This window comes from Kocuria sp. BT304, assembly GCF_003290245.1.
In the GTDB taxonomy this organism is placed as follows: Bacteria; Actinomycetota; Actinomycetes; order Actinomycetales; family Micrococcaceae; genus Kocuria; species Kocuria rhizophila_A.
Genome location: NZ_CP030039.1, coordinates 1432720 through 2355465, shown reverse-complemented (window position 1 = coordinate 2355465; position 922746 = coordinate 1432720). Strand labels below are relative to the sequence as shown.

Here is a 922746-nt window from a genome sequence, read left to right as displayed (position 1 = left end):
CTCCGCGCAGGCCACGAGGCACTGCACGGCGCGCAGCAGCCAGCGGCCCAGGACGTAGAGGTCCTGGCGGGGGATGGGCACCACGTACGAGGAGCGCGTGGTGGTCATGAGCGAGAAGTAGAGGTTGGTGCAGCGGTCCTCGGTGTCCAGCAGACCCGTGATGGGCCGCTCCCACACCTTGTCCGCCTGCCCGATGTGCTCCGAGAGCTGCTCCACGGCGGTGATCACGCACTGGCTCATCTGGACCAGCAGGTCGGTGACGCGCTCGTCCGCGGGGAAGATCCGAAAGGCCATCCATCCGTCCTCTGGGTTGACGCGCCGTGAAGTGTCGGCGACATGCTACCCAACCAACATGAACGGACCCGTTGCGCCACGGGGGAGGAGGTAGGCGGTGCCGGACCGGGAGCGCCTCTCGGCGGAAGGCCGCTCGTAGCGGCTAAATGATGGAGCCCGGGGCTGCCACGGCCCGACACCTGCTCCCAGTCTACCGCCGGGCCCCCGGTGCGCTCCAAACCCTGGCGCTCTGCCAAACCTCGGCGCCCCCCAGACCCCGGCGCGCTCCAGACCCCGGCCGACTGCACACCCCCGGCGCGTTCCGGGAGGAGAAGACCGCCGGGGCGCGGCGTCACTCCAGGTGGCCGAGGCGCCAGGCCCGCGCGGCGGCGTCGAGGTCCTCGGCGGTGCGCAGCAGGCGGGGGATCCGCTCCCAGGGGTGGGCGACGCTCAGCCCGGGGACGTCCAGGGTGTGCTCCTGGCCCGTGGCCACCACCCGGCAGAAGGCCGCGAAACGCTCCAGGGCGACGTCGAACTCGCCGGTGAAGGCTCCCGAGAGGATGGCGTCCGCGACGTCGCAGATCTCCTCCGCGCCCGGCGGGTCCGCCACGCCCGCGACCACGTGCGGCACCTGGGCCGCGTGGCGCCCGGCCGCGAACCACCGGCTCATCCGGTGGGGGTCCGTGCGTGCCGCGGCTCGCAGCGCGTAGAGCCGCCACAGGGCCCCGGGCAGGGACACGGCCGGGGCCTGCGCCCACATCTCCGCGAGCCCTTCGAGGCCCTGCTCGTCCGTGAGCCGCACGAGCCGCTCCCGGACCTGCGGATCGCGCGAGGACCGGCCCCGGGAGACGAGCGCCTGGGCGGCCAGGTGCGCGGCCTCGGACACGCGGGCAGGGTCCGTGCCGCCCTCGTGGGCGTCGAACTTACCGGGGGAGAACTTCACGGGTGAGTGGTGGGTACGGCGATCGGACATGCGCCCGAGTGTACGCCCGGCCCGGACGCGTCCCCGAGCCGGTGCCGCCCGGATCAGTCCGCCGTGTGCGTCTCACCGGCCTGCTGGCGCCAGCGCTCCTCGATACGCAGCATGGCCTGCTGGCTGACCGCGCGCCACCAGCGCAGCGCGAGTGCGGGGTCCTCCTCCTCGATCCGCGCGATGGCCTCCGGCGACAACCGGTGCGCGGTCACGGGGGTGAGGGCAGTGAAGGTCACGAGGTAGCGCAGCTCGGTACCCAGGGCGATCTCCCCGAAGCTCATGCCGGGCCCGATCACCTCGAGCTCCACGCGGTCGCCCTGGGGGGAGCGGCGGGAGACCTCCACGCTGCCGGAGGTGACCATGTACACGCCGCTGAACTTCTGCCCGGTGCGCAGCAGGGTGGCCCCGGCGTCCCACTCCACGGACTCCGTGTGGGCGCGGATGCGGCGGACATCCTCCTCGGCCAGGGTGCTCAGCAGCTCGGAGCGGGTGGAGTGCACGTTGTCCGGTGTGCAGGTGGCGTCCCCGAACTGCTCCAGGATCCGCTCCTCGGCCCACGTGAGGGCCTCGGCGCGCGTGGCGAACACGGTCATGGGGTGCTCCAGCCCGCGCGTGTGCTCGCCGCTCTTCTCCGCGATCAGCACCATGTGGTGCCCGGTGCTCTCCACCTGTTCCGCGGTGCGGGAGAGCATGGGGATCACGAACCGCGCCATGTCGTCGACCTGCCGGATGTCCACGAGCACGTACCGGGAGCGCCGGGCGGCGTCGCGGACCGTGCGCACGGCGGTCTCCGCCCCCGCGAACCGCAGGTCCCCCTGCAGCTCGATGATCCGGGCGTCCTCACCGTGCTGCTCCAGGACCTCGCTGGCGGCCTCGTTGCGGCGCACCAGAGAGGGGGCCTCGGCGAGGGTGTACTCGGAGCGCACCGTGGAGTGGCCGTTGCGCTCGGTGCGTGCGAAGTGCAGGTCCAGGTCCTGGGTCAGGCGCTCGCACGCGGCCACGCCGCGCACCGAGTTCCCGTGCCGGTCCAGGGGCGGGGAGAACACCGCCACCGCGAGCTGACCCGGGAGCACCGCGATCACGCCGCCGCTGACCCCGGATTTGGCGGGCAGGCCCACGCGCAGCGCCCATCGCCCGGCGTCGTCGTACATGCCGCACGTGCTCATCACGGACAGCACATCGGAGACCACCTCGGGCTCCAGCACCCGCTCACCCGTGACGGGGTTGCGCCCGCCGGCCGCCAGGGTGGCACCCATGCGTGCGAGGTCCACGCAGTTGAGCATCACCGCGCACTGGCCGAAGTAGTCGTCCAGGGCGCCCGTGGGGTCCCCGTCGATGATCCCACGGGAGGTCAGCAGCCACCCGAGGGCGCGGTTGCGGTCCCCGGCCCGCCGCTCCTGGGCCTGCACGTTCTTGTTGATCCGCAGCCGGCGCCCGGCGCATGCGGAGTAGAGCCGCAGGATCCGTTCCATGCGGGTGCCGTGGGACGTGTTGCGCACCAGGGACGTTGCGGCGATCGCGCCGGCGTTGATCATGGGATTGGACGGGCGCCCCGTCTCGGGCTGCAGCGAGATCTCGTTGAACGCGTCCCCGCTTGGCTCCACGTCGATCTTCTCGAACACCCCGTCAGCACCGCGGTCCGTGAGCGCCTGGGCGTACGTGAACGCCTTGGAGATGGACTGGAGGCAGAACTCGTGCCTGGTGTCCCCCGCCTGGTAGAGGGCGCCGTCCACGGTGGCCACGGCGATGCCGACCGTGGCCGGGTCCGCGTTCGCGAGCTCCGGGATGGAGGTGTTCACCGCTCCGCCCTCCACCGAGCGCAGGTCCTCGACCACGCGTCGCAGGTACTCGGTCACGGGGGAGGGGCCCAGCTTGGACATGGGGACGGTGCTCATCGGTGTTCCTCGGGGATCGCGGGGCCCCGCGGTGCGGCACGGGCAGCGGCCGTGGGCGGCGGGGATTCTCGACCTCCAGGTTCCCACATCCCCGGGCTCCCTCGGCGCCGACGCCGCCCGGGCACGGCTCCGGGGGCGGGGGGCTCTCCGTGCGGCGCGGGGGCGGCATGGCGATCCCCGTGCCCTGCGGTAGAGTGGCCGTGCTCGTTCGCGGAATGCCGCGCGAGCACGCGCCTTTAGCTCAGTTGGTAGAGCAGTGGACTTTTAATCCATGGGTCGTGGGTTCGAGCCCCACAGGGCGCACCACTCGTCCCGCCCCGGTTCCCTCCGATGCGGGACGTTCGTGTGTCCGAGCCCCGTTCGGCAGCGCCCGGCACGGGGTGCCGGGCCGGCGGGCGGCTGTCACCCGGGGGTGGTCACCCGCACGAGCCGCCGCAGCGCCCAGGACATGAGGGGGCGGTAGGCCAGCAGCACGGGTGCCGGGCCGTGCACCGTGATGCCCGCGCGGCAGCCGCCGCCCGCGGCCGGAGCGACGTCGTGCTCCAGCAGGAGGGCCACGGGACCCAGGCGCACCCGCCAGGACCAGCGCCACAGCGAGGGCTGCACCGTGAGCACCCAGAACGGCACGGGAATCAGGCCCACCGCCGTCACCGTGCCCTCCGCGCCGGGCCGCAGCGTCCGGACGTCGGAGCGGACACGCGTGAGGTGGGGTGCCCACGTGCTCCACAGGTCGAGCTGCTCGTAGTGCGCCCAGACGTCCGCGGGGCGGGCCGGGCCGGTGCGCGTCACGGTCATGTCCACCCCACCAGTGTGCGCCCGACCTGCGGCACCCGCGAGACCCCCGCACCGCAGGACGACGCCGCTGTCCCCACTTTGCGCTACGAACCCGCCGTGCCCCGCGCCGCGGGTCCGCGCGCGGATGCGGAAAACCCGGCCCTGACCTGGGGAAACATGCGAACAGCATGGCTTGTCCACACAACGGAGATCGTTGCGGACGCGTGTCCACACCGGTGGAAATCGGGGTGAGGCCGTGTCAGCATGAACACATCGCAGCACGGCAACGAGGTGCGGCGCGGTCATGACCGGGGGGAACACGGGCCGCTCGCACCCGCGCCGAGGTGGGCGACCAGCACGCCGGGGGGCGTGCCTGTGGACACCTCGACCGTGCGGCGTGGAAACGGAGTCGGTGCCGGGGGGCACGGACTCCGAGCGGATCTGATCCGCGCCGGTCACCGGCGTGTGCGTCCGCTGTGCCGAGAGGGTCCCTTCGGGGGAACGGACCCGGGCGCAGCGGGCGCATCACGTTAACGACTTCCCGCTCTCGCCCGACCGCTTATGCGTGTCCGAGCCGTTTGCCAGACTTCCGGACATGACCGAGACCGCGCCGTCCACCGACCTCCGCTCCCGCGCCCTGGAGCATCTGCGGGCGCTCACGGGCAATCCCGCGGCGGACTTCCACCCGGGCCAGTTCGAGGCCGTCTCGGCGCTCGTGCAGGACCACCGCAGGGCCCTCGTGGTCCAGCGCACCGGGTGGGGCAAGTCCGCCGTCTACTTCCTCTCCGCGCTGCTCATGCGCGCCCAGGGATACGGCCCCACCCTGATCATCTCCCCGCTGCTCGCGCTGATGCGGGACCAGGTCTCGGCGGCCCGGCGTGCGGGGGTGCGCGCCGCGGCCATCTCGTCCGCGAACCCCACCGAGTGGGCGGAGATCTCCCAGGCCCTGGACCGCGGTGAGATCGACGTGCTGCTGGTCTCGCCCGAGCGGCTCAACAACCCCCGGTTCCGGGACGAGCAGCTGCCCCAGCTCGTGCAGCGGCTGGGTCTGCTGGTGGTGGACGAGGCGCACTGCATCTCGGACTGGGGCCACGACTTCCGGCCGGACTACCGCCGGATCAAGGACATGCTCGGGCGGCTTCCGGAGTCCGTGGCCGTGCTGGCCACCACCGCCACCGCGAACGAGCGCGTCATCGAGGACGTCCGCGAGCAGCTCGGTGTCGGCTCGGGATACTCCGGGGAGGTCTTCATGCTCCGGGGCCCGCTCTCCCGGGCGTCCCTGCGGCTGGGCGTGCTGCGCCTGCCCTCCACCGCGGCCCGGCTCGCGTGGCTGCTGGAGCACCTGGAGCAGCTGCCCGGCAGCGGGATCATCTACGCGCTGACCATCGGCGCCGCCGAGGACACCGCACGGGCGCTCACGGACGCGGGGCACCGGGTGGCGTCCTACACCGGCCGCACCGACGCCGCCGAGCGCGAGGAGCTCGAGACGGCCCTGAAGGACAACCAGGTCAAGGCGCTCGTGGCCACGTCCGCGCTCGGGATGGGTTTCGACAAGCCGGACCTCGGCTTCGTGGTGCACCTCGGCGCGCCCTCCTCGCCCGTGGCGTACTACCAGCAGGTGGGGCGTGCGGGGCGTGCCACGGACAGTGCGGACGTCCTGCTCCTGCCCGGGGCGGAGGACCGCGAGATCTGGGAGTACTTCGCCACCGCCTCCATGCCCACGGAGGCCAAGGCCACTGCGGTGCTCACCGCGCTCGCCGAACAGGGCGGCCCCCTCTCCGTGGCGGCACTGGAGCCCCGGGTCAACATCAAGCGCTCCCCGCTGGAGCTGCTGCTGAAGGTTCTCGCGGTGGACGGTGCCGTGGAACGGGTGGGTGGTGGCTGGCAGGCCACCGGCCGGCCCTGGCACTACGACGCCGCCCGGTACGAGCGGGTGGCCAGGGCGCGGGCGGACGAGCAGCAGGCGATGCTGGACTACCAGGTCACGGACGAGTGCCGCATGCAGTTCCTGACCCGCCGGCTCGACGACCCCACGGGGGAGCCCTGCGGCCGCTGCGACGTGTGCGCGGGGCCGTGGTACCCCACGGGTGTCGCGTCCGCGGCCTCGGACGCCGCGGATGCCGCCCTGCACCGCGCGGGGGTGCCCGTGGAGCCCCGCGCGCAGTGGCCCACGGGCATGGACCGGCTCGGGATCCCGGTCAAGGGCAAGATCCCCGAGACCGAGCGAGCGGAACGCGGCCGGGCCGTTGCCCGTCTGACCGATCTCGGGTGGGGCGGTCGGCTCCGGGAGGTGTTCCACGCGGATGCGGAGGGCCGGCCGGTGGACACGGAAGTCACCGCGGACCTGGGGCGGGCGGCCCTGACCGTCCTGGCCCAGTGGGACTGGCAGCAGCGCCCCACCGCGGTGGTGGCCATGCCCTCGCTCTCACGGCCCCGGCTGGTGGACACCCTGGCCCGCGGCATCGCCTCGGCGGGGCACCTTCCGTTCTGGGGTGCACTGGACCTGAACCCGGAAGTCCCCCGGGGATCGCACGGCGGCAACAGCGCGTACCGGCTCGCGGAGGTGTGGGACCGCTTCATGGTCCCGGCGGAGCTCACGCAGACACTGGCGAGCTCCCCGCGTGCCGTGGTGCTGCTGGTGGACGATCTCGTGGACAGCCGGTGGAGCCTCACCGTGGCGGCGCGGGAGCTGCGGCAGGCCGGTGCCGAGGTGGTGCTGCCCTTCGCGCTGGCCGCGCAGGGCTGAGCGGGGCGGTGGAGGGACATCGGACGTGCCCGCCCGGCCCGTCACTCAGGTCGTGCCCGTCTCCCTGGCCTATCCTGACGGCATGGTCAACCCCGTCGATGCACCGCTCGTGGAGATCGTCATCCCCGTGCACTCCCTTGCACGCCCCCTGTCGAGGGCGGTGGCGTCAGCGTTGCTCGCGGGCCCGGGCGCCGGGCCGGGTCAGTGCCGTGTGACGGTCGTGGCGCACCACCTGTCCGTGGAGCAGGCCCGCGGGATGCTGACCGAGGACCAGCGCGCAGCGGTCTCGGTAATCGAGTGCGAGGACCGGGGCACCACGGCGGCCGTGCCCCGCAACGAGGCGCTGCGGCGGTGCACCGCCCGCTACATCGCCTTCCTGGACAGCGATGACACCCTGGATCCCGGTTCTGTCACGCGATGGCTGGGCATCGGCGAACGCCGGGGCAGCGATCTGGTGATCCCGTTCCAGCACCACGACCCCGGGCGGGTGGACATCACACCCATCACCCGGCCCTTCCGCTCCGCCCGGCTGGACCCGGTGAAGGACAGGCTGGGGTACCGCAGTACCGCTTTCGGGCTCGTGCGGATGGCCGCTGTTCACAGGAGCGGAGCCACTTTCGACGAGGCAGTGCGTACGGGCGAGGACCAGTCGTTCGTCATGGCCCTCTACACAGGGTGTTCACGCATTGACTACGCGCCCGGCCTCCCGGGCTACCTGATCCACGGCGACGCGGACGTTCGGGTGTCGCAGCAACTCCTCCCCCTGCGGGAAGAGGTCGCAGCGGCCGTGGATCTGACGGCCCACGCCTGGTTCGCCAAAACCTCGGGCGAGCTGAGAGCGTCGCACATCCTCAAGTACATCCGAGTGAACTTCTTCCCAGCCGTGCACGGCCTGGCGGCGGGTGGAGTGTGGGACACGGAGCATGCTGCAGAGGCTCGGGCCGTGACCGGAGAACTACTGGCGCACGCGCCGCACGTGGCGGACCGGTTGTCACGCACGGACCGCCGTGTCCTCGATCTTCTGCAACGGCCCGTGGCGGGGGCTGAGGTGGAGGCCGCTCTTGCGGCGCGACGTCGTTTCGCGACACCGGGCGCGCTGCTCACGACAGATCCGCGCTGGCTCCTCGACCGGCAGAGTCCCCTGCGAGTGATAGGGGCGAGTGGGGTGCAGACGATCCGCTACAAGCTCGGCCTGCGAGCACCGCGACGCAGGGGCTGATCCCCGCCGCGGGATCCCGGTCGGGGTCAGCTGCGGTTCAGCCGGCGTCGCAGCTCGCCCACGCGGGGTGCGAGGTCTCGCCACGAGATGAGGCACCACACGATCAGGAAGGCCACGGTTGCCAGGATCGTGGCAACAATTCCGGGTGTGGTCGTGATCCACCAGAGGCAGGCCAGCACCACCGTGTAGCCCGCCACCACGCGGAGCATGAGCCCGCGCCAGGCCATGCGGTCGTGGATCCACACGATCACCAGCGGTCCCAGGGAGCTGACGAGGCACCCCACGAGATATCCCAGGGCCGCAGCCATGATCCCCAACCGGGAACCCCACCACACGATCGTGCCAACACCCAGGAGAAGACCCACGGCGTTGCATGCCGCCAGCGCGCGGACACCCCAGTTCTCACCCCCGTTGAGCCGGGAGTTGGAGGCGTTGAAGCTCGTGGCGGACACCGCGAAGAACAGGACGACCAGGAGAGGGGCGGCCTGCGTGAACTCCTCCGCGCGGGCGTTGTAGAGGAGGTGGATGATGGGCTGCGCCCAGAGAATGCCGATGCCGAACACGGGAAGGAACACCAGGACCATGATCCGGAGGACCGAGTCGAGCTGACGTCGCATGCCCTCGTGGTCCCCTGCTGTGAACATGCGAGCCACCGCGGGAGCCAGCGCCACGAGCATGGAGGAGGACAGCATGCTTGCCGGCGTGGCAATGCTGACCGCGGCAGAGTACTGCCCCACGGCCTCAGGTGTGTCATAGTGCTTGCCGAGCATCATGGACAGTTGGAGCAGACCGGACGCGGTGAGAATGTTGACGGCCGCCCATGCCGTGAAGGCATTGATCTCCCGCTTGAGTCCTGCGGGCAGCGGCCCGCCGGAGGCGCGTGGCCAGCCGGGAACCGCGTACAGCAGATAGCCCACGCTCAACGGCAGGAGCAGCAGCGGGGTGAAACCGCCCAGGATCACGATGAGCAGCAGGGTCAGGGTGACGCCGGAACTGATGCAGTCCCACACTGCGGTGGTCACGAACTGGTTGTTGCCGGTCCGGACCCCGCGCACGAAGTTGTACGCGGACAGCGCCACCACCAGCAGACCGGCTGAGAGCGCGTAGCTCACCGGCAGGTGCAGGAAGGCGGTTGCGGCCACCACTGCGCCCACGGACAGGATCACGGTGGCCAGGGCCGCAGAGCGGGAGGTGTACACCGCCACGGAGAGCTGCTCGTCCCGGTGCTGCTGACCGCGCGCCATGGCGATGAATTTGGACGCGGCGTTTCCCGAGGCCTGTGGCCACAGCAGGACGAGGAACAGGGCCAGGGAGATCGCCAGATTGACCTGGCCGAGGACCTCACTGCCCAGGATGTTGCCGATCAGCAGGCTGTAGCCGAAGCGGGACAGCCCCTGTACGAAGACCGCCACCACCGTCAGCGCGAACGAGGACCCGATCGGGTTGTCCCTGTTCTCGTGGTTGGGCGGCGGGAAGAGAATGCCCCGCCATCTGCGCACGGGAGAGCTGGGAGCGGGGGAAGAGGTCACGCGATGGAGTGTATCGACTGGGGGCGGTCAGCGGATCCGGTGGGCCACGCTCCGGTAGAGCCGTGAGAACTGGGCGCCCACCTCGGCGCGGGAGAACCGCGATCGCACGGTGCTCGCGATAGCTGCCGGGTCGGCGTCGTGGAACCGGTCCCAGGCGAGCTGCACGGCGTCGGCAAGGGCCGGGACGTCCCAGGTGTCCGTGAGGACCGAGTTGGCGGCCGTGCAGTAGTCGTCAAACCCCCCACTCAGGGGGACGGCAGCAGGGCGTCCTGCCGCGATGGCCTCCGCGACTGCCGTGAAGAAGTTCTCCTGCGAGCTGGGCAGGAAGAACACGTGGGCGGCAGCGAGGCGTTCGGCGATCTCTGTCGGGGAAATCGGCCCCGTGAGCTCCACGCGGTCCGCGATGCCCAGAGTGCGGGCCATGACCTGCAGTGTCTCCATGAGAGGACCGTTGCCGATCAGCGTGTAGTGCACGTCCACTCCCCGCCGCACCAGCTCTGCAATGGTTTCCAGCGCCAGGACGGGTTGCTTGCGCTCGATCAGTGCCCCCACGCCCACGAGTCGCAGAGGTGGAGCAGCCGGGAACGGGGCGGCGGGATGAGGATTCTCCACGACGCAGGGAATCACATGGGTGGCACCCGGCCGTGAGAACCGAGCCATTTCCCGGCACAGCTCGTCCGTCACCCCGGTCACGGCGTGGGGCAGTTTCAGTGCGTGCCGCAGCCATGCCAGGCGCTGCCACCAGGGCCCCACGCTGGCCGGATTGACCACACCGTTCCAGTGCTCGGTGTGCACCCACGGCTTGCGACGCAGGAGCCACGGTGCCGCGGCGAAGAGCACGGCGGAGAACGCCATGGTGTGCAGCACGTCCGCACGCCGGAGACCAGCCGCAATGGTCGCCGCGACCTCGGCGTAGCTGCGAGGATCCACGACGTTAAGGGGCACCCTGGTCACGGGGACGCCCTCGTACACCTCCTGTGTGGTGGGCCCGCTGAGGCGTCCGATGACCACATGCACCACCGCGACGTCGTGCCCTGCTTCCTGGAGGGACCGGCAGTGCTCCAGTACGAACGGGGTCCTGCTGGGGGTTTGCGTATCGGGGAACCAGGCGGTGACGACGAGGGAACGCACGGGGCGGTGTCCTTTCGGGCTGGAAGCAGGTGAACGGCACTGCGCAACCATGACTACCACGTTCCGGTGGGGGCGCGCTGGCCCGGGCGCGCTCTCCTTCACCAGAATGCTCTTTCACCGTCGATGTCCGGGCCCTGTCCGGCAGGGCGGGAATCATCGGTCCACACGCCCCGTTGGCGCCCGGGGCGTGGCTTTGACCGTTCACGCACCGGCCCGATATGCTGACAGGTGTTGTTTTGAGTCCGTCCCATCAGGGTTGGACACTGCAGAACACACGGAGACGTGCCAGAGCGGCCGAATGGACTTCACTGCTAATGAAGGGCTCGGATTAACCCCGGGCCGGGGGTTCAAATCCCCCCGTCTCCGCACCGCATGAACGACGACGCCGCCCGGTTCACCCGGGCGGCGTCGTTCGTGTCCGGGCAGATGACGTCACAATCACGCGGTGACGCTCGGATCCACTGTGCGTCCGTCTGCATGGATACACTCCGGAGCAGCACGGCGCCCACCCGCAGCCGACCCCGGTGTGCGTCCTCCGGGCCCGTGCCGGAACGGGAGACGCTGGCATGGGTGCAGCACGGGCACGGACGTGGATCACCGCTGGACTATCGGTCGTGCTGGTGGCCGCCGCGGGACCCGCTGTGGCCGCGCCACCGGACGCAGCGGCGTCGCCAGAGCAGCTGGCCCAGTCGCAGCCGGCCACCGAGGGCGGAGTGGCGTCCCTGGGTCGCGGGGCGGACGCCCAGGGCAGGGTGCTGCCGGAAACCGACAGAATCCTCGTGACGTTCAAGGACCGTGTCTCGGCGGCCGGCATGGACGCCGTGCTCGACGGCGCGCAGCGGAGCACGCAGCTCAGGGCACCGGACGTCGTGCGGACCACGGGCACCGGCGAGACCGTCGTGGAGAGCGAGAAGATGCTCTCGCCCGCCGAGCAGCGGGAAGTGGTGGCCGCCATCGAGGCCGACCCCGCCGTGGAGTCCGCGGAACCCGACCAGATCGTGGTGGGGGCGCTCGCGGCGACTCCTGCCAGGCCCCCGAACGACACGAACTGGAACTACCAGTGGGGCCCGCGCAACATCGGGGTGCCGGGGGCCTGGAGCCAGGCCACCGGGCAGGGCACCGTGATCGGCATCGCGGACACCGGCCAGATCAACCACCCGGATCTCAACGCGAAGGCGGTTCCCGGCTACGACTTCCTCTCGGACACCTACCACTCCCGGGACGGTGACGGGCGGGACCCCAATCCCCAGGACCAGGGGGACTGGAGCCCGGGGCGGCCGTCCTGGTGGCACGGATCGCACGTGGCGGGCATTGCGGCGGCGCAGACGAACAACAGGATGGGAATTGCCGGTGTGGCCCCCGACGCGAGGATCCAGCACGCGCGCGTGCTCGGGGCGGACGGCCGCGGCTACGTCTCTGACATCGCGGACGGTGTGATGTGGTCCGCGGGGATCCCCGTTCCCGGGGTCCCGGTGAACCGGAATCCCGCCGCGGTGGTCAACCTCTCCGAGGCGTGGGACGCGGGCAGCTGCCCGGCGGTGATGCAGCGGGCCATCGACCGGATGCACGCGGTCAACGTGCCGCTCGTGGTCGCCGCGGGCAACGCCGCCAAGAGCGCGAACCTGGCCTCGCCCGCCAACTGCCCGGGCGCCATCGTGGTGGGCGCCACCAGCTACCGCAACCAGCTCACCGGCTACTCCAACTGGGGGCCCATGCTGGACGTAGTGGCCCCCGGCGGGGACGCCGCCTCGCCCATCTGGTCCACGGTCAACACGGGCACGTACTCGATCGGCAGGCCCTCCTACGGTGACCTCAGCGGGACGTCCATGGCCGCGCCCCACGTGGCCGGGACGATCGCGCTGATGAAGGAGCGCAACCCGGGCCTGGGTGTCGAGGCGATCCGCACCACGCTGCGCAACACCGGGACGAACGTGAGCGGCTACCGCAAGGTGGACGCGGCCGCGGCGGCCCGCGCCGTGCCTCGGGCCAAGCCCACGGTGCGCGGTGCGATCGCCACCTACTACAACGCCCACGGCGGTGCGGGTGCCATGGGTGCTCCCACCACCTGGGAGCAGAGCACGGGTGTGGGAGGGGTGGTCCAGACCTTCGTGAAGGACGGGCGGACCACGAAGATCTACTGGTCCCCGGCCACGGATGCGCACCGCGTGGAGACGTGGAAGGGCATCGGGTCCCGGTACGCGCAGCTGGGTGGGCCTGCCGCCCTCGGGCTGCCGTCGAGGGACGAGCTGCCGACCGCCACGGGTGGCGCCTACCAGAACTTCGTGCACCCCGCCACGGGCCGAAGCACCAAGCTCATCTGGAGCAGCGCCACCGGTGCGCAGCCGGTGGTGGAGTCCTCTGCGATCGGCAAGCAGTGGGCCGGCGACGGCCACGAGTCCGGGACCGGCTACCCCACGTCCCCCGAGGTGCGCACGGCCAACGGTGCCTACCAGCAGTTCCGTCACGTGAGCACGGGCAGCCTCACGCGCTACACCTGGACCCGCGCCACGGGGAAGGTGGTCCGGACCCCGGTGCGCTGAGCACCGCTCGACACGGCGGCGCCCCGTTCGGCGGATGCTCCTCACCGCACCGGACGTGCCCGGTGCGCTCCTGACCGGGGCGCGGCCCGGCGCTGGATATCCTGGCAGGCATGGTGATTCAGCAGCGCGTGGTGGTGGTGGGGGCGGGTCCCCGGGGTCTGTCGGTCGTGGAGCGGCTCGTGGCCAGGTCCGCGCACACGGGGGCGCGCGTGCACATCGACCTCGTGGACCCCTTCCCCCCGGGCCCGGGCCACGTGTGGCGCACCGACCAGTCGGACGTGTTCCTCATGAACACCCCCTCCCTGTTCCCCACGGTCCTCGCGGCCCCGGACGCGCTGCAGGTGCCCGCGGTGGCCCCGCTGCGGGGCATGAGCTTCGAGCGGTGGCGCCGCGGCGTCGTCGCCGGGGAGATCACCCCGGTGACCGCGCTGACGCAGCAGCAGCTGCACGCCCTGGCCGAGCTGACGCCGCAGGGCTACCCGCCGCGCGCGGTCTACGGGCGCTACCTGGAGTGGGTGTTCGCCACGCTGCGGGAGAACCTCCCGGACACGGTGCACCTGGAGATCCACCGGGGCGAGGCCGTGGACGCGTGGGTGCGCGCGGACGGCCGGCACCGCTACGGGGTGGAGCTCGCGGGCGGTCTGGTGCTGCCCGCGGACGCGGTGGTGCTCGCGCTCGGGCACCTGGACGCCCACCTGCGTCCCTCCCAGAAGGACCTCGTGGACGGCGCGGCCGAGTACGGGCTCACGTACTGGCCGCCCACGGTGCCGGCGGACGCCTCCTGGTCCGAGCTGCCGAGCGGGGAGACCGTGCTGGTGCGCGGGATGGGCCTGAACTTCTGCGACGCCCTGGCCCGGCTCACCGAGGGCCGCGGCGGCACGTTCGAGGAGGATCCGGAGAACACCGGGCGGCTCGTGTACCGGCCCTCGGGGCGGGAGCCGAAGATCGTGGCGGGGTCCCGGCGCGGCACCCCCTACCGGGCCAAGCCCGTGCTGCGCGGGTACTACGCCGAGTCCCTGGAGACCCGCTTCTTCACTCTGGAGGCCGTCCAGGAGCTGGCCGCCGCATCGCCCGGGACGCTGTCCTTCGAGCGGCAGCTGTGGCCGCTGATCCGCAAGGACGTGATCTGGAACTACTACTCGGTGCTCGCGCGCACCACGCCGGAGGCCTTCCAGGACGACCCCTCCCGGTTCCTGCGGCGCCTCGACGCGATCCTGCGGGACACCGCCGAGCCCAACTGGGCCCACCGCAGCGACGCCCTGATCTCGGACAGCGTGGTCCCGGGCCGCCAGCTGCAGCAGGCCCGACTGGCCCGCCCGTTCGAGGACGTGAGCTTCGCCAGCCACGACGAGTACGCCGCCGCGGTCGTGCACTACCTGGACCGGGACGTGCGCGGCTCGCTGCGCGGCGAGGACGATCCCGTCAAGATGGCGATCGCCTCCCTCAACGCCGCGCGCACCGTGCTCAAGTGCGTGCTCGCCGAGATCGGGATCTCCGACTCCTCCTGGGTGCACGAGCTGCGCCGCCAGTTCGAACCCCTCGTGGAGGGCCTCGCTTCCGGCCCGCCCGTGCTGCGGATCCAGCAGCTCGCGGCACTCACCCGCGCGGGCGTGGTCCGCTTCCTGGGCCCGGAGCCCCGCTTCGTGGTGGACCGCTCGGAGGGCTGCTTCGTGGCGGCGTCCCCGTGGGTGGAGGACGCCCCGTGGCGCTCGCGGTGGCTCATCGAGGCCATGTCTCCCACCAACGACGTCCACCGCAACATCTCCCCGCTGCTCAGCCACATGCACGAGCGCGGCCTGGTGCGCGCCAAGCTCATGGAGACCCACGACGGCGCGAGCCCGGAGACCAGCACCGGTCTGGACGTCAGCGCGCAGCGGGCGCGCGGCGCCAGGGACGATGACGCCGCCTCGCGGGCCTTCGTCTACCGCGCCGTGGGTGCCAAGGACCACGCGGAGCAGGGGATCTACGTGATCGGCCTGCAGCTGTCCTCGGTGCAGTGGGGGGTGGCCATCGCGGCCGAGGCGGAGTCCCCGGCGCACCTCGGGGCGCGCACGATCGCGGACGCGGACCAGATCGCGCAGGACGTCCTCGCCGGCGCGCAGCCGTGAGCCGGGCACCCGGGGGCGCGGGCGGCGTCGTCCTGGGCCCGGGTGCTCAGCCCAGCACGGCGCGTGCGGTGCGCTCGTCCGTGACCAGGTGGGAGACGTAGCCGGCCTGCAGGGCCGCGCGCAGCACTGGCACCTTGGCGGTGCCGCCGGCCACGCAGATCCGGATCTCCTTCTGCCGCAGCTCGTCCAGAGGCAGGGACACGGTGCGCTCGTCCAGGGCGGGCACGGCCGGGGCGCCGTGGGCGTCGATGAAGTGGGAGCACAGGTCGCCCACCGCGCTGCGGGCCACGGCCTCGCGCTCGCGGGCCGTGAGATAGTCCCGCACGAGCACGGGGGAGTCCTCGGCCACCGAGCCCACCGTGAACAGGGCGGTCCGTGCGCTGCGGCCCAGGTCCAGCACGTACCTGATGTGGCGGTCCTGCTCCACCACGCGCTTGACCTCGGGGCTGTCGAAGAGCACGGGCAGGGGCAGGGTGTGCGGGTAGGCGCCGAACGCGGCGCACAGCAGCCGCACCGTCTCGTGGTGGCCCGCCAGGGGTGAGGTGAGGCCGCTACCACCCTTGAGCTGCACCATGTGCACCCCGCTGCGCGGCTGCGGGGTGAGGGCCTGCGCCACGGCGCGCATCGTGCGCCCCCACGTGATGCCCACGAGGTCCCCGTCCGCCACGTTCTCCTCGAGCACCTGGGCGCCCATGCCGCCGAGCTCGTGCAGCAGCTCGTCGTCGGTGTCCGCGGCGGCCACCACGCGCGCCTGGGTGAGCCCGAAGCGCAGGCACAGCTCCCGCCCCACGTCCGAGGAGACAGCACGCGGATCGCGGATCTCGATGCTCACGAAGCCGCGGTCCTTCGCGTGCTGCAGCAGCTTGGAGACCGTGGGGCGGGAGATCGACAGCTGCCGGGCCACGTCCGCCTGCGCGAGGCCGCGCTGGTAGTACAGCCGGGCCACCTCCAGGGACTGCGCGTCCCGGGCGCTCAGCCGCATGCGGCGCACCCTCTCGTCACGCGCGAGGCCACGCTAGAGGCCCATGATCACGCCGACGAGCGCGGCGTTGAGCATGTTGGTGAGGAAGCCGCCGAACAGCGCGAACAGGCCCATCTTGGCCACGTCCCCGCGACGGTCCGGGGCGAGCCCGCCGATGGAGCCGATCTGGATGGCGATCGAGGAGAGGTTGGCGAAGCCGGCCAGGGCGAACGTGGTGATCAGCACGGACTGGGGATCCATGCTGGGGATCGCGGGACCGAACGAGGTGTAGCCCACGAACTCGTTGAGGATGGTCTTCTGGCCGATGAAGTTGCCCACCTGCGCGGCGTCCTGCCACGGCACGCCGATGGCCCACGCGAGCGGCGCGAAGATGATGCCGAACAGACCCTCCAGGGACCACCCCTCGAAGCCGAACAGCGAGCCGGCCCACCCGAGCACGGAGGAGACCAGGGCGATCAGGGCGATGAACGCGATCAGCAGGCAGCCCACGATCACGGCGATCCGCCCACCGTTGAGGGCACCCGTGCCGATCGCGTCGATGAGGTTCTTGGACTCGGTGTCCCGCACTTTGAGGGCGTTCACGGACGCCACGGACTTCTCGGTCTCCGGCATCAGGGCCTTGGCCACCAGCAGGGAGCCGGGGGCGTTCATGACCGATGCCGCGAGCAGGTAGGGCAGCGGGGCGCCCAGCAGGGAGTAGCCCACCAGGGTGGAGCCCGCGGCGGCGGCGAAACCGCCGGTCATGCACGCGAACAGCTCGGAGCGCGTGAGCTTGCTCAGGTACGGCTTGATCATCAGGGGCGCCTCGCTCTGGCCCAGGAAGATCACGGTGGAGGCGAACACGGACTCGATCTTGGACGTGCCCATGATCTTGTTCAGCACGGTGCCCAGCACGTGCACGAACACCTGGATGATCCTCAGGTAGTACAGCGCGCTGATGAGCGCGCCCAGGAAGATGATCACCGGCAGCACGTTGAGCGCGAAGACGAAGCCGTTCTTCTCGTCCATGAGCGGGCCGAAGACGAACGTGGTGCCCTCGTTGGTGAAGCCGATGAGGCCCTGCACCAGGTCGGAGAACCACTTCAGGGCCTCGAAGCCCGGGCCCCACTTGAGGATCAGCAGCGCCACGCCCACCTGCAGGGCCAGCCCCACGGCGAGGGTGCGCCACTTGATGGCGCTGCGCTGACGGGAGAGGAGAACGATGATGCCCAGGATCAGGAAGATCCCGATCAGGCCCTGGAAACGGTCCACGGTGACCCCAGCTTTCGATTCACGGCACCGCGGCGGCTCTGCCGCGGTGCGAACATTTGTCAAAACTATAGTTGCCAGATTTTCCGAAACCGCGCATAGGATTGACGGTGAGTCGTGTCGCGGGCGCGCACCCGCACCAGCACGGCGCCGCATCTGAACGAGGGAGTGAACACGATGGTCGAAGCGTTCGACGCCGTTGACGTCATCCGCATGAAGAGGGACCGCGGGACCCTGTCCCCCGAGGCCATCGACTGGGTGATCGACGCCTACACGCGCGGCGTGGTGGCGGACGAGCAGATGTCCGCCCTGGCCATGGCCATCTTCCTCAACGGGATGGACCGTACCGAGATCTCCCGCTGGACGCAGGCCATGATCGACTCCGGCGAGCGCATGAACTTCAAGGCCCTCTCCCGGCCCACCGCGGACAAGCACTCCACGGGTGGCGTGGGGGACAAGATCACCCTCCCGCTCGCCCCGCTGGTCGCGAGCTTCGGGGTGGCCGTGCCGCAGCTCTCGGGCCGCGGCCTGGGCCACACGGGCGGCACCCTGGACAAGATGGAGGCCATCCCGGGGTGGCGCGCGGACCTTTCCAACGAGCGCATGATGGAGATCCTGGACACCGTGGGTGCGGTGATCTGCGCCGCGGGCAGCGGCCTGGCACCGGCGGACAAGAAGCTCTACGCGCTGCGTGACACCACCTCCACGGTCGAGTGCATCCCGCTGATCGCGTCCTCCATCATGTCCAAGAAGATCGCCGAGGGCACCGGCGCCCTGGTGCTGGACGTCAAGACCGGCCCGGGCGCGTTCATGAAGTCCGAGCAGGACGCCCGGGAGCTCGCGCGCACCATGGTGGACCTCGGCAAGGACCACGGGGTGGACACCGTCGCGCTGCTCACGGACATGTCCCGCCCGCTCGGGCGCACCGTGGGCAACGCCCTGGAGGTGCGCGAGTCGGTGGAGGTGCTCGCCGGGGGCGGGCCGAGCGACGTCGTGCGCCTGACCGTGGCGCTCGCGCGGGAGATGCTCGCCGCGGCCGGTGTGAAGGATGCGGACGTCGAGGCCGCGCTGCAGGACGGGCGCGCCATGGACGCCTGGAAGGCCATGGTGGCCGCGCAGGGCGGTGACCCTGAGGCCCCGCTGCCGGAGGCGAAGCACACGCAGGACGTGCTGGCCGAGACGGACGGCGTGCTCACCGAGATGGACGCGATGTCCGTGGGTGTGGCGTCGTGGCGCCTCGGTGCCGGCCGTGCCCGGCAGGGCGATCCCGTGCAGGCCGGCGCCGGTGTGGAGATCCACGCGGTGCCCGGTGAGCGCGTCACCAGGGGGCAGAAGCTGTTCACCCTGCACACGGACACCCCCGAGCGCTTCGAGCGCGCCCTGGAGTCCCTGTCCGGGGGCGCCACCATCGATCCCGACGCCGCGGAGGGCACCGGCGCCCGCGAGGACGTGGTGATCGACCGGATCGCCTGAGCGCGCTCCCCGCCCCGCCGTGCGTACGGCGTACCCCACGACCGCTGCCGCCCACCGTGCGGCAGCCCCACGAACCACCAAGGAGAACCACATGATCACCCGCGCAGAGCTCGCCGCCATGGTCGACCACACCCTGCTCAAGCCCGAGTCCACCGCGGAGCAGGTGGCGGAGCTGGCCCGCGAGGCCGGGGAACTGGGCACCTACTCCATCTGCGTCTCGCCGTCCCGCCTGGACGTGGAGCTGCCCGAGGGCGTGAAGCTCGCCACCGTGTGCGGCTTCCCGTCCGGGGCGCACCCCTCCGAGGTCAAGGCAGTGGAGGCCGCGGACTCCGTGGCCCAGGGCGCGGACGAGGTGGACATGGTCATCAACCTCGGCCTCGCGATGGACGGGGACTGGGACGGTGTGCGCGAGGACATCGAGGCCGTTCGTGCCGCGTGCCCCGAGCCCACCGTCCTGAAGGTCATCATCGAGTCCGCCGCGCTGAGCGACGAGCAGATTGTCGCCGCGTGCCAGGCGGCGGAGGTCGCCGGAGCGGACTTCGTGAAGACCTCCACGGGCTTCCACCCCGCCGGTGGCGCGAGTGTGGAGGCCGTGCGCCTCATGGCGCAGACCGTCGGCGATCGCCTCGGGGTGAAGGCCTCGGGCGGCATCCGCACCACGGAGGCCGCGCTCGCCATGGTCGAGGCCGGAGCAACCCGCCTGGGGCTCTCCGGCACACGTTCGGTACTGGAAGGACTGGATTCCTGATGAACATCCAGCTTGTCGACCGCGTCCAGCAGTGGCTGGACCACGATCCCGACGACGCCACGCGCGCCGAGCTCCACAGCCTGCTGGAGCAGGCCCGGGGCGGGGACGAGAATGCGCTCGCGGACCTCGAGTCCCGGTTCCAGGGCCCGCTGGTCTTCGGCACGGCCGGGCTGCGCGCCGCGGTCGGTGCGGGGGAGTCCCGCATGAACCGTGCCGTGGTGATCCGTGCGAGTGCCGGGCTGGCCTCGTTCCTGCTGGACCGCGTGGGCCCGGAGCCCCTCGTGGTGGTGGGCTGCGACGCCCGCCACGGCTCCGAGGACTTCGCCGCCGACGCCGCAGCGGTCTTCGCCGCGGCCGGGTGCCGCGCCGTGCGCCTGCCCGCCCAGCTGCCCACGCCCCTCGTGGCGTTCGCGGTGCGCGAGCTCGGCGCGGACGCCGGCGTGATGGTCACGGCCTCCCACAACCCGCCCGCCGACAACGGCTACAAGGTCTACCTCGGCGGCCGCGCCGTGGACACCGACGACGAGAAGGGCGTGCAGATCGTCCCGCCGGACGACGCCCGGATCGCCGAGCGCATCGCGGCCACGCCCTTCGCGGACGAGGTCCCCCGGGACCCCGAGGCCGTGAGCACCGCCGACGACGCCGTGCTCGAGCACTACGTGCAGCGCGCCTCCTCGCTGCGGGCCGGTTCCGAGACCTCCCAGGACATCTCCATCGCCCTGACCCCCATGCACGGCGTGGGGCTCGGCACCGCCCTGCGCGTGCTCGACGCCGCCGGGTTCCGCAACGTCTCGGTGGTCGCCGAGCAGGCGGAGCCGGACCCGGACTTCCCCACGGTAGCGTTCCCCAACCCGGAGGAGCCGGGAGCCATGGACCTGCTCATGGCACTCGCCGCTCGCGAGAACTGCGACGTGGCCATTGCCATGGACCCGGACGCGGACCGCTGCGCCGTGGCCATCCCCACGGGAGCGGGCACGGGCGATCCCGCCCAGGACTGGCGCCGCCTCAGCGGTGACGAGCTCGGGGCGCTGCTCGGTGAGGACGCGGCCTCCGACCCGGACCGGTCCGGGGGCACCCTGGCGTGCTCGATCGTCTCGGGCCGGCTGCTCGGACGGATCGCCGAGCGCCACGGGCTCTCCTTCCGCCAGACCCTCACCGGGTTCAAGTGGATCGCCCGCACCCCGGGGCTGCGCTTCGGCTACGAGGAGGCGATCGGCTACTGCACCGATCCCACCGCCGTCCGCGACAAGGACGGCGTGTCCACCGCGGTGCGCGTGGCCTCGCTGGTGGCCGGGCTCAAGCAGCGCGGCTCCACCGTGCAGCAGGAGCTGGACCGGCTGGCCCACATGCACGGGCTCTACGCCACCGCGCCCCTCACGTTCCGCGTGGCGGACCTCTCCCTGATCACCCGCGGCATGCAGCGGCTGCGGGAGAACCCGCCCACGGAGCTCGCGGGGTCCCCGATCGCCGAGTTCGTGGACCTGGCCAAGGGTGGGCCCGAGATGCTGCCCACCGAGGGCATCCTCATGCGCACCGAGGCCGACGACCGCGTGATCGTGCGCCCCTCCGGCACCGAGCCCAAGCTCAAGTGCTACCTGGAGGTCGTGCTGCCGGTGCTCGACGGCGATCCCGTGCCGCGCGAGGACGCCGCCCAGCGGCTGCAGCAGATCAGCACGCAGCTGCGGGAGGTCGTGGGTCTCTGACCCGCGGTCCCCGGACACGGAGGAAGCCCCTGCCCCTTGGAACTCCAGGGGGCAGGGGCTTCGTGGTTGGCGGAAGGTAAGGGATTTGAACCCTTGGTACGGGGTTACCGCACACTGGTTTTCAAGACCAGCTCCTTAGGCCGCTCGGACAACCTTCCCTCCGTCCGTCGCGGGCCTCGCGCCCGCGACGGACGAGTCGCCATTATTCCACGGCCCGCGCCCGCCGGGCCAATGCCGCAGCACGGGCCCGGTCCGGGGGACGACGCCGCCCACCGGGGTGCCGCGCCCACGTCACGCGCCGTCGTCGGCACCCGGGTGCCGCCGTTGCGCGGAGGGGGAACAGCGGCGTCGTGCGCTGGTGCTCCCGGCCCGTGCGGCGTGAGGATGGACGGGACGAGACGACGAGTGGAAGGAAGTCCCATGCGTGCAGTGCGCGACCTGGAATCCGGCGGACCCGAGGTCCTCACGGTGAGCGAGGTGCCCGAGCCGGAGCTCACGGCCGGTGGAGTGCTGATCGAGGTGGCCGCCGCGGGGCTCAACCGCGCCGACGTCCTGCAGCGCCAGGGCCACTACCCCGTGCCCCCGGACGCCACGGACGTGTTCGGGCTGGAGGTCTCCGGCACGGTGCTGGAGCTGGGGGAGGACGTCCCGGCCGACGCCGGACTGAGCGTGGGTGATCCCGTGGTGGCCCTCGTGGACTCGGGCGGCTACGCCGAGCGGGTGCTCGCCCCGTGGCCGCAGGTGCTCCCGCTGCCCGAGGGTGTGGACCCGGTGGCGGCCGCGGGACTGCCCGAGGTGGCGGCCACCGTGTTCTCCAACGTGTTCATGGCCGCCGCGGCACGCGAGGGCGAGACGCTGCTCGTGCACGGGGGCGCCGGCGGGATCGGCACCCACGCGATCCAGGTGGCCCGTGCCCTCGGCATGACCGTGCTGGCCACCGTGGGCAGCGAGGAGAAGGCCCGGGTGGTCGAGGAGCTGGGTGCCACGCCCATCCGCTACCGGGACGAGGACTTCGTGGCCCGGGTCGAGGAGCTCACCGACGGCCGCGGCGCGGACGTGATCCTGGACGTGGTGGGCGCGAAGTACCTGGACCCCAACCTCCGGGCGGTGGCCACGAACGGGCGCATCGTGATCATCGGCATGCAGGGCGGTGCCACGGGCGAGCTGCACGTGGGGCGGCTGCTTCAGAAGCGCGCGGCGGTGATCGGCACGACCCTCCGGGCGCGCCCCGCCGCGGAGAAGGCGGCCATCATGGCGGCGGTGCGCGAGCACGTCTGGCCCCTCGTGGCCGCGGGTCGGGTGCGCCCGCTGGTGTCCCGCACGTTCCCGCTGGAGCAGGTCCGCGAGGCCCACGAGTACTTCGACAGCGGCTCGCACGTGGGCAAGGTGCTGCTGAGCATGTGATGCGCCCGCGGCGCCGGGCGGGGTCACCGGGGTGGGCACGTGGCGCGGCTCGCATACAATCGTGCGGGCAATCACACGCGGCACCCAGCGTGTCGGCACGACCTTCGGAGCCTTCCCCATGAGCACCACACACCGTCAGCCCGCGGGGGCACCCCGCCCCGCCGGAGGAGGTCCGAGCGACCTCCCGCCCAACCACGTGGATCCCGAGATGCTCGACCGCGAGCAGACCCGGTGGACCCCGCTGCGGATCGCCCTGTGGGTGGCCGTGGCCCTGCTGGGCGGGATCGCCTGGGCCATGATCGCATTCGCACGCGGCGAGTCCATCAACGCCATCTGGTTCGTGTTCGCCGCCGTGTGCAGCTACTTCATCGCGTACCGCTTCTACTCCAAGTTCATCGAGATGAAGCTGACCCGTCCGGACGACCGGCGGGCCACCCCGGCGGAGTACCACGCCAACGGCAAGGACTTCCTGCCCACGGACCGGCGCGTGCTCTACGGCCACCACTTCGCGGCCATCGCCGGGGCGGGTCCGCTCGTGGGTCCCGTCCTGGCCGCCCAGATGGGGTACCTGCCCGGGACCATCTGGATCATCGTGGGCGTGATCCTCGCCGGGGCGGTGCAGGACTACCTCGTGCTGTTCTTCTCGATGCGCCGCGGTGGCCGCTCGCTGGGTCAGATGGCTCGAGAGGAGCTCGGGGTGGTGGGCGGCTACGCCGCGATCATCGCCACGCTGTCCATCATGGTGATCATCGTGGCGATCCTCGCGCTGGTGGTCGTCAACGCCCTGGGCGAGTCCCCGTGGGGCGTGTTCTCGGTGGGCATGACCATCCCCATCGCCCTGTTCATGGGCGTCTACCTGCGCTACCTGCGCCCGGGGAAGGTCATGGAGGTCTCCGTGATCGGCTTCGTGCTGCTCATGGCGGCGATCGTGGGCGGCGGCTGGGTCGCGGACACCGAGCTCGGCGCGCAGCTGTTCACACTGGACCGCGTCACGCTCGCGTGGTGCGTGATCGGCTACGGCTTCGTGGCAGCCGTGCTGCCGGTGTGGCTGCTGCTGTCCCCGCGCGACTACCTCTCCACGTTCATGAAGGTGGGCACCATTGTGCTGCTCGCCGCCGCGATCGTGGTGGTGCGCCCCGAGATCACCGTTCCCGCGGTCAGCGAGTTCGCGAGCCGCACGGACGGGCCGGCCTTCACCGGGTCCCTGTTCCCGTTCCTGTTCGTGACCATCGCGTGCGGGGCGCTGTCCGGGTTCCACGCGCTGATCGCCTCGGGCACCACTCCCAAGATGATCGAGAAGGAGCGCCAGGCGCGTTTCATCGGCTACGGCGGCATGCTCATGGAGTCCTTCGTGGCCATCATGGCGCTCGTCGCGGCCGTGTCGATCGACCGCGGGATCTACTTCGCCATGAACGCCTCCCCGGCGGCCACCATGGGCACCGTGGAGGGCGCCGCCGCGTTCGTGAACTCGCTCGGACTCTCGGGCGTGCACGTGACCCCCGAGCTGCTGCAGGGCACCGCGGACGCCGTGGGGGAGGAGACCATCGTCTCCCGCACCGGCGGCGCCCCCACCCTGGCCGTGGGGCTGTCTCACATCATGCAGCAGTGGTTCGGCGGGGCCTCCATGATGAGCTTCTGGTACCACTTCGCCATCATGTTCGAGGCGCTGTTCATCCTCACCGCGGTGGACGCGGGCACCCGCGTGGCCCGGTTCATGCTCACGGACACCCTGGGCAACTTCTTCCCCAAGTTCCGGGACGTGAACTGGCGGGCCGGGGCGTGGCTCACCACCGCGATCATGGTGGCGGGCTGGGGCTCGATCCTCATCCTGGGAGTCACGGATCCGCTGGGCGGGATCAACACGTTCTTCCCGCTGTTCGGCATCGCCAACCAGCTGCTCGCGGCGATCGCCCTGGCCGTGTGCCTCGCCATCGCCGCCAACCAGGGGCGCTTCCGGTACCTGTGGATCATCCTGGTTCCGCTCGTGTTCGACGTGGTGGTCACCGTGACCGGCTCGTGGTTCAAGATCTTCTCCCCGGATCCCAAGGTGGGCTACTGGGCCAACCACGTGGCGTTCAAGGACGCCCTCGCCCAGGGCAGGACGAGTTTCGGCACCGCCAAGTCCGTGGAGGCCATGGAGGCGGTGGTGCGCAACACGTTCGTGCAGGGCACCCTGTCCATCCTGTTCGTGGTGCTCACCATCGTCGTGGTGGTCATGGCCACCCTGGAGACGGTCCGGGCGGTGCGGGGACGCGGCCGCGGCGGGAACGAGGACCCGTTCGTGGAGTCCCGGTTCTACGCGCCGTCGGGCCTGGTGGCCACCCCCTCCGAGAAGGCCCTCGAGAAGCAGTGGCAGGCGCTGCCCCTCGAGCAGCGCACCCCCACGGGCGGGGGCCACTGATGCCCGGCACGAGCCCGGCCCCGCTACTCGCGCGGGCGGCGGGCTGGTGCCGGGCGGCGGTGCGCTTCGGCAACGGGGTGCTGGGCGCGGACCGGTACGAGCGCTACCTGCAGTATCACCGCGCGAGCGGCAGCGACCAGCCGCCCATGACGGAACGCGAGTTCTGGCGCGACTGGCAGGACTGGCAGGACGCCCACCCCGAGGGCCGGTGCTGCTGAGGCGGTAGCATGAACCGCTGCCCGAGGGTGCGGGACGCGGATGCGGAAGAGGGATGACGGTGGGTTTCTTCGGTGACTACAGGGCCTCGCGCCGGGACGAGCGGGAGCTGGGCGAGGGCGTGTGGCGCCGCGCCCACGACCGTTTCAAGCGCGGCCTGGACCGCTACCACCAGATCCTCGAGTCGGTGCGCGACCCCGAGCTGCGCGCCGCGGCCGTGCCCGTGGCCAACGAGCTGGCTGAGCTGCTGCCGCGGGTCCGGGCCGTGTGCACCGAGGCCCACACCCGCGCGCCCTCCCAGACGCAGGACATCCCCCATTCCACGTCCGGCTACCTCTCGGACGTCCACCGGCAGCTCTCGCGGGCCGGCAACTCGATGGCCCAGACCGCCGAGGCCCTGACGATGGCGCGCTTTGCCGCGCAGGGCGTCCCCCGCGCGGCAGCGGCGTCGTGTCCCCGGCATGACGCCGCCCGCGCGGCTCCCGCGGGCGCGGAACCGGCCGCGGGCTCGCCCCTGGGGTCGGATGCAGGGCCGGTCTCCCCGGAACCTGCCCCGACAGTGCCCGGCGCTGAACGGGGCGGGGCGGCCGAGCGGGGCGGGGCGGCCGAGACGGCCCGCCCGACCGCGGAACCCGCCGCGCCGGGTGAGAGCCCGGCTTCCGGGCGGAGTACGAACCCCTCCCTCGACTCGATCCGGCGCCGCTGCGCGGTGGTCGAGGACTACGTGGTGGCGGCCGAGGCGCTGATGGCGGACCACCCGCAGGGCCCGGCAGCGCGCTGAGCCGGACAGGGACGATGCCCGGACAGGTCTCCCGCTCCCCGGCCGCCGTGGCCGGTGGAAAACCCGTCCGGGGCACCGTTGTGTCCCCTGTGACGGACGTCGCGGCGGCCTGGGCCGCGACAACCTGCCGACGATGTTATAAAACGGCGTTGTGCCGAGGAAGACCCGGGGGCAATCGTTGCCATCTTGAGACCTTCGGGGGAGCGCGCGAGGGCCACCGGGAACCCGTTCCCGGAGCCGCGCGACGTCGGGACTCGCGCTGACCGCTCCAAGGCGCGCCATCGGCCGGGGGCCCTCCTAGACTGGGGGCACCACCGACAGCTGCGAGGAGAGCGATGCCCCAACGCACCCAGAACGCCGCGCCCAGGCCGCAGAGGGCCGACGACGGCATGCTGGTGAGGGAGGGGCTGAGCTCGCAGGCCGTCGCCGAGCGCGTGGAGCTCGGACTCACCAATGCGGCGTCGTCCACCACGTCGCGCAGCGTGTGGGCCATCATCCGCACCCACGTGTTCACGCTGTTCAACCTGGTGCTGGGACTGTGCGCGGCGGTGATCATCGCGCTGGGCCGGTGGCTGGACCTGCTGTTCTGCCTCGCGGCGCTGAGCAACGTGGTCATCGGCTTCGTGCAGGAGTACTCCGCCAAGCGGCAGCTGGACAAGATCGCCCTGCTGCGCCGGGACCCGGCCACCGTGCTGCGCGACGGGCGCAGCGTGAAGATCCCCCTCGAGGAGATCGTGCTGGACGACGTCCTGCTGCTCAGCCGCGGGGACCAGGTGCCCGCGGACGCCGTGGTGCTCTCCGCGGACGGACTCGACCTCGACGAGTCCCTGCTCACCGGTGAGAGCGACGCCGTTCTCAAGCACCCCGGGGACCGCATGTTCTCCGCGTCGAGCGTCACCAGCGGCTCGGGCGCGGTGCGCGTCACCGCGGTGGGGGAGAAGTCCCACGCCTCGAAGCTCGCCAACGAGGCGCGGCAGTTCGCGCCCATCAACTCGGAGCTGCGGGCCTCCCTCGCCCGCGTGGTGCGGTGGCTGACCATCGCCCTGGTCCCCATCATCGCGGTGGTGCTCAACGGTCAGATGCAGGCAGCCGGCGGCTGGCACCGGGCCCTCGACTCCGGGTCCTGGCAGGACGCCCTCGTGGCCGCGGTGTCCTCTGTGGCCTCGATGATCCCGCAGGGACTCGCGCTGATGACCACCATCAGCTTCGCCGTGGCGGCGGTCAAGCTCGCCCGGGACGAGGTGCTGATCCAGGAGCAGCCCGCCGTGGAGGTGCTCGCCCGCGTGGACACGGTGTGCTTCGACAAGACCGGCACCCTCACGGAGGGCGGCGTCTCGTTCGACGCCGCCCGCAGCCTGATGCCCCCGGCGCGGGACGACGCCGCCGGGCCGGGCGGCGTCGTCGGCACGGCAGCGGAGGCGGACGCCCGGGAGGACGTCCTGGAGCCCTCCCCGGAGGCCGCCGCGGCGCTCGCGTGGTTCGGGGCGGACCCGCACGCCAACCCCACGGCCGCGGCGCTCGCCGAGGGTTTCGAGCACCCGAACCCGGCCCAGCCCGTTGCCGTGCTGGGCTTCTCCTCCGCCAACCGGTTCTCCGGCGTGGAGTTCCCCGACACCGGTGCCTGGATCCTGGGGGCCCCGGAAGTGCTGCTCGCGGGGGAGGAGCGGGCCGCGGCCCGGGGCCACGCCCAGGACCTCGCGGCCGCGGGCATGCGCACCATGGTGCTCTCCCACGCACCCCACCTGGTCATGGCGGACACCGGCCCCGGGGAGAAGCCGCGCGCGGCGCAGACGCTGCCCGAGGACCTCGAACCGCAGCTGCTGCTGACCTTCAGCGAGCAGGTGCGCTCCGACGCCCGCCGCACCCTGCAGTACTTCCAGGACCAGGGCATCGACCTGAAGGTGTTCTCCGGGGACAACCCGGCCACGGTCGCGGCTGCCGCCGGAATGGCGGGCATGGACGTCTCCCACGGGGCGGTGGACGCGAGCGCCCTGCCGGAGGACGGGGATGAGCTGCACCGTGCGGCACTCGAGCACAGCGTCTTCGGCCGGGTCTCGCCCCACCAGAAGAAGAACATGGTGCTCGGGCTGCAGGACAGCGGCCGCGTGGTGGCCATGACCGGTGACGGCATCAACGACGCCCTGGCGCTCAAGCACGCGGACCTCGGCATCGCGATGGGCAACGCCGCTCCCGCGACCAAGGCCGTGTCCCGCATGGTGCTGCTGGACGGCCAGTTCTCCCGGCTGCCGTCCGTGCTCGCCGAGGGCCGGAAGATCATCGCGAACATCGAACGGGTCACCAACCTGTTCCTCACCAAGACCGGTTTCGCGGTCATGATGGGGCTCGCGCTCGGCCTGCTGGCCTGGACGTTCCCGTTCCTGCCGCGCCAGTACTCCACGGCGGACGCCCTGATGATCGGCATCCCGTCCTTCATCCTGACCATGCTGCCCAACACCCGCCGCTACGTCTCCGGGTACCTGCGCCGGGCGCTGCACTTCGCGCTGCCGAGTGCGGCCATCGTGACGCTGTGCGTGGTGGGGCTGAACTTCTACGAGCGCACCCTGGACCCCGCCGAGAGCACACGGGCGTTCCAGACGGCGAGCTTCATCGTGCTCGTGCTGGTGGGGCTGTGGGTGCTGTGCGTGGGCTCCCGCCCCCTCACGGCCGTGCGGCTGGCCCTGGTGCTAACGATGTACGCGGGTCTGGTGCTCGTGCTCGGGGTGCCGCTGTCGCTGGCGTACCACCAGTTCCAGCTGCCGCACGCGTCCCTGTTCTGGGCGGCCGTGGCCATCGCCGCCGTGGGCTCCGTGCTGGTGGAGATCAACTTCCGGGTGCACACCGGCTGGCTGCGCCGCACCCAGCCGGAGGCGTTCCTCGCGGACGAGCGCTCGCACGAGCACTGACACGCCCCGCCCGCGGCCGCGCTCTCGTCAGCGAGCCGCCCCGGCCCGGGGCGTTCCCCGCATCGATGGGACGGGAGCCCACCGCGGCTGGTGAGATCAGGCACGCCGGGCAGTGGCCCGGCCCGCCGCGCGTGGTCCTGCATCCCATGGGGGCCGGGCTCGGACACGGGAGAAGCCCCGTCACCTGGTGGTGACGGGGCTTCCGCGGAGCCGCCTGCCGGAATCGAACCGGCGACCTATTCATTACGAGTGAATCGCTCTACCGACTGAGCTAAGGCGGCGTGACCGGGGTGTGGACACCCCAGATGCACGCCGAAACAGTATCAGATGGCGGCTGAGCACCACCAATCAGGGCGGGCCCGCGGGCTCAGCTCTGGCGGCACACCGTGCCCTCGTCCGGGAGGGTGCCGTCCAGGAGGTAGTCGTCCACGGCCCGGGTGATGCAGCCGCTGCCTGAGGTGTAGGCCGTGTGGCCGTAGCCCTCGTGGGTCAGCAGCCGTGCCCGGCCCAGCTGGGAGGCCAGCGACTGCGCCCAAGGGTAGGGCGTGGCGGGGTCGTGGGTGGTGCCGATGACCACCGCCGGGGTCTCCACGTCCGCGCGCAGCTCTGGCAGCGGGGTCACCGGCTTGTCCGGCCACCCCTGGCACGCCGCCGCCCCGTAGCCCAGGTAGGGGCCGAACGTGGGCGCCCGCTCCGTCATCTGCTGTGCGGCCCGGGTCATCTGGGCGTCGGTCACACCGGAGTCGGTGGCGTCCAGGCAGCTCACGGCCAGGAACGCCATGGACACGTTGGAGGTGTACTTCCCGGACGGGTCCCGGCCGTGGTTGGCGTCGGAGGAGGCCATGAGGGCGTCGAACGAGCCGTCGAAGGCCTCGTGCAGCGCGGAGTTCAGCTGGTCGTAGCCGCTCGTGGAGTACAGCGGCACCAGGATCCCCTCGAGGGCGTTCGTGGGGGTCACGGTGCGCCCGTCGGAGGTCCGGGTGCGGCCCTGCGCCACGGAGTGCAGCATGTCCTGGATCCTGCGGACGCCGGCGTCCACGTCCTCGCCGCCCACGGCGCAGCCGCGGGTGTGCTCCTGGCAGTCCGCCACGAAGTGGCGCAGGTTGTCCTCGAACCCCTCGGCCTGGGCGAGGGACGAGGAGCGCTCGTCGAGGGCCGGGTCCACTGCGCCGTCGAGCACCATGCGGCCGGTCCTGCGGGGGAACAGGTGGGCGTAGCTGGCGCCGATCTCCGTGCCGTAGGAGAAGCCCATGTAGTGGGTGGTGGTCTGGCCCAGGGAGGCCCGCAGGACGTCCAGGTCCCGGGCCACGCTCTGGGTGTCCATGTGGGAGACCACCGCGGAGGAGTGCTCGTGGCACGCGCGGCCGATCCGTTGCGAGCTCTTGCGCACGTCGTCGAGCGACTGCTTGGAGGGGTCGAACGCCGGCTGCGCACGCCACTCGTCCAGCTCACGGTCGGAGAGGCAGCGGATGCCGTCCGAGCGGTCCACGCCGCGGGGGTCGAAGCCCACGAGGTCGTAGTCCCTGCGGATCTTCGCGGAGCTGAAGTAGTCGGTGGAGGCCATCATGTCCACGCCGGACCCGCCCGGACCACCGGGGTTCAGGAACAGCGCGCCGCGGGCGTCACCGCCGGACGCGGGCAGCCGGGCGAGCGCCACGGTGGTGTCCCCGTCCGAGGGGTGGGCGTAGTCCACGGGCACGGTGAGCTCCGCGCACTCCAGGCCCTTGGGCAGGGGCTGCCCACCGGAGGTGCTGCCGCACTCGCCCCACTGCGGGGTCTGCGTGTAGAAGCGCTGCAGTGCGGGGTCCGTGCCGGCGGTGACGTCCGGATCCGCGCTGCCCCGGGGGTCCTGCCCACCGCCGCTCGAGCACGCGCTGAGGCACAGCAGGGCCGCTGCCAGCAGGGCCAGGGCACGGCGGGGCAGGGGTGGTGTCACGGAGGTCCTCCCGGGTCTCAGACGATGGAGACCATCATGGCCTCGAACGCGAGCTGTGCGCTCACGTTCGTGCGGATGCGCCGGCGCGTCTCGCTGATCACGTCGATCCTGTGCAGCGTCTGCTCGGCGGCGGTGTTGGTGGCGTAGCCCTGGATCTGCTCCGCGAGGTGCAGGTTGATCAGCGGCATCCCGGTGCCGAGCTGCACGCTCAGCACGTCCCGGTAGAACGTGGTGAGGTCGATCAGGAACCGGTCCAGGGTGTCGGTCTGGATGCGGCGGGAGCGCCGCTTCTGGTCGGCTTCGAGCCGGTTCAGCGCACCCCGGATGGCGGGGGGCACCCGGCCGGTCTCGGGTGCGCCCATGGACACGAGCAGCTGCGCGCGCTCCTCGTCGTTGCGGGCCTCGGCGTCCGCCGCGGACTCGTCCACCGCGAGGCGGTGCAGGCGGTCCGCCGCGCGCACGGCCTGGGTGACTCCGCGCATGGACAGCGGCAGGGAGACGACCTCCTGACGGCGGGTGCGGGCGTCGTCGTAGAGCGCGAGGCGCGTGGCCACGCCCACGTGGCACTGGGCGAGCCGGGCGCACTCCACGGCGCGCTGCTCCGTGACCCCGTGGCGGGCGACGAGCAGGCGGGCGACGTCCTCGGGGGAGGGGACCTTCAGGGTGACGGCCCGGCACCGGGAGCGGATGGTGACCAGCACGTCCATGGGGGACGGCGCGCACAGCAGCCAGATGGTGTGCGGCGGGGGCTCCTCGATGCTCTTGAGCATCACGTTGGAGGTGCGCTCCGTCATGCGGTCGGCGTCCTCGACGATCATGATCCGCCAGGACCCCACGGAGGGGCGGTCCTGGGCGCGCACCACGAGCTCGCGGGCCTCCTCGATGCTGATCTGGGGGTTCTCGGTCACGAAGTTGGTGACGTCCGCGTGGGTTCCCGCGAAGGCCGTGCGGCACGCGTGGCACTGCCCGCACCCGGTGCCGTGCTCGCACAGCAGGGCCGCCGCGAGCGCCCGTGCGGCGGTGGAGCGCCCGGATCCGGGAGGGCCGGTGAACAGCCACGCGTGGGTGGGGTTCTCGTCCCGGGCGGCCCGCTGCAGCTGCTCGACCACGCGGGGCTGGCCGACGACCTCGTCCCACACGCTCACGGGGTGCCTCCCGCGGGTGTCGGCAGCAGCGGGGCCACACGGGCGGCGACGGCGCGCGTGATCCGCTCCGCGGACTCGGCGGCGTCCAGCACGAGGTAGCGCTGCGGTGCGGCTGCCGCGAGCTCACGGAAGGCCGCGTTGACGGTCGCGTGGAAGGCCAGGTCCTCGGCCTCCATGCGGTCCGAGGCGGACTCGCGCCGGCGGCGTCGTGCCTGGGCCGTGGTCTGGTCCACGTCCAGCAGGACGGTGAGGTCCGGGACGAGGCCCTGCAGGGCCCACTGGTTCAGGTCGGCCACGCGCGCGAGCCCGAGCCCGCGCCCGGCACCCTGGTAGGCCACCGAGGAGTCGACGAAGCGGTCGCACACCACGATCTCCCCCCGTTCCACGGCGGGGCGGATCAGCCGCGCCACGTGGTCCGCGCGGGCCGAGGCGAAGAGCAGCGCCTCGGTGGCCGGTGCCACCGGTGCGTGGGCGGGATCCAGCACGAGCGCGCGCACGGACTCCGCGAGCGGCGTGCCGCCGGGCTCCCGGGTGCACGTGACCGTGTGCCCGCCCGCGCGCAGGGCCTGCACGAGGGCGGAGACCTGGGTGGACTTCCCGGCGCCGTCACCGCCTTCGAACACGATGAGCGCCCCGCGCGTTGACTGTTTCACGCGCACCACTCTATCCAGCGGCCCCGACACCCTGGAGCGCGCGCCCGGCCTGGGCAGGGCGCCCCGCACGGCGGCACCGGCCCTAGTGTGGGGGCATGCACAAAGACACCGTGGCGGTGGCCGCAGGCCGCCCCGAGCGCGCCCACGACGCCCCCGTGAACCCTCCCGTGGTGCTCACGTCCACCTACCGCGGGGTGGGGGAGGTCTCCGGGGAGGACCGATCCTACGCACGGGCGGCCAACCCCACGTGGGAGGCGTTCGAGGAGGTTCTCGCGGAGCTCGAGGAGGCTCCGTGCCCCGCCCTGGCGTACGCGTCCGGGATGGCCGCGATCGCCGCGGTGCTCAGCCTCGTCCCCGTGGGCGGCACGCTGGTGGTGCCGCGCCACAGCTACCAGGGCACCGTGCAGCTCGCGCGGCGCTGGGAGGACCGGGGGATCCTCACGGTGCGCACGGTGGACATCGCGGACACCGCCGCGGTGCTCGCCGCCCTCGACGGTGCCGACATGCTGTGGATCGAGAGTCCCACCAACCCGATGCTCGAGGTCGCGGAGCTGCCCGCGCTGCTCGCCGCGGCGCGCGAGCGGGGCGTGCTCAGCTGCGTGGACAACACGTTCGCCACCCCGCTGCTGCAGCAGCCGCTGACGCTGGGCGCGCACCTCGTGGTGCACTCGGCCACCAAGTACCTCTCCGGGCACTCGGACGTGGTCATGGGCGCGGTGCTGTGCGCCACGGCCGAGCTGCGGCAGCGGCTGCACGCGCAGCGCACGCTCGAGGGCGCGGTCCCCGGCCCGTTCGAGTGCTGGCTCGCGCTGCGGGGGCTGCGCACCCTCGCGGTGCGCGTCGAGCGCTCCATGGCCAGCGCGGCGGAGCTGGCGCTGCGGATGCGCGAGCACCCCGCGGTGGCCGGGGTGCGCTACCCGGGGCTGCCCGGGGACCCCGGTCACGAGCGAGCGGCGGCCCAGTTCGCGGGAGGCTTCGGCTCGGTGCTCGCGGTGGTGCTCCACGACGACGCCGCCGCGGCCGAACGTCTCGTCTCCGGCCTGCGCGTGTGGACCCCCGCCACCTCACTCGGAGGGGTGGAGTCCCTCGTCGAACGGCGCCGCCGCCACCCGGACGAGCCCCGCACGGTGCCGGAGAACCTGCTGCGCCTGTCCGTGGGGATCGAGAACGTGGCGGATCTGTGGCAGGACCTCGTCCCGGGCCTGGACGCCCTCGCGGATCGGTAGACTGCTCGCGTGACTTCTTACCCGTGGGCCCTGGCTCTGGCCAACTACCTGGACTACGCGATCACCGTGGTGGTGGCCGTGCTCGCGCTGCTCGCCGCCCTGGACTGCGTACGGCGCTCGCCGGTCCAGTTCGAGCGGGCGTGGAAGCGCACCAAGTCCTTCTGGCTCGCCCTCACGGGCGGTGCGGCCGTGGTCACCGTGTTCAGCGCCGTGTTCTCCACGCTCTCGCTGGTCCGGGTGGGGGTGCCCAGCTCCGGTTCCCTGATCCTCATGCTCATCGCCGCCACCATTGCCGGCGTGTACTTCGCGGACGTCCGGCCCGCGGTCTCGGGCGAGTCCAGGAACCCCGGCCGCTGGTGATCCCGGGCCGCCCGGCCCGCTGAGCCGGCGCCCGTGATCCGGCGGCCCCTGCGCCCACGCGTCCGGTGGACCACCCCGGCGGCGGCATTATTGAGCCGCCCGTGCTCAGCGCGGCGCCACGCACGCCCACGGCACCGTGAGCTCCCCGAGCCGCCACCGGGCGGGACCGTGCAGCACGGGCCACCCGGTGGCCTTCAGCTCACGGCACATCGCGGTCCAGCGCTGCCGCGTGCCGAAGGGGGACCGCGCCGCGGCGGCCAGCCAGGCGGCGTCGGCGGCGGCCAGGAACGCGTGCACGCGCTCACCGGGGACGTTGCGGTGGATCAGGGCCTTGGGCAGCCGCGCGGCAGCGTCCGAGGGCACGGTGAAGGCGCCGGGGCGCATGCTGAGCGTGAAGGTCTGCGGCCCGTCCGCCGTGCAGCAGAGCCACGTGGCCAGGCGCCCGAGTTCGTCGCAGGTGCCGTCCACGAGCACCCCGCCCGGGGCGAGCCGCGAACCGGCCAGGGCCCACGCCCCGGGGACCTCCGCGACCGGGTACTGCCGCAGCACGTTGAACGCGCGCACGAGCACCGGCGAACGGGCCCCGGTGGGGATCTCGAAGCCACCGCGGCGGAAGGAGAGACCAGGGCGGGCGTGGGAGGCGGCGGCCGCCACGCGCCCGGGGTCGATCTCGATGCCCACGACCTCCGCGTCCGGACGCACGACGCGCACGCGCTGCCACAGCTCCACCGTGGTCAGGGGCGCGGCGCCGAAGCCCAGGTCCACCAGCAGGGGGTCCGTGGCGCGGCGCAGCACGGGAGCCAGCACACCGGTGAGGTAGCGGTCCGAGCGGCGCAACCGGTTGGGGTTGGTGGTGCCCCGGGTGATGGAGCCCACGGGGCGCTGCGGAACGGGCACACGGACACTGTACGTGCCGGGGCACGACACGCATTCCCCCGCGCGGGCCGGGGTGGGACAATGGGGCCATGGCTACCGATTCAGCGACCCACAAGCTCATCCTCCTGCGCCACGGCCAGTCCGAGTGGAACGAGAAGAACCTGTTCACCGGCTGGGTGGACGTTCCCCTCACGGACAAGGGACGCGCGGAGGCCACCCGCGGCGGCGAACTGATCGCCGAGAACCAGCTGCTGCCGGACGTGGTCCACACGTCCCTGCTGCGCCGCGCCATGAACACCGCCAACCTGGCCCTCGACGCCGCGGACCGGCTCTGGATCCCCGTCAAGCGGTCCTGGCGTCTCAACGAACGCCACTACGGCGCGCTGCAGGGCAAGAACAAGGCCGAGATCCGCGAGGAGTACGGCGAGGAGCAGTTCATGACCTGGCGCCGCTCCTACGACACCCCGCCGCCCGCGCTCGACGACTCCTCCGAGTGGTCCCAGGCCGGGGACCCCCGCTACGCGGACGTGGCCGAGCTGCCGCGCACCGAGTGCCTCAAGGACGTCCTGGAGCGCTTCATGCCCTACTGGGACGAGCAGATCGTCCCGGACCTCAAGGCCGGCAAGACCGTTCTGGTGGCCGCGCACGGCAACTCGCTGCGCGCCCTGGTCAAGCACCTGGACGGGATCTCCGACGAGGACATCGCCGGGCTCAACATCCCCACGGGCATCCCGCTGTACTACGAGCTGGACCAGAACCTGCGTCCCGTGACCCCGGGCGGTCGCTACCTGGACCCGGATGCCGCGGCCGAGTCCATCAAAGCCGTGGCCGCGCAGGGCAAGAAGTAGCGCCCTGCCCGGCACACCGGGAAGGCCCCGCGCATGAGGAAGGCCCCGCCGAGAGGCGGGGCCTTCCTCATGTGCGCTGCGTGTGCGCGGGGCTCACTCGCCGGCGTCGGCGCCGATGTGACCGTGCCCGGTGGGGTGGGTGTCCGAGACGGGGGCCCAGTCCCCGGTGACGAGGTAGGAGACCTTGCGGGCCACGGAGACGCCGTGGTCCCCGATGCGCTCGAGGTAGCGCGAGGCCAGGGTCACGTCCACCGCGGTGGGCACCGAGGAGTCCCAGTCCGGGGCGGCGAGCATCTCGAAGACCTGCTGGTGCTTGAGGTTGAGCTCGGACTTCAGCGCGAAGATCTCGTCCGCCTCGCTGATGTCCCGGTCCTCCAGCACGGAGATCATGCGGGTGAGCAGCTTGAGGTCGATGTCGAACATCTGCTCGAAGTGCCCGCGCATGGACTCCGGCAGCACGGGCTCCGGGAAGCGGAGCCGGGCCAGCTGGGCCAGGTGGCGGGCGAGGTCGCCCATGCGCTCGAGGGACGCGCTCATGCGCAGCGCCCCTACGATCATGCGCAGGTCCGAGGCCACGGGGGCCTGCAGCGCGAGGATGTCGATCGAGCGCTCGTCGAGGTCGTTCTGCAGGAAGTCGATGCGGGCGTCATTGGAGATGACCTCCTCGGCCACCTGGATGTCGGCGTCGAGGAAGGCGGTGCGGGCGCTGGCCAGTGCCTGCTGCACGAGCGTGGCGATCTGGATCAGCTCCTCGCCCACCTGGTGGAGCTCGGCCTGGAAAACCTTACGCACAGGGGCGTCCTTTCGTTCACGGCAATTCTTGGTCCCGTAGCTTACGCGTCCCGCACGGGCCGGGTGCCACCGGGGGCAGCGGCACGAGGACGTCGCGCACGCCCGCCCAGATTCCCAGGCGGTCATGAACGAACCGACATCCCCAGGTGAACGTTGGCTGAACCGCGCTCCCGGACCGGCGGCCACGGGCTCCTCCCGAACCCCGGCCGTCTAAGCTGGCCCCGTGAGCGAGACGACGATTGCCCTGCTGGCCGGGTTCATCGGTTTCCTGCTCGGCATCAGCGGGCTGATCGCCGTGCGGGTGAGCCAGCGGCGTCGTCACTTTCTCGCGGACGTCCAGGAGCCCACCCTGCCGGAGGGCACCGCCGAGATCCTCGCCGCGCTGGGGCTCGCCTACGTGGTCGTGGACGGTGTGGACGGCGTCGTGCGCGCCTCGCCCGCGGCCTACGCCTACGGGATCGTGCGCGGGCACACCGTGGTGCACCAGGAGCTGCTGGACATGGTCCGGGCCACCCGGCGCAACGGCGTGGTGGAGGAGAGGCGCCTGGAGCTCACCCGGGGGCAGCTGCAGCGCGGCTCGATCGTGCTGGACGTCCGGGTGGTCACCATCGCGGACGAGTACATCCTGCTGCTCGCCGACGACCAGACCGAGATCGTGCGTGCCCAGTCCATCCGCAACGACTTCGTGGCCAACGTGTCCCACGAGCTGAAGACCCCCGTGGGGGCGGTCAGCCTGCTCTCCGAGGCCATCGAGGACGCCGCCGGGGACGAGGAGTCCGTGCGCCACTTCGCCGCGAGCCTGCAGCGCGAGTCCATGCGGCTGAGCGCGCTCGTGCAGGACATCATCGAGCTCTCGCGCCTGCAGGGCACGGACGTGGTGGCCAAGGGCACCCCGGTGGACCTCAACCGCACCGTGGGCGAGGCCGTGGACCGCAGCCGCCTGGCCGCGGAGACCAAGCACATCGAGATCCGGGTGGGCGGGCGGATCGACGTGCCCGTGTTCGGGGACCCGGACATGCTGGTCACCGCCGTGCGCAACCTCATTGACAACGCGGTGCGCTACTCCCCGGAGCACACCCGGGTGGGAGTGGGGCTGCGCGAACGTGACGGGATGGCGCAGATCACCGTCACGGACCAGGGCCCGGGGATCCCCGAGAGCGAGCAGGACCGCGTGTTCGAGCGCTTCTACCGCGTCGACAGCGCCCGCTCGCGCCAGACCGGGGGCACCGGGCTGGGACTGAGCATCGTCAAGCACGTGATGGCGCAGCACGGCGGGGAGGTCTCCGTGTGGTCCCAGCCGGGGCGCGGCTCCACGTTCACCCTGGTGCTGCCGCCCATGGAGGACCCCGAGGACCAGCACGAACCGCCGCGATCCAGCGGCGGGAACCGTCAGCAGCGAGTGGAGGAGCGCGCGTGACCCAGATTCTCATGGTGGAGGACGAGGAATCCCTGAGCGACCCCCTGGCCTACCTGCTGGGCCGGGAGGGGTTCGATGTCACGGTGGTGGCGGACGGGATCCGCGCCGTCGCGGAGTTCGACCGCGCCGGGGCGGACCTGGTCCTGCTGGACCTGATGCTGCCCGGCCAGTCCGGCACGGAGGTGTGCAAGCAGATCCGGCAGCGCTCGAACGTCCCGATCATCATGCTCACCGCCAAGGACGCGGAGATCGACAAGGTCCTCGGCCTCGAGCTCGGCGCGGACGACTACGTCACCAAGCCGTACTCGTCCCGCGAGCTCGTGGCGCGCATCCGCGCGGTGCTCCGGCGCCGCGCCGAGCCCGAGGAGCTCATCACGTCCACGGTGGCGGCCGGGCCCGTGCGCATGGACGTGGAGCGCCACGTGGTGCACGTGGACGGCGAGGCCGTGGCCATGCCGCTCAAGGAGTTCGAGCTGCTGGAGATGCTGCTGCGCAACGCCGGGCGCGTGCTGACCCGGGGGCAGCTCATCGACCGGGTGTGGGGCTCGGACTACGTGGGGGACACCAAGACCCTCGACGTGCACGTCAAGCGGCTGCGCTCGAAGGTGGAGCCGGATCCGTCCGCCCCGCAGCACATCGTCACGGTGCGGGGGCTGGGCTACAAGTTCGAGCCCTGATCCGCACCGGCCCACGACACGAGGAAGGGACCGCACCGTGGGGTGCGGTCCCTTCCTCGTGCAGACCCGGTCCGTGGGGAGGTGGTCAGTGACCGCCCTCGTGCTTGCCCTCGGGCGCCTTGGTGTTGGAGGGGTTGGCCGGGGTGGTGGGGGCACCGCCCGGCACGAAGGAGGCGTATCGGGGGTAGGTGTGGTCCAGGACGGGCACAGAGACCGTCTGGTTCTGGCCGTCGCCGCTGAACGTGGTGTCCACCATGAGCCCGGGGTTCGCGCCGGCCTTCTCGAGCAGCACGGGCTTGGACTTCTCCAGCACCACTTCCTTGTTGGCGGGCACCTCCACCTTGGCGCTGGAGCCCTTGGCGTCGAGGGTCACGGTCTGGGTGGAGTCACCGTTGTTGATCACGGTGCCCAGCACGCGCCCCTCGGAGTCCGCGTTCTCCGCGACCACGAGCACGTTGCGCAGCTGCAGGTCCCCGAGGTCCATCTGCACGCCGTCCGCCGGGGCGAAGCTGTCGGTGGTGGCCTGGGGGCTGATGTACGCGCAACCGCTCACGCTGGTCAGGACGGCAAGCGCTGCCGCACCCATTCCGAGGTGCTGCAACTTCTTGTGGGCGGCGTTCTTCACGGCACGGACTCCTCGGGCTCTCCGACGGTGGGACTCGATCTGCGTGCAGTCTATCGGTTTGGCCACGGATCGTCTGCATCCGGGCCCGGGCCGTGGCGCCGGGCCGGGCCCGCCCCGGAGCCGGTGCGCGACGGCCCGTCGGGGCCCGTCCGGGAGGGGTCCCGGAAGCGTCGGCGAATCATACACCGTGGTAGACTTGGCGCGCTGAAAGGGGTTTGTGCATGGTTTTCGAGGTTGGCGAAACGGTCGTTTATCCGCACCACGGTGCCGCGACCATCGAGGAGATCAAGACTCGCACCGTCAAGGGTGAAGAGAAGATGTATCTCCGGCTCAAGGTGACCCAGGGGGACCTCATGATCGAGGTCCCGGCGGAGAACGTGGACCTCGTGGGCGTGCGAGACGTCGTGGACGAGGACGGTCTCAAGCAGGTCATTGCGGTGCTGCAGGCCCAGGACGCCGAGGAGGCCTCCAACTGGTCCCGCCGCTACAAGGCCAACCTGGAGAAGCTGGCCTCCGGCGACGTCCTCAAGGTCGCGGAGGTCGTGCGCGATCTGTGGCGGCGCGACCGCGGCAAGGGTCTCTCCGCCGGGGAGAAGCGGATGCTCGCCAAGGCCCGTCAGATCCTCACCTCCGAGCTGGCCCTGGCCAAGAAGATCGACGAGGAAGAGGCGGAGAAGCGTCTGGACGACATCCTGTCCGCGGCCTGATCCCCGCCCCGTCGTGATGCACCACCGCACAGCGAGCCCGTCCGCACCGGACGGGCTCGCTGTCGTTGTCGTTGCCGCGGGTTCCGGCACGCGGCTCGGGTACGGCATGCCCAAGGCGCTCGTGCCGCTGTCCGGGAGGCCGCTGCTGGAGCACGCGCTGACCACGGTGCGGGAGGCCCTGCCCGCGGCGTCGCTGCTGGTCACCGTGCCGGCGGGGGACACCGAGCTCACCGCGGTGGCGGCCGCGTGCGGCGCGCGGGCCGTCACGGGCGGGGCCACGCGCGCGCAGTCCGTGGCCCGTGCCCTGGCCGCGCTGCCCTCCGGGGTCACGCGGGTGCTGGTGCACGACGCCGCTCGCTGCCTCACCCCGCCCGCCGTCTTCGCGCGGGTGCTCGCCGCCCTGCAGGACGGCGCGCAGGCCGTGGTGCCCGTGACCGAGGTGACGGACACCGTGCGCGGGGTGGACCCCGCAGGGCGCAGCACCGGGACCGTGAACCGTGCAGCCCTGCGGGCGGTGCAGACCCCGCAGGGCTTCGGGCGCGCCCTGCTGGAACGGGTGAACGGGGCGGCGGGGCTGCTGCCGGATCGCGGCGCGGAGGATCCCGGCGGCATCACGGACGACGCCAGCCTCGTGGAGCGCTACGCCCCGGAGCACCCGGTGGTCCTCGTGGCCGGGGACCTCGAGTCCTTCAAGATCACCCGCCCCCTGGACCTGGTCCTCGCGCGTGCGGTCGTGGAGTCCCGCGGCTGAGGTATCCGCTCCCTGTGCCCCACAGGGAACCACCGCGGTGGCCGCGGTCCGGCGACGCCCCCCGCGAGGCCACGCGATGCGGAAAGGCACCCCCATAGCGCCACGGAGCGCCCGGCCACGTCCAGCGGCAGGCCGTGAAGTGCTCACCCGCCCCGGACGGGCCCGCGGGCGCCCAGGCGCTTCCCGCCCGGAACCGGGCCGGAGTCCCGGGTCCGAGGTGATCCCCTGCCCGGGCGGACTGGACCGCGGCCGACGGCCGCGAGTCCGCAGATCGATGGCTCGTCCGGGACAATAAGCGCATGGCTCACGAACCCGACCAGTCCGCCGCACCCGCCTCCGAGGCCGGTGCTGGCCTCCCGTACCCGCTGCCCCTCGTGGGGGTGGGGGTGGATGTCCACGCCTTCGGGCCGGAGGGCACTGCGCTGTGGATCGGGGGTCTGCACTGGCCGGGCGAGCGCGGGCTGAGCGGGCACTCGGACGGGGACGTGGTGGCCCACGCCGCGGCGGACGCCGTGTTCTCGGCCGCCGGGGTGGGGGACCTCGGGGTGCACTTGGGCACGGACCGCCCGGAGTTCGCCGGGGCCTCCGGCTGCCGGATCCTCGCGGAGGCCGTGCGGATCGTGGCAGAGGCCGGATTCACGGTGGGCAACATCTCGGTGCAGCTGGTGGGCAACCGCCCCAAGTTCGCACCCCGCCGGGAGGAGGCGGCCGCGGTGCTCGCCGAGGCCGCGGGTGCACCCGTGCACCTCAGCGCCACCACCACGGACGCCCTCGGGCTCACCGGGCGCGGGGAGGGCATCGCGGCGATCGCCACGGCCCTGGTGGTGCGCACCTCCTGAGCTCCGGGCGCCGCAGCCCGCGCGGGCGGCAGCTTCCGGGAGGACGACGCCGCCCGCCCGAGTGGCGCCGTTCCCGCCGCCGTCAGCCGCGCCCGTTCGGACCCCACGCGGGCCCGCTGGATGTCTCGGCAGGAAAGGCCCGCAGATCTGGTCGGGCCGGCCGGGGCCAGTGCGCCGTGCCGGTCGAGCGGGAACAGCCGAGCCGCGGCGCCGCGCACGGTGGCGACCGCCGGGGGCTGCCGGGCGCCGTCGTGTGCGGTGGATGCCCCGTTAGAATGGCCCGGTGACTCTGCGCTTCTACGACACCGCGTCCGCGACCACCAAGGACTTCGTCCCCGTCCATCCCGGGGAGGCCCGCCTGTACTACTGCGGGGCCACGGTGCAGGGGGCGCCGCACATCGGTCACGTGCGCTCGGCGCTGGTCTTCGACGTGCTGGCCCGCTGGCTGCGCTTCCGTGGACTGGAGGTCACCACGGTTCGCAACGTGACGGACATCGACGACAAGATCCTGGTGAACTCCCGCGCGTCCTACGAGCAGGACTACAGCGGCGACCACGCGCGGGAGCCGTGGTGGGCGCTGGCCTACCGCTTCGAGGGCGTGTTCGGGCAGGCGTACGCCGCCCTGGGCATCGACCGCCCCACGTACGAGCCGCGGGCCACGGGCCACGTGCCCGAGATGCACGCGCTGATCCAGGAGCTGATCGACGCCGGTCACGCCTACCCGGCCACGGACGGCTCCGGGGACGTGTACTTCGACGTCCGGTCCTGGCCCCGCTACGGGGAGCTGACCCGGCAGCGGGTCGAGGACATGCAGGACGCCCCGGACGCCGATCCCCGCGGCAAGCGCGACCCCCGCGACTTCGCCCTGTGGAAGGGCCGCAAGGAGGACGAGCCGCTGAGCGCGTCCTGGGACTCCCCGTGGGGCCGCGGCCGCCCGGGCTGGCACCTGGAGTGCTCTGCGATGGCGGACAAGTACCTGGGTGCCCACTTCGACATCCACGGCGGCGGACTGGACCTGCGCTTCCCGCACCACGAGAACGAGCTCGCCCAGTCCACGGCGGCCGGGCGGGAGTTCGCGAACTTCTGGCTGCACAACGGGCTGGTCACGTACGAGGGCGAGAAGATGTCCAAGTCGATCGGCAACACGGTCTCCCCGCAGGACATGCTGCGCGAGGCGCGCCCGCTCGCGGTGCGCTACTACCTGGGCCAGGCCCACTATCGCTCCGTGCTGGACTACCGGCCCACCTCCCTGCAGGAGGCCACCGCCGCGGTGGAGCGCGTGGAGGCCGTCCTGGTGGCCGCCCGCGCCGCGGGCCTCGGCCTGGACCGGGACACGCAGGACGTCCCCGCCGAGTTCGTGGCCGTGATGGACGACGACCTCAACGTCCCGCGCGCACTGGCCGTGCTGCACGAGACGGTGCGCGCGGCCAACTCGGCGCTCGCCACGGGAGACCACGACGCCGCCCGCCCCCTCGTCGCGGCCGTCGCCGGGATGTCCGACGTCCTCGGGCTGCTGCAGCTCATGGACCTGGAGGGCGCCGGCGCAGGTGGTGCTGAGCACCGCGCTCTCGACGTGCTCGTGCAGGACCTGCTCGCCCAGCGCGCGGCAGCGCGCACCGCGCGGGACTGGGCCAGCGCGGACCGCATCCGGGACCAGCTCGCGGCCGCGGGCGTCGTCGTCAAGGACGGTGCGCAGGGCTCCGCGTGGTCCGTGGAATCGTGACCCTGTCCTAAACTGGGGCGAGATCGCCGACCACCCCGGGGCGGCCGTCCGGCCGTGACCCGTGACCGACACGGAAGTAGTGACCATGGCCCAGAACAGCCGCCCCGGAGCCGTCCGCAAGAAGAAGAAGGGCCCTGTCGTGGGAAGCGGCGGGCAGCGCCGCAAGGGCCTCGAGGGCCGCGGTCCCACGCCCAAGGCCGAGGACCGCGTCTACCACAAGGCGTACAAGGCCAAGCAGGCCGCGGCGCGCAAGCAGCAGAACCAGCCGCGCCGCCCGCAGCGCTCCGGCACGGGTCCCATCAAGGAGGACCTCGTCACGGGCCGCAACTCCGTGCTCGAGGCGCTGCGCGGGGGAGTGCCCGCCAAGACCCTGTTCGTGGCGTCCAAGATCGAGGTGGACGACCGCGTCAAGGACATCCTGCAGCTGTGCGCCGAGCGCCAGGTGCCCACGCTCGAGGCCTCCCGCGGCGAGCTGGACCGGCTCTCGTCGGACGCCATCCACCAGGGCGTGGTGCTGCAGGTCCCGCCGTACGAGTACCCGGACGCGGACGAGCTCGCGGCCTCCGTGATGCACGCCGCGGACCGGGAGCACCCGCCCCTGCTGGTCGCGGCGGACGGCATCACCGACCCCCGCAACCTGGGCGCGATCATCCGCAGCGTCTCCGCGTTCGCCGGGGACGGTGTGATCCTGCCCGAGCGCCGCTCGGCCGGGGTCACGGCCACCGCGTGGAAGACCAGCTCCGGTGCGGCCGCGCGCGTGCCGGTGGCCAAGGCCACCAACCTCACCCGGACCCTGCAGAACTGCAAGAAGCAGGGCTACTTCGTGGTGGGCCTGGACGGCGGCGGGGACATGTCCCTGCCCCAGCTCGAACTCGCCACCGAACCCCTCGTGGTGGTCGTCGGCTCGGAGGGCAAGGGGCTCTCCCGGCTGGTGACCGAGCACTGCGACGCGATCGTCTCCATCCCCATCGAGTCCGCCATGGAGTCGCTCAACGCGTCCATGGCGGTGGGGATCACGCTGTACGAGATCGCGCGCCGCCGTGCAAGCGCGTAGCCACCCCCTGGGAGTCCACCCCTCACGTTCCGGGGACGGCACGGCCAACGTGGCCGTCTACGCTCCCGGGCCGGACGAGGTGGACCTCGTCCTCCAGCGCCCGGGCGAGCCGTGGCAGCGGCTGCGCCTGAACGGGGAGAACCACGGGATCCACTACGCCACGGTGCCCCGCCCGCGCGGCGTGCCCGCGCAGCAAATGACCCCCGAGGAGCTCGCGCGGGACGTGTGCGTGGCCATGCCCGAGGGCACCCGCTACGGCTTCGTGGCGGCCGGTCCGGCGGGCGCCCCCGCCCCGGACCCGGCCGTGGAACCCGTGCTGCTGGACCCGTACGGGCGGGGACTCGAACGGGTGGCACCGCCGCGTGACGTGGCGGATCCCGGCCCCGACGCCTACGGCGGGATGTACGTCTCGGTGGTCACGGCGCAGGAGCACGAGTGGCAGGACCACCACCGGCCCACCCCGCCGTGGCGGGACACCGTGGTCTACGAGGCCCACGTCAAGGGCCTCACCATGCTCCACCCCGACATCCCGCACGAGCTGCGGGGCACCTACGCGGGGCTCGCGCACCCCGTGATGCTGGACTACCTGCGCAGCCTGGGGATCACGGCCGTGGAGCTGCTGCCGGTGCACGCCCACCTGGACGAGCAGCACCTCACCGCCAACGGGCTCACCAACTACTGGGGCTACAACACCCTGAGCTTCTTCGCCCCGCACGCCGGCTACGCCACCGCGGCCGCCCAGGCCGCCGGGCCCACGGCGGTGCTCGACGAGTTCAAGGCCGCCGTGGACGCCCTGCACGGTGCGGGGCTTCAGGTGTTCCTGGACGTCGTCTACAACCACACCGCCGAGGGGGGCCCGGGACAGCGGGCCTACTGCTGGCGGGGTCTGGGGGAGCGCGAGTACTACCGTCACGACGCCCACGGGAACTACGTGGACGTGACCGGGTGCGGGAACTCCCTGGACTTCTCCAACCCGCAGGTGGTGCGCATGGCGCTGGACTCCCTGCGGTACTGGGTCACGCAGTGCCACGTGGACGGCTTCCGCTTCGACCTGGCCCCGGAGCTCGGCCGGGACGAGCACCACCACTTCACCCGCCACCACCCGTTCTTCGTGGCGGTCGCCGCGGACCCCGTGCTGCAGGGCGTGCGGATGATCTCCGAGCCGTGGGACGTGGGTGCCGGCGGCTGGCAGACCGGGCGCTTCCCCACGGGGTGGGCGGACTGGAACGACCAGTACCGGGACACCGTGCGGGACTTCTGGCTCGCGGGCCAGCGCACCATGCGCCGCGGGGGCGGAGGGGGCACGGCGGCACGCCTGGCGGCGGCGATGTCCGGCTCCGCGGAGCTCTTCGCGCCCCACGGGCGCAGCACCCTGGCGTCGGTCAACTTCGTCACCGCGCACGACGGGTTCACCCTCTACGACCTCACGGCCTACGACACCAAGCACAACGAGGCCAACCGCGAGAACAACGCGGACGGCACCAACGACAACCACTCGTGGAACCACGAGCACGAGGGATTCTCCGCGGACGTCCGCGTCCGGGCGGCGCGGGCGGCCACGGCCAGGAACATGATGGCCACGCTGCTGTTCTCCCAGGGCGTGCCGATGATCACCGCCGGGGACGAGCTGCTGCGCTCGCAGGACGGCAACAACAACGCGTACTGCCAGGACAACCGGCTCTCGTGGGTGGACTGGCGGCTCACCCCGTTCGCGCGCTCCATGTTCCACACCACCCAGCGGCTCATCCGCGCCCGCCGCGCGTTCCTCGCGGGTCAGCCACGGCAGTTCCCCACCCGCCCCGAGGACGTGGTGCTGCTGTGGTACGCGAGCACCGGCGAGCCCATGACGGGGCAGCGGTGGCAGACGGACGGGGAGCGCGCGCTGCAGGTGGTCCTCGCGGCGCGCGGGGGAGACCTCGCGGGGCTCTTCGTGCTCAACGGCACCGAGGCGCCGGTCTCCGCGGTGCTGCCCGCGCTCGAGACACCGCCTGACGACGACGCCGCCCCGCCCCCGCGCGAGGCCCGCTACCGGCTCGTGCTCGCCACCGATCCGCAGCTGGACGAGCTCACCGGCAACCGCTGGCGCACCGGTGACACGGTGGAGGTCCCCGCGCAGAGCGTGGCGATGTTCGCCGTCACCTGAGACGCCCGGCCATCGCACGGCCACGCCCCCTCCCGCGCCGGTGTCCGGTGCGGGAGGGGGCGTGGCCTGTTGCGGGACGGGTTCAGTCCGCGGCGTTGCGCACGAGGGCCAGCTCGGCGGGGCCGGCGAGGTCCTCGTGGTGCGGCAGCACCCGCACGGTGTAGCCGAAGGGCCCGGAGCGGTCGATCGTGATGGGCCCGCTGAACCGCACGCGGCCCTGGCCGAGGTCCTCCACGGGCTGCAGCTCGGCGTAGGAGCGCTCGTGGATGTGGTCGGACTCGCTGACGCGGCCGAACCCCACCTGCACGGTGACGTCCTCGGGCTGCAGCGGGCCCAGGTCCACGTAGGCGCTGATGCCCAGCTCGTCCCCGATCTGCGGCTCCTGGTGCACGCCCTGGGCGTCCACGTGCTCCACCCGCACCCCGGGCCACGCGTCCCGGACCCGGTCGATCCACTGCGCACCGGCGCGTGCCACGGCGCCGTCGTCGGCCGTGGCACGGCGGCTGGAGACGCACGCGGGCACGTAGAGCTGCTGGACGTAGTCGGTGAGCATGCGCCGGGAAGAGACCCTGGGGCCCAGGGTGGCGAGCGTGTGCCGCACCATGGCGAGCCACTGGTGGGGCACGGCGTCCTGTGGGGCTGCGGGGATGTCCGCGCGCGCAGCAGGGGCCGCGCCCTCGGAGCCGTCCCCGTAGAAGCGGGGGGCCACGTGGCTCTCGATGAGCTCGTAGAGCGCGGCCGCCTCGACGTCGTCCCGCTCGTCCGTGCTCGCCTTGCCGTCCGCGGTGGGGATCGCCCAGCCGTTCTGGCCGTCGTACATCTCGTCCCACCAGCCGTCGAGCACCGAGAGGTTCAGCCCGCCGTTGATCGCGGCCTTCATCCCCGAGGTGCCGCACGCCTCGAGCGGGCGCAGCGGGTTGTTGAGCCACACGTCGCAGCCCGGGAAGAGCACGCGGGCCATGGCGATGTCGTAGTTGGGCAGGAACACGATCCGGTGGCGCACCTCGGGGTCGTCCGTGAAGCGCACGAGGTCCTGGATCATCCGCTTGCCCATCTCGTCCGCGGGGTGGGACTTGCCCGCGACCACGAGCTGCACGGGCCGCTGCGGGTCCAGCAGGATCCGCTTGAGCCGCTCGGGGTCCCGCAGCATGAGCGTGAGCCGCTTGTACGTGGGCACGCGACGGGCGAAGCCGATGGTGAGCACGTCCGGGTCCAGCACGGACTCGGTCCAGCCCAGCTCGGCGTCCGTGGCCCCGCGCTTCTTCCACGAGGCGCGCAGGCGTTCGCGGACGTCCAGCACGAGGCGCTCGCGCAGCATCCGCCGGGTGGCCCACAGCTCGGCGTCGGGGACCTCGTAGATCTTGCGCCACCGGGCGGCGGGGTCGAGGTCGTTCTCCTGCGGCTCCACGGCCAGCTGCCACACGGTGGGGTCGATCCAGGAGGGCACGTGCACCCCGTTGGTGATCGAGGTGATGGGCACCTCCTCCACGTCGAAGCCCTGCCACAGCCCCTGGAACATGGAGCGGGACACCGCACCGTGCAGCTTGGCCACGCCGTTGGCGCGCTGGGCCAGACGCAGTCCCATGACCGCCATGTTGAACTTGCGCGGGTCACCGCCGGGGTAGGTCTCGGCGCCGAGGTCCAGCACGTTGCCCACGGCAACGGCGGGGGTGAGCCCCGCGGCGAAGAAGTGCTCCACCTGGGCGCGCTCGAAGCGGTCGATGCCCGCGGGCACCGGCGTGTGCGTGGTGAACACCGTGCCCGCGCGGACCTCGGCGAGGGCCTCGCCCCACGTCATGGGAGCGGCGTCGCCGGCAGGATCCATGAGCTCCTGGATCCGCTCGATGCCCAGGAACCCCGCGTGGCCCTCGTTGCAGTGGTAGACCTCCGGGGCCGGGGCGCCGGTGAGCCGGCTGTGGATGCGCAGGGCACGGACCCCGCCCATGCCCAGCAGCAGCTCCTGCTGCAGCCGGTGGTCGCTGCCGCCGCCGTAGAGCCGGTCGGTGACGTTGCGCGCGGCGTCGTCGTTGTCCGGGATGTTCGAGTCCAGCAGCAGCAGGGGCACGCGCCCCACGTCCGCGCGCCAGATCTGGGCGCGCAGGCTCCGGCCGTCCGGCAGCGGCAGGCTCACGCGGGCCGGGGTGCCGTCCGCCTCCCGCAGCAGCGTGAGCGGCAGCTCGTCCGGGTCCAGGACGGGGTAGGTCTCCTGCTGCCAGCCGTCGCGGGACAGGGACTGCTTGAAGTAGCCGGCCTGGTACAGCAGCCCCACGCCCACCACGGGGACGCCCATGTCCGAGGCGGTCTTGAGGTGGTCCCCGGCGAGGATGCCGAGCCCACCCGAGTACTGGGGCAGCGCGGAGGTGATGCCGTACTCGGCGGAGAAGTACGCGATCGCGGCCGGGGCGTCGGGACCCTGGGTGCGCTGGTACCAGTGGGGCTCGGTCAGGTAGGTCTGCAGATCGGCGTCCAGCTCGCGGACCCTGGCCACGAGCTGCGGGTCCTGGGCGATCTGCTGGATCTCCTCGCGGGTCAGCGAGCCGAGGAGTTTGACGGGGTCCCCGTGGACGGACTCCCACGCGTGCGGGTTGAGCTCCGCGAAGAGCCGCTCGGTGGGCTCGTGCCAGGACCAGCGGAGGTTCCTGGCCAGGCGCCCCAGCGGGGCGATCGACTCGGGGAGGACGGTGCGGACGGTGAACCTGCGGATTGCCTTCACACCCGCGAGCCTATCGGCTGGGGGCCCGTGCCGCACGGGTGTCACCGGACGCGTGCCCGCCGGGGGAGCCCGGCGCGGCCTTAAGAATCCCGCCGATAGTGGGTAACGTTGCTCACGTGTCGCAGCAGAACCAGCCCCAAGGCCGCCGCCCCTCCTCAGAGACCGCACCGGACGCCCCCGCGGGGGGTGCCCACCCGGACGTCGGGTCGCGGCTGAGCCCGCCCGTCCCGGCCTCCGGCGTGCCCGACGTCGCTCCCTCGGTCCACCGGGCCGGCACGGAGCCGTCCGCGCCGCAGGCTGCGGAGAAGCCGAGTGCGGAGAACCAGGTTACGGAGCACCGCGCCGGGCAGGGCACCGAGGACGGTTCGGCGCACCGGGTCACGGACGATCGGGCCGGGCACCGGGACTCGGAGCACGCCCAGGCGGGCGTGGCCGCATCCCGGGACGCGGCGGCGTCGTCCGCCACCGACCGTGGAACGGGCGGTGCGCAGGCACCGCACCCCGCGGGGAACGCGGAGGACCCGGGTACCGCGCCCGCGGCATCCGACACCGAGGAGGAGACCGTGGACTTCCCGTCCGAGGACCTGGTGTACGGCCGCATCCCGGTCTCGGACGTCAGCCCCGTGGTCGAGGGCGGGCGCTTCCCCGCCACCGCGATCCCCGGCGAGGACATCCGGGTCATGGCCACGGCCTTCCGCGAGGGCCACGACTCCCTCGGCGTCACGGCCGTGCTCTACGACCCTCAGGGGCGCGAAACGCAGCGCCGGGCCATGACGCTCGTGGAGACCGGCACGGACCGCTACCAGGCCTGGCTGCGCCCCGAGTACGAGGGCCGCTGGAGCTTCGCGGTCGAGGGCTGGTCCGACCTCTACGGCACGTGGCACCACGCCGCCGAGATCAAGCTCGGGGTGGGCCAGGACGTGGAGCTCATGTTCCAGGAGGCCTCCCTGCTCTTCGACGCCGCCTGCAAGGAGTCCGACCGCGGACACCAGGAGGTTCGCGCGTTCGAGGGCGCCGCGGAGGCCATGCGCGACACCTCCCTGACCCCCGAGCAGCGCTGGCAGATCGCGACGTCCGAGACCCTGCGCGGCTACGTGGCGCAGCGCCCCCTGCGGGACCTGGTCTCGAGCTCCGAGCACTACCCGATCGAGGTCGAGCGGGAGGCCGCCGGGCGCGGTGCGTGGTACGAGTTCTTCCCCCGTTCCGAGGGCGCCACCTACGACCCCGCCACCGGGACCTGGACCTCCGGCACGTTCCGCACCGCGGTCTCCGCACTGGACCGTGCCGCGAGCATGGGCTTCGACGTGGCGTACCTGCCGCCCATCCACCCCATCGGGCGCAACCACCGCAAGGGACCCAACAACACGCTGACCGCTGGTGAGCAGGATCCCGGGTCCCCGTGGGCCATCGGCGGACCCGAGGGCGGGCACGACACCATCCACCCGGACCTCGGCACGTTCGAGGACTTCGACGCCTTCGTGGCTCACGCCCACGAACTGGGCCTGGAGGTCGCTCTGGACCTCGCCCTGCAGGCCTCCCCGGACCACCCGTGGGTCACCGAGCACCCGCAGTGGTTCACCACCCGCGCGGACGGCAGCATCGCCTACGCGGAGAACCCGCCCAAGAAGTACCAGGACATCTACCCCTTGAACTTCGACAACGACCCCCAGGGCCTCGCGGCCGAGGTGCTGCGCGTGGTCGAGCTGTGGATCTCCCACGGGGTGGACATCTTCCGCGTGGACAACCCCCACACCAAGCCCCTGTGGTTCTGGGAGTGGCTGATCGCCCGCGTGCGCGAGGATCACCCGGACACCGTGTTCCTGGCCGAGGCGTTCACGCGCCCCGCCATGATGCACGGGCTCGCCAAGGCCGGCTTCCAGCAGTCCTACTCCTACTTCACGTGGCGCAACACCAAGGAGGAGATCGAGGAGTACCTCGAGGAGATCTCCCACGAGACCTCCGGGTTCTACCGCCCCAACTTCTTCGTCAACACCCCGGACATTCTCACGGAGTACCTGCAGTTCGGCGGTCCGGCCGCGTTCAAGGTGCGCGCGGCGCTCGCCGCCACCGCCTCCCCGCTGTGGGGCGTGTACGCGGGCTTCGAGCTCTTCGAGCACGTGGCGCGCCCGGGCGCGGAGGAGTACATCGACAACGAGAAGTTCCAGCTGCGCCCCCGGGACTTCGACGCCGCCGTGGAGCGCGGGGAGTCTCTGGTCCCGTACATCACGCGGCTGAACCAGATCCGCCGGGACCACCCGGCGCTCGGTGACCTGCAGAACCTCACGGTGCAGAGCACCTCGGACGACGCCATCGTCGCGTTCAGCAAGACCAAGACGGTGCAGCGGGACGGCGTGGAGGTCAAGGACACCGTGGTAGTGGTGGTCAACACGGATCCCCACGCCACGCGCGAGGCCACCGTGTGGTTGGACCTGGCCCCGCTGGATTTGCGGGACGAGGACTTCAACGAGGACGGCTCCTTCTGGGTGGACGACCTCATCTCCGGCGCGAGCTGGAAGTGGGGCACCCACAACTACGTGCGGCTGGACCCGTACGTGGAGCCCGCGCACGTGCTGAGCATCCGCCGCCGCGTGAAGTGAGCCCGCGGCCGCCCCGGCCGCCCCGGCGGCCGCGGCGCACCGAGCGCCACCCGAACCCCACACCAGATCCTGCGAGAGGGCAGCCCCGCCGATCATGAGCACCACTCCTTTCCACCTCAACTCTCCCGGGATCGCCCACGACCCCGACTGGTTCCGCAAGGCGGTCTTCTACGAGGTCCTCGTGCGCGCCTTCTCGGACGCGAACGGCGACGGCTCGGGGGACTTCACCGGGCTGATCGACAAGCTCGACTACCTGCAGTGGCTGGGCATCGACTGCCTGTGGCTGCCGCCCTTCTACGAGTCCCCGCTGCGGGACGGCGGCTACGACATCTCCGACTACTACTCCGTGCTGGACGAGTTCGGCACCGTGAGCGACTTCAAGCGACTCGTGGCCGAGGCCCACGCGCGTGGGCTGCGCGTGATCACGGACCTGCCCCTGAACCACACCTCCGACCAGCACCCGTGGTTCCAGGCGTCCCGGGAGGACCCCGAGGGCCCGTACGGGGACTTCTACGTGTGGTCGGACACGGACGAGAAGTACCAGGACGCGCGGATCATCTTCGTGGACACCGAGGTCTCCAACTGGACCTTCGACCCCGTGCGGCGGCAGTTCTTCTGGCACCGGTTCTTCTCCCACCAGCCGGACCTGAACTTCGAGAACCCCAAGGTCGTCGAGGCCGTGTTCGACGTGGTGAAGTTCTGGCTGGACATGGGCATCGACGGCTTCCGCGCGGACGCCATCCCCTACCTCATCGAGGAGGAGGGCACCAACTGCGAGAACCTGCCGGGCACGCACGACTTCCTGGTGCGGCTGCGCGAGATGGTGGACCGCGAGTACCCCGGGCGCGTGATCATCGCGGAAGCCAACCAGATGCCCCACGAGGTCGTGGAGTACTTCGGCACCGAGGACTCCCCTGAGTGCCACATGTGTTTCCACTTCCCGATCATGCCGCGGATCTACTACTCGCTGCGGGACCAGAAGGCCGCACCGATCGTCTCCACCATGGCGAACACCCCGCAGATCCCGCGGGGCACGCAGTGGGGCACGTTCCTGCGCAACCACGACGAGCTGACCCTGGAGATGGTCACGAGCGAGGAGCGCCAGGCCATGCTCGGTTGGTACGCCCCGGACTCCCGGATGCGCGCGAACATCGGCATCCGACGCCGCCTGGCCCCGCTGCTCGACAACTCCCGCGCGGAGCTCGAGCTCGCCCACGCCCTGCTGCTGTCCCTGCCGGGCTCCCCGTTCCTGTACTACGGGGACGAGATCGGCATGGGCGACAACATCTGGCTCGACGACCGTGACGCCTCCCGCACGCCCATGCAGTGGACCCCGGACCGCAACGCGGGCTTCTCCACGGCGGACCCGGGCAAGCTCTACCTCCCGGTGGTGCAGTCGTTGGTCTACAACTACGCGCAGACCAACGTGGAGACCCAGCTGGCGTCGTCGTCCTCCCTGCTGCACTGGATCCGTCAGATGCTCATGGTCCGCAAGGCCCACCCGGCGTTCGGGATGGGCGAGTACATCAACGTGGACACGGACCACGAGTCGGTGCTTGCGTTCCTGCGCCGGCTGGCCCCCGAGGACGCCGACGACGGCGTGGGCGAGACCCTGCTGTGCGTGTTCAACCTGGCGCACACCCCCGCAAGCTGCTCCGTGCACCTCGCGGAGTACGCGGGCCGCGGCACCCGGGAGCTGTTCGGCGGCGAGCCGTTCGGGGAGTTCTCGGAGGCGGGGGACTACCGCGTGACCCTGGGCTCCCAGGACTTCTTCTGGCTGCGGCTGCGCACGGCGCCCAGCCCGGACGGCCACCACCCGGAGACGGTGGCCATGCCCATCATCAGGCCCGCGCGCGGCGAGTGAGCCCGCGCGGGTCCGCCCGTGCGAGCGCAGCAGAGACTTCCAGACGAAAGCGGGGGATCCTCCATGACGGACCAGCAGTTTCTCGACAGGTTGCGTGAGTGGCTGCCGCGGCAGCGGTGGTTCCCGTTCACGGCCACCCCGGACCAGCTGCGGCTGAGCGTGGTGGGGCGCACCGGTCTGGATGCCGGAGGCGGCTGGGCGTCCCAGCCGGGCCGTGAGCGCATCGTGTTCCTGGTGCAGGTCACGGTGGGGGAGCGCAGCGAGCTGCTCAACGTCCCGGTGCTGCTCAGCCACGAGCCCCTGCCGGAGCTGGAGCGCTTCCTGATCGGCTCCTACCGTCCGGGCGGGCCGGACCGTGCGCTGCCCGAGCAGCTGGTGGCCGGGGCGGAGGCCTCGGCGTCCTTCCTGCGCCGGGCGGTGACCCAGGCCGGGTCCCTGCTGGACCGTCGTCGCTCCCGCGCGGCCGCCGCCGAGCAGGAGGCCGCGGGGTCCGGTGTGCAGGAGCAGGACGCCGAGGACGTCACGTTCCACCTGTACGACGCCGTGGCGGAGCCCGGGTTCATGGACCGGGTGCTGCGCATGATGGACGCCCAGCTCACGGAGGGCGGGGTGCTGCGACACGGCATGGGGCTGCACGGGCGGCACACCGGGGCGCTGAACACTGACTACCGGATCGCGGAGCCGGAGCAGGTGCGGGTGATCTCCTCGGAGCAGTCCAACACCTCGGTGATCCTGTTCCCTGCCGAGTCCGACGAGGACTCCGTGCTGCGCGGTGACGCCGTGATCGTCAAGTTCTTCCGCGTGGTCGGGGAGGGCCGCAACCCGGACGTGGAGGTGGGGGTCAAGCTCACGTCCCACGGCTCCTCCGGCGTGCCGGCCACCGCGGGCTGGATCGACGCGCAGTGGCGCCAGGGGCTCGTGACCACGTCCGGGCAGCTCGCGGTGGCCGCCCAGTTCCTGAACCACTCCCAGGACGCGTGGGCCATGGCGGTGGCGGCGGCCGAGCAGGAGCTGGACTTCACGGGCCCGGCCCGGCGCCTCGGCGCCACGACCGCCCACGTGCACGCGGACCTCGCGGCCGCGTTCCCGCCCGTGCCGGTGGACGACGACGCCCGGCGCCGGTTCCTGGCGGACCTCGCCCAGCGCGTGCGGTGGGCCTGGGACTCGTGCGGGGAGCGTTTCGAGGAGCACCGCGCCGAGGTGGACGCCCTTCTGGAGGAGCTCTCGGGGATCCGTGAGATCCCCGCGCGGCAGCGCATCCACGGCGACTACCACCTGGGGCAGGTGCTGCACAGCGCGGAGCAGGGTTTCCGGATCCTGGACTTCGAGGGCGAGCCCCTGCGGCCCATCAAGGAGCGGGTCCGTCCGGACGTGGCCCTGCGGGACGTGGTGGGCATGCTCCGCTCGTTCGACTACGCCGGCGCCATGGCGGGCCGGGAACGGGGTCGTGACCTCGGGGCGTGGACCCGTGCGGTCTCCGAGGCGTTCCTGGAGGGCTACAGCGCCTCGAGCGGCACGCACGTGGACACCGACAGCGTGCTCTTCCGCGCCCTGTGGCTGGACAAGGCCCTCTACGAGGTGGTCTACGAGCAGCGCAACCGCCCCGACTGGGTGCAGGTGCCCGCCCAGGCCGTGGTTCGTTCGCTTGAGCGTGCACGCTCCCGTACCGTGGCAGCAGAGCACCACGAGAGTCATCCACCCACGTCGAGAACCGAGGATGTCGTGACCACTGAGCACCCCCGCCCCTCAGATCCCGCCACTCCCTCCGAGCGCGAGCCGCAGGCCCCGTCCGGCGCTCCGTGCGCCGACGACGCCGCCCGCCCGGCGTCCACGCCGCGCTCGCCCGAGCCTCTGGGCGGGGTTCCCGCCGCACCGTCGGCTGCCGGTGACGCCGTGACCGGCGGATCCGCGCACGACGGCGCGAGGGACTGCGGCGGCGTCCCCGGCGGTGACGAGACACGCGCGGCCGGGGCGGCGTCGTCGTCCGAGGTGCAGCACGAGCCGAGCCGGGTCACGGAGGACGTCCTGGCCGCGGTGGCCGAGGGCAGGTACCACGACCCCCACTCCGTGCTGGGCGCCCATCCCAACCCTGACGGCACGGTGACCATCCGCACGCTGCGCCGGTTCGCCACGGCGGTCTCGGTGCGAACCCCGGACGGCACCTTCCCGCTGGAGCACGAGTGGGGCGGCATCTTCACCGGCGTGGTCCCCGCCCATGAGCAGGGCAGGATCCCGGACTACCGGGTGGAGGTCAGCTACGCGGGCAAGGAGCCCGAGCTCGTGGACGACCCGTACCGCTTCGCCCCGAGCCTGGGCGAGCTGGACCTGCACCTGATCGGCGAGGGCCGGCACGAGACCCTGTGGGACGTGCTCGGTGCGCACGTCCACCGGTACCCGTCCCCCCTGGGGGACGTCAGCGGCGTCAGCTTCGCGGTGTGGGCCCCGAACGCTCAGTCGGTGCGCGTGATCGGGGACTTCAACGGCTGGGACGGCTCCGAGCACGCGATGCGCTCGCTGGGCTCGAGCGGCGTCTGGGAGCTGTTCGTCCCGGGCATGAAGTCCGGTGACACGTACAAGTTCCGCATCCGCGGCGCGGACGGCGCGTGGCGGGACAAGGCGGACCCCATGGCCTTCGGGACCGAGATCCCGCCGTCCACGGCGTCGCGCGTGTTCGAGCCCGAGTACGAGTTCCAGGACCACGAGTGGATGGCCTCCCGCGCCGCCAAGGACCCCCACAACGCGCCCATGAGCGTGTACGAGATGCACATCGGCTCGTGGCGCATGGGGCTGGGGTACGTGGACCTCGCGCGCGAGCTCGTGGAGTACCTCACGTGGCAGGGCTTCACCCACGTGGAGTTCATGCCCGTGGCCGAGCACCCCTTCGGGGGCTCGTGGGGTTACCAGGTCACCGGGTACTACGCCCCGTCCTCGCGCTTCGGCTCCCCGGACGAGTTCCGGTACCTCGTGGACCAGCTGCACCAGGCGGGGATCGGCGTGCTCGTGGACTGGGTCCCGGGGCACTTCCCCAAGGACGAGTGGGCGCTGGCCAACTTCGACGGCCAGCCGCTCTACGAGCACCCGGACCCTCGCCGCGGTGAGCACAAGGACTGGGGCACCCTCATCTTCGACTACGGTCGGCGCGAGGTCCGCAACTTCCTGGTGGCCAACGCCAACTACTGGCTCGAGGAGTTTCACGTGGACGGGCTGCGCGTGGACGCGGTCGCCTCCATGCTCTACCTGGACTACTCCCGCAACGACGGCGAGTGGGAGCCCAACCAGTTCGGCGGCCGGGAGAACCTGGAGGCCATCGCGTTCCTGCAGGAGGCCAACGCCACCGCCTACCGGCGCAACCCGGGCATCGTGATGATCGCGGAGGAGTCCACCTCGTTCCCCGGCGTCACCAAGCCCACGAGCGCGGGCGGGCTGGGCTTCGGCATCAAGTGGAACATGGGGTGGATGCACGACAGCCTCGAGTACATGGCCGAGGATCCGATCAACCGGCACTACCACCACAACAAGGCCACGTTCTCCATGGTCTACGCGTTCTCGGAGAACTTCATCCTGCCCATCTCGCACGACGAGGTGGTCTACGGCAAGGGCTCGCTGCTGCGGAAGATGCCGGGGGACCGGTGGCAGCAGCTCGCGAACGTGCGCGCCTACCTCGCCTACATGTGGGCCCACCCCGGCAAGCAGCTGATCTTCATGGGCACCGAGTACGCCCAGGAGTCGGAGTGGTCCCAGGAGCACGGACTGGACTGGTGGCTCTCCGAGACGCCCCCGCACCACGGGGTCCAGGAGCTCGTGCGCAGCCTGAACGAGGTCTACCGGAACACCCCGGCGCTGTACGCCCGCGACAACGACCCCTCCGGTTTCGAGTGGATCGACGCGAACGACGCCAAGCGCAACACGCTCTCGTTCACCCGCTGGGACGACCAGGGCAACCCCCTGGTGTGCATCGCCAACTTCGCGGGCAACACCCACGAGGGCTTCCGGCTGGGTCTGCCGTGGGCCGGGGAGTGGGAGGAAGTGCTCAACACGGACTCCGAGCTCTTCGGCGGCTCCGGTGTCGGGAACCTCGGGAAGGTCACCGCGGTGGAGGGCGCCTACGAGAACAAGCCGGCCTCCGCCGAACTGACCGTCCCGCCGCTCGCCGTGCTCTTCCTCAAGCCGGCATCCAGCTCGCACACCGGGCAGGACACCACCTCGGCCTGAGCGCCCGCGCCCGCCGAGCGGGCTGACGGCACCGGTCGACGAACCCGCGGGGGCACAGCCCCCGCGGGTTTGTCCTATCCGGGGCGGGCATGTAATGTCTTCCGAGTTGCCGCGGCAGCCGCCCACGGGGCGCAGACGCGGCAGCAGGGAGAGATCCACCGCCAGAACGGCCGACCGCAAGGGACGCCAGGATGTGCTAGGATGAATCCCCGCAAGTCACCGACACGGCTGACGAGAGATCCAGGCAACCAGGAGTTCACCTCGGGTTGCAGGGAACGTCGCCGGGAGGTAACCTTGCAGACCGCAACCGATCGTGGTGGTCCTCGTGTTGGGGAGCCGCGTTGTGGTGTGTTGTTTGTCAACTCAATAGTGTGTCTAGTTTGTTGATACCAAAGTTTTTATTTTTTGGTTGATGGCCCGATGCCTTTTCAGGTGTTTTCCCGTTTCCTGGGGGTGTTGGGTGTCAGCTGGGATCCTACCGGCCGCGCTGAGGTGTGGTGGGTGGTTTCTGTTGAATTTTTTGACGGAGAGTTTGATCCTGGCTCAGGACGAACGCTGGCGGCGTGCTTAACACATGCAAGTCGAACGCTGAAGCTTGGTGCTTGCACTGGGTGGATGAGTGGCGAACGGGTGAGTAATACGTGAGTAACCTGCCCTTGACTCTGGGATAAGCCTGGGAAACTGGGTCTAATACTGGATACGACGGCGCATCGCATGGTGTGTTGTGGAAAGGGTTTTACTGGTTTTGGATGGGCTCACGGCCTATCAGCTTGTTGGTGGGGTAATGGCTCACCAAGGCGACGACGGGTAGCCGGCCTGAGAGGGTGACCGGCCACACTGGGACTGAGACACGGCCCAGACTCCTACGGGAGGCAGCAGTGGGGAATATTGCACAATGGGCGGAAGCCTGATGCAGCGACGCCGCGTGAGGGATGACGGCCTTCGGGTTGTAAACCTCTTTCAGCACGGAAGAAGCGAGAGTGACGGTACGTGCAGAAGAAGCGCCGGCTAACTACGTGCCAGCAGCCGCGGTAATACGTAGGGCGCAAGCGTTGTCCGGAATTATTGGGCGTAAAGAGCTCGTAGGCGGTTTGTCGCGTCTGCTGTGAAAGCCCGGGGCTTAACCCCGGGTGTGCAGTGGGTACGGGCAGACTTGAGTGCAGTAGGGGAGACTGGAATTCCTGGTGTAGCGGTGAAATGCGCAGATATCAGGAGGAACACCGATGGCGAAGGCAGGTCTCTGGGCTGTTACTGACGCTGAGGAGCGAAAGCATGGGGAGCGAACAGGATTAGATACCCTGGTAGTCCATGCCGTAAACGTTGGGCACTAGGTGTGGGGAACATTCCACGTTTTCCGCGCCGTAGCTAACGCATTAAGTGCCCCGCCTGGGGAGTACGGCCGCAAGGCTAAAACTCAAAGGAATTGACGGGGGCCCGCACAAGCGGCGGAGCATGCGGATTAATTCGATGCAACGCGAAGAACCTTACCAAGGCTTGACATACACCGGACCGGGCCAGAGATGGTCTTTCCCCCTTGTGGGGCTGGTGTACAGGTGGTGCATGGTTGTCGTCAGCTCGTGTCGTGAGATGTTGGGTTAAGTCCCGCAACGAGCGCAACCCTCGTTCTATGTTGCCAGCACGTGATGGTGGGGACTCATAGGAGACTGCCGGGGTCAACTCGGAGGAAGGTGGGGATGACGTCAAATCATCATGCCCCTTATGTCTTGGGCTTCACGCATGCTACAATGGCCAGTACAATGGGTTGCGATGCCGTGAGGTGGAGCTAATCCCAAAAAGCTGGTCTCAGTTCGGATCGTGGTCTGCAACTCGACCACGTGAAGTCGGAGTCGCTAGTAATCGCAGATCAGCAACGCTGCGGTGAATACGTTCCCGGGCCTTGTACACACCGCCCGTCAAGTCACGAAAGTTGGTAACACCCGAAGCCGGTGGCCTAACCCTTGTGGGAGGGAGCCGTCGAAGGTGGGACTGGCGATTGGGACTAAGTCGTAACAAGGTAGCCGTACCGGAAGGTGCGGCTGGATCACCTCCTTTCTAAGGAGCACTGTGGCTGGCCGTGTGGCCGGCACCCACGATCCTCGTCATTTTCGGCGGGGTGTGGTTGATGCTCATGGGTGGAATATCAGCAAGCGGACACGCTGTGCCCTGACACGGGAACACGACCGGACACGAGTTCTGGTGGTGGTGTTGGGGTGGTGGCGTGGTGGCACATTGTTGGGTTGTCGATCAACACGTCAGTGTTGGTTGGTTTCCCGCAGCATCACGAGACTGGGATGGTTGTCCTGGTGGGGTGGTGTTGGTGGGTTGTTGTTTGTCAACTACATAGTGGACGCGAGCATCTTTGACGCCGCGCACCTGGAAGGGTGTGTGGTGTGTTCTTTGATGATTTATTTGTGTTGTGTGGCGTATAAGTTGTTACGAGCACACGGTGGATGCCTTGGCATCAGGAGCTGATGAAGGACGTGGAAATCTGCGATAAGCCTCGGGGAGCTGATAAACGAGCTGTGATCCGAGGGTCTCCGAATGGGGTAACCCGGCTGCGTATCATGCGTGGTCACTCGTATCTGAATTCATAGGGTGCGAGGAGGAACGTGGGGAAGTGAAACATCTCAGTACCCATAGGAAGAGAAAACAACAGTGATTCCGTGAGTAGTGGCGAGCGAAAGCGGATGGTGGCTAAACCGGTTGTGTGTGATACCTGGCGAGGGTTGCATGATCGGGGTTGTGGGATGCGTTGTTCCTGGGGTCGCCACCCTGGGCGCTGTGGCGTGGTGGTAGTCGAACTGGTGGTGAGTGCCAGACCGTAGGGGGTGTGAGTCCCGTAGACGAAACTGTCATTGTCGTGGTGTGACGTTGTTCCCGAGTAGCACGGGGCCCGTGAAATCTCGTGTGAATCTGCCAGGACCACCTGGTAAGCCTGAATACTTCCTGATGACCGATAGCGGATCAGTACCGTGAGGGAATGGTGAAAAGTACCCCGGGAGGGGAGTGAAATAGTACCTGAAACCGTGTGCTTACAAGCCGTTGGAGCCTTTTGGGGTGACAGCGTGCCTTTTGAAGAATGAGCCTGCGAGTTAGTGTTACGTCGCGAGATTAACCCGTGTGGGGTAGTCGTAGCGAAAGCGAGTCTGAATAGGGCGTTGTGAGTGGCGTGATCTAGACCCGAAGCGGAGTGATCTACCCATGGCCAGGTTGAAGCGCGTGTAAGAGCGCGTGGAGGACCGAACCCACTTCAGTTGAAAATGGAGGGGATGAGCTGTGGGTAGGGGTGAAAGGCCAATCAAACTCCGTGATAGCTGGTTCTCCCCGAAATGCATTTAGGTGCAGCGTTGCGTGTTGCTTGCTGGAGGTAGAGCTACTGGATGGCTGATGGGCCCTACAAGGTTACTGACGTCAACCAAACTCCGAATGCCAGTCAAGTGTAAGCGTGGCAGTGAGACTGTGGGGGATAAGCTTCATAGTCGAAAGGGAAACAGCCCAGACCATCAACTAAGGCCCCTAAGCGTGTGCTAAGTGGGAAAGGATGTGGAGTTGCTGAGACAACCAGGAGGTTGGCTTAGAAGCAGCCACCCTTGAAAGAGTGCGTAATAGCTCACTGGTCAAGTGATTCCGCGCCGATAATGTAGCGGGGCTCAAGTACACCGCCGAAGTTGTGGCATGACACCGTTAGCTGAGCCGTTTGTGGTTGAGGTGGTGTTGTGGGTAGGGGAGCGTCGTTGGGGTAGTGAAGCTGCGGGGTGACCCAGTGGTGGAACCTCAACGAGTGAGAATGCAGGCATGAGTAGCGATAGACGGGTGAGAAACCCGTCCGCCGGATGATCAAGGGTTCCAGGGTCAAGCTAATCTGCCCTGGGTGAGTCGGGACCTAAGGCGAGGCCGACAGGCGTAGTCGATGGACAACGGGTTGATATTCCCGTACCGATGAAGAACCGACCCTACTGAGCCGGGGATACTAACCACCCGAGCCACCATGACCGTGACCCCTTGTGGGTCGCGGGGTGTGTGGTGAGGCTGGGACCTGATCCGGGGAGGTAAACGTGTTAACAGGTGTGACGCAGGAAGGTAGCCGAGCCAGGCGATGGTTGTCCTGGTCTAAGCATGTAGGGTGACCCGTTGGTAAATCCGCGGGTTGTGTGCCTGAGATGTGATGGGACTCTCTTAGGTGAGAGAATTCGGTGATCCTATGCTGCCAAGAAAAGCATCGACGTTAGGTTCTAGTCGCCCGTACCCCAAACCGACACAGGTGATCAGGTAGAGAATACTAAGGCGTTCGAGAGAATCATGGTTAAGGAACTCGGCAAAATGCCCCCGTAACTTCGGGAGAAGGGGGGCCCTGTCTGGTGAGCACACGTGCTGTGTGAGCTGGGTGGGGTCGCAGAGGCTAGGGGGAAGCGACTGTTTATCAAAAACACAGGTCCGTGCGAAGTCGTAAGACGATGTATACGGACTGACTCCTGCCCGGTGCTGGAAGGTTAAGAGGACCTGTTAGACCCTTCGGGGTCGAAGCGGAGAATTTAAGCCCCAGTAAACGGCGGTGGTAACTATAACCATCCTAAGGTAGCGAAATTCCTTGTCGGGTAAGTTCCGACCTGCACGAATGGAGTAACGACTTCCCTACTGTCTCAACCATGAACTCGGCGAAATTGCAGTACGAGTAAAGATGCTCGTTTCGCGCAGCAGGACGGAAAGACCCCGAGACCTTTACTATAGTTTGGTATTGGTGTTCGGTGTGGCTTGTGTAGGATAGGTGGGAGACTGTGAAGCTATCACGCTAGTGGTGGTGGAGTCGTTGTTGAAATACCACTCTGGTCACTCTGGACATCTAACTTCGGCCCGTGATCCGGGTCAGGGACAGTGCCTGATGGGTAGTTTAACTGGGGCGGTTGCCTCCTAAAGAGTAACGGAGGCGCCCAAAGGTTCCCTCAGCCTGGTCGGCAATCAGGTGTTGAGTGTAAGTGCACAAGGGAGCTTGACTGTGAGAGTGACAGCTCGAGCAGGGACGAAAGTCGGGACTAGTGATCCGGCGGTACATTGTGGAATGGCCGTCGCTCAACGGATAAAAGGTACCTCGGGGATAACAGGCTGATCTTGCCCAAGAGTCCATATCGACGGCATGGTTTGGCACCTCGATGTCGGCTCGTCGCATCCTGGGGCTGGAGTTGGTCCCAAGGGTTGGGCTGTTCGCCCATTAAAGCGGTACGCGAGCTGGGTTCAGAACGTCGTGAGACAGTTCGGTCCCTATCCGCTGCGTGCGTTGGAAATTTGTGGAGGCCTGTCCTTAGTACGAGAGGACCGGGACGGACGAACCTCTGGTATGTCAGTTGTTCCGCCAGGAGCATCGCTGATTAGCTACGTTCGGGATTGATAACCGCTGAAAGCATCTAAGCGGGAAGCTTGCTCCGAGATGAGATTTCCTGACCCCCTTTGTGGGGTGTGAGGTGCCCAGTAGACGACTGGGTTGATAGGCCAGGTGTGGAAGCGTTGTAAGGCGTGGAGCTGACTGGTACTAATACACCGAAGACTTATACACACACGATCTGTCATCAAGAGTGTGGTGTTCGCGTTCACTATGTGGTTGACCACCAACAACCCCGGCCCCCCGTTGTGGGGGGTGTGGGTGTGTGGTTGACAGAGGAATACAGGTTTGACCCGTGGTAGTCACGGGAACCAGGTTTCCGCCCCCGGTTGTGTGGGGTGGTGCAGGTTTCCGGTGGTTATAGCGTGGGGGAAACGCCCGGTCCCATCCCGAACCCGGTAGCTAAGACCCACAGCGCTGATGGTACTGCACTCGGTAGGGTGTGGGAGAGTAAGTCACCGCCGGAATTAACATGAACAGGGTTGAGGCCCCACACCGTACGGTGTGGGGCCTCCCCGCATTTAACAACCCATGCAGGCGAGTCCGCCTCCGTGCTTCTCGTCCTCACTGATAGGTTGCTGGCACAGCCGGCCTCGAGGATGAGGGGGCGTGACGGAGGGACCAACGACATGAGCGATGCACTCCACCAGGGTGAACGGGCACGACTGTGGACGCCGTCCGAGGAGTCCATTCGCGGCTCCCGTATGCACGACTTCGCCCAGTGGGTGTCACGGACACGGGTCGTACCGACGGAGGGCTTCGAGGCCCTCCACGCATGGTCGGTGGAGGACCTGGACGCCTTCTGGGGCGCGGTCTGGGAGTACTGCGGGATCGTGGCGTCGTCGGAGGCCACCGCCGCGCTGGAGGACCGGTCCATGCCCGGTGCGTGCTGGTTCCCAGGGGCCCGCCTCAACTATGCCGAGAACACGCTGCGCTGGGCGGAGTCCCGGCCCGACGAGGTGGCGATCGTCGGGGAGCACGAGGACGGTGCACCCGTCTCCTGGACCTGGCGTGAGCTGGAGTCCCGCGTGGCCGCTCTCGCGCAGCGGCTCAGGGAACTCGGCGTGGGGCGCGGTGACCGCGTGGCCGGTGTGCTGCCGAACATTCCGGAGACCGTGGTGGCACTGCTCGCCACGGCCAGCGTGGGCGCGCTGTGGTCCGTGGTCAACACGGACTTCGGACCCTCCGGTGTTGCGGACCGGTTTGCGCAGATCGAGCCTACGGTGCTTTTCGTGGTGGACGGGTACCGGTTCGGAGGCTCTCTGCGGGACATGACGGGCTCCTACGCGGGCCTGCTGGACGTGCTTCCCTCCGTGCAGCAACTGATCGTGGTTGACCAGCAGCCATCGGGGGCGGTGGGAGCCCTGCCAGAGGGCGCGCTGCGGCTCTCGGAGATTCTCGAGTGCTCGGCCGTGCCCCGCTACGAGCAGGTGCCCTTCGAGCATCCGCTGTGGATCCTGTACTCCTCGGGCACCACGGGTAAACCGAAAGGGATTGTTCACTCCCACGGGGGAGTGGTGCTCGAGTTCCACAAGGCCCTCGGCCTGCATGCGGGTCTGGGCCCGGAGGACATCGCCTACTACGCCGTGGCGACCACCTGGATGGTGTGGAACATGCTCGTGGGCATTCTGCTCACCGGCGCCCGCATCATCACCTACGACGGGTCCCCGACCCACGGCGGCCCGGAGAAGTCCTTCGAGCTCGTGGCGCGGCACCGGGCCACGTTCTTCGGTGCGGGCGCGGGCATTCTGAGCATGGTGCAGCGCGCAGGGGTGGTCCCGAACGTCCGCATGGACCTGTCCTCCCTCCGATCGATCCTGGTCACGGGCTCCCCGCTTCCCGACGCCGCCTGGGACTGGGTCTACGAGGCCGTCTCACCCACGGTGCGCCTCGGCTCCGACTCGGGCGGCACCGACGTCACGAGCGCGTTCATCGGCACCAATCCGTACCAGTCCGTGTACCGGGGCGAGATCATGGGCCCGTACCTGGGTGTGGCCGCGGAGTCCTGGAACTCCCGCGGGGAGCGCGTGCGGGACGAGGTGGGCGAGCTGGTGATCACCGCCCCCATGCCCAGCATGCCGGTGTTCTTCTGGGGCGATGAGGACGGCAGCCGGTACCGTGCCGGGTACTTCGACATGTTTCCGGGAGTGTGGCGGCAGGGCGACTGGGTGACGCAGCTGTCCCAGGGGCCCTTCGTCGTGCACGGCCGCTCGGACTCCACGATCAACCGGGGTGGGATCCGGATGGGATCGGCGGACCTCACGCACGTGGTGGACCGCGTGGCGGGGGTGTCCGCGTCCATGGTGATCGGTGCGGAACTGGCCGGCGGCGACTACTTCATGCCCCTGTTCGTGGTGCCGGAGCCCGGCACCCGGCTGGACGAGGAGCTGCGCCGGCGCATCGTCACCGCCATCCGGGAACAGGTCTCTCCGCGCTACGTCCCGGACGAGATCATCGAGGCGCCCGCGGTGCCACGGACCCGCACGGGCAAGCTGCTGGAGATCCCCGTGAAGAGGCTCTTCCAGGGCGCCGGTCCCACCTCGGTGAACCGGGCCACGGCCGAGGACGCCGAAGTCCTGGACTGGTACGCGCGCGCGGCGCAGGAGTTCGCCGGCAGGTCAGCCGAGCGTCCGTAGCGGTCCTCCCGCGCGCACCAGCGCAGCCCTCCGCGACATTCCCGGCCCCGGCACCAACACCGGCTCTGGCAGCAATCCCGGGGTCGGCAACGGCCCCGGGTGGCCGGGACCGTACAGGCCCCGGCAGCAGTCCGGGCCCCGGCAACACCCCGGGTCCACGGGGTCGCTCAGGCCTGGAGTGCCGAGCCGCCTCAGGAGACGATCTTGCCCGGGTTGAGGTTCTCCCCGGGGTCGGCGACCTCGAAGAGGCCCTTGAGCAGGGCGACGCCCTCGGGGGAGACGTCCTGCTCCATCCAGGGCTGATGCTCGACGCCCACGCCGTGGTGGTGGGACAGGGTGGCCCCGGAGTCCACGAAGGACTGCTGGATGGCGGACTTGATCACCCGGTACTCCTCGTAGGGGTCCTCCTCGTCGAAGACGTAGGCGAACGTGAAGTACAGGCACGCCCCCGAGTGGTACGAGTGGGACATGTGGGACATCACCCACCCGGTTTTGCCGAGGCGCTCGTAGGCGCGCTGGACGGCGTCGTAGGCGTTCTTGTGCACCGTGGTGAGCCGTGACCAGGGCGCCGCGGTCTCGGAGACGTCCCCCACGGTGTTCTGCTCGAGCAGGAAGTCGCGCAGGTGCGGGGTGTCGAACTTCTTCTGGTCGTAGAGGGCGCCCGGCCCGGAGCCGAGCACGAGGGCGCCCTGGGACTTGGCGATGGCCGCTACGGCCTTCTTGCGGTCGGCGACGTCCTTCGCGCTGCCCTCGAAGCACACGTAGGAGATGCACATGGCGTCCGTGTCCCAGCCGCGCCGGCGCATCACGGCCCACAGCGCGTCCTGCCCCCTGGCCGCGAGCCTGCCCTTCACGGAGGTGGCCGCCTTCTGGGTGGCCAGGGAGAACGCGGTCTCGTGGGCGTCCGAGACGCGCGCGAAGGTCAGGGGGATCTCCGCCTCGGTGTACCGGCGCACCGCGGTCAGCGCCTGCTGCCACGTGGGGAACATGTAGGCGATGACCTCGTGCTGCTCCGGCAGCCGGTGCACGTGCACCGTGAGCTCGGTGATGACACCGAGGCGGCCCTCGGAGCCGATGACCATCTCCCGCAGCCCGGGGCCCGTGGAGGTGGAGGGCAGGGGTCGCAGCACCACGGTGCCTGTCGGGCGCACCATGCGCAGCCCGCGCACGATGTCCGCGATGTCCCCGTACTTGTCCGACTGCATGCCGGAGGAGCGGGTGGCGGCCCAGCCGCCCAGCGTGGAGTGCGCGAACGAGTCGGGGAAGTGGCCCATGGTCCACCCGCGGGCGTTGAGCTGCTCCTCCATGTCCGGTCCCAGCACACCCGCCTGGATGGTGGCGAGGCCCGAGGTCTCGTCGATCTCGAGCACCCGGTTGAGCCGGCCCAGGTCCAGGGACACGATGCAGCGGCTCTCGTGCGGGTCCGCCTGCAGGCTGCGGGAGATGCTGGAACCGCCGCCGAAGGGGATCACCACGAGGTCCCGGTCCACGGCGGCCCGCAGGAGCTCGCCGACCTCCTCCTCGCTGCCCGGGTAGAGCACCACGTCCGGCACGCGGGCGAAGTCGTTGCGCAGCGTCTGCAGCAGCTCCAGCACGGACTTCCCGGCCCAGTGCACGATGCGCGTCTCGTCCTCGGTGCTCAGGTGGTCCCGGCCGACGATCCCGCGCAGCTGCTCCAGGACGTCCTCGGGCGCCCGGGAGGCCGGGACCCGTGCGGTGGAGAAGTCCACCGAGTCCCGCTCGCGGGGCCGCAGGGAGACCCCGATGGCCTCCTTCACGAAGGGCGCGAAGGCGGGCTTGTTCCGGTAGTCGAAGAACACGCCCTCCTCGCCCCAGCCCCACCACTTCTGGTGCTTCACGTCTGCCATTCGGGGCAACCTCTCTGCCGGGGGGTCTCTAGTCCTGGATGCGGTGCCGGTTGGCGGCGTAGAGGGCGCGCACGGCGGCCTCGATGCGCTCGTTGAAGCCCGCGGCGTTCTCGTTGCCCCGGGCGCGCAGCGGGGCGCCCACGGCCACGACCACGGGCGGGCGCCCGCGCCGCGGCCAGCTGGTGCCGCGGGGCATGGCCTCGTGCGCGCCGATGAGCGCGACCGGAACCACGGGCACCTGGGTGGACAGCGCCAAAGACGCCGCTCCCACCTGGAACGGGGCCATCCTGCCGGTCTTCGAGCGGGTCCCCTCGGGGAAGATCAGCAGCGGCACGCCCGCCGCCAGCAGCTTCTTGGACAGCCCGCGGTTGGCGCCCTCCCCGCGGCGGTCCACGGGGAACGCGTTGAACACCAGCTGGGTGAAGAACTTCTTGTGCCACGTGGTGAAGAAGTAGTCCGCGGCCACCCCGGTGGCGAGATCCCGCGAGATGTAGTGGGGCACGCCGCTCATCACGAGCGGGGCGTCCAGGTGGCTCGAGTGGTTGGCCACCACCACGCACGTGCCCTTGACCCCGTAGGCCGCGGGGTCCACCACGTTGCTGCGGGAGATGGTGCGGTTCACGAGACCGCGGAAGAACACGGTCTGCACGATCCTGCGCACCACCCGGCGTACGGGCCGCGTGTAGTGGGCGGCGGTGAGCTCTGCGGACTCGGCCGGCGGGGCCGGGGGGTGCGGGTCCTGCTGGCCCGCCGGGCCCTCGAGCGAGTCCAGCACCCGGGGGCGGGGCTCGGGAGGGGCGGGGCGGCGGCGTCGTCCCCCGGTGTCGGCGGACGGGCCGGAGGTGCGCTCGTGTGCGGGTGCCACGGGATCAGGCCGGGATCTCGCGGCGTCGGATCCCGGAGATCTTCCGGGAGACCCAGCGCACCGCGGGGCGCGGGAGGTGGCGCAGGGTGGTGGCCATGACCTTGTAGCGCAGCGTGGGGATCGAGATGACCTTGCCGCGTGCGACGTCCGCGAGCGCCTCCTCCACGAGGCGGTCGGCGTCGAGCCACATGAAGTCCGGGATGGAGGAGCCGGTGATGCCCGCCCGGCTGTGGAACTCGGTGCGGACCCAGCCCGGCAGCAGCGCGGTGGCGTGGACGCCGGTGCCGTGCAGCTCCACGGCCAGGGACTCGGTCATGCTGGTGGTGTAGGCCTTGATCGCGGAGTACTCGCCCATGGTCACGTACCCGGACGTGGAGGAGACGTTGACGATCCACCCCGTGCCGCGGGCGATCATGGCCCGGGCTGCCGCCCCCGAGAGCCGGGTGACCGCCGCGCACATGACGTCGAAGCCCTTCTCGTGCTGCCGGAAGTCCTCGGCGGTGTAGGGGGTCTTCACGGAGAAGCCCGCGTTGTTGACGAGCATGTCCACGGGGTGCTGCGGGTCCTCGAGCCGCTGGGCCACGTGCCACAGCTGCTCGCGCACCGCGAGGTCCGCGGTGATGGTCTCCACGTGCACCCCGTGCTCGGCGGCCAGCTCGCGGGCGGTCTCCTCGAGGCGGGCGGTGTCCCGTGCGACCAGGACGAGATTGAAGCCCCTGCGGGCGAGGGATCGTGCGAACGCGGCACCGATGCCTGACGTCCCACCGGTCACGAGAGCGGTAAGCATGGCTCCAAAATACACTACGGTAGGCGTAGCGTAGCCGCCGCCGGAGGGCGGGGCGTCGTCCAGACCCACGGAGGATCCCTTGACCGACACCACCACACGCGTCCTGCTCACGGGGGCCACGGGCTTCCTGGGGCAGGCGGTCCTCCAACGGCTGCTCTCGAGCTCGGAGACCACGCACGTGACGGCGGTGGTCCGGCCCAAGGGGTCCCAGTCCGGCGCCGACCGGCTGCGGCAGCTGCTGCACAAGCCGTCCTTCCGGACGTGGCGCGAGGCCGTGGGGGAGCAGCGGGCGCGAGAGGTCTTCGAGGCCCGCACGAGCGTGCTCGAGGGGGACCTCACGGGGCTGGCGGAGATCGCCGAGCCGTTCGACGTGGTGGTGCACTCCGCCTCCACGGTCTCCTTCGACCCCCCGATCGACGAGGCCTTCCGCACCAACGTGGGCGGCGCCGTGGGACTCTACGACGCCCTGCGCGCGACCGGCCAGGACCCGCACGTGATCCACATATCCACGTGCTACGTGGGCGGGATCGCCAAGGGACTGCGCCCCGAGACCTCCGTGGAGCACGACGTCGACTGGCAGGTCGAGTACGACGCCGCCGTGGGCGCGGCCGACACCGCCGAGGTGGAGTCCCGCTCGCCCGAGCGGCTGGAGGCCTTCATCCGCCGGGCCACCGCCCAGCACGGCAAGGAGGGGCCCAAGTCCGTGGCACGCGCCGCGGAGGAGGCCCGGCGCGAGTGGGTGCGCGCACGCCTCGTGGACCACGGCCGCACCCGGGCCCAGTCCCTGGGGTGGACCGACATCTACACGTTCACCAAGGCGCTGGGCGAGCGCGTGGCGGAGCAGAAGTGGGCCGGGGCCGGGCACCGGCTCTCGGTCGTGCGCCCGTCCATCATCGAGTCCGCCCTGCGCCACCCCTTCCCCGGGTGGATCGACGGCTACAAGGTCGCGGACCCGCTGATCATGGCCTACGCCAAGGGCGCGCTGCCGGAGTTCCCCGGGCTGCCGGACTCGGTGCTGGACGTGATCCCGGTGGACTTCGTGGTCAACGCGATCGTGGCCCTCGCCCTGGGCGGTCACCGGGAGCAGGAGCCCACGGCCGGGGACGACGCCGCCGCGGGGCCGCACTCCGCCTACTACCAGGTCTGCTCGGGGGCCTCCAACCCCCTGCCGTTCCACCGGATGTACCGCAGCGTGCGCGCCTACTTCCTGGAGCGCCCGCTCGAGGACTCCCACGGCACCCCGATCCGGGTGCCTGAGTGGACGTTCCCGGCGAACAACGCGATGGAGCGCGGGCTGGCCGTGAAGGAGAAGCTCGCGGCCGTGGGCAGCCGCGTGAGCTCGGTGCTGCCCGCCACCGCGCGGACCCGGGAGTGGACCAACTCGCTGCACCGGGTCCAGACCGGGCTGGGGTCCCTGCGCACCTACGTGGACCTGTACCAGAACTACACGCGCACCGAGATGATCTTCGACGACACCCGCACGCGGCAGCTGGACCGCTCCCTGCCCGCGGACACCCCCGAGGACCTCCATTTCGACGTGCGCGCGATCGACTGGGCGGACTACTGGCAGAACGTGCACCTGCCCGCCCTGACCGAGATGACGCGCGCGTACGGCCGGGCCAAGGAGGCCTCACGCCGGCGGGCCGTACGGCAGCGGCGCATGAACGGGGGCACGGACGTCGTGGCCGTGTTCGACCTCGAGGGCACCGTGGCCGCGGGCACGATCGTGAGCCAGTACGCGCAGCTGCGCCGCCGGGAGCTCAGCCCGCTGCAGTGGCCGGGGGAGCTCGTCGAGCTGCTCGGCGGCGCGGGCACCTACATCGCCGCCGAGCGCCGCGACCGCGGGGAGTTCATCCGCGCGTTCCTGCGCCGCTATCGGGGAGTTTCCGTGGAACGGGTCACGGAGCTGATGAACGGTTCGCTCGGGCGGGCCGTGGAACGCAGCGTGCGCCCGGGGGCGCTTGCGCGGATCCGGGAGCACCGCGAGGCGGGGCACCGCACCGTGCTGGTCACGGGCTCACTGGACCTGCTGGTGAGCCCGGTGGCCGAGCTGTTCGACGACGTCGTGGCGGGGCGCATGGACCAGGTGGACGGTGTGCTCACCGGCTACCTGGCCACCCCGCCGCTCGTGGACGAGGCCCGCGCGCAGTGGCTCAAGCGCTACGCCCAGGACCACGGTCTGGACCTCAGCCGCTCCTACGGCTACGGGGACTCCGTGGCGGACGCCAGCTGGCTGTCCCTCGTGGGCCACCCCCACGCCGTGAACCCGGACCTGCAGCTGTACCGCCGGGCCCGCCGGGCCCACTGGCCCGTGGAGGACTGGAGGAAGGCCTGAGCCATGACGTCCGAGAGCATCCCGGCCCCCGGGCCCTCGACCGACCCGCGGACCGCGCGCACGGACCGCAAGATCATCGCGGGTGCCCTGCGGCTGCTGCGGGAGGGCGGACCGCAGCGCGTGACGATCGAGGCGGTCTCCGCGCTCACGGGCGTGGCCAAGACCTCGATCTACCGCCGCTACGACAACAGCCCCCAGCTGCTGGAGGCTGCGCTGCAGCACACGGCCGCCGCGCAGGCCCCCGCCGTCCAGGACGGCACGTGGGAGCAGGCGCTCACGGATGCCGTGGACCTGCTGCTGCGGGACATGGGCCTGGGTGTGGCCATCACGCTGCTGCAGGAACCCACCTCCCCGACCGCTGGGGTGCTGCGCTCGGCGGTGGTCCGCCCGCGCATGGACGCCCTGCGCGCGCTCCTGCAGCGGGACCAGGACCGCGGGCTCGTCCGGGCGTCCGTGGACCTGGACATGGTCGTGGACTTCGTCCTGGGGGCCGCCTACGCCCACGTGGCGCGCTACGGATCCCTCGACGAGCAGTGGACCGTGCGGGTGCACCGCGCGGTCGGGGACCTCATCCGGGTGCGTCCCGAGGAGCAGTCGGCGGGCTAGAACACGTCCCGCTCGTCGGGGCGCTCGGCCAGGTAGGTCTGCACGTAGTCCGCGGCGGCCGCCTCCGTGGGGATGTCCTTGCCCGCAGCCTCGGACATGAACCACCGGTGCTCCAGCACCTCGTGCACGATCTGCGCGGGCTCCCGCTTGCCGCGCAGCTCCGCGGGGATCGCGGCCATGATGGGCACGAAGATCTCCCGCATCCACAGCTGGGCGGTGAGGTCCTCGGGCAGCCCGGGGTACAGGGCCCGGCCGAACTGGTCGATGTCCGTGAGGATGCGCCGCGCCTGGTTCTCCTGCGTGTTCAGCCCGGTCAGGTGCAGCAGCCGGCGGCTGTGGTGGCCCGGCTCCACCACGCGCGGGCGCAGGTGCACCCGCCCGGACTCGTCCGAGTCCATGGACGCCTCCTCGACGTCGAAGCCCAGCTCGTTGAGCCGCTTGACCCGATCCTGCACGCGCCAGCGCTCGTCCACGGAGAACACCTCGGTGGCGGTCAGCTCCTCCCACAGCCCGTCGTAGGTCTGCACGAGCCGCTCCGAGACCGCGAACGGGTCCACGGACGCCGGATCCACCCCCGCCTCGGCCAGCCGCCGCTGCATGTGCTCGCCCGCGAGCAGGTCCATGATCTCCCCGGCCACGTTGGTGCGCGCGAGGTCGATGTCGTACTCGCGCTGCCCGCGCGTGAGCCGCGGGTGCAGCTCGCCGGTCTCGGCGTCCACAAGGTAGGCGGCGAACTGGCCGGCGTCCCGGCGGAACAGGGTGTTGGAGAGGGAGACGTCCCCCCAGTAGAAGCCCGAGAGGTGCAGCTGCACGATCAGCGAGGCCAGGGCGTCCACGAGCCGTTCAATGGTGTCCGGGGAAGGCACCTGCTCGAAGATCGCCCGGTAGGGCAGGGAGAAGCTCAGGTGGTCGGTCACCAGCGCGGCCGGGAGGGCCTCGCCGTCGGGGCGATAGCGCTCCGTGACCACCGCGTCCGGAACCACCGACGGGGTACCCATGCGCTGCAGCCTGCGCAGCAGCCCGTACTCGCGCTGCGCGTAGTGGGCCGTGGTCTCCTTCACGGCCACCACGCGCTCGCCCACCGTGGCGAAACGCACCACGTGGCGGGACAGTCCCCGCGGGTACGCGGCGAGAACCTCGGGGGGCCAGTCCTCGAGGGGGACGTCCCAGGGCAGCTCCAGCAGAGCGGGGTCCGGGAACGCGGTGCTGATCGAGATCCCGCGCGCGGTGTGGGGGGAGGGGGGTCGGGGGGTCATCTCAGCCCGCGCCGTCCAGCACGCGCGCCCGCCGGTCGGCGAGGTCGGCCAGCACCTCGCTGAGCGCGGCCGGGTCTGGGACCCGCCACGGGGCCACGGACTCCCGCTCGCCCACCTTGATCCCCACGTCAGCGGGACCCAGCACGGCCAGGGCGTCCTCGTCCGTGACGTCGTCCCCGGCGAAGACCGTGACGTCCGGGTGCACGGCCGCGCGGATCGCGTCGAGGCCGTCGCCCTTGGTGGCGCTGAGCACCGAGCACTCCAGGACCTGCTGCCCCGGGGTCACCCGCAGCCCCGGCAGGGCGCAGTACGCCTCGGCGGCCTGCTGCAGGGCGCGCTGCGCGGCCGCGGGATCCTTCACGGGCCGGGTGTGCAGGGCCACCCCGGCGGGCTTGAGCTCCACGTGCGCGCCCGGGCAGCTCCGGGCGATCTGCCGGGTGGCGGCGACCGCCCGCTCGAGCAGAGCACGCTGCTCGGGTCCGAGCACGACGCCGCCGTGCCCCGCGTCGTGGCCCTCAGCTCCGCCGCGCGCCGCGGGGCCGAGGGCCACCTCCGCACCGTGCGAGCCGGAGAGCACCATGCGCCGCTGCGGGTCCACGACGGTGCGCAGGAACTCCAGGGGGCGCCCCGAGACCACGGCCACGGTGGTCCGGGGCAGCCCCGCGAGCGCGTCCAGCGCGCGCTGGGCAGCGGGCAGCGGGCGCGAGTCCTCGGGGCGTTCGGTGAACGGGGCCACAGTGCCGTCGAAGTCCAGCGCCACGAGCAGTGTGCCCGCACCGGCCGCGGCATCCAGGGCGCGGTTCAGGGGGTCACTCATGACCGGGCCCGTCCGCGGCGGCACCCGGCCCCGCGGCGTCGTCGGGCGCGGTGCGGGCGTGCGCGGCGAGGTCGTCCAGGAAGCGCTGGGACCAGTCCACGACGTCGTGGGTGAGCACCTGCCGGCGCATCGAGGCCATGCGCTTGCGCGCCTCCGTGGCGGGCATGTCCCGCGCGTACATCATGGCGTCCTTGAGGCCGTCGATGTCGTGGGGGTTGACCAGCACCGCCTGCTTGAGCTGCTCGGCCGCGCCCGTGAACTCGGAGAGCACGAGCGCCCCGGAGCGGTCCCGGCGGGCCGCCACGTACTCCTTGGCCACGAGGTTCATCCCGTCCCGCAGCGCGGTCACGAGCATCACGTCCGCCGCGAGGTAGAGCGCGACCATCTCCTCGAACGGGTAGCCGTGGTGGAGGTAGCGGATGGCGGTGTGCGAGATGGTGTCGTACTGGCCGTTGATCCGCCCCACCATCCCCTCCACGAGCTCCCGCAGGTGCCGGTACGAGTCCACGCGCTCGCGGGACGGGCTGGCCACCTGGATCAGCACGGAGTCCTCGACCGTGAGTCTGCCGTCGTGCAGCAGCTCCCCGTAGGCCTTGATCCGGTGCCGGATGCCCTTGGTGTAGTCCAGCCGGTCCACGCCCAGGAAGATGGTCTCCGGGTTGCCGAGCTCCTCGCGGATCTCGCGCGCCCGCGCCCGGACCGAGGGATCGTCCGCGAGCTCCTTGATGGAGTCCACGTCGATGGAGATGGGGTAGGAGCCGGCGTTGACCGTCCACGTGGTCTGCCCGCCCTCGGCCGTGCTCTCGCTGAACTGCGCCGCACCCTTGGTGAACTGCACCCCCAGGTACCGGCGCACGCAGCGCTGGAAGTTCTGGGCGTCCCCGGGGCGCTGGAAGCCGATCAGGTCCGCGCCCGTGAGCCCCTCCAGCACCGCCCTGCGCCAGGGCAGCTGCGAGAAGATCTCGGTGGGAGGGAACGGGATGTGGTTGAAGAAGCCGATGGTCACGTCCGGGCGCAGCCGGCGCAGCATCCGCGGGACCAGCTGCAGCTGGTAGTCCTGCACCCACACCGTGGCGCCCTCCGCGGCGGTCTCCGCGGCCATGCGCGCGAAGCGCTCGTTGACCCGGCGGTAGGCGTACCACCACGTGCGGTGGAACTCGGGGGAGGCGATCACGTCGTGGTACAGCGGCCACAGGGTGGCGTTGGAGAAGCCCTCGTAGTAGCGCTTGACCTCCGTCTCGCTCAGGGACACCGGGACGAGGTGGAAGACGTCGTGGTCGAACGGTTCCAGGGACTCGTCCGGGGCCCCGTGCCAGCCCACCCAGGCACCGTCCCGCTGCGCCATCACCGGCGCGAGCGCGCTGACCAGCCCGCCCGGGGAACGGCGCCACGAGCTGCTGCCGTTCTCGTCCACGTCCCGGTCCACAGGGAGCCGGTTGGAGACCACCACGAAGTCGTAGCCCTCCTGCGGGACGGCGACCTCTTCCAAAGACTGTTCTGCGCTCACGCTGTGTTCCTTCCCGGGCGGGTTGATCGCTTCCATCCTAGGCGGGGGCACCGGCGGCGGGCCCTCGTGACGGGCCACCCCGGCGCGGGCCACCCCGGGGAGGGGGCGTCCCTGCGGTGGCCCGCCGCGGGGGTCGACGGACCCGGTGGGGCGGTCCCGCCTGGGAGCCGGCTGGGCCACGGGCCCGGCCGGGCCGGGTACCCTGAGGACCAGTCAACGACAGCTGTGCTCCCCCATCGGAAGGACACCAGGGCCCCCATGGCTTCCAAGAACAACACCTCCGGCTCCTCGTCCGTGGACGCGCGGGAACGCGCCCGGCAGATCGCCGACCGCCAGTCCCGCCGCTCCAACGGCAAGCCCCTGGGGCTGATCCTGGGCGTCGCGGCCCTCGTGGTGGCGATCGCGCTGATCATCGGGCTGGTGATCTGGCAGAACAGCAAGGCCACCATCCCGGACGCCGGGCCCGTGCCCGCGAGCGCCAACCAGTACGGCGGGATCACCGTGACCAAGGACGGGATCGCGCAGAACACCTCCGACGTCAAGGAGCGGGACCTCTCCACGCTGCCCCCGGCGCCCGACGAGCCCGACACCTCCAAGACGCCCCTGGGCGTGGTGGACAAGGACAAGGCCGTGGGCAACGGCAAGCCCGTGCAGCTCGTGATCTTCCAGGACTTCGAGTGCGTGCACTGCGCGGACTTCGAGAAGGAGAACGCGGACGCCCTGAAGAAGGCCGTGGACGCGGGGAAGGTGGAGATCGAGTACCGCAACCTCAACTTCCTGGACAAGGCCACCCCGGACCAGTACTCCTCCCGCTCCGCGAACGCCGCCTACCTGGTGGCCGAGCAGGTCACCCCGGACCAGTACATGGAGTACTCCCAGGAGGTGTTCTCCCACCAGGGCAGCGGCGGGCTGAGCAACAAGCAGCTCGCGGAGATCGCCGGCAAGCACGGCGCCACCGTCTCCGAGAAGGACCTCGACGAGAACACCTACCGCCCCATGGTCAACGTGGCCACCCGCGAGTCCGTGACCAACGGCGTGGCGGGCACCCCGTCCATCTTCGTGGACGGCAAGCGCTACGAGAAGGGCGCCTTCGAGGACATGCTCAAGCAAGCGATCGACGCGAAGGCCAAGAAGAAGTAGCGCCGCGCGCGCAGAGACCCCCGGTCCGTTCCACGGGCCGGGGGTCTTCTCTGTCTCCGGGCAGCGGGCCCGGGTGCACCGAGCGCGAGGGCCCGGCAGGTGGTTCCTGGCGGGCCCTCGCGCTCGGGTGCGACCCGGACGGGGAGCCCCCTGCCGGATTCGAACCGGCGACCCTCTGTTTACAAGACAGATGCTCTGGCCATCTGAGCTAAGGGGGCGCGGGTGTCCCGCGGACGGGACCGCTCCATGATACGCGACGACGCCGCCGCGGCCGGGACGCGCAACGGCCGGCCACCCTCCGGGGAGGGCGACCGGCCGTGGCGTGCTGCGGCTACTCCTGGGTGATCTCCACGGCGGCCTGCTCCCGGCGGCCGAACGCCCACAGCAGCAGCTCGGAGGGCTCGCCGCGCACGATCTTCACCCGGCGCGCCGAGGTCTTGCCACCGCGCACGGCGCCGAAGCCGGCCGCGAGCAGCACCACGGACTCCGGCTCCTTGCGCAGCATGGTGGAGCCGCCGAACTTGAGCATGGCCCACAGGGCCTTCTGCTCGTCGTTGAGCAGCTGCCGGGGGTGCCACTGCGGCTGCGCGCGGCGGACGTCCTCGTGGTGGATGAAGAACTCCCCGGTGTTCATGCGCTTGTCCAGCGGGGACCAGCGGCCGGGGGAGTAGAGGGGAGGGCGCTCCACGAGGTCCACGAGGGACTCCCACGGCATGGCCCGGTACTCGGCCTCCACGGTCTTGGCGTGGGCCCCGAGCAGGGGCAGCCCGGGGGAGAACATCCCGGGGACCGCGTCCGGGCGAGCGTCGCGGATCGCGAGGTGGACCGCGAGGTCCAGCGTCTGCCAGCCCTCGCAGAGGGTGGGGGCGTCCGGGCCCACGCGGCGCAGCAGCGCGGCGAGGTGGCGGCGTTCGACGTTGGCGAAGTTGGTCACGGGGACATCCGTTCTGTGGGGGTGGTCCGTCACGAGACACGGTAGACGCGCCGAACCGCGAGCGCCACCGGTCCCACGACCCCGGGCGGTGCCCAGAGCCGGGAACTCACCCGGCGGCGTCGGGCTCCGTGTCCGGGGAGTTGAACTGGGCCTCGTAGAGCTCCGCGTACGCGCCGTGGGCGGCGATCAGCTGCTCGTGCGAGCCCTGCTCCACGATCCGCCCCGAGCGCATCACGATGATGGTGTCCGCGTCCCGGATGGTGGAGAGCCGGTGGGCGATCACGAACGAGGTCCGCTGCGCGCGCAGCGCCGCCATGGCCTTCTGCACGAGCAGCTCGGTGCGGGTGTCCACCGCGGAGGTGGCCTCGTCCAGGATCAGCAGGGACGGGCGGGAGAGGAACGCGCGCGCAATGGTGATCAGCTGCTTCTCGCCCGCGGAGACCGAGGAGCCGTCCTCGGTGACCACGGTGTCGTAGCCCTGGGGCAGCGCACGCACGAAGCGGTCCACGTACGTGGCGCGGGCGGCCTCGAGCACCTCCTCGTCCGTGGCGTCCTGGCGGCCGAAGCGGATGTTCTCCATGATGCTGCCGCTGAACAGCCAGGCGTCCTGGAGCACCATGCCCACCTGGGAGCGCAGGTCGTGCCGGGCGAGGTCGCGGATGTCGATCCCGTCCAGGGTGATCCGCCCGCCGTCGATCTCGTAGAAGCGCAGGATCAGGTTCACCAGGGTGGTCTTGCCCGCCCCGGTGGGGCCCACGATGGCCACGGTGCGCCCGGGCTCCACGTGCAGGGAGAGGTCCTCGATCATGGGCTGCGCGCCGGCGGCCACCGCGGCCTTGTCGTAGGAGAAGTCCACGTGCTCGAAACGCACCTCGCCGCGCAGCCGCTCGGGCAGCTGGGCCGTGGGCGTCTCGGGCTCCTGCTCGGGGGCGTCCAGCAGCTCGAACGTGCGCTCCGCCGAGGCGATGCCGGACTGCAGCTGCGTGGCCATGCCCGCCACCTGGGACAGCGGCTGGGTGAACTCCCGCGAGTACTGGATGAACGCCGTGGCGTCCCCCAGGGTCAGCTGACCCGTGGCCACGCGCAGCCCGCCGAGCACCGCGATCCCCACGTAGGAGAGGTAGGAGATGAACTGCATCACGGGCATGATGGTCCCGGACAGGAACTGGGCCCCGAAGGCCGCGCGGTGGAGCTCCTCGTTGCGCTCGTCGAACTGCGCCTGCATCTGCCGCTGCCGGCCGTACGCGTGGACGAGCTCGTGGCCCGAGAAGGACTCCTCGATGTGCCCGTTGAGCCTGCCCGTGGCCTGCCACTGCTGCTTGAACATGCGCTGGGACCGGGTGCCGATCACCCCGGCGGCCACCGCGGACAGCGGCAGCGCGAGCAGCGCCACGAGGGCCAGCTGCCACGAGACCACGAACATCATGACCACGATGCCCAGCACGGTGAGCACGTCCTGGACCAGCTGCGCGAAGGTCTGCTGCAGCGCGGTCTGGATGTTGTCCACGTCGTTGGTCACGCGCGACATCACGTCCCCGCGCTGGCGGGTGTCGAAGTAGCTCAGCGGCAGGGCGTTGAGCTTGCGCTCGACCTCGGCGCGCAGGTCGTAGACCACCCGCATGACCACACGGTTGAGCACGTAGCCCTGCAGCCACATCAGCAGGGACGCCACCGTGTACATGGCCAGCACCGCCAGGATCAGGCCGCCCAGCCGGGTGAAGTCCACACCCTGGCCGGGCACCAGGGACATCGCGGAGACCATGTCCGCGGTGGTGTCCTGGCCCTGCGCGCGCAGCCCGGCCTCGACCTGGGCCTGGCTCGTGCCGGCGGGCAGGGATCGGCCGACGACGCCCGCGAAGATCACGTCCATGGCGCGCCCCAGCACGCGGGGCGCCCACACGCCCAGCACCACGGAGACCACCACCGCGAGGACCACCACCGTGAGGGCGGCCTTGTGGGGCGTGAGCAGCTTCATGAGGCGCACCGCCGAGGGCCAGAACTGCTGCGGTTTGCGGGCGGGTTCCTGGGTCTCGCTCACAGTGCGCCTCCGGTGCTCTGGTCCGCCGACAGCTGGGAGGTGACGATCTCCCGGTACGTGGTGCTGCTCGCCACGAGCTCGTCGTGGGTTCCGCGCGCGGTGATCCGCCCCTTCTCGAGCACGAGGATCTCGTCCGCGTCGGTGATGGTGGAGACCCGTTGTGCCACCGTGACCACGGTGGCGTGACGGGTCACGGGCCGCAGGGCCGCGCGCAGCCGGGCGTCCGTGGCGACGTCGAGGGCCGAGAAGGAGTCGTCGAAGACGTAGACGCTGGGCCGGGCCACGAGCGCGCGGGCGATGCTGAGCCGCTGGCGCTGCCCGCCCGAGACGTTGGTGCCGCCCTGCGAGACGGGGGAGTCCAGGCCCTGGGGCATTGCACGGACGAAGTCCTCCGCCTGGGCCACGCGCAGGGCCTCCCACAGCTGCTCGTCCGTGGCGTCCGCGCGCCCGAAGCGCAGATTGCTGGCCACGGTGCCCGAGAACAGGAAGGGCCGCTGCGGCACGAGGCCCACGCGCCCCGCGAGGTCCTCGGGGGCGTAGCGCGGCAGGGCCAGGCCGTCCAGCAGCACCTCCCCGGCCACGGGGTCGATCAGGCGCGGGACGAGGTTGATCAGGGTGCTCTTGCCGGACCCGGTGGCCCCGACGATCGCCACGGTGCGCCCCGGCTCGGCGGTGAAGCAGATGTCGTCCAGCACGGGTGCCTCGGCCCCCGGGTACTGGAACGTGACGTCGCGGAACTCGAGCCGGCCGCGGGCCGGCGGGGCCTCGGCGGGCTGCGCGGGCGGAGTCATGGCCGGGCGGGTGTCCAGCACCTCGGTGATGCGCTCGGCGCTGACCACCGCGCGCGGGACCATCATGAACATGAAGGTGGCCATCATCACGGCCATGAGGATCTGGAGCATGTACTGCAGGAACGCGGTCAGTGCACCCACCTGGATCTCGCCCTGGTCCACGCGGTGCCCGCCGAACCACAGCACCGCGGCGGTGGCCAGGTGCATGACCATGTTGATTACGGGGAACATCAGCACGAACAGCGCGCCGATCTTCAGGGAGATGTCCGTGAGGTCCTGGTTGGCCCGCGCGAAGCGCCGCGTCTCGAACGGTTCCTTGACGAACGCGCGGATCACGCGGATGCCGGTGATCTGCTCGCGCAGCACGCCGTTGATGCCGTCGATGCGCTCCTGCATGGTGCGGAACCAGGGCATGAGCCGGGAGACCACGAGGCCCAGCAGCACGCCCATCACGGGGATGGAGACCCACACGAGCCACGACAGCCCGGGGTCCTCGCGCAGGGCCATGATGATCCCGCCCACGCACATGATCGGCGCCATGACCATGAAGTTGAGGGCCATAAGCGTGAGCATCTGGATCTGCTGGACGTCGTTGGTGTTGCGGGTGATCAGGGAGGGTGCGCCGAACGTGCCGACCTCCCGGGCGCTGAAGGAGCCCACCCGGGTGAAGACGTCCCGGCGCAGGTCCCGGCCCACCCCCATGGCGGTGCGGGCCCCGCACCACACGGCCACCACGGCGCAGAGCACCTGGGCGAGGGCCACGGCGAGCATCACCGCGCCGGTGCGCCAGATGTAGTCGGTGTCCCCGCGGGTCACGCCGTGGTCGATGATCCGGGCGTTGAGGCTGGGCAGGTACAGCGTGGCGATCGTGGACAGCAGCTGGAAGACGAGCACCCCCACGACCCACGGGAGGTAGGGGCGCACGGAGGTGCGCAGCAGACGCAGCAGCATGACGGGCGATCCTGACGCAGAACAGCGGGGGCGAAGCCCATGACGGGCCCAATATACGCGGGAGCCCGGACACGCTCACGGGCCGTTCGGGGCCGGATGTGGGAAAGGGGGTGGTAAAACCACACAAACAGACATAAGCTCACATTCAACGAGTCCTGCACCACAGTCCGTCCGTGAGGTGAGCATGTTCGCTGCAGAACGCCACGAGGAGATCGCGCGCACCGTGAGCCGCGAGCGCCGGGTCAACGGCGCGGAACTCGCGCGCCGCTTCGAGGTGACCATGGAGACCATCCGGCGCGATCTCGCCGTCCTGGAGAGCCAGGACCGGCTGCGGCGCGTGCACGGCGGGGCGGTCTCGGTGGACCAGTCCACGAGCGGCGAGCAGGGCATGGACTCGCGCCAGCGCCTCGCGGCCGCCGAGAAGCACAGCATCGCGCTCAAGGCCCTCGAGGTGCTTCAGCGCGCGGGCGCCGGGGCCGTGGTGCTGGACGCGGGGACCACGGTGGAGGCGCTCGCGGAGCTGCTGCTGCACCGCGACAACCACCTGCCCGGTGGCCAGGAGCAGCTGGTGATCACCCACGCCCTGCACATCGCCGCGAAGCTCGCGGACGCGGAGGGCGTGGGTCTGGAGCTGGTGGGCGGGCGGATCCGCAAGCTCACGTGGGCGGCCACCGGTTCGCGCGCGGCCCAGCACTACGACCAGCTGCGCCCGGACCTCGCGTTCGTGGGCTGCAACGGCGCGCACGCGCGGTTCGGGCTCTCCACGCCGGACCCCATCGAGGCCGTGGTCAAGTCCGCGATCGTGCAGGCGGCACGCCGCGTGGTGGTGCTGTGCGACGCGAGCAAGCAGGACCAGGAGACCCTCACCCGTTTCTGCTCGCTCGAGCAGATCGACACGTTCATCACCGACGCGGCTCCCGTGGGGGAGCTGGCGCAGGCCCTCGAAGACGCAGATGTGGAAGTGGTCCTCGCATGATCATCACCGTGACCCTCAACCCCTCCGTGGACCGCACGGTGGACCTCGGTGCGCCGCTCGCGCGCGGGCGGGTCCAGCGCGCGGTCTCCACCCGCCAGGACCCGGGCGGCAAGGGCGTGAACATCTCGCGCGCGCTGTCCGCGAGCGGCGTGGACACCGTGGCCGTGGCCCCGGGGGACGACACCGACCCCCTGTTCGCCGCCCTGGACGCCGTGGGGGTGCGCTACGACAGCGTCTCGATCGGGGCGCCCATCCGCTCCAACATCACGGTCACGGAACCGGACGGCACCACCACCAAGATCAACGAGCCCGGCCCCGTGCTGGACGAGCGCACGGTCGAGCGGATCGTGGAGCGCATCGTCAGCCGGGGGGCGGGCGCGTCCTGGCTCGTGTTCGCGGGCTCCGTGCCCCCGGGTCCCGCCCCGGACGTCTACGCGGTGATCGCGTCCCGGGTGCGTGGCGCGCTGGGGGCGGCGGCGCCGTCGTACGCCCTGGACACCTCGGGCGCCCCGCTCGCCGAGGCGCTCGCCCCGGACGCTGGGACCCTGCCGGACGTGATCAAGCCCAACGGCCACGAGCTCGCCCAGCTGCTGGGCCGCGGGGACGGCGACGCCTTCGAGGCGGATCCGCTCGCGAGCGCGCAGGCCGCGCGGGAGCTCGTGGCGCGCGGCGTGGGCGCCGTGCTGTGCACGCTGGGCGGACGCGGCGCCGTGCTCGTGACCGCTAACGGCGCGTGGCACGCCGAGCACGCGCCCGTGACCGTGCGCTCCACGGTGGGCGCGGGGGACAGCGCCCTGACCGGCTACCTCATGGCCGCCGAGCGGGGCGACCCCCCGAGCGAGTGCCTGCGCCACGCCGTGGCCCACGGCTCCGCGGCGGCCGCCCTGCCGGGCACCCAGATGCCCACGCCCGCACAGACCACCCCGGACGCCGTGCGCGTCACGGAGCTCGGCCCGCCGGCAGCCTCCCGCACCCCGCAGGGCACGGCCGACGACGCCGCACGGTCCCTCCCCGTTCTGCCTCACCCCGCCGCGCCCCGGCTCTCCGACCCCCAGGAAACCTCCGCGCCCGAGGAAAGCTCCGAGCCCGTGGGGACTGCCAAGCCCGCGGGGAGCGCCCCGGGTGCGCCCGGCCCCGCCGACGGCGCCCCGGACCACCCCGGTTCCGACCGGGGCCCCGCGGCACCCCGTTCCTGACCCATCCGCTGCGCGCCGCACCGGCCCGTACCCGAGGAGCACCGACATGTCAGATCTCATCACACCGGACCTGGTCCTGCTGGACCGGGACCTGGGCGGGTCCACGGACAGCGTGATCCGTGAGCTCGCCGCGACCGTCCACCGGCAGGGCCGCGCGCGTGACGCGGACTCGCTCGCCGCGGACGCCCTGGCCCGCGAGGCCAAGAACGCCACGGGCATCCCGGGCGGCATCGGCATCCCGCACTGCCGGTCCGAGGCCGTCACGCGGGCCACGCTGGTCATGGCGCGGCTCGCACCCCCGGTGGACTTCGGCGCCAAGGACGGCCCGGCGGACGTCGTGTTCTTCATCGCGGCCCCCGCGGGCGCGGACCAGGAGCACCTCAAGCTGCTGTCCAAGCTCGCCCGCTCGCTCATGAAGAAGCCGTTCGTCGCGTCCCTGCGCGCGGCCACCACCCCGGAGGAGGTCGTGGGCATCGTCGACGGCGCCCTGGGTCTGGGACCCGTCCCGGACGACGCCGCTCGGCCCGCTGCCGGGGGCGCGGACCCGGCCGCCGGTGGCACCACCACCGGCGCGTCGGGTTCCTCCGCCGCGACCGCGCCGGGCACCGTGGCCTCCGGCACCGCGTCGACGGCGCCCGGAACCGGGGGTGGCACCTCAGCCGCGGGGGCTGGCGACGCCGCCGGGGAGACCGGCGCGGCGCCCCTCGCAGGGGATCCGCAGTCCCCGTCCACAGGTGCGCCCGGCGCCGACCCGGGCACGGCCGCGAGCGCGGGTGCCGTGGGAGGTGCCGCGGCGGCGTCGTTCGTGGCCAACGGCTCCCCCGAGGACCGGACGGCAGGGACGGGCGGTGAGCAGCGCGGGCCGCGTCGGCTCGTGGCCGTCACCGCGTGCCCCACGGGGATCGCGCACACCTACATGGCCGCGGACGCCCTCGCGAACACGGCGCAGGAGATGGGGGTGGAGCTGCAGGTCGAGACCCAGGGCTCCTCGGGCGCCACGCGCCTGGACCCGCAGGTGATCGCGCAGGCCGAGGCCGTCATCTTCGCCACGGACGTGGACGTGCGCGAGCGCACCCGCTTCGCCGGGCTGCCCTACATCGCCTCCGCCGTGAAGCGGGGCATCGACGAGCCCCGGGAGATGATCGAGGAGGCGCTCGCCGCCGCTGAGGACCCCCGGGCCCCCAGGGTCACCGGGGACGGCACGGACACCGCCGACGCCCTGACCGGCAGCGAGGGCTGGGGCACCCGGATCCGCAAGGCCGTGATGACGGGCGTGAGCTACATGATCCCGTTCGTGGCCGCGGGCGGGCTGCTCATGGCCATCGCGTTCATGATCGCGGACCCTGTGGAGGTGGCGCAGCAGGCCGACCACATCCTGCAGACCGCCACCCTGGGCAACCTGGGGGACGTGTCCCTGTCCATGTACCTGGGCGCGGTGCTGTTCAAGACCGGAAACCTGGCCATGAGCCTGCTGGTGCCCGCGCTCGCGGGCTACATCGCCTACGGGCTCGCGGACCGGCCGGGCATCGCCCCGGGCTTCGCGGCGGGGCTCGTGGCCAACTTCATGGGTGCCGGGTTCATCGGCGGCATCGTGGGAGGTCTGCTCGCGGGCCTGTGCGCGTACTGGCTGAGTCTGCCGCGGCTGCCACGCTGGCTGGGTTCGCTGATGCCGGTGGTGATCATCCCGCTGCTGGCCTCGCTGTTCGCGGGCGGTCTGCTCTTCCTGGTGGTCGGCGGGCCCATCGCGGCGTTCATGACCTGGCTGACCGGGCTGCTCTCCGGCATGAGCGGGGCGTCTGCCGTGGCCCTGGGGGCCGTGCTCGGCCTGATGATGTGCTCGGACCTGGGGGGACCCATCAACAAGGTGGCCTACTCCTTCGCCGTGGCCGGGCTGGGCACCGCGACCGCCACCAACTCCGCGCCGCAGGAGATCATGGCCGCCGTGATCGCCGCGGGCATGGTGCCCCCGCTGGGCCTGGCCCTGGCGTCCACCGTGCTCGGGCGGAAGTACTTCACCGCTGCGGAGCGCGAGAACGGCAAGACCTCGTGGCTGCTCGGGGCCTCCTTCATCTCGGAGGGCGCCATCCCCTTCGCCGCGGCGGATCCCCTGCGCGTGATCCCCGCGTCCATGGTGGGCGGCGTGGTCACGGGGGCCATGAGCATGGCCTTCGGCGTGGCCTCGGCCGCACCGCACGGCGGCGTGTTCATCCTGCCCGTGATCCACGGGCCCGGGGCCTTCCTGCTCAGCGTGGTGGTGGGCACCCTGATCACCGGCGTGCTCGTCACCCTCCTCAAGCGGGTGGGGCGCGCCAAGGAGCACGCCGGGGAGATCCCCGGGGTTCCGCAGACGCAGCAGAGCGTGGGAGCGTGATGACCATGAAGGACGACACCCGCCGGGAGGAGCCCGGCCAGCAGATCCTGCACGGCGTGGGGGTGAGCCCCGGGCGGGTCATCGCGCCCCTCGTGCACATGGCCCCCGCCGTCACCGAGCCCCCGGTCGGGGACCCCCTCACGGGCGACCCCGACGCGGCCGTGGACCGGCTCAAGGCCGCCGCGCTCGCGGTGCGGGCCGAGCTCACGGAGCGCGCGTCCCGCGCCCGTTCCGAGTCCGCCGCGGAGGTCCTCAAGGCCACCGCGCTCATGGCGGGGGACCGGGCCCTGACCAAGAACGCGGGCAAGCTCGTGACCACCCAGCAGCTGAGCCCCGAGCGCGCCCTGTGGCAGGCTGCCACGGCCTACGCGGACCAGATGCGCGCGATGGGCGGCTACATGGCCGAGCGCGCCGCGGACATCGAGGACGTGCGCGCCCGGATCGTCGCGCAGCTGCGCGGCGAGGACGCCCCGGGAGTGCCCCAGCGCCGCGAGCCGTTCGTGCTCGCGGCCGAGGACCTCGCCCCGGCGGACACCGCGGTGCTCGACCCGGACGTCGTGCTTGCCCTGGTCACGGAGTCCGGCGGGCCGCAGTCCCACACGGCCATCCTCGCCCGCAACCTGGGCCTGCCCGCCGTGGTCGCCGCGCCGGGGGTGCTCGAGCTGTCCGGCGGTCAGCCCGTGTTCGTGGACGGTGCGGCCGGAACCGTGCTCACCGCTCCCGGCCCGGAGCAGGAGGAGGCCGTGGCCGGGTGGCGGCGGGCCAGCGAGCAGCTCGCCTCGTTTGACGGCAGCGGGCAGCTCGCGGACGGCACCACCGTGCCGCTGCTGGCCAACGTGGGTGCCGGCGACGACGCCCGCGCCGCCGCGGAGGCCGGCGCCCAGGGCGTGGGACTGCTGCGCACCGAGTTCTGCTTCCTCGGGCGGGACACCGAACCCTCCGTCGCCGAGCAGGCGGAGGCCTATGCCGAGGTGCTGGTGGCGTTCGAGGGCCGCAAGGTGGTGGTGCGCACCCTGGACGCGGGAGCGGACAAGCCCCTGCCGTTCCTCACGGACGCCACCGAGCCCAACCCCGCGCTGGGCGTGCGCGGCTACCGCACGGACAGCACCACGCCCGGCGTGCTCTCCCGGCAGCTGGAGGCCATTGCGGCCGCCGCGCAGCAGACCACCGCGGACGTGTGGGTCATGGCCCCCATGATCGCCACCGTGGCCGAGGCCGTGCGCTTCCAGGACCTTGCGCACGAGGCCGGGCTGCGCACGTGCGGCGTGATGGTCGAGACACCGGCCGCCGCCCTGACCGCCGAGCAGATCCTGGACCGCGTGGACTTCGTGTCCCTGGGCACCAACGACCTCACGCAGTACACGATGGCCGCGGACCGGATGCTCGGCTCCCTGGCTGAGCTGAACTCGCCGTGGCAGCCGGCCGTGCTGCGCATGGTCGAGTGCGTGACCCGCGGGGCGGCGTCCGCCACGCGCTCCACGGGCACCCCCAAGAACGTGGGGGTGTGCGGCGAGGCGGCCGCGGACCCCGCGCTCGCGGTGGTGCTCGTGGGGCTCGGCGTGGACACCCTGTCCATGAGCGCGCGCTCCCTCGCGGCGGTCGCCGCCGTGCTGCGCACCGTGGACACCGCACAGACCCGGCGGCTGGCGGAGCTCGCCCTGGGGGCCACTGGGCCCCAGGAGGCGAGGGACGCCGTGCGGGCGGAGCTGCCCGCGCTCGCCGAACTCGGCCTGTGACGGGCCGGGGCACCACCGCAACCACCGAGCACCACAACCCGAACAGGAGCTGACATGACCGAACGCACCGCCACCGTGGCCTCCCGCGTGGGGCTGCACGCCCGCCCCGCCGCGATCTTCGCCGAGGCCGCGGGGGAGTACGAGAACCTCGAGATCACCATTCGCGCCGAGGGCGAGGATGCCGAGGAGGGCATGGACGCCTCGTCCGTGCTGTCCCTGATGTCCCTGGGCGCCTCGCACGGGGACAGGGTGGTCCTCGCCGCCGAGGGCGAGGGCGCCGAGGAGGCGCTCGCGCACCTCGCGGGCATCATCGAGACGGACCTCGACGCCGAGTGAGCTGAGCCCACCGGCCGGACGCCGGGTGCCCACCACGGGCACCCGGCGTCCGTCGCTGTGGGCGCGACGCCGCGGGGCCCGCGGTCCCGACCGGACCGCCCGGAGCTGTGGCGCCGCGGCCCCGGCGTTGCCATCCCGGTGTTCCGGGCGGGGTTCCCGGGCGCGGTGTGGCGGAGCCGGGCGCCGGGAACGGGGCGCCGCGGGAGTCGGTGCCGCGCCCGCGACGTCGCGGGGGCGGGCGAAAGGAACCGCGCCGCGGCCGAGGGGTACGGTGTTCCCATGGTGCGTCTCCTGATCCTCGGCGGCCTCACGCTCGCCACCCTCGCCACGGTCCTGGCGGCCGTGCTCGGTCCCTGGGGATGGTGGTTCCCCGCCGTCCTCTTCCTCCTCCTGCTGCTCGTGGCCGTCCGGGACGCCACGCAGCGCAGGCACTCGGTGCTGCGCAACTTCCCCGTGCTCGGGCACATGCGTTTCTTCCTGGAGAAGATCCGACCGGAGATCCAGCAGTACTTCATTGAGCGCAACTACGACGGCAAGCCCTTCGACCGGGACCAGCGCTCCCTGGTCTACTCCCGTGCCAAGGGGTTCAAGGGGGACAAGGCGTTCGGCACCGAGCTGGACGTCAACGAGCCCGGCTACGAGTACTTCGTGCAGTCCGTGGCTCCCCGGGCCGCTCCCGAGGACGAGCACCGGGTGCGCCTGGGCGGGCCGGACTGCCGGCAGCCCTACGACGCGTCCCTGTTCAACATCTCCGCCATGAGCTTCGGCTCGCTGTCCAAGAACGCCGTGCTGGCCATGAACAAGGGTGCGGCCCTCGGCGGCTTCGCCCAGGAGACGGGTGAGGGCGGGCTCACCGAGTACCACCTCGCCCACGACGCGGACATCATCTGGGAGTTCGGCTCCGGGTACTTCGGCACGCGCGACGAGAACGGCAACTTCGACCCCGAGCAGTTCCGGCGCAAGGCCAACCTGCCCCAGGTCAAGGCCGTGAACATCAAGCTCTCCCAGGGCGCCAAGCCCGGCCTCGGCGGTGTGCTGCCCGGGGCCAAGGTCACGGCGGAGATCGCCGCGGCCCGCGGCGTGCCCGAGGGGCAGACCTGCATCTCCCCGGCGAGCCACTCCGCTTTCACGACGCCGCGCGAGCTGATCCGCTTCGTGGCCCGGCTGCGGGAGCTCTCCCACGGAAAGCCCATCGGCTTCAAGCTGTGCGTGGGCTCCCGCGTGGAGTTCCTGGCCATCTGCAAGGCCATGATCGAGGAGGGGGTCACCCCGGACTTCATCGTGGTGGACGGCGCCGAGGGCGGCACGGGCGCGGCCCCGCTGGAGTACCAGGACCACGTGGGCACCCCGCTCGTGGAGGGCCTGATCCTGGTGCACAACGCCCTGGTGGGAGCGGGGCTGCGCGAGCGCATCAAGCTCGGGTGCGCCGGGAAGATCACCTCGGGCCACGACATCGTGCGCCACATCATCCAGGGCGCGGACTTCTGCATGAGCGCCCGGGCCATGATGATGGCGGTGGGCTGCATCCAGGCCCAGGCGTGCCACACCAACAAGTGTCCCGTGGGCGTGACCACGCAGGACCCGCGGCTCTACCGCGCCCTGGACGTCGAGGACAAGGGCGACCGGGTGGAGCGCTACCACCGCCTCACGGTGGAGGAGGCGGGCCAGATCATCGCCACGATGGGCTGCGACCACCCCGAAGAACTCACCCGGGAGATGCTGCGCCGCAAGGTGACCGCCACCCAGTCCATCTCCTACGAGTCCCTCTACCAGTGGCTGCGCCCGCGCGAGCTGTTCGAGGGCGTCGAGGGCGGATGGGGCGAGGACTGGGACTACGCCGATCCCGACCGCTTCTCCGCGGGCCACCCCGGCAAGTACGTGTTCCACGACCGCGGGCCGCTGACCCCGGGCGGGGTGGTTCCCGCCGCGGACCGCGAGTACGCCGGCGTGGGCGGCTCCTCGGTGGGCTCCGCGCGCGTACGGGGTGCAGCGGCGTCGTCGTCCCCGGGCGCCGTGCGGACGGGCGACGACGCCGCGCCGCAGGATCCCGCGGACGCCTCCCCGGGGGCGAGCCGCCGGCCGGAGGGCGAGCCCGGGACGAGCCCCGGCGCGCAGCACACGCGGCGGGACCCGGCTCCCGAGCCCGGCAACGTGGACCCGGAGGACGACTCACGCTCCCGCAACCCCGGCCTCGCCTGAGCGCGGCGGGATACCATGTGAGGCGGCGCCGGGCACGCTCGGCGCCGCCCAACGTCAGAGCACGTCCCGCGGTACAGGATTGAGAGAGCCTTGCGAGAATTCACGGCACGTTTTGCCACCGCCCAGGAGATCGCCGAGTGGGACACCCACGTCACGGCCAACCCGTCGGGTGGCAACCTGCTGCAGTCGGAGGCGTTCGCCGAGGTGAAGAAGGACCACGGCTGGACGCCCCGGCACGTGGTCTACGAACCCTCGGACGGCTCCCGCGCGAGCTACAACCTGGTGCTGGAGAAGAAGGTGCCCGCCCTCGGCCGGCTCTGGTACATGATCAAGGGCCCGGACGTGGAGTCCGTGGAGGACGTCCCGGGCATCGTGGCTGCCAACGAGCGCTTCGTGGCCGGCGCGGCCAAGGGAGTGTTCGCCATCAAGTACGAGCCCGAGATCCTCGCCTCGGACTATGCCGCCGGGGTGCTGGCTCGGGCGGGACTCGTGAAGTCCTTCGAGATCCAGCCCAACGACTCCACCGCCGTGCTCAACACGGACATGGACGAGAAGGCGTTGCTGAAGTCCCTGCACTCGCGCGGGCGCAACGCCGTGCGCCGCGCGATCCGCGAGGGCTGCGAGGTGGAGCAGGTTCCCCTCACCGAGGAGAACATGCGGGCGATGTACGCCCTGATGGACTCCGTGGGCCAGGGCCACGCCCAGGTGAACCTGCGCTCCTACGAGTACTACCGCGCGTTCTGGACGAACTTCGCCGAGCGCGGCCAGGGACGTCTGTACTTCACCTACGAGGACGGCAAGCCCTCCGTGGGCGCGTACGTGATCGCCTACGGCTCCAAGGGCACGTACAAGGACGGCGGGTCCAAGCCCCGCCGCAAGCAGTACGGGGACTCCCACCTGGTGCAGTGGTCCGCCATCACGGACCTGAAGCAGGACCACGGGATCGTGCAGTACGACTTCTGCGGCACCCCGCCCTCGGACCAGCTCAAGAACAAGGAGCACCACTACTACGGGCTGGGGCTGTTCAAGACGAGCTTCACGAAGACTGTCGTGGACTACGCAGGTGTTTGGGACCAGCCGCTCAGCCGCGCGAAATACGCTGTGTGGACCAGCGTGGCGGAGAAGGTCCAGCGCCAGCTGTGGGTGCGCCGCACGGGCCAGCCGTTCTACTGACCGGCGCCAGCCCGGCCGCGGCACCCTGACGAGACCACGGGGCGGCCGCCCCACGGCCCCGGGCCGCGGCCGCCGCCACACCAGACCTGAGCAGTGCCCGCGGCGGCAGGGAAGGTTCATCCGACGTGAGCGTGAACGAGCAGCTGATCCACATGGCCCACCAGGGCTACCCGTCCTCGGGGGAGGCCACGGCCCGCCCCTCGGCGGACGACCAGCCCTTCGGCCCGGGCGGTGACACGGCCCTGCGGGAGGCCGTACGGCCCACGGCCCCGCGCCGTCGTGGGCGTGCCCTGCCGCGCCCCACGGAGGAGCAGGCGGCCCAGGCCCTTGCGCGCGCCGCATCGCACCCGCACACGGACCCCCATGCCGCCGCCCCCCGCACGGGCGGGCAGCGGACACTGCGCACCGGGCAGTCGGCCACCGCGGGGTCCACCCGCGTCTCCGCCCTGCCCGTGCTCACCCCCGGTCAGATCGCCGCGGACCGCGCGGGACAGGGCCACCGCGGCGGGGTCCCCGCCGCGCTCACCGAGCCGATCGGCACCACCTCCCGGCGCAGCAGCACCCCGGCGGCCTCGCCGGTGGAGCGCCCGGAGACGGTCGAGCACGAGATCGCCCCGGCCACCACCGCGATCCCCCGGGCCGTGTACCCCGCCGCCCGGGTGGACCCGCCGAAGGCCCCCCGGTCCCTGTTCCGCTCGCTCGTGCAGGGCGACGCCGCCCCCACGGCCCCCATGCGCGTGGTGGACCGTCTCACCGCCACGCCGTTCCGCCACCTGCGCAAGTTCGGCGACGGCTCCGACCGGCAGGCCCGGCGGACCCTGAACTTCGCCCTGCGCCTCGCGGAGACCATGTTCCACTACGGGGCGGACGCCCTGGACGTGGAGAACGCCATCATCGCGGTGTGCGCCACGTACGGGGTGGAAAACCTCGAGGTGGACATCACCAACCAGTCCGTGACCATCAACTACGTGGCCGAGACCACCGCCACGGGCCAGCTCGCGGCCGCGGGGCTCGCCCCGGCCGCCGCGGGCGGCGAGGGGGAGACCGGCGAGGGCGCGTCGTCGTTCGCGGGCACCCCCGGCACCACCGGGGAGATCCGCGGCTCGGGGAGCACCCGCACGGGGGAGGACCCCTGGGGGGACTCCGCGACCTCCAGCCACACCGTGATGCGCGTGGTGCGCTCGTGGACGGACAACTACTCGGGCCTGGCGGACACCCACCAGCTCGTGATCCGCATCATCGAGGGCGAGATGCCGCTGCGCCGGGCGGAGCGGGAGCTCGCGGAGATCAACGCGCGGCCCAAGCCCTACGCCCGCTGGATGGTCACGGCCGCCACCGTGCTCGTGGCCGGAACCCTGGCGCTGGCCCTCGGGGCGTCCTGGGTGGGGGCGTCCGTGGCCGTGGCCTCGGCCGCCGTGGTGCAGGTGGTCACGGCCAAGCTCAGCGCGTGGCGGATCCCCGAGTTCTTCTCGCTCGCCGCCAACGCCTTCGTGGTCACGCTCGTGGCCATCGTGGTCTCCGCCCTCGGGGTGCCGCTGTCACCGCCCACGGTGATCGCGGGCGGTCTGATCATGCTCCTGCCCACCACGCGCATGGTCTCCACCATGCAGGACGCCATCAACGGCTTCCCCGTGACCGCGGCGGGGCGGCTGCTCTCCACCGCCATGGCGTTCCTCGGCATCGTCGCGGGCATCGCCCTGGGGGTGTCCGTGACCGTGAACGTGCTCGGGGTGCCACCCATCGACATCTCGCAGTCGAGCTTCACCCCCACGGGCAAGCTGACGAACATCGCGTTCATGCTGGTCTCCACCGCCCTGATCGCGGTGTCCATGCAGGTCAAGCCGCGGCACATCCCCCCGGCCGTGGCAGCGGCCTTCGCGGGGCTGCTGCTCTACCACGGGGTGGGTCTCGTGGACGCCGGCAGCCGGATCGCCACGGGCGTGGGCGCGGTGGCCAGCGGATGCGTGGCAGCCCTGCTCGCGGCCCGCTCCAAGATCCCCCAGGCCGTGCTCGCGATCCCGGCCATGACCTTCCTGCTGCCGGGACTCACCCTGTTCCGCGGGATGTACGCCATGACGGTGCAGACCGAGACTCCGGGCCAGGGCATCAACGAGCTGGTCAACGCCATGGCATCCATCGTGCTGCTGGCCGCCGGCGTGGTGCTCGCCAAGTACCTCATGCGCCCGTTCATCGAGCAGATGCAGCACCTCTCGCAGCGCCGCAACCGGCGCCGCTGAACGCTGAGCGCGGGCCCTAGAGGATCTGGCCCACGGGCAGCTTCTTCTCCGCCTGGAACACGTCCTCGGTGCGTCCGCGCGCCCAGTAGCCGGACAGGGACACCTGCGCACGCTCGAGGCCGCGCACCTCGAACAGCTCGCGGCGGGCGGCCTTCATGGCCTCGCGCTCGCCGTGCACGAACGCCTGCACGCCCGTGAGGTCCTCGGGCCACGCGGCCTCGGAGATCCCGACGACGAGCGCCCGTTCACCCGGGCGCTCGTCCGCCCGGTGCACCCACCGCACGCGCACCCCCTCGGGGAGGGCCGTGTCGGAGAGGTCGAGCTCGTGGGAGGCGTCCTGGACCTCGAGGACCGCCTCGCCGCGGGCGTCGTGCGGCAGGGCCTCGAGGTTCGCGAGCACGGCGGGGACGGCGGCGTCGTCGCCCGCGAGGATGCTCCAGGTGGCGGCGGGGTCCGGAACCCACTTCCCGCCGGGGCCCAGGGCCACGATCCGGTCACCCGGCCGCGCGGCCGCCGCCCACGGCCCGGCGTGGCCCTCGCTGCCGTGCAGCGCGACGTCGATCCAGACCGTGGCCGCGGCGGCGTCCACCCGACGCAGGGTCATGTGGCGGGACACGGGCTGCTCGTGCGGGGGAGCGCTCTCGCGGACCGCCCAGTAGTCCGGCAGCTCGCCGGGGGTGGTGGCGGCCAGGGTCTGCGGGGAGAAGAACAGGAGCTTGACGTACTTCTCAGGCGCGGGGACGTCCCGGAAGTCCTCCGGGTTGTCGATGCGGCACACCACGCGCACCATGGCGGGGGCCAGACGGATCTGCTCGACGACCGTGAGGTCGAGCTGGGGCTTGCGGTCTGCGGGTGCTGGAATCCTCGGCATGGACCCAGCTTAGGGGACCCTAACCCGGCAGCTTCCACGAGACGGGCTCCGCACCCTGCTCGCGCAGCAGCTCGTTGGTGCGCGAGAACGGGCGGGAGCCGAAGAATCCCCGGGACGCGGACAGCGGCGAGGGGTGCGCGGACTCCACCGTGGGCGCCCCGCCCAGCCAGCCCGCGGTGCTGCGGGCGTCCCGGCCCCACAGGACGGCCACGAGAGGCGCACCGCGGTCGCCGAGCGCGCGGATGGCGCACTCCGTGACCGCCTCCCAGCCCTTGCCCCGGTGGGACGCCGCCGCCCCCGCCTGCACCGTGAGCACCCTGTTGAGCAGCATGACCCCCTGCCCGGACCACGAGGAGAGGTCCCCGTGCGGGGGAGGCTCGATGCCCAGGTCCGAGCGCAGCTCCTTGTAGATGTTCTGCAGGGACCGCGGGACCGGTCGGACATCCGGGGCCACCGAGAACGAGAGGCCCATGGCGTGTCCGGGCGTGGGGTAGGGGTCCTGGCCCACGATCAGCACCTTGACCGCGGACAGCGGCTCCCGGAACGCCCGGAAGATGTTCTCCCCGGCCGGCAGGGTGTGCCGGCCCGCGGCGTGCTCCGCGCGCAGGAACTCGCCCATCGCACGGATCTGCGGCTCCACCGGTTCCAGGGAGGCGGCCCACTGCGGGTGCATGATCTCGGACAGCGGGCGCGGGGCGTTCACGGTGGACCTCCTGGGGCGGGGCGGCGCGCGGGGCGGGGCGGCGCGCGCTAGGGTTGAGGCCATGTCTACCACGGGGGAGGAGCTCGACGAGCTAGACCGGGCCGTCCTGGAGCTCGAGTCCGAGCACTGGAAGTACCGGGGCGCCAAGGAGTCCGCGATCCGCTCCCGCCTGGGGCTCAGCCCCGTGCACTACTACCAGCGCCTCAACGCCCTGATCTCCTCGGAGGCCGCAGCCCGCCAGGCCCCCATGCTGATCTCCCGGCTGCGCCGCGCCCGCACGCGCTGAGCGCGCCGTGCGTGGGATAGTGTCCCGGGGCGCGCGCGAGCACCGCGCTCCCACGACGGCCGACGGGTCCAGGAGGGCCAGACCATGAGCGAGTACCCCCACGACGAGTTCGACGACGTCCCCGAGGACGGCGCCCGCCAGGGCGCCCACCGGGGGCACAACCCCCGGGCGCGGGAGGGCTCCACGCGGCAGTTCCGCGCGGTCCTCGTCTCCGGGGTGCTGGCCCTCGTGCTCGGTGCGGTGTGCTTCGTCAACGCCCCGCGCACGGCCCAGGACGCCCAGGCCGACGCCGCACGGCCGGGGGCGTCCGCGACGCTCGCGGGCGGCGTCGTGCGCGGCTGAGCGGGCCCGCGTTCAGCCGGGAATGAAACCTGAGCCCACCACACGCAGACCGTTTGCGGTTCCGCGCGCAGCAGTGCCACTATTGGATTAGCACTCAGTCGAGTGGACTGCTAACCGGGTCCGGTGGCGTCCACCCGGCGCACGGGTGAAAACCACATCACGGTGAGGTGGTCGCGGCGCGGTGAGGACTGCGGCGCGGACACCGTCCGTCGCGGGCATCGTGACCAGTCTCTTTCGTCAACCGTCCAGGAGGGACGACACACATGGCAAAGATGATCGCATTCGACGAAGAAGCTCGCCGCGGCCTCGAGAAGGGTCTGAACACCCTCGCGGACGCCGTCAAGGTCACGCTCGGCCCGCGCGGCCGCAACGTGGTCCTGGAGAAGTCCTGGGGCGCTCCCACCATCACCAACGACGGCGTCTCCATCGCCAAGGAGATCGAGCTCGAGGAGCCGTACGAGAAGATCGGCGCGGAGCTCGTCAAGGAGGTCGCCAAGAAGACCGACGACGTCGCCGGTGACGGCACCACCACGGCCACCGTGCTCGCCCAGGCCCTCGTGAAGGAAGGCCTGCGCAACGTGGCCGCCGGTGCGGACCCGCTGTCCCTCAAGCGCGGCATCGAGAAGGCCGTGGCCTCCGTGACCGAGCAGCTGCTGTCCTCCGCCAAGGAGATCGAGACCGAGGAGGAGATCGCCGCCACCGCGTCCATCTCCGCCGCAGACCCCGAGATCGGCAAGCTCATCGCCGAGGCCATGGAGAAGGTCGGCAAGGAAGGCGTCATCACCGTCGAGGAGTCCAACACCTTCGGGCTGGACCTCGAGCTGACCGAGGGCATGCGCTTCGACAAGGGCTACCTCTCCGGCTACTTCGTCACGGACGCGGACCGCCAGGAGGCCGTTCTGGAGGATCCCTACATCCTCATCGTGAACTCCAAGATCTCCGCCGTGAAGGACCTGGTCCCCGTGCTGGAGAAGGTCATGCAGGCCGGCAAGCCGCTGCTGATCATCGCCGAGGACGTGGACGGCGAGGCCCTGGCCATGCTGGTGCTGAACAAGATGCGCGGCGCCGTGAAGTCCGTGGCCGTGAAGGCCCCCGGCTTCGGTGACCGCCGCAAGGCCCAGCTCGCCGACATCGCCATCCTCACCGGCGGTCAGGTCATCACCGAAGAGGTCGGCCTGTCCCTCGAGTCCGCCACGATCGACCTGCTGGGCCAGGCCCGCAAGGTCGTCGTCACCAAGGACGAGACCACCATCGTGGACGGCGCCGGCACCCAGGAGGAGATCGAGGGGCGCGTGGCGCAGATCCGCGCGGAGATCAACAACTCCGACTCCGACTACGACCGCGAGAAGCTGCAGGAGCGCCTGGCCAAGCTGGCCGGCGGCGTGGCAGTGCTCAAGGCCGGTGCGGCCACCGAGGTGGAGCTCAAGGAGCGCAAGCACCGCATCGAGGACGCCGTGCGCAACGCCAAGGCAGCCGTGGAGGAGGGCATCGTCGCCGGCGGTGGCGTGGCCCTCATCCAGGCCGGTGCCAAGGTCTTCGACTCCCTGAACCTCTCGGGTGACGAGGCCACCGGTGCGAACATCGTCAAGGTCGCCATCGACGCCCCGCTCAAGCAGATCGCCCTCAACGCGGGCATGGAGCCCGGCGTGGTGGTCGACAAGGTGCGCGGGCTCGAGACCGGCTGGGGCCTCAACGCCGCCACCGGCGAGTACGAGGACCTCATGGCCGCGGGCATCAACGACCCCGTCAAGGTGACCCGTTCCGCGCTGCAGAACGCGGCGTCGATCGCCGGGCTGTTCCTCACCACGGAGGCCGTGGTGGCGGACAAGCCCGAGCCCGAGGCCGCCGGTGCGGGCGCGGGTGCCGATCCCATGGGTGGCATGGGCGGCATGATGTGATCGCACTCCACTGACGTGGAGTCCCACCCGTTCCGCGGGTGCGACCGTCGAGGGACCCCGGACGCGCAGGACGCGTCCGGGGTCCCTCGCCGTCCCGCCCCGGGCCCGGAGGTCTGCGGCGTTATGCCTGTCGGGTGGGTTTGGGAGGATGGGACCATGACGATCATCGCTTCCGCGGACGGCTCCGCGCTCGGCAACCCCGGACCGGCAGGCTGGGCCTGGTACATCGACCCCACCTCGTGGCGGGCCGGAGGATGGGCGCACGGCACCAACAACATGGGCGAGCTCACGGCCGTGCTGGACCTGCTGGAGGCCACGCGCCACCGCCGGGACGAAGCGCTCACGGTGTACTGCGACAGCCAGTACGTGATCAACTCGGTGACCAAGTGGATGCCGGGGTGGAAGAAGAAGGGCTGGAAGAAGCGCGACGGCAAGCCCGTGCTCAACGTGGACATCATGAAGGCCCTGGACCGTGAGCTGTCCGGGCGGAAGGTCACGTTCGAGTGGGTCAAGGGCCATGCTGGCCACGAGCTCAACGAGGCCGCGGACGAACGGGCCCGGGCCATGGCCATGGCGTACCAGCGCAAGATCCCGCCCGCGCAGATGCCTGTGGGGCCGGGATTCCGGGACGAGGCGTCCTCCAGTCCGGCGGCGTCCCCCTCGGCCGGGGAGCAGGGCGAACAGCAGGGGTCCGGCGCTGGTCCCGGAGCCGTCAGGGGCACCGCTGACCACGAGGCCACCCCCGCCCCGGATGCTCCCGGGAACGAGCCCGGTCGGGAGAACGCCCGATCGGACCGCAACCGCGCGGAGGTGGACGACGCCGCCCCGCACGACCTCCTCACCGAACTCGCCGCTCTGTCTGCAACCGATCCGGCGGGCCCGGCGGCCCCGGGGTCGCAGCCCTGGCCGCCCCACCTCGTGGCGGACGCCGTCCAGCGCGAACGCGCTGCGGTGTGCGTGCCCGCGGACCACCAGGGGGTGGCCGTGGGCTCCGCGCAGGTCTCCGGCGGGGAGCTGCTGCATCCCCGGGTGCTGTGCATCGACCGCTCCGGTAACACTGCGGGTGCCGCCGACTTCCCGGGGGTGCGCTCCGCCGGCGAGCTGGAGGAGGTGCGCATCACCGCGGTGGCCGCGGACGTCTACCACCTGAGCTACCGGATCGAGGAGCCCTCCGTGGTGACCCGCCGCAGCTCCGTGTGGGTCCGCGAGGACCAGCACAACGAGATGGGCCCCTGGCTGCTGCGCTTCCACCAGGTCACCGCGGAGGACTGAGCCCGGCTCACCCGGCGAACATCCGGGTGTTGGCGGCCTCCGTCTCGGCGTACTGGGTGCCTGCGGCGGCCAGGGCCTGGTTGATCTGCGCCACGGCCTGCTCCATCTGGGCCTGGGCGGAGCGCCAGGAGCGGAACGCCTCCTGGAAGCTCGCGGACGCCGTGCCCGTCCAGGAGCCCTGCAGGTCCGTGAGGGTGGAGGTCATGCCGTCGACCTCCGCGGTGAGGCGCTCGATGTGCCCGTGGGCCTGCTGGGACTTGGCGGCGATGGTGTCACTGTCGACGACGAAATGAGCCATGGTGTTCCTCCTGCGAACGGTGGGTCCCGGCGGGGTGCCGGTGCACTGCACGCTAGGAGGGCCGGGGCGCGAGCCGGCAGGGGGAGCTCCGGCCTGGGGCTCTAGGCGTCCGGTGCGGCGTCGTCCACAGGTTCCGTGTGGGGGATCCGCACGGTGAAGGTCGCGCCGCCGCCCTCGGTCTCCTCGAGCTTCACGGCGCCGTCGTGCTGCTCGATGATCGCCGCGACGATCGACAGCCCCAGGCCGGTGCCGCCCGTCTCCCGGGTGCGGGAGGAGTCCGCCCGGTAGAACCGCTCGAAGACCCGCTCGGCGTCCTGGCCGTGGATGCCGGGGCCGTGGTCCCGGACCTGCAGCACGGCGGTGAACCGGCCGTCCACAGCGGGTTCGAGTCCCACGGCGAGCTCGAGCGGCGACCCCGCGGGGGTGTAGCGCAGCGCGTTGGTCAGCAGGTTCGCCACCACCTGGCGCAGCTTGGACTCGTCCCCGTGCACCCATGCGGACTCGGGGGTGGAGTCCGCGAGCCCCCGCACGGTCACGGTGCGGTCGGGTGCGGTCGCGTGGGCGTCCGAGGCGGCGTCGTAGGCGAGGTGCAGCAGGTCCACCGGGCGGGTCGCTGCCACGCGCCGCTCGTCGAGCCGGGCCAGCGTCAGCAGGTCTTCCACGAGCTGGGTCATGCGCTTGGACTCGGACTCGATCCGGTCCATGGCCTTGCCGACGTCCTCGGGCGTCTGCAGGGCCCCGTGGCGGTACAGCTCGGAGTAGCCGCGGATGGACACCAGGGGCGTGCGCAGCTCGTGGGAGGCGTCCGCCACGAAGCGCCGCAGCTTGGTCTCGGAGCGGGTGCGGGCGTCGAAGGCGTCCTCGATGTGGCCCAGCATGGCGTTGAGGGACGTGGAGAGCTGCCCGATCTCGGTCTGGGGGTTGTAGCCCTCCATGCGCTGGGAGAGGTCACCGTCCGCGATCCGTGCGGCGGTGGCCTCCACCTGGCGCAGCGGCTGGAACGCACGTGTGACCATGACCCACCCCACCGTCATGGCGGCGATCAGGGTGGCCAGTCCGAAGCTGAAGGTCAGCAGACCCACGCCGGAGATGATGGTGTTCGTGCGGTCCAGGGGCTCGGCCACCACCACGGACATGTCGAACATGGTGAGCTTGGTGGGCACCACGCGCCACGTGCGCTCGGAGGCCCCCACGGATCCCACGGTCTCGGCCTGGCCGTCGTGGGCGATCACGTACTCCAGCGTCATGGCACCGAGGTCCGGGTCCAGCTGCTCCCCGGAGGCCGCCGCCCCGCCGCGCGCCGTGGCCACCACGTGTCCGTCCCGGTCGAGCAGGAACCCGGACGTGGGCACGGGGGTGCTCACGTCCCCCTGCAGCGCACCCGTGAGCACGGGGGCCACCGTGGGGATGGACTGGCGCAGCTCCTGGTCCATGCTGGTCACGAGCGAGTCCCGCAGCACCGAGACGGCCACCAGGGTGGTGACCAGGATGCTGACGGCCAGCAGCACGCCCGTGAGGGCCATGAGCTGGGAGCGCAGGGACGCGGAGCGGAACCGCCGGGCCAGGAGGTTCAAGGACTCAGTGGCGCTTGTCCGCGGAGCGCAGCAGGTAGCCCACGCCGCGCTTGGTGTGGATCAGGGAGGGCTGCTCGGGGTCGTTGTCGATCTTGCGGCGCAGGTAGGAGATGTAGGACTCCACGATGGAGGCGTCCCCGTTGAAGTCGTACTCCCACACGTGGTCCAGGATCTGCGCCTTGGACAGCACCCGGTTGGGGTTGAGCATGAGGTAGCGCAGCAGCTTGAACTCGGTGGGGGAGAGGTCGATCTCGCGCCCGCCGCGGAAGACCTCGTGGGCGTCGTCGTCCAGGACGAGGTCGTCCACCTTCAGGCGGGAGTCCTCCTCCTCGAGCGGCTGGGTGCGGCGCAGCACCGCGCGGATGCGGGCGACCACCTCATCGAGGCTGAAGGGCTTGGTGACGTAGTCGTCGCCGCCCACGGTCAGCCCGGCCACCTTGTCGTCGGTGTCGTCCTTGGCGGTCAGGAACAGGATGGGGAAGTGGCGCCCGGCGGCGCGCAGCTTGCGGGTCACGGAGAAGCCGTCGATGTCCGGGAGCATCACGTCCAGCACGGCGAGGTCCGGGTCCTCGGCCTCGGCTTTGAGCAGGGCGTCCCGGCCGTTGGCGGCGGTGACGACCTCGAACCCGGCGAACCGCAGGGACGTGGCGAGCAGCTCGAGGATGTTGGGCTCGTCGTCCACGACGAGCAGCTTCGCTTCGGGAGTTTTCGCGTTCATGCGCTCATTGTCTCCGAGTTTCCTGGACGCTTCCTGGCCTGTGTCCGGTCGCTTTCTGAGTGCCCCACGGGTGGGTGCGGATCGCCGTGTCCGGCGGGACTGCGGTTCCCTGGGCGGCAGTCACGTGAGTCCCGGCCGCCGCCCCGGGAGCACGGTCCCGAGCGCGGCGGGCTGGCGTCGCCGGGACGGGCGCCGTGCCCCCGTCCGGTACGACGCCGCTGCCGGCCCGGGTGCTCAGGCGCCGGGCCCGCTCAGCGCACCGAGCGGCGTCGTGCCCCGCGCAGCAGCTGCAGGCACACCAGCAGGAACGCGACCGGGAGGACCACGGCGGGGAAGAGCGTGACACCGCGCCACAGCACGTGGCCCCCCGCGGCGGCCACGAGGACGGCCACGAGGCACAGGGCGCTCAGGCCGGCCAGCACGAGGGCCACGGTGAGCAGCGGGGGAATGCCCCGCCCGGGGGTGCGGGCCGCGCCGGGGGAGGAGGTCGCGGGGGTGGTGGGGGCAGTGGATTCAGGCATGAGCACAAGGTAGCAAGCGGGGGTTGTGCGCGCGGGACCCGGACTGTTGCCCGGGCGCGCGAGGGCTAAACTGTGGTGTTCGTAAGGTGCCGCGCCCCGGGCGCGGTGACCGCACCGTGACAACGAGAGACTGAGGTGATCCGCGTGCCCACGGGCAAGGTCAAGTGGTTCGACGCAGACAAGGGGTTCGGTTTCCTGGCCACCGACGACGGCCAGGAAGTCTTCCTGCACTCGTCGGCGCTGCCCAGGGGCGTGACCACCGTGAAGCCCGGCACGCGGATGGACTTCGGGATCGCCGACGGCAAGCGCGGCGCGCAGGCGCTGTCCGCGACCGTACTGAGCGCGCCGCCCTCGGTCGCCCGCAACACCCGCAAGCCACCGGAGGAGATGGCCGTGCTCACCGAGGACCTCATCAGGCTCCTGGACGGAATGTCCAACGGGCTGCGCCGCGGGCGCTACCCGGACCGTTCCCACGGCCACAAGATCGCGGCCATCCTGCGGACCGTGGCGGATGAGCTCGATGTCTGAGCCGGTGGAGCAGCAGAACGAGCAGAGCACCGGGGAGCGCGGCAGTCAGGGTGAGGCCTCGCCAGAGGCCCGCCAGGACGCGCCGGGGGCCGTCGTCGGCACCCCGCCCACGGACGCCGTTGGGGCGGACACCGCCCCCGCCGAGGAAGCCGCGGCGACGAGTGGCCGGGCCGCCCGGGCGACCACCCGCCCCAGGACCCGCACCCGCGCCGCCAAGCAGGACGCCGTGCTCACGGCCGCCGTGGACCTCGCCCGTGAGGCCGTGGTGGCGGGAGCCCACGACGCCCGGGGGATCGGCGAGCACCTGGGCGTGCGGGTCCAGGAGGACCGTCTGCTCACCCACCTCTTCGACTGCACGCTGCCCGGGTACCCCGGCTGGACCTGGTACGCCACGGTCGCCCGCGCCCCGCGCAGCAAGCACGTCACCGTGTGCGAGTCCGGGCTGCTCTCCGGCCCCGGCTCCCTCCTCGCGCCCCCGTGGGTGCCCTGGGAGGAGCGCATGCAGGCCATCAACGAACAGGACGGGCAGGACGACGATGCCGTGCGGCCCGCGGAGAGCGGCACTGCCGGCTCCAATGGCGACGCCCGGGGCGGCTCCGCGGAGACCGGCGCGAGCGCCGGGGCATCCGGTGCACCCGGCACGGACGGGGAGCGCACGGAGACCTCCGAGGACGGCGCGTCATCGTAGTCGGCGGGTCCGGGACCGCGGGGGAGGACCTCGCGGCACCGGAGGGGACCGGGATGTTCCGGTCCCTGCGCATCCGCAACTACCGCCTGTGGTTCACGGGCGCACTGGTGTCCAACATCGGCACCTGGATGCAGCGCACCGCGCAGTCGTGGCTCGTGTTCGACGAGCTCACGGACCACGACGCCACGGCCATGGGCGTGGTCATGGCCCTGCAGTTCGTCCCGCAGCTCGTGCTGGCGCCCTACGCGGGCGTGCTCGCGGACCGCTACGACCGCCGGCGGATCCTCGTGGTCACCCAGGGCGTCATGGCGCTGCTCGCCGCGGCGCTCGGGGCCCTGCTGCTGCTCGGGGTCGCGGAACTGGGCACGGTCTACGGATTTGCCCTGGCACTGGGGATCGTGGCCACCTTCGACGCCCCCGTGCGTCAGACGTTCGTCTCCGAGATGGTTCCGGACACTCACCTGTCCAACGCCGTGGCCCTGAACTCCACCTCTTTCAACTCCGCGCGGTTGATCGGGCCGGCCGTAGCGGGCGTGCTCGTCGCCGCGGTGGGCACCGGGTGGGTGTTCATGCTCAACACCCTCACGTTCGCGGCGATGATCTGGGCCATCCTGCTGATCGACGGCACGCGGCTGCGCCCGTCCCCCCGCGCCCGGAGGGCCCGCGGCCAGATCCGCGAGGGCGTGGGGTACGTGCTGCACCGCCCGGACCTCGTGGCCGTGATGAGCACCATCTTCATGATCGGCACGTTCGGCATGAACTTCGCCGTGTACCTCGCGGCCATGGCGGGATCCGTGTTCGGCCAGGGCTCCGAGGAGTTCGGTGTGCTCAACTCCGTCCTGGCCGTCGGCACGGTCACCGGTGCGCTGCTCTCGGCCCGGCGGGAGCGGGCCCGTCTGCGCTACGTCTTCATCGGATGCGCGGCGTTCGCGGTCTCGTGCCTGGGGGCCGCCACGGCACCCGCCCTGTGGCTGTTCGCGGTGTGGCTCGTCCCGTGCGGGGTGTCCTCCCTGACCATCATGACCACCGCCAACGCCTACGTGCAGAGCACCACCTCGCCCACCATGCGCGGACGGGTCATGAGCCTGTACATGGCCATCTTCATGGGCGGCACCCCCATCGGTGCGCCCGTGGTGGGGTGGCTCACCGACACGCTCGGCGCGCGCTGGGGCATGGGCTCGGCGGTGCTCGCCGGGCTCTCGGGCGCGCTCATCGGCGCGTGGTACGCGTGGCGGCACGCGGCGCCGCGTCCCGGGGTGCCCTCGACCGCAAGCTGACGGAGTCCCCCGGGGGCGGCGTCCACCACCCCGGCGCCCACCACCCCCGCACTGCCGCGCTCGGGACCGGGCAACTCGCCAGGAACTGCCACCAGCCCCGCAACGGGCCCCGGCAGCTGGCAGCGCCCCGCGGGGTGGCGTCCGGCGGAGCGGCGCCCACCGTCTCGGCCCCACGGCGCTCGGGACGGGTCGCCACGAACGGCAGCCCGCGTCGTCGTCGGGCCCGGCAGCCGACGACGCCGCCCGGTCGCGTCCGCGCTCAGGCCAGCTCGGCCACGGTCCAGTCGATGCACTCCAGCAGCGCCCGCACGTCCGACGGGGGGACGGACGCGAACGTGGCGATTCGCAGCTGGTTGCGGCCCAGCTTGCGGTAGGGGTCCACGTCCACCACACCGTTGGCGCGCAGCACGCCTGCCACGCGGGCGGCGTCCACGGCGTCGTCGAAGTCCACCGTGCAGACCACCGGGGAGCGGTGCTCCGGCTCCGCCACGAACGGGTGCGCCACGGGACTGGACTCGGCCCACTCGTAGACGAGCGAGGAGGACTGTGCGGTGCGCGCGGCGGCCCACTGCAGCCCGCCCTGCTCGTTGAGCCAGCGCACCTGCTCGTCGAGCATCACGAGGCCCGCGAGGGCCGGGGTGTTGTACGTCTGGTGCTTGCGGGAGTTCTCCACGGCCGTGGCCAGGGACAGGACGTCCGGGATCCAGCGGTCGGAGGCCGCGATGCGCTCCACCCGTTCGAGGGCGGCGGGGGAGAAGGCGGCGAACCAGATCCCGCCGTCGCTGCCGAAGTTCTTCTGGGGCGAGAAGTAGTAGACGTCCGTCTGCGCGAGGTCCACGGCCATCCCACCCGCGGCGGACGTGGCGTCCACCACGGTCAGGGCGTCGTCCACCGGCACCCGCCGCACCGGCATGGCCACGCCCGTGGAGGTCTCGTTCTGCGGCCACGCGTAGACGTCCACGCCCGCCTCCGGGCGGGGCCCTGCCGGGCGGGATCCCGCAGGGGCCTCGATCACGTGGGAGCGCTCCAGGAACGGCGCGCGGTCCGTGACGCTCGCGAACTTCGCTCCGAACTCGCCGAACACCAGGTGCTCGGCGCGCGAGCGGACCAGGCTGAAGGCCGCGCTGTCCCAGAAGGTGCTGGCACCCCCCAGACCCAGGACCATCTCGTAGCCGGCGGGGAGGTCGAAGAACCGCGCGAGACCCGCCTGCACGCGGGCCACCAGGTCCTTTACCGGGTTCTGGCGGTGGGACGTGCCCAGCAGGCGGGTTCCCTCACGCGCGAGGGCCGCCAGCTGCTCGGGGCGCACCCGCGACGGGCCGGCGCCGAAGCGACCGTCCTCGGGCAGCAGGTGGGCGGGGATCACGGGTGTGCTGGTCACGAGGGCTCCTTGCGGGCGGGCGAAGGCGGGTCTCCCCATTGTGCCCGTCTCCGCGGCCCCGAGGTGCACGGGGTGCCGGGACACGGGATGCCATGACGCGCGGCGCCGGGATGCGGAAGCCCCGGAGCCCGGCAGGGCCCGGGACGCGGGATGCGACGCGTGCCGCGAGGAGCCCCGGCGCGGGCGATGACGCGGCGCGGGGCCCGGCGGACGTGAGCCACCTCGCTACAATCGTCCTGAATCATTCCTGGGCTGGACCGACCCCGACCGGGGACCGTAGACCCGCGCGCCGTGGTGCGCAGAACTGTGAGGACGGACCATGAGCGGCGACCTGATCGACACCACCGAGATGTACCTGCGGACGGTGCTGGAGCTCGAGGAGGAGGGCATCACGCCCATGCGGGCCCGCATCGTGGAGCGGCTGCACCACTCGGGCCCCACGGTGTCCCAGACGGTCTCCCGCATGGAACGGGACGGACTGCTGTCCGTCGCGCAGGACCGTTCGCTGCGACTCACCCCCACCGGGCGCGCCACCGCGGTGTCCGTGATGCGCAAGCACCGGCTCGCGGAGCGCCTTTTGGCTGACGTGGTGGGGCTGGACATGGCACACGTGCACGAGGAGGCGTGCCGCTGGGAGCACGTGATGAGCGAACGCGTGGAGCGCCGCCTGGTGGACCTGCTGGGCGATCCGGAGCTCTCCCCGTACGGCACCCCGATCCCGGGCCGCGGCGCGGGGGAGCAGGGCACCGAGGCCTTCGGGGGCCTGACGCTGTGGGACGTCGCGGCGGCCGGCGACGGCGCCGAGCACCGCGTGCGCCTGCTGCCGGAGGTCGTGCAGGCGGATCTCGAGCTGATCGAGATGCTCAGCTCGGCGGGGATCCTCACCGGCTCGCGGGTCACCGCAGAGCCGAACCCCGGGGACCAGCACCGGGTGGTCGTCACCAACCTGGACGCGGACGTCTCCCTGGACCTCGACGACGCCACGGCGCGCGCCATCAGGGTCACCCCTGCAGGGTCCTGACGCCCCGCACGCCCTCGCGGCCGTGACCTTCCCGATGTGTGGATGGTCACGGACGTTCTCATGGATCCGGAGCCCGCTGCTGCCCTGATACGTGGCGTCGTGGCTTGTCAGCGCGGCTTTCGTGGCTTGCGTGTCGTCATACCCGGGTATGGCAATTCATTCTTGAAAACTAATCAATCACGATCTTTGATCCGCACTGGTGCCCGATCCGTGACCGGTTGTAACCAAAACGTGACTTTTTCGTGATCTGTCCTGTACAGTCGTGTCCGTGCCGATCACTGGTCGGATCCGGCACTCCCGAACGCGATCGCCGAGTTCTGCCATGCGCACCGGGACCCGTACACAGAACATCCGCATGGCAGAAGCGGGGGAACCACTTCCGGATTCGTGACAGCCCGTCGAATCCTAGGGGTCAAGCCGGCACGGCTCACCAGCACGTGCGGCCGGATGTCTCCCATCCGAACCCGACAGCTCACCCCGCAGGCGTAGGGAGGAACACACACATGTCTTTCAGGAAGAACAACTCTGCCCGTCACCGCGCTGAGGCCTCGTCGCACATCGTGCGCAACACCACCGTCGCCACCGTGGCGGCCGGTGCCGCCGTGGCCGGCATCGCGATGCCCGCCCAGGCATCCGCGGACGTCGTGGACCTCGGGTCCACCACCTCCTACGCCTCCTCCACTTCTTCGCTGGAGGCCTACAACACCTCGTACACCACCCCGGCCGCGGACACCATGGCGTCCAGCTCCGGTGTGAGCACGCAGTCCAACCACGCCGCCGGCGGCACCGTGGGCACGGCCTACCAGGGCATCGGCGGCGCCTACGTCTGGGGCGGCACCGGCTTCAAGGCCTGGGACTGCTCGGGCTTCACCCAGTGGGTGTACGCGCAGAACGGCATCAACCTGCCCCGCACCACGTGGGCCCAGTTCGCCGCAGGCACCCCGACCTCCAACCCGCAGCCCGGCGATCTGGTCTCCCAGAACGGCGGCTCGCACGTGGGGATCTACATCGGCAACGGCCAGATGATCTCCGCCCTCAACCCCATGCAGGGCACTCAGGTTCACTCCGTGAACGCCATGCAGCTGGACGGCTTCTACAGCGTCCGGTGATCTGAGGGGACCGACGGCCTCCTGCGCCGTCGGTCCACGGATCGCACCGCGATCCCCGGCCGCCGGGACGCCCGCACGCACCGTGCGGGCCCGGCCGAGCCGCACGAACTGACTGAACGAGAAGAAAAGCACCGCCCACAGACGGTGAACCGCAGCTGCGTTTGACAACGTCGCGGTCACTGCACACCTCCGTGCCCTGGGTGGACACGAACGTGTTAGGAAACCACACGCATGACGAACGAAACCGCTTCCCACTCCGCCAAGAGCCTCTTCGCCGGCAAGGCCCGCACCGTGGCCGCCGTCGCCGCCTTCTCCGGCCTGGCGCTGGCCACCACCGTGTCCGTGCAGGCCACGCAGAACGCTGACGAGCAGGCTCCCGCCGCCGCCGTGTCCGAGGCTCCCGCCTCCGAGAACACCGTCTCCGCACAGCCCGCAGCCAAGGCCGACAAGGCTGAGAAGGCCAAGGAGAAGAAGACCGAGAAGGCCAAGGCCCCGGCGCAGCCCGCCGCGATCCAGGCCGCTCCCGTGGCCGACGTGACCCCGGTGGCTCCCCAGGTGGCCCCGGCCGCCGAGACCGTGACCCCCGTGGCCGAGACCGTGACCCCTGTGGCCGAGACCGCTGCCCCCGCCGCTCCGGTGGCCCAGCAGGGCCGTCACGCCGCCGAGCCGACCGCACAGACCCTGCAGGCCGAGACCGCGGCGCAGCAGCACTCCCAGGTCGCCGACCACAACGTCCAGGGCTACGGTGACACCCGGGCCAAGGCCAGCAACACCGGCGGCACCGTGACGCCGCAGTCCACCCAGCAGACCAAGCCCGCCTCGGGCTCCGTGAGCGGCCAGGGCATCCTCGGTGCCGCCGAGGGCCAGATCGGCGTGAACCAGGACTGCACCGCGCTGGTGTCCAACGCCCTGCGCGCCGTGGGCATCAACCACCACGGCTGGCCCGCGAGCTACAAGTCCCTGGGCCGCTCGGTCTCCGCCGCTGAGGCCCAGGCTGGGGACATCGCCTACTACGCCGACGGCGGCGCGGGCGTGGCCCACGTGGCCATCTACGCCGGCAACGGCCAGGCCATCCACGGCGGCTGGAACGGCAACCAGACCGTGAAGACCACCGCGTACGTGGGCTCCGGCCCCGAGTTCATCCGCGTGGGCTGAGCTCAGCAGAGCTGGGTGCGGTGCCGCGAGGCACCGGGCCACACCTCGTGACGAGTCGGGACCGGTTGTGTACCCGCTCCCGATGAGGACGAGATAGACCGTACGGACCCTGTCGACCACAGGGTCCGTACGCTTTTAACATCCGCGCCCCGCGGCCCGTGCGGTGGGCGTCCAGGGGCGGGACGTAGAATCGGAGCCATGTCCACCGACTTCTCCAGCGCCGCCAGAACCCCCCAGGACCAGGAATTCACGTACTACGCCGTGGGCATGCTCGCGGGGGCCGTGCCCGGGATCGTCGTGGGGTTCGTGGTGGCAGCCTTCGCGGGTCACGTGGCCATGTGGCTCTCCGTGTTCGGCGGGCTGGGCATCATCGTGGGTCTCGTCCTCGCCGCGGTCCTCTTCCGACGCCGCCGCGCCGCCGCCCGAGCGGCAGATCCGTCCGGTGCCGCCGACGACGCCGCGGACGGTCCCGCGACCCGCGCGTAGCCCGAGCAGCGCATGCCGGGTCGGCCGCGGTGAGACGGCCACACTGAACCCATCACACCGACGCGGTGAGCTCCACCATCTCCCGGTCCAGGTTGTGCCGGGCCCGCGCCTCCCACAGTTCCACCGCGCGCGGATCGTGGAACAGCCGGGGCGCCCTCTGCAGCCCGGCCAGCACCTCCGCGCGTGCCGCGCGGAACTGCGGCTCCGGGACGTGCGCGTACTCCCTCCGAACGGCAGCCCGGTAGCGCTCGTACTCCTCGGCGCTCCCGCCGAGCACGGAGAGGTCCGCATCCACCAGCAGGCACGCGTCCCGGTCCGCCGGGTCCGGGCGGTGGTGGGCGGTCACGAGAACCAGCTCGGCCACCCTGTCCGCGGTCCGTGGGCCCCACTGCGCGGTGGCGGGATCCTGCACCGGCGTGTCCCGCGGAGAGCTCTCGTCGGTGAGCAGACGCCGGGCGAGTTCGGCGGAGTCGCGCTCGTCCTGACCGGCCCGGCCGTCGTGCACGGCGTCGTGGAACCACGCCGCGAGCACCAGCTCGAGGGACGGCGCCGCGTCCGTGAGCAGGTCGAGGGCCTCCAGGACGGCCAGCAGGTGGCCGGGACCGTGGTAGTCGCGGTGCGGCTCGCCCCACCGCTGCCGCAGCTGTTCACCCAGGCGGGCATGGCCCGGGACGTGGCGCTCCCAACGGGAGGCGAGGGCCGTGGCCAGCTTGGCCGGACGGCGTCGTGCGGGGATCCGGAGGCCGCTGCGGATCAGGATGCGGGCCAGCTGCTTGCCGTCCACCGCCACCGCACCCTGCGCGACCGCGGCCGCGTGACGGTGCGCCGGGACGTCGTAGTGGTCCTGGTCGAACGCGCGTTCCGAGACCCCCAGCTCACGCGCGAACGCGTGCAGCTCGGCGAGGGAACGGTCCGAGACCAGGTGCGAGAACACGGTGCCGTGTGCGGGCCACCGCGGCGGGTCGATGTAGACGGTCATGGCCCCATTGTGCGCCCGACTCGCGGGGGCGCACCTCCCGCGGATACAGTGGGGCACTGTTGCCCTCGTAGCTCAGGGGATAGAGCACGGCTCTCCTAAAGCCGGTGTCGTTGGTTCGAATCCAATCGAGGGCACGCACCACGCCCCGCCCGTGCGCGGATGCCACGGTCCCGCACCGCCCCGGACGTCCCGGAACGGGGGCCGGGAATCCGCCGCCGGGCGGGGCGCACTCGTGTCCGGGCACGCGGGCCCGCGAGGATGCCAGTACGCCAGGATGCCGACACATCAGGACTCGGGCATCCGGAGCGCGTGGGGAGCGGTCTCCTGTCCCGACCCCGAGCAGGCGATCGCGGTCTCAGTCGCGCGGGCGCTGGCCCGGGAGCTCTCCGCGGGCGAAGTCCGAGAGCTTGCGGCGCACCACGGAGACCACCACGAGCACGGCGATCAGCACCAGGCCCGCGAACAGCACCCACCGGGTGACCACCAGCGCGGAGGCGAGCGCAGCGGCGTCCCGGTCCGCGGGGTGGGCCACGGCGGCGTCGAGCGCGGAGTTCCCGGCCACGAAGACCACGGCGTAGCCCAGGACCACGGCCCAGTAGACCCACTTCCGGGCACGCTGCGGGGTGTTCAGACCGGTGAACAGCAGCCATCCGAGGCTCGTGAGCAGGGGGGCGAACAGGCCCGTGGTCGCGTGGACGCCCTCGTACTCGGTGAGCCCGTCCGCACCCAGCCCGCGCGCGAACTGCGCCACGTGCTCGGGAGCGAAACCGCCGGGGAGCAGCTCGGGAGCGGTGACCCCGCCGGCCATGTGCCCGGAGACGCCCTGCAGCACCAGCAGGTGGTAGTAGAGCCACAGTGCGAGGCCCACGAAGAACGCGACGCCCACCAGGATCCCGGCGGAGGAGGCCTTGGTGGGCTCGGCGGCGAGCTGGCCGTCCCGCATCTCGTGGACGCTCACGGGCCGCACGCGGGCACCGCGGCTGCTCGTGGAACCGGCCGGCGCGGCGCCCGTGGTGTCCCCGTACTTCCTGGCCTTCTGCGCTCTGGTCATACCCATGGCCCCATTATCCCCCGGGGCGTACTGTGATCAGGGACGGGTGACCACGCTCGAGGACGAGGTGGAGGACAGGTGCCCCCAGCGGCACCGCGAAAGGTGGTGACGGTCATGGAGCTCTCCATCGGCCTTCCGGACGGTCTGCTCATGAGCGCGGGTGACGGCTCGGAGCTCACGCTGTACGAGGCGGACCACACCACCGTGCGCCGCAGGATCGACTGCTCCGTCCTGGCCGGTGCCCGCATGGCCGACATCGTCTGGTCCCACAAGCTCTCCGCCGTGGTCGCGGCGGTCCCCGACCGCCACCAGCTCTTCCGCTGGGACGCCTACACGGACGTCCTGCAGGAGTGGGCGGGCACGGGGGAGCCCGGGCGCCGGGACGGCCGGGTGGCCCAGGCCAAGTTCGCCGCCACGGTGTCCATCACGGAGGGCGGGGACGGCCGGCTGTGGTTCGTGGACCGGGACTCCTCCTCCCTGCGGTGCCTCACGATCGACACGGACCGGCCCGACGGCGATCCCCACGTGGTCACGGTGGTCGGCCGGCACGGTGCGGGCTACCAGGACGGTCCCGCCACGGAGGCCAGGCTCGACCACCCCGAGGACCTGCAGATGCTCTACGACGGCTCGGTGGTCGTGGCCGACACCGGCAACCACGCGCTGCGCCACGTGGACGTCACGGACGGCGAGGTCACCACCATCTGCGGCGGACCGGATCAGGTCCCCGACGAGCTGTCCGACGACGACCTCGTGCTGCAGTCCCCCGTGCGGGTCACGGTGGCGGACTCCCAGCTGTGGGTCGAGGACGCCAACGGACGCCACCAGGTGGAACCCCGCTACGTGTGAGGGCGGCGAGCACCCGGCCGGGGGTTCCTCGGGCGGGCAACCCCGCCCGTCAGCGCGTCCGAGCCCCTCGATAGACTGGGCGCACCATGGACTACCTCTCTGACAACCCGCTGCTCTCCGCCGCCTCGGTGCGCTCCTCGACCGCCGGGGCCCCGCACGAGCCGTCCGATGCCGTCGCGTCCCCGGAGCAGCTCGTGGCGGGGCTCAACGAGCCCCAGCGCGCCGCGGTCGAGCACGCGGGGGCGCCCCTGCTCATCGTCGCTGGCGCGGGCTCGGGCAAGACCAGGGTGCTGACCCACCGGATCGCCCACCTGCTGGCCACCGGCCGGGCACGGCGCGGGGAGATCCTCGCCATCACGTTCACCAACAAGGCCGCCGCGGAGATGCGCGAGCGGATCGCCGAGCTGGTGGGGGACTCCGCCCGCACCATGTGGATCTCCACGTTCCACTCCCTGTGCGTGCGGATCCTGCGCCGGGAGGCCAAGACCCTGGGGCTGAACACCAACTTCTCCATCTACGACTCCGCAGACTCGCTGCGGCTGATCACCCAGGTGGCCAAGCAGCACGAGCTGGACCCGAAGCGCTTCGCCCCCAAAGCCATCCAGCACAGGATCTCGGCGCTGAAGAACGAGCTCGTGGACGACGAGACCTGCCTGGCCCGGGCGAGCTCCACGGACCCGTTCGAGTCCGCCGTGGCCCAGGTGTACCGCGGGTACACCCAGCGGCTGCGGGCGGCCAACGCCATGGACTTCGACGACCTCATCGGCGAGACCGTCCACATGTTCCGGGCCTTTCCCCAGGTGCTGGAGTACTACCGCCGGCGCTTCCGCCACGTGCTCGTGGACGAGTACCAGGACACCAACCACGCCCAGTACGCACTGGTGCGCGAGCTCGTGGGCGGGGACTCGCCCGGTCACACGGACGAGTCCGGGATCCCCCCGGCCGAGCTCACGGTGGTGGGGGACTCGGACCAGTCCATCTACGCGTTCCGCGGGGCGGACATCCGCAACATCACGGACTTCGAGCGGGACTTCCCGGCCGCGCGCACCATCATGCTGGAGCAGAACTACCGCTCCACGCAGAACATCCTCTCCGCGGCCAACGCGGTGATCTCCCAGAACGCGGACCGCCGGGACAAGAAGCTGTGGACCGCCGAGGGGGACGGTGCCCCCATCGTGGGCTACGCCGCGGAGAACGAGCACGAGGAGGCCCGGTTCATCGCGGAGGAGATCGACAGGCTCCAGGACGAGCACGGGATCCGCCCCGGGGACGTGGCCGTGTTCTACCGCACCAACGCCCAGTCGCGCTCCCTCGAGGAGATCCTGATGCGCGTGGGGCTGCCCTACAAGGTGGTGGGCGGCACGCGGTTCTACGAGCGCAAGGAGATCAAGGACGCCATGTCCTACCTGCGCGCGATCGCCAACCCAGCGGACGACATCACGGTGCGACGCATCGTCAACGAGCCCAAGCGCGGGATCGGGGACCGCGCCCAGGGGTCCATCGCGGCGCTCGCGGACCGTGAGGGCATCTCGTTCTCCGAGGCGATGCACCGCCTGGACGAGGCGCCGGGGCTCGCCACGCGCTCCGCCAACGCGATCCGCACGTTCGCCCAGCTCATGGACGACCTGGGCGAGCTCGCCCAGGGTGCGTCCGTGACCGCGGTGCTCGAGGCCGTGCTGGAGCAGTCCGGCTACCTGGAGGCCCTGCGCACCTCCACGGACCCGCAGGACGAGTCCCGCGTGGAGAACCTGGCGGAGCTCGTGGCCGTGGTGCGCGAGTTCGAGAAGGACCGCCCGGAGGCCGGCCTGGGAGAGTTCCTGGAGCACGTGGCCCTCGTGGCGGACGCGGACCAGATCCCCTCGCGCCCGGACACCGCCGCTGAGGGCACGGCGAGCGCCCAGCAGATCGCCCAGGAGGTCGAGGAAGCCCGCGACCAGGGGGTCGTGACCCTCATGACGCTTCACACCGCCAAGGGCCTGGAGTTCCCGGTGGTGTTCCTCACCGGCATGGAGCACGGGATCTTCCCGCACCAGCGCAGCTTCGCGGACCCCTCCAGCATGGAGGAGGAGCGGCGGCTCGCGTACGTGGGCATCACTCGGGCCCGGCAGCGGCTCTACATCACCCGCGCGGAGTCCCGTTCCCTGTGGGGCCAGTCCCAGTTCAACCCGGCCAGTCCGTTCCTGGACGAGATCCCCGCGCACCTCATCGACTGGAAGCGCGAGGGCGCGGCCGCGTCCGGAGGCTGGGGCTCGCCCGTCCACGCGGGCTCCGGGGGCGGAACCCGCGACCCGCTGCGGGGCTCCTCCTGGGGCGCCGGTGCCGGTTCCGGGGCAACGTTCCGCAGGCTCTCGCCCTCGCGGGTGGAGCCGAACCGGGAGATCCCCTCGCTCAGCGTGGGGGACGCCGTGGAGCACAAGGCCTTCGGCCGCGGATCGGTGGTCGCGCTCGAGGGCAGCGGGGACAAGACCGTGGCGAAGGTGCGCTTCGGCGCGGAGGAGAAGCGGCTGCTGCTGCGCTACGCGCCCATGACCAAGGTCTCCTGAGAACTGCGGGACTCCGCGCGGGGGCGCCCGCGCTCAGAGCACCGCGAAGGCCAGCAGGGTGAACGGCGCGGTGATGCGCAGGGACTCGCCGCCGCGCACGTGCACCACGCCCAGCAGCGTGCACACCACCAGGGTGCTCAGCGCCACGGCCGGGCCGCGGGAGAGCAGGGCCACGGCACCCGTGACCGCTCCGAGCGCCAGCCCGCCCCACGGCACCCACCGTGCGCCGCGCAACGTCACCACGCTCAGCACGGCCCGGTGCGCGTACGCGAGGATGCTTGCAAGCACCGCGCACCGGCCCACGAGGCGGACCAGCCACGCGAGCACCGCCACCCACGACGCCGCACCGTAGGCTTCGTACAGCGTGGCGAAGCGTTCCACGGGCGCCAGCCCCGGGACGCCCAGCAGTGCGGGGAGCACGATCGCCACCACCACGGCACCCACGGCGCACCCCAGGACCGTGCGCCACGCGCGGTGGTCGAGGGCGGCGTCGTCGCGACCGTCCGGGGTGCCGCTGGGCAGGGGGTCCACGCCCCGGCGTCGGGACCACAGCACGAGCGCCCGGGCCGTGAACCACCACAGGATCCCGAGACCGGCCCACACGACGGCCTGCCAGCCCAGGGGATAGAGGGTGGGCACAGTGCCCGTGAGGGTCAGCACGGTGCCGTCCACCACGAGGTCGAGACCGAGGCCCAGCACGGCGAATGTGGCGAGCGAAGCCATGAACCCGGGATCCGCCTCCCTGGCGTCCCACACGTCCGGCACTCCGATCCATCGCATGGGCCCAGTCAACCAGCACCGCGGCCGCGCCACGGAATCCCGCGGAGGGGCGGGCCCCGTCCACTCACTGGAGTACGGCGAAACCTGGCCCCATGGACTAAAATCGCGGTGAGGGCACTGTGAGCGCGCCGATGCGCCGCATCCCCCCACATCAGGTCGCTCCAGCCGGGGGTTCCCGGCGCGGAACGACACACCTCGACGCAGAAGGACACCTATCCGTGGACCTGTTTGAGTACCAGGCACGCGACCTGTTCGAGAAGCACGGTGTTCCCGTGCTGGCCGGCATCGTCGCCACTACCCCAGAAGAAGCCAAGGCAGCCGCAGAGAAGATCGGCGGCGTGACCGTCGTCAAGGCCCAGGTCAAGGTGGGCGGCCGCGGCAAGGCCGGCGGCGTCAAGGTCGCGAAGACCCCGGAGGAGGCCTACGAGTACGCCCAGCAGATCCTGGGGATGGACATCAAGGGCCACACCGTGCACCGCGTGATGATCGCGCAGGGCGCGGACATCGCCGAGGAGTACTACTTCTCCGTGCTGCTGGACCGCGCCAACCGCTCCTACCTGGCCATGTGCTCGGTCGAGGGCGGCATGGAGATCGAGCAGCTCGCCGTCGAGCGCCCGGACGCCCTGGCCCGCGTAGACGTCAGCCCCGCGGACGGCATCACCGAGGCCAAGGCCCGCGAGATCGTGGAGCAGGCCAAGTTCGACGCCGAGACCGCTGAGAAGGTCATCCCCGTGCTCGTGAAGCTCGGGGAGGTCTACGCCAAGGAGGACGCCACCCTGGTGGAGGTCAACCCCCTGGTCAAGACCGGTGACGGCGAGATCCTCGCCCTGGACGGCAAGGTGTCCCTGGACGACAACGCCGCGTTCCGCCACCCGGAGCACGCCGAGCTCGCGGACAAGACCACGGCCGATCCCCTGGAGGAGAAGGCCAAGGAGAACGACCTCAACTACGTCAAGCTCGACGGCGAGGTCGGGATCATCGGCAACGGTGCGGGTCTGGTCATGTCCACCCTGGATGTCGTGGCCTACGCCGGTGAGAAGCACGGGGACGTCAAGCCCGCCAACTTCCTGGACATCGGCGGCGGCGCCTCGGCCGAGGTCATGGCCGCGGGCCTGGACGTGATCCTGGGCGACCCCCAGGTGAAGTCCGTGTTCGTCAACGTCTTCGGTGGGATCACCGCGTGCGACGCCGTGGCCAACGGCATCGTCAAGGCCCTGGAGATCCTCGGCGACTCCGCCACCAAGCCCATCGTGGTGCGCCTGGACGGCAACAACGTGGACGAGGGCCGCGCGATCCTCCGCGAGGCCAACCACCCGCTGATCACCACCGCGGACACCATGGACGCCGGCGCCGACAAGGCCGCCGAGCTCGCCCACGCCGCCAAGTAACCGCCCCCGAGCACAGCTACCAGGAAGAAGACATGTCGATCTTTTTGAACAAGGACTCCAAGGTCATCGTTCAGGGCATCACGGGCGGCGAGGGCACCAAGCACACCGCGCGCATGCTCGCCGCCGGCACCCAGGTGATGGGCGGTGTCAACGCCCGCAAGGCCGGGACCACCGTGAGCCACCAGGACAAGGACGGCAACGCCGTCGAGCTGCCGGTCTACGGCTCCGTGAGCGAGGCCATGAAGGAGACCGGCGCGAACGCGTCGATCGTCTTCGTGCCGCCGGCCTTCTGCAAGGACGCCGTGATCGAGGCCATCGACGCCGAGATCCCGCTGGTCGTGGTGATCACCGAGGGCATCCCCGTGCAGGACTCCGCCGAGTTCTGGGCCCACTCCCAGGCCAACACCGGTGCGGACGGCAAGCCCAAGACCCGGATCATCGGCCCGAACTGCCCCGGCATCATCTCCCCGGAGGAGTCGCTGCTGGGCATCACGCCGGCCAACATCACCGGCAAGGGCAAGCTGGGCCTGGTCTCCAAGTCCGGCACCCTGACCTACCAGATGATGTACGAGCTGCGTGACCTGGGCTTCACCACCGCCATCGGCATCGGCGGCGACCCGGTCATCGGCACCACCCACATCGACGCCCTCGAGGCGTTCGAGGCGGACCCCGAGACCGAGGCCATCGTGATGATCGGCGAGATCGGCGGCGACGCCGAGGAGCGCGCTGCTGACTTCATCAAGGCCAACGTCACCAAGCCCGTGGTGGGCTACGTGGCGGGCTTCACCGCTCCCGAGGGCAAGACCATGGGCCACGCCGGCGCCATCGTCTCCGGCTCCTCCGGAACGGCCCAGGCCAAGAAGGAGGCCCTCGAGGCCGCCGGGGTCAAGGTCGGCAAGACCCCCTCGGAGACCGCGCAGCTCATGCGGGAGATCTTCGACGGCAAGTGACCGGTTCCCGGTTCTCCCGGGCGACTGACACGACGACGCCGCTCGCCCACCTCGGTGGGGGAGCGGCGTCGTTCTCGTCGTGGGCCGGTCCGGTGCGCTCGGGCCGGACCGGCGCGCTCGGGGTGGGCAGGGCGGCTCTCAGGCCAGCACGATGGTGCGGTTGCCGGAGATCACCACCCGGCCCTCGGCGTGCCACCGCACGGCGCGCGAGAGGGTCTGGGCCTCGGCGTCGGAGCCCGCGGAGACGAGGTCCGCCGGGGTGTGGGCGTGGTCCACGGGGATCACGTCCTGCGCGATGATCGGCCCCTCGTCCAGGTCCGGCGTGACGTAGTGCGCGGTGGCCCCCACCATCTTCACGCCGCGCTCGTAGGCCTGGTGGTAGGGCTTGGCGCCCTTGAACGAGGGCAGGAACGAGTGGTGGATGTTGATGCACCGGCCCGCGAGGGACCGGGTGAGCTCGTCCGAGAGGATCTGCATGTAGCGGGCCAGGACCACCAGCTCGGTGTCGTGGGCGTCCACCAGGCGCAGCAGCTCCGCCTCGGCCTGGGCCTTGGTGTTCGGTGTGACGGGCACGTGGTGGAACGGCACTCCGTAGAAGTCCACGAGCGGGCGCAGGTCCGTGTGGTTGGACACCACGGCCACGATCTCCACGGGCAGCGAGCCGACGTGCGCGCGGTGCAGCAGGTCCGCGAGGCAGTGGGAGATCTTGGAGACCATCACCAGCACCCGGGTCTTGCGGCGGGCCTCCACGAGACGGAAACGCATCCCGTGCTTCTCGGCCACGGGGCGGAAACCCTCCACCAGGGACTCGGTGGTCACGGTCCCCGGGGCGCTGATGGTGTGGCAGCGGATGAAGAACTCGTTGTCGTGGCGGTCCGAGAAGTGCTTGACGTCGAAGATGTCGCAGCCCTGGCCGGTGAGGTTGGAGGCCACGGCACTCACGAGACCGTAGGCCTCGGGGCAGTGGGCGGTGAGGACGTGCTCGTCGGGCGTGGGCTGGTGGGCCGACATGCTGGGGGTGCTCCTGGGGTCACGGGACGGATCGGTGGTCCGCGGGGCGGCAGAACTGCGGCGCCGTGGACCGGCGTCGATTTTATCGCCGGGTCAGGGGCGTTATCGACCGGTGGCCGCGAGAGCGGACGGTAGGAGCCCGTCCGGCGCGGGGAGAGGTGCGCCTCTGTGAGAGAACCAGCGGCCACCGGCAGGCGATAACGCCTCAACGGGATCAAGCCGTGGGCTGAGCGGCTATCGACGCACAGCACCTGCCACAGTGCACCCCCCAGTGCAGGTGTGGCGGTTTCCCTGTGCGAAGTCTCCCGTTGCGGTGGTTCAGAGAACCACGGGACAAGAATATCCGAACTTCCCAGACGTCTCGGAGCCGGTGAAAACACATAGAACGCCTCCGCCCCGTTCGGCCCACCCCCACAATGCGCTCACCGGGCCGTCCATGAATGCACAAAGCGGCTCTGACTAGGGCAAACACTGTATATCGGTGATTTATGGCACATTAGCAGGTGCGAATTATCGCTAATCTCCACGAGGGGTCATCCAGTTGTGGGCATTAGAGGGGACAGCTGGGGTCCGGTCCGGAAGGTTGCGGAGGTGAGGAGGCGTGGACCGGTCGCCGTGGCGCGGGGCCACCGGGCGGCGTCGTGGTGCCCCCAGTCCGCCCGCAGCCCGCCTGCGGCCCCCACCAGGCCACCACTCGGCCCGCCGGCGGCCCGTCGGCGGCGTCAGGCCACCCCGGTGTTGAACGCGAGCCCCAGCAGGTACGTGGCAATGGCCGCCCCGTAGCCGATCCCCAGCTGGCGCAGGCCCCGCTTGAGCGGCGATGCCCCCGAGAGCAGGCCCACGAAGCCGCCCGTGACCAGCAGCGCCGCCCCCACGAGTGCCATGCCCACCACCAGCGCGAGTCCGCCACCCAGCCCGAACAGGTAGGGCAGGATCGGGATCACGGCCCCGGAGGCGAAGAAGCAGAAGCTGGAGGCCGCCGCCCCGAGGTCGGTGCCCAGGGCCTGGTGCTCGTCGTCGCCGGAGGAGGCGGGCTCGGCCTCCTCGGACAGGGCCGCCCGCGCCTTCTCGTCCTGGAAGGACAGGGAGGGATCGCAGTCGCAGTCGAAGTGGCCGAGGCGTTCGGCGGCGCGGTGCTCGGCGGCCTCCTCGCTCATCCCGCGGGCCCGGTAGATCAGGGTGAGCTCGTTCGCGTCGAGGTCCAGGGAGGGGGCCACCCGCAGCGTCACCTGGGTGGGCTGGGAGGCGTCCAGCAGCTCCCGCTGGGAGCGCACGGACACGAACTCCCCGGCGCCCATGGACAGGGCCCCCGCGAGCAGCCCTGCGATGCCCGAGAACAGCACCATGGAGCTGGCCGTGCCCGTGGCCCCCACGCCCATCACGAGCGCGAGGTTGGACACCAGGCCGTCGTTCGCACCGAACACCGCAGCCCGGAAGTTGCCGGAGAGCCGGGTGCGGCCGTCCGTGGCCAGGGCCCGGATGATCTCCTCGTGCACCGCCTCGTCCGCGGCCATGGCGGGGGTGGCGTCCGGGTCCTCGCGGTACGGGGAACGGGACTCCGCGCGCTGCAGCAGGGCCAGCACGAACACGGAGCTCACGTGCCTGGCCAGGAACATGAGCACGCGGGCCTCGAACCCGGGGCGCACCGTGCGCTTTGCGTGGGGCCCGAGCAGGCGCCGCCAGTGCTCCGCGTGGCGTCCCTCGCCCTCCGCCACCCGGTGCAGGATCTCGGCGTGGCGCCCGGTGCTGTGCCGGGCCAGGTGCTCGTAGGTCTGTGCCTCGGCCAGTTCGTCCGCGAGGTAGTGCCGCCACCGGCGGATCTGGGCGGGCGTGGGGTCGGGGGTCTCGGATAGGGCGGTCGGGGTGCTGTGCGGCTCAGGCATGCTCACGGATCTTACGCAGGAGGCCGCGGGGCTGAATTCGGGTCCCCGAAGCTGGGCGTCCGGGGCCTCACGGCTCGAGCAGCGCCTTGATGTCCTCGGCGTCCAGGGTCGAGGAGAACACCTGGTCGTCGTCGAGCACGGCCGAGAACAGCTCCGCCTTGCGGGCCTTGAGCTCCATGACCTTCTCCTCGATGGTGTCCTGGGCGACCATGCGGTAGACCATGACCTTGCGGGTCTGCCCGATCCGGTGGGTGCGGTCCACGGCCTGGTTCTCCGCCGCCGGGTTCCACCACGGGTCCAGCAGGTAGCAGTAGTCCGCCTCGGTGAGGTTGATGCCGAAGCCCCCGGCCTTGAGGCTCACCAGGAACACGGGTGCCCGGCCGCTGCGGAACGTCTCGAGGGCCGCGGCGCGGTCCTTGGTGCTGCCGTCCAGGTAGGCGTAGGCGATCCCGGCCTCGTCCAGGCGCCGGGCCACGATCTTCAGGAAGCTCGTGAACTGGCTGAACACCAGGGGCCGGTGGCCCTCCTGCAGCAGCTGGGGCAGCTGCTCGAACAGCGCGTCCAGCTTGGAGGACGCCGCGGTGGACTCCGGGTCCACGAGGGCCGGGTCCAGGGCGAGCATCCGCAGCGTGGTCAGGGACTGGAAGATGGTGAAGCGGTTCTTGTCGAAGTCGCGCAGCAGCCCCAGGATCTTGGCCCGCTCCCGCTGCAGCCGGCGGTCGTACGCCGCGCGGTGCTCGGCGTTGAGGCCCACGGGCAGCACGTGCTCGAGCTTGGGCGGCAGCTGCAGGTCCACGTCCGCCTTGGTGCGCCGCAGCATGAACGGCCGCATCCGGGCCCGCAGCCGCGCGAGGGCGTCCGAGTCCATCGCGCGCTCGATGGGCCGCTGGTAGTGCTCGGTGAAGCGCTTGCGGGACGGGAAGAGCCCCGGGGCGGTCAGGGACAGCAGGGACCACAGCTCGGAGAGGCTGTTCTCCATGGGGGTGCCGGTGATGGCGAGGCGCGTGCGGGCCCGCAGGTTCTTGACGGCGCGGTAGGCCTTGGTGCGGGGGTTCTTCACGAACTGCGCCTCGTCCATGACCGCCCCGGCCCACTCGACCGCCTGGTAGGCCTCGGCGTCCAGGCGCAGCAGGGCGTAGGAGGTGAGCACCACGTGGGACTCCCGCGCGGCGGTGGCCACGGAGTCCCGGGTGCTGGTGAGCACGGTGGCGTCCAGGGAGGGCGCGAAGCGCGTGAGCTCCGCGGACCAGTTGGCCACCACGGACGTGGGGGCCACCACCAGGAACGGCGGCAGCTGCGGGTCGCGGGACACGGCCCGCAGCATCGCGGCGATGCTCTGCACGGTCTTGCCCAGGCCCATGTCGTCCGCGAGGATCCCGCCGAGCTCGTGCTCCCACAGGAAGCTCAGCCACCGGTAGCCCTCGTACTGGTAGGGGCGCAGCGTGGCCTGCAGCCCGGCCGGCACCGGGGGAGAGGGCACCTCGTCCAGGTGGGCCAGTGCCCGCACGCCCGTGCGCCACTGCTCGGCCTGCTGCGTGTCCGTGGCGAGCTCCTCGAACTGCTCCCACAGGCTGGACTGGTAGCGGTTGAGCGCGAGCGGCGCGCTCCTGTCCTCCTGCAGGGTGCGCGCCTCGGCGATCAGTGTGCGCAGCCGGGTGAACTCCGGGCGGTCCAGGGAGAAGTAGGAGCCGTCCCGCAGCAGCATCACGTCCTGGCCGCGGTCCAGGGCCTGGAAGATCTCCGAGAAGGGCAGGTAGTGCTCGCCCACCTTCACGGTCACCCCGAGCCCGAACCAGTCGTGGTGCTCCGTGGGGGCCGTGGACACGGTGATCTCGGTGGGGTCGGTGACCTCCCGGTACGCGGGGGCCCCGCCGGTCTGCTCGATGCGCAGGTCCGGGATCCGGCGCAGCTGCGGCAGCCACTCGCGCAGCAGGGTCAGGGCGTCCTCGGCGGCGTAGGAGCTGCGCTTGAAGTCGAGCTCGGGGACCCGGCGGTGCACGGCCTGGACCATGGACGACTCCCAGCGGGCCTCGCGCGCCACGGCCTCGTCCCCGAGGGGGTCCAGCGGCCGGAACGGCAGCCGCACCCGCTCGCGGCCCTTCTGGTACTCCCACTCCCACTCCACCCGCTCGGTGAGGTCGTCGTGGTGCACGCTCAGCACGAACTCGGGATCCGCCACCTGCGGCAGCACCAGGGAGTCCTCCCCGGCGGTCACGTGCATGCTCTGGTGCAGCCGGGGGAAGTAGGTCTCGAAGAACTCCTCCACGCCGTCCTGCGGCACGGTGAGGGTCTCCGCGCGGTCCAGGAACGAGCGCTGCTGCTGGTTGAGCCGGGTGCCCAGCGCCACCAGGTGCAGCGGGAAGCGGTTGAGGTCCTCGGCGTGCTCGAGCGCCTCCGGATCCGCCGCCGGGTAGAACAGGCCGTGGCCGGGCTGACCGATGATGCGCGTCCAGCGCAGGGGCATCTCGTGCTCGCCCACCACCAGACGGGGGTGCAGGCTCAGCTCCCCGTGCTCGCCCGGGTCCACCCGCACCTCGAAGCGACCGTCCTGCTCGAGCACCACGGGGGCCCCGGTGCCCCGCGAGACGAGCGGTATCCCCAGCCGCTGCGCGCGGGCCAGGATGGGCCACAGCAGCGGGGAGGTGTAGCGCTCCAGATGCAGCTGGTGGCGCTCCGCGGCGTAGCTGCCGCGGTGGGACTCGGACAGTGCGCGCAGCTCCTCGAACCAGTCCAGCTGCTCGGCGTCCAGCGTGCCGGAGCGCTCGTGGGAGGCCAGGTTGCCCCAGTCGATCCCGCTCTGCACCCACCCGCGCCGGCCGCGCAGCACGGGGCGGGCCGTGAGCACCAGGGGGGTCTCCTCGGGTGATTTCCGCCACGCCCTCGGGGTGCGGTTCTGCTCGCGGAACAGGTCCAGCTCCAGGGCCACGGCGGGCCCGGAGTCCGGGTCCGCGACGGTGCGCCCGGAGTCCGTGCCGGGCACGATACGGGAGAGTTCACTGCGCCAGTCCGGGCCCGCGCCGGGCATGCGGGCATCCGTGAACCGTCCAGCTGCATCCATGGCGTCCACCGTACCGCCCGGTGCGGACACGGCCACGGGCCGGTGCGCGGTGGCGTCGTCGTCCCGCGGGCTTGGCACGGCCCATGGGACACGCGGCGCCGGGAACTTATACTCGGAGGCAATGATGAAGACTGACGCGCCCCACGGCGCAGACGGAGGATTTGTGGCTGACGCTGCCGGTTTCCGCACGGGAGACCACGCGATTGCATCCGGACCCCAGGAAGTCGAGTACCTGCGCTGGAACGACGCCGTCGCGCGCGCGTTCTTCGGCCCCCGCGCCTCGGGGGAGCTGGTCCAGCTGGACCTGGACGAGAAGATGCTCGAGCAGATCGGCTCCGAGTTCGGCCTGGACGCGCCGTCCACCCTGCGCGCCCTCGCGGACTCCGTGACGCCGCTGCTCGTCACGGACGGCTCCCGCCACTCGGTCTTCGACGCGTTCAACAAGCTCACCGAGGTCTGGTACCGGATGTCCCGGCGCCAGCTCGAGGACCTCACGCAGATCGGGCCGCCGCCCATCGTGGCGCTGCTCGCGCTGCTCTCGCTCGCGGGGCGCCACATGTCCGCGCTCGCGGCGCGCACCGGCAAGAAGTCCGTGTCCGCGTTCTACCTCCCGCTCGCCATCCTGCTGCAGGCCGGGCAGGAGAATGCCAAGGCCCTGGAGGCCGCCGTTCGCAAGGACACTGAGACCTACTGGGACGCGCTGCGCTACTGGCTGGAGGCGTTCGACGGTCAGCTCGGGCTGCCCTCCGCCTACGCGGTGAACCACCGCCCTGTGGGCCTGGCCCTGTCCCAGACCCTGTTCGGCCCCTCCGAGCTGGGGCAGCTGCACCAGCTGTTCGAGGACCTCGAGCTCACCACCGCGCAGGGGATGAGTGCGCACGAGCTGGGGATCTACATCGACTTCTGGCTGGACATCGCGGACACGGACGTCTCCCGGACCATGCGCAGCATCTGGTCCAACCCGCTCACCCGGGATCCCGCCCTGCAGGTCGCGCTCGCCCAGCTCGCCGCGTGGGAGTCCGCACCGGACGACGACGTCGCCGCGGCCGCCCGGGGCTCGCGGCACCTGGGCTCGCGCAGCCCGGGGCTCTGCCTCTCCGACGGCACGGACTACGTGGGCAACCCCGTGTACGAGCTCGGCTTCGTGGTGCCCAAGCGCCTGGTTCCCGGGCGCGAGGTGGACCTGGCCACCGCGGCCGGTCCGCGCACCATGTTCCTGTCCTACATCGGGGACGCCTTCCTGGGGATCTCCGCGTACAACGCGCGGATGACCAACGACACCCTGCTCTCTGGCCAGCTCACCGTGACCGCGGGGGAGCTGACGCTCACGCGCAACCCCCGCCCGGTGGTGGTGTTCGCCAAGGACGCCTACTCGGACACGTTCCTGTCCGTGGACCACGTCCCCACCGCGTGGCCGTGCCGGATCATGGTGCGCAACGACGCCGAGTGGGTCGAGCAGGTCCGGGCGATCCTGGACGACTCCGCCTCGCCGGACTACCGAGTGGTGGGCCCGGGGGAGAACGGCGTGGCCGAGGGCTGGGTGCTCTTCGACGACGTCCAGGTGCTGCGCGCCGGTGACCCCGCGCTCACGGTCAACGACAACTTCTCCGCCCTGGTCCCGCGTCTCGTGCCGGCCATGACGCTCTCCGGAGGGCTGCGCATCCCGGGGGACGTGGAACGGTTCTCCGCGCTGCGGCCCCCACAGTTGACCGTCACCTCCGACAGCGACGACCCCCTGAGCGTGGAGTGCGAGTGGCGCAACCCCCACTCGTTCAAGCTCATGAGCACCAAGCTGACCACCCCGCGGGTCCCCCCGTTCCAGGTCAGCCTGGGCACCACGGGGCTCGCCACGCAGGACGGGCACCTCAAGCCCAACGACTACACCCTGGTGCTGCGCTCCGGGCGCACGGTCAAGCAGCGCCTGGAGTTCCGGGTGCGGGACAGCTCCTACTACATCACCCAGCGCTCGCTGGGCTACGAGGGCGAGATGGTCCACATGGCCGAGGAGACCCTCTGGCCGGTCACCGCGGTCACGCGCGACGAGATCCCGGAGGAGTACGTCCAGGGCTCGTTCGACAACATGGCGGCCCACGACTCAGAGCTGCCGGATGCCGAGGTGCCCGCGGTGGCCGGCTGGGAGTCCGCGGAGGGGCAGATGTTCCCCGAGCGCAGCAACGAGCTGCCGGAGGCCCCCCAGGTCTCGTGCATGGTCACGGGCAAGCACAAGGTGGTGCTGCCCCCCATGGACCCCAAGGCCAAGGCGCCGTGGGTCTTCGGGCGCTGCACATTCTGCGGGCTCACCAAGCGCTACCCGGGGCGGCTCACCAAGCTCTCGGCCGTGGGGCAGACGGGTTCCGTGGAGGCCCTGCAGTTCATCGGCCCGGACGAGGGCGAGTACCCCGGGTCCTGGGCGCCGTTCAAGGACATGCTCACGTTCCTGGGCGGGGGCAAGCGCTCGAGCCTGTCGATCGTGGCCCGTCAGCTCGAGGACTCCGAGCGCTTCGAGGAGTGGTTCGTGGGCCACCTGCAGGCCCTCGGCTTCCTGGAGACCATCCGGGACGAGAACTGGACGGTGCGCCGCTGGCAGGTCTGCTCCCCGGCGCTGACCCAGCTGGTGGACGGCACCGTGCTGCTCACGGGCGGCTGGAAGGCCGAGCAGGAGGAGATCGTCACGCGCGCCGCCGCGGCCCAGGGTGCCGAGGCAGTGGTGCTCTCACCCGAGGACCACGCGACCACCATGCTGGTCGACGCGGACCTGGACGCCCTGAGCCGGATGCTGCCCGAGGGCATGTGCGACGTGGTCTACGACGCCGGGCCGGTGATGCTGGACACCCTGCCCCCGCTGTCCTCCGTGGTGGCCGGGCTGCCCCTGCGGGAGATGCAGTACAACGGCGTGGCGGAGAAGTTCGTCCCGGCGGACGCCACGTGGGAGCCCACCGAGGACCGCAACCGGCCCGGGCTCTACCGGATCAACCACCACCACAAGACCCGCTACGTGTTCCGCACCCCGGAGGACGTGGAGTCCGGCCACGCCCGCCCGGTGTCCTCGGGGCTGGGCAAGCACCTCGCCGCCCGGGAGCTGGGGATCGCCCTGGTCAGCCACGATCCCGAGCTGCGCCTGCTCTCCGTGCCGATCGGCGCCGCCCTGCCAGGGCTGTACGCGCGCGCGGCCGTGCTGTGCTCGGGTCTGCTGCCCACGCTGGTGGACGAGGACTTCTCCCTGAACTACGGGGACGTCTCCGAGGAGTTCGCGGCCACCCTGGTGGCCAAGCTGCTCGGCTGAGACCGCCCGGGCGGGGAGCGGATGTGCCCCCGCCCGCGGCCTCGCCTATAGTTGGAGGGCCGAAAAACAGCTACCTCTCGGTAACACGACGCATCGACCCCGGGTCGCCCATCGTCCGACCCAGACATGAGTTCGTTCCCATGAGTGAGTCCTCGACACCGCCCACGCCCACCGCGGAACCGTCCGCGGCGGGCTCGTCCTCCGCCGACGCCGCGGCGAAAGCCCGGCTGCCCGTCAACTGGCGCGTGCTGATCGCCGCCGCCACGGTCATCGTGGTGCTCTCCGCGTGGGCCATCACCGCCCCGGAGCAGGCCGACGCCGTGATCGGTGGGGTCGTGGGCTGGGTGGCCTCCCGCCTCGGCTGGTTCTACATCCTCACCGCGACCCTCGTGATCGCGTTCGTGGTCATGGTGGCCGCTAGCCGCGGCGGCAAGGTGCGCATGGGCCCGGACCACGCCCGGCCCCAGTTCAACATGTTCACGTGGACCGCGATGCTCTTCGCGGCGGGCATCGGCGTGGACCTCATGTTCTTCTCCGTGTCCGAACCCGTGAGCCAGTACTTCGCCCCGCCCACCGGGGACGGCCAGAACCTGGAGGCCGCCCGCCAGGCCGTGGTGTGGACGCTGTTCCACTACGGCATCACCGGCTGGGCCATGTATGCGCTCATGGGCATGGCCTTCGGGTACTTCGCGTACCGCTTCGGCATGCCACTGAGCATTCGCTCCGCGCTGTACCCCCTGCTGGGCCGGCGCATCCACGGCGTTGCCGGGGACGCCGTGGACACTGCGGCCCTGCTGGGCACGGTCTTCGGCGTGGCCACCTCCCTGGGCATCGGCGTCGTGCAGCTGAACTATGGGCTGAAGTCCCTGTTCGGCCTGCCCGAGAACCTGGCGGTGCAGAGCGCGCTGATTGTCGTGGGCGTGGGCATGGCCGTGGTCTCCTGCGTGTCCGGGGTGGACAAGGGGATCCGGCGGCTCTCCGAGCTGAACATCGTGCTCGCCATCGGCCTGATGCTCTACGTGCTGGTGGCCGGGCGCACCTCGTTCCTGCTGGACGCGATCGTGATGAACGTGGGGGACTTCATCTCGAGCTTCCCCGGGATGACCCTCAACACCTTCGCCTTCGAGGCGCCCCAGGAGTGGATGAGCGCCTGGACCCTGTTCTTCTGGGCCTGGTGGATCGCGTGGGCGCCCTTCGTGGGGCTGTTCCTGGCCCGGATCTCCCGCGGCCGCACGCTGCGCCAGTTCGTGGTGGGCACCATGACCGTGCCGTTCGCGTTCATCCTGCTGTGGATCTCGATCTTCGGGAACTCCGCCCTGGACCTCGTGGTGGGCGGCAACACCGAGTTCGGCGAGGTGGCCATGAACACCCCCGAGCGTGCGTTCTACTCCCTGCTGGAGCAGTACCCGGGTGCCACGGTGGCCGCGTCCATCGCCACGTTCACGGGGCTGCTGTTCTACGTGACGTCCGCGGACTCCGGGGCGCTCGTGATGAGCAACTTCACCTCACGGATCGAGGACCCCAACCAGGACGGCCCCAAGTGGCTGCGCGTGTTCTGGGCGCTGAGCACCGGTGTGCTGACCCTGGCCATGCTCCTGGTGGGGGGTGTGACCACCCTGCAGAACGCCACCCTGATCATGGGGCTGCCCTTCTCCGTGGTGATGTACCTGATCATGGTGGGGCTGTGGCGGGCCCTGCGCGTGGAGGTCAGCACCGCAGCCTCCGGCGCGGTGGCGGCCCGCTCCGCCGTGGCCGGACGCACCGGCAGGGACACCCACTGGCGCGGGCGGCTCAGTCGGCTCGTGAGCTACCCCGGGCCCAGGGCGGCCCAGCGCTACGTGCACGAGGTGGCCGAGCCCGCGCTGAACACCCTGGCCTCGGAGCTGCGGGACTCCGGCGTGGTGGTCTCGGTGGACACCGAGCCCGTGGCGGAGAACCCGGCGCTGCCGCAGGTGTGCCTCACCGTGGACCTCGCCCCGGAGCGGGACTTCGCCTACCGGGTGCACCCGGTGGCGTTCCCCACGCCCGGCTTCGGCGGGTTCCGCACCAACCCCGACTCCGACCGCTACTACCGCCTGGAGGTCTTCACGGCCACGGGCTCGCTGGGCTACGACGTGCTGGGGTACACGTCCGAGCAGCTGATCAACGACGCCCTGGACTGCTACGAGCGTCACCTGGAATTCATCCGGCTCAACCACGACCATCCCGGGAGCACGCAGATCGGCCTGCCCACGGCCGAGACGGCGGCCCGGGCCGAGAACTCCCCGTCCAAGGAGGACACAGCATGAGCAGCACCCTGTACATCGACGGCCAGTGGGTCCCCGCGCTCGACGGCGCCACCCGTACCATCCACTGCCCCGCGGACGGCAGAGAGGTGGGGGTGGTGGCCGAGGCCGGCGGGCAGGACACCGAGCGCGCCATCGCCGCGGCCCGCCGCGCCTTCGACGAGGCCCGCTGGTCCAGCGTCCCGGGCCCGGAGCGCGGCAGCTTCCTGCTGCGGGTGGCCTCCCGGCTGCGCAAGCGCGCCGAGGAGTTCGCCCGCGCGGAGTCCCTCGACACCGGGAAGCGGATCGAGGAGTCCCAGCAGGACATGTCCGACATCGCGGACTGCTTCGAGCACTTCGGCAAGATCGCCGCGGACGACGCCGGGCGCGTCGTCGACGCCGGTGACCCGGACGTGGTGAGCCGCGTGGTCCACGAGCCCGTGGGCGTGTGCGGTCTGATCACCCCGTGGAACTACCCGCTGCTGCAGGCCGCATGGAAGATCGCCCCGGCGCTCGCGGCGGGCAACACGTTCGTGCTCAAGCCCGCCGAGCTCACCCCGCACACCGCGATCCTCATGATGCAGGTGCTCGAGGAGCTGGAGCTGCCCGCGGGCGTGGCCAACCTGGTGCTCGGCGCGGGTGCCGAGGCCGGTGCGCCGCTGTCCTCCGATCCCCGTGTGGACCTCGTGTCCTTCACCGGCGGGCTCGTCACGGGCCGCGTGATCGCCCGCGAGGCCGCGGCCACCGTCAAGAAGGTGGCCCTCGAGCTGGGCGGGAAGAACCCCAACGTGGTCTTCGCGGACGCGGACTACGACGCCGCCCTGGACAACGCCCTGAACGCGGCCTTCGTGCACTCGGGCCAGGTGTGCTCTGCCGGGGCCCGGCTGGTGGTCGAGGAGTCGATCGCGGAGCGCTTCGTGGACGACCTCGTGGCTCGCGCCGAGGGCATCCTGCTGGGCGGCCCGTTCGACGAGAAGGCCGAGACGGGCGCGCTGATCTCCGAGGCCCACCGGGAGAAGGTCCACGCCTACGTGGAGCGCGCCCGCGAGCAGGGTGCCCGGATCCGCTGCGGCGGCCGGTTCGCCGAGGGCCCCTCCGCGGACGGGTCCCTGCAGCTGGAGAACGGCTTCTTCTACCTGCCCACGGTGATCGACCGGTGCACCCCGGACATGGACTGCGTGCACGACGAGGCCTTCGGCCCCACCGTGACCGTGGAGACCTTCACCTCCGAGGAGGAGGCCGTGGCGATCGCCAACGACACCCAGTACGGCCTGGCGGGTGCCGTGTGGTCCCAGGACGCGGGCAGGTCCCAGCGCGTGGCCGCGAAGCTGCGCCACGGCACCGTGTGGATCAACGACTTCCACCCCTACCTGCCGCAGGCCGAGTGGGGCGGCATGAAGCAGTCCGGTGTGGGCCGCGAGCTCGGCCACGACGGGCTCGGGGAGTACCAGGAGACCAAGCACGTCTACCAGAACGTGCGCCCCGCCGTGACCGGGTGGTTCGCGCAGCACTGAGCACACCGCGGGTCCGCCCGGAGCACGACGACGCCGCGGCACCTGCGTGCCCGCACGGACCCCCGCGCACTGACCCGCCCACCGGGCGGGTGCGCGCACTGGAACACCTCACCGGCTCCGACGCCGCGGTCGCGCACCGCGGAGTCGGGTGCCCACCGAAGGGAGAAGACATGACTGAGAAGAACCCCATTGCCGAGTACGACTACGTGGTCGTGGGCGCCGGCTCCGCGGGGGCCGTGGTGGCCGCGCGGCTGAGCGAGGACCCGGACGTCACCGTGGCCCTGCTCGAGGCCGGCGACCACGACGCCGGGTACCCCGAGGTCCTGCAGCTCAACCGCTGGATGGAGTTGCTGGAGTCCGGCCACGACTGGGACTACCCGCTGGAGGAGCAGGAGAACGGCAACTCCTTCATGCGCATGGCGCGCGCCAAGGTGCTGGGCGGGTGCTCCTCCCACAACTCGTGCATCGCGTTCTGGGCCCCGTCCGAGGACCTCGACGAGTGGGAGGCGCAGTACGGGCTGGAGGGCTGGAACTCCGAGATGGCGTTCCGGCTGTACCAGAAGCTCGAAAACAATGAGGACCCGGGCGCCCACCACGGCCACGACGGCCCCGTGCGGCTGCGCAACGTGCCCGCCACGGACCCGTGCGGCGTCGCCCTGCTCGACGCCGCCGAGCAGGCCGGGATTCCGCGCGCGGACTTCAACACGGGCAAGACCGTGGCCCAGGGCGCGAGCTTCTTCCAGATCAGCGCCCGGGAGGACGGCACCCGCTCCTCGTCGTCCGTGAGCTACCTGCACCCCGCGCAGGACCGTGAGAACCTCACGATCCTCACCGGCACGCAGGTCAAGCGCGTGCTCTTCGACGAGAACCTGCGCGCCACCGGCGTGGAGGTCACGGACAACGCGTTCGGCAAGGCGCACGTGATCGGGGCACGCCGCGAGGTGGTGGTCTCCGCCGGGGCGATCGACACCCCCAAGCTGCTGATGCTCTCGGGCATCGGACCCGCGGAGCACCTGCGCGAGGTGGGCGTGGACGTGCTCGTGGACTCCCCGGGCGTGGGCTCGCACCTGCAGGACCACCCGGAGGCGGTGATCCAGTGGGAGGCCAAGAAGCCCATGGTGGAGGACTCCACGCAGTGGTGGGAGATCGGGATCTTCGACCAGGTGGACGAGGGCCTGGACCGCCCGGACCTGATGATGCACTACGGCAGCGTGAACTTCGACATGCACACGTACCGTCAGGGCTACCCCACCGCGGACAACGCGTTCTGCCTGACGCCGAACGTCACCCACGCCCGTTCCCGCGGCACCGTGCGGCTGCGCACCCGCGACTACCGGGACAAGCCCCGCGTGGATCCCCGGTACTTCACGGACCCCGAGGGCTACGACATGCGCATCATGACCGCGGGCATCCGCAGAGCCCGCGAGATCGTGGCGCAGAGCGGACTCTCCGAGTGGGCGGGCCGCGAGCTGTTCCCGGGCGAGGACGTGCAGAGCGACGAGGAGATCGCGGACTACGTCCGGCGCACCCACAACACCGTGTACCACCCCGCGGGCTCGTGCCGCATGGGTCCGGTGGAGGACGCCGAGTCCCCGCTGGATCCGCAGCTGCGCGTCAAGGGTGTGAGCGGGCTGCGCGTGGCGGACGCCTCCGTGATGCCGGAGCTGGTCACCGTGAACCCGAACATCACGGTCTACATGATCGGTGAGCGCGCCGCAGAGCTGCTCACCGAGGACCGGGCGGCCGTGAACTCCTGACCGCCCCGCCCCGCCCCGGCCCGGTGATCGGGCCCCTCGGAGCAGGTGCGGGGGAGGGGCGGTCCGGAAGAGGCCCGGCACGGCGCGTGGTTCGCGCGCCGTGCCGGGTCTCTGTGCCGTGTGAGATCTGTGCTGCCCGTGGAGTCGGTGATGCCAGTGGACTCCGCGCCCGGGCTGCCGATCGTGTCTGCGGTGCCCGGCATGCCCGGGACATCCGGCGTACCTGCGGTGCCCCGCGTTCCCGCGATGCTCCGCTTGCGTGCGGTGCCTCGTGTGCCGGGGGAGACCAGCGCAGCCGGGGCACCCGGCGCCGGGGCGGCGCGCTCCGGATCAGGCCGGAACGGGCTCGAGCTTGTAGAAGGACATGCCCCCCGTGACCCGGGAGGCCCCGGGAACGAGCAGGCGGCGGTACTTGGCGCACCACTGGCCGCGGCCGCGGGTGTGCTGGGTGGCGAGCGCGAGCTCCCGGACGTCGTCGGTGACGTACGTGTGCTCCTGCCCGTCCGGTTCGGTGAGGGAGACGACCTGGTGCGCGGTGTCCGCGCGGACGGTGACGTCCACCCACTGCTCCCGGGACTCCGGGGTGGCCTGGGGGGCGTACGGGGGTCGCTGTGCTGTGCTGTTCATGGTGTGTGGCCTCTGAGTTTTCTGGCTGCTTGCCTGGGCCACACGTGTGGCCCGGCCGCTTCGTCATCCAATCCACCCCTGAACCGAGGGTTGGCGTGCACCGGGTTGGAGCCCGGGTCGTGCGGGGGCGTGCTGCCCTCGCGCGGGTGCATCTCGTGAAGTCGGTTCGAGCCTAACCAGCCCGCCAGGGTGGGAGCCAGGACCGGGCCGGGAATGTCATCAAAACTTAACCAACGGCGCCCGGGAGCGTCTCCGGGAGTCACGTCAGAACACATCTGAGCCCCAGAAATGCCGCGAATGCGCTGCCGCGGACGCCCTCAGCACGCAGCTGCGGCTCTCCGAAGAGCGCTGGCCAACGGCCGGGTGGGGTCAGCGGAGCCCCGGGGCGATGGCCGCCCCACCCGCGCGGTGGGTCCCGAGGCGGGCACTGATCCGGCACGCCCGCTCGTAGTGTCCCAGCAGCTCGTCGCACACGCCGGCCCACGTGCGGGACTGGACCGTGCGGTGGGCGGTGCGGGCGAACGCGAGGCGCTTGGCGTCGTCGCCCACCAGGTCCCGCACCCGCTCCCGCAGCGCCTCGGTGTCCCCGGGCCGGTAGAGCCAGCCGTTGCAGGAGGAGTCCACGAGGTCCAGGGGCCCGCCGCGGCCCACGGCCACCACGGGCACGCCCGAGGCCATGGCCTCCTGGATGGTCTGGCAGAACGTCTCGTGCTCCCCGGGGTGGACGAACACGTCGAGGGAGGCCATGGCCGTGGCCAGGGCGTCGCCCGTGAGGAAGCCCTCGAAGCTCGCGTTCGGCAGCAGGGTGCGCAGGGCGTCCTTCTCGGGCCCGGAGCCGATGACCACCACGCGGGTGTCCGGCAGCGAGTCCAGCACCACGAGGTCCGCCACCTGCTTCTCGGGTGCCAGCCGGCCCACGTAGCCCACGAGGCGCCTGCCCCCGCCCACGCGGTCCCGCCACGCGTGGTCCCGCAGCTCGGGGCGGAACCGGGCGGTGTCCACCCCGCGGCGCCACATGTGCACGCGCTGCACGCCGTGCTCGTGCAGGGACGCGATCGAGGCGGTGGAGGGCGCCAGAGTGAGCGTGGCGGTGTTGTGCATGGTGCGCACGTGGGACCACATGGCCTTCTCCAGCACGGCCGCTCCGTAGCGTGCCGCGTACCCGGGGACGTCCGTCTGGTAGACCGCCACGCAGGGAAGCCCCAGGCCCCGGGCGGCCTGAATGGCCTGCCAGCCCAGGATGAACGGGGAGGCCACGTGCACCACGTCCGGGGCGAAGCGGCTCAGGATGCGCTGCATGCGGGTGACCGTGCAGCTGGCCACCCGCACCTCGGGGTAGCCGGCGAGCGGCAGGGACGGGATGCGTTCCACCCGCACGCCGTCCACGTGGTCCACGGAACCCAGGAACAGGGTCTTCTCGTAGGAGGGGGCGATCACCATGGCTTCGTGGCCGCGGTCCCACAGGTGCTCGAGGACGCGGATCACGGAGTGGGTGACACCGTTGACGTGGGGGAGGAACTGTTCGGCGACCAGTGCGATTCTCACGCCTCCCACGGTGGGGTGTCCGGCTCACGGGCACGCCACCCGCCGGTGACCCGGGGGTGAAGTCTGGGCGAACTCCGGCTGCCCGGTGGGGGCCGGGCGTCGTGGGAGGATGGGAGGGATGAAACTTCCCTCAGTGCCCGGCGTGGTCTCGGGCGTACGCGACCGTTGGCAGGCGCGCGGTTCCTCCGCGGCGTCGGAGCCCTCACGCCCCGCGCGCAGCGACGCCGGCGTGCCCATGCCCCTGGCACTGCAGGGGGTGGTCGAGCTGCTCGTGGTGGCCGTGGTGGGCCTGCTGCTCGGCGCCCTGCTGCTGGGCGCGGTCTGGGCCGCGGGCGGCTTCGCCACGCTGGGCGCGGCGGGCAGCCTGCGGCTCGCGGGCCAGGCGTGGCTGCTGTCCCACGGCGCCCCCGTGGGCATCCACGCGATCCAGGGGCTCTCCCTGGACGGCGGAGGCACCGTGACCCTGCTGCCCCTGGGCCTCTCGCTCATCCCGTTCACCCTGGCCGTCCTGGCCGGGCGCCGCATCGCCCGCGCGTGCTGGCGCGGGCAGTTCCTCGTGCCGTTCGTCGCCGGGATGGCCGCGTACGCCGGGTTCGGGGTGCTAGTGGCGCTGCTCAGCCGCACGGAGCAGGTCTCGGTGCAGCTGCTGCCCGCGGCGCTGTGCCCGCTGGTCCCGGCGGGGCTCGGGACCCTCGTGGGCGGCTGGAGCGCCTCCCGCTCCCTCGCGGCCGTGCTCGGGACGGATGCGGCGTCCTGGCTCGAACGAACCAGCCAGTACTCGCGCTGGGCCGGCTCCTACGTGTGGGCCGTGATCCGCGCCGGGTTCCTGGCCGCGGTGGCCGCGGTGGCCGGTGGGGCGCTGCTGCTGACCCTCGCGCTCGGGGCGAACTGGGACGACGTCATCACGGTCTACCAGGACCTCGGCACGGGTGCCGCAGGGGACACCGCGCTCACCGCGCTGCAGCTGGGCTTCCTGCCCAACATGGTGGTGTGGGCGCTCGCATGGTCCACGGGTGCGGGCTTCTCCCTGGGCTCGGGCACCATCACGTCCCCGTTCCACACGGTCCTGGGGCCCCTCCCGCAGTTCCCGGCGCTCGCGGCGGTCCCCGCCGATCCCGGGGCCTTCACGGCCGGTGTGCTGGCGCTGCCGGTGATCGCGGGTCTGCTCGCGGGCTGGTGGTTCTGCCGTGAGGGGGAGAACCACCTGGACGACTGGATGGCCATCCGCCTGCCCCTGCGCTGGCTCACCTTCGTGCTCTCCACGCTGCTCACCGTGGCGTTCATCGCCGCCGTGGGGGCGGGTCTCGTGGCCGCGCTCGCGTGGCTGTCCGGGGGATCGCTCGGCATCGGGCGCCTCACGGAGATCGGTCCGGACGCGGGGAAGGTCTTCGTGTGGCTCGGCGCCGAGCTCGCGGTCGGCGCCGCGGTGGGGTACCTGCTGGGCCCCTGGCTCGAGCGCGAGGGCTACCGCTCCCGCTCGTGGGGTTCCGACGACGACGCCGCGGCCGCACTCTCGGACGGCCCCGTCCCCGCCGCGCAGACCCCCTCCCAGAACATTTTGACCGGGGACCACGACAAGGCCGAGGAGGAGGAGCCCCCTGTAGCCCCGCGAGCCCGCAGGTTCCCCTGGACCCGGTCGAGCACCCCGGAGGACACGCTGCCGGAGCACCCGGCGCCGGAGGACGTCAGGTCGGAGCACCCGACGTCGGAGGGGGAGCCGGTCGAGGACCCGGTGCGCCCCGGGGAGACGCCCGGCCCTTGGGGGCGCAGTGCGGCGGCGTCGGCGTCCAGGACGGGCTCCACGACCGTGGGCGCACGGGACACCGCGCGGGCGCCCCGTGCGAAGCCCGCGACGGTGAGGGTCGGCGGGGCCGAGCCCGCACCTGCGGAGGAGACGGACACGGGGCCGTCACGCCGCAAAGAGGCCAAGCGACGTCGTGCCGAGAAACGGTCCGCGAAGCGCAAGGCCGCGCGACTGGCCGCGATGGACCGGGAGAACGAGCGCTAGGCGCGTGACCGGTCGGCCGGAGGGGCCGGGGCTCAGCGGGTGGCGCTGGCGCCGGGCGCCCCGGTGTCCGGGGACGCGGATGGCGTGGCCGCAGAGCCCGAGGGCGACGCACTGGCCGAACCGCTCGGTGAAACGCCGGCGGAACCGCTCGGGGAGGCGCTGGGCGACACTCTCGGTGAGGCGCTCGGGGACGGCGCTCCGGTCTCCACCGGCTTGCCGGTCAGGTGGCGCCAGACGTTGTCGGTGAGCTGACGCTCGCACTGCGCGCCGGAGTTCAGGGTGAGGGAGCGGGCCGTGCAGTCCCGGTACACCTCGCTCGCGGGCCACACCACCAGCCGGCTCCCGCCGCCCAGGGCGTTCAGGGTGCCCCACAGGATGGCGATCACGGCGAACGAGACGACCAGCGTGCGCGCTGCCGAGCGGCGGTGGCGCACGAGCGAGACGATGCCCATCGCGATCCCGGCCAGCGCGAGCACCACCCCCACCGCGGTGGGCAGGGCATCCTGCGTGACGAGGGCGGAGGCCAGCACGGACAGTCCCGCGGCGGCGGCCGCGAACCTCACGGCGGGGGCGTCGGCGGCGGGGTCCCGGCGAGGCTCCGGTGCGCCGGGGGAGGGGTCGCGGGGCGCGGTGCCGCGCTGACGGGAATCCTGCATGCCCACCACTGTAGGCGAGTCCCCGGCAAGGCCCGGACCACCGGTGCGCGGGGCCCGGACCACAAGTGCGCGCGGCCCGGGCCGCCCGGGAACGGGGCCCGCCCCGCGCGCGCCGGGGTGGTGCATCCTCGTCTCCGACGTGAACGCCCGCCGGGGACCGCCCCACGCGCGCACCGGGGTGCGGCCCGGCGGACGGTGAAAGCCGGGCACCACCGGGGGAGACGGGGCCGGCAGCATCCCCGGGAGCCGGGCGGTGGCCACGGGGCGAGACAGCCCGCCCCGTCCTTGGAACAGCTCCCGCACCACCCCGACAGGGTGCCCGGTCCGCCGTGGCACCGCTCCGGCGGCTAGCATGGCGGCATGCGACTGGTGGTTCTGGTGTCGGGGTCCGGTACGAATCTTCAGGCGGTGATCGACGGCCTGCACCTCGGGGACGCCCCCGTGGAGATCGTGGCCGTGGGTGCGGACCGGCCGTGCGAGGGGCTCCGGCGGGCCGAGGCGGCGGGGATCGGGACGTTCCTCGTGGCACCGTCCGAGCACCCGGACCGTGAACGGTGGAACCGCGCCCTGGAGCGGGAGATCGTCTCCCACCGTCCGGACCGCGTGGTGTTCGCGGGCTTCATGCGCATCGTGGATGCTCCCTTCGTGGCCGCGTTCCCGGGGCGGATCGTCAACACGCACCCCTCCCTGCTGCCGTCCTTCCCCGGTGCGCACGCGGTGCGCGACGCCCTGGCCTACGGGGTCAGGATCACGGGGGCCACCGTGCACGAGGTGGTCGCGGACGTGGACGCCGGCCCGATCCTCGCCCAGGTGGCCGTTCCCGTGCTGCCGGACGACACCGAGGACACCCTGCACGAGCGGATCAAGACCGCCGAGCGCTCGTTGCTCGTGGAGGCTCTCGCCGAGCTGGCCGGCTGAGATCCGCGCCGCCGGACGACACATCGCGGGGTGCTCCGTGGCCCGGCCGTAGACTGGCCCGGGCGCCGTTGCGGGCCCCGCGCCGTCGTGCTCCACGACACCGCGCGCGGACCCGCCACCGGGAGCCGACACTCCCGGGCCCGGGCACGCCGCTGACCGCGCGCGCAGGGCCGACGCCGGCCCACACGTCCCCACGTCCTCTGGAGAGTCTGTGAACACTTCCGACCTGAACCGCGTGCCGCTCAAGCGGGCACTGGTCTCCGTCTACGACAAGAGCGGTCTGGAGGACCTCGCGCGCGGGCTGCACGACGCCGGCGTGGACATCGTCTCCACCGGCTCCACCGCCAAGACCATCCAGGCTGCGGGCGTGCCCGTCACCGAGGTCTCCGAGGTCACCGGTTTCCAGGAGTGCCTGGACGGGCGCGTGAAGACCCTGCACCCGCGCGTGCACGCGGGAATCCTCGCGGACCGCCGCAAGCAGGAGCACGAGGACCAGCTCGAGGAGCTCGGAATCGACCCGTTCGACCTCGTGATCGTGAATCTCTACCCGTTCCAGGACACCGTTCGCTCGGGTGCCGGCCGTGACGACGTCGTGGAGCAGATCGACATCGGCGGGCCCTCGATGGTGCGCGCGGCCGCCAAGAACCACGCGGCAGTGTCCGTGGTGGTGGACCCCGCGGGCTACCCGGACGTCGTGCGCGCCGCGCACGAGGGCGGCTACGATCTCGCGGCCCGCCAGAAGCTCGCGGCCGCCGCGTTCGCCCACACCGCCGCGTACGACACCGCGGTGGCCACCTGGACCGCCCAGCAGTTCGACCACGACCCCCGGGCCAACTTCTGGCCGCCCTACGCCGGGCTCGCGCTGCAGCGCGCGGAGTCCCTGCGCTACGGCGAGAACCCCCACCAGAAGGCCGCGCTGTACACGGACGACGCCGCCTCGCCGGGCATCGCGCAGGCCGAGCAGCTGCACGGCAAGGCCATGTCCTACAACAACTACGTGGACGCGGACGCCGCCCTGCGCGCCGCCTACGACTACCAGCAGCCCGCGGTGGCCGTGGTCAAGCACAACAACCCGTGCGGCGTGGCCGTGGCCACCCCCGGTGCGGTGGACCCGATCGCCGACGCCCACCTCAAGGCGCACGCGTGCGACCCGCTCTCCGCCTACGGGGGAGTGGTGGCCGCCAACCGCCCGGTGACCGCGGAGATGGCCCGCAACCTCCAGCCCGTGTTCACCGAGGTGGTGGTGGCGCCGGAGTTCGAGCCCGAGGCGCTGGAGATCCTCTCCGGCAAGAAGAACATCCGGCTGCTCGCGCTGCCCGAGGGCTTCGCCCGGGACCCGCTCGAATACCGTGGCGTCTCCGGCGGCGCCCTGTTCCAGCAGGCGGACCGTCTGGACGCCGAGGGCGACGACCCCGCGAACTGGACCCTGGTCTCCGGCGAGCCCGCCGACGAGCAGACCCTGGCGGACCTCGAGTTCGCGTGGCGTTCGCTGCGCGCCGTGAAGTCCAACGCCATCCTGCTCGCCCACGACGGCGCCTCGGTGGGTATCGGCATGGGCCAGGTCAACCGCGTGGACTCGTGCCGGCTGTCCGTGGAACGCGCCAACACGCTCGCCGAGGACGGTGCGCAGCGCGCCCGCGGGGCCGTGGCGGCGTCGGACGCGTTCTTCCCGTTCGCGGACGGGCTCCAGGTGCTGCTGGACGCCGGCGTGCGCGCCGTGGTTCAGCCCGGTGGCTCCATCCGCGACGAGGAGGTCGTGGCGGCCGCCAAGGCCGCCGGGGTGACCATGTACCTCACGGGCGCGCGCCACTTCTTCCACTGAACCGCGCCCACGGCGAGCCCGCAGACACACGGCGGCCCGGACTCGTGGAGTCCGGGCCGCCGTGGCGTTCGCGGGGGTGCGGATCAGGAGTTCAGGGCGCGGTGCTCCCGGGAGAGCACGATGTAGCGCTGGGCGTTGCGGCTCACCGCGCGGCGCTCCTCGTCCGTGAGCTCCCGGCGGACCTTGCCCGGCACGCCGGCCACGAGCGAACCGGGGGCCACCACCGTGCCCTCCAGGACCACGGCGCCCGCGGCCACCAGACTCCCGCTGCCCACCACGGCACCGTTGAGCACGGTGGCGTTCATGCCCACCAGGACGTCGTCCTCGAGCGTGCAGCCGTGGACCACCGCGCCGTGGCCCACGCTCACGCGCTCGCCGATCGTGGTGGGGTGCTCCGGGTCCGAGTGCACGGTCACGTTGTCCTGCAGGTTCGAGTTCGCGCCGATCCGCAGCGGGGAGCGGTCACCGCGCACGACGGCGCCGTAATAGATCCCCGCGCCCGCCCCCACCGTGACGTCCCCGACGAGGGTCGCGTTCGGGGCCACGAACGCGGTTTCCGCCACCCTGGGGCGGCTCTGGCCGTAGGTGAGGACGAGTGGTTCGCGGGCGGCGTCGGGCGCGGAAGAAGCACTGTGTGTCATGCAGCACAGTCTAGTGCGGCCCTTCCGGGCGCCCCCGTGCGCCGCGGCACACCGAAACTGGGTCTGCGGGCGGCACGCCGAACCCGGGGTTGCGGTCGGCACCCGGCCGCGCGCCGTCGGACCAGTCCCGGGTGCGGACGACGACGCCGCGCACGGGACCGGCGGCGTCGCCCGAGTGGCTCAGAGGGCCCCGGCGTCCGAGATGAAACGACGGCGCAGCGCCGCAGTGGCCTTCTCGGGCCGGCGGGACGTGCGGTGGCGCAGGGCCACGGAGATCTTCTGGCCGCCCTTGAGCACGTACTCGGCGCCGTGGACGTGGATGGTCACCGGGTCCGCCTTCACGGAGCTGCCCTCCAGCTCCAGGATGTCGTGGTCCAGGGAGACCTCGATGACCTGGCCGTAGTAGAGCACCGTGAAGTCCACGGCCTCGATCTCGCGGGGCAGCGCGGGCTGGAACTCCAGCCAGCCGCCGCGCACGCGCAGCCCGGCGTACGCCCGGGTGATCACGTCCACGGAGCCGGCCATGGCCCCCAGGTGGATGCCCTCGCCGGTGGTGCCGCCCTGGGTGTCGTCCATGTCGATCATCAGGGCGTCCTGGAACGAGCCCCACGAGCGGTCCGGGTCCAGCCACGCGAGCACCGCCGCGTTGACCACCCGGGACAGGGACGAGCCGTTGGACGAGCGGGCGATGTAGTGGTCCACGGTGCGCTGCACGGCGTCCAGGTCCGTGGTGTAGCCCATGCGGGCCAGCTCCTCCACCACGCCGTCCGGGCCCAGCAGGTAGACGAGCATGATGGTGTCCGCCTGCTTGGAGAGCTTGTAGTTGTTGGTCAGGTCCCCCTCGTTCTCCAGCAGCAGGTCCAGGCGGCCGATGTTGCGGTACTTCGTGCGGTAGAAGGCCCAGTCCAGCTCGGCGAGCTCGTCGTAGCCCGCGAACTGGGCGATCGTACCGTCCGCGTTGAACGGCACGTACATGTTCTTGGCCATGTTCAGCCACGTCTGGACCTCCTGGGGGGAGATCTCGAAGCGGGACTCCAGGTACTCGCGCTGGTGCTCCACCATGTCGTTGAAGATGTGCGCGGAGTGCCGGAACAGCCAGGAGGCGAGCACGTTGGTGTACGCGTTGTCCTTGAGCCCGCCCCCGTGCTGGCCGGCGGGGCCGTCATGGTACTCGTCCGGGCCCATCACGCCGTCGATGTGGTACTTGCCGTCGTGGGAGTCGTACTCCGCCAGGGACGCGAACAGGCGGGTGATCCCGATGATCAGCTCCGCGCCCTGGCTGGAGAGCCAGTCCATGTCCCCGGTGGACTCGTAGTAGACCCACGCGTTGTAGGCGATCGCGAGGCCCACGTGGAACTGCCGCCACGAGTTGTCCGGCAGCCACCGGCGGGAGTGGTGGTTGTAGAGCTCCGGAGGGGTCTCCTCACGGCCGTCGGAGCCGGACTGCCACGGGAACGCCGCCCCGTAGAGGCCGATCTCCCGGGCCCGCTGCTGCGCCATGGCCAGGCGCCGCCAGCGGTAGGAGAGCAGGGAGCGGGTCACGTGCGGCTGGCGCATGTTGATCACCGGCAGGATGAACAGCTCGTCCCAGAAGATGTGGCCGCGGTAGCCCTCGCCGTGCAGACCGCGGGCGGGGACACCGGCGTCGCGCAGGGTCAGGTGCGGGGCGAGCGTCTGCGCCGCGTGGAACAGGTGGGTGCGCACCGCGAGCTGCGTGCTGAGGTGCTCGGGGGTGTCCTCGGCGGACTCCAGGGTGACCTCGTAGCGGTCCCAGAACCGGGCCCACTCGATCTCGTGGGAGGCCAGCAGCTTGCGCACGCCGAACGGGGTGCGGTTGAGCTCCGCGAGCGCGCCGTCCCGCGGGGAGCCGATCGCCGCGTCCCGGCTCGTGACCACCGCGGTGGTGCTGTCCACCAGCACGGGGCTCCACGGCTCCACCTGAACGGTGTGGCGGCGGAACTCGATTCCGCCCGGGCGCACCTCGCGGCGCTCGGTCACGGCGCCCTCGCACTCGATGCGCGTGCGCTGGGCCATGGCGATCTCGATCTTGGACTGGGAGGTGCGCACGAGGGAGAGCAGGGTCTCGTGCTCGTCCGGCAGGGTGGTGGACTCCAGCAGGGAGAGGTGGTGGGAGTTGAGCTCCTTGTACTCCGCCACGCCGCTGTTGGTCACGGCCGGGTCCACGCCCGTGCGCACGTGCAGCCGTCCGCTGTAGCCGCGCGAGACGATCCGCGTCTCCTGGGCGCCCAGGTGGCGGTGGCGCAGGGACACCAGGCGGCGCTGCTCGATCTCGAGGCTGCGCTCGGGCCCGTCGGGCGCGGGATTGTCCTCGGCGTCCGTGAGCACGAGAGTGCGGATCAGCACGCCGCGGCGCAGGTCGAGCTCCACGCGCTCGTCGGAGGGGCGCAGCCCGCCCTCGGACCACCACCGGCCGTCGGACAGGCGCAGGTCCAGGTGCAGCCAGTTGGGGGCGTTGACCATGGACTCGTGCTCCACGTCCCGGCCGTTGACGTGGCTCAGCACGCGGTTGAACACCCCGGCCAGGTACGTGCCGGGGTAGTGCACGCCGTTGGCGGGGAACTCGCACGCGGCGCCGCGCACCCCCATGTAGCCGTTGGCCAGCGTCAGCAGGGCCTCGCGGCGGGGCTCCACGGCCGGGTCGAAGCCCTCGAAGACCAGCCGCCAGGTGTCCTCCCGCCGCGCCCCGAGGTCCAGCTCGGAGACGTCGTTGAGCACCACGTGGGCGCCGGCGCGGTAGAGCCGCTCCCGGGCGCCGTCCCGATTCACGCCCACCACGAGGCCGAAGCCGCCGGCCGCCCCGGCCTGCGCACCGGCCACGGCGTCCTCGACCACCACGCTGTCCTCGGGCGCCACGCCCAGCAGCCCGGCGCACTCGAGGAACGTGTCCGGTGCGGGCTTGCCCGGCAGGCCGTGCTCGGCGGCCCAGTTGCCGTCCACGATCCGGTCGAAGGAGTCCTGCAGCCCGGCCGCGGCCAGCACCACCGCGCTGTTGCGGCTCGCGGTCACGAGTCCCACCGGGACCCCGCCCTCGCGCAGCCGCTCGATCAGGGCCACGGTGCCGTCGAAGACGCGCACGCCGTGCACGGCGAGCTCGTCGTGGAAGTAGCCGTCCTTCGCGCCGGCCTGGCCCTGCACGGTCCAGTCCCCGGGCTGCGGCTCGGCGTGGCTGTCCGCCTCGGGGAGCGTGGCGCCGCGGGCCGCGAGCAGCGCGCGCACGCCGTCCTCGCGGCGTCGTCCGTCCACGTAGGTACGGTACTCGCTGCCCATGTCGAACGGGCTGCGGTCCACCTCGATCCCCTCCTCGGCGGGCTGCAGCCGCGGGTCCGCGAGCACCTGGTCGAAGAGCTTCTTCCACGCGCGGGCGTGGACCCCGGCGGTGTCCGTGACCACGCCGTCCATGTCGAAGATCACGGCGGCGAAGCGGGTGCGCAGCACGTCCACCGGTTCCGACGGCGCTGCGTCGGTCACGCGGGGCATGGCGGCGGTGAACGGGGCGGTGGGAAGAACGTTCACGGCGCGGGGACTCCTAGAGCATGGGACGAGGACCTGGAACGGGTGGTACGGCGCGCGCGGTCTCCGGGGGGCGGTCCTGCAGCGCGTCGACGTCGCGCGAGCACGTCACGCGCGTGAGGTTCGGGCACACACCTTACCCGTAGTCCACCACCGGCTATCACACGACGCCGTGGATCCCCGGGGCGCACCGGAGCGGTGGGCGGCGCGGGGCGGGTGTAATCCACGGAACAGCCCGCCCCCGTTCCTGGATATGCTGAGGGGGAACCTACCGCGGACCTAGAAGGTGGAGCATGACCGAATCTGTGACCAACCAGCCGCTCTCGGATGTGGACCCGGACGTCGCCCAGGCGATCCAGGACGAGCTGGGACGCCAGCGCTCCACGCTGGAGATGATTGCCTCCGAGAACTTCGCACCGCGAGCTGTGCTCGAGGCGCAGGGCTCCGTGCTGACCAACAAGTACGCCGAGGGCTACCCCGGGCGCCGCTACTACGGCGGTTGCGAGTACGTGGACGTGGTGGAGAACCTGGCCCGTGACCGTGCGTGCGAGCTGTTCGGGGCGGACCACGCCAACGTGCAGCCCCACTCGGGTGCGCAGGCGAACACGGCCGTGATGGCCGCGCTCATGCAGCCGGGCGACACCCTCATGGGCCTCTCCCTGGCCCACGGCGGGCACCTGACGCACGGCATGAAGATCAACGTGTCCGGCAAGCTCTACAACATCGCCGCGTACGAGGTGGAGCCGGAGACCTACCGGATCGACATGGACAGGGTGCGCGAGCAGGCCCTGGAGGCCCGTCCGAACGTGATCGTGGCCGGCTGGTCCGCGTACTCGCGCCAGCTGGACTTCGAGGCCTTCCGCTCCATCGCGGACGAGGTGGGCGCCAAGCTGTGGGTGGACATGGCGCACTTCGCCGGTCTGGTGGCTGCCGGGCTGCACCCCAACCCGGTGCCGCACGCCCACGTGACCACCTCCACGGTGCACAAGACCCTCGCGGGCCCGCGCTCGGGTGTGATCCTGTGCGAGGCGGACCTCAAGAAGAAGATCGACTCCGCGGTGTTCCCGGGTCAGCAGGGCGGACCGCTCATGCACGCGATCGCGGGCAAGGCCGTGGCGTTCAAGATCGCGGCCTCCGAGGGCTTCGCCGAGCGCCAGCGCCGCACGATCGAGGGCGCCCAGATCCTCGCGGAGCGGCTCACGGCACCGGACCTCGCGGAGCACGGCGTGTCCGTGCTGACCGGTGGCACGGACGTGCACCTGGTGCTCGTGGACCTGCGCGACTCCGAGCTGGACGGCAAGCAGGCCGAGGACCTGCTGCACCGCGCGGGCATCACGGTCAACCGCAACGCGGTGCCGTGGGACCCCCGCCCGCCCATGGTCACCTCCGGGCTGCGGATCGGCACGCCCGCGCTGGCCACCCGCGGCTTCGGGGCGGAGCAGTTCACCGAGGTCGCGGACGTGATCGCCCAGGCGCTCATGCCCGGCGCGGACGTCGATGCCCTGCGCTCGCGCGTGGACGCCCTCACCGAGCAGTTCCCGCTGTACCCCGGCCTCGAGGAGTGGTGAGGTGACGGCTCAGGTCCTCGACGGCAAGGCCACGGCCGGGCAGATCAAGGAGGAGCTCGCGCAGCGCGTGGCACGGCTGCGCGAGCGGGACGTGGTGCCGGGGCTGGGCACGGTGCTCGTGGGCGACGACCCCGGCTCTCGCTCCTACGTGGCCGGCAAGCACCGCGACTGCGAGCAGGTGGGCCTGGCCTCGATCCGTCGGGAGCTGCCGGCGGACGCGTCCCAGGAGGAGCTCGAGCGGGTGATCGACGAGCTCAACGAGGACCCCCGCTGCACGGGCTACATCGTGCAGCTGCCGCTTCCGGAGCACATGGACACCAACGCCGTGCTGGAGCGGATCGACCCCGCCAAGGACGCCGACGGGCTGCACCCCACCAACCTGGGGCGGCTGGTGCTCAACGTCAGCGAGCCGATGACCTCCCCGCTGCCGTGCACCCCGCACGGGATCGTGGAGCTGCTCACGCGCCACGGGGTGGAGCTCGCGGGGCGCGAGGTGCTCGTGATCGGCCGCGGCGTGACCGTGGGCCGTCCCATGGGGCTGCTGCTCACGCGCCGCGAAATCAACGCGACCGTGACCCTCGCGCACACGGGCACCCGCAACCTGCCCGAGCTGCTGGGGCGGGCGGACGTGGTGGTCGCGGCCGCCGGGCGGCCCCACATGGTCACCGCCGAGCAGGTCAAGCCGGGCGCCGTGCTGCTGGACGTGGGCGTCTCGCGCGTCCCGGACCCCGAGACGGGCAAGGGGCGGCTCACGGGGGACGTCGATCCCGCGGCCGCCGAGGTCGCGTCCTGGATGTCCCCCAACCCCGGCGGTGTGGGGCCCATGACCCGCGCCATGCTGCTGGTCAACGTGGTCGAGTCCTGCGAGCGGCAGGTCTTCGGGCAGCCCTGAGCCCCGCCGGCCCGCACCGGCTCACGACGCCGCCGGACCGCAGCCCGGTCACGACGCCGCTCGGCCGCCTCGTGCGCGAGACCGCCGGGCGGCGTCGTGCGTCCCCCGGGGCCGGGGCGGGCGGCGCGCTCCCGGCTCGCGGATGCGGTGCACCGCTCCGGGAACCCGGGCCCGGCCACGCCCGTGGCGGGGAGCGAATCCGGGCGGGCCGGGGCGCCGGTGGCTGACGGCCGGTCGCGCCCGCGCGGGCCGGCGGCCACCGCCGTGCACGATTCGGCGCGCCCCGCCGCGTTTGAGACAATGGCCCCATGCAGCCGATCGGATCCTCGTCCACCCAGCCCGCCGACACCGCCGGGAGCCCGCGCTCGGGGCGCACCGCCCTGTGGGGCACGGTCATCGGGCTCGCCGTGCTCGTGGTGATCTTCGCCGTGGCGCTCATCCAGGCGGCCAACGCCAACTCGTTGCTCGGCTGGATCCTGGCCGGCATCGCCCTGGGGTGGCTCATGCTCGCGGTGTGGGCCCTGGCCATGGTGCGCAGGGCGGCCGCCTTCGGGCGGGAGCAGGTGCGCCAGGCGCAGGAGCAGTTCCAGGCGCAGCACGGCCGGGCCCCGGCCACCACCGCGGGGGAGGGGCGCTCGCTGCGCGACGAGAAGCTCGCCCACGGGATGCAGGTGATCCTGGTGCAGTCCACCGTGGTCAAGGAGCAGCTCTCCGCCCCCGAGCCCGACCCCGAGCAGATCCGCCGGGCGCTCGAGACCATCGACATGACCGCCGCCAACGGGCTGCGCAGCCTCAAGGACTCCGGCACCCCGGTCAGCGGTACCGTGGTGGACTGAGCGCGGCAGGCGCGGCGCGGCGTCGTCGCCCGCCGTTCGCAGGCCCGCAAGACGCGTGCCCGCGGGACCAGCACACGAACCACGATTCGAGGAGACACTCCCAGCATGGCGCAGTCAGGACAGAGCGTACGCATTGCCACGGTGAACGTGAACGGGATCCGGGCCGCGTACCGGCGCGGCATGGCGGACTGGCTCGCGCCGCGCGGCGTGGACCTGCTGTGCCTGCAGGAGGTGCGCGCGCCGGACAAGATCACGCGCGAGCTGCTGGACGAGGACGTCTGGGACGTGCAGCACACCGAGGCCGCCGCCAAGGGCCGGGCGGGCGTGGCCATAGCCACCCGCCGGGACGCGTTCGACAGCGCCCTGCTGCCCACTGCCTCGCGCGTGGGGATCGGCGAGGAGTACTTCGACGACTCCGGGCGCTGGATCGAGAACGACGTCACGCTCCCCAACGGGGAGACCCTCACCCTGGTGTCCGCCTACGTGCACTCCGGCGAGGTGGACACCCCCAAGCAGGCGGACAAGTACCGCTTCATGGACGCGATGCTCACGCGCCTGCCGCAGCTCGCGCAGGGCTCCGACCACGCGCTCGTGGTGGGAGACCTCAACGTGGGCCACACCGAGCGGGACATCAAGAACTGGAAGGGCAACGTGAAGAACGCGGGCTTCCTGCCCGAGGAGCGGGCGTACTTCGACCGCTTCTTCGGGGACGTGGGCTACGTGGACGTGGCCCGCAGCCTGGCCGGGGACGTCCCCGGCCCGTACACGTGGTGGTCCTACCGCGGCAAGGCGTTCGACACGGACGCCGGGTGGCGCATCGACTACCACATGGCCACCCCGGGCCTCGCGGCGCGCGCCCGCAGCGCCACCGTGGACCGCGCCGCCAGCTACGACGTCCGCTTCTCGGACCACGCCCCGCTCGTGGTGGACTACGCCCTCGACTGAGCCCGGCACCCGCCCGGTTCCCCCCGTCCCCCGTCCGGGGCCGGGCACGGCACCGCGGACGACGACGCCGCACGGCCCGGTGCCGCGCACCGGGTCCACCACCGCCCACATCCCTCACCGGTGGCCCCCGGGGGCCGCCCCTCCCGCAGCGATCGAAGGAAGACCATGACCGAACAGAGCACCCCCACGAACCGGATCCCGCGCGTGGTCTCCGGTGTGCAGCCCTCCGCGGACTCCCTGCACCTGGGCAACTACGTGGGCGCGCTGCGCAACTGGGTGGACATGCAGGACGAGAACGACTGCGTGTTCTTCGTGGCGGACCTGCACTCCATCACCACCGGGCAGGATCCCGCCACGATGTCCGAGCGCACCCGGGTCACGGCGGCGCAGTACATCGCGGCGGGCATCGACCCCGAGCGCTCCACGCTGCTGATCCAGTCCCAGGTGCCCGAGCACACCCAGCTCGCGTGGGTGCTCAACTGCATCACCGGCTACGGCGAGGCCGCCCGGATGACCCAGTTCAAGGACAAGTCCGTGAAGCAGGGCGCGGAGAACACCACGGTGGGGCTGTTCACCTACCCCGTGCTGATGGCGGCGGACATCCTGGTCTACCAGGCCAACCAGGTCCCGGTGGGGGAGGACCAGCGCCAGCACCTGGAGCTCACCCGCACCCTCGCGCAGCGCTTCAACTCCCGCTTCGGGGCCACGTTCGAGGTGCCGGACGCCAAGATCCTGGAGAACTCCGCCAAGATCTACGACCTGCAGAACCCCACGGCCAAGATGTCCAAGTCCGCGCCGTCGGACGCCGGGCTCGTCAGGCTGCTGGACCCCGCAAAGGTCAACGCGAAGAAGATCAGGTCCGCGGTCACGGACGACGGCACCGAGGTGCGCTTCGACCGCCAGGCCAAGCCGGGGGTCTCCAACCTGCTCACCATCTACTCGTCCCTCTCCGGGGCCCCGGTCGAGACCCTCGTCGAGCAGTACGAGGGCAAGATGTACGGCCACCTCAAGGTGGACCTCGCCGAGGTGGTCACCCAGACCCTGGACCCCATCCAGAAGCGGGCCCAGGAGCTGCTCGACGACCCCGCCGAGCTGGACCGCCTGCTGGCCCGCGGCGCGCAGAAGGGGCGGGAGATCGCCGCCCGCACCGTGGCGGAGGTCTACGAGCGCATGGGCTTCCTGCCCGCCGCGTGAGACGCCGTGGGGTCCGCGGGGGTGGGATAGTGTGGGACGCGGCCGCAACGAGGAGGTTCGCGTGAGTGAGGCACACCCGTCACCCACGGTGCGCCCGGGCGTGGTCCACGCCGGGGTCGTGCTCCGCCTGCCCGAGCCCACGGGCCGCGAGCTGCAGGACTGGCGGGCCTCGTTCGAGGACCAGTCGGCGGACGCCGTGGCCCCCCACATCACGCTCATGATCACCGAGCTGGACCGGCCCTGGGACCAGCTGGCCGACCGCGTGCGGCAGGCTCTGGCGGAGCAGGACCCCTTCCACGTGGAGATCAACGGCACCGGGACCTTCCGGCCCCTGACACCCGTGGTCTACTTGCGCATCGAGCGCGGACGCGAGCAGTGCACCGCCCTGCACGCGGCGCTGGCGCGCCACGGCCTCGTCTCGGTCTCGCCCTTCGACTACCACCCGCACGTGACCCTGGCCCACGGCACGGACGACGCCGCCCTGGACCGGGCCCAGGAGATGCTGCGCACGTACCGCGCGGGCTTCCTGGTGGACCGGGTGCACCTCTACGAGGGGGACGCCCAGGGGCATTGGCACCCCCGGCAGAGCCTGGCCCTGGGAGCGCGCACCGCGAACGAGCATGGTGCGCACTGACCCGCCCCCGGTGGTCCCGGCCCTCGTGGACCGCTCCGGGCTGGTGGCCGAGCACCGGCGGCTGCGGGCCCTGCGGCGTGACCTCGCCGCCGAGCACGCGCCCCTCGGGCGCCGGGTGGGCGCGTTCTTCGCGTGGTTCTTCGCCCGGTTCATGGCCCTGTTCCCGGTCCGGGTGGTGGCTCACTACATGTTCCACGGCGGGCCGCTGATGGCCGCGGGGCTCGCGTACCAGCTGCTCTTCGCCTCCACCGCCCTGCTCGTGATCTTCTTCGCGGCACTGGCCACGTTCCTGGGCACCAACTCCCCGCTGCAGCAGAATCTCGTGGCCGGGCTCGTGGAGAAGATCCCCGGGCTGCTGGATGTGGGGGACGGACGCGGCGGCGTGATCCCCCTGCGGCTGCTCGAGGACACCGGACCGTTCACCGTGGCGTCCACGGTGGCCGTGGCCGTGCTGCTGTTCACCGCGTGGCGCTGGGTGGCCGGGGTACGCCTGGCCACCCGCCGCATGTTCGAGCTGCCACCCGCACCCGGGGTGCCCATGGCGGCCGTCCCCCGGGACCTCGGCTGGCTCGTGGTCATCGGGGTGCTGCTGCTGGCCTCCGCCACCGTGAGCGTCTTCGCCTCCGGCGCGGTGGACGGCGTGATCGGCTGGCTCGGGGACATCGGGCTCACCCGCCTGCAGCCGTGGCTCGACGGCGGCGTGAAGTCCGCCGTGACCTTCGCGGTGGGCCTCGTGGTGGATTGCGTCATGAGCTTCTCGCTGGTGCGCGGCGTCGCGCAGCTCAAGCTGCACCGCAAGGCGCTGGCCGTCACGGTGGTGGTGGGGGCCGCGGGGTCCCAGGTGCTGCGCTACGGCGGCAGCGAGGTGATCGGGCGCGCGGGGGAGAACCCCTACCTGCTCTCGGCGGCCGTGCTCGTGGGTGTGCTGCTGTGGTTCAACCTCTACGGCCAGATCCTGCTGCTGGCCGCAGCTTCCGGGGCCGTGGTGCAGGCCGACATCCGGGGCGCGCGCGCCCAGCCCGAGCGGGAGAAGCGCGCGGTCACCGCCGTGGCCGTCTCGGCGCTTCCCGACGCCGCCCGGGGCCGTGGTCACGAGGCCCCCGTGAGCTTCGGGCAGGCGTCCGGCAGCAGTGCGGCCCCCTCGGACGCGCGGTAGGGCCGAGCCCGTGTGAGGTACGGGAAAGGCCCCGGATCCGACGGGATCCGGGGCCTTCCGCTGCTCTCAGGCGCTCACAGGGCGGAGGCGAAGACCGCCTTCTTGACCTCAGCGATGGCCTTGGTCACCTGGATGCCACGGGGGCACGCCTCGGTGCAGTTGAAGGTGGTGCGGCAGCGCCACACACCCTCCTTGTCGTTGAGGATCTCCAGGCGCATGTCACCCGCCTGGTCGCGCGAGTCGAAGATGAACCGGTGCGCGTTGACGATCGCGGCGGGGCCGAAGTACTGCCCGTCCGTCCAGAACACGGGGCACGAGGACGTGCACGCCGCGCACAGGATGCACTTGGTGGTGTCGTCGAAGCGCTCGCGGTCCTCCTGGGACTGGAACCGCTCCCCGGTGGGGGTGTGGTCCTCGTTCACCAGGAACGGCATGATCTCGCGGTAGGACTGGAAGAACGGCTCCATGTCCACGATCAGGTCCTTCTCGCACGGCAGGCCCTTGATGGGCTCCACCGTGATGGGCTTAGACAGGTCCAGGTCCTTGAGCAGGGTCTTGCACGCGAGCCGGTTGCGGCCGTTGATGCGCATGGCGTCCGAACCGCACACGCCGTGGGCGCACGAGCGACGGAAGGACAGCGAGCCGTCGAGTTCCCACTTGACCTTGTGCAGGGCGTCCAGCACCCGGTCCGTGCCGTACATGGTGAGGGGCCACTCGTCCCAGTGGGCCTCGGACTCGAACTCGGGATCGTAGCGGCGGACCCGGAGCACGACGTCGTACGTGGGGATGCTCTCCTCGCCCTCGGGAGCGGGCTGCTGAGCGTCCTGGTTCTGGTTCTCGGTCACTGCAGTGGACATCAGTACTTACGCTCCATCGGCTCGTAACGGGTCATGATCACCGGCTTGGTCTCCTGCCGGATGCCCGCGGTGGCGGACGTCGGGTCCTCGTAGACCATGGAGTGGACCATGAAGTTCTCGTCGTCGCGGTCGGGGAAGTCCTCGCGGAAGTGCCCGCCGCGGGACTCCTCTCGGTGCAGGGCGGCCACGGACATCACCTTGGCCAGCTCCAGCAGGAAGCCCAGCTCCACAGCCTCCAGCAGGTCCAGGTTGAAGCGCTTGCCCTGGTCCTGGATGGAGATGTTCGCGTAGCGCTCCTCGAGCGCGGCGATGTCGTCGAGGGCCTTCTGGATGGTCTCCGCGGTGCGGAACACCTGCATGTTGAGGTCCATGGTGTCCTGCAGGTCCTTGCGGATGGCCGCGACCTTCTCGTTGCCGTGGGGGCTGCGGGCGTTGTCCAGCAGCGCCACGGTGCGCGCCTCGGCGTCGTCCGGCACGGGCAGGAACTCGGCGCTCTGCGCGTACTCCGCCGCGTAGACGCCGGCGCGCTTGCCGAACACGTTGATGTCCAGCAGCGAGTTGGTGCCCAGGCGGTTGGAGCCGTGCACGGACACGCAGGCCACCTCGCCCGCGGCGTAGAGCCCGGGGATGGTGGTCTCGGAGTCCTGGAAGACCTCGCCCTTGATATCGGTGGGGATCCCGCCCATGCAGTAGTGGGCGGTGGGGAACACCGGAACGGGCTCGGTGTAGGGCTCCACGCCCAGGTAGGTGCGCGCGAACTCCGTGATGTCCGGCAGCTTGGCGTCGATGTGCGCCGGCTCCAGGTGGGTGAGGTCCAGCAGCACGTAGTCCTTGTTGGGACCGCAGCCGCGGCCCTCGCGCACCTCGTTGGCCATGGACCGGGCCACGATGTCACGCGGCGCGAGGTCCTTGATGGTGGGGGCGTAGCGCTCCATGAAGCGCTCGCCCTCCGAGTTGCGCAGGATGCCACCCTCGCCGCGGGCGGCCTCGGAGACGAGGATGCCCAGGCCCGCGAGGCCCGTGGGGTGGAACTGCACGAACTCCATGTCCTCCAGCGGCAGGCCGTTGCGGAAGGCGATGGCCATGCCGTCACCGGTGAGGGTGTGCGCGTTGGAGGTGGTCTTGAAGACCTTGCCCGCACCGCCGGAGGCGAAGACCACGGACTTGGCCTGGAACACGTGCAGCTCACCGGTGGCGAGCTCGTAGGCCACCACACCGGCCGGGCGACGCCCCTCCGGGGTGTCCACCATGATGAGGTCCAGCACGTAGTACTCGTTGAAGAACTCCACGTTGTGCTTGATGCACGTCTGGTAGAGGGTCTGCAGGATCATGTGACCGGTGCGGTCGGCCGCGTAGCACGCGCGGCGCACGGGGTTCTTGCCGTGGTCGCGGGTGTGGCCGCCGAAGCGGCGCTGGTCGATCTTGCCCTCGGGGGTGCGGTTGAACGGCAGCCCCATGTGCTCGAGGTCGAGCACGGCGTCGATGGCCTCCTTGGCCATGACCTCCGCGGCGTCCTGGTCCACCAGGTAGTCGCCACCCTTGACGGTGTCGAAGGTGTGCCACTCCCAGTTGTCCTCCTCGACGTTCGCGAGGGCCGCGCACATGCCGCCCTGGGCTGCGCCGGTGTGGGACCGGGTGGGGTAGAGCTTGGTCAGTACGGCAGTGCGGGCGCGCTGGCCGGACTCAATGGCGGCACGCATGCCGGCGCCGCCGGCGCCGACTATTACCACATCGTACTTGTGAACCTGCATACCAGATGTTCTTTCTACGTGGGTGAGTGTGATGGGGGTCCCCGTGCGGGACCGGGGTGGCCGGTGGCGGCGGGACCCGTGGGCCCCGCCGCTCACCCGGTCACCGGGCGTGGCAGAAGGAGGCCAGCAGCGAGGGGTCGGCGCCGGCGGGGCACGGCTCGAAGGTGAAGATCACCATGGTGCCCAGCAGGATCACGAAGGCCGAGGCCACGAACAGGAACACCTTGAGCCAGAAGCGCGTGGTGTTGCGCCCTGCGTAGTCGTCAATGATGGTGCGCATGCCGTTGGTGCCGTGGAGCATGGCCAGCCACAGCATGACCAGGTCCCAGACCTGCCAGAACGGGTTGGCCCACTTGCCGCCCACGAAGCCGAAGTCCACGGCGTGCACGCCCTCGCCCACCATGAGGTTGACGAAGAGGTGGCCGAAGACGAGCACCACCAGCACGATGCCGGACATGCGCATGAACAGCCACGCGAACATCTCGAAGCTGCTGCGGGACGAGGAGGAGCGGTTGTACTTGACGCCGTCCACCTCGAGGTCCCGGCTGCGCGGGACGGAGATCTTGGTCTTGAGAGGAGTGCTCACGGAATCAGCCCCCGAAAACGATCGACAGGTGACGGACAAGGAAGGGGATCATCACGACGACCCAGAGGGCGAGGACGCCCCAGAGCAGGCCCTTCTGGTGCTTGGTCCCGCCCTTCCAGAAGTCGATCAGGATGATGCGCAGGCCGTTGAAGGCGTGGTACACGATGGCGGCCACCAGACCGGTCTCGCCCAGGCCCATGACGGGGTTCTTGTAGGTGGCAATCACTGCGTTGTAGGCCTCGGGGGATACACGCACGAGAGCGGTGTCGAGGACGTGGACCAGCAAGAAGAAGAAGATGGCCACGCCGGTAATGCGGTGGGCAACCCACGACCACATGCCGTACTGGCCGCGGTAAAGGGTGCCCCTGGATGAGTTCGCCACGGAATGTCCTCCCTGTGTCGCTCGTCGTCGTGCGCACTGGTGATCGGTGCAGAACGGCAGCGTTCTCGCGCTGATGCACGGCGATGGCGGAGCCCTGGCTGGCTCTGTCATGGATGATGCGGTAGTTCTCGTCAAAGATACCAGCCTCCCGGGAGTTCACTGACAACGTGTCGCCATCCCGAAAACCGCGCGGGGCCGCGGAATTAGCGCAGTTCGGCATTCCCGAATCGGGGGTCCCGGGGGCGGTTCCGGAGGGGGCTGCGCCTGGGCCCGGGGAGGTCCCCGGGGACCGCGGCGGACGCGCGGACCGGACGCGGCGGCGTCGTTCCCCGGGGGTTTTCCCGCCGTGGGTGGTGGGCCCGCGGGTGCGTCCCCCGGGCGGGGGACGCCGCCCGGCAGGGGGCAGGTCACAGCCGCGAGATCCGCGGAACCGCGCGGGTCTGGCCGTACACTGTCGGTCGTGACTTCGCCACTGCAACGATTCCATCCGTTCATCCCGGCGGGCGGCGTGGGCTCACGGCTGTGGCCCCTCTCCCGCGCGGACGCCCCCAAGTTCCTGCTGGACCTCACCGGTTCCGGCTCGTCGCTGCTGCGCGCCACGTACGACCGGCTGGCCGGGCTCTCGGCGGGGCCCATCATGGTGGTCACGGGACGCTCGCACGCCGGTGCCGTGCAGGAGCAGCTGCCCGAGCTCACGGCGGACGACCTCGTGCTGGAGCCGTCCCCCAAGGATTCCGCGGCGGCCATCGGACTCGCGTGCACGCTGATCGCCCGGCGGGACCCCACCGCGATCATCGGCTCGTTCGCCGCGGACCACGTGGTGGAGCCCGCGGAGGCGTTCCAGGAGGTGGTGAAGGAGGCGGTGCAGGCGGCCGACACCGGTCGGATCGTGACCATCGGCATCACCCCCTCCTCCCCGGCCACCGGGTTCGGCTACATCAAGGCGGGGGAGTCGCTCGAGCTCGCGGAGGCGCCGCACGCGCTGGCCGTGGAGCAGTTCGTGGAGAAGCCGGACGAGGAGACAGCGCGCCAGTACGTGGCCAGCGGCCGTTACACCTGGAACGCGGGGATGTTCGTGGCCCCGGTGGGTCTCATGCTCAGCTACCTGCGCGAGAGCGAGCCTGAGCTGGCCAGGGGCCTGGACCGGATCGCGGACGCGTGGGAGACCCCCGAGCGCGACGCCGTGGTGGACGAGGTCTGGCCCACCCTGACCAAGACCGCCATCGACTACGCCGTGGCCGAGCCCGCCGCGGCCGCCGGGGACGTGGCCATGGTCCCCGGGGACTTCACGTGGGAGGACGTCGGGGACTTCGCGGCGATCAACCGCCTCAACAAGGTGGACCCGCAGACGGAGGCGCCGGTGTCCATCCTGGGGCAGAACAACCGGGTGCTCGCGGACGAGTCCTCCGGGATCGTGGTCTCGGACACCGGGCGGCTCATCGCCCTGATCGGCGTGGAGGACATCGTGGTGGTGGACACGCCCGATGCCCTGCTGGTCACCACCGCCGAGCACGCGCAGCGCGTGAAGAACGCCGTGGACTCCCTCAAGCGCAACGGGGACACGGACGTCCTCTGAGCCCGCGCCGGCGCGTCCCGGCCCCGCCGCCCGCACCCGGTGCGGGCGGTGACGCGTTCCCGCGGATGACGGCCGGGCCCGCCGTGCGGGACGACGACGCCGCCCGCGCGCCGCGGCGCCCCGCCCGCGCCGCCAGGCCGGTGGGTCCGGTGAGCGCGGCCCGGGATGCGATCCGTCTCACGTGGGCGGCGGTACTCTGGCTCTCATGTTGGATCTGCCGCTTCCCTCCGCCGACGACGTGGGGCTGCCCCCCGCGATCGGACCCCTCCTCTCCCACTACCTCCCGGACCTGATCCGCTTCCGCCGGGACGTGCACCGGCACCCGGAGCTGTCCTACGAGGAGTACCGCACCACGGAGCGGATCGTGAACGCCCTGGAGTCCTCCGGCCTGCACCCCGTGCGCTTCGAGCGCACCGGCTGCTACGTGGACGTGGGGCGCGGACCCGTGATGGTGGGGCTGCGGGCGGACATCGACGCCCTGCCGATCCTCGAGGACACGGGGCTGGACTACGCCTCCATCAACGAGGGCGTGATGCACGCGTGCGGCCACGACATCCACACCACCGTGATGCTCGGGGTGGCCCGTGTGCTCGCGGACCTGCACCGCTCCTCGCCGTTCGCGGGTACCGTGCGGATCGTGTTCCAGCCTGCGGAGGAGAAGCTGCCCGGCGGGGCGCTGAGCATCATCAGGCAGAACGTGCTGGCGGGGGTGCCGCGGATGTTCGCGCTGCACTGCGAGCCCAAGCTGGACGTGGGGCAGGTGGGCACCCGGATCGGGGCCATCACCTCGGCGTCCGACACCATCCGGATCGAGCTCTCCGGGCGCGGCGGGCACACGTCCCGTCCGCACCTGACCGAGGACCTGGTCTACGCGATGAGCCAGATCGCGATCGACGTGCCCGCGGTGCTCTCGCGCCGGGTGGACGTCCGCTCGGGCGTGGCCGTGGTGTGGGGCCAGATCCACGCGGGCGTGGCCCCCAACGCCATCCCCATGTCCGGCTTCATGGCCGGGACCATGCGCTGCCTCGACGCGGACGCGTGGTACCAGGCCGGGGAGATGCTCGACGAGGTCGTGGGGCAGGTGGCCGCCCCCTACGGCGTGAACGTGGACCTCGAGCACATCCGCGGCGTGCCCCCGGTGGTCAACGGGGAGACCGAGACCACCCTGCTGGAGATCGCGGCCCGTGCGGAGCTGGGGGAGGAGAGCATCCTGCTCGTGGAGCAGTCCATGGGCGGGGAGGACTTCGCGTGGTTCCTGCAGCACGTGCCCGGGGCCATGATGCGCCTCGGCACGCGGGAGCCGGGCGGGCGCACCTACGACCTGCACCAGTCCGACTACACCCCCCAGGAGGAGGCGATCCGCTGCGGCGTCCAGGTCATGGCCTCCACGGCACTGCGGGCGGTCCGGCTGCGGGTGCGCGAGCTCTCGGACGCCGCGGCGCCGGCCGAGCCCGCCGAGGCCGAGCAGGGAACCCCGTGACCACGTGGCACCTCCGGGGCGCCCTGGCGCTCGCCCTGGCGGGGGTCACCGGGCTCGGTGCGACCGGCTGCGGTGCGGTGTCCGGCTCCTCCGGGGACGGCAGCGCCGAGGGCTCGGAGTTCACGGGGTGCATCGTCTCCGACGACGGCGGCTTTCAGGACCGTTCCTTCAACCAGAGCTCCTGGGAGGGTCTCAAGGCCGCCGAGGAGCACCGGGGGATCACGGTCGGTCAGGCGGAGTCGCAGTCCCAGACGGAGTTCGAGCCCAACCTCCGGTCCATGGTGCAGCGCGGCTGCGGCCTCACTGTGGCGGTGGGCTCCATGCTCGCGGACACCACCAGGAAGGTCGCAGCGGCCAACCCGGACCGGCACTTCGCCATCGTGGACGACGCCTCCGTCACGGCCGATAACGTGAAGCCGATCGTCTACAACACCGCGGAGGCGGCGTTCCTGGCCGGCTACCTCGCGGCGGGCACCACCCGCAGCGGCACGGTGGCCACCTACGGCGGCATGGACATCCCCACCGTGACCGTGTTCATGGACGGCTTCGCCGACGGTGTGTCGTACTACAACCGGAAGAACAAGAAGGACGTCACGGTCCTGGGCTGGGACCGGCAGTCCCGCAAGGGCACGTTCCTCAGCTCCTTCCAGGACACCGAGGATGCGAGCCGGACCACCGCAGAACTGATCGGGGACGGTGCGGACGTGGTGCTGCCCGTGGCCGGGGAGGCCTCCGAGGGAACGGTGGAGGCGGTGGTGGAGGCCAACAAGGGGAACAAGGGCGACAAGGACGTCCGCATCATCTGGCCGGACACGGACGGCTACGAGACCCTCGACGCCGGCAGGGAGTTCCTGCTGACCTCGGTGCTCAAGCACATGTCCACCTCGGTGGAGGAGGTGGTGACCCAGGCCGCGGACGGCAGGTTCGACAGCACCCGCTACGTGGGAACGCTCGGCAACGGCGGTGTGGGCCTGGCGCCGTACCACGACCAGCAGAAGACCGTGGGCGAGGCCCTCGACAAGCAGGTCCAGAAGCTCAAGCAGGACATCATCGACCGCCGGGTCGCGGTGACGTCCAGCAGCGCGCCGACCGCGCGCGCCACCTAGACCATCCGCCGGGCGCCGCTCGTCACCGCCCCGGCACCGCCACGACCACCAGCACGAGGAACGGGAGCCACCATGACCGAGAACCAGCACACCGTGGACGACGCCACCTGGCAGCGGCTACAGCGGGCCGCGACGGACGCGCTCGCGCACTCGTACTCGCCCTACTCGAACTTCCCCGTGGGTGCCGCGGCCCTCGTGGACGACGGGCGCACGGTGACCGGGGCGAACATCGAGAACGCCTCCTACGGGATCACCCTGTGCGCCGAGTGCTCCCTGGTCAGCGCGCTGCACATGTCCGGCGGCGGCAAGCTCACGGCGTTCGTGTGCGTGGACGGCCACGGGGAGGTGCTCATGCCGTGCGGGCGCTGCCGCCAGCTGCTCTACGAGCACCGGGCCCCGGGCATGCAGCTGCTCACCGTGAGCGGTGTGCGCACCATGGACCGGGTGCTGCCGGACGCGTTCGGCCCCGAGAACCTCTAGCGCCCCGCGGAGCCGCCGCCGCGAGAGCTCCGTGCTCCCCGCGTCCGCGCAGGGCGGCGCACCTATACTGAGCACCAGACCGAGCCCGGCTTTCGAAGGGAAACATTCACGTGGGTTTGAGAGATCTGTTCCGCAGCACGAAGCACGACACCCCGACGCCCGAGCCGTCCCCGGGGGCCCGGCCCACCGCGCCCGGTCCCGAAGACGGTGCGGGCCGCCAGCAGCACGAGGCCGCCCAGCAGACCGCCCCCGGTGAGGCGGCCCCGCGCCGTCGTCCCGAGCCGGCCTCCGAGCCGCTGCCCGAGGACGGCGCGCTGCACCACCTCGTGGAGCTGCTGCTCTCCCGCGGAGCGGACCGCGCGCGGCTCACGCTGGTGCAGTCCGGCAACATCATGACCCACCAGACGCGCCAGGCCGTGGGGGAGGCCCAGGACGAGGTCGAGAACGGCACGGTGGACCAGGGGTCACCGCTGTTCGACGACGTCGCGGACCTCTACACGCAGGCCATGAGCACCCCCGTGGGGCCGTGGCGGCAGCTGGACCTGGTGGTCGCGGCGCCGGAGGACGGGCTGCGCGAGATCACGGTGAGCTACGACTTTCCCAACGGGGAGTCCCGCACCGAGCACTACAGCCACGGCCGGGCCCGCTCCGGGGACTCCCAGGACCGGCACGGCGTACCGGGCACCACCGAGCACGCTCGTGACGGGCAGCCGGTGGAGCACGCGCCCGCCGAGCAAGCGTCCGAGTCGCACCCGGGCACCGGGGTGGGGGCCGCAGCCCTGGCCGGCGGCGCCGCCGGCGGTCTCGCGGGCGCGGGGCACTCCCGCACCGACGAGCACGGGACGGCCGGGGAGGCCGGTGCCCACGACGGCACCGCGTCCACCCAGGGCACCGTTGCCCATGACGCTCCCGCCACGGGCGACGCCGCCATGGACCACGCCGCTGCAGACGACGCCGCGGCGCCCACCGAGGCCGAGGACAGCGTCCAGGTGGTCGAGGACGGCCACGCCGAGCCCGCCGAGGACGGGGACGTCCTGACCGCGGGCACCACCGAGCCCGTGGTCGCCCACGACGCCTCCGCCGCGCAGCCCTCCACCGGGCAGGAGTCGGCCGGGACCGTCGCAGCTCCGGAGAGCGCGGAGCTCGCTTTCGACGCGCAGGACGGCCGCTTCCCCGAGGATGCCGAGCTCGGCGCCGAGGACGACGCCCGGTTCGAGCAGGGCCTCGGGGAGGACCCGCGGGTCGCCGAGGACGCGCCCGCCGGCCAGGTCCACGGGGAGCAGCACGCCCCGGAGGGTTCCGACGAGCTGCCCGCCCACGTGGACGAGTCCGCGTTCGGCGCCGACGCCCAGGACCCCCTGCTGCCGGCCCAGGCGGGCGTGTCCGGGGACGACGACCCCTCGGGTGCCCCGCAGCTGGCGACCGCCACGGACGTGTCCCCCTCCTACCGCGCACCCGCCCAGGAGCAGGACGCGGACCCGAACGCCCTCGCCACCGGGAACCTCGTGCTGAGCGTGGGGGACGTGACAGCACGGCTCTCGGATGCCCAGCGCCACCTGTTCGGGGAGGACGGCACCGCGCGTGACGTCTCCACGGTGCTGATCCGCGTGCGCGCGCTCGGCACGTACTACGACGCTCTCACGCACGTCCGCCTCAACGGCTTCTGGGACCAGCGGCCCACGTTCGAGCTGGTTCCGGAGGAGCAGCTGAAGGTCCAGGAGCTCAAGGACGACTCCTACGTGGAGGGCTCCGGCGCCCCCCTGGCCATGATGTTCCGCTTCCGCCCGGGGGTTCCCCCGGAGGTCGCGTTCGACTACTCGGACGAGGAGGCCTTCGTGCGCTACGAGCAGCGCTTGCCGGGGCAGAACTACCTCGAGGAGCTGCGGATGTACCCGCGCACCGGCTCCAACATCCCCCGCCACGTCAACGACGCCCTGCAGGACTGGAACTACTGAGCCATGACCTCACGAGCAACCCCCGAGGGCCCCGTCCGCACCACGGACGGGGCCCTCGGGCCACACGCACTGATCTCGCTGCACGACCACCTGGACGGGGCGCTGCGCCCGGCCACCGTGGTGGAGCTCGCCGCACAGGTGGGCCACGAGCTGCCCGCCACGGATCCAGACTCCCTGGGGCAGTGGTTCCGCGACAGCGCGGACTCCGGCAGCCTCCCGCGCTACCTGGAGACCTTCTCCCACACGGTGGCGGTCATGCAGACCGCGTCCGCCCTGCGACGGGTGGCCCGGGAGTACGTCGAGGACTGCGCCGCGGACGGTCTCGTGCACGCGGAGGTGCGCTGGGCACCCGAGCAGCACGTGTCGGGCGGGCTCACGCTGGGCGAGGCCGTGGACGCCGTCCAGGGGGGTCTGGACGAGGGCGTCGCGGCGGTCCGCGCCGCGGGGGGCCACCTCTCGGTGGTGCAGATCCTGTGCGCCATGCGGCACCTGGACCGTTCCCCGGAGATCGCCCGTCTCGTGGTGCGCCGCGTGCGCGCGGCCGAGCAGACCACGACGCCGCACGGCTCGGTCGCCGGGGAGCCCTCGCCGGGATCGGTGGTCGGCTTCGACCTCGCCGGCCCGGAGGCGGGCTTCCCCGCCTCGGGCCACCGTGAGGCCCTCGACCTCCTGGCAGGGGAGCGGATCCCCGTGACGCTGCACGCGGGGGAGGCCGCCGGGGCGGAGTCCATGGCGGACGCGCTCGACGCCGGCCGGGCCCTGCGGCTGGGCCACGGGGTCCGGCTGCTGGACGAGGACCGCGGCATGAGTGCACCCCTGACGCGGTGGATCCGGGACCGCAGGATCGCCCTCGAGGTCTGCCCGTGCTCCAACCTGCAGACGGACGCAAGTGCCGCGTGGGGCACCACCGTGGCGGAGCACCCCGTGACCGCGATGCTGCGCGCGGGGTTCGCCGTGACCGTGTCGCCGGACAACCGGCTGATGAGCGCCACGTCCGTGACCCACGAGCTCGACCGGCTGCGCGCCGAGGCCGGTTGGAGCGAGCAGGACGTCCTCGCGGTCCAGCGCACCGCCGCCCGCGCGGCCTTCGTGCCGCGCGAGTACCAGGACTGGCTCGAGCGCCGCGTCACGGGGGAGGCCTCGTGAGCCCGGAGCGTCACGACGACGCGTCCTCGGAATCGGCGTCGACCGCCCAGACCGGTGAGGGGAACGGATCACTCCGCGAACCGCTCGCGCCCTCCCACCCGGACGCGGCCCCGACGGCCACCGGCGCGGGCCACGGAGGACCGGGGGAGCGCTTCGAGCGGCTGCTGGCCGTGATGGACACCCTGCGCTCCCCGGGCGGCTGCCCGTGGGACGCGGAGCAGACCCACGAGTCCCTGCTGCGCTACCTCGTGGAGGAGTCCTACGAAGTGGTCGAGGCGGTCGAGGCCCTGGAGCCGTCGCAGCGGCGACGGGACGAGCTCGTGGAGGAGCTCGGGGACGTGCTGCTGCAGGTGGTGTTCCACGCGCGGATCGGGCAGGAGCACCCGCAGCCCCAGCGCTTCGACGTCACGGACGTGCTCGCGGCCGTGACCGACAAGCTCGTGCGGCGCCACCCGGCCGTGTTCGGCACCGCGCAGCCCGGCACGGGGCCCGAGCCGTCCGGCACTACCGCCACGGAGTCCGGCACGGCCACCGTGCAGTCCGGCATAACCGGCGGGTACCCCGCCGCGGGCGGCGGGCACGGCTCCGCCTCCGCACCGGTGGAGCACGGCCCGGAGTCTGCGGGCAGCATGCGATCGGACGGGGAAGCTCAGCACGCACCGGGCAGTGCGGACCCCGCCGAGGCCCCCGGTGCGGTGGGCGAGGGGCAGGCAGGGGACCCAGCGGCGTCGTCCGAGGCGCCCGCCCGGGAACGGCCCAGCACCGCGGAGCTCTCCGCGCGCTGGGACGCGGTGAAGCGCGAGGAGAAGCCGCACCGCACGCGCGTGTTCGACGGCATCCCCCCGGCGCTGCCCGCGCTCGCCTACGGGGAGAAGGCGCTGTCCAAGGCCCGCCGGCACGGTGTGGCGGGCGTGCGGCCCGTGGAGCCGGAGCTGCCGCCCGAGCAGCGCGAGGCGGAGGAACGGGACCTGGGGGAGGCCCTGCTGCGTCAGGTGGAGACGGCCTCGGCACGCGGTCTGGACGCGGAGCGCGCCCTGCGGGCGGCCGTGCGCCGGTTCGTGCGGGAGAACGACGGCCCCCTGGCGGGGTGAGCGCCGTCATCCCGGGCGCGTCTCGCGGGGATGCGCGGGCGCTCGGTAGGCTGGGAGGCGGGGCCGAGACCGCCCCACGGGTCGACGACCGACAAGGAGATTTTCATGGCAATGATCATTGCGCTGCAAGCCCGCCAGATCCTGGATTCCCGCGGCAACCCCACGGTCGAGGTGGAGGCGCTGCTGGACGACGGCAGCTTCGGCCGCGCCGCCGTGCCCTCCGGAGCCTCGACGGGTGAGTTCGAGGCCGTCGAGCGCCGTGACGGCGACAAGAAGGTCTACCAGGGCAAGGGCGTGCTGGACGCCGTGCACGCCGTGGACGAGGAGCTCGAGCAGGTGGTGGTCGGTCTGGACGCCTCCGACCAGCGCGCCGTGGACCAGGCCATGCTGGAGCTGGACGGCACCGACAACAAGGCCAAGCTGGGCGCGAACGCCATCCTGGGCGCCTCCATGGCGATCGCCCGCGCGGCCGCGAGCTCCGCGGACCTGCCGCTGTACAAGTACCTGGGCGGGCCCAACGCCCACGTGCTGCCCGTGCCCATGATGAACATCCTCAACGGCGGCTCGCACGCGGATTCCAACGTGGACATCCAGGAGTTCATGATCGCCCCGATCGGCGCGCCCACGTTCTCCGAGGCGCTGCGCTGGGGCGTGGAGGTCTACCACAGCCTCAAGTCCGTGCTGAAGGACCGCGGCCTGTCCACGGGCCTGGGGGACGAGGGCGGCTTCGCACCGAATCTCGAGTCCAACGCCGCCGCGCTCGACCTCATCCTCGAGGCCATCGACAAGGCCGGCTACAAGCCCGGGCGTGACATCGCGCTCGCCCTGGACGTGGCCTCCTCGGAGTTCTTCGACAAGGGCACGTACACCTTCGAGGGCAAGAAGCGCTCCGCGGAGGAGATGTCCGCGTACTTCGCGGACCTCGTGGAGAAGTACCCGCTCGTGTCCATCGAGGACCCCCTGGACGAGGACGACTGGAAGGGCTGGGCCACGCTCACCGAGCACATCGGCGACAAGGTGCAGCTCGTGGGCGACGACCTCTTCGTGACCAACCCGGAGCGGCTGGCACGCGGCATCCAGGAGGGCGTGGCCAACGCCCTGCTCGTGAAGGTCAACCAGATCGGCTCCCTGACCGAGACGTTCGACGCCGTGGAGCTCGCCCAGCGCAACGGCTACCGCTGCATGATCTCCCACCGTTCCGGTGAGACCGAGGACACCACCATCGCGGACATCGCGGTGGCCGTGAACGCGGGCCAGATCAAGACCGGTGCCCCCGCCCGCTCCGAGCGCGTGGCCAAGTACAACCAGCTGCTGCGCATCGAGGAGGAGCTGGGCGACGCCGCCACCTACGCGGGCGCCTCCGCCTTCCCGCGCTTCGCCGCCAAATAGGCTCCGCGCGGCGGCGGCCCGCCGCCGTGCACGCCCCACGACGCCGCCCGGTCCCCTCGTCTGCGCACGCAGGGGGCCGGGCGGCGTCGCGCTGCGGGTACACTGGCCGAGCACGATCCGCCCCACCACGTCACCCGGGAGGTATGCATGGTCGGCCCCCGCCCCCGGATCCCCCGGCGCGCACCGCGCCCCGCTCGAGAGGCTGCCCGGCAGCGTCCGGAGCGTGACGCGCGCGGCTCCGAGGGGCGCAGGAACCGCGGCGGCTCCTCGACCCTGGCGGCCCCCACACCGGCGCGCTCCTTCAACGGGCGCCTGGTGGCCCTGGTCGTGGTGGCCACGCTCATCGTGTTCCTGGCCGCCCCCACCGCCAAGATCTTCCTGGACCAGCGCTCCCAGATCTCGGAGTTGCGCTCGAGCATCTCCCACGAGCAGCAGCGCCAGCAGCAGCTCAAGCGCGAGGAGCAGCTGTGGGGGGACGACTCCTACGTGGAGCAGCAGGCCCGCGAGCGGATGTCCTACGTGATGCCGGGGGAGAGCGCCTACGTGGTGCTCGGTGCGGACACCGCACCCCACCAGGCCGCGGAGTCCTCCGCGGAGCAGGTGGAGGCCGGCCGGCCCGCCTGGGCGGACGGGCTGTGGCAGTCCGTGGTGGACTCGGCCTACCCCCAGGAGGACATCACCCTGGAACCCGAACCCCGAGAAAGCAGCAGCAAGTGAGCGCACCGCACGACCCCACCGTGACCCCCCAGGACCTCACCGTGGTGGGTGCCCAGCTCGGCCGCCCGGCGCGAGACGTGGTGGAGATCGCCGCGCGCTGCACGTGCGGCAACCCGCTCGTGGTGGCCACGGCCCCGCGGCTGAGCAGCGGCACCCCGTTCCCCACCGTGTTCTACCTGACCCACCCCGCGGTCACGGCCGCGGTGTCCCGCCTCGAGGCCGAGGGCGCGATGTATGCCATGACGGACCGCGTGGCCGAGGATCCGGAGCTGGCCGAGCGCTACCGCGCCGCCCACGAGGACTACCTCGCCCAGCGGCGTCGGATCGAGGAGCTCGCCGGGACCGGGGACGTCCCCGAGATCGAGGGCATCTCCGCGGGCGGCATGCCCACGCGCGTCAAGTGCCTGCACGTGCTCGTGGGGCACAGCCTGGCCTCCGGGCCCGGCGTGAACCCGCTCGGGGACGAGACCCTCGCCATGATCGCCGACACCTGGACCCCCGAGCGCTGCGCGTGCGACCCCGCATGGCGCGCCGCGGCCTGACCCCGCGCCCCGCGGGCCCGTCCGCGAACCTCCCAGCACCACCGACCCGAGGGACTCTCCTGCCATGCGCGTAGCCGCCATCGACTGCGGAACAAACTCCATTCGCCTGCTCATCGCGGACGCCCGCACCGACGAGAGCGGCCGCACCGTGCTGCGGGACGTGGTGCGCGAGATGCGCATCGTGCGCCTCGGGCAGGGCGTGGACGCCACCGGGTGGCTCGCCGAGGCCGCCCTCAAGCGGACCTTCGCCGCCGCGGACGAGTACGCGGCGCTGATCGAGCACCACGGCGCGGACCGGGTGCGCTTCGTGGCCACCTCCGCCACCCGTGACGCCGGCAACCGTGACGTGTTCGTGGCCGGGATCCGCTCACGCCTGGGGGTCGAGCCCGAGGTGGTCAGCGGGGACGAGGAAGCCGCACTGTCCTTCCGCGGTGCCCTCAACGCCGCGGCGGAGCTGGACCCGGCGGACCGCGTGCTGGTGGTGGACCTGGGCGGTGGCTCCACGGAGTGCGTGCTGGGCACCCCGCGCGAGGTGATCGCCGCCAGGAGCGTGGACGTGGGGTGCGTGCGCATGACGGAGCGCCACCTGGGCTCCAACCCTCCCACCGAGGAGCAGCAGGCGCGCGTGCTGCGCGACGTGGGCGAGGCCATGGACGTGGTGGCCCGCACCGTCCCCCTGGAGCGCACCACGCGGCTCGTGGGGGTTGCCGGGACGGTCACCACGGTGACGGCCATGGCTCTGGGCCTGGAGCACTACGACCCCGAGCGCATCAACGGCACCGTGCTGGAGATCCCCGATGTGACCCGGGCGTGCCGGGAGCTGACGGCCATGACCCGCGAGCAGCGTGCGGCCCTGGGGTTCATGCACGAGGGGCGCGTGGACGTGATCGGGGCCGGTGCGCTCGTGTGGCGCCGCGTGGTCGAACGCGTGGCCCGGGCCACGGACGGGCGCGTGCGCACCGTGACCGCGAGCGAGCACGATATTTTGGACGGCATCGGGCTGTCGCTGGTGCCCTGAGCCCGGCGCGTCCTCGCCACGCCCACCCCCAACGGCGCCCGGCCCCGGTCGGACGGGCCGCCGCACCCCACCACGCGCCTCGCGCGGGAAAGCACCGAGGGTCCATGACACGCCGTTCCACCACGCGCGCCGTGCTCGCCGGCGCCGCCGCCCTGCTGCTCGCGGGAGCCGCCCCGGCCGTCGCCACGGCGCAGGAGCCCGCGGTGCCCCGGCCCGCGCCCTCGGTGCCCGTGCAGTCGCCCCCGGCCCCACCGCCCGCGAACGGCAAGCCCGCCGTGGACACCGCAGACATCCGTCAGCGCGAGTACTGGCTGGACGACTACGGCGTGCGGGACGCGTGGCGCAGGGCCACAGGCAAGGGCGTGAAGATCGCCGTGATCGACACCGGCGTGGACGGCTCCCACCCGGACCTCGAGGGTGCGGTGCAGCCGGGCACGGACGCCTCCGGCGCGGGACAGTCCGACGGCCGCAAGGGCCTCGGCGCGGAACCCGAGCACGGCACCCTGGTCTCCTCCCTGGCGGCCGGACGCGGGCACGGTGCCCCGAACGCCGAGGGCCCGGGTCGCGAGAAGGGCGTGCTGGGCGTGGCCCCGGACGCCGAGATCCTCCCGGTGTCCCTGTGGCTCGGCAACGAGGAGCCGGGCGTGAAGGACGTCAACCAGCAGATCCCGGACGCGGTGCGCTGGGCCGTGGACCACGGCGCGGACGTGATCAACATGTCCGTGGGCTCGGACTCCACCGCGTGGCCGCAGTCGTGGGACTCCGCGTTCGCGTACGCGGAGGAGAAGAACGTGCTGGTGGTCGCGGCCGCCGGCAACCGGGGGTCCGGGCTGAACCAGGTGGGAGCCCCCGCCACCATCCCCGGGGTGCTCTCTGTGGGCGGCGTGGACCGCTCTGGGCGCGCGAGCTGGGACTCCTCCTCCCAGGGCATCTCGATCGCGGTGGCCGGGCCCAGCGAGGACATGGTGGGGGCCATGCCTGGCGGCGGCTACGCCGAGTGGTCCGGGACCTCGGCCACCGCGCCGCTCGTCGCGGGCACCGCGGCGCTCATCAAGCAGGAGCACCCGGACCTCACCGCCGCGCAGGTGGCGCAGCGGATCGTGAAGACCGCCCACGACGCCGGGGACAAGGGCAAGGACCCCATCTACGGCTACGGGGTGCTGGACGTGCGCGCGGCCGTGCTGGACGACGTCGAGACCACGCAGGAGAACCCGCTGGGCAGCATCCGGCACTGGATCGAGCAGAACCGGCCCCGCAGCGCGTCCCCGCAGCCCTCGGCCACGCCCAGCACCGCCGAGGGGGACACCCGGCAGGTCACCGAGGAGGCCACCCCGCCCGTGGCCCAGGCTCCGCTCAACGAGACCGGCGCCCTGCCCGTGGTGGTCCTGACCTCCTTCGGGCTGGTGGTCGCGGGGCTCACGGTGGCCGCGATCCTGCACATCCGCAGGCTCTCCCGCTGATTTCACGCACAGCACAGCGGGCGGGGACGGTCCGTCAGCAAAAGCCCCGTGCCGTGGGTAAACTCGGTGGCATGTCTTTCAATCAACTTGCTAAGGACCGTCCGCGCCTTCTCATCGTGGGTGGCGGCTACGTTGGTTTCACCCTCGCGCAGAAGCTGCAGACCCGCATCAAGGAGTCCGGCGGCGTGGTCACGGTGGTGGACCCCAACCCGTACATGACCTACCTCCCGTTCCTGCCGGAGGTGGCGGCGGGCAACATCGACGCCCGTTCCGCCGTGATCTCCCACCGTCACCACCTCGGTGACTGCGAGCTGATCGACGGCCGCGTGGAGCACATCGACCACGCCAACCACAAGGTCACCATCCGTGGCATCGATGAGGGCCCGCAGTTCGAGCTGCCCTACGACGAGATCGTCGTGGCCGGCGGATCCACCACGCGCACGTTCCCCATCCCGGGGCTCGCGGAGAAGGCCATCGGCATGAAGACCATCGAAGAGGCCGTGTCCGTGCGCAACTGGGTGCTCGAGCGCATCGAGGTGGCCTCCCTGACGGACAGCGAGGAGGACAAGCGCAAGGCGCTGACCTTCATCGTGGTGGGCGGCGGCTACGCCGGCTCCGAGTCCATCGCCGAGCTCGAGGACATGGCCCGCTCCGCCGTGGAGCGCAACGACCGCCTGCGCGTCTCTGACCTGCGCTTCGTGCTGGTCGAGGCCATGGGCCGGATCATGCCCGAGGTCTCCAAGGACCGCGCCGAGAAGGTCGTGGCCGAGATGCGCGCCCGCGGCATCGAGGTGCTGCTCAACACCTCGATCTCCGAGGTCGACGGGGACGTGGTGAAGCTCATCAACATGGGCGACAAGTCCCCGGCCGGGGAGGTCGCCACCGACACGCTCATCTGGTGCGCCGGCGTGCAGGCTTCCGGGTTCGTGAAGAACAGCGACTTCCCCGTGGATGAGCGCGGTCGCGTGCGCGTGGGTGCGGACCTGCGGATCACCGGCGACGACGGTCCCCTCGAGGGTGCCTGGGCCGCTGGCGACATCGCCGCCGTCCCGGACCTCACGGGCTCGGGCCCCGGCGGCTTCTGCGTCCCCAACGCCCAGCACGCGGTGCGCCAGGCCGCCACCATGGCCAAGAACATCATGGCCGCCCACCAGGGTGCTCCCCTGGAGGACTACTACCACGAGAACCTCGGTTCCGTGGCTGGCCTGGGCCTCTACAAGGGTGCGGCCACCATCCGCGGCGTGGACCTCGGCGGGCTGCCCGCGTGGGCCATGCACCGGCTCTACCACGGCTACGCCATCCCCACCGTGGAGCGCAAGGTCCGGGTGTTCACGGAGTGGGGCATCAACATGCTCTTCGGCCGGGACACCACCGCCCTGCGCCACCTGCGGGAGCCGCGCCGCGCGTTCCTCGAGGCCGCGGGCAAGGACCTCCCCGCGGAGAAGGCCAAGCTCTAGCCACGCCTCCGCACGCCGCCCGGACGTGCAGCGGTGGGGTCGCGCAGCCGCGCGACCCCACCGTCGTCGTTGCGGCCCCCATAGCCCAACCGGCAGAGGCAGCGGACTTAAAATCCGCTCAGTGTGGGTTCGAATCCCACTGGGGGCACCCCTCCACCCGCCCGCGTTCGCCCTGCAGGAACTCCCTGCCGGGGTTCAGATCCCACTGCTAGCCTGTGTGCACAGCTCGAACACGCCCTCGAAAGGACGTCACATTGGCCGGCGGAAACCCCCTCCTCAACGATTTCGGCAAGAAGAACGCCACCGCGCCGGGTTCCTACCAGGATCCCCGCCACTCGCCCGAGCAGCTCGAGCGGATGTACAACGCTCCCGCCGCGGGCCCCGCGCAGACGGGCCGCATGAGCTACGACGACGTCGTGATGCGCACCGGGCTCGTACTCGCGTGCGTGATCGCCGCGGCGGTGGCCGGCTGGATGCTCCCCGCGCTCGCGTTCCCGGGCGCACTGGTGGGCCTGGTCCTCGGGCTGGTCAACAGCTTCAAGCGTGAGCCCAGCCCCGTGCTGATCATCCTCTACGCCCTCGCGGAGGGCCTGTTCCTGGGCGGTGTCTCGGGGATCTTCGAGGCCCGCTACCCGGGCATCGTGATCCAGGCGGTCATCGGGACCCTCGCGGTCTTCGTCTCCGTGCTGGTGCTGTACAAGACCGGGGTGCTGCGCGCGACGCCGCGGGTGACCAAGTTCTTCATGGTCGCGCTCATGGCCTACGCGATCTTCGCCCTGGTGAACCTGGGCACCAGCCTGCTGGGCGGGTTCGACATGCGCTCCGAGGTGAGCGTCATGGGCATCCCGCTGGGGCTGATCGTGGGCGCGGTAGCCATCCTGCTCGCGGTGTACAGCTTTGTGCTGGACTTCGAGAACATCAGCGACGGCGTGGCCCGCGGCATCCCGCAGAAGGCGGCCTGGACCGCGGCCTTCGGACTCACCGTCACCCTCATCTGGACCTACGTGGAGATCCTGCGGCTGCTGTCCATCATCCGCTCCATGAGCGACTGACCCACCCTCCGGCCGCGGCCGGGGCTCCGGGGCCGCGTCCCCGGGCCGGCCCCGCGGTCGGTCGCGGGGACCCCTCGGGCGGGTCGGTCACCGCACGTCACGGCGGCCCGGTGCACTGCGCACCGGGCCGCCGGTCCATGCACGCGACGGTCGTTCGTGGGCGGGCCGGACGGCGTCGCCTGTCGCCCTGTCGCCCTGTCGCACTGGGGCCCGTGGCCCGGCGCCGGGGGACGGGCTCAGAGGTAGCTGATGCCGAGTTCGCGCGGCGGCAGGTTGATGGCGCGCGCGGGCACGCTACTGCTCGCGGCGCGACCCACGAACAGCCAGCCCAGCACCTCCTCGTGCTCGTCCAGGGAGTAGAAATCGCGCAGCAGCGCACGGTCGTAGGGCTCGCGCCGGGACCACATGGTGGCCCAGCCCTGGGCGTAGAGCGCGGCCTCGAGCACCCCGCGGGCCGCGTGGACGTCCCCGCGCTGCTCCTTCTTCGACTCGGCCAGCTTCGGGTGGTGGCGGAAGACGATGGCCAGCGCCACCCCGCCGCGCGAGGCCCACTGCAGGCTGCCGCGGTAGGCGGCCAGCACCCTGATCTTCTTCCCCTTGAGCCGGGGGACCGGGCCCGTGAGGTTCGGCACGCTCGTGAGACCGGCCATGGCGGCCGCGAGCAGGGGCGCCGAGCGGCGGTCGGTCACGGCCACCCGCCACCCCGTGGGCCGCTCGTCGTACTTCGCCCCCGCGGCGGCGCGCAGGACGGTCTCGAGCTCCTCGCGGCGCGGGCTCTCCTGGGTCAGCAGGCTCGCGGGCCGGCGCTGGGCCAGAACCCTCAGCAGTGTGGTGGACATGACAGCCATCTTGTCACCCTCCCGTGGCGTTCTCCGGTACCAGCGCTGCGCGCAATGGTGCGATGATAGGGGACATGTCATCCAGCGTTCCGACGTCGCGCCCGGGCTCGATCCCGCCCGGTGCCCCAGGCGTCCCCTCCCGTCCCCATCCCGCCGAGGACCCCCAGGACATGGTCACGGCCCCGGTGCGGATCGCCGCGGCCTGGTCCTGGCGGGTGCTGCTCATCGTCGCCGGGGTGGGTGTGGTGTGGTGGCTCCTGGGCCACGTCACCACGGTGCTCATCCCGGTGCTGCTCGCCGCGCTGATCGCCGGTCCGCTCTCCCCGGCCGTGCGCTGGCTGCGGGCCCGGCACTTCCCGTCCGCGCTCGCGGCCATCACGGTGGAGCTCGGCCTGATCCTCGTGGTCCTGGGTCTGCTGGTGCTCTCCGGGCAGCAGATCGTCGTGGGCTTCGCGCAGCTCTCCGACAAGGCCGTGGCCGGCTTCCAGAAGCTGCTGGGCATGCTCGAGGACAGCCCCCTGAAACTCACCACGGACTCCATGAGCCAGTGGTTCTCCGAGCTGGGCAACACCCTGCAGGAGAACTCGAACGCCATCCTGTCCGGGGCCATGACGTTCGGCTCCACCGCGGGCAGCATCCTCACCGGCACCATCCTGATGCTGTTCGTGCTGCTGTTCTTCCTGTTCGACGGCGAGAACATCTGGCTGTTCCTGGTCAAGCTCTTCCCGCGCCGGGCCCGCGCCGCCGTGAACGGTGCCGGGCGCCGGGGCTGGATCTCGCTCGCGCAGTACGTGCGGATCCAGGTCTTCGTGGCGTTCGTGGACGCCCTGGGCATCGGGCTGGGCGCGTTCCTGCTGGGAGTGCCCTTGGCGCTGCCCATCGGTGTGCTCGTGTTCCTGGCCTCGTTCATTCCCATCGTGGGTGCCGTGGTCACCGGCGCCGTGGCCGTGCTGGTGGCCCTGGTGGCCGTGAGCCCCGGGATCGCCCTGGCCATGCTGGGCGTGGTGCTGCTCGTGCAGCAGATCGAGTCCAACATCCTGCAGCCGCTGATCATGGGCAAGGCCGTGTCCCTGCACCCCGTGGCCGTGCTGCTCGCCGTGGCCACCGGCAGCATGCTCTTCGGGATCGTGGGTGCACTGTTCGCGGTGCCGGTCATGGCGTTCGCCAACACCATCGTGCGCTACCTGGCCGCGCGGTCCTGGGAGCACGACGACAAGATCGCCTGGGAGCCGTTCCTCTACCCCTGGGAGATCAAGAAGACCGCGAAGAAGAAGAACCTCACGCCGGACCAGGTCATGGCCCAGCTGCAGCGCTTCCGCGGCAAGCGCCACCAGGAGCGCGAGGACGCGGAGAAGAAGCTCGAGGAGAAGCACCGGAAGGACACCCGCCACCGCGAGTCCTCCGGGCACCTCGAGGACACCCGGCACTAGCACCCGGCCTCTCGCGTAATAGCATGGAACGCGGCGTCCCCCACCCGGGGCGCCGCGTTCTCCGTGTTCCCGCAGCACGTCCGGCAGTGATCCCACCGGGCCGTGCCCCCGCAGGGCGAGCCGCCTCGATCGGCGCCGACGAAAGAAGTTCTTGTGGCCCACACTGCACTGTCCGTCTCCGTGGACGACGTCCGCGACGCCGCCCAGCTCCTCGACGGGGTCATCGAGCGGACTCCTCTTGCCCACTCCCGGGCGCTGTCCCGCATGCTGGGCTCCGAGGTCTACCTCAAGTGCGAGAACCTGCAGCGCGCCGGGTCCTTCAAGGCCCGCGGCGCCTACGTGCGCATGTCCCAGCTCTCGGAGGACGAGAAGCGCCGGGGCGTGGTGGCGGCGTCGGCGGGCAACCACGCGCAGGGCGTGGCGCTCGCGGCCGCGAAGCTGGGGATCACGGCGCGGATATACATGCCGCGGGGCGCGGCGCTGCCCAAGATCGCGGCCACCCAGGACCACGGTGCGGAAGTGGTGCTGCACGGCTCCTCCGTGGACGAGGCCCTGGCCGAGGCTCAGCGTTTCGCGGACGAGACCGGGGCGGTCTTCGTGCACCCGTTCGACCACCGGGACATCATCGCGGGCCAGGGCACCATCGGCCTGGAAATCATCGACCAGCTGCCCACCGTGGACACGGTGATCGCGGGCGTGGGCGGAGGCGGCCTGCTGGCGGGGGTCTCCGTGGCGCTCAAGGCCAAGGCCCGGGAGCAGGGCAGGGACATCCGCGTGATCGGCGTGCAGGCGGAGAACGCCGCAGCCTACCCGCCGTCCCTGGCCGGGGACGCGATCGTGACGCTCTCCAAGGTGTCCACGATCGCGGACGGCATCGCCGTGGGGCGCCCCGGGCAGCTCCCGTTCAGCATCATCCGCGAGCTCGCGGACGACGTCGTCACGGTCTCGGAGGACTCCCTCGCCCAGGCGCTGATCTTCATGCTCGAGCGCAACAAGATGGTGGTGGAACCGGCCGGCGCCGTGGGGGTGGCCGCGATCCTCGAGGGCGAGCTGCGCGAGAGCCACCCGGACCTGGGCACCACCGTGGTGCTGCTCTCCGGCGGGAACATCGACCCCATGCTCATGCTCAAGGTCATCCAGCGGGGACTCTCCGCGGCGGGGCGCTACATGACCATCAAGATGATGCTCACGGACCGGCCCGGTGAGCTGGCGCAGATCTCGCAGCTCATCGCCGCCATGGACGCGAACGTGACCGGGGTGAACCACACGCGGATCGGCGGCTCCCTGTCCATGGGGGACGTCTCCATCACCATCGACATGGAGACCAAGGGCCACTCGCACTGCGACCAGGTGCTCGCGGCCCTGGAGTCGCACGGCTACCACCCCGTGGTGGTGCACTGAGCCCGGCGCGGACGGGAGCTCAGCGGCGTCGTGCGCGCGCGGTGACGTAGGTGATCAGCGCCATCGCGAAGGTGGCGACGATCAGGAGGTTGCGCGGCCCGCCGGTGGCGTTGAGCGCGGGGTTGCCCAGGCCCAGCACGTGCACCACGATCGCCGCCACCGCGAGCAGCGCGGTGACCACGGTCAGCGGCACGGTCCAGGGGGCGGGGCTGCGGTTCCAGTGCGTGACCACGGGCGGGCTCCTCACGGTGCGGGGGACGGGGCGTGACGACGTGCCTCCAGCGTATGCCCTGCTCCTCGACGCGAGGTGTGAACGCCCGGCGGCCGCGGGGCGCCGCGCAGGCTCGGGAACGCCGGAGGCCACCCCGCCGCAGCGGGGTGGCCTCCGTGGTGAACCGTGGGATCAGCGGCTGAAGGGCTTGGCCTTGAGGATCTTCACGGTGATGTCCTTGCCGTTGGGCGCCTGGTAGCTCACGGTCTCGCCCACCTTGTGGCCGTTGATCGCGGCACCCATGGGGGAGCGCTCGGAGAAGACCTCCAGGTCCTCCCCGCCGGTGAGGTCCTCGGCGACCTCGCGGGAGCCCATGAGGAACGTCATCTCGTCCCCGGCGATCTCCGCGGTGACCACCATGCCGGCCTCGATCACGCCGTCGTCCGCGGGGGCCTCGCCCACCTGGGCGTTCTCCAGCAGCTGGGTGAGCTGCACGATGCGGCCCTCGTTCTTGCCCTGCTCCTCACGCGCGGCGTGGTAGCCGCCGTTCTCCTTGAGGTCACCCTCGGAGCGGGCCTGTTCGATCCGGTCCACGATCTCCTGGCGGTAGGGCCCGGCAATGTAGTCGAGCTCCTTCTTCAGCCGGTCGTACGCTTCCTGGGTGAGCCAGGCTCCCTCTTGTGCAGGCACGGTGCCTCCGTTCTCTGGTGTCCACCGCCCTGGTGGACACGTGTGAAAAACCCCGCCCCGGTGCGGGCCAGGTGGCCCAGCGGTTCCGGGTCGGGGATGTGATCTCGGCAGAAGTCTAGAGGACCGGCGGCGTGCAACCCAAAGTGACGTGCGACACCGGCGGGCTCACCCGGTGGTGTTCCAGCACGAGTCCACCCCGGCCGTGGTGGCCGTGTTGGTGGTCCGTACGGGCACCCGGTGGGTGCTGGTGCGCCCGTTGAGCTGGTCCTCGGGCACGTGGCCGATGGTCACCTCGTTCCAGCCGACCACCGCGTACTGCTCGTTGAGGGCCTGCACCGCGCACGTGACGCTCTGCTCCGGGTCCTTGGTGAGGTCGAAGTCCGCGTACCCGTGAGCGGCGTCGGTGATCTGGAAGCCGACGTCCTTGAACACGGGCCGCTGGGACTGGCCCCACACGATCCACACCACGAACAGCGCGCTCACGAGCGTGGCGGCCGCGGCGATGAGGATCCAGCCGCGCCCGGACGGGCCGCGGCGCGGGGTGCGGGCGACGGTGCGGTGCCCGGAGCCGTAGCGGCGGGCGAGCCGTTCGGTGGGGGTGGGCCCGCCGTCGGCCGGCTGGGACGTCGCAGAACTCATGCCCACGAGTCTAGCGAGCGCCCAGGGGTGCCCTCTGTGGGTTCCCGCCCGAGTGCGTCCCCGCGTGAACCGGTGCGGGATCCGGGCCCGGCCGGCGGCGTAGGATATCCGGGGTTGTCATTTTCGCTTCGACGTCTTGGAGGCATCCGTTCGGTGACGGACTATTCGCAGCTTCGTTTGTTGGCCATCCACGCCCACCCGGACGACGAGTCCAGCAAGGGCGCGGCGACCATGGCCCACTACGCGCGCCTCGGTGCCCGGGTCATGGTGGCCACGTGCACCGGTGGTGAGCGCGGGTCCATCCTCAACGCCGAGATGGAGGGCGACGTCGCGGCCGAGCGGGACCTCACCGGCCTGCGCCGCCACGAGATGGCGGCGGCCGCCGCGGCCCTCGGCGTGGAGCACCGCTGGATCGGCTTCATGGACTCGGGCCTGCCCGAGGGGGACCCGCTGCCGCCCCTGCCGTGGGGCTGCTTCGCCCTGCAGCCGCTCGAGCGTGCCTCGGCGCCCGTGGTGCAGCTGGTGCGGGAGTTCCGCCCGCACGTGATCCTGAGCTACGACGAGAACGGCGGCTACCCGCACCCGGACCACATCCAGACGCACAACGTGGCCATGGAGGCCTACCGCCGCGCCGGTGATCCCGAGGCCTACCCCGGCACGGGTGAGCCGTGGACCCCGTCCAAGCTCTACTACGACCGCGCGTTCAACCCGGAGCGCTTCCTGGCCCTGCACGAGGCCCTGCTGGAGCGCGGGCTGGACTCCCCCTACGCGGAGCGCATCGCGGCGTTCCAGGAGTCGGACCCGGAGGGCCACCGCCCGCCCGTCGCCCGCCACGAGACCACCACCAGGGTTCGCTGCGAGGAGGAGTTCCCCGCCCGGGACCGCGCGCTGAGCGCCCACCGCACGCAGGTGGACCCCAAGGGCCTGTTCTTCTGGGTCTCCACGGACACCCAGGCCGAGGTATGGCCGTGGGAGGACTACACCCTCGCGGAGTCCCGTGTGGCCAGCGAGCTGCCGGAGACGGACCTCTTCGCAGGAATCGACCCCACGACCCCCCGGAAGTGAGTGCCGCCGTGCCCACGCTGCTGACCGTCCTGGCCGCCGCCACGCCCGCTCCGAGCCCGGAGAACACGCTGCGCCCCGGGCTGGACCCCAGCCAGGTCTCGCCGGGTCTCGTGGGCTTCCTCATGACCTTCGTGCTCACGGCGGCCGTGGTGCTGCTGGTGATCGACTTCAACCGCCGCAACCGTCGGCTGCGCTACCGCGCGCAGTACGCGGAGCAGCGCGCTGCGGAGGAGCAGGCGGTCCAGGTCACCGCGGGTGCGTCCGGGCACGACGCCGCCCGCTCCGGTTCCGCACCCCGGCCCGCCGACCGCGCTGCTCACCCTCACGACCACCCCGGAGCCACCGGGGAGAACGAGCTCCGAGACGCCCCCGGGGACCGTCACCGGCCCTGAGGAGGGCCAGGCCACCTGCGGTGGGCCGCCGCGTCCGTTGGGACCGGTGCCCGTCCTGCGAGCCCGCGATAGCCCTCCCCGCCTGTCGGGAACCCCCTCTCGCGCTGGTCCGTGCAGCGGCCCGTACCGCCGTCCGGCGGTCTGTGAGACGGTGGGGCCATGTCGAACCGCCTGGCCCGCGCCACCAGCCCGTACCTGCTCCAGCACGCCGAGAACCCCGTGGACTGGTGGGAGTTCACCCCGGAGGCGTTCGCGGAGGCGCGTGAGCGGGACGTGCCCGTGCTGCTGTCCGTGGGGTACGCGGCCTGCCACTGGTGCCACGTGATGGCCCACGAGTCCTTCGAGGATCCCGAGACCGGCCGGGAGATCAACGAGCACTTCGTGGCCGTGAAGGTGGACCGTGAGCAGCGCCCGGACGTGGACTCGATCTACATGGCGGCCACCCAGCTGCTCACGGGGCAGGGCGGGTGGCCCATGACCGTGTTCCTCACGCCGCAGGGCAGGGCCTTCCACGCCGGGACCTACTACCCGCCGCGCCCGATGCAGGGTCGGCCGTCCTTCAGGCAGCTGCTCGCCGCGGTGCACGAGGCGTGGACGGCCCGGCGGGACGAGGTGCTGCGCAGCGCAGACCAGCTGGCGGACGCCCTGGCCCGGCACCCCCGGCTCGTGGACCGGATGCTCGCGGACGCCGGCCCCTCGGTGGTGACCGAACCGGGCGAGGACGCCCCCGACGCCGCGCAGCGGCTGGTGGGTGCGTGGCTCGACGGGCTGGAGCTCGCGCGCGACGCCGCCCACGAGGGTTTCGGCTCGGGTGCCAAGTTCCCGCCGTCCCCGGCCCTCGAGGCCCTGACCCGGATCGCCCGCCCCGGCACCGACGCGGACCGGCAGCACCGCGCGGCCGCCCCCGCCGCCGCGGACGGCGCGACCCCGGACGCCACCGGCTCAGCCGCCACCGACTCAGGCGGCATGGCCCCAGTCACCACCGACCCAGCCACCACTGACTCGGGCGGCACGGCCCCAGCCACCACCGACTCCGACATCCCCGACGCAGCCGCCACCGCCGCGGAGGCCACCGGCCCGGCCCCTGCGGAGCGGGAGACCGCTCGGGAACTGCTGTGCGCCACCCTGGACGCCATGGTGCGCGGGGCGCTGCAGGACCACGTGGGCGGGGGCTTCTTCCGCTACTCCGTGACCCCGGACTGGTCCCTGCCGCACTACGAGAAGATGCTCTACGACAACGCCCAGCTGCTGCGGGTGCTGGCGCGCACGGTGGAGCTGCTGGAGCGCGCGGGCACGGACACCGCCAGGGTGGCCCGATACCGGCACGCTGCCACGGCCCTCGTGGCGTGGCTGCAGCGGGAGATGACCACCCCGGAGGGGGCGTTCGCGGCCTCGCTGGACGCGGACAGCGATCCCTCCCCGCACGACCCCGGGGCCGAACGCGAGGGCGCCTACTACACGTTCTCCCGCGGGTCGGCGGGCACCGGGGGAGAGGATCGGAGCGCGGGTCCGGGGCCCGTCACTGCGGCGTGGGGCGAGGCCGGGGCCGTCACGGGCATCCTGGACGAGAGTCTGCGCCGCACCCTCTGGGACCGTCGGCTGGAGCGCACCGCGCCGCACCGCGACGACAAGGTGGTCACGGCGTGGAACGGCATGGCGCTGACCGCGCTCGCGGAGGCCGCGGTGCTGCTCGAGCACCCGCAGTGGCTCGAGAGCGCCGAGACGGCCGCCGAGTTCCTGTGGCAGCGGCACCGGGATCCCGAGGACGGGACCCTTGCGCGGACCTCGCGCGGCGGCGTCGTGGACCCCCACGAGGGCCGGCTGGAGGACTACGCGTTCCTGGGCGCCGGGCTGCTCGCGCTGGGCCGGGCCACGGGGCGCGGCGTGTGGTACGAGCGCAGCGTGGCGCTCGCGGACACGGCCGTGGCCCTGTTCGTGCGCGACGGAACCGTGCACGACGACGCCGCCCTCGACCCCACGCTCGAGGCCGCCGGGGCCACGGGGCGCGCCGAGCCGTTCGACGACGTCGCCGCGTCCGGCGCCTCGGTGCTCGCGCGCTGGATCGCGGAGCTGTCCCGGCCGGAGACGGGAGGGCGCCCGAGCCGGGAGATCACGGAGCTGGTGACCTCGTGGGCCACGGGGGTGGTGCTCAAGGCGCCCACCGCCGCGGGCGGGATGGTCTCTGCGGTGCTGAGCTGCACGCGGGCCCCCGAGCTGCTGGAGGTCGTGGACGCCTCACCCGGGCAGTGGCGCGAGGTGCTGGACGTCCTGGGCGCGGAGCGTGTGCTGGACACGCTCGTGCTGGACGGGGCCGTGGCGCCCTACGGGGTTCCGGCCACCGGCACCGCGGGGTTCACGGTGTGGCGGTGCCGGGACGGGCGGTGCGAGCTCCCCGTGCACTCGGTGGCCGAGCTGGCGGCCCGGTCGGGAGCCCGCCGCGGGTGAGAACCGGTCCCGGACGGCCCGGCAACGGCGGACATCGGCTCACGCCCCGACGGGGAACCGCTCCCCACGAGCGATGACCGGCGCGGGCGGTGCGACGCTCCGAGCGGCGTCCGGACCGGTCGTGCGGGGGTCGCGCGTCCGGGGCCCGCTCACGAGGCGAACATGGCCAGCATGATCGAGATGTAGTGGCACACGAAGCCCACGATCGTGCACGCGTGGAAGACCTCGTGGAAGCTGAAGGTCGCGGGCAGCAGCCGGGGCCACTTGGTGGCGTAGAACACCGCGCCCGCGATGTAGGCGGCGCCGCCGCAGATCAGCAGGACCGTGGCCGGCACGTTGACCGCGAAGAACGCGGGCAGGTACAGCAGGGCCAGGCACCCCATGACCACGTAGAGCGGGGTGTAGAGCCAGCGCGGGGCCCCGAGCCAGAACACCCGGAAGACCACCAGCAGTGCCCCGAGGGACCAGATCACCGCGAGCAGCACCGTGGCCCGGCCGCTGGGCAGGAACGCCACCGCCAGGGGCGTGTACGTCCCCGCGATGATCAGCGCGATGTTCGAGTGGTCCATCCGGCGCAGCACCGCGTTCATGCGGGCACCCCAGTAGAAGCGGTGGTAGACCGCGGAGGTGCCGAAGAGCATCACCGCGGTGATCGTGTAGACCACGCACGCGAGCCGCAGCTGCACGGTGGGTGCGAGCACGATGGCCACCACCCCCATGGCGATGGCGAACGGGCTGAAACCGGCGTGGATCCAGCCCCGCCACGCGGGCTTCTTCTCCACCGTGAGCGGACCGCTGCGGGTGTGGCGCACCACCGTGGGTGGCGTGGCCGTCCTGGACGTGGTCGCGCGATCGTCTCGCATGATCGGTTCCCCTGCCTTCCGTGACTGCCCCGGCCGGGGCCGGGGCGATGAGGCGCTGCTGGATTGCGCTTGACCTACGGGTAGTTTAGAGGGTGTGAATCCGCGTTGGCCGAGTCGATCCAGGGGGTTTGGGCACCTGTGAAGCTCCCTCGTCTGCTGTACTCCTTCTACGAGCACCGCCTGGCTCGCACCCTGGACCCGCACGAGCTGCCGCACCACGTGGGCGTGCTCGTGGACGGCAACCGCCGGTGGGCCAAGCAGTTCGGCGCCACCACCGAGGAGGGCCACCGCGCCGGGGCCCGGAAGATCGTGGAGTTCCTGCGCTGGTGCCACGAGCTCGACATCCAGGTGGTCACCCTCTACGTGCTCTCCACCGAGAACCTCAACCGCCCGGCGGAGGAGCTCACGGCGCTGCTGGAGATCATCACGGACCTCATGCGCCAGCTCCAGGACGAGGGGCTGTGCCGCATCCAGGCCGTGGGTGCACTGGCCACGCTGCCCGAGGCCCTGCAGGAGCAGCTCGCGTGCAGCGTGCGCCGCACGGTCTCCAACCCCGGCCCGCACCTGAACATCGCCGTGGGTTACGGAGGGCGCCAGGAGATCGTGGACGCCGCCCGGGAGGTGCTCGCGGACGCGGACGCCCGCGGGGAGTCCCTCGCACAGGTGGCCCGCTCGCTGAGCGTCGAGGACATCTCCGAGCACCTCTACACCCGCGGCCAGCCGGATCCGGACCTGCTGATCCGCACCTCCGGTGAGCAGCGGCTCTCCGGGTTCCTCATGTGGCAGTCCGCGTACAGCGAGTTCTACTTCTGCGAGGCCCTGTGGCCGGACTTCCGCCGCGTGGACTTCCTGCGGGCGCTGCGCGACTACGCCCGCCGGCACCGGCGCTTCGGGGGCTGAGGGCGGAGACCTCACAGGGAGGCCCTCCGTTCACCCGGGTGCCCGGGCGAGGGCCGCGCGGTGGCGGATCCACGGGGGATGTTCACGCGGCGTTCACCGCGGGGGAGCCTGCACCTCGAACGGTGCTCCTAGCGTGGGCGGCGTCCGGCGACTGCCGGCGCGACCCGTGTGGAAAGGCCCCCATGAGCACCGAGACCCCCGTGGCACCCGTCCGCTGCACCACCGAGGCACCGGGCACGAGCCCCACCGACGCGGAGCCCGCGTCCTCCGCACCGGCGCACCCCGCCACGGAGCCCGGGCAGCCGGGGGAGGCAGCCGCGGGTGCGCCGGGAGCAGCGCGGACGGGGACGGGCGAGCGCACCGGCGGTGCAGCGTCGTCGTCAGGTGACGGTGCCGCGACGGGCGCCGGGACGAGCGTGCGCAGCTACGTGGTCGACACCTCCGTGCTGCTCTCGGACCCCCGTGCGCTGCTGCGCTTCGCCGAGCACACGGTGGTGGTGCCCCTGGTGGTGGTCACCGAGCTGGAGGCCAAGCGCCACGACCCCGACCTCGGGTACTTCGCCCGCGCGGCCCTGCGACTGCTGGACGAGCTGCGGGTGACCCACGGCGGGCTGGACCGCCCCCTCCCGCTGCCGGGCGGCGGGAGCCTCACGGTGGAGCTGAACCACGTGGCGGACACCGTGCTGCCCCAGAGCTTCCGGCTCAAGGACAACGACTCCCGCATCCTCTCCGTGGCCGCGAACCTCGCGCAGGAGGGCCACGACGTGTGCGTGGTCTCCAAGGACCTCCCGATGCGCGTCAAGGCCTCGGCCCTGGGACTCGCCGCGGACGAGTACCGCGCCGAGTGGCTGGGCGGTGACGACGGGTACACGGGCGTGGCCCAGCTGGACGTGCCCGACGGCGTCGTCTCCGAGCTCTATTTGGACGGGCGCACCGAGGTGCCCCGGGCCCGGGAGCTGCCCGTGAACACGGGGCTCGTGGTGCGCTCCACGGCCGGCAGCGCGCTCGAGCGCGTGCAGCGGGACGGTGCGGCACGCCTCGTGGCCGCGGACAAGGACGTGTTCGGGGTGCAGGGCCGCTCGGCCGAGCAGCGCCTGGCGATCGACCTGCTGCTGGACCCCTCCGTGGGCATCGTGTCCCTGGGTGGACGCGCGGGAACGGGCAAGTCCGCGCTCGCGCTGTGCGCCGGGCTCGACGCCGTTCTGGAACGCCGCGAACACCGCCGGATCATGGTGTTCCGCCCGCTCTACGCGGTGGGTGGCCAGGACCTCGGCTACCTGCCCGGCACCGAGGAGGAGAAGATGAACCCGTGGGGCCAGGCGGTCTTCGACACCCTCTCCGCCGTGGTCTCACCCGCGGTCGTGGACGACGTCGTGGCGCGCGGGATGCTCGAGGTGCTGCCCCTGACGCACATCCGCGGACGCTCGCTGCACGACGCGTGGGTGATCGTGGACGAGGCCCAGTCCCTCGAGCGCAACGTGCTGCTCACGGCGCTGTCCCGGATCGGGCAGAACTCCAAGGTGGTGCTCACCCACGACGTCGCCCAGCGGGACAACCTGCGGGTGGGCCGCCACGACGGCATCATGGCGGTGGTCGAGGCGCTCAAGGGCCAGCCGCTGTTCGGCCACGTGACCCTCACCCGCTCGGAGCGCTCGCCCATCGCCGCGCTCGTCACGGACGTCCTGGAGCGCCACGACGTGTGAGGCCGCCCGCGCACGCGCGGTCACGGCGGCGTCGGGCGGGGGACGACGCCGCCCGGTCCGGTGTGACGGGGCGGCGCACCCACGGCGTCCCCGCGGCGGCGGGATCGCACGTGGGACCGGAGGTGCCGTGCCGCTAAGAGGCGGCCACGGGCCAGGGGACGTGGCGCGAGACGTCCGTGAGGTCGAAGTCCTCGCGGGTGAAGAGGTCGTCCAGCATGTACTCGTCCACTCCCTCGACCACGAGCCGGTGGCCCTGCCCGGCGAGCGGTCCGCCGTGCACGCGGGAGGACACGCACACCCCGGTGGCGGTGTCCACGGTCAGACGCGTGGGGCCCGGTGCCAGCGGGTGCCCGGGTGTGACGGGTCGGTAGCGGGCGGTGGGATGCACAGTGGCGCACCACACGGGCCGTCCCGCGAACGTGTCCACCGCGACGTCCCGCAGCACCGCCGGGCGCTGCTCGGGCAGGTACGGGGGAGCGGGGGCGGACCCCGCGCACTCCACGGGGTCCAGGATCGCCTGCCAGCGGCCCCCGGCGAAGACCGGATCGCCGTAGGCGGCCTCCGGGCGGCGGGTCACGAGGGCGCGGTCGTCGTAGACGGGAGCCACCAGGGCCGGCGGCAGCAGCCACGAGCGGGGCGTGTCCGCCACGTAGAAGTCGTCCCGGGAGCGCTCCAAAGACGTGGTGGTGTACAGGGGCTCGCCGTCGAGGGTCTCGACCCGCAGGTCCGAGGGGCGGCGCAGCCACGCGCGCACCGGCTCGGCAGGCTCCGCAGCCCCCGTGCCCGTCCAGTGCAGCGTGAAGCGCAGGGTGTCCCAGCGCCACGGGGAGGAGCGGCACAGGGCCGCGAAGTCCTCGGCGGTGACGTGGGCAGGGCCGTTCTGCCAAGCGGCGGTCATGGCCCCAGTCTAGGGAACGCCCCTCCACAGGCCCCGCAACACGGGGCGCTCCCGGGCGGGCGACGCCTACGATGAGCACATGATGCAGCCCAACGCGGCGGGCATCGGGGGGTTCGTGGGGGATCACCTGCAGCAGGCGGCGTTCAGCGCGCAGCTCGCGGCGGTGATGTGCGCGCTGGCCGTTCTGGTGCTCGCGTGCTCCGGAGTGTGGCTCGCCGCCACCGACATCCGGGAGCACCGCCTGCCCGGAACCGTGGTCCGCCCGCTCTACCCGGTGACCGCGCTGCTGCTCGGTGCTGCCGCGCTGCTCGCCCACGACTCCGACCGGCTGTGGTGGATGCTGTGGGGGCTGGTGATCATGGGCGGGCTGTTCCTCGTGCTGCGGCTGCTGCACCCGGCGGGCATGGGGCTCGGGGACGTGCGCCTCGCCGGTGTGCTCGGAATTCTCACAGGGTTCTCCTCCGTGACGCACACGGTGCTGGCCCTGGCCGCCACGTTCGTGCTGGCCGGCCTGTTCTGCGCGGCGCTGCTGCTGGCTCGCGCCGCGGACGCAAGCAGCCGGATCCCCCTGGGGCCCTTCATGATCGTGGGAAGCTTGGGTGTCGTGGCATTCGCCTGACCACCCGCCCCGCCCCAGGAGACCGCACCATGGCAACACCGCAGTTCATCCAGAGCCTTCGCACCAGGATCGGCCACGAGCTGCTGTGGCTGCCGGGCTGTACCGCCGTGGTGCTGCACGAGGGCCGCGTGCTGCTCGGGCGGCGTGCGGACAACGGCAACTGGGGGCTCGTCACGGGCATCGTGGAACCGGGGGAGGACCCCGGTGTGGCCGCCCGCCGGGAGTGCCTCGAGGAGACCGGTGTGGAGATCACCGTGGACGCCCTGGTGCGGGTCAAGGCCGGAGACGTGGTGCACTTCCCCAACGGGGACCGCTGCCAGTTCCTGGACCACACCTTCCTGTGCAGCTACGTGGGCGGGGAGGCACGGGTCGCGGACGATGAGTCCCTCGAGGTGGGCTGGTACCCGGTGGACGCGCTGCCCGAGGTGCCCGAGCACCAGGCGCAGCGGCTGCGGGCCGCGCTGGATTTCACGGGGCGCACCGGCTTCGAGAGCTGAGCCCGCGCCCGGACACGCGACGACGCCGCGGGGGCGGCCCCGCGGCGTCGTCAGTGCATGGTCCGGACCGGGACGGACCGGGCCCGGCGATCAGCCGCGCGGGATGTTGCGCAGGTTGGAGCGGGCCATGGAGACGGCCTCGCCGGCGCCGCGGTTGAGCACGATGCGGGACATCGCGGTGGCGAAGCCGAAGACCTGGTCCTTCTTGATCTCCGGGGGGATGGACAGGGCGTTGGGGTCGGTGATGACCTCCACCACGGACGGGCCCTGGTGGGCGAGCGCGGTGGTGAACGCGGACTCGAGGTCCTTGGGCTTCTCCACCCGGATGCCCTGCATGCCCATGGCGGTGGCGATCTGCGCGTAGTTCGCCTGGGGCACGTCCACACCGAAGTCCGGCAGCCCGTCCACGAGCATCTCCAGCTTGACCATGCCCAGCGTGGAGTTGTTGAACACCACCACGGTCACGGGCAGGTTGTAGGTCGCCAGCGTCAGCAGCTCGCCCATCAGCATGGAGAGCCCGCCGTCGCCCGACATCGAGATGACCTGGCGGCCCGGTTCGGCCAGCTGCGCGCCGATCGCCTGCGGCAGGGCGTTGGCCATGGACCCGTGCAGGTAGGAGCCCAGGATGCGACGAGTGCCGAGCGGGTTGATGTAGCGGGCGCTCCACACGTTGCACATGCCGGTGTCCGCGGTGAACACGGCGTCCTCGGCGGCCACCTGGTCCAGGATGGACGCGGCGTACTCGGGGTGGATGGGCGTGATCTTCTCGACCTTGCGGGTGTACGCACCCACGGCCTTGTTCATGAGCTTGTCGTGCTTGGCCAGGGTCTTGTCGAGGAACGAGCGGTTGGACTTGACCGTGAGCTCGGGCAGCAGCTTGAGGATCGTGGACTTCACGTCACCGTGCACGGGGATGTCCACGCCGGTCCGGCGCCCGATCACGGTGGGATCGGTGTCCACCTGGATGGTGGTGACGTCCGGGAGGAACTGGTCGTACGGGAAGTCCGTGCCGAGCATGACCATCACGTCCGCGTCGTGCAGCCCCTCCGCCGCGGCGCCGTAGCCCAGCAGCCCGGTCATGCCCACGTCGAACGGGTTGTCGTACTGGATCTGGTCCTTGCCGCGCAGCGAGTGGCCCACGGGGGCCTTGAGGGTGTCCGCGAGGGCGATCACCTCGTCGTGGGCTCCTGCTACGCCGATGCCCGCGAAGATCGCGACCTTCTTGGCCGAGTTCAGAGCCTGCGCCATGCGCTCGACCGTCTCGTCGGAGGGGACGACGGCGCTCGGTGCCGGCACGGCGAACGGCCGGGCTTCCACGGCGGCGTCCGAGTCCGCGAGATCGCCCGGCAGCGTGACCACGGAGACGCCCGGGCTGGTCACGGCGAACTGGATCGCGGAGCTCACCACGGCGGGGCACTGCTGCGGGGTGCTCACCAGCTCCGAGTACACGGAGCACTCGGTGAAGATTCGGTCCGGGTGGGTCTCCTGGAAGTACTCGGAGCCGATGTACTGCGAGGGGATGTGGGAGGCGATCGCCAGCACGGGCGCACCGGAGCGGTTGGCGTCGTAGAGCCCGTTGATCAGGTGCAGGTTGCCCGGCCCGCACGAGCCCGCGCACACGGCGAGCTTGCCGGTCAGCTGAGCCTCGGCGCTCGCTGCGAACGCACCGGCCTCCTCGTGGCGCACGTGCACCCAGTCGATCCCACCCTTGGCGGAGCCGCCGGTGCGGCGCACGGCGTCCACGATGGGGTTCAGGCTGTCGCCCACCACGCCGTAGATGCGCTCCACACCTGCTTCCACGAGCTGCTGGACGATCTGCTCTGCAAGTTTCACACTGTCTCCTCGGGGGAACGGCCCGCCGCGGGAGCACCCGGGCGGGCATCGCGAATGTCTCTGCCATCCAGGGTAGCCCCGGGTCCTTGCGGCCGAAAAGATCTGTGGGCAACGGAACAGGCGCGCGTGGGACGTCCCACGAGGGCCCCGCAGCACCCAGGTCCCGCGCCGGACGGGCGGGGGCCGGGTGCGCGGACCCGGCCCCCGCGGCGTCGTCCGCGCGGTGCGAACCGGGACCGGCGCGCGGTCCCCGGGCCGGGAACGGAAGGACCCGGCCACCCTCGAGGGGAGGCCGGGTCCTGTCACGCGCGGGCGACGGTCAGTCGGTCGCTCAGTGGTTGCCCGTCATGGTGGTGACGTCCAGCGCCTTGTCGAGCTGCTCCTCGGTGAGCTTCTCGCCGTCCACGTAGCCGAGCTCGATGGTCGCCTCGCGCACGGTGACCTTGTTGGCCACGGCGTGCTTGGCGATCTTCGCGGCGGCCTCGTAGCCGATGGCCTTGTTCAGCGGGGTCACGATCGAGGGGGAGGCCTCGGCCAGGAAGCGGCAGCGCTCCTCGTTGGCCTGCAGCCCGTCCACCATCTTCTCCGCGGCCACGCGGGACGCGTTCGCGAGCAGGCGGATGGACTCGAGCAGGTTCGCGGCCATCACGGGGATGCCCACGTTGAGCTCGAACGCGCCGTTCGTGGAGGACAGCGCCACCGTGGTGTCGTTGCCGATCACCTGGGCGGCCACCTGGATGGTCGCCTCGCAGATCACGGGGTTGACCTTGCCCGGCATGATGGAGGAGCCCGGCTGCAGGTCGGGGATGTGCAGCTCACCCAGACCGGTGTTCGGCCCGGAACCCATCCAGCGGATGTCGTTCATGATCTTCATGTACGAGTACGCGATGTTGCGCAGCTGCCCGGAGGCCTCCACCAGACCGTCGCGGTTGGCCTGCGCCTCGAAGTGGTTGCGGGCCTCCGTGAGGGGCAGACCGGTCTCCTCGGAGAGCAGCTCGATCACGCGGGCGGAGAAGCCGTCCGGGGTGTTGATGCCGGTGCCCACGGCGGTGCCGCCCAGGGGGACCTCGGCCACGCGCGGCAGGGAGGCGTCGATGCGCTCGATGCCGTAGCGCACCTGTGCCGCCCAGCCGCCGAACTCCTGGCCCAGGGTCACGGGGGTTGCGTCCATGAGGTGGGTGCGCCCGGACTTCACGACGTCCTTGAACTCCGCGGCCTTCTTCTCCAGGGAGGTGGCGAGCACGTCCATGGCCGGCTTGAGGTCGTTGATCAGCGCGTTGGTCACGGCCACGTGCACGGACGTGGGGAACACGTCGTTGGAGGACTGCGAGGCGTTGACGTGGTCGTTCGGGTGGACCTCAACGCCGGCGGACTCCAGGGCCCGGGACGCGAGCGTGGCGAGCACCTCGTTGGTGTTCATGTTCGAGGAGGTGCCCGAACCGGTCTGGAACACGTCGATCGGGAAGTCGGCGTCGTACTCGCCGGAGGCCACGGCGTCCGCGGCGTCCCGGATGGCCTGTGCGCGCTGCGTGTCCAGCACACCCAGCTCCTCGTTGGCGGTGGCGGCGGCCTTCTTCACCTGGGCGAGCGCCTTGATGTGCTCGCGCTCCAGGGTGGTGCCGGAGATGGGGAAGTTCTCCACGGCGCGCTGCGTCTGCGCACGGTAGAGCGCGTTCTTGGGGACGCGCACCTCGCCCATGGTGTCGTGTTCGATGCGGTACTCGGTGTTTTCAGCCATGGCCCCAGTTTAGGCACCCGCGCCGCCGCGCGCCCGCCGCACCGGTGCCCGAACGGCCGCATGACGGACGACGACGCCGCCCGGGTGCCACCGCGCCGTCGCCCGCCCGCGTGCCGCCGTCAGGCGTGCTTGGGTTCCGTGCGCCGCCGTCCGGCGCGCCTGCGTTCCGGGTGCCGCCGGACGCGGTGCGCCCCGCCACCCCGGAGGGGCTAGCTGATCCGGGGGTCCTCGCTGTAGACGAGCTCGGCCTTGCCGTCCGCGAGGTGGTAGAACACGCCGATCACGGCGGCGTCCCCGCGGGCCACGGCCCCGGAGATCACGGTGGACTGGTCCAGCATCCGCGCCGCGGTCTGCTTGGTGTGCTCCACCACCATGTCCTGCAGGTCCGCGTCCCCGGCGCGCCGGGCCTGCAGGACGGACGGGGTGATGCGCTCCACGAGGTCGCGCTGGAAGCCGGTGGGCAGCTCGCCGGACTCCACGGCGTTGCGGGTGGCCGTCACGGCACCGCACGAGTCGTGACCGAGCACCATGATCAGGGGCGTGCCGAGCACGTCCACCGCGAACTCGAGGGAGCCCAGCACGGCGTTGTCGATGACCTGCCCGGCGGTGCGGATCACGAAGGCGTCCCCGAGGCCCAGGTCGAAGATGATCTCGGCGGCCAGCCGGGAGTCCGAGCAGCCGAAGATCACGGCGAACGGCTTCTGGGACTGCGCGAGGCTCTCGCGGCGCTGGGCGTCCTGGTGGGGGTGCAGCTTGTCCCCGGAGATGAAGCGGGCGTTGCCGGCCTGCAGGGCGTGCCACGCCTCCACCGGGGTGCGGGGGCTCTGGTCTGCGGTGGTGGTGTGAGTGCTCACGCTGGAACTCCAAGGGTGCTCGGCGGGTGGGGTGGTGCCACGCCGCTGCGGCGCGCGCCGGTTCCAGGGTAGACCCGCACCCGGATCACCGCGGGCGGCGCGGCACTGGATTCCGGGGAGCACCCGTGCACCCGGACCGCGGGAGAACGGTTCAGGAGTGGGCCAGGGCGGCCGCCACGTGCTCGAAGTCGGCCTCGGGGGCCTTGCCGGTGAGCACCACGGTGGAGTCCTTGAGGTCCGCGACCCACGCGGTGAACTCCTCCTGCTTGCCGTCCGCGTCCCGGTGGTGCTGGTGCCACGTGACACCGTCCACGGTCTTCTGTCCGGTCTGCGGGATGAGCTCGGTGCGCTGCGCGAGCCACGTGGGGTTGGACTCCGCGGTCTGGACCATGTCCACCAGGTGGTAGTCGGGGGAGAGGTAGCCCACGTTCCACAGGGGCACACCGTCCTGGGACGTGGCGGTCCACTTGGCGTAGTTGGCGCTCCAGTCGTCCCCGAGCTGCGGGTCCGCGGGCGTGAAAGAGGCCTGGTCCCCGGCGAACTTGGCCTCCTGGCTCACGTCCACGTCCGCGCGGTAGGGCTGGGCGTCCGGCTTGGGCTGCAGCCACAGGAACGGCAGCAGCAGCAGGAGCAGCACCACCATGGAGATCACCATGCCCCGGATGGGGGCGTTGAGCCGCGCGGCCTGCTTGCTGGTCAGCTGCGGGACGGGCTGCTCCTGCTCGCCGGGGTCCGCCGATGCGGGGCCCTCGGGTGCCGGTCCCTCGGCTGCGGGGCCCTCGGATGCCGGGGCCTCCGACGGTGGGCCCTCGGGCGCCGCGCCCGCGCCGTCGCCCAGGGGACGCCCGGGATCGAGCCGGGGTGCGGCGTCGTCGTCGGGGGAGCCCGCGTGCGCGGAACGGGGGTCGTCGGGGCCCGGGCCGGGGCGGGAAGCAGAGGAACTCACACGCTCCATTGTGCCGTGCCCGCGCGGACCGGCCCAACAGGGCGGGCCGGGGATATGCTGGGGACACCCGTGGTGGTGCCCCCGGGTCCCCGCAGCGGGCGGACCGGGGCACGGCCGAAACTCGAAGGTGAGGAACAACGTGGCAGAGACGACCCAACAGGGTTCGGGAAATGTGGCGGACCGGAACTTGGCACTGGAACTGGTGCGCGTCACGGAGGCCGCCGCGATCGCGGGCGGGCACTGGGTGGGCGCCGGGGACAAGAACCGGGCGGACGGCGCGGCGGTGGACGCCATGCGCTCGTTCCTCTCCACCGTGGACTTCAACGGCACCGTGGTGATCGGCGAGGGCGAGAAGGACGAAGCCCCCATGCTGTTCAACGGTGAACAGGTGGGCAGCGGTGCCGGACCGGCCTCGGACGTGGCCGTGGACCCCATCGACGGCACCCGGCTGACCGCGCTGGGCATGAACAACGCGCTCGCGGTGATCGCCGTGGCGGACGGCGGGTCCATGTTCGACCCCTCCGCCGTGTTCTACATGGACAAGCTCGTGGTGGGCCCCGAGGCCGCGGACATGGTGGACCTGCGCCTGCCCGTGAAGCAGAACATCCACCTGGTGGCCAAGGCCAAGGGCGTGAAGCCCAACCAGGTGACCGTGTGCGTGCTGGACCGCCCGCGCCACCAGGGCCTCGTGGAGGAGATCCGCGCCACCGGTGCGCGCACCCGCATGATCCTGGACGGGGACGTGGCCGGGGCGATCGCCGCGTGCCGCGAGGGCACCGGCGTGGACATCATGATGGGTATCGGCGGCACCCCGGAGGGCATCGTGACCGCGTGCGCCGTGAAGGCCACCGGCGGCGTGATCCAGGGCCGGCTGGCCCCCACGGACGAGGCCGAGCGGGAGAAGGCCGCCGAGGCCGGGCTGGACGTGGACCGCATCCTCACCACGGACGAGCTGGTCACCTCCGACAACTGCTTCTTCGCTGCCACCGGCATCACGGACGGGGACCTGCTGCGCGGCGTGCGCTACCGCGGCCGCACCATCACCACCCAGTCCATCGTGATGCGCTCGCACTCCGGCACGGTGCGCATGGTCGAGGCCGAGCACCTGGCCCGCAAGTGGGAGAAGTACGAGCGGCTCAACGGCTGAGCACCGCCCGTCCCGCCGCACACGAGCGCGCGTGTCCACCCCGTCCCGGGTGGGCACGCGCGTCCGTGTGCGGCCGCTATGCTGACCCCGATGCATCGGGCCCGAGGAGAGGAAACACCGTGGCGCTGACCGTGTCCCCGTGCGGCAACCGCAAGACCTGGGACGCGCGGGTGCGCGTCACGGGCGGGCACCCCGAGCTGCTGTGGGGCATCGGTGAGGCCGAGGCGCTCACCGGGGAGCGGGTCGGTGTGGAGCGCGTCGCGGTGGACCGTGACGAGCAGACCGTGGGCTACGGCCAGCTGCTGGTCCACGCCGAGGACCGCCACACGGTGGTGGACGCCAAGTCCCTGCACGTGAAGAACCCCCGCGAGCTCGTGGCGGTGCTGGCCGCCCTGCAGGACCACGCCCGGGACGCCCACGGGGCCGCCGTGCTGCGGGTGAGCCCGGACACCCACGCCACCGTGGAGCTCGCCGCGCAGCTCGAGGCCGCGGGCTACCGGCGCCGTGACAGGCCGCGCCGGGGCGAGGCCGGCCCGCGCCACCTGCTCGTGCGCCTCGGGGAGACCGAGGGCGAGCTGTCCAAGAGGCTGTCCTCCGAGACTCTGCAGCGCTGCCGCGCCGGGCTGCGCGACTCCGGGGTCCGCGTGCGGCGGGTCAACGCCTCGGACCGGGATCTCAGCCACGTGGGCCTGCGCACCCAGCACATCCGCGAGCTGCTGCGCGCCGTGGGGGAGAACTCGGTGTTCCTGGTGGCCACGGAGACCCCCGACGAGGGTGCCGAGACCGCCCTGGGCTACCTCTGGTTCGTGCACACGGGCGAGTCCGCCATGATCTACCGCTCCGGCTTCACGGACCGCGCCCGCCAGCTGGGCGTGGACGACGCCCTGCTGCTCACGGGGCTCGTGCAGCTGCAGCAGCGCCAGGTCCACAAGGTGCTCGCCGGGGACCCCGACCAGCCCGGGCAGCCCATGGTGCTGCGCGAGCTGGCCACCGAGGACCACGAGGTGCTCGGCACGTGGGAGTACCCCCTGGTGGGCGAGTTCCAGGTGGCCGGGCGCGCGGAGAAAGCGCGCCACCGCTTCCTGGGCCGCCGGGCCAGGAGCGCGGCCCCGGAGGAGCTGCTGCCGGTCTCCCGTGCGTCCCGGCGCTCCCGCCGCCGTCGCACGACGACGCCTCAGGGCCCGGCGGTCCCGCCCGTCGCCGGTGGCGTCCCGGTCGCGGCGGCTGCCGACGTGGCCGCCCACGAGCACCCGGTGCAGCCCACGGGAACGCAGGCCGCCGAGCCCGTCGGCACGGGTTCGGGCCACGCCCGCGGGACCGCCCTCACCGAGGCGTCCGTCGATCGCGCCACCGACCCCGGTCCTGCCGGGGACGGCCGCTCGGCCGCGTCCCGCGCAGCGGCTGGGGGCGAGGACGGTCGTCCGGCCGCTGCACCGGGGGAGCAGGGTCCCGAGAACCGCGAGCACAAGTCCCTGGCCACGGTCACGCCCATTGCCTCGGCGGTCGACGCGGATCCGGACCTCGTGCGGCACGACGACACCGCAGGGACGAGCGGGCGTCCGGGCGAGGGGCGGGACGAGGCGCGCGAGCGGCGTAGTCGGACGCCGTTCCGCAGGCAGGCTCGGGGCCGTCGAGGGGCCCAGGCTGCGGAGCCGGACGGTACGACCGGCCAGGCGTCTCCTCTGGACTCCGCGTCGGAGCCCCAGCACCGGGACGGCGCACCTGACGATGCGGCCCGTGCGCGCGGCGAGCACCCGTCCGTGGCGCTGCTGCGCCGGGCGGTGGCCGAGGGCCGCGCCGCGGTGCGGGACGCCGCCCGCTGGTAGCCGAGCCACCCGCGGCCCGCCCAGCCGGTACGGCATCAGTCGGGGTCCATCAGCCGGGCTCCATCAGTCGGTGGGCAGCAGCCGGGAGCGCGCCCTCCGGTGGTCGGCGCGCCCGGGGCGGATCAGGAGCGCCCGGACACCAGGTTGGCCACGCGCGCGGTGAGGGACGGGGGAAGCAGCCCCGCCACGCGGTCCAGCACGTGGTAGGCCCGCGGGAACACGATCCGGGAACGGCCGCGGTCCAGAGCGTCGAGCGTGGCGGCAACGAGGTCCGCCGGGTCCGCCGAGCGGCCCAGGTCGATCGCGGAGGCGTCCGCGACCGCGAAGAAGTCCGTGTCCACCGGCCCGGGATTCACGCTGAGCACCCGGACGCCGTGCGGACGGGCCTCCACACCCACGGCGAGCGAGAACCGGTCCACGAACGCCTTGGACGCGCTGTAGGTGGCCATCGACGGCAGCGGCTGGAAGCCCGCCACGGACGCGATGTTCACGATCGCGCCGCTGCGGGTCGCAGTCATCGAGCGCAGCGCGGCGTGGGTCAGGGTCATGAGCGCGCGGACGTTCACGGTGAGCTCCTCGAGCTCCCGGTCCAGGTCCGCCGCCGCGAACTCACCGTGGGTCCCGAACCCGGCGTTGTTCACCAGCAGGTCCACGGGAGTGCTCTCCAGCACGGCCACGAGGGCATCGATGCCGTCCTGCGTGCCGAGGTCCGCGGCCACGGTGCGGGCGGCGCCGCCCGTGAGCTCCTCGGACAGTGCCGTGAGCTTCTCGGGGCTGCGGCCCGTGAGCACGAGCGACCACCCCCGGTGGTGCAGGGCCCGGGTGAACGCCCGGCCGATGCCCCCGGTGGCGCCCGTGACCAGTGCCGTACGCGTCACGCCGCGGCCCTCCGCTCGCGCAGCTCCCGCAGTTTGCCCCGTGCCGTGCCCACGGCCTCGCGGGCCGCGCGGGCACCGCTGTAGGCCGCGTAGCCCGCGCGGGAGACGGGCAGGTCCCACGTGCCGGGATAGGCCACGGGTTCGCCGCCGAAGGACTTCTTGAAGGACGTGAAGCCGTACCACTCGTGCTCCGGTCCCGCGCCCTCGGGGGCGGTGCCGAAGAGGTCGAACCACGTGAGCCCCTTCTCCCGGGCGTCCATGATCATGGTCACCACCAGGGGGATCCCGGCCGAGAGCCTGCGGTGCTCCTGGTCCATGGCGGCGTGCGCGTACGTGCGGGTGTCCTCGGAGTCGTAGACCAGGGACGCGGCAATGGGCTCGCCGTCCAGCGTGGCGAGGTACAGGCTCGCCGCGCCCGCGGGCATGAGGGACTCCGCGGCGGCCCGCAGGTAGTCGTCCTGCTGGCGGTTGAAGTTGCGCCGTGCGGCGGTCTCGTCCAGGAAGCGCAGCAGGTGCCGGACGTCTGCGGGGTCCTCAGAGCGCTCGATCCGCACGCCCTTCTTGTGGATATTGCGGTAGAGGTTGCGGTTGGTGGACTTCATGTTCTTGAGCAGGTCCTTGGGGTCCCTGCGCAGGTCGATGAGCTGGGTGTGCCCGGGCTGGACCTGCCGCGGCGCCCGCTTCATGCCGCGGCGCACGAGGGACGCCTCCGGGGTCTCGATCCCGTCCACCGTGTGGCCGTTGACGGGCTCCACGCGCACGAACCAGCAGCGGTGGGCCTTCGCCTGCGCCACGAGGTCCGCCAGCGCGAGGTCGAAGGCCTGGGGGGTCTCGGCCTCCGGACCGTACGGGCAGTACAGGTACCGCCCGGTGCGCCCGCCCTCCACGGTCGCCAGGTAGCGCCACCCCGGGCCCTCCGCCTGGACGACCCGGTGTCCGATGCTCTCTTGGAACTGTGCCCACTCGGGGGACTGCAGGATATTCGCCACGCCCCCACTGTACCGATGAGCCCGTCCCGTCCCGCTGGGATCCGGGTCACGCGCGGCCGGGCGCGTGCCGGTGGACACCACCCCGGGGGCGCGTCACTGGGGAACGGAGCACGTTCCGTTCGGGGACAGCTCCTCCTGTGCGGGGACCTTCAGGCCCGCGGGCACCACGGCCGCGGTGCCGACGCCCGGCCCGGCGCCGATCACGGAGACCCCGCGCGCGGCGGGCGCCCCGGCGGCGTCGGGAGGTGCGGGGGACGACGACGACGCGGTGCCGCCGCGCGCACCGGCCTGGGCGTCGTCGCCGTTGGCCTTCTCCAGCACACCCGCGAGGTCCGACTGGAACTGCGCGTAGTCGGGGTAGGTGGGGAAGGACTGGTCGTAGTACGGCGGGCCCGCCGCGTAGGACTGCAGCTCGTGGCGCTGGGCCTTCGTGGCCACCGTGACCATCGCCCCGATCGAGGACTGCGGGATGTCCGTCTCGAGGATCTGCTGGCCGGAGCTTGCGAGGTCGTCGAACTTGGTGACCACGGTGATCGGGTCCAGCTGCGCAAGCATCGCGGCCTGCACGCAGCGCTGGCGCGCCTGGCGGTCGTAGTCCGTGGCGCCCTCGCGGGAACGGGCGTACCAGAGGGCGTGGTAGCCGTCCATGTGCTGGGTGCCCGGTTCGATCCAGCCCAGGATCGGGTTCTTCTCCCCGGTGTCCAGGTTGGTGCCGCCGCCGATGGGCACGCGCCCGCCCACCGTGAGGTCGATGCCGCCCATGGCGTCCACGAAGGCCTCGAAGCCGTCCATGTCGATGAGCGCGTACGCCTGGATCTTCAGCCCCGTGACGCCCTCCGCGGCCTCCTTGGTGGCCTGCGCGCCGGGATCCTCCACACCCCCGTAGAGGTCCTTGTGGTTCTGCATCACGTCCGTGTAGATGGCGTTCATGATGCACTCGTCCCCACAGTTGAACCCCTCCGGGTACACCCCGTGCATGGGGGAGTCCGAGGGAAAGGGGACGTTCTGCAGGTTGCGGGGGATGGAGACCGTCACGGTCTGCCCGGAGGAGGCGTCGATGCTGAGCACGGTCATGGAGTCCGGGCGCCGACCCTCGCGGTCCGCGCCGGCGTCCCCGCCCATGAGCAGGATGTTGTACCGGCCCTCGGACGGCGCGAACGGCATGCCGCCGCCGAAGATCCCGGACACCGCGTGGCGGGCCACGGACACCACGTGCGCCGCGTAGCCCAGCCCGCCGCCCGTGACGAGCATGGCCAGCACGGTCACGATCACCACGGCCCTGCGGACCGGTGTGCTGAGCATCCCGGGGCGGATGAGCCGCAGGGTGTCGAACCACAGCAGCACCCACCCGATGGCCAGCGCCACGAGCCCGTACATGAGCAGCGCGCTGGTCACGGAGTTGGTGAGCAGCCACACCAGGGCGGTGCGCCACACGAAGAACAGCAGCAGCGCGGCCACGAGCAGGGCCCACATCACGGCGGTCACGCGCACCGCGATCCGCCCGAGGCCCCGCCGGCCCGCGACGAGCTGCGCCGAGCCGGGGACCAGCAGCGTGGCGCCCAGCAGCCACCACGCCCGCCTGGTGCGGGTCGCGGGTGCCGCGAAGCGGGGGCTCGTGAGGGGGTCGCCCACGCGCGAGCGGGTCCGCCGCGGTCCGTCCTCGGGGTCGCGCGCCGCGGTGGCTCCCGCCGGGTGCGGGGAGTCGTCCCCGGGCTGCGGGTCCGGTGGCGGGGTGCCCCGGGACGGGGCGCCCGCGGGCACCTCCTCGTAGGCCCGGGTGGCCGTGGGGTGCGCGTCAGCGCCGTCGGGGCGGTCGGTCGATCCGTTCACGTGAAACTCCGAGCGGGAGGGGAAGTCGGTGCGCCGGCGGGGCCGTGGGAGCGGCCCGCCGGATCGGGGTCCGGTGCTGCGGGGGCGGACTCCGACGCGCCCATTGTGCCCTGTTCACCTGGATCCCCGCCGACACGCCCGGGGCAGGGGAGTCGGGGCAGGGGGCGCGGCCGGACTCTCGCGCAACGGCGCCCCGCGATCGGCACGTGGGACGGCGCTCCGCGTGCGCAGATTCAGGACCTGGGTGCGGACCTGGTTCGAGGGGGCGAGCGACGGCGCTCCGCGCGCGCGGATCCAGGTCCTCCGTCCGTGCGGGCAGCACGTGGGGTTCGTCGGCGCCCGGCGCGGGCGGACTCGGCGTCGGGACAGTCGGGCGCCCCGGTCCGTGCGCGCGGACCGATACCGCGGCGTCACCGTCCGGACGTGGCCCCGCGGGCCACGGTGTCCCGCAGCGAGTCGCCCTTGCGGTGCGCGGTCTCGGCGAGCTCCGCCGCGAAGTCCTGCAGCCGCTCCCGCAGCTGCTCGCCGCCGACGTCCGGGGCGGAGCCGAGCACGCGCGCGGCCAGCAGGCCCGCGTTGCGCGCGCCGTTGACGGACACCGTGGCCACGGGCACGCCAGCGGGCATCTGCACGATGGAGAGCAGGGAGTCCATGCCGTCCAGGGTCTTCAGGGCCACCGGCACGCCGATCACGGGCAGCGGGGTCACGGATGCGAGCATCCCGGGCAGGTGCGCGGCACCCCCGGCCCCGGCGATCACCACGCGCAGCCCCCGCTCGTGGGCGGTGCGCCCGTACTCGAGCATCTCGGTGGGCATGCGGTGCGCGGAGACCACGTCCGCCTCGTAGGGGATGCCGAGCTCCTCGAGGGCCTCCGCGGCGGCGGACATCGTGGCCCAGTCCGAGTCGGAGCCCATGACGAGGCCCACCAGGGGCGCCTCGTTCTGGGCGTCCGGGACCGCACCCCACGGCGCGTCCACCGGTCGCGGGTTCAGGTCGGGGCAGCGCCGCGCGGACCCGCCCTCGCGCAGGGTCGACGCCGCCCGGGCGGCAATCCGCCGCAGGGCCTCGACCTCGTGGGAGCCCCCCACGGCGTTGACGTGGCCGACCTTGCGGCCGGGGCGCACGGCCTTGCCGTACGTGTGGATCTTGGCGCGCGGCTCGGCGGCCATGGCCTCGGGGTACGCCGCGAAGAGGTCCTCGTTGGCCCCGCCCAGCACGTTCTTCATCACGGCCGCGCCCGCCACCGGGTCCGTGGCGCCCAGCGGCCAGTCGAGCACCGCGCGCAGGTGCTGCTCGAACTGCCCCGTCACGGAACCGTCCATGCTCCAGTGCCCGGAGTTGTGGGGTCGCATGGCGAGCTCGTTGACCGCGAAGCCCGTGTCCGTGTCCGGGGTCTCGAACAGCTCCATGGCCATCACCCCGGTGACCCCGAGCTCCTCGGCCAGCTGCACGGCGGCGTCCCGGGCCGCGGCAGCCACACCGGGGTCGAGACCGGGGGCGGGGGCGATCACCTCGTCGCACACGCCGTCCACCTGGATGGACTCCACCACGGGCCACGCCACGGTCTCCCCGGAGGGGCGGCGGGCCACCATGGCGGACAACTCGCGACTGAAGGCCACAGCTTCCTCCGCGAGCAGACCCTGACCACCCGCGGCCGCGCTGCGCGCAAACCACTCGGCGGCCGTGCCGCGGGAGGCGTCCTGCGGCGTCACGACGCGCAGCACGCCCTTGCCGTCGTAGCCGCCCCGGGGGGTCTTGAGCACCACGGGCCAGCCCACGCGCTCGCCGAAGGTCACGAGCTCCTCGGGGGAGTGCACCTCGGCCCAGCGGGGGTTGGGCAGACCTAGCCGCTGCACCGCCCGGCGCATCACCAGCTTGTCCTGGGCGTGCTGCAGGGCCGCGGGGCCCGGGCGCACCGCGACCCCCTGGGCCTCGAGCGCCTCGAGGTGCTCGGTGGGCACGTGCTCGTGGTCGAAGGTGAGCACGTCCACGTCCGCGGCGAAGTGCCGCAGGGCCTTGAGGTCGGTGTAATCGCCCGTGGGTGCGGTGGCCACGGCGGCCGCGGCACTGGTGTCCGGGCCCTCCGCCAGCACGCGCAGCTCCACGCCGAGAGCGGTGGCGGCGGGGGCCATCATGCGGGCGAGCTGCCCGCCTCCCACGACGCCGACGACAGGACCGGTAAGGGAAGGATTCACCGCATCAGGCTATCGTCCCAGCCGATGCCCAGTCATGTCGGAGTACGATGCACACCATCGCCCGGTGTCCACCGGGGCGTCCCGCGAGCCGCGACACCGTGCCGGGCCCGCCCGGATGCACCGTCCCCGACGAGCAGAGTGAGAACGAATCCTTGAGCAACCTGGCTGACCGCGCGCACGCGCTGTGGGAACTGTTCGTCAAAGAGCTCACCAAGTTCGGTCTGGTGGGTGCGGCGGCGTTCGTGATCAACGCGAGCCTGGTGTGGCTGCTCATGCACACCCCCTACTTCGCGGACAGCCACATCAAGGCCAAGGTCGTGGCCACGGTGGTGGCCATCATCTTCTCGTGGGTGGCCAACCGGATGTGGACGTTCCGGGACAAGCGCCAGGACGATAAGAAGAAGGAGCTCGTGCAGTTCCTCGTGGCCAATGGGATCGGCATGGCCATCGAGCTCGGCTGCCTCGGGGTCAGCTACTACGTCCTGGGCCTGACCTCCGCCACGGCGTCCTTCGTCTCCGGCACGATCATCGGCACCATCCTGGGCACGGTGTTCCGCTACTTCGCCTACCGCTTCTGGGTGTTCAGCACCAAGCTGGACGCGGACCCCGAGTTCGCGGACAGCCCGGACGAGGAGTTCGCGTTCATCACGGGCCAGATGCCGGTGGTCCACCCGGACTCCGCCCACCGCGGCTCCCAGCACGGGCGTCCGGGCGGTTCCGGCCCCGCCCCGGACACGGATCCCACGGACGACGACGTCCGCCGCGCCTCCTGAGCGCCACCTTCCGATCGCGCGTCCTCACCGTCGCGGGGCCCGCCGGTCCGCCACCGCGCGCGAGGCGCGGGCTCAGGCGGTGGTGGCCCGTTCCTGCGCCAGCACGTCCGCCGAGGCGTCCTCCGGGCCCGCGGTGATCAGCACCGCCTCGCCCGAGACCACGGTGCCCAGCATGCGCAGCAGCTCGGCATCGCCCCAGCCGTCGTGCAGCGGGATCAGCACCGTGGTGCCCGCGACTTCCGGGGAGGCGGCCAGCGCGGCACCGACGAGCGCACCGTGCGTGGTGCCGGAGTCCAGGGCCGCAGCGGCGGGATCGGGGGTCTCGAAGCCCGAGTAGACGTCGGGCATGGCCCGCACCTCGTCCGCGAAGTCCACGGAACCGTCCGGGACGGGGCGGGCGCACGAGAACGCCAGCGCGGGTTCGGCGACGATGAGCAGCAGCTGCGCGGCGGCGTCGTCGTCCGGGTGGGTCTCCAGGTGCGCGTGGAGCACCGCGTCCGGTTCGGGGTGGTGCGTGAAGCGCACCGCGGCGCCCACGCGCAGCGCGGCCAGCGTGAGGACCACGAGGCGCCAGTGGGGCACGGGGGAGATGCTCACGAGGTCCCCGGCGGCCACGTCCAGCTCGTCGGCGAGCAGGCCCGCGGACTTCTCGACCCAGTTGACCAGCACCCGCCCCGAGAGCTCCACGCGCTCGGGGCCGCTGCGCCAGACCAGCGCGGGGGTGGGGCGCTCGGCAAGCTGTCGCAGTGCCTCGTCCAGGTCTCTCGGTGTGCGTCCCACGCAGAAACTCCTTAGGGTAAGTGACAGTGCCGCTGCCGGGCGGACGGCGCGCCGAGCAGCCGGGCAACCCCAGGGTACTCGGCTTGACTCGCCGGGACTTACACACGTGTAATTAGATGGTCCACCCGGCCCACGGAGGGAGCCCGATGGCGATGTCCGCGATCCCGGCCGGGTCAACCGGGCTGGTTGAGGGCACGAGACAGCGAACGCGTGGGACGGAAGGACTGACATGGGAGAGGCCGCACGCCGCCGGATCGACGGGCGCGAGGACTCGGAGCCCGAGTCGGCCGTGAGCCCGGTCCCCGCCGACTGGTTCGTGGACCCCGTGGACCAGGCCCGCGGAGCCGCCGGGGTCACCACCCTGGACGACCTCGCCTCCGCGTTCCTCGCCGCCCACCCCGAGGTCGCCGGGGACGTGCTGCTGCGCTCGGACAGCAAGAAATCTCCCGATCCCGAGCCCCCCGCCCCCGCCGCGCAGGACCTCAGCGCCATGGAGGTCCACGACGTCCAGAGCGTGGACGCGTCCGTGTGGCAGGCCGTGGCCGGGCTGTACTCGGTGAGCGAGGGCGACGCCGAGGGCGAGCTCGCGTGGCAGACCGACGCCCTGTGCGCCCAGACCGACCCCGAGGCGTTCTTCCCCGAGAAGGGCGGCTCCACCCGTGACGCCAAGCGCGTGTGCGAGGCGTGCCCTGTGAGCGGGCAGTGCCTGGACTACGCGATGTCCAACGACGAGAAGTTCGGCATCTGGGGCGGGCTGTCCGAGCGCGAGCGGCGCCGGCTGCGCCGCCGGGGACGCTGAGTCCCGTGCGGGAACCCGTGGCGCCGAAGCGCTCGTGCTCCAAGCAGACGTGCAACCGGGACGCCGTGTGCACGCTGACCTACGTCTACTCCGACTCCACCGCGGTGATCGGCGCCCTCTCCGCGCGGCGTGAGCCGCACGCCTACGACCTGTGCCCGGTGCACGCCGACGCCCTCACCGCTCCGCGCGGCTGGCGCGTCGTGCGCCTCGAGGCCCCCGGCGGGTGGGACCGCGACGACCTCGACGACGTCGTGGAGGCCGTGCGCCAGGACGAGGCACCCGCCGTGCGGCGCGCACCCGCGCGGGGCCCCGCCCTCGGTGCGGCCCGTCCCGGCGCGCGCGTGCTCCGGGACGTCTCCTACCGCGGGTCCGACCCCGAGCTGGGCGGGCCCCGTGCCGCCGATGACCCCGCCGGGGACGGCGCCTCCGCATCCCGGCAGGAGCCCACGGCCCGCGTTCCCGGGTATCCTGGGGTCACGCGTTCCGCGGCGGACGCCCCGCAGCACCAGGATCCGCAGCCGCGCTCCGTTCCCCTCCCCGACGCCCTGCGCATGCCGCACTGGCGGCGCCCCTGACCGGTGGGCCCGGTCCCTGGCCCCGGGGCGGGCACCCCCACTGTGAGGTACTCATGACCACGTCTCCGCACCCCGACCACCGCACGGCACCCGGACCCGCCACGACGTCCGCCCGCGCTCCTCGCCGCCGGTCCGTCCGCGCCGTGTCCCTGGGTGCCATCGGTCTCTCGGCCGTGCTGGCGCTGGGCGGCTGCGCCGCCGGGGACGACGCCGCAGCGCCGTCGCCCTCGGGGTCGAACGCCCCGGACGCCCAGGCGAGCCCCGCCGTGACCGTGGCCCCCAGTGCCGACGCCACGGCCGTGAATCCCGCGGACCCCGTGGTGGTGAGCACGAGCGCGGGGGAGCTCACCGACGTGAGCGTCACGGCCGCGAGCACGGGGGAGAAGGCCGAGGGCGCGTGGAACGACGCGCACTCGGAATGGCGCTCCTCCGCCCCGCTCGCGTTCAACGAGACCTACACGGTGGCGTACACCGCCCGCAACGGGCAGCGGGAGAGCACGGGCAGCTCCGGGTTCACCACGGTGGACGCCGCCCACGAGGCGGACGTGGGCCTCAACGTCAAGGACGGCCAGACCTACGGCGTGTGGCAGATCCCCGAGCTCACGTTCTCCGAACCCGTGACCAACAAGGAGGCTGTGGAGAAGGCCATCCATGTGGAGGGCGCCCACGAGAAGGGCGAGTTCCGCTGGTACTCGGACCGCAAGCTGCGCTTCCGCCCGGACAAGCCCTGGACCCCCAACTCCTCCGTGAAGATCTCTGCGGACATCCTGGGCACCGACCTCGGCAACGGGATGATCGGCAACGGCAACACCACCGTGACCTTCAAGACCGGTCCCGAGCAGCGGGCGTACGTGGACAACACCACCAAGACCCTCGTGGCCTACGTGGACGGCAAGCAGACCGGCAGCTGGCCCGTGACGCTGGGCAACCCGGAGTGGCCCTCCACCACGGGCAAGAAGGTGATCCTGGAGCAGGCGGCGTCCTACTCCTTCAAGGCCTCCTCCCTGCACCTCAAGCCGGGGGACCCCCACTACTACCCGCCGTTCGACGCGTCCAACGTGTCGCGGCTGACGTGGAGCGGAGAGTTCATCCACCAGGCCCTGCCCTCGGCGTGGCCCGTGCTCGGGGTGGCCAACGTGTCCCACGGCTGCGTGGGCATGCCCCCGAAGGGCGCCAAGTACATCTTCGACACCTTCCGCCCCGGGGACATGGTGGAAGTGGTGAACACCGACTACCCGCAGGCCGATCCCGACGACGGCTACGGGGACTGGAACATCCCGTTCGAGCACTACGCGGACGAGAACTGGCACGGGAACTGGTGATCCGACCGTGAGCTCCGCCGTGGCCCCCGCCCCTTGGGCCCGCCCCACCGCCGTGCAGCGGGTGCTGCAGGGTTTCCTCGCGCTCGCACTGCCCGTGCTGTGGCTCGCGCTGGCCGTGCGGCTCGTGGCCACCCCCGCGTTCCTGTGGCTCGAGTACCACCGCCCCGGCTTCCCCACCGACCGCTGGGGAATGGGGACCGATGAGCGCATGGCGTTCGGCTCCTACGGGCTGGACTACATCATGAACCTCGCCCCGCCCTCCTACCTGGGGGGACTCGTGAGCCCCGAGGGCGGGATGGCCTTCACCCCGGCGGAGGTCTCCCACATGACGGACGTGCAGCACGTGATGCAGTGGGGACTGCTGCTCGCGGGGGTCCTCGCCGTGCTCAGTGCGGCGGCGGCCCTGCACCTGCACCGGCGGGCACCGGGCACCGCCTCCGCCGCGTGGTTCGCGGGTTCCTGGCTCACTGTGGGGCTGCTCGTGCTCGCCGCAGTGGCCGGGGCGCTCGGGTGGGAGAGCTTCTTCGCGGGGTTCCACTCCCTGTTCTTCAGCTCGGGCACGTGGACGTTCAGCGTCACGGACACCCTGATCCGGCTCTACCCCACGCAGTTCTGGATCGACGCCGCGGTCACGGTGGCCGTGCTGAGCCTGCTGGGTGCCTTCGCCACCATGCTGCTCGCGGCGCGGCGGGCCCGGCCCCTCAGATCCAGGACCTGAACCACATCCGCCAGCGCCAGTGCTCGTACGGGATGGTCTGGGCGGTCCACACGGGCCAGAAGAACACGGCGAGGGCCACCGCCAGGAGCAGGTAGCACACGGTGACCGCCCGCCACCTTTGGGCCCACACGCCGGTGATCCGGTGCTCGTGTGCCGCGGCCACCGGTGTGCCGGCCGTGGCCCCGTGCCGCGGCACCGCGAGCCTGCCCGTGAGCACCCCCACCGCCCCGGCGATCAGCAGCGCGACGGCGGGGAAGTAGGACAGCGCGTAGAAGAAGAACATGGTGCGCTCGGGGTAGAGGAACCACGGCAGGTACCCGGCGGCGCAGACCCCCACGAGGGCGCCGAAGCGCCAGTCGCGCCGGCCCGCCCACAGCCACACGCCGAGCAGCACGGCGAGGATCCCCACCCACCACACGGCGGGGTTGCCCACGTTGAGGATGGCCTGGCTGCACGCGTCCACCGTGCAGCCGTCCGTGCCCGCCCCCGGGGACTCGTAGTAGTAGGACGTGGGGCGCAGCATGAACGGCCACGTGGCCGGGCCCGCCATGTACGTGTGGTGGGAGTCCAGCCCCGTGTGGAACGAGTACGCCGCCACGTGGTACTCCCACAGGGAGCGCAGCGCCGGGGGCAGCCACTGCGGGCCCTGCCCGGGGTTGAGCTCGGCCCAGGTGCGGTCGTAGCCACCGCTCGTGGCCAGCCAGCCCGACCACATGAGCACGTAGGTCACCAGGCCCGTGCCGATCACGGTGAGGAAGCCCCACGGGCCGTCCTTGAGCACCGCACCGGTGAACCAGTGCCGGACGCCGGCCACCCGCCGGGCGTTCATGTCCCACAGCACCACCAGGATCCCGAGGGCGGCGATGCTGAACAGCGCGTTCCACTTCACGGCCGCCGCCGCCCCGCACGCGGCCCCGGCGGCGATCCGCCACCACCGCACCCCCAGCCACGGACCCAGGGGGGAGCCGCCGAGACGGGCGGCCAGGCGGCGTCGTCCGTCGTCCCGGTCCAGCAGCGCCAGGACGAAGGCGAGGAGCAGGAAGAACATCAGGAAGATGTCCAGCAGGGCCAGGCGGGACTCCACGAGGTGCAGGCCGTCGAGTGCCGTGAGCAGCCCCGCGATCGTGGCCAGGGACACCGAGCGGAAGAGCAGCCACCCGGCCCACCAGATCAGCGCGATGGACAGTGTGCCGACCACCGCGGCGGAGAAGCGCCATCCGAACGGGTCCTCGGGGCCGAACAGCCACAGCCCCACGGCGATCAGCCACTTGCCGAGCGGCGGGTGCACCACGAAGGACGGCTGGTCCTGGACGTCCGGGACGGCCCCGGAGACGAAGCCCTCGTCCGCCCCCGAGGGCCACTGCTGCTCGGTGCCGTGCAGCAGCAGGGAGTAGGCGTCCTTGAGGTAGTAGGTCTCGTCGAAGACCACGGCGTGCGGCGAGGCGAGGCCCACGAAGCGCAGCACGCCGCCCAGCACGGTGACGAGCACCAGGGGAACCCACCACCAGCGGGGGAGGCGGGTGACGGCGGGCAGCAGCAGCTCGCGCGGCGACGCGGGGGAGCCGTCGGGGTGCCGGAGGGCTGCGGGGGAGAAGACGGTCGAGGGCACGGACCCATGGTAGGGCCCGAGCTCGGGAGGATCCGGCGTGGCACCGCGGCCCGCCGCCACCGCGCCGCCTGCCACCGGCGGGGCCCGCGGGTTCGTAGAGTGGACGTGTGAGCTCCCGAACATCTGCCCCCGCACACGAGACCCCCGAGCACGGCCAGGGCGCCCTGGTGGTGGTGGGAACACCCATCGGCAACCTCTCTGACGCCTCCGACCGCCTACGCAACGTGCTGCGCACCGCGGACGTCCTGGCCGTGGAGGACACCCGCACCCTGCACCGGCTCGCCGCCGGCCTGGGAGTCAGTGTGGGCGGACGGGTGGTCACCCACCACGAGCACAACGAGAACGCCCGTACCGACGAGCTGCTGGACGAGGTCCGGGCCGGGCGCACGGTTGCGGTGCTCTCCGACGCGGGGATGCCCACCGTCTCGGACCCCGGTTTTCCGCTCGTGCGGGCCGCGGCGGAGGCGGACCTCACGGTCTCGGTGCTGCCCGGCCCCTCGGCCGTGCTGGCCGCGCTCGCGGTGTCCGGGCTGCCCACGGACCGGTTCACGTTCGAGGGCTTCCTGCCCCGCAAGGCGGGGGAGCGCGCGGCGGTGCTCGCGGGGCTGAGCTCCGAGCAGCGCACGATGGTCTTCTACGAGTCCCCCCACCGGCTCGCCGAGATGCTCACTGCGGTGCGCGACGCCATGGGTGGGGACCGCCGTGCCGCCGTGTGCCGTGAGCTGACGAAGCTGCACGAGGAGGTGCTGCGCGACGACCTCGACGGTCTGGTCGCGTGGTCCACCGGGCACCAGGTGCGCGGGGAGATCGTGGTGGTGCTCCACGGCGCCGCCCCGGCCCCCGCACCCGCCCCGGAGGACCTCGTGGCCGAGGTCGAGGCGCGCGTGGCCTCGCACGGGATCAAGCTCAAGGCCGCGGCCCGCGAGGTCGCCGCCGAGCGCGGGGTGAGCACGCGGCACCTCTACGACGCGGTCGTCGCCGCCCGCGGACGGGACTGACCACAGCCCGACGTAGCCGTCCGTGGCCGCCGCCCGGACGCGCTGCAGGCATGGGTGGCGCAGGTTGCGTTGCCCGGACGGACTCCCCGGACGTGCGGCGCTCACGCACCGCGCGGGGGGCGCAGCCCCGTGCGGTGTCCACGGCCGGGCGGGGCAGCCTCCCCCGCGCAAGCGGATGGTGCGAGCGCCCGCGACGGGCCGCGCACCCCGCTTTGCGCGGCGAGGGGCGGGTCAGCGGCGGGCGTCGCGCCGCAGGGACGCCGGCCACCACGTCGCGCGGAAGCGCTGCCCGCGGGGTGCGCGGTTCCGGTACTGCTCGCGGATCCGCGCGAGGTCCTCGGGAGTGGTGCGGGGGGTCCACCCGGCGTCCGGCGCACCGTAGCTCGCGGTCTCGAGGTCGGTGACCACGCGGTCCACGGACTCGTGCGCCGCCGGGATGCCCTCCGCGAGCCGTCGCGCCCGCACCCGCGGGGTGTCCGCCGGGCGGGCGGTGACCCCGTAGTCGCGTGCGAGCGCCACGAACTCGTCCCACGCGGCGTGGGCGCGCCGCTGGGGGGACAGCGCGGCGTCGCCCATCGCGGCCGTCCGGGCACGACGCCGCCGGGCGCGCAGCCAGCGCGGCAGCACCGCGAGCACGAGCAGCAGGGGCACGAGCACCGCGGCGGCGGCGAGCCACCACGGCACGGCGAACCCGACCGGCTGCTGGGGCGGTGCATCGGGCTGCTGCGGGGCCACGGTCGGCTGCGGGCTCGGGGCGCCGCCGGTCTCCGAGGACTGCGGTGTGCTCGGCGGGGTGCTCCGCGGCTGCTCTGAGGTGCTCGGCGTCGCGGAGGGGGATGCGGAGGGCGACGCACCGTCCGCGGGGTCCGGCGCGGACTCCGGTGCGTAGCCGGGGGTGCTGGGCACACCCGGTGTCGGCTCGAAGCGCACCCACCCGATCTTCTCGAAGTACAGCTCGGGCCACGCGTGGGCGTCCCCGGTGCCCACCGGGAAGGACGTGCCGCCGTCCTCCTCCGTGGTGGCGGCCGTGGGCAGGTAGCCCACCGCCACCCGGGAGGGGATCCCCACCTCGCGGGCCATCAGCGCCATGGCGGGGGCGAAGTGCCCGGAGTAGCCCGCGCGGGTCCGCATGAAGGTGTCCAGGGACCCCATGCCCCCGGCGTCGTAGCCCTGGGCGAGTGGCGCGTCGATGTCCTCCCGGAAGTCCTTGCGCAGCCGGTTCTGGATCGCGAGCGCGCGGTCGTAGTCGGTGCGTGCTCCCTCCGTGTACTGGCGGGCGGCGTCGGCCACCGAGCCCGGGCGGTCGGCGGGCAGGCGCAGGTACTCGGCCATGGCGGCGTCGTCGGCGGCGGGCGGTGCGGCGCGCAGCGCGTCGGGGGTCGCGTCCGGCAGCACGGCGGTGACCGTGTAGCCGGCCCCGGACATGCCCGTGGAGGCGCTGTAGACCGAGAGGTCCCGCGGGTTCCAGCCCCAGCCGTCGGTGCCCAGCCCGGCCACGTCCGCGGGGGCGTAGGGGGTGGGCAGCCAGTGCTCGGTGTAGTCCTCGAAGCTGACCTTGGCTGTGACCTCGCGCCCGCCGGGCACCGCGTCCCGCGCGGCCGCACCCAGGCGCGTGAGGTCCTCGTCCAGGCCGTCGGTGTCCGGGAACCACTCGTCCCGGGAGAAGTCGGAGAGAGTGAGCAGACGCATGTACTGGGGCTGGTCATCGGAGCTCGTGTAGCTGAAGCACCGGGTGCGCTCGTCCGAGCGCAGGTCCTGCCCCACGGCGCGCAGCGGCCCCACGCCGGAGGCCCGGTCCGAGGTCAGGGAGCTGCCCTGCGGGAACGCACCGTTGTAGAAGCCGGGAATCACGGAGGGCACCAGCAGCACCACAGCGAGCACCCCCGCGACCACCAGCAGCGCACGCGGCAGCCCGCCGGGCGCGGGGGCGATCCGCTGCGCCCGGGTGGCCCCCCAGATGCGCGAGCCGGCCAGCAGGGCCAGGGCCGCGAGGGCGGCCGCGGCCAGACCTGGGACGCCCACACTGCCCGGCAGGGTCAGCGCGGGCACCACGAGCAGCGCGAGCAGCCCGAGGCACGCGAGGCCCGCCATGCGCAGGCCCACGAGCGCCGTCTCCATGAACACGGTGACGAGACCCACCAGCACGCTCAGCACGAAGGCGAGGCCGGGATCGGGACCGTACGGGGCGGCGTCGTGCGCCACGAAGTCCCCGGAGCCCCGCCACAGCTGGGCTGCCGCCGAGAACGTGCCCCCGGTGGGGATGAAGCCCAGCAGCGCGTGGTCCCCCAGGTGCAGCGCGGTCAGCGCGAGCAGCAGCGCGGCGAGCCCGAGCACCGTCACGAGCACCGACGGCAGCCGCAGCCACCGGGCCACGCCCGTGACGAGCAGCACGGTCACCACGGTCGCGGCCACGGGCCACACCCACCAGCCACCGTCCAGGGCACCGGCCATCCCTGCGCAGCCCAGGGCGGTGGTCACGAGCAGCAGCACGGTCAGCTCCACCACCCGTGGCCGCGCGGCGGGGGCCGGGGTGGGCGCGTCGGATGTCTTGGAGGGCTCTGCGGTGGCGCGGCGGGGTGCCCCGCCCGGGCCCGGCGCGCCACTGCGACGACGCCGCCCCGCCGGGTTCCCGGCGCCGGTGGACCCGATCCCGGGGTTCGCAGTGCCGGTGTTCGCGGTGCCGGGGGCCGCGGAGTCACCCGGCGTGCGGTCCGCCGGTGTGCGGTCCCACGGGGTGCGGCGGGGGGAGCTGTCGTGGGGGGTCATGCGGTGGTCCTCCGTCGGGTGCGCCGCAGCACGTCGTCCATGTGCAGCTGGGGCGCGCCCGGCTGCGGGGGCGGGGGAGCCATGAGGGAGCCACCGCCCACCACGGCCAGCCACGCGGCGTCCACGTCCGTCCAGCGGCTCACGAGCACCACGGACCAGCCCGCGGCCTCGAGCACGTCCGCGCCGGCGGGGCGCACGAGGGGAGGGGCCACCACCAGCACGGCGGAGCACGCGGCGGTGCCCGCCGTGGCCCGCACGTAGCGCTGCCCCGCCTCGGCGGTGAGGGCACCCGAGAAGAGCAGCACGGGGTGGTCCAGCCCCTCCCGTTCCAGGCGGGAGGCCAGCGGGTCCTGCGCGGCCCCCGGCTCGGGGCGCGGGACCAGCGCCGCCCGGGACAGCCCGTGGACCACCTCGGTGGCGGCGTCGTCCCGCACGGCGGTGTCGCGGCGCTCGGTGGAGCCGGAGTCCCCGCGGGGCAGGGCGCGGCCCTGGTCGTCCAGGGCGTGGACCACGGTCTCGCGGCGGGTCAGGTGCTCGAGCACGGACGCCGCGGCCGTGACCGCCCACTCGAACTCCTCCGTGGAGTCCAGCACGCCCGCGAGGATCCGCTCGCCGGGCCAGTGCTGTGCCGCGGCGTCCAGGACCAGCACGGCCTCGCGGGTGCTGCGCGGATCCTCCTGGCGCACCATCAGCTCCCCGTGCTTGGCCGACGCCGCCCAGTGCACCCGGCGCATCGGGTCACCGTGGCGGTACTCGCGCGTGGTCACGTTGTCCGGACCGGGCTGCGGCTGCGCCCGCCGGGACAGCTCGCCGCCGCTCTCCCGGGCGAGCGTGGCCCCGTGCTCGGTGAGCTCCTGCGGGTCCGGGGCCACGTGCAGGGACGTGCGCTCGGCCACGTCCAGCAGCTCGGTGACCACACCGAACGGATCGCTCACGCGCACCGTGGCCGGGCCCAGCTCGTGGATCCCACGACGCCGCGGGCGCACCGTGTACGCCACGGGCACCCCCGACACCGGCACGGAGAAGTCGCGGTCCCGGCCCAGCAGCGGGTCCACCGCCTCGTGGACGTCCACGGCCGCGCGCTCAGAGCTCGTGGCGCCCCGCCCGGCACCCCCGCCGTCCCGGCCGGGAGCCCGGGTGCGGTCGCGGGATCCGAAGGCCGAGCGGCGTCGTACCCGCAGGGCCACCTGGGCGGCGTCGCCGAGCGTGACGAGCGGTGGGTCCACCGAGCGCTTGAGCAGCACGCGCGGCTTGACCAGCCACATGGCCAGCGAGGACAGCAGCGGAACGGCCCCCAGGAACAGGGACAGGGCCAGGACGTCCTTGCGGCCCAGCCATGTGGCGGCCGCCAGGCTCAGCACGGCGGCGGCCAGGAAGCACCACCCGCGCACCGTGAATTTGGCGCGCGAGTCCACGCGCGCCGTGGCGCCGGTGGACCTCATCGGGTCTGCGGGGCGTCTTCGGTGGGCACGCGGACGTCGTCGAGGATCCCGCGCACGATGTCCTGGGCGCTGTCCGCCCCGGAGCGGCGCTCCAGGATCAGGCGGTGGGCGAGCACCGGGACGGCCACGTCCTTGACGTCGTCCGGGAGCACGTGGGCGCGGCCGGCCAGGGCGGCGTGGGCGCGCGCGGCGGCCTGCAGCTGCAGGGCGGCGCGGGGGCTCGCCCCCAGGCGCAGGTGCGGGTGCGAGCGCGTGGCCTGGCACAGCGCCACGATGTAGCGGCGCACCGCGGTGGACACGTGCAGGGAGGCTACGTGGCGCACGAGCTCGCGGGCCTGGTCGATGTCCAGCACGGGGGCCAGATCCGCCAGGGGAGAGCCCGAACCGTGCTCGGAGAGCATGGCGACCTCCGCGTCCGCATCCGGGTAGCCCATGGAGATCCGCGCGGTGAAACGGTCCCGCTGGGCCTCGGGCAGGGGGAACGTGCCGTCCATCTCCACCGGGTTCTGCGTGGCCACCACCATGAACGGGGACTGCAGGCGGTACGTGGTGCCGTCCGCCGTGACCTGACCCTCCGCCATGGCCTCCAGCAGGGCGGACTGCGTCTTCGCGGACGCGCGGTTGATCTCGTCCCCGATCACGATGTTCGCGAACACCGGCCCCGGCTTGAACTCGAACTCCCGGCGCACCTGGTCGTACACCGAGACACCCGTGATGTCCGTGGGCAGCAGGTCCGGGGTGAACTGCACGCGGCTGACCGTGCCGCCGATCGCACCCGCCAGCGTCCGGGCGAGCATGGTCTTGCCCACGCCCGGGACGTCCTCCACCAGCAGGTGGCCCCCGGCCAGCAGCACCGTCAGCGCGGTGCGGGTCTCGGCGGGCTTGCCGTCGATGACCGCGTTCATGCGGTCCAGGACGGCCTTCGTGCGGGCGGCGAACTGCTCCATATTTCCTCGTCTCACGGGCATGGGGGGCGGGGGTGGTCCGGGGACCATGGTCTCAGGAATTGTGCAGGTCCGCGTGCATTGCGGCTGCACCCCGCATCCGGGTCCGTGGGCGGTGCCGGGACCGGACGGTGCGGGCCGGCGCGGACGGGCCGGGCGGCGTCGTCGCCTATCGTGGTGCCGTGATCGAGACAGCCCTGACCGAGTCCCTCTGGCCGCACGGCGAGCGCCCCGAGCCCGTGCCCGGTGGGACGCCCGCCGCTTACGACCCCGAGCAGTACGCGCTGGCCGCGGACGTGCCCAGCGGGGAGGGCACCGAGCGGCGCGCGGACACGGACGTCCACGGGCAGAAGCGCAACCTCCGCTTCCCCGCGCTGCCCGAGCCCCTGCCGCACCCGGTGGTGGACAACCACACCCACCTGGACATGCAGGACGGGCTGGTGCGCGTGTCCGTGGCGGACGCCGTGGCCACCGCGCGGGACGCCTCCGTGGCCGGCGTGGTGCAGGCCGGGTGCGACGTGGAGTCCTCGCGGTTCGCGGTGGCCGCGGCGCAGGCGGTGCCCGGTGTGCTCGCGGCCGTGGCCCTGCACCCCAACGAGGCGCCGGAGCTTTCGCGCCGCGGTGAGCTGGAGGCGGCGCTGCGGGAGATCGACGCGCTCGCGGCGCAGGACCGGGTGCGCGCGGTCGGTGAGACCGGGATGGACCGGGCGCACACCCCGGAGGAGGGGCTGGGGGCGCAGGAGGCGTCCTTCCGCGCGCACATCGAGCTGGCGAAACGCCACGACCTGGCGATGCAGATCCACGACCGCGAGGCCCACGAGGACGTCCTGCGCATCCTGGACGACGCCGGAGCACCCGAGCGCACGGTGTTCCACTGCTTCTCCGGGGACGCGGAGCTCGCCCGGGTGTGCAACCGCAACGGCTGGTACATGTCCTTCGCCGGGACCGTGACGTTCAAGAACGCGAAGGCGCTGCAGGAGGCCCTGCGGGTCGCGGACCCCGCACTGGTGCTGAGCGAGACGGACGCCCCGTTCCTCACCCCCCACCCGTTCCGGGGCCGCCCCAACGCGCCGTACATGGTCAACCACACCGTCCGCGGGATGGCGCAGCTGCTGGAGGCGGACCTGGAGACCGTGTGCCGCCGGATCTGGGACAACTCGCGCCGGGTGTACGGGGCGTTCTGAGCGGTCCCTGACGCGTGGGGAGAGGCTCTGCCGTGATCCTCGCGGAAATCCCGGGCAGAACCTCTCCTCAGGCCTCATCCGTGGAGCGGAGGTGCCCCGCCCGGCTCGCCCCGTAGGATTGTCCGGTGACCGAGCACAGCACAGCCGGCCCGCTGCTGGGGCCCGCGGAGATCAGGGAGCTCGCCGAGACGGCCGGGATCCGCCCCACCAAGACCCTGGGTCAGAACTTCGTGATCGACCCCAACACCATCCGCCGCATCGTCGCGGCCGCCCACCTCGCACCTGAGGAGCACGTCCTGGAGGTGGGGCCCGGGCTGGGCTCGCTGACGCTGGGGCTGCTGGCGGCGTCGTCGGCGGTCACGGCGGTGGAGATCGACCCGCCGCTCGCACGGCGGCTGCCGGAGACCGTCGCCCGTTTCTTCCCGGACGCCGCACCGCGCCTGAGCGTGGTGGAGGCCGACGCCGCCCGCGTGCGTGAGCTTCCCGGCGGTGCCGAGCCCACGGCGCTCGTGGCCAACCTGCCGTACAACGTGGCCGTGCCCGTGCTGCTGCACATCCTGGAGACCTTCCCGTCCATCCGGCACGGTCTGGTGATGGTCCAGGACGAGGTCGCGGACCGCCTGGCTGCGGGCCCGGGGTCGCGCGTGTACGGTGTGCCGTCCGTGAAGGCGTCCTGGTACGCGGAGGTGCGCAAGGCCGGGGTGATCGGCAAGAACGTGTTCTGGCCGGCGCCCAAGATCGCCTCGGGCCTGGTGCGGCTCGAGCGCCGCGACCCGCCCGCCGAGGAGCGCCTGCGGGTGCCCACGTTCGCGGTGGTCGACGCCGCGTTCGCCCAGCGGCGCAAGACCCTGCGGGCCGCCCTGAGCGGCTGGGCCGGCTCCGGTGCGCGCGCCGAGGGGATCCTGCGCGCCGCCGGGGTGGACCCCGCCGAACGCGGGGAGAAGCTCGGGGTCGCCGACTTTGCGCGCATCGCGGAGGCCGCCAACACCCTGGCCGCCGACGACGCCCCGCCCACGTCCCTGACCGAGGCCACCCCGGTTGTGGGTGGGGGTTCGGTTGCGAGCGAGGCCCCCGCAGCGAGTCAGGACAAGGGCCTGGCCACCGAGGAAGCCTCTCTGGCGGGCCGGGACCAGACCGCGGTCGTCGGCCGGAGTGAGAGGCCGGCAGCGGTTGCGAACGAGGTCCCCGCTGCGCGTCGGGATGAGGGCCCTGGCGCCAACGGAGCCCCACTGGCGGGCCGCAGCCAGACCGCGGTCGCGGCGCCGGGCGAGGTGCGTGGCACGCACCCGGAGGAGACACCGGGGGATCCGGCATGACCGTGACGCCCCGGTGGGTCACCGCGAGCGCACCGGCCAAGACCAATCTGCTGCTGCACGTGGGAAGCCCCACCCCGGACGGCTACCACCCGCTGGAGACCCTGTTCCTCGCGGTGGACCTGCGCGAGACGGTGACCGCCACGCTGGACCCGGCCCGCGACGCGGGCGAGGGTGTCGCCGTGACCGTGGAACCGGCGCCCGGCAGCGGGTACGCGCGGATGGTCGCGGAGGGTGCCGCGCGGCTGTCGGACATTCCCCTGGACGCGCGCAACCTCGCGGTCCGGGCGGCCCGGGCGGTGTGCGACGCCGTGGGTGCCTCCGAGTCCGGCCTGGCACTGCACATCCGCAAGGCCGTGCCCGTGGCCGGCGGCATGGGCGGCGGGTCTGCGGATGCGGCGGCCGCGCTGGTGGCGGTCAACGACCTCGTGGCGCGGCACCTGGGCATCCCGGAGCTGGCCCCCGAGGAGCTGCGGCGACTGGGCGCAGAGCTCGGTGCGGACGTCCCCTTCATGCTGCTGGGCGGCGCGGCGGTGGGCCGCGGCACGGGCACGGAGCTGGAACCGGTTCCCACGGACGGGCTGCTGCACCTGGTGTTCGCCCCGCAGGACCGGGGCCTCTCCACCCCCGCGGTGTACCGCCGGTGGGATGCCGCCCACGGGCTGTCGGGCACCGGCGCACCGGACCCGGCGTCCCCCCGGGCGCTCGCGGCCCTCGACCCGGCGGACCCCGGGGCGCTCGCCGCGCTGGTCCGCAACGACCTCCAGGCACCGGCCCTGCACCTGCTCCCGGAGCTCGCGGACGTGCTCGAGCACGGTGCGCGGCTCGGGGCGCTCACCGGCTGGGTCTCCGGCTCCGGGCCCACCGTGTGCTTCCTGGCCCCGACCGACGACGCCGCCCGGCAGCTCGCCGACGCCCTCGCACGGGAGGGCCGGCTCGCGCTCCCGGTGAACGGTCCCGCCCCCGGGGCGCGGGTGGACGCGCGCGGATGAACCGGTACGCGCGGGCTGCCCGGGGCACAATCGGGGCAGCACACGCGTGTCAGCACGGTTCGTCCGGACCGGGGCGCGCCCGGGCGGAACTCCTCGGGTGACGTGCCCGGGTGAGGAGTGAGCATGGCCATTCGTCCGCAGCAGGTCCATCCCGTCCCCGAGCCGCTCGTGGCAGCGCTGGAGGCCCTGCGCCATGAGCTCGCCATCCCGGACGACTTCCCGCCGGAGGTCCACGACGCCGCCGCGGCAGCCGCCGCCGCACCGCGCCTCCCGGGCACCGACCGCACGGACCTGGAGCTCGTGACCATCGACCCCGAGGGCTCGCGGGACCTGGACCAGGCCGTGCTGATCGAGGCCGTGCCGGACGGGTTCACGCTCTGGTACGCCATCGCGGACGTCGCCGCCTTCGTGGCACCCGGGGACCCCGTGGACCTGGAGGCGCACCGGCGCGGGCAGACCCTCTACGCCCCGCACCAGCGCACGCCGCTGCACCCGCCCGAACTGTCCGAGGACGCGGCGAGCCTGCTGCCCGGAGTGGTGCGTCCGGCGGTGCTGTGGCGGCTGGGCCTGGATGCGCGCGGCGAGCTGGTGGACACCGGGGTGGAGCGCGCCCTCGTGCGCAGCCGGGCGCAGCTGAGCTACCGCGACGTGCAGGACCGCCTGGATGCCGGGACCGCGGAGCCCTCCCTGCAGCTGCTGCGCACCGTGGGGCTGCTGCGGGAGCGGATCGAACGGGAGCGCGGCGGGGTGAGCCTGCGGATCCCCGAGCAGGAAGTGGTGGTGGAGGAGCGGCAGTGGCGCGTGGTGCACCGCAGCGCCCTGCCCGTGGAGGGCTGGAACGCCCAGGTCTCCCTGCTCACGGGCATCGCGGCGGCCCAGCTGATGCTCCGCGCGGGGGTCGGGCTGCTGCGGGTGCTCCCGCCCGCCACGGACACGGCGGTCCAGAAGCTGCGCGTCACGGCGGCCGCGCTGCAGATCCCGTGGCCGGATGAGGTCTCCTACCCGGAGTTCGTGCGCGGGCTGGACCCCTCGCGGGGCACGCACGCCGCGATGCTGCACGCGTGCACCCTGCTGTTCCGCGGCGCGGGCTACGAGGCGTTCGACGGCGCCGCACCGCAGCACCGCGAGCACTCCGCCCTGGCCACGCCCTACGCCCACGTGACCGCTCCGCTGCGCCGACTCGTGGACCGCTACGGCAGCGAGGTGTGCCTGGCCGTGGCCGCAGGCCGCCCGGTGCCGGAGTGGGCGCTGCGGGCGCTACCGCAGCTGCCCGCCGAGATGGAGATCTCCGGGCGCAGGGCCTCCGCGTACGAGCGGGGAATCGTGAACATGGTGGAGACCCTCGTGCTCTCGGCCCATGTGGGTCAGGAGTTCACGGCCACCGTGGTGGACGTCAAGGAGGACGGCACCCGGGGCACCATCGTGATCCGGGAGCCCGCGGTCGAGGCCGGTCTCAAGGCCCCGGGCCTGCGGCTCGGCAGCGAGATCCGGGTGCGCCTGCTCAGCGCGGACGTGGCCGCAGGGCGCAGCGAGTTCGAGGTGGTCCCGGGTTCCACTACTCGCTGAGGTGCATGCGCGGCACGGGGCGAGAGAACATCCGGGTGTGCCACAGCAACCGAGAGACGCCGATGACCATCCATGTGAGTCCCAGGACTACCGCGACGGGTGTCAGGCTGGTCCACAGCCAGGCAGTGAGGAGGAACCCCACCGCGGGGATCACGCCGTAGAGCAAGTATGTGCTGATCGTTCGGCGCTCGGCCCGCACCAGATATGTGGCGATGACACTCAGGTTCACCATGGTGAAAGCGCTGAGCGCGCCAAAGCTGACGATGGATGCCACTAAGTCGACGTCTGCCACCAGGGCGCTGAGGGAGATGGCGGCGACGACGAGGATCGCACCCACTGGCGTGCGGAAACGGGGGGAGACCGTACCGAAGAGTTTTCGGGGCAGCAGCCCGTCTCGTCCCATGGCAAACAGGATGCGTGAGACGGACGCCTGGGAGGCCAGCGCAGATCCCAGGGCGCCCGTGACGTAGGCCGCGAGGAAGAGGGCGGTCAGGAGGTTTCCGCCGATGTTGGCGAGCAAGGAGATGGCCGCGACGTCGGCGGCGTCACCGACCATGACTTCGGGTCCGGCCATGTGCGCGAACCATGCCACGGAGACGAAGAACGCACCACCGATCACGGTGGTCAGGATGACGGCGCGGGGAACGGACCGGCGAGGCTCCCTCGCTTCCTCGGCCATGGTTGATACCGCATCGAAGCCCAGAAACGACAGGCACAGCACTGCGGCGCCGGCCGCCACAGCAGTGACGTCAAAGCCCGGTCCGATAAACGGGTCGAGAGGTTGCACCGAGGGGTCGAAGGCCCGGGCCGCGTAGACGAAAAAAATCCCGAAGAAGACGACTTGGAGGAGGACCAGAACTACGTTCGCGCTCTTCACGGCGGCCACTCCCACGATGTTCAGGCCCGTGACCAGGGCCAGCGCCGTGAGGGAAAATACCCATGCGGGTACGGCGGGAAATCGCTCACCGAGATAGAGCCCGATCAGCAGGTAGTTCAGCATCGGCAGAAGGATGTAGTCGATCATCACGGTCCACCCCGTGAGGAAGCCGGCTCCGCTGCCGAGACCAACTCTTGTGTAGGCGTACGCCGATCCTGCCGAGGGGACGACCTTGCCCATGAACGCGTAGCTGCACGCAGTGAAGAGCATGGCGAGCAGCGTGAGCAGATAGGCGGTGGATAGGAAGCCGCCTGTGATCTCGTTGACGATCCCGTAGGTGGTGAACACAGTCATCGGCACCATGTAGGAGAGCCCGAAGAAGACCAGGGTGGGAACCCCCATGGACTGGCGCAACGTGCCGTTCGCGTCCGGCGTGCCAGATCCATCGCGGCGGGATGACGTGGTCATGGGGCGGCTCCTTGGGGGTGTGCCCCGGGAAGAGTGACAGTGCGGACAGCAAACTGCGGCAGTCTCCGAGGTTGCGCCCCCCCTTGACCCAGGGCGGCACACCTCTTCTAATTGACCATGTGGTAAATATCACGTGCGCCGAGCGTAAGAGGGGGCGAAGAAGGGTGTCAAGGGCTGATTCTGCGGCGAACTGCACGGAACCTGAGGGACCGGACCCGGGAATCCCACGGCGTCGGCTCGGCCGCGCCCAGCGGCATCAGCAGATCCGGGATGCCGCCGCATCCCAGGCGTTGCGGGTGGGACTTCAACAACTCACGCATCGCGGCATCGCCTCCGAGCTGGGCGTCACGCACGCGCTGGTGGTTCACTACGAACCCGACATGGCGGCGTTGAGGGCGCACGTGTGCCACGCGCTGTTGCAAGAGGAGTTCCTCCAGACATCCCGCTGCCTTGAGGGGATCGCAGACGCCGTGGACGGGGTGAGGACTCTGATCGGGCTCATGAGCAGCCCGCGCCGGGCGGCACACGCGGCGATCTGGCTGGACGGTTGGAGTCTGGGTCGCCACCACCCCGGTACGGCAGAGGTGGTGCGCACCATGATGCGACGCTGGGAGGACCTCGTGTCTGGGCTGGTGTCCCGTGGGGTCTCGTCCGGCGAGTTCGCGGATGTTGACGCTCGCGCCTGCGCGTGGGAGGCAATCGCACTGCTCGACGGGCTCAACGCACACATGCTGGTGGGATACGGCCACCGCAGTGAGTATGTCGAGCGGATAGCCGTTCCGTGGGAAGCGAGGCTGGGCCTGGCGCCCGGCACGCTGTCGCCGATCCGGGAGCACGACAACAAACTATGAGACAGGAGACGTCCATGAAGGCATCATCCCACCGCCCTGCAGGCTCTCTCGGTTCTGCCGATGTGATCGTCGTGGGGGCCGGGATCTCCGGGCTCTCCGCCGCGGAACGACTGGTGGACCGCGGCCTGGACGTGCTGGTCCTGGAGGCCCGCGACCGCGTGGGCGGGCGCACGGAGGGCGGGCACTTCGCCTCGGGGACACCCATCGAGCTGGGCGGGCAGTGGGTGGGTCCCACGCAGGACGAGGTGCTGGCGCTCGCGCGGCGGCTCGGGCTGGAGACGTTCACCGTGCACGACACCGGCCGCTCGCTGCTCTTCGCGGACGGCTCCCGGCGCGAGGGCGACGACGACTCCTTCGGCCTCGGGCCCGACGCCGCCCGGGCGTTCCAGGACTTCGTGCGCCTCGTCGACACCACCGCCGCGCGCGTGGACACCGAGCAGCCGTGGCGCTCGCCGGACGCGCTCGAGCTGGACCGGGTCACGGCCGCCCAGTGGGTGGACGCGCACTGCGGGGACGACGTCGCACGCCGCTTCGCGCACACCCTGCTCGCCTCGATCTTCGCGGCCGAGAGCGACGAGTACTCCGCGCTGCACATGCTCGTCTACCTGGCCTCGGGCGGCGGGCTGCACCGCATGATGCTCACGATCGGCGGGGCCCAGGAGTCGCGGATCCTCGGCGGCACCCACCAGCTCTCCGAACGCCTCGCGCAGCGGCTGGGGGAGCGGGTGGTGCTCGGCGCGGAGGTGCTGGGGATCTCGGGGTGGGACGCGGCGTCGTCGTCCGGGCAGCCGCGGCCCGTGCGGGTGCAGACCTCGGCCGGGGACGTCCGGTGCGCGGGCGTGGTGGTGGCGCTGCCGCCGGTCATGGCGTCACGCGTGCGCTACGCACCCCCGCTGCCCGCGGGCCGGGACATCGCCCACTCCCAGATGAGCCCGGGCGCGGTGATCAAGTTCCAGGTCGAGTACGAGACGCCGTTCTGGCGGGCCGAGGGCCTCAGCGGCACCGTGCTGAGTCTGGACCACGACGTGTCCCTGGTCTACGACAACTGCGTCCCGGACTCCTCGCACGGGATCCTGGTGGCGTTCGTGGAGGGCCGCCACGCCCGCGCGTTCAACGCTCTGGACGAGGCCACCCGGCGGCAGCGGGTGCTCGAGGACCTCGGCACGTTCTTCGGGGACGCCGCCCGGCACCCCCGCGAGGTGCTGCAGCGCAACTGGTCGGAGGAGCCCTTCACGCGCGGCTGCTACGGCGGCCGGTTCGGCACGGGGCTGTGGACCACGGTGGGGGCGGAGCTCTCCCGGCCCGTGGGTCGCCTCGCGTGGGCCGGTGCGGAGACGGCCACCGTGTGGGCCGGCTACATCGACGGCGCCATCCGGGCCGGGCGTCGGGCCGCGGACGAGGCGGCCGAGGCCGTGTCCACCCGCTGAGGGCGCGGTCCCAGCCAGCGGTCACCCGGCGGTCCTACAGTGGCAGCCGTCAACCCACACACGAGGAGGCACCATGTCCGTCGTCAAGATCAACGCCATCGAGGTTCCCGAGGGCTCCGGCCAGGAGCTGGAGGCGCGCTTCGCCGCACGCAGGCACTCGGTGGACGGCGAGCCCGGTTTCGAGGGCTTCCAGCTGCTGCGCCCCGTGGCGGGGGATAACCGCTACTACGTGGTGACCACGTGGGCCACGCAGGAGGACTTCGAGGCGTGGCGGGACGGCAGCGCGAAGGCCGCCCACGCCGGCGGCGACCGCAAGCCGGTGGCCACCGGGGCCTCGCTGCTCGAGTTCGAGGTCGTGGACCTCGGCGCGGCGGACTGAGTCCGCGGCACGCCGCCGCACCGGCCGGGCCCGTGCCCGGCCGGTGACGACCGGGCTGCGGCTCTGCCGGCGAGTGTCCCCGGCGGGGCACGCGCCACCGGCCGACCCGCAGCCGCCACCGGGCCCGGCTCCACGCGCTGCCTGGATCCGACTCGCGCACCCATCCCGGACCGGCCCGCACCCGGGTTGCGGCCCGCCCCTCGGACGGGCCCGGGGCTGGCCCGCGGGCGGGGCCGCGCGCGAGAATGAACGGGTCACGCCACGGACGCCGGAGGGCCGGGTCCGTGGGACCGAACCGCAGAGGAGCGCCACCATGACAGACGCCGTTGCCGGGATCGCCGTACCGAACACCGCACTGACCCGGGACGTCACCGAGTACGTCCGGGACACCGAGGACGACCTGCTCTACCACCACTCCCGCCGCGTCTACTTCTTCGGGGCGCTGCTGGGGCAGGTGCAGGAGCTGAGCGTGGACCACGAGCTGCTGTACGCCGGGGCCATGTTCCACGACCGCGGCCTCACCGAGGATCACAAGGGCTCCACCCTGCGCTTCGAGGTGGACGGTGCCAACGAGGTCTTCGAGTTCCTCATGAAGCGCGGGGCCTCCTACGAGCGGGCGCACACCGCGTGGTTGGGCATTGCGCTGCACACCACCCCGGGCGTCCCCGAGTTCATGGCGCCTGAGGTGGCGCTGGTGAGCGCCGGCGTGGAGACGGACGTGCTGGGCATGCACTTCGACCAGCTCACCGACGCCCAGCGCCGGGCGGTGGTGGACGCCCACCCCCGCCCGGACTTCAAGAACCGCATCCTCCGGGCCTTCCACCATGGCATGGAGCACCGTCCGGGCTCCACGTTCGGCACCATGAACGCCGACGTGCTGGCCCACTTCGACCCCTCGTTCGAGCGGGACGACTTCGTGGAGGTCATCCGGACCAACGACTGGAGCGAGTGAGCCGTCACGCTCCCCGGACCCTGTCGCGGCCCCGCTCGGAACGCTCCGAGCGGGGCCGCGACTGTCCCTGGGCCTCCCGGCACGGCATAACGAGAACCGTTACATTTGGTCCGCACGTCCTCGACCACCCGGCTCCGGGGGGGGCGCCCTCGGGTGCGACGGCTGCGCACGGGCTGCTGCACCCAGCACAACCCAGGGAGGCCCCATGGAACCGGTCGACGTCGTAGCAGTGGTGGGCAGCTGCGCCCCGGAGCGCTCTCGGTTCGCCCGCGAGCTGGCCCGGTGCACCGGTCGCATGCTCGTGCCCGCCCCGCGGGTGGGGCTCTGCCCGGACCCGTGACCGAGGCCGTCTCGTTCGTTCCGTGGTGCACCCGGGGAGCGGGGGCGCTCGTGGAGTTCCCGGAGCACACGGACGTGACAGAGCTGATCGGGGTCGGTGCCGCGCCCGGCTCGGGGCTCACCCTGCGGGAGGTGGTGTGCGTGGTGGACGCGGCCCACCTGATCGCGGACCTGCACCGTACGGACTACGTGATCCACCCGGCGAGCCACCCCGCCCACTGGCCCCACACGGCCCGCGCGCTGCTCACCGTCATGGGAATCGAGTTCGCCTCCACCGTGGTGCTCGTGAACTGGGAGCCGTTGAACACCCCCGAGCTCTCCAGCGTGATGGGCCTCGTCAACCACCTCAGTCCCCGGGCGCGGCTGCGGCTGCACCACGGGGACCAGGACCCGTGGCTGCACGCGGCACCCGCCACCGACGCCGGGTACGACGTCGCCCAGGAGCGCTCGGGGTGGGTCACCCTGCTCAACGGGGAGCACGATCCCTGGGTCACGGATCCCCACGTGAGCTCGCTGCGCTACGAGAACGTCCGCCCCCTGCACCCGCAGCGGCTCGGGGACCTGCTCGACCACCGGATCGAGACGGGCGAGTTCGGCACCGTGCTGCGCTCCGCCGGGTTCTGCCGCCTGGCCACCCGCTCGCACGTGATCGCGCAGTGGAACCACGTGGGCCGGATGATCTGCCTCTCACCGCTCGCGCGCGACGAGGACATGGGGGAGCGGGACGAGCTGCTGGCCCTGGGTCAGGACCTCGGGATCATCGGACTGGATCTGGACGTCCCGGCGCTGCGCCGCGCGTTCGACGACGCTGCGCTCACGGACGACGAGCTCGCGGGGGGTCCTGCGGCGTGGTCGCAGTTCCACGACCCGTTCCCCGCCCGGCCCACGGCCGACCGCGCGGACTGAACCCGGAAGCTACTCGAGCGCCTCGCCGAGCTCGAGCCAGCGCAGCTCCAGCTCGTCGATCTCGTCCTGCAGCGCCGTCTTCTGCGCCGCGAGCTTGCCGAGGCCCTCGAAGTCGGAGGGGTCCGCGGCGGCCATGGTGTCGTCCAGGCCGGCCACCTCCTTCTGCAGCTTCTGCAGCTTGCGCTCGACGGCGCCCAGTTCCTTCTGCGCCGCGCGGGCCTCCGCGCCGCCCAGGGCGGGCCTGCCCGCGGGCCGGGACGCGGCGTCGTCGCCCGCAGGACCGGACGCCGCGGAGGACGCGCCGCCCGCGAGCGGGTTGGACGCCCCTGCCGAGCCCGCGGCGGAGCCCGAGGCCGCCGCGGAGGACAGCGCGAGGTACTCGCCCACCCCGCCGGGCAGGTGCCGGAAGCGGCCGTCTATCACCGCGTACTGCTGGTCGGTCACGCGCTCCAGCAGGTAGCGGTCGTGGGAGACCACCAGCAGCGTGCCGGGCCACGTGTCCAGGAGGTCCTCCATGGCGGCGAGCATGTCCGTGTCCAGGTCGTTGGAGGGTTCGTCCAGGATCAGCACGTTGGGCTCGTCCAGCAGGATCAGCAGCAGCTGCAGGCGCCGCTTCTGGCCACCGGAGAGGTCCTTGACCGGGGTCTTCAGCTGCGCGGAGGTGAAGCCGAGCCGTTCGAGCAGCTGCGTGGGCGTCATCTCCTTGCCGCCGGTCAGGTACGAGGTCTTCTTCTGCGCCACCACGTCCGATACACGGTCCTGCGCGACGTCCTTGAGTTCGTCCAGCTGCTGCGTGAGCGTGGCGATCTTCACGGTCTTCCCGCGCTTGACCCGACCGGACGTGGGCTGCACGTCCCCGGTGACCAGGCCCAGCAGGGTGGACTTGCCCGCGCCGTTGACGCCCAGGATGCCGGTGCGCTCGCCGGGGGCGATGAGCCACGTGACGTCCTCCAGCACACGGGTGGTGCCGGAGCCGTCCGCGGCGGGGAAGGAGACCGAGACGTCCTCGATGTCCACCACGTCCTTGCCCAGCCGGGACACGGCCATCCGGGACAGGGAGACGGTGTCCCGCGGCGGGGGCACGTCCTCGATCAGGGTGTTCGCGGCCTCGATGCGGAACTTCGGCTTGGACGTGCGTGCCGGGGCGCCGCGGCGCAGCCACGCGAGCTCCTTGCGCATGAGGTTCTGGCGCTTCTGCTCCACCACGGCGGCCTGGCGGTCCCGCTCCACGCGCTGCAGCACGTACGCGGCGTACCCGCCCTCGAAGGGCTCGACGACGCGGTCGTGCACCTCCCACGTGTCCGTGCAGACCGCGTCCAGGAACCAGCGGTCGTGGGTCACCACGGCCAGGGCGCCGGAGTTCTTCGACCACCGGCTGTTCAGGTGCTTGGCGAGCCACGTGATGCCGTCCACGTCCAGGTGGTTGGTGGGCTCGTCCAGGAAGATCACGTCCCAGTCCCCGGTGAGCAGGCTCGCGAGCGCCACGCGGCGCCGCTGCCCGCCGGAGAGCTGGCCCACGGGGGTGTCCCAGTCCACGTCCGAGACCAGGCCCCCCACCACGTCCCGCACCTTCGGGTCCGCGGCCCACACGTAGTCCGGGACGTCCCCCACCACGGCGTGGCCCACGGTCTGGTCCGGGTCCAGGGTGTCCGCCTGGTCGAGCATGCCCACGGTGGTGCCCGAGCGCACGGTCACGCGACCCGAGTCCGGCGGGATCCGACCGGCGAGCAGCCGCATGAGCGTGGACTTGCCGTCCCCGTTGCGGCCCACGATGCCGATTCTGTCGCCCTCGTCGATCCCCACGGTGACCGCGTCGAACACGGTCTTGGTGGGGTACTCGAGATGGATGTTTTCTCCGCCGATCAGATGAGCCACCCGCACAGGATACAAGCGCGCGGCAGGCCCCCGGGCGGCGTCGTGGGCCGGAGGCACGCACCGCGGACCGCACGACGCCGCCGCCCGGCGCAGCGGATCCCCGGCCACCCGTGGGAGACTGGCCGGTATGCAGGAGACAGGTGTGGGCCGGCAGGATCCGGGAACCGTGCTGGACAAGCCCCAGGACCTCGCGGGCGCGGTGGCGCGGGTGCGCGAGGCGCCCGGCCCGGTCGAGATCACGATCGGCGCCGACCGCCCCGTGGGATCCCACATGGGATCGCGTGTGCGCCGCCAGGCCGCCCAGACGCTGCGCGAGGCCGGGGCGGAGCCGCTGCTGCTGCGCGCGCCGGTGTCCGTGGACGAGGACATCCCGGACGAGGGCGTGCTCGCCGCGGTGGACGACGCCCTGGAGCTGTGCCGCGGGGTGGACGCCGGGATGCTCGTGCTCGCGCTCGGGGGAGTGTCCCACCGCGGGCGGCAGCGGCAGCGGCTGTACTCGATGCTCGCGGCGCTCGCGGAGGCCGCCTCGCACCACCGGGTCCGGCTCATGGTGCAGAACAGCACATCCGTGGACGAGGTGCTCATGCTGCTCGCGCTGCTGGACCGGGAGTTCGAGCAGGGCTCCCTGGACGTCGCCTCCCCGGACACCACCTCCCTGGCCTGGGACGTGTCCCGTTCGCGTGCCGCGGGCCAGGACGACGACGCCGCCTGGCACCACGTGCGCCGCGCGGCGGACCGCGCCCCGATCCTCGTGCGCGGCATCACGCAGCGGGACGAGTCGGGCCTGCTGAGGACCCTTCCGGGCTACGCCGAGGGGCGCTCCGCGGGCCGGATTCTGGCCGTGCTGACGCGCTGAGGGCAGGTGCTAGAGTGAATTTTCGTGCGTCCTCACACGCACATCCCCTGTTGGCGCCCGCGGGTGGCAACGCTCCGCCATGGTGTAATTGGCAGCACACCGGCCTTTGGAGCCGTGAGTCTAGGTTCGAGTCCTAGTGGCGGAACGAACGACACATCGAGGCGCAGATGGCACCCACCGCCTCACGAGCACCCAGAGGAGCCTGCTCCGTGAGCACCGCTGACACCGCCGCCGCCGGGGAGAACCCCGCCGCGATCATCGTCCTGGCCGCGGGCCAGGGAACCCGCATGAAGTCTCGGACCCCCAAGATCCTGCACGAGATCGGCGGGCGCTCCATGCTCGCGCACGCGCTGAAGGTGGCCGGTGAGCTGCGGCCCGAGCGCATCGTGGCCGTGGTCCGGCACCAGCGGGACCTCGTGGCGCAGCACATCGCGGACGTGGCCCCGGGCGTGCTCACCGCGGACCAGTCGGACGTGCCCGGCACGGGCTCCGCCGTGGACGCGGGGCTCGAGGTGCTCGACGCCGAGACCCCCGTGAGCGGCACCGTGCTGGTGACCTACGGGGACGTCCCGCTGCTCACCGCCGAGACCCTGCGCGCGTTCGTGGCCCACCACACCGGGCAGGGCAACGCCGTCACGGTGCTCACCGCGGACCACCCGGAGCCCGGCAAGTACGGCCGCATCCTGCGGGACGGCGAGGGCCGGTTCACGGAGATCAAGGAGTTCAAGGACGCCACCGAGGACGAGCGCGCGGTCACCGAGGTCAACTCCGGGATCTTCGCGTTCGACGCCGCGGTGCTGCGGGACGCGCTGTCCCGCGTGGACACCGACAACGCCCAGGCCGAGAAGTACCTCACCGACGTCCCCCGACTGGCCCGCGAGGCGGGGCACCGCGTGGACGCCCTGAAGATGGCCGACTACATGGAGCTCGAGGGCGCCAACGACCGCGTGCAGCTCGCGGCGCTCGGCCGCTACCTCAACCAGCGCACGCTGGAGACCCACATGCGCAACGGGGTGACCGTCGTGGACCCGGCCACCACCTGGATCGACGACACCGTGGAGCTCGAGGCGGACTCCACCGTGCTGCCCGGCACCCAGCTGCACGGCAGCACCCGGGTGGGGGAGGGCGCCGTCGTGGGCCCGGACACCACGCTGACCAACGTGACCGTGGGCCGCGGGGCCACCGTGGTCCGCACGCACGGCAGCGACTCCGAGCTGGGCGCGGGGGCCTCCGTGGGCCCGTTCGCCTACCTGCGCCCGGGCACGGTGCTGGGCGAGGACGCCAAGATCGGCACTTTCGTGGAGACCAAGAAGTCCACGATCGGGCGCGGCTCCAAGGTCCCCCACCTGTCCTACGTGGGGGACGCGACCATCGGGGAGAACTCCAACATCGGCGCGGCCTCCGTGTTCGTGAACTACGACGGCGTCAACAAGCACCGCACGGTGATCGGCAACGACGTCCGCATGGGCTCCGACAACATGTACGTGGCACCGGTGACCGTGGGGGACGGCGCCTACTCCGGTGCCGGCACCACGGTGCGCAAGGACGTCCCCGCTGGCGCCCTGGTGCTCACCGAGGGCAGGCAGGTCATCGTGGAGGGGTGGGTGCAGCAGCACCGCCCCGGAACGGCCGCGGCCCGTGCGGCGGAGGCCGCCCAAGACTCTGAGCGCGAGGGCGACGCCTGAGCAGGGCGCACCGCGAGCAGTGACCCAGCAGGAATCCTAGGAAAGCGAGTCCACATGACCGGCATCACCAACACGGGTTCGAACCGCATGGTTCTGCTCTCGGGTCGGGCGCACCCCGAGCTCGCGGAGAACATCGCGCGGGAACTGGGCACCGAGCTAGTGCCCACGGACGCCTACGACTTCGCCAACGGCGAGACGTACGTGCGCTTCGGGGAGTCCGTGCGCGGTGCGGACGCGTTCCTCATCCAGTCCCACCCCGCGCCCATCAACCAGTGGCTGATGGAGCAGCTCATCATGCTGGACTCCCTCAAGCGGGCCTCCGCCAAGTCCATCACCGTGGTGAGCCCGTTCTATCCGTACGCGCGCCAGGACAAGAAGCACCGCGGCCGTGAGCCCATCTCTGCCCGCCTGATCGCGGACCTCTACAAGACCGCGGGCGCGGACCGGCTGATGTCCGTGGACCTGCACACCGCTCAGATCCAGGGCTTCTTCGACGGCCCCGTGGACCACCTCATGGCCATCCCGCTGCTCAGCGACTACGTGCGCTCCGTGGTGGACGTGGACAACGTCACGGTGGTCTCCCCGGACACGGGCCGCGTGCGCGTGGCCGAGCAGTGGGCCGAGCGCCTGGGCGGTGCGCCGCTGGCGTTCGTGCACAAGACCCGTGACATCACCGTGCCCAACCAGGCGGTGTCCAAGGAGGTCGTGGGCAACATCCAGGGCCGCACGTGCGTGCTGATCGACGACATGATCGACACCGGCGGGACCATCACCGGTGCCGTCCAGGTCCTCAAGGACCAGGGCGCCAAGAACGTGATCATCGCGGCCACCCACGCCGTGTTCTCCGGCCCCGCCGTGGAGCGGCTCTCCACGTGCGGAGCGGACGAGGTGGTGGTCACCGACACCCTGCCCGTGCCCCCGGAGAACCAGTTCGAGAACCTCCGGGTGCTCTCGATCGCCCCGCTGATCGCCCGCGCCATCCAGGAGGTCTTCGAGGACGGCTCGGTCACGAGCCTCTTCAACGGCCGCTCCTGATCCGCACCCCCGTTCCGGGCCCCGCCCGGAACGCGCAGAGCCGCCCGTGTGTTCGCACGCGGGCGGCTCGTGCATTCGCAGGACTCGGTGAGCGGGCCGGGGCCCCCGGTGGGGCTCCGCAGGCCGGGACTCGGTGGTCGTGACCGGTGGGCGGGGTGCGATGCCGTACCGGGGTGGCCCTCAGCGGATTGGGCCGGGGCATGAGACGCAGCAGCGGTCCGGGTGTCCCGGACCGCTGCCGACCGCGAGTCTCACGGCGCGGGGCTCACAGGGGGAGCACCCTCACCTGGCCGGTCTTGGAGTTGTATCCGATCATGTATCCCCTGGAGAACGTCTGCCGGATCTCGTCCCCTCGTCGGTACTCGTCCGTGGTGGGGAAGCCGAGGCCGCGTTCCATGCCCGCCTGCGACCAGCGCTTGCCGATGGCGCCGAACTCCTTGACGGCGTGCGGGCCGTGCTGCGGGGTCCACATGACCTTGGTGGTCTGGCCCGAGGGGGTGCGGAACACCTGGTAGGCACCGCCCGGCACGCTTCGCTCCTCGGTGATGGGGAAGCCGTATCCCCGCTCCCGGCCCGCGGAGATGAACTTGCCGCCGATGCTGCTGGTGTTGCGCAGCATGTGGGCGCCGGTGGCCGGATGCCAGTAGGCCGTGGCGGGGACACCGTTGCGGGAGAACTGCTGGTACACGCCGCCGTACGCAGCGGCCTTCTCGGCGGAGACGGGCTGACCCCACCGTGCCGCGCCCCCGGTCTTGTTGTAGATGCTGGCGATACCGCCCCGCACCGAGTAGCCGGAGGCACGGCCACCGAGCGGCGCATAGGAGGACGAGGCCGCGAAGGACTGGAACTGGGCCCAGGAGCCGCCGTAGACGTTGGAGTCCCCGGAGAACGGCCCGTTGTCAGTGAACTGCCACAGGTCGTGACGGGACCAGCCGTTGGGCATGTACGCCGGGTAGGCCACCCCGTAGGAGGCCAGGTGCAGCGGGTGGTTGTTGAACTGGGCCGTGTTGCCCGTGCACGTGGCCCACCAGTCGGCGGTGGTGTAGATGGCGGGCAGCCGGCCCGTGCGCTGCCGGTAGCGGTCCGAGAAGGACTTGATCCACCCGTTCATCTGGGCCGCGGACATGTTGTAGCACGTGTCGCCCAGGGTCGGGTAGGGGTTGTACTCGATGTCCAGCAGGCCGGGCAGGGTGCGGCCGTCCGCGGACCAGCCGCCGCCGCTGTTCACGAAGAAGTCCGCCTGCGCGGCACCGGTGGTCTGGCTGGGCAGGGCGAAGTGGTAGGCGCCGCGGTTCATGCCCACGGCGTATGAGCCGGTGTACTGGTCGTTGAACGCCTCGGAGCGGTAGCCGATGCCCTCGCTGGCCTTGACGTAGGCGAAGCGTGCGCCGTTGGCGTACTCGGCGCTCCAGTTGATGGCGGGCTGCCAGCCGGAGACGTCCATGCCGGCGATGCCCGCGGGGCGCCAGGAGCCGGCGCGGATCGCGAGCGACATCGAACCCGCCGGGCCGATGCCCGCGGCCGCCGTCGGGGAGGGGGCGGAGCCCTTCGCGCCGGAGGTCCCCTTCGAGGGGGTGGCACCGGTTGGGGCCGCGCCGCCCAGGACGGACTTCTCGACCTTCTCGAGCGCTTTCTCGGAGGCGGGGGAGAGCTTGGTGGTGTCCGCCATGGACTTGAACTTCTGCCCCATGGTGGCGCCGGGGTTCTTGTCGCCGGTGCGGGGCGGGGCCTTGGGCAGCTCCGGGTCCTGGACGACCGTGGCGAGCTCCTTGGTCTCCACGGAGACCACGTCGCCCTTGGACGGGTTGAGGTTCTGGTGGGGTTCATCGGCCGCGGTGGCCGGCAGGAGGGTGGTGAGCACGAGTGCGGCGGCGGTCACGGCCGCGGGCAGCACGGTTTTTCGGGGGGAGGTCATAGGCCTTGCCTTACTGCGTGGGGAAAGCCGCTCGGCACGGGGGAAGGCGAGCAGGCTGGGGGGAACGCCCTAAGGAGTGTAAATCTTCACACGCAGATTTGAGGTATCTCACACGTGGCGCCGGGTCCCCGGGGGTGTCGTCCGCGCCCGAGGACGACGCCGCGGCCGCCCGTCCGTGCCGACGCCACGTCGTCACCGGGGCGGTCCAGGGCGGCCCGGTGGACGCGGTGAGAACCGAGCGGCGCCGGGCCACCCGGCGACGGCGGGCGCCCGTCAGCCGGCGCGGTCGGCACGCGCAGACGGCACGTGGCGGCCGCAGGTGACGTCAGCGGGTGCCGTCAGTAGGCGCCGTCGGAGGCGAAGACCGCCCGCACGGTGCGCAGCATGATCACCATGTCCTGGACGGGGGACCAGTTCTCCACGTAGTAGAGGTCCAGGCGCACGGTCTGGTTCCAGTCCAGGTTGGACCGCCCCGAGACCTGCCACAGGCCCGTGATCCCGGGCCGCACGCGCAGCCGGCGGTAGACGTGCTGCTCGTACTTGTCCACCTCGCTGGCCAGCGGCGGGCGCGGCCCCACGAGGGACATGGTGCCGTTGAGCACGTTGATGAACTGGGGCAGCTCGTCGAGGCTGTAGCGACGCATCCACTTGCCCGGCGCGGTCACGCGTGGGTCGTCCTTCATCTTGAACAGCACGCCGCCGTCGGACTCGTTGGCGGCCAGCAGGGCGGCCTTGCGCTCCTCGGCGTCCGTGTACATGGAGCGGAACTTGAGCATCCGGAACCGGGTGCCGTCGATGCCCACGCGCTCCTGGGCGAAGAACGCGGGCCCGCCGTCGTGCGCCTTGACCAGGATGCCGAGCACGAGCAGCAGCGGGGACAGGACGATCAGTGCCGTGAGCGAGCCGACGATGTCGATGCAGCGCTTGACGATCTTCTTTGCGCGCGTGAAACGGGGGGTGGCCACGTGGATCAGGGGCAGCCCGGCCAGCTGCTGGGTGTGGATGCGGGGCCCGGCCACGTCGGTCAGCCCGGTGTTCATGACCAGCCGGATGCGCTCGTCCGCGAGCGCCCAGCCCAGGTGGCGGATCTCGGTGGTGCTCAGCGGCACGGCGGCCGCCATCACGAGGGTCTCGACGTCGTGCTCCCGGCACGCCTGAACGATGCCCTGGACGCTCGGGCGCTCCTGCGGAGCCAGGGCGTTGGCCGGCAGCCGGACGTCCCGGAGGGAGCGGGGCAGCTCGTGGTGCGAGGCGGGCATGTACACGGCCACGGGGTCGAAACCTGCATCGGGGCGGCTCTGCAGCTCGCCCACGAGCTCCACGGCGCCCGGGAAACGGCCCACCACCATGGTCCGGGACATGTTCAGCCCCTGCGCCCGGCGGCGCATCAGCTGGTGCCGGGCCCACATCCGTCCAGCGAGCAGCGTGATGGTGCCCGCGGGCAGCGCGATCAGGATGTAGCCGCGGGCGGTGGGCACGTTCAGGGCGTAGGAGGCGATGGCAATGGCTGCAAACAGCGTGAGGGACGCGGTGACCAGCTGCTTGGCCTCTTCCACGCCGTTGCCGATCAGACGCACCTCGCGCGTGCCGCGCAGCTCGAGCCACGCCCACCACACGACCGCGAGCACGAGGCCCACGAGCCAGTACGGGACGGGCAGCTCGTCCACCTGCAGCAGCCCCTGCAGCCACCCGAAGCGCAGTGCCTGGGCCGCGGCCAGGGCGAGCAGCAGAGTCAGGGCGTCGTAGACCCGCAGCTCCCGCTGGTAGCTCTCGCGCCAGGACAGGTGCTTGTGCTTGTGACTAGCCTTCTGGAACACGGTCGACGAACCTTCCCCCACAAACCGTTCGACGGCGAGACGCCCCACGCGCTCGCTTGGGTGCGAGGACCGAGACAGAGGCGGTCGCCGCACCACGGTGTTCATCTCCCCCGAGATTTACGCCCGCTAACCACCAAAGATACCCCTTCACCAGGCCGAACACCCTGCGATTTCATGAATCAGTACAGATGTGTGGACAGGTGACGGGCCCGTCGGCGCGCCTCCGTGGCCCGGTTGGGGGTCACATGTCACCCGCTCGGGTGACCGGGGCGTCGGGCCCGGACGGCACCCCGCGTGCTCCGGACCGCTCGCGGGCCGCGGGCATCCCGCCTGTCGATCCGCGCGACGACGACGCCATCCCGCCGGACGCGTGCGAGTGCCCCGTTCCGGGCCCGGCCGCCGCCCCACCCCGGAGCCGATGGTGCCCACCGTGTTATCCTGTGCGGGTTGCCAAGGCGAGGGGGCGGCGCTGCCGCCCCGTTATCGACGACGGCCTGTGGATCCTTCCGGTCCTCCGCACCCGGTGCACACCTCCCGGGCGGTGGACCCACCGGGTGCCGCACCACGTCGGTCGGAGAGCGTCCGTCGGCGAGGTGCCTCCCGCACCGCGTCGACGCGGACGGTCTGACGGTAACCAACCAGACCCACGATCGAAGGAGCACCACCATGGTGGACGTCATCACCATTCCCGCGACCCTGCGCACCGAGTTCGGCAAGGGCTACGCCCGCCGCGTGCGCGCCAACGACAAGATCCCCGCCGTGATCTACGGCCACGGCGCCGAGCCGCTGCACGTGATCCTGCCCGGCCACGAGATGATGCTGGCCTCCCGCAACTCGAACGCCGTGCTCGACATCAACGTGGACGGCGAGGGCCACCTGGCCATGATCAAGGAGGTGCAGCGCCACGCGGTGCGCCCCGAGATCCTCCACATCGACCTGCTGACCGTGCGCCGCGGCGAGCGCGTCGAGGTCGAGATCCCCGTGCACGTGGAGGGCGAGGTCGCACCGACCGCCATCCACAACGTCGAGGAGAACGTCCTGGTCGTCGAGGCCGACGCCCTGAAGGTTCCCGAGTACCTGACGGTGGACATCACGGACCTCGAGGTCGGCGAGCACGTCTACGCCAAGGACGTCACCCTTCCGGGCAACGTCACGCTCGTGTCCGACCCCGAGCTGCTGGTCGTCAACGTCTCCGAGCCGGTCGAGCAGGACCTCGGCGAGGAGTCCGAGACCGAGGAGGAGGGCGCCGAGGGCGAGAAGCCCGCGGAGTCCACCGGGGAGGAGTCCGGCGACGACGAGTGATCGCCGGGCCCTGAGCGTGCCGTGAACGGCGCGCAGGCCTCAACGACGGCGGCGGGCGCCCTGGGTGCCCGCCGCCGTCGTCGTCCCACGGGAGCCGCGCGCGGCCCCGGAGAACCCCGAGTGGCCCGCGCCGGAGCGCGCCGGGAACCGGAACGCCCGTGCCGGGAACGGCCGGGCACCAGGAACAGGAGCAGGACATGACGGATCGGACCCTCGTGGTGGGTCTCGGCAACCCGGGGGGCCGGTACGCGGGGACCCGCCACAACATCGGCGCCGTGGTGGTCGCGGAGCTCGCGGCCCGGGCCGGGGCGCGGCTGTCCGCCCACCGGGCACGCGCGGCCGTGGCGGAGACCCGGATGCGCCCGGGGGCTCCCCGGCTCGTGCTGGCGCAGCCGCTGAGCTACATGAACGTCTCGGGAGGGCCGGTGAGCGCCCTGGCGAAGTACTACTCCCTGGGGCTCGCCGACCTCGTGGTGGTCCACGACGACATCGACCTCCCGTTCGGCGCCGTCAAGCTCAAGCGCGGCGGCGGGGAGGGCGGCCACAACGGGCTCCGGGACATCACCAAGGCCATGGGCGGGAAGGACTACGTCCGGGTGCGCGTGGGCGTGGGCCGGCCCCCCGGGCGCATGGACACCGCGGACTACGTGCTCAAGCGCTTCTCGGGCGCGGAGGCCAAGGAGCTGCCGCTGCTGGTCTCCGACGCCGCCGACGCCGTGGAGATGCTCACGGAGCAGGACCTCACGGCGGCACAGCAGCACTTCCACCCGCGCAACCCCGCCTGAGACGAGCAGCGCCCCTTCCCGTGGGAAGGGGCGCTGCGTGCACCGGGGGCCGTGCGGCGTCGTCGGCTCAGTCGAGGGTGTCGGGATCGTGACCGGCGGCGCGCATGGCCTTGTACCTGCGGTTGCGCGGGGCGATCAGGGCGGCCCCCACGAGAGCCGCGAGCAGGGAGCCGCACAGGATGCCCACCTTGGCGTGGTCGCTGTGGGGGCTGCCCTCGCCGAAGCTCAGCTCCGCGACCAGCAGGGACACGGTGAAGCCGATGCCGGCCACCACGGCCATGCCGAGCATGTCGAACCAGGTGTAGTCGTGGTCCTTCTGCGCGGACGTGAAGCGGTCCATGAGCCACGCGGCGCCGAAGATGCCGATGGGCTTGCCCAGCAGCAGGCCCGCAACGATGCCCAGCGCCACCGGGTCCGTGGCGGCCGAGGTGATGCCATCCCAGCCGCCCACGGCCACGCCGGCGGAGAAGAATGCGAACACGGGGATCACCAGGCCGTTGGACAGCGGCCGGAAGCGGTGCTCCAGGGCCGGCGCCAGACCCATGCGCGGGTCCTCCGCGCGGATGATGCGCGGCTCCTGCTTGAGCACCGGCACCATGAAGCCCAGCAGCACGCCGGCGATGGTCGCATGGATCCCGGACTCGTACACGAGCCACCAGGTGACCACGCCGATGGGAAGCAGGATGACCCACGCGGCCCAGTGCTGGGCCATGAACCAGCCCATGTACTTGTGGGTCAGGAACCAGAACAGGGCGAGCATCACGGCGGCGCCGCCGAGGAACGGGAACTGGACGCTGTCGGTGTAGACGAACGCGATGATGGCGATCGCGATGAGGTCGTCCACCACGGCCAGCGTGAGCAGGAACGTGCGCATGGCCACGGGCAGGGACGAGCCCACCACGGCCAGCACGGAGACCGCGAAGGCGATGTCTGTGGCCGTGGGGATCGCCCAGCCGTGCAGCGCGGTGGGCTCACCACCGGCGGCCAGGTTGACGCCCAGGAAGATCAGCGCGGGCACCAGCACACCGCCGGCTGCGGCGACCACAGGGAGGATGGCCTTGCGGATGTTGTGCAGCTCGCCGTCCACGAACTCGGCCTTGAGCTCGAGGCCCGTGAGGAAGAAGAACACCGCGAGCAGCCCGTCCGAGGCCCAGTGGCCCACGGTGTGCTGCAGCCCGGCGACGCTGCCGGGGCCCACCTCGGCGTCGCGCAGTCCGAAGTAGACCTCGCTCCAGGGCGAGTTGGCCACCACGATGGCCAGGACCATCGCGAGGAGCAGGAGGAGTCCGCCCGTGGTGTCCTTGCGGAGGAAGGTGGTGATGGGTCCGCCGGATTCGGAGGACGTCTGAGTGTCGGTGCTCACGTCGAGGTGCTCCCAGCACGCGGCCCCGCCTCGGGGCCGCGATCGTCGTGTCGGATGGGAGATGGCCGGGCGGCTGCGAGGAGCCGCCCGGCCATCCGTGGAGGTGCGGGGCTCAGTGCCGGGAGATCCAGGCCTCGGCCTGGCGGGCCTGCAGGGTCAGGGCCTTGCCGATGTAGGGCTCCGCGGCGGCGGCGATCTTCTTGCCGACGAGCGGGATGTTGGCCTGCACCTCACCGGTGACGTCCACGGAGGTCTCCTGCTCGCCCAGCGGCTTGACCTGCTGGGTGGCGGTGGCGCCCACGGGCAGCCCCGCGGCCTTGATCTCGGTGCGCACCGCGCGGGAGCCGTCCGCGGCGGGGGCGTCGTAGGTGTCCACCTGGGTGAGCTTGACGCCGTTCTTCACGAACTTCTTCACGGCGTCCGGCAGCTTGTCCGCACCCATGCTGCGCACGGTGGTGGCGGTGAACGCGGTGGAGGTGTCCCCGTTGACCTCGAAGGACTCGAACTGGGTGCCGGCGAGCTCGCTGACGTGGCGCACGAAGGCCTCGTCCACGAAGGTCTTCATGACGGTGTCCACGGGGGCCTTGATGGTGGTGGAAGCGTTGACGGACATGGTGCTCCTTGCTGGATCGGTAGCGGTTCGTCGGTTCGCACGCCCCTGGGCGGCGGCGCGGGTGCTGCACCCATCCTAGCCGTGGGCGCGGTGGCCGAGCGGCCCGCTCCGCCCGGGGCCCGACGCCGCACGGCTCGCCGCGGGTCTCCCGGCGCACCACGTCGCGGGGCGCGGTGTCCGCCAAAGAGCGGGCAGGAAGCCGGCCCTCGGAGGCATTCGCGGGCCGCGCGGCTCTCTAGACTGAGTTCCGGCCTCCGCAGCGTAGCCGCAGGTGGGCCTTGCAAGGGCGGGATGGGGATCCCGCACCGCGCGCGACGACGCGTGCTTCTTCACGGCGTTCCGCGCATGCTCGCGCGGGCGCGCAGCCATCGGGGGATGAATGTATCTGCACAACCAGCGTACGTCCGGTCCACGATCGGACAGTGCCCTCGCGCACCCGGGCACCGAGGTGCCCGTGGCGGCGTCGTCCCACGCGCAGCAGCCGGACGAGGGAGGGCGGCACCGGCCCGTGGTGCTGCACGTGGTGGAGGCCTTCGGGGGTGGGGTCGCCGCGGCGGTGCGCGACTACGCCCGCGCCACCCCGGAGTGCGAGCACCACCTGCTGTGCCACCTGCGACCCGAGGCCGTGAACCTCGAGGCCAGCTGGGACGCGGACTTCAGCTCCGTGCGCACCCTGCCTGGCGGGCACCTGGCCAACATCAAGGCCACGCGCTGGGCCATCCGCGAGGTCAGGCCGGACGTGGTCCACTCCCACTCCAGCTACGCCGGGGTCTACGCGCGCCTGGCGGTGGGCCACCTGCCGCGCCGCCGCAACGACACCCTCTCCCCGCTCAACGCCCCCGGCGCCCCGACCACCCGCGCCGAGCGTCACGGGGACCTGCTCGGGCGCGCCGAGCTCGCGCCGTCGGGCCGCGGGGAGGCGCAGGACGCCGCGCACGACGCCGCCCGCGCACCCCTGGTGGCTCCGGCGCGGTCCCGGGGCGCCGGGGCACGCGTGCCCGCGCCCGTGGACCGGGCGCTGCGCGAGCTCGCGAGCAACAGGTACCTGGACCTGTCCCTGTCCCGCATCAAGCAGGTGTACACGCCGCACGCGTGGTCCTTCTCACGCCTGGACCGCTCCCGGTTCACGCGGCTGGGCTACTGGGTGCTGGAGGGGGTGCTGGCCGCGCGCACGGACGTGCTCGCGGGATGCTCCAAGGCCGAGAACAACGTGGCCCACTGGGGTCCGATCTCCCCGCACACGGTGTACGTGCCCAACATCGCGCACTCGTACGGGGAGCCGAAGCCCCACCCCGAGCCGGGCGAGCCGCTCGTGCTCGCGGGTGCGGGACGGCTCGCGGCGCAGAAGGACCCTGTGTTCTTCGTGCGCACCGTCGAGGCCATCCGCGCGGCCGGGCACCGCGTGGCGCCCCTGTGGATCGGTGGCGGGGACGGGGACGTGGAGCAGCTGCTGCGGGAGCACGGCGTGGAGGTCACCGGCTGGGTGGGCCACGACGAGGTCCGGGAGCACCTGCGGCGCGCGGACGTCTACCTGCACACGGCGCGCTGGGAGGGGTTCCCCATCACCGTGCTGGAGGCCGCGCTCAACGACATCCCGGTGATCGTGCGCCGGATCAGGGTCTTCGACGACGCCGGGCTGCCGGTGGTCGTGGACTCGCCGGAGGACGTCGCGCGGCGCTGGGAGGAGATCACGGACGAGCGCGCACGGGAGGAGGTCTCCGCGTGGGCACGCAGGGCGCTGTGGGAGAACTGCTACGCGGTGCAGCGCCGCAGGCTCGGGGAGATCTACGGGGTGCGGGTTCCACTCGTGGAGCCCGCGGACGCCCGCTGAACGCAGGGAACAGAACGCGGTGGGCGCACGAGGGCGGCCACCGGAGCACAGGGGAGAGACCGGGGGAGAAGACCATGACCACGACGACGACCACGAGCCGGACCGGGGCGCCGCCGAGCACACGGGCCACCGCCGCGCCGGCGGGGATCCGGGGCGCCGGGATGTGGACCGGCACGGGTGACCGTGCCACGTTCACGTGGCTGCACACGCCGGAGAACGGCAGGACCAGGGGGCTGGTGGTGGTGGCACCTCCCGTGGGCCGGGAGCACGTGCAGGGCTACCGCGCGGTGCGCCAGCTGGCCATGCTGCTGGCCGGGGCGGGCTACTGCGTGGCCCGGGTGAGCTACCGCGGCGTGGGGGACTCCCACGCCCTGCGCCCCGAGGACGAGCTGCTCGAGCAATGGCGCGGCGACGTGCTGGCCGCGGCTCGGCAGGCCCGGGAAGTGTGCGGGATCGAGCAGCTGCCCGTCTACGGCATCGGCTACCGCGTGGGGGCGGGGCTGCTGGTGGGGATCGCGGAGCACTTCGACCACGTGATCGCGTGGGAGCCCGTGAGCGGCGCCACATTCGTCAAGCAGTGGTCCCGGCTGCGCCGCGCCACCCTGCCCGAGATTCCCGTGGGGGAGGGCGTGGACCTCATGGGGCTGTGGCTCACGAACAAGCAGGCCCGTGAGCTGTCCTCGCTGCCGGACCCCCGCAGACTCGCCGAGCTGCCGGAGCACGTGCGGATCCACCGCGAGGCGGACCAGCCGCGCGCCAAGGTGATGTACGGCGTGGAGTCCCTGGACGTGCGCGTGCACTACGACGTCCTGGAGGACCTGCTGTGGAGCCTGCCCCGCTCGGAGCTCGTGCCGTTCACCGGTGCGGGCCGTGGGCCGCAACGGAACCTGTTCCACTCCCCGGACGGGGTGGCGTGCGCCGAGGAGATCGTCTCCGTGGACCCGCCGGGGTACCCCGGGGTCCTCACCGGGCCGGTCGCCGCCGAGGACGCGCCGGTCGGCCCGTGGCCCGGCAAGCCCGTGACGTTCTTCGCCCCGGGCGCCTCGGAGCCGCGGGACGGCTCGGCCCTGTGGTCGGAGACCGCCCGGCGCCTCGCGGGCCAGGGAGTCGTGAGCCTGCGCGCGGACCGGGACGGTGCGGGGGACCGCGCCCTGCTGTGGGAGGACCGCGATCCCAACCCCTACCGCACCCTCAACGCCCAGGCGCTGCGCGAGCAGGCCGGGTGGCTCGCGGCCACCTTCCCCGCGGACGTGGTGGCCACGGTGCTGTGCTCCGGTGCGTGGGCGGCGCTGCGGGCCGCCCGGGAGCCCGCCGGGCTGCCGGTGCAGGCCATGGTGCTCATCAACCAGAACGAGTGGCGCATGAAGCAGGCCTTCTTCGACAGCCTGCGCCCGAGCTACGACGGGGACGCCAAGCTGCGTGCCAAGGCGCAGGCCGCGTCCGCGGGCGGTCGGGGCACGCCCGGTGCGGGGCCCGCGGACGGCGGCGCAGCGGCATCGTGCGGGCGCTCGGAGCGTCCCGGGTGCGCGGCCGTGGGACGGCTCGGTGGCGGTGCTCGCGAGGCCGTCGCCGGGGCGCGGGAGTGGGCCGTCGAACGGGTCGCTGACGCCAAGCAGGCCGGTTCGCACGCGCTGCGGCGCCACGCCCCAGAGCCCGTGTGGAACCTCATGGCGCGCAACCCGTCCGCGTCCATCCCCGACCACGTGCTGGCGCGCGCGAGCGAGGGCCGTTCCGTGACGCTGCTCGTGGGCCCCCAGGACGACGAGCGCTACCGGGAGACCACCGCGGATCGCGCGGTGGCGAGACTGCAACGGCGCGGCCGCGAGATCCACGAGCGCTTCGTGCCGGACGTGGACCACTCCGTGCTCTCCCGCACCGCCCGCACCGTGATCGCACGTCAGCTCGACGACATCTTCGCCCAGTGGAAGGCCCAGTAACCCCGCCATGCCAGACAGCCCCGCTGCCCCGGCGCCCCGGACCGACACGTCCCGCGTGGGCACCAACATCCTGTGGAACTACGTCTCGGGATTCACGAGCGTCTTCGGACTGCTCCTGCTCTACCCCTTCGCGATCGCGATCGTGGGCGCGGAGTCCTACGGTCTGTGGGTCATCGCCTTCAGCGCCATCCAGCTGCTGACCATGTCCGACTTCGGCCTCGGCACAGGGATCGTGCGCACGCTCACCGACATTCCCGACGACGCCGCCCACCGGCGCAGGCGCGAGAGTTTCGTGGCCGTGTCCTTCGGTGTGTTCCTGGTGCTCGCCGTGGTGCTCACGGGCCTCTACTTCGCGGTGTTCCCGTGGTACCTGGGCACCGTGGCCGTTCCCGAGCGGGACCGCCACGCCGTGGTGCCCCTGCTGGTGGCCGCGGGGATCACCCTGTTCGTCTCCGTGCTGGGACGCGCGTGCAACTCGGTGCTGTGGGCCCTGAACCGTCCGGACATCGAGCGCAAGGCCGCGGTGGTCTCCATCCTGGGCCGCGCCGCCGGATACGCGCTGCTGATCCCGCTGCACGGCGGGCTCATCGCCCTGGTGCTCGTGGAGTGCGCGTCCCTGCTGCTGCCGCCGCTGGTGTGCTTCGTGGCGGTGCACCGCCGCTTCGGGTTCGTGCGCCCGCTGCCCGGCGCGTGGCGCGACGAGGGCCGCCCGCTGCTGCGGATGTCCTCCGTGCTATCGATCGGCTCGCTGTCCCTGCTGGGCGTCTACCAGCTACCGCTGTTCATCGTGGGCCCCACCCTGGGGCTGCAGGCCGCCACGGCCTTCGGTGCCCTCATGCGCGTGAGCCAGAGCGCGCGGCTCGTGGTCAGCTGGATCGCCATGCCGTTCGCGTACCCCATCAAGAAGGCCCGCAGTGCCGAGGCCGGTGAGCACATCCGGGTGGCCATGACCGTGTCCCTGCTGGTGGGGCTCATGATCAGCATCCCCCTGGCCGCCATCCCCACCGAGCTGCTCACCGTGTGGCTCGGCACCAAGATGGCCTTCGCGGCACCCGCGCTCGCGGTGGTCGTGCTCGGGGTGCTCGCGGAGTCCCTGGGGCAGGTGCCCAACCTGGTGATGACGCTGCGCGGCAGCCCCCTGGTGGCCTCCCTGATCAGCCTGGGCGTGTTGGTGGTCACCCTGCCCGCGGTGTGGCTCGCGGCGCACACGGACAACCTGGAGATCGTGATGGCCGCCTCCGTCGTGCCGCTCGCGCTCGCGGTGCCCGTGCAGCTGTTCTTCAGCGAGCGCGCGGAGCCCAGCGGGACCCGCGCGGCGCACGTGCGCACCTGGGTGCTCATGGTGCTCGCGGCGGCCCTGGGAGCCGGCGCCTTCACTGTGGCCGGCCGCGTGCTGCCGGACACCGTGACCATTGCGGTGTGCGCGGTGCTGCTGGGGGCCGTGTTCGTGCTGGCGTTCCGCAGGATCCGGCGCCGGGACCAGGAGCTCAACCGCGCGGACGCGCAGCGCGCTCAGGATCAGGACCCGGCGGTGAGCTCCACGTAGAGCTCGCGGTAGCGGCGCGCGGTGCCGCGGATGTCGAACTCGTCCCGGGCGCGCTGCCAGCTGAGCCGCCGCAGCCGCTCGCGCTGGGCGGGCGCCAGCTCGAGGAAGCCGTTCAGCGCCGCACCGAGCGCGGCGGGGTCGGAGACGGGCACCACGGCGGCGGGACTCACCGCCAGGACGCGGGTGTCCCCGGTGTCCGTGGTGATCACGGGAACGCCCTCGCTCATCGCCTCGATCCCCGCCATGGGCAGGGCCTCGCGGGTGCTGGAGAAGACCATGGCGTGCGAGGAGCGCAGCAGCCCGCGGACGTCCGACACGGAGCCCAGCAGCGTGACGGCGTCCGCGATGCCCAGCCGCGCCAGCTCTCCCGTGAGCTCGGTGTTGGAGGCGTCCACCAGGTGCCCCGCGCACACCAGCCGAGCCCGCGAGTGGCGTGCGTGCACCCGGGCGAACGCGGCGAAGAGCGTGGGGTGGTCCTTGGCGGGCACGTGGCGGCCCAGGTGCAGGAGCACGGGGTCCCCGTGCGGTTCGGGTGCCGGGGCCTGCGCGGTGACCGTGCCGTTGGGTAGCACCCGGATCCGGTCCCCCGGGAAGCGGTAGCCGAAGTCCACCGCGAAGTCCCTGGCCGACGGCGAGCACGCCACCACGGCGTCCAGCCGCGAGGAGGTCAGCGCGGCGATCCGCCACACCGCTGCGGCCACCCGGCTCGAGGCCAGGTTCAGGCTGGAGTGCAGGGTGGAGACCCGCGCCGCGCCGTGCGGGGTGAGGGCATTGACGAGGTCCGACTGCTGCAGGTGCGAGTGCACCACGTCGATGCCGTGGCGCCGCACCAGGGAGCGCACCGCGCGGGCCGCCCGGACCGGGAGGACGTCCCGTCGGGTCATCCCCGCGTACGTGGTGCTCGTGGCGGCGGCCTCGAGCCGGGGGGAGAGCGCACCGGGCCCGAGCAGCACCAGCAGGTGGGCCTCGTCCCCGTCTTGTCGGGCGAGCAGCAGCTGCTCGATGAGGGTCTGGGCGCCGCCGGTCTCGGCGTCGTTGACGATGTGGAGAACTCGCACGGGGCGGGCCTTTCTGCGTGGCGTGGACGGCGTGCGGGGAGCACCCCCGCTCACGCCGGGGTCGGAGCGGTTCCCGGATCCAGCTCGGGGTCGTGCGCGGAGCGGGAGAGCTCGAGGCCCAGGCACACGCCCGCAATGCCCCACACCCAGAACGCGGAGTCGTAGCTGGTGGTGCCGCCGGCCACCACGAGCCACACCACGAGCGTGCACGCACCGAGCCACAGGGGGTTGCGACCCCCGGAGCGCAGGCACAGCACGCTGAGCACCAGGATGAGCGCGAGGCCGAAGACCATGCCGCTCTCCAGCAGCACGCGCCCGATTACCGAGTAGATGTCCGGCAGGGGGTTGTAGTGCTGCAGGTCCCCCAGGGGCATGCGGCCGGTGAGGAAGAGCTCGTTGGAGCGCCCGCGCCCCACACCCAGCAGGAAGGCCACGGGGTCCGAGAGCATGTACTTCACGGAGGCCACGATCGAGGAGCCGCGGTCCGCCCAGGACCAGTTGAAGGACTCCCTGCGGTCCTGCAGCACGTCCACACCCACGTACACGGCTCCGGCGAGGCCCAGGGGGACCAGCAGCACCGCGGCCCACGCACGGCGCACGGCGTAGGGGGCGATCGCGGCGATGAGCACCACGCCCAGCACCACCACGGCGGCGCCGGAGCCGGAGATCGCCACGGCCCACAGCACGAGCGCGAGGGCCACGACGTCCCGGGGGGTCATGGTGCGCTGGTGGTGGCGAACGACCACCACCAGAGCCATGGCCATGAGGGACAGCGAGCCCACCATGAAGGAGGTCTCCGGGAACAGTCCGAAGGGCCGGCGCACGTACATGATGAACGTCTCGCTGAAGTCGGAGACGTTGGCGTAGCCCGGGAGGTCGTAGAAGCTCTCGAAGGGGATGGTGTCGAACAGGTCGAAGAACACGTACTTCTGCACCAGGGTGAACGCGGCGCTGAGCAGGATGGTCCAGCTCAGCCAGGCGATGGCGCGGGGCCCCAGGAAGAGGATCGCGGCGGCGGCACCGGCCACCGGCAGGGTGGACACGAGCCACGTGATGGACCCGGAGACCAGTACCGGCTGCGGACTCACGAACATCCGCACGAACGAGGCTAGGAACGGCACCGCCCCCACGAGCAGCGCGGTCCACATCACGGGCATGTGCCGCGCGCAGCGCAGGATCAGCAGCACGGAGACCACGCTGGACAGCGGCAGGTTGGTGTTGGCGCCCAGCGGCACCGCGAAGTAGGGCAGCGCGGAAAGCACGATCAGCGCGGCCGACAGTCCGCGGTCCAGGCGGGTCCCGTGCCCGGTCCCGACGCCGCCGGGGGCCGTGCGGTCCCGGCCCCCGGGGAGCGCGGTCACGGTGGTGCTCACGGCTGCTCCGCCCCGAGGACGGCGGCCACGGACGGCTCCCAGTCCCGGTGGTCCGTGGCGGTGGTGCCGTGCGTGCCACGGCGCGCCGCGGCGGCGTCGAACACGCGGCGCAGCACGGCACCGAACGCGTCGGGGTCGTGGACGTCTGCGGCGGTGAACCCGGCGTAGTCCCCGGCTTGGGCACGCAACGAGGGCAGGTCCGAGGCCACCACGGGGGTTCCCGCGGCCACGGCCTTCGCGAGCACGCCGGAGTGGGCGTCGAAGTGCGTGTAGGGCAGCACGATCACAGTGGCCCCGCGCACGTGGGCAGCGAACTCCTCGCGGCTGAGGAAACGGTCCTGGACGTCCACGCCGGCGTGGCGGGCGGCCAGCGCCGTGAGCTCCCGGCCCAGCTCGGGGGTCTCGGCGGCACCGCGCACGAGCAGCGGTACTTCCGCCCGACCCGCGGCCTCGACCGCGAGCTCGACGCCCTTGTTGGCGCGGATCTCCCCGATGCACAGGGCGTGCGGTGCCGGATCCCCCGCGGCCGCGGTCCCGGGCACCTCCGGGCCCAGGCGCGAGGACACCGGGAGGTTCACGGCGCTCACCGGGCGCGAGGTGTAGCGGCGCACGATCTCCGCCTGCTCGGTGCCGTGCGTGACCACGCGGTCCGCGCGGCGGGCGCAGGCCCGGTCGAGCCACAGCAGCACGCGCTCGCGCACGGAGGCAGAGTCGAGGTCGAAGTGCGGCTGCGCGTTGTGCACGAACACCGCGGTGTGCTGGTCCCGGTGGGCGCGCAGCACGGCGGGCAGCGGGTACTTGGTGGAGTCCAGGGCCAGCACGGCTCCGTGTCCGGCACGGGCCGCGACGGCGCGCACCGCGCGGTGCTCACGCACCAGGTCCCACACCTGCAGGCCCGCGCGCAGAGCACGGCCCGGGGCGGAACCCGGAACGCGCGTGCGGCGCGGCGGAACACTCTCGACGACCCGCACGGGGTGCTGCGCACCCCACCCGAGGTACTCGCGGGCCCCGGGACGGGAGACGAGCCACACGGTGGCCACGGCGGGCGTCTGCGCGAGGGCCAGTGCGAGGTCCGCGGCGTGCTCCAGCTGCCCGCCGTACTCGGTGGGACACACCACCACGACGTCGCGGGGACCGGCACCCATGCCGGGATCAGTGCTCATGGGCCGCGTGCTCGCCCGCGTGAGCCCGGCGGGTGGTCCGCCCGTCCAGCGCGCGCTGACCGCGCAGCAGCACCAGCAGCAGTCCCACCACGAGCCCCACGAGGGCTCCGAGCGCCGTGTTGATCACGGTGGAGGGCCCGGCCTGCTTCTGCGGGACGGCGGCCTTCTGCACCACGTTGAGCTTCACGGTGGCGGGCTGCATCCCGTCCTGGGACTGCGGGGTGGTCTCCAGGCCCCGGCTCACGCTCACGAGGCTCTCGGCGGTGGCCTGTGCCAGGTCCGCGGCGCCCTGGGCGGAGGAGGACGTGGCGGTGATCGTGATCATCGCGGTGTTGGGCTGGTTGGTGGCCACGAGGTCCTTCTTCACGAGCTCCTCGGGGGAGTCCTCGAGCCGCAGCCGGTCCACCACCGGTTGGACCACGGAGTTGGTGGTGGCCACCTTGGCGTAGGAGCCGGCGCGGGCCACGGCGAACTGCTCACCCATCTGCAGGTCCGTCACGGAGCGCGGGTTGGCCACGTTGACGAACACCTGGGACTGGGACTCGTACGACTTCGGCACCACGATCGTGGCCGCGAGCCCGGCGAGCGCCCCCAGTACGGTGGTGAGCAGCACGACCAGCCACAGCTGCTTCAGGCATCGGACGTACTGGCGCAAGTTCATGTGTCTCCCCCTGGAACCGGTGTGCGGCGGGCGCCGCTGGACATACGGGGATCCCCTTCCCACGTGGCCGCACCAGAACTCTAGCCAGGATCCGGCCGGTCCCGCGGCGGAAACGGTGTGTTCGGGACAAACGTGCCCCATTGTGTGGACGGAAACGCGGCGGGGGCTGTCCACCGCGTTCCTAGACTTGTGCGGGGAGTGGCCCACGCGGGCCGCGGACGAACTTCTTGGGGGAGACATGGGCGAACGGACACCGGCTGGGACCACGGGGGAGCAGCCGCTCGTGAGCGTGGTGATCGCGGTCTACAACGGCCAGGACATGGTGGGCCAGGCCATCAGCAGCGTGCTGCGCCAGACCCACCCCAGCATCGAGGTGTTCGTGGTGGACGACGGCTCCACCGACCACACGCCCGAGGTCCTCGCGGGCTACGAGGCCCTCGACCGTCCGGGACGCGCCGTGCGCGTGCTGCGGCAGGAGAACGCCGGGTGCGGGGCGGCGCGCAACCGGGCGCTCGAGCTCATCAGCGGCGACTACGTCACGTTCCTGGACGCGGACGACGAGCTGCTGCCCCACCACCTGGAGACCATGCTGGAGCGCTACCGGCAGCTGCAGCGGGAACCGGGCCGGGAGCGCACGGTGGTCTACACCAACGCCTGGCAGTGCACGCCGTCTGGGATCAACGCCGAGCGGATGGTCAACCGCGAGGCCATGCCAGCTCCGGAGGACCAGCGCAGCGTGATCCTGGAGTACAACATCGGCCACCTCTTCGGCCTGTTCCCCCGCGCGTTCTTCGAGGAGGTGGGCACCTTCGACCCCGAGCAGGTGTTCGTGGAGGACTGGGAGCTGTGGCTGCGGGCGGTCTACTCCGGGTGGCGCTTCGACCGCGTGGACGAGGTCACGGTGATCCTCTCGTGGTCCGGGAGCTCCATGCAGTCCCAGCGGGACCGCATGGCGGCGGGGGAGGAGATGGCCCTGCGCAAGACCCTGGTGCGCTTCGAGCAGGAGCTCAGCCCCGAGGAGCGTGACAAGCTGCTCACCCGGCTGCGCAACGGCTCCCCGCTCGCGGCGGCGTCGGACGCGGAGCAGGCCATGCGTGAGGGCCGCACGCGGGACGCCCGGGAGCACCTGGAGACCGCCGCGCGCATGATGCCGAGTCAACGGCGTGTGGCCCTCAAGGCGAGGATCGCGCGGGTGCCGGGCGGGATGCACTGGCTCGTGCGGCGGCAGCGGGCGGTGGACCGCAGCGTGGGGTACACGGACGCCATGCGGCGCTGACCGGCGCGTGGCCCCAGCCCTCCGCGGGGTGCCCGGCCGCCTGGCAGGGGGCCGTGGCCCCACAATAGACAGCGTGAACACATCGTCGACCACCCCGCCCGTCCTTCTCGCGTGCGCCCACGGAACCCGCGATCCCGGCGGGCAGCGCGCCGTCGAGGCGCTCGTGGCCGCGGTGCGCGCACGGCTCCCGGGGGTCCACGTGGTGGACACGTGGGTGGACGTCCAGGAACCGGACCTCGTGGCCCGCACCACCGAGCACACCGGGGACCGTGCCGTGGTGGTGCCGCTGCTGCTCTCCGCGGGCTACCACGTCTTCGTGGACATGGCTCGGGCCGTGCAGAGCTCACCCCACCACCGCGTGGCGGCCGCCCTCGGACCGGACCGTCGGATGGCGCGCGTGCTCGCCCGACGATTGACCGAGGCCCTCGACGCCGCCGGGGAAGCCGCCCCCGGGCCCGCGGACGAGATCGTGATGGTCTCCGCGGGCTCCTCCGACCCCCGCGCCGGGCAGGACTGCGAACGGGTGGCGGCCATGCTGGCCGAAGAGCTCGGCCACCCCGTGGCCTCGGCCTACCTCTCCGCGGCCCGCCCCGCCCTCGACGAGGCGCTCGACGCCGCCCGGCACCGGATCGTCTGCGGCGCACCGGAGCGGGACGCGACGGGGCCGGAGCGGCGGGGCCCGGAGCACCCCGCCTCGGCACTCCCTGCCCGCACACCGCAGGCCGCGGCGGACCTCCACCAGGCTGGGACCCGCCGCGGCGGGGATGCCGCCGCTCCCGCGCACGACGCCGCCGGGCCGGCGGCCACGGGCACGGCACCGTCCGGGACGGCACCCGTACCGGGGGTACCCGCCCTGCCCGGGCGCGTGCTGCTCGTCCCGTACCTGCTGGCCCCCGGGTTCTTCCACGGCCGCGCGCTCGCCGCGGGGGCGGACGTCACCGCCCAGCCGCTGCTCGTGCACCCCGGTGACGTTCCCCCGGAGCTCGTGGATCTCGTGGTCGAGCACTACCGGGAGACCGCCTCCGAGGCGTGATCACACACCGCCCTGACCATGGCCCCGAGCCGGAAGCGCTCGGGGACCACGGCGGGGATCCCGGCCTCCTCGAGCGGCTGCACGCACACGGGCCCGATGGCCACCGGTGTGCAGCGTCCGTCCCGCAGGGCGCGATGGAAGTCCTCGAGCGCGCCCAGGGTGCGGGCGGCGTCGAACACCGCGTCCACGGCCGGTGCCGCGGTGAAGGTCACGTAGTCCACGTGCCCCGCGACCGCGTCCCGCACGAGGGTGGCAAGGCGCGAGCCCTCGTCCGCGGACTCCCACCGGTACGGTGCCACGGTGCGCACGGGCAGACCCGCGGCCCGCAGCCGGTCCAGCTGCTCCTCGTCCGGTGTGCCGTGCACCTGGACCGTCACGGTGCCTCGGGGTGTGGGATCCCCGGCGAGCAGCCGGTCCACGAGCTCCGCGGTGCGTCCCGAGGAGCCCGTGTACGCGCACGGGATCCCGCTCGCCCGCAGCTGTCCCGTGGCCTTCGCCCCGCGCGAGAGCACGCTGGACGCGCGCAGCGCCGCGAGCAGCTCCTCGTCCAGCCCGTGCTCCCGCGCCACGGCGAGCCAGCGTTTGAGTCCGTAGCCCGTGGTGACCAGCACGGTGGCCGGGGCAGAGGCGAGCAGTTCCCGGGTGGCGGCCAGCACGCCGTCGTCCTCGTCCGCGGGGGTGAGTTTGAGCGCCGGCGCGTAGCGCACCCGCGCGCCGTGGCGTTCGAACGCGCCACCCTGCTCGGTGGCGCGGCGGTGGGCGGTGACCGCGACGGTCAGTCCGGACAGGGCGGGGTGCTCGGGGCTCGTCATGCTCCCAGCGTAGGAGGGGGCGCCGACGCCGCCCGCTCACCTCGTTCCCCAGCGGCAACGGACCGGCGCCGCACGGTCACGCGCACACCGGAGGGCCCCGCGTCAGGGGCCCCGCGGTCGTAGGCCCGGAGCCGGAGGCGTCCGTGGTGAGCCACGGTTGCGCCCGGATGCCTGCGCCCGTGGGCCCCGGAGCCGGGGGCTCCGCCGGTCGGGGAGACTCGGCGGCGCGGGAGAGCCCTGCGGTGCGGCAGACCCTGCGGTGCGGAATACTCGGCGGTGCGCGAGACCCCGGCGGTGCCGCCCCGGCCCCGCGCTCGCCGTGTCCGAGGCCCCGAGTAGGCTGGGGCGCGATTCGCCCGGCCCGTGCGCACCGGTGACGGTCGGGGCCGCGCCCCCGCCCGGCGTCGTCGTGCCCCGTGCCGGGTCAGACCGCGCGCCGCCGCGCCACCCACCCCACTCACCAGGAGCCCGCCACCCATGTCCCTGACCGGTCTGCTCACCGCGCTCACCGAGGACCGCAGCTTCGCGAACATCCGCACCCAGGCCGCGCGCCCGCTCGCCGAGCGCTCCGCGGAGACGATCATCAGCGCCACGGACGGGCTGCGCGCCCCCGTGCTCGCTCAGATCGCCGCGGGTCTCGCGGACGACGCCGCGGCGTCGGCTCCTGCGGGCTCCGGCACCTCCGCCGCAGAGGCCCACGCCCCGGTGCTGCTCGCCGTGACGGCCACGGGCCGCGAGGCCGAGGAGCTGCAGGCCGCGCTGGGCTCCTACCTGCCGAGTGAGCAGATCGCGAACTTCCCGTCCTGGGAGACCCTGCCGCACGAGCGGCTGTCCCCGCGCTCGGACACCGTGGGGCAGCGGCTGAGCGTGCTGCGCCGGCTGGAGCGCACGGACCCCTCCGAGCAGCCGCTGCGCGTGGTGGTGGCGCCGGTGCGCTCGGTGCTGCAGCCCGTGGTCGCGGGGCTCGGGCAGATGGAGCCCGTGACGCTGCGCACGGGGCAGGACTACGACTTCCAGCAGCTCGTCGCGGAGCTGGCCGGTGCCGCCTACTCGCGCGTGGACATGGTCACCCGGCGCGGTGAGTTCGCGGTGCGCGGCGGGATCATCGACGTGTTCCCGCCCACCGAGGACCACCCCGTGCGCGCGGAGTTCTTCGGGGACGAGCTGGACGAGATGCGCTGGTTCGCGGTGGCGGACCAGCGCACCCTGACCACTGCCGAGCACCCCTCGGTGATCGTGGCCCCGCCGTGCCGCGAGCTGCTCATCACCCCGTCCGTGCAGTCCCGGGCGGCCAAGCTCAAGGAGCAGCTGCCGGGTGGGCGCGAGATGCTCGAGCGCATTGCCGGCGGGCAGTACGTGGAGGGCATGGAGTCCCTCGCGCCGCTGCTCGCGGACGAGATGCTGCAGGTGATGTCCCTGCTGCCCGAGGGCTCCATGACCGTGGTGCTCGAACCCGAGAAGGTCCGGGCGCGCGCACACGACCTCGTGGCCACCAACGAGGAGTTCCTCATGGCCGCGTGGGACTCCGCCTCGGGCGGCAGCGAGGCGCCCCTGGACCTCAACGCGGCCCTGGACACGGACGACGACGCCGCCCGCACCCTCTCGTCCGGGTCCTTCCACACGATCGCCGAGGTGCGCGATCTCGCCCTGGAGCGTTCGGTGGGCTGGTGGTCCGTGACCGGGCTGAACGTCAACGCCGTGACCACCTCCCAGGTGGATGCGGACACCTCCGACGAGGAGGTCCACCTCGCGGACACGGACGCGGACACCCTCACCGTGACGGCGCGCGAACCCACCCGGTTCTCGGGGGACGTGCCCGCAGTGCTGTCCTTCCTAGGGGAGCGGGCGCGCGAGGACTGGCGCATCGTGCTGGTCACGGACGGGCCCGGGCCCCTGCAGCGGCTGAGCGAGCTGCTGCACGGCGCGGACGTTCCCGCAGCCCGGTACGACAGCGTCGACGACGCCCCGCAGCCCGGTCTCGTGGAGCTGACCACCGCGCGCGCCGGTCGGGGCTTCGTGATCGAGGGGCAGCGGATCGCGCTGCTCACCGAGGCGGACGTGCTGGGCCGCTCCAGCACCTACGACAACCGCGCCGAGCGCAAGCTCCCGCAGCGCCGCAAGCGCAACCAGGTGGACCCCCTGGCCCTGCAGAAGGGCGACTACGTGGTGCACGAGCAGCACGGCATCGGGCAGTTCATCGAGCTCGTGCAGCGGCCCATCGCGGGCGCCATGACGGCTCCGGGTCAGCCGAAGCCGGTGCGCGAGTACCTCGTGCTGGAATACGCGGCGTCCAAGCGCAACGGGCCGAGGGACCGGCTGTTCGTGCCCACGGACCAGCTCGACCAGGTGAGCACCTACGTGGGCGGGGAGGCGCCGTCGCTGTCCAAGATGGGCGGGGCGGACTGGAACAAGACCAAGCGCAGCGCCAAGAAGGCCGTCAAGGAGATCGCCAACGAGCTGATCCGGCTGTACTCGGCGCGCATGGCGTCCAAGGGCCACTCCTTCGGCCCGGACACCCCGTGGCAGCGTGAGCTGGAGCAGGCGTTCCCGTACATCGAGACCCCGGACCAGCTCACCACCATCGACGAGGTCAAGGCGGACATGGAGCGGCCCATCCCCATGGACCGGCTGATCTCCGGCGACGTGGGCTACGGCAAGACCGAGGTGGCGGTGCGCGCCGCGTTCAAGGCCGTGCAGGACGGCAAGCAGGTGGCGGTGCTCGTGCCCACCACGCTGCTCGCCCAGCAGCACTCCGAGACGTTCGCCGAGCGGTTCTCGGGCTTTCCCGTGCGCCTGGCCACGCTCTCGCGCTTCCAGACCGCCAAGGAGTCCAAGGCCACGATGGAGGGGCTGCGCAGCGGCGCGGTGGACGTGGTGATCGGCACCCACCGGCTGCTGAGCAAGGAGATGCAGTTCAAGAACCTGGGCCTCGTGATCATCGACGAGGAGCAGCGCTTCGGCGTGGAGCACAAGGAGAAGCTCAAGGCCATGCGCACGGACGTGGACGTGCTGGCCATGTCCGCCACGCCCATCCCGCGCACCCTGGAGATGTCCATGACGGGCATTCGCGAGACCTCCACGCTGGCCACCCCGCCCGAGGAACGCCACCCCGTGCTCACGTACGTGGGTCCTTACACGAACAAGCAGGTCTCCGCGGCCATCCGGCGCGAGCTCATGCGCGAGGGCCAGGTGTTCTTCATCCACAACCGTGTCTCCACCATCGAGGCGCAGGCCAAGGAGCTCGCGGAGCTCGTGCCCGAGGCGCGGATCGCGGTGGCCCACGGGCAGATGACCGAGTCCCGCCTGGAGCAGATCATCGTGGACTTCTGGGAGAAGAAGTTCGACGTGCTGGTGTGCACCACCATCGTGGAGACCGGTCTGGACATCGCCAACGCCAACACGCTGATCGTGGACCACGCGGACCGCTACGGGCTCTCCCAGCTGCACCAGCTGCGCGGCCGTGTGGGCCGCGGGCGCGAGCGCGCCTACGCGTACTTCCTGTACCCGGCGGAGAAGCCGCTGAGCGAGACCGCCCTGGAACGGCTCAAGGCCGTGGCCGCGCACAACGAGCTGGGCTCGGGCATGCAGCTGGCCATGAAGGACCTCGAGATCCGTGGTGCGGGCAACCTGCTGGGCGGTGAGCAGTCCGGGCACATCGCGGGCGTGGGCTTCGACATGTACCTGCGCCTGGTGGGCGAGGCCGTGGCGGAGTACCGCGGGGACCAGGACACCGGGCCTGCGGAGATGAAGATCGAGCTGCCCGTCAACGCGCACCTGCCGCACGACTACGTGCCCGGGGAGCGGCTGCGCCTGGAGGCCTACCGCACCATTGCGAACGCCGCCACGGAGGAGGCCGTGGCCGAGGCGGGGGAGGAGCTCACGGACCGCTACGGGCCCCTGCCCACCCCGGTGGAGAACCTGCTGGAGGTCGCCCGGCTGCGGATCCGGGCGCGCGCCGCGGGCCTCACGGACGTGGCCACGCAGGGCACCATGGTCCGCTTCTCGCCCGCCGAGCTCACCGAGTCCCGGCAGATGCGCCTGACCCGCATGTACCAGGGAGCGCAGGTCCGCCCCGTGCCGGGCACGGACGAGCGCATGGTACTGATCCCCAAGCCCAAGACCGCGCGGATCGGCGGCAAGGACCTCGTGGACGGGGACATCCTCGCGTGGGCCCGCGAGGTGCTCGACGCGATCTTCCCGGTGCTCGAACCCGCCGGCGGCACGGACGACGCCGCGGGGTAGCGTCCCCGGGGGAGTCGGCCCCGCGGCCCATCGGCTGAGCGCGTCCCCCGCTCGGGGCTCCTGTGATGAACAGTCATGGGACATCTGCTCGTAACCGGCGGCGCCGGGTGCATCGGCGCCAACTTCGTGCACCACGTCCTGGAGAACACGGAGCACTCCGTGACCGTGCTGGACAAGCTCACCTACGCGGGCAACCGCGAGAACCTGGCGGCTGCGGACTTCGCCCGCTGCGAGCTGGTGGTGGGGGACGTTGCGGACGCCGGCGTCGTCGACGACCTCGTGGGTGCGGCGGACGCCGTGGTCCACTTCGCCGCGGAGTCCCACAACGACAACTCCCTGCGGGACCCGTGGCCGTTCGTGCAGACCAACGTGGTGGGTACGTACACGCTGCTGGAGGCCGCCCGGCGGAACGGGACGCGGTTCCACCACGTGTCCACGGACGAGGTGTTCGGGGACCTGGCCCTGGAGGACCCGCAGCGCTTCACGGAGGACACCGCGTACCGGCCGTCGAGCGCGTACTCGGCCACCAAGGCGGCGTCGGACCACCTGGTGCGCGCGTGGGCGCGCTCGTTCGGGGTGGAGGTCACGCTGTCCAACTGCTCCAACAACTACGGCCCGTACAGCACGTGGAGAAGTTCGTCCCGCGCCAGATCACCACCGTGCTCACGGGGCAGCGGCCCAAGCTGCACGGCGCGGGGGAGAACATGCGGGACTGGATCCACGTGGCGGACCACTCCGCCGCCGTGCTGCGCATCCTCGAGTCCGGAACCCCCGGCCGCACGTACCTGATCGGCGCGGACGGCGAGCGGGACAACCTCACGGTGCTGCGGGAGATCCTGCGGCTCATGGGTCAACCGGAGGACGCGTTCGAGCACGTGACGGACCGCGCCGGGCACGACCGCCGCTACGCGATCGACGGCTCTCGCACCCGCGCTGAGCTGGGCTGGGAGCGGCGCTGGACGGACTTCTCGGAGGGCCTCGCGGACACCATTGCGTGGTACACCGAGCACCGGGACTGGTGGGAACCCGCGAAGTCCGCCACCGAAGCCGCCTACCGGAAGGCCGGACAGCGACCGCTCAGGACCTCACCGTGCACACCACCGCCATCGACGGGCTGCTGCTGGTGGACGTGCCCGTCCACGGGGACAACCGCGGCTGGTTCACGGAGAACTGGCAGCGCGCCAAGGCCGTGGCCGCCGGGCTGCCGGACGCCTCCTTCGTGCAGAACAACATCTCGTTCAACGGCTCCCGCGGCACCACGCGCGGCATCCACGCCGAGCCGTGGGACAAGTACGTCTCCGTGGCCACCGGCCGGATCTTCGGCGCGTGGGTAAACCTGCGGGAGGGGCCGGGCTTCGGCACCGTGGTCACGCACGAGATCACCCCGGGCACCGCGGTTTTCGTGCCGCGCGGGGTGGGCAACGCGTTCCAGACACTGGAGGAGGCCACCGCCTACACCTACCTGGTCACGGACCACTGGCGCGCGGACGCCACGGCCGAGTACTCGTTCGTGAACCTGGGGGACCCGCAGCTGGGCATCGAGTGGCCCGTGCCGCTGACGCAGGCGGAGCTCTCGGACAAGGACCGCGCGCACCCCGCGCTGGACGACGTCGCGCCGCTGGCTCCCGCGCCGGTGCTCGTGCTGGGTGCCCGCGGCCAGGTGGGCCTGGCCCTCACAGCGCGGCTGTCGACGACGGGGGTTCCGTTCACCGCATGGACCCGGGAGGAGCTGGACCTCGCGGACCCGGCCTCCTGGCCCGCGGAGATCAGCTCGGCGTACACCACGGACCACCCCGTGGCGCCGCTGTCCGTGTACGGGCAGCCGAAGCCCGCGGGGGAGACCGCCGTGCGGGCCTGCCCGCGGCACTACGGGATCCGCACGAGCTGGGTGATCGGGGAGGGGATGAACTTCGTGGCCACCATGGCGCGGCTGGCCGAGCAGGGGGTGGGCCCCTCCGTGGTCGCGCACCAGCACGGGCGCCTCACCGCCGCGGCGGACCTGGTGGCGGGAGTCCTGCACCTCGTGGACTCCGGCGCCCCGTACGGCATGTACCACCTCACCGGCTCCGGCGAACCGTGCACGTGGGCGCAGGTGGCCCGCTGGGTCTTCGAGGACCTCGGCCACGACCCGGCCCGGGTCACCCCCGTGAGCACGGCCGAGTACAACGGTGGCACCAACGACGGCGCCCCGCGTCCGGTCAACAGCGTGCTGGACCTCTGCTCGATCCTGGACGCCGGTTTCACCCCGGCGGACAGCCGCGCGGTGGCACGCGAGGAGGCCGCCGCGTTCGACGGGCGGCGCTCCGCACACGACGGGTGCAGCCCGCGCGACTGACGCGCGCCGGCTTGCGGACGTGACGCCGACGTGACGCCGGACGCTCGCAGGAGACGGCTGGTGCTGGTGGCACTGGCACTGGCACCCGGCACGTCGTTGGCCACGACCCCGGAACTGGACGCTCGAGACCCACGTGCGGTGCGGCGTCGTCGTCCGGGGCCGGGATGCGCAGCAGCCCCGCTCGTCGCGGTGACGGAGCGGGGCTGCTGGGGAGTGCTCGAGTGCGTGCGCCGGGTCAGACGGCGCGGTCCTGCTTCTGCTCGCCGGCGCCAACGGCGCGCTGCGCCATCTCGGAGGCGTTGCGCGGCAGGTCCAGGGTGACCTCGGTGCCGCCGGTGGAGTGCTTGGCGGTGGCGCCGTTGAGGAACAGGGTGGGGACCATCAGGGCCAGGCCGTAGGCCAGGATGCCCAGGAAGAACAGCCACCAGTTCTCCGGGTAGGTGCTGAACAGCCACAGGCTCACCACGATGGTGACCATGCCGCCGCCGAAGAGGATGGCGTTCTTCACGATCTCGCCCTCGCCCGAGTACTGCGGCCTGCGGCGGCCCTGGTGCTCGTGGGCGGTGCGGGTCTCCGCGTCCACGGCGTGGCTGCCGTCCTCGGTGGTGCGCCCGGTGGACGCACGGCGCGCGTTGGACTCGGCTTCTGCTCTTCTGACCATGAGTTCACCCTTTCAGACCGCCGTGGCGGGCCCAGTACTGTCGTGGGGCCAGTCTAGTGCCTGGCACCCGCACTTGCTGACATTCCGTCGCCGTCCGACGGCGGGTCAGAGCTTGCCCACGATCTCCGCGAGCAGCCGGGAGATGCGCGGACCGGCGGCCCGGCCGGCCTCGAGGACCTCCTCGTGGGACAGCGCCTCGGGGCTGATGCCCGCGGCCGCGTTGGTCACCAGGGACATGCCGAGGATCTCCAGCCCGGCCTGGCGGGCCGCGATGGCCTCCAGCGCGGTGGACATGCCCACGAGGTCCGCGCCGAGCACCTTGGCCATCTGCACCTCGGCGGGGGTCTCGTAGTGCGGGCCGGGGAACTGCGCGTAGACACCCTCATCCAGGGACGGGTCCACGGTGCGGGCCAGCTCGCGCAGCCGCTGGGAGTAGAGGTCCGTGAGGTCCACGAACGTGGCGCCCTCCAGCGGGGAGCGGGCCGTGAGGTTGAGGTGGTCGCTGATCAGCACCGGCGTGCCTGGAACCCAGTCCGGGTTGAGCCCGCCGCAGCCGTTGGTGAGGATCATGTACTGCGCTCCGGCCGCCGCCGCGGTGCGCACCCCGTGGGACACCGCGCGCACGCCCTTGCCCTCGTAGAAGTGGGTGCGCGCCCCGATCACCAGGGCGTGCTCGCCGTCCGGCAACCGGATGGAGCGCAGCGTGCCGCCGTGGCCCTCCAGGGCGGGCTCGGAGAAGCCGGGGACCTCGTGCGCGGGGATCTCGGCCACGGTCTCCCCGAGCAGGTCCGCGGCACCTCCCCACCCGGAACCGAGGGTCAGGGCGATCATGTGCCGCGCCACACCGGTGCGCTCACGCAGGACGTCGGCGGCCTGCTGGGCGAGTTCGAAGGGATCCTGGGCCGTGGTCTCAGTCATGGCACCATCCTAGGTGCGCACGGCGGTCGCGTCAGCGTGTGGGTGGGCCCCGGTAGGCTGGGGCGCATGGCTGACATGACTGTGCAGAGGGAATTCGCAGACCAGAAGCTCGTGATCATCGGTGGCGGCCCCGGTGGCTACGAGGCCGCTCTCGTGGCGGCGTCGCTCGGGGCGGACGTCACCGTGGTGGAGGAGCAGGGCATGGGCGGTTCCGCCGTGCTCACGGACGTGGTGCCGTCCAAGACGCTCATCGCCTCCGCGGACACCATGAACCGCTTCGCCTCCGCGCGTGACCTCGGCGTGCACGTGGGCGACGACCTCGACGCCACCGAGGAGCTCAACAACCTGCGCGTGGACCTGGACAAGGTCAACGTGCGCCTGCTGCGCCTGGCGGCCACCCAGTCCCGTGACATCAAGCGCGGTCTGGAGCGCGTGGGCGTGCGCGTGGTCCAGGGCCGCGGGAAGATCGTGGACCGCCACACCGTGGTGGTGGAGCCCACCGACGACGAGCCCTACGAGCTCACCGCGGACGTGGTCATCGTCTCCGTGGGCGCGCACCCGCGAGAGCTGGACACCGCCAAGCCGGACGGCGAGCGGATCTTCAACTGGAAGCAGATCTACCAGCTCACCGAGATCCCCGAGAAGCTCATCGTGGTGGGCTCCGGCGTGACCGGTGCGGAGTTCGCCTCCGCGTACAACGGGCTGGGCTCCGAGGTCACCCTGGTCTCCTCGCGCGAGCAGGTGCTCCCGGGCTCGGACACGGACGCCGCCCAGGTGCTCGAGAACGTCTTCGAGCGCCGCGGCCTGCGCGTGCTCTCCCGCTCCCGCGCGGACGCCGTGGAGAACACCGGCGACGGCGTGCGGGTGACCCTCTCGGACGGCCGCAAGATCCGCGGCACCCACTGCCTGCTGGCCGTGGGCTCCATCCCCAACACCGCGGACATGGGCCTCGAGGAGGCCGGGGTGGCCATGACCGAGTCCGGCCACATCCGCGTGGACACCGTCTCCCGCACCACCGCCCCCGGTATCTACGCCGCGGGCGACTGCACCGGGGTCATGCCGCTGGCCTCCGTGGCCGCCATGCAGGGGCGCATCGCCGTGGCCCACATCCTGGGCGACACCGTCCACCCGCTGCGCACGGACGAGGTGGCCTCCAACATCTTCACCTCCCCGGAGATCGCGTCCGTGGGTATCACCCAGCAGGACGTCGAGGCGGACCCCACCATGTTCACCGGGATGACCATGAACCTGGCCACCAACCCGCGCGCCAAGATGATGGCAGTGGAGGACGGCTTCGTGAAGATCTTCGCCCGCCGCGGCAGCGGCACCGTGATGGGCGGCGTGGTGGTGGGCCCGCGCGCCTCCGAGCTGATCTTCCCGATCGCCCTCGCGGTCACCCACCGCCTGGGCGTGGACGACCTCTCGGACACCTTCGCCGTCTACCCGTCCCTGTCCGGGACCATTGCGGAGGCCGCGCGCCGCCTGCACGTGCACCGCTGACGCAGTTCTCGGCTGCGGGACGACGACGCCGCGGTGACCTTTTCTGCGAAGGTCACCGCGGCGTCGTCGTCCCTGGGCTGGGGGAGGGCTACTCCACGACCACCCGCGCGGCACCCACGGTGTTCATGTCCACATGGCGGGTCTCGGGGGAGAACCACAGGGCCACCAGGGTGATGACTGCCGCGAAGGAGAGGTACAGCCCCACCGAGCCCACACCGAAGTTCGCGTTGAGCGTCACGGCGATGTACGGCGTGATGGCCGCGCCCAGGATCGAGGCCACGTTGTACGCGATCCCGGAACCGGTGTAGCGCACGTTGGTGGGGAACAGCTCGGGCAGGATCGCGGACATCGAGCCGAACGTGAGGCCCATGAGGGTCATGCCCACGGTCAGGAAGAACAGCACGCGCAGCAGGGAGGCGTCCTCACCGGTGCCCACGAGCGAGGGGTCCATGATGAGCCCGAACGTGAGGCCGAAGACCAGGATCAGGGACGTGATCACCAGCTGCGAGGAGCGGCGGCCGAAGCGGTCCGCGAGCCACCCGGACACCGGCACCATGGCCGCGAAGAGCAGCACGGCCAGCAGCTGCAGCACCAGGAAGGTGCGGTACTGGATGCCCAGCCCACCCCCGGCGGGCTTGCCGATGCCGTAGGAGAGGATCCACGCGGTCATCAGGTAGAACAGCACGTAGGTGGCCAGCATGATGAACGTGCCCTGCACGATCTGCACCCACGAGGTCTTGAAGACCTCCAGCACGGGAGCGGTGACCTTCTCACCCTGCTTCTCCGCGTGCTTGAACACGGGGGTCTCCTCGAGCTTCACGCGCACCCACAGGCCCAGCAGCACCATGACCACGGAGGCCAGGAAAGGGATGCGCCAGCCCCACACCAGGAACGGGTGGCCGGTGCCGAGATCGTGGCCCGCCGTGCCGAACTGCATGGCCACGGTCAGCAGCAGGAAGAAGCCGTTGGCCAGGATGAACCCGAACGGCGCACCCAGCTGGGGCCACATGGCCGCCCGCGCCCGCTTGCCCTCCTCGGCGTACTCGGTGGCCAGTAGGGACGCCCCCGACCACTCGCCGCCCAGACCCAGACCCTGGCAGAAGCGCAGGATCGTGAGGATCAGAGGCGCCCACACTCCGATCTGGTAGTACGTGGGCAGCACGCCGATGAGGAACGTGGCGATGCCCATGGTCAGCAGCGCACCGATCAGGGTGGCCTTGCGCCCGATGCGGTCCCCGAAGTGCCCGAAGATCACGGAGCCGATGGGTCGGCCGAAGAACGCCGCGGCGAACGTGGCCATCGAGGCCAGCAGCTTGGCGGTGTCGTCGTTGCCCGTGAAGAACAGGGCGGGAAACACCGCCACCGCGGCCGTCGCGTAGACGTAGAAGTCGTAGAACTCGATCGTGGTGCCCACCAGGGACGCCAGGATCACGCGGCCCCGGGGCACGCGCTCGCTCAACGGGGGTGAACCGGGGCCCACGGTGGACGCGGTCGAAGACATGAAGCACCTCATCAGCAGTCAGTTCCAAGAATGACTACAAGATAGGGGCGGAAATACCACATGGTGAATTCCGATGTTCACCATGTGAGACAGACCCTTGACGCTGGGGGAGACCGCCGCTGGGGGAGACCGCGGCACTCGGGCAGACCGCCGCTGGAAGAGACCCCCGCGCCGGGGAGGGCTGGCACGCTGCTGCCCCGGTCCGCGGTGGACCGGGGCAGCAGGGGAGCGGTGGGGTGCGCGACGCCTCAGGACGCCCCGCCGACCCGCGGGGTCAGGACGTGATGGTGGCCAGCACGGTCCCGGCGGAGACGGTGTCCCCCTCGGAGATCTCCAGTCCCTTGAGCACGCCGGCCTTGTGGGCGGTCAGGGGCTGCTCCATCTTCATGGCCTCGAGCACGACGATCAGGTCCCCCTCGGAGACCTCGTCCCCGTTGGACGCGGCGATCTTGACAATGGTGCCCTGCATGGGCGAGGTCAGCTCGTCCCCCGAGGCGCCACGGGCCGCGGAGCCGCCGCGCGTGCCGCGCTGCTTGCGGGCCTTGGGCTGGGCCGCAGCGGCCGGGCGGGCGGCCCCCGCGAGCTGGGGTATGGTCACCTCGAGGCGCTTGCCGCCGACCTCCACCACGATGCTCTGCCGCTCGGGCTCCTCCGCGGAGGGCTCGGGCGCGGCCGTGAAGGGCTCGATCCGGTTGTCGAACTCGGTCTCGATCCACCGGGTGTGCACGGTGAACGGGGTGCCGTCCGCCGGGGCGAACGCCGGATCGGAGACCACCGTACGGTGGAACGGCACCACGGTGGGCATGCCTTCGATGCTCAGCTCCTGCAGCGCACGGCGCGAGCGCTCGAGGGCCTGGGTGCGGGTGGCGCCGGTGACGATGAGCTTGGCGAGCATCGAGTCGAAGTTCCCGCCCACGGTCTCACCGGCCTCCACGCCGGAGTCCACGCGCACACCGGGTCCCGAGGGCACCGTGAACGTGGTCAGCGTGCCGGGGGAGGGCATGAAGTTGCGTCCGGCGTCCTCACCGTTGATGCGGAACTCGAAGCTGTGACCGCGGATCCCGGGGTCCCCGTAGCCCAGGGCCTCGCCGCGGGCGATGCGGAACTGCTCGCGGACCAGGTCCAGTCCGGAGACCTCCTCGGACACGGGGTGCTCCACCTGCAGCCGGGTGTTGACCTCCAGGAAGGAGATGGTGCCGTCCTGGCCCACGAGGAACTCGCAGGTTCCGGCGCCCTGGTAGTCGGCCTCCCGCAGGATGGCCTTGGAGGACTCGTAGAGCCGGCGGTTTTGCTCCTCAGTGAGGAACGGGGCGGGAGCCTCCTCCACGAGCTTCTGGTTGCGGCGCTGCAGCGAGCAGTCGCGGGTGGAGACCACGACCACGTTGCCGTACTGGTCCGCGAGGCACTGGGTCTCCACGTGGCGGGGCGCGTCCAGGAAGCGCTCCACGAAGCACTCGCCACGTCCGAAGGCCGCGGTGGCCTCGCGCACGGCGGACTCGTAGAGCTCGGGGATGGCATCGCGTTCGCGGACCACCTTGATGCCTCGGCCACCGCCGCCGAATGCGGCCTTGATGGCGATCGGCAGGCCGTGCTCGTCCACGAAGTCGAGCACCTCCTGGGCCGAGGTCACGGGGTCCGCGGTGCCGGGGACCTGCGGGGCGTCGACCTTCTCCGCGATGTGGCGGGCCGCGACCTTGTCACCCAGCTGGGCAATCGCCGCGGGCGGCGGGCCGATCCAGGTGAGCCCGGCGCTGATCACGGCCGCCGCGAACTCCGCGTTCTCGGACAGAAAGCCGTAGCCGGGGTGGATGGCGTCCGCGCCCGAGCGCCGTGCGGCGTCGAGCACCTTGTCGATCTGCAGGTACGAGTCCGCGGCTGTGGTGCCGCCCAGGGAGTGGGCCTCGTCCGCCATGCGGACGTGCAGGGCGTCCCGGTCCGGGTCCGCATACACGGCCACCGAGGCAATGCCCTCGTCACGGGCGGCGCGGATCACGCGCACCGCGATCTCCCCCCGGTTGGCCACGAGGACCTTGGTGATGGGGCGGGTTGCGGTGGCGGCCTCTTGCTGCCGCGAGGTGGTGGTCACGTGATAGCTCCTTGTCGACTCTCTGCCGAAAGGCTAGTGCCCCCCGCCGGGGAACGCCTAAGCGCGGGGGTACCGCGGTGCGGTAACTGTGGAAGATCTACAAATCATTGCGCCCCACCCTGTACTGCGGCACCCCACCACGAGGACGCCCGGATCCCTACCCCGGCGAGCAGGGTACGCAGGGTCGACAGGCTCAGCCCGATCACGGCGTTCGGATCCCCGTCCACCCGTTCGATGAACTGGGATCCCCGCCCGTCCAGGGTGAAGGAGCCCGCGACCTGGAGGGGCTCACCCGTGGCCACGTAGTCCTCGATCTCCTCGCGCGTCATGGAGGCGAAGTGCACGTCCGCGGAGCAGATCAGGCCGTTGCCGGATGCCTCGCCCGTGCGCGCGTCCACGAGCCAGTGGCCCGTGTGCAGCGTGCCAGTGCGCCCGCTCATGGCGCTGATGCGCTCGATCGCGACGTCCGGCTCGTACGGCTTGCCGTAGGGGGCGCCGTCGAGCTCGAACACGGAGTCGCAACCCAGCACGAGCCGCCCCTCCGCTTCCGGAAGCGCTGCGACGGCCTCCGCCTTGGCGCGGGCGAGCAACAGTGCCGTCTGCGGAGGGGTCTCGGGGGTCTCCGCGGCCACGAGGGCGTCCTCATCCACGTGGGAGACGATGGCGCGGTACGGGATGTGTGCGCGCTCCAACAGGGATGCGCGCGCCGGTGATTGCGAGGCCAGAACGAGAGCGGGGTGCACGCCCCTCACTCTACGGCGGATCTGATGAGGGGACGTCGGTCCGGTGAGGAGGGGTGTGCTCGCGGGAAGGCCGCGACCGTACAAATAGGGGCAACCTCAAACATCTGCATGTACCCTGTTACGTCGGCCGCGCGCGTGGAGAGGGAGGTGGCCCGGATGGTCGAGATCGTGCGTCGTGGTGCGCGCATTCCACGGGCCCTCTCCGGCGTCACCGGGTCCCGACCAGCGACAGCATCCCACGCCTCGAACGGGACCGGGCTGGCGAACGGGCCGTCCACAGGAGCCGGGCTCCCGCGCGGGCCGTGGCTCTCGGACGGCATCGGTCTTAAGAACGCCACCGGGACACCACCGGCGCAGCCTTCGCGATGGCTGTCCCGCCCCCTGGCGTCGATGCTGCTGGACGCCCTGGCCGTGACCCTGGCCCTGATCCTTGCCAACCAGGTGGTGGCTCGAGGCGCGGCGATCGCCCTGCCGGGCGACGCCGGACTCACGTACCCCCAACTGTCCGTTCCACTGGGAACTGGGTGGCTCGCGGCGCTCGCCACATGCCGACGGGTCGTGCGGCTGCCCCGTGGTTATTGGCGCACCGAGTGCCGCTGCATCGCTCGTGCCTCGTTCATCGTGCTCGGTGCGGTGTGCATGGCGGCCGTGGTCCTGCCGCTCGACATCGACCGCCCGTTCATGGCCGTGACGTTCGCCGCGGGGCTGCTCCTGCAGCTCGTGAGCCGGTGGCTCATCCGGCGCGCCGCCCTCCGCCGACGGGACGACCGCGCGCGAACGGGGGGCCCGCACCTGGGATCCGAGGCGCGGAGCGCCGCCGTTCACGAGTGACGCGGGCCCGATGAAGGTGGTTCCTAGCTGTTGTGGGGGATGGGGTTGTTGGCACGGGTGTGGTGGTGAGATGAGGAACGGGCTGCTCGTCGCGGGATGGAAGTTCCTACACCACCCACCCGTACGAGAGAGCCCGTTCATGACCCACGCTCATGCACCCCTGACCCCGACCGGCCCCCTGCGGATGGTGCACCGTCATTTTTACGATGGTGTGCCCCAGGCTCACGTGGCTGCAAAGTTCCGGGTTTCCCGGCCCACTGTGGCCACCTGGGTGGCGCGTTACCGTGCTGAGGGCGAAGCAGGACTGCGTGATCTCACCCCGCCCGGGGAGAACCTGCAACGCCCACCCCAACGTATCCGTGCCGGATGGGCCGGGCACAGGATCCACCTGGATGTGAAGAAGCTCGGGAGAATCCCCGACGGTGGTGGTTGGTGGGCCCTCGGGCGAGACTCCCGCCAAGCCCTGGCTTCCGAACGCGCCCGCAAGCAGCGTGGCAGGTACACCTACCTTCCCAGCGCCGTGGACGGGTTCTCTCGGCTGGCCTGCACCGAGGCCTTCGAGGATGAGAAAGCAGCCACCGGCAACGGTGCCAACTACGCAGGCGTTGGACTTCACCCGCACCGTGGAAGCACTGGCCAGCAGGCACTAACGGATCCGCCCCTACACGCCACGGCACAACGGCAAAGCCGAGCGCTATAACCGGTTACTGGTCGATGAGGTCCTCTACGCCCGCCCCTACGCCAGCGGGCAGGCCCGCCGGGAGGCGACCGGGGTGTGGGTGAACCACTTCAACTACCATCGGCCCCACACCGCCTGCGCCAACCAGCCTCCGGCCTCACGTACCCCCGGATGCAGAATCACTAACTTTCATATCAGTGCCTTACTGCGAAGTGCGTACCCTCTTTCGGAAGTAATCGGAAGGTGGGGTGGTTGTACCTTCCGTCAAGGACCCCATGGAAGGACATCATGAGCATCGTTATCACCGGAGCTACCGGCCAGCTTGGCCGCCAGGTCGTGGAGACACTGCTGGAGCGCAACGTTCCGCCGCAGGAGATTGTGGCCGCAGGGCGTGCAGTTGAGAAGATCGCGGATCTGGCACAGCGCGGTGTCCATGTATGGAAGATGGACTACACCGATGCGGCCTCCGTAGGAAAGGCCATGAAGGGGGCCAGCAAAGTCCTCCTGATCTCAGGTTCCGAGGTGGGCCAGCGGGTGGAGCAGCACCGTACCGTGATCGAGGCCGCTCAGCGCGAGGGTATCCAGCTGGTCGCCTACACGAGCATCGCCAACGCAGACGGCAGTGGGATGAAGCTGGCCGTCGAGCACCAAGCCACCGAGACCCTCCTGAAGCAGTCCGGCGTTTCTTTCGTCCTGTTGCGCAACAGCTGGTATCTGGAGAACTACACCGACCAATTGCCGGGCGTGCTCGCTCAGGGTGCCCTCGTCGGCAGTGCCGGCAATGGTCGGGTGAGCGCCGCCTCCCGCGCAGACTATGCCCAGGCGGCCGCCGCGGTGCTGCTGGCCGACGACCAGGCCGGCAGGATCTATGAGCTCGGCGGCGACAAGCCATTCACCATGGCCGAGCTTGCGGCAGAGATCAGCGCCGCGGCCGGCAAGCACATCTCCTACCAGGACCTGCCGCCGCGCGAATACGCCGCAATGCTCGTCAGGGTCGGAGTGCCCGAGGGGGGCGCGGAAATCCTCGCAGATTCTGATCTGGGAATAGCCCGCGGAGACCTCCTGGTGAACTCTGGAGACCTGAACAGGCTTATCGGACGCCCGGCCACGTCAATGGCTGAGGCTGTTCGTTCGGCTGTCGCCGCAATCTAACCTCTCGGTAGAACCTGCATGAGTGGGTAGTTCTGTTTGTCCAACCATCCAACCGGACAACCAGAACTACCCGCCGGCTTCGCTCCTGCCGGCAAACCCCACGCTGATGTCCGATGGTGACGTCTGCCGAGGGGTGTCCAGATTCTTCTATGTCGGTCAAGAGCCATTCACGCTCGGGGTTGTAGCGTTGCGGGTTCGATAGACGTGACGGGCTAGGTAGTGCTTGATGCAGCGGCGGATCTCTCGGTCGTTCCTTCCTTCCGCTCGGCGCTTGGTGACGTATAGCCGAGTCTGGGCGTCGTAGGTCATCTTGGTGGTCGAGACCGGACGTGGGGAACGAATAGGTGGTAACTGATCGTTAGCGTTGAGAGGCGCTGGCGGGGGAGTATGTCATCATGCCCGGTCCTTATCCCAGAGAGTTCCGGGAGGACGTTATCGCGGTCGCTTGCCGTCGTGAGAGCGGCGTCACCATCAAATAGATTGCTACCGACTTCAGTACCAGCGAAGCGACCCATGCAGAACTGGCTCCGTCAGATCGACTGTGATGAAGGAAATCGGCCTGGTCAGACTGTGTCGGACACGGGGCATTGGACGAGGGAGGGCGCGCTCTACTGTTGCGCAATCAAAGACGTGTTCTCCAACCGCGTCGTCGGACACTCCATCTCGAACTGGATGACCGCGAAACTCGCCGTCGACGCGGTCCGCAACGCACTCGCCCGCCGAGGCGACGTCGCCGGGTGCCTACTGCACGCCGCCCGTGGCCAAGGCCCGCAAACCACTGACACATCCGATCCCAGGTCAAGGAGCCATCACGTGACCCAAACCCGTAACCCCATCCCACCGTTCACCGCCGAAACCGCCGCCCGCAAGGTACAGGCCGCCGAAGACGCCTGGAATACTCGAGACCCCGAGACGGTCGCCCAGGCCTACAGCGTCGATACCGCGTGGCGAAACCGTGACCAGACGATCACCGGTCGGGACCAGGTGATTGCCTTCCTCGCCGCCAAGTGGGATCGGGAACTCGACTATCAACTCCGCAAGAACCTGTGGGCGTTCACCGACGATCAGATTGCCGTGCGATTCCAGTACGAGTGGCACGACCATGACGGCCAGTGGTGGCGCTCCTACGGCAATGAGCTGTGGCGTTTCGACGCACAGGGCTACATGACCCATCGCGAGGCCAGCATCAACGACCGTCCCATCGGTCAGGAGGAGCGACGCGTCACCCCAGGTCACGGCGAACTTCCCACCTGGTGAGCCTGTCGCCCAGCCATTGAATGCCCCCAGTCTGCCGAGATGACGCGTGGGTGCATGCCTCCGAGGCTGGACCATTCGCGTGACAGCACCGACCAAGTGGCCGACGACCGTACGGTCGCCGGCCACTTCGTATCTGAAATGCCTTACGTGTCCCATGGCAACGCCGCTCGCACACCGCGCCACTCGCCGAGCAAGGCCGGACAGACCACGACGAAGCGCTGCATCCAGCTACGGCGGCGTCTGCGCGAGGGACCTGCGCAGCTGGTCTACCGGCTGGGGACCGCCCCGTCGACAGACCACCGGATCCTGGTCGACGCGCACCTGAATCGGCTCTCCCACGGGACCGCGCGACCGGGGAGCCAGTCCGGCGCTACGAGCACGACCATCCCTGCTCAATGCTCCACGTCGATGTGAAGAAGCTCGGCAACATCCGCCGGCGGCGGGGGCTGGCGCTACGTCGGTTGCCAACGAGGTGACCGCGACCGGGCCGTCACCCCAGACAAGCCGCGCAACAAGTGGCGGGACCCGTTGATGGGCGTGGCCTATGTCCACACCGTCATCGACGACCACTTCCGCGTCGCCCACGCCGAGATCCACGACAACATTGCCCTCACCGCCACTGCCGTCCTCGTGCGGGCCGTCGAGTGGTTCAACCAGCGTGGTGTCACCGTCGAGAGGTGCTGTCCGACAACGGCGGCGCCTACCGCTCACACTTATGGCGAGACACCTGCATCGACCTCGGCATCCGGCACAAGCGCACGAGGCCGTATCGGCCGCAGACCAACGGGAAGATCGAGCGGTTCCACCTCACCCTGGCCGACGGCTGAGGCTACGCCCGCTGCTACACGAGCGAGGCCGAGCGCCGCGGGAAACTCGAGGGCTGACTGCACTACTACAACCACCACCGCCCCCACACAGCCTGCGGGAACCAGCCACCCTACTCACGATTGACCAACGTCTCCGATCAGTACACCGCGATCCCACACAGTTCGCTGCGGGTGAGGAAGCGCCGGCCCGTGGGGGCCTCGAGGGAGAAGCCCCCACCGCGGCCGGGAACGGCGTCGATTACTAACCGCGTGTGCCGCCAGTACTCGAACTGCTCGGCGGAGATCCAGAACTCCAGGCCCCCGAGATCCTCGCCGGTCGGGGACGGCAACCGGGCGGTGCCCAGCAGGACATCGGCCGCGCCCGTGCGGAACTCACCGGCGGGGAAGCACATGGGCGAGGAACCGTCACAGCATCCCCCGGACTGGTGGAACATGAGGGGTCCATGGTGCTCCCACAGTTCCTGCAACAGGGCCACCGCGGGCCGGGTGAAACCGACCCGTGAAGTGGTCTCACCGGGTACCGCAGCGGTCGCCTCGAGCACCACGGGGTGTTCGGGATCCGCGATGTCCGCCGGGGACGGGTCCACCGGTGATGAAGGGGTGCTCATGACGGTTCCTCGCCTTCCGGTCACGGTCTAGAAGAAGCCCTGCGCGTTCTCGGTGTAGCTCACGAGCATGTTCTTGGTCTGCTGGTAGTGGTCGAGCATCATGAGGTGGTTCTCCCTGCCAATGCCCGAGGACTTGTAGCCGCCGAACGCGGAGTGCGCGGGGTAGCTGTGGTACTGGTTCACCCACACGCGCCCGGACTGGATGGCCCTGCCGGCGCGGTAGGCGGTGTTGCCGCCACGAGCCCACACACCGGCGCCCAGACCGTAGAGGGTGTCGTTGGCGATCGAGATAGCGTCGTCGTACGAGCCGAACTTCGCCACCGAGAGCACCGGACCGAAGATCTCCTCCTGGAAGATGCGCATGTCGTTGGTGCCCTCGAACACGGTGGGCTGCACGTAGTAGCCGCCCGCGAGGTCGCCCTCGAGCTCAGCGCGCTCACCGCCGATGAGCACCTTCGCTCCCTCCTTCTTGCCGATGTCCAGGTAGGACAGGATCTTCTCGAGCTGGTCCGTGGAGGCCTGCGCGCCGATCATGGTGTCGGTGTCGAGCGGGTTGCCGGCGGTGATGCGAGAGACGCGGTCGACCCCGTCCGCGAGGAACTGGTCGTACATCGATTCCTGGATCAGCGCTCGCGACGGGCACGTGCAGATCTCACCCTGGTTCAGAGCGAAGAACGCGAAGCCTTCCAGGGCCTTGTCGTAGAAGCCGTCCTTCTGCTGGGCGACGTCCTCGAAGAAGATGTTGGGCGACTTGCCCCCGAGTTCCAGGGTGACCGGGATGATGTTCTCGGACGCGTACTGCATGATGAGTCGGCCCGTGGTGGTCTCACCGGTGAACGCGATCTTGCGGATGCGCTTGTTGGACGCGAGCGGCTTGCCGCACTCGACGCCGAAGCCGTTGACGATGTTCACCACGCCGTCCGGGACGAGGTCCTGGATCAGCTCCATCAGCACGAGGATCGAGGCGGGAGTCTGCTCGGCGGGCTTGAGCACCACGCAGTTGCCGGCGGCCAGCGCCGGGGCGAGCTTCCACACGGCCATGAGGATGGGGAAGTTCCAGGGGATGATCTGGCCGACGACACCGAGGGGCTCATGGAAGTGGTACGCCACGGTGTCCTCGTCCAGCTGGGACAGCCGCCCTTCCTGCGCGCGGATCGCACCGGCGAAGTATCGGAAGTGGTCGATGGCCAGGGGGATGTCCGCGTTGAGGGTCTCGCGGACCGGCTTGCCGTTGTCCCAGGTCTCGGCGACGGCGATCACCTCGAGGTTCTCCTCCATGCGGTCCGCGATCCTGTTGAGCATGATCGCGCGCTGCGTGGGCGTGGAGGCGTTCCACGACGGTGCGGCGGCCCAGGCCGCGTCCAGCGCGGCCTCGATGTCCTCCGCGGTTCCGCGCCCGACCTCTGTGAACGCCTGGCCCGTGACCGGGGTGACGTCCTCGAAGTACTGACCCTTGACCGGCGCCACCCACTGGCCTCCGATGAAGTGCTCGTAGCGGGGCTTGAAGGTGACGACCGAGCCGTCCTTGCCGGGCTGTGTGTACACGCTCATGAAACCGACCGTCCTGTCTGCGGAAGTGATGTGCACCACATCCTAACGATCATCGGTGCCCGCGTACACGCCCCCCTTTGTGGGACGCGGAAGGGCGGCCCGGGAGAACCCGGACCGCCCTGACGCACCGTCGTCGTACCGACAGTCGCGGGTTGGGGAACCTACTCGGTGCGCTGGCCGTCGGACGTACCCGTGGGGGCGTGGGCCGAGGCTCCCGACGAGGAGGCGGTGGCGAGCTCGGGATCCGAGGACGCGGCGTCGTCGTTGCCGAAGTCGCCGTGGCGCGGGGCGTTGTAGAGGTCCATGTCCAGGATGCCCTCGCGCTTGGAGACGATGGCCGCCACGAGCGCCTGGCCGGTCACGTTAAGGGCAGTGCGGCCCATGTCGATGATCGGGTCCACGGCGAGCAGCAGGCCCACACCGTCCAGGGGCAGGCCCAGGGTGGACAGCGTCAGTGTCAGCATTACGGTGGCGCCTGTGGTCCCGGCCGTCGCTGCGGAGCCGAGCACGGAGACCAGGGCGATCAGCACGAAGTGCATGGGCGTGAGGTCAACCCCGTAGAACTGTGCCACGAAGATGGCCGCGACGGCGGGGTACACGGCCGCGCAACCGTCCATCTTGGTGGTGGCGCCAAGCGGGATGGCGAAGGACGCGTAGTGCGTGGGCACGCCCAGGTTGCGCTCGCTGACGTGCTGGGTCACAGGCATGGTGCCCAGCGAGGAGCGGGAGACGAAGCCCATCTGCATGGCCGGCCACACGCCGGTGAAGAACTGCTTCACCGACAGGCCGTTGAGCTTCACGAGCACCGGGTAGACCACGAACGCCACGAGCAGCAGGCCCACGTAGATGGTCAGCACGAACTTCACGAGTGAGCCCATGGAGGTCCAGCCGTACTCGAACACGGCGGTGCCGATCAGGCCGAGGGTGCCGAGGGGGGCGAGGCGGATGATCCACCACACGACCTTCTGCATGATGGCGAGGCCGGACTGCATGAAGGTGAGGAACGGGGCGGCGGCCTTGCCGGTCTTCAGTGCGGCGATGCCGACCACCAGGGAGACCACCAGGATCTGCAGGATGTTGAAGTTCACGGAGGTCTTCACGGTCTCCGGGTCCAGGACCTTGGAGGTGGTCTCCAGGCCCAGGACGTTCACGGGGATCAGGCCCTTGAGGAACGCGAGCCAGGAGCCCTCGGTGCCGGAGTACGCACCGGGCTGCGCCTGGCCCGTGCCCACGCCGGGCTGGGCGAGGACGCCGAGCACCATGCCGATCACCACGGCGATCAGGGATGTGATGGCGAACCACATGAGGGTCTTCCACGCGAGGCGGGCCGCGTTGGAGACGTCACGCAGGTTGGCAATCGAGGAGATGACGGCGGTCACGACCAGCGGCACCACGGCGGCCTTGAGGATCGTGACGTAGCTGGAACCGATGGTGTCCAGGGTGGTCATGAGCCAGTTGGGGCTCTCCTCGGCGTCCCCGCCCATGGCTGCCGCCACGGACCCGAGGAGGACACCCAGCACGAGGGCAATGAGGATCTGCCACCCGAAGGACGTCATCCAGCGCGGGAGACGGCGGGTACTTTCTGCGGAATTCATACCCGAAACAATAGGGCCGCGAATCATAAACTGCACCCGGCCCATGACGAAATATTACGCAACGACCAGGGAATAAACCCTGTGTTCCCGGAGAATCCCCGGGAACACAGGGCCTCACAGCGCGAGGGCGTAGGTCAGTGTGTCCAAGCCCACGGAGCCCAGCCGCAGCGCGCGGCTGTGGAAGCGCTTGAGGTCGAAGTCCTGGCCCTCGCGCGCCATCGCCTGCTCGCGGGCGTCGAGCCACATCTGCAGCCCGATCCGGTAGGAGGGCGCCTGCCCGGGCCAGCCCATGTAGCGCAGCCACTCGAAGCGCAGCGTGCCCTCGGCCATGGCCACGTTGTGGCGCAGGAACTTCCAGCCGTCCTCGGGGGTCCAGACCTCTCCGGCGCGGGCGCCGCCGAGCATCTCCCCGAGCGCCTCGGGGATCTCGAAGCCGCAGTGGAAGCCCACGTCGAAGATCACGCGCACGGTGCGCAGCCGCTGGGAGTCGAGCATGCCCATGCGGTCCCCGGGGTCCCCCAGGAAACCGAGCTCGTCCATGAGCCGCTCGGCGTACAGCGCCCAACCCTCACCGTGGCCGGAGACCCAGATGCCCATGCGGCGCCACTCGTTGAGCTCGCCCGCGTTGGCCAGGGCGGTGGCGCACTGCAGGTGGTGGCCCGGGATGCCCTCGTGGTAGACGGTGGTGGTCTCCTCCCACGTGTTGTGCTGGGAGACCCCCTCCGGCACGGACCACCACATGCGTCCGGGTCGGGAGAAGTCCGCGCTCGGCGGGGTGTAGTAGATGATCCCGTCGTGCGTGGGGGCGATGCAGCACTCCAGCGTGCTCATGGGCTCGGTGATCTCGAAGTGCGTCCCGGCCATTTCGGCCAGCGCGGTGTCCGAGAGCTTCTGCATCCACGCCTGCAGCTCCTCGGGGGAGTGCAGCTGCCGTTGCGGATCCGCGTTCAGGGCGGCCATGGCCTCCTGCACGGTGGCTCCGGGCAGGATCCGGTCGGCCACGTCACGCTGCTCGGCGTCCAGCTCCAGCAGCTTCTGCACGGCCCAGTCGTAGACCTCGCGGGGGTCGCGGCGCGCACCCAGGAAGGACGCGAGGTGCAGCCGGTAGTCCTCGATCCCGCACGCGTCCGACTCCCGGGCCACCGGGGCGAAGTCCTCGCGCAGGATCCGGGCGATGTCCCGGTAGGCGGCTCGGGCGGCGTCGGACGCGGTGCGCAGCTCGTCCCGCAGGGACTCCGGGGCGGCGGGATCCGCCACGAGGGAGGCGAAGAAGCCGTCGTCGGACGCGTACTGCTCGGCCTGCTGGGACGCCTCCACGATCTGCGGGGCCGACGGCGGGCGGTCCAGGGACACGGCCTCGTCCAGTCCCGCGCGGTACTGCTCCAGGGCGGCGGGGATGTTGGCCATGCGCCCGGCGATGTGCGCCCAGTCCTGCTCGGTCTCCCGGGGCATGGCGTCGAGCACCTGGCGGATGCCCTGCACGGGGGACTCGATGTTGTTGACCGCGGAGACGTCCAGGTCGGCCTCATGGCGGTCGCGCTCCAGTTCGAGCTCGTTGCGCATGGCGTGCAGCGTCACGCGGTCCACGTCGTCCTCCGGGCTGACCTCGTCGAGGCGCGCGAGCGTGCTGCGGACGAGCTCGGCCCGGGCCGCGCGGCCGGCGGGGCCGAAGTCGGGGTACTCGGTCTCGTGCCCGGGGAAGCCCAGGAACGTGGCCTCGCTCGGGTTCAGGGCAAGGCTCTCGTGGAAGTAGGTCTCGGCGAGGCGGTCCGCGGCGGTGGCGGTGCGCTGCGCGGAACCCAGGGGTGCGAGGGGTTCCGGGGTCCGGGGTGCGTTCTCAGATGTGGTCACGTGATGTAACCCTAGTCACATCGCGGCCGCGCGCGGGCATTGCGGGGCGTCGTGCCCGCGCCGCGTCGAACCTCCCGTGCCCCGAGCGGCTGCGTCCTCGCCCGCCGCTCGGCGGGATCACCCGGCGAAGCGCTCCTCGAGCTCGTCCAGCAGCTCCAGCACCGCGCCGCTGCCGCTCACCGGTCCGCCGGCGAGCAGCCCGTCCGCACCCAGCACCACGGCCCACGGGGGCCCCGGGTGCTGGAACACCGTGCCCATCTCCGCGTGCCGGTCCACGAGCGCGCCCGCGGGGAGGTTCCCGGACAGCGGCGCGCGCTCGTCCTCACCGGTCACGACGGTGTGCACCGCCACCGGGCCGATCGCACCGCCCGCCGCCGCGAGCCGCTCGACCACGGGGGCGCACCACCCGCACGTGGAGCTCACCCCGAACAGCGCCCGTGCCCGGGAGGCGGCGAGGTCGCGCAGGGTCACGGTGCGCCCGTCGGCGTCCGTCAGCGTGGCGTAGGGGATGGGGAGCCGTTCGTAGTCCTCCGTGGCGTCCTCCGTCCCGGACTCGACGCCGCCCGGCGCACCTGCCGCACGCTCGTCGGGTTCCGCGCCGGGCCGGTCCCCGGGTCCGTCGGCGGGTCCATCGGCCTGCCGCGCGTCGGACGACGCCGCGGCGTCGTCGTGCGCTCGCAGCTGCGGGGGCAGCGGGGGGACGTCCGCGACGTCGTGCGCCGCGTCGGGGGCACGCCGGGAGCCCTCGCTCCACAGGGTCAGCAGCACAAGGACCAGGGGGATGCCTACGGCCACCGCACCCCACCACGGGAGTTCGAGCGCCGGGCCGTGGAACCTGGTGAGGGTGAGCACCAGGGCGAGTGCGGCTGTGAGGGTGAACGCCACGTTGCGCACCACCGTGCGACGTGAGACCGCCGCGCGGGAGAGCTCACCGAAGCACCCGCACGAGGCCGGGTCCGGGGCCCTGGTGCCGCGGTGCACCACCACGGTGAAGGCGGCGAACAGTACGGTGGTGAGGCCCGCGGCCACGGTCAGCAGCGGCCCGGCGCTCACGCACAGCGCGGCGGCGAGCAGCACCTCGCACCACGGCAGCGCGCGCTGGACCCAGGGGGCGCGCAGCGCACCGGGCAGGGGGACCGTGTCGAGGATGGTCCGCCCGGTGCTCGGGGCCAGGAGTTTCGCGGCACCGCTCAGGAGCAGGACGGCGGCGAGGCTGACGAGGGCGGAGGTGGCGATGGCAGGCACCGGAACATTATCCCCTCGGGTGGCCGAAGCCTCCTACCAGCGGGCGTCACGGACCCGCCGCGGATCAGCGCTCCGGCTGCGTCCACCGCCATGCCCCGCGCCCGGGGCGCAGGCGCAGGCCGAGCCGGAGCCGTCGCGACTGCGGGCGGGGTGCCCGAGTGGGACGTGCCGGGCGTTCCTCCTGGGGCGCGGGCAGGGCGGTGAGCACCGCGGTGAGCGCGGCCAGCTCCTCCGGCCCCGGGTTGCCGCGGGTCACCGTGAACAGGGGTTCCTGGGCGGCCGCGGTCTCCGGCAGGGCGGCGACCGCCGCCGTGCGGGGGTCGCTGACCGACGCGCCGTGATTCCCGGTCGGCGCACCGTGCGGCGTTGAGCGGGCGTCGTCCCGGGGCGAGCCCGCGGCCTGCGTGGGCGTCACAGCGGGATGTTCCCGTGCTTCTTGGCGGGCTGCGAGGCGCGCTTGTCCGCCAGTCCGCGCAGGGCCTTGACGATCTGCTCGCGGGTCTCGGAGGGGCAGATCACGGCGTCCACGTAGCCGAGCTCGGCGGCCTGGTACGGGTTGAGGAGGTCCTCCTCGAACTGGCGGGCCAGCTCGGCGCGCAGGGCGGCGTCGTCCTCGCCGTTGTCCTGGGCGGCCTTGAGGTCCCGGCGGTAGAGGATCTCCACCGCGCCCTGGGAGCCCATGACCCCGATCTGGGCGGTGGGCCACGCGAGGTTGATGTCCGCCCCGAGCTTCTTGGAGCCCATCACGATGTACGCGCCGCCGTAGGCCTTGCGGGTGATGAGCGTGACCAGCGGGACCGTGGCCTCCGCGTACGCGTAGAGCAGCTTGGCACCGCGGCGGATGATGCCGTTGAACTCCTGGTCCGTGCCGGGCAGGAACCCGGGGACGTCCACGAACGTGAGGATCGGGATGTTGAAGGCGTCGCAGTGGCGCACGAAGCGTGCGGCCTTCTCGGACGCGGCGATGTCCAGGGTGCCGGCGAACTGCATGGGCTGGTTGGCCACGATCCCCACGGTGTGGCCCTCCACCCGCGCGTAGCCCACCATCACGTTGGGGGCGTAGAGCTCCTGGATCTGCATGAACTGGCCGCCGTCCACGACCGTCTCGATCACGGTGCGCATGTCGTAGGGCTGGTTCGCGGAGTCCGGGATCAGCTCGTCCAGGGCGAGGTCCTCGTCCGTGACCTCGTCCACCTGGTCGTGGTCCAGCACGGGGGAGTCCTGCAGGTTGTTGCCGGGCAGGTACTCCAGCAGCTCGTGCACGAAGTCGAAGGCGTCCTGCTCGTCGGAGGCCAGGTACGCGGCCGTGCCGGTGCGCTCGTTGTGCGAGCGGGCACCGCCCAGGGTCTCCATGTCCACGGTCTCGCCCGTGACGGTCTTGATCACGTCCGGGCCGGTGATGAACATGTGGGAGGTCTTGTCCACCATCACCACGAAGTCGGTCAGGGCGGGGGAGTACGCCGCACCGCCCGCGCACGGGCCCATGATCAGCGAGATCTGCGGGATCACACCGGAGGCGCGCACGTTCATGCGGAAGATGTCGGCGAACATCGCCAGGGAGGCCACACCCTCCTGGATGCGGGCGCCGCCGCCGTCATTGATGCCGATCACGGGGCAGCCGTTGCGCAGCGCGAACTTCTGCACCTTGACGATCTTCTCGCCGTTGACCTGGGACAGGGAGCCGCCGAAGACCCCGAAGTCCTGGGAGTACACGGCCACCAGGCGCCCGTCCACGGTGCCGTAGCCGCTGACCACGCCGTCACCGGGCAGCTTCTTCTTCTCCATGCCGAACATGGTGCTGTGGTGCACGGCCAGGGCGTCGAACTCCACGAAGGAGTCCGGGTCCAGCAGCATCTCGATGCGCTCGCGCGCGGTGTTCTTGCCGCGGGAGTGCTGCTTCTCCACGGCGCCCTGTCCTGCCGGCGCGGCGGCCTGCTCGCGGCGCTGCCGGAAGTCGGCGATCTTGCCTGCTGTGGTGGACAGGTCGTGGCTCATGACACCTCGCGTGGTCGTGGCCGGCACAGGAACAGGGCGTGCCGCGGGCCCCTCGGATCGCACCCAGTGTAGTGGCCGGTCCGGGGCGGGCTTTTGTAGGAGTTCCACAACATCGCCCGCCCGCGGTGCGCGGTCTCAGGCGCCGCCCACGGCCCCGATGGTCACGGACCACTCGCGCACCGTGTGCTCGGTGACCACGCCGTGGACCACGAGGGGATCGTCCTGGATGAGCCGTTCCACCTCCGCGGCGTCCGCGGCCTCGAGGACGACCAGGGCGGCGTCGTCCCCCAGCGGGCCCGAGGCCAGGTTGACGCCGCGCTCGTGCAGCTCGCGCAGGAACGCGCGGTGGGCGGGGCGGTGCTCGGCGAGCAGCTCGGGCGGGCCGCCGTAGGTGTAGTGCAGGGCGAAGACGCTCATGTCGGGGCCTCCCACGGGTGCATCGGGGCTGGGTGCGAACGCGTCCCAGCATATGCCCGGCCGCGGACGCGGTGGACGGCCCGGGGCTGCACCTAAGCTGGAGGTCACACCCAGGCCACGGCGCACTGCCGTCATGTGAGGAGCACGAGTCATGGAAGCCACCGGGCACAGCCCCGCCGCCGACTACCGCGAGGCGCCGCTCGAGGACGCCCTGCGCGGCCACGGGTACCGGGAGGTCACGGTGCTGGACAGTGTGGACTCCACCAACACGTGGCTCGCGCAGAGCATCGCGGACCGGGGCGGGCGCGGGGAGGGCCTCGCGGCGGTCGTCACCGGCTTCCAGTCCCGGGGCAGAGGTCGGCTGGACCGGCAGTGGGTCACCCCGCCCGGCGCGGCCGTCACCTTCTCCGTGGCGTGCACTCCCATGGACCGCACGGGGCGTGCGTGGGAGCCGCAGCTCGTCCCGTGGCTCACCCTGCTCATGGCGTACGCGGTGACCGGGGCGGTGCGGGACCTCACCGGAGTGCCCGCCGTGCTGAAGTGGCCCAACGACGTCCTGGTTCGCGAGCGCAAGCTGTGCGGCGTGCTGGCCACCATGGTGGCGCCCGCCGCCGGCACCGCCCCCACGGTGGTGGTGGGCGCGGGCCTGAACGTGACCCAGCGCGAGCTGCCCGTGCCCACGGCCACCTCCCTCGCGCTGGAGGCCGACGCCGCTCCCACCCGCCCCGCGCTGCTCACCGCGGTGCTCGAGCGCTTCGCCGAGACGCTCGAGAGGGCCTCCGAGGACCCGGCGCGCCAGCTCGGACCGGCCGGCCCCCTCCGCCGCGACCTCGAGGCGCGCGTGGACACGCTCGGCCGCGAGGTGAGCCTGCAGCTGCCCGGCGCGTCCGCGCCGCTGCTCGCCACCGCCACGGGACTCGGCACCTCGGGCCAGCTGGTCGTGCGCGCACGGGACGGACGCGAGCACGAGTACTCCGCGGGGGAGGTGGTGCACGTGCGGCCCGCCGCGGCCGGTCATTCCGCCCGGACGCCCGAGGACACCCACCGCACCGGGTCCGAGAGCGGCCCCGCCGTGCCCCCGGCCGCGCACCCGTCGGCTCTGGCCACCGACCCGTCGGCCCCGACCACCGGTCCGCTCACGACGCCGCCCGCCCCCGTTCCCGAGCCGCCCTCGCCCGGCGCGCGCCCGGAGCTCCGCGCATGACCCCCCGGCACGGCCTCGCCCTGGAACCGGGGGAGCAGACCGTGGTGGCCACCCGCCCGCACCCCCTCGCCCTGGTGGGCCCGGCGCTCGCCGCGTGGCTGATCGTGTTCGCCTACTCGGCCCTGCGCCGCCTCCTGGACCTCACATGGCGGCCCACGGACGCGCCGTGGACGGGGCTGCACGCGTTCGTGGGGTGGCTGCTGGTGCTCGCCGCGCTGCTCGCGGCGTGGCGCTTCACCCTGGCACCCGCGTGGCGCTGGACCCGCACGCGCTTCGTGCTGACCACGTCCCGGCTGGCGCTCGTGGGACCACCGGCCCACGACGGCGCCGTGGCCCTGCCCCTGACCGCCCTCCAGTCCGTGCGGGTCACCCGCGGCGCCACCGAGGAGGGTTCTACCCGGGAGGAGCTGGACCGCGGCACCGTGCTCGCGGATTTCGGGATCCTGGGCGGACTCAAGCTCACGGGCTGCCCCCAGCCCGCCCACTTCGCCCGGCTCGTGCGCGGCGGTGCAGGCGGCGCGGGGAACTACAGTGGGGAAGGCACCGCACCGGGGCCGGTTCACCCCGGCCCGCACACCGCCCAGCAAGGAGGACCGCGTGGCTGACGACACCTCGGAACACTCGGACCAGTTCGTGACGGGCCCCCAGACCGAGCAGCTCAACCTCAACCTCAACAACCCCGTGCAGTCCAACCTGTACGGCTCCGAGGAGTCCAAGGCGGCCGTGCGCCACCTCGACTCCCTGCTGCTGGGCTCCCAGCGCCACCTGCGGCGCCGCGAGGCCGCGAAGGAGGCGGGGCTCTCCACGGCCTCGGCCCGCAAGATCTGGCGCGCCCTGGGCTTCCCGAACCTCACCGACGACGACGTCTACTTCACGGGCGAGGACGTCCGCGCCCTGCGCGTGGTCTCCGACATGGTCCAGGACGGTGCCCTCAGCGAGGAGGCGGCGCTGTCCCTCGCGCGCTCCGTGGCGCAGCTGACCGACCGCATGGTGGTGTGGCAGATCGAGGCCCTCGTGGAGGACATGGTCGCCCACCGGGACATGACCGACGCCCGTGCCCGCCGCGAGCTGCTCACCCTGCTGCCCGAGCTGCTGGGCCCCCTGCAGCAGCTGCTGGACTACGCGTGGCGGCGCCAGCTCTCGGCGGCCGTCCAGCGCCTGGCCATGCGCGGCGAGCGCCCGGACGGCTCCACGGTGATCCTGCACGACGCCGCTCCGGACGTCGGCGGCGCGGCCCTGCCCCTCGCGCGCGGGGTCGGCTTCGCGGACCTCGTGTCCTACACGTCCCTGTCCCGGCAGATGAACGAGCGCACCCTGGCCAACCTGGTGCAGCGCTTCGAGAAGCGCTGCGCGGAGGTCATCTCGATCGGTGGGGGCCGCGTGATCAAGACCATCGGGGACGAGGTCATGTTCCTGTCCGAGACCCCCGAGGGCGGAGCGCAGATCTCGCTCGCCCTCGCGCGGATCATCAAGGAGGACCCGCTGCTGCCGCAGGCGCGCGTTGCCTTCGTGTGGGGCCGTGTGCTGCCGCGCCTCGGGGACCTCTACGGTCCCACCGTGAACCTCGCGTCCCGGCTCGTGGCACTCACGGAGCCGGGCGGCGTGGTGGTGGACGAGTCCACCGCCCGCGTGCTGCGCGGGGACGAGCGCTTCGTGCTCGACCCGCAGCCCACCCGCAACGTGCGGGGCTTCGGGGACGTCCGCCCCGTGGCCATCTCCCAGGGCTCCGGGCCCCTACTGGAAGACGAGGTCGAATGACCGTTCCCCTGACCATCCGATCGGGCGGCGTCACCGACCGCGGGCTGCGTCGCGAGACCAACGAGGACGCCCTGATCGTCACCGACACCATGTGCGCGGTGGCGGACGGCATGGGCGGGCACGAGGCCGGGGAGGTGGCCAGCGCGCTGTGCGTGTCCACCCTGGGCGCCTCGGAGCTGTTCACCCTCGAGGACTTCCGTGACTACCGGATCGTGGAGCCCGAGCCGAGCTCGGACGTCGCCCGGTTCCGCGCGACCATCGACCGGCAGCTCAAGCTGGACCCGGAGATCCCCCACGAGGTGATCGAGGCCGTGCGCCGGGTGCGCTCCGTGCTGTGGGAGGCGGACCACGCCATCCAGGCCGAGTGCGGGACCCGCGCGGGGACCACGGTCACGGGGGCGTGGCTCGTGCAGATCGAGGGCGTCTGGCTGTGGCTCGTGTTCAACGTGGGGGACTCCCGCACCTACCAGCTCACCGGGCCGGGCGTGGGGCAGCCGGTCACGGAGCAGACCGGGCCCGTGGGCGTCAACCAGCTTACCGTGGACCACTCCGAGGTGCAGTACCTGGTGTCGATCGGCCAGCTCACCCCTGCCCAGGCGCTCGTGCACCCGCGGCGTAATGTGATCACCCGCGCCCTGGGCACGGGCCAGATCTGGGAGCCGGACGTCGTGGTGCTCCCCGCCGTCCCGGGCCAGCGGCTGCTCATGTGCTCGGACGGCCTCACGGGGGAGCTCTCCCCAGCGCACATCGCCCGCGTGCTGCACTCGGTGCAGCACCCCAAGGAGGCCGCGGACGTCCTGGTCCAGGCCGCGCTGCGCACGGGCGGGCGGGACAACGTGACCCTCGTGGTCGCGGACGTGCTCACCGCGGACGACCCCCGCGCGAACACGAGTTCCATCCCGCGCGTGCGCTGAGCCCGCCCGCTGACCGCGCCCCAGCTCCGTTCCGCGCCTGCGCGGTGCGCGGCGTGCGCCGCCCCCGTGTCAGGGACGGCGCACGCCGGTGGGCCGCTCAGCCGTGGTGGCCGCGGGTCTGGGCGCCCGGGTCCTTGGCGGGCTTGGGCTCCTTGACGGGGGCCTTGCCGCTCGCGCGCAGCCGGCGGTAGTAGTCCGCGGCCTCCTCCTGGCGCTCGGCCTCCACCGTGCCGCCGATCTCGGCGCGCAGCAGCTCGGGCGAGAGCCCGAACGCGTCCACCAGCTCCAGGGAGTAGGGGCGCAGGCGCGCGATGAGGCGGTTGATGTAGGACTCCAGGGCGCGGCCGCGGCGCATCGAGAGCCGACCGTAGGAGAGGTACCACGCAAGGTCCTGCTCGATCAGGTGCAGGCCGAAGAGGTCCCGCAGCCACGTGAGCACACGCTTGGTGTCCGGGTCCTCGACCTTCTCCAGACCGGCGGTGAACGCCTCCCACTGCAGCAGCTGGGCGTGGGAGCGGGCGGCCTCGAGCAGCCGGTTCTGGTTGTCGTTGAACGCCTTGGCCTGCTCGGTGCGGGACTTGCGGGACACGGCCCGCAGCTCGTCCGCGATGTCACCGATCATGGTCTGCACCCGGTCGGTGAGCAACGCGCGCTGGGCCGCGGGATCGCGCAGGGCGTTGACGGACTTGCGGGAGTCCCCGGTGTCCGAGAACGCCTGGGTCAGCTTGCGCAACCCGGAGCGGTTGAAGCCGGCTTCGGTGGCGCGGTCCGCCACGTAGCGGGCCATGACCCCCACGTCCGCGTTCTTGAACTCCGCGGAGTAGTCGTTGAGCAGCCGCTTGGCCACGAGCTGGAGCAGGATGGTGTTGTCGCCCTCGAAGGTGACGTACACGTCCAGGTCCGCGCGCAGCTGCACGAAGCGGTTCTTGGCCATGAAGCCCGCGCCGCCGCACGCCTCGCGGCACTCCTGCAGCGTGTCCAGGGCGCTCCACGTGGACATCGGCTTGAACGCCGCGGCCAGGGTCTCGAGCTCCTGACGGTTGCCGTCGGACTCGTCCTCGCCGGAGAACACCTCGTGGAACTTGTCGAGCAGCTGCTGGTGCGCGAAGGTCATCGCGTAGGTCTCCGCGATGCGCGGGATCAGCCGGCGCTGGTGGCGCTGGTAGTCCAGCAGCGTCTGCTCCTGGATGTCCGAGTCCGTGGTGAACTGCCGCCGCTGCTCGGCGTAGCGCACCGCGATGCTCAGGGCCGCCTGGTTCGCGATCGTCGCGGCGCCGTCGAGGGACACGCGGCCCTGGACCAGCGTGCCGATCATGGTGAAGAAGCGCCGGCCCGGGGACGGGATGGGGGAGGAGTAGACGCCGTTCTCGTCCACGTCCCCGTACTTGTTGAGCAGGTTGGTGCGGGGCACGCGCACGTGGTCGAAGTGCAGGCGGCCGTTGTCGATGCCGTTGAGCCCGCCCTTGCGGCCGTCGTCCTCGCCGCCCACGCCCGGCAGGAACTCGCCGTTCTCGTCCCGCAGGGGCACGTAGAGGCAGTGCACGCCGTGGTTCATGCCGTCCACGATCAGCTGCGCGAACACGGTGGCCGCGCGGCCGTGCACCGCGGCGTTGCCGAGGTAGTCCTTCCACGCGGCCTTGAACGGCGTGTGGATCTCGAACTCGTCCGTCTCCGGGATGTACGTGGCGGTGGTGCCGATCGAGGCGACGTCCGAGCCGTGGCCGATCTCCGTCATGGCGAACGCGCCGGGCATGCTGAGGTCCAGGATGGAGGGCAGCCACTTCTTGTGGTGCTCCTCGGTGCCGAGGTTCAGCACGGCAGAGCCGAACAGGCCCCACTGCACACCGGACTTGATCTGCAGGGACGGGTCCGCGAGCACGAGCTCCTCGAACGCGGAGAGGTTGGCGCCGGGGCTCATGGCCCCGCCCACGCTCTCGGGCATCCCCAGGTACTGGGGACCGGCGTCCGCGAGCAGCTTGAGCTGCTCGAACGTGACGTTGCGCTGGTCCGCGAAGGACTGGTCGTACTGGGACTGGAAGCGGGGGTCCTCGGCGCGTTTGCGGGCGGCCAGGCGGGCCTCGGGCCAGCGGCCCAGCAGGATCTTGCCCAGTTCCGCGGTGTCGATGGTCGAGGGGGCGGTGGCGCCGTCCTCGGGGAGGTCCTCGATGCGGTCGGTGTCGGGAATGGTTCCGCTGACCGTGGTGGTGCTCATCATGACTCCTGTGGGGTCTCGCGGACGGACGGGCCGTCCTGGATGGGGGCGTTGCTGGAAGGGGACGCCGCGGCGGAGACCGCCGCGGACGTGGACGCCACGGGGCGCAGACCTTCCACGGCCCACGTGGTGATGATGCGACTCATGGTGTGGCGGTCCGGTGCGCCGGGGGCGTTGCCCTGGGAGAGCCAGGATTCCCCGGCGCCGCGGACCATGCCCACGGTGGCGGCGGCCCAGCTCTGCAGGACACCGTCCCCGGTGGCCGCCTCGCCGTAGTGGCGCACGTACTGCTCCATGAGCAGGTCCCGCACCGAGTCGATGAAGCGCTCGATGGTGGATCCCTGCTCGTCCGGGGCGGTCACCACGAAGCGGTAGACCTCGGCGGAGCCCGCCACGGACTTGAGGTACTCGGAGACGAGTGCGTGGATCATGGCCGCGAAGGTGTCCGCCTCGCTGACGGCGGCCACCATGCGGCGTCGCATGCGGGTCACGAAGTACTCGCCCACGGCGGCCTGCACGCCGGACTTGTCCTTGAAGTACCGGTAGAACACGGACTTGGACGTGCCGCACGCCGTGGCGATCTCCTCCATGGAGATGGCAGCGCCGTTCGCGGCCACCGCGTCGCGGGCGGCCGTGATCAGCTCGGTGCGCCGCCTGGCGCGGTGTCGCTGCCAGCGGCTGTTCCTGCCGTCCACGGGGGTCGTGACCTGTTTCACGATACCGAGAGTATCAGCTACTCTGGGTTTCAAGTGATCCACATCGCACGAATCCCCTCACAAGGAGCAGACATGACCGAGAACACGCAGAACGCGAAGCAGCCGGGCACCGGCGCCAAGACCGCCGCCGCGGGCAAGCACGCCGCACCCGCCACGGGCACCCGCGCCGTGGTGGTCGCGGGCAACCGCATCCCCTTCTCCCGCGCAGGCGGCCCGTACGCCAACGCGTCCAACCAGGACATGCTCACCGCCGCGATCGACGGTCTCGTGGCCCGCACCGGGATCGCCGGTGAGCGTCTGGGCGCCGTGGCCGCCGGTGCCGTGATCAAGCACTCCCGCGACTTCAACCTGACCCGCGAGTCCGTGCTGGGCTCCGCCCTGGACTCGGCCACCCCGGCCTACGACGTCCAGATGGCGTGCGCCACGGGCATGGAGACCGTCAGCTCGATCTCCAACAAGATCCGCCTGGGCCAGATCGAGGCCGGCATCGCCGGCGGCGTGGATTCTTCCTCGGACGCGCCCATCGCCGTGAGCGAGGGCCTGCGCCGCGCACTGCTCAAGCTTCAGCGCGCCAAGACCACCCTGCAGAAGCTCCAGGCGTTCAAGGACGTCCGCCCCGCGGACCTCGCGCCCGCCGTGCCCAGCTCCGGCGAGCCCCGCACGGGCCTGTCCATGGGTGAGCACCAGGCCCTGACCACCGAGCACTGGGGCATCACCCGTGAGGCCCAGGACGAGCTGGCCGCGGCCTCCCACCAGCACCTCGCCGCCGCGTACGAGCGCGGGTTCTTCGACGACCTTGTCACCCCGTTCAAGGGCCTGACCAAGGACAACAACATGCGCCCGGACTCCACCGTGGAGAAGCTGGGCAACCTGAACCCGGTGTTCGGGAAGAAGCTCGCGGGCGAGGCCACCATGACCGCCGGCAACTCCACCCCGCTCACGGACGGCGCCTCCGCCGTGCTGATCGCCACCGAGCAGTGGGCCGCCGAGCACAGCCTCACCCCGCTCGCCGAGGTCGTGGACTCCGAGGCCGCCGCCGTGGACTTCGTGACCGGCAAGGAGGGCCTGCTCATGGCTCCCGCCTACGCCGTGCCGCGCCTGCTGGCCCGCCAGGGCCTCACCCTGCAGGACCTGGACCTCGTGGAGATCCACGAGGCGTTCGCCTCCACGGTGCTGTCCATCATGAAGGCGTGGGAGTCCCCGGAGTTCTGCAAGGAGCGCCTGGGTCTGGACGCCCCGCTGGGCTCGATCGACCGCTCCAAGCTCAACGTCAACGGCTCCTCGCTGGCCACCGGCCACCCGTTCGCCGCCACCGGCGGGCGCATCGTGGCCTCCACGGCCAAGGAGCTCGCGGCCCGCGCCAAGGCCGAGGGCAAGCCCCAGACCGCGCTGATCTCGGTGTGCGCCGCGGGTGGCCAGGGCGTGGCCATGCTGCTGCGCTCGGTCTGAGCACCCGCCACGGCAACCGCGACACCACGAGATCAGGGAGAAACTTCACGTGACGGACACTTATCTGGACATGGTCAACTCGGGGCTCGGCAAGCAGCTGGCCTCCAAGCTGGGCCTGCCCCGGCCGGTCACCCTGCGCCGCTACCAGGCGGGCGGTGACTTCCCGGAGGGCGCGGTCCTCGTGCTCGGCAGGGGCACGGCGGGCGACGCCGCGGCGTCGGCACTGCTCGGCTGGAACCTGGACGTGCGGCGCAACGCGTCGGACGTGGACCGCGTGGGTGCGGTGCTGATCGACTACACCGGGATCGAGAGCCCCGCGGACCTCGGCGGCCCGGCGCTCGAGCTGGCCTCCGCCCTGCGCAAGCTGCGCCCGGGCGGACGCGTGATCACGCTGTCCCGCCCCGCACCGGGCATCGGCACGGGTGCGGCGTCGGGCACCGTGGCCGGTGCGGAGCAGCTGGCCCCGGCGCAGGCGGCGGCGCGCCAGGGCGTCGTCGGCATCCTGCGTTCGATCGCCCAGGAGATGCGCGGCGGCGTGACCGCCAACGGCGTGCTGGTCGCGGACGGTGTGGCGGGGGACGCCCCGAGCGTGCTAGGCGCCATCCGGTTCTTCCTGTCCGGGCGCAGCGCGTACGTGGACGGCCAGTTCCTCACGGTCGGCGACGACCGCGGTGACGCCTCCGTGGACTGGGAGCACCCCGTGGCGGGGAAGGTGGCCGTGGTCACCGGCGCCGCGCGCGGGATCGGCGAGCAGGTCACCCGCACGCTGGCCGCCTCGGGCGCCACTGTGGTCCCCGTGGACGTGCCCGCCGCCGGGGACGCCCTCAGCAAGCTCGCCAACGAGCTGCGCGTGCCCGCTCTGCAGCTGGACGTCACCGACCCGCAGGCCGGGCAGAAGATCCTGGACCTGGTGGCCTCCCGCTACGGCCGCCTGGACCTGGTGGTGCACAACGCCGGGATCACCCGGGACAAGATGCTCGCCAACATGGACGAGGCCAAGTGGAACTCGGTGATCGCGGTGAACATCGAGTCGCAGCTGCGGATCAACGAGACCCTGCTGGCCTCCGACAAGCTGGGTTCCACCCCGCACATCGTGTGCCTCGCGTCCACGAGCGGCGTGGCGGGCAACCGCGGCCAGACCAACTACGCCGCCTCGAAGGCCGGTGTGATCGGTCTGGTGGCCGCCACCGCGCCGCTGATCGCCGCCAAGGGCGGCACCATCAACGCGGTGGCCCCCGGGTTCATCGAGTCGGACATGACCGCCAAGATCCCGGCCGCGCGCCGTCAGATCTCCCGCCGCCTGAACTCCCTGCAGCAGGGCGGTCTGCCCGTGGACGTGGCGCAGGCCATCACGTTCCTGCTCTCGGACGCCGCGGGCGGCATCAACGGCCAGACCCTGCGTGTGTGCGGGCAGAGCATGGTGGGGGCGTGATCGCGTGAGCGCCACGGATCCCGTTCCCTCCGTTCCCGCGGACTACGAGCGCACCACGCCCTCGGGCGCGGTCAAGCTGCCCGCCCTGTACGCGAGCGCCGGAGCACGTGCGGCCACGAGCGCGGCGGGCGGCGCGGCGTTGTCGGCCTCCCGCAAGGCGCTGCCCGCGCTGCGGAAGTCTCCCGTGGGGCGGGTGCTGCCCGCCTCGCTGCGCACGCCGGGCACCGGCAAGGTGGACGGCGCGCTCGAGCTGCCGCGCGTGGCCCACGTGGTCGAGGGCCTGTCCGCCGATGCCGAGTGGCACGAGAAGTTCTGCCGGGTGGTGCACGCCACGCCGCGGCCCCTGGCACTGGGCTCCGCGGAGACGGCTGTGTTCTCGGGTGCGCTGCACTCGCTCGCATTCCCTGTGGCCATGTCCGTGCTCACGCGCAGGGACTTCCCCCTGCCCGTGCTGGGCATGGTGCACATCTCCAACACCGTGCACCACGTCTCGGACGTCGCGGTGGGGGAGCGGGTCACGGCCACCGCGTGGACCGAGAACCTGCGCGCGCACCGCGCCGGGACCATGCTCGACGCCGTGGTGACCCTCACGCGTGAGGATGGCTCGGTCGCGTGGGCCGGGCGCTCGGGCTACCTCGCCAAGGGCGTGCACACCGCGATCACCGGTGACGCGCCCCGCACGAACAGCGAGGACGACGCGCCGCGCGAGCACGCGCCGTTCGAGGCCCCGCAGCCCACCGGGCAGTGGAGCCTCGGCGCCGGGACCGGGCGCGAGTACGCCGCGGTGAGCGGGGATTACAACCCCATCCACCTCTCGGACCCCTCGGCCAAGGCCCTGGGCATGAAGGGTGCTATCGCCCACGGCATGTACACGGCCTCGCGCGCGCTCGCGCTCACGGGCGTGCCGTCCGAGGTGCCGTTCACATGGTCGGTGGAGTTCGCCACCCCGGTGCGCCTGCCGGCCACGGTGGCGGTCGCGGTGGACGACGACGGTCGGGGCGCCCACTGGAGCGCGTCTCGCGTCCAGGTGTGGGACCCCAGGCGGGGCCGTCCGCACGCGGACCTGCGGGTCGCCGCGCTGTAGCGGTGCACTGCTCGGCGGGCCCCTCGGATCCTCGGATCCGAGGGGCCCGCCTCGTCGTGGCTGGGGCCTGCGTGGCCGCCGGGCGTCGCCGCTTGACTGGCGGGTGGGCGCGGCCGGGTCCCCTGAAGGCCGGTGAGGGGCCCGCCGGGTGGCGGTCGTGCGTGTCGGAGTCCTGGGTCACAATGGTCCGGTGAGCACAGTCAACGCCAAGGGTGCGAAGCCCGCCACGGACGCCAACGGCCAGAGTCTGAACCCCGAGGAGCCCAGCGAGGCGCTGCGGGAGGAGTACGCGCAGCTCTCGGACCGGGTCCGGGAGGCCCGCGCCGCGTACTACGTGCACGACCAGCCCGTGATCTCGGACGCCGAGTACGACCAGCTCTACCGCTCCCTGGAGGAGTTCGAGGCGCTGCACCCGGAGCTGAAGGCCAACGACTCTCCCACCCAGGAGGTCGGAGGCGAGGTCGGGGCCGCCTTCAGCCCCGTGAAGCACCTCGAGAAGATGTACTCGCTGGAGGACGTGTTCTCCACGGACGAGCTCGTGGCGTGGCTCGAGCGCGCCCAGAAGCAGGTCGCGGAGCTGCCCGGCGCCCCGGAGGTCGCGTGGCTGAGCGAGGTCAAGATCGACGGGCTGGCCGTGAACCTGCTGTACCGGGACGGTGTGCTCGTGCGCGCCGCCACGCGCGGTGACGGCACCACGGGCGAGGACATCACCCACAACGTGGCCACCATCAAGACCATCCCGCAGCGGCTCTCCGGCGAGAACCTGCCGGAGGAGGTCGAGGTGCGCGGCGAGGTGTTCATCTCCTCGAAGGACTTCCGCACGCTCAACGAGGCCATGGTGGAGGAGGGGCGCGCACCCTTCGCCAACCCCCGCAACGCGGCGGCCGGTTCCCTGCGGCAGAAGGACCCCCAGGTCACCGCCCGGCGCCCGCTGTCCATGTTCGTGCACGGCATCGGGTACGTGCGCGGCGTGGACCTCGAGACGCAGTCGGAGGCGTACGAGATCCTGCGCGGGTGGGGCCTGCCCGTGAGCCCGTACTCCCGGGTGCTCTCCACCGTGGCGGAAGTGCTCGAGTTCATTGCCGAGTTCGGGGACAAGCGGCACGGGTTGCTGCACGAGATCGACGGCATCGTGGTCAAGGTGGACGACCGCCGCACCCAGTTCCGCCTGGGCTACACCTCCCGCGTGCCGCGCTGGGCCGTGGCGTACAAGTACCCGCCGGAGGAGGTCAACACCACGCTCGTGGACATCTTGGTGAACGTGGGCCGTACCGGTCGCGTCACGCCCTTCGGGCTCATGGACCCGGTGCGCGTGGCCGGTTCCACCGTGGAGATGGCCACCCTGCACAACCAGGACGTGGTCAGGGCCAAGGGTGTGCTGATCGGGGACACCGTGGTGCTGCGCAAGGCCGGGGACGTGATCCCCGAGATCGTGGGCCCCGTGGTGGCCCTGCGGGACGGCTCCGAGCGCGAGTTCGTGATGCCCACCGAGTGCCCCTCGTGCGGCACGCCGCTGCGCCCCGCCAAGGAAGGAGACGTGGACATCCGCTGCCCCAACGCGGAGACCTGCCCGTCCCAGCTCAAGGAGCGCGTGAACCACGCGGCCGGTCGCGGCGCCTTCGACATCGAGGCACTCGGCGAGGAGGCCGCCAGGGCGCTGACCCAGCCCGTGCCGCTGGACGCACCGGACGGGACCGAGCTCTCCGTTCCACCGCTGCGCAACGAGGCCGGGCTGTTCGACCTCACCCCCGAGGACCTGCGGGACGTCATGGTCTGGCGGGACGCCCGCCGCACGGTCACGGACGAGGAGACCGGGGAGAAGGTCCAGCGGGTCACCCCCGAGCTGGTGCCGTACTTCTGGACCAAGCCCACCAAGGCCAGGCCCAGCGTGCCGTCCAAGACCACCGAGCAGATGTTCGCCCAGCTGGAGCAGGCCAAGGACACCGAGCTGTGGCGGGTGCTGGTGGCCCTGTCCATCCGCCACGTGGGCCCCACCGCCGCACGCTCCCTGGCCACGTCCCTGCGCAGCATGGACGCCATCCGGCAGGCCGATCCCGAGACCCTGGCCGGCACCGACGGCGTGGGCCCGGTGATTGCCCAGGCCGTCCAGGAGTTCTTCGCCGAGCCGTGGCGCCGCCGCGTGGTCGAGCAGTGGGCCGCCGCGGGTGTCCGCATGGAGGAGGAGGTGGACGAGTCCACCCCACGCACCCTCGAAGGAGTCACCGTGGTGGTCACCGGCTCTCTGGAGGGCTACAGCCGGGACTCCGCCAAGGAGGCGATCCTCAAGCGCGGCGGAAAGGCCTCGGGCTCGGTGTCCAAGAAGACGCACTTCCTCGTGGCGGGGGATAACGCCGGGACCAAGCTGGACAAGGCCGAGTCCCTGGGAGTGCCCGTGCTGGACGAGGCGGGCTTCGAGCAGCTGCTCGCCCAGGGGCCCGAGGCATTCGGGGACCGTGCCGACGCCGCGGACCAGCCCGCGGCGGGGGAGTGAGGCGCGCCGTGGCGGAGGCACTCGACGGGCTGGGCCCGGGCACGGACGAGCTCGAGGAGCTGCTGGGGGTCGCACTGCGGGCCGCCGCGGCCGGGGCGGAGGTGCTGCTCGGGCGGGACGCCTCCGCGTTCGACGCCGTGACCAAGTCCTCGGACGGGGACTGGGTGACCGCCTACGACGTCGCCGCGGAGCGCGCCGTGTGCGACGTCCTTCGGCGGGAGCGGCCCCACGACGCGATCACGGGCGAGGAGTCCGGCACGCACGCGCCCGAGCGGCGCTCGGGGCTGCGGTGGTCCGTGGACCCGCTGGACGGGACCACCAACTTCATCCGGGACATCGTCTACTACGCCACCTCCGTGGCCGTGTGCGACGAGCACGGCACCTGGCTCGCGGGGGTCGTGGACGCGCCGGCGCTGGGCCGGGTCTACTACGCGGTGGCCGGGCTTGGTGCGTGGGTTCGCCGCGGCGGCAGGGACACCCGGCTGAGCGGGCCGGTGCCCGGGCGCCGCGGCGCGCTGTACGGCACGGGCTTCTCCTACGACGCCGCGGTGCGCCGCGAGCAGTTCGGCTCCTTCCTGGACACCATGGAGCGGTTCTCGGACATGCGGAGGCTGGGATCCGCGGCGCTGGACCTGTGCATGGTGGCGGACGGCACCCTGGACGGGTACTCGGAGCGCGGGCTCCACGAGCACGACTGGGCCGCCGGAGCCCTGATCGCCCACGAGGCGGGAGCGCGGGTGCAGCGCCCGCAGCTGCCTCCGCCGCCGGCCCTGTGTGAGGAAAGCCACCCGGACCGGGCGGCCGCGGAGGCCGCGTACGAAAAAGCCCGTGTGGCCAGTGTGATCGCCGCGTGGAGTGCCTGATGACGGGTGGATACCAGCTTGTTATCAACCCGGAATCCGCCCGATATCCACGGCTGCGGCCGCTCTCGGGTTGACCCGCCGCGCCGGGTGTCCTAGCGTTGCCGGGGTTGAGCGGTCCTCACGACCGTGATCCATGCCCGCGGCCGGGGTTGTCCCCCAAAGCGGGATAACGAAAAAGTAACGTGTCCCTTGATCATCGAGTGATCGTTACGCTATCGTTATCAACAACTTCCTCAGCGGACTTTCGTGACCGGAAGTTCGCTTCCAGGCGCACATGATCCGTGGTCTGGATTGTGCTGGATGCTGCCGCACACCGTACGTCGTCTACATGGCAGCATTCCGTAGTTTCTACCCCTCACACCTAACTGTTATGGGTAGACGACGGCGCGAAGACACCCAGGGATGGGAACGAGCGTAGGTGGCCTGACGGAGCATGATGAAGACTTCAACCGCTATCCGCCGTGGTACCGCTGCTGTCATGATGGGCGGCCTGGCCGTGGGCGCGTTCGCCGTCCCCGCCAACGCTGCCCCCAGCCTTGACGCGATCAAGCAGTGCGAGTCCGGTGGAAACTACCAGGCGCACAACGCTTCCTCCGGTGCCTCGGGTGCCTACCAGTTCCTGACCTCCACCTGGCAGGGCATGGGCGCCATCACCGCTGGCTACGCCAACGCTGCCGACGCCCCAGCCGCTGTGCAGGACGCTGCTGCGGCTGCGCTGATGGAGCGTTCCGGCCCGAGCCAGTGGGAGTGCTCCGGCATGATCTCCGGCGGCTCCTACACCGCTCCGGCTGCCGCTTCGGTGGCCCCGCAGTCCTCCTCCGTCCAGGAGTCCGCTCCGGTCCAGCATGCTGCCCCCGTGCAGCAGGCCGCTCCGGTGCAGCAGGCTGCCCCCGTGCAGCAGCAGGCCCCGGCCGTGAAGTACACCGCTCCCGCTGCCCCCGTGCAACAGGCCGCTCCGGCTGCTGGCACCTACACCGTGCAGGCCGGCGACACCCTGGGCACCATTGCCAACAAGCTCGGCGTGAACGGCGGCTGGGAGGCCCTCTTCTCCGCCAACGCCGGCTCCGTTGCGGACGCCAACCTGATCTTCCCGGGCCAGGTCCTCAACATCCCCGCCTGATCCAGGTGCACATCGCATGCGATGAGCGGATCCGGCCACTGAGTCCGGTGGTCCCGTGATCCGCTGAACCCCGCCCCTCACCCGACGGTGAGGGGCGGGGTTCTTTCATGTCCGGGCTCTGCCCCGCCCACGCGGGCCCGCACGCCCCGCCGGCTGGGCACCGCTCGCTCACCGAGTGCCCCGCGGCGGATGCCATGATGGGGCTCATGGGTCACGAGATCGTCATCATCGGCGCCGGGATCGCGGGTCTGTCCGCGGCCGCGGAGCTCGCGCAGCGGCGGGGCACGGGGCGGGGCATCCTGGTCCTGGAGGCGGGACCGGACGTGGCGCTGCAGACCTCGGCCCGTTCGGCGCAGCAGCTGATCCCCAGCTACGGTCCCGCCCCGGTGCTGGAGCTGACCCGCTGGAGCATCGCGGCGCTGCGGGAGGCGGGCCGGTCACTGGACCACGCCCTGGTGTGGCCGAACGCGTTCGTCGTGGCCGGCTCACCGGAGGACGTCACCCGGATGACCGCGCCGGGCCTGAGGACCCTCGGCGGGGAGCAGCTGTTCGCGCTGTGTCCGGAGCTGCGCCGTGACCCCCGGCGGTACCGGGTGGGCGCGGTGGACCACGCCGCGGTCCGCTCGGACGCCCCCGGTCTGCTGCGGTGGCACAGGACGAGGGCGGAAACCCTGGGGGCGCAGATCCGCACCCGGTGCCGCGTGGTGGGCGCGGAGCGTCCGGGGACGCAGTGGCGGTTGCGCCTGGAGGGCACTCGGCAGGACAGGGTGCTCGCGGACACGGTGGTCAACGCCGCCGGGGCGTGGGCCGAGGAGATCGGACGCGTGCTGGGCGCGAGCCCCCAGAGTCTGCAGCCGAAGCGCCGGACCGCGGCGCTCGTGCGCACCGAGGTTCCGGTGCCCCCGGATCACCCCATGGTCATGGACGCCGCGCAGCACTGGTACTTCCGCCCGGACCCGCAGGGGCTCATGGTCTCGGTGGGGGAGTCCGAGCCCAGCGAGGCGTGCGACGCGCAGCCGCACCCGGGCGCCGTCGAGCGCCTGGTCACCACCGTCCAGGAGCACACGGCACTGCGGATCACCGGGGTGGTGAAGTCCTGGACCGGGCTGCGGACGGAACGCGCGTCCGACGTGCCCGTGTGCGGCTGGGACACCGCGGCCGAGGGCGTGTTCTGGCTCGCGGGCCAGGGCGGCTACGGCTTCCAGACGAGTGCGGCCCTGGCGGCCGCCGCGGCCGAGCAGCTCCTGGACGGCCACGTGGGCCCGTGGCTGAGCGCCGAGACGGTGGCCGCGCTGCAGCCGGAGGGTGCGGCATGAGCCCGCTGGATCCGCTGCTGCCCGCGCGCAAGGTCAAGCACGCTGTGTTCGTGGCGGACAAGCGGCGGCGCCGAACCCAGAAGGCCCTTCGGTTCGCCGCGGTCACTGCGGTGGCGCCGTGGCACGCGCGCGTGGCCACCTACGAGTTCGACCCCGCCCGCTTCCGCCGGTCGTTCGTGGCGCGCACGACCCCCGCGCCGGGCGGGCCGCAGGAGCTGCCGCGGCGGGTCATCACCCTGTGGCTCGGGGAGAATTCCCTGACCCCGCGGCGACGCGCGAACCTGGAGGTGATGCGGGAACGGATCGGACTGCCCGTGGAGCTGGTCACCCGGGAGAACCTGCACGGGTGACTGGTGCCGGGGCACCCGCTGCACCCGGCCTACGAGAACCTGTCCCTGGTCCACCGTTCCGACTACCTGCGGGCGTACCTCATGCACCACCACGGTGGGGGCTACTGCGACCTCGAAGCCCCCCGTGACGTCCTGGGATGCTGCCTGCGCGCGGATGGACACCGACGAGCAGGCCTGGCTGAGCGGCTACCCGCAGAGAGCCGCGCAGGACGTCACCCGACTGACCGGCGCGCTCGGCACGGATCTGGCGTGGCACCACCGGCTCGTGGGCATGGCAGGGGTGCCTACCTGGTGCGCTCCCACACCCTCCTGACCGCGGAGTGGCTGCGGGAGGTCGAGCGCCGGCTGGACCACTACCCGGACCAGGCCGCCGAGTTCCCCGGGGAGGAGCGGGGCGAGGTGGTGGGATACCCCATCTCGTGGACCCGGCTGCTCGAGAGCCGGGCTCCGAGGCCCCCGCTGGGCGGGGTGGCCGCACCGCACCGGGTAGGTGCGCCACCCCGGAACGGGGCGGCGTCAGAGTGGGGCGCCCCTCACCCCGTCCGTCAGCCCGCGACCCCCAGCTGCCGCGCGAGCCACGCGTACTCCCACGCGGTGTCCTTCCACTGCGAGTACCGCCCGGACGCACCTCCGTGGCCACCGGCCATCTCGCAGCGCAGCAGCACGGTCTCCGGGTGCGCCACGCGGGTGCGCAGCTCGGCGACCCACTTGGCGGGCTCCACGTACAGCACGCGGGTGTCGTTGAGGCTCGTGACCGCGAGGATCGGCGGGTAGTCCGCGTTCCGCACGTTCTCGTAGGGGGAGTACGAGCGCATGTACTCGTAGACCTCCGCGGACTCCACGGGGTTGCCCCACTCCTCCCACTCGAGGGCGGTCAGCGGCAGCTCGGGCATCAGCATGGACGTCAGGGCGTCCACGAACGGCACCGCGGCCAGCCCGCCGCAGTACAGCTCGGGGGCGAGGTTGAGCACCGCGCCCGCGAGCAGACCGCCCGCCGAGCCGCCCATCAGCGCGATCCGCTGCGCATCCACGTCCGGGCGCGCGGCCAGGTGACGGGTCACGGCCACGAAGTCCGTGAAGGTGTTGGACTTGGTGTTCTTCTTCCCGTTCTCGTACCACGCGCGCCCCAGCTCACCGCCGCCGCGCACGTGGGCCACGGCCCAGATCACGCCGCGGTCCAGCAGGGACAGCCGCGAGATGGAGAACGCCGGGTCCGTGCTGATCTCGTAGGAGCCGTACGCGTACTGCAGCACGGGCGCGGGCACCGCGGGGTCCAGGTCCGCGCGGCGCACGAGGCTCACGGGAATCCGCGTGCCGTCCTCCGCGACCGCCCAGTCCCGCTCCACGGTGTAGTCCTCGCTGCGGTACCCGCCCAGCACGGTGGCCTCGCGCCGCAGCACGGGCTCGCCCACGCCGAACGCGTCCAGCGCACCGGCCCCGGGCGCGCCCGTGGGGATGTCGTACACGCGCGGCGGCGTCACGAAGGACGTGTAGGACACCCGCACCACCGGGTTCTCGTACTCCGCGGAGAGCACGCCGGTGCTGCTGAGGTCCTCGTCGAACGCGGCCTCGGTCCCGGCCAGCAGCGCGGCGTCCGCCGCCGTGCCGGCGCCCTGGGACGACGACGCCGCACCGCCGCTCAGCGCGACCCCCGCCTCCTGCGCGGATCCCGCGGGCGCGGTGCGGTCCCGGCCCGTTCCGTGGGCATCCCGCCCGAGGGGCGCGGCGCCGCGTTCGTCGGACGCGCCGGACCCGGCGGTGGCGGCGTCGTCGGGCACGGCGTCCGTCGAGGCGAGTCCGGCCACCAGCGGCTCCAGGGCCGTGCGGGGGATCAGACGCACCCGGGGTGTGGTGTTCTCGCGCAGAGCCACCACCAGGTGCGTGGCCGTGGGGATGGCGGACTCCACGCGCACGGTGTCCGAGGCCGGGACCACGTCCACCAGGTCCACGTCCGCGAGACGCCGCCCGGCGTGCTCCAGGGGCATGAGGCTGATCCGGCCGTTCGGGGCCGCGGCGTCGTGGGAAAGCAGCAGCGCGTCGGTGCCGGCCACCGTGAGGGGTTCCACCTCGTAGAGCACGCGCTCCTCGCGGGGGAGCACGATCCGCCACGGCAGGCCCGCGGGGGCCTCGGCGCGTGCGCCGTCCGCAGGGCCGGTGTGTCCGGGTTCTGCTCCCGCGGGTTCGCCGGGTTCCAGCTCCGTGGACCGGTCGGGCTCCGAACCCGTGCGCTGATCGATTGCGTTCCGGTCCGTGGGAGAGTGGGCAGCCGCGGGGGACGGGCTCCGGGAACCCGGCGCAGCGGCGTCGTCGTCCGCGGGAAGCTCGCTGACGCGCAGGATGCGGTACTCGCTGTACTCCGAGCACGAGGAGGAGAGCATGAGCCACTGCTTGTCCGCGGAGAGCTCGGCGCCGAGCCACAGGCCGGGATCGTCCTCCTGGAACAGGAGCTGGTCCTCGGCCACGTCCGTGCCGATCACGTGGCGGTACACGCGGTACGGGCGCCAGGACTCGTCCACCACGGTGTAGACCACCTGGGACGCGTCCGGGGTGAGGAACGCGCCGTAGGAGGTCTGGGGGATCCGGTCCGCGAGCAGCTCTCCCGTGGTGAGGTCCTTGACATGGACGGTGAACCGCTCGTCCCCGGCGGTGTCCTCGGACCACGCGAGCCGGGAGCCGTCCTCGGCCACGCTGAACGCGCCGAGCGCGTAGAACTCGTGCTCCTGCGCGGCGGCGTTCGCGTCCAGGAGGATCTGCTCACCGTCCAGGGGCGTCCCGGGCTCGACGGCGGGTGGGGTCCAGTCCGCGGGGTCCGCCACGGGAACCCGGCAGAACACCTGGTGGGCGCCGCCCTCCACAGTGCGCGCGAAGTACCACCACTCGCCGTGACGGCTGGGCACCGAGAGGTCCGTCTCCTGCGTGCGGTCCTTGATCTCCGTGTAGATGCGCTCCCGCAGCGGCTCCAGGTCCGCAGTGACCGCCTCCGCGTAGGCGTTCTCGGCGTCCAGGTGCGCCCGGACCTCGGGGGAGTCCTTGTCGCGCAGCCACTCGTAGGGGTCGCAGAACGTGTGGCCGTGGAACGTGCGCTCCACGGGACGGCGGGGGGCCACGGGGAAGGTCTGCTGCTCGGAAGTCATGCGCCCCAGTCTAGGGACGCGCCGGTGGGCCGTGCGGGTGTCCCACTGCACGGCCCACCGGGGTGGCGCTGCCCTCCAGCTCGGGATCGCCGCGCCGGGACCGGGGACCCCGGCCGGTGGTCCGGCCGTCAGCCCCGCAGGGCCTCCCGCCACTTCAGCGCCTTGCCCGTGCGCAGGATGGAGCGCTCGTAGATCACCGCGGCGAGCCAGATGGCCAGGGCGGTGGTCACGATCAGCAGCACGAGGGAACCGACGTGCTCCCACCACTGCCCCTCCCCCAGGAAGATGCGCAGCGGCACGGCCACCGGGGCGGAGAACGGGATCCAGCTCATGATGCGCAGCGCGTCCGGATTGTCGTTGAAGAAGATCACGCCGAAGTACGGGAGCATGATCAGCATCATCACGGGCATGGACGTGGAGCCGATGTCCTCCTGCCGGGACACCATGGACGCCGCCGCCGCGTAGAGGGCGGCGATCATCACGAACCCGATGGAGAACAGCACCACGAACCACAGGATCGGCACGCCCATCCCGTCCAGGGGCAGCACGTCCCCGTTGATCTGCAGGCCCAGCAGCAGCGCCCCGGCCAGCAGGGCCACCTGCAGGATGGCCATGGCCGCGTTGCCCAGCACCTTCCCGGCCATCATGGCCCGCGCCGGGACCGCGGCGAGCAGGATCTCCACGACGCGAGACTGCTTCTCCTCGATCACGGACACCGCGATCTGCTGGCCGAACGTGATGGCGGCCATGAAGAACACGAGTCCGAAGCCGAAGGCCATGAGGTACCGCAGGGCGGGGTTCGGTGCGGTGGGGTCCAGCAGCTCCACACCCGGGCTCGTGGACAGCGCCTGCACCAGATCCGAGGGGGCGTCCGTCATGGCCAGGACGCTCACACCGGCCGGGCTGCCGGGATCCGGCACCACGGCGGCGTCGGCCGCACCCGAGAGCACGGCCTCCCGGGCCGCGTCCGCGGAGCCGACGGCCTGCGGCGTGTAGTCCTCACCGAGGGCCTGGACGGACGGAGCGGTCTGTTCCACCACGGCCACGCGGGTGGCGTCTCCGGCGAAGAGGTCGCCCAGGCGGGGCACGAGCAGCGTGGCGGCCAGTGCGGCGGCCAGCAGGATCAGCGTGGTGATGATGAACGGCTTGGAGGTGGCCTTCACCTTCATCTCGCGTGCGGCCACGGTGCCCACCGCGGTCCAGAAGGGGGTGCGCCGCGGGTTGCGCGGCTGCGTGGTGCGCTCAGGGGTGCTGGTGACGGTGCTCATCGGGTGACCTCCGTGAAGATCTCGTGCAGGGTGCGGGTGACGGGTCCGAAGCGGTGGACGGTGCCCCGGGCCACGGCGTCGGCGAGGACGGCGTGGGCGGCGGCCTCGGAGTCGGCCAGGAAGTGCACGCGCCCGCCGTCGAAGGAGAGCACCTCCACGCCGGGTGCCTCGCGCACCCAGCCGGTGTCCGCGGCGGCGTCGAGCTCCCACTCGGGCTGCGCGTGCGCGGCCAGCAGCTCGGAGCGCGAGCCCGCGGCGCGCACCCGCCCGTCCGCGAGGATGACGAGCTCGTCGCACAGCCGCTCCACGACGTCGAGCTGGTGGGAGGAGAACAGGACGGGAACCCCGGTGTCCGCGGTCTCCCGCAGCACCTGCACCGTGGTCTCCACGGCGTGGGGGTCCAGCCCGGAGAAGGGCTCGTCCAGCACGAGCGCCACGGGATCGTGCACCAGGGCGGCGGCGATCTGGGCCCGCTGCTGGTTGCCCAGGGACAGCTCCTCGAGCCGGCTGCCCGCGCGGTCGCCGAGCCCCAGGCGCTCGAGCAGCGCCATGGCCCGGGCCTTCGCGTCCGCACCGGTCATGCTGTGCAGCCGGCCCAGGTAGACCAGCTGGTCGAGCACGGTCATCTTGGGGTAGAGCCCCCGCTCCTCGGGCATGTAGCCGATGCCCGCGCGGTAGTCCGCGGTGATGGGGGACCCGTCCACCTCGATCACCCCCGCGTCGGGTCTCAGCACGCCCAGCAGGATGCGCATGGTGGTGGTCTTGCCCGCGCCGTTGCCGCCCACGAACCCCGTCATGAGGCCCGGCCGGATCTCGAAGGTCACGTCCGTCAGCACGTGCGCGGAACCGAAGGACTTGTTCACCCCGTTCACTGTGATCATGCCTCGAGCCTAGAGAGGCCCGGGCACGGCCACCTCCCCCTCGGGGCGGATCTTCCGCGCCGGGTCCACCTCCACCCCCGGACGGAGCCGGGCACGGGTCCCCTCCGCGGCGGACCGTGCGCTCAGGAGCCGGACAGCCCGTGCTCGAAGGCCCAGATCACGGCGTGGACCCGGTCCCGCGCGCCCGTCTTCTGCAGCACGTTGGACACGTGGGTCTTCACCGTGGCCCTGCCCACCACGAGCTCCCGGGCGATCTCCTCGTTGGACAGCCCCCGGGCCATCGCGGTCAGCACCTCGGTCTCCCGGGCGGTGAGCCCCGCGGGGGAGGCGTCCTCGTCGGGCCGCGCCGCCGTCCCGCCCACCGCACCGGGGCACGACGCCGCCGCGTCGCCCGCCGTGCCCCGCGTCCCGGGGGAGGCCGCCGCACCGTTCTCCGTCCCGTGGGCGTCAGGCGACGTCGCGGTCTCGTCCTCCGCGCCGGGGGCACCGGGTGCCGACGACGCCGCGCCGCGCTCCCGGGCGGGCGCACCGGGGGCCGGTGCCGCGGCGTCGTCCGCGGGGGAGTCGGGGGAAGGCTGCGTCGTGTCCCCGGTCGGCGCGGACGGTCCCGTGGTGCGGGCCAGCACCCTGCGCGTGACGAGCGGATCCAGCAGGGCGTCCCCGCGGCCCAGCACCCGGACGGCCTGGATCAGCTCCTCCGGTCCGGCGGACTTGAGCAGGAAGCCGGAGGCGCCGGCGGAGAGCGCGGCGAACAGGGCCTCGTCCGTGTCGAACGTGGTGAGCACGAGCACCGCCGCCCGGGAGCCTGCCGCGAGCAGCCGACGGGTGGCCTCGATGCCGTCCAGCCGCGGCATCTGCACGTCCATGCACACGACGTCCGGGTCGAGGGCGGCGGCGAGGTCGAGGGCCTCGTGGCCGTCACCGGCCTGGCCCACCACCTCGATGTCTTCCTGGGAGGTGAGGATCGCCGAGAACCCCACGCGGATCAGGGGCTGGTCGTCCACCAGCAGCACACGCAGGCTCATGGCCGCTCCTCAGGGTCGTGGCGGGTGGGGACGGTGGCGCGCACGAGCCAGCCGCCGCCGGGTTTCGGGCCCGCCTCCAGGGTGCCGCCCACCGAGGTGATCCGTTCCCTCATGCCGGGCACTCCCATGCCCGCGCCGTCGGAGGCGGGAGCGCCCACGTGGCCGTTGCGCCCGTCGTCGCTGACCTCCAGCTCCACCCGCTCGGCGCCGGTGCGCAGCCGCACCGCCACCGACGCCCGCGGGCCGGCGTGCTTGCGGGCGTTGGTGAGCCCCTCCTGCGCCGTGCGGTACAGCGCGAGCTGCGCCGGGGGCGGCAGCTGCGGCTCCGGGCCGATGCGGTGCAGCTCCGCGCGCTGCCCGATGGTCCGTGCCTCCTCCACGAGCGCGTTGAGGTCCGCGAGGCGGGGCAGGGAATCGGGGGCCTCCTCGCCGTCGCGCAGCGTGTGGACCATGGTCTTCAGCTCGGACACGGCGTCACGCGCCGAGGACTCGACGCCGCGCAGGTGTGCGGCGGCGGCGTCCGGATCCCGTGCCATGCTCAGCCGTGCCGCCCCGGCCTGAACGCCCATGGCCGTGACGTGGTGGGCCACCACGTCGTGCAGCTCCCGGGCGATCCTGAGCCGTTCGAGGCTCACGGCCTGCTCCGCGAGCCGGTCCTGCTGCTGCCGGATCTCGGCGTGGGCGGCCTCGAGCTCCTGGCGCTCGATGGCCGCGTTCCACGCCCGGTCGCCGAAGACCCACGCCCCGGCAAAGTATGCGATGTTCACGAGGAACTGGATCGCCGCGATCGCCATGTAGGCGTTGACGCCGCGCTCACCCACCTCCGGGTCCGTGAACTGGTCCACGGTGCTCCAGCCCAGCCACACCGCCATTCCCACGGCCACGGCCGCGCGGGACCACGTGGCGCGGCGGCGGTCCGGGCACCACGCTCCCACCGAGTAGAAGCCCAGGAACAGCACCACCTGGGAGGCGTACATCTCGATCCCCGCCCACGTGCCGAGCGCGAAGTACACGAGGGACACCGCCACCATCACGGCCACCGGGAAGCGCCGCCGCCACGCGAGCGGAGCGGCCAGCACGACGGCGCCCAGGGCCACCCACCCGACGTCCGCCTTCCACGGCACCGCCTGGACGAAGTCGGAGAGGTACACCAGCTCGACGCCGGCCAGTGCCAGCACGCAGGCCCCCAGGGCATCCCGTCGGCGCCACCCCGGCTGCAGGGTGCGATGGGGCGGGGAGGTGTCCGGGGCGGCGGGGCTCGGGCGCATGGGTTCACCCTACCGAGGTCGCTCGCGGGGGCTGCCCGGGTGCACCACGCACAATGGTGGGGTGACCGCCTCCCTCGACCCCTCGCCCCGCGTGCCGCGCGCCGACCTCCGGATGCAGATCCTGCTGGTGCTCGGGGTGTCCCTGGGCGCCTCCGCCGTGTACTCCGTGCTGGACCTCGCGGAGATGGCACTGCGCTCCTCGATCGCGGAGAGCTCCACGACGCTCAACCAGCCCCTGAGCCCGCTGCCCGTGCTGGACGCCCTGCGCCGGCTCACCGGGATCTGCTTCGCCCTGGTGCCCGTGGCGCTCGCGCTGTACCTGCTCGCGGGCACCGCGTCCCGCATCCCGGCCGTGCTGCACTGCATCGGCGTGGACACTCGGCGCCCGGGGCACGACGCCGCCTGGGGGCTCGCGCTGTTCGTGATGATGGGCGGTGGCACGCTCGGACTCTACCAGGCCGGGCGGGCCCTCGGGATCACGGCGGAGATCACCACGTCCACGCTGGGAACCACGTGGTGGACCGTCCCGCTGCTGCTTCTCACCGCCCTGCGCCATGCACTGGTGGAGGAGGTCATCGTGGTGGGGTTCCTCGCGGACCGGATGCGCCGGCTGGGGCGTTCGTGGTGGACGGTGGCGGTGGTGTCCTCGGTGCTGCGGGCGAGCTACCACCTGTACCAGGGCATCGGCCCGGCGCTCGGCAACCTGGTGATGGGGCTCGTGTTCGTGTGGCTCTACCGCCGCGGTGGGCGGCTCGCCCCGCTGCTGCTCGCCCACTTCCTGCTGGACGCCGTGGGGTTCCTGGTGCCTCAGCTCCTGGGCGGCTGAGCGCCACCGCGGGTACCAACCCGTTTGCTGGCGGGAACCGCGACCACGGGTGAACCGTGGGGCGCGCGGCAGACGCACCGGCCCGCGGGACCGTGCGAGCGGCGTCGTCGTGCCCGGAGGGTGCGGTGGGCGGGATCAGATGGTGACGGGCCCGTCCGGCGTGTCGAAGGAGACGGCCATGAGACCCGGGGTGCCGTTCGGGGCGCTCCAGGTGACGTCCAGCGAGCGCAGGACGCCCTCCACCGGCCCGCCCAACCAGTCCGTGACGCGCTCCGAGGATCCGGCAATCTCCATGCCCGTGAGGCGCACGTCCGTGATCCGCGCCCGGGAGGGGTGCATCTCGTCCTCGGAGTCGAAGTGGATCATGAACGGCAGCTGCGGGTCCGAGATCAGGCCCTTGACGCCGATCTGGTGCCACTGCAGCTGACGGCCGTCCGGGAAGATGCGCCCGCCCGGCACGGCGGGGCGCCCCAGCTTCTGCTCGAACGGTGCGAGGTCCGGGACCTCCACGACCCACCCGAGCCAGCCGCCACCGGCCTCCGAGCGGGCACGCACGGCCTGGCCGAACGGCGCCTTGTCCGCGGCGGGGTGCTCCAGGACGGTCACGACCTCCACGTACTGGTGGTCGGTCAGCGGCAGGATCATGTTCCGGGTGCCGAAGCGGGGATGGACCCCGCCCTTCACCGGCTCGATCCCCAACCGGTCCGCGATGCGTTCGGTGGTGGCCTCCAGGCCGTCCGGCTGTGCTGCGAAGCAAACGTGGTCCAGCTTCATGCTGTCATCGTGGCACCCGTCACACGGGCCTCCAAATCGGTGGGTGCAACACTGCGGACACCGGACTTGACGTGGCAGCGGCCGGGTTCCCAGACTGGAGGTCTAGGTCACGAGAGTCAGCGTCAAGCCCCAGCTTGCTGACCGGCAACCCTCCCACCGCGGCGGGGTGCCCTGGGTGAAGACCTGGCCGGGACGTCGTCCGACGCCCACGGCAAGCGCGGGCCACCGGTCGCTCGTTCGTGCGGGCACCGTGCGGACGGTCGCCTGGCCCCTGATCCTTCCGAGAAGGCGAATGGCCATGAGCACAGCACCCACCCCCGAAAACCCCCAGGACTGGGCGTTCGAGACCCGCCAGATCCACGCGGGCCAGAACCCTGACCCCGTGACGGGTTCGCGGGCGCTGCCCATCCACCAGACCTCGTCCTTCGTGTTCCCTGATGCGGACACGGCCGCCGCGCGGTTCGCGCTGCAGGACATGGGCCCCATCTACTCCCGCCTGACCAACCCCACCACGGAGGTGGTGGAGAAGCGCATCGCCTCCCTGGAGGGCGGCGTCGGTGCGCTGATGGTCTCCTCCGGGCAGGCCGCGGCCACGCTCGCGGTGCTCAACCTGGGCGGGGCGGGCACGCATGTGGTGGCCAGCCCGTCCCTCTACGGCGGCTCGTACAACCTGCTGCGCCACACGCTGCCGCGGTTGGGCGTGGAGACCACGTTCGTGGCGGACCCGGACGACCCCCAGCAGTGGCGGGATGCCGTGCGGCCCTCCACCGTGGCGTTCTTCGGAGAGATGATCCCCAATCCCCGCAACGACGTCCTGGACGTGGAGACCGTTGCCGGGATCGCCCACGAGGCCGGGGTGCCGCTGATCGTGGACAACACCGTGGCCACCCCGTACCTGGTGCGGCCCATCGAGTGGGGCGCGGACATCGTGCTGCACTCGGGCACCAAGTTCCTGGGCGGTCACGGCACGGCGATCGGCGGATTCATCGTGGACGCGGGGCGCTTCGACTACGGCGCGGACCCGGAGCGGTTCCCCGGCTTCAACCAGCCGGACCCCACGTACAACGGCCTGGTGTACGCGCGGGATCTGGGTGAGGGCGGGGCCTTCGGCGTGAACCTCTCCTACGTGCTCAAGGCCCGTGTGCAGCTGCTGCGAGACCTGGGCACGTCCATTTCCCCGTTCAATGCGTTCCTCATCGAGCAGGGCATCGAGACCCTGTCCCTGCGCGTCGAGCGCCACGTGACCAACGCCCAGCGGGTGGCGCAGTGGCTCGAGGCCCGCCCCGAGGTGCGCTCGGTGTCCTACGCGGGGCTGCCGTCCTCGCCGTGGCACGAGCGCGCGCGGAAGTACGCACCGCGCGGGGCGGGGTCCGTGCTCGGCTTCGTGCTGGAGGGCGGCAAGGAGGCGGGAATCTCGTTCGTGGACGCGCTGAGCCTGCACTCCAACGTGGCGAACATCGGGGACGTGCGGTCCCTGGTGATCCACCCGGCGTCGACGACGCACGCGCAGCTCTCCGAGGACGAGCAGCGCGCGGCGGGCGTGGAGCCCGGCTTCGTGCGGCTCTCGGTGGGCACCGAGGGGATCGAGGACATCCTCGCGGACCTCGAGGCGGGCTTCGCGGCCCTGGCCGCGGCTCCGGGTGTCCGGGACGCCCGCCTCGACCGGGGCGATCAGGACCTGGCGCGCTCGCAGGCGGATCGGGCGGCGCACGGCACCGTGCGCGCCGCCTCCGCTGGTACCGAGCCAGCCGTGGACCCCGGCGCCGGCGCGGACGGCGGCCCCGCGGCGTCGTCGACGGTGCGTGCGGCCGCGGCCGCAGAGCCCACGGCATGACCGTGGTGCAGACGGCCCCGGCGGTGCGCCGGGACGGCGTGGTGCGGGCCGTGGAGATCGGAGAGCTCACCCTGGAGTCCGGCTTCCGGCTCCCGGACGTGCGCCTGGCCTACGAGACGTGGGGTGAGCTGGCCCCGGACGGCTCCAACGCGGTGCTGGTGGAGCACGCGCTCACGGGCGACTCGCACGCGGCGCGCGGCACGGCCGTGGGCTACGGGGACACCGCGCCCTTCGACATGGACGGCCGGCGTGCAGCCGCGGACGCCGGCGGCTGGTGGGACGGGCTCATCGGACCGGGCGCGGCCATCGACACCAACCGCTGGTTCGTGGTGTGCGCCAACATCCTGGGCGGCTGCCACGGCAGCACGGGCCCCGCGAGCCTCGCCCCGGACTCCGCCCCGTGGGGCTCGCGCTTCCCGCGCATCACCGTGCGGGACACCGTGGCCGCCGAGGCCCGGCTCGCGGACCGGCTCGGGATCCGGCGCTGGCGGCTCGTGGTGGGCGGTTCGATGGGCGGTGCCCGCGCCCTGGAGTGGGCCGTGTGCCACCCCGGGCGGGTCGAGGCGTGCGCGGTGATCGCCGCCAACGCCCGCGTGAGCGCTGAGCAGCTCGCGTGGGGCCACGCGCAGGCGCTCGCCATCCGCCAGGACCCGCGGTTCGCCCGGGGCGACTACTACTCCGGGGCCCACCCGGACGAGGGCCTCGGGCTCGCACGGCGGATCGCGCACATCACCTACCGCAGCGCCCACGAGCTCGCCGCCCGCTTCGGCCGGGAGGCCCAGCCGCGGGAGGACCCCGCGGGCACGCACCCGGGCACCCGGGGACGCTACCGGGTGGAGGGCTACCTGGACCACCAGGCGGTCAAGCTCGCCGCGCGCTTCGACGCGAACGCGTACCTCAGCGTCAACGAGACGCTGATGTCCCACGACGTCGCCCGCGGCCGCGGCAGCCTCCGGCGGGCTCTCGCCCGCACCAGCTGCGAGTGGCTCGTGGCGGCGGTGGACTCGGACCGGCTGTTCCCGCCCGAGGAGTCCGCCGAGCTCGCGGCCGCACTGCCGGGTGAGCACGAGGTGCACACCATCACCTCCCCGAGCGGGCACGACGGCTTCCTGCTGGAGACCCCGCAGGTGGGTCGACTGCTGCGAGCGGTGCTGCCGGACTGACGGACGTGCCCTGCGCGACGGCGCCCGCACCCCGGGAACGGGAGCGGGCGCCGTCGTCGTGGGACGTGGCGGGGAGGCAGGTCACGGCATGACACCGTCCGGGCAGTCTCGGAATGCCCCCTGGACGCGCAGGGGTGGGGGCCTTGCCAGGGACGGCGGGCGGTGCCACGCTCTGCCACATGCAAACCGGGACACTGCTCGATGCCTACGACTCGCAGCTGCGGGGCGCCGCCGAGATGGCCGACGCGCCCGACGTGCTGCGTCTCGGACCCCTGCTCGCCGGGGTGTTCCCAGCGCGGCGGCGCGCCTTCGTCTCCTCCGCCCCCTTCTCGATGGGCGGGGCAGAACTGGACCACCTGATCGCCGAAGTGATCGCGACCTGTGAAGCGGACCCGCGCGTGGACCACATCTCCTGGAAGACCCGGTCGCACGACCCGCTGCCCCGCCTGCTGAGCCGACTCCAGCACCACGGTTTCGCCCTCGGGGAGCCCGAGACGGTCATGGTGGGTGAGGCGGATGCGGTCGCCGCCGCCCTCGCCGGGCAGGAGCCCCTCCGTGGGTACGCCGTGGAGCGGGCCGCAACGGAGGTCCAGCTGCGAGAGGCGGAGCACCTGGCAGGACGGGTTTTCGAGGACTCGCCGGAACGCATCCGGCTCCAGCAGGACCAGCTGGTCGAGCGGTGGCGAAGCGCCCCCGGGACGTTCGAGATGTGGGCGGTACGCGACGGGGACGGCCAGGTGGTCTGTTCCGGGCGCCTCGAGTTCCCCGACCGTACTGACTTCGCGGGGCTCTGGGGCGGCGCGTGCCTGGACGAGCACCGTGGGCGCGGGCTGTACCGGGCCCTGGTGGACCAGAGAGCCCGCTCGGCCCGGGACCGGGGGCGGTCACTGCTCCACGTCGACTGCAGCGAGTACTCGCGGCCCATCCTCCAGCGGGTGGGGCTCGTGCCCGTCACCACGGTGAGATCGGCCACGCGCACGTGCGCCTCACCGTGACGGCGACGAGCCCTCGCATCCGTGCTGGTGGCCCTGCGGCGCGTGCGGCTCGGTGGCGGTCTGCGCAGGACGGCGCCCGCACCCCGGGAAGGGGAGCGGGCGCCGTCGTCGTGGGGTTCAGCAGAGTAGTGGGCGCTCAGGCCTCCTCGGCCTGCTCCGGGATCTGCTCGCCCGCGCCGGGGATCGTGGCCTGGCCGAACGCGGGGCGCTTGGCGGTGACGTAGTCCCCGGAGCTGCGGCGCCGGATGCGGCGGCCCACCCACGGCACCAAGTACTTGCGGGCCCACACCATGTCGTCCCGGCGGGCCTCGCGCCACGTGCGCTCGGGGCGCCCCTCGGGGTGGTCCGGCGTGAGGCCGTGGTCCACGCCCAGGCAGTCCAGGGTCTCGCACGCGATGAGCTGGTGGCCCAGCGGGGAGAAGTGCAGGCGGTCCGGGGCCCACATGCGCGGATCGCCCAGCTGGTGCAGACCCCACAGGTCCACCATCACGGCGTCGTGGCGGGCGGCCACCGTGCGCACGTTCTCGTTCCAGATGGCCACGCGCCCGCGGATGCTGCGCAGCACGGGGGTGTTGCCGATGTCCGGGCCGTCGAACATGGCCACGGTGGCACCGGTGGCCGTGATCTGCTCGATCACCGCGTCCAGGCGGGAGGCGATGTCGTCCGGGTCCGCGTTGGGGCGCAGCATGTCGTTGCCGCCCGCGCTGATGGTCACGAGGTCCGGCCGCAGCTCCAGGGCCGGTTCCAGCTGCTCGTCCACGATGGGCTGGAACAGCCGACCGCGGATGGCCAGGTTCGCGTAGGCGAAGTCGTCCGTGGTGCGCGCAAGCTCCTCGGCCACGCGGTCAGCCCAGCCCCGGAACCCGCCCGGGACGGAGTCGTCGGGGTCGCCCACACCCTCTGTGAAGGAGTCGCCGATGGACACCATCCGGTGCCAGGGGTGCGGCGGCTGCGCGGTGCTGTCCGCGGCGGGAACGGGGGGCGTCGTCAGGGGCGGAGTGCTCTCATCCATACCAAAATTACTAACACGTATTGCAGAGCTGTGTCGTCACTGTCCGTCACAGCCGCGTGTGAGGATGGAACCATGGAACCAGCACCCCACGTCATCTGGAACAACGAGGCCGAGGAGCGCGCCGGGACACCCCTGGTGGTCATGTTCCACGGGTATGGCTCGCACGAGGGCGACCTCATGGCCCTCAGTGCGTCCCTCCCCGCCGGGCTCAGCATCGCCTCCGTGCGCGCACCGCAGCGGGCGGGGGCGGGCTTCCAGTGGTTCCCGCTGTCCTCCGAGCTGGGCTTCACCACCGACGCCGTGGTGGCCGCCGCCGAGCCCGTGGTGCGGTGGCTGCGGGACGAGGCCCTGCAGCACACGCACGTGGTCCTGCTCGGCTTCTCCCAGGGCATGGCGATCGCCACCACGGTGGCCCGCCACGCCCCGGACCTCGTGGACGCGGTGGTGGGGCTGTCCGGTTTCGTGGTCCCGGTGGCAGACGACGACGCCCAGGCGGACTTCTTCCACGACGCCGCCCTGCGCGAGGAGCCCCTGCGGATGTTCTGGGGCCGCGACCCCGAGGACCCGGTGATCCCGCCCGCCCTGGTGGACCTCACCGCCGAATGGGTCCAGCAGCACGCGGACGCCACCAAGGTGCAGTACCGCGGCATCGGGCACGGGGTCTCACCCCAGGAGATCGCGCACGTGTCCGAGTACCTGGAGGCGCTCACGGGCTGAGCGCCCTGGCCACCCGACTGACCGCCCGCTCCGGCGCGCCCACTGCGGTGGGGGCGCCGGAGCGCTCTACGCACTGACGATGCGCACGGGCGGCATGCCGGAGGCCGGGACCTCCAGCACGTCCCCGGGGTGCAGCTGCGCGCCCCGGCGGGTCTCCACCGCACCGTTGACGTGCACCGCACCCTCGGACACCAGGGTCTTCGCGTGGTGGCCGTCCTCGGCCAGGTTGGCCAGCTTCAAGGCCTGGCCCAGGCGGATCATCTGGTCGCGGATGGGCAGCTCTTCGTACGCCGTGTCACTCATGCGTCCATTGTCTCAGGCGTGCTCCGGGTGGATCGCCGGCAACGCCGGGCGGTGCCGAAAGGCGCGTGGACAGGGCGGGTGAGGAGGGACGGAAACGCACCCGAACGGCGTCGTGCGCCTAAGTAGTTGCACGTCCAATGAAGTGGGGATACGTTCGGGGGAGACGTGCATCACATCCGCGCCACCACCCCAGGAGCAGCCATGACCCTCGTTCCCCACTTCGTCGCCGGCCGGAAGACCCCGGGTGACTCCGGCCGCACGCAGGACGTGTTCAACCCCGTGGAGGGGGAGGTCAGTGCGCAGGTGCCCCTGGCCACGGCGGAGGAGGTCGCGCAGGCCGTGACCGCCGCCGAGGAGGCGTTCCCCGCGTGGTCCGGGCTCAACGCCCAGCGCCGCGCGCGGATCCTGCTCAAGTGGGTGGACCTGATCACCGAGAACATGGACGAGCTGGCCACCCTGCTCTCCAACGAGCACGGCAAGACCTTCCCGGACGCCAAGGGCGACATCCAGCGCGGCGTGGAGGTCGTGGAGTTCGCGGCCGGTGCGCCGCACCTGCTCAAGGGCGAGTTCTCCAGCGGCGCGGGCACGGGAATTGACGTCCACTCGCTGCGCCAGCCGCTCGGCGTGGTCGCGGGGATCACCCCGTTCAACTTCCCGGCGATGATCCCGCTGTGGAAGGCGGGCATCGCGCTCGCCGCCGGCAACACCTTCGTGCTCAAGCCCTCCGAGCGAGACCCCTCCGTGCCGGTGCGGCTCGCAGAGCTGGCCGTCGAGGCGGGCATGCCCGCCGGTGCGCTGAACGTGGTGCACGGGGACAAGACCGCCGTGGACGCCCTCATCGAGGATCCGCGCGTGCGGGCCATCGGGTTCGTGGGCTCCTCGCCCATCGCCCAGTCCATCTACAGCGCGGCCGCCGCGCAGAACAAGCGTGCCCAGTGCTTCGGCGGCGCCAAGAACCACATGGTGATCATGCCGGACGCGGACCTCGAGCAGGCCGCGGACGCCCTGATCGGTGCGGCCTTCGGCTCCGCCGGCGAGCGTTGCATGGCCATCTCCGTGGCCGTGCCCGTGGGGGAGGCCACCGCGGACAGGCTGCGCGCCCTGCTCGAGGAGCGGATCGCCACGCTCACGCTCGGCCCGTCCCTGGAGCCGTCCTCGGACTTCGGTCCCGTGGTGAGCGCCCAGGCCAAGGAGCGCATCGAGTCCTACATCGCCGCCGGCGAGAAGGAGGGCGCGGAGCTGGTGGTGGACGGCCGCGGCGCCACCGTGGACGGTCACCCCAACGGGTTCTGGGTGGGCGCCACCCTGTTCGACCACGTGACCACGGACATGAGCATCTACCGCGAGGAGATCTTCGGCCCGGTGCTGTGCATTGCCCGCGCCGCAGACTACGAGGAGGCCCTGCGCCTGCCCAGCGAGCACGAGTACGGCAACGGCGTGGCCATCTTCACCCGCGACGGGGACACGGCCCGGGACTTCACCACCCGCGTGGAGGTGGGCATGGTGGGCGTCAACGTCCCCATCCCCGTGCCGATCGCGTACTACACCTTCGGCGGCTGGAAGGCCTCGGGCTTCGGGGACCTCAACCAGCACGGCACGGACGGGCTGAAGTTCTACACCAAGACCAAGACCGTCACCACGCGCTGGCCCTCCGGCACCAAGGAGGGCGCGAGCTTCGTGATGCCCGCCGGCAGCTGAGCCGTGCGGCGTCGTCGTGCCCCGCGCCGCGGGCACGCTGCACGGCGCCCCGAGCACCGCCGAGGACGCCCACCGCACCCCGCCACTCCCGCATTCGCATTCCCTCGGCTCCGCGACGCGCGGAGCCACCGCCACCCCTGGAACGAGGAACCTCATGAGCGAGACCACCAGCCAGCAGCTACCCGCCGTCGCCTTCCTCGGCCTGGGCCACATGGGTGGACCCATGGCCGTGAACCTGGTCAAGGCCGGGGTGGACGTGACCGCCTTCGACGTGGTGCCCGCCGCCACGGACGCCGCCCGGGAGCAGGGACTCACCGTGGCCGCGACCCCGGAGGACGCCGTGCGCCAGGCGCAGGTGGTGATCACCATGTTCCCGTCCGGGCAGCACGTGATCGACGCCTACACGGGGGTCGACGGCGCCGAGGGCCTGCTCGCCGCAGCCCCCGCGGGTGCCACGTTCCTGGACTGCTCCACCATCAACATCTCCGAGGCGCAGGAGGCCTCGGGGCTCGCACGGGAGAAGGGCTTCACCGCCGCGGACGCTCCGGTCTCCGGGGGAGTGGTGGGCGCCACCGCCGGGACGCTCGCGTTCATGGTGGGCGGGGAGCCCGAGGTCTTCGAGCGCGTGCGGCCCCTGCTGGAGATCATGGGCGGGCGCGTGGTGCACTGCGGCGGAAACGGCATGGGCCAGGCCGCGAAGATCTGCAACAACATGATCCTGGGTGTGTCCATGGTGGCGGTCAGCGAGGCGTTCGTGCTGGCCGAGAAGCTCGGGCTGGAGCACCAGGCGATGTTCGACGTGGTCTCCAACGCCTCGGGCCAGTGCTGGGCGCTGACCACCAACTGTCCCGTTCCCGGCCCCGTGCCCACGAGCCCGGCCAACAAGGACTACGAACCGGGCTTCGCGGGGGCGCTGATGTCCAAGGACCTCAACCTCGCCACCACCGCGCTGGACGAGACCGGTGCCACCGCCCCCATGGGGCGGCTCGCGGCCGAGCTCTACGACCAGTTCGTGAAGGACGGCCACGCGGGCATGGACTTCTCCGGCATCATCACCACGCTGCGGGAGGGATCTGAAGAGAGTTCCGGGCAGGGCTAACGCGCGGACTTGCGGGGAGGGTCCTCGTGTGCGGTGTCGGGGCGGCCTGCGGGAGGAGCGAAGTCCCCGCAGCGGGCCCGGAAACCGCTCAGCGCTCCCACCAGCGCCTGCACCTCGTGCTCCTCGAAGCCCGTGGTGAGGAACAGCTCCTCGTTCAGGGCGCGGGTGGCCCCCTCCACGGTCTCCAGGCCCCGGTCCGTCAGCACCACGTTCACGGCCCGGCGGTCCGTGCTGACCGGCTCCCGTCGCACCAGCCCGGCGGCCTCCAATCGGTCCACCGCGTTGGTGATGGACGTGGGGTGGACCTGCAGCAGGGCACTGGCCTTCTTCATGAGCATCCTGTGCTCGCGCGCGAAGCTCAGCAGAGCCAGCACCTCGTAGCGGGAGAACGTGAGGTGGAACGGCTTGAGGATCCGGTCCGCCTGGGCCAGCAAAAGCTGCTGCGCCCGCATGATCGAGGTCACCGCGGCCATGGGCCCGGCGGCCTCCGTCCAGCCCTCGCGCTCCCAGTTGCGCCGGGCCTCGGCAATGGGGTCGCGGGGGAGGGGTTCGTGCTGGGCCATGACCCGCATTCTACGGGGCGGGGCCCGCGCTGACCGCGTCTGTCCGCGCGCCGGGCCCGGAAGCGGGGTGTGACCCGGGCCACCCGGAAAAGCATTCTGCCGTTATAGTCGGACGTACCACTATCTGCCTGCCCACTACCCCGAGGACCAGGACCATGAGCCCAGCCGCATCACCCCAGCGCGCCACCGCCCTCCCCAGCCCGGACCTGCTGCACCTGGAGCACCAGCTCGGCAGCGAGGAGCGCGAGCGGCTGCGTGCCATCACGGAGCACCTGCAGAGCGAGGTGCGGCACCAGAGCGTCGAGTGGTGGAACCGTGAGGAACTGGCCCGTGACCTGCTGCCCGCGCTCGCGGACCTGGGGCTGGGGCGGCTCGCCGAGTCCGGTGGCTCCCGGCTGTTCCAGAACCTCGTGCACGCGCAGATCGCCCGCGCGGACCTCTCCCTCTCCGCCCTGCTGGGCATCCACAACGAGCTGATCGTGGGCACCCTGGAGGCGTTCGGCTCGGAGGAGCAGAAGCAGACGTGGCTGCCCGGGCTCAAGGAGCTGCGGCAGCTGGGGGCGTTCTGCCTCACCGAGCCGGAGCACGGCTCGGACATCGCCGGGGGCCTCGCCACCACCGCCACGCGGGACGCAGACGGGTGGGTGCTCAACGGCTCCAAGCGTTGGATCGGGCTCGGCACCGTGGCGGACCTGGCCCTGGTGTGGGCCCGGGACACCGCGGACGACCTCATCAAGTGCTTTGCCGTGGACACCTCCCTGCCGGGGTACGCGGCCACCAAGATCGAGCACAAGATGGGCCTGCGGATCATGCAGAACGCGGACATCGAGCTCACGGACCTGCGGCTGCCCGCGGACGCCCTGCTGCCCGGCGCGGCGTCCTTCCAGGCGGCCAACGGGCTGCTCAAGGACTCCCGCGCGTGGGTGGGCTGGCAGGCCGTGGGGGCGCAGCAGTCGATCCTCGACATCGTGCGCGACTACGCCCTGGAGCGCATCCAGTTCGGCAGGCCGCTCGCCAGCTTCCAGCTCGTGCAGCAGGTGATCGCGGAGGTCGCGGGCAACCTGGCGGCCAGCTCCGGGATGATGGCGCAGGTCACCCGGGTCCAGGACGCGGACGAGCTCGCCATGATGCAGGCGGCCCTGGCCAAGTCCACGGCCACGCGCCTGGCCCGCCAGTCCGCCTCCCAGGCCCGGGACGCCCTGGGCGGCAACGGGCTGCTGAGCCACTACGGGATCGCCAAGGTCATGGCGGACATCGAGGCCATCCACACCTACGAGGGCAGCTACCACATCAACTCGCTCATCGTGGCCCGGGCCCTCACGGGCGTCTCCGCGTTCGTCTCCTAGCGGCGGGCGGGCAACGACGCCGCCTGGTCGCGTCCGGCGCCCACCCCGCCCTCACCGGCGTGACCGCCCCGTGCCGCCCGGTCCTCCTTCGCCCCGGAGTGCCCGGTTCCGAGCGCACGCCGGGAGGGCGGGTCGGTGGCGGCACGGTGAGCCGCGCGGGACGGTGCGGGGCGCAGGGGCGCCGGCCGTGCGGCGTCGTGGTCGGAGGTTAGGCCCGCGCCGCGGAACCTCGCTACCCTGGAGCGGAAAGGCTCTCCCCGTGCGGGTTGAGAGCCTGAGCCCACCGATCCCCACGCGCGAGCCCCCGCGGGCGCCGCGCGAGACACGGAAGTGAGACCGTATGGCCCCGAAATCCACCCTGGACAATGTCATCTCCCTGGCCAAGCGCCGGGGCTTCGTGTTCCAGGCGGGTGAGATCTACGGGGGTTCGCGCTCCGCGTGGGACTACGGGCCCCTGGGTGCGGAGCTGAAGGAGAACATCAAGCGCGAGTGGTGGCAGACCTTCGTGCGCGGCCGCGCGGACATGGTGGGCCTGGACTCCTCGATCATCCTGCCGTCCGCGGTGTGGCAGGCCTCCGGGCACGTGGAGACCTTCACCGATCCCCTGGTGGAGTCCCTGCACACCCACAAGCGCTACCGCGCGGACCACCTGCTGGAGGCCTACGAGGCCAAGCACGGCCACCCGCCGGTCAACGGGTTGGCGGACGTCAAGGACCCGGAGTCGGGCCAGGACGGCAAGTGGACCGAGCCGCAGCAGTTCTCCGGTCTGATGAAGACCTTCCTGGGCCCCGTGGACAACGAGGAGGGCAAGCACTTCCTGCGCCCGGAGACCGCCCAGGGCATCTTCGTGAACTTCCTCAACGTGGTGACCGCAGCGCGCAAGAAGCCGCCGTTTGGCATCGGGCAGATCGGCAAGGCGTTCCGCAACGAGATCACCCCGGGCAACTTCATCTTCCGCACACGGGAGTTCGAGCAGATGGAGATCGAGTACTTCATCCACCCGGACGAGGCGAAGAAGTACTTCGACGAGTGGGTCGAGGCGTGCTGGGACTGGTTCGTGGACCTGGGCGTGAACCCGGACAACATGCGCCGCTACGACGTTCCCGCGGACGACCGCGCGCACTACTCGGACGGCACGATCGACATCGAGTACCGCTTCGGCTTCCAGGGCTCCGAGTGGGGTGAGCTGATGGGCGTGGCCAACCGCACGGACTTCGACCTCAGCAACCACACCGAGGCATCCGGCACCAAGATGCAGTACTTCGACCAGGCCTCCGGCGAGCGCTACACCCCGTACGTGATCGAGCCGTCCTTCGGGCTGACCCGCTCCATGATGGCGTTCCTGGTGGACGCGTACGTGGAGGACGAGGCACCCAACACCAAGGGCGGCGTGGACACCCGCACCGTGCTGCGCCTGGACCCGCGCCTGGCCCCGGTCAAGGCCGCGGTGCTGCCGCTGTCCAAGAAGGAGGACCTGCGCCCCACAGCGCAGCACCTGGACGCCGAGTTGCGCCGCCGCTGGAACATTGACTACGACGACGCCGGGGCCATCGGGCGCCGCTACCGCCGTCAGGACGAGATCGGCACGCCGTTCTGCATCACCGTGGACTTCGACACCCTCGAGGACCAGGCTGTGACCATCCGCTCGCGGGACGAGATGACCCAGGAGCGGGTGGGCCTGGACCGCGTGCAGCAGTACCTGGCCGAGCGCCTGGAGAAGTGAGCGCATGAGCATCGACTACCGCCCCTGGCAGGAGGACGACGACCTGCGCCTGCTCGAGCTGTGGCCGGACGCCGAGTCCGCGCCCGTCCAGGCGTTCCGCGCCCGGCTGGGTGCTGCGGACCAGAGCGGGTTCGCCGTGACGCTCGTGGCCACGGACGACGACGTCCCGGTCGCCGCCGGGGTCTGCTACGCCTCCGCGTGGCACCCGCAGCGGCTGTGGCTGTTCGTGGAGGTCGCACCGGACCACCGTCGCGAGGGCATCGGGCGGGAGCTCGTGTCCCGGCTGCGGGCGGCCGCCCGTGAGGCGGGTGCTCCCGTCGAGGCCCTGCGCACGCGCGTGACCCCGGGCTCCACGGGGGAGGGCTTCGCCCGCTCCCTGGGCTTCGCGGACGCCATGCGCTCGCGCGTAGTGCGTGTGGACGCCGGTGCCCTGCCCTTGCCCACGCTCGGGCAGAACGCGGACGGCTCCGACGCAGAGGCCGTGGAGGACCTCGCGACCGGCTCCGTGGAGCTGACCCGCGCCGTGGAGTCCTTCTACCGGGAGGTCCACGCGTGGGACCCGGTGGGGGACGTGAGCATCGGCGCGGTCAACAAGCAGTTCCTCTCGGACACCGCCGGGGCCTACGGCGCCGTGGTGCTGCGCCGCACGGTGGACGGCACGGACGGCAAGGGCCCGACCGCGGCGTTCGCCGTGAGCTACCGTCCGTTCGACCCGGCCAACCCGCACGACGAGCCGCAGCCCAACGAGGTCGCGGACGTGCTGCTCGGCTACGTGCCCGGTGCGGCCGGGGCCACCCCGGAGCAGTCCGGTGCGGCACTGGAGACCCTGCTGGCGCTGCTCGTGAGCGACTACCCGGTGGAGCTGGAGGTGGACGACTCCATGGGCCCGCTGGTCAGCGTGGTAGACAACCTCCTCGCCGCGGGCGTGGCCCGCGTGGTCACGGAGACCGAGACGCTGGTGCTGGACTAGACCTGCCGCGGAGAGCCCTCCTGCCGTCCCCGCGGTGGGAGGGCTCTCGCGTGCCCGCCGGGTGCTCGACGGTGCGGTGCTCACCGTGGCCCTGCCTGCTCCCACCTCAGGCACCCCCGGGCTGTGACGTGGCACCGCCTCACCCCCGCGCTTGTGCTTTCCGCGGTGAGGACCGTGATAAGACGTTCACGGACGAAAGGACCTCGATGCCCGCTTCCCAGACGCACTCCTCGCAGCACACCGGACCCACCGCACCCGGCCCCTCCGCAGCCAGCCCCTTCGGCGACGCCGCCGCACCGCACGACCCGCACCCCACTGGTGCGCCCGAGGCCCAGCCCCTGAGCGGGCGGCTGCGGCTGATCGCCACCGTGGCCACGTTCGGCGGGCTGCTGTTCGGCTACGACACCGGCGTGATCAACGGCGCGCTGCCCTCCCTGGTCACGGACATGCAGCTCACGCCGTTCCTGGAGGGGCTCGTGGCCTCGATCCTGCCGTTCGGCGCGGCGTGGGGCGCCGCGTTCGGTGGGCGACTCGCGGACCGGTTCGGGCGGCGCCGCCTGCTCATGGTGCTCGCCGTGGTGTTCGTGGTGGCGACCGTCGGCTGCGCGGGCGCGCCGTCCGTGGGCGTGCTCGTGGCGTTCCGTGCCGTGCTGGGACTCGCCGTGGGAGCGTCCTCGGTGACCGTGCCCGTGTTCCTCGCGGAGCTCGCCCCGGCCCACCTGCGCGGGCGCGTGGTCGCCCAGAACGAGCTGATGATCGTGGGCGGGCAGGCGCTCGCGTTCGTGTTCAACGCGGGGCTGGCGACGGCGTTCGGCCACGTTCCGCACGTGTGGCGCTACATGCTCGTGCTCGCCACGGTGCCCGCGCTGGTGCTGTGGGTGGGGATGACCGTGGTGCCGGAGTCCCCGCGCTGGCTGGCCCGCCGCGGTCGCTTCGACGAGATGACGCGGGTGCTGCAGCGCATCCGGCAGCACGCCTACACCGCGGACGAGGCCGAGGGCGTGCGGGAGCTCGCCGCTCAGGACGCGGACCGCCCCGCGGCGGGTGTGCTTGACCTCGTGCGCGTGCCGTGGATCCGCGGCATCTTCGGGATCGGTGCGGCCATGGCCGTGATCAACCAGATCTCCGGGATCAACGCCATCCAGTACTACGGCGTGACCGTGCTGCAGGACTCGGGCTTCGGCGGCAACGGGGCGTTCTACGCCAACATCATCCCCGGGTTCGTGGGCGTGGCCGCCGTGGGACTCGCGATGGTGCTGCTCAAGCACGTGGGCCGGCGTCCGCTGCTGCTCACCGGCCTGGCGGGGACCATCACCTCCCTCACCGCGTTCGCGCTGTGCTACCTGCTGGTCCCCGGGGAGAGTGCGGCCCGGCCGTGGGCGGTGCTCGCGTGCATCGTGGTGTTCGTGGGCTTCGAGCAGTGCTGCATCGGGACCGTCACGTGGCTGTACATGTCCGAGATCTTCCCGCTGTCCGTGCGCGGGGTGGGAATGGGCGCGTGCGCGTGGTTGCTGTGGATGGTGACCTTCGTGGTGGGGCTGACCTTCCCGCTGCTCACCGACGCCCTGGGCGTGGGGTACACCGTGCTGATCTTCGTGGCCCTGCAGCTCGTGGCCCTCGTGTGGGTGCACCGGGTGGCCCCGGAGACCAAGGACCGCACCCTGGAGGAGCTCGAGGAGCACTTCCGCGCCGCGTAGGGGACAATGGCGTGTCGCCACCGCACCACCCGACCATGTGAGGAACCGTCCGTGTCCTGTGAACCCGCCGTCGTCGCCCCGCCGGAGGAAGCCGGGTGCCCGCAGTGGGTGCCGCAGCCGGACGTCCTCGCGCGCGCCGAGCTACTGAGCGAGCGCTTCGAGCGGGCCTACGGCCGCGCGCCGGTGGGTGTGTGGGCCGCGCCGGGACGGGCCAACCTCATGGGGGAGTACATCGACTACTCGGGCGGGATGTGCCTGCCCTTCGCCCACCAGTACGTGACGCTCACCGCCGCCGCACCGCGCACGGACGGCGTGCTGCGGGCGCTGTCCCTGCAGGACGCGGACGAGTCCGTGGCGGACCACCGGCTGCGCACCACCCCGGTAGCGGACATCGCCCCCGGGAGCATCGGCGGCTGGTTCGGCTACGCCGCCGGGGTCGCGTGGGGCATGCAGCGGGTGGCCTCGGGCCGCTCGGACCACCCCGTCGCGGTCCCCGAGCTCGCCCTGGCCCCGGACGTCGGTGCGGACCTCATGGTGGACTCCACCGTGCCCATCGGCGCCGGGCTGGCCTCCTCCGCCGCGCTGGAGTGCTCGGTCGCGCTCGCACTGTTCTCCCTGTCCACGGGCGACGACGCCCCGGACGACCGCCTGCGCCGCGCCCTGGCCCGCGCGTGCATGGACGCCGAGAACCACATCGTGGGGGCCAACACGGGCGGGCTGGACCAGACCGCATCCCTGCGCTCGCACGCGGGGGAGACCCTCGCCCTGGACTGCCGGGACTTCGACGCCGCCCACCTGCCCGCCGATCCCTCCGCCGCCGGTCTCACGTGGCTCGCCGTGGACACCCGCGCCCCGCACCGCCTCGCGGACGGTCAGTACAGCTCCCGGCGCGAGCAGTGCGAGGCCGCCGCGGCGGTCCTGGGCGTCCCCCGGCTGCGGGACGCCCTGCCCGCCCACCCCACGGACGACGACGCCGCCGCGGTCCTCGAGCGCTTCGACACCCTGCTGCGCGCCGGAGCCAACACCGACGCCGATCCGGAGGGCATGCGCCTGCGGCTGCGGCACTCCCTGACCGAGATGGTCCGTTCGGTGCGCATCGCGGACCAGCTCTCCACCGCGGCTCCGGACTGGGACCTCGTGGGCCGGCTGCTCGTGGCGGGCCACGAGTCCATGCGTCTGGACTGCCAGGTCACGGTTCCGGAGCTCGACGCCGCCGTGACCGCGTGCCTCGACGCCGGCGCCCTGGGGGCGAAGGTGGTGGGCGGCGGCTTCGGTGGCTCGGTGATCGCCCTGGCCCGGGAGGACGAGCTGGACGAGCTGGCCGCCTCCGTGTGCTCGGCGTTCTCGGACCACGGCTTCCGCGACCCTCTGTTCCTGACCCTGAACCCGTCGTCGGCCGGGCGCCGGATTCGCTAGCACCACCTCCGGGAGCCCAGCATGTTCGCAGCCCGCACCTCCGCCCGCCGGCTCAAACGCGCCGCCGCCGCCCGTGAGCGCGGGGACCTCGTCGAGGCCCGGACGCTGCTCGAGGAGGCCCTTCGCACCGCCCGCCTGGGTGACGCGTGGTGCGCGGCGGGTGACGCGGCGTCGTCGCTCGGTGACCTGGAGCGGGACGCGGGGAACCTGGCCGAGGCTGAGCACCACTACCGGATCGGTGCCGTGCAGTACCGGCGGGCGGAACGCTCCGCGCGTTCCGTGCGGGGGCGGGTGCGCTGCCTGGAGGAGCTCGGGGACGTGCTGCTCGGACTCGGGCGCCCGTGGGATGCCTACCGCGTGTTTCAGGAGGGCGCCGAGGTGGCCGGGGTGGACCCCGACCGGCCGGCCCACGCGAGCGGCACCGGGTTCGTCACCCACGAAGACCTGCGCTGGACCTCCCACCTGGCCACCGCGGCGCAGGCGGCCGGGCGGCGTCGTGTGGCGGAGGAGCACTACGAGGCGGTGCTCAGCGGCTGCGAGACCCGCCGGGACGTGGCCGGGCAGATTCTGTGCTGGCGTGGGCTCGCGGCGCTCGCCGCGGACCGGATGGCGTGGGCCGACGCCGCCCACGCCCTGCAGAACGCCTCGAACCTGTACTCTGCCCTGCCCGATCCGGAGGCCCACACGGACGAGTGGGTGGCCTGCCTGCGGGAGCTCGGGGCGGCCTGCAAGACCCTGGGCCGCCGGGACGAGCAGGTGCGGGCGTTCAAACTCGCGGTGCGCCTGGAGCAGATCGCCGCCTCCGGAACCGGACCCAATGCTCCCGCCTGAGAGGGCACCGGGCAGGACGACGACGCTCGGCGCGGGCGGTGTCGCCCGGGGTGCGTGGTCCGGTGGTGCGCGGCCGCGCACGGGTTCCGGGGCGGCGTCGTTGTGTCCGGGTGGGGGAGGGGCAGCCCGGGGGACGGCCCGTTGCGCGCAAGTGAGACAATGGCAGGCGATGAGCACCGAGACGACTGAGACCGCGGACCGTGAACCGGCCGTGCTGAACCTGAAGCCGCTGCACCTAGGACCGTTGACCATCGACGTCCCCGTAGTGCTGGCACCCATGGCCGGGGTGACCAACAAGTCCTTCCGCAAGCTGTGCCGCGAGTACGGCGGGGGCCTGTACGTGACCGAGATGGTCACCGCACGTGCCCTGGTGGAGCGGCGGCCGGAGTCCCTGCGGATCATCCACCACGACCCGGACGAGACGCCGCGCTCCATCCAGATCTACGGCGTGGACGCCGTGAACGTGGGCAAAGCCGTGCGGATGGTCGCGCAGGAGGACCGCGCGGACCACATCGACCTCAACTTCGGCTGCCCCGTGCCCAAGGTCACCAAGCGCGGCGGCGGTTCCGCCCTGCCGTGGAAGACGGATCTGTTCCGCGCAATCGTGAGCACCGCGGTGCGCGAGGCCGGGGACATTCCCGTGACGGTGAAGATGCGCATCGGCATCGACGACGAGCACCAGACCTACCTGGACGCCGGACGCATGGCCCGGGACGAGGGCGTGGCCGCCGTCGCCCTGCACGGGCGCACCCTGGAGCAGCACTACTCGGGCACCGCGAACTGGGATGCCATTGCTCGGTTGCGCGAGGCCCTGCCGGACATTCCCGTGCTCGGCAACGGGGACATCTTCTCCGCCGAGGACGCGGTGCGGATGGTCGAGCACACGGGCGTGGACGGCGTCGTCGTGGGCCGCGGCTGCCAGGGCCGCCCGTGGCTGTTCGGGGACCTGCAGGCCGCGTTCGAGGGCAGCCCGCGCCGTTTCCGGCCGGGCGTGCGCAAGGTCGCGGACACCGTCTACCGCCACGCGGAGCTGCTCACCGAGGAGTTCGGGGACGAGGCCAAGGGCTGCCGCGAGATCCGCAAGCACGTGTCCTGGTACTTCAAGGGCTACCCCGTGGGCGGTGAGCTGCGCGCGAAGATGGCGCAGGTCCCGGACCTCGCCGCGCTGCGAGAGCTGCTGGACCAGCTGGACCTGGACGCCCCCTACCCCGGTGCGGACGTGGAGGGGCCCCGCGGGCGCGCGGGCTCGCCCAAGAAGCCGCACCTGCCGGACGCCTGGCTGTCCTCGCGGATCCTGGGCGACGCCGAACGGCTGGGTCTCGTGGACGCCGAACTCGACGTCTCGGGAGGCTGAGCGCCATGCACACCCCCGACCGCCTGGGCATCCTGGCCCCCGGCTACGAGCCCTCGGACACCGAGCGCTACGTCACCGAGGACCACCACAACCGCCACCGCAGCCACTTCGAGCGGGACCGCGCGCGCGTGCTGCACAGCTCCGCGCTGCGCCGGCTCGCGGCCAAGACGCAGGTGGTCGCCCCGCAGACGGACGACTTCGTGCGCAACCGCCTCACCCACTCGCTGGAGGTCGCGCAGATCGGGCGGGAGCTCGGCAAGGCGCTGGGCTGCGACCCGGACGTGGTCGACGCCGCGTGCCTGTCCCACGACCTCGGCCACCCGCCGTTCGGGCACAACGGGGAGACCGTGCTCGCGCAGCTGACCCGGGGGATCGGGGGCTTCGAGGGCAACGCCCAGACCCTGCGGCTGCTCGTGCGGCTGGAGCCCAAGCTCGTGACGCCCTCGGGGGAGCCCGCGGGGCTGAACCTCACGCGCGCCACGCTGGACGCCACGTGCAAGTACCCGTGGTCCGCCGCGGACGCCCCGCCCCGGGCGGACGGGCGGCCCAACCGGAAGTTCGGCGCGTACGAGGACGACCTCCCCGTGTTCGAGTGGTTCCGCGAGGGCGCGGTGGAGGGCCGCAAGTGCCTGGAGGCGCAGGTCATGGACCTCGCGGACGACATCTCCTACAGCGTGCACGACGTGGAGGACGCCGTGGCCGCCCACGCCCTGCAGCTGGACCTGCTGGCCGAGCCCACCCAGCGCGGGCGGGTCATCGAGTGCACGCGCGGCTGGTACCTCCCGGACGCCACGGACGAGGAGCTCGACGCCGCCCTGCGCCGTCTCGAGGCCACCGCGGCCTGGGTGCCGCGCATGGACGGCACCCGCGGGGACCTCGCGCGGCTCAAGAACATGACCAGCCAGCTCATCGGACGCTTCGCAATGTCCGCGGTGGAGGCCACCCGGGAGGTCGCCGGGGAGGACCGGCTCACCCGGTACCGGGCGTCCCTCGTGGTGCCGCGGGAGACCGAGCTGGAGATCGGGGTCCTCAAGGGCATCGCCACCGCGTTCGTGATGACCGTGCGGGACGCCATGCCCCTGTACGAGAACCAGCACGAGATCCTCACCATCCTGGTGGAGGCCCTCATGGAGACCGACGGCCGGTTCCTCTCCCCGGAGTTCGCCGCGGACTGGCGCGCCGTGGCGGACGGACCGGGCACGGAGGCCGCGCGGCTGCGGCTCGTGGTGGACCAGATCGCGTGCCTCACGGACCACTCGGCCGTGGCACTGCACGACAGGATTCGCGGCACCAACTGGCGCACGGGGGACAAGCCGCTCTGGTGAGCGGGCGGGCCTGGGCTTGTCCGGGCCCGGATGGGGCGCAGACAGTGACCACGCGGACGGTGGCCGCGCCGGGGGTCCCGCGCGGCGTCGTCGTCCCACTGGTGCCCGTCCGCGGCAGGGCGTCCTCCACGCACCGTGCGGGACGCCCTGCACACCTGCCCGGGCGGCGTCGTTCCTGGTTTGACGGGGTGCCTACACTGGCCCAGTGGCCGGACTGATCAAGCGTGAAGACATCGACGAGGTTCGCGCGCGCACGGACATCCGCGAGGTCGTCGAGCAGTACGTGACGCTCAAGCCCGCGGGGATCGGCTCCTACAAGGGGCTGTGCCCGTTCCACGACGAGCGCTCGCCGTCCTTCCACGTGCGCCCCCAGATGGGCACGTACCACTGCTTCGGCTGCGACGAGTCCGGGGACGTCATCGCGTTCCTCATGGAGATGGACCACACCCCGTTCACGGAGACCGTGGAGCGGCTGGCCGCGCGCATCGGCTACGAGCTGCACTACGAGCAGGGCGGCGCACCCAACCGCGAGGAGGTGGGCCGCCGCCAGCGTCTGCTGGACGCCCACAAGGTGGCCGCAGAGTTCTTCCAGCGCAACCTCTACACCCGCCAGGCCGCGGCCGCCCAGAAGTTCCTGGGGGAGCGGGGCTTCGACCAGGACGCCGCCCGCACCTACGGGGTGGGCTACGCACCGCAGGGCTGGTCCCACCTGTTGAACCACTTGCGCAACCAGGGGTTCACGGAGCAGGAGCTCAAGCTCACGGGCATGTTCTCGGAGGGCAACCGGGGACTCTACGACCGCTTCCGTGGCCGGCTCATCTGGCCCATCCGCGCGGTGGCGGGGGAGGTGATCGGCTTCGGGGCACGCAAGCTCTACGAGGACGACCAGGGCCCCAAGTACCTCAACACCCCCGAGACGCAGCTCTACAAGAAGTCCCAGGTGCTCTACGGGATCGACCTGGCCAAGCGGCCCATCGCCAAGACCAAGCAGGTGGTGGTGGTGGAGGGTTACACGGACGTCATGGCGTGCCACCTCGCCGGGGTCGCCACGGCGGTGGCCACGTGCGGCACGGCGTTCGGCCCGGAGCACATCAAGATCGTGCGCCGCTTCCTCTCCGACGACTCCGCCGGCGGCGAGGTGGTCTTCACGTTCGACGGCGACGCCGCCGGGCAGAAGGCCGCGCTGCGCGCCTTCCAGGAGGACCAGCGCTTCGTGGCCCAGACCTACGTGGCCGTGGAGCCGAACGGCATGGACCCGTGCGACCTCCGCCTGGCCCGCGGGGACGTGGCCGTGCGGGACCTCGTGGAGACCCGCACCCCGCTGTTCGAGTTCGCGCTGCGGGCCACCATCAAGGAGTACGACGTCAACAGCCTCGAGGGGCGGCTGCGCGCCATGCGGGCGTGCGCGCCCATCGTCGCGCAGATCCGCGACCCCTCCCTGCGCCCCGCCTATGCGCGGGAGCTCTCGGGGTGGCTCGGGATCGAGACGGACGAGGTGATGCGCGCGGTGAGCGCGGCGGCGAAGTCCGCGCAGCGCGGCGGTTCGGGACCTGCTGGCTCGGGGCCCTCCGGCCCGGTGGCGTCCAGCTCAGGGCGCTCCAACTCCGGGTACGACGGCGCTCGCGGGCCTCAGCAGGCCCAGGGGCCCTCGCGCGGGGGCCAGGACCAGCGCGCCCCGAGAGCAACGTCCGGCGCTCGCGACGATTCTCCTGAGGAGCCGCGCTCCGTGGAACTGCCCGACCCCCGGGAGCCCGTGTCCCGCATGGAGCGTGAGGCGCTGGAAGTGGTGCTGCAGGTCCCGGATCTGGTGCCGCTGCCCTACTGGGCGCACTTCGACTCCGCCGGTATGACGTACCGGGTGCACCAGGTCATGCACGACGCCGTGGTGGGTGCCCGCGCGGACCTGGGAGAGGGCGTCCAGGGCGGACGCGTGTGGCTGGAGTCCGTGCGCAACCACCTGCCCGAGCCGTTGCACGGCTACCTGGCGCAGCTGTCTGTCACGCCGCTGCCCGCCGCCACCGAGCAGCAGATGCGCAACTACGCGGTGGGGGTCATCACCTCTCTCGTGGAGATGCACATCAACCGGGAGAAGTCCGACAAGCTCGCGCACCTCAACCGGCTCAACGCCCAGCGCGAGCCGGACCTGTACCAGCAGCTCAACCGCGAGCTGCTGGACCTGGAGCTGCAGCGGCGCAGCCTCATGGGGGTGTGAGGCGCAAGCTTTCCTTCCGCGGGGCAGGCGGGTGCGGCGCTGCCCGGTCAGTGGCGAGACAAGTTGAGGAAGCCTGCGACGGGAGGTAGAGTATCGTCTCGTTGCGCGGCAACGTGCGCATTCCCCCGTAGCTCAATTGGCAGAGCATTCGACTGTTAATCGAAGGGTTACTGGTTCGAGTCCAGTCGGGGGAGCCACCACGGAGGCCTCCTCCCCGGAAGGGGAGGGGGCCTTTTCCGTGTCCTCTTCGGTGCGAACCAGCTCTGCTGTGCCCACCGGGCCCAGCAGCTGCATGAGGTTCACGTCCAGGAACGCCGCGATCTGCGCGAGATCTCGCAGCGTGAAGGCTGTCTTTCCCTTCAGCCGGAGAGAGATTGCCGACGGGTGGTAGCCGATCGCTTCCGCGAGCTCCTGCTGACTCACCCCTCGGCGGGCCATCCATGCCTTGATCTCGTTTGTGGCGTAGAGCTCCACCTCGGTAGTGCCCCTCTTCTGGCCCCGTGCCATGGTTCCTCCATGCCTTGATCGCAAGCAGCGTGTCGTCTGAATGCATCGAAATTACCGCAGCAGCAGCGCCAGTTGCAATCAACTCGCTTCACGTGACGCACGAACAGCTCAGAATATTGAACTCAATGCACGGGTGTGGTTGCATTCAGTGCATGGACACAGCATTGGAAGTAGCGAAGAACGTCAAGGGCGCCCTGGGACGGGAGGGGTGGAGCCAGACTCGGGCGGCTGAAGCCTTGGGGATGAGTCGCGTGGCATTCGGGCACCGGGTGAACGGCAGAACGTCCTTCACGGTGGCCGAGCTGCAAAACCTCGCAGACGCACTCGGGGTGAGCTACAGCTCCCTGGTCGAGGTTCCCGAGAGGAAGGCCCAGTGATGAGCGCGCAGCGGGAGGTTCTGGAAGCAGACGTTGTCGAGGTGAACTCGTTCACCGCTCAGGAAGGGCCGCTGACTCGGGCTCAGGCTGAGGTGCTGACGAAGCAGATCCGCACGGGTCTGAACCACGCGCAGGAGCTCATTGTGCTGGCGTGGCAGGGCAGGGCGTGGGAGTCGCTGTCGTACCGCACGTGGGATGAGTACGTGGCGGGGGAGTTCTCGGACCTGTCCTTGCGCCCGCCGTTGGAGACCCGGTCGGACACGCTGACCTCGATGCGCGGGGCTGGTATGAGCATCCGAGCGATCAGCGCGGCCACGACGCTGTCACCGGCGACGATCAGCCGTGCTCTGAAGGAGTCGCGCGGCGATGATCCCGAGGATGGCCCGCACGAGGTCGTGGGCCTGGACGGGAAGGCGTATCGGCCCACGCCGGCGCGGAAGGCCGCGGCCACGGACGTGGAGCTGCCGGAGGAGCTGCTGGACCTGCCGGCAGAGGAAGTGGGCGTGACGCCGTTCGTGCCCAAGCCCGCGCGGACCGGTGGCGCGGCGCCGTCGCTGCCGGGGATGGAAAAAGAGACCGGCGGCGCGGACACTCCGCGGCCCGAGGACTTCGGGCTGGTCGCGGCGCGGGCTCAGGTCTCCAGTGCCTACGAGGCGGTGAAGGCCTCCCTGGAGGTCGTGAACGAGCACGAGGGGTTCCCGGTCGAGGTGCAGTCCCCGGAGCTGGTGGACACGGTCACGAAGTCGCTGCTGGTGCTGGCGGGGCTGTTGGAACGGCTGCGGCTGTGCCCGGAGCGGCTGCCGGAACACGACGTCGTGGCCCGGCACCTGCAGGTGGCGGCGGTGACCCTGGACCGGGTCGCGGAGCGTCTGGGTGGTGAAGCCGATGGCTGAGACATCCAGGCATGAAGAAGGGGCCGCCCCGAACGGCGATTCACAGACGGCCCCCCTGACGAGCACAAACCTAGAAAAAGCTGGCTTCGTCGTGGACGAGCCTACCAAGCAGAGGCGATCACGCGTGACACGAACCAGGCCCTCACCAGCAGCGGGACGACGGATCAACCCGGACTCCTTGAAGACCCTGTGGTTCACGGTCGGTGCTGTGGCCATCCTCGGGCTGACCAGCTTCATGGTCTCGTTCAACGGGCTGCACGACGTGGCCGCGTGGGTGGGGCTGCCGTGGTGGATGCGCTGGGCGGTGCCGGTGTTCATCGACATCGCGATCCTGGCCTACTCGATGGCCGCGGTGATCCACCGCGCGCGCGGTGAGGCGACGTGGCCAACCTGGTTGACGCTGGGGGTGTTCACGGTGGTGTCCGTGGTCGCCAACGCTGCCCACGCCCTGGCCAAGGGTGAGGGCGAGACCGCGGTGCAGTCCTGGATCGGGGCGGGCATCGCGTCGATGGCTCCGCTGGCAGTGTTCGCGGCCACGGAGCAGGTCAGCCGGCTCGCGTTCGCCACGGACACGGCGCTGCAGTACATGCCGCAGGAGGAGGCCGTGACGGCGGAGGAGCTCACGCCCGCTGTCGCGGTTCCTGAGCCGGTGGCGGCGCCTCTTGCGCCGCAGCGGGCGCAGCTGGACCCGGTGGTAACCGAACCGGAGACCACGCCGCAGACACCGGAGGCGGAGCCCTTCGAGGAGCCCGCCCCGGAGACCGCAGAAGAGGCCCCGGCTGCCGAGCCGGAGACCGCAGAGGCGGTCGAGGAACGTCCTGCCGCCGTCATGGAGCCGACCCCCGAGCCCACGGCGCAGCCCGTGGCTCCGGCTCCGGAACCGGTGCAGGAAGCGTCCCAGGAGCCCGCAGAGGCCCCGCAGTCCTCGGAGGCCGAGGACGAGGACCCTGACGGGTTCATCGCGTGGGTACGCGGGCAGATCGCGGCCGGGGAGTCCCTGACGGGGGCTACGGCAGGGGCGTTTTTGGGCAAGTCCGACCGCACTGGGCGCAACCGCTTGAACGTGCTGCGCGACGAGCGGCCCGAGATTTTCGAGGGAGAGAAGTAAGTCATGTCGGTTCAGATGATGAGCTGGGCTCGCACACAGTTTGGGCTGAAGCCTGGTACCAAGATCGTGCTCTACACCCTGGCGGACGAGGCCACCTCGGACGGCGTGGCCTACGTCGGGCAGGTGAAGCTCGCCTGGATGTGCGAGATGGGTGAGCGAACCGTCCGGGATCACCTGAAGGTCCTGGAAGAACGCAACCTCCTGCACCGTGAGCGGCGCTCGGCCCCGTGGATGCGCGGGGGACGTCAGACGGACGTCATCGTGCTCCACGACCACGTGCAGGGCAACCGCGGGGCATTCCCTGGTGCTGCCGAAGAGCAGCGTGAACGGGAGCAGAACCGGAGGCGTTACGGGGTGCCGATGAGCGTTGAGCCGGAGGAGCTCGGCGAGAGCGTTTCCCCTAGTCAGGACCAACCGGCAGAATCTGCCGGTAACCCTGTGGATAACTACGTTTCCCCTAGTCAGGCCGAACCGGCAATTTCTGCCGGTAAGGGCAGCCTTACCGGCAGAAATGCGTCGTTTGAACCGGCAGAATCACGTCAAAATTTCTCGGGTGCCTTAAGAGGAACACGCGCGCGTCTTGTCCCATCCAATCCCATCCAATCCTCGGATCGGATCGACGCCGGGGGCGTCGGATCGGATGGGATCGGATCGGATGACGATTTTCCTTCCGTGGACGCCCAGCCCGAGCAGGCCACGGTGACCGCTCCGGCGATGTCGTACCAGGGCGTTCCGCTGGGGCTGCTGCGGTCCAAGCTCGGCGGTCAGTCGGGAGTCCTCGCCGGAGTGGATGATCCGACGCTGAGCGAGGTCATCGACCTGGTCTTCGCCCGAGCGTCGGGGCCGGTGCTGTCCCCGCTGGGGTTGATGATCCGGGCGCTGCGTCAGCCTGGCGCGGCCGAGGAGCTGCTCGAGGAGGCCGCCGCATTGGTCCAGGCCAAGGCCGAGCACGGGGGCGTCGGGACGGTCCCGCCGGTCTCGGATGCTGCGTGGGCGCAGATCGAGGACGAGATGCGCGAGTCGGTGGCCGCGGCCGAGGAGGCCGAGGCCAAGCGGCTGGTGGTGTGCCCGGTGCACCACATCCAGCACATGGCCGCGGTGACGTGCCCGGGGTGCCGGGCTGACACGCTCACGGGCACGAGCACCGGGGACCAGGCAGCGGCCGAAGAAGCGGAGACCTTCGACATCGAGGCGTGGCGTGAGGAGCGTCGCCGGGAGCGTCAGGAGACCACCGAGCGGGCTCATGAAGACGCTGCGTTGCGGGCTCGCGGTTCGCGTTGGGCAGGTGATCGGTGATGGCACAGGCAACGGTGGGTTGGTCCGAGGAGATGACCCAGGCGTGGAAGGCCACTCGTGGGCTGATCGTGCACACTCTGGCCGCCGGCGGGTGCGTGCAGGACGTTGATGACGTGCTGCAGAAGACCTGGATCGCGGCGAACTCCTCGCTGGGGTCCTTCGACCCCGAGAAGGGCACGTTCGCGCACTGGATCAAGGGTGTGGCCCGGAAGCAGGCGCTGCGGCACATGTCCGGTGAGGCGTACCAGGTCAAGACGGCCAGCGCGGTGGAGGCCGCTGCGGCGTCGGGCGCGGTGACCCCCTTCGACGTGATCGGTGATGATCCGGGGTTGGTGGTGATGGAGCAGCTGGACGCGATCCGGCGGGTCTCCCGCGTGATGGTGGTGCTGCGCCAGGTCGTTGGGGAGGTTCCCGTGCTGCTGGAACGCTCGATGCATCTGGTCCTGGACTACGACGGGGACGTGCCGGCGGCCGCGCGCGGGCTGGAAGTCCGTCAGGAGGCGCTGCGGGACTCTCACCGCAACATCCTGGATCTGGCTCAGGTGATCGACAAGGCGCTGAGCGAACACTGGGCGCGGGCCAACGAGGGCCGGGCTCAGGAGCCGGTGACGACCCGGGACCTTCTGGGGTGCCTGCCGGCCGCAGATGCCGAGCACCGGCAGTGGATCACCGCGATGGTCAAGGCGGTAGTGGCCTGCGGCGGGTTCGAGTGCGTGACGGCTACCGCGCTGGCTGAGGCCACGGGCTGGTCGGTGACGTACTGCCGTCACGGGCTGGCGAGGACTCAGCGGTTGCTCTCGGTGGCGCTGTCGGTGATCCGCACCGGCGCGGTGGCCGGGGACTGACGCGGGGGCGGGAGGCAGAGCAATGGCTGGTATGAGACGTTTCGGCACAGATGATCAAAGCCCCCAGGACGAGCCCGACGCCCCGCGGCTGGGCCAGCGGGTCCGCGGCTCGGCGCGTGACTTCTTCGACCAGGCCGTGTCGTGGGCCGACGGGTCGCGGGCGCGCACCGCGGTGATCGGAGCGATCGCGGTGGGTGTGATCGTGGTCTGGATGCTGCTGGTGTTCCTCTTCTTCGCTCGCCAGGGGCCCAGCGCCTCCGTGGTGGACCCCACGGGCCCAGCCGCCGCGGCGGTTGTGGTGCCTGCGGCCGCGGGCGGGTCCGTACCGGGCTGCTGCGCGGCGTGAGCCGGGGGCGGTGGTAGGTCATGGGTGTTGTTCGTGAGGCAGGCAAGTGGGGGCTGCGTGCGCTGCTGCTGAAGGTCGCGGGGCCGGTGCTGATGGCCGGGTCCGTGCTGCTGCTGGTGCTGGGCCTGGTGGTCGGGGTGCTCGTGCTCGGTGGCTCCCCGGGAGACCAGAACGAGACCGCTGCGAATCCGTGCGCGGCCCCGGGTACCAGTGGTGGGGGAGAGCCGGTAGCCAAGGGCAAGGTCCCGAAGCCGGAGTGGGAGAAGGAGATCATCAGCGCCTCCAAGGTCGCCCAGCTGCCGTCCTCAACGATGGCCGCGCAGCTGGACACCGAGTCGCAGTGGAACCCGAACGCGACATCGCCCGTCGGCGCAGGAGGGTTGGCGCAGTTCATGCCGGACACGTGGGCGTCGTACAGCCACGGCAAGCCGGTCACGGACCCGATCGCCTCGATCCGCGCTCAGGGGGAGTACCTGCGGGATCTGCGCAAGGAGGTCGCCCCGATCGCGAAGTCCTCCAAGACCAGTGAGTCGGATCTCGTGTTCGCGGCCTACAACGCTGGGCCCGGTGCGGTGCAGGCCGCTGGCGGGGTGCCGGACTTCGAGGAGACCCGCAACTACGTCGCGAAGATCAACGAGCTCGCGAAGTCCTACGAGGCTGAGGGCATCGGTGAGGACAAGCCCGCCAAGGACAAGGATGCGGACAAGAAGTCCGAGGAATCGGCCGATGATGCGTGCGGTACCGGTGGTTCCTACTCCGGGGGCAAGACCTCGGGCAACGACGACTACCCCTGGCGGGGTCAGAGCGTGGGTGTGCACGCCGAGTCCGGTTTCTTCTACGGCCAGTGCACGGACTTCGCGTGGTGGCGGTTGAACCAGCAGCTCGGTGGGGATGCGAAGAAGACAGTGGTGACCAACACCGATTTCCCGCCCCGTCTGGGCGACGGCGGCCAGTGGGCTGAGGGGTGGCGTGCCCGCGGGTGGCCGGTGGATCACACCCCGGAGGTCGGGGCGATGGCGAACTTCGCCCCTGGTGCCTCGGGCGCGGACGAGGTGTACGGGCACATCGCTGTGGTGAAGGAGGTCAAGGGCGACAAGGTCGTGATCGAGGAGTACAACGCGCTGGTGCCCTCCGGGTACGGCACGCGTGAGCTGCCGGTCTCCGGTGTCTCCTGGTACCTGCACATCCCGGATGATCAGAAGAAGAACAAGGCGACGAAGTAGAAGTAGGGGAAACCATGAGGCAGAACATGTTCACGCGCGGGTGGATCATCGCCGCGGTTGCGCTGGTGGTCGTGGTGGGGTTGGTGCTGGCCATCGGTATCACGCTGCTGGTCCGGTCCGGCGGCAGTGAGAGGGATGCGAACGAGCGTCCAGAGCTGCCGGCCAACGCGTCGGTGGCCTCGGGGACCCCGTCTGCGACGGCGTCGCCGGTGCCGGAGGAGAGTGCTCAGAAGGACTCCCGGTACGGCTCGTTCGGTGGTCCCCAGACCCGGGACGAGGACGCGGCGGCCAAGCAGGGACGTTCGGTGGCCACACCGAAGGACGTCTACCCCGGCTGGGATGCTGCGGAAGTGCGCCAGGGGGAGGAGTTCGCGGTGGAGGCGCTGAAGAAGTTCACGGCCAAGACCGAGAAGAAGGCGTGGCACGCAGCCGTTGACCCGATCTCCACGACGTCGTTCAAGAAGGCCCACCAGGCGTACAACCCGTCCTACAGCGCGGTGAGCACGGTCGGTGAGGTGATCTCCTCCGAGGCCAGCGGCAACCCGCAGCTGCTGGTGGTGAAGGTCTCCACGGACAAGGGCCCGTTCACGGTGCGGGTCTTCCGCGAGACGCTGGATTCCGCCCTGCAGCTGGACCATGTGGAGCCGCAGAATCCGCGCGCGGCCTACGGCTCGTGATGCCGGCTGCGGGGCTAGTGCGGGGGTGTGGTGCTCAGAGGTACTTGTTCCAGATGGGCTCGTGGGTGGCCATGTAGATCAGTCCGGCGATGAGCAGGATCCCCATGGACACCCACCCGGCCTTGGTGGTCAGGAAGAAGCGCAGCAGCCGCAGCCCGAAGACGATGGCACCGACGAAAGCGATGAACAGGGCTGCGATGAGTGCGAGTGCGGCTCCCATGAGAGGGCCTTCCGGTTGGTGACGGTGTACTAAATACCATATCCCAGGTATGGGAACAGTGGCCAGGTGTTTCAAATGAAACACCTGGCCACTTTTCGTGCCGGGTGACTTGCGTGCGGTGGGTGGGGGAGTCAATACGGTCCAGGAGTCGCAGTGCAGCTCCTGTCCCTAGTTGATGAGAGGAGTGGTGGTGAGGATGGTCTTGGCGGAGACATCATCCGAGCTGATTCCCAGCCTCGGGACCTTGGCCGGAACGGTCGGGGTCGCTGCGGCGGTGGCGGTGTTCGTGGTGGCTGCGGTCTACTCGGCCGGCATCGTGTTCGGAAAGCTCGGCTGGAAGTTCCTGGACCGGATCTGGGAGCCGCGGGAGTTCGCGCTCATCGTGGCCGGTGCCATGGTCCTGGGCTCGGCCTCCGGTGCGGTGACCTGGTCGGGTACGCACCTGTACAAGATCGCGGCGAAGCCGGAGCAGGCGGTGGCCCGTCCGGCGTACGCGATGAACAACGACTGCAAGCCCTACACATTCAAGACCGCGGACGACGTGGGCAAGGTCGAGTCCGTGGTGGGGGCGGATACGAAAGCGAAGCTGGAAGATGGCGGCTTCGCCATCGGTCGCGTGGATTTCTCCCAGACCGGTGAGGTGAGCCCCTCCAACGTCGTCATCGACTTCAAGCCGCATATGGAAAACGACGGGACCTGCACCGAGGACCCGGACCCGTGCTACCAGGTGAAGCTCTCCTACAAGCAGTACACCGAGTCCGAGCGGGCCGGTAAGCGCAAGACCACCGAGCACAAGTGGGTCACCCCCGACGGCTACGACAAGGCCGCCTGTGGGGACCAGGACGCCCGCGAGTTCTAGGCCCGCGGCGGCCACCGATCACTACTTCATCCATTTCGCACCACGAATCTCGAAGGAGAACACCATGAGTTCCATCGCTACCTACGCATCCACCAAGGCCCTGATGCTGAGCAACCAGGCCGTGCAGATCGGCGCGGAGAAGGTCGATCCGGGGGTGAACTTCGACTACTCCGCCCCGTGGCTGGGCTCGCTGCGTTCGGTGGCGGGCATGATCGGGGCCACCGTCGTGGTGATCCTGTTCGTCGGCGGCGTGATCAGCATCGGATTCCTGGCCTTCGGCAAGCTCTCGAAGTCCGAGCAGGCGTTCTCCAAGGGCCTGTGGGGTCTGCTGCTCACGGTGATCTCGGCCGCGCTGCTGGGCTCGCTGGCTGGTCTGATCTCGTGGGGCGCCGGCCTTCCGCTGATCCCCCAGAACTAAGACCTACACGAGCGGAGGGAGGGTCCTCATGGCTGGATTCGGAGACTGGTTCGGTGACTCGGGCGATACCTGGTTCACCGCGATCCAGAAGTTCGCGACGCAGGCCAACCAGTGGCTGGAGGACGCGTTCAGCGCCTCCGACGTCAACGAGTCGTGGTGGGCTGCGGTCGTGGGGACCCCCTCAAACCCGGGGATGCTGAACACGTGGATGGTCGTACTCGCCCCGATCCTCGTGATGATGGTCTTCCTGCAGGTCGTGCTCAGCGTGTGGCGCGGCTCCGGGCTCGGGGTCGCCCGCGCCGCGGCCGGGGCGTTCCTCGGGGTGCCGGCGACCTACGTGATGGTCTGGTTCGCGGAGATGGCGAGCAAAGCCTCGGATGAGGCGGCCGGGTTCATCATCAAGCAGGGCGGGGATCAGAACGCGTCCGTGTTCATGCGGATCTTCGGGATCAAGGTCACCGACGGCAAGCTCACCGGACTGCAGGAGAACTACTTCATGTGGGACGGGGTCATGCAGAAGGAGGGCGGCTGGGCGCTGCTGGTCCCGATGCTGCTGATGGGAGTGATCTGGTTCCTGTCCATCATCCTCGCGTTCGTGATGTCGCTGCGCGCCCTGGGGATCATCATCCTGGCCTCCTTGGCGGGGTGGGCGGTGATGTCCATGTCCCTGGAGGTCACGAAGTCCTGGTTCGGGTCCTGGATGAAGATCATGGTCGGGCTGCTGATGGCCAAACCCCTGGCCGCGGGGCTGATCGTGCTCAGCTCCACGGTGTTCAACTACGCCCAGTCCGGGATGCAGTTCGCCGCCGGTGTGGCCGGCCTGGTGTTGGCGATCGCCATGCCGTTCGTGGCCGTGCAGCTGGTGAGCTTCACCGCGGTGAGCTCGATCGGTGGCACGGACCGGGCGCTGGGCCAGTCGATGTCGGCTCCTGCCCGTGGGATCAGCCAGGGAGCGCGTGGGCTGTCTCGCCTGCGTCGTTGATAGAAACGAGAAGGGAAGAAGACCATGGCTCTGACTGATGAGCAGGCGACGTTGGAAGACATCACGTTCCCGCGCCGGGAGAAGGCGGGGATCGTTCTCGGGCTGGACGTGCCCGGGATGATCAGCATCTTCGTGTGCCTGGTGCTGATGATCGTGGTCGTGATCGCGTTGCCGTTCCCCTGGGGACTGGTGATCGCGCTGCTGCTGCTGGGCCCGGCGATCCTGCTGGGCTGGGGCCGGCACAAGGGCCGACGGATCTTCGGGTGGGAGCGGCTGATCCGCACCCACTGGCTGCGCCAGCTCACCCGCCAGAACCTCTACGCCCGTCCGGCCCCGGTTGCCGATGCTGGTGCTGAGGCGCGGATGGAGAAGAAGGCCGAGCAGATGGACGAGAAGGCCGAGCGTGAGGCGCTGGAGTGGGAAGAACCGGTGCCGGGCAAGACGCCCAAGCCCACGCACCTGCACCTGCCCGGCGGGGCCAACGAGCTCAAAGCCTATGAGACCGCCGGCGGCTACGGGCTGGTGCATGACCCGGCGCGCAAGCGTGTGGTGGTCACCGCCCGGATGAACACCCGCAGCTCCTACACGCTGCAGGACGACTCCCAGCAAGCGGCGATCCTGGATGACTGGGGCAACCTGCTGGCGGTGGTGTGCCAGAACCCCGCGGTGGTGGGTGCGGTCGGTACGGACGTGACCACGGTGACCACCGGTGAGCAGATGCAGGAGTTCTACCGTTCCTCCGCCCGCGCTGCTGGTGCCGGGGACGCACTGAACCCGGTGGCCCACCAGGGCTACCTGGACCTGCTGGCGGAGTCGGACATGACTCATCACCCGCAGTACCTGACGATCTCGCTGTCGATCCCCATGTTGAAGACGGAGATCAAGCACCACGGGTCCGGGATGAACGGGCTGCTGGGTGCGGTCGAGGCCCGGATGGTGGCCCTGGAGAAGGACATCGAGGACAACAACTTCCACGTGGATCACTGGGTGCGGTGCGAGGACCGGGCGGGACTGCTCCACGACATGTTCTCCCCGTCGCCGATGGGGGTTGTGGACGGGCTGCAGGTCACCCACGGCGGGCCGGTGGGAGCCCGGCGGTACTGGGACAAGCTGCGCGCGGACGCGCACTGGCACCGGGCGTTCGTGATCGAGGAGTGGCCGTTGAAGCCGACCCGGCCCGGGTTCCTCGAGAAGGTCATCCTGGACCTGAAGTTCCGTCACGCGGTCTCGGTGGTGCACAAGGCCGGTGATGACGAAGCCGCGATGAGACAGGTCAACCGGCAGATCCAGGACACCCAGATGCAGCACAGCGTCTCCGAGCGTTCCGGGCGCCGGGTGTCCTTGGAGATGACCCGGGAGTTCCAGGATCACCTGGACCGTGAGGAGGAGCTGGTGTCCGGGGCCACGGACATGCAGTTCCGCGGGTTCATCTCGATCACCGCTGATTCCGAGGATGACCTGGACCGCTACAGCTCCCAGCTGCGCTCGGCGGCCGCGCGAGCTCACCTGAAGGTGGAGCCGTGCTACGGCCAGCAGTTCGAGGGGTTCCTGGCGGCCACGGGCCTGCTGGGCTTCGGGATCGACTAGGAGGGACACGATCATGAGCACGAGACTGACGGAGACTCCGGAAGAGCTGGGCATCCTCGACGTCGAGCCCTACGAGGAGGACCGGCGGGCGCGCCGGGTTGCTCAGCGGGAACGGAAGCGGGCACGGAAGAAGCTGCACAAGCAGTACGAGCGCGAGGTCAAGCACGAACGCGTCAACTACATCCCCGGGGTGCGCTACGGGTGGCAGGGCGCGTTTCGGGCGAACAACTTCTGGGGCTCGCTGCGGGTGGACACGAAGCTGCGCCGGGCGACGTCGTTCACGGTGGCCACCGCGTTCCCCTACGTGGCCTCGGGGTCCTTGGGCGTTCCCGGGGTGTGCCTGGGCACGGATGAGACCGGTGGCGGCGCGTTCTACTTCGACCCGTGGGAGCTCTACGCCGCGGGGATTCTGCAGGGCACCTCCATGGTGATCCTGGGCAGTGTGGGCACGGGCAAGTCCACGTGCGTGAAGGCCATCGTGACCCGTCTGGTGCTCGCGGGTCGTCGTGGTGTGGTGATGACGGACAAGAAGGGCGAGTGGGCGATCGTCTCCGCGTTCGTCGGTGGGGTCACCATCGGTGTGGGCACCGGCAACGACACCCGCATCAACCCTTTGGACGAGGGCAACCGACCTTCGACGGACGCAGAGAATAAGCCGTTGACGGATGAGAAGTGGGCGGCGATGGTCCGTGCGCGCCGGCTGTCGTTGCTGAGCTCCATCGTGGGGATCCTGGACGGCAAGCGGATGAAGTCCTCACCGAAGAAGGTCATGCGGATCTGCCTGGACAAGGCGGTGGCCAAGGCTGCGGCGGAAAACCGGGTGCCGGTGCTGCCGGATGTGATGGCGGAGCTGGCGGACCCGCCGGAAGAGATCCTCGAGAAGAAGCGGCTGCGTGACGCCGCCGGCGCCCTGTCGGACACCTTGTCTCAGCTCACCGACGGCGACCTGGTGGGAATGTTCGACGGGGAGTCCACCGTCGAGTTCGACGCGTCGGCGCCGCTGGTGGTGTTCAACACCCAGGGGCTGGACTCGCTGTCGGAAGAGGGCCGCAAGATCGCCTACGCCTGCACCCAGTCGTGGGCGGAGTCGATGATCACCTCCCGGGACTTCGGGCAGCGCGTGGTGGTCTACGAGGAGGGCCTGGACTCGATTTCCGACGCGGGCTCCCTGTCCCGGATGGTCTCGCAGGTGAAGCTGGCGCGGGCCTACGGGATCTTCAACATCTTGGTGCTGCACAAGCTCGGGGATCTGGACATGGCCGGCGACGTCGGTTCCAAGACCCGTGCCCAGGCGCTGTCGCTGCTGGGGGATTCGGACATCCGGGTGGTCTACCACCAGAACGCCGACCAGCACGCGATCACCCGCGAAACTCTGGGGCTGACGGCCCGGGAGACCGAGAAGATCGGCAAGTTCGGGGTGGGCGTGGGGCTGTGGAAGCTCGGCGAGCACACCCGGGTGGTGCGTGTGGTGATGACCAAGCCAGAGCAGCCGGTGTTCAACACGGATGCCGGTATGAACGTGAGCGCGGTCCCGGCTGGGGCCTGAGCACCACCAACGAGGGCATAGGGCCCCGGTGAAGGAGCGAGCGAGCATGATGATCTCGGAGAAGGACAAGAACCTGCTGATCCTGTGCGGGCTGGTCTTCGGCACGATCGGCGGTGTGTGCCTGGTGCTGGGCACGGCCACGCTGTTCACGTGCGGGGACTGGCACCTGTACTCCCCGGCCCAGACGATCGAGGCGGTGAAGGCCGGGGCCGACTTCTCGCACCTGACGGGTGTGTGCGGGCCTACCACCGTCGGGGTGATCTGGACGGCCGCGGTGCTGTTCATCGCCGCGGTCCTGGCAGTGGCCGCAGTCATGGCCGGGGTGGTGCGCTGGCGGGAGTCGGACCACCACCGCATGAAGGAGCTCGCCGCTCGTCCGGGGGTAGCCGCGGGGCGAGAAGTGAACCGGGAAGTTGGGCGGAAGGCGCTGAAGCAGAAGGCGGCTGTGCTGCGCCCGACCCTGGAGAAGCCGAAACTGGCCGACGCTGGTTGGATGCTGGGCACCTCTCAAGGCGAGCAGGTGTGGGTGTCCACGGAGGACTCGATCCTGCTCTACGGGCCCCCGCGCGCCGGTAAGGGCTTCTTCCTGGTGATCAACGCGATTCTCGACGCCCCCGGTGCGGTGATCACGACCTCGACCCGCGGGGACAACGTCGCGGCGACGCTGGGGCTGCGGCAGAAGATTGGCCCGTGCATGATCTTCGACCCCCAGGGGCTGGCCGGGGGTAAGTCCGCGTTGAAGTGGTCCCCGTTCCAAGGGTGTGAGGATGAGGAGAAGGCCTCGATCCGCGCCCAGGCCCTGATGGCCGCGACCGGTTTGGGGAAGTCGTCCTCGAACCAGGAATGGGCGCAGCAGGCTCGGATCATCTTGCAGTACCTGCTCCACGCCGCGGCACTGGGCAAGGTCTCGATCCGTGACTTCGCTCGGTGGGGGGCGGCTCCGGAGCTGTGCGGGAAGGCCGTGGAGATCCTGCAGCGCCACCCGGATGCGGCACCAGGGTGGGGCGCGAACCTGAAGTCGGAGGTCAACTCGGACCCGAAAACCCGGCAGTCCAAGTGGCTCGGTGTCACCGGGGCGACGGAGGCGCTGTCGGTGGGGCGTGTGGCCGAGTCGCTGGACCCGGGGCCGGGAGAGAAGATGCTGGACCCGGAGGAGTTCATCCGGTCCAAGGGCACCTTGTACCTGCTGGGCTCGAAGGCCGACGGTTCGGCGGTGGCCCCGTTTCTGATCGCTTTGATGGACGAGATCGTGAACACGGGCAAGCGGATGGCGCGGTTGCAGCCGGGCAACCGGCTGGACCCGCCGATGATGGTGATCCTGGACGAGATCGCGAACCTGGCCCCGTGGGAGGCACTGTCGCAGGTCATGGCCGACGGTGGCGGCTCGGGGATCTCCACCATGGCCATCTTCCAGAACGCGGCCCAGGTGCGGATGCAGTGGGGCACCGATGCGTCCCAGGCGCTGATCGACGCGGCGATCGTGAAGGTCCAACTCGGTGGGGCGGACAACGCGGAGGAGCTGCGGAAGTTCACGGACTTGATGGAAGAGCGGGTGCTCACCGACCGCAACCGCTCGGTCTCGGATCAGGGCGGGTCCACCTCGGAGAACACGCGGCGGGAGACGGCGCTGACGGTCCCGGATCTGCACCGGCTGCCCAAGGGCTACGGGCTGCTGATGAGCCGCAGCACCCGCCCGGTGATCATGAAGATGACCCGGTGGACCAAGCGCAAGGACGCCAAGGACATCAAGGAGTCCCAGCGGCGTTACGGGCAGATGCTGAAGACCGGGGGCAGCATCGACGACCTGCTGCTGGACCTGGAACAGGCCTCCGCCCCGAAGAAGTCGAAGATGCGCATCGTCGTGGAGAAGACCCGCGTGCTCGCGGGAAGCACCGTAGCCCGGTGGCGCGCCCGGCAGAAGACGAAGGCGCAGAAGAAGGCCCCGGCCACGGTCGCGCATGGGTCCGAGAACACCGCGCAGAGCGCGACCGATGACGGGCAGCAGTCGGCGCCGGACCCGGCCGGGGAGACGACCGAGGATCGTGTGCCTGCGGGGAAGGAGGGGTGAGCGGTGGGCTGGTCTCTGGGACGCAAGCAGGGGGCTGCGGCGGCACCCTACCGGGACGGGTATCTCCGCTCGGCCGCGTGGCGGGAGACCCGCAGACGGTACTTCGCGTGGGTCCACGCCCAGGGCGCTATGCCCACCTGCCAGGTCTGCGCGGCGCGGCGCAACGCCGACGGGACCGCACTGGATCTGCACCATCTCTCGTACGAGCACTGCGGCAAGGACGCCGACGGGCGCTGGTACTCGCACGAGACCGTCGAGGACCTGGTGCTGCTGTGCCGGGACTGTCACCAGGAGCTACACCGAATTTTGGATGGATCAGGGAAGGACTGGAAGGGATGGGATCGCAGGCGGGCCAGTGTGGCAGTCATTGTGCATCTGAGGGGGCGTCGTCCAGTGAGGCCGGTATGAGTTGGGGTGAGGAGTTCTGCGCGGTGTGTGGCAGCGACTACGGCGGGGGCCAACGTCACCGGGTCCAAGCACCAGGGGCCGTGAAGGTGTACCTGTGCGATGGGTGCTACCAGGTGACCACAGATCTGGTGGCCTCCCGCGGGGGTACCCGGTGGGATGCCGTAGCGGAGATGACCAGGAGGCTGGGGCGCCTGCTGCTGGGGTGGGGGACACCGGAAGCTCGCCCACGAGAAGAAGGAGCCTGAGATGGACTGGAGCAAGCTGGAGAAGATCCAACCCGACACCGACGAGACAGCCGAGTCGAGCGCGGCCCAGAGCAGCGGGTGGGAGGACTTGGCCACGGCGTCCGAGGACGGGTTCACCGACCCGCACCTGGCCCAGGCGGTGGAGGAGCAGGGCCTGGGGGCCCAGTACCCGGAGTTTCTGGGGACCATGTGGCGCGAGATCACCGACGTGCGCGTCAAGCGGGAGGCGTGGATCTGGCTGCGGGAATGGGTGGACGGGTTCGTCGCCCAGTACCGGCCCAACGAGGGGGTCATTCGCCCGTGCTGGTTCCGTCATCCGGATGCGGTGGCCGAGCTGTGGGCGGTGGCCAACGCGGAGCTGAAGGTCTGGTCGGAGCAGATGATCAGCACCATGCCCATGACCGGGTTCCAAGCGTTTCTGCCCGGGGTGTGGGACCGGCTGGCGAATTCCTCGATGCGCGAGTGTCACGACGGCCACACGGAGCCGGATTCCTTCGGCAAGCGTGAGCCCGCGTGGGCGCTGGAGGTCGATGAGCAGGACTGGATGGACCACCTGCACAGCGTGGCCGACGTCGAGGAAGACGTGCCGGCTGGGTACGCGCGGATGGTTGCCGTGAGCTCCACCGGTACGCGCACGGCCTCGGAGGCGGTGGAGGTGAAGGCCAAGCGCACCCCCGCGCCGGCCACGGTGAGTACCCCGGTGCTGGTGCGCTCCGGGGACGGGACGGAGGGCCTGGAAGCGGTGGCCACCGGTGAGGACGTCGTGCGCACCGAGTGGGAGCACGCCCAGAGCCCGCAGGGACCGTGGGAGGTGCTGGCGAAGTCGGCGCGTGATGTGTCAGCACACGACACCTCCGGCGACGCCGACGTCGAGGGGACTGAGCAGATCGAGGAGGATGAAGCCTGATGAGCGAAGACGTCACGAAGGACTACGTGGAGCTGCTGGCGGTGCTGACCGGTGCTGCGGTGCAGGTGAGCTGGGTGGCCGCGCGAGAGACCCACCGCGAGGCGCAGGCGCTGCGCGAGCGGATCGCCCGGGCGGTCAAGGCCCCGGACTGGGCACCGAAGGACAAGGCCGAATGGGACCACCACACCGCGGTGGTCAACGACGAGGGGAAGACGATCGGGTACGCGGACGAGACCGATCCGCTGGTCGCCACCCTGGACCCCGCCGATGGTTCAAAGCCCGGTGGTGAGAAGCTGCTCAACGTGGGCGGGGACACCTGGCTGGCTGGATCCCACGCGGCCACGGATGCGGAGCTGGACGCCGTGAAGATCACCACGGCCCAGTACGCACGCCAGTGGCTGCGGGAGGCCGGCTGGTCGCTGTTCCCCAAGGACGAGACCCCGCAGGCCACCGACACGGGACCGGAGGCGACCGCGCAGACGGCGCAGGAAGAGTCCCCGGCCCGGGAGGTGGATGCCTCAGCGCCGGTGCTGGTGGAATCCGGCACGGCCGAGGTGCCCGGCTCGGCCCGGGAAGTCGTGGTCACCGGCGGAGAAGCCAAGGTTCCGGAGGCCGTGCCGGTGCAGGTTCCCGGTGAGGGGACGGTCAACGGCAGGCAGGTTTCCGGGTGGGATGACCTGGCCCCGGAGATGGCTGGAGCGGATACGGCCCCGCCGGACACCGGGTTCAGCCGTGAAGAGGAACGGCTGATCGGGGCCGGCCCCACACGCTCGGCACCGCAGCCGCCGAGCATGAGCTGGGACTGAACACCGTCGGGGAGGCCCCGTCGCACACGCGGCGGGGCCCCACTTCTGCCCAGGGGCCGTTTCGGGCAATACCAGTACGACGACCAATGGAGGCCGTCGCAGTATCGCCTTGGGAGAGGAGAAGATCATGGCGCGTCCGAAGATTGATCAGATGAAGGTCAGCGGCAACCTGGTGGATGATCCGCAGCGGATCACCACGGGTTCGGGTCAGGAGCTGGTGGTGATGAAGATCGCCGAGAACAACCGGGTCTTCGATCGTCAGAAGAACGAGTGGACCGACGGGGACCCGAACTACTACGAGGTGGCCGTGGACGCCCAGGCGCGGCGTCTGGGGAACTTGGCGGACAACGTCGAGACCTCCCTGCACAAGGGCGACCGGGTGTCGGTGGAGGGGTCCTACACGGCGACCCCGTACCAGGCCAAGGACGGGTCGCTGGGGGTGAACCACCGGATCTGGGCTGATGAGGTGGCGCCGTCGCTGCGGTTCGCCTCCGCAGCGATCGAGCGCAATCCCAGCCCGAGCGCGGCGGCGACGGCGACGGCGGAGACCACCGCGGGGTGGGAGACCGTGGCCCCGGGATCCGGGATGGCGGGTCCGCAGAGCACGCCGGAGCCGCCTCGGCAGGACAGCGCCTCGATGGCGTAATCGCCGCCTCCCTGGGCCGTGCGTGAGGCCCAGGTAGCGGACATGTGGCCGGTCACCTTCGGGTGGCCGGCCACAGTGCTGCCCCCAGCAGCACACAGAGGAGCTCAGGAGATCTCGGCGGAGTGCTCCGGGGCAGTCTCCGGGGTCCGGTGGTGCTCGGTGGTGTCCGTGTCCGCGGTGGCCGGCTCCTCGTCGGGCAGGGGACGCGCGGCTTCTTCGGCAAGCATCCGGTCGAACCAGGTGGGGTCCATGCACTCGGCCAGCTGTGCGACGTCGGCGGCCTCGGCCTCGGCGAGGGCCTGGCGCAGGCGGTGATGGATCTCGTTGAGGCGACGCTCGTTGGGCTTCGGAGCCTCACCTAGGGCCGTCTCCGCGTCGTCCTGGTGGGACAGCGCCCGCCACCGCACGATGATCTCCTCCGCGCCCGGGTACTCGGCCCGGGCCTCCTTCAGCCAGTCCTCGTCCTTGTTCACCCGCAGCACCTGTTCGATGCGGGCATCGGCGGCGGCGGTGATGGTGCTCAGGGCACGCTGCTCATCGGCGGTGGTGTGGGCGGAGCGGGGCATGAGGTCCGCGGCGACCGGGGTGGCCTGCCGAGACGCGGCCGCGGACAGCGCGGTCAGTGCCTCGTCCAGGGAAGAGACGGTGTCCGGGATGACCTCGGCGGGGTCCAGGTCGTACACCCGGGCCAGGCGCACGGCTTCTTTCATCTCGGGGGCGTCGGCCATGTCGCGGGGGTCGATGGGGGTGTGCTCTTGCACCCAGTCGTGGACTCGGCGGGTGGCGGCCACGGTGGTGACGTATTCGGCTTCTGCCAGGTAGCGGGAGAGGTCGTGTGCCCACCCGTACTCGGCGTCCTGGACTTCGTGGGCGGTCCTGTCCTGGGAGGAGTTCGCGAGCACGGACTTCAGCTGGTTCATCACCGTGGCCGGCACCCGGGTGCGCATGACACCCCACGGGTCGGGGTGGGCGGCGTCTTCCTGTTCCGGTGGTGGGGTCACGTGGATGAAGTTGCCCTGCTTGCCGCGGGTCAACCCCACGTAGAGCTGCTCGCGGCCGAAGCTGTCATCGACGGCCACGTGTGCGGTGTCCACGGTGAGGCCCTGGGCGCGGTGAGCGGTGGACGCGTAGCCGAGCTCAACGCTGGCTTCGCAGTAGCCCAGGGGCAGGCGGATGGCCGCCCCGGTGTCCTCGCGGGTGGCTTCCACGGTGGTGGGGTTGATCGCGGTGATGGTCAGCCGGGACCCGTTCTTCACGAAGGACCCGGTTTCATCGAGCAGCCGCCGGTTGTTGGTGCGCGCCAGGATCGTGTCTCCGATGTACGCGAGATCCCCGGCGCGGATGGGGACGCTGCGTGAGGTGTCGACGTCTCCGGCGGTGATCCGATCGGCCTGGGCGCGCTGGTTGAGGTCGTGCACGGCGTCGTTGCGGCCTGCGATGAGTACGGAGGACTTGCCCTTGGCGGTGTCCCGGGCCCACGCCTGGTAGGCGCTTTCCAGGGCGTCCTCGGCGGTGATGATCCGGTCGTTGTCCTCGAGTTCGTACAGCGCGTCTGGTTCACCGTCGCGCAGCAGAAGCGAGTTGCTGGCTTCCCAGTGGTTCTCGAACCGCCAGACGCTGGAGAGCGTGGAGGCTCGGTGGGTGTTCTCCATCCACGCGAGGAACCCGCCTGCTTCGACGGCTTCGAGCTGGCACGGGTCACCGATGAGCAACATCTTCGCCCCGGCCTGCTGGACCTGGGCGTGGAGCTGGTAGAGGTCGGTGGTGGAGGCCATGGACGCCTCGTCCACGATGAGGATCTGGCCTTCACGTAGCTGGTACTTCGACTGCTCAGCGATCGTGGCCGCCAACCGGGTGCGGGCCGCATCCAGGCGGGCTGCTGTGGCGCGGTCATCGCGGTGCTGCAGTTCGGTCTCCAGGGCGGTGATGGTGTTCTGGTGGGTGCGGTAGAGCTGCGCGCGGTGGGCGGCTCCGTCACCGACGGTCTCGTAGAGCCACTTGGCGATGTTGTCGGTGGACACGGACAGCTCTTCCCCGAGCACTTGGGCGGCTGCGGCGGAGGGGGCCAGGCCGATCACGGATTCCGGGCCGTGCTGGTCTTCCCACGCCGCGCGGATACCGGCCAGGGTGGTGGTCTTGCCGGTGCCGGCCGGACCGATGATCGCGGAGATCGTGGAAGCGGAGGTGAGGACGTCGGCGGCCGCGCGGCGCTGATCCTTGGCCAGGGGGTGGCCCTTGGTGGAGCGGTAGTCGGTGAGGACCGCGGCCGCGCGTTCGGTGTCGGTGAGGTGCGCGCCGTTGTCATCGTCGCTGGCGTCCATGAGGGTCTGTTCGATGCTCAGCAGCTTCTCGGTGGTGTAGAGGTGCGTCTCGGGGGAATCGAAGACGGAGTGGCCGCGGATGCTCAGCCCGTCCTGGGTGAGGTCATCGAGGGCGTGACGGTGCGGGGTCAGCGCGACGGCTTGGTCTAGGGCCGCGTCGGTGACCTGGGAGGTGAGGAGCATTCGCTGCTCGTGGTCGGCGAACCGTGTGGTGGCCAGCATCCGGTGCACGGCGGCATCCACGTTGGCGCGGGTGAAGGTGGGGTGCTTCAGTGCTGCTCGGCGCAGCGCGTGGGTTCCCAACTCGGTGAGCGCGTCATCGGTGAAGTCCGCGGCCGTGTAGAAGTCCGTGGACAGCCCTGTGGCGGCTTCCACGATTTCCCGGGGGAAGTAGCCGCGGTCCATAGCCTGCCGCCACCACAGCGCCACCCGGGCGCGGATGGTGAGCTTCTCCTCGGGCTTTGCGTCACGGGTGTCCAAGGTGGCCTGCCGACGCAGATTCAGGAGAACGTCATCGGGCACCTCGCGGTCGTGGGTGGCTTCCCACTGCCGGACCAGTGCAGCAGCCCGGTCGTTGATGAGCCGGGAGCGGGAAGAGAACTCCTCGATGAGCTCGTCGGGGACTCCCAGCAGCTCCACCCGGTGATTGGAGTAACCGCTCTCGGACCGGCTCTGTTGGTGGAGCGGGTCGCGTTGCTCGGCGACGGCACCGATCGTGTGGGCGAGGTTGTCGTAGACGGTGGCGTTGTACATCTCGGAGACGGCCACGACCCATCGGTGCAGCGTGTAGGAGTCCAGGGTCACCCAGGCACCGTCGGAAGAGCGTCGCACGCGGTTGGAGACCACGGCGTGGGTGTGCAGCTGCGGGTCCCCGGCTCGTGAGTCCGCGTGGTCGAACAGCGAGGCGAGCAGCCCTTCCACGGGGGTCTTCACGACACCGCCGTCACCGGCGCGGGACTGCACGATGTTCTCCTCAGCCCACTGCAGGCAGGTTCGCACGGCCTCCTGGTGGGCGGTGTGGATCTTCGCCTGGGTGGGAGCATCGGCCATCGCCCACAGCACGGAGATCGACTTGGGTGCGGAGAAGGTGAGGTCGAAACCACTCACACCTTGGCGCACGGGAGCCGCGGCCTTGCCCCTCGGGGTCTTCGCCCCGGCCGGTGCTGCGGTGCGCTTCATCGGGGACTTTCCCAAGGGGGCGCCGGTGCGGGGGTGGGTCATCTTCTCGTAGACGGCCACGGCGTCGAGCTTGGTGACTTCCTGCCCGGCGGCCAGACCGGCGGCGGCGACGCCGTTGCCGAACCAGGTTCCGGGCGGGTCCCCGGATTCGGTGTAGTAGGAGGTGAGCTTGCCGGGGCCGGCGGCGGTGGTTCCGTCACCGGCGGCCACGGAACCGAGGTAGTAGGCGATCGACATGCGGGAGATGGAAACGGTCATCGTTTCGTCCTTCCGTTCGTGGTGGGGGTGGAAGCGCGGACGGACTGGTAGGTGCGGAAGATCTCCCGGTCGAACTCGTCCCAGGTTTCGGGGGTGTGCAGCCGGAAGTAGCGTCCGGCAACCATGCGGAAGTGCTGGCCGATCTTCCGGAAGCGTTGCCGTTCAGCGGAAATCGAGGCGGCCATTTGCCGGGTGGCTTCCGCTGCCGATTGCCGCTCGCGTGCCAGCTGCTGCTGGTCGGCAAGCTGCTTCCGCAGCTGGTCTACTTCCGCCTTGAGCCCGTGCGCCGCTGCTTCCGCTTCCGCTAGACGTTCGCCGACGGAGGCCACACGGCGGGCGGCCGCGAGCTCGCGTTCTTCCGCGTGAGCACGGGCCGCGGCAATCCGGTCTGCCGCGTGGAAGGACCGGCTACGCCACTTCCGGGAGGTGGCACGCACCCGGGCCACCAACCGACGCAGCCGGGCGTTCTCCGACTCCAGTGCGCGAATCCGTTCCGCGCGCTCATCATCGGCGGCCGTTGCCGATGGAGGATCTGCGATCGGTAGCCCGCGCTGACGTCTCGCGCGGGCTCTGTAGGAGCAGTCCGAGGAGCAGTAGATGCGCTGGGCTGGTGCCGCTTCCGGCAGCTGCGAGAAGCAGACGGGGCAGGTTCGAGAGGGTGTGCTCACAGGGGTAGTTGCTGTGGCGCGGCCGGGACGGTAAGTCAGAAACCGCGACATTTGTCGCGGGGGTGCATTTCAATGCCACAAGTGTGATCAGAGTTGGTTCTCTTTCCGTGGGCTGGGGTTCTACTCCTTGCTGGTGGTGCTCTTCGTCGTCTGGTGAGCTGCTGGTGGTGTTCGTGTGCTGGTGCTGCTTCCTGTGTGCTGGTGGCTGCTGAGGTTGCTGTCCTGCTGGTGATTTCTGCTCCTCGTGGTGGGGCTGGGAGGGTGTACGTCATCGGTGTCCTGCGCGGTTGGAGGGTGTCGAGGGATGGGGTCTGGTGGACGGGGAAGTGGTGGCGGTCTGGCCGCCACCACGAGGAAGCCGTCCACGGGCGGCGATCGCCGACGGTGACCTTGCGTGCGGGAGGTGCCTTGCCGCCTGTGGTCGGGTGGGCTCTTTGGGTCCCGGCGTCCACATGTGTGCGGCAAAAGCAGCGGAGCGGGGGGAGCTTTTGCCGTGCACATGTGGGCGCGGGGCACACCAGGGTGACCCCACGGAAACCCCGGGTGCGGAAGCCGCTGCCGGAAGCGGAACTGTGCCCGGGGACCACGCTTCCGCTTCCGGCAGGAGGAGAGTTCCGGGCGGCAGTGCTTCCGGAAGCACTGCCGGGCTTCCGGAAGCGACGTTGCCGCCGGGGTGATCCCTCCGGCAACGGCAACGCGGCAGCGGAAGTGGCCGCGTGCGGAACTGCCGGGTGCCCACCGTGTCCGGAAGCCGTCCACGGGCGGCGATCGCGGGAGGTGACCTTACGCGCGGGAGGTGCCTTGCCGCCTGTGGTCGGGTGGGCTCTTTGGGTCCCGGCGTCCACATGTGTGCGGCAAAAGCAGCGGAGCGGGGGGGAGCTTTTGCCGTGCACATGTGGGCGCGGGGCACACCAACTCAGCCACCCGGAAAGCACGGAGCTTCACCGTGGCTTCCGGAACCGGCAACGCGCACGGAAGGTGTTCGAGGCGTCACGGGCCGGAAGCGCTGCCGGGCTTCCGGCCAGTGCTTCCGCACGCGCCGGCTGCGTGCCGGCGCCTACAGGCGTACGGCGGCGACGTCGTCGCCGCCACCTGCTCTTGCCTGCGGAACGCAACCACAGCACTACCGGTGCCAAGGCACCACAGTGGGTAGGCGTCGAAGCGGAAACGGAAGCGGAAACGGAAGCGCCCCGGCACCGGTAGATCCGGTGGCGGGGCGCGCGGCCGCGTGGAGGTCGGTGGTGGACTACGTGCGGGGGTCCACGGTGGTGGGTGGCTCAGGGATCGGACGTCGTGGCGCACCGCCCTTGGGCGCGGGCGTCTGGTTCCACTCCCGCAGCGTCTGCTCGGTCCACCCGCGGACCTTGCCGATCAGCGCGTCCGGGACGGGCTGGGGCCGACGTTGCAGGAACGTGGTCTTCGTGATCCCGAGGAAGGCTGCGGCCTCGGTGACGGAGTAGAACCGTTGAGTCATAGTCATCATATCCAGGGTATGGGATGGGTCGGGGTCAGGAGGTCGCTGCCGGGACGGCGGTGACGATGAGGTTGTTGGCGTAGTGGAACTGGAAGGTGCCCCCGGCATCGGCCACGGAAGGACCGGAGCAGGTCACCAGGTAGAGGGTGCGGGGACCGTCCGCGCGGAAGAGCTTCTTCGTCCACTGCGATGCGGTGCCGTTCTCGGAGGTGAGCTCGTCCTGGGACACGGAGGTCAGCCCGGTGATCACGTAGGAGTGGGTGGTGCCGGTCTCGTCGGCGACGTCGAGGCGTTGGCAGGGGGTGACCTCGTGGAGGTGTCCCCAGGGGGAGAGTTCGCCGCCCTCGGGGGTGAGCGCGCCGGGGGCCCAGTCCACGTGCCCGGCAAGGACTGTGGCACCGCGGGTGGCGTCCAGGGGCATGGAGGGCTGGTAGCGGATGCCCTCGGGGGCGTCCGGTAGCTGTGGTGAGGTGCCGTGGGTATCGGTGTGCCAGGGCGCGGTGAGGTTCCGCTCGGGCACGGACCACGTCCCCGGATCCAGCTTCGCGGGCTTCGTGTGTTCGGCGCGGCAGGTGGTGCCGGCGTAGGTCTTCTCGGGTGCCGGTGCTTGCTTCTCGTTCTGGGTGTTCTGCTCGATGTGGTTGTCCGGGTCTGCCTCAGCAGTGGAGGTGGAGGCAGGAGCGAACTGCAGATAGCCGGCCAGGGCGAGGAGGCAGACGCCGAGGGCGAAGGTCATCCAGGTGATCCAGATGGACTTGGTGGAGCGTCGGGGGCCGGTCATCGTGAGTCCTTTCGGAAGCGGAAGTAAGGCCGGGCGCGGAAACCGTGGTTTCCGCGCCCGGTGTCCTGCGGGGTGGCAGCGGCAATCGTGCCGCGACGGGGTTAGTTGCCGGTGCGACGCCGGAAGGACCGGATGACCGGAACGGACATCAGGGTCACCGCGGCACCACCCAGGGCCAGTGCCGCGGGATCGAACGCGGCAGGATCACCGGCAATCCCGGCGTTGCCGGTGCGGAACCCATCGGTGGGGGCCGGAACCGCTGCGCTCTGCTGCGCGGGTGCCGTTGCCGTTGCCGCTGGAGCCGGCTGCGCGGGGACCGCAGCGGAAGCGGCCGTTGCCGGTGCCGGGTCGGCTGCGGCAGCGTTTCCGGCAGAGGCCGGGGCGACCACAGGCTGGGCCGGCGCGGGGGTGACGGGCGCGGCAGGCGGTGCCGGTGCCACGGGTGCCACCGGCTGCGTGGGCTGGACCGGCTCCACGGGCAGGGACGGCTGGACCGGCTCCACCGGCTCCGGGGCCGGGGGCTGGACCGGGGCGGGATCGACCGGGCCGATCGGCAGGGACGGCTCGGGGACCGGCTGCGGATCCGGGGTGCCGGGATCGGGGACGACCGGCGCCGGGTCGGAGGGGTCCGGGTTGGGCACCGGGTCCACCGGGTCGGGTTCCGGCTGCGGGTCCGGGTCAGGCTGCGGGTCCGGGTCCGGGGTCGGCTCGGGGTCCGGGGCGATGGGGTCCTCCGGGTCCGGAACCGGAGGGGTGGGCACCACGATGGGGTCCTCCGGGTCCGCGGGCGTGTTCTCGGCCGCGTGGGCCGGGGCGATCGTTCCGAGGGTGACCGCCAGGCCTGCGGCCATGATCGGCCAGGTGCGCGAGGTGGTGCGCGGTGCGAGGTGGCGTGGGGTGTGACGTGCCATGAGAGATCTATCCTTCCGTGATCTTCTTCGTGGTGGTGACGGCCAGGTGGCCGTCGCTGACGAGCAGCAGGTGCTGCTCATCAAGTTCGGTGATGGTGACTCCCGCTGCGGCGGGGACCGTGGTGCCGTGAGCCGTGATGGTGGCATCGGCCAGGGCGAAGCTGTTGGACGCCGGTTGCGGTGCCTTCTCCTGGCCCGTGGGCAGGGGGTGGGCCGTGGAGTTGGTGAGGTCCACGAGGGTCTTGCCGATCACGACGGCGTCGCCGGTGAAGGTCATGCGCCGGGCGTCGTCCTTGCCCGCCCGCGGCACGTTCGTGGTGGAGACCACGGCCCCGGTCTCGGGGTTGTGGGTGGCCAGGACGTCGTTCTTGGCGTTGGTGGACCACAGCACGGCGACGTCGCCCTCCGAAGTAGGGCCGATCCAGGAGGTCACCTTCGTGCCCTTGGCGGGGGTGGCTAGTTTCCGGTCGGAGACCACGGAGCCGTTGGCGTGGGCGCGGATGACGCGCCCGCCGTCTCGGGACGAGGCCCACACGGCGGTGTCCTGGCCAGCTTGGGCGATGTAGGCCAGGCCCTTTTCCGGGCGGTGCATGGTGGTCTGGGCGGCGGCCGCGGTGGTGACGGTGATGCTCTCGTCGTCGTTGCCGGTGCTTGCGGCGATCGTGCCGGCGCGGTGGATCAGTGACTCGCCCTTGGCCAGCTTCTTCACGTCGTGGCACGTGTAGCTGCTCTCCTGGTTGGGTGAGCACACGGCCGGGACGGTGTCCTTGCCGGCGGTGAGGTAGAACGCATCGTCGCCGAGGGGGTAGATGGTGCGCTGGGCCATCAGCGTCTCGTGCTCGGAGACCGTGTGCCCGTCGTGGGCGTCGATGAAGGCCACACCGGTGGCGGTGGCCGCGGCGATCACGGATCGGTTCATGGTCACCGCCGCGGAGGGCTCAGCGGCTACGGCTTGTCCCCAGGCAGGCTGGGCCTGAGCGTCGTCGGGCGTCTCCGGCGCGGGGCGTAGCACGAGGGCTGCGGCCAGGGCGATGGAGAGAAGAAGACCAACGGCGACGGCCACCACGGTGATCTTGACGCGATTGGACGCCTTCGGCGTCTCGGTGTCCTCGGCGGAGTCGACCTGGTTGATGAGGTCGGTGAGGAAGAAGCCCTCATCGGGGCCTGCCTTTTCCTCCGGCTCGGGCTCTGACTCGGGGTCTTCTTCGACTCCGGCTTCGGGCTCGATCGCGGCCACGTCTTCGGGGTCCTCGGCCGGTGCCTCATCGAGGGGTACGGCGTCGGTGGCGGGGATCAGGGGCGTGGGCTGGTTCAGGAGCAACTGGGAGACCTCGGGTTCCAGGGGCTCTTCGTCCTTGTGCTCTGGCTGCTCGTCGGGCACGAAACGCTCGGTGAGCGCACCGTGGGGGTGTGCGCCGTTGATCTCCACGGCGATAGGGCTGTTGGTGGCCTCCGACAGCGCGGTGATGCGCGCGGTGGCGTTGCTGAGCTCAGCGAAGCGGGCGGTGCCGTGTTCGGGGATCGTGAGCACCCAGTCGTGCAGGGTGATGGTGGCACCCTGGTCCTGGGTGTCTGCGGCGTCGAGGAGCTGCTCGTGCTCGTCAACGGTGTAGGTCGCGTTGACCACCGGTTCCGGGTCGTGCATCACCACGGAGACCGGTTGGTGGTGGATTCGCGCCTGGTTGGCCAGGACCGTGCGGACCCGGGACCAGTCGGGGCAGTCGATGGTGGTGCCGTCGACGGTGAGGCGTAAGCGGGTGGGGTGCAGTGTGAGTTTCTGCTCCTCGGCATCCATCTAGACCAGACCCCCTGTCTCCGTAGTTGTCATACCTGGGTTCACGGAATGTGTTGCCGTAGCGGCGGGGGAGCATAAGTCAGCTGCGGTGATCCTGGGGACAGAAGAAGGGCCGGCGCTCTGGGGTGAGTGCCGGCCCTTCGGGGTTCTCTGGGGAGAGAGTTTGGGGGGTAGCCGTAATCCTAGTACGGGTTCTCGGAGCCGTCACCGTCATCCAGGGCAGTGCTGACGAGTTCTTCGAGGTCCTCCGAAGCGGCACGGGAGTTGTCCATCCACCACCCGGCGTAGGTGATGGAGCGGGCAGGAGTGAGGATCCGGGCGTCGAACTCTTCCTCGGTCATCGCGGGATCTTCACCCTCGGTGAGGTCGGAGTGGGCTTCGATGATGAGGTCGTTGCGGAAGATCGGCGCCCATGCGAGTTGAGCGTCGCTGCCCTCGAGCTCAGGCAGCTCCAGCTTCTTGGCGTTGCCCGCGGCGACGTCGAGCCGTTCGAGGCGCCGGTCGTCCTTGTGCTCCGTCTTCCAGCAATCCGTGCATTCGCCCTTGCGCGCGAGCCACTTGGCGAATGACGCACGCTTACCGGCGGGGCGGTCGCTGAGGTCGCGGGTCTCGGTGTGCCCGCACGTGAAGGTGATCTCGTATTGGGTCTGCACAGCCATGGTCGTGTCTCACTTCCGGTCTTGGTGGGGGGACATATCTGTCTTTGCCTCCTGCGGGGCGGTCGGTAAGTCGATGGCGGGCAGGGTCTGCACCGCGTGGGCGAGTACCTGGTCGGTGAGACCGACGTAGGTCTGGGTGGTGACCACGTTGGCGTGGCCCAGCAGCTCTTGGACGGCGCGGATGTCCCGGGTGGCGTCGTAGGTGCGGGTAGCGAACCAGTGCCGCAGCTGGTGGGCGGTGTAGCCGGAGCCGAGCAGACGCGCGATCCGGCGGCCGATGTAGTCCGGGCTGCGATGCGGTGCCCGCGGGGAGGGAAAGAAGTAGCCGGTGCTGCGCAGCGCCAGCAGCGGTTCCAGCTGGGGGTGGATGGGGACTTTCCGCACGCGTGCACCCTTGCCCGTGATGGTCAGCCAGCGCAGCTCCACTGCGGAGGTGTGCAGCGAGGCGATCTCGTGGCGTCGCAGCCCGGCGTAGGCCGGGAGCATGAGCATCAGGGTCGATTCGATGTCGGGTGCGGCCGCCAGCGCGCGACGGAGCACCGCGTCGGGGGTGGGGCGTGCCCGGTAGCAGGGCGCGGGCACGCTGAGCAGGCACACGGTGGGGTTGGTGGTGCGGTGGTTGTAGAGGGCCATCCAGGTGAAGAACCGGCGGATGGAGGCCAGTGCAGATTTCCGGGTGGCCGGCTTCCAACATCCTTGGGCCATCCAGGCGGTGATCTGCTGCTCGGTGATCGTGGTGGGGGAGGCAGCGCCGGTGGATTCGGCCAGCCGTCGGAGCCAGTACAGACGCAAGGTGATGGTGGATTCCGAGCGGGATGCTGCCCGCATCCATGCTGAGAATCCGGTGAGAGCTGTGGTCCAGCTGATGGGGGGTGGTGTTTCTTCGTGCATATCACCTGAGCGTGCCAGGTGTTTCAAATGAAACACGTGAAGGCGAGCACCGAGTGACTGATGGCCGGGCCGAGTGAGGGGCAAGACCAGGGGGAAGAGGAACGAGCTCGCAGAAGAGGGTGGGGACCGTGAACGTGGTGGGCGTGGTGTTCGGTGTGGCGTCGGTGGTCGTGATGCTCGCTACCTGGTGGGGGAGCCCTTCGGTGCTCAGACGCCTCGTGGACGCGGGGCGGTCGGAGCGCACCGCGCGGATGCTGCTCCGGGTGGGGCATCTCCTTCTCGGGCTGACGGGCTTTGGTCTGGGTGTGGTCATCGCTTCCGGGGTGGACTTCAACGAGGCCCAGGCGATCGTGTTCCCAGTCGGAGCAAGCCTGATGTGGTTGGGGTTCGCGCTGCTCATGCCTCTGGCTGGAATCAAGCGTGGAGCAGTGTCGGCTGGGGCCCGCCTGTGGAAGGACTTCCAGCGCGGAACGCTGGAGTAGCGGTGTACCGCTTCACGCGGGGCATGTATCGAGGCGTGGTACATCACCTGGGAGAAGCACCCGGAGTGGGACGTCGAGTAGCGCACCGGGCTCCGACCCCAACGATGACCACTAAGAGCGGCAATTAGAGTGGTTAGGTATGTGAGATAAAAGCCTACTGATAATATAGAAAAGTTTGGCCATTTGGCTATTGACAAACTAGGGGGCGTTCTGTATATCCGCCTCCATTAGTGGTGAATGCTTGCCACTTTCCTGGTGTTAATGGCATTCTGGGATTGTCCTGGTAGTCCTAGACATTAAGGAGCGAGTCATGAAGCGTGTATACACCTACCCGACAGGAATTGCCCTCGCCGCCGCGGTGGCTCTGGGCTCGTTGCCAGCAGCCCACGCGCAGCCAGCCCCGGCTGAGCAGGCCTCGGCAGCGGCGGTCTCGCAGACGCTGTCGGCGGATGCTGCGTCCGGCAATGCGAACGTCACCTCCGTCGAGGGGCTGGACGAAAAGCTGATTGCCAAGTACGACCCCTACGTCACCGTCGATGCTCAGGGGGCATACACGCTGAACCTGCCTGCGGGCCAGGACTTCCCGGCCTCCGAGGTGCAGCTGGTGAAGAAGGCGATCTCTCAGGCCAACGCGGAGCAGAAGCAGGCGATGGATTCTGGCGCTGCGACCCGGGCTGCTGATGGGCAGGTCAGTGCCCAGGCCTCCCACGGCGGGTTCAAGGCGCACTGGTGGGGGGTGGAGCTGTGGCTGGACAACTACGCAGTGGGGCAGGCTCAGAAGATCCTCACTGCTGGGGCTGGAGTCAGCGCCCTGGCTGCGGCAATCGCGTCCTGGACCGGTGTGGGCGGCGGCGTGGCTGGTGTCGTTGCCGGAGCATTCGCGGCAGCCGGAGGCATCGCCGGACTGTGCAACTGGAATGACAAAGGGATCTCCATCAAGAAGCCCCACGTGGGTCCCGTGGTGTGCTGGCCCCGGTAGTCCCTGACCCATCTGTCCGCCCGTGATGGGTCGACCTTTTGGAAAGGTTTCTGACATGAAGATCGGATACCCCATAGCCGTTGTTCTGGCTCTGCTTGGTTTGGCGGTGCTCTTGACGAGCGGTTTCGGGGCTGTGGGCAACCCCGTTCCCCTGGCCCTGTCGCTGATCGTGGGGTCGCTGGTGGCCACCCTGTGGCAGCGCCACCAGGACCATCGAAATCAACCCCACGAGCAGCGGCACAAGTCCTGAGCTCGGCGTGGTGACCCCGAGGTAGTCAATCAGTGACCAGCCTGCCTGTTCCGGTGGTGCCCGGCGCGCCCGTACTGCATACTGCAGACAGATAGCGCCGGGCGCCACCGGAACAAACATTCTCGGGCGCGCTTTGGTGATCCCGCGCTCACGACTCGGGGCCATCTACGGTTGCTCAATGGATAGGAGAACGAGCATGGTCATCACCTACGGCATCATCGACGAGCACCGTCAGAATCGCGCCCGCTGGCTGGCTGACAAGGAAATTCACATGGTCAAGGCCAGGGGCATTGGCCGTTGGGATGATGCTGAGCACCGCGCTGCGCGTGCGTTCATGCGCGAGCAGGGTGCCGAGCTTCCCGCAGACTTCTGGTTCGGTGCATGGAATGGGCGTGAGCTGATCGGCGTCGTCCACTCGGCACCTCCCATGGGCAACGGATCCTGGTTGATTCCTCGCGTATCTCCAGACGCTCGCCTACCGACAGCGTTTACCGCAGAGGGGCTTGTCAGCTACTTCATGGGTAACGTGCTGCTTGAAGAGATTGCCGTTGACCCTGGATACCGGGGCCAGGGGATCGGGAGGCGCCTTTTTGAGGCGGCGTTGAAAGAGGCGCAGAGCCGGTCCGTGCGAAACTTTTGCGCCGCGGCCACCTCCGACGGAGCAGCCGAGTTCTTGCGTTCGGTGGGCATGGATATCCAACCAGCGGGGGACCCCCTTCATCCGTCTCACGCGGATGGGCTGAAAACCAGCATGAGGCGCGAGTGGGCACACGTTCGATGGGCGACGGCTACCCCATAAGCGACCAGCGCCCCGAGCAACTACGAGAGGCTGCGTCCTTGCCTTGGCTGCGGGGGTACCAAGGGCATCATTGTGGATCAGTCCCGGCACTGACAAGAGTGGCCGGGGCTGATTCATGTGTCAAGCAATGGTGGCCTACTGCCTGTCTGTTGACAGATGGATCCTCGACGCAGATTTTTGACACTTCCAGCGCCTCTCGGGGCCTCCGGCTGGTTCCGTGTGAGACTGTCAAGGGATCGACCGATTTACTACACATCGACCAGCATCGGGTCGGCAAGACGCAGGGAGATGCCACGGTGAGGATTGGCTACGCGCGGGTCAGCACTCGTGACCAGGAAGGGTCCCTGGCGGGGCAGGACGCCGCGTTGGCGGCCGCGGGCTGCTCCAAGGTGTTCCACGACCGGATCAGTGGAACTCGGGCCGAGCGGCCCGGGCTGGCTGAGGCGTTGGGCTACCTGCGTGATCGTAAGGACGTCCTCGTGGTCGCGCGGTTGGACCGGCTGGGCAGGTCGTTGCCGGATGCGCTGCGCACGGTGAGGGAGCTCGCTGATCGGGGGATCGGATTGGAGGCCCTGGATGTGCAGCTGGACACCTCCACGGCGTCGGGGAAAATGATGCTGACGTTGTTGCTGACCCTGGCCGAGTGGGAATGGGACTTGCTGCGGGAACGCACGATAGAGGGGGTGGCCCGGGCACGCGCAGCCGGCCGACACCCGGGCCCGAAGCCGAAGCTCGACGAGGAACGCACCGCGGCAGTGCGCGCCGCGGTGGCCGGCGGTCAACCTGTAGCGGCCGTGGCGCGCGCGTTCGGAGTCAGCCGACCCACGGTCTACAAGGCGCTGAACTCGGTGAAGGAACACTAGATCAGGGCGAGGAGAGCGCGCCGGTGTGAATGATGACTTACGGTGGGCAGCTGAAGGCTGCAGCGTGCTCCGGAAGTCTCCTGCCAACACCTACCGCCCCCGGCGACCTCGGAAGTACCGTCCGGGCGAAAGGGGCTGATGAGTAGAAAATAGAGTTGGTGACACGGGAGTACTAGACCTAGGGCGGGGTCGTGACCTATCCTGAAGGTCCTCGTGATGTGAGCTTGATCACGGCCACCTATGAAAGGTCGTCCGGATGTTTCTCTCAAAAAGGCTGCAAACCCGTCTCTTCACCGCTTTAGTTGCCGGTGCGTTATTGGCCGGAGTGTCTAGTCCCGCAAGTGCCGCGGCTAGTGCAACTGATCCTGCTCATGCAAAGCCTGTCGACCAGTCGGAGGCCACCCTGACTGCACCGCCCGCTCCTGCCGCGTCGAACGGCATGGCTACCGCTGCGGGCGTGGCTACGGTTGTGAAGGCCTCCGCTTGTACCGGCCAAACGATGAACGTCCACAAAAGCCAGGGGTTTGCATCCGTCCATGCGCGCACATCATGCCCGACGCCCGGGAATAACAAGAACGTGTCCACAAGCCTAGGTTACATAGGTTGGTTTGGTGAGCGTTACGCTCTGTCGCACGGCGGTAAGAATGGCAATGGCAAGACGGTGGAAACATTTGCAAAGTCGGTTTGCTCGGGCAAGGGATGGCAGACTTGGCGTTCTAGCTCCACTCACCGTGTAACTATTGGTAGCACCGTCTATCTTGCACGTACTGGCGATGACTCTCGCTTCAACTGCTAATTGCCAGGTGAGGCGGTTCGCTGCGACCCTCGTGGTCGCGGCAGCCTCTCTCGCGCTCGTGGGGTGCGGGGCCGAAGCCCCGTTGACGGAGGACCAAACTTTAGGATCTGGACAGACGCAGGAATTGACGGCATACACGCCGCCGCCAATGCGACCACCATCCGCATGGGTCGGTAACTTGTTATTAAAACCGACTATGACCCAATGGCGCATCGATGGTAGGTACGCGCAATCTGACATATCGCATGAGGATGCCCTGCCGGTAAACGACTTACCGATACGCGACCAGGATTCCGTTACGATACGTATTGACGCCGCAAACCCTGGTACTGAGGTCAAGGTACGTTTATTCGATCAGTTGGCCAGCAATGGATATCCGTTATCCGGAAACACCGGCGATGAATACGACTGCACCCGCGCTGTAACAAGTCCATGCAGTATGAGCCTGGAGGAAGACGGGAACACTTTGGTTACAATTCGCGCCACTGACCCGGGAAGGGTTCGTATGTTCGTGATCCAGGCGTTCTACCCATCATTGGAGGCTGTCGACGTACGCTCCAATATTACTGATTACTCTATAAGTTGGGCAGTGCGCAATGAAGGGTAGTAGTCGGGTAGCCCGGGATCTGACACCTTCGACTCTTGCCGGAAAGAATTTGGCACACTATCGCCTGTTGTTGCCGTTGTATAACGAGGAGGATGACGTCTATAGTCGGTGGTCGGCGTTTCTTCCCAGTGCGGTGGAATCGATAGAGCCATTGCGGAATATTGATCTTTACGGATTGCGATATTCCGTGTCAGAGGTGGGAAAAGACATGGATGGCTGGGATTCGGCCCGAGGTCGCGTATCAAAAATATTTGCAAAATCCTTTCGAGAGGCTCTCGAAGAATTCGTTCCTTCCCGTGCCACTTGGACCCTGCGGCGCTGGCTCGGGTATCGGCACGATCTGCCAGACGCTACTCCTGTGATTATAGGTGATCTGAGCTATTCGCAGGAGATCCTGAAGTTTGATCACATGGAGGAGAGCATCAATGAATTGGGTATGCCGGAATACATGTTTGACTCGACGCGTCAATTTGGGTGGGGTGCCCCGTTGTTTCCTGACTGGGGTGTCGCGACAATGTCGGTAGCCAACTATATTCGACACTTTGCCCCCCGGGGATTTGAAACATTCTCCGTTCCGTCTAATGCCCCACTCCCCGATAATTTAGGAGACTAAACGCGTATTGGCAGGAGGTAGTTGGCTGTGGCTGCAGCTTAGTCATAAGCTGCTATGAACGCCGTCATGACCGACTTACCGGATGGCTGTAATTCGGTCATGGAGGCGGGTCTTGAGAAGGTGGGACTGAACGTTGAGGCTGACGTGACAGATCAATCGGCTGACCAGGGCATTCTTGCCCAAAAGCACTGCTGGGATGACGCGTAGAGTGGGGGGTGCTCACATTCTCCTAGGGCCAGGACGGCCAGCGCCCCTGGTCACCACAAGCCTGGGTCCAGGGGCGCTGTCCTTATTGGAGGGTCATCTCATGCTGGGACCGTCAGGCCGTGGCGCGGGCGGACCCTGCTCGTGACCGGGAATCTGCGGCGGGGTCTGCGGGCGCTGTCCATCCCCCTGGGGAGAGGCATCCGGCGTCGCTGAGGCCGCACGCTCAGCTCCGGCAGCGGGGTGGAGCTGCTGCGTGCCGCGGCGCCATTCCATGTCCTTGACGCCTCCGAGGTCTCTCTCTGTGGCTCGTTCGGCGGCTCGTGCGACCTGCTGCTGGAACTTCTTGAACTCCGGCAGCGTGCTCGCGAGGATGTGCACGATCTTGGCGTCGGCGAACCCGGGGCCCTCGGGATCGAGCTGGGTGCTCACGGCCCGCAGCGCCTGGCTGTTGCCGTACTGGGCGTAGTGGGTGATCGCGGCGAGGCCGGCGATGGACTGCTGGTACTCCGGTGGTGCCTGCACGTAGAGCTGGCGCAGCGTGTCTGCCATCGCTGGGGTTGGTGCGGTGCAGGCTTCCATCATCAGCCGGTCCGAGACCCAATGATCGGTGGAGGAGTTGATCAGTCCCGCGAGCCTTCGCTGGTCGTCTAGCACGTAAGGGGAGGTTCCTTCGGAGAGCGTACGTGCGAGCTTCACTGCTTCCTCAGCTCGTTCCGTGGGCGGGAACTTTTCCAGGCGCTCAGCGATCGGTTCGGGCAGCACGTCGTAGCCCGGCACAGGGTCCGGGTGCCACTCGCGGTCCTTCATGGTGCGTGAGAGCGACGGGGTGGGCCTGCCGAGCGCGGTCATCTCCGCAGACACGTCGGGGAGGGGGCCGCAGTCGACTTTGCCCCCGTCGGGGGTGATCATCTGCACGTGGGATCCGTCGTAGTGCAGCGGGATCGTGTCAGCGTCGATCGCCAGGGCGTCCTTGAAGGCCTCGGCCGCCTGCGTGGCGAGCAGATCCCCGTTGTCTCCGTAGCCGATGGTGAAGGCCAGCGGCTGGCCGTGGAACTCGTTGACGATCCGTCGTGCGGTGTCGCGCACGGCGTCCTCGAGGCCGGGGCCGAGGTCGTCGCAGGGGAACATGACGGTGGGGCCTGTCGTGGCGCTGCGGCCCTGGTCGCGGTCGAGGGTGACGAGCACGACGTCGTTGTGGCCGAGCTCGTAGCCAACCAGCCAAGGGGCGAGGGCCGCGATGTCGGCGGGGGTTTCCATCTTCATCCCGAGATCAGCCCTTCACCAACGGTGAGACCTTCCGGGGCGGTCGAGATGATCTCGACGCCGCGGAGGTTCCCGGTGTCGCTCTCGATCAGTTCAACGAGCATGTCGATGAAATCCATGTCCATCACGTCCTTTCGTTGTCGGTGGTTCTTGCTCTTCTCCTTTACGCTACGGAGCTGCCCCGCTCCGCGCGCGTCACAACCGGAGGTTGTGGATATCGGGTCACCAGCGGGGCTTCCGATCAGACGCGAGCCAGTGTGCGGGGTAAACGGGCTCATCCGAATCCAGGGTGTAGTCGGGGTCTGAACCCGCCGGTCTCGAGCAGGGATCTGGCGATGTAGTTGGTCAGGTTGCGGAACCCCAGCGCCGAGCCGCGCAGGTGCTCGAGCCTGCCGTTGATCGCCTCGGTGGGCCCGTTGGAGGTGCTGGGCCGGTCGAAGTAGGCCAGGACGTCGGCGGCGCGCTTCTTCAGCGTCCTGCCGAGCTTGGTGATCTCGACCAGGGCCTTGGGGACGCCGGTGCTGATCGAGTCGATGAGCCGGGCCATCAGCTCGCGGCCGTGGCGCCGGTTCTCGTGGCGGTAGGCGGCGATCATGCGCTGGTAGACGCTCCAGGTGACCTCGACCTCGACGTGGGCGTCGTCGGCGAACAGGGTGTCCAGTCGGTCCTTCTGCTTGTCGTTGAGCAGGTCGGCGCCGGTGGACAGGGTCCGGCGGGCGGCATAGAGCGGGTCGCCCTTGCGGCCGCGGTGCCCACAGATGGCCTGCTGAACTCGCCGTCGGCACTCATCGAGCGCCTCGCCAGCGAGGCGCGTGACGTGGAAGGGATCTAGCACGGTCACCACGTCGGGCAGTTCCTCGACGGCGGCGGTCTTGAACCCGGTGAAGCCGTCCATCGCGACCACCTCCACGCCGTCGCGCCACTCCTGCGGGCGGTCGGCCAGCCAGGTCTTGAACGCCTGCTTGGAGCGTCCTTCGACCATGTCCAGCAGCCGTGCCGGGCCGGTGCCATCTCGCACTGGGGTGAGGTCGATGATCACGGTGACGTACCTGTCGCCGCGACGGGTGTGCCTCCACACGTGCTCATCGACCCCGACGACCTTCACCCCCTCGAAGCGGTGCTCCTCGTCGATCAGCACCCGCTTGCCCTCGGCCATAACGGCGTCGTTGGCGGTGTCCCAGGCCACCCCGAGCCCCTCGGCGACCCGAGCCACGGTCAGGTGCTGGACCACGATCCCTTCCAGCGCCCACCGCAGAGCGCGCCGAGACAACTTGGCCCGGGGCTCGGCCGCGGCGGTGGTGTCCTGGCGCCACACATACCCGCAGCCGCTGCAGCGGTAACGGCGCACGACGACCTCCAGCGTCGTGGGCCGCCAGCCCAGTGGTTCGTGGGCAAGCCGTCGGACCACGGTGTCACGTGGTCTCCCTTCGCAGCCGCAGCGCCGGCACCACTGGTCGGGCTCGACCACCTGACAGGCCAATACGGCACGATCCGGCTCGAGTCGCTGCCCGGTGACAACGAGGCCGAGTTCGTCGAGGCGGCAGAAGGCAGTCAGGTCGGGGCTGGCGAACGCATCAGCGCGCCCGCCGACGGTAGCGTCGTGCACGTCGAGGTCTTTCGGGCTGAGTGTGTAGGAGCTCTCATCCTCGGGAGACCTCGACCTCTATCCGGCCACCGACGCGCCGGCCCGCCGCGCGACGTGCGCTACACCCTCATCTGGGAAGAGCCCGCTACCGTCGGCGGGCGCGCTGATGCGTTCGCCAGCCCCGACCTGACTGCCTTCTGCCGCCTCGACGAACTCGGCCTCGTTGTCACCGGGCAGCGACTCGAGCCGGATCGTGCCGTATTGGCCTGTCAGGTGGTCGAGCCCGACCAGTGGTGCCGGCGCTGCGGCTGCGAAGGGAGACCACGTGACACCGTGGTCCGACGGCTTGCCCACGAACCACTGGGCTGGCGGCCCACGACGCTGGAGGTCGTCGTGCGCCGTTACCGCTGCAGCGGCTGCGGGTATGTGTGGCGCCAGGACACCACCGCCGCGGCCGAGCCCCGGGCCAAGTTGTCTCGGCGCGCTCTGCGGTGGGCGCTGGAAGGGATCGTGGTCCAGCACCTGACCGTGGCTCGGGTCGCCGAGGGGCTCGGGGTGGCCTGGGACACCGCCAACGACGCCGTTATGGCCGAGGGCAAGCGGGTGCTGATCGACGAGGAGCACCGCTTCGAGGGGGTGAAGGTCGTCGGGGTCGATGAGCACGTGTGGAGGCACACCCGTCGCGGCGACAGGTACGTCACCGTGATCATCGACCTCACCCCAGTGCGAGATGGCACCGGCCCGGCACGGCTGCTGGACATGGTCGAAGGACGCTCCAAGCAGGCGTTCAAGACCTGGCTGGCCGACCGCCCGCAGGAGTGGCGCGACGGCGTGGAGGTGGTCGCGATGGACGGCTTCACCGGGTTCAAGACCGCCGCCGTCGAGGAACTGCCCGACGTGGTGACCGTGCTAGATCCCTTCCACGTCACGCGCCTCGCTGGCGAGGCGCTCGATGAGTGCCGACGGCGAGTTCAGCAGGCCATCTGTGGGCACCGCGGCCGCAAGGGCGACCCGCTCTATGCCGCCCGCCGGACCCTGTCCACCGGCGCCGACCTGCTCAACGACAAGCAGAAGGACCGACTGGACACCCTGTTCGCCGACGACGCCCACGTCGAGGTCGAGGTCACCTGGAGCGTCTACCAGCGCATGATCGCCGCCTACCGCCACGAGAACCGGCGCCACGGCCGCGAGCTGATGGCCCGGCTCATCGACTCGATCAGCACCGGCGTCCCCAAGGCCCTGGTCGAGATCACCAAGCTCGGCAGGACGCTGAAGAAGCGCGCCGCCGACGTCCTGGCCTACTTCGACCGGCCCAGCACCTCCAACGGGCCCACCGAGGCGATCAACGGCAGGCTCGAGCACCTGCGCGGCTCGGCGCTGGGGTTCCGCAACCTGACCAACTACATCGCCAGATCCCTGCTCGAGACCGGCGGGTTCAGACCCCGACTACACCCTGGATTCGGATGAGCCGGTAAACGTCGCTGAGCTCGAAGGGCCCACGCACACGTCCGCGCGCCGGGCCTGATCATGCGCGAGCGGCACAGGCTTCTGCGGGCGAGCTCAGCGGATAATCGAAGGGTTACTGGTTCGAGTCCAGTCGGGGGAGCTACAAAACAGCCCCTCGCCAGAAAAACACCGGTGAGGGGCTGTTTCATACCCGGCTGCGGGCACGGATAGGGGGCTCTTCCCAGATGAGGGTGTAGCGCACGTCGCGCGGCGGGCCGGCGCGTCGGTGGCCGGATAGAGGTCGAGGTCTCCCGAGGATGAGAGCTCCTACACACTCAGCCCGAAAGACCTCGACGTGCACGACGCTACCGTCGGCGGGCGCGCTGATGCGTTCGCCAGCCCCGACCTGACTGCCTTCTGCCGCCTCGACGAACTCGGCCTCGTTGTCACCGGGCAGCGACTCGAGCCGGATCGTGCCGTATTGGCCTGTCAGGTGGTCGAGCCCGACCAGTGGTGCCGGCGCTGCGGCTGCGAAGGGAGACCACGTGACACCGTGGTCCGACGGCTTGCCCACGAACCACTGGGCTGGCGGCCCACGACGCTGGAGGTCGTCGTGCGCCGTTACCGCTGCAGCGGCTGCGGGTATGTGTGGCGCCAGGACACCACCGCCGCGGCCGAGCCCCGGGCCAAGTTGTCTCGGCGCGCTCTGCGGTGGGCGCTGGAAGGGATCGTGGTCCAGCACCTGACCGTGGCTCGGGTCGCCGAGGGGCTCGGGGTGGCCTGGGACACCGCCAACGACGCCGTTATGGCCGAGGGCAAGCGGGTGCTGATCGACGAGGAGCACCGCTTCGAGGGGGTGAAGGTCGTCGGGGTCGATGAGCACGTGTGGAGGCACACCCGTCGCGGCGACAGGTACGTCACCGTGATCATCGACCTCACCCCAGTGCGAGATGGCACCGGCCCGGCACGGCTGCTGGACATGGTCGAAGGACGCTCCAAGCAGGCGTTCAAGACCTGGCTGGCCGACCGCCCGCAGGAGTGGCGCGACGGCGTGGAGGTGGTCGCGATGGACGGCTTCACCGGGTTCAAGACCGCCGCCGTCGAGGAACTGCCCGACGTGGTGACCGTGCTAGATCCCTTCCACGTCACGCGCCTCGCTGGCGAGGCGCTCGATGAGTGCCGACGGCGAGTTCAGCAGGCCATCTGTGGGCACCGCGGCCGCAAGGGCGACCCGCTCTATGCCGCCCGCCGGACCCTGTCCACCGGCGCCGACCTGCTCAACGACAAGCAGAAGGACCGACTGGACACCCTGTTCGCCGACGACGCCCACGTCGAGGTCGAGGTCACCTGGAGCGTCTACCAGCGCATGATCGCCGCCTACCGCCACGAGAACCGGCGCCACGGCCGCGAGCTGATGGCCCGGCTCATCGACTCGATCAGCACCGGCGTCCCCAAGGCCCTGGTCGAGATCACCAAGCTCGGCAGGACGCTGAAGAAGCGCGCCGCCGACGTCCTGGCCTACTTCGACCGGCCCAGCACCTCCAACGGGCCCACCGAGGCGATCAACGGCAGGCTCGAGCACCTGCGCGGCTCGGCGCTGGGGTTCCGCAACCTGACCAACTACATCGCCAGATCCCTGCTCGAGACCGGCGGGTTCAGACCCCGACTACACCCTGGATTCGGATGAGCCGGATAGGGCACGGTTTGCCCTTCTTTCACAGGCTTCAGAGCAACAGGCGGATGCTGTGGGGATTGGGCAACGGCGTCGGGTCTAGCCCGAGTTCCTAACGTAGGCTCGCGCGCAGAGCTATCAGCAGCGGATCCAGCTCTGCGCCCCTTTCCGCGGCGAAGATCACCATGAAGGCGCGGGCGGCCCCGATCTCGGTGCGCTGTCCCAGCAGCAGCATCACTTCGCTGAGTGCGGCCTCGAGATCAGCTGCCTGTTCGGGGGTGAGGTTGCATTTGCGGTTGGAGGCCGCGGACAGGCGCTGATAGGCGGAGATCAGATGTTCGACCCGCCGGACCCGCTATTCGTTGCGTGCATCCCGTGCCAGCGCGGTCCGATGGACAACCAGGCCGCCGACCGCGGCCCCCACGATGGCGGAGAAGAAGGGCACGAGGGCTGCGAGCCAGGTCCAAGACATAACCCCATTTTCACTCCGCCGCGGCGGTGGATGCCGCCGACACACCAGCCCAGAGAACACACCTGCAGCCCGAAGTCGGGGTCATGGGAGTATGCGCCTTATGGATGGAGTCGCCTCGTGGAGTCCGCAGATCTGGGCCGCGGTGATCGCCGCAGCCGCCGTGGTGGCGTCCGCCGTCACCACGACTGTGCTGAACTACGTGGCCGGGCTGCGCCGGGACCACACCGTGGAGGAACGGCAGCGGGAGGGTGAACGCCGGCACGCGGTGCAGGAGGCGGCCGTGGACCTGATTGAAGCGGGATTGGACATGGTGTCGGCGTTATCCGCGCAATACCACCATGAGGCCGAGGTGGGGCGCCTCAAGCGCACGAAGGACGTCCGCTCCGCCCAAGAGGCTCGGGTGCTCGAGCAATCCACACCGGAGCAACTGCGGCTTAATACCGAACAGGCCGCCGCGGCGAACCGGAAGATGAACCGCGTCGTCATCGAGTTCCGCCTGCTGGCACCAGGGCTCGTTATACCGGCGCGAGAACTGCAGGACCTCGCACTGTCCTCCGACAACGCGGCGAAGCAGAAGGATCGCCTCACGGTCTACGATGAGGCGTCAGACATCTTCGCGCGCCGGGTCCAGGCGCACCTCGAGAAGTCCTGACCTACTCCGGACCCGCGATGCCGAGGGCGTTCCGCGCCCGGTCCGCGTAGCGCCACGCCGAGACGGTGGAGAGCACCAGCAGTACGATCACGGCACCGGCCTGGAGGGCCAGCGCAACATCCCAGGAGGCGTCGAGGAGGGTGACCACGGGCGCAGCGACAGCGGTGGCGGCTGTGGCCGCCACGAGCCACCGGCCGCCGAGACGCCACAGGACGAGTGCGGAGTCACGCAGGCGAGGGCTGAAACCTACCCTCGCGACGAGGATCCGGCGCGGGTGGACAGACAAGACGAAGAACCCCAGCAGCAGCCAACCCAGCGGCTGCGCCACCACTAGGGAGGCGAGGGTGGCCGTAAGCCAGAAGGCCCAGCTGAGCCATCGGGCGAGGCCGACGAGCAGGCCGCCGGCGGGTGCCAGGCGCGGCCCGTCGTAGCGGAAGGTCCCCAGAGGGACGGCGGCAAGGAACAGGACCGGCAGGTAGCCGGGACCACGCGGCTGGACGGTGGACGACATGGGCGCTCCCAAGGAGTCGGAGAAGGGGTGTCGCCGTCCGTACGTAGTCAGAAAGGGTACGAAGCGCCCGTATTATGAGGGCTGGCTCTTCACGACAGGTGCGAGATCGTGCCACCAGTTAAGCAAGGCTCCTCGGGCAACGTACTCGAAGGTGTGCAGCAACATCGGCATCTCTTTCGCCATCCATGAGCTGCCCTTGGCCGCTGCGGACATGCCCACAGGCACCTCACTGGGCTGTCCGTCCGGTCCCTGCATGGGTTTGTCGAGCATCGGGTGGGGAAATGGCCGGCCGTCGTGCAACGCCCGGGAGCGGTGGTCGTAGATGATCCCCAGGTGTTTGCGCAAGCGCGTCCAGTCCAGGCCGAAGGCGGGGCGCGGTTGCGGCGCGCGTGGGGCGAAGTTTTCCACGAAACCCAAGAACTTTCGGGTGGCACTAGATTGCCGCACCATAAGTTCCTCGACCTTTTGCTTAGTCTCTTCCGGCGCTCCGTCCAGCGCCTCCCACAGGCGGGGCTGGAGCTCCTCCAAGGTGCTGAGAGGCTGCTGCCCCGCCTCGTTGCGGCGGGCGGCCGCGGCTTCCACGGCTCCCACCATCTGCAGCCAGGCAAAGTTCGTGTCCTCGTTGGCCCACCACAAGGCGTTGGCGTACAGTCGCGCTGCTCGGGCAAGGGCGGAGGCATCCTCAGAACCCAGATGGGGGAAGGTCGAGAGCAGGTCCGAGGCGTCCGCGAACTCGACCTGCCGGACCACGTTGGGCAGGACTTCCAGACCCGGCGGCCCGGGTCGACTGAGGTGCTGCCGGTCCAGCTCCATCGGGTAGCCGGCGGGGTCGTCGTCGGTCAAGCCCCACACCCGGACCGTGCCTCCGGCACGGCACCGCACGCCCAACGCCAAGGAGAGCAGCGCGGCGAGTTCATCGGACACCGTGCCGCCGTGGTAGCCGCTAGAGTCCGCCGGGAGCAGCTTGCCGGTCGTGTGGTCGATGAGACCCGGCTCCAAGGACCTGCGCATCTCACATCGGAGCACCAGGGCCACTGGCATGGGGGCGGTGCTCGCGAAGGTCGGCAAGATGGTGTACGGCCCCAACTCGAGCCTCTCGCCGAGAAAGCGAGCATCAGAATAAATAGCGTCCTCGTAACGGGCAGGTATCTCCGTCGTTGGCTGGAGGCTAGCCCGCCAGTTGCGCCACGCATGCGTTCCCATACCGTCATTGTTTCCGACACAGCCTTCACCGTGAACTCATGTACCTCAGTGTGTCTGGGGTACCAGCGACCAACTCCAGTACGGTTCAGCAACATGGCGACTAAGAAAGCTGCGGGCGGCCTGCCCTCCTCGGGGGCAGGCTCACCCCCAGAGAACCGGGCAAGGCAACGGCCGAGGGCTGCGTCAGGGGGACTGCAGCCCAAGGTCATGGGCACGGCACTGAGCCTGCACGGCGTGGTGATCATCGCGGCCCTGGCCATCGGCGCCCACGAGGGCGGGGTGGCCGGTGCGCTGCTGGCGGTCCCCCTCACGGCGGTACTCTGGGCCAGCTTCAAGACCTTCCGGGACATGCGCGACGGCGTCCCGGGCAAGTTGCCCGCAGAGGATGACGAGGCGGCACCGGCCGTGCATGCCTGACCCAGCACCGTCGTCCCTCCCACCGCATGGCCGCGCGCCGGGGCGCGCGATCACCCCACTCATCTCACCTGGTGAACCGCCCGCCTGTGAAGATGCCCCGAATCTCCCCACCCCCTAGGGTTGAGGCCCGCATCACAGGCAGTGGAGGAGGATCACCATGGCGGAACAGTCCCCGACCGGGGGAGCGGGCCGCGTGCGCCCGCAGGTCAGCGGCACGTTCGACGGACAGGGCGCTGAGCGGCTGACGCGCGTCAAGCAGCGCATCCGGGAGGCCGCGGAGCAGGCGCGCGACGAGGTCGTCGCCCTGAGCCACGCGGTGCACGCGGACCCGGAGATCGCCTTCGAGGAGACACGGACCGCAGCGAAGCTCACCACGGTCCTGGAACGCCACGGTTTCAGCGTGGAGGCCGGGGTGGCGAACCTGGACACCGCGTTCGTGGCGTCCTACGGGACGGGGCCGTTCATCGTCGGCATCTGCGCGGAGCTGGACGCCCTGCCCGGCGTGGGGCACGCGTGCGGACACAACATCATTGCCGCCTCCGGCCTGCTGGCGGGGATCAGCCTGGCCGCGGTCGCGGACGAGCTGGACCTCACCGTCAAGGTCTTCGGCACCCCCGCCGAGGAGTACGGCGGCGGCAAGATCCTCATGCTGAACGAGGGTGTCTTCGACGGCGTCCACGCGGCCATGATGTTGCACCCCGGCGACGAGGAGAACGCGGACCACGTCACGCGCGCCGTCGTGGACCTGGAGATCGAGTACACGGGCAAGCCCGCCCACTCCGCCGAGGCGCCGCACCAGGGCGTCAACGCGGGGGACGCCGCCACCGTGGCGCAGGTGGCCATCGGGCTGCTGCGCCAGCACCTGCAGCCCGGCGAGCTGGTGCACGGCATCGTGCGCAGCGCCGGGGACGCCCCCAACGTGGTCCCGCACCGCGCCCGCCTGGCCTACGACGCCCGCGCGGACACCCTCGCCCAGCTCGAGGGCCCCGGCGGCGCCAAGGAACGCCTGCTGCGCTGCTTTGAGGCCGGTGCCCTGGCCACCGGCTGCACGCTGGAGGTCCACGACGACTGGCCCGCGTTCTCCGAGTTCCGCAACGACGACCCCATGGTCGCCGCGTACCGGGCCAACGCCGAGTCGCTGGGCCGCGTCTTCACGGACGCCCCCATGAGCCGACGACGCCGCCTGGCCGGCTCCACGGACATGGCCAACGTCTCGCTGCGGGTCCCCGCGATCCACCCCACCATCCTGGTGGAGGCCGAGGGCGCCACGTGCCACGAACCCGAGTTCGAGCGCTACTGCGCGCTGCCCGCGGCGGACGCCGCGATGTGGGAGGGCGGTCTGAGCCTGGCCTGGACCGCCGCGGACATGGCCGCTGACACCGCCCAGCGCGAACGCCTGGCCCGCACCGCGGAGGAGCTGGCGTCCCGTGACTGATCCCCGCGGCAACCACACCGTGCGGAACCCCGCCACCCCGAGATGATCCCGGGCCTCGCGGCGGTGCCGACCGGCCAGGGGACGCTGAGCTGCGGGGCTCCCCGTGGCACCTTGGGACGGCGCCCTGTCCTAGTAGAGTGAGCGGTCGCTGACGATTAGCAGTTCCACGACGATGCAGGCGGGTGATCCAGCTCCATGACCCTCGCGTCCCGTCGCCTGAGCCTGCTGATCGCAGTCATCTACTCCACGTGGCTCGTGGCCCCGCTGCTGGACCCGCAGCTGCATCCGTGGACGTCCTACGCCTCCGAGTACTTCGTGGCGGACCGTCCCGCGGCCACCCTGCTGCGCACCACGGACGGGGTGGCCGGGATGCTGCTGATCGTGTTGGCGGTGCTCTCCTACGGCCGGGCCCGCACGCTGTGGCGCGGATTGCCGGGCGGGTTCGGTGGGCTGGACGCCTCCCGGCCCACGCGGCGTCGTGCGCGGTGGGCCGTGCGGGTGTGGTGCGCGGCGCTGGCCGTGGCGGGTGCGGCCACGGTGGTGGACGCCATCAATCCCATGACGTGCGCGCCCTCGGTCTCACCCGAGTGCGCCGCCGCCGAGGCCGCGGGAACGCTGCCGCTGCAGCACCACATGCATACCGCATCCTCTGCCGTGGCGGGGACGGCGTTCGTGGTGGCCATGCTCGCGTCGCTGGTGCTGAGCACCGCCGCGGACCGGGTGACCCGGATCGCCAGCTGGGTGGGCGTCGTGACCATCGCCCTGTCCGCGGTGGACGCCCTGCTCACCAGGATCCCCACGGAAGGGATCACGCAGCGGATCTCGATGGTCGCGATCGTCGCGTGGCTCGTGGCCGTCGCGGGCCTGCCGGTCGTGGACCGGGTGCGCGCGGCACCCCGGGCGGTTGCGGCGTGAACCGGTCCACCGCCGCACTGTGGCGCGAGCACCTGAGCGAGGTCCCGGTCCGGGGTGTGCCGGTCCGGCTGCTGGACATCGGCTCCGGCCCGGCGCTCGTGTGCTCGTCGGGCGTGGCCTCCGTGCTGTGGGACTGGGCCCCGGTGGTCGAGCTGCTGCGCGGGGACCACCGCGTGATCGTGCTGGACCGCCCCGGATGCGCACCGGGCCAGACGGTCCCCGAGACCCTCCCGGACCTGGACGCGGAGGCCGCCCGCCTGCTCGCCGTCCTCGACGCCCTGCACGTCACCGGACCCGTCACCGCGGTGGGCCACTCCTTCGGTGCGGCCGTCGTGGAGGCCGCGGCCCGGCTGCACCCCGGGCGCCTGGCATCCCTCGTGCTGCTCGACGGCTCCGTCCCCGAGGCCGAGGGAGCCGACCGGGCCCACGACGAGGCCCGTGCCGCCCGCCGCTTCCGCCACCGCACGCACCCCGCCGCCCGCTCCCGGGCCGTGCGCCGGCTCTGGTGCCTCGTGGGGCCGGCGGTCTCGGTAATCCTCGTGCCCGGGCGGCTGCGCGTGGCCCGGGTGATGGGCGGTCTGCGCGCCGAGGCCTCCGCGCCCAACACGCTGCTGGCCTCCTTGCGCGAGCTCGCGGGCTACGTGGCGTGCATGAACCGGCTCCGCGAACTGCGGGCCCGGCTGCCCCTGGACCCCGGGGTGCCCCTCACGGTGGTGGCCGCCAACGGCCGCGTGCCCCGGCCGGGGCTGTCCCGGTGGGTGCGCCACGTCCTCGCGCAGGCCACGCGGCTCGCGGGGGAGACCTCGGTGTGCTCCGTGGTGGTTTCCCGCAGCGGGCACTTCGTGATGCTCGACCAGCCGCGTCGCACCGCCGAGCTGATCGCCCGGGCCGCCGCCCGCTGACGCACCGGCGCACGACGCCGCCCGCTCACCGGTTCCGGCTCGGCGGGTCCCGCTCGGCTGACGCGTGGGCCAACGTTGCCGCCCGCCCGTCCCGCGCTCGCGGCCCCGGACTACTCCGCGGGGGAGCTCCGGGAGTGCGCTCGGATGCTGCGCGACCTGGAGCGCGGCGTGCGTGAGCGCAACGCCGCACTGCTGGGGGCGTGCGGCAACGCGATCGGCCCGGCTCAACGAGTCCCGGCTGCCCAAACCGGAGCTTCCCGACCTGCTGCGGATCACCCGGGAGACCGGTGGCGTGGGAGTCCAGATCGTCCACAGCGGCACGGTGTGCGCCGTCGTCCTCGACGCCGCCCGGCCCCGCGCCGCCCAGCGCGCACGGGAGGCGCGGGCGGCCCTCGATGCAATGGGCCTGCCACGAACCATCGACCACGTCTGGAGCGGAGCATGAGCACACGACGCGCCGAGCAGCACCCTCTTCCGGAGATCCTGGACCACGCCTCCCAGGCCGTGGGGGCCCCGGATCTCATCCGCCTGCAACCTGGACTGCTCGCCCTGCGCTTCGAGGTGATGAAGGTGCTCTCCGCGCGCGGTGCCGTGCGGCGGCTGCTGCGGGAGGGACGGATCGCACCCAGCGGGACCGTGGTGGACTCGTCCAGCGGGATCTACGCGCTGGCGCTCGCACTCGCGTGCCACGAGGCGGGGCTGCGCTGCGTGGTCTTGGGATCCACGACCATCGACGAGACCCTCCGGCTGCAGCTGGGCATGCTGGGTGTGCGTCTCGAGCAGATGCCGCCCTCCAGGTCCCTGCGTGCGGACCAGGACCGTCGTGTGGCCCGGGTGCGCGAGCTGCTGGACGAGCACCCGGACTGGCACTGGATGCGGCAGTGCCACGACGCCGTGCACTACCGCGGCTACCAGGACCTCGCCCGGGATCTCGGGCTGAGGCTGCGGCGGGAGGGCTGGGAGGCCGTGGAGCTGGTGGTCCCCGTGGGCTCGGGCGCCTCCAGCGGGGCGCTGGCCCTGGGTCTCGCGGCCTCGGGGCTGGACGTGCACCTCACGGGCCTCCAGCCGTTCGGCTCGGTGACCTTCGGGTCGCAGGACACGGAGGACCCGGACATGCTGATCGCCGGGATCGGCAGCTCGATCGAGTTCCGCAACGTCCGGCACGGGCTCTACCGCGAGATCCACTGGGTCAGTGCCGAGGTGGCCCGCGCGGGAGCCGTGTCCCTCTGCCGGGACCACGCCCTCTTCGCGGGCCTCAGCTCGGGCGCGGCGTACGCTGTGGCGGGCGAGGCCCTGCGCGGCACGCCCACGGGGCCGCGGCCTCAGATGACGTGCTCCTCCCGGGCGCGGCTCACGGCGGCGGTGCGGTTGTCCACGCCGAGCTTGTCGTAGATGTGCACCAGGTGGGTCTTCACGGTGGCCTCGGAGATGAACAGGGACTTCGCGAGGGCCCGGTTCGAGGCACCCGTGGCCAGCCCGCGGAGGATCTCGATCTCCCGCGGGCTCAGGGAAGCCGCCGGGGTGCGGACCTGGGTCATGAGCCGCGCCGTGACCGAGGGGGAGAGCACCGGGCGCCCCGCGGCGGCGTCGTGCACGGCCTGGCCGATGGCTTCGGGCTGCGCGTCCTTGAGCAGGTAGCCGGTGGCGCCGGCCTCCAGGGCGGCCACCACGTCCGCCTGGGTGTCGTACGTGGTGAGGATCAGCACGGGCGGCCCGCCGGAGGCCACGATGCGCCGCGTGGCCTCGAGCCCTCCCATCCCGCGGCCCATCTGCAGGTCCATGACCACCACGTCCACGCCGTGGTCCTCGGTGCCCAGCCTCTCCAGGGCCGCGCGGCCGTCCTGGGCCTCGGCGCACACCGTGATGTCCCCCAGGGACTCCAGCACGGCGCGCAGCCCGGCCCGCACCACGGGGTGGTCGTCCACGAGCAGCACTCGGGTGGTCATGCGGTGCGCCTGCCTTCGGTTCGGGGGGTCTCGGTCTCGGGGGACGACGCCGCCGCGGCGCCCACGCGCTCGCGCGGAACCGGCGCGGCGTCGTCGTTCTTGCTTCCGCGGCGGTCCTCCGCGTCCGGGGTGTCGGGAGCGACGGCGCTCGGGGTGTCGGGAGCGACGGCGCCCGGGGCGCCGGGGACGACCGCGCTTGGGGCACCGGGGGCGACTGTGCCCGGGGCGCGGCGGTCGCCGGTAGCCCCGGGGCCGGCCACGGGCGAGGGCGGGACGCCCCCGAGGGGCAGCCGCACGTTCACGGCCGTGCCGTGGCGCGGCTCGGACTCCACGGTGAGCTCGGCGCCCACCTCGGCCGCGCGGCGTCGCAGGTGGGAGAGTCCGAACGAGTCGTCCCGCTCGGCACGGGCCAGGGCGCGGGGGTCGAAGCCCACGCCGTCGTCCACCACGTCCAGCGTGACGGCGTCCTCCCACCCCTCCAGGGTCACCACCACGCGCGAGGCGCGGGCGTGGGAGAGCACGTTGGCCAGGGTGGACTGGGTGGCCCGGATGAACAGGGTGCGCTGACGGTCCGTGAGCTGCGGGACGGTGCCCTGCACGGAGAACTCGCACGTCAGCCCGGCGCCGGCCGCGCGGGCGCCCTCCTCGGTGCGCCGGCACACCTCGTCGAGCGCGCTGGGCAGGGACTCGTCCAGGGCGGGGGAGGCGAGGTCCCGCACGAAGCGGCGGGCCTCGGCGAGGTTGGCCGCGGCGGTGTCCTCGATGGTCGCCAGGCGCGCGGCGGCGACGTCCCGCTCGTCCCGCTCCAGCGCCTGCTGGGCGGCTCGGGAGACCAGCACGATGGAGGTCAGCCCCTGTGCGAGGGTGTCGTGGATCTCCCGGGAGAGCCGCTCCCGCTCGGTCATGGTGCCCGCGGTGCGCTCGCGCCGGGCCAGCTCCGCGCGCGTGGACTCCAGCTGGCGGATCACGCGCAGGTGACGGCGGGCGTCCCGGTACAGCGCGCGGTAGCCGTAGCTGACCAGCACCGCGACCGCCGCCCCGATGCTCGGCCCCACGGCCATCGGCGCGGTGAAGGTGCCCGCGGGGACGTGCAGCAGCTGCGAGAGCACCACCACACCCGTGAGCACCACGATCCCCGTGAGCGCGACGACCGGCGGCAGCAGCACGGGGTACAGGAAGAAGAGGGGGAACACGACCCACGCGAAGTCCCGGCTCAACAGGGCCAGCACCACCCACAGCAGGGTCACCGAGCCGAGCCACACGGGGGTCCAGCGCAGCCGCCCCCGGTCCGCACGGCCGCGCGCCACCCGGTTCTCCACTGTGGTGCCCAGCACGTACGTGAGGGCCAGCAGACCCGCGAGGCACAGCACCACGGCGGTGCCCACCGCGGACGCGTCCCCGGAGGAGGCGCCCATCGCCGTGCGCAGCACCGCGAGCCCGAGCAGCGCCGCGAAACTCACGTGCAGGCTCACGCGCATGACCCGCAGCAGGGCCGGGGTGGACAGTTCCTGGGGCACGGCGTGCCTTCCTGGGCGGGGACGGTGGAGGGAGCCGACCGGCGCGCAGAAGGGTCCGAACTCCGAGATCATGGTACGCACCCCCGCTCGCGGCACATCAACCGTTCGGTTGATCCCGGGATCAACCACCCGGAACGCGGGTTTCAACCGCGCTGGCGATCCCGCGCCGCCCGCCGCTGAGCACAATGGACGTAGTCGTTGTCACTACGTCACGGGAGTTCCCCCATGTTCTTGTCCCTGAGGGACATCACGTTCGCCAAGGGCCGGTTCACCCTGCTGGCCACGGTCGTGGCCCTGATCACCCTGCTGCTGGTCCTGCTCACGGGCCTGACCAACGGACTGGGTCACCAGAACACCTCGGCCCTCGAACGCCTGCAGGCCCAGCGCCTCGTCCTCACCGCCCCGCCGGGCGACTCCGGCACCCCGTCCTTCACCACGTCGCAGATCGACCAGAAGCAGGTGGACGCCTGGCGTGACGCGGTGGGCAAGGACTCCGTGGAGCGGCTGGGCATCGCCCAGACCAGCATCCGCAGCGGTGCCGAGCCCCAGGGCGGCCAGGACGCGGCGTCGCGCGCGGACACCACCGCGGCCGCCGCCATGGCCCTGGAACCGGGCTCCTCGCTCGCCTCCGGGCTGAGCGCGAGCTCGGGGCAGACCCACGCGGGCAAGGGCGAGGTGGTCCTGAGCGAGACCCTCGCGCAGGACCTCAAGGTCTCCACCGGGGACACCGTGTCCATGGGCGGGACTGCCTTGAAGACCGCCGGTGTGGTGGACAACGAATACTACAGCCACGTGCCCGTGGCGTGGCTCAGCATCGAGGACTTCCCGGCAGTGGCCCACACGTCCCAGGACGAGCAGGCCACCGCGCTGGCGCTGACCACCGACGACGCCCCGCAGAACGTGCAGGACGACACCGACACCGTGGCCCTGAGCACCAAGGACTCCCTCGCGGCCCTGCCCGCCTACCAGTCCGAGCGCGGCTCGCTGCTGATGATGCAGGGCTTCCTCTACGGCATCAGCGCCCTGGTGGTGATCTCCTTCCTCACGGTCTGGACCATCCAGCGCACGCGTGACATCGCGGTGCTGCGCGCCCTCGGCGCGAGCCGCGGCTACGTGGTGGGGGACTCGCTGGTGCAGGCCGCCGTGGTGCTCACCCTGGGCGTGCTCATCGGCGGTGCCCTGGGCCTGCTCGGCGGGATGCTCGCGGGCTCCGCGGTGCCGTTCGAGCTGAGCGCGGCCAGCGTGGCCCTGCCGATGGTCGGGGTGCTCGTGCTCGGTCTGCTGGGCTCGCTGCTCGCCGTGCGCCGCGTCTCGACGGTGGATCCGATGATTGCTCTGGGAGGTAACTGACCATGCATGTTTCTGACGCCGAACCGCGCCACCGCGCGGACACCCACGAGGGTCACCACGTCGGGCACCACGAACCCCGGCACGAGCACGAGGCCGGTCACGCACCGCAGGCCGAGCGTTCCGTGGCGGTCGATGACGCCGCCGCGCCGGCCCTGAGCGTCCGGGACGTCTCGCTCGAGTACCCGGACGGCACGGCCAACGACGGCACCCCGCGCACCGTGCGCGCCTTGGACCACGTGTCCCTGGAGCTGCAGCGCGGGGACATGACCGCGCTGATCGGCCCGTCCGGGTCTGGCAAGTCCTCCCTGCTGGCCGTGGCCGCCGCGCTCATCAAGCCCACCTCGGGCACCGTGATGGTCGCGGGACAGTCCCTCACCGAGCTGCCCGAGAAGGACCTCGCCCGGATCCGCCGGGGCCACACCGGCATGGTCTTCCAGCAGCCCAACCTGCTGGCCGCCCTGACCTCCCGCGAGCAGCTCGTGCTGGCCGCCCACGTGGCCGGTGCCCGCGGCAAGGAACTGAAGGAGGCCAAGACCCGTGCGGACGAGCTGCTGCAGAAGGTCGGTCTCGTGGACTGCGGCGACCGCCGCCCGCACCAGCTCTCGGGCGGACAGCGGCAACGGGTGAACATCGCCCGGGCCCTGATGAACGACCCCCAGCTGCTGCTCGTGGACGAGCCCACCGCGGCACTGGACCAGGAGCGCTCGCGCAGCATCATGGAGCTGCTCGCCGAGCTCACGCACCAGTTCGGTCTCGCGTCCCTGGTGGTCACCCACGACACCGAGTTCGTGCCCCTCGCGGACCGGTGCGTGACCATGGAGGACGGGCGCCTGCAGTGAGTCGCCGGGGCCCCTGCGTCACGCTCCCGCAGTGCCTTCCGGTGCCCCGGTGAATGGTATTTTGAGATCAGATCGACGTTCACCCACCATCACGCACCCATCGGAGGCGGCATGAGCCATGCAGTGGGCCCCAACAGCGGCCACTCACCCACGGCAGCCAATCGCAGCACCAAGAGGCCCGGCGCGGCGTCCATCACGGATGTCGTGAAGGTCTTCGTCCGGCTGCTGCCGAAGCAGCTCAAGGACGAGGCCCAGCTGGCCGTCCTCGAGCTCAAGGAGAAGGGCATCAAGGTGGGCGTGGGTGCCGCGTTCGCCGTGGTGGGCCTGGTGTTCCTGGGGCTCGCCGTGATCGCGCTGATCGGTGCGGCCATCGCCGGGCTCTCCCACGTGATGCCCGCGTGGCTCGCCGCGCTGCTGCTGGCCGTGGTGTTCCTCGTGGTGCTGGCCGTGCTCGCGCTGGTCGGCGTCTCCAAGATCAAGAGCGCCCTGCCGCTGATGCCCGAGAAGACCATCTTCGGGCTGCGCTACGACCTCGGCGTGGTCAAGGAGGGCTCGGCGTACAACGAGGGCCGCGTGCAGCGCGACATCAACGAGGCCGAGCAGCGCAAGCAGCGCGAGAAGGAAGAGGCGGCCAACGACCCCAACCGGGTCAAGCCCGTGCAGCCCACGGAGGAGCAGCTGCGCCACCGTCTCAAGCTGCGCCGCGAGCACCTCAAGAGCCTGCGGGACGACGCCCAGAACCGCGTGGACTCCGTCCAGAGCGCCACCCAGGGGTTCGTGAACCGCACCTCGCGCACCTTCACCGCCACCCAGGAGTCCGTGAAGAGCACTCTCGCCTCCAAGGGCGGCACCCAGGGCGTGCGGCCGGAGGGTTCCACGGCGGCGTCGGACGTGCTGAGCGAGCGGTGGCAGCCGCTGGCGGTGGCCGTCGCCGCGGGCACCGCGTTCCTCGTGTTCCTCAAGAAGCTGCTGCGCAAGTAGCACCACCGGCGGCCCCCGCGGCCGCCCACCGCACGGAAGGCCGGGTCCTCGGGACCCGGCCTTCCGCGTGTCCGGCCCCGGGTGCGGATCGCGCTGGTCCCCCCTCCTGCGGCGAGCGGAAACCCTACGATGTGAGGGTGAGACCATCGCAGAGAACCCCGTGAGCCAGTGGATCGCCGTGGCACTGGCGATCGCCTCCGCCGTGTGCCTGGCCGTGGGCACCCAGACCCAGTCCTCCGCGGTCACGGACCATACGTCCGGGGCCCTGAACCCCCGTAACCTCGGGAAGCTGCTGCGCAACGGGCGGTGGCTGCTGGGCACCGGGCTGCTGGGCCTGGGGATGCTCCTCAACGTCTGTGCCCTGGCGCTGGCCACCGTGACCGTGGTGCAGCCCCTGGGCGTGATCGCCCTGGTGATCACCACGCTGCTGCACGCCCGCCGGCAGCGGCTCACCATCAACCGCCGCACGTGGCTCGCCGTGGCCCTCTGCACGGCCGGGGGAGCGGGGTTCGTGGTCTGCGCCGTGACCGGCACGGACCCCTCCCACGTGCCCGGCCCGCGCGCCGAGAACCTCGTGGTGCTCGTGCTCGTGGGCCTCGTGGCGCTGATCGGGGTGGTGGAGCTCGTGCTGCGCCGCCGTCATATCAGCATGTTCTACGTGCTCAGCGCGGGGGTGCTCTACGGCTTCGTGGCCGTGCTCGTGCGACTGACCACCACCGCCCTGCGGGACGGCGGGATCGGCGCGGTGCACTGGCTGAGCGTGCTCATGGTGCTGGTGGCCGCAGTGCTCGGCGGCTGGCTGGTGCAGTACGCGTACTCGTGCGGACCCCCGGACCTGGTGATCGCCGGTCTCACGGTGGTGGACCCGATGGTGGGTGTGGCGCTGGGGCTCGTGGTGCTCGGCGAGGCGGGTGCGCGCTTCACCGGGGCGCTGGGCGCGGTCATGGGGCTGGCAGGTCTCGTTGCTATAGTCGGCGTGGTCCTGCTCTCCCAGTGCCACCCCGAGGTCATCGAGCGCCGAGCTGCCGCTCGCGCGCGGCGGGAGGGGAAGGGGAGCGGGGCACGTCCCCGGACCGCTCGGGCGCAGCGCCGAGCCGGCCACGCCGACCAGTGACCCACGTACGGAACCCAACGCCTTGAGAATTCTGATCACCGCCGAGACCTACCCGCCCGACGTCAACGGCTCCGCGCAGTTCGCCCGCCGGCTCGCCCACGGTCTGCTGGACCGGGGCCACGAGGTGCACGTGGCGGCACCGATGCCCACCAGCGGGCCCTCGCGCACCATGACCGACGACGGTGTGGTGGAGCACCGGTTCCGATCGCACCACGCGTTCACCCACCCGTACTTCCGGCTGTGCTTCCCGTGGGAGATCGTCCGCGAGGTGTCCCGGCTGCTGGACGAGCTGCGCCCAGACGTGGTCCACGTGCAGTGCCACTACATCCTGGGCCGCCTGATGGTGCGCGAGGCCTCCCGGCGGGGGATCCGCGTGGTGGGCACCAACCACTTCATCCCGGAGAACATCGAGCCGTTCCTGCCGTTCCCGCAGTGGTTCATCCGGGGGTACCGGAAAGTCTCCTGGTGGGACATCGCCCGCGTGTACGGGCGCTGCGACGTGATCACTGCCCCCACACCCCTGGCGGTGCAGACCATGGTGGACAACGGCGTCCCGGACCGGGCGGTGGCCGTGTCCAACGGGATCGACGCCGGACACTACGAGGCCGCCCCCGACGAGCTGATCGAGCACGCCGAGCACCCCGTGGTGCTGTTCTGCGGGCGCCTCGCGGTGGAGAAGAACGTCAACGAGCTCATCGAGGCCCTCGCCCTGATCCCGCGCGAGAAGAACGTGCACGTGGAGCTCGCGGGGGAGGGTGAGCAGCGGGACCGGCTGCTGCGGCTCGCCCACGAGCGCGGCGTGGCGGACCGCGTGGAGTTCCTGGGCTTCCTCACGGACGAGGACCTGCGCCGCGCCTACCTGCGCGCGGACGTGTTCTGCCAGCCCGGCACCGCCGAGCTGCAGTCTCTCGTGACGCTCGAGGCCATGAGCGCGTCCACCCCCGTGGTGCTCGCCAACGCCCGCGCCCTGCCGCACCTCGCGGACGAGGGCCGCAACGGCTACCTCTTCACACCGGGTGATCCCACGGACCTGGCCGCGAAGCTGCAGCTCGTGCTCGACGCGGACCCGGAACGCCGCCGCGCGATGGGCGAGCGCAGCCACGAGATGGTGGCGCAGCACTCGTTCGCGCGCACCCTGGACACCTTCCAGCGGATCTACGCCGGCGCGAGCCGCTGAGCGGGCCGCACGCCCGTGTGCCGCGGGGCGGCAGAGCCGTTCCCACCGGCTGCGGCGAGTGCTCGAGCGGTCTCCGCTCCGGGCGTGCGGTACCGTGGAGCCGCGCACCGTCTGCGGTGCACCACCGGGGGCGGTAGCTCAGCTGGTCAGAGCAGAGGACTCATAATCCTTGGGTCGTGGGTTCAAGCCCCACCCGCCCTACTCGAAGGCCCGGAAACGGGCCCTCCGTCCTCCATGAAGGCCCCGGGCCGGGATCTCCGCCCGCCGTGCCCGCCCCGCAGGCGTCGACCACCCGCGCCCGCGCAGGAGTGGCGCCCTGCGTGCTCCCAGGCTCATGTCCTGCCCACGGCTCCCGGCGCGCGCACCCCGGTGGCAGGACCCCGGGACGCTCACCCCGGAGGCGGCACGGGCAGCAGCACGGACGGTCGCAGGTCGGTGACGAACCGCAGCGGGTTGACGTACTCGTCCCCCTCCCGCACACCCCAGTGCACCGCCGTCCCGTGCGCGCCGTGGCCCGGGGCGGCCACCGTGGCCACCACCTGCCCCCGCGTGACGTGCTCGCCCCGGCGCACGCTCGCCGTGACGGGCTCGAACGAGGAGCGGTGGCCCTCCCCGTGGTCGATGGTCAGCACCTCGCGGTCCACAACGGTCCCCGAGAAGCTCACCGTTCCGGACTGCGGAGCCCGCACCGGGGTGCCCGGGGGTGCCTGCAGGTCCACGCCGCGGTGACCCGGGAGCCACCTCTTGACGGGCGCCTCGAAGGGCCGCTGCACGGCGGGCCGGGGAGACACGGGCCAGTTCCAGCCGGCTCCGGCACCGGCCGCCGGTGAACCACCCGCGAGCCCCGGGACCAGGAGCAGCGCCAGCGCCAGCGCCGTGGCACGCTCCACCACGGTCCGTGCCCGCCCCGGGCGGCGGTGCGGTGCGGTGGGGGACGCGTCCAAGCTGCTCATGCCCCCAGCCTGACGCGGCGGCGTCGTGCGCCCGGCAGGTGGCGGGCGATGTGGAGCGGAGGTGCCGCGCGATGCGCTAGACTTGCGCGTGCAGCTGCCCTGCCATCGCTGAGCCATGCCCGTCACCGGGTCGGTTCGGAGGCGGACAGCTGACTTCGCGCGCGAAGGAACCCGGAACGGATCCGCTCCGACCGGGTGCGTGCCCCTCGGTCCGTTCGGACTCCCGGAAGCGGGAGGCGGCGGTACGGGGCGCGTCGGGCCACGCTCCACGAGCGCCACCCGCGCATCGCGCCAGGGACCGGCACCACCGGTCGAGAACCGTCAACCCATGGCGGCCCGCGGGCCGCCAGCCATTCACGAGGAGACGACATGCCCGTCGTTACCATGCGCCAGATGCTCGACAACGGCGTCCACTTCGGTCACCAGACCCGCCGCTGGAACCCGAAGATGAAGCGCTTCATCTTCACCGAGCGCAACGGCATCTACATCATCGACCTGCAGCAGTCGCTGGGCTTCATCGACAAGGCCTACGAGGCCGTCAAGGCCACGGTCGCCCACGGCGGCACGATCCTGTTCGTCGGCACCAAGAAGCAGGCCCAGGAGGCCATCGCCGAGCAGGCCACCCGCGTGGGCATGCCCTACGTGAACCACCGCTGGCTCGGTGGCATGCTCACCAACTTCCAGACCGTCTCCAAGCGCATCGACCGCATGAAGGAACTGGAAGAGGTCGACTTCGACGACGTCGCCGGCTCGCAGTACACCAAGAAGGAGCTGCTGCTGCTGCGCCGCGAGAAGGAGAAGCTGGAGCGCACCCTCGGCGGCATCCGCAACCTCACCAAGACCCCGTCCCTGATCTGGATCGTGGACACCAAGAAGGAGCACCTCGCCGTCGACGAGGCCCAGAAGCTCGGTGTGCCGATCGTCGCGATCCTGGACACCAACTGCGATCCGGACGAGGTCGCGTTCCCCATCCCGGGCAACGACGACTCCATCCGCTCCGTGTCCCTGCTGACCCGCGTGGTCGCCGACGCCGTGGCCGAGGGCCTGATGGAGCGCCACAACGGCAAGTCCAACGCCGCCGAGGAGCCCATGGCCGAGTGGGAGCGCGAGCTGCTCGAGCAGCACGAGGAGCAGAAGTCCCAGGATGCCGCCCCGGCCGAGCAGTCCGCTCCGGCCGCCGAGGCGCCCGCCGAGACCGAGCAGAAGGACGCCCCCGCCGCCGAGTGAGGCCGCGGGAGGTGTTCACCTCCCATTCTTCCCGGTGACCCACAGTGGTGACCGGACCGCCCGGGCGTCCACGGACGCCCGGGCGGACACCACCGACAACAGAGGAGTTCACATGGCGAACTACACCGCTGCTGACATCAAGGCCCTGCGCGAGCGCACGGGCGCCGGCATGCTGGACGTCAAGAAGGCCCTGGACGAGGCCGACGGCGACGCCCAGAAGGCCCAGGAGATCATCCGCGTCAAGGGTCTCAAGGGTGTGACCAAGCGCGAGGGCCGCTCCACCGCGGAGGGCATCGTGCTCGCCCGCACGGAGAACAACGTGGGCTACATGGTCGAGGTCAACTCCGAGACCGACTTCGTGGCCAAGTCCGCTCCCTTCGTGGAGTTCGGCAACAAGGTGCTCGACGCCGCCGTGGCCGCCGACGCCGCGGACCTGGACGCCCTGCTCGCCGCCGAGGTGGACGGCAAGCCCATCTCCGAGCTCGTCACCGAGACCGGTGCGCTGCTGGGCGAGAAGGTCGTCGTGCGTCGCGTGGCCCGCGTGGCCGGCGACCACGTGGCCGTGTACCTGCACAAGACCTCCAAGGACCTCCCCGCCCAGGTGGGAGTCCTGCTGGCCGTGTCCGGTGCCGACGCCGAGACCGCAGCCCACGACGTCGCCGTGCACATCGCCGCGATGTCCCCGGCCTTCCTCTCCGAGGAGGACGTTCCCGCCGAGACGGTCGAGAACGAGAAGCGTGTGGCCGAAGAGACCGCCCGCAACGAGGGCAAGCCCGAGAAGATCATCCCGAACATCGTCCAGGGCCGCCTCAAGGGCTACTACAAGGACGTCGTGCTCGTGGACCAGGACTTCGCCAAGGACTCCAAGAAGTCCGTGGGCCAGGTGCTCTCCGAGGCCGGCGCCACCGCCACCGCGTTCGCGCGGTTCCGCGTGGGCGCCTGAGCAGTCCCGCACCGCAGTCCGCCGCGCGCCGCCGTGAGGTGAGGCGCGCAGCGGACGGCCGCGGCGTCGTCGTGCTGGTGCACGGCGCCACCGCACCCCCGCAGGCGGCGGGGCACCCCCGGAAGCCCGGGGGTGCCCCGCCGCTTCTGTATGCTTGAGGCGGTCTGCCACGGGCGGACCCCCACTCTGTCCGCGACCCGCCCCTGGAGGACCCATGCCCACCACCAACGACTCCGAAGCCCAGGACGAGGCGATCCGCATGAGCCGGGAGGCCCGCCGGGCCGAGCCCGCCCGCCGCAGGGTCCTGCTCAAGCTCTCGGGCGAGGTCTTCGGTGGCGGCAGCGTGGGCGTGGACACCACCGTGGTGCGCCAGATCGCGGAGCAGATCGCGGCCACCGTGGGCCGCGTGGAGACGTCCATCGTGGTGGGCGGGGGCAACTTCTTCCGCGGCGCGGAGCTCTCCCAGGCCGGGATGGACCGCTCGCGTGCGGACTACATGGGCATGCTCGGCACGGTGATGAACTGCCTGGCGCTGCAGGACTTCCTGGAGCAGTGCGGCGTGGACACCCGCGTGCAGTCCGCCATCAAGATGGAGCAGGTGGCCGAGACCTACATCCCGCGCCGCGCCATCCGCCACATGGAGAAGGACCGCGTGGTGATCTTCGGTGCCGGTGCGGGCCTGCCCTACTTCTCCACGGACACCGTGGCCGCCCAGCGCGCCCTGGAGGTCCACGCCACCGAGGTGCTCATGGCCAAGAACGGCGTGGACGGCGTGTACACCGCGGATCCCCGCAAGGACCCTGACGCCCAGCGTCTCGCGAGCCTCACCTACGACGAGGCGCTGTCCCGCGACATCCGCGTGATGGACCAGACCGCGTTCGCCCTGTGCCGGGACAACAACGTGACCATGCGCGTGTTCGGCATGGAGGGTACGGGCAACGTGACCCGCGCCGTCCTGGGCGAGGAGATCGGCACCCTCGTCACCCCCTGAGCGCCCGCTCCGAGCAGCCACCCAGCCCAGCGTGTCCCGCTCGACCGATAGAGTGGACACCACGTTCCGTTGCCGCCCGGGGGAGCCCGCGGGCCGGCCGTCGCATAAGGAGAACCACCCGTGATTTCAGATGTCCTCTCGGATGCCACCACCAGGATGGGTAAGGCGGTGGACGCGGCGAAGACCGACTTCTCCACGGTGCGCACCGGCCGCGCGAACCCGGCCCTGTTCTCGAGCCTGCTCGTGGCGTACTACGGCACGCCCACCCCGCTGCAGCAGCTCGCGTCCTTCCAGACCCCGGAGGCCCGCACCCTGCTGATCACCCCCTACGACCGCAGCGCGCTCAACGACATCGAGAAGGCCCTGCGGGACTCGGACATCGGCGCCAACCCGGCCAACGACGGCAACGTGATCCGCGTGGTCATGCCCGAGCTCACCGAGGAGCGCCGCAAGGAGTACGTGAAGATCGTCCACGGCAAGGCCGAGGACGCCCGCGTGTCCGTGCGCAACGTGCGCCGCCACGCCAAGGAGGCCATCGAGAAGCTCGTCAAGGACGGGGACGTGGGCGAGGACGACGGCAAGCGGGGCGAGAAGGACCTCGACGCCGCCACCAAGAAGCACATCGACCAGGTGGACGAGCTGCTCAAGAACAAGGAAGCCGAACTGCTCGGCGCCTGATGGCATCGCCCGAGTCCACCCCCGACCACGCACCCGGCGCCCCCGCGGCCCCGGAGAATCCCGCTGCCCCCGCGCACCCGAGCACCGGCACCGAGCCCCTGACCACGGGCTCGCTGCCCCACGCCCTCGCGCGGCCGTTCCAGCGCAGCGCCGAGCACAAGACACCCTCGCGGGCGGGGCGCAACCTCCCGGCGGCCGTGGCGGTGGCGGTCGTGCTCATCGGCGCGCTCGTCACGGGGCTGTTCTTCGTCCCGCTCGTGCTCGCGCTGCTCGCGGGCGCGGCGGCCGGAATCGGCGTGTGGGAGATCGCGCGCTCCCTCACCTACAGGGGGGTGCAGATCCCCAAGGTGCCCGCGGTGATTGCCGCGGTGGTCATGCCGCTCGCGGCGTTCTTCGGGGGAGCGGAGGCGCTGTCCATGGCGCTCGTGCTCGCCGTGACCCTCGTGGTGGTGTGGCGGGCGTTCGGCCCGCGCCGGGGCATGATGCTGTCCATGATGGGCTCGGTGTTCGCCCTCGTCTGGGCGTCCTTCCTGCTCTCCACCGCGGTGCTGCTGTACCACTCGCCGGACGGGCCCCAGAAGGTCCTGACGGTGATCCTGCTGGCCGTCAGCTCGGACACGTTCGGCTACGCCGTGGGAGTCGTGTGGGGCAAGCACCCCATGGCACCCAGGATCTCCCCGAAGAAGTCCTGGGAGGGCTTCGCCGGCTCCGTGGGCGGCGCAGTGGTCGTGGGCGTCCTGTGCGCCACCCTGCTGCTCGGCATCCCGTGGTGGCAGGGCGCGGTGCTGGCCGTGGCGATCGTGGCGGTGGCCACGGTGGGGGACTTCTCTGAGTCCATGATCAAGCGCGAGATCGGCATCAAGGACATGGGCACCCTGCTGCCCGGCCACGGCGGGGTGATGGACCGCATCGACTCCATCCTGTTCGCGGTGATCACCGGGTACGTGATCTTCGAGCTGTTCACCGCGCTGGCATGACACACCGGTGGGCCCCGCGTCCGCCACGGGACCGGTCACCGCACGTGGCCGGTCCCGTTCCCGTTCCGAAAGGGCACGCATGACTTCTCAGGACAGTTTCCCCCGCTGCGGCGACCGCGAGTGGGGCTACGACCCCGCCCAGGTGGCCGACTTCTTGGACCGGGTGGACGCCGTGCTGCGCTCCGGCCCGGCCGACGACGCCGCCCGCGCGCCCGGATCTCCCGGCGCGGGTCCGCGCCCGGACGGTCCGCTCACGGGCAGCCGCCAGGTCCGCGAGCGCGTGTTCGACCGGGTGCGCGGCGGCCTCGAGCCTGCGGCGGTGGATGCCCGGCTGGACGCGCTGGAGGACGAGGTCTTCGACGTGGAGCACCGGGCGTTCGTGGCCGAGCACGGGGTGCAGCGCTGGAACGAGCACGTGGAGTGGCTCGGCGCGCTGCTGCTCGGCAGGCTCAACAGGCCCCGCTCCGAGCGGTTCCGCCGACCCGCGAAGCACCGCACCCCGGGCTACTCCGCCGCGGACGTGGACGTGCTGTGCGACCGGTTGATGGAGCAGCTGCGTGGATCCGCGGACGTGGACTCCGCGATGCTGCGCTCGGCGGCGTTCCGCCCGGCGCAGGGGCAGCGGTGCTACGAGGAGCAGCAGGTGGACGCGTTCCTGGACCGGGCCGTGGAGTTCGTGCTCGCCCTGCAGACCCCGTCCCGCCCGTGAGCCCACTGTGTATACATAGAACGGCCTGACGGAGGGATCCAGCCAGCTGCAGCCCGTCATATTCAGGATTTATAGGCAGTGGACCGCTCACCTCTTGTGCCTTTGGATACACAGCCCCTAGTGTGGTGATCATCACACTAGGAGGCACACATGGCGTCATCGTCCTCTGCCGATCCCAACGGGTCCCCTGCGACCCCCGGCATCGACTTCCCCGCGGTCCAGCGCTCGGAGCAGTTCCAGCGCCTGCGCAGGACCCACCGATCCTTCGTCTTCCCCCTGGCCGTGGCGTTCCTGGTCTGGTACCTGCTCTACGTGGTGCTGGCCATCTACGCCCCGGGCTTCATGTCCACCAGGGTGCTCGGCAACATCAACCTGGGCCTGATCCTCGGCCTGCTGCAGTTCGTCACCACCTTCGGCATCACCGCGGCGTACGTCGCGTTCGCCAACCGCTCCCTCGACCCGCAGGCCACGGCGCTGCGCGAGGAGCTGGAGGCTTCCCAGATCCACCGGCCCGACACCCACGAGGAGGTCCGGCCATGATCGCCGTTCCCACCGTCTCCCTGCCCGCGGTGCACCTCGCGGAGACGTCCTCCGCCACGGTGGGCAACCCCGCGATCAACATCTCCATCTTCCTGGGCTTCGTGCTCGTGACTCTCGTGGTGGTGATCCGCGCCTCGAAGTCCACCGCCACCGCGGCGGACTACTACGCGGGCGGCCGCTCGTTCTCCGGGACCCAGAACGGCCTGGCCATCGCCGGCGACTACCTCTCGGCGGCGTCCTTCCTGGGCATCGTGGGGGCCATTGCCCTGCAGGGCTACGACGGGTTCCTGTACTCCATCGGCTTCTTCGTGGCGTGGCTCGTGGCGCTGCTGCTGATTGCCGAGCCGCTGCGCAACACCGGCAAGTTCACCATGGCGGACGTGCTGTCCTTCCGGCTGCGGCAGCGCCCGGTGCGCGTGGCCGCGTCCATCTCCACCCTGGCGGTGACCTTCTTCTACCTGCTCGCGCAGATGGCCGGGGCGGGTGCCCTGGTGTCCCTGCTGCTGGGCATCAGCTCCAAGGCGGGCCAGTCGCTCGTGATCGTGATCGTGGGCGTCATCATGATCGTCTACGTGCTCGTGGGCGGGATGAAGGGCACCACGTGGGTGCAGATCATCAAGGCGTGCCTGCTGGTCACGGGCGTGGCCGTGATGACCGTGTGGATCCTCGCGATGTTCGGGTTCAACCTCTCGTCCATCATGGGTGCCGCGGTGGAGACCAACAACAACCCTGCGATGCTCGAGCCCGGACTGAAGTACGGCGTGAGCGAGATCTCCAAGCTGGACTTCATCTCGCTGGGCCTCGCGCTCGTGCTCGGCGCGGCGGGGCTGCCCCACGTGCTCATGCGCTTCTACACGGTGCCCACAGCCAAAGAGGCCCGCAAGTCCGTGGTCTGGGCGATCACCCTGATCGGCCTGTTCTACCTGTTCACCCTGGTGCTGGGCTTCGGTGCGGCCGCGCTGATCGGCGCGGAGCGCATCAAGGGCGCCCCCGGCGGGGTGAACTCGGCGGCGCCGCTGCTTGCGTACGAGCTGGGCGGTTCCGTGCTCATGGGGCTGATCGCGGCCGTGGCGTTCGCCACCATCCTGGCCGTGGTTGCCGGGCTGGCCATCACGGCGTCGGCGTCCTTCGCGCACGACATCTACACGTCCGTGATCAAGAAGGGGAACTCGGACCCCCGCCAGGAGCTGCGCGTGGCCAAGACCACCGTGGTGGTCATCGGTGTGATCTCGATCGCCGGCGGCATCGGGGCTCAGGGCCAGAACGTGGCGTTCCTGGTGGCGCTGGCCTTCGCGGTGGCGGCCTCTGCCAACCTGCCCACCATCCTGTACTCCCTGTACTGGAAGGGCTTCACCACCCGCGGGGCGGTGCTGTCCATGTACGGCGGGCTGATCCTGTCCGTGGTGCTGATCGTCTTCTCGCCGGTGATGTCCGGATCGGAGACCTCCATGATCCCCGGTGCGGACTTCGCCATCTACCCGCTGTCCAACCCGGGCATCATCTCGATCCCGGCGTCCTTCCTGCTGGGCTTCCTGGGCTCGGTCACGGAACGCCGCCGCGAGGACCCGGTCAAGCAGTCCGAGATGGAGGTGCGCTCGCTCACAGGTGTGGGTGCAGAGACGGCGGTCTCGCACTGATCCGGCGGCCCGTGTCCCCACTGTGGCGCGACATCATGCGGTGGGAACTCATTAGTCCTCCAAACTGGTAGTACACTGTACGACGGTTCGCTGACCAGAGCGACTGCGGGTCACCGCATGCTTGAGCAACGAAAACTTGAGGTGGAGAACATGGGCATTTTTAGCTGGATCATCCTCGGCCTGATCGCTGGCGCTCTCGCCAAGCTGATCCTGCCGGGCAAGCAGGGTGGTGGGATCATCGTCACCATCATCCTGGGCATCGTGGGCGCGTTCCTCGGTGGCTGGCTGGGCTCCTTCATCCCGGGCCTGCACGCCGGTATCGACAAGATCAGCATCGGCACCATCATCACGTCCGTGATCGGCGCGATCATCGTGCTGCTGATCTACGGCTTGGTGGTCAACCGCCGCCGCTGAACCCAGCGGTCCTGAGGACCACTGCACAAGGGCGTCACCTACGGGTGGCGCCCTTGTCGCATGTCCGAGCGGGTGCCGCCCGTCAAGGGGAGGCCTCGGGCCAGGTTCGGGAGGGCTCCGGGGCGCGCCGCGCCATACTGGAACCATGACTTCCCCACGGACCATGACCCCCGATCTCGACCGCGCCACGAGTGCCGCGCCCCGGCGGCTGGTGATCCTGGGCTCCACGGGGTCCATCGGCACGCAGGCGCTCGACGTCGTGGAACGGGCCGCGGACCTCGCACGGCCGGAGTCGGACGCCCAGCACCCGCCGTTCGAGGTCCTCGCGCTGGCGGCGGGCGCGGGCAACCTGGAGCTGCTCGCGCGGCAGGCCGTGCGCTTCCGCGTGGCCGCGGTGGGCACGAGCGGCACCGCGGACGACGCCGCGCGGCTGGGTGAGCTGCTCGCGGACGCCGCGCGGGCGGCGTCGTCACCGGTGCCCGAGGTGCTGCACGGCGAGCGCGCCGCCACGGAGCTCGCCGCGTGGGACGGCGCCGACCTGGTGCTCAACGGCATCACCGGCAGCATCGGGCTCGCGCCCACCCTGGCCGCGCTGGGGGCGGGGCACCGGGTGGCGCTGGCCAACAAGGAGTCGCTGATCGCGGGCGGTCCGCTCGTCACGGCGGCCGCTGCGGGCACGGGCCTCACGAACGCTCTGATCCCCGTGGACTCCGAGCACTCCGCGATCGCGCAGGCGCTGCGCTCGGGCACGGCGGCGGAGGTGGAGCGCCTCGTGCTCACGGCCTCGGGAGGCCCGTTCCGGGGGATGAGCCGCGCGCAGCTTGCGCACGTGACGCCGGAGCAGGCGCTGCGCCACCCCACGTGGGACATGGGTGCCATGGTCACCACCAACTCCGCCACCATGGTCAACAAGGCGCTCGAGGTGCTCGAGGCGTCCCTGCTGTTCGACGTGCCCCTCGACCGGATCGACGTGACCGTGCACCCGCAGTCGGTGGTGCACTCGATGGTCCAGTTCGTGGACGGCTCCACCCTGGCCCAGGCCTCGCCCCCGGACATGCGGCTGCCCATCGCCCTGGGCCTCGCGTGGCCGCACCGCGTCCCGGGGGCCGCCGCGGCGTGCGACTGGACCCGTGCCGCCGAGTGGACGTTCGAGCCGCTCGACGCCGAAGCGTTCCCCGCGGTCGAGCTCATGAAGCACGCGGGGGCCCTCGGAGGCACGTGGCCCGCGGTCTTCAACGCCGCGAACGAGCAGGCGGTCCACGCGTTCCACCGCGGCGCGCTCGGCTTCCTCCAGATCGTGGAGCTCGTGGCGAGCGTGGTGGACGAGCACACCGGTGTGCGCGAGCCCTTCCTCGAGGACGTGTTGGAGGCCGAGCGGTGGGCCCGCGCCCGGGCCGACGAGCGGATCGCCCGGGGATAGTGCCGACTGGGCCCTGCCCGAGGCCACGAGGCCGGGCCGGGCCGAGGTGGCGGCACCGGACGATGGGAGCGCGGTGCGGGGCGGCGCGACGGTCGGGGCGGCGTCGTCCGGGCTGCCGGTGGGAGACCGCGGCTCCACCACCCGCGGTGAGCCCAGGGGAGTGGTGCGATGGGGCCGGGACGGTGCCCGCGTCGGGGAGGGGGCCCACGGCGTGCTAGGCTCGTGGGCGGATGACGAGTTCCGGCGCGTAGCTCTGGCTGGCCGGACGGCAACCCTCTCCCGTAGCGGGGTGCCCCAGATGACCATCCGGCCGCGGTTCGAACCGATCACGGCAAGTGCGGTTTCTCTTCAAATGGCACGTGTCTGATCCTTGCCCTCATCCAGGTGGGACCGCTCGCTCCGCGCGACCGGACCCCGACCCTGGAAAGGCACGATCGTGCGAAGCAAACGACTGCTCCCCGTAGTACTGGCCACCACCCTGGGCCTGACCCTCACCGCGTGCGGCGGCGGCTCCGAAAACACCGACCCTACCGCCGACGGCAAGATCACCATCGGCATCGTGGGTGCCACGCCCGTCCAGGACGCGTTCAAAGAGGTGGCCGCGAAGAACGACGTGTCCGTTGAGTTCGTGGACTTCAGCGACTACAGCCAGCCGAACCCCGCCCTGAAGAGCGGGGACATCGACATGAACTGGTTCCAGCACATCGCCTACCTCGCGGACTACAACAACAGCTCCGGTGACACCATCACGCCCGTGGGCTCCACGTCCATCTTCCCGCTGGGGCTGTACTCCAAGACCGCGAAGTCCGTGTCCGAGCTCAAGCAGGGGGACGAGATCGCCGTCCCCAACGACTCGATCAACCTCTCGCGCTCCCTGAACCTGCTCCAGCAGCAGGGCCTGGTCTCCTTCACCAAGGACACGATCGCACCCACCGAGCAGGACATCGACAAGGAGAAGTCCAAGGTCACGGTCCGCCCGGTCTCCGCCGAGCAGACTGTGCTGTCCATGGACTCCGTGGCCGGCTCCGTGGTGAACAACGACTTCCTGGACCGCGCGAACCTCGACCCGAAGAACGCCCTCGCCCAGGACGACCCCACGGCGGACAGCGCCAAGGTCTACGACAACCTCTTCGCCGCGACCGAGGCGAACGCGGACAACGAGACGCTGAAGAAGGTCGCGGGCTTCTACTACGACGACAAGGTCCAGGAGGCCGAGAAGAAGGAGACCAAGGGCACCGCGGTTCCCACCCGGGTGGACCAGCAGGAGCTCAAGGACCTGCTGGCCCGCTACTCCACCGACCTCAAGGAGCAGAGCAAGTGAGCCCAGCCTCCACGGCGGACGCACTGGTCAGATTCAAGGACGTCAGCAAGGTCTTCACCACCGGGTCCCGGCGGCGAGCCCGCACGGTGACCGCGGTGGACTCCGTGAACCTGGAGATCCGCCGCGGTGAGGTCTTCGCGGTGATCGGGTACTCCGGGGCCGGCAAGTCCACCCTTGTGCGGCTCATCAACGGCCTGGAACCGGTGACCTCCGGGTCCCTGGAAGTGGCGGGGCAGCGCGTGAACGGCCGCTCCGAGACCCAGCTGGCACCCGTCCGGCGGGACATCGGCATGATCTTCCAGCAGTTCAACCTGTTCACCTCGCGCACCGTGGCGGGCAACATCGAGTACCCGCTCAGGCGCGCTGGGTGGAAGGCGGAGGACCGGCAGGCCCGCGTGGCCGAGCTGCTCGAGTTCGTGGGCCTCACCGAGCGCGCGGGCAACTACCCCGAGCAGCTCTCGGGCGGGCAGAAGCAGCGCGTGGGCATTGCGCGCGCGCTCGCCACCAGCCCCGAGCTGCTGCTCGCGGACGAGTCCACGTCCGCCCTGGACCCCGAGACCACGCAGGAGGTGCTCGGGCTGCTGCGCCGCGTCAACCGCGAGCTCGGGATCACCATCGTGCTGATCACCCACGAGATGGACGTGGTGCGTGCCGTCGCGGACCGCGTGGCCGTGATGGACGGCGGGCGCGTCGTCGAGACCGGGACCACCGCGGAGGTTTTCGCGCACCCGCAGGCGGAGACCACCCGCAGGTTCGTGTCCTCCGTGATGCGCACCGTGCCCCGGGAGGACGAGCTCGCGAAGCTCCGCTCCGAGCACCCGGGCCGCCTCGTGCTCGTGGACGTCGCGGACCGCAACAGGATCGGGACGGCGCTGTCCGAGGCCGCGCGCGACGGCGTGAGCTTCGAGATCGCCTTCGGCGGGATCTCCATCCTGCAGTCACACACGTTCGGAACGCTCACGCTGTCCCTCGACGGACCCGAGGACGCCGTGTCCCGGGCCGTCGAGGCGCTGCGGGCGGTCACCACGGTCCAGGAGGTGTCCGAGTAATGAACTGGTCGACTCTCGGCCCGCAGTTGCTGCAGGCAACCGGGCAGACGCTGTACATGGTCACCGTGACCCTCGTCCTCGCCGGACTCATCGGCCTGGCCGTGGGCGTGGGGCTCTACGTGACCCGCCGGGGCAACATCCTGCAGAACGGCGTGGTGTTCACCGTGCTGAACCTGCTGGTGAACTTCGTGCGCCCCATCCCGTTCATCATCCTGCTGGCCGCCCTCGGCAAGGTCACGGAGGAGGTCGTCGGGTCCCGCCTGGGGCCCAACGCGGCGATCTTCGCCATGACCATCGGCGCCACCTTCGCGGTGGCACGGATCGTCGAGCAGAACCTCATGACGGTGGATCCGGGGGTGGTCGAGGCCGCCCGCTCCATGGGGGTGTCACGCTGGCGGATCATCACCACGGTGATCCTCCCCGAGGCCCTCGGCCCCCTGGTGCTGGGCTACACGTTCCTGGTGATCGGCATCACGGACATGTCGGCCATGGCTGGCGCGATCGGTGCCGGCGGACTGGGCGACTTCGCGCTGCGCCTGGGCTACCAGCGGTTCAACGACGAGGTCACGTGGGCCGCGGTGATCGTGATCATCGTGCTGGTCCAGCTCGTGCAGTTCTTCGGCAACTGGCTCGCGCGCCGGATCATGCGCCGCTGAGCGCCCGCGCCGAGCACCCCCGCCGCCCCCGGGCACGCACCCGCGTGCCGGGGGCGGCGTCGTGCTCCCGGCGTCCCGCCGGCGTCAGCGGCGTCGGAGGAGTGGGGCACAATGGGGGGAGCAACGTTCGCGGGGCGCGCGTCTCGGGCCCCGCAGGTCGATTCCCCTGGAGGAAACACGTGACCTCGGTCAACCTCGGCATGCCCGCAGCACCCCAGCCCGTCCTGTCCCCGCGGCGCAAGACCCGCCAGATCCGGGTGGGCTCGGTGGGAGTGGGATCCGACTCACCCATCAGCGTGCAGTCGATGACCACCACCCCCACCACCGACATCAACGCCACGCTGCAGCAGATCGCGGAGCTCAACGCCGCGGGCTGCGACATCGTGCGCGTGGCGTGCCCGTCCCAGGACGACGCCGACGCCCTGCCGATCATCGCCAAGAAGTCCCCGATCCCGGTGATCGCGGACATCCACTTCCAGCCCAAGTACGTCTACGCCGCGATCGACGCCGGGTGCGCCGGCGTGCGCGTGAACCCGGGCAACATCCGCAAGTTCGACGACCAGATCGAGGGCATCTCCCGCGCCGCGGAGGCGGCCGGGGTGTCCATCCGGATCGGCGTGAACGCGGGTTCCCTGGACAAGCGGCTGCTCGAGAAGTACGGCAAGGCCACCCCGGAGGCCCTCATGGAGTCCGCCGTGTGGGAGGCCTCCCTGTTCGAGCAGCACGACTTCCACGACTTCAAGATCTCGGTCAAGCACAACGACCCCGTCACCATGGTCCGGGCCTACCAGCTGCTCGCCGAGCGCGGGGACTGGCCCCTGCACCTGGGGGTCACCGAGGCCGGCCCCGCGCTGCAGGGCACAGTCAAGTCCGCCACGGCCTTCGGGATCCTGCTGTCCCAGGGGATCGGGGACACCATCCGCGTGTCCCTCTCCGCCCCTCCGGTGGAGGAGGTCAAGGTGGGCAACCAGATCCTGCAGTCCCTCGGACTGCGCCCGCGCAAGCTCGAGATCGTCTCGTGCCCGTCCTGCGGGCGCGCCCAGGTGGACGTGTACAAGCTCGCGGAGGAGGTCAACGAGGGGCTCGCGCACCTCACCGTGCCGCTGCGCGTGGCCGTGATGGGCTGCGTGGTCAACGGTCCGGGGGAGGCCCGCGAGGCGGACCTCGGCGTGGCCTCGGGCAACGGCAAGGGTCAGATCTTCGTGCGGGGAGAGGTCATCAAGACCGTCCCCGAGGACCAGATCGTGGAGACCCTGCTCGCCCAGGCCAACGAGATGGCCGAGAGCATGGAGCTGGACGAGAACGGTCAGCCCGTGGAGGGCGCTCCGGTCGTGACCGCCGGGTGATCCTGCGCCGCACCGCGCGGGCGCTCGCACCCGCCGCCGTGGATCCCGCGGCACTGGACCGGCTCCTGGCGCGGGACCCCGTGTCCTCGGTGTTCGTGGCGTCGCACGTGCAGCGGGTCCGAGCCTCGGGAGGGCGCCCGCCCGTCTACGGGGTCGCGGATGCTGCCGGAGCCCTGGTGGGGGCGTGCTGGGCGGGCACCAACGTGGTGCCCGTGGCCCTGGACGCGCGCGGCACGGACCTCGTGGCGGACGCCCTGGCCCGCGGGGGTCCGCGCTTCGCCTCCTTCTTCGGACCAGCGGAACCTGTGCTCGGGCTATGGCAGCGGCTGCGGGACACGTGGCCCGCCCCGTTCGACGTGCGCCCCGTCCAGCCGCTGCTGGTCATGGACCGGGACCCGGACCCCGCACTGCTCACCGGCCCGGCCGGCACCGTCCGGTGGGGCACGGAGGCGGACGCGGATCGGGTGGTCCCGGCGGCCGCCGCGATGTTCACCGAGGAAGTGGGATACTCGCCGCTGACGAGCGGCGGTCACGGCTACCGCCAGCGGATCCGGTCGCTGCTGCGCGAGCAGCGCACCGCGGTGCTCACGGACCACCGGGGTGAGGTGGTCTTCAAGGCGGACATCGGCTCCCTGCACGCGGGCGTGTGCCAGATCCAGGGCGTGTGGGTGGCCCCGGAGCACCGCGGCCGCGGACTGGCCGTGCCGTGCATGGCCGCAGCCGTGGCGCTCGCGAGGACGCAGGCGCCCGTGGTGAGCCTCTACGTGAACTCCTACAACGCCCCGGCCCTGGCCACGTACCGCCACGTGGGCTTCGAGCGCCACGGCGATTTCGCCACGGTGCTCCTGTGACACCGCCGGGCGCGGCGGCCGCCGGGGCAGCACAGCGATAGACTCGCGGCAGACATCAGCAGCTTCGATCGGCCCGGTCACGGGCGGTTAGGACCTATTCGTGCCGCTTCGCCTCAGTTCCCTGTTCCTGCGCACCCTGCGCGAAGATCCGGTGGACGCCGACGTCGACAGCCACAAGCTGCTCGTGCGCGCCGGCTACATCCGCCGCGCGGCCCCCGGCATCTACACGTGGCTGCCCCTGGGGCTCGCCGTGCTGCGCCGGGTCGAGGGCATCGTGCGCGAGGAGATGGACGCGATCGGCGCCCAGGAGGTCCACTTCCCGGCGCTGCTGCCGCGCGAGCCGTACGAGGCGAGCAACCGCTGGACCGAGTACGGGGAGAACCTCTTCCGGCTGCAGGACCGCAAGGGTGCGGACTACCTGCTGGCTCCCACGCACGAGGAGATGTTCACCCTGCTGGTCAAGGACATGTACTCGTCCTACAAGGACCTGCCCGTGATGCTCTACCAGATCCAGACCAAGTACCGGGACGAGGCCCGTCCGCGGGCGGGGCTGCTGCGCGGGCGCGAGTTCATCATGAAGGACTCCTACTCCTTCGACGTGGACGACGCCGGGCTCGACGACGCCTACGCCAAGCACCGGGCCGCGTACGTCCGCATCTTCGAGCGTCTCGGGCTCCCGGTGGTGGCGGTCTCCGCCACGTCCGGTGCCATGGGCGGCTCGCGCTCCGAGGAGTTCATGCACCCCTCCGTGGTGGGCGAGGACACCTTCGTGCGTTCGGCGGGCGGCTACGCCGCGAACGTGGAGGCCGTCACCACGGTGGTGCCGGAACCGGTGGACTACACCGACGCCCCCGCGGCCCAGGTGCACCGCACCCCGGACAGCCCCACCATCGACACCCTGGTGTCCCGCTCCAACGAGCTGCACCCCCGCGAGGGGCAGCCGTGGACCGCGGCGGACACCCTGAAGAACGTGCTGCTCTCGGTCTCCCTGCCCGAGGGCGGCACGCAGCTCGTGGCCGTGGGCGTTCCCGGTGACCGCGAGATCGACCTCAAGCGCGTGGAGGCCGGGATCGGCGAGGCCCTCGGGATCGGCGGCGAGCTCGAGGTCGAGGCCGCCTCGGAGGAGCAGCTGCGCGCGGTCCCCGAACTCGTCAAGGGCTACATCGGCCCGGGTCTGAGCCGGGAGGACGCCCTGCTCGGCACCGAGTCCCGCACCGGGATCCCGTACTTCGTGGACCCGCGCGTGGTGCCGGGCACCCGCTGGATCACCGGCGCGAACGTGGCCGAGGCGCACGTCTACGACCTCGTGGCCGAGCGGGACTTCACGTGGGACGCCACCCTGGAGGCCTGCACGGTGCGCGAGGGGGATCCGGCCCCGGACGGCTCCGGCCCGCTCGAGATCGCCCGCGGCATGGAGATGGGCCACGTGTTCCAGCTCGGCCGCAAGTACGCCGAGGCCCTCGGGCTCAAGGTGCTCGACAGCAACGGCAAGCTCGCCACGGTCACCATGGGCTCCTACGGGATCGGCGTCACGCGCGCGCTGGCCGCCGTCGCGGAGTTCTACCACGACGAGCACGGACTGCTGTGGCCCCGGAACCTGAGCCCCGCGGACGTCCACGTGGTGGCCACGGGCAAGGGTCCCGAGGTGCTGGAGGCCGCCGAGGAGATCGTGGCGCACCTCGAGGCCGCGGGTGTCTCCGTGCTCTTCGACGACCGCCCCAAGGTCTCCCCGGGCGTGAAGTTCCGCGACGCCGAGCTGCTCGGGGTCCCCACGGTGCTCGTGGTCGGGCGGGGACTCGCGGACGGTGTGCTGGAGCTCAAGGACCGCCGCAGCGGCACGAGCCGCGACATCGCCAGGGACCAGGTGGTGGCGGAGATCACCGCGGAGCTGCAGGGCCAGGAGGGCCCCGCGGCCGAGTAGCACCCGCGGCGCACCCGGACGATGGATTCCTCGTTCCTCGCGGGCTCGGGCCTCGACACCGCTGCCCCCGGCCTGCTCGCGCTGCTGGCCCTCACCGGGCTCGCGGCGGGGTTCATCGACGCCGTGGTGGGTGGCGGCGGGCTGCTGCAGCTCCCCGCGACCCTCATGGTCCCCGGGCTCACCCCCGTGCAGGCGCTGGCCACCAACAAGATGGGCTCGGTGTTCGGCACGGCCACCTCGGCGCTCACGTTCTACCGTCGCGTGCGACCGGACCTGCGCACCGCCCTGCCCATGGCGGCGGTGGCGTTCGCGGCCGCGGGGGCGGGTGCCGCGGTGGCCGCGGCCCTGCCCGCCTCGGTGTTCAAACCGGTGATCGTGGTGGCGCTGGTGGCCGTGCTCGCCTTCACGGTCCTCCGCCCGTCCATGGGGCGTCTGACCCGGCTGCGCCACTCCGGCGCCCGGCACCACGGCCGGGCCGCGGCACTGGGAGCCCTCATCGGCTTCTACGACGGCGTGATGGGCCCGGGCACGGGCTCGTTCCTGATCATCGGGCTGGTGTCCGTGCTGGGCTACAGCTTCCTGGCCGCGAGCGCCAAGGCGAAGATCGTGAACCTGGCCACCAACCTGGGTGCCATTGCGGTGTTCGCCGCGCACGGCTCGGTGCTGTGGGGCCTGGGGCTCGTGCTCGGGCTGAGCAACATGGCCGGCGGGTACGTGGGCGCCCGCACCGCGGTGGCCCGGGGCAGCGGGTTCATCCGCGGTGTGTTCTTCGCGGTAGTGGCCGTGCTGATCGTCAAGCTCGGCTGGGACGTCCTCCGGGGCCGCTGAGGCTGTTCCACCGCGCTCGCAGCCTGGCCCGCATTCTTCGCGCAGCGCGGGGACGCACCGCATCCGGCCCTGTTCGCACCGCGCCCCGCCGGTCGTCGCCCTCCCGCCGGTCCGCGTCGAGCGCGGCACGTCCGCGACCCGGGGAGGCCGCAGTCTTCCCGGTCAGCTCCGACCCGGCAGGGCGGGCACGGGGGCGCGGGGCGCGAGCGCCTGTCCCGCGCGGGCCGTCTCGCGCAGCGCCGTGACGAGCCACGCACGGTCCCCGGACGACGACGCCGCCACGGCCGCCACGAGCGCGTCGCCCGCCTCGTGCTGCGTGCCGCCCACGGCCTGGGCGGGCTCCCGCTCCAAGCCTGCAGGCAGCCGGTACCAGCCCCGCGCGGGCGGGGGATCGCACGCGAGCAGGGCGGTCGCGGCGGGGGAGGCCAGGGACCGCTCCGTACTGCTTCTCACCGATGCGACCGTCTCTGCCGCGGTGGCGTCCTGGGCGTCCAAGCGGGCGCTGGCCGCCTCGGCCGTGTATCCCGAGCGGTCGAGGGCCGTGACCGCCGCGAGCACCTCGGTCGTGCACGTCGGGGCGCCCTGGGCGTCGCCGTCGGTGTTCCCGGTGCTGCCGTTCGCCGCGTCGCTGTCATCCGCGCCCCCCGGGGTGCTCCGGGTGGCGTCCCCCGCATCGGCGGCGGTCGATCCTGAGCCGGGGCCGGACGCCGCGGCGGCTGCCGCATCCTCGGGGGCCGTGATGGTGTCGTTCGGCGCCGGCGTGTCCTCAGGGCTCGTCAGCGAGCCGCGGGAGCCGCTGTCCGGGGACCCGCCGCGCTCGGACTGCTCGGCCGCCCACCAGGAGGCGGCCACCGCCGCGACCGTCGCGGCCAGTTCGGGGTCTCGCGCGGTCATGGCGAGGCGCCCCATCCGGTCGGCGGCGTCCGCGAGGTCCCGGGGCGGCCCACCGGTTCCTCCGCGCTCGTCGAGCCGCCGCTGCTGCGCGGGGGACGCCGCGGGGCCGAGGGCGTCGAGCTGCCGGGCCAGGGCGTCGTCGGGCAGCCACCGGGGGTCGGGGTGCAGCTCGGCGCGCACGGCGGTGACCGTGGCGCGCGCGGAGAGGCGGGCGGCGTCGTCGTCGGACACCGGGCGCCACAAAGCCCACGCGCCGGCCGCGAGCACGAGCACCAGGAGCACGGCGAGCACCAGGGCCGTGAGACGCGCGGCACGCGGTGGCGCCGAGGGCGGACGAGGGCTCACGAATTCCTCCGGGGGACGGGTCTGCACCATGATAGGGACCGCGACCGACCCGCACACGCGGCCACGAGACCCAGGAGAAGAGGACGCATGAGTTCCGAGCACCACGCACCCATCCGCGCGACCGTCGAACCGGTGGTGGCGGCCGCCGGGCTGCACCTCGAGGAGTGCGAGCTGAAGGGGCAGGGGGCCACCCGCACGCTGCAGGTCCTCGTGGACCTCCCGGACGGCACCGAGGCCCTCGGGCTGGACCGCGTGGCCGCGGTGGCCCAGGAGATCTCCGACGCGCTGGACCGCGACGACCCCGTTCCCGGCCCGCCCTACGAGCTCGAGGTCTCCTCGCCCGGTGCCACCCGGACGCTCGAGACGCCGCGGCACTGGAGGCGCACCGTGGGCCACCTCGTGCGGATCCGCCCGCTCGAGGGGGAGCGCTACACCGCCCGGCTGCTCGAGGCCCACGAGGACCACGCGGTGGTCCAGCGCTCCCACCAGCCGAAGAAGGGGATGCCCGTGAAGCTGCTGGACCCGGAGCGCGTGGACTACGCGTCGATCCGCACCGCGCGGTCCGAGGTGGAGAACTGACGTCCCCGCGGGGATGTACCATTGCCCACAAGAGGACATGACCACACAGCCATGCAGCAGCGCACCGCACACTCCCGTGCGGCGCGCTGTTTGGTTCCCGGGGGCAGCCAGGCCCGCAGACCCGGCGTGGCGGGACGGAAGGCCGGACACATGGACATCGACATGAGCACCCTGCGACTGCTCGAGCGCGAGCGGGACATCCCCGTGGACGTGTTGATCCCCACCATCGAGCAGGCGCTGCTGCTGGCCTACATGCGCTCGCCGGGGGCCATCGACGGCGCCCGCGCCGAGGTGGAGCGCCGCACCGGCCACGTGACCATCTGGGCCCCGGAGCTCGACGAGCAGGACCAGCGCATCGGCGAGTTCGACGACACCCCCTCCGGTTTCGGGCGGATCGCCGCGGCCACCGCCCGCCAGGTGATCCTGCAGAAGCTGCGGGACGTCGAGGACGACAACGTCCTGGGCCACTTCAAGGGCCGCGAGGGCGAGCTGGTCTCCGGGCAGATCCAGCAGGGCAACAACCCCAGGATGGTCCAGGTGAACCTGGGCACGGTGGAGGCCCTGCTGCCCCCGCACGAGCAGGTCCCCGGGGAGACCTACCGCCACGGCGACCGCATCCGCGCGTTCGTGGTGGAGGCCAAGCGCGGCTTCAAGGGCCCGTCCATCACGCTCTCCCGCTCCCACCCGGACCTCGTGCGCCGGCTGTTCGAGATGGAGGTCCCCGAGATCGCGGACGGCTCCGTGGAGATCGTCACCCTGGCGCGTGAGGCCGGGCACCGCACCAAGATGGCCGTGGAGGCCCGCCGCCCGGGTGCCAACGCCAAGGGCGCGTGCATCGGGGACATGGGCTCGCGCGTGCGCGCGGTCATGAACGAGCTGGGGGAGGAGAAGATCGACATCATCGACTTCTCGCAGGACCCGGCCGAGTTCATCGGCAACGCGCTGTCCCCGGCGCGCGTCTCGCGCGTGGTGGTGCTCGACGACGCCGCCCGCTCGGCGCGCGCGGTGGTCCCCGACTCCCAGCTCTCGCTGGCCATCGGCAAGGAGGGGCAGAACGCCCGACTCGCCGCCCGGCTGACGGGCTGGAAGATCGACATCGTCCCCGAATCCCGCGCAACGGACCGCTGAGACCCGCGGGATTCGGGGGATCGGCGCCCCGCGCGCTAGACTGTGCTCTGATCAGGTGGACCATCTGCCGTGATCGTGCGCGCTCCGGCGCCGGACGGTCCACGGGGATGGCACACGAGGAGCAGGCATGAGCACCACGAGCCGTCGCACCTGCGTGGGTTGTCGCGCCGTGACGTCCCCCGATCAACTCGTCCGCGTGACGACGGAGAGCACCGCAGCCGGCCCTCGGGTCGTCGTGGATCTCCGGCGCCAGTTGGGAGGCCGTGGGGCCTGGGTGCACGCCACCCCCCGCTGCGTCGACCTCGCGATCCGGAAACGGGCCTTCAACCGCTCGTTCCGCACCGCGGTCAGCGCACAGGACCTCATGGAACAGCTCCGCGTGCTCCTGCCCGTGCAGGAGCACGAACACCAGGAAAGCGAGTCAGAAGACCATGGAAAACCGATGAGTGCCGGCCGATGAGTACCTCCACGTACTCACCCCGCAGCCGTGCAGGACACCCGCGCACCGCGCCCGTGTTCGGCGGCGGCTTCAACGGAAGATAAACGGTTCGTACCTGTGTCGGTGCGGACCGAGACAGGAGAACAGTGGCCAAGCCCCGTGTCCACGAGCTCGCGAAAGAGCTCGGAATCACGTCCAAGGAAGCAATTTCCAAACTTCAGGAACTCGGTGAGTTCGTCCGTGGCGCCTCGTCCACGGTGGAACCGCCCGTAGCCAAGAAGCTGCGCACCGCGTTCCCGGCCGGCGGCGACAGCGCCCCGGCCGCCAAGCCCGCGGCCAAGGCCCCCGCCCAGGGTGTCAAGAAGCCCGCCGCGGCCGGTCCCAAGCCCGGCGCCAAGGCACCCGCCAAGCCCGCCGCGTCCGGCAACGCCGCCCGGGCCGAGAAGCCCGCGGCGTCCGAGGCCCCCAAGGCCGCGGCTGCGTCGTCGGAGGCGCCGAAGTCCGCCGCACCGCAGCAGGGCACAGCGCCCGCCGCGGCGTCGGAGTCCTCCGCGCCCGGGACCCCCGCGAGCAGCGCTCCCCGTCCCGGGGGTGCCACTCCCGGTCCGCGCAAGAGCCCCGCGCCCGGCGCCCAGCCCGGCCAGTCCGCTCCCCGCCCCGGAAACAACCCGTTCGCCTCGCAGCAGGGGATGGGCCGCTCCGAAGGCGGCGCGCAGCGCGGCGGTCCTCGCCCCGGTGGCCAGCAGCGCTCCGGCAAGCCCGGCGCCCCGCGCCCCGGCAACAACCCGTTTGCGGCCCAGCAGGGCATGCGCTCGGCCAACTCCGGCCAGGGCGGCCCCCGTCCGGGCGGTCCCCGTCCCGGTGGTCCGCGCCCCGCGCAGTCGGGCCAGGGCGGTCCGCGTCCCGGCGCTCCTCGCACGGGTGCGCCCCGGCAGGGTCAGGGCGGCCCCCGTCCCGGTGGTCCGCGCCCCTCGCCCAACATGATGCCCGGCCAGACCACGAGCGTGGCGCCGATCGGCAGCCGTCCGGCTCCGGGTAGCGGTCCGCGCCGCGGTGGCGGCCCCGGTGGTGGACCCGGCGGCGGCGGTGGCTTCCGCGGCCGCGGCGGCCGTGGCGGTACCCAGGGTGCCTTCGGTCGCGGCGGAGCCCGCGGCAAGCACCGCAAGTCGAAGCGGGCGAAGCGCCAGGAGCTCGAGCAGATGAGCGCACCCGCCGTCGGCGGTGTGTCGGTGCCGCACGGTGACGGCAGCACGGTCGTGCGCCTGCGCCGCGGTGCCTCGCTCATGGACTTCGCGGAGAAGATCAACGCCAACCCGGCCTCGCTGGTGACCGTGCTGATCCACCTCGGTGAGATGGCCACGCAGACCCAGTCCCTGGACGAGGGGACGTTCCAGCTGCTGGGTGCCGAGCTCGGCTACCAGATCCAGGTGGTGTCCCCGGAGGACGAGGAGCGCGAGCTGCTCGAGTCCTTCGACATCGACCTCGACGCCGAGCTGGAGGCCGAGGGCGAGGACGTCCTCGCGCCGCGGCCCCCGGTCGTCACGGTCATGGGCCACGTGGACCACGGTAAGACTCGCCTGCTGGACGCGATCCGCAACACCAAGGTGATCGAGGGCGAGGCCGGCGGCATCACCCAGCACATCGGTGCGTACCAGATCTCCACCGAGGTGGACGGCCAGGAGCGCCTGATCACCTTCATCGACACCCCGGGCCACGAGGCGTTCACCGCCATGCGTGCCCGTGGTGCCCAGGTCACGGACATCGCCGTGCTGGTGGTGGCCGCGGACGACGGCGTCATGCCGCAGACCGTGGAGGCGCTGAACCACGCGCAGGCCGCGAACGTGCCGATCGTCGTCGCCGTGAACAAGGTGGACAAGCCGGACGCCAACCCGGACAAGATCCGCGGCCAGCTCACCGAGTACGGCCTCGTGCCCGAGGAGTACGGCGGCGACACCATGTTCGTGGACGTCTCGGCGCGCGAGAACCTGAACATCGACGAGCTGCTGGACGCGATCGTGCTGACCGCGGACGGTGCCCTGGAGCTGCAGGCCAACCCGGACAAGAACGCCCGCGGCGTGGCCATCGAGGCGAACCTGGACAAGGGCCGAGGCGCGGTGTGCACCGTGCTGGTCCAGTCCGGCACGCTGAAGGTTGGCGACTCGATCGTCGCCGGCGCGGCGTACGGCCGTGTCCGCGCGATGTTCGACGAGATGGGCCGCACCGTGGAGGCGGCCACGCCGTCCCGCCCGGTGCAGGTGCTGGGTCTGTCCACCGTGCCGCGCGCCGGTGACACGTTCCTGGCCACCCAGGAGGAGCGCACCGCCCGCCAGATCGCCGAGAAGCGTGAGGCCGCGGACCGCAACGCCCAGCTGGCCAAGCGCCGCAAGCGCATCACGCTGGAGTCCTTCGACGAGGCCGTGGCCGAGGGCAAGATCGACACCCTCAACCTCATCATCAAGGGCGACGTGTCCGGTGCCGTGGAGGCGCTCGAGGACTCGCTGCTCAAGATCGACGTGGGCGAGGAGGTCCAGCTGCGCGTGATCCACCGCGGCGTGGGCGCCATCACGCAGAACGACGTGAACCTGGCCACGGTGGACAACGCCGTGATCATCGGCTTCAACGTCCGCCCTGCCGAGCGCGTCACGGAGCTCGCGGACCGCGAGGGCGTGGAGATGAAGTTCTACTCCGTCATCTACAACGCCATCGACGAGGTCGAGAGCGCGCTCAAGGGCATGCTCAAGCCGGAGTACGAGGAGGTGGAGCTCGGCACCGCCGAGATCCGCGAGGTGTTCCGCTCCTCCAAGTGGGGCAACATCGCCGGTGCCTACGTCACCAAGGGCCTCATCCGCCGCAACGGCAAGGCCCGCCTGGTGCGCGACGGCAACGTGGTGCAGGACAACCTCAGCATCGACTCGCTGCGCCGCTTCAAGGACGATGCCACCGAGGTGCGGGAGGGCTACGAGTGCGGTATCGGGCTCGGCTCCTTCAACGACATCCACGAGGGTGACATCATCGAGACCTGGGAGATGCGCGAGAAGCCGCGCGACTGACCGGCTCGACCGGCCGCCGTGCCCCGCGTGGGCGCGGCGGCCGGACCACTCGGGAGTCAGCGGTGCCCGGGGAACCCGCACGGGGTCCCCGGGCACCGCTCTCCCACCGTGGTCCGCCTCCCGGGGCGGACCGCACCGGACGGGGCACTCCCGCGTGACCCGTCGCCAGCAGGACGCAGCGCCCGGCGCTGCCAGCAGACGAGGAGTTCCACCATGGCCGACGCCGCACGCGCCGCACGACTGGCCGACCGCATCAAGGTGATCGTGGCCCAGGCGCTCGAACGCCGGGTCAAGGACCCGCGCCTCGGGTTCGTCACCGTCACCGACGCGCGGGTCACCAACGACCTGCAGCACGCCACGCTCTACTACACCGTGTACGGGGACGAGGAGCAGCGGGCCGACACCGCCCGCGCCCTGGAGTCCGCCAAGGGCGTCCTGCGCGCCGAGGTGGGCAAGAACATCACCGCACGGTTGACCCCCACGCTGACCTTCGTGGCCGACGAGATCCCGGCGGACGCCGCGCGGCTCGAGGAGCTGCTGCGCACCGCCCGCGAGAAGGACGCCCAGGTGGCCGAGCAGGCTCAGGGCGCGCAGTACGCCGCGGGGGAGGACGCCTACCGCACGCCGTCCGACGAGGACGACGCCGAGGGCCCCGAGTCCGCGCCGCGGGTCTGAGTCCCGTGAACGCACGACAGGACGTCCCGAGCCCGGCCCCCTCCCTGCCGAGGGTGGCCGGGCTCGTCGTCGTGGACAAGCCCCTGGGGTGGACCTCCCACGACGTCGTCGCCCGCATGCGCCGGCTCGCCGGCACCCGCAAGGTGGGGCACGCCGGCACCCTGGACCCGGCGGCGTCGGGTGTGCTGGTGATCGGGGTGGAGAAGGCCACCAAGCTGCTCACCTGGGTGACCGGCACGGACAAGACGTACCGCGCCGGGATCCGCCTGGGAGCGGCCACCGTGACCGACGACGCCGAGAGCGACGTCACGCGCACGGCCCCGCCCGAGCGGCTGGCCGGGACCACCGACGAGCAGGTTCTCGCCGCGGTCGCGCAGCTCACCGGTGAGATCCAGCAGGTGCCCTCGGCCGTGAGTGCCATCAAGGTGGACGGCAAGCGCTCCTACGCCCGCGTGCGCGGCGGCGAGGACGTCACGCTCCCGGCCCGGCCCGTGACCGTGAGCGAGTTCGCGGTGCACGGGATCCGGCGGGTCGAGGCGGCGGACGGCCAGGCCTTCATCGACGTGGACGCGACCGTGACGTGCTCGTCCGGCACCTACGTGCGTGCCCTGGCCCGGGACCTCGGGGAGGCGCTCGGCGTGGGCGGGCACCTCACGGCCCTGCGCCGCACGCGCGTGGGCACCTTCACCCTGGACCAGGCCCACACGCTCGAGGAGCTCACGGAGCAGGTGCGTTCCGGCGCCACCGTGCCCACCCTGGGCATCGCCGACGCCGCCCGGCAGCTGTTCCCGGTGCGCGAGCTCACCGCCGCGGAGGCCACGGACCTCTCCCACGGACGACGCATCGGGCCGCACGGCACGGCCGCTAACGACGCCGCCGCGGAGCCCGCGCGCGGGCGCACCGTGGCGTGCTTCGCCCCGGACGGGACGCTCGTGGCCCTCGCGGAGGACCGCGGCGGCGCGGGGCAGCGCTACGCGACGTCCGTGCTGGGCATCGCCGCCGGCGTCACGTTCTCCCCGGCCGCCGCGGAGGCCGGCGGGGCCCAGTCACGGGCTTCCCGCGACGCGGCAGCCACGCAGCCGGGCAGCGCGGACGCCGCACCCACCGACACGTACACGACACACGGAGAGCGGGCACACGACTGATGCTGTGGGGATACGACGGATGGTTCTGGGCCGCGGTGGTCCTGGGGGTCCTCTCGTGCGCGGTCTGCCTCGTGCAGGCGCTGCGCGGGCGGGCACCGGACGACTTCTCCCAGGGCTCGGTGCTCGTGCTGGAGGCGTTCCTGCTCGTGTACTGCGTGGGCTCCGTGCTGCTGCCCCTCCTGGGGCCCTCCGCCTCAGGAAGCGTGGTCGAGTACTGGGGATACCTCCTCACCGCCCTGCTCATCCCCGCGGGCACGTTCGTGTGGTCCCTCGTGGAGCGCTCCCGGTGGTCCACGCTCATCCTCGCGGCCGCGGGCCCCGTGGTGATCGTGATGGTCTACCGCATGAACTACATCTGGTACTACCAGTGACCACGGGCGCGCCGGGGAGCGCCGGCGCGCCCTCCGCAGCGAAAGGACGATGATGGACCGCGAGTCCTCCCACAGCACCCTCCAGCAGCGCTTCGGCCGCCGCGCGGGGGACCGGCGGCACGACCGCAAGAGCTCCGGCTTCGGCCGCGTGCTCATCGTCGTGTACTGGGTCTTCTCCCTCTCCGCGGGGGTGCGCTCCCTCTACCAGCTGGCCACGGAGTTCAGCCTGGCCCCGCTGGCCATCCTGCTCTCCACGCTGTCCGCCGCGATCTACGTGGTGGCCACCGTGGCGCTGTCCCGCAACGGGGCCGGGTGGCACCGGGTGGCCACCGCGGCGGTGCTCGTGGAGCTCGTGGGCGTGCTGGGGGTCGGGCTGCTCAGCGTTGTGCACGATGACTGGTTCCCCAAGGCCAGCGTGTGGTCCGGTTTCGGGGCGGGGTACGGATACATCCCCCTGGTGCTGCCCGTTGTCGGCCTCGCCTGGCTGTGGCTGACACGGCCCTCCCGGGCGGAGCGGTAGGCTCTAGGGGTGCGCCACCACCATCCCAGAACACATCGAGGAGAACAGTGATTCGTTGGAGAAGCCTGGACGAGGTCACCCCGGGGTTCGGTCCCTCCGCGGTCACCATCGGCAACTTCGACGGTGTCCACCGGGGTCACCAGGAGGTGTTCACCCGTCTGCTGAACGCCGCGCGTGAGCGCCACGCCCGTTCCGTGGTGGTCACGTTCGATCCTCACCCGGCGCTCGTCCACCGGCCCGAGTCCCACCCCGGTCTCATCATGGGGCTCGAGGACAAGCTCGACGCCCTCGAGCGCACCGGCGTGGACGCGGTGCTCGTGCTGCCCTACAGCCTGGAGTTCTCCGAACTGAGCCCCGAGCGCTTCGTGGTGGACTACCTCGTGGACCCCCTGGGCGCCGTGGCCCTCGTGATCGGCTCGGACGTGCGCCTGGGCCGCGACAACACCGGCGATCTCAGCGCCATTCGCGAGCTGGGGCGCCAGCACGGTTTCGAGGTCGTGGTCGTGGAGGACGTCCCGGGCACCCCCTCGTCCCGCGGTGAGGACGGCCACGGCGACGAGCCCGGAACCGCGGGCCGGCGGGAGGACCGCCGCTGCTCGTCCACGTGGGTGCGTTCGTGCCTCGAGGCCGGGGACATCGCGGGTGCCGCCCGTCTGCTGGGGCGCCCGCACCGGATGCGCGGGGAGGTTGTGCACGGCGCGGCCCGCGGCCGGGAGCTCGGTTTCCCCACCGCCAACCTCGCCCCCGAGGCCACCGGTTTCATCCCCGCGGACGGTGTGTACGCCGGGTGGCTCGTGGACCAGGACGGCACCCGCTGGCCCACCGCCATCTCCGTGGGCTCCAACCCCACGTTCGAGGGCGTCACGCGTCAGGTGGAGGCCCACGTGATCGACCGCCCGGAGGAGGCCGTGGAGGACTTCGACCTCTACGGACAGACCGTGGTGGTGGAGTTCGTGGAGCGGCTGCGGGGCATGGTGGCCTACCGCGGCATCGACGCCCTGGTGCAGCAGATGCGCGACGACGTCAACCGCACCCGCGACATCCTGCGCACCCACCCCCGCTCGGGGGACTGACCGCGCTCAGCCTCTCTGCGCAGTGCTGTCCCTCCGTGGAACGCGCGCGAGACGGGTCGAGCAGAGCCCACGGTGGAACCGGCCGCGGGACGCACCGTCCCGCGGCCGGTTCTCTCACATCTCCTCGTGCACCGCCGGATCGAACCCGGAGCCGCTGATGCCGGTGTGCATCATGCGCAGCCGCTCCATCTGCTCGTCCGTGAGCTCCCACTCGAACACGTCGATGTTCTCCGCCATGCGCTGCGGGTTCGAGGACTTGGGGATCGGCACGATCCCGGACTGCACGTGCCAGCGCAGCACCACCTGGGCGGGGGTGCGGCCCTGCTTCCGGGCGATCTCCGCAAGCCACTCGCTCTGCAGCAGGTCGGTCTTGCGGCCCAGCGGGGACCACGCCTCGGTGAGGATCCGGTGCTCCTGGTGGAAGCGGCGCAGCGCCTCCTGCTGGTACTGCGGGTGCAGCTCCACCTGGTTCACCACGGGCATCTCACCGGTCTCGGCCTCGAGCCGGAGCAGGTGCTCCGGGAGGAAGTTGGACACGCCGATCGAGCGGACCAGGCCCTCGTCCCGCGCGGTCATCATCTCCCGCCACGTCTGCACGTACTGGTCCACGCCCGGATTGGGCCAGTGGATCATGTAGAGGTCGAGGTGGTCGGTGCCCAGGCGGGTGAGCGTGCCCTCCAGGGAACGGCGCACGGAGGCGCGCCCATGGTCCCGGCCGGGGATCTTGGACGTGAGGAACAGCTCCGAGCGGGAGATGCCGCTGCTGCGGATGCCCCGGCCCACGCCGCGCTCGTTGCCGTAGTTCACGGCGGTGTCGACCAGCCGGTAGCCGCGCCACAGCGCCTCGGGAACGAGCGCCTCGGCCTCGGCGTCGTCCATGGGGTAGGTGCCGAGCCCGAGCTGGGGGATCTCGTGCCCGTCCCGCAGCACGTGCTTGGCCACGTCCGGCACGGCGTCCTGGAGGTCCTTCTTGCTGTCACTCACGGTGTGCTCCTCGTCTTCCTCGGCCCGCGGGCCGGTCTGCGCTGTGGTGCTCCCACCCGAGACTATCCCCGGGGCCCTTGCGCCCCACGCACCGGGCGCGTCATGACCCGCGCGGCGCGGCGTCGAGCTCGGCCAGCAGCCGGAGCACGGCCAGGGCACTGATCCGGGCGACCACGTCCAGCTCCAGGTGGAACTGCTGGTCCGCGGCGGGCCCGCACAGGTCCGAGATGCTGCGCACCGCCAGGAACGGGAGGTGGTGGCTGCCGCACACCTGCGCCAGCGCGGTGCTCTCCATGTCCGTGCTCAGCGCATCGGGGAAGACCTCGCGCGTGGCACCCACGTTCTCGGCCGTGACGAAGGATCCGCCCGAGAGCATCGTGCCGTGCCACACGGCGCGGCCCTCGGGTGCCGGGACGGCCTTCGCCGCCGCGACGAGCGCGGGGGAGGAGTGGTAGCTCTCGGGCATCCCGGGCACCTGCCCCGGGACGTAGCCGAAGGCCGTGGCGTCCGCGTCCGTGTAGCGGAAGTCGGTCCCGATCACGAGGTCTCCCACGTTCACGTCCGCGCGCAGCCCGCCGCAGGACCCGGCGGAGACCACGACACCGGGCTCGAACCTCTCGATCACCGCCGTGAGCGCCGACGCCGCGTTGACCAGCCCGATGCCGGTGCGCACCAGCAGCACGTGGGCGCCGTCCAGTTCGAGGGCGTGCAGCTCGGCGCCCCCCACAAGCTGGGGGGCACGGCTGCGCGCCCCGGCGAGGTCCAGCAACGGCTGGGCCTCCTCGGCCATGGCGACCACGACGGCCGGTGCGCCCACGCACGCGGCGAACAGGGCGGCGTCGTCCCTCACGAGAGCCCTCCCTGCGGTGCGGAACCGGACCGGGCGCGGTGCGCACGCGGATGGTGTGGGCGGGCGGGAACCGGGGAGACGGCCCGCGCGCCGGTGCGGCGGGTGCGGGGCGGTGCTGTCTGTCTGCATGCCCCCATTGTCACAGCCCGCGCAGACACCCGGAACGCACCGGTGGGCCGCCCCGGGCACAGGTCACGGGCGGCGGTGCGGTGTCCGCGGGCCACATCGGCTAGGATGGTCCACGGTCTGACTGCGGTCCGTGGCGGTCGGGCCCCGGGGCACGCCCCGGACCCCGGGCGGGAATCTCACGCACCGGGCGGTCACGGTACTAACTCGAGGAGTTACCCATGGCACTGGATGCCGCGATCAAGAACCAGATCATCACCGAGTACGCGACGCACGAGGGCGACACCGGTTCGCCCGAGGTGCAGATCGCCGTTCTGTCCCGTCGGATCTCCGACCTGACCGAGCACCTGAAGATGCACAAGCACGACCACCACACCCGTCGCGGCCTCATGGCCCTGGTGGGTCGGCGCCGTCGCATGCTTGACTACCTGCGTCGCACTGACATCGCCCGCTACCGCGCGCTCATCGAGCGTCTCGGCCTGCGCAAGTGATGTGAGTCCCAGTGGTTCCCCGCGCTGCCGTTGCGGCACGCGGGGAATCACCACACCCGGCGCCGTCCGTGACGGACACCGCCGGGGCCCGCGGTGACGCGGGCCCACGGGTCCTGACCGACCCGACACCCCAGAGCGCGGGTCCGCCGGACCCGCCGCAGCAGAAACAACCTGGCTGCGCAGCCCGCCGCATGTCGCGGTCCTCGACAGTGGCCTTCGCAACGCGAGAGCGGTGCGAGCGCCTCGATCGAAGACCGGTGTGCCGCGCGGGTCGCGCAGCGCGAAGAAACGGAGGTGACCCTTGGAGGGTCCCGAGATCCAGAGTGCCGAAGCCGTCATCGACAACGGCTCCTACGGAAAGCGCGTCGTGCGCTTCGAAACCGGGCGTCTCGCCCGTCAGGCCGCCGGCTCGGCCATGGTCTACATCGACGAGGAGACCTCGATGCTCTCGGCCACGGCCGTGGGCAAGCACCCCCGCGAGGGCTTCGACTTCTTCCCGCTCACGGTGGACGTCGAGGAGCGCATGTACGCCGCGGGCCGCATCCCCGGCTCGTTCTTCCGTCGTGAGGGCCGCCCGTCCACGGACGCGATCCTCACGTGCCGCCTGATCGACCGCCCGCTGCGCCCCGCGTTCGGCAAGGGCCTGCGCAACGAGGTGCAGGTGGTCGTCACCGTCATGTCCATCGCCCCGGACGAGATCTACAACACCGTGGCGATCAACGCCGCCTCCATGTCCACCACCCTGTCCGGGATGCCCTTCCAGGGCCCCGTGGGCGGCGTGCGCATGGCCCTGATGGCCGAGGAGAACGGCGGCCACCAGTGGATCGCGTTCCCCAAGCACTCGCAGCTCGAGAACGCCGTGTTCGACATGGCCGTGGCCGGGCGCGTGGTGACCACCAAGGACGGCGGCCAGGACGTCGCCATCATGATGGTCGAGGCCGAGGCCACCGACAACGCGTGGGAGCTCATCAAGGGCCAGGGCGCGGTCGCGCCGTCCGAGGAGCTCGTGGCGGAGGGACTCGAGGCCTCCAAGCCGTTCATCAAGGCCCTGTGCGACGCGCAGGCGGACCTCGCGGCCCGCAACCGCAAGCCCGAGCTGGACCTGCCCCGCTTCGGCGGGTTCGGGGACGACGCCGCCCAGGCTGTCGAGCAGTTCGTGGGCGAGCGCATGGCCCAGGTCTACTCGATCGCCGGCAAGCAGGAGCGCGAGGCCGCCACGGACGAGCTGCACCACGACACGCTGGCCGAGCTCACCGGTGAGGGCAAGCCCTTCGAGGGCCGCGCGGACGAGGTCAATGGCGCCTACCAGGCCCTGACCAAGCAGACCGTGCGCCAGCGCATCCTCAAGGACAAGGTGCGCATCGACGGCCGCGGGCTCACGGACATCCGCCAGCTCAGCGCCGAGGTGGACGTGCTCCCGCGCGTGCACGGCTCCGCGCTGTTCGAGCGCGGCGAGACCCAGATCATGGGTGTCACCACGCTGAACATGCTCAAGATGGAGCAGCAGATCGACTCGCTGTCCCCGGTCAAGCACAAGCGCTACATCCACCACTACAACTTCCCGCCGTACTCCACGGGCGAGACCGGCCGCGTGGGCTCGCCCAAGCGCCGCGAGATCGGCCACGGCGCCCTCGCGGAGCGCGCGATCACCCCGGTGCTGCCCTCGCGCGAGGAGTTCCCCTACGCGATCCGCCAGGTCTCCGAGGCGCTGGGCTCCAACGGCTCCACGTCCATGGGTTCCGTGTGTGCGTCCACGCTGTCGCTGTACAACGCCGGTGTGCCGCTGCGCGCCCCGGTGGCGGGCATCGCCATGGGCCTGGTCTCGGACACCGTGGACGGTGAGGTCCAGTACGCGGCCCTGACCGACATCCTCGGTGCCGAGGACGCCCTGGGCGACATGGACTTCAAGGTCGCCGGCACCCGTGAGTTCGTCACGGCCATCCAGCTGGACACCAAGCTCGACGGCATCCCCGCCTCGGTGCTTGCCTCCGCGCTGACCCAGGCCCGCGAGGCGCGCCTCTACATCCTGGACGTGCTGACGTCCGCGATCGACGCGCCGGACGAGATGAGCGAGTTCGCCCCGCGCGTGATCTCCGTGACCGTCCCCGTCTCCAAGATCGGCGAGGTCATCGGCCCCAAGGGCAAGATGATCAACCAGATCCAGGAGGACACCGGAACCGACATCTCCATCGAGGACGACGGCACCGTGTACATCGGAGCCACCGACGGCCCGTCCGCGGAGGCCGCGCGCTCGGCGATCAACGCGATCGCCAACCCGCAGGTCCCCGAGGTGGGCGAGCGCTACCTGGGCACCGTGGTCAAGACCACCACGTTCGGTGCGTTCGTGTCCCTGACCCCCGGCAAGGACGGTCTGCTGCACATCTCCGAGATGCGCCAGCTCAACGACGACAAGCGCGTCAACGAGGTGGACGACGTCCTCTCTGTGGGCCAGAAGGTCCAGGTGGAGATCACCAAGGTGGACGACCGCGGCAAGCTCTCGCTCGCCCCGGTGGTGGCCGGCTCCGACTCGGACGCCGCGTCCGACGACGAGAACTGAGCAGAGGTCACCCACACCACATGACGGTTGTTCACCTTCCCCTGAAGGCGGGCGGTCCCGAGGAGCACGGCTCCCCGGAGGACGCCCGCCTTCGGGCGTATCCAGACACGGATCCGGCCGGCGGCTTCACGCACACGGTCCACGACGACGCCGACGGCGCGGTCATCATGCGCACGGTGCTGCCGTGCGGCACCCGCGTGCTCACGGAGAAGATGCCCGGGCAGCGCTCGGTGTCCGTGGGCTTCTGGGTGAGCCTGGGCTCACGCGACGAGGCCCCGGGCATGCTGGGCTCCACCCACTTCCTGGAGCACCTGCTGTTCAAGGGCACGGCCCGGCGCAGCTCCCTGGAGATCGCGGAGGCCTTCGACCGGGTGGGCGGTGAGTCCAACGCCTTCACCTCCCACGAGCACACGTGCTACCACGCCCGGGTGCTCTCCGAGGCGCTGCCCATGGCCGTGGACGTGCTCGCGGACATGTTCACCGGCGCGGTGCTGGACCCCGAGGAGTTCGACCGCGAGCGCGGCGTGATCCTCGAGGAGATCGCCATGGACCGCGACGACCCCACGGACTTCGCGTTCGAGCAGTTCACCGAGCAGGTCTTCCACGGCTCGCCGCTGGCGCGTCCCATTGCGGGCACGCCGGAGGAGATCCGCAGCGTGGCCCGTGACGCCGTCTGGCAGCACTACCGCGCCGCCTACCGGCCCGAGAACCTCGTGGTCACGGTCGCGGGCGGGCTCGAGCACGAGAACGTGGTGCAGCTGGTCCGGGAGTCGCTCGCGCGGGCCGGCTGGGACCCGGGCACCAGCGGGGGAGCGGGCGCACGCCGCCCCACCACCCCCGCGCTGCTCACGCCGCTCACGGGCACCCGTGCGCTGGACCGTTCCGTGGAGCAGGCCAACGTGGTGCTGGGCGGGGCCGGGCTGCAGTCCGGGGACGAGCGGCGCTTCGCCATGACCGTGCTCAACGCGGCCCTGGGCGGCGGCATGTCCTCCCGGCTGTTCCACACCATCCGGGAGCAGAAGGGCCTGGCGTACTCCACGTTCTCCTTCTCCGGCTCCTACTCGGACGCCGGTTTCTTCGGGATGTACGCGGGCTGCACGGCGGAGCGCGTGGACCGGGTCACGGGGCTCATGCGCGACGAGCTGGACCGGCTGGCCCAGGACGGCATGGACGCCGCGGAGCTCGCCAAGGTGGAGGGCCAGCTCAGCGGCGCCACGGTGCTCGCGCTCGAGGACACCGGCTCGCGGATGTCCCGGCTGGGCTCCGCCGAGCTGAAGACCGGCGTGTTCATGGACGTGGACGAGTCCCTGCGCCGGATCCGGGCAGTCAGCTCCCAGGACGTGCAGGAGCTCGCGGCCCGGCTGTCGGAGGACGCGACGGTGCGCACCGTGGTGGGCCCCGGCGTCGCCACGCAGATAGGTGTCACGCAGACACAGGAACGAGGCAGACAGTGACGGACGAAGCGATCAGGGTGGCCGTGCTGGGACGCGACGGCCGCATGGGCTCGGAGGCGGTGCGCGCCGTCGAGGACGCCGCCGACCTCGAGCTCGTCGCGGCGCTCGGACGCGGTGACGACCTCTCGGAGCTCGTGCGCCGCGGCGCGCAGGTGGTCGTGGACCTCACGGTTCCGGCCGCCACGCGGGAGAACGTGCGCTTCGCGGTCTCCCACGGCATCCACGCGGTCGTGGGCACCACCGGCTGGGACGACGCCGCCCTGGCCGAGCTGGAGGCCCAGCTCGCCGACTCCCCGGGCACCGGGGTGCTGATCGCCCCGAACTTCGCGGTCGGCGCAGTGCTCGCCATGAAGTTCTCGGAGCTCGCGGCCCGGTTCTTCGAGTCCGTGGAGGTCGTGGAGCTGCACCACCCCCGCAAGCTCGACGCGCCGTCGGGCACCGCGGCCCGCACGGCCGCGCTCGTGGCCGCGGCGCGCGAGAGGGCAGGAATCCCGGCGTCCCCGGACGCCACGGAGTCCGATCCGCAGGGCGCGCGCGGTGCGGTGGTGGACGGCGTGCACGTGCACTCCGTGCGCCTGCAGGGGCTCGTGGCCCACCAGGAGACCCTGCTGGGCAGCACCGGTGAGCAGCTCACGGTGCGCCATGACTCCTACGACCGCGTCTCGTTCATGACCGGGGTGCTGCTGGGCGTGCGCTCGGTCGGGCGGTACCCGGGGCTTACGCACGGCCTCGACGGCTACATGGACCTCGGGCTGTGAGGGCGGACGGGAAGCGCAGCACGCTGCGGTGGTGGGCCGCGGCGGTGATCGTGCTCGCGGTGCTCACCGTGGTGCTGCTGCCCCTCCCGGGCACCTCCAAGACGTGGATCATCGCGGTGCTCGCGTTCGCGGCCGTGTTCACGGTGCTCGAGGCCGGATCGATGGGCAGGATCCTTGCGGCGCTGATGATCGCCCTGCTCACGCTCTACCTGGGACTGTCCTTCCAGCGTGCGTGGCTGCTGCTGGGCACCGAGGGCTGGGTGCCCAGGCTGCTGGGCGTGGCGATGCTCGTGATCCCCGCGGTCGGCGTCTGGGCGATGCTGCGCGAGATCATCTTCGGGGCGCGCGCCCAGCGCCTGGGCCGCGAGCTCGCGGCCCGCGGGGAGCTGCCCGCCGACGACCTGCCCCGCAGGCCCTCCGGCCGGTTCGTGCGTTCCGCCGCGGACGAGCACTTCGACGTCGTGCGGCGCGAGGTCGAGGCCCGCCCCGAGGACTGGGGCGGCTGGTACCGGCTGAGCCTGGCGTACTCGGCCAGCGGTGACGGGCGCCGGGCGCGCGGTGCCATGCGCACGGCGATCGCCCTGCACCGGGGCGAGGACCCCGCGGCGGTGCTGCAGCGGTCCGGGCGGTAACCTGGTGGTCATGACACACGAGATCGCCCCCTCGCCCACGGACCGTCCCGCACCCCTGTTCGGGACCCTGCTCACCGCCATGGTCACGGTCTTCCACGAGGACCGCACCGTGGACCTCGAGGCCACCGCGGCCCTCGCGGAGCAGCTCGTGGACGACGGCTGCGACGGGCTGGTGGTGTGCGGCACCACCGGGGAGTACTCCACCATGACGGACGAGGAGAACCTCTCCGTGTTCCGCGCGGTGAAGGACGCCGTGGGCTCGCGGGTGCCGCTGCTGGCCGGCACGGGGTCCAACGACACCGAGCACTCCCGGTACCTGTGCCTCGAGGCTGAGAAGATCGGGATGGACGGTCTGCTCGTGGTCACCCCGTACTACAACAAGCCCACGCAGGCCGGGGTGGAGGCCCACTTCCGCTCGCTCGCGGACTCCGTGGACACGCCCATCATGATGTACGACATCCCCGGCCGCTCCGGGATCCCCATCGAGGCCGAGACCCTGATCTCGCTGTCCTCCCACCCGAACCTCGTGGCCGTCAAGGACGCCAAGGCGGACTTCGTGGCGGCCTCGCGCGTGATGGCGGAGACGGACCTCGTGTACTACTCCGGCGACGACGCCCTCACCCTGCCGTGGATGGCCATCGGGGCCGCAGGGCTCGTGGGTGTGACCACGCACGTGGACACCCCGCGCTACCGCCGCATGGTGGACGCCGTCCTGGCCTCGGACCTCGTGACCGCGCGGCGGCTGCACGAGGAGCTGCTGCCGCTCGTGCGCGCCACCATGACGCGCGTGCCCGGCGCCGTGGCCGCCAAGACCATTCTTCAGTGGCAGGACCGCCTGCCGAACAGCACCGTGCGCCTGCCGCACGTGGCACCCACGCACGCCGAACTGGAGCAGATCCGCGCGGATCTGAGCACGTCGGTGATTGCGGACACCCTGACCAACTAGCAATGAAAGGGGTCTCATGACCCAGTGGAACTCCACCGCCCTCGCCGAACCTCCGGCCCTCGCGAAGGACACCCTTCGCGTGGTGCCCCTGGGTGGGCTCGGTGAGGTCGGCCGGAACATGACCGTGTTCGAGATCAACGGGCAGCTGCTCGTGGTGGACTGCGGCGTCCTGTTCCCCGAGGAAACCCAGCCCGGTGTGGACCTGATCCTGCCGGACATCAACAACATCCGGGACCGGATCGACGACATCGTGGCCATCGTGCTCACGCACGGCCACGAGGACCACATCGGGGCGGTCCCGTACCTGCTCAAGCGCCGCCCCGACATCCCCGTGATCGGCTCCCAGCTGACCCTCGCCCTGATCGAGGCCAAGCTGCAGGAGCACCGCATCAAGCCGTTCACCATGGCCGTGCGCGAGGGCCAGGTGGAGCGCCTCGGCGAGTTCGAGTGCGAGTTCGTGGCCGTGAACCACTCCATCCCCGACGCCCTCGCGGTGTTCCTGCGCACCAAGGCCGGCACCGTGCTGCACACCGGCGACTTCAAGATGGACCAGCTGCCCCTGGACGGGCGCATCACGGACCTGCGCCACTTCGCCCGGCTGGGCGAGGAGGGCGTGGACCTGTTCCTCACGGACTCCACCAACGCCGAGGTCCCCGGGTTCATCCCGTCCGAGAAGGCCATCGGCCCCGTGCTCGCGGACGTGGTGGCCCGCGCCAAGCAGCGCGTGATCGTGGCGTCCTTCTCCTCGCACGTGCACCGCGTGCAGCAGGTGCTCGACGCCGCCGTGGCCAGCGGGCGCAAGGTGGTGCTGATGGGCCGCTCCATGATCCGCAACATGGCGATCGCGGAGAAGCTCGGCTACCTGGACGTACCGCCCAACGTGCTCGTGGACCAGAAGAAGGTCGGGGACTACCCGGACGACAAGATCGTCATCATGTGCACCGGCTCCCAGGGCGAGCCCATGGCCGCGCTGTCGCGCATGGCCAACGGCGACCACAAGGTCCAGGTCAACGCGGGGGACACCGTGATTCTCGCGTCCTCCCTGATCCCGGGCAACGAGAACTCCGTGTTCCGCGTGATCAACGGCCTCATGCGCCTGGGCGCCAACGTGGTGCACAAGGGCAACGCCAAGGTCCACGTCTCCGGCCACGCCGGCGCCGGCGAGCTGCTCTACTGCTACAACATCGTGGAGCCCGAGTACGTGATGCCGGTGCACGGCGAGGTCCGGCACCTGATCGCCAACGGTGAGCTCGCCCGGGAGACCGGGGTCCCCGACGACCACGTGATCCTCGCGGAGAACGGCACCGTGGTGGACATGCACGCCGGGAAGGTGCAGATCACCGGCCAGGTGGAGTGCGGGTTCATCTACGTGGACGGCTCCTCCGTGGGCGAGATCACGGACGCGGACCTCAAGGACCGCATGACCCTCGGCGAGGAGGGGTTCATCTCGGTGGTCACGGTGGTCAACCGGGACACCGGCAAGATCGTCTCCGGCCCGGACATCCACGCCCGCGGCGTGGCCGAGGAGGACAAGGTCTTCAACGAGATCCGCCCGAAGGTCGCCGCGGCCCTCGAGGACGCCCTGAGCGAGAGCGGCAAGAACCACACCTCCCACCAGCTGCAGCAGATCGTGCGCCGCACCGTGGGCTCGTGGGTCTCCCGCCGCCTGCGCCGCAAGCCCATGATCGTGCCGGTGGTCGTGGAGGCCTGACGCCCCCGCGCCCCGCACGCGCCCCACGGCCCGTCCGGTCACGCGACCGGACGGGCCGTCGTGGGTCCGGGTACCCTGGAGCAATGGCGTCACGAACTTCCCCCGCGCGCTCGTCGAAGACCACGTCCCGGTCCAAGACCCCCGCGCGTTCCCCCCGCAACGGCAAGAAGACCCCGGCACGCACCGCGTCCCCGGGGCCCTCGGCCGGCGCCACCGCGCTTCGCGGGGTGGTCGGGGCCTGGTCCGGTGCCGGGCACGTGGCGGGAGCCGCGGTGCGCCGGGTGGGAACCCTGCGCACCGACATCGCCCCCGAGCAGCGCCGTGACGGCGGGGCCCTCGTGTGGCTCGTGCTGGGCGTGCTCATCGCCGCGGTGGAGTGGTGGAACCTGCGCGGGGCGGACTTCGCCCCCGTGGCCGTGCCCGCTTCCTGGGTGCACGCCGTGGTGGGCGGGACCTTCGGGTTCATGGCCCTCGTGCTCCCCATCCTGTGCGTGTGCTTCGCCATCCGGGTCTTCCGGCACCCGGAGTCCACCCAGGCCAACAACCGCATCGCCATCGGGCTGCTCGGGCTCACCGTGGCGGGCTCCGGGATCGCCCACTTCGCGGGCGGAGCCCCCGGTCTCGGGGACGGTTTCGAGGCGGTGTGGCGAGCCGGCGGCTTCGTCGGCTTCCTCGCCGCGGATCCACTGGCCGCCCTCGTGACCCGCTGGGGCGCGCTGGCCGTGCTGGTCCTCCTGGCCGCCCTGTCCCTGCTGGTCATGACCGCCACCCCGGTGGGGGAGATCGGGCCGCGGCTGCGCGAGCTCTACCGTCGTCTCACCGGCCAGACCGAGCCCCGCGTCACCGACCTCTCGGCCACGGAGCACGACCGCTCCTACCTGGAACCTGCCCGCGGCGGCAAGAAGACGGGGCGTGCGCAGCGCCGTCGGCAGCGTCAGGAGCTGGACCGCTACGACGGGGACGAGGCCTTCGAGCGCGCCGTCGTGGACGAGGCGAACCGCCGGGAGGCCCGGGGAGCGGCGTCGACGAGCGTGTTCGACGTGGGCTCGAACACGGCCGGGCCCGGCACGCGATCCGGTACCGCGGCTGGGACCCGCGCGGGCGCCACGGCCGCGGGGTCGACTGCCGCCGGTTCCGAGGACGCACAGGCCACCGAGGTGGTCCCGCCCGCGCAGGCCGGGCCCCGCCCGGGGGAGAAGCGGCCGACCCGTTCCCAGCGCGAGGCCCAGAAGCTGCGCGAGGAGCAGGGGATGGCGCCCGCGTCCGACACCGCGGCGGCGTCGGACGCCCCCGCACTGGACGTCACGGACGAGGCCGAGGAGCCCCGCACCCACACCCCGAGCACCCCGATCCCGGCCCGCTCCGAGCAGCTCAAGCTGCAGGGCGACGTCGCCTACAGCCTCCCGCCCGTGGCGGACCTCGTGCAGGGCCCGCCCGCCAAGGAGCGCTCCGAGGCCAACGACCAGGTGGTCGGCGCGCTTACCAACGTGCTGCAGCAGTTCAAGGTGGACGCCGAGGTCACCGGCTTCTCGCGCGGACCCACGGTCACGCGCTACGAGATCGAGCTCGGCTCGGGCACCAAGGTGGAGCGGGTGACCGCACTGTCCAAGAACATCGCCTACGCCGTGGCGTCTGCGGACGTGCGCATCCTCTCGCCGATCCCCGGCAAGTCCGCGATCGGCATCGAGATCCCCAACACGGACCGCGAGACCGTGGCGCTGGGGGACGTGCTGCGCTCGCAGAAGGCGCGGGCCTCGGAGCACCCCATGGTCATGGGCGTGGGCAAGGACGTCGAGGGCGGGTTCGTGCTCGCGAACCTCGCCAAGATGCCCCACCTGCTCGTGGCCGGTGCCACGGGCGCGGGCAAGTCCTCGTTCGTGAACTCCATGATCGTCTCCATCCTCATGCGCTCCACCCCGGACGAGGTGCGCCTGGTGATGGTGGACCCCAAGCGCGTGGAGCTCACCGCGTACGAGGGCGTGCCCCACCTGATCACGCCCATCATCACCAACCCCAAGAAGGCCGCCGAGGCCCTGCAGTGGGTGGTGCGCGAGATGGACGCCCGCTACGACGACCTCTCGCACTTCGGGTACAAGCACATCGACGACTTCAACAAGGCCGTGCGCAACGGCAAGGTGCAGCCGGAGCCGGGGTCCAAGCGGACCATCCGGCCCTACCCGTACCTGCTGGTGATCGTGGACGAGCTCGCGGACCTCATGATGGTGGCCCCGCGGGACGTCGAGGACGCGATCGTGCGCATCACCCAGCTGGCCCGCGCCGCCGGCATCCACCTGGTGCTGGCCACGCAGCGCCCCTCCGTGGACGTGGTCACGGGGCTGATCAAGGCCAACGTGCCCTCGCGCATGGCGTTCGCCACGTCCTCGGTCACGGACTCGCGGGTGGTCCTGGACCAGGCGGGCGCGGAGAAGCTGATCGGCCAGGGCGACGCCCTCTTCCTGCCCATGGGCGCCTCCAAGCCCATGCGCGTGCAGGGCGCGTGGGTGTCCGAGTCAGAGATCCACAAGGTCGTCGAGCACGTGAAGTCGCAGATGACCGCGGACTACCGGGACGACGTCGTCCAGGAGGCCCCCAAGAAGACCATCGACGAGGACATCGGGGACGACCTCGACGTCCTGCTGCAGGCCGCGGAGCTGATCATCACCACGCAGTTCGGCTCCACCTCCATGCTGCAGCGCAAGCTGCGCGTGGGCTTCGCGAAGGCCGGGCGGCTCATGGACCTGCTCGAGTCCCGCGGGGTGGTGGGCGCGTCGGAGGGCTCCAAGGCCCGGGACGTGCTGGTCAAGCCCGACGACCTCGCCGCGACGCTCGCGCTGATCCGCGGTGAGGAGCCCCCGGCTCCCGCCGCACCCGCCACGGGGTCCGTGGACTACGGAGAGGATCCGGTGGAGGCGTCGCTGGCCGACGTGGCCCACGACTACCACGACGGATCCGAGACATCCGAGGATGCATGGGAGCTGACAGGACGATGACCGCACACGAGCCCACCCCGCACGCGGAGCCGGCACCCAGCAGCTCCAATTGGAACCTGCCCAACGCCCTGACGGCCCTGCGGATCGTCATGGTCCCGTTCTTCGTCTGGTTCCTGTGGGCCGGTGGGACCCACGGCCAGGACTCCCCGGGCATGCGCTGGGCCGCCGTGGTCACGTTCGGCCTGGCGATGTACACGGACAAGCTCGACGGGGACCTCGCCCGCGCCCGCAACCTGATCACAAGCTTCGGCAAGATCGCGGACCCGATCGCGGACAAGCTGCTCACCGGCTCCGCGTTCGTCGTGCTGTCCCTGCTGGGCGAGCTGTGGTGGTGGGTGACCATCGTGATCCTCGTGCGCGAGTGGGGCATCACCGTGATGCGCTTCGTGGTCATCCGCTACGGCGTGATGGCCGCGTCCAAGGGCGGCAAGACCAAGACCGTGCTCCAGACGGCGGCGCTGATCGCTCTCCTGCTGCCGCTGGCACCGCTCGTGGGTGCGTGGTGGCTGTGGTTCGCGTGGGCCCTCACGGCGCTCGCGCTGCTCGCCACGGTCGTCACCGGCGTGGACTACGTGGTCAAGGCCGTGCAGCTGCGCCACCGGGCGCTGCGCGGGGACGCCGCGTGAGCACCGGGCACGACGCCGCCCGCGCCCTTTCGGAGGCCGCGCACGCACCGCACGACGCCGCCTTCCTGGTCCGCCTGGCCGCCGAGCGGGGTCTCACGGTGGGTACCGCGGAGTCTTTGACCGGCGGGTCCGTGGCGGCGGAGATCGTCACGGTGCCCGGGGCATCGTCGTGCTTCGAGGGGGCGGTGGTCAGCTACTCGCACGGGGTCAAGGAGCGCGTGCTGGCCGTGTCCCACGAGCTGCTCGCACGCCGCGGAGCAGTGGACCCGGACGTGGCACTGGCCATGGCCCGGGGCGCACGCAGTGCACTGGGCGTGGACTGGGCCGTGTCCACCACGGGCGTCGCGGGTCCGGAGCCCCACGACGGGCACGCGGTGGGCACCGTGTTCGTGGGCGTCAGCGGGCCGGGTGGCGAGTGCGTGCGGCGGCTCGACCTCTCCGGGGACCGCGCCCGGATCCGCGCGGACACCGTGCGGCATGCGATCGACACACTGGCGACTCAAATCGCATTCCCAGCCAACGCCTAGTGCTTTTCCTCCGGCGAGGGGGAACAATTGACCCTGCAAGCACGTTATGACTGTCAGAGATTGAGTCCGCAGGACTGAAGGTGATCTCGACAGCCGCACCGGTCACGGTGCGCAGAGCCCCGTTCGTTGATACGAGGAGTAGGCAATTCACATGACGAAGCAACCCGTGTCCGTCAATGGTGTCGTCCGTTGGAAGGACGTGGGTATGGCCGATGAAGTTCACGCGGAGACCCACGAGACCAAGGTGGGCGTCCTGCGCCAGGAGATCGGGGAGGTGCTGCGCAGCGTCCGGCAGCGTCAGGGCCGCACCCTGCGCGAGGTCTCGCACAGCGCCCGTGTCTCCCTGGGCTACCTGAGCGAGGTGGAGCGCGGCCAGAAGGAGGCCTCCTCCGAGCTGCTGGCCTCGATCTGCACCGCCCTGGACATCCCGATGTCCCAGATGCTGCGGGAGGTCGCTGACCGGCTCGCGTACGCCGAGGGCAACTTCATCCCGGACACCGTCCCGTCCGAGATGACCGAGGAGTTCACCCGCGAGGTGCGCCAGCTGCGCGGCGGGACCGCCGCGGGCGCCCACTAGGGAATTCCGGTCGACGCCGCGGCGCCGACACACAGACACGTCCAACGGACCCGCCTTCGGGCGGGTCCGTTCCCGTTGCACCGTGCTGCACCGCCCCGTGGTGGGGAGCACGAGCCCGAGCACCGTCCGAGGAGATCCGCACCATGCGCGTCAGCACGTTCTGGGAACTGATGGCCCACGAGTTCGGGGCCGGCTACTGCCGTGTGCTCGCCCAGGACCTCGTGCTCAGCGAGGTGGGGGAGCGCACCGCCACCGAGGCCCTCGATGCCGGGGTTGATCCCAAGACCGTGTGGTTCGCGGTGTGCCGGGCACAGGAGGTCCCCGAGTCCCGGTGGTGGGGCCCCGACCAGCCGCCCCGGGGCTGAGGCGCGGTTCGAAGTGGTGGGCCCGGGCCGTCCGGCATGCGGCACACCGCCGGTGGGCGCGACGTCCCACGGGCCTGGCCCTTGGCACGGAGGGCGCCACGCCGTGCGACGTGCACGGGGAGCGGTTCGAAGGTATATTCGAACAGCGTCACGCGTGCTCCACAGTCGGGACGGTCCCTTATGAGTGTCGGACCCCCTCGATAGCGTGGACCGCGAAGACATCGACCGGGCCGTCACGGCCCCCGAGATCCGAGGTGAATCATGGCAGCCAAGTCCAAGGGTGCGTCCGCGCCCGCGCCGTCTCAGGTGGCCGGCTCCGATCGGCAGAAGGCACTGGACACGGTGCTCTCCCAGATCGACAAGAACTACGGCAAGGGATCGGTCATGCGGCTGGGCGACCGCCCCGCCACCAAGATCGAGACCATCCCCACGGGGTCGATCGCCCTGGACGTCGCCCTGGGCATCGGTGGCTTCCCCCGCGGCCGCGTGGTGGAGATCTACGGTCCGGAGTCCTCCGGCAAGACCACCGTGGCCCTGCACGCCGTGGCCAGCGTCCAGAAGTCCGGCGGCATCGCCGCGTTCATCGACGCCGAGCACGCCCTGGACCCCGCCTACGCCGAGAAGCTCGGCGTGGACACGGACAACCTGCTGGTGTCCCAGCCGGACACCGGTGAGCAGGCCCTTGAGATCATGGACATGCTCGTGGGCTCGGGCTCCATCGACATCATCGTGATCGACTCCGTGGCCGCGCTCGTGCCCAAGGCCGAGATCGAGGGCGAGATGGGAGACAGCCACGTGGGCTTGCAGGCGCGCCTGATGTCCCAGGCGCTGCGCAAGATCACGGGCCGGCTGTCCCACACCAACACCACGGCTATCTTCATCAACCAGCTGCGCGAGAAGATCGGTGTGTTCTTCGGCTCCCCGGAGACCACCACGGGTGGCAAGGCCCTGAAGTTCTACGCCTCGGTGCGCGTGGACGTCCGCCGCATCGAGACCCTCAAGGACGGCGCCAACCCGGTGGGCAACCGCACCCGCGCCAAGATCGTGAAGAACAAGATGGCCCCGCCCTTCAAGCAGGCCGAGTTCGACATCCTCTACGGCCAGGGAATCTCCATCGAGGGCGGCCTGATCGACATGGGCGTCGAGCACGGGATCGTGAAGAAGTCGGGCGCCTGGTTCACCTACGAGGGGGACCAGCTGGGGCAGGGCAAGGAGAACTCCCGGCGCTTCCTCAAGGACAACCCCGAGCTGGCGCAGGAGATCGAGCGGAAGATCCTCATCAAGCTCGGCATCTCCGAGGACCCGGACGAGGCCACGCAGGATGCGGAGGGAGCCGAGGCCGTGGACGCCGCCCTGGACCCGGATGCGCCCTTCGCCGCGGCCGGCAACGACGCCGAGCTCCCGGCGTTCTGAACACCCGGAGTTCCGAGCACCCAGCGTTCTGAACACCCGGAGGTCCTGAATGAGCGGTTCCACGCATCGCGGAGGGCGGTCACGTGCCGCTCGGCGTTCTAAGATGTCGGCCTCCTCCACGGATGAGGCCGACACCCCGGGTCGGGACGCCGATCCCCGGCAGACCGCCCGCGACATCGTGCTGCGGCAGCTGACCGCCACGGCCAAGTCGCGCGGGCAGCTGGCGGAGAAGCTCGCGGAGCGGGACGTTCCGGAGGGCATCGCGTGGGAGGTCCTCGACCGCTTCGAAGAGGTCGGGCTCGTGGACGACCGCGCCTTCGCGGAAATGTTCGTCCGTTCCCGGGCCGAGACCCGCAAGCTCTCCCGCTCCTCCCTCCGTCGTGAACTGGCCCAGCGGGGCATCACGGGGGAGATCGCGGACGCCGCACTCGAGCAGCGCAGTGACGAGGACGAGCTGCGTGACGCCCGTGCGCTCGTCCGCAAGAAGCTCCCGGCCTCGGCGGACCTCACGGACCGCGCGGAACGGGACCGGCTCACCCGCAGACTCGTGAGCATGCTCGGCCGCAAGGGGTATCCGCCCTCCCTCGCGTTCGGGGTCGTCAAGGACGCCCTCGCCGATCTCGGGGCCGCCGCCGAGGACGAGCGCACGGACCTGGACGGCGCCGAGGTGTGGGACACCCCGTGAGCCCCCTCGCCCGCGGGTGAACCGGCTCTCCGGGCCCGCCGCCGTGGTGGCCGTGACCGGTGGGCCGGGCGGGCGGTGCGCCTCGGCTCCGGACCACTCGGGATGTCGGGCTCCCCGGTGCCCAGGCACTCGTGTGCCCGGGTGCTCCCGACCCGGACTTGGCGCGTTCCCACCGGGCCCGTGCTGGATGCCGGGAAACTTGACCCCCCTCCCTAAGATGATCTGGTGACTCAGATGCCCCACACCGCACCGGACCCCAGCCCCCTGAACGCCACGGGCGCCGTGACCGTGCCCCGCGAGGGACAGGGTGCGCCCGCCTACGAGGTGCGCACGCTGGGCTGCCAGATGAACGCCCACGACTCCGAGCGGATCACGGGCCTGCTCGAGAACGCGGGCTACGTGCCCGCGGTGGGGCGGGAGCCGGACCTCGTGGTGTTCAACACGTGCGCCGTGCGGGAGAACGCGGACAACAAGCTCTACGGGCAGCTGGGTCAGCTCGCTCCGGTCAAGCGCCGCAACGACCGTCTGCAGATCGCCGTGGGCGGGTGCCTCGCGCAGAAGGACCGCTCCACCATCGTGGAGAAGGCCCCGTGGGTGGACGTCGTCTTCGGAACCCACAACATCGGCTCCCTGCCCGTGCTGCTGGAGCGGGCGCGCCACAACCAGCAGGCTCAGGTGGAGATCCTCGAGTCCCTCGAGACGTTCCCCTCCGCCCTGCCCACCAAACGTGAGCAGGCCTATGCGGGGTGGGTGTCCATCTCGGTGGGGTGCAACAACACGTGCACGTTCTGCATCGTCCCGCAGCTGCGCGGCAAGGAGAAGGACCGGCGCCCGGGGGACATCCTGGCCGAGGTGCGCGCGCTCGTGGACTCCGGTGCGGTGGAGGTCACCCTGCTCGGGCAGAACGTGAACTCCTACGGTGTGGAGTTCGGCGACCGCGGTGCCTTCGCCAAGCTGCTGCGCGCGTGCGGGGAGATCGAGGGCTTGGAACGGATCCGGTTCACGAGCCCCCACCCCGCGGCGTTCACGGACGACGTGATCGACGCGATGGCCGAGACCCCCAACGTGATGCCCCAGTTGCACATGCCCCTGCAGTCGGGCTCGGACAGGATCCTCAAGCGGATGCGCCGCTCCTACCGGTCCACCAGGTTCCTGGGCATCCTGGACCGCGTGCGGGACCGCATCCCGGACGCCGCCATCACCACGGACATCATCGTGGGCTTCCCGGGGGAGACGGAGCAGGACTTCCAGGACACCCTGGACGTCGTGGCGGCCTCGGAGTTCTCCTCGGCCTTCACGTTCCAGTACTCCATCCGGCCGGGCACGCCCGCGGGGGAGATGGCGGACCAGGTGCCGGCGGCCGTGGTCCAGGAACGTTTCGAGCGCCTCACCGCTCTCCAGGACGGCATCAGTGCCCGGCTCAACCGGCAGCTCGTCGGCACGCGGGCCGAGGTGCTCGTCAGCGCCCAGTCGGGGCGCAAGTCCGAGTCCACGCACCGGCTCTCGGGGCGCAGCCGGGACCAGCGCCTCGTCCACTTCACGGTTCCCGACGGCGCCGCGGCGCCTCGCCCGGGCGACGTCGTCTCCGTACCGGTCACCGGCGCGGCGTCGTACCACCTGCTCGCGGACCCCGCGGACGCCTCCCAGTACGTGCTGCGCCGGTCCCGCGGCGGGGACGCGTGGGAGGCCGCGCAGGCGGAGTCGTGCGCCGCGCCGTCGTCGGCCGGCTCCCCGCAGGCCGTGGGGCTCGGCATGCCCACCCTGCGGAAGTCCTGACCGGCCGTGGGTGCACCGGACGCGGGCAGGGAAGACACCCGCATTCCCCTCGTGGCGGTGGTCGGGCCCACCGGCACGGGGAAGTCCGAGCTCGGGATCGCCCTGGCCCGGGAGCTGGACGGGGAGGTCGTCAACGCGGACGCCCTGCAGCTCTACCGGGGCATGGACGTCGGCACGGCGAAACTCACCCCTGAGGAACGCCAGGGCGTGCCCCACCACCTGCTGGACGTGCTGGAGATCCACGAGGAGGCCTCCGTGGCCGCGTTCCAGCGCGATGCCCGCCGGGCGGTGGACGAGATCCGCGACCGCGGCCGGGTGCCGGTGCTGGTCGGCGGCTCGGGGTTGTACGTGCGGGCGGCGCTGGACGCGATCGAGTTCCCCGGCACGGATGCCACCGTCCGGGCCCGCCGGGAGGAGCAGCTGCGGGAGCGGGGCAGAGCCGCGCTGCTGCGTGAGCTCGCCGCGGTGGACCCGGGGTCGGCGGAGCGCGTCAAGGACGACCGAAGGCTCGTGCGGGCCCTGGAGGTGCACGACCTCACCGGACGCCCGTTCACGTCCTTCATGCCCGAGCGCCGCTACGTGCAGCCCACGGTCCAGATCGGGCTCGCCATGGACCGAGAGGTGCTGAACCGCCGCCTCGCGCACCGCGTGGACCTCATGCTGGAACGGGGCTGGCTGGAGGAGGTGAAGGCCCTGGAGGCGCGGGGGCTGCGGGAGAGCCCCACTGCGGGCCGGGCCCTCGGGTACCCGCAGCTGCTGGCCGTGCTGGACGGCTCGGCGACCATGGACGACGCCCGCGAGGACACGGTCGCGGCGACCTGGCGCTTCACCAAGCGCCAGCGCACGTGGTTCGGCGCGGACCCCCGCGTGCACTGGCTGGACGCCGGGGATCCGAACGGCATCGCCGGCCTCACGGCCGGCGCCGTGCGGCTCGTGGCGGCTCAGTAGGATGACGCGCATGAACACGATCGACGAGGGGACGGGACACACAGTGGGCTGGAGCGAACTGGCGGGCGTGCGGGTGAGCAAGGCGCACGGCACGGGCAACGACTTCGTGGTCTTCACGGACCGGGACGGCAGCCTGGACGTCCCTCCGGAGACCGTGGCCGCCGTGTGCGACCGTCACCTGGGTCTGGGCGGGGACGGCCTCATCCGGGCCGTGCGCTCCCGGGACCTCGAGGAGGGGCGGCGGCTGCTCGAGCGCCACCCGGACGCCGAGTGGTTCATGGACTACCGCAACGCGGACGGCTCCGTGGCCCAGATGTGCGGCAACGGGGTCCGGGTGTTCGTGGACCACCTGGTGCGCGAGGGTCTCGTCATGATGCCGCGGGGGGCGAGGCTGCGCATCGGCACCCGGGCGGGGGTGCGCACGGTGGCCCGCACGTCGGGCGGCTACGCGGTGGACATGGGCCCGTGGAGCTTCACCCGCGGGGAGCTCGCCCGTGAGCGCGGCTCGGACTGCGTGGTCACCGCGGCCGGGCTCACGGTGCCCCGCCCGGGGGTCTCGATCGGCATGGGCAATCCCCACACCGTGGTGGTGCTCTCCGAGGGGGAGAAGCTCGACACCCTGGACCTGCACACGGCTCCCGCGGTGGACCCCGTCCCCGTTGACGGCACCAACGTGGAGTTCGTGGTGCCTCTCGAGCACGACGACACCGACCTCGGGCGCCTCGAGATGCGCGTGCACGAGCGTGGCGTGGGGGAGACCCACTCGTGCGGCACGGGGGCGTGCGCGGCCGCGGCGGCCACGAGGTTCTGGGGCGGTCCGCAGTCACCGGACCGCTGGTTCGTCCAGGTCCCCGGCGGGGTCCTGTCCGTCACGTTCGTGCCCGCCCCGGACGGCACGGAGCACGTGGTGCTCGCGGGTCCCGTGCGGGTCGTGGCGACCGCCGAGCTGGTCTAGGCCCGGGAGGGAGTGGGCGGCGTCGTCACCCGGCGTGCGTCTGCTCAGGGGCGCCGTGGGACGCAGGGTCCCGGTGGACCGTGAGGATCCGGAAACCCTTGTCCGTGGCGGCTCGCCGCACGGCGAAGTCGGCGCCGAGGGTGGCGGCGAGCCAGCGCTGCAGCGAGTCCCCGCCCAGGTTCTTCTGCACCACGAGCCACGCGGTGCCGCCCGGGCTCAGCCGAGGCAGCCACGTGGCGAGGATCTCGTGCAGCGCATCCTTGCCCACGCGGATGGGCGGGTTGGACCAGATGGTGTCGAACGTGCGCCCGGCGGGAACGTCGCCCGGCAGCAGCGCCTCCACACCGGACAGCCCCAGCGCGGCGGCGTTCTCGGCCGTGAGGCGCAGACTGCGCTCGTTGACGTCCACCGCGGTGACCCGCGCCTCGGGCGCCGCCTGTGCCAGCGCGATCGTGAGGGGCCCCCACCCGCACCCGATGTCCAGCAGCTCGCGCCCCTCGGGATCCGGCACGCTGCGCAGCAGCGCCGCCGTCCCCCTGTCCAGGTCCCCGGGGGAGAACACCCCCGCGGCGGTGCCCACCTGCACGTGCCGTCCCCGCAGCTCCACGTCGATCCGGCGGGGCCTCTCGGGCAGCGTGGGATCGGAGACGAAGTAGTGCGCAGCGGGGTGTTCGGGGGCCATGGCTCCACATGGTAGTGCCCAGCGCAGCGTGTCCGTGCCCGGCGCTAGACTGGCCCGACCCAGCCCCAGCGCAGATCAAGGAACCATGACTGACACTTCTTCCCACCGGAACCACGCGTCGGATGAACCCGGGCGTTCCGGTGACTTGACCGGATCCGAGCTCGAGGACGTCGTCTCGCGCGTCCTCGCGCGTGCCCGCTCCCGCACTGAGCCCGTTGTCACCGCGGACGGCCACGCCCCGGAGGACGACGCCGCCGCGCCGCGCGCGGGCCACGAGCGCCTCGGTCGCGCCCGGGAGCTCGCGGACGAGGACGACGTCCACGTCCCCTCGGACGGGGACCAGCAGGATCTCGCGGAGCGCCACGCCCTGCGGCGTGTGGCCGGGCTGTCCACGGAGCTGGAGGACGTCACCGAGGTCGAGTACCGCCAGCTGCGGCTCGAACGCGTGGTCCTCGCCGGGCTGTACTCCAGCGGCACCCTGGCGGAGGCCGAGAACTCCCTGCGTGAGCTCGCGGCGCTCGCGGAGACGGCAGGCTCCGAGGTCATGGACGGCATGCTGCAACGGCGCGTGAACCCGGACCCGGGCACGTACCTCGGCTCCGGAAAGGCACTCGAGCTCAAGGACGTGGTCGCCGCCACCGGGGCGGACACCGTGATCGTGGACGCCGAACTCGCCCCCTCCCAGCGCCGTGCGCTCGAGGACGTGGTGAAGGTCAAGGTCATCGACCGCACCGGCCTGATCCTGGACATCTTCGCGCAGCACGCGAAGTCCAAGGAGGGCAAGGCCCAGGTGGAGCTCGCGCAACTCGAGTACATGCTCCCGCGCCTGCGCGGCTGGGGTGAGTCCCTGTCCCGCCAGGCCGGTGGCCGGGCGGCGTCGGGCGAGGGCATTGGCAGCCGCGGTCCCGGTGAGACCAAGATCGAGCTCGACCGCCGCCGCATCCGCCAGCGGATGGCCAAGCTGCGCCGTGAGATCGCGGCCATGAAGCCCGCACGGGAGACCAAGCGGCTCAACCGCCGGCGCAACGCCGTGCCGTCGGTGGCCATCGCGGGTTACACCAACGCCGGCAAGTCCTCCCTGCTCAACCGGCTCACGGACGCCGGGGTGCTCGTGGAGAACGCGCTGTTCGCCACCCTGGACCCCACGGTCCGCAAGGCCCAGACCCCGGACGGCATCGGCTACACCCTCGCCGACACCGTGGGCTTCGTGCGCTCGCTGCCCACGCAGCTGGTCGAGGCGTTCCGCTCCACGCTGGAGGAGGTCGCGGACGCGGACGTCATCGTGCACGTGGTCGACGCCTCCCACCCGGACCCGGAGGGCCAGCTCAAGGCCGTGCGGGACGTCCTCACGGACGTGGGGGCCAACGACATCCCGGAGATCGTGGCGCTGAACAAGTCGGACATCGCCGATCCCGTGGTGCTCGCCCGGCTGCGCAACCACGAGAGCCCCTCCGTGGCGGTCTCCGCGCGCACCGGTGAGGGGATCGAGGAGCTGCGCCGGATGATCTCCGCGGCCATCCCGCGTCCGAACCACGACCTCGACCTCCTCGTGCCGTACGTCCACGGCGAGGTGGTCTCCCGGCTGCACGCCCAGGACGCCGAGATCCTCAGCACCGAGCACACCCCGGACGGGACCCGGCTGCACGTCCGGGTCCGCGAAGACCTCGTGGAGGACCTCCAGCAGTACCGCAGCGACCGCCCGCAGCCCCACGACGTCGGGGAACAGGACACGCAGGGCGCATGAGTGCGCCGTTCGTCGACGAGTCCGGGAAGGACGTCTCGGACGTCCGCCCGGAGTCCCTGCCCGGCGGCGCGGACGCCCTGGAGCTTCTCGATGCCGCCGTGACCGCCCTCGGGGGGCAGCGCCGCGACGGACAGCGCTTCATGGCGGCGAAGGTCGCCGAGGCCCTGCAGACCCACCGCCACCTGCTCGTGCAGGCGGGCACGGGCACGGGCAAGTCGCTCGCCTACCTGATCCCCGCGCTGGTCCACGCCCGCAGCTCGGACAAGCCCGTGGTGGTCGCCACCGCCACACTGGCACTGCAGTCGCAGATCACCGGGCGAGACGTCCCCCGGCTGCTCGACGCCCTGGAGGACGAGCTGCACGAACGTCCGGACGTCGCCCTGCTCAAGGGACGCTCGAACTACGCGTGCCTGCACAAGGTCGAGGGCGGCTACCCGGAGGAGGAGGACGCCGCCCTGTTCAGCGTCCCCGGGGGCGAGCCCTGCACAGACCGGCCGCTCGGCGGGCTCGCCCAGCAGGTCATGCGGCTGCGCGAGTGGGTTGAGATCACCGACACGGGGGACCGGGACGACATCCACCCCGGCGTCTCGGACGCCGCCTGGCGCCAGGTGTCCGTGACCGCGAAGGAGTGCCTCGGGCGGAAGTGCCCCCTCGTGGAGCAGTGCTTCGCGGAACGTGCCCGGGCCCAGGCGGGCGAGGCGGACATCGTGATCACCAACCACGCGCTGCTCGCGATCAACGCGTTCGAGGGACTCGCGGTGCTGCCGGAGCACGACGTGGTGATCGTGGACGAGGCGCACGAGCTGCGCGACCGCGTGACCGGGGCGGTCACGGCCTCGCTGTCCGCCGCGGCCGTGCGCGCGGCAGGAACGGCGGTGCGCAAGCACACCGCGGCGTCGAGCGATGCCCTCGAACGGGCCGCGCAGGCCTTCGACAAGGCGTTCGACGACGAGCAGTCTGGTCTGCTGCCGCGCGGGTTCACCGAGGAGCAGGTCTACGCCGTCCGGGGGATCCAGGACGCCGCGCGCACCGGTCTCAGTGAGACCAAGGGGGAGACCAAGGGCGAGGACGCCGGGCGCCACGCCGCGCGCTCGCGGCTGTCGGAGCTGCTGGACACCGCGGACCGCGTGCTCGGTGCGGACACCACCCACGACGTCCTGTGGGTCTCCCGCGTGGGCCGGTGGAGCCCCACGGAGGGGTACGTGGGAACCGACGCGGGAGAGCCCGCGACCCTCAACATCGCCCCGCTGAGCGTTGCGGGGCCCCTGCGGGAAGGTCTCTTCGACGGCCGGACCGTGGTGCTGACCTCCGCGACCCTGGCCGTGGGGTCCTCCTTCTCCTCGGTCGCCGGCTCCCTGGGTCTGCAGGGTCCGGGCGCGCCGTCGTGGCGGGGCGTGGACGTGGGCAGCCCCTTCGACTACCGGCGCCAGGGCATCCTCTACGTGGCCAAGCACCTGCCCAAGCCGAGCCGGGGCGTGGCCGGCGAGCAGCTGGACGAGCTGCTGGCCCTGCTGGAGGCATCGGGGGGCGGTGCTCTGGGGCTCTTCTCGTCACGGCGTGCCGCGGAGGACGCCGCCGAGGCCCTGCGCGAACGCACGGAGCTCCCGATCCTGTGCCAGGGGGACGCATCGCTGCCGTCCCTCGTGAAGGACTTCACGGACGACCCCGCGGCCAGCCTGTTCGGCACCATGAGCCTGTGGCAGGGCGTGGACGTGCCGGGTCAGTCCTGCCGCCTGGTGGTGATCGACCGGATCCCGTTCCCGCGCCCGGACGACCCCCTGGGGACCGCGCGGACCCGTGCGGCCGAGCGCGCCGGGGGCAACGGCTTCATGACGGTCTCCGCATCCCACGCCGCCGTGCGGCTCGCGCAGGGCGCGGGGCGGTTGATCCGGGCGAGCGGGGACCGGGGTGTGGTGGCGGTGCTGGACTCCCGGCTGGCCACCGCACGCTACGGCTCGTTCCTGGCCCGCTCGCTGCCCCCGCTGTGGCCGACCACGGACAGGAGCACCGTGCTGGGCGCCCTGGAGCGGCTGAACCGGTCCTGATCCCGGGCGTTGCTCGAACCGCGCAGTCCCGCGGGTTTGCCGTCCGGCGTGATCCGGGCGGCCCTCGACCGCGCGCTCTGCGGGCCGCGCTCAGGCCGGGCGGGGCGTCACAGGGAGCGGAACACCGACACGACCTTGCCCATCACCGTGGCGTGGTCGCCCAGGATGGGCTCGTAGCGGGTGTTCTGCGGCAGCAGCCAGGTGTGGCCGTCCCGCTGTCGGAAGGTTTTCACGGTGGCCTCGTCGTCGAGCAGCGCGGCCACCACGTCCCCGTTCTCCGCGGAGTTCTGCTGCCGCACGACCACCCAGTCCCCGTCGCAGATGGCGGCGTCGATCATGGAGTCGCCGGAGACCCTGAGCATGAACAGCTGGCCGTGGCCCACGAACTGCCGGGGCAGGGAGTAGACCCCCTCGACAGACTGCTCGGCGGTGATGGGCCCGCCGGCCGCGATCCGTCCCACGAGAGGCACCGGGACCATGGCGGCGTCCTCGTCGACCGCGGGCACCGCGGACATGGTGGGCACCAGGGGCGACACTGAGGCGCCGGAGGGGGACTGCTCACCCGCGGACTCCGCGGCTCCCAGGTGGCGGTCGAGCTCCTGCTGGCTGAGCGGGCGCAGCACCTCCATGGCGCGCGGTCGGCGCGGGTCCCGGCGCAGGTACCCCCACTTCTCCAGCTGGCCGAGCTGGTGGGTGACGCTCGAGAGCGAGGCCAGCCCCACGATGTCGCCGATCTCGCGCATGGACGGCGGGTACCCCCGGTCCGCAATCGAGCGCTGCACGGCGCCGAGGATCTTGGCCTGACGGTCGGAGAGTGCTCCAGCGCGCGGGCCGGGTGTCTGCTGAGCCGGGGAAGTGGTGCTCACGAGCGGGGTCCTTTCGCCGCGTCGCACACTGCGCTCCCGAAGGTTTGGGCCGCGGAGCGCCGTCCGCTTATGCGTGTCGGAGACGTGGGGTCGACTGTCACGGGTGTCGCACCAGCTTAACCCGCGCTGGCCTGCGTATTCAAATATGTGTTCGAAACAGACCTCGACAGGATTCGTACATCCGTGCTAGAACTGGTTCCAGTGATTCGAAGATGTGTTCTACACGCCACCGGCGTTCGAACACCGCCACCGGACGGTGGCACCAGACAGACCACCAGGAGGTTGCCATGACCGCTCTCACCATGCCGGGGACCGCCCGCCGCGCCGTGCTACACGGCACCCGGGGCGCGCGGGTCCGCGTGGGCGCTGCTCGGGGTGCAGCGGCCCGGGATGCAGCGGGTCGGGGTTCAGATGGTCGCGGTGCCGCGGGTCTCGGGTCAGAGCGTCGGAGCACCCCGGCGCGAGTCGCGGGTCTCCGCGGGAAGGTCGTGCCGGGCAGCGCCGCGCGCGGGAACGCCGCACGGAGCGGTGCCGGTCGCGGCGAGACCGCGCCGGGCGGCCACGCAGGGGATGCGGCGTCTCGGATCTCGGGGATCAGGGCCATCGTGCGGGGAGTCTCCGCCGCTGAGGCCCGTCCGGCGGGCTCCGTGGACTCCGCCGCGGGGGCCGTCCTCCGACTGACCCGTCGGGGCCGGTTCCTGCTGATCGGTCTGCCGGTGGTCACGGGTGCTGCGGCGCTGCTCGTGGTGGCCGCGGTGTTCCTGCTGCCTCCTACCGTGCACGCCTCCACCGATGCGGTGGGAGCCCCGGTCACGCACAGCGTGACGGTCCAGTCCCGGCAGAGCCTGTGGGAGATCGCCGTGGCGGCGGATCCGCAGCGGGACCCCCGCGAGGTCATGCGTGACATCGCTGAGCTCAACGGCCTGACCTCCCCGGACCTCTCCGCGGGGCAGGTCCTGGAAGTGCCGTCCCGATAGACCCGGCCGTTAGACTGGGCCGGTGAATTCTCCGGAGAACACCGTCTCGTCCCTGCCGCTCCGCGACGACCTGCGTGGCATGTCCCCTTACGGGGCCCCGCAGCTGGAGGTTCGGGTGGCGCTGAACACCAACGAGAACACCCATCCCGTCCCGCCGGGCGTCGTCGAGGCCATCACCCGGGGCGTGCAGGCGGCTGCGTCGTCCCTCAACCGGTACCCGGACCGGGACTTCACCGCTCTGCGCGAGTCCCTGGCCTCGTACCTGGGTCACGGGCTCACCCGTGAGAACCTGTGGGCCGCCAACGGGTCCAACGAGATCCTGCAGCAGATCCTGCAGGCCTTCGGTGGTCCGGGACGGTCCTTGCTCAGCTTCGTTCCCACTTACTCGATGTACCCGCTGCTCGCGCTCGGCACGGGCACCGCGTTCATCGAGGGGGAGCGGGACACCGATTTCTCCCTCGACGCGGACTCCGCCGCCCGCCAGGTGCGCGAGCACGCGCCCGACGTCGTGTTCTTGTGCTCCCCGAACAACCCCACCGGCACCGCGCTCGACCTCGACGTCGTCTCGGCCGTGTACGAGGCGGGGGAGGCCACGCAGACCGTCGTGGTCGTGGACGAGGCCTATGCGGAGTTCGCGCGCCAGGGCACCCCCTCGGCCCTGACCCTGCTGGAGGGGCGGCCCCGGCTGATCGTCTCCCGCACCATGAGCAAGGCCTTCGCGCTGGCCGGGGCCCGCCTGGGGTACTTCGCCGCCGCACCGCACGTGGCGGACGCCATGCGTCTGGTCCGGCTTCCGTACCACCTGTCCTCGGTCACGCAGGCCACGGCCCTTGCCGCGCTCGCGCACCACCCGGAGCTGCTCGCGACCGTCGAGGACGTCAAGGCCCAGCGGGACCGCATCGTCTCGGAGCTCACCCGGCTCGGGCTCACCCCGGCGGTGTCCGACTCCAACTTCGTGTTCTTCGACTGCGCGGGGGACGCCCACGCCATGTGGCAGGGACTGCTGGACCGGGGGGTGCTCGTGCGGGATGTCGGGATCCCCGGCCACCTCCGGGTCACCGCCGGCACCGAGGAGGAGACCACCGCGTTCCTCGCCGCGGTGCGTGCGTGCCTCGCCACCGCATGAGGGAGCACGCCGGATCCGCGGCCTCGGCGCTGGGTGGACGTCTCGCGCGCGAGTCCGTCCGCAGAGCGTCCGCCCGGGCGTCCTAGACTGGAACGGTCCCGGGCCGTCCGTTCCGCGAGGTCACCGCCCCCGACCGTCGGCTCGAACATCCCGGGCCACGAGCGGCAGCCGCGCCCTGCGCCGAGAGCAGCAGCTCGCGGGGGCGGGCCACCCGCGGGACACCACCCACCACGAGGAGTCAGCACCACAGATGAGCGATACCGGCACACAGTTCACGGCCGCACCGGCATCCCCCGCGCCGCGCACCGCCACGGTGGAGCGCGTCACGAGCGAGTCTTCGGTGCGGGTGAGCCTGAACCTGGACGGCACCGGGGTCTCGCACATCGAGACCACGGTGCCCTTCTACGACCACATGCTCACGGCCCTGTCCAAGCACTCCTTGATCGACCTGGACGTTCACGCCCACGGCGACACCCACATCGACGTCCACCACACCGTGGAGGACACCGCCATCGTGCTGGGAGAGGCCCTGCGTGAGGCGCTCGGGGACAAGCGCGGCATCCGGCGCTTCGGCCAGGCCGTGGTGCCACTGGACGAGGCACTGGCCTCGGCCGTCGTGGACGTCTCCGGGCGTCCCTACGTGGTGCACACGGGGGAGCCGGAGGGTCAGCAGTACCACCTGATCGGGGGGCACTTCACGGGCTCCATGACCCGTCACGTGCTCGAGTCCCTCGCCCACCACGCCCAGCTGTGCCTGCACATGGACGTGGTCCGCGGCCGGGACCCGCACCACATCGTGGAGGCGCAGTTCAAGGCCCTGGCCCGTGCGCTGCGCGAGGCTGTGGAGCCGGACCCCCGGATGGCGGATGCCATTCCCTCCACCAAGGGCGCGCTGTGAGCGCGGCACCGGCCCCCGCGCGGGAGGGCGACGGCGCGCAGGACGCACCGAGCGTCGTCGTGCTCGACTACGGGGCGGGCAACGTGCGCTCCGCGGTCCGGGCCCTGGAAGCGGCCGGGGCGCGGGTGCGGCTCAGCGCGGACCCCCGGGACGTCCTGGACGCGGACGGGCTCGTGGTGCCCGGCGTCGGCGCGTTCGGGGCCGTCATGCAGGGGCTGCGGGCCGTGGACGCACCGCGGCTGATCGACCGGCGGATCAGTGGGGGTCGTCCGGTCCTGGGCATCTGCGTGGGTCTGCAGGTGATGTTCGAGCGCGGTGTGGAGCACGGGGAGCAGACCGAGGGGCTCGGCCAGTGGCCGGGCACCGTGGAGCGGCTCGACGCACCCGTGGTGCCCCACATGGGGTGGAACACGGTGCGGGCCCCGCAGGACTCGGTGCTCTTCCGTGGTCTGCAGGACGAGCGGTTCTACTTCGTGCACTCCTACGGGGTGCAGCAGTGGGAGTTCGACCAGAGCATCCCGGTGATGACCCCGCCCGCGGTCACGTGGTCCGAGCACGGCGCCCCCTTCGTGGCCGCCGTGGAGAACGGCCCCCTGAGCGCCACACAGTTCCACCCGGAGAAGTCCTCGCACGCGGGGATCGCCCTGCTGCGCAACTGGCTCTCCACCCTGCCCCGCACGGGCAGGCTCGACGACAGGGTCCCCGAGCCCGGGACGGAGGTGACCGCATGACCGCCTCGGTCCTGGTCCTGGTGGCGGGCGCGTTCTTCGTGGGCGGCGCCATCTCGTTCGCCCAGCAGCGCAAACCGCTGTGGTCCGTGGTGCTGCTGGGGCTCGTTGCCGCGGCGTTGATCGGCTACGGCGGCTACTCGTGGTTCACGAGCGTGTGAGCGCGCCCCGGACCGACGTGCGCGTCGCGTCGACGTCGGGCGCACCGCACGCTGCACCACCTCCGGGCCGCGGCGCCGTGCCACCGCCGACGCCGCACGCGGTCCCGACCGGGACCTGACCCCGCCCCGCCGCGGGCCAACACCCAGAACCGCGCCACCCGGCGCCCACGTGAGGAGACCCATGACAGAGAACACCGACCGTCGGCTCGAGCTGCTGCCCGCCGTGGACGTCCAGGGCGGACAGGCCGTCCGACTCGTCCAGGGCGAGGCGGGCTCCGAGACGGGCTACGGCGATCCGCTGGAGGCCGCGCGTGCGTGGCAGGACGCGGGCGCCGAGTGGCTGCACCTGGTGGACCTGGACGCCGCGTTCGGGCGCGGGGACAACATCGAGGTGCTGCGCCACGTGGCCGAGAACCTGGACCTGAAGATCGAGATGTCCGGCGGGATCCGTGACGACGAGTCCCTGGAGCGCGTGCTGTCCCTGCGCCCGGCCCGCATCAACCTGGGCACGGCCGCGTTGGAGAACCCGCAGTGGACCCACCGCGTGATCGCCGAGCACGGGGACCTCATCGCCGTGGGACTGGACGTGCGGGGCACCACGCTCGCCGCGCGCGGCTGGACCGAGGAGGGCGGGGACCTGTGGGAGGTTCTGGAGCGCCTCGAGGCGGACGGCTGCGCGCGCTATGTGGTCACGGACGTCACCAAGGACGGCACGCTGCGCGGGCCCAACACCGAGCTGCTCGCGGAGGTGGCCCGCCGCACGGACAAGCCCGTGGTGGCCTCCGGCGGGATCTCCTCGCTGGAGGACATCGCGGCCCTGCGCGAGCTGGTTCCCTCCGGTGTGGAGGGCGCCATCGTGGGCAAGGCCCTGTACGCGGGCAGGTTCACGCTCGCGCAGGCGCTCGACGTCGCGGGTCGCCCCGGTGCCTGACGACGCCGCCCGCCCCCTTCCTCCGCACATCGCCGCCCAGCTGCGCTCGGCCGGCGGCCCCACGGACACGGGTGGTCAGGCGTGGGAGGGCCGCAACCTCGGTGAGGGCACGAGCCACACGCACCAGTTCCCCGACGACCCCGGGACTGCCGATCCGGACCTGGCCGCCGCGCTCGACGCGTGGCGTGCGGGTCGGGCGGGGGAGCAGGACGTCGTGGCCGCACTTCCCGGGGTGCGGGTGTTCGTCCCCATCGTGGCGCAGGTCTCCCGGTCCCACATCACGCGGGACGGGCTCGTCCCGGACAAGGAGGCGGACATGGCGCTCGTGAGCCTGCAGGCCTCCGACGGCCGTCAGGCGCTTCCCGTGTTCACCTCCACCCGGGCGCTGAGCGCGTGGAACGGCGAGGCCCGTCCGGTGGCCACGGAGCTGCGCAGGGCCGCACTGTCCGCGGTGCAGGACGGCTCGTCGCTGCTCGTGGTGGACCCGGCGTCGGACCCGGCGTTCGTGGTGCGGCGCCCCGCGCTGTGGGCGCTCGCGCAGGGGCGTGAGTGGACGCCGTCGTACCGGGACTTCGCGGTGGACGACGCCGTGACCCGCGCCGCCGTGGGGGTCCCCGGCATCGTCTCGGCGCTCGCGGGCCCCGGCAGGGGCGTCGACGCCGTGCGGGGTGACGCCGCGGTGCTGCGCGGCGGGGGAGAGGGCCCGGAGCTCACCGTGTCCCTGCAGCTGCGGCCCGGGTTGCCCGAGACCGAGGTGGCCGCTGCCGTGCAGGGCTTCCAGGAGGCACTGGCCGCGGAGCAGATCATGGCCGAGAGCGTGGACTCGGTCCAGCTGCGGCTGACCTCCTGAGCGCAGGAACCGCTGCGCGGGACGTGCGTGCCCGAGGGCCCCGTGCGCCGTGCTGATCCTCAGCCGGCGACCACCGGGGAACACCCGGCTCTCGGCCGAGCGGGGCCGACCCGCGCGGCCTCGACGGCGACAGCGCCGATCCACCCGACCAGGTCATCTCCGACTCCGTCGAGGAGAATTCACGCCCCGAGAACGCCGTCACCTTCCGGCTGCCGTCCCGCCGCGCCAATGACTGCGGCCCCCGGCAGGACCGGGGGCCGCAGGACCGGGGATCCGGCTCAGCCGTAGACGGGGCCGGTGAACTTCTCGCCCGGGCCGGCACCGGGGGCATCGGGGAACGGGGACGCCTCGCGGAAGGCCAGCTGCAGGGACTTGAGCCCGTCGCGCAGCGGTCCCGCGTGCTGGGACCCGATCTCGGGTGCGGCCGCCGTGACGAAACCGGCGAGGGCGGTGATGAGCTTGCGGGCCTCGTCGAGGTCCTTGAGCTCCTCGGCGTCCTCCTCCGCGGCGAGCCCGCACTTGACCGCCGCGGCACTCATCAGGTGCACCGCGGCCGTGGTGATGACCTCCACGGCTGGAACCTCGGCGATGTCCCGCATCTGGTGCCCGACCTCCTCCAGCGCCTCCGGCGGGAGGCCCGTGGCGTCGGCGGCGGGGGCCTGCTCGGTGGTTCCGGCTGACGGGTTGGCGGCGAATTCGAAGCGCTCGGGGCGCGGTTGCTCGGACATGGACCCACTGTAGAACAGGGCACCCGCCCCCGGCGCGTCCCGCCCCGTGCTCCCGGAGGACCGGCGGAGGAGTGGCCGGGTACCGCCCCCGTGCGCTATGATGGCTGGCAGTGTGCAAGCGGAGGCAACTCCCACCCGCCGCCGTTCCCGGTCCCGACCGGGAATCCCAGGCGACCGGGTACCGGACCGGACCGGTCCTCCACCCACGGTGGGGGACGTGCAGTGCGGTCCTCGTGTGGTCCCTGACCTCCGCTCGCGCGTGCCGCAGCGGAGGTTTTTTCGTTGCGGTGGCAGTCCCACCCACGGGGAAACCCACGAACTCAGGAGATTGGCATTAGCGATCCACGTATCAATGACAGAATCCGTGTCCCGGAAGTCCGTCTCGTCGGACCTGGCGGCGAGCAGGTCGGCATCGTGCGCGTTCAGGACGCGCTGCGGCTAGCCCGTGAATCGGATCTCGATCTGGTCGAGGTCGCCCCGAACGCCAAGCCTCCCGTGGCCAAGCTCATGGACTTCGGCAAGTACAAGTACGAAGCCGCGGTCAAGGCCCGTGAGTCCCGCAAGAACCAGGCCAACACGGTGCTCAAGGAAGTGCGTTTCCGTCTGAAGATCGACACGCACGACTACGAGACCAAGGTGGGCCACGCCAAGCGGTTCCTCTCCGCGGGTGACAAGGTCAAGGCCATGATCCAGTTCCGCGGCCGTGAGCAGCAGCGCCCCGCGATGGGTGTGCGCCTGCTCGAGCGGCTCGCGGAAGACGTCGCCGAGGTCGGTGTCGTGGAGACCGCGCCCCGCGTGGACGGACGCAACATGGTCATGGTCATCGGGCCGCTCAAGAACAAGGCGGAGGCCCGGGCCGAGGCCCGCAAGCAGCAGCAGCGGGATAAGTCCAAGTCGGAGAACCAGCGCAAGCAGCGCGTGGACACCTCCTCGCCCGAGACGGTGACCCAGTCGATCGGGGACGCGTTCCCCGCCGAGCTGCGCGACGCAGCGTCGTCGCCCGCCGAGGACCAGACCGTGGAGAGTGCCCCCCTGGCCCCCGAGGACGAGGTCACGGCCACCGTGGCACCGGCCAGCGGGTCCGAGGAGCAGACCGCCACCCCGGCGGAGCAGGCCCCGGCCGAGAAGCCCGCCACGGCGCCGACCGAGCAGGGCACGGCGGACAAGCCCGCCGCCCCGAAGCCCGCGGCCGGCAAGCCTGCGGCGCCTAAGCCTGCGGCCGGCAAGCCTGCCGCGCCCAAGCCGGGTGCGCGCAAGCCCGGCCCCGCCGCCAAGTAGCGGCACCAGGAATTGACAGCGCCGGGCGTGCGATCGCCCGGCACCAGCGTGGTCGCGGCCTGCGTGCCGCGACCCACCGGTGTGCCCCACACCGGTCGATGTAGAAGGAGACGGCCACCATGCCGAAGATGAAGACCCACAGCGGAGCCAAGAAGCGCTTCAAGCTCACCGGCTCGGGCAAGGTCAAGCGCCAGCAGGCCAACCGCCGCCACTACCTGGAGCACAAGTCCTCCCGCCTGACCCGCCGCCTCGCGGGCGACCAGATCGTCTCCACCCCGGGCGAGGCCAAGGCCATCAAGCGGATGCTGGGCAAGTAAGCCCTTCTCGCAGACCAGTCAGAAGTTCGCCGCTCCCCGAGCGGCGGTAGAGATGTTCCGGTGAGTGCCGGGACCAGATCGTTAGGAGTACACGCGTGGCACGTGTGAAGCGGGCAGTCAACGCCCACAAGAAGCGTCGGGAAGTTCTGGAGAAGGCGTCGGGCTACCGCGGTCAGCGTTCGCGGCTGTACCGCAAGGCCAAGGAGCAGATGCTCCACTCGTACACCTACTCCTACAACGATCGTCGCAAGAAGAAGGGCGATTTCCGTCGGCTGTGGATCCAGCGCATCAACGCCGCGTCCCGCGCCAACGGCCTGACCTACAACCGCTTCATCCAGGGCCTCAAGGCCGCTGAGGTCGAGGTGGACCGTCGCATGCTGGCCGAGCTGGCCGTGAGCGACGAGAACGCGTTCGCGGCCCTGGTGCAGGTGGCCAAGGACGCCCTGCCGGAGGACACCTCCGCGCCGCGCACCGCCGCCTGAGTGCTGCTGTGACGTTCGTCGAGCGCCTGGAAGACCGGCTGCTGTCCAATCCCCGTGCCGATCGGGTGAGGGACGTGGCCGCGTTGACCAGGCGCTCGACGCGTTCCAAGCGCGGCCTGTTCCGCGCCGAGGGCCCGCAGAACGTGCGGGAGGCGGTGCGGGCCGCGCTCGACGACGCCGCGGGGCCCAGCCGCTGGGCACCCGCCCTGGACGCCGTGTACGTCACGCGCCAGGAGCTCGAACGCCACCCGGGTATCGCGGCGGACCTGGAGGCCCTGGAGTCCCGGAGGGGCGTGTTCCTGCGGATGGTCACCCCCGAGGTGCTCGGCGCCATGACGGACGCCGTGACGCCCCAGGGGATGCTCGCGGTGTGCCGGATCCCCGAGGTCACGCTGCAGGACGCGCTCGCGGACACGCGCCTGGTGTGCGTCATGGCCCGGGTGCAGGACCCCGGCAACGCCGGGACCGTGGTGCGCGCCGCCGATGCCGCGGGCGCCGATGCCGTGGTGCTCTCCGAGGGCAGCGTGGACCCGTACAACCCCAAGGCCGTGCGCTCCACGGCCGGATCCCTCTTCCACCTCCCCGTGCTCACGGGGGTGGACCTCGTCTCCTTCGTCGCCGCCGCGCGCGAGCGCTCCGTGCAGGTGCTCGCCGCGGACGGTCACGCCCGCGCGAGCGTGGACGAGCTTGCCGACGCCGCCCTGCTGCACTGGGCGGGCACCGCGCCGCACTCCGAGCACGAGGTGCGCCTGGACGGGCCCACGGCCTGGCTGTTCGGCAACGAGGCCCAGGGGCTCTCCGACGCCGAGCTGGAGCTCGCTGACCTGCCCGTGGCCGTGCCCCTGTACGGCCGGGCGGAGTCCCTCAACGTGGGCACCGCGGCCACCGTCTGCCTGTACGCCTCGGCGAGGGCGCAGCGGCGGGCCGGCGGCGTCGTGACCGGACCCGGTACGTCGTGAGCACGGAGGAGCCCCGCACACGGGTGGTCGGTGCCGCGGTGCTGGACGACGCGGCGTGGCCCACCCGCGTGCTCGCGGCCCAGCGCGCCTACCCCGAGTCCCTGCGCGGGCTGTGGGAGTTCCCCGGCGGCAAGCAAGAACCGGGGGAGAGTGTGCGGGACGCCCTGCTCCGGGAGTGCCGCGAGGAGCTCGGCGTTCACTTGGACCTGCTGGCCGAGGTGCCCGCCCCCGGCCCGCACGGCTGGCCGCTCACCGGCTCCGCCGTCATGCGGGTGTTCACCGCGGTGCTGCGCGAACCGTCGGACGGCCCGTCGCTGTCGGACGCGCCGCCGCCGTCGGTCTGCGCCGCGGCGGACACGACGACGCCGGACGCCCACGTTCTGGACGCCCCGGCCCCCTGTGCGCCGCACCTCTCAACCCCGGCTCCCCATACCGCAGCCTCCCCGGTGCGCGCGCTGGAGCAGCGCGTGCGGGACGGGCAGGACCACCTGGACGTCCGGTGGCTGCCGCTGGACGATCCGGCCGCGATCCTGGCGCTCCCGTGGATCCCCGCGGACCTGCCGATCGTGGCCGCACTGCTGGAGATGCTGCGAACGGAGCACGCGTGAGCCACACGACCGCCGAGACCCGGGACGGCACCGATCCGCGGGCGTGGCACGCGCTGTGGGCCATGGTGCTCGGCTTCTTCATGATCCTGGTGGACGCCACCATCGTGTCCACCGCGATCCCCGCGATCACCGCGGGACTGCACACCGACATCTCCGGGGTGCTGTGGGTGACGAGCGGCTACCTGCTGGCCTACGCGGTGCCGCTGCTCATCACGGGGCGGCTCGGGGACCGGCTGGGACCGCGCACGGTGTACCTGTGGGGACTTGCGGTCTTCACGGGGGCGTCCCTGTGGTGCGGCTTCGCCCAGGACATCACGGCCCTCGTGGTGGCCCGGGTGGTGCAGGGGCTGGGGGCTGCGCTGATGTCCCCGCAGACGATGACCGTGATCACCCGGATGTTCCCGGTGGCCACCCGTGGCACGGCCCTGGGCATCTGGGGTGCCACGGCGGGGATCGCAACCCTCGTGGGGCCGCTGCTCGGCGGGATCCTGGTGGACCTCGCGGGGTGGCGCTGGATCTTCTGGGTCAACGTGCCCGTGGGGATCTTCGCCCTGTGGCGCGCCGCGGTGCACCTGCCCCGGCTGCCCGTGCGCAGCCACTCCCTGGACCTCGTGGGTGTGGTGCTCTCCGGGCTCGGGCTGTTCCTCGTGGTCTTCGGCATCCAGGAGGGCCAGAGCCACGACTGGTCCACCGTGGTGGGTCCCGTGACGATTCCCATGGTCATCGGCGCCGGCGTGCTGATCCTCGTGGCCTTCCTCGCGTGGCAGGCCGTGACGCCCGCCGAACCGCTCGTGCCCCTGCCCCTGTTGCGGCAGCGCAACTTCACCCTGGCCAACGCCGCGATGGCCGCCGTGAGCCTCACCGTGAACTCCATGATCATCCCCGCGATGCTCTACCTGCAGGTCGTGCGCGGGCTGAACCCCACGGTGGCCGCACTGAGCTACGCGCCCATGTCCCTGCTCTCCGCCGTCCTCGCCCCTCTCGTGGGCCGGGCGCTGGGCAAGGTGGCACCGCGGAGCATCGCGCTGCCCGGGATGCTGATCATGGCCGCCGGGCTCGCCGCGTACGCCCTGAGCCTGCGCCCCGGGACCTCCGTGTGGCTGCTGGCTGCGCTGACGCTCGTGATCGGGCTGGGCAGCGCCATGATCTGGTCCCCGGTCTCGCTCACCGCCACCTCAGACCTCGCCCCGGACGTCGTGGGCGCGGGCTCGGGGGTGTTCAACGCCACCCGGCAGGTCTCGGCCGCCGTGGGCAGCGCCATGATGGCCGTGCTCATGCAGGCCCAGCTGGCGGCGAACCTGCCGGCCGGGGCGGCAGGCGGTGACCTCGCCGCGGGCGGCTCGGGGCAGGCCCTGCCGGAGCACCTGCAGCCGGGATTCGCCCTCGCGATGTCCCACTCGCTGCTGCTGCCGGTGGTGGTGCTCGTGCTCGGCGCGGTGGTCACCGCGTTCTTCCGCACCCCCGCTCGCACGCGCCCCGGTCGGACGAGCTCCGGTCGGACGAACCCTGACCGAACCGCTGACTGAACGACTTACCCAGGCGCTGCCCGCGCCCCGCTGACCTCAGCGCTGCCCGAACCACCGCCGGCCGAACGGCTGATCCCAGAGGTGCCCGAACCACCGCCGAGCGCACCAGCCCTGGCTGGCGCACCCCCGAGCGGACCGGCCATCCCCGAACCGCCCCCGGCCGGACCACCCCCGGCCGGACCAGCGCCGACCGGATTCGCCCCGGCCGCACCCGCGGCGGTGCGCGCGGCAGCGGCGGGTCCGCGGGCGGCGTCGTGGTCCCCGGCGGGCAGGACGCGCGGACGGATCCACTAGACTGACCGTGCCCGTTCGCCCCGGCGGCGGGCACCGCCGTGTCCCGCGGCGAGCGCGCCCCAGGGACACGGAGCACCCCGTCCGCGAGCGCAGGAACGCGAGAAACCATGTCCGAGACCACACCGTCCGCCGCGGTGGACCCCACCGACGAGGCGGCCGTCACCGCCGCCGCCGAGGACGCGCTGAGCGCGATCCGGGCCGCCGCGGATCTGCCCGAGCTCAAGAGCGTCCGGCTTGCGCACGCGGGGGAGAAGTCCCCGCTCGCGCTCGCCAACCGGGCCATCGGCGGTCTGGACAAGACCGCGAAGGCCACCGCCGGCAAGCTCGTGGGCCAGGCCCGCGGCCGCGTGAACAAGGCGGTCGCCGCGCGCACGGCCGAGCTCGAGGAGGAGCGGGACGCCCGGATCCTCGTGGAGGAGGCCGTGGACGTCACGGCGGCCACGCGGCGTCGTCGGCTGGGCGGGCGCCACCCGCTGAACAACCTCATGGACCGCATCGGGGACATCTTCGTGGGCATGGGCTGGGAGATCGCGGAGGGCCCAGAGCTCGAGCACGAGTGGTTCAACTTCGACTCCCTGAACTTCAAGCCGGACCACCCGGCGCGCCAGCTGCAGGACACGTTCTTCGTGGACCCGCCGTCCTCGCACCTGGTGCTGCGCACCCACACCTCGCCCGTGCAGATGCGCTCGCTGCTGGAGCGGGAGCTGCCCGTATACGTGGTGTGCCCCGGCAAGACGTACCGCACGGACGAGCTGGACGCCACGCACACCCCCGTGTTCCACCAGGTGGAGGGCATCGCGGTGGACGAGGGGCTGTCCATGGCGGACCTCAAGGGCACGCTCACGCACTTCGCGCGCACCATGTTCGGGCCGGAGGCCGCCATCCGGCTGCGCCCCAACTACTTCCCCTTCACCGAGCCGTCAGCCGAGCTGGACGTGTGGCACCCCACGGCCAAGGGCGGGCCCCGGTGGATCGAGTGGGGCGGCTGCGGCATGATGCACCCCAACGTGCTGCGCGCCGCGGGCATCGACCCCGAGCGCTACTCCGGCTTCGCGTTCGGCATGGGCATCGAGCGGACCCTGATGTTCCGCAACAACGTCCCGGACATGCACGACATGGTCGAGGGCGACGTCCGTTTCAGCGAGCACTTCGGGATGGAGATCTAGAGCATGCGTATTCCCCTGTCATGGCTGCGCGAGTACGCGCCCGTCCCCGAGGACGCCACCGCCGAGGACGTCCTGGCCACCCTGGTGAAGGTCGGTCTGGAGGAGGAGGACGTCCACCGTCCCACGGACTCCCTGTCCGGGCCCATCGTGGTGGGCCAGGTGCTCACCATGGAACCGGAGACCCACTCCAACGGCAAGACCGTGAACTGGTGCACCGTGCGCGTGGTGCCCGAGGGCCGGGAGCAGACGCTCACCGGCAAGGGCATTGAGCCCTCCGGCGTGCAGGGCATCATCTGCGGCGCCCACAACTTCTCGGTGGGGGACAAGGTGGTCGTCACCCTGCCCGGTGCCGTGCTGCCCGGTGACTTCCGGATCTCCGCGCGCAAGACCTACGGCCACACCTCCGCGGGCATGATCGCCTCCGTGCGTGAGCTCGGCATCGGGGAGGACCACGACGGCATCCTCGTGCTCTCCCGGCTCGGGCTGGACCCCGAGATCGGCTCCGACGCCATGGAGCTGCTGGGCCTCTACGACTCCGCCGCCGAGGTCAACGTGACCCCGGACCGCGGCTACGCGTTCTCGTTGCGCGGCATCGCCCGCGAGTACTGCAACGCCGTGCGCGCCCCGTTCACGGACCCCGTGGCCGAGCTGGCCCCCTCCGTGCCGGCCCCCACGCAGGACGGCTTCCCGGTCTCGATCGACGACGCCGCTCCCATCCACGGCCGCGCCGGTTCCAACCGCTTCGCGGTGCGCGTGGTGGAGGGCGTGGACCCGTCCCTGCCCACCCCGCCGTGGCTGGCATCCCGGCTGCGCCTGGCGGGCATCCGCTCGGTGAGCCTGCCCGTGGACATCTCCAACTACGTGATGCTCGAGTACGGCCAGCCGATCCACACCTACGACGCGGACACGCTGCAGGGCGGGATCACCGTGCGCCGGGCCACGGCGGGCGAGACGCTCACCACGCTGGACGGCAAGAACCGCACGCTGGACACCGAGGACCTCGTGATCGCGGACGAGTCCGGCGCCGTCGGGCTCGCCGGTGTCATGGGTGGCGCCGCCACCGAGGTGAGCGGGTCCACCACCCGGATCCTCGTGGAGGCCGCCCGCTTCGACGAGGTCTCGATCGCCCGCACCGCGCGGCGTCACAAGCTGCCCTCGGAGGCGTCCAAGCGCTACGAGCGCGGTGTGGACCCGCAGCTCGCACCGGTCGCCGCGCAGCGCGTGGTGGACTTGCTGGTCGAGCTGGCGGGCGCCACGGACACCGGCCGCGTCACGGACGTGGACCACACGCAGCCGCCCACGCCCGTCGAGCTGCCCGCGGGCTACCCTGCGGCCCGCGTGGGCGTGGACTACTCGCCGGAGGCGGTCGAGCGCGCGCTGACCGCGATCGGCGCGCAGGTCACGGATACCGCGGACGGCTGGACCGTGACCCCGCCCTCGTGGCGGCCCGACCTGCTCGCCAAGGAGGATCTCGTCGAGGAGGTCGCCCGCCTGGACGGCTACGACCGGATCCCGGACCGGCTGCCCGTGGCGCCTCCGGGTCGCGGCTTCACGCGCTCGCAGGCCGCACGACGCCGCGTGGCCACCACGCTCGCGGCCGCCGGCCTCACCGAGGTGCTCAGCTACCCGTTCGTCGCGCAGGCGGACAACGACCTCTGGGGCAGCCCCGAGGGCGCGCACGTGCCCTCGATCAGGCTGGCGAACCCCATCAGCGAGGCCCAGCCCCTGCTGCGCGTCAGCATCCTGCCGGGGCTGCTGGAGGTGCTCAAGCGCAACCAGTCCCGCGGCTTCCGCGACCTGGCGCTCTACGAGATCGGCCACGTGTTCCTCGCCGAGGGCTACACCCCGGACACGCAGCCGGTCCCGCCGCTGGGCGTGCGTCCCATGGGCCCGGACCTCGAACGGCTCCACGCCGCCGTGCCCGCCCAGCCGCGCAAGCTCGCCGCGGTGCTCGCCGGTCACGACGCCGCCGCGGGCCCGTGGGTCACGCCGCGCCGCTGGGACTGGCAGGACGCCCTCGACGTCGCCGAGCTCGCCGCCCGCAGCATGGGCCTGGAGCTCGAGGTGGCCCAGGGCCGCCACGAGGCGTTCCACCCGGGACGCACGGCGCAGCTGCGCACGGCGGACGGCACCGTGGTCGGGGTGGCCGGCGAGCTTCACCCCAAGCTCGTGGCGGCTGAGGGGCTGCCGGAGCGCACGTGCGCCGTGGAGCTGGACCTGACCGCCCTGCTGGAGCGGGAGGCCCCCGTGGTGGTCGCGCAGTCCATCTCGGGCTACCCCGCCGCCACGCAGGACGTCGCCCTGGTGGTGGACCGTGAGGTCTCCGCGGCCGCGCTGCTGGCCACGGTCCGCGACGGCGCGGGGGATCTGCTCGAGTCCGCGGAGGTCTTCGACGTGTACCAGGGCACGGGCATCCCCGAGGGGAAGAAGTCCGTGGCCATCGCCCTGCGCTTCCGTGCCCCGGACCGCACCCTGACCGCGGACGAGGCCTCCGAGGCCCGCGAGGCCGCCGTGGCGGCGGCCCGCGCCGCCCACGGCGCCGAGATCCGCGGCTGACCCTCACCTCCAAGGAGCACCGTGTCCCACGAACTCATCGACTTCCACGAGCAGCAGGACGAGCACGCCCCGAGGTCCCGGGGCTGGCTCATCGTGGCCATGGTGCTGGTGGGCGCGGTGCTCACGGTGGTGCTCGGGCTGCTGAGCGCACTGTCCTTCGACAAGGCCTCCCACCTGCAGGACTGGGCCGGGGAGACCATGGTGGTCTCGGGGACCTACCAGACCCTCACTAAGGACCTCACCACCCAGGACTACAACGGGATCTACGCCGGGGTCATGCCCGGCGGGGACCTCGTGGAGCGCTACCCGTACGACAACCGGCTTAACGACCCCGTCAAGAAGGCCGAGGGGGACCAGATCACGTTCCGGGGCACGCAGTCCGGGGTCCAGGACGGTGACTTCCCCCGCGAGGTGGACGCCCTGCTGGCCGTGCAGGACGGCACGCTCAGGGTCGTGGAGACGGACGCCCCGGGGGCCTACGGCACGGACGGGGTCACGGACTCCACCGTCACGGGTCAGCGGCTCGCCGCGGCCGCGTGGGGTGTGGGTGCGCTGCTGTGCGCCGGTCTCACGGTGTGGGGCGTACGGCGGGTCCACCGCGGGGTGCGCCCCGGGGTGTGAACCCCGCGCGCGGCACGCCGTGAGCTGCCCACGGCTCCCGTGCGTCACCCGTGCGCGCCGGGTGTCCGCCCCCACGCCCTGCGGCACCGCTCACGCCGATGCGCGCCACCCATGTCCCGAGGCACCATCCTCGCCACGAGGCACCGCCCACGCCCCGAGGTACCACCCACGCCGGGTGTGGGCCTCGTGGTTCACGGGACGAGCACCAGCTTGCCCTGCGTGGCCCGGGACTCGAGATCCCGGTGCGCGTCGGCGGCGTCGGCCAGCGGGTAGCTGCCGCCCACGCGCACGGAGAGCTCCCCGGCCTCCACGGCCTCCACGAGCTCGCCCCAGCGCCAGCTGCGCTCCGCGGCGTCCCGCACGTAGTGGGCCAGGGACGGCCGGGTCACGTAGAGCGAACCGCACGCGTTGAGCCGCTGCAGGTCGAACCGTGGCACCTGCCCCGAGGCGCCGCCGAACAGCACCGTGGTGCCGCGCACGCGCGTGGCCCTCAGGGACTCGTCGAAGGTCGTGCGGCCCACGGAGTCGTAGACCACGTCCGCGCCGCGGCCCCCGGTCAGCTCGCGGACCCGGTCGGCGAAGCCCTCGTACCCCAGCACGTGGTCCGCCCCGAGCTCGCGCGCGGTCGCGGCCTTCTCGGGGGTTGAGGTCAGGGCGATCACGGTGGCGCCGATCCGCTTCATGAGCTGGACGGCCAGGCCACCCACGCCGCCGGACGCGGCCGTGACGACGGCGGTGTGCCCGGCCTCGAGCGGGAACGTGGAGCGCACCAGGTAGTGGGCGGTGAGCCCCTGCAGCGGCAGCGCCGCGGCCGTCTCCGCGGTCATCCGCGCGGGCACGGGCATGGCCTTCTCCGCGGCGATCACCACGTGCTCGGCGTAGGTGGCGGTGGCCTCCGCGGTGGCCACGCGCTGTCCCACCGCGAGCTCCGTGACCTGCTCGCCCACGGCGGCGACCACACCGCACGCCTCGGCCCCGGGAGTGAAGGGGAAGGACACGGGGTAGACCCCGGAGCGCTGGTAGGTCTCGATGAAGTTCACCCCCGTGGCCTCGGTGCGCACCAGGACCTCCCTCGGACCCGGGGTGGGCACGGGGACCTCCCGCGCTCGCAGCACCTCGGGGCCCCCGGCCCGTTCGGCGACGACGGCCTGCATCGTGGTCTCGGTCATGAGGGGGTCTCCTTCGCGGGGTGGTCCGACGCCGCTGGGCACCGTGCTCACGGGCGGCGTCGTGCTCATCGTGCAGGGGAGGGGCGCGGAGGCCCGACCGCTCCGGCCCAGTCTCGTCCCTCGACGCCGGACCGGGCAAGCCACGGGTCCGGCGAACGCCGAACTACTCCGGCATGAATAACTATTTACTGCTATGCATAGTCATGCGCTATGCTGGTCGCCATGACCTACACCGCAGCTGTCTCAGGCGCCACCGGCTACGCGGGCGGGGAGGTGCTCCGCCTGCTGTGCGGTCACCCGGAGATCGAGATCGCCACCGTGACCGCCCACTCCTCGGCCGGACGCCGCCTCGGGGAGCTGCAGCCCCACCTGCACGAGCTCGCGGAGCGCGAGGTCGTGGAGACCACCGCCGAGAACCTCGCCGGGCACGACGTCGTCGTCCTCGCACTGCCGCACGGCCAGTCCGCGGCCGTCGCCGAGCAGCTCGCGCCCGGGACCGTGGTGGTCGACGCCGCGGCGGACCACCGGCTGGAGTCCACCCGGGCGTGGGAGACGTTCTACGGCAGCGGGCACGCGGGCTCCTGGCCGTACGGGCTGCCCGAGCTGATCGTGGACCCGAGCGGGAGCAGGCAGCGTGAACGGCTGCCCGGCGCCACGCGGATCGCGGTGCCCGGGTGCTACCCCACGGGCTCCCTGCTCGCGCTGGCTCCGGCGCTCGCGGCCGGGCTGGTGGAGCCGCGGGACATCGTGGTGGTGGCGGCGTCGGGAACCTCGGGCGCCGGGAAGTCCGCCAAGCCGCACCTGCTGGGCGCCGAGACCATGGGCGGGATGTCGCCCTACGGGGTGGGCGGCGGCCACCGGCACACCCCCGAGATCGAGCAGGGGCTGCGCTGGGCCGGGGGGCAGGACGTCACGCTCTCGTTCACCCCCACGCTGGCCCCCATGCCGCGCGGGATCCTCACCACGGCCACCGCGGTGCTGCGCCCCGGGGTGGATGCTGCCCGCGCGCGGCAGGCGTACGAGGACGCCTACGGCGACGAGACGTTCGTCCACGTGCTGCCGGAGGGGCAGTGGCCGTCCACCAAGTCCGTGCAGGGCTCCAACCACGCCGCGCTGCAGCTCGCGGTGGACCCCCACGCCGGGCGGCTCGTGGTCACCTCGGTGATCGACAACCTGACCAAGGGCACCGCCGGCGGCGCGGTGCAGTCCCTCAACATCGCGCTCGGGCTGCCCGAGACCACGGGGCTCACCGGGCAGGGTGTGGCTCCGTAACCCCGCGCCTCGCGGGGCCCTCGGCCGTCCCACGCCGACCCGCGCAGCGCTGACCCCCGTCACGCGCCACTGCCCGTGGCGCCACCCCGACCGTCCCGGCCGCCCGCCGCGACCCACCCGACACCCGTCCGATCAGGAGCCGACACGCAGATGACCTCTCCCACCCTCCCCGAGACCCCGGAGTTCCCCGTGACCACGGACTCCGGTGTGTGCACCGCCGCGGGCTTCACCGCCTCCGGTGTCGAAGCCGGGTTCAAGGCGTCCGGCGGCCCGGACCTCGCGCTCGTGGTCAACACCGGGCCCGAGTTCGCCGCCGCGGCCCAGTTCACCTCCAACCGCGTGGCCGCGGCCCCCGTGCACTGGTCCCGCGAGGTGGTGCGCTCCGGGTCGGTGCGTGCCGTGGTGCTGAACTCCGGCGGGGCGAACGCGTGCACGGGCCCAGAGGGCTTCCAGAACACCCACACCACGGCGGAGCTCGTGGCCGGGGAACTGGGCATCGGCGCGGGTGACGTGGTGGTGTGCTCCACGGGGCTCATCGGCGAGCAGCTGCCCATGGACGTGGTGCGCCGCGGCGTCCCCGAGGCGGCCCGCGCGCTGGCCGCGGGGCGGGACGCGGGGCTGCGCGCCGCCGAGGCCATCCGCACGACGGACACCGTGTCCAAGCAGGCGAGCGCCTCCGGCTCCGGGTGGAGCGTGGGCGGCATGGCCAAGGGCGCGGGAATGCTCGCGCCGGGGCTGGCCACCATGCTCGTGGTGCTCACCACGGACGCCGTGATGACCCCGGACGCCCTCGACGCCGCCCTGCGGGAGGCCTGCCGGGTGACCTTCAACCGCACGGACTCCGACGGCTGCATGTCCACCAACGACACCGTGGTGCTGATGTCCTCCGGTGCGTCCGGCACGGCCGCGCAGCAGGGGGAGTTCACCCGGGCCCTGACCGCGGTGTGCCACAGCCTCGCCCAGCAGCTCATCACGGACGCCGAGGGCGCGTCCCACGACATCGCCATCACCACGGTGGGCGCGGCCACCGAGACGGAGGCCGAGGACGTCTCCCGCACGGTGGCGCGCTCCACCCTGCTCAAGACGGCGGTCTTCGGCAACGACCCCAACTGGGGCCGGGTGCTCTCTGCGGTGGGCACCACCCGGGCCCAGTTCGACCCGGACCGGATCGACGTCAGCATCAACGGCGTCACGGTGTGCCGCAACGGCGGCATCGGCGACCCGCGCGAGGGCGTGGACCTCGCGGCGTCGCGCGCGGTGGACATCGAGATCGACCTCAAGACCGGGGACGCCCGCGCCACCGTGTGGACCAACGACCTCACCCACGACTACGTCGAGGAGAACAGCGCCTACTCGAGCTAGCGCGCCCACCATGTCACGTCTCAGCGATAACACCCGGTACGAAACGGCCCGCTCCAAGGCGGAGACCCTCATGGAGGCCCTGCCGTGGATCCAGCGCTACGCGGGCTCCACCATGGTCTTCAAATACGGCGGCAACGCCATGGTCAACGACCAGCTGCGCCGTGCGTTCGCGGAGGACATCGTCTTCCTGCGCCACGTGGGCATCCGCCCCGTGGTGGTCCACGGCGGCGGCCCGCAGATCAGCACCATGCTGGAGTCCCTGAACATCCACTCGGAGTTCCGGGACGGACTGCGCGTCACGTCCGAGGAGGCCGTGAACGTGATCCGCATGGTCCTGACGGGCCAGGTCGGTCGCGAGCTCGTGGGCCTGATCAACGCCCACGGCCCGTACGCGGTGGGCATGTCCGGGGAGGACGCCGGGCTGCTGCAGGCGCGCCGCGTCCGCACGGGGTCCGACGGCGCCCCGCTGGACCTCGGTCTCGTGGGCACCGTCACGCGCGTCAACACCGCCGCGGTCGAGCAGCTGCTGGACATCGGCAAGATCCCCGTGATCGCCTCGATCGCGCCCGAGCTCGCGGAGCAGGACGACGACGCCGCGGGGCGCGGTGCGCTCACGGGCCAGGTCCTCAACGTCAACGCGGACACGGCTGCCGCGGAGGTCGCGGTGGCCCTGGGGGCGGAGAAGTTCGTGGCGCTCACGGACGTCGAGGGGCTCTACGCCAACTGGCCGGACCGCTCCTCGCTGATCTCCTCGCTCACGGCCTCGGAGCTGCGGGACATGCTGCCCTCGCTGGAGTCGGGGATGATCCCCAAGATGCGGGCCGCGCTGCGGGCTGTCGAGGGCGGGGTGCCGCGCGCGAGCGTCGTGGACGGGCGCTGCGAGCACTCGTCGCTGCTGGAGATCTTCACGGACACGGGCATCGGCACCGAGGTCACACCGGACGGGGAGGAGCGGTCATGAGCCACCAGGACGATCTGTTGGGGCAGTACAGGGAGAACCTCGCGGGGGTGTTCGGGGACCCCGCGCTCGTGCTCGTCTCGGGGGAGGGCGCCCACGTCACGGACGCGGACGGCAGGCGGTACCTCGACCTGCTCGCGGGCATCGCCGTCAACGCCCTGGGCCACGCCCACCCCGCGTGGGTGCGGGCGGTGACCGAGCAGGCCGCCACCCTGGCCCACGTCTCCAACCTCTTCACGACCCCGGGCGGCATCGCGCTGGCCCGTAAGCTCCTGAAGGTCACGCAGGCCCCCGAGGGCTCGCACGTGTTCTTCGCCAACTCGGGCTCCGAGGCCAACGAGGCCGCGTTCAAGCTCGCCCGCCGCCACGGACGGGAGCACCCGGACTCCCGGGGCCGGCCGCGGGAACGGGTGATCGCCCTGGAGCACGCGTTCCACGGCCGCACCATGGGCTCGCTCGCCCTCACGGCCAAGGAGGCCTACCGCGTACCGTTCGAGCCGCTGCCCGGAGGGGTCAGCCACGTCCCGGCCACGGTCGAGGCCCTCGAGGCCGAGCTCGACGACACCGTGGCCGCGGTGTTCGTGGAACCCGTCCAGGGCGAGGCCGGCGTCCGGGGGCTTCCCGAGGGCTTCCTCGCGCGAGCCCGGGAGCTGACCCGCGAGCGCGGGGCCCTGCTCGTGGTGGACGAGGTGCAGTCCGGGATGGGCCGCACGGGGTCGTGGCTCGCGAGCTCCGCGCAGCTTCCCGCCGGGCAGTTCCCGGACGCCGTGACCCTGGCCAAGGGCCTCGGCGGCGGCTTCCCGGTCGGGGCGCTGCTCACGGCCGGGCCCGAGGTCTCGGGACTGCTCGGGGCGGGCCAGCACGGCACCACGTTCGGCGGCAACCCCCTCGCCGCGGCCGCGGGGCTGGCCACCCTCACGGCCATCGAGGACGAGGGTCTGCTCGAGAACGCGCGGCGCGTGGGTGAGCGCCTCGCCCGGCAGCTGCGCGCGGTGCCCGGCGTCACCGAGGTGCGCCAGTACGGACTGCTGATCGGCGTGGACCTCGAGCAGCGCGGCGACGACGACGCCGTGGCCCAGCGGCTCGTGTCCGCGGCCCGGGACGCCGGGTTCATCGTCAACGCCACCGGACCGGCCACCATCCGGCTCGCCCCGCCGCTGGTGGTCACCGAGGAGCAGACGGACACGTTCACCGCCGCGCTGCCGGGGCTGCTGCGCTCCGTCCGCGGCACCTGAGACCCCGCGTGCGGGGCCCGCCACTGCGGCCCCCTGCACCGAACCTGTTCAGCTCGAGCGCCGGAGCCCCGGCGACCACCCACCCGGCCCCCACGGGGACCGCACCCGCCACCGAAGGAGAACCCCGCGTGCTGCGTCACTTCCTGGTCGACACGGACCTCTCGCCCGAGGAGCAGGGGGAGGTGCTGGAGCTCGCCCTCGCCCTGAAGAAGGACCGCTTCTCCCGCCGCCCGCTCGCGGGCCCGCAGACGGTGGGGGTGATCTTCGACAAGACCTCCACCCGCACCCGGGTCTCGTTCGCCACCGGGGTCAGCGACCTCGGCGGCAGCCCCCTGATCATCAACCCGGGGGAGTCGCAGCTGGGGCACAAGGAGACCGTGGCGGACAGCGCCCGGGTGCTCTCGCGCATGCTCGCGGCGGTCGTGTGGCGCACGTACGCGCAGTCCGGGCTGGAGGAAATGGCCGAGCACAGCACCGTGCCGGTGGTCAACGCCCTCACGGACGACTACCACCCGTGCCAGATCCTCGCGGACCTGCTCACGCTCACCGAGCACTTCGGGTCCGTGGCGGGGCGCAGCCTCGCGTACGTGGGGGACGCCGCGAACAACATGGCCAACTCCTACCTGCTGGGCTGCGCGACCGCGGGCATGCACGTGCGCGTCGCCGGCCCGGAGGGGTTCCTGCCCCGCGAGGACGTCGTGACCGCCGCGGCCGAGCGCGCGGCGGCCACGGGCGGATCCGTGCTCGTGACCACCGAGGCGCGCGAGGCGCTCGCGGGCGCGGACGCCGTCGTGACCGACACGTGGGTGTCCATGGGCCAGGAGAGCGAGAAGGCCGAGCGCGCCGAGATCTTCCGGCCGTACTCCGTGGGCGCCGAGGCCATGGCGCTCGCGGCGGAGCACGCCGTGTTCCTGCACTGCCTGCCGGCCTACCGCGGGCTGGAGGTGGCCGCCGAGGTCATCGACGGCCCCGCGTCCCTCGTGTGGGACGAGGCGGAGAACCGGCTGCACGCCCAGAAGGCCCTGCTGACCTTCCTGCTGGACTCCTCGGGGCTGTCCGCGGACCTGCCGGCGGCCCTGCGCCGGGAGGGCTCCCGATGAGCATCCCCACCACCAAGACCGCGCGCCAGGCCCGCATCCTGGACCTCGTCACGGGCGGTGACATCCACTCGCAGGCCGAGCTCGCGGAGCTGCTGGCCGCGGACGGCATCCAGGTCACCCAGGCCACCCTGTCCCGGGACCTCGTGGAGCTCGAGGCGGTGCGGGTGCGCTCACCGCGCGGCGGCATGGTCTACGCGATCCCCCTCGCGGGAGCGGACCGCGCCCCGGCCAGCGGGATCACCCGCGAGAGCACCGAGGCCAAGCTCGCCGCGCTGTGCCGCGAGCTGCTGGTCACCGCGGAGGGCAGCGCCAACCTCGTGCTGCTGCGCACGCCCCCGGGGGCCGCGCAGTACTTCGCGTCGGCCATCGACCACTCGGTCTCCCCCGAGATCCTGGGCACGATCGCCGGGGACGACACCATCATGGTCGTCAGCCGGGACCCTCAGGGCGGGGAGCAGCTCGCGCGGAAGTTCCTGGACCTCGCCCGCTGAGTGTGCCCGCGCGGCACCCGACGCCGCCCGCCCGCCCGCCGACGATGCCGCCCGCGTGCCGTCCGCGCAGCACCCTGTGGCGCCGCCCGGCGGCGTCGGGGTGGCGCCCCACGACGCCGCCCGTGTGCGACACCCGCCGACGACGCCGCCCGCGCGCGGCGGGCGCCCGTTCCGCCTCGCGGGGCCGGCACCCCAACCCGGGGCAGGCGGGTGCCGTGCACCCGGTTCAGCCCTCGCGCGTGCCGTAGCTCTCGAGCAGCGGCAGCAGGTGCTCCTGGCCGAAGACGCGGGCCACGTCCTGCGCGTGCTGGTGGCCCGTGGCCTGGCCCGCCCCCGCTTCGAGCAGGGCACGAGCAATGGGCTCGTTGCCGCGGAACACCGCGCAGACCAGGGCCGTGAAGCCCATGTCGCTCACGCGCTCGGTGTCGGCGCCGTGGGCGAGCAGCATGGCCACCGTCTCCTCGCGCTCCAGGTACGCCGCCAGGTTCAGCAGGGTGTCCCCCTTGCTGTTGGTGAGGTTGACCGGCACCCCGGCCTCGATCGCGGAGCTCAGCAGCTGGGTGTCGCCGTTGCGGGCGGCGTCGAACAGGGACGAGACGTAGGCCAGCTCCGCCTCGGTGAACTGGGGGCTCTGCGCGTCGCTGTGCTGATCGGTCACGGGGGATCCTCCTTTGCGGGGCCACGGCCGGTGGCCCGGGCACGAATGGTCGGGGTGCGGTGTGCCGGTGCCGCGCGGCGGACGGGGCTCGTCGCGGTCGGCGCTGTCCAGTGTCCCACGGGGAATCGGGGCGGGGTCGAGGTTTGACTCAAATATCCGATACGGGCAGTATCACGTGTTAGAACTCACACTGTCTTCTGGAGGATCCATGACCAATCTGGCCACCCTGCTCACCACCTCGGCCGCTCAGTACACGTCCGATCCCGCGATCATCCTCGACGAGCTGCACATGAGCTACGGGCAGCTGGACGAGCTGTCCGCCCGCGGGGCGGCACTGCTCAAGGCCAACGGCATCCGCCCGGGGGACCGCGTGGCCCTGGTGCTGCCCAACGTGCCCCACATGGCCGTGCTGTACTACGCGATCCTGCGCGCCGGCGGCATCGTGGTTCCGCTCAACCCCCTGCTCACGCCCCGTGAGCTGAGCTACCACTTCCAGGACTCCGGGTGCTCCTTCGTGCTCGCGTGGGAGGACATGGCCGAGGCCAGCCAGAAGGCGGCCGAGGAGATCGAGGGCCTCAACGTGCTGCCCATCAGCGCCCGCGGCACGGTGGAGCGTCTCCAGGGCGTGGATCCCGACCGCGACGTCGTGGAGCGCCAGGACTCGGACACGGCGGTGCTGCTCTACACGTCCGGGACCACCGGGCGCCCCAAGGGTGCGGAGCTGACCCACCACAACCTGCTCACCAACGCCGAGGTCGCCGGTGAGGTGTTCAACCTGCACCACGGGGACGTGATGTTTGGCGGGTTGCCCTTCTTCCACGTGTTCGGCCAGACCGTGGCGCTCAACGGCGTGATCTGCAGCGGCGCGGCCGTGACCCTGCTGCCCCGCTTCCACCCGGGCAAGGCCCTGGAGATCCTGCGCCGCGACGGCGTCACGATCTTCGCGGGGGTCCCCACCATGTACGTGGCCCTGCTGCACCAGGCGAACCAGGATCCGCAGGCCGTTGAGGGCGTGGACCTGCGCGCCGGCGTCTCCGGCGGTTCCCCCATGCCCGTGGAGGTCATGGCCAAGTTCGAGAAGGTCTTCGGCACCACCGTGTTCGAGGGCTACGGGCTGTCGGAGACCTCGCCGGTGGTGTGCTTCAACCAGCCGGGCAACGAGCGCAAGCCCGGCTCGATCGGCACGGCCGTGCGCGGCGCCGAGCTGCGCGTGGTGGACGGGGACGACCAGCAGGTCCCCACCAACGAGGTCGGCGAGCTCGTGGTGCGCGGGCAGTACGTGATGAAGGGCTACTGGAACAAGCCCGAGGCCACCGAGGGCGCCATGCGCGGCGGCTGGTTCCACACCGGTGACATGGCCCGCGAGGACGAGGACGGCGCGTTCTTCATCGTGGACCGCAAGAAGGACATGATCCTGCGCGGCGGCTACAACGTGTACCCCCGCGAGGTCGAGGAGGCCATCTACCAGTTCCCCGGCGTGGTGGAGGCCGCGGTAGTGGGCGTCCCGAGCGAGAAGCACGGCGAGGAGGTCGGCGCCGTGGTGGTCTTCGAGTCCGGGGTCCTCGAGTCGAAGGGCCGCGACGCGCTCACGCAGGAGCTGGACGCGTTCGTCCAGGAACGGGTGGCCAAGTACAAGTACCCCCGGATCTACCGCGTCACGGACGAGCTGCCCAAGGGCCCCACGGGCAAGATCCTCAAGCGCGAACTGACCCTCGATGCATAAATACTGATTGCTGTGTATAGTCATGCATGAGCCGCGGGGCACTCCCGCGCAGTCAGCGTCGTAGAGCAGTTGTGGAGGGAAGCACCGTGAGTGATCGCGTGGTATTGGCCTACTCGGGTGGACTGGACACGTCCGTGGCCATCGGGTGGATCGGTGAGGCCACCGGTGCCGAGGTCGTGGCCGTGGCCGTGGACGTCGGGCAGGGTGGCGAGGACCTGGAGACCATCCGCCAGCGCGCCCTGGACTGCGGTGCCGTGGAGGCCTACGTGGCCGACGCCCGGGACGAGTTCGCGAGCGAGTACTGCATGCCCGCGCTGCAGGCCAACGGCCTGTACATGGACTCCTACCCGCTGGTCTCCGCGGTCTCCCGCCCCGTGATCGTCAAGCACCTGGTGGCGGCGGCCAAGAAGTTCGGCGCCACCACGGTGGCCCACGGCTGCACGGGCAAGGGCAACGACCAGGTGCGCTTCGAGGTGGGCATCCAGACCCTCGGCCCGGAGCTCAAGTGCATCGCCCCGGTGCGCGACCTCGCGCTGACCCGCGAGAAGGCCATCACCTACGCGGAGCAGAACGACCTGCCGATCGAGACCACCAAGAAGAACCCGTTCTCAATCGACCAGAACGTGTGGGGCCGCGCGGTGGAGACGGGCTTCCTGGAGGACATCTGGAACGCCCCCACCAAGGACGTCTACGACTACACGGACGACCCCACCTTCCCGCCCGCCGCGGACGAGGTCGTGATCACCTTCGAGAAGGGCATCCCCGTGGCCCTGGACGGCAAGCCCGTCACCCCGCTGCAGGCCATCCAGGAGATGAACCGCCGCGCCGGGGCGCAGGGCGTGGGCCGGATCGACATCGTGGAGGACCGCCTCGTGGGTATCAAGTCCCGCGAGATCTACGAGGCACCCGGCGCCATGGCACTGATCGCCGCGCACCGGGAGCTCGAGAACGTCACGATCGAGCGCGAGCAGGCCCGGTTCAAGAAGACCGTGGGCCAGCGCTGGACGGAGCTCGTGTACGACGGCCAGTGGTTCTCCCCGCTGAAGAAGTCCCTGGACGTGTTCATCCAGGACACCCAGACCTACGTCAACGGCGACATCCGCATGGAGTTGCACGCCGGGCGGGCGACGGTGACCGGTCGCCGCTCGAACACCGGGCTGTACGACTTCAACCTGGCCACGTACGACGAGGGCGACTCGTTCGACCAGTCCAATGCCCGCGGCTTCATCGAGCTGTTCGGCATGTCGTCCAAGGTCGCCTCCCGCCGCGAGCAGGGGCTCGCCGGGAACTGACACCCACCGACCGCGCCCGCGCGGCCCCGCCGCCCGAGGGCGGCCCCGGACGGCCGGGCTCCTAGACTGGAGCCCGGCCGTTCACCGCGCCGGGCGGCGTCGTCCCCGGCCCCCGCAGGGTCACCGCACGCGCCACCCGGCCCCGCAGGGGGACGGCGCGCGAGCCACCCGGTCCCGCAGGGGACGCCGCACGCGGCGCCCGGCCCACGCACCATCCAGCACACGTCACCGAGGAGCACCATGGCCCAGCACGAGCAGCACGGAACCAACGAGGGCGCCCTGTGGGGCGGCCGCTTCGCCGGGGGACCGGCGGACGCGCTCGCCGAGCTGAGCCGCTCCACCCAGTTCGACTGGCGGCTGGCGCCGTACGACATCGCGGGCTCCCGCGCGCACGCCCGGGTGCTGCACACCGCGGGTCTGCTGGACGACGCCGAGCTCACGGGCATGCTCGATGCACTCGACCGGCTCGAGGCGGACGTGCGCAGCGGCGCGTACGCCCCGGCGTCCTCGGACGAGGACGTCCACGGCTGCCTGGAGCGCGGACTGATCGAGCGCGCCGGGGCCCAGCTGGGCGGCAAGCTGCGGGCCGGGCGCTCGCGCAACGACCAGATCGCCACGCTGGGGCGCATGTACCTGCGGGACCACGCCTCGACCGTGGCCCGCAACCTGCTGGACGTCGTGCGGGCGCTGATCGCGCAGGCCGAGCGCCACCCGAACGCCCCCATGCCCGGGCGCACCCACCTGCAGCACGCGCAGCCGGTGCTGCTGTCCCACCACCTGCTCGCCCACGCGTGGGCGGTGCTGCGCGACGTCCAGCGGTTCGTGGACTGGGACCGCCGCGCGGCCGTCTCGCCCTACGGCTCCGGGGCGCTCGCGGGCTCCTCCCTGGGCCTCGACCCGAACGCGGTGGCCGCGGAGCTCGGCTTCGACTCCGCGGTGCACAACTCGATCGACGGCACGGCCTCGCGGGACGTCTACGCGGAGTTCGCGTGGGTGTGCGCCATGGCCGCGGTGGACGTCTCGCGCATGAGCGAGGAGGTCACGACGTGGGCCACCAAGGAGTTCTCCTTCGTGACCCTGGACGACGCCTTCTCCACGGGCTCCTCGATCATGCCGCAGAAGAAGAACCCGGACGTCGCGGAGCTCGCGCGCGGCAAGGCGGGCCGGCTCATCGGCGACCTCACGGGCCTGCTGGCCACCCTCAAGGGCCTGCCGCTCGCGTACAACCGGGACCTGCAGGAGGACAAGGAGCCGGTCTTCGACGCGATCGACCAGCTCGAGGTGCTGCTGCCCGCGGTCGCCGGGATGATGGGCACGCTCGAGTTCCACCCCGAGCGCCTGGCCGAGCTCGCGCCGCAGGGCTTCGCGCTCGCCACGGACGTGGCCGAGTGGCTCGTGCGGCAGGGGGTCCCGTTCCGCGAGGCCCACGAGATCTCGGGCGAGGCCGTGCGCGTGTGCGAGGAGCAGGGCATCGAGCTGTGGGACCTCACGGACGAGCAGTTCGCGGGCATCTCGCCGCACCTGAGCCCCGGTGTGCGCGAGGTGCTCACCGTGGCCGGCTCGCTGGCCTCCCGCAGCTCCCAGGGCGGGACCGCGCCCGAGGCCGTGGCCCGGCAGCTCGCGGAGCTGAAGCGCCAGCTCGCGGAGCTCGCGGCCTTCGAGACGCGCGAGCCCGTCATCTCGTGAGTCCCGCGCTGCACGAGCTGCTCTCCCGTCCCGCGCCCGACGTCGCCCCCAGGCTGCTCGGGGCCGTGCTCGTCTGCGCGCGGGACACCGGCACGGTGGCCCTGCGCCTCACGGAGGTCGAGGCCTACGGCGGTCAGCAGGACTCGGACCTCCCGGACCCCGGGGCGCACACGTTCCGCGGCCGCACCGCGCGCAACGCCTCGATGTTCGGGCCCCCGGCCCACCTCTACGTCTACTTCACCTACGGGCTGCACCACGCCGTGAACTTCGTGTGCCGCCCCGAGGGCACGGGTGGCGGCGTGCTGATCCGCTCCGGTGAGGTGGTTCTGGGGGAGGAGACCGCCACGCGGCGTCGGCTCGCCACGCGCAGCTCGCACCCGCCGTTCGCCACCCTGGCGCGCGGCCCGGGCAACGCGGCCCAGGCACTCGGTCTCACGCTCGACGACGACGCCGCACCGCTCGTCGACCTCGGAGCCGCACCGGATCCCGTGGCCCGCGCGCGGGAGGCCGTGGCCGAGCGTGAGGGCACCGTGTGGAGCGGGCTCGCGCTCGCAGAGCACCCCGCCGAGGACGTCCGCAGCACCGCGCGCACGGGCGTGTCGGGGCAGGGCGGAACCGACGCGTTCCCGTGGCGCTTCGCGCTTCCGGGGGAGCCCACGGTGTCCCCGTACCGCCGGGCCACGGTCAAGCGCCGCCGCACCCGCTGAGCCGGGGCGGGGTGCCGCGCCGCTACCATGGGCGGGTGACTGAATCCGTGGAGCAGATGATCGACCGGTTGTGCGCGAAGATCCCGGACCACCCCGAACCGGGGGTGCTCTTCCGCGACCTCACGCCGCTGTTCGCGGACGGGCCCGGGTTCCACCGCACCGTGGACGCCCTCGTGGACGCGTTCGCCGGGCAGTACGACTGCGTGGCCGGCGTGGAGGCCCGCGGCTTCATGATCGCCGCCGCCGTGGCCTACGCCTCCGGGGCGGGCATCATCCCGGTGCGCAAGGAGGGCAAGCTGCCCCGGGAGACCATCTCCCAGTCCTACGCCCTCGAGTACGGCACGGGCACCCTGGAGATCCACACCGACGACGCCCCGCGGGGTTCGCGCGTGCTCGTCCTCGACGACGTCCTCGCCACCGGCGGCACGCTCGGCGCGGCGGCGTCCCTGCTCACGCGCGGCGGGTACAACGTGGCCGGTTTCGGCGTGATCATGGAGCTCACCGCCCTGCGCGGGCGCGCCCAGCTGGGCGGGCACCGCGTGCGCGCGCTGCTGCGCGTGTGAGCGGCACCGCGGCTGCGACCGGGCGGTAGGATGGTCGCTCGCCGGTCGAGGAACCGGCGTTTCCGGCTGTGTGCGTGAGGTGAACTGCGTGGAGGATTCCGCAACCGTGGGAGTGTCCCGGCAACTCGAACAGGAGCGCAGGTACGTCGCATCGGCCTACGCCCGCCTCGACGAGCTGCGGGAGCAGAACGAACGCGAGCTGCGGCGCGTGCGGAGCACCAGCTACGGCGGCGGGCACCAGGCACGCTCCGAGCGGGACGCGTTCGCCACCCACTACGAAGACCGGCTCGCGCAGCTCAACGCCGTGGACGAGCGCCTGGTCTTCGGGCGCCTGGACACCACCGAGGGCGAACGCCACTACGTGGGCCGGCTCGGTCTGGCCACGGAGGACCACCGCCGTCTCGTGCTGGACTGGCGGGCCCGCGAGGCGGGGGCGTTCTACCAGGCCACGGCGGCCACCCCCATGGACCTCGTGCGTCGGCGCCACCTGATCATGGACGGGCGGGAGGTCACCGCCCTCGAGGACGACGTCCTCGACCCCGAGCGCGTGGCGGACGAGGACGTCGTGCACGGCGAGGGCGCGCTGATCGCCGCCCTGAACTCCGAGCGCACCGGGCGCATGAGCGACATCGTGGCCACCATCCAGGCCGAGCAGGACCGGATCATCCGGGCCCCGCTGTCCGGCGTGCGGGTGGTGCAGGGCGGGCCCGGCACCGGCAAGACCGCCGTGGCCCTGCACCGCGCCGCCTTCCTGCTCTACGAGCACCGCGAGCGGCTCGCCAAGTCCGGCGTGCTCATCGTGGGCCCCTCTTCCTCGTTCCTGTGGTACATCGAGCGCGTGCTGCCCGCACTGGGGGAGACGGGCGTGATCATGTCCTCCCTCGCGGACCTCTACCCCGGCGTGCACGGCACGGTCGAGGCGGACCCGTGGGTCGCGCGCTGGAAGGCCGGGCTGCACATGGCGGACGTCGTCGCCCGGGCGGTGGCGGACCGTCAGAAGGTCCCGCCCCGCGCCCAGTGGCTCACGGTGGACGGGCACCGGGTCAAGCTCTCCCGCTCGCTCGTGCGCCGGGCCCGTGAGCGCGCCCGCGCCACGGGCAAGCCGCACAACGAGGCCCGTGAGACCTTCGTGAAGATCGTCATCAAGGAGCTCGCGCAGAAGCTGGGGGACGAGCTCAACGAGAAGGCCGGCTCCACGATGGATCGCTCCTACCTCAGGGAGGACCTGCGCCAGTCCCGCGAGGTGCGTGTGGCGCTCAACCTGCTGTGGCTCCCCCTGACGCCCCAGCAGCTGGTCGCACAGCTGTTCAGCAAGGAGCACTACCTGCGCTCCGCGGCCCCCGAGCTGGACGACGTGCAGGTCGCGCGGCTGCTGCGCCCGGCGGACGCACCCCTCACGGTCGCGGACGTCCCGCTGCTCGACGAGGCCGCCGAGCACCTCGGCGACTTCGAGTCGGCCGGCATCACGGTGCGCGGGGACAGCTCGCTCGAGGAGCGCAAGTCCCAGGAGTCCGCGCAGAAGGCGCTCGAGGCCATGGCGGAGGGCTTCGAGGACATCGGCGCCCAGGGTGTGGTCACGGTCGAGCAGCTCACGGCGTTCAACGCCGAGGCGCCGCGCCGGATGACGGCGGCCGAGGCGGCGTCGTCGGACCGCACGTGGGCGTACGGGCACGTGGTCGTGGACGAGGCGCAGGAGCTCTCGCCCATGCAGTGGCGCGTGCTCATGCGCCGCTGCCCCCTGAAGTCCTTCACCGTGGTCGGGGACATCGCCCAGGCCGGCAACGCCGCGGCCGCGCGCACCTGGGCGGGCGCCCTCGAACCGTTCGTGGGGGAGCGCTTCGACCTGGAGGAGCTCACCGTCAACTACCGCACCCCGCAGCCGATCGCCGACGCCGCTGCGCGGGTGGCGCGGGCCGCGGGACTCACCGTGTCCGACCCCGCCGCGGTGCGCGACGGCGAGCCGCCCGTGCTGGTGGACGCCGCGGACGAGGGAGAGGTCACGCGGCAGGTGCTCGCGTGCGTGCGCTCGGAGCTGGACGCGCTCAGCGGGGGGCTCGTGGGCGTCGTCTGCCCGGGCCCGCTCATCGGCGCCGTCGGCAGCGCCCTGGAACGCGAGTTCCCGGGCCTGGTCGCGGCCGGGATGCGCAGCCTGGACCGCCGGATCATGGTCCTCACCCCGTGGGACGCCAAGGGCCTCGAGTTCGACTCCGTGGTGGTCGTGGAGCCCCGCGAGATCGCCTCGGACCCCGCCGGTGGGGCCGGGAACCTGTACGTGGCCATGACGCGGCCCACCCAGCGGCTGTACCTCGTGGGCGCTCACGGGATGCCCTCGGGGATCGAGCCGGGAACCGGCGGCGACGGCGCGGTGTCCTGATAAATTGGAGCGCGTGTCAACCACCGATCTCAGCACGCAGCACAACGACCCCTCCTTCTCGTCCCTGTGGGAGGAGCTCAACTGGCGGGGTCTGATCCAGGTCTCCACGGATCCGCAGGCCCTCCAGGAGGCGCTGGACGGTGAGCCCATCACCTACTACTGCGGCTTCGACCCCACCGCCTCGTCCCTGCACCTGGGGCACCTGGTCCAGCTGCTGCTGCTGCGCCGGCTCCAGCTCGCCGGGCACCACCCCATCGGTCTGGTGGGAGGCTCCACCGGTCTGATCGGCGACCCCCGGCAGACCTCCGAGCGGATCCTGAACTCGCGCGAGACCGTGGCGCAGTGGGTGGACATGCTGCGGGAACAGGTGCAGCGGTTCCTGTCCTTCGAGGGGGCCAACCCGGCGCGGATGGTCAACAACCTGGACTGGACGTCGCAGCTCTCGGCCATCGACTTCCTGCGGGACATCGGCAAGAACTTCCGCGTGGGAACCATGATCAAGAAGGACATCGTGGCCAAGCGCCTGAACTCGGAGGAGGGCATCTCCTACACCGAGTTCAGCTACCAGATCCTGCAGGGACTGGACTTCCTCAACCTCTACCGCCAGTACGACTGCGTGCTTCAGACCGGCGGCTCGGACCAGTGGGGCAACCTCACGTCCGGCACTGACCTCGTGCGCAAGACCGAGGGGGCCGCGGTGCACGCCATCGGCACGCCGCTGATCACCAACTCGGACGGCACCAAGTTCGGCAAGTCGGAGGGCAACGCCATCTGGCTGGACCCCGAGCTGACCTCGCCCTACGCGTTCTACCAGTTCTGGCTCAACACGGCGGACGCGGACGTCGCGGACCGCCTCAAGGTGTTCACGTTCCGCACCCGGGAGCAGATCGCGGAGCTGGAGCGTCTCACCCGCGAGGAACCGCACCGCCGGGAGGCCCAGCGCGTCCTGGCCGCGGACGTGAACACACTGGTCCACGGGGAGCAGGCCACGCAGCAGGCCGTTGAGGCATCGGCCGCCGTGTTCGGCCGGGGGTCGTTCGAGGACCTCGACGCGTCCACCCTCGCCGCCGTCGCCGAGGCCCTGCCCGGCGCCACGGTGCCCGGGGGAACGCAGCACGCCGTGGTGGACCTGCTGGTCGCCACGGGGCTGTCCGACTCGAAGTCCGCGGCCCGCCGAACCCTCAAGGAAGGCGGCGTGTCGCTGAACAACCGCAAGGTGCAGGGGGAGGACGCCGTGGTGAGCCCCGGGGACCTCCTGCACGGACGGTTCGCGCTGCTGCGGCGCGGCAAGAAGAACCTCGCTGCGGTGACCTTCACGGACTGAAGCGGGCGCTAACCCCTGGCGGGCGCGGTTCGCGCCGGTGCCGGCGCGCGAGAGCGACATCGGGGGAGCCGGCCAGCGGCCTGCAGCCCCCCACACACGAGCCGGGACCGACGCTTTGCGCCGGTCCCGGCTCGTGTGTAATGTATTCCGAGTCGCCGCGGCCAGGGACCGGACAGGAACCAGGGCCGCGGGGGTGACCGGCAAAGATCAGCCCGAGGAATTCGGACCTTGTTCATGCTACGGTTGCCTGGCTTGCCCGCAGGCAGGGCGTTCACCTTGAGAAGTCAAGTTGACACGCCGAACAGACCGGGGATAAGCTCTTCAAGTTGCTTCAGCAGGGACCGGAACGGTCCGACTGCGAGCAACGCAAACTGAACCGATCGTGGTGGTCCTCGTGTTGGGGAGCCGCGTTGTGGTGTGTTGTTTGTCAACTCAATAGTGTGTCTAGTTTGTTGATACCAAAGTTTTATTTTTGGTTGATGGCCCGATGCCTTTTCAGGTGTTTTCCCGTTTCCTGGGGGTGTTGGGTGTCAGCTGGGATCCTACCGGCCGCGCTGAGGTGTGGTGGGTGGTTTCTGTTGAATTTTTTGACGGAGAGTTTGATCCTGGCTCAGGACGAACGCTGGCGGCGTGCTTAACACATGCAAGTCGAACGCTGAAGCTTGGTGCTTGCACTGGGTGGATGAGTGGCGAACGGGTGAGTAATACGTGAGTAACCTGCCCTTGACTCTGGGATAAGCCTGGGAAACTGGGTCTAATACTGGATACGACGGCGCATCGCATGGTGTGTTGTGGAAAGGGTTTTACTGGTTTTGGATGGGCTCACGGCCTATCAGCTTGTTGGTGGGGTAATGGCTCACCAAGGCGACGACGGGTAGCCGGCCTGAGAGGGTGACCGGCCACACTGGGACTGAGACACGGCCCAGACTCCTACGGGAGGCAGCAGTGGGGAATATTGCACAATGGGCGGAAGCCTGATGCAGCGACGCCGCGTGAGGGATGACGGCCTTCGGGTTGTAAACCTCTTTCAGCACGGAAGAAGCGAGAGTGACGGTACGTGCAGAAGAAGCGCCGGCTAACTACGTGCCAGCAGCCGCGGTAATACGTAGGGCGCAAGCGTTGTCCGGAATTATTGGGCGTAAAGAGCTCGTAGGCGGTTTGTCGCGTCTGCTGTGAAAGCCCGGGGCTTAACCCCGGGTGTGCAGTGGGTACGGGCAGACTTGAGTGCAGTAGGGGAGACTGGAATTCCTGGTGTAGCGGTGAAATGCGCAGATATCAGGAGGAACACCGATGGCGAAGGCAGGTCTCTGGGCTGTTACTGACGCTGAGGAGCGAAAGCATGGGGAGCGAACAGGATTAGATACCCTGGTAGTCCATGCCGTAAACGTTGGGCACTAGGTGTGGGGAACATTCCACGTTTTCCGCGCCGTAGCTAACGCATTAAGTGCCCCGCCTGGGGAGTACGGCCGCAAGGCTAAAACTCAAAGGAATTGACGGGGGCCCGCACAAGCGGCGGAGCATGCGGATTAATTCGATGCAACGCGAAGAACCTTACCAAGGCTTGACATACACCGGACCGGGCCAGAGATGGTCTTTCCCCCTTGTGGGGCTGGTGTACAGGTGGTGCATGGTTGTCGTCAGCTCGTGTCGTGAGATGTTGGGTTAAGTCCCGCAACGAGCGCAACCCTCGTTCTATGTTGCCAGCACGTGATGGTGGGGACTCATAGGAGACTGCCGGGGTCAACTCGGAGGAAGGTGGGGATGACGTCAAATCATCATGCCCCTTATGTCTTGGGCTTCACGCATGCTACAATGGCCAGTACAATGGGTTGCGATGCCGTGAGGTGGAGCTAATCCCAAAAAGCTGGTCTCAGTTCGGATCGTGGTCTGCAACTCGACCACGTGAAGTCGGAGTCGCTAGTAATCGCAGATCAGCAACGCTGCGGTGAATACGTTCCCGGGCCTTGTACACACCGCCCGTCAAGTCACGAAAGTTGGTAACACCCGAAGCCGGTGGCCTAACCCTTGTGGGAGGGAGCCGTCGAAGGTGGGACTGGCGATTGGGACTAAGTCGTAACAAGGTAGCCGTACCGGAAGGTGCGGCTGGATCACCTCCTTTCTAAGGAGCACTGTGGCTGGCCGTGTGGCCGGCACCCACGATCCTCGTCATTTTCGGCGGGGTGTGGTTGATGCTCATGGGTGGAATATCAGCAAGCGGACACGCTGTGCCCTGACACGGGAACACGACCGGACACGAGTTCTGGTGGTGGTGTTGGGGTGGCGGCGTGGTGGCACATTGTTGGGTTGTCGATCAACACGTCAGTGTTGGTTGGTTTCCCGCAGCATCACGAGACTGGGATGGTTTTCCTGGTGGGGTGGTGTTGGTGGGTTGTTGTTTGTCAACTACATAGTGGACGCGAGCATCTTTGACGCCGCGCACCTGGAAGGGTGTGTGGTGTGTTCTTTGATGATTTATTTGTGTTGTGTGGCGTATAAGTTGTTACGAGCACACGGTGGATGCCTTGGCATCAGGAGCTGATGAAGGACGTGGAAATCTGCGATAAGCCTCGGGGAGCTGATAAACGAGCTGTGATCCGAGGGTCTCCGAATGGGGTAACCCGGCTGCGTATCATGCGTGGTCACTCGTATCTGAATTCATAGGGTGCGAGGAGGAACGTGGGGAAGTGAAACATCTCAGTACCCATAGGAAGAGAAAACAACAGTGATTCCGTGAGTAGTGGCGAGCGAAAGCGGATGGTGGCTAAACCGGTTGTGTGTGATACCTGGCGAGGGTTGCATGATCGGGGTTGTGGGATGCGTTGTTCCTGGGGTCGCCACCCTGGGCGCTGTGGCGTGGTGGTAGTCGAACTGGTGGTGAGTGCCAGACCGTAGGGGGTGTGAGTCCCGTAGACGAAACTGTCATTGTCGTGGTGTGACGTTGTTCCCGAGTAGCACGGGGCCCGTGAAATCTCGTGTGAATCTGCCAGGACCACCTGGTAAGCCTGAATACTTCCTGATGACCGATAGCGGATCAGTACCGTGAGGGAATGGTGAAAAGTACCCCGGGAGGGGAGTGAAATAGTACCTGAAACCGTGTGCTTACAAGCCGTTGGAGCCTTTTGGGGTGACAGCGTGCCTTTTGAAGAATGAGCCTGCGAGTTAGTGTTACGTCGCGAGATTAACCCGTGTGGGGTAGTCGTAGCGAAAGCGAGTCTGAATAGGGCGTTGTGAGTGGCGTGATCTAGACCCGAAGCGGAGTGATCTACCCATGGCCAGGTTGAAGCGCGTGTAAGAGCGCGTGGAGGACCGAACCCACTTCAGTTGAAAATGGAGGGGATGAGCTGTGGGTAGGGGTGAAAGGCCAATCAAACTCCGTGATAGCTGGTTCTCCCCGAAATGCATTTAGGTGCAGCGTTGCGTGTTGCTTGCTGGAGGTAGAGCTACTGGATGGCTGATGGGCCCTACAAGGTTACTGACGTCAACCAAACTCCGAATGCCAGTCAAGTGTAAGCGTGGCAGTGAGACTGTGGGGGATAAGCTTCATAGTCGAAAGGGAAACAGCCCAGACCATCAACTAAGGCCCCTAAGCGTGTGCTAAGTGGGAAAGGATGTGGAGTTGCTGAGACAACCAGGAGGTTGGCTTAGAAGCAGCCACCCTTGAAAGAGTGCGTAATAGCTCACTGGTCAAGTGATTCCGCGCCGATAATGTAGCGGGGCTCAAGTACACCGCCGAAGTTGTGGCATGACACCGTTAGCTGAGCCGTTTGTGGTTGAGGTGGTGTTGTGGGTAGGGGAGCGTCGTTGGGGTAGTGAAGCTGCGGGGTGACCCAGTGGTGGAACCTCAACGAGTGAGAATGCAGGCATGAGTAGCGATAGACGGGTGAGAAACCCGTCCGCCGGATGATCAAGGGTTCCAGGGTCAAGCTAATCTGCCCTGGGTGAGTCGGGACCTAAGGCGAGGCCGACAGGCGTAGTCGATGGACAACGGGTTGATATTCCCGTACCGATGAAGAACCGACCCTACTGAGCCGGGGATACTAACCACCCGAGCCACCATGACCGTGACCCCTTGTGGGTCGCGGGGTGTGTGGTGAGGCTGGGACCTGATCCGGGGAGGTAAACGTGTTAACAGGTGTGACGCAGGAAGGTAGCCGAGCCAGGCGATGGTTGTCCTGGTCTAAGCATGTAGGGTGACCCGTTGGTAAATCCGCGGGTTGTGTGCCTGAGATGTGATGGGACTCTCTTAGGTGAGAGAATTCGGTGATCCTATGCTGCCAAGAAAAGCATCGACGTTAGGTTCTAGTCGCCCGTACCCCAAACCGACACAGGTGATCAGGTAGAGAATACTAAGGCGTTCGAGAGAATCATGGTTAAGGAACTCGGCAAAATGCCCCCGTAACTTCGGGAGAAGGGGGGCCCTGTCTGGTGAGCACACGTGCTGTGTGAGCTGGGTGGGGTCGCAGAGGCTAGGGGGAAGCGACTGTTTATCAAAAACACAGGTCCGTGCGAAGTCGTAAGACGATGTATACGGACTGACTCCTGCCCGGTGCTGGAAGGTTAAGAGGACCTGTTAGACCCTTCGGGGTCGAAGCGGAGAATTTAAGCCCCAGTAAACGGCGGTGGTAACTATAACCATCCTAAGGTAGCGAAATTCCTTGTCGGGTAAGTTCCGACCTGCACGAATGGAGTAACGACTTCCCTACTGTCTCAACCATGAACTCGGCGAAATTGCAGTACGAGTAAAGATGCTCGTTTCGCGCAGCAGGACGGAAAGACCCCGAGACCTTTACTATAGTTTGGTATTGGTGTTCGGTGTGGCTTGTGTAGGATAGGTGGGAGACTGTGAAGCTATCACGCTAGTGGTGGTGGAGTCGTTGTTGAAATACCACTCTGGTCACTCTGGACATCTAACTTCGGCCCGTGATCCGGGTCAGGGACAGTGCCTGATGGGTAGTTTAACTGGGGCGGTTGCCTCCTAAAGAGTAACGGAGGCGCCCAAAGGTTCCCTCAGCCTGGTCGGCAATCAGGTGTTGAGTGTAAGTGCACAAGGGAGCTTGACTGTGAGAGTGACAGCTCGAGCAGGGACGAAAGTCGGGACTAGTGATCCGGCGGTACATTGTGGAATGGCCGTCGCTCAACGGATAAAAGGTACCTCGGGGATAACAGGCTGATCTTGCCCAAGAGTCCATATCGACGGCATGGTTTGGCACCTCGATGTCGGCTCGTCGCATCCTGGGGCTGGAGTTGGTCCCAAGGGTTGGGCTGTTCGCCCATTAAAGCGGTACGCGAGCTGGGTTCAGAACGTCGTGAGACAGTTCGGTCCCTATCCGCTGCGTGCGTTGGAAATTTGTGGAGGCCTGTCCTTAGTACGAGAGGACCGGGACGGACGAACCTCTGGTATGTCAGTTGTTCCGCCAGGAGCATCGCTGATTAGCTACGTTCGGGATTGATAACCGCTGAAAGCATCTAAGCGGGAAGCTTGCTCCGAGATGAGATTTCCTGACCCCCTTTGTGGGGTGTGAGGTGCCCAGTAGACGACTGGGTTGATAGGCCAGGTGTGGAAGCGTTGTAAGGCGTGGAGCTGACTGGTACTAATACACCGAAGACTTATACACACACGATCTGTCATCAAGAGTGTGGTGTTCGCGTTCACTATGTGGTTGACCACCAACAACCCCCACCCCGGTTGGGGTGTGGGTGTGTGGTTGACAGAGGAATACAGGTTTGACCCGTGGTAGGCACGGGAACCAGGTTTCCGCCCCCGGTTGTGTGGGGTGGTGCAGGTTTCCGGTGGTTATAGCGTGGGGGAAACGCCCGGTCCCATCCCGAACCCGGTAGCTAAGACCCACAGCGCTGATGGTACTGCACTCGGTAGGGTGTGGGAGAGTAAGTCACCGCCGGAATTAACATGAACAGGGTTGAGGCCCCACACCGTAAGGTGTGGGGCCTCCCCGCATTTAACACGCGGTTCACGCCGCCCGCTGGCGGGCACCACCGGCAGAGGGCACGTCCCCCCGCCCCGTTGGCGTGGTGGTCTCGTACCGGGTGGGGGCGGTCTGGTGGCCACTAGCTGGCTGCTTACAAGTAGCTGCTCACAACTGGCTGCTCACAAGGGGACCCCCGTGGTCGGAGGCTCCTCATCGGGGATTCCTAACCTGGGACTCATATCCGCAGGCGAGGCGCGGCAGGCGGCGGACGGCTTTCTCTTGCTCTCTCACCCTGCCCTGTGGCTCCTGGGTCTGTCCGGCACTGGTGGATGTGCCCCAGGCCTCTCCGGCGCTGCCTGGGGCGGCCCCGGTCCTTGCGGCGCTGTGTTCGGTACGTCTCGACCTGTGCGACGCCCTCCCGCTGTCTGCCGCGCGTCGGGAGAGCGACCGTCGTGGTCTGCACCGGTGAGTCCGTGGGGCTGTCTTGCTGTCGACCCTGATCCAGACATGACTGCGGCGCGCCACCGTGGTGACGCGCCGCTGCGAAGTCTCCCCCGTGGCGACGCGGGTTTCTTTCCTTCTAGCGTGCGGGGGCGGCGGGGGCGTTGCGCAGCCGGCCGTTCTTGCCCCGCAGGAGCTTGTCCATGATGGCGGCGATGGCACCGTCGCCGGTCACGTTGCAGGCCGTTCCGAAGGAGTCGATGGCCACGTACGTGGCGATCATCAGGCCCACGGCGGTCTCGTCGAAGCCGAGCTGCGACTGGAGGATCGCCACCGCGGCCATGATGGCGCCCCCGGGAACACCCGGGGCGGCCACCATGGTCACGCCCAGCAGGAAGATGAACCCGATGTACTGCCACGGGTCGATGGGCATCCCGGAGATGGTCATGATGGCCGTGGAGAACAGCACGATCTTCATCGTGGAGCCGGACAGGTGGATGGTGGCGCACAGCGGGATGGTGAATCCGGCCACCCGTTCGTCCACACCGTTGCGGCGGGCGCACGCCAGGGTCACGGGGATGGTCGCCGCCGACGACGCCGTGCCCAGCGCCGTGGCGTAGGCCGGGAGCATGTTCTTGAGCATTACCAGGGGATTGGCGCGGGTGACCGCACCCGCGATGCAGTACTGGATGAGCAGGATGACCACGGTCATGATGAACGCCAGAACCACGACGCGCAGGAACGTGGTGATCACCACCGCGATCTGCCCGTTCATGGTTAGGCTCATGAACATTCCGAAGATGTACAGCGGCAGCAGAGGGATGATGACCTTCTCCACGGTGCGCATGATAATGGTGCGCAGCTCCGCGAACCCGGAGTGCAGTGTGGTGCCGCGCACGAAGGTGATTCCCACGCCCAGGCAGAACGCCAGGACGAGCGCCGTCATGACGTCGAAGACCGGCGGCATGGTGATCTCGAAGTAGCCCCCGAGCGCGTGGTCCTCCGGGTTCTCCAGCCCGTTCACTGCGGTCTTGTCCCCCAGCAGCCACGGGTAGCTGGTGGTGGCCACGGCGAAGGCCAGCAGACCCGCGAACACCGTGGAGCCGTACGCCACCGCCGCGGTGACCGCGAGCCACTTGCCGGCACCTCGCCCCAGGTCCGCGATGGCTGGCGTGACCAGGCCCACGATGATGAGGGGGATCAGGAAGCCGAGGAACTGGCTGAAGATGCCGTTGAACGTGAGGAACACGCGGGCGAGCCAGTCGGGGAGCACGAGCCCGAGGGCACTGCCCAGGACGATGGCCAGGAGCACCCGCACGAGCAGGTTTCGGGAGAGGGATCTCAAACGCATGCTCCATTATCAACTGTGCCCGGTGGCGGAGGGCGTACTCGCCCTCCAGCGCGTGGCGCAGACGCCCGGTTGAGCGGTGGACGCGCTGCATTGTGAGGGCGTCGGACGGCGTTTGTAGAATGCTCAGCAGACCAGTCGGGCACCGCCACGCGCCGTGCCCTCCAGAGCGAGGCCGCAGGCCGCAGTAGGAGACACCCCTTGAGCGAATCTGAACAGCACGGGTCCCACGACCGCCCGGACCGTGGGCGCAACGGGGGCGGCCGGGACGGATGGCGTGCTCGTGACGACCGCGGCGGGCCCCGCCGTGACTCCTACCGTCGAGAGGGCCGCGGGGGCGACGACCGCCGTGACGGGTACCGTTCCTCGTCCCGCGACGGCTTCGACGGGGACGCCGGTGGAGCCCGCGGCGGTTCAGACCGCGGGTACCGTGGCCGCGACGGCCAGGGCCACGGAGGTCGGCGGGATGACCGCGGTGTCCGGGACGACCGCTACAGCAACCGGGACAGCTCGCGCGGTGGGGCCGACCGGCGCGGTGACCGCCCGGGCGGCGGGCGCGACGGAGACCGCCGCCGCACCGACCGTGACGGCTACCGCGACGGCGGTCGGCGGGACGACCGCTCCGGTGACCGGCGTGAGGACCGCCGGGACGAGCGGCGTCGTGATGACCGGGGTGGTTTCTCCCGAGGAGGGGACGCACGTCGCTCCGGCGGGCACGGCTCCCGGGACGACCGTTTCGGCCGGGATGCGCGCCCGTACTCGCGGCGCGGCGACGACCGACGGGACGACAGGCGGGACGAGCGCCGCAACGACCGGGGCCCCCGGGAGCAGTCCCGCGGCGGCGGTTTCCAGCGCTCGGGCGGACAGCGCCCGGGCGGGGACCGTTTCGAGGACCGTGGCGCACGCGGGGGCCGCGACGCGCCGGGCACGGGGGAGCGGCGCGACCGGTCCTCGGACCGGCGCGGCTCCGACCGCCCGGACCGGCGTCATGACCGCGGCGGTCACGACCGCGGCGGCCACCGTTCCGAGCCCCGCGGCACGTACGACCGTGACGAGCGCCGCGGTGGCCACGAGGACTCCCGTCCCCGTTTCGTGGCCCCGGAGATCGACGCGGACGTCACGGGCCGGGAACTGGACCGGTCCATGCACCACGAGCTGAAGGCGCTCGAGCCGAGCAACGCGGAGCGGGTGTCGCAGCACCTCGTCATGGCCGCCCGCTACATCGACGACGACCCCGAGTTCGCCCTCGAGCACGCCAACGCCGCGGTGCGCAAGGCCGGTCGGATCGGTGTCGTGCGCGAGGCCGCCGGTGTGGCCGCGTACGCCGCCGGGGACTACGCGCTCGCGCTCAAGGAGCTGAGGACCCACCGCCGGATCTCCGGTTCGCAGCAGCACCTGCCGCTGATGGTCGACGCCCAGCGCGCCCTCGGCCGCGCAGACAAGGCCATGGAGGAGGCCACCTCCGCGGCGGCCGCGGACCTCGATGCCGAGGCGAAGGCCGAGCTCGCCATGGTCGTCTCCGGCATCCACGCGGACGCGGGGGACCACGACGCCGCCCTGGCCGCCCTGGAGATCCCGCAGCTCGACAAGAACCGTGGTTTCGTCTACAGCCCCAAGCTCTTCCGTGCCTACGCCGAGGCCCTGCGGGCGGTTGGGCGGGACAGGGAATCGATGTCGTGGGAGCGCCAGGCCATCGTGGCCGAGGCGGCCCTGGGCATGGGCCAGTTCTCCGAGCCGGAGATCGTGGACCTCGGCGACGACCTCGACGAGGAGGAGGCTCGCCGTACCGTGCGCGAGGCCCAGCAGCGCCACAGCGCCCCGCAGCCCCCCGCGGGCGAGGGGCCGGACACGGAGGGAACGGACGCTGCGTCCTCGGCGTCCGAGCGCTCAGCCGCTGAGGAGCCGACATCCGAGGACCGTGGCGCCGATGACCGGAGCGCCGAGATCCGGAGTGCCGGGGACCGTAGCGCCAATGACTCGGGCGCGGACACCACGCCCCCTGAGGGCCCGGCAGTTGAGGCGCGGACGTCCGTGGACCCCGAGGGGGAGCCCGCATCCGCGGCGGCCGCCCGGGGAGGAGAGGCCTCCACGGTGGAGACCGCCGCTCCGCACGTGGCTCGTGCCCCCGGGGACGCTGACGCTTCCACCGGGTCCGCTGGCGGACCCGCCTCGCAGCACGCCGCCTCTGAGGAGCCTGCCGCGAACGTGGCGACGCACGACGCCGCCTCCCACGCCGCCGTGACTGAGGGCGAGGCTCCTGCCGTTACTGAGGGCGAGGCTCCTGCCGTTACTGAGGGCGAGGCTCCTGCCGTTACTGAGGGCGAGGCTCCCGCCGCGCAGGAGACCTCGGCTTCCCGCTCGGTCGAGGCCCCCGAGGGCTCTCCGGAGTCGGAGGTCCACCCGTCGGAAGCGTTCGAGGACACCGCGAACGGCTCGACCCCGCAGCACCGTGCGGACTGACGGGCAAGCGTCAGCCGACGAGCAGCAGGCCAGCCCGCCGCTGATCGAACGCTTCGACGCCCTGCTGTGCGACCTGGACGGCGTGGTCTACGCGGGCCCGCACGCGATCGCCGGTGCCCCCGAGGCCCTGGAGCGAGTGCGGGCCTCGGGCCGCTCCGTGGTGTACGTGACGAACAACGCCTCTCGGCCCCCAAGCGCGGTGGCCGAGCACATCACCTCCCTCGGCGCCCCCACCGCGGTGGAGAACGTGGTCAGCTCGGCGCAGGCCGCTGCCGCGCTGCTCGCGGAGAGGCTGCAGCCGGGTGCCCGTGTGCTGGTCACGGGCTCGAGCGCGCTCGCGGAGGAGGTCCGCGGCGTCGGGCTGGTGCCCGTCACCTCCCAGGAGGATCGCCCCGTGGCCGTGGTGCAGGGCTTCGACCCGCACCTCGGGTGGGAGCAGCTGGCCGAGGCGGCGTTCACCCTGGCGGACGACTCCGTGCTGTGGTGCGCCACGAACACGGACCGCACCATCCCCAAGGAGCGTGGGATCGCACCGGGCAACGGGACCCTCGTGGCCGCCGTGGCGGAGGCCACTGGCCGGGAACCGCTCGTCGCGGGCAAACCGGAGGCGCCGATCTTCCGTGAGGGCGCCGAACGCGTGGGCGCGCGACGGCCCGCAGTGGTGGGGGACCGTCTCGACACGGACATCCTGGGCGCCCGCCACGCGGGCATGGACAGCATCCAGGTGCTCACGGGGGTGGACCGCCCGGCGTCCGTCCTCGCGGCCCGCGCGGCCGAGCGGCCCACCTACCTGCTCCGCTCGCTGACCCAGCTGTTCGAGCCCTACCCGGAGATCGTCGTGTCCCACGACGGTGACCGGGTCTCGGCGACGTGCGGTGCCGCGCGCGCGGACGTCGCGGGCGACGTCGTCACCGTCACGGGCGCGCCCGAGCACCTGGACGGCTGGCGCGCCGCGTGCGCCGCGTGGTGGCGGGCCCGCCCCGAGGCCGAGCACCCCACGGAACCGGTTCTCGAGTGGGGCGCTCGTGAGTCCTGACCAGCACCCGGCGCCGCAGCAGGACCCGTCCGCCCACGTCGACTCGGCCGGGGCTGCGGCGTCCCACGACCCCTTCGCTGACGACGACGCTCGGAACGGTTTCCCTGCCGCCGATCGGCGGGAGCCGGGTCACCCGTCCGGCCCACCCCGGACGGGGTTCGAGCCGGTGGACCGGGTCCTGGACCGGGAGTCGGAGATCGCCCGCCTGCCCGTGACGCACCGCGCCGAGGCATTCTCCGCGCTGCACGCCGAGCTCGAGCGCATCCTGGCGCAGGATCCCACAACCCTGCCCGCGGGACTGACCGGGTCGGTGGCCGGCCGCTCCGCGCCGGGACCCGGGGACGCGTCGTCGGCACCGGGGAGCACACGGCCCACATCGGAGTCCGACGCTGCACCTCGGGGAGAGAACGGATCCGTGAACCCGACCGGTCCGACGGGACCCGCGGACACCCCCTCGGCCGTACCCGGGCCCGCCCGTCCCGAGACCTGGTCGGCGGAGGACGGAACCCGGTGAGCACCCGACTCGACCGGGCGCTCACGGACCGCGGGCTGGCCCGCTCCCGGACCGTTGCCGCCGGGTGGATCAAGGACGGGAAGGTGAGCGTCAACGGTGCCCCGGTGACCAAGGCCTCCACACCTGTCTCGGAGCAGGACCGGGTGGAGGTCGAGACCTCCCCCGAGGACGATTACGCGAGCCGCGCGGCCCACAAACTGGTGGGCGCGCTCAAGTGCTTCTCCGAGGTGGACCCGGCCGGCCGCCGGTGCCTCGACGCCGGCGCGTCCACGGGCGGTTTCACGGACGTCCTGCTGCGCCGCGGCGCCCGGGAGGTGGTCGCCGTGGACGTGGGGCACGACCAGCTCGTCCCGCAGCTGCGCGCCGACCCCCGGGTGCACGTGCACGAGGGCCTCAACGTGCGCTACCTCGACGCCGCCGAGATCGGCGGGCCGGCCGAGCTCACCGTGTGCGACCTGTCCTTCATCTCCCTCACCCTGGTGGTGCCCGCCCTGGCGGGTGCCACCGTGCCCGGCGGGGACCTGCTGCTGATGGTCAAACCGCAGTTCGAGGTGGGGGTCCACAACCTCTCCCGCACCGGGGTGGTCACCTCGGAGCGGGCCAGACAGGACGCGGTGCGGCGCGTGGTCCGGTGCGCGGGCGACGTCGGGCTCGAGGTGCGGGCAACGGCCCCGAGCCCCCTGCCCGGGCAGGACGGCAACGTGGAGTTCTTCGTGTGGTGCCGCCGTTCACCGCACGCTGTCCCCGTCGGAGCGCTCGCGTAGTGTGGGCAGGGCCAACCCACCGTGGCACCGACCGCAGGAGGATGATCTGCAGCACGTGAGCCGGAAGATCCTGGTGATGACCCACACGGGGCGTCCCGAGGCCAAGGACGCCGCCCGCCAGTCCTGCGCGCAACTCCACGCCGCGGGTCTGGTCCCGGTGCTTTCGCGCCCGGACCTGGAGTCCCTGTGCGCGGACGGCGCGGACCTGTCCCCGGTGGAGATCCTCGAGGAGGACGTCGCCCTGCGGGAGATCGAGATCGTCATGGTGCTCGGCGGCGACGGCTCCATCCTGCGCGCCGCGGAGCTCGTGCGCGGCGTCGACACCCCGCTGCTCGGGGTGAACCTCGGGCACGTGGGCTTCCTCGCGGAGTCGGAGCGCTCGGGACTGAGCGAGACCGTCGAGGCGATCGTGGACGGGCGCTACACCGTGGAGCGGCGCATGGCCCTGGACGTGACCGTGTGGGAGCACCGGCGCAAGGTGCTGCACACGTGGGCGCTGAACGAGGCGTCCGTGGAGAAGGGCGACCGCGAGAAGATGATCGAGGTGGTCACCGAGGTGGACCGCCGCCCCCTGTCCACGTTCGGCTGCGACGGCGTGGTCATGGCCACGCCCACGGGCTCCACGGCGTACGCGTTCTCCGCGGGCGGGCCCGTGGTCTGGCCGGAGGTCGAGGCCCTGCTCATGGTGCCGCTGTCCGCCCACGCACTGTTCTCCCGTCCCCTGGTGATCTCCCCGCGGTCCATGATTGCCGTGGAAGTGCTCACCCGCACGGACGCCCGGGGCGTGCTGTGGTGCGACGGTCGCCGCACCGCGGATCTCCCGCCGGGTTCCCGCATCGAGGTGCGCCGCTCGGAGAAGTCCGTCAACCTCGCGCGCATGCACGCCACCCCGTTCTCCGAACGACTCGTCAGGAAGTTCGAGCTTCCCATCGCGGGCTGGCGGGGGCCCATGCCCAGCGAGCAGGTGGATGCCATGACCACCGCGCTGCCGCTCGTGCAGCCCACCACCAAAGTGGTGGCGCAGGACCTCTCGCAGCCCAAGCTCACCGTGGGCCGCGAGATCCCCCACCACGTGCAGCCCGGACGGTGCACGTGCCCGGAGCACCCCGAGGCCACGGACGGAGGCGGCGGAGCATGATCGAGGAGATCCACATCCACGACCTCGGTGTCATCACCGACGCGGTGCTGCCCCTGGGCCCGGGACTCTCGATCCTCTCGGGCGAGACCGGCGCCGGCAAGACCATGGTGGTCACCGCACTGGGGATGCTGCTGGGCAACCGCGCGGACGCCGGTGCCGTACGCTCCGGCAGCGCCAAGGCGCTGGCCGAGGCCACGGTGCGCGTGCCCTCCCACCATGCCGCGGTCGAACTCGTCACGGACGCCGGCGGCACCGTGGACCGGGAGGACGTCGCGGGCGGGGAAGAGGCCCTCGTGCTGATCTCGCGCACGGTCTCCGCCGAGGGCCGCAGCCGTGCCCACGTGGGAGGCCGCGCCGCCCCCGTGGGCACGCTCGGTGCCGTGGGGGAGACCCTCGTGGCCGTCCACGGCCAGTCGGACCAGCTGCGGCTCAAGTCCCCGGCGGCCCAGCGCAGGGCGCTCGACGACTACGCAGGGGACCCCGTGCGGGCCGAGCTGCGCGTCTACCGCGAGAAGCTCGCCCGCTACCGCGGCGTCGTCGCCACCCTGCGCGCCGCCAAGGAGAACTCCCGCGAGCGTGCCCTGCAGGCCCAGAGCCTCACCACCGCGCTCGCCGAGATCGACGCCGTGGAGCCCGTCCCCGGTGAGGACGTCCAGCTGGACGCCGAGAGCGAGAAGCTCACCAACCTCGAGTCCTTGCGCACCGCGGCCACCACGGCCCACGCCGCCCTGAGCGGCTCCGACGCGGACGACGCCCCGGACCTCAACGCAGTGGCGCTGCTGTCCCAGGCGCAGCAGGCGCTGGAGATGGAGGCGGACGCGGATCCGGACCTCGAGGCGCTCGCCGCGCGGGTGCGGGAGCTCACGGTGGTCGCGGCCGACGTCGCCGCGGACCTCTCCGGCTACGCGAGCGGTCTCGACGAGGACGGCCCCGCGCGGCTCGCGGAGGTGGAGGCGCGCCGCAGCGCACTGCGGGCGCTCACCAAGAAGTACGGCGCCACGATCGACGAGGTGCTCACCTGGGCGGACCAGGCCCGGGCGCAGCTCGACGAGCTCGTGGTGGATCCCCAGCGCGAGGAGAAGCTGCGGGCCGAGGGGGAGGCGCTGCGGGCCTCGCTCGAGGAGCACGCCGCCACCCTGCTGCAGCTGCGACGGGCGGCCGCGCAGAAGCTGGCCGCCGCCGTGAGTACGGAGCTGACCGCCCTGGCCATGCCCAACGCCACCCTGGTGGTGGCCGTGGATCCCTCGGAGCGGTTCACCGACGACGGCCGGGACACCATCGAGTTCATGCTCGCCCCGCACTCCAAGGCCACCCCCCGCCCTCTGGGTAAGGGGGCCTCCGGCGGTGAGCTCTCGCGCATTATGCTGGCGCTGGAGGTGGTGCTCTCCGAGGTGGACCCCGTGCCCACGTTCGTCTTCGACGAGGTGGACTCCGGCGTGGGTGGCAAGGCCGCGGTCGAGATCGGCCGGCGGCTGAAGATGCTCGCGAAGAACGTCCAGGTGCTCGTGGTGACCCACCTGCCGCAGGTGGCGGCCTTCGCGGACCAGCACATCCTGGTGACCAAGTCCTCGGACGCGAGCGTCTCGGACGTGAAGGTGCTCACGGACGAGGAGCGCGTGGTGGAGCTGGCGCGCATGCTGGCCGGTCACGAGGACTCCCAAGCCGCCCGCGAGCACGCCCGCGAACTGCTGCGGGATGCCACCGCGTGACCCCGACCCCCGTACCCCGCTCATGACACGAATGGTAGGCTCGAATCCCGTGGTTGATGCTCAGGACGCCGCCCGCGAGGCAGGCACAGAAAAGAACAACGGCAAGGTGACCCGGCAGATCTTCGTCACGGGAGGTGTCGCCTCGTCCCTCGGCAAGGGGCTCACGGCCTCCTCTCTCGGCATGCTGCTGCGTGCGCGCGGACTGTCCGTGACCATGCAGAAGCTGGACCCGTACCTCAACGTGGATCCCGGCACCATGAACCCCTTCCAGCACGGTGAGGTCTTCGTGACCGACGACGGTGCCGAGACGGACCTGGACATCGGGCACTACGAGCGCTTCCTGGACGAGAACCTGGACGCCTCCGCCAACGTGACCACCGGGCAGGTGTACTCCACGGTGATCGCCAAGGAGCGCCGCGGCGAGTACCTGGGCGACACCGTGCAAGTGATCCCCCACATCACGGACGAGCTCAAGCGCCGCATGCGCCGCCGCGCCGAGGACGAGAACGCCCCGGACATCATCATCACCGAGATCGGCGGCACGGTGGGCGACATCGAGTCCCAGCCGTTCATCGAGGCCGCCCGCCAGGTGCGCCAGGACGTGGGGCGGCGCAACGTGTTCTACCTGCACGTGTCCCTGATCCCGTTCATCGGCCCGTCCGGCGAGCTCAAGACCAAGCCCACCCAGCACTCCGTGGCCTCGCTGCGCGGGCTCGGCATCCAGCCGGACGCGCTCGTGCTGCGCTGCGACCGGGACGTCCCGGACGCCATGCTGCGCAAGATCGGCAGCGCGTGCGACGTGGACCTGGACGCCGTGATCTCGTGCGCGGACGCACCGAGCATCTACGACATCCCCAACACCCTGCACACCCAGGGCCTGGACACGTACATCCTGGACTACCTGGGTCTGGACTACCAGGACGCGGACCTGCGGCAGTGGTCCCGGCTGCTGACCGCGGTGCACGAGCCCGAACACCAGGTCACCGTGGCGCTCGTGGGCAAGTACATCGACCTGCCGGACGCGTACCTCTCGGTCTCCGAGGCCCTGCGCGCGGGCGGGTTCGCGAACAACGCCAAGGTCAACCTCAAGTGGGTGGCCTCCGACCTCTGTGACACCCCCGAGGGCGCCCAGCGTGAGCTCGGCGACGTGGACGCAGTCTGCGTTCCCGGCGGCTTCGGCATCCGCGGGCTGGAGGGCAAACTGGGGGCACTGACGTGGGCCCGCACGCACAAGGTCCCCACCCTGGGGCTCTGCCTCGGCCTGCAGTGCATGGTCATCGAGTACGCCCGCAACGAGGTGGGTCTGCCCAACGCGTCCTCCACCGAGTTCGACCCGGAGACCGACACCCCGGTGATCGCCACCATGGAGGAGCAGAAGCAGTTCGTCGAGGGTGCGGGGGACCTGGGCGGCACCATGCGCCTGGGCCTGTACCCGGCGTCCCTCGCGGAGGGCTCCGTGGTGGCCGAGACCTACGGCGCCACCGAGGTCTCCGAGCGCCACCGCCACCGTTACGAGGTCAACAACGCCTACCGTGACGCCCTGGCCGAGGCCGGGCTGCGGATCTCGGGCACCTCCCCGGAGGGCACCCTCGTGGAGTTCGTGGAGCTGCCCCGCGAGGAGCACCCCTACTACGTGGCCACGCAGGCCCACCCCGAGCTGGCCTCGCGGCCCACACGGCCGCACCCGCTCTTCGACGGTCTCGTCAAGGCCGCTCTCGAGCGCCGGGGCGTCCAGGCCAAGGCCTGAGCCGTGGAGTACACGAGCATCACCGCCGAGCAGCTGACGGATCGCCCAGATCCGCACACCGTCACGGATTCGCGGACCGTCTACGACGGCGCCATCTGGGACGTGTGCAGTGAGTCCTTCCGCATGGCGGGCCGGGAGGAACCGCTGACCCGGGAGTTCATCACGCACCCGGGGGCGGTGTCCATGGTCGTGCTGGACGAGAAGGAACGGATCCTGCTCATCAACCAGTACCGCCACCCCGTGCGCAAGCGGATGTGGGAGATCCCAGCGGGGCTGCTCGATGTGTCCGGGGAACCCGCGCTGCAGGCGGCCCAGCGCGAGCTGGGCGAGGAAGCGGATCTCACGGCCCGGACGTGGCACACGCTCGTGGACTTCGACAACTCGCCAGGCTCCTCGGCGGAGGCCAACCGGATCTTCTTGGCCCGTGACCTGAGCGAGGTCCCCGAGTCCGAGCGGTTCGAACGCGAGGGCGAGGAGGCGGAGATCGTGGCTGGTTTCGCGGACCTCGACGACGCCGTGGCCGCGGTCATGGCCGGGCGGATCACGTCCCCTACGGCCACGCTCGGCATCCTCGCCACGCACATCGCGCGGTCCCGGGACTGGGCCACGCTGCGCGCACCGGACGCCGAATGGACCTCGCGGCCGCGGCACGAGGGGTGAACGACTCCCTCGAGTCGCACGGTCCCATCACCGAACCACTGCCGATCGTGGACGGGGGACCGAGGGCGGGTGCGGCGCCGTCGGCCTCGACGACCGAGGCGGAGGCCGCACCGGAACTGCGGCGGGCCGTGGCGCGATACCTGGACCACCTCGTGGTCGAGCGCGGACTCGCCGCGAACACCGTGAGCGCGTACCGCCGGGACCTCGCGCGCTACCTGCAGCACCTCACGGCGACCGCCGCGCACGTGCGCGTGCCCAGGGACATCACGGCCGATCACGTGCGGGCGTTCGTGCGGCGCATCCGCGAGGGCGACGCCGCCCACCCGGCCCTGTCCGCGCGCAGCAGTGCGCGGGTGCTCGCGGCGGTGCGGGGGGCCCACGCGTTCTGGGTCACGGAGTCGAGCGTGGACACGGACGTCGCGTCCCGCGTGAGCCCGCCCATGCCGCCGCAGCGGCTGCCCAAGGCCATCGGCGTCACGGAGGTCGAGAACCTCCTGGCCGCCCCGGACCCGGACACACCCGCGGGACTGCGGGCCCGGGCGTTCCTCGAACTGCTGTATGCCACGGGTGCGCGTATCTCCGAGGCCGTCGCGCTGGACGTGGACGACCTCGCCGGTCTGCACGATGAGGACCTCGCCCTGATCCGTGTGACGGGCAAGGGCGCCAAGCAACGGCTCGTGCCCGTGGGATCGTTCGCCGTGGCGGCCCTGGACCGCTACCTTATCCGGGCCCGCCCCGAGTTGGCGCGGCACGGTCGGGGGAGCCCGGCGGTGTTCCTCAATGCTCGCGGCACGCGGATCTCGCGGCAGACGGCGTGGAACATGGTCAAGGACGCCGCGCGCACGATCCACCAGGAGGAGCGGATCACGCCGCACACTCTGCGCCACTCGTTCGCCACGCACCTGCTCGAGGGCGGCGCGGACCTGCGGGTCGTGCAGGAACTGCTGGGTCACGCCTCCCTGGCCACGACCCAGATCTACACGCGCGTGTCCGTGGAGTCCCTGCGCGAGGTCTACGCGACGTCCCACCCGCGAGCGCGCTGAGCCGGCAGCGTCGGGGCCGCACGCTGAGCCGACCACCTCGGGAGCCGCAGCACACGGAGTGGGTGACGTTCCGCCCGCACACCGAGCCGGCGACGTCGCCCGCTGCACCGCCCGGAGCCCGGGACCTCCCGTGCGTGGGCGCCGGGCCCGCGAGGGGTGGGGAGCGGCGTCGTCGGCTGTTCGCCCATAGGCCTACCGCGCGTCACGCGCAGCACCTATCGTGGCCTCATGCGAACCGTCATGCGTCGCCCGGCCCTGCTCACCGCCCTGTTGGCCGCGCTGCTGCTCGTGGGCGGCATGGTACCGGCCCACGCCGGGGCGGGGATCGACAACGAGTACCGCGCCCTGCCGAATCCCGGCGCATGGTTGGGCAAGCCCACGTCCGCCGAACGTTGTGGCCTGCGGGACCGCGGCTGCTATCGGCAGTACCAGAAGGGCACGATCCACTGGACGTCCACGACCGGTGCGCGGGCCCAGCGCGGCGGGATCCTGGCGAAGTGGCGCGCGGAGGGCTCCGAGCACGGGGCCCTGGGGTACCCCGTGACGCGTGAGACCTGCACGGGTGGCACGTGCGAGGTCCGCTATCAGCGAGGCCGCATCACCTGGACCGCCCAGGGAGGAGCGCGGGTGTACCGGGGTATCGACGATGCCCGCAGCGTGTCCGTGGTCGTGAACAAGAAACGCCCGCTGTCCCCGCTCACCTACGCCCCGGCTCCGTTACGTTCGGTGGGCGGGGGAGTCCTGCTACGGGACGACGCCGCAGCGGCCTACCAGCGCATGAGCCGTGCCGCGGCCACACAGGGGGTCACGCTGGTCCCGGTGAGCGGGTACCGCGACCACGGCACCCAAGCGCGCCTCTACCGCGAGTACACGGCCCTGTACGGACAGGCCACCGCCGACACCATTTCCGCGCGGGCCGGTCACTCCGAACATCAGACCGGCCTCGCGATCGACGTGGGCGCCCCCGGGGCCACCTGCGGTCTGCTCCCGTGCTTCGGCAACACCCCACAGGGGAAGTGGATCGCCGCGAACGGGCACACCTACGGGTTCGTGGTGCGCTACCCCAACGGGCACACCGCAACCACCGGGTACGCCTACGAACCGTGGCACCTGCGCTACGTGGGCACCGCCACGGCCACGAGTTTGAAGAACAGCGGGTCCGCGACGGTGGAGTCCTACATGGGTCTGCCGCGGGCCCCAAAGTACTGACGACGGCCCGCCACCTCTCACGTGTGAAGGGGCGGCGGGCCGTCGTGGTGTCCCAAGCTCAGGACAGGTGACGCTCGTCCGGACCGCTGTAGTCCGAGAGCGGGCGGATCAGGGAGTTGTTCGCGCGCTGCTCCATGATGTGCGCGGTCCAGCCGGTGATGCGGGCGCACACGAAGATGGGCGTGAACGTGGGGATGTCGAAGCCCATGAGCCAGTACGTGGGCCCGGCGGGGTAGTCCAGGTTGGGCTTGATGGACTTGGCCTCGTCCATGGACTTGGCCAGCCCGTTGTACAGCCCCAGGATCTCCTGGCGGTCGTAGTGGTCCAGCATGCGGAACAGCGCCTCCTGCATGGTGGGCACTCGGGAGTCGCCGTGCTTGTACACGCGGTGGCCGAAGCCCATGACCTTCTTCTTCTCCGCGAGCGCCCGGTCCATCCACTCCTTGGCGCGCTTCTCGGCCTCCTCGGCGGTCTCCTCCTTGCGGATCCCGAGCTCCTCGAAGGTGTGCATCACGGCCTCGTTGGCGCCGCCGTGCAGCGGACCCTTGAGGGCGCCGATGGCACCGGTGACCGCGGAGTGCAGGTCCGAGAGGGTGGAGGTGATCACGCGGGCCGTGAACGTGGAGGCGTTGAAGGAGTGCTCCGCGTACAGGATGATCGACACGCGGAACGCGTCGACCACCTCGGGGGCGGCCTCCTCGCCGAACGCCATCCACAGGAAGTTCTGGGCGTAGTCGAGGTCCTCGCGGGGCTCTACGAGCTCCTGGCCGTGGCGGCGGCGCTGGTCGTAGCAGACCACGGCCGGCATCACGGCGAAGAGCTCCTGGGCCTTGCGCAGCTCGGCCTCGGGGGAGTTGTCCTCCGCGAGGGGGTGCTGCGCGCCGATCACGGACGCCGCGGTGCGGCACACGTCCATGGGGTGGCACGTGGTGGGCAGCTCGTCGATCACGCGCTTGAGCTCGGGCGTCAGCGCCCGGTTCTCGCGCTCGAGGGTGCGGAAGGCCTCGAGCTCCTCCTCGGAGGGCAGCTCACCCGTCCACAGCAGCAGCGCCACTTCCTCGGCGGAGCACTTCTCGGCGAGCTCCTGCACCGGGTAGCCCCGGTAGAGCAGGGAGTTGGTCTCGGCGTTGACCTTGGACACGGCGGTGGTGTCGGCCACCACTCCGGCGAGTCCCTTGCGGATTTCGGTGTCTGCCACGGTTGATCTCCTTCGACAGCTGTGGACTGGGAACGAACGGGTGTTCCCACCTCACCACATGCGGCGGGGTGGGAACATTGGGTCAGCTGTTCGGGGTGCCCGGCACCTCGAAGTTGAAGACCCCGGAGTCGAACTGGTTGTAGGACGTGTAGTCCACCAGCTCGTAGAGTCGCTTGCGGGTGAGCATGTTCTCCACCTGGGTCTGCTGTGTGCCGTCCTCACGGATGGTGGTGAGCAGCCGCTCGATGGCGCCCATGGCCTGGCGCTCCAGGGACACGGGGTAGATGATCATGGACACCCCCGCGTCCTGCAGCTGCTGCCGGGTGAACAGCTCGGACTTCCCGAACTCGGTCATGTTGGCGAGGATCGGGACGTCCAGGGCCTCGGCCATGCGCTCGAACTCGGAGAGCTCCGCCATGGCCTCGGGGAAGATGACGTCCGCGCCGGCGTCCGCCAGGGCACGGGCGCGCTCCACGGCGGCGTCGAACCCGTCCACGCCGCGGATGTCGGTGCGGGCCATCACCACGAAGTTCGGGTCCCGCCGGGCCTCCACGGCGGCGCGGATGCGCTTGACGGCGGTGGCGGTGTCCACCACGTTCTTGCCGTCCAGGTGGCCGCAGCGCTTGGGGTTGAACTGGTCCTCGATGTGGCAACCGGCCAGCCCGGCGTCCTCGAGCTCCTGCACGGTGCGCGCCACGTTCATGGGCTCACCGAAGCCGGTGTCGGCGTCCACGAGGCACGGCAGGTCGGTGCTGCGGGCGATCTGCCCGGCGCGGGTGGCCACCTCGGTGAGCGTGGTCAGCCCGATGTCCGGCAGCCCGAGCTCGTTGGCCAGCACGCCGCCGGAGATGTAGACGCCCTCGAAGCCCTGCTCCTGGATGAGCTTGGTGGACAGCGGGGTGAACGCGCCCGGGAACTGGGCGATCTCCGGCGCGGCCAGCAGCTCGCGGAAGCGCTCGCGCTTCTGGGCGGGGGTCACGGTGGTGTACAGCATGATCAGAAGATTCCCTTCGGCGACTTCTCCAGGCCCACGGCCGCGGCGATGTTGAGCTGGCCGAGCTCCCCGGCCTTGAGCTCGGGCAGGCGCTGGACGGCGTCCAGGAAGCGCTCGATCTCCTCGGGAGCCACCAGGCCCTCGGCCAGGGTGCGGAACTTGGTGATGTACTGCTCGCGGGCGAACGGCCGGGCCCCGAGTGGGTGGGCGTCCGCGACGGCGATCTCGTCTGTGATCACGGTGCCGTCCTTCATGGTGATCACCACGGAGCCGCCGAACGCCTTTTCGGAGATGTCCAGGGAGTGGTAGCGGCGGGTCCACTCGGGATCCTCCTCCGTGGTGACCTTGTGCCACAGCTCCACGGTGTCCGGGCGGCCGGCGCGCTCCGGCGCGTAGGAGTCCACGTGGTGCCATGCGCCGTCCTGCAGGGCGACCGTGAAGATGTAGGGGATCGAGTGGTCCAGGGTCTCGCGCGAGGCGGTGGGATCGTACTTCTGGGGGTCGTTGGCCCCGGAGCCGATCACGTAGTGGGTGTGGTGGGAGGTCTTGATGAGCACCGACTCCACGTTGGCGGGGTCCGTGACCTCGGGGTGCTCGCGGTGCAGCTTGCGGGCGAGGTCGATCCACGCCTGCGCCTGGTACTCCGCGGAGTGCTCCTTGGTGTAGGTGTCCAGGATGGCGCGCTTGGCCTCGCCCGGGGCGGGCAGGGGCACCTCGTAGCTGGCCTTCGGACCGGACAGCAGCCACGCGATCACGCCGTCCTCGCCCTCGTAGATGGGGGTGGGGGAGGTCTGTCCGCGCATCGCACGGTCCACGGCCTCCACGGCCATCTTCCCGGCGAACGCGGGGGCGTGGGCCTTCCACGTGGAGATCTCGCCCTTGCGGGACTGGCGGGTCTGCGTGGTGGTGTGCAGCGCCTGGCCGATGGCCTGGAAGATCGTCTCGGTGTCCAGACCCAGCAGGGTCCCGATGCCCGCGGAGGCGGACGGACCGATGTGCGCGATGTGGTCGATCTTGTGCTCGTGGAGGCAGATGCCCTTCACGAGGTCCACCTGGACCTCGTAGCCGGTGGCGATGCCCCGAATCAGGTCCTCGCCGGTGCTGCCCACGTGCTGGGCCACGGCCAGGATCGGCGGGATGTTGTCACCGGGGTGGGAGTACTCGGCGGAGAGGAAGGTGTCGTGGTAGTCCAGCTCGCGCACGGCCACCCCGTTGGCCCACGCGGCCCACTCGGGGGACACGGCGGCGTCGTCCTCCGGGGCGCCGTAGAGCAGGGAGCCCTGGCCGGAGAAGCCGGCCCCGGGTGCCACCTTGTGGCACAGCGCCTGGGAGCGGGCGGAGACGATCGGCCCGCGGTTCAGGGACGCGATGGCGACGGAGGCGTTGTCGATGATCCGGTTGACCACCATGTCCACCACCTCGGGCTCCACGGCCACGGGATCGGTGGCCACGGAGGCGAGCTTGTGGGCGAGCTGCTCCTCACGGGGCAGCTCCTCCTTGGACGAGTACGTGCGCACGGTGTGTGTGACGGTCACGGGCGTTCCTTTCGCTGACGGGTCGTGGGATGGTGTGCGGGCCGCGCGGGGCGGCGGGTCAGGAGGCCACCGGCGGTGCCGGGGCGAGTGCGGGGGTGCGCAGGGCGTTGCCGAGCGCGTTCTTCAGGTGCACCCGGGTGGTGGCCACGGCCAGGGCGGGCTCGCCCTCGGCGATCGCGCGGGCGATCGCCTCGTGCTCCGCGGCGGCCACGGCCAGGCGCCGCGGGTTGGACGTGGAGAGCCTACGCACGCGGGCGAGGTGCAGCCGCACGTTCGACAGCGCCTGCTGCAGGTAGGGGTTGCCCGCGGCGGCGTCGATCTCCGCGTCCATCCGGTCCACGAGGGCGTAGTACGCGGCGTGGTCGGGATCGTCGGAGAGCGTCTCCGCGGCGTGGGAGAGCTGCTCCGCGAGCTCGCGGAACGTCTGCGCGTCCCCGCGCACGGCCGCCAGCTCGGCGGCCCGGCAGTCCAGGGTGTCCCGCAGCTCGTACAGCGCGCGGACGTCCTCTGAGGAGATCGCGCTGACGACGACGCCGCGGCCGTTGTGCGGTTCGGTCAGCCCGTCCGCGGTGAGCCGGGACAGGGCCTCGCGCACCGGGGTGCGCGAGATTCCGAGCCGCTCGGAGAGGTCCACCTCCCCGAGCACCTGGCCGGGGACCAGACGCCAGGACACGATGTCCGCGCGCAGCTCGCGGTAGGCGCGCTCACCAGCTCGCATGGCTCCTCCTGACGTGTAGAACTCCTTCAGTGTATACACCCGGCAGGTTGAGGCCAACTGTTTTGGGCTGCATCCCGGAATCGGGATGCCTTGTGTATACAAAACCCTTGCCGCGTGTGACTCGCGACACTAGAGTGACGGTACGCCCGAGCCCGCCCCAGCACCACTTTCGGAGGACGTCATGCCGCAGCCCACGTACGAATCCGTCTACCGCGCGAGCGTGGAGGACCCCGAGCGCTTCTGGTTGGACGCCGCCGACGCCGTGCAGTGGGTGACCCCGCCCACCCGTGCCCTGGACGACTCCGCCGCACCCCTCTACCGCTGGTTCCCGGACGGCGAGCTGAACACGTGCGTCAACGCCGTGGACCGCCACGTGGCCGCGGGCCACGGGGACCGCACGGCCCTGATCTACGACTCCGCCGTGCTCGGGGTCCAGGAGCACATCACGTACGCGCAGTTGCAGGAGAAGGTCGCCCTCTTCGCCGGCGCGCTCGCAGCGCAGGGCGTCACCAAGGGTGACCGCGTGCTGCTCTACATGCCCATGATCGCCGAGTCGGTCATTGCCATGCTGGCGTGCGCCCGGTTGGGCGCTGTGCACTCCGTGGTCTTCGGAGGGTTCGCGCCCCGCGAGCTGGCCAGCCGCATCGACGACTCCCGACCCGTGGCCATCGTGACGGCCTCCGGCGGGGTGGAGCCCAAGCGGCGCATCGAGTACCTGCCCGCGATCGAAGAGGCCCTGCAGATCAGTGAGCACGCGCCGTCGGCGGTGCTGGTCCACGAGCGGGACGGCTTCACCACCACGGTGGCCGAGGCCCGGGAGCGCTCGCAGGAAGCGGGCGGGCCGGCGTGGCTGTCGTGGAGCGAGGCGCAGGACGGCGTGGCGCCGGCCGAGCCGGTGACCGTGGCGGCCACCGATCCGCTGTACATCCTCTACACGTCCGGAACCACGGGCAAGCCCAAGGGCGTGGTCCGCGACAACGGCGGCCACGCGGTGGCCCTGAGCTGGTCCATGGTCAACATCTACGACGTCTCCGCCGGGGACGTGATGTGGACCGCCTCGGACGTCGGCTGGGTGGTGGGCCACTCCTACATCGTCTACGCGCCCCTGCTGGCGGGCGCCACCACGGTGGTCTACGAGGGCAAGCCCGTGGGCACCCCGGACGCCGGTGCGTTCTGGCAGCGCGTCGAGGAGCACGGGGTCAAGGTGCTGTTCACGGCTCCCACCGCACTGCGGGCGATCCGCAAGGCGGATCCCGAGGGGGACTTCGTGAAGCAGCACGACATCTCCTCCCTGCAGGCACTGTTCGTGGCGGGGGAGCGGCTGGACCCCGAGACCTACACGTGGGCCTCCACGGTGCTGGATGTACCCGTGGTGGACCACTGGTGGCAGACCGAGACCGGCTGGGCCATCTGCGCCAACCCGTTCGGGATCGAGAAGCTGCCCATCGTGGCGGGGTCCCCCACGGTGCCCGTGCCCGGTTTCCACGTGGAGATCCTCGACCCGCTGGGGGAGCCGCTGGGTCCGGGCGAGGAGGGCAACATCGCGGTGCGCCTGCCCCTGCCTCCCGGCACGCTCAGCACCCTGTGGGGCAAAGACGAGCGCTTCGTCTCCTCCTACCTCTCCGCGTTCCCGGGCTACTACGCCACGGGGGACTCCGGGTACATCGACGAGAACGGCTACGTGTTCGTGATGGGCCGCACCGACGACGTCATCAACGTCTCCGGGCACCGGCTGTCCACGGGGCAGATGGAGCAGATCGTCGCCACCCACCCCGACGTGGCCGAGTGCGCGGTGATCGGCGTCAACGACCCCCTCAAGGGGCAGCGGCCCTCCGGGTACGTGGTGCTCAAGACCGGTGCGGAGATCACCCAGGAGCAGCTGGCCGAGGACCTCGTGACCATGGTGCGCTCGCAGATCGGCCCGGTGGCGGACTTCAAGGACGTGGCCGTGGTGGACGCCCTGCCCAAGACGCGCTCGGGCAAGATCCTGCGCAAGACCATGCGCCAGATGGCCGACGGCGAGCAGTACACGGTGCCCTCCACCATCGAGGACCACTCTGTGCTGGAGGCCCTGCACGCGGTGCTCGCGCCCAAGCGCTGACGGTCCCGCACCGCCCAGCCCCCGCGCACGGCCCCGTCGTCCGCCCCGGCTCGGCGTGTGCGGCGCTCGCGGCGTCCGTCGAGGGCGCACAATGTGAGGAATCCACCCCGGCAAGCGCCCGGGGTGGATTCCGTCTGTCCGTTCCTTCCCGAGACCCCAGGAGCACTCCATGACCCACGACCTCGCGTCAGAGCCGACGCCGGGTGGCCCCAGCACCTCGAAACCCGCCGCACGGAAGCGGGACCGCACCCACTGGCTCTACATCGCGGTGATCGCCGCGGTGGTGCTCGGCGTGGTGGTCGGGCTGCTGTTCCCGTCCGTGGGGGTGACACTGAAACCGCTCGGCACCGGATTCGTGGCGCTGATCAAGATGATCATCTCCCCGGTCATCTTCTGCACCATCGTGCTGGGTGTGGGCTCGGTGGCGAAGGCCGCCACGGTGGGCAAGGTGGGCGGTCTCGCCCTCCTGTACTTCATCGTGATGTCCACGTTCGCCCTGGGCATCGGCCTGGTGGTGGGCAACATTGTCCAGCCCGGCGCCGGGCTGGACCTGGCCAACGCCCACTTCGACCCCTCCGCCCTGAGCGGTGGCCCGCAGGAGAGTCACGGCGGGGGCACCGCCGGCTTCATCCTGGGGATCATCCCCACCACCCTGTTCTCCGCCCTGACCTCGGGTCAGATCCTGCAGACCCTGCTGGTGGCGCTGCTGGTGGGCTTCGCGCTGCAGTCCATGGGCTCGGCGGGCCAACCCGTGCTCAAGGCCGTGGGCTACCTCCAGGCCGTCGTGTTCAAGCTGCTGGCCATGATCATGTGGCTCGCACCCATCGGCGCCTTCGGGGCGATCGCCGCCGTGGTTGGCGCGACCGGCATGAAGGCCGTGTTCTCGCTGCTGGGGCTCATGGTGGCGTTCTACATCACGTGCATCCTGTTCGTGGTGTTCGTGCTGGGGCTCATCCTCAAGCTCGTGTCCGGGGTCAACATCTTCTCGCTCATGAAGTACCTCGCCCGCGAGTACCTGCTGATCTTCTCCACGTCCTCCTCGGAGGCCGCGCTGCCGCGGCTGATCGCCAAGATGGAGCACCTGGGCGTGTCCCAGCCCGTGGTGGGCATCGTGGTGCCCACGGGGTACTCGTTCAACCTGGACGGCACCGCCATCTACCTGACCATGGGCGCCCTGTTCGTGGCCGACGCGATGGGCAAGCCCCTGCAGCTCGGTGAGCAGATCGCGCTGCTGCTGTTCATGATCATCGCCTCCAAGGGGGCCGCGGGCGTCACGGGAGCGGGCATCGCCACGCTCGCGGCCGGGCTGCAGTCCCACCGCCCGGACCTGCTGGACGGCGTGGACCTCATCGTGGGCATCGACCGGTTCATGTCCGAGGCGCGCGCCCTCACCAACTTCTCGGGCAACGCGGTGGCCACCATCGTGCTCGGCACGTGGGTCAGGGAAGTGGACAAGGCGCGCATGAAGCGCGTGCTCTCGGGCGACGAGCCCTTCGACGAGTCCAAGCTGGCCGTGGACGCGCACGCCGCCCAGGCGCCCGCCCAGCAGGCCGCCGGTGCCCCCGACGACGCCGCTCGGGCCGGATCGTCCGCGCCGCACGGCCCGACCGGGCGCACCGCGGGCCCCGGGGAGCGTCCCGGCGACGACCGGCCGCGCACCGAGCGGTAGTTCACGCGGTCGTCCCGCACACCTCACGCACGGCACCCGTCCTCCCACGACGGGTGCCGTGCGTCATTCAAGCGCGGTGCACGCCGCCGCGCACGTGGTGGTCGCGCCGCACGTGGGCGGTAGGGTAGGCCGGTGAGACCCGTGTTCCCCGCCCAGGAAGGAAGGCCGTCGCCCGTGAGCAACGCCAGTGATGAGAGGCCCCAGCAGACCCAGGCCGCGGTGTCGGACGCCGTGGGCCCCACCGGCCGCCCCGTGCGGACCTTCCCGGACCCGCCTGAGCTCTCCACGCACGGCCCCGCGCGCATCATCGCGATGGTCAACCAGAAGGGCGGGGTGGGCAAGACCACCTCCACCATCAACCTGGGCGCCGCGCTCGCGGAGCTGGGCCGCAAGGTGCTGCTGGTGGACTTCGACCCCCAGGGCGCGCTGTCCGCGGGCTTCGGCTCCAACCCCCACGAGCTGGACCTCACGGTCTACAACGTGATGATGGACCGCTCCGTGGACGTGTGGGACGTGGTGCAGCAGACCCACGTGGAGAACGTGGACCTGCTGCCCGCCAACATCGACCTCTCCGCCGCCGAGGTGCAGCTGGTCAACGAGGTGGCGCGCGAGCAGGTGCTCGCCTCCGCGCTGCGCAAGGTCGAGGACCACTACGACGTGATCCTCATCGACTGCCAGCCCTCCCTGGGCCTGCTCACCGTCAACGCCCTCACCGCCTCGCACGGCGTGATCATCCCGCTGATTTGCGAGTTCTTCGCCCTGCGTGCGGTCGCCCTGCTGGTGGACTCCATCTCCAAGGTGCAGGACCGCATCAACCCCAAGCTGCAGATCGACGGCGTGCTGGCCACCATGTTCGACTCCCGCACCCTGCACTCCCGCGAGGTCATCGCCCGGATCGTGGACGCGTTCGGGGACAAGGTCTTCGACACCGTCATCAAGCGCACCGTGAAGTTCCCGGACGCCACCGTGGCCGCCGAGCCCATCCTCGCGTTCGCCACCAACCACCCCGGGGCGGAGTCCTACCGCCAGCTCGCCCGCGAGCTCATCTCGCGCGGCGGCGCGCCGTGATCAACGCACGACGACGCCGCCCGGGCGCGTGAGCGGCGGCGTCGTCGTCCCTGCCGAGGCGCCGACGGGGTCCGAGGGCGGCTTCACCGTGGCGCTGGAGAACTTCCAGGGCCCGTTCGACGTGCTGCTGTCGCTGATCGCGAAGCACGAGCTGGACATCACCCAGGTCTCGCTCTCCGTGGTCACGGACGAGTTCATCCAGTACGTGCGCGCGCTGCAGGAGGACGCCTCGCCCAAGGCGCTGGACGAGGCCAGCGAGTTCCTGGTGGTCGCGGCCACCCTGCTGGACCTCAAGGCCGCCCGGCTGCTGCCGCGCGGGGAGGTCGAGGACGAGTACGACGTGGAGCTGCTCGAGGCCCGGGACCTGCTGTTCGCCCGGCTGCTGCAGTACAAGGCGTTCAAGGAGGTGGCGGGCCAGCTCAACGTCCGCTTCGCCGCCGAGTCCGTGCGGATCGCCCGTCAGGTGGACCTGGACCCGGCCATCACCACGGCCCTGCCCCCGCTCACGTGGACGCTGACCCCCGACCAGCTCGCGCACCTCGCGGTGACGGCGCTGGACCCGGAGCGCCACGTACCGCAGGAGGTGGACGTTGCCCACCTGCACGGCGCCCAGGTGCGCGTGGCGGACGAGGCGGAGGTGCTCGCGGGCATCCTGCAGGACGGTGCGGACCACGCGTTCCGGGAGCTGATCGCGGACGCGGAGTCCACGCTGGTGGTCGTGGTGCGCTTCCTCGCGCTGCTGGAGATGTACCGGGACCGGGTGGTGCGGCTGCACCAGGAGGAGGTGCTGGGCACGCTGCTCGTGCGCTGGGACGGGCCCCGGCAGTGGTCTGCGGACTCGCTCAGCAGCGAGTACACCGGCGCCGAGCCGGAGACCGCAGCGAGCGAGGACGGCGAAAACCTGGGAGAATGACTCCCGGACAGGATCGGTGTGAACCGTACCGAAGGAGATGATGACCGCGTGGCGGAGCAGACACCCCCCACGGCCCCGGCGGCGGACGCGCACCCCGCAGGGCCACCCACCAGCCCTCAAGCCCCGGAACCAGCGGGCACACTGACGTCAGTGCATGCGGTGTCCACGATGGCCGAGCCGTCTCCCGACGGCATGTCCCGCAACCAGCTTCTCTCCGCGCTCGAGGCCGTGCTCATGGTCGCGGCGGCTCCCGTGAGCCCGGAGGAGTTCGCGCGCGTGACGGGCGAGCCCGTGCACCGGGTGCGCAGCGCCCTGGAACACCTCAAGGCCGACTACGACGGCGTGACCGGAAACACCCCCGCACCCGCCCCGGAGGGCGCTCCTTACGGATATGATGAACGGTCGGCCTCGGACGGCCAGCCCGACGACGCCCGCCCCCGGGCGACCCGCGTGCGCGGCTTCGAGCTGCGCGAGGTGGCTGGCGGCTGGCGGATCTACTCGCGCAGCGACCACGCCCAGCTGGTCACGGACTTCGTGGTGGAGGGCAGCAGCTCGCGGCTCTCGCAGGCCGCCCTGGAGACGCTGGCCGTGGTGGCCTACCTGCAGCCGGTCTCCCGCTCCCGGGTCTCCGCGATCCGCGGGGTCAACGTGGACGGCGTGGTGCGCACCCTGGTGCAGCGCGGACTGCTCTCGGCCCACGAGCGCGAGGAGTCCTCGGGCTCCGTGCTCTACTCCACCACCCCGCTCTTCCTGGAGAAACTCGGTCTCGGCTCGCTGGACGAGCTCCCGGACATCGCACCCCTGCTGCCCGGAACCGACCAACTCGACGACATTGAGGACTGATCGACGCATGGCTTCACCACACGGCAACGCATCCCGCGGCGGAGGCGCCCGCGGACCCCAGGGCCGGGGCAAGGGCTCCAAGGCGGGCCCCAAGGGCGGCTTCCGCTCCGGCCCCGGTTCGAAGGGCTCCGGCGGCGCCGCCGGGGGCCGCGGCTACTCCAAGGGTTCAGCTGCGAAGGGCCCGGGCGCCGCTCGCGGCAAGGGCCCCGCGGGCAAGGGGCCGGGCAGGCCCAAGGCCGGTGCCGCCCAGAAGGGTCCGCAGAAGCCCCGCGCGTTCGCGGGCGTGGACAAGTACGAGCGCCGCGCCTCGGCGATCAAGGAGCACGGCCCACACCGTCGTCGTCGTCCGAAGAACCCGCCCGTGGACCGCCTGGAGGTCCACGACGAGAACGGCGTGCGGCTGCAGAAGCTCATGGCGCAGGCCGGTGTGGCCAGCCGCCGCGTGTGCGAGGAGATGATCCAGGACGGGCGCGTGAGCGTGGACGGGGAGATCGTCACGGAGCTCGGTGTCCGCGTGGACCCCGCGCTGCAGGCCGTCCACGTGGACGGCATGCGCATCCAGACGGACGAGAAGCTCGTGTACTACGCGTTCAACAAGCCGGCCGGCGTGGTCTCCACCATGGAGGACCCGGACGGGCGCCGCTGCGTGAGCGACTTCCTGGACCCCCGCAAGCACCAGCGCGTGTTCCACGTGGGCCGCCTGGACGTGGAGACCGAGGGTCTGCTGCTGCTCACCAACGACGGCGAGCTGACCAACCGGCTCACGCACCCCTCCTACGAGGTGCCCAAGACCTACCTGGTGCAGGTGCACGGTCCCGTGGAGAAGGGCATCGGCAACCAGATGAAGCAGGGCATCCGCCTGGAGGACGGCATCGCCAAGGTGGACGACTTCCGTCTGGTGGACTCCACCCCGGGCCACGTGCTCATCGAGGTGGTGCTGCACTCCGGGCGCAACCGGATCGTGCGGCGCATGTTCGATGCCGTGGACCACCCGGTGGAGAAGCTCGCGCGCACCCACGTGGGCCCCATTGCGATCGGGGACCAGAAGCAGGGCACGGTGCGCAAGCTCTCGCACACCGAGGTGGGCAACCTGCTCGCGTCCGTGGGGATGTGAGCGTGGTACCCGCGATCGCCACGAGCACCGGCCCCGTGCTGGTGGTGGGCTCCGGCCTGCTCGGCGCGAGCATCGGGCTGGGGCTGCGCCACCTGGGCGTGCCGGTGGTCATCCGGGACGCCTCACCCACCACGGAGGCCGTGGCCCAGGACATCGGGGCCGGTCGCTCCGAGCGGGCCGCGCGCGCCGCGGGGGAGCAGCTTCCCCCGTTCGCGCTGGTGGTCGTCGCGGCGCCGCCGGACGTGGTGGCCGAGCTCGTGGTCCAGGCGCTCGCCGAGCACCCGGACGCGGTGGTGCTGGACATCGCCTCGGTCAAGGCCCCCATCCTCGACGCGGTCCGTGCCGCGGGCGCGGATCTCGCCCGCTACGTAGGCACCCACCCCATGGCCGGGCGGGAGAAGTCCGGGCCGGTGGCCGCGCGCGGGGAGCTGTTCACGTCCATGCCGTGGGTGATCTGCCCGGTGGAGACCACCGGTGCCGCCGCGGTGGCCGCCGCGAAGAACCTCGCCGTGGACCTCGGGGCCACCATCACCATGATGGAGCCCACGGAGCACGACGAGACCGTGGCACTGATCTCCCACCTGCCCCAGGTGATGTCCTCGCTGCTGGCCTCCCGGCTGCAGGACACCCCGCTGCACCACCTGTCCCTGGCGGGGCAGGGGCTGCGTGACACCACGCGGATCGCGGGCTCTGACCCGGGGCTGTGGGTGCAGATCCTCTCCGCCAATGCGCGGCCGGTGGTGCAGTCCCTGCACGAGGTCCGGGCGGACGTGGAGCGGCTGATCGCCACCCTGGAGAACCCCGGGGCGGACGGTGCGCGCCTGGACATCGCCCAGCTGATGGCCGAGGGCAACGCGGGTCAGGCCCGGATCCCGGGCAAGCACGGCGGTGCGCCCAAGGCATTCGCCACGTTCACGGTGGCCGTGGACGACACCCCCGGCACGATCGCCCGGCTGCTCACGGAGATCGGGGAGATCGGGGTCAACCTGGAGGACATGCGCCTGGAGCACTCGCCCGGGCAGCCCGTGGGCCTGGTGACCGTCTCGGTGGACCCGAGCCGGCACGCGGACCTCGTCGAGGAGCTGCAGACACGCGGCTGGAAGGTGGTGCAGTGATGAACGCACGGGATGTGAGCGCACGACTGGTCGTGGCGATCGACGGGCCCTCGGGGTCCGGGAAGTCCTCGGTGTCCAAGGAGGTGGCGCGCCGCTTCGGGCTCGCCTACCTGGACACCGGCGCGATGTACCGCGCGGTGACCTGGTGGTGCCTGGACTCGGGGGTCAGCTTCGACGACCACGAGGCCGTGGTGGCGGCCACCGGGACGGTGCCGCTGGAGATGGGCACGGACCCGGACGAGGAGCGCATCCTGGTCAACGGGGAGGACGTCCGTTCCGCGATCCGCGGGGACCTGGTCACGGACAACGTGTCCCGGGTCTCCACGATCGTGCCTGCCCGCGAGGTGCTGGTGCGGATGCAGCAGGACATCATCCGGGACAGCGGCTTCCGCATCGTGGCCGAGGGTCGGGACATCACCACGGTGGTGGCCCCGGACGCGGACGTGCGGATCCTGCTCACCGCCTCGGAGGCGGCCCGGATGGCGCGGCGCGGCCGGCAGCTGGGCGCGGCGGCGTCGTCGAACCTGGAGGCGCAGGTGGTGGGCCGTGACGCGAAGGACGCCACCGTGGTGGACTTCATGAACGCGCAGGACGGCGTGTACCTGCTGGACTCCTCCGAACTGACCATGGAACAGACCGTGCAGGGCGTGATCGACCTGGTCATCCGCGCCACGGACACGACACACGAGGGGACCGCAGCGGTCCCCGACGAGACGGGCGCCGACGCCCCCGAGGAAGCGAGGTAACCATGAGCGCATCCGATGAGCCCACGGTGGACTCCTACGAACAATCCGTGCTGGGCGGGGGCAACGAGGACATCTCCGAGCGCCTGGCCGCGATCGACGACACCGAGGCCGAGGCCCGCGCCCAGGCCCTGCGCGAGGGCCTGGCCGACTACGAACTCGACGACGAGGACGCCGCACTGCTCGCGGACTGGATCGACGGCGAGGAGCAGCGCGACGCCCGCCGCCCCGATCCCGTGGTCGCCGTGGTGGGCCGCCCGAACGTGGGCAAGTCCACGCTGGTCAACCGCGTGATCGGCCGCCGCGAGGCCGTGGTGGAGGACACCCCGGGCGTGACCCGGGACCGCGTGTCCTACAAGGCGGAGTGGAACGGCAAGAACTTCACCCTGGTGGACACCGGCGGCTGGGAGCAGGACGCCAAGGGCATCAACAAGCGCGTGGCGGACCAGGCCGAGCTGGCCGTGCAGAACGCGGACGCCGTGCTGCTCGTGCTGGACGTGACCGTGGGCGTGACCGCGACCGACGAGGGCGTGGTGAACATGCTGCGCCGCGTCAAGAAGCCCATCATCGTGGTGGCCAACAAGGCGGACTCCCCGCAGCTGGAGATCGAGGCCACCGCGCTGTGGTCCCTGGGCATGGGGGAGCCGTTCCCGGTGTCCGCGCTGCACGGCAAGGGCTCCGGCGACGCGCTGGACGCCCTCGTCAACGCGCTGCCCGAGTTCTCCGAGGTGGCCGAGGCCGAGCTCGAGGGCGGGCCGCGGCGCGTGGCGCTGATCGGGCGCCCGAACGTGGGCAAGTCCTCGCTGCTGAACAAGCTTGCCGGCTCCGACCGTGTGGTCGTGGACGACACCGCGGGCACCACGCGGGACCCGGTGGACGAGATCGTGATGCTCGGCGGGGAGCCGTGGCGCTTCATCGACACCGCCGGCATCCGCCGCCGCGTGCACCTGCAGCAGGGCGCGGACTTCTACGCGTCCCTGCGCACGCAGACCGCACTGGAGCGCGCCGAGGTGGCCGTGGTGCTGCTGGCCGTGGACGAGGTGCTCTCCGAGCAGGACGTCCGCATCCTGCAGATGGCCGTGGACTCGGGACGCGCCCTGGTGCTCGCGTTCAACAAGTGGGACACCCTGGACGACGAGCGCCGCTTCTACCTGGAGCGCGAGATCGAGCGGGACCTCGCCCACGTCGCTTGGGCGCCGCGCGTGAATATGTCCGCGAAGACCGGGTGGCACAAGGACAAGCTGGTCCCCGCGCTGCACACGGCCCTGGACTCGTGGGACCGCCGCATCCCCACCGGGCGCCTCAACGCGTTCCTGGGGGAGATCGTCGCGGCCCACCCGCACCCCGTGCGCGGCGGCAAGCAGCCCCGCATCCTGTTCGGCACGCAGGTGGCCTCCCGGCCGCCCAAGTTCGTGCTGTTCACCACGGGCTTCCTGGACCCCGGCTACCGCCGGTTCATCCAGCGCCGCATCCGCGAAACCTTCGGCTTCGAGGGCACCCCACTCGAGGTCACCATGCGCGTGCGGGAGAAGCGCCAGCGCAAGCGCTGAGTTCCCGGCCTCGCGCGTACGGGCCGCTTCCGGGTTCTTCCCGGGAGCGGCCCGTTGCGCTGCGGGGGAGCGGTGGCGGGGAACGACGACGCCGCGGTGCCGGTCAGACGCTCGCCCCACCGCGCGCACCGGGCCCGTCGTGTGGCCGTGCGCCGGTCACCCCGGGCAGGTCTGGGCACTCTCCGGTGGTGCGGGGCGCCGCAGAGCGCCGGGCGCGGTGCGCGGGAGCGTCTGATGTGAAAATCGGAACCGGGTGGGGTAATGTATCCCAAGTGTTCGGCGCTGGTTCGCCAGGGCTGAGCACGGTCGCGGGATGTGGCGCAGCTTGGTAGCGCACTTGACTGGGGGTCAAGGGGTCGCAGGTTCAAATCCTGTCATCCCGACCGAGAAAGCGGTCCTGACCGGCGGAAACGTCGGGCGGGGCCGCTTTTGTCGTACCCGGGGTGCGCCGCCTCAGACGGGCCGCCGCGGCCGGGTGGGCACACTGCCCGACCACAGGGTGACGAGAGCGGCGCTCACGGCCCCGGCGGCGAGGATCGCCCCGAGCACCACGATCTGGAAGCGCCCGGCCTCGAGCGGCGAGACGCCTCCGAAGATCGCGCCCACGAACGCGCCCGGCAGCACCACGAGGCCCGTGGTCCGCGTCTGGTCCAGGGCCGGCACCAGGGCGTCGTGCACCGCGCGCCGCGCGAGGTCCAGCGTGGCCCGCCGCGGCGTCGCCCCGAGGGCGAGCCACCCCTCCACCTCGTCCCAGTGGTCCTCGACCGAGCCGAGGAAGTTCCTGCCCGCGAGCGTGGTGGAGCTCATGCAGTTGCCGATCACGATCGCCCCGATGGCCAGGGCAAAGCGCGCGGTGAGCTCCAGTGCACCGGTCGCGAACACGGTGACGAGCGCGCACAGCACCCCGGCCAGCATGCACACCGCCACACGCGGCCACCAGTGTGCGAAGGCACCGAGCCTGCGGGAGGCCCACCGTGGAGGCCACCAGGAACATCACCACCAGGGCGGTGGCGATGAGCAGCGGCTGCCCGATCACGCCCGTGAGGATCACACTGATCACCGCGAGCTGCACCGCACCCCGGGCGATGGCCGAGACCGGTGCCCACGGCCGCGGAACGCGGTAGAGCACGAAGACGGTGGTGGCCACGGCCGCGAGGACCGCGACACCCACGAGCGAGGGCATCAGTGCCGAGAGGGTCTCCACGCTCGAAGCCTAGCCAGCCTCACGTGTCCCGCGTGAGCCGTACCCACCCGTCGGTCAGTGCAGCGCGCAGGCCCGCCTTGCGCGAGACCGCGGGCAGTGCGTGCGAAAGGCATGCCACGGCGTCGTACCCGGAGTGGTCCACGCCCGGCAGGACGTGCAGGTTCGTGTCGAAACCCGCGGCCTGGAACGCGGCGACGCCCTCCTCAGCGGCGCCCAGCGCGCTCCACTCGGGCGGGTTCGTGGCACCGTCCACGTCCTGATCGCCCACCCACCAGTGCATGGCCGTGTTGCCGATGCATGGCCGGGCCTTCTTCTTCCGCGCAACGGGCGCGTTGGCCCCGCCGCCCCCGACGATCACGGCACCGCCGTGGGACATCCCCTCTATGCCACGGTCCAGCAGCTCGTACGTGATGAACTCGGCGCCGCCGCTGTAGCCGACCAGCCAGATGTTCGAGGCGTCCACCTCCGGGTGCCGCGCCACGAGGTGCTCGTGCAGCGCCCGGAAGTACTTGCCGTTCGCCTTGCAGTCCTCCCACCACGTGTAGCCGTCGCCGGAGCCGTCCTCGTCCGGCGAGTTCACGGCCACGAACATGAGGTCCCGCGCCTGCGCCGCGATCGCCAGCCGCGCGAGGTCTCCTTCATCGGGCCAGTTGATGGAGGTGTCCTCCAGGTCCCAGTAGTCGCCGTCGAAGTAGTACAGGAACCCCGCGGTGCCACTCTCCCACAGGTGGTGCCAGGAGCTCAGACCGTTCGGTGCCGTGAAGTCGATGAACGTCTTCGGTGTCATGATCCCCCCAGATCAGCGGTGGCGGCCCGCGGCGCGGGCGTGGTGCCCCGCCGCGCTGCCTCCAGTATGACGCGCCGGTCCGGGTCCGGTCGTCAACACCGCGGCCGGGCCCGGACTGCACCCGGCACCGGGGCGACCCTGGACTCCCGGCACCGGGGCGACCCTGGACTCCTGGTGCCGGGGCACCCGGGTGCGGTGACGCTGGGCCGGGACCCAGCGGCGTCGTCCGCGGCCACCGCTACCCGCCCGGGTGTGGCCACCGGGCCCGCGGGGTGCTTTGCTGGAACCACCGACACATCAGCACCGAAGGAGAGGCAGAACCATGAGCAGCGTGATCACCACCTACCTGCAGGACCACCACGCGGGATCGGCCGGGGGGGTAGCCGCGTTCCGCCGCGTGGCCGAGTTCCACGGGGACGAGACGGTGCGGGAGGAAGTGGGGCGGATGGCTCGGGAGGTCGAGCAGGATCAGGCCGCGCTGGAGCGGATCATGGCGGCCGTGGGCGTGGAGCCCGCCGTGCTGAAGGACCTGCCCGCCAAGGCTGCGGAGAAGGCGGCTCGGCTGAAGCCGAACGAGCGGCTGAGCAGGCGCTCGCCGCTGTCCGACATCGAGGAGCTGGAGGCCCTGGTGGCCGCCGTGCACATGAAGGCTCTGGGCTGGCGCTTGCTCCTGGAGGCCCCGGACGACAGGCTGGACACGGATATGCTCCGGGACCTGCACGCGCGCGCCCTGGAGCAGGAGAGGACGCTGGAGCGGCTGCGGCTCGACCAGGCCCGCAAGCTCACGCAGTCCTGACGCCCGCCGCGCGCCTGAAAGGACCTCATGACCACCGCCGACCAGATGCCCTCCCTGCGCCGTCGCACGAGCACCAAGTGGCGCAGCTACGCGGAGGACGTGCTGCCCATGTTCATCGCGGAGATGGACTTCCCCACGCCGCCCGCGGTGAAGGCCGCTCTCGAGGCCGCGGTGGCGAACAACGACACCGGCTACGCCGCCACGGCGGACCGGGGTGCCGCCACGGCGTACGCGGACTTCGCGGCCGCGCGCTGGGGCTGGCGCCCGGACCCGGAGCGGATCGTGTACACCACGGACGTCACCGTGGTGATCGTGGAGGCGCTGCGCCGGCTGATCGGGCCCGGGGACGGCGTGGTGCTCACCCCGCCCGTCTACGCGCCGTTCTACGCCCTGGTCGCCGAGGCCGGCGGCCACCCGGTGGAGGTGCCGCTGCAGGACGACGGCGCCTCGTACCGCCTCGACCTAGCGGGGATCGACGCCGCCCTGGCCGCCGGTGCGCGCGCCGTGCTGCTGTGCAACCCCCACAACCCGCTGGGCCTCGTGCACTCCCGCGAGGAACTGGCCGAGCTCGCGGAGATCGTGGAGAATCACGGCGCCCATGTGGTGAGCGACGAGATCCACGCGCCGCTGACCCACCAGGGCGTCACGTTCACCCCGTACCTCTCGGTGTCCCCGGCGGCGCGCCACCACGGGGTGGCGGCGGCCTCCGGGAGCAAGGCGTTCAACCTGGCGGGGCTGAAGGCGGCCATGTTCGTGGTGGACTCTGAGCCCATGGCGCGCTGGCTCGCCGCGGTGCCGGACGCGGTGTCCTACCGCACCGGGATCATGGGGCTGCTGGCCACGCGCGAGGGCTTCCTGCACTGCACGGACTGGCTGGACGCCACGATCGAGGTGATCCAGTCCAACATCGACCTCCTGGAGCGTGAGCTCGCCGAGAAGCTGCCGCAGGTGACGCTGCGCCGGGGCCGGGCCACCTACCTCGCGTGGCTCGACATGCGGGCCCTGGGGTGGGGCGAGGACCCGGCGGAGCACGCCGCGGACCACGCCCGGGTGGCGCTGTCCTCCGGGCCCACGTTCGGCACCGGGGGGCAGGGTTTCGCGCGCATGAACCTCGCGTGCGCGCCGGAGACCGTCGTGGAGGCCGTGGACCGGCTGCGGGTGGCCGCGGACGCCACGACCGCTCAGGGCACGCCGAGCGATTCGGCTGACCCCGGCGCCGCGGGCGCGTGAGACAGGGCGCGTGATCCGCGGCGGGTGAGGTACGGGGCGTGGTGTCCGGCCGGTGGCCGGGACCGGCCGCTCGTGCCTGGAACACGAGCGCGACGGGTGCCACGGGTGAACCGGGCGGGCCCCGGCTGCCTCAGTCGAGCATCATGTTGCGCTGGTCCAGGAACCGCTGGGCGGCCGCCACGGTCTGGGATCGGTAGACCCCCGAGGCCTGGGCGTCCAGCAGGGCGTCCTGCTGCGCCTCCATGAGCTTGCGGTGCAGCTCCTGCTGCTCCTGCCGTGCGGACGTCCAGGTCCGCAGCGTCTCGGTGCTCGCCGACTCCGGAAGCGTGCGGGTGCGCCGGCGCGCCATCTCCAACGTCTTCTCGTCGAAGGGTTGGCCGTCCTCCCGGTGCAGCTCGGGGGAGTCAAGCAGGTCCTGGGACGCGGCGGAGAGCGTGTTGACCAGCCGCGTGAGCTCGCGCTGCAGCTCCTCCTCGTCCGAGCCGCGGATGCCCAGCACCCGGATCAGCAGGGGCAGGGTGCCGCCCTGCACCACCAGGGTGAGCACCGCGACCGTGAACGCGATCAGGATCAGCTGCGGCCGGTAGGCCATGTCCTCGGGCAGGGTCTGGGCGGCGGCCACCGTGACCACGCCCCGCATCCCGGACCACGCGAGCACCAGCCCGCCGCGTCGGCCCACGCCCTCGTTGCTGAAGAACGTGGCATCGGCCTGCCGCCGGGTGAGGGAGCGCCGCACCGAGCTCACCCGCTTCTCCGTGACCTGCGGGTGGCCTTCGAAGCGGGCGACGGCGTTGTCGAAGCGCTCCGACGCGGCGTCGAGCCAGCGGGACGTGCCCGCCGCACGCCGCTGCTGGCGGGATAGCAGCCCGATCAGGGGTGCCACGAATCCCAGGCGCAGCACGAAGAGCAGGACCGTGACCGCCACGCCCAGCCAGAGGGCCGTGCCCACGCTGAACCCTCCGGCGTGCACCTCGTCCAGGATCAGGGTGATCTGCAGCCCGAGCACCAGGAACACCCCGTGCTCCAGCAGCAGCAGCACCGTGCGCCAGTTGGTGCGCTCCGCCACGCGGGCCTGGGAGGAGAGCCGGCGGGGCGCGCGGATGCCGGTCACGAGACCGGCCACGACCACCGAGAGCACCCCGGAGGCGCCCACGTGCTCGGCCGGGATGAACGCGATGAAGGGGACCACGAGGGAGATCGCGGTGCTCGTCACGGGCTGGTCCAGCCGTGCCCGGACCTGCACGGACACCCAGCCGACCGCGAGCCCGATGAGCACCGCGACCACCACGGCGTACGCGAAGTCCGCGAGCACCCCGCCCACGCTGATGGCCCCCGAGGTGGCCACCACGGCGGAGCGCAGCATCACCAGGGCGGTGGCGTCGTTGACGAGACCCTCTCCCTCGAGGATGGTGACCAGCCGGTTGGGCAGGCCCAGGCGCTTGCCGATCGAGGTCGCGGCCACCGCGTCGGGCGGGCTCACCACCGCACCCAGGGCCACGGCCGCGGCGAGTCCCAGTCCGGGGAGCAGCCACCACAGGAACAGCCCCACCGCGAACGCCGAGACCACCACGAGCACCACCGACAGCGCGGTGATGCTCCCCAGGTCCCGGCGGAAGTCCGTGGCCGGCATGTTCACGGCCGCCGCGTAGAGCAGCAGGGGCAGCACCACGCTGAGCACCACGTCCGGGTCCATCGTGACCGTGGGCACCCCGGGCACGAGGCTCGGCCCCACCCCCAGCACCACCAGCACGATGGGGGCGGCCACGCCCACCCGGTCCGAGATGCTGGTGACCGCCACCACGAGGACCACCGCGGCCACGGCGAGCAGGGTCAGTTCGTCCACGGGACCTCCTGTTGCGAGAATTGCCCCGAGTGTATCTGCGGCCCGCCCGGCCACCGGACAGGAAGGACCCCCGTGCCCCGCACCGTTCCCGTGCTGATCCTCACCGGCTACCTGGGCGCCGGCAAGACCACCGTGCTGAACCACCTGCTGGCCACGGGGCACGCGCGGATCGGGGTGGTGGTCAACGACTTCGGCGCGGTCAACGTGGACGCGGCCCTCGTGGCCGGGCACGTGGCGGAGCCGGTGTCGATCGCCGGCGGGTGCCTGTGCTGCATCGAGGACCCCGGCCAGCTCGACGACGCCCTGCGCACCCTGTCCCGGCCCGCCCTGGAGCTGGACGCGATCGTGATCGAGGGCTCGGGGATCGCCGAACCCCCGGCGCTGATCCAGCTCGTGCTGGGCAGCACGGTGGCCACCGTGCGCTTCGGCGGGCTCGTGGAGGTGGTCGACGCCGCCCACGTGCCCCACGCGGAGTCCGGCGGCTGGGACCTGGCGCAGCACGTCAGGGCCGCGGCCGTGGTGCTGCTGACCAAGACGGACCTCGCGGCCCCGCAGGACGTGGCGAGCCTGGGGGAGCGCATCCTGCGGGCCAATCCGCACACCACGGTGCTGGAGGCGCCCCACGGGGCGGTGGACCCGCGGCTGTTCTTCGACGTGGCCGAGCGCACCGAGCCCGAGAGCGGCCAGCTGCCGCTGTGGGAGGTGGGCGAGCCCCTCGGACGGGAGCACCACGAGCACCACGTCCACCACCGCGCCGCCACGCTGGACGTCGACGCCGCCGTGGACCCCGCCGCGCTCGCGGACCTGCTGGAGGATCCGCCGCGGCAGGTGCATCGGATCAAGGCCGTGGTGGACGTGCGCACCCCGCGCGGTCTCCAGCGGTTCGTGGCCCACTCGGTCGCGGGCTACGTCACGGTGGAGCGCGCGTCCCGGGCCCTGGACGCACCGCCGCACTCGGTGGTGGTGGCCATCGGACCCGCCCGGGACGACGCCGCCCCGGTCCGGTCCCTGCTCCACACCCTCCCGCGCGCGGCGGGGGACGGCGTGCCCGGAGCACCCGAGCGGCGTCGTCTCACGCGCTTCGTATGAGGGGCGCTTTTCGGGGGAGCGGGCGCCACAGGGCGGGCGGTTGTGGGAGGACGGGGCCGCACGCCGGGGGCAGGAGCCCTGCGGCCGCGGTCCGGGCGCGCCTCACGTCAGGTTCGAGAAGTGCTCGACCTTCCGGGTGGGGCCGGTGACCAGGATCTGGTCGTCGTCGTAGAGCATGGTCCCGGGCTCGATGGGCTCCCACTGGCCCCCGGGACGGCACACCGCCACCACGGACACACCGAGGTGCTGGCGCACGTTGAGCAGGTCCATGGGCCGCTGCTGGATGGGCTCCGGGGGAGTGCAGCGCACCAGCGCGTAGCCCTCGTCGATCGGCACGAAGTCCAGGATGCGGTGCTGGATCAGGTGGGCGGCGCGGGTGCCCATGTCGCTCTCGGGGTTCACCACGTGCTGCACCCCGATCTGCGTGAGGATCTCCGCGTGGGGCTCGGTGATGGCCTTGGCCCAGATCCCCGGGCAGCCGAACTTCACGAGCCGGGACGCCGTGAGGATGCTCGCCTGGATGTCCGAGCCGATGCCCACCACGGCGCGGTCGAACTCGTTGACCGACAGCTCGCGCAGCACCTCCTCGTCCGTGGCGTCCGCGCGCACCACCGAGGTGAGCTTGCCGTTGAAGCGCTGCACCGTGGCCTCACTGTGGTCGATGCCCAGCACGTCCGTGCCGTTGCGCATGAGCTCCAGGGCCAGGGCGCCGCCGAAGCGGCCCAGCCCGATGACCGCCACGGCGTTGGACATGCCCCGGCTGGGGGACTCTGCGGGGTGGGATCCGAACATGTTTCGTGCTCCTCGGGTCGTGGGTGCCGGCGGTGGGCGGGTCTTGGCGGACCGCCGTGGGCGGGCCGGGGTGGATGCCGGGCCGACGTCCGGCGCCGCGGCGGGGCAGGGGACCGGGCCGGGCGGCGTCGTCGTCGGTGCGGCGGGAGTCAGCCGATCAGCGGGCGCTCCTTGGGCAGCTCGTAGGCGGGCGGGCGGCGCCCGAACGCGATGGACGCGGCCACCGTGACCGGGCCCAGGCGCCCCATGACCATCAGGACGATGAGCACGCACTGCGCGAACGGGGCGATCGTGGCAGTGATGCCCGTGCTCAGGCCCACGGTGGAGAACGCCGAGACCGCCTCGTAGAGCACGCGGTCCAGGCCCAGGGAGGTGTCCGTGAGCATGATCAGCATGCTCCCGCCGATCACCGCGCCGGTCGCGAGCACCACCACCGTGATGGCCTCGCGCTGCACCGAGCGGGAGAGCTGCTTGCCGAGCACGGGAACGGCGGCGCCGCCCTTGATCTCCGTGAGGGCGATGAAGAACAGCACCCCGAACGTGGTGACCTTCAGGCCCCCCGCCGTGCCCGCGGGGCCACCGCCGATGAACATGAGGATGTCCATGCCGAGCCACGAGACGGGGTGCATCTGGGAGATGTCGATGCTGTTGAAGCCGGCCGTGCGGGAGATGGTGGACTGGAAGAACGCGTTGAGCACCTTCACGGCCGGCGCCTGCGGTCCGAGCGTGGCCGGGTTGTTCCACTCCAGCAGGGCCAGGAACAGGGTGCCGCCCAGCAGCAGCACGGGTGTGGCCAGCAGCACGAGACGCGTGTTCATGCTCCACCGGCGGGGCAGGGTGAGGTGGCGGCGCAGCTCGTTGAGCACCGGGTAGCCCAGACCGCCCAGGATCACCGCCGCCGACAGCGTCAGCAGCACCACGGGGTCCGCCGCGAAGTCCACCACGTTGAGGGAGTACAGCGCGAAGCCGGCGTTGTTGAACGCGGACACCGCGTGGAAGACCCCGTGGGCGAGCGCGAGCCCCGGGGGGTAGTGGTAGTGCAGCAGGAACCGCAGGAAGAGAACGGCCGCGGCGGTGCACTCGATCACCAGGGTGGTCAGCACGATCCGTGCGACCACCTGCCGCGCACCCCCGCGGGACTTGGTCTCCGCGTTGGCCAGCAGCCGGGTGGACAGCCCGAACTTCCGGGCCAGCAGGATGCCCAGCATGGTGGTGAAGGTCATGACCCCCAGGCCCCCCACCTGGATGAGGCACACGATCACCACCTGCCCGAACGGCGTCCAGTAGGTGGCGGTGTCCACCGTGACCAGCCCCGTGACGCACAGCGCCGAGGTGGCGGTGAACGCCGCAGTGAGCAGGTCGGTGCCGCCCGGGGCCGCCGTGGCCGGGGGCAGCATGAGCAGCCCGGTGCCCGTGAGCAGCGCCAGCAGGAACGCGAGGACGATGAGCCGGGCGGAGCGCGCCGGGGTGAGCTCGTGGAGGTGGAACGGATCCGGGCGGGACTTCATCATGGGCACGGTCCGGCGGATCCGGGAGCGGTGCGTCTGCATACGGATGGCCGCTTGGCGGAAAGCCTCGGTGATGGGCACCGAGCCACGGTACACCGGCCGCGGCGCCGGGGGCACCCCTCGGGCGGGTTCGCACGCGGTCGCGGGCGGTGCCGGAAAAGGTTGTGCTCCACACACACGCGTGTGATGAGTGCTACTGCCGCATACGTGCCCTAAACTGACCGGCATGACCAACATTCCCGCGGAACTCGCGTACACGGCAGAGCACGAGTGGGTCCAGGACCTCTCCGAGGACAGCACCTTCAAGGTGGGCATCACCGACCACGCCCAGAGCGAGCTGGGTGAGGTCGTCTTCGTCCAGCTCCCCGAGGTCGGGGACACCGTCACCGCCGGGGACGTGGTGGGTGAGATCGAGTCCACCAAGTCCGTGAGCGACCTCTTCGCCCCCGTGACCGGCGAGATCGTCTCCGTCAACGACGAGCTCGCGGACAACCCCGGGCTGCTCAACGAGGCCCCGTACGAGGCCGGCTGGCTGTTCACCGTGCGTGTGGAGTCCCAGGACGCCACCGCCCAGCTGCTGGACGCCCAGGCCTACCAGCAGCTGCTGGACTAACTGCACATTCTCCACGTGAGGTGAGGGGAACCCATGTCTAACCACGAGAACTCCGGCTCCCAGTCGGGTCCGGAGACCACGTCCATCCAGATCGTCGCGGACGTGCTCTCCACCGCCGCGCACCACAAGCTCACCGAGGGCGAGCAGAACGCCGTGGCGTCCCTGCCCCCGGGATCCGCCCTGCTGCTCGAGACCAACGGCGGTCTCACCGGTGCCCGGTTCCTGCTGGACCGGGACGAGGTCGTGGCCGGACGGCACCCCGCGTGCTCCGTGTTTCTGGACGACGTCACGGTGTCCCGGCGCCACGCCGAGTTCATCCGCCGCGGCACCACGTTCGAGATCGTGGACCACGCCTCCCTCAACGGCACCTACGTCAACGGGGACCGGGTGAACACCAAGCTGCTGGAGAACGGGGACGAGGTGCAGATCGGGAAGTTCCGCTTCACGTTCTACCACTCCGTGCAGAACGGCTCCTGACCTCCTCCATGCCTAACACCGAGCCGTCGCAGCCCCAGCGCGTGGGGATCGGGGCGCTGCTGCGCCGTCTGCAGGAGAGCTTCCCGGACCTGACCGCCTCCAAGGTGCGCTTCCTCGAGGACCAGGGTCTGGTGCGCCCCCACCGCACGGCGTCCGGCTACCGGAAGTACTCCGAGGCGGACATCGAGCGGCTGACCACGGTGCTGAACCTGCAGCAGGAGCGCTACCTCCCGCTGCGGGTCATCCGGGAGCGCCTGGACCGCGGGGAGGACCCCGCCCGGGGCGCCGAGCGGCAGCAGCCCCCCTCGGCCCCCGGCCGTGACGGGCACGACGACGCTGCCCGCGAGCTGCCCACACCACAGTCCGCCGCGCGGTACTCGCTGCGGGAGCTCGCGGCGCGCTCGGGTGCGGACATCCCGCTGCTGCGCGAGCTGCTCACCCACGGTCTCGTGGTGGAGCACTCCGGTGCCTTCGACGAGCACGCGCTGAGCGTGGCGGTGGCCGCCGTGAAGCTGGGCGGCTACGGCATCGAGCCCCGGCACCTGCGGGTGCTGCGGGGTGCCTCGGAACGCGTGGTCGCCCTCGTGGACGGCAGTGTGTCCCCGCTGCGCACCCGGCGGGACCCCGAGACCCGGCGCACGGCGGTGCAGCGCGCCCGGGAGATCGCCTCCCTGTGCCTGTCGGTGATGTCCGCCGTGGTGCACACCCAGGTGGATGACACCGTCCGCTCCCTCCAGCCCCCGCAGGAGCAGGATCCGCAAGAGCGGCACCCGCGGGAGCAGGTCTCGCACCACGAGTCGGCGCACGTGCAGTCCCGGTCTGCCGGGGCCGCGCGCTCCCAGATCTCGTACGCCCACCCCGCCGCCGCGCGGGCTCCGCAAGGCCGCGGCGCTGAGTCCCCGGGGGGCACCCGGTGAGCGCGGACGTGCGGATGGAGATCGCGGGCGTGCGCATGGACGTGCCCACGGGTCAGCCCGTGGTGGTGCTGCGGGAGGTCGACGGCCCCCGCCGGCTGCCCATCTGGGTGGGCACCAACGAGGCCACGTCCATCGTGTTCGCGCTGCAGGGCATCGAGCCGCCGCGCCCGCTCACCCACGACCTGCTGCTCTCCGTCGTGGACGCCCTCGGACGCAGGGTGACGGGCGTGGTGGTGCACACCGTGGAGGACACCGTGTTCCACGCGGCCGTGTCCCTCGACGACGCCACCGTGGTAGACGCCCGGGCCTCCGACGCCCTCGCGCTCGCGGCCCGCACGTCCTGCCCCATCCGGTGCGCGGCCGCGGTGCTGGACGAGGCCGGGCTCGTGCTCAGCGCGGACGGCGAGCTGCGGGAGCAGTCCCCGGCGGCCCCGCGGGAGGCGGAGGCGCAGGTCCGGGAGTTCCGCGACTTCCTGGACCACGTGGACCCCGAGGACTTCCAGTCCTGATCCGGGCTCCGCGCGGGGCGGGGGAGTAGGCTGAACGACACGGCCGCCCCCGCGACCGATGTCTTTGACCCACCACACCCCGCGGTTTACCGTCAGGGGATCACGGTGGGCACGAGTCACCCACCCCATGCACGAGGAGGACGCTTGAGCAATCCGGAGCTGCCGCTGGACGCGGCACGGTTGAGCGCATCCTCCCTCGCGGGGGGCACCCAGGAGATGCTGTTCACCGACGATCTCACGGCGCTCGACGAGACCGTGGGCTTCCGCGGACCCACCGCGTGCAAGGCCGCGGGCATCAGCTACCGGCAGCTCGACTACTGGGCTCGCACCCACCTGGTGGAACCCACCGTCCGCGGGGCCAAGGGCTCCGGGTCCCAGCGCCTCTACAGCTTCCGCGACATCCTGGTGCTCAAGGTGGTCAAGCGGCTGCTCGACACCGGGGTGTCCCTGCAGCAGATCCGCTCCGCCGTGGGCGCGCTGCGGCTGCGTGACATCGAGGACCTCACCCGCCTGACCCTCATGTCCGACGGCGCGAGCGTCTACGAGTGCACCTCCCCCCACGAGGTCATCGACCTCGTCCAGGGCGGTCAGGGCGTGTTCGGCATCGCCGTGGGCCGGGTGTGGCGCGAGGTCGAGACCACTCTCGCCTCGATGCCCGGTGAGCACACCGCCCTCGACACCGCCGCCGAGGCCGGGTCGTTCCCGGAGGACGAGCTCTCCGCGCGCCGCGCGCGGCGGAACAAGAAGCAGAACGCGGGCTGACCGACCGGGCCGGCCGGGCGGCGTCGTCCGTCCCCTGGTGCCCGGCGGATCGCCGTGCGGGGAAGACCCCGGCCGCGGCGGGTGCCGAAACCGGCGTCCACGGTCGACCACCGGTCACGTCAAGCAGCCGCGGCGGACGACGGCGCCGTGGAGCACTCGGGCGTACCGTCCGACCCTGGCCCCAGGGCCGGACAAGATGCCGTCACCGCGCTCAGCGCGTGAGCCCCTCCAGGATGGCCGTGAAGCGCTCGGCGAGGTCCTGCGCCGGGGCGCCGGGCCAGCGGTGCACGGGCCACGCGGCACCCTGCGCCTGCTGCATCACCGCGAGGTCCGGAAGCACGGGCTCCACCACGAGCGGACCGAAGAGCTCCCGCAGTTCACCCATGCGGTGCTGCTGCTCCTGGGAGTCCTCCCGCACCTTGTTGACCACCACCCCCGCCTCGGGGACCGCCCACACGCGGGAGCCCTCGAACTGCGCGAGCGCACTCATGGTGCGCTTGGTGCCCGCGACCGAGAACAGGGACGGCTCCGCCACGGAGAGCACCTTGTGGGACGCCGCCCACGCCATCCGCGTCAGCGCGCTGAGCGTGGGCGGGCAGTCGATGAACACCAGTTCGTAGCGGTCCAGTCCGCGCAGCGCGGTCTCGAGCCGCTTGAGGTCCCGGGGCTTGAACGAGGCGTGGTCCAGGTGGGACGACGCCGCGGAGCCGGGTGCCACGTCCAGCACCGGCACGCGCGTGGTGCGGGCGGCGTCGGGGGCCCACGCGCGGGGGCCCTCGGTGGAGGTGTCCGGCGTGATGGGGTGCGCGGCCCAGGGCGAGGCCACGGCGACGGCGCCGAGCGCGCCCTTGCGGGGCCGACGCAGCACGCTGCCCACGTCCCGACCCTGGCGGGCGTGGACACCGAGGGCGGTCGAGGCGTCCCCGTGGGGGTCGAGGTCTACCACGAGGGTGGGGATTCGGGCCTCGAGCGCGGCGGAGGCGAGCCCCAGGACCACGGAGGACTTGCCCACCCCGCCCTTGAGGCTGCTGATGCTGACGATCTGCACGGATCACCCTTCTGTCACCTGTTCGGGGGACTGGCCGCCGCCCGGTTACATGCTAATGGGTGTACTTCGGGGGACACGGCAGCGGGGCCGTGACACGATCCGCGGAAGCGGCCCGGGGGAGGGGCGGCTCACGTAAGCTGGCGGCAGGTATCCACTCCTCACCCAGTGCGCGGGAACCCACGGGTCCGGCGTGCGGAAACGGAAGTCATGTTCTCCAAGATTCTGGTGGCCAACCGCGGCGAGATCGCGATCCGGGCCTTCCGGGCGGCGTACGAGCTGGGAGCCGGCACCGTCGCCGTCTTCCCCCAGGAGGATCGCAACTCCATCCACCGCCAGAAGGCGGACGAGGCCTACCACATCGGCGAGGAGGGCCACCCCGTCCGGGCGTACCTGGACGTGGCCGAGATCATCCGGGTGGCCAAGGAGGCCGGAGCGGACGCCATCTACCCCGGCTACGGCTTCCTCTCCGAGAACCCGGAGCTCGCGCGCGCCGCCCAGGCCGAGGGCATCACCTTCGTGGGCCCCCGCGCGGAGATCCTCGAGCTCGCGGGCAACAAGGTGGAGGCGCTGCGGGCCGCCCGCCGCGCCGGGATCCCCACCCTGGAGTCCTCGGACCCCTCCTCGGACCGGGACACGCTGATCGCCGCGGCCGAGAAGATCGGCTACCCCGTGTTCGTCAAGGCCGTGGCCGGCGGCGGCGGCCGCGGGATGCGCCGGGTGGAGACCCCCGAGCAGCTGCCCGACGCCCTGGACGCCGCGATGCGCGAGGCGGACACCGCCTTCGGGGACCCCACCGTCTTCATCGAGCAGGCGGTGCTGCGTCCCCGCCACATCGAGGTGCAGATCCTCGCGGACAACGAGGGCAACATCGTCCACCTGTTCGAGCGCGACTGCTCCCTGCAGCGCCGCCACCAGAAGGTCATCGAGATCGCCCCGGCCCCGCAGCTGGACCCCGAGATCCGGGACGCGCTGCACCGCGACGCCGTGAAGTTCGCCAAGGAGCTGGGCTACGTCAACGCGGGCACCGTGGAGTTCCTCGTGGACACCGCCGGCGAGCGCGCGGGTCAGCACGTGTTCATCGAGATGAACCCGCGCATCCAGGTGGAGCACACCGTGACCGAGGAGATCACGGACGTGGACCTCGTGCAGTCCCAGCTGCGCATCGCCGCGGGGGAGACCCTCGCGGACCTCGGGATCGAGCAGGACACCCTGCGGGTGCGCGGCGCCGCGCTGCAGTGCCGCATCACCACGGAGGACCCCGCCAACGACTTCCGCCCGGACGTGGGCAAGGTCTCGGCGTACCGCTCCGCCGGCGGCGCCGGGGTGCGCTTGGACGGCGGCACCCTGTACGCGGGCGCGGAGATCTCCCCGCACTTCGACTCGATGCTCGTGAAGCTCACGTGCCGCGGGCGCGACTACGAGACCGCGGTGCTGCGCGCGCGTCGTGCGCTCGCGGAGTTCCGCATCCGCGGCATCGCCACCAACATCCAGTTCCTGCAGGCCGTGCTGCACAACCCGGACTTCCTGGCCGGGGACGTGGCCACGGACTTCATCGAGAACCACCCGGACCTGCTCAAGGGCAAGGGCTCCGCGGACCGCGGCACGCGTGCGCTGAACTACCTGGCCGAGGTCACGGTCAACAAGCCCAACGGCGAGCGGGTGGACGGGATCGACCCGCGCGACAAGCTGCCCCACTACCCCGGGGACAAGCGCGACGAGCCCTACCGCAGCCCGTTCGACGGCCCGTCCCAGCACGAGGTCCCCTCGGGCTGGCGGCAGGTGCTGCAGGAGAAGGGCCCCGAGGGGTTCGCGCGCACCCTGCGCGAGTACGAGCCGCTGGCGGTCACCTCCACCACGTTCCGGGACGCCCACCAGTCCCTGCTGGCCACCCGTGTGCGCACCCGTGACCTGCTCGCGGCGGCACCGGCCTACGCCCACCTGCTGCCGGGGCTGCTCTCGATCGAGGCCTGGGGCGGTGCCACGTACGACGTCGCACTGCGCTTCCTGGGGGAGGATCCCTGGGAGCGGCTGCGCCTGCTGCGCGAGGCGATGCCCAACATCCCCATCCAGATGCTGCTGCGCGGGCGCAACACCGTGGGCTACACCCCCTACCCCGTGGAGGTGACCAACGCGTTCGTGGCCGAGGCCGCCGAGACCGGCGTGGACATCTTCCGCATCTTCGACGCCCTGAACGACGTCGAGCAGATGCGCCCCGCGATCGAGGCCGTGCGGGCCACGGGCACTGCCGTGGCCGAGGTGGCCCTGTGCTACACGGGCAACCTGCTGGACCCGGAGGAGTCCGTCTACACGCTGGACTACTACCTGGACCTCGCGCAGCAGTGCGTGGACGCCGGGGCCCACATCCTGGCCATCAAGGACATGGCGGGTCTGCTGCGCCCCGAGGCGGCGCGCCGCCTGGTGAGCGCGCTGCGGGAGCGCTTCGACCTGCCGCTGCACCTGCACACCCACGACACTGCGGGCGGCCAGCTGGCCACCCTGCTGGCGGCCGCCGAGGCCGGGGTGGACGCCGTGGACGCGGCGTCGGCCTCCATGGCCGGGACCACCTCGCAGGTCTCGGGCTCCGCGCTCGTGGCCGCGCTCGAGAACACCGAGCGGGACACGCGCCTGGACCTGGACGTGGTGAGCGACATGGAGCCCTACTGGGAGGTCGTGCGCTCGATCTACAAGCCCTTCGAGTCCGGTCTCACGAGCCCCACGGGCCGCGTGTACCGCCACGAGATCCCGGGCGGTCAGCTCTCCAACCTCCGGCAGCAGGCCATCGCGCTGGGCCTGGGCGAGAAGTTCGAGGCCATCGAGGACATGTACCACGCTGCGGACCGGATGCTGGGCCACCTGGTGAAGGTCACGCCCTCCTCCAAGGTGGTGGGGGACCTCGCCCTGCAACTCGTGGGCATGGACGTGGATCCCGCGGAGTTCGAGGCGGATCCCCGCAAGTTCGACATCCCCGACTCCGTGATCAACTTCCTGGCCGGTGAGCTGGGAACCCCGCCCGCGGGCTGGCCCGAGCCGTTCCGCTCCAAGGCGCTCGAGGGGCGCACCGTGAACCTCGCGGACGAGGAGCTCTCGGCGGAGGACCGCGAGGGGCTCGAGCAGCCCGGTGCGGTGCGCCGTGCCACGCTCAACCGCCTGCTCTTCCCGGGTCCCACGAAGGAGTTCGAGACCTCCCGGACGAAGTACGGGGACGTCTCCGTGCTGCACACGCGCGACTTCCTCTACGGCCTGGACCAGGACCACGAGCACGTGATCTCGCTCGGCAAGGGCGTGCGTCTGCTGGTGACCCTGCAGGCCATCTCCGAGCCGGACGAGAAGGGCATGCGCACGGTGATGGTGACCCTCAACGGGCAGCTGCGCCTGCTGGAGATCCGCGACGAGTCCGTGAAGTCGCAGGCCGTGGAGACCGAGAAGGCCGACACCTCCAAGCCGGGCCACGTGGCGGCGCCGTTCGCCGGTGCGGTCACGGTCACCGTCTCCGAGGGGGACACCGTCTCCGCCGGGGACTCCGTGGCCACGATCGAGGCCATGAAGATGGAGGCCTCCATCACCGCCCCCGTGGCCGGGACCGTCTCCCGGGTCGCGCTCGCGGACACCGCCCATGTCAGCGGCGGGGACCTCGTGCTGGTGATCGACCCGCAGTAGTCCCTCCGCATCCACCGGCCCCGCGGCACCCACCGTGTCCGCTGGGCCGGTGCGCACGACGCCGCCCGCGCACCGCGCCGGGCGGCGTCGTCGTCGGGTCCTAGGATAGGGCGCATGCGATCTTTTGACCTGATCATCGTCGGCTCCGGCTCGGGCAACTCGCTGCTCACGGACGAGTACCGGGACCTGGACGTCGCCATCGTGGAACCCGGCCGGTTCGGGGGGACATGTCTGAACGTGGGGTGCATCCCCACCAAGATGTACGCCTACCCGGCCACCGTGGGGGACCAGGCGCGGGACGCCATTCGGCTGGGCCTGGACGCCGTGATCGAGGGTGTGGACTGGCCCGGCATGCGGGATCGGATCTTCGCCCGGATCGACGCCATCTCCAAGAACGGGCTGCAGTACCGCGAGTCGCTCGACAACGTCACGGTGATCCAGGAGTACGTGCACTTCGTGGAACCCAAGGTCCTCGAGACCGAGTCCGGGCAGCGGATCACCGCCGATCAGATCGTGCTGGCCAACGGTTCGCGGGTCCGCATCCCGGACGTGCCGGGTGCCGACCTGCCCGGGGTACACACCTCGGACACCGTGATGCGCCTGGACGAGTTCCCCCGGGACGTCATCGTGGTGGGCGGCGGGTACGTGGCCGCCGAGTTCTGCCACGTCTTCCGCGGACTGGGCGCATCCGTGACCCAGCTCAACCGTTCGCAGCGTTTGCTGCGCGAACACGACGACACGATCGCCGAACGCTTCACGCGCGAGGCCGCCGAACAGTGGGACCTGCAACTCGGGTGGACGCTGTCCGGGATCGAGCTCGCCGAGGACGGCCGCCTGACGGTGTCAGCGCAGGCCTCCGACGGTTCCAGTCAGCACTGGGACGGCACTGCCGACGTCGTCCTGCTGGCGACGGGCAGGGTCCCCAACGCGGACACCCTGCGCCCGGAGGCCGCCCACCTGGATGTCACCGACACCGGCCTGCTCGCCGTGGACGAGTACCAGCGTGTGCTTTCCGGCGGGGAACCCGTGAGCGGTCTGTGGGCGCTCGGGGACGTGTGCTCCCCGTTCCAGCTCAAGCACGTGGCCAATGCCGAGGCCCGCACGGTCTCCCACAACGTGGTGCACCCGCAGGAGCTGCGCGCGACCGACCACCGCTACGTGCCCTCCGCCGTGTTCACCGAACCCCAGATCGCATCCGTGGGCATGACCGAGGACCAGGCCCGTGACTGGGCCGCCCGCAACGACGAGCGGATCACGGTCAAGGAACAGGACTTCGGGGACGTGGCCTACGGCTGGGCCATGGAGGATCACGCCGGGATCTGCAAACTCATCGCGAACGCCCGCACCGGTGAGCTGCTGGGCGCGCACCTGATCGGGCGGGACTCGTCCAACCTGATCCAGCCGCTCGTCCAGGGCATGTCCTTCGGGTTGCGGGCCCACGAGATGGCGCGCGGCCAGTACTGGATCCATCCTGCGCTCGCGGAGGTCGTGGAGAACGCACTGCTCGGCCTGGACGTCCCCGGCCAGCGCGCGGACTGAACGACGACGCCGCCGGCACCCTCGCGCGCAGGAGTGCCGGCGGCGTCGTGCGCTGCGGCTACTTCGTGTAGATCTGCTCGATGACGTCCGAGAAGTCCTCGGTGACCTTGGCGCGCTTGAGCTTCAGGGACGGCGTGAGATAGCCGTCCGCGACCGTGAGGTCCCGGTCCAGGATGCGGAACGCCTTGATGCCCTCGGCCCGCGAGACCTTGGTGTTGGCGTGGTCCACGATGCGCTGGACGTGGTGCACCACGGCCGGTTCCCGCGCGGCCTGCGCGAGGCTCAGCCCGGGGTCGAGGCCCAGGGTGGGCAGGACGTTCGGCAGGGTCTCGGGATCCAGGGTGATCAGCGCGGCCACGAACGGCCGGTTGTCCCCGACCACCATGATCTGGCCCACCGTGGCGGAGGCCCGGATGGGGTCCTCCAGCTGCGTGGGGATCACGTTCTTCCCGCTCGCGGTGACGATGATCTCCTTCTTGCGCCCCGTGACGGTGAGCAGCCCCTCGTCATCGAGGTGCCCGAGGTCCCCGGTGGCGAACCAGCCGTCCCGGAAGGCCTCGGCGGTCTTCTCCGGCAGCCCGTTGTAGCGCTCGAAGACGTTCACACCGCGCACCAGGATCTCGCCGTCCTCCGCGATGGCCACCTCGTTGCCGGGCATGGGGTGGCCCACGGTGCCCAGCCGGTTGATGCTCGGCACGTTAGCGGAGATGGGAGCGGTGGTCTCGGTGAGCCCGTAGCCTTCCACCACGAACACGCCGATGCCGTTGAAGAAGTGGGCCAAGTACTCGCCCAGCGCCGCGCCGCCCGAGACGGCGTAGCGGACCTCGCCGCCCATGGCCTCCCGCAGGGTGGAGTAGACCAGCTTGTCGTAGAGCCGGTGGCGCGCCGCGAGCCACGGCGAGACCCGGCCCTGCTGGGAGGCCTTGGACCACGCGGCCGCCGTGGCCACCGCGCGCTCGAAGATCAACTTCTTCACCGGCGATCCCGCCTGGGCCTTGAAACGGGCCCCCGCCAGGATCTTCTCGAAGACCCGCGGCACCGCCAGGATGAAGGTGGGCTTGAAGCGGGCGAGGTCGTCCATGAGCTGGGAGACGTCCGGGGTGTGGGCCAGGGCGATGCCGGCGTCCAGGGAAGTGACCTCCACGAACCGCGCGAACACGTGGGCCAGCGGCAGGAACAGCAGGGTGCGCGCGCCCTCGTGCATGAGCTCACCAGCCACGGGGATGGCGTTCTGGGAGCACGCCACAAAGTTGCGGTGGGTCAGCTCGCAGCCCTTGGGCGGCCCGGTGGTCCCGGAGGTGTAGATGAGCGTGGCGGCGTCGTCCAGGCTCACGCCGTCGTAGGGGGTCTCAAGGTCCTCGCGCCCGGCACCCGCCTGCACCACGGCCTCGAGCGAGAGCTCCGGGGTGTCCGTGTCGAAGACCCGGATGCGCTGCGCGGCCGGGAACGCCGTGATCCCGTCCGCCTCGCGCACCCGCTGCGCGAGCTCGTCCGACTCCACGAACACCGCGGTGGCGCGGGAGTCCGAGAGGATCCACGCGATCTGGTCCGGGGAGGAGGTGTCGTAGACCGGCACGGGGACGGCACCGAGCCACCACAGTGCGAAGTCCACGAGCGTCCACTCGTAGCGGGTGCGGCTCAGCAGCCCCACGCGGTCCCCGGGGCGGATGCCCTGCGCGGCCATCCCGCGGGCCAGGGCCACCACCTCGGCGCGGAACTCGCGGGCGGTGACGTCCCGCTCCCGCCCCTTGGCGAGGATCGTGTAGAGCACGAGGTCCGGACGCGTGCGGGCACGCTCCTCGAGGATGTGCGCGATCCCCGGGTACGGCAGGGGATCGACGATGGCCGGGGCGCTGACGCGTCTCATGGGAGTACCTTCCTGGCGAGATTCCGTCTCAGTTTACGGTGTGTTCACCTTCACACCATGCCGACCGTGGACGTGTCCATACAAACCGGCGCCGTGCGCCACGGCCCCGGACCGGCGCGCCGGCGGGGACCCGGGCGGCGTCGTGCCTCGCGTCCGAACCGGGTGGGCGGGGTGTGAGACCCCGGATCACAGCACGGCGCCGTCGTCGTCCCGGGGGGAGTCCCGGGGCAGTGCCCGGAAGACCAGGAACAGGGCCCCCACGAGGGCCGCGATCCCCGCGGCCCACACCGGGGCGGGCAGCCTGCCCGGCAGCGCGGCCAGCCCAAGCATCACCACGAGCACGGCGAGCACCGCGCTCAGGGCGCGCAGCATGCCGGGGGAGATCCCGCTCGTCACGGGTCCGGGATCGGGGTCGTAGGCGGCGTCGCCGTCGTCCTCGGCGAGCTCACGGGGAATCTCCTGGGGCGGCTGCTGGGCCGCGTCCCACTCGAAGTCCTCGGCCCACGGCTCCATGTCCTCGTCGTCGCGCGGGACGTCGTCCCACGTGTTGGCGCGGATGATCCTCTCGAACGGGTCCTGCGAGGGCTCGCGGTCGCTCACTCCCGGACCTCCGGCAGGAACGACTCGCCGCGGGAGATCCGCTGCACCGCGTCCCGGGACCGGGCCTCGATGAGCGGGGCGTCGTGGTCCAGGGTGGCCACGTGGTAGCTGTCCGGCAGGGGGACCACGCGCACCGGGCCCGTGGCGCGCCGCGCCACCAGGTCCGCGGAGGTCCCGGAGACCACGTGGTCCTCCTCGGAGCGGAAGACGATCACGGGGGCGGTCACCGCGGGCAGCATCCTGGCCGTGCGGTGCATGAGCACGTTGAGCTGCGCCACGGCCGCCAGCGGGGTGCGGTCGTAGGCGGACTCGAGCACCGACTCCCGCCGGATGTCGCTGCCGATCCCGGGCAGGGACGGCACGGCACGGGCCAGCACCCGGCTGAACCGGGCGGCGCGGTTCACCAGCGCGAGCGCGGGGTTCACGAGCAGCACCCCGGCCACCTCGCGCCGTTCCGCGGTGTGCAGGGCCAGGGCGCCGCCCATCGAGAGCCCGCACACGACCACGTGCTCGTGGTGCTCCTTCAACCGCCAGTACTCGCGGTCCACGGCGTCCCGCCACGCTTGCCAGCTCTGCTCGGCGAGGTCCTGCCACTGCGTGCCGTGGCCCGGCAGCAGGGGGACGCTCACGCCCGGGTGCGCCCCGGCGTCGTCCGTGGCCGTGTGGATCGCGCGGGCCCAGTCCCGCACCGACGCCGTGGTGGACGTGAAGCCGTGGAGCACCAGGACACCCACCGAGGACGTTCCGGGCAGGTGCAGGGGACCGTGGTCTGGCTGTTGCGTTGACATGGCGCCATTGTGCCAGCCCCGGGTCCGGCGCATGAGAGAATCGCCCGGGGCCGTGCGGGGCCGGGCACGCACCGCGCGGACGGGCCGCCGGGGCCCGCACCCGGCACGTCGACGAAAGGGCTCGCGCTCATGGTGTACATGTTCCTCCGGAACTACGTGGTAGCCCCCGTGGTCAACATGGTCTGCCGACCCACCGTGATCGGCCTGGAACACGTCCCCGCCCACGGGCCCGCGATCCTCGCGAGCAACCACCTGTCCGTGCCGGACTCGATCTTCATGCCGGTGGCCGTCCCGCGGCAGGTCTACTTCTTGGCCAAGTCCGAGTACTTCAACACCCCCGGCATCCGCGGGCGGATCGTCGCGGCGTTCTTCAAGGCCATCAACCAGATCCCCATGGACCGCCGCGGCGGCAGCGCGAGCGCGAAGTCCCTCAGCGCGGGCGGGCAGGCGCTGGCCGAGGGCAAGCTCGTGGGCATCTACCCGGAGGGCACCCGCTCGCCGGACGGACGGCTCTACCGGGGCAAGATCGGCGTGGCACGGCTCGCCCTGGAGACCGGTGCACCCGTGGTCCCCGTGGCCATGATCGGCACGGACACGATGCAGCCCCTGGGCTCCCGGTTCCCGGACCCCCGGCGCGCGCGCATCACCACCATCTTCGGGGCCCCCATGGACTTCTCCCACCTGATGTCCCAGCACGGGGACCACGCGACCCTGCGCCGCGTCACGGACGAGATCATGGCCGCCATCGCGGAACTCTCCGGCCAGCAGATCGCGGACGTCTACGCGGCGGACCACAAGCGCCGGCTCGCAGAGGAGAAGACCTCCTCGTTCAAGGCTCAGGCCCGGGAGGTCGCCCAGGCCACGCGGGAGAGGGGACGCTCCGTGACCGACGCCGTGTCCCAGCAGGCCGGCAGCCTCGGCGCGCGGCTGCACGGGCGGTCGCACGAGGAAACCGATGAGGGCGGCCCGGCGCCCACGGCCTAGACTGGAGCAATGAGTGCCGAAACCCTGTCCGATCAGTTCCGATCCGTCATGACCCCCTCGCCCAGCGCCGCGGACTACCCCGGGCTGGACGAGTGGCGGGACAAGACCATCGGGCAGCACCCCCAGTGGGCCCAGCACCCGGACTTCGCGGGCTCCATCCAGGAGCTCAACGCGGTGCCCCCGCTCGTGTTCGCGGGCGAGGTGGACCGGCTGCGCTCCCGCCTCGCGCAGGTGGCCAACGGCGAGGCGTTCTTCCTGCAGGGCGGCGACTGCGCCGAGACCTTCGCGGGCGCCACCGCGGACAAGATCTCCGGGCGCGTGCGCACGCTGCTGCAGATGGCCGTGGTGCTCACCTACGGCGCGTCCCTGCCGGTGGTGAAGATGGGCCGGATGGCCGGCCAGTTCTCCAAGCCCCGCTCCTCCAACGAGGAGACCCGCGACGGCGTGACCCTGCCCTCCTTCCGCGGTGAGATGGTCAACGGCTTCGACTTCACCGAGCAGTCCCGCGTCCACGACCCCAAGCGCATGGTGCGCGGCTACCACACCTCCGCGTCCACGCTGAACCTGATCCGCGCGTTCACGCAGGGCGGTTTCGCGGACCTGCGCCGCGTGCACGCCTGGAACATGGGCTTCGCCGCCAACCCCGCGTACGCCCGGTACGAGTCGATGGCCCGGGAGATCGACCACGCGGTGAAGTTCATGGCCGCGTGCGGCTCGGACTTCGACGCCCTGAAGACCACCGAGTTCTTCGCGGGCCACGAGGCGCTGCTGCTCGACTACGAGCGCGCCCTGACACGCATCGACTCCCGCACCAACCTGCCCTACGGCACGTCCGCCCACTTCCTGTGGATCGGCGAGCGCACGCGCGATCTCGACGGCGCCCACGTGGACCTGCTCTCGCGGCTGCGCAACCCGATCGGCGTGAAGCTCGGTCCGGGCACCACGGGTGAGGACGCCCTGCGCCTCATCGACGCGCTGGACCCGCAGCGCGAGCCCGGCCGCCTCACGTTCATCACCCGGATGGGTGCCCAGAACATCCGGGAGAAGCTGCCCCCGGTGATCCAGGCCGTGGAGGCCTCCGGCGCCAAGCCCGTGTGGGTCACCGACCCCATGCACGGCAACACGGTGTCCCTGCCCTCCGGGTACAAGACCCGCAAGTTCGAGGACGTCGTGGACGAGGTGCGCGGCTTCTTCGAGGTGCACCGCGAGCTGGGGACCTTCCCGGGCGGCATCCACGTGGAGATGACCGGGGACGACGTCGCCGAGTGCCTGGGCGGCTCGGACCCGGTGGCGGAGTCCTCGTTCGCGGAGCGCTACGAGACCCTGTGCGATCCGCGGCTGAACCACATGCAGTCGCTGGAGATCGCGTTCCTGGTCGCGGAGTACCTCTCCGCCCAGAACTGACCCGGACGCGGCCCGGACGCGGGGCCCGTCGGCGGCACCGCGAGGTGCCCCCGGCGGGCCCCGTCCCGTGTGCGGGTGCGTGCGCTCAGAGCACGGTGAGGACCACGGTGGTGCCGTCCTCGCGCTGGCGCACCACGCGGTCCAGGTGCGAGCCCACGGGGGAGTCGATCCGCACGGTGTAGCCGAGGTCCTCCAGGGTGGAGCGCGCCGAGGCGGTGTCCTGGCCCACCACGCTGGGCGGCGGGCCCTGGGGCGTGCTGGTGGCCACGGTGAGCCCCACGCGGGTGCCCTCCTCCACGCTCGCGCCGGCGGCCGGTTCCTGGGACAGCACGGTTCCCTCGGGCTGCTGCGAGTACTCCCGGGTGACCTCCCCGGTCTCGAGTCCCGCGGCACTCACGGCGCCCCGCGCCTGCTCCTCCGCGGAGCCCGTGACCGGGGGGACGTCCACGCGGGCGGGACCGGAGGAGACCACCAGGTTCACCTGCTCGATGCCGCGCACGGTCGCGGCCGGGGCGGGGTCCGTGTCGAGCACCGTGCCGGCCGCTGCGTCCCTGCTGGTGGTGGAACGGACCCCCACGTTCGAGATTCCTGCGGCGTGCAGGGCGCGCTCCGCGGCGGCGGTCTCCTGGCCGACGACGTCCGGAACGGTCGCGGACGCCGTGCCGGGAGCGGAGCCGAGCCACCAGCCCAGGAACGCGGCCACGCCCAGCAGCAGGGCGAAGACCACAGCGGCCACCGCCACGGGCAGCGGGCGCGGCTGCGGGTTGAGCCGCACCCTCGGCTCGTCCGGGGCGCGGTGGGCCGTGGACCCCACCTGGGTGGTGGCCACGGTGCCGGTCGCATCGGGGTCGTACGCGGGCAGGATGGGCCGGTGGGGTGCCGCTCCGCCGTGGTCCCGGGCGGGGAACGCCTCGGTGCGGTCCTCGCCGCCGGTGCGGCCGATCGCCTCGGTGGGTGCCTCGTCCGGCCCGGCCGCGGACCCGGCGCCCTGACTCATGGCCTCGGTGGGCGCGTCCCCCACGGAGCTCCGCCGGTCGTCCGTGCCGAGTGCGCCCTGGGCCCCGGGGAGGACGTCGGTCGCGGCCTCCCGCAGGGACGGCGGGTCGAAGCGCTCGGGCAGGGTGCGTCGGATGGCGAGGGCCAGGTCCAGCAGGGCGGCGGCGTCGGCGGGACGGTGGGAGGCGTCGCGCGCGGTGGCCCGCAGCACGAACTCGTCCAGGGCGGGCGGCACCCCGTGCGCGACGCCGCTGGGGGCGGGGACGTCCCGGCTCACGTGGGCGTTGGCCACCTGCAGCGCGGTGCCCGTGTAGGGGCGGGACCCGGTGAGCATCTCGTAGGCCATGATCCCCACGGCGTAGACGTCGCTGCGCTGGTCCACGGGACCGTCGCCCACGAGCTCGGGGGACGCGTAGCCCACCGTGCCGAGCACGGTGGTGCTCGCCGTGTGGTCGTCCACCGCGCGCGCCAGGCCGAAGTCCGCGACCTTCACGTGGCCGTCCTCGGCGAGCAGCACGTTCTCGGGCTTGACGTCCCGGTGCACCATGCCGAGCCGGTGGGCCCTGGCGAGTCCGCGCAGCACGGGCACGAGCAGGTCCAGGGTGCGGTGGGCGTCCATAGGGGCCTCGCGGGTGATCACCTCGCGCAGGGTGGGCCCGTCCACGAACTCCAGCACGAGGTACAGGACGCCGTCGTCGGTGCGGCCCTGGTCCAGCACGGCCACCACGTCCGGGTGGTGCAGGCGGGCGGCGGCCTTGGCCTCGCGCTCGGCGCGCGCCACGAAACGGGGGTCGTCCGCGAAGTGCGGGTGCATGATCTTCAGCGCCACCGGCCGGTCCAAGCGCTGGTCGAGGCCCTCGTAGACGGCGGCCGTGCCCCCGCGGGCGATCCTGCGGAGCACCAGGTAGCGGTTCTCGAGCAGGGTCCCTACGCGGTGGTCGTTCATGCTGCTACTGGGCAAATTTCCGTTCCTGTGAGCTCACGGCCTTGACGTATGCCTTGGTGTCGGAATACATACCGTACGTGGTCACGCCGTGCAGACCCTGGTAGTAGGCGCCGATGCCCACGGGCTTGGACGGCGCCCGGTGCTGCAGCTCCCGGATGATCGCCACCCCGGCCGTGATGTTGTCCTGCGGGTCCAGCAGGTCCAGGTCACGGCCGACCATCCCGGAGGCCCACTGCCCCGCGGAGGGGACCACCTGCATGGTGCCCACGGCGTCCGCGGGGGACACGACCTCGTGGCGGAACCCCGACTCCTGCGCGGCGTGGGCGAGCGCAAGCGCCGGGTCCACTCCCATCTCACGGGCGGTGGCGGCCACCATCTCGCGGATCTGCGCGGGCGGCGGCACCTGGCGCTGCCGCAGGGCGGCGTGGTGCGCGTTGGCCGAGGCCACCACCTCGGCGGGGTAGCTGCGTCCTGCGAACGTGCCACCCACGGCACTGCGCGCGGCGGGCGCCTTCCGCGGGGTGCTCGTCCCGGACGACGCCGCGGGCGCCTGCCGCTCGGCGCCGCCGGGAACGGTGAGGACGCGCCCGGGCCGCAGCGCCTCGCCCGCGGAGAGCGAGCTGGCCGCCATGAGGTCCGCCACGCTGACCCCCCAGCGCTGCGAGAGGTCCCACAGGGTGTCCCCGGCGCGCACGGAGTGGTGACGGGCCGCGGTCCCGGAGCGGGGTGCGGCCGGCGCACCGGCGGCGTCGTCCGTGGCGGCGCCGGGGGAGGTGCGGGGGGCCGTGGGCTGCGCCTGACGCGCCGCGGAGGTCCCCGGAAGCACGAGCCGCTGGCCGGGGCGGATCATGCCGTGGGCCGGGAGCCGGTTGACGGCCATGAGCTCCTTGACGCCCACGCCGTGCGACGTGGCCAGGGACCACAGCGAGTCGCCCGCGGCCACGGTGACGTGGTCCGGCCGCTGCTGCTCGGCCACGTGAACGGTCTGGGGTGCCTCGGGTGCGGCCTGGGCGGCGTCGACCGTGCCGAGAGCGGTGAGCGCCGCGAGCGCGGCCGCGGAGCCCTGAGCGGCACGGCGGGACCACGCGGCGCGGGGGGAACGGTCCTGGGGCGGCTCAACCGGCATGTTCGTGACACCTGTCTCTGATGAGGGGGAAGGGGGACGATCCATGGCGCCGCGGAGGCGCCGCACGGTGCCCCCAGGCTACCCGACGGGCACCCCGCGGCAGGTGTCCCGGCCGTTCTGCGGGGGCCGCCGCGCCGTGGCAGAGTAGTGCCCGTGAACTACGCAACCGATCTCACGCCGCAGGAATTCGCCGAGCTCGACGCCCTGGTGGGCGAGTGGACCCACCTGCCGGACATCGCAGAGGCCATGGACATCCAGATCACCCGGGTGCACCGGCTCATGGACGACGGCTCCCTGCTGGAGGTGCGCCGCCCCGAGGACCGGGTGCGGGTGGTGCCCGCCGAGTTCATGGACGGCGCCCACCCCGTGGACTCCCTCAAGGGCACGGTGGCCGTGCTGCGGGACGCCGCGTTCACGGACGCCCAGGCCATCCGCTGGCTGTTCACCGAGGACGAGTCCCTGCCCGGGCGCCCGATCGACGCCCTGCGGCGCGGCCAGAAGACCGAGGTGCGACGCCGCGCCCAGGCCCTCGGCTGGTGACCCGGCGCGGCTGAGCGCCCCGTCCCACCGGCGCGCGGTCTCACGGGCGCGCCGTTGCCGAGTGCCCCGCTGCGCTCGTCGCGGTGGGGGAGCCGGGTGGTCCCTTCCGCAGGTGGACCGTCAGCGCGCCCGTCTGACCGCCGCGTCCGCGAGCGCCTGCAGACCCGCCCGCGGCACGGGGCCGGTGGGCAGCGCCGCAAGACCGGCGTCTGCGTCCCGCACGAGCTGCGCGATCAGCTGCTCGGAGCGCTCGTGGGCGCCGGTGGAGTGCATCAGCTCGCGCACGCGGGCGACGTCGGTGCCGGCGAGGTCCGCCCTGCCGAGCACAGACTCGAGCCACGCGCGCTGCGAGGGGGTGGCCCGCTCCTCGCACAGCGCCACGAGGGCGGTGCGCTTGCCCTCCCGAACGTCGTCCCCGGCGGGCTTGCCCGTGGTCTCGGGGTCCCCGAAGACTCCCAGGACGTCGTCGCGCAGCTGGAACGCCTCGCCGAGGGGCAGGGTGAACGCGGCGCACGCCCGCAGGAACGCCTCGTCCGCACCCGCGAGGGCCGCTCCGATGGCCACCGGGTGCTCCACCGAGTACTTCGCGGACTTGTAGCGCAGCACGGTCATGGCGCGCTCGAGCTGCCGCGCGGGTTCCGCGGCCGGCGGAGCCACCTCGGCGTGGATGTCCAGGTACTGTCCCGCCATCACCTCGGTGCGCATGGTCGAGAAGATCTCGCGCGCGCGGGCCCCCGCCTGCGGCGCGACCCTCGCGGCGGCGTCGGCGAACAGCTGCTCCGCGAAGGACAGGCTCATGTCACCCGTGAGCACCGCGGCGCTGACGCCGAAGTGCGCGGGATCCGCCGCCCAGCCCGACTCGCGGTGGAGGGCCTCGAAGACGCGGTGCACGCTGGGCCTGCCGCGGCGCGTGTCGGAGCGGTCCAGGATGTCGTCGTGGATCAGGGCCGCTGTCTGGAACAGTTCCAGGGACGCCGCCGCGGCCACGACGACGTCGGACCCCGCCTCCCCGCCCGCCGCGCGCCACCCCCAGTGGCACAGCCGCGCGCGCAGCCGCTTGCCGCCCTCCGTGAGCTGCCCGACGGCGTCGACCAGCCGCGTGGCATCCGGGGAGATGGCGGTGACATGCTCCCGCTCGACCGCGAAGAACCCGCGGATCCGGGCGTCGAGGTCCTCGCGGAACTGCGTGTCCTGCGCTGACGCGGTGGCGGAGGGCTGGTCCGAGGGGGTCATGTCCGGGGCACCTTTGCTGGGAGGGGCGTCCGTGGCCTCACGGTCACGGCGGGTGCCGTCCGGGCGGAGCCGCGGACCGGCCCGACCAGCCTAGCGGCACCACTGCGCGGGAGCCGTCCAGGATGTCTGAGCCCGCCCCTAGGGTGGGAGGTGTCGTCGGCCCCGTGGCGGGGTCGTCGCGCTCGCCGCCGCAGGAGATCACGGCGGCGCGCACGGAGAGGAGTCACGGGATGGGCGGTCCGAGCCCGCAGCAGCTGAGCGAGTACCGGCGCTGCGCGATCCTGCACGTGGACATGGACATGTTCTACGTGGGGGTCGAGCTGCTGGACGCCCCCCAGCACCGCGGCCGGCCCGTGATCGTGGCGGGCTCCGGGCCGCGCTCGGTGGTGCTCTCGGCGTCCTACGAGGCACGCCGGTTCGGGGTGCACTCCGCCATGCCCGTGTCCCAGGCACGCGCGAGGTGCCCCTCCGCCGTGCTGCTCGAGCCGCACCGTGAGGCGTACGCGCACTACTCGCGCATCGTCATGGACATCTTCCGCTCGGTCACGGACCGGGTGGAGCAGCTCAGCGTGGACGAGGCCTTCGTGGACGTCTCCGGTGCCATCCGGCGCTGCGGCCCTCCCGTGGAGATCGCCCGGGGACTGCGCCGCACCATCCAGCAGCGCACCGGGCTCACGGCCTCCGTGGGGGTCGCCGAGAACAAGACCGTGGCCAAGATCGCCTCGGCCCACTGCAAGCCGGACGGGCTGCTGGTGGTGGCCCCGGAGCACACGCGGGCCTTCCTCGCCCGGCTGCCCGTGGACCGGCTGTGGGGCGTGGGCAGGCGCACCTCGGAGACCCTGCGCGCCGCGGGGCTCGCCACGGTGGGGGACATCGCCGGGACACCGCTGCCCCGGCTGCACGCCCTCGTGGGGGTGGCCTCGGGCTCCCACCTGCAGCAGCTCGCGCTGGGCCACGACCCCCGCCCCGTGACGCCCACGCGCGAGGAGAAGAGCCTGGGGGCGGAGCGAACCTTCCAGACGGACCTTTCCGAGACCGCCGAGCTCAAGCGTGTGCTGCTGGGGCTGTGCCACGACACCGCGGCTCGGTTGCGCCGCCACGGGCTGCGGGCCGGGCGCGTGGGGCTGAAGCTGCGGTACGCGGACTTCACCACCATCTCGCGTTCACGGACGCTCGGGCACCCCGTGACGTCCGCGCACGACCTCTACACCGAGGCCGCGGGACTGCTCGACGCGCTCGGCCGGCGCCCGCAGGCTGTGCGCCTCGTGGGGATCCGTGCGGAGAAGCTCGTGGGCGCCGACCACGCCCTGCAGCTGAGCCTCGACGGGCGGGACGCCGAGTGGGGTGCCGCCGAGGAGGCCATGGACCGGGTGCACCACCGCTTCGGGCCGGGGACCGTGCGCCCGGCGAAACTCGTGAACCCCACGGTGCCAAACCGCCCGGCACGGGATATTCTGGACGGTACGTGAGGGACGGTCCCACGGCCACCGCCTCGCTCTCTCAACCCTCAGGAGGAATCGTGCCTCTCTCCGAGCACGAACAGCAGCTTCTCGCCCAGCTCGAGAAGCAGCTGCACGAAGACGACCCCCGCTTCGCATCCAGCATGCACACCGAGACCGTCCAGGGTCGGGGGTCCATGCGCAACGTGGTGCTCGGCGTGGTCCTGGCCGTGGTGGGCCTGGGTGTCCTGCTCGCGGGTGTCTCCACCCAGCTGATCGTCGTGGGCGTCCTGGGATTCGTGGTCATGGCCGGCGGCACGTACGTGGCCACCATCCGCAGCAGGACCGCACGCGGAGCCACCGGCCCCTCGGCCCCCACCGCCGGTGGGTCGGGTCCGGCCCCCAAGAAGAAGTCCTCCTCTTTCCTCCAGGGGCTCGAGGAGAAGTGGGACAGGCGCAACCAGGGCGGGCTCTGACCGCCCCACCCAGGGCCGCCACGGCCCCTCCAGCACTGAACTCCCCGACGTGTCGCCGGGGAGTTCTTTCATGTCCGGATCCGGCACGGCACCGACGGAGCCGCAGACCAGTGCCGTGTTCGGACCGTTCCGCGGGCCCGGACGGGGGAGTGGGGCGGGCCGCCGAGGGGGCGGATGCGTTGACCGGGGAGCGCAGTGGAGTAAAGTGGAGGGCGGTAGAGAGACGAGGGTCGGGCTGGGCCTGAGGCGGAGGCGGTGGCGATGTTTCTCGGAACATACGAGCCGCGTCTGGACGACAAGGCGAGACTGATCCTTCCGGCGAAGTTCAGGGCTGAACTGGCAGAGGGGCTCGTGCTGACCCGCGGGCAGGAACGCTGCCTATACGTGTTCAGTGCGGAAGAGTTCGCCAGGGTGCACGAGCAGATGCGCTCGGCGCCGCTGTCCTCCAAGCAGGCCCGGGACTACATCCGCGTCTTTCTCTCCGGTGCCTCGGACGAGGTTCCGGACAAGCAGGGCCGCATCACCATCCCGGCATCCCTGCGCTCGTACGCGGGCCTGGACCGGGAACTGGCAGTGATCGGGGCGGGCAGCCGCGCCGAGATCTGGGACGCGGCCGCGTGGCAGCAGTACCTGCAGGAGAAGGAAGCGGCTTTCTCCGAGACCGAGGAGGAGGTCATCCCCGGGCTCTTCTAGGGCCCCGCAGCACGGACCGTCGGTGCTCCCGGCCATGAGATCTCCAGCCGCCCACGTCACCGTCCTGACTCGACTTCCCCCGAGCCAGGCCGGATTCGAGGGGCGAGTGGCGGATGGGGATCTGGTGACCGGGGCACCGTAGGATGGGAGCGCGATCCGGGCCCGCATCGCGGCGGAACGGGACGCACCACCCGCGGCCGCCCACCGGCGGCGGCGCGTCGGCTGCGCACCAGATCGCGCCCCCGCCCACGTGGTACCGGCCCAGGCCCACCCACGCCGGTACAGACCAGACCAGCGCAATCCAGCACCGACCAGTCCAGCACAGTCCAGTTCAGACCAGTCCAGTTCAGACCAGCGCGGCCCGACCCGGACCCGCACCAGGCGCCGTTCGACCAACGGTCCGCCCACCCCCCGCTTGCACGACCCGCGACAGACTCAGGAGCCCGGCATGGAAGAGGCGCCCGCCGAGCAGCGGCACGTTCCCGTGCTGCTGGACCGCTGCCTCGACCTTCTCGCCCCGGCCCTGGACACCGAGGCCCCCGTGGTGCTGGACGCGACCCTGGGCATGGGCGGGCACACGCACGCGATGCTCGAGCGCTTCCCGCACCTGCGCGTGGTGGGCATCGACCGGGACCCCCAGGCTCTCGAGCTCGCCGGGCGGCGGCTGCAGCGCTTCGGCTCCCGTTTCGCGAGCATTCACACCACCTACGACCACATCGCCGATGCCGCGGCTGCGGCGGGCGTCGAGCGCGTGGACGGTGTCCTCTTCGACCTCGGTGTCTCCTCCCTGCAGCTCGACGAGCGCGAGCGCGGCTTCGCCTACTCGTTCGACGCGCCGCTGGACATGCGGATGGACTCCCGCGCCGAGCTCTCCGCATACACCGTGGTCAACGAGTACTCGGAGGCCCGGCTGCGGGACATCATCTTCCGGTGGGGCGAGGACCGTTTCGCGCCGCGCATCGCGCGCGCGATCGTTGCGGCCCGGGCGGACGCCCCGCTGCGCACCACGGCCCAGCTCGTGGATGCTGTGCGCTCGGCGGTCCCGGCGGCCGCGCAGCACAAGAAGGGCCACCCCGCCAAGCAGACCTTTCAGGCGCTGCGGATCGAGGTCAACGAGGAGCTCGACGTGCTGGAGCGCGCGATCCCCGCGGCAGTGGAAACTGTCAGGGTCGGGGGGCGTGTCGTCGCCATGTCCTACCACTCCCTGGAGGACAGAATCGTCAAGCAGGAGTTCGCCCGTGGCGCCCGTTCCACCGCGCCCCGGGGCTTTCCCGTGGAGCTGCCCGAGCACCAGCCGGTGCTGAAGGTCCTCACCAGGGGTGCCGAGCGGGCGGACGAGCAGGAGACCCTCGAGAACCCCCGGGCCGCCTCCGCCCGGCTGCGGGCCGTCGAGCGGCTGCGGGAGACCACGACACCAGGGAGCGCGCGATGAGCAGTGCGGCGAGCACCGGGTCGCCGGCCGCGGAGCCCGGAGACGGCGCACCGCGCCGGCCCCTGTCCGTGGTCCCGCTCCGGGCGGCGCGCCGGAGCAGGGTCTCCACCGTGGTGATGTGCACCCTCGCCCTGGCGGCAGCGCTCGTGGGGATCCTGCTGCTCAACATCCAGATCACGCAGGGCCAGTACGAGCTCACGGAGCTCACGGGCCAGGAGCGCGCTCTGTCCCAGGAGAACGAGGCGCTCACCCAGGACATCGAGGCCGACTCCGCCCCGCAGAACCTCGCGGCCCGCGCCAATGACCTCGGCATGGTGCCCGCCAAGGACGTCGGCAGCGTGGACCTCGCCACCGGCGCGGTGACCCCTCCCGAGAACGCCGCCCAGAAGTCGGATCCGCAGAACATCCTCGTGCCCCCGGCCGAGATGAAGGGCTCCGACGCCGCGCAGAAGAACCGCGCCGCCGCCGAGGAGCGCGCCGAGAAGCGCGCCAAGGAGGAGGCGGAGAAGAAGACCGCCGAGCGGGAAGCGCAGCGCAAGGCGGACGAGGCCCGGGACCTCAACGGCGGCTCGATCCCCGCGCCCTCGCAGCGCGCCCCCGGTCACTGACCCCCTCGGTCCGGGCGTCCGGACCGGATCCAGCACCCACCGGAGGTGGCCGCCCCACGCCGACACCCAGGAATCGAGGAACATCGTGCCAGCATCACCCGCGCGCAGGAACCGCCTGCTCCGGCCCTACACGCGCATGCAGGTGGGGATCGCTGTCCTGCTGGTGCTGCTGCTGCTGGTCATGGGACGGCTGTTCTGGGTGCAGGGCCTGGACCCCGCGGGGCGCGCGGACGCCGCGGCGGCGCAGCGCACCCTGGTGGAGCCGATCCCGGCGGTGCGCGGTGAGATCACCGACACGCGCGGCACGGTGCTCGCCCGGACCCTGCAGCGCTATGACATCACGGTGGACCAGTCCGCGGTCACGGAGGTCGCGGTGCCCCAGAAGGACGGCTCCACCCAGACCGTGACCCCCACCCAGGCGGTGTACAAGATCGCCGACGCGCTGGGCATGAAGGACACCGACGTCAAGAAGGCCCTGGACGGGGACAAGACCTTCAACTACGTGGCGCGCGGTGTCACCCCGGAGCAGTACAACGCCCTGCGCGAGCTGAACCTGCCGTACATCTACGGCCAGCCCACGTTCCAACGCAGCTACCCGGACGGTTCCCTGGGCGGTTCCGTGGTCGGGTTCCTGGGCGGGGACAGCGAGGCCCTGGGGGGGATCGAGCAGACGCAGGACGCCTCGCTGCGCGGCACGGACGGCGAGCGCCGCTTCGAGATCTCCGGGGACGGCGTGCGCATCCCCGTGGCGCCCCAGGAGCAGAAGGCCGCCCAGAACGGCTCGGACGTGAAGCTCTCCCTGGACAGCGACGTCCAGTTCTTCGCGGAGCAGGCGGTGCGCGAGCGCGCCAAGCAGCTCAAGGCCGAGTGGGGCACGGCGGTGGTGCTGGACGTGAAGACCGGCAAGGTGCTCGCGCTCGCGGACACCTCCTCGGTGGATCCGAACGTGCCGGGCAAGGCCAAGGCGGAGGACCTCTCCTCGCGGGCCGTGACGCAGGCGGTCGAGCCCGGGTCCACGGAGAAGATCGCCACGGCCGCCGGGGCCCTGGACCGGGGGCTGGTGAGCCCCGAGACGCAGATCACCGTGCCGCCGTACCTGCAGATCGGTTCGGAGAAGATCACGGACGCGTTCGACCACGGGGCGCAGAACCGCACCGTGGCCGGGATCATCGCGGACTCGATGAACACGGGCACGGTGATCATGGGCTCGAAGATGGACAAGCAGGCGCGTCACGACAACCTCGAGGGCTTCGGAGTGGGCTCGTCCACGGGCATCGAGCTGCCCGGTGAGTCCACGGGGATCCTCACGCCCGCGGACCAGTGGGATGCGCGCCAGGAGTACACGGTGCTGTTCGGCCAGGGCGTGTCCCAGACGCCGCTGCGCACGGCGTCGATCTTCCAGGCGGTCGCGAACAAGGGGCGTCAGATCGAGCCGCGCATCGTGGAGAGCACCACGGCCGCGGACGGCACCGTGAGCACCCCGCAGGCGCCCGAGTCCCGGCAGGTGATCTCCGAGTCCGCTGCGCAGCAGACCCTGGACGTGATGGAGAACGTGGTCACGCAGGGCGGCGCCAAGGAGGCGGCGGTGCCGGGCTACCGCGTGGGCGGCAAGACGGGCACCGCGGAGGCGCCGAGCGAGAAGGGCGGCTACGACGGCTACACCACGTCCTTCGTGGGCGTCGCTCCCATGGAGGACCCGCAGTACCTCGTGGCCGTGACCATGCAGCGGCCCAAGGGCGACGTGCACACGGTGGGCGTGACCTCCACGTTCTCCACGATCATGTCCCAGGTGCTGCACCACTACAACGTGGCGCCCTCCACGACCCAGGGCCCCAAGCTGCCCATGCAGGTCCCGGAGAACCTCAAGAAGGACGTGACGCCGACCAACGCCCTGGACCAGACCTGGCCCCCGCCGGGCCGGGACGAGTCCCAGGGATAAACTTCCGGTGCAGACGCACGGTGCCAGCGGTGCCGCACGGCGCCAGGCAGCAGCAACGACCGGTGGCTCACCGGCCCGGGTGGACGGGGTTCGTCCGCAGACAGGTTCGAAGAGGATTTCTATGGTGGCATCTGGCCCAGAGGGAGCCGACGCGCAGAGCATGCGTCCGTCGCGTCCCGTCCCGCACACGGTGGAGGAGCTCGCGCGCCTGACGGGCGCCCGGGTGCGGGCGGCGTCGTCGGGGCCGGTGGGCGCCGTCACCGGCGTGGTCCTGAACTCGCGCGACGTGCAACCCGGGGACCTCTACGCGGCGCTGCCGGGCACGCAGGTCCACGGTGCGCGCTTCGCGGCCGACGCCGCCGCGGCCGGTGCCGTGGCCGTGCTCACCGATCCGGCCGGGGAGCGGCTGCTCGACGAGGCCGGTGTGTCGCTGCCGGTGCTGGTCAGCGAGCAGCCCCGCTCCTGGGTGGGCCCGGTGGCCGCCGCCGTCTACGACTCGCACCCGGGTGAGGAGGCCGGCCAGGAGCTGTTCGCCGTCACGGGGACCAACGGCAAGACCACCACCACGTACTTCACCACCGCGATCCTGCGGGCGCTCGGGCACACCACCGGGCTGATCGGGACCATCGAGATCCTCGCGGGGGACACCCCGATCCCCTCGCGGCTGACCACGCCCGAGGCACCCCACGTGCACTCGCTGCTCGCGCTCATGCGGGAACGGGGGATCACCGCCACGGCCATGGAGGTCTCCTCCCACGCGCTCGAGTTCCACCGGGTGGACGGCGTGCACTACGGCGTGGCCGGGTTCACCAACCTCACGCAGGACCACCTGGACCTACACGGGTCCATGGAGGAGTACTTCGAGGCCAAGGCGCAGCTGTTCACGCGGCAGCGCACGAGCCGCGCGGTGGTGGTGCTCTCCGACGAGGACCCGTGGAGCGGTGCCATGGCGCGGCGGGCCCGGGAGGAGCTCGGGGACGCGAACGTGACCACGGTGGCCCTGCGGGGCAGCGAGGACGCCGAGCGCGGGAAGGACGCCGCCCAGTGGACCCTGCGCTCGCTCACGCGCCGGGGGATCGGCAGCGCGTTCGTGCTGCGCCACCGGGACGGCCGGGAGCTGCGCGTGCACACCGGGCTGCCCGGGGACTTCAACGTGGCCAACGCGGCCCTGGCCGTGCTCATGGTGCTGGACTCCGGGGTGGAGCTCGAGACCCTGCAACGGGCCCTGGACGAGCACGACCCCCTCACCGCGAGCGTGCCCGGTCGCATGGAGCTCGTGGGCACCCGCCCCACCTCGCTGGTGGACTTCGCCCACAACCCCGACGCCCTGGTGCGCGCGCTGCGCTCGGTGGACCCCGAGGACGGCCGGGTGATCGTGGTCTTCGGCGCCACGGGTCAGCGGGACACCGGCAAGCGGCCCGTGATGGGCCGGGTGGCCGCCGAGGAGGCGGACGTCGTGATCGTCACCGACGACGACCCCCACGCCGAGGACCCCGCACCCATCCGCGAGCAGGTGGCGGCGGGGGCCCGCGAGGCGGTGGCCGCCGGTGCGCGCGCCACGGACGTGCTGGTCATCGCCCCGCGGGCCACGGCCATCCGCACCGCGGTGCGGATGGCGCGGGCCGAGGACTCGGTCATCGTGGCCGGGCGCGGCCACGAGACCGTGCAGGACGTGGCCGGGGTGGACGTGCCCCTGGACGATCGAGTGGAGCTGCGCGAGGCCCTGGCGCAGCTGCACGCCCACACGGAGGAGAGCAAATGATCCCCATCACCGCCGCAGAGCTCGCGCGGGCCGTCTCCGGCCGACTCGTGAGCGTCGCGGACCCGGACGGCGTGAGCGCCACCTCGGTCACCACGGACTCCCGGGAGGTCACGGCGGGCACCCTGTTCGTCGCCAAGCCCGGGGGGACCACCGACGGCCACGCGTTCGTCCCGCAGGCCGCCGCCGCCGGTGCCGTGCTGAACCTCACCGAGCGCGAGGTCCTCGACGACACCGGCGCTCCCTACCCGAGCGTGGTGGTGGCGGACGTGGTGCAGGCCATGGGCGCGCTCGCGAGCCACGTGCTGCAGCGGCTGCGCGCGGCGCACCCCGTGACCGTGGTGGCCGTGACCGGCTCGGTGGGCAAGACCACCACCAAGGACCTGCTGCACGGGATCTTCGCCGCCGAGGGCCCCACGGTGGCCCCGCGCAACTCGTACAACGGCGAGGTGGGCGTGCCGCTCACCGTGTTCACCGCGGAGCAGGACACCGAGTTCTTCGTCGTCGAGATGGGCGCCACGCACATCGGCAACATCCGCTACCTGTGCGAGATGGTGCGCCCGGACGTGGGCGCGGTGCTGTGCGTCGGATCGGCCCACGCGGGCGAGTTCGGCGGCGTGGAGAACATCGCGCGCGCCAAGGGCGAGATGGTCGAGTGCCTCGCGCCGGAGGGCACCGCGGTGCTCAACGACGACGACGCCCGCGTGCGTCCCATGCGCGAGCGCACCCCGGCGCGCGTCGTCTCCTTCGGGCAGGGTGGCCGACCCCACGACCCCGGCCACGAGGACCCACGGGTGTGGGCCGAGGACGTCACCACCGGGGCGGACGGCTGCCCGTCCTTCACCCTGCACTTCCCGGACGGCTCCGCGTTCCCCGTGCACTCGCGGCTGATCGGCGTGCACCACGTGACCAACCTGCTGGCCGCGGCCTCCGTGGCGTGGGCTGCGGGCGTGGCGCCGGAGCGGATCGCCGCGGGGCTCGAGGGCACCGGCGCCCGCTCACGGTGGCGCATGGAGCGCACCGAGCGCCCGGACGGCGTCACCGTGGTCAACGACGCCTACAACGCCAACCCCCAGTCCATGAAGGCCGCCCTGCAGACCCTCGCCCAGCTGGGCCGCGGGGACGCCGAGCACCCGCCCCGGCGCACCATCGCCGTGATCGGGGGGATGCACGAGCTGGGCGACGAGACGATCTCCGCCCACGCGGACCTCGGCCAGCTGCTGGTGCGGCTGAACATCTCCCACGTGGTGGCCGTGGGCGACCTTGCCCGCCCGGTGTACACCGCGGCCACCCTGGAGGGCTCCTGGGGCGAGGAGGCCCTCTGGGTCCCGGACGCCGAAGCCGCCGAGGAGCACCTGCGCGCGGTGCTGCGCCCCGGGGACATCGTGCTGCTGAAGTCCTCCAACGCCGCCGGTCTCAACCACCTGGGCGACCGCATCGCCCGCGACGGCGCCGACTCGAACGACAGGAAGGGCTGAGCCCCATGATTCAACTGCTCATGGCAGCGGGGCTCGGTCTCGTGTTCTCGATCTTCGGGACCCCCGCGCTCATCAAGGTCCTGGCCCGCCACGGCTACGGCCAGTACATCCGCGACGACGGCCCCACCTCCCACCAGACCAAGCGGGGCACGCCCACGATGGGCGGGGTGGCCATCCTGCTCTCGGTGGTCGCCGCCTACCTGGTGACCCACCTGATCAGCGTGCTCGCGTGGCCCGAGAACGGGGGGATCACCCTCTCCGGGCTGCTGGCCCTCGGGCTCATGCTCGGCATGGGGCTGGTGGGCTTCCTGGACGACTACAAGAAGATCTCCAAGAAGCAGAACCTCGGGCTCACCGCCGCCGGGAAGATGGTGCTGCAGGGCGCTATCGGCAGCGCCTTCGCCGTGCTCGTGCTGTTCTTCCCGGACGCCGCCGGCAACACCCCGGCCTCGACCGCCATCTCCTGGACCCGGGACACCGGCGTGGACCTCGCGTTCGCCGGGCCCGTGGTGGGCCTGATCCTGTTCGTGGTGTGGGTGAACCTGATCGCCACGGGCACCACCAACGCCGTGAACCTCACCGACGGGCTGGACGGGCTCGCCACCGGGGCCTCGATCCTGGTGTTCAGCGGCTACATGCTGATCACCCTGTGGCAGGCCGGGCACCTGTGCGCGAACGCCGCCCAGGCCGCGTGCTACGCGGTACGGGACCCCATGGACCTCTCGATCGTCGCGGCCGCCCTGGTGGGCGCGCTCATCGGGTTCCTGTGGTGGAACACGTCGCCCGCCAAGATCTTCATGGGGGACACCGGCTCGCTGGGGCTCGGCGGCGCGCTCGCCGCGTTCGCCGTGCTCTCCCGCACCGAGCTGCTGCTCGTGCTGATCGCCGGGCTGTTCGTGGTGATCACCATGTCCGTGATCCTGCAGGTGGGCTACTTCAAGCTCTCCCACGGCAAGCGCATCTTCAAGATGGCGCCCCTGCAGCACCACTTCGAGCTCAAGGGCTGGCAGGAGGTCACCATCGTGGTGCGCTTCTGGGTGATCGCCGGGCTCTTCGTGGCCGCGGCGCTCGGTGTGTTCTACGGGGACTGGCTGCTGCACAACGGCGGCGCGTTCCCCGGGGCCGAGGCCCTGCACTGACACCGTCGTCCGGAGCCCGGACACCACCCCTGAACCCGCCACCCGCACGTTCCCCACGAGGATGAGGCAGCACCGGTCATGATGCACGCGAGCAACGACAACCCGATTCTGGACACCCCCCGGCTCGCCGGACTCACCAGCTGGGACGCCCCCTGGGCCGGCCTGCGCGTGGTCGTGGCGGGCATCGGGGTCTCCGGCTTCGCCGCCGCGGACACCCTGATCGAGCTCGGGGCGAAGGTCACGGTGGTGGACGCGGGGGACACCGAGCGCAACCGGCAGAGCGCGGACACCCTGAAGATCGTGGGCGCGAGCGACGTCGTGCTGGGACCGGACGCGATGGCCGCCGTTCCCGACGTCGCCGGGCAGCGCCCCGAGCTCGTGGTCACGTCACCGGGCATCCGGCCCACGAGCCCCCTGCTCACTGCCGCGCGCGAGGAGGGCATCCAGATCTGGGGGGACGTGGAGCTCGCGTGGCGCGTGAACCGCCGGGAGGGCCGCAAGAGCCCCGAGTGGCTGTGCATCACCGGGACCAACGGCAAGACCACCACGGTGGGGATGACCGCCTCGATCCTGCAGGCCGCGGGGCTCAAGGCCGTAGCGGTGGGCAACGTGGGCACCCCCATCCTGGACGCCCTGCGCGACCCCGTGGAGTACGACGTCCTGGCCGTGGAGCTCTCGAGCTTCCAGCTGCACTGGATGCACTCGATCTCCCCGCTGGCCTCGGCGGTGCTCAACGTGGCCGAGGACCACGTGGACTGGCACGGCAGCTACGAGAACTACCGCGCGGACAAGTCCCGCGTGTACGAGAACACCCGAGTGGCGTGCGTGTACAACGCGGACCAGCCCGGTGCGGAGGAGCTCGTGGAGGCGGCGGACGTGGTCGAGGGCTGCCGCGCCGTGGGCTTCACCACCCAGCACCCGGGACTGTCCATGGTGGGGGTCGTGGAGGACCTGCTCGTGGACCGGGCGTTCGTGGCGGACCGGGCGAGGACCGCCGCGGAGCTGGGATCGGTCTCGGACACGGGACCCATCCCCACCCGCCACGGCGTGGCCAACGCCCTGGCCGCCGCCGCGCTGGCCCGGGCCGCGGGCGTGGAGCCGGAGGCCGTGCGCGACGGACTGCGCGCGCACCACCCCGGGGACCACCGCATCCAGCTCGTGGCCGAGACCGACGGGGTGCGCTGGATCAACGACTCCAAGGCCACCAACCCCCACGCCGCCGAGGCCTCGCTGTCGGCGTTCGACCCCGTGGTGTGGATCGCGGGCGGGCTCTCCAAGGGGGTCACCTACGACGAGCTGGTGGCGCGCCACGCGCAGCGGCTCAGGGCGGTGGTGGTGATCGGCACGGACGACGCCGCCCTGCTCGACGCGCTCGCGCGCCTGGCCCCGGACGTGCCCGTGCTGCACGCGACCCCCGGGGCGGGGCCCGACTCCGCGGCCGGGGACCCCGCCGACGGCCAGGAGGCGATGCGCCGCGCCGTGCGGCTCGCGCACGAGCACGCCGCTGCCCAGGACACCGTGCTCATGGCACCGGCCGCCGCGTCCATGGACCAGTTCTCCGACTACGCCGAGCGCGGCCACGCGTTCATCCGCAGCGTGCACGAGGAGCTGGGGATCTGATGGCCACGCGCACCCAGGGGCGCGCCGCTACGCCGGAGACCCCCGAGAACGCCGCGTCCCCCGCGGGCACCGCCCTGAGCACCCGGCTGCGGGGGCTGTGGCGCCAGCTCACGGACGGGCCGCTGTTCCACTCCTACTACGCGCTGGCCGGTTCGGTGATCCTGCTCACCGGCATCGGCGTGATGATGGTGCTCTCCGCCTCCGCGGTGGAGTCCATCTCCGACTCCCGCTCCGCGTACTCCCTGTTCGGCAAGCAGGTGATGTTCGCGGTGCTGGGGCTGCTGGCCATGTTCGGGCTCTCCCTCGTGCCCACCCAGGTCTTCCGCCGGGCCGCCTGGCCGCTGTGGGGGCTCAGCGTGCTGCTCTCCGCCCTCGTGTTCACCCCGCTGGGCCGCGAGGTCAACGGCAACCGCAACTGGCTCGTAGTCGGGGGGCAGTCCGTGCAGCCCTCGGAGCTCGCCAAGCTCGCGCTGAGCCTGTGGCTCGCCGCGATGTTCGCGAAGCAGGGCCGCGAGGTGGAGACGGACTGGAAGAAGGCGCTGTGGCCCTCGCTCGGTGGCTTCCTGCTGCCCACCGCCATGGTGCTGGCCGGCGGGGACGCCGGCACCGCCATCGTCTTCTGCCTGATCTACGCCGCCGCCCTGTGGTTCGTGCACGCACCGCTGAAGATCTTCGCGGCCGGCGGTGTGCTGGCCGTGGGCGGCGGACTCGTGCTGATCGCCATCGCCCCGCACCGCCTGGACCGCATCACCGGCTGGCTGTTCGGGGACTGCGGCGCCACCGACGCGTGCTGGCAGGCCCAGCAGGGGCTCAACGCGCTGGCCACCGGCGGCTGGTGGGGTGTGGGGCTGGGCCAGTCACGGCTCAAGTACAACTACGTTCCCGAGGCGCACAACGACTACATCTTCTCGATCATCGGGGAGGAGCTCGGGCTGGTGGGCACCGCCATGATCCTGGTGCTGTTCATCGTGGTGGTCGTGGCCATGGCCCGGATCCTCACGCGCACCCGCAGCACGTTCGTGCGCATCACCACCGCGTGCATCACCACGTGGATCGTGGGCCAGGCGTTCGTGAACCTGGGCATGGTCACGGGTCTGCTGCCCGTGATCGGCATCCCCCTGCCGTTCATCAGCTACGGTGGATCCGCGCTGCTCATGACCATGGCGGCCGTGGGCGTAGTGATGTCCTTCGCCCGCGTGCCCCGCACCGTGCGGGTGCGCTCGACGGGCCCCGGCACCGCCGCGAACCAGATCCTGGACGCCCAGGAGGCCCGCGAGCAGGGTCTCGACGACGGCTCCCGCGGTGCGCGCACCCCGTGGCGTGAGCGCCTCACGAGTCGATCAGGAAGGGGACGCCGATGACGTCCGAACACGGTCCGGCACAGAGCCCCCAGCGCGCGGGCTCCGCGCGCGTGGTGCTCGCCGGCGGCGGCACCGCCGGGCACATCAGCCCCCTGCTGGCCATCGCCCGCGCCATCCAGGAGGCCCGGGCGGACGTGAGCGTGTGCGCCGTGGGCACGGCCTCGGGCATGGAGACCCGGCTCGTGCCGGCAGCGGGCGTGCCGCTCGAGCTGATCGAGCGCGTGCCGCTGCCCCGGAGGCCATCCGTGGACCTCGTGCGCCTGCCGCGCCGCATGGCCACCGCTGTGCACCAGGCCGGACGGATCCTGGACTCCCAGCAGGCCACCGTGGTGGTGGGCGTGGGCGGCTACGTGTGCACGCCCGTGTACCTCGCGGCCGCGCGGCGTCGGATCCCCGTGGTGATCCACGAGGCCAACGCCCGGCCCGGGATCGCCAACCGGGTGGGCGCGCGCTTCGCGTCCGTGGTGGCCACCGCGTTCCCGGACACCCCGCTGCGCGGGGCCCGCGTGGTGGGGATGCCCATGCGGGAGGAGATCGCCACCCTGGACCGCGCCGCGCACCGGGCACGGGCGCGGCTGGCCCTGGGACTGCAACCGGACCTGCCCACCGTGGTGGTCACGGGCGGCTCCTCCGGGGCCCAGTCCATGAACCGTACCGTGGCCGCGGTCGCCTCCGAGATCGGTGGCCGGGGCTACCAGGTGCTGCACGTGACCGGGCGGACCAAAGAGGTCCGCACCCCGGACGGCGAGCTGCTGCGGGCCGAGAACTACGTGCAGACCGAGTTCGTGGACGGCATGGAGACCGTGTACGCGGCCGCGGACCTGCTGGTCGCGCGCGCCGGCGCCGCCACGGTGTGCGAGGTCGCTGCCGTGGGACTGCCCGCCGTGTTCGTCCCGCTGCCCATCGGCAACGGGGAGCAGGCCCTCAACGCGCGCTCCCTCGTGGCTGCCGGGGGAGCGCAGCTCGTCACCGACGCCCAGTTCACCCCCCAGTTCTACCGGGACACCGTGGCACCGCTCGTCACCGACACCGCCCGCCTGGACCGCATGGCCCGGGCCTCGGCGGCCCACGGCGTGCGCGACGCCGCCCAGGTGATGGCCCGCCTGACCCTCGACGCCGCCCGCGCCTGACCCCCACCCCCTTCCCCAGGAGACCACCGTGAACAGCCAGCAACCGCTCGACCCCCACGCCCTGGGCCGCGTGCACCTCATCGGCATGGGCGGGGCGGGGATGTCCGCTGTGGCCCGGCTCCTGCTCGCGCGCGGGGTGCCCGTGAGCGGCTCGGACGCGAAGGACTCCGCGGGGCTGCGGGACCTCGAGTCGCTCGGGGCCACGGTGTTCGTGGGCCAGGACGCCGCCCACGTGGCCGGTGCCTCCACGGTGGTGGTCTCCACCGCCATCCGGGAGCAGAACCCGGAGCTGGCCGCCGCGCGCGGGGCCGGGCTGCGCGTGCTGCACCGCTCGCAGGCGCTCGCGGCCGCGATGCACGGGCGCCGCGTGATCGCCGTGGCGGGCACGCACGGCAAGACCACCACCAGCTCCATGACCGCCGTGGCCCTGCGCGCCGCGGGGCTGCGGCCTTCGTGGGCCATCGGCGCCCACGTGGCGGACCTCGGGGCGAACGCGGGCTTCGACGCCGGCGAGTGGTTCGTGGCCGAGGCCGACGAGTCGGACGGCTCGTTCATGGCCTACCACCCCGAGGTGGCCGTGGTCACCAACGTGGAGCCGGACCACCTGGATCACTACGGCAGCGCGGAGGCGTTCCACCGGGCCTTCGACGAGTTCTCCGACACCATCCGGGAGGGCGGCACCCTGGTGGCGTGCGCGGACGATCCCGGCGCGGCCCGGCTGGCCGAGCGGCGTCGTGCCCGCGGCGGTGCGGTGCTCAGCTACGGCACGGACCCGGGGGCGGACGTGGTGCTCTCCGAGCTGACCCCCCACGGCACCGGCACCACGTGCCGGATCGGCTTCCCCGTGCCCGGCGGGCGGCGGGAGGCCCTGCTGGAGCTGGCCGTGCCCGGGGCCCACAACGCCGCCGACGCCGCGGCGGCCTTCGCCGCGGGGTGCGCCGCGGGAGCGGACCCGGAGCAGCTGCTCGCGGGGCTCGCGGACTTCCACGGCTCCGCGCGGCGCTTCGACCTCAAGGGCGAGCAGGGCGGGGTGCGCGTCTTCGACGACTACGCCCACCACCCCACCGAGGTGGCCGCCGCGCTCGGTGCCGCCCGGGACGTGGCCGGCGGGCGCCGGGTGCTCGCGATCTTCCAGCCGCACCTGTACTCCCGCACGCGCGAGTTCGCCGAGGCGTTCTGCCGCGCCCTGGAGCTCGCGGATCTCGCGTGCGTCACGGACGTCTTCGGGGCCCGGGAGCAGCCCGAGCCCGGGATCACCGGGGCCACGATCACCGGCCACGCGCGCAACGGGCGCGTGGTCTCCACGCCGGCCACCCGGGAGGCGGTCGAGGCCGTGGTGGCGCGCGCCGAACCCGGTGACGTGGTGATGACCGTGGGCGCCGGGGACGTCACGACCCTCGGCCCGCAGGTGCTCGCGGCCCTGGCGCGGCACTGATGGCACGCTCGACACCCCCGCACCAGCCGCCGGCGGACGGACGCGGCACCCCCGCGGGGGACGACGACGCCGCCCGCGCGCCTCTCGGGGATTCCGCCGCCTCCGGGGAGGGGGCCGGGCTCCGTGCTGGCTCCACGGCGTACGGCTCGTCCGTACCGGGCGCCGAACGGGGCGGTCCGGGCGGTCGCCTTCCCGAGGACGTGCGGGGCGCCGAGGACAGGGGCGGGTCCGAGACCCCGCGCGTGCACGTCAACGACGGCTCCAAGGTCTCGCGCGTGGACCCGGGTCAGCTCGAGGCCGTGCCCGAGGCCGGGGGACGCTTCTCGAGCTGGCGAGCCCGACGCCGCGCAGCGCGGGCCGAGGACGCCGCGGCCGCGGACGGCGCGGGCCAGGCGGGTCCCGAGCCGGGGGAGGGCGGCTCCACGGTGCTGCAGTTCCCGCCCAGCCCGCACCGCACGCGTCGCCGCCGGCGCCTGCTGACGCTGCTCGTGTCCCTGCTGGTGCTGCTCGCGCTCGCGGTCGCGGTGTTCTTCTCCCCGCTGTTTGCCACCCGCACGATCGATGTGCAGGGAGCCCGGCTCACGGACCCCCAGCGCGTGCAGGACGCACTGTCCGGGTACCAGGGCGTGCCCATGACCCGGATCTCCGCGCAGGACGTCAGGGACTCCGTGGGCGACGTGCCCCAGGTGAAGTCCGTGGACGTGGCCTTCCGGCCGCCCCACACGATCTCCGTGCACCTGCACGAGCGCGTGGGGGTCGCGGTGGTCAAGGACGGCGCCAACCTGGTGCTGGTGGACTCCGAGGGCAAGCCGCTGGACACGGTGCCCGCCGAGCGCCGCCCGGACGTCCCCCTGGTCGACGGCGGCCGCGACGTGCTGAGCACCCAGAAGTTCCAGGACATCTCGGACGTCCTTGCGGCCCTGCCCGCGGACGTGCTGGCCCGCCTCGACAGCGCCGCGGCGCCGTCGGGCTCCGCCGTGGAGCTGACCCTGAAGGACGGCAAGAAGGTCGTGTGGGGGGACGCCCGCGACAGCGAGGTGAAGTCCCAGGTGGTGGCCGCGCTCGTCAACTCCCGCACGGTGGACGGGGCCACGGAGATCGACGTGTCGGCCCCCGGCCACCCCGTGGTGAAGTAGCGCCGGTGAGTCGCAGAAGATTCTAGTGAATCTTTAAACCTGCGGCTGACCTGGGCGGATGTGGCACACGCCGGTAACACGTGGGAATATGATAGGGACAACGCGTCGGGGCTTGTTATCCTTGGGCGCAGCGCAAGTGCATCCCCCGGCGGACCGCATTTCACCCAAGTTTCACGTAAGACTCAAGACTTTTCCCGACAGATACCATCCCCGCAAGCCCACGCGAGTTAGGTGCATATGGACTCCTCAACCCCCCAGAACTACTTGGCCGTCATCAAGGTGGTCGGCATCGGCGGCGGCGGTGTCAACGCCGTGAACCGCATGATCGAGGAAGGCCTGCGCGGCGTCGAGTTCATTGCCATCAACACGGACGCCCAGGCGCTGCTGATGTCCGACGCGGACGTCAAGCTCGACGTCGGCCGCGAGCTGACCCGCGGCCTCGGTGCCGGGGCCAACCCGGACGTGGGGCGCCAGGCCGCCGAGGACCACGAGGAGGAGATCCAGGAGGTGCTCAAGGGCGCCGACATGGTCTTCGTGACCGCCGGCGAGGGCGGCGGCACCGGCACGGGCGGCGCTCCCGTGGTGGCGCGCATCGCCCGGTCCCTGGGTGCGCTGACCATCGGCGTGGTCACCCGTCCGTTCACCTTCGAGGGCCGCCGCCGCTCCAACCAGGCGGAGAACGGCATCGAGACCCTGCGGGACGAGGTGGACACGCTCATCGTGATCCCCAACGACCGCCTGCTATCCATCTCGGACCGCAACGTCTCCATGCTGGACGCGTTCAAGTCCGCGGACCAGGTGCTGCTCTCGGGCGTCTCCGGCATCACCGACCTGATCACCACCCCCGGCCTGATCAACCTGGACTTCGCGGACGTCAAGTCCGTGATGCAGGGCGCGGGCTCCGCGCTCATGGGCATCGGCTCCGCGCAGGGCGAGGACCGCGCCGTGAAGGCGGCGGAGCTCGCGATCGCCTCGCCGCTGCTGGAGGCGTCCATCGACGGCGCCCACGGCGTGCTGCTCTCCATCCAGGGCGGCTCGGACCTCGGGCTGTTCGAGATCAACGAGGCCGCCCGCCTGGTCCAGGAGGTGGCCCACCCGGAGGCGAACATCATCTTCGGTGCCGTGATCGACGACGCCCTGGGCGACCAGGCGCGCGTGACCGTGATCGCCGCCGGCTTCGACTCCGTGTCCCAGGAGACCAACGCGAACAACTCCTCGCCGGCGCAGCGCCAGGCGGAGAGCACCCGTGCCGCGTTCGGCGGGGACGCCTCCCGTCCGTCCGGGCTGGGCCGTTCGCCCCAGCGCGGCGGCAACTCCTACGGCGCTCCGGCCGCAGGCTTCGCCTCGCGCCAGGGCCAGGGCCAGGACGACGACATCCCCGACGACGCCGGGTTCGACGTGGACCTGCCCGCCGAGGCGGACGCGCCGTCCTCTTCGAACACCTCCGCGCGCAAGGACTCCCTGGACTTCCCGGACTTCCTGAAGTGACGCGGCGGGTGCCGAGCACCCGCATCCCACCGCGGACCGGACCGGTCCCGGCGGCCACCCGCGAGGTGGTCCCCGGGGCGTGACCCGGATCCGCCCGAGCAACGGGGTGACCGCCCGAGTGGTGGTCACCCCGTTGACGTTCCCGCCCGCGGGCGGACCGATCCAGAGGAGGACCCGATGTGGTTCCGCACCGAGCACGACGCCGTGGGCGTCGCCTTCACGAGCGTCGCGGAGGGGAACCTGGCCGCCCACACGGGTGACGAGCCCGCCGAGGTGGCGCGGCGGCGTCGTGACCTGGAACGGGTGCTGGGATCGGGACCGGTGCGCTACGTGCGGCAGGTGCACGGCACCGAGGTCGTGGACGTCACCGCCACGGACGTCCCGGACACCGCACCCGAGGCGGACGCGGCGGTGAGCACGGACGGCACCCCGCTGGGGATCCTCACCGCGGACTGCCTGCCCGTGGTGCTCGTGGGGCGCGGCGAGGGCGGCCCGGCACCGCTGCTCGGGGTGGCCCACGCCGGGCGCCGCGGTCTGCTGGACGGTGTGCTGCAGAACGCCGTGCACGCCCTGCGCGAGCGGGGGGCGCGGGAGGTCACCGCGTGGATCGGGCCCGCCGTGTGCGGGTCCTGCTACGAGGTGCCCGAGGCCATGGCGCAGGATGCCGAGCGGTCCCTGGCGGGCATCGCCACCACCACCTCGTGGGGCACCCCGGGGCTGGACCTGCCCGTGGCCGCGCGGGCGGTCCTTGAGGCGCACGGCGTGTGGATCGACCCGGCGTGCGACGACCGCCGGGCGTGGTGCACGCTCGAGCACCCGGACCTCTTCTCGTACCGCCGGGGCGCCACCCCGGGACGCATCGCGGGCCTCGTGTGGCCCCTGGCCAGGAAGGAGCACGCGTGAGCGAGCACCACGACCCCGACGCCGTGAACCACGAGCCCGGATCCCCCGGGAACGACGTCCGGGGGAACGATGTCCACGAGGGGGGCCCTGCCGAGAGCGGTGCACGGCGCACCGCCGAGCTGGCCCAGCGGCTGTCCGCCGTGCGGCGCCGGATCCTGGACGCGGCGGCCCAGCGCCCCGAGGACCGCTCCCACGGCGGTGAGCTGCCCTCTCTCGTGGTGGTCACCAAGTTCTTCCCCGCGCAGGACGTCCTGCGGCTGCGCGAGCTGGGCGTGCGCGCCGTGGGGGAGAACAAGGACCAGGAGGCGGGGCCCAAGGCCGCGGAGGTGGCCGAGGAACTGGTCCTGCGCGAGCCGTCCGTGACCCCGCCCGTGTGGCACTTCGTGGGCCAGCTGCAGTCCAACAAGGCCAAGCACGTGGTGCGCTACGCCTCCTGGGTGCACTCCGTGGACCGCCCCTCGCTCGTGACCGCGCTCGGGAAGGCGGTCCGCAACCACCGGGACGCGGTCGCCGCGGGGGACGCCGCACCCGGTCCGTGCGCCACCCGGGACCTCACGTGCCTCGTGCAGGTGGACGTGGACCCGCACGCCGCCGAGCAGGGCGGCCGCGGGGGAGCCCACCCGGACGCCGTCGCCGAGCTCGCGGACGCGATCGCGGGCACCGAGGGCCTCTCCCTGGGCGGTGTGATGACCGTGGCACCGCTCGGGGCCCGCCCCGAGGAGGCCTTCGAACGGCTCTGGGAGATCTCCCAGCGGCTGCAGCGCCGGCACCCGGACGCGCGTGCCGTCTCGGCCGGGATGAGCGGTGACCTGGAGGCCGCCGTGGGGGCCGGTGCCACGCACGTGCGCATCGGCTCCGATGTCCTCGGGGCCCGCCCCGCGGTGCGGTAGCGTTGTGCCGGACGACATGCGGGCCGATGCACGTCGCCCCCCGCTGAAGGAATCGAGGAGAGAATATGGCCGGAGCGCTGCGTCGCACCATGGTGTATCTCGGGCTGGCCGAGAGCGACGACGAGTACATCTCCGATGAAACCCCCCGCCCTCGGGACACCCCCCAGAGCGCCGGCGGCTCCTCCGCCGCCGTGAGCGAGAGCGGCAGCACCTCCGTGGCGCGCCGTTCCCCCGAGTACAGAGCCCCCGTGACCCCCATCAAGCGGGCTCCCAGTTCCCGAGAGGACGAGAACGAATTGCGCACCATCACCACCGTGCATCCCCGGTCCTACAACGACGCCAAGTCGATCGGGGAGGCCTTCCGGGACGGGACCCCCGTGATCATGAACGTCTCCGACATGGGCGAGGCCGAGGCCAAGCGGCTCGTGGACTTCGCCGCCGGCCTCGTGTTCGCCCTGCACGGTTCCATCGAGCGCGTCACCGCCAAGGTGTTCCTGCTGACCCCGTCCTTCGTGGAGGTCCGGGACCAGGGCCACAGCGACGACATCGACGAGGAGCCCGCGTCCCTCGAACAGGTCGAGGGCTGACCCGTGCACCTCGCGCTGTCGATCGTCTACCTGGTGGTCCACGTCCTGTACATCGCCCTGCTGGGGCGGCTCGTGCTGGACTGGGTCCAGATGTTCGCGCGCGGGTGGCGGCCCCGGGGCGTGGCCCTGGTGGCGGCGTCCACGATCTACTCGCTGACCGATCCCCCCATGAACGCCCTGCGCCGGCTCGTGCCGCCGCTGCGCTTCGGCGGGGTGGCACTGGATCTGGGCTTCCTGATCCTGGTGTTCGTCATCAGCATCCTGCAGTCTCTCGTGGCCGGTCTGCTGCTGCGGGTGTGACTATCATCGGGGCCGGGGCACGGTTGTATATCCTGGGTCCGAATCCCTCCGCCGGTCGAGGGGCGCCTGAACGGGCCCGGACGCGCCGAGCGGTTCCAAGTCCAACACGAGGAGCGAGAAGATCTCATGGCTTTGACAGCAGAAGACGTCATCAACAAGCGGTTCCAGCCCACCAAGTTCCGTGAGGGCTACGACCAGGACGAGGTCGACGACTTCCTCGACGAGGTGGTCGTGGAGCTGCGTCGGCTGAACCAGGAGAACGAGACCCTGCGCAAGCAGGTGGAGACCCTCGGCGGGCAGCCCGAGACCGCGTCCGCCGACGAGACCGGCCACGCCGCCGGCGCCACCACGGTCGCCGCCTCCCAGTCCACCGCGCACGATGACGCCGCCTCGGTCTCCGAGCCCGTTGCCGCTCCCGCCGAGGAGACCACCCCGGTGGAGACCACGAGCGCGGCCCCGAGCGCCGCCCCCGCCCCGGCGACGTCGCCCACCGGCACCGCGGCGTCGGACCCCGCCACGGCCGAGTCCTCGCAGTCCGCCGCAGCGGTGCTCGCCATGGCCCAGAAGCTGCACGACGACTACGTCTCGCAGGGCCAGGCCGAGCGTGAGCGGCTGATCACCGAGGGCCGCACCCAGGCCGACCACCTCGTGGCCGAGGGCAAGCGCACCAAGGAGCAGACTCTGTCGGCGCTCGAGACCGAGAAGGTGGACCTCGAGGCGGCCGTCGCGCAGCTGCGCACCTTCGAGGCCGACTACCGCAGCAACCTCAAGAGCTTCCTCAACGGGCAGCTGCGGGACCTGGACAACACCGGTTCGCTCGCGCCCACGGACGCCTCCAAGGCCGTGACCGGCAAGCGCACGGGCACCAAGTAAGCGCGTGACCGATCACGCACCCGCAGCGGTGGCCCCCGTCCTCGGACGGACGGGCCGCCGCTGCGCCGTTGCCAGCCTCTTCGTGGCCGCCGCCCTGCTCGCCGCAGACCAGCTCGTCAAGCTCTGGGTGGTCCACCACCTGGCCGTCGGGGAGCAGCACCCGGTGGTGCCCGGCCTGCTGTGGTGGGAGCACATCCGCAACAGCGGAGGCGCATTCTCGCTGGGCTCCGGGTCCACGTGGTTCTTCACCCTGGTGATGGCGGTGGTGGCGGTGCTGATCCTGTGGACGCTGCGCCGGGTGCGCGATCCCTGGTGGGCCGTGGCCCTGGGGCTCGTGCTCGGCGGCACGCTGGGCAACCTCGCGGACCGGCTGTTCCGGGATCCCGGCTTCGGTGTGGGCCACGTGGTGGACTTCATCGCCGTGCCGCACTTCGCGATCTTCAACGTCGCTGACTGCGGGGTGGTCACGGGCATCGCCCTGGTGCTCGTGCTGATCGCGACCGACCGTGACCTGGAGGCGTCCCGTGACCGCTGAGCGCACGCGCCCCACAGGTTCCGAGCCGCAGTTCGACACCACCCGCTTCACGGTCCCCCCGGAGCAGGACGGACTGCGGCTCGACGCCGCCGTGGCCGCCTGGACGGGGCTCTCCCGCTCGGCGGCCGCGCAGCTGTGCGCCGAGCAGCGCGTGAGCCACCGGGGCAGCCCCGTGGCCAAGTCCCACCGCGTGGCGGTGTCCGAGACGTACACCGTGGAGGTTCCCGTCCCGGAGGACCCGCACCGGATCGCGCCGCAGCACGTGCCGGACCTGCGGCTCGTGCACGTGGAGCCCTCCTACGTGGTGGTCGACAAGCCCGCCGGTGTCGCGGCGCACCCCTCACCGGGGTGGAAGGGGCCCACGGTGGTCGGTGCCCTGGCCGGGGCGGGGATCTCCGTGGCCACCTCGGGCGCTCCCGAGCGGCAGGGGATCGTGCACCGTCTGGACGTGGGCACCTCCGGGCTCATGGTGGTGGCCCGGGAGGAGGGCGCCTACTCCCAGCTCAAGCGGGCGTTCAAGGAGCGCACGGTCACCAAGGTCTACCACGCGGTGGTCCAGGGCATCCCGGACCCCCTGAAGGGGACCATCGACGCCCCCATCGGACGCCACCCGGGCCACGAGTGGCGCTTCGCGGTCATGGAGGACGGGCGGAACTCGGTGACCCACTACGAGGTGCTCGAGGCCTTCGGGCGTGCCTCCCTGGTGGAGGTGCACCTGGAGACCGGGCGCACCCACCAGATCCGCGTGCACTTCAGTGCCCTGCAGCACCCGTGCTGCGGGGACCTCACCTATGGCGCGGATCCGGCCCTCTCCGCCGGGCTGGGGCTGACCCGGCAGTGGCTGCACGCCAAGCGCCTGGGCTTCACGAGCCCCGCCACGGGCCAGCACGTGGAGTACGAGAGCCCGTACCCCACGGACCTCGCCTACGCCGTGGAGACGCTGCGCGAGGGCGGACCCCGGCTGTGACGGATCTCCGCCCGCCCGCGGGCGGGGACGTCGGAGCCGCGGCCTAGAATGGGCGGGTGACTTCGGCGACCGGCAAAAAAGGCTTCACCCATCTCCACGTGCACACCGAGTACTCCATGCTGGACGGTGCCGCGCGCCTGAACGACCTCTTCGAGGAGTGCCACCGGCTGGGCATGGACTCCCTGGCCACCACGGACCACGGGTTCGTGTTCGGGGCTTTCGACTTCTGGAACAAGGCCCGCGCGGCCGGGATCAAACCGATCATCGGCGTGGAGGCCTATCTCACGCCGGGCACGGCTCGCCAGGACCGCACGCGCGTGAAGTTCGCGGACGGCGGGCGGGACGACGTCTCCGGTGCCGGCGCCTACACCCACATGACCCTGCTCGCGCAGTCCAGCGAGGGCATGCAGAACCTCTTCCGTGCCTCCACCAAGGCGTCCCTGGAGGGTCAGCTGTACAAGCCCCGCATGGACCGGGAGCTGCTGAACCAGTACGGCAAGGGGCTCATCGCCACCACGGGCTGCCCGTCCGGGGAGGTGCAGACCCGGCTACGGCTGGGCCAGTACGACGAGGCCGTGAAGGCCGCGGCGGAGTTCCGCGACATCTTCGGCGCGGAGAACTTCTACTGCGAGCTCATGGACCACGGGCTGGGCATCGAGAAGCGCGTGACCCAGGACCTGCTGCGCCTGGCCAAGGAGCTCAACCTGCCCCTGGTGGCCACCAACGACCTGCACTACACCCACGCGGAGGACGCCAAGTCCCACGCGGCGCTGCTGTGCGTGCAGTCCGGCTCCACCCTGCAGGACCCCAAGCGCTTCAAGTTCGACGCGGACGAGTTCTACCTCAAATCCCCCGAGCAGATGCGCGAGCTGTTCCGGGACTTCCCGGACGCGTGCGACAACACCCTGGAGATCGCCGAGCGCTGCGAGGTGGAGTTCGACACCTCCGCCAACTACATGCCGCGCTTCCCCACGCCCGAGGGGGAGGACGAGACCTCGTGGTTCATCAAGGAGGTGGAGAAGGGGCTGCACTACCGCTTCCCGGAGGGGATCCCGGACGACGTCCGCGAGCAGGCGGAGTACGAGAAGAAGATCATCATCCAGATGGGCTTCCCCGGCTACTTCCTGGTGGTCGCCGACTTCATCAACTGGTCCAAGGACAACGGCATCCGCGTGGGCCCGGGCCGTGGTTCCGGTGCCGGTTCCATGGTGGCGTACGCCATGCGCATCACGGAGCTGAACCCCCTGGCGCACGGGCTGATCTTCGAGCGCTTCCTCAACCCGGACCGCGTGTCCATGCCCGACTTCGACGTGGACTTCGACGACCGCCGCCGCTCCGAGGTGATCCACTACGTCACGGAGAAGTACGGCGACGAGCGCGTGGCCATGATCGTCACGTACGGCACCATCAAGGCCAAGCAGGCGCTGAAGGACTCCTCGCGCGTGCTGGGCTACCCGTTCTCCATGGGGGAGCGGCTCACCAAGGCCATGCCGCCGGACGTCATGGGCAAGGGCATCTCCCTGCAGGACGTCTACGACAAGGACGCCAAGCGCTACGACGAGGCCGGCGAGCTGCGCGAGGTCCTCGAGGACGACCCCGAGTCCATGAAGGTCTTCGAGACGGCGCAGGGCCTGGAGGGGCTCAAGCGCCAATGGGGTGTCCACGCCGCGGGCGTGATCATGTCCTCGGACCCGCTGATCGACATCATCCCGCTCATGCGCCGCGAGCAGGACGGGCAGGTGATCACCCAGTTCGACTACCCCACGTGCGAGGGCCTGGGGCTGATCAAGATGGACTTCCTGGGGCTGCGCAACCTCACGATCATCTCCGACGCCCTGGAGAACATTGCCCTCAACCGGGACGGCTTCGTGCTGGACCTGGAGCACCTGCCCATCGACGACCCCGGCTCCTACGAGCTGCTGGCCCGCGGGGACACCCTGGGCGTGTTCCAGCTGGACGGCGGGCCCATGCGCCAGCTGCTCAAGCTCATGCGCCCCGACAACTTCGAGGACATCTCCGCGACCATCGCCCTGTACCGGCCGGGGCCCATGGGTGCGAACTCCCACACCAACTACGCGCTGCGCAAGAACCGTGCGCAGGAGATCACCCCCATCCACCCCGAGCTGGCCGAGCCGCTCGAGGACATCCTGGGCACCACGTACGGGCTGATCGTGTACCAGGAGCAGGTGATGGCGATCGCCCAGAAGGTCGCGGGCTACTCGCTGGGCCAGGCGGACATCCTGCGCCGCGCCATGGGCAAGAAGAAGAAGGCCGAGCTGGACAAGCAGTACCAGGGCTTCCACCAGGGCATGGTGGACCGTGGCTACTCGGAGGCCGCGATCAAGGCCCTGTGGGACATCCTGCTGCCGTTCTCGGACTACGCGTTCAACAAGGCGCACTCCGCCGCGTACGGTCTGGTCTCCTACTGGACCGCGTACCTCAAAGCGCACTACCCGGCCGAGTACATGGCGGCGCTGCTCACCTCGGTGGGCGACGACAAGGACAAGCTGGCCATGTACCTCACCGAGTGCCGCCACATGGGCATCACGGTGCTGCCGCCGGACGTCAACGAGTCGGAGCTGAACTTCACCCCTGTGGGCACGGACATCCGCTTCGGCATGGGAGCGGTGCGCAACGTGGGCGCCAACGTGGTCCAGGCCATGGTGGACGCCCGCAACGAGCAGGGGAAGTTCACGTCCTTCAACGACTTCCTGGCCAAGGTCCCGGCGGTGGTCTGCAACAAGCGCACCATCGAGTCCATGATCAAGGCCGGCGCGTTCGACCAGCTCGGGCACACGCGCCGCAGCCTGGTGATGTGCCACGAGCAGGCCGTCGAGGACGTCGTGGCGCAGAAGAAGAAGGAGGACAACGGCGAGTTCACGTTCGACATCTTCTCGATGGGCGGTTCCGAGGACGAGGAGCAGGAGACGTTCTCCGTGGAGGTCCCGGACGTCCCCGAGTGGGAGCGCAAGGACCTGCTCGCCTTCGAGCGCGAGATGCTGGGCCTCTACGTCTCGGACCACCCGCTGCGCGGTCTCGATGACGCCCTGGGCCAGTACACGGACACGGCCATCGCGCCGCTGCTCACCGAGGAGAACACGCGGCCCGACGGCGCCGTGGTCACCATCGGCGGCATGATCACCTCCCTGTCCCGCAGGATCGCGAAGTCCTCCGGCAACGCCTACGCCCGGGTGGAGCTCGAGGACCGCTCGGGCTCGATCGAGGTGATGTTCTTCGGCAAGGCGTACGCGCCGATCGCGGGGGTGCTCGCGGAGGACCTGATCTGCGTGATCAAGGGACGCATGCAGCGCCGCGACGACGGCTCGATCACCATCTCTGCGCAGGAGCTCACGGTGCCCGAGCTGAGCGTGGACGGCTCGTCGGGGCCGGTGTGCGTGGCCCTGCCCGAGCACCGCGCCACGGAGGCCACCATCCGTCAGATCGGGGAGGTGCTGCGCAACCACAGGGGCGATTCCGAGGTGCGGATCCACCTGGACACCCGGCGCAGCATCCAGGTGATGCGGCTGGGCCCGGAGTACCGGGTGAACCCGTCACCCGCGCTGTTCGGAGACCTCAAGGTGCTGCTGGGCCCCGCCTGCCTGGAGGCCTGAACAGCCTCGAGGCTGGAGCGCGCCATGTTCCAGGCGCCACGAACGGGGCCCGGCCCCGCGCTGCAGGACCCGTCTCGCACCGGGGTCACGTGCACCGTGTCCGCCCGCCCGCTCACCGATCCGCCGACACCCAGGTGGGCATCGAGAGCGGGCGTGGACGGCGGTGGCCGGAGCCCGCGATCCGGACCGACCACGCGTCTGCCACGGCCGGGCCGTGCGCGGGCGTCCCGGGCTGTTTTGACGCGCGATTGTAGACTGGCACGGTGAACGTGCAACCCCAGAGCTCCCCGTCCTCCGGCCCCGACCGCGCCCACCTGCGGGTCATCGACCTGCGCGGGCAGCACCTGGGCTGGGACGAGCTGCGGGGCGTGGTGCCGCGCCAGGCGGCGTCGTCGGTCTCCGCGGCCGAGGACACCGTCCGGGGGATCATCGAGGACGTCCGCGCGCGCGGGGCGGACGCGCTGCGCGAGCTGGCCCACCGGTTCGACGGTGTGGAGCAGCAGCGCCTGCGCGTGGGCCCCGAGCAGATCGAGCGGGCCGTTGCGGAGCTGGCCCCGGAGGTCCGGCGCGCCCTGGAGACCGCCATCGCCCGCACCCGGGCGTTCGCCGAGGCCCAGCGCCCGCGGGACGTCGAGGTGGAGGTGGCACCCGGGGCGGTGCTGCGCCACCGCTGGACCGCGGTGCGCCGCGCGGGCCTCTACATTCCCGGGGGACTGGCCGTGTACCCGTCCTCCGTGGTGATGAACGTGGTGCCGGCCCAGGCCGCGGGCGTGGAGTCTGTGGTGCTGTGCTCGCCCCCGCAGAAGGAGTTCGGCGGTCTGCCGCACCCCGTGATCCTGGGGGCGGCCGGGCTGCTCGGCGTGGACGAGGTGTGGGCCGTGGGCGGTGCCCAGTCCCTCGCGGCCATGGCCCTGGGTGTGACGGACGGCCAGGACGTCCTCGAGCCCGTGAACACCCTCACCGGCCCCGGCAACATCTTCGTGGCCACGGCCAAGCGCCAGCTGCGCTCCCTCGTGGGGGTGGACGCCGAGGCGGGGACCACCGAGATCGCCGTCCTCGCGGACGACTCCGCGGACCCGCGCTACGTGGCCGCGGACCTGATCTCCCAGGCGGAGCACGACCCCGCGGCGGGCTCGGTGCTCATCACCGACTCGCCCGGGCTGGCCCGAGCCGTGGAGCGCGAGCTCGACCGGCAGGTTCCCGCGGCACGGCACCGTGAGCGGATCGCCACGGCCCTGGGCGGTCCGCAGTCCGGGGTGGTGCTCACGGACGGGCTGGAGCAGTCGATCGCGGTTGCGGACGCGTACGCCGCGGAGCACCTGGAGATCCACACACGCGACGCCCGCGCGGTGGCCGCACGGGTCCGCAACGCCGGGGCCATCTTCGTGGGCCCGTACAGTCCCGTGCCGCTGGGGGACTACGCCGCCGGCTCCAACCACGTGCTGCCCACGGGCGGCACCGCGGTGTTCGCGTCCGGGCTGCAGGCCGCATCCTTCATGAAGGCCGTGCAGGTGGTCGAGTACACCCGCGAGGCGCTCGCCGAGCTGGAGGGGGACATCGTGGCCCTGTCCGGCAGCGAGGACCTGCCCGCGCACGGGCGCGCCGTGACCATCCGCTCGGAGGACCATGACGGCGGGGACGCCCGCGGCGCGGAGGGGTCCGTGCGCGCCACCGCCCCGGGCCCCACGTCCGGGGCGGACGACGACGCCGCGTCCCGCGCGGGTGACGCCGGCCGCCTCTCGGGGGCGCCCGGCACCGGATCCTCCGACACCCATGGGAAGGGCTGAGCCGTGCACTGTCCGTTCTGCCGCCACAACGACTCCAAGGTGGTGGACTCCCGCACCTCGGACGACGGCACGTCCATCCGTCGCCGCCGCCGCTGCACCGAGTGCGGCCGACGCTTCTCCACGCTGGAGACCACGTCCATCTCCGTGATCAAGCGTTCCGGGGTCACCGAGCCGTTCGACCGGCAGAAGATCGTCAACGGCGTGCGCAAGGCTTGCCAGGGCCGGCCCGTGAGCGAGGACGACCTCGCGATGCTCGCGCAGGAGGTCGAGGAGTCCATCCGGGCGTCCGGCAGCGCCGAGGTGGAGGCGCACGACGTGGGCCTGGCCATCCTGCCGCCGCTGCGCCGCCTGGACGTCGTGGCGTACCTGCGCTTCGCGTCCGTGTACCAGGCCTTCGAGGACCTGGAGGACTTCGAGCGGGCCATCGACGTGCTGCGGGACCAGCAGGCCGAGCTGGCGGGCCAGCAGACGCTCGTTCCCCCCGCCGCACGCTCCGCCGCTCCGGCACGACGCCGCTCGGGCCGCAAGGACGCGCCCGCCACCCCCGCGGGACCGGCCGGCACGGCAGCGGCGGCGAACAGCACCGAGGAAGCACACGTCGGCGCCGGGGAGGCAGGAACCAGCGCCGCGGAGGCACAAGCCAGCGCCGCCGAGGCGTCAGCTGGTGCCGACAACGCGTCGGCTGGCTCTGGGGAGCCGTCGGCCGGAACCGCAGACACATCCCCCCGGGCTGCACCGGGGTCCAAGGGCACGTCCCGCAGGAAAACATCCGATCGGTCGGCGTCCGGCGCCGCGGAGGGTGATGACGCACCGGAGGGGGCGGGCGGCAGGTCCGCGGCCCCGCGGCGTCGTCGTACGAGGAAGCCGGCCGAGACCGTCACCCAGCCGCGGCTGCTCTGAGGCCCGTGGGGCGGCGTCGTCGCAGGTTAGCGTGGAGGACGGCGACCCGTCGCGGGGTGTGCACTGCTACTGTCGGGTCGTGGTGACGAAGCAGATGACCCCCGCCCCCGGGACGCAGCCGGTCGAGATCGTGCCGGCGTCCCCCTCCGACGCCGCGGGTGCCGCGGCCACGCTGGCCGAGGCGTTCGCCGGTGACGCCCACGTGCTGGGCCTGCTGCCGCGCGGCGAGGTGACCGGCTCGCTCACGCGGCTGTGGCGCCGGATCGTGCACGAGACGTTCGAGGCCGGCGGGCACGTGTACCTGGCGGTGGGGGAGGACCGCTCCCGGCCCGAGGGCGTGGCCCTGTGGGAGGCGCCCGAGAGCAAGGTGCACCTGTCCCAGATGCTGCCGGGGCTGCTGTCCTACGCGCGCGTGTTCCGCGGCCGCATTGCCGATGCGTTCATCACCGAGTTCCTCACCCAGCGCGCCCACCCGCGCGATCCGCACTGGTACCTTAAGGCGCTGGGGACGCTGCCCCGGGCGCAGGGAACGGGGATCGGCACGCGGCTGCTCGAGGACCGCCTCGTGGCGATCGACCGGGAGCACGCGGGGACGTACCTCGAGGCCTCCACCGAGCGGCTGGTGCCCTACTACGAGCGTTTCGGATTCGCCTCCCGCGGTCCTGTCCCGTGCCGGGGCACCGTTCCCGCGGTGGGCATGTGGCGCCCTCCCGCCGTCTGACGAGGTGCGCGGCGGCACTGGTTCGGCCGGGACACCGCGCCGTGGTGCCGCGACGGCACGGGTGCCGGAGTCAGGCCGTGGGCGGCGCGGGAGGCACCCGGGGCGGCGTGCGGCGAGCCGTGCCCAGTTCGACCGCCGCCGCAACGAAGGCCGCCAGCGCGGACGCGCACGCGCCCAGGACGGCGAACTCTCCGACCTCCCCGGTCCTCTGCTCGGAGAGCCCCCACCACTGCAGGGCGCTGGGGGTCGTGGTTTCGCGGGTGTCCTCGACCTCGCCCACCGTCAGTGCCAGGACCACCAGCAGCAGCCAGTGGACCGGCAGGAAGACCGTGGTCCACACCCCCGCGGCGCAGGGCCGCACCAGGCAGGCCCGTGCCGTCACGAGAACCGCCAGCACCATGCCCACGAGCCACATCACGGGCACGCCGACGAGGAGGTGGACGAGCGTGAGGAGCCCGTGGAGTCCGAAGGCCGGCCTCAGGACGAGGACCAGTGGCGGGAGCCCCAGGACCACGGGCCACACGAGCCAGGCCACGAGCCGCTGCAGGACGGATGCCGGGCGGGCACGTCTCCTCGACGAACGGCCCGGCCGCCAGGGAGCCACCGGGGCGGGCGCGGGGCTGGTCACGAGACCGGTCCTGCGCAGGCCGGAGGGATGACGCCGCCCGCGTGCGCCAACGCTGATCCGTCCGTCACGCGCGGGCTCGTGACGGCCCAGCGCGTGGCTGCCCTGCTCCGCGGTGACCGACCGAGGCGCTCACCCGTGCAGTGCGGGGCGGGCCCGAGCCGGGGCGCCCGGTCGTGATTGTCTCCCATCCGTCCACGGGCTCAAGCTAGCCAGGTTGGCAGGAGCGGCAACAGGGATCGCGCCCGGCTGTGGAGGACGCGGCTGGCGTCGGCGAAGCCCGCCGCGGACAGATGCATCGAGGATGCAGCACGCCCCGCTCGTCCGAGGACGGGCGGGGCGTGCACCGGTGGGCCCTGCCGGGATCGAACCGACGACATCTACGGTGTAAACGTAGCGCTCTACCAGCTGAGCTAAAGGCCCGGGGATCGGGTGGGCACGACTGGAGCAGCTGCCAGCACCCGATTGGGAGTCAGCCTACCGTTCGGTCGGGTTCTCGCGCAGGGGCGGCGCGGTGAGCTTGCACACGTGGCGCTCACCCGGGGCTCCGCGGTTTGACACCGCAGCGTCACCGGGGGTTAAAATGACGGTGCAGCACGCGGGAGACCGCAGTGTTCACCAGGGGACGCTGGTGCGCTTGATCGCTTTCGAGCGTGACAGATACGGCGGTTCGATTCCGTCGGTCTCCACGACACGGACAGCCCCGGAACCACCAGGTTCCGGGGTTTTCTCGTGCCCGCGGCCGCCCGGTGTCCGGGACGGCTGCACCGTGTCCCCGCGGGTGCGTAGGCTGGGGACATGGCTGCAGAAAACAAAGCTGATATCGGTGTCACCGGCCTTGCCGTGATGGGCGCCAACCTTGCCCGCAACTTCGCGCACCACGGCTACACCGTGGCCCTGCACAACCGTTCCGTGGCGAAGACGGACGCCCTGATCGAGGAGCACGGCTCCGAGGGCGAGTTCATCCGCACGGAGACCATGCAGGAACTCGTGGACTCTCTGGAGCGCCCACGCCGCGTGCTGATCATGGTCAAGGCCGGCGCACCCGTGGACTCGGTCATTGAGCAGCTCACGCCGCTGCTGGACGAGGGCGACATCATCATCGACGGCGGCAACTCGTACTTCCAGGACACCCGGCGCCGTGAGCGCGAGTGCGCGGAGAACGGGCTGCACTTCGTCGGCGTGGGCGTCTCCGGCGGTGAGGAGGGCGCGCTCAACGGCCCGTCCATCATGCCGGGCGGCTCGGAGGAGTCCTACAGGACCCTGGGCCCCATGCTCGAGGACATCTCCGCCAAGGCGGACGACGGCGCTCCGTGCTGCGCGTGGATCGGCACGGACGGCGCGGGGCACTTCGTGAAGATGGTGCACAACGGCATCGAGTACGCGGACATGCAGGTGATCGGCGAGGCCCACGAGCTGCTGCGCTCCGTGGCCGGGCTCGAGCCGGCCGAGCAGGCGGACGTGTTCGACCGGTGGAACACCACCGAGCTGTCCTCCTACCTCATCGAGATCACCGCCCAGGTGCTGCGCCAGGTGGACCCGAAGACCGGCAAACCGTTCATCGACATCGTCGCGGACGCCGCGGGCCAGAAGGGCACCGGGCGCTGGACCGTGCAGGAGGCCCTGGAGCTCGGTTCCCCGGTCACCGCGATCGCCGAGTCCGTGTTCGCGCGCGCGCTGTCCTCCTCGGAGCCCGCGATGCGCAAGGAGGCCCAGGAGGTGCTGCCCGCGGGCATCGGGGACACCACGGAGGACGTCGTGAAGGACCCCGGGTTCGTGGAGGACGTCCGCAAGGCGCTCTACGCCTCCAAGCTCGTGGCCTACGCCCAGGGCCTGGACATGCTCACCATGGCTGGACGCGAGTACGGCTGGACCCTGGACCTCGCCACGATCGCGAGCCTGTGGCGCAACGGCTGCATCATCCGTGCCGATCTGCTCAACGTGATCATGAAGGCCTACGAGGGTGACAAGGCCCCGCTGAACCTGCTCTTCGCGCCCGAGTTCGTGAATTCCATTGAGGACGCCCTGCCGGCGTGGCGTCGCGTGGTCGCCCGCGCGGTGGAACGCGGCATCCCCGCCCCGGTGTTCTCCTCGGCGCTCGCATACTACGACGGCCTGCGTCGCCCGCGTCTGAACGCCGCGCTGACCCAGGGTCTGCGCGACTACTTCGGCGCGCACACCTACAAGCGCATCGACGATCCCGAGTCCAGCTTCCACGTGCTGTGGAGCGGGGACCGTTCCGAGGTCGTCTCCTGATTGTGCAGCTCAGAGACCAGAGCTCGGCGCCCTGACGCACTGACAGCGGGCCGGTTCCTCCGACGAGGAACCGGCCCGTTCTCGTCGTGGGTACACGGCCCCGGGTAACGGCGTCGCGGGGTCTCGTCCCGGCGCCAGGCTCCCATGGGGTCCGTGCAGCGAAAAGACGCCCGTTCCCCGACAGGGGGAGCGGGCGCCGTCGTGGTGGCGGGAGGGGAGCTCTCAGATCCACATGGCGGGGTCGATGTAGGTGGCCGGGTCCACGAGCGGCTCCTGCTTCTCCGGTGTCCTGCGGCGGACCTTGCCGGGGATGCCCGTGACGATGGAGTCCTCGGGGACGTGCTTGACCACCACGGCGTTGGCGCCCACCGAGGAGTCGTGGCCCACGGTGAGCGGGCCGAGGATCTTGGCCCCCGCGCCGATGGTGACCCGGTCCCCGATGGTGGGGTGGCGCTTGACTGGCTCCAGCGAGCGGCCGCCCAGCGTGACACCGTGGTAGATCATGACGTCCTCGCCGATCTCTGCCGTCTCCCCGATCACGACCCCCATGCCATGGTCGATGAAGAAGCGGCGGCCGATCGTGGCCCCCGGGTGGATTTCCACTCCAGTGGCGAAACGCGCGACCTGGGACACGGTGCGGGCCAGCAGCCGCCGCTCGGGCTTCTGCCACAGCCGGTGGGAGAGCCGGTGCGCCCAGATGGCGTGCAGCCCGGAGTAGTTCAGCACGATCTCCACGGCGGAGCGCGCCGCGGGGTCGTGGGTGCGGGCCGTGTCGATGTCCTCGCGGAGTCGGCGCCAGAAGCTCACGTGAAATTCCCCTTCGGTGGTGGACCGGCAGACCGGTCCATTGTCCCAGGTCGGCGGGCCGTGCACGCCGCGCCCGAGTGCCGGGCGCGGGGCCGGGAGGCGGTGAAAGTGACGAACGGGTGCCCGGGGCGCGCCGGTGAGGGTGCAGGCCCCGGGCACCCGCAATGCCCGTTGGTGGGTGCGATCAGCCCCGGATGTCCTCGTAGAGGATGGTGGAGATGTAGCGCTCGCCGAAGTCGCAGACCACGGCCACGATCAGCTTGTCGCGGTTCTCGTCCTTCGCAGCCTCCTGCAGGGCGGCCCACACGATGGCGCCGGAAGAGATGCCTCCGAGAATGCCCTCCTTGGTGCCGAGGTCGCGTGCGACCCTCACGGAGTCCTCCACGGTGACGTCGTAGACGTCGTCGTAGACCTCGCGGTCCAGGACGTCCGGCACGAAGTTGGCGCCGAGGCCCTGGATCTTGTGGGGCCCGGCCTTGCCCTCGGTGAGCAGCGGGGAGTCGGAGGGCTCCACGGCGATGAGGCGCACGTCCGACTTCTGCTCGCGCAGGTACTTCCCGACGCCGGAGATGGTGCCACCGGTGCCGACGCCCGCCACAAAGACGTCCACCTGCCCGTTCGTGTCCTCCCAGACCTCCGGACCCGTGGTCTCGTAGTGCACCTGGGGGTTCGCGGGGTTGGCGAACTGGCTCGCGAGCACCGCGTTCTCGGTGGTGTCCACGATCTCCTGGGCCTTGTCCACCGCGCCGCGCATGCCGTCCGCGCCGGGGGTCAGCACGATCTCCGCGCCGTAGGCGCGCAGCATGACGCGACGCTCGGTGGACATGGTCTCCGGCATGGTCAGGATGACCTTGTAGCCGCGGGCCGCACCCACCATGGCGAGCGCGATGCCGGTGTTGCCGGAGGTGCCCTCCACGATCGTGCCGCCGGGCTTGAGCTGGCCGGAGGCCTCGGCCGCGTCCACGATGGCCTTGCCGATGCGGTCCTTCACGGAGTTGGCGGGGTTGTAGAACTCGAGCTTGACGGCCACGTTGCCGGGGAGGTCCTTGTCGAGCCGGTTCAGCCGGACCAGGGGGGTGCCCCCCACGATCTCCGTGACGTCGTTGTAGATGGTGCCCATGGCGTGTCTCCTGTTCGGTGGTATCGCGTTCGCGGCATGCGGGTGCCGCGGACCGTACGGGGATTCCGTGTCAGCGTAGTCGCGACGAGGCGTGGGATCTCAGTCCGTGAGCCACGCGGCGTAATGTTTGCGGACCTTGGCCAGTTTGGGGTTGATGATCACCTGGCAGTATCCGTTGAACGGCTGGTTGCCGTAGAAGTCCTGGTGGAAGTCCTCGGCCTCGTGCAGGGGGCCCAGGGGCTCCACCGTGGTGACCACGGGGTCCTCGAACAGCTCCTGCGCGCGGGCGATCGCGGCCTCGAAGGTGCGCCGCTGCTCGTCGTCCGCGGGGAACATCGCGGAGCGGTACTGCGTGCCCACGTCGTAGCCCTGGCGGTTCAGCGTGGTGGGGTCGTGGCCCGTGAAGAACAGGTCCAGGACCACCTCGGCGGGAACCACGTCCGGGTCGAAGGTGACCTCCACGGCCTCGGCGTGCCCGGTGGTGCCCGAGCACACGCTCTCGTAGTCGGGGTGCGCGGTGTGCCCGCCGGTGTACACGCTGCGGACCCGCTGCACGCCGCGCGTCCGGCGGTAGACGGCGTCGAGGCACCAGAAGCAGCCACCGGCCAGCACGAACGTCTGCGGTGCGGATGAAGTCATGCCCAGTACAACGCGCGGCACGTCAGAAGATTCCCGGGCGCGCCGCTGCGGGCCCTCCTAGGATGGGCTGCATGGACACCGCGCACCCGCCCAGCACCACTGCCACCCTGCAGGACGTCGTGGACGTCGCGGACCGCCTGTGGCCCTTCCGGCTGCAGGAGGACTGGGACGCGTCCGGGCTCGCCGTGGGCCGGCCCGAGCGGCCGGTGCGGCGCATCCACCTCGCGGTGGACCCGGTGGCCTCGGTGGTGGCGGAGGCGGTCGACGCGGGTGCGGACCTGCTGCTGACCCACCACCCCCTGCTGCTGCGCGGGGTCACCTCGGTGGCCGCGGACGGCTTCAAGGGCCGCGCGATCCACGACCTCGTCGAGGGCGGCTGCGCCCTGCTGAGCTGCCACACCAACGCCGACGCCGCGCGCCGCGGCGTCTCGGACGCGCTGATCGCCGCGTGCGGTGTGAACCCCGACGACGCCGCACCGCTCGTCCCGGACGCCGCGGACCCCCGCGTGGGGCTGGGTCGGGTGGGCACCCTGGAGCACCCCGTGACGCTCGCGGAGCTCGCGGAGCGTCTCGCCCTGCGGATTCCACCCGCGGTGCAGGGCCTGCGCGTGGCGGGGGAGCCGGGGCGGCGGATCGGCACGGTCGCGGTGTGCGGCGGATCGGGGGACTCGCTGTTCGACACCGTGCGCGCCCACGGCGCGGACGTGTACGTGACCGCGGACCTGCGGCACCACCCGGCGTCGGAGGCCCGGGAGCGCGCCCTGGGCCCGGGCGAGCACGGCACCCCCGCGCTGATCGACGCCGCCCACTCCGCGAGCGAGGCCCTGTGGCTGCCGTGGGCCGCGGAGGACCTGCAGCGGGCCCTGTCCGCACGGGGCTTCGAGGTGGACGTGCACGTGAGCGCGCTGCGCACCGACCCCTGGGACTTCACGGTGCCGACCCCACCGGGCTGAGCCCGTCGGCACGGCCCCGCAGGCGGGACACCCCGGCTCGGCCCGCTCCCTGCCGGCCCGCGCACCGCCGCTCGGCCGGGAAGGCAGGGGAGGAGCGGGCTCCCGCGAGCACGTTCCCACCCGGCCCCGTCACCGGCCGCGCGCCCCGGGTCCACCCCGCACCGTCCGTCACCACCGAACCGGAGGAAGACTCCCATGGCTTCACCCCGTACGTCCCTGACCGCCCTGCTGGAGCTGCAGGCGGTGGACTCCCGCCTGCTCACCACGCTGCGCCGCGCGAAGGAGCTCCAGACCTCCGAGAGGGTGGCGGCTCTGATGACCCGCCGCACCCAGGCCATTGCCGCCGCCCGTGAGCTGGACGCCGCCGTGCAGCGCGCGCAGGAGGCCGTCCAGCAGGCCGAGCAGGCGGTGACCGAGATCCAGACGAGGATCGACCGGGACACCCAGCGGCTGAACGCGGGTGGAACGTCCAAGGACCTGATGGGCATCCAGCACCAGATCGACACGCTCACCGCCCAGCGGGACCGGGCGGAGGAGGAGCAGCTCGGCGCCATGGACCACGCCGAGGAGGTCGCCGCCGACCGGGAGCGCAAGCAGCCGCTGCTGCGGTCCGCGGACGCGGAGGCCCGCGCGGCGGTGGCCGAGCGGGACGCGGAGCTGGCGCGCCTCCAGGAGGAGCACGCCCGCCTGGGCGCAGAGCGCTCGCGGCTGGCCTCAGGCATCGCCGACGCCGCGCTGCTGGATCGCTACGACAGTCTGCGCACCGCGCGCGGAGGGGGCCGGATCGCCGTCGCCCGCTGGGAGCACGGGACGTGCGGGGCGTGCGGCACCCGGCTGAGCCCCGCGGACGCCGCGGCGCTGGAGGCCACCCCGGAAGCCACCGTCCCGCAGTGCCCGGAGTGCTCGGCGATGCTCGTGCTCTGACCCGCGGCCGTGACCCGGACACCGGCGAACGCCGCATCCGGGGACCCGCAGGCGCCGCGGGCGGCGACGTCTCCGGGAGCGCCTCGGGCGGGCGTGCGCGGACGCGGTAGGATCATGGCGGACAGGTGGGCCGGGCGACCGCGCGGCGTCGTCGTTCGCGACGGCGTCTCGAGGAAAGTCCGGGCTCCGCAGAGCAGGACGGTGGGTAACACCCACTCGGGGAAACCCGCAGGACAGTGCCACAGAAAACAGACCGCCCGCCGCGAGCGGGTCAGGGTGAAAAGGTGGTGTAAGAGACCACCAGCGCGCCGGGTGACCGGCGCGGCTCGGTAAACCCCGTCCGGAGCAAGGCCATGCAGGGCGCGTTCGAGGGCTGCTCGCCCGAGCGTCCGGGTAGGCTGCTCGAGCCGTGCGGCAACGCACGGCCTAGATGGATGGTCGTCACCGCGGTGCGGGCAACCGGCCGCGGCACAGAACCCGGCTCACAGGCCCACCTGTCCACCACACCCCCGTGCCTGGAAGGCGGCACTGCGGGTGCGCGCGGGTCCCTAGACTCGTGGGGTGCTCATTCTGCTCCCGCCCTCCGAATCGAAGACCGCCCCCGCCGCTGGTGAGCCCCTGGACCTCACCTCCCTCTCGCTGCCCGAGCTCACTGAGGCCCGTGACGGGCTCGCGGACGAGCTCGCGGCCGTGAGCGCCCGCCCGGACGCGCTGGACGTGCTCGGGGTGGGCCCCTCCCTGGCTGACGACGTCGCCCGCAACCGGTGCCTGCGCACCGCACCCGCCGCACCTGCCCTGGAGGTCTACACCGGGGTGCTCTACGACGCCCTGGACGCGGGCTCGCTGCCGCCAGACGCGCGGCGCGTGGCGGAGGACTCGGTGCTGGTGGTCTCAGCGCTGTGGGGTGCGGTGCGTCCGACGGACCGGATCCCGGCGTACCGCCTGTCGATGGGGGCCGCGCTGCCCGGCACCGGCAAGCTCGGGACGTGGTGGAAACCCCGGCTCACCCCGTTGCTGGACGCACTCGCCGCCCACCGGGTGGTCGTGGACTGCCGGTCGGCGGCCTACGCGGCCGCGTGGGCCCCGCCCGCGCCGCGCACCGTCACCGTGCGCGTGGAGCAGCGCAGACCGGACGGCACCCGCTCGGTGGTCTCCCACCACGCCAAGCACACCCGCGGTCTGGTGGCACGGACGCTGTGCGAGGCCCGGGCCGCAGGTGCGGCGCTGGAGACGGTCGAGGGCGTGCGGGACGCCGTGGCCTCCCGCTGGGAGGTGGAGCTGCGGCAGCCTGCGGGCCGGAAGGCTGGGGTGCTGACCGTGGTGCTGGACCCGCAGTGACCCTCGGGTGCGTGCGCGACGGTGTCCCCGCGACGGCGCGTCCGCGACAGCGCGGCTGCAACGGTGCGTTCACCACGGTGCCTTCGTGTCGGTGCACCGACAGCGGTGCGTCCCCGGGAGCACCGCCCGGATGCCGGAGTCAGTGGCCGAACGGGTCCTCGTCCACGCCGGGAAGCCACGTGGAGTCCGTGCCCCACTCCTCGCGGCGGATGGCCTTGCGGGCACGGCGGCTCCACTTGGGGTTGAGACGGTCCACGTAGAGCTTGCCGTCCAGGTGGTCGTACTCGTGCTGCATCACCCGGGCGAACCAGCCGTTGGCCTCGAACGCCACGGGGTCCCCGTTCTCGTCCTGGCCGGCGATCCGCACCCAGTCCGCGCGCTTGAGCGGCCACGCCTGGCCGGGCACGGACAGGCAGCCCTCGGACTCCTCGTCCGGGTCCGGTGCCACCTCGGAGATCTTCCCCGTGGTCAGCACCGGGTTGACCAGGGTGCCGCGCGGGGGGACGCCGTCCTCGTTCTCGTAGAGGTACGTGAAGATCCGCAGCCCCACCCCGATCTGGGGAGCCGCCAGTCCCACGCCGTGGGAGGCGTCCATGGTCTCGTGCATGTCCGCGACCAGGGTGCGCAGGGCGGCGTCGAACTCCGTGACCCGCGCGGCGGGACGGTGCAGCACGGGGTGGCCGGAGATCACGATGGGACGGATGCTCATGCGGGAGGTACCTCGGAGGTCGTGGGCGGGTGCGGTGAGCGCGCTCGGGCAGCGGGGGCGCGCGGCCGGAGCACAATATATCGTGTCGGGACCGTCAGTAAGATGTGTATCCTCGCCGGAGGGCCGTGCGGGAGTGCGTGCACGGCGTCGCAGCGGACCCGGACCGCAGGCGCGGTCGAACCGGGGTCCCGCGGGTGCTGTCAGCACCGGCCGCCGAATCCGCCTACCGCAGGAGGTCCACCGAGTGAGGGTTGCGTCCCTACCCCACGGTCACGCGTACGTGCAGCACCTGAGCGACCCGGCCGAGGACCACGGCGTGCTCCGACTGCCGGACCCCGCGCCCGAGCACCCCGTGCCAGGGGCCCCGTGGTGGCCGCTCGTGATGCTCGACGAGGCCTGGATCCGGGACAACGCCCACCGCTTCGACGTGTACCACCTGCACTTCGGCTTCGACCAGACCCCGCCCGAGACCCTGCAGCGGATCATCGACACCCTCCACGCACTGGGCAAGCCGTTCGTGTACACGGTCCACGACCTGCGCAACCCACACCAGGTGGACCCCGCCGCGCAGGACGCCGCGCTGGACGTGCTCGTGCCCGGAGCGGACGCGCTGATCACCCTCACGGACGGCGCCGCCGAGGTCATCCGTGACCGCTGGGACCGCACCGCCACCGTGGTCCCGCACCCGCACGTGCTGCCCCTGGACCGCTGGCGGCCGCGGGACCCCGTGGGCCCGGTGCCCACCGTGGGCCTGAGCTTCAAGAGCATGCGGGCCAACATGGCGCCGCTGCCCATGGCCGAGGTGCTGCTGGGGCACGCGGCCCGCGGCCGCATCCGCCTGGTGCTCGACGCCCACACCGACGTGGTCACCCCGGGCGAGCGCCACCACGATGTGCGGGTGGCGCGTCTGCTGGACTCCGCCCGCCGCACCCCCAGCACCCGGGTGGAGGTGCACGGGATCTACACGGACGAGCAGCTGTGGGACCACCTGCGCGGTCTGGACCTCTCCGTGCTGCCCTACCGCTTCGGCAGCCACTCCGGGTGGCTCGAGCTGTGCCACGACCTCGGCACCCGGGTGCTCGCCCCGCGGACCGGTTTCTACCACCGGCAGCATCCCGGCGTGCTCGCCTTCGACTGGGACCCCTCCGGCGCTCCCCGTGAGGACCAGGTGGAGGCCGCCCTCGCGAGCCTGCCGGGGCAGCCCCCGTGGCAGGCGGACGCCTTGCAGCGCCGCGCACAACGACGCCGTATCGCCGCCTCCCACGCGGAGGTCTACCACCGCGCGGTGGCCGCGCTCGTAGACAGCTCGGGGGGTGCCGCATGAAGGTCGCCCTGCTGGCGCACGACCGGTTCCCCATCATCCCGCCGTTCTCCGGGGGTCTGGAGTCCTTCACGTGGCACCTGGCCCGCGGGCTGCGGGCGAGGGGCATCGACGTGGTGGTCTTCGCGGCGCCCGGTTCCGACCCCCAGCTGGGGATCGAGGAGCTGGACGTGGAACCGCTCGTGCTCTCCGACGAGGCCCGCAACGACGTCTCCATGCCGCCCGAGGCGCAGGTGCGGGAGACGTTCTCCTACCTGCAGGTGATGCGGGCGTTCGCGTCCCGGCCGGACATCGACGTGGTGCACAACAACTCGCTGCACTTCCTGCCGATCGTGATGTCCGGTGCCATCCCACAGCCGCTGCTGACCACGCTGCACACCCCGGCCACGCCGTGGCTGGAGCCGGCGCTGCGGCTCACGCCCACCGCGCACACCGTGGCCGTCAGCGACTCCGTGGCGCAGCTGTGGAGCACCATCACCCCCGCGCGGGTGATCCGCAACGGGGTGGACCCGCACGAGTGGCGCCCCGGCCCGGGCGGGGACACCCTCGTGTGGTCCGGGCGCATCGTCCCGGAGAAGGCCCCGCACATTGCCGCGCTGATCGCCAGCAAGGCCGGGTGGCGGCTGCGGATCGCCGGGCCGGTCGCGGACCGGCAGTACTTCGAGACCCGGCTCAAGCCGCTGCTCGACGAGAGCATCACCTACGTGGGCCACCTGGACACCGGGCAGCTGCGGGACCTCGCGGGCCACAGTGCCGCGAGCCTCGTGACCCCCGCGTGGGAGGAGCCCTACGGTCTCGTGGCCGCCGAGGCCATGGCGTGCGGCACCCCGGTGCTCGCCGTGGCCCGCGGCGGGCTGAGCGAGATCGTCCGCTTCCCCGGAGGGCTCACGTCCCAGCCCGGGGCGAGCGAGGCGGAGACGGTGGCAGCGGCCGCGGCCATGCTGCCGCTGGTCGTGGCCATGGACCGCGCACGGGTGCGCCGCTACGCGCTCGAGCACTGCTCGCTGGACGCCACGGTGGACGCGTACGTCGAGCTCTACCGGGAGCTGGTGGGGGCGTGATCGGCTACTACGTCCACCACCACGGTCTCGGACACCGCAACCGGGCCACGCAGATCGCGCGTGAGCTGACCGTGCCGGTCGTGGGCTTCAGCTCGCTCGGGCGCCCTGAGGGGTGGCCGGGCGAGTGGGTGTGGCTGCCGGAGGACACCACCGAGCACCCGGTGGACCCCACCGCCCACGGCGTGCTGCACTGGGCCCCGCTGGGCCACCCCGGTCACCGCGAGCGCCTGGGCCTGATCGCCGAATGGCTGCGCTCGGACGTGGACCTCATGGTCACGGACACCTCAGCCGAGGTCACCCTGCTGGCCCGGCTCATGGGTGTGCCCACGGTGGTCCTCGCGATGCGCGGGGACCGCACCGACCGCACGCACCGCGCCGCCTACGACGCCGCCACGGCCCTGATCGCGCCGTGGTCCCGCGAGACGGCGGAGCCCTACTGGCCCGAGGCGTGGACCCGCAAGACCACCTTCACCGGGGCCATCTCCCGTTTCGACGAGCCGGTCGCCCCCGCGCCGCGGGACGCCGGCCCCACCGGGGCCACGCCCGGGATGCGCGACTCCGACCCCAGCGGCGGCGTTCCCGAGACGCCCGTTCCCGACCCGGCCGGCATCGTCTCCGCACTGCCCGACGCCGACCCGGCCGGAGCGGCCCCCGCGCTGCAGGGAACCGGCTCGAGCGGCGTCGTTCCCGCGCTGCAGGACGGCGAGACGAGCGGCGTCGTGCCCGGCGAGCGCGTGCTGGTCGTGTGGGGGCGCGGCGGCACCGAGGTGGGGGACGCCCAGATCGACGCCGCCCGCGCCGCGACCCCGGGCTGGGCCTGGACCGTGCGCACCCCGGACGCACCCTCACCGGACCTGTGGCGGGAGCTGCACGAGGCCACCGTGGTGGTGACCCACGGCGGGAACAACGCCGTGGCCGAGCTCTCGGCGGTGCAGGCTCACGCAGTGGTCGTCGCGCAGCCGCGCCCGCACGACGAGCAGGAGGCCACCGCGGCTGCCCTGGACCGGGCCGGGATCTGCGTGGGGCTCGCGCGCTGGCCCGAGGCACACGAGTGGCCCGGGCTGCTAGCGCGCGCCCTCACCCTCGGCGGCGAGCGGTGGGAACGGTGGCGTCACGGTGACGGGGCGCACCGCGCGGCCCGCGCCATGGAGGAGCTGCTGAGCGGTGGGGTCCGGTGAGCGCGGCCGTCGTGACCATCGCCAGCGGCCGGCACACGCACCTGCGGCGTCAGCGCGAGTGGCTCGCCGCGCAGAGCGAGGCACCCCTGGCCCACGTGGTCGTGAGCATGGGGGACCCCGGGATCCGGGACGTGGTGGCCCAGCACCCGGACGTGCCGAGCGAGCTCGTGGAGCTGCCCCCGGCGGCGGAGCTGCCTTTGGCCGCGGCGCGCAACGCCGGAGTGCGGCGGGCCGCGGAGCTCGGCGCGGACACCGTGGTGCTGCTCGACGTGGACTGTCTGCCCCACGAGCACCTGGTGCGCGACTACACGTGGGCCCTCCGGGAGCTGGACGGCGCCCCGGCCGTGGTGAGCGGACGCGTGCAGTACCTGCCCGAGGGCATGTCGGAGGCCGAGCACACCCCGCAGACCGTGGCGCGGCTGGGCCGAGACCACCCGGCGCGGGTGCTGCCGGAGCCCGGGGCGCTCGAGGCGGCCGACCCCCGCATGCTGTGGTCCCTGTCCCTGGCGTGCACGGTCAGCACGTGGGACCTCGCCGGTGGCTTCGACGAGCGCTACGTGGGCTACGGCGGAGAGGACACGGACTTCGGTCAGCGGCTGGCGGCCGCCGGGGGAACGCTGTGGTGGCTCGGGGGAGCCACGGCGTACCACCAGTACCACCCCACGCAGTCCCCGCCCGTGCAGCACGTCTCCGCCATCGTCCGCAATGCGGCCCTGTTCCAGTACACCTGGGGCTTCGAGCCCATGGAGGGCTGGTTGCGGGAGTTCGCCTCCCGCGGGCTCATCGTGCGGGAGGGCGGACGCTGGCGCGAGACCGCCCGGGATTCGGGCGATAGTGCGTGAGCTTACTATTATGCTCGTGTGGTGAGTTCCGAACGTCCTGACATCTCCCTGGCCCTGATCAACGACTACCCGGTGGTGGTCGAGGGCGTGGCGCACATGCTGCGCCGCCACCCCCGGCTCGACGTGGTGGAGCTGGACTCCGGTCTGCTGCCGGAGCAGGACGTGGACGTGGTGCTCTACGACGCCTTCGCGGCCACCGGGCGCGGCACGCGGGACGTGATGCGGCTGCTGGGGGAGGCCCGCTTCCGCAGGGTGGTCATGTACACCTGGAACGTCAGCGCGCAGCGTGTGGACGAGGCCCTGGCCATGGGCATGGACGGGTTCCTGTCCAAGGAGCTCAGCGCGCAGGACCTCGGCGACGCCCTGGTGCGCGTGCACGAGGGCGAGCGCGTGGTGGAGCCGGAGCCCGTGCGCGAGGACGTCACCCCGCCGGACTGGCCCGGCCGCCGGACCGGTCTCTCAGCGCGCGAGGCCGAGGTGATCGCGCTCATCACCCAGGGCTTCACCAATGACGAGATCGCCCGCAACTGCTACCTCAGCATCAACTCCGTGAAGTCCTACATCCGCTCCGCCTACCGCAAGATGGGCGTCGAACGGCGCAGCCAGGCCGTCCTGTGGGGCGTGCAGCACGGGATGGACCCCTCGGGCCAGCAGCGGCGGGTCCTCTCCGCGTGAGCCACCCCGCGCCCCGGCGGGCGGCTCGGCCCCCGCTGGGCCGATCGCGGGTGCGGCCGTCCCGCCCGTGCAGGTGGGTGACGAGTTCCGCCGGCCCGGGGCACAATGGGCGCATGAGCGAAGACGAGTACGCAGCACAGAAGAAGGCCCAGCAGCTCGCCGGCGAGGACGGCGGCTTCCCCGAGCAGGAGCAGACCCCTCCGGGGCTGACCACGGACATGAACCCGCTGCCGGACCACGGCGAGCAGACCTGGGTGGGACGCGGGCGACTGGACGGTCTCAAGGCCCTCGTGACCGGCGGTGACTCCGGGATCGGCCGCGCCGTGGCCATCGCGTTCGCCCGCGAGGGCGCGGACGTGGCCATCAACTACCTCCCCGAGGAGACGTCGGACGCCGAGGACACCCGGCAGTGGATCGAGAAGGCCGGACGCAAGGCGGTCCTGCTCCCTGCCGACCTGCGCGAGGAGTCCCAGGCACGCGGCGTCGTGGACCAGGCCGCGAAGGAGCTGGGCGGGCTCGACATCCTCGTCAACAACGCGGGGTTCCAGTGGGCGCGCCGCGAGGGCGGGCTGCAGGGGCTGAAGTCCGAGGAGATGGACCGGGTCTTCAAGACCAACCTCTACGCGCTGTTCTGGGTCTCCCAGCAGGCGCTGTCGTACCTGAAGGAGGGCTCCTCGATCATCAACGTGAGCTCCATCCAGGCCTACGACCCCTCCGAGAACCTGATCGACTACGCCTCCACCAAGGCCGCGATCAACAACTTCACGGTCAACCTGGCCAGTGAGCTGGGGGAGGAGGGCATCCGCGTCAACGCGGTGGCGCCCGGGCCCATCTGGACCCCCCTGCAGCCCGCCACCAAGGCCGGGGAGGGCATGCCCGCGTTCGGCGGGGACACCCCGCTGGGCCGCGCTGGCCAGCCCTCCGAACTGGCCGGGGCGTTCGTGTTCCTCGCGAGCCCGGCGGAGGCCTCCTACGTCTCGGGCACGGTGATCGGTGTGACCGGCGGCAAGCCCGTCTTCTGAGACCCGCGCACCAGTACCACCCCTGCGGAGCCGCAACCGCCCCCGCAGGGGTGGTGTCATTTCACGGCGTTGGTGGTTGACTGGCACCATGCGAGCACTGACATGGCAAGGACTCGGCGACGTCCGGGTCGAGAACGTTCCCGACCCCGTCCTGCAGGACCCCACCGATGCGATCGTGCGGGTGACCTCCACGGCCATCTGCGGCTCGGACCTGCACCTCTACGGGGTGCTGGCCCCGTACCTGCAGAAGGACTACGTGCTGGGCCACGAGTTCATGGGCGTCGTGGAGGAGGTCGGTTCCGGGGTCTCCAGCCTGCGTCCCGGGGACCGCGTGGTGGTGCCGTTCGTGATCGCGTGCGGCCACTGCTGGATGTGCGACCGCGGGCTGTTCGCGGCGTGCGAGGCCACGCAGATCCGTGAGATGGGCACCGGCGCAGCCCTGTTCGGCTTCTCCTCCCTCTACGGCTCGGTGCCCGGCGGGCAGGCCGAGATGGTGCGCGTGCCGCACGCGGACTTCGGCCCCGTGAAGCTGCCCCAGGACTTCGAGGACGAGCGCTTCCTCTACCTCAGCGACATCCTGCCCACCGCGTGGCAGGGCGTGAAGTACGCGAACGTGGGAGAGGAGGACACCCTCGCGGTGCTGGGCCTCGGTCCCGTGGGGCAGCTGGCGGTGCGCTCCGCAGCCCTGCAGGGCGTCAAGCGCGTCATCGCCGTGGACCTCGTGGACGAGCGCCTGGCGCTGGCCAAGAGCTGGGGTGCGGAGACGGTGGACCTGCGCGAGGTCGACGACGTCTCGGACACCCTCAAGGACATGACCGACGGCCGCGGCCCGGACGGTGTCCTGGACGCCGTGGGCATGGAGGCCCACGGCAACCCGATCGCCGAGAAGGTCGTCGCCGGTGCCGCCCGCCTGCCCAAGGCACTGGGCCGCAAGGCCATCGAGACCGCGGGCATCGACCGACTGGACGCGCTGCACACGGCCATCCACAGCGTGCGCCGTGCGGGCACCGTGTCCCTGTCCGGCGTGTACGGGGGAATGGCGGATCCCATGCCCATGATGGAGATGTTCGACAAGGGCATCACCATGCGCATGGGCCAGTGCCACGTGCGCCACTGGACGGACGAGCTGCTGGAGATCGCCAGCCGGCCCGAGGACGTCCTGGGGCTGGAGTCCCTGGCCACGCACCACGTGTCCCTGGACGAGGCGCCGGAGGCGTACAAGATGTTCCAGGAGAAGAAGGACGGCTGCATCAAGGTGGTCCTCAAGCCGTAGCCCCACCGCGCACGACGACGGCCGGTCACCCCGCGGGGTTGCCGGCCGTTCTCGTGGCCGCACCACGAGCACCGCGGCACCCGGGGCCTGCGGCGGCACCGGGCCCGGGCGGGTCTGCGGCAACGGGGTGTTGGGCTCGGACATGCAGAACGCGGCACCCCGCACGGGGTGCCGCGTTCTGTGTTGACTGGGGTGAGCGACGGGGGTTGAACCCGCGACCTCCTGGACCACAACCAGGCGCTCTGCCGACTGAGCTACGCCCACCATGGAACCCGTGACGGAACCGTTCGGTCCCGCCGGGCAACGACGACCACTATAGCGCAACCGGGGGCGGAATCGCGCATCGGGGGACCGGCGCCCCGCAACCCGTATCGGTGCTCCAGGGGCCGCGCCGGATGTCTCACCCTGGGGCGGCTGTCAGCGCCCCGACCCGGTGGGGGAGGCCTTGATGAGGGCGGCCACCTTCCGGGCGTCGTCCGAGGTGGGCCCCGGGTCCGCGGGGAACAGGATGTGGCGGTAGTAGCGCAGCTCGTCGATGGAGTCCTCGATGTCCCCCAGCGCACGGTGGTTGCCGGTCTTCTCCGGGGCCTGGAAGTAGGCACGGGGGTACCACCGGCGGGCGAGCTCCTTGATGGTGGACACGTCGATCACGCGATAGTGCAGGTGATCCACCAGCTCCGGCATGTCACGGGTGAGGAAGGTCTTGTCCGTGCCCACGGAGTTCCCGCCCAGGGGAGCCTTGCCGGCGTCCGGAACCCACTCGCGGATGTAGTCGAGCACCATGGCCTGGGCCTGGGCCATGTCCATGCCGCGCTCGAGCTCGGGCAGCAGCCCGGAGTTCTCGTGCATGGTGCGCACGAAGTCGTTCATCTGCTCGAGGGCCTGCTGCGGGGGCTTGATCACCACGTCCACGCCGCTGCCGAGCACGTTGAGCTCGTCGTCGGTCACGAGCGCCGCGACCTCGATGAGCGCGTCCTCGGACAGGGACAGCCCCGTCATCTCGCAGTCGATCCACACAATTCTCCGGTTACCAGTCGTCACGTCCCCCAATCTATCGCGTCGGCACCGTCACGGACCCCGCGCGGCCACCGGCGTGCGCTCCACCGGGCGCGGTAGGATCGGGCCCGACCAGCCCCGGCGCGCCCCCAGCGCCCGTGGCACGACGCCGCACGGGTACGCCCGCGCCGGCACGCACGTCTTCGGGAGGCCACCTGTGCGCACCACGTCCGGGACGCGGCGCGTCCTCGCGCTGCTCGGACGCACCGGGACCCCGCCCGGGAGCACCAGGGCCGCGGCCGGGGGCACGGCGGCGTCGCGCTCCCTGTGGCGCACGGTGGCGGCGGGCACCCTCGGCTCCGCGATGCTGTTCCTCGGATCCCTGGGGGTGGGGTGGCTCGCGAGCATCTCGGGGCTGCGCCGAAACCCCCTGGTGATGTGGATGCGCTTCGAGACCATCGGCGTGGTGGTCTCGATCGTGCTGCTGGCCCTGGGAGCCATGCTGCTGGTGCGCCAGTGGCTGCGGCTCGGGCAGAAGCTGCACCCGTGGGGCCCGCAGAGCGCGCGCTGGGTGCTGTCGGCGATTGCCGCGTGGTCCGGGCCCATGCTCGTGAGCATCCCGCTGTTCAGCCGGGACGTGTACTCGTACATCGGCCAGGGGCGGGTGATGGCCAGCGGGCTGAACCCCTACGAGTCCGGGGTCTCCTCCATCGACAATTTCTTCCAGCTCGGCGCGGACCAGCTGTGGGCCGAGTCCCCGCCGCCGTACGGGCCGGTGTTCCTGTGGCTCGAGCAGCTCGTGGTGACCCTCTCGGGCGGCAACCCGGACGTGGCCGTGCTGCTGTTCCGCGCCATGTGCGTGCTCGCCGTGCTCGCGTGCATGTGGGTGGTCCCGCGGCTGGCCCGGCTGCACGGGGTGAACCCGCGCCGCGCACTGTGGCTCACGGTGGCCAACCCGCTGCTGCTCACCAACTTCGTGATCGCCGCGCACAACGACGCCATCATGCTCGCGCTCGCCCTGCTGGGCACCTACGCCGCGGCCGTGCAGCGCAACTGGAGGGGCGGACTGATCGGCACCACGCTGGTGACCCTGTCCGTGGCCATCAAGCCCATCACCCTCGTGTTCCTGCCGTTCATCGGACTGCTCTGGGCCGGGAGGAACGCCTCGTGGCCCCGCAGGTTCGTGGTGTGGGCCCTGACGCTCGCGTACGCCGTGGTGCTGCTGGGGATCATGGGACTCGTGAGCGGCTTCGGCTTCGGGTGGGTCTCGGCGGTGTCCACCCCCGGGACCGTCTACATCTGGTACGCGCCCATCGGACTGCTGGGCCTGTTCGCGCAGCTCGTGGGGGACTCGTGGGGCCTGGACGGCTCCGCGTGGATGGACGCCGTGCACTCGCTGGGCACGCTGCTCGCGGCCGGGACGGTCGTGGTGCTGATGTTCGTGGGACGGGACGGCACCATCATGCGGCGACTCGCATGGTCCATGGCCGGCTTCGTGCTGCTCGCCCCGATCATCCAGGCGTGGTACGTGGTGTGGCTCATCCCGCTGTTCGCCATCACGGGCATCCGCCCGGACTGGCACACGGACGTGCTGTTCTTCGTCACGGGCTTCTTCACGGTGTACGCCGTGGCGGACCAGCTGGACGTGTTCCCGTACCTGGACCTGAACCTGATCGCCGCGCGCGTGATCTCCGCCCTCGTGGCCTTCACCTTCGGGGTCTACCTCTGGGCGCTGGACCCCGCCACCCGGCGCATCCGACGGGCAGACCCGGTCCCGCGCGCGGTGGTGCTCTAGACCCGTCCCGCTGCGGTGCTGCGGCACCCGCTCACCGGGCGCGGCGGGTCGGCTGCGGCGCACCCGCCGAGCGACGTCGCCCTCCCGCCCCGCGCGCCCACCGCACCGGCGGTGGCGGGAGGCACCGCGAACGGCGGCGGCCCCGCTCCCGTCAAAGGGGAGCGGGGCCGCCGCCGGTGCAGCGGGTGGGTCTCACACGCCGTAGTAGAGCTCGAACTCCAGGGGGTGGGGCACGAGCGAGAGCGGCTTGAGCTCGAACTCGCGCTTGTACTCGATCCAGGACTCGATGAGGTCCTCGGTGAACACGTCACCGGCGAGCAGGAACTCGTGGTCCTCCTCGAGCGCCTGCAGGGCCTCCTCCAGGGTGCCCGGGGCCTTCTTGATGTCCTTGGCCTCCTCCGGGGGCAGCTCGTAGAGGTCCTTGTCCACCGGGTCCGCGGGCTCGATGCGGTTGCGGATGCCGTCCAGCCCGGCCATCAGCTGCGCGGCGAATGCGAGGTACGGGTTGCAGGAGGGATCCGGGGCGCGGAACTCCAGGCGCTTGGCCTTGGGGTTGGTGCCCGTGATCGGGATCCGGATACCCGCGGAGCGGTTGCCCTGCGAGTACACCATGTTCACGGGGGCCTCGAAGCCCTTCACCAGGCGGCGGTAGGAGTTCACCGTGGGGTTGGTGAACGCCAGCACGGCGGAGGAGTGCTCGAGCAGACCGCCGATGTACCAGCGGGCCACGTCCGAGAGGCCCGCGTAGCCCTTCTCGTCGTAGAACAGCGGCTCCCCGCCCTTCCACAGGGACTGGTGGCAGTGCATGCCGGAGCCGTTGTCGTTGAACACGGGCTTGGGCATGAACGTGACGGTCTTGCCGAACGCGTCCGCGGTGTTCTTGATCACGTACTTGAACTTCAGCAGGTCGTCCGCCGCCGCCGTGAGGGTGGAGAACGTGTAGTTGATCTCCGCCTGGCCGGAGGCGCCCACCTCGTGGTGGGAGCGCTCCACCTCGAGGCCCACGTCGTCCAGGGCCACGCACATGGCGTCACGCAGGTCCGCCTGCTTGTCCACGGGCGAGACCGGGAAGTACCCGCCCTTCACGGCGGTCTTGTTGGCGAGGTTGCCGCCCTCCTCCTTGCGGCCGCTGTTCCACGGGGCCTCCTCGGAGTCCAGCTTGTAGAAGGTGGACTCGGGGCGCACCTGGAAGCGGGCGTCGTCGAACACGAAGAACTCGGCCTCGGAGGCGAAGTTGGCGGTGTCCGCGATGCCGGTGGAGGCCAGGTAGGCCTCGGCGCGCTCGGCCACGCCGCGGGGATCGCGATGGTAGGGCTCACCGGTGCGGGGGTTGACGATCGAGCACGTGACCACCAGGGTCTTCTCGACCCGGAAGGGATCCACGAACGCGGACTGGGGGTCCGGGATCAGCTGCATGTCGGACTCGGCGATGCCCTGGAAGCCGCGGATCGAGGACCCGTCGAAGAGCTGGCCGTCCGTGAAGAAATCCTCATCCACCGCCTTGGCCGGCAGGTTGAAGTGCTGCTGCACCCCGGGCATGTCCGTGAAGCGCAGATCGACGAACACCACCTCTTCGTCCTTGAGGTACGCCAGGACTTCTTCGGCTGATTGGAACATGGACCTGTTCTCCTTCTCTGTGGGCGTCCGATCGGCGTGGCGGGACCCGTGCGGGGTGCCGCTGCCGTCCGGTTCTGGTGTCCAGCGTAAGAACCTGGCGTTGCCCCTCGGTGTCACCCGTGTTTCCACCGTGTAACGCCCGGGGGAGCCGCCGACCGGTCAGTACGCGGCCCAGTCTAGCGAGCGTGCGCGGGGCCCCCGCCGCGGCGGATAGGCTGGGGGCCATGATTTCTCGCCAGGACATGGGCTCGTGGCTCGACGGCGCACCGGGCTCCGGCAGCCCCTACCCCGGGCGTCGGCTCAGGCGTCCCGCGCAGGGCCCCGGCTCCGTCGCCCGCTTCGCGCCGCGCGTGGTGGCCCTCGTGCTCGACTGGCTGCTCGCCCTCGCGCTCGCCTCGGCGTTCCTGAGCCGCTGGAACGGGTCCGGGCTGATGAACCTGCTCGTGTTCTTCGTGCTCAGCGCGCTCATGGTGGGCTTCTTCGGCCGCACCCCCGGGCACTGGATCATGGGCCTGCAGGTGCAGACGATGGACGGCCGCCCCGCCGGTTTCGGCAGAGCGGCCGTCCGGTCGCTGCTGATCTGTCTGGTGGTCCCGCCGCTCGTGGTGGACGAGGACCACCGCGGCCTCCACGACCGCGCCCTGGGCACCATCCTCGTGCGCGTGCGCTGAACCCCGTGCCCTGATCCCCCCGCCCCGAGCACGGCACTCTGCGCTCCGCGCCTCCGGGCGCGGGTCCGCCCGCGGACGTGACGACGTCGCTGGGCTGGCTCAGCGGCCCTGAATTCTCACGGGGCGCTCACCCGGGTGCCCCACGCCGCAGGGGCCGCTGGGAGGGAAAGGATCCTCCAGGTCGCGTCAGCGGCCGCGCATGGACTTCCGGTCCGGGCGGGCGCGGGTGGGATCCACGCCCTTGGGGATGGGCAGGCGGTTCTGCAGGGTGTTCATGCGGCGGTGCACCACCTGCACCTCCTGCTTGGTGAGCTTGTTGTCCAGCCCGCGCAGGGTCTTGGCGAGCTTGTTCAGCGGCACCTGGCCCTCGCCGTTGCCGGACTTGATCACGTGGATCGGCACGTTGGTGATCACGGGTCCGATGCGGCGGCGCTCCTTCTTGACGAGCTTCTCCACGCGGTTCACGGGGCCCTCGGTGATGAACACGACGCCGGGCCGGCCCACGGCACGGAAGAGCAGGTCCTTGGACTTGGGGTCCATGGCGGCCGGCTCCTCCTCGACGATCCAGCCGCGCTTGAGCGTGGACAGCGCGGCACCGGCGGCACCGGGCTGGCCCTCGATGCGGGTGAACGCCGCCCGCTCCGCCCTGCGGGAGAGCAGGATCACCGCGGCGAGCACCGCGAACGGAATGCCGATCAGCAGCCACGTGACCCAGTTGCCCAGGGCCACGCCGATCAGCAGGAACACCAGCAGCACCGCGAGGCCCAGCAGGATCATCCACCACAGGATGTTCGGCTCGCTCTCGCGGGTCATCTGGAAGACCTGCTTCATCTGCGCGAAGACGCCGGGGCCCTTGGCCGCCTTGCGCTGGCGCTTCTCCTCACGCTTGCGGTCGCGCTCGGCGGCCTTGGCCTTGGTGGAGGTGGCTGGTGACACGGTGGTTCCTCGCAGTAGCTGGTAGGGGATCGCGGTCATTCTATCCGCTGCCGCGCGGGCGCCGCTCGACGCGCGGGGGCGCGTCCCGGGGCGGGGCACACGCGTCCGCACCGCGGTCGACTCCCGGGGCGCGCCCCGCCCGGGACGCGACGACGCCGCCCGGAACCGGGCGGCGTCGTCGGATGGCGGCGGGTGGGCCTCAGCCCAGGCGGGCCAGCAGGGAGGAGGCCTCCTGGGTCGCGGAGCCGGAGTCGTCAATGTGCGAGAGGTGCTCGGGGATCTCCCGGCCCATCTTCTTCATGGCGCGCGCCCACAGCTTGCCGGCGCGGTAGCTGGAACGGACCATGGGCCCGGCCATGACGCCCAGGAAGCCGATCTCCTCGGCGGCCTTGGACAGCTCCACGAACGTCTCGGGCTTCACCCAGCGGTCGATGGGATGGAACGTGGGCCCCGGGCGCAGGTACTGCGTGAGCGTGATGATGTCGCACCCGGCGTCGTGGAGGTCGCACAGGGCCTCGTAGACCTCGTCGTCGGTCTCGCCCATGCCCAGGATCAGGTTGGACTTCACGATCATGCCGTGCTCCTTGCCCTGCGTGAGCACGTCCAGGGAGCGCTCGTACGCGAAGGCGGGGCGGATCTGCTTGAAGATGCGCGGCACGGTCTCCAGGTTGTGCGCGAAGACCTCGGGCTGCGCGTCGATGACCTGCTGAACGGCGTCCGGCTGGCCCTTGAAGTCCGGGATCAGGATCTCCACGCCCGTGCTCGGGTTCATGGCGTGGATCGCGCGGATGGTCTCGGCGTTGAGCCAGGCCCCGCCGTCCGCGAGGTCGTCGCGGGCCACGGACGTGACGGTCGCGTAGCGCAGCCCGAGGTCGCGCACGGACTCGGCGACCTTGCGCGGCTCGGCCACGTCCACCATGCCGGGCTTGCCCGTGGCGATGTCGCAGAAGTCGCAGCGTCGGGTGCAGGTGTCACCGCCGATGAGGAACGTGGCCTCGCGGTCCTCCCAGCACTCGTAGATGTTGGGGCAGCCGGCCTCCTCGCACACCGTGTGCAGACCGCGGCCGCGGGCCATGGACTTGAGCTCCGTGAACTGGGGGCCCATCTTGGCCGTGTTCTTCAACCACGACGGCTTCTTCTCGATGGGCACCTCGGCATTGCGTGCCTCGACGCGCAGCAGCTTGCGGCCTTCGGGTGCGATGGTCATGAGTACTCCTCGCTGGTGGTGCGGGCGTGGCCCGGGCCCCACGGTATTCGGGGCCGGCGGGTCTCGTGCGGTCTGTGGCGGGTGGCCGTCTCAGCAGGCGGCGGCGCTGGTGGCCGTTCCCGGGGCGGGCAGCCGCACCGGCTCGGCGGGGGTGTCGGGCTCGAACGGGACGCACAGGTCCGCCTCCCGGGCCGAGAGCTCCTGCTCCATACGCTCCACAACGTCCGCGGGGTCGATGCGATTCCCGGTCTCGGCGCTCAGGGACGTGACCCCGGCGTCGGTGATCCCGCACGGGATGATCTTGCCGAACGGCCGGAGGTCGTTGGAGCAGTTCAGGGCGAAGCCGTGCATGGTGGCGCGCTTGGACACCTGCACCCCGATGGCGGAGATCTTCCGGTCCGGACCGCGCTCGTCCGCGAGCACCCACGCCCCGGAGCGTCCCTCCACCGTGGTGGCGGGCACCCCGAAGTCACGGACCACCGCGATGATGACCTCCTCGAGCACGCGCACGAAGCGCACGACGTCCAGCGGGATGGGCAGGCGCACGATCGGGTAGCCCACGAGCATCCCGGGGCCGTGGTAGGTCAGCTTCCCGCCGCGGCCGATGGGCACCACCTCGGTGCCGTCCCACGGGTACTCGTGCTTCTCGGTGCGGCGCCCGGCGGTGTAGACGGGATCGTGCTCGACCATGAGCACCGTGTTGCCGCGGGAACCGGCCACGACCTCCTGGTGGACCTGCCGCTGCAGGTCCAGGCACTCCCGGTAGTTCACCAGCTCCGGGGCGAATCCAATGCGTTCGAAGTGCAGAGCCATTCGTCCAGCCTATCCCTTCCCCCAGCCTGTGGATAACGTGAGCGGGACCACTCCCGGCGGGGCACAGTGGTGCCATGCACGCAGACCGCAGACACCCCGGGAGGGAATCCCCCGGGCCCCCCGCCCCGGCAGCCGACGACGCCGCCCGCGCACCGGACGACGCCGCCCCCGCCGGCGCACGGGGCCGGCACCGCAGCGCGGAGGAACGGCTCCGGGCCGCGCGGGGCACGGCCGCGCCCCCGGCGCTCCCGCATGACGCCGCCGGACAGACCCCGGACACGCCCTCCAGGGAAGGGGACGACTGCTCCGTGGCGTCGCGAACCGGGGAGGAGAGCACCCACGGTGAGGCGGCGGCGTCGGCGTCCGGGGGACTGGAGCTCGTGGCCGTGCAGGCGGAGGGCGGGGGCACGCGTACCTGGCGGGCCAGGGAGCGCAGCACACGCGAGCCGTTCACCGTCACGTTCGCCACGGGACCGGATCCGGCGCTGCGGCAGCGGCACGAGCACCGGTTCGCCGCACTCGTGGCCGCGTTCGCCGAGGCCCCGCACCCCCACCTGGTGCCGGTGCTGGCCACCCTCGGGGAGGGGGCGCAGGTCCGGGCACTGGTGAGTGCGTGCGTGACGGCGGAGACCCTGCACGAGCGGGCCCGCGGCGCGGAACGGATCAGCCCCGAGGAGATGTCGAGCGTGCTCGGGGACGTCGCGCGAGCCCTGGGCCACCTGCACGACCGCGGTTGGGCCCACGGGCGCCTCGGCGCGGAGCACGTGCTGCTCACGGGCGACGGGGCGGTCGTTGACGGGTACGGCGTCCCGTTCGGATCCTCGCTCCGGGTGCCGTGGGGGCACGGTCGCCAAACCCCGGACACCGCGGGGCTCGTCGAGGAGGAGCGCGCACCGGGTGTGGGCGGCCATCACGGACCCCGGGACGAGTGGGCCGTGGCCGATGCCGGGGTGCCGCCGTGGACGGAAGACCACCCGGGGCAGGAACCGGCGAGTGCGGCGGGCGCCGCTGCCGGGACGGAGCAGTGGGACGACGACGCCGCGCACGAGGGGGCGAGCGCCGCCCAGGACGTCTACGACCTCGGCGTGCTGGGGTGGCTGGCGCTGACCGGCCGGCTGCCCGGAACGGACTCCCACCGTGTTCCGCTCACGCTCATGTGCCCCACTGCGCCGCGGCACCTGGTGCTGATGCTCGAGGCCGCGCTCGCCGACGATCCCGCCGCGCGGCCCTCGGCCCACGAGCTCGCGACCGGGTTCAGCGCCCCCGCGCCCCGCATCCGCCCCGCGCGCCGACCACCGGAGCGCATGACTCCCGAGGTGATCCGCGCCGACGGAACGGTGGTGAAGCTGCGGGCCCGCGCCCTGCCTCGGGCAGTGGCTCACCTGCGTCCCGACTCAGGCCGTGGCGAGGCTGCCACCGCGCCGGTGGGTGGCCGGGGACGGACCGTCGGATCCGCCGGTGCTGCCGCGCCTCCGGGCGGTCGGGAGACCGTCCTGGGCGCCGTGGGTGCCGCCGTGCGTCGGCCCGGCGTACGGGGCCCCGCGCTGCTGCTCGCGGTGCTGCTGGCAGTGGCCCTCGCCTGGGCCCTCGTCCAGCACGACGGTTCCACCGGAACCGGTGCCGACGCGGGTGCCGCTGCCTCGCCCCCGGCGCCCGCTGCGCCGTCGACGGACCGGCAGACGCCTGCCACGGGCAGCACGTCCCCGGGTGCGGGACACGGGGCCTCACCCAGCCCGGGGACGCCGACCCACGGCTCTGCCTCCGCGCCCGGAGCCAGCATGCAGGACAAGGACCGTGAAGCGGCGGACGCGGTGCGGGCTCTCGTGGCCGAACGGGCCGCGGCGCTCGCGGCGGGGGACGGGGCGGCGGCCGCCGCGGTCTACGTGCCGGACTCCGGACTCGCGGCCCGGGACCGGGAGGTGATCCGCCGCGCGGCCGCCCAGGACAGCACGGGCAGTGGTTTTACGGCACTGTCGGGACTGAGCATGGAGGTCGTCTCCCTGGAGGAGCAGCCCCCGGCTCCCGGCGCGCACCTGAGCCCGGCGGAGGCCGCGCGGAGCCGGACCTACCGCGCGGAGGTGCTCACCCGCGGGTGGCACGGGGAGCTGCCTGCCGGGTCGGCCGTGACACGCGAGGGTGGAGACGCCCGGCAGTCCGTCCGGATCACCGTGGTGCAGACCTCCCAGGGGTGGCGCCTCACGGACGTGACCCCGTTACCCCGGAAGTGAGCCGGCGAGTCACCACGGAAAGACCCCGGGTCCTCCTCGACAAGGAGGACCCGGGGTCAGTGGGTTCGGCGCTCAGCCGTCGCCGAGTCCGCGGACTAGTGCCAGAAGACGGCCACGGCCGCGTTGATCAGCGCCATGCCACCCACGGCGTGGGCGAGACCGGTGGAGACGGGCTCGTTGCGCTGGGTCTTGCGCATGCCGATGAACGCGGCCACGAGCACCACCAGCAGGATCACGATCTTCACGGTGATCTTCGCGTAGTTGATGGTGTCGCCCTCCATCTCGTGGATGCCCACGAGCCCGAGACCCGTGACGAGCATCAGCACGGCGGCCCAGAACTGGGCCACGGTCACGGTGGGCCGCTTCATGGTGTAGAACCACGTGCCCACGATCACGGCCACACCCACGATGTGCAGGAAGACGAGGAGATTCAGCAGAAAAGTCATGCTCCGAGACTATCCGACCGTCGGGTGGGCGAACGCCCGGGAGGCCTCGGCACGCGGCGCGCGTGAGACACCGCACACCCCAGGTCGACGGGAGACCGCGCACAGACCGCTGCCCGCCGGTCCCGGGTGAACGGGACGGGCGGGCAGCGGCGGAGCGGGGTGGCTCAGAGTCCGACCTCGGACTCGAACTGACCGGCCTCGAGACGCTTCTTGAGGGTGCTCAGGAAGCGCCCGGCGTCGGCGCCGTCCACCAGGCGGTGGTCGTAGGTCAGCGACAGGTAGCACATGTGGCGGATGGCGATGGTGTCGTTGCCCTCCGCGTCCGTGACCACCATGGGGCGCTTCACGATCGACCCGGTGCCCAAGATGCCCACCTGCGGCTGGTTGATGATCGGGGTGTCGAACAGGGCCCCGAACGAGCCGATGTTGGTGATCGTGAAGGTGCCACCGGCCAGGGCGTCCGGCGAGATGCTGCCGTCCTTGGCGGAGGCGCCCAGCTCGGCGATCTGCTTGGCCAGACCACCCAGGTTGAGGTCACCCGCGTTCTTCACCACCGGCACCAGCAGACCGCGCGGGGTGTCCACGGCGATTGCGATGTCCTCGGAGGAGTTGTAGACGATCTCCTTCGACTCCTCCTTGAAGGTGGCGTTGAGCACGGGGTGCGCCTGCAGTGCCTCGGCCACGGCCTTCGCGAAGAAGGGCATAAACGTGAGCTTGGCGCCCTCGCGCTTCTGGAACTGGTCCTTGGCCTGCTGACGCAGCTTGGCCACGCGGGTCATGTCCACCTCGGTCACCTGGGTGAGCTGGGCGGAGACGTCCAGGGACTCGCGCATACGCTTGGCGATCGTCATGCGGATGCGCGGGGCCTTCTCGGTGGTGCCGCGCTTGGCGTCCGGGGCCGGAGCCGCCTCGGGGGCCTTCGCAGAACCCTGCTGGGACACGGCCGGGGCCATGTCCGCTCCGGTGTCCTGGATGGCGGGTGCCGAGGACGTCTCGGACTTCTCCGCCGCGGCGAGGACGTCCTGCTTGCGGATGCGGCCGCCCACACCGGTACCGGTGAGGGTGCTCAGGTCCACGTTCTTCTCGCGGGCCAGCTTGCGCACCAGCGGGGTCACGTAGCCCGGGACGTCCGTGCCGGCGCCGCCGGTGGAGGACTGCTCCGAACCAGCCTTGCCCGAGGCCTGCTTGGTGTCCGCCTTGGGAGCCTGCTCGGTCTTGGTCTCCGCGGCCTGTTCGGTGTTCTCACCAGAGTCGGCGGCGGTGGCGGCGTCCTCGACCTTCTCGGCCTTGGTCTCGCCGGAGGTCTCGGAGGAGCCGTTGTCGGAGTCGGACCCGGCATCGGAGGACGCCGCGGACTCGTCGCCCACGATGGCCAGCACCTGGCCGACCTCGGCGTCCTCGTCCTCCTGGACCTTGATCTCCAGGATCGTGCCGGCCACGGGGGAGGGGACCTCGGTGTCGACCTTGTCGGTGGAGACCTCGAGCAGGGGCTCGTCCACCTCGATGCTCTCGCCGACCTGCTTGAGCCAGCGGGTCACGGTGCCCTCGGTCACGGACTCGCCCAGTGCGGGCAGGGTGACCTCCACCGAGTTGCCCGAGGCCTGCTTGGTGTCCGCCTTCGGGGCCTGTTCGGTCTTGATCTCCGCGGCCTGTTCGGTGTTCTCACCAGAGTCGGCGGCGGTGGCGGCGTCCTCGACCTTCTCGGCCTTGGTCTCGCCGGAGGTCTCGGAGGAGCCGTTGTCGGAGTCGGACCCGGCATCGGAGGACGCCGCGGACTCGTCGCCCACGATGGCCAGCACCTGGCCGACCTCGGCGTCCTCGTCCTCCTGGACCTTGATCTCCAGGATCGTGCCGGCCACGGGGGAGGGGACCTCGGTGTCGACCTTGTCGGTGGAGACCTCGAGCAGGGGCTCGTCCACCTCGATGCTCTCGCCGACCTGCTTGAGCCAGCGGGTCACGGTGCCCTCGGTCACGGACTCGCCCAGTGCGGGCAGGGTGACCTCCACCGAGTTGCCCGAGGCCTGCTTGGTGTCCGCCTTCGGGGCCTGTTCGGTCTTGGTCTCCGCGGCCTGCTCCTCGTCCTGGGACTCGTCGGTGGAGTCCTCCTGCGCCGCGGCGTCCTGGGAGGAGTCGTCGGAACCGGAGTCAGCGGAGCCGTCGCCGATGACGACCAGCGGGGCGCCGACCTCGACGTCCTCGTCCTCATCGACCAGGATCTTCTCGATCACACCGGCCACGGGGGAGGGGACCTCGGTGTCCACCTTGTCCGTGGACACCTCCACCAGGGGCTCGTCGACGGCCACTTCCTCGCCCACCTGCTTGAGCCAGCGGGTGACGGTTCCTTCGGTGACAGACTCGCCCAGCGCGGGCAGGTTAACGGTCTCAGACATTGTCGTGTCCGTCCCTCTCTTGAAAAAAGATCGAAAAATGTTCTACGTGTTCCGGCCCGGGCGGTTCCGGTGTGCGACGCCGGGCGCCCGCCCTCAGGGCGGGCGCCCGGCCCGGTGGATCAGCCGTGCAGCGGGGAGCCGGCCAGAGCCATGGCGGCCTCCCCGATGGCCTCGTTCTGGGTGGGGTGGGCGTGGACGAACGCGGCGACGTCCTCCGGGTAGGCCTCCCAGTTGACCATCAGCTGGCCCTCGCCGATCTGCTCGCTGATGCGGGTGCCGATCGCGTGGAAGCCCACGATGGGGCCGTCCTTCTCGCGGACCAGCTTGATCAGCCCGCCGGTGCCGAGGATCGAACTCTTTCCGTTGCCGGCCAGGTTGTACTCGAAGGTCTCCACGTTGTCCTTGCCGAACTTCTCCTCGGCCTTGGGCTGGGAGTAGCCCACGGAGGCGATCTCCGGCTCGGTGAAGGTGACCTTGGGGACGTTAATGTCGGGGACCACCACGGGGTTGAGCCCGGCGATCTCCTCCGCCACGAAACGGCCCTGCTGGTAGCCGCGGTGGGCCAGCTGCACGCCGGGGACGATGTCGCCGATCGCATAGATGTTGCCCACGCCGGTGTGCAGGCGCTCGTTCGGGGTCACGAAGCCGCGGTCCATGGGGATGCCCTGGTCCTCGAAGCCCATGTCCGCGGTGTTCGGTCCGCGGCCTACGGCCACGAGCACGATGTCCGCCTCGAACTCCTTGCCGTCCGCGAGGGTGACCTTGGCGCCGTCGTCGTTCTGCTCGACCTTCTCGAAGAAGGTGCCCAGGTTGGACTTGATGCCGCGCTTCTTGAACTCCCGCTCGAGGGTCTTGATGATCGCGGGGTCCTCGTTGGCCACCAGGTGGGGCAGGCCCTCGATCACGGTGACGTCCACGCCGAAGGAACGCCACATGGAGGCGAACTCGCAGCCGATCACGCCGCCGCCCAGGACGATCGCGGACTTCGGGACGAAGTCGATCTCGAGCGCCTCGGTGGAGGTCATCACGCGGCCGCCGATCTCCAGGCCCATGGTCTTGGACACGGAGCCGGTGGCCAGGACGATGTGCTCACCGGTGTAGGTGGTGCCGTCCACGTCGATGGTGTTCTTGCCGGTGAGCTTGCCGTTGCCCTGGATGACGTCGACCTTGCGCATCTTCATGAGACCGGTGAGGCCCTTGTACTTGCCCTGCACGATCTTGTTCTTGTAGTCGCGCACCGCGCCCATGTCGATGGACTCGAGGGTGGCCTTGATGCCGTACTTCTCCGACTCCCGGGCGCCCTCCGCGAGCTCCGCGGAGTGCAGGTACGCCTTGGTGGGGATGCAGCCCCAGTGCAGGCACGTGCCGCCCAGCTTCTCCTTCTCGATCAGCGCCACGGAGTAGCCCAGCTGCACCGCGCGCAGAGCGGCGGAGTACCCGGCGGATCCTCCGCCCAGGACCAGGATGTCGTATTGGTTGTCGGCCACGTTGGCTCCCTCGGGGTTCGAGTTCTTGGTTTCGGACGTCCGCCCGGGTCCCGATCCGGGGAGTGAGGTGGACGGTCACGGTTGGGGTCAAGCCTAACGCCACCCGTGGGGCCCCACCAGGTATTACAACCCGGTGGGACCCCACAACGTGGCACACCTCACGCGGTGGGTGCCTACTCGGCGCAGGAGGCGGCGAGCTCGAGCATCGTGCGCACGCCGAAGCCCGTTCCTTCCTTGGGGGTGTAGCCCCACGGCTGCGACTCGTTGAAGGAGGGCCCGGCGATGTCGATGTGGGCCCACGGCACGCGGCGCCCGTTGGTCTCGGGCACGAACTCGCGCAGGAACAGCCCCGCCACGAGCATCCCGCCGTGCTTGTCGCCCATGTTCTTCAGGTCCGCCACGAAGGAGTCCAGCGAGGGCCGCAGGTGCTCGGGCAGGGGCATGGGCCAGGCGGGTTCGCCCGCGCGGGCCGCGGCGTCCACCACGAGGCCGCGGGCGGCGTCGTCGCCCATGATGCCCGCGGTGCGCACGCCCAGCGCGGCCATCTGCGCGCCGGTGAGGGTGGCGATGTCCACGAGCAGGTCCGGGTTCTCCTGACCGGCGGCCCAGAGGCCGTCGGCGAGCACCAGGCGGCCCTCGGCGTCCGTGTTGAGCACCTCCACCGTGCGGCCGCTGTGCATGCGCAGCACGTCGCCGGGACGGGTCGCGGAGCCCGAGGGCAGGTTCTCGGCGAGGCACAGCCAGCCGGTCACGGCCACGGGCAGCTCGAGGGCGGCGGCGGCCAGCACCGTGCTCAGCACCGCGGCGGCGCCGGCCATGTCGGACTTCATGGTCATCATCGAGGCCGGGGGCTTGAGGGAGAGTCCGCCCGAGTCGAACGTGATGCCCTTGCCCACGAGTGCCACGTGCTTGGCGGCGCGCGCGGGGGACCACTGCAGCTTGACCAGGCGCGGGCCGTTCACGGAGCCGCGGCCCACACCGAGCAGGCCGCCGTACTGGCCGCGGGTGAGCTCCTTCTCGGCAAGCACCTCGACCTTCACCCTGGTGCCCTTGGCTGCGGTGGCGGCCACGTCCGCGACGAACTCGGGGGTCGCGGTGTCCGGGGAGAGGTCCACGAGGGTGCGGGTCAGGCGCACGGCGCGGGTCACGTGGGAGGCGCGGGTCAGCGCACCCTTGGCGGCCTTGGCCAGGTTCTTGGGCACGCTCACGAACGCCTCGCGCAGGGGCGCGTGCTCGTCCTCGGTGGTCTTCTGCACGGTGTACTCGAACGCGCCCAGGCCGACGCCCTCGGCGACCGCCTGGACCTCGTCCTCGGCGAGCACGGGCAGCGCGACCACGGCAGTGGCAGCGCGGCCCTGCAGCGCGCGGGTCGCGGAGCCCGCGGCCAGGCGCAGGTTCTCGAGCCGCTGCGGGCCCTCACCACGGCCCAGACCGGTGAACACCACGAGATCGGCACGGACCTCGTCCGGTGCGGGGACCACGGTCACCTTCTCGACGGAGCCCGAGGCCTGCGCGCGCTGCGCGAGGGCATCGAGACGACGCCGCACGCTGGACTTGACCTCGCCGGTCACCGCGAGCGCGCCGTCGTGGTCGACGCCCACCACGAGGGCGTCGGCGGGGACGTCGCCGAGGGTCTTGGTGGTGCTGGAGAGCAGCACCTCGTGGGTCGTGATGATCTCTTGCGCTGTGGTCACTGTGATGTCCTTCCACGCCTGGCTGAGAACTGGCGGGCGCGCGGTGCAGGTGGCCGCGGGCCCGGGCGCGACGCGCCGGTGTGACACCGATCCTAGTCACGGCCCCTGGGGCGGCCGGGGGAATAGCGGGTGGCGTGCGGGGCGTTGCACTGACCAGGAACCGCGTGGGCCCCCGGTAAGGGGGCGCGGCGCGGCGTCGTCGTCCCCGAGGAGGAAAAGTGCTGGATCCCACGGCCCTGTACCTGGGCAACCCCGCCCTGCTGGGTGATCCGCGGCTGCGCGGGCTGCCCCTGGTGGTCGCGCTGTCGGGGTACGTGGAGGCGGGGCACCTCGCGGCGCAGATCGAGGCCGTGGTGCTGGACTCCATGCCCAGCGAGACCGTGGCGCGCTTCGACATCGACCAGCTCTACGACTACCGCTCCCGGCGTCCGCGCGTGACGTTCGCCCAGGACCACTTCGAGGACTGGGAGGCTCCCGAGCTGAGCCTGCACGTGGTCACGGACGGGCTGGACCGCCACTTCCTGATGCTCACGGGTCCGGAGCCGGACACCCAGTGGGAGCGCTTCGCCTCCGCGGTGGTGGGCCTCGCCCAGCGCCTGCAGGTCAGTCTGGTGGCGGTGGTGGGCGGCATTCCCATGCCGGTGCCCCACACCCGGCCGGTGCTGGTCACCGCCCACGGGCCCCGAGCGGACCTGCTGCCGCGCATCAACGGCAACCGCCCCACGTTCGAGGTCAGCGCCTCGGTGTCCCACCTGCTGGAGCTGCGGCTGCAGGAGAACGGGATCGACCACGTGGGCCTGTCCGTGCACGTGCCGCAGTACCTCGCCGAGTCCTACCTGCCGCAGGCCGCGGTGGCCGCCCTGGAGTACCTCAGCGCGGTCACCGGCAGAACGCTGCCCACGGACGAGCTGCGCGAGGCCTCCCGGGACGTGATCCGTCAGATCGACGAGCAGGCCGGCTCCTCTCCCGAGGTGCAGGCCGTCATCGAGAACATGGAACGGCGATACGATGACGTGGTGGACGCGTCCGCCCGCCGTTCGATCCTCGCCGGGCCCGACGACGCCGATCTCCCCGACGCCGACGACCTCGGCGCTGCGGCTGAGGCGTTCCTCGCCGCCCAGAGCGACCCGGACGCCCACGAGGACTAGGACCCGCGGGCACCGTGCGCCCCGCGGGTCGATCATTTCCACCGCGGGAGGCCCCCAGCATGACCGGCACGTCGACACCCCCTCCGTCCAGGCACAAGGACTCACCCACCGCGTGGCTGATCCTGGCGGTGGGGGTGTTCGCGTACTTCTCCGCCGTGGCCCAGCGCACGAGCTTCGGGGTGGCCACCGTGGAGGCCGCCGACCGGTTCCAGACCGCCGCGTCCGGCCTGTCCCTGTTCTCGATGATGCAGGTGCTCGTCTACGCCGTGCTGCAGGTCCCGGTGGGGGTGCTCGTGGACCGCTTCGGACCGCGCGTGCTCATCACGGTGGGTGCAGTGGCCATGGCGGCGGGGCAGCTGCAGCTCGCCGCGGCGCAGTCGGTGGCCGGTGGTGTCGTGGGGCGCATCCTGGTGGGAGCGGGTGACGCGGCCACGTTCGTGTGCGTGATGCGCCTGCTGCCCGTGTGGTTCTCCGCCCTCAAGGTGCCCATGCTCACCCAGGTGGTCGGGATGACCGGCAACCTGGGGCAGCTGTTCTCCGTGATCCCGTTCGCGGCCCTGCTGCACGCCGCGGGCTGGGTCCCCTCGTTCGTGGCCATGGCCGCCATCGCGCTGCTCGCGGCAGTGCTCTCGGGTGTGCTGCTGCGCAACCACCCGCCGGGGGTCACGGCGCTGTCCGACAGCATCTCCCTGTCCTCCGTGCGGACCTCCATGGGGCGGGCCCTGAAGGAACCCGGCACCCAGCTGGGTTTCTGGATCCACTTCACGGTGCAGTTCGCGGGCAACACCTTCGCCCTGATGTGGGCCTACCCCTACCTCCAGAACGCACAGGGGCTGGACCCCGCCCAGGCCTCGCTCGTGATGACCGTCTACGTGGTCTTCAACGTGGCCGTCGCGCCTTTGGTGGGCAAGCTCAGCGCGCGGTTCGCGCGGCGGCGCTCGCGGCTCGTGCTCGCGTGCTGCGCGGTGGCCTGGTCCGGGTGGCTCGTCCTGCTCGTGTGGCCCGGCCACGCGCCCACCGCTGTGGTGTACGTGGCGGTCTGCATGATCGCGCTGTCCCTGCCCGCGTCCATGATCGCGTTCGACGTGGTGCGCGCGTTCAACCCGCCCCAGTGGGGTGGCACCGCCACCGGGCTCGCCAACGTGGGCGGTTTCGCGGCGTCCCTGCTCGCGATCTACGTGACGGGGCTGGTGCTCGACCTGCTCTACGGCGCGGGGCTGTCCAGCTCCCTGTACGACGGCGAGGCCTTCCGCCCCGCGATCGCCGCCCAGGGTCTCGTGGCCCTCGTGGGCACGGTGGCGATCCTGCGCTGCACCGTCAAGGTGCGCCGCGCCCACGGCGCCGACTCCGTCTGATTCCACGCCGTTGCCCGTGCCGCGTCCGGGCCCGGACCACGACGCCGCGTTCCGCGTGCGGCGCACAGGCGACCTTCCCTGCACCCTGCGGCGCTCACGTCGCACACCGTGGCGTTCGCGCGGCACCCCCGCTGCGTTCGGGCTGTTCCCGACAGCGCTCGCGCGGCTCCCCGCGGCGAGCGGCCTGCACCGCGGGTGCCGGACCGGGCACTACCGGCCCGTTCTCCCCGGACGACGACGCCGCTGCCGCACGCCCGCGTGCCCACGGCCACCGTGGTGCCATGACGCTGGCACCCGAACCCACCACGACCATCCGGCTGCGCGAGCCCGAGGACCTGCTCGCCCTGATCCCGCACCAGACGGGGCACCCGCCACGGGAGGCCTCAGTGGTCTTCCTCCCGGCAACGGGCGGCCATGCCGTGTGCCTGGGCCTGGACACCCCGGGCGAGGACCGGGACGTGGACGTCCTGGCCGAGGAGCTGGGGGACGTCCTGTGGACGGTGCCGCACTGCGGCGAGGCGGTGGTGGTCGTGTACTCGGACCACGAGCACGGACCGCAGCTCACGGTCACGGTCCCTGCCCTGGAGCGCTGGACGGCGGTGGCGCAGCGGCTGGGTCTGACCCTGCTCCGAACGCTCGTGGTGGGACCCGCCCACTGGTGGGATGCAGAGGCGCCGTACTTGCCCCGGCCCGTTCGTCTCATCGCGGACAGCGCGGTGAACGCGCAGCTCGTGGCGATGGGCAGCGGTGCGGAACCCGGGTCCCTGTGCCGTGACTCCTTAGACCGCGACCGGTGGCGCGAGCGGGGAATCCGCGTATTCGGCGCCGACGAGGGGCCGCACACCGCCGGCAGTGCGGTGCCTGTCCGGGAGGCGCCCGACCGGGAGGCGTCAGGCCAGGAGGCAGCTGATCGGGAGGCGTCAGGCCAGGGGACAGTTGACCGGGAGGCCCCGGACCGGAAGGAGCTCGGCGGGGGAGGAACGGGGCCCGCGGCACCGCCTCCGGGCGATCTGGACCGGGCCCGGTCCCGGCTGCGGCTCTGGGACCGGGCCGTGAGCCGGGTCGGGGCACAACGCGAGGACTGGGTGCACACCGTGCTGCGCCTGCCCGACCACGAGCTGCGCGAACTCGTGGCCGGGCTCGAGGACCACGCCACCCGGGACGCGCTGCTGTACCTCTGGCTCACGGGCAGCCTCGAACGGGCGCAGGCCGCGCTCGAGGGACTGCACGTCGCCCTCCGGCACCTGTCCGGGGAGGCGGGACGCGGCACGGAACCTGCGACGGACGTCGTCGACGAGGCCCTGCGCTGCGTCGTGACCGTCTCGGGTGAGTGGGACGGGCCGCCGCACTGGGACACGCTGGACGGCGCCCACCGGGTGCTGCAGGTGCTCGCGGCCGTGCTGCGGGGCGCCCTGCCCGCCGCCGAGCACCCGGTGCCGCCCGCCGGTCGCGGCAGCGAGGAGCCCGAGCCGGGGCCGGCGCGGCAGCCGCGTTCCGCGCAGGAGCGGCTGGTGACCGTCACGGCCGTGCTGGCCCAGATCGAGCAGTACCGGGGCCGTTCCCACACGGCGGCGCGCATGCTGCGGGACCTCGACCGCGAGCTGGCCGGCGCGGGGGACGGGCCTCGGCGGCGTCGTGCCCGCGGGCGCAGCGCCCTGGGCGACGTCCAGCGCAGGCTCAGCACCGTGGTGGCCCCGTGGTGGTGCGCGGACCGCCGGACCTCGTGGCCGGGGCGGCACACGTGGGCCCGGTCCTCGCCGGCGCCCGCGTGAGCTCCCTCCCGCTCACGACGGAGGCCGTGGGAGGGGCAGACCCGCGCGGACGCAAACTTTTCCTGGTCGCCGGGAACAAACCCGGCACCCGCGGTGTTGCGGCAGATAGGACCCTCAGAGTCTCGGCAGCTGCCCACGCCAGGCGGCCGGACTTGACAGGGTCATAGGTGTGTTGGCCACTCGCGTGGCGACCCCTGAAGGTCTGTCCAACGAAAGGTTTTCCGTGTCACCAGCTGCCAGCAAGACCGCGTCCGCCTCCCAGGCCCCCGAGGCAGAGTCGGCCTCCGCCGAGGCCGCAGCCCAGACCGGTACGAGCGGAGCGGGCACGAGCGCCGCCGCGAAGAAGGCGCCAGCGAAGAAGACCACTGCCGCCAAGAAGACGGTGGCGCGCAAGTCCACGGCGGCCAAGAAGACCACGGCCGCCCGGAAGACCACTGCCGCGGGCACGGCCAAGACCGCCGGCACCAAGTCCACGAGCAGCAAGACGGCAACGGCCACCGCTGACGCGACCTCGGAGGCCACCACCGCCCCGGCCGCACCGTCGAAGGCCGCGTCGGACGCCCCGGCCGAGTCCGCCCCCAAGAAGACCGCGGCGCGCAAGACCGCGGCTCCCAAAAAGACCGCGACCCGCAAGACGGCCGCGTCGAAGACCGCCGCGTCCCGCACTGCGGGCACCAAGGCCACGAGCACCACGGCGTCCTCCACGTCCAAGACCGCCGAGGCGGAGAGCGCCGAGAAGCCTGCGGCGGGCACCGCCAAGCGAAAGCCCGCGGCGAAGGCTGCCCCCAAGACCACCGGGCGCGGCCGCAAGAAGGCGGACCCGGTGGACGAGGCGCTCGCCGAGGACGAGCTGGCGCCCGAGGACGTCCAGGAGGACACCGAGGACGAGGACGCCCAGGAGTCCGCGCAGGCCTCCGTCGAGGAGTCCGCGCAGCTCATGAAGGGCCGCCAGGACCGCAGCGCTCGCGGCTTCGTGCTCACCAACAACGACGACGACGACGCCCCCGCCCAGCAGGTGGTCGTCGCCGGTGCCACCGCGGACCCCGTCAAGGACTACCTCAAGCAGATCGGCAAGGTGGCGCTGCTCAACGCCGAGCAGGAGGTGGACCTCGCCCTGCGCATCGAGGCCGGGCTCTACGCCGAGCACAAGTTCGCGGATGAGGCCGACTCCATGGACGCGAACACCCGCCGGGCCTACCGCTGGGTGATCCACGACGGCCGCCGCGCCAAGAACCACCTGCTCGAGGCCAACCTGCGCCTCGTGGTGTCCCTGGCCAAGCGTTACACGGGCCGCGGCATGCTGTTCCTGGACCTGATCCAGGAGGGCAACCTGGGCCTGATCCGCGCGGTCGAGAAGTTCGACTACACCAAGGGCTTCAAGTTCTCCACGTACGCCACGTGGTGGATCCGCCAGGCCATCACCCGCGCCATGGCGGACCAGGCCCGCACCATCCGCATCCCGGTGCACATGGTGGAGGTCATCAACAAGCTGGCCCGCGTGCAGCGCCAGATGCTGCAGGACCTCGGCCGCGAGCCCACCCCGGAGGAGCTCGCCAACGAGCTCGACATGACCCCCGAGAAGGTGGTGGAGGTACAGAAGTACGGTCGCGAGCCCATCTCGCTGCACACCCCGCTGGGCGAGGACGGCGATTCCGAGTTCGGTGACCTGATCGAGGACTCCGAGGCCGTGGTCCCCGCGGACGCGGTGTCCTTCACCCTGCTCCAGGAGCAGCTGCACTCCGTGCTGGACACCCTGTCCGAACGGGAGGCCGGCGTGGTGGCCATGCGCTTCGGGCTCACCGACGGCCAGCCCAAGACCCTGGACGAGATCGGCAAGGTCTACGGGGTGACCCGCGAGCGGATCCGCCAGATAGAGTCCAAGACCATGTCCAAGCTGCGCCACCCGTCCCGCTCGCAGGTGCTGCGGGACTACCTCGACTGATGACCGCGCAGGGGCCGGAGGGCCAACACGAGATGACCACGCGCGACTCCCAGGTGCAGAGCATGTTCAACCGGGTCAACGTGCAGTACGACCGCATCAACACCCTCATGACCCTGGGCGGCCACGCCCGGTGGTGCCGTGAGGTGGCCCGCCGCGCGCAGGTCGCCCCGGGAGGGAAGGTGCTGGACATCGCCACCGGGACCGGTGAGATCGCCCTGGCCGTGCGGCGTCGTGAACCCCGCGCCGAGGTGGTGGGGGTGGACTTCTCCGAGAACATGCTCGCGGAGGCCCGGACCAAGCCCGGGGCGGAGACGGTCACGTGGGAGTTCGCGGACGCCCACCGGCTGCAGTACGAGGACGCCTCCTTCGACGCCGTGACCCACGGCTACCTGCTGCGCAACGTCAGCGACGTGCCCCGGGTGCTGGGCGAGCAGTTCCGCGTGCTCAGGCCGGGCGGCCGGGTGGTGGTGCTGGAGACGGCGCCGCCGCGCGGTCTGCTCAGGCTCGCGGTGTCCGCGGGCATGAGCGTGGTGCTGCCGCTGCTGGGGCAGCTGGTCGCGAAGGACCGCGACGCCTACAGCTACCTCAAGTCCTCCACGCTGGGATTCATCCCGCCCGCTGAGGTCGCACGGCTGCTGCGCGAGGCCGGGTTCGAGGACGTGGGGTACGAGAGCAGGTACCTGGGCACCAACGTGATCTTCTGGGGTCGCAAGCCCGCTGCCGCCTGAGCCCACCGGGTGCATGGCAGGGCCGCACGATCCTGGCGATCACACGAGACGAGGCGCGCACCGCACGGTGCGCGCCTCGTCTCGTGCCACCCCGACGGTTTGGGACTCAGGCCCCGATGCGCTCGGTCTCGTCCTGCCACGAGGCGGCCAGCGGGCGCAGCTTGTCCTCGTTGACCCGGGCGTGGTGGGCGCAGAACAGCAGCTCGCCGCCGGTGGATTCGAGGACCACGCGCACGTAGGCCTGCGCGCCGCAGGCGTCGCAGCGGTGGGTCGCGTTGAGTTCACGCGCTTCGAGAGTCGCGTTCATGGGATCCTCCTCACAGGTGTGGAATGCGGTGTGCACGCGTGTGCCCACCGCAGCGCGATGCCGGCTCGACGGGCCGGATCGCACGTTCCAGTACAACCCACGGGCGCGGTCATTGCTTCCCGCACGAGCGGTGTTTCGCCCACCGCGCACAAATCCCCGGGGGCTCCGTCTAGAGTGATGTGGTCCCCAGCCGCCCTCGCGGCCCCCCGACCCCCGGAAGAAGCCCGTGACACCGTCTCGCTCCGAATACAACGCCCGCCACCTCTCCGTGCTGGAGGGACTGGAGGCGGTGCGCAAGCGCCCGGGCATGTACATCGGCTCCACGGACTCGCGCGGTCTGATGCACTGCCTGTGGGAGATCATCGACAACTCCGTGGACGAGGCGCTGGCCGGCTACGGGCAGGACATCGCCGTGATCCTGCACCGGGACGGCTCCGTGGAGGTCCACGACGACGGCCGGGGCATCCCCATCGACACCGAGCCCCGCACCGGGCTGACCGGTGTGGAGGTCGTGTTCACCAAGCTGCACGCGGGCGGGAAGTTCGGCGGGGGCTCGTACTCCGCTTCGGGCGGCCTGCACGGCGTGGGGGCGTCGGTGGTCAACGCACTGTCCGCGCGCCTGGACGTGCAGGTGGACCGCGGTGGGAAGACCTACCAGATGTCCTTCAAGCGCGGCGAGCCGGGGACGTTCGCGGACAAGGGGGCGCCGTCCCCGAGCGCCCCGTTCGAGGCCTTCACCACGGACTCGCACCTGCAGGTGGTGGGCCGGGCCAAGCGCGGCGTCACCGGCACCCGGATCCGCTACTGGGCCGACGACCAGATCTTCACGCCGGACGCGAAGTTCTCCACGGAGGAGCTCGTGCGGCGCGCGCGCCAGACCGCGTTCCTGATCCCCGGGCTGCGCATCACCGTCACGGACGAGCGCCGCCTGCCGGGCACCGCCGGTGCCGACGGCCCCGTGGAGGAGGTCTTCCAGTACGACGGCGGGATCTCCGAGTTCGCGGAGTTCCTGGCCCCGGACGCCCCCGTCACCGACGTGTGGCGGCTGCAGGGCCAGGGATCCTTCACGGAGCGCGTGCCCGTGCTGGACGGCTCCGGCCACGCGCAGCTGCAGGACGTGGAGCGCACGTGCGAGGTGGACGTGGCCCTGCGCTGGGGCGTGGGCTACGACACCGCGGTGCGCTCGTTCGTGAACATCATCGCCACGCCCAAGGGCGGCACGCACCTGAGCGGTTTCGAGAACGCCCTGCTCAAGACGCTGCGCAAGCAGGTGGACGCGAACACCCGCAAGCTCAAGGCCGGCAACGACAAGCTCGAGAAGGACGACGTCCTCGCGGGTCTCACGGCCGTGCTGACCGTGCGCCTGGCCGAGCCCCAGTTCGAGGGCCAGACCAAGGAGGTGCTCGGCACCCCCGCCGTGCGCCAGATCGTGGCCAAGGTCGTGGAGACGGAGCTCACGAAGCAGCTGACATCGAAGAAGCGCGACGACAAGGCCCAGGCCGGGCAGCTGCTCGAGAAGGTCGTGGCGGAGATGAAGTCCCGCATCTCCGCGCGCGTGCACAAGGAGACCCAGCGGCGCAAGAACGCACTTGAGACCTCGTCCATGCCCACCAAGCTCGTGGAGTGCCGCTCCGCGGATGTGGCCCGCTCCGAGCTGTTCATCGTCGAGGGGGACTCCGCCCTGGGCACGGCCCGGCTGGCGCGCAACTCCAACCACCAGGCGCTGCTGCCCATCCGCGGCAAGATCCTCAACGTGCAGAAGGCCTCCATCACGGACATGCTGGCCAACGCCGAGTGCGCCGCGCTGATCCAGGTGATCGGTGCGGGCTCTGGCCGCAGCTTCGACCTGGACGCCGCGCGCTACGGCAAGGTGATCATGATGACGGACGCGGACGTGGACGGCGCCCACATCCGCACGCTGCTGCTCACCCTCTTCTACCGCTACATGCGCCCCCTCGTGGAGGCCGGTCGTGTGTACGCCGCGGTGCCGCCGCTGCACCGCGTGCAGATCGTGAACCCCGGCTCCAAGGCCAACGAGATGGTCTACACGTACTCCGAGCGTGAGCTGGACACCCTGCTGGGCAGCCTGGAGGAGCAGGGACGCCGCTACAAGGAGCCCATCCAGCGCTACAAGGGTCTGGGCGAGATGGACGCCGACCAGCTCGCGGAGACCACCATGGACATCCGCCACCGTGTGCTGCGCCGGGTGCGCGTGGCGGACGCGGAGGCCGCCGAGCGCGCGTTCTCCCTGCTCATGGGTTCGCAGGTGGCCCCGCGCAAGGACTTCATCGTCGCGGGCGCCTCGCACCTGAACCAGGAGCAGATCGACGCCTGATCCGGGCCGCGCACGGTGGCGTGCCACGGGCTGCGGCACCGTGTCTGCGGGGCACGAGCACCACGACGCCGCCCGGCTGCGCCAGCTCGGCCCGGCGTGAGAATGGTGCCCGGTCGCCTTGCGGGAGCAGGCGGCGGGGGCTGCATCAGCGCAGTGGGGGTAGGACGCCGGTCGGTCGCGTTTGCGCGCGGCGCGGGCGCAGGCGTCGTCGTCCGGGCCGAGGCCGAACCGGTCCGCGTGTCACGCGGCTCGATCCGCCCCGGGACGAGGCACGTCGTCCGTGTCCCGAGGGCACCGGCTCCCGGGCAGCCAGCGGCTCAGCCGTCTGCCGGGGCGGTGCCCGCGTCCTCCCCGGAACCGCTCGCGGCGGCGGGGAACTCCACGGGCAGGCCCGTGAGAGCCGGTCCCACGGCGGCCACGGCGCGGTCGATGCCCACCCCGGAGCCGTCCCGGCGGCCGTACTCGGTGGGCAGGGTGCGTGCGACCCCGGCGGCCGACACGGCCTTGCCCGGTCCGTGGCCCACCCACGCGAGGTTCAGGGCGTCCTCACCGGCGAGCAGCCGCTGCGCGCGCACGCCCGCGGTGGCACGGCCCTTGGCGGGGAACTCGCTCAGCGGGGTGACCTTGACGGAGGCCTCTCCCATCTCCGGCAGCTGACCGTCCCCGCGGGCCTGGGTGACCACCACGGTGGAGTCCTGCGGCACCACTGCGGCGCAGAAGATCACGTGCTCACCGGCGGCGAGCTTCATCCCGGCCACGCCACCGGCGGTACGGCCCTGCGGACGCACGGCGGAGGCGGGGAAGTGCAGCAGCTTGGCGTCCGAGGACACCATCACGAGCTCCGTGCCGTCCGGGGCGGCCGAGACACCGACCACGCGGTCCCCGTCCTTGAGCTTGATCGCGGGCCACTGGTCCAGGTTCAGCGGGTAGTCCGGGTTCACGCGCTTGACCACGCCGGCCGCGGTGCCGATGGCCACGACCTCGCTGAGGGGCGCCAGGCCCACGAGCGCCTCGTTCTTCTCGAGACCCAGGAAGTCCGCGGCGGGTACACCGTCCGCGAGGCGGGGCACGCCGTCGAAGTCCTGCAGCACGGGGATGTCCACGCACGAGACGCGCAGCATCCGCCCCGTGGAGGTCACCGCAGCGATCTCCCCGCGCGCGGTGGCGGGGACCACGCTCGTCAGGGCGTCGTGCTTGAACCGTCGGGAGCCGTCCGCCAGCGGTCGGCGCGTGGCGCTGCGGGCGATCCGCCCGGTGGTGGAGAGGAACACCCAGCAGGGGTCGTCGCTGATCTCCAGCGCCACGGACGTGGCCGCCTTCTTCCCACCGGTCTGCGCGGCGGTCACCGCGGGCAGGTCCTCGGCCTCGAGCAGCACGGTGCGGCGCTCGTCCCCGAACTTCTGGGCGGTCTCGGACAGCTCGTCGGCGACGACGCCGCGCAGCGTGGTCTCCGAGCCCAGGATCGCCTCGAGCTCGGCGATCTCCTTCTGCAGCTGGTCGCGCTCGGCCTCGAGCTCGATCCGCGAGAACTTGGTGAGCTGGCGCAGCCGTAGCTCCAGGATGTGCTCGGCCTGGGCCCGGGAGAGGTCGAAGACCGCGATCAGCCGGTCCCGGGCCTCGGCGGTCTCCTCGGAGCCGCGGATGATCTGGATGACCTCGTCGATGTCGAGGATCGCGATCAGCAGGCCCTCCACGAGGTGCAGCCGGTCCTGCCGCTTGGCCAGGCGGAACGCGGTGCGCCGGCGCACCACGGCGATCCGGTGGTCCGTGTAGACCCGCAGCAGCTCCAGCAGACCCATGGTGCGCGGCTGGCCGTCCACGAGCGCCACGTTGTTGATCCCGAAGGACTCCTCCAGGGGCGTGTGCTTGTAGAGCTGCGCGAGCACGGCCTGCGGGTTGAAGCCGTTCTTGACCTCGATCACCAGCCGCAGCCCGTTGGTGCGGTCGGTGAGGTCCACGACGTCCGAGATGCCCGTGAGCTTCTTGGCCTGGACGGCGTCCTTGATCTTCTCGGTGATCTTCTCCGGGCCCACCATGTACGGCAGCTCGGTGACCACGATGCCCTGCTTGCGCGGGGACACCTGCTCCACGGACACCGTGGCGCGGGTGCGGAACGAGCCGCGGCCGGTGCGGTAGGCGTCCCGGATGCCCTCCAGGCCCACGATCCGCCCGCCCGAGGGCAGGTCCGGGCCGGGGATGAGCTTCATGAGCTCCTCCAGCGTGGCCTCGGGGTTCAGCACCAGGTGCCGGGCGCCGGCGGCGACTTCCCGCATGTTGTGCGGGGCCATGTTCGTGGCCATGCCCACCGCGATGCCGGTGGCGCCGTTGACCAGCAGGTTGGGGTAGGCGGCGGGGAGCACCGCGGGCTGCTGGAACTGGTTGTCGTAGTTGGGCACGAAGTCCACGACGTCCTCGTCGAGGTCCCCGGTGAGGGTGCGCGCGGCCGGGGCCATGCGGGCCTCCGTGTAGCGCGGGGCGGCGGGACCGTCGTCCAGCGAGCCGAAGTTGCCGTGCCCGTCCACCAGGGGCACGCGCATCGCGAAGGACTGCGCCATGCGCACCATGGCGTCGTAGATCGCGGCGTCCCCGTGGGGGTGCAGCTTGCCCATGACCTCGCCCACCACGCGGGCGCTCTTGACGTGGCCGCGGTCCGGGCGCAGACCCATCTGGTCCATCATGAACAGGATCCGCCGCTGCACAGGCTTGAGACCGTCCCGGGCGTCCGGCAGGGCACGGGAGTAGATCACGGAGTAGGAGTACTCCAGGAAGCTCGTCTCCATCTCCTGGGTGACGTCCACGTCCACGATGTGCTCGACGAAGTCCTCGGGGAGGTCGTCCTGGGGGGAACGTGTGGCTGAGCGGCGACGAGCCATCGAGCGGCAACTCCTTGGAATCGGTGCGTGCTCCTGTGTGAGGGGCAGGCGGTTGGCTAGTCTGAAGTCTATGGGTTCCCACGACGAGACTCCGCAGCAGCAGTCCTACCCCGAGTACTGGGAGGCGGACGTGATCCTGCGCGACGGAGCCACCGCCCACCTGCGGCCCATCAGCCCGCAGGACCAGGAGCTGCTGCAGCAGTTCCACTCCTCGCAGTCCCAGGACAGCATCTACCTGCGCTTCTTCTCCTACAAGCCCCGGCTGTCCCAGCGGGAGCTGGAGCGCTTCACCACGGTGGACCACGTGGACCGCGTGTGCTTCGTGCTGATGCTGGGGGAGCGGCTCATCGGCGTGGGACGCTACGACCGCACCACGCCGCGGGCCGCCGAGGTGGCATTCATGATCTCGGACCACCACCAGGGCCGGGGCATCGGTTCCATCCTCCTGGAGCACCTGGCCGCGGCCGCACGGGAGAACGGCATCGACCGCTTCACGGCGGAGGTGCTGCCCGAGAACCGCAAGATGCTCCACGTGTTCGTGGAGGCCGGCTACGACGTCTCCCGCCAGTTCGAGGACGGCGTGGTGGTGGTGGACTTCGACATCGACCCCACCGAGAAGTCCCTGGCCGTGATGGCCGCGCGCGAGCACCGCGCGGAGGCGCGCTCGGTCAAGGACCTGCTCACGCCCTCCACCATCGCCGTGGTCGGGGCCTCCGCCCACGAGGACCACGCCGGGCACCACGCGGTGGAGGGCATCCTGGCCGGCGGCTTTACCGGAACCCTCTACGGTGTGGGGCACACCCCCTACGAGCGGGAGGGCCTCACCTTCGTCCCGTCCCTGTCCGAGATCGAGGGCCCCGTGGACCTCGCCCTGATCGCCGTGCCCCGGGAGGCCGTGGAGGACGCGGTGACGGACTGCGGCAGGGCCGGCGTGCGCGCCGTCGTCGTGATGACCGGCGGCTACGCCGAGGACGGCCTGGAGGGGGCCACGGCCCAGCGCCGGCTCGTGCGGATCGCGCGGGCCGCGGGGATGCGCGTGGTGGGCCCGGCCAGCCTGGGGCTGATCAACACGGACCCCGAGGTCTCCCTCAACGCGTCCGTGCTGCCCGAGCTGCCGCGGCGCGGCGGGCTGGGCCTGTTCTCCCAGTCCGGCGCGGTGGGCACCATGCTCTACGGCGCGGCGCTGCGCCACGGGGTGGGGGTGTCCAGCTACCTCTCGGCGGGCAACCGCGCGGACGTCTCCGGCAATGACCTCATGCAGCACTGGGAGGACGACCCCGGGACCACCGTGTGCGGGCTGTACCTGCAGTCCGTCGGTAACCCCCGCAAGTTCTCGCGCATCGCCCGCAGGCTGTCCCTGACCAAGCCCGTGATCGTCGCCAAGTCCGAGGTCACCGGCCTGCGCCTGCCGCCCGGGCACACGGGACGCGTCACCCAGGCCCCCGCCGGCGCCCTGGACGCCATGTTCCGTCAGGCTGGGGTGATCCGCGCGGCCACCACGGAGCAGCTCATGGACATCGCCGCCGTGGCCGAGTGCCAGCCGCTGCCGCGCTCGCGGCGCGTCGCGGTGCTCTCCAACGCGCTCGCGCTGGCCCAGCTCACCGAGGACACCGCCCTGCGCCTGGACCTCGAACCCGGCACGGTGGACGGTTCCGTGGACACCACCCACGGCGCCGCGGCCGCCCGCGAGGCCGTCCTCGCCGCGGTGCGCGCCGAGTTCGCGCGGGACACCGAGGACAGCCTCGTGGTCGTGCTGATGCCCGTCCCCGGCCTGGACCGTGACGCGGTGCTCCGCGACGTCGCCCACGCCGCGAGCGAGGCGGGGCGCACCACCCTGCTGGTGTTCACGGGCGAGTTCGGCCCGCACGCCGTCACCACCGCGGTGCGCACGGACGGCGACGCCGCCCTGCCGTGCTTCGACTCGCCCGGCGCCGCGATGACGGCGCTCGCCCGCGTGATCGACTACACGTCCTGGCGCTCGCAGGACCATGGCGTGGTGGTGGACCCGGAGGGCTTCGACTTCGACGGCGTGGAGAAGTTCCTGGAGCGGCAGCGGGAGAAGGTCAGCGGGGACACGTTGTACGAGCTGACGATCGCCGAGCGCAACGAGCTGCTGAGCTGCGCGGGCATCGCGGTGCTCGAGTCGGCGCGCTTCACGGATCCCGACGAGGCGTGTGCTGCCGCCGAGCGGCTGGGCTACCCGGTGGCGCTGAAGACCACGGACCCGTTCCTGCGCCACCGCCTGGACCTCGGCGGCGTGGTGCTGAACCTGGAGGATGCGGAGCAGCTGCGGGCGGCGATCGAGACCATGCGCCGGACCCTGGCGGGGTGGAACGCCACGGACTTCGAGGTGCAGTCCATGGCCCCCACTGGTCAGACCGTGGTGCTGCGCGCCGCCGAGGACCCGCTGATCGGGCCCGTGCTCTCCTTCGGGATGGCCGGGGACGCCGTGAACCTGCTGGACGACTGGGCCCACCGGGTGCCCCCGCTCACTGACCGGGACATCACGCGCATGGTGCGGGCGCCCAAGGCCGCGCGCAAGCTCTTCGGCTACCAGGGGGTTCCGCCCGTGGACACCACGGGCCTGGAACGGCTGGTCAACCGCGTGGCGTACCTCAAGGACCGCTTCCCGCAGGTCGCGTTCCTGGAGCTGAACCCCGTGGTGCTCTCCGGCTCCGTGCTGACCGTGCTCTCGGCGAGCGTCAAGATCGGCGATCCCGGCCAGCGCACCGACAGCGCGCGCCGCGCGATGCTGGGCTAGGCGCAGCACCGAGTGCGGGACACGATCGCCGGCCGGTTCGAGTTGCTGACGCCCATCGCGGAGGGCGGCAGCGGTGCCGTGTGGCGTGCCCACGACCTCCGGCTCGGCCGGGAGTGCGCGGCCAAGGTGCTGCGTCAGCGGGACTCTGCGGAGCTGCTGCGCTTCGTCCGCGAGCAGACCGTGAACCTGGAGCACCCGCACGTGGTGGCACCGTACGGGTGGGCCGCAGAGGATGAGCACGTGGCAATCGCCATGGAACTGGTCTCGGGCGGCACCCTGGAGGCCGCGCTGCAGGACAACGGGGCGGTGGCGGACTGGCTCGCGGAGGAGCTCGTCTGCCAGCTGCTGGAGGCCCTGCGCTTCGTGCACACCAGGGGATGGGTGCACCGCGACGTCAAGCCCGCCAACGTGCTGCTGGAGCCCACCGGCTCGGCCCTGCCGGTGGCGCGGCTCGCGGACTTCGGGATCGCGGTGCGGGTCGATGACGCCCGCCTGACCCACACCGGAACGGTCGTGGGAACCCCCGGATACCTGCCCACGGAGGCGTACGCCCCCGGCAACCCCTCGCCCGGCATGGACCTCTACGCGGCGGGCGTGACCGCGGTGCGCATGGTGCTGCCCGAGGCCGATCTCAGCGGCGATCCGCTGGGTCCGGGCGACGTCGCCGCGCTCGGGCTGTTCGCGGACTCGCCGTGCCTGCGCGCGGGGGTCGCCGGGCTGCTGGACCCCGACCCCGAGCAGCGGGTCCGGGCGGCGGACCGGCTGCTCGCAGGCCTGCTGGAGACGGCCGACCGGCGGCTGGGGCGCTCGGCCGAGACCGCAGAGGGCGAGCCCTTCGAGGTCTTCGACGTGCTCGAGCCCACCACGGAGCGTGAGCTGTCCCCGGTGGCCGACGCCGCCCGGCTGCCCTCCGGGGCCGCGTGCACCGAGGACGCGCCCATTGCCTGGCACGCCGTGCACCGCCAGGCCGTCCCGGTCCAGGACCGGCCCGAGATGGCGCAGCGCGGGACCGATGTGCTGCGCCCGTTCGCCCCTGTGACCGCCCCTGTGACCGCGACGGGTCCCTCCGCCGGGGTCGCCGCCGACCCGCACTCCGCAGCCCCCGGGGAGGTTCCTGCCCGCTCGTTCGCCGAGCCGCCCGCCGAGGACAGCACCGAGCTCATCGACGCCGCGCAGCCCCCGCCCGTGCAGCGGCTCACCGGACCCTCCGGCGCGGCGGAGGAGGTGCGGGCAGCCGGGGACACGTCCACCCTGCCCGTGGACGGGACGGTGTCCGAGCCGACCGGTTCGGCGGGACGCGGCACGGGCGCGTTCTCGCGTGCGGGCGGGGCGGCTGCGCGCGGACCCGCCGCGCGGCGTCGTGCGCGGTGGCCGTGGTGGCTGCTGGGCGTGCTGCTCGCGGTGCTCGCCGTGGTGGTGGGATACCTGTGGCTGGGACCCGTGCTGGCACGGTGGACCGGAACGGGGGACCCGGACCCCGCGGCGCCCAGCACGAGCGCCCCGGCGCGAGCTCCGGGAGGCGGCGGGACCCCAGCACGGAGCCCGGCACCCACCACGGACGTGACCCCCCAGTGCACCCAGCTCGAGGACGGGACCGTCTCCTGCGTCGTGACGCCCTGACGCGGGAGTGCGGCCCGGGCGCCGTTCGCTGACACGGTGTGCCCCGGGGGCCGCGGTGGAGGACAATGGGCCCATGACTTACTCAGCACCCGATGGTTCGCGGCTCGTCCAGGACATCGAGAAGGCGGGGTTCTACCCCCAGCTCGTCACGGACGTGGTCAACGACTCCCTGGACGGGCGGCAGCCCGTGTCCCACCTCGTGCAGCTGGAGACGCACTTCACCAACACCGAGCTGCACCGCCACATCACCGCGCTCGTGCTGGCCGAGGACGTGCTGCACATCACGCACGTGGACGACCAGCAGTACGACGACACCGGCGCGGAGACCGTGGCGCGGGTCTCCACCGAGACGGTGCCGATCTCCCAGATCCGCTCGGTGACCCTGAGCTACGCGTACCACCAACCCCAGGACTACCAGCCGGGAACGCCCATCATGGAGCTCAACCTCGCGGTGAGCTGGACGGGCACGCAGCAGCTCGAGCTCTACCCCGCGATGTGCGAGGACCCCGAGTGCCAGGCCGATCACGGCTACACGGGCACCGCGGCGAGCGAGGACGTGGTGATGCGCATCAGCTCCGAGGCAGACGGGCAGGACGCCGTGGAGGGCGCCCGGGAGTTCGCGCGCACCCTGCGCCGGGCCAACGTGGCGCCCCTGACCGACTCCGGCGCCCAGCTGGCGGCTCCCCACGCCGGGGCACCGCGGGCCGAGGGCGCCACCCCGCGCAGCCGCTTCAGCCACCGGCTCGGCGGGCGGGACACGGGGCACACCTCGTGACCGGGGCGCCCGCCGCGCTCCCGGACACGCTGCCTCCCGCGCCACGCTACGGCAGCCGCTCGATCGCCGAGACGCTGTCCTCCGCGGCGGCCGCCGTGGGGGTCCCGGGCACGTCCAACGCCCTGGGGCTGCCCGCCGCCCGGCGCTACGTGGTGGTGCTCGTGGACGGGCTGGGCTCGCGGCTGCTGCGCGAGGTCTCCGGCTACGCACCCACGCTGCGCGCGGCGGACTCCCTGGGCGAGCTTGACGCCGCGTTCCCCTCCACCACGTCCGTGTCCCTGTCCAGCCTGGGCACCGGTGCGGCGCCCGGGCGCCACGGCATGCTGGGCTACGACGTCCTGGACCCCGCAAGCGGCAGGGTGGTCAACATGCTCGGCAACTGGCCCGCGGACGTGGACCCGCTGCAGTGGCAGCCGGTTCCCACCGTGCTGCAGCGCGCCGAGCAGCACGTGGACGCCGTAACCGTGAGCGCACCCCGATTCGAGACCTCCGCCCTGACCCGTGCCGCGCTGCGCGGCGGGCGGTTCGTGGGCGCCGACGGCGTGTACGCCCGGTCCTCCCGGGCGCTCGAGCAGCTGCGCGAGGGGCGACGCGGGCTGGTGTACTTCTACTGGGACGAGCTGGACAAGACAGGCCACAAGCTCGGTTGGCGCTCGGACGCGTGGTTGCATGCCCTCGAGGAGCTGGACTCGGCCCTGAAACGGCTGGTCACCCGGTTGCCCGCGAACACCCGGGTGCTGCTCAGCGCGGACCACGGCATGGTGGACGTGGTCCCGGAGCACCGGATCGACGTCAGCGCGGACCCGGAGCTCATGGCGGGCGTGCACCTCACGGCCGGGGAGCCCCGGGCCCTGCAGCTGCACGTGACGCCGGGCACCGACCCCGCGACGGTGGCGCGCACGTGGCGGCACCACTTCGGGGACGCCGTGTGGGTGGCCACGCGCGAGGCCCTCGTGCAGGGGGGCTACTTCGGCCCCGATCCGGATCCGGCACTGCTCGCCCGCGCCGGGGACGTGTGGATCCTGGGCCGCGAGGAGATCGCTCTCCACGACGTCGCCCGCCAGGGAACCCGCCCCCTCGCGATGGTGGGCCAGCACGGTTCACTCACGGACGACGAGCGGCGCGTCCCTGCCCTGCTGTGGTGAGTCCGCGCCCCTGACCGGGGCACGCGGCCCCGGGCCTCACCGGGAGGACGTGCCCTGCGTGGCCGCGGGCCCAGGCTGCTCCACGGCGGCCCCCTTGCCCGCAGGCTTCGTGGGCTTGGGCTTCTCGGGCGGGGGGAGCGTGGGCTGCGGGGGCTTCGGCGGTATCGGGGCCTGGGTGGGTGCCGGGGGCTTGGTAGGTGCCGGCGCCTTGGTGGGCTCGGGAGCCTCCGTGGGCTCGGCTGTGGTCGGAGCCGGCTGAGGCACCACGGGCGGCTGCGGAACGGGCACCACCGGCTGCACGGGCGCCACTGGCTGCTGCGGGGGAACGTAGTACTGCTCCGGCGGCAGGGTCGGCTCCACGGTGGGGGTGGGGCTCGGGGTCGCGGAGAGTGTGGGGGTGGGGCTCGGCGTGCTGGAGGGGGTCTGGCTCGCGAAGTCCGCGGGCGCGGGATCGTCCGAGCCGCCGGTGAGGCCCGTGAACGCCACCGCACCCACGCCCACCAGCACCAGCAGGGCCGCACCGCCCAGGGCCGCGGGCGCGAGGAATCGACGCGCCCCAGAGCGGGACTCGGCGCTCGCCGAGCCCGTCGGCTGGGAGTCGTCCCCGAATAGATCGTCCTGGATGGAGTTGCTCATGCCCATTGTCCCTCGGAATCGCCCATGACCACACGCGCGGCCGGGTCGTGTTCTCCCCTGGTCCCGGTCCGCTCCACGCGACTGTACCGCGTGGTGCGGCCCCGGCGCACCACAGCACGTGGGGCCGGGGATCGGGGGTCAGGACCTGTTGGCGCCGAAGACGATGTCGTCCCAGCTGGGCACCGACGAGCGCTTGGCCTTGGGGGTGCGGCCGCGGGGACCGGGGGCCGGGGCGTCGTCATCCCGGTCGGAGCCCCGGTGGGTCCCGGTGACGTCGTGCTCCCCGCCCTGCTGGGTGTCCGCAGCATCCTGGCGGGGCTCCGCCGGTGAGGTCTCCGCCGGTGAGGTGTCCGCCCCGTGGTCGCGGGTTGCGGAGCCGCCCGCACCGGTGTGCTCGGGCGCGTCCGAGGGCGCGGCGGGGGAGGTCGAGCGCGGGTGCAGCGCGGCCACCGGCGCCACGGTCTCCCGCGTGGTGGGCGCACCGGCTGCCGGTTCCGTGCCGTCCTCGCCGGTGGTGACCTCGGCGGCGGCCTCCGTGCCGGTCACGTCCACCCAGCTCTCCGCGGCGGGGGTCTCTGCCTCCCCGTCCTCGGACGCGGCGTCCCGGGACGTCCCCGTCCCGCGGTGCACGGTCCCCGACGGTCCTGCCGAGAACGCGGCGCCACCGCTGGAGGGGTCCTCGGCGGGTGCGTCGTGGCCGGGGGCGGTCTCGTGCCGCGCGGGGGTGGAGTCGTCCACGATCTCGATGCCCTCACCGCGCAGCGCCTGCTCCTCGGCCACCTGGGAGGCCGCGGGCTGGATAGGGCGGTCGAAGACCGGGGAGTCCTCGGGGGCGTCGATGGGACGCGGACGCTGCTCCACGGAGCCCATGCCGCGGCCGAGGATCTCCGCGAGCCGGTCGTCGGCGGTCTCGTCCGAGCCCAACCGGCGGCCGCGCCGGGACTGCAGCACGTCCAGCAGGTCGTCGGCCTGGCTCGCCTCGTGCTGCAGCCGGCGCAGCTGCGGGCTGGGAGCCGCGGCCGGTGCCGCGGGGGCGGCGGTGCCGAGCGGTCCGGTCTCCCGCGGCTCCTCCATGAGGGCGCGGGCCCAGTCGTTCTCGGGGCGCACGCTCTGGGTGGCGGGGTTGAAGCTCCACCGGGCCGGGCCGGTGCCGGCGGGGCCCGAGGTGGTCTCCGACGCGGTGAAGCTCAGCTGCACGGTCCACAGCTGGTCCTCGCGCAGCCAGGCGTCCCAGTCCAGCGAGGAGCGCTGCACCCCAAGCTGCTGGGCGCGTTCGAGCACGGTCTCCTCGAGCGTCCTGGGCTCGCCCTCGAAGACCGAGCGGTAGCCGTCGTGGGCGGGATCCGTGCCGGAGACCTTGACGCGGCACGCCTCGCTGACCATGTGGGAGCGCTCGGCCAGGATGGGCCACTCGTAGCGCCGGACGCGCTCCGCCTCCCAGCCGCACTCCGCGACGATGTCCTCCACGCTCGCACCGGCACGGAACCTGGCCTGGATGTCCCGGGGGCCGTAGGAGGCGCCCCCGCGGCCGCGGGCCGGCGGTTTGCGGCGCGCGTGCTGGATGGTCTGTCGCAACTGCTGGTCGATGGTCAGCAGGTACCTCGTGGAATCGGGGGTCTCCACGATGAGGTGCTCACCGTCGTCGTGCACTCCTGCCAGGCGCAACTGCTCCATGCTGTCCTTCCCTCACCGGTGCGTCCGCCACGGGATCCGTGGTGCGCGCCGCGCGTTCGTGGCACTCAGTCTACTGGCCCGCCCCGGCCGGGACCGGGCAGGGCGTGGGGGCCGCGCGGCGGCGTCGTGACGGGCCGGCGGAGGGGCGGTGCGAGCGGGCCCGCGGCCACGATCATGCTGTGCGAGAAAACCCCCGCGGGGGTGCTGGCTTTTTCGGCCCCCATGGTGAACAATCTACGCGACACGGCCCCGGGGGAGATCGCCCGGGGACCCGTTTCTCGCAGCGATCTCGCGAAGACCGGTTGGAGCGGATAGACACATGGCCACAGACTACGACGCACCGCGCAAGCAGGACGAGGACCTCAAGGAAGACTCCATCGAGGAGCTGCAGTCCCGGCGGTCGGACCACCAGTCCGGGAGCGTTGACGAAGACGAAGCCACGGCGGCCGAGAGTTTCGAGCTGCCCGGCGCCGACCTCTCCAACGAGGAGCTCTCCGTGGTGGTGCTCCCGGCGCAGGACGACGAGTTCACGTGCGGTTCCTGCTTCCTGGTGCGCCACCGTTCGCAGCTCGCCGAGGAGCGCAACGGTGTGAAGTACTGCTTCGAGTGCCTCGGCTGACGGAAGCCTTCCCACAGCCGCCGCGGGCGGTCACCCCTTCCGGGTGACCGCCCGCGGTCGTTCTCGGGTGCCGGTGCGCACGCAGCGGCGGGGCGCCTCAGGGCCTGTCGTCGCGGGGGGCCTCTGCGCGGTGGCCCGCGCCGGCATTGACGGCGCGCGCCAGCTCGTCGGGGTGCCGCGTGGCGGTGAGCCAGTAGGGAGTGGGGTCCACGGGATCGGTGATCCGGATGCGGCACAGGTCCGGGACGGACACCCGGAAGTTCATGAAGGCGCGGCCGTCGAGCCCCGGCCCGCGTGCGGTGCGCGCCTCGGCACCGCGCAGCGCTTCGGCCTCGCCCACGTACTGGCGCTCGATGTAGGCGCGGCCCACGCGCAGGTCCTCGTCGGTGAGCACGATGCTCGGGGCCCCCAGGTGCACGGCGAGCCCCACGCCGATCATGAGCACGGCGCCCACGATCACCCCCACCGCGACGCTGATGGGTGCCACGGCCACGAAGCCGGCCGCTCCCACGAACACGACGATCAACCACACCCACCACGAGACCGTGAGCTTCTCCGAGTACTGCACCGCGCCGGTGGTCGCGGGGGTCTGCGCCGCGGACGACGCCGCCCGCTCACCGTCCCCGTCTCGGGGACGGTCCGCGGGGGTGGCGTCGCGCCCCGGCCGGGTCGCGGTCGCCGCGTCCGGAGCGGAGCGGGCCGCGCGCTCGGCGGCATGGGGCGCGTCGTCGTGCGCGCCGGGGGAGGCACCGCGACCGGCGGCCGAGGCGGTGTGCTCGGGGGAGGGCGCCGCGGCGTCGAGCGTCCCGCGGGCCTCGGACGGGTGGTGCGTGGCGGAGGAGCGGGGGGTGGCCGCGGTGTCGCGCCGCGGGGGCCGGTCCGCGCCCGGCTCCGGATGCTGAGAACTCATGGCACCACCTTGGCACACTCACCCGGGAGCCGGCCCACCGTGCGTGGGGCCCCGGCGCCGCGCGTTAGAGTGGGGCACTGTGACTGACGCGAGCACCCCCGCCACGGTGGACGTGGCCCTGCAGCTGCTGGACCTGGACCTGCCCGCCCCCGCCTACGCGCGCGAGGGGGACGCCGGAGCGGACCTGCGGGCCCGCGCGGACGTGGAGCTGCTGCCCGGCGAGCGCGCGCTCGTGGACACGGGCGTGGCCGTGGCGATCCCGGCGGGGTACGTGGGTCTGGTGCACCCCCGCTCGGGACTCGCCGCGAAGCACGGCATCACGGTGGTCAACGCCCCGGGCACCGTGGACAGCGGCTACCGGGGTGAGCTCAGGGTGTGTCTGCTCAACACGGACGCGCGGCAGCCCTACACCGTGCGCCGCGGCGAGCGGATCGCCCAGCTGGTGGTCCAGGAGGTGGTGACCGCGCGGTTCCGGGTCACCGATCGGCTGCCCACCAGCGAACGGGGCGAGCGCGGGTTCGGCTCCTCCGGAACGCACTGACCCGCTCGCCAACAACCGCTGGGCTGCGCACGACGCGGGCGACCCGGTACGGCCCCCGTGGGGCACACCGGGCCCGGCGGTGGCGCCCACCCGGGACGACCGCGCGGTGCGGGTCCGCCAGAATTTCCCCTCGACGACTTCTTGGAGGCACTGATGTTCGGACGTAGGAAGCGCACGCGCGCCGAGGCCGCGGACACCGCGCAGCAGACGGGCGCCACCGCGGCGAGCGCCGAGGACGGCGAGGCCACCGAGCCCCGGGGCGACGTCGACCGGGCCGAGGACCCCCGTGCCAACGGGCCGTGGGACGAGTCGGAGTTCACGGGCGAGCGCGGCGAGTACCTGGACCTCGGCGCGCTGCTCGTCAAGCCGATGGCCGACGTGACCGTGCGCGTGGAGGTGGACCAGGCCACCCAGGTGCCGCGCGCGGTGAACCTCGACTTCCGGGACGGCTCGGTGCAGCTGCAGGCGTTCACCGCCCCGAAGTCCTCCGGGCTGTGGGACGAGGTCCGGGCCGAGCTCGTGGCCGGCCTGCGTCGGGACGGGGCGCAGCCCACGATCGCGCAGGGCCCCCTCGGGGCGCAGGTGGACGTGCGGATCCCCGGCACCACCCCGGACGGGCAGCAGGGCTTCCGCCTGGCCCGGTTCGTGGGCATCGACGGTCCCCGCTGGTTCCTGCGCGCCGTGTTCACCGGCGGCGCGGCCCTGCCCGGGACCACCGCGGAGGTGCTCGACGACGCCGTGCGCGCCCTCGTGGTCGTGCGCGGCCAGGACCCGCACCCGCCCCGTGACCTGCTCACGCTGTCGATGCCGCAGGACGCCACGGTCACCCCGGCCCACGGCGGCCCGGAGCACGAGGGCTCCGACGCCACCGCCGGCGACCGTGCGGCGTCGGGCCCCGCGGTGCAGCCCCCGCGGCGCGGGCCCGAGATCACCGAGATCGGCTGAGCGTGACCGGCAACAACCCCCTGACCGGGGCCATCGACGTGATGGCCGAGCCCGAGGCCACAAACAGCGACCTCACCCCGCCGCGCGGCGAGCGGCCCCGGCGCCGGGCGGTCGTGGAGGGGACCGTGGTGGAGGTGACCCTCGCCCCGGCCACGACGGCCCCGCACTTCCGTGCTCTGCTGAAGGTTCCGCGCCCGGGCAGCGCCCTGCCGTGCGGCGTGGAGCTGCTGTGGCACGGTCAGCGCACCGTGCCGGGCGTGGCCGCCGGCACCCGGCTGCGGTGCCTGGCCGTCGTGTGCTTCCCGGACGGGGTGCCCACCATGTACAACCCGCGCTACGAGATCGTGACGCCCAAGAAGGTGGGCCGGTGACGCGCGAGGGGGAGCCGGGGGAGCAGCCCCGGGAGGACCCCGGGGCGAGGGTGCACCGCGCCGCGGAGGACTTCGCGCAGCGCTCCGGGTGGCGCCGGGACGAGAGCGGCCAGCTGGACGTGCTCTCCGCCGTGGGCGGCTGGCGCGGCGTGGTGGAGTCCGTGCTTCCCGGTCTGGTGTACCTGGTGTGCGTGATCGCCGTGGGCAGCCTGTCCGTGGCGCTCACCGCGTCCCTGGCGAGCGCGGCCGTGTTCACGGTGGTGCGCCTGGCGCAGCGGCAGTCCGCGACCCAGGCGTTCGCGGGTCTCGTGGGCGTGGGGATCTGCGCATTGTTCGCTCGCGTGGGCGGGGATGCCCTCGACTACTACGTGTGGGGCTTCATCACCAACGCCGTGGGGATCGTGGTGCTCGCGGTCTCCGCGGCCGCAGGCTGGCCCCTGCTGGGAGTGCTCTACGGCTACATCCGCGGCGAGGGGACCGAGTGGCATGCCAGGCCGGCGCGGCGCTCCGCGTACCAGCGGGCGACCGCGCTGCTGATCGCCATGTTCGCGGCCCGGCTGGCCGTGCAGCTGCCGCTGTTCTTCGCGCAGGACGTGGCCGCGCTGGGGATCACCCGGCTGGTGATGGGGGCTCCGCTGTACGCCGCCGTGCTGTGGGTGGGATGGCTGTGGAGCCGCCCTCGTCACGTGCCGCCTGCAGGTTGACGTCCCGGGCCGTGGTGAACATGGCCCGCAGCTGCTCCTCACCCTCCGCGGTGGTGATGAAGAACAGCTCGTCCCCGCCCTCCAGCAGGTCGTCGCCCGAGGGGGCGATGGGCACGCCGTCGCGCAGGATGGCCACGAGCGCCACGTCCGGGGGCCACGGCACCTGGGACACCGTGCTGGCCACCACGGGGTGCTCGCGCGGGACCGTGTAGGCGGACAGCGTGGCCGCCCCGGTCTGGAAGCTCAGCAGCCGCACCACGTCCCCGATCTCCACGGCCTCCTCCACGAGCGCCGTCATCAGCCGGGGGGTGGACACCGCCACGTCCACGCCCCAGGCGTCGTCGAAGAGCCACTCGTTCTTGGGGTTGTTCACGCGGCCCACGGTGCGCGGCACGCCGAACTCGCTGCGCGCGAGCAGGGAGACCACCAGGTTGGCCCTGTCGTCCCCGGTGGCCGCGACCACCACGTCCGCCTCCTCCGCCCGCGCGCGTTGGAGCACGTCGAGGTCGCACGCGTCCCCCACGACCCACTGCGCGCCGCGCAGGTTGGAGCGGCCGATCACCTCGGCGGTGGCGTCCACCACCACGACGTCGTGGCCGTGCGAGAGCAGCTCCCGGGCGATCGAGGAGCCCACGGAGCCCCCGCCCACGATGACCACGTGCATCAGCCACGCCCCCGCGAGTCCTGGGTCGCGGCCAGGGCCACGGCCTCCATGACCTCGTCCGACGGCGGACGGGACAGGACACGGGCAACCCGCTCCACGTCCTCCACGCGCATCATGGCGTGCACGATGTCTCCTTGCTGGTAGCTGGTGTCGCTGGCCGGGAGGATGCCCTCCCCGAACCGGGTGACGAACGCGATCCGCACCCCGGCCGCCTCCTCGATGCGGTCCAGGTGCAGCCCCGACCAGGAGTCGTCCAGGGGCAGCTCCCCGAGCTGCAGCCGCCCGGAGGCCTCCCGGAAGTCCCCGGTGATGGCGTGCTCGGGCAGGATCCGCCGCAACACCTGGTCCGCGCTCCAGCGCACCGACGCCACGGTGGGGATGCCCATGCGCTGGTAGAACTCGGCGCGGGTGGGATCGTAGATCCGCGCCACCACGTGCTTGACCTTGAAGGTCTCACGGGCCACCCGCGCGGCGATGATGTTGGAGTTGTCCCCGCTGGAGACCGCAGCGAAGGCGTACGCCTCGGCGATCCCGGCGCGCTGGAGCACCTCGCGGTCGAAGCCGTGTCCGGTGACCTTCTTGCCCGAGAACGAGGGCCGCAGCTTGCGGAACGCCCGGTCGTCCTGGTCGATCACCGCCACGGTGTGCCCGGAGTCCTCCAGGGCGTGCGCGAGGGTGATCCCCACCCTGCCCACACCCATGATCACGAAATGCGCCATGGGCGACAGCATAGGTCCCCCGCGGGACAAGCACCGGCCGAGGGACTAGCGTGTTCCCACGTGTATGTGTCCCAGTTCGTCCGCCGCGCGCTCGTGGGCAAGCCGCTCCACAACGAGCGCGCCGCGGGCACCGTGCTCTCGAAGGGCACGGCCCTGCCCGTGTTCGCCTCAGACGCGCTGTCCTCGGTCGCGTACGCCCCGGACGAGATCGTCCTGACGCTCGCGCTCGCGGGCTCCGCCGCGATCGTCGTCTCCCCGTGGGTGGGGCTCGCGGTGCTCGTGGTGCTGGCCGTGATCATCACCGCCTACCGCCAGAACGTGAGGGCCTACCCGTCCGGCGGGGCCGACTTCGAGATCGCGTCCAAGAACCTGGGTCGTCCCGCCGGGGCGGCCGTGGGGGCCGCGCTGCTCGTGGACTACACGCTGGTGGTGGCCGTGTCGATGGCCGCCGCCGCCCAGTACCTCGCCGCGGTGTTCCCGTGGCTCGTGGGGCACCGCACGGTGGTCGCCGTGGTGGGGATCGCCCTGGTGGGACTGCTGAACCTGCGCGGGCTGAAGTTCATGGGCCGGGCGTCCTCCGTGCCCACGTACGCGTTCTTGGCGGTGGTGCTGCTGCTCATCGTGGTGGGTGTGGTGCAGGACGTCACCGGGGCGCTGGGCCCCGCGCCGTCGGCGGCCTACGACGTGCTGCCCGCCGAGGGCATGGACTCCGGACTGGTGGGGCTCGCGGGCGCCATGCTCGTGCTGCGGGCCTTCTCCTCCGGGGCGGTGGCCGTGACCGGGGTGGAGACCATCACGCACTCCGTGCCCTACTTCCGCAAGCCCAAGGCGCTCAACGCCGCGCGGACCCTCGCCGTCCTCGGTGCCCTCTCCGCCGTGCTGCTGCTGGGCGTGCTCTACCTCACCCGCCGCACGGGCGTGGTGGTGGTCATGGACCCCGCGCGGCAGCTGCTGATCGGGGGCCACGCCCCGGACGCGTCCTTCTACCAGGTCCCGGTGCTGGCGCAGATCGCCCAGGCCGTCACGGGTGCGGACTCCGTGTGGGTCGTGGTGCTCGCCCTGGCCACGGTGGGGGTGCTGTTCATGGCCGCCAACACAGCCTACTCGGGCTTCCCGGTGCTCGCGTCCCGCCTGGCGTCCTCCGCCCTGCTGCCGCGGCAGCTGCAGAGCCGCGGGGACCGGTTCGCGTTCACCAACGGCATCGTGCTGCTGTCCGTGGTGGCGGCCGGGTTCACGCTCGTGTTCGGGGCAAACGTCAACGCGCTGATCCAGCTGTACGTGGTGGGGGCGTTCTTCGCGTTCACCCTGACCCAGGCGGGCATGGTCCGGCACTGGACCCGCGTGCGGCGCACCCGCACGTCGCGCACCACCAACCGCCAGTTCGCGCTGCGCCTCGGCGTGGCGGCGATCGCGCTGGTAGCGTGCGCGGCGGTGTTCGTGGTGATCCTCGTGACCAAGTTCGTGCAGGGGGCGTGGCTGACCATCGTGGCGATCGCGCTCACCACGGTGTTCATGCGCGCGATCGCCCACCACTACCGCTCGGTGGACGCCGAGCTCGCCGTGCACCCGGACTCGATGGTGCGTGCCCTGCCCTCGCGCGTGCACTCGATCATCGTGGTCACCTCCGTGCGCAAGCCCGTGGTGCGCGCGCTGACCTACGCCCGGGCGTCCCGGCCCTCGACGCTCGAGGCCGTGGTGGTGGACACGGACCGCACCCGCACGCAGGAGATCGTGCGGCAGTGGCAGTCCCTGGAGATCCCCGTGCCCATCACCGTGCTGGCCTCCCCCTACCGGGACACCGTGGGCCCGGTGGTCGCCCACATCCGTGGCATCCGGCGCAAGTCCCCGCGCGACCTCGTGATCGTCTACCTCCCGGAGTACGTGGTGGGCCGCGGGTGGGAGCGCTTCCTGCACAACCAGGCCATCCGCCCCCTGCGGACCCGGCTGCACTACGAACGCGGAGTCATGATCGCCTCCGTGCCCTGGCACCTGGAATCGGTGCGCGAACTGCAACTCACGGAGAACTCCCGATGACACAGACCCCGCACACGCTCGAGCTGCGCCTGGGGGACGTGGCCCACGGGGGTCACGTGGTGGCCCGCACGGACGAGGGCCGCGTGGTGTTCGTGCGCCACGGGCTGCCCGGGGAGCTCGTGCGCGTACGGCTCAGCGACGCCCAGCCCGAGGCCTCCTACTGGCGCGGTGACGCGGTCGAGGTGCTGGAGCCCGCGGCGGGCCGGCGGGGCCAGCACGTCTGGTCCCAAGCCGACGCCGCCCTGGCGGACTCCCGGGGCACGGCACCCGTGGGCGGTGCCGAGTTCGGGCACGTGGAACTGACCCTGCAGCGCGAGCTCAAGACCCGGGTGCTCGCCGAGCAGCTCGAGCACCTCGCGGGCCACACGTGGGACGGCAACGTGCAGGCCACCGCGCACGAGCGCGCGGACGGCACCGGCTGGCGCACGCGGCTGCACCTGGACGTCGCGGCGGACGGCCGGGCGGGGATGCACCCCCACCGCTCGGACGAGCTCGTGGCGGTCACGGACATGCCCCTGGCCACGGACGCGATCCGCGAGCTCGCCCCGTGGTCCCTGCGGCTGCCGGGGGCCGAGCGCGTGGACGTCGCCGCGCCGTCGAACGGGCTGTGCGCGCTGCTGCACGTGAGCCTGCGCCCAGACACGAGTGAGCCGCAGATCGACGCGCTGCGCGGTGAGCTCACGCAGTGGGGCGAGGAGCACGGGGTGTCCGTGACCGCGCGCTCGGCGGACCATCGCCGGATCGCCACGTGGGCCGGCGAGCCCGGTGTGTGCGAGACGCTCGAGCTCCCGGGCCTCGACGGATCCGGGCCCCGGCGGCTGCAGTGGCGGGTGAGCCCCACGGGGTTCTGGCAGATCCACCGCGAGGCCCCTGAGACCCTGTCCCGCGCCGTGCTCGAGGCCGCGCGGCTGGAGCCGGGGGAGACGGTCTGGGACCTCTACAGCGGGGCCGGGCTGTTCACGGCGGTCGCCGCCGACGCCGTGGGGGAGCGCGGGCGCGTCTTCGCCGTGGAGGGCTCCCCGGTGACCTCCGCCGACGCCGCCCACAACCTCGCCGGGGCCCCGCACGTCACGGGCGTGCGCGGGGACGTGGCCCGGGTGCTCACCGGACGCGGCGGCGCCCGGCGCGGTGACCGGCGCCGGGGAGGCGGTTGGGCGGCGTCGTCCCGGGACGCGCGCACCGTGGCACCCCCGCGGCCCGACGCCGTGATCATGGATCCGCCGCGTGCGGGTGCCGCGAAGGAGGTGCTCGCGGCGGTGGACCAGGCCGGGCCGCGGCGGATCGTGTACGTGGCGTGCGATCCGGCAGCACTCGGGCGCGACCTCGGGCGGCTGCGGCGCCGCGGCTGGCGGATCGAGGACGTCTCCGGCTTCGACCTGTACCCCAACACCCACCACGTGGAGGCCGTGGCGCTGCTGCGCCGGGACGCGTGAGCCCCGCGTGACGCGACCCACGTCCGTGCGCCGCCGCCGGGGTGGTCATGCCGGGGCGCGGGCGTGGCACGGGCTACACTGGCAGGGACCGTTCCACGTGCACGGGGGCGCAAGTCTGCACCGTGCGCGCAGAACGTAACCGACGGTGGCGAGAGGAGTTCCACACCATGACTGTGGACAGCTTTGGAGCCAAGGGCGTTCTCAACGTCAAGGGCACCGACTACGAAATTTTCCGACTGAACGCCGTGGAGGGAGCCGAGAAGCTCCCCTACAGCCTGAAGGTCCTGCTCGAGAACCTGCTGCGCACCGAGGACGGTGCCAACGTCACGAGCAAGCACATCGAGGCCCTGGGGTCCTGGGACCCCAGCGCCCAGCCCGACACGGAGATCCAGTTCACCCCTGGTCGCGTGATCATGCAGGACTTCACCGGCGTGCCCTGCATCGTGGACCTCGCCACCATGCGCGAGGCCGTCGCGGACCTCGGGGGAGACCCCTCCCGCGTGAACCCGCTCGCTCCGGCCGAGCTGGTCATCGACCACTCGGTGCAGATCGACGCCTTCGGCTCCGCCGACGCGATCGAGCGCAACATGGACATCGAGTACCAGCGCAACGGCGAGCGCTACCAGTTCCTGCGCTGGGGTCAGACCGCGTTCGACGACTTCAAGGTGGTGCCGCCCGGAATGGGCATCGTGCACCAGGTCAACATCGAGAACCTGGCCCGCGTGGTCATGACCCGCGAGGTGGACGGCACCGTGCGCGCGTACCCGGACACCTGCGTGGGCACCGACTCCCACACCACCATGGAGAACGGCATCGGCGTGCTCGGCTGGGGTGTGGGCGGCATCGAGGCCGAGGCCGCGATGCTCGGTCAGCCCATCTCCATGCTGATCCCGCGCGTGGTGGGCTTCAAGCTCACCGGCGAGATCCCCTCCGGTGCGACCGCCACGGACGTGGTGCTGACCATCACGGAGATGCTGCGTGAGCACGGCGTGGTGGGCAAGTTCGTGGAGTTCTACGGTGAGGGCGTGGCAGCGGTGCCGCTGGCCAACCGCGCCACGATCGGCAACATGTCCCCGGAGTTCGGTTCCACCGCGGCGATCTTCCCGATCGACCAGGTGACCCTGGACTACCTGGCGCTCACGGGCCGCTCCGAGGAGCAGATCGCCCTGATCGAGGCGTACACCAAGGAACAGGGCATGTGGCACGACCCCGAGCACGAGGTCGCCTACTCCGAGTACCTCGAGTTGGACCTGTCCACCGTGGTCCCCTCGATCTCCGGGCCCAAGCGTCCCCAGGACCGCATCGAGCTGACCCGCTCCAAGGAACAGTTCCGCGACGACCTCGTGAACTACGTGGCCGAGGACAAGTCCGTGGAGGCGGACCCGGACGTCGTCGAGTCCTTCCCGGCGTCCGACGCCCCGTCTCACGACGCCACCGACGAGCAGGACCCCCAGGACGCACCGCGCGAGAGCTCCGCGAACGACCTGCGGGAGCGCGCCGAGCACCGCGTGGAGGTCTCCATGGAGGACGGGCGTTCCTTCGAGCTGGACCACGGTGCCGTGTCGATCGCCTCGATCACGTCCTGCACCAACACGTCCAACCCCTCGGTCATGATGGCCGCGGCCGTGCTCGCGCGCAACGCCACGGAGAAGGGCCTCAAGGCCAAGCCGTGGGTCAAGACCTCGATCGCCCCGGGCTCGCGCGTGGTCACCGAGTACTACGAGAAGTCCGGTCTGCTCCCGGCCCTCGAGGAGCTCGGCTTCTACATCGTGGGTTACGGCTGCACCACGTGCATCGGTAACTCCGGGCCCCTGGAGCCCGAGATCTCCCAGGCCGTGCAGGACAACGACCTCGCGGTGACCTCGGTGCTCTCCGGCAACCGCAACTTCGAGGGCCGGATCAACCCGGACGTGAAGATGAACTACCTCGCGTCCCCGCCGCTGGTCATCGCGTACGCGCTGGCCGGGACCATGGACTTCGACTTCGAGAACGAGCCCCTGGGCCAGGACTCGAACGGTCAGGACGTGTTCCTCAAGAACATCTGGCCGGGTCCCACCGAGGTCCAAAAGATCATCGACGCCTCGATCGACACGGGCATGTTCGACCGCGAGTACGGCACCATCTTCGACGGTGACGAGCGTTGGCAGAACCTGGACACCCCCACGGGTGACGTGTTCGAATGGGACCCCGAGTCCACCTACGTGCGCAAGCCACCGTACTTCGACGGCATGACCATGGAGACCATCCCGGTGGAGGACATCGAGGGCGCGCGCGTGCTGCTCAAGCTGGGCGATTCCGTGACCACGGACCACATCTCCCCGGCTGGCTCGTTCAAGTCCGACACCCCCGCGGGTAAGTACCTCACCGAGCACGGCGTGCAGCGCAAGGACTTCAACTCCTACGGTTCCCGCCGCGGCAACCACGAGGTCATGATCCGCGGTACGTTCGCGAACATCCGGATCAAGAACCAGCTGCTCGACGGTGTGGAGGGCGGTTTCACCCGCGACTTCACCCAGGAGGGTGGCCCGCAGGCCGCTGTGTACGACGCCGCCATGAACTACCAGGAGGCCGGCGTGCCCCTGGTGGTGCTGGGCGGCAAGGAGTACGGCTCCGGTTCCTCGCGCGACTGGGCGGCCAAGGGCACGTCCCTGCTGGGCGTGCGCGCGGTCATCGCGCAGTCCTACGAGCGCATCCACCGCTCCAACCTGATCGGCATGGGTGTGCTGCCCCTGCAGTTCCCCGAGGGCGAGTCCGCGGACTCCCTGGGGTTGGATGGCACCGAGACCTTCTCGATCGAAGGGGTCACTGCGCTCAACGACGGCCAGACCCCCAAGACCCTCAAGGTCACCGCCACCAAGGAGGACGGCTCCACCGTGGAGTTCGACGCCGTGCTGCGCATCGACACCCCGGGTGAGGCGGACTACTACCGCAACGGCGGCATCCTGCAGTACGTGCTGCGCCAGATCGCCAAGTAGCCCACCGGGCGCCACTCACCCCACCGGCCGGTGACCCCCTCGGGGGTCACCGGCCGGTGGCGTTGTCCGGGACCCCGGGAGGGGGCACGGGTGCGGGCGAGTAAGATCGGACGGAGCATTTGGGCGCCGCGGGCTCCGGCGCACGGGACGCATTCCGTTGCGGGCGAGCCCCCGGCGCCGTGACACCCACGGAGAGCAGGCAATGACGCTTCTGGAGAGCATCGAGGGACCCGAGGACCTGAAGGGTCTGGACGCCGCGGCCATGGAGCAGCTGGCCGGCGAGATCCGTGACTTCCTCATCAGCCACGTCTCGGCCACGGGGGGCCACCTGGGCCCGAACCTGGGGGTCGTGGAGCTCACGCTCGCCGTGCACCGCGTGTTCTCCTCGCCCCGGGACTCCGTGGTCTTCGACACCGGCCACCAGTCCTACGTGCACAAGCTGCTCACGGGCCGCCAGGACTTCGACACGCTGCGCCAGGAGGGCGGGCTCGCGGGCTACCCCTCCCGCGCCGAGTCCGAGCACGACATCGTGGAGTCCTCCCACGCGTCCTCCTCGCTGTCCTGGGCGGACGGGATCTCCCGCGGCTACGCGCTCACGGGCCAGCACGACCGCCACACCGTGGCCGTGATCGGGGACGGCGCCCTCACCGGTGGCATGGCGTGGGAGGCCGTGAACAACATCGCCTCGGACCGCGACCGCAAGGTCGTGATCGTGGTCAACGACAACGGCCGCTCCTACGCGCCCACGGTGGGCGGTTTCGCCAACCACCTCAAGGATCTGCAGGCCAGTGTGCAGCAGGGCGTGGACGCCGTGCGCACGGACCGCCGCTACGAGCAGACGCTGGCGAAGGCCAAGCACCTGCTGACCGCGTCCGGGCACCTGGGCCAGGCGGTCTACCGCGGGCTGCACGGGATGAAGCAGGGCATCAAGGACGTGGTGATCCCGCAGGGGATCTTCGAGGACCTCGGCATGAAGTACGTGGGCCCCGTGGACGGACACGACCTCGCGGCCATGGAGCAGGCACTGACCAACGCCCGCAACTTCGGCGGTCCGGTGATCGTGCACGCCATCACGGAGAAGGGCCACGGCTACCTCCCCGCCCGCCTGGACGAGAACGACCAGTTCCACTCGGTGCCGGTGATCGACCCGGCCACGGGCAAGCCCACCGGCGCGGCCTCCGCGCGCACCTGGACGCACGTGTTCCGTGACGAGATCGCGGCGATCGCGGACGAGCGCCCGGACGTCGTGGGGATCACCGGCGCCATGCTGATCCCCATGGGCCTGCAGAAGATGCAGCTGGCCCACCCCGAGCGCGTGGTGGACGTGGGGATCGCGGAGCAGCACGCCCTGACCATGGCCGCGGGCATGGCCTTCAGCGGCCTGCACCCGGTGGTGGGTCTCTACGCCACGTTCCTCAACCGCGGTTTCGACCAGCTGCTCATGGACGTGGCCCTGCACCACGCCGGTGTCACCGTGGTGCTCGACCGCGCGGGGGTCACCGGCCCGGACGGGCCCAGTCACCACGGGATGTGGGACCTCGCGCTGCTGCAGATCGTGCCGGGGCTGCACCTGGCCGCCCCGCGCGACGAGGCCACGATGGTCGAGGAGCTGCGGGAGGCCGTGGCCGTCCCGGACGCGCCCACCGTGGTGCGCTACCCCAAGGGCGCGGTGGGCGCCCCGCTGCCGGCCCTGGAACGCTTCCCGGACGGGGTGGACGTGCTGGCCCGCAACGGCGAGGCCGGCGGTCCGCAGGGCGAGCAGCGCGACGTGCTGATCGTGGGGGTGGGCGCCATGTGCGTGACCGCCCTGGAGGTCTCCGAGCGGCTCGCGGCCCACGGGGTGTCCTCCACGGTGCTCGACCCCCGGTGGGTGCTGCCCGTCGCGGACTCGGTCGTCCGCACCGCGGCACGGCACCGGATCGTGGTGGTGATCGAGGACGGTGTGCGGGCCGGGGGCATCGGGTCCCTGATCCGCCAGCAGATGCGCGCCCAGGGGGTGGACACCGCTCTCAACGAGGTGGGTCTGCCCACGGAGTTCCTGGAGCACGCCAGCCGCGACCAGATCCTCGAGCACACCGGGGTCACCGCCCAGCGCATCGCCCAGGACACGCTGGCCTCCGTGCTCGGCACCCGGGTGCCCTACGCCCGGCCCGCCCACGACGACGCCGCCGCGCCCGTGTCCTCCTCCGGCCCCGAGCCGCGCTGAGCCCGGCCCCGCCACGGGTCAGCCGACGATCACACGGCCCTTCTCGACCTTCACGGGGTACGGGGTGAGCCCCGTGGTGGCGGGTCCGCTCGTCACGTCACCGGTGGCGGTGTCGAACACGGAGCTGTGGCACGGGCACACGAACGTCTTCCCGGACGGATTCACCGCGCAGCCCTGGTGCGGGCACACGGGGGAGTAGGCGGTGAACGTCCCCTTGCTCGGCTGGGCCACCACGGCCTGCACGCCGGAGGCGTCCACCTTCACGCCGGAGCCCACGGGGACGTCCGCGGCAGCGGCCACGTCGGTGGGTCCGCTCGGGGCACCGGGGGTGGAGGAGCCGCCGCTCTTGCCGGAGCCGCAGGCACTCAGGGCCACGGCGCCGACGGCCGCGACGCCCGCCATCCCGACCGCGCGGCGTCGTGAGGGAGCGGCGTTCGTGGCGGTCCCACCGTGCTCCCCACGGGAGCGTGCGGTTCCGGGCGCGGGTTGCTGGGCGGACCCGGGTGCGGGCTGTGCCGCGGCGTCGTGCTGGCTGCTGGTCATGGTGTTCCTCTCGTCGCCGGTCCGACTTCATCCTAGAGCGCAATCAGCGCCGCGGACCGTGCCCCGTGGCCGTGCGGGGGCCGACAATCAGTACGATGAGCGGCAAGAGCGGTCCGGTCCGATCCGGTCCGCGGAAACGAGAGGGAGGCACCATGATCAAGCGTCTTGCATTTGTGGCCGGTTTCGGGATCGGGTTCGTGGTCGGGTCAGCGTCCGGCCGCAAGAGCTACGAGTCCCTGCGCGAGAGCGCCATCAACACCTGGAACGACCCCAAGGTCCAGGCCAAGGTGTCCGAGGGCACCGACTGGGTCAAGTCCGAGGTCCCCGTGGTGGGCGAGAAGATCGCCGAGGGTGCCCAGAAGGCCACCGAGACGGTGACCACCAAGGCGTCCGAGGGCGCGGCGGCCGTCAAGGACAAGGCCCAGGACGGTGCCGCCTCCGTCAAGGAGAAGGCCCAGAGCTCGTCCTCCCAGGGCACGGACGCGAAGCTCCCGAAGCCCGCGACCACCGAGAAGGACGTGGACATGGAGCCGGCGCACCCCGCCCCGGACGCCAAGGACATGAAGAACTGATCCCGTTCCGGGCCCCCTGACCGGGGCCCCGAATCCGCCCCGGAGCCCGGGGCGCCTGCCTCCGGGACGGAGCAGGACGGCGGCCGCACACCGTGGTGTGCGGCCGCCGCCGTGCGTGCGGGCCCATGGTCGGCCAGGTCGGGCGGGGCACCCCGCAGAGTTCACGTCACAGCGGATGTCACGCGGTGGCAGGACGCACCAGGAGGTCCCCGCACGGACCGCGGCACTCCAGAACACCCTGGAGGTCGCGAAAGCTCCGGCCGTGTCGGTCCTGTGGGCCCCTTCCCTCCGCACCGGGGAGTCCCGCACGACGCCGCCCGGTCAGTCCTGGGGCTCGCCGGCCTTGTCCGCGCGGCGGCGGGCGCGCAGGGCCCGCCACTCGGCACCGATCACGGGGGCGACCCGCTCCACCTGCCACGAGCGGGCCCCGAGCTCGCGCAGCCGCTCGGCCACGGCGTCGTCGGACGTGGAGCGCGGGGGCTGCCAGCAGAAGCGGCGCAGGTGCTCGGGTGTGAGCAGGTTCTCCGTGGGCAGCTCCAGCTCCTCCGCGAGGGCCGCGACCGCCGGTTTCAGCACCTTGAGCCGGGCGGAGGCCTCAGGGCGCTTGGTCTCCCAACCCTTGACCGGGGGCAGCGCCGTGGAGGGGATCGTGGCGGGCACGGGCTCCTCCGTGAGGCGGGCCTCCTGCACGGCGGCGAGCCAGCGCGGAGCCTCGCGGGAGGCGAGCCGGCCGTGGAAGCCGGGGGTGGACATGAGCTGGGGCACGGTGCGTGGCATCGCGTTGGCCGCGGCGATGATCGCGGAGTCCGGCAGCAGGCGGGTGGGGGCGAGGTCCTTGTGCTCGGCGAGGGACTCCCGCGCGAGCCACAGGTTGCGCACCGCGGTGAGCTTGCGCCGACCGCGCACGTTGCCCAGCCCGTGCGTGCGCCGCCACGGGTCCTGCCGGGGCGCGGGCGGGGGCGCGGTGCGCACGTGCTCGAACTCCTCGAGCGCCCAGTCCAGCTTGCCGGCCCGCGCGAGGCGCTCCTCCGTGGCCCAGCGCAGCTGCACGAGCACCTCCACGTCCAGCGCGGCGTAGTTGAGCCAGTCCACTGGCAGGGGCCGCTGGGACCAGTCCACGGCGGAGTGCTCCTTGGACAGCGTGAACCCCAGCAACTCCTCGGTCATGGACGCGAGCCCCACCTTGCGCAGCCCCAGCAGCCGTCCGCCCAGCTCGGTGTCGAACAGCTCGTCGGGGTGCATGTCGAGCTCCGCGAGGCACGGCATGTCCTGCGTGGCCGCGTGCAGCACCCACTCCACACCGCGCAGGGCCTCGTCCACCTCGGCCAGGGAGCCCACGGCCTCCGGGTCGATCAGCACGGTCCCGGCACCCTCGCGCCGCAGCTGCACCAGGAAGGCGCGCTGGCCGTAGCGGAAGCCCGAGGCGCGCTCGGTGTCCACGGCCACGGGCCCGTGGGCCGCCGCGAGCTGCTCGGCGGCACGGCTGAGCCCCCGGGCGGTGTCCACCACGCGGGGCAGTCCCTCGGCCGGGCCGTTGAGGTGCACGGTCGCGGGGATCGCGAGGTGCTCGAAACCGGGCACCACGATCTCCGGCGGTCCCGGTTCACGGGCTGGGGTCTGGTCCTTGGCGTTGCTGCTGATGGGATTTCCCTCGAACGGTGCGGGATCGGTGGCGGAGTGTGCTCCCCGCCGCCGGGAAAACTGATGCGCGGGTGCTCACACGGAGACCACACCCTCGTGGCACGGTGGCAGGCCCGCAGCGGTACACAGTACCTGGGTCCACGCGTGCAGGTGGGACCGGGCCCAGTGGGGTGCCCCGGTGTGCGGCACGGGGGTCCAGGACGCCCGCACCTCCACCTGGGCGACGTCTTCGCGGTCCGTGAGGCTACCGTAGTGGCGCTCCACGATCCGCGACGCCGTGCCGCCCTCGGCGGTGAACAGCGCCCCGTGCTCCCCGAGGGTCTCCGTGAGCCAGGACCAGCTGACGTCCGTGAGCAGCTCGTCGCGGCCCATCTCCGGGTCCATGCGGGAGCGGAACCAGCTCACGATCCGCAACGGGCCCTGCCACGGTGCCGGGCAGGATTCGTCGTAGAGCACCACGAAGCGACCGGAGGTCGGGGCCTCGCGGGGCGCGGCGGCGTCGTCGAACCCCGGTGCGGGGGTTCGGTGGCCGACCTCGGCCGCGAAGGAGATGGCGTGGGGCGCCAGACCCCGCGGCGGGGCGATCCGGCCGAGGGTGATCTCGGGGCGGAAGCGGGCAGTCTCCAGGGCTCGCACGACTGCGCGAAACACGTCCGGAGTGCTCTTCAGCTCGGTCACCGCTCCCACAAGGTCACAGTAACCAGACTGATCACCATCGGGGGCCGTTTGGCGTCGTGTCGCCGCGGGGTGTCCCGCCGCGGCCGCGCCGGCCGCGCAGCGCCGCTCAGTCCACCGGCACGAGGCGCAGGGACACCGAGTTCATGCAGTAGCGCAGGTCCGTGGGGGTGTCGTAGCCCTCGCCCTCGAACACGTGGCCCAGGTGCGAGTCGCACGTGGCGCAGCGGACCTCCACGCGCTTCATACCCATGGTGGTGTCCTCGATGTAGCGGACCCTGTCCTCGGCCAGCGGCGCGAAGAACGAGGGCCACCCGCAGTGCGAGGCGAACTTGGTCTCGGAGCGGAACAGCTCCGCGCCGCACGCGCGGCACGTGTAGACACCCTCGGTGGTGGTGTCCACGTACTCGCCGGTGTGGGGGGCCTCCGTCCCGGCCTGGCGCAGCACCCGGTACTCCGCGGAGCTCAGCAGCTCGCGCCACTGGGCGTCCGTGCGGGCGGCCGCGGCCTCGGGGGTCAGGGGAGCGCCGGTGTCCCGGCGCTGGGGATCGTCGTTCACGTGCACGGTGTGCCTCCCGGTCGTGGGTGTGCTTGCCCAAGGTGCAACGACGCCGCCGCTGCCGTTATGCCCGTCCGGGCGCCGTGCCACAATGGCGCCATGGGACGGCGCAACGCACCTCAGCAGCAACCGGACGGCGCGCGCTCGTGGCAGCACGGCGCCCTGGTGGGCGCCGCCGCGAGCATCGGGGCGGCGTCGGCCACCTTCGCCGCGTCGGGGACCATCGCGGCCCTCGTGGCGCGCCACGTGGTCACCCCCTCCACCCGGCCCGGCAACGTGAGCGTCCTCAAGCTCGAGCGGGACCCCCACTCCGGGCTGCAGCTCGTGACCCTGCCCGCCACCTCGGACACCCGGGTGGCCGGCACGTACGCGCTGCGCTTCGACGACGGCGCGGGGCTCGCCCGCATCGGCTTCACCGTGCGCCAGACCGGCGGCACGGTCACCCGGGTGGTGGAGCGCGTCTACCGCGGCGAACTGGCCGTGGGCAAGCGCGGCTGGTGGACCGGCACGGTCTACGCCCGCCCCTCGGACGCCGGCCTCGCATACAGCAAGGTGGAGATCGCCACGCCCCTGGGCCCCGCCCCGGCGTGGCTCGTGCCCGGCGACGGGGACACCGCCCGGCCGGAGCACACCGGCACGTGGGCCGTGATGGTGCACGGGCGCGGGGCGCAGCGCCCCGAGTGCATCCGCGGGGCCCGGGTGGCCCACCAGCTGGGGCTGCACTCGCTGATCGTCTCCTACCGCAACGACTCCGAGGCGCCCACCACCGAGGACAACAAGTACGGGCTGGGCTTCACCGAGTGGGAGGACGTCCAGGCGGGCATCGGGTACGCGCTCGAGCACGGTGCCACGGACGTGGTGCTGTTCGGGTGGTCCATGGGCGGGGCCATCGTGCTGCGCGCCACCGAGCTCACCCGTCACCGGGACCGGATCCGGGCGCTCGTGCTCACCGGGCCGGTGGTGGACTGGTACGAGCTGCTGGCCCACCAGACCCGCGTGCACCGCATCCCGCGCCGCGTGGGGCGGATGGCCGCGGACCTGATCTCCCACCGGATGGGCCCGCGGATCACCGGGCTCGCCGCGCCGCTGGACCTGCACGCGCTGGACTGGCTGTCCCGGTGGGAGGACATCACCACGCCCACCCTGATCCTGCACTCCACGGATGACGAGGTGGTTCCCGTGGCCGGGTCCGTGAAGCTCGCCGACCTCAGCCCCCACGTGGACTTCGTGGGCTTCTCGGGTGCCCGGCACACCAAGGAGTGGAACATCGACCGCAAGCGCTACGAGCGGGCGCTCAGGGACTGGCTGGGCGCGGTCCTCAGGCAGGAATCCGGCGGCGCCTGAGCGCACAGCGGGGTGTGAGGCTCCACGGGGACCACCCCGGACACGACGCGAGCCGCCCCAGGAACGGGGCGGCTCGCGCGGTGGAAGCGGCAGTCGGCTCAGGCGGCCTGCTGCGCCGTGATCTGACGCTTGATGCGCCCCAGCATCGCGGACATCCCGCGCATCCGCAGCGGGGACACCAGCCGGGTGAGTCCGAAGCGCTCCGGGAGGTCGTCGGGGACGTCCAGCACCTGCGAGGCCGGGAGCCCGTCGAGGCCCTCGTGCAGGATCGCGGCGAACCCACGCGTGGTGGGCGCCTCCGCAGGTGCGGAGAAGAACAGGGACACCGGGGCGTCGGGGCCCGTGCCGTCCAGCTCCACCGCCAGGAACAGCGGGGACTGGCACTCGGTCACCTGCTCGAGCTCCTCGGGGTGCTCGCCCAGCCGGGCGGGCAGCTCCGGCAGAGACCGCGAGAACTCGAGCAGCAGCTGCAGCTTGTCCGGCTCGGGGACCTCGTGGAAGTCCGTGACGAGCTCCGCGAGCTGCTCGGGCAGGTCCTGCGCGCTCATCGGGTGGCCTCCGGGGCCTCGCCGCGCTCCTCGCCCTGGGCCACGGGCACGCGCACCGCGTTGCCCCACTCGGTCCAGGAGCCGTCGTAGTTGCGCACGTTCTCGAAGCCCAGCAGGTGCGTGAGCACGAACCACGTGTGGGACGAGCGCTCGCCGATGCGGCAGTACGCGATCACGTCCTCGCCGGGGGTCAGGCCCACCTCGTCCAGGTAGATGGCCTCGAGCTCCGCGCGGGACTTGAACGTGCCGTCCTCCGCGGCGGCACGGGCCCACGGCACGGAGGCCGCGGTGGGGATGTGCCCGCCGCGCAGCGTGCCTTCCTGGGGGTAGTCCGGCATGTGGGTGCGCTCGCCCGTGTACTCCTGTGGGGAGCGCACGTCGATCAGCGGGGTGGTGCCCAGCGCCGCCAGCACGTCCTCGCGGTACGCGCGGATCGGGGTGTCGTCCCGCTCGACCGCCGGGTAGTCGCTCGCCACGACCTCGGGCCGCTCGGTGCTGAGCTCGCGGCCCTCGGCGATCCACTTGTCGCGCCCGCCGTTCATCAGGCGCACGTCCCGGTGACCGAACAGCGTGAAGACCCACAGGGCGTAGGCGGCCCACCAGTTGGACTTGTCGCCGTAGATCACCACGGTGTCGTCGCGGGAGATTCCCTTGCGGGACATCACCTCGGCGAACTGCTCCCCGTTCACGTAGTCGCGGGTGTCCGGTTCGTTGAGGTCCGTGTGCCAGTCCACCTTGACGGCCCCGGGGATGTGCCCGGTCTCGTACAGCAGGACGTCCTCGTCCGATTCGACGACGACGACGCCGGGCGTGCCGACGTGATCGGCCACCCACTGCGTGGACACCAGACGTTCCGGGTGCGCGTACTGCGCGAACGCGTCGTTCTGCTCTGCTTCTACAGCCATGAGACTTCTCCTTGTCCTTGTGCTGTCGTGGGCGCTGCGCACGCACGTGCCGTGCGCGTCTCGTTCTCCAGCGTAGTGGTGCGCGCGCACCCGGCGCATGCCGGCCCGCGTGTGCCGTCATACGCGGTCGCCGTGTTCACCACGGGCTGACCGGTAGCATCGGGGGAGAACGGGACGCCCGGCGCGTCCCACGTACTGTCCGTTTACCGCAGGACCGGTCCCGGTGCGCGCCCGCCGCGGCGAGCGATCCGGAACCGGTCGGGAGGCCCTGTCACGTGAGCACTCAGATCGAACACCTCGTGGAGCGCGATCCGCGCGTCTCGGCCGACGAGCTGCTGGACGGCTTCCGGCCCTCGGAACGCTTCGGGGAGGTGTCCTTCGACACCTACCGCCCGGACCCGTCGCAGCCCTCCCAGGCCGAGGCCGTGGAGAAGCTCAAGGCCTTCGCCGCGGGCGTCTCCGGCCGCGGTGCGCAGGGCGGCGGGGGCTTCTTCTCCAAGCTCTTCGGCGGTCAGAAGGCCGCGGCCGCGCCGCAGGGGATCTACCTGGACGGCGGCTTCGGCGTGGGCAAGACCCACCTGCTCGCGTCCCTGTGGCACGCGGTGCCCGGGCCCAAGGCCTTCGGCACGTTCGTGGAGTACACCAACCTGGTGGGGGCCCTCACGTTCCGGCGCACGGTGGACGCCCTGAAGCAGTACACGCTCGTGTGCATCGACGAGTTCGAGCTCGACGACCCAGGGGACACCGTGCTGATGTCCCGGCTGATGCGCGAGCTCGCGGACGCCGGCGTGAAGCTCGCGGCCACGTCCAACACCCTGCCGGGCTCGCTGGGGGAGGGGCGCTTCGCGGCGCAGGACTTCCAGCGCGAGATCCAGGTGCTATCCAGCCAGTTCGAGGTGGTGCGCATCGACGGTGAGGACTACCGCCACCGCGGCCTGCCGCAGGCACCGTCCCCGCTGGCCGACGACGCCGCGCTCGACGCCGCGATCGAGCAGCACTTCCCGGGGCGGCGGGTGGCGGTGGACGACTTCGACGCGCTAATGGAGCACCTCTCCCGCGTGCACCCCTCGCGCTACCGCGCGTTCATCCAGGACCTCGACGCGATCGCGTGGCGCGGTGTGCGCACCATCGACCAGCAGGCCGTGGCGCTGCGCTTCGTGGTGCTCGCGGACCGGCTCTACGACCGGGACCTGCCCATCCTGTCCACCGGGGTGCCCTTCGACCAGGTCTTCACCGAGGAGATGATGGCCGGTGGGTACCAGAAGAAGTACTACCGCGCCGTCTCGCGCCTCACGGCGCTGGCCCGGGAGGCCAGCGAGGCCTGAGCGGCCCGCAGCGCGCGGGGCACCCAGGGCGTGGCACGTGAACGGGGCCCCTCCCGAGTGGAAGGGGCCCCGTTCTCACGCTGCGGGTGCAGTGCTACTGGTTGCCGCCGAGGTGGTCGCGCACGGCGTCCTGGCCCTGGTCGACCTGGCCCTCGAACTTGCCGCCGGTCTTCTCGTCCACGGCATCGCCGGCCTTGTCGATGCCCTGGTTGACCTTGTCCTGATGGTCACCGGCCATGCCCTTGGCCTTGTCCGCGAGTCCTCCGAGATCAGGCATGATCAGAATCCTTTCGCTCGAGTCACCAGCCCGGTCGCGGGTCGGTTGCAGAACATCCTGCCCTCGCTCGGCGCCCGGGGGAATGGGCCCGGGGAAATATTCGCGGTCAGAAAACAGGCCGTGACACCGGGGGTGGGCTCTGTCATATTCCCGGCCGTGCGGGGTGGTGCGGCGCGTGGGCCGGCCCGGCGGCGTCGTGACGTCATGCCACCCCGGGGACGCGGCGAGCGTGTGTGGACCAGCCTGGCGGCGTCGTCGAGCGGTCCGCCCCGGCGCGCAGGAGGGGGCGGCTGCCCGGCTGCGGGGGTCGGCGAGTGCACGGGCGGCGTCCCGGGGAGGGTCGCCGCCGTGGCCCGGTGGAGTATCCTGGTGAGTCCCCCGTGCCCGCGACCACCCGTCGCGCCCGCCGTGGCCCACACCGTGGCCCGGTGCCCGGGGCAGGTCCCCGCAGGGGCGTCATCCCAGCCACGAAGGAGTCAGTGCGCACCATGACCACCGAACAGGTCGAGCTGCTCCGCCACCCGGCGGAGGCCATCAACTGGAACCGCGTCCAGGACGAGAAGGACACCGAGGTCTGGGACCGTCTGACGTCCAACTTCTGGCTGCCCGAGAAGGTGCCGCTGTCCAACGATGTCCAGTCCTGGAAGACCCTCACCGCCGAGGAGCAGGACCTCACCATGAAGGTGTTCACGGGGCTCACCCTGCTGGACACCATCCAGGGTACGGTGGGCGCCGTCTCGCTGATCCCGGACGCCAAGACCCTGCACGAGGAGGCGGTGTACACCAACATCGCGTTCATGGAGTCCGTGCACGCGAAGTCCTACTCCTCGATCTTCTCCACGCTGTCCTCCATGAAGCAGATCGACGAGGCGTTCCGCTGGTCCAAGGAGAACGAGCACCTGCAGCGCAAGGCGGACATCGTGCTGCGCTACTACAAGGGTGACGACCCCCTGAAGAAGAAAGTGGCCTCCACGCTGCTGGAGTCCTTCCTGTTCTACTCCGGGTTCTACCTGCCCATGTACTTCTCGTCGCACGCCAAGCTGACCAACACCGCGGACCTGATCCGGCTGATCATCCGCGACGAGGCCGTGCACGGCTACTACATCGGCTACAAGTACCAGAAGGGTCTGCTGCAGGAGAGCCCGCAGCGCCAGCAGGAGCTGAAGGACTACACCTACGACCTGCTGGACGAGCTGTACGAGAACGAGGTGGCCTACGCGGAGGCCCTCTACGACTCCGTGGGCTGGACCGAGGACGTCAAGAAGTTCCTGCACTACAACGCCAACAAGGCGCTGAACAACCTGGGCTACGAGGCGCTGTTCCCGCGGGAGATGACGGACGTGTCCCCGGCGATCCTCTCCTCGCTGTCCCCGAACGCGGACGAGAACCACGACTTCTTCTCCGGCTCCGGCTCCTCCTACGTGATCGGCAAGGCCGTGAACACGGAGGACGAGGACTGGGACTTCTAGCCCCGGCCCGCACGGCGCCCTGAGTACCACTCGGCCCGGATCCGCACGGTGTGCGGGTCCGGGCCGTTCTCGTGTCCGGGTCGGTGCGCGCTCGTGCGCCGTGGACCGCCGCCGCGCCGCGCGCTGACGGGTGCCGCGGCGTCGTCCCCCAATGTGCGACTGTGGCAGCGGCGCCGGCGGTGCCTAGACTGGCAGGGCAAGGGGAGAGATCCCGTGGGCGCGCGGCAATCCGGGGGGAGAACCGCGGCCACGGGGCAGGATCGACATCCGTGGTGAGGGCGCCCTGGCGCGCCCTCACCGGGGACGACTTTCACAGGGGGCTTGTGAGCATGCGTGCAGCGTCGACCGTGAGGACCGCTCTGTCGGTGAGCGAACTGACCGCACTGAACCAGCTGATGCGGGGCACCGGCACCGTGGAGGCCTTCGAGCGCGAGCTCGTGACCCGTGTGTTCACGGGCGCGCTCGGGTGGCTGGGGGAGCTGGAGGGCCGGGAGCTCAGCGCGGACCAGCGCAAGCGGTGGAACGCCGCCGTGCGCTACGTCAACCGGTACGTCCCCCGCGGGGGTGTGACCATGACGTGCGGTGTGCTGGACCGGGTGAACCAGTCTCGGGACCTGCTGGACGACCACCACCTGCTGAAGACGGCGATCGTTGCCGCGGCAGCGCACGGGCCGGTCACCGAGCGCAGGCCTCGCACGTCGGCGGCCCGCACGGTGCAGCCGCGGCCCGACACCGCGCTCGCGCACACCGGGGTCTGACCGGCGGTCCCGGCACCCCGGGCCGACTTGGAGACGCCGGCGAGCGCGTCCGTCGCCACTGCGGGGGTACGGCTCGTCCACACCGGGGCCCGAGCGCGCGGCTCGGTACCGGGCAGCTCGCCGCGCGCCTGCACTAGAGTTGGCGCCAGCATGAAACTCATACGTCAGCGCGAGTCCCTGGGCGCCGAGCAGGACTACCGCCGCGCCCTGTCCATCCTCGACGCCGCCCGCGGCGGCGCCACCGAGCCCGTGCTGCGCGTCTACCAGCCGCGGCCCACCGTGGCCTTCGGGCGCCGGGACGAACTGAACCCGGGCTTCGCCCGTGCCCGCCAGGCCGCGCTCGACGCCGCCTTCACGCCTCTCGTGCGCCGGGTGGGTGGCCGCGCGGCGGCCTACCACGGCGGGTGCCTCGTGATCGATCACGTGGAGCCGGACCCGGACCCCAAGACCGGCATCCAGGACCGCTACCGGCTGTTCGGGGACATGGTGGTGGCCGCGCTCGAGGAGCTCGAGGTTCCCGCCCAGGTGGGCGAGATCCCGGGCGAGTACTGCGCGGGGGAGTACAGCGTGCACGCCCCGGGCACGGCCGCGCACCCTCGCCGGCCGGTCAAGCTCGCGGGCACGGCCCAGCGCGTGGTGGCCGGAGCGTGGTACTTCTCCACCGTGGTGGTGGTCGAGGAGTCCGAGCCCCTGCGGGGGGTGCTCGAGGATGTCTACGCGTGCCTGGGCGTCCCGTGGGAGCCCTCCACCGCCGGATGCGTGGCGGACGTGCGCCCCGGGACCACGGTGGCGGAGGTCGAGACCGCGCTGCTGAACGTCTACGACAGGTACGGGCAGTACATGGGTCACGGACCGGTGACCCGCCCCGAGCACGGCTGAACCCACCGAACAGGAAGGGGCCCCACATGTGCGGGCGCTACGTGATCGCCAGGACTCCCGGGCAGCTGGCCCTGCCCTTCGACGCGCGGGTGGACGCCTCGGTGGGTGAGCACGTGGAGCCCAACTGGAACGTGGCCCCCACCCACACCGTGCCCGTGCTGCTGGAGCGGCTCTCGGAGGACGGCCAGCTGCTGCCCGAGCTGCATGCCGCCCGCTGGGGGCTGGTGCCCTCGTGGGCCAAGGAGATCTCGGTGGGCTCCAGGATGTTCAACGCGCGCTCTGAGACCGTGATGGACAAGCCCTCGTTCCGTGCCGCCATCACGTCCCGCCGCTGCGCCGTGCCCGCCGACGGCTACTACGAGTGGAAGGCCCCGGACAGCGGACGCGGCAGGAAGCAGCCGTACTACGTGCACCCCCGGGACGGGTCCGGGATCTGGTTCGCTGGCATCTACGAGTGGTGGCGCGTGCCCGCGGACGCCACCGACGGCGCGCGGGCGGGGCAGACCCGTCCCGGTCGTGGCGGGGATCCCGACGGCGCCTGGCTGCTCTCGTGCTCGATCCTCACCCGTGCGGCTCCGAGCCCTCACGACGAGGACCCGGCCTTGGCGGCCCTGGGCTCCCTGCACGACCGGCTGCCCGTGGGCATGAGCGAGGAGTTCGCGCGGGAGTGGATCACCCCGGACACGGACAAGGCCCGGACACGGGCGCTCGTGGACCGCGCGGTGGACCACGGCCTGGAGGTCGCGGCGCACTGGGGCATGCACCCCGTGGGCACGGAGGTCGGCTCGGTGGCGTCGCGGGGCCCCCAGCTGGTGGAACCGCAGAACACGCTGCTGTGAACACACCCCCCGCGCCCCCGGTGACGGGGCGCGGTGCCCGCCCTAAAGTGGGCAGTGCACGCACGAGCGGACGGCACACGAGGATCGGGGCAGACATGGTGGAACTGGGCGGAAACCTCACGCGGGACGCACGCTGGCTCGTGGACTTCGTCCGCGTGGCGGGTGCGGGGGTGATCGCGAGCAACAGCGGCACCGGGCACCCGGAGTCCGCCTACGTGAACGTCGCAGCCACCGAGGACGCGCGCATCGTGCTCGGCACGAATGCGGGCTCCCGCAAGTTCACGAACATCACCTCGGACCCCCGCGTGTCCATGGTGCTGATGCGCGACGGCACGGAGGAGGTTCAGCTCGAGGGCGAGGCCACCGTGCTCGAAGGAGCTGAGGCCGCGGCGGCGGGGGAGACCCTCGAGGCCCAGCACCCCGGCGCCACGGACACCCACGACCCCGAGGCGCTGCGCCTGGTGGGGATCACCGTGCGCTGGGCCCTGCACACGGACGTGGCGCGTGAGCCCCGCCTGGCGGAGGAGCTCACGCTGCGCTGAGCGGGGCTCAGATCTCGTCCTGCTCCGGGTTCCAGCGGTTGAAGTCGAGGGTCAGGTAGAGCGCGAGCGCCGCGGCGTTGTCCTCCGGGATGCGCACGCACACCTCCTCGTAGCCGTTCTCGTGCAGCGAGGCCATCACCTGGCGCACCAGCTGCTCGGCGAGCCCGCGGCGGCGGTGCGAGGAGGCCGTGAACAGTTCGAAGAGGTAGGGGGAGTCCGGCAGCTGGGGGTCGTCCCGGCGGCTGAGCACCATGGCGGCGGCCACGGGGTTGCCGTCCTCGTCCTCGATCAGCTGGGACTGCTCGGCCAGGAACGGCCCGTAGGCGTCGTTGAACGCGTCCTGGATCAGGCTCTCTGCCTTCTCGGGCGTGCCCGTGCCCTGGGTCCCGTACGCCTCCAGCAGCAGGCGGGCCAGCGCCGCGGAGTCCGCCGCCGTGACGGAGCGGCTGGGCGCCGTGACCTCACGGTGGTTGGACACGGTCCGGGCGATCAGGGTGATGGTTCCAGTCATCGTGGCCTCCCACGGGTCAGTTGGGCAACAGAAGGGGTTGTCGCCACCTCAGCGTAACGGAGAACCCGGGCAATGCCACGGGAGGACTACCGTGAGGGGCATGAACGAGAAGCCACAGACCACGTCCACGCCGGAGGCGGAGACCGCCCGGATCTGCCGGGAGCTGATCCGTTTCGACACCTCCAACTACTCCAGCGGCGAGGCCGAGGGGGAGCGCGCCGCGGCCGAGCACGTGGCCGGGCTGATCCAGGAGGTGGGCCTGGAGACCCAGTACTTCGAGTCCGCGCCCGGCCGGGCGAACGTGTTCACGCGGATCGAGGGCTCGGACCCCACGGCGGGCGCGCTGCTGGTGCACGGCCACTTGGACGTGGTGCCCGCGATGGCGCAGGACTGGTCCGTGGACCCGTTCGCGGCGGAGGAGAAGGACGGCATGATCTGGGGCCGCGGGGCCGTGGACATGAAAGACATGGACGCGATGATGCTGTCCGTCCTGCGGCACATGCGCCGCACCGGGGCCGTGCCGAAGCGCGACATCGTCTTCGGGTTCTTCGCGGACGAGGAGGCGGGCATGCGCTACGGCTCCAAGTACATGGTGAACGAACACCCCGAGGTCTTCGACGGTGTCACGGACGCGATCAGCGAGGTGGGTGGCTTCTCCGCGAACATCGGCGGGCGCCGGGCGTACCTGCTGCAGACCGCGGAGAAGGGGCTGCTGTGGCTCAAGCTCCACGCGCAGGGCCAGGCCGGGCACGGCTCCGGGCTGCACGAGGACAACGCCGTCACGCACCTGTCCCGGGCGATGGCCAACATCGGCCAGTACACGTGGCCGGTCGAGCTCACCAAGACCACCCGGGCGTTCCTGGACCAGGTCACCGAGCTCACCGGGGTGGAGTTCGACCCGCAGAACCCCCAGAAGCTGCTGCGCGAGCTGGGTGCCGTCTCCCGATTCGTGGGGGCCACCCTGCAGAACACCTCGAACCCCACGGTGCTCGAGGGCGGGTACAAGACCAACGTGATCCCCGGTTCCGCCCACGGCGCGGTGGACGTGCGCTTCCTGCCCGAGCAGAAGGAGCACGTGCTGGCCACACTGCAGGAGCTGGCCGGGGACAGGGTGGGCATCGAGGCTGAGTTCGAGGACATCGCCCTGGAGGTCCCGTTCTCCGGCACGGTGGTGGACGCCATGGTCGACGCCCTGGAGGCCGAGGATCCCGACGCCGTGGTGCTGCCCTACATGCTCGGCGCGGGCACCGACAACAAGTCCCTGTCCACCCTGGGCATCACCGGCTACGGCTTCGTGCCGCTCCAGCTGCCGGACGAGCTCGACTTCACGGGCATGTTCCACGGCGTGGACGAGCGCGTGCCCGTCGCCTCCCTGGAGTTCGGCTCCCGCGTGCTGGACCGGCTCCTGCGCACCTACTGACCACCGCACGCCCCGACGACGACGCCCGGTCGCGTCCGCGCCCAACGCACCCGGCCGGCGTCGTCCCCCGACGCACCCGCGCGGCGTCGTCCCCGGCGCACCGCCCGGCCCGCGCCCCGCGCACACCCGGCCGTCCGAGCGCCGGAACCCGCGAACACCCCGATTCGAAGGACCCTGACATGGACCGAGAGATGGACCCCGTGACCGAGCTGCTCCCCGAGGAACTGCTGCGCGAGATCCGCGCCCGCGCGGCGGACGTGGACCGTGAGAACCGGTTCTGCGACGAGGACTTCGAGGCGCTGCGGGAGCGCGGCTACCTGCGCATGCTCGTGCCGAGGCAGTTCGGCGGCCTGGGCTTCACACTCGAGCAGGCGGCCCGCGCCCAGCGCCGGCTGGCCACCGCCGCACCGGCCACGGCGCTGGGGATCAACATGCACCACGTGATCGTGGGCATCGGCCACACCCTGCACCTGCGCGGGGACGAGCGGGCGCACCGGATCTTCGAGGACGCGGTGGCGGGTGAGGTGTTCGCGTTCGGCATCTCCGAGGCCGGCAACGACTCCGTGCTCTTCGACGCCACCACCCGCGCCGAGCCCGCCGACGGCGGCTGGTCGCTGCACGGGACCAAGATCTTCACGTCGCTCTCGCCGCGCTGGACGCGGCTGCTCGTCCACGCCCGCACGGAGGCCGCACAGGCTCCCGGTGCGGGGGCCGACGGGGACGACGACGCCGCGCGGCTCGTGGTGGGCTTCCTCACCCGGGCGGATCACACCACCGCGGTGCCGGGCGTGGAGACCCGGCAGGACTGGGACGCCCTGGGCATGCGCGCCTCGCAGTCCTGCACCACGGTGCTGAACGGGTCGCTGCTGCGGGAGCGTGACGTGCTGACCACCACACCCGTGGGTCCGAACCCCGACCCCGTGGTGTGGGGGATCTTCGGGTGCTTCGAGCTGCTGCTCGCGGCGGTCTACACCGGCATCGCGGACCGGGCGATCGAGGTGGCCGTGGAGATCACCACCACCCGGCGCTCGCTGGCCAAGGGCGCGGCGTACTCGCAGGACCCGGACATCCGCCGTCACGTGGCCCGGGCCGGAGTGCTGCGCGACGGGGTCGAGCTGCAGCTGCGCCAGCTGTGCGCGGACGTGGACGCCCTGGGCTCGGCGAGCGAGGTGGACCACGGGCCGCGATGGTTCATCCTGTTCTCCGGCGTCAAGCACCGGGCCACGGAGGCCGCGCGGGAGATCGTGGACCTGGCGCTGCGCTCCTCGGGCGGGTCCCAGTACCGGCGCGGCTCCGAGCTGGAGCGGCTCTACCGGGACGTGCTCGCCGGGATGTACCACCCCTCGGACGAGGAGTCCGTGCACGCGGCCACGGCCACGTCCCTGCTGGGCCCGGTCGGCGGCTGAGCGGCCCCCCGGCGTCAGGGCGGCGGCCCCGCCCCCCCCCCCCGGCAGCGGCGGCGCCGTCGTCTCACCACTGTCTCGGGGCCGTCCTGGCGCCGCGAGCGCGGGGCCGGGCACCGGATCACATGGTGCGGTCCACGCGCATGATCCGTCGGCGCATCACGTAGCGGCGGGCACCGCCGTAGAGCACCGCGGAGCGCATGAGCTCCCACTTGCCGTACTCGGCGTGCTCCTTGACGCGGGTGCGGGCCTCGGAGGGGTGCTCGCGCGGTGCCACCGTGAGGCTGAGGTACTCGTAGCGTTCGTCGTGGCCGAGCATCACCGGGTGGTCGGTCACGGAACTGTGCTTCAGGCGTTGTTCTCTCATCGCTCCCATTCTGCTCCGATAACGGCTAACGTCTACCTCATGAGCACCGATCCTCGCGCCGCCCTGCAGACGCTCGTCAACGCCCTGGAAGAACACCTCGCCGCCGCCGCGAACCGGCGCTCGGACGAGGACCCTTCGGTGGACGCGGCCTACGTTTCCATCGCCAACTCCTTCGAGGCCTACGAGGAGGCGCTCTACGACGCCTACGACGAGGTCACCCCCCTCACCGTGTTCGCCGAGGAGGACGACGACGACCTCGACTACGACGAGGACGACGACGATGACGACGACCTCCTCGAGGACGACGAGGCCGTGGACGAGGACCTCATCGACGAGGACGACTACGACGACGATGACGACGACGCCCCCGGTGCCACGAACGGACGCACCGGGCGCGGCTGAGTCCACGCGCACGGGCCCCCGGCCACGGACGAGAGTCCGGGTCGGGGGCCCGTGCGCGTGCCCAGCCGCCTCTCAGCCCGCGCCCGCGGGGGCCGGGGTGGGGTGCCGTACAGTTGTCGCGTGAACTGGATCGAAGCGATAATCCTCGGCCTCGTGCAGGGCCTGACCGAATTCCTCCCGGTGTCCTCCTCGGCGCACCTGCGCATCGTGGGCGAGTTCCTGCCCCACGGCGGGGACCCCGGAGCCGCCTTCACCGCCATCACGCAGCTGGGCACGGAGACCGCCGTGATCCTGTTCTTCTGGCGGGACATCGTGCGCATCATCAAGCAGTGGGCGCTCTCGCTCACCGGGCGTGTGGACCGCAAGGACCCGGACGCCCGGATGGGGTGGTTCATCATCCTGGGCTCGTTCCCGATCGCCGTGCTGGGGCTGCTGCTGCAGGACGTGATCGAGACCCAGTTCCGTTCGCTGTGGATCACGGCCACCATGCTGATCGTCTTCGGCCTGTTCCTGGCGGTCGCGGACCACGTGGGCAAGCAGGAGCGCCACCTCGAGGACCTCGACGTCAAGCACGCGGTGGGCTACGGCTTCGCGCAGGCGCTCGCGCTGATCCCTGGCGTCTCGCGCTCCGGCGGCACCATCACCGCGGGTCTGCTCATGGGCTACACCCGGGCCGCCGCAGCCCGCTACGCGTTCCTGCTGGCCATCCCGGCGGTGTTCTCCTCGGGGCTCTACGAGCTCTACAAGGTGCTGGCCGGGAAGGTTCCCGCAGGGATCTACACGATGGGCCAGACGGCGGTGGCCACCGTCATCGCGTTCGCGGTGGGCTACCTGATCATCGGCTGGTTCATGCACTACATCTCCGAGCGCAGCTACAGCCTGTTCGTGTGGTACCGGATCCTGCTGGGGGCCGCGGTGTTCGTGCTGCTCGGCACGGGGATCCTGACCGCCTGAGACCCACCCGCGACCCGCGCGGCCCGCCGTCACGACGACGCCCGCTGGGCGGGGAATAGCGTGCCGGGGGCGCCGGTTGCGCCCGTGAGAAACGATCGACCGTCCTAGTGAAGGTGAACATGAAGTCCTGGTCCTCCCGCCCCGTCCCGGAACTGCCCGGGACCGGCACGGCACCCCGTGTCCACGACACCAGCACCGGCCAGCTGGAGCCGCTCACGGCCCGGGACGGCCGGGCGAGCCTGTACGTGTGCGGGATCACCCCGTACGACGCCACGCACATGGGCCACGCGGCCACGTACGTGGCCTTCGACCTGCTCCACCGGCTCTGGCGCGACGCCGGGTGGTCGGTGGACTACGTGCAGAACGTCACGGACGTGGACGATCCGCTGCTCGAGCGCGCGGACGCCACGGGAGTGGACTGGCGGGAGCTCGCCGAGTCCCAGACCGAGCTCTTCCGCACGGACATGAGTGCCCTGAACGTGCTGGCACCCCAGCACTACGTGGGGGCCACGGAGGTCGTGGACCGGATCGTGCCCGCCGTGGAGCGGCTCCTCGAGCGCGGGCTCGCGTACCGCGCTCCCGCGGGCACCGGCCAGGGCGGCGAGCCCGCACCCGCGGGTGACGTCTACTTCGACGTCGACGCCGCCGGCGCCCTGCGCGCGGAGGACCCGGACGCGTGGGTGGTGGGCAGCACGTGCCGCCTGGCCGGTGAGCGGGACCGGATGATGCCGCTGTTCGCGGACCACGGCGGGGACCCCGACCGCACGGGCAAGCGCGACCCCATGGACCCGCTGCTGTGGCGTGCCCACCGTGCCGGCGAGCCGTCGTGGGACGGCGCGTCACTCGGGCCCGGGCGCCCGGGGTGGCACATCGAGTGCAGCGTGATCGCCCTGGACCTGCTGCCCCGCCCGTTCACGGTGCAGGGGGGCGGCTCGGACCTTGCCTTCCCGCACCACGACATGGGTGCGGGTCACGCGTACGCGCTGTCCGGGCAGCCGATGGCCGAGCACTACGTGCACACGGCCATGGTGGGGCTGGACGGGGAGAAGATGTCCAAGTCCCGGGGCAACCTGGTGCTGGTCTCCACGCTGCGCGCCCAGGGGATGGACCCCGCGGTGATCCGCCTGGCGATCCTCGCCAACCACTACCGCACGGACTGGTTCTGGACGGACGAGCTGTTGGAGCAGGCGCGGCGCCGGCTGGGCACGTGGCGCGAAGCCGCGGCGAAGCAGGAGACGGCCGGGGCGGACGCGATGCTCGAGGCCGTGCGTGCCGCGCTCGGCGAGGACCTCAACTCACCCGCGGCCCTGATCGCCGTGGACGCGTGGGCCGCCCGCAACCTGGGCGGTGCCGCCGCACGCGGCTCGGGAGCGTCCTCGCAGGACACCCGCCTGGCGCGGGACACCGCGGAGGCGCTGCTCGGCGTCGTGCTCTGACGCCGGAGCGGCGCGGCGCGCCCCGGACCGGGTGATCACCCGGTCCGGGGCGCGCCGTCGTTGTCGGGAGTGCAGGGGCAGGGAACGTCCCGGATGCCCGCCGCCGCGCCCGAGGAGCACCCACGTGGCTGCCGTGGTTCCTGCGGCCGTACCCGAGCAGGCACGCTCCGGGGCGGACGGCTCTCGTGCCCACCGCGCCGTGGGGCCCGGCGACCGGGCTCGCGGGGCGTCGTCACCCCTGCCCCGGGGCTCAGCCGCGGTCGTCGCGGCGGCGCAGGTAGCGCTCGAACTCGCGGGCGATGGCGTCCCCGGTGGCCTCGGGCAGGTCCACCGTGTCCTTGGCCTCCTCGAGCTGACGGACGTAGTCGGCCACCTCGGGATCCTCGGAGGCCAGCTCGTCCACCCCGCGCTCCCAGGCCTCGGCGTCCTCGACCACCGGGTCCAGGGGCAGGGACATGCCCAGCAGGTCCTCCAGCTGGCGGGCGAGCGCGAGCTGCGCCTTGGGAGAGGGGGAGTGGGCCACGTAGTGCGGCACCGCCGCCCACATGCTCAGCGTGGGAAACCCCGCGAGCGCGGACATGTGCGAGAGGACGCCCACGATGCCCGTGGGGCCCTCGTACTGGGGTGCCTCGATGTCCAGCTCGGTGCGCAGCTCCTCGGTGTCGGAGGTCAGGGTCACCGGGATGGGTCGGGTGTGCGGGACGTCCGCGAGCAGCGAGCCGAGCATGATCACGAAGTCCACGTCCAGGGCGGTGGCCTGCTCCAGCAGCTCGGCGGTGAAGGTGCGCCAGCGGTAGGAGGGTTCCCAGCCGTGGAGCAGCACCACATCCAGGTTGGTGCCCGGCACCGACGCCTTGGACAGCCGGGTGGAGGGCCACTGCAGCTTCTGCTCCCCGGACAGGGAGCGGCGGATCACGGGGCGCGAGTACTGGTAGTCGTAGTAGTCGTCCGAGGCGACCTCGAAGACCTCCCGGGCGCCCAGGTGCTCACGGATCAGCTTGAGGGTGTCCGTGGCGGCGTCCCCGGCGTCGTTCCAGCCCTCGAACGCCGCGATCAGGACCGTGACCGGTTCCTGGTCGAGGCCGTCGCGGACCACGCCGAACGGACCGGTCCCGGGGTGCTGCGAATTGCTGTCCAACATGCTCACCCGTCTTACTGTACGGTGCCCGCCCCGGGGGGCCGCCCGCGCGTGTCCAGCCCCGCACCGGGAGCGCGCCCTACCATGAGGCCCATGCCTGCATCCCGGTTCCCCGATCCCGCCACCGGTCCCGTCCCCCGCACCACCACCGCCCGGCGCCGGGGCATGCCCCTGGGCCGGGTCCTCGGGGTCGAGCTCGTGCTGGACCGCTCCTGGTTCGTGATCGCCGTGCTGACCGTGCTGATGTACGGGCCGGTGCTGTGGCGGCTGTACCCCGGGCTGGGGTGGCTCAACCTGGTGCTGGCCCTGGGCTTCGCGGTCGGTCTCGCGCTGAGCGTCCTGGTCCACGAGCTCGCCCACGCGCTCGCCGGGCGAGCCGCGGGCTGGCCTGTGGGCAGGATCGTGCTCACGCTCATGGGCGGGCACACCGCGTTCGGTGCGGTGGCCACGCGCCCGCTGCCCACCGCACTCGTGTCCCTCGTGGGCCCGGTGAGCAATCTGGCGCTCGCAGCCGCGGGGGAGTTCGCGCTGTCCTTCGCACCGGAGTCCGCGGCGGGACCGGTGTGGGCGCTGCTGCAGCTGCTCGTGCTGGCCAACTGGGTGCTCGGCCTGTTCAACCTGCTGCCCGGGCTGCCGCTGGACGGCGGCCGCGTGGTCGAGGCCGTGGTCTGGGCGCTGACCGGTGCGGAGAGCAGGGGCACCGTGGCGGCCGCGTGGTGCGGCCGGGCCATCGCGGTGCTCGTGGTGCTGTGGGCCACGGTCACCGCGCAGTGGCGCTCGCCCCTGGTCTTCGCGGTGGTCGCCCTTGTGGCGGGGTTCATCTTCCTGGGGGCCGGTCAGTCTCTCCGGCAAGCCCGGCTCACGGGGGTGCTCGACGCCGTACGGGCCCGCGACATCGCCCGTCCCGCCCTGGAGTTCGCCCCTGCCACCCCGCTCTCGCTCGTGGACGCCACGGTCACGGAGGCCACCTCTCACGGCTACCGCGGGTGGACCCCGGACGTGGTGGTGCGGGATCCGTCCCGTGGCCTGGTGGGGGTGCTGAGCCCCGCCCGTTCCGCCGAGGTCACGGGCGGGCAGCGTGCCCACGTGGCCGTGGGGGACGTGTGCGTGTGGTGCCCGCAGGACGCGTTCGTGGCCCCGGACGCCGCCGGCGGGCACATGGTGCGGCTCATGGAGTCCCGACAGCTGCCGTGGCTGTGCGTCGTGGATGGGACGGGCGCCGCCGACGGGTCGGTGGGCGCGGGTCCAGCGCGGGCCGAGGAGCCGACGGGGGTCGTGGGCGGGGTGGTGCACCACGAGGACCTCGCCCGGTACGCCCTGCGCCGCTGAACGCCCCGGACGGCCCCACGGCCGTCTGCCGCGCACGGAGCGTCGGGTGCATGGGCCGGACCGGGCCGGTGGTGCCGCGGGGGCCGTCTCCCGCGCTCGGGGTGCCGGGGCCCGTGGAGGTGGCGTGCGGCGTCGGGCTACGGTGGGAGAATGGCGGCAGAGGCGGTCCGCTCCCACGGGGGCGCACCGCGGACCGGACAGCATTCCTGTAGACCCCGCGCGAGAGCGAGCAGATGACCGAGCAGCGATCCCACGATTCCTCCACCCCGTCCACCACGGCCTCCGTGCGCGGCGCGGCCAACCGGCGAGGACCCTTCCGTTCCGGCGAGCGCGTGCAGCTCACGGACGAGAGCGGGAAGATGACCACCATCACCCTGGTGGACGGCGGCGAGCACCACACGCACCGCGGGGTGCTCACCCACGACCAGCTGATCGGGCAGCCCGAGGGCACGGTGGTCTCCAACACCGCCGGGATCCAGTACCAGGCGCTGCGCCCGCTGCTCAAGGACTTCGTGCTGTCGATGCCCCGCGGTGCCGCGGTGATCTACCCCAAGGACTCCGGGCAGATCGTGACCATGGCGGACATTTTCCCCGGTGCCCGCGTGGTCGAGGCCGGGGTGGGCTCCGGTGCGCTGAGCATCTCGCTGCTGCGCGCGGTGGGGGACGAGGGCCGCGTGCACTCGTTCGAGCGGCGCGAGGAGTTCGCGGAGATCGCCCGCGGCAACATCGAGACCATGTTCGGCGGCCCGCACCCCGCGTGGGAGCTGAGCCTCGGGGACCTCGCGGAGGAGCTCGGCGCCACCGAGGAGCCCGGCTCCGTGGACCGCGTGATCCTGGACATGCTCGCCCCGTGGGAGTGCCTGGACGCCGTGGCCACGGCCCTCGCCCCAGGCGGTGTGGTGATCTGCTACGTGGCCACCGTGCCCCAGCTCTCCCGCGTGGCGGAGGCCATGCGCGCGGACGGGCGCTTCACCGAGCCCGAAGCCTCGGAGACCATGGTGCGCGGGTGGCACGTGGAGGGCCTCGCGGTGCGCCCGGACCACCGGATGGTGGCCCACACCGGTTTCCTGATCCAGTCCCGCCGCCTCGCGGACGGCTCGCCGCGCCTGGCCCCCAAGCGCCGCGCGTCCAAGAGCGAGTACACCGAGGAGGACCTGCAGGCCTGGACGCCGGTGGCCCTCGGCGAGCGCATCGTCTCGGACCGCAAGCTGCGCCGTGCGGGCCGGGACGCGGCGTCGTTGGCGCAGCACGCCGCGCGCGCCCACGAGCAGATCGCCGGTGCGGACGACGACGCCGCCCGGCCCGCCCCGGGTGCCTCAGCCGCCGGCGACCGCGCGGAGCCCGCCGCCACCCCGGCCCCCGAGACCCGGGCCGCCGACACGGAGGCCGCGGGGATGCACGCCGTCGAGCACGGGCGTGGCGCGGACGGCGCGCTGGGCCTGACGGACGGACGGGAGTCCGACGGCGAACGGGGCCGCGATGACTGAGCCCCGCCACGAGAGCGGTTCCGCCGCCCCGCAGCGCCCCGCCACGGACCCCGTGCAGCGCCAGGTCAACCTGCTGCGGGACCAGAAGCGCAACCTCGACAAGCAGGCTGCGGCACTGGCTTCGCAGAACGAGAAGCTCGTGCGGCTGCTCAACGCGTCCCGCCAGGAGATCGTGGGCCTGAAGAAGACCCTCGCCGCGGAGGCCGAACCGCCCGCGACGTACGCCGTGGTCCTGCAGGTCAACCACGGCCGTCGACCCGTGGGCGAGGCCACCGGGGACGGCCCCGTGGTCACGGGACCCACCCTGGACGTGCTGGCGGCCGGGCGCCGGATGCGCGTGGCCGTGAGCCCGCTCGTCTCGTTCGGCGCGTGCGAACCCGGGCTCGGGGTGCTGCTCAACGAGAACTACGTGGTGGTTGCGCTGCTCGAGTACGAGCGCACCGGTGAGGTGGCCACCGTCAAGGAGGTCGTGGACCACGACCGCGTGCTGACCGTGGGCCGCTCGGACGAGGAGCGCGTGCTGCTGCTCTCCGGCCGGCTGCGGCGGGAGCGGCCGAAGCCCGGGGACGCCGTGACCGTGGACCACCGCACCGGCTTCGCCCTGGAACCCGTCACCCGCACGGATGTCGAGCAGCTCGTGCTCGAGGAGGTCCCGGACGTCAGCTACACGGACATCGGCGGACTCGGACCCCAGATCGAGGCCATCCGCGACGCCGTGGAGCTGCCCCACGTGCACCCCGAGATCTTCCGCGAGCACGGGCTGCGCCCGCCCAAGGGCATCCTGCTCTACGGCCCGCCCGGCAACGGCAAGACCCTCATCGCCAAGGCCGTGGCCCGCTCCCTCGCGGAGCGCTCCGCCGCGAAGGCCGGGCGCTCGCGGCCCGAGGGGTACTTCCTCAACATCAAGGGCCCCGAGCTGCTCGACAAGTACGTGGGGGAGACGGAGCGCCAGATCCGGTCGATTTTCGCCAACGCCCGGGAGCAGGCCGCACGCGGCGTGCCCGTGGTGGTGTTCTTCGACGAGATGGACTCCCTGTTCCGCGTGCGCGGCTCGGGGCTGTCCTCGGACGTGGAGACCACGATCGTGCCGCAGCTGCTCACGGAGATCGACGGCGTGGAGCAGCTGGACAACGTGATGGTCGTGGGTGCCACCAACCGCGAGGACATGATCGACCCCGCCGTGCTGCGCCCGGGCCGCCTGGACGTGAAGATCCGCATCGACCGCCCCGACCGCGAGGGCGCGCGCGAGATCTTCTCCCTCTACCTCACGCCGGACCTCCCGCTGCGCGACGAGGACGTGGCCCGCGCCGGCTCGCGGGCCCTGGCCGCGGAGGAGCTGGTGGCCGCCGCGGTGCAGCGGATGTATGCCCGCGAGCCCGAGACCGAGTTCCTCACCATCGGCTACCGCAACGGCACGAGCGAGACCCTGTACTTCTCGGACTACGCCTCTGGTGCGGTGATCCGCAACGTGGTGGACCGCGCCAAGAAGCAGGCCATCAAGACCCTGCTGACCACGGGGCGGCGGGGGATCACCGCCGAGCACCTGGTGGCGGCGGTGGACGAGGAGTTCCACGAGCAGCAGGACCTGCCGGACACCGAGGACTCCGAGGACTGGGCCCGGCTCACGGGCCGCCGCGGGGACACGATCGACAGCGTGCACATGGCCTCGCACCGCCCGCAGGGTGAGGCCGGACCGGGGGCCACGCCGTGACGGTGCGTCGGATCATGGGCAGCGAGACCGAGTTCGGGGTGCTCGCGCAGGGCCACCCCGGGGCCAACGCCACGGTGCTCTCCACGCGCGTGGTCACCGGCTACGCCGCCTGGGTGGCACGACGCCGCTCGGAGACCGCGCGCGCCGGTGACGGCGGGCGCGGGGCCGGCGGAAGCGGCGTCGTCGGCACCGGCTGGGACTACGGGTCCGAGACCCCGCTCGCGGACGCGCGCGGCTTCACGGTGGCCCGCGAGGCCGCCCACCCGTCCCAGCTCACGGACGAGGCGCCCGTGCTGAGCGCGGAGGAGATCGCCGCCGAGGCGATCAGCGAGTCCGCGATGTACACCGAGGACATGGACTGGCGCCGGGTGGTCATGAACACCGTGATCCCCAACGGGGCGCGCGTGTACGTGGACCACTCGCACCCCGAGTACTCCTCCCCGGAGGTCACCACGCCCCTGGACGCCCTCACGTGGGACGCCGCCGGGGACGTGGTCGCGCACCGGGCCGTGGAGCTCCTCGCCGAGCAGGCGCCCGGCACGGACGCACCGCCCGTGAATCTGTACAAGAACAACACCGACAACAAGTCCGTGTCCTACGGTGCCCACGAGAACTACACCGTGGACCGGGCCGTGCCCTTCGAGCGGATCACCGCGGCCCTGCTGCCGTTCTTCGCGTCCCGCCAGGTGGTCTGCGGCGCCGGGCGCGTGGGCCTGGGGGCGGACGGCTCCCGCCCGGGCTTCCAGCTGAGCCAGCGCGCGGACTTCTTCGAGCGCACGGTGGGCCTGGAGACCACGATCCACCGCCCCATGGTCAACACCCGGGACGAGCCGCACGCGGACGACTCCCGCTACCGCCGGCTGCACGTGATCATCGGGGACGCCAACCTCTCCCACACGGCCACGCTGCTCAAGTTCGGGACCACGTCCCTGGTGCTGAACCTCGTGGAGCACGACCGCGTCCCGGACCTCGAGCTCGAGGACCCCGTGGCCGCGCTGCAGGCCATCAGCCACGACCCCGCCCTGGCCACCACGGTGGCCCTGCGGGACGGCCGGCAGCTCACGGGGGTGCAGCTGCAGCGCGCGTACCTCGACGCCTGCACGCGGCTGGAGCACGAGCTCGCCCCCGAGGGGCTGGACGAGGACACCGAGCAGGTGCTCGCCCTGTGGGACGAGGTGCTCACCGACCTCGCCGCGGATCCCGCCCGCCTGGCCGACCGGTTGGACTGGGCCGCCAAGCTCGCCCTGCTCAACGCCTACCGGACGCGCGACGGACTCGCGTGGGACGACCCCCGGCTCGTGGCCATCGACCTGCAGTACGCGGACGTGCGCCCGGACAGGGGGCTCTACCACCGCCTCGCGGCGTCCGGGCGGATCCGCACGCTCGTGGGCCCGCAGCGGATCGCCGCGGCCGCGGACGAGCCCCCGCGGGACACGCGCGCCTACTTCCGCGGCACGGCGGTGTCCCGGTACCCGGACGCCCTGGCGGGCGTGGGCTGGGACACCGTCAGCGTCAGCTTCCCCGGGATCCGCCGGGGCGCGCGGATCGCCATGCCGGAGCCGCGCGACCTCACCCGGGACGTGTGCGAAGCGTGGTTCGCCACCCCGGACGTCGAGCAGTGGGCCCGTGAGGTGGCCCGGCACCGGCCCGGGCTCGTCACGGGCAGCGACATCGGACCGCCCGGCGGCCGGCCCTCCGGTCGGCCCGGCCCGAGAGGCCGCTGAACAACCGCCCCGGCCCTGAGGCACCCCGCCGCGGACGGCGGCGCGCAGATCCGGGCGGACCGGGAGCGGGGCACCCGCACGAGCCCCGGCCACCCACCAGCACCAGCACCAGCACCACAGGAGGACACATGGCACAGGAACGCATCTTCGGCACCGGCTCCCGGCGCGAGGAGGAGCCCGACACCCCCGCCCCCGTGGACCCGCCCGTCTCCGGGGCCGCCCAGGCGCAGCGGGACACGCAGGGCACCGACGACCTGCTCGCCGAGATCGACGGCGTGCTCGAGACCAACGCGGAGGCCTTCGTCAAGGGCTTCGTCCAGAAGGGCGGTCAGTGACGCCGTGGACCGCAGGATCTACGGCATCGAGACCGAGTTCGGCCTGACCCACAGCGCCCCCGAGGGCCCAGCGCTGAGCGCCGACGACGCCGCCCGGCGGCTGTTCGCGCCCGTGCTCGCGTGGGGGAGGGCCTCCAACGTGTTCCTGCCCAACGGCGGGCGGCTGTACCTGGACGTGGGCTCCCACCCCGAGTACGCGACCGCCGAGGCCGCCACGCTGCACGACGTCGTCGCCCAGGACGCCGCGGGGGAGCGGATCGTGGACGAGCTGCGATCCCGGCTCCAGGAGAGCCTGGACGCCGAGGGCGTGCGCGGGACCGTGCACCTGTTCAAGAACAACGTGGACTCCGCGGGCAACGCGTTCGGCTCCCACGAGAACTACATGATCGCCCGCAGCACCGAGTTCTCCCGGCTGCTCGGGCACCTGCTGCCGTTCCTGGTGACCCGCCAGATCCTCGTGGGCGCCGGGAAGGTGCACCCCTCGGGGCCGCCGGCCTTCGGTGCGTTCGCACCGGGCGACGGCGCCGCGAGCTACTCGTTCTCGCAGCGCGCGGACCACATCTGGGAGGGGTCCTCCTCGGCCACCACGCGCTCGCGGCCCATGATCAACACCCGGGACGAGCCCCACGCGGACGCGCAGCACTACCGCCGGCTGCACGTGATCACGGGGGACTCGAACATGTCCCAGACCACCACGGCCCTGAAGATCGGGGCCACGGACCTGCTGCTGCGCACGATCGAGGCCGGGCAGATCCTCCCGGACCGCACCCTCGCGGACCCAGCCTCGGCGCTGCGCCAGGTCTCCCACGACCTCACGGGCACCGCCCGGCTCGCACTGGCGGACGGCTCCTCCCGCACCGCGCTCGAGCTGCAGCACGAGGTGCTCGAGGCGGTCACGCGCTTCGTGCAGCGCCACGGGGCGCACCACGACCGCGTCCCGTGGGTGCTGGAGCTGTGGGAACGGGGACTGCGCGCCGTGGCGGAGCAGAACGCCTCGCTCGTGGACCGGGAACTGGACTGGGCCGTCAAGAAAAAGCTGCTGGACGCGTACGCGGCCTCGCACGGCATGGACCTCACCCACCCGCGCCTCGCGCAGCTGGACCTTGCCTACCACGACACCTCACCGACGCACGGGCTGTTCCACATGCTCGAGCGCCGGGGGGCCGTGGAGTCCTTCGTGTCCCCGCAGGACGTCTCGCGCGCCGTGGAGCAGGCGCCGGAGACCCGGGCCAGGCTGCGGGGACGCTTCGTGGCCGCGGCCCACGCCGCGGACGTGAACCACACGGTGGACTGGGTCCACCTCAAGCTCAACGGCCCCCACTCGCAGCGCACCAGCATGTGCAAGGACCCGTTCGCGACCACCCAGCCGGACGTCGAGGAGATGATCCGGGACCTCGCGGCCGGTGCCGTCTGAGCGCCCTGCACCGCCGCGGCGCGCCCCGTTCCGGGGGCTTTCCCAGCCGCGACCCACACGAGTCCTCTACATTGGACCCGAGCCACGCCCCCCCCGTTGACGAAAGGTCACCACGTCTTGCGCAAGATCATCCCCGTCGGCGCCGCCGCCGTCACCCTGTCCCTGCTGCTCACCGGTTGCGGTTCCTCCGGGTGGGACTCCGTGGAGCTCTCCGGAGAGCCCGCCGCGGGCAAGGCCCCGTCCGTGTCCTTCGAGACCCCGCTGAAGGTCGACGAGGCGCAGACCAAGGTGCTCAAGGCCGGCGACGGCCCCGAGATCGACGCCGGGGACAACATCATGCTCCAGGCGGCCCTCTACAAGGGCTCCGACGCGTCCTCCCTGGGGGACACCTACAGCAAGGGCGGGGGGCAGGTGCTCACGGTCAACGACCAGCTCAAGGAGTCGCTGCCGCAGATGTACGACGCGCTGACCAACGCCAAGGAGGGCGAGATCATCGCGTACAGCTCCCCGGAGACCAGCGGCAAGGCCGCGGACGGGGACGACTCCACCTCGGTGGAGGTCTACCAGGTGACCAAGAAGCTGGAACCGGCCCTGAACGGGACGATGAAGACCCCCTCCAAGGGCATGCCCAAGGTCACGCAGGACGACAAGGGCAAGCCCACCATCGCGAAGCCCTCCGGGCCGGAGCCCACCAGGCTGCAGACCGACGTGCTGATCGAGGGCGACGGCGAGACCGTGAAGTCCTCGGACACCGTGGTGGCCAACTACGTGGGCGTGCGCTGGGCGGACGGAAAGGTCTTCGACTCCTCCTACGACAAGGGCACCCCCGTGTCCTTCCCCCTCGACGGCGTGATCGCGGGCTGGAAGGAGGGGCTGGCGGGCAAGAAGGTCGGGTCCCGCGTGGAGATCGTGATCCCCACGTCCAAGGCGTACGGCACGGCCAAGGAGCTCGGCAAGGACGCCAAGTACCCCGCGGGCTCCCTCGTGTTCGTGGTGGACGTCCTGGGTCGCACGGACACCCCGGACGCCGCGAAGCAGGGCGCGTCCTCCGCGACGCCGAAGGACTCCGCGAGCGGCGAACCCTCCCCGAAGGCGTCGTCCTCCGGGAAGTGATCCCGGCTAGACTTGGCCACCGGCGCGGCCCCGCCCCGGGGGCCCATGACGAAAGGTAGAGCCCGTGTCGTTCGGACAGCGCAAGCTTGATCGTTCCAAGCCGGAGATCGACTTCCCCCAGGACCCGGTGCCCACCGAGCTGCGGATCACGGACCTCATCGAGGGCACGGGCCGTGAGGCCGTGCCCGGCACGGTGGTCTCGTGCCACTACGTGGGCGTCACCTACTCGGGCGGCGAGGAGTTCGACGCCTCCTGGAACCGTGGCGAGCCCCTGGACTTCACGGTGGGCGTGGGCCAGGTCATCCAGGGCTGGGACCAGGGCCTGCTGGGCATGAAGGTGGGCGGGCGGCGTCGTCTGGAGATCCCCTCCGAGATGGCGTACGGCAAGCGCGGCGCCGGGGCGCAGATCGGCCCCGACGAGTCCCTCATCTTCGTGGTGGACCTGCTCGACGTCCGCTGAATGCCGTCCCGCACCGGTGAGTCGGCCCGCCGTTCCACCACGGCCTCGGCCGAACGCCTCCTGAACCTGCTGATCGCCCTGCTGGACCGCGAGTCCGGCTACACGCGCGAGCAGCTGCGGGCGATCGTGCCCGGCTACGACCGCGCGGGCAACCAGGACGCCTTCGAGCGGATGTTCGAGCGGGACAAGGCGCACCTGCGCTCCCTGGGCTACCCGGTGGAGGAGATCCCCGACGACGACCCCTGGGCCTCGGACGCGCAGCTCACCCCGCGCTACCGCGTGCCCCGGGGCTCGTACCGGCTCCCCGAGGTGCGCTTCAGCGCCGAGGAGTCCGCGGTGCTCGCCGTGGCGGCCGGGGCGTGGAACGACGCCGCCCAGGACCGTCTCGCGCGCCGCGCCCTCGACAAGCTCGAGCCCGCCCTGAGCTCCGAGGCCACCCCGGGCCGGGACGTGCAGCCCACCGTGGCGGTCGCGGACCCGGCGTTCGAGCCGCTGCTCTCGGCGGTGCTGTCCCACCGCACGGTGCGCTTCGACTACGTGGACCGCACCGGTGCGTACTCCCGCCGCACGGTCCAGCCGTGGGGGGTGGGCTCCCGCTACGGTGCGTGGTACCTCGCGGGCTGGGACACGGACCGCGGCGCGCAGCGCACGTTCCGGCTCTCGCGCATCATCTCCGAGGTGGACGTCACCCGGGACAGCTTCGACCCGCCCCGGGACTTCTCGATGGGCGGGCAGCTCGCCCGCATGGTCAGCCAGCCCCCGCGGCTGCGCGTGCTCGTGTTCGTGCGGGAGGGCGCGGGGCAGCTGCTGCGGCGGATCGCGGCGCCCGCGGCGTCGACGTGCTGGCGTGCACCCGAGGGGTTCGACGCCGTGGAACTGGCCGTGCACGACACCGAGTCCGCCGCCGAGCACGTGTGCGCGGCGGGACCGGACGCGTGGGTGCCCCGCGAGCCCACCGCGCCCGAGCCGTGCGCGTCCACCGTGGACGAGGGCATCCAGGCGGCCGTCGCGGAGGCGGTGGCCAGACGGCTCGAGGAGGCCCGGGCGTTCCAGGCGCGCATGCCCGGCGTGCACGTGCAGTGGGGCAAGCAGCGCCGCCAGGGTGCCGCCAAGGCGAGCACCGAGCACCACCTCGCGCGGCTGCTGCACATCGTGCGCCACGTCTACGCCCACCAGGGCGCCGAGCTGGAGGAGACCGCCCGGCACTTCGGGATCACGGACGCCGAGCTGATCAGCGACCTGCAGACCCTGTTCGTGTGCGGACGCCCAGGGCACCTGCCCGACCAGCTCATCGACGCCTCGTGGGACGACGGCCACATCTACCTGGGCAACGCGCAGGAGCTCTCCGAGCCCGTGCGCCTCACGGTGCCCGAGGCCAGCGCCCTGCTCATGGGGCTGCAGACCCTGCAGGCGGTGCCCGGCGGCGACAGCCGCGTGGTGCGCTCGGCCATGCAGAAGGTCGCCACCGCAGCGGACGCCCTGCCGCTCGCGGACGCGCTGGCCGCGCCGGAGGGCGACGCCGCCGCGGAGCCGCGGGACACCGAGCTCGTCGCCGAGCTGCGGCGCGCCATCGCGAACGGACGCCGGGTGCGCCTGCGCTACGTCGTGGCCTCGCGCGACGAGGTCACCGAGCGGCTCGTGGACCCCGTGCGGATGATCCTCTCCGACGGCCACCAGTACCTGCGGGGCTGGTGCCTGCAGGCCAACGGTCCCCGCACGTTCCGCGCGGACCGGATCGTGGGCTGCGAGGACGCCGGGGAGGCCGCGGTGCACCCCCGCATGGACTCCGAGGTCCGCTCGAGCATCCAGCCCGCCAAGCGCCGCCCGGTGCAGGCCGTGGTGGTCACGGACCGCCGCGGCCGGTGGATCGTGGAGCACTACCACGCCAAGCGCTCCGTGGAGGTCGAGGTGCCGGGCACCGCGTCCCCGCACTCCGCCGACTCCACGGTGGGCGTCTCCGAGGCCCCTGACCGGCACCCGGCGAACTCCCAGCCCGGGGGCGCGGCGCGGGGCCGGGCAGCCCGGGGCCCGCGTCCGCTGCCCGAGTTCGTGGCGGCGGAAGTGGACTTCCCCACCCTGGACGCCCTGTCCTCCCTGGTCACGCGGCACGCGGGCCACGTGGGGGTGGTCTCACCCCCGGAGGCCGTGGCCGCGGTTGAACAGTGGCTGTACACGAGCGGCGCGGGGGAGGCATCGGGGCGGTCGTAGGGCCGGGGCGCCTATACTGGGGGCCATGCTCTGGTGGATGTGGGTCGTGCTGTGGAGCGTGCTGGTCCTGGCCTCCGCCGCATTCGTCGGCGGAATGCTCTACCGGCTGCTGACACGGCAGGTCCTGCCCGCACTGGACGAGCTCGAGACCACCGCGGACGGCTTCTCGCAGCGGTGGAACGCCGCCGTGGAGGGCCACCCGGCGCCGCTGCGCACCCCCGCACCACCCGCCATGTTCACCCCGGTGAACGACACCCGAGCCGCCTACCGCAGCGGCCGGGACCAACGACAGACGGCTCGCCTCATCCGCCGGATGCAGCGCAAGGACGCCCAGGGACTGCCACAGCGCTACCGGGACGTCCTGCGAGCCGAACAGAAAGGACTCCGCTATGGGCCGCTTGTTTGACAGCCCCGTGACCGTCGTGCTGATCCTCGTGGTCATTCTCCTGCTCTTCGGGGCGCCCAAGCTCCCCGGGATGGCGCGCAGCCTGGGCCAGTCCATGCGCATCTTCAAGTCCGAGGTCAAGGAGATGAAGAAGGACGACGAGCCCAACGTGACCGTCAACGGCCAGCCCGTTGCGGACGGCCAGCCGGTCGCCGGTCAGGCCCCCGCGCAGCCCGCCGCTCAGCAGACCACGGTCCAGCAGCCCGTCCAGCCCCAGGCCCCCGCGCAGCCCGCGGCCCCGGTGCAGCAGCCGGGCCAGCCGGTGGTCCAGGACACCACCCCGGTGCAGCCGGACCAGCGGCCCACCGCCTGAGTCCCTCGTTCAGCACCCGCGTGGCCCGGGGCCGAGCCGCACGGCTCGGCCCCGGGCCGTCACCGGCCACGCAGGCAGTCCGCGGGTGAGCACCCGTCCAGAGAAGGCAGGCAGTCATGTCCAGCACGGACCCCGAGGCGCCCACCCGCTCCGCCCGTGAGGCGCGCCGGGCCCGGCGCAAGGTCACGTCGCGCCGCGCCAACCCCCAGGCGCAGATGGCGCTCAAGGAGCACCTGCGAGAGTTCCGCAACCGGCTGATCAAGTCCGCCGTGGCGACCGTGCTCGGTGCGGTGCTGGGCTTCATGGTCTACGAGCCGTTCATGCAGTACATCACCGAGCCGCTGCAGCGCCTCGCGGACTCTGGGCGCACGGCCACCATCAACTACTCCTCCGTGGGCGGCTCCTTCAACACCATGGTGGAGGTGGCTGTGGTGCTCGGGCTCATCTTCGCCTCGCCCGTGTGGCTCTACCAGCTGTGGGCCTTCATCACCCCGGCGCTGCACAAGAACGAGCGCCGCTACGCCATGGGCTTCCTGGCCGCCTCCATCCCGCTGTTCCTGGGTGGCTGCGCCATGGCCGTGGCCGCCCTGCCCGCCGCGGTCTACGCCCTCACGGCCTTCACCCCGGAGGGCGGGGCCAACTTCGTGGAGGCCGGGATCTACCTGCGCTTCTTCCTCCAGCTCATCCTCACGTTCGGCATCTCGTGCGTGGTGCCCGTGCTTCTCGTGGGGCTCAACATGATGGGCCTGCTCTCTGGGCGCACCGTGCTGAAGTCCTGGCGCGTGGTGGTGGTGGTCGTGCTCGTGGTGGCCGCGATGGCCGCCCCCGGGCCCGATCCGGTGACCATGCTCTACCTGGCCATCCCGCTGCTCGTGCTGTTCTTCGTGGCCGTCGGGCTGTGCCTCTACCTGGACCGGCGCCGGGCCAGGAAGAGACAGAAGCAGCAGGCCGCCACCGGCGCGAGCGCGGACCGGGGGACCTCCGCGGAGGAGCTGCGCTCCCTCGGCAGCACGGTCGCGGAGAACTGAGCCGCCGCCGGACCGCGAACCCCGGCACTGCCGTTGGTGGCGCGGAACGGTCCGGGCCCGCGGTCCCGCCCGTGCGGCGTCGTGCCCCGCCGCGGTCACGGGCGCTGCCCGCGGTTCCCGGTCGCGTGAGCGGTGTCGGGGCCACCGCGTAGGCTGGGCGCATGTCTTCCCCCGCCGAACGGTACACGGCCGCCAAGGCTCGCGCGGCCCACGCCTCCACCGAACTCGCGGCCTTCGAGCACACCCTGGACTTCGAGCTGGACCCCTTCCAGACCCAGGGCTGCCGCGCCCTGGAGGAGGGCCGGGGAGTGCTCGTGGCGGCCCCCACGGGGGCGGGCAAGACCGTGGTGGGGGAGTTCGCCATCCACCTGGCTCTGCAGCAGGGGAGGAAGGCGTTCTACACCACCCCCATCAAGGCGCTGAGCAACCAGAAGTTCCACGAGTTCTCCCGGCGCTGGGGCTCCGACCGCGTGGGCCTGCTCACGGGGGACACCTCCGTGAACTCCGAGGCGGACGTGGTGGTCATGACCACCGAGGTGCTGCGCAACATGCTCTACGGCGGCTCGGCCACCCTCGACAACCTGGGGTTCGTGGTCATGGACGAGGTGCACTACCTCGCGGACCGCTTCCGCGGCGCGGTGTGGGAAGAGGTGATCATCCACCTGCCCGAGCACGTGCAGCTGGTGTCCCTGTCCGCCACGGTGTCCAACGCGGAGGAGTTCGGTGCGTGGCTGGACGACGTCCGCGGCAGCACGGACGTGGTGGTCTCCGAGCACCGCCCGGTCCCGCTGTGGCAGCACGTGCAGGTGGGGCCGCAGCTGATGGACCTGTTCGTGGACGACACCACCGTGGAGGAGGCCGCTCAGCGCCACTCGGACAGGCACCGGGAGGAGCCCGCGGTGAACCCGGAGCTGCTGCGGCTCTTCCGCACCCAGCACCCCCGCGGCGGTCGCGCCGGTGGCCGCGGCCCCGGGCACCGCGGACGCCGCCGCGGCGGGCGCCAGCAGGAGCCGCGCACCGCACGCCAGGACCGCATCTCCCGCCCGCACCTGCTGCGCCGGCTGGACGCGGAGGCCCTGCTGCCCGCGATCACCTTCATCTTCTCCCGCGCGGGGTGCGACGCCGCGGTGGCGCAGTGCGTGGCCGCAGACCTGTGGCTCACCACACCGCAGGAGCAGCGCACCATCAAGGCGTTCGCCGCGGAGGCCACTGCGCACATGTCCACGGCGGACCTCGCGGCCCTGAACTACGAGGACTGGTACCACGGGCTGATCCGCGGTGTCTCCGCCCACCACGCGGGCATGCTCCCGGTGTTCAAGGAGGTCGTGGAGCAGCTGTTCTCCGAGGGGCTCATCAAGGCGGTCTTCGCCACCGAGACCCTCGCGCTGGGCATCAACATGCCCGCCCGCTCCGTGGTGCTCGAACGGCTGGACAAGTTCAACGGCGAGGCCCGGGTGGACATCACCCCGGGGGAATACACCCAGCTCACGGGCCGCGCGGGGCGGCGCGGGATCGACGTCGAGGGCCACGCCGTGGTGCTGTGGCGGGACGGGATGAACCCCCAGACGGTGGCGGGGCTCGCGTCCACCCGCACGTACCCGCTGAACTCCAGCTTCCGTCCCACGTACAACATGTCCACCAACCTGATCGCCCGCTACGGCGCCAAGCGCTCGCGCTCCATCCTGGAGACCTCCTTCGCGCAGTTCCAGGCGGACCGCTCCGTGGTGGGGATCGCCAAGCGGGTGCGCTCCCAGGAGAAGACCCTGCAGGCCTACCGGGAGGCCATGTCCTGCCACCTGGGGGACTTCGAGGAGTACGCCGGGCTGCGCCGTGAGCTCGGGGCGGAGGAGAAGTCCGCCAGCAGGTCGCGCACAGCGCGCCAGCGCAACGACGCCGCCGTGGCCCTGCAGGACCTGCTGCCCGGGGACGTGATCGAGATCCCGCAGGGGCGCAACGCCGGTTGGGCGGTGGTGCTCAGGGCCGATGCCCACCCCTTCGACCCCCGCCCGCACATCCTCACCGTGGACGGCAAGCTGCGACGGGTGGGCGTCAACGACCTCGACGGCTCCCTCGCACCGGAGTCCAGGATCCGGATCCCCAAGAACTTCTCGGGCAAGGCCCCGAAGGAGCGCCAGGACCTCGCTGCCACCGTGCGGGCCGCGCTGCGCGAGCACCGCCCGGCGCGCACCGACTCCGGCGGGCGGGGCATCCGCTTCGACCGTGGCACGTCCGCGCGGGACCACCGGATCGAGGACCTGAGGCGGCGGCTGCGGACCCACCCGTGCCACGGCTGCTCCGACCGCGAGCAGCACGCCCGCTGGGCCGAGCGCGCGTGGAAACTGGAGAAGGACACGCAGGGCCTGCGCAAGCAGATCGCGGGCCGCACGGGCAGCATCGCCGCCACCTTCGACCGCGTGTGCGCGGTGCTCACGCACTTCGCCTACCTCGAGCAGGACGAGACCGGGCAGCTGCGGCCCACCGCTGCGGGGGAGCAGCTGCGCCGACTCTACGGTGAGCGGGACCTGCTGCTGGCCCTCTCCCTGCGCGACGGCTTCCTCGACGGGCTCGACGCACCCGGGCTCGCCGGGGTGATGACCGCACTGGTGTACCAGCCGCGGCGCGAGGACCAGGGCACCCGGCCCCGGCTGCCCACCGCCGCCATGGACGCCGCGGTGCAGACCCTGCTGGAGAACTGGTCCGTGCTCTCGGCCCGCGAGGCCGAGCACCGGCTGCCCCTCACGGCCGTGCCCGAGCTCGGCCTCGTGGAGGCCATGCACCGCTGGGCGCGGGGGGCCACGCTGACCCGCACGCTCACGGGCACGGACCTCGCGGCCGGGGACTTCGTGCGCTGGGCCAAGCAGACCATCGACGTCCTGGACCAGCTGCGCGGCGTGCACGGGCTGGACCCCGCCCTGCGGGACACGGCCCACGAGGCCATCGAGGCCGTGCGCCGCGGCGTGGTCGAGTACAGCGTCTTCGAACAGTAGTCAGCGTCCGGCGGGGGTCAGCACCCCGCGCCGGACGGGAGGGAAGCACATGAGAGCAGCACAGCCGAGCACCCGGGTCTGGACCAACGGATCCGTGTACTCACCGGCGGACCCGTTCGCCACGGCCATCCTCACGGAGGGCCCCACCGTGGCGTGGGTGGGTTCCGACGACGCCGCCCGGGCCATGGCGGGGCCCGGCGCCGAGGTCGGGGACCTGCGCGCCGCCGTGGTGACCCCGGCGTTCGTGGCGCACTGCCGTGTGCCCGACCCCGGGGCGCCCGCGGCCTCCCTGCCCGGCACGGCCCAGGGCTACGGCGCGGTGGAGCTACTCGGGGCGGACCTCGAGGCCCTGGCCGACGCCGCCGCACGAGTCCGCGCGGACGGCGCACGCGCGCTGCCGGTGCTCGTCCGAGCCGCCACCGGGGACGCGGACATCGACCCGTCCGCGCTGCCCTCCCCGGCTCTCGGCCTCGAGCTGCCCGGTGGGCACCACGGCGCCGAGCTGGCCGCGACGGTGCGGGAACACCTGCAGGCCTGCACACGGGCCGGGATCCAGGCGGTGCTCGTGCTGGGTTCCGACGCGTCCGACGGACAGGGCGCGGCCACCTCGCAGCAGCTGCCCGGCGGGGCGGCCGGTCCGGACACCGGGGTCGACGGAGCGGACCGCCCGCAGCCGGTCACGGACCGGGCCCCGTCGGCCACCGGGCACGTGCCCGGCGAGGTGACGGGCCCTGCGGAGGACGCGAGCGGCGTCGTCGACACCGTGCTGGACGCCGTGGCCGAGGCCGCCGAACGGGTGGGGGAGCGGGCGTTCCGCGCGCGCGGACACCGCCTCGTGGGTGTCGGTGCGCTCCGCGAGGAGCAGTGCGAACGCCTGGCCACCCTGGGGCTCACGCTCTCGTGCCACGCCGGAGCCGCACCGTTGCGGGACCTCTCCCGGGCGGGGGTCCCGGTGACCCTCATCAGCGCGCAGGACAATCCGTGGCGCACCGTCAAGGCGGCGCTGGAGGCCCCCCACGAGCGGCTGCGCACGTCCGCCCGCGCCGCGTTCCTGGCCATGACGCGGGGCGCGTGGCGCGCCCACCCGGGCAGCGCCCCGCTGGCGGGGCAGCTCGCGCCCGGCGCGGAGGCCACGCTGGCCGTGTGGGACGCCGAGTCCGTGGTGGTCCAGCAGGCCCAGGGCACCGGGGCCTCGTGGAGCACGGACCCCCGGGCCCGCACGCCCGTGCTGCCCGCGCTGGACGACTCCCGCCTGCCGCGCTGCGAGGCCACGGTGGTGGCGGGTGAGCTCGTGAGCGGGCAGAGCCCCCGGCCCTGAACCGGTCACCCCGTGTTGGCCCTGACCTCCCCTGAGGTTAGACTGAGTTCTTACTGCCGGGTGGGTCCATCCGTCCTTAGAAAACAGAGAACGACCCCGCGTCCTCTCTGGTCCGAAGGCGGATGGGCCTGCCCAGTGGTCTGTTCGGGCTCGGACGCCCGGCTACGTGCGGCATGAAAGGACGCCCGGTGCGAGTTCTCACCATCATCCCCACCTACAACGAACGCGAGTCGCTGCCCACCGTGATCACGCGGCTGCGGGCGGCCGTCCCGGAGGCCCACGTGCTGATCGCGGACGACAACAGCCCCGACGGCACCGGGGACCTCGCCGACTCGCTCGCCGCAGCGGACGGCAACATCCACGTGCTGCACCGCGCGCGCAAGGAGGGGCTCGGCCCCGCGTACCTCGCGGGCTTCGCCTGGGGACTCGAGCGCGACTACGACGTGCTCGTGGAGATGGACGCGGACTGCTCCCACCAGCCCGAGCAGCTGCCCCTGCTCCTGGACGCGGTGGAGCGCGGTGCGGACATGGCCATCGGCTCCCGCTACGTGCCCGGGGGCCGCACCGAGAACTGGCCCCTGCGGCGCCAGCTCATCTCCCGCGGCGGCAACCTCTACTCCCGGATCCTGCTGGGTACCTCCATCCACGACATCACGGGCGGGTTCCGCGCCTACCGTGACACCACCCTGCGGGCCCTGGGCCTGGACACCGTGGAGTCCCGCGGCTACTGCTTCCAGATCGACCTCGCGTGGCGCGCCGAGCGAGCCGGACTCAAGATCGTGGAGGTGCCCATCACGTTCGTCGAGCGCGAGGAGGGCGTGTCCAAGATGAGCAACGACGTCACCGTGGAGGCCGCCACCAGCGTGGCGAAGTGGGGGCTGTGCGCGCGCGCCGAGACGCTGGCCCGCAAGCTCCGGCTCCGCGGCTGAGGCCCGTCAGCCGGGACGGACGTCCCCGGCGGCGCCGCGAGCGGCACCGCACCGTGCCGCGGCCGTGGAACGGCCCCCGTCCTCTGGGAGGACAGGGGCCGTCGTCGTCGCGGGGCGCGGCTCAGAGAGCGTGCTGCTCCTTGAAGAACTCGAGCCGCTGCTGCAGGGTCTCCTCGAGCTCCTCCACGCTGCGGCGCTCGAGCAGCATGTCCCAGTGCGAGCGCTGGTGCTTCTCGTTGGGGTTCTCCGGCTTCTCACCGTTGACCAGGATGGCCTCCTGGCCGGTCTTGGTGGTCCACACCGGGGGGATCTCCGCCTCGGCGGCGAACATCACCGACACGGACTCGCCGTCCGCGGTGCGGTACTCCACGCGCTGGCGCGGGGCCGGTTCCACACCCGCTTCGGTCTCCATGGACTGGGAACCCAGGCGCATGCCCCGTAGGCTGCGATCACTCACGCAACGATCCTTCCTGACGTACTCTCACTCGACCCCGGTGCCCGCCACGCGGGCCGGCACCGGGCCGACTCCTTCACAGGGCACAACGGCACCTCAGCGGGTTTCATTCCCGGGGCGGGGGTCCTGCCCGGTCTCCGGGCCGACGTGGCGTGCCGAGGAGCCATTCTCCGGCGCGGATCCGGGGGTGCCGCCGGCCACGGGGCCCGCCGCGGGGTCCCCGAGGTGCGGGTCCCCGGCCTGCTCGGCGAGGGGGGACGAGTAGGGGGAGTCGGGCATCTCGAACTCGCGCGGGTCGGTGAGGGACAGGTCCGGTTCCAGATCCTCCTCGGTGACCTTCACGGTCTCGTGCTCCACGATGGGCTCGTCCACCGGGGCGCCCGGGGCGGCGTCCGCCTCCTCCCACGAATCGTCCTCGGGGGAGTCCGAGGACCCCGGGTTGAGGTAGGAGCCCACGCCGCGCAGCGCGGTGCTGAGCTCGGCGGGGATCATCCACACCTTGTTGGCGCTGCCCTCGGCCACCTTGGGCAGGGTCTGGATGTACTGGTACGCGAGCAGCTTCTGGGTGGGCCTGGCACGGTGGATCGAGTCGAAGACCTTGGCGATGGCCTGGGCCTCGCCGTCCGCGCGCAGGATCGCGGCCTTCGCGTCACCCTCGGCGGAGAGCACCGAGGCCTGACGCGAGCCCTCGGCGGTGAGGATCTGGGACTGCTTCTCGCCCTCGGCGGTGAGGATCGCGGCGCGGCGGTCCCGCTCGGCGCGCATCTGCTTCTCCATGGAGTCCTGGATGGACGGCGGAGGGGTGATCTCCTTGATGTCCACGCGGGAGATGCGGATGCCCCACCGGCCGGTGGTGGAGTCCAGCACGCCACGCAGCTCGGCGTTGATCTTGTCGCGGGAGGTCAGCGTCTCCTCGAGGTTCAGCCCGCCCACCACGTTGCGCAGCGTGGCGCTGGTGAGCTCGTCCACGGCCTGGATGTAGTTGGTGATCTCGTAGGTCGCGGCCCGGGGATCGGTGACCTGGAAGTACACCACGGTGTCGATGCCGACCACCAGGTTGTCCTCGGTGATCACGGACTGCGCGGGGAAGGGGACCACCTGTTCACGCAGGTCGATCAGCGGCAGCAGGCGGTCGATGAACGGGATCAGGAAGTGCAGTCCGGGATTGAGCGTGGCCTGGTACTTGCCGAGCCGCTCCACGATGCCCGCGCGCGACTGCGGGATGATCCGCACCGCCTTCACGAGCGCAACGACCGCGGCGAGCACCACCACGACCAGCAGGATGAGGATGACGAGTGACATGGTGTCCTTTCGGTGGGGGCCGGTTTCCCCCGGGAGCCGGGGCTGGCCCGGGCGGTTCGCGGCGGCGTCGTCCGGTGCTGTGCCGGGGCGACGCCGCCGGGTCGGGTCGGGTAGGCGGGGCTGGCTCTCTCGGCGCCGGTCCGCCCGGGAACGGGCCGGGGCAGGTCAATCAGGGGTGCGCGCGGCGCCCGGTGTCGGTGGGCTCAGTCCGGGCCGGGGCGACGTCCGCGACCACGGCGGTGGCACCGTCGATGCGGTGCACCCAGGCGTCCGCACCCTCGGACAGTTCAGCACCGGCGGCGCAGCGGGCGGTCCACACGTCACCCTCGAGCCGCACGAGCCCGCTGCGCTGGGAGACCGGCTCGAGCACGGTGCACGGCAGGCCGATCAGGCGTTCGGTGTTCGAGCGCGTGTTCGGCGTGGAGCGGTTGAGCCGGCGCAGGGCAAGGGGGCGGATCAGGAAGATCAGCAGCACCGAGACCACGGCGAAGAGCACCACTTGAACGGTGAAGCTGTCCAGCACCAGGCTCACCCCCGCGGTCACGAGCGCCGCGATGGACATCATCAGGAACAGGAAGTCCAGGGTGAGCATCTCGATGGCTGCCAGGGCCAGCATGATGATCAGCCAGAAGATCCAGGGGTTGTTGACCAGTGCATCCCACACGTCGGTGCTCCGTCCTGTGCGCCTGTGCCGTTTTCGTGTGAATCGCCCGGACGGCTGCCGAGAGTCCACCGCGCTTCGTGCTCCCCATTGTGCCCTACGCCACCGCCGCGCCCCGGGATCCCGGCGGCGCGCGGGGCGGTCACTACACGAGCGGAAGCCTGAGGCGCAACGGCACGCCGGTTTTCCCGTGAGAGAAATAGATGGCCAAGCGTGCTGATGGCCGTAATATGAATCACGAAGCCGGACCGCACACCCATTGCGGGTGCGGCGGCCTTCGGTGCACAACCGTGCGCCGCTAGCAGAGACTTACTGAGGAGTTAATGCGATGTCCACGTTCGACGTAAATGCAATTCTGTCCAGCACGGCTTACGGATCCGACGGCGACAAGATCGGCAAGGTCGAGCAGGTGTTCCTGGACGACAACTCCGGCGATCCGACGTTCCTGACCGTGAACACCGGTCTGTTCGGTGCCAAGGAGAACTTCGTTCCCGTGAAGGGCGCCCGTCAGGACGGCGACCGTGTGGTCCTGCCCTACACCAAGGATGTCATCAAGGACGCTCCGAAGGTGGACGCGGACCAGCACCTGTCCCCGGCTGAGGAAGAGGAGCTGTACCGCTACTACGAGATGAACTACGACGACGGCCGCGCCGCGGGTCACGACCGTGACCGCAACGCCGCCGCGGGCACCGCCGGCACCGCCGCGGGCGAGCGCCGTGCGGACGACGCCGCCGACCGCGACCGCCTCGCTGCGGACCGCGATCGTGACGTCACCGACCGCGACCGCGCCGATGCAGGCCAGGACCGTCACGTCGCCGCCGGTGAGAACGCCTCCGTGACCCGTCACGAAGAGCAGCTCCACGTGGACACCCAGGAGCGCGAGGCCGGCCACGCCCGCCTGCGCAAGTACGTGGTGACGGACCACGAGACGGTCGACGTCCCGGTCGAGCGCGAAGAGGTCACCGTGGAGCGCACCCCGCTCAACGGCACCGAGGCCCACGCGGGCACCGGCCGGATCGGCGAGGAAGAGGTGGACGTCACTCTCCACGAGGAGCGCCCCGTCGTCGAGAAGGAAGCCGTCGCCGTCGAGGAGGTCGGGCTGAACAAGCAGACCGTCCGCGAGACGCAGCGCGTCGAGGCCGACGTCCAGAAGGAACAGGTCGACGTCGAGACCGATGTCGATCGTGACGGCCTCGGCCGTGACGATCTCGGCCGCGACGGCGAGGCTCCCCGCCGCTGACGCCGTCCGCGCGAGTGACCTCGCGTGAGCGCTGGAGGGTGCGTTCCGGGCTGCGGCCCGGGGCGCACCCTTTTTCCGTGCCCGGTGCTGGCCCGGCGTGAGGTGATTCACGGTCTCCCCGGGAGGCGGTGGGCCCTGCTCTGCCGCCCCGCGCGCCGGTGGGCGGTAGCATCGTGGAGGTCACGGGTGCGCCGCCACGGCGCGCGCCCGGGACGCCCGCCCCCGGTACGGGCGGGCACCCACAGAACTGACGAGGAGATTCACCATGACGGACGCCCCAGCCCTGCAGCTCACCGTGGACGGCGAGAGCCGCACCGCCGAGCCGGGCACCACCGCCGCCGAGCTCTACACGGAGCAGCGGGACGTGGTGGTGGCGCACGTCAATGGTGTGCTCAAGGACCTCTCCACGCCGCTGGCGGACGGGGACGTGGTGGAGCGCGTGCTGGTGAGCGAGCCCGAGGGGCTCGAGGTGCTGCGCCACTCCACGGCCCACGTGATGGCCCAGGCCGTGCAGCAGCTGCGCCCGGACGCCAAGCTGGGGATCGGGCCGTACATCACGGACGGGTTCTACTTCGACTTCGACGTGGCCGAGCCGTTCACGCCGGAGGACCTCAAGGCGCTCGAGAAGTCGATGCTGAAGATCGTCAACAGGAACCAGATCTTCCGCCGTCGCACGGTCACCGAGGACGAGGCGCGCGCGGAGATGGCCGACGAGCCGTACAAGCTCGAGCTCATCGACCTCGCCGGCGGCCCGGGCTCGGGTGCCGTGGACGAGTCCGCGGAGGGTGCCTCCGTGGAGGTGGGCGGCGGCGAGCTGACCGTCTACGACAACGTGGACCGCAAGAGCGGGGACGTGGTGTGGCGCGACCTGTGCCGCGGCCCGCACCTGCCGGACACCAAGCACATCGGCAACGGCTACGCCCTGATGCGCTCGGCCGCCGCGTACTGGCGCGGGGACCAGCGCAACGAGCAGCTGCAGCGTATCTACGGCACGGCCTGGCCCTCCAAGGACGAGCTGAAGGCCTACAAGGAGCGCCTGGCCGAGGCCGAGCGCCGCGACCACCGCAAACTGGGCGTGGAGCTGGACCTGTTCTCCTTCCCGGACGAACTGGGCTCCGGGCTGCCGGTGTTCCACCCCAAGGGCGGGATCATCCGCAAAGAGATGGAGGACTACTCCCGGGAGCGCCACGCGCGCGCCGGCTACGAGTTCGTCTACACCCCGCACATCACGAAGGGCCACCTGTACGAGGTCTCGGGGCACCTGGACTGGTACCGGGATGGGATGTTCCCCCCGATGCACGTGGACGAGGAGCGGGACCCGGACACGGGGGAGCTGACCAAGCCGGGCCAGGACTACTACCTCAAGCCCATGAACTGCCCCATGCACAACCTGATCTACCGCTCGCGCGGGCGCTCCTACCGGGAGCTGCCGCTGCGGCTGTTCGAGTTCGGGGCGGTGTACCGCTACGAGAAGTCCGGCGTGATCCACGGGCTCACGCGCGTGCGCGGGATGACCCAGGACGACGCCCACATCTACTGCACCCGCGAGCAGATGAAGGGGGAGCTGACGAACACCTTGAACTTCGTGCTGTCCCTGCTCAAGGACTACGGCATGGAGGACTTCTACCTGGAGCTCTCCACCAAGGACCCGAACAAGTTCGTGGGCTCGGACGAGATCTGGGACGAGGCCACGCGCACCCTGCGCGAGGTCGCGGAGGACTCCGGGCTGGAGCTCGTGCCGGATCCGGCCGGTGCCGCGTTCTACGGGCCCAAGATCTCCGTGCAGGCCCGGGACGCGATCGGGCGCACGTGGCAGATGTCCACCATCCAGCTGGACTTCAACCTGCCCGAGCGCTTCGACCTGGAGTACCAGGCCTCGGACGGCTCCCGCCAGCGGCCCGTGATGATCCACCGCGCGCTGTTCGGCTCCGTGGAGCGGTTCATGGGTGTCCTCACGGAGCACTACGCGGGGGCGTTCCCGGCGTGGCTGTCCCCGGTGCAGGTCCGTGCCATCCCCGTGGCCGAGGCGTTCAACGACTACCTGGACGAGTTCGCCCAGACCCTGCGCGAGCGCGGGATCCGGGTGGAGGTGGACACCTCCTCGGACCGCTTCCCCAAGAAGATCCGCACGGCGTCCAAGGACAAGATCCCGTTCGTGGTCATCGCCGGTGGCGAGGACGCCGAGGCCGGCACGGTGTCCTTCCGCTTCCGCGACGGCTCCCAGCACAACGGGGTGAGCCGGGCCGAGGCCGTGGAGCTAATCGCCCGCCACGTGGCCGAGCGCTCCAACGAGAACCCCACGGCCCCGACAGAGCAGGACGTGGTGGTCGGCGAGACCGTCGTGGAGGACCCCGCGACCTCGGAGCCCACCGCGCTGCCGGGCCAGGCCGCGGGCGACGCCGGGACGACGGGCCCGCGGTGACCGAGCGGGACGCCGCGGCGTCGGGCGGGGACGGTGTGACACGGGACGAGTTCGAGGTCCCGGGGGTTCCGGACGGCTTCCAGCGGCTGTGGACCCCGCACCGCCTCGCGTACGTGCGCGGTGAGGACACCTCGGTGGAGCAGCCCCCGGGCTGCCCGTTCTGCAACGCTCCCGAGCGCTCGGACGAGGACTCGCTGATCGTGCACCGGGGCGAGCACTGCTTCGCGGTGCTCAACCTGTTCCCGTACAACCCCGGCCACGTGCTCGTGTGCCCGTACCGCCACGTGGCGGAGCTGGATGAGCTCACGGACGAGGAGCTGTGGGAGCTGAACACCCTCACCCGCACGGCGGTGCACGTGATCCGTGAGATCGCCCACCCCGCCGCGTTCAACGTGGGCCTGAACCTGGGCTCCGCCGCGGGCGGCTCCCTGGCCGAGCACCTGCACCAGCACGTGGTGCCCCGCTGGACCGGGGACGCCAACTTCATGCCCGTGATCGCCCACACCAAACCGCTCATCCAGACCCTGGGCTCCACCCGCGAGGACATCGCCGCGGCCTGGCCCCAGGACTGACCCCGCCCGTGCGATAGCCCTCTTGCCGTCGCACCCGCCCACCAGGATGGAGACCATGTCCCGACCTCTCGTACGCGTCCTCGGCCAGGGGGTGCGCTGGGCCACGAGCCTGCGCGGCGGTGGTTCCGCGTTCCCCGGCCTGTTCATGGAGAAGCTGCACCCCGGCTTCGTGGCGGAGGAGCTCGCCAAGCTGCCCCGCGGCGTGGTGGTGATCAGCGGAACCAACGGCAAGACCACCACCACCAAGATGACCGTGCAGCTGCTGCGCTCCCAGGGGCTGCGCGTGTTCACCAACCGCACGGGCTCCAACTTTGTGCGAGGTGTGGCGGCGTCCCTGCTGGCGGAGATGGACGCGTTCGGCCGCCTGGACGCCGATGTCGCGGTGCTCGAGCTCGACGAGGCCCACGCGGTGCACTTCGTCAAGCAGGTGCAGCCCCGGATCAGCCTGCTGCTCAACGTGATGCGGGACCAGCTGGACCGCTTCGGGGAGATCGACATCACGCGCCGGATGCTGCGTCAGGTGGCCCGCGCCACCACGGAAACCGTGGTGCTCAACCGTGAGGACCCGCGGATCGCCGGTCTCGCCGAGGACCTCCCGGAGGGCACGGCCGTGTCCTGGTTCGGGCTCTCGGACGCGCTGCGGCCCATGTTCCCGTCCGACGACGACATGCGCGAGGGCCTGCGCCAGGTGGACCCGGGGGAGCAGGACTCCGAGGTGCCCTCGGCCCGGCGCCCGGACGCGGACGTCGTGCTGGAGGCGGTCAACGCCCGCAGCGTGGAGCTGAACGTGCGCGGCACGAGCCACGAGGCCACGGTGGACCTCTACGGCGTCTACAACCAGTACAACGCCGCGGCGGCCCTGGCGGTGAGCCTGCAGGTGCTGGGGGACGACGCCGACGTCCCCGCCCTGGTGGCCGAGCTCGGCAACGTGACGCCCGCCTTCGGCCGCGGCGAGACCATCACGGTGGAGGGCAAACCCCTGCAGCTGCTGCTCGTGAAGAACCCCGCCGGGTTCCGGCTCTCCCTGGCCTCCGCGTCCGCGCAGGCCTACGCCACGATGATCGCGATCAACGACCAGTACGCGGACGGCCGGGACGTCTCCTGGCTGTGGGACGTGGACTTCGACAGTCTGCGCGAGGGCGGGGTGGACGTGGTCTCCGGCGTGCGGGCCTGGGACATGGCGCTGCGCCTGGACTACGACCTCGTGCACGTGGGCGAGGTGGAGCCGGACCTCGAGGACGCCCTGACCCGGTTCATCGCGCAGTCCGGGGACCGCCCCATGCGCATCTTCTGCACCTACACGGCCATGCTGTCCCTGCGCAAGATCCTGGGCGGCATGACGCACGTGGCCGCCATCTAGGAGGACTCCGTGGCTGAGAACACCGCCGGGCCGCTGCGCATCGTGCAGCTCTACCCCCGGGACATGAACATCTACGGCGACTGGGGCAACACGCTGACCCTCAAGCGCCGTGCCGAGCGCTACGGTCTGGACACCGAGATCGTGGACTACGATCCGGGTGACCCGTGGCCCGAGCACGCCGACCTCTTCGTGGGCGGCGGCGGCCAGGACTCCGGGCAGTTCCGCGTGGCCGAGGACCTCGCGGCCGTGGCACCCCGGCTGCACGAGGCCGTGGAGCGCGGCGTGCCGATGCTCGCGATCTGCGGTCTCTACCAGCTCTTCGGCCGCAGCTTCCGCACCGGGGCGGGGGAGACCCTGCCCGGGATCGGGATCTTCGACCTCGAGACGGTGGCGGGCACCGAGCGGCTGATCGGCAACATCGTCACCGAGTCCCCGGAGCTGGGCCGGATCGTGGGCTACGAGAACCACTCCGGTCTCACCCACCTGGGGGCGGGCCAGGAGCCGCTGGCCAGCGTGGTCTCGGGTGCCGGCAACAACGGCGAGGACGGCACCGAGGGCGCGCGCACCCGCAACGTGCTCGGCAGCTACCTGCACGGCTCCCTGCTGCCCAAGAACCCGCGCGTGGCGGACTTCCTGCTCGGCCAGGCCCTCGCCCTGCGCGGGGGGTCCCTGCCGGAGGTCGGCCCCGACGACACGCTGGCGGAGCGCGCCCGCGAGGTCGCGGCCTCCCGGCCCCGCTGACGGACCGGCGGACGACGACGCCGCCCGCAGCCGCGCGTGCCGAGGCTCGCCCGGGGTGCCCCGGCCGTTGGCAGGGGGGTCGGGCGGGCGGCGTCGTCATCCGGGCGTGCCGCGGCGGCCCGTCGAACCGCGACCACGGCAGGCGCGGCGTCGGCCACGCGCGGCCCTCACGGGGCGAGCGCGCGGCGTCGACCGGGCCCGTCGCCGCGGCGAACCGTGTCCCCGCACCGGCGGCTCGGGGAGCACCGGCGGTACCGCGCGGTCCCCTGGGCGGTGCGGGGGCGCACCCCGGTGTGACAGGGCACGGGGCGCGCTCGGTATCATGGCAGTCAATCCACCACCGCGTCCGGCCCGAGCACGGCCGGACGCACTCTTTCGAGGAGGTCATCCATGTCAGGTCACTCCAAGTGGGCCACGACCAAGCACAAGAAGGCGGCGATCGACGCCAAACGGGCCAAGGCGTTCGCCAAGTACATCAAGGGCATCGAGGTCGCGGCCCGCATGGGCGGCGCGGACACCTCCGGCAACCCGGCGCTCGAGCTCGCGGTGTCCAAGGCCAAGAAGAACTCGGTGCCCAACGACAACATCGACCGCGCGATCAAGCGCGGCGCGGGGCTGACCGGCGAGACGATCGACTACACCGAGATCCTCTACGAGGCCCGCGGCCCGCAGGGCACCGCGCTGTACATCGAGTGCCTGACCGACAACAAGAACCGCGCGGCCTCCGAGGTGCGCGTGGCCGTGACCCGCCACGGTGGCACCATGGCCGACTCCGGGTCCGTGGCGTACCTCTTCGAGCGCAAGGGCGTGGTGGAGGTCGCCAAGACGGACGGCCTCACCGAGGACGACGTGCTGATGGCGGTGCTCGACGCCGGCGCGGACGAGGTGCTGGACGAGTCGGACGTCTTCGAGGTGGTCAGCGAGGCCACGGACCTGCCCGCGATTCGCGCGGCGCTGGACGAGGCCGGGCTGGAGTACAACAACGACGACCCGCAGTTCCGCGCCACCATGAACGTGGACCTGGACGCCGAGGGTGCGCGGAAGTTCCTCAAGCTCGCGGACGCGGTCGAGGAGCTCGACGACGTGCAGAACGTCTACTCCAACGCGAACATCCCCGCGGACGTGATGGCCCAGCTCGAGGACGACGAGTAGGCCCGTGACCGGTGCGCAGGCGCCGGGGACCCGGCGCGTGCTCGCGGTCGACCCCGGCCTGACCCGCTGCGGCTTCGCCGTGGTGGACATGTCCGCCCAGCGCACGGGCACGTTCGTGCACGTGCAGGTCAGCGGCTCCCGTGCCCACGAGGCCCTCGAGCGCCGCGTGCTGACCATCATGGAGGCGGCCGAGGAGCTCATGGAGCGCTTCGCCCCGGACGTCGTGGCGGTGGAGCGGGTGTTCGCGCAGAACAACGCGCCCACGGTGGTGGGCACCGCCCAGGCCACCGGCGTGGTGATCGCGGCGGCGGCCCGGCGGGGGATCCCGGTGGCGTGGCACACGCCCTCCGAGGTCAAGGCCGCGGTCACCGGGGATGGCTCCGCGGACAAGGAGTCCGTCAACCGGATGGTCGTGCGCATCCTGCGCCTGGACGCCCCGCCCCGCCCGGCCGACGCCGCCGACGCCCTCGCACTGGCCGTGTGCCACGGGTGGCGCGGCGGCGTGGCCGGGATGGACGCGGCGGCGGCCACGTCCACCCACTCCGGGTCCCGGCCGGCCCGGGCCTCCGGGACCGCGCTGACACCGGCCCAGCAGGCGTGGCGCCGGGCGGAGTCCGCCTCGCGCGCCCCTGCGGCCCGCGGCGGGGCCCCGACACGGGGCAGACGCGGCTGAGCGTCGCCCCGGGGCACACGCCGACGGCGCGTCCGTGCGGCCGGACGCCGGTGGGCCCACCGGGTGCCTGCTCCACCGTGCGCCGTGGCCAGTCCCCGCAGGTCCGCCCCCGTTGGTACAGTGGCCCCGGAGAATTCGCACACGTGTTCGAATCCGGTGCGGCCCCCGCCGCGCCCGAGCACCGGGGCACCAGCCCCCGCACCACCGGCACTCCCGGTTCCGGTGCGCGAACGAGCCCGGCCCCGGCCGGGAGAGGGGAGCAGCCGTGATTGCCTCGGTGACCGGTGAGGTGGCCTTCGTGGGCGCCACCCTGGCCGTGGTGGAGGTCTCGGGCTTCGGCATCGAGGTCCACGCGAGCCCCCGCACCCTGTCCGGGCTGCGGGTAGGCGCCACCACGCGGCTGCACACCGCCTACATCGCCCGCAAGGACGAGGCCCCGCTGCTCTTCGGGTTCGCCCAGGCGGACGAGAAGGAGATCTTCACCGTGATGCTCGGGGTCTCCGGCGTGGGGCCGCGCACCGCGCTCGCGGCCGTGTCCGTGCTCGGGCCCGAAGACGCCCGCCGGGCCATCGCCGCCGGCGACGACAAGGCGTTCACGGCCGTGCCGGGCATCGGGCCGAAGTCCGCGCGGCGGATCGTGCTGGAGCTCGCGGACAAGCTCGTGCTGCCCGAACCTCCCGTCCAGCAGGCCAACCAGCCGCAGGTGCCGGTGTGGCGCGACCAGGTGGTCGACGCGCTCACGGGCCTGGGGTGGAGCGAGAAGGACGCCGTCCGCGGCATCGAGGACGCCCTGCAGACCCAGCCGGAGCTCGGTGACTCCGGCAACGTGGCGGAGATCCTGCGCGCCGTGCTCTCGTGGCTCGGCACGTCCAAGGGCACCACGCACGCACCCACTGGGAGGCGCTGAGCATGGCCGTGGAGGAGCGCGGGGCCGCGGGGCCGCAGCGGCTCGTGGGCGCCGAGGGTGACTACGACGACCAGCAGCTGGAGGCGTCGCTGCGTCCGGGCACGCTCGACGACTTCGTGGGGCAGAAGCGGGTGCGGGCCCAGCTGTCCCTCGTGCTGGAGGCCTCCAAGCTGCGCGGGCGCACCGCGGACCACGTGCTGCTCTCCGGGCCCCCGGGTCTGGGCAAGACCACCCTGGCCATGATCATTGCGGAGGAGCTGGAGGTCCCGCTGCGGATCTCCTCGGGCCCCGCGATCCAGCACGCCGGGGACCTCGCCGCCATCCTCTCCTCGCTGACCCACGGGGAGGTGCTGTTCCTCGACGAGATCCACCGGATGTCCCGCCCGGCCGAGGAGATGCTCTACATGGCCATGGAGGACTTCCGCGTGGACATCGTGGTGGGCAAGGGCGCCGGCGCCACCTCCATCCCCCTGGACCTGCCGCCGTTCACGCTCGTGGGTGCCACCACGCGCGCCGGTCTGCTGCCCGGTCCGCTGCGGGACCGTTTCGGGTTCACGGGCCACCTGGAGTTCTACTCGGTCCCGGAGCTGGAGCTCGTGCTGCGCCGCTCGGCGGGGCTGCTGGACCTGGCCATGACCTCCGAGGCGTTCAGCGAGGTGGCGTCCCGCTCGCGCGGCACCCCGCGCATCGCCAACCGGCTGCTGCGCCGGGTGCGGGACTGGGCGCTCGTGCACGGTGTGGAGCGCATCGACGCCCGCGCGGCCGGCGCCGCCCTGGACATGTACGAGGTGGACGCCCGCGGACTGGACCGGCTGGACCGCAACGTGCTCTCCGCCCTGGTGGGCAAGTTCAACGGCGGGCCGGTGGGACTGTCCACCCTTGCGATCGCCGTGGGGGAGGAGACCGAGACCGTGGAGACCGTGGCGGAGCCGTTCCTCGTGCGGGAAGGGCTGCTCGGGCGCACCCCGCGCGGGCGGATCGCGATGGCCGCCGCGTGGGAGCACCTGGGGCTCGCGGTCCCGGACCACGCGGCCTTCAAGGATCCCGCGCTGCGCACGGCCCTGGCCACGGAGCCCGAGGGGCACGACTCATCCAGCGCGTGACCAGATCCATCCCCTAAGCTGAGGTGAACCTGGTCACCGCGGCGCCGTGGAACGCACGCCGCACGGGTGGCCCGTGACGACTCCCGACAGAACGGATTATTCGTGACCATCCTCGCAGAGACCCAGCAGGCAGCCACCGGCGGGGGGACCGCATGGTTCCTGCCCGTGATGCTCGTGGTCATGGTGCTGCTGCTGTGGCTGCCCATGCGCCGCCAGAAGAAGGCCCAGGCCGAGATGAAGGCGAAGCAGGCCGGCATGGAACCGGGCACGCGCGTGATGACCAGCTTCGGACTGTTCGGCACCCTGCGCGACATGGACCGTGAGAACAACAAGGCCGTGCTGGAGATCGCCCCCGGCCAGCTCGTCACGGTGCACTCCCAGACCGTGACCACCGTGGTCGACGAGACCCCCGCCGGTGCCGAGCCCGTCGCGGAGCACGACGCCGCGGCCACCGGTCCCGTCGCCGAGCACACCGACGCCGCCGGTGGCGCGAGCACCGCCGGCAGCACCCCCGCGCAGGACACCGTCCGGCCGACCGACGCGGGCACCGCGGCCGGGGAGCAGCCGGAGCACCAGACCTGGCGCGACGCCCGCGAGCCGGGCGACCGCGGCAACACCACCATCTGACATCCCCCGACGAGTCACGGGCCGAGCACCTCGGCCCGTTTCTCATGCGGTGACCGGGCCCCCGTCCCCGGTCACGGGTTCCCCGAAGGACAGCCATGGCAGCACAGAAGAAGGGGTCGGACTCCTCCGCTCCCCGCACGACCCCGCGGTGGCGGCGCAGCTCGTCCGCCGACGACGCCGGTTCCCCCCGCCGGTCCGGACCCCGCGGTGCGGGCCCCGGCAACCGGCGCCCGGCCACCGGAGCCGCCGCGGCGGCGTCGTCCGCCCGCAAGGCCCTGCTGGCCCTCGTGGCCGTGACCGCCCTGCTCGCCGCCACACTGATCTGGGGCGTGGGCACCGACCGCACCGGGTGGGCCCCCAAGCTGGCCCTGGACCTCGAGGGCGGCACGCAGATGGTGCTCTCCCCGTCCCTGCAGGGCGAGAAGGCCGGACAGGACATCACCCAGGAGCAGCTGGACCAGGCGGTCGAGATCATCCGCCAGCGCGTGGACGGCGCGGGCGTGTCCGAGGCGGAGATCACCACGCAGTCCGGCAGCAACATCGTGGTGTCGATGCCCGGTGTGCCCTCCTCCGAGACCCGTGACCTGATCCAGACCTCGGCGCAGATGGCGTTCCGCCCCGTGATCGTCACGGGCCCGGGGGAGGCCACCCCCAAGGACCAGCGCACGAAGGCCAAGGACATCCCGAAGTCCGACGGCAAGCCCTCGGACTCCTCGGACCCCCGCTGGATCACCCCCCAGCTCTTCCAGTCCTACCAGGCCCTGGACTGCACGGCGCCGCAGCCGCAGAAGGACCGCGCGGCCCAGCCGCAGGACAAGGCCGTGGTCGCGTGCGACCCGGAGAGCAAGACCAAGTTCATCCTCGGGCCCGTGGAGATCCCGGGCACCGAGATCGCGGACGCCTCCTACGCGCAGGCCACCAACTCGCAGGGCCACGCCACGGGCGGCTACGCCGTGAACCTGCAGTTCGACGAGCAGGGCACCGCGACCTTCAAGGAGCTCTCCGAGCGGCTGTACGGGCTGGGCCAGAAGGGGCAGCAGGACCCGCGCTCGCAGTTCGCGATCGTGCTGGACGGCTCCGTGGTCTCCGCCCCGTCCATGAACTCCGTGATCACGGACGGCAAGGCGCAGATCACCGGCAACTTCACCGAGGACGAGGCCAAGTTCCTGTCCCAGCAGCTGAAGTACGGCGCGCTGCCGGTGTCCTTCTCGATCGACTCCGAGCAGCAGATCTCCGCCACGCTGGGCAGCAACCAGCTGCGGATGGGCATTGTGGCGGGACTCATCGGGCTCGCGCTCGTGTGCGTGTACTCGCTGTTCCAGTACCGCTGGCTGGGCCTGGTGACCATTGCCTCGCTCGTGGTCGCCGGTGTGCTCACGTACCTCGCCATCACCCTGCTGGGATGGGGCGCCAACTACCGCCTCTCGCTGGCCGGCGTGGCGGGGCTCGTGGTGGCCATCGGGCAGACCGCGGACTCGTTCATCGTCTACTTCGAACGCATCCGGGACGAGATCCGGGCCGGGCGCAGCATTCCCGCGGCCGTGGACCACGGCTGGCAGCGGGCCCGCCAGACCGTGCTGGCCTCCAAGGCCGTGAACCTGCTCGCCGCGGTGGTGCTGTACTTCGTGGCCGTGGGCAACGTGCGCGGCTTCGCGTTCACGCTGGGCCTCACAGCCATCGCCGACCTGCTGGTCGTGTTCCTGTTCACCCACCCGGTGATGGTGCTGCTGGCCCGCACCCGGTACTTCGGCTCCGGGGCGAAGAACTCGGGGCTCGACCCCGAGGCGCTCGACGCCGTGCCGATGTACCGCGGCGCCGGCCGGCTGCGCTCGCCCGAGGACTCCGACGGCCTCACGATCGCCGAACGACGCCGCCGGGCCGCCCGTGCGGCGCAGGACGCCGATGGCGCGGGGGACACCACCGCTCCCACCGCCGACGGCGAGGACCGCGCGGCGCCCGGCGCGGCGGCGTCGTCCGCGCAGACCGGCACCGCACCCACCCCCGGGGCGGGTTCCTCCGCCGCGCGCACCGACTCCGAGGAGGCCCAGCGATGAGCAACCGTCTCGCGCGTTTCGGCAACGACCTGCACAGCGGTCGGCGGTCCTACCCCTTCGTCCACAAGCGCGGCACGTGGCTGGCCGTGAGCCTGGCCCTGGTGCTCGTCTCGATCCTGATCCCCGTGGTCAAGGGCGGGTTCAACCTGGGCATCGACTTCACGGGCGGCTCGGAGTTCACGGTCTCCGGGGTGTCCAACACGGACGTCGCACTCGGTGAGCGCGCGGTGGCCGAGACCGCCGGGGCCCAGGAGTCCACGGTCACGAACATCGCCCCGGGCACGGTACGGGTGCAGACCCAGCAGCTCGACGACGACCAGACCCTGGCCCTGAAGCAGAAGCTGCAGGACTCCTACGCCGTGGGGGAGGACCAGGTCACCTCCACGTTCGTGGGTCCCACGTGGGGCCAGGGCGTGACCCAGCAAGCGCTGTGGGGGCTGCTGATCTTCGTGGCCCTGGCACTGGCCCTGATGGCGCTGTACTTCCGCACGTGGAAGATGTCGGTGTCCTCGATCGCGGCCATGCTGGTGACCATCGTGATCACCGCGGGCGTGTACTCCCTGGTGGGCTTCGAGATCACCCCCTCGGCCGTGATCGGGTTCCTCACTGTGCTGTCCTACTCGCTGTACGACTCCGTGGTGGTCTTCGACAAGGTCCGCGAGAACACCGCCGGGCTGCTGGACGGCACCGCGCCCGGGGAGCGCGGCAAGCGCACCTACGGGGAGCAGGTGAACCTCGCGGTGAACCAGACGCTGGTGCGCTCGATCAACACCTCCGTGGTGGGCATCCTGCCCGTGGGCTCCATCCTGTTCATCGGCGCCTACCTGCTGGGGGCCGGCACGCTCAAGGACCTCTCGCTGTCCCTGTTCGTGGGCATCATCGTGGGCACCCTGGCCACGCTGTTCGTGGCCGCCCCGCTGTACTCGTGGCTGCGGGACCGTGAGCCTGCCGTGCGGGAGCAGGAGCGGAACGTGCTCTCGCAGCGCACCACGGACGCGCCCCCGGTCAGCGCGGACCCCGTCTCCGCCTGACGGCGGCCCCGGCGCACCACTGCGCCGCCCAGCCGCCCGTCCCAGCGTGGCCCCCGTGCACCGAGCACGGGGGCCACGGCACTACACTGGGGCATCAGCCGCGCGCCCAGGCCCGCCACGTCCCCCGGCCCGCGCGGCCACGCGAAGGAGGCAACGGATCATGTCCAGCCAGTCCGAGTCCCGCGCCGCCCGGGTCACCGCGGAGCCCGCGGCCCCCTCCGACGACGCCGCCGGCGCGGGCGGGATGTCCCACGGCGCCACCCCCTCGGACACGTCCTTCGACGCCGCCCCCGCAGGCAGCGTCTCCAACGGCGCTGCCCCCTCGGGCACGTCCTCCGGCGCCTGCCCTGCTGGCCCCGACTCCGAGACCGCCGGCCGCTCCGGCACCGTGTCCCACGGTGTTGCCCCCGCGGGCCCCGTGTCCGGCTCCACCGGCCCCTCGGGCACCGCCCCCGGCACCTCCCCGACGTCGGCGAACGGCGCCGCCGTGGCGGCCCCCCGCGCGCCGCGCGGGCCCATGGGCGGCACCCACTACGTGCTGCCGGCGTCCCGGCCGGTCTTCGGGCGCGCGGTGTTCCCGGGCCGCAGCGAACGCACCCGCTCCACACTGTCCGTGCTCAGCGGAGAGTCCGTTCCGAGCTCTCCCGTGCTGGTGCCCCTGCTGCGCACCGTGCAGAACACCCACCCGGAGGAGGACCTCGCGGTCCTGGAACGGGCGTTCGTGGTGGCGGACACCCACCACGAGGGGCAGAAGCGCAAGTCCGGAGACCCGTACATCACCCACCCGGTGGCCGTGACCACCATCCTCGCGGAACTCGGGATGACCGGGGCCACGCTCGTGGCGGGGCTGCTGCACGACACCGTGGAGGACACCTCCTACACCCTGGACGAGCTGCGCGAGGACTTCGGCGAAGAGGTCGCCGCGCTCGTGGACGGCGTCACCAAGCTGGACAAGATCCACTACGGTGAAAACGCGCAGGCCGAGACCGTGCGCAAGATGATCGTGGCCATGGCCAAGGACATCCGTGTGCTGGTGATCAAGCTCGCGGACCGGCTGCACAACGCGCGCACGTGGCGTTTCGTCTCCTCGGAGTCCTCCGGGCGCAAGGCGCGCGAGACCCTGGAGATCTTCGCCCCGCTGGCCCACCGGCTGGGCATGAACACCATCAAGTGGGAGCTCGAGGACCTCTCCTTCGCGGCGCTCTACCCCAAGGTGTACGAGGAGATCGTGCGCATGGTGGGGGAGCGCACCCCGGAGCGCGAGCGCAACCTCGCGGAGATCCGCAGTCAGATCGCCGACGCCCTCGAGGCCTCGGGGATCGAGGCGACCATCACGGGCCGCCCCAAGCACTACTACTCGATCTACCAGAAGATGATCGTGCGCGGGAAGGACTTCGACGAGATCCACGACCTGCAGGCGGCACGCGTGCTCGTGACCTCGGTGCGCGAGTGCTACGCCGCTCTCGGTGTGCTGCACGCGAAGTGGCGCCCGCTGCCGGGGCGGTTCAAGGACTACATCGCCATGCCCAAGTTCAACATGTACCAGTCGCTGCACACCACGGTGATCGGTCCGAACGGGCGTCCGGTGGAGATCCAGATCCGCACCCACGAGATGCACCGCCGCGCCGAGTACGGTGTGGCCGCGCACTGGAAGTACAAGGACAAGGTCAACCAGGCGAACTCCGCGACCCCCAAGGCCAAGGAGGGGGAGCTGAACTGGCTCAGCTCCCTGGTCTCGTGGCAGGAGGAGGCCAAGGACTCCTCGGACTTCCTGGACTCGCTGCGCTACCAGATCAACACCGCCGAGGTGTACGTCTTCACGCCCAAGGGCGAGGTCATGGCCCTGCCCACGGGCTCCACACCGGTCGACTTCGCCTACGCGGTGCACACCGAGGTGGGCAACCGCACCATCGGGGCCCGGGTCAACGGCAAGCTCGCCCCGCTGTCCTCCACCCTGCAGCACGGGGACCGGGTGGAGATCCTGACGTCCAAGTCCGAGCAGGCCGCCCCGTCCCAGGACTGGCTGAAGTTCGTGGGCTCCCCGCGGGCCCGCACCAAGATCCGGCAGTGGTTCTCCAAGGAGCGCCGCGAGGAGGCCATCGAGCGGGGCAAGGAGCTGCTGACCAAGGCGCTGCGCAAGCACCACCTCCCGCTGCAGCGCACGGTCACGAGCGAGTCCCTGCTCGCGGTGGCCCAGGACTTCAACCGCGGCGACGTGGCCGCGCTGTACGAGGCGCTGGGCTCGGACGCCGTGAGCGCCCACCAGGTGGTCGAGAAGCTGCTCGAGCACCTGGGGGGCGCGGACGGCACGGAGGAGGACCTCGCCGAGAACACCCGGGTCACCCAGCCGGTGCGGGCCGGGGCCACGGACGCCGGCGTGCTGGTCCAGGGCGCCTCGGACGTGTACGTGAAGATCGCCCGCTGCTGCACCCCCGTGCCCCCGGACGAGATCGTGGGCTTCGTGACCCGCGGTTCGGGGATATCGGTGCACCGGCGGGACTGCGCGAACATGAAGGTGATCCCCGAGGGCGACGACCGCGTCAAGGAGGTCTCCTGGGCGCCCACCCAGTCCTCGCTGTTCCTCGTGGAGATCCAGGTGGAGGCCCTGGACCGCAAGTCCCTGCTCTACGACGTCACCCGTGTGCTGTCCGAGAACCACGTGAACATCCTCTCCGCGCAGGTCCACACGTCCCGGGCCCGCCTGGCGATCTCCCGCTTCTCGTTCGAGATGGGAGACACCCGCTACCTCGACCACGTGCTGAACCAGGTGCGGCGCATCGACGGCGTGTACGACGTGTACCGCGTGTCCGGGCACCGCCCCGTGGCCTCCTGAGGAGCTCCCGAGGGTCACGGCGGGCTCAGCCCGCACCGCCGGCCGAGCGGATGGAACGGGTGATCTTGCGGACCCTGGCCAGCGCCGCGCGCCGCCCGGGGGTCTTGGGCATCGTCTCCAGGTCCCGCAGCACGAGCTCCGGTTCGCAGTGCCCCGGGGAGCCCCCGAGCAGGGCCAGCAGGGCGGCGTCGCCCGCCGGTCCCGTGACGTGAAGGGCGATGTCCGCGGCGGTGCGTCGAGGGGTGGTGAGCGTGATGCCGTGGTGGACCACCAGGTCCTGCGGCGCGAAGCTGGTCTGGTGCAGCACGATGCCCGGCGGCACGGTGGTGGTGGTGCGGGCGGACTTGTCCACCAGGATGGGCAGCGGGCACGGCTCCGGGGCGCAGCGGTAGAACCACGCGGCGCCCATGCGGCCCAGCACCCCGCGACGCTGCAGGTTCCCCGGCACGACCCGGCTCAGCACCGCGGCGCGCAGGGAGGTGGAGCAGGGCCGGGAGGCGTGCACGTGCGCGTCCAGCAGCTCCCGGCGCAGCACACCGTCTGCGGCCATGGCGTGCAGCTCGGCCCGGCTGAACGGGTGACCGGGGAGGAACACGGAGAACGCGCCCTCGGAGCGGGGACCGGCGGAGGGCTGCAGTACGGGGGCGGGAAGACTCATGCCCCCATCCCACCGCACCGCGCACCCACGCGGCAGGGTCGCCGGACACCTGTGGAGAACGCGTGCGGGCGTGTCACCCCGCAACGAGGCACCAGGGTGACCGAGCGGCGTCGTGCCGTGTGTCCGACGCCGCACCCGGCACTGCGCCGGGAACCGTCGCCGGAGTCACCGGTGCCGTCCCGCCCGGCGCCGCGGCCCGTAGGACGCCCGGGACGCCGCAACGGCGCGCCTCAGGATCAGCGCGCGCCCGGCAGAGCGGTGCCCCCGCACCGGAGCGGCACGGGGGCACCAATGCGGGGCCCCGCCGCGGGCTCAGCCCAGTTCGGACGCGGAGGCCTGCAGCGTGGCGAGCCACTGCTCGCTCGTGGCGAGGTCCTTCTCCAGCGACGCGGCCTTCTTCTCGTTGCCCGCGGCGCGCGCGACCTCCACAGCCGCGCGCTGGTCCGCGATCTTGTTCTCCAGCTGGGACAGCATGGAGTTGGAGCGGGCCTTCGTCTCGGGGTCGGTGCGCCGCCACTTCTCGTCCTCGGCCTTCTTGACGGCGTCCTCCACGGAGCGCAGCTCGTTCTCCACGCGGCGCAGGTGGGCGCGCGGCACCTTGCCGGCCTCCTCCCAACGGCGCTGGACCGACGCGAGCTGGTTCTTGGCGGCGTCGAGGTCCTTGACGGGCAGGATCTGCTTGGCCTCCGCGAGCAGCTGCTCCTTGACCTTCAGGTTGCCCTCGAACTCCTTGTCGATCTGCTCGTTCGCGGCGGTGCGGGCGTCGAAGAACACGTCCTGTGCGGCGCGGAACCGGGCCCACAGGGCATCGTCGTCCTTGCGGGACGCGCGCGGTGCCTGCTTCCAGCGGTCCATGAGCTCGCGGTACTTCCCGGCGGTCTCGCCCCAGTCCGTGGACGAGGACAGCGCCTCGGCCTCGGCGATCAGCCCCTGCTTCACGCGCTTGGCCTTCGCATTGGTCTCGTCCAGAGAGGAGAAGAACGCCTTGCGGTGGCGGTCGAACGTGGTGCGGGCCTTGCGGAAGCGCTTCCACAGGGCGTCCTCGTCCGCCTTGGACAGCCGGCCGCCCGAGCGCTGGTGCTCCTGCCACTGGGAGAACAGCTCGGCCATGCGCGAGGACGAGTGCTTCCACTGCGTCTTCTCCGGATCCTGGCCGGCCACCTTCTCGGCCTCCTCCACGATCGCGGTGCGGTGCGCGAGCTGCTCGGTCCTGCGCGCCCTGGCCTCCTCCCGCTCACGGTCCAGCGCCACGCGGATGGCGTCCTCGAGGGTGTCCAGGCGGGTGGAGAGGTCCAAGAGGTCGCCCACCATGGTGTGCGCGTCCACCTGCTCGCGCACGTGCGCCACGGTCTTGCGCATCTCACCGGCCGGGGCCTTGGCGGCGATGCGCTGCTCGAGCAGCGCCACCTGCGCCTCGGCGTCGTCGAACTTCCGGGCGAAGTAGGCGAGCGCCTCGTCCGGGGTGGCGTCCGGGAACTGGCCGCACTCGTGCTCGGTGCCCTGCACGCTCACGTACACGGTGCCGTTCTCGTCCGCACGCCCGAACTTCTTGGCGCGCGCCACGGACTCGGCCGGCGCGAGGGCGGGGTGAGCGGCATCGGGTTGCGGCGCGGGAACCGGCGCGTGGGCGGGTTTGCCAGCGGCCGGCGACTTCGGAGCGCGCGGGGCCGGCCTGCCGGCGGGGGCCGGCGCGGGCGGGGCCGCGGGTGCAGCAGGCGGCTCGGGGGACGACGACGCCGGGTCCGGGGCGGGTGCGCCGGGCGCGGCCGGGTGCTCGGCGGCGTCGTGCGCGGGCGCTCCGGGGGCCGGTGCGTCGGGGTGCTCCCCGGACGCGTGGGGGGCGGGCGGTCCCGGGACGGGACGGCGGTCGTCGGATTCAGGACGTTCTGTCACCGCTACAACTCTCTCTGCACGGCCTCGCCGGTGGCTGTGGTTCCTGTCACCGGGCGGGGCTCCATAGGTGGACACGGCCATCCTAACGATGCGCGCGGCCTAGAATGGCCAGCAGACACCCCACGGAGCCCCCGGACCCGCCGCCGACCGCTGCGCCGCGCCCGTCCGCGAGGCCCACCGGCACCGCCGCACCCAGCAACCGAGGAGTTCCACCCATGGCCCGCACCACCTCACTGTCCGGTTTCCCCGAGTGGCTCCCCGAGGAGCGGATCGTGGAGCAGAACGTGATGGACTCCCTGCGGCGCACCTTCGAGCTGCACGGCTTCTCCTCGATCGAGACCCGTGCCGTGGAGACCGTGGAGCAGCTGCTGCGCAAGGGGGAGATCGACAAGGAGGTCTACGGCGTCTCACGGCTGCAGCAGGACGCGGACGAGTCCAACCCCGAGGGTGCCCTGGCCCTGCACTTCGACCTCACCGTGCCCTTCGCGCGCTACGTGGTGGAGAACGGCGGGCACCTCACGTTCCCGTTCCGCCGCTACCAGATCCAGAAGGTGTGGCGCGGCGAGCGTCCCCAGGAGGGGCGCGCCCGGGAGTTCACCCAGGCGGACATCGACGTGGTGGGGGACGGCACGCTGACCTTCCGCTACGACGTGGAGCTCGCGCTCGTGATCGTGGATGCGCTGTCCCGGCTGCCCATCCCGCCGTTCGTGCTGCGCGTGAACAACCGCAAGCTCGCCGAGGGCTTCTACCGCGCCGTGGGCCTCACCGACGCCCCCGCCGTGCTGCGCGAGATCGACAAGCTCGAGAAGATCGGCGCGGACGCCGTCTCCCGCAACCTCCAGGAGCACGTGGGCGCCACCCCGGAGCAGGCGCAGGCGGCGCTCGCGCTCGCCGCGATCCGCACCGAGGACACCTCGTTCGTGGAGCGCGTGCGGGAGCTGGGCCAGTCCAACGAGCTGCTCGAGGAAGGCCTCGCGGAGCTCGCCGAGGTCGTGGGGGAGGCCGCCCGCCGCGCCCCCGGGAAGGTCGTGGCCGACCTCTCGATCGCCCGCGGCCTCGACTACTACACCGGTACCGTCTACGAGACAGTCCTGGTGGGCCACGAGAAGCTCGGCTCCGTGTGCTCGGGCGGGCGCTACGAATCCCTCGCGAGCAACGGCAAGAAGACGTACCCGGGCGTGGGCCTGTCGATCGGCGTGACCCGCCTGGTCACCCGCATCCTCTCCCAGTCCATGGCCTCCGCCTCCCGCGCCGTGCCCTCCGCGGTGCTCGTGGCCCTGAACGACGACGCCTCGTGGTCCGCCGCGCAGGACGTCGCCACCGCGCTGCGGGCCCGGGGGATCGCCACCGAGGTGGCGGCCACCGCCCAGAAGTTCGGCAAGCAGATCCGCTACGCCGAGCGCCGCGGGATCCCGTTCGTGTGGTTCTCCACGGTGGCCGAGGACGGCTCCGTGACCCACGAGGTCAAGGACATCCGCTCCGGCGAGCAGGTGGCCGCGGACCCCGCGAGCTGGCAGCCCCCGGCCGAGGACCTGCGCCCCACGGTGCTCTCCGCGCAGCAGCCGCGGCACTAGCGCCGCACCACCCGCTGTGAGCGGGATCTCGGGCGCGCTCGGTGGACCCGGCGCGCTTGTAGACTCGCGGGGAACGAGAACCCGGCCCAGCGGCGTCGTCCGCCGGTCCCGGGGAACCCGCGAGCCGCGGGAACCAGGACTTCCGGGGCGCGCAACCCCGATCACGAACGAACGAGAAGGTGGATGCACGTGCTGCGAACACACGAGCTCGGCGCCCTGAGTGCCGAGAACATCGGAGAGACCGTCACGCTGGCCGGCTGGGTGGGGCGCCGCCGCGACCACGGCGGTGTGGCGTTCGTGGACCTGCGTGACGCCTCCGGCGTGGCGCAGATCGTGGTGCGGGACGAGGAGCAGTTCCACCAGCTGCGCAACGAGTACGTCCTGCAGGTCACCGGCACCGTGGAGCGGCGCCCCGAGGGCAACGAGAACCCCAACCTGCCCTCCGGCGAGGTCGAGGTCATGGTGGACGAGCTCACCGTGCTCAACACCGCCGCACCCCTGCCGTTCCAGATCGACGAGCACGTGGAGGTGGGCGAGGAGGCCCGCCTGAAGTACCGCTACCTGGACCTGCGCCGCCCCGAGCCCGCCCGCATCATGCGGCTGCGCTCCGAGGTCAACCGCGTGGCCCGCACCCTGCTGCACGAGCAGGGCTTCACCGAGGTGGAGACCCCCACCCTGACCCGCTCCACCCCGGAGGGCGCACGCGACTTCGTGGTGCCCGCGCGCCTGTCCCCGGGCTCGTGGTACGCGCTGCCGCAGTCCCCGCAGCTGTTCAAGCAGCTGCTGCAGGTGGGCGGGATCGAGAAGTACTTCCAGATCGCCCGCTGCTACCGGGACGAGGACTTCCGCGCGGACCGCCAGCCCGAGTTCACCCAGCTGGACGTCGAGGCCTCCTTCGTGGAGGAGGACGACATCATTGCGCTGGGCGAGCAGATCGTGACGTCCCTGTGGGCCCTGATCGGCGTAGAGATCACCACCCCCATCCCGCGCATGACCTACGCCCAGGCCATGGCGGACTACGGCTCCGACAAGCCGGACCTGCGCTTCGACCTCAAGATCACGGAGCTCACCGAGTACTTCAAGGACACCCCCTTCCGCGTGTTCCAGGCCCCGTACGTGGGTGCCGTGGTCATGCCGGGCGGCGCGTCCCAGCCCCGCCGCCAGCTCGACGCGTGGCAGGAGTGGGCCAAGCAGCGCGGCGCCAAGGGCCTGGCCTACGTGCTCTTCAAGGAGGACGGCGAGATCGCCGGGCCCGTGGCCAAGAACATCTCCGAGGAGGAGAAGGCCGGACTGGCCGAGGCCGTGGGCGCGAAGCCGGGGGACTGCGTGTTCTTCGCCGCGGGCGGGGTCAAGACCTCCCGCGCCCTGCTCGGTGCCGCGCGTGTGGAGATCGGCCACCGTGTGGGCCTGATCGACGAGAACGACTGGGCCTTCGTGTGGATCGTCGACGCCCCTCTGTTCGAGCCCGCCTCCGAGGCCGTGGAGTCTGGCGACGTGGCCGTGGGCTCCGGCGCCTGGACCGCGGTGCACCACGCGTTCACCTCGCCCAAGCCCGAGTTCGTGGACACCTTCGACACGGATCCCGGCTCCGCGCTGGCCTACGCGTACGACATCGTGTGCAACGGCAACGAGATCGGCGGCGGCTCCATCCGCATCCACCGCCGGGACGTGCAGGACCGCGTGTTCCGCGTGATGGGCCTGAGCGAGGAGGACGCCCGCGAGAAGTTCGGCTTCCTGCTGGACGCCTTCCAGTTCGGCGCGCCCCCGCACGGCGGCATCGCCTTCGGCTGGGACCGCGTGGTCGCCCTGCTCGCGGGCACCGAGTCCATCCGGGACGTCATCGCGTTCCCCAAGACCGGCAACGGCTACGACCCCCTGACCGCAGCACCCGCGCCCATCACGGCGCAGCAGCGCAAGGAGGCCGGCGTGGACGCCAAGCCCGAGTCGCGCACCCAGGCCGCGGCCGCCTCCGACGCTCCGGAAGGAGCCTCGCACTGAGTTCCGACGCACCGCGCGGTCGCACCGGCCAGGGCCTCGTGGCCCTGGCCGGTGTCGTTGTCACCGCCTTCACGCTGCGCCTCGCCGTCTCCGGGGTCTCACCCGTCCTCGGTCGCATCACTGAGGACCTGCACCTGAGCCCCGCTGAGGCGGGCGTGCTGGCGATGATGCCTTCCCTGGGCTTCGCACTCACGGGAATCCTCACCACCCTGGCCATGCGCCGGGTGGGTCTCGAGGCCCTCCTGATCATCTCCTGCGCCCTCGCCGCCGCGGGCGCCATCGCGCGCGCCCTGACCACGGGCGACGTGGGCTTCGTGGTGCTCACGTTCGTGACCATGTGCGGACTGGGCATGGGCAACGTGGTGCTGCCACCCGTGATCAAGAAGTACTTCCCGCACCGGATCGCCGCGCTGTCCGCGCTCTACTCGATGCTGCTGGGCATGTCCACGGCCACCGCACCCTTCTTCGCGGTCCCGCTCGCCGACGCCGCCGGGTGGCGCGTGTCCGTGGGCTCGTGGGCGGTGTTCTCCCTGGCAGCCCTGCTCCCGTGGCTCGTGCTGTGGGTGGGTGCCCGCCGCGGTTCCCGCCGCCCGCCCGCCGAGCAGACCCCCGACCTCACGGTGCTGCCGGACGCGGTGGTGGCCCCGGCCACCACCGCGCGCGTCAAGCCGTGGCACTCGCGGATCGGCTGGGGCGTGGTGCTGATGTTCACGGGCACCTCCGCCAACACGTTCTCCATGTTCCTGTGGCTGCCGCGCTTCCTCACGGACACCGGTTTCTCGGAGCACACCGCCGGGCTGATGCTCTCCTACTACGCGATCCTCGCGGTGCCGGTGAGCTTCGCGGTGCCGTTCCTGGTGCGCCGCTTCGGGAACACCGTGGTGCTGGGGCTGAGCACGGTGGCCCTCTACGCCCTGGGCTACCTGGCGGTGCTGCTGTGGCCCCACGCGCAGTGGGGAGGCTTCGAGCTGATCTGGGTGTGGATCACGGTCTTCGCCCTGGCGCAGGCCTCTTTCCCGCTGTCCATCACGCTGATCAACGCGCGCACCCGCACGACCGCCGGGGCGGGCTCCCTCTCCGGCTTCGGCCAGGGGCTCGGCTACCTCGCCGGCTCCCTGGGTCCGCTCGCGTTCGGGCTGCTGTTCGGGGCCACCGGCTCGTGGTGGCCCTCGTTCGGGTACCTGTGGCTCATGCTCCTGGTGCTCAGCGGCGGCATCCTGCTCACCGGACGGCACCGTTTCATGGAGGACGACGCCGCCCGCTGACCGTTCGCGCCCCCCCCGGTGGTCTCCCGGCGGCGTCACCCGGGCTGCCCGGGCTCGCGCCCGGGAGGTCCGCGGGGTCCGCCCGGGGTCCGCGCCCGCGGGCGTCCGTGTGGTGGACTGGGACCCATGAGAATTGTGCTGCAAGTCGTGTCCCGCGCGTCCGTGACGGTGGCGGAGGAGACCGTGGGGGAGATCGAGGGGCCGGGTCTTCTGGCGCTCGTGGGGCTCACGCACACGGACACCCCCGAGACCGTGTCCAGGCTCGCCGGGAAGGTCGCGGGCCTGCGGATCCTGCCGGGGGAGACCTCGTGCGCGGACGGTCCGTCGCCCGTGCTCGCGGTCAGCCAGTTCACGCTCTACGGGGACGTGCGCAAGGGGCGGCGCCCGTCCTGGTCCCGGGCCGCGCCCGGTCAGCAGAGCGAGCCGCTGTTCGAGGCGTTCGTGGCGGCCCTGCGCGAGCGCGGGATCCCCGTGCGGACCGGACGTTTCGGTGCCCACATGGAGGTCTCCCTGGTCAACGACGGACCCGTGACCGTGCTGGTGGACAGCGACGAGCTCGACCGGCCCCGGCGCGGCTGAGATCCGTCGGGCGGCCGCGCCGGTTCTGCGTGTCCGCGGCGGGCAGTACTGTCGGGGCGTGAGCAACTCCCTGTTCGACCTTCCGGACCCGCTCGGCGGCCAGCCCACGACCACCACGGAGCCCGCCCGCGACACCGCCGGGGGGCGGGCCCGCTCCCGCGCCCCGCTCGCCGTGCGGATGCGCCCCCGCACCCTGGACGAGGTGGTCGGGCAGAAGCACCTGCTGCGCCCGGGCTCACCGCTGCGCGCCCTGGTCAACGGCAGCTCGGGGCCCGCCGCGCCCTCCTCCGTGATCCTGTGGGGACCGCCCGGCACGGGCAAGACCACCATCGCGCAGGTCATCGCCCGCGGGCACGGCACCACCTTCGTGGAGCTCTCGGCGCTCACCGCCGGCGTCAAGGACGTCCGCCGTGTCATGGACGAGGCGCTCACGGCCCGGGACCTGCACGGGCGCACCACGGTGCTGTTCCTGGACGAGATCCACCGCTTCACCAAGGCCCAGCAGGACGCCCTGCTGCCCGGGGTGGAAAACGGCTGGGTGATCCTGGTGGCCGCCACCACGGAGAACCCCTCCTTCTCCGTGATCTCCCCGCTGCTCTCGCGCTCGCTCATGCTCACCCTGCAGCCGCTGGAGCGCCGGGACATCGGCGAGCTGCTGGACCGTGCGGTCACGGACCCGCGCGGCCTGGACGGCGCCGTCGACCTGGCCCCCGAGGCCCGCGAGCACCTGCTGGACGTCGCCGGGGGAGACGCCCGCAAGGCGCTGACGTCCCTGGAGGCGGCGGCGGGGGTCGCGCTGTCCCACGCGGGCGGCGTCGTCCCCGGCGGGGCGGACGAGCACCGGCCCGCTGATGAGCCCTCGGGAGAGGGTGGCGCGGCGCGTGCCGAGACGTCCGGTGCCGAGACGTCTGGTGCCGAAGCGTCTGGCGCTGGGACGGCTCGTGTCGGTGGCGCTGGCTCCGGTGCCGCTCGCTCCGGTGCTGCGGCGGAGCACCGGAGCGGCTCGGGCGAGTCCGCCCCCGCAGCCGACCCGTCCCGCGGCGGGGATGCGGAGCAGCCCTCCGGTCCCGCTGAAGCGCAGGGGCCGGGCACGCGGCCCGTCGTGACCCTGGAGCACGCGGAGGAGGCCGTGAACCGGGCCGCCGTGCGCTACGACAGGCAGGGGGACCAGCACTACGACGTGGTCAGCGCATTCATCAAATCCCTGCGCGGCTCGGACGTGGACGCCGCGATGCACTACCTCGCCCGGATGATCGAGGCGGGGGAGGACCCCCGGTTCATCGCGCGCCGGCTGATCATCTCCGCGTCCGAGGACATCGGCATGGCCGACCCCACCGCGCTGCAGACCGCCGTGGCCGCGGCCCAGGCCGTGCAGCTGATCGGCATGCCCGAGGGGCGGATCCCGCTCGCACAGGCCGTGGCCCACCTCGCGACCGCACCCAAGTCCAACGCGTCCTACCTCGCGGTGGACGCCGCGATCGCCGACGTCCGCGCCGGACGCGCCGGGCCCGTGCCCCCGCACCTGCGGGACGCGCACTACCCCGGGGCCGCGGACCTCGGCCACGGGCACGGCTACCGCTACGCCCACGACGCCCCGAACGCCGTGGCCACCCAGCAGTACCCGCCGGACGAGCTCGTGGGCCGGGACTACTACACCCCCACCCCGTACGGCCACGAGAAGCAGGTCTCCCACCGTCTGGAGATCCTGCGCCACATGGTGCGCGGCGGCCCCGACACCCCCTGAGCGCCGCCGGGAGCCACCCACGCGGCGGGCCCGCCCGGGGCCGTGTTCACCTCACCACCACAGGAGGACTATGGTGTGTGCCACCCGAAAAAATCGTCGGCTACCCACCGGTAGACAGGAGCGGCAACCGTGCCTCTGACCTCTTTGAACGCACAGCAGCGCAACAACGACCTCCGCGCGATGGCGGAGCACCCCGTCGACGTCCTGGTGATCGGCGGCGGCATCACGGGCGCCGGGATCGCCCTGGACGCCGCCACCCGTGGGCTCTCCACCGCCATCATCGACGCCCAGGACTGGGCCCAGGGCACCTCCTCGCGCTCCTCCAAACTGGTCCACGGCGGGCTGCGCTACCTCATGCAGCTCAACTTCGCCCTCGTGGCGGAGGCCCTCAAGGAGCGCGACCTCCTGATGCACCGGCTGGCCCCGCACCTGGTCAAGCCCATCCAGTTCATGTACCCGCTCACCCACAAGGGCTGGGAGCGCCCGTTCGTGGCCACCGGCATCGGCATGTACGACACCCTGGCCCACGTGGGTGCCAAGGCCGAGTCCCTGCCCATCCAGCGCCACCTCAGCGCCGCCGGGGTGCGCAAGACCTTCCCCGCCATGCGCGACGACGCCGCCGTGGGCGCCATCGCCTACTGGGACGGCCGCGTGGACGACGCCCGGCTGACCCTGGACCTCGTGCGCACCGCCCAGCGCTACGGCGCGCTCGCGGCCAACCGCGCCGCGGCCCGCAACCTCGTCCGGGACGAGTCCGGCCGCGTGGTCGGCGCCCACGTGGAGGACCTCACCACGGGCGAGACCCGCGAGGTGCGCGCCAAGGTCGTGATCTCCGCCGCTGGCGTGTGGACCGAGCCGGTCCAGGACCTCGCGCAGTCCGAGACCGGGCTGAAGGTGCTGGCGTCCAAGGGAATCCACATCGTGGTCCCCAAGGAGCGTCTGGACGGCTCCACCGGGATCATCCTGCAGACCGAGAAGTCCGTGCTGTTCATCATCCCGTGGGACAACTACTGGGTCATCGGCACCACGGACACCCCGTACGAGCGTGACCTCGCCACACCCACGGCCACCCGCGAGGACGTCGAGTACGTCCTGGAGCACGCCAACGCGATCCTGCGGGACCCGCTGACCGTGGACGACGTGATCGGCACGTGGGCCGGGCTGCGCCCGCTCGTGCAGCCGGGCACCAAGGGAGAGGCCACGCCCTCCACCAAGATCTCCCGCGAGCACTCCGTGGTGGAGGCCGCGCCCGGGCTGTTCACCATCGCCGGCGGCAAGCTGACCACCTACCGCGTGATGGGCAAGGACGCCGTGGACGCCGCCATCGGCAAGAAGGCCGCCAAGGAGAACCCGTCCATCACCGAGCACGTCGCGCTGCTGGGCGCCCAGGGCTGGTCCGGTCTGATGAACCAGTCCGAGCACCTCGCCCAGCGCACCGGGATGGAGCAGGTGGTCGTGGAGCGGCTGCTCAACCGTTACGGGGACGAGACCCTCGAGATGCTCGACACCGTGGCGGAGCACCCCGAGCTCGGTGAGCCCGTGCCGGGTGCCGAGCAGTACCTCAAGGTCGAGATCCAGCGGGCGGCCACGCACGAGGGCGCCCTGGACCTCGAGGACGTGATGTGCCGGCGCACCCACCTGAACTACGAGCAGCGCGACGGCGGCTCCGCCGCGGCCCCGGAGATCGCCCGCATCATGGGTGACGTCCTCGGCTGGGACGAGGCCGAGCGCGCACGCCAGGTCGATCTCTACGAGCAGATGCGCCGTGCCGAGCACGCCGCGCTGCAGGAGAACGACGAGGACACCGCCCAGCGGCTGCGCGAGGGCGCGGGCAACCCGTACCCGCAGCAGCAGGGCTGAGACAGGATCCCGGGCCCGGAACCGTTCCGGGCCCCATAACACCCAATGGAGGGTGCAGTGAATGAAGTGACCGAGGTGGCGCTGTCCACCGTGTTCATGTCGGAGGCCTTCGGCACGGCCGTGCTCGTGCTGCTGGGCTGCGGCGTGGTCGCCAACGTGGTGCTGCCGCGGACCAAGGGCAACGGCGCGGACTGGCTGCTCATCAGCTTCGGCTGGGGCTTCGCCGTGTTCGCCGGCGTGTACGTGGGCCACGCCTCGGGCGCGCACCTGAACCCGGCCGTGACCCTGGGCATGCTCGCGGGCCAGGAGCCCCAGTACGCCCCGGGCGTGGCCATCACCGCGGCGAGCACCGTGGTGTACCTCGTGGCGCAGATGGTCGGGGCGTTCGTGGGCGCCGTCGTGTGCTGGCTCGCGTACAAGAAGCACTTCGACGCCGCCGGGCACGACGGCGTGGCCACCCTCGACGTCTTCGCCACCGGGCCCGAGATCCGCAGCTACGGCTGGAACTTCGTCACCGAGGTCATCGCCACCTTCGTGCTGGTGTACGTGATCCTGGTCTTCGGCGAGACCCCCAGCCAGCTCGGCCCGCTCGCCGTGGGCGTGCTGGTGGTCGCGATCGGCATGAGCCTCGGCGGGCCTACGGGCTACGCCATCAACCCCGCGCGCGACCTCGGCCCCCGTCTGGCCCACGCGCTGCTGCCGATCCCCGGCAAGCTGAGCAGCAACTGGTCCTACAGCTGGGTCCCGGTCCTCGGACCCGTGGTGGGCGGTGTGCTCGCCGGCGTGGCGGCGCACCTCATCGGCTGAGCACCCCGCACGCACCGAGACACACATCTGACGAAGGAGTCACCTCATGAGCGAACCGCAGTACGTGATGGCCATCGACCAGGGCACCACCAGCACCCGGGCCATCGTCTTCGACCACTCGGGCCACATCAAGGGCGTGGGCCAGTACGAGCACGAGCAGATCTTCCCGCGCGCGGGCTGGGTCGAGCACGATCCCCAGGAGATCTGGCGCAACACCCGCCGCTGCGTGGCGGACGCGCTCGCGGAGACCGAGCTGACCCGTGAGGACCTCGCCGCGGTGGGCATCACCAACCAGCGTGAGACCACCGTGGTGTGGGACAGGAACACGGGTGAGCCCGTGTACAACGCCATCGTGTGGCAGGACACCCGCACCCAGGACATCGTGGACGAGCTGGCACGGGACGGCGGCGAGGAGCGTTTCCGCGAGCTCACCGGTCTGCCCCTGGCCAGCTACTTCGCGGGCCCCAAGGTCAAGTGGATCCTGGACAACGTGGAGGGCGCACGGGAGAAGGCCGAGGCCGGGGACCTCATCTTCGGCACCACCGACAGCTGGCTCGTGTGGAACCTCACGGGCGGCACCCACGACGGCGTGCACGTCACGGACGTGACCAACGCGTCCCGCACGCTGCTCATGAACATCGACACGCTGGACTGGAACGAGGACCTCTGCGACACGCTGGGCATCCCCATGTCCATGCTCCCCGAGATCCGCTGCAGCTCCGAGGTCTACGGCAAGGGCCGCGCCCGCGGCTTCCTCAAGCAGGTCCCGATCGCGGGCATCCTGGGCGACCAGCAGGCCGCGATGTTCGGCCAGACGTGCTTCGAGCCCGGCACGGGCAAGAACACCTACGGCACGGGCAGCTTCCTGCTGATGAACGTGGGGGAGACCCCGGTGCGCTCGGACCACGGGCTCATCACCACGGTGTGCTACCAGATCGAGGGCGAGAAGCCGGTCTACGCCCTCGAGGGCTCGATCGCGGTCACGGGCTCGCTCGTGCAGTGGGTGCGGGACAACCTCGGGATCATCCAGGACGCCAAGGAGATCGAGCCGCTCGCGCGCGCCGTCGAGGACAACGGCGGGGCGTACTTCGTGCCCGCGTTCTCGGGCCTGTTCGCACCGCACTGGCGCCCGGACGCCCGTGGCGCCCTGGTGGGTCTGACCCGCTACGTGCGCAAGGAGCACATCGCCCGCGCCGTGCTGGAGGCCACCGCCTACCAGTCCCGCGAGGTGGTCGAGGCCATGAACAACGACTCGCAGCAGGACCTCGTGGAGCTGCGCGTGGACGGCGGCATGACGGCCAACGAGCTGCTCATGCAGTTCCAGGCGGACCAGCTGGGCGTGCCCGTGATCCGCCCCGAGATCACGGAGACCACCGCGCTGGGTGCCGCGTACGCGGCCGGTCTCGCGGTGGGCTTCTGGACGGACCTGGACGAGATCACCCGGAACTGGGCCGAGGACAAGCGCTGGGATCCCGAGGGGGACCGCGAGCAGCAGGAGAAGCTGTTCCGCAACTGGGGCAAGGCCGTGACCAAGTCCCTGGACTGGGTGAACGAGGACGTCGACTGAGTCCGCTATAGTGGAACGCTGGCTGGCACGTCCCCGGTGGACCTGCGGCGCCCCTGACACCCTCACGGGCCCGGAGAGCACACGGTGGACGCTAGGCACGTCGGATTGCGGCTGATCCGCACCTCTCCCGCGGGAACCGATTCCCCCGCGCAGGAGGCCAGTACCACCCAGAACGGAACGCGGGCCCTGCCCGTACGCCGTCGAACCGCATGAAAGGCATGCTTTGTCCCAGAACAACAGCTCCCGTGCGCGCCGCCAGGTGCGCAAGTCCCGCGCCCTCGGCATCGCGCTGACGCCGAAGGCCGAGAAGTACTTCGAGCGCCGCCCGTACGCCCCCGGCGAGCACGGCCGTGCCCGCCGCAAGCAGGACTCCGACTACAAGGTGCGCCTGACCGAGAAGCAGCGGCTGCGCGCGCAGTACAACATCCGCGAGAAGCAGATGCACCGCGCCTACGTGGAGGCCAAGCGCGTTGAGGGCCAGACCGGTGAGAACCTCATCGCCCTGCTCGAGACCCGCCTGGACGCCCTCGTGCTGCGCGCGGGCTTCGTCCGCACGATGGCCGCGGCCCGCCAGGCCGTGGTGCACCGCCACATCATGGTGGACGGCCAGCGCGTGGACCGTCCCTCGTACCGCGTGCGCCCGGGTCAGATGATCCACGTGCACCCGCGCTCCGAGAAGATGGTGCCGTTCCAGATCGCCGCGACCGGTGCGAACCAGGACGTCCTGCCGGACACCCCGCCGTACCTCGACGTGACGATCGACCGGCTGCAGGCCACGCTCTCGCGCAAGCCGGAGCGCTCCGAGGTCCCCGTGACCTGCGAGGAGCAGCTCGTGGTCGAGTACTACGCACGCATGGCCTGACCCTGCGTGTGCCGCCGCCCGTTCGTCGGGCGGCAACCGGACAGCCCGCGGTTCCCACCGCGGGCTGTCCGCGTCTGCGGCCCCGTACGAGGTGGCCCCGCGGACGCGTACGGTGCGGCGCGTGCCGCGGGCACCGGTCTCCGGTGCCACCGGGTGTCTCGGACGCGTGCGAGTTGTTGGGTAGAGTTGCGCTTCGGTCGGCATTCACGCCGATCCGATGACGATGCATGGACGGAGTTGTGGTCACCCATGGACGGTGGGGAAATCGCCGGTCTGCTCGCGGCCTTCGTGTTCGCGGTGCTCGTGGGCCTGCTGGCGCTGCCGATCGTGAAGCTGGGTCGCGTGTTCGACGAGCTGCGCCTGACCATCCGCTCGATCAACGACGGCACCACGCCCCTGATCGACGAGGTCACCCGCACGGTCAGCACCACCAACACCCAGCTGGAGAAGGTGGACGGGATCACCTCCAACGTCTCGGACGCCTCCGCGAACGTCTCCGCGCTGTCCTCGCTGGTGGCCTCCACGGTGGGGCAGCCGCTGATCAAGGTGGCGTCCTTCTCGCACGGGCTGCGCCGGGCGTTCTCACCCCAGCCGGGTGCCACCGGTGCCCAGACCCGCCCCCAGGAGGGAACCTCCGGGACCGGGCATGCGCCCGACGCCGCGGCGGACACCGGCTCCGGCCCGGCGGCGGGCCCCGCCGAGGCCGCCCACCCCACGGAATCCAGGAGCTGATCATGGGCATGTGGTCCAAACTCGCGCTGCTCGCCGCCGGAGCCCTCGTGGGCGGGGCGGCCACGCGCGTCGCCTCCGATCCCGCGGCCCGGCAGTCCCTGGCGCGTGCGGTCCAGGGCAGCCCCGAGCAGACCGCGGTGGCGCGCACCGGCACCGGTGACGTGGCGCACCGGCCGCGCCCGGGCGCCGTCGACACCCTGCGCTCCGCCGCCCGCCGCTTCGGCGAGTTCGCGGCCCGCGTGCGCGCGGGCATGGACGAGCGCGAGGCGCAGCTGCAGCAGCAGTTCGGCGTGCGCTCGCCCGTGGACCACACCGCCAACCACCCCGCCGACGCCGCCGTGCCCCCGGCGGGCGTCCCCTGGCACCCCGTTGCCTCGCACGACCCCTCGACCGGCCCGGAGGACCCCCGGGGCCGGGTCATCGACCACGTCCCTTCGGAAGGAAACGAGCGGTAATGCTCTCTCACGAGATCACCCAGCGCTGGCTGAGCTACTTCGAGGCCAGGGACCACCACGTGGTGCCCTCGGCGTCCCTGGTGTCGCAGCAGCCCGGTGCCATGTTCACCATCGCCGGCATGGTGCCGTTCATCCCGTACTTCCTGGGCCAGGAGACGCCCCCGTACCAGCGGGCCACCTCCGTGCAGAAGTGCATCCGCACCCTGGACATCGACGAGGTGGGCAAGACCGCCCGCCACGGCACGTTCTTCCAGATGGCCGGAAACTTCTCCTTCGGCGACTACTTCAAGTCCCAGGCCATTCCCATGGCGTGGGAGCTGCTGACCACCGCGCCCGAGCAGGGCGGCTTCGGCCTGGACCCCGAGCGGCTGTGGGTCACCGTGTACGAGGGGGACCAGGAGTCCTACGACCTGTGGCACGACACCGTGGGCCTGCCGGCACAGCGGATCCAGCGCATGGGCCGGGACGAGAACTACTGGGACACCGGCCAGCCGGGCCCGGCCGGTCCGGACTCCGAGATCTTCTACGACCGCGGCCCGCGCTACGGCAAGGACGGCGGCCCGGCGGTGGACGACGACCGCTACATCGAGATCTGGAACCTCGTGTTCATGCAGTACCAGCGCGGCGAGGGCAACGGCAAGGACTACGAGATCCTCGGCGACCTGCCGCGCAAGAACATCGACACCGGCCTCGGCGTGGAGCGCCTGGCCATGCTGCTGCAGGGCGTGGAGAACTTCTACGAGACGGACCAGGTCCGCCCCGTGCTCGACGCCGCGGCAAAGCTCTCCGGCCGTACGTACCACGGCGCCGAGAAGGCCGGTGAGCAGGGCTACGACGACGACGTCCGGATGCGCGTGGTCGCGGACCACGTGCGCTCCTCGCTGATGCTCATCGCGGACGGCGTGACCCCCGGCAACGAGGGCCGCGGCTACATCCTGCGCCGGCTGCTGCGCCGCGCGGTGCGCGCCATGCGTCTGCTGGGCGTGACCGAGCCCTGCCTGCCCGTGCTGCTGCCCGAGTCCAGGGACGCCATGAAGGGCGTCTACCCGGTCGTGGCGGAGGACTTCGAGCGGATCTCGCGGATCGCCTACGCGGAGGAGCGGGCGTTCCTCAAGACCATCGAGTCCGGCACCACCCGCCTGGAGCACGCCGTGGAGGTGGCCAAGGGTGAGCAGCGGGCCCTGAGCGGCGCGGACGCGTTCGCCCTGCACGACACCTTCGGCTTCCCCATCGACCTCACGCTGGAGATGGCGGAGGAGGCCGGTGTGTCCGTGGACGAGACCGCCTTCCGTGCCCTGATGGCCGAGCAGCGCCAGCGTGCCCAGGAGGACGCCCGCGCCAAGAAGGGCGCCCTGGCGGACCTCTCCGAGCTGCGCCGGATGCTGGACGACCACGGCAGCGAGTTCACCGGCTACACCGAGCTGGTGACCCCCACCACCGTGCGCGCGATCCTCTCCGGCGGCGTCTCCGTGCCCGCCGCGAGCGAGGGTGAGCACGTGGAGGTCGTGCTGGAACGCACCCCGTTCTACGCGGAGGCCGGCGGGCAGGCCGCGGACGTGGGCACCATCGACTCCTCGGACGGGGCGCAGCTCACCGTGGAGGACGTCCAGCAGCCGGTCAAGGGTCTGTCCGTGCACAAGGTCACGGTCTCCGCGGGCCAGGTGCTCGTGGGGGACGAGGTCACCGCCCGGGTGGATTCGCGCCGCCGCCACGACGGCGAGGCCGCCCACTCCGGCACCCACGTGATCCACGCGGCCCTGCACGACGTCCTGGGCCCCGACGCCGTCCAGCGCGGCTCCTTCAACAAGGAGGGCTACCTGCGCTTCGACTTCTCCCACGGCGAGGCCCTGAACGCGGGTCAGATCCAGGAGATCGAGCAGATCGCGAACACCGCGATCCGCGACGACTTCGAGGTGGTCACCCGCGAGATGCCGCTGGCCGAGGCCAAGAAGCTGGGCGCCATGTCCCTGTTCGGTGAGAAGTACGGGGACGAGGTGCGCGTGGTCGAGATGAACGGCCCGTGGTCCCGTGAGCTGTGCGGCGGCACCCACGTGGGCTCCACGTCCCAGCTCGGTTCGCTCTCGCTCGTCTCGGAGCAGTCCGTGGGCTCGGGCAACCGGCGCGTCGAGGCGCTCGTGGGCCTGAACTCGTTCAACCACCTGGCGGCGGAGCGCACCCTGGTCAACCAGCTCACCGGGATGCTCAAGGTGCAGTCCAGCGCCGAGCTGCCCGAGCGGCTCGCGGCCACCCTGGACAAGCTCAAGGAGACCGAGCGTCAGCTCGCGGGCCTGCGCCAGCAGCAGCTACAGGCCCAGGCCGGCCAGCTCGCGCGCGACGCCGAGCGCGTCGGTCCCGTCACCGCCGTGCTGCACGACGCCGGGGAGATCGCCTCCGCGGACGCGCTGCGCTCCCTCGCGCTGGACCTGCGCACGCGGCTGGGCTCCGAGCCCGCCGTGGCCGCGGTCACCGGTGTGGCCAACGACCGCCCGCTCGTGGTCGTCGCAGTCAACGACGCCGCCCGGGACGCCGGTCTCGCGGCCGGGCAGCTCGTGCGCACCGCGGCCACCACGCTCGGCGGCGGTGGCGGCGGCAAGCCGGACGTCGCCCAGGGCGGCGGTTCCGACGCCGCGAAGATCCCCGACGCCCTGGCCGCGATCCGTCGGCAGATCCAGAGCACGGCGGGCTGATGCCCGAGGCCTTCGTGCGCGGGGTGCGCATGGGCGTGGACGTGGGAACGGTCAGGGTGGGAATCGCCCTGACCGACCCGGACTGCGTCCTGGCCACCCCGCACCAGACGCTCACGCGGGACCCCAACCCCCGCAAAGCCTTCGATGTGAAGATCATCACCAAGCTCTGCGAGCAGCGCGACGTCCGCACGGTCTACGTGGGGCTTCCCCGCAGCCTCAACGGGCACGAGAATGATTCCACGCGGATGGCCAGGGATTACGCTGCCGGGTTGCTTCGTCGGCTAGGCTCACGGGGGTGCACTACCGAGGTGCGCCTGGTGGACGAGCGCCTGTCCACGGTGACCGCCCACCGGTCTCTGCTGGACTCGGGCGTCTCCCGGCGGGAGCACATGGACAGGGTCGACCAGGCCGCGGCCGTGACGTTCCTGCAGACCGCGGTGGACCAGGGGCTGCGCACCGGTGAGGAGCCGGGCGAGGCCGTCACGGCGGACGCCTGAACCCGACGCGCCACCCCCACCCGGGCGGCGCGGCCGGACACGGCCCACATGACCACCAGAACGGCGGACGGAGAGTATTCGTGAGCGAAGAGCCGCGACGCAACGGCACCGGTGACGGGGCACCCCAGCACCGGGCACCCGGTGGAGGGCAGGGCTCCGAGCACGCCACGGACGAAGGTCCCCACTCGCGCCTCATGGTCACGTTCGAGCACCACGACGTGACCCCCGAGCAGCGCAAGCGCCGCCGCACCCGCTCCCGGGCCTCCATGGCCACCGCCATTGCGCTGTTCGTGGCCGCCCTGCTGGTGGTCGTGGCCGTGCTGGGCTCGGCCCTCGGCCTGTTCGAGCGCAAGGACTACCACGGCTCGGGGGACCAGGACGTGAACTTCTCCGTCTCGGACGGCAGCACCACGGGCCAGATCGCCCAGGACCTGCAGTCCCAGGAGATCGTGGCGAACTCCTCCTACTTCGTCTCCCAGTTCCAGAAGCGCTACCCCCAGGACTTCATCCAGCCCGGGGACTACCAGCTCAAGACGCACATGAGCTCCGAGGACGTCATCAATCGGCTCATGGACAAGGGCGAGGCCTCGCACTACGCCGCCATCGCCAAGACCCAGCGTCTTGACGACACCCTCACCACCCTGAGCCAGGCCACGGGCATCCAGAAGTCCGAGTTCGAGACGCTCGCCTCGGACAAGAAGAAGTTCGGCGTTCCGGAGAAGTTCCCGGACCTGGAGGGCTGGCTGCACCCGGGGGAGTACCGCTTCCCCCTGGACGCCACCGCGGAGCAGGTGCTCCAGGAGATGGTGGACCGCACCAAGGAGACACTGAAGAAGAACGACGTCCCCGAGGACAAGTGGTTCGAGGTGCTGACCATCGGCTCGATCGTGGAGTTCGAGGGCACCCCCAAGAACTACCCCTCCGTGGCCGGGGCGATCGAGAACCGCATGAACCACCCGGACGGCGAGACCAGCGGCTTCATCCAGTCCGACGCCTCCGTGACGTACGGGCTGGGCAAGAAGACCGTGCACCTCACCGACGAGGAGAAGAAGGACAAGTCCAACCCGTACAACACGTACGCGAACCCGGGCCTGCCCGTGGGTCCCATCGGCTCCCCGAGCGACGACGCCATCGCCGCCGCCGCGCACCCCGAGAAGAACGACTACTACTACTGGGTCACGGTCAACCTGGACACGGGTGAGACCAAGTTCGCCAAGACGTACGAGGAGCACCAGAAGTACGTGGCCGAGTACCAGAAGTGGTGCTCCGACCACGAGGGAAAGTGCTCCTGAGGTGACCTCCCCGACCACCCCCGTGCTGCGCGCCGCCGTGCTGGGCCATCCCGTGGGGCACTCGCTGTCCCCGGCGCTGCACGACGCCGCGTACGGCGCGCTCGGGATCCCCGCGCAGTACACCCGCCGGGACGTCCCGTTGCAGGCCTGGGACCAGTTCTGGGCCGCGGCCCGTTCCGACGGCGGCTGGTCGGGCTTCTCGGTGACCATGCCGCTCAAGCCGCGTGCGGCCCGTGCGGCGGATAGCACCACGCCCCTCGTCCGGGCACTGGGGGTCGCCAACACCCTCGTGTTCGACGAGAACGGGTCGGTCACCGCGGACAACACGGACGTCATGGGCATCATGGCCGCCGTGACCGCGGCGGGGGACGTGCCCGAGGCCCCGAGCGCCGTCGTGCTGGGCGGGGGAGCCACCGCGAGCGCGGCCGTCGCGGCCCTGCACGGTCTCGGTGCCGGGTGCGTGGCCGTGGCGGTACGCACTCCCGCGCGGGCCGCGTCCCTGGAGTCCGTGGCACGGGCCGTGGGAACCGCGGTGGACGTGCGCCCCTGGACGCAGGCGCCCGAGCTGCTGGACCGCGCCGACGTGGTGGTGTCCACGCTTCCCCCGCGCGCGGCGGACGAGCTCGCGGGCGAGTGGGCCGCGCGGCGTCGTCGGACCGGTGGCGTGCTGCTGGACGTGGCCTACGACCCCTGGCCCTCGGCGCTGGCCCGGGCGTGGCAGGAGGCCGGCGGCGCGGTGGCACCGGGTCTCGATATGCTGATCTTCCAGGCCGTGGACCAGGTGCGCTGGTTCACGCGGGGCACACCCCGTGAGCCGCTTCCGGAGGAGGCCGCCGTGACCGCGGCCATGTGCCGCGCCGTCGGGCGCCCGGAGCGCGCGGTGCCGGACCGGGTCCGACGGGCCCAGCAGGGCCGCCTGGCGGTGTGAGCCCGGTGCGCTCGTCACGGCTCCCGCGTGCGGTGCCGGTCGGACGCAGGAGCCGGCGAGGCGCGAGGCGCGAGGCGCGGGAGGGCCCGGCGCAGGAATTGACCACAGGGGATCCGCGCGATCCCCGCTGAGGACTGGAGTGCAGGATGTTGCGTTGGCTCACGGCCGGAGAGTCCCACGGCGAGGCGCTCGTGGGGATCGTCGAGGGCGTGCCCGCCGGTGTGGAACTGACCACCGGGATGGTCCAGGACGCCCTGGCGCGCCGGAGGCTGGGCTACGGGCGCGGTGCCCGGATGAAGTTCGAGCAGGACCGCGTGCGGATCCTCGGCGGTGTGCGCCACGGTCTCACGCAGGGCGGGCCGGTGGCCATCGAGATCGCCAACACCGAGTGGCCCAAGTGGCAGGACGTCATGAGCTCGGACCCCGTGGACCCGCAGGTTCTCGAGGGCAGGGCCCGCAACGCACCGCTGACCCGGCCGCGTCCGGGCCACGCGGACCTCACGGGCATGCAGAAGTACGGTTTCGACGAGGCCCGTCCGGTGCTCGAGCGCGCGTCCGCGCGTGAGACGGCCACGCGGGTTGCCCTCGGCGTGGTCGCCTCCCAGATCCTCGCGGCGCTGGGCGTGCGCCTGGTCTCGCACACCACCGCAGTGGCCGAGGTGGCCGTGCCCGAGGGCGCTCCGCTGCCCGGACCGCAGGACGTCCCCGCCCTCGACGCCGACCCGCTGCGCTGCTTCGACGCGGAGACGTCCGCGGCCATGGTGGCCGCGGTGGACGCCGCGCACAAGGCGGGGGAGACCCTGGGCGGCGTCGTGGAGGTGCTGGCCGAGGGGATGCCCCCGGGGCTCGGCTCGTACGTCCACTGGGACCGGCGGCTGGATTCCCGGCTGGCCGGGGCGCTGATGGGCATCCAGGCGATCAAGGGCGTGGAGGTCGGGGACGGCTTCCGCACTGCGCAGCGTCCGGGGTCCCTGGCCCACGACGAGACCCTGCGCGCCGACGGCTCCGTGCACCGCGTGTCCAACCGGGCCGGCGGCATCGAGGGCGGGATGTCCACGGGTGACCTGCTGCGGGTGCGCGCGGCCATGAAGCCCATTGCCACGGTGCCCCGCTCGCTGCACACCGTGGACGTGGCCACCGGCGAGCCCGCCCGTGCGCACCACCAGCGCTCGGACGTGTGCGCGGTGCCGGCCGCGGGCGTCGTGGCCGAGGCCATGGTGGCGCTCGTGCTCGCGGAGGCCGCGCTGGAGAAGTTCGGCGGGGACTCCGTCGCGGAGCTCGTGCGCAACCGGGACTCCTACCTCGCGGCCATCCCCGAGGCGCTGCGCACTTCGCCCGAGCTCGCGGACCCGGCCGCGCTGGTGGCCCTGGACGAGGTGCGCGGGGACCTCTCGTGAGCGGTGCGGCGCTGCCGGTGGTGCTGATCGGGCCCATGGCCGCCGGCAAGTCCCGCGTGGCCCAGTACATGTCCACCCACCACGGCCTGCGGCACGTAGACACCGACCGCGTGATCGAGTCCCGCCACGGGCCCATCCCCGCTCTCTTCCGTGCGCGCGGTGAGGCGGAGTTCCGCCGCATCGAGGCCGAGGTGGTGGCCGAGCTGCTGGACGACCCCCGCAACGAGCGCTGCGTGATCTCCCTGGGCGGGGGAGCACCGATGTCCCCCCTCGTGCAGCCGCTGATCGAGGGGCGCACGGTGGCCTACCTGGAGGTGGACCTGGACACGGTGCGCCCCCGCATCCGGGGCAACACCACCCGGCCCATGCTGCAGCCGGACCCCGAGGCGCGGTGGACCCGGATCATGGCCGAGCGCCGCGGGACGTTCGAGCGTCTCGCCACCATCACCCTGGACGGACGCGCCCCGCGCACCGTCGCGCAGATCGCCCACCAGCTGCACGCCGCGCTGGACGCGCCCGGGCAGCCCGCAACCGAAGAGGACCGCACCGCATGAACGAGACCGTGATCCCCGTGCGCGGGGACACCCCCGAGAACCAGTACGACGTCCTGGTGGGAAACGGCCTGCTCGGCCGCGTCCCCGAGCTGCTGGGGGAGCGCGTCAAGAAGGTGCTGATCATCCACCCTCGTGCCCTGCGCGCGACGGGCGACGTGGTCCAGGAGAATCTGCGCGCCGCCGGGATCCAGAGCTTCGTGGCGGAGATCCCGGACGCGGAGGAGGGCAAGCGCGTGGAGGTGGCGGCCTTCTGCTGGCAGATCATGGGCCAGTCCGACTTCACGCGCACGGACGCCGTGGTCTCCGTGGGCGGCGGCGCGGTCTCGGACCTCGCGGGCTTCGTGGCCGCCACGTGGCTGCGCGGTGTGCGGGTGCTCCACCTGCCCACCACGCTGCTGGGCATGGTGGACGCCGCGGTGGGCGGCAAGACCGGGATCAACACGGCCGAGGGCAAGAACCTGGTGGGCGCTTTCCACCCGCCGGCCGCGGTGGTGTGCGACCTCGACTCCCTGGCCACCCTGCCCGAGAACGAGCTGCTCACGGGCATGGCCGAGGTGGTCAAGTGCGGGTTCATCGCGGACCCGCAGATCCTCACCCTGATCCAGGAGCATCCCGCCGAGGTCCGGGACAGTTCCTCGGCCGTGGTGCGCGAGCTCGTGGAGCGCAGCGTGCGCGTCAAGGCGGAGGTCGTCTCCTCGGACCTGCGCGAGTCCGGGCGGCGTGAGTACCTGAACTACGGCCACACCCTGGGCCACGCGATCGAGCACAACGAGCGCTACCAGTGGCGCCACGGTGCCGCAGTCTCGGTGGGCATGGCCTTCGCGGCAGAGCTGGGGCGCGCGGCCGGAACCCTCTCCGACGACGTCGTGGCCCTGCACCGCGAGATCCTCACCTCCCTGGGGCTGCCGGTCTCGTACCGCGCCGACCAGTGGCCCAGGCTGCTGGAGGTCATGAAGCGGGACAAGAAGACCCGCGGCAACCTGCTGCGCTTCGTGGTCCTGGACCGGATCGCCGCGCCGCGCATCATGGAGGTCCCGGACCCCGCGATCCTGTTCGCGTGCTACCAGGAGATCGCGGACTGACGCGCGGCGCCCTGCGGGGCCCGCGCCCCCGCACCGGGGGATCCGGCCGCACGCGGTAGACTGGCCCGGCTCCACGAGCCGGACCCAGTGCGGCGACGTACCCGACGAGAAAGTGACACCGTGGCAACCAGCAACGACATCAAGAACGGCACCATCCTCAAGCTCGACGGCAACCTCTGGCAGACCATCGAGTTCCAGCACGTCAAGCCCGGCAAGGGTGGCGCGTTCGTGCGCACCAAGCTGCGCAACGTGACCAGCGGCAAGGTGGTGGACAAGACGTTCAATGCCGGTGCCAAGATCGAGACGGCCACGGTGGACCGCAGCGAGTACCAGTACCTGTACCAGGACGGCGACGACTACGTCTTCATGGACAACTCCACGTACGACCAGATCACCGTGCCCGGTGTGGTGGTCGGCGACGCCGCCAACTTCATGCTCGAGAACCAGAACGTGACCGTGGCCATCCACGAGGGCGCGCCGCTGTACATCGAGATGCCGCCGTCGGTGGTGCTGGAGATCACCTACACCGAGCCCGGTCTTCAGGGTGACCGCTCCACGGGCGGCACCAAGCCGGCCACCGTGGAGACCGGCTACCAGATCCAGGTCCCCCTGTTCCTCGAGCAGGGCACCAAGGTCAAGGTGGACACCCGCACCGGTGACTACCTGGGACGCGTCAACGAGTGAGCGGGGCACGCAGCAAGGCGCGGGTGCGCGCCGTCGAGATCCTCTTCGAGGCCGAGCAGCGCAACGAGTCCGTGCGTGACGCCCTGGTGCGCCGCCGCGAGAACTCGTCCTCGCCCATCAACCCGTACACCGTGGAGATCCTCGAGGGCGTGGACGAGCGCCGCGAGGACATCGACGAGTTCCTGGAGACCTACTCGCAGGGCTGGGCCCTCGGGCGGATGCCCGCGGTGGACCGCAACGCGCTGCGCGTGGGCGCGTGGGAGCTGCTGTACAACAGCGAGATCCCGGACGGCGTGGCCGTGGCCGAGGCGGTGGCCGTGACCCGGCAACTGTCCACCGACGACTCACCGCGCTTCGTCAACGGTCTGCTGGGGCGGCTGCAGAAGGTCAAGCCGTCCCTGCTGGACGACTGAGGCCCCGACCCCGGTTCGTGCGCGCCACGGACCGGGGTTCTTCGTGTGTGGTAGCTTCAGGAAACGATCGCACCCTTTAAATTCCGTCCCGTGAGGCGGGGAAGGAGGCGGCACGTGAGCGTGCCCGAACACGCCGAGCGGACCCAGGAGGGCTCCACCTCCCGCGTGATCCTCTCGACGTCCGACATCGACCGGGCCCTGTCCCGGATCGCCCACGAGATCCTGGAGTCCAACCGCGGCTCCGAGAACCTCGTGCTGCTGGGCATCGCCCGCCGCGGCTACCCGCTCGCACAGCGCCTGGCCGCCCGCCTCGAGCAGATCGACGCCGGCTTCCACGCCGCCACGGCCACGGGCCAGCTGGACATCACCATGTACCGGGACGACCTCCGCAGGAACCCCGCCCGCACCCCGCAGCCCACGCTCATCCCCGAGTCCGGGATCGACGGGCGCACCGTGGTGCTCGTGGACGACGTCCTGTGCTCCGGGCGCACCATCCGCGCGGCCCTGGACGCCCTCGTGGACGTGGGCCGCCCGGACGTGGTGCGCCTCGCGGTGCTCGTGGACCGGGGCCACCGGGAGCTGCCCATCCGCGCGGACCACGTGGGCAAGAACCTGCCCACGTCCTCCCGCGAGAAGGTGCGGGTGCTGCTGCGCGAGACCGATCCCCAACCGCGGGCCACCGGCCACGAGGACTGCGTGGTCATCGACGCGCCCGTGACCTCCGACGCCGACGTCGCCCGCTCACCCGGCCGTGCGGCGTCGTCCGCCGCTCGTGGACGGGACGGTGAGCGCCCGTGAAGCACCTGCTGAGCACCACCGACCTCTCGTACGCGGACGCCGTGCGGATCCTGGACACCGCCGACCAGATGGCCGCCGTGTCCTCGCGCGAGGTCAAGAAGCTGCCCGCGCTGCGCGGGCGCACCGTGGTGAACCTGTTCTTCGAGGACTCCACCCGCACCCGGATCTCGTTCGAGACCGCCGCGAAGCGGCTCAGCGCGGACGTGATCAACTTCTCCGCCAAGGGCTCCTCGGTGTCCAAGGGCGAGTCCCTGAAGGACACCGCCCAGACGCTGATGGCCATGAGCGCGGACGCCGTGGTGATCCGCCACGGCTCCTCGGGCGCCCCGCAGCAGCTCGCGGACTCCGGGTGGATCGACGCCGCCGTGGTCAACGCCGGGGACGGCAAGCACGCCCACCCCACCCAGGCCCTGCTGGACGCCATGACTCTGCGCCGGGTGCGCTCGCGCGCCACGAGCGTCGCGAGCACCGGGATGGACCTGGAGGACATGCACGTGGTGATCGTGGGGGACGTGCTGCACTCCCGCGTGGCCCGCTCCAACGTGTGGTTGCTGAGCACCCTGGGCGCCCGTGTGACCCTGGTGGCCCCTCCCACGCTGCTGCCCGTGGCCCTGACCGGCTGGCCGTGCGAGGTCAGCTACGACCTCGACGCCGTGCTGGCCGGGGCCCCGGACGCCGTAATGATGCTGCGCCTGCAGCGCGAGCGTATGAACGCCGCGTTCTTCCCGAGCGAGGCGGAGTACACGCGCGGCTGGGGGCTGACCGCCCAGCGCGTGCGGCGCCTGGAGGAGGCGGGCGCGCCCACGGTGTTCATGCACCCCGGGCCCATGAACCGCGGTCTGGAGATCTCCTCCGAGGCCGCGGACTCCCCGCGCTCCACCGTGCTGGAGCAGGTGGCCAACGGCGTGTCCGTGCGCATGGCCGTCCTCTTCCTGCTGCTCTCCGGTGACGAGAGCTCCCCGAACCCGAGCGAGAACTGAGGTCCTCATGAGCACCTACCTGATCAGCAACGCCCGCCCCGAGGGCGGGGGCCCCTCGGACCTGCTCGTGGTGGACGGGACCGTCACCGCCGTGGGCGCCCCCGGCTCCCTGGACGTCCCCGAGGACGCCGAGGTCATCGACGCCACGGGGCTGATCGCCCTGCCCGGACTCGTGGACATGCACACCCACCTGCGGGAGCCCGGCCGCGAGGACGCCGAGACCGTGGAGACCGGCACCCGCGCCGCGGCCCGGGGCGGCTACACCGCCGTGTTCGCGATGGCCAACTCGAACCCCGTGGCGGACACCGCCGGCGTGGTCGAGCAGGTGTGGCAGCTGGGCCGGGACGCCGGCTGGGCGGACGTGCACCCGGTGGGCGCGGTGACCGTGGGACTGGAGGGCGAGCGGCTGGCCGAGATCCGGGCCATGGCGGAGTCCCGCGCCGCGGTGCGGATGTTCTCCGACGACGGCAAGTGCGTGCACGACCCCGTGCTGATGCGCCGGGCCCTGGAGTACGTCAAGGCCTTCGACGGCATCATCGCCCAGCACGCCCAGGAGCCCCGGCTGACCGAGGGCGCGCAGATGAACGAGGGCGCGGTCTCCGCGGACCTCGGCCTCGCCGGCTGGCCCGCCGTGGCCGAGGAGGCGATCATCGCCCGGGACGTGCTGCTGGCCCAGCACGTGGACTCCCGACTGCACATCTGCCACCTCTCCACGGCCGGCTCCGTGGAAATCGTGCGGTGGGCCAAGGAGCGCGGGGTGACGGTCACGGCCGAGGCCACCCCCCACCACCTGCTGCTCACGGACGAGCTGGTGCGCACCTTCGACCCCGTGTACAAGGTCAACCCGCCGCTGCGCACGGACGAGGACGTCCAGGCCCTGCGCCGGGCCGTGGCAGAAGGCACGATCGACGTGATCGGCACGGACCACGCCCCGCACACCGCCGAGGACAAGGAGTGCGAGTGGTCCTGCGCGGCCCACGGGATGACCGGGCTGGAGACCGCCCTGGCCGTGGTCCAGCACACCCTGGTGGACACCGGGCTGATCGGGTGGCAGCGCGTCGCCCAGATCATGTCCCGCCGCCCGGCGGAGATCCTGGGGCTGACGGACCAGGGCCGGGAGCTGGCACCCGGCGCCCCTGCCAACATCGTGCTGTGGGACCCCACCGGGGCCACGCCCGTGGACCCCTCGCGACACGCGTCCAAGGCCCGCAACAGCCCGTACCGGGGGATGACCCTGCCGGGCGCAGTGCGCGCCACGTTCTACCGCGGCCACCCGGTGGTCCGCGACGGGGAGCTGGCCACACCCCTGGCCCGCTGATCCCCGCAGCCCTCCCGAAAGGTCGTGTCCCCCATGTCGGACAAGCTCGTGCCCACCCTGCTCACCGCCGCGCTCGTGGTGGTGCTCTTCGCCCTGCTCTGGTGGGGCTGGCGGGGCCGCGTGCGACGCCAGGCGGGGGTCTCCGAGCTGACCCCCGCACCACAGGACATCATGAGCCGCGCGAGCACCCGCGTGGACGGGATGTACGTGGTCACCACCTACACCGACCAGCCGCTCGAGCGCATCGCGCGCCACGGGCTGGGGGTGCGCACCAACGCCGAGGCCGTGGTGGCCCCGGACGGGGTGTTCATCAACCGCCAGGGCGCCCCGGACGTGTTCATCCCGCGCCGTGACCTTCGCGCCGTGTCCACCGCCTCCGGGATGGTGGGCAAGTTCGTGGAGCGCGACGGGCTCGTGGTGCTCACCTGGGACCTCGGGGACACCCGCGTGGACACCGGCTTCCGCGCCCGCTCGGGCGAGGGATCCCACGAACTGGAGGACGCGGCGTCGGCCCTGCTGACCGCGTGAGACCCCCGTGCCGGGCCCGCCGCCCCGCACGCTTAACGACACCTGCTCAACGAAAGGAGTTCGCGATGAACTCACCACGGATCCGACCGGCCGTCCTGGTCCTCGAGGACGGCACGGTCTTCGACGGCCGCGCCTGGGGAGCCCCCGGCACCGCCCTCGGGGAGGCCGTCTTCGCCACCGGGATGACCGGCTACCAGGAGACCCTCACCGACCCCTCCTACGCGGGCCAGATCGTGGTCCAGACCGCCCCGCACATCGGCAACACCGGGGTGAACACCGAGGACATGGAGTCCCGGAGGATCTGGGTCAACGGCTTCGTGGTGCGGGACCCCGCGCGCCGGCCCTCCAACTGGCGCAGCGAGCGCACCCTCGACGAGGAGCTCGACGCCCAGGGCGTCACCGGCATCCAGGGCGTGGACACCCGCGCCCTCACCCGCCACCTGCGGGACAAGGGTGCGATGCGCGCGGGGATCTTCTCCGGCGACGACGCCGCACGGCCCGTCCCCGAGCTCGTGCGCCTGGTCTCGGAGCAGCCCGCGATGGCCGGGCGGGCGCTCGCCGAGCAGGTCAGCACGGACGAGACCTACACGGTGGAGCCCGCCGAGCACGGCTGGGACGCACCCGTGAAGCACACCGTGGTGGCCGTGGACCTGGGCATCAAGTCCATGACCCCGCAGCGGCTGGCCGAGCGCGGCGTGCGCGTGAACGTGGTGCCCGCGGACACCACGTTCGCGCGGGTCCGGGAGCTGGACCCGGACGGCGTGTTCTTCTCCAACGGCCCCGGGGACCCCGCCACCGCGGACGAGCAGGTGGCCCTGCTGCGCGAGGTGCTGGACGCCCGCATCCCCTTCTTCGGGATCTGCTTCGGCAACCAGCTGCTGGGTCGCGCCCTTGGCTTCGGCACCTACAAGCTGACCTTCGGCCACCGCGGGATCAACCAGCCCGTCAAGGATCTCGCCACAGGCACCGTGGAGATCACCTCCCATAACCACGGCTTCGCGGTGGACGCCCCCGTGGGGGAGACCGTCACCGCGCCCGAGGCGCGCTACGGGCGCGTCACGGTGTCCCACGTGGGCCTCAACGACAACGTGGTGGAGGGCCTGCGCTGCGAGGACGTCCCCGCGTTCTCCGTGCAGTACCACCCCGAGGCCGCCGCGGGACCCCACGACTCCGCGTACCTCTTCGACCGTTTTGTGGACATGATGGACCGGGCCCCGCAGGGCTCCGGCACGGAAGCAGGAGACAACTGATGCCCCGCAGGCAAGACCTCAACAGCGTCCTGGTGATCGGATCCGGGCCCATCGTGATCGGGCAGGCCGCCGAGTTCGACTACTCCGGCACCCAGGCCCTGCGCGTCCTCAAGGACGAGGGGCTGCGCGTCATCCTGGTGAACTCCAACCCGGCCACCATCATGACCGACCCCGAGTTCGCGGACGCCACCTACGTGGAGCCCATCACCCCGGAGACGGTCGAGAAGATCATCGCCAAGGAGCGCCCCGACGCCGTGCTGCCCACCCTGGGCGGGCAGACCGCGCTGAACACCGCGCTCGCCCTGGACGCCAACGGAGCGCTCGAGAAGTACGACGTCGAGCTGATCGGCGCGGACGTCGCCGCCATCAACCTCGGTGAGGACCGCGAGGCCTTCAAGGGCGTCGTCGAGCGCTGCGGCGCCGAGTCCGCGCGCTCCGTGATCGTGCACTCCATGGACGAGGCGCTCGCCGCCGCGGAGCAGCTGGGCTACCCCATGGTGGTCCGCCCGTCCTTCACCATGGGCGGGCTCGGATCCGGGCTCGCGTACAACGAGACGGACCTGCACCGCATCGCCGGCGCCGGCATCCAGTACTCGCCCACCTCGGAGGTGCTCCTGGAGGAGTCCATCCTGGGGTGGAAGGAGTACGAGCTCGAGATGATGCGCGACGCCAAGGACAACGTGGTGGTCGTGTGCTCGATCGAGAACGTGGACCCCGTGGGTGTGCACACCGGCGACTCCGTGACCGTGGCCCCCGCGCTGACCCTGACCGACCGCGAGTACCAGCGCATGCGCGACATCGCGATCGCCGTGATCCGCGAGGTGGGCGTGGACACCGGCGGGTGCAACATCCAGTTCGCGGTGGAGCCGGACACCGGGCGCATCGTGGTGATCGAGATGAACCCGCGCGTCTCCCGCTCCTCGGCGCTCGCGTCCAAGGCCACGGGCTTCCCGATCGCCAAGATCGCCACCAAGCTCTCGCTGGGCTACACGCTGGACGAGATCCCCAACGACATCACCCGCAAGACCCCGGCGAGCTTCGAGCCCACACTGGACTACGTGGTGGTCAAGGTCCCGCGCTTCGCGTTCGAGAAGTTCCCGGCCGCGGACCCCACGCTGACCACCACCATGAAGTCGGTGGGGGAGGCCATGGCGATCGGGCGCAACTTCACCGAGGCCCTGCAGAAGGCCATGCGCTCTCTCGAGCAGAAGGGCTCGTCCTTCAGCTTCGCCCGCCCGGCCGTGGAGCCCGGGCCCAACACGGTGGCCCGGCTCGTCTCCAAGACCGAGGAGACCACCACCGAGCGGCTGCGCAACGTGCAGCGCGCCCTGCTGGCTGGCGCCACGGTGGAGCAGGTCTTCGGGGCCACCTCCATCGACCCCTGGTTCCTGGACCAGATCCAGCTGCTCAACGAGACCGCGGACCTGATCCGAGAGGACCCGGACCTGCACCCGGAGACCCTGCGGGAGGCCAAACGCCACGGCTTCTCGGACGCCCAGATCGGCGAGCTCGTGCACTTGGACGAGTCAGTGGTGCGCGGGATCCGCCACGCACTGGACATCCGCCCGGTCTACAAGACCGTGGACACGTGCGCCGCGGAGTTCGAGGCGTTCACCCCCTACCACTACTCGTCCTACGACCGCGAGACGGAGGTGGCCCCGCACGAGAAGCCCTCCGTGATGATCCTGGGCTCCGGGCCCAACCGGATCGGGCAGGGCATCGAGTTCGACTACTCCTGCGTGCACGCCTCCATGGTGCTGCGCGATGCCGGGTACGAGACCGTGATGGTCAACTGCAACCCCGAGACCGTGTCCACCGACTACGACATCTCCACGCGGCTGTACTTCGAGCCGCTCACGTTCGAGGACGTCATGGAGGTCGTGGAGACCGAACGCCGCACCGGCGGGCTGCTGGGCGTGTTCGTGCAGCTGGGCGGGCAGACCCCACTCAAGCTCGCGGCGGACCTCAAGGCGGCGGGGGTGCCGATCCTGGGCACGAGCCCCGAGGCCATCGACCTCGCGGAGGACCGCGGCGAGTTCGCGCGCGTGCTCACGGAGGCCGGGCTGCGCCAGCCCAAGAACGGCACGGCGCACGACTTCGAGGAGGCCAGCCGGATCGCCCACGAGATCGGCTACCCCGTGCTCGTGCGCCCCTCGTACGTGCTGGGTGGGCGCGGCATGGAGATCGTCTACGACGAGGCATCCCTGAAGACCTACCTGGACAACGCCACGGAGGTCAGCCCCAGCCGTCCGGCGCTGATCGACAAGTTCCTCGAGGACGCCATCGAGATCGACGTGGACGCGCTGTTCGACGGCCGTGACTGCTACGTGGGCGGGATCATGGAGCACATCGAGGAGGCGGGGATCCACTCCGGCGACTCGGCGTGCGTGCTGCCGCCCATCACCCTGGCCCCGGACGTCGTCACCCGCGTGCGGGAGGCCACGGAGGCGATTGCCCGCGGCGTGGGCGTGAAGGGTCTGATCAACCTGCAGTTCGCGCTCGCGTCGGACGTGCTGTACGTGATCGAGGCCAACCCGCGCGCCTCGCGCACCGTGCCGTTCGTCTCCAAGGCCACGGGCGTGCAGATGGCCAAGGCCGCCGCGCTGATCGGCACGGGCCGCACCGTGGCGCAGCTGCGCGCCGAGGGCGTGCTGCCCGCGGACCACGACGGCACCACCCTGCCGGAGGGCACCCCCACCGCGGTCAAGGAGGTCGTGCTGCCGTTCGCCCGGTTCCGCACCCCCGAGGGCACCGTGGTGGACTCGCTGCTCGGTCCCGAGATGCGCTCCACGGGCGAGGTCATGGGCGTGGACAAGTACTTCGACACGGCGTTCGCCAAGGCGCAGGCCGCGGCGGGCGGGCCGCTGCCCACCTCGGGCTCCCTGTTCGTCTCCGTGGCCAACAAGGACAAGCGCTCCGCGGTGATCCCGGTCAAGATGTTCGCGGACCTGGGCTTCGAGATCGTCTCCACGGGCGGCACCGCCGAGGTGCTGCGGCGCAACGGCATCGAGTCCACGGTGGTGGCCAAGATCGCGGACGCCGAGGGCGAGGAGCCCACGGTCGCGGACCTGATCACGGACGGGAGGATCGACCTGATCTTCAACACGCCCTCCGGCGGTCAGGCCGCGCGCGGGGACGGGTACCAGATCCGCGCCGCCGCGACCTCCGTGGGCGTGCCCACCATGACCACGGTCTCGGAGCTCGGGGCCGCGCTGCAGGCCATCACCGCGCAGCGGCAGTACTCGTGGGACGTGACCTCCCTGCAGGAGCACGAGCAGACCCTGCGTGAGCGCGCCGCCCAGGAGGCCTCCCGTGACTGAGTCCCCCCGCGGGCGCCACAGCGCCGGGACCCCCCTCGACGCCGCCGGGTCGGAGCCGACGACGCCGCCGGCGCACCGCGGGGGCCCGGCCGCCGGTTCCGGGCGTGAGCCCTTCGGGGCGAGGCTGCAGCGCGCGATGGCCGAGCGGGGCCCGCTGTGCGTGGGCATCGACCCCCACCCGGGGCTGCTCGACGCCTGGGGGCTGCCGCGCACCGCGCAGGGGCTGGAGTCCTTCTCCCTGCGGGTCGTGGAGGCTGCGGCCGGCCACGCCGCGGCGCTGAAGCCGCAGGTGGCGCTGTTCGAGGCCTACGGCTCGGCGGGCCTCGCCGTGCTGGAACGCGTGCTCGCCGAGTCCGCCGCCGCGGGAGTGCTCAGCATCGCGGACGCCAAGCGCGGTGACATCGGCTCCACCATGGCGGCCTACGCCTCGGCCTGGCTCAGCGACGGGTCGCCCCTCGCGGCCGACGCCGTGACGCTGAGCCCGTACCTGGGCTTCGAGTCGCTGCGCCCCGCGCTGGACCTCGCGCGGCAGACCGGGCGCGGGACGTTCGTGCTCGCGCTGACCTCCAACCCGGAGGGTGCGAGCGTGCAGCACGTGGGCGGCACCGGGTCTGTCGCGGCCAGGGTGCTCGCCGCGGTGGCGCGGGAGAACCGGCACTCGGGCGGGGGAGCGGGCGCGGCGGCGTCGTCCCCCACGGCCGGGAACCCCGGCGGAGCGCGTCACACGGGGGATCGTGACCAAATCGTGACGTCCCCCGAAACCGGCGGGATGGGCTCGTGCGGAGCGGTGATCGGAGCCACCGTGGGCCCCGCCCTGGAGCGGCTGGAGATCGACCTGGGCGGGCTCGGCGGGCCGATTCTTTCCCCGGGCTTCGGGGCCCAGGGCGCCGACGCCGCCGCGGTGGCACGCGTGTTCTCCCAGGTCAGGCCCATGGTTCTCGCCAACTCCTCACGGGACGTGCTGTCCCACGGCCCGGACGTGCGCGCCCTGCGCGAGGCCGTGGACCGCTCGTCGGAGGCCCTCGCCACGGCGTTGGCCATCCGCTGAGCACCCCGAGAACGCCCCCCGGAGCCCGCGACCAGCGGCGTGCCGGGGGGCCTTTCTCGTATGTACGGACGCAAAGCCGTCGGGTACTTTCGGGAAGGACGGCTCCCGTGCGCCTGCCCCCAACCGGGCCACCGGGTGGGCCGTAGGGCTACGAGGAGGAGAGCTGGGCATGGCACTGCGGCCATTGACGGATGACGAGCGCGCACTCGCGCGGGAGAAGGCCACGGCGGCCAGGACCGCCCGGGCCCAGATCAAGAAGGGGCTGCGGGACGGCTCCGTGAGTGTCGCGGAGGTGCTGCGCCGCAGCGAGGACGACGAGGCCGTCAGCCGCCTGAAGGTCACCGAGCTGCTCGAGTCCACGCCCGGGATCGGCAAGGTCCGCTCCGCGGCGATCATGGAGCAGATCGGCATCGCCCCCACCCGGCGGGTCCGTGGACTGGGACAGCACCAGCGCCGAGCGCTCGTGGACTACCTGGACCGCTGAGCGGCCCGCGTGCGGTGCACGCACCAGTTGGTACAGTGACGGTCGAGTTCCGCCCGACCGTCGCCGTAGCACCCCTGGAGGTTCCCGTGTCCCCGACTCCCACCGTGACCGTTCTGGCCGGACCCACGGCGGTGGGCAAGGGCACGGTCTCCACCTACGTGCGGGACCACTATCCCGAGGTGTGGCTCTCGGTCTCCGCGACCACGCGGGCCCCCCGACCCGGTGAGGTGGACGGGGTGCACTACTTCTTCGTCAGCGACGAAGAGTTCGACCGCATGATCGACGAGCACGACCTGCTCGAGTGGGCCGTGGTGCACAACCTCAGCCGCTACGGCACGCCGCGCCACAAGGTCGAGGAGGCGCTGGCCGCCGGGCGCAGCGTGCTGCTGGAGATCGACCTGCAGGGTGCACGTAGCATCCGCCAGGCCATGCCCGAGGCGCAGTTCGTGTTCCTGGCCCCGCCGAGCTGGGACGAGATGGTGCACCGGCTGGTCGGCCGGGGCACCGAGACCCCCGAGCAGCAGCAGCGCCGGCTGGAAACGGCTAAACTGGAACTCGCGGCGCAATCGGAGTTCGACCACACGGTGGTCAACGACACCGTGGAACGCGCCGCCGCCGAACTCGTGGCACTCATGGGACTGCCGGGTGAGCAGGGGCGCTGAGCGCTCCGCCACCTGACGCCGAACACCGCGCGGCACCCGCACGCCACCGACATCCACGTCCACCACAGGAGTCATGACACACGTGAGCACGAACAACGAAGGCATCGTCAACCCGCCCGTCGATCGGCTGCTCGACAAGACGGATTCCAAGTACGGACTCGTGATCTTCGGCGCCCGCCGGGCCCGCCAGATCAACGCGTACTACTCGCAGTTGCACGAGGGCCTGTTCGAGTACGTGGGACCGCTGGTGGACACCAAGCTCAACGAGAAGCCCCTGTCCATCGCGTTCCGCGAGATCGACGAGGGCCTGATCGAGGCGGACCACGTCGCGGACGCCGGGTTCACCCCCAACGGCCAAATGGTCAGCGACGAGCCCACCGCCACCGAGATGTTCACGGGCGACTTCTTCGCCCAGGGCGAGGAGCAGGACTCCACGGCCATGTTCTCCGACGGCGCCCAGCTGCCGGCCGCCGAGGAGACCGTCGAGACCACGGAGACCGTCGAGGAGACCACCGAGGCCCCCTCCGAGTCCTCCGATCAGTGACGCAGCCGCACTCCGGCCACGCCCCCGCTCCCGTCCGGCCCGCGCCCCTGCGCGTGGTGCTGGGCGTGGGCGGGGGCATCGCCGCATACAAGGCCGCGCTGGTCTCGCGGCTGCTGTCCGAGGCGGGCCACCACGTGGTGCCCATGCCCACCCGGGCGGCGCTCGAGTTCGTGGGCGCCCCCACGTGGGAGGCGCTCACGGGGGAGCACGTCTCGGAGTCCGTGTTCGACCGCGTGGACACCGTCAACCACGTGGCCCAGGGCCAGGCCGCGGACCTCGTGGTGATCGCCCCCGCCACCGCGGACCTGATGGCGCGCCTCGCCCACGGCCACGCGGACGACCTGCTGAGCACCACGGTGCTCGCCACCTCGGCCCCGGTGCTGCTCGCCCCGGCCATGCACACCGAGATGTGGCACAACCCCGCCACGCAGCGCAACGTGGCCCTGCTGCGGGAGCACGGCCACACGGTCATGGAGCCCGCCACGGGCCGTCTCACCGGAACAGACAGCGGCCCCGGCCGGCTGCCCGAGCCGCAGCAGATCGTCGACGCCGCCCTGGCCCTTGCCGAGCGCGCGGCCCGTGCCTCCGGGACGGGACCGTCCGGTGCGGCCTCGTCGTCCGCCGGGACCCCCACGGACTCCGCCGCGGCCGGGTCCGCGGGTTCCGTCGCTCCCGCGCACGACGCCGCCGGGGCCCCTGCCACGGGCGGCGACGCCCCGCGCTCCGGTGCCCTGGCCGGGCGGCGCGTGCTGGTCACGGCCGGCGGCACCCGCGAGGCCCTGGACCCCGTGCGCTTCCTGGGCAACCGCTCCTCGGGCAAGCAGGGCGTGGCGCTGGCCCGCGCGGCCCGCGAGGCCGGCGCGGACGTCCACCTGATCGCGGCCCACGTGGAGACCCCCCTGCCGGAGGACCTGCGGATCACCCGGGTGTCCTCCGCGCGCGAGCTCGAGGAGGCGACGCTCACGGCAGCGGCCGAGAGCGACGTCGTGGTCATGGCAGCCGCCGTGGCGGACTTCCGCCCGGACACCGTGGGCGAGCACAAGATGAAGAAGTCCGAGGACGGCACGGACCCCGTGATCCGGCTGGTGCGCAACCCGGACATCCTGCGCGCAGTGGTCGCGCGACGGGACGAGCGCGGCCCGGACCAGCTCGTGGTGGGCTTCGCGGCGGAGACCGGGGACGCCGAGCACTCGGTGCTTGAGTTCGGTCGCGCCAAGCTGGCCCGCAAGGGCTGCGACCTGCTCGTGGTCAACGAGGTGGGCACCGACAAGGTCTTCGGCCGGGACGACACCGAGGTGCTCGTGCTCTCCGCCCGCGGCGGGGAGGAGACCTCCGTGCGGGGCAGCAAGGACGAGGTCGCGCGGGCGGTCGTGCAGCGCATCGCGCGCGAACTGGGTGTCGGCGACGCCGGGTAATGTGGTGGCGTGAGCGCATCGACTGAGCACCTGAGAATCTTCACGTCCGAGTCCGTGACCGAGGGCCACCCGGACAAGATCTGCGACCAGATCTCGGACTCCATTCTGGACGCGCTGCTCAGCGAGGACCCCCAGTCCTCCGTGGCCGTGGAGACCATGGTCACCACGGGCCTCGTTCACGTGGCCGGCGAGGTCAAGACGGACGCCTACGTGGAGATCCCGCACATCGTGCGCAAGACCCTGCTGGACATCGGCTACAACTCCTCCGTGCACGGTTTCGACGGCGAGTTCTGCGGCGTGTCCATCAGCGTGGGGGAGCAGTCCAACGAGATCTACGACGGCGTCTTCAACTCGCTCGAGGAGCGCACCGGGATCGCCAAGGACCCGCGGGACGCACAGGGCGCCGGGGACCAGGGCATCATGTTCGGCTACGCCTCGGACGAGACCGACGCCCTGATGCCCGCCCCGATCCTGCTCGCGCACCGGCTCTCCGAGCAGCTCACGCGCGTGCGCAAGACCGCCGTGCTGCCCGAGCTGCGCCCGGACGGCAAGACCCAGGTGACCTTGGGCTACGACGGCCAGACCCCGGTCTCCGTGGACACCGTGGTGGTCTCCTCCCAGCACGCGGAGAACTACGACCTCGACCAGCTCACGAGGGACATCACCGCGAGCGTTATCACCCCCGTGCTGGAGGACTCCGGGCTGGACCTCTCCGGCACGCGGATCATCGTGAACCCGGCGGGCAACTTCGTGCGCGGCGGGCCCGTGGGGGACGCCGGGCTCACCGGGCGCAAGATCATCGTGGACACCTACGGCGGCATGGCCCGACACGGCGGTGGCGCGTTCTCGGGCAAGGACCCCTCCAAGGTGGACCGCTCCGCGGCGTACGCGATGCGCTGGGTGGCCAAGAACGTGGTCGCGGCCGGGCTCGCGCGCCGCGCGGAGGTCCAGGTGGCGTACGCGATCGGCCAGGCCCACCCGGTGGGTCTGTACGTGGAGACCTTCGGCACCGAGACCGTGGACCCGGTGCGCATCGAGAACGCGATCACCGAGGTCTTCGACCTCCGCCCGCTCGCCATCATCGAGGACCTGGACCTCAAGCGCCCCATCTACGCCAAGACCGCGGCCCACGGGCACTTCGGCCGCAACGACCCCGACTTCACGTGGGAGCGCACCGACCGGGTGCAGGAGCTGCGTTCCGCCGCGGGGCTGTGAGCCCCGACCCCGCTGGGACGGAGCCCGCCACGCCGGGGTCTCCCAAGCTGGAGTCGGCGGGCACCGCGCGCCCGGACTCCGCGACTGCGGGTTCCGTCCCCGCGGACCGGGACACCCCCGAGCGGGACACGTCTGGTGAGCAGCTCGCGCTCGCGGGTCTGCCCGAGGCTGCACCCCCGCCGCAGCCGCGTACTTCGCCCCGAAAGGCCCTGGGCTCCGAGGGCCGCGCGGCGCACGACCCCGTGGCCAAGGTCCTGCTCGAGGCCTACGTCCCGCACCTGGACCGGGTCTTCGACTACCGCGTGACCGCTGCCCTCAATGACCAGGCGGTCGTGGGGTCCAAGGTCTCGGTGGTTTTCGCGGGCCGGAAGATGTCCGGGTGGGTCGTGGATCGCGTGGCCCACACGGACGTCCCCGAGGACCGATTGCTGCCCATCCGCCGTGTGCTCACGCCGCTGCCGGTGGCCCGCCCCGAGATCGTCGAGCTCGCGCAGGCCGTGGCCGAACGCTGCGCGGGCACGGTCGCGGACGTCCTGCGGGTCGCGATCGCCCCGCGGGTCGCGCGGGTGGACAAGGAGTTCGCCGCTCCCAAAGCCGCCGAGACCTCCGAGACGGGCGTCGTGAATGCGGACGACGACGCCGTGGTGCCGGTCGGCATATCAGCGGGCCCCGCTTCCGACGGCGCCGCCGATGCGGACCCGACCGCGGCCCCCGAGCTCGAACACGCGTGGTCGTCCACCGGGGAACCCGTGACGACCGGCTGGCAGCACTACGCGGGCGGGCCGGAGTTCGTGGCGTCCGTGGGGCGCGGTGAGCCGGCGCGCGCGGTCCTGGAGGTACTGCCCTCGGCCGAGGACCACGACTGGGCAGGGCTGACCGCGAGCGCCATGGCCACCGCGTACGCCGCTGGCCGTGGGGCTGTGGGCGTGGTCGCGGACCACAAGGCACTGGAGCGGCTCGAACGGGCGCTGTGCGAGCTGGTGGGGGAGGACGCCGTCGTCCGCCTGCACGCCGACGACGGACCCACGCCCCGCTACCGGGGGTTCCTCGAGCTCGCGCTCGGGAAGAAGCGCCTGGCTGTGGGCACGCGCTCGGCCGCGTATGCGCCGGTGCAGGACCTCGCGCTTGTGTGTTGTCATGACGACGGGGACGTGAACTTCGTGGAGCAGCGCGCCCCCTACCAGCACACGCGGGACGTGTTGTTGCTGCGCACCCAGCAGCAGGGTCTGGCCGCGCTGTTCACGGGGTACGCGGTGAGTCCCGAGGCGCTGCGGCTCGTGGCCACGGGGTGGGCGGCGCGCGTGGCACCAGATCGCGCGGACCTGCGCCGGTTCTCCCCGCGCATCGAAGCGACCTCCGATTCCTACAACACCGCCCTCGACCCGCTCGCGGCGCGCGCCCGGTTGCCGCACGAGGCGTTCCGGGTGGCACGCGAGGCCCTGAAGTCCGGGCCCGTGCTCGTGCAGGTGGCGCGCAAGGGCTATGCTCCCGTGCTCGCCTGCCAGCGGTGCCGTACGCCCGCGCGCTGCCAGGCATGCGACGGGCCCCTCGCGCTGGATTCCGCCCACGCCGTGCCGGTGTGCACGTGGTGCGGGCGCCACGCCCATGACTGGCGGTGCGTGGAGTGTGGGTTCACCCGGGTGCGATTGAGCACCGTGGGGGCGTCCCGGACCGCGGAGGAGCTGGGCCGTTCGTTCCCGCAGGTGCCCGTGATCTCGTCGAGCGACCGCACCGTGCGGCCCCGGGTGGGGTCCGCCCCGGCGCTCGTGGTGGCGACGCCGGGAGCGGAGCCCGTCGCGGACGGCGGCTACGCCGCCGCGCTGCTGCTGGACGGCAACCGGATGCTTGCCCGGCCGTGGCTGCGTGCGGAGGAGCAGACCCTGCGCCGGTGGTTCAACGCCGCCGCCCTGGTGCGGGCGTCCTCCGACGGGGGCACCGTGGTGGTCACGGCGGACCAGGACCGTGCCGTCTCGGCGCTCGTGCGCTGGGACCCGGCTGGGCACGCAGAGCGAGAGCTGCGGGAGCGCCACGAGCTGGGTCTGCCACCGGCTGTGCGGACAGCGGCGCTGACCGGCCCGCGGGATGCCGTGGACGCCACCCTGCGGGACCTCGCCTTGCCCGAGCGCGTTCGTGTGGTTGGCCCCGCACCGGTGGAGCAGACTCCCGGCAATGGCGCCGACCTTGTAGAGGCCGTCACCAACGACGCCGCCACTCTGGACGGTGCCGACGCCGCCCGCTCCTCGGAGCGCGGCGGGAACCGGCCCTACCGTGCGCTGCTGTTCTTCGGCTTCGGGATCGCCCCGCGGGTCACCAGTGCCCTGCGGGCGGAGAAGGCGCGCGCTTCGGCGCTGCGCGAACACGCACCCGTCACGGTGCGCTGCGACGTCGCCGACCTGCTGTAGGGCGCGTCACAGCCGTCGTCGACGAACCCTGACGTGCCGCGGATCGCGAGGCGGGGCCCGGACCGCACGCGTGCACCAGGACTGGCTGACCTGCTCAGTCAAATGTGTCGAACTGTTAATCCTCGTGCACGGGGTGGACGTGGCAGTCCTACGTTGGAGGGCACGTTCACGCGGGGTGGCACCGCGCACCGGGGCAGAGAGTCCCGGCGTGCGCCCGAGTCATCACCGCAGACCCGTTCCCGAAAGGATCCGCATGTCGCTGCAGCTCATTGAAATTGTTCCCGCCGTGGCCGAGAAGGAGGCCGTGCGCTCGATCATCGACGCGACGTCGAGCGCTGTCACGCAGGCCTCTGCCGAACTCATCGAGTCCCAGGTGACGGCGGACCACGCTCGCGTGTTCGTCATCGTGGAGACGCAGCAGGACACGCCCGAGGGTCTTGCGCAGACCGTGCGCACGGCGCTGGGGGATTCCGTCACCGAGGTCACCGGCCCGGACGAGGTGCGCCTGGTGGGCGCGGAGCTCGATGACATCAAGAAGCTTCGTGGCCAGACCGACTACCTCGTGGAGTGGGACATCCCCGCCGAAATCACCATGGAGCAGTACCTCACCCGCAAGAAGGCGAACTCGCCCAAGTACGCCGAGGTTCCCGAGGTGTCGTTCCTGCGCACCTACGTCCGCGAGGACACCGCCAAGTGCCTGTGCTTCTACAACGCACCGGACGAGGACGCCGTGGCGCGCGCCCGCGCGGCCGTGGACACCCCCTTCGACCGGATGTTCAAGCTCGAGGTCTGAGTCCCGCGCCCACCCATCACCACCACCGGGTGCCGCAGCCCACCACGGGCCGCGGCACCCGGCGCACGCCCCGTCAGAACGGAACCCATGTCCCAGCCCAGTGCTTCGGCAACCCTCGAGACTGCCTCCGACCAGGAACTCCTGGCCCCACTGACCGACTACCCGGAACACGGCCTGGTCCGGGCACGCGCGGCCGAGCGTGCCAGGGCCACCGACGAGGCGGACACCACCCCGTTCGAGACCCTGCGCGAGCTCGGGCAGCGGGGCCTGCTGGACCTGGGTCTCGGGGGCGGGGACCTGCGTGGACAGGCAGCCGTCGTCTTCGACCTCGCGTCCGAGTGCACGGCCACGGCGTTCTCACTGTGGGGCCACCGCTCTGGCCTCGAGTACCTCGACGCGGTGGGGGCGCCCGTCGCGTCTGAGCTGCGCACCGGTGACGTGCCGCTGTGCTCCGCCATGGCACCGGCGTTCAAGGCCGCGGCGGGCATCGGTGAGATCCCCGTGACGCTCACCCGCCGGGGGGACCACCTGGTGCTCGACGGCACCGTGCCGTGGGCCTCGAACCTGTACCCGGACGCCGTCGTGATCCTGCCGGTCGTCCGGGAGGACGGACGCCCCGCGATCGTCCGCACCCGCGTGGCGGCCCGCGGGGTCAGCGTGCGGCCGCTGGAGAACCTCATGGCGCTCAACGCCACGGCGTCCGGCATCCTGCGCCTGGAGGGCGTGGAGATCGACGCGGAGCAGGACGTCCTCACCGAGGACGTCCCCGGGTTCCTGGCCACGGTCCGCGGACCGTTCCTGCTGCTGCAGACCTCGTTCTGCCTCGGTCTCTCCGCGGCGGCGCTGACGAGCGCGCGGGAGAACCTGGGCGGCGTCGGCGAGATGTTCCGCGAGGACCTGGACGACGCCGTGGCGGAGCAGCAGCGCCTGCGCACAGACCTCGTGCGCCTGGCACGCGAGCCCCGCGCCGCCGCCCCTCGTGAGTTGCTGCAGCTGCGCCTCGACGCCGCGCTGCTCACGGGTGGAGCCACCCGGCTGGAGTCGAAGATCGTCGGGGGCCGCGGCTACGCTCTGACCTCGCCCACCGCCCGCCGCGCCCGGGAAGCCGCGTTCCTGCCGGTCCAGTCACCCACGGAGGGTCACCTGCGGTGGGAACTGCGCAGGCTCGGGTGATCCCCGCGCAGGGGCACGACGGCACCACGGGAGCCGCAGGCTCGACCGGTGCCGCACTGTGCGTGCGCGGTGTGCGCAAGACCTATCCGGGCGCTGGGCGGCCCGCCCTCGACGGCGTGGACCTCACCTTGCACCGGGGCGAGACTCTCGCCGTGCTCGGACCCAGTGGCTCCGGCAAGTCCACCCTGCTGCGCGCCATCGCCGGCCTCGAAACCCTCGACGAGGGCACCATCGAGTTCGGAGACCCGGATGCCCGCCTGGCCGTCGTGTTCCAGTCCCCGGCGCTGTTCCCATGGCTGTCCGTGCGGCGCAACGTCGCCCTCGGCGGCAGGTACCGCCGCAATCGCGACCGCTTCGACGACGAGCACGTGGGCGAGCTGCTCGAGATCCTCGGCCTCTCCCACCTCGCCCACACCCCCGTGCAGGAGCTCTCCGGCGGCCAGGCCCAGCGGGTCTCCGTGGGCAGGGCGCTCGCCGTGCGCCCGGACGTGCTGCTGCTCGACGAACCCTTCAGCGCGCTGGACCCCGCCACCCGCGAGGACCTGCAGCAGTGGCTGCGGCAGCTGACCACTGACCTCGGACTGACGGTCTTCCTGGTCACGCACGACGTCGCCGAAGCCATGGCGCTGGGGGACCGCATCGGCTTCTTCGCCGGCCCGCGCGGTTTTCGGCGGCAGTGGGTTCCGTCCCAGGACGGCACCACGGCCCGACAGATTCTCGCGACGTACCGCGGCACGGACGACGAAGCGGGAACCTGGGAGATATGAGCGGCTCTCTCACCACACGGCGGGCCGTCCTGCGCGCCGGGACCGCGGCGGTGGCACTGACGGGTGCGGCGTGGGGCGCCGGTTCCCTCTACACGGGAACCCGCATCGGCAGCGGTGGTGACGGCGGCTCACGGCCCGTGCGCATCGGGTACCTGCCGATCACTGATGCCGCGCCCCTGCTGGTGGCCCACGCCAACGGCTACTACGACGACGCCGGGGTGGCCGTCGCGCGGCCCGTCCTGTTCCGCAGCTGGTCCTCGCTGTCCGAGGCCTTCGTGGCGGGCAAGGTGGAGGCCATCCACATGCTCATGCCCATGGCCCTGTACATGCGCTACGAGCTGCAGGCGGACGTGCGGATCACGGCGTGGAACCACACGAACGGCTCCTCGCTCACTGTGCACCCGGAGATCACGGACCTGGCGGGGCTTGCCGGCCGCACCGTGGCGATCCCCGCCTGGTGGTCCATCCACAACGTGGTGGTGCAGAAGATGCTGCGCGCCGAGGGGCTGACACCCGTGATGCGTGAGAGCCCGTCCGCGAGCGCCCGGACCGTGGCGCTGGTCCCCATGGCTCCCTCGGACATGCTGCCCGCACTGAACAACGGGGTGATCGGCGGGTACGTGGTCGCGGACCCGTTCAACGCGGCCGCAGAGGCGAAGCACGTGGGCACGATCCACCGGTTCCTGGGGGACGTGTGGCGGGACCACGCCTGCTGCGTGACCATGCTGCGCGGGGAGCTGCTGAGAGATCGTCCCGAGCAGGCGGCGGGTTTCATGGACGCGCTGGTCCGGGCCCAGGCGTGGGCGCGGACGAACCGCCCCGAGACCGCGGCGGTGCTGGCCTCCGGCTACCTCCCGCAACCGAAGCCCGTGATCCAACGGGCCCTGACCTACACCGCGGCCGCGCATGCCGACGCCCTGCACCACCCTGACTGGCACGGCGAGTCCCTGGACTTCCGGCCCTACCCGTACCCGAGCTTCACGCAGGAGCTGGTGCGCGCGATGCAGGACACGGTGGTGGATGCCCCCGCCGGGTTCCTCACCGGGCTCGATCCTGCCGCCGCGCACCGCGAGCTGGTGGACGACGCACTGGTGACCCGCAGCATCGCAAGGGCAGGCGGCTGGGGTGCGTTCGGGATGCACGGCACCACACGCACCGAGGAGATCCAGGCATGAGTCCTACATCCCGCGGCACGCCCGAGAGCACCGGCACGGATCTCGCCGCCGCGCCGTCGGCGGGTGCGCACAGTGACCGGGCGAGTTCGCCGTCCCCGCCCCGGGGACGGGCGGGCGGGGGCGCCGGACGAGGTGCGGCCGTGGCCTGGGGCACGTTCGGCGTCCTCGTGACCGTGGCGGCGTGGTGGGCGTTCACCCACGCGGCCGCCGGCGGGTCCACGATGATCGCGGCCTTCCGCCCCGAGCAGCTGCCGGGTGCCGTTGGTTCGCTCCTGGAACGCGGAGTTGTGGTCCAGGACGCGGTCACGAGTCTGTGGCGCCTGCTCGGCGGTCTGTTGCTGGCGACGGCGATCGGCGTACCGCTGGGACTGGTGATCGGTTCCTGGCAACGGGTGCGGTGGGCGAGCGCGCCCGTGGTGCAGTTCCTGCGGATGGTCTCGCCGCTGTCGTGGGCACCGGTGGCCGTGGCCCTGTTCGGAGTGGGCAGCGCGCCGGTGGTCTTCCTCGTGGCCGCCGCCGCCGTGTGGCCGATCACCCTGAACACCGCGGCGGGAGTCGCCGCGCTGGACCCGGCCCACCTCCGCGTGGCACGTACCCTGGGCGCGACGCCGTTCGAGCGGCTGCTCACGGTGGTGTTTCCGAGCATCCGTCCTTACGTCATGACCGGGGTGCGCCTAGCGCTGGGCATCTCGTGGGTCGTGCTGGTGCCCGCGGAAATGCTGGGGGTCAGCACCGGGCTGGGCTACGAGATCCTCAACGCGCGGGACCGTCTGGCCTACGACGAGATGCTCGTGGTGATCCTCGTCATCGGGCTGCTCGGCATCGCGCTGGACGCCCTGGCCCAGTGGCTGCTGCGGGAACGGGTGGTGCGCACCTGAGGGGGCCGACGACGTCGCCCCCGGTCACCACTCGGAGCGCTGTCTGCTCACACGTGCAGGGCTGAGTCCCCCAGGGCCGAGTACCGGGGAGCGGAGCACCGCGTCGCGTCACCCCGGACGGGACCCCGCGCTGTGGCGCGGAGAGGTGGTACCCATCGCCGAGGTGCAGGGGCCTGCCGGGGAATAAGACGGTCCGCAGCCACTCGGAAGTGAGCCCCAGGTAGTACCGCTGGTACATCTGCAGCATCTAGCACGCCAGCGAAACCAGCACGCGGGCGAGAAGAAGCAGCGACCACTTCACAGGGTCGGGCGGCGCACCCACCCGGTGCCGGGGCCGGTGAGCCACCTCACCATGGCCGGCCCTTCGACGGCCCGGACCACCACGGTCACCCGGGGTAGTAGACAGAAAACAGGACCCGGTTCTCGTGCCCCGGCCCACGCCGCGGGTGTTCACAGCCCAGCTCAGGTGCGTTGGTGCAGCTCCCACGCCAGGTCCAGCAGGTCCCGCGCGGAGTCCTCCCAGGAGTGCTCGCAGATCCGCTCCAACCCCGCGAGCACGCGCTCGTGGGCCACGGCAGGGTTCGTGAGTTCGCGCACCCGGGCGGCGAACGCGGCGTCGTCGTCCACCGGGGCGTAGCCCGCGGCGTCCCCGGCGACCTCGCGGAAGATCGGCAGCTCGGAGCAGACCACGGGCGCCCCCTCGGCGAAGGCCTCCACGAGCGGCAATCCGTAGCCCTCCGCGCGGGACGCGGTGACGAGGGCGGCGCACGTGGACAGCAGCTCGCGGTACTCGGCCTCGCCCACTCCGCCGTGGAAGACCACGCGGGCCCCGGCCGGGACGAGGGCCTGCAGCTCGGCGCGGCGCGCGGGGGAGATGCGCGAGAGCAGGTGCAGGGTGTGGCCGGGCAGGTGCGCCATGGCCCGCAGCAGGGTCTCCACGTTCTTGTACGGCAGGAACGAGCCCATGTACACGAGGTCCGTGCCGCGCTGCGGAAGCCGCGCGAGTGCCTTGTCCTCGGGGATTCCCGCCCACGGCGCCGCGTTGGCCACCACGCGCACGTGGCGCTTCGTGAGGCGGTGGGCCAGGATCTGCTGCCGGGAGGTCTCGGAGACCGTGGCCACGGCGTCCGCGCGGTTGAGGGTGAGCCGCTGCGGCCACCAGGCCCTGTGGTAGGCGCGCCAGCCCCACTGCACCGGCAACGGCAGGTCGCCCGGGGGCTGGGGGTGCTCGTAGTAGATCAGGTCGTGCAGTGTGAGGATCAGCCGGTACCGGCGCCCCAGGGAGCCCATGGTCTGCATGGGGGAGAACACCACGTCCGGGTCGAAGCGGTTGGCCGCGAGCGCCGTGAGGACCTCGGCGGGGGAGGTGACCGGGGGTCCCGTGACCGTGGCGACGTCCTCGGGCACGAACGCCCGCTGGGCAGGGTCGCTGACCAGCGCGCACAGCCGCACCCGCGGATCCTGCCGCGCCGCGCGTGCGGTGGCGGCGAGCAGCTCGGTGCTGTAGCGGCTGATGCCGTCGTGGTGGTCGGTGCGGATGTAGCGGGCGTCGAAGAGCAGCTTCACCGCTCGGACTCCCCGGACAGTCCGCGCGCCCGGGTCTCCCGGCGGAACTGCGCGGCGCTCGCGTCGGGGTCCACGGCCGGCAGCATCCCGGTGAGCTGGTCCGGGGTGGACACGGTGGTGTCCGCGTGGGGCAGCTGGTCGTAGCCCTCCAGCGGCTCGGGAGCGGGGGACTCCAGGAAGTCCTCGATCATCCGCGCGGCGGTCTGCGGCGCCTCGTAGTGGATCAGGTGCCCCACCCCGGGGATGATCTGCAGGCTGTGGCTGCGGATCCAGGAGGCCATGGTGCGCTGGGAGTCCACGGAGCCGAGGTCGTCCAGCTCGCCCACGATCAGCAGGGTGGGCATGGTGAGCTTCATGGCCACCTCGGCCACGGTGCGGGAGATCGAGGCGTCGTAGGCCTGGGTGAGCACGTCCCGGTTGGCGAACGTGTTGAAGTACGCCTGGTGCTGGCGCAGCGCGTAGTGCTTGATCTCGGGGTCGTCGGACTTGATCATCACGTCCGTCATGAGCTTCACCACGGCGTTCGAGGACAGCAGCCGGGTGCCCAGCCGGCGGGGCATGGTGGCACCCGCGCCGTAGTACAGCCGGGTGAGCTTGGTCAGGGACTTCTGCGACCCGCTCAGTGCGGGCTGGGAGATCGGGTTGATGAGCACCAGGCGCTCGACCATCGAGGGGTGCTCGGCGGCGAAGTGCGCGGCCAGGATGGAGCCGAAGGAGTGCCCCGCGAGCACCACCCCCGTGCCGGAGTCCGGGGTCACGGCGCCGTCCGTGAGAGCGGTGATGAAGTCCCGGGTGAAACGCACGTACTCGTCCACCGAGTGCTCCCGCTCCGGGAACGGTTCGGAGCGGCCGAAGCCGGGCAGGTCCGGGACCACCACGTGGTACTTCTCCCGCAGGGCGGTGGCGATCAACTGCAGCCCGTGGTGGTCACCGCGGAAGCCGTGGAGCATCACCAGCAGGGGCTTGCGCTGCTTGTCCGCGTCGTAGAACCAGTACCGCACGCGGTACCCGTCCAGTACCACGCTGCGGCGTTCTGCGTAGGGGTTGTCCACCGGGCCTCCATCCGTGCGTCATCGGGCGCCCCCATGGTAGCCGGGCCCCCTGCACGCGGGCGGTGACGGCCGCTGGTCTAAACTGGCAGGGATCCCCACACATCCACGCGGGGGACCGCGCTGCCGCCCCGGAACCCCGGCCCCGGCACCCGCCCGGCCCCGTGAACCTGAAGGCGAGGCACGTGAGCGAGCACAGCACCCCGGAGGCGGGCACGGAGTACGATGTCCAGCGCATCGAGGCCACCTGGTCCGGCTACTGGGACGAGAACCGGGTCTACGCGCCCGCCGACGACGGCTCCGCCGAGCGGCGCTACGTGCTCGACATGTTCCCCTACCCCTCGGGCGACCTCCACATGGGCCACGCCGAGGCGTTCGCCATGGGTGACGTGGTGGCCCGCTACTGGTGGCACCGCGGCTACGACGTGATGCACCCCGTGGGCTGGGACTCGTTCGGGCTGCCCGCGGAGAACGCCGCGATCAAGCGCGACGCCCACCCCGCGGAGTGGACCTACCGCAACATCGACACCCAGCGCGAATCCTTCAAGCGCTACGCGATCAGCGCGGACTGGGACCGGGAGATCCACACCTCGGACCCCGAGTACTACCGCTGGACCCAGTGGCTGTTCCTGCAGTTCTACTCCCACGGTCTCGCGTACCGGAAGGACTCCCCGGTCAACTGGTGCCCCAAGGACCAGACCGTGCTCGCCAACGAGCAGGTGGTCAACGGGGCCTGCGAGCGCTGCCACACCCCCGTGACCAAGAAGTCCCTGAACCAGTGGTACTTCAAGATCACCGACTACGCCCAGCGCCTGCTGGACGACATGACCGAGCTGGAGGGCCACTGGCCCGAGCGCGTGCTGGCCATGCAGCGCAACTGGATCGGGCGCTCCGAGGGCGCGCACGTGAACTTCGTGATCGAGGGCGCCCCGGCCGAGGGTGCCGAGCCCTCGGACACCTCCGGGCGCACCGTCACCGTGTTCACCACCCGCCCGGACACCCTCTACGGCGCCACGTTCTGCGTGGTGGCCGCGGACGCCCAGATCGCCCAGGACGTCGTGGCACCGGAACAGGCCGCGGCGCTCGCCGAGTACCGCGAGCAGGTCAAGGCGCTGTCGGACATCGAGCGGCAGTCCTCGGACCGGGAGAAGACCGGTGTGTTCCTGGGCCGCTATGCGGTGAACCCGCTCACGGGCGAGAAGCTGCCGGTCTGGGCCTCGGACTACGTGCTCGCGGACTACGGCACGGGCGTGATCATGGCCGTGCCCGCCCACGACCAGCGTGACCTGGACTTCGCCCGCGCCTTCGACCTGCCCGTGCGCGTGGTGGTGGACACCGGCGCCGAGGACCCCGCCGAGACGGGCGTGGCCACCACCGGTGAGGGCACGCTGGTCAACTCCGGGCCCCTGGACGGGCTGCCCCAGGCCGAGGCGCTGGCCAAGGCGATCGAGATCGTCACCGAGGCCGGCACCGGCGAGCGGTTCGTGAACTTCCGGCTGCGGGACTGGCTGCTGTCCCGGCAGCGCTTCTGGGGCGCGCCCATCCCCATCATCCACTGCGCCTCGTGCGGCGAGGTCCCGGTGCCCGAGGACCAGCTGCCCGTGCGCCTGCCCGATGACCTGCGCGGCGAGCAGCTCGCGCCCAAGGGTCAGAGCCCGCTCGCCGCGGCGTCGGACTGGGTGAACGTGACGTGCCCCGCGTGCGGCGGCCCCGCGCAGCGGGACACGGACACCATGGACACGTTCGTGGACTCCTCCTGGTACTACCTGCGCTACACGTCCCCGCACGACGACGCCGCCCCGTTCGACCGTGCCGCGGTGGACCGCTGGCTGCCGGTGGACCAGTACGTGGGCGGTGTGGAGCACGCGATCCTGCACCTGCTGTACTCGCGGTTCTTCACCAAGGCCCTCTACGACTTCGGCCTGGTGGGCTTCACCGAGCCGTTCAAGGCGCTGCTCAACCAGGGCCAGGTGCTCAACGGCGGCAAGGCGATGTCCAAGTCCCTGGGCAACGGCGTGGACCTGGGCGAGCAGCTGGACGCCTTCGGCGTGGACGCCGTGCGCCTGACCATGGTGTTCGCGTCCCCGCCCGAGGACGACGTGGACTGGGCGGACGTGTCCCCGCAGGGCTCCCAGAAGTTCCTGGCCCGCGCGTGGCGCCTGGCCCAGGACTGCACGGCGGACCCGGCGGCGTCGTTCGCGGACGGTGACAAGGCGCTGCGCAGCGCCACGCACCGCACGGTCGCGGACGCCGAGCAGCTGCTGGACTCCGGGAAGTTCAACGTGGTGATCGCCCGCACCATGGAGCTGGTGAACACGGTGCGCAAGGCCATCGACACCGGCTGCGGCCCGGCGGATCCGGCGGTGCGCGAGGCCGTGGAGGCTGTCGCGATCCTGCTGAGCCTCGTGGCGCCGTACACCGCCGAGGACATGTGGCACCTGATCGGCCACGAGGACACCGTGGTGCGCGCCCCGTGGCCCACGGTGGACCCCGCGCTGCTCGTGGAGGACACCGTGACCGCCGTGGTCCAGGTCAAGGGCAAGGTCCGCGACCGTCTGGAGGTCCCCGCGGACATCTCCGAGGCGGACCTGGAGACCGCGGCCATGGCCTCGGAGACGGTCCAGCGGCTGCTCGCGGACGCCACGGTGCGCAAGGTGATCGTGCGCGCACCCAAGCTCGTGAACATCGTGGTCTGATGACCGCCCACGGTTGCCGGAGCCCGTCCCCAGACTCGCACGAGTGGCAGGGCGGGCTCCGCCCGTTCCCGGGGCTGCGCACGGACGGCAGTGGTCTGCAGGAGGACGCTCCCGTCCCGCCCGCCGCCTCGGACGCCCCGGACGACGACGCCGCGCCGCGCCGCTCGGACGGGGGTCACGGTGCTGCCGCCGGCCCTTTGGAGGACCGCGCGGGACGCGGGGCGGAAGCTGCCGTCAGTGGCGGGCGTTCCGGTCACCCGGCCGACCGGAGTGACCCGCGCGGGGGCGGTCGCCGCAGGGTCGCGGTGGTCACCGACAGTGCCGCCGCCCCGCCGCAGGGCTGGCTCGAGGACTGGGAGGCCACCGGCGGGTTCGCGCTCGTGGACATGCCCGTGCTCATCGGGGGGCAGCTGCACACCGAGGACGAGGCGGACCGGCTCTCCACCCTGGTGGTCGCGCTGGCCGAGGGCCGCCCCGTGACCACCTCACGCCCCGCACCGGGGCGGCTGCGCGCGGCCTACCGCGGCTTCGAGGACGCCGGGTTCGAGGCCGTGGTCTCCGTGCACCTCTCGGGTGAGCTCTCCGGCACGGTGGGAGCCGCGAGGATCGCGCGGCAGGACATCGGGATCCCGGTGCGCATCGTGGACACCCGCAGCGCCGGTCTGGCGCAGGGACTGGGCGTGCGCGCCGCACTCGAGGCGGCGGCGTCGGGAGAGGGCATCGACGACGTCGCCCGCGCGGCCACCGAGGCCGCTGAACGGGCCCAGGTGCTGATCCAGGTGCGCTCCCTGGACACCCTGCGCCGCGGCGGGCGGGTGAACCCGACCACGGCGATGGTGGGAACCATGCTGCAGATCAAGCCGCTGCTGAGCCTGGCCGAGGGGAAGATCGTGACCGTGGAGCGCCCGGTGTCCCTGCCGCGGGCGAAGCAGCGGTTCATGGCGCTCGCGGGGGAGGCCCTGGAGCACTCCGAGGCGCAGCACCCGGTGCTGTGCGTGCACCACGTGGCAGATCCGCACGGGGCGCGGGAGATCGGGGAGGTGCTCGTGGACCGCCACCGCCCGGACGCCGAGCTGGTGGTCAGCGAGCTGCCCCCGGTGCTCAGCGCCCACGTGGGGCTGGGGACGAAGGCGGCGATCGTGGAAGGGCCCACCTCCAGTCCGGTCGCGCACGGTGTGAAGGCTCCACAGCCCGGCGCGTGAGCCACCCCGGGGCTCCGTGGTGCACAGCGGCAGTGCGGTCGCCCGAGTGCCCTGACCGGGCGGGGTGGAGTGGGTGCCATGAGTGGCATCGAGGTCAGAGGGCGGCGCAGGTTCCGGGACAGTGACGCGACCGAGCGGCTGAGCGCGCTGCTGCGCGAGGAGCGCACGGGCGGGGGATCCCACACGGCCTCCGGGCGTCGCGTGAGCGGGCTCGCGCAGAACGGGTCCGGAGTGCGGGGCGCGGCGGTGTCCCCGGACGGCCGGGTGGCCGACGGGCACGAGGAGCGGGCCGATTTCGAGTTCGGCCGCTCGGATCTGCGTGCTGCGGACCTGTACGCCCCGGATTCGCATGCCTCGGACCCGTGCGTTTTCGATCCTCCTGGCGACGTTCCGGACGTCCCCGAGGCGGGCTCCCTTGAGTCGAGCGTCCCGGACACCCCCGAGACCGGGCTCGTGGAGGATCCCGCGCTCTGGCCGGAACCGGGCGGCTCGCGGCACCGTGAGGACGTGACCGTGCGCCGTCGGCTGAGCCGCCCCGCGCTCGTGCTGCTGTGCGTCGTGCTGCTCGTGGCTCTCGGAGCGGGGTGCCTGAGTCTGCTGAACGGTGCTCCCGAGGACAACGCGGTCGTGACCACGGCCGGGGCGTCCCCGGACGGTGGATCCTCGGAAGACAGCTCACCGCACGGCGAGGGACGCCAGCGCTCGGCGGGGGCCGGAGCGTCACCCCGGGCATCCTCCGAACCGTCGGGACGGCCGGGTTCCGGGCCGGTCGGTGGATCCGGCGCCACGGGGGCCGCCTCCGGCGCGCCCGGCGGTGTGGTGACCGTCCACGTGGTGGGCGAGGTCAAGGACCCCTCGGTGGTCACGCTGTCTCCCGGTGCCCGGGTCATGGACGCGGTGCAGGCCGCCGGGGGATTCACCCCGGGGGCCGTGAAGGACCGCATCAACCTCGCGGAGACCGTGACCGACGGATCGCAGATCGTGATCCCCAACGCGAGCACCGCGGACGAGGTCGCCGCCGGGCGTGCCGCGGCGAGTGCCGGGAATGCGGCACCCGGAAGCGACGCGAAGGCCGGAGTGCCCGCGTCGCGGAGCACGTCCACGGCACCGGGTGCGGGCTCCGGGGCACTCGTGAACCTCAACACCGCCACCCAGGCCGAGCTGGAGGAGCTGCCCAGGGTGGGGCCCGTGCTCGCGCAGCGCATCGTGGAGTTCCGCACCCAGCACGGCCCTTTCACCGCCCCGGAGCAGCTGGACGACGTCAGCGGGGTGGGTCCGGCCATGCTGGAGGCGCTGCTGCCGCTGGTCACGGTGTGAGCGTGGCATGGGACCTGCGGCTGCTGCCCGTGGCGCTCGCGGTGTGGGGCTCGGCCGCCGCGACCCTGGCTGCCGGGTGGACCGGGGGTGCGGTGTGCACGCTGGCCGTGACCGTGCTGGTCCCGGTGGTGGACCGGGTACCACGGTGGGCCCGGTTGACGCGGGGCTGGGCACAGCGCATGCGCCGGGTCGGTACTCCCGGGATGCGCGGCCCGGCCATCCGTGGCGGGACTGCGCCAGGCCGTGCTCCTCGGCCCCGCCGCAGCACCCGGCCCCGCCGCAGCGATCGCACCCTTCTCAATGCTCAGCCCCCCCACACCGCTCGGTGCCCGCGTTCTGTTCTGTCCCGAGTGCGCGGCGGGACGTCAGGAGACGCTCCCTCCGCCGCGAGCCGACACCCCACGCCTCCAGGTCCTGCGATGGCCGCCCTCGTGCTCCTCGCCGGGGTGGCGGCGGTCGTCAGCGCGCACGCCGCCACCGCACCGGCCCGCGCGTTCCTGGACGCCCACCCGCAGGGCTCGGTCGTGCGGGTGGAGGCGACCGTGTCCGGCGCACCGTCCCCGTACACGTCCCGCTCGCTGCACGGGGAGCAGGAGGCCTCCCACGGGGTAGCAGTCACCCTGGACGTGGCGACGGCGGACGGCGCCCACTTGCCCGCCGGGCTCACCGTGTTCGCAACCCACCCCGGCTGGGAGGCCCTGGATGACGGGCAGGGGGTGAGCGCGGTCGTGACGGTGGCCAGCACCGCGACCCCGGCCCGGCTGCTCGCCCGCACCACGTCCCCGCCCCTGACCGCAGCACAGGCCGGACCCGAGCCCGGGCCGGTGGAGGCCGTGCGCGCCGACCTCACCCGCATCGCCGGGGGCTTCGGCGCAGTGAGTGCGGGCCTGGTGCCCGGCATGACGGTGGGGGACACCTCCCAGCTGCCCGACGCGCTCGCCCAGAGCATGAAGGACACCGGGCTCACCCACCTCACCGCGGTGTCCGGGTCCAACTGCGCGCTGGTGATGACCCTGACCGGGTTCACCGCACTGTCCCTCGGCGCGGGCCGGCGCACGTGCGTGGGGGTGGGGCTCGTGGCGCTCGCGGGCTTCGTGGGGCTTGTGGGCCCGGACCCCTCCGTGCTGCGCGCCGGGGTCATGGGGGCCCTGGGCGGGCTTGCCATGCTCAGCGGACGCGCCGGGGTGAGCCTCAACGCGCTGTGCGCGGCGGTGACCGCGCTGGTACTGGTTCGCCCGGACCTGGCCACGGACATGGGATTCGTGCTCTCCGTCCTGGCCACGGCGGGCATTGTGGTCAGCGCCCGCCCCGTGACCCGTGTGCTCGGCACCCGCGTGCCCACCGTGCTCGCCGTGTGCCTCGCCGTGCCGCTCGTGGCCCAGCTGTGGTGCGGCCCCGCCCTGCTCCTGCTCAACCCGGACCTGCCGCTCTACTCCCTTCCCGCCAACATGGCCGCTGCGCCCCTGGTGCCCGTGGTCACGGTGGCCGGTCTGCTCGCCGTGTGCGTGCTGCTCGCCGGGCACCTCCTGGGCCCCGTCCTGGCCCTGCTGGCTCCCGGGCCCGCGGACCCGGCCGCCGTCACCGCGTGGGACCGGGGCGCGAGCCTGCCCGTGGGCGTCGCCTCCTACCCGGCCCGCGCCCTCGGATGGATTGCGGACACCTTCGCCGCACTGCCCGGCGCGCACGTCCCCTGGCCACCCGGGGTGCCGGGATTCCTCCTCCTCACCCTCGTGACCGTCCTCGCGCTCGCCGCGCTGCACACGGTGGACGCGCACATGCGCCGGCCGCGGCCAACCGCTGGCACCGTGGACCCCACACCCGCCGAACGCCCGGTGCCCGACGCCGTGTGGCGCGCCCGCGCGCACCGCACCCGGGCACGACGCCGCCTGCTCGCCGTCACCGCGTCCCTCGCCCTGGGCATGCTCCTGGTCACCGCAGTCCTGTGGTGGTTCCGCCCTGCACCGCCGTGGGAATCCGTGGTGTGCGACGTGGGGCAGGGCGACGCCGTCCTGCACCGTACCGGGGAGCACAGCGCCGTGCTCGTGGACGGCGGCCCCGACCCCCGGGCACTGACCCAGTGCCTCCGGGACGCTGACGTCACCCACCTGGACGCGGTAATCGCCACCCACGACCACGCCGACCACGTCGCCGGGCTCGAGGGGCTCGCCGAGACGGTGGACGTGGACCGCGTCTGGTACTCCGCCGCCGGGGACACCCCACCGGACGAGCTCAGCCAGTGGGCGGACATCGCCACGCGCCCCGCTCCCGGCGAGCAGCTGCACGTGGGGCCGCTCACCGTGGAGGTTCTCGCCCCCGCACCTCCGCCCACTGTCCCTGATGGCTCCCCGACGGCAGGCACGGCGCCGCCGGGCACCGGGGCAGGCGGCTCCGGCGGCAGCACGTCACCACGCGCCCCGCACCGGAAGATCACCTCCGAGGTCGAGAACAACGCCTCCCTCGTCCTGCTGCTGACCTTCGACGGCCCCGACGGCACCACCACCTGGCTCAGTGCAGGCGACCTCGAAGCGGACGGCTACCGCCGTACGCTGCACACCCTCCCCGGCGGACACCCACCCCCGGTAGACGTCCTCAAGGTCTCCCACCACGGCGCCCGCAACGGCGGCACCGACATCATTCGTGACACCCACCCGGCGCTCGCCGTGATCTCCGTGGGGGAGGACAACAGCTACGGCCACCCGCACCCCGAGACGGTCGCCGCGCTGCAGGAGGTGGGCGCCGCCGTGGCCCGCACCGACCAGAACGGCGCGCTGTGGGTGCACCGCGAAGGAGACCGCGTGGTCGTGTCACGGCGCTGAGCGGGGGAGCACCACCAGAAATATCGCGAGGGAAAGATCCGTTGTGCACCACGAAACACCGGGCATCCGCGCCGGTCAACCCGGGGTCGTGCGTCGTCAGGAGCCCGCCCCCGGCGCCCCCGTGCTCGTGCCACTCAATGGAAGGACTCCCATGCGCTCCACCCTGTTCGAACCCCTCACCCTCCGCGGCCTCACGGTCCGCAACCGGCTGTGGATCCCGCCCATGTGCCAGTACTCCGCGTTCGGGGAGGACGGCGTGCCCACGGACTGGCACCTCGTGCACTACGGATCGCTCGCCGCCGGTGGGGCGGGGGCCGTGATCGTGGAAGCGAGCGCCGTCGTGCCCGAGGGACGCATCAGTCCCCGGGACCTGGGACTGTGGAACGACGAGCAGCGGGACGCCCTCGTGCGGATCGTGGACTTCGCCCACCAGCAGGGCGCGGCCACTGGCGTGCAGCTCGCCCACGCGGGGCGCAAGGCCAGCACGGAGGCCGCCTGGGGCTCCGAGAACCCCGGCCGGTCCATCGCGCCGCAGAACGGGGGCTGGCAGACCGTGGGTCCCTCCGCCGTCGCCTTCCCGGGGCTCGCCGAGCCCGTCGCGCTGGACGGGCAGGGCATCGACGACGTCGTGGCCGCGTTCGCCGCGTCGGCCCGCCGTGCGGTGGAGGCGGGCATGGATTTCGTGGAGCTCCACGGTGCCCACGGATACCTGCTCCACGAGTTCCTCTCCCCGCTGAGCAACGAGCGCACGGACGAGTACGGCGGCACCCTGGAGAACCGCGCCCGGCTGCTGCTGCGCGTCACCGACGCCGTCCGCGACGTGATCCCCGAGGACATGCCCCTGCTCGTGCGCCTCTCCGCCACCGACTGGACCGAGGGCGGGCTCACCGTCGCTGACACCTCCCGCGTCTCCGGGTGGCTCGCCGAGCACGGCGCGGACCTCATCGACGTCTCCTCCGCCGCCAACGTGCCCGCCGAGATTCCCGTGGGCCCCGGCTACCAGGTGCCCCTCGCCACCGAGATCAAGACCACCGCCGGAGTCCCCGTGGCCGCCGTCGGGATGATCGACACCGCCTGGCAGGCCGAGCAGATCATCGCCACCGGCCTCGCCGACGTGGTGCTCATGGGCCGCGAAGCCCTCCGCGACCCCCACGCGGCCCTCACCGCTGCCCACACCCTCGGCGTCCCCGACGCCCCCGTCCCCGGCCAGTACGAACGCGCCTACCGCCGCCCACCCCGCACCCGGTGAGCCCCGGCGCTCGCCGGACGACGAGGCGAGCGTGATCCGGCGGTGAACACCGAGCACGTGAGCCCGGGCGCTCGCGGGACACCACCGGATCCGCAGTGCGGAGTGGAACGACCAGCGAGGGTCGGGGTGGACCCGGGATGACGACGCCGCCCCGGCACGCGTCCGCGGTGCCGCACGCGGTTGCGCCGGCTCCCGCCCTGCACAGACACTCCGGGGTGTCTGCACCCACGGTTAGCATGGGGACGCAGCGTCGGCGTCCCGACCCCGCACCTTCCGGTGAGGGGCCCGCTCGCACCCGGTCCCGGGCGGCGTCGTCGCCCGAGCAGTCGGCCACCATCGAGGAGCACCATGACCCCGGCACGCACGTCTTCCCGCCGACAGGCGCCCTCGGCCCCGCAGACCTCCTGGCGTGAGGCCGTTCCTCAGCCGCTCGTGCTGGCCTCCGGCTCGGACGAGTACATCCTGCAGCGCATCAGGGAGACCCTCCGGGACACCATCCGTGCGGAACGGGGTTCCTGCGAGGTCACGGACATCGCGGCCGGGGACTACGAGCCGGGCCAGCTCGCCGTGGTCACCAGCCCGTCCCTCTTCGACGACCCCAAGCTCGTGTGCGTCCAGGAGCTCGCGGGCATGAACGAGCACCTGCTGGCGGACGCCCTGGCCTACGTGGCCAACCCGGATCCGGACGTCACCGTGCTGTGGCAGCACTCCGGCGGGAACCGCGGCAAGAAGCTGCTGGACGCCCTCAAGGAGAAGGCTCTCGTCCTGGACTGCGCCCCGCCCAAGTCGGACCGGGACAAGTCCTCGTTCGTCCTCGGGGAGTTCCGTGCGCAGAACAAGCGCATCGAGCCCGACGCTGCCCGCGCCCTGGCCGCGGCGGTCGGCACCTCCACCGCCGAACTGGCTGCCGCGTGCGCCCAGCTGATCGCGGACGGCCCCGTGACCGTGGACCTCGAGCTCGTGGAGAAGTACTACGGCGGCCGCGTGGAAGTCACCGCGTTCCGGGTGGCGGACGCCGCGGTGGCCGGCAACGCGGAGCAGGCCCTGAAACTGTGGCGTCAGGCCGTGGACGTCGGGGTGGACCCGGTGCCCATGGTGGCCACACTGGGCTCGAAGATGCGCCTGATCGCCCTCACGGCCGGCTCTCGCGGGGGAGCGGGGCAGATCGCCCGTGACGTCGGGGCCGCGCCGTGGCAGGTGGAGCGCGCCCAGAACGAGGCGCGCCGGTTCACGGCCCAGGACGTCACCCGGGCGCTGCAGGCCATCGCCGAGGCCGACGCCCAGGTCAAGGGGGCCTCCCGGTCCCCGTACTTCGCGGTGGAGCGGGCCATCACGGTGATCGCCACCTCCGGGCACCGCTGAGCGGGCACCACAACACCGACAACGGCGGGGCCACCGAGGATCGCGAACGCGGGCACCGTGAAACCGCACGCCGCGGCACCGCGCGCAAGGGTACGGGGCCACCGTGACCTGAACGGTCAGTCCTGGGCGGCGCTGCGCAGCGACTCCGCACCGACGGGCCGCTGGGGGGACACGACACTGTCCTCACACGAGAACGGGCCCGGCACTCGCGAGGAGTGCCGGGCCCGTGCGCTCCGTCAGTGCGACGGTGTCAGCCGACTCAGATCTTGGCGACCTTCTTGGCCAGACCGGACTTCTTGTTGGCCGCCGTGTTCTTGTGCAGAACACCCTTGGACACGGCCTTGTCGAGCTTGCGGGACGCGGTGCGCAGGGTCTCGGCGGCGGCGTCCTTGTTGCCGGACTCGACAGCGGCATCCACCTTGCGGATGAGCGTCTTGAGCTCGGACTTGTACGAGTTGTTGCGCAGGCGAGCCTTCTCGTTGGTGAGGATGCGCTTCTTCTGCGACTTGATGTTGGCCACGTGTAACTCCTAGAACGATTGCGGAAGTAGGTCAGTGAGGGCGCACGGATGGTCATCGACTGAGTTGTGAGAGTGGGGATGCTCGGTGGCAACCATCCGCTGTGCCCGACGACCAGCGCGGACACACAGCGGACCACTTTAGCAGACCGGAGCCCCGGATGCCCGCTGCGGCGCGTCGGCGTCGGGGTGTGCCGCCCGGTCCGTGCTGGGGTGACGCTCCGCGGCACGGGCGGGTACGGACCGAGTCGAGAGCGGGCGTCCGGCGCCGCCCCGGTGCCACCAGGACTCCACCCGGCTCAGCGCCGCCGCGTCAGCTCCGCAGCCACGGCCTCGAACCGGGCGCGGTCCAGCACCGCCCCCTCGCGCCGCACGTCCTCCGGCCGCACCGGGATGATCCGGTCGATCCGCGCCTCCGAGGGCCGCCCGGAGCGGTCCCAGCCGCCCCCGCCCACCTCCACGTAGGAGGGGTCGTCGTGGCGGGCGGTGTCGTGGTCCTTGGAGGTCAGCATCACGCACAGCAGGTGCTCGCCGGCCCGGTCCACGATCAGCACGGGCCGGTCCTTCCCGTGCGAGTGGTCCTCCTGGTAGGGCACCCAGGTCCACACGACCTCCCCGGGATCGGGTCGGCCGTCCGGTTTCGCGGCCCACCGCGGGTTCACGGGCCCCGTCCAGTCACCGGGGTACGGCGCGGAGGTGCCGGGTGCGCGGGTGCCCGGGGACGACGTCGGCGTGCCCGGCCGGGCGCGCGAGGTGCCGTTCTCGTGGGCCACGGTGGGCGGCGTCGTGCCCCGGGAGCGAGACGAGCGAGAGGCGGGACCGCGGGAGCCCGCGTAGCGCTGGTACATGCGGAGGAGGCGCAGCCCCTGGTTCAGCAGTCGAGTGATGTCGGCCATGGGGACATCGTAGGGGGACCGGTTCGCCCCCGGCCCGGGATCATGGGAAACTGGGGAGTCATCCTGAGAACGAAAGGACCGCCCGTGTCACCGTTGGCCGTCAATCCACCGGCACCTGCCTCGACCGACCCCTCGGTGATCAGGAACTTCTGCATCATCGCCCACATCGACCACGGCAAGTCCACGCTGGCGGACCGGATGCTGCAGGCCACGGGGGTGGTGACGCCGCGGCAGATGAAGGCCCAGTACCTGGACCGCATGGACATCGAGCGCGAGCGCGGGATCACCATCAAATCCCAGGCGGTGCGCATGCCGTGGAACGTGGACGGCACGGACTACGCGCTGAACATGATCGACACGCCCGGGCACGTGGACTTCACGTACGAGGTCTCCCGCTCCCTGGCGGCGTGCGAGGCCACGATCCTGCTGGTGGACGCCGCCCAGGGCATCGAGGCGCAGACGCTCGCCAACCTGTACCTGGCCATCGAGAACGACCTCACGATCATCCCGGTGCTCAACAAGATCGACCTGCCGGCCGCCCAGCCGGAGAAGTACGCCGCGGAGCTCGCCAACCTCATCGGCGTGGAGCCGGAGGAGGTCCTGAAGGTCTCCGGCAAGACAGGCGAGGGCGTGGAGGAGCTGCTGGAGCGCATCGTGCGGGACGTGCCCCCGCCCCAGGGCGTGAAGGACGCGCCGTCGCGCGCCATGATCTTCGACTCCGTCTACGACACCTACCGCGGCGTGGTCACCTACGTGCGCGTGGTGGACGGCACCCTGGTGCCGCGCGAGCGGATCCAGATGATGTCCACGGGTGCGACCCACGAGCTGCTGGAGATCGGCGTGATCTCGCCGGAGCCCATCCCGTCCAAGGGACTGAGCGTGGGGGAGGTGGGCTACCTGATCACGGGTGTGAAGGACGTGCGCCAGTCCCGCGTGGGCGACACCGTGACCAACCAGCAGAAGCCCGCGCAGGAGTCCCTCGGCGGGTACGAGGACCCCAAGCCCATGGTGTTCTCGGGCTTGTTCCCCGTGGAGGGCTCCGACTACCCGGTGCTGCGCGACGCCCTGGAGAAGCTGCAGCTCAACGACGCCGCCCTGGTCTACGAGCCCGAGACCTCCGCCGCGCTGGGCTTCGGGTTCCGCTGCGGGTTCCTGGGTCTGCTGCACCTGGAGATCACCCGGGACCGCCTGGAGCGCGAGTTCAACCTGGACCTGATCTCCACCGCGCCCTCGGTGTCCTACAACGTGACGCTCGAGGACCACTCCGAGGTGGAGGTCACCAACCCCTCCGAGTTCCCCGAGGGCCGGATCCTGGAGATCCGCGAGCCCATGGTCTCGGCCACCATCCTGGTGCCCTCCGAGTTCATCGGCGCCGTCATGGAGCTCTCCCAGTCCAAGCGCGGCGAGATGAAGGGCATGGACTACCTCTCCGAGGACCGCGTGGAGCTGCGCTACCGGCTGCCGCTCGCGGAGATCGTGTTCGACTTCTTCGACCAGCTCAAGTCCAAGACCCGGGGCTACGCGTCCCTGGACTGGAAGGCGGACGGCGAGCAGGCCGCGGACCTGGTCAAGGTGGACATCCTGCTGCAGGGCGAGCAGGTGGACGCGTTCAGCGCGATCACCCACAAGGACAAGGCGTACTCGTACGGTGTGCTCATGACGGGCAAGCTGCAGAAGCTCATCCCGCGCCAGCAGTACGAGGTGCCCATCCAGGCGGCCATCGGCTCGCGCATCATCGCGCGGGAGAACATCCGCGCGATCCGCAAGGACGTGCTCTCCAAGTGCTACGGCGGTGACATCTCCCGCAAGCGCAAGCTGCTCGAGAAGCAGAAGGAGGGCAAGAAGCGCATGAAGATGGTGGGCCGCGTGGAGGTCCCCCAGGAGGCCTTCGTGGCCGCGCTGTCCTCGGACGAGGACAACGGCAAGGACAAGAAGAAGTAGTGCCCGCGCAACCGGAAGGTGATCCGGCTCCGGAGGACGGTGCGCTGCCCGCCAGTGCGGTGGCCCGCGCCTCGGAGCGCACCCTGAGCCTGTACGTCCACGTCCCGTTCTGCGCCGTGCGCTGCGGGTACTGCGACTTCAACACGTACACCATGGAGCAGCTCGGTGACGGCGTCTCCCGCGCGGACTACCACGCCGACGCCGCCGCGGAGGTCCGCTTCGCACGTTCGGTGCTCGACGCCGCCGGGTCACCACCGCGGCCGCTGCACAGCGTGTTCTTCGGCGGCGGCACCCCCACGCTGCTGCCCGCGCGGGAACTCGCCGCCATGCTGCACCAGGCCCGGGAGAGCTTCGGGCTGGCACCGGGCGCGGAGGTCACGGTCGAGGCGAATCCGGACTCCGTCACGCAGGAGACCTTCGACGTTCTCGCCGCGGCCGGAGTGACCCGCGTGTCCTTCGGGATGCAGTCCGCGGTGCCGCACGTGCTGGCGGTGCTGGAACGCACGCACACCCCCGCGAACGTGCCGCGCGCCGTCGGCTGGGCCAAGGAGCGCGGGCTGGGCACGAGCGTGGACCTGATCCACGGCACGCCGGGGGAGAGCCTGCGGGACTGGGAGACCTCCGTGGAAGCGGTCCTGGCCATGGAGCCGGACCACGTCTCCGCGTACTCGTTGATCATCGAGGACGGCACCAAGCTGGCCGCCCAGATCCGCCGCGGCGAGGTGCCCGAGGTGGATCCGGACGACCAGGCGGACAAGTACACCCTGGCGGAGCGGATGCTGCGCGATGCCGGGTTCGCCTGGTACGAGGTGTCCAACTGGTCGCGGGACGCGCACGGTCGCACCGCGCAGCAGAACCGCAGCGCGCACAACATCGCCTACTGGCGCAACCAGGACTGGTGGGGCATCGGGCCCGGGGCCCACTCCCACGTGGACGGGGTGCGCTGGTGGAACCTCAAGCACCCTTTGCCCTACACGAACAGGGTCCGCGCGGGGGTCTCACCCGCGGTGGGGCGCGAGACGCTGGACGCGGACACCCAGTACGTGGAGCACGTGATGCTCGGCATCCGGATCAGCGAGGGCCTCCCGGTGGCCTCCCTGCGCCCGGAAGGTCGCCGCGCCGTGGCCGGACTGATCGCGGACGGCTGGCTGGACGGCCCCGCCGCGCTGGCGGGCACCGCCGTGCTCACGGACGCCGGGCGCCTCATGGCCGACGCCGTGACGCGGCGGCTGCTGGACTGGTGAGCGCCGCGGGGCGGCGGGCAGGGCGGAGGCACTGACCCGGGGCGTCGTCGCCGAGTGCGCCTCTGCAGGCGCCTCAGCCGCGTCGGGCGGAGAGCGTGTCGTAGAGGTGCGTGTTGTACCGGTACTGGTGCGGCTCACCGCGGTTGACCTTGATCCCGGCGCGCACCGAGGTGACGGCCAGTGCGAGCCACGTGAGGGCCGCGATGACGGAGAAGACGCCCCCGACCACGGGAACCAGGGACAGCACGATCCCGGCCAGGACGACGATGCTGGGCAGCAGCGTGTAGTTCGCGGCCTCCCGGGACTCCTGGGCGGTGAACGGGCCGCGGTCCTTGAACACGCGGTGGATCACGTAGCTGGGGAGCACGCCCACCACGCCGCCCAGGTGCGCGAGCGTGGCCCACTGCCGGTCCTGGTCCACGTCCAGGGGCTGCGCGACGGCGGCCACGGAGTCGAACGGGGCGGGAGCGGTGGAGCCGGAGGATGCGGGGCGCGCGGGGGCAACGTCAGTCACGAGTGGGTGTCCCTTTCAGGGGCGGTGGCCGGTCCAGACGTGGATGCGGGGGTCTGGTCCGGCCATCCTACCGGCGCGGCCCCGCCCCGTGCCACGGCGCACATCACATGGCGGGACCGGCCTGCGCCGTGAGGAAGTCGATGAGCTCCTCCACGCGCCCCAGCAGGGCGGGCTCCAGGTCCGCGTAGCTGTCCACGCGCGTGAGGATCTGCTGCCAGGCCCGTCCCACGTCCTGCGGCGTGCGGTGGGGCAGTCCGAGCGCCTTGGCCATGCCGGTCTTCCAGTCCACGCCGCGCGGGATCACGGGCCACGCGGGGATCCCGAGGGCGGAGGGCTTCACGGCCTGCCAGATGTCCACGTAGGGGTGCCCGAGGATCAGCACGTTGTCCACCGCTCCGGGCACGCGCATGGCCTGCTGCGCGATGCGGGACTCCTTGGACCCGGGCACCAGGTGGTCCACGAGGATCCCGAGGCGCCGCTGCGGGCCCGGGGTGAAGTCCCGGATGGCCCCGGGGAGGTCGTCGATGCCGTGCAGCGGTTCCACCACGATCCCCTCCACGGCGAGGTCGTGGCCCCACACCTTGGCGACCAGCTCGGCGTCGTGGTACCCCTCGACCCACACGCGGGACTCCTTGGCCACCGAGGCGCGCAGGTTCTCCACGGCCACGGACCCGGAGCGGGTGATGCGCCTGGCGGCGGGGGCGGGCGTCGTGGCCGGGGGAGTGAGGCGAACCGGTTCGCCGTCGAGCAGGAAGCCCGGGCCCAGGGGGAAGGTCTTGACGCGCCCGTGGCGGTCCTCAAGGCCCACCACGCGCATCCCGCCGATGGTCTCCACGCTCACGACGGCGCCCACCCACCCGGTCTCGACGTCCTCGAGCACCATGTCCCGCTCCACCGGCAGCTCCCGGGACGACGGGCCGGTGCGGGAGACCTCGGGGCTGCTGAGGTCCTGGGGGCCCCAGCCCCACCCGGGTGCGTTCACGGTCTGCTCCTCGTGCCGGTGGCTGGATCAGCGGCGAGCGTACCAAAACCCGGGGCCCTGCCCGGCCCGTGGCGGGCACCGGGATTAGCACTGTGCGCGGATGAGTGCCAAAATTAGTGGTCGGCCACGGCGGGCACGGACCCGCCGACCCACGAGCCACGGGAGGTGAGGAGCATGGAGAACCCGCGCCGGGTGCAGATCCTGCGGGCGATCGTGGAGGACTATGTCCACTCGCGGGAACCGGTGGGCTCCAAGGCCCTCGTGGAGCGCCACCGGCTTCCGGTGTCCTCCGCCACCGTGCGCAACGACATGGCTGCCCTCGAGGAGGCCGGGCTGATCGTGGCTCCGCACACGAGCTCCGGGCGGATCCCCACGGACCGGGGGTACCGCGTGTTCGTGGACCAGATCGCCGCGCTGCAGCCCCTCACGGGTGCCCAGCGCCGGGCCATCCAGGTGTTCCTGGAGGGCGCCCACGACCTCGACGACGTCATGGAGCGCACCGTGCGGCTGCTCGCCCAGCTCACGCACCAGGCGGCCGTGATCCAGTACCCCGTGCGCGCCGGGATCACCGTGCGCCACGTGGAGCTCGTGGACGTGGGTGCCGGCACCGTGCTGGTCATCCTCATCCCCACGTCCGGGCGGGTGGCCCAGCGTGCGGTGGAGCTCGCCGAGCCCCTGGACCAGGTGCAGCTGCTCGAGCTGCGGGCCCGCGTGCTCGCGCGCGTTCTCGGCAGCACCCTGGAGACCGTGCCCGGCCGCGTGGCCGGACTGGCCGAGGAGCTGCCCGAGGCGCTGCGGCACGCCGGGGACCGGGTGAGCGAGGCACTGGCGGTGCTCGCGGCGGCGTCGGACGAGCACCGGCTGGTGATGGCCGGCACCGCCAACCTGGCCCGCTTCAGCGGGGACTTCCCCCAGAGCATCTCCCCGGTGCTGGAGGCGCTGGAGGAACAAGTCACCATGCTGCGGTTGTTGTCCGCCATGCAGCAGGACGAGCGCGGGGTGGCGGTGCGCATCGGCTCCGAGGAGTGCGACGACCCGCTGGCAGAAGCCTCCGTGGTGGCCACCGGCTACGGTCCGCACGCCGCCTCCAAGGTGGGCGTGGTGGGGCCCACCCGCATGGACTACCCCACCACCATGGCCGCCGTGCGCGCGGTGGCCCGCTACCTGTCCCGGAACCTCGGGGACTGACGCGCCCGCGCGCAGACCGTACGAACCACAGACCACAGACCCGACGAAAGCAGAAGCGACGACATCGTGAGCGACCACTACGAAACCCTCGGCGTGAGCCGTGACGCCAGCGCCGAAGAGATCAAGCGCGCCTACCGCAAGAAGGCCCGCTCGCTCCACCCGGACGTGAACCCCTCCCCGGAGGCCGCGGAGGAGTTCAAGCGCGTCTCTCACGCCAACGACGTCCTCTCGGACCCCGAGAAGCGCCGTGTGTACGACGCCACGGGCAACGAGAACGGCACGGACACCGGATTCGGCGGGGGCTTCCCCGGCACCGGCTTCGGCTTCTCGGACATCTTCGAGACCTTCTTCCAGGGCGCCGGCGCCGGTGGCCAGCGCGGCCCCCGCTCCCGCACCCAGCAGGGCCAGGACGCACTGATCAACGTGCGGGTCTCGCTCAAGGACGCCGTGTTCGGCGTGGAGAAGGACATCACGGTGGACACCGCCGTGGTGTGCCCCACGTGCAACGGCTCCTGCTGCCAGCCCGGCACCAGCCCCACCACGTGCAGCATGTGCCACGGCTCCGGCCACATGCAGTACCAGCGCCAGTCCATCCTGGGCATGGTGACCACGCAGGCCCCGTGCTCGCAGTGCAACGGCTTCGGCACCGTGGTGGAGCACCCGTGCCACGAGTGCTACGGCGAGGGCCGAGTGCGGGACCGCCGGCCGCTGACCGTGAAGATCCCGGCCGGCATCCAGTCCGGCAACCGGATCCGGCTGGGCGGGCAGGGCGAGGCAGGCACCGCCGGTGGCCCCAACGGGGACCTCTTCGTGGAGCTGAAGGTGGACCCGGACCCCACGTTCCACCGCGAGGGGGACGACCTCCACGCGCGGCTGCGCATCCCCATGACCGCCGCGGCCCTGGGCACCACGGTGACCCTGGAGACCTTCGACGGCACGCGCACCGTCTCGGTCGAGCCCGGGACCCAGTCCGGGGCCACGGTCACCCTGGACCACCTCGGCGTGACCCACCTGCGCGGCAAGGGCCGCGGGGACCTGCAGGTGCACTTCGAGGTGGAGACGCCCCGCAACCTCACCGGTGAGCAGCGTGAGCTGATGCAGCGTCTCGCCGAGCTGCGCGACGAGGACTCCGCGGACGGCACCACGGTGAGCACCTCCCACTCCGGCGGGTTCTTCTCCCGGCTGCGCGGCCGGTTCAACGAGCAGTGACGAACCCGGTCTTCCACGTCCCCGCCCCGGAGCTCGCCGCGGCGGCCCCGGGCGGGACCCTGGAGGTCACGGGCCCGGAGGCCCGGCACGCGGTGACCGTGCGCCGGCTGCGTGCCGGTGAGCCCCTCGACCTCGTCGACGGCAGGGGCACCCGCGCGGGCTGCATGTTCACGGCGGGGGAGCGGGACCGGATGACCGTGGCCGTGGACTCCGTCACCCGGGAGCCGGTCACCGCGCCCTCACTCACCCTCGTGCAGGCCCTCGCCAAGGGTGACCGGGACCTGCAGGCCGTCGAGTCCGCCACCGAGCTCGGGGCGGACCGCGTGGTGGCGTGGCAGGCCGAGCGCAGCATCGTGCGGCTGCGCGCGGAGCGCGCCGCCAAGACCATGGCCAAGTGGGAGGCCACCCTCGCGTCAGCCGCCAAGCAGTCCCGGCGCGCCCACTGGCCCGAGCTGGCCCCGTGGGTGGACACCGAGGGTCTCGCCGAGCTCGTGCGGGCGGAGCCGGAGACGCTGTGGCTCGTGCTGCACGAGAGCGTCGCGACCCCCTGGTCCACCGCCCACGCCGCCGCGTGGCGGGACCGCGAGCGGATCGCCGTGGTCGTGGGACCCGAGGGCGGCATCTCGGACGGTGAGCTGGCCGCGCTGCAGGAGGCCGGTGCCCGGCCGGTGCGGCTGGGCACCACGGTGATGCGCTCCTCGAGCGCCGGACCGGCGGCCCTCGCGGCGCTCAACGCCGTGCTCGGCTTCTGGGACTGACCTCACCACGGGCGAACGTGCCCGGTCCGGCCGGCCCGGGTTCCCGGGCCGCGCCTGACGGTGCCCGTCTCTCGGATCGAGGGGTCTGGTGCGCGGCCGCAGCTGAAGCCGCCGCAGGGCACCGCGGCGAGCGGGCGGCCTCGTGATCCTCGACGGGACGCGGCGCCGAACGGGCGCGCTCCCGGTGCCGCGCGCTGACGACGCCGCCCGGTCACCTCGTTCCCGCGGGCGCCGGGATCAACGCGTGACCTCGTTGGGCGAGGACACATCGACGGCCTCGTTCCCGCTGGCGCGGGGATCAGCGGCCCGAGGAGACCGTGACCTCGTGGTCGTCGGTCAGGGTGGTCCCGTGGTCGTCGGTGCCGACCACCCGGAACGTGTACTTCCCGGGGGCGAGGTCCACGGTGGTGCGCAGCTCGGTGCCCACGGTGGGATCCGTGCCCGGGCTGGCCGCCTTGACGGAGTCCCCCTTGACCCGGCGCTCGCCCGAGACGATCTCCCAGCGCACGTTGTGCACCGACGGCAGGACGCGCGCGAACACCGTGACGGGGCTGCCCGGGTCCGCGCCGGTCTGCGGGTCGACGAGCCAGATGGGCGCGGCCACCGCGGGATCGCGGGTGAGGGGGTCGTTGAGGTCCACGGAGCCGAACGCCCGGTAGCCGGTGCGCCCGTCCACCAGGATGCGGACCTCCTTGGCCGTCGAGGCGTCCAGCAGACCCGCGGTCACGGCCGCCGCCGAGACGGTGTACACCATCTGCTGCAGCGCCATCCGCGCGTCCTCTTCCGATAGCTGCGCGGCGACCGCGGCGGCGGGAAGGTCCACGGTGACCGTTCCGCTCGGGGACACGGACGTGCCCACGCTGTCCACCGCGGTCCACAGGGTGCGGTAGTCGGGATCGGACGGGGAGGAGGCCGTGACCGTGATGGCGGCGCGCGCCACCGGATCCGCCACGTCCGTGGTCTCCGGAGTGCGGAACTCGCGGAAGAGGTAGCCGGCCTGGTCCCCGGTGCCCACCCAGTACACGGGGGCCTGCTCGGTGGCCACACCGTCCACGGAGTTGTCCGTGGCCAGGGGGGCCGAGCCGATCCCAGGAGCGGCCGCAGAGTTGTTGTCCGGGCGGTCCGCGGCGTTGCCGCACGAGCACAGCCCCACGGCGAGCGAACCCGCGAGCGCCACGGTGGTGGCACGCGTGAGGGCACGGTGCAGCGTGCGGCGCGGTGCGCGGTCGGCAGTGCTCATGCGTGCTCCTTCCCCCTCGTGCTCGAGTCTCGTGCAGTGGTTCCTGGCGCGCCCCTCGTGCGCCCCGGCCCTCGCACACGCGGGCCCAGTGGTGGGCAGCCGGAGCGGCGCGGGCAGTACTTGCAGCAGTGCGGTCCCGTGGGACGCGGTGTGCGCGACCGTGCGGTGGACAGGCCAGGCACCACAACCTACCCAGTGGAAACGTGTGCTCGCCAACCCTGGGGCCCGTGCGGGACGACCGTTACCTGATTGCAACCCGACACCCCGGCCCGGCCCGGAACGGATAGGCTGGGAGGGATGACCGAACGACTCGAGGGGACCGACACCCTGACTACTGCACCCCGTGAGACCACCCGCGTGAGCGTCCACCTGCCGGACCGGGACACCGCCGTCCGCGCCCTGGGCCACGCCGACTCCACCCTGCGGCTGCTCGAGCAGCAGTTCCCGGCCGTGCGCATGACCGTGCGGGACCTCGACGTCGCGCTCGAGGGGCCGGTCGTGGACACCCGTCTGGCGGCGTCGCTGCTCGAGGAGCTGCTGGCCATGGCGCTGCGCGGCACCGAGATCACCGAGCGCACCGTGCTGCGCGTGGCCCGCATGATGCGCGATGCCCAGGACATGCGGCCCTCCGGCGCGCTGTCCTCGAGCATCCTCTCCACGCGGGGCAAGACCATCCGCCCCAAGACGGTCAACCAGAAGACCTACGTGGATGCCATCGACGAGCACACGGTGGTCTTCGGCATCGGCCCGGCGGGCACCGGCAAGACCTACCTGGCCATGGCCAAGGCCGTGCGCGCGCTGCAGGCCAAGGAGGTCAACCGGATCATCCTCACCCGTCCCGCGGTGGAGGCCGGCGAGCGGCTCGGGTTCCTGCCGGGGTCCCTCAACGACAAGATCGACCCGTACCTGCGCCCGCTCTACGACGCGCTGCACGACATGATGGACCCCGAGTCCATCCCGCGGCTCATGGAGGCGGGCAGCATCGAGGTGGCGCCCCTGGCGTACATGCGCGGACGCACCCTCAACGACGCCTTCGTGATCCTGGACGAGGCCCAGAACACCACCCCGGAGCAGATGAAGATGTTCCTCACGCGCCTGGGCTTCGGCTCCCGGATCGTGGTCACCGGGGACGTCACCCAGGTGGACCTGCCCGGGGCCACGAAGTCCGGGCTGCGCCAGGTCCAGCACGTGCTGGGCGGGATCGACGACATCGCCTTCTGCGAACTGACCGCGGCGGACGTGGTGCGCCACGAGCTCGTGGGCGAGATCGTGGCCGCGTACGACCAGTTCGACACCACCAACAGGCACCGCGTGGAGCGCTCGCGCCGCAAGGAGGACCGCCGGGCGGCCCGGGCGCCGCACGGGGCGGCGGAGCGCACGTCGGACGCCGAGGGAAGCCTCCGGTGAGCGTGGCCTTTGACCTGCCGTGGGAGGGCCCCGAGGAGCTCGTTCAGCTGCCGGACGCCTACCGCGCGGTGGACACCGAGCAGCTCTCGGCGCTCGTGGCGCTGGCCTTCGAGCGCTGGCACCTGCACCCGGACACCGAGGTGAGCATCGCCGTGGTGGACGAGGAGCGCATGGCGCAGCTGCACGAGCAGTGGCTGGACTTGCCCGGTGCCACGGACGTGATGTCCTTCCCCATGGACGAGCTGCGCGAGGGCACGCCCGAGAGGCCTTCCCTGGGGGTGCTCGGGGACGTGGTGCTCTGCCCGCCCGTGGCCGCGCGCCAGGCGGCCGCCGCCGGGCACAGCACGCAGGACGAGCTGTGCCTGCTCACCGCCCATTCCCTGCTCCACCTGCTGGGCCACGACCACGCCGAGGAGCACGAGCGCGCGCGGATGTTCGCCGCCCAGCGGGGCCTGCTGGAGGAGTTCCTGGGCCGGGACGCCCCCGTGGAGACCATGTCGTGAGCCGCACCCCGCTCCCGGCCACCCGCACCGACCGCACCACCGAGGACACCCCATGACTCAGGACCCTTCCGAGCACGCGCAGGACTTCCGGGCCGGCTTCGCCGTGTTCGTGGGCCGCCCCAACGTGGGCAAGTCCACGCTCACCAACGCGCTGGTGGGCCGCAAGGTGGCGATCACCTCCAACCGGCCGCAGACCACGCGGCACACCATCCGCGGCATCGTCCACCGCCAGGACGGGCAGCTGATCCTCGTGGACACCCCCGGGCTGCACCGCCCGCGCACCCTGCTGGGCCAGCGGCTCAACGACGTGGTCGCGGAGACCCTGGGCGAGGTGGACGTGATCGGCTTCTGCGTGCCCGCGGACCAGAAGGTAGGACCCGGTGACCGCTACATCGCGCAGCAGGTGGTGGCCGCCGTTGGACGCACCCCCGTGGTCGCGATCGTGACCAAGGCGGACCTCGTGCCGCAGGACCGGCTCATGGAGCAGTTGCTCGCGGTCAGCGAGCTCGGCCGGGAGGTCGTCTCGGCCGAGCGCGTCCAGCGTGAGGCCCGCCGACGACGCCGCGACGCCGCGTCGTCGGGGCCGTCCGCCCCCGCGCGCGACCGGGACGCGGCCGAGGAGGAGCCCGGCTGGGCGCACGTGATCCCGGTGAGCGCCGCGGACGGCTTCCAGGTGGACGAGCTCGGCGAGCTGCTGGTGTCGCTGATGCCCGTCTCACCGCCGCTGTACCCCGAGGGGGATCTCACGGATGAGCCCGAGGTGACCATGATGGGCGAGCTCATCCGCGAGGCCGCCCTGGAGGGGGTCCGTGACGAGCTGCCCCACTCGCTCGCCGTGGTGGTGGACGAGGTCTCCGAGCGCGAGGGCCGCTCCGCGCAGAACCCCATGCTGGACGTGCACGCGAGCCTCTACGTGGAGCGCCCCTCCCAGAAGGCCATCGTGATCGGCAAGCGGGGGGCTCGGCTGCGGGAGATCGGCACCCGTGCGCGGAGTCAGATCGAGGCCCTGCTCGGCACGCGCATCTACCTGGACCTGCACGTGAAGGTGGCCAAGGAGTGGCAGCGGGACCCCAAGCAGCTGTCCAAGCTCGGATTCTGAGCCGCGGCACACCGCTCCCGGGCGGTGACCGCCTCCCGCACCGCGCCACACACACCACAGGAGCCATCGGTGGATTCCAGCCCAGCCCCCCGCAGACGCCACGGCGGTGACGACCCCGCCACCCCGTGGGCCGCGCACCCCGCGCGGCGCACGGACAGCTCGGGAGAACCGTACGAGCTGCGCCAGACCGGGCGTCACCACCGGGCGCGCGTGCACCGCTCCTCCACCCGGAAGATCGCGGTGATCCTCGCGGTGCTGGCCCTGCTGAGCGTCGTGGGGCTGGGAGGCATCGCCGCACTTCGGCTCACCGGCAACCTGACCTCGAGCCCGCTGAACCTCTCGGAGGAGGGGAGCACCTCGGACGACGGTCCGCTGGACATCCTGGTGATGGGCTCGGACACCCGCCGCGGCAGCGGCAACAGCGCCTACGGCAGCGAGGACGACGCCGAGGGCCGCACGGACGTGATGATGCTCGTGCACGTGACCCAGGCGCGGGACGCCGTGACCGTGGTGTCCTTCCCCCGGGACCTGATCGTCAAGATCCCTTCCTGCACGGACCCCGGCACCGGCAAGGTGTACCCCGCCGAGACGGACATGCTCAACAGTGCGGTGGAGCGCGGCGGGCCGGGCTGCACGGTCGCCGCGATCAACGAGCTCACCGGCGTGAGCATCGACCACTTCATGCTCGCGGACTTCAACGCCGTCAAGGAGCTCTCCACCGCGGTGGGTGGCGTGCAGGTGTGCGTCAACGAGGCCGTGGACGACCCCAAGTCCGGCCTCAAGCTGCCCGCGGGGATCTCCTCGGTGGAGGGGGAGCAGGCCCTCGCGTTCCTGCGCTCCCGCGCGGCCTTCGGCAACGGCGGGGACGAGGCGAGGATCCGCTCGCAGCAGTCCTTCCTGGCCTCCCTCACCCGCAAGATCCAGGCGGACGGCACGCTCACCAACCTGCCGCAGCTCTACCGCATCGCCGAGGTCATGACCCAGAACCTGCACGTGGACCAGGGGCTGACCTCCATCCCGGAGCTCGTGAGGATCGCCAAGACGTTCAACGGCATCGACCCCGGGAGCATCGCGTTCGTCACCGCACCCACCGAGCCCTACCCCGCGGACCCCAACCGGCTGCAGCTGGACCGGGCCCCCGCGGACAAGCTGTTCGCCACCCTGCGTCGGGACGTGTCCGTGACCGGTTCCGAGGACGCCACGGGCGAGCCCTCGGCCTCGGCGGGCACCGCCTCGCCGGACGCCGCGGCACCGGGCGGCCCCGCGGCGTCGTCGCCCACCCCGAGCGCCACCGGGCCTGCGGTGGACCCGGCCCTGGTGCCGGTCACCGTGAGCAACCGATCCGACGCCGGTGGGCGGGACGCCCAGGTGGCGCGCGCGCTCGGGGGCAAGGGCTACGAGAAGGCGCGCACCGGCTCCTCCGGCCCGCAGCTGGCCGCCACGCAGATCTTCTACCACCCGGACTGGGCCCTGGCCGCCGACGACGTCGCCCGCGCCCTCAACGTCTCGCCGAGCCAGCTCGTCGCGGACTACGGGGTCACGGGCGTGCAGGTGGCGGTGGGACAGGACTTCCGCGAGGGGGACCGGATGACGCGCGAGAGGGGCCTGCCGGACGGACTCGAGGGCCAGACCGCTGAACAGTTCACCTGCCAGGCCACCGCGGACGGGTGACGCGGCGGTGGCCCGCGCCACGGATGGTACGTTGGGTCACATGCGGTCCGACATGCAGCGACTCCTGCTTACGTGCCGCAGCGGGGCCTGAGGCGATCCGACACGGCCGGCCACCCGCTGCGGAGTCTTGTGATGCCGGCTGTCTCGTCTCAGTCCGAAAGGCCCCACCCGTGAAGAACCTGCAGCGCCCCTCCGGAATGCCCGCCCACAAGTACATGCCGTACCACCAGAACTTCCCGTTCGACATGTCCGACCGCACGTGGCCGGACAAGGTGGCCACCACGGCCCCGCGCTGGTGCGCGGTGGACCTGCGCGACGGCAACCAGGCACTGATCGACCCCATGGACTCCGAACGCAAGCTGCGCATGTTCCAGCTGCTCGTGGGCATGGGGTACAAGGAGATCGAGGTCGGCTTCCCGTCCGCCTCCCAGACGGACTTCGACTTCGTGCGCACCCTCGTGGAGGGCGGGCACATTCCCGAGGACGTCTCCATCCAGGTGCTGACGCAGTCCCGGGAGCACCTGATCGAGCGCACGTACGAGGCCATCGACGGCGCCCCCAACGCGATTGTGCACCTGTACAACTCCACCTCCACCCTGCAGCGGCGCGTGGTGTTCCACCAGGACATGGACGGGATCGTGGACATCGCCCTCACCGGCGCGCGGCTGTGCCGCAAGTACGAGGAGCAGCTCAGCGGCACCGCCGTCACGTACGAGTACTCCCCGGAGTCCTACACCGGGACCGAGCTGGAGTTCGCCGCCAGGATCTGCAACGAGGTGGCCGAGACCTTCGAGATCGGCAACGGGCGGAAGATGATCGTGAACCTGCCCGCCACCGTGGAGATGGCCACCCCCAACGTGTACGCCGACTCGATCGAGTGGATGGGCCGCCACCTGTACCAGCGCGAGGACATCATCCTGTCCCTGCACCCCCACAACGACCGCGGCACGGGCGTGGCCGCCGCCGAGCTGGGATACCTGGCCGGGGCGGACCGCATCGAGGGCTGCCTGTTCGGCAACGGCGAGCGCACCGGCAACGTGGACCTGGTGACGCTGGGACTGAACCTGCTGACCCAGGGCGTGGACCCGCAGATCGACTTCTCGGACATCGAGGAGATCCGCCGCACCGTGGAGTACTGCAACCAGCTGCCCGTGCCCGAGCGCAGCCCCTACGGCGGGGACCTGGTGTTCACGGCGTTCTCCGGCTCCCACCAGGACGCCATCAAGAAGGGCTTCGAGGCCATGGAGCGCGACGCCGAGCAGCAGGGCGTGGGCGTGGACGAGCTCGAGTGGGCGGTGCCGTACCTGCCCATCGACCCCAAGGACGTGGGTCGCAGCTACGAGGCCGTGATCCGCGTGAACTCCCAGTCCGGCAAGGGGGGAGTGGCCTACCTGCTCAAGAGCGAGTACGGGATCGACCTGCCCCGCCGCGCGCAGATCGAGTTCTCCGGCGTGGTGCAGAAGTTCACGGAGACCTCCGGCTCCGAGGTGTCCGCGCAGCAGCTGTGGACCATCTTCTGCGACGAGTACCTGCCCTCCCGGGACGGCAGCGGGTCCACGTGGGGCCACTACCGGATCACGTCCATCTCCACCCACGCCGAGGACCAGGCCAACACGGTGCTGGAGATCGGCCTGGACGTGGGCGGGGAGCACAAGGAGCGCACGGCGCAGGGGACCGGCCCCATCGACGCCCTGATCAACCTGTTCAACCGGGAGGGCGTGGACGTCCGGCTGCTGGACTACACGGAGCACACCCTCTCCGCGTCCGCCAACGCGCAGGCAGCAAGCTACGTGGAGCTGGCCGTGGGCGACCGCGTGCTGTGGGGTGCGGGCATGGACTCCAACACCACCCGGGCCTCGCTGAAGGCCGTGATCTCCGCGGTGAACCGCGCGGTCCGCGACACCCAGGAGACAGCGCAGGACTGACACGATCCACCTCAGGGGCCCCCTGCTCTGTGTCCAGCCCCCTGCGTCGTGCGGAGTTCCTGCTGCCTGCCGCAGCCTCTCGGGTGGCCGGGCGCAGCGAGGGCTGCCGTCGCGCAGGCCTGTCGCGCAGGGGTGCGGAGCGGCTGGGCCGCGACGGTGCGCTCCGCCGCTCACGGGTGGGGCGCACCGTCGCGGAGGTGGCACAATGGCGCGGTGGCCCGTTCAACCTTCGCCTCGCGCAGCTACCGCGACGACGCCGTGGTGCTGCGCACCTACACCCTGGGCGAGGCAGACCGCATCGTGATCCTGCTCAGTGCCCAGCACGGGCAGGTGCGGGCCGTGGCCAAGGGTGTACGGCGCACCACGTCCCGTTTCGGGGCGCGGCTGGAGCCGTTCAACGTGGCCGAGGTGCAGCTGGTGCACGGCCGGTCGCTGGACATCGTCTCGCAGGCCATCGGCAAGCGCTCCTACGGGGAGCGGATCGTCTCGGACTACGAGCGCTTCACGGCGGCCGCCGCGATGGCCGAGACCGCCGAGAAGCTCACGGCCGACGACCACGACACCGCCGCCCAGCACTACCGTCTGCTCGTGGGCGCACTGTCTGCCACGGCCAGGGGTCTGCACCGCCCGGGTCGCATCCTGGACTCGTACCTGCTGCGCGCGGTCTCCCTGGCCGGGTGGACCCCCAGCTTCGTGGACTGCGCGCGCTGCGGGGCACCGGGCCCGCACCGGTCCTTCTCCGCGCCCCTCGGCGGCGCGGTGTGCCCGCAGTGCCGCCCCCCGGGCTCGGCCGCGCCCAGTGATGCCACGTTCGTGCTGCTGAACGGCCTGCTCCACGGGGACTGGCCCACGATCGACGCCGCCGATCCCCGCACCGCGCGCGACGCCGCCGGTCTCGTGGCGTCCTACGTCCAGTGGCACATGGAGCGCACGGTGCGGGCGCTGGCCCTCGTGGACCGCGGGGACGGCTGAGCGGTTCCGGTGCGCGCCCTCGTGTGTGCGGTCAGGTCCTAGGGTGGGGGAGTACCGGACGCCCGTCGAGAGGACCCCCTCGTGAACCGCTTCACCCCGCCGCCCCCGCACCCCAGTGGTGAGACGGCCCCCGTGCTGGACCCCGCGCTCCTGCCCCGGCACGTGGCTCTCGTGATGGACGGCAACGGCCGGTGGGCCAATGAGCGGGGACTGCCCCGGACCGAGGGTCACCGCGCGGGCGAGCGGGCCCTCATGGACGTGGTGGCCGGGGCCATCGACCTCGGGATCCCGTACGTGTCCGCGTATGCGTTCTCCACGGAGAACTGGAAGCGCTCCCCCTCGGAGGTGGCGTTCCTCATGAACTTCACCGGGGACGTCATGGCCCGCCAGCTGCTCACCTTCCAGGAGTGGGGGATCCGGATCCGGTGGGCGGGGCGGCGCCCCCGGCTGTGGGGCTCGGTGATCAAGCGCCTCGAGACGGCTGAGCGGGAGACCCAGGACAACACCGTGCTCACGCTGACCATGTGCGTGAACTACGGGGGCCGGGCGGAGATCGCGGACGCCGCCGCGGCCATGGCCCTGGACGCCCGGGAGGGGCGGCTGAAACCGGGGTCCATCACGGAGGACACCGTGCAGCAGTACCTGGACGAACCCACGCTGCCGGACGTGGACATGTTCCTGCGGTCCTCGGGGGAGCAGCGGCTGTCCAACTTCATGTTGTGGCAGTCCGCATATGCGGAACTGGTGTTCCTGGATGTGCTATGGCCGGACATGGACCGCCGGGTGCTGTGGCAGGCCGTACAGGACTACGTGGAGCGGGACCGCCGGTACGGGGGAGCGGTGGACCGCCCCGCGGGGCCCGACGCCACGTAGCGGTTTGCGGCTATCAAGATGCCAACTCTCGGCTGAATGTTCAATCACTGCATTCAATGTTCAATGACGAGTTGAAAAGATGGCCGACGGTACGCGAGTCAGATTGGTGAGGCCCGTGCCGCCCGAACCCACCCGGCACTCCGAGTCAACCCGGCGCCCGTGTGGAAAACTGGCCCCATGCGCCTGTACCCCGCCTTCTTCAAGGCCGCCTTCTCCTGGATGGACCCCGAGCTCGCCCACACCCTGGGCTTCGCCGGCATCAAGCTGGCCCACCGCACCGGTCTGGGCCGTGTGCTCTCCCGCGTGACGGCTCCGGATGAGGGGGCGGAAGTCAACGTGATGGGTCTCACGTTCCCCTCGCCCTTCGGTCTGGCCGCGGGATTCGACAAGGGGGCCACCGGGACCCACGCCCTCACCCAGCTGGGCTTCGGGCACGTGGAGATCGGCACGGTCACGGGCCAGGCCCAGCCCGGCAATCCTCGCCCCCGGCTGTTCCGGCTCGTGCGGGACCGTGCGGTGATCAACCGCATGGGCTTCAACAACGACGGCGCCGAGGCCGTCGCGCCGCGCGTGGCGGCCGCCCTGCAGACCCTCGCCCAGGAGTCGATCCGCACCGGGCGGCGTCGACCCGTGGTGGGCGTGAACATCGGCAAGACCAAGGCGGTGGGACTCGAGGATGCCGCGGCCGACTACGTGCGCAGCACCCGGGTGCTCGCCCCCTACGCCGACTACCTCGTGGTCAACGTGTCCTCCCCCAACACGCCCGGGCTGCGTCAGCTGCAGGAGCTCGACGCCCTACGGCCGCTGCTGCTCGCCGTGCGGGCCGAGGCGGACCGGGTCACCGGCCGACGGGTCCCGCTGCTCGTGAAGATTGCCCCCGACCTCGCCGACGAGGACGTCACAGCCGTGGCGGACCTGGCTCTGGAGCTCGGGCTGGACGGCATCGTGGCCACGAACACCACGATCGCGCGGGAGGGCCTGGGCCTGCGCACCAACCACGACGACGTGGCGGCGTGCGGTGCCGGCGGGCTCTCGGGGGCGCCGTTGCGGCGTCGTTCGCTCGAGGTGCTCCGGCTGCTGAAGGAGCACGCGGGGGAGCAGCTCGTGCTCGTGTCCGTGGGAGGGGTGACCACCGCCCGGGACGTGATGGAGCGCCTGGACGCCGGGGCGTCCCTGGTGCAGGGGTACACCGCATTCCTGTACGAGGGTCCGTTCTGGGCCGGGCGCATCAACCGCGGTCTGCGCCGGGCCGCGCGCGAGGGCCGCTGACGGATCCGGTCGTCGTCGATCCCGCCGGTCCCCGGACGGAGCGGCAGCGGGCAGGTGTGCGCGGGCGGCACCGTGTCCTGCACCGGGCACCGGAGCTGCTCAGCGGACACGGACGAGGGCCCGCACCGCTGACAGCGGTGCGGGCCCTCGTGACGTCGACGGGAAGCGGAGCGCTACTCGGGACGCTCGCCGCGCCGGACCTGCGGCTTGGGCAGGCGCAGCCTGCGGATGGTGAAGGCGCGCATGGCCGCGTACCAGCGCGTGCCGCGCTGGACGGAGCCGAACTTGCGCTGCATCACCGAGTGCATTCGGGTGGTCATGATGATCGCGTCGATCACGCAGAGCCCGATGTACCCGTAGACCACCCAGATCAGGGTCATGGCCACGGACTGCACGGGCAGGAAGAGCAGCAGGAAGACCAGCACCAGGAAGATCAGCACGTACTCGCCGATGTTGAAGCGCGAATCCACCCAGTCCCGCGCGAAGCGGCGCTGGGGGCCGGCGTCACGGGGGCCGAGGTAGCGCTCGTCCCCGGCCGCCATACCCGCCTGGGCCTGCGCGCGGCGCTCACGCTCCGCCTGGCGCGACTCGATCTTGGCGGCCTTGCGGTCCTCGGGGACGAGGGGCCTGCGGCGTGCGGCCTCCTGCTCCTTGCGGGTGGGAGTGGGGCGGCCCTTCCCGGCCCGCGCCGAGGGGGCCGCGGGCGCCGCGGTCCCGGTCGAGGCGCTCACGGCGGTGGATCCCGTGGATTCATCTGACTTCTTGCGTCCAAACACCCGCCCAGCCTAACGGAGTCCCGGTGTGCCGCTGTCCGTGTGTCCGGGCGGCGCACACGGAGCGCCGCTAGGCTGTCGGCATGAGCACAGACTTCACACGCCCCAGTTCCGAGACGGTCGAGGCGCTGCGCGTCAGCGTTCAGAACTCGCGGAGCACGCTGCTGGCCGAGCTCGGTGAGCTCGTGGCCATCCCGGGCATCGCCTGGGACTCCTTCGACGCCGCCGATCTGGACCGCAGCGCGCAGGCCGTGGCCGAGCTGCTGCGCGGGCTGCCGTTCGACTCCGTGGACGTGCTGCGGGTGCCGTCCGCGGACGACTCCGGGCACCCCGCGGTGGTGGCCCGCAAGGCGGCCGCCCCCGGACACCCGACGATCCTGCTGTACGCCCACCACGACGTCCAGCCCCCGGGCAAGCGAGAGCTGTGGGACACCGAGCCCTTCGAGGCCGTGGAGAAGGACGGCCGGCTGTGGGGGCGCGGCGCCGCCGACGACAAGGCCGGCGTGATGGCCCACGTGGGCGCCCTGCGGGCCTTCTTCGCGCAGCACGGCAGCGAGCCCGGCCTGGGCGTCACCGTGTTCGTCGAGGGCGAGGAGGAGGCCGGCTCGCCCGGGTTCGAGGCGTTCCTGGCGGCCCACCGGGACAAGCTGGCCGCGGACGTGATCGTGATCGCGGACTCCGCCAACTGGGAGGTGGGCGTACCGGCACTGACCACGAGCCTGCGCGGCGTCGTGGGCGGCGTCGTCGAGCTCAGCGTGCTGGACCACGCGGTGCACTCCGGCATGTTCGGCGGCCCCGTCCTGGACGCGCCCACGCTGCTGGCCCGCCTGATCGCCACGCTGCACGACGACGACGGCGCCGTGGCCGTGGCCGGGCTGCTGAGCGAGGACGCCACGGACGTGGACTACGACGAGGCCCGCTTCCGCGCGGACGCGGGCGTGCTCGACGGCGTGCAGCTCGCGGGCCGCGGTTCGCTGGCCTCACGCCTGTGGACCCAGCCGGCCCTGTCGGTCACGGGCATCGACGTCACGGACGTGGACCACGCGTCCAACACCATCGCGGCGTCGGCCCGCGCGAAGCTGAGCCTGCGCATCGCCCCCGGGCAGGACCCCCGGGAGGCCGCCGACGCGCTGCGCCGGCACGTGCTCGAGCACGCGCCCCTGGGGGCGCACGTGAGCATCGAGATCGAGGAGGCCGGCCCGTCCTTCCGTGCGGACCACGACGCCGTCAGCTCCAGGATCGCGCTGTGGGCCTTCGAGCAGGCGTGGGGACGACCCGCCGTCACCTCGGGACTCGGAGGCTCCATCCCGTTCACGGCCACCCTCACCGAGGCGTACCCCGACGCCGAGATCCTCATCACCGGCATCGAGGACCCGGACACCCGGGCCCACAGCGCCAACGAATCCCTGCACATCGAGGACTTCCTGCACGCGGTCACCGCCGAGGCCCTCGTGCTGAGCGCCCTCGCCGAGCAGGGCACGCGCGGGACGGAATGATTTCCCGCGCCCCCGCGTTCCACCGTGGAGAAGGGCCGACCCCGATCTGAGTGGTGCGACCACGCGTCGCACGGAAAGTGAGCACCATGAGCGTCACCACCGAGAACGAGACCATCCAGGACCTCCCCGCCCACGAGGTCCTGCTCACCGACAACGCCGCCCAGAAGGTGCGCGACCTGCTCGAGCAGGAGGGTCGCACGGACCTGCGGCTGCGCGTGGCCGTGCAGCCCGGCGGCTGCTCGGGCCTGATCTACCAGCTCTACTTCGACGAGCGCGTCCTGAACGGGGACCACGTCCGGGACTTCGGCGGCGTGGAGGTGATCGTGGACAAGATGAGCGTCCCGTACCTCAGCGGCTCCACCGTGGACTTCGAGGACACCATCTCCAAGCAGGGGTTCTCGATCGACAACCCCAACGCGCAGGGCTCGTGCGCGTGCGGCGACTCGTTCCACTGAGCCGAGTCACCGGCACCCGGGAGAGGGGTGCGCGGGGTCCCACGGGGCCCTGCGCACCCCTCTCGCGCTGTCCGCGGGCGACTGCTCCCCGGGGCTCGGCACCCGGGGCGTGACGGCCCACACGGGCACGACACGGCAGCTGACACGGTGTCAGCACATCCGGGGCCTGAGGGGTAAACTTCCTGGAGAGAACCATTAACGGGCAACGTGTCCTCTGTGCCCCGCGCAGGACCGATGCGGAACCCACGTACAGAAGAGGAAGGGCCGTCTGTGAGTTCGCAAACCCGAACCGGCAGCCGCCACGGCCGGACGCTGAAGGTCTCGGCAGTGGCAGTCCTGGCGACGATCTCGCTCACCGCGTGCTCGGAGCAGACCAAGGTGGGCTTTCTGCCCACGCAACGTGGCACCACCGACAACGCGGACCAGATCATGGATCTGTGGATCGGCTCCTGGGTGGCGGCGCTGTGCGTCGGCCTGCTGGTGTGGGGTCTGATGCTCTGGTGCATGGTCGCCTACCGCCGACGCAAGAACGAGACCGGCTACCCGCGGCAGCTCGCCTACAACGCCCCGCTCGAGATCTTCTACACGATCGTGCCCATCGCCATGATCGTCTCCCTCTTCTTCTTCTCGTTCCGCACGCAGACCGAGATCACGGACCGCTTCGAGAACCCGGACACCAAGATCCAGATCTACGGCAAGCAGTGGGCCTGGGACTTCAACTATCTCGACGACAACGTCCACTACCAGGGTGTGCAGGCGCACCTGACCGGTGAGCCCGGCGTCGAGAAGACCCTCCCCACCCTCTACCTTCCCGCCGACAGCAAGGTCGAGCTGGAGATCACCTCCCGCGACGTCATCCACTCCTTCTGGGTGCCCGCGTTCCTCGAGAAGATCGACATGATCCCGGACCGCACCAACTACATGAGCTTCACCACCGGCCGCGAGGGCACCTTCGCCGGCAAATGCGCGGAGCTGTGCGGCGAGTACCACTCCGAGATGCTGTTCAACGTGGCGGTCGTGAGCCAGGAGGAGTACGACTCGCAGATGCAGAAGCTGCGCGACGAGGGAAACACCGGCATCGTCGGCGACGAGTACAACCGCAACCCGAACCGCAACGCAACCTCCAACAACTAGGGGATAGGCAATGTCTACGCTCGAATATTCGCGGGACGACGCGGCAGCAGCCGCACCCCGCGTTGTCCCACGCTCCAAGGGTCGGGTGATCGTCAACTGGCTCACCTCGACCGACCACAAGACCATCGGGTACATGTACCTGATCTCTTCTTTCGTCTTCTTCTGCGCGGGCGGCGTCATGGCGCTGCTCATCCGTGCCGAGCTGTTCCAGCCCGGGATGCAGATCCTGGAGACCAAGGAGCAGTACAACCAGCTGTTCACCATGCACGGCACGATCATGCTGCTGATGTTCGGCACCCCGCTGTTCATCGGCTTCGCCAACGTGATCGTCCCGTTGCAGCTCGGAGCCCCGGACGTGGCCTTTCCGCGGCTGAACGCACTGTCCTTCTGGTTCTTCCTCTTCGGCTCGCTGATCGCGGTGTCCGGCTTCATCTCCCCCCAGGGCGCAGCCTCCTTCGGCTGGTTCGCCTACGCGCCACTGAACAGCACCACGTTCAGTCCGGGGGTGGGTGGTGACCTCTGGGTCTTCGGCCTGGGGCTGCAGGGCTTCGGCACCATTCTCGGTGGGGTGAACTTCATCACCACCATCGTGTGCATGCGCGCGCCGGGGATGACCATGTGGCGCATGTCCGTGTTCACCTGGACCACCCTGATCACCTCCATGCTGGTCATCATGGTCTTCCCGCCGCTGGCCTCCGCCCTGTTCGCACTGGGCATGGACCGCCGCCTGGGCGGGCACGTGTTCGACCCCGAGAACGGTGGCGCCATCCTCTGGCAGCACCTGTTCTGGTTCTTTGGCCACCCCGAGGTATACGTTCTCGCGCTGCCGTTCTTCGGCATCGTGTCCGAGATCATCCCGGTGTTCTCCCGCAAGCCGATCTTCGGTTACAAGGGCCTGGTGTTCGCGACGATCGCCATTGCCGCCCTGTCCGTGACCGTGTGGGCCCACCACATGTACGTCACCGGCGCCGTGGCGCTGGGCTTCTTCTCCTTCATGACCATGATGATCGCGGTGCCCACCGGCGTGAAGTTCTTCAACTGGATCGGCACCATGTGGCAGGGCTCGCTCACGTTCGAGACGCCCATCCTGTGGGTGCTGGGCTTCCTCTTCACCTTCCTGTTCGGCGGGCTCACCGGCATCATCCTGGCGACGCCGCCGCTGGACTTCCACGTGTCCGACACCTACTTCGTGGTCGCGCACTTCCACTACGTGATCTTCGGAACCATCGTGTTCGGCATGTTCGCGGGCTTCTACTTCTGGTGGCCCAAGTTCACGGGCAAGATGCTCAACGAGCGCATCGGCAAGATCCACTTCTGGATCCTGTTCGTGGGCTTCCACATGACGTTCCTCATCCAGCACTGGCTGGGCGTGGACGGCATGCCGCGCCGCTACGCGGACTACCTGCCGGAGGACGGCTTCACCTGGATGAACCAGTTCTCCACCATCGGCTCCATGCTGCTGGCTGTGTCCATGATCCCGTTCTTCTGGAACGTGTACACCACCCACCGCAACGCCAAGAAGGTGGAGGTTGACGATCCGTGGGGCTTCGGTGGCTCCCTCGAGTGGGCGACCTCCTGCCCGCCCCCGCGCCACAACTTCACCTCCCTGCCTCGGATCCGTTCCGAGCGCCCCGCGCTGGATCTCCACCACCCGGAGCTCTCCGCGTTCTCCAGCCAGCAGTTTGATGCCGAGACCCCCCTGGTTGGCGGCACCGGAAGGAACGGACGATGAGCACCACTATCAAGACCTTCCTGATGCTCGGCGTGTTCTGCACGATCGTGGGTCTGGTCTACGGCTACGTCACGGAGTTCCAGGAGCTCGCCGGGTTCCCGGCGCTGCTGGCCGTTGCAGCCATGAGCTTCATGCTCGTGATCTACCTGTGGCTCGTCCAGCGTTCCACCGGCGGCACCCTGCCGGAGGACCGTGAGGACGGCGAAATCGTGGAGATGTCCGGCGAGTACGGCGCCTTCTCCCCGTGGAGCTGGTGGCCGCTGCTGCTGGGGCTCGGGTGCGCGCTGTTCGTGACGGCCCTCGCGGTCGGCTGGTGGATCATCGGCCTGGCCGTTCCCGTGGCCCTGCTGGGCCTTCTGGGCCTGGTCTTCGAGCACTCCCGCGGAGAGCACGCCCACTGACCCCTGGTTCGTTGAGGTTGCTTCGAGAGCCCGCGTCGTCTGCGAACGGCGCGGGCTCTCGTCGTATCCGCACTCTGGGGCGCACGAGCTCCGCAGCCCCGCAAGGTTGAGGAGCATCCACCACCGGGTGATGGGGGTTGCCCCTGTTTTTCGGCTGTACAGACCCCCTGCGGCGCTACTGACGGCCCGTTTTCGCACCGCTTACGCCCGCTGTGTGGGAGTCCCGGACATTGAGGTCTCAGACGGTGCGTCCCGCCCGTCAGCGGGCGGAAACGTCTCGCCGAGGGCTGTCTCTGCCAGGGGAGAGTTCGGAAGCCCTCGGGCAGTGGGGGGGGAGAAGTGCTCGGGCTGAGGCCGCCCAGGGGCTTCCCAGCGGCATTCTGATGCTGACCCAGGACGCGCTGCGACTCTGCCGCGATGTCGGGATGCAGTTCCGCGTGGCGCTCGGTGCCACGGCCTTCTGGCGTCGGGAGGTCCGACGTAGAGCGTCGTGCTGCGGAGGAGCTCGCGATCCACGACCCTTGTGCCAGGGGAATGCGCGCGCCCCCACGACCGGCAAAGACGCGGCCGGTCCTCAGTCGTCTATCGCCTTCGCACGACATGTGGGCGGGGCCGACGTCCGGGATTCCATGCCGGATCCGGGGTGACGTTGCGCCGATGGGTCGGCAGCCCCTCCAACCCTCCCTCCTGGGCTTTCGGAGCCCAGCATTTGCCCCGCGTGAACCCACCGGACCACCTGATGGTGGGGCCAGCCGAGCCCTCGGCCTGCAGCCGAGGGGAGCACGGGCTACGTGACCGCGCGTGGTGCGGAACTGGGACTAGGTGCAGTGTCCGTCCGCGCACCACGCCCGGTGCTCGCTCCGGATGACGACGGGTGCGGGCTATAGGGCTACGCACTGGTCAGGGCTCGTGGGGTCCTTCCAAGGGGCTCATAACCTGGCCCCGCCTCGGGTCCCGCGCGTGGGGCGTCCATCGAGTGCAGCGAGACTCCAGGCCGCCCCAAGGCGGGGGAGGTCGCTACTGGCAGGTCCTACACTCCGTGTCCGGCTTTCGTCGCTGACTCAACGAGCGCTCCCTCTCAGCCACCGTCCGGTGTGGGGTGCTGGTCTACCCCCGAGGAGGGGCCATGGGCGACAGGCCGCCCGAGAGCCTCTCCGACAGCCGTTCATGCCTCTCAGGGTGCGTGGGGGACGCATGCGCTGGCGGTCTGTTCCCGGCGCCACCTCGTCGGCGGCCCGGTGCTCCAGGCAAAGAAGAGGGCCCGCAGCGATCATCTGATCGCTGCGGGCCCTCCCCAGGGGAGCGGGTCAGTGCTCCCGGTGACTCACCGCTCGAGCTGAGTGGTGTGCGAACCCGCACCCACGGCAACCGGCTCGGCGTCGTGGTGGCCGTGGGCCGCCTCGAGCTCGGCGGGCGTCACGGGCGCCACACGGTCCTCGAAGAAGAACCGGCTCAGGCGGCCGCGCATCTTCTCGGAGGACGTGATCTTGCCCTTCGCGTTGGCCCGCGCCGGCTGGACCTGGCGGTCCTCGAAGTCCACCAGCTTGTAGCGGCGGTACTCGTCCAGGGGCTCGTGGACCTCCACGAACTCACCGTGGGGCAGAGCCTGGATGCGGCCGGACTCACGCCCGTGCAAGACGATCTCGCGGTCCTTGCGCTGCAGCGCAAGGCAGAAGCGCCGCACGATGATGAACGCGAGGATGGGGCCGAGGAAGTACAGCGCCCGCAACCAGTAGATGACGTCGTTCACGGCCACGTGGAAGTGCGTGGCGATGAGGTCACCGGAGGCGGCGATCATCTGCACCGCGTAGAACGTGACGCCAGCGGCACCGACGGCCGTGCGGAACGGCGCGTTGCGCGGACGGTCCAGGATGTTGTGCACGCGGTCGTCGCCGGTGACCCACCGCTCGATCCACGGCCACGCGAACATCACGCCGAACATGCCCGCCATGGGGATCAGCGGTAGCAGGATGGCCAGGGGGATGGCCAGGCCGAAGATGTCGATCTCCCAGGAGAACGGCCACGAGCCGGGCATCAGGCGCAGGCCGCCGTCCGAGAAGCCCATGTACCAGTCAGGTTGCGAACCGGCCTGCACGGGGGAGGGGTCGTACGGCCCGTAGTTCCAGATCGCGTTGATGGTGGTGGTTCCCGCGATCAGCGCGAGGATGCCGAAGACGATGAAGAAGAAGCCGCCGGCCTTGGCCGCGTAGATGGGACCCACGGGGAAGCCGACCACGTTCTGCTCGGTGCGGCCCGGACCGGGGAACTGGGTGTGCTTGTACACCACGACCATGAACAGGTGCACCACGATCATCATGAGGATCAGTGCCGGGATGATCAGCACGTGCACGATGTACAGACGCCCGATGATCGCGTGGCCGGGGAACTCGCCGCCGAACATGAACATCGAGATGTAGGTGCCGACCACGGGCACGGACTTCGCGATCGCGTCCGCGATGCGCAGGCCGTTGCCGGAGAGCACGTCGTCGGGGAGCGAGTAGCCGGAGAAGCCCGCCACGATGGCCAGGATGAAGAGCACGCAGCCCACCACCCAGTTCAGCTCACGCGGACGGCGGAACGCGCCCGTGAAGAACACGCGCAGCATGTGCACGGACAGCGCCATCACGAACAGCAGTGCGGACCAGTGGTGCAGCTGGCGCAGGAAGAGCCCGCCGCGGATGTCGAAGGAGATGTTCAGGGTGGACGCGTACGCGCCGGACATCTCCACGCCCTGCATGGGGACGTAGTTGCCCTGGTACTCCATGGAGGTCATGGTCGGGTCGAACCACAGCGCCAGGAACGTGCCGGAGAGAAGCAGGATGATGAAGCTGTAGAGCGCCACCTCACCGAACATGAAGGACCAGTGGTCCGGGAAGACCTTGCGGCCGAACTCCTTGACGATCGACGAGCCGCCCACGCGGGTGTCCACGAAGTTGGCGATGCGACCGGTGCGGGTGGTGGGTCGGTATTCGAAGTCAGCTGTGGTGGACATCAGTTCGCCTCGTCCTGCATGTCTTTGACGGCGAAGCCGCGCTGCGAGTAGGTCGGTCCAACGGGCTCGTGGAAGTCGCTACGGGCAACGAGGTAACCGTCGGAATCAACGGAAATGGGCAGCTGCGGGAGGGGCCGGGAGGCCGGCCCGAAGATGACCTCACACTCGTTGGTGAGGTCGAACGTGGACTGGTGGCACGGGCACAGCAGGTGGTGCGTGTGCTGCTCGTACAGCGCGATGGGGCAGCCGACGTGGGTGCAGACCTTGGAGTAGGCGAAGATGCCGTCCACGTTCCAGTCTTTGCGCTCCTCGGACACGTTGACCTTGTCCGGGTCCAGACGCATGAGCAGCACTACGGCCTTGGCCTTCTCGTTGAGGTAGCCGTCCTCGTGGCTGACGCTCGTGAGGTTCTCCGGGATCACGTGGAACGCGGAGCCCAGGGTGACGTCCGAGGCCTTGATGGGGGTGCCCGAGGGGTCGCGCACCAGGCGCACGCCCTCGTCCCACATGGAGTGGCGCAGCACCTTGAGGTCGGTGGGGCCGAGGTCCTTGAGCAGTCCCACGAAGGGGAGGGGCATGAGGACGGCGGCACCGATGAGGGTGTTGCGCAGCAACGGGCGGCGCTTGACACCGGACTCGTCGTAGATGGTGTTGAGGATGCTCTGCGCCTCGGCGCGCTCGTCCTCGGTGCGCAGGTCGTGACGCATCTCCACGATCTCGTGGTCGGGCATCAGCGTGCGGGCCCAGTGGACCACACCCACGCCGATGCCGAACATGCCCAGGGCGATGCCGAGACCGAGCAGGAGGTTCTGCAGCCGCAGCTGGGCGGTGGGCTCCGTGTTGACCGCGTCGTACAGCGGGCCGTCCACGCGGATGCCGAAGTACGCCACGAAGAAGATCACGGATCCGACAACGGAGAGCAGGAACAGCAGGACCACCTGGTGTTCGGCTCGCCTGGCCGCCTTGGGGTCTACGTCCGTCACGCGGGGACGGTGCGGTGGAAGCCCCGGATTGGGGAAGTGATCCAGGTCCGCTCCGTCCGAGGTGACAACCGCCCCGCTCTTGTGGGGAGTGCCGTCACGATGGTCGCCCATGTGGTCCCTCATTCTTCTCTTGGTGCTGTGAATAGTGTCTAGGGTGCCGGCCGGGGGCCGGCGGGTGCTCTCAGGCGGAGCGGGAGGTCAGCCAGACGGTGAAGCCGATGACCACGACCAGGCCGATGGTCCAGATGAACAGGCCCTCCGACACGGGGCCCAGCGATCCGAGGCTGAAGCCACCGACGGTGGTGTTGTTGTCGAGGGTCTTCAGGTACGTGATGACGTCCCGCTTCTCCTCGGGGGTGATGTTCGCGTCGTTGAACACCGGCATGTTCTGGGGGCCGGTCTGCATGGCCTCGTAGATGTGCTTCTCGCTGACGCCCATCAGGGACGGAGCGAACTTGCCGCGGGTCAGGGCGCCGCCCTGGCCGGCCGCGTTGTGGCACATGGCACAGTTGGCCAGGAAGATCTTGGCGCCGTTGGCGGAGTTGCCCTCGGCGATGTCGAGGTCCTGCTCCTCGGGAACGGTGGGCCCGGCGCCGAGCGAGGCCACGTAGGCCGCGAGCTGGTCCGTCTGCTCCTCGTTGAACTGCTGCGGCTTCACCTGCGCCTGGGGGCCCTGCATCTGCATGGGCATGCGGCCGGTGCCGACCTGGAAGTCCACGGAGGAGGCGCCCACGCCGATGAGCGAGGGGCCGCTGCTGGTGCCCTGCGCCTGCATGCCGTGGCACGTGGAGCAGTTGGCCTGGAAGAGCTTCTGCCCCTCCTCGATGTCCTGGGCCGAGTAGGTGGTGGTCTCGGCCTTGGCTTCATTGGTGGTTGTGGCAACTGCGTAGAGTCCACCGGTCAGAAGCAAAGCCATGACCAGCAGCGCGAGGGCTGCCAGAGGATGGCGGCGCTTTTGTGAGAGTGCCTTCACGTCAAACGTTCCTTTTACTCGGGTCTAGAACTGGGAGGGGCGGAGGGTCCTGCGGAGGCTACTTGATGAAGTAGACCAGGAAGAACAGGACGATCCAGACCACGTCGACGAAGTGCCAGTAGTAGGACACCACGATGGCCGAGGTGGCCTCGTAGTGACCGAAGCGCTTGGCGACGAAGGCGCGGCCCATGATGAAGAGGAATGCGATGAGACCGCCGGTCACGTGCAGGGCGTGGAAGCCGGTGGTGATGTAGAAGGCGGACCCGTACGCGCTGGCGGCGATGGTCACACCCTCGGACACCAGGGAGGCGTATTCGTAGACCTGGACGGACACGAAGACGGCGCCCATGAGGAAGGTCAGGGCAAACCACTCGGTCAGGCCCCACTTGGAGACCTGGAACAGCCCGCCGGTGCGGCGTGGCTGGAGACGCTCGGCCGCGAACACGCCGAACTGGCAGGTCACGGAGCTGAGCACCAGGATGAGCGTATTGACCGACGCCATGGGGACGTTGAGTATCTCGGTGTTCTCGGCCCACACCTCGGGAGAGGTGGCGCGGAGGGTGAAATACATGGCGAAGAGTCCGGCGAAGAACATCACCTCGGAGGACAACCACACGATGGTGCCCACGGAGGTGAGGTTGGGGCGAGTGATGCTCGCACCCACCGGTTTGGCTGGGGTATGAGTCGCAGTTGTCACAGAGACATTATGTCGCCAAAACTCCCGGTGGACCAACCACCTGGGCCTGCGCGGTGACCGTGTCGCGGGATCGGGCGCGCGGGTCCGGGCAGCGGCGGGGCTCGCACCGGGCGGAGGAGCGGCGCCGGGAGGCGCCGGAGCGACGTCGTGGTGGGGGCCGAAAGGTAGGATCGGGCCCGTGAACACCGAGACCTCCGCCCCCACGTCCTGCCACTGGCCCGACCTGCTCACGGCCCTGTCCCGCGGGGAGGACCTCACCCGGCAGCAGGCCTACTGGGCCATGGACACCATCATGGAGGGGGAGGTTCCGGACGCCGTGATCGCGGGGTTCCTCATGGCCCTGCGCACCAAGGGCGAGAGTGTGTCGGAGCTGAACGGCCTCGCGGACGCCATGGTGGCCCACGCCCGGCGCATCTCGGTTCCCGGCCCGGCTCTGGACATCGTGGGCACGGGCGGGGACCGGCTCTCGAGCGTGAACATCTCCACGATGGCCGCCCTGGTCTGCGCCGGCGCGGGGGCGCGGGTGGTCAAGCACGGCAACCGGGCGTCATCGTCCAAGTCCGGTTCCGCGGACGTGCTCGAGGTCCTGGGCGTGCAGCTGGACATGCCGGTCGAGCGGGTGCAGCGGGCGGCAGGGGAGGTGGGCATCACGTTCCTCTTCGCACAGACCTTCCACCCCGCCATGCGTCACGTGGCGCCGGCGCGCAAGGCGCTCGGCGTGCCCACCGCCTTCAACTTCCTCGGTCCGATCACCAATCCTGCGCGGGTCTCGGCCTCCGCGATCGGTGTGGCCGACGCCGCACTGGCACCTCTCATGGCAGGTGTCTTCCAGCAGCGCGGTGACCGCGCGCTCGTGTTCCGCGGGGGAGACGGGCTCGACGAGCTCACCGTCACCGCGCCCTCCGCCGTGTGGGAGGTCCGGGACGGTCAGACCGCTCAGCACGAACTGGACCCGCTGGACCTGGGGATGCCGCGCGCCACGATCGCGGACCTGCGCGGCAAGGACGCCGCCTACAACGCCGACGTGGTGCGAGACGTGCTCGACGGCGCCGCCGGCCACATCCGCAACGCCGTCCTGCTCAACGCGGCGGCGGGTCTCGTGGCCGTGTCGGAGGACGCCGAGGGACCGTTCCCGGAACGCTTCGCCGCTGCTGTGGACCGTGCCGCGGTGTCGATCGACTCCGGCGCCGCTCGGGACGTCCTGTCCCGCTGGGTGGAGTTCGCCGCTGCCTGAGGTGCGGGGCACACTGCGCCGATCCCGGTGCGGGTGTTCCCGCGCATCTTCTCTTCGGCCAGGCCCGCGCCACGACGACGCCGCCCGGCAGCCTTTCGAGGCGGCCGTCCCCGGTGACCATCGGGCCCGCCCTGCAGCTCCGTGACTGCTTCCGCTGCCCCTCGTGGCTGCCACCGAGGTGCCCGTGAGCGAGGTGCTCGTCACGGAGATGCCTACGGGGTTCCGCGCGGCTGAGGCGCCGTGCCAGCGGGCGGACCGGGCCCGGTTCACGGCTGGGGGAGTGCGCCCTCAGTCGTCGATGCCGAGTGCGAACGCGGCGTCGAGGTCGTGGGTGCTGTAGGTGCGGAACGCGATGTTCGTGCTCGTGGACTCCACGCCGGGGACCTTGGAGAGCTCGTCCGCGATCACGTCCGCGAGCTGCTCGTGGCGCTCCACCCGCACGAGCGCGATGAGGTCCCACTCTCCGGTCACGGAGTAGACCTCGGAGACACCGCGGATGTCGGAGACCTCCTGGGCCACCTCCGGGATACGGTCCGAGGAGGTCTTGATCAGGACGATGGCGGTGAACATGGGGTTCCTTTCCACGGGGTGAGCCCAGCCTAGCCGTGCCGCGGTGCCCGGCCGCCGGGGTGCACCGTGGGACGGCGTCGAGGTGCTGACCGGGCCGGGCGTGTGCTCACCGGCTGCGGATCCTCCGCACCCCGAGCAGCACCAGGCGGTAGCCGATGAGCAGCGCGCCCAGCACCACCAGGCTGACCAGGACGAACGGCAGGGCCGTGCCCTGGCCGGTGAGGGTGCGCAGCACCATGCCGCCGACCTCGGCGCACAGCCACACGGACAGCCCGGTGGGGATCACGGCGGCCGGATGACGCGTGCCACGGCACGCCAGCCACCCCACCAGGGCTCCCACGAGGAACGGCCAGGCCGTCATGAGTGCTCCGGCGACACCCTCCCCGTGGCTGGAACGGCCCAGGGCGGCGAACACGATCACCAACACGATGTCCACGGCCAGGTACAGGGGCCACCCGGTTCCGTCGGGGCTCCGGTGCACCACACCGGCCGTCTCGGGGCGGGCATGCGCGGCCGGGGGAGCGACCGGTGCTTCGTTGGGGGCGTGGTGGGGTGCTGGTGAATCCATACCACCAGTTTAGGGGACCCGAATTTCTCAAGTACGCAGTGAAAGTTGAATAAGAAAATTCAACCCTGACCTCGGAGTACGGGGATGGCTGCGCCGGGGGAGGAATGTAGCCTCGACGGCCTCACCCCTCCAGGGGACGCAGCTCCACGGGCCGGCCGCACGCGGAGGACGCGGTCCGTGCGTCGTCGAGGGCCTCGTCAGGGGTTTCGGCGCGGACGATCCAGAAACCGCCGAGGATCGGTCCGACGTCGGAGACCGTGCCGTGCGCGATCAACGGGTTCTCGGGGTGCTGTCCCGTGGCGTCAACGGTACGTGCCGCCTCGGGTGGTGTCAGGCCGCCCGCGTAGACGAGACGCCCCGAGGACTGGAGGTGCTCGTTGAACGCCGCCACGGCGGTCACGGCCCGCTCCATGTCAGCGGGAGAGCTGTAGACGGCTCCGGCGTCCTGGACACCGGGCTCGTGGTGGACGGCCAGCATGTAGTCGGTCATGGGTGGTCCTCTCGGGGTTCGTGTCACGGGTTCGTGTCCGGGCGTCGATGAAACGTGCGTCCCGGTGGACAGGGTGTGTCCACCATGCGGTACGCCGGTGGGGTGCGCCACAGTTCCGCATGCGCTGGCGGCGGGTCGCAGCCGCGAGGTACGTCGGCCCAGGAAGATGGTCAGCATCAGACGGTCAGAAGGGGTTGGCCTGCTCGCAAGCCCTGAAAGGGGTTCGCCCGACCGCTTTTCCCTGTCACTCGTTTGTACCAGTCGTACACGGAGGGGAGCCGTGGACCCGACGCCAGCCGCAAGGGCCTGTCGCTGGCGCGCGCCAACCGCACACGGTCTCCGGAACATGCGGATCTGCAATCGACAATGCAGCGTCAGATCGACGGGCCTCACGCCATGGTCAGAGGATGTCCAGCATCCGGGGCATGTCCGCTGTTCTGCGGATTTCTGCCGAACCGATAATGTACATTATGTAAACTGGGTCGAGAGGAGTCAGGAGGAACCGCTGATGTGCGGCTCCCCTGGCTCCTTCTGTGGGTGCGTCGTTACCCGCTCGGTGCGGGCTGCGTCTCCTCCTTGCCTGTGAGCGACGACTCGTTCTTGTGGTGGCCCAGGAACGTCAGCACGATCCCGAGTGCCACCCACCCGATGAGCGCCCACACCTGCGCGGCAATGTTCGCGTCCGGGAAGTACGAGAGGTCGCGCAGCAGCGTTCCGGACAGGCCGGGTACGAGCCACTGACCGACCTCGCCGAACGGCGGCAGGATGAACTCCTTCGGAGAGGTCAGTGCGGAGATGGGGTTGCCGATGAACATGGTGAGGACGGCGCCCACGGCCAGCCCGGCGCGTCCGATGAGCGAGCTCAGCCCCACGATCACCGACGCCGTGGCGGCGATGCCCAGCCCGATGGCCGCCCAGTTGGCAAAAAAGTTTGCCTGCAGGATCCCGAACAGGCCCTGCAGGATGGCCGCCAGCACGAATCCGCCGATCACGCCGTACAGCCCCAGGGCCAGCAGGTGCTTGCGCACGCCCGTGACGAGCGTGGAGATGAGGATGCCGCCGATCATTCCGCCCATCGTCAGGGGAAGCCCGGCAATCGCCAGCCCGCTCCCCCGCGGATCGTCCTCGGACAGCGGGACCACGTCGGTGGTCTTCATGGTGGACGGGGTGGCCGCCTGCTGCTGGGGCTGCTGACTCAGGGCCGGCATGCCGGCCGGCCCCTTGGCCAGGGCGCCCTTGATCTTCTCGAGGGCCCTCGTGGTGCCCTCGATGACCTTCTGGTCGATGCCGCGCTGCATAGTGGTGGCCACGCCGCCCAGCATCTGCGAGACCACGGGGCTGGCCGCGCTGGCCGTGAGGATCTCGGGCTGGTCCCCCAGCACGATGCCCCCGTACACCTCGCGGGTCCTGATGCCGTTGACCGCGTCCTCCCGGTGGGCCACGGGGTGCACGTCCAGCAGCTTGTCGGGCATCTTGGCGGTCACGGCGTCGATCTGCTCCTGCGTTCCCACGACGGCCACCGGCAGGTTCTCGGTCCGGGAGGTGGTCGTGGGCCACGCGAACGCGAGCAGCACGATGGAGACCACCGCCGTGGCGATCAGTGCCGCCTTGACGCTCTTGAGTCAGTCCGGGCGCTGCCGGGGCTCCGGAGTTCTGATGTGGGACACAACCCACCCCTTCCACAGAGAATGAATGTTCTTGGAAAGCCTGGACCCGCTCCGCTAAGCTGTCAAGAACGATCATTCGTTTTTGGAGGTGGACGTGCCCAAGGTCACGGAAGAGCACAGGGAGCAGATGCGGCGTCGGATCCAGGACGCCGCCCTGGCCTGCATCGGCCGCAAGGGGTTCTCGGCGGTGTCCATGGCGGACATCCTCGCGGAGTCGGGCCTCTCGGCCGGTGCTGTGTACGTCTACTACCGTGGCAAGGACGACCTCTTCCTGGACGCGAGCCGCGGTGTGATGCGGGACCGGCTCGGGGCACTGAACCGGCTGCACACCCACAGCCCGCTCCCCCATCCGGCCCGCGCCATGGCCATGGTGGTCACGGACCTGCCCGAGGGTGCGACGTTCCCGGGCCTTCCCCTGCAGGTGTGGGGTGAGGCCGTGCGCCGCCCCGAGCTGCGGGCGGCCGCCCGCGCCATCCTGGCGGAGGCAGGCAGCCACCTGCGCCGCTACCTGAGCGCGTGGTTGCGCGCGGAGCACGGCATGGCGGAGGACGACGCCGATCGGCTGGCCGACCGTCTCCGTCCCGCATTCATCGGGCTGGTCCAGGGCTGCATGGTGCAGATGAGTCTGTCGGAGGACCCGGAGCAGACCCACGAGGCCTACGTGGCCGCGGTGGACTCCCTGCTCAGCGGTGTTCTGGCCCAGACGGGTCAGGACACCGGGCGCGCCAACGGCTGACCGGGCGGCGGGGCAGGACGCCGTGGCACGGCAGCCCGGGAGTGCCGAACCTGCCGCCGAGTGAAGAGTCTCCAGGGCTCCCCGCGGGATCCCGCGTGCCGGGCATGCGCGGACCCCGGGGCCCGGGGACAACGTGGTCCAAGGGCACCGGGGTCCGAGTCGAGAGGCGCGGGGTGGGCCTCAGAGCACCGAGCGGTAGACCTCCAGGGTCTGCTGGGCAATGGACTCCCACGAGAAGTGCTCCTCCACGCGGCGCCGCCCGGCCTCACCCATGCGGCGAGCGCGCTCGGGGTTGGAGACCATGTCCGTGAGGGCGGCGGCGAAGTCGTCCACGAACTTCTGGGGGTCCAGGGGGGTTCCGGTACCGTCGGTGACCTGCTCGATGGGAACCAGGGTTCCGGTCTCGCCGTCGTCGACGACCTCGGGGATGCCGCCGGTGGCAGAGGCCACGACAGCCGCCCCGCAGGCCATGGCCTCGAGGTTGACGATGCCCAGGGGCTCGTACACGGAGGGGCACGCGAAGGCGGTGGCGTGGGAGAGGATCTGGATGACCTCGCGGCGGGGCAGCATCTTCTCGATGAGCACCACGCCGTCCCGTTCGCTCCTGAGCTGCTCGATGAGGCCGTTGACCTCGGCGGCGAGCTCGGGGGTGTCGGCGGCTCCGGCGCACAGCACGAGCTGCACCTCGGGCGGCAGCTGCAGGGCGGCGCGCAGCAGGTAGGGCACACCCTTCTGCCGGGTCACCCGGCCCACGAACGCGACGGAGGGTCGGGCGGGGTCGATGCCGTACTCCTCGAGCACGTCGGTGGCCTCGTCCCTGTTCCACTGGGAGACGTCGATGCCGTTGTGCACGGTGCGCACCCGGTCGGGGTCCACGGCCGGGTAGCAGCGCAGGATGTCCTGGCGCATGCCCTCGGACACGGCGATGATCGCGGCGGCGGCCTCGTAGGAGGTCTTCTCCGCGAAGGAGGACACGCGGTACCCGCCGCCGAGCTGCTCGGCCTTCCACGGGCGCAGGGGTTCGAGGGAGTGGGCGGAGAGGACGTGCGGGATGTCGTACATCAGCGAGGACAGGTGCCCGCCCATGTTCGCGTACCACGTGTGCGAATGCACCAGGTCCGCCCCGGCGATGTCCTGGATCATGGTGAGGTCCACCCCGAGGGTCTGCACCGCGGCGTTGGCCTGGTCCAGGTCCGCGGGCACGGGGTAGGCGCGCACGTGGGCACCGTGGAAGTCCGGTTCCCGCGGGGCGCCGAAGCAGCGCACGTTCAGGTCCACCAGCGGTGCGAGCACGCGGGAGAGCTCGGCCACGTGCACCCCCGCTCCCCCGTAGATCGCGGGCGGGAATTCTTTGCTCAGGATGTCTACTCGCACAGTGCGAGCGTACTGCACGGCCTCGTCCGCCCACAGGGGTGCCGGGCACGACGCCGCACGGTCGCCCCGGTCCCGTGCGCGCCCCGAGCAGGACACCCCCACCCCCATCCCCCGCGGTGCGTTGCCGTGCGGTGCCATGCGGTGCGGGTGGGCGCGGTGCGGTGAGATGTGCGCGGTGGTTGCGGCGCCGGGCCCCCGCACGGGCGCGGCGGCGTCGTCGTCTCCACAGCGGAGGAGCGGGGGCGCAAAGTTGCCGCGAGTTCGGGTCACTGTTGTGTGGGCCCTGGAGCAGTGGGACACAATGACGGGACGACGAGTGGACGTCGTGGCCCGTGGGGCCGAGACGTCCCGCGAACTGGAGGGGTACGTATGTCACGACAGAAGAAGGTCCTTGCCATCGTGTTGGCCGGCGGCGAGGGCAAGCGTCTGATGCCGCTGACGGAGGACCGCGCCAAGCCGGCCGTGCCGTTCGCGGGCGGGTACCGGCTGATCGACTTCGCGCTGTCCAATCTGGTGAACTCGGGCTACCTGCAGATCGTGGTGCTGACCCAGTACAAGTCTCACTCCCTGGACCGGCACCTGTCCGAGACGTGGCGGCTGTCCACGCAGTTGGGCAACTACGTGACCTCGGTGCCCGCGCAGCAGCGCCGCGGCAAGGACTGGTTCCTGGGCTCGGCCAACGCGATCTACCAGTCCATGAACCTGATCGACGACGCCGATCCGGACATCGTGGTGGTCGTGGGAGCGGACCACGTGTACCGGATGGACTTCGCGGACATGGTGGAGAAGCACATCGAGTCCGGGGCGAAGGCCACGGTGGCCGGTGTGCGCCAGCCCATGGAGATGGTGAAGTCCTTCGGGGTGATCGAGACGGACCCACAGGACCCTGCGAAGATCACGCGGTTCGTGGAGAAGCCGGACACCACCGCGCCCCTGCCGGACGATCCCCACTCGTTCCTGGCCTCGATGGGCAACTACGTGTTCGACAGGGACGCCCTGGTGGAGGCGTTGCGCACGGACAACGAGAAGGCGGACACCGACCACGACATGGGCGGGGACATCATGCCCTACTTCGCGGAGCGCGGTGAGGCCGTGGTGTACGACTTCACGCACAACGACGTCCCGGGCTCCACGGACCGGGACCGGCAGTACTGGCGGGACGTGGGCACGCTGGAGTCCTACTTCGACTCGCACATGGACCTGATCCGCCCGCTGCCGGTGTTCAACCTCTACAACTACGACTGGCCCATCTACACGCACCAGATCATGGCGCCGCCGGCCAGGACGGTGCGCGGGCCCAACGGCCAGGCGGGCGTGGCGTTCGACTCCATCGTCTCCCCCGGTGTGCTCATCACGGGCGGGCACGTGGGATCCTCCGTGCTCTCCCCCAAGGTCAAGGTGGAGCACGACGCGCGGGTCACCGAGTCCGTGCTGATGCAGAACGTGCAGATCGGGGCCGGCGCCACGGTGCACCGCTGCATCCTGGACAAGAACGTGGTGGTCCCCCCGGGCACCACTGTGGGCCTGGACCGCGAGCAGGACCTCGCGCGCGGGCTCACGGTCACCGAGTCCGGGCTCACCATCGCACCGAAGAACTACCGCTTCGAGCGGTAGGTCCCGGACCGCGGTTCGCGCCGGGCCCGCCCCGGGGCCGGGGTGGCGCGGACCCGAGAAGGCACCACGACGGCGCACGGTCACCGTGCGCCGTCGTCGTCCCTTCCCGCGGGCGCGTGCGCCCCTACACGTCCCGGTACGCCGAGGAGGCCGCAGGGCGTCCCCACCCGTAGGCGCGTGCGCTCCGTCGCGCGGAGCAGCCCGGTGGCGTGGGGTCGCCCCGCACGGTGGGCACGCGGGCGAATCGCGGAGGTGTCCCGGGGTGACGGGCGACACGGGCCCGGTGCCTACACTGGGGACATGGGAGCCAGCCTGACCAGAGACGAAGCAGCCACGCGAGCCGAGCAGATCCGGGTGGAGGACTACCGGGTCACGGTGGACCTCTCGGGGGCGCAGGACCCCGCGAACACCACGTTCGGCTCGGAGGTCACGGTGCGCTTCACCGCCGAGGAGGGCGCGGAGACCTTCATCGACTTCATCCACGACTCCGTGACCGCCGTGGAGCTCAACGGCGAGGTCCTGGACGTGGACGACGTCGTGGACGGCTCCCGGATCCGGCTGCCGGAGCTCGAGGAGGCCAACGAGCTGCGCGTGCTCGGCCGGGCCCTGTACTCGCGCTCGGGCGAGGGCCTGCACCGGTACGTGGACCCCCAGGACGGGGAGGTCTACGTCTACACGCAGTACGAGCCGGCGGACTGCCGCCGGGTGTTCGCGGTCTTCGAGCAGCCGGACCTCAAGGCCGCCTTCACGTTCACGGTGATCACCCCGCCCGAGTGGCTCGCGGCGTCCAACGGCGAGGAGCTGGCCTCGAACCCCACGCGGGACTGCGACGTCCCCGGGGCCGTGAGCCACGAGTTCGCCCCCACGCAGCGGATCTCCTCGTACATCACCACCATCCTGGCCGGGCCCTACACCGCGGTCAGGGACGAGTGGCGGGGCACCGACCCCCACGGGGCCGCCGTGACCATCCCGCTGGCCCTCTACTGCCGACGGGCGCTCGCCGAGCACATGGACGCCGAGGAGCTGTTCACGCTCACCAAGCAGGGGCTGGACTTCTTCCCGGAGCTCTTCGGCTTCGCGTACCCGTGGGGCAAGTACGAGCAGGCGTTCGTGCCCGAGTACAACCTGGGGGCCATGGAGAACCCCGGGATGGTCACTTTCACGGAGGACTACCTGTTCCCCTCGGGTGCCACGCGGGCGCAGCTGGCCGGGCGCGCCAACACACTGATGCACGAGATGTCCCACATGTGGTTCGGGGACCTGGTCACGATGCGGTGGTGGGACGACCTCTGGCTCAAGGAGTCCTTCGCCGAGTTCATGGGTGCGTACGCGTGCGTGCACGCCACGCAGTACACGGACGCGTGGGTCACGTTCGCGCTGGCCCGCAAGGAGTGGGCGTACCGGCAGGACCAGCTGCGCACCACGCACCCCATCGTTGCGGACATCGTGGACCTCGACGCCGCGCGGCAGAACTTCGACGGCATCACGTACGCCAAGGGCGCGTCCGTGCTCAAGCAGCTCGTGGCGTTCGTGGGTGAGGACGCGTTCATGGACGCGTGCCGGGCCTACTTCCGCCGCTTCGCGTTCGGCAACACCACGCTGGACGACTTCCTGGCCGTGCTGGACGAGGCGTGCGAGCACGACGTCCGCGCGTGGGCGGACCTGTGGCTGCGCACCACGGGCGTCCCGGTGCTCACGGTGGCCGCCGGCGACGACGCCGCCCCCGCCTCCCTGACGCAGAGCGCCACTCCCCCGCGCCCGCACGTGCTCACGGTCGGTGCCTACGCCCGCACGGAGCGCGCGGACGGTTCGGGTCCCGTGAGGAACGTCGAGCGGATCGAGGTGCGGGTTCCGGCCGAGGACGGGCCGGTGGCGCTGCCGGGCCTCACCGGTGGGGCGGAGTCCGGCGCGGTGCTGCTGGCCAACGACACGGACCTGACCTACTGCCTGGCCCACCCGGACCCGGACTCGCTGTCGGGGCTCCTGGAGCTGGTGGCCGAGATCGAGGACCCGCTGGCCCGGGCCGTGGCGCACTCGCAGCTGTGGGCCGCGGTGCGGGACGGGCGGCTGTGTCCCCGCGAGTACGTGCTCATGGTCGCGCGGCGCTGCACCGGGGAGACCCACGCGGCCATCCTCACCACGGTGCTCGACCACGCCCGCCAGGCCCTGGGCCGCTTCGTGCCGGTCTCCCGCCGCACCACCGTGCGCAGAGCCCTGCTGGACGCGCTCGGGCAGTCGATGCTCGCGGCGCAGCCGGGCTCGGACGCCCAGCTGATCCTCGCGCGGGCGTTCGCCCGGGAGGCCGCGAGGGACGGCAAGTACGCCCTGCCCATCCAGCAGTGGCTCGGGGGCGAGCACACCGTGCCCGGCCTGGAGCTGACCCCGCAGCTGCGCTGGACCATGCTGACCGCGGTGACCGCCACCGGCCACAGCACCGTCTCGGAGCTCGAGGCGGAGCACGCGCAGGACCCCACGCGGGACGGGCACCTCGGCTACCTCGAGGCCGTCGCGGCCATGCGCTCGGACAGCTCCAAGCAGCGCGCGTGGGAGCGCATCGTGTCCGGGGAACTGTCCAACGACGAACTCAGCGCCACCGTGGAGGGCTTCCAGCTGGCGGCGCCCACCGTGCTGCGCCGCTACGAGGAGGACTACTTCGCGCAGCTGAGCTCGTGGTGGGACACCCACTCCATGGAGATCGCCACCCGGATGGTGCGCGGACTGTACCCGCGCGCGGTGGAGGCGGACGCGGCGTCGTCCTCCCCCGGGACCGACGCCCAGCAGAACCGTGTGGTGCGGGCCACCCGCGAGTGGCTCGAGAGCCACGAGGACGCCCCGGCCGCGCTGCGCCGCGTGGTCACCGAGCTGCTCGACGACGCCCAGCGGGCGGTGACGCTGCAGATCATGTGCCTGTCCCGGTGAGGTGCACCGGCCCATGTCCACACAGTGGATGAACGTCGATGCACACCGATCAACGGATAGCATGAGATCAGATGCGGCGGCGGAGCACCCGCCCGCTCGACAGCGAGGGAGACCATGACCGATTACGCGCTCAACGACCGAGGGTCCTTGGACGTCGTCACCGAGAACTTCTACGACACCGAGATCATGCGGGTGTTCGGGGGGCTCTCCGCGGGTCGCGCGCAGACCTGGACCGGCATGGCCGCGCTGGTCCCGGAACCGGACAACCCCTTCGACCCCCGCACCGTCTCCGTGCGGGTGGGCGAGAACAAGGTGGCCCACCTCAGCTCCGAGGACGCCCACCGCTACTGGCACCCGCTCTCCCGCGTGATCGCCTCCGGCTACACCCCCGTGGTGCCGCTGCACCTGGAGGCGGAGCTGCTGCGCCAGGACGGCGTGGCCGAGGTGGATGCGCGCGCCAGCATCGGGATCGCTCCCCCGGACCTGCTGTTCCCCCTGAACACCGCCCCGGCCCAGGCCGCCGTGCTGCCCCAGGGCTCCTCCATCAAGGTGCTGGACGAGCAGGACTTCGCGGAGTACCTGCACTCCATCGTGCCCGCCACCGGCGAGGGCCGCGTGATCCTCACGCTCGAGGTCAACAAGGTGCGAAACTCGCACGGCGTGACCGTGGACACCGTGGACGTGCTCTACGAGCGAAAGCAGGTGGGGCGGCTGTCCACGCAGATGTCCCAGCAGTTCATCCCGATCATCCACCACGCGTTCGAGCACGACCTGCTCACCGCCGTGTGGGGCACCATCCGCGGCTCCTCGTTCGAGGTGTCCATGACCCTGCAGGCCGCTCGCGCCTCTGAGGTCCCCGCCCAGTGGTTCACCGAGCTGCCCAACGACGTCCCCGAGCTGCTGCCCGAGGCCGACGAGTTCGAGGTTCCCCCGGCCTACGTGGCTGTGGAGTCCGACCACGGGCGCAACTCCAAGAAGTGGCGCCGCGGCTTCACCGCCGCCCACCCCGAGGCCGCCGCGGGCGGTCCCGCCGGAGCCCGCTCCCTGGCCGCCCGCTTCCGCGGGGACCCGGCCCGCACCTCGGAGCCCTCGCGCGCGGACGCTCCGACGGCCGACGACGACGCCGCGGCCGGTTCCCCGGACACCGCCCGGCCCGCGCGCAGCACCGGCGGTTCCACCGTCTCCAGTCTGGCCCGCGGCCTGCGGCCCGTGGTCAGCGCGCTGCTCGCGCTGACCGTGATTCTGGTGCTGCTGGGCATCGTGCTGCTGGGCGTGGAGCCGCTGGCCACCACGCTGATGATGATTGTGGCCGTGGCCACCGGATTCATGGCCGTCTACCTGCACCGAACCCTGTAAGGGGCGCCGCCACCGGTATGATTTCCCGCCGCGAACGGTTCCTCCAGATCATCGAGGTCCTCACCAAGCACGGCTTCGGCTTCGCCCTGGGCGGGCTCAAGCCCCAGTGGCGGGCCCCGCTGGCCCGGGTCAAGCTCATCGACCCGGGCACCGTGCACTCCCAGCCCGAGCACCTGCGCATGGCGCTCGAGGAGCTCGGACCCACGTTCGTGAAGCTCGGCCAGCTCGCCTCGACCCGCCCGGACCTGCTGCCCCCCGGCTACGCGGAAGAGCTGCTCAAGCTACAGGACCAGTCCCCGCCCATCCCCGTGGAGCAGATCCGGGCCATGATCGAGGCCGAGCCCGACTCCCAGGCCGAGGAGATCCTCACCCACATGGACCCGGACCCCGTCGCCACCGGGTCCATCGGCCAGGCCCACGCGGCCACGTTCCAGGGGCACCAGGTGATCGTGAAGGTCCGGCGCCCGGGCGTCACGGACGAGGTCAACCGGGACCTGGAGATCCTCCAGGACATGGCCAAGTGGGTCTCCCGATACTGGACCGCCGCCCAGGACTACGACCTCGAGGGCGTGGTGGAGGAGTTCAGCACCTCCCTGCGGAACGAGCTGGACTTCCTGCAGGAGGCCCGCAACTCCCAGCGCATGGCCGAGAACTTCATGGGCCACCCGCAGATCCACATCCCCGAGATCTACTGGGAGGCCACCACCTCCCGGGTGCTCACCATGGAGCGGATGTTCGGGGTCAAGATCAACGACTACCCAGCCCTCGAGGCGGAGGGCGTGGACCGGCACCTGCTGGCCAAGGAGGCCACGGACGCCATCTGCAAGATGGTCTTCGAGGACGGCTTCTTCCACGCGGACCCCCACCCCGGCAACCTGTTCGTGGAGCCGGACGGACGCATCGCCATCATCGACTTCGGCATGGTGGGCAACCTGACCGAGGAGTTCCGGGACCACCTGATCACCCTGCTGCTCGGGGTGGTCCAGGACAACCCCCGGCGGGCCGCCACCGGTCTGCTGGGGCTCACCGACAGCGGCCAGCACGACGTCTCCAAGCGGGAGATCGAGAAGGACGTGGCGGTCATGATGCGCCGCTACGCCAACAAGCCGCTCGAGGAGGTCCGGGTGGGGGCCCTGATGGCGGACCTGATCTCCGTGCTGCGCCACCACAAGCTGCAGCTGCCCCGCCAGTCCGCGCTGCTGCTGCGGATGCTCGTGACCGCGGAGTCCATGGGCACCGGGCTGGACCCGGGCTTCGACCTGGTCTCCGCCGTGCAGCCCTACGCGGAGCGGTTCATCATGCACCGGCTCTCCCCCGAGATGCTGCTCAACCGGCTGCGCTCCACGGTGGAGGACGCCGTGCAGATGGGCGTGGATGTGCCCGAGTACGTGCGGCGGCTGATCGTGGTGCTCGAACGCGGCGGTTTCGACGTCCACCTGCGTACGGACGAGCTCGACCCCCTGGTCAAGAGCGGCGCCAAGATCGGACACCACGTGGTGGCCGGCGGGGTGATCGCGGCCACCATCAACGGGACCGCGCACATCATCTCCTCGGACCCCGAGCGGTGGAAGAAGTACCACACCCCGCTGATCGTGGGTGGGATGTCCACGGTGGGGGTGCTCAGCGGCTACCTCGCGGTGTCCTCCAACGTGGAGCGGGTGCGCCACCTCGCGCGCGTGCTGCGCGGGAACCGCCAGAAGCGCACGGTGCGCTGAAGCTCAGACCCGGCCCCGCGGCGGCGTCGTCCCCGGCCGGTCCAGGCAGACCCGCCGAGCGGGGCTCACAGCTGCTCCCACATCGCCTGGGAGGTCGAGGAGGCGGGAGCCACGTCCCACTCGACGTTGCGCTCCAGGTCCGCCCGGGCCCGTGCCGCCTCCAGGGTCTCGCGCGTGATGTGCAGCGGGGCGCCGTCCGCGAACGCGCGAAGGTGCTGGTTGGCCGGCACGATGGTGCGGCGCATGTGCGCGACCCCCAGGATCCGCTTGGACAGCGTGCAGTAGGCGACCCCCGGCTGCTTCTGGTTGGCCAGGATCACCCGCATGACCTGCACGCTGTCCGGCTCCAGCAGCCGCTCCACGGAGGACGCCTCCATGGCGAGCACCACGCGCCCTTTGTCCATGATTTCGTAGTAGTCGTCGTAGCAGCCCGAGACGAAGCGCACCTCGGCGCTCGGGTGGCACGCGATGAAGCACGCGAGCTCCCCCTGGCTGATGAGCACGTCCGTGAAGCGGTCCAGCACGCCCACGGTGAGCAGGTGGCGCTTGAGCGCCGCTCGGCCGCGCAGCCTGTTCTGGCGCAGCGGGGTGGCGCGGATCTCGATCTCGAACGCGGAGGGGCCTATCTGCATCATGGTGAAGTCCTGGGTGTAACCCTTCAGGGCCTCGTGCTCGGCGCCGAGCACCTGGCGGGCCAGCATCTGCAGCCCCGTGAAGCTCTCCCGCATCTGCGCCTGCGGGAGGGGCAGCTGGTGCCCCTGCTCGTCGGTGTAGGTCACCAGGACCGGGATGGTGGCGCTGGACAGCGCCACTCCCGGGGTGTGCTGTGCCACGGAGCCTCTCCTCGAATTCGTCGACACGAGTAATTTCAGTTTTGCACAACCAAAAACTCGACCATGAATGCCGGAAAGAAATCTTTTCATGCCGCCGTTATTCTCCACATTTCCCACGACATTCAACCTGCATTCATATGCACACAGTGTAGGGCAGCTCCGTGAATGCACTGTGATGCGTCTCCCGCGATTCTGTACCCTCTAAGGGGGACAACAACATGCTTTTGGTCCCATGTGATGACCCACACTTCCCCTAGACTGAGGACCTGTAGGGGACGAGCGCGCCGCCGAGCGGCGGAAGGCACCGTTCGACCACGGCCCAGCAAAGGATGTACTGCGTGTTCACGATCATGCCGATTTACGGCACCCGCCCGGAGGCCATCAAGATGGCCCCGATCGTCAAGGTTCTGCAGAGCAGCACGGACTTCGAGTGCGTGGTTACCGTGACCGGTCAGCACCGGGAGATGCTGGACCAGGTCAACGAGATCTTCGACATCACCCCGGACCACGACCTGAACATCATCCAGCCGCGCCAGACCCTCAACGGGGTGCTGACCCGCACGGTGGAGGGCCTGGACGCGATCTTCGCGCAGAACGCACCGGACGCTGTGGTGGTCCAGGGGGACACCACCACCTCCACCGCCGGCGCGATCGCCGCGTTCTACCGGGGGATCCCGGTGATCCACGCCGAGGCGGGGCTGCGGTCCTTCGACCTCTTCTCCCCCTTCCCGGAGGAGGCCAACCGCAAGATGACCTCCCAGATCACGTCCCTGCACCTGGCACCCACGAGCACCTCCAAGGAGAACCTGCTTCGTGAGGCCCTGTCGGAGCAGGACATCGTGGTCACGGGCAACACCGTGATCGACGCCCTGCTGCACACCGTGGAGCAGCAGCTGCCCTTCTCGGACCCGCAGCTCGAGGAGATCGCCTCCTCCGGTAAGCGCGTGCTGCTGGTGACCACGCACCGGCGTGAGAACCAGGGAGAGGCCATGCGCGGCGTCGGGCGCGCACTGGCCCGCATTGCGCGGGCCGAGCCGGAGCTCACGATTGTGCTGCCCGCTCACCGCAACCCCGTGGTGCGGGAGGCTGTACTGCCCGCCATCGAGGGCCTGCCCAACGTGGTGGTCACCGAGCCGCTGGCCTACGGGGAGTTCACCCGCATGCTCTCGGTGGCCCACGTGGTGCTCACGGACTCCGGTGGGGTCCAGGAGGAGGCGCCATCCCTGGGCAAGCCCGTGCTGGTGATGCGCGAGAACACCGAGCGCCCCGAGGCCGTGACGGCGGGGACCGTCAAGCTCATCGGCACGGACGAGGAGCGGATCGTCACCGAGGTGGACCGGCTGCTCAACGACGACGCCGCCTACCGCGAGATGGCCAACGCCGTGAACCCCTACGGGGACGGCCGCGCCGCGGAACGCACCCTGGCCGCGATCGAGCAGATGTTCGGCGTGGGGCAGCGGATCGCGGACTTCGACTCGCAGGCCTGAGCCACAGACCTCCCCGGAAGGAGATGCCATGCGCATGACGGTGATCGGCACGGGCTACCTGGGCGCCACGCACGCGGTGGCCATGGCCGAACTCGGGCACCAGGTGCTGGGGGTGGACGTGGACCAGCGCAAGATCGACATGCTGGCCGAGGGGCGGGTGCCCTTCCACGAACCCGGCCTGCCGGAGCTGCTGCGCACGCACGTGGCCACCGGCGCGGTGCGTTTCACCACCTCCTACGAGGAGGCCGGGGCGTTCGGGGACGTCCACTTCATCGGGGTGGGCACGCCGCAGAAGCGCACCGGCCACGCCGCGGACATGACCTACGTGGACTCGGCCGTGGAGCAGATCGCGCGCGCCGCGGACCACGACTGCGTGATCGCGGGCAAGTCCACGGTGCCCGTCGGTTCCGCTGCCCGACTGCAGGAGGCGGCCCGGGCGGCGTCGCGCCCCGGGGTGACCGTGGATCTCGCGTGGAACCCCGAGTTCCTGCGGGAGGGGCACGCGGTGGAGGACACCCTGCGCCCGGACCGCATGGTGCTGGGCGTGGAGCACGACGCCGCCGCCCGGCCCACCCCCGGCGCGCGGCGCGCCGAGGCCGCGCTGCGCGAGGCCTACGCGCAGCAGCTGGCCGCGGACACGCCGTTCATCGTGACGGACTACCAGACGGCGGAGCTGGTGAAGGTGGCGGCGAACAGCTTCCTGGCCACGAAGATCAGCTTCATCAACGCGCTGTCCGAGATCACGGAGACCGTGGGCGGGGACATCCGCACGCTCGCGGACGCCATCGGACTCGACGACCGGATCGGGCGGAAGTTCCTCAACGCCGGCGTGGGCTTCGGCGGCGGGTGCCTGCCCAAGGACATCCGCGCGCTACGGGCTCGTGCCTCGGAGCTGGGCCTGGACCAGTCCCTGCGGTTCCTGGCCGAGGTGGACGACATCAACCTGCGCCGCCGCGAGCACACCGTGCAGCTCGCGGTGACCGAGTGCGGAGGCACCGTGAACGGGGCGCAGGTCGCCGTGCTGGGTGCCGCGTTCAAGCCCGAGTCCGACGACGTCCGGGACTCCCCCGCCCTGGACATCGCCGCCCGGCTGCACTCCATGGGCGCGGACGTGCGCCTCTACGACCCCCGGGCCAACGCCAACGCCGCCCAGCGCTACCCCCGCCTCGACTATGTGGACTCGCTCGACGCCGCCGTGTCCGGTGCGCAGGTGACCCTGCTGCTCACGGAGTGGCGGGAGTTCCGGGAGATGGATCCCCTGTCCGTGAAGTCGCTGGTGGAGTCCCCCACGATCATCGACGGGCGGAACGTGCTGGACCCGGAGGCGTGGTTAAATGCCGGTTGGAACTATCGCGCCTTGGGCCGCAAGGCATAACCGCCCAGCATGGAGATCGATTCGTCAGACCTCAAGGACATCGACCCGGGCTCCTTTTCACCCGAGAGACCCACCCGAATCGATGTGCGGACGCCTCAGTGCGTCATCCCGCTGCTCGTGGTGCGGCGCGCCGAAGCACGTCGGCTCGTGGTGCTCTGCAACGGTGCCGTCGATCTGGCTCGCTCGGGCGGGGAACCCGTGTTTCAACGCTCCTCGTGGTGGTCAGAGATTGAGGCACACCAGATTTACGTGTGTGACCCGGTGACCGTCGGCGCGGACGCGCTGTCCTTGGGCTGGGCGCAATGGTCTCTCCAGCACTGGCTCGTGCCGGAGATCGCCCGTGCATGCCAGCACGTCTACCGCGCGCTGGGAGTGGCACCGGATCACGAGCGGCTGTACTTCGGCTCATCCGCAGGAGGCTTCCTAGCCTGCGGGCTGGTGGGGCTGGACCCACAAGCTCGAGCTGTGGTCAACAACCCTCAGTTCGACTGGACACGCTGGTTTCCCGGCTCATCCGAATCCAGGGTGTAGTCGGGGTCTGAACCCGCCGGTCTCGAGCAGGGATCTGGCGATGTAGTTGGTCAGGTTGCGGAACCCCAGCGCCGAGCCGCGCAGGTGCTCGAGCCTGCCGTTGATCGCCTCGGTGGGCCCGTTGGAGGTGCTGGGCCGGTCGAAGTAGGCCAGGACGTCGGCGGCGCGCTTCTTCAGCGTCCTGCCGAGCTTGGTGATCTCGACCAGGGCCTTGGGGACGCCGGTGCTGATCGAGTCGATGAGCCGGGCCATCAGCTCGCGGCCGTGGCGCCGGTTCTCGTGGCGGTAGGCGGCGATCATGCGCTGGTAGACGCTCCAGGTGACCTCGACCTCGACGTGGGCGTCGTCGGCGAACAGGGTGTCCAGTCGGTCCTTCTGCTTGTCGTTGAGCAGGTCGGCGCCGGTGGACAGGGTCCGGCGGGCGGCATAGAGCGGGTCGCCCTTGCGGCCGCGGTGCCCACAGATGGCCTGCTGAACTCGCCGTCGGCACTCATCGAGCGCCTCGCCAGCGAGGCGCGTGACGTGGAAGGGATCTAGCACGGTCACCACGTCGGGCAGTTCCTCGACGGCGGCGGTCTTGAACCCGGTGAAGCCGTCCATCGCGACCACCTCCACGCCGTCGCGCCACTCCTGCGGGCGGTCGGCCAGCCAGGTCTTGAACGCCTGCTTGGAGCGTCCTTCGACCATGTCCAGCAGCCGTGCCGGGCCGGTGCCATCTCGCACTGGGGTGAGGTCGATGATCACGGTGACGTACCTGTCGCCGCGACGGGTGTGCCTCCACACGTGCTCATCGACCCCGACGACCTTCACCCCCTCGAAGCGGTGCTCCTCGTCGATCAGCACCCGCTTGCCCTCGGCCATAACGGCGTCGTTGGCGGTGTCCCAGGCCACCCCGAGCCCCTCGGCGACCCGAGCCACGGTCAGGTGCTGGACCACGATCCCTTCCAGCGCCCACCGCAGAGCGCGCCGAGACAACTTGGCCCGGGGCTCGGCCGCGGCGGTGGTGTCCTGGCGCCACACATACCCGCAGCCGCTGCAGCGGTAACGGCGCACGACGACCTCCAGCGTCGTGGGCCGCCAGCCCAGTGGTTCGTGGGCAAGCCGTCGGACCACGGTGTCACGTGGTCTCCCTTCGCAGCCGCAGCGCCGGCACCACTGGTCGGGCTCGACCACCTGACAGGCCAATACGGCACGATCCGGCTCGAGTCGCTGCCCGGTGACAACGAGGCCGAGTTCGTCGAGGCGGCAGAAGGCAGTCAGGTCGGGGCTGGCGAACGCATCAGCGCGCCCGCCGACGGTAGCGTCGTGCACGTCGAGGTCTTTCGGGCTGAGTGTGTAGGAGCTCTCATCCTCGGGAGACCTCGACCTCTATCCGGCCACCGACGCGCCGGCCCGCCGCGCGACGTGCGCTACACCCTCATCTGGGAAGAGCCGGTTTCCCCCGGCCGTGAATGCCCTGCGCAACCAGCGTCTCGACGGTCTGCTTCCCAGCGTCCTGCGCCAAGAACATGCCCCCCGCACCAATGTTCTGAGCTTTCTCGCCACGCAACCTGAGCTTCCCAGCATCGAGTACTGGGTCAACTTGATGTCTGCGCATGATCGGGACATCCAGCTGGCGGAACTCGACCGAGCCGTGGAAGCCCACCCCCGATTGCGTGACTCCATCCACGTGCGCCCGTACGTGGACGGGGAGTCGAAGCACAACCCGCTATCAAAGGACGAGACTCTCTCGCTCTTGAACACCTGATTCCCCCTCCCCCTAGGAATTCCATGCCGTTGACCATCCAGTACTACCCCGACGCCGAGTGCCACCGCGTACGCATAGAACTGCAGTTCCTGCGAGAACTGGTCAGTGAGCGCGATTGGCTCCTGACCACCAAACTGTACGACCGCGGGCGCGCCATCCCCTCAGAATGGATCAGCTGGCCGTACTCCGGTCTCGTAGACGCCAACTACCAGTACATTGATGCCGATTTCGAGTCCCACTGGGAGGCCGCACCGCTGAACTCCCAGGGTGCCTTCGACCAGGCTGAATTCTCGATCCTTCCCTGGTCGCCGAACGCCAAAGCCAAACGGATTTCACCGGCTCTTCCCAGATGAGGGTGTAGCGCACGTCGCGCGGCGGGCCGGCGCGTCGGTGGCCGGATAGAGGTCGAGGTCTCCCGAGGATGAGAGCTCCTACACACTCAGCCCGAAAGACCTCGACGTGCACGACGCTACCGTCGGCGGGCGCGCTGATGCGTTCGCCAGCCCCGACCTGACTGCCTTCTGCCGCCTCGACGAACTCGGCCTCGTTGTCACCGGGCAGCGACTCGAGCCGGATCGTGCCGTATTGGCCTGTCAGGTGGTCGAGCCCGACCAGTGGTGCCGGCGCTGCGGCTGCGAAGGGAGACCACGTGACACCGTGGTCCGACGGCTTGCCCACGAACCACTGGGCTGGCGGCCCACGACGCTGGAGGTCGTCGTGCGCCGTTACCGCTGCAGCGGCTGCGGGTATGTGTGGCGCCAGGACACCACCGCCGCGGCCGAGCCCCGGGCCAAGTTGTCTCGGCGCGCTCTGCGGTGGGCGCTGGAAGGGATCGTGGTCCAGCACCTGACCGTGGCTCGGGTCGCCGAGGGGCTCGGGGTGGCCTGGGACACCGCCAACGACGCCGTTATGGCCGAGGGCAAGCGGGTGCTGATCGACGAGGAGCACCGCTTCGAGGGGGTGAAGGTCGTCGGGGTCGATGAGCACGTGTGGAGGCACACCCGTCGCGGCGACAGGTACGTCACCGTGATCATCGACCTCACCCCAGTGCGAGATGGCACCGGCCCGGCACGGCTGCTGGACATGGTCGAAGGACGCTCCAAGCAGGCGTTCAAGACCTGGCTGGCCGACCGCCCGCAGGAGTGGCGCGACGGCGTGGAGGTGGTCGCGATGGACGGCTTCACCGGGTTCAAGACCGCCGCCGTCGAGGAACTGCCCGACGTGGTGACCGTGCTAGATCCCTTCCACGTCACGCGCCTCGCTGGCGAGGCGCTCGATGAGTGCCGACGGCGAGTTCAGCAGGCCATCTGTGGGCACCGCGGCCGCAAGGGCGACCCGCTCTATGCCGCCCGCCGGACCCTGTCCACCGGCGCCGACCTGCTCAACGACAAGCAGAAGGACCGACTGGACACCCTGTTCGCCGACGACGCCCACGTCGAGGTCGAGGTCACCTGGAGCGTCTACCAGCGCATGATCGCCGCCTACCGCCACGAGAACCGGCGCCACGGCCGCGAGCTGATGGCCCGGCTCATCGACTCGATCAGCACCGGCGTCCCCAAGGCCCTGGTCGAGATCACCAAGCTCGGCAGGACGCTGAAGAAGCGCGCCGCCGACGTCCTGGCCTACTTCGACCGGCCCAGCACCTCCAACGGGCCCACCGAGGCGATCAACGGCAGGCTCGAGCACCTGCGCGGCTCGGCGCTGGGGTTCCGCAACCTGACCAACTACATCGCCAGATCCCTGCTCGAGACCGGCGGGTTCAGACCCCGACTACACCCTGGATTCGGATGAGCCATTTCACCTCCCATGACCAGAGCCCTCATCCGAGTGTCTCAGTCGCGCCTCAAGGGACCGGACTCCTCGACCCCCGCGTCACTGCTGGCGGCGCGCGATTTCGTGGAGGTCGCCCGATGATCGCGCACCCCATCGTCGTTTGCTGCTTCGAGATCACTGAGACCGTGGACACGGAGGAGTTCGGCAACTTCATCCAGCTGCTACACAGCTCGTTGCCCACCGGAGTCTTGAATGTGGGCGTGGCTAACAATACTTTCGCCAACCTGGACCTCAGGGAAATCCCCCACGTGGTCGAATTTCCGGCGGGCACGAGCCGTGCAGAGATGTACAACCAATTAATCTCTCAGAACCCGGGCGAGTACATTCTGCTCCTCGACGGCCCCGTCATCCCCAGTGACGTCCCGCAGCTGCCCTTGGCGTCGCCCAGTTCTCTGCCGATGGTCGACGATGAGAACACTGCCATCCGGTGGATCGAGTTCGACGGGGTCCGGCTCCAGCCAAACCCTGACACGGACCCGTCCGCCATCTCCGCAGACCACCTGGGCGATCTCGACTTCACCCGCGACGTCCACGAGTACTCTCCCCTGGCCATCCTTGCCCGGGCACGGGATCTCCTCCACGTCCGAGGGTTCGACGAACGTGAAAGCCTTGCTTCCGCAATGATGTTGGACCTGGTCATCCGGCTGCGCCGATGCGGCGGGGTTCCCATCGAAGCGTTCGACGGCAGCTCGCGCCACGGTACGAGAGCGCCCCGGGCGTGGGATGTCAGCTCCGTGTGGCCGACGATCGCCAGCCAACCACTCCGGACATCGGCCAGCTATCGGGACAACCAGGTCTCTCAGGTGCAGAAGGACCCGTCAATCTACCGCAACTTGGTCGAGTGGTCGGTGCCCCTCGAGGACCGCCCCGTCCTAGTCTCTGTCGCCATAGCCACGCGGGATCGCGCTGAGTACATTGGAGACTGCCTCAACTCGATCCTGGCCCAAGACTTCCAAGAGTTCGAGGTCATCGTGGTCGACGACGGCTCCACAGACGGGACCAGTGAGGTGGTGAAGCAATTCTCCGATCCGAGAATCCGATTGGAGGTCTTGCCACCGTCTGGAATCAGCGCGGCCCGGAACAGAGCGGCCGCATTGAGCAGGGGATACTTCACTGCGGTGCACGATGATGACGACATCATGCTCCCACACCGTCTGGTCAAGAGCCTGCAAACCCTGGACTCGGAGCACCGGGCCAGCTACGGGTCGTGGGTAAATTTCGACAACGAGACCGCCGATATGGTCCTCCACATCACTAAGTCCGGATTCAGCCGTGAACTCGTGGCGTACTCGGGCCAAACCCCGGGGCACGCCACGTGGTTGCTCCCCACCTATCTGGTGAATCGTCTCGGGTACGACGAGAGCTATTCCAGTTCGGTGGACCACAACTTGGCCACTCGAACTCTCCTGGTGGGCCTGCGCTGGAAGCACAGTAAAACCGTCCTGTTCCTGCGGCGGATCCACCCCACGCAGGTCAGTTTCACCGATTCCAAGCGCCAGCGCGGTGCGGCACAGTTGACCAAACTCGCCAGCACCATTTCCGCCTCGACCGAGGGTCGAAAATCTCTCGCGGACGCTGGGAGAACGCTGCCGTTCCCCCAGCCGGCCGACCGAAGCGCGCTCTTCGAGACCTTCGGTGCGTATCTTCCCGACCACCTCGTGAGGCGGCGCACCACCGTCACCAGTCTCGTGGGGAAGAAGGTGCTGGCTCTCGATGCGCACGACCGGCTGCGGGTGGTCCTCTCGGACACCGACCTGCTGTCAGGAACGACGACCTCCGAGATCGGCGTGCTCGAAGACTTTTCGTGGGACGACATGGCCAAGGCCCGCACGCTCGGCCTTCCCGGACTGTCCTACACGGCAACGCGCAGAGACGCGCCGGTCGAGCACGAGTCAGCGTCCGTCCTGGACTCCCAAACCCAGCTCCAGAATCGGCTGCGCCTGCTGCTGAACCAGGTCGTGGCAACAGACAGGAATGCTTGCCTCCTGGTGTTCGACGGGGAGGGTCTGCCCTATTCGTTGATATCCTCACGCGAAAAAGATCTCGTTTTCGCCCGCAAGATCGCAGTCAGCGCGGAGCCTGAAACTCGTCTTGCCCGCGTCGTATGCGGCTTCAGGTCGCCGGACCAGGCCATCGACTTCGCGGTGAGCAACTCCCTGGACTACAACATCTGGCAGATAGTAGGAGCAATTGACGGCTCTTCCCAGATGAGGGTGTAGCGCACGTCGCGCGGCGGGCCGGCGCGTCGGTGGCCGGATAGAGGTCGAGGTCTCCCGAGGATGAGAGCTCCTACACACTCAGCCCGAAAGACCTCGACGTGCACGACGCTACCGGGCTCATCCGAATCCAGGGTGTAGTCGGGGTCTGAACCCGCCGGTCTCGAGCAGGGATCTGGCGATGTAGTTGGTCAGGTTGCGGAACCCCAGCGCCGAGCCGCGCAGGTGCTCGAGCCTGCCGTTGATCGCCTCGGTGGGCCCGTTGGAGGTGCTGGGCCGGTCGAAGTAGGCCAGGACGTCGGCGGCGCGCTTCTTCAGCGTCCTGCCGAGCTTGGTGATCTCGACCAGGGCCTTGGGGACGCCGGTGCTGATCGAGTCGATGAGCCGGGCCATCAGCTCGCGGCCGTGGCGCCGGTTCTCGTGGCGGTAGGCGGCGATCATGCGCTGGTAGACGCTCCAGGTGACCTCGACCTCGACGTGGGCGTCGTCGGCGAACAGGGTGTCCAGTCGGTCCTTCTGCTTGTCGTTGAGCAGGTCGGCGCCGGTGGACAGGGTCCGGCGGGCGGCATAGAGCGGGTCGCCCTTGCGGCCGCGGTGCCCACAGATGGCCTGCTGAACTCGCCGTCGGCACTCATCGAGCGCCTCGCCAGCGAGGCGCGTGACGTGGAAGGGATCTAGCACGGTCACCACGTCGGGCAGTTCCTCGACGGCGGCGGTCTTGAACCCGGTGAAGCCGTCCATCGCGACCACCTCCACGCCGTCGCGCCACTCCTGCGGGCGGTCGGCCAGCCAGGTCTTGAACGCCTGCTTGGAGCGTCCTTCGACCATGTCCAGCAGCCGTGCCGGGCCGGTGCCATCTCGCACTGGGGTGAGGTCGATGATCACGGTGACGTACCTGTCGCCGCGACGGGTGTGCCTCCACACGTGCTCATCGACCCCGACGACCTTCACCCCCTCGAAGCGGTGCTCCTCGTCGATCAGCACCCGCTTGCCCTCGGCCATAACGGCGTCGTTGGCGGTGTCCCAGGCCACCCCGAGCCCCTCGGCGACCCGAGCCACGGTCAGGTGCTGGACCACGATCCCTTCCAGCGCCCACCGCAGAGCGCGCCGAGACAACTTGGCCCGGGGCTCGGCCGCGGCGGTGGTGTCCTGGCGCCACACATACCCGCAGCCGCTGCAGCGGTAACGGCGCACGACGACCTCCAGCGTCGTGGGCCGCCAGCCCAGTGGTTCGTGGGCAAGCCGTCGGACCACGGTGTCACGTGGTCTCCCTTCGCAGCCGCAGCGCCGGCACCACTGGTCGGGCTCGACCACCTGACAGGCCAATACGGCACGATCCGGCTCGAGTCGCTGCCCGGTGACAACGAGGCCGAGTTCGTCGAGGCGGCAGAAGGCAGTCAGGTCGGGGCTGGCGAACGCATCAGCGCGCCCGCCGACGGTAGCGTCGTGCACGTCGAGGTCTTTCGGGCTGAGTGTGTAGGAGCTCTCATCCTCGGGAGACCTCGACCTCTATCCGGCCACCGACGCGCCGGCCCGCCGCGCGACGTGCGCTACACCCTCATCTGGGAAGAGCCCGCTACCGTCGGCGGGCGCGCTGATGCGTTCGCCAGCCCCGACCTGACTGCCTTCTGCCGCCTCGACGAACTCGGCCTCGTTGTCACCGGGCAGCGACTCGAGCCGGATCGTGCCGTATTGGCCTGTCAGGTGGTCGAGCCCGACCAGTGGTGCCGGCGCTGCGGCTGCGAAGGGAGACCACGTGACACCGTGGTCCGACGGCTTGCCCACGAACCACTGGGCTGGCGGCCCACGACGCTGGAGGTCGTCGTGCGCCGTTACCGCTGCAGCGGCTGCGGGTATGTGTGGCGCCAGGACACCACCGCCGCGGCCGAGCCCCGGGCCAAGTTGTCTCGGCGCGCTCTGCGGTGGGCGCTGGAAGGGATCGTGGTCCAGCACCTGACCGTGGCTCGGGTCGCCGAGGGGCTCGGGGTGGCCTGGGACACCGCCAACGACGCCGTTATGGCCGAGGGCAAGCGGGTGCTGATCGACGAGGAGCACCGCTTCGAGGGGGTGAAGGTCGTCGGGGTCGATGAGCACGTGTGGAGGCACACCCGTCGCGGCGACAGGTACGTCACCGTGATCATCGACCTCACCCCAGTGCGAGATGGCACCGGCCCGGCACGGCTGCTGGACATGGTCGAAGGACGCTCCAAGCAGGCGTTCAAGACCTGGCTGGCCGACCGCCCGCAGGAGTGGCGCGACGGCGTGGAGGTGGTCGCGATGGACGGCTTCACCGGGTTCAAGACCGCCGCCGTCGAGGAACTGCCCGACGTGGTGACCGTGCTAGATCCCTTCCACGTCACGCGCCTCGCTGGCGAGGCGCTCGATGAGTGCCGACGGCGAGTTCAGCAGGCCATCTGTGGGCACCGCGGCCGCAAGGGCGACCCGCTCTATGCCGCCCGCCGGACCCTGTCCACCGGCGCCGACCTGCTCAACGACAAGCAGAAGGACCGACTGGACACCCTGTTCGCCGACGACGCCCACGTCGAGGTCGAGGTCACCTGGAGCGTCTACCAGCGCATGATCGCCGCCTACCGCCACGAGAACCGGCGCCACGGCCGCGAGCTGATGGCCCGGCTCATCGACTCGATCAGCACCGGCGTCCCCAAGGCCCTGGTCGAGATCACCAAGCTCGGCAGGACGCTGAAGAAGCGCGCCGCCGACGTCCTGGCCTACTTCGACCGGCCCAGCACCTCCAACGGGCCCACCGAGGCGATCAACGGCAGGCTCGAGCACCTGCGCGGCTCGGCGCTGGGGTTCCGCAACCTGACCAACTACATCGCCAGATCCCTGCTCGAGACCGGCGGGTTCAGACCCCGACTACACCCTGGATTCGGATGAGCCCAATTGACGTGATCCTTCCCAGCGGGCTTGAGGCGCCCTTCCAGGATGTGGTCGCGTGATTGTCGAGCCCCAGTACACCCCCGCGGGCGAGACCCAGTTGAACTTCAACCAGCCAGCCCTGGGCGAGAATATCCAGATTCAGCTCCCGTTGATCGTCAGCGGTCATGTACAGCTGCTCACGGGTGATCGAATCGCTGTGGTCTGCGCCCTTCTATGTGGTGACCTGATCCGCAACGAGCTGAAGGTGGGCAAGCCCATGTCTGGGAGGGTGGCTTCTGCCATTCGAGGGTTTTTAGGCTCCCCCCAGCTCCATGTCATGCACGAGCTCACAACCGGCCAGCGGCACCACGGTGGGTTGGCCCTCGTGATCGAACCTGATCCGGTGATCAACAGGCCTCGCCAGGGCATGAAACGCCAGCGGCAGATCTGGTTCTCCGATCTCCCCGCCGACAAGGCTGGGGGCGTCATGTTCACCTACGAATCCGTGCTGGTCAGTTCCAACTCGTCGTTCTTTCCTACACCGCTACTGCACCGGGCTCTTGCCGTTCCCGTGCTGATGGCCCAGGCGCTAGGAGTTTCCCGCATCACTATCACCCCGGGACAGGCAGATTCCGTGACGTCGGAGGAACTTCAACGGGTAACGGAGCTGCTGGACGCGACGGAACTGAAGCTGACGGTGGCCCGAAAGGTTGCGTCGTGAAGCTTTTTGTGCCGGTTCGTACCGTCGCAGCCTGGGGCGGCCTCCACGAATGGGTGCTGACTGCCGTCGGAGATCTCCTCTCGGCGGGTCACGAGGTCACTGTCGCCGGAAGCGTAGGACGTTTCAAAGACGAAGTGATTGCCTCCGGGGCGTCCTTCATCGATGTCAACTGGAACACCTGGAAGGAGTCCGTGGCCGGTTGTGTCGCCGCCGGTCCCTACGACCGCGTGTTCGGCCACGGTCCCCTCGCCCGAAACCTCGGACTGCGCGTAAGTGAGGCCACAATGGCCCCCTTCTACCACATGCTGCACGGGGCCTACCTGGACTACATCGACGCCTGGTCGCCGCTGGCCGAGCGTATTCTCACGGCCAGCCCTTCCATCCAGGACCTGGCTGTACGTGTAGGCAAGGTTGAACCGTGGAAAGTTCAGGTCATCCCCAACGGTGCACCGGAATGGGTGTTCGATCTGCCGCTCATCCCGGAAGCCGAGAAACTTTCAAAGGGCACTGCCGTCATCGCGACTGCGGCTCGCCTGGCCCCGGACAAAATTCGGCAGATCGAGCCGACCATTGAACTCACCCGCCATCTCGCAGCGCTGAAACCGGACATTGGCTTCACCCTGAGCATCATGGGTGACGGGCCTTCACGGGATCTGTTCGAACGACGTCTCTCCGCGGGCCTGGGCGACGTGAAGAACGTCGAGATCGAATTCCTAGGCTGGGTGCCGCACGAGGAGGTCCCCCGGATCCTGAATTCCGCATACGCGGCGTGTGCGGCCGGGATGGGTGCCACCCGGGCACTGGCAGCTGGATGCTTGACCGTGGCCGCAGGCGCACAGGGAAACGTGGGCGTGCAAGTGGGCAGGAACCTTACTGCGGGTCTGTGGAGCAATTTCGGCGACCACGGCTGTCCGCGATTCACCCCCACCCCACTAGAAGCCGACCTGTCCAGGCTCACGACGCCGGGCGCCTATGACGAGATCGTCCTGCGCGCTCGCGAAGCGTGCCACTTCCAGCGAAACGACCGCCACGTGCGCGCAGCGTTGTTGGACTCGCTTGATCTGCACATGGAGTATAAAAAATGACCGCTGTGACCGCCATGCCGCTGATTCCCGGGGCCACACCCAATTGGGACGATGTCCCCGTTAGTCACGAGCCGAGCATTTCCGCCTCCGGGCTGGACATGCCCCTCAACAGCGCATTGAGGTGGCAGCTGACCGTTCCCGGCCTGGACGTTCCCCTCGACGTGCTTCTGGTGCGGCAAATCGGTTCGGCGCTCGTGGGGTCCTTCCACGGCGCGCCGAGCCGGCAACGCTACACGTTGCCTCGTTTCGAGCGTCTCGCGAGTTTGCTTCCCACCGGGGAAAACCTGATTCTCTTCTCGGACCCCTATCTCGAGCTTAATCCAGAACTTGAACTTGCCTGGTTCGCTGGGGGCCCTGGTGTGGACTTGAGCGCATACATTGCGGGCATCGTGTCTGCGGTCGCCGATGCCTGGGATGTGGACAAGGTGGTCCTCACCGGCTCGTCGGGTGGGGGCTTCGCTGCCCTACAGGTGGGCTTCCAGGTGACCAACTCGGTGGTTGTGGCCTACAACCCGCAAACCTCTGTCTACCACTATTTGGCCGGTGGGACTTCATTCAGCGCACAGAGGGCGTTTCTGCGCGCGGTCCATCCGAATCTCCTGGCAGAAATGGACGACAAGGCCCTGAAGGAGCGTGATTGGACCGAACAGTTCGGCACGACCCTTTCCCCGCGTAAACGGTATGCCAGTGTCGCACCGAACCATGTGATCTATGTGCAGAATGTTGAGGAGTTTCACTACACCGACCACTACCTCCCCTTTGTCAAGGACGCTGTGATGGGAGGCAATGGACAGAACTTAACGCTTCTTGAATTTAATGGTGGATTCGTCCACACCCCACCCACCCCTGACATCTTTGCAAAAGCCCTCACCATGGCCCTTGAAGGAGACCACGCTTCGGGGTGGATCGGCGACAAGGAACCGGGGGACGCCCGGTGGTTCCACAGGCCTGCCCATCTGCTCAGTGACGTTTTCGAGCAAGACCCGGTTCCAGAGTCGAAGGCGCCGAGTGCGCCCGTCGTCAATGATGGTCCGGCGCCCACAAGCTGGGTGGAACTGTCACCCAGTGCGCAGATTGATGCCACCTGCACCCTCATTGCCCCGACTTCGGGGGCGCGCATCGTCGTGGGCGACAATGTGAAAGTCTTCCGTAACGGGGAATGGCTCGGTCCAATCACGGTGGGCGATCGGGTGTTCATCAATCGAGACAGTTATATCCGCCCGAACGTGACCATTGGGGACGACGTCTCGCTGGGGCCGTTCGTGAAACTAATTTCTGACACCCACGAACCCGGAACGCGTACCCGTCGGACGGGAAGTCCTATTAAACATCCGATCGTCATAGGGGAGGGGACATGGATCGGGGCCAACGCCACTGTTCTAGGCGGTGTGCGGGTAGGGCGGGCCGTGGTGGTCATGGCGGGCTCTGTGGTGACCAGAGACGTTCCGGACAACTCGCTCGTCGGCGGGGTTCCCGCCCGTGTCCTCAAGACGCTGACCCCGTTGACGGAGCCGGGTCACCCCGCTGTGTAACTACCCCGGGTCGACCACCATCCCCCACCGCGCGCCACGTGCTGTCTACTCTCTAGAACAGCAAGGGCAGGAGGTGGCAGTCACCTCCACAGCCCCTTGGTGTCCACCACTGCCTTGCCCTTGAGCGCGGTGGCCGGGAGGGCCTTGAACTCGTCGTGGTCCACGAGCAGCAGGACCACGTCCGCGCGTTCGATGGCGTCCTTGTACTCGGCGAACTCCACGTTGGGCAGTCCCTGCAGCCCCTTGGGCAGTTCGGAGACGTTCGGTTCCACGGCCAGTACCGTGGCGTGGTTGACGTGCTCCGCGAGGTCCCTGGTGATGTTCATGGCCGGGGACTCGCGCAGGTCGTCGATGTTCGCCTTGAACGCGAGGCCCAGGGCCGCGATCACCGGGGACTCTACGTGGGAGCAGGCCTCCTCCACCTTGGAGATGACCCACTTGGGCTTGCCGTCGTTGACCTCGCGGGCGGTGCGGATCAGGTTCGAGTTCTCGCGGTCCGCAGCCACGATGAACCACGGGTCCACGGCGATGCAGTGCCCGCCCACGCCGGGGCCCGGCTGCAGGATGTTCACGCGGGGGTGGTGGTTGGCCAGCTCGATGAGCTCCCACACGTCGATCCCCAGGTGGTCCGCGATCAGGGACAGCTCGTTGGCGAAGGCGATGTTCACGTCCCGGAAGCTGTTCTCGGTGAGCTTGGACATCTCCGCCGTGACGTCGTCCGTCTCCAGCAGCTCACCCTCGCAGAACGAGGCGTAGACCGCGCGAGCACGGCGCGCCGCCTCCGGGGTGCGGCCACCGATGATGCGGTCGTTGGAGATCAGCTCCTCGAGCGCCTTGCCCGGCAGGATGCGCTCGGGGCAGTAGGCGAAGTGCACCACGGGCTTGTCGTCCTCCCCGTTCAGGGAGAGGTCCGGGCGCAGCTCCATGACCTTGGCCGCGAGCTTCTGGGTGGTGCGCGGCGGGGAGGTGGACTCCAGGATCACGGTCTCGTCGCCACGCAGCTGCGGGGCGATCGACTCCGCCGCGGACATGATGTAGGACAGGTCGCCCTCGTAGTTCTCCTTGAACGGCGTGGGCACTGCGATCACGAACGCGTCCCCGTGCTGCATCTCGGTGGTGGCGGTGAGCTGGCCGCTGTCCACGGCCTTCTTCAGCTGCTCCTCCAGCCCGGGCTCCACGATGGTCACCTCACCGCGCTGGATGCGCTCCACCGCGGAGGCGTTGACGTCCACTCCGTGGACCCGCACACCGTGGTTCGCCATCACCACGGCGGTGGGAAGACCGATGTAGCCCAGCCCCACGAACACGACTTCCAACGACTCACTCATGTGTGCACCTCACGCGTTCGACGGCCCGCCCAGGACGGCCGCCTTGGTTTTTTCCATTGCAAATACCTGGTTCCTCCCAGGATCATACCGTCACGTGGGCCCGGCCGTCCCCGAAAAGGACCACGTCCCCGGTGGCCAGTGCGGCGGCGTCGGACACCTGCCACGTGTGGCCGTGCGCGCCCCGGAACTGGAGGAAGTTGAAGCGGTCCGCGGAGTAGATGGTGTACCCCGCCTCGCGCACGGCGGCGAGGAAGGACGTGTCCTCCCCCGTGCTGCGCCGCTGGAAGGGGATCTGGTGGAAGACCTCCCGGCGGCCGGTGATGGTGGGCCCCATGACGAAGTCCGTGTACCGGTGCTCGCGGTGGGGGAAGCGCAGCAGCGTGGCGTCCTGGGACTCCACCCGCATGTAGTGGGCCTGCTTGCCCACCACGTCCGCGTCCGCGTAGGACAGGGCGTCCAGCAGGTCCGCGAGGTAGCGCGGGGCGTAGTAGTCGTCGTCGTCCATCTTGGACAGCACGTCCCCGGTGGCGTGCTCCACCGCCAGGTTGAGGCACTCCCCCAGCGTGAGCGAGGCGTCCGCGGCCACGGTGGTCACCTGCAGCGGACACGCCCGCACGGCCTTGGCCACGGCGGGGGTCGCGGGGTCGAAGCCGTGGGCCACGAGCACCACGTCCAGGGCCACGTCCTGCTGGGCCGTGATCCCCTGCAGCGCCTGGGCCACGCGCTGCGGGCGGTTGGTGCACAGCAGGGCGGTGACGGTGGGACGCACACGGGCACGGGCCAGATACGGGGCCGCGAGTTCCAGGACCGTCTCCACCCGGTGGGTGTAGGTGTGCCTGGACCAGATCTCCCGCTGCGCCCGGTGCACCGTACGGTCCGCGAGCTCGGGGCTGCGCACGAGCGCGCGGACCACGTCCGCGGCGTGCTCCCGGTCGGAGACGACGCTGAGTTGGTCCTGCGTGAAGAAGCGGCGCACCGCCTCGGACGGTGTGGACACCACCGCCGTGCCGCACGCGGTGATCTCGAAGATCCGCCGCGCGCACATGGACGGCGAGTCCACCACCGAGTTCACGTTGAGGAACACCCGGTAGGCGCGGTAGGCGGTGAGCATCTGCTCGTAGTCCAGGGACCCCACCACGTGGGCGTCCAGCGGCGCGGGGAACTGGTAGCGCTCGTCGTGGCCGAGGTACCGGGAGAAGATCTCCAGCCCCGTGGCCAGCTTGGGCGACACGTCGTGCGCACCCCCGAGCAGCAGGTCCATCTGCGCGCGGCGCTCCGGGAACTTGTGGGCGAAGTACATGCCCCCGAACGCCACGTCCCGGGTGTGGTACCCGGTGCCGGGGCGTACCGGATTGTGCACGGCCGGCTGCGCGGCGAACGGCAGCACCCCCACGCGCTCGTGGCCGAGGTCCCGGTGGTAGTGCGGCACCCTGTCCACGTCCGTGGTGAGCACGACGTCGAACAGCCGCGCGCACTCCAGGAAGTCCTCGTAGTGCGGCGGGTCCTCCTTGTTCCAGAACACGGTGGGAATCCCCTGCTCGCGGCAGTGGGCCACGAGATCCCTCACGGGCTGCTTGACACCGGAGGTGCCCGTCAGCTGGTACTGCCACTCGTCGTGGTTGCCGTGCCACGCGGACTCCACGAACAGCAGGTCCACGGGGTGGGCGGCCAGCTCCGCGCGCCAGTCCGTCCGCGTGAGCTCCACCTGGTTCCACTCGTACTGCAGCGCCCGCAGGGAGAAGTCGTCCAGGATCACCGCGGCCGTCACGTCCTCGCGCACGGGGCCGCGCTCGGGCCACACCTGCGGCGTGAAGGACACCGTGGCCCTGCCCGGTTTCCCCGGGGCCGCCACCTCGGGGGCAGGGTTGACGACGGCGCTCGCGGCCGTCCCGGACGGCAGTGCCGCCCGCCGTCGGTACGTCCGCCACTGGGCCACCCCGCCGTGGCGCAGGTGCCACAGCTGGGTCCGCAGCTGCCCCACGGGTCCCCGGGCGCTCACGCATGCACCTCGCGCAGCTCGGTGCGCACCAGCTCGGTCATGAGCCGCTGCCTCATCCGTTGCGCAGCCCCGTTGTTCCCGGCCGCGAGCTCCTTCACGAACGCCTCGTACTCCCGTGTCACGAGCTCCGGGTCCCCGTCCATGACCAGGTCCCCCTGGTCCAGCCACACCACACGGGTGCACATCTGCCGCACCTCCGCCATGGAGTGGGACACGAGCAGCACGCAGCCGGCCTGCTCCCGGATCTGCGCCATGCGCGTCTGGCCACGGTCCCGGAACTGGGCGTCCCCGGTGGACAGGGCCTCGTCCAGGATGAGGATGTGAGGGTCCGTGGCCGTGGCCACCGCGAACCGCAGCCGGGCCGCCATCCCGGAGGAGTAGGCCTTCATGGGCCAGTGGATGGCCTTGCCGAGGGCGGCGATCTCTACCAGCTCGGGCAGGATTTCGTCCACCCTCCGGGGGTCCATGCCCTGCGCGAGGCAGCCGAGCCGGATGTTCTTCGCCCCGGACAGCGCCGGCACCAGGGACACGTTGACCCCCAGCTTCACGGGGGTGCCGGTGGCGTGCACCCGCCCGGAGGTCGGGTTCATCTGACCGGCGACCACGTTCATCAGCGTGGACTTGCCGGAGCCGTTGCGCCCGATGAACCCCACGAACTCGCCCTGCTGCACCGCGAGCGTCACGTCCTTGAGAGCGCGGTTGCGCACCACGGGAGGCCGCCCCAGGGCTCGTCTGGCCCACCGCACGGGCGCGGCCACCGGCACCTCCTCGCCTCCCCCGGTGGAGGTCACGGTGTAGACCATGCTCACGTGGTCGACCACCACGGCGGGGCCGGGGCCCACAGCTTCGTTCGCATCCTGCCCGGCCCGGCCCGTCACGGCCCGGCTCCACGGCACCGGCGACGGTGCCCCCGCACGGCGACGGCCGCGTCGTCGTGGGCGGGCGGTGGCCCCGGGGCGGGCGGCGAGCTCCGCGGACGGGGCCGCGGCGTGGGCCGGTCGGGTGCTCTCAGCGTTCATCGGCGTAGCTCTCCTCGTTCCACCAGAAGACCAGGAATCCCACCTCCAGCAGGACCACGGCAGCGCCCCCGAGCACGGCCCACGAGGACCAGTGGGGCAGCTGCGCGCGCAGCACCAGGTCGCGGCTCATGGACAGCACCTGGTAGAGCGGGTTGGCGTGGAACAGCGCGAGCACCCGGGGGTCGTCCACGAAGCGCGAGGGGTCGTAGAAGATCCCCGACGCGTAGAGCCACAGCCGCATGGCGAACGAGAGCACGTTGGCGAGGTCGGGGATCCTGTGCACCGCGGGGGCCAGGAGCATTCCCAGACCCCAGTTGAACACGGTCTGCAGCGCGATCACGGGTAGCAGGAGCAGCCAGGTCCAGGAGACGGGCTCCAACGGAGGGACGATCAGCAGGAACACCAGGATCGCGGCCACGGCGTAGAGCTGGGTGAAGGCGTCGCGGACCACGATGGACAGGGTCAGTGCCGCACGCGGGAACATGAACCCCCGCACCAGGGCCTTGCCGGACGCCATGGACCGCGCCCCCGACACCACCGAGCGGGTGCTGTACGTGAACATGGTCAGGCCCAGCACGATGAACGCCACGAAGTTGTCGATGCCCTGCCCCGTGCGCAGCAGCAGCCCGAAGATCAGGTAGAACGTGAGCCCGAGCAGCACGGGGTTGAGCACGATCCACGCCTTGCCCAGCAGGGTGTGGTCCTGGCTCACGGCCAGGCGCACCCGGGCGTCGTACCAGATGAAGTGGCGCGATCCCCACAGGTCCCGGAGGTAGTCGCCCAGCGGGGGGCGGGCCCCCACCGCCTGCATGGTCGAGGGGTCGAAGTCCACCACGGTGCTCGGGCGCGGTTCCGCGCGGGGAGGGCCTCCGTCCTGCGGGGAGGCCCACGAACCCGGCGTCGCGGCGGCACTGCTGGTCATGCGGAGTTCTCCTCGCGGGTGTGGGCCGTGTGGGGGACGGAACGAATCAGATCACAGTACCGCGCGTCCGCGTTGCGGGCGACGGCGTCCCAGGTGCGGTGCGTGCGTGCCCACTGCCGGCCCGCGCGGGCCAGCCGGGCGGCGTCGTCGGGGCGGGAGGCCAGACGGCGCACGGCGGCCGCGAGCGCGGCGGGGTCCTCGGGGGGTGTGAGTAAGCCGGTGTGCTCGTGGTGGACGGACTCGCGCAGCGCGGGGAGGTCGCTGGCGATCACGGTGGCGCCCGCGGCCATGGCCTCGACGGGTTTCAGGGGGGTGACGGTGCGTGTGACGGTGCGGTCCTTGCGGGGGATGAGGAAGATGTCGAGGGCCGCGGCGTGGACGGGGGCGTGGGCGCGGTCCACGCGGCCGGTGAAGGTGACGGTTGCGGTGAGGCCGAGGTCCCGGGCGAGGCGTTCGAGTGCGGGGCGGGCCACGCCGTCGCCGGTGATGCGCACGCGCAGGGCGGGCAGGGAGGGGGCGAGCAGCGCGGCGGCGCGCAGGAGGTCGTCGAGGCCCTCGTAGTCCACGAGGGAGCTGACGGTGCCGATGATCAGGTGGTGGGGGTTCAGTCCGAGTGCGGCGCGGGCGTCGTGGCGGGTAGGCACGGCGCGCAGGTAGTCGCGTCCCACGCCGTTGGGGGCGAGGTCCACGCGCGGGGGTGGAGCCTCGGGGTCGAGGGCCGCGGTGAGTGCGGTGATGCGCTCGGCCATGGCGGTTCCGAGGGTCACGGTGCGGTCCGCGGCGGCCACGGCCTGGGCCTCGCGGCGCTGGAAGCGTTCGTAGCGGGCGGAGGCGAGGGCCTCGGGTCCGCGGGTCGCGGCCCAGGTGTCCGCGAGCAGACCGCGCACCTCGTAGACCCACGGGATCCCGAGGGCCTCGGCCACGGTCCGCACGGCGAGCGCGTTGACGTGGTGGCTGGTGGTGTGCAGCACGGCGGGGCGGATCTGCAGGGCGAGGCGCAGCAGGGCCTCGGCGTGCTGCTGGACGCGTCCGGTGGCGGTGGGTGCCAGGTGGGCGGGGAGGATGCGGTGGTAGGGGATCCCGTCCACGGTGTCGGTGTGGGGGGCGAGGATCCTGCCGACCTGCACGGGGTAGCCGGGGCGGGTGGCGGCGTGGACGTCCCAGCCGCGGTCCCGCAGGGCCGTGGCGCAGGAGTGGGTGCGCTGGGCGTAGCCGCTGCCGGTGTGGGGCAGGGAGTTGGTCACGGCGTAGAGAAGGGTGCGCTCGCGGGGCTGGTAGCCGGGGACGGGGTCCAGGTGGGGGGTGAAGTCCCCCAGCAGGTCCCGTTCGGCGCTCAGGCGCAGGTGGAACGCGCGCTCGCCGCGGGTGGCGGTTCCGGCGTGCTCGGCGTGCCGCAGGACCTCGACGGCGCCGTCCACGTCGCCGCGGTGCCAGGCGAGCCGCGCGCGGGTGGCGGCCGCGCCGCGGGATCCGCGGGGCAGCGGCTCCAGCAGGGTCTCGGCGAGACCGGGGTCACCGGTGGCCAGGGCCACCTCCGCCGCTCTGCGGCGGGCCGCGGGGGGCCACGCCGCGGGCGCGTCGTGCAGCAGGGCGCGGGCGGCGTCGTCCCGGCCGAGCACGTGCAGGGCGGTCGCTCGTGCCGGGACCGCCCGCCCGCCCGGCAGCCGGGACACGAGGCGCGCGGCCGGGACCACCCAGCGGCGCGGCAGCCGGCGGGAGAGCTGCAGGCAGAACACCACGGGGTCCTCACCCACGTGGTGGACCGCCGTGGCGGCGGTGAGCCACAGGTTCACGGCGATCTCCCGAGCGCGGCGGACGGTGGCCGGGGCCCGGCGCGTCACGCGGGGTCCTGGTGGGTGCGCCAGCTGTGGGAGACCGCCTGTGCGAGTCGCGCGGTGCGCGGCAGCAGCCCCACCCCGCGGGCCCGCGAGTGCTCCCGCACGGTGGCGCGCAGGTGCTGGTCGTACTGGACCGCGAGGTCCGCGTAGTCCGCGTGGCGCGCCACCCACGCCCGTCCGGAGCCGGTGGTGAGCAGCCGCGAGCGGTCCCGGGCGAGCCGCGTCCACAGTGCGGCGATCGCGGCGGGGTCCGCCGGGACGATGTCCCCCTCCCCCGCCTCGGTGAGCACGTGGGCGGCCTCTCCCCGCACCACCGCCGTGATGTGACGGCCCACCGCGAGCACCTCGTAGGTCTTGGACGGGATGGTGTCCTCGAAGGACTTCCAGTCGTCGCGCAGGGAGATCACCACGGTGTCCGCCTCCCGGTAGCGGTCGAACACGTGCTCCCGGTACTCCGGGGGCAGGAAGCGCACGTCCGCCCCGAGGGACACGGCCAGGCGCTGCAGGGCGGGTTTCTGGCTGCCGTGACCCACCATCGTCAGTTCCACGGCGTCCCCCGCGAGGTGTGCCGCGCGGATCAGCCGGTCCAGGGACTGGGACTCACCGTGGTTGCCCAGGTACAGCACGCGCAGCCGTTCCCGCCGCGGCGGTGGCGGGGGCAGCTGGGGCGTGCGCTCCAGCAGGATCCCGTTGCGCACCGTCACCACGTGGCGCACACCACGACGCCGCAGGGTCCGGGCGAAGCCCTGGGTCACCGTGACCACCAGGTCCGCACGGTTCTGCACGTGGACCACCGCCCAGTTGACCAGGGACCGTGAGCCGCCGCGCACCAGGGACGCGTCGTGGGCGAGGTTCGGCCACGCGTCGCGCATCTCCACGACCAGCGGGATCCCCTTCACCCGCGCCACCAGCAGAGCCGAGGCCAGCAGTAGCAGGGACGGTGCGGTGACCACCACCACGTCCTGGGGCCCCGTGAAGCACCCCAGCAGGGCCGAGCCCGCGGCGCTCACCAGCTGGTCCAGCAGCTTCCCCGCCCGGTGGTCACCCACGAACAGGTACGGGACACGGTGGATGCGCTCCCCCAGGAACCCGGGCTGGCACCGCCACGGGCGCCCCCGCGTGCTCGCGGAGAAGTCCGGGCCGGGACCGTAGTGCGCCACGGGGCACACCACGGACACGCGCCAGCCCCGCTCCCTCAGGTGGCTGACCAGGGAGGACCACCGGCGCTGCGGCGGGGAGTGCTCGGGCCAGTAGGAACTGGTCAGGAGCAGGACGTTCAGCGGGGGTCCGGACGCGTCCTGGGCCTCTCGCATGGGGGCTGAGGTGTTCATGGGCCTCTCGCGTGGGGGGTCACGAGGTGGGAAGGAACGTGGGATGGGGGCAGAGCTGGAAGCGGGCGGGGCCGGGAGCGGACCTGCGGGCGGTTACCTGCGGGGGGGGGTGATCTGCGGGCGGTTACCTGCGGGGCGCGGACGGCGCCCGGGCGGTGTCCCGCCCGGGCGCCGATGCGTCACTGGCCCTGCGTGCCCACGGACTGCGCGTACTGGTCCAGGGTCCCGTCCGAGATGGCCTTGCCGATCTGCTTCATGGCGTCCTGGTCCGCCACGATGATCGACTGCCCGTCCGCGGAGGTCCCCACACCCTTGTTGGGCACCGTGAACATGTGGATGTCGCCGCTGCCCAGACCCACGAGCTTGGGGGCCTGCTGCGCGATCCAGCCCGCGGTGAGACCGTCACTGACCGTGAGGTAGGGGGAGATCTGCTTGACCACCTGGTTCAGCTTCACCGGGTTCGTCAGGGTTCCCGCGCTCACCAGCTCGTTGAGCATGGCCTGCAGGTACGCCCGCTGGTTGCGCACCCGCTGGTAGTCGCCGTCCTGGAACGCGTAGCGCTCGCGCACGAACGCGAGGGCCTGCTCGCCGTTCATCTTCTGGGGCCCGGCCTCGAAGTGCTGCCCGCCCTGCGCCGTGAAGGCCATGGGCACGTTCACCGTCACACCGCCGAGGGCGTCGGTGAGCCCCTCGAAGCCGGCGAAGTCCACCAGGGCCACCTCGTCCACGCGGGTGTCGAAGTTCTCCTCGATGGTGCTCACCATCTTCGGCATGCCGCCCTGGTCCAGGGCCGCGTTGATCTTGGCCTCACCCACCCCGGGGATGTCGACCCACGTGTCACGCATGATCGACATCACGTACATCTGGCCCCCGTCCTCGGGGATGTGCAGCAGCATGATGGAGTCCGCACGGGAACCGGTGACGTCCGGGTCCTGGCCCTGGGGGCGCTTGTCCGAGCCCAGCAGCAGCACCGTGGTGCCGCTGTCCTCCTTGGAGCCCTCGGCAGGGCGGCTGGACTCCTCGGGGAACGCGGACTCGAGGTTGTTGGCGCCCTTCTCGAAGTTGCGCCCGATGTTCCACACGAACAGTCCCGCGGCCACCGCCACCACCAGGATCAGCCCGAGCAGCACCAGCAGGATGTTGCGGCCCGTGTGCCGCTTGCGGGGCGCAGGGCGCTCGCCGTTGATCTCGTACTCGTTCTGGGACACGTGGCACTCCGGGGCTGGGGGATGTCGGATCGGGCGGCGCTCTCCGTGCGCCGGTCACTGCATGGTCCCACGAGCCCGGCGCCGCCGGGCTGCACGCGGGCCGCAGATCCTCAGTTGCTTTCGCACATCGTACCTAGGGCACCCGGTGGATCCACTCGTGCGTGCCGAACTTCTCGTCGATGAGCTTCCGGGCCGCGGTGAGCTCGCCGTCCCGGACCGCCCCGGCCGTGGCGCCGTAGCGGTCGGTGAACGTGCGGCTCAACGCGGCGATCACGTCCTGCCGGGGCATCCCGGTCTGGCGACGCAGCGGGTCCACCCGCTTCTTGGCGGAGCGGATGCCCTTGTCCGAGATCTTCTCCTGCCCGATCCGCAGCACGTCCGTCATCTTCTCCGCGTCGATGTCGTAGCTCATGGTCACGTGGTGGACCATCCCGCCGTTGGCGAAGCGCTTCTGCGCGGCGCCCCCGATCTTGCCCTGCGGCGTGGCGATGTCGTTGAGCGGCACGTAGAACGCCTCCACCCCGAGCTCCGCGAAGGCCTGCATGACCCACGCGTCCAGGAACGGGTAGGACTCCGCGAAGCTCATCCCGTCCACCAGGGTCTGCGGGAGGTAGAGGGAGTAGGTGATGCAGTTGCCGGCCTCCATGAACATGGCCCCTCCCCCGGACACGCGGCGGACCACCTGCACCCCGTGGCGCCGTGCACCCTCGGGGTCCACCTCGTTGCGCACCGACTGGAAGGAGCCGATCACCACGGCGGGCTCGTCCCAGTCCCAGAACCGCAGCGTGGGCGGGCGGTGCCCCGCGCCCACCTCCCGGGCCAGCACCTCGTCCAGGGCGAGGTTCTCCAGCGTGGGCCGCACGGTGGCGGGCACCACCTCCCACGCGTGGTCGCTCCACGTGGTGGCCCTGCCGAGGGCGCGCCGCACGGCGGTGACCACGGCGCGGGCGTCGAAGCCGAACAGCACGGCCCCTGCGGGCAGCGCGGCCTGGATCCGCTCGGTCATCTCCTGCGCGGAGGTGTCCTCGTGCAGCCCCGTGAGAGCCGCGTTGATGTCCGCGAGCGCCTCGTCGGGCTCGAGGAAGAAGTCCCCGTTGACGGAGACGTCCGTGAGCCGGTGGTCGGTGACCGTGAGGTCCGCGACCACCAGCTTCCCGCCCTGGACCTTGTACTCGCCGTGTGCGCGTGCGGTGGTCATGCCTCGACCCTTCCTGGTGGTGGGTTCCGGTCGCGTCCCGGGGTGCGTGGGCGGCGTCGTGCGCGCCCGGTGCGGGGTGCGGCCGAGTGTCCTCCCCCGATGGTAGGCCTGCCGCGGACCGGTGGCCGGGCGGTCCGTGTCCCGGATCGACCCGGGGGCGTGTTGCGCGTACCATGGTGGGTTGGTGTGCCCGCTCGGGCGCACCGCATCCGAGCAACGCCGTGCCTGGCAAAATCCAGGCACCGACAGAAGGTTGACACCATGAAGGCTGACATCCACCCGGACTACCACCCGGTTCTCTTCCGTGACCTCGCCTCCGGCAAGGTCATTCTGACTCGTTCCACCGCCACCTCCTCCAAGACGGAGACGTGGGAGGACGGCAACGAGTACCCGATCATCGAGGTCGAGATCTCCTCCGAGTCCCACCCGTTCTACACGGGCAAGCAGCGCATCATGGACTCCGCCGGCCGTGTGGAGCGCTTCAACCAGCGCTTCGCGAACTTCGGGAAGTCCAAGTAGTCCGGACTTCTCCCCTGACGCCCGGTCCACCCTCCGGTGGGCCGGGCGTCTTCACGTCCGGGCCCGTTCTCGCGCAGGTTCGCACTGTTCCCGGGCGGTACTCCCGCGCCGGGCGCCCCGTGGCGCCGCCCGTGCACGGCCCGTCACACTGCCCGGATGACGACACCTTGGCGCAGATCGTCACCCTTTCGTGATCTTCCCCCTAGGATGAGCTTGGCTCTTGTCCCCCCAGGCCCCGGCGCACCCCCCGATCCGTGCCGCGGCCACGAAAGGTTCCCCCACCCATGGCGCTCCGTCCTACCCGCGTGCTCGCAGCACGCCCCCCTGCCCCTGTCCGCACCGCTTCCGCGTTCCGCACCTCACGGGACGACGCCGCCGCGGGCCCCTGGAATGCGCTGGGCGGCGTCGTGCGCCGGGCCACGCTGCCCCTGGCCGTGACGGCCGCACTGGTGCTCGCCGCGCAGCCGGCCGCCGCCGCACCGACGGCCCCGGCCCCCGAGACTCCGGCGAGCACCGTGCCCTCCGATCCCCCCACGGAGACGGACCGGGTGATCGTGAAGTTCAAGGACACCGCCGTGCCGGAGGCCACCAAAGAGAAGGTGGTGGGTGCCGCGGCCGAGCACGCGCTGACCCGCGCCCCAGAGGTCGCCGGACGGGTCAAGACCACGGCCGCGCAGGCGGACGTGATCAAGCTGGACCGTGAGCTCGACGAGCGGGAGCAGGAGAAGGTCCTCGCGAAGATCCAGGCCGATCCCGCCGTGGAGTACGCGGAGGCGGACCGCCTCGCGTCCACCTCCTGGGTGCCCAATGACACCTACACGAACTACCAGTGGACCCTGTGGCCCCAGCAGGGCGGTGTGAACTTCACCCAGGCGTGGGACCTCTCCCGCGGCAACGGCCAGACCATCGCCGTGCTGGACACCGGGATCACCTCCCACGGGGACCTCAACTCCAAGGTGGTCCCCGGCCGGGACTTCATCAACGACACCGCCCTGTCCCGTGACGGGGACCTGCGCGACGCCAACCCCCAGGACCAGGGCGACTGGAGCGCCGCCGGCGAGTGCTCCCCCGCCGCCCGCAACTCCTCGTGGCACGGCACCCACGTGGCGGGTCTCGCCGCGGGTGTGACCAACAACGGCAACGGCATCGTCGGGGCCGCCCCGGGCGCGAAGATCCAGCCGGTGCGCGTGCTGGGCAAGTGCACCAACGGGTGGGTCTCGGACATCGCCGACGCCGTCGCGTGGTCCGCCGGCGCACCGGTGGCGGGACAGCCCGCCAACCGCACCCCCGCCACGGTCATCAACCTCTCGCTGAACTACCCGGGCGAGTGCGGGACCACCATGCAGAACGCCATCAACGCCGCCGTGAACCGGCGGGTGCCCGTGGTGGCTGCAGCGGGCAACTCCGCGGTCAACGCGGGCGGCACCGCCCCCGCCAACTGCGCGAACACCATCGTGGTGGGCGCCTCGGACAACAACGGCAACACGGCCAGCTACTCGAACACGGGCGCCGTCGTCGACGTGCTGGCACCGGGCGGCACCAACCAGTACCCGATGCTCTCCACCGTCAACGCCGGCACACGCGGACCCGCCGGGGCCACGTACGGGAACATGTATGGCACGTCCATGGCCACTCCCCTGGTCTCCGGCACCGTGGCGCTGATGAAGCAGCGGGACCCGGCCATCACCCCCGCGCGCGTGGAGCAGATCCTCAAGTCCACCGCCAGCGGGCGCCTGGGGTCCCTGAACCTCAACCCGGCGGCGGCGGTGCGCGCGGTGGCCCCCACGAGCTTCGCCACCACGGGCGGGATTGCCGCGAAGTGGACCGCCAGCGGAGGAGCGGCGAAGTGGGGCAGCCCGGTGATGAACGAGGCCGGTGCCGCTGACGGCGGCCGCTACCAGGAATTCGTGAAGAACGGCCGCAAGACCACCATCTACTGGCACCGGAGCACCGGCGCGCACATCGTGGAGAACGCCACGGTGGTGGGCAAGAAGTTCATCTCCGCAGGGCGGGAACGCGGATACGGCTTCCCCGCGACCGACGAAGTGCGGGTGCAGGGGGGCGCCTACCAGGTGCACCGCAAGGGTGGCTCGACCACCAAGGTCCTGTGGAGCGCCTCCACCGGCGCCCACGCGGTCAAAGAGACCGGCGCCATCGGTGGTGCGTGGAAGCGCGCCGGGCTGGAACGGGGCTGGGGCTGGCCCGCCACGGACGAGTACACCTCCAACGGGGTGGTCCACCAGCGGTTCTCCCACGGCGTCACGGCCCACTGGACCTCCCAGCGCGGGGTGTGGACCACGCGCTGACGGCCCTCGCGCCACCTCGCCGCTGACACGCCCACGGGCGGTTCCCCACCAGGGGAGCCGCCCGTCGTCGTCTGTGAAACCGTGCCCGGTGGGCGCCCCTCGCACCGCGTGCCCGTCGCCGGGCCCTGGGGAGCCCTCACCGGGCTCGAGCGCGACGACGCCGCCCTGTACGGACCGCGGCTCAGCGGCCTCAGCGCGGCCGCGTCTCCCAGAACGCCACCGCACTCGCCGCCGCCACGTTGAGCGAGTCCACCCCGTGGCTCATGGGGATGATCACGTGCCGGTCCGCGTGGTGCAGGGTGGCCGCCCCCAGCCCCTGGCCCTCGGTGCCGAGGATCAGTGCGAGCTTCTCCGGTGCCTCGGCCGCCAGGGCGTCCACGGTCACGGCGTCGTCGCTCAGGGCGAGTGCGGCGGTGAGGAACCCGGCGTCCTTGACGCGCTGCAGGTCCGCGGTCCAGTGCTCCAGGCGCACCCACGGAACCTGGAAGACCGTGCCCATGGACACCCGCACCGCGCGCCGGTACAGGGGGTCCGCGCAGCGCGGGGTGACCAGCACGGCGTCGACGTCCAGGGCCGCGGCCGAGCGGAAGATGGCGCCCACGTTCGTGTGGTCCACGATGTCCTCCAGGATGGCCACGCGCCGCGTCGAGGCCAGCACCGACTCCAGGGGCAGCGACTCGGGCCGGTGCATGGCCGCCATGGCGCCCCGGTGCAGGTGGAAGCCGGTGATCTGCTCCAGCACCTCGTCCGCGCCCACGTACACGGGCACGTCGTAGCGCTCGAGCACGTCCCGCAGTCCGTCCAGCCACTTCTCGGCCATGAAGAAGGACCGTGGCCGGTGCCCGGCGTCGAGCGCGCGGCGCAGCACCTTGGAGGACTCCGCGAGGTACAGCCCGCGCTCGGGCTCCAGCTTCCGGCGCAGGGACACGTCCGTGAGGCTCGTGTAGTCGGCTACGCGGGGATCGGCGGGATCGCTCAGTTCCACGATGCGCTCGGACAGGGGTGCGGGTGAGGTCACGGGACTTCCTGGGTCGTCGGGATGGGGATTCGTTGTGGTGCGTGCCGGGCGTGCACCGGGCCGGCGCGCGGGATCCGGGAGGGCCGCGGACGGGCCAGCGCGGCGCGATCTGGGCGCGCGCACGTGCTCGTACGTTCGCCGGAGGCTCTCGTCAGAGCAGCTTGGACACCATGTTCGCCAGTGCCACCAGCCCCAGGACCACGATCACGCTGCGCAGCACCACCGGGGGCATCCGCTTGCCGATCTTCGCCCCCAGCCACGAGCCCACGGTGGAGCTCACGGCGATGAGCAGCACGACCCACCAGTTGATGCGCTCGAACGCGAGCAGCACATAGGAGACGGCGGCCACGATGTTCACCGCGGCCACGAGCGCGTTCTTCACGGCGTTCGCGGACTGCAGCGGCGCCAGCAGGAACACCCCCAGGATGCCCACGAGCAGCACGCCCTGCGCCGCCACGAAGTACCCGCCGTAGATCCCGGCCAGGAACACGAGCACGTACAGGATCGCGGGCTGCCGTGCGCCGTCGGGCTGCGCGGACGACGACGCCGTGCCCCCCTCGGCGGGGACAGCGGCGTCGTGCCCCGATGCGCCCGGAGGGGCACCCGGGGTGCTCGCCTGGCGCTCCTTGCGGGCACGCACCACGGCCTGCAGCCGCGGCTGGAACACCACGAACAGCAGGGCCACCACGATCAGCGCGGGCGCGACGACCTCGAAGACCTCTTCGGGCAGGTGCAGCAGCAGCACGGCCCCGATCACCCCGCCGGCCACCGAGCACGGCAGCAGCTTGAGCAGGGTGCGCCTGAGCCCGCGCAGCTCGCTGCGGTAGCTCCAGGCGCCGGTCAGGTTGCCCGCGATCAGGCCCATCGCGTTGGACATGGACGCCGTGACCGGGGGAACCCCCATGGTCACGAGCACGGGGAACGTCACGAGGGTTCCCGAGCCCACGATGGTGTTGATGGTCCCGGCCCACAGCCCGGCCACCAGGATGAGCAGCACCTGCCACCACTCGAAGCCCACGGCGCCCCCGGCGCCGAGCAACTGGGTGGGAAGGGCTGCGCTGAGGTGCATCATGCGGGCGGCTCAGCGCGCGAACGCGGCGTAGCGGTGGCCCACCCTGACGAGTTTCAGGGCCATGTCGAACGTCTCGGAGAGGTTCTTCTGGGTCATCACCTGCCCCACGGGCCCCGCGGCCACGATCCGACCCTCGCGCAGCAGCAGCGCGTGGGTGAAGCCGTCCGGGACCTCCTCCAGGTGGTGGGTGACCATGACCATGGCCGGGGCGGCCTCGTCCCGGGCGAGCTCGTCCAGGCGCTGCACGAGCTTCTCACGGCCCCCCACGTCCAGACCGGCGGCCGGTTCGTCCAGCAGCAGCAGCTCGGGGTCCGTCATCAGCGCACGCGCGATCAGCACCCGCTTGCGCTCCCCCTCGGACAGGGTCCCGTAGCGGCGCTCCCGCAAGGGGGCCAGGCCCCACGCGTCCAGCAGCTCCTCGGCGCGCGCCACGTCGGCGGCGTCGTACTCCTCCCGCCACCGCCCGGTCACGCCGTACGCCGCGGTGAGCACCACGTCCGCCACGGACTCCGCGTGCGGGATCTGCCCGGCCAGCGGCGCGGAGCTGACACCGATGCGCGGACGCAGCTCGAACACGTCCACCGCCCCGAGGATCTCGTCCAGGATGTCCACCATCCCGCGGGTGGGGTGCAGCCGTGCCGCGGCAATGGACAGCAGGGTGGACTTGCCCGCGCCGTTGGGGCCCAGGATCACCCAGCGCTCGCCGTCCTGCACGGTCCAGTCCACGGAATCCAGCAGGGTCTTCTCACCGCGGACCACGGTGACGTCCACCAATTCAAGAACTGCACTCATGACGGCAACTCTAGTGCCCGGGGCCCGCCGCTCCGCAGTCCGGCGCACCGGCGGCGGCCTCCCGAAGCGGGACGCGGTTCACAGGTCCAGGAAGAACCGCAGGGCGTCCAGGTTGGGCAGGCTCAGCTGGGTGTCCGCCACGGCACGCAGCGCGGGCTTCGCCCGGTACGCCACGGACAGTCCCGCGGTGCGGGCCATCGGGACGTCGTTGGCGCCGTCCCCGACCACCATGACGTCCTCGGGGGCCACTCCCAGCTCCTGCGCCCACTCGACGACGAGGCGGGCCTTGGCGGCGCCGTCCACCACGGGGCCCGTCACCCGGCCCGTGAGCACACCGTCCTGGACCTCCAGGGTGTTCGCGGCGTGGCGCGTGAGCTCGAGGGTCTCCGCCAGCGGGGCGAGCACCTGCTCGAATCCGCCGGAGACGGCGGCCACCGCGTGACCCTCCTTGAGCAGGGTGCGCACGAGCACCTGCGCGCCCGGGGACAGCCGCACGGCGGCGGCGACGTCGCCGATCACCTCCGCGGGCAGTCCCGCCAGCACGGCCACGCGCTCGCGCAGGGACTGCTCGAAGTCGATCTCCCCGCGCATGGCCCGCCCGGTGACCTCCGCGACCTCGGCCTCGCGGCCGGCGTGGGCCGCGAGCAGCTCGATGACCTCTTGGCGCACGAGCGTGGAGTCCACGTCCAGCACCACGAGCTTGCGGCGCTCGTGGTGCATCCAGCGGCGCTCGACGACGTCGAGGTCCACCCCGGGCACCAGCTGCTCCTGCGGGTCCGGCTGCAGTGCGCGGCGTAGAGCGGGGACGTCCTCGACCTCGGCGGGGATGCTCAGGGCGTTGTAGCCCTCCACGTCCGCGGCCTGGTCGTCCGAGGCGGTGCCGGTGACGCGCACCCAGGTGGGCGAGTCCACGGGGATCCCGGCCCGCTGCACGGCGTCCACGACGGCGCGCGTGGCTTCCTCGTCCGGTGAGACGGAAAGGGCGACGACGGCACAGTTCTGGGGCATGGCCGCAGTGTATCGGCCACGCGGTGGGGCGCACAAAGCCCGCGGTCCCCCGCCGCCGGTCGTCGCAGGGTGCGCGGCGCGCGGACCGGTATGCCTGCTCACCGCTCGGGTGTGTGCCACGACCGGGGCCCGGCCCGGGCGCGGATCCGCTACGCCCGGTGCCGGCCGGGGGTGCCCACGCGCGAGGGCCACCACGAACGGGGCCCGACGTCCAGCACCAGGGCGGGCACCAGCAGCGAGCGCACCACGATGGTGTCCAGCAGCACGCCGATGGTCACGATCACCGCCAGCTGCACGAGGAACAGGATGGGCAGCACGGCCAGGGCCGCGAAGGTGGCCGCGAGCACGATGCCCGCGGAGGTGATGACCCCGCCGGTGGTGATGAGCCCCGCGAGCACGCCCGCGCGGTGCCCGGCGCCGAGCACTTCCTCGCGCACGCGGCTCATGAGGAAGATGTTGTAGTCGATGCCCAGCGCCACCAGGAACACGAAGCCGAACAGGGGAACGGTGGGGTCCGCCTGGTTGAGGTCCAGCAGCTCGAACACGAGGGTGGATACTCCCAGCGCCGCCAGGAAGGACAGCACCGTGGTGGCGATCAGCAGCACGGGCATCAGCACGCTGCGCAGCAGGACCATGAGCACCAGCAGGATCACCACCAGGATCACGGGGATGATCACCGCACGGTCCCGTTCGGAGGCGGCGATGGTGTCCACCTGCACGGCGGAGGTGCCGCCCACGGCGGCCTCCGGGGTGATCTCGGCCAGCTCCCCGCGCAGCCGCTGCACCGCGGCCTGGGCCTGCTCGGAGTCCGAGGCGGAGGTGAGGGTGGCCTGGATCAGCACGTCCCCGCGGCTCACGGTGGGCTCGACCCCCGCGAACGGCCCGGCCTGCGGAGCGGGGTAGGGGAGGGTCCCCCTCGGGGAGTCGCGCGCGGTGAAGGCAACCGAGGCGACGTCGTCGTCCGCGGCGAGGTGCCGGGCCACGTCCTCGGCCTCTGAACGGGCGGCAATGATGTACACCGGGTCCCCGGAGCCGCCCGGGAAGTGGCGCTCCAGCACGGCGGTGCCGTCCCGGGCCTCGGACTGTCCCAGCACGAACTCGGACTCGGGCACTCCGCCGGCGTCCAGCTGGGTGGCTCCGACCGCGGCCACTCCGAGCAGCAGGGTGCACACGAGCCACACCGCGCGCGACCTCCGGTCCACCAGCCGGGCCACGGCGGGCCACACGCCCCGGTGGGCGTAGGGGTCCATGGCCTGCGCGTGCGCCTCGGGGTGCTCGTCCACGCGCGGAGTCTTGGGCCACAGCGCCACGCGGCCGAAAACCGCGAGCAGGGCCGGCAGCAGGGTCAGCCCCGCGAGGATCGCGAAGACCACGCCGATGGCCGTGGCGGGACCCACCCCGCGGTTGGAGGAGAGGTCCGAGAGCAGCAGGCACAGCAGACCGGCGATCACGGTGGCCCCGGAGGCCAGCACGGCCGGGACGGTGCTCCGCCACGCGATCCGAGTGGCGGTCCAGCGGGACGAGGTGGTGTGCAGGGCCTCCCGGAAGCGCGCGGTGTAGAGCAGCCCGTAGTCGGTGGCCGCGCCGATCACGATGATCGACATGATGCCCTGCGTCTGCCCGCTCAGGGCGATCACGCCGCGCTCCGCCAGCAGGTACACCGCGAGGATCGCCCCGCACAGCGCCGCCACGCTCGTGAGCAGCACCAGCAGCGGGAGCAGGGGCGAGCGGTAGACGACCACCAGGATCACCAGCACCGCGAGCAGCGCGACTCCCAGCAGCAGCCCGTCGATGCCGGAGAACGCCTCGGAGAGGTCCGCCACGAGACCCGCGGGCCCGGTCACCGCCACGGCGAGGCCCTCCGGGGTGAGGTTCGTCAGCTTCTCGCGCAGCCCGGCCACGGCGTCCCCGGTGTCCGCGGCGGAGTCCAGGAGCACGACCACCTCCACGGCCCGTCGGTCCTCGGACGGGATGGGCGGCGAGACCTCCAGCACGTCGGCGGCACCCGCCAGCTCGCGGGTGCCGGTGCGGATCCGGTCCAGCTGGGACGCCTTGATCTCGGACTGTGACTCCATCACCACGATGGCGGGGATCCCGTCCGTGTCGCGGAACTCCCCCAGCCGGTCCTGCACCTGCGTGGCCTGGGAATCCACGGGCAGGAAGTCCGCCTGCGAGTTGGACGTGACCTCCGAGAGCTTCCCGAACGTGGGCCCGCCCACGCCCATGACGCCGAACCACACGAGCACGAGCACCACGGGGGTCAGCCAGCGCAGCCACCCGGGTACACCGGTGCCGCCGCGCAGACGGCCCCTGTCGCGATCCGACGAGGTGCGAGTCATCGGGCCGGCGGCACGGCCCCCGCCCGCGTTCTGCGGGCCCTCAGCACTCTCCCGCGCGGTCGCGCCCTCCGGTACGGTCGGCGGGACTCCCCTCAGCCGGCTGCTCACCTTGGGGGATGGCTCGGGGTTGCTCGGCATGTCTCACCTGGGGTCTCGAAGCGAGGGCGACCGTCCGCGCCCTGCGCTGCGGCCCTGATGACGACGCCGCTGCACTGCACGCCGCGGGTCACTGACCCTCATGCTACGGGTCCGGCCGCGCCCTGCCCAGGTGCCCGGGCCCCGGCCGCGGGGCGGCACGTGTAGGCCGTAGTGGGGGCATCCACGGGGGCGTCCGGATGTCACTATGTATGAAAGCAAATACATGCTCATGCATTTGATATGCCGTCTCGGCACATCCCTCACCGAAAGGCCCGCCTTGGCTCAGCGACCCTCCCCCGTTCTCCTGCTCTCCGGCGGCGCCGTGGCTCTCGCACTGCTGTCCGGGTGCGGATCCACCACGTCCTCCGTGGCACCCGCTCCGACGCAGAGCTCCGCCGCGTCCAGCTCCTCGACCGACACGGTCACCGCGCCGTCGTCCGACGCGGCCCAGACCGTCGAGGCCGCCGAGACGCCGGCCGACGAGAGCACCTCGTACGTGGCGGTCGCGGAGAGCTCCGCCCCCGAACCGCCCGCACCGAGCCCGGCCAAGGACACGACCGGTTCGCGTTCCCCGAGCGGTGACGACGCGGAATCCGGCGCGAGCAGCAGCACGGGCAAGGGCGGCGTGTCGCAGCACAGCGCCACCCGCAAGGCGTCCGAGTACCTCGCGTTCACGGCATTCTCCCGCAGCGGTCTGATCGAGCAGCTGCAGTTCGAGGGCTTCACCGCCCAGGAAGCCACGGCCGCCGTGGACAGCCTCTCCACCAACTACGACGAGCAGGCCGCCAAGAAGGCCGAGGACTACCTCCGCACGTCCGCGTTCTCCCGCAGCGGTCTGATCGAGCAGCTGCAGTTCGAGGGCTTCACCACCGAGCAGGCCACCTACGGCGTGGACACCACCAGCCCGGACTACATGGCGCAGGCGGCCAAGAAGGGCAAGCAGTACCTGGACATGTCCGGGTACTCGCGTGCGGCCCTGATCGACCAGCTCGTCTTCGAGGGCTTCACCCCGGAGCAGGCAGCGCACGGAGCCACCGCGAACGGGCTCTGAGACCGGGGACGATCAGGCTGCGAGCCGGCAATGAGAAAACCCCGTCCGACCAATGGTCGAACGGGGTTCTTCTCTGTGCGCGAGGGGGGACTTGAACCCCCACCCTCTAATACGAGGACTAGCACCTCAAGCTAGCGCGTCTGCCTATTCCGCCACCCGCGCAGGTGTCCGGGCCGGTGGGGTTCGTGCGAACGAAACCCCGGTGGCCCTCGGCAACGACAGAAAACCTACCACAGTTCCCAGCACCGTTCGAACCGGGGCGGGCCCGGAACGCGAGGACGCGGCACGCGCGGTCCGCGTGCAGCGTCGTCCTCGGTGGGGCTCAGTTGGTGAGCGTGGCGGTGCCGATCACTGTCCCGCCTGGGCGAGGAAGTCCTCGGCCCCGCCCACGAGCTCCACGTGCCCGGACTCCACGTCCGCGGTGACCATCGCGGCGATCTCCTGGGCGAACTCGTTGACGGTGTAGAGCTTGCCGGCCGCAGCTCGCCGCTCGTCCAGGGCACCCGGGCGGGCACGGTTGAGCAGCGTGGCGGTCACGGTGCCCTCGATCATGTCCGCGGAGACCACCACGAAGCTCACACCCTGCTGCGCCATCTCGGGAACCCGCGCCGTGAGGGTGTCCTCCCCCGCACGCTTGGAGCGGGCCACGGCGTCGTACTCGGGCATGGTCTCGACCTCGTTGATGAAGTGCGCCTGGTGGCTCGTGACGAACACCACGCGGCCACCCTCGGGCAGCAGGCCGAGGGCCTCGGTGAGGGTGTCGTTCTGCGCGTCGCGGTTGAGCTTCAGGGCGTAGTCCTCGCCGAGGTCCGTCTCCATGCCGCCGGAGGCGTTGAGCACCAGCACGTCCACGCCGCCGAATTCGTCCACCGCGGCGCGGAACAGACCGCTGCGGGACTCCGGGTCCGTGATGTCCGCCTGCACGGCGATGGCGCGGCCGCCGGCCTCGATGATCTCCTTGACCACCTTGGTGGCGCGCGGGGCCTTCTGGCGGTAGTTGATCACCACATTGGCGCCCTGGCCCGCGAGGATCTTGGCGGTGTCCGCGCCCACCCCCCGCGAGGATCCGGTGATGATCACGGTCTTGCCGGCCACTGTGCTCATGCATTCTCTCCTTCGAAGGGGTGTCACGGGCGGGTGCGAGATCAGTGACCCACGCCCAGCCCGCCGTCTACGGGGATGATAGCGCCGGAGACGTAGGCGGCGTCCTCGGAGGCCAAGTACTTCACGGCACCGGCCACCTCCTGGACGTGGCCGAAGCGTGCGGCGGGGATCATCGAGAGGTAGTTCTCGGTGACGTCCTCGGGCAGCTCGTCCGTCATGGCGGTGTGGATGTAGCCGGGGGCCACCACGTTGGCCGTGACACCGCGGGAGCCCAGCTCACGGGTGATGGCACGCGCCATCCCTATCAGCCCGGCCTTGGACGCCGCGTAGTTCACCTGCCCGGGGGCCCCGGTGTAGCCCACCACGGAGGAGATGAAGATCACGCGGCCGCGCTTGAGGCGCATGAAGCCCTTGGTGGCGCGCTGCACCACGCGGAAGGCACCGGTGAGGTTGGTGTCCACGACGTCCTGGAAGTCCGCCTCCTTCATGCGCACCAGCAGGGCGTCCTTGGTGATCCCCGCGTTGGCCACGAGCACCTCCACGGGACCGAACGTCGCCTCGACCTCCTGGAACGCCGCGTCCACGGAGGCGGAGTCGGTGACGTCCGCCTTCACGGTGTGGGCACCCTCGGGGCCGTCGTCACCGGAGCGGGACGTGACCACCACGTTGTCCCCGGCCGCCACGAACGTCTCCGCGATGGCGCGGCCGATGCCGCGGTTGCCGCCCGTGACGAGCACGGTGCGGGCGGCGGGGGGGTTCTCTGACATGGTGAAACCTTCCGTGGAGGTGTGGAGGCGGCGGGGCACCGCGTCCGGGGGATCGGGAACGTCACAGCATCCTAACCGCCCCCTGACCTGGTGGGCTCCCCCCACTTGGGGTGCCACCGCAACGGTGCGACAATGGTCAGCACGCTCACAGCCAGTGGTGAAAGCGTTGCCCGCGGGCTCAGCGCGCAGGACACTCAGCGGAGGACCGGTTCCCATCACACGTTCGCAGCATCAGACGCACGGTTCCACCGAGGTGCACTCCATCACCTCGGCGGTGGATCCGCACACCACGGACATGACCCGCCGCATGAAGGTCTACGCGGTGCAGATGGGTCTGCGCGTGCTGTGCATCATCGGGGTGGTCCTGATCGACAATCTCGTGGCCCGGATCCTGCTGATCGTGGGGGCGGCCCTGCTGCCGTGGTTCGCGGTGATGCTCGCCAACCGCGGGGCGGACCGCTCCGAGCGTGCTGGCTCGGCCTACCAGCCGCCCGCGCGCACCGAGCTGCCCACGGTCGCCGAGACCCGGGACCGCGCCCCGGATCCGGACACCGTGGTGGTGGACGCCGAGTACACGGTGCACCCCGTCCAGCGGCAGCTGCCACCGGCTCCGCCCTCGGCCACCCGGCGCAACTGAGCGCCCCCAGCCCCACTCTCCCCGGGAGGAACGTCACACGGTGCACTTCGATCTGCTCGGCTCGCTGGAGCCCCACCCCTCGGGGGACGACGACGCCGCCCCGGCCCCCGTGCGCGACACGCACCCCGCGGTGTGCTCGCGCCGCGGCTGCCGTGCTGCGGCACGGTGGGCGCTGCGGTGGAACAACCCCCGCGTCCACACCCCGGAACGCCGCAAGACGTGGCTCGCGTGCGACGAGCACCGCGAGCACCTCGCCGACTTCCTGGGCCAGCGCGGCTTCCTGAAGTCCGTGGACCCGTTCCAGGACCCCGCACCTGCCCCCGACGGCTGCGCACCGGGCTCCGAGGACCCGGCGGCGACCCCGGAGGGTCCCGCCCGAGAGGTGTCGGCACCGGGCCCCGAGGGCGCCACCGCTGGGACCGGGGGCGGGCGCACCCGGGGCGGCAGCGGCGTCGTCGGGACCGGTTCAGAGGGGCGGCAGCCGTGATGCGCAAGTACTCGTTCCTGACCACCCCGGCGTGGATCGGCTGGTTCCTCATGGCCTGCGCGGCCGCGGTGGTGTGCCTGTTCCTCGCGCAGTGGCAGATGTCGCGCAACGACCACCTGGTGGCCGAGAACACCAAGATCACGAACAACTACGACGCCCCCGCCTACGACCCCGCGCGGGGCCTGCCCCTGTTCCAGGACTACGACGACTCCGCCACGTGGCACCCGGTGCGCCTCGAGGGCACCTACCTGCCCGAGGACACGGTGCTGATCCGCAACCGGCCCCACGACGGGCGCGTGGGCTACGACGTGCTCGTGCCGCTGCGCACCACCGAGGGCCCCGTCGTGGCGGTCAACCGCGGGTGGATCCCCACGGACGACTCCGCCAACGGGATGCCCTCCGCCGTGCCCGCGCCCCCGGCAGGGACGGTGACCGTGACCGCGCGGCTGCGCCCGTCCGAGGCCACCGTGGACCGGGGTGCGCCGGAGGGCCAGGCCGCCTCGATCGACCTGCCCGCCCTGAGCTCCCGTTGGGGTGAGGACCTGGCCACCGGTGGCTACGGCGACCTCGTCTCCGAGGACCCTTCTGCGGCGCACACCCCGCAGCCCGGTGAGCGCCCGGAGGTGGCCTACGGCCCGCACCTGTCCTACTCGATGCAGTGGTACGCGTTCGCGGTGCTGGTGTTCGTGGCCTACGGGTACTCGGCGCGCCAGCACGTGAAGAACGAGGAGTGGGACCGTGCCTACGCGGCGGAGGTCGAGCGGCAGCTGGCCCGCTACTATGACGCCGAGGGCACCTACATCGGGGACGTGGACGAGTCCCTGGTGATCCGTCAGCTGCAGATGGCCGACGACATGCCCGCCCACCTGAAGTCCCTCTACCGCCCGAAGCGCACGCGCGTCTCGTCCGTCCCCACCGCGGAGGACGAGGAGGACGCCCTGCTGGACGCGCTCGAGGCGCAGAACCGCCGGTGAGGCGAGCGGGCGGCGTCGCCCGTCCCGTGCCCACCAGACCCGTGAAGGAGTTGCCGTGAAGATCACCGCCGCCGTGCTGGACGAGATCGGGCTGTCCCGCCCGTACGCCGAGTCGCACCCGCTGTCCATGCAGGAGCTGGAGCTGGACGGTCCCGGCCCGGGCGAGCTGCTGATCCGGGTGCGGGCGGCCGGGGTGTGCCACTCGGACCTGTCCGTGGTGGACGGCAACCGGCCCCGTCCGATGCCCATGGTGCTCGGTCACGAGGCCTCGGGCATCGTGGAGCAGGTGGGCGAGGGTGTCACGGACGTGGCCCCCGGGGACCAGGTGACCACCGTGTTCCTGCCGCGCTGCGAGCAGTGCGAGAACTGCGCCACGGACGGCAAGCTGCCCTGCACCCCCGGCACCGAGACCAACAACGCCGGGCTGCTGCCCGGCTCCACCCTGCGGCTGCACCGGGACGGACAGGACGTGCACCACCACGTGGGCGTCTCCGGCTTCGCGTCCCACGCCGTGGTGAGCCGCCAGTCGGTCGTGCCCGTGGGGGCGGACGTGCCCCCGGAGATCGCCGCCGTGGTGGGCTGCGCCGTGCTCACGGGCGGCGGGGCCGTGCTCAACGCGGGGCGCCCCTCGGAGGGGGACACGGTCATGGTCGTCGGTCTGGGAGGCGTGGGCATGGCCGCGCTGCTGACCGCGCTGTCCCTGGAGAAGGGGCCCGTGATCGGTGTGGACGCCAACCCGGAGAAGCTCGCGCGCGCCACCGAGCTGGGCGCCACCGCCGTGCACTCCCCCGAGGAGCTCGCCGAGAACGGCGTGCGGGCGCAGGTGGTCATCGAGGCCGCCGGGCACCCGCGCGCCTTCGAGACGGCAGTGGGCGCCACCGCCCCGGGCGGCACCACCGTGACCGTGGGCCTGCCCTCCCCCGACGCGCGCTCCACCATCGCCCCGCTCGGGCTCACGGCGGAGGCCCGCACGATCGTGGGCTCCTACCTCGGTTCCGCGGTCCCCGCCCGAGACATCCCCGTGTACCTGGACCTGTGGCGCGCGGGCAAGCTGCCCATCGACGAGCTGATCTCCGAGCGCGTGGCGCTCGCGGACATCAACGAGAGCTTCGACCGGCTCGCGGACGGCCGCGCGGTGCGCCAGGTCATCCTGTTCGAGGACTGACCCCCCGCGGCGTCGTCCCCGGCTCGCCGGACGGTGATCAGGCGAGGCTGATGAGGTCCTGGTACTCCTGGCTCCACAGGTCCTCCACGCCGTCCGGGAGCATGACCACGCGCTCGGGCTCGAGCGCCTCCACCGCGCCCTCGTCGTGGGAGACGAGCACCACGGCACCCTCGTAGGTGCGCAGCGCGTTGAGGATCTCGTGGCGCGAGGCCGGGTCCAGGTTGTTGGTGGGCTCGTCCAGCAGCAGCACGTTCGCCGACGACGCCACGAGGGTTGCCAGCGCCAGTCGCGTCTTCTCGCCGCCGGAGAGGACTCCGGCGGGCTTGTCCACGTCGTCGCCCTGGAACAGGAACGAGCCCAGGATGGTGCGCACCTGGGTGTCCGCGAGGTCGGGCGCGGCGGACTTCATGTTCTCCAGCACCGTGCGGTCCGTGTCCAGGGTGTCGTGCTCCTGGGCGAAGTAGCCGAGCTTGAGCCCGTGCCCCGCGACCACCTCACCGGTGTCCGGCTCGGACTGCCCGGCGAGCATCCGCAGCAGGGTGGTCTTGCCCGCGCCGTTGAGCCCGAGCACCACCACGCGGGAGCCGCGGTCGATCGCGAGGTCCACGTCCGTGAAGATCTCCAGCGAGCCGTAGGACTTGGACAACCCCTGCGCGGTGAGCGGGGTCTTGCCGCAGTCCGCGGGCTTCGGGAAGCGGATGGCCGCGACCTTGTCCTGCACGCGCTCGCCCTCGATCCCCGCCATGAGCCGTTCCGCGCGGCGGATCATCTGCTGGGCGGCGGAGGCCTTGGTGGCCTTGGCGCGCATCTTGTTGGCCTGGTCCATGAGCACCCCGGCCTTCTTCTCCGCGTTCGCGCGCTCGCGCTTGCGGCGGGCCTGGTCCTGCTCGCGCTGCTGCAGGTAGTTCTTCCAGGTCATGTTGTAGACGTCCACCACGCAGCGGTTGGCGTCCAGGTAGAGCACCTTGTTCACGACCATCTCCATGAGCTCCACGTCGTGGGAGATCATCAGCAGCCCGCCCTGGAAGCCGCGCAGGAACTCGCGCAGCCACACGATGGAGTCGTGGTCCAGGTGGTTGGTGGGCTCGTCCAGGAGCATGGTGTCCGCGTCCGAGAACAGGATCCGCGCGAGCTCCACGCGGCGGCGCTGACCGCCCGAGAGCGTGTGCAGAGGCTGCTCGAGCACACGCGCCGGCAGGTTGAGGTTGTTGGTGATGGTCGCGGCCTCGGACTCCGCCGCGTAGCCGCCGCCCGCGAGGAACTCGGACTCCAGGCGGTCGTAGCGGCGCATGGCCTTGGCGCGCACGGTCTCGTCCTCCGAGGCCATCTCTTCCTCGGTGCGCCGCAGCCTGCTGATCACCCCGGCCAGGTTGCGCGCGGAGAGGATGCGGTCCCGCGCCAGCTGGTTCATGTCGTCCACCTTGGGGTCCTGCGGCAGGTAGCCGATGGAGCCCGAGCGGGTGACCTCCCCCGCGGCGGGCAGCGTGAGCCCGGCCAGCACCTTGGTCATGGTGGTCTTCCCGGCGCCGTTGCGGCCCACCAGGCCCACCTTGTCGCCCTTGTCCACGCGGAAGTTCACCTCGTCCATGAGCAGACGCGCTCCGGCGCGCAGTTCGAGGTCGGTCACGGTGATCAACGGAGCAGGGCCTTTCGTGGGACGGTCACGCCGCGACGCGCGCGGGAACGGTGACGTCGGCGGTCGGTGCGGTGGCCCGGAGAGCCTCCGGGCATGCGGTCACCCCATGCGAGCGGGGAACCGCCCCAGTGTATCCGCTCGCGCAAATCCGCCACGGGGGCACCCGCCCCGCGGGCACCCCTTCAGAGGGGGTCCCCCGCGGCTGGTCGCGTGCTGCGCCCCGTCCGCCGCGTTCCGCCCGCCGTGCTGCGGGCCCGCATGCGGCGCCGTGCCTTCCACCCCGCACCCGCGCTCGCGGGCCCCCTCACGCGCGGGCCCCCTCCCGCGCGCGCCCCCGGACGACGACGCCGCCGCGCGCCGCCCGGCCGCCGCCTGGGCCGATCCCACCGGCCCAGCAACTAGACTGCAGCCCATGACAGAAGCCGCCCGCTCCCCTCGCACCGTGACCTCCTTCGACCTGGCCAACATCGCCGTGTTCGCCGCGCTGACCTGCGTGCTCTCGCTGGTCCCGGCCATCCCGGTGGGCCCGCTCGGGGTGCCGATCACGCTGCAGACCCTCGCGGTGCTCCTCACCGGCATGGTGCTGGGCGGCTGGCGGGGCTTCCTCGCCCTGGCCCTCTACGTGGTGGTCGGGCTGCTGGGTGTGCCGGTGTTCGCGGGCTTCTCCGGCGGGCCGGGCGTGCTCGGCGGGCCCTCCGTCGGGTACCTCCTCTCCTTCCCGTTCGCGGCCGCCCTGGTGGGCTGGCTCTCCCACCGCTTCGTGCGCGTGGAGCGCGTGAACCGCCCGGAGGGCTCCTCCGCGGTGGACCCGGACCGCCGCAGTGGGCTGCCCGTCAAGCTGTTCCTCGCCGGGCTGGCCGGGCTCGTGCTGACCCACGTGGTGGGCATCGTGGGCATGATGGTCAACGGCGGCCTGGCCCTGCCCGCCGCCACGCTCGCGGATCTCGCCTTCGTGCCGGGAGACGTGGTCAAGGCCCTCGTGGCCGCGCTGATCGCCGTGGCCGTGCACCGGGCCTTCCCCCGCATGGCCGGAGCGGTTCTCTGAGTGGGCGGTGACGCCCACCCCGCTCGCACCCCGGCGCTGCGCTGCACGGACGTGACGGTCGTGGCAGACGGCCCCCGCGGGCCGGTGACCGTCCTGGACCGGGTGGACTGCTCGTTCAGCGCGCCCCGCACCGCGGTGATCGGGCTCAACGGCTCGGGCAAGTCCACCCTGCTGCGGCTGTTCAACGCCCTCGTGACCCCCTCCGCCGGCACCGTGGACACCCACGGCGTGGACCCGGTGGCCTCGCCCCGGCAGGCCCGCTCCCTGGTGGGCTTCGTGTTCACGGACCCCGCCTCCCAGATCCTCATGCCCACCCCGCTCGAGGACATCGAGCTCTCCCTCCGCACCCGGATCCGGGACCGGCACCTGCGCACCCGCACGGCCACCGGGTGGCTGCGGCGCATGGGGCTGCAGGAGCGCGCCCACCACAGCGTGTTCGACCTCTCCGGCGGGGAGCGCCAGCTCGTGGCGCTCGCGGCGGTGCTCGCTGTGGAGCCCAGCGTGCTGGTGCTGGACGAACCCACCACGCTCCTGGACCTGCGCAACCGGCTGCGGCTGCGCGAACTGCTCGACGGCCTCCCCCAGCAGCAGCTGATCAGCACCCACGACCTCGAACTTGCAGCCACCGCCCAGCACGTGGCCGTGGTCCACGCCGCCCGGCTGATCGAGCAGGGTCCGCCCGAGCGGGTGATCCCCCGCTACCGCCGGTGGTGCGAGGACGGCTTCCCGGACGAGGGGCCCACCGGGGACCGGTCCGCGTGAACCGGGGAAGCGGCCCGGGCGAGGCGCGCGCCCACGACCGGGGCGGCGTCGTCCGCGGTCCCGGAACGCGGGCGTCCTCCGCGCGGAGGCAACGCACCCCGGCCCGGCTGCGCCGGGGCGGACGACGCCGCGCCCGCGGCGAGGACCTCCTGGGCAGCTACGTGCCCGGCACCTCGGCCCTGCACCGGTGCCCGCTGTGGGCCAAGGCCGCGCTGCTGCTCGGGGCATCGCTCGCCGTGATGCTGCTGCGCGCGTGGCCCGTGTCCCTGGCCGTGCTGGCCCTGACCGCGGTGGTCTCGGCCAGCAGCGGACTCGGCCTGCGCCGCTGGGCCGCCTCGCTGCGTCCCCTGTGGTTCCTGGTGCTGCTGCTCACCGGGTACCACGTGCTCGCCACGGGTCCCGCCCGTGCCGCAGACGTTGTGCTCTCGATGCTCGCGGTGATCGCGCTGTCCCGCCTGCTGATCTCCAGCACCGCCCTGCCCCGGCTCATCGACGGACTCGTGCTGCTGTGCTCCCCGCTGCGCCGCATGGGCGTGGACCCCGAGCGCGTGGGCCTGGCGGTGTCGCTGATGATCCGTTCCGTGCCCTGGCTCTTCGGCGTGATGTCCACCCTGCGCGACGCCGCCGCGGCCCGCACCGTGCGCCCCCACGCCGCCCGCCTGGTGACCCCCGCGGTGATCGCCACGGTCGACTATGCCCACCGCTCCGGGGAGGCCCTCGCCGCCCGCGGCCTGGACTGACGGCGGCCCGGAACGGCCAGGCCCGGGGACACCCCGGGGCGCCTCGGGCGGCGTCGACGCCCGGTGACGCGCGCGACGCCACGAGCGGCGTCGGCGGCCCGTGGCGCGCCACCGCGGCCCGCCGGCCCTATGCTTCCCCCATGAGCTTCAACGAGAACTCCCAGCTGGACGCCGGGCGCGTCCGCTCCGGCGGCGGTGGCCGCGGCATCGCGGTGGGCGGTGGACTGGGCGGCGTGGTGATCCTGCTGCTCGCCGGACTGTTCTTCGGCCAGGACGGGATCGACGCTGTCACCGGCGGCTCCCAGGCCCAGACCACCGGCACGCAGCAGGTGGACGGCGCCCTGGCCGAACGGTGCCGCACGGGTGCGGATGCCAACTCCGACCCCTCGTGCCGCATGGTGGCCACCGTGCAGTCCCTGGACCAGTTCTGGGGGGACTACTACCCGCGGGCCACGGGCAAGGCGTACACCCTGCCAGAGGTCACGCTGTTCCGGGGCAGCGACAGCACCTCGTGCGGCCAGGCGTCCTCCGCCACCGGCCCGTTCTACTGCCCGCCGGACCGCACCGTGTACCTGGACACGGCGTTCTTCGAGCAGATGCGCACCGACTTCGGGGCGGGCACCGACGCCCTCGCCCAGGAGTACGTGATGGCGCACGAGGTGGGCCACCACGTGCAGAACCTGCAGGGCACCCTCGGACGCGCGCAGCGGGACCCGAACGGGCCCACCTCGGCGGCGGTGCGCACCGAGCTGCAGGCCGACTGCTACGCAGGGATGTGGGCGAACCACGCGGCCGAACCGGGCGGGAGCGTGCAGCTCAAGCCAATCACCCGCCCCGAGCTCTCGGACGCGATCGAGGCCGCCGGGGCGATCGGCGACGACCGCATCCAGGAGACCACCCAGGGCCGGGCGCACCCCGAGTCCTTCACGCACGGGACGTCCGCGCAGCGTCAGGCGTGGTTCCTCACCGGGTACCAGACCGGGGACATCCGGGCGTGCAACACGTTCACCGCTGAGTCCCTGGACCGGCCCGCCGCCCTGCAGTGAGCCCGGCCGCGGGAGCCCCGCGTGCGCTCAGCCGCGCGGCACCCGCTCCTCGCGCGGCAGCCACGGCGCCCGCATGGCGTGCGGGCCGAGGTCCGCGGTGCTCGCGGCACCCATCAGCATCATGGTGGTGCGGATCTGCGCCTCCAGCAGCTCGATGACCCGTGAGACGCCCTGCTCTCCCCCGGCCATGAGGCCGTAGAGGTAGGCGCGGCCGATCAGCACGAAGTCCGCTCCGGCGCACAGCGCGGTGACCACGTCCGCCCCGGAGAGCACCCCGGAGTCCAGGATCAGGGGCACGTCCGGGCCCACCTCGTCCCGCAGCTCGGGCAGCGCCGTGAGGGACACCGGCGCCCGGTCCAGCTGCCGGCCCCCGTGGTTCGAGACCACGAGCCCGTCAGCGCCCACGCTCATGGCACGGCGCGCGTCCTCCCGCGTGAGGACTCCCTTGACGTAGAGCGCGCCGTCCCACTGCTCGCGGATCCACTCGAGGTCCGCGAGGTTCAGCCCGGGGTCGAACATGGTGGAGATCAGGTCCGCCAGCGCCCCGGAGGTGTCCGAGAGGGAGGCGAACTTCAAGGAGTCCGTGGTGAGGAAGTTGAACCACCACTCGGGCCGGTAGGACGCGTCCAGCACCGTCTTGGGGGTGAGCCGCGGCGGGATCACCATCCCGTTGCGCGTGTCCCGCAGCCGCTGGCCCGGCACGGGGGTGTCCACGGTGACCAGCAGGGTGGTCGTGCCCGCGGCCTTCGCGCGGCGGATCAGGTCCAGGGAGGCGTCGTGCTCGCGCCACAGGTAGAGCTGGAACCAGCGCTCCGCGTCCGGCGCGGCATCCCGCACCTCCTCGATGGAGCGTGTGCCCATGGTCGAGAGGGAGAACGGGATGCCAGCGCGCTCGGCGGCCAGCACTCCCCCGATCTCACCTTCGGAGTGCATGAAGCGCGTGAAGCCCGTGGGGGCGATGCCGAAGGGCAGTGCACTGCGGAAGCCCGCGATCTCGGTCGAGAGGTCCGCGGTGTCCGTGCCGTGCAGGATCCGTGGCAGCAGCTCCACGGACTCGAACGCCTCCCGGCTGCGCCGGTAGGTGAGCTCCTGGCCCGCGGCCCCGTCCACGTAGTCGAATGCGGGCTTCGGCGTGCGCCGCCGCGCGATCCGCCGCAGCGCCTCGACGTCCGCGGCCTTGGCGAGCCGCGCCGCCCGGCGATCCGGGTTGAACGAGCCGAACTGCATCAGCGGCTTGAGCTCGGACAGTTGCGGCAGATGACGTTCCATGGGTTCCTCCGGTCGCGGACTCTCGCTCGAAACTACCAGGGGCACGGCACCGCTCTGCGCAGGACCGGTGCGTTCGGATCCAGGGCGGTCACGTGCTGTGGGGCCCGGGCCGCCCGGCCGAACGCCGAGGGCCCCTGCGCGGTCCGCAGGGAGCGGCCGCCCGGTCTGCAGACACCGGGAAGGGCACGACCCGTGCGGATCGTGCCCTTCCCGTGCCCCGTCTCCGGAGCGGTGGTCACCGTGGCCAGCGCGTGGCGGGGCCGGTGGGATCAGATGTTGAAGCCCAGGGCCCGCATCTGGTCCCGGCCGTCCTCGGTGATCCGTTCCGGACCCCACGGGGGCATCCAGATCCAGTTGACGTGCCACTCGTCCACCGCCGGGGACAGGTTCTGGGCCACCTGCTCCTCGATGACGTCCTGCAGCGGGCACGCCGCCGTGGTCAGCGTCATGTCCAGGCGCAGGGAGGCGTCCTGCTGGTAGTCGAGCCCGTACAGCAGGCCGAGGTCCACGATGTTGACGCCCAGCTCGGGGTCGATCACGTTCTTGAGCAGGTCCTCGATCTCGGCGAGGGACGCCTGGCCCTTGGGACCGGGCGCGTCGCTCACGGGTGCTGCCGTGGAATCGCTCATGGCGAGACCTCCTTCGTTGTGGTGGACCCGGTGCTACTTGGCCGCGGCCTGGACGTAGCGGTCGTAGCCCTCGTTCTCGAGCTGGTCCGCGAGCTCGGGGCCGCCCTCGTCCACCACGCGCCCGTCCGCGAACACGTGCACGAACTGCGGCTTGATGTAGCGCAGGATGCGGGTGTAGTGGGTGATCAGCATGATCCCGGTGTTGTCCTCGGACAGCGCGCGGTTCACACCCTCGGACACGATCTTCAGGGCGTCCACGTCCAGGCCGGAGTCGGTCTCGTCCAGCAGGGCGATCTTCGGCTTGAGGATCTCCAGCTGCAGGATCTCGTGGCGCTTCTTCTCGCCGCCGGAGAAGCCCTCGTTGACGTTGCGCTGGAGCATGTCGGTGTCGATCTTCAGCTTTTCCATGGCCGCGCGGACGTCCTTGGTCCACGTGCGCAGGGAGGGCGCCTCGCCGTCCACGGCGGTCTTGGCGGTGCGCAGGAAGTTGGAGGTGGTCACACCGGGGATCTCCACCGGGTACTGCATGGCCAGGAAGAGCCCGGCGCGCGCCCGCTCGTCCACGGACATCTTCAGCACGTCCTGCCCGTCCAGGGTCACGGAGCCGGAGTCCACCTGGTACTTGGGGTGGCCGGCGATCGTGGAGGCCAGCGTGGACTTGCCCGAGCCGTTGGGGCCCATGATCGCGTGCACCTCACCGGAGTTGATGGTCAGGTTCACGCCCTTGAGGATGGGCTTGGCGGACTCGTCGTCGAGGATGACGGACGCGTGGAGGTCCTTGATCTCCAGAGTTGACATGAAACGTTTCTCCTTGGGTCTCGTGGGCACCGGCCCGTTCTCGGGTGCGGTGCGAGTGCTTCGGTGGGGCGACGACGCCGCCGCGGGCTCAGTTCTCGGTGCGGGCCAGTTCTGCCTCGAGGGACGCGCGCAGCTGCTCCTCGAGCGCTTCGACACCCACCTGCTGGATGATCTCGAACAGGAATCCACGGACCACCAGGCGGCGGGCCTGGTCCTCCGGGATGCCGCGGGACATCAGGTAGTACAGGTGCTCGTCGTCCAGCTGCCCCGTGGTGGAGGCGTGGCCGGCACCGGCGATCAGCCCGGTCTCGATCTCGAGGTTCGGCACGGAGTCCATGCGCGGACCGTCGTTGAGGATCAGGTTCCGGTTGAGCTCGTACGTGTCCGTGCCCTCGGCCTCGGCGCGGATCAGGACGTCCCCCACCCACACGCCGTGGGCGTTCTCGCCCTGCAGCGCGGACTTGTAGTTGACCCGCGAACGGCAGCGCGGCACGGAGTGGTCCACGAACAGGCGGGACTCCAGGTGCTGGCCGTCGTCCACGAACGTGAGGCCGTACATCTCCACGTCGCCGCCGGGGGCGGTGAAGCGGGTGGACGGGGTGACCCGCACGAGGTCACCGCCCAGGCTCACGAGCACGTGCTTGAACGTGGCGTCCCGGCCGAGGGTGGCCTGCTGCGAGGAGGCGTGCACGGAGTCGTCCGTCCACTCCTGCAGGGAGACCACGGTGAGGTTGGCGCCGTCGGCCACCGAGAACTCGACGTTCTGGGAGAGCACGGCGGTGCCCACGTGGCGCAGCACCACGAGAGCCTTGGAGTTGGACCCGGCGTCCACCACGATGTGCTGGGCCGCGGGCTCCTCGGACTCGCCGGTGAGCGTGACGATCACGGGCTCGGCCACCTGGGCGTCGCGCGGGACCGAGATCACGGTGGCCTCGCGGAACGAGGACCACGCGTTGGCGGAGACCCGGTCCTCCGGAATGCCGGCGGAGCCCACGCGGGGGTCCTCGCGCGGCACCGAGGTGACCTGAACGGCGGCGTCGTCCCCGGAGACGGAGACGGCCGGCGCGGGACCCTGCAGGGCGGCGTCGTCGAGCCCGCGCAGGCGCTTGATCGGCGTGAAGCGCCAGTCCTCGAGCTTGCTGCTCAGCGGCGGGAAGTCCGCGATGTCGTAGGACGTGGTGCGCCCGGCGCGGGAGGAGTCCGGCACGCCGGAGATGTCCCCGTGCTGGGTGTGGCGGATCTCGGGCTCACCGGCCTGGTTGCGGCCCTCCTGCAGGGTCTCGCCCTCCTGGCTCATGCCCGGGATGGCCACGCGGTCCTCGCCGGTGGGCACCCCGTTCACCTGCTCGTCGGCGTCCTGTGCGGCACGGGCGGTCTGATCAGTGGTGGACATATCAGCCAACGGATCCTTCCATTTGCAGTTCGATGAGACGGTTGAGCTCGAGCGCGTACTCCATGGGCAGCTCACGCGCGATCGGCTCCACGAAGCCGCGCACGATCATGGCCATGGCCTCCTCCTCGGGCATGCCGCGCTGCATGAGGTAGAACAGCTGCTCCTCGGACACGCGGGAGACCGTCGCCTCGTGGCCCATGGTGACGTCGTCCTCGCGGATGTCCACGTAGGGGTAGGTGTCCGAACGAGAGATGGTGTCCACCAGCAGGGCGTCGCACACCACGTTGGACTTGGAGTGCGTGGCGCCCTCGCGCACCTGCACGAGGCCGCGGTAGGCGGAGCGCCCGCCGTTGCGCGCCACGGACTTGGACACGATCGACGAGGACGTGTTCGGGGCGATGTGCACCATCTTGGAGCCGGTGTCCTGGTGCTGGCCCTCGCCCGCGAACGCGATGGACAGGGTCTCACCGCGCGCGTGCTCGCCTGTCATGTAGACCGCGGGGTACTTCTGGGTGACCTTGGAGCCGATGTTGCCGTCCACCCACTCCATGGTGGCGCCCTCGTGGGCGATGGCGCGCTTGGTCACCAGGTTGTACACGTTGTTGGACCAGTTCTGGATGGTGGTGTAGCGCACCCGGGCGTTCTTCTTGCAGATGATCTCCACCACGGCGGAGTGCAACGAGTCCGTCTTGTAGATCGGCGCGGTGCAGCCCTCGATGTAGTGGACGTAGGAGTCCTCGTCAGCGATGATCAGCGTCCGCTCGAACTGGCCCATGTTCTCGGTGTTGATGCGGAAGTACGCCTGCAGCGGGATGTCCACGTGCACGCCCTTGGGGACGTACACGAACGAGCCGCCGGACCACACGGCCGTGTTCAGCGCGGCGAACTTGTTGTCGCCCACGGGGATCACGGTGCCGAAGTACTCCTCGAAGAACTCGGGGTGCTCCTTCAGGGCGGTGTCCGTGTCCATGAAGATCACGCCCTGGGCCTCGAGGTCCTCGCGGATCTGGTGGTAGACCACCTCGGACTCGTACTGCGCGGCCACACCGGCCACCAGGCGGTTGCGCTCCGCCTCGGGGATGCCGAGCTTCTCGTACGTGTTGCGGATGTCCTCGGGCAGCTCCTCCCAGGAACCCGCCTGCTGCTCCGTGGAGCGCACGAAGTACTTGATGTTGTCGAAGTCGATGCCCGACAGGTCCGCGCCCCACGTGGGCATGGGCTTGCGGTCGAAGAACTTCAGGCCCTTCAGGCGCAGCTGCGTCATCCAGTCCGGCTCGCTCTTCTTGGCCGAGATGTCCCGGACCACTTCCTCGTTCACGCCGCGGCGTGCGGACGCGCCGGCGTCGTTCTTGTCGGCCCAGCCGTACTGGTACTGGCCGATCCCCTCGAGCTCCGGGTTCATCTCCAGGATCTCGGAAATCGTGGTGTCGCCTGTCATGGTGCCCGCGGTGTCCGCGGGGTCGATGCGCTCGGTCATGACAACCCTCCCTGTCGTGCGGTTGTGTGGTTGGTGGAGTTCGTGTGGCCCGCGGCGCGCAGCTGCAGCGGGACGTGTGTGGTGCAGACGTGGGCGCCCGCAGCCATGGTGGAGAGCCTGCGGACGTCCACGTCCAGCAGCTCGGCGATCATGGCGGTCTCCTGCTCGCAGAACTCGGGGTACTCGTTCGCGATGTCCTGGATGGGGCAGTGGCCCTGGCACAGCTGGGCGGAGCGCAACGTGACGCCCTTGGGCCCGCGCGGTGTCACGGTGGTGTGGGACGCCACGAAGCCGTCGCGGCTCATGGCTGCGGTGAGTGCGTTGAGGCGGTCCTCGACGTCGGGCCCGGCCGCCTCGACCTGCGGGCGGTAGCGTTCGCGCCAGCGCCCGATCTCCTGGGAGACGAACGTGTCCACGAGGTCCTCCCCGCCCACCTCGCGCATGGTCTCCAGGGCCCGCCGGGCGAGCCCACGGTAGTCGTGGCCGAGCTGCTCGTGGCCGCCGGGGGCCACCACGTAGCGGCGCGCGGGACGGCCCGCACCGGACTGGGCGCTGCGCACCATCGAGACCTCGACGATCTGCTCGGACTCGAGCACGTCCAGGTGGCGGCGCACGGCCGCGGGCGTCAGCCCGAGGTCCTTGGCGATCTGCGCGGCGGAAATGGGCCCGTGGGCCAGCACGAGCGAGAGCACCCGGGACCGGGTGGTGTCATCCTGGTCCGTGCGGACCGTGCCCGGGTGGTCCGTGGCAGGTGAACTCATGCTCAGTGCAACACCCTTCGATGACGTGTGCGTGTGGAAGTTGCGCCCCGCACCCCTCACGGCGGACCCGCGGGGGTCCGGAGGGAGCGGGACTCCCCCGGTGGGACACGCAATACATAACGAGGGTATGTGGTATTCCATTCCCGTCAAAACGGTCGGGGAGCGCCCCCGCCCGCACCGGCGGCAGCGCCGGGCGTTCTACACTGACCGGGTGCCGATGCCGAGTGAGACCACCTCCGCCCCCGCCGCCGCGCCCGATCCCGACGCCGCCGCGCTGCACATCAGCGACCTCGTCAAGACCTTCGCGGGCCGCCACGAACCCGTCCACGCCGTGCGCGGTCTGAGCATGGCCGCCCACCGCGGCGCCGTCACCGCGCTGCTCGGGGCCAACGGTGCGGGAAAGACCACCACGCTGCACTGCGCCCAGGGCCTGCAGCAGCCCACCTCCGGGACCGTGCGCCTGCTGGGCGAGGACCCCTGGGGGGCCTCCCCCGAGCTGCGCGCCCGGGTGGGGGTCATGCTGCAGGACGGCGGGCTGCCGCAGGCCGTGCGGCCCGAGGAGCTGCTGCGCCACCTGGGTCGGCTCTACGCGGACCCCGTTCCCGTGCCCGAGCTCGTGGCACGGCTGGGCATCCAGTCCTTCGCGCACACCCCCGTCCGGCGGCTCTCCGGCGGCCAGCGCCAGCGCGTGGCGCTGGCCGCAGCGCTCGTGGGCCGCCCCGAGGTGCTGTTCCTGGACGAGCCCTCGGCCGGGCTCGACCCCCGCTCCCGCCAGCTCGTGTTCGAGCTCGTGCAGCGGCTGCGGGACGAGGGCACGTGCATCATCCTGACCACCCACCTCATGGACGACGCCGCCCGGCTCGCCGACTACGTCTACATCGTGGACCGCGGCGCCGTGGCCGCCCAGGGCACCGTGACGGACCTCGTGCGCACGGGCCGCGACTCCTCCCTGGTGATGACCGTGACGCTGTCCCCGGAGCAGCGGCCCGCGCTGCGCGCCGACCCCCCGTGGCGGCGTCCCGAGTTCCACGACGTCCGGTGGACCGTGAGGGACCGCACCGTGACCCTCACCGGCCCGCTCGACGCCGCCCGGGTGCGCGTCATGACCGAGTGGGCCACCCGCGACGACACCCTGCCGGAGGCGCTGAGCGTGCAACCCCGTTCCCTCGAAGACGTGTTCCTGGACGTGGCCGGGAGGGACGAGCGGTGAGCGCACGGCAGGCCCCGGCCCTCGAGGCGGTCCCCGAGCGGCGTCGTGCCGCGTCCCTGCCCCGGCGCGTGGTGGCGCAGGCGCGCTACGAGGCCGTGACCATGATCCGCAACGGCGAGCAGCTGCTGCTGCTCGTGATCCTGCCCGTGCTCGCGCTCGTGGCCCTGACCATGACGGACCTGCTGGACGGCTACCGGACGGACGGCGCGTCCCGCGCGGACGTGGCCGTGCCCGGGATCCTGGTGCTGTGCGTGCTCTCCAGCGCGTTCTCGGGCCAGGGCATCCAGACGGGCTTCGACCGGCGCTACGGCGTGCTGCGCCACCTCTCCACCACCCCCCTGGGACGCGGCGGGCTGATCGCCGGCAAGCTGCTGGCCGTGCTCGCCGTGCTCGCCGTGCAGTACCTCATCGTGGCCGCCGTGGCGTTGTGGCTCGACTGGCACCCCGCCCCGGGAGCCGTGCTCGCCTCCGTTCCCCTGCTCGTGCTCGTGGCGGTGGCGTTCACCGGGCTCGGGCTGCTGATCGCCGGCACCCTGCGCGCCGAGGCCACGCTCGCCGTGCTCAACGTGGTGTGGGTTGCGCTCGCCGCGGGCGGCGGGGTGGTCTTCCCGCTCACCGCGCTGCCGGGCTGGCTCGCGTGGCTCGTGGCCTGGCTGCCGTCCTCTGCCGCCGGGGAGGTGCTGCGGGAGTGCTTCCTGCAGGGCTCCGTGAGCCCGCTGCCCCTCGTGGTGCTCGCCGTGTGGGCCGTGCTGAGCTGGGCCGCCACCGTCCGGTGGTTCAAGTGGGTGTGAGCTGCTGAGCACCGCGGGCCTCCCATGGGGCTCCCACGCGCATCTCGCTACACTGGAGGGGTCCCGTCCCCTCTGCCCCTGGATGCCCCGCCATGTCTGATGCCGCTCCCCGTACAGCCGTCGATTCCTTCTGGTGGCCCCGCACCGTGACCCCGTGGGTGCGCGGCCTCGCGGTGGCGTCCCTGCTGGCCAACGGGCTGCTCATCTTCACGGGCGGTCTGGTGCGGCTCACCGGCTCCGGGCTCGGGTGCCCCACGTGGCCCCGCTGCACGGCGGACTCCTGGACCAACACCCAGGAGATGGGTGTGCACGGGGTCATCGAGTTCGGCAACCGGCTGCTCACGTTCGTGCTCACGGTCGTGGCGGTGCTGACCTTCCTGTCCGTGCTCAAGCTGCGCCAGGAGCACCCCAAGCTCTACCGCCTGGCCCTGTACCTGCTGCTGGGCATCCCCGTGCAGGCCGTGGTGGGCGGCGTGCTGGTGCACCTGGACCTGCACCCCCTGCTGGTGGGCGTGCACTACTTCCTCTCGGCGATCATGATCGCCCTCTCCACCCTGCTGGTGCTCAACACCCGCCGCGAGGGGCTCTCCGCGGTCGCCCACGACCAGCGCCCCGGCCAGCTGCACGGCCACTCCTCCCTGGTGCGCGGGCTCGCGGTGCTCACGGGGGTGCTCGCCGCGGTGGTGCTCTACATGGGCACCCTGGTGACGGGCACCGGACCTCACGCCGGGGACCAGGACAGCGCCCGGCTCGCGTTCAACTCCGTGGTGATCGCCCGGGCCCACGCCGTGCCGGTGTACCTGCTGACGTTCACCGTGATCGCGGGCATCCTGCTGTGCACGGTCAAGGGCCTGCCCCGCGTGCTGCGCACCGCCTACGCGCTCATGCTCCTGGTGATCGTGGCCCAGGGCGCCGTGGGGTACTTCCAGTACTTCAACGGGGTCCCGGTCCCCGCGGTCTCGTTGCACATGGTGCTCTCCGCCGTGCTCATCTGGGCCGCCACCCGGGTGGTGTCCATCAGCTTCTACCTCGCCCAGGACGTCCACGAGCACGCGGCCCCGGTGGATCTCGGGCACGACGCCGCCGCCCCCCTGGGCGCGGACGCCCAGCCCGCGCGCTGAACCGCCCGCCGGGCCCCGGCGCCCGGGGCGGGTGCGCGGCCTCGAGGGTTCAGCGCAGGGCGGGGGTCGTCTCCCGCAGCAGGGTGACGGCCTCGGCCAGGGCGCGCTTGCCGTGCGAGGAGATCGGCAGCAGCGGTCGCCGCGGTGCCCCCGTGCGGACCCCGCACACCTCGGCGAGGGCGTAGAGCGCGGACAGGGGCCGTTCGTGGCCCATCACGGCCATGAGGGGACGCAGCGCGGCACTCCACACGACGGCGTCGTCCGCGCGGCCCTCGGCGACCGCCCGGTGGAAGGCCGTGAACTCGGGCGCGAGCAGGGCCGCCATACCGCTGTGCCAGGCGGCCGCGGGATACTCGTCGACGATGAGCTGGTCCCTGCTGGCCCCGTGCACCGTGCCGGGCTCGGCCTGCTGGGCGAACAGCAGCTGCCGGGAGTGGAAGAGCCGCCCCGAGGTGGCCGTGTCCTTGAAGGCCACCACGCTGTCCAGCCACGACAGCTCGGCGGCGAGCTCCACGGGGTACGTGAAGCCCGTGGTGGAGGGGTTGTTGTACAGGCACAGCGGCAGGGACACGGCCGAGGCCACCGTCTCCACCTGGTCCGCGATCTCCTGCGAGACCAGCGGGATGTAGCTCACCGGGCTCAGCACGAGTCCGTCCGCGCCGTTGTTCTCGGCGGAGTACGCCAGCTGCAGGACCTCCCGAGTGGTGACCGCGGAGATCCCGACCCCCACGGGCGTTCCCGAGCCCGACGCCGCCCGCACAGCTGTGCGTACCACCTCGGAGCGTTCTTTCGCGTCGAGGTAGGCGAACAGCCCGGACGTTCCCAGCACCACGATCCCGTCCACGCCGCTGCGGGCGAGCTGCGCCACGCTGTGCTCGAGCGAGTCCAGGTCCAGGGCACCACCGGGGTGCAGGGGCGTCACGGGATAGGCGATTACACCGGAGAACGTCATGGAGAGCATGGGCACCAGTTTAGGTGGGCCTCACCCGGGAACCGGGCCGTGCGCCGTCGCGGTCCGAGCCGGGGGCCGTCCACGAACCGGGGCCGGCTCAGAAGATGGGCCCGCCCAGGAACGGGTCGAGGGCCACGCCCACGAACACAAAGGTGATGTACGCGATCGAGCCGTGGAACACGTACATGGCCTGCTTGAGCGTGGGGCGCCCGTCGCGCGCGAGGCCGTGCAGCTTGTGGCAGTGGTAGGTGAACCACGCGCCCGAGAGCAGCGCGATGATGCCGTACACCCAGCCGGCGCCGCCCACGGGGATCAGCAGCAGTGAGCAGATCACGGTGGCCCACGCGTAGAGCACTACCTGGGCACCCACGGTGCGAGCGGTGTCCACGGCGCCCAGCATGGGCACCCCGGCGCGGGAGTAGTCCTCCGCGTACTTCATGGACAGCGGCCAGTAGTGCGGCGGGGTCCACAGGAAGATGAAGGCGAACAGCACGAACGCGGGCCACTCCAGTGTGCCCCGCACCGCGGCCCAGCCGATGAGCACGGGCATGCAGCCGGCGATGCCGCCCCACACGATGTTCTGCGCCGTGCGCCGCTTGAGGATGATGGAGTAGAAGACGGCGTAGAGCGCGATGGCCACCACGCCAAGCACACCGCACAGCACGCTCACCCCCAGGGTGAGCCAGGCGACCGCCACGGCGGACAGCGCCCACGCGAAGACCAGGGCCTCGCGGTCGCCCACCTCGCCCGTGACGAGCGGCCGCTTGGCCGTGCGGCGCATGAGCCGGTCCTCGTTGCGGTCGATGTAGCAGTTGAAGGCGCCAGCCGCGCCCGCGGCGAGCGTGCCGCCGATGAGCGTGTTGAGCACGAGCCAGAAGTTCGGCACACCCTGCTGGGCGAAGAACATGGTGGGGACGGTGGCCACGAGCAGCAGCTCGATGATCCTGGGCTTGGTCAGCGCCACGTACGCCTTGAGCTTGCGGCGCGCGGTCATGGGCCCCTCGAACCCCACCGGGGCGACCTCGCCGATCCGTGCGCCGGTCGCGCCGTGTCCGTGCGACCCGTTGCCGTGTGACGCCGGGGTTCCCGAGGACTCGGGGTGCGTCGCGGTGTCGAGGTGATTCACGGAATCCTTGCTCCAAAGAACGTGGTGGCCCGCGCGGGCGGGAGACTGCGGGATGCTCGCGTGCCGTGCACGCACCGACACCCGGTCACCAGTATAGCGGCCGACCGCTCCCCGGGGCCGTGACGGACCGCACCCCGCGGGGTGGGCGCTGCGGCACGAGCCGTCCCTGACGTTCACGCCCCGGCCGGACTAAGGTTGGGGGCGGAACCTGCGTTCCGCAACGCCCCGACCGGGCCCACGGCCGGGACCGTTGCGGCGCGCTCCGCACACGCCCACAGGAAAGGGGCTCGCCACCGTGCCGAACCTTGATGAACCGTTGAACTGGACCGAGCAGGACGCCCGCGCCGTGGACACCGCGCGCGTGCTCGCCGCGGACGCCGTGCAGAAGGTGGGCAACGGCCACCCCGGCACCGCCATGTCCCTGGCCCCCGTGGCCTACCTGCTGTTCCAGAAGATCATGCGGCACGATCCCTCGGACGACCGCTGGACCGGGCGCGACCGCTTCATCCTCTCCCCCGGGCACACCTCCCTCACGCTGTACCTGCAGCTGTTCTTCGCGGGCTACGGGCTGGAGATGTCCGACCTCGGGTCCCTGCGCACGTGGGGCTCCAAGGTCCCGGGCCATCCCGAGTACCGCCACACCACCGGTGTGGAGATCACGACGGGCCCACTGGGTCAGGGCCTCGCGTCCTCCGTGGGCTTCGCCTACGCCCAGCGCTACACGCGCGGTCTCTTCGACGCCGACGCCGCCCAGGGCACCTCCCCGTTCGACCACCACGTGTTCGTGATCGCCTCCGACGGCGACCTCGAGGAGGGCATCACCTCCGAGGCCTCCTCGCTCGCGGGCACCCAGGAGCTCGGCAACCTGGTGGTAATCTACGACGACAACAAGATCTCCATCGAGGACGACACCAACGTGGCGTTCAACGAGGACGTCCTGGCCCGCTACGAGGCGTACGGCTGGGACACCGCGCGGGTGGACTGGCGCAACGGCGGCGAGTACACCGAGGACGTCGAGGCGCTGTACGACGCGATCGTCGCGGCAACCAAGGTCACGGACAAGCCCTCGATCATCGCCCTGAGCACCATCATCGGCTGGCCCGCCCCCACCAAGCAGAACACCGGTGGCGTGCACGGCTCTGCCCTCGGCGCGGACGAGGTCGCTGCGACCAAGAAGATCCTGGGCTTCGACCCCGAGAAGTCCTTCCAGATCGAGCCCGAGATCATGTCCCACGTGCGCGAGGTCGCCCAGCGCGGCAAGGCCGAGCGCGCCGAGTGGGAGAAGTCCTTCGAGCAGTGGCGCGGCGCCCACCCGGAGAAGGCGGCCCTGTACGACCGGATCAAGAACCAGCAGCTGCCCGACGACTACAAGGCGGCGTTCCCGGTGTTCCCGGCGGGCACGGACATGGCCACGCGCAAGGCCTCCGGCAAGGTGATCAACGCGATCGCGGAGACCTTCCCGGAGCTGTGGGGCGGTTCTGCGGACCTGGCCGGCTCCAACAACACCACGATCGACGCGGCGTCCTCCTTCATCCCTGAGAAGCGCTCCACCACCACGTGGAGCGGCAACCCGTACGGCCGCGTGCTGCACTTCGGCATCCGCGAGCACGCGGCGGCGGCGATCGTCAACGGCATCGTGATGAGCAGCCAGACCCGCGCATTCTCCGGCACGTTCCTGATCTTCTCCGACTACCAGCGCCCGGCCGTGCGCCTGGGTGCGCTCATGAAGGTCCCGGCCATCTACGTGTGGACCCACGACTCCATCGGCCTCGGGGAGGACGGCCCCACGCACCAGCCCGTGGAGCAGCTCTCCTCGCTGCGCGCGATCCCGGGCCTCGACGTCGTGCGCCCGGCGGACGCGAACGAGACCTCCGTGGCGTGGCGCACCATCCTGGAGAGCCACGAGCACCCGGCGGGCATCGCCCTGACCCGCCAGGACCTGCCCACGCTCGCCCGCGAGGACCTGCACCCGGACGCCGAGGGCGAGGCCTTCGCCTCCGCCGAGGGCGTGGCCCGCGGCGGCTACGTGCTCGCCGACACCGAGGGCACCCCGGACGTGGTCCTCATCGGCACCGGCTCCGAGGTGCACCTGGCGCTGCAGGCACGTGAGCAGCTCCGGGCCCAGGGCGTGGCGGCGCGGGTCGTGTCCATGCCGTGCCGCGAGTGGTTCGACGCGCAGGACCGGGAATACCGCGACTCCGTGATCCCTTCCACCGTGCGGGCCCGCGTCACGGTGGAGGCCGGGATCCGGATGTCCTGGAACGACCTCCTCGGGGACTTCGGACGTGCCGTGTCCCTCGAGCACTTCGGCGAGTCCGCGGACTACAAGACGCTCTACCGCGAGTTCGGCATCACCGCCGAGGCCGTGGCGCAGGCGGCGCAAGAGTCCATCGCCGCCGCGCGCTGAGGCCCCTCGGCACCACCCGGTCGTCGCGGGTGCCCGTGCACCCGCGACGACCCCCACAACTTCCCATGCGACCGGAGGACACAGACATGACGACACCCACCCAGAAGCTCTCGGACGCCGGGGTCTCCATCTGGCTCGACGACCTGTCCCGCCAGCGGCTCACGAGCGGCAACCTGCAGAAGCTCATCGACACCGAGAACGTGGTCGGCGTGACCACCAACCCCACGATCTTCGCGGCCGCCCTGGCAGACGGCGAGTCCTACCGCGAGCAGGTCGCGGAGCTGGCCGCCGCGGACACCTCGGTGGACGACGCCGTCTTCCGCATCACCACGGACGACGTCCGGGACGCGTGCGACCTCTTCGCGCCCATCGCCGAGGCCACGCAGGGCGTGGACGGGCGCGTGTCCATCGAGGTGGACCCCCGGCTCGCCCAGGACGCCGATGCGACCTCCGCGATGGCCCAGAAGCTCTCGCAGACCATCGACCGCCCGAACGCGCTGATCAAGATCCCCGCCACGGAGAAGGGCCTGCCCTCCATCGCGGCCACGGTCGCCGAGGGCATCTCGGTCAACGTCACGCTGATCTTCTCGCTCGAGCGCTACCGCGGCGTGATCAACGCCTACATGGAGGGCCTCGAGCGCGCCCTGGAGAACGGCAAGGACCTGTCGACTATCCACTCGGTGGCCTCCTTCTTCGTCTCCCGCGTGGACACGGAGATCGACAAGCGCCTGGACGCCGTCGGCTCCTCCGAGGCCACCGCGCTCAAGGGCAAGGCGGGTCTCGCCAACGCACGCCTGGCCTACCAGGTCTACGAGCAGTCCCTCGACACCGAGCGCTGGAAGCGCCTGGCGGCCGCCGGCGCCAACCCCCAGCGCCCCCTGTGGGCGTCCACGGGCGTGAAGGACCCCTCCCTGCCGGACACGCTGTACGTGACCGAGCTGGTGGCTCCCAACACCGTGAACACCATGCCGGAGAAGACCCTCGACGCCACGTTCGACCACGCGGAGGTCACCGGGGACACCGTCACCGGGACCTACGAGCAGTCCGCGGAGGTCCTCGACGCGATCGCCGAGCAGGGCGTGTCCTACCAGGAGGTCGTGGCGCAGCTCGAGACCGAGGGGCTGCAGAAGTTCGATGCCTCCTGGGAGGAGCTGCTGAGCACCGTGCGCGCCGCGCTCGACGCCGCCCGCTGATCCGGCCGCGGCGCGTCGGGTCCACCGGCGAGCCGCACGCCGCCCGGCGGTCCGCAGGTGCGGACCGCCCCGCGTGCCGGGGCCACCGGCCCCGGCACGCCGCCCCACCGCCCACATCCCCGTTGGAGGAGGCTCCCCGTGAGCTCACTGTCACTGCAGGCATCAGGTTCCGCGCGCGAGGCGATCGACACCCACGTGCCGCGTCTCGTCGCCGACTCGTTCGCGTCCCGGCTCTTCGACCAGGACCCCTCCCTGTGGGGACCGGCCGCCGAGGAGGAGGCGGCCGTGCGCCTGGGCTGGACCGATGCCGCCGCCGTGTCCCGTCCGCTGGTCCCGGAGATCATGGAGCTGCGCGACGACTTCGCCCGTGAGGGTGTCACCCGCTTCGTGCTCGCGGGCATGGGCGGCTCCTCCCTGGCCCCCGAGGTGATCACCCGCAGCGCGGGCGTCGAGCTGTTCGTGCTGGACTCCACGGACCCGGAGATGGTGTCCCAGGCGCTGACCGACCTGGAGCACACGGCCCTGGTGGTCTCCTCCAAGTCCGGCTCCACCGTGGAGACGGACTCCGCCCGCCGAGTGTTCCTGGAGGCGTTCGAGCGCGCCGGGATCGACGCCCCCTCGCGCATCGTGGTGGTGACCGACCCGGGCTCCCCCATGGACTCCGCCTCCCGCGAGGCCGGCTACCGCAAGACGTTCAACGCGGATCCGAACGTGGGCGGCCGGTTCTCCGCCCTCACCGCGTTCGGGCTCGTCCCCTCCGGTCTGGCCGGCGTGGACATCGCGGCGCTGCTCGACGACGCTGAGGAGGCCGCGGAGATGCTGCGCGGGGACGACGAGGACAACATCGGCCTGCAGCTGGGCGCGGCCCTGGGCGGCACCCAGCCGCTGCGCGACAAGATCGTGCTCGTGAACCAGGGGGCGCCCTTCACGGGCTTCGCCGACTGGGCCGAGCAGCTGATCGCCGAGTCCACGGGCAAGTCCGGCACGGGGGTGCTCCCGGTGGTCGTCTCCGACGACGCTCCCGAGCTGACCTCGCACGCGGAGGACGTACTGGTGGTCTCCCTCGTGGACGAGGAGGAGGTCCCCTCCGACGACGCCGAGGGCGTACGCGTGGCAGGGTCGCTCAGCGGTCTGATGCTCGCGTTCGAGGTGGCGATCGCGGTGGCCGGGCGGCTGCTCGGCATCGACCCCTACAACCAGCCCGACGTCGAGTCCGCCAAGGCGGCCACGCGCGAGCTGCTCGCGCAGAAGCCCGAGCCCTCCCCCGCCGCCGCGACGGACGGCGCGATCGAGATCCGCGGCGACGACGCCCTGCTGAACGGTGCCACCACCGTCGAGGAGGCGCTCACCGCGCTGCTCGCCCAGCTGCCGGAGGACGGCTACCTGAGCGTCCAGGCCTACTTCGACCGCCTGCGCTGGAGCTCCCTGGAATCCGTGCGGGACACCCTCGCGCGGCGCACCGGGCGCCCCGTCACGTTCGGCTGGGGCCCCCGGTTCCTGCACTCCACGGGGCAGTACCACAAGGGTGGCCCCGCGCAGGGCGTCTACCTGCAGATCACGGCCGCCACGAGCACGGACGTGGACATCCCGGGCATCCCGTTCACGTTCGGCGAGCTCATCGCCGCTCAGGCCGACGGCGACGCCGCGGTGCTGGGTGAGCACCACCGTCCCGTCCTGCGGCTGCGCCTCACGGACCGCGCCGCCGGTGTCGAGCAGCTGCTGCGGGTGGCGTCCGAGCTCTGAGACCCGCCCCCACCACCCATCCGCAACCGGACAGGAAGTCCCGTGCCTGAGACCACCAACCCCCTGCGCGACCCGCGCGATCGGCGCCTGACACGCGTGGCCGCGCCGTCGGCCCTCGTGCTCTTCGGCGTGACCGGCGACCTCGCCAAGAAGAAGCTGCTGCCCGCGATGTACGACCTCGCGAACCGCAGCCTGCTGCCGCCGGCGTTCTCGCTGGTCGGCTTCGGGCGGCGGGACTGGGACGACGCCCAGTTCGCGGAGTACGTCAAGGAGCACGTGACCGAGCACGCGCGCACCCCCTACAACGAGGACCTGTGGAACCAGTTCGCCTCGGGGTTGCGCTTCGTGCACGGCGAGTTCGACGACGACGACGCCTACGACCGGCTCGCGCAGACCCTCGATGAGCTGGACCGGGACCGGGGCACGCGCGGAAACCACGCGTTCTACCTCTCGATCCCACCCAAGGCGTTCGAGACCGTGTGCCAGCAGCTCGCGGACCACGACCTCGCGGACGGCGACGACTGCGCGGGCTGGCGCCGCGTGGTGATCGAGAAGCCTTTCGGGCACGACCTCGAGTCCGCGCGCGAGCTCAACGCGATCGTGGAGCGCGTGTTCCGCGCGGACAGCGTGTTCCGCGTCGACCACTACCTGGGCAAGGAGACGGTGCAGAACATCCTGGCGCTGCGCTTCGCCAACCAGATGTTCGAGCCGCTGTGGGACACCCGCTACGTGGACCACGTGCAGATCACCATGGCCGAGGAGATCGGGATCGGCTCCCGCGCCGGGTACTACGACGGCGTGGGTGCCGCCCGGGACGTGATCCAGAACCACCTGCTGCAGCTGCTCGCGCTGACTGCCATGGAGGAGCCCGCCTCGTTCTCTGCGCGCAACCTGCGCCGGGAGAAGGCCAAGGTGCTGGAGTCGGTGGTCCTGCCCGAGGACCTCGGTCAGCACTCCGCACTGGGGCAGTACACCTCCGGGCTGCAGGGCGGGGAGTTCGTGAAGGGCTTCCACGAGGAGACGGACATCCCCGCGGACTCCCGCACCGAGACCTTCGCGGCCCTGCGCGTGGACATCAACAACCGGCGCTGGTCCGGCGTGCCGTTCTACCTGCGGGCCGGCAAGCGGCTGGGCCGGCGGGTCACGGAGATCGCCGTGGCGTTCCGCAAGTCCCCCAACCTGCTCTTCCGGGACACCGACCACGACGAGTTCGGGCAGAACGCCATCGTGATCCGGATTCAGCCGGACGAGGGCGTCACCATCCGCTTCGGCTCCAAGGTCCCCGGCACCCAGTCGGAGATCCGCGACGTGACCATGGACTTCGGCTACGGCCACGCGTTCACGGAGTCCAGCCCGGAGGCCTACGAGAGGCTCATCTTCGACGTCCTGCTCGGAGAGCCCCCGCTGTTCCCGGACCACTCGGAGGTGGAGCTGTCCTGGAAGATCCTGGACCCGTTCGAGCAGTACTGGTCGGAGCACCGGATCACGCCCGAACCCTACGCACCGGGTTCGTGGGGTCCCGCATCCGCCCACGAACTGATGGCCCGTGACGGACGCGTCTGGAGGCGACCGTGATAGTCGACATGGAGAACACCACCGCGGCGAGCATCGAGAAGAAGCTCAACGAGCTGCGGGACGAGAACGGCGTGGTCACGCTGGGGAGGGTGCTCACCCTGGTGATCCTCGCCCAGGCGGGCCACTCCGAGATGGCGGTCGAGGCCGCCAACTACGCGAGCCACGAGCACCCGTGCCGGATCATCGTCCACGTGGCGCACCCGGGCTCCGAGGAGACCCGCCTGGACGCGCAGCTGCGCATGGGCGGGGACGCGGGCGCCTCCGAGGTGATTCTGCTGCACGGCTACGGTGAGCTCGCCGAGCCCACCGAGACCCTCGTCTCCGCGCTGCTGCTGCCGGATGCACCGATCGTGGCGTGGTGGCCGCACGACTTCCCGCAGAACCCGAGCGCGAGCTCGATCGGGCGCATCGCCCACCGCCGCATCACGGACTCCTCCCGCGCGGACGAGCCGTTCGAGTCCCTGGCCCAGCTCTCCCGGCAGTACACGCCGGGCGACACCGACCTCGCCTGGACGCGGATCACCAACTGGCGCGTACAGCTGGCGGCGGTGCTGGACCAGGTGGGCCCGGTGACCGTGCGCGAGATCGTGCTGGAGGGCGTCGCCGTGGCCCCGTCCATGGTGCTGCTCGGCGTGTGGCTGTCGACCCGGCTGGGCGCGCCGGCCACGATCGTGGGCGATCCCGCCCGCCGCGCCCTGGACCGCGTGGCGCTGATCACCGACGACGGCGCCGTCGAGCTCGACCGCCCCGGACGCAGCGTGGCCGTGCTGACCCAGCCCGGCCAGCCCGAGCAGCAGATCGCGATGCCCGTGCGGGACCTCAATGCGTGCCTGGCCGAGGAGCTGCGGCGCCTGGACGCGGACGAGGTCTATGGAGAGGTGATCACCCGGGGACTGGGCAGTGCCCGCATCACCACCCGCTCCGCGGAGGAACCGGGGACCGCCGTCACGCTCGGCAAGGCCATGGAGGTGGCCGACGACACCGGCGAGTCGGCCGAGGTGGTCGGGGAGTCCACCGAGGCCCCGGACGGGGGCACGGCATGAGCGCTCGGCCCGAACCCCGGCTCGTGCCCCACGCGGACGAGGACCTGCTCGCTGCGGAGACGGCCCGGCGGGCGCTCGAGGTGCTCGAGGCGGCCCAGGACGAGCGTGGTGAGGCCACGGTCGTGCTCACCGGCGGGAGCATGGGAACACGGGTGATCCGTGAGATCGCCCACCACCAGGACGCACCGCTGGTCGACTGGTCGCGGGTCAACGTGTGGTGGTCGGACGAGCGCTTCCTGCCCGGAACGGACCCGGAGCGCAACGGCGTGCAGGCGGCAGACGCGTGGAACCCCGCCCTGGAGCTCACGTGGGACCGGGTGCACCCGGTGGCCGGCGCGGACGAGATCGCCACCGCCGACGCCGCGGCCGCCGACTACCGCGAGGAGCTCGCGGCCGCTGCCGCTTCCGAGGGTGCCGACGGCGCCCTGCCGCACATCGACCTGCTGCTGCTGAGTCTCGGACCCGACACCCACGTCGCCTCCCTGTTCCCCGGGCGGGACGAGGTGCGGCGCACGGATGAACCGGTGTTCGCGGTGTTCGACTCCCCCAAGCCGCCGCCGACCCGCGTGAGCATGTCCCTGCCCGCGCTGAACTCCGCAGAACGGGTGTGGCTCCTGGTGGCCGGCGCCGCCAAGGCGGACGCGCTGGCCGCCGTCCGCCAGCCGGGCGTCTCCCCCGTGGAGGCCCCCGGAAGCGCCGTGCGCGGAGTCGCGGAGACGCTGTGGCTCGTCACGGAGGACACGCTGCCCGCCGTTCCACGGGATCCGCGACCCGGCAGCGAGTGAGCCCCGCCCCGTGAGCGCGGGTGCCCCAATTGAACGAAGAGACCCGGACCGCTGAGGTCCGGGTCTCTTCGTTCATGCTCTGTTCGCGCTTGCTCTTGCCTTGTTTGCGCGGGGGTGGCCGGTCCTGGGGGCGCCGCTGCCCGTGGTCGTTCCGGCCACGCCGGGCTCAGGCCACGGGAGGGTTGAACCTCATCATGAGGCCGTAGCACAGGATGGACAGGGCCCACACGATGGCCAGCACCGTGGTGATGCGCACCACGTTCTTCTGAGCGGCCCCGGAGGTGTTCAGCGACTGCGTCATGCCGCCGCCGAACATGTCCGACAGGCCACCGCCCTTGCCCTTGTTGAGCAGGACGAACATGATGCACAGGATGCTGGTGAGCACGATGACCACCTGCAGCGCGATCTGGAGGATCTCCACGAATAGCCTCACTTCGGGGTGTCTGGGACGGCCGTGTCACGCCACGGCCGCAGGTCGGGCTCCGGGGGCGGGCACGGAGTGCACCGCACCGGGCCCTGAGCCGGGATTCGCGCACCACTCTACCGCGCGTGCGCCCCGGCCCGGTCCGCCACGGGTCCGGAAGGTGTGCTGCACCCCCCGGACCCCGGGGGTGGAGCCGTGCTCAGCCGGTGACGAGGTGCTGCTCGAAGCGGGCGATCTTGGCGAACTCCTCGGCGTCGAGGCTGGCCCCGCCCACCAGGGCGCCGTCCACGTCCGCGCCCGAGAGGATGGATGCCACGTTGGAGGACTTCACCGAGCCGCCGTACAGGATGCGCGTGGCGGCCGCGAAGTCCCCGCTGTACAGCGAGGTGAGCTCGTCACGGATGGCGTGGCACATCTCCTGGGCGTCCTCCGGCCCGGCCACCTCCCCGGTGCCGATGGCCCACACGGGCTCGTAGGCCACCACGAGACCCTGCAGCTCGCCCTCGGAGAGCTCCGCGAGGCTTCCCCGCAGCTGGTTCAGGGTGTACTCCACGTGGCGCCCGGCCTGGCGCTCGTCCAGGCCCTCGCCCACGCACAGCACGGGCGTGAGGCCGTGGCGCAGCGCCGCACGGATCTTGTCGCGGCACACTTCGTCCGTCTCGTCGTGGATGGCGCGCCGCTCCGAGTGCCCCACGAGCGCGTAGGTGCACCCCAGCTTGGCCAGGAACTGGCCGGAGACGTCACCGGTGTACGCGCCGGAGTCCTGGTCCGAGAGGTCCTGCGCGCCGTAGCGGATGGACAGACCGTCCCCCTCCACGAGCGACTGCACCGAGCGCAGGTCCGTGAACGGCGGGAACACGGCCACCTCCACGCGGGAGAAGTCGTGCTTGGCGTCCTTGAGGGTCCACGCGAGCTTCTGCAGCAGGGCGATGCCCTGCGTGTGGTCCATGTTCATCTTCCAGTTGCCCGCGATCAGGGGCGTGCGGTCGAACGCACCGTTGGTCTGGGTGGTCATGCTCGTTCTCCTTCGCTCGGAGGGTGGGTCGGGGGTTCAGGCGCCCAGCGCGACGACGCCGGGCAGCTCCTTGCCCTCGATGAACTCGAGGGACGCTCCGCCACCGGTGGAGATGTGGCCGAACTGGGAGTCCTGGTACCCCAGGTTGCGCACCGCGGAGGCGGAGTCGCCGCCGCCGATCACGCTCATGGCGTCCGAGGTGGCGAGGGCCTCCGCGACGGCCTTGGTGCCGCCGGCGAACGCCGCCATCTCGAACACGCCCACCGGACCGTTCCAGAACACCGTGCGCGCCCGGGAGATGGCGTCGGCGAAGATCTTCGCGGACTCGGGGCCGATGTCCAGGCCCAGCCCGGAGTCGCCGATCGTCCCGCCCTCGATGTCGTCCACGGGGCGCACCTCGTGCTCGGCGTCCTCCGCGAACCGGGAGGCGTAGACGACGTCGACCGGCAGCACGATCTCGGTGCCGGCGCTCTCGGCGCGGTCCAGGTAGCCCTTGACCGTCTCGATCTGGTCCTGCTCCAGCAGCGACGAGCCCACGGCGTGGCCCTGGGCAGCGAGGAAGGTGAAGACCATGCCGCCGCCGATCAGCAGCTGGTCCGCCTTGCCGATGAGGTTCTCGATCACGGCCAGCTTGTCGGAGACCTTGGACCCGCCCATGACCACCACGAACGGGCGCTCGGGGTCGGTGATGACCTTGTTGAGCACGTCCACCTCGGTCTTCACGAGATCCCCCAGGTAGCCGGGCAGCACGTGGGCGATGTCGTACACCGAGGCGTGCTTGCGGTGCACGGCGCCGAAGGCGTCGTCCACGTACGCGCCGTCCTCCCCCGTGAGGGCGGCGAGCTCGCGCGCGAAGGCCTCCCGCTCGGCGTCGTCCTTGGAGGTCTCGCGCGGGTCGTAGCGCACGTTCTCGAGCACGAGGACCTGCCCGTCCTGCAGTGCATCGGCCTTGGCCCGGGCGTCCTCGCCCACGACGTCGGTGGCCACGACCACGGGCGCCTCGGAGAGCTCCGCCAGCCGGTCGGCGGCAGGCTTGATGGAGTACTTGGGGTCCACGGTGCCCTTGGGGCGGCCGAGGTGGGCCATGACGATGACGCGCGCTCCGGCGCGGGCGAGCTTCTCGAGCACCGGCAGCGAGGCCCGCACGCGACCGTCGTCGGTCACGGTGGAGCCGTCCAGCGGCACGTTGAGGTCCGAGCGCACGAGCACGCGGCGTCCCGCGACGCCCTCCGCAATGAGATCGTCCAGTGACTTGGCCATGTCTGTCATCCCTTCCCTGTGGTGAACACGTACCGATGACAATGGCGCCGACGCCCTGGGGCACCGGCGCCACTGAGCGGTCTGTCTCAGAGCTTATCGGCTACGTAGGACACGAAGTCCACGAGCCGGATGGTGTAGCCCCACTCGTTGTCGTACCACGCGATGACCTTGACCTGGTTGTCGATCACCTTGGTCAGCGGCGCGTCGAACACGGTGGAGACGTCGTAGCCCTCGATGTCCTTGGAGACCAGCGCCTCCTCGGAGTACTCGATGATGCCCTTGAAGTCGCCCTCGGCGGCCTTCTTCACGGCGGCGTTGACGGACTCGACGGTAACGTCCTCGCGCACGTCCACGGTGAGGTCCACGAGGGAGCCCGTGGGAACCGGCACGCGCACGGCGAAGCCGTCCAGCTTGCCCTTGAGCTCGGGGAGCACCAGACCCACGGCCGCGGCGGCGCCGGTGGTGGTGGGGATCATGCTCAGGGCCGCGGCGCGGGCGCGACGCAGGTCCTTGTGCGGGGCGTCGTGCAGGCGCTGGTCACCGGTGTAGGCGTGGATGGTGGTCATCAGGCCGCGCTCGATGCCGAACTCGTCGTTGATCACCTTGGCCAGCGGGGCCAGGCAGTTGGTGGTGCAGGAGGCCGCGGACACCAGGTTCATGGTGGCGGGGTCGTAGGACTCGTGGTTCACGCCGTACACGAAGGTGCCCTCCACCTCCTTGCCCGGGGCGGAGAGCACGACCTTCTTGGCACCGGCGTCCAGGTGGGCCTGCATCTTGGGGCCGGTGGTGAACTTGCCGGTGGACTCGACCACGATGTCCACGCCCAGCTCGCCCCACGGCAGCTTGGAGGGGTCCGCCTCGGCGAAGAACTTCACCTGGTGGCCGTCCACGGACATGACGTCCCCGTCGAGGCTCACCTCGGAGCCCAGACGGCCCATCACGGAGTCGAACTCGAACAGGTGCTTGAGGGTTTCGGGAGCGGTGAGGTCGTTGACGGCCACCAGCTCGATGTCGTGGCCGTGGTGGGTGTACAGGGCCCGTGCGAAGCAACGACCGATGCGTCCGAATCCGTTGATGGCAACCTTGACTGTCACTGCAATCTCCTCTGCGAGTGGGTGTGCGGTGCACTCCGGCCCGTCCGGATGTGGGATCAAAACCAATCGGCATAAATCCCACACCCGAAGTGCGGTGACGACCCGGGGTCCACCTGCTCTTCCGTGTTCATTCTAGCGGGATTCATGCCCCGGGAACAGTGGCGGGGGGCAACTGCGACACAGCTGGCGCAAACCCCACATGAACCAACATTCATGCGGGGTTCACCGGCCCGTGCTAGTGGGCCCGCGCCTGCGCCCCTCCGGCCTGGGCCGCGAACTCGGTGGTGGTGGCGATCCCCAGCTCCTCGGCCCGGCGGTCGGCCATGGCCAGCAGCCGCCGGATCCGCCCGGCGATCGCGTCCTTGGTCAGCGGCGGATCGGACAGCCGCCCGAGCTCGTCGAGGCTCGCCTGCTTGTTGGCCACGCGCAGCCGGCCCGCGGCCCGCAGGTGCTCGGGGGCCTCGTCGCCCAGGATGTCGAGGGCGCGCTCCACCTTGGCGCCGGCCGTCACGGCCGCCTGGGCGGAGCGGCGCAGGTTCGCGTCGTCGAAGTTGGCGAGCCGGTTGGCAGTGGCGCGGACCTCCTTGCGCATGCGCCGGTCCTCCCACTGCAGCAGCGCCCGGTGTGCGCCCAGCCGGGTCAGCAGCGCGGCGATCGTGTCGCCGTCGCGCACCACCACCCGGTCCACGCCGCGCACCTGGCGGGCTTTGGCCAGCACGTCGAGGCGGCGGGCGGATCCCACGAGCGCGAGGGCGGCCTCCGGGCCGGGGCACGTGAACTCCATGGCCGCGGCACGGCCGGGCTCGGTGAGGGAGCCGTGGGCCAGGAACGCCCCGCGGATCACCGCGGCCGACTCGTCCACGCTGCCGTTGACCACGGTGGGCGGCAGTCCCCGCACGGGGCGCCCGTGCGCGTCCAGCAGACCGGTGCGCCGCGCGAGGGCCTCACCGTCACGGGCGACGCGCACCACCCACGTGGGCTCGCGACGCAGCCCGCCACCGCTCATCACGCCGAGCTCGCACTCGTGGCCGAAGACCTCCCCCACGGTGCGCACCGCTCGGCGCGCCACGGACTCGGTGTCGAGCTCCGCCTCCACCACGATCCGCCCCGCCACGATGTGCAGTCCCCCCGCGAAGCGCAGCAGCGCGGACAGCTCCGCCGCGCGCACCGCGGACTTGCGGACCTGCAGGTGGGCGAGTTCTTCCTTGACCGAGGCGGTCAATGCCATAGACGTCGATCTCCTTGCGTACGGGCGGGCGGGCGCTCGGGGCGCTCAGCGCTCCGCGTTCATGATCTGCTGGTAGGCCGCGGCCAGTTTGAAGGGGTTGTGCACGGAGCTGCCGTCCTTGTCCCGCAGCGAGTCCCAGTGCACCACGGCGCCGAGCTGGGCGGCCGCCGCCTCGACGTCCTTGGGGGACTCCGCGGCGGACGGGTCCGCGAGCACTACGTCGAGGCGCAGCTCCGGGGCGTAGCGCTTGAGCACCCGCAGCTGGTCCCCCGAGCCCATGCTCAGGGTCTCCGAGTCCCGCGAGAGGTTCAGCGTGACCAGCCGCTTGGCGGGCGAGGCGCAGATGGCGTCCCGCAGCTGGGGCAGCAGCAGGTGCGGCAGCACGGAGGTGTGCCAGGACCCCGGGCCCAGCACCACCCACGCGGCCTCCTCGATGGCCGTGAGGGCCTCCGGGCAGGCCGGGGCCTGGGACGGCGAGAGCCGCACGTTGCACACGTCCGCCTCCTTGGCCAGGCGGGACTGCCCCGTGACGGTGCGGGTCACGGACTCGGGCGGGCACGCGACCGTGGGGCTGCTGCCCGGGGAGACGTCCCCCTCGATCACGAGCGGCACGCAGCTCATGGGCAGCACCTGGCCGCGGGCCCCGAGCAGCGCCCCGGCCCACCGCAGGCCCTCGACGGGATCACCCAGCAGCTCCCACAGTGTGACGATCAGCAGGTTGCCCAGGGCGTGGTTGTCGAGCCCCTCGTCCGGGTGGGCCTTGACGCTGAAGCGGTGCTGCATCACGTCGCTCCACGTGCGCCCCCACTGGGAGTCGTCGCACAGCGCGGCCAGGGCCATCCGCAGGTCGCCGGGGGGCGGCACGCCGAGGTCGTCGCGCAGCCGCCCGGACGAGCCGCCGTCGTCGGCGACCGTGACCACCGCGGTCAGTGCCGGCGCCAGCAGGCGCAGGGCGGACAGGCTCGCGGAGAGGCCGTGGCCGCCGCCCAGGGCGACCACCGAGTCCGCGTCGGTGAGGCCGTCGCGGGCGCGGGGGTCCAGGGAGTGGTACGGGTCGACGTCGCGCCGGCTGCTCAGCGGCAGCCGAGGCAGCGCGCCGGTGGTGGGGAATGAGCTCATGGTTTCCGTAGGGTCTGGGGGTCCGGGCTACTCGCGGCCCATGTCACGGTGCTGGAGGTTCACGGTCACGCGCGGGGACTTGCTCAGCCGCCGCGCGACCTCCTCGGTGATGGCCACCGAGCGGTGCTTGCCCCCCGTGCAGCCGATCGCGATGGTCGCGTAGTGCTTGCTCTCGGTGCGGTAGCCCGCGAACACCGGTTCGAGCATGGACACGAAGCGGTCCACGAAGGTCTGGGCGCCGTCCGTGGCGAAGACGTAGTCCCGCACCTCGGGATCCTTGCCCGTGCGGGGGCGCAGCGCGGGGACCCAGTGCGGATTGGGGATGAAGCGCACGTCCGCCACGAAGTTGGCGTCCGCGGGGACCCCGTACTTGAAGCCGAAGCTCATCACGGTCAGCCGCAGCACCACCGGCCCGCTCGTGGAGAACATGTCCGCGACGGCCCGGGTCAGCGCGTGGACGTTGAAGGACGTGGTGTCCAGCACCGAGTCCGCCGTCTCGCGCAGGTCCTTCAGCAGCTCGCGCTCGGCCCGGATGCCGTCCAGGATCCGCCCCCCGGCCTGCAACGGGTGGGGTCTGCGCTGGAGCTCGTAGCGGGAGACCAGCACCTCGTCCGAGGCCTCCAGGAACAGCACCGAGAACTCCACACCGGAGTGCTCGAGCGCGGCCAGGGTCTCCTTCATGTCGTTGAACAGCGCCTTGCCGCGGACGTCGATCACCACGGCCAGCTTGGGCAGGCTCTGCGGGGTGCGCGAGGCGAGGTCGGCGAGGGTCCCGAGCATCTGCGGCGGGAGGTTGTCCACCACGTACCACCCGAGGTCCTCCAGGGCGTTGGCCGCCGTGGAGCGGCCCGCGCCGGACATCCCGGTGACGATCAGCAGCTCGGCCGTGGGGGGCTTCACCGGCTCCAGCGTGGGCGCGGCATCCGGTGGTGGGGTGCTCATGGTCTGACGGACCGCCTGATCTACCGACTGCAAGGTTCCCCTTCAGGGTAGACCAGATTCAGTCGAGCAGTTCGCCCGTTCCGGTGTCCACCGCCGGGGCGGTCGACGACGCCGCCGCCTCCCCTCCCAGCGCCTGCGCCACCTTCACGGCCAGGGCCGGTCCGAAGCCCTTGACCTCCAGGATCTGCTCGGCGGTGGCCGCGCGCAGCTTCTTGACGGAGCCGAAGTGCTTCAGCAGCGCCTTCTGCTTGGCCGGCCCGAGCCCGGGGACCTCGTCCAGCGCGGAGACGGTCATGGCCTTGGAGCGCTTCTGCCGGTGGAAGGTGATCGCGAAGCGGTGGGCCTCGTCGCGCACGCGCTGCATGAGGAACAGGCCCTCGGAGGCGCGCGGCAGGATCACGGGGAACTCGTCGTCGGGCACCCACACCTCCTCCAGGCGCTTGGCCAGGCCCACCACGTGCACGTCCGTGACCCGGAGGTCGTCCAGGGCGCGCTGCGCCGCGGCCACCTGGGGCGGACCGCCGTCCACGATCACCAGGTTGGGCGGGTACGCGAAGGCCCGGGTGGTGCCCTCGTCGTCGTCGCCGGCCACCTCCCCCGTGCTCACGCCCTTCTCGGCGGCGCGGCGCTGCTGCTCCACGTGGCGGGAGAACCTGCGGTGGATCACGTCGTACATCGAGGCGGTGTCGTCCCGGGCGGCGTCCCCGGTGATCGAGAACTTGCGGTACTCGGACTTGCGCGGCAGCCCGTCCTCGAACACCACCATGGACGCCACCACGTTGGTGCCCTGCACGTGGGAGATGTCGTAGCACTCGATGCGCATGAGTGCATCCGGCAGCCCGAGCGCCTCCTGCAGCTGCTGCAGTGAGGCCGAACGCGTGGTGAGGTCCCCGGCCCGGCGGGACTTGTGCAGGGTCAGCGCCTGCCGGGCGTTCTCGGCCACCGTCTCGAGCAGCTGGGCCTTGTCCCCGCGCTGCGGGCGCTGGACGGTTACCTGGGAGCCACGCAGCTCGCTGAGCCAGGCCCGGATCTCGTCCGCCTCGTCCGGCAGCACGCTCACGTGCACCGCGCGCGGGATGGTGTCCTGTCGGTACGCGAGCTCGGACGTGCGCCGGTGCTGGCCCACCACGTCCTCGCTGCCGTGGCGTGCGGTCCTCCTGCGGCCCGACGCCGCCGGGGCCAGTCCGGACTGCGCCTCGCCGTAGACCTGCTGGAGCAGGTTGGTCATCAGCTGCGCCGTGGTGACGTCCTCGACCTTCTCCGTGATCCAGCCGCGCTGGCCGCGGATGCGCCCGCCGCGCACGTGGAAGACCTGCACGGCCGCCTCGAGCTCGTCCTCGGCGATCGCGAAGAAGTCCGCGTCCGTGGAGTCCGTGAGCACCACGGTGTTGCGCTCGAAGACCCGTTCCAGCGCACCCACGTCGTCGCGGCGTGCGGCCGCGGTCTCGAAGTCCATGCACTCGGCGGCCTCGTTCATCTGCCGGGTCAGCTCGCGGATGTACGGCTTGGCGTGGCCCGCCATGAAGCGGCAGAGGTCGTCCGCGAGCTCGCGGTGCTCCTCCTGCGAGATGTTGCCCACGCACGGGGCGGAGCACTTGTCGATGTAGCCCAGCAGGCACGGCCGGCCGCTGCGCTCGGCGCGCTGGTACACCCCCGTGGTGCACGTGCGCACGGGAAACACCCGCAGCAGGGCGTCCAGGGTGTCGCGGATGGCCCACGCCTGGGAGTAGGGGCCGAAGTAGCGGTTGCCGGGCTTCTTCTCGCCGCGCGTGACCATGGCCCGGGGAACGTCCTCGGACATGGTGACCGCGAGGTACGGGTAGGACTTGTCGTCCCGGTAGGCGATGTTGAACCGGGGGGCGAACTCCTTGATCCACGTGTACTCGAGCTGGAGGGACTCGAACTCGGAGCCCACCACGGTCCACTGCACCGCAGCCGCGGTGGTGACCATGGCGCGGGTCTTGGGTGCCAGCTGGTGCAGGGGCGCGAAGTAGGAGGAGACCCTGTTCCGCAGGTTCTTGGCCTTGCCCACGTAGATGACGCGGCCGTGCTCGTCCCGGAAGCGGTAGACCCCCGGATTGGTGGGGATGTCCTGACGGGCCGGCTTGTAGCTCGCCGGATCAGCCACGCCCCAGGTCCTTCTCCGCGGACGGGGACACGTTGTAGGCGTCCTTGAGCGGCTGGCCGGAGAGCCCGGCGATGGTGGTCATGAGGTACTCCACGAGGTCCTTGCGCATCTTGCCGGTCTGGCGCTGCCCGGGGCCCGCGCCGGGGACCATGATGGGCTCCCCCACGTGCATCTCGAACTTGGCCGGGCGGATCATGGTGGCCCCCGGCGGCTGCAGCCGCTGGGTCCCGATGAGTCCCACGGGGACCACGGGTGCCCCGGTCTTGAAGGCCAGGTAGGCCACCCCGGAGTGGCCGCGGTACAGGTAGCCATCCCGGGAGCGGGTGCCCTCCGGGTAGATGCCGAACACGTTGCCGTTCTCCAGGTGCTCGACGGCCGGGTCCAGTGCGGCCACCGACTCGCTCTGCTGGCCGCGGGTCACGGGGATGATGTCGATGAACTCGAACGCCTCGCGCATGAACCGGCCCTTGATCCCGGGGCTGTTGACGTACTCGGCCTTGGCGATGAACTTCACCCGGCGCGGCATGAACGCCGAGATGATCACGGAGTCCAGGAAGGAGAGGTGGTTGGACGCGATGATCACGGGCCCGGTCTCGGGCAGCCGGTCCAGGCCCGAGACCACCGGGCGGCACAGCATGCGCAGGGCGCGGGCCACCGTGGCCTTGGTCAGGTCGTACTTGGTGATCATTGCCGCCGCTCCCTACTGGTCCGTGTACCGACTGAGCAAGTGTGCCAAATCACCGGGCTCACGGGCGAGCGCGGCGCACCCGGTGTCCAGCTCTCCGGGCTGGGCGAAGCCCCAGCACGCTCCCACGCAGTCGATCCCCTGGCTGCGGGCGCCCTCGACGTCGTAGCTGCGGTCCCCGACCATCACGGTGCGCGCGGGGTCCGGGGGCAGCGCGCCCAGCCGCCGCAGGGCCTCGGCGATGATGGCGGGCTTGTCGTGGAGCCGGTCCGCCCCGCCACCGGGCGGCGCGAGGTCGTCGGCGGCGCCGCTGACCGTGTCGAAGAACCTATCGAGCTCGAAGCGCTCGACCACCTCCAGCGCAATGTGCTCCGGCTTCTGGGTGGCCACGGCCTGACGGACGCCGCGCTCCCGCAGGGACTGCAGGACCTCGAGAATTCCGGGGTACACGGTGGTGCGCTCGAGCCCCTCGGTGAGATACCCGGCCCGGTAGACGCTGACCACCTGGGCGATCTGGTCCTCGGGGACGTCCGTGAACCGCCGCAGGGACTCGCCGATGGGCGGTCCCACGAACCGGTCGAGGTTCTCCGGGGCCTCGAAGCCGCACGCCCACAGGGCTTCGGCGATGCCCTCCGTGATGGCGCCAGCCGGGTCCAGGACGGTGCCGTCCAGGTCCCACAGCACCACGGGACGCTGACCGTTCACGACGACGCCCCGGCGGACCCGCTGCGCCCCGCGGCGACCGCTGCGGGTACCGGGGAACCGGCCCGGTGGGCGGCCTCGCGGGCCGCGGAGTTCTCCAGGACCTCCCGGAGGAACTGGCCGGTGAAGCTCTCCGGGTTCTGCGCGACCTGTTCCGGCGTGCCCTCGGCCACGACCGTGCCGCCACCCGAGCCGCCGTTGGGACCGAGATCCACGATCCAGTCCGCGGACTTCACCACGTCCAGGTTGTGCTCGATGGTCATCACGCTGTTGCCCTTGTCCACGAGGCTCTGCAGCACCATCAGCAGCTTGCGGATGTCCTCGAAGTGCAGACCCGTGGTGGGCTCGTCCAGCACGTACACGGTGCGCCCGTTGGAGCGCTTCTGCAGCTCCGCGGCGAGCTTGACCCGCTGGGCCTCACCGCCGGAGAGCGTGGTGGCCGGCTGCCCGAGTCGCACGTAGCCCAGACCCACCTCCACGAGCGTGGTGAGGTAGCGCGCGATCGCCGTGAACGGGGCGAAGAACTCGGCCGCCTCCTCGATGGGCATGTCCAGCACCTCGGCGATGTTCTTGCCCTTGTAGTGCACCTCCAGGGTTTCCCTGTTGTAGCGGGCCCCCTTGCACACCTCGCACGGGACGTAGACATCCGGCAGGAAGTTCATCTCGATCTTGAGGGTGCCGTCACCGGAGCACGCCTCGCAGCGCCCGCCCTTGACGTTGAAGGAGAACCGGCCCTGCTGGTAGCCGCGGACCTTGGCCTCCTGGGTCTCGGCGAACAGCTTGCGGATGCGGTCGAACACGCCGGTGTACGTGGCCGGGTTCGAGCGCGGCGTGCGCCCGATGGGGCTCTGGTCCACGTGCACCACCTTGTCCAGGTGCTCCAGACCGTCGATGCGCCGGTGCCGCCCGGGGACCTGCTTGGCGCCGTTGAGCTGGTTGGCCAGGCTCGTGTAGAGGATGTCGTTCACGAGCGTGGACTTGCCCGAGCCGGACACACCCGTGACCGCCACGAACACACCCAGCGGGAAGTCGACCGTGAGGTTCTGGAGGTTGTTCTCCCGGGCTCCCACCACGGTCAGCTTCCGCTTCTTGTCCACCGGGCGGCGGGTGGCCGGGACCTCGATGAGCTTGCGGCCGGTGAGGTAGTCCGCCGTGATCGACTCGCGGTTCTCGAGCAGCTGGTCGTAGGTGCCGGAGTGCACCACGTCCCCGCCGTGGACGCCGGCGCCCGGGCCCACATCCACGATCCAGTCCGCCTCGCGCATGGTGTCCTCGTCGTGCTCGACCACGATCAGGGTGTTACCCATGTCCCGCAGCCGCAGCAGGGTGTCGATGAGCCGGCGGTTGTCGCGCTGGTGCAGCCCGATGGACGGCTCGTCGAGCACGTAGAGCACGCCCACGAGTCCCGCGCCGATCTGGGTGGCCAGCCGGATCCGCTGGGCCTCACCGCCGGAGAGCGTGGCCGCCGCCCGTTCCAGGTTGAGGTAGTCCAGGCCCACGTCGATCAGGAACGTCAGCCGCGCGACGATCTCCTTGAGCACCTGGTCGCCGATCGTGGCGTCCCGCTCGCTGAGCTCCAACTGCTCGAAGAAGGTCAGCGAGTCCCGCATGGGCAGGCGGGTGGCCTCGGCGATGTTCTTCCCGCCCACGGTGACCCCGAGGATCGTGGGGTTCAGCCGGGCCCCGCCGCACGCCGGGCACGCCACCTGGCGCATGTACTGCTCGTAGCGGTCCTTGGCGTGGTCGGACTCGGTCTCCTCGTGCTTGCGTTTGATGTAGCCGTACACGCCCTCGAAGCCCTGCGAGTACTTGCGTTCGCGGCCCCAGCGGTTGCGGTAGGCCACCGTGACCTTGTAGTCCTTGCCCTCGAGCACGGCGCGGCGCGCCTTGGCGGGGAGGTCCTTCCACGGCGTGACCATGTCGAAGCCGACTTCCTTGCCGAGGCCGGCGAGCAGCCGGTTCCAGTACTCGCTGGTGGCCTTGCCGAGGGACCACGGGGCGATCGCGCCCTCCACGAGGGAGAGGTCCGGGTTGGGCACCACGAGGTCCTCGTCCACCTCCAGCCGCGAGCCGATGCCGTCGCACTCGGGGCACGCGCCGAACGGGGCGTTGAAGGAGAAGGAGCGGGGCTCGATCTCGTCGCTCTGCAGCTCGTGCTCGTTGGGGCACGCGAGGTGCTCGGAGAACGTGCGCCGGACGTCCTGCCACGGGGACTGCTCGCCCTCGCGGGTCACGAGCTCCACGACCACGCGGCCGTCCGCGAGGTTCAGGGCGGTCTCCACGGAGTCCGTGAGGCGCTGGCGCGCGTCCGGCTTGGCCGTGAGGCGGTCCACCACCACGTCGATGGTGTGCTTGTACTGCTTCTTGAGCTTGGGGGCGTCCTCGAGCTGCACGGTCTCGCCGTCCACCACGGCGCGCGCGTAGCCCTGCTGGCTCAGCTGCTGGAAGAGGTCCTGGAACTCCCCCTTGCGGCCCTTGACCACGGGGGCGAGCACCATGAAGCGGGTGCGCTCGGGCAGCTCCAGCAGCTGGTCCACGATCTGCTGCGGCGTCTGCCGGGTGATGGGCTCCCCGCACACCGGGCAGTGCGCGCGGCCGATGCGCGCCCACAGCAGGCGCATGTAGTCGTAGATCTCGGTGATGGTGCCCACGGTGGAGCGCGGGTTGCGGGAGGTGGACTTCTGGTCGATGGACACCGCCGGGGAGAGTCCCTCGATGAAGTCGACGTCCGGCTTGTCCACCCGGCCCAGGAACATGCGCGCGTACGAGGACAGCGACTCGACGTAGCGGCGCTGGCCCTCCGCGAAGATGGTGTCGAACGCGAGCGAGGACTTCCCGGAGCCGGAGAGCCCCGTGAACACCACCATGGAGTCCCGCGGGATGGTGAGGTCCACGTTCTTGAGGTTGTGCTCCCGGGCGCCCTGCACCACGATCTCGGTGAGGTCCGAGACACCGGACGCGCGGGTCTTCGGGGCGTGTTCGTGCGCGGTCCGCTCCGCGAGCACGGAGCTGGACTGGCGGTCGCTGGAGGTTTCGTGGGTTCGCTCTGACACGGCTGCAACTCTAGTACCCGGCCCCGACACGACCACGGCCCCCGCCCGGGGAGTCAGCCCAGCGCGCAACGCCCGGGGCGGGGGCTCAGGCCCGGTGGCGCGGACCGCCGGACGCCCGCCCGGGGCCGCGGGCGGCGTCGTCCTCCCGGGGCTGCGCGGTCTCGTGGACGGCGCGATCGGTCCGCCCGCCGTCGGCGCCGGGGGACGACGACGCCGGGTCGCCCGCGTGCGGCGTCGCGCCCTCGTCCCGGGGATGGGCCGCTGCCTCCTCCCCCGCGCCCCGGCGCAGCCCCGTGGCAGTGGGGTCCACCACCGGGATCTGCCCCGTCTCCGCGTGCTGCATCCGCAGCCCCGCGGCCTCCACGGGGTTGACCTCCCTGGTGACCAGGGTGATCTGACCCGTCTCGGGGTCCACCTCCGCCACGTCCACGGTGGTGCGCAGCGGGGTCTCCTTCATGAGCAGCACGCACAGCAGGGTCACGAGGGACGCGATCCCGGCCACGAGGAACAGCAGACCGGTGCCCGTGCCGTACGCCTCGCGGACGGCCCCCAGCACCTCGGGGGGCAGCCCCGCGAGGTCAATGGACGCGGCGTCGGGCGTGGCCGAGGAATCCATGCCGTGCTCCGCCGCGAACCGAGACATCTGCGTGGCCATGTGCCGGGTGAGCAGCGCACCGAACATGGACACCGCCACGGCGCCGCCCACCGTGCGGAAGAACGCGACCGCGGAGGACGCGGCGCCCATGTCCTTGAGCCCCACGGTGTTCTGCACCGCGAGCACGAGGTTCTGGTTGAGCGTGCCCACGCCCAGCCCCACGAGGCAGATGAAGATCCCCACGAGCCACGCGGGGGTCGTGTGCGTGAGCCCGGCGCCGAGGAAGAGCCCCACCGCGAGCACCACCGCGCCCACGACCAGGATCCGCTTCCAGCGCCCGAAGCGGGAGATCAGCTGACCCGCGATCGTGGAGCCCAGGAACGAGCCGACCACCTGCGGGAGCATCAGCAGGCCGGACTCCGTGGGCGTGTAGCCCTGACCGAGCTGGAAGTACTGGCCCAGGTAGGTGGTGGAGGCGAACATGGCGGCGCCCGTGGCGATCGCCGCGATGATCGCGAGCACCGTGGTGCGCTCCGTGATCACGTGCAGCGGCATGGTGGGCTCGCTCGCGCGGCGCTCCACGGCCACGAAGGCCACGGCGGTCACGAGCGCCAGCACGATCAACAGCACCGACTCCCACGAGCCCCACGCGAAGAGCTTGCCCGCGAAGGACACCCACAGCAGCAGCGCGGAGGTGGCCAGCGCGAGCAGCCCCATGCCCAGGAAGTCCACCCTGGGCGAGCGGTCGCGAGAGACCTCGGGCAGGTGCAGGGTCCGGACGATGATGACCGCCGCCACCAGGGAGAGCGGCACGGGGATCAGGAAGCACCAGCGCCAGCCGAACGCGTCCACGATCAGCCCGCCCAGCAAGGGTCCCACGGAGGTGGCCACGGCCATCACGGCACCCATGTACCCGGCGTAGCGCCCGCGTTCGCGCGGCGGGATGATGGTGCCGAGGATCGTCTGGGCGAGGGCCATGAGCCCGCCCATGCCCACGCCCTGGATCACACGGGCCACCACGAGCATCCCGATGGATCCCGCGATGCCCGCCGCCCCGGAGCCGATCACGAAGATGGCGATGGCCATGAGCAGCAGCTTCTTCTTGTCGAAGAGGTCCGCGAGCTTGCCCCACATCGGCGTGGTCACGGCGTTCGCCAGCAGGGTCCCGGTCACGGTCCAGGACAGGGCGGTCTGGTCCCCGCCGAGGTCCGCCATGATCACGGGCAGCGCGGTGCCGATGATGGTCAGGGTGACCATGGCCATGAAGAACGCCGCGAGGATGCCGGTGAGCGCTCTCAGGACGTCCCGGTGCTCCTGCTCGCTCGTGCGTGCGGGGCGGGTACGGGATGTGGGCTGGTGGGCTGGCGTCATGTGCAGGTGTCCTCTCCGCGCCGGTCCGTGCCGGGCGCGCTGTGCCGGGGGTCTGTGGGGGATGTGGTGCGGGGCGTGCGCGGGCGAGCCGCGCCGTTCGTGCGGTTGTGGCCTCCTCAGCGCCCGGGCCCGGGGTCCGGCGGGCCGGGGTCGCCGGTCACCACGGGGACGGCGGTGGTCATCGGGGACATCCCGGAGGAGCTCAGGAAGAGCTCGGTGAGGCGCTTGAGGTCCGCACTCGTGCGGACGGCCTCGGCCTCGCTCAGGTCGGCTAGGCGCACCACGAGGCTGCGGGCGTCCGCCCGCAGGGCCGTCTCCAGGGCGCGCCGTCCGGAGTCGGTGATGCTGAGGATCTGCGCCCGCCCGTCCTCAGGGTCCGGGGCGCGGACCACGTGGCCCAGCTGCTCCAGCACTGCCAGCTGGCGGCTCATGCCGGACGCACCCAGGTTGGACTCGGCCACGATGTCCTTGGCCCGGCGCCCCGGCATGCACGTGAGCATGGTCAGGATGTTGGTCTGCACCACCGTCAGCTCCCGCTGCGCGGCCGTGGCCTTGAGCACACGTCGGGTGGCGCGCTGCAGCTCCAGGAGGTCCCGGACGAGCTGCTCGGCCGTGCCGTTCGAGACCCCCATGCTCTGCGTCCTCCCCTTCCGTGGTGCCCGGGGACGACGGCCCGGCCCGCAGGCGCGCGGCCGTGGGCACGGCGGCGTCGTCCCCCAAGTATTTGCTTCACGCAACTATATAATTCGGGCCGGGTGCTGTCCACCCTCGGCACACGGCGCGGGCAGGCCCCGCACAGCCGGGCGTGCTATTCGCCGCAGCCGGTGCTGACGCCTACACTCGTGGGCATGATCGCTACGCAGACTGAGGTCACGGAGCTCACCGACATCACGATCCGCCGGATCTCGGTGAGCGACATGGAAAACAACGTGTATCTGCTCACCTCCAAGACCGAGGGCACCCAGGTGCTCATCGACGCCGCCGACGACGCCCGGGCCATTGCCGGGATGGTCGCCGCGGGCTCCGGGGACTGCTCCGACTGGGGCAACCTGCAGCTGATCATCACCACGCACTCGCACTGGGACCACGTGCGCGCGCTGGAGGACGTGGCCACCCACGCCGAGGCCATGACCGCGTGCGGCACCGCGGACGAGGCGGACATCGCCGTGCCCATGGACCTGACCTTCGACAACGGGGACACCGCCGAGCTCGACGGCATCGAGCTGGAGGTCATCGAGCTGCGCGGGCACACGCCGGGATCGATCGCCCTGGTCTACCGGGACCCTGAAGGGCCCGCGCACATCTTCACCGGGGACTCCCTGTTCCCCGGCGGACTGGGGAAGACGAACTCCCCCGAGGACTTCCGCCAGCTCTTCCAGGACGTCACCGAGCGCATCTTCGACCGCTTCGACGACGACACCGTGATCCACCCCGGCCACGGCGAGCCCACCACGCTGGGGGCCGAGCGGCCGCACCTGCGGGAGTGGGAAGAGCGCGGCTGGTGAGCGCCTCTCCCGCGTCCGCTCCGCAGAATGACGCCGCCGCGGGGCGCTCCGAGGACCGCGCCGCCTACGTGGCGGTGCTCGTGTTCCCCCTGCTCGTGCTGGCCGGTGGCGCGGCGGGATACCTCTTCGCACCCGCCGTGCACCAGGCCGCGCCCTGGACGAACCCCCTGCTGGGGCTCGTGATGTTCGGCATGGGGCTGACCCTGCGCCCCGCGGACTTTGCGCTCGTGGCCACCCGGCCCGTGCCGATCCTCGTGGGCGTGATGGCCCAGTACGTGCTGATGCCCGGCATCGCCGTGCTCGTCTCGTGGGCTCTGCAGCTGCCCCCGGAGATCGCGGCGGGCGTGATCCTGGTGGGCTGCGCGCCGGGCGGCACCGCCTCCAACGTGGTCTCCTACCTGGCGCGCGGTGACGTGGCGGTATCGGTGACCATGACGTCCATCTCCACCCTGCTGGCCCCGTTGCTCACTCCCCTGCTGACGCTCTGGCTCGCCGGAGCCTACATGCCCCTCAACGGCGGGTCCATGGCGAAGTCCATCGCCATGGTGGTGCTGCTGCCCGTGCTGGCCGGACTCGTGGTGCGCCTCGTGCTGCCGCGCGTGGTCGCGCGACTGCTCCCGGTCCTGCCGTGGCTGTCCGTGCTCACGATCGCGGTGATCGTGGCCATCGTGGTCTCGGGCTCCGCGGAGAAGATCCTGCAGGCCGGCCTGCTGGTGCTCGTGGCGGTGGCGGTGCACAACGCCCTGGGCATGACCCTGGGGTGGCTCGTGGGCCGGGTGACCGGCCAGCCCGCGCCCGTGCGACGCACCACCGCGATCGAGGTGGGCATGCAGAACTCCGGCCTCGCCGCCGGTCTCGCCGCCCAGTACATGTCGCCGCTGGCCGCGCTGCCCGGCGCGGTGTTCTCGGTGTGGCACAACCTCTCCGGCGCGGTCTTCGCGTTGCTGTGCCGCCGCGCGGACGCACGCACCGCACGCACCGCGGACTGAGCACCTCCCCGGCGCCCCTGCACCGGTCCCGTTCCGGGCGGTGCCACGGGCGACGACGCCGCGGGGCCGGGTGCCCGGCGCCGCACGCCGCGCCCGACTGCGTGTCCGCCCCGGCGGATAGGCTGGCGGGGATGAAACTCCTCGACTCCCTGGCCCCAGACCTCTCCGCCCCCGGTCACCGGTACCTGCGGGGTGACTTCGCGTCCAACCCGCTGAGCGAGGACGAGATCTACGAGGGGTTCCTCGGGTGGATCGCCTCGCGGGACATGGAGCTCTACCCGGCGCAGGACGAGGCCGTGCTGGAGGTGGCGAACGGCTCCAACGTCATCCTGGCCACCCCCACCGGCTCCGGGAAGTCCACCGTGGCCGTGGCCGCGCACTTCGCGGGCCTCGCGCGCGGGCAGCGCTCCTACTACACCGCGCCCATCAAGGCGCTCGTGTCCGAGAAGTTCTTCGACCTCTGCGAGATCTTCGGGGCGGAGAACGTGGGCATGGTCACCGGGGACTCCGCCGTGAACGCGGATGCGCCCATCGTGTGCTGCACCGCCGAGATCCTCGCGAACGTCGCCCTGCGCGAGGGCCGGGACGCGGATCTCGGCCTGGTGGTCATGGACGAGTTCCACTTCTACTCCGACCCCCAGCGCGGGTGGGCGTGGCAGGTGCCGCTCATCGAGCTGCCGCAGGCGCAGTTCCTGCTGATGAGCGCCACCCTGGGGGACGTCACTCGCATCGAGCAGCGGCTCACCGAGACCACGGGTCGGGCCACGTCCCTGGTCTCCTCCGGGGAGCGGCCCATCCCCCTGCACTTCTACTACTCCGAGCGGCCCATCCACGAGGAGCTGGAGGAGCTGCTCACCACCCACCAGGCGCCCGTGTACGTGGTCCACTTCTCGCAGCTGGCGGCCGCGGAGCAGGCGCAGAGCCTGATGTCCGTGGACGTGCTCAGCAAGGAGGAGAAGCAGCGGGTCGCGGAGCTCATCAAGGACTTCCGGTTCTCCGCGGGCTTCGGCAAGACCCTCAACCGGCTCGTGCGCCACGGGATCGGCGTGCACCACGCGGGCATGCTGCCCAAGTACCGCCGGCTCGTGGAGCAGCTGGCGCAGACCGGTCTGCTCAAGGTCATCTGCGGCACGGACACCCTGGGCGTGGGGATCAACGTGCCCATCCGCACGGTGCTGATCACCGCGCTGTCCAAGTACGACGGCCGCCGCACCCGCCGGCTCAGTGCACGCGAGTTCCACCAGATCGCCGGCCGCGCCGGGCGCGCCGGCTACGACACCGCCGGGACCGTGGTGGTCCAGGCCCCCGAGCACGTGATCGAGAACGAGCGCGCCATGGCCAAGGCACGCGCCAAGCACGGCGACGACCAGAAGAAGCTGCGCCAGGTGCCCAAGAAGAAGGCGCCCGAGGGCTTCGTCTCCTGGAGCCGCAAGACCTTCGAGCACCTCGTGGAGGCCACCCCCGAGCAGCTGAGCTCGTCCTTCGCCATCACCCACTCCATGGTGCTCAACATGCTGCAGCGCCCCGGGGACAACATCGCCGCGGGGTACCGGCTGCTCACCGCCGTGGACGAGCCCCGCGCCCGGCAGCGCGCCCTGCTGCGCCACGCCCTGTCCATCCTCAAGGAGCTGCTGCGTGCCGGTGTGGTGGTGCGGCTGCCGGAACCGGACGAGACCGGGCGCCGCTACCGCCTCACGGTGGAGCTGCAGGAGAACTTCGCGCTCAACCAGCCCCTCTCCCCCTTTGCGCTCGCCGCCCTGGGTCTGCTGGACCCCGAGTCCGAGACCTATGCGCTGGACGTGGTCTCGGTCATCGAGGCCACCCTGGAGAAGCCCCGCCAGGTGCTGACCATGCAGGAGAAGAAGGTCAAGGGCGAGGCGCTGGCCGCCATGAAGGCCGAGGGCCTCGAGTACATGGAACGCATGCGCGAGCTGGACGAGATCACCTACCCGCAGCCGCTGAGGGAGCTGCTGGACCAGGCGTTCGAGACCTACCGGGGTTCCGCCCCGTGGGTGTCCCAGTTCGAGCTGTCCCCCAAGTCGATCGTGCGGGACATGTATGAGCGCGCCATGACCTTCGGGGACTACGTGCAGTACTACGGTCTGGCCCGCTCCGAGGGCATCCTGCTGCGCTACCTCTCGGACGCGTACAAGGCCCTGCGCCAGACCGTGCCCGTGGACGCCACCACCGAGACTCTCACGGACCTCGTGGAGTGGCTGGGCGAGAGCATCCGCCAGACCGACAACTCCCTGCTGGACGAGTGGGAGAAGCTCGCCTCCGGCGAGGAGTCCCCGTCCGGGACCAGCGCGGACTCCCTGGAGGAGCTCGTGGCGGAACAGCCCGAGGGGGTCACCTCCAACCCCCGGGCCTTCCGCGTGATGGTGCGCAACGCCCTGTTCCAGCGCGTGGAGCTCTTCGCCCAGGAGAAGGAGAAGGTGCTCGGGGCCCTGGACGAGAAGTCCGGCTGGGACCGCGACCGCTGGGCGGATGCCATGGACGCGTACTTCGACGAGTACGAGGACCTCTACACCGACACCCAGTCCCGTGGCCCCTCCCTGATCCGCATCACCGAGGACCCCGAGGGGCTCCCGGGTTTCTGGACCGTGGTGCAGGTCTTCGACGACCCCGACGGCCACCACGACTGGGGCATCAACGCGCGCATCGACCTGGCGGCCTCCGACGAGGACGGCTTCCCCGCCGTGCTCGTGGACAACGTGGGTCCGGTGACGGACACGGGCCGCTGACGGCCCCACTATGCAGGTGGAACCGCATCTTCAGCTACTATGCAGGCGAGACCGCATGAACGAGAGGAGCGGATCGTGTTTGCGCTGACCGTGGACCGTCGCGACTCCCGCGCCGACGCCGAACGGCTGGACATGCGTGAGCACCTCGACGCGTGCCGGAGGAACCTCCCCCGCCCGCTCGTGGAGTGGGACATCACCGCCGGGGACGAGCTCCAGGCCCTCTACGACGACGCCGCGCCCGCCCTGCAGGCCGTCCTCGCCCTCGCCGACGCCGGCTCGTGGCACGTGGGTCTCGGCGTCGGGGACGTGGACCGCCCGCTCGCCGAGGCGGCGCGGGAGAACACCGGGGCGGCCTTCGTGGCGGCCCGCGAGGCCGTCCAGGCCGCGAAGGACGCGGGCGGCCCGGCCGTGCGCGGCGGCGAGTGGGCCGAACGCGCGGACGCCCTGCTGGGCCTGCTGTGCGCCGTGCGGGAGCGCCGCACGGACTCGGGTGCCGCCGCCGTGGCCCTGGCCGAGACCGGGATGACCCAGCAGCAGATGGCCCAGCACCTGGGGATCACGCAGTCCTCCGTGTCCCGGCGCCTCGACGCCGCCCTGTGGCACCAGGAGCACGCGGCCCGGGAGGCCCTCACCGCCGTGCTGGAGCTCGCGGACGGCGCCGCGGCGGCACCGCTTCGACGCTCCCCCGCCCGGTCCACGAGCCCGCTGGCCACTTCCGCCCCTGTCGAACATGGGCACGGGCACTCCGCGCGGCAGGACGCCCCCGCGCAGACCACCCACGCGGTGTCCTCCCGGGGAGGTACCCGCTCGTGACCCACATCCGCCCGCTCGCCACCGTGGTGCTTCCCCTCGCGCTGGTGCTCGTCACCGTAGCGTGGACGTTCGCCGCCGGAACCGTGCCGCCCACCTGGGCCTTCCCCGCCCTGCTCGTGGCGGGGACCCTGTCCGGGGATCCCGTGGTTCGTGCCGTGTTCGCGTTCGCGGACCTCTCCGCGGTGCGCGCCCAGCCCGGCGAGAGTCCGTGGAACGAGTCCGAGGCCGTGGCCGATCCCGTGGACCCGCCCCTGCGCGGCGGGCTCGTGATCGGCGCGCTCGAACGCGCCGCCGCCATCGTCTCGCTACTCACCGGCATGGTCGCGGGCATCGGGGTGGTCGTGGCCGTCAAGGGTCTCGCGCGCTACGGGGAGTTCACCAACGCGCAGCAGCGCGAGCAGTTCATCATCGGCACCCTGGTCTCGCTGCTGTGGGCCGCGCTGTTCGCGGGGGCGGCCCTGTGGTGCACGACGCCGCCGGGGCCCTCCGCCGGGTAGGTGACGGTTCTCCTCACGGGTGGGCCGCGCGCTCCTTCCCCGGGTGGGCGACCGACCCCGGGACTGGGCCGTGCGGCGTCGTCGGGCGGTGCAGCGGCCCGGCCGAGGACCCGCCGCACTGCCAGCCCTGCCGGGACGGACCTCAGCACGGTGCGCTGGCGCGGGCCCCGGCCCTGTTGCGGCACGGGCACGTGAAGGCCGGGGCCGCTGCGCTAGGCCGGGGACGAGCCCGCCCCGCGGGTGCCGCCCGCGTCGGAAGCGGAGGCGACGTCCGGCGCGGCACCGGAGGTGTCTCCCGCGTCCGGGGACGGCGTGCGCACCGCCCCCGTCTCCTGGAACTCGCGGTGCTGCCCACGGGCCGTTTCGAGCATGTGGCGGAAGCGCGCGCGGTGCTCTATCAGCTCGTTCTTGTGCTTCTCCGAGATCCGCGGGAAGTGGGCCTGCAGTGCGGAAAGCTCCGACGCAAGCTCGTTGCGCTCGGCCGCGGGGGCGTCGCCCGGCAGGGCCAGGTAGCGCTCCGTGAGCTCCTGGGTACGCTGAATGGTACGCAGCGCGCGGCCCTTGGGGCTGAGCAGGGACGCGAGGACCGTCACCACCAGCACCCCCACGATCACCGCGAGCGACGTTCCGATCCCGATCTCCACGACGGAGACGTGCTGGCCGTCGTTGATGAACGGCAGGGTGTTCTCGTGCAGCGCGTGCAGGATGAGTTTCACGCCGATGAACGCGAGGATCACGGACAGCCCCCACGAGAGGTAGATCAGCCGGTCCAGCAGCCCGTCGATCAGGAAGTAGAGCTGGCGCAGCCCCATGAGCGAGAACGCCGTGGCCGTGAACACGATGTACGGCTCCTGCGTGAGGCCGAAGATCGCGGGGATCGAGTCGAGGGCGAAGAGGATGTCGGTGCCGCCGATCGCCACCATCACCAGCAGCATGGGGGTCAGCGCGCGCTTGCCGTGGTGCACGGTGAACAGCTTGTCGCCGTCGTAGTGCTCGGTGGTGTGGAACAGCCGCCGGGCCAGGCGCACCACGATGTTGTTGGCGTCGTCCTCCTTGTCCTGCGCGAGCTCCCCCTTGATGAGGTTGCCCGCGGTGAACACGAGGATCAGGCCGAACAGGTAGAACACCCAGGCAAACGCGTTGATCGCGGCCGCGCCCACGAAGATGAACGCCGTGCGGGCCACGAGCGCGAAGACGATGCCGAACAGCAGGACCTTCTGCTGGTCCGCGCGCGGCACTGCGAAGGACCCCATGATGATGAGGAACACGAAGAGGTTGTCCACGGACAGGGCCTTCTCCGTGACGTAGCCGCCGTAGTACTCGGCCATCAGGGTGGGCCCGTCCAGGACCAGGATCACCAGCCCGAACAGCAGGGCGATGCCCACGTAGACCGCGGACCACACCGCGGCCTCTCGGACGGTGGGTTCGTGCGGCGTGCGGACGTGGAAGAGGAAGTCGTAGACCAGCAGGCCCAGGATGAGGGCAATGGTGATGCCCCACTGCAGGGAGGTGATCTCCACGGAAGGGTCTCCTTGTGGGTGTGTGAACCGCACAAGTCTCTCCCCCACGTCCGCCGCACCTCGGGTGGGCGATCTGACGTGGTCCGTGCCCGGCCCGGCGGTGGCGCCGAACGTACTGACGTACACGGAAGGTGAGGGATACTCCCTTGATCGTGGACCATCCTACCGGCTGCGGGAGCTGCCGCCCAGTCCCCCGGTGCAGACGACGGCGCCCCACCGGTTCACCGCCGGTGGGGCGCCAGAGCGCGAGGTGCTGTGCCGGGCGTGCTGCTACTTGCCGCCGTCGGCCTGGGCCAGGCGCTGCTCCCGCAGCCCGTGGGCACGCTCGAGGAGGTCGCGGTAGCGGGCCTCGGACTCGATGAGCTCGTCCCGGTACTTGGCCTTCACGGAGGGCAGCTGGTCCCGGTACTTCTTCATCTTCTCGGCGGCCTGGGTGCGTTCCTCCAGCGGCGCGGACTCCGGGAGGCTGAGGTAGCGCTCGGACCAGTCCCGCGCGCCGTTGATGATCCGCACCGCCCGGCCCTTGGGGCTGAACAGGGACGCCACGACCGTGAGCACCAGCACCCCCACGATCACCGCGAGCGAGAAGCCCGTGCTGACCTCCACCACGTGCACGGACTGGCCGTCGTTGATAAAGGACAGGGTGTTCTCGTGCAGCGCGTGCAGGATGAGCTTCACGCCGATGAAGCCCAGGATGATGGCCAGGCCCCAGGACAGGTAGATGAGCCGGTCCAGCAGCCCGTCGATCAGGAAGTACAGCTGGCGCAGGCCCATGAGCGAGAACGCCGTGGCCGTGAAGACGATGTAGGTCTCCTGGGTGAGCCCGAAGATCGCGGGGATCGAGTCCAGCGCGAACATGATGTCCGTGAGGCCGATGGCCACCATGACCAGCAGCATGGGGGTCATCATGCGCTTGCCGTCCACCTCGGTGAACAGCTTGTCCCCGTCGTACTCGTCCGTGGTCTTGAGGAAGCGCTTGGCCAGGCGGACCATCACGTTGTTGGCCTCGTCCTCCTCGTCCGCGTCCGTGACCTCACCCTTGACCAGGTTGCCCGCGGTGTAGATCAGGAACAGCCCGAACACGTAGAACAGCGCGGACCAGCGGTTGATCGCCGCGGCACCCACGAAGATGAACAGGGTCCGGGCGATCAGCGCCACGACGATGCCGAACAGCAGGACCTTCTGCTGGTCCGCCCGGGGCACCTTGAACGAGGCCATGATGATCAGGAACACGAACAGGTTGTCCACGGACAGCGCCTGCTCCGTGACGAAGCCGGCGTAGTACTCCGCGGCGAAACCGGGCCCGTCCCAGAACAGCACGATCAGCCCGAACAGCAGGGCGAGGGTCACGTAGAGGCTGGTCCACATGGCCGCTTCCTTGACGGTCGGCTCGTGCGGTTTGCGTGCGTGGAAGATGAAGTCGTAGGCGAGCAGGCTCACGATCACCGCGATGGTGATCCCCCATTGCAGTCCGGAAATCTCCACGGGTACCCCTTAGGCGTGAGAGTGGCAGGGAACAACCCGGGACCGGGCCGTACAGAGCCGCCAGTTTACCCGACGGCTCCCGCCGGTCCCGGGCCGCTTGGCCCGGCTCACGCGTGCCCGGCGTCCTTCATCCGGCGCAGCTCCTTCTTGAGGTCGGCGATCTCGTCCCGCAGCCGCCCGGCGAGCTCGAACTTCAGCTCGGCGGCCGCGTTGCGCATCTGCTCGCTGAGGCTCTCGATGAGCTCCACGAGGTCCTCCGCCGGGGCCGCGGCCACGCCGTCCCGCAGCAGCTTGGACTCGGCCGCAGCGGCCGCGCCGTCCTTCTCGGAGTTCTTTCCCTTGCCGCCCTTGACGGGGGCCGTGTGGTTGTTGGCCGCCGAGCGCTGGGCCAGCAGGGTTTTGGTGTCCTCGTCCTCGCGGGCCAGCTGGTCCGTGATGTCCGCGATCTTCTTGCGCAGGGGCTGGGGGTCGATCCCGTGCTCCGTGTTGTACGCCACCTGGATCTCGCGGCGGCGGTTGGTCTCCTCGATGGCCACGTCCATGGAGCGGGTGATCTTGTCCGCGTACATGTGGACCTCGCCCGAGACGTTGCGGGCGGCACGGCCGATCGTCTGGATCAGGGACGTGGTGGAGCGCAGGAAGCCCTCCTTGTCCGCGTCGAGGATGGCCACGAGGGAGACCTCGGGCAGGTCCAGGCCCTCGCGCAGCAGGTTGATGCCCACGAGCACGTCGAACGTGCCCATGCGCAGCTCCCGCAGCAGCTCCACGCGCTTGAGGGTGTCCACGTCCGAGTGCAGGTACTGGACCTTGACACCGTGCTCCATGAGGTACTCGGTGAGGTCCTCCGCCATGCGCTTGGTCAGGGTGGTCACGAGCACGCGCTCGTCCCGCTCCACGCGCAGCTCGATCTGCTCCAGGAGGTCGTCGATCTGGCCCTTGGTGGGCTTCACGACCACCTGCGGGTCCACGAGTCCCGTGGGACGGATGATCTGCTCCACCACGGAGTCCACCTTGGACATCTCGTACGGGCCCGGGGTGGCGGACATGTACATGGTCTGCCCGATCCGCTCCAGGAACTCCCCCCACTTCAAGGGCCGGTTGTCCATGGCGGAGGGCAGGCGGAAGCCGTGGTCCACCAGTGTGCGCTTGCGGGACATGTCCCCCTCGTACATGCCGCCGATCTGCGGCACGGTCACGTGGGACTCGTCGATGATCAGCAGGAAGTCGTCCGGGAAGTAGTCCAGCAGGCAGTGCGGGGCGGAGCCACGCGGGCGGCCGTCGATGTGCAGCGAGTAGTTCTCGATGCCGTTGCAGTAGCCCATCTGCTCCATCATCTCGAGGTCGTACTGCGTGCGCATGCGCAGCCGCTGGGCCTCCACGAGCTTGTTCTGGGACTCGAGCTCCTGCAGCCGCTCCTGCAGCTCCTGCTGGATGGACTCGATGGCGGTGGCCATCCGCTCCGCGCCGGCCACGTAGTGGGAGGCCGGGAACACGTACATCTCCTGCTCCTCGTTGATGACCTCCCCGGTGAGCGGGTGCAGGGTGTAGATGGCCTCGATCTCGTCCCCGAAGAACTCGATGCGCAACGCGTTCTCCTCGTACATGGGGATGATCTCCACGGTGTCACCGCGCACGCGGAACGTGCCACGGTGAAAGTCGACGTCGTTGCGCACGTACTGCATGTTCACGAACTGGCGCAGCAGAGCGTCCCGGTCCATCTCCTGGCCCACGGCCAGGGTGACCATCTGCTTGACGTACTCCTCGGGCGTGCCCAGGCCGTAGATGCACGAGACTGTGGAGACCACCACGGTGTCCCGACGGGTCAGCAGCGCGTTGGTGGCGGAGTGGCGCAGCCGCTCGACCTCCTCGTTGATCGAGGAGTCCTTCTCGATGAAGGTGTCCGTCTGCGGGACGTAGGCCTCCGGCTGGTAGTAGTCGTAGTAGGAGACAAAGTACTCCACGGCGTTGTTCGGCAGCAGCTCCCGCAGCTCGTTGGCCAGCTGCGCGGCGAGCGTCTTGTTCTGCACGAGCAGCAGCGTGGGCCGCTGCACGGCCTCGATCAGCCACGCCGCCGTGGCGGACTTGCCGGTGCCCGTGGCGCCCATGAGCACCACGTCCTTCTCCCCGCCCTGGATGCGTTCGGAGAGCTCCGCGATGGCCTTCGGCTGGTCCCCGGCGGGCTGGAACTCCGAGACGACCTCGAACGGGGCGACCACACGGTTGATCTTCTGGGCGAGCGACATGGCATCAGCGTACGCGCGCCCTCAGACACGCACGACGACGACGCACGGCCGCCCGGGTGCCCCACCGCACCCGGGCGTGCTCCACCCCTGCGAGACGATCCACGGCCCCGGCTCGGGCTCCACCGCCCGAGCGGCACAGGGCGAGCCCCACAGGTCGGGCCGGCCCACCCAGCGCCACGGCGGGTCAGCGGCGGCCGCGGTGCGGGCGGCGGATCAGCCCGTCTCCTCCGCCCACCACTGCCGGACCTGGCGCTCCAGCTCCTGCGGGGTCCCGGAGTTGTCGAACACCGTGGTGGCCACGGCGCGGCGCTGCGCGTCCGAGGCCTGGGCGGCGATGCGGCGGCGTGCGTCGTCCGGGTCCATCCCGCGGTCGGCGACCATGCGGCGGACCCGCTCGGCCTCGGGGGCCTCGACCACCAGCACGCGGTCCATGTCCGCGTGCTGGCCGGTCTCCACGAGCAGCGGGATGTCCTGCACGAGCACGCCCCCCGGCGGCACGTCGGCCGCGAGCCGCGCGGCCTCGGCGCGCACGAGGGGGTGCATGATGGCGTTGAGCTCCGCGAGCTTGGCCTCGTCCGCGAACACGATCCCCGCCAGCGCCGCGCGGTCCAGGCGACCGGTGGCCGCGTCCACCACGGTGTCGCCGAAGTGCTCGACCACGGCCTCGTAGCCGTCCTCACCCGGTTCCTGCAGCCGGCGCGCGATCGCGTCCGCGTCCACCACGACGGCCCCGAGCTCCGCGAGGCAGCGGGAGACGGTCGACTTCCCGGAGGCGATGCCCCCGGTGAGCCCCACGCGCAGCACGTCAGTGCGCCCCGGGCGTGCGAACGGCGTCGTCATCGTCGGTGGCCTCCTTCGGTTCGTCCTCGTCGAGCACCGGGCGGACGACGTCCTCCCAGATCTCGCGCACCTGCTCGCGGACCCGCTCGACGCCGTCGTCGTTGACGATCACGCGGTCGGCGACCTCGCGGGTCTCGTCGTCGGAGGGCGCCTGGTCCACGATCTCCCACGCGACGTCCGCGGGCACGCCCTCGTCCCGGCGCAGGCGCTGCACGCGCTCCTCCGCCGGGGCCGCGACGGCCACCACGAGGTCGAAGCGGTCCCGCTGCTCGGTCTCCAGGGGGTCCCGCAGCACCTGGACCATCACGCGGTCGGGCCCGGCCTCGCGGGCACGACGCCGCGCGGACTCCCGCATGTGGGGCATCAGCAGCTCGTGGGCGCGCGCCCGGACGGTGTCGTTGCCGGCCATCAGCTCGTCCAGGGCGTCCATGGTCTCGGCGGCGTCCGCCCCCGGGCCCGTGGGCAGCTGCTCACCGAAGATGCGGTCCACCTCCGCGCGGGTCTCCGTGCCGGACTCCAGCAGCTCCCGCCACATCTCCGCGCTGTCGAGCATGACCGCGCCGAGCTCCTCGAACGCGTGGGCGGCGGTGCGCTTGCCCGCCGAGGCGCCGCCCGTGAGAGCGAGCTGGAACACCGGGCGCCCCTCCTGCTCGCGCTGCCAGTGCCACGTGCGCGGCTGGTGGGTGTCGTGCTCGGGCTCGGTGCCCACCTCGTACTCGGGGCGGATCACGAACTCGGACACCGCCGAGGTGTCCTCCTGCGCCCGGCGGTGGTACTCCTCCGCGGGCAGCACGCGCTTCCACTGCCGGGTGCGCATGGGCCGCGCGGTGCCGGCGTCCTGGCGCAGCGCCTGCAGCAGCATCACCGCCTGCAGCACCTCGAGGACCATCACCGGGGCGCCGATCACGATGATGACCTCCTGCAGGGCGTTGAGCCCGTTCTCGCCCGAGGTCACCACGATGGCCATGCACACCGCGCCCACCGCGAGGGTCCAGAAGATCCGCTGGCGCCGCGGTGCCTCGTCCTCGTGGCCGTTGGCCATGGCGTCCATCACCAGGGCCCCGGAGTCGATCGAGGTGATGAAGAAGACGGTGATCACGATCAGCGCCACGATCGCCGTGACCGCGAACCACGGCATGGACTGCAGGAACTGGAACAGGGCCGCCTCCGCGTTGCCCTGCGTGACGATGGTCTCCGTGAGGCTGCCCTCGGTGCCGGGGGCGCGGTCCACGCGGATCGCGTTGTAGCCGTAGATCCCCATCCAGACCACCACGAACGCGGACGGCACGCCCAGCACGCCCACCACGAACTCGCGGATGGTGCGCCCGCGGGAGATCTTGGCCACGAACATGCCCACGAACGGCGCCCACGTGACGGTCCAGGCCCAGTAGAAGACGGTCCAGTCCCCGGACCACTGGCCGCCGCCGAAGGTGTCGTTGAAGAACGCGAGCGTGGGCAGCTGGTTCACGTAGCTGCCCGCGGACTCCACGACCGCGCGCATCGTGTCCATGCTGGCCCCGGCCATGAGCACGAACAGCATGAGCGCCACGGCCAGGATGATGTTGGCGTAGGACAGCCGCTTGACGCCCTTCTCCATGCCCGCGAGCACGGACGCCAGGCCCACCGCCGTGATCAGTGCGATGATCACGGCCTGGATCCACCCGGCCATGGGGATCCCGTACACGTACGTGAGACCGCTGTTGATCTGCAGGGCCCCGAGGCCCACGGAGACCGCGAGCCCGAACACGGTGGCCACGATGGAGAGGATGTCGATGGCCTTGCCCCACGGCCCGTGGATGCCGTCACCGAGCAGGGGGTGGAACGCGGAGGACACGCGCGGCGGGAGCTTGCGCTTGTACGTGAAGTACCCGAACGCCAGCCCCGGCACGGCCAGGATCACCCACATGTGCAGCCCGAAGTGGAAGTTGGCGATGTTCAGCGCCTCCACGGCCGCTTGGTCGGAACCCGGCTCCGTGCCGTACATGGGCGGGTTGGCGTAGTGGTTGATCGGCTCGGCCACTCCCCAGAACATGAGCACCGCGCCCACGCCCGCGGCGAAGAGCATCCCGAACCAGGTGAGGCCGGAGTACGCGGGTGAGGAGTCGTCGTCGCCGATCCGGACGCGCCCGTAGCGGCTCACCGCGAGGCCGAGCGCGAAGATCACGAGGGCGGTCACGCTGAACGTGTAGAACCACCCCGTCTGGTAGCGCAGCACGTGGGCCACCGCCCCGAAGATCCCCTGCACCGGTCCGGGGAAAAGCCCCATGGCCGCGGTGAACACCACCACCAGGGCCGCGGAGACGAAGAAGATGGAGGGCGTGGTGCGGAGCCCGAGTCGGTCGTGGAGGCGGTTGAGCACGGAGCTTGCGCTTTCGGTCGGGGTCGAGTGGGCGTGACGGTCGCCGCACGGGCGGCCGACCTCACTGTAGCGGCACCACCGTCCCCGGTCCGAGTCCGTCCGCACCGTGGGACGGGACCGCCCGTGACCGGAACCACCCCGCGCCGTGCCGGGGCGGCGGGCTCGTAGACTGGCGGGGTGTCCCCCGAACCAGCCACCGAGCAGTCCGCCCGAGACCTCGCCTCCTACACGGTGCTCCGAGCCGGGTCCGGCCACCGTGCCGAGCTGGAGATCAAGAAGTCCCGGTTCCTGGCCGTGCTGCACCGCACGGACACCGAGGACGCCGCCCGGGAGGCCGTCGCGGAGGTCGCGGCCCAGCACCGTGACGCCCGGCACCACTGCACCGCGTTCGTGCTGGGTGCCTCCCGCGGGACCACCCGCTCCTCCGACGACGGTGAACCCGCCGGCACCGCGGGCATCCCCATGCTGCAGGCGCTCACGCAGTTCGCGACCCCGCAGCAGCGGGCCGGGGGGCACCCGGGTGACCTCTCGGACGTCACCGCCGTGGTGGTGCGCTGGTTCGGTGGCGTGAAGCTGGGGGCGGGAGGGCTGGTGCGCGCCTACTCCGCCGCAGTGACCGCCGCGCTCGAGACCGCGCCGCTGCGCCGTCGGCTGCGCTGCCGGGAGCTGAGCTTCACGGCCCCGCACGCGGACGCCGGGCGCGTGGAGGCGGAGATCCGCGCCCACGGCTACACCGTGCTGCCCACCGACTACGACGCCGCCCGGGCCACCCTGCGCGTGCTCGTCCCGGACCGCGCCGACGACCTCGCCGACGCCCGCGACGGCCTGGCCGGGATCACCTCCGGGCGCGCGGACGTGCTCGACGGCGCCCCGCAGTGGCGGGACCTGCCCCTGGAGTGAACCCGCCCCGGACGATCCGGGAGCCCTCCTCGCAAACCCCGTGGCGGGTGTGCTCCGGCAGGGCGGTCAATGCAGAAGGTCCCGCACCCCTTCCGGGGTGCGGGACCTTCCGTCACGCGTCAGCGTCCCTCACAGGACGCCGTCACGCGGTGCTCAGTGACCGGTGAGCTTCTCGCGCAGAGCGGCGAGGGCCTCGTCGGACGCCAGCGTGCCGGAGTCCTCGGCCGGAGCCTCGGACGAGTAGCTCGTGGGACCGGAGGAGTGGCTCTGCGACGCCGGGGAGGACGAGGAAGAGGACGAGGTGGTCGCCGCCTCCTGGTCGTCCTGGATGTGCTTGCGCACCTGCTCCTTGTGGGCCTCCCAGCGGGACTGGGCCTGAGCGTACTGCTCCTCCCATGCCGCGCGCTGCTCCTCGTAGCCCTCGATCCACTCGTTGGTCTCGGGATCGAAGCCCTCGGGGTACTTGTAGTTGCCCTGCTCGTCGTACTCGGCGGCCATGCCGTACTGGGCGGGATCGAACTCGGTGGACTCCGGGTCCACGCCCTCGTTGGCCTGCTTCAGGGACAGCGAGATGCGGCGGCGGTCCAGGTCGATGTCGATGACCTTGACGAACAGCTCCTCGTTGACGGAGACGACCTGCTCGGCCATGTCCACGTGGCGCTGGGCCAGCTCGGAGATGTGCACCAGGCCCTCGATGCCGTCCTCGACGCGCACGAACGCACCAAAGGGAACCAGCTTGGTGACCTTGCCCGGCACGACCTGACCCAGGGCGTGGGTGCGGGCGAACAGCTGCCAGGGATCCTCCTGGGTGGCCTTGAGGGACAGGGACACGCGCTCGCGGTCCATGTCCACGTCGAGGACCTCCACGGTGACTTCCTGACCGACCTCGACGACCTCGGAGGGGTGGTCGATGTGCTTCCAGGAGAGCTCGGAGACGTGCACGAGGCCGTCCACGCCACCGAGGTCCACGAACGCACCGAAGTTGACGATCGAGGAGACGGTGCCGGTGCGGACCTGGCCCTTCTGCAGCTGCTGCAGGAAGTTGGCGCGCACCTCGGACTGGGTCTGCTCGAGCCAGGCACGGCGGGACAGCACCACGTTGTTGCGGTTCTTGTCGAGCTCGATGATCTTGGCCTCGAGCTGCTGGCCGATGTACGGCGCGAGGTCGCGGACGCGGCGCATCTCCACGAGGGAGGCGGGCAGGAAGCCGCGCAGGCCGATGTCCAGGATGAGGCCGCCCTTGACGACCTCGATGACGGTGCCGGTGACGACGCCGTCGTCTTCCTTGACCTTCTCGATGTCGCCCCACGCACGCTCGTACTGGGCGCGCTTCTTGGAGAGGATCAGGCGGCCTTCCTTGTCCTCCTTGGTGAGGACCAGAGCCTCCACCTCGTCACCCACGGCCACGACATCGTCGGGGTTGATGTCGTGCTTGATGGACAGCTCGCGCGAGGGGATGACACCTTCGGTCTTGTACCCGATGTCCAGGAGGACCTCGTCGCGGTCAACCTTGACGACGGTGCCTTCCACGAGGTCGCCGTCGTTGAAGTACTTGATGGTCGCGTCGACAGCGGCGAGGAAGTCCTCTTCCGTTCCGATGTCGTTGACGGCAACCTGCTGGGTGGTGGTGGTCATGTAGTAGGGACTCCGATGGAATTGGTCTGATGGATTGTCACTCCCGCGGCCGACCCGAGGGGCACGGCGCGGCGGAAGAGTAGAGCTCGGTGTAGGCGTGCGAAAACACGCACCGACCCAGTCTAGTGCTGGGCCGGTGCGGGTTCAAGCCTGCGGGACTCAGAACGGGGAGATGCAGTACGGCTCCGCCGGGGTGCTCATGAGGTCCTGCAGATCGCGCAGGGCGGCCTCGTCCCGCACGCGCAGCAGACCGGCGTCGTGCAGCGTGGACGCCTTGACGGCGCCGAGGTACAGCGAGCCGAGCAGGTCCACGGTGAGGGCGGCGTCGACGCCCTCGGGCAGCTCCACCGCGGGCAGAGAGCTGTCCGCGCGGTAGTCGTCGGTGCGCGGGCGGTCCGCCACGCGCTCGACCCGAGGCTGTGCACCCGTGGTGTCGATCGCGTAGATCCCGTCCGCGAAGCCCAGGGAGTCCACCACGGACAGGGTCATCCGCCGGTGGGCCGTGTAGCCGCGGGCGGACAGGGCGGCCACGGGGTCGAGGATCCGCAGCCACACGCGGTCCGAGCGCTTGTGCACCGTGTAGGCGGACATGTCCACCATGCCCCACATCAGGGGGTCCTCGATGGGTGCGGAGCCGTAGCGGACCTCCGTGACCAGATCCAGGTTGCACAGGAACTCCCACAGGGCGATCCGCGCCCGGGGATTCGCGCCCACGAGATCCACGACCTCCAGGGTTCCCTGGTAGCCCTGGGTGGGCAGGAACTTGTAGCTCACGTAGCCGTCCGGCTCACCCTGCTGGTCGTAGTGCACGGCGGTGCGCACCTCGGGCTCCGCGGCCCCCTTGTGCCAGTTCCACTGCCCGGAGACGTAGTCCCACCACTTGACGGTGCGCGTGAGCGAGCCCGCGGTGGAGCGGTGGAAGCGCTCGAAGATCTCCGGCGCCAGCCGCGCCACGGCCAGGTTGTCCGCCATCTCCACCGATCCCACGGTGGGTGCCTTGAGCTGCAGCCGGGTGTGGGCGTCCACCGTGATCTCGGCGTTGAAGGTGGCCGCGCCGAAGCCGAAGCGGCCGTAGATCGTGGCCTCGGAGGCCGTCAGGGCGGCCAGTGGGAAACCGGCCTCGTGCGCCTCGGTGAGGTCCTGCGTCATGAGCCGGCGCAGCAGGCCGCGGCGCGCGTGCGTGGGGCGCACCGTCACCTCGGAGATCAGCCACGCGGGGATGCTGCGCCCCTCCCCCAGGGTCAGCTCGGAGTCCCACGAGCAGAACGTGGCCACGGGCCGTTCCGCCCCGAGGGCCGCGGGCGGGACCGGGTCCGCGGTGTACACCGAGCGCAACCGGGTGCCCGCCGCCCGCAGGGAGCGCAGGATCCGCCGGGTGGCCTCGTCCGTGGGCTCGGAGTCGTGGAAACCCTGGTACACGGCGCGGTTCCACTGCACCGCCTCGGGGTTGTCCGCGAGCGAGCCCTCCCCCACGTGGAACCGCCGCAGCGTGTAGGTGTTGCCCCGTGCGCTGTGGGTGGTCTCGACGGGCTGGTCCTGCGGGGGTGTGGTGCTCATGGTGCTCCTTCGTTCCGTGCACCGGTCCCGGGGTTCCTCCCACGCGGGGGAGAAACCGTTCGGGGCCGTAGGGGTCTCGGGGGTGCGGTGCCCGGCAGCGGGGTCAGCGTGCCGAGCCGTTCGCGGGGGCGGGGTCAGTGCGCCGCCTGGTGCCACGTGCGGCCGGTGCCCACGTTGACGTCCAGCGGGACGGTGAGCTCCGCGGCCCCGGCCATCTCGGTGCGCAGGATCCGCTCCACCTCCTCGCGCTCACCGGGGGCCACCTCCACGATGAGCTCGTCGTGGACCTGCAGCAGCACGCGGGAGCGCAGCTGCCCGTCCCGCAGCGCGCAGTCCACGCCGATCATCGCCTTCTTGATGATGTCCGCGGCCGAGCCCTGGATGGGGGCGTTCAGGGCCATGCGCTCGGCGGCCTGGCGGGCCTGGCGGTTGTCGCTCGTGAGGTCCGGGAGGTAGCGGCGGCGGCCGTCGATGGTCTCGGTGTAGCCCTTGGAACGGGCCTCCTCCACGACGCCGCGCAGGAAGTCCCGCACGCCCCCGAAGCGCTCGAAGTAGCCGCTCATCATGGTCCGGGCCTCGTCCACCCCGATGTGCAGCTGCTGAGAGAGTCCGTAGGAGCTCAGCCCGTAGACGAGGCCATAGCTCATGGCCTTGACCTTGGAGCGCATCTGCGGGGTGACGTCCTCCGGGGCCACGTCGAACACGCGGGAGCCCACGAAGCGGTGCAGGTCCTCACCGCCGCGGAAGGCCTCGATGAGCCCCTCGTCCCCGGACAGGTGCGCCATGATGCGCATCTCGATCTGCGAGTAGTCGGCAGTCATCAGGCACTCGAAGGGCCCCTGGGTGTCCTCCCCCACGACGAAGACGTCCCGGATGCGCTGGCCCTGCTCGGTGCGCACCGGGATGTTCTGCAGGTTGGGCCCGGTGGAGGACAGCCGCCCGGTGGCCGCCACCGTCTGCTGGTAGGTGGTGTGGATGCGCCCGTCCTCGGCAATGGCGTCCCGCAGTCCGGCCACGATCTGCTTGAGCTTGGAGTACTCGCGCCAGTTCATGAGCGCCACGAGGAAGCGTGACCCGGCGGTGTCCGGGGAGACCTTGCCGATCAGGTCCGCGACGGCCGAGGCGTCCGTGGTGTAGCCGGTCTTGGTCTTCTTGGTCTTGGGCAGGCCGAGCTCGTCGAACATCACGGCCTGCAGCTGCTTGGTGGAGCCCAGGTTGACCTCGTGGTCGATCTGGGCCTGGGCCTGCTCGAACGCCTGGTCGATGGGGTGCTGCAGGTCCTCGAACAGGACGTCGATCCCCGGGCGGTCCATGGCGATCCCCGTGGCCTCCATGCGGGCGAGGATCACGGCGAGCGGCATCTCGAGCTCGGTGAGCAGCCCCAACTGCCCGTCCGCCTCGAGCAGTGCCCGCAGGTGCTCGCTCAGTTCGCGGCACGCCCGCCCCAGCGTGGCCTCGCGGACCAGCACGGCGTCGCTGACACCGCCGAGCGCGTCCTCGTCCTCCAGTGCGAGCGCGGTCTGTCCGTGCGCGTCCGCGCCGCCGGTGCTCTCCTCGGCGGCCGGGACCTCGACCTCCAGGTGCTGGGCCAGCTGCGACTCCAGCTCGTAGGAGCGCAGGGCCGGGCGCACGAGGTAACCCGAGAGCTGGACGTCGTCCACCACCCCGGCCAGCACGATGCCCCGCTGGATCAGCCCGTGGTAGAGGTCCTTGAGGCCGTCCACGACCTTGGCCGCGGTGGTGTCTCCGAGCCACTGCTCCACGGCGCGGGTCAGCTCCTGGTCGGCGGCCACGAGGTCCAGGGCCGCGCCCGTGGTGCCCGTGAGCACCAGGGCGGTGACCTCCTCGCCCGAGGGCGCCTTGGGGTCCGCGCTCAGCCGGCGCACGACGACGGGTGCGTCCTGGTCCTGCGCCTCGAGCCAGTCGGCGAACTCCGGGGCGGTGCGCACCCGGGTGACGTCCGTGACGGGGGCGAGCGCGGCGACGTCGTCCCCGGAGGTCTGCGCTGCGAAGGCCTCGAGCAGACGACCGCGCAGCTGGGAGCCGAACTCGAGCTCGTCGAAGACCTCCGCCACGCGCTCCGCGTGCGCCTTTGGCAGGGCCGTCGCGGAGAGGTCGATCTCGAGGGGCAGGTCCGTGACCAGGCGGTTGAGCTTGCGGTTGCGGCGCACGAGCTCCTCGTTCTCTCGCAGCGCCTCGCCCTTCTTGCCGGTGATCTGCCCGGCGTGCTCCAGCAGCGAGTCCACGGGGCCGTAGGCGGTGATCCACTTGGCGGCGAACCCGGGACCGACGCCCGGGACACCCGGGAGATTGTCCGCGGTCTCCCCCGTGAGCGCCGCGAGGTCCGGGTAGTTCTGGGGAGCCACCTTGTACTTCTCGTACACGGCGGCCGCGTCCATCCGGCGCAGGTCCGAGGGCGTGCGACCGGGGTAGACCACGGTGACGTGGTCGGTGATCATCTGGAACGCGTCACGGTCCCCGGAGAACACGAGGACCTCGAAGTCCTCGGCCGCGGCGCGGGAGGCGAGCGTGGCCAGGACGTCGTCCGCCTCGTGCCCCTCCATGGTGACGATCGGCACGCCCAGGGCCTCGAGGACGCGCTGGATGTTGGGAACCTGGCCGTGGAACTCCTCGGGGGTCTCGTCACGGCCGCCCTTGTACTCCCCGTACTCCTGGGAGCGCAGCGTGGGACCCTCGAGGTCGAAGGAAACCACCAGGTGGGTGGGCTTCTCCTCCCGCACCAGCTTGACCATGGTGTTCACGAAGCCGTAGACGCCCTCGGTGTGCACCCCCTCGGAGGTGACGAAGCCCGGGCCGTTGCCGTATTCCGCCGCACGGGAGAGCGCGAAGAAGGCGCGGAACGCCAGGGAGTGGCCGTCGATGAGCAGCAGCCGCTTCTCCGGGCGGGACACCGGCTCGGGCAGGGGCACCTGCTGCGGGGCGTCGGTCTTCTCGCCGATCACCACCGTGCGGGGTGCGCTCGGATCCTGGCTGGGCTGCTGGCTCGTCTCGGTCACGCCCCCATCCTAGGGGCAGCCCCGGACAGGCACGGGCGCTTCGCCTCAGGCCACCTGGTTGATGATGGCCTCCGCGACCTCGCGCATGGACAGCCGGCGGTCCATCGAGGTCTTCTGGATCCAGCGGAACGCCTCGGGCTCGGAGAGGCCCATCTTGGTCTGCAGCAGGGACTTGGCCCGTTCCACGAGCTTGCGGGTGGCGAACTGCTCCTTCATGTCCGCGACCTCGTTCTCGAGCGCGGCGATCTCCTCGAAACGCGACATCGCGATCTCGATGGCCGGCACCACGTCGTCGACCGTGAAGGGCTTGACCACGTACGCCATGGCCCCGGCCTCCCGGGCGCGCTCCACGAGCTCGCGCTGGCTGAACGCGGTCAGCAGGACCACGGGGGCGATCCGGTCCGCGGCGATCTGCTCGGCCGCGGTGATCCCGTCCATCACGGGCATCTTCACGTCCATGAGCACGAGGTCCGGGCGGTGCTCGGTGGCCAGGGCGACGGCGCGCTCACCGTTCTCGGCCTGCGCCACCACGCGGTAGCCGGCGTCCTCGAGCATCTCCACGATGTCCATGCGGATCAGGGCCTCGTCCTCGGCGACCACCACGGTCCGGGGGGTGGCGCCGGTGGTGTCCGCGCCGGACGCGGCCTGCGCGGAGACGGAGTCGCGAGTCTCGGCGTGGGGTTCGGATGCACTGGGGTCAGGTGCGGGGGATTCGGGTGCGTGGGGCGTATCCGTCACGGGCACTCCTCGGTTCGGGGGTCGTCTGCCTGCTCTCGACACCGAATCCAACCACGTGAGCGGCCTGGGCACCCCGTGAGACACGGCACAGTGCGGTCTCCGGCGGAGTCATCGGGCGCACCCGGTGTCCCCCTCATGCTAGACCCCGTCGTGTATGCTGTGAGCCGCGCGGGGCCGGGACCCCCGGTCCTCCGCGCTCCAGGGCCGCCCGACGGCGACCCCGCCCCAGCCCAAGTGGCGGAATCGGCAGACGCGCCGCACTCAAAATGCGGTATGGAAACATGTGTGGGTTCGAGTCCCACCTTGGGCACCGCGAACGACCCGGTCAGAGCACCGCGAGAACGGCCCCGTTGACACGGGGCCGTTCGTCGTCGACACGCCCCCGTGCCCCCCGCCCTCGCTGCGCCGCGCGGTGCGGCACCCGCCGCAAGGCGCCTGCAACGGCCGACGGCGCGGGGTGCCGGTCCCGAAGAACCGCGCCCCGCGCCGTCGTCACGCCCCGGAGGGCTCAGCCGATCACGGCTCGCGCCAGGACGCCGAGCCCGGCAGGCTCAGGCCCCACGGACGGATGCCCTCGTGCGGCTCGCGCTGCGGGGCCTCCCCCGCGTCCTGGAGGTCGCCCACGCGGTGGACCTTGACCAGGTTGGTGGAACCGGCGTGCCCGGGGGGCGAACCGGCGCAGATGACCACCATGTCCTCGGTGTCCGCGAGGTCGTACTCGAGGAGGTAGTGGTCCACCTGGCGCGTCATGTCGTCGGTGTGCTCCACGCGGTCCACGCGGATGGGCTGCACGCCCCACAGCAGCTGCAGCCAGGACTGCACGCTCTTCTCGGGCGTGAAGGCGAGGATCGGGCGGTCCGGGCGCAGCCGGGACAGCCGCCGGGCCGAGTCACCGGACTGGGTGAACGTGCAGATGTAGCTCACGTCCAGCTGCCGGGCGATCGTCACCGCGGCGCGGGTGATCGCGCCGCCGCGGGTGCGGGGCTCGGTGCCCAGCGGGGGCATGCGGTCCATGCCCTCGGTCTCGGTGGCCTCGATGATGCTGGCCATGGTCTCGAGCGTCTTGATGGGGTACTTGCCCACCGAGGTCTCACCCGAGAGCATCACGGCGTCGGCGCCGTCGAGCACCGCGTTCGCGCAGTCCGAGGCCTCCGCGCGCGTGGGGCGGGGGTTGTCGATCATGGACTCGAGCACCTGGGTGGCCACGATCACGGGCTTGGCCCAGCGCCGGGCCAGCTCGATGGCGCGCTTCTGCACGATCGGCACCGCCTCCAGCGGCAGCTCCACGCCGAGGTCCCCGCGGGCGACCATGATGCCGTCGAACGCGTCGATGATCTCGTGCAGGGCGTCCACGGCCTGGGGCTTCTCGATCTTGGCGATCACGGGGATCTTGCGCCCCTCCTCCGCCATGATCTCGTGCACGCGGGTGATGTCCTCGGCGTTGCGCACGAAGGACAGCGCAATGATGTCGACGCCGCGCTGCAGGGCCCAGCGCAGGTCCGCCTCGTCCTTCCCGCTCAGGGCGGGAACGTTCACAGCCACGCCCGGCAGGTTGATGCCCTTGTGGTCGGACACGGTCCCGGGGACCACCACCTCCGTGGTGACGTCCGTGTCGGTCACGGCCGTGGCGCGCAGGGCCACCTTGCCGTCGTCGATCAGCAGCGGGTCCCCCACGGACACGTCCCCGGGCAGGCCCTTGTGGGTCGTGGAGCAGCGCTCCCGGGTGCCCGGCACGTCCTCCACGGTGATGGTGAAGGTGTCCCCCACCGCGAGGTCGTGGGGCCCGTCAGAGAAGCTGCCGAGGCGGATCTTGGGGCCCTGCAGGTCCGCGAGGATGGCCACGGTGGCACCGAGCTCCTCGCTCGCGCGCCGCAGGTTCTCGTAGGACGCGCTGTGCACGGAGTGGTCCCCGTGGCTCATGTTCAGCCGCGCGACGTTCATTCCGGCCTGGATGGCTCGGGTGATGTTCTCGTGGGACGAGATGGCGGGGCCGATGGTGGCAACGATCTTCGCTCGACGCATGTGGTGACTCCCTTTCGGAGAGCGGATGGCTGGCACACACGGAAGAAGCGGCCGGGCCGGGCAGCCCACGCTGCTCGGCCGCGGCCGCTTCGCCGATGTTGCTCCCCAGCCTAGCAATCCGGGCGGGTCGGCGGTATGAGCGGACACATGTCCCGGTGGTTCCTGGCTCACACCCGGGGGACGCCCGGGCCACCCCCGGGGGACGACCGTCTCAGAGGCTCAGGTCGATGGCCCGCTCGGAGGGCTCCACGGGCTCCGGCAGGCGGGTCTGGCCCGTGAGGTGGCGCTCCACGTGCGCGGCGCACGCCCGGCCCTCGGCGATCGCCCAGACCACGAGGGACTGCCCGCGCCCGGCGTCCCCGCACGAGAACACGCCGTCCACCGCGGTCATGTAGGTCTCGTCCCGGGCCACGTTGCTGCGCTCGTCCAGGGCCACCGGCAGCTGCTCGGTGAGCTCCTGGGACTCGTTGCCCGTGAACCCGAGGGCCAGGAACACAAGGTCCGCCGGCAGCACCCGCTCCGTGCCGGGGCGGGGCACGCGGGAGCCGTCCTCCCGGTACTCGGTCTCGGCCACGCGCAGTCCGGTGACGTGTCCGCCCTCCCCCACGAACTCCACGGTGGAGGCCAGGTAGCTGCGCTCCCCGCCCTCCTCGTGGGACGTGGAGACCTCGAAGACCCGGGGCATCATGGGCCAGGGCTCCGCGTCTGCGCGGTCCACCGGCGGCTTGCGGCCGATGGCCAGCGACGTCACCGACGCCGCCCCCTGGCGCAGGGCCGTGCCGATGCAGTCCGAGCCGGTGTCCCCGCCGCCGAGCACGATCACGTGCTTGCCGTGCGCGTCGATGGGATCGGGGACCTCGTCCCCCTCCACCAGGTGGTTGGAGCGCACGAGGTAGTCCATGGCGTAGTGCACGCCCTCCAGGTCCCGTCCGGGGATCTCCAGGTCCCGAGGACGGGTGGCCCCGGTGGCCACGATCACGGCGTCGTAGCGCCGACGCAGCACGTCCCACGTGATGTCCCTGCCGATCTCCACACCGGGCCGGAACTTGGTGCCCTCCTGGCGCATCACGTCCAGGCGCCGCTCCAGCACGGACTTCTCGAGCTTGAAGTCCGGGATGCCGTAGCGCAGCAGTCCACCGATGCGGTCGTCCCGCTCGTACACGGCCACCGTGAAACCTGCCTGGGTCAGCTGCTGGGCGGCCGCGAGACCCGCCGGTCCGGAACCCACCACGGCCACGGTCCGGCCCACGAGCCGCTGGGGGATGTGGGGGGCGATCAGCCCGTCCTCGAACGCCTTCTCCCCGATCGCGTACTCCACCTGCTTGATGGTCACGGGCTGCTGGTTGATGCCCAGCACGCACGACGACTCGCACGGCGCGGGGCACACGCGCCCGGTGAATTCCGGGAAGTTGTTGGTCGCGTGCATCCGCTCGGACGCCTCGCCCCACTGCTCCCGCCACACGAGGTCGTTCCACTCGGGGATCAGGTTGCCCAGGGGGCAGCCCTGGTGGCAGAACGGCACGCCGCAGTCCATGCAGCGGCCCGCCTGCTCGTGCAGCACGCCGGCCTGCTGGCGCTGCTGCACCTCTTTCCAGTCCATCAGCCGCACCGGGACGGGACGCTTGGGGCGGTCCTCACGCTCGCGGACCTTCAGGAAACCACGGGGATCAGCCACGGCCGGTCACCTCCAGAATCTTGTGCCAGGTGCCGTCGCCGTCCGGGTCCTCGCCCTCGGCTTCGGCCTCGTTGCGCAGTGCGAGCACCGCGGAGTAGTCCCGCGGGAGCACCTTGGTGATGCGGGTCAGGCTCTGCTGCGGGTCCGCGAGCAGCTGCGCGGCGAACGCGGAGCCGGTTTCCTCGCCGTGGCGCTTGAGCAGGTCCAGGACCAGCTCGCGGTCCTCACGGTCCAGCTGCTCGAAGCGCAGCTCGCCCTTCTCCCGGGCCTGCCGGTTGACGTCGAGCTCGTCGAGGTCCAGCACGTAGGCCACTCCCCCGGACATGCCCGCACCGAAGTTGCGTCCGGTCTCCCCCAGGACGAGGGCGACGCCGCCGGTCATGTACTCGCAGCCGTGGTCACCGATGCCCTCGACCACCGCGGTGGCCCCGGAGTTGCGCACCAGGAAGCGCTCGCCCACCACGCCGTTGAAGAACATCTCACCGCTCGTGGCGCCGTAGCCGATCACGTTGCCCGCGATCACGTTCTCGTGCGCCACGAGGTCCGCGTCCCGCGGGGGCCGCACCACGATCCGCCCACCGGAGAGCCCCTTGCCGGTGTAGTCGTTGGCGTCCCCCTCGAGCCGCAGGGTGATTCCCCGCGGGATGAACGCGCCGAGGGACTGCCCGGCCTCGCCGGTGAGGGTCACGTCGATCGTGTCGTCGGCGAGCTCCTCGGTGCCCAGGGCACTGGTCACGGTGTAGCCGAGCATGGTGCCCACGGCGCGGTCCGTGTTGACCACCCGTTCCTGCACCCGCACCGGCTCGGCACGCTCGATGGCCGGCGCCGCAAGCGGGATGAGCCGGTTGTCGAAGTGCTTCTCGAGTTCGTGGTCCTGGGAGCCCGTGTTGCGCAGCCCGTCCGTGACGCCCTCCGCGCGGAAGGAGTCCAGCACGGGGCTCAGGTCCAGGCCCTTGGCCTTCCAGTGCTCCACGGCCTCCCGGGTGCGCAGCACCTCGGCGTGGCCCACGGCCTCCTCGATGCTGCGGAAGCCGAGCTGCGCGAGGTGCTCGCGGACCTCCTGCGCGATGAACTCGAAGAAGTTCACCACGTGCTCCGCCTTGCCCGTGAACCGCGAGCGCAGCTCGGGGTTCTGGGTGGCCACGCCCACGGGGCACGTGTCCAGGTGGCACTTGCGCATCATGATGCAGCCCTCCACCACCAGCGGCGCGGTGGCGAAGCCGAACTCCTCGGCCCCGAGCAGTGCGGCAACGACGACGTCCCGGCCGGTCTTGAGCTGCCCGTCCGCCTGCACCACCACGCGTTCGCGCAGCCCGTTGAGCCGCAGGGTCTGCTGGGTCTCTGCGAGACCGAGCTCCCAGGGCATGCCCGCGTGCTTGAGCGAGTTCAGCGGGGCGGCGCCGGTTCCGCCGTCGTGGCCGGAGACCAGCACGACGTCGGCCTTGGCCTTGGTCACGCCCGCCGCGACCGTGCCGATGCCCCGCTCCGAGACGAGCTTGACGTGCACGCGCGCCCTGGGGTTGGAGCGCTTGAGGTCGTAGATGAGCTGGGCGAGGTCCTCGATCGAGTAGATGTCATGGTGCGGTGGCGGGGAGATCAGGGACACCCCGGGGGTCGAGTGGCGCGTGCGGGCGATCCACGGGTAGACCTTCTGGGCCATGAGCTGCCCGCCCTCGCCGGGCTTGGCGCCCTGGGCCATCTTGATCTGCAGGTCGTCCGCGGAGGCCAGGTAGAGGCTGGTCACCCCGAACCGGCCCGAGGCGACCTGCTTGATGGCCGAGCGGCGCTCGGGGTCCACGAGCCGCTCGACGTCCTCGCCGCCCTCTCCCGTGTTGGACTTGGCGCCCAGCCGGTTCATGGCGATCGCGAGGGTCTCGTGGGCCTCCATGGAGATGGACCCGTAGCTCATGGCACCGGTGGAGAAGCGCTTGACGATCTCGCTCACGGGCTCGACCTCGTCGATGTCAACCGGCTCACGCGTGGACTCGAAGGTCATCAGCCCGCGCAGGGACGCGATCTCCCGCGCCTGGCTGTCCACCCGCTGCGTGTAGGACTTGAAGATGTCGTAGCGCCCGGTGCGCGTGGCGTGCTGCAGCCGGAACACCGTGTGGGGGTCGAAGAGGTGGCGGGGACCCTCGCGGCGCCAGTCGTACTCGCCGCCGGTCGCGAGGTCCCGGTGGGGTTCGGTGACGCCGTCCTCGGGGTAGGCCAGCCGGTGGCGGACCTCGGTCTCGGCGGCGATGACGTCCAGGCCCACGCCCTCGATCTGCGTGCGGGTGCCCGCGAAGTAGTCGGCCACGAGCTCGCTCGAGAGCCCGAGCGCCTCGAAGGTCTGGGCACCGCAATAGGACTGCACGGTGGAGATGCCCATCTTGGACATGATCTTCTGCACGCCCTTGCCGAGCGCGGTGATGAGGTTCGCGACCGCCTGCTCCTCGGTGACCCCCTGGATCTCCCCGCGGCGCACGAGCTCCTCGGCGGACTCCATGGCCAGGTACGGGTTCACGGCGGAGGCCCCGTAGCCCAGCAGCAGCGCCACGTGGTGGACCTCGCGCACGTCACCGGACTCCACGATCAGCGCCACCCGGGTGCGGGTGGCCGAGCGCAGCAGGTGGTGGTGCACCGCGGAGGTCAGCAGCAGGGACGGGATGGGGGCCCACACGCCGTTGGAGTCCCGGTCCGAGATGATCACGAACTGCACGCCCCGGTTCACGGCCGCGGAGACCTTCTCGCAGATCTCCGCGATCCGCTCCGCGAGGGAGCGGGCGCCGTCGAGCGGGCGGTAGAGCCCGCGCACGCGCAGACTCAGCGCGGCGCCGTCGTCGTCGTCCAGGTGCGCGAACTGGTCCAGCTGGTCGTTGTCGATCACCGGGAAGTCCAGCCGGATCTGGCGGGTGCGGCACTGCTGCGGGGAGAGCATGTTGCCCATGGGCCCCACGGCGCCGGCCATGGAGGTGACCAGCTCCTCGCGGATCGCGTCCAGCGGCGGGTTGGTGACCTGCGCGAAGGACTGCACGAAGTAGTCGTAGAGCAGCCGCGAGCGGTTGGAGAGCACGGCCACCGGGGTGTCGGTGCCCATGGCGTAGATGGGCTCGGCGCCCGCTGTGGCCATGGGGCCGATGATCTTCTTCAGCTCTTCCTCGGTGTATCCGAAGGTCTTCTGCCGCAACCGCACGGAGCGCGGCGGGTGCGTCATGTGCTCGCGCTCGGGCAGCTCCGAGATGGGGCGCACGGAGTCCCGCACCCAGTCCTGCCACGGACGGGAGGCCGCGAGTTCGGCCTTGATCTCGGCGTCCTCGACGATCCGGCCCTCGTCCGTGTCCACGAGGAACATGGTGCCCGGGGAGACCCGGCCCTTGCGCACGATCCTGCGCTGGCCCACGTCCACCACGCCCACCTCGGAGGCGAAGACCACCAGGCCGTCCTCGGTCTGCCAGTAGCGCCCGGGGCGCAGACCGTTGCGGTCCAGCACCGAGCCCACGCGCACGCCGTCCGTGAAGGACACGCACGCCGGCCCGTCCCACGGCTCCATGAGGGTGGAGTGGTACTCGTAGAACGCCCGCAGCTGCGGGTCCATGGTCTCGTGGTTCTGCCACGCCTCCGGGATCAGCAAGAGCATGGTCTCGGTGACGGGGCGCCCCGCGAGCTGCAGCAGCTCCGCGACCTCGTCGAGGGACTGCGAGTCCGAGGCCCCCTCGGAGCAGATGGGGAACAGGTCCTCGGGCTGGCGGCCCAGCACGGGCCCGGACATCGAGGACTGGCGGGCGCGCATCCAGTTGCGGTTGCCCACCACGGTGTTGATCTCCCCGTTGTGCGCCAGGGTGCGCATGGGCTGGGCCAGCGGCCAGGAGGGGAACGTGTTCGTGGAGAAGCGCGAGTGCACCACCGCGAGCTTCGTCTCGAAGCGCGGGTCGGAGAGGTCCGGGTAGAAGGGCTCCAGCTGCGCGGTGGTCAGCATCCCCTTGTACACGAGGGTGCGCGAGGAGAAGGACGGGAAGTACACGCCGTACTTGTTCTGGGCGCGCTTGCGCACGCGGAACACCTTCTGGTCCAGCTCGCGCTGCGCGGCCACGGGGTCGTACGACGCCGCGTCCCGCGCGAACAGGGACGCGGCGCGCTCGTTGTGGCGCCCGTCCGAGACGAAGAACTGGACGAACGTGGGCATCACCGCGCGCGCGGAGGTGCCCACGGCGTCGTCGACCACCGGCACGTCCCGCCAGCCCAGCACGGAGAGGTGCTCCATGCGGGCGAGCTCCTCGAGCGCGCAGCGCAGCTCGTCCAGGTGGTGCCCACCCGTGGGCATGAACGCCGTGCCCACGGCGTAGGCTCCCTGCGGCGGCAGCGTGAAGTCCACGGCCTCCCGCAGGAACGCGTCCGGGACCTGGGTGAGGATCCCGGCGCCGTCCCCGGTGCCCTCGTCCCCGCCCACGGCACCGCGGTGCTCCAGGTTGCGCAGGGCCGTCAGGGCGGCGTCGACGACGTCGTGGGAGGCCACGCCGTCGAGGGTCGCGACCACCGCGAGGCCGCAGGCGTCCTTCTCGTCCTCGGCGCGGTACAGGCCCTGGTCCTGCGGGACTGCGGAGAAGCGCTCGAACGGGGAGACGACCTCGGGCCCGTGGGGCGCGGTCTCGTGCTCGGGGGTCCCCTGTGCGGGAACGTGCTGCTGAGTCATGACGGAGCTCCTCACCAAGGGGTGGGCTGGTCTGGTGCGTCGACGAAGCCCGGGAACACTCGGTGGGTGTGCGGCGGGCGTCGTGAGATCCTGTGACGCCGGTGTCCGCCCCGTTGCGGAAAGGAAGCGGCTCTGCTGCGAGCCGAGGATCGGACCGGGCAGCCGTGTGGATGGGCGGTTGCGCGGTGCCTGGGTAACGTACCACGTAGTACACATCACAGCCGCGCGGGGACGGGCCATTCCAGCATGTGGACCACGGATGCCGAGAGGCCCCGGACCGCGGGGTCCGGGGCCTCTCAGCACGGGTCGCACCGCCCGCGGCGGGGCTCTCAGGAGGAGTGCGTGGGCTGGGGCTGCCGTGCCACGCCCGACTCCTGCGCAGTGCCGCGCCCGGTACGTCGGCCGAGCAGCACGTAGAGCACAATCCCGCCGAGCACGATGAGCAGGGAGGTCCACACGTGCACCCGGACCCCGGCGACCATCAGCGCAGGATCCACGCGCAGGAACATCTCGATGAGCATCCGCCCCACGCCGTAGTAGACCATGTACAGGGCGAAGATCCGCCCGTGGGTATTCCCTACGCGCCGGTCCACGAGCAGCAGCACCACCACGCCCAGCAGGTCCCACAGGCTCTCGTAGAGGAACGTGGGGTGGAACAGGGTGTCCGGGGGCAGCCCCTGAGGGAAGTTCGGGGACAGGGGGGAGATCTCCAGGCCCCACGGCAGCGTGGTGGGCTTGCCGAACAGCTCCTGGTTGAACCAGTTCCCCCACCGGCCCACGGCCTGGGCCAGCAGCAGCGCCGGGGCCACGCAGTCCGCGAACACGTGCAGCGGGATCCCGTTGCGGCGGGAGACCACCCAGGCGGCGGCGGCTCCGAAGAGCACGGCGCCCATGATGCCGAGCCCGCCCTCCCAGATCCGCAGCACGGCCAGCGGGTCCGCCCCGGGGCCGAAGTACCCGCGGGGGTCCGTGACCAGCACGTGGTACGCACGGGCGCCGACGATCCCGGCGATCACCGCCCAGAACACGATGTCCCACAGCACGTCCGGGTCCTGCCCGCGGCGCCGCCAGCGCTTCATGGTCAGCCACACGGCCAGTGCCATGCCCACCAGGATGCACAGCGCGTAGAAGTGGATGGTCAGGAAGCCCAGGTGGATGCTGCTGGTCCCCGGCGAGGGAATCGCGGCGGGCAGCAGCGCGGGCGTCATGCGCGCCCCGCGAGCTCGGCGGCGAGGCGTCCCACGGCCTCGGCACCGCCCTCGCCGAGGGCCCGCACGAGGGCGGTGCCCACGATCACGCCGTCCGCGTAGCGGCCGATCTCCAGCACGTGCTCCCGGCGGGACACCCCCAGGCCCACGCACACCCGCTGCGCACCGGCGGCCCGCGCCCGGGCCACGACGTCCTCCGCGGCCGAGGAGACCTCGTCCCGGGCGCCCGTGACGCCCATGACCGAAACGGCGTAGAGGAAGCCCGAGGCCGCGGCCACGGTCATGTCCATGCGCTCACGGGTGGTGGAGGGCGCCACCAGGAAGATCCGGTCCAGCCCGTGCTCCTCGGAGGCGGCGAACCACTGCCCCGCCTCGTCCGGGATGAGGTCCGGGGTGATGATCCCGGCTCCCCCGGCCTCCGCCAGCCGGCGCGCGAACTCGTCCACGCCGGTCTGCAGCACGGGGTTCCAGTAGGTCATGACCACGGGCACCGCGTCCGTCTGCTCGGCCACGGCGCGCACCACGGTGAACACGTCCGCCACGTGGAAGCCGTTGGCCAGGGACTGCGTGGTCGCGGCCTGGATCACGGGCCCGTCCATCACGGGGTCCGAGTACGGGATGCCGATCTCGATGACGTCCGCGCCGTTGCGGCCCAGGGCCACCGCGGCCGCCACCGACTCCTCGAGGTTGGGGTACCCCGCGGGGAGGTAGCCCACGAGCGCGGGGCGTCCTTCGTCGCGGCACTGCTCGATCCGGCGGGACAGCGCGGACTCGCCGCGGTCCGTGAGGCCCGCGGGAAGGATCCGCGCGGCCAGCCCGGTGGGTGCGGTCTCAGGGGTTCCGGTGGTGCTCACAGCTGTTCGCCTTTCTGTCCCACGCGTTCCTCGTGGCTGTCCTGCGGGAGCATGTCGAACCACTCCGCGGCCGTGGCGACGTCCTTGTCCCCACGCCCGGACAGGGACACCACGATGATCTTCTCCGCCGCGGCCTCCGTGCCGAGCTCCTCGACCCAGCGCTCGGCCACCGCCCGCGCGCCGGCCAGGGCGTGCGAGGACTCGATGGCCGGGATGATGCCCTCGGTGAGGCACAGCAGCCGGAAGGCGTCCATGGCCTGTTCGTCGGTCACGGCCTCGTAGGACACGCGCCCGATCGAGTGCAGGTAGGAGTGCTCCGGGCCGACCGCCGGGTAGTCCAGGCCCGCGGAGATCGAGTGGGACTCCACGGTCTGCCCGTCGGTGTCCTGCATCAGGAACGTCCTCGCGCCGTGCAGCACGCCCGGGCGGCCCAGGGAGATGGTTGCCGCGTGCCGACCGGTGGACACGCCGTCGCCGCCGGCCTCGTTGCCGTAGAGCTGCACGGAGGCGTCGTCCAGGAAGCCGTGGAAGATCCCGATCGCGTTGGAGCCGCCGCCCACGCACGCGGTCACGGCGTCCGGCAGGCGACCGGCCTGCTCGAGGATCTGCGCGCGGGCCTCCTCGCCGATCTGCTCGTGGAAGTAGCGGACCATGGCGGGGAACGGGTGGGGTCCGGCGGCCGTGCCCAGCAGGTAGTGCGTGGTGTCCACCGAGGCCACCCAGTCCCGCAGGGCCTCGTTGATGGCGTCCTTCAGGGTGCGGGAGCCGTTGCTCACCGCCACCACCTCGGCGCCGAGCAGGCGCATCCGGGCCACGTTCAGCGCCTGGCGCCGGGTGTCCTCCTCGCCCATGTAGACGGTGCACTGCATCCCGAACAGGGCCGCGGCGGTCGCGGTGGCCACACCGTGCTGGCCCGCGCCGGTCTCGGCGATCAGCCGGGTCTTGCCCATGCGCCGGGCCAGCAGGGCCTGGCCCAGCACGTTGTTGATCTTGTGGGAACCGGTGTGGTTGAGGTCCTCGCGCTTGAGGAACACGCGCACCCCGAGGGCCGGCCCGAAGCGCTCCGCCTCGGTCAGCAGCGAGGGCCGGCCCGAGTAGTCGCGGGAGAGCCGGGAGAACTCGGCGAGGAACTCCTCGTCCGTGCGGGCCTTCTCGAAGGTCTCGGTGAGCTCGTCGAGCGCCGCCACGAGGGACTCGGGCATCCAGCGTCCGCCGAAGTCCCCGAAGTACGGGCCGGGGGCGTCGCGCAGGGAGCCCGCGGCGGCGTCGTCGGCTTGCTGCGCCTGTGCGGCGGCGTGCTCGGCCTGGGCCGCGGGCGGGGTGGCCCCGGCCAGGAACTCGCCGCGCGCCAGGGCTGCCACCTCGCGGAAGCGGGCGATCCTCTGGGCGGGGTCCGTGGCGGTGACGAGCGCCTCCCCGGCGAGCACGGCGTGGGCGCCGTGGCCCGCGTACAGCCGGATCTGGTCCTCCCCGGCCACCCCGGACTCCGCGACCAGCACGGCGCCCTCCGGGGCCAGCGGGGCGAGCCGACCGAAGGTGTGCACGTCCACGTCCAGGCTCTTGAGGTCCCGGGTGTTCACGCCGATGATGCGCGCCCCGGCCGCAACGGCGCGCGCCACCTCGTCCTCGGTGTGGGTCTCCACGAGGGCGTGCATGCCCAGGTGGTGGGTGAGCTCCAGCAGCCGGGCGAGCGCGGCGTCGTCGAGTGCGGCCACGATCAGCAGCACGAGGTCCGCACCGTGGGCGCGGGCCTCCCACACCTGGTACTCCTCGACCACGAAGTCCTTGCGCAGCACGGGGATCCCCACCGCGCGCCGCACGGCGTCGAGGTCCGCGAGGGAACCCCCGAAGCGGCGCTGCTCGGTGAGCACCGAGATCACGGATGCGCCCCCGCGCTCGTACGCCGAGGCGAGCTCCGCGGGATCCGTGATCTGCGCGAGCGCGCCCTTGGAGGGGCTCGAGCGCTTGACCTCCGCGATGACCTGCACGGAGGCAGGGTCCGAGCCCCGCAGGGCCGCCTCCGCGTCGAGCGCGGGCGTCTGCTCGGCGGCCGCGCGCTGCACCTCATGCAGGCTCACCTGCGCCCTGCGGGTCTCGAGGTCCTCGCGCACCCCCTCGATGATCCTGTCCAGCACCGTGCCGGTGTGCTGCTGCGTCATGCGTCTCCCTCGTCCTGTGCCTGCTCCGCGGCCGCGCGTCCGCAGACGCGCGCCGCACTGATGGCAACGGCCAGTTCCCCGCTCGAGGAACTGGCCGTCATCCGGTGACTTCGATCCTGGCCGCGCCGCTGATCAGTGGCGCGGGCTCAGTGCGCGGCGGTCTTGGCGCCGCCCTTGCCGTAGCCCATGGCCTTGAGCACCCCGCCCACGATCAGCCCGACCACGATGAAGCCGATGCCCACCACGGTCACGGCCACGGAGGCGTTGACGAATCCCACGCAGCCCACGATGACGCCCACGGTCATCACCGCCACGCAGGCCCATCCGGCCACCGTGTTGCCGTGACCCACCGCGGCGGTGTGGTCCAGGATGATCTGATCGGTGTTCGACATGCGTGTCCACTCTCCCGTGCCGGTCGAGCCTGCGGCTCGTGCTGTGCCGGACCCGCGTGCAGCGGGGTCCGAGTCTTCTCTGCGCCCATTGTGCCACTTCCCGGGGCGCTCGGTGGGCACCGCGCGGCTCACGCGTCCCCGGTGGGGTCCTCGCCGCGGGTCAGGGCGTCCCACGTGTCGATGTCGTCCGCGTGCTCGGCGGCCTGGGTCTCCCCCGCGGTGCTCGGCGCCGCCGCGTCGGGCGCACCCCCGGTGGCCGACGCCGCCGTCCCCGCCGCGGTGGACCCCGGCCCGGCGCTCGGGGCGCCCTTCCGCCCCGGCGCGTCCGCGGGGTCGGGCCCGGTGGGGGACGTCACGGACTCGTTGACGGCCGGGGCGCCCCGGTCGTAGCGCCGGGAGGCGCGACCGCGGACCCGCTGGGCCACGAGCACGAGCCACACGCCGCACACGGCCAGCAGCACGGCGGCCGCGACCGCAGCCCACGGCCATCCCGTCATGGTGTAGTCCCCGCCGGCGTTGAGCACGCCGGTCTGGCGGCCCACCGCAGGCTGCGCGGCCGCGCGGGGATCCGCGGTCACCGCCAGCACGGCGACGACGCCGCCCACGCCCGCGAGTGCCACGACGGCGCCCACCACGGTGCGCAGCACGCGCCCGCCGAGGGCGGAGGCCACCGCGGCCACGGCGGCGACGAGACCCAGGGCGGTGACGGCCGGAGCGGCGTCGGCGCCGGTGACGTCCACCGTGACCGGCTGCAGGGACGTAGTCACGGCGGCGTGGATCCACGTGAGCGTGGTGGTGCCGAACAGGGCGAGCGCGCACAGCAGGGTGCTCAGGACGGCGGGGGCGGTGCGACGCAGCACGGGGTGCTCCTCGGGGGTTGCGGTGACGGCGCGCTCAGCGCGAGAGCGGACGCAGCGACTGGGCGATCAGCGCGGCGCGCAGGGGCGCGGTGGCCTTGTTCAGGGACTCCTGGGCCTCGGCCTCGGGCTCGGAGTCCGCCACGATACCCCCGCCGGCCTGGACGTACGCCCGGCCCTCGATCAGCAGGGCCGTGCGGATCGCGATGGCCATGTCCATGTTCCCGGCGAAGTCCATGTAGCCCACCACGCCGCCGTAGACCGCGCGCCGCAGGGGCTCGTACTCGTCCAGCAGCTGCAGGGCCCGCGGTTTGGGGGCACCGGAGAGGGTCCCGGCGGGGAACGTGGCGGCGAGGACGTCGTACGCGGTGACGTCCTCGCGCATCGTGGCCACCACGGTGGAGCACAGGTGCATGATGTGGCTGAAGCGCTCGATCTCCATGAACTCGCTCACGTCCACGCTGCCGGGCTCGGCCACCTTGGAGAGGTCGTTGCGTGCGAGGTCCACGAGCATGAGGTGCTCCGCCCGCTCCTTGTGGTCCGCGAGCAGGTCCTGGCCCAGGGCGAGGTCCTCGTCCACGGTGGCCCCGCGCGGCCGGGAGCCGGCGATCGGGTGGGTCACGGCCTGGCGACCGGTGACGGTCACGAGCGCCTCGGGCGAGGAGCCCACGATCGAGTAGGGCCTGCCCTCGGCGTCCTCGAACGAGTAGAGGTACATGTACGGGCTCGGGTTGATCCGGCGCAGGGTGCGGTAGACGTCCAGCGAGCTGGCTTCGCACGCCGCCTCGAAGCGGCGCGAGACCACCACCTGGAAGATCTCTCCGTCCACGATGGCCTGCTTGCCGCGGTCGATCGCGGACATGAACAGCTCGCGGTCCCAGGACTGCTCCACGGCGGTCTCCAGGTCCACGGTCCCCGGCT

General features: G+C 71.4%; 752 protein-coding genes, 15 tRNA genes, 6 rRNA genes, 1 other RNA gene, 8 pseudogenes and 3 riboswitches (2 of these 785 cut by a window edge). Of the genes and pseudogenes, 519 read left to right on the top strand and 263 right to left on the bottom strand.

The genetic code is table 11. The features are described from left to right. The 3 genes from DNL27_RS10335 to glsA all read right to left on the bottom strand — a co-directional run. On the bottom strand, positions 1-294 hold the 5' portion of the coding sequence (locus DNL27_RS10335; RefSeq protein WP_112235489.1) for a hypothetical protein. The gene continues 324 nt to the left of window position 1, outside the view; the window shows 294 of its 618 coding nt (coding positions 1-294); the start codon lies at positions 292-294; the stop codon falls past the left edge of the window. Positions 295-625: 331 nt separating this feature from the next. Then, entirely contained in the window at positions 626-1246 is a 621-nt protein-coding gene (locus tag DNL27_RS10330; RefSeq protein ID WP_012398970.1) for a hypothetical protein, read from the bottom strand. A gap of 53 nt (positions 1247-1299) precedes the next feature. Then, positions 1300-3141, bottom strand: a complete 1842-nt coding sequence (glsA, locus tag DNL27_RS10325; protein ID WP_112235488.1) for a glutaminase A — start codon at positions 3139-3141, stop codon at positions 1300-1302. A gap of 230 nt (positions 3142-3371) precedes the next feature. Here glsA and DNL27_RS10320 point away from each other — a divergent pair. After that, positions 3372-3447: transfer RNA gene (locus DNL27_RS10320), tRNA-Lys, on the top strand. Positions 3448-3543: 96 nt separating this feature from the next. Here DNL27_RS10320 and DNL27_RS10315 read toward each other — a convergent pair. After that, positions 3544-3936 carry an SRPBCC family protein gene (locus DNL27_RS10315; protein WP_041297410.1) on the bottom strand — a complete coding sequence of 131 codons (393 nt, stop codon included), beginning with the start codon at positions 3934-3936 and terminating at the stop codon, positions 3544-3546. A gap of 574 nt (positions 3937-4510) precedes the next feature. Between DNL27_RS10315 and DNL27_RS10310 the strand changes: the two genes are divergently transcribed. Together DNL27_RS10310 and DNL27_RS10305 are read left to right on the top strand one after the other, a co-directional pair. Beyond that, entirely contained in the window at positions 4511-6661 is a 2151-nt protein-coding gene (locus DNL27_RS10310; RefSeq protein ID WP_112235487.1) for a RecQ family ATP-dependent DNA helicase, read from the top strand. Positions 6662-6743: 82 nt separating this feature from the next. Beyond that, on the top strand, positions 6744-7880 hold the full coding sequence (locus DNL27_RS10305; RefSeq protein ID WP_239494340.1) for a glycosyltransferase: 1137 nt from the start codon (positions 6744-6746) through the stop codon (positions 7878-7880). 26 nt (positions 7881-7906) lie between these two features. On the opposite strand, the gene DNL27_RS10300 is transcribed toward DNL27_RS10305, so the two are convergent. Next, complete coding sequence (locus DNL27_RS10300) at positions 7907-9409, bottom strand: lipopolysaccharide biosynthesis protein (RefSeq protein WP_239494339.1); 1503 nt, start codon at positions 9407-9409, stop codon at positions 7907-7909. Positions 9410-9436: 27 nt separating this feature from the next. Beyond that, positions 9437-10540, bottom strand: a complete 1104-nt coding sequence (locus DNL27_RS10295) for a glycosyltransferase (RefSeq protein ID WP_041297409.1) — start codon at positions 10538-10540, stop codon at positions 9437-9439. Between the two features lie 276 nt (positions 10541-10816). Here DNL27_RS10295 and DNL27_RS10290 point away from each other — a divergent pair. The 3 genes from DNL27_RS10290 to DNL27_RS10280 all read left to right on the top strand — a co-directional run bounded on the left by DNL27_RS10290 (position 10817) and on the right by DNL27_RS10280 (position 15188). Further along, positions 10817-10906: transfer RNA gene (locus DNL27_RS10290), tRNA-Ser, on the top strand. Positions 10907-11154: 248 nt separating this feature from the next. Further along, positions 11155-13080 (top strand): S8 family serine peptidase, encoded by a 1926-nt coding sequence (locus DNL27_RS10285; protein ID WP_226905842.1) that lies wholly within the window; start codon positions 11155-11157, stop codon positions 13078-13080. A 110-nt stretch (positions 13081-13190) separates the two neighbouring features. Next, complete coding sequence (locus DNL27_RS10280) at positions 13191-15188, top strand: FAD/NAD(P)-binding protein (RefSeq protein ID WP_012398962.1); 1998 nt, start codon at positions 13191-13193, stop codon at positions 15186-15188. Between the two features lie 46 nt (positions 15189-15234). Here DNL27_RS10280 and DNL27_RS10275 read toward each other — a convergent pair whose 3' ends face one another. Continuing rightward, a complete protein-coding gene (locus tag DNL27_RS10275) occupies positions 15235-16170 on the bottom strand; it encodes a sugar-binding transcriptional regulator (RefSeq protein WP_012398961.1) in 936 nt (311 codons plus the stop codon). 33 nt (positions 16171-16203) lie between these two features. After that, positions 16204-17421, bottom strand: a complete 1218-nt coding sequence (locus DNL27_RS10270; RefSeq protein ID WP_041297408.1) for a NupC/NupG family nucleoside CNT transporter — start codon at positions 17419-17421, stop codon at positions 16204-16206. A 174-nt stretch (positions 17422-17595) separates the two neighbouring features. On the opposite strand from DNL27_RS10270, the gene DNL27_RS10265 reads away from it, so the two are divergent. From DNL27_RS10265 to DNL27_RS10255, 3 genes are all read left to right on the top strand, one after another. Further along, on the top strand, positions 17596-18891 hold the full coding sequence (locus tag DNL27_RS10265) for a thymidine phosphorylase (RefSeq protein WP_012398959.1): 1296 nt from the start codon (positions 17596-17598) through the stop codon (positions 18889-18891). A 91-nt stretch (positions 18892-18982) separates the two neighbouring features. Beyond that, a complete protein-coding gene (gene deoC / locus DNL27_RS10260; protein WP_012398958.1) occupies positions 18983-19639 on the top strand; it encodes a deoxyribose-phosphate aldolase in 657 nt (218 codons plus the stop codon). After that, on the top strand, positions 19639-21342 hold the full coding sequence (locus tag DNL27_RS10255) for a phospho-sugar mutase (RefSeq protein WP_112235485.1): 1704 nt from the start codon (positions 19639-19641) through the stop codon (positions 21340-21342). Before deoC ends, DNL27_RS10255 begins: the two co-directional genes overlap by 1 nt. A gap of 67 nt (positions 21343-21409) precedes the next feature. Here the strand turns inward: DNL27_RS10255 and DNL27_RS10250 are convergent. Beyond that, positions 21410-21500: transfer RNA gene (locus DNL27_RS10250), tRNA-Ser, on the bottom strand. A gap of 262 nt (positions 21501-21762) precedes the next feature. On the opposite strand from DNL27_RS10250, the gene DNL27_RS10245 reads away from it, so the two are divergent. From DNL27_RS10245 to DNL27_RS10225, 5 genes are all read left to right on the top strand, one after another. Continuing rightward, on the top strand, positions 21763-22746 hold the full coding sequence (locus DNL27_RS10245; protein ID WP_112235484.1) for an NAD(P)H-quinone oxidoreductase: 984 nt from the start codon (positions 21763-21765) through the stop codon (positions 22744-22746). Positions 22747-22864: 118 nt separating this feature from the next. Next, on the top strand, positions 22865-25147 hold the full coding sequence (locus DNL27_RS10240; RefSeq protein WP_058955591.1) for a carbon starvation CstA family protein: 2283 nt from the start codon (positions 22865-22867) through the stop codon (positions 25145-25147). Next, on the top strand, positions 25147-25365 hold the full coding sequence (locus DNL27_RS10235) for a YbdD/YjiX family protein (RefSeq protein WP_012398954.1): 219 nt from the start codon (positions 25147-25149) through the stop codon (positions 25363-25365). The genes DNL27_RS10240 and DNL27_RS10235 overlap by 1 nt, the downstream gene beginning before the upstream one ends. 53 nt (positions 25366-25418) lie before the next feature. After that, the gene (locus tag DNL27_RS12645; protein WP_112235483.1) at positions 25419-26144 is read left to right on the top strand and encodes a hypothetical protein; all 726 of its coding nucleotides are present in this window, start codon (positions 25419-25421) and stop codon (positions 26142-26144) included. A 335-nt stretch (positions 26145-26479) separates the two neighbouring features. Further along, the gene (locus tag DNL27_RS10225; RefSeq protein WP_112235482.1) at positions 26480-29047 is read left to right on the top strand and encodes an HAD-IC family P-type ATPase; all 2568 of its coding nucleotides are present in this window, start codon (positions 26480-26482) and stop codon (positions 29045-29047) included. A gap of 208 nt (positions 29048-29255) precedes the next feature. Here DNL27_RS10225 and DNL27_RS10220 read toward each other — a convergent pair. The 4 genes from DNL27_RS10220 to tmk all read right to left on the bottom strand — a co-directional run bounded on the left by DNL27_RS10220 (position 29256) and on the right by tmk (position 32781). After that, positions 29256-29328: transfer RNA gene (locus DNL27_RS10220), tRNA-Thr, on the bottom strand. An 86-nt stretch (positions 29329-29414) separates the two neighbouring features. Continuing rightward, entirely contained in the window at positions 29415-30983 is a 1569-nt protein-coding gene (locus tag DNL27_RS10215) for an alpha/beta hydrolase (RefSeq protein WP_112235481.1), read from the bottom strand. 17 nt (positions 30984-31000) lie between these two features. Beyond that, positions 31001-32128 carry a DNA polymerase III subunit delta' gene (locus DNL27_RS10210; protein ID WP_058955587.1) on the bottom strand — a complete coding sequence of 376 codons (1128 nt, stop codon included), beginning with the start codon at positions 32126-32128 and terminating at the stop codon, positions 31001-31003. After that, positions 32125-32781 carry a dTMP kinase gene (gene tmk, locus DNL27_RS10205; RefSeq protein ID WP_112235824.1) on the bottom strand — a complete coding sequence of 219 codons (657 nt, stop codon included), beginning with the start codon at positions 32779-32781 and terminating at the stop codon, positions 32125-32127. Before tmk ends, DNL27_RS10210 begins: the two co-directional genes overlap by 4 nt. A 95-nt stretch (positions 32782-32876) precedes the next feature. Here tmk and DNL27_RS10200 point away from each other — a divergent pair, with 95 nt between their 5' ends. Continuing rightward, a complete protein-coding gene (locus DNL27_RS10200) occupies positions 32877-34007 on the top strand; it encodes a PLP-dependent aspartate aminotransferase family protein (protein ID WP_112235480.1) in 1131 nt (376 codons plus the stop codon). Positions 34008-34016: 9 nt separating this feature from the next. Then, entirely contained in the window at positions 34017-34367 is a 351-nt protein-coding gene (locus tag DNL27_RS10195) for a DUF2516 family protein (protein WP_012398947.1), read from the top strand. A gap of 105 nt (positions 34368-34472) precedes the next feature. Here DNL27_RS10195 and DNL27_RS10190 read toward each other — a convergent pair whose 3' ends face one another. Next, on the bottom strand, positions 34473-35264 hold the full coding sequence (locus DNL27_RS10190) for a class I SAM-dependent methyltransferase (protein ID WP_112235479.1): 792 nt from the start codon (positions 35262-35264) through the stop codon (positions 34473-34475). Between the two features lie 68 nt (positions 35265-35332). On the opposite strand from DNL27_RS10190, the gene DNL27_RS10185 reads away from it, so the two are divergent. Continuing rightward, positions 35333-36091, top strand: coding sequence for a phosphoglyceromutase (locus tag DNL27_RS10185; protein ID WP_012398945.1), 759 nt, complete (start codon positions 35333-35335; stop codon positions 36089-36091). A 93-nt stretch (positions 36092-36184) separates the two neighbouring features. On the opposite strand, the gene phoU is transcribed toward DNL27_RS10185, so the two are convergent. Beyond that, positions 36185-36883 (bottom strand): phosphate signaling complex protein PhoU, encoded by a 699-nt coding sequence (gene phoU / locus DNL27_RS10180; protein ID WP_112235478.1) that lies wholly within the window; start codon positions 36881-36883, stop codon positions 36185-36187. 223 nt (positions 36884-37106) lie between these two features. Between phoU and DNL27_RS10175 the strand changes: the two genes are divergently transcribed. Beyond that, a complete protein-coding gene (locus DNL27_RS10175; protein WP_012398943.1) occupies positions 37107-38300 on the top strand; it encodes a cell wall metabolism sensor histidine kinase WalK in 1194 nt (397 codons plus the stop codon). After that, complete coding sequence (locus DNL27_RS10170) at positions 38297-38977, top strand: response regulator transcription factor (RefSeq protein ID WP_012398942.1); 681 nt, start codon at positions 38297-38299, stop codon at positions 38975-38977. Before DNL27_RS10175 ends, DNL27_RS10170 begins: the two co-directional genes overlap by 4 nt. Positions 38978-39062: 85 nt before the next feature. On the opposite strand, the gene DNL27_RS10165 is transcribed toward DNL27_RS10170, so the two are convergent. Beyond that, positions 39063-39602, bottom strand: coding sequence for a hypothetical protein (locus tag DNL27_RS10165; RefSeq protein ID WP_229567851.1), 540 nt, complete (start codon positions 39600-39602; stop codon positions 39063-39065). A gap of 221 nt (positions 39603-39823) precedes the next feature. Here DNL27_RS10165 and DNL27_RS10160 point away from each other — a divergent pair, with 221 nt between their 5' ends. The 6 genes from DNL27_RS10160 to glgX all read left to right on the top strand — a co-directional run bounded on the left by DNL27_RS10160 (position 39824) and on the right by glgX (position 46819). Beyond that, positions 39824-40309 (top strand): CarD family transcriptional regulator, encoded by a 486-nt coding sequence (locus DNL27_RS10160; protein ID WP_112235476.1) that lies wholly within the window; start codon positions 39824-39826, stop codon positions 40307-40309. A 16-nt stretch (positions 40310-40325) separates the two neighbouring features. Then, complete coding sequence (ispD, locus tag DNL27_RS10155) at positions 40326-41060, top strand: 2-C-methyl-D-erythritol 4-phosphate cytidylyltransferase (RefSeq protein ID WP_112235475.1); 735 nt, start codon at positions 40326-40328, stop codon at positions 41058-41060. A 299-nt stretch (positions 41061-41359) separates the two neighbouring features. Beyond that, positions 41360-41899 carry a 2-C-methyl-D-erythritol 2,4-cyclodiphosphate synthase gene (gene ispF / locus DNL27_RS10150; protein WP_229577323.1) on the top strand — a complete coding sequence of 180 codons (540 nt, stop codon included), beginning with the start codon at positions 41360-41362 and terminating at the stop codon, positions 41897-41899. 283 nt (positions 41900-42182) lie between these two features. Then, positions 42183-43622: a cysteine--tRNA ligase gene (cysS, locus tag DNL27_RS10145; RefSeq protein ID WP_112235474.1), complete on the top strand. Its 1440-nt coding sequence runs from the start codon at positions 42183-42185 to the stop codon at positions 43620-43622. A gap of 85 nt (positions 43623-43707) precedes the next feature. After that, complete coding sequence (rlmB, locus tag DNL27_RS10140; protein ID WP_012398936.1) at positions 43708-44676, top strand: 23S rRNA (guanosine(2251)-2'-O)-methyltransferase RlmB; 969 nt, start codon at positions 43708-43710, stop codon at positions 44674-44676. After that, positions 44663-46819, top strand: a complete 2157-nt coding sequence (gene glgX, locus DNL27_RS10135) for a glycogen debranching protein GlgX (RefSeq protein WP_012398935.1) — start codon at positions 44663-44665, stop codon at positions 46817-46819. Before rlmB ends, glgX begins: the two co-directional genes overlap by 14 nt. Before the next feature lie 82 nt (positions 46820-46901). On the opposite strand, the gene glgP is transcribed toward glgX, so the two are convergent. Beyond that, positions 46902-49532 carry an alpha-glucan family phosphorylase gene (glgP, locus tag DNL27_RS10130; protein ID WP_112235473.1) on the bottom strand — a complete coding sequence of 877 codons (2631 nt, stop codon included), beginning with the start codon at positions 49530-49532 and terminating at the stop codon, positions 46902-46904. Positions 49533-49648: 116 nt separating this feature from the next. Between glgP and DNL27_RS10125 the strand changes: the two genes are divergently transcribed. The 7 genes from DNL27_RS10125 (at position 49649) to DNL27_RS10090 (ending at position 66215) form a co-directional block, all read left to right on the top strand. Further along, positions 49649-52129 carry a maltotransferase domain-containing protein gene (locus DNL27_RS10125; protein WP_370447100.1) on the top strand — a complete coding sequence of 827 codons (2481 nt, stop codon included), beginning with the start codon at positions 49649-49651 and terminating at the stop codon, positions 52127-52129. Between the two features lie 94 nt (positions 52130-52223). After that, a complete protein-coding gene (gene treS, locus DNL27_RS10115) occupies positions 52224-53993 on the top strand; it encodes a maltose alpha-D-glucosyltransferase (RefSeq protein WP_012398932.1) in 1770 nt (589 codons plus the stop codon). A 63-nt stretch (positions 53994-54056) separates the two neighbouring features. Further along, positions 54057-58205: a 1,4-alpha-glucan branching protein GlgB gene (gene glgB, locus DNL27_RS10110; protein WP_112235471.1), complete on the top strand. Its 4149-nt coding sequence runs from the start codon at positions 54057-54059 to the stop codon at positions 58203-58205. 520 nt (positions 58206-58725) lie between these two features. After that, positions 58726-60257 (top strand): 16S ribosomal RNA (locus tag DNL27_RS10105). A gap of 371 nt (positions 60258-60628) precedes the next feature. After that, positions 60629-63753, top strand: a 23S ribosomal RNA gene (locus DNL27_RS10100). 176 nt (positions 63754-63929) lie between these two features. Next, positions 63930-64046, top strand: a 5S ribosomal RNA gene (gene rrf / locus DNL27_RS10095). The 16S, 23S and 5S rRNA genes sit together here, the layout of an rRNA operon. Before the next feature lie 162 nt (positions 64047-64208). Further along, positions 64209-66215 carry an acetoacetate--CoA ligase gene (locus DNL27_RS10090; protein ID WP_112235470.1) on the top strand — a complete coding sequence of 669 codons (2007 nt, stop codon included), beginning with the start codon at positions 64209-64211 and terminating at the stop codon, positions 66213-66215. 191 nt (positions 66216-66406) lie between these two features. Here DNL27_RS10090 and DNL27_RS10085 read toward each other — a convergent pair whose 3' ends face one another. Genes DNL27_RS10085 through DNL27_RS10075 form a run of 3 tightly spaced genes read right to left on the bottom strand, consistent with a single transcriptional unit; the run spans position 66407 to position 69735 of the window. After that, the gene (locus DNL27_RS10085) at positions 66407-68083 is read right to left on the bottom strand and encodes an FAD-binding oxidoreductase (RefSeq protein ID WP_112235469.1); all 1677 of its coding nucleotides are present in this window, start codon (positions 68081-68083) and stop codon (positions 66407-66409) included. Positions 68084-68111: 28 nt separating this feature from the next. Continuing rightward, positions 68112-68948 carry a 1-acyl-sn-glycerol-3-phosphate acyltransferase gene (locus DNL27_RS10080; protein WP_229568897.1) on the bottom strand — a complete coding sequence of 279 codons (837 nt, stop codon included), beginning with the start codon at positions 68946-68948 and terminating at the stop codon, positions 68112-68114. A 4-nt stretch (positions 68949-68952) separates the two neighbouring features. Continuing rightward, positions 68953-69735: an SDR family oxidoreductase gene (locus DNL27_RS10075; protein WP_012398927.1), complete on the bottom strand. Its 783-nt coding sequence runs from the start codon at positions 69733-69735 to the stop codon at positions 68953-68955. Positions 69736-69814: 79 nt separating this feature from the next. Between DNL27_RS10075 and DNL27_RS10070 the strand changes: the two genes are divergently transcribed. Together DNL27_RS10070 and DNL27_RS10065 are read left to right on the top strand one after the other, a co-directional pair. After that, positions 69815-72070, top strand: a complete 2256-nt coding sequence (locus DNL27_RS10070) for an HAD-IB family hydrolase (protein WP_112235468.1) — start codon at positions 69815-69817, stop codon at positions 72068-72070. 3 nt (positions 72071-72073) lie between these two features. Next, on the top strand, positions 72074-72676 hold the full coding sequence (locus DNL27_RS10065) for a TetR/AcrR family transcriptional regulator (protein ID WP_012398925.1): 603 nt from the start codon (positions 72074-72076) through the stop codon (positions 72674-72676). On the opposite strand, the gene DNL27_RS10060 is transcribed toward DNL27_RS10065, so the two are convergent. Genes DNL27_RS10060 through DNL27_RS10050 form a run of 3 tightly spaced genes read right to left on the bottom strand, consistent with a single transcriptional unit; the run spans position 72673 to position 76292 of the window. After that, complete coding sequence (locus DNL27_RS10060; RefSeq protein WP_112235467.1) at positions 72673-73932, bottom strand: DUF4032 domain-containing protein; 1260 nt, start codon at positions 73930-73932, stop codon at positions 72673-72675. The genes DNL27_RS10065 and DNL27_RS10060 overlap by 4 nt on opposite strands. Position 73933: 1 nt before the next feature. Continuing rightward, entirely contained in the window at positions 73934-74749 is an 816-nt protein-coding gene (otsB, locus tag DNL27_RS10055) for a trehalose-phosphatase (protein ID WP_112235466.1), read from the bottom strand. Continuing rightward, a complete protein-coding gene (locus tag DNL27_RS10050; RefSeq protein ID WP_234449156.1) occupies positions 74742-76292 on the bottom strand; it encodes a trehalose-6-phosphate synthase in 1551 nt (516 codons plus the stop codon). Before DNL27_RS10050 ends, otsB begins: the two co-directional genes overlap by 8 nt. Before the next feature lie 222 nt (positions 76293-76514). Here DNL27_RS10050 and DNL27_RS10045 point away from each other — a divergent pair, with 222 nt between their 5' ends. Continuing rightward, entirely contained in the window at positions 76515-77396 is an 882-nt protein-coding gene (locus DNL27_RS10045; RefSeq protein ID WP_112235464.1) for a thioredoxin domain-containing protein, read from the top strand. 144 nt (positions 77397-77540) lie between these two features. Here the strand turns inward: DNL27_RS10045 and DNL27_RS10040 are convergent. The 4 genes from DNL27_RS10040 to DNL27_RS10025 all read right to left on the bottom strand — a co-directional run bounded on the left by DNL27_RS10040 (position 77541) and on the right by DNL27_RS10025 (position 82110). Continuing rightward, positions 77541-77614 (bottom strand) — tRNA-Thr (locus tag DNL27_RS10040). Positions 77615-77727: 113 nt separating this feature from the next. Then, complete coding sequence (locus DNL27_RS10035; RefSeq protein ID WP_041297406.1) at positions 77728-78330, bottom strand: TIGR03085 family metal-binding protein; 603 nt, start codon at positions 78328-78330, stop codon at positions 77728-77730. Positions 78331-78436: 106 nt separating this feature from the next. After that, complete coding sequence (locus DNL27_RS10030) at positions 78437-80368, bottom strand: ABC transporter ATP-binding protein (protein ID WP_112235463.1); 1932 nt, start codon at positions 80366-80368, stop codon at positions 78437-78439. Next, on the bottom strand, positions 80365-82110 hold the full coding sequence (locus DNL27_RS10025) for an ABC transporter ATP-binding protein (protein WP_112235462.1): 1746 nt from the start codon (positions 82108-82110) through the stop codon (positions 80365-80367). Before DNL27_RS10025 ends, DNL27_RS10030 begins: the two co-directional genes overlap by 4 nt. A gap of 184 nt (positions 82111-82294) precedes the next feature. Here DNL27_RS10025 and DNL27_RS10020 point away from each other — a divergent pair, with 184 nt between their 5' ends. The 8 genes from DNL27_RS10020 to DNL27_RS09985 all read left to right on the top strand — a co-directional run bounded on the left by DNL27_RS10020 (position 82295) and on the right by DNL27_RS09985 (position 94334). After that, on the top strand, positions 82295-83086 hold the full coding sequence (locus tag DNL27_RS10020; RefSeq protein ID WP_012398917.1) for a DeoR/GlpR family DNA-binding transcription regulator: 792 nt from the start codon (positions 82295-82297) through the stop codon (positions 83084-83086). Beyond that, positions 83083-84282 (top strand): 1-phosphofructokinase family hexose kinase, encoded by a 1200-nt coding sequence (locus DNL27_RS10015; RefSeq protein WP_112235461.1) that lies wholly within the window; start codon positions 83083-83085, stop codon positions 84280-84282. Before DNL27_RS10020 ends, DNL27_RS10015 begins: the two co-directional genes overlap by 4 nt. A gap of 46 nt (positions 84283-84328) precedes the next feature. Further along, positions 84329-86653, top strand: a complete 2325-nt coding sequence (locus DNL27_RS10010; RefSeq protein ID WP_112235460.1) for a fructose-specific PTS transporter subunit EIIC — start codon at positions 84329-84331, stop codon at positions 86651-86653. Further along, entirely contained in the window at positions 86653-88389 is a 1737-nt protein-coding gene (ptsP, locus tag DNL27_RS10005; protein ID WP_112235459.1) for a phosphoenolpyruvate--protein phosphotransferase, read from the top strand. The genes DNL27_RS10010 and ptsP overlap by 1 nt, the downstream gene beginning before the upstream one ends. A 54-nt stretch (positions 88390-88443) precedes the next feature. Next, positions 88444-88725 carry an HPr family phosphocarrier protein gene (locus DNL27_RS10000; RefSeq protein WP_012398913.1) on the top strand — a complete coding sequence of 94 codons (282 nt, stop codon included), beginning with the start codon at positions 88444-88446 and terminating at the stop codon, positions 88723-88725. Positions 88726-89004: 279 nt separating this feature from the next. Next, positions 89005-90924: an FMN-binding glutamate synthase family protein gene (locus DNL27_RS09995; protein ID WP_112235458.1), complete on the top strand. Its 1920-nt coding sequence runs from the start codon at positions 89005-89007 to the stop codon at positions 90922-90924. 90 nt (positions 90925-91014) lie between these two features. Then, positions 91015-92097, top strand: coding sequence for a peptidoglycan bridge formation glycyltransferase FemA/FemB family protein (locus DNL27_RS09990; protein WP_112235457.1), 1083 nt, complete (start codon positions 91015-91017; stop codon positions 92095-92097). Between the two features lie 125 nt (positions 92098-92222). Beyond that, on the top strand, positions 92223-94334 hold the full coding sequence (locus tag DNL27_RS09985) for a threonine/serine exporter family protein (RefSeq protein ID WP_112235456.1): 2112 nt from the start codon (positions 92223-92225) through the stop codon (positions 94332-94334). Between the two features lie 16 nt (positions 94335-94350). Here the strand turns inward: DNL27_RS09985 and DNL27_RS09980 are convergent, their stop codons facing one another. Both DNL27_RS09980 and DNL27_RS09975 read right to left on the bottom strand, forming a co-directional pair. Next, a complete protein-coding gene (locus tag DNL27_RS09980) occupies positions 94351-95205 on the bottom strand; it encodes a siderophore-interacting protein (RefSeq protein WP_112235455.1) in 855 nt (284 codons plus the stop codon). Positions 95206-95224: 19 nt separating this feature from the next. Next, entirely contained in the window at positions 95225-95908 is a 684-nt protein-coding gene (locus tag DNL27_RS09975; RefSeq protein ID WP_112235454.1) for a uracil-DNA glycosylase, read from the bottom strand. Between the two features lie 61 nt (positions 95909-95969). On the opposite strand from DNL27_RS09975, the gene DNL27_RS09970 reads away from it, so the two are divergent. The 4 genes from DNL27_RS09970 to DNL27_RS09955 all read left to right on the top strand — a co-directional run bounded on the left by DNL27_RS09970 (position 95970) and on the right by DNL27_RS09955 (position 99706). Next, entirely contained in the window at positions 95970-96194 is a 225-nt protein-coding gene (locus DNL27_RS09970; protein WP_012398907.1) for a DUF3263 domain-containing protein, read from the top strand. 84 nt (positions 96195-96278) lie between these two features. Next, positions 96279-96536 (top strand): hypothetical protein, encoded by a 258-nt coding sequence (locus tag DNL27_RS09965; RefSeq protein WP_012398906.1) that lies wholly within the window; start codon positions 96279-96281, stop codon positions 96534-96536. 263 nt (positions 96537-96799) lie between these two features. Beyond that, positions 96800-98434 (top strand): chaperonin GroEL, encoded by a 1635-nt coding sequence (gene groL / locus DNL27_RS09960; RefSeq protein ID WP_012398905.1) that lies wholly within the window; start codon positions 96800-96802, stop codon positions 98432-98434. A 156-nt stretch (positions 98435-98590) separates the two neighbouring features. Further along, positions 98591-99706: an RNase H family protein gene (locus DNL27_RS09955; protein WP_112235453.1), complete on the top strand. Its 1116-nt coding sequence runs from the start codon at positions 98591-98593 to the stop codon at positions 99704-99706. A 7-nt stretch (positions 99707-99713) separates the two neighbouring features. Here DNL27_RS09955 and DNL27_RS09950 read toward each other — a convergent pair whose 3' ends face one another. The 4 genes from DNL27_RS09950 to DNL27_RS09935 all read right to left on the bottom strand — a co-directional run bounded on the left by DNL27_RS09950 (position 99714) and on the right by DNL27_RS09935 (position 102817). Beyond that, the gene (locus DNL27_RS09950; protein ID WP_112235452.1) at positions 99714-100004 is read right to left on the bottom strand and encodes a WXG100 family type VII secretion target; all 291 of its coding nucleotides are present in this window, start codon (positions 100002-100004) and stop codon (positions 99714-99716) included. A gap of 101 nt (positions 100005-100105) precedes the next feature. After that, positions 100106-101578, bottom strand: coding sequence for an ATP-binding protein (locus DNL27_RS09945; RefSeq protein ID WP_012398902.1), 1473 nt, complete (start codon positions 101576-101578; stop codon positions 100106-100108). 4 nt (positions 101579-101582) lie between these two features. After that, complete coding sequence (locus DNL27_RS09940; protein ID WP_112235451.1) at positions 101583-102296, bottom strand: response regulator transcription factor; 714 nt, start codon at positions 102294-102296, stop codon at positions 101583-101585. A gap of 251 nt (positions 102297-102547) precedes the next feature. Then, complete coding sequence (locus tag DNL27_RS09935; protein WP_012398900.1) at positions 102548-102817, bottom strand: hypothetical protein; 270 nt, start codon at positions 102815-102817, stop codon at positions 102548-102550. A gap of 144 nt (positions 102818-102961) precedes the next feature. Here DNL27_RS09935 and DNL27_RS09930 point away from each other — a divergent pair, with 144 nt between their 5' ends. From DNL27_RS09930 to DNL27_RS09920, 3 genes are read left to right on the top strand one after another with little or no spacing between them, the layout of a single operon-like run. Continuing rightward, positions 102962-103345 (top strand): cold-shock protein, encoded by a 384-nt coding sequence (locus tag DNL27_RS09930; protein WP_012398899.1) that lies wholly within the window; start codon positions 102962-102964, stop codon positions 103343-103345. Beyond that, positions 103338-104033: a DUF3027 domain-containing protein gene (locus tag DNL27_RS09925; RefSeq protein WP_162627128.1), complete on the top strand. Its 696-nt coding sequence runs from the start codon at positions 103338-103340 to the stop codon at positions 104031-104033. Before DNL27_RS09930 ends, DNL27_RS09925 begins: the two co-directional genes overlap by 8 nt. A 53-nt stretch (positions 104034-104086) precedes the next feature. After that, positions 104087-105310 carry an MFS transporter gene (locus DNL27_RS09920; RefSeq protein WP_112235449.1) on the top strand — a complete coding sequence of 408 codons (1224 nt, stop codon included), beginning with the start codon at positions 104087-104089 and terminating at the stop codon, positions 105308-105310. Between the two features lie 259 nt (positions 105311-105569). On the opposite strand, the gene serC is transcribed toward DNL27_RS09920, so the two are convergent. Next, complete coding sequence (serC, locus tag DNL27_RS09915) at positions 105570-106730, bottom strand: phosphoserine transaminase (RefSeq protein ID WP_112235448.1); 1161 nt, start codon at positions 106728-106730, stop codon at positions 105570-105572. 280 nt (positions 106731-107010) lie between these two features. Here serC and DNL27_RS09910 point away from each other — a divergent pair, with 280 nt between their 5' ends. The 4 genes from DNL27_RS09910 (at position 107011) to DNL27_RS09895 (ending at position 110462) form a co-directional block, all read left to right on the top strand. Then, positions 107011-107712 (top strand): metal-dependent transcriptional regulator, encoded by a 702-nt coding sequence (locus DNL27_RS09910; RefSeq protein WP_112235447.1) that lies wholly within the window; start codon positions 107011-107013, stop codon positions 107710-107712. A gap of 298 nt (positions 107713-108010) precedes the next feature. After that, positions 108011-108210, top strand: a riboswitch (cyclic di-AMP (ydaO/yuaA leader). A 5-nt stretch (positions 108211-108215) separates the two neighbouring features. Next, on the top strand, positions 108216-108821 hold the full coding sequence (locus DNL27_RS09905) for a C40 family peptidase (RefSeq protein ID WP_112235446.1): 606 nt from the start codon (positions 108216-108218) through the stop codon (positions 108819-108821). 231 nt (positions 108822-109052) lie between these two features. Continuing rightward, entirely contained in the window at positions 109053-109976 is a 924-nt protein-coding gene (locus DNL27_RS09900; protein WP_112235445.1) for a C40 family peptidase, read from the top strand. 198 nt (positions 109977-110174) lie between these two features. Continuing rightward, positions 110175-110462: a hypothetical protein gene (locus tag DNL27_RS09895; RefSeq protein WP_112235444.1), complete on the top strand. Its 288-nt coding sequence runs from the start codon at positions 110175-110177 to the stop codon at positions 110460-110462. Between the two features lie 52 nt (positions 110463-110514). On the opposite strand, the gene DNL27_RS09890 is transcribed toward DNL27_RS09895, so the two are convergent. Beyond that, positions 110515-111441: a DUF4031 domain-containing protein gene (locus tag DNL27_RS09890; protein WP_112235443.1), complete on the bottom strand. Its 927-nt coding sequence runs from the start codon at positions 111439-111441 to the stop codon at positions 110515-110517. A gap of 61 nt (positions 111442-111502) precedes the next feature. Here DNL27_RS09890 and DNL27_RS09885 point away from each other — a divergent pair. Further along, positions 111503-111575: transfer RNA gene (locus DNL27_RS09885), tRNA-Arg, on the top strand. Between the two features lie 221 nt (positions 111576-111796). On the opposite strand, the gene DNL27_RS09880 is transcribed toward DNL27_RS09885, so the two are convergent. Then, a complete protein-coding gene (locus tag DNL27_RS09880; protein ID WP_112235442.1) occupies positions 111797-112498 on the bottom strand; it encodes a hypothetical protein in 702 nt (233 codons plus the stop codon). Between the two features lie 108 nt (positions 112499-112606). Here DNL27_RS09880 and DNL27_RS09875 point away from each other — a divergent pair, with 108 nt between their 5' ends. Together DNL27_RS09875 and pcrA are read left to right on the top strand one after the other, a co-directional pair. Then, entirely contained in the window at positions 112607-113338 is a 732-nt protein-coding gene (locus tag DNL27_RS09875) for an integrase (RefSeq protein ID WP_234449045.1), read from the top strand. A gap of 86 nt (positions 113339-113424) precedes the next feature. Next, positions 113425-115881, top strand: a complete 2457-nt coding sequence (pcrA, locus tag DNL27_RS09870) for a DNA helicase PcrA (protein WP_112235441.1) — start codon at positions 113425-113427, stop codon at positions 115879-115881. Between the two features lie 33 nt (positions 115882-115914). Here the strand turns inward: pcrA and DNL27_RS09865 are convergent, their stop codons facing one another. Continuing rightward, positions 115915-116661, bottom strand: coding sequence for a hypothetical protein (locus DNL27_RS09865; RefSeq protein WP_041297403.1), 747 nt, complete (start codon positions 116659-116661; stop codon positions 115915-115917). A gap of 218 nt (positions 116662-116879) precedes the next feature. On the opposite strand from DNL27_RS09865, the gene sucC reads away from it, so the two are divergent. Together sucC and sucD are read left to right on the top strand one after the other, a co-directional pair. Then, positions 116880-118049: an ADP-forming succinate--CoA ligase subunit beta gene (gene sucC, locus DNL27_RS09860; protein ID WP_012398886.1), complete on the top strand. Its 1170-nt coding sequence runs from the start codon at positions 116880-116882 to the stop codon at positions 118047-118049. A 32-nt stretch (positions 118050-118081) separates the two neighbouring features. After that, positions 118082-118999: a succinate--CoA ligase subunit alpha gene (sucD, locus tag DNL27_RS09855; protein ID WP_012398885.1), complete on the top strand. Its 918-nt coding sequence runs from the start codon at positions 118082-118084 to the stop codon at positions 118997-118999. Positions 119000-119137: 138 nt separating this feature from the next. On the opposite strand, the gene purU is transcribed toward sucD, so the two are convergent. From purU to DNL27_RS09840, 3 genes are all read right to left on the bottom strand, one after another. After that, positions 119138-120010: a formyltetrahydrofolate deformylase gene (gene purU / locus DNL27_RS09850; protein WP_112235440.1), complete on the bottom strand. Its 873-nt coding sequence runs from the start codon at positions 120008-120010 to the stop codon at positions 119138-119140. A 722-nt stretch (positions 120011-120732) separates the two neighbouring features. Continuing rightward, entirely contained in the window at positions 120733-121893 is a 1161-nt protein-coding gene (locus DNL27_RS09845; protein WP_204360288.1) for a VIT1/CCC1 family protein, read from the bottom strand. Between the two features lie 67 nt (positions 121894-121960). After that, positions 121961-124951, bottom strand: a complete 2991-nt coding sequence (locus DNL27_RS09840; RefSeq protein WP_229568383.1) for a DEAD/DEAH box helicase — start codon at positions 124949-124951, stop codon at positions 121961-121963. Between the two features lie 163 nt (positions 124952-125114). Between DNL27_RS09840 and DNL27_RS09835 the strand changes: the two genes are divergently transcribed. The 4 genes from DNL27_RS09835 to DNL27_RS09820 all read left to right on the top strand — a co-directional run bounded on the left by DNL27_RS09835 (position 125115) and on the right by DNL27_RS09820 (position 133769). Then, positions 125115-128234, top strand: coding sequence for a hypothetical protein (locus tag DNL27_RS09835; RefSeq protein ID WP_112235438.1), 3120 nt, complete (start codon positions 125115-125117; stop codon positions 128232-128234). A gap of 140 nt (positions 128235-128374) precedes the next feature. After that, a complete protein-coding gene (betT, locus tag DNL27_RS09830) occupies positions 128375-130522 on the top strand; it encodes a choline BCCT transporter BetT (protein ID WP_112235437.1) in 2148 nt (715 codons plus the stop codon). Then, complete coding sequence (locus tag DNL27_RS09825; RefSeq protein ID WP_112235436.1) at positions 130519-132012, top strand: aldehyde dehydrogenase family protein; 1494 nt, start codon at positions 130519-130521, stop codon at positions 132010-132012. Before betT ends, DNL27_RS09825 begins: the two co-directional genes overlap by 4 nt. Before the next feature lie 170 nt (positions 132013-132182). After that, positions 132183-133769, top strand: a complete 1587-nt coding sequence (locus DNL27_RS09820) for a GMC family oxidoreductase (protein WP_112235435.1) — start codon at positions 132183-132185, stop codon at positions 133767-133769. 330 nt (positions 133770-134099) lie between these two features. Here the strand turns inward: DNL27_RS09820 and DNL27_RS09815 are convergent, their stop codons facing one another. Beyond that, the gene (locus tag DNL27_RS09815) at positions 134100-134396 is read right to left on the bottom strand and encodes a hypothetical protein (RefSeq protein WP_112235434.1); all 297 of its coding nucleotides are present in this window, start codon (positions 134394-134396) and stop codon (positions 134100-134102) included. Between the two features lie 369 nt (positions 134397-134765). Next, positions 134766-135941 (bottom strand): glycosyltransferase family 1 protein, encoded by a 1176-nt coding sequence (locus DNL27_RS09810; protein WP_204360287.1) that lies wholly within the window; start codon positions 135939-135941, stop codon positions 134766-134768. A 118-nt stretch (positions 135942-136059) separates the two neighbouring features. Between DNL27_RS09810 and DNL27_RS09805 the strand changes: the two genes are divergently transcribed. Next, entirely contained in the window at positions 136060-137949 is a 1890-nt protein-coding gene (locus tag DNL27_RS09805) for a DUF6350 family protein (RefSeq protein WP_239494336.1), read from the top strand. Positions 137950-137981: 32 nt separating this feature from the next. On the opposite strand, the gene DNL27_RS09800 is transcribed toward DNL27_RS09805, so the two are convergent. Then, positions 137982-138605: a hypothetical protein gene (locus tag DNL27_RS09800; RefSeq protein WP_162627127.1), complete on the bottom strand. Its 624-nt coding sequence runs from the start codon at positions 138603-138605 to the stop codon at positions 137982-137984. Positions 138606-138965: 360 nt separating this feature from the next. On the opposite strand from DNL27_RS09800, the gene purN reads away from it, so the two are divergent. Both purN and purH read left to right on the top strand, forming a co-directional pair. Then, positions 138966-139523: a phosphoribosylglycinamide formyltransferase gene (gene purN / locus DNL27_RS09795; protein WP_012398872.1), complete on the top strand. Its 558-nt coding sequence runs from the start codon at positions 138966-138968 to the stop codon at positions 139521-139523. Between the two features lie 211 nt (positions 139524-139734). Continuing rightward, positions 139735-141345, top strand: a complete 1611-nt coding sequence (purH, locus tag DNL27_RS09790) for a bifunctional phosphoribosylaminoimidazolecarboxamide formyltransferase/IMP cyclohydrolase (protein WP_112235430.1) — start codon at positions 139735-139737, stop codon at positions 141343-141345. Positions 141346-141428: 83 nt separating this feature from the next. Here purH and DNL27_RS09785 read toward each other — a convergent pair whose 3' ends face one another. Together DNL27_RS09785 and DNL27_RS09780 are read right to left on the bottom strand one after the other, a co-directional pair. Beyond that, complete coding sequence (locus DNL27_RS09785; RefSeq protein ID WP_112235429.1) at positions 141429-141986, bottom strand: gamma carbonic anhydrase family protein; 558 nt, start codon at positions 141984-141986, stop codon at positions 141429-141431. Positions 141987-142166: 180 nt separating this feature from the next. Then, positions 142167-145520 carry a beta-phosphoglucomutase family hydrolase gene (locus DNL27_RS09780; protein ID WP_112235428.1) on the bottom strand — a complete coding sequence of 1118 codons (3354 nt, stop codon included), beginning with the start codon at positions 145518-145520 and terminating at the stop codon, positions 142167-142169. Between the two features lie 290 nt (positions 145521-145810). Here DNL27_RS09780 and glyA point away from each other — a divergent pair, with 290 nt between their 5' ends. The 7 genes from glyA to DNL27_RS09745 all read left to right on the top strand — a co-directional run bounded on the left by glyA (position 145811) and on the right by DNL27_RS09745 (position 152742). Beyond that, complete coding sequence (gene glyA / locus DNL27_RS09775; protein ID WP_012398868.1) at positions 145811-147085, top strand: serine hydroxymethyltransferase; 1275 nt, start codon at positions 145811-145813, stop codon at positions 147083-147085. A gap of 1 nt (position 147086) precedes the next feature. Further along, positions 147087-147977: a bifunctional methylenetetrahydrofolate dehydrogenase/methenyltetrahydrofolate cyclohydrolase gene (locus DNL27_RS09770; protein WP_112235427.1), complete on the top strand. Its 891-nt coding sequence runs from the start codon at positions 147087-147089 to the stop codon at positions 147975-147977. 308 nt (positions 147978-148285) lie between these two features. Further along, positions 148286-148813, top strand: coding sequence for a hypothetical protein (locus DNL27_RS09765; RefSeq protein ID WP_112235426.1), 528 nt, complete (start codon positions 148286-148288; stop codon positions 148811-148813). A 105-nt stretch (positions 148814-148918) separates the two neighbouring features. Further along, positions 148919-149758, top strand: a complete 840-nt coding sequence (locus DNL27_RS09760; RefSeq protein ID WP_112235425.1) for an exodeoxyribonuclease III — start codon at positions 148919-148921, stop codon at positions 149756-149758. A gap of 165 nt (positions 149759-149923) precedes the next feature. Further along, entirely contained in the window at positions 149924-150952 is a 1029-nt protein-coding gene (trpS, locus tag DNL27_RS09755) for a tryptophan--tRNA ligase (RefSeq protein WP_012398864.1), read from the top strand. Between the two features lie 61 nt (positions 150953-151013). Then, positions 151014-151586 (top strand): 2'-5' RNA ligase family protein, encoded by a 573-nt coding sequence (locus tag DNL27_RS09750; protein ID WP_041297400.1) that lies wholly within the window; start codon positions 151014-151016, stop codon positions 151584-151586. Continuing rightward, positions 151573-152742 carry a YihY/virulence factor BrkB family protein gene (locus tag DNL27_RS09745; RefSeq protein WP_012398862.1) on the top strand — a complete coding sequence of 390 codons (1170 nt, stop codon included), beginning with the start codon at positions 151573-151575 and terminating at the stop codon, positions 152740-152742. The genes DNL27_RS09750 and DNL27_RS09745 overlap by 14 nt, the downstream gene beginning before the upstream one ends. 74 nt (positions 152743-152816) lie before the next feature. Here DNL27_RS09745 and DNL27_RS09740 read toward each other — a convergent pair whose 3' ends face one another. The 4 genes from DNL27_RS09740 to sdhC all read right to left on the bottom strand — a co-directional run bounded on the left by DNL27_RS09740 (position 152817) and on the right by sdhC (position 156318). Further along, positions 152817-153599 carry a succinate dehydrogenase iron-sulfur subunit gene (locus DNL27_RS09740; RefSeq protein ID WP_012398861.1) on the bottom strand — a complete coding sequence of 261 codons (783 nt, stop codon included), beginning with the start codon at positions 153597-153599 and terminating at the stop codon, positions 152817-152819. After that, positions 153599-155350, bottom strand: a complete 1752-nt coding sequence (gene sdhA / locus DNL27_RS09735; RefSeq protein WP_112235424.1) for a succinate dehydrogenase flavoprotein subunit — start codon at positions 155348-155350, stop codon at positions 153599-153601. The genes DNL27_RS09740 and sdhA overlap by 1 nt, the downstream gene beginning before the upstream one ends. Positions 155351-155450: 100 nt before the next feature. Continuing rightward, positions 155451-155936: a succinate dehydrogenase hydrophobic membrane anchor subunit gene (locus tag DNL27_RS09730; RefSeq protein WP_012398859.1), complete on the bottom strand. Its 486-nt coding sequence runs from the start codon at positions 155934-155936 to the stop codon at positions 155451-155453. Positions 155937-155940: 4 nt separating this feature from the next. Beyond that, positions 155941-156318 carry a succinate dehydrogenase, cytochrome b556 subunit gene (sdhC, locus tag DNL27_RS09725; protein WP_012398858.1) on the bottom strand — a complete coding sequence of 126 codons (378 nt, stop codon included), beginning with the start codon at positions 156316-156318 and terminating at the stop codon, positions 155941-155943. Between the two features lie 460 nt (positions 156319-156778). Between sdhC and DNL27_RS09720 the strand changes: the two genes are divergently transcribed. The 15 genes from DNL27_RS09720 to DNL27_RS09650 all read left to right on the top strand — a co-directional run bounded on the left by DNL27_RS09720 (position 156779) and on the right by DNL27_RS09650 (position 172787). Continuing rightward, positions 156779-157894: a mannose-1-phosphate guanylyltransferase gene (locus DNL27_RS09720; protein WP_012398857.1), complete on the top strand. Its 1116-nt coding sequence runs from the start codon at positions 156779-156781 to the stop codon at positions 157892-157894. 205 nt (positions 157895-158099) lie between these two features. Next, positions 158100-159374, top strand: a complete 1275-nt coding sequence (locus tag DNL27_RS09715; protein WP_200571914.1) for an amidohydrolase — start codon at positions 158100-158102, stop codon at positions 159372-159374. Beyond that, positions 159371-160480 (top strand): BMP family protein, encoded by a 1110-nt coding sequence (locus DNL27_RS09710; RefSeq protein WP_012398855.1) that lies wholly within the window; start codon positions 159371-159373, stop codon positions 160478-160480. The genes DNL27_RS09715 and DNL27_RS09710 overlap by 4 nt, the downstream gene beginning before the upstream one ends. A 72-nt stretch (positions 160481-160552) precedes the next feature. Beyond that, a complete protein-coding gene (locus DNL27_RS09705) occupies positions 160553-160960 on the top strand; it encodes a cytidine deaminase (RefSeq protein WP_112235423.1) in 408 nt (135 codons plus the stop codon). 110 nt (positions 160961-161070) lie between these two features. Beyond that, positions 161071-162915, top strand: a complete 1845-nt coding sequence (locus DNL27_RS09700; RefSeq protein ID WP_112235422.1) for a hypothetical protein — start codon at positions 161071-161073, stop codon at positions 162913-162915. Positions 162916-162918: 3 nt separating this feature from the next. Further along, positions 162919-164061, top strand: coding sequence for an adenosine deaminase (locus tag DNL27_RS09695; RefSeq protein ID WP_112235421.1), 1143 nt, complete (start codon positions 162919-162921; stop codon positions 164059-164061). Next, a complete protein-coding gene (locus tag DNL27_RS09690) occupies positions 164058-165152 on the top strand; it encodes a MazG nucleotide pyrophosphohydrolase domain-containing protein (protein ID WP_112235420.1) in 1095 nt (364 codons plus the stop codon). Before DNL27_RS09695 ends, DNL27_RS09690 begins: the two co-directional genes overlap by 4 nt. A gap of 105 nt (positions 165153-165257) precedes the next feature. After that, the gene (gene eno / locus DNL27_RS09685) at positions 165258-166541 is read left to right on the top strand and encodes a phosphopyruvate hydratase (RefSeq protein WP_012398850.1); all 1284 of its coding nucleotides are present in this window, start codon (positions 165258-165260) and stop codon (positions 166539-166541) included. A gap of 147 nt (positions 166542-166688) precedes the next feature. After that, complete coding sequence (locus DNL27_RS09680) at positions 166689-167258, top strand: septum formation initiator family protein (RefSeq protein WP_012398849.1); 570 nt, start codon at positions 166689-166691, stop codon at positions 167256-167258. Next, positions 167255-167800 carry a DUF501 domain-containing protein gene (locus DNL27_RS09675; protein WP_112235419.1) on the top strand — a complete coding sequence of 182 codons (546 nt, stop codon included), beginning with the start codon at positions 167255-167257 and terminating at the stop codon, positions 167798-167800. The genes DNL27_RS09680 and DNL27_RS09675 overlap by 4 nt, the downstream gene beginning before the upstream one ends. Positions 167801-167864: 64 nt before the next feature. Beyond that, positions 167865-168818, top strand: a complete 954-nt coding sequence (locus DNL27_RS09670; protein WP_112235418.1) for a Ppx/GppA phosphatase family protein — start codon at positions 167865-167867, stop codon at positions 168816-168818. 104 nt (positions 168819-168922) lie between these two features. Beyond that, complete coding sequence (locus DNL27_RS09665) at positions 168923-170278, top strand: S8 family serine peptidase (protein WP_112235417.1); 1356 nt, start codon at positions 168923-168925, stop codon at positions 170276-170278. 71 nt (positions 170279-170349) lie between these two features. Then, positions 170350-171735: an NAD(P)/FAD-dependent oxidoreductase gene (locus tag DNL27_RS09660; RefSeq protein WP_012398845.1), complete on the top strand. Its 1386-nt coding sequence runs from the start codon at positions 170350-170352 to the stop codon at positions 171733-171735. 74 nt (positions 171736-171809) lie between these two features. Beyond that, positions 171810-171883, top strand: a tRNA-Leu gene (locus tag DNL27_RS09655). A gap of 106 nt (positions 171884-171989) precedes the next feature. Continuing rightward, positions 171990-172787 (top strand): Bax inhibitor-1/YccA family protein, encoded by a 798-nt coding sequence (locus DNL27_RS09650; protein WP_012398844.1) that lies wholly within the window; start codon positions 171990-171992, stop codon positions 172785-172787. A gap of 236 nt (positions 172788-173023) precedes the next feature. On the opposite strand, the gene DNL27_RS09645 is transcribed toward DNL27_RS09650, so the two are convergent. After that, positions 173024-173626: a hypothetical protein gene (locus DNL27_RS09645; RefSeq protein WP_239494334.1), complete on the bottom strand. Its 603-nt coding sequence runs from the start codon at positions 173624-173626 to the stop codon at positions 173024-173026. A 74-nt stretch (positions 173627-173700) separates the two neighbouring features. Between DNL27_RS09645 and DNL27_RS09640 the strand changes: the two genes are divergently transcribed. Next, positions 173701-175056 (top strand): AI-2E family transporter, encoded by a 1356-nt coding sequence (locus DNL27_RS09640; protein ID WP_112235415.1) that lies wholly within the window; start codon positions 173701-173703, stop codon positions 175054-175056. A gap of 153 nt (positions 175057-175209) precedes the next feature. Beyond that, complete coding sequence (gene ilvA / locus DNL27_RS09635; protein WP_012398841.1) at positions 175210-176457, top strand: threonine ammonia-lyase; 1248 nt, start codon at positions 175210-175212, stop codon at positions 176455-176457. A gap of 19 nt (positions 176458-176476) precedes the next feature. Here the strand turns inward: ilvA and DNL27_RS09630 are convergent, their stop codons facing one another. From DNL27_RS09630 to DNL27_RS09620, 3 genes are all read right to left on the bottom strand, one after another. Further along, a complete protein-coding gene (locus tag DNL27_RS09630) occupies positions 176477-176689 on the bottom strand; it encodes a hypothetical protein (protein ID WP_041297397.1) in 213 nt (70 codons plus the stop codon). 171 nt (positions 176690-176860) lie between these two features. Next, complete coding sequence (gene greA / locus DNL27_RS09625) at positions 176861-177358, bottom strand: transcription elongation factor GreA (RefSeq protein ID WP_012398839.1); 498 nt, start codon at positions 177356-177358, stop codon at positions 176861-176863. A gap of 165 nt (positions 177359-177523) precedes the next feature. Beyond that, positions 177524-177997: a DUF4307 domain-containing protein gene (locus DNL27_RS09620; RefSeq protein WP_112235817.1), complete on the bottom strand. Its 474-nt coding sequence runs from the start codon at positions 177995-177997 to the stop codon at positions 177524-177526. Between the two features lie 153 nt (positions 177998-178150). On the opposite strand from DNL27_RS09620, the gene mca reads away from it, so the two are divergent. From mca to DNL27_RS09605, 3 genes are all read left to right on the top strand, one after another. Beyond that, positions 178151-179062, top strand: coding sequence for a mycothiol conjugate amidase Mca (mca, locus tag DNL27_RS09615; RefSeq protein ID WP_012398837.1), 912 nt, complete (start codon positions 178151-178153; stop codon positions 179060-179062). 8 nt (positions 179063-179070) lie between these two features. Next, on the top strand, positions 179071-179454 hold the full coding sequence (locus tag DNL27_RS09610) for a hypothetical protein (RefSeq protein ID WP_239494332.1): 384 nt from the start codon (positions 179071-179073) through the stop codon (positions 179452-179454). Between the two features lie 159 nt (positions 179455-179613). Beyond that, positions 179614-181899, top strand: a complete 2286-nt coding sequence (locus DNL27_RS09605) for a thioredoxin domain-containing protein (protein ID WP_112235413.1) — start codon at positions 179614-179616, stop codon at positions 181897-181899. A gap of 149 nt (positions 181900-182048) precedes the next feature. Here DNL27_RS09605 and DNL27_RS09600 read toward each other — a convergent pair whose 3' ends face one another. Further along, positions 182049-182762: a hemolysin III family protein gene (locus DNL27_RS09600; RefSeq protein ID WP_112235412.1), complete on the bottom strand. Its 714-nt coding sequence runs from the start codon at positions 182760-182762 to the stop codon at positions 182049-182051. 138 nt (positions 182763-182900) lie between these two features. Between DNL27_RS09600 and DNL27_RS09595 the strand changes: the two genes are divergently transcribed. Both DNL27_RS09595 and DNL27_RS09590 read left to right on the top strand, forming a co-directional pair. Beyond that, on the top strand, positions 182901-183662 hold the full coding sequence (locus tag DNL27_RS09595) for an isoprenyl transferase (RefSeq protein ID WP_058954615.1): 762 nt from the start codon (positions 182901-182903) through the stop codon (positions 183660-183662). A gap of 182 nt (positions 183663-183844) precedes the next feature. Then, positions 183845-185365, top strand: coding sequence for a PhoH family protein (locus DNL27_RS09590; protein WP_239494330.1), 1521 nt, complete (start codon positions 183845-183847; stop codon positions 185363-185365). A gap of 133 nt (positions 185366-185498) precedes the next feature. On the opposite strand, the gene DNL27_RS09585 is transcribed toward DNL27_RS09590, so the two are convergent. Then, on the bottom strand, positions 185499-186263 hold the full coding sequence (locus DNL27_RS09585; RefSeq protein WP_112235411.1) for a hypothetical protein: 765 nt from the start codon (positions 186261-186263) through the stop codon (positions 185499-185501). 79 nt (positions 186264-186342) lie between these two features. Between DNL27_RS09585 and DNL27_RS09580 the strand changes: the two genes are divergently transcribed. Then, positions 186343-186882 carry an A24 family peptidase gene (locus DNL27_RS09580; protein ID WP_112235410.1) on the top strand — a complete coding sequence of 180 codons (540 nt, stop codon included), beginning with the start codon at positions 186343-186345 and terminating at the stop codon, positions 186880-186882. A gap of 29 nt (positions 186883-186911) precedes the next feature. Further along, a complete protein-coding gene (locus DNL27_RS09575; RefSeq protein WP_112235409.1) occupies positions 186912-187379 on the top strand; it encodes an NUDIX domain-containing protein in 468 nt (155 codons plus the stop codon). 90 nt (positions 187380-187469) lie between these two features. Here the strand turns inward: DNL27_RS09575 and DNL27_RS09570 are convergent, their stop codons facing one another. From DNL27_RS09570 to DNL27_RS09555, 4 genes are all read right to left on the bottom strand, one after another. Continuing rightward, positions 187470-189212, bottom strand: a complete 1743-nt coding sequence (locus DNL27_RS09570; RefSeq protein WP_012398828.1) for a pyruvate dehydrogenase — start codon at positions 189210-189212, stop codon at positions 187470-187472. Between the two features lie 331 nt (positions 189213-189543). Then, a complete protein-coding gene (locus tag DNL27_RS09565; RefSeq protein WP_058954620.1) occupies positions 189544-190950 on the bottom strand; it encodes a class II fumarate hydratase in 1407 nt (468 codons plus the stop codon). Positions 190951-191159: 209 nt separating this feature from the next. Next, complete coding sequence (locus tag DNL27_RS09560; RefSeq protein ID WP_012398826.1) at positions 191160-191804, bottom strand: carbonic anhydrase; 645 nt, start codon at positions 191802-191804, stop codon at positions 191160-191162. Positions 191805-191955: 151 nt separating this feature from the next. Beyond that, complete coding sequence (locus DNL27_RS09555) at positions 191956-192759, bottom strand: DUF4245 domain-containing protein (RefSeq protein ID WP_239494329.1); 804 nt, start codon at positions 192757-192759, stop codon at positions 191956-191958. A gap of 130 nt (positions 192760-192889) precedes the next feature. Here DNL27_RS09555 and glpX point away from each other — a divergent pair, with 130 nt between their 5' ends. Both glpX and DNL27_RS09545 read left to right on the top strand, forming a co-directional pair. Beyond that, entirely contained in the window at positions 192890-193897 is a 1008-nt protein-coding gene (gene glpX / locus DNL27_RS09550; RefSeq protein WP_041297395.1) for a class II fructose-bisphosphatase, read from the top strand. Between the two features lie 119 nt (positions 193898-194016). Further along, entirely contained in the window at positions 194017-195723 is a 1707-nt protein-coding gene (locus DNL27_RS09545; protein WP_112235407.1) for a hypothetical protein, read from the top strand. A gap of 122 nt (positions 195724-195845) precedes the next feature. Here the strand turns inward: DNL27_RS09545 and DNL27_RS09540 are convergent, their stop codons facing one another. The 5 genes and pseudogenes from DNL27_RS09540 to DNL27_RS12490 all read right to left on the bottom strand — a co-directional run. After that, a complete protein-coding gene (locus tag DNL27_RS09540) occupies positions 195846-196601 on the bottom strand; it encodes an SDR family oxidoreductase (protein WP_058954624.1) in 756 nt (251 codons plus the stop codon). After that, positions 196598-197590: a peptidoglycan bridge formation glycyltransferase FemA/FemB family protein gene (locus DNL27_RS09535; RefSeq protein ID WP_112235406.1), complete on the bottom strand. Its 993-nt coding sequence runs from the start codon at positions 197588-197590 to the stop codon at positions 196598-196600. The genes DNL27_RS09540 and DNL27_RS09535 overlap by 4 nt, the downstream gene beginning before the upstream one ends. Before the next feature lie 93 nt (positions 197591-197683). Next, positions 197684-199420 (bottom strand): LCP family protein, encoded by a 1737-nt coding sequence (locus DNL27_RS09530; RefSeq protein WP_112235405.1) that lies wholly within the window; start codon positions 199418-199420, stop codon positions 197684-197686. 410 nt (positions 199421-199830) lie between these two features. Next, complete coding sequence (gene purE, locus DNL27_RS12495; RefSeq protein WP_255416991.1) at positions 199831-200334, bottom strand: 5-(carboxyamino)imidazole ribonucleotide mutase; 504 nt, start codon at positions 200332-200334, stop codon at positions 199831-199833. A 102-nt stretch (positions 200335-200436) separates the two neighbouring features. Next, positions 200437-201555: pseudogene (locus tag DNL27_RS12490) on the bottom strand (5-(carboxyamino)imidazole ribonucleotide synthase); the annotation flags it as partial. A 212-nt stretch (positions 201556-201767) separates the two neighbouring features. Here DNL27_RS12490 and DNL27_RS09520 point away from each other — a divergent pair. Further along, positions 201768-202388, top strand: a complete 621-nt coding sequence (locus tag DNL27_RS09520) for a GtrA family protein (RefSeq protein ID WP_239494328.1) — start codon at positions 201768-201770, stop codon at positions 202386-202388. 72 nt (positions 202389-202460) lie between these two features. Here DNL27_RS09520 and DNL27_RS09515 read toward each other — a convergent pair whose 3' ends face one another. After that, a complete protein-coding gene (locus tag DNL27_RS09515) occupies positions 202461-203168 on the bottom strand; it encodes a TIGR03089 family protein (RefSeq protein ID WP_112235402.1) in 708 nt (235 codons plus the stop codon). A 229-nt stretch (positions 203169-203397) separates the two neighbouring features. Here DNL27_RS09515 and DNL27_RS12485 point away from each other — a divergent pair, with 229 nt between their 5' ends. The 4 genes from DNL27_RS12485 to DNL27_RS09495 are packed head-to-tail and all read left to right on the top strand — an operon-like array spanning position 203398 to position 206582. Beyond that, on the top strand, positions 203398-203967 hold the full coding sequence (locus DNL27_RS12485) for a WhiB family transcriptional regulator (RefSeq protein WP_112235401.1): 570 nt from the start codon (positions 203398-203400) through the stop codon (positions 203965-203967). A 5-nt stretch (positions 203968-203972) separates the two neighbouring features. Continuing rightward, entirely contained in the window at positions 203973-204542 is a 570-nt protein-coding gene (locus DNL27_RS09505; RefSeq protein ID WP_012398815.1) for a DUF3499 family protein, read from the top strand. Between the two features lie 53 nt (positions 204543-204595). After that, positions 204596-205864, top strand: a complete 1269-nt coding sequence (locus DNL27_RS09500; protein WP_112235400.1) for an Ig-like domain-containing protein — start codon at positions 204596-204598, stop codon at positions 205862-205864. Between the two features lie 7 nt (positions 205865-205871). After that, positions 205872-206582: a TIGR01906 family membrane protein gene (locus DNL27_RS09495; protein WP_112235399.1), complete on the top strand. Its 711-nt coding sequence runs from the start codon at positions 205872-205874 to the stop codon at positions 206580-206582. On the opposite strand, the gene DNL27_RS09490 is transcribed toward DNL27_RS09495, so the two are convergent. Further along, positions 206566-208191 (bottom strand): dolichyl-phosphate-mannose--protein mannosyltransferase, encoded by a 1626-nt coding sequence (locus DNL27_RS09490; RefSeq protein WP_239494327.1) that lies wholly within the window; start codon positions 208189-208191, stop codon positions 206566-206568. The genes DNL27_RS09495 and DNL27_RS09490 overlap by 17 nt on opposite strands. A gap of 107 nt (positions 208192-208298) precedes the next feature. Between DNL27_RS09490 and rsmI the strand changes: the two genes are divergently transcribed. After that, complete coding sequence (rsmI, locus tag DNL27_RS09485; protein WP_112235397.1) at positions 208299-209189, top strand: 16S rRNA (cytidine(1402)-2'-O)-methyltransferase; 891 nt, start codon at positions 208299-208301, stop codon at positions 209187-209189. 231 nt (positions 209190-209420) lie between these two features. Here rsmI and DNL27_RS09480 read toward each other — a convergent pair whose 3' ends face one another. Genes DNL27_RS09480 through DNL27_RS09470 form a run of 3 tightly spaced genes read right to left on the bottom strand, consistent with a single transcriptional unit; the run spans position 209421 to position 214344 of the window. Then, a complete protein-coding gene (locus DNL27_RS09480; RefSeq protein WP_239494326.1) occupies positions 209421-211955 on the bottom strand; it encodes a DUF3488 and transglutaminase-like domain-containing protein in 2535 nt (844 codons plus the stop codon). Continuing rightward, the gene (locus DNL27_RS09475) at positions 211952-213397 is read right to left on the bottom strand and encodes a DUF58 domain-containing protein (RefSeq protein ID WP_112235396.1); all 1446 of its coding nucleotides are present in this window, start codon (positions 213395-213397) and stop codon (positions 211952-211954) included. The genes DNL27_RS09480 and DNL27_RS09475 overlap by 4 nt, the downstream gene beginning before the upstream one ends. Beyond that, positions 213394-214344, bottom strand: a complete 951-nt coding sequence (locus DNL27_RS09470) for a MoxR family ATPase (RefSeq protein ID WP_041297392.1) — start codon at positions 214342-214344, stop codon at positions 213394-213396. The genes DNL27_RS09475 and DNL27_RS09470 overlap by 4 nt, the downstream gene beginning before the upstream one ends. 179 nt (positions 214345-214523) lie before the next feature. Here DNL27_RS09470 and DNL27_RS09465 point away from each other — a divergent pair, with 179 nt between their 5' ends. The 4 genes and pseudogenes from DNL27_RS09465 to DNL27_RS09450 all read left to right on the top strand — a co-directional run bounded on the left by DNL27_RS09465 (position 214524) and on the right by DNL27_RS09450 (position 219396). Next, the gene (locus DNL27_RS09465) at positions 214524-215525 is read left to right on the top strand and encodes a TatD family hydrolase (RefSeq protein ID WP_204360286.1); all 1002 of its coding nucleotides are present in this window, start codon (positions 214524-214526) and stop codon (positions 215523-215525) included. A 125-nt stretch (positions 215526-215650) separates the two neighbouring features. Beyond that, positions 215651-216526 (top strand): annotated as a pseudogene (gene rsmA, locus DNL27_RS09460) (16S rRNA (adenine(1518)-N(6)/adenine(1519)-N(6))-dimethyltransferase RsmA); the annotation flags it as partial. A gap of 311 nt (positions 216527-216837) precedes the next feature. Next, the gene (locus DNL27_RS09455) at positions 216838-217830 is read left to right on the top strand and encodes a 4-(cytidine 5'-diphospho)-2-C-methyl-D-erythritol kinase (protein WP_112235394.1); all 993 of its coding nucleotides are present in this window, start codon (positions 216838-216840) and stop codon (positions 217828-217830) included. A 123-nt stretch (positions 217831-217953) separates the two neighbouring features. Continuing rightward, entirely contained in the window at positions 217954-219396 is a 1443-nt protein-coding gene (locus DNL27_RS09450; protein WP_041297391.1) for an RNB domain-containing ribonuclease, read from the top strand. Here the strand turns inward: DNL27_RS09450 and DNL27_RS09445 are convergent. Next, a complete protein-coding gene (locus tag DNL27_RS09445) occupies positions 219386-220741 on the bottom strand; it encodes an APC family permease (protein ID WP_112235393.1) in 1356 nt (451 codons plus the stop codon). The two genes, DNL27_RS09450 and DNL27_RS09445, sit on opposite strands and share 11 nt — an antisense overlap. Before the next feature lie 296 nt (positions 220742-221037). On the opposite strand from DNL27_RS09445, the gene DNL27_RS12175 reads away from it, so the two are divergent. The 6 genes from DNL27_RS12175 to DNL27_RS09420 all read left to right on the top strand — a co-directional run bounded on the left by DNL27_RS12175 (position 221038) and on the right by DNL27_RS09420 (position 225595). After that, positions 221038-221592 (top strand): TetR family transcriptional regulator C-terminal domain-containing protein, encoded by a 555-nt coding sequence (locus DNL27_RS12175; RefSeq protein ID WP_144830887.1) that lies wholly within the window; start codon positions 221038-221040, stop codon positions 221590-221592. A gap of 14 nt (positions 221593-221606) precedes the next feature. Beyond that, on the top strand, positions 221607-223019 hold the full coding sequence (locus DNL27_RS09435; protein WP_112235391.1) for an FAD-dependent oxidoreductase: 1413 nt from the start codon (positions 221607-221609) through the stop codon (positions 223017-223019). Positions 223020-223092: 73 nt separating this feature from the next. After that, positions 223093-223398, top strand: coding sequence for an antibiotic biosynthesis monooxygenase (locus DNL27_RS09430; protein ID WP_112235390.1), 306 nt, complete (start codon positions 223093-223095; stop codon positions 223396-223398). Between the two features lie 313 nt (positions 223399-223711). Further along, on the top strand, positions 223712-224350 hold the full coding sequence (locus DNL27_RS09425; RefSeq protein ID WP_112235389.1) for a diguanylate cyclase: 639 nt from the start codon (positions 223712-223714) through the stop codon (positions 224348-224350). Positions 224351-224555: 205 nt separating this feature from the next. Beyond that, positions 224556-224690, top strand: a complete 135-nt coding sequence (locus DNL27_RS12565) for a hypothetical protein (protein WP_012398798.1) — start codon at positions 224556-224558, stop codon at positions 224688-224690. Then, positions 224687-225595, top strand: a complete 909-nt coding sequence (locus tag DNL27_RS09420) for a GTP-binding protein (protein WP_239494325.1) — start codon at positions 224687-224689, stop codon at positions 225593-225595. Before DNL27_RS12565 ends, DNL27_RS09420 begins: the two co-directional genes overlap by 4 nt. A 9-nt stretch (positions 225596-225604) precedes the next feature. Here DNL27_RS09420 and DNL27_RS09415 read toward each other — a convergent pair whose 3' ends face one another. Beyond that, positions 225605-227470 carry an ABC-F family ATP-binding cassette domain-containing protein gene (locus tag DNL27_RS09415; protein ID WP_112235813.1) on the bottom strand — a complete coding sequence of 622 codons (1866 nt, stop codon included), beginning with the start codon at positions 227468-227470 and terminating at the stop codon, positions 225605-225607. A 127-nt stretch (positions 227471-227597) separates the two neighbouring features. Between DNL27_RS09415 and DNL27_RS09410 the strand changes: the two genes are divergently transcribed. The 4 genes from DNL27_RS09410 (at position 227598) to DNL27_RS09395 (ending at position 231046) form a co-directional block, all read left to right on the top strand. Next, positions 227598-228326: a hypothetical protein gene (locus tag DNL27_RS09410; protein WP_112235388.1), complete on the top strand. Its 729-nt coding sequence runs from the start codon at positions 227598-227600 to the stop codon at positions 228324-228326. 73 nt (positions 228327-228399) lie between these two features. Next, a tRNA-Gln gene (locus DNL27_RS09405) sits at positions 228400-228471 on the top strand. Between the two features lie 142 nt (positions 228472-228613). Next, positions 228614-230011 carry a bifunctional UDP-N-acetylglucosamine diphosphorylase/glucosamine-1-phosphate N-acetyltransferase GlmU gene (gene glmU / locus DNL27_RS09400; protein WP_239494489.1) on the top strand — a complete coding sequence of 466 codons (1398 nt, stop codon included), beginning with the start codon at positions 228614-228616 and terminating at the stop codon, positions 230009-230011. 54 nt (positions 230012-230065) lie between these two features. Continuing rightward, positions 230066-231046, top strand: a complete 981-nt coding sequence (locus DNL27_RS09395; protein ID WP_012398792.1) for a ribose-phosphate diphosphokinase — start codon at positions 230066-230068, stop codon at positions 231044-231046. A gap of 265 nt (positions 231047-231311) precedes the next feature. On the opposite strand, the gene DNL27_RS09390 is transcribed toward DNL27_RS09395, so the two are convergent. After that, entirely contained in the window at positions 231312-232961 is a 1650-nt protein-coding gene (locus DNL27_RS09390) for a GH25 family lysozyme (protein ID WP_012398791.1), read from the bottom strand. 338 nt (positions 232962-233299) lie between these two features. Further along, positions 233300-234778 carry a sugar transferase gene (locus DNL27_RS09385; RefSeq protein ID WP_050738061.1) on the bottom strand — a complete coding sequence of 493 codons (1479 nt, stop codon included), beginning with the start codon at positions 234776-234778 and terminating at the stop codon, positions 233300-233302. Between the two features lie 666 nt (positions 234779-235444). On the opposite strand from DNL27_RS09385, the gene DNL27_RS09380 reads away from it, so the two are divergent. Continuing rightward, positions 235445-236080 (top strand): 50S ribosomal protein L25/general stress protein Ctc, encoded by a 636-nt coding sequence (locus DNL27_RS09380; protein ID WP_112235386.1) that lies wholly within the window; start codon positions 235445-235447, stop codon positions 236078-236080. 197 nt (positions 236081-236277) lie between these two features. Continuing rightward, on the top strand, positions 236278-236865 hold the full coding sequence (gene pth, locus DNL27_RS09375; protein ID WP_041297389.1) for an aminoacyl-tRNA hydrolase: 588 nt from the start codon (positions 236278-236280) through the stop codon (positions 236863-236865). 67 nt (positions 236866-236932) lie between these two features. Here pth and nhaA read toward each other — a convergent pair whose 3' ends face one another. Together nhaA and DNL27_RS09365 are read right to left on the bottom strand one after the other, a co-directional pair. Further along, positions 236933-238228, bottom strand: coding sequence for a Na+/H+ antiporter NhaA (nhaA, locus tag DNL27_RS09370; protein ID WP_112235385.1), 1296 nt, complete (start codon positions 238226-238228; stop codon positions 236933-236935). A gap of 112 nt (positions 238229-238340) precedes the next feature. After that, a complete protein-coding gene (locus DNL27_RS09365) occupies positions 238341-238841 on the bottom strand; it encodes a DUF2505 domain-containing protein (protein WP_012398785.1) in 501 nt (166 codons plus the stop codon). A gap of 379 nt (positions 238842-239220) precedes the next feature. Between DNL27_RS09365 and DNL27_RS09360 the strand changes: the two genes are divergently transcribed. The 3 genes from DNL27_RS09360 (at position 239221) to DNL27_RS09350 (ending at position 244155) form a co-directional block, all read left to right on the top strand. Continuing rightward, positions 239221-240672 carry a glycosyltransferase gene (locus DNL27_RS09360; RefSeq protein ID WP_112235384.1) on the top strand — a complete coding sequence of 484 codons (1452 nt, stop codon included), beginning with the start codon at positions 239221-239223 and terminating at the stop codon, positions 240670-240672. Between the two features lie 74 nt (positions 240673-240746). Next, a complete protein-coding gene (locus tag DNL27_RS09355) occupies positions 240747-242609 on the top strand; it encodes a hypothetical protein (protein ID WP_239494323.1) in 1863 nt (620 codons plus the stop codon). A 7-nt stretch (positions 242610-242616) separates the two neighbouring features. After that, positions 242617-244155, top strand: coding sequence for a lipopolysaccharide biosynthesis protein (locus DNL27_RS09350; protein WP_112235383.1), 1539 nt, complete (start codon positions 242617-242619; stop codon positions 244153-244155). Here the strand turns inward: DNL27_RS09350 and DNL27_RS09345 are convergent. The 4 genes from DNL27_RS09345 to DNL27_RS09330 are packed head-to-tail and all read right to left on the bottom strand — an operon-like array spanning position 244128 to position 248410. After that, the gene (locus tag DNL27_RS09345; protein ID WP_112235382.1) at positions 244128-245213 is read right to left on the bottom strand and encodes a glycosyltransferase; all 1086 of its coding nucleotides are present in this window, start codon (positions 245211-245213) and stop codon (positions 244128-244130) included. The two genes, DNL27_RS09350 and DNL27_RS09345, sit on opposite strands and share 28 nt — an antisense overlap. Before the next feature lie 50 nt (positions 245214-245263). Continuing rightward, a complete protein-coding gene (locus DNL27_RS09340; RefSeq protein WP_112235381.1) occupies positions 245264-246586 on the bottom strand; it encodes a hypothetical protein in 1323 nt (440 codons plus the stop codon). Then, on the bottom strand, positions 246583-247749 hold the full coding sequence (locus DNL27_RS09335) for a glycosyltransferase (RefSeq protein WP_112235380.1): 1167 nt from the start codon (positions 247747-247749) through the stop codon (positions 246583-246585). The genes DNL27_RS09340 and DNL27_RS09335 overlap by 4 nt, the downstream gene beginning before the upstream one ends. Next, complete coding sequence (locus tag DNL27_RS09330) at positions 247739-248410, bottom strand: YveK family protein (RefSeq protein ID WP_012398778.1); 672 nt, start codon at positions 248408-248410, stop codon at positions 247739-247741. The genes DNL27_RS09335 and DNL27_RS09330 overlap by 11 nt, the downstream gene beginning before the upstream one ends. Before the next feature lie 238 nt (positions 248411-248648). Between DNL27_RS09330 and DNL27_RS09325 the strand changes: the two genes are divergently transcribed. Continuing rightward, positions 248649-249686 carry a glycosyltransferase family A protein gene (locus DNL27_RS09325; protein WP_112235379.1) on the top strand — a complete coding sequence of 346 codons (1038 nt, stop codon included), beginning with the start codon at positions 248649-248651 and terminating at the stop codon, positions 249684-249686. Positions 249687-249759: 73 nt separating this feature from the next. Continuing rightward, positions 249760-250719 (top strand): sirohydrochlorin chelatase, encoded by a 960-nt coding sequence (locus DNL27_RS09320; protein WP_112235378.1) that lies wholly within the window; start codon positions 249760-249762, stop codon positions 250717-250719. Here DNL27_RS09320 and DNL27_RS09315 read toward each other — a convergent pair. Then, the gene (locus DNL27_RS09315) at positions 250692-251531 is read right to left on the bottom strand and encodes a uroporphyrinogen-III synthase (RefSeq protein WP_112235377.1); all 840 of its coding nucleotides are present in this window, start codon (positions 251529-251531) and stop codon (positions 250692-250694) included. The genes DNL27_RS09320 and DNL27_RS09315 overlap by 28 nt on opposite strands. Before the next feature lie 477 nt (positions 251532-252008). Here DNL27_RS09315 and mfd point away from each other — a divergent pair, with 477 nt between their 5' ends. The 3 genes and pseudogenes from mfd (at position 252009) to DNL27_RS09300 (ending at position 258108) form a co-directional block, all read left to right on the top strand. Continuing rightward, positions 252009-255773, top strand: coding sequence for a transcription-repair coupling factor (gene mfd / locus DNL27_RS09310; RefSeq protein WP_112235376.1), 3765 nt, complete (start codon positions 252009-252011; stop codon positions 255771-255773). Between the two features lie 75 nt (positions 255774-255848). Then, a pseudogene (gene rfbB, locus DNL27_RS09305) lies at positions 255849-256843 on the top strand (dTDP-glucose 4,6-dehydratase); the annotation flags it as partial. A 20-nt stretch (positions 256844-256863) separates the two neighbouring features. After that, entirely contained in the window at positions 256864-258108 is a 1245-nt protein-coding gene (locus DNL27_RS09300; RefSeq protein WP_239494488.1) for a sugar nucleotide-binding protein, read from the top strand. Positions 258109-258343: 235 nt separating this feature from the next. Here DNL27_RS09300 and DNL27_RS09295 read toward each other — a convergent pair whose 3' ends face one another. Together DNL27_RS09295 and DNL27_RS09290 are read right to left on the bottom strand one after the other, a co-directional pair. Beyond that, positions 258344-258769: a hypothetical protein gene (locus tag DNL27_RS09295; protein WP_012398770.1), complete on the bottom strand. Its 426-nt coding sequence runs from the start codon at positions 258767-258769 to the stop codon at positions 258344-258346. Positions 258770-258874: 105 nt separating this feature from the next. Beyond that, positions 258875-259687: a purine-nucleoside phosphorylase gene (locus tag DNL27_RS09290; protein ID WP_112235374.1), complete on the bottom strand. Its 813-nt coding sequence runs from the start codon at positions 259685-259687 to the stop codon at positions 258875-258877. Between the two features lie 75 nt (positions 259688-259762). Here DNL27_RS09290 and DNL27_RS09285 point away from each other — a divergent pair, with 75 nt between their 5' ends. Further along, complete coding sequence (locus tag DNL27_RS09285) at positions 259763-261187, top strand: NAD(P)H-quinone dehydrogenase (RefSeq protein ID WP_041297671.1); 1425 nt, start codon at positions 259763-259765, stop codon at positions 261185-261187. An 88-nt stretch (positions 261188-261275) separates the two neighbouring features. On the opposite strand, the gene DNL27_RS09280 is transcribed toward DNL27_RS09285, so the two are convergent. The 3 genes from DNL27_RS09280 to DNL27_RS09270 all read right to left on the bottom strand — a co-directional run bounded on the left by DNL27_RS09280 (position 261276) and on the right by DNL27_RS09270 (position 265517). After that, on the bottom strand, positions 261276-262688 hold the full coding sequence (locus DNL27_RS09280; protein WP_041297387.1) for an MFS transporter: 1413 nt from the start codon (positions 262686-262688) through the stop codon (positions 261276-261278). A 274-nt stretch (positions 262689-262962) separates the two neighbouring features. After that, complete coding sequence (locus DNL27_RS09275; protein ID WP_112235373.1) at positions 262963-264774, bottom strand: biotin carboxylase N-terminal domain-containing protein; 1812 nt, start codon at positions 264772-264774, stop codon at positions 262963-262965. A 104-nt stretch (positions 264775-264878) separates the two neighbouring features. Beyond that, entirely contained in the window at positions 264879-265517 is a 639-nt protein-coding gene (locus DNL27_RS09270; protein WP_012398765.1) for a nucleoside triphosphate pyrophosphatase, read from the bottom strand. A 390-nt stretch (positions 265518-265907) separates the two neighbouring features. Between DNL27_RS09270 and DNL27_RS09265 the strand changes: the two genes are divergently transcribed. From DNL27_RS09265 to DNL27_RS09255, 3 genes and pseudogenes are all read left to right on the top strand, one after another. Next, positions 265908-266348: a hypothetical protein gene (locus DNL27_RS09265; protein ID WP_112235372.1), complete on the top strand. Its 441-nt coding sequence runs from the start codon at positions 265908-265910 to the stop codon at positions 266346-266348. A gap of 139 nt (positions 266349-266487) precedes the next feature. Continuing rightward, positions 266488-267214, top strand: a pseudogene (locus tag DNL27_RS09260) (integrase core domain-containing protein); the annotation flags it as partial. Between the two features lie 101 nt (positions 267215-267315). Then, positions 267316-268179 (top strand): SDR family oxidoreductase, encoded by an 864-nt coding sequence (locus DNL27_RS09255; protein WP_112235371.1) that lies wholly within the window; start codon positions 267316-267318, stop codon positions 268177-268179. Positions 268180-268335: 156 nt separating this feature from the next. Here DNL27_RS09255 and DNL27_RS12480 read toward each other — a convergent pair. Next, positions 268336-268503 (bottom strand): annotated as a pseudogene (locus DNL27_RS12480) (IS110 family transposase); the annotation flags it as partial. Positions 268504-268992: 489 nt separating this feature from the next. Here DNL27_RS12480 and DNL27_RS09250 point away from each other — a divergent pair. Together DNL27_RS09250 and DNL27_RS12640 are read left to right on the top strand one after the other, a co-directional pair. Then, positions 268993-269436, top strand: coding sequence for a nuclear transport factor 2 family protein (locus DNL27_RS09250; RefSeq protein ID WP_112235370.1), 444 nt, complete (start codon positions 268993-268995; stop codon positions 269434-269436). 174 nt (positions 269437-269610) lie between these two features. Beyond that, positions 269611-270407 (top strand): annotated as a pseudogene (locus tag DNL27_RS12640) (IS481 family transposase); the annotation flags it as partial. On the opposite strand, the gene DNL27_RS09240 reads toward DNL27_RS12640, so the two are convergent. From DNL27_RS09240 to DNL27_RS09205, 8 genes are all read right to left on the bottom strand, one after another. After that, a complete protein-coding gene (locus DNL27_RS09240) occupies positions 270401-270871 on the bottom strand; it encodes a DUF779 domain-containing protein (protein ID WP_239494320.1) in 471 nt (156 codons plus the stop codon). The pseudogene DNL27_RS12640 and the gene DNL27_RS09240 sit on opposite strands and share 7 nt — an antisense overlap. Positions 270872-270898: 27 nt before the next feature. Continuing rightward, entirely contained in the window at positions 270899-272422 is a 1524-nt protein-coding gene (locus DNL27_RS09235; protein WP_112235810.1) for an aldehyde dehydrogenase family protein, read from the bottom strand. A gap of 161 nt (positions 272423-272583) precedes the next feature. Further along, a complete protein-coding gene (locus tag DNL27_RS09230) occupies positions 272584-274017 on the bottom strand; it encodes a dicarboxylate/amino acid:cation symporter (RefSeq protein WP_068470630.1) in 1434 nt (477 codons plus the stop codon). A gap of 114 nt (positions 274018-274131) precedes the next feature. Beyond that, a complete protein-coding gene (locus DNL27_RS09225; RefSeq protein WP_012398755.1) occupies positions 274132-275868 on the bottom strand; it encodes a DUF885 domain-containing protein in 1737 nt (578 codons plus the stop codon). A gap of 117 nt (positions 275869-275985) precedes the next feature. Beyond that, a complete protein-coding gene (locus DNL27_RS09220; RefSeq protein ID WP_112235369.1) occupies positions 275986-277113 on the bottom strand; it encodes a MauE/DoxX family redox-associated membrane protein in 1128 nt (375 codons plus the stop codon). 64 nt (positions 277114-277177) lie between these two features. After that, entirely contained in the window at positions 277178-277528 is a 351-nt protein-coding gene (locus DNL27_RS09215) for an acyl-CoA carboxylase subunit epsilon (protein WP_112235368.1), read from the bottom strand. Continuing rightward, a complete protein-coding gene (locus DNL27_RS09210) occupies positions 277525-279108 on the bottom strand; it encodes an acyl-CoA carboxylase subunit beta (protein WP_112235367.1) in 1584 nt (527 codons plus the stop codon). The genes DNL27_RS09215 and DNL27_RS09210 overlap by 4 nt, the downstream gene beginning before the upstream one ends. Positions 279109-279243: 135 nt before the next feature. Further along, entirely contained in the window at positions 279244-279525 is a 282-nt protein-coding gene (locus DNL27_RS09205; RefSeq protein ID WP_012398751.1) for a YciI family protein, read from the bottom strand. Between the two features lie 151 nt (positions 279526-279676). Here DNL27_RS09205 and DNL27_RS09200 point away from each other — a divergent pair, with 151 nt between their 5' ends. From DNL27_RS09200 to DNL27_RS09185, 4 genes are read left to right on the top strand one after another with little or no spacing between them, the layout of a single operon-like run. Next, complete coding sequence (locus tag DNL27_RS09200) at positions 279677-280729, top strand: biotin--[acetyl-CoA-carboxylase] ligase (protein ID WP_112235366.1); 1053 nt, start codon at positions 279677-279679, stop codon at positions 280727-280729. Then, positions 280726-281334: a hypothetical protein gene (locus DNL27_RS09195; protein ID WP_112235365.1), complete on the top strand. Its 609-nt coding sequence runs from the start codon at positions 280726-280728 to the stop codon at positions 281332-281334. The genes DNL27_RS09200 and DNL27_RS09195 overlap by 4 nt, the downstream gene beginning before the upstream one ends. Beyond that, the gene (locus DNL27_RS09190) at positions 281327-282487 is read left to right on the top strand and encodes an adenylate/guanylate cyclase domain-containing protein (protein ID WP_112235809.1); all 1161 of its coding nucleotides are present in this window, start codon (positions 281327-281329) and stop codon (positions 282485-282487) included. Before DNL27_RS09195 ends, DNL27_RS09190 begins: the two co-directional genes overlap by 8 nt. Then, positions 282484-283401, top strand: a complete 918-nt coding sequence (locus tag DNL27_RS09185; protein WP_012398747.1) for a PP2C family serine/threonine-protein phosphatase — start codon at positions 282484-282486, stop codon at positions 283399-283401. The genes DNL27_RS09190 and DNL27_RS09185 overlap by 4 nt, the downstream gene beginning before the upstream one ends. Before the next feature lie 97 nt (positions 283402-283498). Here DNL27_RS09185 and DNL27_RS09180 read toward each other — a convergent pair whose 3' ends face one another. Beyond that, positions 283499-285613, bottom strand: coding sequence for an acyl-CoA dehydrogenase (locus DNL27_RS09180; RefSeq protein WP_112235364.1), 2115 nt, complete (start codon positions 285611-285613; stop codon positions 283499-283501). Next, on the bottom strand, positions 285613-286329 hold the full coding sequence (locus DNL27_RS09175) for a TetR/AcrR family transcriptional regulator (RefSeq protein ID WP_229565115.1): 717 nt from the start codon (positions 286327-286329) through the stop codon (positions 285613-285615). The genes DNL27_RS09180 and DNL27_RS09175 overlap by 1 nt, the downstream gene beginning before the upstream one ends. A 72-nt stretch (positions 286330-286401) precedes the next feature. Between DNL27_RS09175 and DNL27_RS09170 the strand changes: the two genes are divergently transcribed. From DNL27_RS09170 to DNL27_RS12170, 9 genes are all read left to right on the top strand, one after another. Continuing rightward, complete coding sequence (locus DNL27_RS09170) at positions 286402-287778, top strand: acetyl-CoA C-acetyltransferase (RefSeq protein WP_012398744.1); 1377 nt, start codon at positions 286402-286404, stop codon at positions 287776-287778. A 49-nt stretch (positions 287779-287827) separates the two neighbouring features. Further along, complete coding sequence (locus DNL27_RS09165; RefSeq protein WP_012398743.1) at positions 287828-289210, top strand: 3-oxoacyl-ACP reductase; 1383 nt, start codon at positions 287828-287830, stop codon at positions 289208-289210. 4 nt (positions 289211-289214) lie between these two features. Continuing rightward, on the top strand, positions 289215-290294 hold the full coding sequence (locus tag DNL27_RS09160; RefSeq protein WP_112235362.1) for a MaoC/PaaZ C-terminal domain-containing protein: 1080 nt from the start codon (positions 289215-289217) through the stop codon (positions 290292-290294). 247 nt (positions 290295-290541) lie between these two features. Then, positions 290542-292785, top strand: a complete 2244-nt coding sequence (ligA, locus tag DNL27_RS09155) for an NAD-dependent DNA ligase LigA (protein ID WP_239494487.1) — start codon at positions 290542-290544, stop codon at positions 292783-292785. Positions 292786-292793: 8 nt separating this feature from the next. Further along, positions 292794-293648, top strand: a complete 855-nt coding sequence (locus DNL27_RS09150) for an inositol monophosphatase family protein (protein WP_112235360.1) — start codon at positions 292794-292796, stop codon at positions 293646-293648. 433 nt (positions 293649-294081) lie between these two features. Then, positions 294082-294768 carry a transglycosylase family protein gene (locus tag DNL27_RS09145; protein ID WP_112235359.1) on the top strand — a complete coding sequence of 229 codons (687 nt, stop codon included), beginning with the start codon at positions 294082-294084 and terminating at the stop codon, positions 294766-294768. A gap of 107 nt (positions 294769-294875) precedes the next feature. Continuing rightward, a complete protein-coding gene (locus DNL27_RS09140; RefSeq protein WP_239494318.1) occupies positions 294876-296084 on the top strand; it encodes an FAD-binding oxidoreductase in 1209 nt (402 codons plus the stop codon). Then, positions 296081-296434: a hypothetical protein gene (locus DNL27_RS09135; RefSeq protein WP_112235358.1), complete on the top strand. Its 354-nt coding sequence runs from the start codon at positions 296081-296083 to the stop codon at positions 296432-296434. The genes DNL27_RS09140 and DNL27_RS09135 overlap by 4 nt, the downstream gene beginning before the upstream one ends. Positions 296435-296558: 124 nt before the next feature. After that, on the top strand, positions 296559-296747 hold the full coding sequence (locus DNL27_RS12170; protein ID WP_162627126.1) for a hypothetical protein: 189 nt from the start codon (positions 296559-296561) through the stop codon (positions 296745-296747). 232 nt (positions 296748-296979) lie between these two features. On the opposite strand, the gene DNL27_RS09130 is transcribed toward DNL27_RS12170, so the two are convergent. The 5 genes from DNL27_RS09130 to DNL27_RS09110 form a co-directional block, all read right to left on the bottom strand. Then, positions 296980-299568 carry a prolyl oligopeptidase family serine peptidase gene (locus tag DNL27_RS09130; protein ID WP_112235357.1) on the bottom strand — a complete coding sequence of 863 codons (2589 nt, stop codon included), beginning with the start codon at positions 299566-299568 and terminating at the stop codon, positions 296980-296982. Positions 299569-299696: 128 nt separating this feature from the next. After that, positions 299697-300836, bottom strand: coding sequence for an ABC transporter permease (locus DNL27_RS09125; protein ID WP_112235356.1), 1140 nt, complete (start codon positions 300834-300836; stop codon positions 299697-299699). After that, positions 300833-301717, bottom strand: coding sequence for an ABC transporter ATP-binding protein (locus DNL27_RS09120; RefSeq protein WP_112235355.1), 885 nt, complete (start codon positions 301715-301717; stop codon positions 300833-300835). The genes DNL27_RS09125 and DNL27_RS09120 overlap by 4 nt, the downstream gene beginning before the upstream one ends. 122 nt (positions 301718-301839) lie before the next feature. Next, positions 301840-302742 carry a response regulator transcription factor gene (locus tag DNL27_RS09115; protein ID WP_112235354.1) on the bottom strand — a complete coding sequence of 301 codons (903 nt, stop codon included), beginning with the start codon at positions 302740-302742 and terminating at the stop codon, positions 301840-301842. Next, on the bottom strand, positions 302739-304010 hold the full coding sequence (locus DNL27_RS09110; protein WP_112235353.1) for a sensor histidine kinase: 1272 nt from the start codon (positions 304008-304010) through the stop codon (positions 302739-302741). The genes DNL27_RS09115 and DNL27_RS09110 overlap by 4 nt, the downstream gene beginning before the upstream one ends. 61 nt (positions 304011-304071) lie before the next feature. Here DNL27_RS09110 and DNL27_RS09105 point away from each other — a divergent pair, with 61 nt between their 5' ends. Further along, on the top strand, positions 304072-304836 hold the full coding sequence (locus tag DNL27_RS09105) for a CPBP family intramembrane glutamic endopeptidase (protein WP_112235352.1): 765 nt from the start codon (positions 304072-304074) through the stop codon (positions 304834-304836). A gap of 135 nt (positions 304837-304971) precedes the next feature. On the opposite strand, the gene DNL27_RS09100 is transcribed toward DNL27_RS09105, so the two are convergent. After that, positions 304972-305610, bottom strand: a complete 639-nt coding sequence (locus tag DNL27_RS09100; protein ID WP_112235351.1) for a VOC family protein — start codon at positions 305608-305610, stop codon at positions 304972-304974. Positions 305611-305715: 105 nt separating this feature from the next. Beyond that, positions 305716-305834: riboswitch (SAM riboswitch) on the top strand. Between the two features lie 74 nt (positions 305835-305908). Between DNL27_RS09100 and DNL27_RS09095 the strand changes: the two genes are divergently transcribed. From DNL27_RS09095 to DNL27_RS09085, 3 genes are all read left to right on the top strand, one after another. Then, positions 305909-307444: a bifunctional o-acetylhomoserine/o-acetylserine sulfhydrylase gene (locus tag DNL27_RS09095; protein WP_112235807.1), complete on the top strand. Its 1536-nt coding sequence runs from the start codon at positions 305909-305911 to the stop codon at positions 307442-307444. Beyond that, positions 307441-308607: a homoserine O-acetyltransferase gene (locus tag DNL27_RS09090; protein ID WP_112235350.1), complete on the top strand. Its 1167-nt coding sequence runs from the start codon at positions 307441-307443 to the stop codon at positions 308605-308607. The genes DNL27_RS09095 and DNL27_RS09090 overlap by 4 nt, the downstream gene beginning before the upstream one ends. Positions 308608-308786: 179 nt before the next feature. Continuing rightward, positions 308787-309602 (top strand): GNAT family N-acetyltransferase, encoded by an 816-nt coding sequence (locus DNL27_RS09085; RefSeq protein ID WP_162627125.1) that lies wholly within the window; start codon positions 308787-308789, stop codon positions 309600-309602. Between the two features lie 136 nt (positions 309603-309738). Here the strand turns inward: DNL27_RS09085 and DNL27_RS09080 are convergent, their stop codons facing one another. After that, positions 309739-310614, bottom strand: a complete 876-nt coding sequence (locus DNL27_RS09080) for an SGNH/GDSL hydrolase family protein (protein WP_229565151.1) — start codon at positions 310612-310614, stop codon at positions 309739-309741. 72 nt (positions 310615-310686) lie between these two features. Here DNL27_RS09080 and DNL27_RS09075 point away from each other — a divergent pair, with 72 nt between their 5' ends. Then, positions 310687-311331 carry an alpha/beta hydrolase gene (locus DNL27_RS09075; RefSeq protein WP_012398724.1) on the top strand — a complete coding sequence of 215 codons (645 nt, stop codon included), beginning with the start codon at positions 310687-310689 and terminating at the stop codon, positions 311329-311331. A 66-nt stretch (positions 311332-311397) separates the two neighbouring features. On the opposite strand, the gene DNL27_RS09070 is transcribed toward DNL27_RS09075, so the two are convergent. After that, positions 311398-311634 (bottom strand): RNA-binding S4 domain-containing protein, encoded by a 237-nt coding sequence (locus DNL27_RS09070; protein ID WP_012398723.1) that lies wholly within the window; start codon positions 311632-311634, stop codon positions 311398-311400. 201 nt (positions 311635-311835) lie between these two features. Here DNL27_RS09070 and DNL27_RS09065 point away from each other — a divergent pair, with 201 nt between their 5' ends. Next, a complete protein-coding gene (locus DNL27_RS09065; RefSeq protein ID WP_012398722.1) occupies positions 311836-313332 on the top strand; it encodes a CoA-acylating methylmalonate-semialdehyde dehydrogenase in 1497 nt (498 codons plus the stop codon). 154 nt (positions 313333-313486) lie between these two features. Further along, positions 313487-314431 (top strand): 3-hydroxyisobutyrate dehydrogenase, encoded by a 945-nt coding sequence (mmsB, locus tag DNL27_RS09060; protein ID WP_112235347.1) that lies wholly within the window; start codon positions 313487-313489, stop codon positions 314429-314431. Here the strand turns inward: mmsB and DNL27_RS09055 are convergent. Further along, complete coding sequence (locus DNL27_RS09055) at positions 314428-315003, bottom strand: MarR family winged helix-turn-helix transcriptional regulator (RefSeq protein ID WP_112235346.1); 576 nt, start codon at positions 315001-315003, stop codon at positions 314428-314430. The genes mmsB and DNL27_RS09055 overlap by 4 nt on opposite strands. 146 nt (positions 315004-315149) lie before the next feature. On the opposite strand from DNL27_RS09055, the gene DNL27_RS09050 reads away from it, so the two are divergent. The 10 genes from DNL27_RS09050 (at position 315150) to DNL27_RS09005 (ending at position 328065) form a co-directional block, all read left to right on the top strand. Beyond that, positions 315150-316340: an acyl-CoA dehydrogenase family protein gene (locus DNL27_RS09050; protein ID WP_012398719.1), complete on the top strand. Its 1191-nt coding sequence runs from the start codon at positions 315150-315152 to the stop codon at positions 316338-316340. Positions 316341-316680: 340 nt separating this feature from the next. Beyond that, positions 316681-318063, top strand: coding sequence for a glycine--tRNA ligase (locus tag DNL27_RS09045; protein WP_112235345.1), 1383 nt, complete (start codon positions 316681-316683; stop codon positions 318061-318063). Positions 318064-318067: 4 nt separating this feature from the next. Beyond that, on the top strand, positions 318068-319033 hold the full coding sequence (locus DNL27_RS09040) for a GNAT family N-acetyltransferase (RefSeq protein WP_112235344.1): 966 nt from the start codon (positions 318068-318070) through the stop codon (positions 319031-319033). A 206-nt stretch (positions 319034-319239) separates the two neighbouring features. Then, positions 319240-320730 carry a sugar porter family MFS transporter gene (locus DNL27_RS09035; protein WP_112235343.1) on the top strand — a complete coding sequence of 497 codons (1491 nt, stop codon included), beginning with the start codon at positions 319240-319242 and terminating at the stop codon, positions 320728-320730. Positions 320731-320781: 51 nt separating this feature from the next. After that, on the top strand, positions 320782-322146 hold the full coding sequence (locus tag DNL27_RS09030) for a galactokinase family protein (protein WP_112235342.1): 1365 nt from the start codon (positions 320782-320784) through the stop codon (positions 322144-322146). A 21-nt stretch (positions 322147-322167) separates the two neighbouring features. After that, complete coding sequence (locus DNL27_RS09025) at positions 322168-322977, top strand: hypothetical protein (RefSeq protein ID WP_112235341.1); 810 nt, start codon at positions 322168-322170, stop codon at positions 322975-322977. A 169-nt stretch (positions 322978-323146) separates the two neighbouring features. Then, entirely contained in the window at positions 323147-324331 is a 1185-nt protein-coding gene (gene dusB / locus DNL27_RS09020; RefSeq protein WP_112235340.1) for a tRNA dihydrouridine synthase DusB, read from the top strand. Positions 324332-324336: 5 nt separating this feature from the next. Then, positions 324337-325656, top strand: coding sequence for a deoxyguanosinetriphosphate triphosphohydrolase (locus tag DNL27_RS09015; RefSeq protein WP_112235339.1), 1320 nt, complete (start codon positions 324337-324339; stop codon positions 325654-325656). A 205-nt stretch (positions 325657-325861) separates the two neighbouring features. Then, on the top strand, positions 325862-327868 hold the full coding sequence (gene dnaG, locus DNL27_RS09010; protein ID WP_112235338.1) for a DNA primase: 2007 nt from the start codon (positions 325862-325864) through the stop codon (positions 327866-327868). Positions 327869-327989: 121 nt separating this feature from the next. Continuing rightward, a tRNA-Asn gene (locus DNL27_RS09005) sits at positions 327990-328065 on the top strand. A gap of 142 nt (positions 328066-328207) precedes the next feature. On the opposite strand, the pseudogene DNL27_RS12635 reads toward DNL27_RS09005, so the two are convergent. Next, positions 328208-328306 (bottom strand): annotated as a pseudogene (locus DNL27_RS12635) (helix-turn-helix domain-containing protein); the annotation flags it as partial. 311 nt (positions 328307-328617) lie between these two features. Between DNL27_RS12635 and DNL27_RS12470 the strand changes: the two are divergent. The 8 genes from DNL27_RS12470 to DNL27_RS08960 all read left to right on the top strand — a co-directional run bounded on the left by DNL27_RS12470 (position 328618) and on the right by DNL27_RS08960 (position 335140). Beyond that, positions 328618-328752: a hypothetical protein gene (locus tag DNL27_RS12470; protein WP_234448690.1), complete on the top strand. Its 135-nt coding sequence runs from the start codon at positions 328618-328620 to the stop codon at positions 328750-328752. Further along, a complete protein-coding gene (locus DNL27_RS08990) occupies positions 328752-329645 on the top strand; it encodes a hypothetical protein (protein ID WP_162627123.1) in 894 nt (297 codons plus the stop codon). Before DNL27_RS12470 ends, DNL27_RS08990 begins: the two co-directional genes overlap by 1 nt. A gap of 124 nt (positions 329646-329769) precedes the next feature. Further along, positions 329770-330753, top strand: coding sequence for a DUF2637 domain-containing protein (locus DNL27_RS08985; protein ID WP_162627122.1), 984 nt, complete (start codon positions 329770-329772; stop codon positions 330751-330753). Positions 330754-330756: 3 nt separating this feature from the next. Then, a complete protein-coding gene (locus DNL27_RS12165) occupies positions 330757-332049 on the top strand; it encodes a helix-turn-helix domain-containing protein (RefSeq protein WP_162627121.1) in 1293 nt (430 codons plus the stop codon). Continuing rightward, complete coding sequence (locus tag DNL27_RS08975; protein WP_112235333.1) at positions 332049-332894, top strand: sigma factor; 846 nt, start codon at positions 332049-332051, stop codon at positions 332892-332894. Before DNL27_RS12165 ends, DNL27_RS08975 begins: the two co-directional genes overlap by 1 nt. Positions 332895-332916: 22 nt before the next feature. Then, complete coding sequence (locus DNL27_RS08970) at positions 332917-333240, top strand: hypothetical protein (RefSeq protein ID WP_112235332.1); 324 nt, start codon at positions 332917-332919, stop codon at positions 333238-333240. Between the two features lie 20 nt (positions 333241-333260). Further along, positions 333261-334463, top strand: coding sequence for a CHAP domain-containing protein (locus DNL27_RS08965; protein WP_112235331.1), 1203 nt, complete (start codon positions 333261-333263; stop codon positions 334461-334463). Positions 334464-334477: 14 nt separating this feature from the next. Next, positions 334478-335140, top strand: a complete 663-nt coding sequence (locus DNL27_RS08960; protein WP_162627120.1) for a hypothetical protein — start codon at positions 334478-334480, stop codon at positions 335138-335140. A 34-nt stretch (positions 335141-335174) separates the two neighbouring features. Here DNL27_RS08960 and DNL27_RS08955 read toward each other — a convergent pair whose 3' ends face one another. Further along, positions 335175-335360 (bottom strand): hypothetical protein, encoded by a 186-nt coding sequence (locus DNL27_RS08955; protein ID WP_112235329.1) that lies wholly within the window; start codon positions 335358-335360, stop codon positions 335175-335177. Positions 335361-335562: 202 nt separating this feature from the next. Between DNL27_RS08955 and DNL27_RS08950 the strand changes: the two genes are divergently transcribed. From DNL27_RS08950 to DNL27_RS08905, 9 genes are all read left to right on the top strand, one after another. Continuing rightward, positions 335563-336219, top strand: a complete 657-nt coding sequence (locus tag DNL27_RS08950; RefSeq protein ID WP_162627119.1) for a hypothetical protein — start codon at positions 335563-335565, stop codon at positions 336217-336219. Positions 336220-336283: 64 nt separating this feature from the next. Further along, the gene (locus DNL27_RS08945) at positions 336284-336637 is read left to right on the top strand and encodes a hypothetical protein (protein WP_112235327.1); all 354 of its coding nucleotides are present in this window, start codon (positions 336284-336286) and stop codon (positions 336635-336637) included. 28 nt (positions 336638-336665) lie between these two features. After that, complete coding sequence (locus DNL27_RS08940) at positions 336666-337619, top strand: hypothetical protein (protein ID WP_112235326.1); 954 nt, start codon at positions 336666-336668, stop codon at positions 337617-337619. Positions 337620-337643: 24 nt separating this feature from the next. Then, the gene (locus tag DNL27_RS08935) at positions 337644-339206 is read left to right on the top strand and encodes an SCO6880 family protein (protein ID WP_162627118.1); all 1563 of its coding nucleotides are present in this window, start codon (positions 337644-337646) and stop codon (positions 339204-339206) included. 13 nt (positions 339207-339219) lie between these two features. Beyond that, a complete protein-coding gene (locus DNL27_RS08930) occupies positions 339220-340752 on the top strand; it encodes a conjugal transfer protein TraC (RefSeq protein ID WP_112235324.1) in 1533 nt (510 codons plus the stop codon). A gap of 46 nt (positions 340753-340798) precedes the next feature. Next, on the top strand, positions 340799-342820 hold the full coding sequence (locus tag DNL27_RS08925) for a type IV secretory system conjugative DNA transfer family protein (protein ID WP_112235323.1): 2022 nt from the start codon (positions 340799-340801) through the stop codon (positions 342818-342820). A gap of 654 nt (positions 342821-343474) precedes the next feature. Next, positions 343475-344380 carry a hypothetical protein gene (locus DNL27_RS08915; protein WP_112235322.1) on the top strand — a complete coding sequence of 302 codons (906 nt, stop codon included), beginning with the start codon at positions 343475-343477 and terminating at the stop codon, positions 344378-344380. After that, complete coding sequence (locus DNL27_RS08910) at positions 344380-345186, top strand: hypothetical protein (RefSeq protein WP_112235321.1); 807 nt, start codon at positions 344380-344382, stop codon at positions 345184-345186. Before DNL27_RS08915 ends, DNL27_RS08910 begins: the two co-directional genes overlap by 1 nt. Before the next feature lie 127 nt (positions 345187-345313). Beyond that, entirely contained in the window at positions 345314-345832 is a 519-nt protein-coding gene (locus DNL27_RS08905; RefSeq protein WP_112235320.1) for a single-stranded DNA-binding protein, read from the top strand. Between the two features lie 104 nt (positions 345833-345936). On the opposite strand, the gene mobF is transcribed toward DNL27_RS08905, so the two are convergent. From mobF to DNL27_RS08865, 8 genes are all read right to left on the bottom strand, one after another. Next, on the bottom strand, positions 345937-349590 hold the full coding sequence (gene mobF / locus DNL27_RS08900) for a MobF family relaxase (RefSeq protein ID WP_112235319.1): 3654 nt from the start codon (positions 349588-349590) through the stop codon (positions 345937-345939). Next, entirely contained in the window at positions 349587-350027 is a 441-nt protein-coding gene (locus tag DNL27_RS12160) for a hypothetical protein (protein WP_162627117.1), read from the bottom strand. The genes mobF and DNL27_RS12160 overlap by 4 nt, the downstream gene beginning before the upstream one ends. 1477 nt (positions 350028-351504) lie before the next feature. Next, on the bottom strand, positions 351505-351738 hold the full coding sequence (locus tag DNL27_RS08890; protein ID WP_162627076.1) for a hypothetical protein: 234 nt from the start codon (positions 351736-351738) through the stop codon (positions 351505-351507). Positions 351739-351766: 28 nt separating this feature from the next. Further along, on the bottom strand, positions 351767-352513 hold the full coding sequence (locus tag DNL27_RS08885) for a class F sortase (RefSeq protein WP_112235316.1): 747 nt from the start codon (positions 352511-352513) through the stop codon (positions 351767-351769). 101 nt (positions 352514-352614) lie between these two features. Beyond that, positions 352615-353424 (bottom strand): hypothetical protein, encoded by an 810-nt coding sequence (locus tag DNL27_RS08880; protein WP_112235315.1) that lies wholly within the window; start codon positions 353422-353424, stop codon positions 352615-352617. Positions 353425-353431: 7 nt separating this feature from the next. After that, on the bottom strand, positions 353432-355219 hold the full coding sequence (locus DNL27_RS08875) for a hypothetical protein (RefSeq protein ID WP_112235314.1): 1788 nt from the start codon (positions 355217-355219) through the stop codon (positions 353432-353434). Between the two features lie 182 nt (positions 355220-355401). Then, positions 355402-355878 carry a hypothetical protein gene (locus DNL27_RS08870; RefSeq protein ID WP_112235313.1) on the bottom strand — a complete coding sequence of 159 codons (477 nt, stop codon included), beginning with the start codon at positions 355876-355878 and terminating at the stop codon, positions 355402-355404. 9 nt (positions 355879-355887) lie between these two features. Beyond that, a complete protein-coding gene (locus tag DNL27_RS08865) occupies positions 355888-356706 on the bottom strand; it encodes a tyrosine-type recombinase/integrase (protein WP_162627116.1) in 819 nt (272 codons plus the stop codon). A gap of 191 nt (positions 356707-356897) precedes the next feature. Between DNL27_RS08865 and DNL27_RS08860 the strand changes: the two genes are divergently transcribed. The 6 genes from DNL27_RS08860 (at position 356898) to DNL27_RS12155 (ending at position 362158) form a co-directional block, all read left to right on the top strand. Continuing rightward, a complete protein-coding gene (locus DNL27_RS08860) occupies positions 356898-357251 on the top strand; it encodes a hypothetical protein (protein ID WP_162627115.1) in 354 nt (117 codons plus the stop codon). 310 nt (positions 357252-357561) lie between these two features. Further along, positions 357562-358230, top strand: coding sequence for a hypothetical protein (locus DNL27_RS08855; RefSeq protein ID WP_112235310.1), 669 nt, complete (start codon positions 357562-357564; stop codon positions 358228-358230). 106 nt (positions 358231-358336) lie between these two features. Further along, on the top strand, positions 358337-358480 hold the full coding sequence (locus DNL27_RS08850; protein ID WP_162627114.1) for a hypothetical protein: 144 nt from the start codon (positions 358337-358339) through the stop codon (positions 358478-358480). Positions 358481-358676: 196 nt separating this feature from the next. Continuing rightward, a complete protein-coding gene (locus DNL27_RS08845) occupies positions 358677-359279 on the top strand; it encodes a GNAT family N-acetyltransferase (RefSeq protein ID WP_162627113.1) in 603 nt (200 codons plus the stop codon). A 296-nt stretch (positions 359280-359575) separates the two neighbouring features. Then, positions 359576-360142 (top strand): recombinase family protein, encoded by a 567-nt coding sequence (locus tag DNL27_RS08840; RefSeq protein WP_112235307.1) that lies wholly within the window; start codon positions 359576-359578, stop codon positions 360140-360142. Between the two features lie 1392 nt (positions 360143-361534). Then, positions 361535-362158, top strand: coding sequence for a hypothetical protein (locus DNL27_RS12155; RefSeq protein ID WP_162627112.1), 624 nt, complete (start codon positions 361535-361537; stop codon positions 362156-362158). 300 nt (positions 362159-362458) lie between these two features. Here the strand turns inward: DNL27_RS12155 and DNL27_RS08835 are convergent, their stop codons facing one another. The 3 genes from DNL27_RS08835 to DNL27_RS08830 all read right to left on the bottom strand — a co-directional run bounded on the left by DNL27_RS08835 (position 362459) and on the right by DNL27_RS08830 (position 365234). Further along, a complete protein-coding gene (locus DNL27_RS08835; protein ID WP_112235306.1) occupies positions 362459-363628 on the bottom strand; it encodes a DUF4192 family protein in 1170 nt (389 codons plus the stop codon). Then, on the bottom strand, positions 363625-363747 hold the full coding sequence (locus tag DNL27_RS12560; RefSeq protein WP_255416971.1) for a hypothetical protein: 123 nt from the start codon (positions 363745-363747) through the stop codon (positions 363625-363627). The genes DNL27_RS08835 and DNL27_RS12560 overlap by 4 nt, the downstream gene beginning before the upstream one ends. Positions 363748-363902: 155 nt before the next feature. Continuing rightward, complete coding sequence (locus DNL27_RS08830) at positions 363903-365234, bottom strand: ISL3-like element ISPfr3 family transposase (protein WP_087137594.1); 1332 nt, start codon at positions 365232-365234, stop codon at positions 363903-363905. 108 nt (positions 365235-365342) lie between these two features. On the opposite strand from DNL27_RS08830, the gene DNL27_RS08825 reads away from it, so the two are divergent. Both DNL27_RS08825 and DNL27_RS08820 read left to right on the top strand, forming a co-directional pair. Next, positions 365343-366680 (top strand): ISL3-like element ISPfr3 family transposase, encoded by a 1338-nt coding sequence (locus tag DNL27_RS08825; protein WP_112235784.1) that lies wholly within the window; start codon positions 365343-365345, stop codon positions 366678-366680. A gap of 334 nt (positions 366681-367014) precedes the next feature. Continuing rightward, entirely contained in the window at positions 367015-368346 is a 1332-nt protein-coding gene (locus DNL27_RS08820; RefSeq protein WP_087137594.1) for an ISL3-like element ISPfr3 family transposase, read from the top strand. A gap of 97 nt (positions 368347-368443) precedes the next feature. Here the strand turns inward: DNL27_RS08820 and DNL27_RS12555 are convergent, their stop codons facing one another. Further along, entirely contained in the window at positions 368444-368569 is a 126-nt protein-coding gene (locus DNL27_RS12555) for a hypothetical protein (RefSeq protein WP_255416970.1), read from the bottom strand. A 334-nt stretch (positions 368570-368903) separates the two neighbouring features. Between DNL27_RS12555 and DNL27_RS08815 the strand changes: the two genes are divergently transcribed. Further along, a complete protein-coding gene (locus tag DNL27_RS08815) occupies positions 368904-369455 on the top strand; it encodes a hypothetical protein (protein WP_112235305.1) in 552 nt (183 codons plus the stop codon). A 1-nt stretch (position 369456) separates the two neighbouring features. On the opposite strand, the gene DNL27_RS08810 is transcribed toward DNL27_RS08815, so the two are convergent. After that, positions 369457-369966 carry a hypothetical protein gene (locus DNL27_RS08810; RefSeq protein ID WP_112235304.1) on the bottom strand — a complete coding sequence of 170 codons (510 nt, stop codon included), beginning with the start codon at positions 369964-369966 and terminating at the stop codon, positions 369457-369459. Between the two features lie 72 nt (positions 369967-370038). Then, positions 370039-371169: a hypothetical protein gene (locus DNL27_RS12465; RefSeq protein ID WP_239494315.1), complete on the bottom strand. Its 1131-nt coding sequence runs from the start codon at positions 371167-371169 to the stop codon at positions 370039-370041. Positions 371170-371376: 207 nt separating this feature from the next. On the opposite strand from DNL27_RS12465, the gene DNL27_RS12460 reads away from it, so the two are divergent. From DNL27_RS12460 to DNL27_RS08775, 6 genes are all read left to right on the top strand, one after another. Continuing rightward, positions 371377-371586 carry a hypothetical protein gene (locus tag DNL27_RS12460; RefSeq protein WP_239494313.1) on the top strand — a complete coding sequence of 70 codons (210 nt, stop codon included), beginning with the start codon at positions 371377-371379 and terminating at the stop codon, positions 371584-371586. Positions 371587-371743: 157 nt separating this feature from the next. Beyond that, complete coding sequence (locus tag DNL27_RS08795) at positions 371744-373021, top strand: M20 family metallopeptidase (protein ID WP_112235301.1); 1278 nt, start codon at positions 371744-371746, stop codon at positions 373019-373021. A gap of 195 nt (positions 373022-373216) precedes the next feature. Next, positions 373217-373936 (top strand): DUF998 domain-containing protein, encoded by a 720-nt coding sequence (locus DNL27_RS08790; RefSeq protein WP_112235300.1) that lies wholly within the window; start codon positions 373217-373219, stop codon positions 373934-373936. Beyond that, positions 373933-374838: an alpha/beta fold hydrolase gene (locus DNL27_RS08785; protein WP_112235299.1), complete on the top strand. Its 906-nt coding sequence runs from the start codon at positions 373933-373935 to the stop codon at positions 374836-374838. The genes DNL27_RS08790 and DNL27_RS08785 overlap by 4 nt, the downstream gene beginning before the upstream one ends. 172 nt (positions 374839-375010) lie before the next feature. Next, positions 375011-375283, top strand: a complete 273-nt coding sequence (locus DNL27_RS08780) for a hypothetical protein (RefSeq protein WP_162627110.1) — start codon at positions 375011-375013, stop codon at positions 375281-375283. Then, the gene (locus tag DNL27_RS08775) at positions 375280-376230 is read left to right on the top strand and encodes a pyridoxal-phosphate dependent enzyme (RefSeq protein ID WP_112235297.1); all 951 of its coding nucleotides are present in this window, start codon (positions 375280-375282) and stop codon (positions 376228-376230) included. Before DNL27_RS08780 ends, DNL27_RS08775 begins: the two co-directional genes overlap by 4 nt. On the opposite strand, the gene DNL27_RS08770 is transcribed toward DNL27_RS08775, so the two are convergent. Together DNL27_RS08770 and DNL27_RS08765 are read right to left on the bottom strand one after the other, a co-directional pair. Beyond that, the gene (locus DNL27_RS08770; RefSeq protein WP_112235296.1) at positions 376161-376784 is read right to left on the bottom strand and encodes a response regulator transcription factor; all 624 of its coding nucleotides are present in this window, start codon (positions 376782-376784) and stop codon (positions 376161-376163) included. The two genes, DNL27_RS08775 and DNL27_RS08770, sit on opposite strands and share 70 nt — an antisense overlap. Beyond that, on the bottom strand, positions 376781-378301 hold the full coding sequence (locus DNL27_RS08765) for a sensor histidine kinase (RefSeq protein WP_112235295.1): 1521 nt from the start codon (positions 378299-378301) through the stop codon (positions 376781-376783). The genes DNL27_RS08770 and DNL27_RS08765 overlap by 4 nt, the downstream gene beginning before the upstream one ends. A gap of 225 nt (positions 378302-378526) precedes the next feature. Between DNL27_RS08765 and DNL27_RS08760 the strand changes: the two genes are divergently transcribed. From DNL27_RS08760 to DNL27_RS08735, 6 genes are all read left to right on the top strand, one after another. Beyond that, positions 378527-379651 carry an ABC transporter permease gene (locus DNL27_RS08760; RefSeq protein ID WP_012398699.1) on the top strand — a complete coding sequence of 375 codons (1125 nt, stop codon included), beginning with the start codon at positions 378527-378529 and terminating at the stop codon, positions 379649-379651. Positions 379652-379653: 2 nt separating this feature from the next. Then, the gene (locus tag DNL27_RS08755) at positions 379654-380490 is read left to right on the top strand and encodes an ABC transporter ATP-binding protein (protein ID WP_239494312.1); all 837 of its coding nucleotides are present in this window, start codon (positions 379654-379656) and stop codon (positions 380488-380490) included. 111 nt (positions 380491-380601) lie between these two features. Further along, the gene (locus DNL27_RS08750) at positions 380602-381471 is read left to right on the top strand and encodes a phage holin family protein (protein ID WP_112235294.1); all 870 of its coding nucleotides are present in this window, start codon (positions 380602-380604) and stop codon (positions 381469-381471) included. Between the two features lie 160 nt (positions 381472-381631). Next, positions 381632-382585, top strand: a complete 954-nt coding sequence (locus DNL27_RS08745) for a DMT family transporter (protein ID WP_112235293.1) — start codon at positions 381632-381634, stop codon at positions 382583-382585. Positions 382586-382607: 22 nt separating this feature from the next. After that, positions 382608-383762: a glycosyltransferase gene (locus DNL27_RS08740; RefSeq protein WP_112235292.1), complete on the top strand. Its 1155-nt coding sequence runs from the start codon at positions 382608-382610 to the stop codon at positions 383760-383762. A gap of 127 nt (positions 383763-383889) precedes the next feature. Further along, positions 383890-383963 (top strand) — tRNA-Ile (locus DNL27_RS08735). Positions 383964-384151: 188 nt separating this feature from the next. Here DNL27_RS08735 and DNL27_RS08730 read toward each other — a convergent pair. Beyond that, the gene (locus DNL27_RS08730) at positions 384152-384715 is read right to left on the bottom strand and encodes a M23 family metallopeptidase (RefSeq protein ID WP_112235291.1); all 564 of its coding nucleotides are present in this window, start codon (positions 384713-384715) and stop codon (positions 384152-384154) included. A gap of 369 nt (positions 384716-385084) precedes the next feature. Between DNL27_RS08730 and rpsB the strand changes: the two genes are divergently transcribed. The 17 genes from rpsB to DNL27_RS08645 all read left to right on the top strand — a co-directional run bounded on the left by rpsB (position 385085) and on the right by DNL27_RS08645 (position 402223). Beyond that, entirely contained in the window at positions 385085-385942 is an 858-nt protein-coding gene (gene rpsB / locus DNL27_RS08725; protein ID WP_058955344.1) for a 30S ribosomal protein S2, read from the top strand. A gap of 112 nt (positions 385943-386054) precedes the next feature. Next, positions 386055-386885 carry a translation elongation factor Ts gene (gene tsf / locus DNL27_RS08720; protein WP_012398692.1) on the top strand — a complete coding sequence of 277 codons (831 nt, stop codon included), beginning with the start codon at positions 386055-386057 and terminating at the stop codon, positions 386883-386885. A 259-nt stretch (positions 386886-387144) separates the two neighbouring features. Next, positions 387145-387876 carry a UMP kinase gene (gene pyrH / locus DNL27_RS08715; protein WP_012398691.1) on the top strand — a complete coding sequence of 244 codons (732 nt, stop codon included), beginning with the start codon at positions 387145-387147 and terminating at the stop codon, positions 387874-387876. A 120-nt stretch (positions 387877-387996) separates the two neighbouring features. Continuing rightward, the gene (frr, locus tag DNL27_RS08710) at positions 387997-388554 is read left to right on the top strand and encodes a ribosome recycling factor (RefSeq protein WP_012398690.1); all 558 of its coding nucleotides are present in this window, start codon (positions 387997-387999) and stop codon (positions 388552-388554) included. Next, entirely contained in the window at positions 388554-389531 is a 978-nt protein-coding gene (locus DNL27_RS08705; RefSeq protein ID WP_012398689.1) for a phosphatidate cytidylyltransferase, read from the top strand. The genes frr and DNL27_RS08705 overlap by 1 nt, the downstream gene beginning before the upstream one ends. 79 nt (positions 389532-389610) lie before the next feature. Then, on the top strand, positions 389611-390240 hold the full coding sequence (locus DNL27_RS08700) for a hypothetical protein (RefSeq protein WP_112235290.1): 630 nt from the start codon (positions 389611-389613) through the stop codon (positions 390238-390240). Positions 390241-390390: 150 nt separating this feature from the next. Beyond that, positions 390391-390780: a DUF485 domain-containing protein gene (locus tag DNL27_RS08695; RefSeq protein ID WP_112235289.1), complete on the top strand. Its 390-nt coding sequence runs from the start codon at positions 390391-390393 to the stop codon at positions 390778-390780. Continuing rightward, positions 390777-392417 (top strand): cation acetate symporter, encoded by a 1641-nt coding sequence (locus DNL27_RS08690; RefSeq protein WP_112235288.1) that lies wholly within the window; start codon positions 390777-390779, stop codon positions 392415-392417. Before DNL27_RS08695 ends, DNL27_RS08690 begins: the two co-directional genes overlap by 4 nt. Positions 392418-392534: 117 nt before the next feature. Continuing rightward, positions 392535-392831 (top strand): GlsB/YeaQ/YmgE family stress response membrane protein, encoded by a 297-nt coding sequence (locus DNL27_RS08685; RefSeq protein WP_370447099.1) that lies wholly within the window; start codon positions 392535-392537, stop codon positions 392829-392831. A gap of 145 nt (positions 392832-392976) precedes the next feature. Beyond that, positions 392977-394251, top strand: a complete 1275-nt coding sequence (gene dxr, locus DNL27_RS08680; RefSeq protein WP_112235287.1) for a 1-deoxy-D-xylulose-5-phosphate reductoisomerase — start codon at positions 392977-392979, stop codon at positions 394249-394251. Positions 394252-394480: 229 nt separating this feature from the next. Next, a riboswitch (SAM riboswitch) is annotated at positions 394481-394595 on the top strand. Positions 394596-394687: 92 nt separating this feature from the next. Then, positions 394688-395572: a MetQ/NlpA family ABC transporter substrate-binding protein gene (locus DNL27_RS08675; protein ID WP_112235286.1), complete on the top strand. Its 885-nt coding sequence runs from the start codon at positions 394688-394690 to the stop codon at positions 395570-395572. Further along, on the top strand, positions 395569-396621 hold the full coding sequence (locus DNL27_RS08670) for a methionine ABC transporter ATP-binding protein (protein ID WP_112235285.1): 1053 nt from the start codon (positions 395569-395571) through the stop codon (positions 396619-396621). Before DNL27_RS08675 ends, DNL27_RS08670 begins: the two co-directional genes overlap by 4 nt. Continuing rightward, the gene (locus DNL27_RS08665) at positions 396621-397277 is read left to right on the top strand and encodes a methionine ABC transporter permease (RefSeq protein WP_012398681.1); all 657 of its coding nucleotides are present in this window, start codon (positions 396621-396623) and stop codon (positions 397275-397277) included. The genes DNL27_RS08670 and DNL27_RS08665 overlap by 1 nt, the downstream gene beginning before the upstream one ends. Before the next feature lie 179 nt (positions 397278-397456). Next, the gene (gene ispG, locus DNL27_RS08660; protein ID WP_058955353.1) at positions 397457-398623 is read left to right on the top strand and encodes a flavodoxin-dependent (E)-4-hydroxy-3-methylbut-2-enyl-diphosphate synthase; all 1167 of its coding nucleotides are present in this window, start codon (positions 397457-397459) and stop codon (positions 398621-398623) included. Further along, complete coding sequence (locus DNL27_RS08655) at positions 398620-399474, top strand: DUF4081 domain-containing GNAT family N-acetyltransferase (protein ID WP_112235284.1); 855 nt, start codon at positions 398620-398622, stop codon at positions 399472-399474. The genes ispG and DNL27_RS08655 overlap by 4 nt, the downstream gene beginning before the upstream one ends. A gap of 100 nt (positions 399475-399574) precedes the next feature. Then, a complete protein-coding gene (locus tag DNL27_RS08650) occupies positions 399575-401395 on the top strand; it encodes a proline--tRNA ligase (RefSeq protein WP_112235283.1) in 1821 nt (606 codons plus the stop codon). Positions 401396-401416: 21 nt separating this feature from the next. Next, complete coding sequence (locus tag DNL27_RS08645; RefSeq protein ID WP_112235282.1) at positions 401417-402223, top strand: TSUP family transporter; 807 nt, start codon at positions 401417-401419, stop codon at positions 402221-402223. A 162-nt stretch (positions 402224-402385) separates the two neighbouring features. Here the strand turns inward: DNL27_RS08645 and DNL27_RS08640 are convergent, their stop codons facing one another. Next, on the bottom strand, positions 402386-403462 hold the full coding sequence (locus DNL27_RS08640; protein WP_012398676.1) for a hypothetical protein: 1077 nt from the start codon (positions 403460-403462) through the stop codon (positions 402386-402388). An 87-nt stretch (positions 403463-403549) separates the two neighbouring features. Between DNL27_RS08640 and rimP the strand changes: the two genes are divergently transcribed. From rimP to DNL27_RS08595, 9 genes are all read left to right on the top strand, one after another. After that, positions 403550-404041, top strand: a complete 492-nt coding sequence (gene rimP / locus DNL27_RS08635; RefSeq protein WP_112235281.1) for a ribosome maturation factor RimP — start codon at positions 403550-403552, stop codon at positions 404039-404041. A 150-nt stretch (positions 404042-404191) separates the two neighbouring features. Beyond that, on the top strand, positions 404192-405169 hold the full coding sequence (nusA, locus tag DNL27_RS08630) for a transcription termination factor NusA (RefSeq protein ID WP_112235280.1): 978 nt from the start codon (positions 404192-404194) through the stop codon (positions 405167-405169). 127 nt (positions 405170-405296) lie between these two features. Continuing rightward, a complete protein-coding gene (locus DNL27_RS08625) occupies positions 405297-405629 on the top strand; it encodes a YlxR family protein (RefSeq protein ID WP_058955359.1) in 333 nt (110 codons plus the stop codon). 125 nt (positions 405630-405754) lie between these two features. Then, positions 405755-408658: a translation initiation factor IF-2 gene (infB, locus tag DNL27_RS08620; RefSeq protein WP_112235279.1), complete on the top strand. Its 2904-nt coding sequence runs from the start codon at positions 405755-405757 to the stop codon at positions 408656-408658. Between the two features lie 213 nt (positions 408659-408871). Then, positions 408872-409333 carry a 30S ribosome-binding factor RbfA gene (gene rbfA, locus DNL27_RS08615; protein ID WP_012398671.1) on the top strand — a complete coding sequence of 154 codons (462 nt, stop codon included), beginning with the start codon at positions 408872-408874 and terminating at the stop codon, positions 409331-409333. Positions 409334-409338: 5 nt separating this feature from the next. Then, positions 409339-410478: a tRNA pseudouridine(55) synthase TruB gene (gene truB, locus DNL27_RS08610; protein WP_112235278.1), complete on the top strand. Its 1140-nt coding sequence runs from the start codon at positions 409339-409341 to the stop codon at positions 410476-410478. After that, positions 410478-410849, top strand: coding sequence for a hypothetical protein (locus DNL27_RS08605; RefSeq protein ID WP_012398669.1), 372 nt, complete (start codon positions 410478-410480; stop codon positions 410847-410849). The genes truB and DNL27_RS08605 overlap by 1 nt, the downstream gene beginning before the upstream one ends. Positions 410850-410898: 49 nt before the next feature. Then, positions 410899-411369, top strand: a complete 471-nt coding sequence (locus tag DNL27_RS08600; protein ID WP_012398668.1) for a hypothetical protein — start codon at positions 410899-410901, stop codon at positions 411367-411369. Between the two features lie 47 nt (positions 411370-411416). Next, a complete protein-coding gene (locus DNL27_RS08595; protein WP_012398667.1) occupies positions 411417-412442 on the top strand; it encodes a bifunctional riboflavin kinase/FAD synthetase in 1026 nt (341 codons plus the stop codon). A gap of 114 nt (positions 412443-412556) precedes the next feature. On the opposite strand, the gene DNL27_RS08590 is transcribed toward DNL27_RS08595, so the two are convergent. Then, positions 412557-413321 carry an aldo/keto reductase gene (locus DNL27_RS08590; protein ID WP_370447113.1) on the bottom strand — a complete coding sequence of 255 codons (765 nt, stop codon included), beginning with the start codon at positions 413319-413321 and terminating at the stop codon, positions 412557-412559. 205 nt (positions 413322-413526) lie between these two features. Next, positions 413527-414276: a 5'-methylthioadenosine/S-adenosylhomocysteine nucleosidase gene (gene mtnN / locus DNL27_RS08585; protein WP_229565221.1), complete on the bottom strand. Its 750-nt coding sequence runs from the start codon at positions 414274-414276 to the stop codon at positions 413527-413529. 347 nt (positions 414277-414623) lie between these two features. Here mtnN and rpsO point away from each other — a divergent pair, with 347 nt between their 5' ends. From rpsO to dapF, 17 genes are all read left to right on the top strand, one after another. After that, complete coding sequence (rpsO, locus tag DNL27_RS08580; RefSeq protein WP_012398664.1) at positions 414624-414893, top strand: 30S ribosomal protein S15; 270 nt, start codon at positions 414624-414626, stop codon at positions 414891-414893. A gap of 301 nt (positions 414894-415194) precedes the next feature. Beyond that, positions 415195-417450: a polyribonucleotide nucleotidyltransferase gene (locus DNL27_RS08575; protein ID WP_112235277.1), complete on the top strand. Its 2256-nt coding sequence runs from the start codon at positions 415195-415197 to the stop codon at positions 417448-417450. Positions 417451-417470: 20 nt separating this feature from the next. Continuing rightward, complete coding sequence (locus DNL27_RS08570) at positions 417471-418904, top strand: pitrilysin family protein (RefSeq protein WP_012398662.1); 1434 nt, start codon at positions 417471-417473, stop codon at positions 418902-418904. A gap of 44 nt (positions 418905-418948) precedes the next feature. Beyond that, on the top strand, positions 418949-419662 hold the full coding sequence (gene dapB / locus DNL27_RS08565; protein WP_370447112.1) for a 4-hydroxy-tetrahydrodipicolinate reductase: 714 nt from the start codon (positions 418949-418951) through the stop codon (positions 419660-419662). Beyond that, positions 419659-420294: a hypothetical protein gene (locus tag DNL27_RS08560; RefSeq protein WP_112235275.1), complete on the top strand. Its 636-nt coding sequence runs from the start codon at positions 419659-419661 to the stop codon at positions 420292-420294. The genes dapB and DNL27_RS08560 overlap by 4 nt, the downstream gene beginning before the upstream one ends. A gap of 10 nt (positions 420295-420304) precedes the next feature. Continuing rightward, positions 420305-421240 (top strand): 4-hydroxy-tetrahydrodipicolinate synthase, encoded by a 936-nt coding sequence (gene dapA, locus DNL27_RS08555; protein WP_012398659.1) that lies wholly within the window; start codon positions 420305-420307, stop codon positions 421238-421240. Between the two features lie 16 nt (positions 421241-421256). Next, entirely contained in the window at positions 421257-422951 is a 1695-nt protein-coding gene (locus tag DNL27_RS08550) for a ribonuclease J (protein ID WP_112235274.1), read from the top strand. An 83-nt stretch (positions 422952-423034) separates the two neighbouring features. After that, entirely contained in the window at positions 423035-425941 is a 2907-nt protein-coding gene (locus DNL27_RS08545; protein ID WP_112235273.1) for a DNA translocase FtsK, read from the top strand. After that, a complete protein-coding gene (gene pgsA, locus DNL27_RS08540; protein WP_058955370.1) occupies positions 425938-426567 on the top strand; it encodes a CDP-diacylglycerol--glycerol-3-phosphate 3-phosphatidyltransferase in 630 nt (209 codons plus the stop codon). Before DNL27_RS08545 ends, pgsA begins: the two co-directional genes overlap by 4 nt. Next, entirely contained in the window at positions 426564-427094 is a 531-nt protein-coding gene (locus DNL27_RS08535) for a CinA family protein (RefSeq protein ID WP_012398655.1), read from the top strand. Before pgsA ends, DNL27_RS08535 begins: the two co-directional genes overlap by 4 nt. Before the next feature lie 151 nt (positions 427095-427245). Further along, a complete protein-coding gene (locus DNL27_RS08530; protein WP_041297382.1) occupies positions 427246-427671 on the top strand; it encodes a helix-turn-helix domain-containing protein in 426 nt (141 codons plus the stop codon). Positions 427672-427814: 143 nt separating this feature from the next. Continuing rightward, positions 427815-428036, top strand: a complete 222-nt coding sequence (locus DNL27_RS08525) for a DUF3046 domain-containing protein (RefSeq protein ID WP_012398653.1) — start codon at positions 427815-427817, stop codon at positions 428034-428036. A 261-nt stretch (positions 428037-428297) separates the two neighbouring features. Beyond that, positions 428298-429449, top strand: a complete 1152-nt coding sequence (recA, locus tag DNL27_RS08520; protein WP_058955371.1) for a recombinase RecA — start codon at positions 428298-428300, stop codon at positions 429447-429449. Positions 429450-429552: 103 nt separating this feature from the next. Further along, a complete protein-coding gene (locus tag DNL27_RS08515) occupies positions 429553-430134 on the top strand; it encodes a regulatory protein RecX (protein WP_239494305.1) in 582 nt (193 codons plus the stop codon). A 234-nt stretch (positions 430135-430368) separates the two neighbouring features. Next, entirely contained in the window at positions 430369-431910 is a 1542-nt protein-coding gene (gene miaB / locus DNL27_RS08510) for a tRNA (N6-isopentenyl adenosine(37)-C2)-methylthiotransferase MiaB (protein WP_229577639.1), read from the top strand. 6 nt (positions 431911-431916) lie between these two features. Next, complete coding sequence (gene miaA, locus DNL27_RS08505) at positions 431917-432858, top strand: tRNA (adenosine(37)-N6)-dimethylallyltransferase MiaA (protein ID WP_112235271.1); 942 nt, start codon at positions 431917-431919, stop codon at positions 432856-432858. A gap of 10 nt (positions 432859-432868) precedes the next feature. Next, the gene (gene dapF / locus DNL27_RS08500; RefSeq protein WP_112235270.1) at positions 432869-433813 is read left to right on the top strand and encodes a diaminopimelate epimerase; all 945 of its coding nucleotides are present in this window, start codon (positions 432869-432871) and stop codon (positions 433811-433813) included. Positions 433814-433838: 25 nt separating this feature from the next. Here the strand turns inward: dapF and DNL27_RS08495 are convergent, their stop codons facing one another. Then, positions 433839-434495: a class I SAM-dependent methyltransferase gene (locus tag DNL27_RS08495; RefSeq protein ID WP_012398647.1), complete on the bottom strand. Its 657-nt coding sequence runs from the start codon at positions 434493-434495 to the stop codon at positions 433839-433841. An 85-nt stretch (positions 434496-434580) separates the two neighbouring features. Between DNL27_RS08495 and hflX the strand changes: the two genes are divergently transcribed. Together hflX and DNL27_RS08485 are read left to right on the top strand one after the other, a co-directional pair. Next, complete coding sequence (hflX, locus tag DNL27_RS08490) at positions 434581-436239, top strand: GTPase HflX (RefSeq protein ID WP_112235269.1); 1659 nt, start codon at positions 434581-434583, stop codon at positions 436237-436239. Next, positions 436236-438284 (top strand): ATP-dependent DNA helicase, encoded by a 2049-nt coding sequence (locus DNL27_RS08485; protein ID WP_112235268.1) that lies wholly within the window; start codon positions 436236-436238, stop codon positions 438282-438284. Before hflX ends, DNL27_RS08485 begins: the two co-directional genes overlap by 4 nt. A 107-nt stretch (positions 438285-438391) precedes the next feature. Here the strand turns inward: DNL27_RS08485 and lexA are convergent, their stop codons facing one another. Next, positions 438392-439150 carry a transcriptional repressor LexA gene (lexA, locus tag DNL27_RS08480; RefSeq protein WP_012398644.1) on the bottom strand — a complete coding sequence of 253 codons (759 nt, stop codon included), beginning with the start codon at positions 439148-439150 and terminating at the stop codon, positions 438392-438394. Positions 439151-439755: 605 nt separating this feature from the next. Here lexA and DNL27_RS12455 point away from each other — a divergent pair. The 7 genes from DNL27_RS12455 to DNL27_RS08450 all read left to right on the top strand — a co-directional run bounded on the left by DNL27_RS12455 (position 439756) and on the right by DNL27_RS08450 (position 444821). Beyond that, positions 439756-440127, top strand: a complete 372-nt coding sequence (locus DNL27_RS12455) for a LysM peptidoglycan-binding domain-containing protein (protein ID WP_012398643.1) — start codon at positions 439756-439758, stop codon at positions 440125-440127. Positions 440128-440206: 79 nt separating this feature from the next. Beyond that, the gene (locus tag DNL27_RS08470; RefSeq protein WP_050738118.1) at positions 440207-441253 is read left to right on the top strand and encodes a histidinol-phosphate transaminase; all 1047 of its coding nucleotides are present in this window, start codon (positions 440207-440209) and stop codon (positions 441251-441253) included. A 250-nt stretch (positions 441254-441503) separates the two neighbouring features. Next, positions 441504-442151, top strand: a complete 648-nt coding sequence (hisB, locus tag DNL27_RS08465; RefSeq protein ID WP_012398641.1) for an imidazoleglycerol-phosphate dehydratase HisB — start codon at positions 441504-441506, stop codon at positions 442149-442151. Continuing rightward, positions 442148-442882, top strand: coding sequence for an imidazole glycerol phosphate synthase subunit HisH (gene hisH, locus DNL27_RS08460; RefSeq protein ID WP_112235267.1), 735 nt, complete (start codon positions 442148-442150; stop codon positions 442880-442882). The genes hisB and hisH overlap by 4 nt, the downstream gene beginning before the upstream one ends. Further along, positions 442879-443040, top strand: a complete 162-nt coding sequence (locus tag DNL27_RS12265; protein ID WP_186320784.1) for a hypothetical protein — start codon at positions 442879-442881, stop codon at positions 443038-443040. The genes hisH and DNL27_RS12265 overlap by 4 nt, the downstream gene beginning before the upstream one ends. 181 nt (positions 443041-443221) lie before the next feature. Further along, positions 443222-443971: a bifunctional 1-(5-phosphoribosyl)-5-((5-phosphoribosylamino)methylideneamino)imidazole-4-carboxamide isomerase/phosphoribosylanthranilate isomerase PriA gene (gene priA / locus DNL27_RS08455; protein ID WP_012398638.1), complete on the top strand. Its 750-nt coding sequence runs from the start codon at positions 443222-443224 to the stop codon at positions 443969-443971. Then, entirely contained in the window at positions 443964-444821 is an 858-nt protein-coding gene (locus DNL27_RS08450; RefSeq protein WP_112235266.1) for an SseB family protein, read from the top strand. The genes priA and DNL27_RS08450 overlap by 8 nt, the downstream gene beginning before the upstream one ends. Positions 444822-445099: 278 nt before the next feature. Here the strand turns inward: DNL27_RS08450 and DNL27_RS08445 are convergent, their stop codons facing one another. Beyond that, the gene (locus DNL27_RS08445; protein ID WP_058955854.1) at positions 445100-445549 is read right to left on the bottom strand and encodes a DUF1844 domain-containing protein; all 450 of its coding nucleotides are present in this window, start codon (positions 445547-445549) and stop codon (positions 445100-445102) included. A 282-nt stretch (positions 445550-445831) separates the two neighbouring features. Between DNL27_RS08445 and infC the strand changes: the two genes are divergently transcribed. From infC to DNL27_RS08395, 9 genes are all read left to right on the top strand, one after another. Continuing rightward, positions 445832-446827: a translation initiation factor IF-3 gene (gene infC / locus DNL27_RS08440; protein WP_105590506.1), complete on the top strand. Its 996-nt coding sequence runs from the start codon at positions 445832-445834 to the stop codon at positions 446825-446827. A 119-nt stretch (positions 446828-446946) separates the two neighbouring features. Beyond that, positions 446947-447144 carry a 50S ribosomal protein L35 gene (gene rpmI, locus DNL27_RS08435; protein WP_012398634.1) on the top strand — a complete coding sequence of 66 codons (198 nt, stop codon included), beginning with the start codon at positions 446947-446949 and terminating at the stop codon, positions 447142-447144. Positions 447145-447239: 95 nt separating this feature from the next. Then, a complete protein-coding gene (gene rplT / locus DNL27_RS08430) occupies positions 447240-447626 on the top strand; it encodes a 50S ribosomal protein L20 (RefSeq protein ID WP_012398633.1) in 387 nt (128 codons plus the stop codon). Between the two features lie 8 nt (positions 447627-447634). After that, a complete protein-coding gene (locus DNL27_RS08425; protein ID WP_112235265.1) occupies positions 447635-448585 on the top strand; it encodes an RNA methyltransferase in 951 nt (316 codons plus the stop codon). Continuing rightward, on the top strand, positions 448582-449193 hold the full coding sequence (locus DNL27_RS08420; RefSeq protein WP_012398631.1) for an NUDIX domain-containing protein: 612 nt from the start codon (positions 448582-448584) through the stop codon (positions 449191-449193). The genes DNL27_RS08425 and DNL27_RS08420 overlap by 4 nt, the downstream gene beginning before the upstream one ends. After that, entirely contained in the window at positions 449190-450719 is a 1530-nt protein-coding gene (locus tag DNL27_RS08415; RefSeq protein ID WP_112235264.1) for a DHA2 family efflux MFS transporter permease subunit, read from the top strand. The genes DNL27_RS08420 and DNL27_RS08415 overlap by 4 nt, the downstream gene beginning before the upstream one ends. Positions 450720-451120: 401 nt before the next feature. Then, positions 451121-452179, top strand: a complete 1059-nt coding sequence (gene pheS, locus DNL27_RS08405; protein ID WP_012398629.1) for a phenylalanine--tRNA ligase subunit alpha — start codon at positions 451121-451123, stop codon at positions 452177-452179. A 3-nt stretch (positions 452180-452182) separates the two neighbouring features. Beyond that, complete coding sequence (gene pheT, locus DNL27_RS08400) at positions 452183-454735, top strand: phenylalanine--tRNA ligase subunit beta (RefSeq protein ID WP_112235262.1); 2553 nt, start codon at positions 452183-452185, stop codon at positions 454733-454735. 21 nt (positions 454736-454756) lie between these two features. Further along, on the top strand, positions 454757-455356 hold the full coding sequence (locus tag DNL27_RS08395) for a hypothetical protein (protein ID WP_112235261.1): 600 nt from the start codon (positions 454757-454759) through the stop codon (positions 455354-455356). Positions 455357-455547: 191 nt separating this feature from the next. Here the strand turns inward: DNL27_RS08395 and DNL27_RS08390 are convergent, their stop codons facing one another. Continuing rightward, a complete protein-coding gene (locus DNL27_RS08390) occupies positions 455548-456525 on the bottom strand; it encodes a quinone oxidoreductase (protein WP_112235260.1) in 978 nt (325 codons plus the stop codon). A gap of 222 nt (positions 456526-456747) precedes the next feature. On the opposite strand from DNL27_RS08390, the gene argC reads away from it, so the two are divergent. From argC to DNL27_RS08360, 6 genes are all read left to right on the top strand, one after another. Beyond that, positions 456748-457797 carry an N-acetyl-gamma-glutamyl-phosphate reductase gene (argC, locus tag DNL27_RS08385; RefSeq protein WP_112235801.1) on the top strand — a complete coding sequence of 350 codons (1050 nt, stop codon included), beginning with the start codon at positions 456748-456750 and terminating at the stop codon, positions 457795-457797. Between the two features lie 150 nt (positions 457798-457947). After that, positions 457948-459159, top strand: coding sequence for a bifunctional glutamate N-acetyltransferase/amino-acid acetyltransferase ArgJ (gene argJ / locus DNL27_RS08380; RefSeq protein ID WP_058955863.1), 1212 nt, complete (start codon positions 457948-457950; stop codon positions 459157-459159). Positions 459160-459169: 10 nt separating this feature from the next. After that, positions 459170-460120 carry an acetylglutamate kinase gene (argB, locus tag DNL27_RS08375; protein WP_012398623.1) on the top strand — a complete coding sequence of 317 codons (951 nt, stop codon included), beginning with the start codon at positions 459170-459172 and terminating at the stop codon, positions 460118-460120. After that, positions 460117-461352, top strand: coding sequence for an acetylornithine transaminase (locus DNL27_RS08370; protein WP_112235259.1), 1236 nt, complete (start codon positions 460117-460119; stop codon positions 461350-461352). The genes argB and DNL27_RS08370 overlap by 4 nt, the downstream gene beginning before the upstream one ends. 128 nt (positions 461353-461480) lie before the next feature. Beyond that, positions 461481-462452, top strand: coding sequence for an ornithine carbamoyltransferase (argF, locus tag DNL27_RS08365; RefSeq protein WP_039102172.1), 972 nt, complete (start codon positions 461481-461483; stop codon positions 462450-462452). Continuing rightward, a complete protein-coding gene (locus tag DNL27_RS08360) occupies positions 462449-462943 on the top strand; it encodes an arginine repressor (protein ID WP_012398620.1) in 495 nt (164 codons plus the stop codon). Before argF ends, DNL27_RS08360 begins: the two co-directional genes overlap by 4 nt. Before the next feature lie 226 nt (positions 462944-463169). Here DNL27_RS08360 and DNL27_RS08355 read toward each other — a convergent pair whose 3' ends face one another. Beyond that, positions 463170-463601, bottom strand: coding sequence for an ankyrin repeat domain-containing protein (locus tag DNL27_RS08355; protein ID WP_012398619.1), 432 nt, complete (start codon positions 463599-463601; stop codon positions 463170-463172). Positions 463602-463809: 208 nt separating this feature from the next. Between DNL27_RS08355 and DNL27_RS08350 the strand changes: the two genes are divergently transcribed. The 10 genes from DNL27_RS08350 (at position 463810) to rrf (DNL27_RS08305) (ending at position 479173) form a co-directional block, all read left to right on the top strand. Further along, positions 463810-465324 (top strand): long-chain fatty acid--CoA ligase, encoded by a 1515-nt coding sequence (locus tag DNL27_RS08350; RefSeq protein WP_112235258.1) that lies wholly within the window; start codon positions 463810-463812, stop codon positions 465322-465324. An 86-nt stretch (positions 465325-465410) separates the two neighbouring features. Further along, positions 465411-466616, top strand: coding sequence for an argininosuccinate synthase (locus DNL27_RS08345; RefSeq protein WP_012398617.1), 1206 nt, complete (start codon positions 465411-465413; stop codon positions 466614-466616). A gap of 240 nt (positions 466617-466856) precedes the next feature. Beyond that, complete coding sequence (gene argH, locus DNL27_RS08340; protein WP_112235257.1) at positions 466857-468302, top strand: argininosuccinate lyase; 1446 nt, start codon at positions 466857-466859, stop codon at positions 468300-468302. Next, positions 468299-469009 (top strand): DNA-3-methyladenine glycosylase, encoded by a 711-nt coding sequence (locus DNL27_RS08335; protein ID WP_112235256.1) that lies wholly within the window; start codon positions 468299-468301, stop codon positions 469007-469009. Before argH ends, DNL27_RS08335 begins: the two co-directional genes overlap by 4 nt. Positions 469010-469044: 35 nt before the next feature. Then, positions 469045-469572 carry an adenine phosphoribosyltransferase gene (locus DNL27_RS08330; protein ID WP_012398614.1) on the top strand — a complete coding sequence of 176 codons (528 nt, stop codon included), beginning with the start codon at positions 469045-469047 and terminating at the stop codon, positions 469570-469572. An 88-nt stretch (positions 469573-469660) separates the two neighbouring features. Continuing rightward, complete coding sequence (locus DNL27_RS08325) at positions 469661-471946, top strand: AAA family ATPase (RefSeq protein ID WP_370447098.1); 2286 nt, start codon at positions 469661-469663, stop codon at positions 471944-471946. Between the two features lie 13 nt (positions 471947-471959). Next, on the top strand, positions 471960-473270 hold the full coding sequence (tyrS, locus tag DNL27_RS08320; protein WP_112235254.1) for a tyrosine--tRNA ligase: 1311 nt from the start codon (positions 471960-471962) through the stop codon (positions 473268-473270). A gap of 587 nt (positions 473271-473857) precedes the next feature. Next, positions 473858-475389: ribosomal RNA gene (locus DNL27_RS08315) — 16S ribosomal RNA — on the top strand. A 371-nt stretch (positions 475390-475760) separates the two neighbouring features. Next, a 23S ribosomal RNA gene (locus DNL27_RS08310) occupies positions 475761-478885 on the top strand. Between the two features lie 171 nt (positions 478886-479056). Then, positions 479057-479173 (top strand): 5S ribosomal RNA (rrf, locus tag DNL27_RS08305). A gap of 604 nt (positions 479174-479777) precedes the next feature. On the opposite strand, the gene DNL27_RS08300 is transcribed toward rrf (DNL27_RS08305), so the two are convergent. Then, the gene (locus DNL27_RS08300; RefSeq protein ID WP_058956079.1) at positions 479778-480989 is read right to left on the bottom strand and encodes a dicarboxylate/amino acid:cation symporter; all 1212 of its coding nucleotides are present in this window, start codon (positions 480987-480989) and stop codon (positions 479778-479780) included. 198 nt (positions 480990-481187) lie between these two features. Between DNL27_RS08300 and DNL27_RS12450 the strand changes: the two genes are divergently transcribed. The 9 genes from DNL27_RS12450 (at position 481188) to DNL27_RS08250 (ending at position 493266) form a co-directional block, all read left to right on the top strand. Continuing rightward, positions 481188-483446: a hypothetical protein gene (locus DNL27_RS12450; RefSeq protein WP_239494299.1), complete on the top strand. Its 2259-nt coding sequence runs from the start codon at positions 481188-481190 to the stop codon at positions 483444-483446. Next, positions 483436-484482, top strand: a complete 1047-nt coding sequence (locus DNL27_RS08290; RefSeq protein ID WP_112235253.1) for an HAD-IIA family hydrolase — start codon at positions 483436-483438, stop codon at positions 484480-484482. The genes DNL27_RS12450 and DNL27_RS08290 overlap by 11 nt, the downstream gene beginning before the upstream one ends. A gap of 510 nt (positions 484483-484992) precedes the next feature. Then, positions 484993-485760 carry a TlyA family RNA methyltransferase gene (locus DNL27_RS08280; protein ID WP_112235251.1) on the top strand — a complete coding sequence of 256 codons (768 nt, stop codon included), beginning with the start codon at positions 484993-484995 and terminating at the stop codon, positions 485758-485760. Positions 485761-485815: 55 nt separating this feature from the next. Further along, the gene (locus DNL27_RS08275; RefSeq protein ID WP_112235800.1) at positions 485816-486898 is read left to right on the top strand and encodes an NAD kinase; all 1083 of its coding nucleotides are present in this window, start codon (positions 485816-485818) and stop codon (positions 486896-486898) included. Further along, positions 486895-488607: a DNA repair protein RecN gene (recN, locus tag DNL27_RS08270; protein ID WP_112235250.1), complete on the top strand. Its 1713-nt coding sequence runs from the start codon at positions 486895-486897 to the stop codon at positions 488605-488607. The genes DNL27_RS08275 and recN overlap by 4 nt, the downstream gene beginning before the upstream one ends. Positions 488608-488638: 31 nt before the next feature. Continuing rightward, positions 488639-490354 (top strand): CTP synthase, encoded by a 1716-nt coding sequence (locus DNL27_RS08265; protein ID WP_112235249.1) that lies wholly within the window; start codon positions 488639-488641, stop codon positions 490352-490354. A gap of 3 nt (positions 490355-490357) precedes the next feature. Beyond that, the gene (locus DNL27_RS08260; RefSeq protein ID WP_112235248.1) at positions 490358-491014 is read left to right on the top strand and encodes an NUDIX hydrolase; all 657 of its coding nucleotides are present in this window, start codon (positions 490358-490360) and stop codon (positions 491012-491014) included. Beyond that, complete coding sequence (locus tag DNL27_RS08255; RefSeq protein WP_305037646.1) at positions 491011-492057, top strand: site-specific tyrosine recombinase XerD; 1047 nt, start codon at positions 491011-491013, stop codon at positions 492055-492057. Before DNL27_RS08260 ends, DNL27_RS08255 begins: the two co-directional genes overlap by 4 nt. Positions 492058-492285: 228 nt before the next feature. Then, a complete protein-coding gene (locus DNL27_RS08250) occupies positions 492286-493266 on the top strand; it encodes a D-alanyl-D-alanine carboxypeptidase family protein (RefSeq protein WP_012398601.1) in 981 nt (326 codons plus the stop codon). A 58-nt stretch (positions 493267-493324) separates the two neighbouring features. Here the strand turns inward: DNL27_RS08250 and DNL27_RS08245 are convergent, their stop codons facing one another. From DNL27_RS08245 to DNL27_RS08230, 4 genes are all read right to left on the bottom strand, one after another. After that, positions 493325-494464, bottom strand: a complete 1140-nt coding sequence (locus DNL27_RS08245; RefSeq protein WP_012398600.1) for a bifunctional 2-methylcitrate synthase/citrate synthase — start codon at positions 494462-494464, stop codon at positions 493325-493327. A gap of 82 nt (positions 494465-494546) precedes the next feature. Continuing rightward, a complete protein-coding gene (gene prpB / locus DNL27_RS08240) occupies positions 494547-495458 on the bottom strand; it encodes a methylisocitrate lyase (RefSeq protein WP_112235247.1) in 912 nt (303 codons plus the stop codon). A 2-nt stretch (positions 495459-495460) separates the two neighbouring features. Next, a complete protein-coding gene (locus tag DNL27_RS08235) occupies positions 495461-496993 on the bottom strand; it encodes an MmgE/PrpD family protein (protein ID WP_012398598.1) in 1533 nt (510 codons plus the stop codon). Positions 496994-497051: 58 nt separating this feature from the next. Continuing rightward, positions 497052-497711, bottom strand: coding sequence for a GntR family transcriptional regulator (locus DNL27_RS08230; RefSeq protein ID WP_012398597.1), 660 nt, complete (start codon positions 497709-497711; stop codon positions 497052-497054). 181 nt (positions 497712-497892) lie between these two features. On the opposite strand from DNL27_RS08230, the gene DNL27_RS08225 reads away from it, so the two are divergent. The 10 genes from DNL27_RS08225 (at position 497893) to DNL27_RS08180 (ending at position 509210) form a co-directional block, all read left to right on the top strand. Further along, entirely contained in the window at positions 497893-499812 is a 1920-nt protein-coding gene (locus DNL27_RS08225) for a propionyl-CoA synthetase (protein ID WP_112235246.1), read from the top strand. Between the two features lie 169 nt (positions 499813-499981). Beyond that, positions 499982-501481 (top strand): cation:dicarboxylate symporter family transporter, encoded by a 1500-nt coding sequence (locus DNL27_RS08220; protein WP_112235245.1) that lies wholly within the window; start codon positions 499982-499984, stop codon positions 501479-501481. Between the two features lie 174 nt (positions 501482-501655). Next, positions 501656-502549, top strand: coding sequence for a ParA family protein (locus DNL27_RS08215; protein ID WP_112235244.1), 894 nt, complete (start codon positions 501656-501658; stop codon positions 502547-502549). A 28-nt stretch (positions 502550-502577) separates the two neighbouring features. After that, positions 502578-503462 (top strand): ScpA family protein, encoded by an 885-nt coding sequence (locus DNL27_RS08210; protein ID WP_112235243.1) that lies wholly within the window; start codon positions 502578-502580, stop codon positions 503460-503462. Positions 503463-503630: 168 nt separating this feature from the next. After that, positions 503631-504305 carry an SMC-Scp complex subunit ScpB gene (locus tag DNL27_RS08205; protein ID WP_239494297.1) on the top strand — a complete coding sequence of 225 codons (675 nt, stop codon included), beginning with the start codon at positions 503631-503633 and terminating at the stop codon, positions 504303-504305. A 7-nt stretch (positions 504306-504312) separates the two neighbouring features. Then, the gene (locus DNL27_RS08200) at positions 504313-505419 is read left to right on the top strand and encodes a pseudouridine synthase (protein ID WP_012398591.1); all 1107 of its coding nucleotides are present in this window, start codon (positions 504313-504315) and stop codon (positions 505417-505419) included. Further along, the gene (locus tag DNL27_RS08195) at positions 505416-506534 is read left to right on the top strand and encodes a prephenate dehydrogenase (protein ID WP_012398590.1); all 1119 of its coding nucleotides are present in this window, start codon (positions 505416-505418) and stop codon (positions 506532-506534) included. Before DNL27_RS08200 ends, DNL27_RS08195 begins: the two co-directional genes overlap by 4 nt. Then, positions 506534-507280, top strand: coding sequence for a (d)CMP kinase (cmk, locus tag DNL27_RS08190; RefSeq protein ID WP_112235241.1), 747 nt, complete (start codon positions 506534-506536; stop codon positions 507278-507280). The genes DNL27_RS08195 and cmk overlap by 1 nt, the downstream gene beginning before the upstream one ends. 2 nt (positions 507281-507282) lie before the next feature. Continuing rightward, positions 507283-508827 (top strand): ribosome biogenesis GTPase Der, encoded by a 1545-nt coding sequence (gene der, locus DNL27_RS08185; protein ID WP_112235240.1) that lies wholly within the window; start codon positions 507283-507285, stop codon positions 508825-508827. Positions 508828-509136: 309 nt separating this feature from the next. Further along, positions 509137-509210: transfer RNA gene (locus DNL27_RS08180), tRNA-Pro, on the top strand. A 70-nt stretch (positions 509211-509280) separates the two neighbouring features. On the opposite strand, the gene DNL27_RS12630 is transcribed toward DNL27_RS08180, so the two are convergent. Both DNL27_RS12630 and DNL27_RS08170 read right to left on the bottom strand, forming a co-directional pair. Continuing rightward, positions 509281-509754, bottom strand: coding sequence for an ABC transporter permease (locus DNL27_RS12630; protein ID WP_370447097.1), 474 nt, complete (start codon positions 509752-509754; stop codon positions 509281-509283). A gap of 296 nt (positions 509755-510050) precedes the next feature. Continuing rightward, on the bottom strand, positions 510051-510818 hold the full coding sequence (locus tag DNL27_RS08170) for a hypothetical protein (RefSeq protein WP_112235239.1): 768 nt from the start codon (positions 510816-510818) through the stop codon (positions 510051-510053). Positions 510819-511140: 322 nt separating this feature from the next. Here DNL27_RS08170 and DNL27_RS08165 point away from each other — a divergent pair, with 322 nt between their 5' ends. Both DNL27_RS08165 and DNL27_RS08160 read left to right on the top strand, forming a co-directional pair. Beyond that, positions 511141-511614 (top strand): hypothetical protein, encoded by a 474-nt coding sequence (locus tag DNL27_RS08165; protein ID WP_239494296.1) that lies wholly within the window; start codon positions 511141-511143, stop codon positions 511612-511614. A 27-nt stretch (positions 511615-511641) separates the two neighbouring features. Further along, on the top strand, positions 511642-512844 hold the full coding sequence (locus tag DNL27_RS08160) for a MalY/PatB family protein (RefSeq protein ID WP_112235237.1): 1203 nt from the start codon (positions 511642-511644) through the stop codon (positions 512842-512844). A gap of 130 nt (positions 512845-512974) precedes the next feature. On the opposite strand, the gene DNL27_RS08155 is transcribed toward DNL27_RS08160, so the two are convergent. Then, positions 512975-514687, bottom strand: coding sequence for a sodium:proton antiporter (locus tag DNL27_RS08155; RefSeq protein WP_112235236.1), 1713 nt, complete (start codon positions 514685-514687; stop codon positions 512975-512977). Between the two features lie 72 nt (positions 514688-514759). Between DNL27_RS08155 and DNL27_RS08150 the strand changes: the two genes are divergently transcribed. Further along, entirely contained in the window at positions 514760-515776 is a 1017-nt protein-coding gene (locus DNL27_RS08150) for a GTP-binding protein (RefSeq protein WP_112235235.1), read from the top strand. 102 nt (positions 515777-515878) lie between these two features. On the opposite strand, the gene DNL27_RS08145 is transcribed toward DNL27_RS08150, so the two are convergent. Both DNL27_RS08145 and DNL27_RS08140 read right to left on the bottom strand, forming a co-directional pair. Continuing rightward, positions 515879-516568: a TrkA family potassium uptake protein gene (locus tag DNL27_RS08145; RefSeq protein ID WP_112235234.1), complete on the bottom strand. Its 690-nt coding sequence runs from the start codon at positions 516566-516568 to the stop codon at positions 515879-515881. A gap of 149 nt (positions 516569-516717) precedes the next feature. After that, a complete protein-coding gene (locus DNL27_RS08140; protein ID WP_041297633.1) occupies positions 516718-518157 on the bottom strand; it encodes a TrkH family potassium uptake protein in 1440 nt (479 codons plus the stop codon). Between the two features lie 145 nt (positions 518158-518302). On the opposite strand from DNL27_RS08140, the gene gcvH reads away from it, so the two are divergent. The 5 genes from gcvH to DNL27_RS08115 all read left to right on the top strand — a co-directional run bounded on the left by gcvH (position 518303) and on the right by DNL27_RS08115 (position 521354). Further along, the gene (gcvH, locus tag DNL27_RS08135) at positions 518303-518689 is read left to right on the top strand and encodes a glycine cleavage system protein GcvH (protein WP_012398578.1); all 387 of its coding nucleotides are present in this window, start codon (positions 518303-518305) and stop codon (positions 518687-518689) included. A gap of 33 nt (positions 518690-518722) precedes the next feature. After that, positions 518723-519166 (top strand): FHA domain-containing protein, encoded by a 444-nt coding sequence (locus DNL27_RS08130; RefSeq protein ID WP_012398577.1) that lies wholly within the window; start codon positions 518723-518725, stop codon positions 519164-519166. 8 nt (positions 519167-519174) lie between these two features. Beyond that, entirely contained in the window at positions 519175-520083 is a 909-nt protein-coding gene (locus DNL27_RS08125; RefSeq protein ID WP_112235233.1) for a MerR family transcriptional regulator, read from the top strand. Continuing rightward, complete coding sequence (locus tag DNL27_RS08120) at positions 520080-520592, top strand: bifunctional nuclease family protein (RefSeq protein WP_012398575.1); 513 nt, start codon at positions 520080-520082, stop codon at positions 520590-520592. The genes DNL27_RS08125 and DNL27_RS08120 overlap by 4 nt, the downstream gene beginning before the upstream one ends. 216 nt (positions 520593-520808) lie before the next feature. Then, positions 520809-521354: a MerR family transcriptional regulator gene (locus DNL27_RS08115; protein ID WP_229567378.1), complete on the top strand. Its 546-nt coding sequence runs from the start codon at positions 520809-520811 to the stop codon at positions 521352-521354. A 211-nt stretch (positions 521355-521565) separates the two neighbouring features. Here the strand turns inward: DNL27_RS08115 and DNL27_RS08110 are convergent, their stop codons facing one another. Further along, on the bottom strand, positions 521566-522402 hold the full coding sequence (locus tag DNL27_RS08110) for a ParA family protein (RefSeq protein ID WP_012398573.1): 837 nt from the start codon (positions 522400-522402) through the stop codon (positions 521566-521568). Positions 522403-522609: 207 nt separating this feature from the next. On the opposite strand from DNL27_RS08110, the gene DNL27_RS08105 reads away from it, so the two are divergent. Both DNL27_RS08105 and DNL27_RS08100 read left to right on the top strand, forming a co-directional pair. Next, on the top strand, positions 522610-526059 hold the full coding sequence (locus DNL27_RS08105; protein ID WP_112235231.1) for a pyruvate carboxylase: 3450 nt from the start codon (positions 522610-522612) through the stop codon (positions 526057-526059). Positions 526060-526173: 114 nt separating this feature from the next. Beyond that, on the top strand, positions 526174-527598 hold the full coding sequence (locus tag DNL27_RS08100) for a mycothione reductase (protein ID WP_112235230.1): 1425 nt from the start codon (positions 526174-526176) through the stop codon (positions 527596-527598). Positions 527599-527656: 58 nt separating this feature from the next. Here DNL27_RS08100 and DNL27_RS08095 read toward each other — a convergent pair whose 3' ends face one another. From DNL27_RS08095 to DNL27_RS08085, 3 genes are all read right to left on the bottom strand, one after another. Then, positions 527657-529465, bottom strand: a complete 1809-nt coding sequence (locus DNL27_RS08095) for a long-chain fatty acid--CoA ligase (protein WP_012398570.1) — start codon at positions 529463-529465, stop codon at positions 527657-527659. A 186-nt stretch (positions 529466-529651) separates the two neighbouring features. Beyond that, a complete protein-coding gene (locus tag DNL27_RS08090; RefSeq protein ID WP_112235229.1) occupies positions 529652-530065 on the bottom strand; it encodes a hypothetical protein in 414 nt (137 codons plus the stop codon). Further along, the gene (locus DNL27_RS08085) at positions 530062-530853 is read right to left on the bottom strand and encodes a carboxylesterase (RefSeq protein ID WP_112235228.1); all 792 of its coding nucleotides are present in this window, start codon (positions 530851-530853) and stop codon (positions 530062-530064) included. The genes DNL27_RS08090 and DNL27_RS08085 overlap by 4 nt, the downstream gene beginning before the upstream one ends. 129 nt (positions 530854-530982) lie before the next feature. Between DNL27_RS08085 and DNL27_RS08080 the strand changes: the two genes are divergently transcribed. Then, positions 530983-531837: a 1-acyl-sn-glycerol-3-phosphate acyltransferase gene (locus DNL27_RS08080; protein ID WP_112235227.1), complete on the top strand. Its 855-nt coding sequence runs from the start codon at positions 530983-530985 to the stop codon at positions 531835-531837. A 9-nt stretch (positions 531838-531846) separates the two neighbouring features. After that, positions 531847-533241 (top strand): class II 3-deoxy-7-phosphoheptulonate synthase, encoded by a 1395-nt coding sequence (locus DNL27_RS08075; RefSeq protein WP_012398566.1) that lies wholly within the window; start codon positions 531847-531849, stop codon positions 533239-533241. 85 nt (positions 533242-533326) lie between these two features. Here DNL27_RS08075 and pknB read toward each other — a convergent pair whose 3' ends face one another. Both pknB and DNL27_RS08065 read right to left on the bottom strand, forming a co-directional pair. Next, a complete protein-coding gene (pknB, locus tag DNL27_RS08070) occupies positions 533327-535183 on the bottom strand; it encodes a Stk1 family PASTA domain-containing Ser/Thr kinase (protein WP_112235226.1) in 1857 nt (618 codons plus the stop codon). A 4-nt stretch (positions 535184-535187) separates the two neighbouring features. Next, positions 535188-536309, bottom strand: coding sequence for a LysM peptidoglycan-binding domain-containing protein (locus DNL27_RS08065; RefSeq protein WP_012398564.1), 1122 nt, complete (start codon positions 536307-536309; stop codon positions 535188-535190). A 147-nt stretch (positions 536310-536456) separates the two neighbouring features. Here DNL27_RS08065 and DNL27_RS08060 point away from each other — a divergent pair, with 147 nt between their 5' ends. Continuing rightward, the gene (locus DNL27_RS08060) at positions 536457-536849 is read left to right on the top strand and encodes an Rv2175c family DNA-binding protein (RefSeq protein WP_012398563.1); all 393 of its coding nucleotides are present in this window, start codon (positions 536457-536459) and stop codon (positions 536847-536849) included. 120 nt (positions 536850-536969) lie between these two features. Here DNL27_RS08060 and DNL27_RS08055 read toward each other — a convergent pair whose 3' ends face one another. Continuing rightward, positions 536970-538082, bottom strand: coding sequence for a polyprenyl synthetase family protein (locus DNL27_RS08055; RefSeq protein ID WP_012398562.1), 1113 nt, complete (start codon positions 538080-538082; stop codon positions 536970-536972). 230 nt (positions 538083-538312) lie between these two features. Between DNL27_RS08055 and dinB the strand changes: the two genes are divergently transcribed. The 26 genes and pseudogenes from dinB to DNL27_RS07925 all read left to right on the top strand — a co-directional run bounded on the left by dinB (position 538313) and on the right by DNL27_RS07925 (position 569289). After that, entirely contained in the window at positions 538313-539551 is a 1239-nt protein-coding gene (dinB, locus tag DNL27_RS08050) for a DNA polymerase IV (protein WP_112235225.1), read from the top strand. A gap of 50 nt (positions 539552-539601) precedes the next feature. Beyond that, complete coding sequence (locus tag DNL27_RS08045) at positions 539602-539997, top strand: DUF3040 domain-containing protein (RefSeq protein WP_112235224.1); 396 nt, start codon at positions 539602-539604, stop codon at positions 539995-539997. A gap of 261 nt (positions 539998-540258) precedes the next feature. Continuing rightward, positions 540259-540690 carry a division/cell wall cluster transcriptional repressor MraZ gene (mraZ, locus tag DNL27_RS08040; protein ID WP_012398559.1) on the top strand — a complete coding sequence of 144 codons (432 nt, stop codon included), beginning with the start codon at positions 540259-540261 and terminating at the stop codon, positions 540688-540690. A 448-nt stretch (positions 540691-541138) separates the two neighbouring features. Then, a complete protein-coding gene (gene rsmH, locus DNL27_RS08035) occupies positions 541139-542122 on the top strand; it encodes a 16S rRNA (cytosine(1402)-N(4))-methyltransferase RsmH (protein WP_112235223.1) in 984 nt (327 codons plus the stop codon). Between the two features lie 116 nt (positions 542123-542238). Further along, the gene (locus DNL27_RS08030; protein ID WP_239494486.1) at positions 542239-542730 is read left to right on the top strand and encodes a hypothetical protein; all 492 of its coding nucleotides are present in this window, start codon (positions 542239-542241) and stop codon (positions 542728-542730) included. 85 nt (positions 542731-542815) lie between these two features. Continuing rightward, on the top strand, positions 542816-544669 hold the full coding sequence (locus DNL27_RS08025) for a penicillin-binding protein 2 (protein WP_112235221.1): 1854 nt from the start codon (positions 542816-542818) through the stop codon (positions 544667-544669). Between the two features lie 121 nt (positions 544670-544790). Further along, complete coding sequence (locus tag DNL27_RS08020) at positions 544791-546431, top strand: UDP-N-acetylmuramoyl-L-alanyl-D-glutamate--2,6-diaminopimelate ligase (protein WP_112235220.1); 1641 nt, start codon at positions 544791-544793, stop codon at positions 546429-546431. Beyond that, positions 546428-547906 carry a UDP-N-acetylmuramoyl-tripeptide--D-alanyl-D-alanine ligase gene (murF, locus tag DNL27_RS08015; RefSeq protein ID WP_112235219.1) on the top strand — a complete coding sequence of 493 codons (1479 nt, stop codon included), beginning with the start codon at positions 546428-546430 and terminating at the stop codon, positions 547904-547906. Before DNL27_RS08020 ends, murF begins: the two co-directional genes overlap by 4 nt. Positions 547907-547911: 5 nt before the next feature. Beyond that, positions 547912-549045 (top strand): phospho-N-acetylmuramoyl-pentapeptide-transferase, encoded by a 1134-nt coding sequence (gene mraY / locus DNL27_RS08010; protein WP_112235218.1) that lies wholly within the window; start codon positions 547912-547914, stop codon positions 549043-549045. Positions 549046-549123: 78 nt separating this feature from the next. Beyond that, positions 549124-550665 carry a UDP-N-acetylmuramoyl-L-alanine--D-glutamate ligase gene (murD, locus tag DNL27_RS08005; protein ID WP_200571564.1) on the top strand — a complete coding sequence of 514 codons (1542 nt, stop codon included), beginning with the start codon at positions 549124-549126 and terminating at the stop codon, positions 550663-550665. Then, a complete protein-coding gene (gene ftsW, locus DNL27_RS08000) occupies positions 550665-552026 on the top strand; it encodes a putative lipid II flippase FtsW (protein WP_012398551.1) in 1362 nt (453 codons plus the stop codon). The genes murD and ftsW overlap by 1 nt, the downstream gene beginning before the upstream one ends. Continuing rightward, positions 552023-553156, top strand: coding sequence for an undecaprenyldiphospho-muramoylpentapeptide beta-N-acetylglucosaminyltransferase (murG, locus tag DNL27_RS07995; RefSeq protein WP_012398550.1), 1134 nt, complete (start codon positions 552023-552025; stop codon positions 553154-553156). The genes ftsW and murG overlap by 4 nt, the downstream gene beginning before the upstream one ends. Before the next feature lie 28 nt (positions 553157-553184). Continuing rightward, the gene (gene murC, locus DNL27_RS07990) at positions 553185-554591 is read left to right on the top strand and encodes a UDP-N-acetylmuramate--L-alanine ligase (RefSeq protein ID WP_112235217.1); all 1407 of its coding nucleotides are present in this window, start codon (positions 553185-553187) and stop codon (positions 554589-554591) included. Further along, positions 554591-555727 carry a cell division protein FtsQ/DivIB gene (locus DNL27_RS07985; RefSeq protein ID WP_112235216.1) on the top strand — a complete coding sequence of 379 codons (1137 nt, stop codon included), beginning with the start codon at positions 554591-554593 and terminating at the stop codon, positions 555725-555727. Before murC ends, DNL27_RS07985 begins: the two co-directional genes overlap by 1 nt. Before the next feature lie 237 nt (positions 555728-555964). Then, positions 555965-557215: a cell division protein FtsZ gene (gene ftsZ, locus DNL27_RS07980; protein WP_112235215.1), complete on the top strand. Its 1251-nt coding sequence runs from the start codon at positions 555965-555967 to the stop codon at positions 557213-557215. Between the two features lie 177 nt (positions 557216-557392). After that, positions 557393-558118 carry a polyphenol oxidase family protein gene (locus DNL27_RS07975; protein ID WP_112235214.1) on the top strand — a complete coding sequence of 242 codons (726 nt, stop codon included), beginning with the start codon at positions 557393-557395 and terminating at the stop codon, positions 558116-558118. Beyond that, entirely contained in the window at positions 558115-559008 is an 894-nt protein-coding gene (locus DNL27_RS07970; RefSeq protein ID WP_239494294.1) for a YggS family pyridoxal phosphate enzyme, read from the top strand. The genes DNL27_RS07975 and DNL27_RS07970 overlap by 4 nt, the downstream gene beginning before the upstream one ends. Positions 559009-559073: 65 nt before the next feature. Then, positions 559074-559595: a cell division protein SepF gene (locus DNL27_RS07965; protein ID WP_012398544.1), complete on the top strand. Its 522-nt coding sequence runs from the start codon at positions 559074-559076 to the stop codon at positions 559593-559595. A 3-nt stretch (positions 559596-559598) separates the two neighbouring features. Then, positions 559599-559895: a YggT family protein gene (locus DNL27_RS07960; protein ID WP_012398543.1), complete on the top strand. Its 297-nt coding sequence runs from the start codon at positions 559599-559601 to the stop codon at positions 559893-559895. Between the two features lie 126 nt (positions 559896-560021). Then, a complete protein-coding gene (locus DNL27_RS07955; RefSeq protein WP_112235213.1) occupies positions 560022-560768 on the top strand; it encodes a DivIVA domain-containing protein in 747 nt (248 codons plus the stop codon). A gap of 4 nt (positions 560769-560772) precedes the next feature. After that, complete coding sequence (gene lspA, locus DNL27_RS07950; RefSeq protein WP_112235212.1) at positions 560773-561303, top strand: signal peptidase II; 531 nt, start codon at positions 560773-560775, stop codon at positions 561301-561303. Further along, a complete protein-coding gene (locus DNL27_RS07945; protein ID WP_112235211.1) occupies positions 561293-562270 on the top strand; it encodes an RluA family pseudouridine synthase in 978 nt (325 codons plus the stop codon). The genes lspA and DNL27_RS07945 overlap by 11 nt, the downstream gene beginning before the upstream one ends. 116 nt (positions 562271-562386) lie before the next feature. Continuing rightward, positions 562387-565881, top strand: coding sequence for a DNA polymerase III subunit alpha (dnaE, locus tag DNL27_RS07940; protein WP_239494485.1), 3495 nt, complete (start codon positions 562387-562389; stop codon positions 565879-565881). Between the two features lie 263 nt (positions 565882-566144). Continuing rightward, entirely contained in the window at positions 566145-567668 is a 1524-nt protein-coding gene (hisD, locus tag DNL27_RS07935; RefSeq protein WP_012398538.1) for a histidinol dehydrogenase, read from the top strand. A gap of 3 nt (positions 567669-567671) precedes the next feature. Continuing rightward, positions 567672-568130 (top strand): annotated as a pseudogene (gene nrdR / locus DNL27_RS07930) (transcriptional regulator NrdR); the annotation flags it as partial. A gap of 517 nt (positions 568131-568647) precedes the next feature. Beyond that, complete coding sequence (locus DNL27_RS07925) at positions 568648-569289, top strand: N-acetyltransferase (protein ID WP_239494293.1); 642 nt, start codon at positions 568648-568650, stop codon at positions 569287-569289. A gap of 70 nt (positions 569290-569359) precedes the next feature. Here the strand turns inward: DNL27_RS07925 and DNL27_RS07920 are convergent, their stop codons facing one another. Both DNL27_RS07920 and DNL27_RS07915 read right to left on the bottom strand, forming a co-directional pair. Further along, positions 569360-569917: a hypothetical protein gene (locus DNL27_RS07920; RefSeq protein WP_112235208.1), complete on the bottom strand. Its 558-nt coding sequence runs from the start codon at positions 569915-569917 to the stop codon at positions 569360-569362. Between the two features lie 347 nt (positions 569918-570264). After that, positions 570265-570337 (bottom strand) — tRNA-Val (locus tag DNL27_RS07915). 375 nt (positions 570338-570712) lie between these two features. Between DNL27_RS07915 and gndA the strand changes: the two genes are divergently transcribed. Further along, entirely contained in the window at positions 570713-572170 is a 1458-nt protein-coding gene (gndA, locus tag DNL27_RS07910) for an NADP-dependent phosphogluconate dehydrogenase (RefSeq protein ID WP_012398534.1), read from the top strand. 222 nt (positions 572171-572392) lie between these two features. Here gndA and epsC read toward each other — a convergent pair whose 3' ends face one another. The 3 genes from epsC to msrA all read right to left on the bottom strand — a co-directional run bounded on the left by epsC (position 572393) and on the right by msrA (position 574736). After that, the gene (epsC, locus tag DNL27_RS07905; protein WP_012398533.1) at positions 572393-572977 is read right to left on the bottom strand and encodes a serine O-acetyltransferase EpsC; all 585 of its coding nucleotides are present in this window, start codon (positions 572975-572977) and stop codon (positions 572393-572395) included. Positions 572978-573161: 184 nt separating this feature from the next. Continuing rightward, a complete protein-coding gene (gene cysK / locus DNL27_RS07900) occupies positions 573162-574097 on the bottom strand; it encodes a cysteine synthase A (RefSeq protein ID WP_112235207.1) in 936 nt (311 codons plus the stop codon). 99 nt (positions 574098-574196) lie between these two features. Beyond that, entirely contained in the window at positions 574197-574736 is a 540-nt protein-coding gene (msrA, locus tag DNL27_RS07895; protein WP_041297375.1) for a peptide-methionine (S)-S-oxide reductase MsrA, read from the bottom strand. A gap of 71 nt (positions 574737-574807) precedes the next feature. On the opposite strand from msrA, the gene DNL27_RS07890 reads away from it, so the two are divergent. The 4 genes from DNL27_RS07890 to DNL27_RS07875 all read left to right on the top strand — a co-directional run bounded on the left by DNL27_RS07890 (position 574808) and on the right by DNL27_RS07875 (position 577951). After that, positions 574808-575689: a Nif3-like dinuclear metal center hexameric protein gene (locus DNL27_RS07890; RefSeq protein ID WP_204360285.1), complete on the top strand. Its 882-nt coding sequence runs from the start codon at positions 574808-574810 to the stop codon at positions 575687-575689. Between the two features lie 195 nt (positions 575690-575884). Continuing rightward, positions 575885-576613 carry a zinc ribbon domain-containing protein gene (locus tag DNL27_RS07885; protein ID WP_012398529.1) on the top strand — a complete coding sequence of 243 codons (729 nt, stop codon included), beginning with the start codon at positions 575885-575887 and terminating at the stop codon, positions 576611-576613. 122 nt (positions 576614-576735) lie between these two features. Next, positions 576736-577114, top strand: an RNA gene (gene rnpB, locus DNL27_RS07880) — RNase P RNA component class A. A gap of 60 nt (positions 577115-577174) precedes the next feature. Continuing rightward, complete coding sequence (locus DNL27_RS07875) at positions 577175-577951, top strand: YaaA family protein (protein WP_112235206.1); 777 nt, start codon at positions 577175-577177, stop codon at positions 577949-577951. 139 nt (positions 577952-578090) lie between these two features. On the opposite strand, the gene def is transcribed toward DNL27_RS07875, so the two are convergent. Beyond that, positions 578091-578660 (bottom strand): peptide deformylase, encoded by a 570-nt coding sequence (gene def / locus DNL27_RS07870; protein WP_058955989.1) that lies wholly within the window; start codon positions 578658-578660, stop codon positions 578091-578093. 244 nt (positions 578661-578904) lie between these two features. Here def and DNL27_RS07865 point away from each other — a divergent pair, with 244 nt between their 5' ends. From DNL27_RS07865 to DNL27_RS07835, 7 genes are all read left to right on the top strand, one after another. Continuing rightward, a complete protein-coding gene (locus DNL27_RS07865) occupies positions 578905-579984 on the top strand; it encodes a hypothetical protein (protein ID WP_012398526.1) in 1080 nt (359 codons plus the stop codon). Next, positions 579981-581042: a glycosyltransferase gene (locus DNL27_RS07860; RefSeq protein WP_012398525.1), complete on the top strand. Its 1062-nt coding sequence runs from the start codon at positions 579981-579983 to the stop codon at positions 581040-581042. Before DNL27_RS07865 ends, DNL27_RS07860 begins: the two co-directional genes overlap by 4 nt. After that, entirely contained in the window at positions 581039-582220 is a 1182-nt protein-coding gene (locus tag DNL27_RS07855; protein ID WP_112235205.1) for a glycosyltransferase, read from the top strand. Before DNL27_RS07860 ends, DNL27_RS07855 begins: the two co-directional genes overlap by 4 nt. An 11-nt stretch (positions 582221-582231) precedes the next feature. Beyond that, positions 582232-583062 carry a galactosyltransferase-related protein gene (locus DNL27_RS07850; RefSeq protein WP_239494291.1) on the top strand — a complete coding sequence of 277 codons (831 nt, stop codon included), beginning with the start codon at positions 582232-582234 and terminating at the stop codon, positions 583060-583062. A 21-nt stretch (positions 583063-583083) separates the two neighbouring features. Beyond that, complete coding sequence (locus DNL27_RS07845) at positions 583084-583737, top strand: response regulator transcription factor (protein WP_112235796.1); 654 nt, start codon at positions 583084-583086, stop codon at positions 583735-583737. Positions 583738-583850: 113 nt separating this feature from the next. Beyond that, complete coding sequence (locus DNL27_RS07840) at positions 583851-584759, top strand: SDR family oxidoreductase (protein ID WP_112235203.1); 909 nt, start codon at positions 583851-583853, stop codon at positions 584757-584759. 88 nt (positions 584760-584847) lie between these two features. Continuing rightward, on the top strand, positions 584848-586032 hold the full coding sequence (locus tag DNL27_RS07835) for a zinc-dependent alcohol dehydrogenase (RefSeq protein WP_112235202.1): 1185 nt from the start codon (positions 584848-584850) through the stop codon (positions 586030-586032). Between the two features lie 188 nt (positions 586033-586220). Here the strand turns inward: DNL27_RS07835 and DNL27_RS07830 are convergent. Together DNL27_RS07830 and orn are read right to left on the bottom strand one after the other, a co-directional pair. After that, positions 586221-586296 (bottom strand) — tRNA-His (locus DNL27_RS07830). A 153-nt stretch (positions 586297-586449) separates the two neighbouring features. Then, on the bottom strand, positions 586450-587073 hold the full coding sequence (gene orn / locus DNL27_RS07825; protein ID WP_226905871.1) for an oligoribonuclease: 624 nt from the start codon (positions 587071-587073) through the stop codon (positions 586450-586452). Positions 587074-587245: 172 nt separating this feature from the next. Between orn and mptB the strand changes: the two genes are divergently transcribed. Then, positions 587246-588823, top strand: a complete 1578-nt coding sequence (gene mptB, locus DNL27_RS07820; RefSeq protein ID WP_112235201.1) for a polyprenol phosphomannose-dependent alpha 1,6 mannosyltransferase MptB — start codon at positions 587246-587248, stop codon at positions 588821-588823. A gap of 192 nt (positions 588824-589015) precedes the next feature. On the opposite strand, the gene glnA is transcribed toward mptB, so the two are convergent. Then, positions 589016-590440 carry a type I glutamate--ammonia ligase gene (gene glnA / locus DNL27_RS07815; protein WP_012398517.1) on the bottom strand — a complete coding sequence of 475 codons (1425 nt, stop codon included), beginning with the start codon at positions 590438-590440 and terminating at the stop codon, positions 589016-589018. 224 nt (positions 590441-590664) lie between these two features. Between glnA and DNL27_RS07810 the strand changes: the two genes are divergently transcribed. Continuing rightward, positions 590665-591111 (top strand): RDD family protein, encoded by a 447-nt coding sequence (locus DNL27_RS07810; protein WP_112235200.1) that lies wholly within the window; start codon positions 590665-590667, stop codon positions 591109-591111. Between the two features lie 186 nt (positions 591112-591297). Here the strand turns inward: DNL27_RS07810 and DNL27_RS07805 are convergent, their stop codons facing one another. From DNL27_RS07805 to lipB, 3 genes are all read right to left on the bottom strand, one after another. Next, a complete protein-coding gene (locus DNL27_RS07805; protein WP_112235199.1) occupies positions 591298-592047 on the bottom strand; it encodes a DUF4191 domain-containing protein in 750 nt (249 codons plus the stop codon). A gap of 199 nt (positions 592048-592246) precedes the next feature. Then, positions 592247-593254: a lipoyl synthase gene (gene lipA, locus DNL27_RS07800; protein WP_012398514.1), complete on the bottom strand. Its 1008-nt coding sequence runs from the start codon at positions 593252-593254 to the stop codon at positions 592247-592249. Between the two features lie 90 nt (positions 593255-593344). After that, entirely contained in the window at positions 593345-594067 is a 723-nt protein-coding gene (gene lipB, locus DNL27_RS07795; RefSeq protein WP_112235198.1) for a lipoyl(octanoyl) transferase LipB, read from the bottom strand. A 308-nt stretch (positions 594068-594375) separates the two neighbouring features. On the opposite strand from lipB, the gene DNL27_RS07790 reads away from it, so the two are divergent. After that, positions 594376-596295, top strand: a complete 1920-nt coding sequence (locus tag DNL27_RS07790) for a hypothetical protein (RefSeq protein ID WP_112235197.1) — start codon at positions 594376-594378, stop codon at positions 596293-596295. Positions 596296-596390: 95 nt separating this feature from the next. Here the strand turns inward: DNL27_RS07790 and DNL27_RS07785 are convergent, their stop codons facing one another. The 4 genes from DNL27_RS07785 to DNL27_RS07770 form a co-directional block, all read right to left on the bottom strand. Continuing rightward, a complete protein-coding gene (locus tag DNL27_RS07785; RefSeq protein WP_012398511.1) occupies positions 596391-596741 on the bottom strand; it encodes a hypothetical protein in 351 nt (116 codons plus the stop codon). Positions 596742-596905: 164 nt separating this feature from the next. Continuing rightward, positions 596906-599131 carry a 2-oxoglutarate dehydrogenase, E2 component, dihydrolipoamide succinyltransferase gene (gene sucB, locus DNL27_RS07780; RefSeq protein WP_112235196.1) on the bottom strand — a complete coding sequence of 742 codons (2226 nt, stop codon included), beginning with the start codon at positions 599129-599131 and terminating at the stop codon, positions 596906-596908. A 119-nt stretch (positions 599132-599250) separates the two neighbouring features. Next, positions 599251-600618, bottom strand: a complete 1368-nt coding sequence (gene lpdA, locus DNL27_RS07775; protein WP_012398509.1) for a dihydrolipoyl dehydrogenase — start codon at positions 600616-600618, stop codon at positions 599251-599253. Between the two features lie 173 nt (positions 600619-600791). Then, entirely contained in the window at positions 600792-602312 is a 1521-nt protein-coding gene (locus tag DNL27_RS07770) for a leucyl aminopeptidase (RefSeq protein WP_012398508.1), read from the bottom strand. A gap of 218 nt (positions 602313-602530) precedes the next feature. On the opposite strand from DNL27_RS07770, the gene DNL27_RS07765 reads away from it, so the two are divergent. The 5 genes from DNL27_RS07765 (at position 602531) to DNL27_RS07745 (ending at position 609257) form a co-directional block, all read left to right on the top strand. Further along, positions 602531-603460, top strand: a complete 930-nt coding sequence (locus tag DNL27_RS07765; protein ID WP_012398507.1) for a proteasome assembly chaperone family protein — start codon at positions 602531-602533, stop codon at positions 603458-603460. A gap of 59 nt (positions 603461-603519) precedes the next feature. Beyond that, positions 603520-604815: a nitrate/nitrite transporter gene (locus DNL27_RS07760; protein WP_012398506.1), complete on the top strand. Its 1296-nt coding sequence runs from the start codon at positions 603520-603522 to the stop codon at positions 604813-604815. Positions 604816-605096: 281 nt separating this feature from the next. Then, positions 605097-606587 carry a hypothetical protein gene (locus DNL27_RS07755; RefSeq protein WP_112235195.1) on the top strand — a complete coding sequence of 497 codons (1491 nt, stop codon included), beginning with the start codon at positions 605097-605099 and terminating at the stop codon, positions 606585-606587. A gap of 223 nt (positions 606588-606810) precedes the next feature. Then, positions 606811-608529 carry an RNA polymerase sigma factor gene (locus DNL27_RS07750; protein WP_239494289.1) on the top strand — a complete coding sequence of 573 codons (1719 nt, stop codon included), beginning with the start codon at positions 606811-606813 and terminating at the stop codon, positions 608527-608529. Positions 608530-608561: 32 nt separating this feature from the next. Then, the gene (locus DNL27_RS07745) at positions 608562-609257 is read left to right on the top strand and encodes a ubiquinone/menaquinone biosynthesis methyltransferase (protein ID WP_012398503.1); all 696 of its coding nucleotides are present in this window, start codon (positions 608562-608564) and stop codon (positions 609255-609257) included. Positions 609258-609363: 106 nt separating this feature from the next. Here the strand turns inward: DNL27_RS07745 and DNL27_RS07740 are convergent, their stop codons facing one another. After that, entirely contained in the window at positions 609364-609564 is a 201-nt protein-coding gene (locus DNL27_RS07740) for a hypothetical protein (protein WP_050738048.1), read from the bottom strand. 226 nt (positions 609565-609790) lie between these two features. Here DNL27_RS07740 and DNL27_RS07735 point away from each other — a divergent pair, with 226 nt between their 5' ends. Next, positions 609791-611899, top strand: coding sequence for a type IIA DNA topoisomerase subunit B (locus DNL27_RS07735; RefSeq protein WP_012398501.1), 2109 nt, complete (start codon positions 609791-609793; stop codon positions 611897-611899). Between the two features lie 317 nt (positions 611900-612216). On the opposite strand, the gene DNL27_RS07730 is transcribed toward DNL27_RS07735, so the two are convergent. Further along, positions 612217-614772: a DNA topoisomerase (ATP-hydrolyzing) subunit A gene (locus tag DNL27_RS07730; protein ID WP_112235194.1), complete on the bottom strand. Its 2556-nt coding sequence runs from the start codon at positions 614770-614772 to the stop codon at positions 612217-612219. 70 nt (positions 614773-614842) lie between these two features. Here DNL27_RS07730 and DNL27_RS07725 point away from each other — a divergent pair, with 70 nt between their 5' ends. The 4 genes from DNL27_RS07725 (at position 614843) to DNL27_RS07710 (ending at position 621073) form a co-directional block, all read left to right on the top strand. Beyond that, on the top strand, positions 614843-617533 hold the full coding sequence (locus tag DNL27_RS07725) for a GNAT family N-acetyltransferase (RefSeq protein WP_112235193.1): 2691 nt from the start codon (positions 614843-614845) through the stop codon (positions 617531-617533). Positions 617534-617545: 12 nt separating this feature from the next. Beyond that, a complete protein-coding gene (locus tag DNL27_RS07720; RefSeq protein WP_112235192.1) occupies positions 617546-619153 on the top strand; it encodes a serine/threonine-protein kinase in 1608 nt (535 codons plus the stop codon). 73 nt (positions 619154-619226) lie between these two features. Then, positions 619227-619928 carry a DUF5998 family protein gene (locus DNL27_RS07715; protein WP_041297374.1) on the top strand — a complete coding sequence of 234 codons (702 nt, stop codon included), beginning with the start codon at positions 619227-619229 and terminating at the stop codon, positions 619926-619928. Then, a complete protein-coding gene (locus DNL27_RS07710; protein WP_112235191.1) occupies positions 619925-621073 on the top strand; it encodes an alkaline phosphatase family protein in 1149 nt (382 codons plus the stop codon). The genes DNL27_RS07715 and DNL27_RS07710 overlap by 4 nt, the downstream gene beginning before the upstream one ends. A 36-nt stretch (positions 621074-621109) precedes the next feature. On the opposite strand, the gene DNL27_RS12150 is transcribed toward DNL27_RS07710, so the two are convergent. Together DNL27_RS12150 and sepH are read right to left on the bottom strand one after the other, a co-directional pair. Next, entirely contained in the window at positions 621110-621709 is a 600-nt protein-coding gene (locus DNL27_RS12150) for a hypothetical protein (RefSeq protein ID WP_162627109.1), read from the bottom strand. A gap of 138 nt (positions 621710-621847) precedes the next feature. After that, the gene (gene sepH, locus DNL27_RS07700) at positions 621848-623383 is read right to left on the bottom strand and encodes a septation protein SepH (RefSeq protein WP_112235189.1); all 1536 of its coding nucleotides are present in this window, start codon (positions 623381-623383) and stop codon (positions 621848-621850) included. A 319-nt stretch (positions 623384-623702) separates the two neighbouring features. Here sepH and DNL27_RS07695 point away from each other — a divergent pair, with 319 nt between their 5' ends. Then, a complete protein-coding gene (locus tag DNL27_RS07695) occupies positions 623703-624002 on the top strand; it encodes a DUF4193 domain-containing protein (protein WP_041297620.1) in 300 nt (99 codons plus the stop codon). A gap of 97 nt (positions 624003-624099) precedes the next feature. On the opposite strand, the gene DNL27_RS12445 is transcribed toward DNL27_RS07695, so the two are convergent. Further along, the gene (locus DNL27_RS12445) at positions 624100-624912 is read right to left on the bottom strand and encodes a DUF3093 domain-containing protein (RefSeq protein ID WP_239494288.1); all 813 of its coding nucleotides are present in this window, start codon (positions 624910-624912) and stop codon (positions 624100-624102) included. A gap of 79 nt (positions 624913-624991) precedes the next feature. Here DNL27_RS12445 and dut point away from each other — a divergent pair, with 79 nt between their 5' ends. From dut to DNL27_RS07665, 4 genes are all read left to right on the top strand, one after another. Beyond that, positions 624992-625453: a dUTP diphosphatase gene (gene dut, locus DNL27_RS07680; RefSeq protein WP_112235187.1), complete on the top strand. Its 462-nt coding sequence runs from the start codon at positions 624992-624994 to the stop codon at positions 625451-625453. A gap of 153 nt (positions 625454-625606) precedes the next feature. Then, positions 625607-626398, top strand: a complete 792-nt coding sequence (locus tag DNL27_RS07675; RefSeq protein ID WP_012398490.1) for a DUF3710 domain-containing protein — start codon at positions 625607-625609, stop codon at positions 626396-626398. Between the two features lie 2 nt (positions 626399-626400). Beyond that, the gene (locus tag DNL27_RS07670) at positions 626401-626769 is read left to right on the top strand and encodes a hypothetical protein (RefSeq protein WP_112235186.1); all 369 of its coding nucleotides are present in this window, start codon (positions 626401-626403) and stop codon (positions 626767-626769) included. After that, positions 626766-627473, top strand: a complete 708-nt coding sequence (locus DNL27_RS07665) for a DUF3159 domain-containing protein (RefSeq protein ID WP_112235185.1) — start codon at positions 626766-626768, stop codon at positions 627471-627473. Before DNL27_RS07670 ends, DNL27_RS07665 begins: the two co-directional genes overlap by 4 nt. Here the strand turns inward: DNL27_RS07665 and DNL27_RS07660 are convergent. Together DNL27_RS07660 and DNL27_RS07655 are read right to left on the bottom strand one after the other, a co-directional pair. Next, positions 627379-628137, bottom strand: a complete 759-nt coding sequence (locus tag DNL27_RS07660) for a TrkA family potassium uptake protein (RefSeq protein WP_112235184.1) — start codon at positions 628135-628137, stop codon at positions 627379-627381. The genes DNL27_RS07665 and DNL27_RS07660 overlap by 95 nt on opposite strands. Then, positions 628137-628856 carry a TrkA family potassium uptake protein gene (locus DNL27_RS07655; RefSeq protein WP_012398486.1) on the bottom strand — a complete coding sequence of 240 codons (720 nt, stop codon included), beginning with the start codon at positions 628854-628856 and terminating at the stop codon, positions 628137-628139. The genes DNL27_RS07660 and DNL27_RS07655 overlap by 1 nt, the downstream gene beginning before the upstream one ends. Before the next feature lie 60 nt (positions 628857-628916). Here DNL27_RS07655 and DNL27_RS07650 point away from each other — a divergent pair, with 60 nt between their 5' ends. The 4 genes from DNL27_RS07650 to dxs all read left to right on the top strand — a co-directional run bounded on the left by DNL27_RS07650 (position 628917) and on the right by dxs (position 637504). Then, positions 628917-630890 (top strand): APC family permease, encoded by a 1974-nt coding sequence (locus DNL27_RS07650; protein WP_112235183.1) that lies wholly within the window; start codon positions 628917-628919, stop codon positions 630888-630890. Further along, positions 630887-632323: a class I SAM-dependent RNA methyltransferase gene (locus tag DNL27_RS07645; protein WP_112235182.1), complete on the top strand. Its 1437-nt coding sequence runs from the start codon at positions 630887-630889 to the stop codon at positions 632321-632323. Before DNL27_RS07650 ends, DNL27_RS07645 begins: the two co-directional genes overlap by 4 nt. A 167-nt stretch (positions 632324-632490) precedes the next feature. Beyond that, positions 632491-635298 (top strand): aconitate hydratase AcnA, encoded by a 2808-nt coding sequence (gene acnA / locus DNL27_RS07640; protein WP_112235181.1) that lies wholly within the window; start codon positions 632491-632493, stop codon positions 635296-635298. A gap of 202 nt (positions 635299-635500) precedes the next feature. Next, a complete protein-coding gene (dxs, locus tag DNL27_RS07635; protein ID WP_112235180.1) occupies positions 635501-637504 on the top strand; it encodes a 1-deoxy-D-xylulose-5-phosphate synthase in 2004 nt (667 codons plus the stop codon). A gap of 18 nt (positions 637505-637522) precedes the next feature. Here the strand turns inward: dxs and DNL27_RS07630 are convergent, their stop codons facing one another. After that, positions 637523-638047 (bottom strand): Rieske (2Fe-2S) protein, encoded by a 525-nt coding sequence (locus DNL27_RS07630; protein WP_229578106.1) that lies wholly within the window; start codon positions 638045-638047, stop codon positions 637523-637525. 152 nt (positions 638048-638199) lie between these two features. On the opposite strand from DNL27_RS07630, the gene DNL27_RS07625 reads away from it, so the two are divergent. Beyond that, complete coding sequence (locus tag DNL27_RS07625; RefSeq protein ID WP_012398480.1) at positions 638200-638619, top strand: hypothetical protein; 420 nt, start codon at positions 638200-638202, stop codon at positions 638617-638619. Positions 638620-638940: 321 nt separating this feature from the next. On the opposite strand, the gene DNL27_RS07620 is transcribed toward DNL27_RS07625, so the two are convergent. The 3 genes from DNL27_RS07620 to msrB all read right to left on the bottom strand — a co-directional run bounded on the left by DNL27_RS07620 (position 638941) and on the right by msrB (position 641500). Continuing rightward, positions 638941-640203 carry an HRDC domain-containing protein gene (locus tag DNL27_RS07620; RefSeq protein ID WP_012398479.1) on the bottom strand — a complete coding sequence of 421 codons (1263 nt, stop codon included), beginning with the start codon at positions 640201-640203 and terminating at the stop codon, positions 638941-638943. Between the two features lie 132 nt (positions 640204-640335). Continuing rightward, positions 640336-640938, bottom strand: a complete 603-nt coding sequence (locus DNL27_RS07615) for a DUF3000 domain-containing protein (protein WP_112235179.1) — start codon at positions 640936-640938, stop codon at positions 640336-640338. 106 nt (positions 640939-641044) lie between these two features. Beyond that, on the bottom strand, positions 641045-641500 hold the full coding sequence (gene msrB / locus DNL27_RS07610) for a peptide-methionine (R)-S-oxide reductase MsrB (protein WP_082681837.1): 456 nt from the start codon (positions 641498-641500) through the stop codon (positions 641045-641047). Positions 641501-641593: 93 nt separating this feature from the next. Here msrB and DNL27_RS07605 point away from each other — a divergent pair, with 93 nt between their 5' ends. After that, entirely contained in the window at positions 641594-642838 is a 1245-nt protein-coding gene (locus tag DNL27_RS07605; protein ID WP_112235178.1) for a S9 family peptidase, read from the top strand. A 98-nt stretch (positions 642839-642936) separates the two neighbouring features. Here DNL27_RS07605 and DNL27_RS07600 read toward each other — a convergent pair whose 3' ends face one another. Then, on the bottom strand, positions 642937-643386 hold the full coding sequence (locus DNL27_RS07600; RefSeq protein WP_012398475.1) for a SufE family protein: 450 nt from the start codon (positions 643384-643386) through the stop codon (positions 642937-642939). Next, positions 643383-644291 (bottom strand): sulfurtransferase, encoded by a 909-nt coding sequence (locus DNL27_RS07595; RefSeq protein WP_112235177.1) that lies wholly within the window; start codon positions 644289-644291, stop codon positions 643383-643385. Before DNL27_RS07595 ends, DNL27_RS07600 begins: the two co-directional genes overlap by 4 nt. 275 nt (positions 644292-644566) lie before the next feature. Here DNL27_RS07595 and zapE point away from each other — a divergent pair, with 275 nt between their 5' ends. After that, positions 644567-645616 carry a cell division protein ZapE gene (gene zapE / locus DNL27_RS07590; protein ID WP_112235176.1) on the top strand — a complete coding sequence of 350 codons (1050 nt, stop codon included), beginning with the start codon at positions 644567-644569 and terminating at the stop codon, positions 645614-645616. Positions 645617-645710: 94 nt separating this feature from the next. On the opposite strand, the gene DNL27_RS07585 is transcribed toward zapE, so the two are convergent. After that, positions 645711-645893 carry an antitoxin gene (locus tag DNL27_RS07585; protein WP_112235175.1) on the bottom strand — a complete coding sequence of 61 codons (183 nt, stop codon included), beginning with the start codon at positions 645891-645893 and terminating at the stop codon, positions 645711-645713. A gap of 488 nt (positions 645894-646381) precedes the next feature. Between DNL27_RS07585 and nrdF the strand changes: the two genes are divergently transcribed. From nrdF to DNL27_RS07560, 5 genes are all read left to right on the top strand, one after another. Beyond that, complete coding sequence (nrdF, locus tag DNL27_RS07580; RefSeq protein WP_012398471.1) at positions 646382-647362, top strand: class 1b ribonucleoside-diphosphate reductase subunit beta; 981 nt, start codon at positions 646382-646384, stop codon at positions 647360-647362. Positions 647363-647727: 365 nt separating this feature from the next. Then, positions 647728-648120, top strand: coding sequence for a hypothetical protein (locus DNL27_RS07575; protein ID WP_239494286.1), 393 nt, complete (start codon positions 647728-647730; stop codon positions 648118-648120). 150 nt (positions 648121-648270) lie between these two features. Then, positions 648271-648999, top strand: a complete 729-nt coding sequence (locus DNL27_RS07570; RefSeq protein WP_112235173.1) for a lipoate--protein ligase family protein — start codon at positions 648271-648273, stop codon at positions 648997-648999. Between the two features lie 26 nt (positions 649000-649025). Further along, on the top strand, positions 649026-649838 hold the full coding sequence (locus DNL27_RS07565) for an SOS response-associated peptidase (protein WP_112235172.1): 813 nt from the start codon (positions 649026-649028) through the stop codon (positions 649836-649838). A 95-nt stretch (positions 649839-649933) separates the two neighbouring features. Next, positions 649934-650380 (top strand): pyridoxamine 5'-phosphate oxidase family protein, encoded by a 447-nt coding sequence (locus DNL27_RS07560; RefSeq protein ID WP_112235171.1) that lies wholly within the window; start codon positions 649934-649936, stop codon positions 650378-650380. A 7-nt stretch (positions 650381-650387) separates the two neighbouring features. Here the strand turns inward: DNL27_RS07560 and DNL27_RS07555 are convergent, their stop codons facing one another. Beyond that, the gene (locus DNL27_RS07555; RefSeq protein WP_012398466.1) at positions 650388-650891 is read right to left on the bottom strand and encodes a GNAT family N-acetyltransferase; all 504 of its coding nucleotides are present in this window, start codon (positions 650889-650891) and stop codon (positions 650388-650390) included. A gap of 100 nt (positions 650892-650991) precedes the next feature. Between DNL27_RS07555 and DNL27_RS07550 the strand changes: the two genes are divergently transcribed. Then, the gene (locus DNL27_RS07550; protein ID WP_112235170.1) at positions 650992-652311 is read left to right on the top strand and encodes a M20/M25/M40 family metallo-hydrolase; all 1320 of its coding nucleotides are present in this window, start codon (positions 650992-650994) and stop codon (positions 652309-652311) included. A 179-nt stretch (positions 652312-652490) separates the two neighbouring features. Further along, complete coding sequence (locus DNL27_RS07545; RefSeq protein ID WP_012398464.1) at positions 652491-653717, top strand: acyl-CoA dehydrogenase family protein; 1227 nt, start codon at positions 652491-652493, stop codon at positions 653715-653717. Between the two features lie 118 nt (positions 653718-653835). Here DNL27_RS07545 and DNL27_RS07540 read toward each other — a convergent pair whose 3' ends face one another. Further along, positions 653836-654081, bottom strand: coding sequence for a DUF5703 family protein (locus DNL27_RS07540; protein ID WP_041297371.1), 246 nt, complete (start codon positions 654079-654081; stop codon positions 653836-653838). Positions 654082-654120: 39 nt separating this feature from the next. Here DNL27_RS07540 and DNL27_RS12145 point away from each other — a divergent pair, with 39 nt between their 5' ends. The 3 genes from DNL27_RS12145 to mshC all read left to right on the top strand — a co-directional run bounded on the left by DNL27_RS12145 (position 654121) and on the right by mshC (position 656873). Beyond that, positions 654121-654483 carry a primosomal protein gene (locus tag DNL27_RS12145; RefSeq protein WP_162627108.1) on the top strand — a complete coding sequence of 121 codons (363 nt, stop codon included), beginning with the start codon at positions 654121-654123 and terminating at the stop codon, positions 654481-654483. Positions 654484-654603: 120 nt separating this feature from the next. Next, entirely contained in the window at positions 654604-655437 is an 834-nt protein-coding gene (locus DNL27_RS07530; RefSeq protein ID WP_012398461.1) for an undecaprenyl-diphosphate phosphatase, read from the top strand. Between the two features lie 119 nt (positions 655438-655556). Continuing rightward, a complete protein-coding gene (gene mshC, locus DNL27_RS07525; protein WP_112235793.1) occupies positions 655557-656873 on the top strand; it encodes a cysteine--1-D-myo-inosityl 2-amino-2-deoxy-alpha-D-glucopyranoside ligase in 1317 nt (438 codons plus the stop codon). A gap of 250 nt (positions 656874-657123) precedes the next feature. On the opposite strand, the gene DNL27_RS07520 is transcribed toward mshC, so the two are convergent. Next, entirely contained in the window at positions 657124-658020 is an 897-nt protein-coding gene (locus DNL27_RS07520; protein ID WP_012398459.1) for a PAC2 family protein, read from the bottom strand. 84 nt (positions 658021-658104) lie between these two features. Here DNL27_RS07520 and DNL27_RS07515 point away from each other — a divergent pair, with 84 nt between their 5' ends. The 15 genes from DNL27_RS07515 (at position 658105) to DNL27_RS07445 (ending at position 676812) form a co-directional block, all read left to right on the top strand. Next, a complete protein-coding gene (locus DNL27_RS07515; protein WP_112235169.1) occupies positions 658105-659340 on the top strand; it encodes a site-2 protease family protein in 1236 nt (411 codons plus the stop codon). 233 nt (positions 659341-659573) lie between these two features. After that, positions 659574-660827 carry a tRNA (adenine-N1)-methyltransferase gene (locus DNL27_RS07510; RefSeq protein ID WP_012398457.1) on the top strand — a complete coding sequence of 418 codons (1254 nt, stop codon included), beginning with the start codon at positions 659574-659576 and terminating at the stop codon, positions 660825-660827. Beyond that, the gene (gene arc / locus DNL27_RS07505; RefSeq protein WP_112235168.1) at positions 660820-662538 is read left to right on the top strand and encodes a proteasome ATPase; all 1719 of its coding nucleotides are present in this window, start codon (positions 660820-660822) and stop codon (positions 662536-662538) included. Before DNL27_RS07510 ends, arc begins: the two co-directional genes overlap by 8 nt. Before the next feature lie 14 nt (positions 662539-662552). Next, positions 662553-664262: a depupylase/deamidase Dop gene (dop, locus tag DNL27_RS07500; RefSeq protein WP_239494284.1), complete on the top strand. Its 1710-nt coding sequence runs from the start codon at positions 662553-662555 to the stop codon at positions 664260-664262. A gap of 128 nt (positions 664263-664390) precedes the next feature. After that, the gene (locus tag DNL27_RS07495; protein WP_112235166.1) at positions 664391-664597 is read left to right on the top strand and encodes a ubiquitin-like protein Pup; all 207 of its coding nucleotides are present in this window, start codon (positions 664391-664393) and stop codon (positions 664595-664597) included. Positions 664598-664601: 4 nt separating this feature from the next. Beyond that, a complete protein-coding gene (pafA, locus tag DNL27_RS07490) occupies positions 664602-666011 on the top strand; it encodes a Pup--protein ligase (protein ID WP_112235165.1) in 1410 nt (469 codons plus the stop codon). A gap of 117 nt (positions 666012-666128) precedes the next feature. Further along, positions 666129-667124, top strand: a complete 996-nt coding sequence (locus tag DNL27_RS07485; RefSeq protein ID WP_041297370.1) for an FKBP-type peptidyl-prolyl cis-trans isomerase — start codon at positions 666129-666131, stop codon at positions 667122-667124. A gap of 64 nt (positions 667125-667188) precedes the next feature. Next, the gene (locus tag DNL27_RS07480; RefSeq protein WP_012398451.1) at positions 667189-667584 is read left to right on the top strand and encodes an FKBP-type peptidyl-prolyl cis-trans isomerase; all 396 of its coding nucleotides are present in this window, start codon (positions 667189-667191) and stop codon (positions 667582-667584) included. Beyond that, positions 667585-669792: a WYL domain-containing protein gene (locus DNL27_RS07475; RefSeq protein WP_112235164.1), complete on the top strand. Its 2208-nt coding sequence runs from the start codon at positions 667585-667587 to the stop codon at positions 669790-669792. Between the two features lie 25 nt (positions 669793-669817). Then, the gene (locus tag DNL27_RS07470; RefSeq protein WP_112235163.1) at positions 669818-670198 is read left to right on the top strand and encodes a hypothetical protein; all 381 of its coding nucleotides are present in this window, start codon (positions 669818-669820) and stop codon (positions 670196-670198) included. Continuing rightward, positions 670182-670550 (top strand): Sec-independent protein translocase subunit TatA, encoded by a 369-nt coding sequence (gene tatA / locus DNL27_RS07465; protein ID WP_112235162.1) that lies wholly within the window; start codon positions 670182-670184, stop codon positions 670548-670550. The genes DNL27_RS07470 and tatA overlap by 17 nt, the downstream gene beginning before the upstream one ends. Before the next feature lie 116 nt (positions 670551-670666). Continuing rightward, entirely contained in the window at positions 670667-671578 is a 912-nt protein-coding gene (gene tatC, locus DNL27_RS07460) for a twin-arginine translocase subunit TatC (protein ID WP_239494281.1), read from the top strand. A gap of 161 nt (positions 671579-671739) precedes the next feature. Then, positions 671740-674565 (top strand): RNA helicase, encoded by a 2826-nt coding sequence (locus tag DNL27_RS07455; protein ID WP_112235161.1) that lies wholly within the window; start codon positions 671740-671742, stop codon positions 674563-674565. 49 nt (positions 674566-674614) lie between these two features. Next, a complete protein-coding gene (locus DNL27_RS07450; RefSeq protein WP_112235160.1) occupies positions 674615-675883 on the top strand; it encodes an amidohydrolase family protein in 1269 nt (422 codons plus the stop codon). A 188-nt stretch (positions 675884-676071) separates the two neighbouring features. After that, the gene (locus tag DNL27_RS07445; RefSeq protein WP_112235159.1) at positions 676072-676812 is read left to right on the top strand and encodes a polyprenol monophosphomannose synthase; all 741 of its coding nucleotides are present in this window, start codon (positions 676072-676074) and stop codon (positions 676810-676812) included. 121 nt (positions 676813-676933) lie between these two features. On the opposite strand, the gene DNL27_RS07440 is transcribed toward DNL27_RS07445, so the two are convergent. From DNL27_RS07440 to DNL27_RS07430, 3 genes are all read right to left on the bottom strand, one after another. Next, complete coding sequence (locus DNL27_RS07440; RefSeq protein WP_012398443.1) at positions 676934-677269, bottom strand: RNA polymerase-binding protein RbpA; 336 nt, start codon at positions 677267-677269, stop codon at positions 676934-676936. Positions 677270-677362: 93 nt separating this feature from the next. Further along, complete coding sequence (locus DNL27_RS07435; protein ID WP_112235158.1) at positions 677363-678568, bottom strand: SPFH domain-containing protein; 1206 nt, start codon at positions 678566-678568, stop codon at positions 677363-677365. Between the two features lie 169 nt (positions 678569-678737). Next, positions 678738-679232, bottom strand: a complete 495-nt coding sequence (locus tag DNL27_RS07430) for an NfeD family protein (protein ID WP_012398441.1) — start codon at positions 679230-679232, stop codon at positions 678738-678740. Positions 679233-679557: 325 nt separating this feature from the next. On the opposite strand from DNL27_RS07430, the gene DNL27_RS07425 reads away from it, so the two are divergent. The 13 genes from DNL27_RS07425 (at position 679558) to DNL27_RS07365 (ending at position 695944) form a co-directional block, all read left to right on the top strand. Beyond that, positions 679558-680469 carry a DUF2382 domain-containing protein gene (locus tag DNL27_RS07425; RefSeq protein ID WP_112235157.1) on the top strand — a complete coding sequence of 304 codons (912 nt, stop codon included), beginning with the start codon at positions 679558-679560 and terminating at the stop codon, positions 680467-680469. 265 nt (positions 680470-680734) lie between these two features. Next, a complete protein-coding gene (gene thrS / locus DNL27_RS07420; protein WP_112235156.1) occupies positions 680735-682891 on the top strand; it encodes a threonine--tRNA ligase in 2157 nt (718 codons plus the stop codon). After that, entirely contained in the window at positions 682888-683463 is a 576-nt protein-coding gene (locus DNL27_RS07415) for an HIT domain-containing protein (protein ID WP_012398438.1), read from the top strand. The genes thrS and DNL27_RS07415 overlap by 4 nt, the downstream gene beginning before the upstream one ends. 46 nt (positions 683464-683509) lie before the next feature. Further along, entirely contained in the window at positions 683510-684823 is a 1314-nt protein-coding gene (locus tag DNL27_RS07410) for a Mur ligase family protein (RefSeq protein WP_112235155.1), read from the top strand. A gap of 9 nt (positions 684824-684832) precedes the next feature. Then, positions 684833-685564, top strand: a complete 732-nt coding sequence (locus DNL27_RS07405) for a type 1 glutamine amidotransferase (protein WP_112235154.1) — start codon at positions 684833-684835, stop codon at positions 685562-685564. A 390-nt stretch (positions 685565-685954) separates the two neighbouring features. Next, a complete protein-coding gene (locus tag DNL27_RS07400) occupies positions 685955-686716 on the top strand; it encodes a YebC/PmpR family DNA-binding transcriptional regulator (RefSeq protein WP_047979253.1) in 762 nt (253 codons plus the stop codon). Positions 686717-686720: 4 nt separating this feature from the next. Then, positions 686721-687389: a crossover junction endodeoxyribonuclease RuvC gene (gene ruvC / locus DNL27_RS07395; protein WP_112235153.1), complete on the top strand. Its 669-nt coding sequence runs from the start codon at positions 686721-686723 to the stop codon at positions 687387-687389. A gap of 265 nt (positions 687390-687654) precedes the next feature. Continuing rightward, on the top strand, positions 687655-688296 hold the full coding sequence (ruvA, locus tag DNL27_RS07390) for a Holliday junction branch migration protein RuvA (protein ID WP_058955179.1): 642 nt from the start codon (positions 687655-687657) through the stop codon (positions 688294-688296). A 2-nt stretch (positions 688297-688298) separates the two neighbouring features. Further along, the gene (ruvB, locus tag DNL27_RS07385; protein WP_012398432.1) at positions 688299-689399 is read left to right on the top strand and encodes a Holliday junction branch migration DNA helicase RuvB; all 1101 of its coding nucleotides are present in this window, start codon (positions 688299-688301) and stop codon (positions 689397-689399) included. A gap of 102 nt (positions 689400-689501) precedes the next feature. Then, positions 689502-690026 carry a preprotein translocase subunit YajC gene (locus DNL27_RS07380; RefSeq protein ID WP_226905873.1) on the top strand — a complete coding sequence of 175 codons (525 nt, stop codon included), beginning with the start codon at positions 689502-689504 and terminating at the stop codon, positions 690024-690026. Positions 690027-690121: 95 nt separating this feature from the next. Further along, positions 690122-692080, top strand: coding sequence for a protein translocase subunit SecD (gene secD, locus DNL27_RS07375; protein ID WP_204360284.1), 1959 nt, complete (start codon positions 690122-690124; stop codon positions 692078-692080). Next, a complete protein-coding gene (gene secF / locus DNL27_RS07370) occupies positions 692077-693111 on the top strand; it encodes a protein translocase subunit SecF (protein WP_012398429.1) in 1035 nt (344 codons plus the stop codon). Before secD ends, secF begins: the two co-directional genes overlap by 4 nt. Before the next feature lie 517 nt (positions 693112-693628). Further along, entirely contained in the window at positions 693629-695944 is a 2316-nt protein-coding gene (locus DNL27_RS07365) for a bifunctional (p)ppGpp synthetase/guanosine-3',5'-bis(diphosphate) 3'-pyrophosphohydrolase (RefSeq protein WP_239494483.1), read from the top strand. A gap of 25 nt (positions 695945-695969) precedes the next feature. Here the strand turns inward: DNL27_RS07365 and DNL27_RS07360 are convergent, their stop codons facing one another. Then, positions 695970-696602, bottom strand: coding sequence for a hypothetical protein (locus tag DNL27_RS07360; protein WP_112235152.1), 633 nt, complete (start codon positions 696600-696602; stop codon positions 695970-695972). A gap of 312 nt (positions 696603-696914) precedes the next feature. Next, on the bottom strand, positions 696915-698165 hold the full coding sequence (locus tag DNL27_RS07355) for a DUF349 domain-containing protein (protein ID WP_112235151.1): 1251 nt from the start codon (positions 698163-698165) through the stop codon (positions 696915-696917). 545 nt (positions 698166-698710) lie between these two features. Here DNL27_RS07355 and hisS point away from each other — a divergent pair. The 38 genes from hisS (at position 698711) to DNL27_RS07165 (ending at position 742222) form a co-directional block, all read left to right on the top strand. After that, the gene (gene hisS / locus DNL27_RS07350) at positions 698711-700069 is read left to right on the top strand and encodes a histidine--tRNA ligase (RefSeq protein ID WP_112235150.1); all 1359 of its coding nucleotides are present in this window, start codon (positions 698711-698713) and stop codon (positions 700067-700069) included. A gap of 183 nt (positions 700070-700252) precedes the next feature. Beyond that, positions 700253-702067, top strand: coding sequence for an aspartate--tRNA ligase (aspS, locus tag DNL27_RS07345; protein WP_239494279.1), 1815 nt, complete (start codon positions 700253-700255; stop codon positions 702065-702067). A 38-nt stretch (positions 702068-702105) separates the two neighbouring features. After that, positions 702106-703332: a CynX/NimT family MFS transporter gene (locus tag DNL27_RS07340; protein WP_112235149.1), complete on the top strand. Its 1227-nt coding sequence runs from the start codon at positions 702106-702108 to the stop codon at positions 703330-703332. Positions 703333-703458: 126 nt separating this feature from the next. Then, positions 703459-703911, top strand: a complete 453-nt coding sequence (gene dtd / locus DNL27_RS07335; RefSeq protein WP_012398422.1) for a D-aminoacyl-tRNA deacylase — start codon at positions 703459-703461, stop codon at positions 703909-703911. A 58-nt stretch (positions 703912-703969) separates the two neighbouring features. Then, positions 703970-705655: a replication-associated recombination protein A gene (locus tag DNL27_RS07330; RefSeq protein WP_112235148.1), complete on the top strand. Its 1686-nt coding sequence runs from the start codon at positions 703970-703972 to the stop codon at positions 705653-705655. Between the two features lie 129 nt (positions 705656-705784). Continuing rightward, complete coding sequence (locus DNL27_RS07325; protein WP_012398420.1) at positions 705785-707515, top strand: glycerol-3-phosphate dehydrogenase/oxidase; 1731 nt, start codon at positions 705785-705787, stop codon at positions 707513-707515. 57 nt (positions 707516-707572) lie between these two features. Further along, a complete protein-coding gene (locus DNL27_RS07320; protein WP_012398419.1) occupies positions 707573-708322 on the top strand; it encodes an MIP/aquaporin family protein in 750 nt (249 codons plus the stop codon). 46 nt (positions 708323-708368) lie between these two features. After that, on the top strand, positions 708369-709889 hold the full coding sequence (glpK, locus tag DNL27_RS07315) for a glycerol kinase GlpK (protein WP_112235147.1): 1521 nt from the start codon (positions 708369-708371) through the stop codon (positions 709887-709889). Positions 709890-710112: 223 nt separating this feature from the next. Then, positions 710113-710751, top strand: a complete 639-nt coding sequence (gene rpsD / locus DNL27_RS07310; protein ID WP_012398417.1) for a 30S ribosomal protein S4 — start codon at positions 710113-710115, stop codon at positions 710749-710751. 249 nt (positions 710752-711000) lie between these two features. Continuing rightward, positions 711001-711483: a DUF948 domain-containing protein gene (locus tag DNL27_RS07305; RefSeq protein ID WP_012398416.1), complete on the top strand. Its 483-nt coding sequence runs from the start codon at positions 711001-711003 to the stop codon at positions 711481-711483. 2 nt (positions 711484-711485) lie between these two features. After that, positions 711486-711938: a hypothetical protein gene (locus tag DNL27_RS07300; RefSeq protein ID WP_012398415.1), complete on the top strand. Its 453-nt coding sequence runs from the start codon at positions 711486-711488 to the stop codon at positions 711936-711938. Then, on the top strand, positions 711938-714625 hold the full coding sequence (alaS, locus tag DNL27_RS07295; protein ID WP_112235146.1) for an alanine--tRNA ligase: 2688 nt from the start codon (positions 711938-711940) through the stop codon (positions 714623-714625). Before DNL27_RS07300 ends, alaS begins: the two co-directional genes overlap by 1 nt. Then, positions 714625-715122, top strand: a complete 498-nt coding sequence (gene ruvX, locus DNL27_RS07290; RefSeq protein WP_012398413.1) for a Holliday junction resolvase RuvX — start codon at positions 714625-714627, stop codon at positions 715120-715122. The genes alaS and ruvX overlap by 1 nt, the downstream gene beginning before the upstream one ends. 80 nt (positions 715123-715202) lie before the next feature. Beyond that, the gene (gene mltG / locus DNL27_RS07285) at positions 715203-716414 is read left to right on the top strand and encodes an endolytic transglycosylase MltG (protein ID WP_112235145.1); all 1212 of its coding nucleotides are present in this window, start codon (positions 715203-715205) and stop codon (positions 716412-716414) included. Position 716415: 1 nt separating this feature from the next. Next, a complete protein-coding gene (locus tag DNL27_RS07280) occupies positions 716416-717342 on the top strand; it encodes a shikimate dehydrogenase (protein ID WP_112235144.1) in 927 nt (308 codons plus the stop codon). A 146-nt stretch (positions 717343-717488) separates the two neighbouring features. Beyond that, positions 717489-718739: a chorismate synthase gene (gene aroC / locus DNL27_RS07275; protein WP_112235143.1), complete on the top strand. Its 1251-nt coding sequence runs from the start codon at positions 717489-717491 to the stop codon at positions 718737-718739. Continuing rightward, complete coding sequence (locus DNL27_RS07270) at positions 718736-719293, top strand: shikimate kinase (protein WP_112235142.1); 558 nt, start codon at positions 718736-718738, stop codon at positions 719291-719293. The genes aroC and DNL27_RS07270 overlap by 4 nt, the downstream gene beginning before the upstream one ends. Continuing rightward, positions 719290-720375: a 3-dehydroquinate synthase gene (aroB, locus tag DNL27_RS07265; RefSeq protein ID WP_112235141.1), complete on the top strand. Its 1086-nt coding sequence runs from the start codon at positions 719290-719292 to the stop codon at positions 720373-720375. The genes DNL27_RS07270 and aroB overlap by 4 nt, the downstream gene beginning before the upstream one ends. 120 nt (positions 720376-720495) lie before the next feature. Continuing rightward, positions 720496-721059 carry an elongation factor P gene (efp, locus tag DNL27_RS07260; protein WP_012398407.1) on the top strand — a complete coding sequence of 188 codons (564 nt, stop codon included), beginning with the start codon at positions 720496-720498 and terminating at the stop codon, positions 721057-721059. Further along, a complete protein-coding gene (gene nusB / locus DNL27_RS07255) occupies positions 721056-721472 on the top strand; it encodes a transcription antitermination factor NusB (RefSeq protein ID WP_012398406.1) in 417 nt (138 codons plus the stop codon). The genes efp and nusB overlap by 4 nt, the downstream gene beginning before the upstream one ends. 114 nt (positions 721473-721586) lie before the next feature. Further along, positions 721587-722270 carry a bifunctional pyr operon transcriptional regulator/uracil phosphoribosyltransferase PyrR gene (gene pyrR / locus DNL27_RS07250; protein WP_112235140.1) on the top strand — a complete coding sequence of 228 codons (684 nt, stop codon included), beginning with the start codon at positions 721587-721589 and terminating at the stop codon, positions 722268-722270. Beyond that, the gene (locus DNL27_RS07245) at positions 722267-723250 is read left to right on the top strand and encodes an aspartate carbamoyltransferase catalytic subunit (protein ID WP_112235139.1); all 984 of its coding nucleotides are present in this window, start codon (positions 722267-722269) and stop codon (positions 723248-723250) included. The genes pyrR and DNL27_RS07245 overlap by 4 nt, the downstream gene beginning before the upstream one ends. Positions 723251-723257: 7 nt before the next feature. Then, positions 723258-724568 (top strand): dihydroorotase, encoded by a 1311-nt coding sequence (locus DNL27_RS07240; RefSeq protein WP_112235138.1) that lies wholly within the window; start codon positions 723258-723260, stop codon positions 724566-724568. Positions 724569-724601: 33 nt separating this feature from the next. Continuing rightward, positions 724602-725096 carry a hypothetical protein gene (locus DNL27_RS07235; RefSeq protein ID WP_041297368.1) on the top strand — a complete coding sequence of 165 codons (495 nt, stop codon included), beginning with the start codon at positions 724602-724604 and terminating at the stop codon, positions 725094-725096. Positions 725097-725161: 65 nt separating this feature from the next. After that, positions 725162-726346, top strand: a complete 1185-nt coding sequence (carA, locus tag DNL27_RS07230) for a glutamine-hydrolyzing carbamoyl-phosphate synthase small subunit (protein WP_112235137.1) — start codon at positions 725162-725164, stop codon at positions 726344-726346. After that, positions 726346-729666, top strand: coding sequence for a carbamoyl-phosphate synthase large subunit (gene carB / locus DNL27_RS07225; protein ID WP_112235136.1), 3321 nt, complete (start codon positions 726346-726348; stop codon positions 729664-729666). Before carA ends, carB begins: the two co-directional genes overlap by 1 nt. A gap of 136 nt (positions 729667-729802) precedes the next feature. After that, on the top strand, positions 729803-730714 hold the full coding sequence (gene pyrF, locus DNL27_RS07220; RefSeq protein ID WP_239494480.1) for an orotidine-5'-phosphate decarboxylase: 912 nt from the start codon (positions 729803-729805) through the stop codon (positions 730712-730714). A gap of 169 nt (positions 730715-730883) precedes the next feature. Next, positions 730884-731198 (top strand): integration host factor, actinobacterial type, encoded by a 315-nt coding sequence (gene mihF, locus DNL27_RS07215; RefSeq protein WP_012398398.1) that lies wholly within the window; start codon positions 730884-730886, stop codon positions 731196-731198. Positions 731199-731284: 86 nt separating this feature from the next. Continuing rightward, on the top strand, positions 731285-731860 hold the full coding sequence (gmk, locus tag DNL27_RS07210; protein ID WP_041297367.1) for a guanylate kinase: 576 nt from the start codon (positions 731285-731287) through the stop codon (positions 731858-731860). 73 nt (positions 731861-731933) lie between these two features. After that, positions 731934-732404: a DNA-directed RNA polymerase subunit omega gene (gene rpoZ, locus DNL27_RS07205; protein ID WP_239494278.1), complete on the top strand. Its 471-nt coding sequence runs from the start codon at positions 731934-731936 to the stop codon at positions 732402-732404. Continuing rightward, positions 732401-733819, top strand: a complete 1419-nt coding sequence (locus tag DNL27_RS07200; RefSeq protein WP_112235134.1) for a phosphopantothenate--cysteine ligase family flavoprotein — start codon at positions 732401-732403, stop codon at positions 733817-733819. Before rpoZ ends, DNL27_RS07200 begins: the two co-directional genes overlap by 4 nt. 9 nt (positions 733820-733828) lie before the next feature. After that, complete coding sequence (gene metK, locus DNL27_RS07195) at positions 733829-735034, top strand: methionine adenosyltransferase (protein ID WP_112235133.1); 1206 nt, start codon at positions 733829-733831, stop codon at positions 735032-735034. Further along, positions 735031-737436, top strand: a complete 2406-nt coding sequence (locus tag DNL27_RS07190; RefSeq protein ID WP_112235132.1) for a primosomal protein N' — start codon at positions 735031-735033, stop codon at positions 737434-737436. The genes metK and DNL27_RS07190 overlap by 4 nt, the downstream gene beginning before the upstream one ends. 253 nt (positions 737437-737689) lie before the next feature. Further along, on the top strand, positions 737690-738229 hold the full coding sequence (locus DNL27_RS07185) for a DUF4242 domain-containing protein (RefSeq protein ID WP_012398392.1): 540 nt from the start codon (positions 737690-737692) through the stop codon (positions 738227-738229). 87 nt (positions 738230-738316) lie between these two features. Then, positions 738317-739402, top strand: coding sequence for an acyl-CoA dehydrogenase family protein (locus DNL27_RS07180; protein WP_012398391.1), 1086 nt, complete (start codon positions 738317-738319; stop codon positions 739400-739402). Continuing rightward, a complete protein-coding gene (locus DNL27_RS07175; protein ID WP_239494276.1) occupies positions 739378-740169 on the top strand; it encodes an ABC transporter ATP-binding protein in 792 nt (263 codons plus the stop codon). Before DNL27_RS07180 ends, DNL27_RS07175 begins: the two co-directional genes overlap by 25 nt. Then, positions 740166-741344 carry an ABC transporter substrate-binding protein gene (locus DNL27_RS07170; RefSeq protein ID WP_112235131.1) on the top strand — a complete coding sequence of 393 codons (1179 nt, stop codon included), beginning with the start codon at positions 740166-740168 and terminating at the stop codon, positions 741342-741344. Before DNL27_RS07175 ends, DNL27_RS07170 begins: the two co-directional genes overlap by 4 nt. A gap of 140 nt (positions 741345-741484) precedes the next feature. Then, positions 741485-742222, top strand: a complete 738-nt coding sequence (locus DNL27_RS07165) for an ABC transporter permease (RefSeq protein WP_229566321.1) — start codon at positions 741485-741487, stop codon at positions 742220-742222. Between the two features lie 462 nt (positions 742223-742684). Here the strand turns inward: DNL27_RS07165 and DNL27_RS07160 are convergent, their stop codons facing one another. Next, the gene (locus DNL27_RS07160; protein ID WP_112235129.1) at positions 742685-743788 is read right to left on the bottom strand and encodes a glycosyltransferase family 1 protein; all 1104 of its coding nucleotides are present in this window, start codon (positions 743786-743788) and stop codon (positions 742685-742687) included. Then, positions 743785-744840 (bottom strand): alpha/beta fold hydrolase, encoded by a 1056-nt coding sequence (locus DNL27_RS07155; RefSeq protein ID WP_012398386.1) that lies wholly within the window; start codon positions 744838-744840, stop codon positions 743785-743787. The genes DNL27_RS07160 and DNL27_RS07155 overlap by 4 nt, the downstream gene beginning before the upstream one ends. 182 nt (positions 744841-745022) lie before the next feature. Between DNL27_RS07155 and leuS the strand changes: the two genes are divergently transcribed. The 6 genes from leuS (at position 745023) to holA (ending at position 755479) form a co-directional block, all read left to right on the top strand. Beyond that, positions 745023-747533 carry a leucine--tRNA ligase gene (leuS, locus tag DNL27_RS07150; RefSeq protein ID WP_112235786.1) on the top strand — a complete coding sequence of 837 codons (2511 nt, stop codon included), beginning with the start codon at positions 745023-745025 and terminating at the stop codon, positions 747531-747533. Positions 747534-747838: 305 nt separating this feature from the next. Beyond that, on the top strand, positions 747839-748735 hold the full coding sequence (locus tag DNL27_RS07145) for a DegV family protein (RefSeq protein ID WP_229577727.1): 897 nt from the start codon (positions 747839-747841) through the stop codon (positions 748733-748735). Positions 748736-748813: 78 nt separating this feature from the next. Next, positions 748814-750052: a ComEA family DNA-binding protein gene (locus DNL27_RS07140; RefSeq protein ID WP_112235127.1), complete on the top strand. Its 1239-nt coding sequence runs from the start codon at positions 748814-748816 to the stop codon at positions 750050-750052. Positions 750053-750471: 419 nt separating this feature from the next. Beyond that, the gene (locus tag DNL27_RS07135; RefSeq protein WP_112235126.1) at positions 750472-752868 is read left to right on the top strand and encodes a ComEC/Rec2 family competence protein; all 2397 of its coding nucleotides are present in this window, start codon (positions 750472-750474) and stop codon (positions 752866-752868) included. 151 nt (positions 752869-753019) lie between these two features. Continuing rightward, positions 753020-754117: an NADH:flavin oxidoreductase/NADH oxidase gene (locus DNL27_RS07130; protein ID WP_112235125.1), complete on the top strand. Its 1098-nt coding sequence runs from the start codon at positions 753020-753022 to the stop codon at positions 754115-754117. A 348-nt stretch (positions 754118-754465) separates the two neighbouring features. Beyond that, a complete protein-coding gene (gene holA, locus DNL27_RS07125; RefSeq protein WP_112235124.1) occupies positions 754466-755479 on the top strand; it encodes a DNA polymerase III subunit delta in 1014 nt (337 codons plus the stop codon). A 259-nt stretch (positions 755480-755738) separates the two neighbouring features. On the opposite strand, the gene rpsT is transcribed toward holA, so the two are convergent. Next, a complete protein-coding gene (rpsT, locus tag DNL27_RS07120) occupies positions 755739-755999 on the bottom strand; it encodes a 30S ribosomal protein S20 (protein ID WP_012398375.1) in 261 nt (86 codons plus the stop codon). Between the two features lie 296 nt (positions 756000-756295). Next, positions 756296-756892: a type II toxin-antitoxin system PemK/MazF family toxin gene (locus DNL27_RS07115; protein ID WP_112235123.1), complete on the bottom strand. Its 597-nt coding sequence runs from the start codon at positions 756890-756892 to the stop codon at positions 756296-756298. Positions 756893-756976: 84 nt separating this feature from the next. On the opposite strand from DNL27_RS07115, the gene lepA reads away from it, so the two are divergent. Beyond that, a complete protein-coding gene (gene lepA / locus DNL27_RS07110; RefSeq protein WP_012398373.1) occupies positions 756977-758833 on the top strand; it encodes a translation elongation factor 4 in 1857 nt (618 codons plus the stop codon). After that, on the top strand, positions 758833-760077 hold the full coding sequence (gene hemW / locus DNL27_RS07105) for a radical SAM family heme chaperone HemW (protein WP_112235122.1): 1245 nt from the start codon (positions 758833-758835) through the stop codon (positions 760075-760077). Before lepA ends, hemW begins: the two co-directional genes overlap by 1 nt. A 73-nt stretch (positions 760078-760150) precedes the next feature. On the opposite strand, the gene DNL27_RS07100 is transcribed toward hemW, so the two are convergent. Both DNL27_RS07100 and DNL27_RS07095 read right to left on the bottom strand, forming a co-directional pair. Then, entirely contained in the window at positions 760151-760591 is a 441-nt protein-coding gene (locus DNL27_RS07100) for a DUF4870 domain-containing protein (RefSeq protein ID WP_229577722.1), read from the bottom strand. Between the two features lie 103 nt (positions 760592-760694). Next, positions 760695-761573 carry a DUF3097 family protein gene (locus DNL27_RS07095; protein ID WP_112235121.1) on the bottom strand — a complete coding sequence of 293 codons (879 nt, stop codon included), beginning with the start codon at positions 761571-761573 and terminating at the stop codon, positions 760695-760697. Between the two features lie 174 nt (positions 761574-761747). Between DNL27_RS07095 and hrcA the strand changes: the two genes are divergently transcribed. From hrcA to DNL27_RS07080, 3 genes are all read left to right on the top strand, one after another. Next, positions 761748-762761 (top strand): heat-inducible transcriptional repressor HrcA, encoded by a 1014-nt coding sequence (gene hrcA / locus DNL27_RS07090; RefSeq protein WP_112235120.1) that lies wholly within the window; start codon positions 761748-761750, stop codon positions 762759-762761. A 66-nt stretch (positions 762762-762827) separates the two neighbouring features. Next, complete coding sequence (dnaJ, locus tag DNL27_RS07085) at positions 762828-763970, top strand: molecular chaperone DnaJ (RefSeq protein ID WP_112235119.1); 1143 nt, start codon at positions 762828-762830, stop codon at positions 763968-763970. Then, the gene (locus DNL27_RS07080; RefSeq protein ID WP_112235118.1) at positions 763967-764728 is read left to right on the top strand and encodes a 16S rRNA (uracil(1498)-N(3))-methyltransferase; all 762 of its coding nucleotides are present in this window, start codon (positions 763967-763969) and stop codon (positions 764726-764728) included. The genes dnaJ and DNL27_RS07080 overlap by 4 nt, the downstream gene beginning before the upstream one ends. Positions 764729-765026: 298 nt before the next feature. Here DNL27_RS07080 and DNL27_RS07075 read toward each other — a convergent pair whose 3' ends face one another. Further along, positions 765027-765968 carry a GerMN domain-containing protein gene (locus DNL27_RS07075; protein ID WP_105590517.1) on the bottom strand — a complete coding sequence of 314 codons (942 nt, stop codon included), beginning with the start codon at positions 765966-765968 and terminating at the stop codon, positions 765027-765029. A 297-nt stretch (positions 765969-766265) separates the two neighbouring features. Between DNL27_RS07075 and DNL27_RS07070 the strand changes: the two genes are divergently transcribed. From DNL27_RS07070 to DNL27_RS07035, 8 genes are all read left to right on the top strand, one after another. Further along, a complete protein-coding gene (locus DNL27_RS07070; protein ID WP_112235117.1) occupies positions 766266-767375 on the top strand; it encodes a PhoH family protein in 1110 nt (369 codons plus the stop codon). Beyond that, positions 767372-767878 (top strand): rRNA maturation RNase YbeY, encoded by a 507-nt coding sequence (gene ybeY / locus DNL27_RS07065; RefSeq protein ID WP_112235116.1) that lies wholly within the window; start codon positions 767372-767374, stop codon positions 767876-767878. The genes DNL27_RS07070 and ybeY overlap by 4 nt, the downstream gene beginning before the upstream one ends. A 52-nt stretch (positions 767879-767930) precedes the next feature. Beyond that, on the top strand, positions 767931-768977 hold the full coding sequence (locus tag DNL27_RS07060; RefSeq protein WP_058954698.1) for a GTPase Era: 1047 nt from the start codon (positions 767931-767933) through the stop codon (positions 768975-768977). 69 nt (positions 768978-769046) lie between these two features. Continuing rightward, on the top strand, positions 769047-770648 hold the full coding sequence (locus DNL27_RS07055) for an LCP family protein (RefSeq protein WP_112235115.1): 1602 nt from the start codon (positions 769047-769049) through the stop codon (positions 770646-770648). A gap of 170 nt (positions 770649-770818) precedes the next feature. Beyond that, positions 770819-772573, top strand: a complete 1755-nt coding sequence (leuA, locus tag DNL27_RS07050; RefSeq protein WP_112235114.1) for a 2-isopropylmalate synthase — start codon at positions 770819-770821, stop codon at positions 772571-772573. Between the two features lie 213 nt (positions 772574-772786). Next, positions 772787-773545, top strand: coding sequence for a DNA repair protein RecO (recO, locus tag DNL27_RS07045; protein WP_112235113.1), 759 nt, complete (start codon positions 772787-772789; stop codon positions 773543-773545). Positions 773546-773626: 81 nt separating this feature from the next. Beyond that, positions 773627-774418, top strand: coding sequence for an isoprenyl transferase (locus DNL27_RS07040; RefSeq protein WP_112235112.1), 792 nt, complete (start codon positions 773627-773629; stop codon positions 774416-774418). Between the two features lie 177 nt (positions 774419-774595). Then, positions 774596-775687, top strand: a complete 1092-nt coding sequence (locus tag DNL27_RS07035) for a quinone-dependent dihydroorotate dehydrogenase (RefSeq protein ID WP_012398358.1) — start codon at positions 774596-774598, stop codon at positions 775685-775687. 173 nt (positions 775688-775860) lie between these two features. Here the strand turns inward: DNL27_RS07035 and DNL27_RS07030 are convergent, their stop codons facing one another. After that, positions 775861-776418, bottom strand: a complete 558-nt coding sequence (locus tag DNL27_RS07030) for a DUF3043 domain-containing protein (protein ID WP_050738047.1) — start codon at positions 776416-776418, stop codon at positions 775861-775863. A gap of 125 nt (positions 776419-776543) precedes the next feature. Here DNL27_RS07030 and DNL27_RS07025 point away from each other — a divergent pair, with 125 nt between their 5' ends. The 5 genes from DNL27_RS07025 (at position 776544) to DNL27_RS07005 (ending at position 781678) form a co-directional block, all read left to right on the top strand. Further along, entirely contained in the window at positions 776544-777956 is a 1413-nt protein-coding gene (locus DNL27_RS07025) for a dipeptidase (RefSeq protein ID WP_012398356.1), read from the top strand. 86 nt (positions 777957-778042) lie between these two features. Next, a complete protein-coding gene (locus tag DNL27_RS07020; protein WP_112235111.1) occupies positions 778043-778411 on the top strand; it encodes an iron-sulfur cluster assembly accessory protein in 369 nt (122 codons plus the stop codon). 327 nt (positions 778412-778738) lie between these two features. Further along, the gene (coxB, locus tag DNL27_RS07015) at positions 778739-779545 is read left to right on the top strand and encodes a cytochrome c oxidase subunit II (RefSeq protein ID WP_112235110.1); all 807 of its coding nucleotides are present in this window, start codon (positions 778739-778741) and stop codon (positions 779543-779545) included. A 10-nt stretch (positions 779546-779555) separates the two neighbouring features. Beyond that, positions 779556-781277 (top strand): cytochrome c oxidase subunit I, encoded by a 1722-nt coding sequence (gene ctaD / locus DNL27_RS07010; RefSeq protein ID WP_112235109.1) that lies wholly within the window; start codon positions 779556-779558, stop codon positions 781275-781277. Next, positions 781274-781678, top strand: coding sequence for a cytochrome c oxidase subunit 4 (locus tag DNL27_RS07005; RefSeq protein WP_012398352.1), 405 nt, complete (start codon positions 781274-781276; stop codon positions 781676-781678). Before ctaD ends, DNL27_RS07005 begins: the two co-directional genes overlap by 4 nt. Positions 781679-783002: 1324 nt before the next feature. Here DNL27_RS07005 and DNL27_RS07000 read toward each other — a convergent pair. From DNL27_RS07000 to DNL27_RS06985, 4 genes are read right to left on the bottom strand one after another with little or no spacing between them, the layout of a single operon-like run. Continuing rightward, positions 783003-784670, bottom strand: coding sequence for a ubiquinol-cytochrome c reductase cytochrome b subunit (locus DNL27_RS07000; RefSeq protein ID WP_112235108.1), 1668 nt, complete (start codon positions 784668-784670; stop codon positions 783003-783005). Next, on the bottom strand, positions 784670-785776 hold the full coding sequence (locus DNL27_RS06995) for a ubiquinol-cytochrome c reductase iron-sulfur subunit (RefSeq protein WP_012398350.1): 1107 nt from the start codon (positions 785774-785776) through the stop codon (positions 784670-784672). Before DNL27_RS06995 ends, DNL27_RS07000 begins: the two co-directional genes overlap by 1 nt. 58 nt (positions 785777-785834) lie before the next feature. After that, positions 785835-786626 (bottom strand): c-type cytochrome, encoded by a 792-nt coding sequence (locus DNL27_RS06990; RefSeq protein ID WP_012398349.1) that lies wholly within the window; start codon positions 786624-786626, stop codon positions 785835-785837. Positions 786627-786684: 58 nt separating this feature from the next. Then, positions 786685-787323, bottom strand: coding sequence for a heme-copper oxidase subunit III (locus tag DNL27_RS06985; RefSeq protein ID WP_012398348.1), 639 nt, complete (start codon positions 787321-787323; stop codon positions 786685-786687). Between the two features lie 178 nt (positions 787324-787501). Here DNL27_RS06985 and trpD point away from each other — a divergent pair, with 178 nt between their 5' ends. Beyond that, the gene (gene trpD, locus DNL27_RS06980) at positions 787502-788557 is read left to right on the top strand and encodes an anthranilate phosphoribosyltransferase (protein ID WP_058954686.1); all 1056 of its coding nucleotides are present in this window, start codon (positions 787502-787504) and stop codon (positions 788555-788557) included. 288 nt (positions 788558-788845) lie between these two features. Here trpD and DNL27_RS06975 read toward each other — a convergent pair whose 3' ends face one another. The 4 genes from DNL27_RS06975 to DNL27_RS06960 form a co-directional block, all read right to left on the bottom strand. Then, a complete protein-coding gene (locus tag DNL27_RS06975) occupies positions 788846-789127 on the bottom strand; it encodes an Lrp/AsnC family transcriptional regulator (protein WP_041297362.1) in 282 nt (93 codons plus the stop codon). A 106-nt stretch (positions 789128-789233) separates the two neighbouring features. Beyond that, on the bottom strand, positions 789234-789695 hold the full coding sequence (locus tag DNL27_RS06970) for a DUF3054 domain-containing protein (protein ID WP_112235107.1): 462 nt from the start codon (positions 789693-789695) through the stop codon (positions 789234-789236). A gap of 121 nt (positions 789696-789816) precedes the next feature. Further along, positions 789817-790185 (bottom strand): YciI family protein, encoded by a 369-nt coding sequence (locus DNL27_RS06965; protein WP_112235106.1) that lies wholly within the window; start codon positions 790183-790185, stop codon positions 789817-789819. 545 nt (positions 790186-790730) lie between these two features. Beyond that, the gene (locus DNL27_RS06960; protein WP_239494273.1) at positions 790731-791771 is read right to left on the bottom strand and encodes an ABC transporter permease; all 1041 of its coding nucleotides are present in this window, start codon (positions 791769-791771) and stop codon (positions 790731-790733) included. Between the two features lie 175 nt (positions 791772-791946). Between DNL27_RS06960 and DNL27_RS06955 the strand changes: the two genes are divergently transcribed. Continuing rightward, positions 791947-792588: a TetR/AcrR family transcriptional regulator gene (locus DNL27_RS06955; protein WP_239494271.1), complete on the top strand. Its 642-nt coding sequence runs from the start codon at positions 791947-791949 to the stop codon at positions 792586-792588. 180 nt (positions 792589-792768) lie between these two features. On the opposite strand, the gene glgA is transcribed toward DNL27_RS06955, so the two are convergent. Continuing rightward, positions 792769-793962: a glycogen synthase gene (glgA, locus tag DNL27_RS06950; RefSeq protein WP_012398341.1), complete on the bottom strand. Its 1194-nt coding sequence runs from the start codon at positions 793960-793962 to the stop codon at positions 792769-792771. 369 nt (positions 793963-794331) lie between these two features. On the opposite strand from glgA, the gene glgC reads away from it, so the two are divergent. The 4 genes from glgC to DNL27_RS06930 all read left to right on the top strand — a co-directional run bounded on the left by glgC (position 794332) and on the right by DNL27_RS06930 (position 801566). Then, on the top strand, positions 794332-795576 hold the full coding sequence (glgC, locus tag DNL27_RS06945; RefSeq protein ID WP_012398340.1) for a glucose-1-phosphate adenylyltransferase: 1245 nt from the start codon (positions 794332-794334) through the stop codon (positions 795574-795576). A 300-nt stretch (positions 795577-795876) separates the two neighbouring features. Then, the gene (gene pepN, locus DNL27_RS06940; RefSeq protein ID WP_112235104.1) at positions 795877-798495 is read left to right on the top strand and encodes an aminopeptidase N; all 2619 of its coding nucleotides are present in this window, start codon (positions 795877-795879) and stop codon (positions 798493-798495) included. Positions 798496-798609: 114 nt separating this feature from the next. Further along, on the top strand, positions 798610-799851 hold the full coding sequence (locus tag DNL27_RS06935) for a hypothetical protein (RefSeq protein WP_112235103.1): 1242 nt from the start codon (positions 798610-798612) through the stop codon (positions 799849-799851). 17 nt (positions 799852-799868) lie between these two features. Further along, the gene (locus DNL27_RS06930; protein ID WP_012398337.1) at positions 799869-801566 is read left to right on the top strand and encodes an AarF/ABC1/UbiB kinase family protein; all 1698 of its coding nucleotides are present in this window, start codon (positions 799869-799871) and stop codon (positions 801564-801566) included. Between the two features lie 65 nt (positions 801567-801631). On the opposite strand, the gene DNL27_RS06925 is transcribed toward DNL27_RS06930, so the two are convergent. After that, positions 801632-802399, bottom strand: a complete 768-nt coding sequence (locus DNL27_RS06925; RefSeq protein ID WP_012398336.1) for a hypothetical protein — start codon at positions 802397-802399, stop codon at positions 801632-801634. Between the two features lie 329 nt (positions 802400-802728). Here DNL27_RS06925 and wecB point away from each other — a divergent pair, with 329 nt between their 5' ends. Genes wecB through DNL27_RS12140 form a run of 3 tightly spaced genes read left to right on the top strand, consistent with a single transcriptional unit; the run spans position 802729 to position 805792 of the window. Continuing rightward, positions 802729-803886, top strand: a complete 1158-nt coding sequence (wecB, locus tag DNL27_RS06920) for a non-hydrolyzing UDP-N-acetylglucosamine 2-epimerase (RefSeq protein ID WP_012398335.1) — start codon at positions 802729-802731, stop codon at positions 803884-803886. Between the two features lie 28 nt (positions 803887-803914). Further along, positions 803915-805261, top strand: coding sequence for a UDP-glucose/GDP-mannose dehydrogenase family protein (locus tag DNL27_RS06915; RefSeq protein ID WP_112235102.1), 1347 nt, complete (start codon positions 803915-803917; stop codon positions 805259-805261). Between the two features lie 9 nt (positions 805262-805270). After that, entirely contained in the window at positions 805271-805792 is a 522-nt protein-coding gene (locus DNL27_RS12140) for a hypothetical protein (RefSeq protein WP_162627107.1), read from the top strand. Here the strand turns inward: DNL27_RS12140 and DNL27_RS06910 are convergent. Further along, a complete protein-coding gene (locus DNL27_RS06910; RefSeq protein WP_087137594.1) occupies positions 805772-807103 on the bottom strand; it encodes an ISL3-like element ISPfr3 family transposase in 1332 nt (443 codons plus the stop codon). The two genes, DNL27_RS12140 and DNL27_RS06910, sit on opposite strands and share 21 nt — an antisense overlap. A gap of 136 nt (positions 807104-807239) precedes the next feature. Between DNL27_RS06910 and DNL27_RS06905 the strand changes: the two genes are divergently transcribed. The 4 genes from DNL27_RS06905 (at position 807240) to DNL27_RS06890 (ending at position 811591) form a co-directional block, all read left to right on the top strand. Beyond that, on the top strand, positions 807240-807539 hold the full coding sequence (locus DNL27_RS06905; RefSeq protein WP_112234701.1) for a hypothetical protein: 300 nt from the start codon (positions 807240-807242) through the stop codon (positions 807537-807539). Between the two features lie 23 nt (positions 807540-807562). Beyond that, on the top strand, positions 807563-807892 hold the full coding sequence (locus DNL27_RS06900) for a hypothetical protein (RefSeq protein ID WP_112234700.1): 330 nt from the start codon (positions 807563-807565) through the stop codon (positions 807890-807892). A gap of 106 nt (positions 807893-807998) precedes the next feature. Further along, positions 807999-809330 (top strand): ISL3-like element ISPfr3 family transposase, encoded by a 1332-nt coding sequence (locus tag DNL27_RS06895; protein WP_087137594.1) that lies wholly within the window; start codon positions 807999-808001, stop codon positions 809328-809330. A gap of 119 nt (positions 809331-809449) precedes the next feature. Then, the gene (locus DNL27_RS06890; protein ID WP_162627106.1) at positions 809450-811591 is read left to right on the top strand and encodes a glycosyltransferase family A protein; all 2142 of its coding nucleotides are present in this window, start codon (positions 809450-809452) and stop codon (positions 811589-811591) included. A gap of 117 nt (positions 811592-811708) precedes the next feature. On the opposite strand, the gene DNL27_RS06885 is transcribed toward DNL27_RS06890, so the two are convergent. Continuing rightward, on the bottom strand, positions 811709-813040 hold the full coding sequence (locus tag DNL27_RS06885; RefSeq protein ID WP_087137594.1) for an ISL3-like element ISPfr3 family transposase: 1332 nt from the start codon (positions 813038-813040) through the stop codon (positions 811709-811711). 108 nt (positions 813041-813148) lie between these two features. On the opposite strand from DNL27_RS06885, the gene DNL27_RS06880 reads away from it, so the two are divergent. From DNL27_RS06880 to DNL27_RS12440, 4 genes are read left to right on the top strand one after another with little or no spacing between them, the layout of a single operon-like run. Then, positions 813149-814486 (top strand): ISL3-like element ISPfr3 family transposase, encoded by a 1338-nt coding sequence (locus DNL27_RS06880; RefSeq protein ID WP_112235784.1) that lies wholly within the window; start codon positions 813149-813151, stop codon positions 814484-814486. Between the two features lie 58 nt (positions 814487-814544). Continuing rightward, a complete protein-coding gene (locus DNL27_RS06875; RefSeq protein ID WP_112235100.1) occupies positions 814545-815189 on the top strand; it encodes a hypothetical protein in 645 nt (214 codons plus the stop codon). Then, the gene (locus DNL27_RS06870) at positions 815186-816274 is read left to right on the top strand and encodes a glycosyltransferase family 4 protein (RefSeq protein WP_162627105.1); all 1089 of its coding nucleotides are present in this window, start codon (positions 815186-815188) and stop codon (positions 816272-816274) included. Before DNL27_RS06875 ends, DNL27_RS06870 begins: the two co-directional genes overlap by 4 nt. After that, on the top strand, positions 816271-817806 hold the full coding sequence (locus DNL27_RS12440; RefSeq protein WP_112235098.1) for a DapH/DapD/GlmU-related protein: 1536 nt from the start codon (positions 816271-816273) through the stop codon (positions 817804-817806). The genes DNL27_RS06870 and DNL27_RS12440 overlap by 4 nt, the downstream gene beginning before the upstream one ends. Before the next feature lie 80 nt (positions 817807-817886). Here DNL27_RS12440 and wecC read toward each other — a convergent pair whose 3' ends face one another. The 8 genes from wecC to DNL27_RS06825 form a co-directional block, all read right to left on the bottom strand. Then, the gene (gene wecC / locus DNL27_RS06860) at positions 817887-819134 is read right to left on the bottom strand and encodes a UDP-N-acetyl-D-mannosamine dehydrogenase (protein ID WP_112235097.1); all 1248 of its coding nucleotides are present in this window, start codon (positions 819132-819134) and stop codon (positions 817887-817889) included. An 82-nt stretch (positions 819135-819216) separates the two neighbouring features. Beyond that, positions 819217-821133 (bottom strand): glycosyltransferase, encoded by a 1917-nt coding sequence (locus DNL27_RS06855; RefSeq protein WP_112235096.1) that lies wholly within the window; start codon positions 821131-821133, stop codon positions 819217-819219. Beyond that, the gene (locus DNL27_RS06850) at positions 821130-822152 is read right to left on the bottom strand and encodes an ABC transporter ATP-binding protein (protein ID WP_239494269.1); all 1023 of its coding nucleotides are present in this window, start codon (positions 822150-822152) and stop codon (positions 821130-821132) included. The genes DNL27_RS06855 and DNL27_RS06850 overlap by 4 nt, the downstream gene beginning before the upstream one ends. Beyond that, complete coding sequence (locus DNL27_RS06845; RefSeq protein WP_239494268.1) at positions 822142-823074, bottom strand: ABC transporter permease; 933 nt, start codon at positions 823072-823074, stop codon at positions 822142-822144. The genes DNL27_RS06850 and DNL27_RS06845 overlap by 11 nt, the downstream gene beginning before the upstream one ends. Further along, positions 823071-824915 (bottom strand): glycosyltransferase, encoded by a 1845-nt coding sequence (locus DNL27_RS06840; protein ID WP_112235094.1) that lies wholly within the window; start codon positions 824913-824915, stop codon positions 823071-823073. The genes DNL27_RS06845 and DNL27_RS06840 overlap by 4 nt, the downstream gene beginning before the upstream one ends. Continuing rightward, a complete protein-coding gene (locus tag DNL27_RS06835; protein WP_239494266.1) occupies positions 824912-826243 on the bottom strand; it encodes a glycosyltransferase family 4 protein in 1332 nt (443 codons plus the stop codon). Before DNL27_RS06835 ends, DNL27_RS06840 begins: the two co-directional genes overlap by 4 nt. A gap of 179 nt (positions 826244-826422) precedes the next feature. Continuing rightward, on the bottom strand, positions 826423-827451 hold the full coding sequence (locus DNL27_RS06830; protein WP_112235092.1) for an LCP family protein: 1029 nt from the start codon (positions 827449-827451) through the stop codon (positions 826423-826425). A 133-nt stretch (positions 827452-827584) separates the two neighbouring features. After that, positions 827585-828649 carry a biotin/lipoate A/B protein ligase family protein gene (locus DNL27_RS06825; RefSeq protein ID WP_112235091.1) on the bottom strand — a complete coding sequence of 355 codons (1065 nt, stop codon included), beginning with the start codon at positions 828647-828649 and terminating at the stop codon, positions 827585-827587. Positions 828650-828910: 261 nt separating this feature from the next. On the opposite strand from DNL27_RS06825, the gene DNL27_RS06820 reads away from it, so the two are divergent. Together DNL27_RS06820 and DNL27_RS06815 are read left to right on the top strand one after the other, a co-directional pair. Next, positions 828911-829168 (top strand): type B 50S ribosomal protein L31, encoded by a 258-nt coding sequence (locus tag DNL27_RS06820; RefSeq protein WP_019309201.1) that lies wholly within the window; start codon positions 828911-828913, stop codon positions 829166-829168. A gap of 284 nt (positions 829169-829452) precedes the next feature. Next, on the top strand, positions 829453-831474 hold the full coding sequence (locus DNL27_RS06815) for a S8 family serine peptidase (protein ID WP_239494264.1): 2022 nt from the start codon (positions 829453-829455) through the stop codon (positions 831472-831474). A gap of 190 nt (positions 831475-831664) precedes the next feature. On the opposite strand, the gene DNL27_RS06810 is transcribed toward DNL27_RS06815, so the two are convergent. From DNL27_RS06810 to DNL27_RS06790, 5 genes are all read right to left on the bottom strand, one after another. Then, positions 831665-832492, bottom strand: a complete 828-nt coding sequence (locus tag DNL27_RS06810) for an RNA methyltransferase (protein WP_112235089.1) — start codon at positions 832490-832492, stop codon at positions 831665-831667. 151 nt (positions 832493-832643) lie between these two features. Then, positions 832644-833564, bottom strand: a complete 921-nt coding sequence (locus tag DNL27_RS06805; RefSeq protein ID WP_112235088.1) for a sulfite exporter TauE/SafE family protein — start codon at positions 833562-833564, stop codon at positions 832644-832646. 9 nt (positions 833565-833573) lie between these two features. Next, positions 833574-834356, bottom strand: coding sequence for an ABC transporter ATP-binding protein (locus tag DNL27_RS06800; RefSeq protein WP_058956113.1), 783 nt, complete (start codon positions 834354-834356; stop codon positions 833574-833576). A 78-nt stretch (positions 834357-834434) separates the two neighbouring features. Next, complete coding sequence (gene serB, locus DNL27_RS06795) at positions 834435-835364, bottom strand: phosphoserine phosphatase SerB (protein ID WP_041297358.1); 930 nt, start codon at positions 835362-835364, stop codon at positions 834435-834437. A gap of 149 nt (positions 835365-835513) precedes the next feature. After that, a complete protein-coding gene (locus tag DNL27_RS06790; RefSeq protein WP_112235087.1) occupies positions 835514-837703 on the bottom strand; it encodes an MMPL family transporter in 2190 nt (729 codons plus the stop codon). A 415-nt stretch (positions 837704-838118) separates the two neighbouring features. Between DNL27_RS06790 and DNL27_RS06785 the strand changes: the two genes are divergently transcribed. Beyond that, a complete protein-coding gene (locus DNL27_RS06785; RefSeq protein ID WP_112235086.1) occupies positions 838119-838892 on the top strand; it encodes an Ltp family lipoprotein in 774 nt (257 codons plus the stop codon). A gap of 76 nt (positions 838893-838968) precedes the next feature. Here DNL27_RS06785 and DNL27_RS06780 read toward each other — a convergent pair. The 3 genes from DNL27_RS06780 to fabG form a co-directional block, all read right to left on the bottom strand. Continuing rightward, positions 838969-839054, bottom strand: a tRNA-Leu gene (locus tag DNL27_RS06780). A 186-nt stretch (positions 839055-839240) separates the two neighbouring features. After that, positions 839241-839996: an SDR family oxidoreductase gene (locus tag DNL27_RS06775; protein ID WP_112235085.1), complete on the bottom strand. Its 756-nt coding sequence runs from the start codon at positions 839994-839996 to the stop codon at positions 839241-839243. A gap of 41 nt (positions 839997-840037) precedes the next feature. Then, the gene (gene fabG / locus DNL27_RS06770; protein ID WP_112235782.1) at positions 840038-840763 is read right to left on the bottom strand and encodes a 3-oxoacyl-ACP reductase FabG; all 726 of its coding nucleotides are present in this window, start codon (positions 840761-840763) and stop codon (positions 840038-840040) included. 253 nt (positions 840764-841016) lie between these two features. Between fabG and DNL27_RS06765 the strand changes: the two genes are divergently transcribed. The 4 genes from DNL27_RS06765 to DNL27_RS06750 are packed head-to-tail and all read left to right on the top strand — an operon-like array spanning position 841017 to position 844026. Further along, complete coding sequence (locus tag DNL27_RS06765) at positions 841017-841400, top strand: DUF3099 domain-containing protein (RefSeq protein ID WP_226905880.1); 384 nt, start codon at positions 841017-841019, stop codon at positions 841398-841400. Positions 841401-841440: 40 nt separating this feature from the next. Continuing rightward, a complete protein-coding gene (locus DNL27_RS06760; protein WP_112235084.1) occupies positions 841441-841887 on the top strand; it encodes a hypothetical protein in 447 nt (148 codons plus the stop codon). Then, positions 841887-842861: an SURF1 family protein gene (locus tag DNL27_RS06755; protein ID WP_112235083.1), complete on the top strand. Its 975-nt coding sequence runs from the start codon at positions 841887-841889 to the stop codon at positions 842859-842861. The genes DNL27_RS06760 and DNL27_RS06755 overlap by 1 nt, the downstream gene beginning before the upstream one ends. Before the next feature lie 55 nt (positions 842862-842916). Then, positions 842917-844026 (top strand): alcohol dehydrogenase catalytic domain-containing protein, encoded by a 1110-nt coding sequence (locus DNL27_RS06750; RefSeq protein WP_112235082.1) that lies wholly within the window; start codon positions 842917-842919, stop codon positions 844024-844026. Positions 844027-844063: 37 nt separating this feature from the next. Here DNL27_RS06750 and DNL27_RS06745 read toward each other — a convergent pair whose 3' ends face one another. Next, positions 844064-845662, bottom strand: coding sequence for an ABC-F family ATP-binding cassette domain-containing protein (locus tag DNL27_RS06745; RefSeq protein WP_112235081.1), 1599 nt, complete (start codon positions 845660-845662; stop codon positions 844064-844066). A 412-nt stretch (positions 845663-846074) separates the two neighbouring features. On the opposite strand from DNL27_RS06745, the gene DNL27_RS06740 reads away from it, so the two are divergent. From DNL27_RS06740 to DNL27_RS06725, 4 genes are all read left to right on the top strand, one after another. Then, positions 846075-846707 carry a biotin transporter BioY gene (locus DNL27_RS06740; RefSeq protein ID WP_112235080.1) on the top strand — a complete coding sequence of 211 codons (633 nt, stop codon included), beginning with the start codon at positions 846075-846077 and terminating at the stop codon, positions 846705-846707. A 60-nt stretch (positions 846708-846767) separates the two neighbouring features. Continuing rightward, positions 846768-847469: an energy-coupling factor ABC transporter ATP-binding protein gene (locus tag DNL27_RS06735; RefSeq protein WP_239494262.1), complete on the top strand. Its 702-nt coding sequence runs from the start codon at positions 846768-846770 to the stop codon at positions 847467-847469. Continuing rightward, on the top strand, positions 847466-848209 hold the full coding sequence (locus tag DNL27_RS06730) for an energy-coupling factor transporter transmembrane protein EcfT (RefSeq protein ID WP_112235078.1): 744 nt from the start codon (positions 847466-847468) through the stop codon (positions 848207-848209). The genes DNL27_RS06735 and DNL27_RS06730 overlap by 4 nt, the downstream gene beginning before the upstream one ends. Positions 848210-848349: 140 nt before the next feature. Beyond that, positions 848350-849255 carry a neutral zinc metallopeptidase gene (locus tag DNL27_RS06725; protein ID WP_112235077.1) on the top strand — a complete coding sequence of 302 codons (906 nt, stop codon included), beginning with the start codon at positions 848350-848352 and terminating at the stop codon, positions 849253-849255. Positions 849256-849282: 27 nt separating this feature from the next. On the opposite strand, the gene DNL27_RS06720 is transcribed toward DNL27_RS06725, so the two are convergent. The 6 genes from DNL27_RS06720 to DNL27_RS06695 form a co-directional block, all read right to left on the bottom strand. After that, the gene (locus tag DNL27_RS06720) at positions 849283-850524 is read right to left on the bottom strand and encodes an alpha-hydroxy acid oxidase (protein WP_112235076.1); all 1242 of its coding nucleotides are present in this window, start codon (positions 850522-850524) and stop codon (positions 849283-849285) included. Positions 850525-850793: 269 nt separating this feature from the next. Continuing rightward, positions 850794-851153, bottom strand: coding sequence for a metal-sulfur cluster assembly factor (locus DNL27_RS06715; protein WP_012398297.1), 360 nt, complete (start codon positions 851151-851153; stop codon positions 850794-850796). A 33-nt stretch (positions 851154-851186) separates the two neighbouring features. After that, a complete protein-coding gene (gene sufC / locus DNL27_RS06710) occupies positions 851187-851951 on the bottom strand; it encodes a Fe-S cluster assembly ATPase SufC (protein ID WP_112235075.1) in 765 nt (254 codons plus the stop codon). Positions 851952-852039: 88 nt separating this feature from the next. Continuing rightward, positions 852040-853344 carry a Fe-S cluster assembly protein SufD gene (gene sufD / locus DNL27_RS06705; protein ID WP_239494260.1) on the bottom strand — a complete coding sequence of 435 codons (1305 nt, stop codon included), beginning with the start codon at positions 853342-853344 and terminating at the stop codon, positions 852040-852042. A gap of 1 nt (position 853345) precedes the next feature. Beyond that, on the bottom strand, positions 853346-854821 hold the full coding sequence (gene sufB / locus DNL27_RS06700; protein WP_012398294.1) for a Fe-S cluster assembly protein SufB: 1476 nt from the start codon (positions 854819-854821) through the stop codon (positions 853346-853348). Further along, the gene (locus tag DNL27_RS06695) at positions 854818-855582 is read right to left on the bottom strand and encodes a metalloregulator ArsR/SmtB family transcription factor (protein WP_012398293.1); all 765 of its coding nucleotides are present in this window, start codon (positions 855580-855582) and stop codon (positions 854818-854820) included. The genes sufB and DNL27_RS06695 overlap by 4 nt, the downstream gene beginning before the upstream one ends. 217 nt (positions 855583-855799) lie before the next feature. On the opposite strand from DNL27_RS06695, the gene DNL27_RS06690 reads away from it, so the two are divergent. The 3 genes from DNL27_RS06690 to DNL27_RS06680 all read left to right on the top strand — a co-directional run bounded on the left by DNL27_RS06690 (position 855800) and on the right by DNL27_RS06680 (position 858704). After that, entirely contained in the window at positions 855800-856792 is a 993-nt protein-coding gene (locus DNL27_RS06690) for an ABC transporter ATP-binding protein (protein ID WP_012398292.1), read from the top strand. After that, positions 856789-857583, top strand: coding sequence for an ABC transporter permease (locus DNL27_RS06685; protein WP_012398291.1), 795 nt, complete (start codon positions 856789-856791; stop codon positions 857581-857583). Before DNL27_RS06690 ends, DNL27_RS06685 begins: the two co-directional genes overlap by 4 nt. Before the next feature lie 92 nt (positions 857584-857675). Continuing rightward, positions 857676-858704, top strand: coding sequence for a heme A synthase (locus DNL27_RS06680; protein ID WP_112235074.1), 1029 nt, complete (start codon positions 857676-857678; stop codon positions 858702-858704). A gap of 49 nt (positions 858705-858753) precedes the next feature. Here the strand turns inward: DNL27_RS06680 and DNL27_RS06675 are convergent, their stop codons facing one another. Both DNL27_RS06675 and DNL27_RS06670 read right to left on the bottom strand, forming a co-directional pair. Then, positions 858754-859665 carry a dihydrodipicolinate synthase family protein gene (locus tag DNL27_RS06675; protein ID WP_112235073.1) on the bottom strand — a complete coding sequence of 304 codons (912 nt, stop codon included), beginning with the start codon at positions 859663-859665 and terminating at the stop codon, positions 858754-858756. Positions 859666-859753: 88 nt separating this feature from the next. Then, entirely contained in the window at positions 859754-860650 is an 897-nt protein-coding gene (locus DNL27_RS06670) for a heme o synthase (protein ID WP_050738109.1), read from the bottom strand. 427 nt (positions 860651-861077) lie between these two features. Here DNL27_RS06670 and tkt point away from each other — a divergent pair, with 427 nt between their 5' ends. The 6 genes from tkt (at position 861078) to pgl (ending at position 869528) form a co-directional block, all read left to right on the top strand. Next, complete coding sequence (tkt, locus tag DNL27_RS06665; protein ID WP_112235072.1) at positions 861078-863189, top strand: transketolase; 2112 nt, start codon at positions 861078-861080, stop codon at positions 863187-863189. Between the two features lie 86 nt (positions 863190-863275). After that, positions 863276-864382 carry a transaldolase gene (gene tal / locus DNL27_RS06660; protein ID WP_012398286.1) on the top strand — a complete coding sequence of 369 codons (1107 nt, stop codon included), beginning with the start codon at positions 863276-863278 and terminating at the stop codon, positions 864380-864382. A 138-nt stretch (positions 864383-864520) separates the two neighbouring features. Beyond that, positions 864521-866125, top strand: coding sequence for a glucose-6-phosphate isomerase (locus DNL27_RS06655; protein WP_112235071.1), 1605 nt, complete (start codon positions 864521-864523; stop codon positions 866123-866125). A gap of 42 nt (positions 866126-866167) precedes the next feature. Further along, positions 866168-867700 (top strand): glucose-6-phosphate dehydrogenase, encoded by a 1533-nt coding sequence (zwf, locus tag DNL27_RS06650; RefSeq protein ID WP_204360282.1) that lies wholly within the window; start codon positions 866168-866170, stop codon positions 867698-867700. Further along, entirely contained in the window at positions 867697-868743 is a 1047-nt protein-coding gene (locus DNL27_RS06645; RefSeq protein ID WP_081431592.1) for a glucose-6-phosphate dehydrogenase assembly protein OpcA, read from the top strand. Before zwf ends, DNL27_RS06645 begins: the two co-directional genes overlap by 4 nt. Then, positions 868740-869528, top strand: coding sequence for a 6-phosphogluconolactonase (gene pgl / locus DNL27_RS06640; RefSeq protein ID WP_112235069.1), 789 nt, complete (start codon positions 868740-868742; stop codon positions 869526-869528). The genes DNL27_RS06645 and pgl overlap by 4 nt, the downstream gene beginning before the upstream one ends. Before the next feature lie 166 nt (positions 869529-869694). Here the strand turns inward: pgl and secG are convergent, their stop codons facing one another. From secG to DNL27_RS06575, 13 genes are all read right to left on the bottom strand, one after another. Further along, the gene (gene secG / locus DNL27_RS06635; protein ID WP_041297353.1) at positions 869695-869949 is read right to left on the bottom strand and encodes a preprotein translocase subunit SecG; all 255 of its coding nucleotides are present in this window, start codon (positions 869947-869949) and stop codon (positions 869695-869697) included. A gap of 202 nt (positions 869950-870151) precedes the next feature. Then, positions 870152-870967 carry a triose-phosphate isomerase gene (gene tpiA / locus DNL27_RS06630; protein WP_112235068.1) on the bottom strand — a complete coding sequence of 272 codons (816 nt, stop codon included), beginning with the start codon at positions 870965-870967 and terminating at the stop codon, positions 870152-870154. A gap of 36 nt (positions 870968-871003) precedes the next feature. After that, a complete protein-coding gene (gene pgk, locus DNL27_RS06625) occupies positions 871004-872227 on the bottom strand; it encodes a phosphoglycerate kinase (protein WP_112235067.1) in 1224 nt (407 codons plus the stop codon). An 86-nt stretch (positions 872228-872313) separates the two neighbouring features. Further along, the gene (gene gap / locus DNL27_RS06620; protein ID WP_012398278.1) at positions 872314-873321 is read right to left on the bottom strand and encodes a type I glyceraldehyde-3-phosphate dehydrogenase; all 1008 of its coding nucleotides are present in this window, start codon (positions 873319-873321) and stop codon (positions 872314-872316) included. A 235-nt stretch (positions 873322-873556) separates the two neighbouring features. Next, on the bottom strand, positions 873557-874549 hold the full coding sequence (gene whiA, locus DNL27_RS06615; protein ID WP_012398277.1) for a DNA-binding protein WhiA: 993 nt from the start codon (positions 874547-874549) through the stop codon (positions 873557-873559). Between the two features lie 45 nt (positions 874550-874594). Beyond that, a complete protein-coding gene (gene yvcK, locus DNL27_RS06610; RefSeq protein ID WP_112235066.1) occupies positions 874595-875668 on the bottom strand; it encodes a uridine diphosphate-N-acetylglucosamine-binding protein YvcK in 1074 nt (357 codons plus the stop codon). A 27-nt stretch (positions 875669-875695) separates the two neighbouring features. Next, complete coding sequence (gene rapZ, locus DNL27_RS06605) at positions 875696-876610, bottom strand: RNase adapter RapZ (RefSeq protein WP_012398275.1); 915 nt, start codon at positions 876608-876610, stop codon at positions 875696-875698. A 58-nt stretch (positions 876611-876668) separates the two neighbouring features. Then, positions 876669-878738, bottom strand: coding sequence for an excinuclease ABC subunit UvrC (uvrC, locus tag DNL27_RS06600; protein WP_112235065.1), 2070 nt, complete (start codon positions 878736-878738; stop codon positions 876669-876671). Further along, positions 878731-879426: a 1-acyl-sn-glycerol-3-phosphate acyltransferase gene (locus tag DNL27_RS06595; RefSeq protein ID WP_112235064.1), complete on the bottom strand. Its 696-nt coding sequence runs from the start codon at positions 879424-879426 to the stop codon at positions 878731-878733. Before DNL27_RS06595 ends, uvrC begins: the two co-directional genes overlap by 8 nt. 12 nt (positions 879427-879438) lie before the next feature. After that, positions 879439-880128 carry an HAD hydrolase-like protein gene (locus tag DNL27_RS06590; RefSeq protein ID WP_112235063.1) on the bottom strand — a complete coding sequence of 230 codons (690 nt, stop codon included), beginning with the start codon at positions 880126-880128 and terminating at the stop codon, positions 879439-879441. Continuing rightward, the gene (uvrA, locus tag DNL27_RS06585) at positions 880125-883130 is read right to left on the bottom strand and encodes an excinuclease ABC subunit UvrA (RefSeq protein ID WP_112235062.1); all 3006 of its coding nucleotides are present in this window, start codon (positions 883128-883130) and stop codon (positions 880125-880127) included. Before uvrA ends, DNL27_RS06590 begins: the two co-directional genes overlap by 4 nt. A gap of 133 nt (positions 883131-883263) precedes the next feature. Next, entirely contained in the window at positions 883264-885144 is a 1881-nt protein-coding gene (locus DNL27_RS06580; protein WP_112235061.1) for an MDR family MFS transporter, read from the bottom strand. Between the two features lie 116 nt (positions 885145-885260). Beyond that, positions 885261-885776 carry a MarR family winged helix-turn-helix transcriptional regulator gene (locus DNL27_RS06575; protein WP_112235060.1) on the bottom strand — a complete coding sequence of 172 codons (516 nt, stop codon included), beginning with the start codon at positions 885774-885776 and terminating at the stop codon, positions 885261-885263. A gap of 216 nt (positions 885777-885992) precedes the next feature. Here DNL27_RS06575 and DNL27_RS06570 point away from each other — a divergent pair, with 216 nt between their 5' ends. The 5 genes from DNL27_RS06570 (at position 885993) to DNL27_RS06550 (ending at position 891692) form a co-directional block, all read left to right on the top strand. Further along, positions 885993-886649, top strand: a complete 657-nt coding sequence (locus DNL27_RS06570) for an MBL fold metallo-hydrolase (protein ID WP_041297581.1) — start codon at positions 885993-885995, stop codon at positions 886647-886649. Continuing rightward, entirely contained in the window at positions 886646-887638 is a 993-nt protein-coding gene (locus DNL27_RS06565) for a bile acid:sodium symporter family protein (protein WP_112235059.1), read from the top strand. Before DNL27_RS06570 ends, DNL27_RS06565 begins: the two co-directional genes overlap by 4 nt. Positions 887639-887769: 131 nt before the next feature. Then, entirely contained in the window at positions 887770-890382 is a 2613-nt protein-coding gene (locus tag DNL27_RS06560; RefSeq protein WP_112235058.1) for an RNA helicase, read from the top strand. Between the two features lie 75 nt (positions 890383-890457). Then, the gene (locus DNL27_RS06555; RefSeq protein ID WP_112235057.1) at positions 890458-891195 is read left to right on the top strand and encodes a transcriptional regulator; all 738 of its coding nucleotides are present in this window, start codon (positions 890458-890460) and stop codon (positions 891193-891195) included. After that, positions 891192-891692 carry a hypothetical protein gene (locus tag DNL27_RS06550; RefSeq protein WP_012398264.1) on the top strand — a complete coding sequence of 167 codons (501 nt, stop codon included), beginning with the start codon at positions 891192-891194 and terminating at the stop codon, positions 891690-891692. Before DNL27_RS06555 ends, DNL27_RS06550 begins: the two co-directional genes overlap by 4 nt. 212 nt (positions 891693-891904) lie before the next feature. On the opposite strand, the gene DNL27_RS06545 is transcribed toward DNL27_RS06550, so the two are convergent. The 5 genes from DNL27_RS06545 to DNL27_RS06525 all read right to left on the bottom strand — a co-directional run bounded on the left by DNL27_RS06545 (position 891905) and on the right by DNL27_RS06525 (position 900139). After that, the gene (locus DNL27_RS06545; protein ID WP_112235056.1) at positions 891905-893212 is read right to left on the bottom strand and encodes a TerC/Alx family metal homeostasis membrane protein; all 1308 of its coding nucleotides are present in this window, start codon (positions 893210-893212) and stop codon (positions 891905-891907) included. Between the two features lie 270 nt (positions 893213-893482). Further along, on the bottom strand, positions 893483-894697 hold the full coding sequence (locus DNL27_RS06540; RefSeq protein ID WP_112235055.1) for a TerC family protein: 1215 nt from the start codon (positions 894695-894697) through the stop codon (positions 893483-893485). Between the two features lie 107 nt (positions 894698-894804). Then, entirely contained in the window at positions 894805-896940 is a 2136-nt protein-coding gene (uvrB, locus tag DNL27_RS06535; RefSeq protein WP_112235054.1) for an excinuclease ABC subunit UvrB, read from the bottom strand. A gap of 213 nt (positions 896941-897153) precedes the next feature. After that, positions 897154-897780 (bottom strand): dephospho-CoA kinase, encoded by a 627-nt coding sequence (coaE, locus tag DNL27_RS06530; protein ID WP_050738045.1) that lies wholly within the window; start codon positions 897778-897780, stop codon positions 897154-897156. Then, positions 897746-900139 (bottom strand): dephospho-CoA kinase, encoded by a 2394-nt coding sequence (locus DNL27_RS06525; RefSeq protein WP_239494258.1) that lies wholly within the window; start codon positions 900137-900139, stop codon positions 897746-897748. Before DNL27_RS06525 ends, coaE begins: the two co-directional genes overlap by 35 nt. Before the next feature lie 177 nt (positions 900140-900316). Here DNL27_RS06525 and DNL27_RS06520 point away from each other — a divergent pair, with 177 nt between their 5' ends. Continuing rightward, positions 900317-901039: a YigZ family protein gene (locus DNL27_RS06520; protein WP_112235052.1), complete on the top strand. Its 723-nt coding sequence runs from the start codon at positions 900317-900319 to the stop codon at positions 901037-901039. Between the two features lie 153 nt (positions 901040-901192). Here the strand turns inward: DNL27_RS06520 and rpsA are convergent, their stop codons facing one another. The 4 genes from rpsA to DNL27_RS06500 all read right to left on the bottom strand — a co-directional run bounded on the left by rpsA (position 901193) and on the right by DNL27_RS06500 (position 907851). After that, entirely contained in the window at positions 901193-902674 is a 1482-nt protein-coding gene (gene rpsA / locus DNL27_RS06515) for a 30S ribosomal protein S1 (RefSeq protein WP_112235051.1), read from the bottom strand. A 159-nt stretch (positions 902675-902833) separates the two neighbouring features. Continuing rightward, positions 902834-904231 (bottom strand): GNAT family N-acetyltransferase, encoded by a 1398-nt coding sequence (locus DNL27_RS06510; protein ID WP_112235050.1) that lies wholly within the window; start codon positions 904229-904231, stop codon positions 902834-902836. A gap of 134 nt (positions 904232-904365) precedes the next feature. Beyond that, positions 904366-907248 (bottom strand): DNA polymerase I, encoded by a 2883-nt coding sequence (gene polA / locus DNL27_RS06505; protein ID WP_112235049.1) that lies wholly within the window; start codon positions 907246-907248, stop codon positions 904366-904368. 45 nt (positions 907249-907293) lie between these two features. Then, a complete protein-coding gene (locus DNL27_RS06500; protein ID WP_050738108.1) occupies positions 907294-907851 on the bottom strand; it encodes an ANTAR domain-containing response regulator in 558 nt (185 codons plus the stop codon). 363 nt (positions 907852-908214) lie between these two features. On the opposite strand from DNL27_RS06500, the gene DNL27_RS06495 reads away from it, so the two are divergent. Continuing rightward, positions 908215-908296: transfer RNA gene (locus DNL27_RS06495), tRNA-Leu, on the top strand. A 206-nt stretch (positions 908297-908502) separates the two neighbouring features. Here the strand turns inward: DNL27_RS06495 and pyk are convergent. The 9 genes from pyk to DNL27_RS06450 all read right to left on the bottom strand — a co-directional run. After that, the gene (gene pyk / locus DNL27_RS06490; protein ID WP_012398253.1) at positions 908503-910008 is read right to left on the bottom strand and encodes a pyruvate kinase; all 1506 of its coding nucleotides are present in this window, start codon (positions 910006-910008) and stop codon (positions 908503-908505) included. A gap of 211 nt (positions 910009-910219) precedes the next feature. Then, the gene (locus DNL27_RS06485; RefSeq protein WP_012398252.1) at positions 910220-911683 is read right to left on the bottom strand and encodes a glutamate synthase subunit beta; all 1464 of its coding nucleotides are present in this window, start codon (positions 911681-911683) and stop codon (positions 910220-910222) included. After that, positions 911676-916355: a glutamate synthase large subunit gene (gene gltB / locus DNL27_RS06480; protein ID WP_112235048.1), complete on the bottom strand. Its 4680-nt coding sequence runs from the start codon at positions 916353-916355 to the stop codon at positions 911676-911678. The genes DNL27_RS06485 and gltB overlap by 8 nt, the downstream gene beginning before the upstream one ends. 329 nt (positions 916356-916684) lie before the next feature. Then, positions 916685-917563, bottom strand: coding sequence for a prolipoprotein diacylglyceryl transferase (lgt, locus tag DNL27_RS06475; RefSeq protein WP_112235047.1), 879 nt, complete (start codon positions 917561-917563; stop codon positions 916685-916687). Beyond that, the gene (trpA, locus tag DNL27_RS06470; RefSeq protein ID WP_012398249.1) at positions 917560-918417 is read right to left on the bottom strand and encodes a tryptophan synthase subunit alpha; all 858 of its coding nucleotides are present in this window, start codon (positions 918415-918417) and stop codon (positions 917560-917562) included. The genes lgt and trpA overlap by 4 nt, the downstream gene beginning before the upstream one ends. Continuing rightward, positions 918414-920576 (bottom strand): bifunctional phosphoribosylanthranilate isomerase/tryptophan synthase subunit beta, encoded by a 2163-nt coding sequence (locus DNL27_RS06465; RefSeq protein ID WP_112235046.1) that lies wholly within the window; start codon positions 920574-920576, stop codon positions 918414-918416. Before DNL27_RS06465 ends, trpA begins: the two co-directional genes overlap by 4 nt. A gap of 146 nt (positions 920577-920722) precedes the next feature. Next, positions 920723-920968 carry an HGxxPAAW family protein gene (locus DNL27_RS06460; protein ID WP_058954847.1) on the bottom strand — a complete coding sequence of 82 codons (246 nt, stop codon included), beginning with the start codon at positions 920966-920968 and terminating at the stop codon, positions 920723-920725. 128 nt (positions 920969-921096) lie between these two features. Continuing rightward, positions 921097-921828, bottom strand: a complete 732-nt coding sequence (locus DNL27_RS06455) for a Trp biosynthesis-associated membrane protein (protein WP_112235045.1) — start codon at positions 921826-921828, stop codon at positions 921097-921099. 34 nt (positions 921829-921862) lie between these two features. Next, a protein-coding gene (locus DNL27_RS06450; RefSeq protein ID WP_012398245.1) for an anthranilate synthase component I crosses the window boundary here: on the bottom strand, positions 921863-922746 show its 3' portion. Its footprint extends 667 nt past the window's final position; the window shows 884 of its 1551 coding nt (coding positions 668-1551); its start codon lies beyond the right edge, outside the window; it ends in the stop codon at positions 921863-921865.

What these genes read in the sequence shown, in the direction of transcription:
- DNL27_RS10330 (WP_012398970.1), bottom strand. Translation starts at nt 1,246, where the DNA reads ATGTCCGATCGCCGTACCCACCACTCACCCGTGAAGTTCTCCCCCGGT.
- glsA (WP_112235488.1), bottom strand. Translation starts at nt 3,141, where the DNA reads ATGAGCACCGTCCCCATGTCCAAGCTGGGCCCCTCCCCCGTGACCGAG.
- DNL27_RS10315 (WP_041297410.1), bottom strand. Translation starts at nt 3,936, where the DNA reads ATGACCGTGACGCGCACCGGCCCGGCCCGCCCCGCGGACGTCTGGGCG.
- DNL27_RS10310 (WP_112235487.1), top strand. Translation starts at nt 4,511, where the DNA reads ATGACCGAGACCGCGCCGTCCACCGACCTCCGCTCCCGCGCCCTGGAG.
- DNL27_RS10305 (WP_239494340.1), top strand. Translation starts at nt 6,744, where the DNA reads ATGGTCAACCCCGTCGATGCACCGCTCGTGGAGATCGTCATCCCCGTG.
- DNL27_RS10280 (WP_012398962.1), top strand. Translation starts at nt 13,191, where the DNA reads ATGGTGATTCAGCAGCGCGTGGTGGTGGTGGGGGCGGGTCCCCGGGGT.
- DNL27_RS10275 (WP_012398961.1), bottom strand. Translation starts at nt 16,170, where the DNA reads ATGCGGCTGAGCGCCCGGGACGCGCAGTCCCTGGAGGTGGCCCGGCTG.
- DNL27_RS10265 (WP_012398959.1), top strand. Translation starts at nt 17,596, where the DNA reads ATGGTCGAAGCGTTCGACGCCGTTGACGTCATCCGCATGAAGAGGGAC.
- deoC (WP_012398958.1), top strand. Translation starts at nt 18,983, where the DNA reads ATGATCACCCGCGCAGAGCTCGCCGCCATGGTCGACCACACCCTGCTC.
- DNL27_RS10255 (WP_112235485.1), top strand. Translation starts at nt 19,639, where the DNA reads ATGAACATCCAGCTTGTCGACCGCGTCCAGCAGTGGCTGGACCACGAT.
- DNL27_RS10245 (WP_112235484.1), top strand. Translation starts at nt 21,763, where the DNA reads ATGCGTGCAGTGCGCGACCTGGAATCCGGCGGACCCGAGGTCCTCACG.
- DNL27_RS10240 (WP_058955591.1), top strand. Translation starts at nt 22,865, where the DNA reads ATGAGCACCACACACCGTCAGCCCGCGGGGGCACCCCGCCCCGCCGGA.
- DNL27_RS10235 (WP_012398954.1), top strand. Translation starts at nt 25,147, where the DNA reads ATGCCCGGCACGAGCCCGGCCCCGCTACTCGCGCGGGCGGCGGGCTGG.
- DNL27_RS12645 (WP_112235483.1), top strand. Translation starts at nt 25,419, where the DNA reads ATGACGGTGGGTTTCTTCGGTGACTACAGGGCCTCGCGCCGGGACGAG.
- DNL27_RS10225 (WP_112235482.1), top strand. Translation starts at nt 26,480, where the DNA reads ATGCCCCAACGCACCCAGAACGCCGCGCCCAGGCCGCAGAGGGCCGAC.
- DNL27_RS10200 (WP_112235480.1), top strand. Translation starts at nt 32,877, where the DNA reads ATGCACAAAGACACCGTGGCGGTGGCCGCAGGCCGCCCCGAGCGCGCC.
- DNL27_RS10185 (WP_012398945.1), top strand. Translation starts at nt 35,333, where the DNA reads ATGGCTACCGATTCAGCGACCCACAAGCTCATCCTCCTGCGCCACGGC.
- DNL27_RS10160 (WP_112235476.1), top strand. Translation starts at nt 39,824, where the DNA reads ATGGTTTTCGAGGTTGGCGAAACGGTCGTTTATCCGCACCACGGTGCC.
- ispD (WP_112235475.1), top strand. Translation starts at nt 40,326, where the DNA reads ATGCACCACCGCACAGCGAGCCCGTCCGCACCGGACGGGCTCGCTGTC.
- ispF (WP_229577323.1), top strand. Translation starts at nt 41,360, where the DNA reads ATGGCTCACGAACCCGACCAGTCCGCCGCACCCGCCTCCGAGGCCGGT.
- rlmB (WP_012398936.1), top strand. Translation starts at nt 43,708, where the DNA reads ATGGCCCAGAACAGCCGCCCCGGAGCCGTCCGCAAGAAGAAGAAGGGC.
- treS (WP_012398932.1), top strand. Translation starts at nt 52,224, where the DNA reads ATGAGCACCACTCCTTTCCACCTCAACTCTCCCGGGATCGCCCACGAC.
- glgB (WP_112235471.1), top strand. Translation starts at nt 54,057, where the DNA reads ATGACGGACCAGCAGTTTCTCGACAGGTTGCGTGAGTGGCTGCCGCGG.
- DNL27_RS10090 (WP_112235470.1), top strand. Translation starts at nt 64,209, where the DNA reads ATGAGCGATGCACTCCACCAGGGTGAACGGGCACGACTGTGGACGCCG.
- DNL27_RS10085 (WP_112235469.1), bottom strand. Translation starts at nt 68,083, where the DNA reads ATGGCAGACGTGAAGCACCAGAAGTGGTGGGGCTGGGGCGAGGAGGGC.
- DNL27_RS10075 (WP_012398927.1), bottom strand. Translation starts at nt 69,735, where the DNA reads ATGCTTACCGCTCTCGTGACCGGTGGGACGTCAGGCATCGGTGCCGCG.
- DNL27_RS10065 (WP_012398925.1), top strand. Translation starts at nt 72,074, where the DNA reads ATGACGTCCGAGAGCATCCCGGCCCCCGGGCCCTCGACCGACCCGCGG.
- DNL27_RS10060 (WP_112235467.1), bottom strand. Translation starts at nt 73,932, where the DNA reads ATGACCCCCCGACCCCCCTCCCCCCACACCGCGCGCGGGATCTCGATC.
- otsB (WP_112235466.1), bottom strand. Translation starts at nt 74,749, where the DNA reads ATGAGTGACCCCCTGAACCGCGCCCTGGATGCCGCGGCCGGTGCGGGC.
- DNL27_RS10050 (WP_234449156.1), bottom strand. Translation starts at nt 76,292, where the DNA reads ATGGAAGCGATCAACCCGCCCGGGAAGGAACACAGCGTGAGCGCAGAA.
- DNL27_RS10045 (WP_112235464.1), top strand. Translation starts at nt 76,515, where the DNA reads ATGGCTTCCAAGAACAACACCTCCGGCTCCTCGTCCGTGGACGCGCGG.
- DNL27_RS10025 (WP_112235462.1), bottom strand. Translation starts at nt 82,110, where the DNA reads ATGCTGCTGCGTCTGCTGCGCACCTCCGTGCGCCCCTACCTCCCGTGG.
- DNL27_RS10020 (WP_012398917.1), top strand. Translation starts at nt 82,295, where the DNA reads ATGTTCGCTGCAGAACGCCACGAGGAGATCGCGCGCACCGTGAGCCGC.
- DNL27_RS10015 (WP_112235461.1), top strand. Translation starts at nt 83,083, where the DNA reads ATGATCATCACCGTGACCCTCAACCCCTCCGTGGACCGCACGGTGGAC.
- DNL27_RS10010 (WP_112235460.1), top strand. Translation starts at nt 84,329, where the DNA reads ATGTCAGATCTCATCACACCGGACCTGGTCCTGCTGGACCGGGACCTG.
- ptsP (WP_112235459.1), top strand. Translation starts at nt 86,653, where the DNA reads ATGACCATGAAGGACGACACCCGCCGGGAGGAGCCCGGCCAGCAGATC.
- DNL27_RS10000 (WP_012398913.1), top strand. Translation starts at nt 88,444, where the DNA reads ATGACCGAACGCACCGCCACCGTGGCCTCCCGCGTGGGGCTGCACGCC.
- DNL27_RS09995 (WP_112235458.1), top strand. Translation starts at nt 89,005, where the DNA reads ATGGTGCGTCTCCTGATCCTCGGCGGCCTCACGCTCGCCACCCTCGCC.
- DNL27_RS09980 (WP_112235455.1), bottom strand. Translation starts at nt 95,205, where the DNA reads ATGCCGAGGATTCCAGCACCCGCAGACCGCAAGCCCCAGCTCGACCTC.
- DNL27_RS09970 (WP_012398907.1), top strand. Translation starts at nt 95,970, where the DNA reads ATGTCTACCACGGGGGAGGAGCTCGACGAGCTAGACCGGGCCGTCCTG.
- DNL27_RS09965 (WP_012398906.1), top strand. Translation starts at nt 96,279, where the DNA reads ATGAGCGAGTACCCCCACGACGAGTTCGACGACGTCCCCGAGGACGGC.
- groL (WP_012398905.1), top strand. Translation starts at nt 96,800, where the DNA reads ATGGCAAAGATGATCGCATTCGACGAAGAAGCTCGCCGCGGCCTCGAG.
- DNL27_RS09955 (WP_112235453.1), top strand. Translation starts at nt 98,591, where the DNA reads ATGACGATCATCGCTTCCGCGGACGGCTCCGCGCTCGGCAACCCCGGA.
- DNL27_RS09950 (WP_112235452.1), bottom strand. Translation starts at nt 100,004, where the DNA reads ATGGCTCATTTCGTCGTCGACAGTGACACCATCGCCGCCAAGTCCCAG.
- DNL27_RS09940 (WP_112235451.1), bottom strand. Translation starts at nt 102,296, where the DNA reads ATGAACGCGAAAACTCCCGAAGCGAAGCTGCTCGTCGTGGACGACGAG.
- DNL27_RS09935 (WP_012398900.1), bottom strand. Translation starts at nt 102,817, where the DNA reads ATGCCTGAATCCACTGCCCCCACCACCCCCGCGACCTCCTCCCCCGGC.
- DNL27_RS09925 (WP_162627128.1), top strand. Translation starts at nt 103,338, where the DNA reads ATGTCTGAGCCGGTGGAGCAGCAGAACGAGCAGAGCACCGGGGAGCGC.
- DNL27_RS09920 (WP_112235449.1), top strand. Translation starts at nt 104,087, where the DNA reads ATGTTCCGGTCCCTGCGCATCCGCAACTACCGCCTGTGGTTCACGGGC.
- serC (WP_112235448.1), bottom strand. Translation starts at nt 106,730, where the DNA reads ATGGGGAGACCCGCCTTCGCCCGCCCGCAAGGAGCCCTCGTGACCAGC.
- DNL27_RS09910 (WP_112235447.1), top strand. Translation starts at nt 107,011, where the DNA reads ATGAGCGGCGACCTGATCGACACCACCGAGATGTACCTGCGGACGGTG.
- DNL27_RS09905 (WP_112235446.1), top strand. Translation starts at nt 108,216, where the DNA reads ATGTCTTTCAGGAAGAACAACTCTGCCCGTCACCGCGCTGAGGCCTCG.
- DNL27_RS09900 (WP_112235445.1), top strand. Translation starts at nt 109,053, where the DNA reads ATGACGAACGAAACCGCTTCCCACTCCGCCAAGAGCCTCTTCGCCGGC.
- DNL27_RS09895 (WP_112235444.1), top strand. Translation starts at nt 110,175, where the DNA reads ATGTCCACCGACTTCTCCAGCGCCGCCAGAACCCCCCAGGACCAGGAA.
- DNL27_RS09890 (WP_112235443.1), bottom strand. Translation starts at nt 111,441, where the DNA reads ATGACCGTCTACATCGACCCGCCGCGGTGGCCCGCACACGGCACCGTG.
- DNL27_RS09880 (WP_112235442.1), bottom strand. Translation starts at nt 112,498, where the DNA reads ATGGGTATGACCAGAGCGCAGAAGGCCAGGAAGTACGGGGACACCACG.
- DNL27_RS09875 (WP_234449045.1), top strand. Translation starts at nt 112,607, where the DNA reads ATGGAGCTCTCCATCGGCCTTCCGGACGGTCTGCTCATGAGCGCGGGT.
- pcrA (WP_112235441.1), top strand. Translation starts at nt 113,425, where the DNA reads ATGGACTACCTCTCTGACAACCCGCTGCTCTCCGCCGCCTCGGTGCGC.
- DNL27_RS09865 (WP_041297403.1), bottom strand. Translation starts at nt 116,661, where the DNA reads ATGCGATGGATCGGAGTGCCGGACGTGTGGGACGCCAGGGAGGCGGAT.
- sucD (WP_012398885.1), top strand. Translation starts at nt 118,082, where the DNA reads ATGTCGATCTTTTTGAACAAGGACTCCAAGGTCATCGTTCAGGGCATC.
- purU (WP_112235440.1), bottom strand. Translation starts at nt 120,010, where the DNA reads ATGTCGGCCCACCAGCCCACGCCCGACGAGCACGTCCTCACCGCCCAC.
- DNL27_RS09845 (WP_204360288.1), bottom strand. Translation starts at nt 121,893, where the DNA reads ATGCCTGAGCCGCACAGCACCCCGACCGCCCTATCCGAGACCCCCGAC.
- DNL27_RS09840 (WP_229568383.1), bottom strand. Translation starts at nt 124,951, where the DNA reads ATGGATGCAGCTGGACGGTTCACGGATGCCCGCATGCCCGGCGCGGGC.
- betT (WP_112235437.1), top strand. Translation starts at nt 128,375, where the DNA reads ATGAGTGAGTCCTCGACACCGCCCACGCCCACCGCGGAACCGTCCGCG.
- DNL27_RS09825 (WP_112235436.1), top strand. Translation starts at nt 130,519, where the DNA reads ATGAGCAGCACCCTGTACATCGACGGCCAGTGGGTCCCCGCGCTCGAC.
- DNL27_RS09820 (WP_112235435.1), top strand. Translation starts at nt 132,183, where the DNA reads ATGACTGAGAAGAACCCCATTGCCGAGTACGACTACGTGGTCGTGGGC.
- DNL27_RS09815 (WP_112235434.1), bottom strand. Translation starts at nt 134,396, where the DNA reads ATGAACAGCACAGCACAGCGACCCCCGTACGCCCCCCAGGCCACCCCG.
- DNL27_RS09805 (WP_239494336.1), top strand. Translation starts at nt 136,060, where the DNA reads ATGAAACTTCCCTCAGTGCCCGGCGTGGTCTCGGGCGTACGCGACCGT.
- DNL27_RS09800 (WP_162627127.1), bottom strand. Translation starts at nt 138,605, where the DNA reads ATGCAGGATTCCCGTCAGCGCGGCACCGCGCCCCGCGACCCCTCCCCC.
- purN (WP_012398872.1), top strand. Translation starts at nt 138,966, where the DNA reads ATGCGACTGGTGGTTCTGGTGTCGGGGTCCGGTACGAATCTTCAGGCG.
- DNL27_RS09785 (WP_112235429.1), bottom strand. Translation starts at nt 141,986, where the DNA reads ATGACACACAGTGCTTCTTCCGCGCCCGACGCCGCCCGCGAACCACTC.
- glyA (WP_012398868.1), top strand. Translation starts at nt 145,811, where the DNA reads ATGACCGAATCTGTGACCAACCAGCCGCTCTCGGATGTGGACCCGGAC.
- DNL27_RS09765 (WP_112235426.1), top strand. Translation starts at nt 148,286, where the DNA reads ATGCAGCCGATCGGATCCTCGTCCACCCAGCCCGCCGACACCGCCGGG.
- DNL27_RS09760 (WP_112235425.1), top strand. Translation starts at nt 148,919, where the DNA reads ATGGCGCAGTCAGGACAGAGCGTACGCATTGCCACGGTGAACGTGAAC.
- trpS (WP_012398864.1), top strand. Translation starts at nt 149,924, where the DNA reads ATGACCGAACAGAGCACCCCCACGAACCGGATCCCGCGCGTGGTCTCC.
- DNL27_RS09745 (WP_012398862.1), top strand. Translation starts at nt 151,573, where the DNA reads ATGGTGCGCACTGACCCGCCCCCGGTGGTCCCGGCCCTCGTGGACCGC.
- DNL27_RS09740 (WP_012398861.1), bottom strand. Translation starts at nt 153,599, where the DNA reads ATGTCCACTGCAGTGACCGAGAACCAGAACCAGGACGCTCAGCAGCCC.
- sdhA (WP_112235424.1), bottom strand. Translation starts at nt 155,350, where the DNA reads ATGCAGGTTCACAAGTACGATGTGGTAATAGTCGGCGCCGGCGGCGCC.
- DNL27_RS09715 (WP_200571914.1), top strand. Translation starts at nt 158,100, where the DNA reads ATGTTGGATCTGCCGCTTCCCTCCGCCGACGACGTGGGGCTGCCCCCC.
- DNL27_RS09705 (WP_112235423.1), top strand. Translation starts at nt 160,553, where the DNA reads ATGACCGAGAACCAGCACACCGTGGACGACGCCACCTGGCAGCGGCTA.
- DNL27_RS09695 (WP_112235421.1), top strand. Translation starts at nt 162,919, where the DNA reads ATGACCTCACGAGCAACCCCCGAGGGCCCCGTCCGCACCACGGACGGG.
- eno (WP_012398850.1), top strand. Translation starts at nt 165,258, where the DNA reads ATGGCAATGATCATTGCGCTGCAAGCCCGCCAGATCCTGGATTCCCGC.
- DNL27_RS09680 (WP_012398849.1), top strand. Translation starts at nt 166,689, where the DNA reads ATGGTCGGCCCCCGCCCCCGGATCCCCCGGCGCGCACCGCGCCCCGCT.
- DNL27_RS09670 (WP_112235418.1), top strand. Translation starts at nt 167,865, where the DNA reads ATGCGCGTAGCCGCCATCGACTGCGGAACAAACTCCATTCGCCTGCTC.
- DNL27_RS09665 (WP_112235417.1), top strand. Translation starts at nt 168,923, where the DNA reads ATGACACGCCGTTCCACCACGCGCGCCGTGCTCGCCGGCGCCGCCGCC.
- DNL27_RS09660 (WP_012398845.1), top strand. Translation starts at nt 170,350, where the DNA reads ATGTCTTTCAATCAACTTGCTAAGGACCGTCCGCGCCTTCTCATCGTG.
- DNL27_RS09645 (WP_239494334.1), bottom strand. Translation starts at nt 173,626, where the DNA reads ATGTCCACCACACTGCTGAGGGTTCTGGCCCAGCGCCGGCCCGCGAGC.
- DNL27_RS09640 (WP_112235415.1), top strand. Translation starts at nt 173,701, where the DNA reads ATGTCATCCAGCGTTCCGACGTCGCGCCCGGGCTCGATCCCGCCCGGT.
- DNL27_RS09620 (WP_112235817.1), bottom strand. Translation starts at nt 177,997, where the DNA reads ATGAGTTCTGCGACGTCCCAGCCGGCCGACGGCGGGCCCACCCCCACC.
- DNL27_RS09605 (WP_112235413.1), top strand. Translation starts at nt 179,614, where the DNA reads ATGTCGAACCGCCTGGCCCGCGCCACCAGCCCGTACCTGCTCCAGCAC.
- DNL27_RS09600 (WP_112235412.1), bottom strand. Translation starts at nt 182,762, where the DNA reads ATGCGAGACGATCGCGCGACCACGTCCAGGACGGCCACGCCACCCACG.
- DNL27_RS09590 (WP_239494330.1), top strand. Translation starts at nt 183,845, where the DNA reads ATGAGCACCGAGACCCCCGTGGCACCCGTCCGCTGCACCACCGAGGCA.
- DNL27_RS09585 (WP_112235411.1), bottom strand. Translation starts at nt 186,263, where the DNA reads ATGACCGCCGCTTGGCAGAACGGCCCTGCCCACGTCACCGCCGAGGAC.
- DNL27_RS09580 (WP_112235410.1), top strand. Translation starts at nt 186,343, where the DNA reads ATGATGCAGCCCAACGCGGCGGGCATCGGGGGGTTCGTGGGGGATCAC.
- DNL27_RS09575 (WP_112235409.1), top strand. Translation starts at nt 186,912, where the DNA reads ATGGCAACACCGCAGTTCATCCAGAGCCTTCGCACCAGGATCGGCCAC.
- DNL27_RS09565 (WP_058954620.1), bottom strand. Translation starts at nt 190,950, where the DNA reads ATGGCTGAAAACACCGAGTACCGCATCGAACACGACACCATGGGCGAG.
- DNL27_RS09555 (WP_239494329.1), bottom strand. Translation starts at nt 192,759, where the DNA reads ATGGAGCGTGTGAGTTCCTCTGCTTCCCGCCCCGGCCCGGGCCCCGAC.
- purE (WP_255416991.1), bottom strand. Translation starts at nt 200,334, where the DNA reads ATGGGCTCCGACTCGGACTGGGCCACGATGTCCGCCGCCGCGGAGGCC.
- DNL27_RS12485 (WP_112235401.1), top strand. Translation starts at nt 203,398, where the DNA reads ATGGGAGAGGCCGCACGCCGCCGGATCGACGGGCGCGAGGACTCGGAG.
- DNL27_RS09500 (WP_112235400.1), top strand. Translation starts at nt 204,596, where the DNA reads ATGACCACGTCTCCGCACCCCGACCACCGCACGGCACCCGGACCCGCC.
- DNL27_RS09480 (WP_239494326.1), bottom strand. Translation starts at nt 211,955, where the DNA reads ATGACCCCCCACGACAGCTCCCCCCGCCGCACCCCGTGGGACCGCACA.
- DNL27_RS09475 (WP_112235396.1), bottom strand. Translation starts at nt 213,397, where the DNA reads ATGAGGTCCACCGGCGCCACGGCGCGCGTGGACTCGCGCGCCAAATTC.
- DNL27_RS09470 (WP_041297392.1), bottom strand. Translation starts at nt 214,344, where the DNA reads ATGGAGCAGTTCGCCGCCCGCACGAAGGCCGTCCTGGACCGCATGAAC.
- DNL27_RS09455 (WP_112235394.1), top strand. Translation starts at nt 216,838, where the DNA reads ATGACCGTGACGCCCCGGTGGGTCACCGCGAGCGCACCGGCCAAGACC.
- DNL27_RS09450 (WP_041297391.1), top strand. Translation starts at nt 217,954, where the DNA reads ATGGCCATTCGTCCGCAGCAGGTCCATCCCGTCCCCGAGCCGCTCGTG.
- DNL27_RS09445 (WP_112235393.1), bottom strand. Translation starts at nt 220,741, where the DNA reads ATGACCACGTCATCCCGCCGCGATGGATCTGGCACGCCGGACGCGAAC.
- DNL27_RS09435 (WP_112235391.1), top strand. Translation starts at nt 221,607, where the DNA reads ATGAAGGCATCATCCCACCGCCCTGCAGGCTCTCTCGGTTCTGCCGAT.
- DNL27_RS09430 (WP_112235390.1), top strand. Translation starts at nt 223,093, where the DNA reads ATGTCCGTCGTCAAGATCAACGCCATCGAGGTTCCCGAGGGCTCCGGC.
- DNL27_RS09425 (WP_112235389.1), top strand. Translation starts at nt 223,712, where the DNA reads ATGACAGACGCCGTTGCCGGGATCGCCGTACCGAACACCGCACTGACC.
- DNL27_RS12565 (WP_012398798.1), top strand. Translation starts at nt 224,556, where the DNA reads ATGGAACCGGTCGACGTCGTAGCAGTGGTGGGCAGCTGCGCCCCGGAG.
- DNL27_RS09410 (WP_112235388.1), top strand. Translation starts at nt 227,598, where the DNA reads ATGCAGGAGACAGGTGTGGGCCGGCAGGATCCGGGAACCGTGCTGGAC.
- glmU (WP_239494489.1), top strand. Translation starts at nt 228,614, where the DNA reads ATGAAGTCTCGGACCCCCAAGATCCTGCACGAGATCGGCGGGCGCTCC.
- DNL27_RS09395 (WP_012398792.1), top strand. Translation starts at nt 230,066, where the DNA reads ATGACCGGCATCACCAACACGGGTTCGAACCGCATGGTTCTGCTCTCG.
- DNL27_RS09390 (WP_012398791.1), bottom strand. Translation starts at nt 232,961, where the DNA reads ATGACCTCCCCCCGAAAAACCGTGCTGCCCGCGGCCGTGACCGCCGCC.
- DNL27_RS09380 (WP_112235386.1), top strand. Translation starts at nt 235,445, where the DNA reads ATGGTGGACGTCATCACCATTCCCGCGACCCTGCGCACCGAGTTCGGC.
- pth (WP_041297389.1), top strand. Translation starts at nt 236,278, where the DNA reads ATGACGGATCGGACCCTCGTGGTGGGTCTCGGCAACCCGGGGGGCCGG.
- DNL27_RS09365 (WP_012398785.1), bottom strand. Translation starts at nt 238,841, where the DNA reads ATGTCCGTCAACGCTTCCACCACCATCAAGGCCCCCGTGGACACCGTC.
- DNL27_RS09360 (WP_112235384.1), top strand. Translation starts at nt 239,221, where the DNA reads ATGTATCTGCACAACCAGCGTACGTCCGGTCCACGATCGGACAGTGCC.
- DNL27_RS09355 (WP_239494323.1), top strand. Translation starts at nt 240,747, where the DNA reads ATGACCACGACGACGACCACGAGCCGGACCGGGGCGCCGCCGAGCACA.
- DNL27_RS09350 (WP_112235383.1), top strand. Translation starts at nt 242,617, where the DNA reads ATGCCAGACAGCCCCGCTGCCCCGGCGCCCCGGACCGACACGTCCCGC.
- DNL27_RS09335 (WP_112235380.1), bottom strand. Translation starts at nt 247,749, where the DNA reads ATGAGCACTGATCCCGGCATGGGTGCCGGTCCCCGCGACGTCGTGGTG.
- DNL27_RS09330 (WP_012398778.1), bottom strand. Translation starts at nt 248,410, where the DNA reads ATGAACTTGCGCCAGTACGTCCGATGCCTGAAGCAGCTGTGGCTGGTC.
- DNL27_RS09325 (WP_112235379.1), top strand. Translation starts at nt 248,649, where the DNA reads ATGGGCGAACGGACACCGGCTGGGACCACGGGGGAGCAGCCGCTCGTG.
- DNL27_RS09315 (WP_112235377.1), bottom strand. Translation starts at nt 251,531, where the DNA reads ATGACGAGCCCCGAGCACCCCGCCCTGTCCGGACTGACCGTCGCGGTC.
- mfd (WP_112235376.1), top strand. Translation starts at nt 252,009, where the DNA reads ATGTCCCTGACCGGTCTGCTCACCGCGCTCACCGAGGACCGCAGCTTC.
- DNL27_RS09295 (WP_012398770.1), bottom strand. Translation starts at nt 258,769, where the DNA reads ATGGTCAGAAGAGCAGAAGCCGAGTCCAACGCGCGCCGTGCGTCCACC.
- DNL27_RS09290 (WP_112235374.1), bottom strand. Translation starts at nt 259,687, where the DNA reads ATGACTGAGACCACGGCCCAGGATCCCTTCGAACTCGCCCAGCAGGCC.
- DNL27_RS09285 (WP_041297671.1), top strand. Translation starts at nt 259,763, where the DNA reads ATGACTGTGCAGAGGGAATTCGCAGACCAGAAGCTCGTGATCATCGGT.
- DNL27_RS09280 (WP_041297387.1), bottom strand. Translation starts at nt 262,688, where the DNA reads ATGTCTTCGACCGCGTCCACCGTGGGCCCCGGTTCACCCCCGTTGAGC.
- DNL27_RS09265 (WP_112235372.1), top strand. Translation starts at nt 265,908, where the DNA reads ATGCTGCTGGACGCCCTGGCCGTGACCCTGGCCCTGATCCTTGCCAAC.
- DNL27_RS09255 (WP_112235371.1), top strand. Translation starts at nt 267,316, where the DNA reads ATGAGCATCGTTATCACCGGAGCTACCGGCCAGCTTGGCCGCCAGGTC.
- DNL27_RS09240 (WP_239494320.1), bottom strand. Translation starts at nt 270,871, where the DNA reads ATGAGCACCCCTTCATCACCGGTGGACCCGTCCCCGGCGGACATCGCG.
- DNL27_RS09235 (WP_112235810.1), bottom strand. Translation starts at nt 272,422, where the DNA reads ATGAGCGTGTACACACAGCCCGGCAAGGACGGCTCGGTCGTCACCTTC.
- DNL27_RS09230 (WP_068470630.1), bottom strand. Translation starts at nt 274,017, where the DNA reads ATGAATTCCGCAGAAAGTACCCGCCGTCTCCCGCGCTGGATGACGTCC.
- DNL27_RS09210 (WP_112235367.1), bottom strand. Translation starts at nt 279,108, where the DNA reads ATGAGCCACGACCTGTCCACCACAGCAGGCAAGATCGCCGACTTCCGG.
- DNL27_RS09205 (WP_012398751.1), bottom strand. Translation starts at nt 279,525, where the DNA reads ATGAGCGTCTTCGCCCTGCACTACACCTACGGCGGCCCGCCCGAGCTG.
- DNL27_RS09200 (WP_112235366.1), top strand. Translation starts at nt 279,677, where the DNA reads ATGGAAGCCACCGGGCACAGCCCCGCCGCCGACTACCGCGAGGCGCCG.
- DNL27_RS09195 (WP_112235365.1), top strand. Translation starts at nt 280,726, where the DNA reads ATGACCCCCCGGCACGGCCTCGCCCTGGAACCGGGGGAGCAGACCGTG.
- DNL27_RS09185 (WP_012398747.1), top strand. Translation starts at nt 282,484, where the DNA reads ATGACCGTTCCCCTGACCATCCGATCGGGCGGCGTCACCGACCGCGGG.
- DNL27_RS09180 (WP_112235364.1), bottom strand. Translation starts at nt 285,613, where the DNA reads ATGAGCACCACCACGGTCAGCGGAACCATTCCCGACACCGACCGCATC.
- DNL27_RS09170 (WP_012398744.1), top strand. Translation starts at nt 286,402, where the DNA reads ATGACCGAGAACACGCAGAACGCGAAGCAGCCGGGCACCGGCGCCAAG.
- DNL27_RS09145 (WP_112235359.1), top strand. Translation starts at nt 294,082, where the DNA reads ATGATGAAGACTTCAACCGCTATCCGCCGTGGTACCGCTGCTGTCATG.
- DNL27_RS09140 (WP_239494318.1), top strand. Translation starts at nt 294,876, where the DNA reads ATGTCCGGGCTCTGCCCCGCCCACGCGGGCCCGCACGCCCCGCCGGCT.
- DNL27_RS09135 (WP_112235358.1), top strand. Translation starts at nt 296,081, where the DNA reads ATGAGCCCGCTGGATCCGCTGCTGCCCGCGCGCAAGGTCAAGCACGCT.
- DNL27_RS09130 (WP_112235357.1), bottom strand. Translation starts at nt 299,568, where the DNA reads ATGACTTCCGAGCAGCAGACCTTCCCCGTGGCCCCCCGCCGTCCCGTG.
- DNL27_RS09125 (WP_112235356.1), bottom strand. Translation starts at nt 300,836, where the DNA reads ATGAGCACCGTCACCAGCACCCCTGAGCGCACCACGCAGCCGCGCAAC.
- DNL27_RS09120 (WP_112235355.1), bottom strand. Translation starts at nt 301,717, where the DNA reads ATGATCACAGTGAACGGGGTGAACAAGTCCTTCGGTTCCGCGCACGTG.
- DNL27_RS09115 (WP_112235354.1), bottom strand. Translation starts at nt 302,742, where the DNA reads ATGAGCCTGCGTGTGCTGCTGGTGGACGACCAGCCCCTGATCCGCGTG.
- DNL27_RS09110 (WP_112235353.1), bottom strand. Translation starts at nt 304,010, where the DNA reads ATGCGCCCGAGCCCCGCCGCCCCGGACACCTCCCCGCCCCATCGCACC.
- DNL27_RS09100 (WP_112235351.1), bottom strand. Translation starts at nt 305,610, where the DNA reads ATGAAGCTGGACCACGTTTGCTTCGCAGCACAGCCGGACGGCCTGGAG.
- DNL27_RS09095 (WP_112235807.1), top strand. Translation starts at nt 305,909, where the DNA reads ATGAGCACAGCACCCACCCCCGAAAACCCCCAGGACTGGGCGTTCGAG.
- DNL27_RS09090 (WP_112235350.1), top strand. Translation starts at nt 307,441, where the DNA reads ATGACCGTGGTGCAGACGGCCCCGGCGGTGCGCCGGGACGGCGTGGTG.
- DNL27_RS09085 (WP_162627125.1), top strand. Translation starts at nt 308,787, where the DNA reads ATGCAAACCGGGACACTGCTCGATGCCTACGACTCGCAGCTGCGGGGC.
- DNL27_RS09080 (WP_229565151.1), bottom strand. Translation starts at nt 310,614, where the DNA reads ATGGATGAGAGCACTCCGCCCCTGACGACGCCCCCCGTTCCCGCCGCG.
- DNL27_RS09075 (WP_012398724.1), top strand. Translation starts at nt 310,687, where the DNA reads ATGGAACCAGCACCCCACGTCATCTGGAACAACGAGGCCGAGGAGCGC.
- DNL27_RS09070 (WP_012398723.1), bottom strand. Translation starts at nt 311,634, where the DNA reads ATGAGTGACACGGCGTACGAAGAGCTGCCCATCCGCGACCAGATGATC.
- DNL27_RS09065 (WP_012398722.1), top strand. Translation starts at nt 311,836, where the DNA reads ATGACCCTCGTTCCCCACTTCGTCGCCGGCCGGAAGACCCCGGGTGAC.
- mmsB (WP_112235347.1), top strand. Translation starts at nt 313,487, where the DNA reads ATGAGCGAGACCACCAGCCAGCAGCTACCCGCCGTCGCCTTCCTCGGC.
- DNL27_RS09055 (WP_112235346.1), bottom strand. Translation starts at nt 315,003, where the DNA reads ATGCGGGTCATGGCCCAGCACGAACCCCTCCCCCGCGACCCCATTGCC.
- DNL27_RS09050 (WP_012398719.1), top strand. Translation starts at nt 315,150, where the DNA reads ATGAGCCCAGCCGCATCACCCCAGCGCGCCACCGCCCTCCCCAGCCCG.
- DNL27_RS09045 (WP_112235345.1), top strand. Translation starts at nt 316,681, where the DNA reads ATGGCCCCGAAATCCACCCTGGACAATGTCATCTCCCTGGCCAAGCGC.
- DNL27_RS09040 (WP_112235344.1), top strand. Translation starts at nt 318,068, where the DNA reads ATGAGCATCGACTACCGCCCCTGGCAGGAGGACGACGACCTGCGCCTG.
- DNL27_RS09035 (WP_112235343.1), top strand. Translation starts at nt 319,240, where the DNA reads ATGCCCGCTTCCCAGACGCACTCCTCGCAGCACACCGGACCCACCGCA.
- DNL27_RS09025 (WP_112235341.1), top strand. Translation starts at nt 322,168, where the DNA reads ATGTTCGCAGCCCGCACCTCCGCCCGCCGGCTCAAACGCGCCGCCGCC.
- dusB (WP_112235340.1), top strand. Translation starts at nt 323,147, where the DNA reads ATGAGCACCGAGACGACTGAGACCGCGGACCGTGAACCGGCCGTGCTG.
- DNL27_RS09015 (WP_112235339.1), top strand. Translation starts at nt 324,337, where the DNA reads ATGCACACCCCCGACCGCCTGGGCATCCTGGCCCCCGGCTACGAGCCC.
- DNL27_RS12470 (WP_234448690.1), top strand. Translation starts at nt 328,618, where the DNA reads ATGAGTCGCGTGGCATTCGGGCACCGGGTGAACGGCAGAACGTCCTTC.
- DNL27_RS08990 (WP_162627123.1), top strand. Translation starts at nt 328,752, where the DNA reads ATGAGCGCGCAGCGGGAGGTTCTGGAAGCAGACGTTGTCGAGGTGAAC.
- DNL27_RS12165 (WP_162627121.1), top strand. Translation starts at nt 330,757, where the DNA reads ATGTCGGTTCAGATGATGAGCTGGGCTCGCACACAGTTTGGGCTGAAG.
- DNL27_RS08975 (WP_112235333.1), top strand. Translation starts at nt 332,049, where the DNA reads ATGGCACAGGCAACGGTGGGTTGGTCCGAGGAGATGACCCAGGCGTGG.
- DNL27_RS08970 (WP_112235332.1), top strand. Translation starts at nt 332,917, where the DNA reads ATGGCTGGTATGAGACGTTTCGGCACAGATGATCAAAGCCCCCAGGAC.
- DNL27_RS08965 (WP_112235331.1), top strand. Translation starts at nt 333,261, where the DNA reads ATGGGTGTTGTTCGTGAGGCAGGCAAGTGGGGGCTGCGTGCGCTGCTG.
- DNL27_RS08960 (WP_162627120.1), top strand. Translation starts at nt 334,478, where the DNA reads ATGAGGCAGAACATGTTCACGCGCGGGTGGATCATCGCCGCGGTTGCG.
- DNL27_RS08955 (WP_112235329.1), bottom strand. Translation starts at nt 335,360, where the DNA reads ATGGGAGCCGCACTCGCACTCATCGCAGCCCTGTTCATCGCTTTCGTC.
- DNL27_RS08945 (WP_112235327.1), top strand. Translation starts at nt 336,284, where the DNA reads ATGAGTTCCATCGCTACCTACGCATCCACCAAGGCCCTGATGCTGAGC.
- DNL27_RS08940 (WP_112235326.1), top strand. Translation starts at nt 336,666, where the DNA reads ATGGCTGGATTCGGAGACTGGTTCGGTGACTCGGGCGATACCTGGTTC.
- DNL27_RS08935 (WP_162627118.1), top strand. Translation starts at nt 337,644, where the DNA reads ATGGCTCTGACTGATGAGCAGGCGACGTTGGAAGACATCACGTTCCCG.
- DNL27_RS08930 (WP_112235324.1), top strand. Translation starts at nt 339,220, where the DNA reads ATGAGCACGAGACTGACGGAGACTCCGGAAGAGCTGGGCATCCTCGAC.
- DNL27_RS08925 (WP_112235323.1), top strand. Translation starts at nt 340,799, where the DNA reads ATGATGATCTCGGAGAAGGACAAGAACCTGCTGATCCTGTGCGGGCTG.
- DNL27_RS08915 (WP_112235322.1), top strand. Translation starts at nt 343,475, where the DNA reads ATGGACTGGAGCAAGCTGGAGAAGATCCAACCCGACACCGACGAGACA.
- DNL27_RS08910 (WP_112235321.1), top strand. Translation starts at nt 344,380, where the DNA reads ATGAGCGAAGACGTCACGAAGGACTACGTGGAGCTGCTGGCGGTGCTG.
- DNL27_RS08905 (WP_112235320.1), top strand. Translation starts at nt 345,314, where the DNA reads ATGGCGCGTCCGAAGATTGATCAGATGAAGGTCAGCGGCAACCTGGTG.
- mobF (WP_112235319.1), bottom strand. Translation starts at nt 349,590, where the DNA reads ATGACCGTTTCCATCTCCCGCATGTCGATCGCCTACTACCTCGGTTCC.
- DNL27_RS08890 (WP_162627076.1), bottom strand. Translation starts at nt 351,738, where the DNA reads ATGACTATGACTCAACGGTTCTACTCCGTCACCGAGGCCGCAGCCTTC.
- DNL27_RS08885 (WP_112235316.1), bottom strand. Translation starts at nt 352,513, where the DNA reads ATGACCGGCCCCCGACGCTCCACCAAGTCCATCTGGATCACCTGGATG.
- DNL27_RS08880 (WP_112235315.1), bottom strand. Translation starts at nt 353,424, where the DNA reads ATGGCACGTCACACCCCACGCCACCTCGCACCGCGCACCACCTCGCGC.
- DNL27_RS08875 (WP_112235314.1), bottom strand. Translation starts at nt 355,219, where the DNA reads ATGGATGCCGAGGAGCAGAAACTCACACTGCACCCCACCCGCTTACGC.
- DNL27_RS08870 (WP_112235313.1), bottom strand. Translation starts at nt 355,878, where the DNA reads ATGGCTGTGCAGACCCAATACGAGATCACCTTCACGTGCGGGCACACC.
- DNL27_RS08865 (WP_162627116.1), bottom strand. Translation starts at nt 356,706, where the DNA reads ATGCGGGCAGCATCCCGCTCGGAATCCACCATCACCTTGCGTCTGTAC.
- DNL27_RS08855 (WP_112235310.1), top strand. Translation starts at nt 357,562, where the DNA reads ATGAAGCGTGTATACACCTACCCGACAGGAATTGCCCTCGCCGCCGCG.
- DNL27_RS08845 (WP_162627113.1), top strand. Translation starts at nt 358,677, where the DNA reads ATGGTCATCACCTACGGCATCATCGACGAGCACCGTCAGAATCGCGCC.
- DNL27_RS12155 (WP_162627112.1), top strand. Translation starts at nt 361,535, where the DNA reads ATGAAGGGTAGTAGTCGGGTAGCCCGGGATCTGACACCTTCGACTCTT.
- DNL27_RS08835 (WP_112235306.1), bottom strand. Translation starts at nt 363,628, where the DNA reads ATGAAGATGGAAACCCCCGCCGACATCGCGGCCCTCGCCCCTTGGCTG.
- DNL27_RS12560 (WP_255416971.1), bottom strand. Translation starts at nt 363,747, where the DNA reads ATGGATTTCATCGACATGCTCGTTGAACTGATCGAGAGCGACACCGGG.
- DNL27_RS08815 (WP_112235305.1), top strand. Translation starts at nt 368,904, where the DNA reads ATGGATGGAGTCGCCTCGTGGAGTCCGCAGATCTGGGCCGCGGTGATC.
- DNL27_RS08810 (WP_112235304.1), bottom strand. Translation starts at nt 369,966, where the DNA reads ATGTCGTCCACCGTCCAGCCGCGTGGTCCCGGCTACCTGCCGGTCCTG.
- DNL27_RS12465 (WP_239494315.1), bottom strand. Translation starts at nt 371,169, where the DNA reads ATGGGAACGCATGCGTGGCGCAACTGGCGGGCTAGCCTCCAGCCAACG.
- DNL27_RS12460 (WP_239494313.1), top strand. Translation starts at nt 371,377, where the DNA reads ATGGGCACGGCACTGAGCCTGCACGGCGTGGTGATCATCGCGGCCCTG.
- DNL27_RS08795 (WP_112235301.1), top strand. Translation starts at nt 371,744, where the DNA reads ATGGCGGAACAGTCCCCGACCGGGGGAGCGGGCCGCGTGCGCCCGCAG.
- DNL27_RS08790 (WP_112235300.1), top strand. Translation starts at nt 373,217, where the DNA reads ATGACCCTCGCGTCCCGTCGCCTGAGCCTGCTGATCGCAGTCATCTAC.
- DNL27_RS08775 (WP_112235297.1), top strand. Translation starts at nt 375,280, where the DNA reads ATGAGCACACGACGCGCCGAGCAGCACCCTCTTCCGGAGATCCTGGAC.
- DNL27_RS08770 (WP_112235296.1), bottom strand. Translation starts at nt 376,784, where the DNA reads ATGACCACCCGAGTGCTGCTCGTGGACGACCACCCCGTGGTGCGGGCC.
- DNL27_RS08760 (WP_012398699.1), top strand. Translation starts at nt 378,527, where the DNA reads ATGTTCTTGTCCCTGAGGGACATCACGTTCGCCAAGGGCCGGTTCACC.
- DNL27_RS08755 (WP_239494312.1), top strand. Translation starts at nt 379,654, where the DNA reads ATGCATGTTTCTGACGCCGAACCGCGCCACCGCGCGGACACCCACGAG.
- DNL27_RS08750 (WP_112235294.1), top strand. Translation starts at nt 380,602, where the DNA reads ATGAGCCATGCAGTGGGCCCCAACAGCGGCCACTCACCCACGGCAGCC.
- DNL27_RS08730 (WP_112235291.1), bottom strand. Translation starts at nt 384,715, where the DNA reads ATGAGCAGCTTGGACGCGTCCCCCACCGCACCGCACCGCCGCCCGGGG.
- rpsB (WP_058955344.1), top strand. Translation starts at nt 385,085, where the DNA reads ATGCCCGTCGTTACCATGCGCCAGATGCTCGACAACGGCGTCCACTTC.
- tsf (WP_012398692.1), top strand. Translation starts at nt 386,055, where the DNA reads ATGGCGAACTACACCGCTGCTGACATCAAGGCCCTGCGCGAGCGCACG.
- pyrH (WP_012398691.1), top strand. Translation starts at nt 387,145, where the DNA reads ATGAGCCGGGAGGCCCGCCGGGCCGAGCCCGCCCGCCGCAGGGTCCTG.
- DNL27_RS08705 (WP_012398689.1), top strand. Translation starts at nt 388,554, where the DNA reads ATGGCATCGCCCGAGTCCACCCCCGACCACGCACCCGGCGCCCCCGCG.
- DNL27_RS08700 (WP_112235290.1), top strand. Translation starts at nt 389,611, where the DNA reads ATGACTTCTCAGGACAGTTTCCCCCGCTGCGGCGACCGCGAGTGGGGC.
- DNL27_RS08695 (WP_112235289.1), top strand. Translation starts at nt 390,391, where the DNA reads ATGGCGTCATCGTCCTCTGCCGATCCCAACGGGTCCCCTGCGACCCCC.
- DNL27_RS08690 (WP_112235288.1), top strand. Translation starts at nt 390,777, where the DNA reads ATGATCGCCGTTCCCACCGTCTCCCTGCCCGCGGTGCACCTCGCGGAG.
- DNL27_RS08685 (WP_370447099.1), top strand. Translation starts at nt 392,535, where the DNA reads ATGCTTGAGCAACGAAAACTTGAGGTGGAGAACATGGGCATTTTTAGC.
- dxr (WP_112235287.1), top strand. Translation starts at nt 392,977, where the DNA reads ATGACTTCCCCACGGACCATGACCCCCGATCTCGACCGCGCCACGAGT.
- DNL27_RS08665 (WP_012398681.1), top strand. Translation starts at nt 396,621, where the DNA reads ATGAACTGGTCGACTCTCGGCCCGCAGTTGCTGCAGGCAACCGGGCAG.
- DNL27_RS08645 (WP_112235282.1), top strand. Translation starts at nt 401,417, where the DNA reads ATGGATTCCTCGTTCCTCGCGGGCTCGGGCCTCGACACCGCTGCCCCC.
- rimP (WP_112235281.1), top strand. Translation starts at nt 403,550, where the DNA reads ATGAGTTCCGAGCACCACGCACCCATCCGCGCGACCGTCGAACCGGTG.
- nusA (WP_112235280.1), top strand. Translation starts at nt 404,192, where the DNA reads ATGGACATCGACATGAGCACCCTGCGACTGCTCGAGCGCGAGCGGGAC.
- DNL27_RS08625 (WP_058955359.1), top strand. Translation starts at nt 405,297, where the DNA reads ATGAGCACCACGAGCCGTCGCACCTGCGTGGGTTGTCGCGCCGTGACG.
- rbfA (WP_012398671.1), top strand. Translation starts at nt 408,872, where the DNA reads ATGGCCGACGCCGCACGCGCCGCACGACTGGCCGACCGCATCAAGGTG.
- DNL27_RS08605 (WP_012398669.1), top strand. Translation starts at nt 410,478, where the DNA reads ATGCTGTGGGGATACGACGGATGGTTCTGGGCCGCGGTGGTCCTGGGG.
- DNL27_RS08600 (WP_012398668.1), top strand. Translation starts at nt 410,899, where the DNA reads ATGATGGACCGCGAGTCCTCCCACAGCACCCTCCAGCAGCGCTTCGGC.
- DNL27_RS08590 (WP_370447113.1), bottom strand. Translation starts at nt 413,321, where the DNA reads ATGGACGACGCCGAGGCCGAGGCGCTCGTTCCCGAGGCGCTGTGGCGC.
- rpsO (WP_012398664.1), top strand. Translation starts at nt 414,624, where the DNA reads ATGGCACTGGATGCCGCGATCAAGAACCAGATCATCACCGAGTACGCG.
- DNL27_RS08570 (WP_012398662.1), top strand. Translation starts at nt 417,471, where the DNA reads ATGACGGTTGTTCACCTTCCCCTGAAGGCGGGCGGTCCCGAGGAGCAC.
- dapB (WP_370447112.1), top strand. Translation starts at nt 418,949, where the DNA reads ATGGGCTCGGAGGCGGTGCGCGCCGTCGAGGACGCCGCCGACCTCGAG.
- dapA (WP_012398659.1), top strand. Translation starts at nt 420,305, where the DNA reads ATGACACACGAGATCGCCCCCTCGCCCACGGACCGTCCCGCACCCCTG.
- DNL27_RS08550 (WP_112235274.1), top strand. Translation starts at nt 421,257, where the DNA reads ATGACCCAGTGGAACTCCACCGCCCTCGCCGAACCTCCGGCCCTCGCG.
- DNL27_RS08545 (WP_112235273.1), top strand. Translation starts at nt 423,035, where the DNA reads ATGGCGTCACGAACTTCCCCCGCGCGCTCGTCGAAGACCACGTCCCGG.
- pgsA (WP_058955370.1), top strand. Translation starts at nt 425,938, where the DNA reads ATGACCGCACACGAGCCCACCCCGCACGCGGAGCCGGCACCCAGCAGC.
- DNL27_RS08530 (WP_041297382.1), top strand. Translation starts at nt 427,246, where the DNA reads ATGACGAAGCAACCCGTGTCCGTCAATGGTGTCGTCCGTTGGAAGGAC.
- DNL27_RS08525 (WP_012398653.1), top strand. Translation starts at nt 427,815, where the DNA reads ATGCGCGTCAGCACGTTCTGGGAACTGATGGCCCACGAGTTCGGGGCC.
- recA (WP_058955371.1), top strand. Translation starts at nt 428,298, where the DNA reads ATGGCAGCCAAGTCCAAGGGTGCGTCCGCGCCCGCGCCGTCTCAGGTG.
- DNL27_RS08515 (WP_239494305.1), top strand. Translation starts at nt 429,553, where the DNA reads ATGTCGGCCTCCTCCACGGATGAGGCCGACACCCCGGGTCGGGACGCC.
- miaB (WP_229577639.1), top strand. Translation starts at nt 430,369, where the DNA reads ATGCCCCACACCGCACCGGACCCCAGCCCCCTGAACGCCACGGGCGCC.
- dapF (WP_112235270.1), top strand. Translation starts at nt 432,869, where the DNA reads ATGAACACGATCGACGAGGGGACGGGACACACAGTGGGCTGGAGCGAA.
- DNL27_RS08495 (WP_012398647.1), bottom strand. Translation starts at nt 434,495, where the DNA reads ATGGCCCCCGAACACCCCGCTGCGCACTACTTCGTCTCCGATCCCACG.
- hflX (WP_112235269.1), top strand. Translation starts at nt 434,581, where the DNA reads ATGACTGACACTTCTTCCCACCGGAACCACGCGTCGGATGAACCCGGG.
- DNL27_RS08485 (WP_112235268.1), top strand. Translation starts at nt 436,236, where the DNA reads ATGAGTGCGCCGTTCGTCGACGAGTCCGGGAAGGACGTCTCGGACGTC.
- DNL27_RS08470 (WP_050738118.1), top strand. Translation starts at nt 440,207, where the DNA reads ATGTCCCCTTACGGGGCCCCGCAGCTGGAGGTTCGGGTGGCGCTGAAC.
- hisB (WP_012398641.1), top strand. Translation starts at nt 441,504, where the DNA reads ATGAGCGATACCGGCACACAGTTCACGGCCGCACCGGCATCCCCCGCG.
- DNL27_RS12265 (WP_186320784.1), top strand. Translation starts at nt 442,879, where the DNA reads ATGACCGCCTCGGTCCTGGTCCTGGTGGCGGGCGCGTTCTTCGTGGGC.
- priA (WP_012398638.1), top strand. Translation starts at nt 443,222, where the DNA reads ATGACAGAGAACACCGACCGTCGGCTCGAGCTGCTGCCCGCCGTGGAC.
- DNL27_RS08445 (WP_058955854.1), bottom strand. Translation starts at nt 445,549, where the DNA reads ATGTCCGAGCAACCGCGCCCCGAGCGCTTCGAATTCGCCGCCAACCCG.
- rpmI (WP_012398634.1), top strand. Translation starts at nt 446,947, where the DNA reads ATGCCGAAGATGAAGACCCACAGCGGAGCCAAGAAGCGCTTCAAGCTC.
- pheS (WP_012398629.1), top strand. Translation starts at nt 451,121, where the DNA reads ATGTCCGAGACCACACCGTCCGCCGCGGTGGACCCCACCGACGAGGCG.
- pheT (WP_112235262.1), top strand. Translation starts at nt 452,183, where the DNA reads ATGCGTATTCCCCTGTCATGGCTGCGCGAGTACGCGCCCGTCCCCGAG.
- DNL27_RS08390 (WP_112235260.1), bottom strand. Translation starts at nt 456,525, where the DNA reads ATGACCGAGACCACGATGCAGGCCGTCGTCGCCGAACGGGCCGGGGGC.
- argC (WP_112235801.1), top strand. Translation starts at nt 456,748, where the DNA reads ATGACCTACACCGCAGCTGTCTCAGGCGCCACCGGCTACGCGGGCGGG.
- argJ (WP_058955863.1), top strand. Translation starts at nt 457,948, where the DNA reads ATGACCTCTCCCACCCTCCCCGAGACCCCGGAGTTCCCCGTGACCACG.
- argB (WP_012398623.1), top strand. Translation starts at nt 459,170, where the DNA reads ATGTCACGTCTCAGCGATAACACCCGGTACGAAACGGCCCGCTCCAAG.
- DNL27_RS08370 (WP_112235259.1), top strand. Translation starts at nt 460,117, where the DNA reads ATGAGCCACCAGGACGATCTGTTGGGGCAGTACAGGGAGAACCTCGCG.
- DNL27_RS08360 (WP_012398620.1), top strand. Translation starts at nt 462,449, where the DNA reads ATGAGCATCCCCACCACCAAGACCGCGCGCCAGGCCCGCATCCTGGAC.
- DNL27_RS08350 (WP_112235258.1), top strand. Translation starts at nt 463,810, where the DNA reads ATGACCAATCTGGCCACCCTGCTCACCACCTCGGCCGCTCAGTACACG.
- argH (WP_112235257.1), top strand. Translation starts at nt 466,857, where the DNA reads ATGGCCCAGCACGAGCAGCACGGAACCAACGAGGGCGCCCTGTGGGGC.
- DNL27_RS08300 (WP_058956079.1), bottom strand. Translation starts at nt 480,989, where the DNA reads ATGCGTTTGAGATCCCTCTCCCGAAACCTGCTCGTGCGGGTGCTCCTG.
- recN (WP_112235250.1), top strand. Translation starts at nt 486,895, where the DNA reads ATGATCGAGGAGATCCACATCCACGACCTCGGTGTCATCACCGACGCG.
- DNL27_RS08265 (WP_112235249.1), top strand. Translation starts at nt 488,639, where the DNA reads ATGGTAGGCTCGAATCCCGTGGTTGATGCTCAGGACGCCGCCCGCGAG.
- DNL27_RS08250 (WP_012398601.1), top strand. Translation starts at nt 492,286, where the DNA reads ATGCGAACCGTCATGCGTCGCCCGGCCCTGCTCACCGCCCTGTTGGCC.
- prpB (WP_112235247.1), bottom strand. Translation starts at nt 495,458, where the DNA reads ATGCTGTACACCACCGTGACCCCCGCCCAGAAGCGCGAGCGCTTCCGC.
- DNL27_RS08230 (WP_012398597.1), bottom strand. Translation starts at nt 497,711, where the DNA reads ATGCGAGCTGGTGAGCGCGCCTACCGCGAGCTGCGCGCGGACATCGTG.
- DNL27_RS08225 (WP_112235246.1), top strand. Translation starts at nt 497,893, where the DNA reads ATGCCGCAGCCCACGTACGAATCCGTCTACCGCGCGAGCGTGGAGGAC.
- DNL27_RS08220 (WP_112235245.1), top strand. Translation starts at nt 499,982, where the DNA reads ATGACCCACGACCTCGCGTCAGAGCCGACGCCGGGTGGCCCCAGCACC.
- DNL27_RS08205 (WP_239494297.1), top strand. Translation starts at nt 503,631, where the DNA reads ATGGCCGAGCCGTCTCCCGACGGCATGTCCCGCAACCAGCTTCTCTCC.
- DNL27_RS08200 (WP_012398591.1), top strand. Translation starts at nt 504,313, where the DNA reads ATGGCTTCACCACACGGCAACGCATCCCGCGGCGGAGGCGCCCGCGGA.
- cmk (WP_112235241.1), top strand. Translation starts at nt 506,534, where the DNA reads ATGAACGCACGGGATGTGAGCGCACGACTGGTCGTGGCGATCGACGGG.
- der (WP_112235240.1), top strand. Translation starts at nt 507,283, where the DNA reads ATGAGCGCATCCGATGAGCCCACGGTGGACTCCTACGAACAATCCGTG.
- DNL27_RS08170 (WP_112235239.1), bottom strand. Translation starts at nt 510,818, where the DNA reads ATGACACCGAAGACGTTCATCGACTTCACGGCACCGAACGGTCTGAGC.
- DNL27_RS08165 (WP_239494296.1), top strand. Translation starts at nt 511,141, where the DNA reads ATGAGCAGCGTGATCACCACCTACCTGCAGGACCACCACGCGGGATCG.
- DNL27_RS08160 (WP_112235237.1), top strand. Translation starts at nt 511,642, where the DNA reads ATGACCACCGCCGACCAGATGCCCTCCCTGCGCCGTCGCACGAGCACC.
- DNL27_RS08145 (WP_112235234.1), bottom strand. Translation starts at nt 516,568, where the DNA reads ATGTTCGGATCCCACCCCGCAGAGTCCCCCAGCCGGGGCATGTCCAAC.
- gcvH (WP_012398578.1), top strand. Translation starts at nt 518,303, where the DNA reads ATGACCAACATTCCCGCGGAACTCGCGTACACGGCAGAGCACGAGTGG.
- DNL27_RS08130 (WP_012398577.1), top strand. Translation starts at nt 518,723, where the DNA reads ATGTCTAACCACGAGAACTCCGGCTCCCAGTCGGGTCCGGAGACCACG.
- DNL27_RS08125 (WP_112235233.1), top strand. Translation starts at nt 519,175, where the DNA reads ATGCCTAACACCGAGCCGTCGCAGCCCCAGCGCGTGGGGATCGGGGCG.
- DNL27_RS08115 (WP_229567378.1), top strand. Translation starts at nt 520,809, where the DNA reads ATGCTGTTCACCGACGATCTCACGGCGCTCGACGAGACCGTGGGCTTC.
- DNL27_RS08105 (WP_112235231.1), top strand. Translation starts at nt 522,610, where the DNA reads ATGTTCTCCAAGATTCTGGTGGCCAACCGCGGCGAGATCGCGATCCGG.
- DNL27_RS08100 (WP_112235230.1), top strand. Translation starts at nt 526,174, where the DNA reads ATGCGATCTTTTGACCTGATCATCGTCGGCTCCGGCTCGGGCAACTCG.
- DNL27_RS08095 (WP_012398570.1), bottom strand. Translation starts at nt 529,465, where the DNA reads ATGAGACGCGTCAGCGCCCCGGCCATCGTCGATCCCCTGCCGTACCCG.
- DNL27_RS08085 (WP_112235228.1), bottom strand. Translation starts at nt 530,853, where the DNA reads ATGTCAACGCAACAGCCAGACCACGGTCCCCTGCACCTGCCCGGAACG.
- DNL27_RS08080 (WP_112235227.1), top strand. Translation starts at nt 530,983, where the DNA reads ATGGTGTACATGTTCCTCCGGAACTACGTGGTAGCCCCCGTGGTCAAC.
- DNL27_RS08075 (WP_012398566.1), top strand. Translation starts at nt 531,847, where the DNA reads ATGAGTGCCGAAACCCTGTCCGATCAGTTCCGATCCGTCATGACCCCC.
- pknB (WP_112235226.1), bottom strand. Translation starts at nt 535,183, where the DNA reads ATGAACGACCACCGCGTAGGGACCCTGCTCGAGAACCGCTACCTGGTG.
- DNL27_RS08065 (WP_012398564.1), bottom strand. Translation starts at nt 536,309, where the DNA reads ATGCCGGTTGAGCCGCCCCAGGACCGTTCCCCCCGCGCCGCGTGGTCC.
- DNL27_RS08055 (WP_012398562.1), bottom strand. Translation starts at nt 538,082, where the DNA reads ATGACCCCCTCGGACCAGCCCTCCGCCACCGCGTCAGCGCAGGACACG.
- dinB (WP_112235225.1), top strand. Translation starts at nt 538,313, where the DNA reads ATGGGCGGTCCGAGCCCGCAGCAGCTGAGCGAGTACCGGCGCTGCGCG.
- mraZ (WP_012398559.1), top strand. Translation starts at nt 540,259, where the DNA reads ATGTTTCTCGGAACATACGAGCCGCGTCTGGACGACAAGGCGAGACTG.
- rsmH (WP_112235223.1), top strand. Translation starts at nt 541,139, where the DNA reads ATGGAAGAGGCGCCCGCCGAGCAGCGGCACGTTCCCGTGCTGCTGGAC.
- DNL27_RS08030 (WP_239494486.1), top strand. Translation starts at nt 542,239, where the DNA reads ATGTGCACCCTCGCCCTGGCGGCAGCGCTCGTGGGGATCCTGCTGCTC.
- DNL27_RS08020 (WP_112235220.1), top strand. Translation starts at nt 544,791, where the DNA reads ATGGTGGCATCTGGCCCAGAGGGAGCCGACGCGCAGAGCATGCGTCCG.
- murF (WP_112235219.1), top strand. Translation starts at nt 546,428, where the DNA reads ATGATCCCCATCACCGCCGCAGAGCTCGCGCGGGCCGTCTCCGGCCGA.
- mraY (WP_112235218.1), top strand. Translation starts at nt 547,912, where the DNA reads ATGATTCAACTGCTCATGGCAGCGGGGCTCGGTCTCGTGTTCTCGATC.
- murD (WP_200571564.1), top strand. Translation starts at nt 549,124, where the DNA reads ATGATGCACGCGAGCAACGACAACCCGATTCTGGACACCCCCCGGCTC.
- ftsW (WP_012398551.1), top strand. Translation starts at nt 550,665, where the DNA reads ATGGCCACGCGCACCCAGGGGCGCGCCGCTACGCCGGAGACCCCCGAG.
- murG (WP_012398550.1), top strand. Translation starts at nt 552,023, where the DNA reads ATGACGTCCGAACACGGTCCGGCACAGAGCCCCCAGCGCGCGGGCTCC.
- DNL27_RS07985 (WP_112235216.1), top strand. Translation starts at nt 554,591, where the DNA reads ATGGCACGCTCGACACCCCCGCACCAGCCGCCGGCGGACGGACGCGGC.
- ftsZ (WP_112235215.1), top strand. Translation starts at nt 555,965, where the DNA reads ATGGACTCCTCAACCCCCCAGAACTACTTGGCCGTCATCAAGGTGGTC.
- DNL27_RS07975 (WP_112235214.1), top strand. Translation starts at nt 557,393, where the DNA reads ATGTGGTTCCGCACCGAGCACGACGCCGTGGGCGTCGCCTTCACGAGC.
- DNL27_RS07965 (WP_012398544.1), top strand. Translation starts at nt 559,074, where the DNA reads ATGGCCGGAGCGCTGCGTCGCACCATGGTGTATCTCGGGCTGGCCGAG.
- DNL27_RS07955 (WP_112235213.1), top strand. Translation starts at nt 560,022, where the DNA reads ATGGCTTTGACAGCAGAAGACGTCATCAACAAGCGGTTCCAGCCCACC.
- dnaE (WP_239494485.1), top strand. Translation starts at nt 562,387, where the DNA reads ATGCTGGACGGTGCCGCGCGCCTGAACGACCTCTTCGAGGAGTGCCAC.
- gndA (WP_012398534.1), top strand. Translation starts at nt 570,713, where the DNA reads ATGGCTGCAGAAAACAAAGCTGATATCGGTGTCACCGGCCTTGCCGTG.
- cysK (WP_112235207.1), bottom strand. Translation starts at nt 574,097, where the DNA reads ATGGGCACCATCTACAACGACGTCACGGAGATCGTGGGGGGCACCCCC.
- msrA (WP_041297375.1), bottom strand. Translation starts at nt 574,736, where the DNA reads ATGACTTCATCCGCACCGCAGACGTTCGTGCTGGCCGGTGGCTGCTTC.
- DNL27_RS07890 (WP_204360285.1), top strand. Translation starts at nt 574,808, where the DNA reads ATGGACACCGCGCACCCGCCCAGCACCACTGCCACCCTGCAGGACGTC.
- DNL27_RS07885 (WP_012398529.1), top strand. Translation starts at nt 575,885, where the DNA reads ATGGCTTCACCCCGTACGTCCCTGACCGCCCTGCTGGAGCTGCAGGCG.
- def (WP_058955989.1), bottom strand. Translation starts at nt 578,660, where the DNA reads ATGAGCATCCGTCCCATCGTGATCTCCGGCCACCCCGTGCTGCACCGT.
- DNL27_RS07860 (WP_012398525.1), top strand. Translation starts at nt 579,981, where the DNA reads ATGAAGGTCGCCCTGCTGGCGCACGACCGGTTCCCCATCATCCCGCCG.
- DNL27_RS07840 (WP_112235203.1), top strand. Translation starts at nt 583,851, where the DNA reads ATGAGCGAAGACGAGTACGCAGCACAGAAGAAGGCCCAGCAGCTCGCC.
- DNL27_RS07835 (WP_112235202.1), top strand. Translation starts at nt 584,848, where the DNA reads ATGCGAGCACTGACATGGCAAGGACTCGGCGACGTCCGGGTCGAGAAC.
- glnA (WP_012398517.1), bottom strand. Translation starts at nt 590,440, where the DNA reads ATGTTCCAATCAGCCGAAGAAGTCCTGGCGTACCTCAAGGACGAAGAG.
- DNL27_RS07810 (WP_112235200.1), top strand. Translation starts at nt 590,665, where the DNA reads ATGATTTCTCGCCAGGACATGGGCTCGTGGCTCGACGGCGCACCGGGC.
- lipA (WP_012398514.1), bottom strand. Translation starts at nt 593,254, where the DNA reads ATGACCATCGCACCCGAAGGCCGCAAGCTGCTGCGCGTCGAGGCACGC.
- lipB (WP_112235198.1), bottom strand. Translation starts at nt 594,067, where the DNA reads ATGGCTCTGCACTTCGAACGCATTGGATTCGCCCCGGAGCTGGTGAAC.
- DNL27_RS07785 (WP_012398511.1), bottom strand. Translation starts at nt 596,741, where the DNA reads ATGACTTTTCTGCTGAATCTCCTCGTCTTCCTGCACATCGTGGGTGTG.
- sucB (WP_112235196.1), bottom strand. Translation starts at nt 599,131, where the DNA reads ATGTCTGAGACCGTTAACCTGCCCGCGCTGGGCGAGTCTGTCACCGAA.
- DNL27_RS07760 (WP_012398506.1), top strand. Translation starts at nt 603,520, where the DNA reads ATGACCGGCACGTCGACACCCCCTCCGTCCAGGCACAAGGACTCACCC.
- DNL27_RS07755 (WP_112235195.1), top strand. Translation starts at nt 605,097, where the DNA reads ATGACGCTGGCACCCGAACCCACCACGACCATCCGGCTGCGCGAGCCC.
- DNL27_RS07745 (WP_012398503.1), top strand. Translation starts at nt 608,562, where the DNA reads ATGACCACGCGCGACTCCCAGGTGCAGAGCATGTTCAACCGGGTCAAC.
- DNL27_RS07740 (WP_050738048.1), bottom strand. Translation starts at nt 609,564, where the DNA reads ATGAACGCGACTCTCGAAGCGCGTGAACTCAACGCGACCCACCGCTGC.
- DNL27_RS07730 (WP_112235194.1), bottom strand. Translation starts at nt 614,772, where the DNA reads ATGGCTCGTCGCCGCTCAGCCACACGTTCCCCCCAGGACGACCTCCCC.
- DNL27_RS07725 (WP_112235193.1), top strand. Translation starts at nt 614,843, where the DNA reads ATGGGTTCCCACGACGAGACTCCGCAGCAGCAGTCCTACCCCGAGTAC.
- DNL27_RS07715 (WP_041297374.1), top strand. Translation starts at nt 619,227, where the DNA reads ATGACTTACTCAGCACCCGATGGTTCGCGGCTCGTCCAGGACATCGAG.
- DNL27_RS12150 (WP_162627109.1), bottom strand. Translation starts at nt 621,709, where the DNA reads ATGAGCAACTCCATCCAGGACGATCTATTCGGGGACGACTCCCAGCCG.
- sepH (WP_112235189.1), bottom strand. Translation starts at nt 623,383, where the DNA reads ATGGAGCAGTTGCGCCTGGCAGGAGTGCACGACGACGGTGAGCACCTC.
- DNL27_RS07695 (WP_041297620.1), top strand. Translation starts at nt 623,703, where the DNA reads ATGGCCACAGACTACGACGCACCGCGCAAGCAGGACGAGGACCTCAAG.
- DNL27_RS12445 (WP_239494288.1), bottom strand. Translation starts at nt 624,912, where the DNA reads ATGAGTTCTCAGCATCCGGAGCCGGGCGCGGACCGGCCCCCGCGGCGC.
- DNL27_RS07675 (WP_012398490.1), top strand. Translation starts at nt 625,607, where the DNA reads ATGTTCGGACGTAGGAAGCGCACGCGCGCCGAGGCCGCGGACACCGCG.
- DNL27_RS07660 (WP_112235184.1), bottom strand. Translation starts at nt 628,137, where the DNA reads ATGCACGTGGTCATCGTGGGCGGGGGCTCCGTGGGCTCCTCGATCGCC.
- DNL27_RS07655 (WP_012398486.1), bottom strand. Translation starts at nt 628,856, where the DNA reads ATGGCGCATTTCGTGATCATGGGTGTGGGCAGGGTGGGGATCACCCTC.
- DNL27_RS07645 (WP_112235182.1), top strand. Translation starts at nt 630,887, where the DNA reads ATGACACAGACCCCGCACACGCTCGAGCTGCGCCTGGGGGACGTGGCC.
- acnA (WP_112235181.1), top strand. Translation starts at nt 632,491, where the DNA reads ATGACTGTGGACAGCTTTGGAGCCAAGGGCGTTCTCAACGTCAAGGGC.
- dxs (WP_112235180.1), top strand. Translation starts at nt 635,501, where the DNA reads ATGACGCTTCTGGAGAGCATCGAGGGACCCGAGGACCTGAAGGGTCTG.
- DNL27_RS07630 (WP_229578106.1), bottom strand. Translation starts at nt 638,047, where the DNA reads ATGACCAGCAGCCAGCACGACGCCGCGGCACAGCCCGCACCCGGGTCC.
- DNL27_RS07625 (WP_012398480.1), top strand. Translation starts at nt 638,200, where the DNA reads ATGATCAAGCGTCTTGCATTTGTGGCCGGTTTCGGGATCGGGTTCGTG.
- DNL27_RS07605 (WP_112235178.1), top strand. Translation starts at nt 641,594, where the DNA reads ATGGGACGGCGCAACGCACCTCAGCAGCAACCGGACGGCGCGCGCTCG.
- DNL27_RS07600 (WP_012398475.1), bottom strand. Translation starts at nt 643,386, where the DNA reads ATGAGCGCGCAGGACCTGCCCGAGCAGCTCGCGGAGCTCGTCACGGAC.
- DNL27_RS07595 (WP_112235177.1), bottom strand. Translation starts at nt 644,291, where the DNA reads ATGGCTGTAGAAGCAGAGCAGAACGACGCGTTCGCGCAGTACGCGCAC.
- DNL27_RS07585 (WP_112235175.1), bottom strand. Translation starts at nt 645,893, where the DNA reads ATGCCTGATCTCGGAGGACTCGCGGACAAGGCCAAGGGCATGGCCGGT.
- nrdF (WP_012398471.1), top strand. Translation starts at nt 646,382, where the DNA reads ATGACCACCGAACAGGTCGAGCTGCTCCGCCACCCGGCGGAGGCCATC.
- DNL27_RS07570 (WP_112235173.1), top strand. Translation starts at nt 648,271, where the DNA reads ATGAAACTCATACGTCAGCGCGAGTCCCTGGGCGCCGAGCAGGACTAC.
- DNL27_RS07565 (WP_112235172.1), top strand. Translation starts at nt 649,026, where the DNA reads ATGTGCGGGCGCTACGTGATCGCCAGGACTCCCGGGCAGCTGGCCCTG.
- DNL27_RS07560 (WP_112235171.1), top strand. Translation starts at nt 649,934, where the DNA reads ATGGTGGAACTGGGCGGAAACCTCACGCGGGACGCACGCTGGCTCGTG.
- DNL27_RS07555 (WP_012398466.1), bottom strand. Translation starts at nt 650,891, where the DNA reads ATGACTGGAACCATCACCCTGATCGCCCGGACCGTGTCCAACCACCGT.
- DNL27_RS07550 (WP_112235170.1), top strand. Translation starts at nt 650,992, where the DNA reads ATGAACGAGAAGCCACAGACCACGTCCACGCCGGAGGCGGAGACCGCC.
- DNL27_RS07545 (WP_012398464.1), top strand. Translation starts at nt 652,491, where the DNA reads ATGGACCGAGAGATGGACCCCGTGACCGAGCTGCTCCCCGAGGAACTG.
- DNL27_RS07540 (WP_041297371.1), bottom strand. Translation starts at nt 654,081, where the DNA reads ATGAGAGAACAACGCCTGAAGCACAGTTCCGTGACCGACCACCCGGTG.
- DNL27_RS12145 (WP_162627108.1), top strand. Translation starts at nt 654,121, where the DNA reads ATGAGCACCGATCCTCGCGCCGCCCTGCAGACGCTCGTCAACGCCCTG.
- mshC (WP_112235793.1), top strand. Translation starts at nt 655,557, where the DNA reads ATGAAGTCCTGGTCCTCCCGCCCCGTCCCGGAACTGCCCGGGACCGGC.
- DNL27_RS07515 (WP_112235169.1), top strand. Translation starts at nt 658,105, where the DNA reads ATGCCTGCATCCCGGTTCCCCGATCCCGCCACCGGTCCCGTCCCCCGC.
- DNL27_RS07510 (WP_012398457.1), top strand. Translation starts at nt 659,574, where the DNA reads ATGACCGAGCAGCGATCCCACGATTCCTCCACCCCGTCCACCACGGCC.
- arc (WP_112235168.1), top strand. Translation starts at nt 660,820, where the DNA reads ATGACTGAGCCCCGCCACGAGAGCGGTTCCGCCGCCCCGCAGCGCCCC.
- dop (WP_239494284.1), top strand. Translation starts at nt 662,553, where the DNA reads ATGGGCAGCGAGACCGAGTTCGGGGTGCTCGCGCAGGGCCACCCCGGG.
- DNL27_RS07495 (WP_112235166.1), top strand. Translation starts at nt 664,391, where the DNA reads ATGGCACAGGAACGCATCTTCGGCACCGGCTCCCGGCGCGAGGAGGAG.
- DNL27_RS07475 (WP_112235164.1), top strand. Translation starts at nt 667,585, where the DNA reads ATGCCGTCCCGCACCGGTGAGTCGGCCCGCCGTTCCACCACGGCCTCG.
- DNL27_RS07470 (WP_112235163.1), top strand. Translation starts at nt 669,818, where the DNA reads ATGCTCTGGTGGATGTGGGTCGTGCTGTGGAGCGTGCTGGTCCTGGCC.
- tatA (WP_112235162.1), top strand. Translation starts at nt 670,182, where the DNA reads ATGGGCCGCTTGTTTGACAGCCCCGTGACCGTCGTGCTGATCCTCGTG.
- tatC (WP_239494281.1), top strand. Translation starts at nt 670,667, where the DNA reads ATGTCCAGCACGGACCCCGAGGCGCCCACCCGCTCCGCCCGTGAGGCG.
- DNL27_RS07455 (WP_112235161.1), top strand. Translation starts at nt 671,740, where the DNA reads ATGTCTTCCCCCGCCGAACGGTACACGGCCGCCAAGGCTCGCGCGGCC.
- DNL27_RS07450 (WP_112235160.1), top strand. Translation starts at nt 674,615, where the DNA reads ATGAGAGCAGCACAGCCGAGCACCCGGGTCTGGACCAACGGATCCGTG.
- DNL27_RS07435 (WP_112235158.1), bottom strand. Translation starts at nt 678,568, where the DNA reads ATGTCACTCGTCATCCTCATCCTGCTGGTCGTGGTGGTGCTCGCCGCG.
- DNL27_RS07425 (WP_112235157.1), top strand. Translation starts at nt 679,558, where the DNA reads ATGTCCACGTTCGACGTAAATGCAATTCTGTCCAGCACGGCTTACGGA.
- thrS (WP_112235156.1), top strand. Translation starts at nt 680,735, where the DNA reads ATGACGGACGCCCCAGCCCTGCAGCTCACCGTGGACGGCGAGAGCCGC.
- DNL27_RS07410 (WP_112235155.1), top strand. Translation starts at nt 683,510, where the DNA reads ATGGAGACCATGTCCCGACCTCTCGTACGCGTCCTCGGCCAGGGGGTG.
- DNL27_RS07400 (WP_047979253.1), top strand. Translation starts at nt 685,955, where the DNA reads ATGTCAGGTCACTCCAAGTGGGCCACGACCAAGCACAAGAAGGCGGCG.
- ruvB (WP_012398432.1), top strand. Translation starts at nt 688,299, where the DNA reads ATGGCCGTGGAGGAGCGCGGGGCCGCGGGGCCGCAGCGGCTCGTGGGC.
- secD (WP_204360284.1), top strand. Translation starts at nt 690,122, where the DNA reads ATGGCAGCACAGAAGAAGGGGTCGGACTCCTCCGCTCCCCGCACGACC.
- secF (WP_012398429.1), top strand. Translation starts at nt 692,077, where the DNA reads ATGAGCAACCGTCTCGCGCGTTTCGGCAACGACCTGCACAGCGGTCGG.
- DNL27_RS07365 (WP_239494483.1), top strand. Translation starts at nt 693,629, where the DNA reads ATGGGCGGCACCCACTACGTGCTGCCGGCGTCCCGGCCGGTCTTCGGG.
- DNL27_RS07360 (WP_112235152.1), bottom strand. Translation starts at nt 696,602, where the DNA reads ATGAGTCTTCCCGCCCCCGTACTGCAGCCCTCCGCCGGTCCCCGCTCC.
- hisS (WP_112235150.1), top strand. Translation starts at nt 698,711, where the DNA reads ATGGCCCGCACCACCTCACTGTCCGGTTTCCCCGAGTGGCTCCCCGAG.
- aspS (WP_239494279.1), top strand. Translation starts at nt 700,253, where the DNA reads ATGCACGTGCTGCGAACACACGAGCTCGGCGCCCTGAGTGCCGAGAAC.
- dtd (WP_012398422.1), top strand. Translation starts at nt 703,459, where the DNA reads ATGAGAATTGTGCTGCAAGTCGTGTCCCGCGCGTCCGTGACGGTGGCG.
- glpK (WP_112235147.1), top strand. Translation starts at nt 708,369, where the DNA reads ATGAGCGAACCGCAGTACGTGATGGCCATCGACCAGGGCACCACCAGC.
- DNL27_RS07305 (WP_012398416.1), top strand. Translation starts at nt 711,001, where the DNA reads ATGGACGGTGGGGAAATCGCCGGTCTGCTCGCGGCCTTCGTGTTCGCG.
- DNL27_RS07300 (WP_012398415.1), top strand. Translation starts at nt 711,486, where the DNA reads ATGGGCATGTGGTCCAAACTCGCGCTGCTCGCCGCCGGAGCCCTCGTG.
- alaS (WP_112235146.1), top strand. Translation starts at nt 711,938, where the DNA reads ATGCTCTCTCACGAGATCACCCAGCGCTGGCTGAGCTACTTCGAGGCC.
- ruvX (WP_012398413.1), top strand. Translation starts at nt 714,625, where the DNA reads ATGCCCGAGGCCTTCGTGCGCGGGGTGCGCATGGGCGTGGACGTGGGA.
- aroC (WP_112235143.1), top strand. Translation starts at nt 717,489, where the DNA reads ATGTTGCGTTGGCTCACGGCCGGAGAGTCCCACGGCGAGGCGCTCGTG.
- aroB (WP_112235141.1), top strand. Translation starts at nt 719,290, where the DNA reads ATGAACGAGACCGTGATCCCCGTGCGCGGGGACACCCCCGAGAACCAG.
- DNL27_RS07240 (WP_112235138.1), top strand. Translation starts at nt 723,258, where the DNA reads ATGAGCACCTACCTGATCAGCAACGCCCGCCCCGAGGGCGGGGGCCCC.
- DNL27_RS07235 (WP_041297368.1), top strand. Translation starts at nt 724,602, where the DNA reads ATGTCGGACAAGCTCGTGCCCACCCTGCTCACCGCCGCGCTCGTGGTG.
- carA (WP_112235137.1), top strand. Translation starts at nt 725,162, where the DNA reads ATGAACTCACCACGGATCCGACCGGCCGTCCTGGTCCTCGAGGACGGC.
- carB (WP_112235136.1), top strand. Translation starts at nt 726,346, where the DNA reads ATGCCCCGCAGGCAAGACCTCAACAGCGTCCTGGTGATCGGATCCGGG.
- pyrF (WP_239494480.1), top strand. Translation starts at nt 729,803, where the DNA reads ATGGCCGAGCGGGGCCCGCTGTGCGTGGGCATCGACCCCCACCCGGGG.
- mihF (WP_012398398.1), top strand. Translation starts at nt 730,884, where the DNA reads ATGGCACTGCGGCCATTGACGGATGACGAGCGCGCACTCGCGCGGGAG.
- rpoZ (WP_239494278.1), top strand. Translation starts at nt 731,934, where the DNA reads ATGACACACGTGAGCACGAACAACGAAGGCATCGTCAACCCGCCCGTC.
- DNL27_RS07185 (WP_012398392.1), top strand. Translation starts at nt 737,690, where the DNA reads ATGTCGCTGCAGCTCATTGAAATTGTTCCCGCCGTGGCCGAGAAGGAG.
- DNL27_RS07180 (WP_012398391.1), top strand. Translation starts at nt 738,317, where the DNA reads ATGTCCCAGCCCAGTGCTTCGGCAACCCTCGAGACTGCCTCCGACCAG.
- DNL27_RS07170 (WP_112235131.1), top strand. Translation starts at nt 740,166, where the DNA reads ATGAGCGGCTCTCTCACCACACGGCGGGCCGTCCTGCGCGCCGGGACC.
- DNL27_RS07140 (WP_112235127.1), top strand. Translation starts at nt 748,814, where the DNA reads ATGAGTGGCATCGAGGTCAGAGGGCGGCGCAGGTTCCGGGACAGTGAC.
- DNL27_RS07135 (WP_112235126.1), top strand. Translation starts at nt 750,472, where the DNA reads ATGGCCGCCCTCGTGCTCCTCGCCGGGGTGGCGGCGGTCGTCAGCGCG.
- DNL27_RS07130 (WP_112235125.1), top strand. Translation starts at nt 753,020, where the DNA reads ATGCGCTCCACCCTGTTCGAACCCCTCACCCTCCGCGGCCTCACGGTC.
- holA (WP_112235124.1), top strand. Translation starts at nt 754,466, where the DNA reads ATGACCCCGGCACGCACGTCTTCCCGCCGACAGGCGCCCTCGGCCCCG.
- DNL27_RS07115 (WP_112235123.1), bottom strand. Translation starts at nt 756,892, where the DNA reads ATGGCCGACATCACTCGACTGCTGAACCAGGGGCTGCGCCTCCTCCGC.
- hrcA (WP_112235120.1), top strand. Translation starts at nt 761,748, where the DNA reads ATGGAGAACCCGCGCCGGGTGCAGATCCTGCGGGCGATCGTGGAGGAC.
- DNL27_RS07075 (WP_105590517.1), bottom strand. Translation starts at nt 765,968, where the DNA reads ATGAGCACTGCCGACCGCGCACCGCGCCGCACGCTGCACCGTGCCCTC.
- DNL27_RS07070 (WP_112235117.1), top strand. Translation starts at nt 766,266, where the DNA reads ATGACCGAACGACTCGAGGGGACCGACACCCTGACTACTGCACCCCGT.
- DNL27_RS07060 (WP_058954698.1), top strand. Translation starts at nt 767,931, where the DNA reads ATGACTCAGGACCCTTCCGAGCACGCGCAGGACTTCCGGGCCGGCTTC.
- DNL27_RS07035 (WP_012398358.1), top strand. Translation starts at nt 774,596, where the DNA reads ATGCGCCTGTACCCCGCCTTCTTCAAGGCCGCCTTCTCCTGGATGGAC.
- DNL27_RS07025 (WP_012398356.1), top strand. Translation starts at nt 776,544, where the DNA reads ATGAGCACAGACTTCACACGCCCCAGTTCCGAGACGGTCGAGGCGCTG.
- DNL27_RS07020 (WP_112235111.1), top strand. Translation starts at nt 778,043, where the DNA reads ATGAGCGTCACCACCGAGAACGAGACCATCCAGGACCTCCCCGCCCAC.
- ctaD (WP_112235109.1), top strand. Translation starts at nt 779,556, where the DNA reads ATGTCTACGCTCGAATATTCGCGGGACGACGCGGCAGCAGCCGCACCC.
- DNL27_RS07005 (WP_012398352.1), top strand. Translation starts at nt 781,274, where the DNA reads ATGAGCACCACTATCAAGACCTTCCTGATGCTCGGCGTGTTCTGCACG.
- DNL27_RS07000 (WP_112235108.1), bottom strand. Translation starts at nt 784,670, where the DNA reads ATGTCCACCACAGCTGACTTCGAATACCGACCCACCACCCGCACCGGT.
- DNL27_RS06995 (WP_012398350.1), bottom strand. Translation starts at nt 785,776, where the DNA reads ATGAGGGACCACATGGGCGACCATCGTGACGGCACTCCCCACAAGAGC.
- DNL27_RS06975 (WP_041297362.1), bottom strand. Translation starts at nt 789,127, where the DNA reads ATGTTCACCGCCATCGTCCTGATCAAGACCTCCTCGGACCGTATCCCG.
- DNL27_RS06970 (WP_112235107.1), bottom strand. Translation starts at nt 789,695, where the DNA reads ATGGATTCACCAGCACCCCACCACGCCCCCAACGAAGCACCGGTCGCT.
- DNL27_RS06965 (WP_112235106.1), bottom strand. Translation starts at nt 790,185, where the DNA reads ATGACCGACTACATGCTGGCCGTCCACCACGAGCCCGGTGTCCAGGAC.
- glgC (WP_012398340.1), top strand. Translation starts at nt 794,332, where the DNA reads ATGTCACGACAGAAGAAGGTCCTTGCCATCGTGTTGGCCGGCGGCGAG.
- pepN (WP_112235104.1), top strand. Translation starts at nt 795,877, where the DNA reads ATGGGAGCCAGCCTGACCAGAGACGAAGCAGCCACGCGAGCCGAGCAG.
- DNL27_RS06935 (WP_112235103.1), top strand. Translation starts at nt 798,610, where the DNA reads ATGACCGATTACGCGCTCAACGACCGAGGGTCCTTGGACGTCGTCACC.
- DNL27_RS06930 (WP_012398337.1), top strand. Translation starts at nt 799,869, where the DNA reads ATGATTTCCCGCCGCGAACGGTTCCTCCAGATCATCGAGGTCCTCACC.
- wecB (WP_012398335.1), top strand. Translation starts at nt 802,729, where the DNA reads ATGTACTGCGTGTTCACGATCATGCCGATTTACGGCACCCGCCCGGAG.
- DNL27_RS06915 (WP_112235102.1), top strand. Translation starts at nt 803,915, where the DNA reads ATGCGCATGACGGTGATCGGCACGGGCTACCTGGGCGCCACGCACGCG.
- DNL27_RS12140 (WP_162627107.1), top strand. Translation starts at nt 805,271, where the DNA reads ATGGAGATCGATTCGTCAGACCTCAAGGACATCGACCCGGGCTCCTTT.
- DNL27_RS06900 (WP_112234700.1), top strand. Translation starts at nt 807,563, where the DNA reads ATGCCGTTGACCATCCAGTACTACCCCGACGCCGAGTGCCACCGCGTA.
- DNL27_RS06890 (WP_162627106.1), top strand. Translation starts at nt 809,450, where the DNA reads ATGATCGCGCACCCCATCGTCGTTTGCTGCTTCGAGATCACTGAGACC.
- DNL27_RS12440 (WP_112235098.1), top strand. Translation starts at nt 816,271, where the DNA reads ATGACCGCTGTGACCGCCATGCCGCTGATTCCCGGGGCCACACCCAAT.
- wecC (WP_112235097.1), bottom strand. Translation starts at nt 819,134, where the DNA reads ATGAGTGAGTCGTTGGAAGTCGTGTTCGTGGGGCTGGGCTACATCGGT.
- DNL27_RS06850 (WP_239494269.1), bottom strand. Translation starts at nt 822,152, where the DNA reads ATGAACGCTGAGAGCACCCGACCGGCCCACGCCGCGGCCCCGTCCGCG.
- DNL27_RS06845 (WP_239494268.1), bottom strand. Translation starts at nt 823,074, where the DNA reads ATGACCAGCAGTGCCGCCGCGACGCCGGGTTCGTGGGCCTCCCCGCAG.
- DNL27_RS06835 (WP_239494266.1), bottom strand. Translation starts at nt 826,243, where the DNA reads ATGAACACCTCAGCCCCCATGCGAGAGGCCCAGGACGCGTCCGGACCC.
- DNL27_RS06825 (WP_112235091.1), bottom strand. Translation starts at nt 828,649, where the DNA reads ATGACCACCGCACGCGCACACGGCGAGTACAAGGTCCAGGGCGGGAAG.
- DNL27_RS06820 (WP_019309201.1), top strand. Translation starts at nt 828,911, where the DNA reads ATGAAGGCTGACATCCACCCGGACTACCACCCGGTTCTCTTCCGTGAC.
- DNL27_RS06815 (WP_239494264.1), top strand. Translation starts at nt 829,453, where the DNA reads ATGGCGCTCCGTCCTACCCGCGTGCTCGCAGCACGCCCCCCTGCCCCT.
- DNL27_RS06805 (WP_112235088.1), bottom strand. Translation starts at nt 833,564, where the DNA reads ATGATGCACCTCAGCGCAGCCCTTCCCACCCAGTTGCTCGGCGCCGGG.
- DNL27_RS06800 (WP_058956113.1), bottom strand. Translation starts at nt 834,356, where the DNA reads ATGAGTGCAGTTCTTGAATTGGTGGACGTCACCGTGGTCCGCGGTGAG.
- serB (WP_041297358.1), bottom strand. Translation starts at nt 835,364, where the DNA reads ATGCCCCAGAACTGTGCCGTCGTCGCCCTTTCCGTCTCACCGGACGAG.
- DNL27_RS06790 (WP_112235087.1), bottom strand. Translation starts at nt 837,703, where the DNA reads ATGACTCGCACCTCGTCGGATCGCGACAGGGGCCGTCTGCGCGGCGGC.
- DNL27_RS06775 (WP_112235085.1), bottom strand. Translation starts at nt 839,996, where the DNA reads ATGAGCACAGTGGCCGGCAAGACCGTGATCATCACCGGATCCTCGCGG.
- fabG (WP_112235782.1), bottom strand. Translation starts at nt 840,763, where the DNA reads ATGTCAGAGAACCCCCCCGCCGCCCGCACCGTGCTCGTCACGGGCGGC.
- DNL27_RS06755 (WP_112235083.1), top strand. Translation starts at nt 841,887, where the DNA reads ATGCGCAAGTACTCGTTCCTGACCACCCCGGCGTGGATCGGCTGGTTC.
- DNL27_RS06740 (WP_112235080.1), top strand. Translation starts at nt 846,075, where the DNA reads ATGACAGAAGCCGCCCGCTCCCCTCGCACCGTGACCTCCTTCGACCTG.
- DNL27_RS06725 (WP_112235077.1), top strand. Translation starts at nt 848,350, where the DNA reads ATGAGCTTCAACGAGAACTCCCAGCTGGACGCCGGGCGCGTCCGCTCC.
- DNL27_RS06720 (WP_112235076.1), bottom strand. Translation starts at nt 850,524, where the DNA reads ATGGAACGTCATCTGCCGCAACTGTCCGAGCTCAAGCCGCTGATGCAG.
- DNL27_RS06715 (WP_012398297.1), bottom strand. Translation starts at nt 851,153, where the DNA reads ATGAGCGATTCCACGGCAGCACCCGTGAGCGACGCGCCCGGTCCCAAG.
- sufC (WP_112235075.1), bottom strand. Translation starts at nt 851,951, where the DNA reads ATGTCAACTCTGGAGATCAAGGACCTCCACGCGTCCGTCATCCTCGAC.
- sufD (WP_239494260.1), bottom strand. Translation starts at nt 853,344, where the DNA reads ATGTCCACCACTGATCAGACCGCCCGTGCCGCACAGGACGCCGACGAG.
- sufB (WP_012398294.1), bottom strand. Translation starts at nt 854,821, where the DNA reads ATGACCGAGCGCATCGACCCCGCGGACACCGCGGGCACCATGACAGGC.
- DNL27_RS06695 (WP_012398293.1), bottom strand. Translation starts at nt 855,582, where the DNA reads ATGAGTTCACCTGCCACGGACCACCCGGGCACGGTCCGCACGGACCAG.
- DNL27_RS06690 (WP_012398292.1), top strand. Translation starts at nt 855,800, where the DNA reads ATGCCGAGTGAGACCACCTCCGCCCCCGCCGCCGCGCCCGATCCCGAC.
- DNL27_RS06680 (WP_112235074.1), top strand. Translation starts at nt 857,676, where the DNA reads ATGTCTGATGCCGCTCCCCGTACAGCCGTCGATTCCTTCTGGTGGCCC.
- DNL27_RS06675 (WP_112235073.1), bottom strand. Translation starts at nt 859,665, where the DNA reads ATGCTCTCCATGACGTTCTCCGGTGTAATCGCCTATCCCGTGACGCCC.
- DNL27_RS06670 (WP_050738109.1), bottom strand. Translation starts at nt 860,650, where the DNA reads ATGACCGCGCGCCGCAAGCTCAAGGCGTACGTGGCGCTGACCAAGCCC.
- tal (WP_012398286.1), top strand. Translation starts at nt 863,276, where the DNA reads ATGACGACACCCACCCAGAAGCTCTCGGACGCCGGGGTCTCCATCTGG.
- pgl (WP_112235069.1), top strand. Translation starts at nt 868,740, where the DNA reads ATGAGCGCTCGGCCCGAACCCCGGCTCGTGCCCCACGCGGACGAGGAC.
- tpiA (WP_112235068.1), bottom strand. Translation starts at nt 870,967, where the DNA reads ATGACCACCCAGACCAACGGTGCGTTCGACCGCACGCCCCTGATCGCG.
- pgk (WP_112235067.1), bottom strand. Translation starts at nt 872,227, where the DNA reads ATGGCCAAGTCACTGGACGATCTCATTGCGGAGGGCGTCGCGGGACGC.
- whiA (WP_012398277.1), bottom strand. Translation starts at nt 874,549, where the DNA reads ATGGCATTGACCGCCTCGGTCAAGGAAGAACTCGCCCACCTGCAGGTC.
- yvcK (WP_112235066.1), bottom strand. Translation starts at nt 875,668, where the DNA reads ATGAGCTCATTCCCCACCACCGGCGCGCTGCCTCGGCTGCCGCTGAGC.
- rapZ (WP_012398275.1), bottom strand. Translation starts at nt 876,610, where the DNA reads ATGAGCACCCCACCACCGGATGCCGCGCCCACGCTGGAGCCGGTGAAG.
- DNL27_RS06595 (WP_112235064.1), bottom strand. Translation starts at nt 879,426, where the DNA reads ATGATCACCAAGTACGACCTGACCAAGGCCACGGTGGCCCGCGCCCTG.
- DNL27_RS06580 (WP_112235061.1), bottom strand. Translation starts at nt 885,144, where the DNA reads ATGACGCCAGCCCACCAGCCCACATCCCGTACCCGCCCCGCACGCACG.
- DNL27_RS06575 (WP_112235060.1), bottom strand. Translation starts at nt 885,776, where the DNA reads ATGGGGGTCTCGAACGGCACGGCCGAGCAGCTCGTCCGGGACCTCCTG.
- DNL27_RS06570 (WP_041297581.1), top strand. Translation starts at nt 885,993, where the DNA reads ATGATCGCTACGCAGACTGAGGTCACGGAGCTCACCGACATCACGATC.
- DNL27_RS06560 (WP_112235058.1), top strand. Translation starts at nt 887,770, where the DNA reads ATGAAACTCCTCGACTCCCTGGCCCCAGACCTCTCCGCCCCCGGTCAC.
- uvrB (WP_112235054.1), bottom strand. Translation starts at nt 896,940, where the DNA reads ATGTCGCTCGCCCAGAAGATCAACCGTGTGGTCGCCCCGTTCGAGGTC.
- coaE (WP_050738045.1), bottom strand. Translation starts at nt 897,780, where the DNA reads ATGACGACGCCGTTCGCACGCCCGGGGCGCACTGACGTGCTGCGCGTG.
- rpsA (WP_112235051.1), bottom strand. Translation starts at nt 902,674, where the DNA reads ATGACCACCACCACCCAGCAGGTTGCCGTCAACGACATCGGAACGGAA.
- DNL27_RS06510 (WP_112235050.1), bottom strand. Translation starts at nt 904,231, where the DNA reads ATGAGCACCACACCCCCGCAGGACCAGCCCGTCGAGACCACCCACAGC.
- pyk (WP_012398253.1), bottom strand. Translation starts at nt 910,008, where the DNA reads ATGCGTCGAGCGAAGATCGTTGCCACCATCGGCCCCGCCATCTCGTCC.
- gltB (WP_112235048.1), bottom strand. Translation starts at nt 916,355, where the DNA reads ATGACTCAGCAGCACGTTCCCGCACAGGGGACCCCCGAGCACGAGACC.
- lgt (WP_112235047.1), bottom strand. Translation starts at nt 917,563, where the DNA reads ATGACGCCCGCGCTGCTGCCCGCCGCGATTCCCTCGCCGGGGACCAGC.
- DNL27_RS06465 (WP_112235046.1), bottom strand. Translation starts at nt 920,576, where the DNA reads ATGACGCAGCAGCACACCGGCACGGTGCTGGACAGGATCATCGAGGGG.
- DNL27_RS06460 (WP_058954847.1), bottom strand. Translation starts at nt 920,968, where the DNA reads ATGTCGAACACCGATCAGATCATCCTGGACCACACCGCCGCGGTGGGT.